The 922,746-nt window shown below is 71.5% G+C and carries 765 protein-coding genes, 2 tRNA genes, 3 rRNA genes, 44 pseudogenes and 1 riboswitch (1 of these 815 cut by a window edge); of the genes and pseudogenes, 356 read left to right on the forward strand and 458 right to left on the reverse strand.

All coding sequences use genetic code 11. From position 1 onward, the window contains the following. The first annotated feature begins 86 nt into the window (after nt 1-86). The 3 genes from ACX25U_RS05690 (at nt 87) to ACX25U_RS05700 (ending at nt 2,520) form a co-directional block, all read left to right on the forward strand. Nucleotides 87-1,382, forward strand: coding sequence for an ISAs1 family transposase (locus ACX25U_RS05690; protein ID WP_454389437.1), 1,296 nt, complete (start codon nt 87-89; stop codon nt 1,380-1,382). A gap of 118 nt (nt 1,383-1,500) precedes the next feature. Further along, on the forward strand, nt 1,501-2,013 hold the full coding sequence (locus ACX25U_RS05695; RefSeq protein ID WP_454389438.1) for a hypothetical protein: 513 nt from the start codon (nt 1,501-1,503) through the stop codon (nt 2,011-2,013). Nucleotides 2,014-2,100: 87 nt separating this feature from the next. Then, nucleotides 2,101-2,520, forward strand: coding sequence for a PIN domain-containing protein (locus tag ACX25U_RS05700; RefSeq protein WP_454389439.1), 420 nt, complete (start codon nt 2,101-2,103; stop codon nt 2,518-2,520). Nucleotides 2,521-2,860: 340 nt separating this feature from the next. Here ACX25U_RS05700 and ACX25U_RS05705 read toward each other — a convergent pair whose 3' ends face one another. After that, the gene (locus tag ACX25U_RS05705; RefSeq protein ID WP_454389440.1) at nt 2,861-3,619 is read right to left on the reverse strand and encodes an EamA family transporter; all 759 of its coding nucleotides are present in this window, start codon (nt 3,617-3,619) and stop codon (nt 2,861-2,863) included. Here ACX25U_RS05705 and ACX25U_RS05710 point away from each other — a divergent pair. Beyond that, nucleotides 3,528-3,863 carry an ATP-binding protein gene (locus ACX25U_RS05710; protein WP_454394112.1) on the forward strand — a complete coding sequence of 112 codons (336 nt, stop codon included), beginning with the start codon at nt 3,528-3,530 and terminating at the stop codon, nt 3,861-3,863. The genes ACX25U_RS05705 and ACX25U_RS05710 overlap by 92 nt on opposite strands. Before the next feature lie 58 nt (nt 3,864-3,921). On the opposite strand, the gene ACX25U_RS05715 is transcribed toward ACX25U_RS05710, so the two are convergent. Then, nucleotides 3,922-4,689 (reverse strand): hypothetical protein, encoded by a 768-nt coding sequence (locus tag ACX25U_RS05715; protein ID WP_454389441.1) that lies wholly within the window; start codon nt 4,687-4,689, stop codon nt 3,922-3,924. Nucleotides 4,690-4,910: 221 nt separating this feature from the next. On the opposite strand from ACX25U_RS05715, the gene ACX25U_RS05720 reads away from it, so the two are divergent. Both ACX25U_RS05720 and ACX25U_RS05725 read left to right on the forward strand, forming a co-directional pair. Next, nucleotides 4,911-5,573 carry a hypothetical protein gene (locus ACX25U_RS05720; RefSeq protein WP_454389442.1) on the forward strand — a complete coding sequence of 221 codons (663 nt, stop codon included), beginning with the start codon at nt 4,911-4,913 and terminating at the stop codon, nt 5,571-5,573. Nucleotides 5,574-6,314: 741 nt separating this feature from the next. Beyond that, a pseudogene (locus ACX25U_RS05725) lies at nt 6,315-6,638 on the forward strand (hypothetical protein); the annotation flags it as partial. A gap of 44 nt (nt 6,639-6,682) precedes the next feature. Here the strand turns inward: ACX25U_RS05725 and ACX25U_RS05730 are convergent. Then, a complete protein-coding gene (locus ACX25U_RS05730; protein WP_454389443.1) occupies nt 6,683-7,351 on the reverse strand; it encodes a tellurium resistance protein in 669 nt (222 codons plus the stop codon). Between the two features lie 214 nt (nt 7,352-7,565). Between ACX25U_RS05730 and ACX25U_RS05735 the strand changes: the two genes are divergently transcribed. The 8 genes from ACX25U_RS05735 to ACX25U_RS05770 all read left to right on the forward strand — a co-directional run bounded on the left by ACX25U_RS05735 (nt 7,566) and on the right by ACX25U_RS05770 (nt 17,714). Next, nucleotides 7,566-9,035: a hypothetical protein gene (locus ACX25U_RS05735; RefSeq protein ID WP_454389444.1), complete on the forward strand. Its 1,470-nt coding sequence runs from the start codon at nt 7,566-7,568 to the stop codon at nt 9,033-9,035. A 62-nt stretch (nt 9,036-9,097) separates the two neighbouring features. After that, entirely contained in the window at nt 9,098-9,526 is a 429-nt protein-coding gene (locus ACX25U_RS05740; RefSeq protein ID WP_454394113.1) for a hypothetical protein, read from the forward strand. Nucleotides 9,527-9,563: 37 nt separating this feature from the next. Next, nucleotides 9,564-10,229, forward strand: coding sequence for a vWA domain-containing protein (locus ACX25U_RS05745; RefSeq protein WP_454389445.1), 666 nt, complete (start codon nt 9,564-9,566; stop codon nt 10,227-10,229). A gap of 377 nt (nt 10,230-10,606) precedes the next feature. Beyond that, entirely contained in the window at nt 10,607-11,362 is a 756-nt protein-coding gene (locus ACX25U_RS05750; RefSeq protein ID WP_454389446.1) for a protein phosphatase 2C domain-containing protein, read from the forward strand. Then, nucleotides 11,359-12,312 (forward strand): hypothetical protein, encoded by a 954-nt coding sequence (locus tag ACX25U_RS05755; RefSeq protein ID WP_454389447.1) that lies wholly within the window; start codon nt 11,359-11,361, stop codon nt 12,310-12,312. Before ACX25U_RS05750 ends, ACX25U_RS05755 begins: the two co-directional genes overlap by 4 nt. Before the next feature lie 160 nt (nt 12,313-12,472). Next, a complete protein-coding gene (locus tag ACX25U_RS05760; RefSeq protein ID WP_454389448.1) occupies nt 12,473-14,308 on the forward strand; it encodes a DUF4357 domain-containing protein in 1,836 nt (611 codons plus the stop codon). Next, a complete protein-coding gene (locus ACX25U_RS05765) occupies nt 14,305-15,507 on the forward strand; it encodes an McrC family protein (RefSeq protein WP_454389449.1) in 1,203 nt (400 codons plus the stop codon). The genes ACX25U_RS05760 and ACX25U_RS05765 overlap by 4 nt, the downstream gene beginning before the upstream one ends. Before the next feature lie 74 nt (nt 15,508-15,581). Beyond that, a complete protein-coding gene (locus tag ACX25U_RS05770) occupies nt 15,582-17,714 on the forward strand; it encodes a UvrD-helicase domain-containing protein (RefSeq protein WP_454389450.1) in 2,133 nt (710 codons plus the stop codon). A 13-nt stretch (nt 17,715-17,727) separates the two neighbouring features. Here ACX25U_RS05770 and ACX25U_RS05775 read toward each other — a convergent pair whose 3' ends face one another. Beyond that, entirely contained in the window at nt 17,728-17,880 is a 153-nt protein-coding gene (locus tag ACX25U_RS05775; protein ID WP_454389451.1) for a hypothetical protein, read from the reverse strand. A gap of 89 nt (nt 17,881-17,969) precedes the next feature. Between ACX25U_RS05775 and ACX25U_RS05780 the strand changes: the two genes are divergently transcribed. Beyond that, nucleotides 17,970-18,197 (forward strand): hypothetical protein, encoded by a 228-nt coding sequence (locus ACX25U_RS05780; RefSeq protein WP_454389452.1) that lies wholly within the window; start codon nt 17,970-17,972, stop codon nt 18,195-18,197. Between the two features lie 227 nt (nt 18,198-18,424). Here ACX25U_RS05780 and ACX25U_RS05785 read toward each other — a convergent pair whose 3' ends face one another. Further along, complete coding sequence (locus ACX25U_RS05785) at nt 18,425-19,666, reverse strand: Ig-like domain-containing protein (protein WP_454389453.1); 1,242 nt, start codon at nt 19,664-19,666, stop codon at nt 18,425-18,427. Nucleotides 19,667-19,987: 321 nt separating this feature from the next. Here ACX25U_RS05785 and ACX25U_RS05790 point away from each other — a divergent pair, with 321 nt between their 5' ends. After that, the gene (locus ACX25U_RS05790; RefSeq protein ID WP_454389454.1) at nt 19,988-20,134 is read left to right on the forward strand and encodes a hypothetical protein; all 147 of its coding nucleotides are present in this window, start codon (nt 19,988-19,990) and stop codon (nt 20,132-20,134) included. Nucleotides 20,135-20,547: 413 nt separating this feature from the next. On the opposite strand, the gene ACX25U_RS05795 is transcribed toward ACX25U_RS05790, so the two are convergent. Beyond that, the gene (locus ACX25U_RS05795) at nt 20,548-21,621 is read right to left on the reverse strand and encodes an IS110 family RNA-guided transposase (RefSeq protein ID WP_454389455.1); all 1,074 of its coding nucleotides are present in this window, start codon (nt 21,619-21,621) and stop codon (nt 20,548-20,550) included. 164 nt (nt 21,622-21,785) lie between these two features. Between ACX25U_RS05795 and ACX25U_RS05800 the strand changes: the two genes are divergently transcribed. Beyond that, nucleotides 21,786-22,070: a hypothetical protein gene (locus ACX25U_RS05800; RefSeq protein WP_458633803.1), complete on the forward strand. Its 285-nt coding sequence runs from the start codon at nt 21,786-21,788 to the stop codon at nt 22,068-22,070. Here the strand turns inward: ACX25U_RS05800 and ACX25U_RS05805 are convergent. Continuing rightward, nucleotides 22,057-22,305 (reverse strand): annotated as a pseudogene (locus ACX25U_RS05805) (DNA/RNA helicase domain-containing protein); the annotation flags it as partial. The gene ACX25U_RS05800 and the pseudogene ACX25U_RS05805 sit on opposite strands and share 14 nt — an antisense overlap. Before the next feature lie 233 nt (nt 22,306-22,538). Between ACX25U_RS05805 and ACX25U_RS05810 the strand changes: the two are divergent. Further along, a complete protein-coding gene (locus ACX25U_RS05810; RefSeq protein ID WP_454389457.1) occupies nt 22,539-23,081 on the forward strand; it encodes a hypothetical protein in 543 nt (180 codons plus the stop codon). Here the strand turns inward: ACX25U_RS05810 and ACX25U_RS05815 are convergent. Beyond that, nucleotides 23,041-23,622, reverse strand: a complete 582-nt coding sequence (locus ACX25U_RS05815; RefSeq protein WP_454389458.1) for a hypothetical protein — start codon at nt 23,620-23,622, stop codon at nt 23,041-23,043. The two genes, ACX25U_RS05810 and ACX25U_RS05815, sit on opposite strands and share 41 nt — an antisense overlap. Before the next feature lie 26 nt (nt 23,623-23,648). Next, a complete protein-coding gene (locus ACX25U_RS05820) occupies nt 23,649-24,854 on the reverse strand; it encodes an MFS transporter (protein WP_454389459.1) in 1,206 nt (401 codons plus the stop codon). Between the two features lie 89 nt (nt 24,855-24,943). Between ACX25U_RS05820 and ACX25U_RS05825 the strand changes: the two genes are divergently transcribed. Continuing rightward, entirely contained in the window at nt 24,944-25,705 is a 762-nt protein-coding gene (locus tag ACX25U_RS05825) for a DeoR/GlpR family DNA-binding transcription regulator (protein WP_454389460.1), read from the forward strand. Here ACX25U_RS05825 and ACX25U_RS05830 read toward each other — a convergent pair. Next, nucleotides 25,692-26,078, reverse strand: a complete 387-nt coding sequence (locus tag ACX25U_RS05830) for a hypothetical protein (RefSeq protein WP_454389461.1) — start codon at nt 26,076-26,078, stop codon at nt 25,692-25,694. The two genes, ACX25U_RS05825 and ACX25U_RS05830, sit on opposite strands and share 14 nt — an antisense overlap. Nucleotides 26,079-26,215: 137 nt before the next feature. After that, nucleotides 26,216-28,336 carry a SpoIIE family protein phosphatase gene (locus ACX25U_RS05835; protein ID WP_454389462.1) on the reverse strand — a complete coding sequence of 707 codons (2,121 nt, stop codon included), beginning with the start codon at nt 28,334-28,336 and terminating at the stop codon, nt 26,216-26,218. Between the two features lie 606 nt (nt 28,337-28,942). On the opposite strand from ACX25U_RS05835, the pseudogene ACX25U_RS05840 reads away from it, so the two are divergent. Beyond that, nucleotides 28,943-29,399: pseudogene (locus ACX25U_RS05840) on the forward strand (transposase); the annotation flags it as partial. A gap of 10 nt (nt 29,400-29,409) precedes the next feature. On the opposite strand, the gene ACX25U_RS05845 reads toward ACX25U_RS05840, so the two are convergent. From ACX25U_RS05845 to ACX25U_RS05855, 3 genes are all read right to left on the reverse strand, one after another. Then, on the reverse strand, nt 29,410-29,787 hold the full coding sequence (locus ACX25U_RS05845; RefSeq protein ID WP_454389463.1) for a hypothetical protein: 378 nt from the start codon (nt 29,785-29,787) through the stop codon (nt 29,410-29,412). 309 nt (nt 29,788-30,096) lie between these two features. Further along, the gene (locus ACX25U_RS05850; protein ID WP_454389464.1) at nt 30,097-31,077 is read right to left on the reverse strand and encodes an LLM class F420-dependent oxidoreductase; all 981 of its coding nucleotides are present in this window, start codon (nt 31,075-31,077) and stop codon (nt 30,097-30,099) included. Continuing rightward, nucleotides 31,074-31,859, reverse strand: a complete 786-nt coding sequence (locus ACX25U_RS05855) for an ABC transporter ATP-binding protein (RefSeq protein WP_454389465.1) — start codon at nt 31,857-31,859, stop codon at nt 31,074-31,076. The genes ACX25U_RS05850 and ACX25U_RS05855 overlap by 4 nt, the downstream gene beginning before the upstream one ends. A gap of 258 nt (nt 31,860-32,117) precedes the next feature. Here ACX25U_RS05855 and ACX25U_RS05860 point away from each other — a divergent pair, with 258 nt between their 5' ends. From ACX25U_RS05860 to ACX25U_RS05870, 3 genes and pseudogenes are all read left to right on the forward strand, one after another. After that, nucleotides 32,118-33,143, forward strand: a complete 1,026-nt coding sequence (locus ACX25U_RS05860) for an ABC transporter substrate-binding protein (protein ID WP_454389466.1) — start codon at nt 32,118-32,120, stop codon at nt 33,141-33,143. A 124-nt stretch (nt 33,144-33,267) separates the two neighbouring features. Next, nucleotides 33,268-34,128 carry an ABC transporter permease gene (locus ACX25U_RS05865; protein WP_454389467.1) on the forward strand — a complete coding sequence of 287 codons (861 nt, stop codon included), beginning with the start codon at nt 33,268-33,270 and terminating at the stop codon, nt 34,126-34,128. A gap of 324 nt (nt 34,129-34,452) precedes the next feature. Then, nucleotides 34,453-35,013: pseudogene (locus ACX25U_RS05870) on the forward strand (3'-5' exonuclease); the annotation flags it as partial. A gap of 232 nt (nt 35,014-35,245) precedes the next feature. Here the strand turns inward: ACX25U_RS05870 and ACX25U_RS05875 are convergent. After that, nucleotides 35,246-35,752, reverse strand: coding sequence for a hypothetical protein (locus tag ACX25U_RS05875; RefSeq protein WP_454389468.1), 507 nt, complete (start codon nt 35,750-35,752; stop codon nt 35,246-35,248). A 9-nt stretch (nt 35,753-35,761) separates the two neighbouring features. Here ACX25U_RS05875 and ACX25U_RS05880 point away from each other — a divergent pair. The 8 genes and pseudogenes from ACX25U_RS05880 to ACX25U_RS05915 form a co-directional block, all read left to right on the forward strand. Next, a pseudogene (locus tag ACX25U_RS05880) lies at nt 35,762-38,401 on the forward strand (RHS repeat-associated core domain-containing protein); the annotation flags it as partial. Nucleotides 38,402-38,413: 12 nt separating this feature from the next. Continuing rightward, nucleotides 38,414-38,764, forward strand: coding sequence for a hypothetical protein (locus ACX25U_RS05885; protein WP_454389469.1), 351 nt, complete (start codon nt 38,414-38,416; stop codon nt 38,762-38,764). Nucleotides 38,765-39,377: 613 nt separating this feature from the next. Beyond that, entirely contained in the window at nt 39,378-39,881 is a 504-nt protein-coding gene (locus tag ACX25U_RS05890) for a hypothetical protein (RefSeq protein ID WP_454389470.1), read from the forward strand. Beyond that, nucleotides 39,881-41,287 carry a hypothetical protein gene (locus ACX25U_RS05895; RefSeq protein ID WP_454389471.1) on the forward strand — a complete coding sequence of 469 codons (1,407 nt, stop codon included), beginning with the start codon at nt 39,881-39,883 and terminating at the stop codon, nt 41,285-41,287. The genes ACX25U_RS05890 and ACX25U_RS05895 overlap by 1 nt, the downstream gene beginning before the upstream one ends. A gap of 8 nt (nt 41,288-41,295) precedes the next feature. After that, the gene (locus tag ACX25U_RS05900; RefSeq protein WP_454389472.1) at nt 41,296-42,726 is read left to right on the forward strand and encodes a VWA domain-containing protein; all 1,431 of its coding nucleotides are present in this window, start codon (nt 41,296-41,298) and stop codon (nt 42,724-42,726) included. Between the two features lie 91 nt (nt 42,727-42,817). Further along, nucleotides 42,818-43,939: an ATP-binding protein gene (locus ACX25U_RS05905; RefSeq protein WP_454389473.1), complete on the forward strand. Its 1,122-nt coding sequence runs from the start codon at nt 42,818-42,820 to the stop codon at nt 43,937-43,939. Next, entirely contained in the window at nt 43,936-46,896 is a 2,961-nt protein-coding gene (locus ACX25U_RS05910) for a hypothetical protein (RefSeq protein ID WP_454389474.1), read from the forward strand. Before ACX25U_RS05905 ends, ACX25U_RS05910 begins: the two co-directional genes overlap by 4 nt. Then, nucleotides 46,893-47,117, forward strand: a complete 225-nt coding sequence (locus ACX25U_RS05915; protein ID WP_454389475.1) for a hypothetical protein — start codon at nt 46,893-46,895, stop codon at nt 47,115-47,117. The genes ACX25U_RS05910 and ACX25U_RS05915 overlap by 4 nt, the downstream gene beginning before the upstream one ends. A gap of 144 nt (nt 47,118-47,261) precedes the next feature. Here ACX25U_RS05915 and ACX25U_RS05920 read toward each other — a convergent pair whose 3' ends face one another. After that, nucleotides 47,262-48,626 carry a hypothetical protein gene (locus ACX25U_RS05920; protein WP_454389476.1) on the reverse strand — a complete coding sequence of 455 codons (1,365 nt, stop codon included), beginning with the start codon at nt 48,624-48,626 and terminating at the stop codon, nt 47,262-47,264. 106 nt (nt 48,627-48,732) lie between these two features. Further along, nucleotides 48,733-49,038 (reverse strand): hypothetical protein, encoded by a 306-nt coding sequence (locus ACX25U_RS05925; protein ID WP_454389477.1) that lies wholly within the window; start codon nt 49,036-49,038, stop codon nt 48,733-48,735. Between the two features lie 94 nt (nt 49,039-49,132). Here ACX25U_RS05925 and ACX25U_RS05930 point away from each other — a divergent pair, with 94 nt between their 5' ends. The 6 genes from ACX25U_RS05930 to ACX25U_RS05955 all read left to right on the forward strand — a co-directional run bounded on the left by ACX25U_RS05930 (nt 49,133) and on the right by ACX25U_RS05955 (nt 54,938). Further along, the gene (locus ACX25U_RS05930; RefSeq protein ID WP_454389478.1) at nt 49,133-49,795 is read left to right on the forward strand and encodes a M15 family metallopeptidase; all 663 of its coding nucleotides are present in this window, start codon (nt 49,133-49,135) and stop codon (nt 49,793-49,795) included. A 266-nt stretch (nt 49,796-50,061) separates the two neighbouring features. Further along, nucleotides 50,062-50,472 carry a WD40 repeat domain-containing protein gene (locus tag ACX25U_RS05935; protein WP_454389479.1) on the forward strand — a complete coding sequence of 137 codons (411 nt, stop codon included), beginning with the start codon at nt 50,062-50,064 and terminating at the stop codon, nt 50,470-50,472. 815 nt (nt 50,473-51,287) lie between these two features. Beyond that, nucleotides 51,288-51,752: a hypothetical protein gene (locus ACX25U_RS05940; protein ID WP_454389480.1), complete on the forward strand. Its 465-nt coding sequence runs from the start codon at nt 51,288-51,290 to the stop codon at nt 51,750-51,752. A gap of 9 nt (nt 51,753-51,761) precedes the next feature. After that, nucleotides 51,762-53,603 carry an alpha/beta hydrolase gene (locus ACX25U_RS05945; protein WP_454389481.1) on the forward strand — a complete coding sequence of 614 codons (1,842 nt, stop codon included), beginning with the start codon at nt 51,762-51,764 and terminating at the stop codon, nt 53,601-53,603. Next, entirely contained in the window at nt 53,600-54,166 is a 567-nt protein-coding gene (locus ACX25U_RS05950; protein ID WP_454389482.1) for a hypothetical protein, read from the forward strand. The genes ACX25U_RS05945 and ACX25U_RS05950 overlap by 4 nt, the downstream gene beginning before the upstream one ends. Before the next feature lie 424 nt (nt 54,167-54,590). After that, entirely contained in the window at nt 54,591-54,938 is a 348-nt protein-coding gene (locus ACX25U_RS05955) for a hypothetical protein (protein ID WP_458633804.1), read from the forward strand. Here the strand turns inward: ACX25U_RS05955 and ACX25U_RS05960 are convergent. Next, nucleotides 54,853-55,245 (reverse strand): transposase, encoded by a 393-nt coding sequence (locus ACX25U_RS05960; protein ID WP_454389484.1) that lies wholly within the window; start codon nt 55,243-55,245, stop codon nt 54,853-54,855. The genes ACX25U_RS05955 and ACX25U_RS05960 overlap by 86 nt on opposite strands. An 11-nt stretch (nt 55,246-55,256) precedes the next feature. Here ACX25U_RS05960 and ACX25U_RS05965 point away from each other — a divergent pair, with 11 nt between their 5' ends. Then, nucleotides 55,257-56,435 (forward strand): McrC family protein, encoded by a 1,179-nt coding sequence (locus tag ACX25U_RS05965; protein ID WP_454389485.1) that lies wholly within the window; start codon nt 55,257-55,259, stop codon nt 56,433-56,435. A gap of 28 nt (nt 56,436-56,463) precedes the next feature. Here ACX25U_RS05965 and ACX25U_RS05970 read toward each other — a convergent pair whose 3' ends face one another. Together ACX25U_RS05970 and ACX25U_RS05975 are read right to left on the reverse strand one after the other, a co-directional pair. Next, entirely contained in the window at nt 56,464-57,048 is a 585-nt protein-coding gene (locus ACX25U_RS05970) for a DUF4352 domain-containing protein (protein ID WP_454389486.1), read from the reverse strand. Between the two features lie 411 nt (nt 57,049-57,459). Beyond that, nucleotides 57,460-59,118 carry an N-6 DNA methylase gene (locus ACX25U_RS05975; protein WP_454389487.1) on the reverse strand — a complete coding sequence of 553 codons (1,659 nt, stop codon included), beginning with the start codon at nt 59,116-59,118 and terminating at the stop codon, nt 57,460-57,462. Between the two features lie 297 nt (nt 59,119-59,415). On the opposite strand from ACX25U_RS05975, the gene ctaD reads away from it, so the two are divergent. Genes ctaD through ACX25U_RS05995 form a run of 4 tightly spaced genes read left to right on the forward strand, consistent with a single transcriptional unit; the run spans nt 59,416 to nt 62,414 of the window. After that, complete coding sequence (gene ctaD, locus ACX25U_RS05980) at nt 59,416-61,161, forward strand: aa3-type cytochrome oxidase subunit I (protein WP_454389488.1); 1,746 nt, start codon at nt 59,416-59,418, stop codon at nt 61,159-61,161. 3 nt (nt 61,162-61,164) lie between these two features. Continuing rightward, nucleotides 61,165-61,674, forward strand: a complete 510-nt coding sequence (locus ACX25U_RS05985) for a hypothetical protein (protein WP_454389489.1) — start codon at nt 61,165-61,167, stop codon at nt 61,672-61,674. Nucleotides 61,675-61,716: 42 nt separating this feature from the next. After that, on the forward strand, nt 61,717-61,929 hold the full coding sequence (locus tag ACX25U_RS05990) for a hypothetical protein (protein ID WP_454389490.1): 213 nt from the start codon (nt 61,717-61,719) through the stop codon (nt 61,927-61,929). Next, nucleotides 61,929-62,414, forward strand: coding sequence for a LuxR C-terminal-related transcriptional regulator (locus ACX25U_RS05995; protein ID WP_454389491.1), 486 nt, complete (start codon nt 61,929-61,931; stop codon nt 62,412-62,414). Before ACX25U_RS05990 ends, ACX25U_RS05995 begins: the two co-directional genes overlap by 1 nt. 224 nt (nt 62,415-62,638) lie before the next feature. Here ACX25U_RS05995 and ACX25U_RS06000 read toward each other — a convergent pair whose 3' ends face one another. After that, nucleotides 62,639-65,344 (reverse strand): ATP-binding protein, encoded by a 2,706-nt coding sequence (locus tag ACX25U_RS06000; protein ID WP_454389492.1) that lies wholly within the window; start codon nt 65,342-65,344, stop codon nt 62,639-62,641. Nucleotides 65,345-65,608: 264 nt separating this feature from the next. Then, on the reverse strand, nt 65,609-66,406 hold the full coding sequence (locus ACX25U_RS06005) for an enoyl-CoA hydratase/isomerase family protein (RefSeq protein WP_454389493.1): 798 nt from the start codon (nt 66,404-66,406) through the stop codon (nt 65,609-65,611). A 372-nt stretch (nt 66,407-66,778) separates the two neighbouring features. On the opposite strand from ACX25U_RS06005, the gene ACX25U_RS06010 reads away from it, so the two are divergent. Together ACX25U_RS06010 and ACX25U_RS06015 are read left to right on the forward strand one after the other, a co-directional pair. Further along, nucleotides 66,779-67,492, forward strand: a complete 714-nt coding sequence (locus tag ACX25U_RS06010; RefSeq protein ID WP_454389494.1) for a D-Ala-D-Ala carboxypeptidase family metallohydrolase — start codon at nt 66,779-66,781, stop codon at nt 67,490-67,492. 203 nt (nt 67,493-67,695) lie between these two features. Beyond that, a complete protein-coding gene (locus ACX25U_RS06015; RefSeq protein WP_454389495.1) occupies nt 67,696-67,926 on the forward strand; it encodes a hypothetical protein in 231 nt (76 codons plus the stop codon). 293 nt (nt 67,927-68,219) lie between these two features. Here the strand turns inward: ACX25U_RS06015 and ACX25U_RS06020 are convergent, their stop codons facing one another. From ACX25U_RS06020 to ACX25U_RS06045, 6 genes are all read right to left on the reverse strand, one after another. After that, nucleotides 68,220-70,202 carry a helix-turn-helix domain-containing protein gene (locus tag ACX25U_RS06020; RefSeq protein ID WP_454389496.1) on the reverse strand — a complete coding sequence of 661 codons (1,983 nt, stop codon included), beginning with the start codon at nt 70,200-70,202 and terminating at the stop codon, nt 68,220-68,222. Between the two features lie 76 nt (nt 70,203-70,278). Beyond that, nucleotides 70,279-71,316 (reverse strand): branched-chain amino acid ABC transporter permease, encoded by a 1,038-nt coding sequence (locus ACX25U_RS06025; protein ID WP_454389497.1) that lies wholly within the window; start codon nt 71,314-71,316, stop codon nt 70,279-70,281. Continuing rightward, the gene (locus ACX25U_RS06030) at nt 71,313-72,179 is read right to left on the reverse strand and encodes a branched-chain amino acid ABC transporter permease (RefSeq protein WP_454389498.1); all 867 of its coding nucleotides are present in this window, start codon (nt 72,177-72,179) and stop codon (nt 71,313-71,315) included. The genes ACX25U_RS06025 and ACX25U_RS06030 overlap by 4 nt, the downstream gene beginning before the upstream one ends. 120 nt (nt 72,180-72,299) lie before the next feature. Then, nucleotides 72,300-73,547, reverse strand: coding sequence for an ABC transporter substrate-binding protein (locus ACX25U_RS06035; protein ID WP_454389499.1), 1,248 nt, complete (start codon nt 73,545-73,547; stop codon nt 72,300-72,302). 82 nt (nt 73,548-73,629) lie between these two features. Next, entirely contained in the window at nt 73,630-74,337 is a 708-nt protein-coding gene (locus ACX25U_RS06040) for an ABC transporter ATP-binding protein (protein WP_454389500.1), read from the reverse strand. Next, complete coding sequence (locus tag ACX25U_RS06045; protein WP_454389501.1) at nt 74,330-75,088, reverse strand: ABC transporter ATP-binding protein; 759 nt, start codon at nt 75,086-75,088, stop codon at nt 74,330-74,332. Before ACX25U_RS06045 ends, ACX25U_RS06040 begins: the two co-directional genes overlap by 8 nt. Nucleotides 75,089-75,333: 245 nt before the next feature. Between ACX25U_RS06045 and ACX25U_RS06050 the strand changes: the two genes are divergently transcribed. The 3 genes from ACX25U_RS06050 to ACX25U_RS06060 are packed head-to-tail and all read left to right on the forward strand — an operon-like array spanning nt 75,334 to nt 77,342. Next, on the forward strand, nt 75,334-75,693 hold the full coding sequence (locus ACX25U_RS06050) for an AMP-binding protein (protein ID WP_454389502.1): 360 nt from the start codon (nt 75,334-75,336) through the stop codon (nt 75,691-75,693). Further along, nucleotides 75,690-75,911: a hypothetical protein gene (locus ACX25U_RS06055; protein ID WP_454389503.1), complete on the forward strand. Its 222-nt coding sequence runs from the start codon at nt 75,690-75,692 to the stop codon at nt 75,909-75,911. The genes ACX25U_RS06050 and ACX25U_RS06055 overlap by 4 nt, the downstream gene beginning before the upstream one ends. A gap of 60 nt (nt 75,912-75,971) precedes the next feature. After that, nucleotides 75,972-77,342 (forward strand): tannase/feruloyl esterase family alpha/beta hydrolase, encoded by a 1,371-nt coding sequence (locus tag ACX25U_RS06060; RefSeq protein ID WP_454394114.1) that lies wholly within the window; start codon nt 75,972-75,974, stop codon nt 77,340-77,342. Between the two features lie 96 nt (nt 77,343-77,438). Here the strand turns inward: ACX25U_RS06060 and ACX25U_RS06065 are convergent, their stop codons facing one another. After that, complete coding sequence (locus ACX25U_RS06065; protein ID WP_454389504.1) at nt 77,439-78,044, reverse strand: class I SAM-dependent methyltransferase; 606 nt, start codon at nt 78,042-78,044, stop codon at nt 77,439-77,441. 44 nt (nt 78,045-78,088) lie between these two features. Between ACX25U_RS06065 and ACX25U_RS06070 the strand changes: the two are divergent. The 4 genes and pseudogenes from ACX25U_RS06070 to ACX25U_RS06085 form a co-directional block, all read left to right on the forward strand. Beyond that, nucleotides 78,089-78,262: pseudogene (locus ACX25U_RS06070) on the forward strand (IS5/IS1182 family transposase); the annotation flags it as partial. A 267-nt stretch (nt 78,263-78,529) separates the two neighbouring features. Continuing rightward, on the forward strand, nt 78,530-79,711 hold the full coding sequence (locus ACX25U_RS06075; protein ID WP_454389505.1) for an FAD-dependent monooxygenase: 1,182 nt from the start codon (nt 78,530-78,532) through the stop codon (nt 79,709-79,711). Further along, nucleotides 79,711-81,300, forward strand: a complete 1,590-nt coding sequence (locus ACX25U_RS06080) for a hypothetical protein (RefSeq protein WP_454389506.1) — start codon at nt 79,711-79,713, stop codon at nt 81,298-81,300. Before ACX25U_RS06075 ends, ACX25U_RS06080 begins: the two co-directional genes overlap by 1 nt. Nucleotides 81,301-81,511: 211 nt before the next feature. Then, a complete protein-coding gene (locus tag ACX25U_RS06085; RefSeq protein WP_454389507.1) occupies nt 81,512-82,426 on the forward strand; it encodes an RNA repair domain-containing protein in 915 nt (304 codons plus the stop codon). 107 nt (nt 82,427-82,533) lie between these two features. On the opposite strand, the pseudogene ACX25U_RS06090 reads toward ACX25U_RS06085, so the two are convergent. Continuing rightward, nucleotides 82,534-82,824: pseudogene (locus ACX25U_RS06090) on the reverse strand (response regulator transcription factor); the annotation flags it as partial. A gap of 118 nt (nt 82,825-82,942) precedes the next feature. Here ACX25U_RS06090 and ACX25U_RS06095 point away from each other — a divergent pair. Beyond that, nucleotides 82,943-83,722 (forward strand): hypothetical protein, encoded by a 780-nt coding sequence (locus ACX25U_RS06095; protein ID WP_454389508.1) that lies wholly within the window; start codon nt 82,943-82,945, stop codon nt 83,720-83,722. A gap of 410 nt (nt 83,723-84,132) precedes the next feature. Here ACX25U_RS06095 and ACX25U_RS06100 read toward each other — a convergent pair whose 3' ends face one another. After that, nucleotides 84,133-84,417 carry a hypothetical protein gene (locus tag ACX25U_RS06100; protein ID WP_454389509.1) on the reverse strand — a complete coding sequence of 95 codons (285 nt, stop codon included), beginning with the start codon at nt 84,415-84,417 and terminating at the stop codon, nt 84,133-84,135. Between the two features lie 337 nt (nt 84,418-84,754). Further along, the gene (locus tag ACX25U_RS06105; protein ID WP_454389510.1) at nt 84,755-85,984 is read right to left on the reverse strand and encodes a carboxylate--amine ligase; all 1,230 of its coding nucleotides are present in this window, start codon (nt 85,982-85,984) and stop codon (nt 84,755-84,757) included. Between the two features lie 339 nt (nt 85,985-86,323). Here ACX25U_RS06105 and ACX25U_RS06110 point away from each other — a divergent pair. Then, nucleotides 86,324-86,476, forward strand: a pseudogene (locus ACX25U_RS06110) (IS481 family transposase); the annotation flags it as partial. An 80-nt stretch (nt 86,477-86,556) separates the two neighbouring features. Here ACX25U_RS06110 and ACX25U_RS06115 read toward each other — a convergent pair. Further along, nucleotides 86,557-86,814, reverse strand: a pseudogene (locus ACX25U_RS06115) (helix-turn-helix domain-containing protein); the annotation flags it as partial. Between the two features lie 571 nt (nt 86,815-87,385). Here ACX25U_RS06115 and ACX25U_RS06120 point away from each other — a divergent pair. From ACX25U_RS06120 to ACX25U_RS06135, 4 genes are all read left to right on the forward strand, one after another. After that, the gene (locus tag ACX25U_RS06120) at nt 87,386-88,207 is read left to right on the forward strand and encodes a glycosyltransferase family 2 protein (RefSeq protein ID WP_454394116.1); all 822 of its coding nucleotides are present in this window, start codon (nt 87,386-87,388) and stop codon (nt 88,205-88,207) included. Further along, nucleotides 88,204-89,217 carry a glycosyltransferase family 2 protein gene (locus ACX25U_RS06125; RefSeq protein WP_454389511.1) on the forward strand — a complete coding sequence of 338 codons (1,014 nt, stop codon included), beginning with the start codon at nt 88,204-88,206 and terminating at the stop codon, nt 89,215-89,217. Before ACX25U_RS06120 ends, ACX25U_RS06125 begins: the two co-directional genes overlap by 4 nt. 184 nt (nt 89,218-89,401) lie before the next feature. Further along, a complete protein-coding gene (locus tag ACX25U_RS06130) occupies nt 89,402-90,175 on the forward strand; it encodes a polysaccharide deacetylase family protein (protein ID WP_454394118.1) in 774 nt (257 codons plus the stop codon). After that, a complete protein-coding gene (locus ACX25U_RS06135) occupies nt 90,168-94,139 on the forward strand; it encodes a lipopolysaccharide biosynthesis protein (protein WP_454389512.1) in 3,972 nt (1,323 codons plus the stop codon). Before ACX25U_RS06130 ends, ACX25U_RS06135 begins: the two co-directional genes overlap by 8 nt. A gap of 243 nt (nt 94,140-94,382) precedes the next feature. Here the strand turns inward: ACX25U_RS06135 and ACX25U_RS06140 are convergent. After that, nucleotides 94,383-94,597: pseudogene (locus tag ACX25U_RS06140) on the reverse strand (transposase); the annotation flags it as partial. 89 nt (nt 94,598-94,686) lie between these two features. Here ACX25U_RS06140 and ACX25U_RS06145 point away from each other — a divergent pair. Then, nucleotides 94,687-94,776 (forward strand): annotated as a pseudogene (locus ACX25U_RS06145) (transposase); the annotation flags it as partial. A gap of 458 nt (nt 94,777-95,234) precedes the next feature. On the opposite strand, the gene ACX25U_RS06150 reads toward ACX25U_RS06145, so the two are convergent. Together ACX25U_RS06150 and ACX25U_RS06155 are read right to left on the reverse strand one after the other, a co-directional pair. Next, on the reverse strand, nt 95,235-96,416 hold the full coding sequence (locus ACX25U_RS06150; RefSeq protein ID WP_454389513.1) for an NAD(P)-binding domain-containing protein: 1,182 nt from the start codon (nt 96,414-96,416) through the stop codon (nt 95,235-95,237). A gap of 115 nt (nt 96,417-96,531) precedes the next feature. Then, nucleotides 96,532-97,044, reverse strand: a complete 513-nt coding sequence (locus ACX25U_RS06155) for a hypothetical protein (RefSeq protein ID WP_458633805.1) — start codon at nt 97,042-97,044, stop codon at nt 96,532-96,534. A gap of 181 nt (nt 97,045-97,225) precedes the next feature. Here ACX25U_RS06155 and ACX25U_RS06160 point away from each other — a divergent pair. Further along, a pseudogene (locus ACX25U_RS06160) lies at nt 97,226-97,438 on the forward strand (hypothetical protein); the annotation flags it as partial. A 52-nt stretch (nt 97,439-97,490) separates the two neighbouring features. Here the strand turns inward: ACX25U_RS06160 and ACX25U_RS06165 are convergent. After that, nucleotides 97,491-98,753, reverse strand: coding sequence for a GH39 family glycosyl hydrolase (locus tag ACX25U_RS06165; RefSeq protein WP_454394120.1), 1,263 nt, complete (start codon nt 98,751-98,753; stop codon nt 97,491-97,493). Between the two features lie 355 nt (nt 98,754-99,108). Between ACX25U_RS06165 and ACX25U_RS06170 the strand changes: the two genes are divergently transcribed. Then, complete coding sequence (locus tag ACX25U_RS06170) at nt 99,109-99,360, forward strand: integrase core domain-containing protein (protein ID WP_454389515.1); 252 nt, start codon at nt 99,109-99,111, stop codon at nt 99,358-99,360. Between the two features lie 253 nt (nt 99,361-99,613). Here the strand turns inward: ACX25U_RS06170 and ACX25U_RS06175 are convergent, their stop codons facing one another. Both ACX25U_RS06175 and ACX25U_RS06180 read right to left on the reverse strand, forming a co-directional pair. Next, nucleotides 99,614-101,374, reverse strand: a complete 1,761-nt coding sequence (locus tag ACX25U_RS06175; RefSeq protein ID WP_454389516.1) for an Hsp70 family protein — start codon at nt 101,372-101,374, stop codon at nt 99,614-99,616. Between the two features lie 40 nt (nt 101,375-101,414). Beyond that, entirely contained in the window at nt 101,415-102,116 is a 702-nt protein-coding gene (locus ACX25U_RS06180; RefSeq protein ID WP_454394122.1) for a hypothetical protein, read from the reverse strand. A 222-nt stretch (nt 102,117-102,338) separates the two neighbouring features. On the opposite strand from ACX25U_RS06180, the gene ACX25U_RS06185 reads away from it, so the two are divergent. Next, entirely contained in the window at nt 102,339-103,913 is a 1,575-nt protein-coding gene (locus ACX25U_RS06185) for an ISL3 family transposase (RefSeq protein WP_454394124.1), read from the forward strand. A 545-nt stretch (nt 103,914-104,458) separates the two neighbouring features. Continuing rightward, entirely contained in the window at nt 104,459-104,596 is a 138-nt protein-coding gene (locus ACX25U_RS06190) for a hypothetical protein (RefSeq protein ID WP_454386227.1), read from the forward strand. A 123-nt stretch (nt 104,597-104,719) separates the two neighbouring features. Here ACX25U_RS06190 and ACX25U_RS06195 read toward each other — a convergent pair whose 3' ends face one another. The 4 genes from ACX25U_RS06195 to ACX25U_RS06210 all read right to left on the reverse strand — a co-directional run bounded on the left by ACX25U_RS06195 (nt 104,720) and on the right by ACX25U_RS06210 (nt 109,959). Continuing rightward, nucleotides 104,720-104,938, reverse strand: a complete 219-nt coding sequence (locus ACX25U_RS06195; RefSeq protein ID WP_454389517.1) for a hypothetical protein — start codon at nt 104,936-104,938, stop codon at nt 104,720-104,722. Continuing rightward, nucleotides 104,935-106,995 (reverse strand): hypothetical protein, encoded by a 2,061-nt coding sequence (locus ACX25U_RS06200; protein WP_454389518.1) that lies wholly within the window; start codon nt 106,993-106,995, stop codon nt 104,935-104,937. The genes ACX25U_RS06195 and ACX25U_RS06200 overlap by 4 nt, the downstream gene beginning before the upstream one ends. A 416-nt stretch (nt 106,996-107,411) precedes the next feature. Next, nucleotides 107,412-109,043, reverse strand: coding sequence for an RNase H family protein (locus tag ACX25U_RS06205; RefSeq protein ID WP_454389519.1), 1,632 nt, complete (start codon nt 109,041-109,043; stop codon nt 107,412-107,414). Nucleotides 109,044-109,221: 178 nt separating this feature from the next. After that, a complete protein-coding gene (locus ACX25U_RS06210; protein WP_454389520.1) occupies nt 109,222-109,959 on the reverse strand; it encodes a hypothetical protein in 738 nt (245 codons plus the stop codon). Between the two features lie 305 nt (nt 109,960-110,264). Between ACX25U_RS06210 and ACX25U_RS06215 the strand changes: the two genes are divergently transcribed. The 6 genes and pseudogenes from ACX25U_RS06215 (at nt 110,265) to ACX25U_RS06240 (ending at nt 120,620) form a co-directional block, all read left to right on the forward strand. After that, nucleotides 110,265-112,400: an N-6 DNA methylase gene (locus tag ACX25U_RS06215; protein WP_454389521.1), complete on the forward strand. Its 2,136-nt coding sequence runs from the start codon at nt 110,265-110,267 to the stop codon at nt 112,398-112,400. Between the two features lie 104 nt (nt 112,401-112,504). Next, nucleotides 112,505-112,765, forward strand: a pseudogene (locus ACX25U_RS06220) (type I restriction-modification system subunit M N-terminal domain-containing protein); the annotation flags it as partial. Nucleotides 112,766-112,889: 124 nt separating this feature from the next. Then, nucleotides 112,890-114,278 (forward strand): IS1380 family transposase, encoded by a 1,389-nt coding sequence (locus tag ACX25U_RS06225; RefSeq protein ID WP_454385070.1) that lies wholly within the window; start codon nt 112,890-112,892, stop codon nt 114,276-114,278. 113 nt (nt 114,279-114,391) lie between these two features. Further along, on the forward strand, nt 114,392-116,164 hold the full coding sequence (locus tag ACX25U_RS06230) for an HsdM family class I SAM-dependent methyltransferase (protein ID WP_454394126.1): 1,773 nt from the start codon (nt 114,392-114,394) through the stop codon (nt 116,162-116,164). Next, complete coding sequence (locus tag ACX25U_RS06235; RefSeq protein ID WP_454389522.1) at nt 116,161-117,441, forward strand: hypothetical protein; 1,281 nt, start codon at nt 116,161-116,163, stop codon at nt 117,439-117,441. The genes ACX25U_RS06230 and ACX25U_RS06235 overlap by 4 nt, the downstream gene beginning before the upstream one ends. Further along, nucleotides 117,438-120,620, forward strand: a complete 3,183-nt coding sequence (locus ACX25U_RS06240) for a type I restriction endonuclease subunit R (RefSeq protein WP_454389523.1) — start codon at nt 117,438-117,440, stop codon at nt 120,618-120,620. Before ACX25U_RS06235 ends, ACX25U_RS06240 begins: the two co-directional genes overlap by 4 nt. Nucleotides 120,621-120,673: 53 nt before the next feature. On the opposite strand, the gene ACX25U_RS06245 is transcribed toward ACX25U_RS06240, so the two are convergent. Next, nucleotides 120,674-120,880, reverse strand: a complete 207-nt coding sequence (locus ACX25U_RS06245; protein WP_454389524.1) for a DUF397 domain-containing protein — start codon at nt 120,878-120,880, stop codon at nt 120,674-120,676. Next, entirely contained in the window at nt 120,877-121,737 is an 861-nt protein-coding gene (locus ACX25U_RS06250) for a helix-turn-helix domain-containing protein (protein WP_454389525.1), read from the reverse strand. Before ACX25U_RS06250 ends, ACX25U_RS06245 begins: the two co-directional genes overlap by 4 nt. A gap of 129 nt (nt 121,738-121,866) precedes the next feature. On the opposite strand from ACX25U_RS06250, the gene ACX25U_RS06255 reads away from it, so the two are divergent. Continuing rightward, entirely contained in the window at nt 121,867-122,379 is a 513-nt protein-coding gene (locus tag ACX25U_RS06255; RefSeq protein ID WP_454389526.1) for an ATP-binding protein, read from the forward strand. Between the two features lie 102 nt (nt 122,380-122,481). After that, nucleotides 122,482-124,074, forward strand: a complete 1,593-nt coding sequence (locus ACX25U_RS06260; RefSeq protein WP_454389527.1) for a protein kinase domain-containing protein — start codon at nt 122,482-122,484, stop codon at nt 124,072-124,074. A gap of 197 nt (nt 124,075-124,271) precedes the next feature. On the opposite strand, the gene ACX25U_RS06265 is transcribed toward ACX25U_RS06260, so the two are convergent. Together ACX25U_RS06265 and ACX25U_RS06270 are read right to left on the reverse strand one after the other, a co-directional pair. Further along, a complete protein-coding gene (locus tag ACX25U_RS06265; protein ID WP_454389528.1) occupies nt 124,272-127,520 on the reverse strand; it encodes a tetratricopeptide repeat protein in 3,249 nt (1,082 codons plus the stop codon). Continuing rightward, entirely contained in the window at nt 127,513-127,971 is a 459-nt protein-coding gene (locus ACX25U_RS06270) for a hypothetical protein (RefSeq protein ID WP_454389529.1), read from the reverse strand. Before ACX25U_RS06270 ends, ACX25U_RS06265 begins: the two co-directional genes overlap by 8 nt. A 912-nt stretch (nt 127,972-128,883) precedes the next feature. Here ACX25U_RS06270 and ltrA point away from each other — a divergent pair. Continuing rightward, entirely contained in the window at nt 128,884-130,326 is a 1,443-nt protein-coding gene (gene ltrA / locus ACX25U_RS06275; RefSeq protein ID WP_454386069.1) for a group II intron reverse transcriptase/maturase, read from the forward strand. A 308-nt stretch (nt 130,327-130,634) separates the two neighbouring features. Here the strand turns inward: ltrA and ACX25U_RS06280 are convergent, their stop codons facing one another. Genes ACX25U_RS06280 through ACX25U_RS06290 form a run of 3 tightly spaced genes read right to left on the reverse strand, consistent with a single transcriptional unit; the run spans nt 130,635 to nt 132,674 of the window. After that, nucleotides 130,635-131,147 carry a hypothetical protein gene (locus ACX25U_RS06280; RefSeq protein WP_454389530.1) on the reverse strand — a complete coding sequence of 171 codons (513 nt, stop codon included), beginning with the start codon at nt 131,145-131,147 and terminating at the stop codon, nt 130,635-130,637. Further along, nucleotides 131,144-132,082 carry a class I SAM-dependent methyltransferase gene (locus ACX25U_RS06285; protein WP_454389531.1) on the reverse strand — a complete coding sequence of 313 codons (939 nt, stop codon included), beginning with the start codon at nt 132,080-132,082 and terminating at the stop codon, nt 131,144-131,146. Before ACX25U_RS06285 ends, ACX25U_RS06280 begins: the two co-directional genes overlap by 4 nt. Beyond that, on the reverse strand, nt 132,066-132,674 hold the full coding sequence (locus tag ACX25U_RS06290; protein ID WP_454394128.1) for a transposase family protein: 609 nt from the start codon (nt 132,672-132,674) through the stop codon (nt 132,066-132,068). Before ACX25U_RS06290 ends, ACX25U_RS06285 begins: the two co-directional genes overlap by 17 nt. 83 nt (nt 132,675-132,757) lie before the next feature. On the opposite strand from ACX25U_RS06290, the gene ACX25U_RS06295 reads away from it, so the two are divergent. The 3 genes from ACX25U_RS06295 to ACX25U_RS06305 all read left to right on the forward strand — a co-directional run bounded on the left by ACX25U_RS06295 (nt 132,758) and on the right by ACX25U_RS06305 (nt 135,211). After that, the gene (locus ACX25U_RS06295; RefSeq protein ID WP_454389532.1) at nt 132,758-134,140 is read left to right on the forward strand and encodes an ATP-binding cassette domain-containing protein; all 1,383 of its coding nucleotides are present in this window, start codon (nt 132,758-132,760) and stop codon (nt 134,138-134,140) included. Nucleotides 134,141-134,164: 24 nt separating this feature from the next. Next, complete coding sequence (locus ACX25U_RS06300; RefSeq protein ID WP_454389533.1) at nt 134,165-134,581, forward strand: RidA family protein; 417 nt, start codon at nt 134,165-134,167, stop codon at nt 134,579-134,581. Between the two features lie 258 nt (nt 134,582-134,839). Next, nucleotides 134,840-135,211, forward strand: coding sequence for a transposase family protein (locus tag ACX25U_RS06305; RefSeq protein WP_454394130.1), 372 nt, complete (start codon nt 134,840-134,842; stop codon nt 135,209-135,211). 20 nt (nt 135,212-135,231) lie between these two features. Here the strand turns inward: ACX25U_RS06305 and ACX25U_RS06310 are convergent. Next, nucleotides 135,232-135,333: pseudogene (locus ACX25U_RS06310) on the reverse strand (helix-turn-helix domain-containing protein); the annotation flags it as partial. A gap of 391 nt (nt 135,334-135,724) precedes the next feature. On the opposite strand from ACX25U_RS06310, the gene ACX25U_RS06315 reads away from it, so the two are divergent. Then, a complete protein-coding gene (locus ACX25U_RS06315) occupies nt 135,725-136,456 on the forward strand; it encodes an EcsC family protein (protein WP_454389534.1) in 732 nt (243 codons plus the stop codon). A gap of 106 nt (nt 136,457-136,562) precedes the next feature. Here ACX25U_RS06315 and ACX25U_RS06320 read toward each other — a convergent pair whose 3' ends face one another. Then, on the reverse strand, nt 136,563-136,709 hold the full coding sequence (locus tag ACX25U_RS06320) for a hypothetical protein (protein WP_454389535.1): 147 nt from the start codon (nt 136,707-136,709) through the stop codon (nt 136,563-136,565). A gap of 436 nt (nt 136,710-137,145) precedes the next feature. Here ACX25U_RS06320 and ACX25U_RS06325 point away from each other — a divergent pair, with 436 nt between their 5' ends. The 3 genes from ACX25U_RS06325 to ACX25U_RS06335 all read left to right on the forward strand — a co-directional run bounded on the left by ACX25U_RS06325 (nt 137,146) and on the right by ACX25U_RS06335 (nt 143,625). Continuing rightward, on the forward strand, nt 137,146-140,670 hold the full coding sequence (locus tag ACX25U_RS06325) for an ATP-dependent DNA helicase (RefSeq protein WP_454389536.1): 3,525 nt from the start codon (nt 137,146-137,148) through the stop codon (nt 140,668-140,670). A gap of 199 nt (nt 140,671-140,869) precedes the next feature. After that, the gene (locus ACX25U_RS06330; RefSeq protein ID WP_454389537.1) at nt 140,870-142,819 is read left to right on the forward strand and encodes a GmrSD restriction endonuclease domain-containing protein; all 1,950 of its coding nucleotides are present in this window, start codon (nt 140,870-140,872) and stop codon (nt 142,817-142,819) included. Nucleotides 142,820-143,142: 323 nt separating this feature from the next. Further along, entirely contained in the window at nt 143,143-143,625 is a 483-nt protein-coding gene (locus ACX25U_RS06335) for a hypothetical protein (RefSeq protein ID WP_454389538.1), read from the forward strand. On the opposite strand, the gene ACX25U_RS06340 is transcribed toward ACX25U_RS06335, so the two are convergent. From ACX25U_RS06340 to ACX25U_RS06420, 17 genes are all read right to left on the reverse strand, one after another. Then, a tRNA-Leu gene (locus ACX25U_RS06340) sits at nt 143,590-143,674 on the reverse strand. The two genes, ACX25U_RS06335 and ACX25U_RS06340, sit on opposite strands and share 36 nt — an antisense overlap. Before the next feature lie 192 nt (nt 143,675-143,866). Then, nucleotides 143,867-145,024 (reverse strand): sugar phosphate isomerase/epimerase family protein, encoded by a 1,158-nt coding sequence (locus ACX25U_RS06345; protein WP_454389539.1) that lies wholly within the window; start codon nt 145,022-145,024, stop codon nt 143,867-143,869. Next, a complete protein-coding gene (locus ACX25U_RS06350) occupies nt 145,021-146,442 on the reverse strand; it encodes an alkaline phosphatase family protein (RefSeq protein WP_454389540.1) in 1,422 nt (473 codons plus the stop codon). The genes ACX25U_RS06345 and ACX25U_RS06350 overlap by 4 nt, the downstream gene beginning before the upstream one ends. Continuing rightward, entirely contained in the window at nt 146,439-147,644 is a 1,206-nt protein-coding gene (gene eboE / locus ACX25U_RS06355; protein WP_454389541.1) for a metabolite traffic protein EboE, read from the reverse strand. The genes ACX25U_RS06350 and eboE overlap by 4 nt, the downstream gene beginning before the upstream one ends. A 3-nt stretch (nt 147,645-147,647) precedes the next feature. Then, nucleotides 147,648-148,496, reverse strand: a complete 849-nt coding sequence (locus ACX25U_RS06360) for a TatD family hydrolase (protein WP_454389542.1) — start codon at nt 148,494-148,496, stop codon at nt 147,648-147,650. After that, nucleotides 148,496-149,260: an EboA domain-containing protein gene (locus ACX25U_RS06365; RefSeq protein WP_454389543.1), complete on the reverse strand. Its 765-nt coding sequence runs from the start codon at nt 149,258-149,260 to the stop codon at nt 148,496-148,498. The genes ACX25U_RS06360 and ACX25U_RS06365 overlap by 1 nt, the downstream gene beginning before the upstream one ends. Further along, nucleotides 149,257-150,129: a sugar phosphate isomerase/epimerase family protein gene (locus ACX25U_RS06370; protein WP_454389544.1), complete on the reverse strand. Its 873-nt coding sequence runs from the start codon at nt 150,127-150,129 to the stop codon at nt 149,257-149,259. Before ACX25U_RS06370 ends, ACX25U_RS06365 begins: the two co-directional genes overlap by 4 nt. Next, complete coding sequence (locus ACX25U_RS06375; protein ID WP_454394132.1) at nt 150,126-151,091, reverse strand: SCO3242 family prenyltransferase; 966 nt, start codon at nt 151,089-151,091, stop codon at nt 150,126-150,128. Before ACX25U_RS06375 ends, ACX25U_RS06370 begins: the two co-directional genes overlap by 4 nt. 434 nt (nt 151,092-151,525) lie before the next feature. Further along, on the reverse strand, nt 151,526-152,653 hold the full coding sequence (locus ACX25U_RS06380; RefSeq protein WP_454389545.1) for an inositol-3-phosphate synthase: 1,128 nt from the start codon (nt 152,651-152,653) through the stop codon (nt 151,526-151,528). 439 nt (nt 152,654-153,092) lie between these two features. Continuing rightward, entirely contained in the window at nt 153,093-156,794 is a 3,702-nt protein-coding gene (locus tag ACX25U_RS06385) for a ThuA domain-containing protein (protein WP_454389546.1), read from the reverse strand. A gap of 344 nt (nt 156,795-157,138) precedes the next feature. Further along, the gene (locus ACX25U_RS06390) at nt 157,139-158,140 is read right to left on the reverse strand and encodes a sugar phosphate isomerase/epimerase family protein (protein WP_454389547.1); all 1,002 of its coding nucleotides are present in this window, start codon (nt 158,138-158,140) and stop codon (nt 157,139-157,141) included. Nucleotides 158,141-158,153: 13 nt separating this feature from the next. Next, complete coding sequence (locus ACX25U_RS06395; protein ID WP_454389548.1) at nt 158,154-159,362, reverse strand: Gfo/Idh/MocA family protein; 1,209 nt, start codon at nt 159,360-159,362, stop codon at nt 158,154-158,156. A 58-nt stretch (nt 159,363-159,420) separates the two neighbouring features. Continuing rightward, entirely contained in the window at nt 159,421-160,461 is a 1,041-nt protein-coding gene (locus ACX25U_RS06400) for a substrate-binding domain-containing protein (protein ID WP_454389549.1), read from the reverse strand. Between the two features lie 49 nt (nt 160,462-160,510). Continuing rightward, nucleotides 160,511-161,557 carry an ABC transporter permease gene (locus ACX25U_RS06405; RefSeq protein ID WP_454389550.1) on the reverse strand — a complete coding sequence of 349 codons (1,047 nt, stop codon included), beginning with the start codon at nt 161,555-161,557 and terminating at the stop codon, nt 160,511-160,513. Next, a complete protein-coding gene (locus ACX25U_RS06410; protein ID WP_454389551.1) occupies nt 161,554-163,110 on the reverse strand; it encodes a sugar ABC transporter ATP-binding protein in 1,557 nt (518 codons plus the stop codon). The genes ACX25U_RS06405 and ACX25U_RS06410 overlap by 4 nt, the downstream gene beginning before the upstream one ends. 367 nt (nt 163,111-163,477) lie before the next feature. Then, complete coding sequence (locus tag ACX25U_RS06415) at nt 163,478-164,659, reverse strand: ROK family protein (RefSeq protein ID WP_454389552.1); 1,182 nt, start codon at nt 164,657-164,659, stop codon at nt 163,478-163,480. A gap of 187 nt (nt 164,660-164,846) precedes the next feature. Next, a complete protein-coding gene (locus ACX25U_RS06420; protein ID WP_454389553.1) occupies nt 164,847-165,797 on the reverse strand; it encodes a beta-ketoacyl-ACP synthase III in 951 nt (316 codons plus the stop codon). A gap of 197 nt (nt 165,798-165,994) precedes the next feature. Here ACX25U_RS06420 and fdhD point away from each other — a divergent pair, with 197 nt between their 5' ends. Then, nucleotides 165,995-166,843: a formate dehydrogenase accessory sulfurtransferase FdhD gene (fdhD, locus tag ACX25U_RS06425; RefSeq protein WP_454389554.1), complete on the forward strand. Its 849-nt coding sequence runs from the start codon at nt 165,995-165,997 to the stop codon at nt 166,841-166,843. 529 nt (nt 166,844-167,372) lie between these two features. Here the strand turns inward: fdhD and ACX25U_RS06430 are convergent. Next, nucleotides 167,373-168,398 carry a bile acid:sodium symporter family protein gene (locus tag ACX25U_RS06430; protein WP_454389555.1) on the reverse strand — a complete coding sequence of 342 codons (1,026 nt, stop codon included), beginning with the start codon at nt 168,396-168,398 and terminating at the stop codon, nt 167,373-167,375. Between the two features lie 399 nt (nt 168,399-168,797). Between ACX25U_RS06430 and ACX25U_RS06435 the strand changes: the two genes are divergently transcribed. Together ACX25U_RS06435 and ACX25U_RS06440 are read left to right on the forward strand one after the other, a co-directional pair. Next, nucleotides 168,798-170,624: an AMP-dependent synthetase/ligase gene (locus ACX25U_RS06435; RefSeq protein WP_454389556.1), complete on the forward strand. Its 1,827-nt coding sequence runs from the start codon at nt 168,798-168,800 to the stop codon at nt 170,622-170,624. A gap of 100 nt (nt 170,625-170,724) precedes the next feature. Then, nucleotides 170,725-171,561 (forward strand): aldo/keto reductase, encoded by an 837-nt coding sequence (locus ACX25U_RS06440; RefSeq protein ID WP_454389557.1) that lies wholly within the window; start codon nt 170,725-170,727, stop codon nt 171,559-171,561. Nucleotides 171,562-171,616: 55 nt separating this feature from the next. On the opposite strand, the gene ACX25U_RS06445 is transcribed toward ACX25U_RS06440, so the two are convergent. The 3 genes from ACX25U_RS06445 to ACX25U_RS06455 all read right to left on the reverse strand — a co-directional run bounded on the left by ACX25U_RS06445 (nt 171,617) and on the right by ACX25U_RS06455 (nt 175,902). Then, on the reverse strand, nt 171,617-172,510 hold the full coding sequence (locus ACX25U_RS06445) for a class I SAM-dependent methyltransferase (protein ID WP_454389558.1): 894 nt from the start codon (nt 172,508-172,510) through the stop codon (nt 171,617-171,619). A 146-nt stretch (nt 172,511-172,656) separates the two neighbouring features. Beyond that, nucleotides 172,657-174,378 (reverse strand): glycoside hydrolase family 6 protein, encoded by a 1,722-nt coding sequence (locus tag ACX25U_RS06450; protein ID WP_454389559.1) that lies wholly within the window; start codon nt 174,376-174,378, stop codon nt 172,657-172,659. Nucleotides 174,379-174,426: 48 nt separating this feature from the next. Beyond that, nucleotides 174,427-175,902, reverse strand: coding sequence for a cellulase family glycosylhydrolase (locus ACX25U_RS06455; protein ID WP_454389560.1), 1,476 nt, complete (start codon nt 175,900-175,902; stop codon nt 174,427-174,429). Nucleotides 175,903-176,208: 306 nt separating this feature from the next. Between ACX25U_RS06455 and ACX25U_RS06460 the strand changes: the two genes are divergently transcribed. Further along, a complete protein-coding gene (locus ACX25U_RS06460; protein ID WP_454389561.1) occupies nt 176,209-179,124 on the forward strand; it encodes a glycoside hydrolase family 48 protein in 2,916 nt (971 codons plus the stop codon). Nucleotides 179,125-179,266: 142 nt separating this feature from the next. Further along, a pseudogene (locus ACX25U_RS06465) lies at nt 179,267-180,317 on the forward strand (cellulose binding domain-containing protein); the annotation flags it as partial. Nucleotides 180,318-180,416: 99 nt separating this feature from the next. Here the strand turns inward: ACX25U_RS06465 and ACX25U_RS06470 are convergent. The 3 genes and pseudogenes from ACX25U_RS06470 to ACX25U_RS06480 all read right to left on the reverse strand — a co-directional run. Continuing rightward, nucleotides 180,417-181,211: a class I SAM-dependent methyltransferase gene (locus tag ACX25U_RS06470; protein ID WP_454389562.1), complete on the reverse strand. Its 795-nt coding sequence runs from the start codon at nt 181,209-181,211 to the stop codon at nt 180,417-180,419. A gap of 23 nt (nt 181,212-181,234) precedes the next feature. Beyond that, nucleotides 181,235-181,540: a 4a-hydroxytetrahydrobiopterin dehydratase gene (locus ACX25U_RS06475; RefSeq protein WP_454389563.1), complete on the reverse strand. Its 306-nt coding sequence runs from the start codon at nt 181,538-181,540 to the stop codon at nt 181,235-181,237. A gap of 194 nt (nt 181,541-181,734) precedes the next feature. After that, nucleotides 181,735-181,878 (reverse strand): annotated as a pseudogene (locus ACX25U_RS06480) (ADP-ribosylglycohydrolase family protein); the annotation flags it as partial. Between the two features lie 174 nt (nt 181,879-182,052). Here ACX25U_RS06480 and ACX25U_RS06485 point away from each other — a divergent pair. Beyond that, nucleotides 182,053-182,916: a helix-turn-helix domain-containing protein gene (locus ACX25U_RS06485; protein WP_454389564.1), complete on the forward strand. Its 864-nt coding sequence runs from the start codon at nt 182,053-182,055 to the stop codon at nt 182,914-182,916. Nucleotides 182,917-183,039: 123 nt separating this feature from the next. Here ACX25U_RS06485 and dnaK read toward each other — a convergent pair whose 3' ends face one another. From dnaK to ACX25U_RS06505, 4 genes are all read right to left on the reverse strand, one after another. Continuing rightward, a complete protein-coding gene (gene dnaK / locus ACX25U_RS06490) occupies nt 183,040-184,902 on the reverse strand; it encodes a molecular chaperone DnaK (RefSeq protein WP_454389565.1) in 1,863 nt (620 codons plus the stop codon). A gap of 183 nt (nt 184,903-185,085) precedes the next feature. Beyond that, nucleotides 185,086-185,511 (reverse strand): OsmC family protein, encoded by a 426-nt coding sequence (locus ACX25U_RS06495; RefSeq protein ID WP_454389566.1) that lies wholly within the window; start codon nt 185,509-185,511, stop codon nt 185,086-185,088. A gap of 132 nt (nt 185,512-185,643) precedes the next feature. Next, nucleotides 185,644-187,755, reverse strand: a complete 2,112-nt coding sequence (locus ACX25U_RS06500; RefSeq protein ID WP_454389567.1) for an alkaline phosphatase family protein — start codon at nt 187,753-187,755, stop codon at nt 185,644-185,646. A 709-nt stretch (nt 187,756-188,464) separates the two neighbouring features. After that, the gene (locus ACX25U_RS06505) at nt 188,465-188,905 is read right to left on the reverse strand and encodes a hypothetical protein (protein WP_454389568.1); all 441 of its coding nucleotides are present in this window, start codon (nt 188,903-188,905) and stop codon (nt 188,465-188,467) included. A gap of 86 nt (nt 188,906-188,991) precedes the next feature. On the opposite strand from ACX25U_RS06505, the gene ACX25U_RS06510 reads away from it, so the two are divergent. Both ACX25U_RS06510 and ACX25U_RS06515 read left to right on the forward strand, forming a co-directional pair. Continuing rightward, nucleotides 188,992-189,765, forward strand: a complete 774-nt coding sequence (locus ACX25U_RS06510) for an MBL fold metallo-hydrolase (protein ID WP_454389569.1) — start codon at nt 188,992-188,994, stop codon at nt 189,763-189,765. Next, entirely contained in the window at nt 189,762-190,403 is a 642-nt protein-coding gene (locus tag ACX25U_RS06515; protein ID WP_454389570.1) for a DedA family protein, read from the forward strand. The genes ACX25U_RS06510 and ACX25U_RS06515 overlap by 4 nt, the downstream gene beginning before the upstream one ends. A gap of 216 nt (nt 190,404-190,619) precedes the next feature. Here ACX25U_RS06515 and ACX25U_RS06520 read toward each other — a convergent pair. The 4 genes and pseudogenes from ACX25U_RS06520 to ACX25U_RS06535 all read right to left on the reverse strand — a co-directional run. Next, nucleotides 190,620-191,738, reverse strand: a pseudogene (locus tag ACX25U_RS06520) (MBL fold metallo-hydrolase); the annotation flags it as partial. Further along, nucleotides 191,735-192,985: an aminotransferase class I/II-fold pyridoxal phosphate-dependent enzyme gene (locus ACX25U_RS06525; RefSeq protein ID WP_454389571.1), complete on the reverse strand. Its 1,251-nt coding sequence runs from the start codon at nt 192,983-192,985 to the stop codon at nt 191,735-191,737. The gene ACX25U_RS06525 and the pseudogene ACX25U_RS06520, both read right to left, overlap by 4 nt. A gap of 233 nt (nt 192,986-193,218) precedes the next feature. After that, nucleotides 193,219-194,019 (reverse strand): hypothetical protein, encoded by an 801-nt coding sequence (locus ACX25U_RS06530; RefSeq protein WP_454389572.1) that lies wholly within the window; start codon nt 194,017-194,019, stop codon nt 193,219-193,221. 166 nt (nt 194,020-194,185) lie between these two features. Continuing rightward, complete coding sequence (locus ACX25U_RS06535) at nt 194,186-194,980, reverse strand: RNA polymerase sigma factor SigF (protein WP_454389573.1); 795 nt, start codon at nt 194,978-194,980, stop codon at nt 194,186-194,188. A 286-nt stretch (nt 194,981-195,266) separates the two neighbouring features. Between ACX25U_RS06535 and ACX25U_RS06540 the strand changes: the two genes are divergently transcribed. The 3 genes from ACX25U_RS06540 to ACX25U_RS06550 all read left to right on the forward strand — a co-directional run bounded on the left by ACX25U_RS06540 (nt 195,267) and on the right by ACX25U_RS06550 (nt 197,017). Then, nucleotides 195,267-195,668, forward strand: coding sequence for a DUF2795 domain-containing protein (locus ACX25U_RS06540; protein ID WP_454389574.1), 402 nt, complete (start codon nt 195,267-195,269; stop codon nt 195,666-195,668). Between the two features lie 96 nt (nt 195,669-195,764). Next, complete coding sequence (locus tag ACX25U_RS06545) at nt 195,765-196,196, forward strand: CBS domain-containing protein (RefSeq protein WP_454389575.1); 432 nt, start codon at nt 195,765-195,767, stop codon at nt 196,194-196,196. A gap of 272 nt (nt 196,197-196,468) precedes the next feature. Further along, nucleotides 196,469-197,017, forward strand: coding sequence for a type 1 glutamine amidotransferase domain-containing protein (locus ACX25U_RS06550; RefSeq protein ID WP_454394134.1), 549 nt, complete (start codon nt 196,469-196,471; stop codon nt 197,015-197,017). Between the two features lie 95 nt (nt 197,018-197,112). Here the strand turns inward: ACX25U_RS06550 and ACX25U_RS06555 are convergent, their stop codons facing one another. Beyond that, on the reverse strand, nt 197,113-197,391 hold the full coding sequence (locus ACX25U_RS06555; protein ID WP_454389576.1) for a DUF6158 family protein: 279 nt from the start codon (nt 197,389-197,391) through the stop codon (nt 197,113-197,115). A gap of 57 nt (nt 197,392-197,448) precedes the next feature. Here ACX25U_RS06555 and ACX25U_RS06560 point away from each other — a divergent pair, with 57 nt between their 5' ends. Continuing rightward, a complete protein-coding gene (locus ACX25U_RS06560) occupies nt 197,449-198,564 on the forward strand; it encodes a baeRF2 domain-containing protein (protein WP_454389577.1) in 1,116 nt (371 codons plus the stop codon). A 9-nt stretch (nt 198,565-198,573) separates the two neighbouring features. On the opposite strand, the gene ACX25U_RS06565 is transcribed toward ACX25U_RS06560, so the two are convergent. Both ACX25U_RS06565 and ACX25U_RS06570 read right to left on the reverse strand, forming a co-directional pair. Next, a complete protein-coding gene (locus ACX25U_RS06565) occupies nt 198,574-200,226 on the reverse strand; it encodes an ABC-F family ATP-binding cassette domain-containing protein (protein ID WP_454389578.1) in 1,653 nt (550 codons plus the stop codon). A 163-nt stretch (nt 200,227-200,389) separates the two neighbouring features. Next, nucleotides 200,390-201,043 (reverse strand): histidine phosphatase family protein, encoded by a 654-nt coding sequence (locus tag ACX25U_RS06570; RefSeq protein ID WP_454389579.1) that lies wholly within the window; start codon nt 201,041-201,043, stop codon nt 200,390-200,392. A gap of 47 nt (nt 201,044-201,090) precedes the next feature. Between ACX25U_RS06570 and ACX25U_RS06575 the strand changes: the two genes are divergently transcribed. Together ACX25U_RS06575 and ACX25U_RS06580 are read left to right on the forward strand one after the other, a co-directional pair. Next, nucleotides 201,091-202,584, forward strand: a complete 1,494-nt coding sequence (locus tag ACX25U_RS06575; protein WP_454389580.1) for a phosphatase PAP2 family protein — start codon at nt 201,091-201,093, stop codon at nt 202,582-202,584. Between the two features lie 106 nt (nt 202,585-202,690). Further along, on the forward strand, nt 202,691-203,512 hold the full coding sequence (locus ACX25U_RS06580; protein ID WP_454389581.1) for a class I SAM-dependent methyltransferase: 822 nt from the start codon (nt 202,691-202,693) through the stop codon (nt 203,510-203,512). A 36-nt stretch (nt 203,513-203,548) separates the two neighbouring features. Here ACX25U_RS06580 and ACX25U_RS06585 read toward each other — a convergent pair whose 3' ends face one another. From ACX25U_RS06585 to ACX25U_RS06645, 13 genes are all read right to left on the reverse strand, one after another. Continuing rightward, the gene (locus tag ACX25U_RS06585) at nt 203,549-203,836 is read right to left on the reverse strand and encodes a gas vesicle protein K (protein WP_454389582.1); all 288 of its coding nucleotides are present in this window, start codon (nt 203,834-203,836) and stop codon (nt 203,549-203,551) included. Nucleotides 203,837-203,838: 2 nt separating this feature from the next. Then, nucleotides 203,839-204,033: a gas vesicle protein gene (locus ACX25U_RS06590; RefSeq protein WP_454389583.1), complete on the reverse strand. Its 195-nt coding sequence runs from the start codon at nt 204,031-204,033 to the stop codon at nt 203,839-203,841. Then, on the reverse strand, nt 204,030-204,800 hold the full coding sequence (locus ACX25U_RS06595) for a GvpL/GvpF family gas vesicle protein (RefSeq protein WP_454389584.1): 771 nt from the start codon (nt 204,798-204,800) through the stop codon (nt 204,030-204,032). Before ACX25U_RS06595 ends, ACX25U_RS06590 begins: the two co-directional genes overlap by 4 nt. Then, nucleotides 204,797-205,141, reverse strand: coding sequence for a gas vesicle protein (locus ACX25U_RS06600; RefSeq protein WP_454389585.1), 345 nt, complete (start codon nt 205,139-205,141; stop codon nt 204,797-204,799). Before ACX25U_RS06600 ends, ACX25U_RS06595 begins: the two co-directional genes overlap by 4 nt. Then, the gene (locus ACX25U_RS06605; RefSeq protein ID WP_454389586.1) at nt 205,138-206,310 is read right to left on the reverse strand and encodes an SRPBCC family protein; all 1,173 of its coding nucleotides are present in this window, start codon (nt 206,308-206,310) and stop codon (nt 205,138-205,140) included. The genes ACX25U_RS06600 and ACX25U_RS06605 overlap by 4 nt, the downstream gene beginning before the upstream one ends. Continuing rightward, nucleotides 206,307-206,990: a DNA primase gene (locus ACX25U_RS06610; protein WP_454389587.1), complete on the reverse strand. Its 684-nt coding sequence runs from the start codon at nt 206,988-206,990 to the stop codon at nt 206,307-206,309. The genes ACX25U_RS06605 and ACX25U_RS06610 overlap by 4 nt, the downstream gene beginning before the upstream one ends. Further along, the gene (locus ACX25U_RS06615; RefSeq protein ID WP_454389588.1) at nt 206,987-207,250 is read right to left on the reverse strand and encodes a gas vesicle protein GvpG; all 264 of its coding nucleotides are present in this window, start codon (nt 207,248-207,250) and stop codon (nt 206,987-206,989) included. Before ACX25U_RS06615 ends, ACX25U_RS06610 begins: the two co-directional genes overlap by 4 nt. Nucleotides 207,251-207,254: 4 nt before the next feature. Next, nucleotides 207,255-208,025: a GvpL/GvpF family gas vesicle protein gene (locus ACX25U_RS06620; protein WP_454389589.1), complete on the reverse strand. Its 771-nt coding sequence runs from the start codon at nt 208,023-208,025 to the stop codon at nt 207,255-207,257. Further along, entirely contained in the window at nt 208,022-208,453 is a 432-nt protein-coding gene (locus ACX25U_RS06625) for a gas vesicle structural protein GvpA (RefSeq protein WP_454389590.1), read from the reverse strand. Before ACX25U_RS06625 ends, ACX25U_RS06620 begins: the two co-directional genes overlap by 4 nt. A 79-nt stretch (nt 208,454-208,532) precedes the next feature. Further along, on the reverse strand, nt 208,533-208,904 hold the full coding sequence (locus ACX25U_RS06630) for a gas vesicle protein GvpO (protein ID WP_454389591.1): 372 nt from the start codon (nt 208,902-208,904) through the stop codon (nt 208,533-208,535). 105 nt (nt 208,905-209,009) lie between these two features. After that, nucleotides 209,010-209,948, reverse strand: a complete 939-nt coding sequence (gene ligD, locus ACX25U_RS06635) for a non-homologous end-joining DNA ligase (protein ID WP_454389592.1) — start codon at nt 209,946-209,948, stop codon at nt 209,010-209,012. Next, nucleotides 209,945-211,792 carry a transketolase gene (locus ACX25U_RS06640; protein ID WP_454389593.1) on the reverse strand — a complete coding sequence of 616 codons (1,848 nt, stop codon included), beginning with the start codon at nt 211,790-211,792 and terminating at the stop codon, nt 209,945-209,947. The genes ligD and ACX25U_RS06640 overlap by 4 nt, the downstream gene beginning before the upstream one ends. Next, nucleotides 211,789-213,390 carry an FAD-dependent oxidoreductase gene (locus tag ACX25U_RS06645; RefSeq protein WP_454389594.1) on the reverse strand — a complete coding sequence of 534 codons (1,602 nt, stop codon included), beginning with the start codon at nt 213,388-213,390 and terminating at the stop codon, nt 211,789-211,791. Before ACX25U_RS06645 ends, ACX25U_RS06640 begins: the two co-directional genes overlap by 4 nt. A gap of 182 nt (nt 213,391-213,572) precedes the next feature. Between ACX25U_RS06645 and ACX25U_RS06650 the strand changes: the two genes are divergently transcribed. After that, nucleotides 213,573-214,529, forward strand: a complete 957-nt coding sequence (locus ACX25U_RS06650) for an LLM class F420-dependent oxidoreductase (protein WP_454389595.1) — start codon at nt 213,573-213,575, stop codon at nt 214,527-214,529. Nucleotides 214,530-214,590: 61 nt separating this feature from the next. Here the strand turns inward: ACX25U_RS06650 and ACX25U_RS06655 are convergent, their stop codons facing one another. Continuing rightward, nucleotides 214,591-215,070 carry a phage holin family protein gene (locus tag ACX25U_RS06655; protein ID WP_454389596.1) on the reverse strand — a complete coding sequence of 160 codons (480 nt, stop codon included), beginning with the start codon at nt 215,068-215,070 and terminating at the stop codon, nt 214,591-214,593. A 68-nt stretch (nt 215,071-215,138) separates the two neighbouring features. Here ACX25U_RS06655 and ACX25U_RS06660 point away from each other — a divergent pair, with 68 nt between their 5' ends. Beyond that, complete coding sequence (locus ACX25U_RS06660) at nt 215,139-215,486, forward strand: VOC family protein (protein WP_454389597.1); 348 nt, start codon at nt 215,139-215,141, stop codon at nt 215,484-215,486. Between the two features lie 189 nt (nt 215,487-215,675). Here the strand turns inward: ACX25U_RS06660 and ACX25U_RS06665 are convergent, their stop codons facing one another. From ACX25U_RS06665 to ACX25U_RS06715, 11 genes and pseudogenes are all read right to left on the reverse strand, one after another. After that, complete coding sequence (locus tag ACX25U_RS06665) at nt 215,676-217,673, reverse strand: DUF5107 domain-containing protein (RefSeq protein WP_454389598.1); 1,998 nt, start codon at nt 217,671-217,673, stop codon at nt 215,676-215,678. 112 nt (nt 217,674-217,785) lie between these two features. Beyond that, the gene (locus ACX25U_RS06670) at nt 217,786-218,709 is read right to left on the reverse strand and encodes a S66 peptidase family protein (protein ID WP_454389599.1); all 924 of its coding nucleotides are present in this window, start codon (nt 218,707-218,709) and stop codon (nt 217,786-217,788) included. Continuing rightward, nucleotides 218,706-220,763: an LpqB family beta-propeller domain-containing protein gene (locus tag ACX25U_RS06675; RefSeq protein WP_454389600.1), complete on the reverse strand. Its 2,058-nt coding sequence runs from the start codon at nt 220,761-220,763 to the stop codon at nt 218,706-218,708. The genes ACX25U_RS06670 and ACX25U_RS06675 overlap by 4 nt, the downstream gene beginning before the upstream one ends. A 3-nt stretch (nt 220,764-220,766) precedes the next feature. Continuing rightward, on the reverse strand, nt 220,767-222,071 hold the full coding sequence (locus tag ACX25U_RS06680; RefSeq protein ID WP_454389601.1) for a M20/M25/M40 family metallo-hydrolase: 1,305 nt from the start codon (nt 222,069-222,071) through the stop codon (nt 220,767-220,769). Beyond that, a complete protein-coding gene (locus ACX25U_RS06685; protein WP_454389602.1) occupies nt 222,064-222,897 on the reverse strand; it encodes a M55 family metallopeptidase in 834 nt (277 codons plus the stop codon). The genes ACX25U_RS06680 and ACX25U_RS06685 overlap by 8 nt, the downstream gene beginning before the upstream one ends. 84 nt (nt 222,898-222,981) lie before the next feature. Continuing rightward, entirely contained in the window at nt 222,982-224,115 is a 1,134-nt protein-coding gene (locus tag ACX25U_RS06690; protein ID WP_454389603.1) for a glycosyltransferase, read from the reverse strand. Continuing rightward, nucleotides 224,112-226,985, reverse strand: coding sequence for a bifunctional glycosyltransferase/CDP-glycerol:glycerophosphate glycerophosphotransferase (locus ACX25U_RS06695; RefSeq protein WP_454389604.1), 2,874 nt, complete (start codon nt 226,983-226,985; stop codon nt 224,112-224,114). Before ACX25U_RS06695 ends, ACX25U_RS06690 begins: the two co-directional genes overlap by 4 nt. A gap of 155 nt (nt 226,986-227,140) precedes the next feature. After that, nucleotides 227,141-227,737: pseudogene (locus ACX25U_RS06700) on the reverse strand (SAM-dependent methyltransferase); the annotation flags it as partial. Nucleotides 227,738-227,955: 218 nt separating this feature from the next. Then, nucleotides 227,956-230,418: an ATP-binding SpoIIE family protein phosphatase gene (locus tag ACX25U_RS06705; RefSeq protein ID WP_454389605.1), complete on the reverse strand. Its 2,463-nt coding sequence runs from the start codon at nt 230,416-230,418 to the stop codon at nt 227,956-227,958. 147 nt (nt 230,419-230,565) lie between these two features. After that, nucleotides 230,566-232,962 carry an MFS transporter gene (locus tag ACX25U_RS06710; RefSeq protein ID WP_454389606.1) on the reverse strand — a complete coding sequence of 799 codons (2,397 nt, stop codon included), beginning with the start codon at nt 232,960-232,962 and terminating at the stop codon, nt 230,566-230,568. A 180-nt stretch (nt 232,963-233,142) separates the two neighbouring features. Then, on the reverse strand, nt 233,143-233,586 hold the full coding sequence (locus tag ACX25U_RS06715) for an SRPBCC family protein (protein WP_454389607.1): 444 nt from the start codon (nt 233,584-233,586) through the stop codon (nt 233,143-233,145). Nucleotides 233,587-233,776: 190 nt separating this feature from the next. On the opposite strand from ACX25U_RS06715, the gene ACX25U_RS06720 reads away from it, so the two are divergent. The 4 genes from ACX25U_RS06720 (at nt 233,777) to ACX25U_RS06735 (ending at nt 237,536) form a co-directional block, all read left to right on the forward strand. Then, on the forward strand, nt 233,777-234,832 hold the full coding sequence (locus tag ACX25U_RS06720; protein ID WP_454389608.1) for an Rv2578c family radical SAM protein: 1,056 nt from the start codon (nt 233,777-233,779) through the stop codon (nt 234,830-234,832). 135 nt (nt 234,833-234,967) lie between these two features. Then, entirely contained in the window at nt 234,968-236,566 is a 1,599-nt protein-coding gene (locus tag ACX25U_RS06725; RefSeq protein ID WP_454389609.1) for an alpha/beta hydrolase, read from the forward strand. A 50-nt stretch (nt 236,567-236,616) separates the two neighbouring features. Next, nucleotides 236,617-237,015 carry a RidA family protein gene (locus ACX25U_RS06730; protein WP_454389610.1) on the forward strand — a complete coding sequence of 133 codons (399 nt, stop codon included), beginning with the start codon at nt 236,617-236,619 and terminating at the stop codon, nt 237,013-237,015. A gap of 20 nt (nt 237,016-237,035) precedes the next feature. Beyond that, complete coding sequence (locus tag ACX25U_RS06735) at nt 237,036-237,536, forward strand: N-acetyltransferase family protein (RefSeq protein WP_454394136.1); 501 nt, start codon at nt 237,036-237,038, stop codon at nt 237,534-237,536. Between the two features lie 4 nt (nt 237,537-237,540). On the opposite strand, the gene ACX25U_RS06740 is transcribed toward ACX25U_RS06735, so the two are convergent. Beyond that, a complete protein-coding gene (locus tag ACX25U_RS06740; RefSeq protein ID WP_454389611.1) occupies nt 237,541-238,116 on the reverse strand; it encodes an adenylosuccinate lyase in 576 nt (191 codons plus the stop codon). A gap of 371 nt (nt 238,117-238,487) precedes the next feature. Here ACX25U_RS06740 and ACX25U_RS06745 point away from each other — a divergent pair, with 371 nt between their 5' ends. The 9 genes from ACX25U_RS06745 to pssA all read left to right on the forward strand — a co-directional run bounded on the left by ACX25U_RS06745 (nt 238,488) and on the right by pssA (nt 249,457). Further along, nucleotides 238,488-240,293, forward strand: coding sequence for a 3-hydroxyacyl-CoA dehydrogenase family protein (locus tag ACX25U_RS06745; RefSeq protein WP_454389612.1), 1,806 nt, complete (start codon nt 238,488-238,490; stop codon nt 240,291-240,293). Nucleotides 240,294-240,411: 118 nt separating this feature from the next. Then, nucleotides 240,412-241,251 (forward strand): TetR family transcriptional regulator, encoded by an 840-nt coding sequence (locus tag ACX25U_RS06750; RefSeq protein WP_454389613.1) that lies wholly within the window; start codon nt 240,412-240,414, stop codon nt 241,249-241,251. A 433-nt stretch (nt 241,252-241,684) separates the two neighbouring features. Continuing rightward, nucleotides 241,685-243,022 (forward strand): crotonyl-CoA carboxylase/reductase, encoded by a 1,338-nt coding sequence (ccrA, locus tag ACX25U_RS06755; RefSeq protein ID WP_454394138.1) that lies wholly within the window; start codon nt 241,685-241,687, stop codon nt 243,020-243,022. A 9-nt stretch (nt 243,023-243,031) separates the two neighbouring features. Continuing rightward, nucleotides 243,032-245,080, forward strand: a complete 2,049-nt coding sequence (locus ACX25U_RS06760) for a protein meaA (RefSeq protein WP_454389614.1) — start codon at nt 243,032-243,034, stop codon at nt 245,078-245,080. Beyond that, nucleotides 245,077-246,045 (forward strand): HpcH/HpaI aldolase/citrate lyase family protein, encoded by a 969-nt coding sequence (locus tag ACX25U_RS06765; RefSeq protein WP_454389615.1) that lies wholly within the window; start codon nt 245,077-245,079, stop codon nt 246,043-246,045. Before ACX25U_RS06760 ends, ACX25U_RS06765 begins: the two co-directional genes overlap by 4 nt. A gap of 16 nt (nt 246,046-246,061) precedes the next feature. Beyond that, entirely contained in the window at nt 246,062-246,586 is a 525-nt protein-coding gene (locus ACX25U_RS06770; RefSeq protein WP_454389616.1) for a MaoC family dehydratase, read from the forward strand. A 3-nt stretch (nt 246,587-246,589) separates the two neighbouring features. After that, nucleotides 246,590-247,795: an acyl-CoA dehydrogenase family protein gene (locus ACX25U_RS06775; protein WP_454389617.1), complete on the forward strand. Its 1,206-nt coding sequence runs from the start codon at nt 246,590-246,592 to the stop codon at nt 247,793-247,795. A gap of 170 nt (nt 247,796-247,965) precedes the next feature. Then, nucleotides 247,966-248,613: a phosphatidylserine decarboxylase gene (locus ACX25U_RS06780; protein WP_111004569.1), complete on the forward strand. Its 648-nt coding sequence runs from the start codon at nt 247,966-247,968 to the stop codon at nt 248,611-248,613. Nucleotides 248,614-248,635: 22 nt separating this feature from the next. After that, the gene (gene pssA, locus ACX25U_RS06785) at nt 248,636-249,457 is read left to right on the forward strand and encodes a CDP-diacylglycerol--serine O-phosphatidyltransferase (RefSeq protein ID WP_454394140.1); all 822 of its coding nucleotides are present in this window, start codon (nt 248,636-248,638) and stop codon (nt 249,455-249,457) included. Nucleotides 249,458-249,795: 338 nt separating this feature from the next. Here the strand turns inward: pssA and ACX25U_RS06790 are convergent, their stop codons facing one another. After that, the gene (locus ACX25U_RS06790) at nt 249,796-250,947 is read right to left on the reverse strand and encodes a glycerate kinase (RefSeq protein ID WP_454389618.1); all 1,152 of its coding nucleotides are present in this window, start codon (nt 250,945-250,947) and stop codon (nt 249,796-249,798) included. Between the two features lie 126 nt (nt 250,948-251,073). Between ACX25U_RS06790 and ACX25U_RS06795 the strand changes: the two genes are divergently transcribed. Then, a complete protein-coding gene (locus ACX25U_RS06795) occupies nt 251,074-252,168 on the forward strand; it encodes an ADP-ribosylglycohydrolase family protein (protein ID WP_454389619.1) in 1,095 nt (364 codons plus the stop codon). 156 nt (nt 252,169-252,324) lie between these two features. Here ACX25U_RS06795 and ACX25U_RS06800 read toward each other — a convergent pair whose 3' ends face one another. Then, the gene (locus ACX25U_RS06800) at nt 252,325-252,546 is read right to left on the reverse strand and encodes a hypothetical protein (protein WP_454389620.1); all 222 of its coding nucleotides are present in this window, start codon (nt 252,544-252,546) and stop codon (nt 252,325-252,327) included. A gap of 184 nt (nt 252,547-252,730) precedes the next feature. On the opposite strand from ACX25U_RS06800, the gene ACX25U_RS06805 reads away from it, so the two are divergent. Then, the gene (locus ACX25U_RS06805) at nt 252,731-253,222 is read left to right on the forward strand and encodes an NUDIX domain-containing protein (RefSeq protein ID WP_454389621.1); all 492 of its coding nucleotides are present in this window, start codon (nt 252,731-252,733) and stop codon (nt 253,220-253,222) included. Between the two features lie 14 nt (nt 253,223-253,236). Here ACX25U_RS06805 and ACX25U_RS06810 read toward each other — a convergent pair whose 3' ends face one another. Further along, nucleotides 253,237-253,437, reverse strand: coding sequence for a type II toxin-antitoxin system VapB family antitoxin (locus ACX25U_RS06810; protein WP_454389622.1), 201 nt, complete (start codon nt 253,435-253,437; stop codon nt 253,237-253,239). 84 nt (nt 253,438-253,521) lie between these two features. Between ACX25U_RS06810 and ACX25U_RS06815 the strand changes: the two genes are divergently transcribed. Further along, nucleotides 253,522-254,256 carry an SIR2 family NAD-dependent protein deacylase gene (locus ACX25U_RS06815; RefSeq protein ID WP_454389623.1) on the forward strand — a complete coding sequence of 245 codons (735 nt, stop codon included), beginning with the start codon at nt 253,522-253,524 and terminating at the stop codon, nt 254,254-254,256. A 28-nt stretch (nt 254,257-254,284) separates the two neighbouring features. Here the strand turns inward: ACX25U_RS06815 and ACX25U_RS06820 are convergent, their stop codons facing one another. Together ACX25U_RS06820 and ACX25U_RS06825 are read right to left on the reverse strand one after the other, a co-directional pair. Further along, complete coding sequence (locus tag ACX25U_RS06820) at nt 254,285-256,357, reverse strand: LysM peptidoglycan-binding domain-containing protein (RefSeq protein WP_454389624.1); 2,073 nt, start codon at nt 256,355-256,357, stop codon at nt 254,285-254,287. Between the two features lie 276 nt (nt 256,358-256,633). After that, nucleotides 256,634-257,113, reverse strand: coding sequence for a hypothetical protein (locus tag ACX25U_RS06825; protein ID WP_454389625.1), 480 nt, complete (start codon nt 257,111-257,113; stop codon nt 256,634-256,636). 308 nt (nt 257,114-257,421) lie between these two features. Between ACX25U_RS06825 and ACX25U_RS06830 the strand changes: the two genes are divergently transcribed. Then, the gene (locus ACX25U_RS06830) at nt 257,422-257,997 is read left to right on the forward strand and encodes a Sir2 family NAD-dependent protein deacetylase (RefSeq protein ID WP_454389626.1); all 576 of its coding nucleotides are present in this window, start codon (nt 257,422-257,424) and stop codon (nt 257,995-257,997) included. On the opposite strand, the gene ACX25U_RS06835 is transcribed toward ACX25U_RS06830, so the two are convergent. The 6 genes from ACX25U_RS06835 to ACX25U_RS06860 form a co-directional block, all read right to left on the reverse strand. Continuing rightward, nucleotides 257,994-258,512 carry a methylated-DNA--[protein]-cysteine S-methyltransferase gene (locus ACX25U_RS06835; RefSeq protein ID WP_454389627.1) on the reverse strand — a complete coding sequence of 173 codons (519 nt, stop codon included), beginning with the start codon at nt 258,510-258,512 and terminating at the stop codon, nt 257,994-257,996. The genes ACX25U_RS06830 and ACX25U_RS06835 overlap by 4 nt on opposite strands. A 13-nt stretch (nt 258,513-258,525) precedes the next feature. Then, nucleotides 258,526-260,055 carry an AlkA N-terminal domain-containing protein gene (locus ACX25U_RS06840; protein ID WP_454389628.1) on the reverse strand — a complete coding sequence of 510 codons (1,530 nt, stop codon included), beginning with the start codon at nt 260,053-260,055 and terminating at the stop codon, nt 258,526-258,528. 105 nt (nt 260,056-260,160) lie between these two features. Beyond that, a complete protein-coding gene (locus ACX25U_RS06845) occupies nt 260,161-260,673 on the reverse strand; it encodes an O-acetyl-ADP-ribose deacetylase (protein WP_454389629.1) in 513 nt (170 codons plus the stop codon). After that, nucleotides 260,670-262,079 (reverse strand): phytoene desaturase family protein, encoded by a 1,410-nt coding sequence (locus ACX25U_RS06850; RefSeq protein ID WP_454389630.1) that lies wholly within the window; start codon nt 262,077-262,079, stop codon nt 260,670-260,672. Before ACX25U_RS06850 ends, ACX25U_RS06845 begins: the two co-directional genes overlap by 4 nt. Nucleotides 262,080-262,189: 110 nt before the next feature. Then, nucleotides 262,190-263,080, reverse strand: a complete 891-nt coding sequence (locus ACX25U_RS06855; protein ID WP_454389631.1) for an inositol monophosphatase family protein — start codon at nt 263,078-263,080, stop codon at nt 262,190-262,192. A gap of 285 nt (nt 263,081-263,365) precedes the next feature. After that, nucleotides 263,366-263,608, reverse strand: coding sequence for a hypothetical protein (locus ACX25U_RS06860; RefSeq protein WP_454389632.1), 243 nt, complete (start codon nt 263,606-263,608; stop codon nt 263,366-263,368). Nucleotides 263,609-264,431: 823 nt separating this feature from the next. Here ACX25U_RS06860 and ACX25U_RS06865 point away from each other — a divergent pair. Next, nucleotides 264,432-265,121, forward strand: a complete 690-nt coding sequence (locus tag ACX25U_RS06865) for a hypothetical protein (protein ID WP_454389633.1) — start codon at nt 264,432-264,434, stop codon at nt 265,119-265,121. Nucleotides 265,122-265,148: 27 nt separating this feature from the next. Here ACX25U_RS06865 and ACX25U_RS06870 read toward each other — a convergent pair whose 3' ends face one another. The 8 genes from ACX25U_RS06870 to ACX25U_RS06905 form a co-directional block, all read right to left on the reverse strand. Continuing rightward, a complete protein-coding gene (locus tag ACX25U_RS06870; protein WP_454389634.1) occupies nt 265,149-266,675 on the reverse strand; it encodes an NCS1 family nucleobase:cation symporter-1 in 1,527 nt (508 codons plus the stop codon). A gap of 116 nt (nt 266,676-266,791) precedes the next feature. Beyond that, nucleotides 266,792-267,814: a TIGR03842 family LLM class F420-dependent oxidoreductase gene (locus tag ACX25U_RS06875; protein WP_454389635.1), complete on the reverse strand. Its 1,023-nt coding sequence runs from the start codon at nt 267,812-267,814 to the stop codon at nt 266,792-266,794. Nucleotides 267,815-267,825: 11 nt separating this feature from the next. Continuing rightward, nucleotides 267,826-269,226, reverse strand: coding sequence for a dihydropyrimidinase (hydA, locus tag ACX25U_RS06880; RefSeq protein WP_454389636.1), 1,401 nt, complete (start codon nt 269,224-269,226; stop codon nt 267,826-267,828). A gap of 49 nt (nt 269,227-269,275) precedes the next feature. After that, nucleotides 269,276-270,118, reverse strand: a complete 843-nt coding sequence (locus tag ACX25U_RS06885) for a nitrilase-related carbon-nitrogen hydrolase (protein ID WP_454389637.1) — start codon at nt 270,116-270,118, stop codon at nt 269,276-269,278. A gap of 155 nt (nt 270,119-270,273) precedes the next feature. Then, a complete protein-coding gene (locus ACX25U_RS06890; RefSeq protein ID WP_454389638.1) occupies nt 270,274-271,863 on the reverse strand; it encodes a PucR family transcriptional regulator in 1,590 nt (529 codons plus the stop codon). A 47-nt stretch (nt 271,864-271,910) separates the two neighbouring features. Then, nucleotides 271,911-273,194 (reverse strand): aspartate aminotransferase family protein, encoded by a 1,284-nt coding sequence (locus ACX25U_RS06895; RefSeq protein ID WP_454389639.1) that lies wholly within the window; start codon nt 273,192-273,194, stop codon nt 271,911-271,913. After that, on the reverse strand, nt 273,191-274,033 hold the full coding sequence (locus ACX25U_RS06900; RefSeq protein ID WP_454389640.1) for a nitrilase-related carbon-nitrogen hydrolase: 843 nt from the start codon (nt 274,031-274,033) through the stop codon (nt 273,191-273,193). The genes ACX25U_RS06895 and ACX25U_RS06900 overlap by 4 nt, the downstream gene beginning before the upstream one ends. Nucleotides 274,034-274,194: 161 nt before the next feature. After that, on the reverse strand, nt 274,195-274,446 hold the full coding sequence (locus ACX25U_RS06905; RefSeq protein WP_454389641.1) for a helix-turn-helix domain-containing protein: 252 nt from the start codon (nt 274,444-274,446) through the stop codon (nt 274,195-274,197). A gap of 52 nt (nt 274,447-274,498) precedes the next feature. On the opposite strand from ACX25U_RS06905, the gene map reads away from it, so the two are divergent. Together map and ACX25U_RS06915 are read left to right on the forward strand one after the other, a co-directional pair. Then, nucleotides 274,499-275,266 (forward strand): type I methionyl aminopeptidase, encoded by a 768-nt coding sequence (gene map / locus ACX25U_RS06910; protein WP_454389642.1) that lies wholly within the window; start codon nt 274,499-274,501, stop codon nt 275,264-275,266. A gap of 190 nt (nt 275,267-275,456) precedes the next feature. Next, nucleotides 275,457-278,012, forward strand: coding sequence for an ATP-dependent Clp protease ATP-binding subunit (locus ACX25U_RS06915; RefSeq protein WP_454389643.1), 2,556 nt, complete (start codon nt 275,457-275,459; stop codon nt 278,010-278,012). A 79-nt stretch (nt 278,013-278,091) separates the two neighbouring features. Here the strand turns inward: ACX25U_RS06915 and ggt are convergent, their stop codons facing one another. Continuing rightward, entirely contained in the window at nt 278,092-279,903 is a 1,812-nt protein-coding gene (gene ggt / locus ACX25U_RS06920; protein WP_454389644.1) for a gamma-glutamyltransferase, read from the reverse strand. Between the two features lie 135 nt (nt 279,904-280,038). Between ggt and ACX25U_RS06925 the strand changes: the two genes are divergently transcribed. Together ACX25U_RS06925 and ACX25U_RS06930 are read left to right on the forward strand one after the other, a co-directional pair. Further along, the gene (locus ACX25U_RS06925) at nt 280,039-280,803 is read left to right on the forward strand and encodes a hypothetical protein (protein WP_454389645.1); all 765 of its coding nucleotides are present in this window, start codon (nt 280,039-280,041) and stop codon (nt 280,801-280,803) included. Nucleotides 280,804-280,881: 78 nt separating this feature from the next. Next, nucleotides 280,882-282,450 carry an alpha/beta fold hydrolase gene (locus tag ACX25U_RS06930; protein ID WP_454389646.1) on the forward strand — a complete coding sequence of 523 codons (1,569 nt, stop codon included), beginning with the start codon at nt 280,882-280,884 and terminating at the stop codon, nt 282,448-282,450. 225 nt (nt 282,451-282,675) lie between these two features. Here the strand turns inward: ACX25U_RS06930 and ACX25U_RS06935 are convergent, their stop codons facing one another. From ACX25U_RS06935 to pcaDC, 4 genes are all read right to left on the reverse strand, one after another. Continuing rightward, entirely contained in the window at nt 282,676-283,116 is a 441-nt protein-coding gene (locus ACX25U_RS06935) for a DUF6278 family protein (protein WP_454389647.1), read from the reverse strand. 83 nt (nt 283,117-283,199) lie between these two features. Then, a complete protein-coding gene (locus ACX25U_RS06940; RefSeq protein ID WP_454389648.1) occupies nt 283,200-283,979 on the reverse strand; it encodes an exodeoxyribonuclease III in 780 nt (259 codons plus the stop codon). 62 nt (nt 283,980-284,041) lie between these two features. Further along, on the reverse strand, nt 284,042-284,677 hold the full coding sequence (locus ACX25U_RS06945) for an MBL fold metallo-hydrolase (protein ID WP_454389649.1): 636 nt from the start codon (nt 284,675-284,677) through the stop codon (nt 284,042-284,044). A gap of 70 nt (nt 284,678-284,747) precedes the next feature. Beyond that, nucleotides 284,748-286,043 carry a bifunctional 3-oxoadipate enol-lactonase/4-carboxymuconolactone decarboxylase PcaDC gene (pcaDC, locus tag ACX25U_RS06950; RefSeq protein ID WP_454389650.1) on the reverse strand — a complete coding sequence of 432 codons (1,296 nt, stop codon included), beginning with the start codon at nt 286,041-286,043 and terminating at the stop codon, nt 284,748-284,750. A gap of 241 nt (nt 286,044-286,284) precedes the next feature. Here pcaDC and ACX25U_RS06955 point away from each other — a divergent pair, with 241 nt between their 5' ends. Then, nucleotides 286,285-287,370: a hypothetical protein gene (locus tag ACX25U_RS06955; RefSeq protein WP_454389651.1), complete on the forward strand. Its 1,086-nt coding sequence runs from the start codon at nt 286,285-286,287 to the stop codon at nt 287,368-287,370. 12 nt (nt 287,371-287,382) lie between these two features. After that, a pseudogene (locus ACX25U_RS06960) lies at nt 287,383-287,682 on the forward strand (TlpA family protein disulfide reductase); the annotation flags it as partial. Between the two features lie 156 nt (nt 287,683-287,838). Here ACX25U_RS06960 and ACX25U_RS06965 read toward each other — a convergent pair. From ACX25U_RS06965 to ACX25U_RS07035, 15 genes are all read right to left on the reverse strand, one after another. After that, complete coding sequence (locus tag ACX25U_RS06965) at nt 287,839-289,779, reverse strand: helix-turn-helix domain-containing protein (protein WP_454389652.1); 1,941 nt, start codon at nt 289,777-289,779, stop codon at nt 287,839-287,841. Between the two features lie 141 nt (nt 289,780-289,920). After that, nucleotides 289,921-291,321, reverse strand: coding sequence for an MFS transporter (locus ACX25U_RS06970; RefSeq protein ID WP_454389653.1), 1,401 nt, complete (start codon nt 291,319-291,321; stop codon nt 289,921-289,923). A gap of 83 nt (nt 291,322-291,404) precedes the next feature. Further along, entirely contained in the window at nt 291,405-292,202 is a 798-nt protein-coding gene (locus tag ACX25U_RS06975; protein WP_454389654.1) for a 3-hydroxybutyrate dehydrogenase, read from the reverse strand. Nucleotides 292,203-292,354: 152 nt separating this feature from the next. Continuing rightward, nucleotides 292,355-293,782, reverse strand: a complete 1,428-nt coding sequence (locus ACX25U_RS06980; RefSeq protein WP_454389655.1) for a tannase/feruloyl esterase family alpha/beta hydrolase — start codon at nt 293,780-293,782, stop codon at nt 292,355-292,357. Nucleotides 293,783-293,958: 176 nt separating this feature from the next. Further along, nucleotides 293,959-295,305, reverse strand: coding sequence for an extracellular catalytic domain type 1 short-chain-length polyhydroxyalkanoate depolymerase (locus ACX25U_RS06985; protein ID WP_454394141.1), 1,347 nt, complete (start codon nt 295,303-295,305; stop codon nt 293,959-293,961). A gap of 370 nt (nt 295,306-295,675) precedes the next feature. Beyond that, nucleotides 295,676-296,335, reverse strand: a complete 660-nt coding sequence (locus tag ACX25U_RS06990; RefSeq protein ID WP_454389656.1) for a CoA transferase subunit B — start codon at nt 296,333-296,335, stop codon at nt 295,676-295,678. Between the two features lies 1 nt (nt 296,336). Continuing rightward, nucleotides 296,337-297,119: a CoA transferase subunit A gene (locus ACX25U_RS06995; RefSeq protein ID WP_454389657.1), complete on the reverse strand. Its 783-nt coding sequence runs from the start codon at nt 297,117-297,119 to the stop codon at nt 296,337-296,339. Nucleotides 297,120-297,512: 393 nt separating this feature from the next. After that, nucleotides 297,513-299,867, reverse strand: a complete 2,355-nt coding sequence (locus ACX25U_RS07000; RefSeq protein WP_454389658.1) for an SWIM zinc finger family protein — start codon at nt 299,865-299,867, stop codon at nt 297,513-297,515. Next, nucleotides 299,867-302,740, reverse strand: a complete 2,874-nt coding sequence (locus ACX25U_RS07005) for a DEAD/DEAH box helicase (RefSeq protein ID WP_454389659.1) — start codon at nt 302,738-302,740, stop codon at nt 299,867-299,869. The genes ACX25U_RS07000 and ACX25U_RS07005 overlap by 1 nt, the downstream gene beginning before the upstream one ends. Before the next feature lie 97 nt (nt 302,741-302,837). Beyond that, nucleotides 302,838-303,425: a sugar kinase gene (locus ACX25U_RS07010; protein WP_454389661.1), complete on the reverse strand. Its 588-nt coding sequence runs from the start codon at nt 303,423-303,425 to the stop codon at nt 302,838-302,840. Next, nucleotides 303,422-304,570, reverse strand: coding sequence for an ROK family glucokinase (locus tag ACX25U_RS07015; RefSeq protein WP_454389663.1), 1,149 nt, complete (start codon nt 304,568-304,570; stop codon nt 303,422-303,424). Before ACX25U_RS07015 ends, ACX25U_RS07010 begins: the two co-directional genes overlap by 4 nt. A 68-nt stretch (nt 304,571-304,638) precedes the next feature. Further along, on the reverse strand, nt 304,639-305,466 hold the full coding sequence (locus ACX25U_RS07020) for an ATP-binding cassette domain-containing protein (protein ID WP_454389665.1): 828 nt from the start codon (nt 305,464-305,466) through the stop codon (nt 304,639-304,641). After that, nucleotides 305,463-306,536: an ABC transporter permease gene (locus tag ACX25U_RS07025; RefSeq protein WP_454394143.1), complete on the reverse strand. Its 1,074-nt coding sequence runs from the start codon at nt 306,534-306,536 to the stop codon at nt 305,463-305,465. The genes ACX25U_RS07020 and ACX25U_RS07025 overlap by 4 nt, the downstream gene beginning before the upstream one ends. An 11-nt stretch (nt 306,537-306,547) precedes the next feature. Further along, nucleotides 306,548-307,552 carry a sugar ABC transporter substrate-binding protein gene (locus ACX25U_RS07030; protein WP_454389667.1) on the reverse strand — a complete coding sequence of 335 codons (1,005 nt, stop codon included), beginning with the start codon at nt 307,550-307,552 and terminating at the stop codon, nt 306,548-306,550. A gap of 211 nt (nt 307,553-307,763) precedes the next feature. Further along, the gene (locus ACX25U_RS07035; RefSeq protein ID WP_454394145.1) at nt 307,764-308,513 is read right to left on the reverse strand and encodes a GntR family transcriptional regulator; all 750 of its coding nucleotides are present in this window, start codon (nt 308,511-308,513) and stop codon (nt 307,764-307,766) included. 117 nt (nt 308,514-308,630) lie between these two features. On the opposite strand from ACX25U_RS07035, the gene ACX25U_RS07040 reads away from it, so the two are divergent. Next, the gene (locus tag ACX25U_RS07040; RefSeq protein ID WP_454389669.1) at nt 308,631-309,653 is read left to right on the forward strand and encodes a Gfo/Idh/MocA family protein; all 1,023 of its coding nucleotides are present in this window, start codon (nt 308,631-308,633) and stop codon (nt 309,651-309,653) included. Nucleotides 309,654-309,715: 62 nt separating this feature from the next. Here the strand turns inward: ACX25U_RS07040 and ACX25U_RS07045 are convergent, their stop codons facing one another. Next, a complete protein-coding gene (locus tag ACX25U_RS07045; protein ID WP_454389671.1) occupies nt 309,716-310,897 on the reverse strand; it encodes a cytochrome P450 family protein in 1,182 nt (393 codons plus the stop codon). Between the two features lie 82 nt (nt 310,898-310,979). After that, nucleotides 310,980-311,651 (reverse strand): response regulator transcription factor, encoded by a 672-nt coding sequence (locus ACX25U_RS07050; RefSeq protein ID WP_454389673.1) that lies wholly within the window; start codon nt 311,649-311,651, stop codon nt 310,980-310,982. A gap of 88 nt (nt 311,652-311,739) precedes the next feature. Here ACX25U_RS07050 and ACX25U_RS07055 point away from each other — a divergent pair, with 88 nt between their 5' ends. Then, the gene (locus ACX25U_RS07055; RefSeq protein WP_454389675.1) at nt 311,740-312,705 is read left to right on the forward strand and encodes an NADPH:quinone reductase; all 966 of its coding nucleotides are present in this window, start codon (nt 311,740-311,742) and stop codon (nt 312,703-312,705) included. Between the two features lie 73 nt (nt 312,706-312,778). On the opposite strand, the gene ACX25U_RS07060 is transcribed toward ACX25U_RS07055, so the two are convergent. Further along, a complete protein-coding gene (locus ACX25U_RS07060) occupies nt 312,779-314,023 on the reverse strand; it encodes a sensor histidine kinase (protein ID WP_454389677.1) in 1,245 nt (414 codons plus the stop codon). A 194-nt stretch (nt 314,024-314,217) separates the two neighbouring features. Between ACX25U_RS07060 and ACX25U_RS07065 the strand changes: the two genes are divergently transcribed. Next, entirely contained in the window at nt 314,218-314,418 is a 201-nt protein-coding gene (locus tag ACX25U_RS07065) for a hypothetical protein (RefSeq protein ID WP_454389679.1), read from the forward strand. An 11-nt stretch (nt 314,419-314,429) separates the two neighbouring features. On the opposite strand, the gene alc is transcribed toward ACX25U_RS07065, so the two are convergent. Both alc and allB read right to left on the reverse strand, forming a co-directional pair. Then, nucleotides 314,430-315,554, reverse strand: a complete 1,125-nt coding sequence (gene alc, locus ACX25U_RS07070; RefSeq protein ID WP_454389681.1) for an allantoicase — start codon at nt 315,552-315,554, stop codon at nt 314,430-314,432. A 41-nt stretch (nt 315,555-315,595) separates the two neighbouring features. Further along, nucleotides 315,596-316,933 (reverse strand): allantoinase AllB, encoded by a 1,338-nt coding sequence (gene allB / locus ACX25U_RS07075; protein WP_454389683.1) that lies wholly within the window; start codon nt 316,931-316,933, stop codon nt 315,596-315,598. 228 nt (nt 316,934-317,161) lie between these two features. Between allB and ACX25U_RS07080 the strand changes: the two genes are divergently transcribed. Then, entirely contained in the window at nt 317,162-317,962 is an 801-nt protein-coding gene (locus ACX25U_RS07080; protein ID WP_454389685.1) for an IclR family transcriptional regulator, read from the forward strand. Nucleotides 317,963-318,107: 145 nt separating this feature from the next. Further along, a pseudogene (locus ACX25U_RS07085) lies at nt 318,108-318,289 on the forward strand (helix-turn-helix domain-containing protein); the annotation flags it as partial. A gap of 53 nt (nt 318,290-318,342) precedes the next feature. Here the strand turns inward: ACX25U_RS07085 and ACX25U_RS07090 are convergent. Beyond that, the gene (locus ACX25U_RS07090) at nt 318,343-318,660 is read right to left on the reverse strand and encodes a DUF5955 family protein (protein ID WP_454389687.1); all 318 of its coding nucleotides are present in this window, start codon (nt 318,658-318,660) and stop codon (nt 318,343-318,345) included. A gap of 144 nt (nt 318,661-318,804) precedes the next feature. Here ACX25U_RS07090 and ACX25U_RS07095 point away from each other — a divergent pair, with 144 nt between their 5' ends. Both ACX25U_RS07095 and aceB read left to right on the forward strand, forming a co-directional pair. Continuing rightward, nucleotides 318,805-319,404 carry a nucleotidyltransferase family protein gene (locus tag ACX25U_RS07095; RefSeq protein WP_454389689.1) on the forward strand — a complete coding sequence of 200 codons (600 nt, stop codon included), beginning with the start codon at nt 318,805-318,807 and terminating at the stop codon, nt 319,402-319,404. A 56-nt stretch (nt 319,405-319,460) separates the two neighbouring features. Then, nucleotides 319,461-321,086, forward strand: coding sequence for a malate synthase A (aceB, locus tag ACX25U_RS07100; protein ID WP_454389691.1), 1,626 nt, complete (start codon nt 319,461-319,463; stop codon nt 321,084-321,086). Between the two features lie 21 nt (nt 321,087-321,107). Here aceB and ACX25U_RS07105 read toward each other — a convergent pair whose 3' ends face one another. Both ACX25U_RS07105 and ACX25U_RS07110 read right to left on the reverse strand, forming a co-directional pair. Continuing rightward, entirely contained in the window at nt 321,108-322,022 is a 915-nt protein-coding gene (locus ACX25U_RS07105; protein ID WP_454389693.1) for a HipA family kinase, read from the reverse strand. A 114-nt stretch (nt 322,023-322,136) separates the two neighbouring features. Continuing rightward, nucleotides 322,137-322,451: pseudogene (locus ACX25U_RS07110) on the reverse strand (DUF397 domain-containing protein); the annotation flags it as partial. 281 nt (nt 322,452-322,732) lie between these two features. On the opposite strand from ACX25U_RS07110, the gene ACX25U_RS07115 reads away from it, so the two are divergent. From ACX25U_RS07115 to ACX25U_RS07215, 21 genes are all read left to right on the forward strand, one after another. Further along, complete coding sequence (locus tag ACX25U_RS07115; RefSeq protein WP_454389695.1) at nt 322,733-323,014, forward strand: hypothetical protein; 282 nt, start codon at nt 322,733-322,735, stop codon at nt 323,012-323,014. Then, the gene (locus ACX25U_RS07120; protein WP_454389697.1) at nt 323,011-323,274 is read left to right on the forward strand and encodes a hypothetical protein; all 264 of its coding nucleotides are present in this window, start codon (nt 323,011-323,013) and stop codon (nt 323,272-323,274) included. Before ACX25U_RS07115 ends, ACX25U_RS07120 begins: the two co-directional genes overlap by 4 nt. A 13-nt stretch (nt 323,275-323,287) precedes the next feature. Beyond that, a complete protein-coding gene (locus tag ACX25U_RS07125; protein WP_454389699.1) occupies nt 323,288-323,533 on the forward strand; it encodes a type II toxin-antitoxin system Phd/YefM family antitoxin in 246 nt (81 codons plus the stop codon). Beyond that, nucleotides 323,530-323,976, forward strand: coding sequence for a PIN domain-containing protein (locus tag ACX25U_RS07130; RefSeq protein ID WP_454389701.1), 447 nt, complete (start codon nt 323,530-323,532; stop codon nt 323,974-323,976). Before ACX25U_RS07125 ends, ACX25U_RS07130 begins: the two co-directional genes overlap by 4 nt. A 214-nt stretch (nt 323,977-324,190) precedes the next feature. Continuing rightward, nucleotides 324,191-324,361, forward strand: coding sequence for a thiazolylpeptide-type bacteriocin (locus ACX25U_RS07135; protein ID WP_031128743.1), 171 nt, complete (start codon nt 324,191-324,193; stop codon nt 324,359-324,361). Nucleotides 324,362-324,869: 508 nt separating this feature from the next. After that, nucleotides 324,870-326,786 (forward strand): BTAD domain-containing putative transcriptional regulator, encoded by a 1,917-nt coding sequence (locus tag ACX25U_RS07140; protein ID WP_454389703.1) that lies wholly within the window; start codon nt 324,870-324,872, stop codon nt 326,784-326,786. Between the two features lie 145 nt (nt 326,787-326,931). Beyond that, nucleotides 326,932-329,190, forward strand: coding sequence for a TOMM precursor leader peptide-binding protein (locus ACX25U_RS07145; RefSeq protein WP_454389705.1), 2,259 nt, complete (start codon nt 326,932-326,934; stop codon nt 329,188-329,190). Continuing rightward, nucleotides 329,180-331,135 carry a TOMM precursor leader peptide-binding protein gene (locus tag ACX25U_RS07150; RefSeq protein WP_454389707.1) on the forward strand — a complete coding sequence of 652 codons (1,956 nt, stop codon included), beginning with the start codon at nt 329,180-329,182 and terminating at the stop codon, nt 331,133-331,135. Before ACX25U_RS07145 ends, ACX25U_RS07150 begins: the two co-directional genes overlap by 11 nt. Before the next feature lie 224 nt (nt 331,136-331,359). Beyond that, entirely contained in the window at nt 331,360-333,015 is a 1,656-nt protein-coding gene (locus ACX25U_RS07155; RefSeq protein WP_454389709.1) for a nitroreductase family protein, read from the forward strand. 19 nt (nt 333,016-333,034) lie between these two features. Next, complete coding sequence (locus ACX25U_RS07160; protein WP_454389711.1) at nt 333,035-335,980, forward strand: lantibiotic dehydratase; 2,946 nt, start codon at nt 333,035-333,037, stop codon at nt 335,978-335,980. Beyond that, the gene (locus tag ACX25U_RS07165) at nt 335,968-337,101 is read left to right on the forward strand and encodes a lantibiotic dehydratase C-terminal domain-containing protein (protein ID WP_454389713.1); all 1,134 of its coding nucleotides are present in this window, start codon (nt 335,968-335,970) and stop codon (nt 337,099-337,101) included. The genes ACX25U_RS07160 and ACX25U_RS07165 overlap by 13 nt, the downstream gene beginning before the upstream one ends. Beyond that, a complete protein-coding gene (locus tag ACX25U_RS07170) occupies nt 337,098-338,255 on the forward strand; it encodes a metalloprotease (protein ID WP_454389715.1) in 1,158 nt (385 codons plus the stop codon). Before ACX25U_RS07165 ends, ACX25U_RS07170 begins: the two co-directional genes overlap by 4 nt. Nucleotides 338,256-338,301: 46 nt before the next feature. Then, a complete protein-coding gene (locus tag ACX25U_RS07175) occupies nt 338,302-339,285 on the forward strand; it encodes an ATP-binding cassette domain-containing protein (RefSeq protein ID WP_454389716.1) in 984 nt (327 codons plus the stop codon). Next, a complete protein-coding gene (locus ACX25U_RS07180) occupies nt 339,282-340,037 on the forward strand; it encodes an ABC transporter permease (protein WP_454389718.1) in 756 nt (251 codons plus the stop codon). Before ACX25U_RS07175 ends, ACX25U_RS07180 begins: the two co-directional genes overlap by 4 nt. Next, complete coding sequence (locus tag ACX25U_RS07185) at nt 340,034-341,992, forward strand: TOMM precursor leader peptide-binding protein (protein WP_454389720.1); 1,959 nt, start codon at nt 340,034-340,036, stop codon at nt 341,990-341,992. The genes ACX25U_RS07180 and ACX25U_RS07185 overlap by 4 nt, the downstream gene beginning before the upstream one ends. A gap of 67 nt (nt 341,993-342,059) precedes the next feature. Continuing rightward, on the forward strand, nt 342,060-343,478 hold the full coding sequence (locus ACX25U_RS07190; RefSeq protein WP_454389722.1) for an amidohydrolase: 1,419 nt from the start codon (nt 342,060-342,062) through the stop codon (nt 343,476-343,478). Nucleotides 343,479-343,646: 168 nt separating this feature from the next. Further along, nucleotides 343,647-344,264, forward strand: a complete 618-nt coding sequence (locus ACX25U_RS07195) for a TetR/AcrR family transcriptional regulator (protein WP_454389724.1) — start codon at nt 343,647-343,649, stop codon at nt 344,262-344,264. Nucleotides 344,265-344,537: 273 nt separating this feature from the next. Beyond that, nucleotides 344,538-345,350 carry an SDR family NAD(P)-dependent oxidoreductase gene (locus ACX25U_RS07200; RefSeq protein WP_454389726.1) on the forward strand — a complete coding sequence of 271 codons (813 nt, stop codon included), beginning with the start codon at nt 344,538-344,540 and terminating at the stop codon, nt 345,348-345,350. 13 nt (nt 345,351-345,363) lie between these two features. Beyond that, the gene (locus ACX25U_RS07205) at nt 345,364-346,584 is read left to right on the forward strand and encodes a serine hydrolase domain-containing protein (RefSeq protein WP_454389727.1); all 1,221 of its coding nucleotides are present in this window, start codon (nt 345,364-345,366) and stop codon (nt 346,582-346,584) included. A gap of 15 nt (nt 346,585-346,599) precedes the next feature. Next, entirely contained in the window at nt 346,600-348,849 is a 2,250-nt protein-coding gene (locus ACX25U_RS07210; RefSeq protein ID WP_454389729.1) for a cytochrome P450, read from the forward strand. A gap of 112 nt (nt 348,850-348,961) precedes the next feature. Continuing rightward, nucleotides 348,962-349,243, forward strand: a complete 282-nt coding sequence (locus tag ACX25U_RS07215; protein ID WP_454389731.1) for a CGNR zinc finger domain-containing protein — start codon at nt 348,962-348,964, stop codon at nt 349,241-349,243. 26 nt (nt 349,244-349,269) lie between these two features. On the opposite strand, the gene ACX25U_RS07220 is transcribed toward ACX25U_RS07215, so the two are convergent. Further along, nucleotides 349,270-350,772 (reverse strand): IucA/IucC family protein, encoded by a 1,503-nt coding sequence (locus tag ACX25U_RS07220; RefSeq protein WP_454389733.1) that lies wholly within the window; start codon nt 350,770-350,772, stop codon nt 349,270-349,272. Between the two features lie 93 nt (nt 350,773-350,865). On the opposite strand from ACX25U_RS07220, the gene ACX25U_RS07225 reads away from it, so the two are divergent. The 4 genes from ACX25U_RS07225 to ACX25U_RS07240 all read left to right on the forward strand — a co-directional run bounded on the left by ACX25U_RS07225 (nt 350,866) and on the right by ACX25U_RS07240 (nt 355,407). Next, entirely contained in the window at nt 350,866-352,398 is a 1,533-nt protein-coding gene (locus ACX25U_RS07225; protein ID WP_454389735.1) for an IucA/IucC family protein, read from the forward strand. 9 nt (nt 352,399-352,407) lie between these two features. Next, a complete protein-coding gene (locus ACX25U_RS07230) occupies nt 352,408-353,673 on the forward strand; it encodes a VWA domain-containing protein (protein WP_454389737.1) in 1,266 nt (421 codons plus the stop codon). Beyond that, nucleotides 353,673-354,485: a hypothetical protein gene (locus tag ACX25U_RS07235; protein ID WP_454389739.1), complete on the forward strand. Its 813-nt coding sequence runs from the start codon at nt 353,673-353,675 to the stop codon at nt 354,483-354,485. The genes ACX25U_RS07230 and ACX25U_RS07235 overlap by 1 nt, the downstream gene beginning before the upstream one ends. Before the next feature lie 310 nt (nt 354,486-354,795). Further along, complete coding sequence (locus ACX25U_RS07240) at nt 354,796-355,407, forward strand: hypothetical protein (protein WP_454389741.1); 612 nt, start codon at nt 354,796-354,798, stop codon at nt 355,405-355,407. 95 nt (nt 355,408-355,502) lie between these two features. Here the strand turns inward: ACX25U_RS07240 and ACX25U_RS07245 are convergent, their stop codons facing one another. Beyond that, nucleotides 355,503-359,576, reverse strand: a complete 4,074-nt coding sequence (locus ACX25U_RS07245) for a golvesin C-terminal-like domain-containing protein (protein WP_454389743.1) — start codon at nt 359,574-359,576, stop codon at nt 355,503-355,505. A 1,427-nt stretch (nt 359,577-361,003) separates the two neighbouring features. On the opposite strand from ACX25U_RS07245, the gene ACX25U_RS07250 reads away from it, so the two are divergent. Continuing rightward, nucleotides 361,004-361,453, forward strand: coding sequence for a DUF2690 domain-containing protein (locus ACX25U_RS07250; protein WP_454389745.1), 450 nt, complete (start codon nt 361,004-361,006; stop codon nt 361,451-361,453). 116 nt (nt 361,454-361,569) lie between these two features. On the opposite strand, the pseudogene ACX25U_RS07255 reads toward ACX25U_RS07250, so the two are convergent. Beyond that, nucleotides 361,570-362,156 (reverse strand): annotated as a pseudogene (locus ACX25U_RS07255) (transposase family protein); the annotation flags it as partial. A 33-nt stretch (nt 362,157-362,189) separates the two neighbouring features. Further along, nucleotides 362,190-362,582, reverse strand: coding sequence for a winged helix-turn-helix transcriptional regulator (locus tag ACX25U_RS07260; RefSeq protein ID WP_454389747.1), 393 nt, complete (start codon nt 362,580-362,582; stop codon nt 362,190-362,192). A 101-nt stretch (nt 362,583-362,683) separates the two neighbouring features. Here ACX25U_RS07260 and ACX25U_RS07265 point away from each other — a divergent pair, with 101 nt between their 5' ends. Then, entirely contained in the window at nt 362,684-364,114 is a 1,431-nt protein-coding gene (locus tag ACX25U_RS07265) for an MFS transporter (protein ID WP_454389749.1), read from the forward strand. Nucleotides 364,115-364,162: 48 nt separating this feature from the next. Here the strand turns inward: ACX25U_RS07265 and ACX25U_RS07270 are convergent, their stop codons facing one another. Continuing rightward, the gene (locus ACX25U_RS07270; protein WP_454389751.1) at nt 364,163-364,444 is read right to left on the reverse strand and encodes a hypothetical protein; all 282 of its coding nucleotides are present in this window, start codon (nt 364,442-364,444) and stop codon (nt 364,163-364,165) included. Between the two features lie 125 nt (nt 364,445-364,569). On the opposite strand from ACX25U_RS07270, the gene ACX25U_RS07275 reads away from it, so the two are divergent. The 4 genes from ACX25U_RS07275 (at nt 364,570) to ACX25U_RS07290 (ending at nt 367,105) form a co-directional block, all read left to right on the forward strand. Continuing rightward, the gene (locus tag ACX25U_RS07275) at nt 364,570-365,175 is read left to right on the forward strand and encodes a histidine phosphatase family protein (protein ID WP_454389753.1); all 606 of its coding nucleotides are present in this window, start codon (nt 364,570-364,572) and stop codon (nt 365,173-365,175) included. An 86-nt stretch (nt 365,176-365,261) separates the two neighbouring features. Beyond that, the gene (locus ACX25U_RS07280) at nt 365,262-365,891 is read left to right on the forward strand and encodes a hypothetical protein (protein WP_454389755.1); all 630 of its coding nucleotides are present in this window, start codon (nt 365,262-365,264) and stop codon (nt 365,889-365,891) included. Nucleotides 365,892-365,940: 49 nt separating this feature from the next. Beyond that, the gene (locus ACX25U_RS07285; RefSeq protein WP_454389757.1) at nt 365,941-366,363 is read left to right on the forward strand and encodes an acyl-CoA thioesterase; all 423 of its coding nucleotides are present in this window, start codon (nt 365,941-365,943) and stop codon (nt 366,361-366,363) included. A gap of 115 nt (nt 366,364-366,478) precedes the next feature. After that, on the forward strand, nt 366,479-367,105 hold the full coding sequence (locus ACX25U_RS07290) for a 3'-5' exonuclease (RefSeq protein WP_454389759.1): 627 nt from the start codon (nt 366,479-366,481) through the stop codon (nt 367,103-367,105). Here ACX25U_RS07290 and ACX25U_RS07295 read toward each other — a convergent pair. The 12 genes from ACX25U_RS07295 to ACX25U_RS07350 all read right to left on the reverse strand — a co-directional run bounded on the left by ACX25U_RS07295 (nt 367,089) and on the right by ACX25U_RS07350 (nt 376,918). Then, nucleotides 367,089-368,468, reverse strand: coding sequence for an 8-oxoguanine deaminase (locus tag ACX25U_RS07295; protein WP_454389761.1), 1,380 nt, complete (start codon nt 368,466-368,468; stop codon nt 367,089-367,091). The two genes, ACX25U_RS07290 and ACX25U_RS07295, sit on opposite strands and share 17 nt — an antisense overlap. 17 nt (nt 368,469-368,485) lie before the next feature. After that, nucleotides 368,486-369,385, reverse strand: coding sequence for a factor-independent urate hydroxylase (pucL, locus tag ACX25U_RS07300; RefSeq protein ID WP_454389763.1), 900 nt, complete (start codon nt 369,383-369,385; stop codon nt 368,486-368,488). Between the two features lie 6 nt (nt 369,386-369,391). Beyond that, nucleotides 369,392-369,736, reverse strand: a complete 345-nt coding sequence (gene uraH / locus ACX25U_RS07305; RefSeq protein WP_454389765.1) for a hydroxyisourate hydrolase — start codon at nt 369,734-369,736, stop codon at nt 369,392-369,394. A gap of 10 nt (nt 369,737-369,746) precedes the next feature. Beyond that, nucleotides 369,747-370,274: a 2-oxo-4-hydroxy-4-carboxy-5-ureidoimidazoline decarboxylase gene (uraD, locus tag ACX25U_RS07310; RefSeq protein WP_454389767.1), complete on the reverse strand. Its 528-nt coding sequence runs from the start codon at nt 370,272-370,274 to the stop codon at nt 369,747-369,749. A 121-nt stretch (nt 370,275-370,395) separates the two neighbouring features. After that, complete coding sequence (locus ACX25U_RS07315) at nt 370,396-370,758, reverse strand: helix-turn-helix domain-containing protein (protein WP_454389769.1); 363 nt, start codon at nt 370,756-370,758, stop codon at nt 370,396-370,398. Next, nucleotides 370,755-371,006 carry a hypothetical protein gene (locus ACX25U_RS07320; protein WP_454389771.1) on the reverse strand — a complete coding sequence of 84 codons (252 nt, stop codon included), beginning with the start codon at nt 371,004-371,006 and terminating at the stop codon, nt 370,755-370,757. Before ACX25U_RS07320 ends, ACX25U_RS07315 begins: the two co-directional genes overlap by 4 nt. Before the next feature lie 507 nt (nt 371,007-371,513). Further along, a complete protein-coding gene (locus ACX25U_RS07325) occupies nt 371,514-372,860 on the reverse strand; it encodes a diacylglycerol/lipid kinase family protein (RefSeq protein WP_454394147.1) in 1,347 nt (448 codons plus the stop codon). 185 nt (nt 372,861-373,045) lie between these two features. Further along, the gene (locus tag ACX25U_RS07330) at nt 373,046-373,486 is read right to left on the reverse strand and encodes a DUF7144 family membrane protein (RefSeq protein WP_454389773.1); all 441 of its coding nucleotides are present in this window, start codon (nt 373,484-373,486) and stop codon (nt 373,046-373,048) included. Between the two features lie 33 nt (nt 373,487-373,519). Continuing rightward, nucleotides 373,520-374,017, reverse strand: coding sequence for an SHOCT domain-containing protein (locus ACX25U_RS07335; protein ID WP_454389775.1), 498 nt, complete (start codon nt 374,015-374,017; stop codon nt 373,520-373,522). Nucleotides 374,018-374,434: 417 nt separating this feature from the next. Further along, complete coding sequence (locus ACX25U_RS07340; RefSeq protein ID WP_454389777.1) at nt 374,435-374,632, reverse strand: hypothetical protein; 198 nt, start codon at nt 374,630-374,632, stop codon at nt 374,435-374,437. Between the two features lie 122 nt (nt 374,633-374,754). Next, a complete protein-coding gene (locus ACX25U_RS07345; RefSeq protein ID WP_454389779.1) occupies nt 374,755-375,273 on the reverse strand; it encodes a hypothetical protein in 519 nt (172 codons plus the stop codon). Nucleotides 375,274-375,289: 16 nt separating this feature from the next. Continuing rightward, nucleotides 375,290-376,918 carry an MFS transporter gene (locus tag ACX25U_RS07350; RefSeq protein WP_454389781.1) on the reverse strand — a complete coding sequence of 543 codons (1,629 nt, stop codon included), beginning with the start codon at nt 376,916-376,918 and terminating at the stop codon, nt 375,290-375,292. A gap of 177 nt (nt 376,919-377,095) precedes the next feature. Here ACX25U_RS07350 and ACX25U_RS07355 point away from each other — a divergent pair, with 177 nt between their 5' ends. Next, nucleotides 377,096-377,332, forward strand: coding sequence for a hypothetical protein (locus ACX25U_RS07355; protein WP_454389783.1), 237 nt, complete (start codon nt 377,096-377,098; stop codon nt 377,330-377,332). Nucleotides 377,333-377,474: 142 nt separating this feature from the next. On the opposite strand, the gene ACX25U_RS07360 is transcribed toward ACX25U_RS07355, so the two are convergent. From ACX25U_RS07360 to ACX25U_RS07370, 3 genes are read right to left on the reverse strand one after another with little or no spacing between them, the layout of a single operon-like run. Then, nucleotides 377,475-377,630: a hypothetical protein gene (locus tag ACX25U_RS07360; RefSeq protein ID WP_454389785.1), complete on the reverse strand. Its 156-nt coding sequence runs from the start codon at nt 377,628-377,630 to the stop codon at nt 377,475-377,477. Continuing rightward, the gene (locus ACX25U_RS07365; RefSeq protein ID WP_454389787.1) at nt 377,627-379,234 is read right to left on the reverse strand and encodes an AMP-binding protein; all 1,608 of its coding nucleotides are present in this window, start codon (nt 379,232-379,234) and stop codon (nt 377,627-377,629) included. Before ACX25U_RS07365 ends, ACX25U_RS07360 begins: the two co-directional genes overlap by 4 nt. Then, complete coding sequence (locus ACX25U_RS07370; protein ID WP_454389789.1) at nt 379,231-380,904, reverse strand: AMP-binding protein; 1,674 nt, start codon at nt 380,902-380,904, stop codon at nt 379,231-379,233. Before ACX25U_RS07370 ends, ACX25U_RS07365 begins: the two co-directional genes overlap by 4 nt. 123 nt (nt 380,905-381,027) lie before the next feature. On the opposite strand from ACX25U_RS07370, the gene ACX25U_RS07375 reads away from it, so the two are divergent. The 3 genes from ACX25U_RS07375 to ACX25U_RS07385 all read left to right on the forward strand — a co-directional run bounded on the left by ACX25U_RS07375 (nt 381,028) and on the right by ACX25U_RS07385 (nt 386,358). Then, nucleotides 381,028-381,852 (forward strand): response regulator transcription factor, encoded by an 825-nt coding sequence (locus tag ACX25U_RS07375; RefSeq protein WP_454389791.1) that lies wholly within the window; start codon nt 381,028-381,030, stop codon nt 381,850-381,852. Between the two features lie 670 nt (nt 381,853-382,522). Next, on the forward strand, nt 382,523-385,339 hold the full coding sequence (locus tag ACX25U_RS07380; protein WP_454389793.1) for a helix-turn-helix transcriptional regulator: 2,817 nt from the start codon (nt 382,523-382,525) through the stop codon (nt 385,337-385,339). A gap of 230 nt (nt 385,340-385,569) precedes the next feature. Beyond that, complete coding sequence (locus tag ACX25U_RS07385; protein WP_454389795.1) at nt 385,570-386,358, forward strand: S1 family peptidase; 789 nt, start codon at nt 385,570-385,572, stop codon at nt 386,356-386,358. Between the two features lie 100 nt (nt 386,359-386,458). Here the strand turns inward: ACX25U_RS07385 and ACX25U_RS07390 are convergent, their stop codons facing one another. The 4 genes and pseudogenes from ACX25U_RS07390 to ACX25U_RS07405 form a co-directional block, all read right to left on the reverse strand. Next, entirely contained in the window at nt 386,459-386,725 is a 267-nt protein-coding gene (locus tag ACX25U_RS07390; protein ID WP_454389797.1) for a DUF6343 family protein, read from the reverse strand. Between the two features lie 29 nt (nt 386,726-386,754). Beyond that, complete coding sequence (locus ACX25U_RS07395; RefSeq protein ID WP_454394149.1) at nt 386,755-387,180, reverse strand: CBS domain-containing protein; 426 nt, start codon at nt 387,178-387,180, stop codon at nt 386,755-386,757. A 108-nt stretch (nt 387,181-387,288) separates the two neighbouring features. Next, nucleotides 387,289-387,702: pseudogene (locus ACX25U_RS07400) on the reverse strand (TIGR03668 family PPOX class F420-dependent oxidoreductase); the annotation flags it as partial. Nucleotides 387,703-387,723: 21 nt separating this feature from the next. Then, complete coding sequence (locus ACX25U_RS07405; protein ID WP_454389799.1) at nt 387,724-388,365, reverse strand: phosphoribosyltransferase; 642 nt, start codon at nt 388,363-388,365, stop codon at nt 387,724-387,726. Between the two features lie 88 nt (nt 388,366-388,453). On the opposite strand from ACX25U_RS07405, the gene ACX25U_RS07410 reads away from it, so the two are divergent. From ACX25U_RS07410 to ACX25U_RS07420, 3 genes are all read left to right on the forward strand, one after another. Then, nucleotides 388,454-389,194: an MgtC/SapB family protein gene (locus ACX25U_RS07410; protein WP_454389801.1), complete on the forward strand. Its 741-nt coding sequence runs from the start codon at nt 388,454-388,456 to the stop codon at nt 389,192-389,194. Nucleotides 389,195-389,298: 104 nt separating this feature from the next. Continuing rightward, nucleotides 389,299-390,234 carry a polysaccharide pyruvyl transferase family protein gene (locus tag ACX25U_RS07415; protein WP_454389803.1) on the forward strand — a complete coding sequence of 312 codons (936 nt, stop codon included), beginning with the start codon at nt 389,299-389,301 and terminating at the stop codon, nt 390,232-390,234. Between the two features lie 82 nt (nt 390,235-390,316). Further along, nucleotides 390,317-390,628, forward strand: coding sequence for a DUF3040 domain-containing protein (locus ACX25U_RS07420; protein ID WP_454389805.1), 312 nt, complete (start codon nt 390,317-390,319; stop codon nt 390,626-390,628). 55 nt (nt 390,629-390,683) lie between these two features. Here ACX25U_RS07420 and ACX25U_RS07425 read toward each other — a convergent pair whose 3' ends face one another. The 7 genes and pseudogenes from ACX25U_RS07425 to ACX25U_RS07455 form a co-directional block, all read right to left on the reverse strand. Beyond that, nucleotides 390,684-391,580 (reverse strand): glycosyltransferase family 2 protein, encoded by an 897-nt coding sequence (locus tag ACX25U_RS07425; protein WP_454389807.1) that lies wholly within the window; start codon nt 391,578-391,580, stop codon nt 390,684-390,686. Beyond that, nucleotides 391,577-391,882, reverse strand: a pseudogene (locus tag ACX25U_RS07430) (glycosyltransferase family 2 protein); the annotation flags it as partial. The gene ACX25U_RS07425 and the pseudogene ACX25U_RS07430, both read right to left, overlap by 4 nt. A gap of 85 nt (nt 391,883-391,967) precedes the next feature. Next, complete coding sequence (locus tag ACX25U_RS07435) at nt 391,968-393,203, reverse strand: glycosyltransferase (protein WP_454389809.1); 1,236 nt, start codon at nt 393,201-393,203, stop codon at nt 391,968-391,970. Next, nucleotides 393,200-394,162, reverse strand: a complete 963-nt coding sequence (locus ACX25U_RS07440; protein WP_454389811.1) for a glycosyltransferase — start codon at nt 394,160-394,162, stop codon at nt 393,200-393,202. Before ACX25U_RS07440 ends, ACX25U_RS07435 begins: the two co-directional genes overlap by 4 nt. Continuing rightward, nucleotides 394,159-395,604 carry a glycosyltransferase gene (locus tag ACX25U_RS07445; RefSeq protein WP_454389813.1) on the reverse strand — a complete coding sequence of 482 codons (1,446 nt, stop codon included), beginning with the start codon at nt 395,602-395,604 and terminating at the stop codon, nt 394,159-394,161. Before ACX25U_RS07445 ends, ACX25U_RS07440 begins: the two co-directional genes overlap by 4 nt. After that, nucleotides 395,601-397,238 (reverse strand): carbamoyltransferase family protein, encoded by a 1,638-nt coding sequence (locus ACX25U_RS07450; RefSeq protein ID WP_454389815.1) that lies wholly within the window; start codon nt 397,236-397,238, stop codon nt 395,601-395,603. The genes ACX25U_RS07445 and ACX25U_RS07450 overlap by 4 nt, the downstream gene beginning before the upstream one ends. Before the next feature lie 233 nt (nt 397,239-397,471). Continuing rightward, nucleotides 397,472-398,434, reverse strand: coding sequence for an NAD-dependent epimerase/dehydratase family protein (locus tag ACX25U_RS07455; protein WP_454389817.1), 963 nt, complete (start codon nt 398,432-398,434; stop codon nt 397,472-397,474). A gap of 286 nt (nt 398,435-398,720) precedes the next feature. On the opposite strand from ACX25U_RS07455, the gene ACX25U_RS07460 reads away from it, so the two are divergent. The 4 genes from ACX25U_RS07460 to ACX25U_RS07475 are packed head-to-tail and all read left to right on the forward strand — an operon-like array spanning nt 398,721 to nt 403,849. Then, nucleotides 398,721-399,989: an RNA-guided endonuclease InsQ/TnpB family protein gene (locus tag ACX25U_RS07460; protein ID WP_454389819.1), complete on the forward strand. Its 1,269-nt coding sequence runs from the start codon at nt 398,721-398,723 to the stop codon at nt 399,987-399,989. Nucleotides 399,990-400,023: 34 nt separating this feature from the next. After that, entirely contained in the window at nt 400,024-400,905 is an 882-nt protein-coding gene (locus ACX25U_RS07465) for an FAD binding domain-containing protein (RefSeq protein WP_454389821.1), read from the forward strand. Continuing rightward, the gene (locus tag ACX25U_RS07470; RefSeq protein ID WP_454389823.1) at nt 400,905-401,423 is read left to right on the forward strand and encodes a (2Fe-2S)-binding protein; all 519 of its coding nucleotides are present in this window, start codon (nt 400,905-400,907) and stop codon (nt 401,421-401,423) included. Before ACX25U_RS07465 ends, ACX25U_RS07470 begins: the two co-directional genes overlap by 1 nt. Nucleotides 401,424-401,425: 2 nt before the next feature. Continuing rightward, the gene (locus ACX25U_RS07475; protein WP_454389825.1) at nt 401,426-403,849 is read left to right on the forward strand and encodes a xanthine dehydrogenase family protein molybdopterin-binding subunit; all 2,424 of its coding nucleotides are present in this window, start codon (nt 401,426-401,428) and stop codon (nt 403,847-403,849) included. Nucleotides 403,850-403,912: 63 nt separating this feature from the next. Here ACX25U_RS07475 and ACX25U_RS07480 read toward each other — a convergent pair whose 3' ends face one another. After that, nucleotides 403,913-404,353, reverse strand: coding sequence for an SRPBCC family protein (locus ACX25U_RS07480; protein ID WP_454389827.1), 441 nt, complete (start codon nt 404,351-404,353; stop codon nt 403,913-403,915). A gap of 78 nt (nt 404,354-404,431) precedes the next feature. On the opposite strand from ACX25U_RS07480, the gene ACX25U_RS07485 reads away from it, so the two are divergent. From ACX25U_RS07485 to ACX25U_RS07495, 3 genes are all read left to right on the forward strand, one after another. After that, nucleotides 404,432-404,923: a GNAT family N-acetyltransferase gene (locus ACX25U_RS07485; RefSeq protein WP_454389829.1), complete on the forward strand. Its 492-nt coding sequence runs from the start codon at nt 404,432-404,434 to the stop codon at nt 404,921-404,923. Nucleotides 404,924-405,085: 162 nt separating this feature from the next. Next, on the forward strand, nt 405,086-406,759 hold the full coding sequence (locus ACX25U_RS07490) for a PucR family transcriptional regulator (protein ID WP_454389831.1): 1,674 nt from the start codon (nt 405,086-405,088) through the stop codon (nt 406,757-406,759). 166 nt (nt 406,760-406,925) lie between these two features. Beyond that, the gene (locus ACX25U_RS07495) at nt 406,926-407,693 is read left to right on the forward strand and encodes a hypothetical protein (protein ID WP_454389833.1); all 768 of its coding nucleotides are present in this window, start codon (nt 406,926-406,928) and stop codon (nt 407,691-407,693) included. A 35-nt stretch (nt 407,694-407,728) separates the two neighbouring features. Here the strand turns inward: ACX25U_RS07495 and ACX25U_RS07500 are convergent, their stop codons facing one another. Next, the gene (locus ACX25U_RS07500; protein WP_454389835.1) at nt 407,729-408,541 is read right to left on the reverse strand and encodes a GntR family transcriptional regulator; all 813 of its coding nucleotides are present in this window, start codon (nt 408,539-408,541) and stop codon (nt 407,729-407,731) included. A gap of 163 nt (nt 408,542-408,704) precedes the next feature. Here ACX25U_RS07500 and ACX25U_RS07505 point away from each other — a divergent pair, with 163 nt between their 5' ends. Together ACX25U_RS07505 and ACX25U_RS07510 are read left to right on the forward strand one after the other, a co-directional pair. Beyond that, nucleotides 408,705-409,538 (forward strand): (2Fe-2S)-binding protein, encoded by an 834-nt coding sequence (locus ACX25U_RS07505; RefSeq protein ID WP_454389837.1) that lies wholly within the window; start codon nt 408,705-408,707, stop codon nt 409,536-409,538. 278 nt (nt 409,539-409,816) lie between these two features. Beyond that, a complete protein-coding gene (locus tag ACX25U_RS07510; RefSeq protein WP_454389839.1) occupies nt 409,817-410,860 on the forward strand; it encodes a DUF2637 domain-containing protein in 1,044 nt (347 codons plus the stop codon). Between the two features lie 80 nt (nt 410,861-410,940). On the opposite strand, the gene ACX25U_RS07515 is transcribed toward ACX25U_RS07510, so the two are convergent. The 3 genes from ACX25U_RS07515 to ACX25U_RS07525 all read right to left on the reverse strand — a co-directional run bounded on the left by ACX25U_RS07515 (nt 410,941) and on the right by ACX25U_RS07525 (nt 414,664). Next, the gene (locus ACX25U_RS07515; protein ID WP_454389841.1) at nt 410,941-411,423 is read right to left on the reverse strand and encodes an ATP-binding protein; all 483 of its coding nucleotides are present in this window, start codon (nt 411,421-411,423) and stop codon (nt 410,941-410,943) included. A 186-nt stretch (nt 411,424-411,609) separates the two neighbouring features. Beyond that, a complete protein-coding gene (locus ACX25U_RS07520) occupies nt 411,610-413,352 on the reverse strand; it encodes a pyruvate dehydrogenase (RefSeq protein WP_454389843.1) in 1,743 nt (580 codons plus the stop codon). Between the two features lie 91 nt (nt 413,353-413,443). Continuing rightward, on the reverse strand, nt 413,444-414,664 hold the full coding sequence (locus ACX25U_RS07525) for a protein phosphatase 2C domain-containing protein (protein ID WP_454389845.1): 1,221 nt from the start codon (nt 414,662-414,664) through the stop codon (nt 413,444-413,446). A gap of 1,245 nt (nt 414,665-415,909) precedes the next feature. Between ACX25U_RS07525 and ACX25U_RS07530 the strand changes: the two genes are divergently transcribed. Further along, nucleotides 415,910-416,899, forward strand: coding sequence for a helix-turn-helix domain-containing protein (locus tag ACX25U_RS07530; RefSeq protein WP_454389847.1), 990 nt, complete (start codon nt 415,910-415,912; stop codon nt 416,897-416,899). A 102-nt stretch (nt 416,900-417,001) separates the two neighbouring features. Here ACX25U_RS07530 and rsgA read toward each other — a convergent pair whose 3' ends face one another. Further along, nucleotides 417,002-418,117 (reverse strand): ribosome small subunit-dependent GTPase A, encoded by a 1,116-nt coding sequence (gene rsgA, locus ACX25U_RS07535; protein ID WP_454394151.1) that lies wholly within the window; start codon nt 418,115-418,117, stop codon nt 417,002-417,004. 303 nt (nt 418,118-418,420) lie between these two features. On the opposite strand from rsgA, the gene ACX25U_RS07540 reads away from it, so the two are divergent. The 3 genes from ACX25U_RS07540 to ACX25U_RS07550 are packed head-to-tail and all read left to right on the forward strand — an operon-like array spanning nt 418,421 to nt 425,462. Beyond that, nucleotides 418,421-420,046: a TIGR02677 family protein gene (locus ACX25U_RS07540; RefSeq protein ID WP_454389849.1), complete on the forward strand. Its 1,626-nt coding sequence runs from the start codon at nt 418,421-418,423 to the stop codon at nt 420,044-420,046. Beyond that, nucleotides 420,043-421,290 (forward strand): TIGR02678 family protein, encoded by a 1,248-nt coding sequence (locus tag ACX25U_RS07545; protein ID WP_454389851.1) that lies wholly within the window; start codon nt 420,043-420,045, stop codon nt 421,288-421,290. The genes ACX25U_RS07540 and ACX25U_RS07545 overlap by 4 nt, the downstream gene beginning before the upstream one ends. Next, on the forward strand, nt 421,287-425,462 hold the full coding sequence (locus ACX25U_RS07550; RefSeq protein ID WP_454389853.1) for a TIGR02680 family protein: 4,176 nt from the start codon (nt 421,287-421,289) through the stop codon (nt 425,460-425,462). Before ACX25U_RS07545 ends, ACX25U_RS07550 begins: the two co-directional genes overlap by 4 nt. Nucleotides 425,463-425,686: 224 nt before the next feature. Here ACX25U_RS07550 and ACX25U_RS07555 read toward each other — a convergent pair whose 3' ends face one another. Genes ACX25U_RS07555 through ACX25U_RS07565 form a run of 3 tightly spaced genes read right to left on the reverse strand, consistent with a single transcriptional unit; the run spans nt 425,687 to nt 428,119 of the window. Continuing rightward, nucleotides 425,687-426,478, reverse strand: a complete 792-nt coding sequence (locus ACX25U_RS07555; RefSeq protein ID WP_454389855.1) for an ABC transporter permease — start codon at nt 426,476-426,478, stop codon at nt 425,687-425,689. Beyond that, entirely contained in the window at nt 426,475-427,437 is a 963-nt protein-coding gene (locus tag ACX25U_RS07560) for an ATP-binding cassette domain-containing protein (protein ID WP_454389857.1), read from the reverse strand. The genes ACX25U_RS07555 and ACX25U_RS07560 overlap by 4 nt, the downstream gene beginning before the upstream one ends. Nucleotides 427,438-427,450: 13 nt before the next feature. Next, entirely contained in the window at nt 427,451-428,119 is a 669-nt protein-coding gene (locus ACX25U_RS07565) for a DUF4097 family beta strand repeat-containing protein (RefSeq protein WP_454389859.1), read from the reverse strand. 223 nt (nt 428,120-428,342) lie between these two features. Between ACX25U_RS07565 and ACX25U_RS07570 the strand changes: the two genes are divergently transcribed. The 7 genes and pseudogenes from ACX25U_RS07570 to ACX25U_RS07600 all read left to right on the forward strand — a co-directional run bounded on the left by ACX25U_RS07570 (nt 428,343) and on the right by ACX25U_RS07600 (nt 434,391). After that, a complete protein-coding gene (locus ACX25U_RS07570; protein WP_454389861.1) occupies nt 428,343-429,095 on the forward strand; it encodes a helix-turn-helix domain-containing protein in 753 nt (250 codons plus the stop codon). A gap of 815 nt (nt 429,096-429,910) precedes the next feature. Continuing rightward, nucleotides 429,911-430,039: pseudogene (locus ACX25U_RS07575) on the forward strand (IS481 family transposase); the annotation flags it as partial. A 6-nt stretch (nt 430,040-430,045) separates the two neighbouring features. Beyond that, nucleotides 430,046-430,198 (forward strand): annotated as a pseudogene (locus ACX25U_RS07580) (IS110 family transposase); the annotation flags it as partial. 153 nt (nt 430,199-430,351) lie between these two features. Further along, nucleotides 430,352-431,614 carry a TIGR02679 family protein gene (locus ACX25U_RS07585; protein ID WP_454389863.1) on the forward strand — a complete coding sequence of 421 codons (1,263 nt, stop codon included), beginning with the start codon at nt 430,352-430,354 and terminating at the stop codon, nt 431,612-431,614. Nucleotides 431,615-432,085: 471 nt separating this feature from the next. Next, complete coding sequence (locus ACX25U_RS07590; RefSeq protein ID WP_454389865.1) at nt 432,086-432,508, forward strand: pyridoxamine 5'-phosphate oxidase family protein; 423 nt, start codon at nt 432,086-432,088, stop codon at nt 432,506-432,508. A 714-nt stretch (nt 432,509-433,222) separates the two neighbouring features. Next, entirely contained in the window at nt 433,223-433,678 is a 456-nt protein-coding gene (locus ACX25U_RS07595) for a Crp/Fnr family transcriptional regulator (protein WP_454389869.1), read from the forward strand. An 11-nt stretch (nt 433,679-433,689) separates the two neighbouring features. Then, on the forward strand, nt 433,690-434,391 hold the full coding sequence (locus ACX25U_RS07600; protein WP_454389871.1) for a CBS domain-containing protein: 702 nt from the start codon (nt 433,690-433,692) through the stop codon (nt 434,389-434,391). On the opposite strand, the gene ACX25U_RS07605 is transcribed toward ACX25U_RS07600, so the two are convergent. The 6 genes from ACX25U_RS07605 to ACX25U_RS07630 all read right to left on the reverse strand — a co-directional run bounded on the left by ACX25U_RS07605 (nt 434,372) and on the right by ACX25U_RS07630 (nt 442,455). After that, entirely contained in the window at nt 434,372-435,259 is an 888-nt protein-coding gene (locus ACX25U_RS07605) for a pyridoxamine 5'-phosphate oxidase family protein (RefSeq protein WP_454389873.1), read from the reverse strand. The genes ACX25U_RS07600 and ACX25U_RS07605 overlap by 20 nt on opposite strands. Before the next feature lie 94 nt (nt 435,260-435,353). After that, complete coding sequence (locus tag ACX25U_RS07610; RefSeq protein ID WP_454389875.1) at nt 435,354-436,046, reverse strand: response regulator; 693 nt, start codon at nt 436,044-436,046, stop codon at nt 435,354-435,356. Nucleotides 436,047-436,156: 110 nt separating this feature from the next. Next, nucleotides 436,157-438,541, reverse strand: a complete 2,385-nt coding sequence (locus ACX25U_RS07615) for a phosphoketolase family protein (protein ID WP_454389877.1) — start codon at nt 438,539-438,541, stop codon at nt 436,157-436,159. A 139-nt stretch (nt 438,542-438,680) separates the two neighbouring features. Beyond that, on the reverse strand, nt 438,681-440,189 hold the full coding sequence (locus ACX25U_RS07620; protein ID WP_454389879.1) for a cellulose binding domain-containing protein: 1,509 nt from the start codon (nt 440,187-440,189) through the stop codon (nt 438,681-438,683). A gap of 200 nt (nt 440,190-440,389) precedes the next feature. After that, entirely contained in the window at nt 440,390-441,721 is a 1,332-nt protein-coding gene (locus tag ACX25U_RS07625) for a radical SAM protein (RefSeq protein WP_454389881.1), read from the reverse strand. Nucleotides 441,722-441,756: 35 nt separating this feature from the next. Continuing rightward, nucleotides 441,757-442,455, reverse strand: a complete 699-nt coding sequence (locus tag ACX25U_RS07630) for a pyridoxamine 5'-phosphate oxidase family protein (RefSeq protein WP_454389883.1) — start codon at nt 442,453-442,455, stop codon at nt 441,757-441,759. Between the two features lie 158 nt (nt 442,456-442,613). Between ACX25U_RS07630 and ACX25U_RS07635 the strand changes: the two genes are divergently transcribed. After that, nucleotides 442,614-443,855 (forward strand): FAD-binding protein, encoded by a 1,242-nt coding sequence (locus tag ACX25U_RS07635; RefSeq protein WP_454389885.1) that lies wholly within the window; start codon nt 442,614-442,616, stop codon nt 443,853-443,855. On the opposite strand, the gene ACX25U_RS07640 is transcribed toward ACX25U_RS07635, so the two are convergent. Further along, nucleotides 443,836-444,279, reverse strand: a complete 444-nt coding sequence (locus tag ACX25U_RS07640; protein WP_454389887.1) for an ATP-binding protein — start codon at nt 444,277-444,279, stop codon at nt 443,836-443,838. The two genes, ACX25U_RS07635 and ACX25U_RS07640, sit on opposite strands and share 20 nt — an antisense overlap. 155 nt (nt 444,280-444,434) lie before the next feature. Between ACX25U_RS07640 and ACX25U_RS07645 the strand changes: the two genes are divergently transcribed. The 7 genes and pseudogenes from ACX25U_RS07645 to ACX25U_RS07675 all read left to right on the forward strand — a co-directional run bounded on the left by ACX25U_RS07645 (nt 444,435) and on the right by ACX25U_RS07675 (nt 450,056). Next, nucleotides 444,435-445,286: a helix-turn-helix domain-containing protein gene (locus tag ACX25U_RS07645; RefSeq protein WP_454389889.1), complete on the forward strand. Its 852-nt coding sequence runs from the start codon at nt 444,435-444,437 to the stop codon at nt 445,284-445,286. Further along, entirely contained in the window at nt 445,283-445,528 is a 246-nt protein-coding gene (locus ACX25U_RS07650; protein ID WP_454389891.1) for a DUF397 domain-containing protein, read from the forward strand. The genes ACX25U_RS07645 and ACX25U_RS07650 overlap by 4 nt, the downstream gene beginning before the upstream one ends. A gap of 82 nt (nt 445,529-445,610) precedes the next feature. Then, nucleotides 445,611-445,886, forward strand: a pseudogene (locus ACX25U_RS07655) (alpha/beta fold hydrolase); the annotation flags it as partial. A 161-nt stretch (nt 445,887-446,047) separates the two neighbouring features. After that, complete coding sequence (locus ACX25U_RS07660) at nt 446,048-446,332, forward strand: hypothetical protein (RefSeq protein WP_454394876.1); 285 nt, start codon at nt 446,048-446,050, stop codon at nt 446,330-446,332. Then, a complete protein-coding gene (locus ACX25U_RS07665; RefSeq protein ID WP_454389893.1) occupies nt 446,329-447,441 on the forward strand; it encodes an ABC transporter substrate-binding protein in 1,113 nt (370 codons plus the stop codon). Before ACX25U_RS07660 ends, ACX25U_RS07665 begins: the two co-directional genes overlap by 4 nt. Nucleotides 447,442-447,724: 283 nt before the next feature. Further along, nucleotides 447,725-448,864 (forward strand): GH12 family glycosyl hydrolase domain-containing protein, encoded by a 1,140-nt coding sequence (locus ACX25U_RS07670; protein WP_454389895.1) that lies wholly within the window; start codon nt 447,725-447,727, stop codon nt 448,862-448,864. Nucleotides 448,865-448,970: 106 nt separating this feature from the next. Then, the gene (locus ACX25U_RS07675) at nt 448,971-450,056 is read left to right on the forward strand and encodes a lytic polysaccharide monooxygenase (RefSeq protein WP_454389897.1); all 1,086 of its coding nucleotides are present in this window, start codon (nt 448,971-448,973) and stop codon (nt 450,054-450,056) included. Between the two features lie 58 nt (nt 450,057-450,114). On the opposite strand, the gene ACX25U_RS07680 is transcribed toward ACX25U_RS07675, so the two are convergent. The 3 genes and pseudogenes from ACX25U_RS07680 to ACX25U_RS07690 form a co-directional block, all read right to left on the reverse strand. After that, entirely contained in the window at nt 450,115-450,897 is a 783-nt protein-coding gene (locus ACX25U_RS07680; RefSeq protein WP_454389899.1) for an isocitrate lyase/PEP mutase family protein, read from the reverse strand. After that, a pseudogene (locus ACX25U_RS07685) lies at nt 450,894-451,350 on the reverse strand (hypothetical protein). The gene ACX25U_RS07680 and the pseudogene ACX25U_RS07685 overlap by 4 nt, the downstream one beginning before the upstream one ends. Nucleotides 451,351-451,400: 50 nt before the next feature. Next, complete coding sequence (locus ACX25U_RS07690) at nt 451,401-451,769, reverse strand: VOC family protein (protein ID WP_454389901.1); 369 nt, start codon at nt 451,767-451,769, stop codon at nt 451,401-451,403. Between the two features lie 59 nt (nt 451,770-451,828). Between ACX25U_RS07690 and mmuM the strand changes: the two genes are divergently transcribed. Beyond that, nucleotides 451,829-452,743 (forward strand): homocysteine S-methyltransferase, encoded by a 915-nt coding sequence (gene mmuM, locus ACX25U_RS07695; protein ID WP_454389903.1) that lies wholly within the window; start codon nt 451,829-451,831, stop codon nt 452,741-452,743. Nucleotides 452,744-452,766: 23 nt separating this feature from the next. On the opposite strand, the gene ACX25U_RS07700 is transcribed toward mmuM, so the two are convergent. After that, nucleotides 452,767-454,341 (reverse strand): carboxylesterase/lipase family protein, encoded by a 1,575-nt coding sequence (locus tag ACX25U_RS07700; RefSeq protein WP_454389905.1) that lies wholly within the window; start codon nt 454,339-454,341, stop codon nt 452,767-452,769. Between the two features lie 138 nt (nt 454,342-454,479). After that, complete coding sequence (locus ACX25U_RS07705) at nt 454,480-454,695, reverse strand: PLD nuclease N-terminal domain-containing protein (protein WP_454389907.1); 216 nt, start codon at nt 454,693-454,695, stop codon at nt 454,480-454,482. Nucleotides 454,696-454,827: 132 nt separating this feature from the next. On the opposite strand from ACX25U_RS07705, the gene ACX25U_RS07710 reads away from it, so the two are divergent. Then, on the forward strand, nt 454,828-455,385 hold the full coding sequence (locus ACX25U_RS07710; RefSeq protein ID WP_454389909.1) for a helix-turn-helix domain-containing protein: 558 nt from the start codon (nt 454,828-454,830) through the stop codon (nt 455,383-455,385). Between the two features lie 25 nt (nt 455,386-455,410). Here the strand turns inward: ACX25U_RS07710 and ACX25U_RS07715 are convergent, their stop codons facing one another. Beyond that, nucleotides 455,411-456,064, reverse strand: a complete 654-nt coding sequence (locus tag ACX25U_RS07715; RefSeq protein ID WP_454389911.1) for a ThuA domain-containing protein — start codon at nt 456,062-456,064, stop codon at nt 455,411-455,413. 99 nt (nt 456,065-456,163) lie between these two features. Here ACX25U_RS07715 and ACX25U_RS07720 point away from each other — a divergent pair, with 99 nt between their 5' ends. Further along, the gene (locus ACX25U_RS07720; RefSeq protein ID WP_454389913.1) at nt 456,164-456,565 is read left to right on the forward strand and encodes a VOC family protein; all 402 of its coding nucleotides are present in this window, start codon (nt 456,164-456,166) and stop codon (nt 456,563-456,565) included. Here ACX25U_RS07720 and ACX25U_RS07725 read toward each other — a convergent pair. Continuing rightward, complete coding sequence (locus ACX25U_RS07725) at nt 456,548-457,264, reverse strand: helix-turn-helix domain-containing protein (protein WP_454389915.1); 717 nt, start codon at nt 457,262-457,264, stop codon at nt 456,548-456,550. The genes ACX25U_RS07720 and ACX25U_RS07725 overlap by 18 nt on opposite strands. Before the next feature lie 10 nt (nt 457,265-457,274). Then, nucleotides 457,275-458,237: a cupin domain-containing protein gene (locus ACX25U_RS07730; protein ID WP_454389917.1), complete on the reverse strand. Its 963-nt coding sequence runs from the start codon at nt 458,235-458,237 to the stop codon at nt 457,275-457,277. 81 nt (nt 458,238-458,318) lie between these two features. On the opposite strand from ACX25U_RS07730, the gene ACX25U_RS07735 reads away from it, so the two are divergent. Then, nucleotides 458,319-459,158 (forward strand): NAD(P)H-binding protein, encoded by an 840-nt coding sequence (locus ACX25U_RS07735; protein WP_454389919.1) that lies wholly within the window; start codon nt 458,319-458,321, stop codon nt 459,156-459,158. Between the two features lie 28 nt (nt 459,159-459,186). On the opposite strand, the gene ACX25U_RS07740 is transcribed toward ACX25U_RS07735, so the two are convergent. Then, entirely contained in the window at nt 459,187-460,278 is a 1,092-nt protein-coding gene (locus ACX25U_RS07740; RefSeq protein ID WP_454389921.1) for a YeiH family protein, read from the reverse strand. A gap of 35 nt (nt 460,279-460,313) precedes the next feature. Between ACX25U_RS07740 and ACX25U_RS07745 the strand changes: the two genes are divergently transcribed. Then, nucleotides 460,314-461,282: a LysR substrate-binding domain-containing protein gene (locus tag ACX25U_RS07745; RefSeq protein WP_454389923.1), complete on the forward strand. Its 969-nt coding sequence runs from the start codon at nt 460,314-460,316 to the stop codon at nt 461,280-461,282. 73 nt (nt 461,283-461,355) lie between these two features. Here ACX25U_RS07745 and ACX25U_RS07750 read toward each other — a convergent pair whose 3' ends face one another. After that, complete coding sequence (locus ACX25U_RS07750; protein WP_454389925.1) at nt 461,356-462,558, reverse strand: YihY/virulence factor BrkB family protein; 1,203 nt, start codon at nt 462,556-462,558, stop codon at nt 461,356-461,358. A gap of 297 nt (nt 462,559-462,855) precedes the next feature. Between ACX25U_RS07750 and ACX25U_RS07755 the strand changes: the two genes are divergently transcribed. The 14 genes from ACX25U_RS07755 to ACX25U_RS07820 all read left to right on the forward strand — a co-directional run bounded on the left by ACX25U_RS07755 (nt 462,856) and on the right by ACX25U_RS07820 (nt 477,617). Then, nucleotides 462,856-464,490 (forward strand): acyl-CoA dehydrogenase family protein, encoded by a 1,635-nt coding sequence (locus tag ACX25U_RS07755; RefSeq protein WP_454389927.1) that lies wholly within the window; start codon nt 462,856-462,858, stop codon nt 464,488-464,490. A gap of 464 nt (nt 464,491-464,954) precedes the next feature. Next, entirely contained in the window at nt 464,955-466,292 is a 1,338-nt protein-coding gene (locus ACX25U_RS07760) for a hypothetical protein (protein WP_454389929.1), read from the forward strand. A gap of 87 nt (nt 466,293-466,379) precedes the next feature. Beyond that, nucleotides 466,380-466,952 (forward strand): GNAT family N-acetyltransferase, encoded by a 573-nt coding sequence (locus tag ACX25U_RS07765; protein WP_454389931.1) that lies wholly within the window; start codon nt 466,380-466,382, stop codon nt 466,950-466,952. A 382-nt stretch (nt 466,953-467,334) separates the two neighbouring features. Beyond that, entirely contained in the window at nt 467,335-469,026 is a 1,692-nt protein-coding gene (locus tag ACX25U_RS07770) for a nitrite/sulfite reductase (RefSeq protein ID WP_454389933.1), read from the forward strand. After that, complete coding sequence (locus ACX25U_RS07775) at nt 469,023-469,205, forward strand: hypothetical protein (protein ID WP_454389935.1); 183 nt, start codon at nt 469,023-469,025, stop codon at nt 469,203-469,205. The genes ACX25U_RS07770 and ACX25U_RS07775 overlap by 4 nt, the downstream gene beginning before the upstream one ends. Continuing rightward, nucleotides 469,202-469,912, forward strand: a complete 711-nt coding sequence (locus ACX25U_RS07780; protein ID WP_454389937.1) for a phosphoadenylyl-sulfate reductase — start codon at nt 469,202-469,204, stop codon at nt 469,910-469,912. The genes ACX25U_RS07775 and ACX25U_RS07780 overlap by 4 nt, the downstream gene beginning before the upstream one ends. A gap of 26 nt (nt 469,913-469,938) precedes the next feature. Further along, complete coding sequence (gene cysC / locus ACX25U_RS07785) at nt 469,939-470,475, forward strand: adenylyl-sulfate kinase (protein ID WP_454389939.1); 537 nt, start codon at nt 469,939-469,941, stop codon at nt 470,473-470,475. Beyond that, on the forward strand, nt 470,472-471,416 hold the full coding sequence (cysD, locus tag ACX25U_RS07790) for a sulfate adenylyltransferase subunit CysD (protein WP_454389941.1): 945 nt from the start codon (nt 470,472-470,474) through the stop codon (nt 471,414-471,416). The genes cysC and cysD overlap by 4 nt, the downstream gene beginning before the upstream one ends. 1 nt (nt 471,417) lies before the next feature. Then, on the forward strand, nt 471,418-472,752 hold the full coding sequence (locus tag ACX25U_RS07795; protein ID WP_454389943.1) for a sulfate adenylyltransferase subunit 1: 1,335 nt from the start codon (nt 471,418-471,420) through the stop codon (nt 472,750-472,752). A 224-nt stretch (nt 472,753-472,976) separates the two neighbouring features. Next, complete coding sequence (locus ACX25U_RS07800; protein ID WP_454389945.1) at nt 472,977-474,128, forward strand: aliphatic sulfonate ABC transporter substrate-binding protein; 1,152 nt, start codon at nt 472,977-472,979, stop codon at nt 474,126-474,128. Nucleotides 474,129-474,164: 36 nt separating this feature from the next. Next, nucleotides 474,165-474,944, forward strand: a complete 780-nt coding sequence (locus ACX25U_RS07805; RefSeq protein ID WP_454389947.1) for an ABC transporter ATP-binding protein — start codon at nt 474,165-474,167, stop codon at nt 474,942-474,944. Further along, nucleotides 474,931-475,821: an ABC transporter permease gene (locus ACX25U_RS07810; RefSeq protein ID WP_454389949.1), complete on the forward strand. Its 891-nt coding sequence runs from the start codon at nt 474,931-474,933 to the stop codon at nt 475,819-475,821. Before ACX25U_RS07805 ends, ACX25U_RS07810 begins: the two co-directional genes overlap by 14 nt. Before the next feature lie 3 nt (nt 475,822-475,824). Continuing rightward, complete coding sequence (locus tag ACX25U_RS07815) at nt 475,825-476,571, forward strand: sirohydrochlorin chelatase (RefSeq protein ID WP_454389951.1); 747 nt, start codon at nt 475,825-475,827, stop codon at nt 476,569-476,571. Between the two features lie 206 nt (nt 476,572-476,777). Further along, the gene (locus ACX25U_RS07820) at nt 476,778-477,617 is read left to right on the forward strand and encodes an aldo/keto reductase (RefSeq protein ID WP_454389953.1); all 840 of its coding nucleotides are present in this window, start codon (nt 476,778-476,780) and stop codon (nt 477,615-477,617) included. 11 nt (nt 477,618-477,628) lie between these two features. On the opposite strand, the gene ACX25U_RS07825 is transcribed toward ACX25U_RS07820, so the two are convergent. Then, entirely contained in the window at nt 477,629-478,180 is a 552-nt protein-coding gene (locus tag ACX25U_RS07825; protein WP_454389955.1) for a DUF1697 domain-containing protein, read from the reverse strand. Nucleotides 478,181-478,585: 405 nt separating this feature from the next. Between ACX25U_RS07825 and ACX25U_RS07830 the strand changes: the two genes are divergently transcribed. Further along, nucleotides 478,586-480,832 carry an MMPL family transporter gene (locus tag ACX25U_RS07830; RefSeq protein ID WP_454389957.1) on the forward strand — a complete coding sequence of 749 codons (2,247 nt, stop codon included), beginning with the start codon at nt 478,586-478,588 and terminating at the stop codon, nt 480,830-480,832. A gap of 103 nt (nt 480,833-480,935) precedes the next feature. Here ACX25U_RS07830 and mgt read toward each other — a convergent pair. Further along, nucleotides 480,936-482,226 (reverse strand): annotated as a pseudogene (gene mgt / locus ACX25U_RS07835) (macrolide-inactivating glycosyltransferase). 85 nt (nt 482,227-482,311) lie between these two features. Here mgt and ACX25U_RS07840 point away from each other — a divergent pair. Further along, nucleotides 482,312-483,175 (forward strand): phosphotransferase enzyme family protein, encoded by an 864-nt coding sequence (locus ACX25U_RS07840; protein ID WP_454389959.1) that lies wholly within the window; start codon nt 482,312-482,314, stop codon nt 483,173-483,175. A 41-nt stretch (nt 483,176-483,216) separates the two neighbouring features. On the opposite strand, the gene ACX25U_RS07845 is transcribed toward ACX25U_RS07840, so the two are convergent. Continuing rightward, nucleotides 483,217-484,587, reverse strand: coding sequence for a helix-turn-helix domain-containing protein (locus ACX25U_RS07845; RefSeq protein ID WP_454389961.1), 1,371 nt, complete (start codon nt 484,585-484,587; stop codon nt 483,217-483,219). Nucleotides 484,588-484,776: 189 nt separating this feature from the next. Here ACX25U_RS07845 and ACX25U_RS07850 point away from each other — a divergent pair, with 189 nt between their 5' ends. Together ACX25U_RS07850 and ACX25U_RS07855 are read left to right on the forward strand one after the other, a co-directional pair. Beyond that, nucleotides 484,777-485,028 (forward strand): hypothetical protein, encoded by a 252-nt coding sequence (locus tag ACX25U_RS07850; RefSeq protein WP_454389963.1) that lies wholly within the window; start codon nt 484,777-484,779, stop codon nt 485,026-485,028. A gap of 32 nt (nt 485,029-485,060) precedes the next feature. Then, nucleotides 485,061-486,164 (forward strand): NAD-dependent epimerase/dehydratase family protein, encoded by a 1,104-nt coding sequence (locus ACX25U_RS07855; protein WP_454389965.1) that lies wholly within the window; start codon nt 485,061-485,063, stop codon nt 486,162-486,164. Here the strand turns inward: ACX25U_RS07855 and ACX25U_RS07860 are convergent, their stop codons facing one another. The 4 genes from ACX25U_RS07860 to ACX25U_RS07875 form a co-directional block, all read right to left on the reverse strand. After that, complete coding sequence (locus ACX25U_RS07860; RefSeq protein ID WP_454389967.1) at nt 486,165-487,040, reverse strand: glycosyltransferase family 2 protein; 876 nt, start codon at nt 487,038-487,040, stop codon at nt 486,165-486,167. It abuts the gene before it with no gap. A gap of 299 nt (nt 487,041-487,339) precedes the next feature. Further along, nucleotides 487,340-487,594: a hypothetical protein gene (locus ACX25U_RS07865; protein ID WP_454389969.1), complete on the reverse strand. Its 255-nt coding sequence runs from the start codon at nt 487,592-487,594 to the stop codon at nt 487,340-487,342. Continuing rightward, nucleotides 487,591-488,577 carry a hypothetical protein gene (locus ACX25U_RS07870; protein ID WP_454389971.1) on the reverse strand — a complete coding sequence of 329 codons (987 nt, stop codon included), beginning with the start codon at nt 488,575-488,577 and terminating at the stop codon, nt 487,591-487,593. Before ACX25U_RS07870 ends, ACX25U_RS07865 begins: the two co-directional genes overlap by 4 nt. 94 nt (nt 488,578-488,671) lie before the next feature. Beyond that, complete coding sequence (locus ACX25U_RS07875) at nt 488,672-489,151, reverse strand: hypothetical protein (protein ID WP_454389973.1); 480 nt, start codon at nt 489,149-489,151, stop codon at nt 488,672-488,674. A 280-nt stretch (nt 489,152-489,431) separates the two neighbouring features. Here ACX25U_RS07875 and ACX25U_RS07880 point away from each other — a divergent pair, with 280 nt between their 5' ends. Next, nucleotides 489,432-489,605: a transposase family protein gene (locus ACX25U_RS07880; protein WP_454389975.1), complete on the forward strand. Its 174-nt coding sequence runs from the start codon at nt 489,432-489,434 to the stop codon at nt 489,603-489,605. 165 nt (nt 489,606-489,770) lie between these two features. Here the strand turns inward: ACX25U_RS07880 and ACX25U_RS07885 are convergent, their stop codons facing one another. The 4 genes and pseudogenes from ACX25U_RS07885 to ACX25U_RS07900 form a co-directional block, all read right to left on the reverse strand. Next, complete coding sequence (locus ACX25U_RS07885) at nt 489,771-490,244, reverse strand: HIT family protein (protein WP_454389977.1); 474 nt, start codon at nt 490,242-490,244, stop codon at nt 489,771-489,773. Between the two features lie 77 nt (nt 490,245-490,321). Beyond that, nucleotides 490,322-491,035: an exonuclease domain-containing protein gene (locus tag ACX25U_RS07890; RefSeq protein WP_454389979.1), complete on the reverse strand. Its 714-nt coding sequence runs from the start codon at nt 491,033-491,035 to the stop codon at nt 490,322-490,324. Nucleotides 491,036-491,037: 2 nt separating this feature from the next. Next, nucleotides 491,038-491,130 (reverse strand): annotated as a pseudogene (locus tag ACX25U_RS07895) (3'-5' exonuclease); the annotation flags it as partial. A gap of 109 nt (nt 491,131-491,239) precedes the next feature. Further along, complete coding sequence (locus ACX25U_RS07900) at nt 491,240-492,478, reverse strand: SAV2148 family HEPN domain-containing protein (RefSeq protein ID WP_454389981.1); 1,239 nt, start codon at nt 492,476-492,478, stop codon at nt 491,240-491,242. A 351-nt stretch (nt 492,479-492,829) separates the two neighbouring features. Between ACX25U_RS07900 and glgX the strand changes: the two genes are divergently transcribed. From glgX to ACX25U_RS07915, 3 genes are all read left to right on the forward strand, one after another. Continuing rightward, complete coding sequence (glgX, locus tag ACX25U_RS07905) at nt 492,830-494,953, forward strand: glycogen debranching protein GlgX (RefSeq protein ID WP_454389983.1); 2,124 nt, start codon at nt 492,830-492,832, stop codon at nt 494,951-494,953. 118 nt (nt 494,954-495,071) lie between these two features. Continuing rightward, nucleotides 495,072-497,462 (forward strand): malto-oligosyltrehalose synthase, encoded by a 2,391-nt coding sequence (gene treY, locus ACX25U_RS07910; RefSeq protein ID WP_454389985.1) that lies wholly within the window; start codon nt 495,072-495,074, stop codon nt 497,460-497,462. Between the two features lie 67 nt (nt 497,463-497,529). Next, nucleotides 497,530-498,762, forward strand: a complete 1,233-nt coding sequence (locus tag ACX25U_RS07915) for a M14 family zinc carboxypeptidase (RefSeq protein WP_454389987.1) — start codon at nt 497,530-497,532, stop codon at nt 498,760-498,762. A 200-nt stretch (nt 498,763-498,962) separates the two neighbouring features. On the opposite strand, the gene ACX25U_RS07920 is transcribed toward ACX25U_RS07915, so the two are convergent. Continuing rightward, entirely contained in the window at nt 498,963-499,514 is a 552-nt protein-coding gene (locus ACX25U_RS07920) for an FHA domain-containing protein (RefSeq protein ID WP_454389989.1), read from the reverse strand. 172 nt (nt 499,515-499,686) lie between these two features. Between ACX25U_RS07920 and treZ the strand changes: the two genes are divergently transcribed. Beyond that, entirely contained in the window at nt 499,687-501,441 is a 1,755-nt protein-coding gene (gene treZ / locus ACX25U_RS07925) for a malto-oligosyltrehalose trehalohydrolase (RefSeq protein WP_454389991.1), read from the forward strand. Between the two features lie 147 nt (nt 501,442-501,588). Here treZ and ACX25U_RS07930 read toward each other — a convergent pair whose 3' ends face one another. The 4 genes from ACX25U_RS07930 to cyc2 all read right to left on the reverse strand — a co-directional run bounded on the left by ACX25U_RS07930 (nt 501,589) and on the right by cyc2 (nt 506,684). Next, entirely contained in the window at nt 501,589-502,542 is a 954-nt protein-coding gene (locus ACX25U_RS07930; RefSeq protein ID WP_454389993.1) for an aminoglycoside phosphotransferase family protein, read from the reverse strand. Between the two features lie 48 nt (nt 502,543-502,590). Further along, entirely contained in the window at nt 502,591-503,718 is a 1,128-nt protein-coding gene (locus ACX25U_RS07935; RefSeq protein WP_454389994.1) for an aminopeptidase P family protein, read from the reverse strand. 173 nt (nt 503,719-503,891) lie between these two features. Next, a complete protein-coding gene (locus tag ACX25U_RS07940) occupies nt 503,892-504,443 on the reverse strand; it encodes a PDZ domain-containing protein (protein WP_454389996.1) in 552 nt (183 codons plus the stop codon). 48 nt (nt 504,444-504,491) lie between these two features. After that, nucleotides 504,492-506,684: a germacradienol/geosmin synthase Cyc2 gene (cyc2, locus tag ACX25U_RS07945; protein ID WP_454389998.1), complete on the reverse strand. Its 2,193-nt coding sequence runs from the start codon at nt 506,682-506,684 to the stop codon at nt 504,492-504,494. A gap of 233 nt (nt 506,685-506,917) precedes the next feature. Between cyc2 and ACX25U_RS07950 the strand changes: the two genes are divergently transcribed. Next, nucleotides 506,918-508,363 carry an NF041680 family putative transposase gene (locus ACX25U_RS07950; protein ID WP_454383905.1) on the forward strand — a complete coding sequence of 482 codons (1,446 nt, stop codon included), beginning with the start codon at nt 506,918-506,920 and terminating at the stop codon, nt 508,361-508,363. A gap of 19 nt (nt 508,364-508,382) precedes the next feature. Here ACX25U_RS07950 and ACX25U_RS07955 read toward each other — a convergent pair whose 3' ends face one another. Both ACX25U_RS07955 and ACX25U_RS07960 read right to left on the reverse strand, forming a co-directional pair. Then, nucleotides 508,383-509,570, reverse strand: coding sequence for a damage-control phosphatase ARMT1 family protein (locus ACX25U_RS07955; protein WP_454390000.1), 1,188 nt, complete (start codon nt 509,568-509,570; stop codon nt 508,383-508,385). Nucleotides 509,571-509,592: 22 nt separating this feature from the next. Beyond that, nucleotides 509,593-510,240, reverse strand: coding sequence for a ScbR family autoregulator-binding transcription factor (locus ACX25U_RS07960; protein WP_454390002.1), 648 nt, complete (start codon nt 510,238-510,240; stop codon nt 509,593-509,595). Between the two features lie 218 nt (nt 510,241-510,458). Between ACX25U_RS07960 and ACX25U_RS07965 the strand changes: the two genes are divergently transcribed. Then, nucleotides 510,459-511,388 (forward strand): lytic polysaccharide monooxygenase, encoded by a 930-nt coding sequence (locus tag ACX25U_RS07965; protein ID WP_454390004.1) that lies wholly within the window; start codon nt 510,459-510,461, stop codon nt 511,386-511,388. A gap of 18 nt (nt 511,389-511,406) precedes the next feature. Here ACX25U_RS07965 and ACX25U_RS07970 read toward each other — a convergent pair whose 3' ends face one another. After that, the gene (locus ACX25U_RS07970; RefSeq protein ID WP_454390006.1) at nt 511,407-512,060 is read right to left on the reverse strand and encodes a Tat pathway signal sequence domain protein; all 654 of its coding nucleotides are present in this window, start codon (nt 512,058-512,060) and stop codon (nt 511,407-511,409) included. 382 nt (nt 512,061-512,442) lie between these two features. On the opposite strand from ACX25U_RS07970, the gene ACX25U_RS07975 reads away from it, so the two are divergent. Next, nucleotides 512,443-513,111, forward strand: a complete 669-nt coding sequence (locus tag ACX25U_RS07975; protein ID WP_454390008.1) for a DUF6230 family protein — start codon at nt 512,443-512,445, stop codon at nt 513,109-513,111. Between the two features lie 4 nt (nt 513,112-513,115). After that, a complete protein-coding gene (locus tag ACX25U_RS07980; protein ID WP_454390010.1) occupies nt 513,116-513,637 on the forward strand; it encodes a DUF6114 domain-containing protein in 522 nt (173 codons plus the stop codon). A gap of 187 nt (nt 513,638-513,824) precedes the next feature. On the opposite strand, the gene tatA is transcribed toward ACX25U_RS07980, so the two are convergent. Together tatA and ACX25U_RS07990 are read right to left on the reverse strand one after the other, a co-directional pair. Further along, entirely contained in the window at nt 513,825-514,088 is a 264-nt protein-coding gene (gene tatA, locus ACX25U_RS07985; RefSeq protein ID WP_454390012.1) for a Sec-independent protein translocase subunit TatA, read from the reverse strand. A gap of 152 nt (nt 514,089-514,240) precedes the next feature. Beyond that, complete coding sequence (locus ACX25U_RS07990) at nt 514,241-514,369, reverse strand: hypothetical protein (protein WP_454390014.1); 129 nt, start codon at nt 514,367-514,369, stop codon at nt 514,241-514,243. A gap of 250 nt (nt 514,370-514,619) precedes the next feature. Here ACX25U_RS07990 and ACX25U_RS07995 point away from each other — a divergent pair, with 250 nt between their 5' ends. The 6 genes from ACX25U_RS07995 (at nt 514,620) to ACX25U_RS08020 (ending at nt 520,238) form a co-directional block, all read left to right on the forward strand. Next, nucleotides 514,620-515,075, forward strand: coding sequence for a tellurite resistance TerB family protein (locus tag ACX25U_RS07995; RefSeq protein ID WP_454390016.1), 456 nt, complete (start codon nt 514,620-514,622; stop codon nt 515,073-515,075). A gap of 289 nt (nt 515,076-515,364) precedes the next feature. Next, the gene (locus tag ACX25U_RS08000; RefSeq protein WP_454390018.1) at nt 515,365-516,381 is read left to right on the forward strand and encodes a substrate-binding domain-containing protein; all 1,017 of its coding nucleotides are present in this window, start codon (nt 515,365-515,367) and stop codon (nt 516,379-516,381) included. Between the two features lie 75 nt (nt 516,382-516,456). Next, nucleotides 516,457-518,829: a sensor histidine kinase gene (locus ACX25U_RS08005; RefSeq protein ID WP_454390020.1), complete on the forward strand. Its 2,373-nt coding sequence runs from the start codon at nt 516,457-516,459 to the stop codon at nt 518,827-518,829. A 42-nt stretch (nt 518,830-518,871) separates the two neighbouring features. Beyond that, nucleotides 518,872-519,300, forward strand: coding sequence for a roadblock/LC7 domain-containing protein (locus tag ACX25U_RS08010; RefSeq protein ID WP_454390022.1), 429 nt, complete (start codon nt 518,872-518,874; stop codon nt 519,298-519,300). Between the two features lies 1 nt (nt 519,301). Then, entirely contained in the window at nt 519,302-519,658 is a 357-nt protein-coding gene (locus tag ACX25U_RS08015; RefSeq protein WP_454390024.1) for a DUF742 domain-containing protein, read from the forward strand. Beyond that, nucleotides 519,645-520,238 carry a GTP-binding protein gene (locus ACX25U_RS08020; RefSeq protein ID WP_454390026.1) on the forward strand — a complete coding sequence of 198 codons (594 nt, stop codon included), beginning with the start codon at nt 519,645-519,647 and terminating at the stop codon, nt 520,236-520,238. Before ACX25U_RS08015 ends, ACX25U_RS08020 begins: the two co-directional genes overlap by 14 nt. Nucleotides 520,239-520,333: 95 nt before the next feature. On the opposite strand, the gene ACX25U_RS08025 is transcribed toward ACX25U_RS08020, so the two are convergent. From ACX25U_RS08025 to ACX25U_RS08045, 5 genes are all read right to left on the reverse strand, one after another. Then, nucleotides 520,334-521,293 carry an ABC transporter substrate-binding protein gene (locus ACX25U_RS08025; RefSeq protein ID WP_454390028.1) on the reverse strand — a complete coding sequence of 320 codons (960 nt, stop codon included), beginning with the start codon at nt 521,291-521,293 and terminating at the stop codon, nt 520,334-520,336. A 118-nt stretch (nt 521,294-521,411) separates the two neighbouring features. Continuing rightward, nucleotides 521,412-522,080 (reverse strand): ABC transporter permease, encoded by a 669-nt coding sequence (locus tag ACX25U_RS08030; RefSeq protein ID WP_454390030.1) that lies wholly within the window; start codon nt 522,078-522,080, stop codon nt 521,412-521,414. Beyond that, on the reverse strand, nt 522,077-522,793 hold the full coding sequence (locus tag ACX25U_RS08035; protein ID WP_454390032.1) for an ABC transporter permease: 717 nt from the start codon (nt 522,791-522,793) through the stop codon (nt 522,077-522,079). The genes ACX25U_RS08030 and ACX25U_RS08035 overlap by 4 nt, the downstream gene beginning before the upstream one ends. Then, a complete protein-coding gene (locus tag ACX25U_RS08040) occupies nt 522,790-523,932 on the reverse strand; it encodes an ABC transporter ATP-binding protein (RefSeq protein WP_454390034.1) in 1,143 nt (380 codons plus the stop codon). Before ACX25U_RS08040 ends, ACX25U_RS08035 begins: the two co-directional genes overlap by 4 nt. A 288-nt stretch (nt 523,933-524,220) precedes the next feature. Beyond that, nucleotides 524,221-524,586: a DUF6479 family protein gene (locus ACX25U_RS08045; RefSeq protein ID WP_454390036.1), complete on the reverse strand. Its 366-nt coding sequence runs from the start codon at nt 524,584-524,586 to the stop codon at nt 524,221-524,223. 229 nt (nt 524,587-524,815) lie between these two features. Here ACX25U_RS08045 and ACX25U_RS08050 point away from each other — a divergent pair, with 229 nt between their 5' ends. Beyond that, entirely contained in the window at nt 524,816-525,325 is a 510-nt protein-coding gene (locus ACX25U_RS08050) for a hypothetical protein (protein WP_454390037.1), read from the forward strand. Here ACX25U_RS08050 and msrB read toward each other — a convergent pair. From msrB to ACX25U_RS08070, 4 genes are all read right to left on the reverse strand, one after another. Next, complete coding sequence (msrB, locus tag ACX25U_RS08055) at nt 525,285-525,692, reverse strand: peptide-methionine (R)-S-oxide reductase MsrB (protein ID WP_454390039.1); 408 nt, start codon at nt 525,690-525,692, stop codon at nt 525,285-525,287. The genes ACX25U_RS08050 and msrB overlap by 41 nt on opposite strands. Before the next feature lie 14 nt (nt 525,693-525,706). Then, nucleotides 525,707-527,095: a UDP-N-acetylmuramate--L-alanine ligase gene (murC, locus tag ACX25U_RS08060; protein WP_454390041.1), complete on the reverse strand. Its 1,389-nt coding sequence runs from the start codon at nt 527,093-527,095 to the stop codon at nt 525,707-525,709. Nucleotides 527,096-527,137: 42 nt separating this feature from the next. Next, the gene (locus ACX25U_RS08065) at nt 527,138-527,611 is read right to left on the reverse strand and encodes an indole-3-glycerol phosphate synthase (protein ID WP_454390043.1); all 474 of its coding nucleotides are present in this window, start codon (nt 527,609-527,611) and stop codon (nt 527,138-527,140) included. Nucleotides 527,612-527,778: 167 nt separating this feature from the next. Continuing rightward, nucleotides 527,779-528,615: a pyrimidine reductase family protein gene (locus tag ACX25U_RS08070; protein ID WP_454390045.1), complete on the reverse strand. Its 837-nt coding sequence runs from the start codon at nt 528,613-528,615 to the stop codon at nt 527,779-527,781. A 37-nt stretch (nt 528,616-528,652) separates the two neighbouring features. Here ACX25U_RS08070 and zapE point away from each other — a divergent pair, with 37 nt between their 5' ends. The 7 genes from zapE (at nt 528,653) to ACX25U_RS08105 (ending at nt 534,405) form a co-directional block, all read left to right on the forward strand. After that, nucleotides 528,653-529,801, forward strand: a complete 1,149-nt coding sequence (gene zapE, locus ACX25U_RS08075) for a cell division protein ZapE (protein WP_454390047.1) — start codon at nt 528,653-528,655, stop codon at nt 529,799-529,801. Between the two features lie 41 nt (nt 529,802-529,842). Then, nucleotides 529,843-530,421: a carbonic anhydrase gene (locus tag ACX25U_RS08080; RefSeq protein ID WP_454390049.1), complete on the forward strand. Its 579-nt coding sequence runs from the start codon at nt 529,843-529,845 to the stop codon at nt 530,419-530,421. Between the two features lie 117 nt (nt 530,422-530,538). Continuing rightward, a complete protein-coding gene (locus ACX25U_RS08085) occupies nt 530,539-531,441 on the forward strand; it encodes a slipin family protein (RefSeq protein WP_454390051.1) in 903 nt (300 codons plus the stop codon). An 84-nt stretch (nt 531,442-531,525) separates the two neighbouring features. Next, entirely contained in the window at nt 531,526-532,404 is an 879-nt protein-coding gene (locus tag ACX25U_RS08090) for a PPK2 family polyphosphate kinase (RefSeq protein WP_454394153.1), read from the forward strand. A gap of 104 nt (nt 532,405-532,508) precedes the next feature. Further along, complete coding sequence (locus ACX25U_RS08095) at nt 532,509-533,381, forward strand: polysaccharide deacetylase family protein (RefSeq protein WP_454390053.1); 873 nt, start codon at nt 532,509-532,511, stop codon at nt 533,379-533,381. 30 nt (nt 533,382-533,411) lie between these two features. Then, nucleotides 533,412-533,600 (forward strand): hypothetical protein, encoded by a 189-nt coding sequence (locus tag ACX25U_RS08100; RefSeq protein WP_454390055.1) that lies wholly within the window; start codon nt 533,412-533,414, stop codon nt 533,598-533,600. A 46-nt stretch (nt 533,601-533,646) separates the two neighbouring features. Beyond that, a complete protein-coding gene (locus tag ACX25U_RS08105) occupies nt 533,647-534,405 on the forward strand; it encodes an aminoacyl-tRNA hydrolase (RefSeq protein ID WP_454390057.1) in 759 nt (252 codons plus the stop codon). On the opposite strand, the gene ACX25U_RS08110 is transcribed toward ACX25U_RS08105, so the two are convergent. After that, nucleotides 534,402-534,779, reverse strand: coding sequence for a nuclear transport factor 2 family protein (locus ACX25U_RS08110; protein WP_454390059.1), 378 nt, complete (start codon nt 534,777-534,779; stop codon nt 534,402-534,404). The genes ACX25U_RS08105 and ACX25U_RS08110 overlap by 4 nt on opposite strands. A gap of 168 nt (nt 534,780-534,947) precedes the next feature. Here ACX25U_RS08110 and ACX25U_RS08115 point away from each other — a divergent pair, with 168 nt between their 5' ends. From ACX25U_RS08115 to ACX25U_RS08125, 3 genes are all read left to right on the forward strand, one after another. After that, nucleotides 534,948-536,252: a DUF692 domain-containing protein gene (locus ACX25U_RS08115; RefSeq protein WP_454394155.1), complete on the forward strand. Its 1,305-nt coding sequence runs from the start codon at nt 534,948-534,950 to the stop codon at nt 536,250-536,252. 123 nt (nt 536,253-536,375) lie between these two features. Further along, nucleotides 536,376-537,161 carry a TIGR04222 domain-containing membrane protein gene (locus ACX25U_RS08120; protein ID WP_454390061.1) on the forward strand — a complete coding sequence of 262 codons (786 nt, stop codon included), beginning with the start codon at nt 536,376-536,378 and terminating at the stop codon, nt 537,159-537,161. Between the two features lie 97 nt (nt 537,162-537,258). Then, nucleotides 537,259-538,917 carry an alpha/beta hydrolase gene (locus ACX25U_RS08125; RefSeq protein ID WP_454390063.1) on the forward strand — a complete coding sequence of 553 codons (1,659 nt, stop codon included), beginning with the start codon at nt 537,259-537,261 and terminating at the stop codon, nt 538,915-538,917. Nucleotides 538,918-539,133: 216 nt separating this feature from the next. Here ACX25U_RS08125 and hemQ read toward each other — a convergent pair whose 3' ends face one another. Both hemQ and hemG read right to left on the reverse strand, forming a co-directional pair. Continuing rightward, nucleotides 539,134-539,865 (reverse strand): hydrogen peroxide-dependent heme synthase, encoded by a 732-nt coding sequence (gene hemQ / locus ACX25U_RS08130; RefSeq protein ID WP_454390064.1) that lies wholly within the window; start codon nt 539,863-539,865, stop codon nt 539,134-539,136. Between the two features lie 4 nt (nt 539,866-539,869). Continuing rightward, nucleotides 539,870-541,324, reverse strand: coding sequence for a protoporphyrinogen oxidase (hemG, locus tag ACX25U_RS08135; protein WP_454390066.1), 1,455 nt, complete (start codon nt 541,322-541,324; stop codon nt 539,870-539,872). 160 nt (nt 541,325-541,484) lie between these two features. Here hemG and ACX25U_RS08140 point away from each other — a divergent pair, with 160 nt between their 5' ends. Both ACX25U_RS08140 and ACX25U_RS08145 read left to right on the forward strand, forming a co-directional pair. Continuing rightward, nucleotides 541,485-542,480, forward strand: coding sequence for a DUF4349 domain-containing protein (locus tag ACX25U_RS08140; protein ID WP_454390068.1), 996 nt, complete (start codon nt 541,485-541,487; stop codon nt 542,478-542,480). A gap of 28 nt (nt 542,481-542,508) precedes the next feature. Then, a complete protein-coding gene (locus ACX25U_RS08145) occupies nt 542,509-543,897 on the forward strand; it encodes an FAD-dependent oxidoreductase (RefSeq protein WP_454390070.1) in 1,389 nt (462 codons plus the stop codon). Here ACX25U_RS08145 and ACX25U_RS08150 read toward each other — a convergent pair. Beyond that, nucleotides 543,894-544,184, reverse strand: a complete 291-nt coding sequence (locus ACX25U_RS08150; RefSeq protein ID WP_454390071.1) for a hypothetical protein — start codon at nt 544,182-544,184, stop codon at nt 543,894-543,896. The two genes, ACX25U_RS08145 and ACX25U_RS08150, sit on opposite strands and share 4 nt — an antisense overlap. A 130-nt stretch (nt 544,185-544,314) precedes the next feature. On the opposite strand from ACX25U_RS08150, the gene ACX25U_RS08155 reads away from it, so the two are divergent. Continuing rightward, nucleotides 544,315-545,148 (forward strand): rhomboid family intramembrane serine protease, encoded by an 834-nt coding sequence (locus ACX25U_RS08155; protein WP_454390073.1) that lies wholly within the window; start codon nt 544,315-544,317, stop codon nt 545,146-545,148. Nucleotides 545,149-546,023: 875 nt separating this feature from the next. Beyond that, a complete protein-coding gene (locus ACX25U_RS08160) occupies nt 546,024-547,250 on the forward strand; it encodes an IS256 family transposase (protein WP_454390075.1) in 1,227 nt (408 codons plus the stop codon). Between the two features lie 78 nt (nt 547,251-547,328). On the opposite strand, the pseudogene ACX25U_RS08165 reads toward ACX25U_RS08160, so the two are convergent. Beyond that, nucleotides 547,329-547,520, reverse strand: a pseudogene (locus ACX25U_RS08165) (SPDY domain-containing protein); the annotation flags it as partial. Between the two features lie 203 nt (nt 547,521-547,723). Here ACX25U_RS08165 and ACX25U_RS08170 point away from each other — a divergent pair. Then, nucleotides 547,724-548,314, forward strand: a complete 591-nt coding sequence (locus ACX25U_RS08170; protein WP_454390077.1) for a GNAT family N-acetyltransferase — start codon at nt 547,724-547,726, stop codon at nt 548,312-548,314. Nucleotides 548,315-549,346: 1,032 nt separating this feature from the next. On the opposite strand, the gene ACX25U_RS08175 is transcribed toward ACX25U_RS08170, so the two are convergent. After that, nucleotides 549,347-550,537: an SPFH domain-containing protein gene (locus ACX25U_RS08175; protein ID WP_454390079.1), complete on the reverse strand. Its 1,191-nt coding sequence runs from the start codon at nt 550,535-550,537 to the stop codon at nt 549,347-549,349. 42 nt (nt 550,538-550,579) lie between these two features. Then, a complete protein-coding gene (locus ACX25U_RS08180) occupies nt 550,580-550,807 on the reverse strand; it encodes a hypothetical protein (protein ID WP_388483767.1) in 228 nt (75 codons plus the stop codon). 646 nt (nt 550,808-551,453) lie between these two features. Between ACX25U_RS08180 and ACX25U_RS08185 the strand changes: the two genes are divergently transcribed. From ACX25U_RS08185 to ACX25U_RS08195, 3 genes and pseudogenes are all read left to right on the forward strand, one after another. Beyond that, complete coding sequence (locus ACX25U_RS08185) at nt 551,454-553,691, forward strand: APC family permease (protein ID WP_454390081.1); 2,238 nt, start codon at nt 551,454-551,456, stop codon at nt 553,689-553,691. Nucleotides 553,692-553,871: 180 nt separating this feature from the next. After that, a pseudogene (locus ACX25U_RS08190) lies at nt 553,872-554,069 on the forward strand (SpoIIE family protein phosphatase); the annotation flags it as partial. Between the two features lie 85 nt (nt 554,070-554,154). Beyond that, entirely contained in the window at nt 554,155-555,423 is a 1,269-nt protein-coding gene (locus ACX25U_RS08195; RefSeq protein ID WP_454390083.1) for an ATP-binding protein, read from the forward strand. Between the two features lie 38 nt (nt 555,424-555,461). Here the strand turns inward: ACX25U_RS08195 and ACX25U_RS08200 are convergent. The 4 genes and pseudogenes from ACX25U_RS08200 to ACX25U_RS08215 form a co-directional block, all read right to left on the reverse strand. Beyond that, nucleotides 555,462-555,833: pseudogene (locus ACX25U_RS08200) on the reverse strand (DUF5994 family protein); the annotation flags it as partial. Between the two features lie 160 nt (nt 555,834-555,993). Continuing rightward, nucleotides 555,994-556,266: a hypothetical protein gene (locus ACX25U_RS08205; RefSeq protein WP_454390085.1), complete on the reverse strand. Its 273-nt coding sequence runs from the start codon at nt 556,264-556,266 to the stop codon at nt 555,994-555,996. A 360-nt stretch (nt 556,267-556,626) separates the two neighbouring features. Next, nucleotides 556,627-557,205 carry a DUF5994 family protein gene (locus ACX25U_RS08210; protein ID WP_454390087.1) on the reverse strand — a complete coding sequence of 193 codons (579 nt, stop codon included), beginning with the start codon at nt 557,203-557,205 and terminating at the stop codon, nt 556,627-556,629. A 475-nt stretch (nt 557,206-557,680) separates the two neighbouring features. Then, the gene (locus ACX25U_RS08215; protein ID WP_454390088.1) at nt 557,681-558,223 is read right to left on the reverse strand and encodes a transposase; all 543 of its coding nucleotides are present in this window, start codon (nt 558,221-558,223) and stop codon (nt 557,681-557,683) included. Nucleotides 558,224-558,507: 284 nt separating this feature from the next. On the opposite strand from ACX25U_RS08215, the pseudogene ACX25U_RS08220 reads away from it, so the two are divergent. Further along, a pseudogene (locus ACX25U_RS08220) lies at nt 558,508-558,975 on the forward strand (rhomboid family intramembrane serine protease); the annotation flags it as partial. A gap of 11 nt (nt 558,976-558,986) precedes the next feature. Here the strand turns inward: ACX25U_RS08220 and ACX25U_RS08225 are convergent. The 3 genes and pseudogenes from ACX25U_RS08225 to hemE form a co-directional block, all read right to left on the reverse strand. Next, nucleotides 558,987-559,241: a 2Fe-2S iron-sulfur cluster-binding protein gene (locus ACX25U_RS08225; protein WP_454390090.1), complete on the reverse strand. Its 255-nt coding sequence runs from the start codon at nt 559,239-559,241 to the stop codon at nt 558,987-558,989. Between the two features lie 72 nt (nt 559,242-559,313). Next, nucleotides 559,314-559,670, reverse strand: a pseudogene (locus tag ACX25U_RS08230) (ATP-binding cassette domain-containing protein); the annotation flags it as partial. 62 nt (nt 559,671-559,732) lie between these two features. Beyond that, nucleotides 559,733-560,803: a uroporphyrinogen decarboxylase gene (gene hemE / locus ACX25U_RS08235; RefSeq protein ID WP_454390092.1), complete on the reverse strand. Its 1,071-nt coding sequence runs from the start codon at nt 560,801-560,803 to the stop codon at nt 559,733-559,735. 124 nt (nt 560,804-560,927) lie between these two features. Between hemE and ACX25U_RS08240 the strand changes: the two genes are divergently transcribed. From ACX25U_RS08240 to ACX25U_RS08265, 6 genes and pseudogenes are all read left to right on the forward strand, one after another. After that, nucleotides 560,928-561,602, forward strand: a complete 675-nt coding sequence (locus ACX25U_RS08240; RefSeq protein ID WP_454390094.1) for a DUF3000 domain-containing protein — start codon at nt 560,928-560,930, stop codon at nt 561,600-561,602. Between the two features lie 298 nt (nt 561,603-561,900). Then, nucleotides 561,901-562,563, forward strand: a complete 663-nt coding sequence (locus tag ACX25U_RS08245) for a response regulator transcription factor (protein WP_003972894.1) — start codon at nt 561,901-561,903, stop codon at nt 562,561-562,563. A gap of 259 nt (nt 562,564-562,822) precedes the next feature. Then, a complete protein-coding gene (locus ACX25U_RS08250; protein WP_454390098.1) occupies nt 562,823-564,112 on the forward strand; it encodes a ribonuclease D in 1,290 nt (429 codons plus the stop codon). Between the two features lie 138 nt (nt 564,113-564,250). After that, nucleotides 564,251-564,379 (forward strand): annotated as a pseudogene (locus ACX25U_RS08255) (LacI family transcriptional regulator); the annotation flags it as partial. A gap of 130 nt (nt 564,380-564,509) precedes the next feature. Next, nucleotides 564,510-565,730 (forward strand): thiolase family protein, encoded by a 1,221-nt coding sequence (locus ACX25U_RS08260; protein WP_454390100.1) that lies wholly within the window; start codon nt 564,510-564,512, stop codon nt 565,728-565,730. Beyond that, the gene (locus ACX25U_RS08265) at nt 565,727-567,856 is read left to right on the forward strand and encodes a 3-hydroxyacyl-CoA dehydrogenase NAD-binding domain-containing protein (protein ID WP_454390102.1); all 2,130 of its coding nucleotides are present in this window, start codon (nt 565,727-565,729) and stop codon (nt 567,854-567,856) included. The genes ACX25U_RS08260 and ACX25U_RS08265 overlap by 4 nt, the downstream gene beginning before the upstream one ends. 83 nt (nt 567,857-567,939) lie before the next feature. Here ACX25U_RS08265 and ACX25U_RS08270 read toward each other — a convergent pair whose 3' ends face one another. Further along, nucleotides 567,940-569,472, reverse strand: a complete 1,533-nt coding sequence (locus tag ACX25U_RS08270) for a hypothetical protein (RefSeq protein WP_454390104.1) — start codon at nt 569,470-569,472, stop codon at nt 567,940-567,942. A gap of 43 nt (nt 569,473-569,515) precedes the next feature. After that, nucleotides 569,516-570,709 carry a hypothetical protein gene (locus ACX25U_RS08275; protein WP_454390106.1) on the reverse strand — a complete coding sequence of 398 codons (1,194 nt, stop codon included), beginning with the start codon at nt 570,707-570,709 and terminating at the stop codon, nt 569,516-569,518. A gap of 52 nt (nt 570,710-570,761) precedes the next feature. Here ACX25U_RS08275 and ACX25U_RS08280 point away from each other — a divergent pair, with 52 nt between their 5' ends. Continuing rightward, on the forward strand, nt 570,762-571,673 hold the full coding sequence (locus ACX25U_RS08280) for an endonuclease/exonuclease/phosphatase family protein (RefSeq protein WP_454390108.1): 912 nt from the start codon (nt 570,762-570,764) through the stop codon (nt 571,671-571,673). A gap of 157 nt (nt 571,674-571,830) precedes the next feature. Here ACX25U_RS08280 and ACX25U_RS08285 read toward each other — a convergent pair whose 3' ends face one another. Then, the gene (locus tag ACX25U_RS08285) at nt 571,831-575,808 is read right to left on the reverse strand and encodes a CDP-glycerol glycerophosphotransferase family protein (protein WP_454390110.1); all 3,978 of its coding nucleotides are present in this window, start codon (nt 575,806-575,808) and stop codon (nt 571,831-571,833) included. Between the two features lie 369 nt (nt 575,809-576,177). On the opposite strand from ACX25U_RS08285, the gene ACX25U_RS08290 reads away from it, so the two are divergent. Beyond that, nucleotides 576,178-577,254 carry an LCP family protein gene (locus ACX25U_RS08290; RefSeq protein WP_454390112.1) on the forward strand — a complete coding sequence of 359 codons (1,077 nt, stop codon included), beginning with the start codon at nt 576,178-576,180 and terminating at the stop codon, nt 577,252-577,254. 56 nt (nt 577,255-577,310) lie between these two features. Here the strand turns inward: ACX25U_RS08290 and ACX25U_RS08295 are convergent, their stop codons facing one another. From ACX25U_RS08295 to ACX25U_RS08320, 6 genes are all read right to left on the reverse strand, one after another. Next, a complete protein-coding gene (locus ACX25U_RS08295; RefSeq protein WP_454390114.1) occupies nt 577,311-578,426 on the reverse strand; it encodes a hypothetical protein in 1,116 nt (371 codons plus the stop codon). A gap of 335 nt (nt 578,427-578,761) precedes the next feature. Beyond that, nucleotides 578,762-579,832, reverse strand: coding sequence for an NlpC/P60 family protein (locus tag ACX25U_RS08300; protein ID WP_454390116.1), 1,071 nt, complete (start codon nt 579,830-579,832; stop codon nt 578,762-578,764). Nucleotides 579,833-579,852: 20 nt separating this feature from the next. Then, entirely contained in the window at nt 579,853-580,335 is a 483-nt protein-coding gene (locus ACX25U_RS08305; RefSeq protein WP_365774225.1) for a poly-gamma-glutamate biosynthesis protein PgsC/CapC, read from the reverse strand. Next, entirely contained in the window at nt 580,332-582,056 is a 1,725-nt protein-coding gene (pgsB, locus tag ACX25U_RS08310; RefSeq protein ID WP_454390118.1) for a poly-gamma-glutamate synthase PgsB, read from the reverse strand. The genes ACX25U_RS08305 and pgsB overlap by 4 nt, the downstream gene beginning before the upstream one ends. Before the next feature lie 6 nt (nt 582,057-582,062). Further along, the gene (locus tag ACX25U_RS08315) at nt 582,063-584,309 is read right to left on the reverse strand and encodes a HAMP domain-containing protein (RefSeq protein WP_454394157.1); all 2,247 of its coding nucleotides are present in this window, start codon (nt 584,307-584,309) and stop codon (nt 582,063-582,065) included. A gap of 295 nt (nt 584,310-584,604) precedes the next feature. After that, nucleotides 584,605-585,837, reverse strand: a complete 1,233-nt coding sequence (locus ACX25U_RS08320; RefSeq protein ID WP_454390120.1) for a CapA family protein — start codon at nt 585,835-585,837, stop codon at nt 584,605-584,607. A 20-nt stretch (nt 585,838-585,857) separates the two neighbouring features. On the opposite strand from ACX25U_RS08320, the gene ACX25U_RS08325 reads away from it, so the two are divergent. Together ACX25U_RS08325 and ACX25U_RS08330 are read left to right on the forward strand one after the other, a co-directional pair. After that, complete coding sequence (locus ACX25U_RS08325; RefSeq protein WP_454390122.1) at nt 585,858-586,820, forward strand: hypothetical protein; 963 nt, start codon at nt 585,858-585,860, stop codon at nt 586,818-586,820. Nucleotides 586,821-586,843: 23 nt separating this feature from the next. Then, nucleotides 586,844-587,323 carry an NTP pyrophosphohydrolase gene (locus ACX25U_RS08330; RefSeq protein WP_454390124.1) on the forward strand — a complete coding sequence of 160 codons (480 nt, stop codon included), beginning with the start codon at nt 586,844-586,846 and terminating at the stop codon, nt 587,321-587,323. 332 nt (nt 587,324-587,655) lie between these two features. Here ACX25U_RS08330 and ACX25U_RS08335 read toward each other — a convergent pair whose 3' ends face one another. From ACX25U_RS08335 to ngcE, 10 genes are all read right to left on the reverse strand, one after another. Further along, on the reverse strand, nt 587,656-588,384 hold the full coding sequence (locus tag ACX25U_RS08335; protein WP_454390126.1) for a TSUP family transporter: 729 nt from the start codon (nt 588,382-588,384) through the stop codon (nt 587,656-587,658). A gap of 138 nt (nt 588,385-588,522) precedes the next feature. Next, the gene (locus ACX25U_RS08340) at nt 588,523-590,037 is read right to left on the reverse strand and encodes an amino acid permease (protein ID WP_454390128.1); all 1,515 of its coding nucleotides are present in this window, start codon (nt 590,035-590,037) and stop codon (nt 588,523-588,525) included. A 154-nt stretch (nt 590,038-590,191) separates the two neighbouring features. Beyond that, on the reverse strand, nt 590,192-592,156 hold the full coding sequence (dxs, locus tag ACX25U_RS08345) for a 1-deoxy-D-xylulose-5-phosphate synthase (protein WP_454390130.1): 1,965 nt from the start codon (nt 592,154-592,156) through the stop codon (nt 590,192-590,194). Nucleotides 592,157-592,349: 193 nt separating this feature from the next. Next, entirely contained in the window at nt 592,350-593,630 is a 1,281-nt protein-coding gene (locus tag ACX25U_RS08350) for a sugar ABC transporter permease (protein ID WP_454390132.1), read from the reverse strand. Continuing rightward, entirely contained in the window at nt 593,627-594,418 is a 792-nt protein-coding gene (locus tag ACX25U_RS08355; protein ID WP_454390134.1) for an ATP-binding cassette domain-containing protein, read from the reverse strand. Before ACX25U_RS08355 ends, ACX25U_RS08350 begins: the two co-directional genes overlap by 4 nt. Nucleotides 594,419-594,618: 200 nt before the next feature. Next, nucleotides 594,619-595,740 (reverse strand): sugar ABC transporter substrate-binding protein, encoded by a 1,122-nt coding sequence (locus tag ACX25U_RS08360; RefSeq protein WP_454390136.1) that lies wholly within the window; start codon nt 595,738-595,740, stop codon nt 594,619-594,621. 123 nt (nt 595,741-595,863) lie between these two features. Further along, on the reverse strand, nt 595,864-597,063 hold the full coding sequence (locus ACX25U_RS08365) for an ROK family transcriptional regulator (protein WP_454390138.1): 1,200 nt from the start codon (nt 597,061-597,063) through the stop codon (nt 595,864-595,866). Nucleotides 597,064-597,685: 622 nt separating this feature from the next. Then, nucleotides 597,686-598,612 carry a carbohydrate ABC transporter permease gene (locus ACX25U_RS08370; RefSeq protein WP_454390140.1) on the reverse strand — a complete coding sequence of 309 codons (927 nt, stop codon included), beginning with the start codon at nt 598,610-598,612 and terminating at the stop codon, nt 597,686-597,688. Nucleotides 598,613-598,614: 2 nt separating this feature from the next. After that, nucleotides 598,615-599,541: a carbohydrate ABC transporter permease gene (locus ACX25U_RS08375; RefSeq protein WP_454390142.1), complete on the reverse strand. Its 927-nt coding sequence runs from the start codon at nt 599,539-599,541 to the stop codon at nt 598,615-598,617. Nucleotides 599,542-599,623: 82 nt separating this feature from the next. Continuing rightward, nucleotides 599,624-601,069, reverse strand: a complete 1,446-nt coding sequence (gene ngcE / locus ACX25U_RS08380; RefSeq protein WP_454390144.1) for an N-acetylglucosamine/diacetylchitobiose ABC transporter substrate-binding protein — start codon at nt 601,067-601,069, stop codon at nt 599,624-599,626. Nucleotides 601,070-601,593: 524 nt separating this feature from the next. Between ngcE and ACX25U_RS08385 the strand changes: the two genes are divergently transcribed. After that, nucleotides 601,594-605,337 carry a GH92 family glycosyl hydrolase gene (locus ACX25U_RS08385; RefSeq protein ID WP_454394159.1) on the forward strand — a complete coding sequence of 1,248 codons (3,744 nt, stop codon included), beginning with the start codon at nt 601,594-601,596 and terminating at the stop codon, nt 605,335-605,337. Between the two features lie 262 nt (nt 605,338-605,599). On the opposite strand, the gene acnA is transcribed toward ACX25U_RS08385, so the two are convergent. Beyond that, nucleotides 605,600-608,323 carry an aconitate hydratase AcnA gene (gene acnA / locus ACX25U_RS08390; protein ID WP_454390146.1) on the reverse strand — a complete coding sequence of 908 codons (2,724 nt, stop codon included), beginning with the start codon at nt 608,321-608,323 and terminating at the stop codon, nt 605,600-605,602. Between the two features lie 319 nt (nt 608,324-608,642). On the opposite strand from acnA, the gene ACX25U_RS08395 reads away from it, so the two are divergent. After that, nucleotides 608,643-608,840 carry a DUF4236 domain-containing protein gene (locus tag ACX25U_RS08395; RefSeq protein WP_073947165.1) on the forward strand — a complete coding sequence of 66 codons (198 nt, stop codon included), beginning with the start codon at nt 608,643-608,645 and terminating at the stop codon, nt 608,838-608,840. Nucleotides 608,841-608,905: 65 nt separating this feature from the next. Continuing rightward, nucleotides 608,906-610,435 carry a UDP-N-acetylglucosamine 1-carboxyvinyltransferase gene (locus ACX25U_RS08400; protein ID WP_454390148.1) on the forward strand — a complete coding sequence of 510 codons (1,530 nt, stop codon included), beginning with the start codon at nt 608,906-608,908 and terminating at the stop codon, nt 610,433-610,435. Nucleotides 610,436-610,502: 67 nt separating this feature from the next. Here ACX25U_RS08400 and ACX25U_RS08405 read toward each other — a convergent pair. Next, a pseudogene (locus tag ACX25U_RS08405) lies at nt 610,503-611,042 on the reverse strand (flavoprotein); the annotation flags it as partial. 173 nt (nt 611,043-611,215) lie between these two features. On the opposite strand from ACX25U_RS08405, the gene ACX25U_RS08410 reads away from it, so the two are divergent. Continuing rightward, nucleotides 611,216-611,488, forward strand: coding sequence for a CopG family transcriptional regulator (locus tag ACX25U_RS08410; protein ID WP_454390150.1), 273 nt, complete (start codon nt 611,216-611,218; stop codon nt 611,486-611,488). Further along, nucleotides 611,485-611,898 (forward strand): DNA-binding protein, encoded by a 414-nt coding sequence (locus ACX25U_RS08415; protein ID WP_454390152.1) that lies wholly within the window; start codon nt 611,485-611,487, stop codon nt 611,896-611,898. The genes ACX25U_RS08410 and ACX25U_RS08415 overlap by 4 nt, the downstream gene beginning before the upstream one ends. A gap of 353 nt (nt 611,899-612,251) precedes the next feature. Here the strand turns inward: ACX25U_RS08415 and ACX25U_RS08420 are convergent, their stop codons facing one another. Next, nucleotides 612,252-612,581 (reverse strand): hypothetical protein, encoded by a 330-nt coding sequence (locus tag ACX25U_RS08420; RefSeq protein ID WP_454390154.1) that lies wholly within the window; start codon nt 612,579-612,581, stop codon nt 612,252-612,254. 168 nt (nt 612,582-612,749) lie between these two features. On the opposite strand from ACX25U_RS08420, the gene ACX25U_RS08425 reads away from it, so the two are divergent. Beyond that, nucleotides 612,750-612,932, forward strand: a complete 183-nt coding sequence (locus tag ACX25U_RS08425) for a helix-turn-helix domain-containing protein (RefSeq protein ID WP_454390156.1) — start codon at nt 612,750-612,752, stop codon at nt 612,930-612,932. Between the two features lie 641 nt (nt 612,933-613,573). Here ACX25U_RS08425 and ACX25U_RS08430 read toward each other — a convergent pair. Further along, nucleotides 613,574-614,434 carry a sulfurtransferase gene (locus ACX25U_RS08430; protein ID WP_454390158.1) on the reverse strand — a complete coding sequence of 287 codons (861 nt, stop codon included), beginning with the start codon at nt 614,432-614,434 and terminating at the stop codon, nt 613,574-613,576. Nucleotides 614,435-614,510: 76 nt separating this feature from the next. On the opposite strand from ACX25U_RS08430, the gene ACX25U_RS08435 reads away from it, so the two are divergent. After that, nucleotides 614,511-615,092, forward strand: a complete 582-nt coding sequence (locus tag ACX25U_RS08435; RefSeq protein WP_454387067.1) for a helix-turn-helix domain-containing protein — start codon at nt 614,511-614,513, stop codon at nt 615,090-615,092. After that, on the forward strand, nt 615,089-615,643 hold the full coding sequence (locus tag ACX25U_RS08440) for a transposase (protein ID WP_454387069.1): 555 nt from the start codon (nt 615,089-615,091) through the stop codon (nt 615,641-615,643). The genes ACX25U_RS08435 and ACX25U_RS08440 overlap by 4 nt, the downstream gene beginning before the upstream one ends. A gap of 20 nt (nt 615,644-615,663) precedes the next feature. Here ACX25U_RS08440 and ACX25U_RS08445 read toward each other — a convergent pair. The 3 genes from ACX25U_RS08445 to ACX25U_RS08455 form a co-directional block, all read right to left on the reverse strand. Next, a protein-coding gene (locus ACX25U_RS08445; RefSeq protein WP_454390160.1) for an IS5 family transposase occupies nt 615,664-616,478 on the reverse strand; the annotation gives its coding sequence in 2 pieces (ribosomal slippage) (nt 615,664-616,121 and nt 616,121-616,478; 816 coding nt in all). Between the two features lie 308 nt (nt 616,479-616,786). Further along, complete coding sequence (gene nhaA, locus ACX25U_RS08450) at nt 616,787-618,670, reverse strand: Na+/H+ antiporter NhaA (protein WP_454390162.1); 1,884 nt, start codon at nt 618,668-618,670, stop codon at nt 616,787-616,789. After that, a complete protein-coding gene (locus tag ACX25U_RS08455) occupies nt 618,670-618,840 on the reverse strand; it encodes a hypothetical protein (protein ID WP_454390164.1) in 171 nt (56 codons plus the stop codon). The genes nhaA and ACX25U_RS08455 overlap by 1 nt, the downstream gene beginning before the upstream one ends. 231 nt (nt 618,841-619,071) lie before the next feature. On the opposite strand from ACX25U_RS08455, the gene ACX25U_RS08460 reads away from it, so the two are divergent. Beyond that, on the forward strand, nt 619,072-619,278 hold the full coding sequence (locus ACX25U_RS08460; protein WP_454394878.1) for a hypothetical protein: 207 nt from the start codon (nt 619,072-619,074) through the stop codon (nt 619,276-619,278). Between the two features lie 620 nt (nt 619,279-619,898). Here the strand turns inward: ACX25U_RS08460 and ACX25U_RS08465 are convergent. Next, on the reverse strand, nt 619,899-620,135 hold the full coding sequence (locus tag ACX25U_RS08465) for a DUF4291 family protein (protein ID WP_454390166.1): 237 nt from the start codon (nt 620,133-620,135) through the stop codon (nt 619,899-619,901). Nucleotides 620,136-620,198: 63 nt separating this feature from the next. On the opposite strand from ACX25U_RS08465, the gene ACX25U_RS08470 reads away from it, so the two are divergent. Beyond that, nucleotides 620,199-621,013, forward strand: a protein-coding gene (locus ACX25U_RS08470; protein ID WP_454390160.1) for an IS5 family transposase whose coding sequence is annotated in 2 segments (ribosomal slippage) — nt 620,199-620,556 and nt 620,556-621,013 — 816 coding nt in all. Because the reading frame shifts where the segments join, the coding sequence is not laid out codon by codon here. On the opposite strand, the gene ACX25U_RS08475 is transcribed toward ACX25U_RS08470, so the two are convergent. Beyond that, nucleotides 620,979-621,260, reverse strand: coding sequence for a DUF4291 family protein (locus ACX25U_RS08475; RefSeq protein WP_454390168.1), 282 nt, complete (start codon nt 621,258-621,260; stop codon nt 620,979-620,981). The two genes, ACX25U_RS08470 and ACX25U_RS08475, sit on opposite strands and share 35 nt — an antisense overlap. Beyond that, nucleotides 621,257-621,439: a hypothetical protein gene (locus ACX25U_RS08480; RefSeq protein ID WP_454390170.1), complete on the reverse strand. Its 183-nt coding sequence runs from the start codon at nt 621,437-621,439 to the stop codon at nt 621,257-621,259. Before ACX25U_RS08480 ends, ACX25U_RS08475 begins: the two co-directional genes overlap by 4 nt. Nucleotides 621,440-621,712: 273 nt before the next feature. On the opposite strand from ACX25U_RS08480, the gene ACX25U_RS08485 reads away from it, so the two are divergent. Next, nucleotides 621,713-622,897, forward strand: a complete 1,185-nt coding sequence (locus ACX25U_RS08485; protein WP_454390172.1) for an ISAs1 family transposase — start codon at nt 621,713-621,715, stop codon at nt 622,895-622,897. Nucleotides 622,898-622,917: 20 nt separating this feature from the next. Here the strand turns inward: ACX25U_RS08485 and ACX25U_RS08490 are convergent, their stop codons facing one another. After that, entirely contained in the window at nt 622,918-623,508 is a 591-nt protein-coding gene (locus ACX25U_RS08490) for a DUF6461 domain-containing protein (protein WP_458633806.1), read from the reverse strand. A gap of 402 nt (nt 623,509-623,910) precedes the next feature. Further along, a complete protein-coding gene (locus ACX25U_RS08495) occupies nt 623,911-624,054 on the reverse strand; it encodes a hypothetical protein (protein ID WP_454390176.1) in 144 nt (47 codons plus the stop codon). Between the two features lie 234 nt (nt 624,055-624,288). Between ACX25U_RS08495 and ACX25U_RS08500 the strand changes: the two genes are divergently transcribed. Then, complete coding sequence (locus ACX25U_RS08500; RefSeq protein WP_454390178.1) at nt 624,289-624,663, forward strand: hypothetical protein; 375 nt, start codon at nt 624,289-624,291, stop codon at nt 624,661-624,663. Between the two features lie 200 nt (nt 624,664-624,863). Continuing rightward, a complete protein-coding gene (locus ACX25U_RS08505; RefSeq protein ID WP_454390180.1) occupies nt 624,864-625,241 on the forward strand; it encodes an ArsR/SmtB family transcription factor in 378 nt (125 codons plus the stop codon). 48 nt (nt 625,242-625,289) lie between these two features. Here ACX25U_RS08505 and ACX25U_RS08510 read toward each other — a convergent pair whose 3' ends face one another. Beyond that, complete coding sequence (locus tag ACX25U_RS08510; RefSeq protein ID WP_454390182.1) at nt 625,290-625,688, reverse strand: RidA family protein; 399 nt, start codon at nt 625,686-625,688, stop codon at nt 625,290-625,292. Beyond that, complete coding sequence (locus tag ACX25U_RS08515; protein ID WP_454390184.1) at nt 625,685-626,821, reverse strand: acyl-CoA dehydrogenase family protein; 1,137 nt, start codon at nt 626,819-626,821, stop codon at nt 625,685-625,687. Before ACX25U_RS08515 ends, ACX25U_RS08510 begins: the two co-directional genes overlap by 4 nt. 123 nt (nt 626,822-626,944) lie before the next feature. Between ACX25U_RS08515 and ACX25U_RS08520 the strand changes: the two genes are divergently transcribed. Then, nucleotides 626,945-628,576, forward strand: coding sequence for an AMP-binding protein (locus tag ACX25U_RS08520; protein WP_454390186.1), 1,632 nt, complete (start codon nt 626,945-626,947; stop codon nt 628,574-628,576). A gap of 25 nt (nt 628,577-628,601) precedes the next feature. Then, nucleotides 628,602-629,423: a PaaX family transcriptional regulator gene (locus tag ACX25U_RS08525; protein ID WP_454390188.1), complete on the forward strand. Its 822-nt coding sequence runs from the start codon at nt 628,602-628,604 to the stop codon at nt 629,421-629,423. 11 nt (nt 629,424-629,434) lie between these two features. Here the strand turns inward: ACX25U_RS08525 and ACX25U_RS08530 are convergent, their stop codons facing one another. After that, nucleotides 629,435-631,765 carry a bifunctional salicylyl-CoA 5-hydroxylase/oxidoreductase gene (locus ACX25U_RS08530; protein WP_454394161.1) on the reverse strand — a complete coding sequence of 777 codons (2,331 nt, stop codon included), beginning with the start codon at nt 631,763-631,765 and terminating at the stop codon, nt 629,435-629,437. Between the two features lie 19 nt (nt 631,766-631,784). Continuing rightward, nucleotides 631,785-632,612, reverse strand: a complete 828-nt coding sequence (locus ACX25U_RS08535; protein WP_454390190.1) for an enoyl-CoA hydratase family protein — start codon at nt 632,610-632,612, stop codon at nt 631,785-631,787. Nucleotides 632,613-632,915: 303 nt separating this feature from the next. Between ACX25U_RS08535 and ACX25U_RS08540 the strand changes: the two genes are divergently transcribed. Beyond that, entirely contained in the window at nt 632,916-633,401 is a 486-nt protein-coding gene (locus tag ACX25U_RS08540) for an ATP-binding protein (protein WP_454390192.1), read from the forward strand. Here ACX25U_RS08540 and ACX25U_RS08545 read toward each other — a convergent pair. From ACX25U_RS08545 to ACX25U_RS08585, 9 genes are all read right to left on the reverse strand, one after another. Continuing rightward, nucleotides 633,361-634,812 (reverse strand): amino acid permease, encoded by a 1,452-nt coding sequence (locus ACX25U_RS08545; RefSeq protein WP_454390194.1) that lies wholly within the window; start codon nt 634,810-634,812, stop codon nt 633,361-633,363. The genes ACX25U_RS08540 and ACX25U_RS08545 overlap by 41 nt on opposite strands. Nucleotides 634,813-634,923: 111 nt before the next feature. Then, nucleotides 634,924-635,931: an ornithine carbamoyltransferase gene (argF, locus tag ACX25U_RS08550; protein WP_454390196.1), complete on the reverse strand. Its 1,008-nt coding sequence runs from the start codon at nt 635,929-635,931 to the stop codon at nt 634,924-634,926. Nucleotides 635,932-636,354: 423 nt separating this feature from the next. Next, on the reverse strand, nt 636,355-637,620 hold the full coding sequence (locus ACX25U_RS08555; RefSeq protein WP_454390198.1) for a cytochrome P450 family protein: 1,266 nt from the start codon (nt 637,618-637,620) through the stop codon (nt 636,355-636,357). A gap of 46 nt (nt 637,621-637,666) precedes the next feature. Next, nucleotides 637,667-638,929, reverse strand: a complete 1,263-nt coding sequence (locus ACX25U_RS08560; RefSeq protein ID WP_454390200.1) for a cytochrome P450 — start codon at nt 638,927-638,929, stop codon at nt 637,667-637,669. Beyond that, complete coding sequence (locus tag ACX25U_RS08565; RefSeq protein ID WP_454390202.1) at nt 638,926-639,531, reverse strand: GTP-binding protein; 606 nt, start codon at nt 639,529-639,531, stop codon at nt 638,926-638,928. Before ACX25U_RS08565 ends, ACX25U_RS08560 begins: the two co-directional genes overlap by 4 nt. Then, a complete protein-coding gene (locus ACX25U_RS08570) occupies nt 639,509-639,868 on the reverse strand; it encodes a DUF742 domain-containing protein (protein WP_454390204.1) in 360 nt (119 codons plus the stop codon). Before ACX25U_RS08570 ends, ACX25U_RS08565 begins: the two co-directional genes overlap by 23 nt. Then, entirely contained in the window at nt 639,865-640,281 is a 417-nt protein-coding gene (locus ACX25U_RS08575) for a roadblock/LC7 domain-containing protein (RefSeq protein ID WP_454390206.1), read from the reverse strand. The genes ACX25U_RS08570 and ACX25U_RS08575 overlap by 4 nt, the downstream gene beginning before the upstream one ends. 9 nt (nt 640,282-640,290) lie before the next feature. Continuing rightward, the gene (locus ACX25U_RS08580; protein WP_454390208.1) at nt 640,291-641,553 is read right to left on the reverse strand and encodes an ATP-binding protein; all 1,263 of its coding nucleotides are present in this window, start codon (nt 641,551-641,553) and stop codon (nt 640,291-640,293) included. A 1,109-nt stretch (nt 641,554-642,662) separates the two neighbouring features. Next, a complete protein-coding gene (locus ACX25U_RS08585; protein WP_454390210.1) occupies nt 642,663-643,118 on the reverse strand; it encodes an IclR family transcriptional regulator domain-containing protein in 456 nt (151 codons plus the stop codon). 42 nt (nt 643,119-643,160) lie between these two features. Here ACX25U_RS08585 and ACX25U_RS08590 point away from each other — a divergent pair, with 42 nt between their 5' ends. The 3 genes and pseudogenes from ACX25U_RS08590 to ACX25U_RS08600 form a co-directional block, all read left to right on the forward strand. After that, entirely contained in the window at nt 643,161-643,754 is a 594-nt protein-coding gene (locus ACX25U_RS08590; RefSeq protein WP_454394163.1) for an ABC transporter permease, read from the forward strand. 38 nt (nt 643,755-643,792) lie between these two features. Further along, nucleotides 643,793-644,641 carry an ABC transporter ATP-binding protein gene (locus ACX25U_RS08595; RefSeq protein ID WP_454390212.1) on the forward strand — a complete coding sequence of 283 codons (849 nt, stop codon included), beginning with the start codon at nt 643,793-643,795 and terminating at the stop codon, nt 644,639-644,641. 158 nt (nt 644,642-644,799) lie between these two features. Continuing rightward, nucleotides 644,800-644,928: pseudogene (locus ACX25U_RS08600) on the forward strand (transposase); the annotation flags it as partial. Nucleotides 644,929-644,993: 65 nt separating this feature from the next. On the opposite strand, the gene ACX25U_RS08605 reads toward ACX25U_RS08600, so the two are convergent. From ACX25U_RS08605 to ACX25U_RS08665, 13 genes are all read right to left on the reverse strand, one after another. Then, nucleotides 644,994-645,815, reverse strand: a complete 822-nt coding sequence (locus ACX25U_RS08605; RefSeq protein ID WP_454390214.1) for a maleylpyruvate isomerase family mycothiol-dependent enzyme — start codon at nt 645,813-645,815, stop codon at nt 644,994-644,996. Nucleotides 645,816-646,053: 238 nt separating this feature from the next. Further along, nucleotides 646,054-647,700, reverse strand: coding sequence for an amidohydrolase (locus ACX25U_RS08610; RefSeq protein ID WP_454390216.1), 1,647 nt, complete (start codon nt 647,698-647,700; stop codon nt 646,054-646,056). Next, complete coding sequence (locus ACX25U_RS08615; protein WP_454390218.1) at nt 647,697-648,077, reverse strand: cupin domain-containing protein; 381 nt, start codon at nt 648,075-648,077, stop codon at nt 647,697-647,699. Before ACX25U_RS08615 ends, ACX25U_RS08610 begins: the two co-directional genes overlap by 4 nt. Nucleotides 648,078-648,093: 16 nt before the next feature. Next, the gene (locus ACX25U_RS08620; RefSeq protein WP_454390220.1) at nt 648,094-649,500 is read right to left on the reverse strand and encodes an NAD(P)/FAD-dependent oxidoreductase; all 1,407 of its coding nucleotides are present in this window, start codon (nt 649,498-649,500) and stop codon (nt 648,094-648,096) included. Beyond that, complete coding sequence (locus ACX25U_RS08625; RefSeq protein WP_454390222.1) at nt 649,497-650,669, reverse strand: ABC transporter ATP-binding protein; 1,173 nt, start codon at nt 650,667-650,669, stop codon at nt 649,497-649,499. Before ACX25U_RS08625 ends, ACX25U_RS08620 begins: the two co-directional genes overlap by 4 nt. Beyond that, on the reverse strand, nt 650,659-651,450 hold the full coding sequence (locus ACX25U_RS08630; RefSeq protein ID WP_454390224.1) for an ABC transporter permease: 792 nt from the start codon (nt 651,448-651,450) through the stop codon (nt 650,659-650,661). Before ACX25U_RS08630 ends, ACX25U_RS08625 begins: the two co-directional genes overlap by 11 nt. After that, the gene (locus tag ACX25U_RS08635; protein ID WP_454390226.1) at nt 651,447-652,325 is read right to left on the reverse strand and encodes an ABC transporter permease; all 879 of its coding nucleotides are present in this window, start codon (nt 652,323-652,325) and stop codon (nt 651,447-651,449) included. The genes ACX25U_RS08630 and ACX25U_RS08635 overlap by 4 nt, the downstream gene beginning before the upstream one ends. Before the next feature lie 3 nt (nt 652,326-652,328). Next, entirely contained in the window at nt 652,329-653,450 is a 1,122-nt protein-coding gene (locus ACX25U_RS08640) for an ABC transporter substrate-binding protein (protein ID WP_454390228.1), read from the reverse strand. A 143-nt stretch (nt 653,451-653,593) separates the two neighbouring features. Then, nucleotides 653,594-654,196, reverse strand: a complete 603-nt coding sequence (locus ACX25U_RS08645; protein ID WP_454390230.1) for a helix-turn-helix domain-containing protein — start codon at nt 654,194-654,196, stop codon at nt 653,594-653,596. Nucleotides 654,197-654,329: 133 nt separating this feature from the next. Next, nucleotides 654,330-655,559 (reverse strand): arginine deiminase, encoded by a 1,230-nt coding sequence (locus tag ACX25U_RS08650; protein WP_454390232.1) that lies wholly within the window; start codon nt 655,557-655,559, stop codon nt 654,330-654,332. Nucleotides 655,560-655,701: 142 nt separating this feature from the next. Continuing rightward, a complete protein-coding gene (locus tag ACX25U_RS08655; RefSeq protein ID WP_454390234.1) occupies nt 655,702-658,278 on the reverse strand; it encodes a polynucleotide kinase-phosphatase in 2,577 nt (858 codons plus the stop codon). Next, entirely contained in the window at nt 658,275-659,753 is a 1,479-nt protein-coding gene (locus ACX25U_RS08660) for a 3' terminal RNA ribose 2'-O-methyltransferase Hen1 (protein WP_454390236.1), read from the reverse strand. Before ACX25U_RS08660 ends, ACX25U_RS08655 begins: the two co-directional genes overlap by 4 nt. Before the next feature lie 131 nt (nt 659,754-659,884). After that, nucleotides 659,885-660,661, reverse strand: a complete 777-nt coding sequence (locus tag ACX25U_RS08665; protein WP_454390238.1) for a hypothetical protein — start codon at nt 660,659-660,661, stop codon at nt 659,885-659,887. A gap of 220 nt (nt 660,662-660,881) precedes the next feature. On the opposite strand from ACX25U_RS08665, the gene ACX25U_RS08670 reads away from it, so the two are divergent. Continuing rightward, nucleotides 660,882-661,379: an NUDIX hydrolase gene (locus tag ACX25U_RS08670; protein WP_454390240.1), complete on the forward strand. Its 498-nt coding sequence runs from the start codon at nt 660,882-660,884 to the stop codon at nt 661,377-661,379. A gap of 31 nt (nt 661,380-661,410) precedes the next feature. On the opposite strand, the gene ACX25U_RS08675 is transcribed toward ACX25U_RS08670, so the two are convergent. The 6 genes from ACX25U_RS08675 to ACX25U_RS08700 all read right to left on the reverse strand — a co-directional run bounded on the left by ACX25U_RS08675 (nt 661,411) and on the right by ACX25U_RS08700 (nt 666,077). Further along, nucleotides 661,411-662,334 (reverse strand): LLM class F420-dependent oxidoreductase, encoded by a 924-nt coding sequence (locus ACX25U_RS08675; protein ID WP_454390242.1) that lies wholly within the window; start codon nt 662,332-662,334, stop codon nt 661,411-661,413. A gap of 89 nt (nt 662,335-662,423) precedes the next feature. Further along, a complete protein-coding gene (locus ACX25U_RS08680; RefSeq protein ID WP_454390244.1) occupies nt 662,424-662,894 on the reverse strand; it encodes a DUF6099 family protein in 471 nt (156 codons plus the stop codon). Nucleotides 662,895-663,063: 169 nt separating this feature from the next. Further along, complete coding sequence (locus ACX25U_RS08685) at nt 663,064-663,411, reverse strand: nucleotide pyrophosphohydrolase (RefSeq protein WP_454390246.1); 348 nt, start codon at nt 663,409-663,411, stop codon at nt 663,064-663,066. Nucleotides 663,412-663,446: 35 nt separating this feature from the next. Further along, nucleotides 663,447-663,836, reverse strand: a complete 390-nt coding sequence (locus ACX25U_RS08690) for a cell division protein SepF (RefSeq protein WP_454390248.1) — start codon at nt 663,834-663,836, stop codon at nt 663,447-663,449. Nucleotides 663,837-664,044: 208 nt separating this feature from the next. Then, complete coding sequence (locus tag ACX25U_RS08695; RefSeq protein WP_454390250.1) at nt 664,045-665,031, reverse strand: polysaccharide deacetylase family protein; 987 nt, start codon at nt 665,029-665,031, stop codon at nt 664,045-664,047. A gap of 44 nt (nt 665,032-665,075) precedes the next feature. Beyond that, entirely contained in the window at nt 665,076-666,077 is a 1,002-nt protein-coding gene (locus ACX25U_RS08700; protein ID WP_454390252.1) for a glycoside hydrolase family 11 protein, read from the reverse strand. A gap of 369 nt (nt 666,078-666,446) precedes the next feature. Here ACX25U_RS08700 and ACX25U_RS08705 point away from each other — a divergent pair, with 369 nt between their 5' ends. Further along, on the forward strand, nt 666,447-666,917 hold the full coding sequence (locus tag ACX25U_RS08705; protein WP_454390254.1) for a cation:proton antiporter regulatory subunit: 471 nt from the start codon (nt 666,447-666,449) through the stop codon (nt 666,915-666,917). A gap of 4 nt (nt 666,918-666,921) precedes the next feature. Beyond that, nucleotides 666,922-668,178 carry a cation:proton antiporter gene (locus ACX25U_RS08710; protein ID WP_454390256.1) on the forward strand — a complete coding sequence of 419 codons (1,257 nt, stop codon included), beginning with the start codon at nt 666,922-666,924 and terminating at the stop codon, nt 668,176-668,178. Between the two features lie 667 nt (nt 668,179-668,845). Here ACX25U_RS08710 and ACX25U_RS08715 read toward each other — a convergent pair. The 3 genes from ACX25U_RS08715 to ACX25U_RS08725 all read right to left on the reverse strand — a co-directional run bounded on the left by ACX25U_RS08715 (nt 668,846) and on the right by ACX25U_RS08725 (nt 672,717). Continuing rightward, on the reverse strand, nt 668,846-670,174 hold the full coding sequence (locus ACX25U_RS08715) for an enolase C-terminal domain-like protein (protein ID WP_454390258.1): 1,329 nt from the start codon (nt 670,172-670,174) through the stop codon (nt 668,846-668,848). Nucleotides 670,175-670,265: 91 nt separating this feature from the next. Next, nucleotides 670,266-671,603: a gluconate:H+ symporter gene (locus ACX25U_RS08720; RefSeq protein ID WP_454390260.1), complete on the reverse strand. Its 1,338-nt coding sequence runs from the start codon at nt 671,601-671,603 to the stop codon at nt 670,266-670,268. A 136-nt stretch (nt 671,604-671,739) separates the two neighbouring features. Further along, nucleotides 671,740-672,717: a 5-dehydro-4-deoxyglucarate dehydratase gene (locus ACX25U_RS08725; protein WP_454390262.1), complete on the reverse strand. Its 978-nt coding sequence runs from the start codon at nt 672,715-672,717 to the stop codon at nt 671,740-671,742. A gap of 90 nt (nt 672,718-672,807) precedes the next feature. Between ACX25U_RS08725 and ACX25U_RS08730 the strand changes: the two genes are divergently transcribed. Further along, nucleotides 672,808-673,596, forward strand: a complete 789-nt coding sequence (locus ACX25U_RS08730) for an IclR family transcriptional regulator (protein WP_454390264.1) — start codon at nt 672,808-672,810, stop codon at nt 673,594-673,596. Between the two features lie 95 nt (nt 673,597-673,691). Here the strand turns inward: ACX25U_RS08730 and ACX25U_RS08735 are convergent, their stop codons facing one another. After that, nucleotides 673,692-673,862, reverse strand: a complete 171-nt coding sequence (locus ACX25U_RS08735; protein WP_454390266.1) for a hypothetical protein — start codon at nt 673,860-673,862, stop codon at nt 673,692-673,694. 477 nt (nt 673,863-674,339) lie between these two features. Next, nucleotides 674,340-674,963 (reverse strand): RNA polymerase sigma factor, encoded by a 624-nt coding sequence (locus ACX25U_RS08740; protein WP_454390268.1) that lies wholly within the window; start codon nt 674,961-674,963, stop codon nt 674,340-674,342. Nucleotides 674,964-675,176: 213 nt separating this feature from the next. Between ACX25U_RS08740 and ACX25U_RS08745 the strand changes: the two genes are divergently transcribed. After that, nucleotides 675,177-676,211 (forward strand): MerR family transcriptional regulator, encoded by a 1,035-nt coding sequence (locus ACX25U_RS08745; protein ID WP_454390270.1) that lies wholly within the window; start codon nt 675,177-675,179, stop codon nt 676,209-676,211. 190 nt (nt 676,212-676,401) lie between these two features. Here ACX25U_RS08745 and ACX25U_RS08750 read toward each other — a convergent pair whose 3' ends face one another. The 4 genes from ACX25U_RS08750 to ACX25U_RS08765 are packed head-to-tail and all read right to left on the reverse strand — an operon-like array spanning nt 676,402 to nt 681,471. Then, nucleotides 676,402-677,412, reverse strand: coding sequence for a DUF5914 domain-containing protein (locus ACX25U_RS08750; RefSeq protein WP_454390272.1), 1,011 nt, complete (start codon nt 677,410-677,412; stop codon nt 676,402-676,404). Beyond that, nucleotides 677,409-678,425 (reverse strand): phytoene/squalene synthase family protein, encoded by a 1,017-nt coding sequence (locus ACX25U_RS08755; RefSeq protein WP_454390274.1) that lies wholly within the window; start codon nt 678,423-678,425, stop codon nt 677,409-677,411. The genes ACX25U_RS08750 and ACX25U_RS08755 overlap by 4 nt, the downstream gene beginning before the upstream one ends. Then, the gene (gene crtI / locus ACX25U_RS08760) at nt 678,422-679,963 is read right to left on the reverse strand and encodes a phytoene desaturase family protein (RefSeq protein ID WP_454390276.1); all 1,542 of its coding nucleotides are present in this window, start codon (nt 679,961-679,963) and stop codon (nt 678,422-678,424) included. Before crtI ends, ACX25U_RS08755 begins: the two co-directional genes overlap by 4 nt. Further along, nucleotides 679,960-681,471 (reverse strand): polyprenyl synthetase family protein, encoded by a 1,512-nt coding sequence (locus ACX25U_RS08765; protein WP_454390278.1) that lies wholly within the window; start codon nt 681,469-681,471, stop codon nt 679,960-679,962. Before ACX25U_RS08765 ends, crtI begins: the two co-directional genes overlap by 4 nt. A gap of 253 nt (nt 681,472-681,724) precedes the next feature. Here ACX25U_RS08765 and ACX25U_RS08770 point away from each other — a divergent pair, with 253 nt between their 5' ends. The 3 genes from ACX25U_RS08770 to ACX25U_RS08780 are packed head-to-tail and all read left to right on the forward strand — an operon-like array spanning nt 681,725 to nt 685,300. Next, the gene (locus ACX25U_RS08770) at nt 681,725-682,945 is read left to right on the forward strand and encodes a lycopene cyclase family protein (RefSeq protein ID WP_454390280.1); all 1,221 of its coding nucleotides are present in this window, start codon (nt 681,725-681,727) and stop codon (nt 682,943-682,945) included. A gap of 34 nt (nt 682,946-682,979) precedes the next feature. After that, complete coding sequence (locus ACX25U_RS08775; RefSeq protein ID WP_454390282.1) at nt 682,980-683,723, forward strand: methyltransferase domain-containing protein; 744 nt, start codon at nt 682,980-682,982, stop codon at nt 683,721-683,723. Beyond that, nucleotides 683,720-685,300 (forward strand): FAD-dependent oxidoreductase, encoded by a 1,581-nt coding sequence (locus ACX25U_RS08780; protein WP_454390284.1) that lies wholly within the window; start codon nt 683,720-683,722, stop codon nt 685,298-685,300. The genes ACX25U_RS08775 and ACX25U_RS08780 overlap by 4 nt, the downstream gene beginning before the upstream one ends. A 76-nt stretch (nt 685,301-685,376) precedes the next feature. Here ACX25U_RS08780 and ACX25U_RS08785 read toward each other — a convergent pair whose 3' ends face one another. Further along, on the reverse strand, nt 685,377-686,753 hold the full coding sequence (locus ACX25U_RS08785) for a cryptochrome/photolyase family protein (RefSeq protein WP_454390286.1): 1,377 nt from the start codon (nt 686,751-686,753) through the stop codon (nt 685,377-685,379). A gap of 5 nt (nt 686,754-686,758) precedes the next feature. Beyond that, nucleotides 686,759-688,375 (reverse strand): SDR family oxidoreductase, encoded by a 1,617-nt coding sequence (locus ACX25U_RS08790; protein ID WP_454390288.1) that lies wholly within the window; start codon nt 688,373-688,375, stop codon nt 686,759-686,761. Nucleotides 688,376-688,579: 204 nt separating this feature from the next. On the opposite strand from ACX25U_RS08790, the pseudogene ACX25U_RS08795 reads away from it, so the two are divergent. Continuing rightward, nucleotides 688,580-689,233 (forward strand): annotated as a pseudogene (locus ACX25U_RS08795) (histidine phosphatase family protein). A 184-nt stretch (nt 689,234-689,417) separates the two neighbouring features. On the opposite strand, the gene ACX25U_RS08800 reads toward ACX25U_RS08795, so the two are convergent. Both ACX25U_RS08800 and ACX25U_RS08805 read right to left on the reverse strand, forming a co-directional pair. Then, nucleotides 689,418-689,852: a PIN domain-containing protein gene (locus tag ACX25U_RS08800; protein ID WP_454390290.1), complete on the reverse strand. Its 435-nt coding sequence runs from the start codon at nt 689,850-689,852 to the stop codon at nt 689,418-689,420. Then, complete coding sequence (locus tag ACX25U_RS08805) at nt 689,849-690,091, reverse strand: ribbon-helix-helix domain-containing protein (protein ID WP_454390292.1); 243 nt, start codon at nt 690,089-690,091, stop codon at nt 689,849-689,851. Before ACX25U_RS08805 ends, ACX25U_RS08800 begins: the two co-directional genes overlap by 4 nt. 211 nt (nt 690,092-690,302) lie before the next feature. Here ACX25U_RS08805 and ACX25U_RS08810 point away from each other — a divergent pair, with 211 nt between their 5' ends. Further along, a complete protein-coding gene (locus ACX25U_RS08810; protein ID WP_454390294.1) occupies nt 690,303-690,494 on the forward strand; it encodes a DUF397 domain-containing protein in 192 nt (63 codons plus the stop codon). A 37-nt stretch (nt 690,495-690,531) separates the two neighbouring features. Here the strand turns inward: ACX25U_RS08810 and ACX25U_RS08815 are convergent, their stop codons facing one another. The 4 genes from ACX25U_RS08815 to ACX25U_RS08830 form a co-directional block, all read right to left on the reverse strand. Beyond that, entirely contained in the window at nt 690,532-691,092 is a 561-nt protein-coding gene (locus ACX25U_RS08815) for an SMI1/KNR4 family protein (RefSeq protein WP_454390296.1), read from the reverse strand. Between the two features lie 47 nt (nt 691,093-691,139). Beyond that, entirely contained in the window at nt 691,140-692,129 is a 990-nt protein-coding gene (locus ACX25U_RS08820) for a BtrH N-terminal domain-containing protein (RefSeq protein WP_454394165.1), read from the reverse strand. A gap of 1,035 nt (nt 692,130-693,164) precedes the next feature. Then, complete coding sequence (locus tag ACX25U_RS08825; RefSeq protein WP_454390298.1) at nt 693,165-694,676, reverse strand: glycoside hydrolase family 71 protein; 1,512 nt, start codon at nt 694,674-694,676, stop codon at nt 693,165-693,167. A gap of 113 nt (nt 694,677-694,789) precedes the next feature. Continuing rightward, nucleotides 694,790-695,752 carry an LCP family protein gene (locus ACX25U_RS08830; protein ID WP_454390300.1) on the reverse strand — a complete coding sequence of 321 codons (963 nt, stop codon included), beginning with the start codon at nt 695,750-695,752 and terminating at the stop codon, nt 694,790-694,792. A 546-nt stretch (nt 695,753-696,298) separates the two neighbouring features. Between ACX25U_RS08830 and ACX25U_RS08835 the strand changes: the two genes are divergently transcribed. Beyond that, on the forward strand, nt 696,299-697,702 hold the full coding sequence (locus ACX25U_RS08835) for an exopolysaccharide biosynthesis polyprenyl glycosylphosphotransferase (RefSeq protein ID WP_454390302.1): 1,404 nt from the start codon (nt 696,299-696,301) through the stop codon (nt 697,700-697,702). Nucleotides 697,703-697,776: 74 nt separating this feature from the next. Here the strand turns inward: ACX25U_RS08835 and ACX25U_RS08840 are convergent, their stop codons facing one another. Beyond that, nucleotides 697,777-698,721 (reverse strand): GDP-L-fucose synthase family protein, encoded by a 945-nt coding sequence (locus tag ACX25U_RS08840; RefSeq protein ID WP_454390304.1) that lies wholly within the window; start codon nt 698,719-698,721, stop codon nt 697,777-697,779. A gap of 152 nt (nt 698,722-698,873) precedes the next feature. Here ACX25U_RS08840 and gmd point away from each other — a divergent pair, with 152 nt between their 5' ends. The 3 genes from gmd to ACX25U_RS08855 all read left to right on the forward strand — a co-directional run bounded on the left by gmd (nt 698,874) and on the right by ACX25U_RS08855 (nt 703,716). Continuing rightward, nucleotides 698,874-699,887 (forward strand): GDP-mannose 4,6-dehydratase, encoded by a 1,014-nt coding sequence (gmd, locus tag ACX25U_RS08845; RefSeq protein WP_454390306.1) that lies wholly within the window; start codon nt 698,874-698,876, stop codon nt 699,885-699,887. Nucleotides 699,888-700,124: 237 nt separating this feature from the next. Beyond that, nucleotides 700,125-702,848, forward strand: coding sequence for a CBM96 family carbohydrate-binding protein (locus ACX25U_RS08850; protein ID WP_454390308.1), 2,724 nt, complete (start codon nt 700,125-700,127; stop codon nt 702,846-702,848). A 127-nt stretch (nt 702,849-702,975) separates the two neighbouring features. Further along, nucleotides 702,976-703,716 carry a hypothetical protein gene (locus ACX25U_RS08855; protein WP_454390310.1) on the forward strand — a complete coding sequence of 247 codons (741 nt, stop codon included), beginning with the start codon at nt 702,976-702,978 and terminating at the stop codon, nt 703,714-703,716. On the opposite strand, the gene ACX25U_RS08860 is transcribed toward ACX25U_RS08855, so the two are convergent. Further along, the gene (locus ACX25U_RS08860; protein WP_454390312.1) at nt 703,695-704,822 is read right to left on the reverse strand and encodes a glycosyltransferase; all 1,128 of its coding nucleotides are present in this window, start codon (nt 704,820-704,822) and stop codon (nt 703,695-703,697) included. The genes ACX25U_RS08855 and ACX25U_RS08860 overlap by 22 nt on opposite strands. Then, nucleotides 704,819-705,358, reverse strand: coding sequence for a WcaF family extracellular polysaccharide biosynthesis acetyltransferase (locus ACX25U_RS08865; protein WP_454390314.1), 540 nt, complete (start codon nt 705,356-705,358; stop codon nt 704,819-704,821). Before ACX25U_RS08865 ends, ACX25U_RS08860 begins: the two co-directional genes overlap by 4 nt. A gap of 123 nt (nt 705,359-705,481) precedes the next feature. Between ACX25U_RS08865 and ACX25U_RS08870 the strand changes: the two genes are divergently transcribed. Next, nucleotides 705,482-706,987 carry a hypothetical protein gene (locus tag ACX25U_RS08870; RefSeq protein ID WP_454390316.1) on the forward strand — a complete coding sequence of 502 codons (1,506 nt, stop codon included), beginning with the start codon at nt 705,482-705,484 and terminating at the stop codon, nt 706,985-706,987. A gap of 403 nt (nt 706,988-707,390) precedes the next feature. Here ACX25U_RS08870 and ACX25U_RS08875 read toward each other — a convergent pair whose 3' ends face one another. Genes ACX25U_RS08875 through ACX25U_RS08885 form a run of 3 tightly spaced genes read right to left on the reverse strand, consistent with a single transcriptional unit; the run spans nt 707,391 to nt 711,588 of the window. Continuing rightward, a complete protein-coding gene (locus ACX25U_RS08875) occupies nt 707,391-708,695 on the reverse strand; it encodes a hypothetical protein (RefSeq protein WP_454390318.1) in 1,305 nt (434 codons plus the stop codon). Further along, complete coding sequence (locus ACX25U_RS08880) at nt 708,692-710,386, reverse strand: lipopolysaccharide biosynthesis protein (RefSeq protein WP_454390320.1); 1,695 nt, start codon at nt 710,384-710,386, stop codon at nt 708,692-708,694. The genes ACX25U_RS08875 and ACX25U_RS08880 overlap by 4 nt, the downstream gene beginning before the upstream one ends. Further along, nucleotides 710,383-711,588 (reverse strand): glycosyltransferase family 4 protein, encoded by a 1,206-nt coding sequence (locus ACX25U_RS08885; protein ID WP_454394167.1) that lies wholly within the window; start codon nt 711,586-711,588, stop codon nt 710,383-710,385. The genes ACX25U_RS08880 and ACX25U_RS08885 overlap by 4 nt, the downstream gene beginning before the upstream one ends. 373 nt (nt 711,589-711,961) lie before the next feature. Between ACX25U_RS08885 and ACX25U_RS08890 the strand changes: the two genes are divergently transcribed. Next, nucleotides 711,962-712,441: an adenylyltransferase/cytidyltransferase family protein gene (locus ACX25U_RS08890; RefSeq protein ID WP_454390322.1), complete on the forward strand. Its 480-nt coding sequence runs from the start codon at nt 711,962-711,964 to the stop codon at nt 712,439-712,441. On the opposite strand, the gene ACX25U_RS08895 is transcribed toward ACX25U_RS08890, so the two are convergent. The 8 genes and pseudogenes from ACX25U_RS08895 to ACX25U_RS08930 form a co-directional block, all read right to left on the reverse strand. Continuing rightward, nucleotides 712,401-713,120 (reverse strand): CDP-alcohol phosphatidyltransferase family protein, encoded by a 720-nt coding sequence (locus ACX25U_RS08895; protein ID WP_454390324.1) that lies wholly within the window; start codon nt 713,118-713,120, stop codon nt 712,401-712,403. The two genes, ACX25U_RS08890 and ACX25U_RS08895, sit on opposite strands and share 41 nt — an antisense overlap. Nucleotides 713,121-713,283: 163 nt before the next feature. Next, a pseudogene (locus tag ACX25U_RS08900) lies at nt 713,284-713,506 on the reverse strand (16S rRNA (uracil(1498)-N(3))-methyltransferase); the annotation flags it as partial. Further along, nucleotides 713,500-713,654: pseudogene (locus ACX25U_RS08905) on the reverse strand (helix-turn-helix domain-containing protein); the annotation flags it as partial. The pseudogenes ACX25U_RS08900 and ACX25U_RS08905, both read right to left, overlap by 7 nt. Further along, nucleotides 713,648-714,016 (reverse strand): annotated as a pseudogene (locus ACX25U_RS08910) (thiolase family protein); the annotation flags it as partial. The pseudogenes ACX25U_RS08910 and ACX25U_RS08905, both read right to left, overlap by 7 nt. Next, nucleotides 714,013-715,284 (reverse strand): FAD-dependent oxidoreductase, encoded by a 1,272-nt coding sequence (locus ACX25U_RS08915; protein ID WP_454394169.1) that lies wholly within the window; start codon nt 715,282-715,284, stop codon nt 714,013-714,015. The pseudogene ACX25U_RS08910 and the gene ACX25U_RS08915, both read right to left, overlap by 4 nt. A 26-nt stretch (nt 715,285-715,310) precedes the next feature. Further along, the gene (locus tag ACX25U_RS08920) at nt 715,311-715,943 is read right to left on the reverse strand and encodes a maleylpyruvate isomerase family mycothiol-dependent enzyme (protein ID WP_454390326.1); all 633 of its coding nucleotides are present in this window, start codon (nt 715,941-715,943) and stop codon (nt 715,311-715,313) included. Next, nucleotides 715,940-716,767 (reverse strand): fumarylacetoacetate hydrolase family protein, encoded by an 828-nt coding sequence (locus ACX25U_RS08925; protein ID WP_454390328.1) that lies wholly within the window; start codon nt 716,765-716,767, stop codon nt 715,940-715,942. The genes ACX25U_RS08920 and ACX25U_RS08925 overlap by 4 nt, the downstream gene beginning before the upstream one ends. Nucleotides 716,768-716,769: 2 nt before the next feature. Then, nucleotides 716,770-717,930 carry a cupin domain-containing protein gene (locus tag ACX25U_RS08930; RefSeq protein WP_454390330.1) on the reverse strand — a complete coding sequence of 387 codons (1,161 nt, stop codon included), beginning with the start codon at nt 717,928-717,930 and terminating at the stop codon, nt 716,770-716,772. A 71-nt stretch (nt 717,931-718,001) separates the two neighbouring features. Between ACX25U_RS08930 and ACX25U_RS08935 the strand changes: the two genes are divergently transcribed. The 9 genes and pseudogenes from ACX25U_RS08935 (at nt 718,002) to ACX25U_RS08975 (ending at nt 729,837) form a co-directional block, all read left to right on the forward strand. Then, on the forward strand, nt 718,002-718,778 hold the full coding sequence (locus tag ACX25U_RS08935; protein WP_454390332.1) for an IclR family transcriptional regulator: 777 nt from the start codon (nt 718,002-718,004) through the stop codon (nt 718,776-718,778). Between the two features lie 228 nt (nt 718,779-719,006). After that, entirely contained in the window at nt 719,007-720,644 is a 1,638-nt protein-coding gene (locus ACX25U_RS08940; RefSeq protein ID WP_454390334.1) for an MFS transporter, read from the forward strand. A gap of 246 nt (nt 720,645-720,890) precedes the next feature. Then, nucleotides 720,891-722,381: pseudogene (locus tag ACX25U_RS08945) on the forward strand (polymorphic toxin type 30 domain-containing protein); the annotation flags it as partial. 53 nt (nt 722,382-722,434) lie between these two features. Then, nucleotides 722,435-722,722, forward strand: a complete 288-nt coding sequence (locus ACX25U_RS08950) for a hypothetical protein (protein WP_454390336.1) — start codon at nt 722,435-722,437, stop codon at nt 722,720-722,722. A 281-nt stretch (nt 722,723-723,003) separates the two neighbouring features. Beyond that, complete coding sequence (locus ACX25U_RS08955; protein ID WP_454390338.1) at nt 723,004-723,705, forward strand: hypothetical protein; 702 nt, start codon at nt 723,004-723,006, stop codon at nt 723,703-723,705. 87 nt (nt 723,706-723,792) lie between these two features. Continuing rightward, nucleotides 723,793-724,232: pseudogene (locus ACX25U_RS08960) on the forward strand (metallophosphoesterase); the annotation flags it as partial. Between the two features lie 680 nt (nt 724,233-724,912). Next, complete coding sequence (locus ACX25U_RS08965; RefSeq protein WP_454390340.1) at nt 724,913-726,157, forward strand: IS110 family RNA-guided transposase; 1,245 nt, start codon at nt 724,913-724,915, stop codon at nt 726,155-726,157. 966 nt (nt 726,158-727,123) lie between these two features. Next, a complete protein-coding gene (locus ACX25U_RS08970; protein WP_454390341.1) occupies nt 727,124-728,434 on the forward strand; it encodes a hypothetical protein in 1,311 nt (436 codons plus the stop codon). Beyond that, nucleotides 728,386-729,837: a hypothetical protein gene (locus tag ACX25U_RS08975; protein WP_454390343.1), complete on the forward strand. Its 1,452-nt coding sequence runs from the start codon at nt 728,386-728,388 to the stop codon at nt 729,835-729,837. The genes ACX25U_RS08970 and ACX25U_RS08975 overlap by 49 nt, the downstream gene beginning before the upstream one ends. Before the next feature lie 253 nt (nt 729,838-730,090). Here the strand turns inward: ACX25U_RS08975 and ACX25U_RS08980 are convergent, their stop codons facing one another. The 4 genes from ACX25U_RS08980 to ACX25U_RS08995 form a co-directional block, all read right to left on the reverse strand. After that, on the reverse strand, nt 730,091-730,372 hold the full coding sequence (locus tag ACX25U_RS08980) for a hypothetical protein (protein ID WP_454390345.1): 282 nt from the start codon (nt 730,370-730,372) through the stop codon (nt 730,091-730,093). Beyond that, the gene (locus tag ACX25U_RS08985; RefSeq protein WP_454390347.1) at nt 730,369-730,737 is read right to left on the reverse strand and encodes a hypothetical protein; all 369 of its coding nucleotides are present in this window, start codon (nt 730,735-730,737) and stop codon (nt 730,369-730,371) included. Before ACX25U_RS08985 ends, ACX25U_RS08980 begins: the two co-directional genes overlap by 4 nt. Nucleotides 730,738-731,171: 434 nt before the next feature. Next, complete coding sequence (locus tag ACX25U_RS08990) at nt 731,172-732,515, reverse strand: class I SAM-dependent RNA methyltransferase (RefSeq protein ID WP_454390349.1); 1,344 nt, start codon at nt 732,513-732,515, stop codon at nt 731,172-731,174. Nucleotides 732,516-732,614: 99 nt separating this feature from the next. Next, nucleotides 732,615-734,666 carry an APC family permease gene (locus tag ACX25U_RS08995; protein WP_454390351.1) on the reverse strand — a complete coding sequence of 684 codons (2,052 nt, stop codon included), beginning with the start codon at nt 734,664-734,666 and terminating at the stop codon, nt 732,615-732,617. A 444-nt stretch (nt 734,667-735,110) separates the two neighbouring features. Here ACX25U_RS08995 and ACX25U_RS09000 point away from each other — a divergent pair, with 444 nt between their 5' ends. Continuing rightward, entirely contained in the window at nt 735,111-735,782 is a 672-nt protein-coding gene (locus ACX25U_RS09000) for a potassium channel family protein (protein ID WP_454390353.1), read from the forward strand. Beyond that, a complete protein-coding gene (locus ACX25U_RS09005) occupies nt 735,782-736,450 on the forward strand; it encodes a potassium channel family protein (RefSeq protein ID WP_454390355.1) in 669 nt (222 codons plus the stop codon). The genes ACX25U_RS09000 and ACX25U_RS09005 overlap by 1 nt, the downstream gene beginning before the upstream one ends. A 65-nt stretch (nt 736,451-736,515) precedes the next feature. Here the strand turns inward: ACX25U_RS09005 and ACX25U_RS09010 are convergent, their stop codons facing one another. From ACX25U_RS09010 to ACX25U_RS09045, 8 genes are all read right to left on the reverse strand, one after another. Beyond that, nucleotides 736,516-737,280, reverse strand: a complete 765-nt coding sequence (locus ACX25U_RS09010) for a DUF3159 domain-containing protein (protein ID WP_454390357.1) — start codon at nt 737,278-737,280, stop codon at nt 736,516-736,518. A 3-nt stretch (nt 737,281-737,283) separates the two neighbouring features. Further along, complete coding sequence (locus ACX25U_RS09015) at nt 737,284-737,682, reverse strand: OB-fold nucleic acid binding domain-containing protein (protein ID WP_454390359.1); 399 nt, start codon at nt 737,680-737,682, stop codon at nt 737,284-737,286. A 43-nt stretch (nt 737,683-737,725) separates the two neighbouring features. Beyond that, nucleotides 737,726-738,409, reverse strand: coding sequence for a response regulator (locus ACX25U_RS09020; protein ID WP_454390361.1), 684 nt, complete (start codon nt 738,407-738,409; stop codon nt 737,726-737,728). Further along, nucleotides 738,406-740,949, reverse strand: a complete 2,544-nt coding sequence (locus ACX25U_RS09025) for an ATP-binding protein (protein ID WP_454390364.1) — start codon at nt 740,947-740,949, stop codon at nt 738,406-738,408. The genes ACX25U_RS09020 and ACX25U_RS09025 overlap by 4 nt, the downstream gene beginning before the upstream one ends. A 159-nt stretch (nt 740,950-741,108) precedes the next feature. After that, nucleotides 741,109-741,801, reverse strand: a complete 693-nt coding sequence (locus ACX25U_RS09030) for an ABC transporter ATP-binding protein (RefSeq protein WP_454390366.1) — start codon at nt 741,799-741,801, stop codon at nt 741,109-741,111. Nucleotides 741,802-742,674: 873 nt separating this feature from the next. Next, nucleotides 742,675-743,436, reverse strand: a complete 762-nt coding sequence (locus ACX25U_RS09035; protein ID WP_454390368.1) for a DUF3710 domain-containing protein — start codon at nt 743,434-743,436, stop codon at nt 742,675-742,677. A 1-nt stretch (nt 743,437) separates the two neighbouring features. After that, on the reverse strand, nt 743,438-743,989 hold the full coding sequence (gene dut, locus ACX25U_RS09040; RefSeq protein ID WP_454390370.1) for a dUTP diphosphatase: 552 nt from the start codon (nt 743,987-743,989) through the stop codon (nt 743,438-743,440). Further along, nucleotides 743,986-744,570 (reverse strand): PaaI family thioesterase, encoded by a 585-nt coding sequence (locus tag ACX25U_RS09045; RefSeq protein WP_454390372.1) that lies wholly within the window; start codon nt 744,568-744,570, stop codon nt 743,986-743,988. Before ACX25U_RS09045 ends, dut begins: the two co-directional genes overlap by 4 nt. A gap of 57 nt (nt 744,571-744,627) precedes the next feature. Between ACX25U_RS09045 and ACX25U_RS09050 the strand changes: the two genes are divergently transcribed. Further along, nucleotides 744,628-745,104 carry a DUF3093 domain-containing protein gene (locus ACX25U_RS09050; RefSeq protein WP_454390374.1) on the forward strand — a complete coding sequence of 159 codons (477 nt, stop codon included), beginning with the start codon at nt 744,628-744,630 and terminating at the stop codon, nt 745,102-745,104. Nucleotides 745,105-745,147: 43 nt separating this feature from the next. Here the strand turns inward: ACX25U_RS09050 and ACX25U_RS09055 are convergent, their stop codons facing one another. The 4 genes from ACX25U_RS09055 to ACX25U_RS09070 form a co-directional block, all read right to left on the reverse strand. Beyond that, nucleotides 745,148-746,110, reverse strand: a complete 963-nt coding sequence (locus tag ACX25U_RS09055) for a hypothetical protein (RefSeq protein WP_454390376.1) — start codon at nt 746,108-746,110, stop codon at nt 745,148-745,150. Nucleotides 746,111-746,123: 13 nt separating this feature from the next. Continuing rightward, on the reverse strand, nt 746,124-746,420 hold the full coding sequence (locus ACX25U_RS09060; protein ID WP_043504706.1) for a DUF4193 domain-containing protein: 297 nt from the start codon (nt 746,418-746,420) through the stop codon (nt 746,124-746,126). 393 nt (nt 746,421-746,813) lie between these two features. Continuing rightward, nucleotides 746,814-748,046 carry a sensor histidine kinase gene (locus ACX25U_RS09065; protein WP_454390378.1) on the reverse strand — a complete coding sequence of 411 codons (1,233 nt, stop codon included), beginning with the start codon at nt 748,044-748,046 and terminating at the stop codon, nt 746,814-746,816. Nucleotides 748,047-748,052: 6 nt separating this feature from the next. Continuing rightward, a complete protein-coding gene (locus ACX25U_RS09070; protein ID WP_454390379.1) occupies nt 748,053-748,706 on the reverse strand; it encodes a response regulator transcription factor in 654 nt (217 codons plus the stop codon). A 425-nt stretch (nt 748,707-749,131) separates the two neighbouring features. Between ACX25U_RS09070 and ACX25U_RS09075 the strand changes: the two genes are divergently transcribed. Further along, entirely contained in the window at nt 749,132-749,305 is a 174-nt protein-coding gene (locus tag ACX25U_RS09075) for a hypothetical protein (RefSeq protein ID WP_181446635.1), read from the forward strand. Nucleotides 749,306-749,611: 306 nt separating this feature from the next. On the opposite strand, the gene ACX25U_RS09080 is transcribed toward ACX25U_RS09075, so the two are convergent. Further along, on the reverse strand, nt 749,612-750,427 hold the full coding sequence (locus tag ACX25U_RS09080; protein WP_454390382.1) for an inositol monophosphatase family protein: 816 nt from the start codon (nt 750,425-750,427) through the stop codon (nt 749,612-749,614). 8 nt (nt 750,428-750,435) lie between these two features. Continuing rightward, complete coding sequence (locus tag ACX25U_RS09085; protein WP_454390384.1) at nt 750,436-751,563, reverse strand: ferrochelatase; 1,128 nt, start codon at nt 751,561-751,563, stop codon at nt 750,436-750,438. Between the two features lie 74 nt (nt 751,564-751,637). Here ACX25U_RS09085 and ACX25U_RS09090 point away from each other — a divergent pair, with 74 nt between their 5' ends. Further along, complete coding sequence (locus ACX25U_RS09090; RefSeq protein ID WP_454390386.1) at nt 751,638-752,876, forward strand: MFS transporter; 1,239 nt, start codon at nt 751,638-751,640, stop codon at nt 752,874-752,876. Then, entirely contained in the window at nt 752,836-754,155 is a 1,320-nt protein-coding gene (locus tag ACX25U_RS09095) for a D-arabinono-1,4-lactone oxidase (RefSeq protein WP_454390388.1), read from the forward strand. The genes ACX25U_RS09090 and ACX25U_RS09095 overlap by 41 nt, the downstream gene beginning before the upstream one ends. On the opposite strand, the gene ACX25U_RS09100 is transcribed toward ACX25U_RS09095, so the two are convergent. Continuing rightward, complete coding sequence (locus ACX25U_RS09100; RefSeq protein ID WP_454390390.1) at nt 754,079-754,909, reverse strand: hypothetical protein; 831 nt, start codon at nt 754,907-754,909, stop codon at nt 754,079-754,081. The two genes, ACX25U_RS09095 and ACX25U_RS09100, sit on opposite strands and share 77 nt — an antisense overlap. A gap of 488 nt (nt 754,910-755,397) precedes the next feature. Between ACX25U_RS09100 and sepH the strand changes: the two genes are divergently transcribed. After that, nucleotides 755,398-756,429 carry a septation protein SepH gene (sepH, locus tag ACX25U_RS09105; RefSeq protein ID WP_454390392.1) on the forward strand — a complete coding sequence of 344 codons (1,032 nt, stop codon included), beginning with the start codon at nt 755,398-755,400 and terminating at the stop codon, nt 756,427-756,429. A gap of 81 nt (nt 756,430-756,510) precedes the next feature. On the opposite strand, the gene ACX25U_RS09110 is transcribed toward sepH, so the two are convergent. Further along, complete coding sequence (locus ACX25U_RS09110) at nt 756,511-757,362, reverse strand: sulfurtransferase (RefSeq protein ID WP_454390394.1); 852 nt, start codon at nt 757,360-757,362, stop codon at nt 756,511-756,513. 224 nt (nt 757,363-757,586) lie between these two features. Here ACX25U_RS09110 and ACX25U_RS09115 point away from each other — a divergent pair, with 224 nt between their 5' ends. The 3 genes from ACX25U_RS09115 to ACX25U_RS09125 all read left to right on the forward strand — a co-directional run bounded on the left by ACX25U_RS09115 (nt 757,587) and on the right by ACX25U_RS09125 (nt 761,081). After that, complete coding sequence (locus ACX25U_RS09115) at nt 757,587-758,390, forward strand: VOC family protein (RefSeq protein WP_454390396.1); 804 nt, start codon at nt 757,587-757,589, stop codon at nt 758,388-758,390. 305 nt (nt 758,391-758,695) lie between these two features. Further along, entirely contained in the window at nt 758,696-759,091 is a 396-nt protein-coding gene (locus ACX25U_RS09120; protein WP_458633807.1) for a DUF1203 domain-containing protein, read from the forward strand. A gap of 499 nt (nt 759,092-759,590) precedes the next feature. Further along, a complete protein-coding gene (locus ACX25U_RS09125; RefSeq protein ID WP_454394171.1) occupies nt 759,591-761,081 on the forward strand; it encodes a metallophosphoesterase family protein in 1,491 nt (496 codons plus the stop codon). A gap of 719 nt (nt 761,082-761,800) precedes the next feature. Here ACX25U_RS09125 and ACX25U_RS09130 read toward each other — a convergent pair. Together ACX25U_RS09130 and ACX25U_RS09135 are read right to left on the reverse strand one after the other, a co-directional pair. Continuing rightward, the gene (locus tag ACX25U_RS09130; RefSeq protein ID WP_454390400.1) at nt 761,801-763,153 is read right to left on the reverse strand and encodes an APC family permease; all 1,353 of its coding nucleotides are present in this window, start codon (nt 763,151-763,153) and stop codon (nt 761,801-761,803) included. Nucleotides 763,154-763,168: 15 nt separating this feature from the next. After that, nucleotides 763,169-764,062, reverse strand: a complete 894-nt coding sequence (locus ACX25U_RS09135) for a carbon-nitrogen hydrolase family protein (RefSeq protein ID WP_454390402.1) — start codon at nt 764,060-764,062, stop codon at nt 763,169-763,171. 224 nt (nt 764,063-764,286) lie between these two features. Here ACX25U_RS09135 and ACX25U_RS09140 point away from each other — a divergent pair, with 224 nt between their 5' ends. Beyond that, nucleotides 764,287-765,072: a FadR/GntR family transcriptional regulator gene (locus ACX25U_RS09140; protein WP_454390404.1), complete on the forward strand. Its 786-nt coding sequence runs from the start codon at nt 764,287-764,289 to the stop codon at nt 765,070-765,072. A gap of 315 nt (nt 765,073-765,387) precedes the next feature. Here the strand turns inward: ACX25U_RS09140 and ACX25U_RS09145 are convergent, their stop codons facing one another. The 6 genes from ACX25U_RS09145 to ACX25U_RS09170 all read right to left on the reverse strand — a co-directional run bounded on the left by ACX25U_RS09145 (nt 765,388) and on the right by ACX25U_RS09170 (nt 769,579). Continuing rightward, on the reverse strand, nt 765,388-765,768 hold the full coding sequence (locus tag ACX25U_RS09145; protein WP_454390406.1) for a hypothetical protein: 381 nt from the start codon (nt 765,766-765,768) through the stop codon (nt 765,388-765,390). Next, on the reverse strand, nt 765,765-766,022 hold the full coding sequence (locus ACX25U_RS09150) for a hypothetical protein (protein WP_454390408.1): 258 nt from the start codon (nt 766,020-766,022) through the stop codon (nt 765,765-765,767). Before ACX25U_RS09150 ends, ACX25U_RS09145 begins: the two co-directional genes overlap by 4 nt. Nucleotides 766,023-766,137: 115 nt before the next feature. Continuing rightward, complete coding sequence (locus tag ACX25U_RS09155) at nt 766,138-766,281, reverse strand: hypothetical protein (protein WP_454390410.1); 144 nt, start codon at nt 766,279-766,281, stop codon at nt 766,138-766,140. A gap of 530 nt (nt 766,282-766,811) precedes the next feature. After that, nucleotides 766,812-767,324 carry a hypothetical protein gene (locus tag ACX25U_RS09160; RefSeq protein ID WP_454390414.1) on the reverse strand — a complete coding sequence of 171 codons (513 nt, stop codon included), beginning with the start codon at nt 767,322-767,324 and terminating at the stop codon, nt 766,812-766,814. Nucleotides 767,325-767,434: 110 nt separating this feature from the next. Then, on the reverse strand, nt 767,435-769,276 hold the full coding sequence (locus ACX25U_RS09165; RefSeq protein ID WP_454390416.1) for an alpha/beta hydrolase: 1,842 nt from the start codon (nt 769,274-769,276) through the stop codon (nt 767,435-767,437). Between the two features lie 9 nt (nt 769,277-769,285). After that, nucleotides 769,286-769,579, reverse strand: a complete 294-nt coding sequence (locus tag ACX25U_RS09170) for a hypothetical protein (RefSeq protein ID WP_454390418.1) — start codon at nt 769,577-769,579, stop codon at nt 769,286-769,288. Nucleotides 769,580-770,091: 512 nt separating this feature from the next. Between ACX25U_RS09170 and ACX25U_RS09175 the strand changes: the two genes are divergently transcribed. Beyond that, nucleotides 770,092-771,027: a Scr1 family TA system antitoxin-like transcriptional regulator gene (locus tag ACX25U_RS09175; protein ID WP_454394173.1), complete on the forward strand. Its 936-nt coding sequence runs from the start codon at nt 770,092-770,094 to the stop codon at nt 771,025-771,027. Further along, on the forward strand, nt 771,024-771,239 hold the full coding sequence (locus ACX25U_RS09180) for a DUF397 domain-containing protein (RefSeq protein WP_454390420.1): 216 nt from the start codon (nt 771,024-771,026) through the stop codon (nt 771,237-771,239). The genes ACX25U_RS09175 and ACX25U_RS09180 overlap by 4 nt, the downstream gene beginning before the upstream one ends. 73 nt (nt 771,240-771,312) lie before the next feature. Here ACX25U_RS09180 and ACX25U_RS09185 read toward each other — a convergent pair whose 3' ends face one another. Genes ACX25U_RS09185 through ACX25U_RS09200 form a run of 4 tightly spaced genes read right to left on the reverse strand, consistent with a single transcriptional unit; the run spans nt 771,313 to nt 777,026 of the window. Further along, nucleotides 771,313-771,963 carry a thymidine kinase gene (locus ACX25U_RS09185; protein ID WP_454390422.1) on the reverse strand — a complete coding sequence of 217 codons (651 nt, stop codon included), beginning with the start codon at nt 771,961-771,963 and terminating at the stop codon, nt 771,313-771,315. A 59-nt stretch (nt 771,964-772,022) separates the two neighbouring features. Next, the gene (locus tag ACX25U_RS09190; RefSeq protein ID WP_454390424.1) at nt 772,023-773,270 is read right to left on the reverse strand and encodes an alkaline phosphatase family protein; all 1,248 of its coding nucleotides are present in this window, start codon (nt 773,268-773,270) and stop codon (nt 772,023-772,025) included. Then, the gene (locus ACX25U_RS09195; RefSeq protein WP_454390426.1) at nt 773,270-773,866 is read right to left on the reverse strand and encodes a DUF5998 family protein; all 597 of its coding nucleotides are present in this window, start codon (nt 773,864-773,866) and stop codon (nt 773,270-773,272) included. The genes ACX25U_RS09190 and ACX25U_RS09195 overlap by 1 nt, the downstream gene beginning before the upstream one ends. A gap of 52 nt (nt 773,867-773,918) precedes the next feature. Beyond that, nucleotides 773,919-777,026: a GNAT family N-acetyltransferase gene (locus ACX25U_RS09200; protein WP_454390428.1), complete on the reverse strand. Its 3,108-nt coding sequence runs from the start codon at nt 777,024-777,026 to the stop codon at nt 773,919-773,921. Nucleotides 777,027-777,200: 174 nt separating this feature from the next. Here ACX25U_RS09200 and ACX25U_RS09205 point away from each other — a divergent pair, with 174 nt between their 5' ends. Further along, nucleotides 777,201-777,482 carry an HPr family phosphocarrier protein gene (locus ACX25U_RS09205; protein ID WP_454390430.1) on the forward strand — a complete coding sequence of 94 codons (282 nt, stop codon included), beginning with the start codon at nt 777,201-777,203 and terminating at the stop codon, nt 777,480-777,482. A gap of 121 nt (nt 777,483-777,603) precedes the next feature. Here the strand turns inward: ACX25U_RS09205 and ACX25U_RS09210 are convergent, their stop codons facing one another. The 3 genes from ACX25U_RS09210 to ACX25U_RS09220 all read right to left on the reverse strand — a co-directional run bounded on the left by ACX25U_RS09210 (nt 777,604) and on the right by ACX25U_RS09220 (nt 781,521). Then, complete coding sequence (locus ACX25U_RS09210; RefSeq protein WP_454390432.1) at nt 777,604-778,365, reverse strand: M23 family metallopeptidase; 762 nt, start codon at nt 778,363-778,365, stop codon at nt 777,604-777,606. 10 nt (nt 778,366-778,375) lie between these two features. Further along, a riboswitch (cyclic di-AMP (ydaO/yuaA leader) is annotated at nt 778,376-778,572 on the reverse strand. Between the two features lie 190 nt (nt 778,573-778,762). Further along, on the reverse strand, nt 778,763-780,151 hold the full coding sequence (locus ACX25U_RS09215; RefSeq protein ID WP_454390434.1) for a M16 family metallopeptidase: 1,389 nt from the start codon (nt 780,149-780,151) through the stop codon (nt 778,763-778,765). Next, nucleotides 780,148-781,521: a M16 family metallopeptidase gene (locus ACX25U_RS09220; RefSeq protein WP_454390436.1), complete on the reverse strand. Its 1,374-nt coding sequence runs from the start codon at nt 781,519-781,521 to the stop codon at nt 780,148-780,150. Before ACX25U_RS09220 ends, ACX25U_RS09215 begins: the two co-directional genes overlap by 4 nt. A gap of 764 nt (nt 781,522-782,285) precedes the next feature. Here ACX25U_RS09220 and ACX25U_RS09225 point away from each other — a divergent pair. Then, on the forward strand, nt 782,286-784,742 hold the full coding sequence (locus ACX25U_RS09225) for a DNA gyrase/topoisomerase IV subunit A (protein ID WP_454390438.1): 2,457 nt from the start codon (nt 782,286-782,288) through the stop codon (nt 784,740-784,742). On the opposite strand, the gene ACX25U_RS09230 is transcribed toward ACX25U_RS09225, so the two are convergent. Further along, the gene (locus ACX25U_RS09230) at nt 784,739-785,800 is read right to left on the reverse strand and encodes a CobW family GTP-binding protein (protein ID WP_454390440.1); all 1,062 of its coding nucleotides are present in this window, start codon (nt 785,798-785,800) and stop codon (nt 784,739-784,741) included. The two genes, ACX25U_RS09225 and ACX25U_RS09230, sit on opposite strands and share 4 nt — an antisense overlap. 254 nt (nt 785,801-786,054) lie before the next feature. On the opposite strand from ACX25U_RS09230, the gene ACX25U_RS09235 reads away from it, so the two are divergent. The 3 genes from ACX25U_RS09235 (at nt 786,055) to ACX25U_RS09245 (ending at nt 789,590) form a co-directional block, all read left to right on the forward strand. After that, complete coding sequence (locus tag ACX25U_RS09235) at nt 786,055-786,996, forward strand: sucrase ferredoxin (protein WP_454390442.1); 942 nt, start codon at nt 786,055-786,057, stop codon at nt 786,994-786,996. 243 nt (nt 786,997-787,239) lie between these two features. Beyond that, the gene (locus ACX25U_RS09240; RefSeq protein ID WP_454390444.1) at nt 787,240-788,913 is read left to right on the forward strand and encodes an ATP-binding protein; all 1,674 of its coding nucleotides are present in this window, start codon (nt 787,240-787,242) and stop codon (nt 788,911-788,913) included. Next, entirely contained in the window at nt 788,910-789,590 is a 681-nt protein-coding gene (locus ACX25U_RS09245) for a response regulator (RefSeq protein WP_454390446.1), read from the forward strand. Before ACX25U_RS09240 ends, ACX25U_RS09245 begins: the two co-directional genes overlap by 4 nt. A gap of 56 nt (nt 789,591-789,646) precedes the next feature. Here ACX25U_RS09245 and ACX25U_RS09250 read toward each other — a convergent pair whose 3' ends face one another. The 3 genes from ACX25U_RS09250 to ACX25U_RS09260 form a co-directional block, all read right to left on the reverse strand. Continuing rightward, the gene (locus ACX25U_RS09250) at nt 789,647-790,708 is read right to left on the reverse strand and encodes an ABC transporter substrate-binding protein (RefSeq protein WP_454390448.1); all 1,062 of its coding nucleotides are present in this window, start codon (nt 790,706-790,708) and stop codon (nt 789,647-789,649) included. Nucleotides 790,709-790,785: 77 nt separating this feature from the next. Next, entirely contained in the window at nt 790,786-791,649 is an 864-nt protein-coding gene (locus tag ACX25U_RS09255; protein WP_454390450.1) for an ABC transporter permease, read from the reverse strand. After that, nucleotides 791,639-792,454, reverse strand: coding sequence for an ABC transporter ATP-binding protein (locus tag ACX25U_RS09260; RefSeq protein ID WP_454390452.1), 816 nt, complete (start codon nt 792,452-792,454; stop codon nt 791,639-791,641). Before ACX25U_RS09260 ends, ACX25U_RS09255 begins: the two co-directional genes overlap by 11 nt. A gap of 159 nt (nt 792,455-792,613) precedes the next feature. Between ACX25U_RS09260 and ACX25U_RS09265 the strand changes: the two genes are divergently transcribed. Continuing rightward, nucleotides 792,614-793,306 (forward strand): response regulator, encoded by a 693-nt coding sequence (locus ACX25U_RS09265; RefSeq protein ID WP_454390454.1) that lies wholly within the window; start codon nt 792,614-792,616, stop codon nt 793,304-793,306. A 52-nt stretch (nt 793,307-793,358) separates the two neighbouring features. On the opposite strand, the gene ACX25U_RS09270 is transcribed toward ACX25U_RS09265, so the two are convergent. From ACX25U_RS09270 to ACX25U_RS09280, 3 genes are all read right to left on the reverse strand, one after another. Further along, on the reverse strand, nt 793,359-794,951 hold the full coding sequence (locus ACX25U_RS09270; RefSeq protein ID WP_454390456.1) for a solute symporter family protein: 1,593 nt from the start codon (nt 794,949-794,951) through the stop codon (nt 793,359-793,361). Further along, on the reverse strand, nt 794,948-795,451 hold the full coding sequence (locus tag ACX25U_RS09275; protein WP_454390458.1) for a DUF485 domain-containing protein: 504 nt from the start codon (nt 795,449-795,451) through the stop codon (nt 794,948-794,950). Before ACX25U_RS09275 ends, ACX25U_RS09270 begins: the two co-directional genes overlap by 4 nt. Nucleotides 795,452-795,540: 89 nt before the next feature. Then, nucleotides 795,541-797,664 (reverse strand): DNA gyrase/topoisomerase IV subunit B, encoded by a 2,124-nt coding sequence (locus tag ACX25U_RS09280; RefSeq protein WP_454390460.1) that lies wholly within the window; start codon nt 797,662-797,664, stop codon nt 795,541-795,543. Between the two features lie 443 nt (nt 797,665-798,107). Between ACX25U_RS09280 and ACX25U_RS09285 the strand changes: the two genes are divergently transcribed. After that, nucleotides 798,108-798,338 carry a DUF7455 domain-containing protein gene (locus ACX25U_RS09285; RefSeq protein WP_454390462.1) on the forward strand — a complete coding sequence of 77 codons (231 nt, stop codon included), beginning with the start codon at nt 798,108-798,110 and terminating at the stop codon, nt 798,336-798,338. A 99-nt stretch (nt 798,339-798,437) separates the two neighbouring features. On the opposite strand, the gene ACX25U_RS09290 is transcribed toward ACX25U_RS09285, so the two are convergent. From ACX25U_RS09290 to ACX25U_RS09325, 8 genes are all read right to left on the reverse strand, one after another. Beyond that, a complete protein-coding gene (locus tag ACX25U_RS09290) occupies nt 798,438-799,301 on the reverse strand; it encodes a serine protease (RefSeq protein WP_454390464.1) in 864 nt (287 codons plus the stop codon). Between the two features lie 142 nt (nt 799,302-799,443). Continuing rightward, nucleotides 799,444-800,985: an RNA polymerase sigma factor gene (locus tag ACX25U_RS09295; protein ID WP_454390466.1), complete on the reverse strand. Its 1,542-nt coding sequence runs from the start codon at nt 800,983-800,985 to the stop codon at nt 799,444-799,446. Nucleotides 800,986-801,423: 438 nt separating this feature from the next. Further along, nucleotides 801,424-802,311, reverse strand: a complete 888-nt coding sequence (locus ACX25U_RS09300; protein WP_454390468.1) for a FadR/GntR family transcriptional regulator — start codon at nt 802,309-802,311, stop codon at nt 801,424-801,426. Nucleotides 802,312-802,473: 162 nt separating this feature from the next. Then, on the reverse strand, nt 802,474-805,038 hold the full coding sequence (locus tag ACX25U_RS09305; protein WP_454390470.1) for an ATP-binding cassette domain-containing protein: 2,565 nt from the start codon (nt 805,036-805,038) through the stop codon (nt 802,474-802,476). Between the two features lie 99 nt (nt 805,039-805,137). After that, nucleotides 805,138-805,896, reverse strand: a complete 759-nt coding sequence (locus ACX25U_RS09310) for an NUDIX hydrolase (RefSeq protein ID WP_454390472.1) — start codon at nt 805,894-805,896, stop codon at nt 805,138-805,140. A 181-nt stretch (nt 805,897-806,077) separates the two neighbouring features. After that, on the reverse strand, nt 806,078-807,601 hold the full coding sequence (locus ACX25U_RS09315) for a DUF4192 family protein (protein ID WP_454390474.1): 1,524 nt from the start codon (nt 807,599-807,601) through the stop codon (nt 806,078-806,080). A 70-nt stretch (nt 807,602-807,671) separates the two neighbouring features. Continuing rightward, the gene (locus ACX25U_RS09320; protein WP_454390476.1) at nt 807,672-808,358 is read right to left on the reverse strand and encodes an RES family NAD+ phosphorylase; all 687 of its coding nucleotides are present in this window, start codon (nt 808,356-808,358) and stop codon (nt 807,672-807,674) included. A 4-nt stretch (nt 808,359-808,362) separates the two neighbouring features. Continuing rightward, complete coding sequence (locus ACX25U_RS09325) at nt 808,363-809,154, reverse strand: hypothetical protein (protein WP_454390478.1); 792 nt, start codon at nt 809,152-809,154, stop codon at nt 808,363-808,365. 245 nt (nt 809,155-809,399) lie between these two features. Between ACX25U_RS09325 and ACX25U_RS09330 the strand changes: the two genes are divergently transcribed. The 8 genes from ACX25U_RS09330 to ACX25U_RS09365 all read left to right on the forward strand — a co-directional run bounded on the left by ACX25U_RS09330 (nt 809,400) and on the right by ACX25U_RS09365 (nt 822,606). Continuing rightward, on the forward strand, nt 809,400-810,773 hold the full coding sequence (locus ACX25U_RS09330; protein WP_454390480.1) for a hypothetical protein: 1,374 nt from the start codon (nt 809,400-809,402) through the stop codon (nt 810,771-810,773). Further along, nucleotides 810,763-811,659 (forward strand): hypothetical protein, encoded by an 897-nt coding sequence (locus ACX25U_RS09335; RefSeq protein ID WP_454390482.1) that lies wholly within the window; start codon nt 810,763-810,765, stop codon nt 811,657-811,659. Before ACX25U_RS09330 ends, ACX25U_RS09335 begins: the two co-directional genes overlap by 11 nt. Before the next feature lie 3 nt (nt 811,660-811,662). Further along, on the forward strand, nt 811,663-812,880 hold the full coding sequence (locus ACX25U_RS09340; protein ID WP_454390484.1) for an AAA family ATPase: 1,218 nt from the start codon (nt 811,663-811,665) through the stop codon (nt 812,878-812,880). Then, nucleotides 812,871-813,575, forward strand: a complete 705-nt coding sequence (locus ACX25U_RS09345) for a 4Fe-4S cluster-binding domain-containing protein (RefSeq protein WP_454390486.1) — start codon at nt 812,871-812,873, stop codon at nt 813,573-813,575. Before ACX25U_RS09340 ends, ACX25U_RS09345 begins: the two co-directional genes overlap by 10 nt. Beyond that, nucleotides 813,563-814,474, forward strand: coding sequence for an FHA domain-containing protein (locus tag ACX25U_RS09350; protein ID WP_454390488.1), 912 nt, complete (start codon nt 813,563-813,565; stop codon nt 814,472-814,474). Before ACX25U_RS09345 ends, ACX25U_RS09350 begins: the two co-directional genes overlap by 13 nt. Before the next feature lie 354 nt (nt 814,475-814,828). Further along, the gene (locus ACX25U_RS09355; protein WP_454390490.1) at nt 814,829-817,831 is read left to right on the forward strand and encodes a protein kinase domain-containing protein; all 3,003 of its coding nucleotides are present in this window, start codon (nt 814,829-814,831) and stop codon (nt 817,829-817,831) included. Beyond that, on the forward strand, nt 817,828-821,973 hold the full coding sequence (locus tag ACX25U_RS09360) for a CHAT domain-containing protein (protein WP_454390492.1): 4,146 nt from the start codon (nt 817,828-817,830) through the stop codon (nt 821,971-821,973). The genes ACX25U_RS09355 and ACX25U_RS09360 overlap by 4 nt, the downstream gene beginning before the upstream one ends. A 69-nt stretch (nt 821,974-822,042) precedes the next feature. Further along, nucleotides 822,043-822,606: a hypothetical protein gene (locus tag ACX25U_RS09365; protein ID WP_454390494.1), complete on the forward strand. Its 564-nt coding sequence runs from the start codon at nt 822,043-822,045 to the stop codon at nt 822,604-822,606. A gap of 63 nt (nt 822,607-822,669) precedes the next feature. Here ACX25U_RS09365 and ACX25U_RS09370 read toward each other — a convergent pair whose 3' ends face one another. Beyond that, nucleotides 822,670-824,829, reverse strand: coding sequence for a RecQ family ATP-dependent DNA helicase (locus ACX25U_RS09370; protein ID WP_454390495.1), 2,160 nt, complete (start codon nt 824,827-824,829; stop codon nt 822,670-822,672). Between the two features lie 283 nt (nt 824,830-825,112). Between ACX25U_RS09370 and ACX25U_RS09375 the strand changes: the two genes are divergently transcribed. Then, the gene (locus ACX25U_RS09375; protein ID WP_454390497.1) at nt 825,113-825,724 is read left to right on the forward strand and encodes a hypothetical protein; all 612 of its coding nucleotides are present in this window, start codon (nt 825,113-825,115) and stop codon (nt 825,722-825,724) included. 36 nt (nt 825,725-825,760) lie between these two features. Here the strand turns inward: ACX25U_RS09375 and ACX25U_RS09380 are convergent, their stop codons facing one another. From ACX25U_RS09380 to ACX25U_RS09400, 5 genes are all read right to left on the reverse strand, one after another. Further along, nucleotides 825,761-826,390 carry a hypothetical protein gene (locus ACX25U_RS09380; RefSeq protein ID WP_454390498.1) on the reverse strand — a complete coding sequence of 210 codons (630 nt, stop codon included), beginning with the start codon at nt 826,388-826,390 and terminating at the stop codon, nt 825,761-825,763. A gap of 68 nt (nt 826,391-826,458) precedes the next feature. Beyond that, the gene (locus ACX25U_RS09385; protein ID WP_454390500.1) at nt 826,459-827,160 is read right to left on the reverse strand and encodes a ribonuclease HII; all 702 of its coding nucleotides are present in this window, start codon (nt 827,158-827,160) and stop codon (nt 826,459-826,461) included. Between the two features lie 66 nt (nt 827,161-827,226). Continuing rightward, nucleotides 827,227-828,135, reverse strand: a complete 909-nt coding sequence (locus ACX25U_RS09390; protein ID WP_454390502.1) for an ADP-ribosylglycohydrolase family protein — start codon at nt 828,133-828,135, stop codon at nt 827,227-827,229. A gap of 3 nt (nt 828,136-828,138) precedes the next feature. Beyond that, nucleotides 828,139-828,807, reverse strand: a complete 669-nt coding sequence (locus tag ACX25U_RS09395; RefSeq protein WP_454390504.1) for a histidine phosphatase family protein — start codon at nt 828,805-828,807, stop codon at nt 828,139-828,141. Nucleotides 828,808-828,869: 62 nt separating this feature from the next. Further along, nucleotides 828,870-829,475 (reverse strand): YdbC family protein, encoded by a 606-nt coding sequence (locus ACX25U_RS09400; RefSeq protein WP_454390506.1) that lies wholly within the window; start codon nt 829,473-829,475, stop codon nt 828,870-828,872. Between the two features lie 114 nt (nt 829,476-829,589). On the opposite strand from ACX25U_RS09400, the gene ACX25U_RS09405 reads away from it, so the two are divergent. Further along, the gene (locus tag ACX25U_RS09405; protein WP_454390508.1) at nt 829,590-830,165 is read left to right on the forward strand and encodes a TerD family protein; all 576 of its coding nucleotides are present in this window, start codon (nt 829,590-829,592) and stop codon (nt 830,163-830,165) included. A gap of 63 nt (nt 830,166-830,228) precedes the next feature. On the opposite strand, the gene ACX25U_RS09410 is transcribed toward ACX25U_RS09405, so the two are convergent. Both ACX25U_RS09410 and nrdR read right to left on the reverse strand, forming a co-directional pair. Further along, nucleotides 830,229-833,111 carry a vitamin B12-dependent ribonucleotide reductase gene (locus ACX25U_RS09410; RefSeq protein WP_454390510.1) on the reverse strand — a complete coding sequence of 961 codons (2,883 nt, stop codon included), beginning with the start codon at nt 833,109-833,111 and terminating at the stop codon, nt 830,229-830,231. 159 nt (nt 833,112-833,270) lie between these two features. After that, the gene (nrdR, locus tag ACX25U_RS09415; RefSeq protein ID WP_454390512.1) at nt 833,271-833,825 is read right to left on the reverse strand and encodes a transcriptional regulator NrdR; all 555 of its coding nucleotides are present in this window, start codon (nt 833,823-833,825) and stop codon (nt 833,271-833,273) included. Nucleotides 833,826-834,386: 561 nt separating this feature from the next. Between nrdR and lexA the strand changes: the two genes are divergently transcribed. Then, entirely contained in the window at nt 834,387-835,166 is a 780-nt protein-coding gene (gene lexA / locus ACX25U_RS09420; RefSeq protein ID WP_454390514.1) for a transcriptional repressor LexA, read from the forward strand. Between the two features lie 145 nt (nt 835,167-835,311). Here lexA and ACX25U_RS09425 read toward each other — a convergent pair whose 3' ends face one another. The 4 genes from ACX25U_RS09425 to ACX25U_RS09440 all read right to left on the reverse strand — a co-directional run bounded on the left by ACX25U_RS09425 (nt 835,312) and on the right by ACX25U_RS09440 (nt 841,779). Beyond that, entirely contained in the window at nt 835,312-837,288 is a 1,977-nt protein-coding gene (locus ACX25U_RS09425; RefSeq protein ID WP_454390516.1) for an ATP-dependent DNA helicase, read from the reverse strand. Nucleotides 837,289-837,370: 82 nt separating this feature from the next. Beyond that, the gene (locus ACX25U_RS09430; protein ID WP_454390518.1) at nt 837,371-838,111 is read right to left on the reverse strand and encodes a GNAT family N-acetyltransferase; all 741 of its coding nucleotides are present in this window, start codon (nt 838,109-838,111) and stop codon (nt 837,371-837,373) included. A gap of 53 nt (nt 838,112-838,164) precedes the next feature. Continuing rightward, nucleotides 838,165-840,018: an IucA/IucC family protein gene (locus ACX25U_RS09435; RefSeq protein ID WP_454390520.1), complete on the reverse strand. Its 1,854-nt coding sequence runs from the start codon at nt 840,016-840,018 to the stop codon at nt 838,165-838,167. A 183-nt stretch (nt 840,019-840,201) separates the two neighbouring features. Then, nucleotides 840,202-841,779 carry a diaminobutyrate--2-oxoglutarate transaminase family protein gene (locus ACX25U_RS09440; protein ID WP_454390522.1) on the reverse strand — a complete coding sequence of 526 codons (1,578 nt, stop codon included), beginning with the start codon at nt 841,777-841,779 and terminating at the stop codon, nt 840,202-840,204. A gap of 328 nt (nt 841,780-842,107) precedes the next feature. Here ACX25U_RS09440 and ACX25U_RS09445 point away from each other — a divergent pair, with 328 nt between their 5' ends. From ACX25U_RS09445 to ACX25U_RS09455, 3 genes are all read left to right on the forward strand, one after another. Continuing rightward, entirely contained in the window at nt 842,108-842,800 is a 693-nt protein-coding gene (locus ACX25U_RS09445; protein WP_458633808.1) for a DUF4232 domain-containing protein, read from the forward strand. A 217-nt stretch (nt 842,801-843,017) separates the two neighbouring features. Further along, a complete protein-coding gene (locus ACX25U_RS09450) occupies nt 843,018-844,256 on the forward strand; it encodes a trypsin-like serine peptidase (RefSeq protein ID WP_454390524.1) in 1,239 nt (412 codons plus the stop codon). Nucleotides 844,257-844,335: 79 nt separating this feature from the next. After that, nucleotides 844,336-845,553, forward strand: coding sequence for a trypsin-like serine peptidase (locus ACX25U_RS09455; protein WP_454390526.1), 1,218 nt, complete (start codon nt 844,336-844,338; stop codon nt 845,551-845,553). 67 nt (nt 845,554-845,620) lie between these two features. On the opposite strand, the gene hflX is transcribed toward ACX25U_RS09455, so the two are convergent. The 6 genes from hflX to miaA form a co-directional block, all read right to left on the reverse strand. Then, a complete protein-coding gene (gene hflX / locus ACX25U_RS09460) occupies nt 845,621-847,132 on the reverse strand; it encodes a GTPase HflX (protein ID WP_454390528.1) in 1,512 nt (503 codons plus the stop codon). A 169-nt stretch (nt 847,133-847,301) separates the two neighbouring features. After that, nucleotides 847,302-848,780: a M1 family metallopeptidase gene (locus tag ACX25U_RS09465; RefSeq protein ID WP_454390530.1), complete on the reverse strand. Its 1,479-nt coding sequence runs from the start codon at nt 848,778-848,780 to the stop codon at nt 847,302-847,304. A gap of 138 nt (nt 848,781-848,918) precedes the next feature. Beyond that, nucleotides 848,919-851,123 carry a RelA/SpoT family protein gene (locus ACX25U_RS09470; RefSeq protein WP_454390532.1) on the reverse strand — a complete coding sequence of 735 codons (2,205 nt, stop codon included), beginning with the start codon at nt 851,121-851,123 and terminating at the stop codon, nt 848,919-848,921. Between the two features lie 299 nt (nt 851,124-851,422). After that, the gene (gene dapF, locus ACX25U_RS09475; protein WP_454390534.1) at nt 851,423-852,292 is read right to left on the reverse strand and encodes a diaminopimelate epimerase; all 870 of its coding nucleotides are present in this window, start codon (nt 852,290-852,292) and stop codon (nt 851,423-851,425) included. A 70-nt stretch (nt 852,293-852,362) separates the two neighbouring features. Beyond that, on the reverse strand, nt 852,363-852,860 hold the full coding sequence (locus ACX25U_RS09480) for a hypothetical protein (protein WP_454394176.1): 498 nt from the start codon (nt 852,858-852,860) through the stop codon (nt 852,363-852,365). 108 nt (nt 852,861-852,968) lie between these two features. After that, nucleotides 852,969-853,907, reverse strand: a complete 939-nt coding sequence (gene miaA, locus ACX25U_RS09485) for a tRNA (adenosine(37)-N6)-dimethylallyltransferase MiaA (RefSeq protein ID WP_454390536.1) — start codon at nt 853,905-853,907, stop codon at nt 852,969-852,971. A 184-nt stretch (nt 853,908-854,091) separates the two neighbouring features. On the opposite strand from miaA, the gene ACX25U_RS09490 reads away from it, so the two are divergent. Next, nucleotides 854,092-854,400 (forward strand): antitoxin, encoded by a 309-nt coding sequence (locus ACX25U_RS09490; protein WP_454390538.1) that lies wholly within the window; start codon nt 854,092-854,094, stop codon nt 854,398-854,400. A 14-nt stretch (nt 854,401-854,414) separates the two neighbouring features. On the opposite strand, the gene ACX25U_RS09495 is transcribed toward ACX25U_RS09490, so the two are convergent. Both ACX25U_RS09495 and miaB read right to left on the reverse strand, forming a co-directional pair. Beyond that, nucleotides 854,415-855,128, reverse strand: coding sequence for a class III extradiol dioxygenase subunit B-like domain-containing protein (locus ACX25U_RS09495; protein WP_454390540.1), 714 nt, complete (start codon nt 855,126-855,128; stop codon nt 854,415-854,417). A gap of 404 nt (nt 855,129-855,532) precedes the next feature. After that, nucleotides 855,533-857,062, reverse strand: a complete 1,530-nt coding sequence (gene miaB, locus ACX25U_RS09500) for a tRNA (N6-isopentenyl adenosine(37)-C2)-methylthiotransferase MiaB (protein WP_454390542.1) — start codon at nt 857,060-857,062, stop codon at nt 855,533-855,535. A 135-nt stretch (nt 857,063-857,197) separates the two neighbouring features. Here miaB and ACX25U_RS09505 point away from each other — a divergent pair, with 135 nt between their 5' ends. Next, the gene (locus ACX25U_RS09505) at nt 857,198-858,415 is read left to right on the forward strand and encodes a glycosyltransferase family 87 protein (RefSeq protein WP_454390544.1); all 1,218 of its coding nucleotides are present in this window, start codon (nt 857,198-857,200) and stop codon (nt 858,413-858,415) included. Between the two features lie 192 nt (nt 858,416-858,607). Further along, a complete protein-coding gene (locus ACX25U_RS09510; protein ID WP_454390546.1) occupies nt 858,608-860,008 on the forward strand; it encodes a hypothetical protein in 1,401 nt (466 codons plus the stop codon). Nucleotides 860,009-860,028: 20 nt separating this feature from the next. Here the strand turns inward: ACX25U_RS09510 and ACX25U_RS09515 are convergent, their stop codons facing one another. Further along, nucleotides 860,029-860,433 (reverse strand): pyrophosphohydrolase domain-containing protein, encoded by a 405-nt coding sequence (locus tag ACX25U_RS09515; protein ID WP_454390548.1) that lies wholly within the window; start codon nt 860,431-860,433, stop codon nt 860,029-860,031. Between the two features lie 95 nt (nt 860,434-860,528). Here ACX25U_RS09515 and ACX25U_RS09520 point away from each other — a divergent pair, with 95 nt between their 5' ends. Next, nucleotides 860,529-861,527 (forward strand): TAXI family TRAP transporter solute-binding subunit, encoded by a 999-nt coding sequence (locus ACX25U_RS09520; RefSeq protein ID WP_454390550.1) that lies wholly within the window; start codon nt 860,529-860,531, stop codon nt 861,525-861,527. 246 nt (nt 861,528-861,773) lie between these two features. On the opposite strand, the gene ACX25U_RS09525 is transcribed toward ACX25U_RS09520, so the two are convergent. Together ACX25U_RS09525 and ACX25U_RS09530 are read right to left on the reverse strand one after the other, a co-directional pair. Further along, complete coding sequence (locus ACX25U_RS09525; protein ID WP_454390552.1) at nt 861,774-863,183, reverse strand: sensor histidine kinase; 1,410 nt, start codon at nt 863,181-863,183, stop codon at nt 861,774-861,776. A gap of 9 nt (nt 863,184-863,192) precedes the next feature. Beyond that, nucleotides 863,193-863,879 carry a response regulator transcription factor gene (locus ACX25U_RS09530; RefSeq protein WP_454390554.1) on the reverse strand — a complete coding sequence of 229 codons (687 nt, stop codon included), beginning with the start codon at nt 863,877-863,879 and terminating at the stop codon, nt 863,193-863,195. A 283-nt stretch (nt 863,880-864,162) separates the two neighbouring features. Between ACX25U_RS09530 and ACX25U_RS09535 the strand changes: the two genes are divergently transcribed. The 8 genes from ACX25U_RS09535 (at nt 864,163) to ACX25U_RS09570 (ending at nt 870,594) form a co-directional block, all read left to right on the forward strand. Further along, nucleotides 864,163-864,939, forward strand: a complete 777-nt coding sequence (locus tag ACX25U_RS09535) for an amino acid ABC transporter ATP-binding protein (RefSeq protein ID WP_454390556.1) — start codon at nt 864,163-864,165, stop codon at nt 864,937-864,939. A 100-nt stretch (nt 864,940-865,039) separates the two neighbouring features. Then, the gene (locus tag ACX25U_RS09540) at nt 865,040-865,882 is read left to right on the forward strand and encodes a glutamate ABC transporter substrate-binding protein (protein WP_454390558.1); all 843 of its coding nucleotides are present in this window, start codon (nt 865,040-865,042) and stop codon (nt 865,880-865,882) included. Nucleotides 865,883-866,013: 131 nt separating this feature from the next. Continuing rightward, entirely contained in the window at nt 866,014-866,679 is a 666-nt protein-coding gene (locus ACX25U_RS09545; protein ID WP_454390560.1) for an amino acid ABC transporter permease, read from the forward strand. After that, complete coding sequence (locus tag ACX25U_RS09550; protein ID WP_454390562.1) at nt 866,676-867,593, forward strand: amino acid ABC transporter permease; 918 nt, start codon at nt 866,676-866,678, stop codon at nt 867,591-867,593. The genes ACX25U_RS09545 and ACX25U_RS09550 overlap by 4 nt, the downstream gene beginning before the upstream one ends. A gap of 178 nt (nt 867,594-867,771) precedes the next feature. Next, nucleotides 867,772-869,373, forward strand: coding sequence for an FAD-dependent monooxygenase (locus ACX25U_RS09555; protein ID WP_454394178.1), 1,602 nt, complete (start codon nt 867,772-867,774; stop codon nt 869,371-869,373). 111 nt (nt 869,374-869,484) lie between these two features. Beyond that, nucleotides 869,485-869,556 carry a putative leader peptide gene (locus tag ACX25U_RS09560; RefSeq protein WP_309544753.1) on the forward strand — a complete coding sequence of 24 codons (72 nt, stop codon included), beginning with the start codon at nt 869,485-869,487 and terminating at the stop codon, nt 869,554-869,556. A 97-nt stretch (nt 869,557-869,653) separates the two neighbouring features. Continuing rightward, nucleotides 869,654-870,199 carry a cysteine dioxygenase gene (locus tag ACX25U_RS09565; RefSeq protein ID WP_454390564.1) on the forward strand — a complete coding sequence of 182 codons (546 nt, stop codon included), beginning with the start codon at nt 869,654-869,656 and terminating at the stop codon, nt 870,197-870,199. Next, nucleotides 870,190-870,594: a rhodanese-like domain-containing protein gene (locus tag ACX25U_RS09570; protein ID WP_454394180.1), complete on the forward strand. Its 405-nt coding sequence runs from the start codon at nt 870,190-870,192 to the stop codon at nt 870,592-870,594. Before ACX25U_RS09565 ends, ACX25U_RS09570 begins: the two co-directional genes overlap by 10 nt. Before the next feature lie 28 nt (nt 870,595-870,622). Here ACX25U_RS09570 and recX read toward each other — a convergent pair whose 3' ends face one another. The 7 genes from recX to ACX25U_RS09605 form a co-directional block, all read right to left on the reverse strand. Then, a complete protein-coding gene (gene recX, locus ACX25U_RS09575) occupies nt 870,623-871,435 on the reverse strand; it encodes a recombination regulator RecX (protein WP_454390566.1) in 813 nt (270 codons plus the stop codon). Nucleotides 871,436-871,437: 2 nt separating this feature from the next. Then, entirely contained in the window at nt 871,438-872,565 is a 1,128-nt protein-coding gene (gene recA, locus ACX25U_RS09580; RefSeq protein ID WP_454390568.1) for a recombinase RecA, read from the reverse strand. A gap of 221 nt (nt 872,566-872,786) precedes the next feature. Then, complete coding sequence (locus tag ACX25U_RS09585; protein WP_454390570.1) at nt 872,787-874,058, reverse strand: AI-2E family transporter; 1,272 nt, start codon at nt 874,056-874,058, stop codon at nt 872,787-872,789. 60 nt (nt 874,059-874,118) lie between these two features. Further along, on the reverse strand, nt 874,119-874,313 hold the full coding sequence (locus tag ACX25U_RS09590) for a DUF3046 domain-containing protein (protein WP_454390572.1): 195 nt from the start codon (nt 874,311-874,313) through the stop codon (nt 874,119-874,121). An 88-nt stretch (nt 874,314-874,401) separates the two neighbouring features. Beyond that, on the reverse strand, nt 874,402-874,710 hold the full coding sequence (locus tag ACX25U_RS09595; RefSeq protein ID WP_454390574.1) for an AzlD domain-containing protein: 309 nt from the start codon (nt 874,708-874,710) through the stop codon (nt 874,402-874,404). After that, on the reverse strand, nt 874,707-875,453 hold the full coding sequence (locus ACX25U_RS09600) for an AzlC family ABC transporter permease (RefSeq protein ID WP_454390576.1): 747 nt from the start codon (nt 875,451-875,453) through the stop codon (nt 874,707-874,709). Before ACX25U_RS09600 ends, ACX25U_RS09595 begins: the two co-directional genes overlap by 4 nt. After that, complete coding sequence (locus tag ACX25U_RS09605) at nt 875,354-876,319, reverse strand: AraC family transcriptional regulator (protein WP_454390578.1); 966 nt, start codon at nt 876,317-876,319, stop codon at nt 875,354-875,356. Before ACX25U_RS09605 ends, ACX25U_RS09600 begins: the two co-directional genes overlap by 100 nt. Nucleotides 876,320-876,428: 109 nt before the next feature. Between ACX25U_RS09605 and ACX25U_RS09610 the strand changes: the two genes are divergently transcribed. Then, nucleotides 876,429-881,363 carry an ATP-dependent helicase gene (locus ACX25U_RS09610; RefSeq protein WP_454390580.1) on the forward strand — a complete coding sequence of 1,645 codons (4,935 nt, stop codon included), beginning with the start codon at nt 876,429-876,431 and terminating at the stop codon, nt 881,361-881,363. Between the two features lie 53 nt (nt 881,364-881,416). Then, nucleotides 881,417-882,262, forward strand: a complete 846-nt coding sequence (locus ACX25U_RS09615) for an Fpg/Nei family DNA glycosylase (RefSeq protein WP_454390582.1) — start codon at nt 881,417-881,419, stop codon at nt 882,260-882,262. Here ACX25U_RS09615 and ACX25U_RS09620 read toward each other — a convergent pair. The 9 genes from ACX25U_RS09620 to ACX25U_RS09660 all read right to left on the reverse strand — a co-directional run bounded on the left by ACX25U_RS09620 (nt 882,251) and on the right by ACX25U_RS09660 (nt 896,665). Next, entirely contained in the window at nt 882,251-882,499 is a 249-nt protein-coding gene (locus ACX25U_RS09620; protein ID WP_454390584.1) for a hypothetical protein, read from the reverse strand. The two genes, ACX25U_RS09615 and ACX25U_RS09620, sit on opposite strands and share 12 nt — an antisense overlap. A gap of 229 nt (nt 882,500-882,728) precedes the next feature. Further along, complete coding sequence (locus tag ACX25U_RS09625; RefSeq protein ID WP_018564735.1) at nt 882,729-883,106, reverse strand: helix-turn-helix domain-containing protein; 378 nt, start codon at nt 883,104-883,106, stop codon at nt 882,729-882,731. Between the two features lie 109 nt (nt 883,107-883,215). Further along, the gene (locus tag ACX25U_RS09630) at nt 883,216-883,761 is read right to left on the reverse strand and encodes a CinA family protein (RefSeq protein ID WP_454390587.1); all 546 of its coding nucleotides are present in this window, start codon (nt 883,759-883,761) and stop codon (nt 883,216-883,218) included. Continuing rightward, nucleotides 883,758-884,588: a CDP-diacylglycerol--glycerol-3-phosphate 3-phosphatidyltransferase gene (gene pgsA / locus ACX25U_RS09635; protein ID WP_454390589.1), complete on the reverse strand. Its 831-nt coding sequence runs from the start codon at nt 884,586-884,588 to the stop codon at nt 883,758-883,760. The genes ACX25U_RS09630 and pgsA overlap by 4 nt, the downstream gene beginning before the upstream one ends. After that, nucleotides 884,585-886,057: a 30S ribosomal protein S12 methylthiotransferase RimO gene (rimO, locus tag ACX25U_RS09640; protein ID WP_454390591.1), complete on the reverse strand. Its 1,473-nt coding sequence runs from the start codon at nt 886,055-886,057 to the stop codon at nt 884,585-884,587. The genes pgsA and rimO overlap by 4 nt, the downstream gene beginning before the upstream one ends. A 101-nt stretch (nt 886,058-886,158) precedes the next feature. Further along, nucleotides 886,159-887,001, reverse strand: a complete 843-nt coding sequence (locus tag ACX25U_RS09645) for a RodZ domain-containing protein (protein ID WP_454390593.1) — start codon at nt 886,999-887,001, stop codon at nt 886,159-886,161. A gap of 278 nt (nt 887,002-887,279) precedes the next feature. Then, on the reverse strand, nt 887,280-890,006 hold the full coding sequence (locus ACX25U_RS09650) for a DNA translocase FtsK (protein WP_454390595.1): 2,727 nt from the start codon (nt 890,004-890,006) through the stop codon (nt 887,280-887,282). Nucleotides 890,007-890,182: 176 nt separating this feature from the next. Continuing rightward, the gene (locus ACX25U_RS09655; protein ID WP_454390597.1) at nt 890,183-890,863 is read right to left on the reverse strand and encodes a response regulator; all 681 of its coding nucleotides are present in this window, start codon (nt 890,861-890,863) and stop codon (nt 890,183-890,185) included. Between the two features lie 291 nt (nt 890,864-891,154). Beyond that, on the reverse strand, nt 891,155-896,665 hold the full coding sequence (locus ACX25U_RS09660) for a HAMP domain-containing protein (RefSeq protein WP_454390599.1): 5,511 nt from the start codon (nt 896,663-896,665) through the stop codon (nt 891,155-891,157). Between the two features lie 374 nt (nt 896,666-897,039). Here ACX25U_RS09660 and ACX25U_RS09665 point away from each other — a divergent pair, with 374 nt between their 5' ends. Beyond that, nucleotides 897,040-899,793 (forward strand): SpoIIE family protein phosphatase, encoded by a 2,754-nt coding sequence (locus tag ACX25U_RS09665; RefSeq protein WP_454390601.1) that lies wholly within the window; start codon nt 897,040-897,042, stop codon nt 899,791-899,793. A 53-nt stretch (nt 899,794-899,846) separates the two neighbouring features. On the opposite strand, the gene ACX25U_RS09670 is transcribed toward ACX25U_RS09665, so the two are convergent. The 8 genes from ACX25U_RS09670 to thyX form a co-directional block, all read right to left on the reverse strand. Further along, nucleotides 899,847-899,922: transfer RNA gene (locus tag ACX25U_RS09670), tRNA-Thr, on the reverse strand. A gap of 41 nt (nt 899,923-899,963) precedes the next feature. Further along, entirely contained in the window at nt 899,964-900,644 is a 681-nt protein-coding gene (locus tag ACX25U_RS09675; protein WP_454394182.1) for a DegT/DnrJ/EryC1/StrS family aminotransferase, read from the reverse strand. Nucleotides 900,645-900,758: 114 nt separating this feature from the next. Further along, nucleotides 900,759-900,875: ribosomal RNA gene (gene rrf, locus ACX25U_RS09680) — 5S ribosomal RNA — on the reverse strand. A 105-nt stretch (nt 900,876-900,980) separates the two neighbouring features. After that, nucleotides 900,981-904,102: ribosomal RNA gene (locus ACX25U_RS09685) — 23S ribosomal RNA — on the reverse strand. Between the two features lie 303 nt (nt 904,103-904,405). Beyond that, a 16S ribosomal RNA gene (locus ACX25U_RS09690) occupies nt 904,406-905,931 on the reverse strand. The 16S, 23S and 5S rRNA genes sit together here, the layout of an rRNA operon. Before the next feature lie 475 nt (nt 905,932-906,406). Then, complete coding sequence (locus ACX25U_RS09695) at nt 906,407-908,092, reverse strand: ribonuclease J (protein WP_454390603.1); 1,686 nt, start codon at nt 908,090-908,092, stop codon at nt 906,407-906,409. Nucleotides 908,093-908,257: 165 nt separating this feature from the next. Beyond that, nucleotides 908,258-909,157 carry a 4-hydroxy-tetrahydrodipicolinate synthase gene (gene dapA / locus ACX25U_RS09700; RefSeq protein ID WP_454390605.1) on the reverse strand — a complete coding sequence of 300 codons (900 nt, stop codon included), beginning with the start codon at nt 909,155-909,157 and terminating at the stop codon, nt 908,258-908,260. 210 nt (nt 909,158-909,367) lie between these two features. Further along, nucleotides 909,368-910,108 (reverse strand): FAD-dependent thymidylate synthase, encoded by a 741-nt coding sequence (gene thyX, locus ACX25U_RS09705; RefSeq protein WP_454390607.1) that lies wholly within the window; start codon nt 910,106-910,108, stop codon nt 909,368-909,370. A gap of 202 nt (nt 910,109-910,310) precedes the next feature. On the opposite strand from thyX, the gene ACX25U_RS09710 reads away from it, so the two are divergent. After that, nucleotides 910,311-910,550, forward strand: a complete 240-nt coding sequence (locus tag ACX25U_RS09710; protein ID WP_454390609.1) for a hypothetical protein — start codon at nt 910,311-910,313, stop codon at nt 910,548-910,550. Between the two features lie 91 nt (nt 910,551-910,641). Continuing rightward, on the forward strand, nt 910,642-911,196 hold the full coding sequence (locus ACX25U_RS09715) for a hypothetical protein (protein WP_454390611.1): 555 nt from the start codon (nt 910,642-910,644) through the stop codon (nt 911,194-911,196). A gap of 37 nt (nt 911,197-911,233) precedes the next feature. On the opposite strand, the gene ACX25U_RS09720 is transcribed toward ACX25U_RS09715, so the two are convergent. The 5 genes from ACX25U_RS09720 to rpsO all read right to left on the reverse strand — a co-directional run bounded on the left by ACX25U_RS09720 (nt 911,234) and on the right by rpsO (nt 916,764). Beyond that, nucleotides 911,234-911,692, reverse strand: a complete 459-nt coding sequence (locus ACX25U_RS09720) for a hypothetical protein (protein WP_454390613.1) — start codon at nt 911,690-911,692, stop codon at nt 911,234-911,236. A gap of 32 nt (nt 911,693-911,724) precedes the next feature. After that, complete coding sequence (gene dapB / locus ACX25U_RS09725) at nt 911,725-912,477, reverse strand: 4-hydroxy-tetrahydrodipicolinate reductase (protein WP_454390615.1); 753 nt, start codon at nt 912,475-912,477, stop codon at nt 911,725-911,727. Between the two features lie 55 nt (nt 912,478-912,532). Further along, complete coding sequence (locus ACX25U_RS09730; RefSeq protein ID WP_454390617.1) at nt 912,533-913,912, reverse strand: M16 family metallopeptidase; 1,380 nt, start codon at nt 913,910-913,912, stop codon at nt 912,533-912,535. Next, nucleotides 913,909-916,134, reverse strand: a complete 2,226-nt coding sequence (locus ACX25U_RS09735) for a polyribonucleotide nucleotidyltransferase (protein ID WP_454394184.1) — start codon at nt 916,132-916,134, stop codon at nt 913,909-913,911. The genes ACX25U_RS09730 and ACX25U_RS09735 overlap by 4 nt, the downstream gene beginning before the upstream one ends. Nucleotides 916,135-916,476: 342 nt before the next feature. After that, nucleotides 916,477-916,764, reverse strand: a complete 288-nt coding sequence (gene rpsO / locus ACX25U_RS09740; protein ID WP_073949078.1) for a 30S ribosomal protein S15 — start codon at nt 916,762-916,764, stop codon at nt 916,477-916,479. A gap of 285 nt (nt 916,765-917,049) precedes the next feature. Between rpsO and ACX25U_RS09745 the strand changes: the two genes are divergently transcribed. Beyond that, nucleotides 917,050-917,343, forward strand: a complete 294-nt coding sequence (locus tag ACX25U_RS09745; protein WP_454390619.1) for a DUF397 domain-containing protein — start codon at nt 917,050-917,052, stop codon at nt 917,341-917,343. 92 nt (nt 917,344-917,435) lie between these two features. Here ACX25U_RS09745 and eccD read toward each other — a convergent pair whose 3' ends face one another. Beyond that, complete coding sequence (eccD, locus tag ACX25U_RS09750; protein WP_454394186.1) at nt 917,436-918,944, reverse strand: type VII secretion integral membrane protein EccD; 1,509 nt, start codon at nt 918,942-918,944, stop codon at nt 917,436-917,438. Nucleotides 918,945-919,291: 347 nt separating this feature from the next. On the opposite strand from eccD, the gene eccCa reads away from it, so the two are divergent. Further along, nucleotides 919,292-922,746 carry the 5' portion of a type VII secretion protein EccCa gene (gene eccCa, locus ACX25U_RS09755; protein ID WP_454390621.1) on the forward strand. The gene runs 511 nt beyond the window's last position, so the window shows 3,455 of its 3,966 coding nt (coding positions 1-3,455); the start codon lies at nt 919,292-919,294; its stop codon lies beyond the right edge, outside the window.

A 922,746-nucleotide genomic window follows, 5' to 3' on the forward strand; every position in this document is an offset into this window, starting at 1 on the left:
GATGTCGGCGGCGGGCCCCGGGAGCAGGCGAACACGGCCCCTGTGGATCATGGAGTTCTCTACGCTTCAAGATCCACGAAGGTGCCGTGTTCGTCCCACCATCATCCCTCATCGCTGCTCCTGCTTGCCCCGCGCCTCGCCTGGAAGCCCTGCGCGAGGGTGTCGCACGGGATCAAGTCCGTAGCCTGGTCGCGGAGTTCGAGTCGCTCACCGATCCACGCGGAGCCAGCGGGGTGCGCTACCGGCTCTCCTCTCTGCTGGCCCTGGTGGTCTGCGCGATGACACCCGCGGGCCACGACTCGATCACCGCGGCAGCGGAGTGGTGCCGGCGTGCGGCCCCCGAGGAACTGGCCGCCTTCGGCCTGCCCTACCACCCGCTCCTGGGCCGCTACCGGGTGCCGAGCGAGAAGACCCTGCGCGGCGTGCTGGGACGCCTCGATCCGGCCGAGCTCAGCGCGGCCGGGTTCGCCTACCTGAAGTCCCTGCTCCCCGACGAGCCCGCAACTCCCGCACCGCTGATGCCCGACGGCGGCCAAGAACGCGAACAGCGCCGGGCTCACCAGGCTGCCACCCAGACCGATCCGGTGCGCCGCAGGCGCCGGGCGATCGCAGTGGACGGCAAGTGCCTGCGCGGCGCAAGACGCCGTGACGGCAGCCGGGTTTTCGTACTCTCCGCGGTCCGCCACAACGACGGCATCACCCTCGCCTCGCGTGAGATCGGCGCGAAGACGAACGAAATCCCCGAGTTCCAGCCCCTGCTCGACCAGATCGACGATGCCGACCTCGCCGGGGCGGTCATCACCGCCGATGCCCTCCACGCCCAGCACGCCCACGCCGCCTACCTGCGCGAACGCGGCGCCCACTACCTCCTCACGATCAAGAACAACCAGCGCGGTCAGGCGCGCCAACTCCACCGGCTGCCCTGGAAAGAGGTCCCCGTGATCCACCGTGACGACGCCCGCGGCCACGGCCGCCGCGAGCAGCGCCTGGTGCAGGTCGTCACCGTGGACGGCCTGCTCTTCCTGCACGCCCGCCAGGTCCTGCGCATCCAGCGCAGACGCCGCCTGTACGGGGCGAAGAAGTGGTCCAGGGAGACCGTCTACGCCATCACCGACCTGTCTGCCGAGCAGGCCGATGCGGCCGAGATCGCCGCCTGGGCCCGCAGGCACTGGACCGTGGAGAACACCGTCCACTGGGTGCGTGATGTCGTCTTCGGCGAGGACAAGTCCCAGGTCAGGACCCGCAATACGCCCGCCGTGCTCGCCGCCGTCCGCGACCTGATCCGCGGCGCGCTCAAGCTCGCCGGATACGTCAACACCGCCGCCGGACGCCGAGCCCACACCGAACGCCACCGCGTCCTCGCCCTCTACGGCATCACATGATCAACCGGACATCCGAGGCAAACGCCGGGGCCCTGCGACGACCGGTACGGCATCCCGGCTTTTCCCCCATGGGGACTGCACAGGTATCCGCCCGCCCTTCCTGCTCTGTACACCTGACGTGCGAGGAGCCGTCCTCTTTCCGGAAGCGGGCTATACGTTGATCGCGGGAACCGCTGCTTTCATGGCCGCGGCCGTCAGCGAGGGGATCGACGCGGCGCGCGCACGCTTCGGCCGTTATGCGCGCGCCCTCTCGGAACGCCACCCCTCCCTGTCGGCCGTGGCGGCCGCTCACCCACCCGGCCACAGGGCCTGGTCCCACCTCGGCGACGTCGAGCCGGCCAGTGCGGCGGCGCGGCAACTGGCGCTGCTGGAAGCGTTCACTGACGGGGCCTGCGGTGCACCGGGCTTCGCGCATGGCTGGTGGGAGGCCCGACGCGCGTTCCAGGCGAACGGGGAACGGGTTCAGGGGGCACTCGACACTCTCTTCGACCAGGTGTTCATGATCCTCGAGGACTGCTCGGTCGATCCCGGCCTCGCGGAACCGGGCGACCTCGACGATGCCGAACTCCGGACCGCCGTGCGCGCGGCCTGGGACGCGTTCCGTCGCTCCGGAACCGGCCGGAGTCGGTAGTCGTCGCTCGGAGTGTCGCGGTGACCGGCGCCGACGAGATCGCAGAGACACTCCGGGGCACGGGTGAGGACACCACCAGGGGAACCCATGGCTGACATCCCGGTGGTGACCGGCGACACCAACGCCCTGTACCGGCTGTTCACCCCGAAGGACCCTCGCCACCTGGCTCACCGGGAGGCTCTCGCACGCGCGGACCACCTCGTGGTGTCGCCCCTGGTGCTCAGCGAGCTCGACTACCTGCCGGCCGCGCGGATCGGCGCCCACGCGGCCATGAACGCGCTGGACTTCATCGCCGCCCCGACGGAGGCGCGGCGGTTCACGATCCCCGACACCGCACCTCACCTGCGGAGCGCCACGGCGGTGATGCGCGGGTACGCCGACGCGGACGGCGGGGCGGGGGGTGGGTCTGGCGGACGCGATGAACGTGGCCCTGGCGGCCGCCTTCCAGACCGCCGACCTGTTCACCACGGACAGCCGCTTCCGCATGATGCGACCACTCACCGGTGAGCCCGCCTTCCGGCTGCTTCCCGACGGTCTCTGACGACTGCCGAGATGCCCCGTCACCCGAACAGCAGCTCCTCAGGTCCAGCCGCGCCTGCAACAGCCCAACCGCCCTGCATTGCCGGGTCGGCAACGCTCCGCGCCATGCCCGTAGGGACGGTCGGCGAAGGAGTGGCGGCCGCGTAGCCGATGTCCCGCCAGGACCGTCATGTGCCGAGCGCGTTGGTCTGCCTTGCCGGCCGGTCCGGGCGGCCGGTCCGCCCACACCGGAATGCAACCGCGGAGCAGGACGACGAAACGGCTCCTCGGCGTCGCCCCGCCCCGGGCCTGGCAGGCGATACGCCGGTCAGCTACGCCGCACGAGGATGCTGAGGGTGTTGGCGGCCACGATGGCGCCGATGCTCGCCCATTCCGTCCAGCCCAGGTTCTGGCCCAGGCCGATCCAGCCGACGAGGGCGGCGAGGAGCGGGTTGACGCTCATGAAGAGCCCGAACGCCTGGGCGGGTACGCGGCGCAGGGTAAACAGGTCGGCGAGGTAGGGCACCGCCGAGGAGAGCACGCCGGCCACGACGGCATGGCCGACGGCCGCGGCGGTCGGCGGCTGGTGCAGGACGAGGATGCCGCCGACCGGCAGGAACATCAGCGCGGAGAGCCCGGCCGCCGTAGCGGAGCCCTGCGCACCAGGGATGCGGCGGCCGACGGTGCGGTTGAGGAGGATGTACGACGCCCAGCAGCACGCGGCCAGCAGGCCCAGGCCCATCCCCACGTAGTCGGTCGAGGGGTGGGGGCGCATCAGGGTGACGACGCCGGCCGCGGCGATCACCGCGCAGAAGGCGTCGACGCGGCGACGGGCGGCGGCGAGGGCGATCGCGAACGGGCCGAGGAACTCCAACGTGACCGCCAGGCCGAGGCCGATGCGGTCGATGGCGGTGTAGAGGGTCAGGTACGAGCAGCTGCGGACCTGGCAGGTGTCACCCGACGTCACCGACCGCGCGGAGCAGATCGTCGCGGAGCTGGCCGCCAACGCGGCGCTGCACGGCCGGGTCCAGGGTCGGGACTTCCGTCTCGTCCTCACCCACGCCTCGGCCGCCGGCGTCCTGCGCATCGCGGTCACCGACGCCCGCGGGGAACGGCTCCCCTCCCCCGTGACGGACCTCGCCACACCGCCGGACGACGAGTCGGGGCGCGGCCTGCTCATCGTCACCGCCCTGGCCGACCGCTGGGGCACGGAGCCGTATCCGCCGAGCGGCAAAACCGTCTGGGCGGAGGTGTCCCACCGGCCGTCGAGCAACTTGTCGCTGCGTCCCGCAGAGTTCGCCTCGCGCACTGTGCGAAACGCACCGAAGTGAGCACAATGGGCCCGCGCTCCGACCTCCGTTCGTGGCCGCACGCAGCCGCTGGCACTACTCAGATGCCGGGGAACCTCGGTGCCCACGTCAGCTGGATGCCGACCGCTTGGGTCAGTGAGCTCCACCTGTCGTCCGCGGGCTTCTTCTCCAGCACCAGGACCGGCCGTATCGAGGAGCCGCTGCCCCTACGTGTCCTGAGTTGATGGGCGTAGTCGAGCACCTGGCCGATGCCGAGGCGGATCTGCTGATCCTGGCTGGTACCGGTCAAGCTCTTCACCTCCGCCACGAAGATGTCCTTCCCTACCGTCCAGCCCGCGTCGAACCTCGGGCTGTTCCTGGCGAAGGTGTGCGCCTCCGTCCCTCGGCGGGCCAGGTGCTTGATCAGCGCATCCACGGTCCGCTCATGGGCCGCGGTTCCCTCGTCCAGGGAGCTGAGATCCACCTTCAGCTCCCGGGCCGTGGACCGACCGCGCTTGCGCACCTGGAGGGGAGCGCCGAGGACGTCGTACACGGCGTGCGGGGGCACTACTACCGGTCTCCCCCCTCGCGGGGGAGACCGCAGTTCCAGGCAAGGTGCAGGGAAGCCGTGGATCAGGCTGCCGAACCCCTTTTCGTCCACCACGTGGACGTGTCGGCCAAGTCCTCGCTCACGCTCTGCGCCCACCAGGGTGTCGCTGTAGTTTCGATTGGTGTCGGACACCTGCTTGCCACTGAGGTCCCCGTAGACCACGAGGCTGACCCCGCTGGAAAAGTCCGTCTTCGTCGCCGCGTGCCGCTGCTCGGCCCTGCGGACACACTCGGCGCGCACCAGCCACTTGCCGTCCACAACGATCTTCCCGGTGAAACAAAGTGTCTGCCCTTTGAGGCTGTAGACCCATCCGTCACATTCCTGACGCACCACTCACCTCCCCCTCGTCCTCCCGGTCAAGTCTGCCGATCGCCGGTGGCTGAAGAGCGGGAATGCGCGAATCGCAGTATCTGCGGTGGTCCTTCGGGCGACTCAGGTGAGCCGTCGACAGTAGGCGTGTCCGCCCTCATCATGGGGCCGTGACCATCGATGACGACGTCGCCAAGCTCTTGAACCATGTGCGATGCACTCTGGGCGAGGGTCCCTTTCCCCGCACAGACGGCTGGCACCACATGGGTGCGGTGATCTGTGATGCCATTATCCAGCAGGCCAGGCACTACAAGCGCTGGGTACGGCCGCGCGTCGAGCGACTGCGGGAGGCTTGGCCGGACACGCACACGGTGACTCGTTTTCGTGCGCGTGCGACCGAAGGCGAGCTGAGCGCAGTCCTTCGAACGACCAACCGGAGGAAACTCGCAGCCATCGCCGCGGTCACCGACCTCCTTGCCGCGAGCGGGGTGGAGACCCGCGACGAACTCAGGGTGTGGCTGAAGGAGGACGCCCACCGCTCCGCGCTCCTCGCCGTGCACGGAGTCGGCCCCAAGACGGTCGACTACCTGGGCACTCTGGTCGGGGGATCCCATGTGGCGGTGGACGTGCATCTGCGCGCCTTCGCCCGGCAGGCGGGTGTCGGGGCGATCGCCTATCACAGGCTCCGCCGGGTCTACGAAGAGACCGCCGACCGTCTCGGGCACGATCGCGGAGGGCTGGAGCATGCGGTGTGGAACCACATGTCCAACAACGTCGCTCAGCCGCCGGCGCCGTCCCCGAAGGCCACCAAGGGCGGTCTCGAAGCCCCTTGAGCACCCCGTAGCCGAGGATGCCGAGCCGTCACTTCCGGGCGCATCCCCAGGGCATCGGGCCATCCGGCGATCTCAACCGGTCTCCCCAACATCACACCGTCCCAGTCCGTCTCCTCCGTGAGCCCGCGTCGATCGATGACCCGCCGGTCCTCCGACAGCGATGTACGACCTGTCCGCGCCGATCACCTCCACGTCGGTGGCGCCTGCTCCCGGTTCGGTCACCTTCAGTCCAGGCTTTCCCGGAGTGCCCAAGAGGACCGTCCCGCCAGTCGGTTCGGCGACCTTCTCTTCCCGGGCGGCGCTCACCTTCTCCGCCCGCACGGGGTCCGTGGAGCGCGACTCCCGCGTCCGGGCGGGGAGCCCACCGAGTGGGCAGACCGTTGCTGAGCACTCAACTGGGTGCGGACCACGCGACCGAGCCCGGCGCATCGGCGAAGTACACAAACTCAAGAACAAGCGAAATCGTGCAATGTTGACATCGCCAACACACATCATTCATGCTTTCACAGGAAACGACGCAACTGCCCGGCAACGCTGTGCGGTTCAACCACCGTGACCTCGCCGGGCATAACGGGCAGCCCAGTGATGCCTTGGCGTCCTACAAGGGGTCTACACCGATCGCGAGGAAGCACACTCCGCTGATCCACCCGGCTACCCGAAACGTTCCGGCGGCAACGCTCCTGCTCCGTCAACCATCCCTGGGAGGGATCGTGACTCCACAGAACCAGCCGCAACGCGCGGCTGGCCGCCAAGCCCGTGCCGACCGTCACGGCCACGGCGACGGCCACCGTCACCGCCGAGCCGGAACCCGCCCCCACGGTCACCAAGACCAAGAAGGTCGCCACACCCGGCCCGACCGCCACCGGATCCGGTACCAGCAGCAGCGCCGGCCGCAGCAACGACAGCGGCTCCGGGACCTGCTCCATCGTCTCCAACACGGGCAACTGCTACCAGGCGGGGCAGTACTGCCGGAACGGTGACCACGGAGCCACGACGACGACCGCGGGCGGCGCTCGGATCACGTGCACGTACAGGTCGAACGGCTGGCGCTGGTCCTACTCCTGACGCACGGCAGGCAAGGCCGCGAGCCGGCTCTCGACGGCGCCCGCCTACAGGGGCGGTTTGGTGCCCGGCACCCAGTCGAAGCCGAAGCCGTAGGCACGGTCGATGAGTTCCTGGTTCGACAGGAGCGGCTCGGCGGTGAACCAGCGGACCTCGCGCCGCAGGTCGAGGGTGGTGCCCTTCCCCGGGGCGAGCAGGGCGATGGCGCACGAAGTGGCTCCGGCCGGGGAGTCGTCCAGGTGGATGCGCCAGGTTCCGTTCGGCGCGCTGACGGTGACGACGCCTCCAAGGGTGCGGAAGTCGGCCGCGCCTTCGTAGATGTACACGTAGGCGAGCAGCTTGGCGAACCGGTGCCGGTGCTCGAGGCTGATGCGAAGGGTCTCGCCGTCCGAGGTCTCGCCGGTCCGGTCGTCCTGGTCGAGGCTGACGTAGGGCCAGGCGTCAAGGTCGCCGAACTGCGCGCCGAGTGGTTGCACCGCCGTTCCCGCTCCCTCCCGGGTGAGCACCAGACAGCCGAGGTCGAGGTCGGCCTCGGCTGTGACCGACCAGTTGAGGTTCAGTTGGATGACACCCCGGCCCGTGATCTCGGCGCGGGGCGCTCGCTCGGTGAGGTCCACGGGACGCGCCGGTGCTCCCCGGTGCGTCCGCGCTCCCGTGCCGGCGACCGCCCCTCCGGTGAGGTCGATGACCGTCCGCCGCCTGCCGTCGCCGCTCAATGCACGCCCCTATACCTCAACGACCGCGCAACCATGTTGCGCCACGCCGTCGACATCATGTGATCGTCGTCTATTATTGCCCGATCGGTGGAGAGAGTGTGAAGATCTCCTCCACTTCGTTCGCGCGACAGGAACGTACGCGGCACGCCATCGCCCTGTCCCCGTCGCACTCGGACCTGTACGAAGTCCCGGCATCACCGGGCAAGGGTGGGAAATGTTCACCGGGACACAACTCGACAAAGGGGTGACCGCACGTCACCTCGATGACGCCGCGCAGGACCCTGCGCTCGCTCCGCGCGCCGAGGAACTGCGCGCGCTGGCCCAGGCACTCGACTCCACCGACGTGGACGCCCTCGACGCATGGGCCGATCTCGACCTGATGACCCACTTCGCCCGGCCCGAGAGCATCGCCGAACCGGCGGACACCGGTCGGGGCGAACGACTCGACTCGGTGCTGGACTGGGTGCTGGGAGCCCTGGTCTTCCTGCCTCTGCTCTTCACGTGGTTCGGCCTCTGGCAGGCATCGAGTGCCTACGGGGCGCTCACCGGGGACGACCCCAAGGCCGCCGGCCGACCGTTCCTGCAGTTGTGGCAGTCCGGGTTCGACGGACACCTGAGCGAGGCGTACCGCTTCGGTCACGTCGCCGTGTTCGGGTGCCTGGCCCTGGTGATGCTGTTCGTCCTCACGGCCGTGCACGGCTACCGGCGCACCCGCGCGGAACGTCACGAGGAGCAGGCACGGGAGCGTGCCCGTGCGGCTCTGGCCCGCCTGGTCCCGGTCCTCACCCGTGCGCAGCTCTCGCTCAACGAGCACCGGTTCGCCTCGCCGCAGCGTTTCGCGGCGGAGCTCAACTCGGCGGCCGGCCGGCTGCAGCGCATGCACTCCAAGGCCATCACCACGCAGGAGGCGCTCAGTCGAGCCGCCGAGCTGGTGAGCGAGGCCGCGGACAAGGCGGAGCAGCGCCTCGCCCAGGCGGAGGCGTACGTGCGGCCGATCGAGCAGGTGGTGCTGCGGATCGAGGAGACCGTCCGGGACAGCGGAACGGCCATTCAGGCCGCCGTCCAGGGCTTGGACGACCCGTTGACGCAGGCGGGCCACCGCCTGGCCGACGCCGTCAGCGGACAGACCGGTGTCCTGGACAAGGCCTTGGAGGATCTGAGGACGGCCGGCGACGACATGCGCGACGTTCTGTCCCGTGCGGCGGACCGGCTGGAGACGGCGGTCGGCGACAACGGCGACCGTGTGCGCAGCGCGCTGTCGGACGCGGCCCGGCAGGTCGAGGAGTCGCTGACCGTACTGGCCGCCTCCCAGCGCGGGTTCACCACCGGCATCGAGGTCGTGGCGGACGTCAACGGCCGTCTGCTCGACGACCTCGGCGCGGTGGCCGACCGGACCGGTGAGGCCGCCGAGGCGTCGCGGGAGGCCCTGCTCGGCATCGAGGCGCGCAGCCGCGCCGTTCAGGAGGCGACGGACCGCTTCATCGCGGTCACCGACGTCCTGGAACGGGCACTCCGCGAGACGGAGGCGGCCCGGATCGAGGCGGAGGCCGCGCGGGGCGAGGCAGAGACGGCGCGGATCGAGGCGGAGACGGCACGCGCGGGTGCCGAGGCGGCCCAACGGCGCGCGGAGAGCGAGCTGCGGCAGGCCAAGAAGCTGCGGGCCGAGATCGGACCGGACCGGTGAGCCCGTTGAAGAAGCGCTTCCGGTTCACGCCGCTTCACCTGGCCGGGTGGCTCTTCGCCGACATGCTGCTCGTGCTCGCCCTAGTGTCCATGGGAGACCGCGGTGACCCGCTCGCCGCGCAGGCCGGTGCCAAGCCCTCGAAGCCGGCCGCGGTCAAGCCGTCCCCCGAACCGAGCCGGACGCCGACGGGACCACGATCGGTGGCGCGCAAGCCGGTGAAGGTCCGTCTGACCGCAGCGGTCGGCGACACCACGCGGATGGTGGAACAGCTCCGTGCCGCCACCACCCGCTACCAGGGACGCGAAGCCGCCTTCGTACTGACCTTCGGCCAGGCACCGGAGCCCGGTGACGGCCAGGCATACGCACGGGAGGTGAACAAGGCCCTGCGGAAAGCGCGGCCGGAGATGTTCACCGACGCGACGACACGGGACTTCTGGGCCGGCGGCTCCTCGGGCTCGGCCGACCTGGAGATCTACTTCTACACCCGTTGACGGCCACGCCGTCTCATCAGCTCAGGAGAACCAACCCATGCAGCTCCTCCCCTTCTACATGGTGTGCGACGAATCCGGCTCCATGGCCGGTGACGGCGTGGACGCCATCAACGCGGCGTTGCCCGAACTGCACCACGAGATCAGCACCAACCCGAGTGTCGCGGACAAGACCCGCTTCGCGCTGATCGGTTTCTCCACGCAGGCCTCCGTGCTGCAGCCGCTCGCCGACCTGAGCGAGCTGACGCAGTTGCCGTCCCTGTCGGCGGGCGGCGTGACCTCCTTCGGCGCCGCCTTTCGGCTGCTGAAGGACACCATCGAGAAGGACGTCGCCGCGCTGAAGGCGGAGGGCCACGACGTGTACCGGCCCGTGGTGTTCTTCCTCTCCGACGGCATCCCGACGGACGAGGGCTGGCGCACCGCGCTCAACGACTTGAACGCGTTCCGCTACGCGCCGAAGATCATCGCGTTCGGAATCAGTGACGCCGACATCGCGACCATCTCCGAGGTGGCCAACTTCAAGGCGTTCATCCAGCAGGATGACTCCATCTCGCCGGCCGTCGCACTGCGCGAGTTCGCCTCCAGCCTCACCCGGTCCATCGTCAGCTCGGCGACCAGCATGGCCGCCCAGAGCGGGGAGGGCTTCCAGCTCCAGGTGGACGAGCAGGTGCCCGGCTTCACCAGCCTTTCCCTGGACAAGCTGTGAGCGGCCCGATGCATCACGGAGAAGCCCGCGATGAAATGACGAGCAACGGCGGAACTTCCCACGGTCACAGTCTCGACGAAGACCTCGGCCTGTCCGACGGCATCATCCTCCGCGACATGCGTATGCGCGGACCCGCCCCCGCAGAGCAGCCTGCGCCTCCGGTGATGGAGCACCTCATGTCGCCTGTGTCCCTCTCGAAACTTGAAGGCCCTCTGTTGCGCGGGGAGCCGACGCACGTCGGCAATCGCCCTCCCAGCTATCCGCCCCGTCCTCTGGGTCGTCCCTCCCTGCGGGATGGGGACGAATCCGCGGCCTTCTCCCCAGTTGTCCTGCTGGACGGTGGCGAATTCGGGCAGCTGACGGTACGTGCCGCCTCCGTGCGCGGCGACTCCCACAACTGGGAGGGAAGTTGCCGCCAGGACTCGATGGTGGTGACGCGCATCGGCCCGCCCGAGGCGGAGATGCTCCTGCTGGCCGTAGCCGACGGTGTGGGATCGGCACCGTACTCGCATGTGGGCTCGTACCAGCTCTCCCGTCTGGCCGCCGTTCACCTCGACCAGGAGGCCGAGAGCCTGTACGCGGCGCTGCGCGCTCGGAACGAGACGAAGCTAGGCTTCATCGCCACCAAGGCGGTCGCTGGAGCCGTCGGTCAACTGCGTGGCCCGCGGGACGAGTCCCCAGCACGCCACGGGACTCGTCCCCGCGCCGGCCAGGACTACGCCACCACCCTGCACGTCCTCCTCGTCCCCACGGACTCCCGTGTCCGCGAGCGGGTCCTGTGCAGTGTGGGCGATGGCGGCCTGCTCGTACTGCGTGAGGGCCGCTGGGAACACGAGGACCCGGACGATGGTGGTGACCTGCTCGACACCCGCACCGATGCTCTCCCACACGCCTACCACGGCGTCAAGGCCAAACTGTTGCACACCACCCCGGGCGAAGTCCTCCTCCTGGGCACCGACGGCATCACCAACCCGCTCACCCAGAAGGATCCCGCGTTCGCCCAGCACCTCGCGCACGCGTGGGGCGGGCCCGAAGTGCCTTCGCTGCCCGACTTCCTGTGGCAGGCGCAGACGAGGGCCAAGTCCTACGACGACGACCGGACCGTCATCTGTGTGTGGGAGAGGCCGGAATGAGCGCGGAGGACGGGGCCGACGTCGCACGGTCGTCGCTCACCCTGGGGGAACGGGTCGGCAGCGGCGGCCAGGGTGACGTGCACGCGATCGTGGACGACCCGCTCCTGTTCAAGGAGTACAAGGACCCGGCCAAGGTCAACGGCGCTGCCCTCGCCGATCTGGTCGGGCTGCGGCAGGGCCTGGGCCAGGTGGACCGGAGCCGCCTCGACTCCCTTGCCGCTTGGCCCTTGTGCCGTGTGGTCGAGGGTGGCCGGGCGCTCGGCTTCCTCATGAGGCGGGCCCCCGCCCACATGACGTGGCGCACCGCGACGGGGGCGACGAAGCTCCTCGAGTTGCAGTACCTGATCCGGCCGCCCAAGGCGGCCTGGCAGGACGTTGCTCAACCGACCCCGGAGCAGCGCAGGGCTCTCGCGCTTGCCTGCGTCGAGGCCATTGGCTGGTTCCACGACGCCGGACTCGTGATCGGCGACATCTCGCAGGCCAACGTCCTGTGGTCCCTCTCCCCCGAGCCCGCCGTCCACTTCCTGGACTGCGACGGCTTCCGCCGGGTGGGACGTGCGGCGGTCCAGGCCCAGGCCGCCACTCCGGACTGGAACGACCCGCTCGCGCCCTCCACCGACGCGACGGTGGACACGGACGCCTACAAGACGGCTCTGGTGGCGGGGCGCATCGTCGCCCGGCAGCCGTATGTCAGACCGGGCCAGGATCTGGAACTCGTCCCCGGCTGCCTCAACGACCGGCAGAGCGACGGAGTGCGCAGGCTCTTCGCGCAGGCCGCCGGCGAGCGCGGCAGCCGGCCCCGGCCGAGCGAGTGGCAGACCGCGTTGAGCGACCGCGGCGTCATCACGCTCACCGCGGCCGCGCCCCGGGTCCGGCCCACCATCGACCACTCGGTCCTGGACGGGACGCGCAACCGGACGCCGATCAGGCTGCGGGGCCCGGTGCAGTAGGGGGACGGCTTCCCGGATGTCGTGGGAGCCGTCCCCCGATGCAGGCCGACGCGCGGGCACGTGGCCGACGGTTCCGCCCTCCGCGGATGCAAGCGGGCGGGTCGGCCGACGCAATAGGGTCCTGGAGGACGTCCAGGCTCTCTACGGACGAGGAGCAAGGGTGAGCGAGGAACACGAATCCCCTTCCGGGACGACGCAATACCCGGAGTTCCGGCTGCGGCTGCCCAACGGCGGGTCCGAGGCCCGGGGGCGGCTCCTCGTGGACAAGGGCACCAACGGCAGTCAGAAGTTCGTCATCCTCGCCGGGTCGCCCGGTCGAGCGGAGGTCGTGCCCTCCTTCCCGCACCGCATGCCGTCGTCGTACCGGCTGCGGCAGCGGCTGATCAGCGAGGGCGCACTGGACGAGTCCACCCGCTGGCCCGGCTGGCTGGAGACGACGCGGGACGTCGAGTGCAACTCGCCGTCGGCCGCCGCCGCGGTCCTGCTCGGACGCAGCACCAACGGGTGGACGGAGTGGAAGTCGGCCGACGGGCACCCGCTCGCCGACTATCTCGACCAGGTCTGGTGGGGACGCAGCCGGGCCTGGCTGGTGCGGGGTTCCAACGTCTCCGGTCTCGATCTCGTGCAGCGGCTGTGGCTGCCCGAGGGACTGGTCTCCCTCTCGGCCCGCCACCTGCGCAAGGGCATCGAGCAGGGCGTCAGCAAGGACCGGCTGCGCACGGCCGTCGACGAGGACTACGCGTCCACCGCGACGTACAACCAGAAGATGCAGTTGGTCGAGGACGTCCACGCGTTCCTCTCCCGCATGCGGCCCGGCGACACCATGTGCACGATCTCCGGTGGACGGCTCCACGTCGGTGAGATCTCGGGCCCCGCCGAGCAGGTCGACTCCGAGGACGGGCGGTCCAACCTGCGCCGCCCGGTGGACTGGGCGGATCAGGGGCACCTCTATGACGAGCTGCCGGAGGAACTGCAGCAGCGGCTCTCCACCCAGCACGACGTGGTCGACCTCACCGTGGTCAAGGACCTCATCGACGGCCTCGGGCTGAGCGACCAGGACCTGATCGACGAGGCCGAGGCCACCGACCGCGACCCCAGCGTGGAGATCCCCGCCCTCACGGCCCGTCGCGAGCTGGAACTGCCCAGGCCGACGGAGGAACTGGCCGCCGACCTACTCGCGCACGACGCGGCGTGGCTGGAGGAAGTACGCGATCTGCTCTGGGACGAGCGGCAGCTGGTGCTCTACGGGCCGCCCGGCACCGGCAAGACGTATCTCGCGCTGAAGCTCGCGGAGTTCCTGGGCGGCGGGCCCGAGCAGGTCAAGCTGGTGCAGTTCCATCCGTCTTACGCGTACGAGGACTTCTTCGAGGGGTTCCGGCCCCAGGAGGACGCCGACACCCGCGAGGTCGCCTTCCGGCTCACCGCCGGCCCCCTGCGTGAGCTCGCCGATCTCGCCTCCCGGGAGGGCAACCGGCACATCCCGCACTTCCTGATCATCGACGAGATCAACCGCGCCAACCTGGCGAAGGTCTTCGGCGAGCTGTACTTCCTGCTGGAGTACCGCAACAAGTCGGTGCGGCTGACGTACTCGGGCGACGACTTCGCGCTGCCGCCGAACCTGTTCGTCATCGGCACGATGAACACCGCCGACCGGTCGATCGCGCTCGTCGACGCGGCGATGCGGCGGCGGTTCGCGTTCGTGGAGCTGTCGCCGCGGACGGAACCGACGCGCGGGTTGCTGCGGCGCTGGCTGGAGAGGGAGGGCAAGGATCCTGAGCCCGCCGATCTGCTCGACGCGCTCAACTCCCGTATCGACGACCCGGACTTCCGCATCGGGCCCTCGTATCTGATGAAGAAGGGCGTCTACCGGGAGGGCGGCCTGGAGCGGACCTGGCGGACGAAGATCCTACCGCTGCTGGAGGAGCACCACTACGGGGAGGGCGTGGACGTCGAGAAGCGGTACGGGCTGGCCGCGCTGCGGGAGTCGCTGGGGTGACGCGGGTCGTCGAGCTCGTCGAGCACGCGCCCGCCGTCAGCCTCGCCCTGCCCGACGGCGTCGGCCGGGCGCTGGCCGCCGGGGACGTCGTCGACGCGGTGCCCGACCCGTACGCGGCCGGCCGCTGGTCGTTGCGGGCGGGCAGCAAGGTCGGCGCGGTCACCGTCACCGGAGCGGGAGTGGACGAGCCGGTCACCGTGCGCGTCACACCCAAGGTGCCCATCGCCCGGCTCTTCTTCCTGCTCGGCTACAGTCTCGACCCCACCGGCGCGTGGCGCGACGGGGACGTCGATGTCGCCGAGCACCGGGATCTGCTGCCCGCGCTCGCCCACGCCGTGGAGCGGCAGGTCGACCGGGCCCTGCGGCAAGGACTGCTGCAGGGGTACCGGGCGACGGAGGAGAGCGCCCTGGTCGTCCGGGGCCGGATCCGGGAGGCCGAGCAGATCCGGCGGCGGTTCGGCGCGACGCTGCCGGTGGAGGTGGCGTACGACGAGTTCACCACCGACATCGCCGAGAACCGCATCCTGCGTTCGGCCGTCGAGCGGCTGCTGCGCCTGCCCGGTGTGCCGCGCGGCGTGCGGCGCAGGCTGCTGCACCAGCGGGCCCGGCTCGCCGACGTCACCCCCGTCGTACGAGGGCAGCGGCTGCCGGAGTGGCGGCCGACCCGGCTCAACTCCCGGTACCACCACGCCCTGCACCTCGCCCGCGCCGTCCTCGACGGCTCGTCCGCCGAGCACGCGCCCGGCGGGCTGCGCATCGACGGGTTCCTGTTCGACATGAACAAGCTCTTCGAGGACTTCGTGACCGTCGCCCTGCGCGAGGCCCTGCGCGGCTCGGGCCACACCGTCCGCCTCCAGGACAGCCATCACCTCGACGAGGCCGCCACGATCCGCATGCGACCGGACCTCGTGCTGTACGGGCCGGGTGGCGCCCTCTGCGCCGTCGCGGACGCGAAGTACAAGGCGGAGAAGCGGGGCGGTTACCCGGACGCCGACCTGTACCAGATGCTGGCGTACTGCACCGCCCTCGGCCTGAGCGAAGGGCACCTGGTCTACGCCAAGGGCAACGCCTCGCACGCCGCCCACCGGGTGCGCCACGCGGGCATCCTCATCCACCAGCACGCCCTCGACCTGGACCAAGAACCGGCGGGGCTGCTCGCCGACATTGAGGGGGTCGCGAGGCGGATGAGGGGTGGCTGAGGGGCGGCGCCCGGCCCGCACCGCGCCCGTATGATCGACGGCACAGTGTTCGTCCGGGGTGGGGAGTGCGCGTCGTGCCGCAGCTTGCGTTCGCCAACAGTTTCTGGGAGAGCTACGACGTTCTCGAGAAGCCCGTCAAAGCCGGTGTGCGCAAGGCGATGCAGAAGTTCCAGCAGCTCACCGTGCCGGAGTTGCAGGCCGACAAGGGACTGCACCTGGAGTCCGTCGAGAAGGCCGCCGACCGCCGCATGCGGACCATCCGCATCAACGACTTCTGGCGGGGTGTCGTCCTGGCCCCGGACGACGGCAGTGATGTGTTTCTGCTGATCAACGTCGTACAGCACGACGATGCCTACACCTGGGCGGCCAAGCGGCTGTACACGACGAACTCCGCCACGAGGGCCCTCGAAGTGCGGAACGTGCAGGCGATCGAGCAGCTGACCCCCCAGCTGGAGAAGGCGGCTGCCGTCGCCGACTCACTGCTGTTCGCCAAGTACTCGGACACCGTGCTGCGTGAGCTCGGCATCGACGAGCAGGTGCTGCGCGCGGTGCGCACGATCATCGACAAGCCGCAGCTGGAGGCGTTCGGCACGCTGCTGCCGGAGGATCAGTTCGAGGTGCTGCAGTACCTCGCCGAAGGGTTTCCACCGGAGGACGTGTACCGGGACGTGGTCGCCATGCGCCGCCCCGTGGACGCGGGCCCCGATCCGGACGAGACCCTCGCCGTGGTCATCGCCAACACCACCAGCCGCATCACGCTGGTCAGCGGCCCCGAGGAACTCGCCGACATCCTCGAAAAGCCCTTCGCGGCCTGGCGGGTGTTCCTGCACCCCTCTCAGCGCCGCGTCGCCTACCGGGTCTCGTACGGCGGTCCCGTCCAGGTCACGGGCGGGCCGGGCACGGGCAAGACGGTCGCGGCGCTGCACCGCGTCAAGCACCTGCTCACCCGCTCCCCCGACAGCCGGATCCTGCTCACCACGTACACCAACGCACTGGCCGCGTCGCTCCGTGAGAACCTAGCCCTCCTCCTGGACGGCGACGAGTCGCTGCTCGGGCGCGTCGAGGTGACCACGGTCAACGCCTACGCGCACGGCGTCGTCACCCGCCTCGACGGCAAGGCCCCCTCCCCCATCGGCGACCGGGACGAGCGGCAGCTGTGGCAGCGGGTGGTCAAGAAGCTCGGGCTGCCGTGGACGGAGCAGTTCCTGGCGCAGGAGTACCGGCATGTGATCCTGGCCCAGGACCTGCGCACCCTCGACGCCTACCGCGCGGCCTCCCGGCGGGGCCGCGGCAGCGCGCTGCCCCAGTCGAAGCGCGACCAGCTGTGGCCCGCCGTGGAACTGTTCGAGCAGATGCTGCGCGAGCAGAGGGTCACGACCTACCTGAAGGTGTGTGCTCGGGCCGCCGACCTCCTGACCGCTTCGGCACCCACGCACGACCATGTCGTCGTCGACGAGGCGCAGGACCTGCACCCGGCCCAGTGGCGCGTGCTGCGTGCCGCGGTGGCACCGGGCAGTGACGACCTGTTCATCACCGGCGATCCGCACCAGCGGATCTACGACTCGCGGGTGTCCCTCGGGTCCCTGGACATCTCCGTCACCGGCCGCACCCACCGGCTGCGCATCAACTACCGCAGCACGGAGGAGATACTGGCCTGGTCCACGGGCATCCTCAGCCCGGTGACGGTCGACGACCTGGGCGGCGAGGGGGCCGACACCCTGGCCGGCTACCGTTCCCTGCTGCACGGCCGCAGACCGCAGGTGAGCGGATACGGCTCCGAACAGGCGGAGGTGGCCGCGCTCGTGGAGCGGGTGGAGGAGTGGATCGCGCAGGGCATCCGGCCCTCCGAGATCGGCGTGTGCGCCCGCTTCAACGTGCTGCTCGACAAGGCCTACGACAAGCTGACCGCGGCCGGGGTGCCGGTGGTCCGGGTCAAGGACAACCCGGGGCCGGGCGTCGATGGGGTGCGGCTGGCCACCATGCACGCGATGAAGGGGCTGGAGTTCCGCTGCGTGGCCGTCCTGGGAGTGACGGCCAGTGCGGTGCCGTTCGCGCGCGAGGTGACGCCGGCCGACGTGGACGCACTGCAGCACGACTCCGATCTGCTGCGGGAGCGGTGCCTGCTGTTCGTGGCCTGCACTCGGGCCCGGGAGGCGCTTTCGGTGACGTGGAGCGGGGCCGTGAGCCCGTTCGTGCCGACTCGCTGAGGCCGGGGTCTCGTCAGCTCTTGGGTTGCAGCGCGCCGCCAGCGAGGCCGTCGCGGGCCGGCTCGGTGGCCTCGCGGCTCGGTTCGGCGACTTTCCTGGCGCACTCCTCGAACTCCTCGAGGGCGCGGAACGCCGCGCCGTAGCGGCGCTGTTCGGTGATGTCCATCTGGGGGGACCCAGGTCACCGCCATCGAGCTGTGGTGGCCCGGTGAGGGCCGCACGTCCAGCACACGCGTCCTGCTCGAGGGGGACGAGGTGTTCACCACCCCCGCCGAGGACCTCTTCCGGCGCGCGGCCGAGCGGGGCTGGGCGGTCGATACCTCGCAGCCCGAGTACCCGGTGATCCCCGGGCTCTCGCTGGGCTTCACCCGGCAGACCTCACAGGAGGTCGAACGGGACACCGACGGCCTGCCGAGGTACGTCACCTCGGTCCTGGTTGCCGGCAAGAACTACTACGACTACCGCTACGAGAACCGCGGTTGACCGCCACCCAGGACTTGCAGAACGTCGTCCCGTCCTCGCCCGCCGCACCCCGATGCCGCACGAACGCGGCCGGGATGCGGCGCTGTTGTTCCTCGCGGAGGATCCGCTGTTCGAGAACCTGGCGGTCGCCGCTCGGCGCTCCTCTCCACTCCACTCCACTCACGTCGTGCGTCGACCCGGTTGACACGGTCGACTCGCTGGGCCTCTGCGCGGAACGTGACCCGGCGTCAGCTGGTGGCGCTGCCCGCGACCCACTCGCTCCACGGCATGTTCCAGTCGCTGAGGCCGTTGTCCGGGGCCAGCGTGGTCTTGTCGTCGGAGTTCTTGACGATCACGACGTCACCGATCATCGAGTGGTCGAAGAACCACGCGGCGGGCCGCTTGCCGTCGCCGCCGCCCTTGACGTCCTTCAGGCCCACGCAGCCGTGGCTGGTGTTGACCTTGCCGAAGATCGAGTCGGCACTCCAGTAGTTGCCGTGGATGAACGTGCCCGAGGCGGACAGGCGCATGGCGTGCGGTACGTCCTCGATGTCGTACGCGGGCTTGCCGTCCTTCTTCGTGAGGCCGACGGTCGCACCGTTCATGCGGATCTGCCTGAACTTCTCGGAGATGACCATCCGGCCGTTGTACGTCGGGTGCTCGGAGCTGCCGGACGAGATCGGGATGGTCTTGATCGCCTTGCCGTCCCGTACGACGGTCATCTGCTTGGTCCTGGCGTCGACCGTGCTGATCTGGCTCCGGCCGATCTTGAACGTGACCGTCTTCTGGTTGCCGTGGGAGTTGAGCTTGACGGTGACGGTGGAGCCGGGCTTCCAGTAGTTCTCGGGACGGAAGTCCAGGCGGTGGTCGTTGAACCAGTGACCGACGACCCGCTGGCCGCTGCTGGAGCTGACCTGGATCTTCGACTCCACGGCGGCCTTGTCGCCGACCGCCTTGTCGAAGTCGACCGTCACCGGCATGCCCACGCCGACGGTCGAGCCGTCCTCGGGGGAGAGGTGCCCGATGAAGTCGCCGGCCGGGGAGACCGTGGTGATCGTGGCGTTCCCGGTGACGGAGCGGCCCTTGGCGTCCTCGGCGTCTGCGGCGACCTGGTACCTGGTGGCCCGCTCCAGCCGACCGTCCGGCTTCCAGGACGTGCCGTCCGCGGACAGGGTGCCCGGAATCTCGGCACCGGTCGCGACGGCGGTCATGGTCACCTTGGTGAGCTTGCCGTTACTGACGGTGGCCTTGACGGGGTCGTTGATCCCGACGTTGTAGGCACCTTGCTTGGGCGTGATCTTTATTCGGGCGTCGGAAGCGTCCTGGGCGGCCGCCTGATCCACCTGCACCTGCGTTTTCGGGTGGTTCCCGGCGTCGTTGCCGCTGGTGGCAGCGTTGCTGGTACCGCCGAGGGCCGTGAGGGCGAGTACGCCGCCGAGTACGCCGGCCGCAGCCACCAGCCTGGTGCGTCGTTTACGTTCCGTGATCAAACGCTTCTCCCATGTCGCTGGTCTCTGAATCTCTGAAGTTGGTTGCCCGAGGAGCGCAACCAGCTCCAGAACCACTTATACGCATTCATCCGTCCTGAAATGGGCAAACTGTGGCGAAGGCCACCCGCCGTCGAGCGTGTCGCCGAGGCCCTGCTCGAAGCCCGGACGGCGCGTAGCCGTCCGCTCTCGCCGCCCGGCGCCGGTCATGACGGGGCGCCCGTCCATCGCCAACCCACAAGATCTCCGGCTGCAGTACTTGTGGCGCCCGGCCGTTACGATCACCCTTCTCCGCGTCGGGCGTTGCGCATCGCGGAGGTGAGAGTGACTGCCCCGGCGGATCCGACCGGGGTGGAGGCCGAACGCCGTGAGATCGAACGCCGGCACGCCGAGCCGGCCCGCGCCCAGCGGGTGGCCGCCGGTGAGCCGGTCGAGCCCGCGCCCGGGCAGCGGCGGGGTGCAGCAGCGTGACGGGAGACGCCGTCTACGTTCTGGACTGCGAGGGCCTGTCATCCCTGAAGGAGCGGGGCCGGTCAAGGGTGTTACCCTGTCTGTTTTCCCGGTTTCCGGCCGAGTTCGGGCAACGCCGAGCCCAGGCGCGGGGTCAAGGCGGAGCGCCCGCAGGCGGAGCCGAGGACGAACGGCCTTGAGGCCGCGGCGGATCGGCGCACACTGGCGGCGCCGGGGACCGGGGGTATGGAGTTGTGGTGTCTCGCCCCAGAGGTGTGGTCGTGGGGTGGGCAGGCTCGGCTGCCGGTCATCCCTTCGCGGCTGCGTCCGGCCCCGCGGCCGGACGAGCTTGTGCATGGGGCGTTCCGCGACGGCCGACGGGATCGATCACGTTAACGGCCGCGCCGCATGCGCGGGGGCCAGACAGTGCGCGATCACGCGTCGGCCGCGTTCCGGCCTGCTCGCGCCGGGTCCGGCTTCGTCAGGCAGCGGACCTCGCCGTCGCGCAGGGCGTAGTAGACCAGGGTGAGCAGCTTGCGGGCCGCGGCGGTCTTGGCCACGTTGCGGGCCGTGGTGCCGCGGCGGTAGACGATGCGGTCCTTCAGGCGCCGCATCGGGGTGTCGGCCCCGCTGCGCTGGACCGCCTCGACGCAGGCCCAGCGCAGCAGTGGCGAGCCCTGCTTGGTGATCCTGCCGCGGTGGACCTTGGTGTCCGAGGCCCGGTGCCGCGGGGTGAGCCCCGCCCAGGAGCACAGCTGGCCGGGTCCGGCGAAGCGGGCCACGTCGCCGATCTCGGCGACCATGACGGCGGCGAAGACCGGGCCGATGCCGGGGATCGTCTGCACCGCGCGGTAGCCGGGATCGCCCGCCAGGGCCTGCGCGATGAGCCTGTCCACCTCTGCGATCTCGCCGTCCAGGAAGGCGATCAGCCGGAGCAGGGAGTCGGCGCGTACCCGGTAGGAGCCGTGCAGCGGTATCCCGGCCAGCCAGGTGCGGCCGCCGCGGTCGAACACGTCGGTCACGGGCACGTGCAGGCCAGCCTTGCCGAGCACCGCGTGGATCTGGTCCTTGGCCGAGGTGCGCATGCCTACCAGCTTGTGCCGGTAGCGCACCAGCTCCCTCACCTGGCGGGTCCGGCGGGGAGCGATCCACGTCTGCGGCAGGCGTCCCATGCGCAGCAGGTCGGCCAGGTCGGCGGCGTCCTTGTCGTCGGTCTTCACCCGCCGGTAACCGAACATCTTCACGCCCAGCGGATGCGCGAGGTGCACCTCGGCTCCGGCTTCCTGGAGCGTGTCGGCGGCCCAGTACCAGCCGTAGGTGGCTTCCAGCACCACCTGCGGGTGCGGGCCGGCCTTGGCGATCTCGGCCTTGAGGGCGGCCGGGCTGTTGTCGATGCGAATCCGCTCCAGCCGTTCCCCTTGGGGGGTCATGCGCAGCAGTACCGAGCGGTTGCGGTGCAGGTCCATGCCCACGATCTGAGGTCCGTCGTAGGCTTGCATCTGGTCCATCAGGGCCTCCTGCCTGTGGACGGTCGTTACTTCTCCTGGACCGAGCATCGTTCGCACCCGGCCGGAGCGGGAGGCCCCGCTCCTTCATCGCATCACGTTGGGTGCGTGGCGAGCGCCGCACAGGCGTCCGGGTCAAGGACGCCCACCGGCTCGGCATCCGCGTCATGACCACTTCGATGACCTTGATCGAGGCGTACGACGTGAGGACGTACATCCCGGCCTGGCACCGGGCACTCTCCCGTGTTCACGTCGAGCCTGTGACCGAAGAGATCGCCAAGGAGGCCATCGGGCTCCTCGAGGAGGCCGGTCTCCACGGGCACGAGTACGCCATTGATGCGGCCCTGGCCGCCGTCGCGCTGCGACAGCCGGGGCCGGTCACGGTCTTCACCTCCGACGTGGACGACCTGCGCAAGCTGTGCGGCGACCGCGTGGTGGTCATGGGCCTGTAAGGCATCCAACCCTCGAGAACCGAATGTCCCGTTCGCCGACCGGCCCGTCAGGCCGGTACGGCCTCCCCCGTGCCGCCCCGCCCGCCGGTTCCCGCAGCTTCTCGCGCGTCTCCGGGTCCGTCGAGTACACGATCGTGCCGATCGCGGCGCGGGTCAGCAGCACCTTGTAGGCGTTGCGGATCAGGCGGTCGACGTCGTCGTCGGGGGTCGACTTCTTGAAGACCGGGTCCTCGGACCGCCGTGGATGTGGGCCCTGATGCCCCGGCGCCCTCGCTCACCACCGCGTATGTTCCCGGCCCGCCTTCGCCGACCGTCACGGTCCACTTTCAGGACGGCACCGCGCGGTCGTGCCATGTCGCGGAGGAACTCGTGGCCAGGCCCCCCGATATGAGCCGACGGAAAGGTGGACAAGGCTCCGGTCGAGCTGTTAGGCAGTGACCACCACAAGTCGATCATCGGGGGATACTCGTGCACTCAGCCGCAGCCGCGCGTCGCGCGGCACCGATACTGCTGGCGGCCATCCTGCTGACCTCGTGCTCGTCCGGGCACGGCGACGCTGCGGCGTCGTCCCCGGACAAGGCTTCGTCCCCGGCCACGCCGGCCGCTGCCGCGAGCGACGGCCCCACGAGCCCTGCCCCGGCGGCGGCGAGCCCTTCCGAGACAGCCGGCTACCCGACCACGGAGGCCGCGCCGGGAGCAGCGGTGCCGCAGGTCCGGGACGCCTTCGCCGTCCTCCAGGCCACGTACAACGACGGCTGCACCACCCCGGGGAACTGCGAGTACTTCCTCACCCGGGTGCTGACCAACCTCGGCGACCTCTACAACTCGATGAAGGCCAGTCCGAAGGGCACCGGTCACTTCGCCACTCCCCTCGCCCGGATCCGCGCGATGCAAGACACCTTCGAAGGCGACTTCTCCTTCCCGAACCTCAAACGGCACCAGAAGCTTCTGCTGGACACCCGGGAAGAGGTCAACACCTGGATGCAGTCCCACCCCGACGACTACCGATGAAAGCCCGCGGAGCCGGCCTCCAAAGCCAGAGCTGCGCGGCGAGGAAGGCGTCCGCGTGGTCCGGGGGGATGTTGGACAGCAGGGCGACCTCGGCGCGGTCGCGCAGGGACTGCGCGTAGGCGACCATGCGGTCGCCGACGCGTGACCAGTTGTCGATGTCGGCGAGCCGCAGTTCCTCGATCGTGTGGGCGTCGGCGGGGAGGGACAGCGATCGCAGGACGGCCGTCCAGTACTCGGGCGCGGACTGCTGCGCGGCGTCGCAGGGCGGGCGGCAGGCCCGGTAGGCCTCGGCGAGGGCGTCGGCGGGTGCGTTGCACCGGGCGGCCGTCTCCGCCAGGGCGCCGGGGCGTTGGTGGGTGGGGCGATGACCCCGAAGAGGTCGAACAGCACGGTGCGTCGGCCGGTGGACATGGTGGTGTTCCTGTTCCCGACGGTTTCGGTTCAGGGGCGGGGGGTCAGGGCGCGGGCGGAGGGACGCCAGGGCGTCGGGGCCGGTGGGTTCGTCCGGCGGCCGGGGACGGGCGGGGAGCCTGTGCGGCACGGGGTCAGGCCGTGCCGCACAGGCGGTCAGGAGCTGCTGTGTGCCACCTCGTGTGTGCGGCCGGATCCGGTGCGCAGGACTCCGGAGGTCGCCGCGGTGATGGCGCACAGCAGGGTCAGCAGCAGGAAGGTGTGGTTCAGCGCCACGAGTTGGGTCATCCAGCCGATGACGGCGGGGCCGGCGAGCATGCCGAGGTAGCCGAGTCCGGCGACGCGGGAGACGTTGGCGCCGGCGGCGGAGGGATCGGCGTGTCCGGCCGCGCTGAACAGCTGGGGGACGCAGCCCGACAGTCCCAGGCCGAACAGCGCCCAGCCCACGAACGCGGCCCATATCCACGGGGAGACGGCCGCGATCGTGATTCCGACGGCGGCCGTGGCTGAGCCGTAGCGCAGGATGGCCATGGGCCCGAACCGGGCGGAGAGGGGGTCGGCGAGCAGCCGGCCGAGCGTCATCATCGCCGCGAAGGTGCCGTACCCGAAGGCGGCTGTGCTCGCCGGTGCACCGAGGATGTCCTTCAGGTGCAGTGCGCTCCAGTCGTTGGCAGCTCCCTCGCACAGCATGGCCATGAGAGCCAGGGCGGCGAGGATCCAGATGCGCCCGGGGGTGCCGCGTCGCTTCGCGGCCGGTGCCTGCTCACCCTCCGCGGCGCCGGCGCCGGCAGCGGCAGTCGTCGGCGCGGTCGGCAGCAGACCGCGGGCCGCCACGAGTGCGGTCATGACGCCCAAGGCTCCCAAGGCGCCCAAAGTCACGGCCGGGCTCGCGCCGGCGCTCGCGGCACCCGCTGCGACGAGCGCGGCGATGACGCCGCCGACGGAGAACGTGGCATGGAACGCCGACATGACGGGCCGCTCGTACGCCTTCTCCACATGTACGGCGTGGGCGTTCATGCTCACGTCCAGGCAGCCGTTGCCGAAGCCGAAGACCAGCAGCGCACCTGCCAGCGTCCACGGATCCCGGGAGAGGCCGGGCAGCACCAGGGTCGCACCGCACAGAACGCCGGCGGCGGGGACCACGACACGCGCCCCGAGGCGGTCGGTCAGACTCCCGGCCGCCTGCATACCGATGAAGGCCCCGAGCCCCAGCAGCACCAGGAGGCCCCCCAGCGTCGCGTGGCTGACGCCCACGCGCTCCTCGATGGCGGGGATGTGCACCACCCACGCCCCCATCAGGGTGCCGCAGAGGATGAAGTACACGAAGGTCGCCACACGGGCGGCCCGAAGCGAACGTTCCATGCCGACCACCATAAAGAACAAACTTGATGTTTGAACAGCCGCGATCTGAACAACTTGTGTGTTCATTTCGAGTGGTGTTCAATCGCGCTATGAGCAACGCAGGCCGGCACAGGCTGATCGCGCAGGCCGTCAGGGAGTCGGGCAGTGTCACGGTCCAGGAACTCGCCGAGCTGACCGGCGCCTCGGAGATGACCATCCGGCGCGACCTCGACACACTGGCCGCGCAGGGCGTCCTCGAACGCGTCCGCGGTGGGGCACGCACCCTGCTGCTCAGGGGCGAGGAGCCGCCCTTCGCGCTGCGCGCCCACGAGGCCGTCGACGCCAAGCGCAGGATCGCGGCCGAGGTGTCCTCGCTCATCGCCGACGGCGAGACCGTCCTGCTGGACAGTGGCACCACCTGCCTGGAGGTCGCCCGCCTGCTGCGCGGGCGGCCGGTCACCGTGATGCCCCTGTCACTGCAGGCCATCCACATCCTCGGCGAGACTCCGGGGCCGGCCACGCTGATGGTGCCCGGCGGACGGCCCCGCGCCGCCGAAGGGGCCCTGACCGGCCCCCTCACGCTCGCCTCCCTGTCGGCACTGCGCTTCGACACCGCGGTCGTCGGCTGCTGCGGCCTGAGCGCAGCCGAGGGCCTGACCGCGTACGACCTCGACGACGCGGCGGTGAAGAAGGCGGGCATCGCCTCCGCACGCCGCGTCATCGTCGCCGCGGACGGCAGCAAGCTCGGCCGCACCGCCTACGCCTCCGTCGGCCCCACCACGCTCCTGCACACCCTCGTCACCGACACCACGGCGCCCGCCGACGAGGTGGCCGCGCTCGAAGGCGCCGGCACCGTCGTCAGGACCGCCTGACGAGTCCGCCGCGCGGGGCGCACCACACCGCGAACCCGTCAGTGACGACATCGACGCCCCCGCGACCCTGCGCGCCGCACCGCGCGCCCCAGACCGCAGTGGCCGCCGTCCGCGCCGGTGTGTGCCTCCTGCTCGCCCCGGAGGACGGACACCTCGGCGACACGTCGTCGAGCACGTCGACCGCGGCCAGGTCCGCCAGGGCCGGCACGCGCATCTCGGCCGGCTCCCCGGCGGTGGTGTCCAGGCCGAGGGTGGTGCCGCTGCGTGCGGAGGCGTCGGCTGTGCGGGCCAGGCGCTGTCGCGCCGCGACGGCCTCGGTGGCCGCGAGGTGCTGCTCGGTGATGTCCACCAGCGACACGGCCAGGCCCAGCACTCGCCCGGCGGCGTCCTCCAGCCGGTAGCCGGAAGCCTGCCCGCCCCCTTGTCAGGCCCGCCGGCGTGCACGTTTCTTCCGGACCACGTTCGCCGCCATCGGCTCTGTCCCTGTATCGGACACCATGCGGGGGTCTGTCAAACAAACGGCTCTGTCCCGTGGATCAGGAGCATGGCGATGTCATCGCTGCGCGGTACGCCGTGCGGAGCGTACTGAAGGAGGGTGTCGGTGAGGGTGTCCATGTCGTCGTCCCGGGCTTGGGCAAGCTGGTGGGCGAGTTCGGCGATGGCATGGTCGATGTCGATGCCGGGGGCTTCGACGAGGCCGTCGGTGTACAGGACGAGGGTGGTGCCCGGGGGCAGCGGGATCTCCACGCTGGCGTAATCGGCGTCCGGGGTGATCCCGAGCAGGAGGCCGGGGGGCACCTGGAGGATCTCGGTGCGGCCGTCCGGGCGGCGTAGCAGGGGTGGGGGATGTCCGGCGGTGGCCAGGCGGGCGCGGTGCTGGGCCAAGTCGAGGTGGACGTAGAGGCAGCTGGCGAACAGTCCCGGGTTGAGGTCGCACATCAGTCGGTTGGTGCGGGCCAGGAGTTCGCTGGGATGAGCGCCGGCGGCGGCGTGGGCGTGTACGGCGGTGCGGAGTTGGCCCATGAGGGCGGCGGCCTGCACGTTGTGCCCCTGGACGTCGCCGATGGCCGCGGCGGCGCTGGTGGCGTCGCAGCGGATGAGGTCGTAGAAGTCGCCGCCGATGTCCATGCCGCGGCCCGCGGGCAGGTAGCGGGCGGCGACGTGCAGGCCGGGGATGACGGGCAGTCTTCGCGGCAGCAGGCCGTTCTGCAGGGTGCGGGCAAGATTGTGCTTGGCGTCGTACAGGCGGGCTCTGTCCAGGGCCTGGGCGATCAGACCGGCCACCGAGATGAGGAGGTTCCGCTCGGTCAGCGGGAAGCGGCGGGCCTGGTCATAGGACAGCACCAGGAGCCCGACGGGACGGCCGCGGATGACCAGCGGCAGGAAGGCCCATGCGTTCCTGTCGCCATAGCGGGGAGCGTTCGGGTAGGCGTGCTTGAACTCGTCGAAGCTGGCGAAGAAGAGGGGCCTCTGCATGGTCAGCGCCCGTGCGGGTGGGGTACCGGAGCTCAGGGACTCGCCGTCGAAGCGGGCCATGAAGGCCGGACGGTATCCGCGGTGACCGACGACCCGCAGCCGTCCGTCGTCCGCCGTCATCAGGGCCAGGCCCGCAACCCCGAAGGCAGGCACGAGTTGGTCGGCGACCCTGTCGGCCACGTCTTCCACCCGCACCGTCTCGGTGAGGCTCGCCGCCAGGTGCATCAGGTGGTAGAGCGTCGTGGCCCCGGTCTGCTCCGCAGGAGGCGGGGTGGGTCGCTCCGGCTCGGCGGACGGCGCATGCGGGAGAGGAGCGATGTGGATGCTGACACCGGAGACGTCGGGGTAGAGCTGGAAGGACAGCCGCCGATCCGGTGGGCGCACAGCTGTGAAGTGAGCGGGCCGGCGGCTGATGACCGCGTCACGGAACCGGTCCTCGAAGGTGGGGTCGCCAAGCCACTGCAGGCGCTCCCACGGGCGGGCGCCCAGCAAGTCGGCGGCGCGGGCCCCGAGCAGGTCGGCCGCCGCATCGTTGAGAAAAGTGATCCGGCCTTCCAGGTCCAGTGACAGCGCCCCCGGCAGGCGGGCGGCGAAGTCATAGGCGGCCAGGGCTTCGCCCCGGCCCGGGGTGTGAGAACGCACCGGTTCCAGCACCCGCGGACGGTCCTCGGGCAGGAGCGGGTGACCGCCTGCCACAGCGCGCTTGAGCACCAGGCCCGCCTGGTGGCAGAAGGTGTCGATCGCCTCACGCTCACCCCGGTCCAGACTCGTGGGATGCCAGGGGGGCCACAGCAGGCAGACCGTACCCCGCACGGCACCACCGGCGATGATCGGAGCGGCTGCCACGGCGTGGTCCGGCACCACGAGAGCGAGCCTTGGGTAGTGCAAGGCCAGCTCCTCGGGACTGCCGACCCAGACCAGGCGCCTCTCCCGCGCCGCTTCAGCCACCGGGACTGCCTCCTCCACCCTGATCCGGGCCCACGGAGCGACGATGTGCCAGGAAGTCCCGTACACCATCGACAACTGCAACGCCGGCTCCCGCGGCGGCAGGAGGAACAGCATGCCGCCCGAAGCACCAGCGTCCTGCACCAGGCGGCGGACGAGAGTGGCCAGGTCTTCCCAACCCGAGGCGGGGCCAGGGGCGGCAGACTGCACGCCTTTTCACCGACCTTCTGGGACCGGAGCGGGGCCTCGTATGCGGTGTGCCCGGGACACCTCGGCCTTCATGGCGGGGACCACCTCGGTGCGCCTTCGCCCGGTCCCCGGCACCGGCGTCACTTCCACAAAAGGCTGCACTTGCCGATGTACTGCGAGCACCTGATCGACCGCAGCCCGCACCTGTGGCACCGGATCTGAACCTGTCGACGCCATGGTCGTTCTGCCCACCGGCTGCGGCAGCGCAACACCGCACCAGTCACATCGCGCGTGACCCATACAGGGACAATAGCTTTCCGAACGGACATGGGCATACAAAGTCACGCTCACCGCCCAACCGTGGCCGCGGCGCCGGCTTGAAGGTCCTCCCCCGGGGAGGTGGGTCTACCGTCGGCGGTCGCCGCTACCGAGCCGGCGGGAGAGGAGGCCCCGCCTCGCCTTGTGGGATCCGGCAGGAAGGACGCACTCGGCATCGGGGCTGGAGTGGCGGACCGGACAGGAGATGGTGAGCAGCCGGTAGGCGGGCACCATGCTCGCGGTCCCGCGGCCCGTTCGCTGGGGCCGGTGCGGGCACGGCGGGCGGTAACGCGATCAACGTACGGGCGGCTCGGTCGCTCCGCGCAGCCAAGCGCGAAGAAGGCGATCCAGGACATCCACAACGCCGAGGACCGCGACCACGCCTAGGCGGTGATCAAGACGTTCGCCCAGATCTACGGCGCGAAGTTCCCCAAAGCCGTCAAGAAGACCACCGACGACCAGGAGGAGCTGCCGGCGTTCTTCGACTTCCCGGCCGAGCGCTGGATCTCTGTGGACCACGAATCCGATCAGTTTCGAGTCCACGTTCTCCACCGTTCGCCTGCGGGCCAAGGCCACCCGAGGCGTCGGCTCCCGCACCGCCGCCCTGGCCATGGTCTTCAAGCTCGTCGAGTCCGCCCAGGCCCGCCGGCGCACGGTCACCGCACCCCACCTCGTCGCCCTCGTCCGAGCAGGCGCCGGCTTCGAGCGCGGCCGGCTCGTCGAGCGTCCCGGCGACGAGTCAGGAGGTGACGCTCAAGCCCCGTAGTTCACTGTCGTCACCCGATCCAACGGGCAGCGGCCTCGTAGGTAGTGGCTGGGGTGCTGTTGAACGCGATGGCCGCATCGGGTGCGTGCCGCCGAACCAGGTTGATCACTTGCTCGAGGAGTCCGACTTGATCGTCTGAGTGCCGCAGGCCACCGCCGACGGTGACGCATTCCCACGGATGGGCTCGCAGCGCATTCCCGACGACCGCTTCCACGTCGTCACTTCCATCAAGGCCGATCAGGCAGGTCTCGACGCCCACGCCGTGTTCGGCGAACTTGGTCAGTCCCGCCTCGATCGCCTTGGCTACCGGCTCGGGATCCCACGGTCCGGGCACCCGATACGGATCAAGCCCGATGACGAGGACGCGGGGTGAAGCAGTGGTGTCCATGCCTGGACGATACGGGTCGAACACCCCGCGATTCAGGAGGTGATGCTCAAGTCGCGTGACACGCCGACCCACAGGTCTTGACCATTCCTCCCCATGTCGGAGAGGCCGGTTCGTACCGGACGGCCGACGGGCCGGCCGTCGAGGTGCAACCCGGCCAAAGCGGCCGGCCGCAGAGGTGGGGACCCGTCCCAAGGCCGGGTATCAGCGCATCGTCCTTGCGGAATCGGTGCTCTTCGAGGAGTACGTGCAGGGCCTTGACGCTTGATCCCACTCAGCTCGGCCCGTCGAAAACGGACCTGGCTGGAGTGCTCAGAGCGCTGCGCAGGGTGCCCCGGGTTTCACGTCCTCCAGCTGCGGGAGCACCTCACTCGCGATGAGTTCCAGGTGGTCGAGGTCAGTGAAGTCGGTCAGTCGCAGATGGAGCCGGCTCGCGCCGATCGCGGCGAACTCGCCGAGCCGCTCGACGAGCCGGGCCGGGGATCCGACCACCGGATCCTCCGGCGGCAGCGCGCTCTTGACGTGCAGCGGGGCGGCCCGCCGCCGCGCCTCCGCGTCGGTACGGCCGATCGCGACCACGACACCGGCCGAGAGCACCAGCGGTGGCCGACCGGCGTCGGCCCGACCGGTCCGGTCGCACGCCTCGGCCACCCGCTGGTACGCCTGCGCCGTCTCCGCCACCGACTTGAAGGGCATGTTGAACTCGTCGGCGTACCGGGCGGCCAGCTCCGGGGTGCGCTTGGGGCCGCGGCCCCCGAGGATGATCGGCGGCCCCGGCACCTGCACCGGTTTCGGCAGGGCGGGCGCGTCGACCAGCCGGTAGTGGTCGCCGTGGTGGCTGAAACTCTCGCCGACCGGTGTCCGCCACAGGCCGGTGATCACGGCCAGCTGCTCCTCCAGCCGGTCGAAGCGCTCCCCGACGGCCGGGAACGGAATGCCGTACGAGGTGTGCTCCCGTTCGTACCAGCCGGCGCCGATGCCCAGCTCCACCCGCCCGCCGCTCATCCGGTCGACCTGTGCCACCATCACGGCCAGCGGGCCGGGCAGCCGGAAGGTGGCCGAGGTGACCAGGGTGCCCAGCCGGATCCGGGAGGTCTCCCGGGCGAGCGCAGCCAGCGTCAGCCACGCGTCGGTGGGGCCGGGCAGCCCGGGATCGGCGCCCATCGCCTGGTAGTGGTCGGCCCGGAAGAAACCCTCGAACCCGCCGTCCTCGGCGAGTCGTACGAAGCGCAGCTGATCGTCGTAGTCGGCGCCGCGGTGCGGCTCGGTGAAGACGCAGATCCGCACGGTCATCGCCCTTCCACTCCGGCCGGCGCCGGCACGTCCGGTTCCATCAGCAGTTCGTGCAGGTCGGCGCTGCACCGGGCCACTTCGTCGAGGTGCGCGGTACGGCCCAGCGTCCTCGGCCGGGGGATGTCGATGTCGACCACCTTGCGGATCCGGCCCGGGCGCGGGCTGAGCACCACCACACGGTCGGCGAGCAGCACGGCCTCGTCTATCGAGTGGGTGACGAAGACGACGGTGGCGGAGTTCTCCATGTGGAGCCGCTGCAGCTCGGCCGCGAGTTCCGCGCGGGTGAGCGCGTCGAGCGCGGAGAACGGCTCGTCCATGAGCAGCACGCGGGGCTCGCCGATCAGCGACCGGCACAGCGAGACACGCTGCTGCATACCGCCGGAGAGCTCGTGCGGCCGGTGCTTCTCGAAGCCGCCCAGGCCTGCCGTTTCCAGCAGCCGGTACGCCCGGGCTCGGTGCTCGTCCTTGCGCCAGCCGAAGATCTCCACGGGCAGCAGGACGTTGTCGAGAACGGACCGCCAGGGCAGCAGGGCCGGCCGCTGGAACAGCATGGCGACGTCCCGCCGGGCTCCGGTGACTCGTTCGCCGCCGATGGTGATCTCACCCTCGGAGACCGGCAGCAGTCCGGCGATCAGCCGGAGCAGTGTGGACTTGCCGCACCCGGACCGGCCCACCACCGCCACGAACTCGCCCTCGGCGATGTGGAGGTCGACGCCCTGGAGCGCCACCGTGGAACCGGACCGGCTGGTGAAGGTCCGGGATACACCGGTGAGTCTGATCATCCGGCGGTCTCCCCCATCCACTGGCAATGAACAATGCCGGCCGGTTCGTAACCCCCGGTCAGGTTAGCCGGATCAGGCGGCTCAGCGGTACCTGTCGTCCTGTCAGCGATTTCTTCGCACCCGGTGTCACACAAGCGGGGTTCCGTACGCTGTCACTCATGTGAAGTGTCATGTACCCGGCGGTTCCGTTACGCCGTTCTGTCTCGACGACCCCTCCGCCGGCGCAGGCCGGCGGTCGGAAAGGACAACACGGTGCACATGAACAGACTCGCCCGTACGGTCGCCGCGATAGCCCTGACCACGGTGCTGGCGCTTGTGTCGGGGTGCGGCGGATCCGACTCCGGCACGGCTGCCGGTGCGGACGGCACGGCGTTGGAGAAGGTGACCTACCTGACCTCGTTCGGCAACTTCGGCCGGGACGCGTACGCCTGGGTCGCGAAGGACAAGGGGTTCTTCAAGGAGGCCGGCTTCGACGTGGAGATCAAGCCGGGCCAGGGCACCGGCGGCGTGATTTCGACCGTCGTGAGCGGCCAGGCGCAGTTCGGCCCGATCGACCTGACGGGCGGTCTGCTGCAGATGGGCAGCGGCCAGGTGAAGGACTTCGTCGCGGTGGCCGCCATCCAGCAGCGCACCATGGCCGCGATCGCCACCACCGAGGGCAAGGGCATCGCCGCCCCGAAGGACCTCGAGGGCAAGCGTCTCGCCGACACACCCGGCTCCGTCGTGCGCAACCTCTTCCCGACGTACGCCCGACTGGCCGGGCTGGACGCCTCCAAGGTGACCTGGGCCAACGGCGACGCGCAGACCCTGATGGGCACGCTCGCCGGCGGCTCGGTGGACGGCATCGGCCAGTTCGTGGTGGGCAAGCCGACCATCGAGGCGGTGACCAAGAAGAAGGCCGTCCTCCTGCCGTACAGCGACGTGATGCCCGATCTCTACGGAAACGCACTGATCACCTCGACGAAGCTCGCCGAGCAGAAGCCGGAGATGGTGAAGCGGTTCGCCGCCGCGCTGCTCAAGGGCCTGGAGTACAGCCTGGCCCACTCGAAGGAGGCCGCCGAGATCCTGAAGCGGAACGTGGACGCCACGAACCCGGCTGCTGCGGCAGCCGAGTTGGACCTGATGGCCGCGTACGTCGCGCCTGGCGGTTCCGGCTCCGCGATCGGGACGCTGGACTCCGGGCGGGTCGCGAAAAGCATCGCGATCCTGCAGGACGCGGGTGCGCTGCCGCAGGGCATGACCCCTGAGCAGATCATCGACTTCGACCTCGTACCGAAAGCCTGATCACACGGGTTGCCCGAACGTGTGCTCCCCGTCGGCGACCGGCGGGGAGCACCAGCACTGCACCCCGACTCCGCGCTGAGCGGTCCGGGTAAAAGGGGGTGCCGGGCGGCCCGAGGAGGATGGGATGACCGAACTCTCGCCGCCGCAGCAGACCTCAGCGGCGGACCCGGAGCCAGTGCCGGTGCCGGTGCCGGTGCCGCGATCCGGCCTGCAGCGCGGGACGGGCACCGGCACCGTGCTGCTGCCCTCGGCCGGGCTGCTGGTCGCCCTCGGCGTGTGGTGGCTGCTCACGTCGGTGCTGAAGGTGGTCCACCCGGTGGTGCTGCCTCCGCCCGGTGCCGTGCTCTCGGCGTTCACAGCAACCCCGGCCCGGTTCCTGGAGCACACCGGCGACACCACGGTGGAGACGCTTGTGGGCTTCGCGCTCTCCACCGCCTGCGGAGTTCTGATCGGGCTTTCACTGGCCGGCTCGCCGTTGTTGGAACGGATGTTCACGCCGCTGCTGGTCGCCGTCAACGCAGTTCCGAAGATCGCGCTCGGACCACTGCTCGTGGGGGCGCTCGGTTGGGGGCAGAAGCCGGTCCTGACCATGGTCTTCCTGCTCTGCTTCTTCCCGATCGTGCTCTCCACCGCGACCGGTCTCACGTCGACCCCGGCGGACCTGGCCGAGCTGGCGCGCTCGCTGGACGCCTCGCGCTGGCAGGCGTTCCGGAAGGTACGGCTGCCCGCCGCGCTGCCGCAGATCTTCGTCGGGCTGAAGGTGGCCATGCCGCTCGCCGCGATCGGCGCGGTCATCGGCGAGTTCCAGGCCGGTGAGAGCGGGCTGGGCTATCTGATCGTGCAGGCCGGCGGGGTCGGCGACGTCGCCACTGCCTGGGTGGCGATCATCCTGATCGGGCTGATGAGCATACTGCTCTACTTCGCATTGGTGCTGATGGAGCGGTTCGCGCTGCCCTGGGTCCGGGAAACCACCTCGCGCAACTGACCCCGGCTGATCGACCTTGTGCGTGCCGACAGAACATCCGCGAAGGTCAGGAGTCTCCATGCGCATCCTGCAAAAGGGCTCAACCTGTAGGGGTGCAGTCGGCCGAGGACTCGGCACAGCTCCGGCCGTCTCCTGACAGAGCGGTGTCTCCTGGCAAGGTGCGTGGCGCGAGTCGCGGCTCTGGTCATCACCGGACGGCGTTGGTCATCGGGTCGGCAGCCGGGTGTCGATGATGGCTGCCAGTTCGTCGGGTCCGGTGAAGACGTGTCCGTTCATACCGATGGCCTGCCCTGCGCGGACGTTCTCCTCGCGGTCGTCGACGAAACGGAGGAGATACTGGCCTGGTCCACGGGCATCCTCAGCCCGGTGACGGTCGACGACCTGGGCGGCGAGGGGGCCGACACCCTGGCCGGCTACCGTTCCCTGCTGCACGGCCGCAGACCGCAGGTGAGCGGATACGGCTCCGAGCAGGCGGAGGTGGCCGCGCTGGTGGAGCGGGTGGAGGAGTGGATCGCGCAGGGCATCCGGCTCTCCGAGATCGGCGTGTGCGCCCGCTTCAACGTGCTGCTCGACAAGGCCTACGACAAGCTGACCGCGGCCGGGGTGCCGGTGGTCCGGGTCAAGGACAACCCGGGGCCGGGCGTCGATGGGGTGCGGCTGGCCACCATGCACGCGATGAAGGGGCTGGAGTTCCGCTGCGTGGCCGTCCTGGGAGTGACGGCCAGTGCGGTGCCGTTCGCGCGTGAGGTGACACCGGCCGACGTGGACGCGCTGCAGCACGACTTCGATCTGCTGCGGGAGCGGTGCCTGTTGTTCGTGGCCTGCACTCGGGCCCGGGAGGCGCTTTCGGTGACGTGGAGCGGGGCCGTGAGCCCGTTCGTGCCGACTCGCTGCGGTCGGGGTCTCGTCGGCTCTTGGGTTTCGGGGCGCCGTTGGCGAGGCCGTCGCGGGCCGGCTCGGCGGTCTCGCGGCTCAGTTCGGCGACTTTCCTGGCGCACTCCTCGAACTCCTCGAGGGCGCGGAACGCCGCGCCGTAGCGGCGCTGCTCGGCGATGTCCATCTGGGGGCGCGAGCGCCCTTGCCGTCGAGGCGGAGTGGGCGTGCTGACAACGTCGTGTCAGAAGTGCTCGATCGTCTCTCCTTCAGGAGCCCGGTAGCAGCCGGAGGCGACTTCGATGCCAAGGCTCGGGGTGGCGCGCTTGCTGTACGCGACGATCCAGACGCTCATCTTCCGGGAGTCGTTGTCAGCGATGAAGTTGAGATTCCTGTTCGGACTGTTGTCGCGGTACGACTTCTTGATCACCCAGCCGCCCGTACTCAGCTTTTCCTTCAGGTTCTTCATGGCCACGTCGTTGTCGGTACCGGAATCCGGTTCGAAGTTCCACGGGTGGTAGACCTGGAAGTGCGTATCGGGGTCCTTGCCTGAGCACGCTTTGACACCCGGCCCGGACTCGGAGGCGGTGCCGGGGACACCGGTGAAGTCGTAGATCTGGCTGGAAACGGCTTTCACCGAGGCGACCGCCTCATCGACCGTGGCGGTGCCCGCATCGGGAATCCCTGAGCCCGCTTCGTCCGGCGTGCCGGCGCTGGTGACGGGGGGCTTGGTGATGTCGTCGTCCGTCATACCACATCCACCACCCGCTACACCTACGACACCCACGGCAACCTGCTCACCCGCACCGACCCACTCGGCCACACCACCGGCTTCACCTACGACGCGGAGGGCCGGCCTGCTTCGGTCGTTCGTCCGGACGGCTCCGAACTGCGCGTGGTGCGCGGCCGGCTCGGGCTGCCGGTGGAGTTCCACGAGCCGGACGGCGCCCGCCGCACGCAGGAGTTCGACGAGCGCGGCAACCGCACGGCTCTCACCGACCCGGCCGGACACACCACCCGCTACACCTACGACGACGCCGGCCGCCTCACCTCCGTCACCGATGCCCTCGGCGCCACGACACAGGTGGTCTGCGACGCTGCGGGCCTGCCGGTGGAGGTCACCGACCCGGCCGGCGGCACCACCCGCCTGGAACGCGACGCCCTCAGCAGACTCGTGCGGATCATCGACCCGGTGGGCGGAGTCACCCGCCTCACCTGGAACGCCGACGGGCAACTCACCCGCCGTACCGCCCCGGACGGCGCCACCGAGTCATGGACCTACGACGGTGAGGGCAACCGCCTGACCCACACCGACCCGGCCGGCGGAGTGACCCGGTTCGAGTACACCCACTTCGACCTCCTCGCCACCCGCACCGGGCCGGACGGCGCCCGCTACGCGTTCGAGCACGACACCGACATGCGCCTCACCCGTGTCACCGATCCACAAGGCCTCAGCTGGAGTTACGCGTACGACGCGGCCGGCCGCCTGGTCTCGGAGACGGACTTCGACGGCCGTACTATCGGCTACCGCCTGGATGCCGCAGGACAGTTGACCGCGCAGACCGACGTGCTCGGTGACGTCATCTTCTTCACCCACGACGAGCTGGGCCGTATCACCCGCAAGGACGCCGCCGGCCGGACCACCAGCTATGCCTACGACCCGGCCGGACGCCTCCTGCAGGCAGCCGGTCCGGACGGCGACCTGATCCGCCAGTACGACCGACGCGGCCTGATCAAGACCGAACTCGTCGACAGCCGCACCACCGCCTGTCGTTACGACGCCGTGGGCCGTCGAGTGAGCCGTATCACCCCCACCGGCCACGTCACCACCTACGCCTACGACGAGGCCGGCCGCCCCGACCACCTGACCACCGGTGGCCACCGGGTCACCTTCACCCACGACGCGGCAGGCCGTGAACTGTCCCGCGTCTTCGGCGACTCCCTCACCGTCACCTCGGCCTGGGACGAGGTGGGGCGCCTGTCCGCCGAGCACCTGACCGCCGGCGGACGCACCCTCAACAGCCGCACCTACACCTATCGCGCCGACGGCCACCTCTCCGTGGTATCCGACCAGTTGTCGGGCAGCCGCACTTTCGACCTCGACCGGACCGGCCGCGTCACTACCGTGACCGCCGACGGCTGGAGCGAACGGTACGCCTACGACGCGAGCGGCAACCAGACCTCCGCCTCCTGGCCTGCTTCCCATCCCGGCCACGAAGCCACCGGCCCCCGGACGTACCACGGCACCACGATCACCCGCGCCGGCGGCGTGCGCTACGAACACGACGCCCTTGGCCGCGTCACCCTGCGTCAGAAGACCCGGCTCTCCCGCAGACCCGACACCTGGCGCTACGAGTGGGACGCCGAGGACCGCCTCATCTCCGTCATCACCCCCGACGGGACCCGCTGGCGCTACCGCTACGACCCCTTGGGCCGCCGCGCCGCCAAGCAATGCCTCGCTTCCGATGGCGAGACGGTCGTCGAGGAGGTCCGCTTCACCTGGGACGGCACCACCCTGTGCGAGCAGACCACGGTGTCGCAGACCGCGCCCCATCCCGTGGCGCTCACCTGGGACCACCGCGGCATGACTCCTCTGGCCCAGACGGAACGCATCCTCACCGCGGACGCCCGTCAGGAGGAGATCGACCGGCGCTTCTTCGCCATCGCCACCGACCTCATCGGCGCCCCCACCGAACTCGTCGACGAGACCGGCGACATCGCCTGGCGCACCCGCACCACCCTGTGGGGCACCACCGCCTGGACCCGCACCAGCACCGCCTACACCCCGCTGCGTTTCCCCGGCCAGTACTACGACCCCGAAACCGGCCTCCACTACAACTACTTCCGCCACTACGACCCCGAAACCGGCCGCTACACCTCCCCGGACCCGCTCGGCCTCGCACCCGCACCCAACCCGGTCACCTACGTCGACAACCCGCACACCTGGACGGACCCGCTTGGCCTCTCCCCCTATGCACAATCGAAGGGGACAAGTGCGGAGGTTGACCCCAGAAAGCTCGACTACCTGTTCAACAAAGACATCAAACCGGACTCGCACAACTCGCCGAGAGCACTTCAGAACGAGCTGCAACTCCATCGAATCGGCATATCGGATACGCCAGAGATGCGGCAACATGTCAGCGATCATCTGGTCCAGGCCACCCAACAACCGTTCGAACGCACATTCACCAAGGAGTGGTCCGGCGGAAGTGGTGACTTCGGCGTGACTGAATCCGTTCTGTACGGTCCTCGCGGGGCGCTTGGTGTCGAAAGCACCTGGGAAATATTGCCGGATGGCGGGCGTAGACTCTCCACGGTCATCTTCCGGGGAAGTGGCCCGAACGTCAGCATCCACGGCAGCCTGGACCACTGGCCGCCATACACTGGGAAGTGGAAGTGAAGGTGCGAACAGATGTATAGGGAATTTTTCACTCCTGACGACGAAGAGGTGTACGAGGCCATTGGCGAATGGCCGGATTCGGATGAAAACGGAGCACGGATTCTTACCCTGCGGGATGTTTCCGGGCAATCGCTGACGCTTTCCTACGATGCGCTGGGGAGGTCGGTGAGAGTTCGCTGGGTGAGCAATCAGGGAGTCGAGATGGTGGATGTCTACCGGGAGGGCGCCACGCGTCTGTCCTTCACTTCCGGGGGATCAGCCATGAACATTTCTATCGACTTCCACATGGGCGAATGCGCAGGAGTCATGGATATTCAGGTCGCCCCACATCTGGCGGTACAGGATCGCCTCTTGTTTCAATAGAACAAGCGTGCGTCACCTTTCACTTTCTCCCAGTACTTACTGAACGATTCCGCGAACCGCTTTTGAAGTTCCGGCACTGTAACGGCACGCACGGGGCGGTAACCGTGGTGGCAGAAGCGGAAGGCGGACGAACAGGTGGTGGGCGAGCACGTTGACGGTGAAGGTGGCCTCGAACCCGTCGGGGCCCTCGGTGAGCGCGTTGGTGTATGCAGGCCCGCGTTGCCCACGAAGCCGCGCGGGGAGACGCGCGGCGAGCCACTGGGGTGGCGCGAACGGCGAACGGCACACCCCGACAAACCACCGGCCGCGAAACTGCGGGCCGCCGCCTACCGGCGCAGGGTGTGCCGCGCGGCGACGCGGCCGGCCGGTTCCGCTCGGCGGCGGTGCGCGACGCCGTTCACCGAGGACGACGTCGGCGAAACCGGACCTCCTCCGCGTCACGGACAGCCGTGCCGCCACCGTGCTTCCCTGACCGCGTCCCCCTCCCCCGTGCGGCTTCCGGGCGGCACCGCGGCAGCGGTCGGACCGCGTTGTCAGTGGTCGCGGATAGCTTCGATCATGTTCCGCCGAGGTGGCGTGGACGTCCCCTTTCGCATGCCTGGGAGATGGTGCGTTGTCGGTCTGGGAGAAGTCGAGCACGGTGCGGGTGGTGCCGTCCGCGCGGCCGCGGAAGCTCGCGAAGGTGCCGTTCGTCGAGTTGGCCGACGGGCGGTTGCAGGGGGTGGTCTCCAGCGGGTCGGACATCGGACGCGTGTACGTGTCCTCGGTCGAGGCAGGGACGTACGCGTTCGCGTGCAGCACCAACAACAACCGCCCCTGCGGCGGGGCCCGCGGGATGTTCTGCAACCACATCCGCGCGCTCGTCGGCGAGGCCGTGCTGCAGTACGGCGCCGAGCGCGTGGCCCGGTACCTGAAGGTCGGGGTCGACGCGGTGCAGCCGGACGCGGACGCCGTCACCGACGTCATGACGGCCACGCGCCCCGCGGCGGCCGGCAGTTCGGCCGCGGCCCAGGTGTTCAGCCGGTTCCTGCGGCACCTGGCGTATCTCGAACTCGCGCCGAGTACAGCACCGTTGCCCGAGATGCAGTGGTTCCCGACGACGAGGGCGGTGGCCTGATGCGTGCCGATCTGCTTGCCGATGCCGTCGACGGCCTCGACGAGGCCCTCGCGGCCGTGGACGGGTTCGACGCGGCACTCGTCGCCGGTCTGCTGCGTCCGCAGCCCGGCCAGGCCGGTGGGCTGACCGGGCTCGCCGACGCCGTCGCCGGGACGCCGCTGGCCGCGCGGGTGGCCGAGGCCGCCGACAGGACGGCCGCCGGAGCCGCCGGTGAGGACCACTTCGTCGCGCTCGCCGCGGCCCGCACCGCCCTGCTCGGCTCCGTGCACGACGCGCTGACCGCCCGCCTCGAGGAGGCCACCGGCCGGCCGCGGGCCGAGGAAGCCACCGCCGCCACTCCTGCCGCCGCGGCCGGCGGCGAGGAGCACGCGGCGAACCTGTACGCCGCCGCGCGCAGTTGGCTGTGCGATCTGGTGCGGGCCGGCTGGCAGGGCATCGACCACGAACTCGTCGGCGGGGCCGCGCCGGTCGTCTCCGCGATGCTGCCCGACCCGGCGCTGCGCCGCCTGGCCACGCTGCTCGACGGCTTCGCCGCCGAACTCGCCGCCTCCTGCCCGGGGGCGACCCTGGAACGCGTCCCCGTACGCCGCTGGGCCGACCTGTGGTCGCGCGCCCTGCTGCTGACGCTGCCCGGGGCGGCGCGCGCTTCCGCCGTGGCCGAGGCGACCGGCCGGCTGCTGCCGCTCGGTGTCGACGTGCAGGAGCACGCCACCGCCGTACAGGCCCAGGTGCACGCGGTGTTCGAGCCCGCGGACGGTGGCACGCCACGCCTGGTGCGGGCCTCGGTCTCCGCACCCAAGCCCGACACGGTCGTCGGCGCCGGTCTGTGGCAGCTGCTGCGCCCGCACATGTCCCTGCTGGGGGCCGTGGGCGAGGGCCGCGCCATGGACCTCGACGCGATGCCCGTCACCGCCGAGGGCGACCTGATGTGGGACGACGCCCGTGCGCGCATGGGCGAGCCCGCCGAGGTCCTCGCCACCGCCCGGGTGGCCCTGCCCACCGCCGCCGCCTTCGCCGTGGCGCCGCTCGACCGGCACCCGGCCCGGATCGCGGTGCCCGTCCTGCTGGAGGGGTACGGCGTGGAGGAAGGCGAGGACGGGATCGTCTTCCAGGTCGCCGGGTACCGTCTGGCCGTCGACACCGATCGCGTCCCGGCCGCCGGTCCGCTCTCCCCCGAGGCCGTCGCCGCGTCCGGCGCGTGTGTCGGGCTGCTGCGCTGGGACGCCGGGGGGTTCCTCCTCCAGCCGCTCGCCGTCGAGCGGACCGTACGGAAGAAGACCGTCGCCGTGCACGCCGGGGCCTGGGCCGGGGGTACGACCGACAAGGCCGGGGTGCGGGCCGAGAAGGCCGCCACCGACGCCGTCACCGTGCTGCGCGAACGGGCGGGAAGGCTGCTGCGGAAGTGACCCACTCCATGCCCCACCACACCAGCGGGGACGCCCCCGAGCCCGAGCCCGATCCGTACGACAACCGGCGGCAGGTCCTCTACTGGCGTCTGCTGGCCCGGCTCTTCGACCCGGAGGAGCAGGCCGGCCTGGAGTCGGCGAGTCTCGCCGTGGTCGAGGACATCGGCCTGCCGTCCGCGCTGCTCGATCCCGGCGCGTCGGTCGACTCCGTCGTGCAGCGGCACCCGGAGCTGGCCGCCGAGTTCGACGGGCTGATGACGCCCGAGCCGGAGGAGGACGGTGCGCGCGACCGGGCCGCCGAGGTGCGGCGGGCGGCGCTCGCCTCGAAGGTGCTGCTGAACGTCTTCGCCTCCCGCCCCGGCACCGTCACCGCGGAGCAGCTGGCCCGCTGGCAGTCCGACGCCGGCTGGCTGGAGCGGGCCCTGGGCTGCCGGCCCGGTGAGCTGCGTGGCGGACGCGGCGGCACCCACCGCGTGGGGGCCGGAGGGGGCGTCAGCCCGACCGGCACCGGCATCGGCGGGCCGGCGCTCGACCTCAACCGGCTGATCCCCGCGATCGGCCCTGAACTCGGTTCCATCGAGGGCGATCTCGTCAAGCGCATGCACCTGCGCGAGGTGCTGGCCGACCCGCAGCTGGCCTCGCGGCTGACGCCGAGCATGTCCCTGATCGAGCAGTTGCTGCGCGACAAGAACAACCTCTCCGGCGTGGCCCTGGCCAACGCCAAGGCGCTGATCCGCCGTTACGTCGACGAGGTCACCGAGGTGCTGCGCACCCAGGTGGAGAAGGCCACGGTCGGCGAGCTGGACCGGTCCGTCCCGCCCAAGCGCGTGTTCCGCAACCTCGACCTCGACCGCACCATCTGGAAGAACCTCACCAACTGGAGTCCGGAGGAGGAGCGGCTCTACGTCGACCGCCTCTACTACCGGCACACCAGCCGCAGGACGACGCCCCAGCGGCTCGTCGTCGTCGTGGACCAGTCGGGTTCCATGGTCGACTCGATGGTCAACTGCACCATCCTGGCCTCCATTTTCGCCGGGCTGCCGAAGGTGGACGTCCACCTGATCGCCTATGACACCCAGGCGCTGGACCTCACTCCCTGGGCGCACGACCCGTTCGAGACGCTGCTGCGCACCAACCTGGGCGGCGGCACCGACGGCACCGTCGCCATGGCGCTCGCGCAGCCGAAGATCGCCGAGCCGCGCAACACCGTCGTGGTGTGGATCTCCGACTTCTACGAGTGGCGCCACCAGGAGCTGTTCGACAGCATGGCCGCCGTTCACCGCTCGGGCGCCAAGTTCATCCCGGTCGGCTCGGTGACCAGCTCCGGGCGCGGCAGCGTCAACCCGTGGTTCCGGGAGCGTTTCAAGGACCTCGGCACGCCGGTGATCTCCGGCCACATCAAGAAGCTCGTGCACGAGCTCAAGACGTTTCTCACCTGATCCCACCCGATCACCGGACGTACGTCCGCGTCGCGTTGTGATCACCTCTGCGATCACCTCTGCCCTCACCTTTCGGAAAGGCCCTTCCCTCATGTCCGACCTGCTGCGCGCCCCCGCCGAGATCAAGTACGCCGAGGAGCTCGACTGGCTGGAGTCGATCGACGACAGTCCCAAGCCGTTCTCGTGGCGCCTGTCGCCGAAGATGGTCCGCCTGTTCATCCTGGGCTCCGAGCGCTCCGACGGCCTGGACCGGGAGATCCCGCAGAAGTGGTTCGGCGACCGCAGCTTCGTCGAGCGTTCCATCGTCACCCTCGCCTCCGACCGCGGTCTGCTGCTCATCGGCGACCCCGGCACCGGCAAGAGCTGGCTGGCGGAGTTGCTCTCCGCCGCGATCAGCCGCAACTCCACGCTGGTGGTGCAGGGCACCGCGGGCACCACCGAGGACCACATCAAGTACTCGTGGAACGTGTCCATGGTCATCGCCAAGGGCCAGTCACGGGAGTCGATGATCCCCTCGCCGATCATGACCGCCATGGAGGCCGGTGCCATCGGCCGCTTCGAGGAGCTGACCCGGTCCACGAGTGATGTCCAGGACGCGCTGATCTCGATCCTCTCCGAGAAGTACATCTCCGTTCCCGAACTGGAGAGCGGCGACAGCGACAACATCGTCTTCGCCAAGCCCGGCTTCTCGATCATCGCCACGGCCAACAGCCGCGACCGGGGCGTCAACGACCTGTCCTCGGCGCTCAAGCGCCGCTTCAACTTCGTCCGCATCCCGGTCGTGACGAACAAGAAGAGCGAGGCGGAGATCGTCCGCTTCCGCACCGAGGAACTGCTGCGCCGGCACTCGATCGACCTCGACGTGCCGCCGACCCTGCTCGACGTGCTCCTGCAGAGCTTCGCCGACCTGCGCGCGTCCGCCGCCGCGGCCGGCAGCGACGACGAGAAGCTGGAGTCGGCGCTGTCGACGGCCGAGCAGATCGGCGTGCTGGAGGACGCCGTCCTGCACAGCAACTTCTTCGGCGAACGCGCCCTGACCGCCCGCACGCTCGCCTCCTCGCTCGTCGGCTCCCTCACCCGCCGCGAGCCCGAGGACCTGGCCATCCTCAACAAGTACCTGCACGGTGTCGTCGAGCCGCGCGGCAAGGAGGAGGGCGGCTCCTGGCCCGAGTTCCTGGAGGGCGGCCGCGACGCGATCGCCACGCTGTCATGAGCGGGCCCCACGAGAGCGGCGCGTTCGCCGCGCTGCGCGGGCAACTGCAGGAGGCCGCCGCCGCGTTCGCGGGCGGGCCCGACGCCCTGGAGGGCATCCTCCTCGGCATGGTCGACGACGTCGACCGGGCGGTGCGCGAGCCGCTGGAGATCTTCCCCGTCTGCCATCACTCGCCCGCCTCGGGGACCGCCATGGCCCGGCGGCTGCGCGAGAAGCAGCCCAAGGTGGTCTACCTGGAGCTGTGCGAGGACATGGCACCGCTGCTGACCGAGCTGCGCAACTGCCGACTGCCGGTGGCGGTGCAGGCGTTCGCCGGTGACGTCGACGGCTTCCCCCAGGAGTGGGCTCCGCTGTCGGTCGTCGCGCCGATCACCGAGGCGTCCGCCGAGTACCAGGCCATCGCGTACGCCCTGGACGCCCCGGGTGTGGAGCTGGTCCTCGTGGACCGGTCCGCGGACCACGTCTTCCAGTGGGACACCGGCGACGAGCAGACGCGGGAGGCCGCGGCGGAGGACACCGACCCGCCGGTCGAGGCCGAGGCCGCGCTGCACGGCGAGGCCGTCGGCGTCGGGATCGGCGACCTCCGGCCGCGCTTCGCCGAGCTGGAGGAGCACCTGCTGCGCCACGGCAGGGTGCGGCACTGGTCGGAGTGGTGGCACCAGTACGTCGAGGTGCCGCTCGGCGACAGCGCCGCCGACCACGACACCTACCGCCAGGTCATGTTCCTCATCGGCAGCCTGTTCCGGCGCCTCGCTCCGGGCGACGGCGCCCGGGTCCGCGTGGACGAGGACCGCGAACGGTACATGTGGACCCGGATGCGCGAGCACCTGACGGCGACCGGGACCGATCCGGCGGACTGCCTGTACGTGTGCGGGGCGTTCCACGCGGCCAGCCGTGTCGAGGAGTTCGGCGTGCACGGCACCGACACGTTCACGATCTCCCCGCGCACCGCCACCACCTGGCAGTACGGACTGATCCCGTCCAGCCACGCGGCGATCGAGGCGCAGTTCGGTCTTGCCGCCGGCTCGGTGTCGATCGCCTCGACGGAGTGGGCGAAGAGCCTGAAGCGCACCCGTGTGCGGCCGTACCGGCTGGCGGGCCAGGCGGGTACGAAGAAGTCCCCGGCGAGGAAGACCTCGGCCGCGAAGGCCTCGGCGGCGAAGGCCCGGGGAACGCAAGTCGCCGTCCCGGCACCGGAGTCCGCCGCCGCGGACCGGCTGTCCGGCTTCCTGCGCAGGCCGCCCGTGCTCGACGGCCTGGACGAGGCCGAACTGCTCGGCTGGTCGGTGGACATCGTGCGTGCGGCCCGGCGCAACGGCTATCTCGCCTCCACCGCCGACGCCATCGCGGTGTTCGAGACGTCGGTCCTGCTCGCCGGGATGCGGGACCGGGCCAAGCCCACGCCGTACGACTTCCAGGACGCGGCGGTCACCTGCATCGAGAAGGACGCCGTGCCGGGACGGCGGGACGTGCGACGCCTCGTCGAGATCATGATGGGCGGCGACCGGATCGGCCAGGTCGGCTACGACGCGCTGCCGCCGCTCGCCCGCGATGTGCACGACCGGCTGGCGCCGCTCGGACCGAAGCTCCAGCAGCGCGGCGTGCAACGGGCCTTGCTGGACATGGCCTCCCAACCGGAACTCCAGGCCTGCTCCGACGTCCTGTGGATGCTGCGGCGCCTGATGCCGCACGGCGCGGCCCGGCCGATCATGGGCGAGCGTCGGCTCGGTGAGCGTTCGATCCAGGAGTCCTGGGACCTGGCGCTCGGCACCCATCAGCGGGCCCTCATCGAACTCGGTTACGAGGGCGTCAGCATCGAGCAGGTCCTGGAGCAGCGACTGCGGCGCGACGCCTACGGCCCGCAGGCCACGACCGCGACCGTACTGGCCGCGGTCGAGGACGCGACCCTGTACCTGCGCAGCCGCCGCCTCGCCGACGAACTCGGCACGCACGCGCTGAAGGTGCTCGCCACCGAGCGCAGCGTCGACGGCGCGCCGGAGGTGCTGCGCCGGGTGCGCGGACTGCTGGCGTACTACCGCACCGGCGAACCGGTGCTGCCGCCGTGGATCGAGTCGTTCGTCAAGACCGGCTACGCCCACTACTGCACGCTGCTGCCGGTGGCGTTCCGGGACGAGGACGCGACGGTCGGGCAGGTCGCGGCGATGCTCGGCTTCCTGTTCAGCATGGAGAGCCTCGCGCTGTCGCTGGGCTGCGACCGGGCCCAGCTGGAGCTGGCGGTCGCCCAGTCGCACCCCGAGGAGCCGTCGAAGACGGCCCTGCTGTGGGCGGCGCAGGTGCAGCTCGGCACGTTGTCCCGGGCCGAGTTGCGGGGCCGGTGCGACGCACTGCTGGACAATCCGCTGGTGGTGCCCGCCTATCCCCGTTACCTCAGCGGCTTCGTCCACGCGCTGGAGCCGGTTCCGGGGTTGGCGGACGTGGTCGTGGAGGCGGTGTCGAACGCGTTCGGGCGGTTGCCCGACGCGGTGCTGCTGCCGTGGCTGCCGCTGCTCATCACCACCTTGCGGTCCGACGCCGCGGAGCTGGCTCCGCTGCTGATCCGCGAGGCCGGGCGGATCTTCCCCGGGCGGCTGGCGGCCTTGGACGCGTGGATACCACCGTGGCGGACGCCCCCGGCCCCGCCCGCCGCCCACCGGACGCAGTCCGGAGGGCACGGCCGCCAGGGCGTCGCACTGCTCCCGGCGCATCCGGCGACCTGCGACGCGGTGGCGGAGCTGCTGGGCTGCACGCAGGGGTGGACGCGGACCGACGTCCCACCCCCGTCGGGTACGGGTATCGGGTTGCTGGCCGTGCATCCGGCGGCGTGCGACGCGGTGGCGAACCTGCTGGGCTGCGACGGCGCGTGGGCGGCGTCCGGCTCCTCGTCTTCGGGCGCCGCTCTGACGACCCGGCATCCGACCACGGCGAAGGCCTTGGAGTCCCTGCTCACGAGCCCATGACAGCGACGGCTCACGGCGCCGGCCGAGTCCTGGGGCCACCAGGATCCGGCCGGCCCGGCGTGCCGGACGGCGGGGCGGGAGTGGGGCTCGTGGACGCGATGAACGTGGTTCTGGCCGCGGCCTTTCGGACGGTGGACCTGTTCACCGCGGACCGTCACTTCCGCATGATGCGCCCACTCACCGGCCGGCCTGCGTTCCGACTGCGTCCCGACGACCTCTGACGCCTTCCGGATCCTCCCCAACCCCGCCCCTCCGGCGGAACATCCTCCCGAGGTCGGCGCGCGGTGAGCGACGGCGGCCGGTCTCCATCGCCCGAGCGGCAGGTCCGGCCGCCCTGGCCGGTCGGCGGCAGGGCGGGTGGGTCGTCACTCCGCCGAGCGCGACCTGTCCGGTGCTCCCTCCAAGCCGCTGAAGTCCTCGATCGGACAGTCCGCCGGGGCACGTTCGCCGGTCGTCGCGGTCGTGGCGGCCCGTTCCGCGAGGGCCTCCGGGTAGCCGCCGCGCTCGGCCAGGAAGCGGACCCAGTCCGGGAAGAGGGCATGTGCCGACGCGGTGACGGGGTGGTCGGGCCTCCAGTCGTGGATCAAGGCGTACTGGTGCTGCACCCGATGGGGGGACGGCTGCAATTCAGTGCCCGGCAGAGCGCCCTCCAGCCATTCCTCGGCCAGTGCGGCCGCTCCCTCCGCGTCGGGGCGCCGGCCGCCGTTCCGCTCGGCGTACCACTCACCGAACGCCTCCTCGGCCCACTGCGTCTCGACGTCCGCGTACAGCGACTGGCGGAGCGGAAGCGCTTGACCGCGCTTGCGCAGTGCGCGGTCCAGGTCGTACAGGCGGCGGCCGGCGCGATACCACTCGTCCAGCTGACCGCGGTTCTCCGTGCCCCGCAGCATCTCCTCGCCGAGATCCAGCTGAACGAGGCATTGCAGATCCGCCTGATCGGGTACTTGCGGCGCGCACTGTCCGGCCGTATCGCCGACGGCCGACCGCCAGGCGGCAGCCGCCTGCACGAAGTCCTCGTGGGTGCCGCCGCCGGCCAGGCACGGGCCCTCGCACGCATCGACGTCCCACAGATAGACATGACGGCCGACCCCGCCGGGATAGGCGAACTCCGCCAGCACCCCGATCCGCGGCAGACAGGGGTCCCGCAGCAGCCGAACCTCGCCTGTCGCGGCCGGCTTGGGCAACAACCGCAACCAGTCGGGCGGTTGCACCGTCCTGCGGACCTGTTTCTGCACGCCGTTCATCACACGAAGGGCCACCGCGCACAGGTCGGGAGTTCCGATCGACGCCATACCGTGCAGCAGCCGCCAGGGCGCCTCCCACTCGCCGCCGTCCCCCTCCAGGCCCGCCCGGACCTGTTCGGCCGCGGCCTGCGCAAGCTGCTCGAACCAGGCATCGAACCACAGGCCGCCGGCATCGCCGTGCACGCGCTCATAGAGCCGGGCCCCCAGCAGCGCAGCCGTCGCGTCCTCCAACTCGCGTGGCCCGTCGGCCCCGAGGAGCACCCCCGCCTCGTCAAGCACGCGAGCGCTCGACTCGGCGTACCAGACGGCTTCCTCTTGGTCATGACCGAGGCCCTGAGCGAGTGCGGCCAGAGCCGACCGTTGCCCACGCAGCAGAGCGCCGCCGAACAGCTGTTCCGCGCTACGGGACACGGCGGCCCCGCCCGCACCACCCCTCTTCGAGCGCTTGGCCTTCTTCGACTTGCGTGGACGTGACACCGGTGACATGCACCGCACCCTACGGTGCCACCCCACTGGCCGCCCATCTCGGGCCAGAGCCTCACACGGACCGTGCCTCCCCGAGGAACTTGGCGCGGCTCCGGCCGTCTTGGGACTACTCTCGGCCGGCCCGCACGAGTGTGCCGTTGTCCCCACGGGTGTAGACGCGGCGCGCGTTCTTCTCGATCTTGCGCCTGACCTCCTGGCCGAGGTCGACGCCCTGCATCTCGGCGATCGCGGCCAGGGGGAGGAAGACGTCGGCGAGTTCCTCCCCGTGGTCGGGCAGGCCCTTGCGCCAGGCGGTGAACGCTTCTCCCACCCCGGCAGTGAGCAGGCCGAACTCCATCGGGACGTCGGTGGTGTTGAAGCCCTTGTCGAGATTGTTCTGCCAGGCGAGCTTCTGGGCCTCGGCGATGTCCACGGTGGTCCCCTTGGCGGTGCGGTGCGGTCTATCGGGGGAACATTAGTGCTGTGACCGGGTTCGCCGAGTTGAGCCCCTGCGGGAAGATCGCGTCATGACTGAGATCGTGTTGATGTCGGACCCGAAGGTCGCTGCCATACCTGTTGCCGAGTGCGGTGAACATCTTGTAGACGTCCGCCGCAGCGGCTCGGTGCTGGTGGATACGCGCAAGCAGGACCCGGCAGATGCCTTCGCCTACCTTCGAGAAGGCGTACTGGAGCGGCTGCTCAAAGCCCAGGCGATGCTGCCGCAGGGCTTGCGGCTGCTGTTCGTCGAGGGGTACCGGCCCCCTTCCCTTCAACGGAAGTACTTCGAGGAATACGCCGATCAGCTGCGAACCATCCACCCCGATTGGTCCGCCGAGCAGATCCACTCGTCGGCCAGCCGGCATGTGTCACCGCCCGACATCGCTCCGCATAGCGCCAGCGCGGCCGTCGACCTCACCCTGGCCGACGCCGACGGGCGCGAGCTGGACCTGGGTACACGGATGAACGCGGACTCGGAGGAGAGCGAGAGCGCCTGCTACACCCATGCTGACAACATCAGCGAGAAGGCCCGCGTCAACCGAAAGTTGCTGAGCACTGTGCTCACGGCTGTAGGGCTGGTGAACTACCCCACGGAGTGGTGGCATTGGTCCTTCGGGGATCGCTACTGGGCCTTGATCACGGGGAAGACCGCAGCCCTCTACGGCCCGAAAGAGATCATCTCGTGCAGCTGACCGGCCGGCCGTGCCCGATTGACTGTTCACACGACGGCGTGACGCCCACCCCCAGCGGATACCTTTGAACATGGGCGGCACTGTGCACGGCGGCACTGACAACGAGATCGCGGCTGGCGGACACGACGGTGCCGTACGCGTCCTGTCTGCCGTTGACGGCACGGAACTGCGTAAACTAATCGGGCGCCAGGACTGGATGGGGCGCGTGGCCTGGTCCCCGAGCGGGCGGAGGCTGGCCTGCTGCTCGACGACCGCACCTGCCGCCTGTGGGACACCGCCGACGGCACCCAGCTGACCGCACTCCACGCGCACGGAAACTACGTGGAGGACACCTCCTGGTCCCCCGACGAGGAACGCGCGGCCACCGCGTCCGGCGACTGGACGGCTGCCATATCGCGACCGGATCGGACGACCGGACGGTACGGCTCTGGTCCGCGACCACCTTTGAGGAACTCGCCGTCGTCGGCGTCCACCGGGACGAAGTGACCTCGGTGGCATGGTCCCGGGACGGTACGCGGCTGCTCACCGCGTCCACCGACGACACCGCACGCTTCCAGCTGGCCGACCCGGACTACGACCGGCTGGAAGCACGGGCACGTGGACGCGTCTTCCGGACGCTGGACGCCGAGGAGCGGTGGCAGCATCTGTTGCCGCCGGACCTGGCAAGCGGTCAGTAGCGCCGTTCGACCGTGCGGTCGTCGGTGTGCACGAGGTAGTCGTCCAAGTCTAGGCCCATCACCTTACGCTCGGGCGATGCCTAGTACATCGCGTTGCGCTCCGCGAAGGTCTCGGGACCCTCGTAGAGGATCAGCCAGACGAACTGGTTGCGTTACCGGTCCACCCAGGCCCCGCCGATCTCGAAGCCCAATTGCAGGTGCAGCGGCACAATGTCGTTCCGTCACCGCTCCACCCACTCGTCGAGCAGCCCGTGGACGGTGTACGTATGCAACCGCGTAGTCCTGTGCATGGAGCGCACTCTCTTGTCGGATCTGTCGGATTGAGGCAACCGGTAGACCGTCCCAAGGCCCGCCCGAATGCGCCGGACGACTGACCCGAGCGGCCTGGCAACGGTACGCCACAGCACTCCGACCCGGCATTGACGCCATCCCAGTGCCTGGCGCGGGCACAACGTGAGCAGCTCAGGCAGATGACGAGGAACGACTGTTCAGGGACATCGCGTCGCGGCGGAGGTCGCAGCACAGTGCCGCCGCCGGTGCACGTACCGGTCAGCCTCGGCCACGAACGTCAACCAAGCGAGTTGGGGATCACTCCATGAAGGTGACCCTCACCGTGCCCGAGCAGTGAGCCATAGACCGACCAATCCCCCTGCACAGCAGTGAAGTTCCCGTCTGCGTACGGATACTCAGACGCCCGTGGTGGCCGGAACGGATGGGGCACGTGATGAGGAGTTGTAGCGTGCTCTCGATCAGCGCAGCGCTGCGGTCGCACATTCACAACGACAGGGCGGCATACGACACGGGGAGGACCACGCGTGGCGTGGGAGGAGTGGGAGCAGCTCAAGGCCGCGGCGGCCGGACGGCACTCCGGACGGATGCGGCTCAACCAGTTGCCCGCCGACCAGGGCGGCACGAGTTCAGGCGGTAGCGGCGCTTCCGGCAGGCTCCGGTCCGACAAGAAGGCGTGGTCCGCGGCCGGCGAGGGCGTGGGCGGCCTGCGGGGCAACATCGGCAAGGCGTTGACGAAGCTGGAGGACGGCCAGACGGGGCTCGGCAAGGGTTCCGGCTGTTTGACCGCGGCGGCTCAGAAGAGTGTGCACGCCTCCTGGGAGCGCCGCGTGAAGGACATCGGCGGGCTGTGCGACGGGCTCGCCGGCGTGCTGGAAAAGGCGGGGAACGACCAGCTGAGGACCGACGAGGCCATCAGGGCCGAGATCGCCAGGCTGAAGGTCCACTCCGAGGACGCGTCCGCCGCCGGCGGCTCGGGCAGGGGCCGGTGATCCGGCGGCATGGACCTCAAGACACTCAAGGCCCTCAACCCGTCCGGGTACGCGGACGCGGCGGACGGATACCGCGCGATCAGCGACATGGCCGACGCGGCCAAGGACCGCATCGACCAGCAGATCACCAGGGCCATGCAGAAGGCCAACGAGGGCGAGGCGGCGGACGCGGCGCTGAAGCAGCTGCACAGGCTGTCGGAGAACTTCCACTACACCGAGGTGGAATGCGGCCTGGTCAGCGGAGCACTCAACGGCTTCTCGTCCGAAATCGCCGCCCCGAGACGCCGCCTGCTGGAGGCGCTGGAGGACGCGAAGGCGCTGTCGTACACCGTGCACGCAGACGGCGGCGTCGTGTACCCCGCCGGCGGCGAGAACAAGCTGACCGGTGACGAGATCCCCGGTGGAACGATCAAGGGCAACACCGGCCGATACACCCCAGGACTGGGCCCGGACACCTCCGGCCTGCACAACCCCAACCCTCACCGCGCGAAGGCCCAGGGCATCGCCGACCGCATCGCCCATGCCGTACAGGAAGCCACGGAGATCGACGACCGGTACAGCAAGGCGCTGGAGAAGCTCAAGGCGGCCCCGGGCCTGGATGTCAGCACCAAGACATGGACGGACGTGGCTGCCGATGCCGACACGGTCAGCTCGGCCGCGAGCGAGTACATCCGGAGCCACATCCCACTGGACAAGTCGCCCGCCGACCGCAACGAGTGGTGGGACAACCTCAGCGATGAGGAGCGCGACGAGTACAAGAGGGCGTTTCCGGAGATCATCGGAAACTTGGATGGCATTCCGACCGTGGTGCGGGACGAGGCGAACCGAGAGAGCCTGCCCCTGCTCATCGCGTCGCTGGAGGGGAAGGGCGACGGGGATTCCCAGACTAAGCTGGGCGGCCTCAAGCGCATCCAGGAGAGGTTGAACACGGTCAGCGTCCCGCCGATGTATCTCCTTGGCATCGGTAACGAGGGTAATGGACGGGCGATCATCTCCTTCGGCAATCCGGACACCTCCAAGAACGTCTCGACATACGTTCCCGGACTCGACACGAAGCTCGATGAAGAATTCGCCAATGGCACCGTTAACCGCGCCTTCTACACCGCCAAGCTGGGCCGAGAAATGAATCCCTCCACGGCCTCGATCGTCTGGCTCGGATACGACGCGCCACAGATGACACCCCGTGATCTGATCTCCGGTTCCAGCGTCATGCTGACAAGCAATGCCGAGCATGGAGCCCCGGCCTACAACAGCTTCATGAGCGGTATCGCTGCCACCAATGAGAACGCCGACCCGCACATTACGGCGATCGGCCATTCATACGGGTCACTGACGGTGGGGACCGCCGCGAAACAAGCCGGCGGAATCCCCGGAGTTGACGACATCATCCTGGTCGGCAGTCCCGGTGTCGGCGTGGACAAGGCCAGTGACCTGGGCGTCGGCAAGGACCATGTCTGGGTGGGATCCGCCGACAACGACGTTGTGACCAAACTGCCGTCCCCGAAGGAAAACGGCGGCGCACTCCTCGGCGGTGGCCTCGGGGCTGTCGCGGGCGGTCCGGCCGGTGCGCTGCTCGGTGCCGCCGCCGGTGGTAGCGTGAGCGACTCCGACGACAACGACCTCTGGTTCGGCAAGGACCCGGCCAGCGCGGCGTTCGGCGCGAACAGGTTCAAGACACTGCCAGGTCCGACACTCGTCTCCATGCCGAACGTTTGGAATTCTGACCTGACGATCGATGCGCATTCGAACTATTTCAACCCGGAGCCAGGGAAAGACCAGGTGTCTGCGAGGAACATTGCCGCCGTCGTCGCCGGCGAGCCCGGTTACGCGTCAAGGGAGAAGCCGCGATGAGAAGTAGCGTGGTGGCAGCCGCGATGTTGGTTTTGCTGCTCGTCGGATGCGGGTCGACAAATTCCGGATCCTCCTCCAAGAAGCAGGACACGACGATGAACATGCAAGAGGCGGCTGACCGTGCGGACGCCATCCTCGATGGAACATTCGCGGCCATCAAACCGTCCGTCCAGTGGACGCCTACCTACACCGTGCCTGCCGAGTGCTACGTGGACCGCGACCGGACGGTGATGACGATCATCTCGAAGCAGCGGCGCGGGGCGTTCTTGGGCGTGGTGGAGCGCTACTGGAAGAGCAAGGGATACGAACTGGTCGACGTCAGTGCGAACGGGCTGGCGGCCAACTTCAAGACCGAAGACGGGTTCCAGCTCCAAGTGCTCATAGGAGCCCACGGCCAGGCCCACTTCAGCGTGACCACGCCCTGCGTGGAGAAATCCGAAGTGTCCGCCCCGAGCGGTCCGCCCGCTGGTCCCGACTATTCGCAGCAGGAAGTTCCTGTTCCAAACGTCCATTCTGACTTCTGGTCGTCCAACGATCCCATCCCTTCTTCCTCCCCCGAGTGAGGCGTGACGAAGAGAACCTGCGTCGCGCTCTTGGGTGGTCTGCTGGGTTCTGTCCGGCAGCCGGTCGGCAGACCTGACCTCGATCTTGCATGACGGTCCGTCGGGTGTTCCGGCGGGCCGTTTTGCCTCGTCGGGCGGGTGGTGGGCAGGTCGGCGGCCCGGCGGTAGGATCGTCTGGGCCGAGTGCGCGTTGTGACCGGCTCCCCCCCCGTGCGCAAAAGCCGCTGTCCGGCATAGGACGTCATGCGGCGGCGCAACAGGACGAATTGCTCGCCGACGGCGGCATTCAGGAATCGGCGCGTTGGCCGGGGTACCTGGAACCCATCCGAGACATCGAGTGCAACTCGCCCTCGGCCGCCGCCTCGGTGGTAGCCGGGCGCAGCCCGGGGGTGTGACTGAGTGGCGCACGGAGGACAGTCGCCCCGTGTGGGACTACGTCGACCGCTCTCTGCGCACGCCCCGCAAGGCCTGGCTGGTCCGCGGTTTGAACGTGGCCGGACGCGACCTGGTGCGACGCCTGTGGCTGCCCGAGGGCCTGGTCACGCTCGCCGCGGCACATCTGCCGCCGGTCGCCGAGGACGACCCCACCAAGAGCGCCCTGCGCAGATACGTGCAGGAGGGTTACGACGCCACCGCCTCGTACAGCCAGAAGCAGGCGATGGTCGACGAGCTGCACTACTGGGTCTTCATAGTTGAGCGGTGCGGAGGTGCCCGCGGGCTCGGCGGGTGGTCACGCAGCGTGTCCGGAGTCGTTGATTGGTCGCGTTCCTGAACCCGAACGCGTTGCGGGCGGTCAGCTTGATCACGCGGTTGACGCCCTCGCTCTTGGCGTTGTTGTGGCCGGTGTCGAGGAAGGCGGCGATCTCGTCCCACCAGCGGTCGACGGTGGCGGCGAGGCGGCGGACCTCGGGGATGCCGGCGTCCGCGCACCGGGTCAGGAACTTGAAGCGGGCGTGGCCGAGTTGGTGGCGGTCGGCGCTGGTGCGGGCCAGGGCGAGGAGGTTGTGCAGGGACTCCTTGGCGATCCGCGCGGTCAGCAGCGTCTGTCCGATCCTCCCCTCGCCGAGCGGGGGTTCCACATCGTCGCGAATTGCTCGTCGGTGAGGTCCTCCCGGTTGCGCAGCAGTTTCCTGCGGGCCTTCCACTCCGGGTCGGTGGCACGGCCGCGGTGCCCGCCCCGTACGCGGCCGGCCGCTGGTCGTTGCGGGCGGGCAGCAAGGTCGGCGCGGTCACCGTCACCGGAGCGGGAGTGGACGAGCCGGTCACCGTGCGCGTCACACCCAAGGTGCCCATCGCCCGGCTCTTCTTCCTGCTCGGCTACAGCCTCGACCCCACCGGCGCGTGGCGCGACGGGGACGTCGACGTCGCCGAGCACCGGGATCTGCTGCCCGCGCTCGCCCACGCCGTGGAGCGGCAGGTCGACCGGGCCCTGCGGCAAGGACTGCTGCAGGGGTACCGGGCGACGGAGGAGAGCGCCCTGGTCGTCCGGGGCCGGATCCGGGAGGCCGAGCAGATCCGGCGGCGGTTCGGCGCGACGCTGCCGGTGGAGGTGGCGTACGACGAGTTCACCACCGACATCGCCGAGAACCGCATCCTGCGTTCGGCCGTCGAACGCCTGCTGCGCCTGCCCGGTGTGCCGCGCGGCGTGCGGCGCAGGCTGCTGCACCAGCGGGCCCGGCTCGCCGACGTCACCCCCGTCGTACGAGGGCAGCGGCTGCCGGAGTGGCGGCCGACCCGGCTCAACTCCCGGTACCACCACGCCCTGCACCTCGCCCGCGCCGTCCTCGACGGCTCGTCCGCCGAGCACGCGCCCGGCGGGCTGCGCATCGACGGGTTCCTGTTCGACATGAACAAGCTCTTCGAGGACTTCGTGACCGTCGCCCTGCGCGAGGCCCTGCGCGGCTCGGGCCACACCGTCCGCCTCCAGGACAGCCATCACCTCGACGAGGCCGCCACGATCCGCATGCGACCGGACCTCGTGCTGTACGGGCCGGGTGGCGCCCTCTGCGCCGTCGCGGACGCGAAGTACAAGGCGGAGAAGCGGGGCGGTTACCCGGACGCCGACCTGTACCAGATGCTGGCGTACTGCACCGCCCTCGGCCTGAGCGAAGGGCACCTGGTCTACGCCAAGGGCAACGCCGCGCACGCCGCCCACCGGGTGCGCCACGCGGGCATCCTCATCCACCAGCACGCCATCGACCTGGACCAAGAACCGGCGGGGCTGCTCGCCGACGTCGAGGAGGTCGCACGGCGGATGAGGAGCGGCTGACGCGGTCTGATGTGCGCTCCTGGTGCGGTTACTTCAGCTTCCACTCGCCGGTCTGGTCGGCGAATCCGGAGTTCATGGTGAACTGCACGGTGTCGACCTTCGCCGCCTTGGGGACTTCGAAGACGATCCAGCCGAGGCCCGTGGCGCCGGGCTTGAGCTTCAGGCTGGAGGACATGGACGGTCCGGCCGTGATGTCCGCGAGGGTGGAGTCGAACTGCTGCCCCTCGCCGTCGGCGACCTGGGCGCCGTTGGACGGGCTGTCGCTGTAGGCCGCCTTACCGGTGTTGACGAGCTTGAACTGCACGCCGACGAACCGCTTGCCGGAGTCGGGCTCGAAGAACTCGTCGGCCGACTTGGCGGGGTCGGCGACCTTGACGACGGTGACGTCGAGCCGGCTGCCGCCCTCCATGCCCTTCAGGGTGAGGGTGTCGCCGACCTTGGCGACCTCAGGGGCGGCGGTCTTCTCCTTCGTCGTGTCCTTGCCGCTGTCCGCCTTGGCGGCAGCGTTCTCCTTCGGCTTGTCGACGACGGTGCCGCCGGCGCCGCAGGCGGTGAGGGTGAGCGCGCCGATGGCGGCGACAGCGGCGGCGGCGATTCTGGTACGGGCGTGCATGGTCCCCCCAAGGACAGTGCTGTGTTGTTCACGGCGAGCCCCGCAAGCTTCCACTGGCCGAGCTCACGGAAGAGCGTATGAAACATGCGTTGATGATGTCAACATAACTATCAGTCGTGTTGACATGTAGGTCCGGCGACAGTGGACACGCTGTAACGGCCGTCGACCGACGGTGATGTGTTTCTGCTGGTCAACGTCGTGCGGCGCGACGACGCCTACACCTGGGGCGGCCGAGCCGCTTTACACGACGAACTCCGCGACGAGGGCCCTTGAGGTCCGGAACACCCAGCGATCGAGCAGCTGACCCCGTCGACGCCGGCCCTGCGTCCCTCGCAGCGCCGAGCCGTGAGGCACCGGCGGTAACGTGGAGCGGGGCCGCGAGTCGGTTCGTTCTGGTCCTCTGACGGGTCGTCACTTACCGGGTTCGAGCGCACCGTTGGCAAGGCCGTCCCGGGCCAGTTCGGCGGCCTCGCGGCTCAGTTCGGCGACCTTCCTGGCGCGCTCCTCGAACTCCTCGAGGGCGCGGAACGCCGCGCCGTACCGGCGCTGCTCGGCGATGTCCATCTGAGGGACGCGTGCGCCCTTGCCGTCGAGGCGGAACGTTCCGCTTGCGCTGGTGGACCGGCGGGTGTTGGCCGCGCTGCGCAGGAATCCCTGCAGGAAGTCGGTGTCGAGCTGGTCGCTGACGGACACCGGTTCCGTCTCGCCGTACTCGACGAGACCGGCTCGGGCGAGATCGGCGACGCTGACGGAGGGGCCGTCCGCGGCGCTGTGGCGTTCGCCCGCGGTGAGGGCCGGCAGCAGCTCGGCGAGCAGGCGCACGTGTTCCGCCAACTCGCGCCGCAGCTGCTGGTATTCGGCCGGGTAGTCGCGGTGGGACTCCGTCACGTACCGGCCGGGGGTGAGATCCACGACGTCGTCGAGCAGTTCGATGAGGGAGACGTCCGCCGCCTGGTCCGGCCGTGCGTCCAAGGGGCCGTCCGGGTCGTTGCCGGTCAGGTCGACCATACGGACGCCGGTGGCCGCGTCGCCCAGGGAGCGCGGGCGGCGCAGTTGCCAGATGTGCACGGGCAGCGCGTGCGAGGCGGCCGTACCCGGCGGCAGGGCGGTGACCTGGGTGAGGATGCCACGGCGTACGAGTTCGGCGCGGATACGGCGGCCGGCCTTGCGGTAGGCGACCGAGGCGGGCATGACCATCAGCATCCGGCCGCCGGGGGCGGTGTGCGCGTACGCGTGCTGCAGCCAGGCGAGTTCGCCTTCGGCCCGGGACGGGGTGCCGAGTTCCCACCGCGGGTCGAGGAGAAGCTCTTCGCGGCCCCAGTCGGTGTCGCCGACGGGTGGGTCGCAGACGACCAGATCGGCTCTGAGGTCCACCCAGTGGTCGTCGCGGAGGGAGTCCCCCGTGGCGATCTCGACATCGGCACGTCCGGTGAGGTCGGCGCGCAGTTGCGCGAAGCGGGCGCTGCGGGCGTCCGCCTCCTGCCCGAACCGTCGCGGCCCCCGCTCGGGACCGACGGAGAGCAGGAGGGTACCGATGCCGCAGGCCGGGTCGAAGACGGCGGTGTCGGCGGCGACCTGGCCGGCCAGGTGCCGTACGGCCCGGACGATGCGGGGCGAGGAGACCTGGTCGGATCCGGCGCGGCGTACGGAGTCGGTGAAGCGCCCGGCGAGGGCGTCGGCCACCTCGCCGGGCGAGCCGCTGTCCGCCAGGCGCCGGGCCAGGCCGGCGGCGTCCTCCGGAAGGGCGGCCGGTCTCTTCGCCCGGGTGCCGGCGAGGATCGTGGCGACGTCGGCGAGCGCGGCGACCATGTCGTCGCCGTAGGCTCCGCGCAGCACCTGCCAGAGTTTGACTTCCTCCGAGAGGTCCTGCCCCTTGCGCTGCTTGTCCAGCCAGGCCTGGACCTCGGCGAGATCGAAGAGCGGACTGTTGGCGCTTCCACCCGTCGGCGCGGGAAAGTCGTCGTACCGCCGCCGCCAGTTGGACACCGCGGCCCGGGTGACGCCCGCGAGCCGCGCGATCTCGGAGCCGGTGACCAGAGGACCGGCTGGTGGAGCGGCGTTGTCCGTCATGCGGACAACCGTACACGGCCCCCGCCCCTCCATCAACGGAAAACGCGTTGACGTGGTACACGTCCGGCGAAGGCTCCCTCATGTGTACTTCGACCATTCCTGATGGAGGCCGGCGCGTACGTCCGGTTTCGTGCCGGCCTTGGTTCAGGAGGGGCCGTTGGTCCCTGCCCGGAGGACCGCGCAGGGACTGTTCGGCCCTGTCGGGACCCCGTACCGATCCGGTGATCATGGGGCGGCGGCCGGGAGGGTCCGGTCCGGTTTCTCGGCCGGAGCGCCTCCGGGGTCGTCGTTCCATCGATGAAAGAGCAGATCGGGAGGCACCGTCCGGTGGACGAGGTGCGGATACAACAGGCGGCGGCCGTGCGGCCGCCGGACGCGGTCGAGGCGCCCGCCGCGACCGCGGTGACGGGCCAGGAGGGGGCCGGCGGACGGCCGACATGGGTGGAGTGGCTGACCACCACCGACCACAAGAAGATCGGGACGCTCTATCTCGTCACCGCCTTCGCGTTCTTCGTCGTCGGCGGCGTCATGGCGCTGGCGATGCGGGCCGAACTCGCCCGGCCCGGACTGCAGATCATGTCGAACGAGCAGTTCAACCAGGCGTTCACGATGCATGGCTCGATCATGCTGCTGATGTTCGCGATGCCGCTGTTCACCGGCTTCGCGAACTGGATCATGCCGCTGCAGATCGGTGCCCCCGACGTCGCCTTCCCCCGGCTGAACATGCTCGCCTACTGGCTGTTCCTGTTCGGCTCGCTGATCGCCGCGGGCGGTTTCCTCACTCCGGGCGGGGCCGCCGACTTCGGCTGGTTCCTGTACGCCCCGCTGTCGGACGCCGTCCACTCGCCGGGGGTCGGGGCCGACATGTGGATCACAGGCGTGGCGCTGTCCGGCTTCGGCAGCATCCTCGGCGCGGTCAACTTCATCACCACGATCATCTGCATGCGGGCACCCGGCATGACCATGTTCCGCATGCCGATCTTCACCTGGAACGTGCTGCTGACCGCGCTCCTCGTCCTGTTCGTCTTCCCCGTGCTGGCGGCGGCCCTGTTCGCCCTGGAGTGCGACCGCAAGTTCGGCAGCCACGTCTTCGACGCGGCCAACGGCGGAGCCCTGCTCTGGCAGCACCTGTTCTGGTTCTTCGGCCATCCCGAGGTGTACATCCTGGCGCTGCCGTTCTTCGGCATCGTCTCCGAAGTGATCCCCGTCTTCTCCCGCAAGCCGATCTTCGGCTACATGGGCCTGATCGGCGCGACCATCGCGATCGCCGGTCTGTCGGTGACGGTGTGGGCCCACCACATGTACGTCACCGGCGGGGTCCTGCTGCCGTTCTTCGCCTTCATGACCTTCCTGATCGCGGTCCCGACCGGGGTGAAGTTCTTCAACTGGATCGGCACCATGTGGAAGGGCAGCCTGTCCTTCGAGACCCCGATGCTGTGGACGGCGGGCTTCCTGGTGACGTTCCTCTTCGGCGGGCTGACCGGCGTGATCCTGGCCTCGCCGCCGCTGGACTTCCACGTCTCGGACTCGTACTTCGTGGTGGCGCACTTCCACTACACGGTGTTCGGCACGGTCGTGTACGCGATGTTCGCCGGCTTCCACTTCTGGTGGCCGAAGTTCACCGGCAAGATGCTCGACGAACGCCTCGGCAGGATCACCTTCTGGACGCTCACCGTCGGCTTCAACCTCACGTTCCTGGTCCAGCACTGGCTGGGCGTGGAAGGCATGCCGCGCCGGTACGCCGACTATCTCGCGGCCGACGGCTTCACCGTCCTCAACACCCTGTCCACGGTCGGGTCGTTCCTGCTGGGCCTGTCGATCCTGCCGTTCTTCTACAACGTGTGGCGGACCGCCAGGTACGGCAAGCCGGTCGGCGTCGACGACCCGTGGGGCTACGGCCGTTCGCTGGAGTGGGCCACGTCCTGCCCGCCGCCCCGGCACAACTTCGTCTCCCTGCCGCGGATCCGCAGCGAGTCCCCCGCGTTCGACCTGCACCACCCGGAGATCGCCGGGGTCGCCGAGGCGGAAGCGGCGGCGAGGTAGGCCATGTCGCACGCCGTTGCCGCCCTGGGAGTCGCTGCGCTCACCACCGCCGGCTCCGTCTGGTACCTGCCGGCCCTCGCCGACCTGCGGGCCGGCGCGGACCGGCCCGACTCCCGGCGGATCGCTGCCGCGGCCTGCGTGACCGGCTGGGCCGGCGCCGGTGCGGTCGCCGTACTGCTGCTCATGGCCGACGGCTGGTGGACACCGGCCGTCGCGGCCGTCGTCGGCGCCGCCACCGCCACCGCCCTGCGCCTGTACGCCGCCGCACAGCGCAGGCGCGAGGCGCGGGAGACCGCACACCACTGGGCGCGGCTGGGCCACGTTCCGCCCCCGGCCGGCACGGGCCCCTCCCGGAACGTCGTCGCCGCCGTCGTGGGCTGCGGCATGGCCGCCGCCGTGGCCGTCGCTGCCTGGCGGGCCGCCTCCGGTCCGGGCGGCGGCGCGGGCTGGGCGGTGGCGGCCGTCGCTTCGGCCACCGTCACGGGGGTGTTCCTCATCGCGGCGGCCCTGTAGGCCCGCGCGACCCGCCGCACCACGGCGACGGCCGACCGGAACATGAACGCGGACGAAGTCCGGCGCCGTCATCTGCCGCAGTCGCTGCTGCAGGCCGAGGGCATGCCGGTCGCGGACCACCGGGCCCGCTTCGGCACCGCGCCCGGCGACGACTTCGCCGCCGAGCTGGACCGGTTCCGCAGCCGGGGCCGGCTGGGCGACTCGGCCGGGAAGCCGTCCGCCAGGCTGTCGAGCTACAGCCCGACGTCATCGTGATGGACCTGCAACTGCCGGGACTGCACGGCATCGAAGCCACCCGGCAGATCCGGATTCAGGTGCCGGACGCGGCCGTGCTGGTCCTGACGATGTTCGAGGACGACGCGACGGTCTTCGCCGCCGTCCAGGCCGGCGCGCTCGGCTACCTCGTCAAGGGGGCCGACGGAGCGGACATCGTCGCCGCCATCCACGCCGCCGCCGCCGGACAGCCGGTCTTCGGCGCGGCACTGGCCGGCCGGCTGCGTACCTGGTTCGCGTCGCCACCGCCGCAGAACGACCCGTTCCCCGAACTCACTTCGCGCGAACACGACATCCTCGACCACCTCGCGGCCGGACTGTCCAACGCCGAGATCGGCCGGCGCCTGCACCTGTCCGGCAAGACCGTGGCGAACAACATCTCGGCGATCCTCGCCAAGCTCCACCTCACCCAGCGCGGCCAGGCCATCATCCGGGCACGCGACGCCGGGCTGGGCCGCCCGCGCTGAAGACTCCCGGCAGCCGCTCCCCCGCGTACACGGCGCCGGGCCGGTGGTGCCGTGAACCCGGACGGAGTTCCGCCCGTTCAGCAACACGGCCTGCCTCGCGCTGCACCTCCGTGCCGCGGAGCGGGCCGCCACAGCGCCGCCGAAACCGCCCTGGTCGGCCGGCTCCGGCCGTGGCCGGCTCAAGACAGCTTCCCACCCCCGCACACGGGTTTCCCCGCTCAAGGTCATCTCTGCTCTGCGGCGCTCGTTTCCCGTTGCGCCGAAGAGCGTTTCCCCTGCAGCCGCAGTCCCGTCCTGGCCATCCCCGCGCGGCCTCGCTCGACGAGACGGTCGGCACCGCATTGGTCCGCCAGCTCGATACCCTCGAACAGCAGCTCGGTCGCCTTGTCTGTGCGGCCGCCGCGCCCGAGCTCCGCGCCGAGGTCGATCAGGGCCTCGGCGTACGCGTGCCGACTGGGGGATCGGCGCAGTACCTCCACCGCGCGCTCCCGCAGTGGCAGCGCCCGCCCGTCCTCGGCCACCGCCGCGCCGAAGCCCAGCGCCTCACCGATGGCGGTGGGCGTGCCGTAGTGCTCTGCCCGGCGCAGCATCTCCGCTGTGAGGGCGCGGGCGCGCCGGGGGTCCTTCTCGGCGACGGCGAGGGCGAGGTGTCCCGCCCAAGGACACCAGGTCGGGTTGAGTATGCCCTTGGCCTCCAGCCGTGCCCCGGCGGCCGTGAGCTGAGCCTCGGCCTCCTTGCGCAGACCACGGGCGAGGAGCAGCCGTCCGTAGACCGTCTGGGAGTCCGGGAAGACCACCGCGTTCGGGTAGGGGGGCGCGAAGTCGTGCGTCCTGGCGACGTGGAGCGCCTCGTCGAAGCGGCCCCGGGACAACAGGACGTCCAGCAGCAGTCCTACGGCGTACCACCGGGCGGGTACCCGCTCGCCCACCCGCTCGGCCAGGCGCACTCCCTCACGTGCGCACTCCTCCGCCTTGACGAGCATCCCGCGCCGGAGCCGGACCAGGCCGAGGAGGGTGAAGCCGAAAGAGAGGTGGGCGCCGCTCCACCCGCCCTGCTCGCACTCGGCGATGGCCGAACTGAACAGTTCTTCCGCGCGGTCGCATTCGTCGGCGTACATGTAGCTGAGCGCGGTCATGCTCGGCAGTTCGAAGCCCCATTCCGGGTCGGTGTAGCTCAGTCCCATGGCGCGTGCGGCGACGGCCAGCGTGTTCGCGGTCGGCTCCCCGCGCAACGTCGCGTCCCAGGTGCGAAGGCACAGCAGGGCCCGCTCCTCGGTGTCCATTCCGGGCAGGTGTTCGACGAGCCGTGCGAGCCGGTGGGAGCGGTCGGATGCCTGTGCCTCGTACGCGTCGAAGACCAACCACAGGTAGTGCGCCGCCTGCATGCGCAGCCGTGTCCGGGGGGACTCCGACCGGGCGGCCTCGGCGCCCGCGACGGCGGCCGCTTTGGCGAGCTCGTCGTTGTGGGCGAACGCCTGAGCCAGCCGGAAGGTGGCGTTCTCCCTGAGCTCGGGGTCCAGGAAGGGCTCCTCCAGGGCCGCGGTGAGGTGGTTGACCGTGGTGGCGGGGGCGGTGAGCAGGGCGGAGCAGCCGAGTTCGTAGAGGACGCCCGCGCGTTCCTCGGGCGCCGGCGGTTCGCGCAGCGCACGTTCCAGACAGCGCCGGGCCGCGTCGGGCGCGCCCAGGCGGAGGTTCTCGCGTGCGGCGGCGCGCAGTTGCCGGACGGTGTGCGGGTCGCCCTCGGGATGGGTCTCGAGCAGATGCCGGGCGGCGGCGGTGATGCCCAGGCCCGCGTCGGCCACCGCCCAGGCTGCCTGACCGTGCAGCGCGGTGCGCGTGGCCGGCGGGATGGCCTGGTACACGGCGGTGGCGATGAGCGGGTGGATGAACTCGAGAGTCCGGGTGCCGGTGAGGATACGGGCGACCCGCAGCCGGTCCACGGCGCTCCGGGCCTCGGCCGGTGGCAGTCCGGCCACCGATGCGGCCAGCTCCGCGGAGATCTCGGTTCCGAGCACCGCGGCGGCCCAGGCGAGCCGGACAGTGGCGTGGCCGAGCCTCTCCAGCCGTTTGACCAGTCCGGTGCCCCGCGCGCTCGCACCGAGTTCGCGCAGCAGGGAAGCCGACTCCGCGTCCGGGGCGAGGCCCCGGTCCTGGACCTTGGCGATGAGCTCGACGGCCTCGTAGGGGTTGCCGTCGGTGACCACCCAGCACTCGTGGCAGAAGACGTCGTCGGCTCCCGCTCCGAGCGAACTGCGCACCAGTTCGGCCACCGCCTCCGGGCTGAGGGCGTGCAGCGGGATCGGGCGCGCGCTGCGGCCGCCGACCAGTTCGCGGAACGTCTGGGCCTCGGCGGGCACTTCGTCGGGGCGGTAGCCGAGGACCACCAGCACGGGGAGTTCCCGCGCTCTCACCGCGAAGGCGGCGAGCCAGGCGAGCGACTCCAGATCACCCCAGTGGGCGTCGTCGAGGACGATCACGACCGGTGCCCGGCGCACGGCCACCTGGGTGACGACCCAGTCCAGACCGTCCCGGACGCCCTGCGGATCCGGGACGGCGGTAGCGGTCTGCCGAGCGAACAGGCCGACGGCCGGGCCGGCGATCTCGTACCACCCGCCGAAGATCTCGCGACGCTCGGCCTCGGTGCAGGACGCGAGGACGGGCTGCAGCAACTGGCGTACGACGTGGAAGGGGACGGTGTGCTCCTGCTCGCTGCCCCGGGCGGACAGCACGGTGCAGCCGCGGGCGGCGGCCATGCGCCGGACCTCGGCCAGCACGGTCGTCTTGCCCAGTCCGGCAGCCGCGCTGAAGAACAGCAGCCCGCCCCGCCTGTCTTCGCCGCCCGCGCAGATCGCCTCCACCGCGTTCCGAGCGGCGGTCACCTCGTTTTCGCGCTCGTACAGGGGCTTTCCCAGCCGATCGCGTCCGTCCACGATGGTGGTCCTCTCGGTGCGCTGCCGTTCCGACACTCCGTTACCCCTGATCTGCCGGTATGCCGGGAAGCCTAGCGAAACGCGCACATGGGGGGCAGAGATGCCGGGAATTGGTTGCGGACGCCCGTGGGGGCACTCCCGCCGCCGCCTCACCGCCCTGCGGACCGAGGGGATTCCCCGCCCTCGGTCGCTCTGAGCCACGTGTCCCTTCCACGGGGCAGTGTGAACGCAGGGCCGCCACGAGTCGCCTTCCGAGAAGTCCGTTCACCGTGCGGAGGGGAAGCGGGGTGCGCGCTTCTCGCGCAACGCGGTGCAGCCCTCGACGACGTCCGGTCCGAGGAACGTGAGCATCTCGTAGGCGGCGGACTGGTCGAAGGTCGGTCCGGCACTGCGCAGCCAGTTGTTCAGGGCCCGCTTCGTCAGCCGGACAGCGGGCTGGGAGCCGGTGGCCAGGCTGTCGGCCACCCTGAGTGCTTCGTCGAGGACCTGGTCGCGGGGCAGGGCCTTGGCGACCATGCCGATGCGTTCGGCCTCGGCCCCGGTGAGCATCTCGCCCGTGAGGAGGTAGTAGCGCGCCTTGGCCATACCGGCCAGCAGCGGCCAGATGATGGCGGCGTGGTCGCCGGCGGCCACGCCGAGCCTGACGTGCCCGTCGCCGATCCTGGCGTCCTCGGCCGCGATGGCGACGTCGGCCAGGAGCGCCGCGACGGTGCCCGCGCCCACGGCGGCCCCGTTGATCGCCGACACGATCGGCTTCTCGCAGTTGATGATGTTGTACACCAGGTCGCTCATCTCGCTGAGCATGTGCGAGACGCGGTCGTAGTCGCCGGCCATGCGCTCGACCATGGCGAGGTCCCCGCCGGCCGAGAAGGCCTTGCCCGCTCCGGTGATGACGGCGACTCGCGTCCCGGGGTCGGCGGAGACATCCCTCCAGACCCGGGCGAGTTCGCTGTGCATCTCCTCGTCGGCCGCGTTGTACTTCTCGGGCCGGTCGAGCGTGATGAGCAGAACCCCGTTGTCACGCCGGGAGAACGTCAGTTGCTGGTAGCCGTCGAAGCTCACCGTGGCTCCTCCGTTCGTCGGCGGCCTGGAGCGCTTTGCCGTCGGACATCACGGTGCAGACCTCACGGGCCCTTGTCAAAGCGTTGCGAGCATGTCAACCCGCCCCTTACGGTTTTACGCGCGTCAACTCGCCTTATGTTGCGGAGAGTTGGTTCGCGATGCCGTCCGTCCGACAGACACTTGCCACTGCGACAACTGGTTGTCATGCGCAATATATGTGCACTTCAACGGGCCTGACCTCGACGAGCACGTGCAGAAGCCGGTCCGTCCGGCACGCCGGGAACAGAAGAGGAGACTTCCGTGAACGTGAACCCGTCACGACACCCCCATCGAAGTGTCGACCGTCGCACCCTGCTCCGGAGCGCGGCAGGCGTGACTGCCGCGCTCGGCCTGGCGGCGGCCGGCAGCGTCGCCACGGCGGGCACCGCCTCGGCCTACGGCTGGACCCGCACCCTCCAGCAGGGTGCTTCCGGCTCGGACGTGGTGGAACTGCAGATCCGCGTCGGCGGCTGGGCCGCCTCCAGCGCCCAGCAGACGTACGTCGCCTGGGACGGCGCCTTCGGCCCGGCCACGGCCGCCGCCGTCAGACGCTTCCAGTCCGCCTACGGCCTGACCGCGGACGGCGTCGTCGGCCCACAGACCCAGAGCGTGCTCAACAGCCTCGAGCGCGGTGACGGATCGACCGTCAACTTCGGCTGGAGCGAGTTCTACTCCAAGGACGGCTCCGGTTTCAGCGGCGGCAGGGTCGGATCCGCGCAGGTCAAGGAGAACATACGCCGGCTGATGTACAAGCTGGAGGCGGTGCGCAGGAAGGCCGGCAACAGCCCGATCACCATCAACTCCGGCTTCCGCAGCACCGCGCACAACGCCTCGGTGGGCGGCGCGTCCAACAGCATGCACGTCTACGGCGTGGCCGCGGACATCGTGGTCTCCGGCCACAGCACCCTGCAGACCTACAGGATCGCCGAGACCTGTGGCTTCTCCGGCCTCGAGGCGTACACACACTCGTGGCAGCACGTCGACAGCCGCGTCCAGTACCCCCCGTACGGCTCCGGCTCGTGGTGGTGGGAGAGCGGCGTGGTGTGATCCGCCCGGCCGCTACCGGGCCAGGATGACGGTGACAGGGCCGCCGGGGCGGTTCAGCGCGGCCCGGTCGACCCACTCGCCCGAAGACGCGGCGGAACTCTCATGTCCGGCCGGTGTGTTAATGATCGAGATGCGGTCTGGGGAGAACGGCGTCAAGAATCGAAGTTAGGAGGCAACGCCGACCTACAGAAAGGCTGCCGATCATGCGAAGCAGGATCACACGCACTCTGGCCGCCACCCTCGCCGCGGGCGTGCTCGCCGGCGGAGGTGCCCTGGCCTCTGCGGGTACCGCTCTCGCGGCACCGGCGAACGCCACAGTGGCCGCACCTCACGCGCCCAAGCCGGACCCCACGAAGACGCCGCACCACAAGAAGTGCCCCAAGGGTGAGCACTACACCAAGGTCAACAACAAGTGGGGCTGCCACAAGAAGTAGCAGTCGTGCGGGCGTCGGGGAGGGGATGATCGGCCTGTCACCTTCGCCGAGCGCGAACTCCCCGGCGCCCGCCGGTACCCGCGGACACATCCCGTCTCACGCGAAGAGGAACCGAGTGAAGTCCTGGTGCGGGAACGGCAGCGGCCGAGCCGGAGCCGATCCAGCCGTCGCCACTCACACGTCCTGAGTCGGGATCAGGTCGGCGCACTGCTGCCTCGTGGGTGGCTTCGTTCCGGTCCACACGGCGGATCAGTGCTGCTGTCGGGGCCGCTGTTCGGAGCGATGGCCCGGTCCTACTGGGTGCCGAGCACGGAGTGCACCTTCAGCGCGAGGTGTACCTGCAGTGCCTGGTCGCTGTGGCGCCACCGCGGGCCGAGCAGCGTCGTGATCCGGTCGACGCGCTGGTACAGCGTATTGACGTGTACGTACAGGACGGCCGCGGTGCGGTTGAGGTTGCCGTCGCAGGCGAAGTACGTCAGCAGGGTACGCACCAGGTCGCTGCGGCGCTGGGCGTCGTACTCGAGCACCGCGCCGATGGTGCGGTCGACGAAGCGACGCAGTTCGTCGCGGCCGGTCTTGTGGAACAGAAGCCCGTAGACACCGAGTTCCGTCGGTGAGGCGCCCTCGCCGTCGCGGCCGAGGGCGAGCAGTACGTCAAGGCAGCGGGCGGCGTCCCGGTGCGACTCCACGATCGGGTCCACGCCCGTCGTCGAGGCCGCCGCCGCTCCGACCGTGACCGGGGCGTCCACCGACTTCGTCAGGTGCTCGGCCAGGTCCCGCGCGGTCTCGGCGGGCCCTGCGGCTCCGGCGCCGTCGCCGTCGCCGGGGAGCAGCACGACGACATCGCCCCGGTACTCCCCGGCCAGCCCCCCGACCCGGACGGCGAAGGGCGCCGCCGCGTCCGCGATCCGGCGCCGGTGGCGGCTGTCGCGGCAGCGGGCGGTGAGCACGGTGCACGGCGTGTCCAGGTCGAGGCCCATCAGCGCGGCACGCCGCCGCAGCCCTTCGGGGTCGCGGTGCGGGGAGCCGAGCAGGTCCTCGAGGATCTCCCCCCGCAACCGGTGCTCGGCCTCGACGACGGTGCGCTCGCTGAGCAGCATCAGCGCGGTGACCTGTGCGGCGCGCTCCAACGAGCGGACGTGGGAGGCGTCCACGCGGTCGCGGAGCAGTACCAGCACCCCGAGCGCCTCGCCGCCCGCCGCGATCGGTGTGGCGCAGACCGTGGCACCGCCGCTGCCCGACGGTGTCCGGCGGGTGCGGCGCGAGTCCGTGCTGAGCACGCACGCCTCGCGGACCGCGCCGGCCGGGGGCCAGGACCGCGGCAGTGCGCCCTCGACGCGGGTCTGCTCCACGATCGGGTCCTCGCCCGCGGCGGCCATGGCCCGCCCGCGCGGATCCAGGACGAGGATGCTGCCACCCAGGAACTCGGCGAGCGTGCCCGCGGTGTCGGACATCCCACCGCCGTCCAGCACGATGGTGGTCAGCCGCTCGTGCAGGGCGGCGGCGCGTTCGATGGACTCGCTGTGCGCCTGGATGACGGCGTTGGCCTCGGTGAGCTCGGCGACCGCGCGGCGTACGTCCTCGAAGAGGGTGGCGTTCTCGATCGCGATGGCCGCCTGGTTGGCCAGCGAGATCAGCAGGGCCACCTCGTGGCCGGAGAACCCGCGGTGGTCCCGGTTCGCGGCGAACAGCACACCGATGACCTTGTCGCCGAGGGTGAGCGGCACTCCCTGGATGGTCGTCAGTCCCTCGCCGCCGACCATGTCGTCGATGGTGTGCTCGAAGCGCTGGTCGTTGAGGTAGTCGGCGGTGCTGTAGGGGACGCCGGTCTTGGCGACCAGCCCGCCGAGACCGGCGCCCATCGCCAGGCGGCCCTTTTTGAAGGCGTCGGTGCGGATCCCGTCCGTGACCCGCATACAGGTGTCGCCGCGGACGGGATCGTTGAGCATCAGATAGGCGGCGTCGGTGTCCAGCAGGGCGCGGGCCCGCCGGACGATCGCCTGGAGCACGGCCTCCAGGTCCCGCAGCGAGGACAGGTCGCCCGCGGTCTCGTACAGCGCGGCGAGTTCGGCCTCGCGGCGGCGGCGCTCGTCGAGTCCGGCGCGGACCCGCAGCGCGTCGTCGACCAGCGGACGAAGCAGCTCGGCGGTATCGGCGGGGACACCGTCGAGGACCGCCTCGTACTCGTGGACGACCGCGTTCTCGCGCAGCAGCAGCCGCAGCAGTCTGCCGACGGATTCGACCCCGAGGACGATCCCGGGCGGTGCTGCGGCCATGGGACCTCCCCTGCGACAGACCGGATGAGTCGGAGCGGCTGAGTCGGAGCGGCTGACGTGAAACACGGCGGGCGCCTCATGACGGAACGGGCTGCGACGGAGCCTCGCGGTCGGGTTCCGGGTGCCGTCCGGCGCCGGTGTCCTCGGACGGTGCCCCGAAGCGACGGCGCAGGAGATGGGTGACGGTGCCCCACAGACCCCTGCGGAAGAGCATGACCACGACGATGAAGATCCCGCCCGTGACCAGGCCGACCTCGTCGAAACCGGCCGTGGCCAGCCAGTCCTCCAGCCGGACGATCACCCCGGCGCCGATCAGGCTGCCCCACAGGGTGCCGATGCCGCCGAGGACGGTCATCACGACGACCTTGCCCGAGGTGGTCCAGTAGACCTCCTGCAGCGAGGCGAACCCGTGGTTGACCGCGTAGAGCCCGCCGGCGAGCCCGGACAGGAAGGCGGAGATGGTGAAGATCACCACCTTGTACCGGTCGACGGAGTAGCCGAGGGCGCGGGCCCGGGCCGGGTTGTCCCGGACGGCGGCGATGACCCGGCCGAACGGGGAGTGCACGATCCGCCAGGCCGCGAGCAGGCCGAGCAGCACCACCGGCAGCGCCGCGTAGTAGAAGACGAAGGAGTCGGACAGATCCACTCCGGGCAGCGTCCGGGGTATGCCCTGCAGACCGTTCTCTCCGCCGGTGAGGCTGTTCCACTGGTTGGCGATGAAGTACACCATCTGCGCGAAGGCCAGGGTGACCATGGCGAAGTAGATGCCGCTGCGCCGCACCCCGAGGAAGCCGATCGGCACGGCGAGGACCGCCGCGGCCACCGCGCCGCACAGCACGGCGGCGTAGAACGGCAGTCCGGAGTGGATGGCGATCAGGCCGGTGGTGTACGCCGAGGTCCCCCAGAACGCGGCATGGCCGAAGGACAGCAGTCCCGCGTGCCCGAGCAGCAGGTCGAACGCCACGGCGAACAGGGCCCAGCACAGGATGTCGGTGGCCACCGGCGGGTACAGCGTCCAGGGCAGCCCGAAGGCGATCAGCAGCCCGGCGGCGAGCAGACCCCACCGGACCCACGTGGGGTGACCCTCCAGCCGGGTGACGATGAAGCGGATCACGCGTGCTCCTCCTTGCCGAACAGGCCGGCCGGGCGGACCAGCAGGACCACGGCCATGAGCAGGTAGACGGAGGTCTGCGACAGGACGGGGACGTAGAGGTTGCCGAGCGCCTGCAGCATTCCGATGAGGAACCCGGCGGTGACGGCCCCGGAGATCGAGCCGAGGCCGCCGATGACGACGACCGCGAAAACGATGATGATCAGGTCGGCGCCCATGGAGGAGTTGACCGCCCGCATGGGCGCGGCCAGCACCCCGGCGAGCGCGGCCAGGCCGGCCCCGAAGCCGAAGACGGGGGTGACCCAGCGACCGGTGTCGATCCCGAACGCCCGGGTGGTCTCGGGCCGTTCGGTCGCGGCGCGCACCACCGTCCCGATCCGGGTGCGGGTGAGCAGCAGCCATGCTCCGAGACATACGACGGCGGCCGCGCACAGGACGAACACCTGGTAGGCGGGGAAGGTGAACAGGCCGAGGTCGAGCGAGCCGGAGAAGGGGGAGTCCGCGTACGGCTGCGAGTGCGAGCCGTACTTCATTCGCATCAGGTCCTGGCAGACCAGGGCGATCCCGAAGGTCAGCAGGAAGTTGTAGAGCGGGTCGAGGGCCGCCAGCCGGTGGACGAGCAGCCGCTCGACGAGCATGCCGGCGAAGGCGAGCACGAGGGGCACGATCAGCAGTGCCCACCAGAAGCCCAGGCCGAGGCTGTCGGAGAGCACCACGGCGCCGAACGCGCCGAGCATGTAGATGGCGCCGTGCGCGAAGTTCACCACGCGCAGCATGCCGAAGATGACGGCCAGGCCGAGCGCGAGCAGGGCGTAGAACCCGCCGCTGACCAGGCCGTTGAACGCCTGTTGCAGGAATGATGTCATGAGTGTTCTTTCCCGTGGTCAGCGGACGGAGGGAAGGAGCGCGGCCCGCAGCCGGGTGGCTGCGGGTGCGGGGCCCGGCGGGCGGCGCGCCCGCCGGGGAGCGGCACGGGCTTCCGCGGGTCAGCCCATCGTGCAGTCGGGGGACGGCGCGGCGAACGCCTTGTCGGCGGGGATCGTCTTCACCAGCTTGTTGAAGTCGTCCTCCTCCGTGCTCTCGGAGGGGTCCTTGACCTGCACGAGGTAGGCGTCGTGCACGACCCGGTGATCCTCCTTGCGCACCTCGGCGTTGCGGGCGAAGACGTCGTCGAACTTCATCCCGTCAAGGGTCTTGGCGACGTCCTCCGCCTTGTCGGTGCCGGCCTTCTGCACCGCCTCCAGGTACTGGGTCGCGGCCGAGTAGTTCGCGGCTTGGTCGAAGGTGGGCGTCACCCCGGTCCGCTCCTTGAACCGCGCCGACCACTGCTTCGCCTTGTCGTCCATGTTCCAGAACCAGGCGGTGGTGTACCTCGTCCCGGCGAGGTTCTTCTGACCGATCGACTTGATGTCGGTGTCGAACATCAGGCCGACGGCCAGCGCGATGTCCTTGTCCTTGAGCTTGAACTGCTGGTACTGCTTGACCACGTTGACCAGGTCGCCGCCGGCCTGCATCACGCCCACGACATCCGGTTTCGGCTTGTGGGCGGAGGCCTTCAGCAGGAAGGTCGAGAAGTTGTCGTTCGGGAAGGGGGTGGCGTCCTTGCCGACGACCTTGCCGCCGGCACCCTTGATCGCGGTGCTGAACTTCGCCTCCATGTCCTGGCCGAAGGCGTAGTCCGGGTAGATCAGGTACCAGTTCTTGTCGCCGTGCCCCGTCACCTCGGTGCCGGTGCCGTTGGCGAGCATGTGGGCGTCGTAGGCCCATCCGTAGGTGTACTTGTTGCAGCTCTTGCCGTTCAATTCGGTCGTCGCGGCGCCGATGTTGAAGTACAGGCGCTTGAACTGCCCGGCGATGGTGGCGACCGCGAGGGCGGCGGAGGACGTCGGCACGTCGAAGATGGCGTCGGTCTTCTTGCGGTCGTACATCTCGCGCGCCTTGGTGTTGGCGATCTCCGGCTTGTTCTGGTGGTCGGCGGAGATGACCGAGATGTTCTTGGTGACGGCCTTGTCGCCGTACTTCTTCTTGAAGTCGTCGACGGCCATCTCGACCGCCTTCACGGCGTTCGGCCCGGCGAGGTCGGCGTAGACACCGGACAGGTCGGTCAGTACGCCGAGGGTGATCCCGTCATCGCTGATCTTGCCGCCGCCCGAGCCCGGGCCGCCTCCCCCGCAGCCGGCGAGCAGCGCGATGGCCGCGAGCGCCGCCGAGGGTACCGACCAAGAACGTCTCATGGGTTTCCTCCTGCAAGGGTGTGCCGACAGTGGACAAGGGTGTGCCGACAGTGGAAGGGGGACTCAACGGGCGGACGGGGGGTCACAGGCCGAGGTACTGGAGGAGTTCGTGTTCGCGCTCCCGCACGTCGGTGTTGTCGAGCGACTGCACGATGCGGCCCTGGGCCAGCAGGTAGTGGCGGTCGGCGACGGTGGTCGCGAAGCGCACGTTCTGTTCCACGAGGAGAACTCCGACCCCGTGCTCCTTCGCCTCGCGGATGATCTCCCCGATCCGCTGGACGACGATCGGCGCCAGTCCTTCGGTGGGCTCGTCGCAGAGCAGCACCCGTGCCCCCGTGCGCAGCACCCTGGCCAGTGCCAGCATCTGCTGCTCACCTCCGGAGAGCTTGGCGCCGGAGGTGCGGCGGCGCTTTGCCAGCACCGGGAACGACTCGTAGATCCGCTCCAGCGACCAGGGCGATCCCGAAGACCTCGCGGCGGCCGGGAGCGGAGGGAGGGTGAGGTTCTCCTCGACGGTCAGGCCCGCGTAGATGCCCCGGTCGTCCGGTACGAATCCCAGGCCGAGCCGGGCCCGGCGGTGCGGGGCGGCCGTGCTGATGTCCCGCCCGTCGAAGGTGACCTCGCCGGTCATCCGCTGGTGCAGGCCCATCACACACCGCAGCAGGGTGGTCTTGCCGGCGCCGTTGCGCCCCACGAGGGTGACCACCTCGCCCTCGCCGATCCGCAGCGACACATCGTCCAGGACCCTGGCCTCGTCGTAGTGGGCGGATACGCCCCGTACCTCAAGCAACGTCCACCCCCAGATACGCCTCGACGACCTTCGGGTCGGACCGCACGTCCCGGTACGACCCTTCGGCCAGTACCTGCCCGTGCTGAAGGACCGTCACGGTGTCGGCCAGTGACCCGACCACGTTCATGTTGTGCTCGACCATCACCACCGTGCGGTCCTCACGCACCCGGCCGATGAGGGCGACCGTCCTGTCGACGTCCTCCAGGCCCATCCCGGCGGTCGGCTCGTCGAGCAGCAGCACCTTCGGATCGAGGGCGAGCGCGAGCGCCAGTTCCAGGGCCCGCTTCTGGCCGTAGGGCAGGCTGCCCGCCGACCGGGTGGCGTGGCGGGCCAGACCCACCTGGTCGAGCAGCTCCATCGCGCGGGAGGTGAAGCGGCGCATCTGTTTGTCTGAGCGCCAGAAGCTGCGCCCGAGGTTCGCTGTGGCCTGCAGGGCCAACTCGACGTGCGCACGGGCCGTCACATCGGCGAAGAGGCTGGTGACCTGGAAGGACCGGGCGACGCCGAGCCGGGCGATGCGCTCCGGCGGCTGCCCGGTGATGTCCTGCCCGCCCAGCGCGATCCGGCCCGCGGAGGCGGGGAGGAAGCCGGTGAGCAGGTTGAACAGTGTCGTCTTGCCGGCCCCGTTCGGCCCGACCAAGGCGTGTACGGTGCCTTCCCGGATGTTCAGGTCGACCCCGTCGACCGCACGGAAACCCTGAAACTCCTTGACCAGATTCTGCGTTGACAAAATGGTGGGCGATTGGCTCATGCCGATCTCGGCTCCCCCTGGGATGCGTCGCCGACTGCCGACGTTGGTGGGAGACGCTAGAGACGGCCCCGCACAGGGGCTACAGAGGGGAACACCATAAACCGCACCCCGGAAGTGTGGGCCGTCCACACTGCCGGCCTCGGACCGCACGGCGCGGTGGTAGCAGTGCACTCCATAGTGGGGCCGTGCGGACCGTGGGTTTCCTCCGTGGTCCCGCCCCGCCGCCCTCGGTGACGATGTCCGCCATGGCGATGACGGACGCACCGCTCGACACCTGGCTGCCGTTCGGCCATGTCCCCCGCCGCTTCCACGACACGGAGATCGTCAGCTCTCCGGCCGACGGCGGTCCGCACCGCTGCGCCTACGCCGACTTCGGCCGGCGGACCCAGTGGCTGATGCACGCGCTCGACTCGCTCGGCCCCGAGCGTGGCGACCGGGCGGCGACACTCGCCTGGAACGGCCACCGCCGCCTGGAGGCGTACCGGGCGGCCCCGTGCACCGGGCGCGTTCTGCACACCCTCGATGTGCGGCTGTCGGCGGACCACCTGGCGTACATCATCGGGCACGGGCTCGGCGCCCTCGCCGGGTTGCCGAGGCCGCCGTGATCGCCGCATCGGACGAGCGATGGCAGGAACGGCCGCTGGTATGCATGGTTCTGCGTTCCGGGGCGCAGGTCGGTCTGGCGGAGGTGCGCGAGCACCCGGAGGAGGCCGGCTTCGCGCGCCGGCAGCTCCCCGACCAGATGGAGGTGCTCGATTCCCCGCCCCGCACCGGCACCGGCAAGTTCGACAAGAAGGTCCTGCGCGCCCGGTTCGGCACCTGAGTCCGTCCCATCCTGTTGTCCCCACCCTGTTCCCCGGTCCGACCCGGAGGTATCCGAATGATGCGTCTCAGAACAGCCGCCGCCGTGCTGGCCGCCGCCCTGGCGGTCACCACCGGCGACGTGGCGACCGCCACCGACGCGGCGCCGGGCGAGACCCGCCACTGCGCCGGCCAGGCCCGCGCCGCCGTGCCCGGCGCCGAATTCCAGACCACGGCCTGTCTGCCGGACCTGACCACGACGGCGCTCGTCGGTACGCGGTACACCGACCAGGCCGACTGGGCCTCTCTGTCGGCGAAGGGGACCAAGAACCCCTCGGGCGTCCCCGGCATCCAGATCGACGGCTATTTCCCGGACGACTCCAAGCTGAACACCACGCACGGCTGGAACCACGACTCGCAGTTCGTCATCCGCCTGCCGGACCGGTGGAACGGCAAGCTCGTGGTGACCGGGGCGCCCGGTACCCGCAAGCAGTACGCCCTGGACCATCTCGTCTCCGACCACGTTCTCGCCCAGGGCTACGCGTTCGCCTCCCACGACAAGGGCAACAACGGCGTCGACTTCTACACCGACGGCAAACACCCCGGCGACGCCGTCGCCGAATGGCACGAGCTGACCACCCGGCTCACCCGCACCGCCCAGCAGGTCACCCGACGTGTCTACGGGCACGCGCCGCGCCGCACCTACATGACCGGTGTCTCCAACGGCGGATACCTGACCCGCTGGCAGCTGGAGAACCACCCCGAGCTGTACGACGGCGGGGTGGACTGGGAAGGCACGCTGATGACGGCCGAAGGCCCCAACCCCTTCACCTTCCTGCCCACCGCGGTCGCCTACCAGGCCGGCCGTGCCACCCACCAGGACATGCTGGACGCGGGCTTCGCCCCCGGTTCCGAATTCCTCTGGCCGTACCACCAGTCGGTCTACTGGGGTCTGACGCAGAAGACCTACCGCGCCGAGTTCGACCCGTCCTACGACCCTCACTGCCCGGGGGCGTCGGCCGGCTCCACGCTCGAGGAGATCGTCGCTCCCTGCGCCTCGGACGCCTCGTACGACTACGCCCAGCGGCCGAAGTCGGTACACCGGGCGCTCGACCGGATCGCGCTGACCGGCCGGATCGGCAAGCCGATGCTCACCCTGCACGGCACGCTCGACGCCCTGCTGCCCATCTCCGTCGACTCCGACGTCTACACCGGGATGGTCAGGGCCCAGGGCCGCGGCGGTATGCACCGCTACTACACCATCGAGGCGGGCACCCACGTCGACAGCCTCTACGACGCCTACCCGGACCGGCTCCGTCCGATCCTGCCCTGCTACCGCACCGCCTTCGACGCACTGACCGCCTGGGTGGAGCGCGGCGCGGCGCCGCCCCCGAGCGGCACCGTGTCCAAGCCCGCCACGGGGGACGTGGTGAACTCCTGCGCCCTGCGCTGACCCGGACCCCGACCGCGAACACCCGCCCCGGCCGGGGGCCGGAAGCAGGTGCCGGCCGCCTGGCGGGCGCGGGTGGTCAGGACGTCCCGCGCGTCCTCACCGGCGGTGGACGCTGACGGCGTAGCCGCCGCCGTCGTAAGGGTCGGCGTCCCAGGTGGCGAAGCGGTCGACGAGGGTGAGGCCGGCCGCGGCGCAGCAGTCGTCGTACTCCGACAGCGTGATGCCGGGCGGCACGGGCAGGTGGGCTTCGTCCAGGCCGAAGCCGGCGACCATCAGACCGCCCGGGCGCAGGGCCGCGGCCAGGCTCTCGACCACCGCGGTCTCGGTGCCGGCGGCGAGCAACGGGAAGACGTTGCCTGCGGCGACCACGAGATCGAAGTCCGCCGCGATGCCGAGCAGGTCCGGCTCGAACGTGGCCAGATCGACCTGGAACCAGGGCAGTCCGGGCGCCTGCTTCCGCGCCACTGCCAGCATCGACGCGTCAAGATCCACCCCGACGCAGTCGTACCCGAGCTCCGCAAGCCGGATCATGACCCGTCCGGTACCGCACCCGGCGTCCAGCACCCGCGCTCCGGAAGGCACGAGAGCCGCGCAGAACCGCGCCTCACCGTGCACGTCCTTCCCGGTACGGGCCAGGGCCGCGAACCGCGCGGCGTAGTCCTCTCCGGACGCTTCCCCGGTCAGTTCCTTCCAACGGCTCATGAGGCCAAACTACAGGCCGACCGTGTGCCGCTCGAAGAAGTGACCGAGTTCCCGCCGGCGCGAACGGCAGACCACCGTGGTTCTCGCGGGCGCCGCCCGGCCCCACGCGCGACCTGACCGCGGCCCGCGCCCACGGCGTGGTGCACGCCTGCCTGTCCCGGCAGGTCCTCGTCCTGGCCGACCGCGCCCCCTCGGACGGCGGGCGATGCCCGCGGACTTCCCCGCGGGGGACCGCGTCACGCCTTCTGGCGGCGCCGGCGGGACGAGGACCTGATCGGCGAACCGCACGACCGGCTGCGCGGCCGGGTCCGAAAGGCTGCCGGCCGTGACGGCCGGTTCGCCCCTCGGCACGTTGACATGCGTCTGTCGGCATGTTGCCATGAGGCGCTGCTCAGTTGGACCTGCGCCTTGTCGCATGCCGCTCGGGCACCGGATCGACGGCCACTTGACCGGGGGCGGTGCCCCCGAACCCGGAGCGAGGACCCATGCCGCAGCGCGCCGCGACCATCGTCGGCGGTGGGATCGGCGGCCTTGCGGCGGCCATCGCCCTGCACCGCCGGGGCTGGCGCGTCGAGGTGCTGGAACGAGCCCCGGAGTTCACCGAGATCGGCGCCGGCATCTCCCTGTGGCCGAACGCACTGCGCGCGCTCGAGGTGCTCGGCCTGGCCGGTGCCGTCCGGGCACTCGGCGCCGTCGAGGCCACGGGCGGCGTACGCGACCGCCGGGGCCGCTGGCTGTCCCGTACGGACAACGCGGAGCTGGCTCGCCGCTTCGGTCATCCCCTGGTGGTCCTGCACCGCGCGGACCTGTTGCGGGTGCTCACCGAGGCGCTGCCCGCCGATGGTCTGCGGTCGGGCAGCGAGGTGTCCGCGGTGCGCGACGACGGCCACCGCGTGGTCGTCGATCACCGAAGGGGCGAGTCCCGGTCCGACCTCGTGGTCGGCGCCGACGGGCTGCGCAGTGCGGTCCGCCGTGCCCTGTGGCCCGACGCGGCCGGCCCCCGGTACGCCGGTTACACCGCCTGGCGCATGGTCACCGAGCCTCTCGCCGAGCCGCCCTCCGAGGGCGCGGCGACCTGGGGCCGCGGGGCGAGGTTCGGCTACACGGCGCTGCCGGGCGGGCGGTTGTACTGCTTCGCGACCGCGTCACTGCCGGAGGGAACGGTCTCCGGGCCGTCCGAGCACGCCGAACTGCTGCGCCGGTTCGGGTCCTGGCCGGATCCCGTCCCCGCCCTGCTGGCCGCCGTCCCCGCGGACGCGGTGCTCCGGCACGACCTGTACGACCTGCCGCCGCTGTCCTCCTTCGTCCGCGGCCGGGTCGCGCTGCTGGGCGACGCGGCCCATGCCATGACCCCCAATCTGGGCCAGGGCGCGTGCCAGGCGCTGGAGGACGCGGTCACCCTCGCCCACTGTCTCGACGCCACCCCGGACGTGGCCGCCGCGCTCCGCTCGTACGACGTGCTGCGCCGCCCGCGGACCCAGGCCATCACGCGCCGCTCCGCCCGGCTCGGCGCGGTCGGCCAGCTGTCGTGGCCGCCCGCGGTGCTGCTGCGTGACGCGGCCGCCCGGCTGACGCCGACGCGGGCGACGCTGCGTTCCATGACGCCGGTGCTCGGCTGGACCGCGCCCGGTGACCGGGTGAGCGCGACGGAGGGCGGGAGCCACTGATGCCGGACTGGACGTATCACCCGCTGCGCGGCCTGGCCGCCGCCGTCCTCGGCCGCCGCCGTTCGCAGCGGACCGCACTGCGGCTGCTGGCCTCGATCGGCTCCCGTCCCGCCGGCGCGCGGCTGATCGCCCGGGGGTTCGGCCACCGCCATCCGCCGGAGCGGCTCGCCGGCGAGATCGCCGGTGTGCCCGTGACCGTCCGCCTCGGCCTGTCCGTCCCGCCCTCGCTCGCCCGCGAGGCGGTACGCGCCATGCCACCGCTCGGGGCCGGTGTCGTCGAGGTGGCGCCCGTCTCGGCGGCCGACGCGGAGACCGTGCGCGAGGCCGCTGCCGGCCGCTCGATCCCGCTGGTCGTCCGCGCCTGCGACCCGGAGGCCGAGGCCGCCCTCAAGCCCCATGTCGACGGGTTCACGAGCGGCGACGACCCGCACGTGGTCCATGTGTCCGACCCGTCGGTCACCGCCGCGGCCGCCGCGCTCGAGGAGCCGGACGCCGTCGTGCTCGCCCGGCCCGGGGTGCTCGTCGAGGCCGGACCCGGCTGGTTCGCACGGGTCACCGAGGCAGCCACGCCCACAGCGCCCGCTCCGGTGCTGCGGGACGTCGGCCGCGATCCCCGCCGCTGGCCCGCCTGGTGGTGGGGGCTGCTCGTCGGGCTCGGTATGACGGGCGCCGGACTGGGCGCCGCGGCGATCACGCTCGGTCCGGTGCTGCTCCGGTACGACCGCGACTACCTCGGCATGACGCTGCACGAACTGCACGCCGCCAACCACCACCTCGTGCACTTCCTCCAGCACGACCGGATCACCATGGCCGGCACGATGGTGGCGATCGGCGCCCTCTACACCGGTCTCGCCGTGGGCGGGATCAGGCGCGGCCGGCCCTGGGCCCGCGACGCGTATCTGCTCTCGGGGGCGATCGGCTTCCCCACCTTGTTCTACTTCCTGGCCACCGGCTTCGTGGAACCCCTGCACACGGCCACCGCCCTCGTGCTCTTCCCGATGTTCGTGGCCGCGGTCCGCCGGACCCCGCACGCGCCGCGGTGGCGCCTGGCGCCCGAGGGGCCGGAGCCGGAGCGCCGACGGGCGCTGGTCGGCCAGCTGCTGCTGATCGTCACGGGAGCGGGGCTGTTCGTCGGCGGAGCGGTGATCTCGGTGGTCGGTCTGACCGGTGTCTTCGTGCCGACCGACCTGGCCTTCCTGGGCACCAGCACGCAGGCGCTGGAAGCTGTGAATCCCCGGCTCGTGCCGTTCGTCGCGCACGACCGCGCGGGGTTCGGCGGCGCCCTGATGGCCGCGGCGGTGGCGATCGTCCTGCTCAGCGCGTGGGGCTGGCGGCGGGGTGAGACCTGGGTGTTCTGGACCCTGACCGCGGCGGCGGCCGCCGGCTTCCTGCCGGCTGTCGCGGTGCACGGCGTGATCCACTACACGGACTTCGTCCACCTCGCGCCGGTCTACTTCGGCATCGCCCTGACCGGCACCGGCCTGCTGCTCGCACGCCCGTACCTCTGCGCCAGGACGCCGGCGAGGCCGAAGGACCAGGGCATCGGCCCGGCCTCTTCGGCCGGCGGGTGCGGGCGTGACGCTGCTTGACCGGGTCGCGGTGCCATCGCGGCACGGTGTCGGGTGGGATCAGCTCCTGACGAGACGACTCGCCCCGGCATACGCCGGCACCATCACGCACCGCACCTGATGCGTCGCGGTGCGAGCGGAACAACCGTCGAGGGCAGGGCGGGCGGCACCTTGGAGGAAGACGGGCGGCACCCTGGAGGAAGAGAGGGGTGAAGGCGGGAGAGGAGGCGTGATGCGAACCAGCGACGAGATCTATCACCGGGTCCGCTGGGACCCGCGGTTCGACCCGGCCCGGTTCGTGCTGGGGATCAGCCAGCGCGGAGGCGGCCTCAAACGCATCCCGCTGTCTTCCTTCGTGCCCGGGGGCGACATCCCGTGGCACCGGGTGGTGTTCATCGAGGCGGACGGCGAGGTGGTCTGGGACCGGGCCACGGGCGTGGACCGCATCGACGCGTCGGGCGCCGGCCGGGTGCGGGGCCCGCAAGCGGACCTGAGCTTCGGCACGAGCTCCGGCAGGGGCGAGCCCGTCGGCGTCCTCGACGTGTCCCCGACGGCCCGCACGGCGGTGGCCTGGATCCCGCCTGCGGAGCTGTGGCCGCCGGTCCAGGACATCCGCCGGGATTACGATCCGCAGATCCACCGGTGGCCGCCGCACGTCAATGTGCTCTTCGGCTTCGTGCCGGAGTCCGACTTCGAGCGGGCTGCCCCGCTGCTCGCCGCGGCGACGGCCGAGACGCCGGTCTTCACCGCCCGGCTGGACGGGGTGCGCACCTTCCGGCACAGGGCGTACTTCACCGTGTGGCTCGACCCGACGGCAGCCGGCAAGGCGCCGTGGGCGGACCTGCACCGCGTACTGCGGCAGCGGTTCCCGCGCTGCAGTGGGTCCGCCAGGAACTTCACCCCGCATCTGTCCCTGGGCCGGACCCGGGATCCGCGGCGAGTCACCGCCGACTGCGCCACCCGGCTCGACGCCATGACGGCGACGGTCTGGGAACTCGTCCTGCTCTCACGCAGGGGCGACGGGCCGATGCGGCCACGGGCCACGGTCGCCCTGCGAACGGGCGAGGTCCGCCGGCTGCCCGCGCCGGGCCTCGAAGCGCCGGGCCCGGAGGACACGGCATGGCTCTCCGGGATCACCGACAGGTGAGGCCATGGCCAGGTGGGGCAAAGCGCCGCCAGGGAATCAGCTCGCATGGGCGGAGTGTTCTGACACTTGCCGGAGATGCGTCACTGTTGCCGACACGAACCCGCCGCTCAGCACCCATGAGGCCGAGCCAGGCCGTGGTCATAGGCGAAGATCACCGCCTGGATGCGGTCGCGTGCGCCGATCTTGGCCAGGACGCAGCCAGCATGAGTCTTCACCATGGACTCCGACAGGACGAAACGGGCGGCGATCTCGCCGTTGCTCCAGCCCTTGCCGACGGCGACGAGGATCTCGCACTCACGGTTGGTGAGGGAACTCAAGCGCGGGTCCTCGGCGGAGCCGTCACCGCCGAGTGGCACGAGACGGGCGAACTCGTGCAGGAGACGGCGGGTGAGCGCGGGGTGAAGCTTCCCCTTGATCGTGGACACCTGGAGACTGGGACGTGTGAGCCCGGAGGAAGCAGTGCCCGGCAGGTGGTACCGGGGTACTACGGCCTGGTGTTCCCCGATCACTTGGGGAATGGTTGCCCGTTCGACCGCGCGGAACCGCCCCGTCGACGAGATTCCGGGCACCGAGCAGGCTCTGACTGTCACCGCCCCGCCCGCCGCTTCGAACCGGCCCCTGGGCGGAGAGTCGGGTGGTCATACTGTGCGCATGAATTCCGGGATACTTGAAGCGATCCTTTACTGCCTGCAGTTCAGCCGGGAACTGGGCGATGAGGAAGTCGAGCGCATCAGTCGCATGATCCTGGAGCAGCCGTTCTACGATCTCACCGTAGAAGAGCAGTACGCCGGGATCGAGGCGGCACTCGCCGTGGATGCCTGGAAGAACGACCTGTCCTGGCAGCCGCATGACGAGCCGTCGGTCCGGAACTTCCTGCGGCGTCTGCTGGAACGTCTGGACGCGCTGCGGCCATGGCAGGAGCCGCCGTTCCGCAGCCTTGGGCTTGGCCGTTGGGAGGAGTTCAAGCACGGGGCACTGCTGGCCCGCGTACAGCTGTACTCCCCAGCTCAGGACCAGATGCACGCGCGCCTGCGCACCGTGCCCGGGGACGAGCACCGACTGCGGGGAGTGGTGCTGCGTCTGCGGTCCGGCGACGAAGTCGCTCTGGTGGCACCGCCACTGCCGAACGGAGACGACGCGGTGCTGATGGCGGTGCGGCCGCACCGGCCCGCGCAGAAGGTGATCGAGGCGTTCCTGACCCATACGGGGTATCCGCGTGGACGGGTGTCCCCGGCGGGCCGGTGGCGGTGGGGAAGGCGGAGCGGTGGAACGCTGCCTCCGGGGCTGCGGGGCTGAACGAGCGAGCCGACCCGGCGGCGGCCGGCATGCTGGGAGGATCGGCACCGGGAATGTCCTGATACTCGGCGGTGCCGGTATACCGCCGGTCCTCCGGTTCTCAGTGCACATCCCGCCGATCAGGTCGCTGCAGCACGAGACGGCGCGATCCTGCCGAGCCATCTCAGTTCCCGTCTCGTTCAAGGGCTTTCATGGAGGACGACAAATCTGCCGCATGACATCCCTATAGGGGATGCGTCAGCACCAAGGAGATCTCCGGGCCACCACGCTCCACAGCGCAAGGGCGCTTACACCCGTGGCGCTGAACTTGAGTCATACGGCTCCCGCGGGTATACACACGTTCGGCGGCCCTGCTCCGCCGGTCGAAAATCCACCGTGCGAGGGGCGGTGAACAGATGCTGATGTCCGCGTCATGAGGCCCGCCTTCTCGCCGTACGGCTGCGCAGCCGCTGTACCAGTACCAGCAGGAAAATGAGCAGGCTCAGTGCGGCGACGGCTGCGACCCCGCCCCAGGGAGACCACCTGTGCGCAGCGAGCATCGCCTGGGCCACGAGGAGGTTGACCGCGAACGCCCCTGCCAGGGCCACCACGAGGCGGCCGGCCGGTTCCAGGCCGTGCAGGGCGGCTCCGATGGCGGCTGTCGGTGCCGCGAGGAGGAAGAAAAGCATGAACGGGCCACGCAGCGGCGAGTTCACGTCGGTGAAAGCAAGAACCGCGCCTACCCCTCCGGTGGCGGCCGCGCCTGCGAGCAGCAGGCCTCTCCCCCAAGGTTGCGAGAGCCGCCGGGTGTCTGGTGCCGGTGGCTTGATGCCGGTGGTTTGCATTGACGATTTCACCCCGAAGTGTCCTATGCCGGACTTCAATGTCGCGCAGCCTCCCGGGACCGTCAGAACGCGGAAGGAATGCGGGAAGCGTTTTTCCAAGTGATCTGAAAGGCTGTTTCACGCAGACCGGCAACAGTGGAGAGGCCGTGGGGGCCGGCTCCGACAACGGCTACGGGCGTCGTCATGAGGGGCCCCGTCGCGTCGTGGTTCAACGTCGTGACCGGTACATCTGCAGCAGGTGCTTGGCTCCCGGCCGCACGAAGCGGGCGAGCATGGTGACGAACGGCTTGAGATCGTCCGCCGCCAGCCAGGCCAGTTCGGTGCCGCTGACACGGGCGGGTGCGTGCGGCGTGGTGTAGCCGCTGCGGCGGTAGGCGAGGAGCGCGGGCAGGTCGATGTTTTCGACGACGAAGCGGCGGCCCTCCCGTTGCCCGGAGCGCGGGATCTCGCGCCCGGTGAGATCGAGATGCTGGGCACGTACGACATCGATCCCGGCCACCGACTCAAAGAGCCGGAATTGGGCGCCCATGCGCGGGTTGAAGTCCAGCAGCTTGTAGCGGCCGTCCCGGCGGTCGTAGCGCCAGTCGAGGTCGGCGATGCCCTGGAAGCCGACGCTCTTGCAGAACTGGGATGCCAGTTCTGCGAGTTCGGGATTGGCGACGACATACGCGCAGGCCGTCATCCCGGCGTGCGGTGGCCAGGAGCGGACCTTGACCCCGGTGAAGATCACTGGCCCGGCCGCGTCCGCGCCGAAGTACGCGTGCACGATCCAGTCCTCCGCCTCCTCCCGGGGCAGGTACTCCTGCAGGATCACCCCGGGCTTGGACCCCCAGCCGCGCGCGAGCTCCAGCAGCTCTCGCGGCCCCTCGATCCGCGTGGTGCCCGGCACGGCCGGGGTACGGCGCCGCTCGAATGCCTCCCGGTTCTTGGCGACGATCGGGAAGCAGGCGCCGGCGGCGAACTCCTCGATGTCCTCGTACGAGTCGGGGAAGGCCGCCTGCGGTGAGGGCACCCCGTACTGCACGCACAGCTCGTGCAGCCCCTGCTTGCTGGCCAGCCGCCGGACCAGGCCCGGATCCTCCACACGCGGGAAGAGGAAGAACTCGGCCAGCTCGTCGGCGTGCTCGGAGACGAGCACGGCCGCCTCCTCGTCGGACGGGATCAGCACCGTGGGGCGCCCGATCCGGCGGCCGATCCTGCGCAGCCCCTCGACCAGCCGCTCCGCCGGCTCCTGCCCGGTGGTCGGCCAGACGAACCGCCCGCTCAGGTAGCGGGATGCGGCGGCGGGCGTGCAGCGGTCCTCGGTGATGGCGTACATGGGAACCCCGAGCCTCCCCAGGCTGCGGATCGCTCCCACCCCGCCATGGTGCAGCGGATAGTTCCCGATCTTCACGATCAGCCCCGGTACGGCAGGGTCGATCGCGAACCCGGACCCCACCACGGACTCCCCCCCAATGCTCCCGGCGTTCACGGCCCACCTGCCCCGACCACGACCTGAAAGAAACCTGAGAGGTCGCGCAGACACGTCGGCTGTCACGGGCGTCGCTTCCGGTGTCGCATACGTTCCTCCATACATGTTCGAGGCAGATCCGAGTACTTGAACCAGATTGTCAAGAAATTTACCAATCGTGCCGCTCAGACACGCCGACGACCGTACGTAGCCGCGGACGACGTGCGACTGGCGTTCGCGGCATGGAAGAACCAGCAAGCTTCGGCGGCGAGTTGGGCTTGGTCACGGGCTCGGCGGTGCAGGGGCGGGCTGCGCTCGAGGTCGGCGTTCCACCGGCTGCTCGACGACGTCATCATCGACGACGCCGAGGTCCTCAACGACAAACTGCGCGAGTGGGAGGGCTGCTACGACTACCATCGCCCCCACGGAGGCCTCGACGGCCGGACCTCCTACGAACGCCTCGAGCAGAAGACCACGACCTCAGGCGTAATCGGTGATCGGCATTGGCGCACCGTCAAGCTCGCAAGCCCATCGGTGTCTGTCAGACCGGGGCAACTTCACTTCGGCCGACCGCCCTTGTACCTCGGACAGAGCGAGTCGAACCCATCGGCGTTGAAGTCGTGGATCACATCCCGGACCCGGTCGTCGCTGGTGAGGGCCACCTCGGCGATCTTCGTCACGGGCATGTCCTGCGCGGATAACAGCACCCTCCGGGCCCGCCACCAGGTCACCACCGAACCGGTGCCCCTGCGGACGATCCGCAGCAACCGCCTGCCCTCGTCGTCATCGATCTCCCGGACCCGCACACGCTCGGCCACGTGATCATTCCGGCCGTCCGGTGCGCCCACTACGGCAATCGAATGACACTTCACCGAAGGGCGAACGTTACCTGTTGCGGCGCCGGCGCGGCCGGCGCCCGGATCTGCGCGTCCCGACGCCGGGGTGAGCACGACGAGTTCCTCCCGCGGCAGCGACTCAGGATCCGCCACCGCAAGATCCAACCACGCCGCCACACAGTCCCGCTCGCCGGGCGTCACCAGCGGCCATCACACTGCGATTACTCGCTGAATGTTTGCTCACCGTCCACGGCTGGAGAAATCGAGAAACGATCTCCGCGAGTCGCTCTGCCTGGAACCACCCGCCCCACTATTGTCCAAAGTCGCTGGACGGATCGTCCGGAGCGAATGGACGCTCCCGGGATCCGACTCCGCCCGTCCGCCCGTCCATGCCCTTCACGTAAGGAACCGCCATGCTCGGCATGCGCGAACTGGACGCGAGTCGCAAGCCGGACGAGGAGCCGGATCGCCCAAGCGTGGGCGGTCCATCGGAAGAGAGGACGGTATTGTGAGTTCTGATGTCCGCCGGACGGCACCGGGCCAAGACCCGCCTGTGCCGCCGCCCTCAGGCGGCAAGACTCCTGAGATCGCGAACGCACTAATTCCGGGGCAGTATCATCCGATCTCTCCCCACCTCGCGATTGCGCCACCGGTGAGTGTGGTGATCCCCGCCATGAATGAGGCGAAGAATCTCCCGTACGTCTTCAAGAGACTTCCGGAGTGGATTCATGAAGTGGTGCTGGTGGACGGCAATTCCACCGACAGCACGGTTGAGGTAGCTCGAGAGCTATGGCCAAGTACCAAGGTGATCCGCCAGATCGGCAAGGGCAAGGGCGACGCGCTGACTACCGGCTTCAAGGCCTGCACCGGCGATATCATCGTAATAGTCGACGCAGACGGCTCGGCGGACGGTCAGGAGATCGTGTCTTATGTCTCCGCATTGGTCTCCGGTGCCGATTTCGCGAAGGGCTCGCGGTTCGCCAACGGTGGCGGCACCTCGGACATGACGCCGATCCGCAAGCTGGGCAACCGGGTGCTGTGCGCGATCGTCAACGCCAAGTTCGGCGCCCGCTACACCGACCTGTGCTACGGGTACAACGCCTTCTGGCGGCACTGCCTGGACAAGATCGAGCTGGACTGCACGGGCTTCGAGGTGGAGACCCTGATGAACATCAGAGTGGTCAAGGCCGGGCTCAAGGTGCAGGAGATCCCCAGTCACGAGTACCTCCGCATCCACGGCGCCAGCAACCTGCGCGCGGTGCGGGACGGATTCCGGGTGCTGAACGTCATCCTCAAGGAACGCTCCAACCGGCGTGCGCTGCGCCGGCGGCCGCACGCGGTGGCGCTCAAATCCGTTCAGGGAGAGATGTCTTGAGCAACACGGACATCTCCGTGGTGATCTGCGTCTACACCGAGGACCGCTGGGAGGACATCCTCGCGGCGGTCTCCTCGGTGCGGGCGCAGTCCCGTCCGGCGCGCGAGACGCTGCTGGTCGTGGACCACAACCAGGAGCTCCTGGACCGGCTGGCTCAGGAGTACAAGGAGGCCGGGGACGTGCGGGTGCTCGCCAACGCGGGCCCCCGCGGCCTGTCCGCCGGCCGCAACACGGGCATCGCCGCCTCCCGCGGCGAGGTCATCGCCTTCCTCGACGACGACGCGGTGGCCGAGCGGGACTGGCTGCGGCACTTCGCCGAGGGGTACGCCGACCCGAGGGTGATGGCGGTGGGCGGCCGTACGGTGCCCGTCTGGGCGTCGGGCCGCCGGCCGGCCTGGTTCCCGGAGGAGTTCGACTGGGTGGTGGGCTGCACGTACAAGGGACTGCCGCCGGGCCGGGTCCGGGTGCGCAACGTGCTCGGCGGCAACGCCTCCTTCCGGCGCGGCGCGTTCGACGCGGCGGGCGGCTTCGCCACCGGCATCGGACGCGACGGCGACAAGCGCCCGCTGGGCTGCGAGGAGACGGAGCTGTGCATCCGCCTCAGCCGGGCCAGACCCGACGCGATCCTGCTGATCGACGACCGCGCGGTCATCCACCACCGGGTGCCCGAGCCGCGCGAGCACTTCGCGTACTTCCGCACCCGCACCTACGCCGAAGGCCTGTCCAAGGCACTGGTGGCACGCAGCGTCGGCGCCGACAAGGGCCTCGAGTCCGAGCGCCGTTACACCACCCGGGTGCTGCCCGCCGGGGTGGCCCGCGGACTGCGCGACGCCCTGCTGGCCCGCCCCGGCGGCGCGGGCCAGGCGGGAGCGATCGTCGCCGGGGTTGCCTCGGCGGCCGGCGGATATGTGGTCGGCAGCTTCCGTGCGCGCAGGGGCGGCGTCGCGTTCCGCGTCGCGTTCCGCGTCGCGGCGGCCGGGGAGAGCCCGGACAGCAAGGGGGCAGCATGAGCAGGGTCAGACGCGCTTCCAGCCGACTGTGGCTCGTATCCGCACGGGATCAGGTCCGCGGCGCCACGCTCGAACGCCCCATCCGGGCCTGTTCGCGCCGTCGGCCCACCAGGCCCGGCCATGGGACCGCACCTCGTGTCCCGGACGAAGGCGGTGCCGCGTGAACCTACCCGTGCCCATCCTCATGTACCACTCCGTCGCGCACACGCCGAACCTCGCCACCCGCGCCCTGTCCGTGGCACCCGAGGCGTTCGCCGAGCAGATGGCGCTGCTCGGGGACGGCGGATTCACGCCGCTCACCACGGCGCAACTCGTCGCCGCCTGGCGGTCCTCGCGGCCGTTGCCGCGGCGCCCGGTCTTGATCACCTTCGACGACGGCTACGAAGGTGTGCACCGGCACGCCCTGCCCGTGCTCGCCAAGTACGGCTTCGTCTCCACGCTGTTCGTCTCGACCGGCTGGATCCGGGGCGCCCACGACACAGGCGGCGGCCTCGACACCATGCTCGACTGGGACCAAGTGCGCGCACTCGCCGACGCCGGAGTGGAGGTCGGCGGGCACAGCCATACGCACCCGCAGCTGGACCAGCTCGGGGACGAGGCGCTCTGGTGGGAGCTGCTGCGCTGCAAGGAGATCGTGGCCGACGAACTCGGCACCCGGCCCGCCTCGTTCGCGTACCCGTACGGGTATTCGAGCCGCAGGGTGCGTCGCGCCGTGCGCGAGGCCGGATTCACGCAGTCCCTCGCGGTCGGCAATGCCCTGGCGCGGTGCCGACAGGGACCGTACGCACTGCGGCGCGTGACTGTTCGCCGCACCACCGGGATCGACGAGTTCGCACGGCTTGCCCGCGGCCGGGCCATCGCCCGTACGTTCGCCGGGGACCGTGCCCTCACAAAGGGGTACGCCGTGGTCCGCGGAGTCCGAAAGATTTACCGGAAGGCAACCTGGACCCGTGTCTGACGCGACCACCGCCCGGACTGATTCCTCCGATCCCTCCGTGGCCCCCACGGCCGAGCCACAGCCGACAGCCGGCCGGAAGCTGCGTCCACTCGAACGGGGCGGGGGTTCTGGCGGCGGCAACCAACTGTTCCACAACGCCTATGCGCTGATACTCAACACCGGAATCAGCGCGGTGCTGGGCCTCGGCTTCTGGCTCGCCGCCGCGCGCTACTACACGGAGGACGCGGTCGGCCGGGGCTCCGCGGCGATCGCAGCGATGAAGTTCCTCGCGGGGCTCACCGCGGTAACCCTCACGGGCGCGCTGGCCCGCTTCCTTCCGGTGGCGGGCCGTACCGCGAGCCGTCTGATCTTCCGTACCTACGCGGCCAGTTCGGTGATCGTGGCGCTGGCCGCGGCTGCCTTCCTGCTGACGCTCGACGCATGGGGCCCCTCATACCACTTCCTGCACGGGCTCCTCAGCGGCCTCGGCTTCATCGCCGCTGTGGTCGCCTGGTCGCTGCTTACGCTGCAGGACGCCGTGCTGACGGGGCTCCGCAGCGCGCTGTGGGTGCCGGTCGGCAACACCGTGTTCTCCGCGGTGAAGCTGGGGCTGCTGGTCGCCCTGGCGGCGGCCCTCCCCACGACCGGCGTCTTCGTGTCGTGGGTGGCATCCATCGCCGCGTCCGCCGTGCCGCTCGGCTGGCTGGTGCTCCGGCGTCTTGTGCCGCAGCACATGAAGGCGACGCAGGGCCAGACCCAGCCGCCGACGCTGCGCAAGATCGGCCGGTTCCTGACCGGCGACTGCACCGGCTCGCTGTTCTCGCTCGCCGTGGTCAACCTGGTCCCAGTGATCGTCGCCGCCCAGGTGAGCTCGGCCGACAACGCGTACTGCTACATCGCCATGACCATCACCAGCACGGTCAATATGCTCGCCATCAACATGGGCGCGTCCCTGACCGTCGAGAGCTCGCACGACCCTGCGCGGCTCGCGGCGAACACCCGGGCGGCGCTGCGCCGGATGGTGCGGATCATGCTGCCGGTGTGCGGGGGACTGTTCCTCGGCGCGCCGGTCATCCTGGGCATGTTCGGCGGGGGGTACGCGGACGCGGCGACCCCGCTGCTTCGCTGGTTCGCGGTCGGCGCGCTGCTGCGGGTCGTCATGGAGATCTACTTCGCGGCGCTGCGCGCGCAGAGCCGCACCTCCGGACTCGCCTGTCTCCAGGGCCTGCTGTGTGTGCTGGTGTTGGGGCTGACGCTACTGCTGCTCCCCCGAATGGGCCTGACCGGTGCGGGTGTTGCGGAGGTCTCCAGCCTCTCGGTGATCGTGGCCATCGCGGCGCCCGGGCTCTACCGGATCGTCCGGGCCGACCCCCCCGCAGCCGTTTCCGCGGCGTTGGACGGGAAACCGGCCGACCTGGACACCGCCGACGCGGCGACGCGGCCCCGTGAGGGGGTGACGCACCGCGGACCGGCCCGGGCGCTGAGTACCTCCCTCGACTCGACCACCCCGACGCCCGGTGTCCAGCCCGACGCCGACCACCTGGAGCGCAGACCGGAGGTGCAGCCAGGGTCCGGCACGCCTGCCTCCAGGACGCCCTCGCCCAACGGCCCGCGGCGGGACGGGGACGCCGCGGACCACCGGCCGACGCGGGCCGGCAGGCCTTCCCTCGCGCTGCCCGTCCCGCGGAACGAACCACATGCGGCGCCCCCGCCCCTCGACAAGCCGGAAGGCGGGGAGGAGGGAAAGGCGCCGCCGGGGTCAGGGAGTGTTCCTGCGGCGGAGGTGCCTTCCTGCGCGAAGGAACCCCCGCAGGCTCGGCAGTCCGGGAAAATCCTGCAGGCCGGGTGCGCCCCGAAGGCCCGGCGGACTTGGCAGGTCCGCCGGGCGAAGGGGGGCCGGCATGCGAGGAAGGGCGAGCAGGCCCGGGGCAATGCGTCGCAAGATCCGTTCTCTCACAGCGCCGGGTACGCGCGCGTGACGGCCGGCGGCACCGTGGTGGCCGTGCTGCTGGCCACCGCGCTCGGGTTGTACTGGCTGCCCGCGCTGGGCCTGCACGACCGCGACCTTGACCGCATGGACGGGCTCGGGCTGGTATCCGTCCTGCCCGGGCCCACCTTGCTGGGCGCCGCCCTGTTGACCGTCGTCTTCGCCTCGCTGTTGTGGATGGACCGGCAGCACCGGCTCCTGCTGCCGGCCGCGCTTCTTGCCACCGTGGTGTCGCTGCACGCGCTGCCCGCGGTCATTGAGACCGAGCCGCGGTTCGCGACGGCCTGGCAGCACCTCGGCTTCCTGGAACACATCGACAGGACGGGCTCCGCCCTGCCCTACCTGGACGCACGCTGGAGCTGGCCCGGCTTCTTCGCCGTGGCCGACTTCGTCGCCCAGGCATGCGGCGTCACGGACATGACCGAGGTCATTCGCTGGTGGCCGGTCGTCATGCAACTCCTTTATCTGGCACCGATGTTCCTGCTGATGCGTTCCATCCGGGCAGGCTGGCGCGCCAAGTGGGCCGGCGCTTGGATCTTCGTCATGGGCAACTGGGTCGGCCAGGACTACTTCTCCCCCCAGGGCTTCACTTATCTGCTGTATCTGGTCTTCGTCGCGATGCTGCTGGTGTGGTTCCAGCCCCCGCACGTGCTGGGGACCGGGCTGCGCCCGGGCGAGGTGGAGGTCAAGCCCACCAACCGCCGCCAGCGCACGGTGCTGCTGCTTGTCGTGATCGGCCTGTTCGGGACGACCGTCTCGGCCCACCAGCTCACGCCCTTCATGATGCTGGGCGTCCTCACCGCCCTTGTGCTGCTCGGCCACTGCGAACTGCGCGGGCTTCCGATACTGTTCGCGGTGCTGGTCGCCGTATGGGTGGGCTTCGTCGCCGAGCCTTACTGGTCGGGCCACTTCAACGAGCTGTTCGGCGGTTTCGGTGGCGTCGGCAGCAATGTGTCCTCATCGGTGTCCGGACGCATCAACGGCGGCAGCTCGGCCCACAAGCGCGTGCTGTACGCACGCTTGGCGCTCGCCGGCGGTGTCATGGCGATGGCCTGCTGGGGCTGGTGGCGCCGACGCAAGGCCAAGTATCGCGAGCGGTCGCTACCAGTGCTCGCCTTCGCGCCGTTCCTCGGCTTCGGCATGCAGTCCTACGGCGGCGAAATGGCGCTGCGCGTCTTCATGTTCGCCCTGCCCGGCGCGGCGCTGCTCGCCGGTCTCGCGCTGTTCCCACACACGAGTGTCACCGCGGCGGAGCGGAACCGCGGCCGGGTCGGGCCGGCCCCGCTGGCGGCGCTCCTGGTGGGCTTGTTGCTGATGGGTGGCTTCCTGGTGGTGCGGTGGGGCAACGAGTCCTTCGATCGTGTGCGGACCGGCGAGGTCGCGGCGATGGACTACGTGTATGCCCGCGACGATCCGACGGTGCGTCTGTTGTGGATGAGCAGAGACACGGCGCACGACGTGACGCCCGCCCTGCCGTGGGGCGCGCGCGACATGGAGAAGGTGCACTACGTCCCGACCCTCGCGCCCACCGATCCGATGCTGGTGTCGAACCTGGTCAAGGCGCTCAAGGACGCAGGACCCCGCTCGTATCTGATGATCAACGAGAGCCAGGCGGTCCTTCTCGAACTGAACGCAGGTTACTCGGCGACCTGGAAGACCCGGCTCATCCGAACCCTGGACCAGCGCCAGGAGCTGAAGAGGGTCTTCACCAACGACGACGCGACGATCTATGCCCTGCGCAAGGAGCCGGACGGCAAGCCGGTGAACGCCGATCCGGGGCCGAACGGCCCGCGGGTGACATGGACGCCGTGGTCGGTGGTGGGTGCGCTGGCGGCCGTGGCGCTGATCCTCCTGCTGGTGGTGCGTGAGGTCGTGCGGGTGGCGATGGCGCCCGGTGTGCGACAGCAGCGCCGGCTGCAGAGCGGCTTCCTCTTCTCGCTGCCACTGCTCGTGGCACTGGTGGCCTCGCTGGTGGAACGGTTCTCGACCCTGGCTTGACAATCGGCACCCGCAGCAGGACAGAAGGCCAAAAGCCCCATGAGCAAAGCAGCAATGCCCAAGCGGACAGCGCGCGGCTCACCAACACCGTCCACGCCGGGCTGTCCCGCCGCCCGCCGGTCGCTGGAGGGTCCACGCCATCCGCACCAAGGCCGACGAGGCGAACTCGGTCGGCTTTGGTCCAGATCCGACCCCCATCAAGGCCTGAACGGACGGTCGTTCCGGTTGCGGACACGTGCTTCGCGCAAGGTCGCGCAGAAGGGCCATACCGAGCATCGCATGGTGGACGCCATCTCTTTTCAGACGGCAATCGCGGGCGATCTTCCAGGCTTCATCCGCACGAAGGCATGCTCAACGCGAGCACGGACACGACGGTGCGGGGCGTTGTGCTGCTGCTTCCATACCGTCTCTCGCCGCCCGGAGCCCGCCGGTAGGACGACAGGCCCGGTGCCCCGGTAGCGAGGTCACGCGCCCACGGCTCGTTGACGTCGAAGACAGCGACCGGCCCGTGCGGCCATGGTCGCTCTGCGGCGCCTGCCCGTCGCCACCGGTGCTGCGGGCCGGCTCGTTCTTCCCGTCCCTCCTGGAACAGCGCCGCCGGATCGACCAGGCCCTGTTCGCCGTGGTGATGGAGGCCTGCTTGGGGCGACGCTGCGTGCCTGCCTCACCTCCCACTCATGCGGTTGTGGCGGTCCCGGCCACCGGCCGCGGTCGACTGTAGAAGTCCGGGAGCGACGCCGGGCGGCGAAGCGGCCCGGGCTGCCGGAACAGACGGCGTTGAAGCGCTACGACCCCTGGGAAGCCCCAGCACGGTGAGGTTGTGCTGTACAGCAGCAAAGTACAGCAACCGCCGCGCCAGTAGTTCGCGTCGAGGGGGCGCGTGAGTGTGTGACTGCGTGACAAAGCCGACGAACAGTGGCGGACAGCCGCTCGTCGCCGCAGCGGCGGTCCCGGCACTCGCGTGGACCACCGCTGCGGCGACGACAGAGAAGCTCCCCTCACTGCCGCGTCACCAGCTGACGATCGAGGCCCGTCCGATACAGGCGCGTCGACTCGACGGCCGGTCGGCCCGGGGCCGTCCGACCGGCCGCCCGGTCAGCCCCTCCTGTTCGCGAACACAGCGGCGGCCAGCCGCGGTGCCGCGAATTTCGTACCGCACGTGAACCGCAGCAGCGGTCCGAAGGTCGCCGCCGCCTGGATGCCGGTGAAGTACAGGCCAGGCACGGTCGACTGCAGTCCGGCGTCCAAGGCCGGGAACCCACCCGTACGTGCCAGTTCGCACCGCGCCTCGGGAGCGACGAAGTCCAGTGCGTCCAGGTGGACCCGGTAACCGGTGGCGGCCAACACGTGGGCAGTCTCGATCGTGCGGGTCCGTCCATCGCCGTCCCGGGTGGTCAAGGTGACACCGTCACCATCGCGCTGGGCTGCGATGACGTGCTGCCCCAGGTGCACCGGCACCACCCCGTCCAGGCGCGGCTTGAGCCACCAGGAGCCGAACGGCCCCAGTACTCGCCGCACCAGCCGCAGCCGGGTGGCCTTGGGCAGGAAACGGAAAGCCGCTGCCTGATGGACAAACGCGTACAGGCCCCAGGACCGCCCGAGAGGGGTGTCCGGCTGCCAGTGCGGCGGAGGCGTCGGCCCAGCCCCGAACACCAACTTGTCCGTGCGGGCGACGAGCTGGACACGTGCCCCGGCCTCGTGCAGCAGCGCCGCGCTCTCTTGCGCGGACTGCCCAGCACCGACGACGACCACGTCCCGGCCGGCAAACTTCCCGAGGTCGGCGTGCTGGGAGCTGTGCGAGACCAGCCCTTCAGGGACGAGGGCGGACAGCGGTTCGGGCACGTACGCGAATCCGTCCAGGCCGCTGGCCACGACGACTGCCGCCGCCCGCCGCTCCTCACCGGAGGCGAGCTTGAGATGGAAACCGTCGGCCTGACGGTCGACGCCGAGCACCCGGACGTCTTCCACTTCTGGCACCCACTGTTCGGCGAACCACCGCCCGTAGCGGACGAACACCTCGACCGGCACCGCATCGTGTCCGGTCAGCCGGGTCTCCCCCGTCTGCCGGCAGTAGTCATCCAACGTGAACCCTTGCTCCGGCGCGGACAGCACCGACGCGCTCGGCGGCGACTTCAGCAGCATGCCCGCGGGCATGTTCTCGGCCCAGCTCGCCATCGGCGAGCCGAAGACCCTGACGTGCAGGCCGCGCGCCGTGAGATGCGCGGCGGTGGACAGGCCGTAAGGGCCCGCCCCGATCACAACGACCGTCGTGGACATGTAGATCCTCCTTGAGGCAGCCCGCGAGGCAGCCTCGTAAAGTGCGAACTCTGGCCCGTGCGCGGATGCGCAGCCGACCGCCCGATCAAGGACACAAGGTGTCCACGACCGGCCTTCAGGCGGCTGTGCAGGGCATGCCGAGAGGGGGGCCTCTGCGTACGACGCAGTCCGCCGGCATGAGCTCATGCGGGGAAGCGCGTGCGGGTCCGGAGAGTGGGAGTGCCGTCGCAGGTGCGATGACCGGGATTTCGGCGCCGGGACGCGGGAAGAGCATGCTCCACAACCAGGCACACAGCGAGCGCAGTTCGGCCGCCGCCGTCCGGAACAGGATGAAGCTGCCGTCGTCTGCGCCGTGCAGCAGGAAGGCAATCAGCACCGTCATGGCGACATGGGCCATCACCATGGGCCAGGACCCGGACAACCGGTCGTACGCAGGCGCTGCGTTCGCGGTGAACCAGCACACTCCGAGCGCCTGCGTGCCCAAGGCGAGCCCCAACTGACGTGTGATGAGGCTCGGTCGACCAGAGGCAGGAAAGGCGAGGGCGAGGAGAAGCCCGGCCAGGACCCCACGGTCGGCCCAGGATGGTGAGACGTCGAACACGACGTGGTGTCCCGCGACCGCCAGCACGGTGCCCGTCACCGAGAACACGCTCGCCCGGGCAGCCGCACCCCCCACCGAGACCGGCACCCGGCCGGAACGTCGCATGCGGGACACAAAGGTCGAAGTCTCCATGGCCCCACCCATCATACGGGGTTGACTCAACACACTGTAATCACCCCACTACCTTCAGTGAAGGTTCTGCATTCAGCGGGTGCCCTGGACACCGTGGTCGGTGGTCGGGGGGCTCGCAGCCGTGGCACTGGTCCTGATGCTCACGGCCCGCGAGGTGCTTCGGGTCGCGGTGAGACCCGGCGTGCGTCAACTGCGGTTGCTGCAGAGCAGCTTCTGGTTCTCCCTGCCCCTGCTCGCGGTGCTGCCGGCCTCGCTGGTGCAGCGGTTCCCGACCATGGGGAAGGGCTGATCGTCATCCGGCGTACGAGGTGGAGCGGATCGGCGCGGGAGCCCCATGCGGCTCAGCGCTGAAGCCACTTCACCTCGTACGCCTTCATGTCGAACCTCTTGCCGTCGACCTGCGCGCCGATCGTACGGTCGAGGGTGTTCACCACGAGGACGACCTTGTCGGTGGCGAGGACCCGGACGTTGGGGACGTCGTCCTTGGCCACCGGCACCGTCCGGTACTCGGTGCCCGGGGGGAACTCCTTGCCGAACCGGGAGACCAGGTCGTACATGGGCAGCGCCTTGCCGCCGCCCGTGGTGTCGGTCGGCGTCCAGAGGCAGCCCGGGCAGTCGGTGCCCTTCTCCTCCTCCGGGTTCCAGTAGAAGCCCGAGGAGGCACCACCCTTGACCATCGCGATCATCCCGGTGGCCTGCACGGCGACACGGTGGTCCTCCGTCCAGCCCTTGCGGTCGCCGTTGCCGTCGGCGGGCTCCACGTAGTACTCGGCCCACCACAGCGGCAGATCGTGGGTCTGCTGCCGCACCCAGGCACCGACGGCGGTGAACTTGTCGGTGGCGGCGAACTCGTCGGGCAGCAGGTCGTCGTCCTTGGTGTAGCTGGAGCCGTCCACGACGACGAAGTCGGCGCCCACCTTGTTCTTGTTCCAGTAGGCGAAGGCGTCCAGGACCCGCTGGTCCATGGCACCCCAGGGGCCGCGCAGCGTCGTGGAGGCGTCCTGTTTCTGCCGCGGGTCGACGCTGTCCATGACGAGGTACGGGCCACCCACCATGATCTTGGGGTCGACCTGCTTGAGCGCCTTGTATACGAGATTGTACAGCTCGGTGTAGCCCTCGTGGTCCCAGCGGGCCTTGGAGCTGTTCCAGAAGCCCTTGAACTCGTTCCAGACGACGAAGTGGCGCACGTCCGGATAACGTTTGGCGACGGTGGCGGCGAGGGTGGCGAAGTCCTTGAAGTGATCCGGCGTCGGGGCGGTCTCCAGGGCGGACCGGCTCCAGTTGGTGTTGTCGGCGCCCGCCTGGCCGCCCTTCATCCAGTCCGGGGCGCAGCACAGCGTCACGACCGGGGTGCCGCCCGACTTACGCACGAAGTCGATACGGCGGTCCATCTCCTCGAAGTCGTAACGGCCCTTGACCGGCTCAGGATTGCCCACGCCCCACCCCATGATGTGCTGGTTCTCCGGCATCCCGGTCCCGGAGAGCAGGCCCTCGACGTGCGTGGTGGCGCTGTCGCTGCCCTCGTCGGCGCTGTACTGCGTGTGCGTGAAGCCCCAGCCGGCGTCCGGTTTCGTCTGTTCGGACGGAGTGGCCGAGGTCAGCATCGCCAACGCCACCGCCCCAGTGGCCAACGCGGCCAACCGTCCCGTGCGAGCGTTTCGAGTTGTGTTTGTCCTTTTTCCTCGCACCGCTCCGTCTTTCTCTCACAAAGGTGAATGCTCGCCTGCGAACGCAGGAAGGAACGCGAATACCGGGCATCAGAGGCACCGCGAACCAAATGAGCGCCGACCCTCTGCGCTCTTGATCGCTAAACACCCTAGCGCTCGACCTGTACGCCCTCTTTGATTGCTCGGTGGCGTGTCGAAGCCATTCCTTCCAGCCCGAGCAGCAGCGACGTATTGGGTCTTTGGTACTCCTCGAATCGGGGGGCAGATTTGCTCCTTATGGCCGCCGAACGAGGTGCGATTCTCACCGTCGGCTCTTTTTCCGCAATCACTGATTCAAGATGGAGGTCAGCTTCCTGAGAAGAGATCACGACCGGCAAGCCGACTGGCTCGGTGCAAGGACTTCGACCAGGTCGAGCAGGCGATCTTCCAATGGGTCACGTGGTACAGCGAGGAACGGCTCCACTCCGCCCTCGACTACCTACCGCCTGCTGAACACGAACACGACTACTGGCGGAAGTCGGAGCAAGCCCCGCAGTCCGCCTGAAACAAGATCACCGGACTCTACGAAACTCGGGGCAGCTCACGTCACCATGGAGCCTGGTCCTCGTTGTCCTCGTCAGTGTCGGAATCCTGGGGCCAATCCACCGCCTCCGGCGACCACCCAGGGCGACTCTGCTGCGCTATTCGCGCCAACTGCGCAGATGGAGTAGACGGTGTCCATCCGCCGCCTTCCTGCCGCAGCAGTGGAGCGAGCTATCGGCGCACCCGGAAATTGCGCAACAGAGTCCAGCGGTCGGTCAAAGTCCCCCCGTCACCACTCCCTGCGGCTCGCCGTTGACCGTTACCGCAGGGTCGGCCTCCACCACGCGCACGGACATGTCGATCGGTGCGGGGCGGGCGTTGGCCGTTTCGGCTGCCGAGAGGTGTCGGACGTTGGAGGAGCCGTCGGCGAACGGGCGGACGGTGTGGGCCAAAAGGCGGGTCAGCTCATCGTCGAGGCCGTGCTGCAGTGGGGTGCCGTCGGGGCCGAAGGAGTCGATCTCACGCTCGGCAAGCACCACGCCGGTCTCCGCGTGGGTGGCGGTGAAGCGCAGGATGCCGCTCTCGTTGTAGCGGAACTTGATCTCGATCTTGTTCCGGCGGGTGTCCTGTTCGCGGGTCGGGAGATTCACCTCGATGTTGGCCAGGGGGAAGGCACGGTCGCTGTCGGCCGGGTAGCCGACCTCGCCCTCGATCACCGGCACGCGCACGAAGGAAGCGCCCGGCGTGTCCGGGTAGAAGTTGGCCGAACCCTCTGCGGGGAGCGTGGCGTTGCGTCGGATGATGGCGCGGAAGCCCTTCTGCTCGCCCGCGCTCACGGCCGTTCCCAGGTCGTAGCTGGTCACCAGGGAGAAGTCGCTGTCGTCGCCGAGTTCGCCGTCGAGGGAGGCCGCATAGATGGCCGCGCCTCGGGCGACGGCGGTCATGGGCCGGCACAGGCCGCTGTCGACGATGCGGTCGTGGCCGAGGAGTTCGCCCAGGGCGTGGCGCACCTGGGGGATCTGCGAGGTGCCGCCGATCATCAGGACGGAGTCGATGTCGTCCGGGGTGATGGCCAGGTCTTCCAGGGCCTGCTGAACCGGCTCCAGGGCACGGGTGATGAGCGGGGTGATCGCCTCGGTGTACTCGGCCGCGGTGATCCTGACCTCGCGCCTCGAGATCGAGGGGGCGAGGCCGACCGGGAGGTCGAAGAAGAGCGCGCCGTCCACCGGCACGGAGGACAGGGCGATCTTCGTCAGCTCGACCGACCGTCGCCACCGGCGTCGTTCGGCCTTGGTGAGCAGGTCCGCGGTCAGGCCGATCTTCTGCTGGATCAGCTGGGCCAGCGCGTTGTCGAACTCCAATCCTCCGAGGGCGGTGATACCGCGGGAGGTCTGCTCCTCGAAGAGGCCGTCGTCGTATTCGAGGACGGTGACGTCGATGGTTCCGCCGCCCCAGTCGAAGACGAGGAAACGGCCGGGGATCGGGACGTCGCGGACGTACGAGATCGCAGCCGCGGTGGGCTCGTTGAGCAGAGCCCGGACCTTCACTCCGCCGAGCGCTGCCGCGGCACGGGTGCGGTAGCGGGCGCCGCCCGTCGCCTTGGCGGGGACGGTGACGACCGCGTCGGAGAGGTCGAGCAGCTGGGCGGAGACGCCTTCCTTCATGCGGCTGAAGAGGGAGGCGGCCGCGACCGTGCTGTGGAACTTCTCCGAGCCGACCCAGACGTGGTGCTCCTCGAGCTGGACGGCGGCCTCGAGACCGTCGACGTCGCCGTCCTTCTCGGCACCGGAGCGGGTGCCGAGCATGCGCTTCACGGCATCGAGCGGCTCGCTGGTGCCGGTCTTCGCCTCCCAGCCGAAGCAGAGGGTGCGCTGGAGGTCGCGGACGGACAGCACGGAGGGGAAGAGCTGCTCGAACTCCGACATCTGCCACTGGGCGGGCACGTTGTCGCCGTCGACCGGCAGCACTTCGGTGGTGTGCCCGTTCCAGTGGGCCACCACGGAGTTGCTGGTGCCGAAGTCGATACCGAAAGTCATCGCGTTCCCCACCGCCGACAGGACCTGACCCGCAAATCAACTAGCCGTGCAGCCAGACCCGCAGCGGACCGACCGCCTCGAAGCCATGGCGGACGGCGGCGTCCAGGTCCGCGCCGCGCTCATAGCCAACCACGGGCAGGGTCGGGAACAGCCGGTGCACTGCGTCCAGCACCACCGGCCAGGCCCGGTCAGCGCCGCCCTCCACCGCGAAGACGTTGGAGATTCCGACCACATGGTCGTTGCGGCTCGCCACCGCCCCGGCGGCCACCAGGCCGTCAGCGGAGTGTCCGACGAGCACGAACGTGGCCGGGTCAGCGAGCAATTCGGGCCGGAAGAGGTCCGCGTTGCCGTCCCCGTCATCCCAGGCAAGGGCCCAGGCCCGCAGCATGTCCCGGTCGCTGACCACATCCCAGGCGAGATCCGGTGAGGTAGTCGGCGCGCTCGCTGGGCGGTGGATCCACTGCGCGTCGAACAGCACCTTGAAGCCGGCCCCCGCCAGGTCGAGGTCGGCGAAGCTGTCCTTGACGCAGGCGCCGGGAGCGGCGGTGTCGATCCGCTCCACCAGCGCGGCGGCATCGGTCCCCGGCACCAGCGTCACCGCGTCGGGGTAGTACAGCGGCGGTCGGGCCGGGACGGCCCAAGCCTGCAACCCGAACTCGCCCGTCAAACCGTGCGATCGGCTCATCGACGCGCACCACTCGGCGTTGTTGCGGGCGGCGGCCCGGATCACGTACTGCTTCATCGCCCTCACGAGTGCGCATCATGGCCTGTCCCGGCCCGGTCCGTCGAACAGTTTCCGTCAGCCACAGGACGGACGCCCCACACACCCCGTCCAGCTCCTGGGGAATTACGGGCTCTGGCGCTGATCTTGTGACGCTGTCGGTGTCAGTGGTGGCTGTGATCATGGCTCGCGTGTTCTTCGCGGAGTTTCGAGGTGTTGTTCCCTCATCTGGCTGGTGTCGTGGTGGAGTTGGTCGAGCGGGCTGCGGTCGGGGTGGTCACGATGCGTGCGCGGGCCCGCTCGGCGGGTGCGGACTGTCCGCATTGCGGTAGTGCGTCGGGCCGGGTGCACGGCCGGTACATGCGACGGCTCGCGGATGCCGCGGTCGGTGGGGCCAGTGTGGTGATCGAGCTGCTGGTGCGGCGGTTCAAGTGCCCGAACCCCGCGTGCCCGGCGGTGACGTTCGCCGAGCAGATCGCGGGGCTGACGAGCCCGCATGCCCGCTACACGCCACTGGTGCGTAAGCAGTTGACCTCGATCGCTCTCGCGCTGGCTGGCCGCGCGGGCGCTCGCCTGGCCGGGGTGCTGGGCCTGCAGGTCGCCAAGGACACGCTGTTACGTCTGGTCCGCGCCACGCCGGAGGAACCCATGGGTGAGATCCGCGTGCTCGGTGTCGACGATTTCGCGCTGCGGAAGGGCGATTCGTACGCCACGATCCTGGTGGACCTGGAGAGGCGACGCCCGGTGGACGTGCTGCCCGGCCGGGATGCCGAACCGCTGGCTGCATGGTTGAAGGGCCATCCGGAAGTGGAGATCATTTGCCGGGACCGGGCCGGAGCCTATGCCGAGGGCGCCCGCAGCGGAGCCCCGCAAGCGGTGCAGGTCGCCGATGCCTGGCATCTGTGGCACAACCTCGGCGAGGCCGTGGAAAAAACTGTCTCCGCCCACCACGCCTGCGTCCGGACCGCGTTCGAGAACACCGTACCGACAGCCCCGCCAGCCAGCGACGATATCTGGCAGACGTCACCGCCGGCACCGGCTGCCGAGATGCTCGACGTCTGCGGACGAGAGCGCCGCCTGGTGACCCGGACCAGGGAACGCTACGCCGCCGTGCGACACCTCCTGGACGACGGCAGCACACTGGAGGAGATCTGCCGGAAACTCCGGCTGGACCGATCCACCGTGCGCCGCTTCGCCCGCGCCACCAGCGTCGACGAACTGCTGGTCAAAGCGACGAACCGCTCCACCATCCTGGACGAGTACACGCCCTACCTCCACCAGCGGTGGAACGAGGGCTGTCACAACAGTGCCCAGCTCCACCAGGAGATTGTCGCCTTGGGCTTCGCCGGAAGCATCCAGACCGTCCGCCGCTACCTCCGCCCGTTCAAGGCCGCCACCGCCGCGCCACCCGTGCACCGTCCGGCTCCACGGCCCCGCCGCATCGTCCGCTGGATCATGACCGACCTCGGAAACCTGACAGCCGATGATGCCGCCGATCTCAAGGAGATCCGGACCAGCTGTCCCGAACTCGACGCCGTCACCCACCACGTCCGTGACTTCGCCGCCATGATGCGCGACCTGCGGGGCGACCAACTGCCCGCCTGGATGGAGCGCGTCCTCGCCGACGACCTGCCCGCCCTGCACTCCCTGATCAACGGACTGAGCCGCGACATCAACGCTGTCATGGCCGGGCTCTCCACTCCCTGGAGCTCCGGTCAGGTCGAGGGACAGGTCACGAGGACGAAACTACTCAAAAGGCAAGGGTATGGACGAGCCAACCTCGACTTCCTCCGCAAGCGCATACTCCTCACGCCCTGACCCGACTGCGTCCACAAGATCAGCTCCAGAGTCAAATTTCATGATCTCCGGAGGGGCAAGACAATCACTTCGATGGTGTTCAACTACGACACGAACTACCGCACGAACAAGGATGAGATGTGCGTCAAGTAATAGCCGACGGGGTCGTGTGCGTCGTTGACTGGAACCCTTCAGAACCCCCTGAGTTGACGACAGTGGCCGTTGACGGCGAGAGAGTCGACAACGCGGAGCGGGTGGCGGTCTCCGCGTTGGCCGGGGCGTCTGGGTTTCCGTCCTTCATGGAGCTGCCCGCGTCTGTACGGCGGCGCCTCGTCCGCGCGTGTCGGCCCGTTCCGACTCTGGGCATGTACTGTGTCATCGAAGATGAGCAGCCTGGCACCGCCACGCACGACTTCCTACGCGGCGCGATCGCGGACACAGCGGTGCACTTCTTGTCGCTGCGTCTCCGGCAAAAACCGCTTCATGTAGTCCTCGGAGACGCCTCCGAGGAGTGGCACGGTGCACTTCGGTCGGCTTCCTGGGCAGAGGATGGGCAGCCTCACTTCGTGGAGAGCTCATCCTTCCCGGGCCTGCTGGAGCTGGTCAGGCTGACCGCCGTAGTCTGCCGCGAGACGCTGACCGAGGTGGACGTACCGAAGGACGAAGACCTGCTGGACATCTACGACGAGTTCACGGTGGGTTGACGGGAAACGGGCGGATGGCCCTGGTGCGAAGCGACTGACGGATACCGAAGCAGGAACCCGCGGGGGCGGTGCGCCGCGACCTGCGACGAGTCACGATCACAGACGCCACTGACACCGGTAGCGTCACAAGATCAGCGCCAGAGCCGAATTACGTGACCGTCGACAGAGGGCGGCGGCCTTGCGCGTCCAGTCCCAGTCGGCGTACTCCTTCAGCTCCAGGCCCCATGCCTGGGCCTGGCTGCGGACCCCGTCGCGCAGTGCGGACGCCCTGCCGCTGCGGCTCTCGCTCAGCCAGCGCAGGAGGATCCCACCGAACTCGTTGCTGCTCATCGGTCCCGTCATCGGTCCAGCTCCTTCGCTGCCTGCACGTACGCGGCCCACGAGGGCTCGACGGACGCCTGCTGGGCGTTGAGGACGGCGCGGGCCCAGGCCCGCGGGTTGCCGGCGCTCTTCGGCTTCGGCGTTCCGGGGTTCACCGGGCGGCCCTTCCAGCGTCCGCTCCGGCGCTCCAGGAGCCAGCCGCCGATGCCGTGGAAGTCGGCCTCGAAGCGGAGCGGGGCGGGGGTGTCGGGGAGACGTTCCGTCCACCAGTCCGGTTGCTCCGGAGCCTCCAACATCCACAGGCGTCCGTCGGTCGCCGCGAACAGCACCTCGTCCGCGTCCCGACGGCACAGCTCCATGACGGCTGCTGCGTCCTGGGTGGTGACGCTCGTGCAGTCGGCGCCGGTGATGCCGGTCGGCAGGGTCTGCCCGTCGAGGAGGGAGGGCGATTCCGAGGCCTTGCCGTCCACGACGGTGAAGCCGCAGACCTTGGTCGTCTTCGGCTCGACGACGGCCTGGTCCGCGGTGGCGAAGCCGATCTCCACGCCTGCACAGCTCACCGTGTGGCGGCCCGGCTCCAGCCGGAGTACGGCCAGGGGGACGGGGCGGCCCGCGGCGATCGCCTTCCTGAGCTCGGGCCGCTCCTTTCCGTCGACCAGGAGGGTGCCCGTGCCCTCCGTGGCGTCCGGGAGGACCACCTGGGGCTCGCCTCCCCGCAGGTACAAGTGGGGATCGAGCGAGGGCGCGAGCCTCAGTCCGCCCTCGAGGCGGAGCTTGAACTGGGCCGGGGGCTGCAGGAGGCCGACCGCGCCCTGGACCTCCTGGAGCGCCCGGCGCAGGGTGAGCGCGTCGTCGAAGGTGACGGGCTTGTGCAGGGACCAGCCCTGCGGCACCCAGGCCAGCTTGCTGGTGTCGGCGCTCCGGCCCGTGGTCGCGGCCTTGTCCAGCAGCCGCTGCACGTCCCGCTGCGCGGTCGGGGCGGCGAGCACCACGTGTGCCTCTCCCGGGCGGAAGCCGTCGGTGCCGGCCCAGACGCCGAGCACGTCGTCCCGTGCGAGCACCAGGACGGAGGAGGAGGGGCGGCTGAGCACCAGGTTGTCCCCGTCGCGGCGGATGCCCCGGGTGAGGGTGTCCGCGCTCGGGGCGGGCAGGCCCGTCACCTCGTAGTAGGCGGTGTCGCCGAGCTGCTCGAGGACGGCGCCGCCCTTGAGCTCGATGCGCTTCTTCTGCTCCGCGGACCGCAGGCGCGCCACCCAGCTGAGACGCCCCGCGTCCAGCCGCACCAGGAGTTCGGCCCGGGTGACACCGGTGGGCACCAGCTCCTCCGAACCGTCCCAGGAAGCGGCGTAGTTGCCGATCAGCCTGGCGAGGAAGGGGCGGAACTCCTCCTCCTGCAGGGCGTTGCGGAAGCCCTTGGAGAAGTGCTGCTCCATGCCCCGGATCTCGATCTGGGCCAGCAGCGTCTCCCCCGGCAGGGGCCAGGTCGTGCCGTGTTCCCGCAACGACCGGAAGAACTTCGGCATGAAGGACCGGTCCGCGCCGCTGAGGAGCGCCTGGGACTGGGCGAACCCGATCATGCTGCGGTTGGAGGGCAGGTCGGCGGGGGCGGGAAGGGTACAGAGGCCCCGCGCGCCCTTCTGACTGTGCTGCCAGGAGGCCAGCACCTGCCACATGCGGGAGACGGGCTCGTAGTGGTGGCTGCCCAGTTGCTTCCCGTCGCCGGTCAGCAGCTCGGAGAAGCGGGCGTGGTAGGCGGTGGCCCGGTGGTTCCGGTCGTTCACCATCCGGGACGCGGCCAGCACCGAGCAGGCCAGCAGCGGCAGGAAGGCGGGCACGCCGTCCTTGTCCTGCTGCCGCCTGCGCCAGCGGTAGTCCTCCAGCGCGCTGTACGGTTCCGCGGTCCCCAACCGCAGGAACCTGCCCACGCACCGGGCGAGGGGCTCCTCCAGGCCGTATCCGTGCCTGAGCTCCTGCTCCACGTCGTCGTCGACGTAGAACAGCGTCGGGTGGCCGGCGTGCTGCCGTCCGAAGAACTCCTCGGCCAGCACTTCCTGCCATGCCTGATAAGAACGGTCCACTCTATCCCCAAAAGAGAGGTTCCAATGCCCTGTTCGTGAAATTCCCCGGCATGGAACGGTCTTCCGCGTCACCCTAAACCCGTCACCGACAACGGGCCGCTATCGAACGCCCCCTCGGGCGCAGCCCTCGACTGCCACTACCCGACGCAGCCCAACGGCGCCCAACACACAGAGACGTTCCACCCATCCCCCACCGTTTCCACAAGCGTCCATGGCAGTGCCGCCCGGAAGACATGACCAGAGCTTCACTGAGGGCGATGCACTCGCAGCGGTCGCAGCAACCACCGCGATCACCCAGGCACACCAATCGATGCACCCTGCAACCGAAGGTTACCTGTGCAGATGGTGTGAACAGGATGTGGAGAACCGTCAACTTGCCTCGCGTCACCTGCGGCTGTCCGCCTCGGGCCATGGGCTCAGGCAGCGACCGAGAGGGGGCCGACCCCGGAGCCGAGCGAGCGCAGGATCCGCGCCTCCTCCTTCCGGGCGGCGAAGGGAAGGATGCGGCCGTTGGCGCGGCGGAGGGCGAGGCGGGCGAAGGCGTCGGCGGTTTCGTTGAGGTCGTGTCCGATGTGGCCTTTGAGCCAGCGGACTTGAACGCGGTGGCGGTGGCGCACCAGGCGGTCCATCAGCTGCCGGCTCTCCGGGAAGAGGAGGGTGCGGTGGGCGGCTGTCGGGTCGGCGGAGCGCAGGGCCGCGTCGACTGCGCCGACCGCCTCGGTGCTGTCGCACAGGAGGACCACGGGTGCGTCCTCGTGGTGCTCGAGGAGGCTGAGGGCGGCAGCGCAGATACCGATGACTTCGGCTTCACCACTGCTCGAGGCCAAGGAGTCGCCGTATCCGGTGGTCCCGTCCTCGGCAGCCCAGCCGTAGCCGCACAGTGCGGACTCGTCACCGACGGCGGCGTCGGCGACGGCCACGACGGCGGTGTCGGGAAGGTCGGCAAGCAGGGCGTAGCGGTCCTCGTCAGCCGGGAGCGTTGCCGTCGGATGTTCGCCGTCGCCGTCCTCGCCCGTGTCGGCGGGATGGGCGTCGGCGAGGACGGCGGCGAGAGCGCGGTGACAGTGCGGGCAGTCGTCGGCCCGTTCGGGGCAGTGCGCCTGGTGCCTCACGGTCAGCTCACGCACGCCGTGCCACGACTCGGGCTCGGCGTCGGCGAAGCGCGCCAGAGCCGCGGCGCGACACCGCGCGATGAGCTCCGCGAGAGGCCCCGTGGTCACACAGGTCCGCATCCGGTCGTGGAGGTCCGCGACCCGGAGCAGGGCTTCGCGGGAGCGAGCAGCGAGAACCGCGGTGTCCTGATAGGCGTCGTCCAGGGCGTCAAGTCGGGTGCGTCGTACGGAGAGAGAGCAGGTGAGTACGTCCCGTTCGGCCTGGCCGATCGTGTAGCGGCCCCAGGCCAGCGCGGCACGGGCATGGCGGCTCCACCGGTCGACCACCGCGTCATGCGGGAGGTACGGGTTCTCTTCCTCCCGGGCATCGCGCAGGAGGGCCTGAACGAAGGCGTCGTCGTCGCAGTCCCGCAGTTCACGCACCGGCGCCGGCAGTTCGTCGCCTGCCGTTCTCCGGCCCCAGGCCCACCGGGCGAGGTCGCTCTCCGGCGCCTGCGGTGTGCCGTCCGGCAGTCCCCTGTCGCGGAGTTCCTGCCGCAGGGACTCGGCGAAGGCCGCCGGGAACGCCCTGCGCGCCACCCTCAGCTCCAGCGTGTCCACCGGCCGGGAGCGGCCGGTGAGGCGGCGGGCACGCTGCTCCTTGTACAGGGCCTCCGCCTGCGACCGGGCCCGTCGCACCCTGCGCGCGTGTGCTCGCAGCCGTCGCAGCCGCTCGGGGGGCCGCACCGAGAGTTCCGCTCGCCGGACGGCCCCGCGGGCGAGGACATCGGCGTGGGCGAGAGCGACGGTGATGGGACCGGCGAGCGAGGCGTGTTCCAAGGCCGCGGCGCTCTCCGGAGCGCAGATCCCGTTCATGCGGGCGAGGACGGCCTCCTGCAGGGCGGTGAAGTCGTCGGCGAAGCGACGGATCAGCTCTGTGCGCTCGATGATCGTCACGATGGCCTTCCAGGTCGCGGGTGGTGGTGAGCGGGGCCGCACATGGTGTGTGATCGGGCGTGGGTGCGGGCGGGCCCGTGGGCCCGGCATCGGGGTGCACCCGATGCCGGCGGAGGCGTGAGCCGCCGCCGTGCGGAGACGACGACGGCACCCGGCAGGGTCCCGTCCGCGGTCCGGGCTACTGCACCTGGCCGGTGAAGATGGCCGTGCGGTACCAGCCGGAGCCGGAGGTGTCGGTCGGCGTGATCTCGATCTGGGCACTCCTGGCCGTCCTGGAGAACACGCAGGCCGCCTTCCAGGTCTGCGACTTGCCCGGCAGCAGGTGCGTGTCCGGCGTGCCCTTGAAGCCGGCGTCCGTGTCGAAGATCTCCTCGGCGCCGTCCGGGCAGGACAGGCTGACCATGCTCAGGTCGATCGCGGACTTGGAGCCGTTCTGCAGGGTGACGGAGAAGGCCAGGTAGGCCTTGCCGGACGGGCTGGCGTACTCGCCGGAGGTGCCCCGGCCGAAGCCGCTCAGGTGCGCCTTGATGCCGTTCTTCCACGTGGCGGTCTTGTCCAGCGCGACGGTGAAGGTGTCACTGTCGGAGTCGTCCTGGGTGTCCTGCGCGTCCTCGGCGCCCTGGGTGTCCTGCGAGGCGCTGACGGTGGCGTCCGGCGGCGCGGTGTCGGTCTGGTTGCCGCCGATGCCGGAGCAGGCGGACAGGGAGCAGCCCACGACTGTCGCGGCCACGGCGAGGACGGTCCTGCGCGGGCGGGTCAGGGGCGCCGCGATCAGCGCGAGGAGCGTTGAGGCACCGTGGGCGAGCCGCGCTCCGCGCCCCGACGGCTTCCGCCCGGCCGACGGCTGCGCGGAGGCGGGGGACGGGGACGAAGGGGAGGGAGAGGACGGCGTGCCGGGGATGTTCGGGTAGCCCATGAGGTCATTCCTTGTATGGATGTGAAGGGGAGGGGAACTGACGGGCGGCGGTCGGTCGGCCCTCGCCTGCCCCCCGAGGCGCCGCACGCCCCCCGCCCCCGCCGAGAGGGGGGCAGGACATGGGGCTGGGCGCTCGAAGACATGACTGTGGCAAGGGAAGTGACGCTTCACGCCGTAGAGTGCCGCTCACCGGCGGAAGCGACTACATGTAAACACGACCGTGAAAGCATTGTCCAACGGCTTGCGGGAGTTGACGTGTGCTGTAGGGTGTAACCACGCCGACCATCGGAGCCAGGACCACACCCATGCCGCAGCCACCCCCACCGTCCGCCCAGGTGACAGCCGCCGAGATCTCCCGCATCGCGGGCGTCACGCGCGCCACCGTCAGCAACTGGCGCCGCCGGCACGACGACTTCCCCGCACCCTCGGGCGGCACGGACAGCAGCCCGCTGTACGACCTGGAGGAGGTCCGCGCCTGGCTCGCCTCACGCGGACAGCACACGGCGGCCACGCCCAGCGGGGAGCTGCGCACCACCCTGCGTCTCCGCGAGCCGGCCGGCGCCGGCGCGTCCGGCCTGCTCCTGCTGGTCCTGGCAGCCGCCCGCCGCCCCGCCGACGGCCTCACCGATCTCCTCGCGCTGCCCGACGCCGACCTGGTGAAGCAGGCGAACGACGCGGCGGCCGGGGTCGCGGACGTGGTGCCGGACACGGAACCCGTCCGGTTCACCGCCGCCGACACCACGGTCCTGCGCGCCCTGCTGCTCTGCGTCCGCGACGAAAGCGCCCAGACGGCGTTGGGCGTCCTGGCGGAGAGGGAGCTGGAGGACAGTGCCGCCAGCGGCGCCTACCGGACCCCGGCCCCGCTCGCCGACCTGCTGGCCCGCCTGATCCCGGGCTCCCCGGCCCGCGTCCTCGACCCCGCCTGCGGCAGTGGCACCTTGCTGTCGGCCGCCGCCGCGCGCGGCGCGCGCGAGCTGTACGGGCAGGACAGCCTTCCCGTCCAGGCACGGCGCACCGCGGTCGGCCTGACCCTGACGGCCGAGGAGGGGGCGAACATCACCGTGCGCACGGGTGACAGTCTGCGCGCCGACGCCTTCCCCGACCTCACCGTCGACGCCGTGCTGTGCAACCCGCCCTACGGCGACCGGGACTGGGGCCACGACGAACTGGCCTACGACCCGCGCTGGGCATACGGTTTCCCGCCCCGCGCCGAGTCCGAACTGGCCTGGGTCCAGCACGCGCTGGCCCACCTCGAACCGGGCGGCCACGCCGTGCTGCTCCTCCCGCCGGCCACGGCGTCCCGCTCCTCCGGCCGCCGCATCCGCGCCGAGCTGATCCGCAGCGGCGCGCTGCGGGCGGTTGCGGCCCTGCCACCGGGAGCGGCGATCCCGCTCCACATCGGCCTGCAGGTGTGGGTGCTGCAGCGGCCGGAGCCGACCCGGCCGGCGTACCAGACGGTGCTCTTCGTCGACACGGTGGGCGAGCCGTCGGTGCCGGGGCGCGGCGGCACCCGTTCGGGTTCAGTGGACTGGGCGCGGGTGACCGAGCAGATCGTCTCGGCGTGGACGGCGTACGCCGAGGATCCGGACGGGTTCGAGGCGCAGGCCGGTGTGGCGCGGGCGGTGAGCGTGGTCGACCTGCTCGACGAGGTGGTCGACGTGACCCCGGCCCGGCAGGTGCGTGCCTCGCAGGCGGACGTCGACCCGCAGGAACTGGCCCGCGAGGCCGCGGCGGCCCGCGAAGGGCTGGCGGCGGCGGTGCGGACGGTGGCCGAGCTGGCCGGCACGGCGTCGTGGGACGCCGCGGGGGCTTCGGCCCGCGAGTGGCGCACGGCCACGGTGTCGGACCTGGCTCGAGGCGGGGCGCTGAAAGTACTGCGTGCGGTTCCGGTCTCACCGCGGGCGACGGTCGCCGAGACGGAGGACGCGGAGGCGGGCGCCAACGGCGGGGAACGCCGGCCCACTCTGACGGGCGGCGACATCGCCCGCGGGACCGGGCCGACGGGGCAAGCCCCGGACGCGCAGGCCGAGCAGATGCCGGAGATCGTCGTGGGCGACGTCCTGGTCCGCAACCTGGTCGGTGGCACCGGCCCCGTGGCCCGGGTCGCGGGCGAGGCCGAGGCCGGCGCCCTGCTGGGGGCCGGCGTCCACCTGTTCCGGCCGGACCCGGCGCGGCTGGACCCCTGGTTCCTCCTCGGTTTCCTGAGCTCCGAGGCCAACCTGGCCGGCGCCTCGACCGGCAGCTCGTCGCTTCACCTCAGCCCGGGGCGGCTGCGCGTACCGCTGCTGCCGCTGGCGGAGCAGCGACGGTACGGCGAGGCCTTCCGGCATGTGGAGGCGCTGCGCGAACAGGCGCGGCGCGCACAGGACTTGGCCGAGGAGACGGCACGGCTCGTGAGCGGGGGGCTCACGGGCGGGCAGCTGGTGCCGGAGCCCACCTAGGCTCTGGAACTACCCCCACCCTTGACGCGGACGGATGAGGAGCGCCCCCTCCCGCCGCGCTCACAGTCATCCGTACCGGCCCCGGAAGGGAAGCGGAAGAAGTCTTGAACAGCAGCAAGCACACGGAGTTGGCGAACCACGCGTGGTCCGTCGCCGACCTCCTGCGGGGGGACTACAAGCAGTCCGACTACGGCAAGGTCATCCTGCCGTTCACGGTGCTGCGGCGACTGGAGTGCGTGCTGCAACCGACCCGCGAGAAGGTCGCGGAGACCGTGACGAAGTTCGAGGGCCAGGACATCATCGCGGACAAGTTCCTCCGCAAGGCTTCCGGCCACGCCTTCTACAACACGTCCACGCTCACCCTGAACCTCGATCCACCGTGTGATCACCGGTCGGCGTGAGGGCCGGGAACGAAGAGGTGCCTTGTGACCTGCGATGATGAGAGTTCTCTACGCTCACATCAGGCACGATCAGCAAGGCACCTCTCGAGTGAAATTGTTCCACAGCCCGGCGCGGGTGTTCGCCGCGTTCGACGAGCCGAATCTCATCGCGCATGCCGGACTGGTCCCGGTGATCCGGCTGGCCGAGCGGTGCGGCCTGCCGGCCCTGGTCGCCGAGAAGGTCAAGCTGACCGGCGCGAAGAACGGCGCCGGGACGGCCGCCGACGCGAAGGCGATGAGCGTCGTGGGAGGCATGGTGGCCGGCGCGGACTCCATCGACGACCTGGATGTGCTGCGGCACGGCGGGCTGCCGAAACTCTTCGCAGGGGTGCGGGCACCGTCCACGCTCGGCACGTTCCTGCGTGCCTTCACCTGGGGACACGTGCGTCAACTGGAGGCGGCGGTACGCGCGTTCACCTGCAATCTGGCCGCCCACACGGGCTTCGTCCCGAAGGGGGACGAGGTGGTGTTCGTCGACATCGACTCCAAGGTCAAGCAGGTCTACGGCCCGGCCAAGCAGGGCGCCTCCTTCGGCTACACCAAGGTCCGCGGCCTCCACTTCCAGATCGTCACCGTCAAGACCGCCACCTGCGCGCCGGTCATCGTCGCAACAAGGCTGCGCAAGGGCTCGGCGGGCTCCGGCAAGGGCGCCGCCTCGCTGCTGCGCGAGGCCCTCGCGGCGGTGCGGTCCATGGGCATCACCGCACAGATCATCGTCCGCGCGGACTCCGCCTACTTCTCCCACAAGGTCGTGGACGCCTGCCGCAAGGCCGGCGCCCGCTTCTCCCTGGCCGTCGCGGTCACCAAGACGATCCGCGTAGCCATCGAGACGATCGATCCCGACGCCTGGAGATCGATCAAGTACACCGACGCGATCTGGGACGACGAGGAGGAACGCTGGATCTCCGACGCAGAGATCGCCGAGATCGGCTTCACCGCGTTCACCAGCAAGAAGAAGGCCTTCCGCGCCACCGCCCGGCTCATCGTGCGCCGCGTGAAACGGCTGAACCCCAAGACGGTCCCCGACGGGCAGAGCGAACTGTTCGCCGTCTGGCGCCACCACGCGATCTTCACCGACAGCGTCTTCGTCCTCACCGACGCCGAGCCCATGCACCGCGCTCACGCCGCGGTGGAACAGGTCTTCGCCGACCTGGAGGACTCCGCCCTGGCCCACCTGCCCTCGGGGAAGTTCACCGCGAACGCGGCCTGGCTCACCCTGGCGGCAGCCGCCTACAACCTCACCCGCGCCGCCGGCCACCTCACCTCCACCTTCCACGCACGGGCCCGGACCGGCACCATCCGCCGCCACCTGATCACCGTCCCGGCCCGCATCGCCCGCCCAGGACGACGCCTCGTGCTGCACCTGCCCCAACACTGGCGCTGGGCCGACGACTTCATCGGCCTGTGGACCGCCACCGGCCAGCGCATGCAGACCTGAGCAGCCAGACCCCGCCGTCCACCCACGACCTGGAAGACCTCGGAGAACCCGCCACCGGAACGGCCATCCGGAACCCCGCCCTGCCCCAAACCGAAAACCCACCCCGAAAAGCAATCACACTGCGCGATCAAAAATCACGCGGTGGATCGAGGCTGAAGAAGATCGCCGCGGACCCGCAGAACGCGGCAAAGAACCTCGCGGTGTACGTGGGGGCCTTCTCCGACAACGCACGCGGTGTGCTGGACCGCTTCGAGTTCGCCCAGCAGATCAAGCGGCTGGACGGCGCGGGGCTGCTGTACCAGGTCATCGGCAAGTTCACCGACCTGGACCTGCGTCCCGAGGTCGTGCCCAACCACAACATGGGCTACATCTTCGAGGAGCTGATCCGCCGCTTCTCCGAGCAGTCCAACGAGACGGCCGGTGAGCACTTCACCCCGCGTGAGGTCATCCAGCTCATGGTGCGGCTGCTCGTCGCCCCAGACGGCGACGCGCTCCAGCTTCCGGGCGCGGTGCGCACGGTCCTCGACCCGGCCTGCGGCACGGGCGGCATGCTCTCCGCGATGGACGACCTGATCACGGAGCTGAACCCGGACGCGACGGTGGAGGTGTACGGGCAGGAGCTCAACCCGGAGTCGTGGGCGATCTGCCGGTCCGACCTGATGATCAAGGGCCAGGACCCGGAGAACATCGCCTTCGGCAACTCCTTCTCCGACGACGGCCACGCGCGCAAGACCTTCGACTACATGCTGGCCAACCCGCCGTTCGGTGTGGAGTGGAAGAAGGTCAAGGACGAGGTAACGGCCGAGCACGAGAAGCTCGGCGAGGCCGGCCGCTTCGGCGCGGGCCTGCCGCGCATCAACGACGGCTCGCTGCTGTTCCTCCAGCACATGATCTCGAAGATGAAGCCGGTGGACGTGAACGGCGGGGGCGGCTCGCGTCTGGCGATCGTCTTCAACGGCTCGCCGCTGTTCACGGGCGCGGCCGGCTCGGGTGAGTCGGAGATCCGCCGCTGGATCCTGGAGAACGACTGGCTGGAGGGCATCGTCGCCCTGCCGGACCAGCTCTTCTACAACACCGGCATCTCGACCTACTTCTGGATCCTGACCAACCGCAAGAGCCCGGACCACAAGGGCAAGGTCGTCCTGCTGGACGCGCGGGATCAGTGGCAGAAGATGCGCAAGTCGCTGGGCGACAAGCGCAAGGAGCTGGGCAAGGACCACATCGCCACGGTGGTCAAGCTGTACGGCGAGGCCCTGGCGGTGGCGGGGGACGCGGAGCACCCGCTGCACGGCAAGGTGAAGGTCTTCTGGAACGAGGACTTCGGTTACCAGCGGATTACGGTGGAACGCCCGCTGAAGCTGCGGTTCGAGGTGTCGGAGGAGACGCTGGGGGCGCTGGAGGCGTCCAAGCCGATCCAGAAGCTTCCGCAGGCTCCGGCTTTGGCGGACGCTTTCAAGTCCCTGATGGGTACGAGCTGGGCGACGAAGCAGGAGGCCTGGCTGGCCCTGAAGGACGCGGTAGTCCAGGCCGGCGGGACGTGGCCCACCGGTGCGCCGTTCAACAAGGCGCTGCGCGAGGTGATCGGCGTCCGGGACCCGGAGGGCGAGGTCCAACTCGTCAAGGGCCAGCCCGAGCCGGACACAGAGCTGCGGGACTATGAGAACGTTCCGCTGGGCGAGGACGTCGAGGAGTACCTAGCCCGGGAGGTCCATCCGTTCGTTCCGGATGCGTGGATCGACCAGAGCAAAACAAAGATCGGGTACGAGATCCCAGTAACCCGACACTTCTACGTATTCAAGCCGCCACGCCCGTTGACAGAAATTGACGCGGAGCTGCGGGCTCTGGAATCGGAGATTCAGGGTTTGCTGGGGGAAGTAACAAAATGACGACTGCACAAGAGCAGTGGATTCGCTCGGCGCCGACCCACTGGACTCGTGGACGAATCAAGAACCTTATCAGCTTTTCCCGAAATGGAACTTGGGGTAGCGACCCGCTCGAAGACGGAAGCGATGTCCACTGTGTACGCGGTACGGATTTCAATCGCACGACTCATGGCGTCAACCTCTCCACCGCGCCCCTGCGCCATGTGGGTCCCCCATTCCTTCAACAACACCTGTTGAACCACGGCGATCTCATCCTGGAGAAGTCTGGCGGCGGGGAGAAGCAGCCCGTCGGAATGGCCGTTCTGTTCACAGAGGCCGAAAGGGCCGTATGCTCGAACTTCTGCGCACGTATCGCTCCCCCCGCAGACGTTGATCCACGGTTCTTGACGTACGCCTTCGCGGCAGCATACCGGCTAGGGATTACTCAGGCCGCAATCAAGCAGACGACGGGTATCCAGAATCTGGACACTGGTACCTTCTTTGCATCCCGGTGGGCTTACCCCGAAAGGGAGGAACAATCCCAAATTGCCGACTTTCTTGATGCTGAGATCGCCAAGGTCAATGGCATCTTGGCAAGGAAACGCCGCCTACTGGCACTCCTCAACGAGCGAGTCGACAGCCGCATCCTCCAACATGTAGGAGCTAGCCAGCTGGTTGATCCGGCGGCAGGCTTGCCCGCTTTGCCACTTCGCCGCCTCCTCGCCAAAGTAGTCAGACCCGCTGCCCCGGACGTAGGTGTCATCACCGCCTACAGGGATGGTCAAGTAACAGAACGAGGAGCTCGACGCGCCGAGGGTTACACACTTTCAGCTTCCACAGATCCACAGGGTCAATACGTAAAAGTTGGCGACGTCGTCGTTCATGGCCTTGATGGTTTTGCAGGAGCCATCGGCACCGCGGAGGCCGAGGGGAATTGCAGCCCTGTCTACCACGTGTGCCTTCCAGAGCGTTCCGGCGATGCCAGATTCCTTGGCAGGCTTCTTCGAATCTTGGCTCTACAAGGGTACCTCGGGAACTTCGCAACCAGCACCCGCGAAAGGGCCGTCGATTTCCGAAATTGGGATCTTTTCGGACGCATCCCAATCCCCGTGATACCGCCAGACGAACAGCGCGAAATCGGGCAGTGGATCGATCGCCTACGACCGCTAAATGAAGCGATTGAGCGGTCGGCCTCATTGGCTTCCGAACGCTCCCAAGCTCTTATAACCGCAGCAGTAACAGGCCAGTTCGACGTATCCACCGCCAGCGGTCGCAACGTAGCCGAAGGAGTCTCCGCATGAGCCCCGTGCACGACGAGTCCTCCTTCGGGTCTGCCATCGTCGCCGCCCTCTGCGAGCGAGGCTGGGGCGAGGCCAACCCGGAGGACTACCAGGCCGACCTCGGTCTGGACACCAACGAGCTGTTCACCTTCATCGGCGCGACCCAGCCCGACGAGTGGAACGAACTCCTCACCGTCTACGGCGGCAACCCCAACGAGGCGCAGCGCGGTTTCGCGCAGCGCCTCGACCGGGCCATCGCCGATGACGGTCTCCTCCACGTCCTGCGCAATGGCGTGAAGGACCGCGGGGTCCTGCTCCGCGTCGCCTACTTCAAGCCCAACCTCATCTCCGCCGACTCCGTCCTCGACGGCTACCGGGCCAACCGCCTCACCGTCGTCCGGGAGCTCCCCTACGCCACCAAGCAGGCTGACTGGGGCCACCGCCTCGACCTGACCCTGTTCCTCAACGGCATCCCCGTCGCCACCGCCGAGCTGAAGAACCCCCTCACCGGTCAGGGCGTCGAGCAGGCCAAGGAGCAGTACCGGACCGACCGCGATCCGACCGAGCTGATCTTCACGCGTCGCGTGATCGCGAACTTCGCGGTCGACCCGGACCTGGTCTTCGTCACGACCCAACTCCGCGGCAAGAGCACCCGGTTCCTGCCGTTCAACACCGGTTCGAACGGCCCCGGCCAGCCCGGCGGGGCCGGCAACCCGGCGCCTACGGCCCACGGCAAGTACGCCACCTCCTACCTCTGGGAAGAGGTCTGGCAGCGGGACAACTGGCTCGACCTCCTCCAGCGTTTCGTGCACCAGCAGAAGCACAAGACGCCCGGCGGCGGCACCACCAAGTCGACCATCTTCCCCCGCTTCCACCAGTGGGACGTGGTCCGCAAGCTCACCGCGCACGCGTCCGTCCACGGCGCCGGCCAGAACTATCTGGTCATGGCCTCCGCCGGCTCCGGCAAGTCGAACACCATCGGCTGGCTGGCCCACCGCCTCAGCGACCTGCACGCCCGCCGCGATCCGCACGTTCTGCGACCCGATGCCCTCGCCGACGGCCGCATCAAGCCCGGCGAACCCGTCTTCGACAAGGTCATCGTCATCACCGACCGCCGCGCACTGGACGCCCAGCTCTCGGCGACCGTCGGCAGCTTCTCGCAGACCGACGGCCTGGTCGTGAAGGTCGACGAGAAGCACGGATCGAAGAGCGAGCAGTTGGCCCGTGCCCTCTCCCGGGACACCGGGAAGATCGTCACGGTCACCCTGCACTCGTTCCCGGCGCTGCTGAACTACATCAAGAGCAACCCGACCGAGATCAAGGGCACCCGCTTCGCGATCATCGTCGACGAGGCGCACTCCTCCCAGTCCGGCGACGCCGCCACCGCCGTGAAGTCGGCCCTGCGCGACCTCGGCCTGGACGCCGACTCGGACGACGAGGGCGCGACCAAGGTCACCGTGGAGGACAAGCTGAAGGCGAAGGCGGTCGAGCGCTCCCAGGCCGCAAACCTCTCCTACTTCGCCTTCACGGCCACCCCCAAGTCGAAGACCCTCGAACTCTTCGGCACGGAAGGCGTGGAGAACGGCAAGACCGTCTACCGCCCCTTCCACACCTACTCCATGCGTCAGGCCATCGAGGAGGGCTTCATCCTCGACCCCCTGCGCAACTACGTCACCTACAACACCTACTGGAAGCTCGCGAACCTCAACCACGACGAGAAGGAGGTCGACCCCTCCAAGGCGAACAGCCTGCTCGCCCGGTTCGCGCTCATGCACGAGCACACGGTGTCCCAGCACGCCCAGGTGATCGTCGAGCACTTCGTCGCCCACACCCGCGCTCGGCTCGGTGGCCGGGCCAAGGCCATGGTGGTCACGGCGTCCCGCCACTCCGCCGTGCAGATGGCCCGTGCCATCCGCAGCTACATCGCCGATCGCGAGTACGACACCAAGTACCCGGACCTCGGCGTCCTGGTCGCCTTCTCCGGCTCCCTCACCATCGACGGCGAGGAGACCACCGAGAGCAAGGAGAACGGCGGTCTGTCGGAGAGCGCGCTGCCGAAGGCGTTCGGCTACACCCGCGCCGACGACAAGGCCGCGAAGGCCGGTGGCAAGGGCCAGCAGGAGTACCGGATCCTCGTCGTCGCCGAGAAGTACCAGACCGGCTTCGACCAGCCGCTCCTCACGACGATGTACGTCAACAAGACACTGACCGGCATCGCCGCCGTGCAGACGCTCTCGCGCCTCAACCGCACCGCCGACCGCAAGTCGCAGGCCGACCTGGCCGTCCTGGACTTCGTCAACGAGGCCGAGGACATCCAGGACGCGTTCCGCCCGTACTTCGAGGAGGCGCACACCCTGCCCTCCGACCCGAACCTCCTGTACACGGCCCAGAGTCGGGTCATGTCCGCGCCGATCATCTCGGAGCAGGACATGGACGCGTTCGTCGCCGCGTACTTCGAGGCCCAGGAGAAGGCCGGCGGCTCCCAGTCCAAGTGGGAGAAGCTGCACGCCGAGTTGTACCGGCTCCTCTCCCCCGCCGTCATCCGCTTCAGCACCCTCCTGGAGAGCGAGGAGGAAGACGACGTCGAGGCCGCCGAGGAGTTCCGGGCCAACCTCAACGACTACGTCCGCAAGTACGGCTTCCTCGCGCAGATCGTCCCCTACCAGGACGCCGACCTGGAGCGGCTGTACCTGTACGGGCGCTACCTGCTCAACCGGCTGCCCCGCCTCGCGGACGGCGGTGTCGACATAGGCGAGGTCGACCTCAGCCATCTGCGCGTCGAGAAGACCGGCGAGCACGACAAGTCCCTGCTCTCCGAAGGCCCCGCCGAACTCAAGGGGTTCGGCGACGGGGTCGGCGGCGGGAAGGACGCCGAGAAGTCGCTGCTGTCGGAGCTGATCGAGAAGTTCAACGCCAAGTTCGGCACGGAGTTCACCGAGGAGGACGTCCTCCCGGCCTTCAACGCGACGAAGAAGGACCCGAAGGTCCGGGCCGCCGCTCTCGTCAACGACGAGGAGAACTTCGGCGTCGTCTTCGACAAGAAGTTCGAGGAGAACATGATGGACCATGTCTCCACGATCGACACGCTCGGCAAGCGGTACTTCGGGACGGACCGGGACTTCAAGTCCAACCTCGACCGCAGTGCGCGCCGCGCGGCCTGGCGGATGATCCGCCGGGAGGAGGGGCTGGACGACTTCTGACAACCCCTGGGCCCGGCACCACTCGGTGCCGGGCCCAGGGCGCGTCTGCCGCCTCAGTCGCGCGTAGCCTGCCCCACGAACTCGGCCCACGCCTGCCGCCCGAGCGACAGGACAGGTCCGGCGGACTGTTTCGAGTCCCGAACCAGAACAGCGGCGGGAACAGTAGCGACCTCAACGCATTCACCGCCATTGCCGGTGCTGTAGCTGCTCTTGAACCACGCGACTTCGCCTTCGGACGGCTTGGTCCGCTGAGCGCTCATGTCTCTCCCATCAGTTCCACGATGAACGCTGACGACTCACTCGGGGTCAGCGCTTGTGACCGGAGAATGCCATAACGCGCTTCGAGCGTACGTACGCTCTTTGCGTCCGTGTGGAGGCGACTATGGTCCTGTACTTCGGCGTATGCGATCCGCTGTCCGTCAGTGGTGTCGATCAGAGTGAAGGGCCCCCCGAGCGCGCCGTGGTCGGAACGCGCGGTCGGCATGACCTGGATCTCCACGTTCCGTGACTGGCCGAGGGCGAGGATGTGCTCCAGCGTCTCACGTAGAACCTGAGCTCCGCCCAGCGGCCTTCTGAGTACCGCTTCCTCGATGACGAAGCTCATCAGCGGAGCCGGCCGACGGCTGAAGATCTCCTGTCGCTGCAGGCGCGCCTCAAGCCCTTGCTCGATCACCTCGTCGCTCAGCAGAGGCCGTTCCATGTGGAAGACGGCCCGGGCGTAGGACTCGGTCTGCAGCAGGCCAGGCACGGCGTATACGGCATAGACGCTCAGGGCAGACGCCTGTGCTTCCAGGCGCGCGGCATCCTGGAAGAAGACGGGGTATCGCGCCCGGGCCACCTCCCCCTTCAACGCCACCAACAACCCGCCCGCGTCCAGCACTTCGTCCGCCTGCTCGATGAACCGTGGCTGCGGAACCCGCCGTCCTTGCTCGTACGAGGCGATGGTGTCCGCCGAGTATCCGACCCGTCTGCCGAGTTCGGCCCGTTCCATGCCCGCCCGCGTCCGCAGCAGCTTCAACTGCCGCCCGAATGCGCCGATCAGACCCCTGGCAGGCTCGTCCTCAGTCCGCCGTTGCCCCGGCACCTCGGCGTCGACGCCGCTCTCCCTGTCGTCCAACACCGCACACCCCACTTCCCGCTCACGCGGCCGTACCGTCCCGTACACGGTGTGCGCCCGCGAGTACTCCCCACCGCGTCAGCGCGTCACCACTGGTCACGCTATGCCACGCCCAGCGACGCTGCGTACGTGAATCACACAGAACAACCCGCACCGGCGACCCCCACCCACGCCTGCTTCACCCTCCGCTTCAGCTCCACCCCACGCGGCGCGCGCCTGGCCCGTCGGCTCTGCGGGGAACGGCTCGACTCCTGGGGCGTGCCGTACGGCAGCGACGCCCACGACGTGCTGAGCCTGCTCGTCTCCGAGCTCGCCACCAACGCCGTCACCCACGGGCACGTGGCCGGCCGCGACTTCCGCGTCCACCTCCTCGCCCTCTCCGCGCCCGCCGCCGCATCCCTCACCGTCCGCGTGGAGGTCACCGACACGCGAGGCGAAAAACTTCCCGAGCCCGCTGCCGCCCCTGCCACCGAACCCTCCCCCTGCCCCGCCCGTACCGGCGGACGCGGTCTGCTCCTCGTCGAAGCCCTCGCCGATCGCTGGGGCTGCGCACCGCGCCCGGACGGCCCCGGCAAGACGGTCTGGGCCGAGTACACGGTGGACACGCCGACGCGATACGCCCCGTCCGCCGCGCCCTCGTAGGACCGGGCTGGACGCAGTGATCCCTCTCCGGGGAAACTGGCCGCGACTGACGAGGCTCGGTGGAACGAGCGAGCGCGAGTGCAGGACGCGGGGCGGGGACAGGTGCCGGACAGACCGATCGCGGGCCGCTACGAGCTGCTGGAGCGGCTCGGCAGCGGCGGCATGGGCGACGTGTGGCGGGGCTACGACGCGGTCCTGGACCGGCCCGTCGCCGTGAAGCGGATCCGGCCGGAGGCCGTCGCCGCCACGCCCCAACTGGCCGAGGAGCTCGAACGGCGCTTCCGCCGCGAGGCACGGATCACCGCCCGCATCCAGCACCCGGGCGTGCCGCAGGTGTACGACGCCGTCCTCGACAGCACCTACGAGCACCTGTTCCTCGTCATGGAACTGGTGGAGGGCGTCCCCCTCACCCGGTACGTGCACGAGGAGCGGCCCCTCCCGGTCAGCTGGGCTGTGGCGGTCGCCGCCCAGGTCGCCACCGTGCTGTCGTACGCGCACGACGTGCCCGTGGTGCACCGCGACCTCAAGCCGTCCAACATCCTGGTCGCGCGGGACGGCACGGTGAAGGTCCTCGACTTCGGCGTCGCGGCGATCCTGCAGACCGACGTCACCAGGCTGACGGCCTCCGGCCGGCCCCTCGGCACGCACCAGTACATGTCGCCCGAGCAGGTGCGCGGCACCCGGGTCACCCCGCGCACCGACCTCTACGCCCTCGGCTGCGTACTGCACGAACTCCTTTGCGGAAAGCCGCTGTTCAGTGCCCACAGCGACTTCGAGCTGATGGACCAGCACGTCCGGGCCGCGCCCACCCCGCTGCGGCGGCTGCGTGCCGACGTGCCGGAGGAGCTGGAGGCGCTGGTCCTGCACCTGCTCCGCAAGACCCCGGAGAGCCGGCCGGTGGATGTGCAGGAGGTGTACGAGCGGCTGATGCCCTTCCTGCCCGCGCCCGGGGAGTCCTCCGCCCTCGGGGAGGCCGGGCCGCTTGGGGCGCCGGACCCGACCGGGCTCTACCGCCGCCCCTACGCGCCCCGTGCCCGGGCCGAGAGCCGTCCCCGTGTCGCCCCGGACACGGCGGCGCCCGGTCAGGTCGCCGCGTACGTGGTCTCGCCGCCCGAACGGGAGCTGCTGCGGGCCCAGTTGCGGGAGGTCGACGAGCACTACATCGCCCTCATGGAGGAGGAGCGCTACACACAGGCCGCCGAGGTCGCGGGCGAGATGATCGAGCCGCTGGCGAGGGCCCTGGGCGCCGAGAACAAGGCCGTCCTGCGGCTGCGTCAGCGCCGGGCGGTCAGCCGGCAGCTGGCGGGCGACCACCGGGCGGCCCTGCCCGAGTTCGAGGCGCTGGCCGAGGCGTACGGCCGCATCAACGGTCCGACCAGCGAGGCCGCCCGCGACTGCCGCGCCCAGGCCGCACGCTGCCGTGGCGAACTCGGCCAGGTGACCGAGGCGCTGGCGGAGCTCCAGGGCGTCCTCGAGGTGGAGCGGGCCGTCGAGAGCGACGTCAGCGACGCGGCCGTGGAGCTGCGCCGTGACATCGGCATGCTGCTGCTGAGCCAGGGCAACCCGGAGGAGGCCCGGGCCTGTCTGGAGGCCCTGTACGAGGACGTCGTGCTCGTCCACGGCCCGCGCCACGACGTGGCCGTCGAGGCCGCGGAGATCCTGGCCATGCTCCGCCGGGAACTCGACGGCGAGTGACCGGCGGAGCCCGGCCGGAAAGCCGGGGAGTTCGTAGACCCGGCGCAGCGCCTCCTGGTCGGACACGGCGTCGAGGCGGAGCGAGTCGAAGGCGCTGTCGCTGGTGTCGAAGGCCCACTCCTGTTCCCGGCGGCCGCGTCCAGGGCGTACACGTTCTTGTCGTTGCTGCCGATGAATCGCTCCGCGCTTGGACCGGGCTACCGCGGTCGCCACGGCCACCGGCGGTGGCGCGGCCGTTGCGCTGGGGTGACACTCCGCAGTCCGGCGAGCAGTCGCCGCGCATCCTCCCGCGCGGCCCCGTGCGCCCCGGGGGCGTCCTCGGCGAGCCGCTCGCGCAGGGAGAGCGCCTCTTCCGCCGCGGCGACGGCCTCGTCCGTACGGCCGAGAGCGAGGTACGCGCGGGCGAGCGCGTCGAGGCTGCGGGCCAGGTGGGGCGCCTGTGCCGCGGCGTCTGTGCCGGTGGGCCGACGCAGGGCGGCGACGGAGCGTTCCAGCGGGTCCAGCGCGTCGGCCGGACGGCCGGTCAGCGCCTGGCAGAGGCCGAGGGTGTACAGAGATCTGGCCGCTGCGGCCGCGTGGGTCGCCGGATCGTCGGCGGCCAGGCGCTGCCAGAGGGCGGCCGTCTCTTCGGCGGCGACCAGCGCCTCCGGCCATCGGCGCAGCACCGTCAGGACAAGGCAGAGGTTGTTGAGGCAGCGGGCCAGTTCCGCTTCGTGCGCCGCGGGGTTGGCCTGTGCCAGCCGGCGGAGCATCGCCACCGCTCGCATCGCGGGCTCCAGCCCTTCGGCCGAACCTCCCGCCCGTACCCGGTTGATGCCCAGGTTCCCGAGCGCGGTGGCGAGCGGGCGCTCGTGGACCGCAGGGCATTCCTGCCAGAGCCGGCTCCGGATGGCCACGGCCGCCTCGGTCTGCGCCAGCGCTTCCGCCGGGCGGCCGGCCTCCGCCAGCCATTGGCCCCGGTTGTCCAGGGCCTGCGCCAGCATCGGCTCGAACCCGGTCGGGTTGGTTTCGGCCAGCCGCCGCAGCACGGCGATCTCCTGCTCGTTCGTGGCCAGGGCCTCATCCCACCTGCCGGCTTCCGCCAGGTCGACGCTGAGGCCGGACAGTGAGGCTGCGAGCCCGCGTTCGTGCGCCGCGGGGTTGCTGCGGGCCAGGCGGGATTGAATGTCGACCGCTTCGCCCGAGGCAGCCAGAGCCTCCGCCCAGCGGCCGAGCGCGGCGAGGTCGCGGGCGAGGTTGACGAGGATGTCGGCGAGATCGGGTTCGTGGGCCTCGGGGTGGACGGCGGCGAGTCGGCGCCGGATGGCCAGGGACTCCGCCGTCGACTCCAGGGCCTCGGCGCGGCGGCCCTCGTCAGCCAGCCACGCACCGAGGTTGTGCAGAGCAGTGGCGAGGCGGTGTTCGTGCTGCTCCGGATCCGCCTTGGCCACCGGGCGCAGCAGATCCACGGCCTCGACCAGAGCTTGTCCGGCCTCGGCGCGGCGGCCGGTTTCGGCCAGCCAGAGGCCGAGATTGCCGAGTGCTGCCGGCAGGCCGGTCTTGTCGGGAGTGAAATCGGCCCAGCTCCGCCAGAGGGACACCGCGCGTTCGCTCGCTGCGAGGGCCTCCGTGGTCCGTCCCGTACGCCAGAGGTAGTTGCCGAGGCCGTTCAGGGCGTCTGCCAAGTTGATTTCGAAGGCGGTCCGCACCGTGGCCGCGGCCGCCTCCCAGTCCTCCACCGCCCGTTCCATCGCTGCGACGGCCAGGTCGTACTGTCCGGCGTGCGAGTGACGGACGGCGGTCTCGGAGCGGATCAGCGCCCGCAGCACCGGCCGCTGCGACTCGTCTTCCAGCGGCGTTTCGACGATGACCCGCTCGCCGAGACGGGCCGTCAGCGCGGCCATCCCCACGTCCAGGTCGACGTGGCGGCGCTTGGGAAAGTGCTCGGCGATGGCTTGGCCCAGCGGGGTGCCCAGCCGGTCGAGGCGGGCGATGCCGACCAGTGCGGCGCTTCCGCCGTCGACCGCGAGCCGGGGATCCTCGTGCAGCAGCGGCTGCAGGTGTCCGGACACGACGTGCGGCCAGCGCTCGGCAGCGGCGGCCAGGAAAGTGACCGCCCGCGGGGTCCAGGCCGGGGCGGCGCCGTCGCCGTCACGGCCGAGGAGGGTTCGTACGGCATCCGCCGCCCAGGGCGAGGGCGGATAGTCGGCGCGATGACCTGGGAGGGTGAGAGCGATGAAATCCTCGGCGAGGCGGTCGGGGTACAACGGCTCCAGAACCGGCACGCCGGCCGCAGGGCCTGCGCCCTTTCGGGCGTACGGGCCCGGTGCGCCATCCGGCGGGTAGCAGACGGCGTGGTCGCCGCAGGCCTGTTCGGCAGGGCCGATGCCGAGTGATACGAGTACGGCGGTACCGGCGGAGCGGGGGAGCGGGCCGGTGAGCGCCGCCACGAAGACGACGTGGCGCATCACCTCCGGCGCGGTCCGGAACGTGCGCTTCACCGGGCCCAGCTCGTGGGTGCCGTCGCCGAACAGCCGGGCCCAGTGGGCGTGCTCGCGGTCCAGCAGGTACGTCGTCAGGCCCGCCGCGGCCCCCTCGGGCGGCGGGCGGCCCACGGCGTGGGCGTCGACGGCGACCAGCGCGGCCATGTGAACGGTCAGCGTGAGGCCGAAGTCAGGGTGGTCCAGACCGCTCGGGACCGGGACGGCCGCCGGGTTGCCGAGCCCGTAGCGGGCTGCGAAGGCGCGGCGCGCCGCGTCGAACATCAGTCGGCGGTCTCCGCCCCCCTCGTCCGGCTCCAACGGCTGCAGGTACCGGGTGGAGGTGCCCGCCTGCTGGTTGGTGAGGGAGGCCCGCAGAGCCGGCCATGCGTCCGCGGTACGGGCGAGCAGCAGCACCCTGGCCCGCACCCCGGACTGGTGCAGGAGCGCGTTGCTCAGCAGCCATGCCAGGTGGGTCTGGGGCCAGCGGTCGGCGTAGTCGACGATCAGTAGCATTCCGGCTGCCCCGTCCGCGCGGAGATCCTGGCTGCCGGGCGGCGGCAGCACACTGCCCGGTCCGTGGGTAGCCGTGATCACCTTCCAGCCGGCATCGACGGCCTCGGCGGCGAAGCGGGCTGCGAGCCGGGACTTGCCCTGCCCGCCCGGGCCGTGCAGCCAGCGGGCTGCGAGCCGGGGCCCGTCACGGCACCAGCGGTGCAGATCGGCGAGCTCGCCCTGCCGACCGGTGAACTCAACTACGGCGAAGCGGGCGTTGAGCATCCGGCTCGGCAGCTCACGGAGGAACTCCGGATCAGTGTTCGGAGCCGGACGCCACTCCTCCAGTACATAGAGCGGCAGCCCGTCGCCGAAGACGTGGACGGAGGCGCCCACCACCCCGTATGCGAAGCCGCCGACAGCCGTGACGTTCTGCTGGACGGACGGCGGCACCGCGGGCTGCCCGGCCCCGGCCCCGCCCTCCTCACCCACGGTCTGCCTGCGCGGCTTCGCCGGCCGCCGGCGTGGCGGGACCTCCGTGGTAGTGGATGTCACCGCCCTGGACGCCGAATGCGGTGCCCTGGCCGTGGGCGGTGACCTGCTGCACCCACCGGGGCTCGCCCTGCGGCAGGGCCGGACGTATCTCGTCCAGGAGAGCACGCAGTTCGTCTGCGGCGGCCGGGTTCTCGCGGAGGAAGGCGACCAGTCTGCGGTTCCAGACCGGCACGAGTTCCCGTCGCACGCCGGGACTGTCAGCCTCGCTCAGGACCAGCTCGGCGTCGGCGTCCAACTGGTGCTCGACGGTCGCCTGCCGGGGTGGCTCACCCCGTCCGAGGAGCCTGGCGGTGCCGGTCCGGGCCGCTTCCCAGGCATCGGTGGCCATTGCGGCTACCACGGTGGTGGCACCGGACAAGGCGAGGGCGGCAAGGGTCTGGTCCAGCACCGGATCTCCTCCACGTCGAAGGCACGGACGGCATCGGGCGGCCGGAGCGGGCAAGTCCGGCCCCGGCGGCAACTGCGGCCGGCCAACACCGCCCCTCCCACTCCTGCGTCTCCGTCAGGACAACGCTCGGGGAAGCGGAAAGGATCCCCCTGGCCGCGGCCCGCACGGCCCCACGGCCCCACGGCTTCGTCATCTTCGAGGTTCACCTGGTAGTAGCCGCCGTATTGGCTTTGTTCACGAGATCGGGTTCTGGCGCACATTCCGTTTGCGCCGTGAGGCACTGCTGGTTCGAGTGGAGGTGGAAGACCGTGCGCCACGAGGCGCTGTGATCCGCGTGCGGGTGTGAGACCCGCACCGCCGTCCCGTCGCAGCGGGACGGCAGAAGCAGGGGGCAGCTGGGCCCGGCGAGTCGGCCGGATCTGGTGGAGAGCAGCCCCGACAACGACGGGACGCACCGGAACTACCGGACGGTGCGGGTCCGGCAAGCGAGACGGGAAGGTGGACGCGAGGAACCAGCGGTGTAAAGCCCCTCAAGACCTCCGCCAGCTCAAACCCGGTGGATCTGGGCTGGATCGCGGTGCGCACTGCCCGTACGGGCAGGAACTCCTGGATCGGATTGATCTTGCCGGTCGGGAGGCCACGGTGAAGGACTGCGGCGTAACCGTGGCGATGCCGCAGGGGCAAAGCTGGCCGCCTCACCCGACGAGCGGATCACAGTGAACGTGGGAACCATCCCGAAGCTCTCGTTTCGGCGCGCCTTCCAGGCGCGTCGGGCGGGAAGGCGCGACGTCCGCCGATGGCCCGGGGTGGGGCGGAGGGCTGGTAGTAGTCCGCGGGCGGGAAAGCCGTCCACATGGCGAAGCAGCCCAGCGGATTCGCGTAGTTGAGGAACTGCAAGGGACGGAGACGCTGGTGAATACCGGTGAGCTGTGGCCCGACCCCGATGGGGCCTGGCTGCGGGTACGACGGATGCAGACCAAGCTGCACCGATGGGCGGTCGATGATCCCGACCGCAGGTTCGATGATCTCTACAACCTCGTCCATCACCCCGACTTCCTCACCGTTGCGTGGGAGCGGGTGAGGGGCAACAAGGGGGCGCGCACCGCCGGCGTGGACCGGGTCATCCCGGCCTTCATCGCCGACGACGCCGACATCGTGGCCTTCCTGAGGAACACGCGGGAGCAGTTGAAGGCCCGCACGTTCACTCCGCTGCCGGTGCGGGAGCGCATGATCCCCAAGCCGGGCAGCGGAGGAAAGCTCAGGAGACTGGGGATTCCCACCGCGATGGACAGGCTCGTGCAAGCCTCGCTCGTGCTGGTCCTGGAACCGATCTTCGAGGCGTCCTTCAAGCCGGTCAGCTACGGCTTTCGCCCCGAACGACGGGCCCATGACGCCATCGCCGAGGTGCACCATTTCGGCTCCAAGGGATACCACTGGGTGCTGGATGCGGACATCGAGGCGTGCTTCGACAACATCGCGCACTCCGCTCTGTTGGAGCGGATGCGCCGACGAGTCGGAGACAAGCGGGTTCTTGCCCTGGTCAAGGCATTCCTGAAGGCGGGCATCATGTCTGCCGACGGTGAGACCAGGGACACGAACACCGGTACGCCCCAAGGCGGCATTGCCTCACCGCTGTTGGCGAACATCGCCCTCTCGGCGCTGGACGAACACTTCTGTGCCAAGTGGGACGCTCACGGCAGCGGTGGCAGGCGAACGGCACACCGCCGACGCGGAGGCGCCACATACCGGATCGTCCGCTACGCGGACGATTTTCTGATCATGGTGTGTGGCACCCGAGCTCACGCGGACGCGCTGTGGGAGGAGGTCTCGGCTGTGCTCGCCCCATTGGGGCTCCGCCTGTCCCAGGCCAAGACCCGTGTCTGTCACCTCGACGAGGGGCTGGACTTTCTCGGCTTCCGCATCCAGCGGAGACGCAAGAAGGGCACCAGCGAGTACTACGTCTACACCTATCCGTCGAAGAAGGCGCTGGCCTCCATCACGGGCAAGGTGCGGGCGGTGACGAACAAGAGAGGTCAGCGCACCCTCGCCGACTTGCTCCGCCAACTCAACTCGGCGGTGCGGGGGTGGTGTTACTACTTCCGGTTCGGGTCGTCCACAGCCACGTTCCACTATCTCGACGACTTTTGCTGGCGTCGGGTGACCTTGTGGTTGAGGAAGCAGCACCCGGGGATCGACTGGAGGACTCTGCGGCGCCGCTATCTGACCGGGGAACCCGGCTGGCGGCCCGAGGAGGACGGGATCACGTTGTTCGTCCCGCAGCGGGTGAAGGTGACCCGTTATCGCTGGCGCGGATACAGCATCCCAACACCATGGGCGAAAGCCACGACGGCGTGAGCCGCGCGGTCCAGCGGGAGTCCGTGGAGCGCCGGATGCGGTGAGAGCCGCATGTCCGGTGCGGAGGGCGGGCCGGGGAAACGGGCTGGTCACAAGACCATTACCGCGCCCCGGTCCGACCCCTACTGCACCAACCCGCTGTCGCAGCAGTCGGGTTGAAGCTGAGGGCAGCCTGATCCGGGGGATGCCGGGGAGGGCGGGAGCAGCCCTGACAACGCCGGGACGTGTCCAGTACTGCCAGAAGGGGCAGCACTGGTTGTCAGCCGTCGCCGTGACGCTCGGTGGCAACCCGATGTCACCCGGGTTCTCTACTGCACGTGGTGGTACCAGCGTCGGTGCACCGCGGGTTCGACGCACAGCACGGCGGCGCCTGCGATCGTGCCGACCAGCAGGGCGGACCCACCGCCGCCGTTGAGGACCGCGCCGAGGCAGGCGGCGGCAAGGGCGAGCGGGCGCAGCAGGGTCAGCGGGCCGAGACCGATGACCATCGCGAGGGTGCCGGCGCGGAACGGCAGGACGAAGTAGGCGGCGAGCGAAAGCAGTACGGCGGTGGCGTAGACGGTGAGCGGAAGCAGGTAGCCGAGGCCGCCGGCAGTCAGAGTGCCGTAGGTCCGTGCCTGGTCGCGTGTGGTCAGCAGCAGAAGGGCGGCGGTCAGCGTGGGGGCGAGCAGCAGGACGGCCCCGACGGTCAACCCGCGCAGGACGGCTCGGGTGGTGGCCCGCTGTTTGCGGATGCGGGCGTCGCTGCCGGCATAGGCGCGGAAGCCGCTGAACGCTGCGTCGACCAGACCGAGGAGTATGAGCGGTATGGCGGGCGTCATCGGGTGGTCTCGGCGAGGTGCTCCGGGCCGACCATGCGGCGTGCGTCCCGCCCGAGGGCTCGGCGAAGCGGCGCCTCCAGTTGCGGACGCACTCCGATGATCGGGCGCAACGTGGCGCAGAACGGGTTCACCGCGCCGCGCGGCTCGTACAGCAGTGCGCGGATGCCGGGTGCCGCGGCGGCGCGCAGCAGTGTCTCGTCGCTGTGCGCGCGCCGTGCGGAGACGACGCCGTCGTGGCGGCCGAGCGGGTTGCGCATCCGGGCACGGTGGAAGATCCAGGCGCCGATGGGCGCGAGACGGGTTGCGGCGATGTCGAAGTGGCAGAAGGCATGCGCCGGTGAGGCGGCCTGGGCCTGGAAGAACTCAGCCAGGGCGGGACCACGGAAATGGTGCAGCACGCCGGTGGAGACGTAAACGGTCGCGGCCTCCGGCAGGTCGAAGGCATTTCCGTGGACGAAACGGCAGTTGAGCCCTTCTGCCTGGGCAAGGCGGTCCGCCTCGCCGACCAGCGTGGCGTCGAGGTCGACCCCGACCAGCTCGACGTCCGCGCCGAGGGCGTTGGTGGTCGCCAGCCAGCGGACCAGGTAGCCCAGGCCGCAACCGACGTCGACCAGGCGGTACGGCCCGGGCTGCCCGGTGGTCGACCGAATCGCGGTGAAGAGCGGGCCGAGCAGGTGGACCAGCCGTTCGCCGATCCGCAGCTCCTCGCTCAGGCGCTGGAGCTCGGTGTGCACGCTGATCAGCAGGCGGTCCACGGCGTGCGGGTCGAGTACACCGTCCTGGTCCGTGGGCAGCCCGGCCACGATCCGGGCCGCGCGCTTGTCTCCGCTCTCGCGGAGCTGCTGGATCACCTCGGCGCGCCGGACCGGGAGCCGGTGGCCGCTGTGTGGTTCCACCGCCGTGATCAGGTCGGAAATCTCAACAAGCTGGTGCACAAGGCAGAACCCTACGGCCCAGGGCTGATGCGTTCTCAGGCTGCGAGATGAAGCAAGTCGAGCGCGTGCTCGGGCCGTGACCGGTAGTGGTCGGCGGCAGCGGTGCGAAGGCGGGGATCTCGTTGCTTTTGGCCTCGACCTGGTGCCGGGCGATGACGGCCTGGGGCTCGTGCAGGACGGCGGCGAGCAGGTGCACGGCGGTGCCGTCGGTGCGGCTGCCCCGCATGGTCTTGCTGTCCACGGCCCGCCCGGTCAGGGCGGGTGTGGGTTCCTCGACGGGGTCGGTGGCCAGGCGGGCGAGCCAGGCGCCCACGGCGTCGTCGAGGGCATCGCCGTCGAGGCGGTACAGCAGTAGGCCCAGGGTGGTGGCGACCGGGGTGGACGCCGCGATCCCGAGACGCCTGCGCAGGTCAGGACCGCTGTCGGCGGCGAAGCGGGCGATGCAGGCCGGCGAGGTCGCGCCGCTGAGCACGGCGACTGCGCACAGGGCGAGCAGGACGCCGAGGCGGTAGCGGCGCCCCCCGGACGCGGCGCGGGTCCGGCACTTGGTCCAGGACCTCGGCCGGGGTGGGCAGTTCGGGCAGGTCCGCAGGTGGGCAGGGCAGCACGGCGCCTTCGAAGTGGCGCACGAGGATGCGTATCGGGGAAGACGGCACGCGAACGCGACCCCTGTTCATGATCTTCGGCTTCGACAACCTTGATCATCAGGAGTCGCGTTCGTTGTTTCCAGTCGGGCCAATCGGCCGCAGCCCGCACCATCGGGGCGAACCGCTCATCTCGTCACCTGAGAACACATCCGCCCTGCCCCAGGACGTCGTGCTTGTTCCTGGAATCCGAGTTGAGCGCAACATCGCTCTCGGAAAGGAACGTTTCTGGACGTCTCGCGGGAAGGTCTCCTCCCAGGAGCGAATCGCCGTAGAGCGGGCTTTGAGGCACGCTGGCGCACGGTTCTCCTCTCTTGAACGTGTGGCAGATCTCAGCACCAGCGAGCAGCGACTCGTGCAGATCGCCCAGCAGCTACTGAGTCCAGGCGGCGTGCTCCTCCTCGACGAGCCGACAGCGGTTCTCTCCGAGCCAGACTCTGAACGTCTGCTCGAAACCGTTAGCGACCTGCACGACCACGGTAAGGCGATTCTCTACATCAGCCACCGACTCAATGAGATACTTAGGATATCCGATCGGATCACGGTACTTCGCGACGGCAAGACCGTTCGCACCTATACCCGCGGCGAAGTGACCCGCAGTGAATTGGTTGAAGCGATGGCCAGGCGGCGCAGTAACCCTGGACCCCGGCCGTCCGAAGTGCACCGAGAGGCGACCCCAGGTCACGAGCTACTAAGAGCCCGGGACGTTCAGTGCGAAGGCGCTTCGGTCGACGAGTTCACCGCACGCGTCGGCCAGATTGTCGGGATCACCGGAATCCAGGGATCTGGCTGCAGCGAGTTTGCTCACACCCTGTCGAGCTGGATTCCGTGCACTGGATCCGTGGAGGTCGACGGCCAGTCCCTCACCCCGGGATCGGTCCGTTCGGCGAGAGCCGCTGGCGTCGCTCTCGTTCCCGCTGAAAGAGCAGCCACCATTGTGCGAAGCGCGACGGTTCGACAAAATGTTGTGCTCTCGTCGACCAGGAAGCGGCAGCACTTTGGCACCCGCGCACGCTTCGGATTTCGAAGTTATGGCGCGGAGCGAGCTACCACAGCCCGGTACGTCGCCAGTCTTCAAATCCACCCGGCGAACAGCGAAGCTAGGACCGGGTCCCCCAGTGGTGGCAACCAGCAGAGGGTAGCCCTCGCGAGGTTGCTTGAAAGCGAGGCGCGCGTCATGATTGTGGAGGAGCCCACTCAGGGGATCGACGTCAACGCGAAGCAGGAGATTCTCGCCCTCTTGCGTGATATTGCGAACCGCGATGACAGCACGGTTATCGTCGCGATCTCTGAGTTTGACGAAGTGCTCGAGCTAGCAGACGAGATCCACGTAATGAGGCTCGGCAAGAGAGTTGCGAGCTACCTGCCCGAAGAAACTGATTGCAACACCATTCCTCACGACGCACTGCCGTAAGAACCAAGAGAAAGGATACTCGCAATGACTGTGGAACGTCGAAACCCCGAGGGCGTGTACGTGCGAAAACTACCGTCGATTGACGGTCCAATCTACAGCCAGGTGACCAGCGCGATTGTCAAGCGCTCGATCCACGTGTCTGGAACCCTTCCGTTCGACGCTCACCAGGTTCTGGTTGGCGAGAATGACGTCGCGGCCCAGACGCGGTGCATTCTTGAGCACATCGAGCGCTCGCTGGCCGAGTTCGGCGCAACGCCGGCTGATGTGGTTCGCACCAAGACCTACGTGACCGACATGGCGTCCTACCTTGAGCTCGGCCTGCCGGAGTGGGTCAAGTTCTTCGGTAAAAACCCGCCCGCGTCAACCACGGTGGGTGTGACCGAGTTCGCTGACTCTCGGTGCTTCGTTCAAATCGAGGCGTATGCGGAGCTTGACACCTAAGCATTGCGGGTGCCGGATAATCATCCGCCCTGGTCAAGCGGCGTGTCAGGGCGGATGTGTTCTCAGGTGACGAGATGAGCGGTTCGCCCCGATGGTGCGGGCTGCGGCCGATTGGCCCGACTGGAAACAACGAACGCGACTCCTGATGATCAAGGTTGTCGAAGCCGAAGATCATGAACAGGGGTCGCGTTCGCGTGCCGTCTTCCCCGATACGCATCCTCGTGCGCCACTTCGAAGGCGCCGTGCTGCCCTGCCCACCTGCGGACCTGCCCGAACTGCCCACCCCGGCCGAGGTCCTGGACCAAGTGCCGGACCCGCGCCGCGTCCGGGGGGCGCCGCTACCGCCTCGGCGTCCTGCTCGCCCTGTGCGCAGTCGCCGTGCTCAGCGGCGCGACCTCGCCGGCCTGCATCGCCCGCTTCGCCGCCGACAGCGGTCCTGACCTGCGCAGGCGTCTCGGGATCGCGGCGTCCACCCCGGTCGCCACCACCCTGGGCCGACTGCTGTACCGCCTCGACGGCGATGCCCTCGACGACGCCGTGGGCGCCGGGCGGAGTGTGCAGCGCTGCCCACCGGGCCCCCGGGAGGCCGGCGCCGCCGGCCCTCCGACGGCCCAGGCGCGCCGCCACTGATAGGCGGACTTCGGTGTCACCCGCAGCAGCTCGGCGACCTCCGGCGCACTGGCCCCGGCCGCGAACAGCTCGGCGGCCCGCAGGCGCAGCGCCTCGCGTCGCGCGCGCTCCTGGGCGGTCATCCCTCCGCTGTCTGCTGTTCGTCGCCTGCACCCGGGCCCGGGACGGCCTGTACGTCTCGTGGACCGGGCAGCCGAGCCCGTTCCTGGTGGAGGCCGGCTGCGGGGTGGGGTAGTCGGCACAGCCTGCTCGCCACCCTTGAATCAAGCGCACGCGAGCAAACCGAAGCGGTTTGACAACGCTTTCGCCTGCATGGGAAGGTGTAGTCGCTTCAGCTCGTGGAGGGCGGTGCGACGAAGGGCGTCGTGGCGCCAAGGGGTGGACGGGCGGTAGCGAGGGGGATGCGGCTTCAACCGCCCACAGTCTTGCCGGGGATGCCGGCGACCGGAATCCTTCTCCTGCCCGCAGCAGTGCGGGACGCTCCCGGGGGGGCGCTCGCGGAAGGGGTATGTGATGGCCGACGAGAAGACTCCTGATGAGGGAGCGGCCGAGAAGGCCGGGCGGTGGATCGCCAATCTCGCGGAGAAGGTCATGGTGAACGGCGTGGGGCCGATCACGGGGTCGGTGACCTGGGCCGAGGACCGTCTCTCGAAACGGCAGGGTGCCGCTTACAGGGCACCTGATGACGATGAGCGCCGTTCTCCCGGGGATATGAAGGACGACATCGACGCGGTCATCTCCCGCCTCATCAAGGAGTCCGTGGCCGCGGCCGGGACTCAGGGGTTCGTCACCGGGCTCGGAGGTCTGCTCACCGCGGGCGTGACGATCCCTGCGAACGTGGCCGCGTCCCTCGCCATCAACATGCGGATGGCCGGTTCCATCGCGCACCTTCGGGGATGGGACATCCGTGATCCGCACGTGCGGACCGTTGTGATGATGCTCGCGATCGGGATGAGCGCGCAGAACGTCCTGGCGGCCTTCGGGGTGAAGGTCGGTCAGAAGCTCGGCGAGCAGCTGATCAAGAAGATCCCGATGGCAGTGCTCCATGCGATCAACAAGAAGGCCGGGTTCCACCTCGTCGCGAAGTTCGGAACCAAGCGCGCCGCGATCACGCTCGCCAAGGGAATCCCGATCCTGGGAGGCATTGTCGGAGGCGCTGTGGACGCAGGAGCGACCGCTGTCATCGGACGGGCCACGGACAAGGCCTTGCGCGGCGACACCCTGCGGACCGAGGAACTGGAGTAACGAAGAAGCGAACCAGGTGGACGAGCGCTCGTCCGTTCCTCGCTGCGCATGGGGGAGCAGCGGGAGGACTTCCGGCGCCACCTGCGCTCGTCGCCGCCTGGCCTTCTCAGACCTCCCCGCCGCCGACACCACGCGTGGCCGCGCCGACGGTCGCGTCCGCCTTCACCGACTGGGTCCGCTTCGTCGTCGCCTCCGGTCTCCCGTGGTGGCGGAGGTTGCCCGCGGGCTTCCCGCACTGGAACCGGGTCTCCAAGCCCTTCGCCCCTGGCGCTAGTCCCAGGTTGTGTCCTTGAACAATCGCCGCGTCAACTCCGGCTACGGCAGCCCACTTCGACCGGAATTGTCCTCAAAGCTTCGGGCGGACTCGATGTGAACGGGACCGGAGCGCCGGTCTCGCACCGCGGCGGCCTCACCCCGACCGAGGACGACCTCCGTGCCGGAGGGCCGGCCTTCGCCCTCGGCGACTGACGACACGCCGGCCATCTCGGGTTCGAGCGGCAGAGGGCCCTTCTCCTCGGGTACTGACCGGCCCCCGGACCGGACAACCTCCGGGGTGGTCGAGGCGCTTTGCGAGCTGAGGGGTTGGCGGACTGATGGCTTGTCGGCGAAACGGTTCTGGTAGATGTTTCCACTGGGTACGGGCGTTTCGCCCGTAGCGGTGCCGGGGAGCGCCGCGGGGAAGGACGCACATGAGTACCACCACAGGTGAGGAAGTCATCGCCCTCGAGCAGAAGGCGGTGGACCACGCGTACGACTGCTACGAGGCGCGGTTGGCCGAGATGAGCGGGAGCTCCGCCGCCATGGCCTCGGCGAGCGGCAAGGACAGCATCGCCGTCCGCAAGGCGATGGAGGCGCGGGCCGAGGCGTACAGGGGACTCGGCAACGAGGCGCTGGTCTTCGCGCGGGTTGACGCCCCGGAGGAGCCGGGACGGGAGCCCCGCCCCTGGTACATCGGCCGCCGCAGTGTGCTGGACTCGGAGCGGGAGCCGGTGGTGCTGCTGTGGACCAGCCCGCTGGCGGACAGATGGACCAAGGCGCTGCCCGAGAAGCCGGGGGACGTGGTCCTGCGCCGACGGCTGCAGTGCGCACGGCGTGTTGTCGAGGGCTACGTCGACGAGATCGCCGTCACCCGGCCCGCCCTCGACCGTCCCTCCACCTCTCCAGATCCCGTCCGCACTCCCACGCGGATTCCGAAGCCGCGGCCGGCGGCCGACGACCGCGCCGAGGTGGAAAGGCCGCAGGAGTCGGACGTGGCCGATCCGTCGGCACCGGCCCCCGAATCCGCCTCGGACTTGGTCCCGGAAGAGGTCGCCGAGCCCGGTGGCTCGCGGCCCGGGCGGCGCACGCCGGCCCCCACGCCGGGTGACGTGGCGCGTATCCGGCGGCGCAAGCCGCTACAGCCGGACGAGTTGCTGCTGCGCGAGCTGCAGCGTTCGCGCAGCGGCCGGATGCGGGACATCGTCGAGACGATCCGCCGCGACCAGATGGACCTGGTGACGGGTTCCCCGACCGACGTTCTCGTCGTGCAGGGCGGCCCGGGCACCGGCAAGTCCGCGATCGGTCTGCACCGGGTCACCTGGCTGGTCAACAACGAGCACTTCAAGGCTCAGGACATCCTCGTCATCGGCCCTCACCAGCGGTTCCTGGACTATGTCGGCCAGGTGCTGCCCACCCTCGGCACAAGGGACGTCAACGCCGTCCAGCTGTCCCGTCTCTGGGACGCCGACACGCCTGGCACCGATACCGCGCAGGCGCGCCGGGTGAAGTCGGACGAGCGAATGGCGGCCGTGCTGCGCAACCGCGTCGAGAGCGACTTCCGCCCCGAGGCCCTCGACGACCTCACCGCTGCCCCCGCCTTCGAGGGTGACGAGCCCGCCGTCACGGTCACCGCCGCCGGCACGACCTTGCGCGTCCCACGCTCCCAGGTCCTCGGCCTCCTCACCGCCGCCCAGGACGGCGGCGGCCCGTACCGGCAGCGCCGGGACCGCTTCCGCACCCTGTTCGTCGACCTCCTCCTGCGCGAGCTCACGGACGTCGCTCCGCGCCGCGGCCAGTCGCCCACCATCCGCAGGGAGTTCGAGCGCAACCGCCGGGTGGAACGGCTCGTCGAACGGATCTGGCCGTCCCCGAGCGCCAGGGAGGCCCTGCGCAGCCTGTACGACTCTCCCGACCTGCTCCGGTCCTGCGCCGACGGCATCCTCGACGAGAACGAACAGGCCGTCCTGCACCGGCCCCGCGCCGCCACCGCCGATGCCGAGCCCTGGACCCTCGACGACCACGTCTGCCTCGAGGAGCTTGAATTCCTCATCAGCGGCGAAGTCCCGCCGCGCTACGGGCACATCGTCGTCGACGAGGCCCAGGACCTCACGCCCATGCAGGCACGCGCCCTGCGCCGCCGCTGCGCGGCCGGGGGCTCGATGACCGTTCTCGGCGACCTCGCCCAAGCCACCGGCCCGCACACCCACACGAGCTGGGAGCGCCTCGGCACGCTCCTGTCCGACCACGGCGACTGGCACGTCGCCGAGCTCACCACCAGTTACCGCGTACCCGCGGAGATCATGGAGTTCGTCGCCCCGCTCGCCCGCGCGGTCGCCCCCGATCTCCCCTACCCGCAGGCGGTGCGCGAGGCGGGCGAGGACGCGGTACGGACCGTGGCGACCGAGCCGTGGAAGCTCCTCGAGGACACCGTCACCCACGTGACGCGCCTCGTCGGTTCCAGCGACGACGGGAACAACCTGCGCTCCATCGCCGTCATCGTCCCCGACGACTCCACCTGGCTGGACGAGATCACCCGCCTCCTCGACCAGAGCGAGGACCTCACCGGCCCCCGTCGCAAGGCGGTCTCGGTGCTGGCCGCCGCGCAGGCCAAGGGCATGGAGTACGACCACGTCCTGGTCCTGGAGCCGGCCACCGTCGCCGCCCGCGGTCCGGCCGGCCTGCGCCAGCTCTACATCGCCCTCACCCGCAGCACGCAGACCCTGACCGTGCTGCACACCGCACCGCTCCCGGAGGCCCTCACGGACACCGTCCACTCCCCTGTCCCCGCCGGTATCCCCAGCTCCTCTCCCGCCGAGGCCCGGCCGGACGACGAGGCCGCCGTCCCGGAGATCGGCACGGACGTCCGGGTGAAGGTCGTCGGTCCCGGCCCGGGCGGCCGCTACAAGGTGACCGCCCTCGCCCCGGCCCTCGACCGCCCGATGATGCTCACGGTCCGACACGGCTCCACCCCGCCCCGCACCGGCGACGAGCTGGACTGCTGGGTGTTCGCCAACGAGACCAACCAAACCGTGCTCACCACCGACCAGCGTGGCCGTCTGCCGATCTCGCCCACCATGGCGCCCCGGTATGTCGCGGCCCTGGGCGTACTCGACGAGCTGATGTCGGCCACAGGCGGCGAGCCGCAGGACGCCCGCGCCCGCCTCGCCGAGCTGAAGGGCATGGCCAACCGCATCCTCCGCCGCGACCAGGCGGACTGGGTGGACGTACGACGCGTCCTCGGATCGCCCGACAGGCAACGGTTGAGCGTCCTGCGCGATCTCGCCGCCGGCACCCATCGAGCGCTCAAGGACGGCACTCTGGACATCGCCGCCCTCCGGGACCAGCTCTCCGGCTCCGGCTGGGCCGACGCCCTCCTCGATGCACGCGACACCCTCCGCGCCCGCATGGACGACGCCACACCCACCGCCCCGGAAAAGGCACCCAGCACCGCTCCCGCTCCCGAGCGGAAGCCCGAGCCGAAGGAAACCGAACCCGTGCCCACCTCCGGACCAGCGATCGCCGCGCCCGCCACCACCTCCGAGACCGTGGAGCAGTCCGCCCTGCTCCAGGCGCTGGAGGCCTGGGCCACGGCCGACCGCACCTGCAAGAAGCACGAGGCGGTCCGCCACGCCCTGAAGGCGGCCCTGTTGTGGGCGGACCTCGAGCCGGTGGACTCCCCGGTCGTCGACGTCAGTTGCGACACCGACCAGGGCCTGCGCCTGTACGAGGTCCTGGGCGCCGGCCGTTCGGCCTACCAGGACCTGCGCGAGGGAGCGACCCGCCTCCTCGAGATCAACCACACGCTGCCGACCTCCGCCACCGGCCTCTACCTCGTCCTGTGCGAACCCCCGGCCGAGGACTGGGCCGCCGAAGCCGTCCGCGACATCTTCACCGTGCACGTCCTGTGGCGCACCCCGGACGGCTGGGACGGCGAGGTCGTCGGCACGGCGCTCTGAGGGTGATCGCTCCATCCCCTTCCGACAGCGCCGACATGCCGGGGAACATCGGCGCATGAAGTGGCGCGGGTGAGTCAGGCCGTCGCGTACGAACAGCCGTCACCCGTCGCCGGCATCAACCTCCGGTCGCTTCGGCGCCGTTACTCAGGAGACACAAGCCCCGTACGGAGTACCGGCGGGTCGACCGAAAAGGCACGGCATGCAGATTTCGCAGATCCTGTACAAGATCGACTCCGGGGACATCGCCCTTCCGGAGTTCCAGCGCGGCTACGTCTGGACCCGTGACCAGGTTCGCGCGTTCTTCCAGTCGCTGTACCGCGGCTATCCGATCGGGGGGTTCCTCACCTGGAGCACCAAGGCCGACAGCGCGAGCACCCGCGGGGGCGGCCCGGAGAAGGACGGCACCGTACAACTGCTGCTCGACGGTCAGCAGCGGGTGACCACCCTCTACGGCGTCACCCAGGGACGCTCACCTCGCTTCTTCGAGGGCAACCAGGCGGTACTGACCGGGCTGTACTTCCATCTGGAGACCGAGACCTTCGAGTTCTACGCCCCGGCCAAGATGAAGGACAACCCTCTGTGGGTCGACGTCACCGCCCTCTTCCAGAACAACCTTGGCACGCTGCTGCCCTCCATCACCACGCTGGCCGGAAGTGACGGGTCCCTGGTGGCGGCCTACATCGAGCGCCTGAACCGAATCACCCAGATCAAGGACCGCAACATCCACATCGAGGAGGTCACCGGTAAGGACATGACCATCGATGTCGTCGTGGAGATCTTCAACCGCGTCAACTCCGGTGGCACCAAGCTCTCCAAGGGCGATCTCGCGCTGGCAGCGATCTGCGCGTCCTGGCCCGACGCCCGCCCGACCATGAACACCGCTCTGAAGAACTGGTCGGACGCCGGTTTCACCTTCAAGCTGGACTGGCTGCTCCGCAGCGTCAACGCCGTCCTGACCGGTGAGGCCCAGTTCTCCAAGCTGGGCGACGTCGAGGTGCCGGAGTTCCAGACCGGACTGAAACAGACCATCGAGTCCATCAGCTACCTGCTCAACGCTCTCGGCGGCCGCCTGGGCCTCGACCACGGGCGGGTACTGAACGGCCGGGCCGCCTTTCCCGTCATGAGCCGTCTGCTGCACCACCATTCCGGCAAGTTCCCCGACGCCATGACCCGCGACCGGCTCTTCTACTGGTTCATCCACAGCTTCCTCTGGGGCCGGCACACCGGCGCCACGGAGACCGCCCTCAACCAGGACCTCGAGGCGGTCGACGCCGGCGGGGTCGACCGGCTGATCGAGACTCTGCGGCAGGCCCGCGGCGGCCGACTGGAGGTCCGGCCCGACGACTTCCAGGGTTCCAGCATGGGATCCCGTTTCTACCCGCTGCTCTACATGCTGTCCCGGGTCCACGGGGCACAGGACCTGGGAAGCGGGGTCCCGCTGAAGGACGGCATGCTCGGAAAGCTCAGCTCCCTCCAGGTGCACCACATCTTCCCCAAGACCCTGCTCTACAAGCACGGCTACAGCAGGGCCGAAGTCAACGCAGTCGCCAACTTCTGCTTCCTCACCCAGGACACGAACCTGCAGATCAGCGCCAAACGGCCGGAGGACTACCTGCCGGAGATCGCCCAGAAGGTTCCGGGTGCCCTTGAATCGCAGTGGATCCCCACCGACCCGGAGCTGTGGCGCATCGACGCCTACCGCTCGTTCCTCGCCGCCCGACGCGAACTCCTCGCCGAGGCTTCGAACAGGTTCCTCACCAAACTGCTCGAGGGACCGTCTCCCGTCGGTCTGGCCGCACCCGCCCACGCCACGGTCCTCAGGTCGGCCGCCGCTCCGGCACCCGCCGCTGCCACGGACGAGGACATGCCCGGCCTGGCCCAGCTGCTGGAGGACCTGCGGCGGCGGGGCTTCGCCGAGCCCGAACTGGACAGCGAGGTGACCAACCTGGTCCACGGCAGCCCCGTCCTCGTGGCCACCGCGTTCTGGCCCCAGGGCCTGCAGGAGGAGGTGGGCGACCCCGTGGTCCTCGTCCCGGAAACCACCCCGGACGAGCAGGCCGCCCTGGAGGCGAGTGACTACCGCGTCTTCCACAGCGTGGACTCCATGCGGCGCTACGTCGGCAACATTCACGCAGACCAGGCGGCGTGACAACGGCGGGGTTCACGACCGCAGATCGTTGGGTCAGGGCGTGGCCACGTGATCCGGGCAGGCCGCCGCACACCGGCCAACCGGACGCCCCTGCCACGCTTCCCCTTCCATGGATGCGGCGTCAGTAATGGCAGTTTGTCGCGGTTCGCACCTCGGCGATGGTGGCATCGGCCACAGCTCTTGTTCACTCATTTCCTTCGCGCAGCGTCTGGGGGAGGTGCGCGCGGTCCTGGGCGTGGAGCAAGACCTCACGCCCGCATCCTGCGGACCCTGCCGGTGACGACCGGCCGAGATCGTTCCGCCGACGCCACGGCCATGAAGCGTTGGAGCAACTCTTCGACGAAGCAGAGATCATTCCGACCGATCCGTTCAGAGCCTCTGTCGTCCGAGTTTTCGTCCGCACCACACTGGTGGTCCCAGAACAGACCCACCTCGCCCGCCACCGGGCCGCCCTCACTGCCGGGGTCGACCCCGCCATCGTCACCCAGTGGATCAACGAAGCCCAGAACGACAAACGAACCGCCCTGGCGAAGCTCGAGGAAACCGAGGCGCAGCCGAGCAGCGCGCCGAAGAAGGAGAAGCCACTCGCCAAGAAGGAGATCATCGAGCTCGCGAAGAACCTCCACGAGGTCGCACAGCGCCTCCAGAGCGCCGATCCGAGCACGAAGGCCTCACTCTACGAAGCCCTCGGCATCACCATCAGCTACGAAAACGCCACGAGGACCGCGACCGTCAGGTCGAGGTCCTCGTTTCCGTGTCGTCACGGTGGGTGTCCGAGGGGGGACTTGAACCCCCACGCCCGATAAAGGGCACTAGCACCTCAAGCTAGCGCGTCTGCCATTCCGCCACCCGGACCAGGTGTCTGTCGCCTGGGCGGGGGTGTTCCCCGCGGCGACACGAGAACAATACCAAGGTTTGGGGGTGGCTTTCACCTGCGTATCCGCCCCCGGGAGGGGTCCCCGGGGCCCTCCCGGGAGCGGAAACGGAGTGTGATCAGGCGGGTACCGTCAGGGCATGCCCCCCGTTGTCCGTGATGCCCGTGCGGTGTTACTTGCGGCGCAGGGCGGCCATGTTCTTGTAGCCGATCCGCGCGTGTTCCAGGGACTGGGCCGGGTCGGTGGAGCTCGGGGCGTTGTCCTGTTCGACCATCGGGTTGTGGTAGTTGGGGTGGCCCACGCGGGAGAAGAACGTCGTGTAGTCGATGACCCCCGTGCCGAAGGGGACCATGTCGTAGCCCTGGCCGTTGGTGGTGTTGACGACGCCGTCCTTGGCGTGGAAGAGCGGGTAGCGCTTGTGGTGGCGGGTGACCAGGCCCGCCGGGTCGAAGATGTTCTCGCGGACGGCACCGTCGTGGGCGGTGTAGGTGCGGAACTTGTACTGGGCCACGTGCGCCCAGTAGATGTCCATCTCCAGCCAGACCAGCTTGGGGTCGGTGACGGACAGGAAGTACTCCAGCTTGCGGATGCCGGAGCTGCGGGTCGGGCGGCCCTGGGCGTCGAGCGGGCCGCCGTCGAGCAGGAAGCCGTACGCCGCGTCGTGGTTGTGGGTGTAGAGCTTGATCCCGGCTCTGCGGGCGATCTCGCCCATGGCGTTCCACTTGTCGGCGGCCACGTCCCAGTCGGCCCTGTAGGAGCTGCCGGTGGGGTCACCGCCGGTGCCCATGTGCTCCATGCCGAGGATGTTCGCGATCTCCAGGTGCTTCTTGAAGGTGTCCAGGTCCGCGGTCGTCAGGGGCCAGGACGGCGGGATGAAGCCGTGGTTGCCCTGCGCGCGCAGCCCGTACTCGTCCAGCCAGCCGCGCAGCAGCCGGGCGCCCTCGACGCTCTCCAGGCTCGCCCCGCCGGGCGCGTTGCGGTGCTGGCCGTAGCCGGCGAACTCGACCTGCCGGTAGCCGAAGCGGGCCAGCTGCTCGAACACGGCGCGGAAGCCGGAGGGCAGGTTGGTGGAGAGCGGGTCGCGGCCGGTCGCGTCGCGGACCGTGTAGAGGATGATGCCGCGCTTGTCCTCGGGGACGAGCAGGTGGCCCTTGGCCTTGCCGTTCGACTCGGCGGGCGCCGCCTGCACGGGGGCCGCGCCGAGGACCGGGGCGGCGATCGCGCCGGCCGCGACGGCGGTGCAGGTGCCGAGGAAGCCGCGGCGGCCTATGCCGAGGCTGCGGCGCAGCTGGTCGTCGGTGCCGTGGTCGGTTGCCTGGATGTCGTTCACGGGTGCCTCTTTTCGGACGGGTGCTCGGGTCCGCCGAGACCGGCGAGCTGGAGAAGGAGTGACTTCACGTCGGTGGCCGCGATGCGGTCGCCGACGGCGCGGGGGGTGGAGCAGATGAGGAGCGGACCGTCGTCGTCGCTCCTGGGGAGGCGGCCGTGGCTGCCGCGGATGGGGGACGCATCGAGGGGGACGACCGCCATGCGGTAGCGCAGGCCGAGTTTCTTGCGGGCCAGGGCGGTGGCCGCCTTGACCTTGACGTAGGGGTCGAGCGGGTCCATGAACAGTTCGACCGGGTCGTAGCCGGGTTTGCGGTGGATCTCGACCAGCTGGGCGAAGTCGGGCGCGCGGTCGTCGTCGAGCCAGTAGTAGTACGTGAACCAGGCGTCCGGCTCGGCGACGGCGACGAGTTCGCCGGAGCGCGGGTGGTCGAGGTGGTGGGCCTTCTTGCCCTCGTCGTCGAGGAGCTGGTCGATGCCGGGCAGGCCGTCGAGGGCGGCCCGGGTGGCGTCCAGGTCCTCGGGGCGGCGTACGTAGACGTGGGCGATCTGGTGGTCGGCGACGGCGAAGGCGCGGGAGGCCATCGGGTCGAGGTACTCCATGCCGTCCTGGGTGTGCACCTCGAGCAGGCCGGCCTCGCGCAGGGCGCGGTTGATGTGGACGGGGCGGTCGGCGCGGGTGATGCCGTACTCGGACAGCGCGACGACGGTACGGCCCTCGGCGCGGGCGTCGTCCAGGAGGGGCGCCATGGCCGTGTCCAGGTCGGCGGCCGCCCGCAGGGAGCGGGGGTCGTCGGGGCCGTGGCGCTGCAGGTCGTAGTCGAGGTGCGGGAGGTAGCAGAGCGTCAGGTCGGGGCGGCGGGTGCGGTTGATGTGGCGGGTGGCGTCGATGATCCACTGGCTGGAGACGAGATCGGCTCCCGGGCCCCAGAAGTGGAAGAGGGGGAAGGTGCCGAACTTCTCGGTGAGTTCGTCGTGCAGGGACGGCGGACGGGTGTAGCAGTCGGGTTCCTTGCGGCCGTCGGCGTAGTAGACGGGACGCGGGGTGACGGTGATGTCGGTGTCGGCGCCCATGGCGTACCACCAGCAGATGTTGGCGACCGTGTAGCCGGGGTGGGCGCGGCGGGCGGCGTCCCACAGCTTGTCGCCGGCGACGAGGCCGTTGTGCTGCCGCCACAGCAGGACCTCGCCGAGTTCGCGGAAGTACCAGCCGTTGCCGACGATGCCGTGCTCGGAGGGCAGGGCGCCGGTCAGGAAGGTGGACTGGGCGGCGCAGGTGACGGCGGGCAGGACGGTGCCGAGCGGCGCGTGGGAGCCGGACCGGGCGAGGGACTTGAGGTGGGGCATGTGGTCGAGGAGCCGGGGGGTGAGGCCGACCACGTCCAGGACGAGCAGGGGCGTCGGTCCCTTGGGTCGGCTCATGGCAGCTCCTTCAGGCCGAGGTCGGTCAGCAGGTCGCGGGCGAGGGCGAGTTCGGCGGCGATGCCGTCGGCGAGCTGCGCGCGGGCGCGGGGGCGCAGCTCGGGCGGGAGTGCCTGCCAGGTGTACGTCTCGACCTCGAGGTGGCGGGTGAGCGGGTGGGGGCCGCCGACCAGCCGGGTCAGGGCGGCCTTCAGGACCGGGAGGGTGGAGGTGAGGGGTGGGGCGGGGGCCGCGTGCAGGGGGACGTGGAAGTGGGCGCGCCAGGGTGCGGCGTCGGGGAGCACGTCACTGCCGAGTGCTTCTCCCAGGTCGTCGGTGCCGTGCGGGCCGGTGGCGATGGGGGCCCCTCCCGCTCGAACGGAGTTGAGAGTGGGGGACGTGCGGGTCTGGTGCAGGAAGCGGGGTTCGTCGAAGGCGGCGAGAGCCTCGCGAACCTCGGGCAGGTGGGGGTGTTCGGCGTGCAGCGCGGCGGAGAGCTGGGACTTGACGACCGGGACGCGGGCCTCGGTGAGGGCGTCGAGGGCTGTCACCGGATCCTCGAAGGAGGTGGCGAGGTGGCAGGTGTCGACGCAGATGCCGATGCGGTAGTGGGCGATCGCGGTCAGCGGCGCGATGGCGTCGTGCGTGGTCTCCACGGTGCAGCCGGGTTCCGGCTCCAGGCCGACGCGGATGGAGCGGCCGGTCAACTCCTCGATGGAGTCCAGGCGTTCGGCCAGCGTGCGCAGGGCGGTGCGGGCCTGCTCGGCGCGTGCGTCGTCGTACGCGGTGCGCCAGGCCAGGGGCAGGGTGGAGATGCTGCCCTCGGTGACGTCGTCCGGGAGGAGGCCGGCGAGGACGCGGGCGAGGGCGGTGGTGTGGTCGAGGCGTTCGGGGTCGGCCCAGTCGGGCTTGTAGACGCGGTACTTGACCTCTTCGGCGCCGAATCCCTCGTACGGGAAGCCGTTGAGGGTGACGACCTCCAGGCCGTGCCGGTCGAGTTCGGTGCGCAGGCCGCGCAGCGCGGACGGGTCGGAGTCGAGCGTGTGGGCGGCGTCGCGGGCGAGCCAGAGGCCGATGCCCAGGCGGTCCCGGCCGAGGCGGCGGCGTACGGGCTCGCAGTGGTCGCGGAGCTGGGCGAGGACGCCGTCGAGGGTTTCGGCGGGGTGGACGTTGGTGCAGTAGGCGAGGTGGACGGTGGAGCCGTCGGGGTGGCGGAAGCGCATCGTTCACTCCCCGCCGCGCAGGATGCTGTTGCCCTCGTGCGTGGCGCCGGTCGCGGCGACGCCGAGGTCCAGCCTGCCGCTGAGGCCGTAGAAGGCGACGGGGTTGCGCCACAGCACGAGGTCCACGTCGTCCTCGGTGAAGCCCTCGGCGAGCATCAGGTCGCCGACCTTGCGGGTCTTGAGGGGGTCGCTTCTGCCCCAGTCCGCCGCGGAGTTGACCAGCACCTTCTCGGTGCCGTGGGCGCGCAGGATCGCGACCATCCGCTGCTCGTCCATCTTGGTGTCGGGGTAGACGGAGAAGCCGAGCCAGCAGCCGCTTTCCTTGGCCTCCTCGACGGTGGTCTCGTTGAGGTGGTCGACCAGGACGCGGTCCATGGGCAGCGCCGACTCCTTCACCACGTCGAGGGTGCGGCGCAGGCCGGCGAGCTTGTCGCGGTGCGGGGTGTGGACGAGGGCGGGCAGTCCGTGGTCGGCGGCGAGCTGCAACTGGGCGGCCACGGCCTTGTCCTCGGCCGGTGTCATCGAGTCGTAGCCGATCTCGCCGACGGCGACGACCTGGTCCTTGACGAGGTAGCGGGGCAGTTCGTCGAGGACGGGCAGGCAGCGCGGGTCGTTGGCCTCCTTGGGGTTCAGGGCGATGGTGCAGTGGTGGGCGATGCCGTACTGGGCGGCGCGGAAGGGCTCCCAGCCGATCAGGGAGTCGAAGTAGTCGAGGAAGGAGGCGGGCGAGGTGCGGGGCTGGCCGAGCCAGAAGGCGGGTTCCACGACGGCTCGGACGCCGGCGGCGTACATGGCCTCGTAGTCGTCGGTGGTCCTGGACGTCATGTGGATGTGGGGGTCGAAGATACGCATCAGGACTCCTTGCCGTGGGGGTCGACCGGGCCGTGCGGCGTGGTCTCGGACCCGGGCTCGGGCTCGGTCTCGGACCCGGGCTCGGGCTCGGACCCGGGCTCGGGCTCGGACCCGGGCTCGGTCAGGGTCAGTACGCGGTGCAGGTCCTCGGGGACCGGGCGGCCGGCGGCGGTGCGTTCGGCCGCGTAGTCGCCGAGCATGCGGGCGAGTTCGGCATCGCCGCGGGCGCGGCGGGCCAGGTCCGCGACACTGTCGACGGGTACGCCGGTGAACAGGCACTTCAGGACGGCGTGCCGCCACGGGTGGGGTGCCAGGTGCCGGGCGGCGTACGGTCCTGTGGCGGCGGCGAGCAGCCGGGTGTCGTTGGTGCGCAGGGCGTCCTCGACGAGCGGCACCGCGTCCGGGCCGGGCACGAGGTGCGGCAGGGCGTGCAGCACGGCGCGACGCTCGTCGGCGGTGCCCTGGCGGTAGACCCGGGTGAGGGCGTCCAGGTCGGCGTGGGCCGCGTGCAGGATGAGGACGCGGGCGGCGTCGGCGTGGGCGGCACCGCAGCGGCGGCCCGCCTCGGCCAGGCGCAACTCCCATACGGAAATGGGGCCGTGGCCGCCGGGATGCGTGGCGGCCTCGTCCAGCGCCTGGTCGAGCCAGGCCCGGGCGGCCGGGGGCAGGCGGGCGGCCAGAACGGCGTGCAGCTCGTCCACGGGGGTGAGGGCGAGGGCGGTGCCGGCCGCGGGGGTGCCCGTAGGGTCCTGCGGGTGGGTCATCGGGTGCTCCCTTCAGCGGTGGCCGCCTGGCGGAGAAAGGGCAGGGAGAGTTCGGCGAAGTGGGGGCCGGCGTGGGAGTGGCGGGGCAGTTCCACGACGGTCAGGCCCTGGTAGCCGGTGGCGGCCAGGGCCTCCAGGACCGGCGGGAAGTCGATCTCGCCGTCTCCGAAGGGCAGGTGTTCGTGGACGCCGCGGCGCATGTCCTCGATCTGGACGTGCCGCAGCCAGGGCGCGGCGGCGCGGACGCAGTCGGCGGGCGGGAGCGGTTCGAGACACTGGCAGTGGCCGATGTCGAGGGTCAGGCCGAGGCGTTCGGGGTCGCCGAGGAGGCGGCGCAGGTGGTGGAAGTCGGCGAGGGTGGCGAGGAGGTGACCTGGTTCGGGTTCCACGGCGAGGGGGACGCCGGCGGCGCCGGCCGCGTCCAGGACGGGGCTCAGGGACTCCGCCAGCCGCTTCCACGCCGTGTCCTCGTCGGTGCCGGGCGGGGTGATGCCGCTGAAGCAGTGCACGGCGTGGGCGCCCAGGTCGGCGGCGACCCGTACGGCCCGGAGCAGCAGGTTGGCGCGCCGGGCGCGGTCCCCGGGGTCGGCGTCCAGGAGGGAGGGGCCGTGTTTGCGGCGCGGGTCGAGCACGTAGCGGGCGCCCGTCTCCACGGTGACCTCCAGGCCGAGCGCGTCCAGCCGGTGCGCGATGCGGCGGGTGCGGGTGGCGAGGTCGGGGGCGAGCGGGTCGAGGTGCATGTGGTCGAGGGTCAGTCCTACGCCGTCGTAGCCGAGGTCGGCGAGCAGGGCGAGGGCGTCGTCGAGGCGGAGGTCGGCGAGGCCGTTGGTGCCGTAGCCGAAGCGGAGGGCTGCGGGGGCGGAGCTCACGTCACGCTCACCTTTCTCGCGAACCTGCGGGCCAGGGGGGCCAGGGCCACCGTGAACAGGGCCGTTGCCGGTGCGCCCGCGCGGGCGGACAGCGCGGCCTGGAGGGGGACCATGGCGCGGATGCCGCCGCCGACGGCGCGCTGGGTGAGCGGCGGCGAGGGGTTGAGGACGGCGTGGGCGAGGGGGCGGGCGGCGGTGGCGGCGTAGCCGAGCGCGAGGGCCGCGCGGAGTACACCGCCGGGCGGTGCGGGGGTGGGGCCCGGCAGACCGAGGGGGGCTGCTCCGCCTCGGTCCGCCGGGGGTCGGAGGGCGACGGCAGGCGGGGCGAGTGCGTACGCGACGCAGGAGGTGACCGCGAGGGCCGCGAGCGGGGCGGCGGTGGAGCCGCCCTGGGTCTCGCGGCGGGAGACGGCGGTGACGGCCAGGGTGTGGGCGCCGAGGGCGGCGGCGGACGGTACGGCGTTTCGGACCCGGCCGCCGCTCGCGGCGGCGCCGAGCACGAGGTCGAGGCTCCGGGCCGCCGCCATCGCCGGCGGCCCGGCCCAGCTCCGCTTCAGCCCGAGGTCGTAGGCCCAGACCGTGGCGGCGAGCGGGACGGCGACGGTGAGCGCGGGCCGGCCGGCGCGGGCGGCGAGCGCGAGGCCCAGGGCGGTGAGCGCGCCGGCCGCGGCGAGGGCGGCGCCGGGGGCGATCCGCCCGGACGGGAGCGGCCGGTGCGGGCGCTCCACGGCGTCCTCGGCGCGGTCCGCCCAGTCGTTGAGCGCCATGCCCGCCTGGTAGAGGCACAGGGACGAGCCGATGGCGAGGAGGGTACGGGCCCCGGGGGCGCGTCCGGCTGCCGCGGCCCCGGCGAGGGCGTCGCCGGGGACGGTGAACAGGGCGGGCAGCCGCAGCAGTTCGGCCCAGTCGGCGGGGGCGCCGAGGGCGGGACGGCGGGGCGGGCGGACGGTGCGGGTGGGCACGGGGGGCGGAGGGGCCGAGCCGGCGGCGGCAGGGGCGGGCGGGTCCGCCGCTGCCGCCGGGCCGCTCGGGGCGGAGGGCAGGGCCGAGGGCGTGGCGGGAGTGGCCGCCGGGGCGGTGGAAGCGACGGGTTCGGCATCCGTCCGCCTGGGCCGGGAAGTCCCCTCCGACGCGTCGGCCGCCCGCGGCCGTCCGGCGGACGCGGCGGCTGCCACCGCCTGTCCGGCGGAGCCCGCGGGCGCGGCGCTCTCCCCCGCCGGGTCGGCCGGATCCGCGGACCGGGCACCCGTCTCCGTCCCGTGCTCCGCCTCCGGTGACGGCGCCGGGTGGTCGTGGCTCTCCCCGCGGTGCGGGCGGCCACGGGCCGCGGGTCCGCGCGCTCCGACGACGGCGGCGACGGTCACCGCCAGGGCGAGGGCCGTCAGGCCGCGGCGGGTCATCGCGGGTCCCTCAGCCGTCGGCCGAAGTCCAGCAGCGCCGCGTACTGCTCCCCCAGCGCGGCGGAGGCGCCCGGGTCGGGATCCTTGAAGTAGAAGGCGAGTTCGGGGCGCGGTCCGGTCAGTCCGCGTTCGTGGGCGCGGGCCAGCAGCCGGACCAGGTCGAGGACCAGGGGCGCGGCGAGCGCCGAATCGCATCCCTGCCAGGTGGTCTGGAGGGTCATCCGGGAGCCGAGGAAACCGTCGAAGGCGATGTGGTCCCAGGCGGTCTTCCAGTCGCCGAGCGCGGGCACGTCGTCGATGTGCACCTCGCCCTGGGGAACCGTGCCGAGGGTGTCCGCGAGGACCCGTTCCTTGCCGGAGTTCTTCGCTGCGGCGGCGGCGGGGTCGGCGAGGGCGGCGCCGTCCCCACCGCCGAGGAGGTTCGTACCGGACCAGGCCAGCACCCTCAGCGCACGCTGCGCGAACATCGGGCCGAGCACGGACCGCAGCAGGGTCTGCCCCGTCTTGCCGTCGCGGCCCGCGTACGGCAGGGCGGCGGCCCGGGCCTCGGCGGCGAGCGCGGGGTGGTGCAAGCCGGTCGACGGGGTGAAGTTGACGTACGGGCAGCCCGCGCGCAGGGCTGCCGCCGCGTACAGCGAGCTGGCGGGCAGGGCAGCGCCCTCGGGGGCCGGTTCGGTGGAGGCGACGTTGACGACGACGGTGCGGGCGAGGCCGTGGCGGTGGGTGAAGTCGCGGATGTCGCCGGCGAGGGTGTCGATGAGGGCGTCCTCGCTCCGGGTGTCGCCGGGCAGCGGCCCGCCGGGTCTGATCTCCTCGTCGGCGGCGGCCAGTTCACCGCGGACGGCGGAGGGCAGGCCGTACGGCAGGACGCCGCCGGCGGCGAGGGTCTCGGCGCGTTTGGGCAGGGGGCAGTCCACGGTGTCGTGCCCGCCGAAGACCAGGGACGACAGTGCGGGCAGGCCGCTCGCGGTGAAGGGCTCGGTCTCGGTGACGAGGCCGGTGGCGGGGTGCAGTCCGGCGGCGACGGCGGCGCATCCGGTGATGGCGGTGGTGGCGACGGAGCCTCGCGCGCCGATCAGCCAGACACCGGTGCGGGAGGGGGAAGCGGAAGGTTCGGCGGACATGGGCAGCCTCCTTGTCGTACGCGAACCGGAAGCCGGACGGGTGGGTCGGGTGCCGGGTGCGGACCGGGACCGGGACCGGGTGCCGGCGGGCGCCGGGCCGGGCCTGGACCTGGCTTTCGGCCGGGCGGGCACCGGACCCGGAAGCCGGGCCGGTGCCAGAGCCGGGGCCGGGGCCCAGCCCGGAGCCCGGACGGAATCCGGACCGGAATCCGGTGCGGGCCGCAAGCCGGGTGCCAGGTGCCGGGGGCGGACCGCAACCGGGTGCCAGGTGCCGGGGGCGGACCGCAACCGGGTGCCGGGGGCCGGGGGCGGATCGGGTACCGGGCGAAGTCCGGGTCCCGTGCCGCACCCGGCCGGGGACGTGCGGCGCGTACGCCTCGGCGGCCGGCCGGGTCGGGAGCGGCGGGCGGGAGTCCGGCGTCTCCCGCCCGCCGCCGTTCTAGGCGCCCTTGTCGGGCAGTTCCTTGATCTGGATGTTGCGGAACGACACGTGGTCGGACGGGCCGTGGTTCTGGAGTCCGATGTAGCCGTTCTTCATCCGCTCCGGGTCCTTGTTGGTGAAGTCGTTGATCTTGACTCCGTTGAGGAACACCTGGATGCGTTGGCCCTCGACGCGGATCTCGTAGCTGTTCCACTGCCCCGGCGGACGCAGCGCGGCGTCACGTGCCTTGATGTCCGCCGACTGGAAGGAGTAGATGGATCCGGTGGTCCGGTCCGGCGCGTCGGTCGCGTCGATCTGGATCTCGTAGCCCTTGTTCACCGCCGACCAGGGGTCGTCGGAGGCGGGGAAGCCCACGAAGACACCGGAGTTGTCGTCGCCCTGCATCTTCCAGTCCAGCTTCAGGGAGTAGGACTTGAACTCCTTGGCCTGGTACCAGAGCAGACCCATGCCGCCCTCGGAGTGCAGTGCGCCATCCTTGACGGTGAAGCCGCCCGGTCCGGCCTGCTTCCAGCCGTCGAGGGTGTGGCCGTTGAACAGGTCCCGGTAGCCGGTGCGCGGCTTGCAGTCCGCCTTCTCCTGGCCGGTGGCGTACTTCAGGCCGCCGAGCAGGTGGCTGCGGAAGCCGTCCTCGGCGTAGGACTCCTTGGTGTGGCCCATGCCGGTGTAGAAGGAGCGGCCGCCCTGGTAGGCGTGGCACCAGGCGATCGGGTGGTCGCCCTTCATCCTGCCGCCCTGGTAGGTGGTCTCGTCCAGGGTGGCCAGGACGCGGACGTCGTCACGCGGGTTGGAGCGGTAGTCGTACCACTCGTCGGTGCGGTCCCACGCGTCGTCGAGGTCCTTGGTGGCCGGGTGGTCGTGCTCGGGTACCCGGACGGTGGCCTTCTGGATCTGCGGGTGCGAGTTGAAGTAGGCGCCGACCAGGCCGCCGTAGAACGGCCAGTCGTACTCGGTGTCGGCGGCCGCGTGGACTCCCATGTAACCGCCGCCGCCGGCGATGTACTTCTCGAACGCCTGCTTCTGGTCGGCGTCGAGGACGGTGCCGGTGGTGGAGAGGAAGACGACGGCGTCGTAGCGGGCGAGGTTGGCGGTGGTGAACTGCTTCGCCTCCTCGGTGGCGTCGACGGTGATGCCGCTCTGCCCGCCGAGGTCCTTCAGGGTCTGGACACCGGTGCCGATGGAGTCGTGGCGGAAGCCGGCCGTCTTGGAGAAGACGAGGACGCGCTTGGCGTTCTTCGCGGGCTTCTTGTCCGAGATCACGAAGTCGTCGAGGTCGTAGAGCGCTCCGTCGCCGCCCTTGAAGACCAGGTACAGCTCGGTGGTCTTCTTCGGGAGCTTGCTGAGCGGGATGTCGATGTTCTGGAAGGTCTCCCAGCTGCCGGTCACCGGGACGATCCCGGAGCCGTGCAGGGTGCCGTTCGGCCCTCCGGTGCGGACCTCGAGGTAGCCGCCGGCGCCGCCGGAGGAGACCCGGGCGGTGAGCGTCTGGGCACCCTCGAGGTTGTAGGGCTTGAAGGAGATCCAGTCGCCGTTGTCGATGTCGCCGACGGTCTTGCCGCCGTGGGCCTGGGTCTTGTCGTAGGTGCGGATGCCGCTCTGGCTGCCGAAGTGCTCGGCCTGCCGGTGGCGGGGCTGGAGCACGACCTGGGCGTGGGTGGTCAGCGAGGCCTGGCCGCCACCGCCGTTGTCGGTGTACTCGGCGTCGAGGACCCCGAAGATGTTGGCGTTCGGGTCGTGCTCGCCGTCGGCCGGCACGGTCATGGTGCCCTCGCAGCCGTTGGCCGAGGTGATCGGGTGACCGTGGCTGTCGTGGCCGAGGATGTAGCGGACGGTGACCTTGGAGCAGTCGATCTTCTTGTCCTCGGGGTCGGTGACCTTCACCTTGAACGGGATGGTGTCGCCGAACTCGAACAGGGCGCCGTCGGCCGGGGTCTGGAAGGTGACGGTGGGCGCGGTGTTGCCGACGACCACGTGGACGTTGGCGGTGGCGGTGTAGCCGGTCGAGTCCGTCACGGTGACGGTGGCGGTGTACGTGCCGTTGGCGCGGTACGTGTGCTTCGGCGACTCGCCGGTGCCGGTGGTGCCGTCACCGAAGTCCCAGCTGTAGGTGAGCGCGTCGCCGTCGGCGTCCTTGCCGGTCGCGGAGAAGGACACCTTCAGGGGCGCCTTGCCGGAGGTCCTGTCCGAGGTGGCGGTCACGGTCGGCGCGTGGCCGTTGGTGACGTTCTCGATGCGGTAGAGCGCGGAGTTCTCGTCGCCGCCGAACCAGGACAGGCCGTAGTCCAGGACGTACAGGGCGCCGTCCGGGCCGAAGGCCATGTCCATCACCTGGGTCCCGGACCAGGGGAACGGGTTGATGGACCGGACGGTGCCGTCGTCGTCGTGCACGATCCGCTTGATCCAGCGGCGGCCGTACTCACCGGCGAAGAAGTCCCCGTCGTAGGACTCGGGGAACTTGGCGGCGGAGTTCAGGTCGGGGTCGTAGCGGTAGACCGGGCCGCCCATCGGGGATTCGGAGCCGTTGCCGAACTCGGGGACCGAACCGCCGTCGTAGTCGATCCAGGCCGGCTCGGCCGGCGGGAGGTCGACCAGGCCGGTGTTGTTCGGCGAGGTGTTCTTCGGTGCCGAGCAGTCGAAGGCCGCGCCGGACTGCTTGGTGGCGAAGTCGTACTTGACGTACGCCTCGTTCTTGCCGACGCAGTAGGGCCAGCCGTAGTTGCCGGGCTTCGTCACGCGGTTGAACTCGACCATGCCGGAGGGGCCGCGGGTGGGGCTGGCGGAGCCGGCGTCCGGGCCGTACTCGCCGATGTAGATGTGGCCGGTGGGCTTGTCGACGCTGAACCGGAACGGGTTGCGGAAGCCCATCGCGTAGATCTCGGGACGGGTCTTCGAGGTGCCGGGGGCGAAGAGGTTGCCCTCGGGGATGTCGTAGGAGCCGTCCGGCTTGACCTTGATCCGCAGGATCTTGCCGCGCAGGTCGTTGGTGTTGCCCGAGGTGCGCTGGGCGTCGAACGCCGGGTTGCGGTTCGACCGCTCGTCGATGGGGGTGTAGCCGTCGGAGGCGAAGGGGTTGGAGTCGTCGCCGGTCGACAGGTAGAGGTTGCCGTCCTTGTCGAAGTCGATGTCACCGCCGACGTGGCAGCAGATGCCGCGGGAGGCGGCGACCTCGAGGACGTTCTTCTCGCTGGCCAGGTCGAGGGTGCCGTCCTGCTTCAGGACGAAGCGGGAGAGCCGGTTGACGCCGTCGAAGGGGGCGAAGTCGGCGGCGGTGCCGTTCTCGGGGGCGTCGCCGGGCGGGGTGTTCAGCGGCGGCGCGTAGTAGAGGTAGACGAACCGGTTCTCGGCGAAGTCGGGGTCGACGCCGATCCCCTGGAGGCCTTCCTCGTCGTGGTTGTAGACGGCCAGCTTGCCCGCGACGGACGTGTTGCCCTGCGCGTCGGTCAGGCGCAGGGTGCCGTCGCGGGAGGTGTGCAGGACGCTGCGGTCCGGGAGGACGGCCAGCGACATCGGTTCGCCGACCTCGGCGGCGCCCTTGGCGAGGGTGATCTGCTGGAATTCCTCGGCGGCCGCCGCGGCCGGTCTGGTGGCGCCGGGGTCGGCGGCGCTCGCCGGCGGCGCGGCGAGCGCGAGCGAGGTGCCCGCGAGGAGTGAGCCGGTGAGAAGTGCGAGTGCCTTGCGGAATCTGAGACGTTTCCTGTGCACGAAAATCCCTCCGGGAGGGTGGGGTCGTACGGGGCGGATGCGATGCGCCGGGGTGCGCCGTCACCCCGGAGATGTGCGTGACCTGTACAACTCCGGGACCGTAGCTGGCTTTGTCGGAGTCGGATAGTCCTTGTACAGCAGAGAAGTTGAACTTTTTCCAGTTGCAGGACAAAGCGGTTTCCGGGCAGGCCGGAGCGGCGGGTGGCGCCCCCGCGCCCCCGAAGGGGCGCGGGGGCGTGTCGACGTGCGGCTCCGCCGCGTGAGCACGACCGGCCACAGCCCGCCCGCGGCCGCCCCCGGACAACGCGCCGAAACGGCGCTCCGCGCTCCCGCTTCCCGCGGAACTACTCGCTGCCGAAGGCCGCGTCGAACGACGCGCTCGGCGGGTCGAAGTCGAACTCCTTGAGCCGCCGAAGCGCCTCCGGCGCGCCCTGCAGCCGGTCCATGCCGGCGTCCTCCCACTCGACGGAGATCGGGCCCTCGTAGCCGATGGAGCGCAGCATCCGGAAGACGTCCTCCCAGGGGACGTCGCCGTGCCCGGCGGAGACGAAGTCCCAGCCGCGGCGGGGATCGCCCCACGGCAGATGCGAGCCGAGGCGGCCGTTGCGGCCGTCGAGCCGCTTGCGGGCCTCCTTGCAGTCGACGTGGTAGATCCGGTCGCGGAAGTCCCACAGGAAGCCGACCGGGTCGAGGTCCTGCCAGACGAAGTGCGAGGGATCGAAGTTGAGGCCGAAGGCCGGCCGGTGGTCCACGGCCTGAAGCGCCCGCTGGGTCGTCCAGTAGTCGTAGGCGATCTCGCTGGGGTGGACCTCGTGCGCGAACCGCACGCCCTCGGCGTCGAAGACGTCGAGGATCGGGTTCCAGCGGGTCGCGAAGTCCTCGTAGCCGCGCTCGATCATCGCCTCGGGGGCGGGCGGGAACATGGCGACCAGGTGCCAGATGGCGGAGCCGGTGAAGCCGATGACGGTGTCGACGCCGAAGGCGGCCGCGGCGCGCGCGGTGTCGGCGATCTCGGCGGCGGCCCGCTGCCGTACGCCCTCGGCCTCGCCGTCGCCCCAGATCCGGGCGGGCAGGATCGCCCGGTGGCGTTCGTCGATGATGGCGTCGCACACCGCCTGCCCGACCAGGTGGTTGGAGATCGCCCAGCACTTCAGGCCGTACTTGTCGAGCAGCTGGTGCCGGGAGGCGAGGTACGACGGGTCGGCGAGCGCCTTGTCGACCTCGAAGTGGTCTCCCCAGCAGGCGAGTTCGAGCCCGTCGTAGCCGAAGTCGCGGGCCAGGCGGCAGACCTCCTCCAGCGGCAGGTCGGCCCACTGGCCGGTGAACAGCGTGAATCTGCGCGGCATGGCGGCGGCCTCCTCAGACGGCGACGGGTGTGTAGACGGAGTTCTTCTCGGCGCTCTCCTCCACCGCCGCGAGCACGCGCTGCACCTGCAGCCCGTCGGCGAAGGAGGGTTCGGGCCCGGTGCCCTCGGCGACCGCGTGGACCAGGTCGCGGGCCTGGTGGACGAAGGTGTGCTCGTAGCCGAGACCGTGGCCCGGCGGCCACCAGGCGTCCAGATAGGGATGGTCGGGTTCGGTTACCAGGATGCGGCGGAAGCCGGCGTGGGTGCCGGGTTCGGTGCCGTCGTGGTAGTACAGCTCGTTCAGGCGCTCCAGGTCGAAGGCCAACGAACCGCGCTCGCCGTTGAGTTCGATGCGCAGGGCGTTCTTGCGGCCGGTGGCGTAGCGGGTTGCCTCGAAGGAGGCGAGGGCGCCGGAGGCGAAGCGGCCGGTGAACAGGGCGGCGTCGTCGACGGTGACCTGTCCGGTGCCGGCCGTCGGGGCGGTGGAGAGCCCGCTGGTGGCTGCGGCGGGCAGCGGCCGCTCCCGTACGAAGGTCTCGGTGAGCGCGGACACTCCGGCCAGCGGCTCCCCCGCCAGGAACTGCGCGAGGTCGACGATGTGCGCGCCGAGGTCGCCCAGGGAGCCCGAGCCGGCGGCCTCCTTGCGCAGCCGCCAGGTCAGCGGGAACCCGGGATCCACCAGCCAGTCCTGGAGGTACGTCACTCTCACGTGCCGCAGGGTGCCGAGCCGGCCCTCGGCGACCATCCGCCGGGCCAGCGTGGTGGCCGGCACCCGACGGTAGTTGAAGCCGACCATCGCCAACTGGCCCCGCTCCTGTGCCGCTTCGGCGACCCGCGCCATCTCCTCCGCCTCGGCGACGCTGTTGGCGAGCGGCTTCTCGCACAGGACGTGCTTGCCCGCGGCGAGCGCCGCCAGCGCGATCTCGGCGTGGCTGTCGCCGGGGGTGCAGATGTCGACGAGGTCGACGTCGTCCCGGGCGATCAGCGCCCGCCAGTCGGTCTCGGCGGCGGCCCAGCCGTGCCGGTCGGCCGCCGCTCGGACGGCCGCCCCGTCACGGCCGCAGATCGCGGCCAGGACCGGCCGCAGCGGCAGGTCGAAGACCCTGCCCGCGGTGCGCCAGCCCTGGGAGTGGGCGGCGCCCATGAAGGCGTATCCGACCATGCCGATGCCGAGCGGCGGCTTTCCTCCTTCTGCTCCATCCGGCTGCTGCGGCTGTCCCATACGGATGTCCTCCTCGTCCTCGTGGTGATGGCGTCGTGGGGGGTGCGGGGTGGCACGGTCAGCGGAAGCCGGTGGGCATGTACTGGTCGACGTTGGTCTTGTCGACCACCGCCGAGAACAGCGTGATGGACGCCGGGATCTCGAACTCCGCCATGCCGGAGACGCCCTTGCCCTGGCCCAGGGCCCGCGCCAGGTCGATCGCGGACGCGGCCATCGTCGGCGGGTACAGCACGGTGGCCTTCAGGACGCCCTTGTCCTGCTTGATCTGCTCGAACGCGGAGAGCGCGCCCGCGCCGCCGACCATCAGGAACTCGTCGCGCCCGGCCTGTTCGATGGCGCGCAGCGCGCCGACGCCCTGGTCGTCGTCGTGGTTCCACAGTGCGTCGATGTGCTTCTGCGCCTGGAGGAGCTGCGCCATCTTCGACTGGCCGGACTCGACGGTGAACTCGGCCGCCTGACGGGCCACCTTGGTGATGTTGGGATAGTTCTTCAGTGCGTCGTCGAAGCCCTGGGTGCGCTGCTTGGTCAGCTCCAGGTTGTCGAGGCCGGCGAGTTCGACGACCTTGGCGTTCTGCTTGCCCTTGAGCTTCTCGCCGATGTACTGCCCGGCGTTGAAGCCCATGCCGTAGTTGTCGCCGCCGATCCAGCAGCGGTACGCCTGCGGGGAGTTGAAGATCCGGTCGAGGTTGACGACGGGGATGCCCGCGCGCATCGCCTTGAGGCCGACCTGGGTGAGTGCCTTGCCGTCGGCGGGCAGGATCACCAGGACGTCGACCTTCTTGTTGATGAGGGTCTCGATCTGCCCGATCTGCGCGGCGGTGTCGTTGGAGCCCTCGGTGATCTCCAGGGTGACGTCGGAGTACTTCTCGGCGCGGTTCTTGGCGTTCTCGTTGATCGCGTTGAGCCAGCCGTGGTCGGCCTGGGGGCCGGCGAAGCCGATGGTGACCGCCTTGCCGGGCTTGTCGTCGGCGGCGGGCTGGTCGTTCGCCGCGGGCTTGTTGTTCTTGGGCTCGTTGCTGGTGCAGGAGGTGAGGAGGGCGGTGGCGCCGACGGCGGCGCCTCCGAAGAGCAGACCTCTGCGGCTCGGTATCTGAGGCATGGCGATGGCCTTTCCGATGAGGGCCGTACGGAGCGGGCGGCTCGGTGGGCTATGTGGTGGAGGCGGTGCGCCGCTGGACGAGGACGGCGGCGACGATGATGGCGCCCTTGGCGATCTGCTGGACGTCGCTCTGCAGGTTGTTCAGGGCGAAGATGTTGGAGATCGTGGTGAAGATCAGGACACCGAGTACGGAGCCGACGATGGTGCCCCGGCCACCGCTCAGCAGGGTCCCGCCGATGATCGCGGCGGCGATGGCGTCGAGTTCGTACAGGTTGCCGTTGGTGTTCTGGCCGGACCCCACCAGGGCGAGCAGCAGGAAGGCCGCGATGCCGCAGCACAGCCCGGACAGCAGGTACAGGTAGAGGCGCTGGCGGCGGACGTCGATACCGGCGAGGCGGGCCGCTTCCGCGTTGCCGCCGACGGCGACGGTGCGCCGCCCGAACGTGGTGCGGTTCAGCACGAGCCACGCGATGACGGTGACGGCGGCGAAGACGAGGACCAGCGGCGGCACGCCGAGGACGTACGCGTCGCGTTCGCCGAGCCGCAGGATGCCGTCGATGGAGACGGTCTGCGTCTTGCCGCCGGTGATGTGCAGGGCGAGTCCGCGTGCGGAGGCGAGCATGGCGAGCGTCGCGATGAACGGGACCATGCCGCCGTACGCGATGAGGACGCCGTTGACGAGTCCGCAGCCGACGCCGACGAGCACCGCGGTGAACAGGACGCCCGCGAAGCCGAACTCCTGGGTGGCGACGGTGGAGGCCCACACGGAGGCGAGGGCGACGATCGCGCCGACGGACAGGTCGATGCCGCCGCTCATGATGACGAAGGTCATCCCGACGGTGACCACGCCGATGACGGACGCCTGGGTGAGCACCAGTTGCAGATTGCGGGTGTCCAGGAACTGGTCGGGTTTGGTGATGCCGCCGATGAGGACGAGGACGGCGAGCACGCCGAGCAGTGACAGGGTGCGCACGTCGGCACGCGCCCACAGGACGCTCAGCGGGCCGGTACCGCCGGTGGGGGCGTCGGCGCGGGCGGCGGGGGACGGCCCGGCGTCGGGTCCGCCCTGTTGGGCCGGGGTGGCGGGCTGCGTCATGACGTCACGCTCCCTTCCTCGGGTACGGACTGCGTGGACACGGGGCTTCCTTCCATCACCAAGTCGAGTACGCGGTGTTCGTCCAGTTCACGGGCGGGCGCCGTGTGGACGACGAGACCCTCACGGAGCACCAGGACGCGGTCGGCGAGGCCGAGCACCTCGGGTACCTCACTGGAGACCAGGAGGACGGCGAGGCCCTCGTCGGCGAGGCGGCGCACCACCGCGTACAGCTCGGCACGGGCGCCGACGTCGACGCCGCGGGTCGGTTCGTCGAGGAGCAGGACGCGGCAGCCCCGCAGCAGCCAGCGGGCGAGGACCGCCTTCTGCTGGTTGCCGCCTGAGAGGGTGCGCACGGGGGCGTCGGGGTTGTCGGGGCGCAGGGAGAGCTCGCGGGTGGCTCGCCGGGCGGCGGCGCGTTCGGCGCGCCGGTCGAGCCAGCCGGCGCGGGCGAAGCGCGGCAGCGTGGAGACGGTGACGTTGCGGGTGACGGACTCCAGCATCAGCAGGGCCTGCGCCTTGCGTTCCTCGGGGGCGAGCCCGAGTCCGGCGCGCACGGCGGAGCGCACGCTGCCGGGGCGCAGCGGGGTGCCGTCGACGAGGACGCGGCCCGCGCTGGGCCTGCGGGCGCCGTAGACGGTCTCCAGGATCTCGGAGCGGCCGGAGCCGACGAGTCCGGCGAGGCCGACGATCTCGCCGGGCCGCAGTTCGAGGTCGAGGGGGGCGAACTCGCCGTCGCGGGCGAGTCCTTCGACGGTGAGGACGGGCGGGGGGTGCTCGGTGCCGGCCGGAGGGCGCGGCGGGAAGACGTACTCGACGTTGCGGCCCGTCATCAGGGCGACGATCTCGCGGGTCGGAGTGGATTCGGCGGGCAGTCCGCCGGCGACGGCGCGGCCGTCCTTGAGGACGGTGACCCGGTCGCCGATGCGGCGGATCTCCTCCAGGCGGTGGGAGATGTAGACGACGGCGACGCCGGCGGCGGTGAGGTCGCCGACGATGCGGAAGAGGTTGTCGACCTCGTCCGGGTCGAGGGCGGCGGACGGTTCGTCCATCACGATGAGCCGGACGTCGTGGGAGAGGGCCCGTGCCATGGAGACGACCTGCTGCTGGGCCGCGGACAGCTCGCCGACGAGCCGGGCCGGGTCGATCTCGGGGTGGCCGAGCCGCTTGAGGAGGGTGGCGGTGGCGGAACGGGCCTCGCGGCCGCGGACGACGAATCCGGCGGTGGTGGGTTCGTGGCCGAGGAAGACGTTCTCCGCCACGGACAGGTGCGGTACCAGGTCGAGTTCCTGGTAGATGGTGGCGATGCCCAGGCGCATGGCGGCGATCGGGGACTTCAGCGTGATGTGCTCGCCCCGCCAGGTGATCTGCCCGTCGTCGGGCTGGTGGGCCCCGGCGAGGACCTTGATGAGGGTGGACTTCCCGGCGCCGTTCTGGCCGAGCAGGCAGTGGACTTCTCCGGCCTGGACCTCCAGGTCGACTCCGTCCAGGGCGCGGACTCCGGGGAAGGACTTGGTGATGCCGGACATGCTGAGCAGGGGTGGTTCTGGAGCCATGGCGGTTCCCCTCGGCGGATGCGGCCGGTCTCAGGGCAGGGCTGACGTACGCGGGGCGTACCGGTGTGGTGGTGCGGGGGTACGCGGGGTGTGCTGGAGCAGGCGGGTGCTGAGGTACGCGGGGTGCTGGGTGGGTTCGGGGGCCGGGACGGAGCGGGCGGGGTCCGGGCGGACCGGACGACGTCGGCACTGATGTGCCGGGGTGCGGGTGCGGTGCCGGGGTGCGGCTCGTACGTGCGCAGGGTGTGCGAGTGGTGCAGGTGGTGCAGGTGGTGCGGCTTGTACGGCGGACTGATGATCCGTGGAGGTGCGGTTGCGTGCCGGTGAGTGCGGGGTCGTGCTGGTGGTGCGGGGTCGTGCGCGCCGGTCAGGCCGGCGAGAACAGATGGTCGCTGATGAGCCGGGCCGCGCCGATCACGCCGGCTTTCGGGCCCAACTCGCCCAGGACGATGGGGAGGTTGCCGGTCGCCAGCGGTAGCGACTGGCGGTACACCTGGGTGCGGATGGCGGCGAGGAGGGTGTGGCCGAGGCCGGTGACCCCGCCGCCGATCACCACCAGGCCGGGGTTGAAGAAGGAGACGAGTCCGGCGATGACCTGACCGGTGCGGGTTCCTCCCTGTCGGATCAGAGCGAGCGAGGTGGCGTCGCCCGCGGCGGCAGCGGCGGCGACGTCCACGGCGGTGAGCCGGCCGTTCGCCTCCAGCCGGGCCGCGAGTTCGGAGGACAGGCCCTGTTGGGCCGCCTCCAGTGCGTCGCGGGCGAGGGCGGCGCCGCTGAAGTGGGCCTCCAGACAGCCCCGGTTGCCGCAGGCGCACGGGCGTCCGTCGGGCACGGCCTGGATGTGCCCGATGTCGCCCGCGCTGCCCGTCGTACCGCGGTGGACCTCGCCGCCGGCGACGATGCCGCAGCCGATGCCGGTACCGATCTTGACGCAGAGGAAGTCGCCCACGGAGCGGGCGACGCCCGCGTGCTGCTCCCCCATCGCCATGAGGTTCACGTCGTTGTCGACCATGACCGGGCAGCCGAGTTCCTGGCTGAGCGCCTCCCGCACGGGGAAGCCGTCCCAGCCCGGCATGATCGGGGGCGCCACGGGGACGCCCTCGGGGAAGCGGACGGGGCCGGGGACGCCGATGCCGGCGCCGTCGTACCCCTCCGCGAGCCCCGATGCCCGCAGCTTCGCGGCCATGGCCAGGACCTGCTCGAAGACCGCGACGGGGCCCTCGCGCACGTCCATCGGCTGGTTGAGGTGTCCCAGCACCTCCAGCTCGGCGTTGGTGACGGCGACGTCGACCGAGGTCGCGCCGATGTCGACGCCCAGGAAGCGCAGGCCGGGTGCGAGGCGCACGTTGTGGGAGCGGCGGCCGCCGCGGGAGGCGGCGAGTCCGTCGGCGACGACCAGTCCCGTCTCCAGGAGCCGGTCCACCTCCACGGCCAGCTTCGACCGGGACAGGTCGACCCGGTCGCCGAGCTGTGCCCGGGAGCTGGGGCCCCCGTCGCGCAGCAGCTTCAGCAGCCGGGCCTGGTGTGCGTTGGCGGGTCGTGCCGTCATACGTCTCACGAGCCCCTCCCCGCCTCAAATCGGCCTGTCCACACGGATTTTCGGCCAACTGGCCGACTTGGTTTCGAGGGGACCGTAGCAGCGACTGCCGGAAGTGGGAAGAAGTTGCGCACGGATCGGTGGCCACTTTTTCCAGGGAGAGGACAAAGTGGGGGTGGGGGCAGTGCCCCGCGTCGCGTCAAGGGCAGCGGATGACCTGCCCGGCGTACGAGAGGTTGCCGCCGAACCCGAAGAGGAGGACCGGGTCGCCGGTGGTGACGGCGCCCTGTTCGACCAGCTTGGACAGGGCCAGCGGGATGCTCGCGGCCGAGGTGTTGCCGGACTCGCTCACGTCCCGGGCGACCACGGCGTTGACGGCCCCCAGCCTCTTGGCGAGCGGCTCGATGATGCGCAGGTTGGCCTGGTGCAGCACGACCGCGGCAAGCTCCTCGGGCGCGAGGCCGGCCCGTTCGCAGGCCTGCCGGGCCAGCGGCGGCAGTCGCGTGGTGGCCCACCGGTAGACGCTCTGCCCCTCCTGGGCGAACCGCGGGGGCGTGCCCTCGATCCGTACCGCGTGCCCCATCTCCGGCACCGAACCCCACAGCACCGGCCCGATCCCGGGCGCCGCCGCTCCCGGCGGGCAGGCCTCGACCACGGCGGCGCCGGCCCCGTCGCCGACGAGCACGCAGGTCGTCCGGTCGCTCCAGTCGGTCACGTCGGACATCTTGTCGGCGCCGATGACCAGGGCACGGGTGGCGGCGCCGGCGCGCACGGTGTGGTCGGCGGTGGCCAGGGCGTGGGTGAAGCCGGCGCAGACGACGTTGACGTCCATGGCGGCGGGTCGCGGTACGCCGAGCCGGGCCGCCACGCGGGCGGCGGTGTTCGGGGAGCGGTCGATGGCCGTGGAGGTGGCGACCAGTACCAGATCGATGTCGTCGGGCGTGAGTCCCGCCGCCGCGAGCGCCTTGGCTGCGGCGTGCGCGGCGAGCTCGTCCACCGGCTCGTCGGGCCCGGCGATGTGCCGGGTCCGGATGCCCACCCGGCTCCTGATCCACTCGTCGCTGGTGTCCACCAGGGCGGCCAGGTCCTCGTTGGTGAGCACCTTGGCGGGCTGGTAGTGACCGACGGCGGCGATGCGCGAGCCGTTCATGGGCGATCCCCCTCGTTGCTTGCTTGCCGTGAGTGGCGGGGTTCACCAGTCTGATCAGTGACTCGCGGGTAGCCCGGCAGGTGAAGGCACAGGAATCGGGCAGTCGGGTTGTCGGCTTCCGTCAGAAGGTCGGACGTCCTCGATAATCGGACGTCCCTGATAATCGGATCGATCGCAAGGTCTCCTGGGGAGAAGTGATGGGACGAGTCACGGAACGACGCAAGGTGATCCGCATCCGCGACGGGGCCGTCTCGTCCCGCCCGGACACACTGGTGGCCGAGGAGCCGCTGGAGATCCGGCTGAACGGCAAGCCGCTCGCGATCACCATGCGCACTCCGGGCGACGACTTCGCGCTGGCGGCCGGGTTCCTGGTGAGTGAGGGTGTTCTGGGCTCGCCGTCCGACGTGCTGAACATCGTGTACTGCGCGGGGGCTACCGCGGAGGGTCGTAACACGTACAACGTGGTGGATGTGAAGACGGCGCCTGGGGTCGTGCTGCCGGACATCACCCTCGAGCGCAACGTGTACACGACGTCCTCCTGCGGTCTGTGCGGCAAGGCCAGCCTGGACGCGGTCCGTACGACCGCCCGCTGGCCGATCTCGGACACCCCTCCGGTCCGCGTCGAGCCCGGGCTCCTCGCGAGCCTCCCCGACCGGCTGCGCGCCGCCCAGCGCGTCTTCGACCGCACCGGCGGGCTGCACGCGGCGGCCCTGTTCGACGAGGACGGCGAACTGCTGGACATACGGGAGGACGTGGGCCGCCACAACGCCGTCGACAAGCTGGTCGGGCTGGCACTGCGGAGCGGGCGGCTGCCGCTGTCCCGGGCGATCCTGCTGGTGTCCGGGCGGGCCTCCTTCGAGCTGGCACAGAAGGCCGTCATGGCGGGGATTCCGGTACTGGCGGCGGTCTCGGCGCCGTCGTCGCTGGCGGTGGATCTGGCGGCGGAGACGGGGCTGACGCTGGTGGGGTTTTTGCGGGGGAGCTCCATGAATGTGTATGCGGGGGAAGGGCGGGTTGCTTTGCGGGAGGGGGTGGGGTGGGGGTGAGCAGAAGGTGCTTGTTGCGGGCGTGGGTGTCCTTCAGCGCTTGTACGACCGTGGGGATTGCTTGTGCTCACGTGGGGGCTTGCAGCGGGCCGCGAGCTTGACGGCTTGCACGCCCGTGGGGGCTTGCAGCGGGCCGCGAGCTTGATGGCTCGGTCGCCCGTAGGGGCTTGCAGCGGGCCGCGAGCTTGACGGCTCGGTCGCCCGTAGGGGCTTGCAGCGGGCCGCGAGCTTGACGGCTCGGTCGCCTACGGGCGCTGTAAGCCGGGGTCGAGGGCCCGATCGTGCTCAGCGCTTCGCGCCTCCGCGCGTTCGGGCCCTCGACCCCGGCGCGCCCTTCGGCTCCCTCGCGGCCGGCGCGTGGGGACAGTCGGGGTGGGTGGGCCCGCACCCTGGGACGGGGACTTTTGGCGGGCCCACGCTCTGGGATGAGGACTTTTGGCGGGCCGCACCCTGAGGTGGGGACTTTTGGCGGGCCGCACCCTGAGGTGGGGACTTTTGGCGGGCGCGGCCCGGGATGGGAGCTCTGGCCTCAGTTTCGGGCGTAGCCGGCCTCGGTTTTGGATCGGCCGGTGATCTCCTGCTGGGCCTCGGGGTCGTGGGCCCGGCGCTTGGCGATCACCGCGCAGACCATGAGCTGCATCTGGTGGAAGAGCATCAGCGGCAGTACGGCGAGGGAGGCCTGGGCGCCGAACAGGACGCTCGCCATGGGCAGACCGGCGGCCAGGGACTTCTTCGAGCCGGCGAACTGGATGGCGATGCGGTCGGCCCGGCCGAAGCGCAGCGCCCGGGCGCCGTACCAGGTCAGGGCCAGCATCACGGCGAGCAGTACGGCCTCCACACCGAGCAGGGCGCCCAGCCGGGCGGGGCTCACCTGGTGCCAGATGCCGCGGACCATGCCCTCGCTGAACGCGGTGTAGACGACGAGCAGGATGGAGCCGCGGTCGACGAGCCCGAGAACCTTTCTGTGCCGGGCGACGAAGCCGGCGATCCAGGGGCGCAGCACCTGTCCGGCGACGAACGGCACGAGCAGCTGCAGCACGATCGTGATCAGCGAGTGTGCGGAGAAGCCACCGCCGCTGTTGCCCAGGAGCACGGCCGCGAGGAGCGGGGTGAGGAGGATGCCGACCAGGGAGGAGAAGGAACCGGCGCAGATCGCGGCGGGCACGTTGCCGCGGGCGATGGAGGTGAAGGCGATCGACGACTGGATGGTCGACGGGACGAGGGTGAGGAAGAGCAGGCCCTGGTAGAGCGGCTGGGTCAGGAGGGTCGGGACCAGTCCGCGGGCGGCCAGGCCCAGCAGGGGGAAGACGAGGAAAGTGCAGGCCAGGACCGTGACGTGCAGTCGCCAGTGCTTCAGGCCGTCCAGCGCCTCGCGGGTGGACAGGCGGGCTCCGTAGAGGAAGAACAGGAAGGCGATCGCGGCGGTCGAGGCACCCGAGGCCACGTGGGCGGCCGTGCCGCGGGCCGGCAGGAGCGCGGCGATGCCCACCGTGCCGATCAGCAGCACTATGTACGGGTCGATCGGCAGCCAACTCGGCCAGTGCGGGCGTTTCACGGTGCTCCAGTGCTCCAGTGCTTCGCTTGCTCGTACTCGTGCTCGTGCTCGTCGTGCTCGTGCTCGTGCTCATCGACGGTCGGGACCGGCGGGTCCCCTCTCCATCGTCCTCCCCCGTCCTGCCGGCGGGGTGACCGGGATTCCGCCCTACCACGCTGGTGATCTTGTGGGCCGACCAGGAGGGCCGTAAGCGGGTCGTACAGATTCAGTGGAGATTACGGTATCGAAAGGTACGGAACCGTAAGTTATCTGTCCGGCCCTGCCCGTTGTGAGTGCAATTTTGGGCGCTGGCCTGTGCGTATGTGAGCAATGCTCGCGTTCACGGACCCTCCCGCCCCACCACACCCTGGGGTAGCTTTCACGGCGCTGTGCGGAGCGTCACAAGGAGGAGGAGCGGGTTTGCGCGAGTTCACCAGCCCTCCGTTGACGCTGCCACCGCCGGTGGGCGGGCTGGCCGACGTCGTCTTCCAGCACGCCCAGGACGACCCGCTGCACGTCGCGCTCGGCCGCAAGGACGAACACGGGAACTGGCGCGACGTGACCTGTGCCGAGTTCCGCGACGAGGTGCTGGCCCTCGCCAAGGGCCTGCTGGCCCAGGGTGTCCGCTTCGGCGACCGGGTCGCGATCATGTCCCGTACCCGCTACGAGTGGACGCTGTTCGACTTCGCGCTGTGGACGATCGGCGCCCAGGTGGTGCCGGTCTATCCGACGTCCTCGGCCGAGCAGTGCTTCTGGATGCTGTACGACGCCGAGGTGTCGGCGGCGGTCGTGGAGCACGAGGACCACGCGATGACGATCGCCACCGTCATCGACCGGCTGCCGCGGCTGCGCCGGCTGTGGCAGCTGGACACCGGCGCCGTGCGGGAGCTGTACGACGCCGGGGCGTACATCGACGACGACGTGGTGCACCGGCACCGGGAGGCGGTCACCCCGGACTCGGTCGCGACGGTGATCTACACCTCCGGCACCACCGGCCGGCCCAAGGGCTGTGTCCTGTCCCACGGCAATTTCATGTACGAGGCGGACACGGTCATCGAGCGCTGGGAGCCGGTGTTCCACACCAAGAAGGGCGACGAGGCGGCCACGCTGCTGTTCCTGCCGCTCGCGCACGTCTTCGGGCGGATGGTGGAGGTGGCTGCGGTTCGCGGCAAGGTCCGCTTCGGTCACCAGCCGCAGCTGAACGCCGCCGCCCTGCTGCCCGACCTGCAGGCGTTCAGACCGACGTTCGTCCTCGCGGTGCCGTACGTCTTCGAGAAGGTGTTCAACGCGGCCCGGCGCAAGGCGGAGAAGGAGGGCAAGGACGGACCCTTCGAGAAGGCCGTCGAGGTGGCCGTGAGATACGCGGACGCCGTCGAGGCCAAGGCGTGGGGCATCGGGCCGGGTCCTTCGGCCGGCCTGCGGATGCAGCACCAGTTCTTCGACAAGCTCGTCTACTCCAAGGTGCGCGCGGCCATGGGCGGTCGCATACGCAATGCCATGTCCGGCGGTTCGGCCATGGACCGGCGGCTCGGACTGTTCTTCGCGGGTGCCGGTGTGCAGATCTACGAGGGCTACGGCCTGACCGAGTCCACCGCGGCCGCCACCGCCAATCCGCCCGAGCGCACCCGCTACGGCACCGTCGGGCAACCCATACCGGGCGTCACCGTGCACATCGCCGACGACGGCGAGGTCTGGCTGAACGGCGGCAACGTCTTCCAGGGCTACCTCAACAACCCGAAGGCCACCGACGAGATCCTGCACGACGGCTGGCTGGACACCGGCGACCTCGGCTCCCTCGACGAGGACGGCTATCTGACCATCACCGGGCGCAAGAAGGAGATCCTGGTGACCTCCGGCGGCAAGAGCGTGTCACCGGGCCTGCTGGAGGAGCGGGTGCGCGACCATCCGCTGGTCTCCCAGTGCATCCTCGTCGGCAACGACCGCCCCTACGTCGCCGCCCTGGTCACCCTCGACCAGGAGGCCGTCGAGCACTGGCTGCAGATGCGCGGCAAGCCGCGGATGCCGTCGGCCCGGCTGGTGCTCGACGCCGACCTGGAGATGGAGGTGCGGCGCGCGGTGGTCGCCGCCAACACGCTGGTCTCCCGGGCCGAGGCCATCCGCACCTTCCGCATCCTCGCCCAGCCGTTCACCGAGGAACACGGGCTGCTGACCCCGTCCCTGAAGCTCAAGCGCAAGGCCATCGAGAAGGCGTACGCCGACGAGGTGGAGGCGCTGTACCAGGACTGAGCCGACACGACGCGCGGGTCAGGAATGCGGTACGGGCCGTGATCGTTGACGATGGGAGCACCACCTGACGAACCGACGACAACCGAAGGATCAAGAGCTCGTGAGCAGCAAGGTCCCCCCGATCATCCTCAACAACGGCGTCGAGATGCCCCAGCTGGGCTTCGGTGTCTGGCAGGTGCCGGACGACGAGGCGGAGCGAGCCGTCGCCACCGCGCTGGAGACCGGGTACCGCAGCATCGACACGGCGGCGCTCTACGGCAACGAGGAGGGCACCGGCAGGGCCATCGCCGCCTCCGGCATCCCTCGTGAGGAGGTCTTCGTCACCACCAAGCTCCGGAACAGCGACCAGGGGTACGACTCCACGCTGCGCGCCTTCGACGTGTCGCTGAACAAGCTCGGCCTGGAATACGTGGACCTGTACCTGATCCACTGGCCGACGCCGGCCAGGGGGAAGTTCGTCGACAGCTACAAGGCGCTCGAGAAGCTGCACGCCGAGGGGCGCGTCCGGGCGATCGGCGTCTCCAACTTCCTTCCCGAGCACCTGGAGCGCCTGGCCGCCGAGACCTCGGTGATCCCGGCGGTCAACCAGATCGAGCTGCACCCGCACCTGCAGCAGCACGCCGCACGCGAGTACCACGCGGAGCAGGGCATCGCCACCGAGGCCTGGTCGCCGCTCGGCCAGGGCAAGGGCCTGCTGGAGGTTCCGGCGATCGTCGCGATCGCGCAGAAGCACAACCGCACGCCGGCCCAGGTGGTGCTGCGCTGGCACCTTCAGCTGGGCAACATCGTGATCCCGAAGTCGGTGACGCCGTCCCGGATCCGGGAGAACATCGAGGTCTTCGACTTCAGCCTGGACGACGAGGACCTCGCGGCGATCAGCGCGCTGAACGAGGACCGGCGCCTCGGTCCGGACCCGGCGACGTTCGAGGTGGCATGACACTCGGCCTCGGCACCTGACACACCCGGGCAGGCGGGAGTCTGACGACAGGCTCTCAGGAGGTTCGTACGGCCGTGTACACGGTGTGTGCCTTCAGTACGAACACGTCCTTCCTGCGGTGCACGCTCGCCTCGTCCTCGGGGTCGAGGAGGCGGTCGAGGGTGGCGCGGTCCTCGTCGTCGATGCCGTCCTCGAGGGATTCGCGCAGCCGGTCCAGGGTGGCGGCGACATGGGCGCGGGCCCGGTCGGAGGCCGGGGCGGGCAGATCCAGCAGGAAGCTGCGGGTGCGGGTGGGCTTCAGGCCCGCGGCCGTCAGCAGCGCCGGCCAGTCCTCGATCTCGGCGACGGAACCCGGCAGCTCGGCCCGCATCCGCGTGAACCAGTCCTCCTGCACCACGTCGAGGCGGGCCTGGAGGCCCGGGCGGCCGATGCCGATGTCCCGGGGCAGGAAGCGGGCCGGCAGGCCGCCCTCCAGCAGGGCCAGGGTGCCGCCGGGCGCCAGGCGCTCGGCGAACGCGGCGAGGGCGGCCCGCTGATCGCCCAGGTGGTGCAGGCTGTTGCTGGCCCACAGCAGGTCTGCTGGATACTCCAACTCACCGAGTGCTTCTGGCAGTTCACCGTGCACGGTGGTGAAGCGGTCGGCGTGACCGAGGCGGGCGGCCCGCTCGCGGGCCCGCTCCAGCAGCGGCTCGGAGCCGTCCACGGCGACCACCCTGGCGCCCGGGAAGGTCTCGGCGAACAGGCAGGAGACCACCCCCGGCCCGCTGCCGGTGTCGACGATCAGGCCCGGCTCGGTCACCTCCTTCGCCAGCCAGGCCATGGCCCGCTCGTAGAGGGGGGCGAACAGTTCCGCCTGGGACTCCAGCCGCGGAGCCATCACGGCCCAGTCGATGTCGGTGTCCCCATGGTGATGCTGGTGGTGCTGGTGCTCTCGGTGCTCGTGCGCCATGCCCGTCCGCCTCTCCTGCGCGATGTGCCCAGCCTGCGCCGGCGCACCGCCGAGAGGCCACTCCTGTTGCCGGGGCGGCAAAAAACCGGGGACGCGGTGATCCGCCGGGGGGCCGGCCCCCGGCGGATCACCGGCTCACGAGCGGGTCACGACAGCGGCGGGTAGGCGTTCTTCATCAGCTCCTGGAACTGGGCGGAGAACCAGTGCCCGGACACCGGAGCGTTCGGCAGCGCGCCCGACATGCTGTTGCCGTTGCGGGCGTTGCCCCCGTACGTCGGGTCGCACATCCGGTCGAAGCCCTTGCCCTCGTTGTTCGGGATGGCCGAGCTGGAGCCGTCGGACTCCCCCGGGGGCTTCATCCACACGTAGGCGTCGATGCCGGCGGCCGGCGCCGCCTTCGGACGCTCACCGAGACCGGCTCCCGCCTGGTTGCACCAGTTGCCCGTGTTGATGCGCCGGTCGTAGCGCCCGCCGTCGACGTACGTGTCCACGTTCGTCTTGGCGCCCGGACCGCTCGGGCGTGCCGATCCGCCCCAGCCGTTCCTGGAGGTGTCGATCAGCATGCCGATGTCGGAGTTGAAGCCGACCGAGACGAGCTTGTTGCGGAAGGCCTGCGCGAACGACTGCTCGTCGACGTACTGGTTCCAGTCCACCCACTTGGACTGGCGCACCGAGACGCCGTTCACCTGGTCGTTGATCGTGAAGTTGTTCTCCTTCAGGGCGCTGTAGTTGGCCGTGTTGGTGATGAAGCCGGCCACGTCGTTGACGCTTGCGCCCTCACTGGTGGCCGCCTGCTTGAACAGGTCGGCCGACGGGCCGAAGTTGTCGTCCCAGCCGATCCAGCCGTGGTGCCCGGCGTCGATGTAGTTGTAGACGTTCGGGATCTTGCCGAGCTTGGCGAGCGCGTAGCCGACGCCCTTGATGTAGTTGCCGTTGGCCTTCATCGTGTCGCACTGGGGCGTGGCGGTGGCGCGGCCGCCGGCGTTGGTGACCAGGTTCGGCAGCGAGTCGATCTCGATGGTGGTGACGATCCGCAGCGAGGCGTACTTGGGGTCGGACAGGATCGCCGCGATCGGGTCGATGAACTGGGTCTTGTACTTGTCGATCTCCGTCGGGCCGAGTTCGCCGTTGGAGGCGAGGGCCGCGCAGTCGCGTCCCGGCAGGTCGTAGACGACGACCTGGATGACCTCTTCGCCGCTGCCCTTCTGCTTCAGGGCCTCGTCGAGGTGGGCGCGCAGGCCCATGCCGCCGTTCACACCGTTGATCGCGGCGATGCGGTCGAGCCAGACGCCGGTGGGCTGGTTCGAGACGCGGCTGCCGCCCGGCTCGGCGGCGGCCTTCGCGGACCACTCGGGGTTCACGTAGACCTTGGCGCCGACGTACGGGTTGTCGACGCGGCTTCCGTTGCCGGGGCCGGGGTCACCGGGACCGGGATCGCCGGGGCCGGGGTCACCGCCGCCGTTGTCGACGTTGCAGGTGACGCCGTCGAGGGTGAAGGTGGCCGGGATCGCGTTGGTGCCGCTGTAGGTGCCCTGGAAGCCGAAGTTGACCGAACCGCCCGTGGGGAGGCTGCCGTTGTAGCTCTCGTTGGCCGCGGTGACATTGGCGCCGCTCTGGGTGATCTTGGCGTTCCAGCCGCTGGTGACCTTCTGGTTCCCGGCGTAGGACCACTTCAGCGACCAACCGGACTTGGCGGCACCGTTGTTCTTGACGGTGACATCGGCGGTGAAGCCGCTGTCCCACTGGTTCACCTTGTAGTCGACGGTACAGGGGACCGCGGCGCTGGCGGGTGCGGCGGTCAACGCCGTCCCCGTGGCCCCGGCCACCAGGGCCATGGCGGCGAGTATCGATGTTCTGGTACGGCTCATGGGTGCGGGTTGCTCCTTCTTCTGGATGAGACTCTTTCCGAACGGGACTTACTGGGACAGGGCGCGCAGATGGTCGCGCAGCCCGACGCCGAACGCCGTGGGCGTTCCGTCGTAGGCGGAGATCAGGGACGGCCCGGAGGAGCAGTCCCAGGTGTTCCAGGTCCAGCCGAGGTAGGACAGGTTGCGGTCGTCGAACCACTTCATGACCTTGTCGACGAACCCGTGCGAGCAGGTGTTCTCGCCGATCTCCCCGGCCACCAGCGGCACTTGGGCCGCGACCGGGGCGAGCGTGGAGTTCCAGCAGCTCTCACTGGAACAGGTGTTGAAGTTGTAGACGTGGTAGGAGGCGCCGAGATTGCCGGCCGGGTCGCTGGGCCTGTACGTCAGCCACTGGCCGAGGTCGTTGGAGTACGCGAGGCCGCCGGCGAGGATGACGTTCTCGGCGCCGGTGCCCCGTATCGCGTTCACGAGGGACTGCATGCCGGCGACCTGGTATCCGATGCCCGGGCAGGTGCCGCCGTCGCGCCAGCACTTCCAGGCGTCCGTGAGGCCGGCGGTCGCCCGGTCCGGGTAGGGCTCGTTGAACAGGTCGAAGACGACGGCCTGGTCGTTTTTGAAGGTGCTCGCGACCGAGGACCAGAACGACGGCGTGTACTGGGCGTCCGGCATCGGCTTCTGGCAGGTGGCGTGCACGTCGGAGCAGCCCGCCGAGTTGCCGGTGTACTGGCCGTAGGTCCAGTGCAGTTCGACGATCGGGGTCATGCCGTGCGCCTCGACGCGGGCCACCAGCTCCTTGACGGCGCTGATGTAGTTGGTGCCCGCGTACTGCGGTTTGATGTTGGAAAGGCCCAGCCAGCACTCCTCGTTGAGCGGGATGCGGACGGCGTTCGCCTTCCAGTCGGCGATCGCCTTGATCGCGGCGTCGTCGACGGGGCCGTCCCAGATGCCGTAGCCCTGGACGCACATGAACTCGCCGCCGGAGCGGTTGACCCCGAGCAGCCGGTGGGTCCTGCCGCCGGCGTCGACGAGCTTGTTGCCCGAGACGTGCAGGGCGGGTGCCTTGCCGTCACCGGTCGGCGGCGGATCCGTCGGGGGTGCGGACGGGTCCGGGTCGACGTTGCACGTGGTCCCGTTGAGCTTGAACGTCGTCGGTGCGGTGTTGCTCCCCGACCAGGAGGCGAGGAATCCGGCGCTGACGCTCGCGCCGGTGCCGAGCGAGCCGTTCCAGCTCTCGTTGGCGGCGGTCACCGTCGTACCGGACTGGGACCACTTGGCGTTCCAGCCCTGGGTGACCTTCTGACCGCCGGCGAGGTCGAAGGCCAGGCTCCAACTGCTCAGCTTGGCATGGTTGTTGGTGATCCTCACGTCGCCCTGGAAGCCGCTGTCCCACTGGCTGGTGACCGTGTACTCCACCGTGCACGCGGGTGCGGCTCCGTGCGCCGTGACCGCCGGCACGACCACGCTCCCGAGGAGCGCGACCGCGCCGGCGAGGACTAAAAGTCCTGAACGCGGGGGGTGTCGCATGAGCGACTCCTTGCAGCTCTGGCGCGCCGTGACGGACGCGTCGACTGATGGAATCGCTCCCACTGGTGCGAGTGAAGGTAGCGGCAAGTGACGGCAAAGGACAGAGGGGCTGCGGATTTTCGCTGACTTTCCCTCAACTCGCCGCCTTACGAGGGTCGTCGACCGGCGGCGAAGGGTGTCGAATCTTTTCGACTCTTCAAATACCTTGACCGCCCCCGCACCCGTCCTCACTATGGGAGCGCTCCCACTGGTTCACGGCTTGTCGCTCCTCCCCCACCTCTTCCGAGCCGCAAGGAGGACCAGCACATGCATCCTCGACGCAGACGCCGCGTGCGACGGCGTTTGTGGACCGCCGTCGTGGCGGCCCTCGCACTCCCGCTCACCATGCTGTCCACGGGCGCGACCACCGCGCACGCGGCGGCCCCGCAGTGCAGCGTGGACTACAAGACCAACGACTGGGGCTCCGGCTTCACCGCCGACCTCACGATCACCAACCGCGGTACGGACGCCATCAACGGCTGGACGCTGACGTACACCTACTCGGGCAACCAGAAGCTGGCGAACGGCTGGAACGGCGACTGGTCGCAGTCCGGGCAGACGGTCACCGTGAAGAACGCCCCGTACAACGGGACGATCGCCGCCGGGTCCGCCGTGAGCACCGGCGCCCAGTTCGCGTACAGCGGCACCAACACCGCCCCCACGAACTTCGCGATCAACGGCACCGCCTGCGCCGGCGCGCACCAGCCGCCGGTGACCGTACTGACCAGCCCGGCCCCGGGCGCGGTCTACACGCAGGGCACCGCGGTACCGCTCGCGGCGACCGCGGCGGCGGCCGACAACGCGACCATCACCAAGGTCGAGTTCTACGACGACACGAAGCTGCTGGGCACGGACACGAGCGCGCCGTACACGCTCTCGGCCTCTGGCTTGACCGTGGGCAGTCATTCTCTGGTGGCGAAGGCGTACGACAGCCTCGGCGCCTCCGCGGAGTCCACGCCGGTCGGCATCACGGTCGCCTCGGGTCCCGCCGTGGTCGCCTCGCCGACCCAACTGGGCGTCCAGCAGGGCAAGACGGGCACCTTCGACGTGAAGCTGTCGAACCAGCCGAGCGCGAACGTGACGGTGGGCGTCGCCCGCACGTCCGGCAACACGGGTCTGTCGGTGACCGGCGGCTCCTCGCTCACCTTCACGCCGTCCAACTGGAACACCGCGCAGAAGGTGACCGTCACCGCGAACTCCTCCGGCACCGGCTCGGCGGTCTTCACGGCCTCGGCGACCGGCTACACCAACGCCACGGTCACCGTGACGCAGCTGGCGGCCTCCAAGGCGTACGACGCCCGCTTCCTGGACCTCTACGGGAAGATCACCAACCCGGCGAACGGCTACTTCTCCCCCGACGGCATTCCCTACCACTCGGTGGAGACGCTGATCGTGGAGGCGCCCGACCACGGTCACGAGACCACGTCGGAGGCCTACAGCTACCTCCTCTGGCTGCAGGCCATGTACGGCAAGGTGACGGGCGACTGGTCCAAGTTCAACGGCGCCTGGTCGATCATGGAAAAGTACATGATCCCCACCCACGCCGACCAGTCGACCAACTCCTTCTACACCGCCTCCAAGCCGGCCACCTACGCGCCCGAACTGGACACGCCCAACGAGTACCCGGCGAAGCTCGACACGGGAGTCTCGGTGGGCCCGGACCCGATCGCGGGCGAGCTGAAGTCCGCGTACGGCACGGACGACGTCTACGGCATGCACTGGATCGAGGATGTCGACAACGTCTACGGCTACGGCAACGCGCCCGGCAAGTGCGAGGCCGGCCCCACGGCCGCGGGACCGTCGTACATCAACACCTTCCAGCGCGGCCCCGAGGAGTCGGTCTGGGAGACGGTGCCGCAGCCGACCTGCGACGCCTTCAAGTACGGCGGCAAGAACGGCTACCTGGACCTGTTCACCGGTGACTCCTCCTACGCCAAGCAGTGGAAGTTCACCAACGCCCCGGACGCCGACGCGCGTGCCGTGCAGGCCGCGTACTGGGCCGATGTGTGGGCCAAGGCCCAGGGCAAGGGCGGGGACGTGTCGGCCACCGTCGCCAAGGCGGCGAAGATGGGCGACTACCTGCGGTACGCGATGTTCGACAAGTACTTCAAGAAGATCGGCAACTGTGTCGGGGCCTCCTCCTGCCCGGCCGGCACCGGCAAGGACGCCTCGCACTACCTGCTCTCCTGGTACTACGCCTGGGGCGGTGCGACGGACTCCTCGGCGGGCTGGGCCTGGCGCATCGGCTCCAGCCACGCCCACGGCGGCTACCAGAACCCGCTCGCCGCGTACGCGCTGAGCAGTTACGCCGACCTGAAGCCCAAGTCGGCGACCGGCGCGGCCGACTGGAGCAAGTCGCTCCAGCGCCAGCTGGAGTTCTACCGGTGGCTGCAGTCCTCCGAGGGCGGCATCGCGGGCGGCGCGACCAACAGCTGGCAGGGCCGGTACGCCACCCCACCGGCCGGCACGTCGACCTTCTACGGCATGTACTACGACTGGCAGCCGGTCTACCACGACCCGCCGTCCAACCAGTGGTTCGGCTTCCAGGCCTGGTCGATGGAGCGGGTCGCCGAGTACTACCAGCAGACGGGGAACACCACGGCCAAGGCAGTGCTCGACAAGTGGGTCAAGTGGGCGCTGTCCAAGACCACCGTCAACCCCGACGGCACCTTCCGGATCCCCTCCACCCTCCAGTGGTCGGGCCAGCCCGACACCTGGAACGCCTCCTCCCCCGGTGCCAACAGCAACCTGCACGTCACCGTCGCCGACTACACCAACGACGTCGGTGTGGCCGCCGCGTACGCCAAGACCCTGACGTACTACGCCGCCCGGTCCGGTGACGCCCAGGCCAAGTCGACGGCGAAGGCGCTGCTGGACGGCATGTGGGGCAACTACCAGGACAGCCTGGGCATCGCCGTCCCGGAGACCCGCACCGACTACAGCCGCTTCGGCGACAAGGTGTACGTGCCCGGCGGCTGGACCGGCACCATGCCGAACGGCGACAGGATCGACTCCTCGTCGACGTTCGCCTCCATCCGTTCCTTCTACAAGAACGACCCGGCCTGGTCGAAGATCGAGGCCTACCTCAAGGGCGGCGCGGCCCCCAGTTTCACGTACCACCGCTTCTGGGCCCAGGCCGACATCGCCCTCGCCATGGGTTCGTACGCGGAGCTCCTCGAATAAGCCCCCGCTGAACGCTCCGTGTACCGGGGCCCGTCGTCCGCCGACGGGACTCCGACCGGGCGGCTCCCTCACGGGGGGAGCCGCCCGGTCGTCACTTCCTTCTTCCTTCTGCCTTCGCCGAGAGGAGCCCCACCGTGCGAAGAACCCTTCGGGTGTGAGCGGCGGCGGCACGGTCGCGGCCGGGGCGGACGGCAGCCGGTTCGTGTGGAGCCCGGCGGGCACGGGCGTGCGGTACACGACGGGGTTCGGCTCGTCGTGGTCAGCGTCGGCCGGGATCCCGGCGGGCGCGGTCGTGTGAGTCCGACCGGGTGGATCCGAAGACCTTCTACGGCTTCAAGTCGGGCAAGTTCTACGTCAGTTCGGACGGCGGCGCGACCTTCACGGCGTCGTCGGCCTCCGGTCTGCCGAGCGGTGACAGCGTGCGCCTCAAGGCGCTGCCGGGCACCAAGGACGACATCTGGCTGTCTGGCGGCGCGAGCGACGGCGCGTACGGGCTGTGGCACTCCACCAACGGCGGCGCGAGCTTCACCAAGCTGCCGAACGTCGAGCAGGCCGACACCATCGGCTTCGGCAAGGCGGCGAGCGGCGCGTCGTACCAGACGCTCTACACGAGCGCGAAGATCGACGGGGTGCGGGGCATCTTCCGCTCGACCGACAGGGGAGCGAGCTGGACCCGTATCAACGACGGCGCCCACCAGTGGGGTTGGACGGGCGCGGCGATCACGGGTGACCCGCGGGTCTACGGCCGGGTGTACGTGTCGACCAACGGGCGGGGCGTGGTCTACGGCGACACCTCCGACACGAACGGCGGAGGCGGGGACACGGGCGGTGGCGGAGACACGGGTGGCGGAGACACGGGTGGCGGAGACACGGGCGCCTGCGCGGTGACGTACAAGGTCACCAACCAGTGGTCCGACGGCTTCCAGGCCGATGTGCGGCTGACCAACACCGGCTCCGCGGCCTGGAACGGCTGGTCGCTCACCTGGTCCTTCCCGAACGGCCAGAAGATCACCCAGCTGTGGAACGCCGACCACACCCAGTCTGGCGCCGCGGTGGCGGTGAAGAACGCGGGCTGGAACGCCACGGTGGCCGCGGGCTCGTCGGTGGGTTTCGGCTTCACGGGAAGCTGGTCGGGGACGAACGGCACACCGGCGGCCTTCAAGGTCGGCGACCAGACCTGCACGGCCGGCTGACCAAAGGGGGCGCGTGCCGAGGTACTTGGCACGCGCCCCTCTCGGTTGCTGGGCGTGCCGCCTGGGAGGGACCTCCTGGGGAAGGTACGGATTCGCCTCTCAGCTGCCGTCGCGCGTACGGGAGTTGCCGTGGAGTGAGGGGATTCGGCCGTCGGGTGGTGTGCGGAAGGCACGCAGGGTGAAGACCGGGTCCGGGCGGGGGCGGTCCTGGTCGGGCAGGGCCGCCAGCCGGGCGGCGAACTCCTCGCCGAGCGGCTCGCCGGGCGGCAGCGTGACGAACCAGCCGCGCCGCAGGTCGGCGATGGTGCGGCGGGGGCTGCGGCCCTGGCCGCGGCCCGGGAAGCGGTCCCGGCCGGCCGGGAGCAGGCCGTGCTCGGCGGCGTACCGGACGACCAGGTCCTCGGCGTCCCGGGCGGGGGTGCGGGGCCGGGAGGCGAGGACGGCGTCGATGTCGCTGCCGACGTTGTGCGCGGCGGCCTTGTCGACCGTGGTGACGTACACCCCGCCGGGCCGGAGCACCCGGGCGCACTCGGCGACGGTCGCCCGCACGCCCTCGTCGCTCGGTATGAGGTGCAGCAGCCACACGCTGGTGACGGCGTCGAACCGCCCGTCCGGGAAGGGCAGGCGGCGGCTGTCGGCGAGCACGACGGCGCCGGGCAGGCGGGCCGCGGCCTGCCGGGCCATGGCGTCCACCCGGTCGACGCCGATGACCCGCAGGCCGGCGCGGGCGGCCGCGAGGCGGCGGGTCACGATGCCGGTGCCGCAGCCGACGTCCAGCAGTTCCCGTGCCCCGTGCGGTATGAGGCCGAGGACGGCCTGGGCCGCGGCGGCCGCCCTGGGCTCGCCGCCGCGCGAGGCGTCGTAGCGCTCGGCTTCCTTGTCGTAGTCCAGCACGCTGCCCCCGCCCCGGCGGCCGCTCAGCTCGCCCCGTGTGCCGGGGCGAGGTCCTGCACCCGGCGGGCGAGTTCGAAGTCCTTCTCGGTGACGGCGCCGCCCGCGCTGTGGGTGTTCACGCCGAGCGAGACCGTGTTGTAGCCGAGGGTGAGGTCGGAGTGGTGGTTGAGCTCCTCCTGCACCTGGGCGATGTGCACGACCATCGCCGTCGCCGCGAAGTGCGAGCCGAGCCGGAAGGAGCGGGTGAGGCGGTCCCCGTCGAAGGACCAGCCGGGCAGTTCGGTCAGCCGGTCCTCGATCTCCTTGGGCGACAGCGGTTCGACGGCCATGGCTCGTTCCCTTCCTGGGCGTGGCCCGACGGGGCACGTACGGGTTCAGAGTGCCACAGGAGGGCCGCCGCGTCCCTGGTCGGAAGAGTCCGCGGGTCAGCCGGCCACGCATTCGGCGGCGAGGTCGTCCGCCAGGGCGGCGATACGGGCGCGTCCCTCGACCTGTTCCACCCAGGCGTGGGGCAGGCCGTGGTCGCCGTGCCGGGCAGCGGGCCGGTCACGCCGCGTGGGCCGTGCGTGGCGTGGATCCGGTCCAGGAAGCTGAACTCGACCGGATGGCCGAGGGCGTCTCCGACGGCGCCGCCCAGCAGGCAGCCGCGCACTCTGGCGCGGTACACCGCCGTCGCTGACCACGGTCGTACGTACGGCCATTGTCCCGTCCGGCGCCGCCGCGTCCGCCGCCAGCCCCGCCGGCCAAGTGGTGGAGCCGGTGATCGAGACGTTTCTGCCCGCGGATCCGGCTACGGTGAAGTACTTTCATTCGGTGGCGGCTTGAGGGGAGGCGGCGTGGCGTGAGTGAGCGGCGGCCCGCGCCCACCGTGGGTCAGGTGGTGCTCGGCAGACGGTTGCAGGAGCTGCGGGAGGCGGCCGGACTGGGGCGTGAGGAGGCCGCGCGGGTGTTACGGGTGGCGCCCGCGACCGTGCGGCGGATGGAGATGGCCGAGGTCGCGCTGAAGATCCCGTACGTGCAGATGCTGCTGACCGTGTACGGGGTGGGCGCCGAGGAGGCGGCCGGCTTCGTGAAGCTGGCCGAGGAGGCCAACCAGCCGGGCTGGTGGCAGCGGTACCACGACGTGCTGCCGGAGTGGTTCAGCCTGTATGTGAGCCTGGAGGGGGCGGCTCGGCTGATCCGCTCCTACGAGCCGCACTTCGTGCCCGGACTGCTGCAGACGGAGGGCTACGCGCGTGCGGTGCTTCAGGCCGGGACGGTCGGGCGGCGGGGACCGGAGGCGGTCGAGCGGCATGTGGCGCTGCGGATGGCCCGGCAGCGGCTGCTGGAGCGGGCGGACCCGCCGCACCTGTGGGTGGTCGTCGACGAGACGGTGCTGCGGCGGCCGGTGAGCGTCCGGGGCGAGGTGATGCGCGAGCAGCTGGACAAACTGCTGGAGTACGCCGAGCGGGACCGGGTGACGGTGCAGGTCGCCGAGTTCGCGGACGGCCCGCATCCGGGGACGTACGCGCCGTTCTCGCTGTTCCGCTTCGCCGAGCCGGAGCTGCCCGACCTGGTCTACACGGAGTATCTGAGCGGCGCCCTGTACCTGGACTCGCGCGGGGAGGTCTCCCTGCACCTGGAGGTCCTGGACCGCATGACGACGTGCGCGGCATCGGCCGAACGCACCCAAAAGCTGCTGAGGGAGTGCCGGGAGAGGTTCTGAACCGCCCTTGTCTCTCGTGTTCTCCGACGCCCCGGCCGACGGAAGCATGTACGAGGCCGGTTCAGGCCGCGCCGGGCTGCCCCGCGCCCGGTCGGCGTCGGGGGCCCGGCGCGTCCGGTGGCGTCAGGCGGCTCCGTCCTTGGTGTTCCGGTCGTCGTCGACTATTTCCGCGTCCACCACTCCCTCCTCGTCCTGGGGGGTGGTGTGGTGTTCGGTGCCTTCCGAGGTCGTCTGCTGGGCCTGGGCGTACATGGCCTGGCCCATCTTCTGGCTGACGGAGGCCAGTTTGTCGATGGCGGTGCGCAGGGCGGGGGTGTCGGCGTTGTCGTTGAGGAGGGTTTTGACCTCGGTGGCGGCCGTCTCGACCTCCGACTTGGTGTCGGCCGGGATGCGATCGCCGTTCTCGCGGAGGAAGTTCTCGGTCTGGTAGACGAGCTGCTCGGCCTGGTTGCGGGTCTCGGCGGCCTCCCGGCGCTTGCGGTCCTCCTCGGCGTACTGCTCGGCGTCCCGCATCATGCGGTCGATGTCCTCCTTGGGCAGCGCAGAGCCGCCGGTCACGGTCATCTTCTGCTCGCGCCCGGTCGCGAGGTCCTTCGCGGAGACGTGCATGATTCCGTTCGCGTCGATGTCGAAGGCGACCTCGATCTGCGGCACCCCGCGCGGGGCGGGCGGCAGTCCGGTGAGGTCGAAGACGCCGAGCTTCTTGTTGTACGCGGCGATCTCGCGCTCGCCCTGGTAGACCTGGATGCCGACCGAGGGCTGGTTGTCGGTGGCCGTGGTGAAGATCTCCGACCGCCGGGTCGGGATCGTGGTGTTGCGCTCGATCAGCTTGGTCATGATGCCGCCCTTGGTCTCGATGCCCAGGGACAGCGGGGTGACGTCGAGGAGGAGTACGTCCTTGACGTCGCCGCGGAGCACGCCCGCCTGGAGGGCGGCGCCCACGGCCACCACCTCGTCGGGGTTGACGCCCTTGTGCGGGTCCTTGCCGGTGAGGTCCCGCACCAGGTCGGTCACCGCCGGCATCCGGGTGGAGCCGCCGACGAGGATCACGTGGTCGATGGCCGACAGCTGGATGCCCGCGTCCTTGACCGCCTGGTGGAAGGGCTTCTTGCAGCGGTCCAGCAGATCGGCGGTGAGTTCCTGGAACTGGGCCCGGGTCAGCTTCTCGTCCATGTGCAGCGGACCCTCGGCGGAAGCGGTGATGTAGGGCAGGTTGATGGTCGTCTCGGAGGACGACGACAGCTCGATCTTGGCCTTCTCGGCGGCCTCGCGCAGCCGCTGCAGCGCCATCTTGTCGTTGCCGAGGTCGATCCCGTACTGGCCCTTGAACCGCTTGACCAGGTGCTCGACGACCCGCTGGTCCCAGTCGTCGCCGCCGAGCTGGGTGTCGCCGTTGGTGGCCTTGACCTCGATGACGCCGTCGCCGATCTCCAGCAGGGACACGTCGAAGGTGCCGCCGCCGAGGTCGAAGACCAGGACCGTCTGTTCCTCGCCCCGGTCCAGGCCGTAGGCGAGCGCGGCGGCCGTCGGCTCGTTGATGATCCTGAGGACCTTCAGGCCGGCGATCTCCCCGGCCTCCTTCGTCGCCTGCCGCATGATGTCGTCGAAGTACGCCGGTACGGTGATCACCGCGTCCGTGACGTCCTCGCCGAGGTAGGCCTCCGCGTCCCGCTTCAGCTTCTGCAGGACCCGCGCGGACAGCTCCTGCGCCCGGTAGCGGGTGCCGTCGATGGAGCCCTTGTCGGGGAAGCGCCAGTGCGCGTCCCCCATGTGGCGCTTGACGGAGCGGGCGGTGCGCTCCACGTTCGTCACCGCCTGTCGCTTGGCCACCTCGCCGACGAGCACCTCGCCGTTCTTGGCGAACGCCACGACCGACGGCGTGGTCCGCGCGCCCTCGGCGTTGGCGACGACGGTGGGCTCGCCGCCCTCCAGGACGGCCACCACCGAGTTCGTCGTCCCGAGATCGATCCCGACCGCACGTGCCATCTTCGTCCCCTTCCGCCAGGGCCTCCTGTTCTCCAGCACAAAACTTGAGTGCGCTGTTGTCAATGCCGCGTACCCGGCGACCGCGGAGGTGAACGCGGAAACGCCGGTGCCGCACCCCGGGGGCGGGATGCGGCACCAGCGGACGTACCTCTCCGCGTCAGGCGAGCGACGTACCTCTCCGCGTCAGGCGAGCTTCGCGTCCAGGCTGATCGTCGTACCGGTCAGGGCCTGGCTGACGGGGCAGTTCTTCTTCGCCTCCTCGGCGGCGGCGACGAACGCGTCGTTGTCGATGCCGGGGACCGTGCCCTCGACGCTGAGGTGGATGCCCGTGATGCCCTCGCCCGGCTGGAAGGTGACGTCGGCCTTCGTCCGGAGCTTGGTGGGCGGGGTGCCGGCGCCGGCCAGGCCGTGCGACAGCGCCATGGCGAAGCAGCTGGAGTGGGCGGCGGCGATCAGCTCCTCGGGGCTGGTCTTTCCGTTCGGCTGCTCGGCGCGCGACGGCCACGACACCGGCTGCTGGCCGATGCCGGAGGAGTCGAAGGTGACGACGCCGTTGCCCTCGAGCAGGTTGCCTTCCCAGACGGTGTGAGCGGTGCGCGTGGTTGCCACGGTTCTTCCTTACCTTTCGCCCAGTGTCCCGTTGCCGGGTTCCGTACCCACCATCCGATCACATCCGCCGCGCACGGACCCGGAGAACGTGCCGCGACCTGCCGGGCGGTCCGGCGAATCGCCCACTCCTCGTCAGGCGGCCCGCTCCTCGGCCTCCGCGGCCTCTTCCGTGAGCGGCGCCTCCGCCCCGGCGGCCTCGCACAGCCAGCGGCGCAGGACGCGGTGGACGTGTTCCGCGCCGACGAGCTCCTCGCCGTCCCCGGCCGGCGACGAGCACGCGAGCGGCGACAGCAGGAAGGGGCGGGACTGGGCGCCGCCGAGGCCGCCGTGGGAACCGATCTGCTCCTCGAAGGCTAGGACCTCGCCGTCGGCGGGGTCGTAGCAGGAGTTGACCATGATGTCGGCGGTGTGCGGGAAGGAGTGGGTGCGGCGTACGGCGTCGGCGGCGCCGGGCCCGAAGACGGCGAGCGGGCCGGGGTCGGCGTCGAGCTCGTCCAACGGTATGCGCGCGCCGCGGGCACCGAGTACGAGGCCGCCGTGCTCCTCGCTGCGCACGAGCAGGAAGCCGATACCGGGGTGGTTGGCGAGCGTGGGCAGCAGCGCGGGGTGGCGGGCGTCGATCTCCTCGTGGCTCATGCGGTGCGGCACGTCGGGGAAGGAGACCAGACCGAGGTTGCCGGAGGCCAGTACGACGGGCTCCGGGCGGCGGGAGGGCCGGTGGTCCTCGCCGCTCTCCTCGACCGGGCGGTGCAGCGCGGCCCGTACGGCGGCGCGCGCCTCGGCTCCGCTGTGCGTCCTCCCCCGGTGCTCAAGGCCTGGGGAGACCCCCATCGCCCGGCGCGGCACGGGCAGGCCGCAGCCGGCCCGGACGAGGTCGCCGAGGGTGAGGCCGTAGCGGGAGCGGAAGGTCTCGCCGGGGCTCTGGCCGTGGTCGGACACGACGACGATCCGGTACGGGCGCGGGGCGTGTTCGGCGACCTTCTCGATCAGGGCGAGGGAGCGGTCGAGGCGCTGCAGGACCTTCGCCGCGTCCCGGCTGCGCGGGCCGGAGTGGTGGGCGACCTCGTCGTACGCCACCAGGTCGGCGTAGACGACGGTGCGGCCGGCGAGCAGGTCGCCCATGACGGCGGCCACGACGACGTCCCGCTGGACGACGGTCGCGAAGGCGCGGATCAGCGGGTACAGACCGCCGCGGGAGACGCGGGGGCGCTCCTTGCGGAGCCGGGCGCGTGTGGACTGGCCGATCTCGCGGGCGGTCTCGGCGAGGAAGGAGAGGAGGGTGCGGACGGCGTTGGCGGGGTCGGAGAAGTAGGCGAAGTAGCCGGCGCGGGAGCGGTTGTCGCGCCCGCGGCGCACGGCGACGGACAGGACGAGGGCGAGTTCGCCGGCGCCGCCACTGAACAGGTTGCCGCGGCTGGCCCCGTCGGCGGTGAGCAGCCCGCCGTTACCGGTGCGCTCGGCGGCGCGGCGCTGGAGTTCGAGGGCGCTGCTCGGGCGGTTGCTGACCATGACCTCGCCGGTGTCCTTCTCGTACCAGCGGAAGGCGGGGACGTCGTGGTTGGAGCCGTGCAGGATGCCGAGCTGGCTGGCGCCGGTCTGGCTGGACCAGTCGGTGCGCCAGGGGGTGAGCCGGTGGCTGGGCGGCTGTTCCGGGCCGGCGCCGAGCCACCGGGCGACGGTGGGCATCAGGCCCCTACCCACCGCGTCCCGCAGCACGTCATGACCGACACCGTCGAGTTGGATCACGACGGTGCCGGGGGTCGACGAGCGGGACGGCGGGCGTCTGCGGCGGCGGTCGGCGAGCCGGTGGAGCCGGCGCCGGTAGGCGTCGTCGTCGCGTACGGCGAGGGCGGCGCCGGTGGCGGAGGCGACGGCGGACATCACCGCGGCCACGATGACGGCGGTCTCGGGGGCCGCCTCGGCCTGGCCGGAGGGGTTGATGCGCAGGGCGAGCAGCAGCAGTGACCCGTTCAGGAAGAACACCAGCAGCCCGAGGACGAGCGCGGGCACGAGCAGCAGCAGCCGGACGAGCAACGGCCACACGACGGCCGACAGCACACCGAAGGCGCCCGCGCCGAGCGCGGCGGTCACGGCGATGGTGGTGGCGCTGTCCCCGTCGGGCGACTGCAGCTGGAAGTCCGGCAGGATCCCGGCGAGCACGAGCATGGTGGCCGTGGAAACGGCCCACACGGCAACGCTCCGCCCCACCTGGCCGGCGCCCCGCCGCCACCACCCGCCACCCACGCCGGCACACCCTCCGTTTCGGTCCGCTCCCACTCCGCCCGGCACTGGCCCGGGGCCCGATCCAGCTTGTCACACGGCCGGCGGGGGAGGCCGCGGGGCGTGGTGACGGGCGGGGCGGCACGTCAGCCATCCGCCCGGCCACCCGGGCCGGGGCCCCGGTCCTTGTGCGGGCCGACCGGCGGGGACGAGGTACGTCGCGACCGCCCGACGAAGGACCGAGCCGCGGCCCGCCACGGCCGACGGGCCCTCGGCCCTGCGGCAGACCCACCGGCCCCGGCCGACCGACCCGCACGGAACCGCCACCCGACGCCGCCGACCGGCCCAGGCCGACCACCACCCGCCACAGCCGACAGACCGACGCGGACCACCAGCCACGCAGCCCGCCGAAACCCGGGCCGGCACCCGGCGGCGGCCGCCCGATGGTGGTCGGCCACCGCCTGTCGCGTCCAGCGGCCGGGCGGGGCCTCGGCCATGCGGCCGGCCTGCCCGCCGGGCCGACGCCCGTCCTGGCCGACAGGCTCCCGCGGAGCCCCCATTCGACGTGGCCGGCCGATCGAGGCCGACCGCCGCCAGTCGCTGCCGTCCGTCGGGCCAGGGCCTCGGCCCGGGCCGCCCGCCATGGGCGGCCGTCCCGTCCGGGGCCGTCGCGCCCGGCGTACCTGACCGGCCCGCCCGGGTTCGACTCCCGACGTGGCCGGCCGGAGCGGAGCTACCTGCCGTCGTAGCCGGCTGTCGGCATGGAGAGGCGGCGGTGTACTCGGGCCTTCATCTGGGCGTCGTAGGACGGCTCGGCCTGGCCGACCGTCTCCACCCGGACGCCTCGGCGCGCGCATTCCGCGGTGAACTCCTCGACGGAGGACAGGGCCCGTTCCAGCACGCGGCGGCTGGGGGCGACGAAGAGGTCGACGCCGGGGCGGACCCCCTCCCACAGGGCGCGGTGGTCGGCCCGCAGTCCGCGGACGAGCAGTTCCCGGGCGATCACGTAGCCGTGTTCGGCCGCCCAGCGGGCGCACATCGCGTGCTGGCCGCGGGAGTCCACCAGGAAGGGGTCGTCGTGCAGCTCCTCCAGGGGCGTCAGGCTCGCGATCGCCGTGACGCGGACAGCCGCCGGGACACCGCTCCCGCCGGAGGCATCCCGCACTTCTCCCATGGCGTCCCCCTCACCTCCGGGTTTTCGCCGCCGACCCTACTCCTGCACGTAGGCTCAGGGGGAGTCACGCGAAGGAGGCAAACAAGGTGCCGGTGGAGATCACCTGGTGGGGTCACGCCACCTGCACGATCGAGGACTCGAACGTCCGTGTGCTCACCGACCCCCTGTTCGCCCGCCGGCTCGCGCACCTGCGGCGCCGCCGCGGCGCGCTGCCGCCGCCGACCGCCCGGCACGCGGACGTGGCGCTGGTCTCCCACCTGCACTCCGACCATCTGCACGTCCCCTCGCTGGCCCGGCTGGAGCGGGGCACGCGCCTGCTGGTGCCCCGGGGCGCGCCCCGGGCGGTACCGGGACTGCGCCGGCTCGACCACCTGCGGATCACCGAGGTCACGCCCGGGGACCGGGTCGAGGTCGGCGGCGTCGTCGTACGGGTCGTGCCCGCGCACCACGACGGGCGGCGGCTGCCGGTCGGGCGGCACCGCTCCCCCGCGCTCGGGTACGTCGTCGAGGGCGAGGCACGGACGTACTTCGCCGGGGACACCGGCCTGTTCGACACGATGGCCGAGGAGGTCGGGCCGGTGGACACGGCGCTGCTGCCGGTGGGCGGCTGGGGACCGTACCTCGGCGAGGGGCATCTGGACGCGGGGCGGGCGGCGCACGCGCTGGCGCAGCTGGCGGCGCGCAGTGCGGTGCCGGTGCACTACGGCACGTACTGGCCGATCGGGATGGATGCCGTGCGCCCCCATGAGTTCCATGCGCCGGGCGACGAGTTCGCGCGCCTCGCCGCGCGGCGCGCGCCCGGCGTGGCGGTGCACCGGCTCGGGCACGGGGAGAGCGTGCGCCTGGAGGTCGCCCGGTGATACGGCTCGCCGCCGCCGTGTCGTCGGTGGTGCCGACGGAGTCCACGCAGCAGGCGCTGGGGTATCCGTCGCTGTTTCTGCTGGTGCTGATCGGGGCGCTCGTGCCCGTGGTGCCGACGGGGGCGCTGGTCAGTTCGGCGACGGTGGTCGCCTTTCACCGGACGGCGCCGTTCTCGCTGGCGCTGGTGTTCGTGACGGCGTCGCTGGCCGCGTTCCTCGGGGACGCGACGCTGTACTGGCTGGGGCGGCGCGGGCTCGGGTCGAAGAACGGCTCGCGCTGGCTGGAGGCGATCCGCTCGCGTGCGCCGGAGGAACGGCTCGGGCAGGCGCAGGACAAGCTCGCCGACCACGGGGTCGCGGTGCTGGTCCTGTCCCGCCTCGTCCCGGCCGGCCGCATACCGGTGATGCTGGCCTGCCTGCTGGCCAGGTGGCCCCTGCGCCGTTTCTCCCGTGGCAACCTCCCGGCGTGTCTGGCCTGGGCGGTCACGTACCAGCTGATCGGCATCCTCGGCGGCTCCCTGTTCGAGGAACCCTGGGAGGGCTTGGTCGCCGCCATCGCCCTCACCGTCCTCCTGAGCACCGCCCCCACGGCCTGGCGCCGCCTCCGCCGTCTGGTCCCGGCCCACCGCTCGAACTGACGCCTGCGGCGGTCGCCCCACTCACGTCGCCTCCCTGGCCGGCCAAGGCTCCGGCGCCTCCGCCCACGGGCCGGGCCGTGGCGGCGGTGCGCGAAATCGGCTGGTGGCGTCGGCGCCGGGCGGTGCGGCGGCCTGCCGCCACGGCCGTGCGGCGGTTCGGCGTCGCCTCGGGTGGTGGGCGGCCGCCTCCGGCGGGCGCCCTCTGCCGGCTTCCTGGTCCAGGACCCTGGACGCGCCCACCGGCAGGTCCCACAGGTGGTCCCGGGGGAGGTCCGCTTTCTGCCAGGCCGTTCGGACTCGGGCGAGGGGTTCCAGGACGGGTTCGGCGGAGAGGATGAAGGTGCCCCAGTGCATGGGTGCCATGCGGCGGGCGCCGAGGTCCTGGGTGGCCTGGACCGCCTCCTCCGGGTCGCAGTGGACGTCGCTGAGCCACCAGCGGGGGTCGTAGGCGCCGATGGGGAGCAGGGCGAGGTCGATGCCGGGGTAGCGGCGGCCGATGCGGGAGAACCAGTGGCCGTAGCCCGTGTCGCCGGCGAAGTACACGCGCTGTCCGTCGGGAGCGGTGAGCACCCAGCCGCCCCACAGGCTGTGGCAGGTGTCGGTGAGGGTGCGCTTGGACCAGTGGTGGGCGGGGACGAAGTCGAAGCGCACGCCCGCCCGTCGCCCGCCACCACCCTCGACCGAGGCGCCTTCGGCGCCGCCCCCTGGATTCAGTTCGGCCGCCTCCCACCAGTCCAGCTCGGTGACGCGGGTGAACCGGCGGCGCCGGAACCAGCGTCCGAGCCCGGCCGGCACGAACACCGGTGTGTCGCACGGGAGTCGGCGCAGGGTGGGCGCGTCCAGATGGTCGTAGTGGTTGTGGCTGATGACGACCGCGTCGACGCGCGGCAGCGCCTCCCAGGGCACGCCGACCGGCGTGACACGCGCCGGGGTGCCGATGATGCGGCGGGACCAGACGGGATCGGTCAGCACGGTCAGCCCGCCGATCCGCACGACCCAACTGGCGTGCCCCGCCCAGCTGACGGCGACGGTGCGGGCGTCCACGCGCGGCACCGGAGCGGGCTCGTACGGCAGCAGCGGGATGTCGGCGAGGCCCTCCTTGGCCGGCCGTAAGGATCCCTCGCGGGCGAACCGGGCGAGGGCCTTCAGGCCGGGCAGCGGGGCGGTGAGCCGGTCGTGGAAGGTGCGCGGCCACACCCGCCGCTCCCCCAGCGGTCTGGGTTCGGCCAGCGGCGGGTACGGTGCGGGCGACGAGGTGAGCAGGGACGAGGCCACGGGGCCGTCGGCTTCCCGGGTGGTGGTCGTGGACGTGGTCGACTCGGACTGCTGCGTCATCGAGGAGACTCCCATCGCTGAGCGTCGTCGCGGAGATCGTCGAAGACCGACTTCAAGGAGAGCAACGCACCTTGCACGTGCGGCAGTTCCAGCGGCGCGGGGGACAGGAGGCATTCCGCGCGCTCCTCGTCCGTGCGGCCGAGGAGTTCCGCGGTGGACAGCCGTACCCGCAGCGCGCCCAGGTCGTCGCCGAAGCGGTGGCCGCCCGGCGCGGGCCGGCCCAGGCGGACGGTGAGGAAGTCCTCCAACTCCTGTGCGTCCCCCACTCCGTGGGCGGCGAGCCCGGAGCGCAGGGGATCGAGGTCGGCGTACAGGTGGCGGCCGGCCTGCGGCGGCAGGGCGAGCGCGCCGGCGGCGACCAGGGTCGCGTGCACGGCGTGCGCCACGCTCGCGTGCAGGCGTATGGACGCGGTCAGGCGCGCGGTGACGGCGTCGGGTTCGTCGAGGGCGTAGGCGGCCGCGGCGGCGACGGGTTCGGCGACGCGTGCGTCCAGCGCGGTGAGCACGTCGAGTACGCGCGCGTGCAGCGCGTCGCCGGTGGCGCCGACGGGGAAGCGGGCGATCGCGGCGGGCCAGCCGGTGGGCAGGAAGGCGCCGGCGAGGTCGGTGACCACGGTGACCCGTTCGGGCAGCATCTCGGCGGGGCTGAGCAGCACCGTCTCGTGCGGTGCGTGCGCGGTGTCGCGCCAGGTCTCGTCGCTGACCAGGTGCAGTCCCTCGGCTGCGGCGGCCTCGACGGCCTCGTGCAGCACCTCGGGCGGTGCGACGGTCGCGGTGGGGTCGTCGGCGACGGACAGGACGAGCAGCCGGGGGTCACCGCCCTCGGCGCGGACCCGGCGGACGGTCTCCAGCAGGGCGTACGGGTCGGGGACGCCTCCGCACTCGGCGGGCGTCGCCACGGGGAAGGCGGGTCTGCCGAGCAGACGTGCGTACGGCGCCCACCAGGCGGCGCACGGCCGGGGCACCAGGACGTCCCCGCCGAGCGCGGCGGTGAGCGCGAGCATCAGGGAGGGCGCGCCGGGCGCGGCCGCCACGCGATCGGGCCGGGTGGGCAGCCCGCGCCGCAGCCAGTAGCCGCAGGCGGCGTCCAGCAGGGCCGTACCGCCGCCGATCGGTCTCTCCCTGGTCCGGTTCGCGGCTCCGGCGAGCGCGGCGGACAGCTCGGGCAGCACGGGCAGCCCGTCGTCGGGGAGGGCCGACGGCCCGTAGCGGAGGGGGCCGCGATCCTCGGGGTCCGTCCGCCGCATGGGTACCTCCGCGCAGTCCCTGGTGCCGTGTCGTGTCGCCGCCGCCGGTCCGTGCGGTCCGAGTGGTCCGCGGGCTCCGTCGTGGGTCCGTTCCCGAGGGGCGGACGTGTCCGCACTGCGCGGGCCGTGCCCTCGCGGCTCCGGGTACCCCGGGCGGCGCCACTCCATGGCCACCCGGCGGGGTTGCGAAGATCACACGGGGTCACGGCACTCCGTGGCGTCCCGGGACCCGGTCAGCCCTTCCACCGCCACCAGACCCGGTGGACCGCCGCGCCGAGCGCCGCCGCGATCAGCAGGCCGCCGGCGACCAGGGCCGGCAGGGAGGTGGTGAACGCACCGCCCGCACCGGCCTGCACACCGTGCTGGGCCGCGCCGCCCGCGCAGCTCCTGTCGGAGGGGTCCGCGCAGGACCGGCCGGGGTCGCGCGGCCCCCCGTCGCGGGAGGGGTCGCGGCCGGCCGCCGTGTCGCGGGAGGGATCGCGGCCGGCCGCCGTGTCGCGGCCCGGGTCGCGCGACGCCTGGCCGCGGGAGGCGTCCCGCGAACCGTCGTCGTGGGACGGACTGCCGGAAGCCTGGCCTCGGGACGGGGCACGGGAGGGGGAGGGGTCGCGTGGGACCTGGCCCTGGGAGGGGTCGTAGGAGGAGGCGGGGCGCGACGGGGTGCGCGGGGCCTGGTCCTGGAAGAAATCGCGGTAGGGGGCCTGCAAGGACGGGGACTGGGCGCGGAAGGGGTCGTCGGCGGGGGTGTCCCGCAGTACGGGGTCCCGCGGCGCGCCCGGGAGGGCGAGGTCCGGGATCGGCACCCCGGGCGCCCCGCCGAGGAAGGCGCCCTCGGACGGCCCGGATGCCGTGGGGCACACGCCGGCGCCGTCCGGACCGCAGTCGACGGGGAGGGCGGCCCCCACGCCGGGCTGGCGGACGTACGGCCGGTGGACCTGAGCGGCCGGATACGCGAAGGCGGCCGGTGCTGCGGCGCCCGCCATGAGTCCGGTCAGGACGACGACGGGCAGGGCGCGGGCGGTGGTACGGCGCATGAGCGGGGCTCCTCGGAGCGACGGCGGCGGGCGGCACGTGGTGCGTGCCCTTCCCGCCCATCACAGCCGCCGCCACCACGGGCCGCGCGCGGCAGAGCCCCATTCGCGGGACACAAACCGCCTGTCGGGTGACACCCGCCGATCCGCCCCCAGCCGTGTACGGCGCCTACGCGCCCTCCCGCATCACCTGGTCCCGCAGCCGGTCGCAGCACCGGTTGATCAGCCGGGAGACGTGCATCTGCGAGATGCCCAGCTGCTCGGCGATCCGGCTCTGGGTCATGTCGCCGAAGAACCGCATGTACAGGATGGCCCGCTCCCGTTCGGGCAGCGCCGCCAGCCGCGGTTTGACGGCCTCGCGGTCCACCACGGTGTCCAGCGCGGGGTCGGGCGAGCCCAGGGAGTCGCTGAGGGAGTAGCCGTCCTCGCTGCCGGGCAGCTCCGCGTCGAGCGAGAGGGCGGCGAAGCTCTCCAGTGCCTCGAGACCGACCTGTACGTCCTCCTCGCTGAGGTGGGCGTGCTCGGCGATCTCGGCGACGGTGGGGCGGCGGCCCGGGGTGGTCTGGGAGAGGTCCTGGGCGGCGAACCGGACGCGGTTGCGCAGGTCCTGCACCCGGCGCGGGACGTGCATCGTCCACATGTGGTCGCGGAAGTGCCGCTTGATCTCGCCGGTGATGGTGGGGACGGCGTAGCTCTCGAAGGCGTGGCCGCGCTCGGGGTCGTAGCGGTCGACCGCCTTGAGCAGGCCGAGGGCCGCCACCTGGCGCAGGTCCTCGAAGCTCTCGCCGCGGTTGCGGAAGCGGCCGGCGAGCCGTTCGGCCATGGGCAGCCAGGCCTGGACGATCTCGTCGCGCAGGGCGTCGCGCCGCGGCCCCGCCGGGAGCGTGGTGAGCCGGCGGAAGGCTTCGGCGGTGTCGGGGGCGTCGTCGTGGGGGTGGTGCCTGGCGCTCGCTTGAGTTCGCATGGTGCCTCGCAACTCCCTGGGAGTGCTCTGGGATGGATGGTCACCGTGGGCGCGCGAGCGCGATCCGGACCGGCCGCACACGCGGCGGCGCCTGGCGCCGCTCCCACGGACGTGCCTCCGGTCCGAAGCACTGAGACTGCGCCTGCCCTCGGCCTTCGCGCGCAAACACCCGGCCGCCGGGGAGGATCCGCGGACCGCGCGCCCACGTCATCCCGCCCCGGAAAACCCGTGTCGGCTCCCTGTGCACGGGTACGCGGGGGCCACCCCCGACGATCTGGAGGGAGACATGCAGCGAGGCAGTGACCGGCTGAGTGTCCACCGTGACGATGAGATGAAGCACGAGCTGCAGGGTCTGCTCAAGTCCGGCCATCCCACACGGAGCGAGGAGTGGCACGACCCCGAGCCGACCGCCGAGGACGACCCGGAGGTCTGGGGCGGACCGGTGGCGCCGGGCAGCTCAAGGGCGTCCCTGGAGACCGTCCGCCTGGAGCTGGCCAAGATCCTGGGCCGCAGCGCCTTTCCCGCGAGCCCGGGCGAGCTGATCCGCGTACTGCGCCGCAAGAACGCGCCGGACGCGCTGGTCGAGGCGCTGGAGCGGCTGCCGCACAAGGCGCGCTACGCCAATGTGCAGGAGCTGGCTAAGGAGCTGACGCATGCCGAGCGGCCCGCCCGGGAGGACCGCGCATAGGCCCGCGCCAGGGGGTGCCGCGGGCGGCGTCCCACCGCACGACCGCGCCACCCCCACCGGCGGAAAGTCCGCAGAAAGGCGGAAGAACCCGACGTGATGGCTGAATTCGTGAGGGACGTGATGACACCGGGCGTGGTCGCCGTCCGCCCGGACGCCTCGCTCGTCGAGGCGGCCCAGCTGATGCGCGACCAGGAGATCGGCGTCGTCGTGGTGGCCGACGGGCAGGACGTCGTCGGTGTGCTCACCGACCGCGACGTCGCGGTGCGGGCCGTGGCCGAGGGCCTGGACCCGCAGGCGGCGAGCGCGGGCGCCGTGTGCACGTCCGACCCGCTCGTCGTCGGCCCGTACGACCCCGTCTCGGCGGCCGTCGCGCTGATGCGCGCGCACGCCGTGCGCCGGCTGCCCGTCGTCGAGGAGGGCCTGCCCGTCGGCATGGTCAGCCTGGGCGACCTGGCCGAGGCGCGGGACCCCCGGTCGGCGCTCGCCGACATCAGCCGGGCCACGGCGGACGCCGGAACCATCACATGAGCGGGGGGCCGGGCCACCGAGACCCCCTCCCGTGGCGCCACCGTCGACGTCGGTGAGGTCACGACCCGCTGCTGCCCGCCGTGCGGCTGGGCGGGGCCGCGGTACACGAGGCGACCACGCTGTGGGACGTACGGACGGCCGCCGACAGCGACCGCGAGGTCAAGCCGCACCGCGAGGAGCTGCGGCGCTGCCGTCGGGCGGCCGGGACCGAGAAGAAGCGCGCCGGGGCCGGAACGGTCCGTCGGCGGGTGACGAAAGGATATGGAAACACCATGCGCATCGCATTTCTGACCGCTCCCGAGGGTGTGGAGCAGGTCGAGCTGACCGAGCCGTGGAAGGCGGCCAAGGACGCCGGTCACGAGACCGTGCTCGTGTCGACCGAGTCGGGCGAGATCCAGGCGTTCAACCACCTGGACAAGGCGGACACCTTCCCGGTGGACGCGGTCGTCGGCGAGGCCTCCCCGGACTCCTTCGACGCGCTCGTCCTGCCGGGCGGCGTGGCCAACCCGGACTTCCTGCGGATGGACGAGAAGGCCGTGGCGTTCGTACGGGGCTTCTTCGACCAGGGGCGTCCGGTGGCCGCGATCTGTCACGCGCCGTGGACGCTGGTCGAGGCGGACGTCGTGCGGGGCCGGGAGCTGACCTCGTGGCCGAGCCTGCGGACGGACATCCGCAACGCGGGAGGCACCTGGGTCGACGAGCAGGTGAAGATCTGCGACCACGGCCCGAACAAGCTGGTCACCAGCCGTAAGCCGGACGATCTGAAGGCGTTCTGCGAGACGTTCCTGGAGGTGTTCGCCGAGGAGAAGAAGGCCGGCTGACGGGAGGACGAGCCGGCCCGGCGCCGAGGCGCCCGCCGACGCGCCGCAGGAAGCGCGCCGACGGACACGACCGGTGGACCGCCCGGGACGCCGTTTCAGGTGCGGGGAGTCGTGGACTCCCCGCATCCGCGTTCCCGGGCTCCTTCGCGGGTGCGGCCCGCGGCGACCGGGCGCCGGGGATTGCGGCGCAGGTACTCGCCCTCGAGCTGCGCCATGCGCTCGTTGTGGGCCCGCAGCGCGTCGTTCGAGCCGTACAGCAGGGTGTCGTGACGCGTGCGGTGGATCGTCTCCAGCTCCTTCATCAGCTGCTGGTCGTCCAGCCGGTCCGGGTCGACTCCGGTCATGGTGTTGCCCCGCTCGTCGTGTTCGTTCATGCGGTACGGGTACCCGCCCGGCGTGCACTGCCACCGAACGGCCTCCGGGAGGGAGCCATGGATCTCGCCTTTCTGCATCCACTGTACGAACACCCGGGCCCCTGGGCCTCCGTGTACGTCGACACCTCCCGGCGTGCGGAGGACACGGCCCACGAGGTGCACCTGACGGCCCAGGCGATGGCCCGGGAGCTGTCGCAGCAGGGTGCGGACGAGGCCACCTGCCGGGCGGTGGAGGCCGCGATCGAGGATCTGCGCCACTCACCCGATCCGCACGGGCGGGCCCTGTTCGCGCGGGCCGGGAACGTCGTGCTCGATCCCATGCTGGCGCGTCCCCCGCAGGGCGGCAGCCGGGCCGCGTGGGCACCGCTGCCGCGCGTGGGGCCGATGCTGGACCTGGCGGGTGAGGACCCGGTCGCGATCGTGGCGTACGTCGACCGCAAGGGCGCGGACTTCGAGCTGCGCAGCGCGCTGGGCCGGCAGAAGGCCGGCGCGGTGGTGGGGCAGCAGTGGCCCATCCACCGCACGAGCAGCGTCGACTGGTCGGAGCGGCACTTCCAGCTGAAGGTGGAGAACACCTGGGAGCACAACGCGGCGGAGATCGCCGACGCGCTCAGTGTCTGCCAGGAGGAGACGCGGGCCGACCTGCTGGTCCTGGTCGGTGACGACCGGGAGCGGCGCGCGGTGCGCGACCGGCTGCCCAAGCGGCTGCACGACCGCGTGGAGGAGGCCGGCCACGGTGCCGGCAGCCGGCTGCTGGACGAGGACGTGGAGCAGATCCGCGCCGGGCACGTGCACCGGCGGGTCGAGGCCGAGCTGGACCGCTTCCGGGCGGCCCGGGCCGAGGACGACGAGGGCCGCTCCGGCGCCGCCGAGGGCGTGCCCGCGCTGGTCGAGGCGGCCCGCGAGCACCGCCTGGAGGAACTGCTGATCCGCCCGGACGGCGCCGAGAACCACCGCGATGTGTGGATCGGCGAGGACCCCGGCCAGCTGGCCGTACGCCGTACGGAACTGAAGATCCTCGGCGAACAGCGCTCCTGGCCGGCCCGCGCCGACGACGCCCTGCTCCGCGCGGCGGTCACCACCGACGCCACGGCCCTCTCGCTGGCCCCGGTGGCCCCGGCCGACGAGGACATACCGGCGGGCGGCCTGGGCGCGATCCTGCGCTGGAAGTGACGGCCCGCGCTACCGCGCCCGCTCCACCCGTCGCTCGTCCCACACCGGCTCCGTGGTCTCGCGGACCCGGCCGTCGCTGCCGAAGACCAGGTAGCGGTCGAAGGAGCGGGCGAACCAGCGGTCGTGGGTGACGGCGAGGACCGTGCCCTCGAACGCCTCCAGACCCTCCTGGAGAGCCTCGGCCGACTCCAGGTCGAGGTTGTCGGTGGGCTCGTCCAGGAGGAGGGCCGTGGCACCCTGCAGTTCCAGGAGCAGGATCTGGAAGCGGGCCTGCTGGCCGCCGGAGAGGCGGTCGAAGGTCTGTTCGGCCTGGCCGGTCAGCTCGTAGCGGCGCAGTCGGGACATGGCGGCGCCGCGGTCCTGGGAGTGCTCCTTCCAGAGGATGTCGAGGAGGGTGCGGCCCTCCAGCTCGGGGTGTGCGTGGGTCTGGGCGAAGTGCCCGGGCGCCACCCGCGCCCCGAGTCTGAACGTTCCGGTGTGCGCCACGTCCTGCCCGGCGAGCAGCCGCAGGAAGTGCGACTTGCCGGAGCCGTTGGAGCCGAGGACGGCGACGCGTTCGCCGTAGAAGACCTCCAGGTCGAAGGGTTTCATCAGGCCGGTCAGCTCCAGGCCCTCGCAGGTGACGGCCCGCACGCCGGTGCGGCCGCCCTTCAGGCGCATCCGGATGTCCTGTTCGCGCGGCGGCTCGGGCGGCGGGCCGGCCTCCTCGAACTTGCGCAGCCGGGTCTGCGCCGCCTGGTAGCGGGAGGCCAGCACATCGCTGCGCGCCGCGTACTGCTGCAGGTCCCGGACGAGTTTCTTCAGCTGGGCGTGCTTCTCGTCCCAGCGACGGCGCAACTCCTCGAAACGGGCGAAGCGTTCGCGCCGGGCCTCGTGGTAGGTGGCGAAGCCGCCGCCGTGCACCCAGGCGTCGGCCCCGGCCGGGCCGGGCTCGACCGATACGATCTTCTCGGCGGCGCGGGCGAGGAGTTCGCGGTCGTGGGAGACGAACAGCACCGTCTTGCGGGTCTCCTTCAGCCGTTCCTCCAACCAGCGCTTGCCGGGTACGTCGAGGTAGTTGTCCGGCTCGTCGAGCAGCAGCACCTCGTCCGTGCCGCGCAGCAGCGCCTCGAGGACCAGCCGCTTCTGCTCTCCGCCGGACAGCGTGCGCACCTGCCGCCACTGCGCCTTGTCGTACGGCACGCCGAGCGCGGCCGTGGTGCACATGTCCCACAGCGTCTCGGCCTCGTAGCCGCGCGCCTCCGCCCAGTCGGCCAGCGCCTGCGCGTACTGGAGCTGGGCGGCCTCGTCGTCCGGGGGCACCTCCCAGGCCGTTGAGGCACTGGGGGAGGCCATGATGGCGTGCTCGGCCGCGTCGACGGCGCGGGCGGCTTCCCGGATGCGCGGCGGTGCGACCGACACGAGCAGGTCCCGTACGGTCGTCTCGTCCCGCACCGACCCCACGAACTGCCGCATCACCCCCAGCCCGCCGCTGACGGCCACGGTCCCGCCGTGCGGTTTCAGCTCCCCCGAGATCAGCCGCAGCAGGGTGGTCTTCCCCGCCCCATTGGGTCCCACGAGAGCCACCGCGGCCCCCTCGCCCACCCGGAAGGACACATCGCCGAGCAGCGCCCTCCCATCAGGCAGGCAGTACTCCAGGTGCGCGGCTTCCAGATGTCCCATGGTCACGCATTCTGCGGTCGCCCCCGCGACCGCGGCAAACACTTATTCCCCGCCACCGGGGCTCGCCCGCCCCACCCCGGCCGCCCGGCCGGACGCACAGGGCCGGACTGGATGCCGTGGGGCTCGTCGCGGACGTACCGGCCGGCTGCGTATCCGGATCCGGCTACTGCTCCTCGACCGTGCGGCCCGTGGGGCCGGGTTCGCCCGCGGGGGTGACCAGGGCGCCGGCCCAGGTCAGGGCCTTCCAGCCGTCGGTGGGGGAGCCCTCCAGGGTCACCACGCCGGTGTTCTCGAGGCGGTGCTCGGCGGCGAAGGCGGCGTCGAGGTTGTGGGCGCGGCAGGCGGTCCACAGGCGGATGGCGGCGCCGTGGCTGACCATGGCGACGGTGTCGGCGCCGCTCGCGGCGGCCTCGGCGACGACGGCGTCGTAGCGGGCCAGCGCCTCGGCGCCGGTCTCGCCGCCCGGCATGCGCAGCGCCGTGTCACCGGCGGCCCAGGCCAGCACCGTACGCATGTACGCCCGTCCGCGCTCGGAGTCGCCCGGCTTCATCTCCAGGTCGCCGGCGGACAGCTCGCGGATGCCGTCGCGGACGAGGACGTCGAGCCCGCGGGCGGTGGCCAGCGGCGCGGCGGTGAGCTGGGTGCGGACGAGGGTGGAGGCGTAGAGGGCTTCGATGTCCTCCCCCGCCAGCGCCTCCGGCAGCACGGCGGCCTGCTTCTCGCCGAGTTCGGTCAGTCCCGCCCCGGGAATGTCCGTGTCCAGCAGGGAGTCCACGTTCGACGGGGTCTGGGCGTGGCGTACGAGAAGCAGGCGCATGCAAGATCCTTCACAAGAAACGGCTGCTTCAGGGTAACGGTCCCTGTATGAGCCCAGACGTCGACCTCACCGCCCCGGAATCCGGCACCCACGCCGTCCTGAAGCGCCTGCTGGCCGTGGACTGCCGGCTGTTCGAGTTCGCGGCCGAACGCCGCTGGCCCGGCGTCGGGCCCGTACTGCCGCGGCTGAGCCGCGGCGCCAACCACGGAGTGCTGTGGTTCGCGGCCGCTGCCGCCATCGCGGCGAGCCGCACTCCGCGGGCCCGCCGTGCCGCGGCCCGCGGTCTCGCCTCCCTGGGCCTGGCCTCGCTGACCATCAACACGCTCGGCAAGCGTTCGGTGCGCCGTCCCCGGCCGGTGCTGGACCCGGTGCCGGTCGTGCGGCGGCTCAGGCGGCAGCCGATCACCACCTCCTTCCCGTCCGGGCACGCCGCGTCCGCCGCCGCCTTCGCGACCGGAGTGGCCCTGGAGTCGTCGGCCTGGGGCGCGGCGGTGGCGCCGGTCGCCGCGGCGGTGGCGCTCTCCCGCGTCTACACCGGGGTGCACTTCCCCAGCGACGTACTGGCCGGCGCCGCCCTGGGCGCGGGCGCCGCGTTCGCCGTACGGGGCATCGTGCCCACCCGCGCCCAGATCGCCCCGCCGGCCCGCCCCCGCGCCGATGTCCCGGCGCTGCCCGGCGGCGAGGGCCTGGTCCTCGTCGCCAACAACGGCTCGGGCACCGCCGACCGCGCCCGGGCGCTGCGGAGCGCGCTGCCGGAGGCGGAGGTCGTCGAGTGCGGACCGGACGACCTCCCGGCCGAGTTGGAGAAGGCGGCGGGCCGCGCCCGGGTGCTCGGGGTGTGCGGCGGCGACGGCACCGTGAACGCGGCCGCCGAGGTCGCCCTGCGCCACGGCCTGCCGCTCGCGGTGCTGCCCGGTGGCACGCTCAACCACTTCGCCTACGACCTCGGCGTGGAGGACGTACGGGACCTGAGCCGGGCCCTGGAGAACGGGGACGGCGTACGCGTGGACGTGGCCCGCTTCCGGTCCGGGAACAAGCGGGGCGTCTTCCTCAACACGTTCAGCCTGGGCGTGTATCCGGAGCTGGTGCGCGAGCGGGAGCTGTGGACGGACCGGATCGGCAGCTGGCCCGCCGGGATGCTGGCGGCCCTGAAGGTGCTGCGCGCGGACCGCCATCCGCTGCAGGCCGAGTTCCAGGGCCGGCCCCACCCGCTGTGGCTGCTGTTCGCCGGCAACGGCACCTACCACCGCATGGGCCTCGCTCCGGGCCGCCGGCTCGACCTGGCCGACGGGATGCTCGACGTCCGGGTGGTGCACGGGGGCCGCAAGCCGGCCCTGCGCCTGCTGTCCGCCGCCCTCGCGGGCCCGCTCACCCGCTCCCCCGCCCACGCGGCGGTACAGGTCGGCCGCCTCCATCTGACCGGAGTCGCGCCGGGCACCCTCCTCGCCTACGACGGCGAGGTGATGGAGGTGGAGGACGAGGTGTGGCTGGAGAAGCTGCCGGAGGCGCTGACCGTGTACCGGCCGCTGCCCGGAAGCTGATCCTCCGTCAGTCCACATGGCAAAACGCAGATCTCATCATTCGACACGTGCGCGTACCGTGATCCCTGCCGCCCCACGGGGTCGGACGACGAGAAGGGGTACAGCCATGCCGAAGCAGCGGGAGACGGCCGTCTACACGCACGGGCACCACGAGTCCGTGCTGCGCTCGCACACCTGGCGCACCGCCGCCAACTCCGCGGCCTACCTGCTCGGCTCGCTCAAGCCCCGTATGAAGATCCTGGACATCGGCTGCGGCCCTGGCACCATCACCGCCGACCTGGCGGAACTGGTCCCCGACGGGCACGTCACCGGCGTCGACCGGGCGCCGGGCATTCTGGAGCGGGCCCGGGCCACGGCCGGCGCACGCGGGCTGGCCAACATCGACTTCGCGGTGGCGGACGTGCACGCCCTGGACTGTCCGGACGACACCTTCTGCGTCGTCCACGCCCACCAGGTGCTGCAGCACGTGGGCGACCCCGTCCAGGCGCTGCGCGAGATGCGCCGGGTGACGAAACCCGGCGGGTACGTCGCCGTCCGCGACGCCGACTACGCGGCGATGACCTGGTACCCGGAGGTCCCCGGCCTGGACGACTGGCTGGACCTGTACCGGCGGGTGGCCCGCGCCAACGGCGGCGAGCCGGACGCGGGCCGCCGGCTGCGGTCCTGGGCACTGGCGGCCGGCTTCACCGACGTCACGGCCACCGCCGGCACCTGGACCTACGCCACCGACGCCGAGCGGGAGTGGTGGAGCGGACTGTGGGCCGACCGCACCCTGGCGTCGGCGTACGCCGAGCGCGCCGTCTCGGGCGGCCATGCGACCGAGGAGCAACTGCGCGCCGTGTCACGGGCGTGGCGGGAGTGGGGCGAGCGGCACGACGGCTGGTTCGCCGTCCTGCACGGAGAAATTCTGTGCCGCAAGGAAGCCTGATGCGAAGGAAGCCCGTTTCGTGAGAATTCCTGGAATTCACTTCCGGGGAAGAAGCGGCCCCAGCGGCCCGAGGTCCAGATTCAGGTCCTCGGGCCGCAGTCCGTAGCGGTCGCGCAGCTCGGCCATGCGGTCCTCCAGGAGCATGAGCGTGAGCCCGATCCGCTCCTCCTGCTCCTCGGTCAGGTCCCCCACGTCGAAGCGGCGCAGCGCCTGCCGCTCCATGAGCTGGCGCAGCAGCTCCACCACGGTGAGCACGAGTTTCACAAGATCGCGCTCCACCGTGTCGGGCTCCAGTTCCAGGTGCTTGCGCGGGCGCGAGGTCACGGTCACTGCTCCTCAAGGGCCTCGAAGGGCGACGGTACTTGTGCGTTCACCGAGCTGATCAGCGCGTTCAGGTCGATGCGGACGAGGTCCACGTCCGCGATGCGCAGGGTGACGTCCCCGGTGATGACCACGCCGCCGGCCAGCAGCCGGTCGAGGAGGTCGACCAGGGCGATCTCACGGCGTTCGACTACCGTCATGCCTCCTCCCCCGGCGCTTCCCCGGCGAAGGAGTACGCCGCCCAGGGCCCGGTGAGTTCCACGCGCAGCCCCGGGACGTCGTCCTTCGTGCGGTCCACGAGTTCCACGAATTCCTCGGAATCGCGCCGCGGGACCAGATAAGCGGCATTGAGCACATTGCGCCCCGCCGCGCCGGAAAGGGTGGGATTCTGCGGCGCGTGCAGCCGGGAATCCTCCGCGAAATCGGCGAGTTTTTCGTGCAGCCGCGTCGCGAACGTCTCCGCTTTCTGCCACATGTCCTCGCTCGCCCGCGTCTGCTGCCTGCGCTGCCGCAGATAGTCCCGGCCCGACGCGGCTTTCGGCGCGGGCTGCGCGGCCGGCTCGGGCTGCTCGGTCTCGGCGTAGATCTTCACGCCCCATTCCACACGCCCCTCCAGCCGCTCCAGGGTGGCGCGGAAGTGGTCCTCGCGGGCCTCGATCATGGAGCGTACGCCGCTGTCGTCCCGGAAGACGGTGGCGAGCCTGAGCGGCAGCACGGTGGTGACGACGGTGAGGGCGTCGATCACCCCCTGGTGGGCGCGGGCGGTGGCGGCCAGCCAGTCGAGGTCCTCCAGGTGCGCGTGCAGCGGTTCCTCGCCGAAGTCGCGCTCCGGCACCTCACTGATGACGGCGACCAGGCCGTGGTGGTGCAGGGGCTTGGCCGGGGCTCCCGCCACCCCGGTCAGCTGTGCCTGGAGGGGCGCGCCGAGGGGGCGGCAGACGGCGTAGACGTACCGGAGTCCGCTCATGGTGCCTCCTCCTTGCGGGTGCGGCCCCGTTCCAGTTCCAGTTCCTCCAGGCGCGCCAGCCGCTCGCGCAGCTCGACGTTCTCCCGGGCGAGCTCGTCGCGGCGGGCGCGGGAGGAGAGCGCCGGGTCGCTCTCCCACCAGTCGATGCCCATCTCCTTGGCCTTGTCGACCGAGGCGACGACGAGCCGGAGTTTGATGGTGAGCAGTTCGATGTCGAGCAGGTTGATGCGGATGTCGCCCGCGATGACGATTCCCTTGTCGAGGACTCGCTCAAGGATGTCGGCGAGGTTGGCGCCGCTGCTCGGGCCGTACGGTTCGGGCAGCCGGCTCGGTGTCGTCATCGACGGTTCCCGCCCTTGGCGTACTCGTCCTCTTCCTCGGGCTCTTCCTCAGGTTCTTCCTCGGGCTCTTCCTCAGGTTCTTCCTCGTACTCACCCTCGGGCTCTTCTTCCTCGGGCTCTTCTTCCTCGGGCGCCTCCTCGGGCGCCTCCTCGGGCTCCTCCTCGGGCTCCTCCTCGCCTTCCTCTTCTTCGTACTCGCCCTCCTCCTCTTCGGGCTCTTCCTCTTCGGGTTCCTCCTCTTCCGGCTCCTCCTCGGCGCCCTCGGCGGCTTCCTGCTCCTCCTCCGCGACCGCGTCCTCGTGGCTGCGGACGACCTCGCCGTCACGGATCTCGCCGCGCCAGCTGTCCTCGGCTTCTCCCTTGAGGGTGATGAAGCGGGCGAAGTTCTTCAGGTCCAGCCGGGCCCGGCGGCCCTGGGCGCGCCAGATGTTTCCGGTCTTCTCGAAGAAGCCGCTGGGGTAGTACTCCATGACCAGCAGCACCCGGGTGAGGTTGTCTCCCAGCGGGTGGAAGGAGACGACGCCCTTGGTGGTGCCCTTGGCACCCTCCGAGGTCCACTGGATGTGGTAGTCGGGCACCTGCTCGATGGTGTGCGCCTTCCAGCTGCGATTGGACCACCACACCTTCAGCTGCCAGTCGGAGGTGGTGTCGTCGGCCTTGCTCGCGGCCTTGACGCCCTTGGCGAAGGTGCTGAAGTCCTGGAACTGGGTCCACTGGTCGTAGGCGGTGCGCAGCGGTACGCCGACATCGATGGACTCGATGATGACGATGGGCTTGTTGCCCCCGCGCTTCTTGCGCTTGCTCTTGTCGCCGCCCCCGAGGTGCAGCGCGCCCATGACGTTCTCCTTGACCCGGGAGGCACCCATCTCCAGGGCGGTGCGCAGCGGCCCCTTGCCCTCCGCCAACTTACGGCCGGCGTCCAGGGCGAGCTTGCCGAATCCGGGACTCCTGCCCTCGGCGATGTCGGTCAGTTTGCCGGTGGTCTCGCCGAGCTTGCGGCCGGCACCGGCCAGCAGTCGCTCGGCCTGGGCGGCGAGGTAGTCCTTCGCCTCCGCCTTGAGCCGGTCGGCGGCCTCGCTGTGGGCGAGGCCGGTCAGCGGATTGTCCTTGGTCGCCTTGCCCGCCGCCTTGCCGACGGCGGACGTCGCGGATCCGAGGGCTTCGGTCATCGGTCACCGCCACCCTTCGGCAGCCGGGAGCGGGCAACGCGGGTCGCGTCGCCGGCCGCGGCTGTCTTCTTCGCGGCCGTCTTCCCGGTTGCGGTCTTCTTCGCCGCCGCCTTCTTGGCGGGGGCCTTCGCGGCCTTCTTGGCCGGTGCGCCCGCGGACGCCGTCTTGGCGACCTTCTTCGCGGGCGCCTTCTTCGCCGCCTCCTTCCGGGCCGGTTCGCCTCCGGGCTCCTCCTCGGACTCGCCCTCGGACTCGGGTTCCTCGCCGGCCTCGCGGCCCTCCCGGTCCTCGTACTCGTCCTCGTACTCGCCCTCGGTCTCCTTCTCTCCGCCGTTCCCTCCGTTTCCGCCAGTCTTCGGTACGACTCCGGCGAGCTGGTCGCGGACCTTCGCGGTCCGGCCGTGCAGCCGGTCGGCGAGCCCGGTCATCTGCCGCTCGACCATCGCGCCCGAGGCCGCCTTGCCCACGCCCTGCAGGTCCTGGCGCAGCTGATCCCCGATCTCCTTGAACTGGGGGTTTTTCTTCAGCTGCTGGTTGACCAGGTCCGCGAGCTGACGCGGGCCGAGGTTCATCTTCTTGCCCGCCACCATGCTGCCCACGGCGAGGGCGAGTTTGGCCTTCTTCGTGCGTCCCAGGAGGTATCCGGCCCCTAGCGCCAGGCCGAGTGCCACTCGATTCATCGTGCCGTCCCCTCACCTGTCCCCGGGCCCCCGCGCATGCCGATCTCCAGCCGGTCCAGGAGCTGGTCCTCCCGGCGGTCGAACTCCTCCTCGGTGATCTCGCCCGCCTCCAACTGCTCTTCCAGCTGGGCCAGTTCGGCCCGCACCGTGGCCGGGTCGTAGTAGATGCGCTCCGCTTCCCGAAGCACCTGCCTGATCGCCCAGGCACTGCCGCGCGCCGGAGCAAACGGCAGCAGCAGTACCTCGGAGATGAGTCCCATGGCCTTACTCCGCTCCCGCGTCGGCTCCCGCCGTGGTGCCCGCCGGCTCGGCGGGGCCGGGCTCGACGAAGCTGTACGGCGGCAACGGGCCGTTGACGCGCAGTTCGAGGTGGGAAAGGTTCTTGCGGGCCTGTTCGACGGCGGCCAGGAACTCCTCCGCCGAGTCCCGGTCCACCAGGAACGACGCGTTGACCAGCCAGCCCGTGGACTGGGGGCCCTCGCTGACCGCCGCGGCCACGCCCCGCAGGGCGCGCAGCACCTCGCCGCCGTCCCCAGCCTCGCGGGCCTGCACCGCGGCCGCGACCATCTCGCCGAGCCTGATCTTGTCGTCGAAACTCCCGCCGCCGGAGAGCCGGTTGGCCTCCGCCAGGGACCGGATCTCCGGGTTCTCGGCCATCACGCGGTGCAGCACCGCCTCCTCGACGTGGCTGCCCTTGACGTTGTACTCGACCTTGCCGTCCAGCTCCCGCAGGCGCTCCAGGTAGTGCTCGGCGCGCTCGGTGAGCACGCCCGTGACCGTGTCGTCGTCCGGTGAGACACTGCCGAACCGCATGGGCAGCACGCAGCCGGCCGCGCCGATCTCGCCGAGCACGTTCTGGTGGGCGAGCAGGTCCTTGCGCTTGGGGCGCAGCCCCTCGGGCGCGTCGCTGACGACCGCCGCCAGCTCGCCCGCCTTGAGGACGCGGACCTCGCGCGGCGGGTCGCCGACACCGCCCATGCCCTCCGGCAGCGCGGGGTGCGAGGCGGCCGTGATCCCGTAGACATACGTGCTCACTCCTGCTCCTCCTTCCTGCGCGCCGACGTGGTCTTGCGCGCCCTCGGCTGGGACTCGCTCTCGCTCGCGTGCTCCTCACGGGCCTGCTTGAAGGCGTCGGAGACGGTCTGCGCGGCGCCGGACAGCGCGCCCTTGGACTTGCCGCGCGCGCCGGACTCGGTGACCTCGCCGACGATCTCGGGCAGGCCGGGGCTCTTGCGCGGGCCGGCCTCCAGATCGAGCCGGTTGCACGCCTCGGCGAAGCGCAGATAGGTGTCCACGCTGGCGACGACCACGCGCACGTCGATCTTCAGGATCTCGATGCCGACCAGGGAGACCCTCACGAACGCGTCGATCACCAGCCCCCTGTCGAGGACGAGTTCCAGTACGTCGTAGAGGCCGCTGCTGCCACCTCCGCCGCCGGACGTCTGTGCCGGTACAACGGTCATGCCGACCGCGCCTCCTTGTCTGTGTGTAGGGATGCCTTGTCTGTGTGCGGGACTACGGCTGTACTCGCGGGCGGGCGGCCTAGCGGCCGCCGGACCGGTGTGCGTCGGCCCGCCCGCGTTCGTAGCGGCGAAGGCGCCGGTAACCGGTGAGCTGCCCCTCGGGGTCGAGTTCGACCAGGTAGCCCGCCATCAGGCTCATCGTGTCGGGCACTCGGGCGAGTTCGAGGACCTCGACCTCCAGGGACCAGCCGTCCTCCGTCTGCTCGAACGAGGTGACGGACTCGGCGGTCAGACCGGTCAGCTCGGCGAACTGGGCGCGTGCCTCGCGCAGCACCTCCATCGGCCTGGGCCGGTGCGCCGCCGTACGGTTGTCGTCTTCGGTGCGTGACTCCTGCGGTTCCTGTGGCTTTTGTGAATCCTGCGATTTCGATGTGTTGTCTGTATTCGCCATGGCCACCTCTCTTCTCCGTGTGGCCGCAGCTACGTTGGCCAAACCTTCACGGGCGCGGGTGTCCCGGGTGCGGGGACGATCCGCCTGCGCACGGCGGTGCGTGTATCAGCCACGCAGTGAGTCGAGGCGGCGGCGCGCCGGGCCCAGGGCGCGGCCCCGGCGCGGCACGCCGGCCCACGGGTCGGTGCGGGCCTGGTCCACCGCGTCGGCGATCGTCCAGCGGCGGGACCCGAGATCCGGGTCGTCGAGCTGGTCCCAGGCGATCGGGACGGCGACGGGTGCGCCGGGCCGGGCCCGTACGGTGAAGGGGGCGACCGCGGTCTGGGCGTAGCCGTTGCGCTGTACGTCCAGGTAGAGGCGGTCGCCGCGGTCCTTCTTGCGGGCGGCGGTGGTGAGCCGGTCGGGGTGGCCGGCGGCCAGCAGTTCCGCGACGTCCCGGGCGAAGTCGCGCACCTCGTCGAAGCCGTGGCGCCCGTCGAGGGGGACGATCACGTGCAGTCCGCGCGAGCCCGTCGTCATCGGCGCCGACGGCAGCTTCAGCTCCTCGAGCAGCTCCCGCAGCAGCAGGGCCGCCTCGCGCACGGACGCGAAGTCGTCGCCGGCCGGATCGAGGTCGAAGACCATGCGGTCCGGCCGCTCGATGTGTCCGGTGCGGGACAGCCAGCGGTGCAGGGTCAGACAGGCCTGGTCGGCGAGGTACACGAGCGTCGCCGTGTCGTCGCAGACGGTGTGCGTGACCGTGCCGCCCTCCTTGGCGACCTCGGCCCGGGTGATCCAGTCCGGGTAGTTCTCCGGGGTGTTCTTCTGCATGAACGCCGGGCCGTCCAGGCCGTCCGGGTGCCGCTCCAGCATCAGCGGGCGGTCGCGCAGGTGCGGGAGCATGAAGGGCGCCACGGACCGGTAGTAGTCGACGAGGTCGCCCTTCGTGTACTCCTTGGCGGCGCCCTCGCCCTCGCCGTCGCCGCCCGGGAACAGGACCTTGTCCGGCCGGTTCACCTCCACCGTGCGCCGGCCGGCCCGTACCGTGCGCGCACCGTCGCTCACGGCACCACCGCCTTCTCCACCAGCAGCCGGGCGGAGGCCGCGATCGACTCCGCGTCGATGCCCGCTGCGTGCAGCTGCTCGGCGGGCGAGGCCGAGCCCGGCATCGTACGGACGGCGAGCCGGACCAGGCGCGGCACCGGGCGCCCGTCGGTGAAGGCGTCGAGCACCGCGTCGCCGAGGCCGCCCTCCTCACGGTGGTCCTCGACGGTGAGCAGGCAGCCGGTCTCCTCGGCGGCCCGGCGCAGGGTGTCCTGGTCGACGGGCTTGACCGAGTACAGGTCGATCACCCGGACCGGGATGCCGTCCTCGCCGAGGGCGTCTGCGGCGGCGAGCGCCTCGTGCAGGGTCACGCCCGCGGCGACGATCGTCAGCCGGTCCCCCTCGGAGGAGCGCAGCACCTTGCTGCCGCCGACGGGGAACTCCTCCTCGGGGCCGTAGATCACCCGGCTCTCCCCGCGCGAGGTGCGCAGGTAGCGGATGCCGTCCAGGTCGGCCATTTCCGCGACGAGCCTGGCGGTCTGGTTGGCGTCGCACGGGTAGAGCACGGTCGAGCCGTGGACGGCCCGCAGCATCGACAGGTCCTCCAGACCCATCTGGCTGGGCCCGTCCTGCCCGATCGACACGCCCGCGTGGGAGCCGTTGAGGTTGATGCCGGAGCCGCTGATGGAGGCCATCCGGACGAAGTCGTACGCGCGCGTGAGGAAGGCCGCGAAGGTGGAGGCGTACGGCACCCAGCCGCGCCGGGCCATGCCCACCGCCGCGGCGACCATCTGCTGTTCGGCGATGTAGCACTCGAAGTAGCGGTCGGGGTGTTCCTTGGCGAAGAACTCCGAGCGGGTGGAGTCGCCGACCTCGCCGTCCAGGGCCACGACGTCGCCGCGCGCGGTGCCGAGCGCGGCCAGGGCCTGGCCGTAGGCGTCGCGGGTGGCGACCTGTTCGCCCTTGTCCCAGCGGGGCAGTTCGAGGCTGCCGTTCCCCACGGCGTGCAGGGAGCGGGTGGAGTCCGGCGCGTGCACGTGGACGCGGATGTCGCGGACGCCGCCGAGTTCCTCGATCGCCTCGTCGGGGTCCTTCACCGGCTTGCCGTGCAGGCCCTCGCGGTCCTCGGTGGCCTTGACGCCCTTGCCCTTGAGAGTGCGGGCGACGATCGCGGTGGGCTGGCCCTTCGTGGAGACCGCCTCGCCCAAGGCGCGGTCGACGGCGTCCACGTCGTGGCCGTCGATCTCGACGGTGTGCCAGTCGAAGGCGCGGAAGCGGCGGGCGTAGGCGTCCAGGTCGTGGCCGTGGCGGGTGGGTCCGCGCTGGCCGAGCCGGTTGACGTCGAGGATCACGGTCAGGTTGTCCAGGTGCTCGTACCCGGCGTGCTCGGCGGCCTCCCAGATCGAGCCCTCGGCCAGCTCGCTGTCCCCGCACAGCACCCACACGCGGTAGTCGGCGTGGTCCAGGCGCTTGCCGGCCAGCGCGATCCCGACGCCGATGGGCAGACCCTGGCCGAGGGAGCCGGTCGCCGTCTCCACCCACGGCAGCCGCTGCGGCGTGGGGTGCCCCTCCAGGCGGCTGCCCAGCTTGCGGAAGGTAAGCAGTTCGGCGTCGTCGATGGCGCCGGCCGCCTTGTAGGCGGAGTACAGCAGCGGGGAGGCGTGTCCCTTGGACAGGACGAAGCGGTCGTTGCCGGGGTGCTCGGGGTCCTCGAAGTCGTAGCGGAGGTGGTTCGCCAGCAGGACGGCCATCAGGTCGGCGGCGGACATGGAGGACGTCGGGTGCCCGGAGCCCGCCTCGGCGGCGGCCCGCACGCTGTCGACGCGCAACTGCTGCCCGAGTTCGACGAGTTCGTCGGTGTTCATGAGTCTCCTCGGTCTCCTTCCGCGGATGTGTCGTCACGCTTGACCGGCCCGGGGGAGGGGTGGGCGCCACGGCGCCCGGCGGCCGGCTTCTTCTTCCTGTTCCTGGCGGGCCCGGGCCGGTTCCTGGCCGGTTCACCGCCGGGCTGGTTCTTCGCGGGCTCGTCGCCGGGCCGGTTCCTCGCGGGCTCGGGACCCGGCCGGTGCGGCGCGGGCTCCGCGCCCGCCATCTGGGCCTTCTCGGTGTTGTCGATGATCTCGGTGATGTTCTCGCCGGCCTCCTCCTGCCCCTCCGGCCTTCCCGGTACGCGCGCCAGCTCCGGGGAGGCCGTGTCCAGCGGCACCGACCAGGACCGTACGAGCCCCAACTGGACGGACTGGCGCGGCAGTACGGCGTCCAGGAGCCAGTCGGCGGCCACCCGGACGCGGTTGCCCGGCATCGCCGCGAGGTGGTAGCCGCGGGTGACCGCGCCGGCCACCGGGCCGGACAGCGGGATGCCGAACGGGTCGGCGGCGGCCTGCGTGCCGCCGAGATCGACCACGAAGCCCAGGTCGCGGTGGCGGTAGGGGCGGCGCTCGCCGACACCGCACGAGGCGGCGACGTTGAGGGCCGCCACCTTGCCCTGCCGCCAGGCGTGCTGGGCGGTCATCGGCGTGAGCCTGCCGGGGTTGTCCAGGTCGGGCACGGCGGCCGCGTCGCCGCACGCGAAGACCTCGGGCCGCCCCGGCACCTGCAGGAAGGGGTCGACGACGAGCCGTCCGCGCTCCAGCGGCTGTCCCGTGCTCTCGACGAGGGGGTCGGGCCGTACGCCCACACACCACACCAGCGAGCGGGTGCGGACGAACTCGCCGTCCGTCAGCAGCACACCGTCGTGCGTGGCCTCCTTCACGGACGTGCCCATCCGCACCTCGACGCCGCGCTGCCGCAGCACACGGTCGGCGGTGTCCGACAGCCGCTCGTCCATCTCCGGCAGCACGCGCGGCGCGATGTCCAGCAGCATCCAGCGGGGCCGCATCCCCTCCCGCAGCGGGTGCTTGCGCACCAGCGAGTCGGTGAACATCTTGCCGTGCGCGGCGACCTCGGTGCCGGTGTAGCCGGCGCCCACGACGACGAACGTACAGCGGGCCGAGCAGGTCCCGGGATCGTCGGTGGCCGCGGCGAGTTCGATCTGGCGGATCACGTGGTCCCGCAGGTACAGCGCCTCGGGCAGCCCCCGGAAGCCGTGCGCGTGCTCGGCGATGCCGGGGATCGGCAGCAGTTTGTTGACGCTGCCGACGGCCAGCACCAGCCGGTCGTACTCCAGCGTGCCCTTCCCGCCCTCGGGGTCGGTGTAGCGCACGGTGCGGGCGTCCATGTCGATGCCGTCGGCCTCGCCGAGGACCAGCCGTACGCGGCGCAGCGTGCCGGACAGGGAGACGGCGACCCGGCGCGGATCCAGGATGCCGACGGCGACCTGGGGCAGCAGGGGCAGGTACAGGAAGTAGTCGGTCGGGTTGAGCAGGGTGATGTCGGCCTTGCCCCGGGACATCCTGGACAGGGTCCGGGCCGTGCGGTAGCCGGCGAAGCCGGCACCGACGATCACGATGCGGGGTCGACTCACGGTTCGCCTCCGGCGCTGTCGCGGACCAGGTACGGAACTTTCCGCGTCCCCCTGGCCGGGGCACCCAAACGTGCGCCACCGGTGAGCAGGGCGCCGCGGCCGGGGTCGCCGCCGTTTCCGCCACGGCGCCCGGGTAACTCGGCACGGCGACCCCACCCGCCCATGCCGCGGAGGTATCCCCCATGCCCGAATACGGCTATCACCTGTCGTGCGAGCAGTACGGCCCGGCCGACCTCGTCGAGCAGGCGAGGATGGCCGAGCAGGCCGGCTTCCAAGCGCTGTGGATCTCGGACCACTACCACCCCTGGAACGAGGCACAGGGCCAGAGCCCGTTCGTGTGGTCGGTGATCGGCGCGCTGTCCGAGGCGGTGTCCCTGCCCATCGAGACGGCCGTGACCTGTCCGACCATACGGATGCACCCCGCGGTGGTGGCGCAGGCGGCCGCGACCAGTGCGGTGATGACCGAGGGCCGGTTCCGGCTCGGCCTAGGCACCGGCGAGGCCCTCAACGAGCACATCCTCGGTGACCGGTGGCCGCCGTCGCACGTGCGGCTGGAGATGCTGGAGGAGGCGGTGCAGGTGATGCGCCGGCTGCTGGCCGGCGAGCAGGTCGACCACCGCGGCACGCACTACACCGTCGAGAACGCCCGCCTCTACACCGTCCCCGAGGAACCCGTCCCGATCGACATCTCCGGCTTCGGCCCGAAGTCGATCGCGCTCGCGGCCCGCGTGGCCGACGGCTACATCACGATGATGCCGGAGGAGGAGATGGTCACCCAGTACCGCAAGGGCGGCGGAGGCGCGAAGCTCGTCAGCGGCGGTACGAAGGTGTGCTTCGGCGCCGACCGTGACGAGTGCGTCCGTACCGTGCTCGAGCTGTGGTACAACGAGCAACTGCCCGGCGAGATGGGCCAGGTGCTGCCCACGCCCCGGCACTTCGAGCAGCTCAAGCCGTTGGTCACCGAGGACATGGTCCGGGAGAACGTGGTGTGCGGCGACGACGTGGACCAGCACGTGTCCGCGCTGAAGGAGTTCGCCGACGCGGGCTTCGACCGGGTCTACGTCAACCAGATCGGCCACGATCAGCGCGGATTCTTCGACTTCTACCGCTCGAAGGTGCTGCCGCAGCTGCCGCAGTGAGACACGGACGGGCGCCCGCCGGACGGGGACCGGCGGGCGCCCGATTCTGATTGACGGCTCGTCAGGCCCTCGGGTCGGTGTCCTCACCGCGCTCCGGCCGGTAGGCGCCGGCCGTCGGCGGGGCGGGCGGCACCGGCGGCACGGGCGGGTACGGCGCGCCCGCCACTCCGCCGGCCGGTGCGGCGCCCCCGTGGTGCCCGGCGTGTTCGGCGGCCGGCTCCGCGGCGCGCTCCGGTGCGGGCCGGGACGCCGAGGGCCGGGCGGCCTCACGCAGCGCGTAGGCCGCCACGCCCAGGATCGCCGCGGTGATCAGTGCGGCGGCCCAGCCGGGCAGGCCGATCGCGAGGGCCAGCCCCACGGCGAGCGCGAGGGCCGCGCCCGCGTACAGGGCGACGGCGCCGGACGCGGCGTACAGCATGGCCGTGCGGCGCTGCCTGCGGGTCTGCTCGCGCAGCTCGTCGCGCACCGTTTCGCGCGCCACCTGCGCCAGCTCGTCGACCAGTTGCTTGTCCAGGTGCTCCAGGTGATCCAAGCGCTCCATGTACTGCGGGTACCCGCGCGAGCGACCGGGTAACGCCACCCGTTCCGCGGCCAACTACCCCCGTCCGCATGGAGATTCTGGGAGCCAGCCTGCGCGTCTGCGTCGACGATCTGGACACCGCGGTGCCGTTCCACGAACGTCTCGCGGGCGGCAGGGCCCTCCGGTTCGAACGCGGCGGCGTCCACGTGGCGGCGGTCGGCTGCTTCCTGCTGATGAGCGGCCCCGAGTCCCAGCTGGAGCTGCTGCGCAAGGTGGCGGCGACCATCGCCGTGTCGGACGTCGACGAGGCCCACCGGGTGCTGACCGAGCTCGGCGCGCACATCGTCGCCGGTCCGGTCCCCACCCCGGCGGGCCGCAATCTGATCGCCATGCACCCGGACGGGACGGTGTACGAGTACGTGCACCGCCGCGACTGAGCCGCGCGGGCGGGCGGCCGGCCGGTAGGCGCTCGGCGCCCCGGCAGACCTGGGCAGCCGCAGCCGTCCGGCGCCGCGGATCTCGCGGCGCCGCCCGTCGGCCGGTCCGAGGCGGTGAGAACCGCGCCCCCTGCTGTCGGTGACGCCGAGCACGCGCGCGCTGCGCCGCCCGGCGAGCGAGCCGGCCGGTCAGGCGGACGGTGGGCGCATCCGGAAGTCGAGGCGTCCGGGCAGCTCCCCGCCGCCGGCCTGTTCCCACACCCGGCCGATCCGCTCGTCCCCCTCCCTCAGGTCGGCGACCTCGAACCCCTCCCCGAAGACGGCCCGCGCCTCCTCCCGCCGCCCCTCGGCGAGCAGCAACTCGGCTTCGAGCAGCCGGAACCGGCCGCGTGCCCGGGTCTCCGGGCGCACCCGTTCCCACACGGCGCGCGCCTGGGCCGGGCGTCCCGCGCGCAGCAGCGCCTCGATCGCCTCGCGGCCGAGCGCGGTGGTGGCGGCCGTCCACTGCTCGTCCTCGTCGCTGGGGGTGCCTCCCACGCCGTTCAGGCAGTGGGAAAGCTCCCGGCACAGGCCGTCGAAGGCCTCGGCGTACCGGTCGGCGGCCCGCTCGTGGTGCCCGTCCTCCTGGTCGGCCACGGCGAGGCAGCGCAGCAACGGCCAGACGGAGAATGCCTGTTCGAGTGCCCGCTCCCAGCTGCGCACCGCCTGTGCCCGGTCGCCCGCGTGCCACTGGGCCACACCCAGGTGGTACTCGGTGAGCGGGGTGGCGGGCGCCGTCTCCAGCATGTCCCGCCAGTGCGGGGCGACGAGCGTGTCCCCGGGCGGCCCGGCCCGGCGCGGCTCGGGGAGGGAGCCGGAGCGCAGCAGTTCCCGCCAGGGCTCCTGGTCCTCGCCGAGGGTGGACTCGGGGAACGGCGTGCCCGGCAGCTTCAGGCCCGCGCACAGCACTTCGAGCGCGCCCCAGCCGGATCCGGCGCTCAGGATCTCGCCGGGTTCGGTGTCGGCGTGCGGCTTCCACAGCGCGTAGGCGGCCTCCACGTCGGCGCGCGGCAGGGCGGCCTCGAGCCGGTCCTCGGTCCGCCGTACGACGGTGTCCCACGCGCCGTCCGGCGGCGGCGCGTCCAGCGGCCCGTAGGTCTCCAGCCAGGCCACCTCGCTGCCCGCCTCCAGCCGTACGTGCTCCAGCTGGGTGCGGGCGAGCCCCGCCTGGATCTCGCAGTAGCCGCCGGTGCCGGGCTCGGTGAGCCACTGCTGCCAGCGCCGTCCGCCGGGTCCGGCACCCCAGACGAACAGCTTGCGGCCGCGCAGGACGTCGGTGGAGGTCTGCACGAGCCCGTGGCCGTGCTCGTCGAGCGCGGCGATCCAGCGGCGCCGTCCCTCGGGCACCTCGTAGAAGTAGTCGGCGGGGTAGGTGCTGTTCAGCGGGTACGTGCGGTCGACGCCGTCGTACGAGGGGACGGGCACCCGGCGCAGCCGGCGCTCGTAGCCGAAGTTCCAGGCCTCCTCGGCGGGGGCGAGCACCCGGCGCTCCTCGGGGACGGCGGTGTTCGACCACCAGTAGGCCGGCACCGGCCGCTCGTGCGGGTTGCGGACGCGGACGCCGACGTGCAGGAAGTCGGAGCCCTCCGGCAGCCACAGGTCGACCTGGAAGGGCAGGTCCCGCAACCGCTCCCACTCCCACAGGCGCAGCATCTCCCCGCCGTCCGGTGCGGGCACGCGGGCGGCGTGCAGGGGCGCGCAGGACAGGGCCGTGTGGCCGGTGGCGCCGATGTTCCACTCGATGCCGCCGGAGTACCAGGCGCCGTTGAGGGCGAAGTTGGCGGGCTGGAACACCGGGTTGCGGTAGAGCAGTTCGCGTCCGGTGGGCTTGTGGACGAGGGAGGCGATCCGGCCGCCGAGGCCGGGCAGCACGGTGGCGCGCAGTCGGTCGTTCTCGATGACGAGGGCGTCGACGGGCCGGGGCCCGCGCTGTCTGCCGTAGCCGTCGCGCACCCGCACCGGCAGCAGGCTGCGCAGCGGCGCGTACCCCACCTGCCGGGCCATGTCGCGCGGCAGGTTCTCCTTGTCGCGCTCCTCGACGCGGTGCGTCTCGTCCAGCGGCCGCAGCGCGGGCAACGGGTTGTCCGGCCCCAACGGGGCGGCGTTCAGCGTCAGTACCTCACGTCGGATCGTCGTCACGACGACCATGGAACCCGCTCACCGCCGAGCCGGCCAGGGTCGGGACGGGTCAGGTTTCCGCAAAGGAGCCAGACGGAATTCCGTGGGCGATGCGTGGCGAGCGCCGCAACTCAGCGTCTCCTCAGCGAAGGGCCGGCTCGTCGAGTGTCAACGTGCCCGCGTCGGCGTCGAGTTCGGCTGTGACACCGAAGGGGATCGTCAACGCCCCGTCGCAGTGGCCGAAGCCGAAGTCCTGGGCGACGGGCACCCCGAGCGCGCCGAGTCGGTCGGTGAGCAGGGCCCGGACGCGGTCGGGGGTGTCGCAGCCCTCCCATGAGCCGAGGAGCACCCCGCGGACCCCGTCGAGCCAGCCGGCGCGCAGGAGCTGGGTGAGGTAGCGGTCCAGGCGGTACGTCTCCTCGCCCACGTCCTCCAGGCAGAGCAGGCCGCCGGCCGCGGAGGGCCGTGCGTGCGGGGTGCCGAGGTCGGAGGCGAGCAGGGCCAGGCAGCCGCCGAGTGTGACGCCCCGGGCCCGTCCGGGGACGAGGGCCGTGCCGCCGGAGGCGATCGTGCGGACCGTCTCGGGGGCGAAGAGGGTGGCCCTGAGGTGGTCCTGCGCGCGGGCGTTCTTGACGAAGTCGACGCCGGCGGCCATCGGCCCGTGCAGCGTGACCAGGCCCAGGCGGGTGGCGAAGGCCTCGTGCAGCGCGGTGATGTCGCTGAAGCCGGCGAACACCTTCGGTCCGGCCGCCCGCATGGCCTCCCAGTCGAGCAGGTCGGCCATGCGCTGCGCGCCGTACCCGCCCCGGGCGCACAGCACGGCGTCCACCGAGGGGTCGCACCAGGCGCCCTGCAGGTCGGCGGCGCGGTCGGCGTCCGCGCCCGCCAGGTAGTCGAACGTGCCGTGCCGGTCCAGCACGTGCGGCGCGACCACCGGGTCCAGGTCCCAGCCGCGCAGCAGGTCGAGCCCGGTCTGGAGCCGCTCCTCGGGCACGGGCCCGCTGGGCGCGACGACGGCCACACGGGCGCCGGGGGCGAGCCGCGCGGGACGGCGGAGTTCCTTCACGTGCCGAGCTCCAGGGTCGGGATGCCTGCCGGGTCCAGGCCGAACACCTGAGCGTACAGCGACAGCTCCGCCTCCAGGGCCCTGACCATGGTGTCGGCCCGGCGGAACCCGTGGCCCTCGCCCTCGAACGCGAGGTACGCGTGCGGCACCCCCCGGCCCGCCAGCCGGGCCAGGAACCGCTCGCACTGCGCCGGCGGGCAGATCACGTCGTCCAGGCCCTGCAGCAGCAGGAACGGGGCCGTGAGGCGGTCGGCGTGCTCGATCGGGGAGCGCTCGGCGTACCGGCCGGGCACCTCGGCGAGCGGCCCGACCAGGGACTCCAGGTACCGCGACTCGAAGTCGTGGGTCTCCCCCGTGCCCCAGCCGGTCAGGTCCAGGATCGGGTAGAGGATCGTGCCGCAGGCGTACACGTCGGTCGTGGTCAGGGACGCCGCCGCGGTCCAGCCGCCCGCGCTGCCGCCCCGGATCGCGAGCCGCGCGCGGTCGGCGGTGCCCTCCTCGGCGAGGGCGAGCGCGACGGCCGCGCAGTCCTCGACGTCGACCACGCCCCACTGCTCGCGCAGCCGGTCGCGGTACTCCCTGCCGTAGCCGGTGGAGCCGCCGTAGTTCACCTCGGCGACGCCGATGCCCCGCGAGGTGAAGTAGGCGATCTCCAGGTCGAGCACGAGGGGCGCCCTGCTGGTGGGTCCGCCGTGCGCCCACACGACGTACGGCGGCAGCTCGGCGCCGGGCGCCACGCACCCGGGGTTGTGCGGCGGGTAGACGTGGGCGTGGACCTCGCGGCCGTCCGGTCCCGTGAAGGTGCGGATCTGCGGCTCGGGGTAGTGGGCGGGGTCCACCGGGTCGTCGTGGGCGGCGCCGATCACCCGGGCCCGGCCGGTCCTGGTGTCCAGCTCGACGACCTCGTAGGCGCTGCGCGGGCTGGCGGCGACCGTCACCACCCTCCCCCACCCCCCGGGCGGGGGGACCCCCGTCTCGCTTCGCCCGCCGTGCGCCGTGAGCGTGGCGTCGAACTCGGTCCAGGGTCCGGCCGCGTCGACGATCTCGCCGGTCTCCGGGTCGAGTATGCCGAGGGCGGTGGCGCCCCGGCCGTGCACGACCGCGATCAGCCCGTTGTCCAGCGGCGCGAACCAGCGCTGGCCCAGCTTCCACAGCGGCCCGCCGAACTCCTCCTCGCGGGGGCACAGAGGCTCGCCGTCGCGGTAGAGGTTCCACCAGCCGCTGCGGTCGCTCACGTACAGCAGCGAGCCGTCGGCGGCCCAGTCCACCTGGACGATCGATTCGTCGGGGCCGCCCGCCACGGTTCGGGGCGCGCCGAGGGAGCCGTCCTCGCCCACCTCGGCCACCTTCAGTTCCGTACCGTCCCACGGCATCCGCGGGTGGTCCCAGGCCAGCCAGGCCGCGCGCCGCCCGTCGGGCGAGAGCCGGGGGCCGGTGACGAACCGGTGCCGGTCGTCGGTGAGTTCCCGTACGGCGGCCCGGTCGTCGGCCGCCGAGCCGTCCAGCGGTACGGCGGCCGGGACGCGCCGTACGTCGGTGGGCCCGTCCCCGGTGAACTCCTCCAGCACGCACCACACTTCGCCGTACTCCGGGCGCACCTGCGGCTCCGCCCAGCGCAGTCCGCCGCCCACCGCCGAGACGGGGGTGAGGGGACGCGGCTCGCCGCCGGGTTCGTAGCGGTAGAGCCGCTGGTCGGCGAAGTTCACGAACACCACCAGTGGTACGCCGCCCTGGACCGTCCCGGCCCAGGGCCGGCCGCCGTACTCGATGACACGGCTGCGCACGTTCCACGGCGCGGGCAGGACGGACTCCTCCCTCCCGCCCGCCCGTCGCCCACCACCACCCTTCCAAGGAGGCGCTTCGCGCCCCACCTCCTCGATACGGCGCCGCACCAGCGCCCGCCGGCCGCCCTCGGCGGGCCGCGGTTCGGTCCACCACACCTCGTCGCCGACGAAGCCCGCGTACTCCGGTCTGCCGTCGTGCGCGGCGGCGAGGGCCGCGTCGATGGGCGAGGGCCAGGAACCGTACGGCAGGGTCTGCACGTTTTCCCCCATGGTTCAGGCCGTCCGCAGGAAGCGGTCGAGGACGCGGACGCCGAAGTGCAGCGCCTCCACGGGGACGCGCTCGTCGACGCCGTGGAACAGGTGGTGGTAGTCGAAGCCCTCGGGCAGCTTCAACGGCGAGAAGCCGTACCCGGTGATGCCCAGCCGCGAGAACTGCTTGGCGTCGGTGCCGCCCGCCATGCAGTACGGCACGACGTGCCCCTCGGGCGCGAACGCCTCGACGGCGGCCCGCATCGCCGCGAAGGCGGGCGAGTCGACCGGCGCCTGGAGCGCCACCTCGTGGTGCTCGAACTCCCAGTCCACGTCCGGGCCGGTCAGCTCGTCGAGGGTGGCGCGGAACTCCTCCTCGCCGCCGGGCAGATACCGCCCGTCGACGTGGGCGACGGCCTCCCCCGGAATCACGTTGATCTTGTAACCCGCCTCGAACATGGTGGGGTTGGCGCTGTTGCGCAGCGTCGCCTCCACCAGGCGGGCCGCCGGGCCGAGTTTGTCCAGCAGCGCGTCGACGTCCCGCGGGTCCGTCTCGATGCCGTACAGCGCGGCGAGTTCGGTGAGTGCCGCGCGCACGGTCGGGGTGAGCCGTACCGGCCACTCGTGGGCACCGATCCGGGCGACGGCGGTGGCGAGCCGGGTCACCGCGTTCTCCCGGTTGACCCGGGAGCCGTGGCCCGCCCGCCCGCGCGCGGACAGCCGCAGCCAGGCGGTGCCGCGCTCGCCGGCCGCGATGGGGTAGATCTGCCGGCCGGCGCCGTCGTGGAAGGTGAACGCCCCGGATTCGCTGACGCCCTCGGTGCAGCCCTCGAACAGTTCGGCGTGCCGGTCGGCGAGGAAGCCGGCACCGTCCTCGGCGCTGGCCTCCTCGTCCGCGGTGAACGCGATCACCACGTCCCGCCGCGGCCGCAGGCCCTGCCGGGCCCAGGCGCGGACCACGGCGAGGATCATCGCGTCCATGTTCTTCATGTCGACCGCGCCCCGGCCCCACACGACCCCGTCGCGCACCTCGCCGGAGAACGGGTGCACGCTCCAGTCCTCGGCCCGTGCCGGCACCACGTCCAGGTGACCGTGGACGAGCAGCGCGTCCGCCGACGGGTCGGTGCCCTCCACCCGGGCGACGACGTTGGTCCGGCCCGGGGTGCGCTCCAGCAGTACCGGCTCCAGACCCGCCGCGGCCAGCCGCTCGGCGGCGTACTCGGCGGCCGGGCGCTCCCGGCAGTCCCCGCCGCCCCGGTTGGTGGTGTCGATGCGGATCAGGTCGGACGTGAAGTCGACGACCTCGTCCAGTGCCTGCGCGTCAGCCATACTCCTCCTCCACCGCGGCCGAGGCGATCGTGGTGACCGCCTTGAAGGTGCGGATCGACTCGTACATGGTGGCGCTGGTGTACGCCACCTTGCGCTCCCCGATCCGGCTCACTCCGGGCACGACGGTGGCGGCCATGGCGAGGTGCTCGGCGTCGAACTCCACGGCGACGGTGAACGGGCCGGCGCCGCGGGGTTCGTGACGGACCGCCAGGGCGGCCGCCTCCTTGGCGGCGGCCCGGATGTCGGCGGCGGTGCGGGCGGGCGTCCGGCACACGGCCGCGTACCGGGACACATGGTCCTTGACGGCCACCTTCAGTGCCTCGGGCGCGTAGCCGAGCGCGTCCTCGCAGGCCACGTCGTCACCGGTGACCAGCACCACCGGCACCCCGTACTCGGCGACCACGTGCGCGTTGAGCAGCCCCTCGCTCGCCCGTACGTCGTTGAGCCACACCCCGGTGATCTGGTTGGCGAGGTAGGTGTGGGCGAGGACGCCCTCCATGCCGGCGCCCGCGTGGTAGCCGACGAAGGCGATCCCGTCCACGTCGCCGTGCTGCACGCCCTCCACCATGGACAGCGACTTGTGCCGCCCGGTGAGCATCCGCGCCCGCTCGTCCAGCCGCTCCAGCAGCAGATTGCGCATGCTCCAGTGCGCCTCGTTGACGAGGACCTCGTCGGCGCCCCCGTCGAAGAAACCCAGCACGGCCGCGTTCACGTCCGAGGTGAACATCACCCGGCATCGCTCCCACTGCGGCGTTCCCGGCAGCACGTCGGCAGGCCAGGTGACACCGGTGGCGCCCTCCATGTCGGCGCTGATGAGGATCTTCATGCCGTGCCACGTTACGCGCTGCGGAGGCGACCGGCTACGCCCCGTACGGAGCCGGTGGCGCTCCGGCTCCGTACGGGGCGGGTTTCAGCGTTCCAGGAAGTCGAAGAGGGCTTCCCAGCGCCGGGTGATGACGTCCGGGTCGAAGCGGTGGACGCTGCGCTGGGCCTGGTCGCCCATCGTGTCGCGCAGGTGCTCGTCGGACATCAGGCGGACGAGGTGGCGGGCGAGTTCGGAGGTGTTGCCGGGGCGGGCGAGCAGGCCGTCCTCGTCGTGGGTGACGATCTCGCGGACGCCGGGCGCGCAGTCGAACGCCACGCAGGGCACGCCGGTCGCCATGGCCTCCAGCAGGACCAGCGGGAAGCCCTCGCCGCGGGAGGACTGGACGAAGACGGAGGAGGCGCGCAGCGCTCCGGGCACGTCGTCGGTCTGTCCGGCGAAGTCGACGGAGTCCTCCAGGCCGAGTTCCGCGCACTGCTTTCTGAGCTGTGCCTCGGCCTCTCCCCTGCCGTAGATGCGCAGGGTCCAGCCGGGCTGCTTCGGCACGGCCTCGGCCCAGGCGTCCAGGAGCAGGTCGACGCCCTTCTCGTGGGAGAGCCGGCCGATGCTCGCGACGACCTTCCCGGTGCGCGGTGACGGGGTGCCGGGCACGAAGGGCAGCGGGTTGGGCATGAAGCCGACGTTGTTCATGCCCTCGACCACCCAGTGGTCGGCGTCCTCCTGGGTGAGGGCCAGCACACGGTCGACGTCCCCGTAGTACTTCTTCACGCGCTCGAAGCGGGACGACTTGCGGGCCGTCTGGAAGGACTCGTGGGTCATGCCGATGACGGCGTGTCCGGCGGTGTCCGCGAGGGCCACCCACTCCATCGCCCACACCTGGGTGACGACGATCATCGCGCCGGGCCGGGCGGCCTGGAACAGCGTCGAGAGCCGGCTCGCGGCGGTCCGCACGTGCGTCTCGTGGCGACGCACGGCAGGGTCGGCGGGGCCGAGCAGGCGGCGCGGCCTGGGGCGGCCGGGCGGACGGCGGGCGTACAGCGTCACGGTGCGGAACGGCGGCCGGTCGCCGAGGTCCATCGGGTGGTTGGCCGGGGCGATGCCGACGACGGTGACCCGGTGGCCGCGCTCGGCCAGCAGCCCGGCCATCTGGGTCTGCCAGCGGCCCACACCGCCGAGTTCGTTGACCTCGTTGCCCACGAAGAAGATGTCGCGCTGGGTCATCGGGCCTCTCCCGCGGTGCCGAAGAAACGGTCCACGATCTGCGCCGCGGCGTCCCCGCGGTCGTACTCGCCGTACTTGTCCACGAACTCCTTCAGCCGCGCCTCGTACGTCGTCCGTACGGTGTTCAGGTCGCCGATCGCCGCGAACAGTTCCTCCTCGGTGCGCGGGACGGGGCCCGGGGCCTCGGTGAGGAGGTCGAAGTAGGTGCCGCGGGTGTCCTTGGCGTACTCCTCCCAGTCGTGGGCGTAGAACACGATGGGGCGCTGGAGCAGGGCGTAGTCGAACATCACCGAGGAGTAGTCGGTGATCAGGCCGTCGGCGAGCAGCATCAGCGGGGTGATGTCGGGTTCGGCGCTGACGTTGATCACGCGTCCCGCCACCGACGGGGGCAGGGTGAGCCGGTTCAGGTAGTGCGCCCGGACGAGCAGGGTGTGGTCGTCGCCGAAGCGGGCGGCGAAGTCGTCGAGGTCGAAGGGGAACTCGAAGTCCCGTACGCGGCCGTCGGGGTGGGCGCGGAACGTGGGCGCGTACAGCAGCACGCGCCGGCCGGGGTCGATGCCGAGCCGCTCGGCCACCCGCTGTGCCTCGGGGGGCAGCGGCGCGCCCTCCCGGACCCGTACCAGGGCGTCGTTGCGCGGGTAGCCGGTGCGCAGCAGCTTCTCCTCGGGGATGCGGTACGCGCGCGCGAGGGTGCGTACGTCGTGCTCGCCGCGGACCACGAAGTGGTCGAAGCGGTCCAGGGCCTGCTGGTAGGAGCGCTGCTCCTGCTCGGGCAGCATCCGGTAGGCGGGCTCGTCGAAGCCCATCCGCTTCAGCGCCGAGCCGTGCCAGGTCTGGATGTACGTCGTCTCGGGGCGCTTGGCCAGCCGGAGCGGATAGCCCTGGTTGTCGATCCAGAACTCGGCCTGGGCGAGCGCCCTGAGGTAGCGCCAGGACCAGCGGCGCACCAGCTCCACGTCCTGGGGGAAGCCTTGGGGGCGCGCACCGGCGTACGACCAGATCGGGGTGATCGGCGCCTTGCGGCGGCGCAGTTCCTCGAAGATGGCCCGCGGGCTGTCGCTGTACTGCTTGCCGAGGTGGCTCTCGAAGACGACCGTGCCCTTGCGGACGGGCAGTTTGCGCAGCACGCGGTCGTAGACCTGAAGCTTGCGGGTGCCAGAGTTCAGGTCCCGGCGCACGGCCCGGAGCGTGCGGTAGGCGCCCTTGGCGGCCCGCGCGGGACCGCTGTGCAGGTGGCGCTCCACGGCGGCGCGGCCGGTGCGGGCGGCCTGGCCGTGCTGGGTGAGCCGGAAGGCCAGGTGGCCCTTGGCGGACACCTGGGCCTCGATCCGGTCGGCCATGAGCCGCGTCAGGCGCGGCCGTACGGGCACGGACTCGGCGTGTTCCAGGTCGACGGTGCCGACGGTGAGCCGGCTGGTGGTGCGCTTGCCGTCCGCGGTGAGGTGCAGCCGGACGTCCCAGACGTCGTCGACGATGCCGAGTGGTCTCAGCCGCCGGGCCAGCGGGACCTCGGCCCGCCATGCGATCGTGTCGCCCTGGTGGCGCGGGGTGGGCACCGGGAAGCGGAAGGTCTGCAGGCTGCGGCGGCGGGCGCGGAACTCCAGCTCGGCGCTGAGTTCCGCGCCCGGGGCGATGGTGTGCAGCGGGTTGACGACCTCGCCGGCGAGCACCACGTCGCCGCCGTGCGCCGTGTACTCGGTGAGCCGGTTGCGCAGGGCCATCTGGTTCAGCGGCCGGGCGTGGTAGCCGAGGGTGGTGACGTCCAGGACGGCGCGCATCTCGGGGTCGTCGAGGTAGCGGTCGGTCCAGTAGACCCGGCCGCCCCGCTCGGCCAGCGGCGCGGAGATCTTGAACCGGTTGATGAGCGTGTCGATGGCCGGCATCAGGTCGGTCCAGTCCTCGCGCAGCAGCAGCTGGGCGCAGATGGCGTGGACGCGGTCGAGCTCGGCGTAGGCCGCCTCGGGGAAGCCCTGGATGTAGCCGCGGGCCAGTTCGGCGAAGCGGTGGCGGTAGTCGTCGTCGAGGAAGGGCAGTTCCCGCAGGTACAGCACGAGGTCGTGCTTGAGGAACTTGATGTCCTTGCACAGCTTCAGCCGGTCCTGGCCCTGGCGGTCCAGGATGGCGTCGATACGGCGGTGGATCTCGACCCGGTCGGCGAAGTTGCTGATCTCGCCGCGCCGGTTGCTGATCGACTTGACAGCGGTCTTCTGGACGACGTTCCAGTAATAGACCGTGTTGGGGATCAGTGTGATCCGCCGGGCGGCCAGGTAGGCCTGCGCGGAGAAGAGCAGGTCCTCGTAGTGGATGCCGCGGGGGAAGGCGAGCTCGTTGTCGAGCAGGAACTCGCGCCGGTAGCACTTGTTGGTCGACAGGGTGTCGAAGACCAGCAGGTCCGGCAGCTCGGCGACGGAGTCCAGCGTGCGGGTGCCGCGGTACAGCCAGGGGTACCAGGGGGTGCGCTTGTCGTGCCGGCTGTCGGCGTGAACCCGGACACACAGGCCGGAGACGAGGTCGGCACCGGTGCGGTCGGCGGCCTCGATCATGTTGCGGCACGCGTTGCGTTCCAGGGTGTCGTCGCTGTCCAGGAACATCACGTACCGGCCGCGGGCCACCTTGACGCCCTGGTTGCGGGGCTCTCCGCAGCCGCCGCTGTTCTCAGGGAGCCGGATGGCCCGGACCTTGCCGGGGTGGGCCGCGGCGAGCTTCTGCGCGACCTCGTAGGAGCCGTCCCTCGAGCAGTCGTCGGCGATGATCACCTCGACATTACGGAGTGTTTGCTCGAGGACGGAACCAACGGCCACCGGAAGCCGCTCTTCGTCGTTGTAGACGATGACGACAACACTGACGTCCGGTTCGGGCGCGACGCTCACACGGCCACCTCTCGTCTCTGTATGGGGGGTGCGGTGGGGTGAACTCAACCCTACATCTTGTAGGGATCACTAAAGCCCCCACCCCCCTCCAAACTACGTCAATGCGACAATACGCCGTCCCACTGACACGCAGTGCGACCGGGAGGCGGGGCCGCTCACCGGGTGCGCCCGGCCACGAGCCACTTCGACGGCAGCACGATCCGGGTGCCGTCGTGGGTGAACCCGGTGGGAGTGAGAGGTATTTCACCCGCCGCGAGGACGGTGCGGCCGGCCGCGCGTAGATGCTCCGGCACCGCTTCGTCGGCGGCCTCGCCGAGCGCGATGCCGTGCAGGAAGACCGGCGCGAGTTCGGGCGGCGGCCCGGCGGGGCTCCGCGCCGGCCCGCCCAGGATCGGCCGGGCGGCCTCGGACGGCTCGACGAGGAAGGCCCGGCCGCGCTCGCCGACGAGGACGGCGAGCCTGTCGACGAGGCCCTGCCGGTCGTCCGGCTCGCACTGGTGCAGCACGCCCCGCATGCACACGTGGGCGTCGCCGAACTCGGCGTGCAGCGTCTCCGCCTCACTCTTGTCGGCGGTGTCCGGCACCCGGTGCGCGGCCTGCCCGGCGGGGTCGCCGTGCCGGGCGTGCTCGATGGCCGCCGCGGCGATGTCGGCGCCCACGACGTGCGGGAAGCGCCCGGCCGGAAAACGCGTCCGGGTACCGGTCGAAACCGGGAGGACCGCCCTTGCCCGCGCGGGCACGCGCGAGTGCGGGTACGGACGAGGCCCGGAGGCGAGGGCCCGGGAACGCGCGGACGGTGGGAACTCGTCGTGTTGCGGGGCCCACCCGGTGTGGTGTGGCCGCGCCGGGTGGGCACCGACCGGAACGGGCACCGCCGCGCGGTGGGCGGGCCGTCTCGTCGCTCACGCGGCGGAGCGGGCGCTGTTGCCGCTACCGCCGCCGTCCGCTCGGCCCGCTGTCGCCCATCGCGTCAACGGCGGGGCAACGCCAGTTCGAACCACACCGTTTTGCCGGTGCTCGCACGGCTCGTGCCCCACGCGCGGGCAAGGGTGCTGACCACGCGCAGGCCGCGGCCGGACTCGTCGGTGGGGCCGGCGCTCAGCAGGGTGGGCAGGTCGTGGTCGTCGTCCTCCACCTCGCACAGCAGGGTGTCGCCGCGCACGAGGCACAGTTCGACCGGCCGGCCGTGGGAATGCCGTACCGCGTTGGTGACGAGCTCGCTGACCATCAGTTCGGCAGGGTCGGCGAGCCGGGCCAGGCCCCACTCGTGGAGCTGCTCGCGGACCACGGCGCGGGCCCGGCCCACCTCGGCCGGGTCGCGGGTCAGACGCCACTCGGCGACGTCCTCGGGCTCGATGCCGTTGAGACGCGCCATCAGCAGGGCCACATCGTCCTTGCGGCCCCCGCGCGTGTTCAGCGCGCGGATGATCGTGTCACAGGCGTCGTCCATGGACGCGGCCGGATGGGCGGCGGACTCGCACAGCGTGGCCAGCCCGACGCCGATGTCCTCACCGCGCACCTCGACCAGCCCGTCGGTGCACATCACCAGCCGGTCACCGGTCGCCACGCGCACGCGTACCGCTTCGAAGGGCACCCCGCCGACGCCGATGGGCGCGCCCGTGGGCAGGTCCAGCAGCTCGCTGCGGCCGTCGGCGCGCACCAGGACCGGCGGGATGTGGCCCGCGTTGGCGAGGTGCAGCTCGCTCGCGATGGGGTCGTACACGGCGTACAGGCAGGTCGCGAGGTAGGTGTCGCCGAGCCGCTGGGCGAGGTCGTCGAGGTTGCGCAGCAGCTGGGCGGGCGGCAGGTCGAGCGCGGCCATGGTCTGTACGGCGGTGCGCAACTGACCCATCATCGCCGCCGAGTTCAGGCCGTGGCCCATCACGTCGCCGACGACCAGGGCGGTACGGGCCCCGGGCAGCTTGACCGAGTCGAACCAGTCGCCGCCGACCCGTCCGAGCAGCGTGCCCGGCAGGTACCGGGTGGCGATGTCGCAGCCCGCCATCCGCGCCGGGATGTGCGGCAGCATGCTGTCCTGGAGGGTCTCGGCGACGGCCTCCTGGTAGGTGTACATGCGCGCGTTGTCGAGCACGAGGCCGGCACGGGCGGCGAGTTCGGCGCCCGTGACCCGGTCCATGTCGTTGAACTCGGGCCGCTCGGGATGGCGCATCAGGGCCATGAAGCCGAGGACGACGTTGCGCGCCTTCAACGGTGCGACCAGCATGGAGCGGTTGGTGATCATCGGCCGGAGGTCACGCTTTTCGAACTGCGAGGCGATGGCATGGCCCATCTCCTCGCTGATCCGCGGCACGAGCACCGGCTCGCCGGAGGTCATGCACTGGAAGAACGGCGTGTCCGCCGGGAACGGCATGGCCTCGCCGACCGGTACGACGTCGTCCCAGCGGCCGGGTTCGTCGGTGTGCTCCAGAGCCACCCGGTGCCACATGGTGGTCGTGTCGGGCACGCCCTCGGGGAACCCCTCGCCGGCGACGACCTGTTCGCGCAGGTAGGTGCAGGCCACGTCGGTGAAGCGCGGCACGACGGCCTTGCTGACCTCGACGATGGTCCGCGCGAGGTCGAGCGAGGTGCCGATCCGGCCGCTGACCTCGTTGAGGAACTCCAGGCGCTCGCGGACGGCGGCGTACTCCAGGTCCTCGCCCTCGTCGTGGGCGAGTTCGTCCGGCGCGGGCAGGCCCTGGGCGGCGGCCCGCGCGGTCCGCTCGCGACGCGCCTTGCGCTCGGCGCGCCGCGGCACGCCCCAGTCAGGGGTGACCGGCACCCGGTCGTTCTGGCTGAACTCCAGGACCGGATAGCCCAGTTCGAGAACCTGCGCGACGATCCGGGCACTCTCGCCGACACTCATGCTGGGCAGGATCTCGGGCAGCCGGCGCGCCAGCTCGTCGGCGCCGGCGAAGTCGGTGTGCAGGGCGAAGGCGGGCGCGATCCGCTCGGACGCGCCCCCGCCCTCGTGCCCGGGATCCCGGCGCAGCCCGTCCGCGTCGGCGGCGAGCACCAGCAACCGCTCCCGCCCCGGCCCCACGAGCGGATACGCCCACCACAGGACGTCCACCCGGTCCCGTTCGGGCGCGGCGAGCCGTGCGCGCCCGGCGGCCGGGTAGGACAGCCGCCCGTCGAGGGACGATTCCAGTCCGGGTCCGAGCCCGTCGTAGCCGGCGTACGACCGGTAGGGGGCGTCGTCGGCCTCGTCGGGCAGGGCGCCGGAGACGGGCAGCAGATCGACGGCCGGCCGTCCGATCGCCTCCTCCTTGGCGGTGCCGAACATCCGCCGCGCGCCCCTGCTCCAGTGCGACACCAGGCCGTCGTCGTCGACCACGACCACGGCCAGCGGGACACGGCCGGCCGCGGCATCCGCCGCCGGGCCGCTCCCGGCTCCGCGGCCGGGAGGTACGTCCCCTTCGGTGCCACGGTCCATGGTCCAGGCCCCTCTCCCCACGGCTCCGCAAGATCTGTTCCCCCGGGCACCACGGTACGGCGACGGCCCGTCACGATGTGCGGCAATACTGGAATTGATTTGAGCGGGAGCGCACCGGCGCGCGGGCGTGCGCCCCCTGACCGCGACTCAGTCCTCGTGCCCGAGCTGAAGATCGCGTTCCGTGCGTCCTCCGCCCGCGACCTGCAGCACCGTGGCGACGGGCGGGTAGCCGGCCGCGATCACGGTGTACTCGCCAGAGGACAGATCGACGAACCGGAACGTTCCGTCGGCTCCGGTGGTGAGCGTGTCCACGACGTTGCCCGCGGCGTCGAGGAGCGTCACGCGCGCGTCCTCGACGGGCCGCCCACCCCCGGCCCGCACCGTCCCGCGCAGCACGGCGCCGCCCGCGAGTTCGACGTCCTGGCGGGTCTCCCGCGAGGCCTGCACGGTGACGGGCAGCGCGGCCGGGCGGAAGGCGGGCGCGCTCGCGGCGAGGGTGTACTCGCCGGCGACCAGCTCGCTGATGACGTAGCCGCCCTCCCGCCCGCTGCGGGTGCTGGCGACGACCTCGCCGTGCACATTGGTCAGCGTGACGGTGGCGTCCCGCACGGGGCTGCCGTCGGCGGTGCACACGGTGCCCGCGAGCCGTCCGGCACCGCCGAGGACGACGTCGAGCTCGACGGGCCGCTCGCCGACGGTCACGGAGACCGCCTGCGGCTGGTGTCCGCCGGCCGCGGCGATCAGGACGTACGACCCGGCGCCCGGCGTGGACAGCGCGTACCGCCCGTCGTCGCCGCTCGCGCCCCGGCCGATCTGCTGTCCGCCGACGTCGATCAGGGTGAGCGCCGCGCGGGGCACGACGGTCCCGTCGGGGTGCTGCACGGTGCCGCAGACGGGCACACCGGCGGCGTGGGGCGAACGGGCCTGCGGCACGGTGGCGGCCGGCGGCGCGGTCTCCGGGTCGGTCACGTGGGTGTTGTGGGACACCAGGGGTTTCTCCTTGAGGAAGAAGGCGATGAGCAGGCCGAGGACGAGCACCGGCACCAGGTAGAGGAAGATCCGCGGCATGGCGTCGGCGTACGCGCGCACGTAGGAGTCGCGCAGGACCGGCGGCAGCGCGTGCACGCCCTGCGGGGTGATCGACTCGGGATCGGGCAGGGCGCCGCCCGCGCGCGCGGGGACGCGGTGGCGCAGGGCGTCGGTGAGCCGGTCGGCGAACAGGGTGCCGAAGACGGCGGCACCGACGCTGCCGCCGATCTGCCGGAAGTAGTTGTTGGCGCTGGTCGCCGTGCCGAGGTCGGCGGGGCGCACGGAGTTCTGCACGGCGAGCACCAGGACCGGCATCACCAGGCCGATGCCCACGCCGAGGACGGCCATCCAGACGCTGTAGTGCAGCCGGGGCGTGTCGACCTCGAGACGGGACAGCAGCCACATGCCGGCGGCGGACAGGGCGCTGCCGAGGACGGGGTAGATCCGGTAACGGCCGGTGTGGCTGATGAGCTGCCCGGAGACGATCGACGCCGCCACGACGCCGCCCATCATGGGCAGCATCAGCAGCCCGGACTCGGTGGCCGAGGCGCCGTCGACCATCTGCAGGAAGGTGGGCAGATAGCCGGCGGCGCCGAACAGCGCGGCGCCGATGACGAGCCCGACCAGTCCGCTGACGTTGAACACGGAGTCCCGGAACAGCCGCAGCGGGATGAGGGGTTCGGCGGCGAAGCGCTCGGCGACGAGGAAGAGGACGCCCGCCGCGGCGGCGCCCGCCCCGAGCCCCAGGATGACGCGCGAGTCCCAGGCGTACTCGGTGCCGCCCCAGCTGGTCAGCAGCACCAGGCAGGTGGAGGCGGCGGCGAGCAGCAGTGTGCCCAGGACGTCGAAGCGGGCCCTGACCCGGGGCTTGGGCAGTTTCAGCACGACGGTGACCACGGCCAGGGTGACCAGGCCGAAGGGCACGTTGATGTAGAAGCACCACCGCCAGGACAGGTGGTCGGTGAAGTAGCCGCCCAGCAGCGGTCCGGCGACGGAGGCGAGGCCGAAGGCGGCGCCGATGAGGCCCATGAACCGGCCGCGCTGCCGGGGCGGCACGATGTCCGCGATGATGGCCTGAACGCCGATCATGAGTCCGCCCGCGCCGACGCCCTGCACGGCGCGGAAGGCGATCAGCTGGTCCATGGTCTGCGCCCGTCCGGCGAGCGCGGAGCCGGCGACGAAGACGACGATGGCGAACTGGAAGACGCCCTTGCGGCCCAGCAGGTCGCCGAGCTTGCCGTAGACGGGCAGTCCGACGGTGGAGGTGAGCAGGTAGGCGGTGATCGCCCAGGACATCCGGTCCAGGCCGTGCAGCTCGCCGACGATCCTGGGGAGCGCGGTGGCGACGATCATCTGCTCCAGGGCGGCGAGCAACAGCGCGAGCATCAGCCCGACGAAGACCAGCCGCACCCGGCGTGGGCCGAGGTGAGGAAGGGCGGGGACGGCGGGCGCGGCGGGGATCCTCGGGGGCGCCGCCGCGACCGGCTGGTCCTGCACCAGGGTGATCCCGCCCACGTACCGCTCCCCTCGTCGTACCTGCCGCGCGATTCCCGCACAATCCCTGCGTAAATCGACAACATCGACAACTACGAGCAAGCACGACGAGTTACGGCATACCGCCGCTCCGTGGACGGATCCACTCGAACCGGTGAGGGGTCAACGGGGCCCGCACTCCGGGGAGTTGCCTGCGAGGGCCTACTTCTCGACCTCGGCGGCGAGCCTGGCGAGCACGGCGTCGTAGATCCGGCCGAGGCCCTTGGGGGCGAACGTCTTCTCGAAGAAGCCGCCGATGCCGCCGGCACCCTTCCAGGTGGTGGTGACGACGACCCGGGACCTGCCCTCGCCGGCCGGGGTGACGCGCCAGGTGGTGACCATGGAGGAGTTGCGGTCCTTCTCGACGAGCTCGCCGTCGGTCGGCTCACTGACCTCCATCAGGCAGTCGCGGACCCGCTTGCTCGTGGCCTGGAGCTTCCAGCGGACGAGGGTGCCCTCGCCGTCCCCGCCCTCGCGCACCCCGTACTCGCTGAAGTGCTCGGGCAGCAGCTTCGGGCGGGTGCCGCGGTAGTCGGCGAGCGCGTCGAACACCTTCTCCGCGTCGGCGGCGACGACCCGCTCCGTAGTGGCTTCGACCTGCGCCATGACTTCCTCCAGGACATCCGTTCTCGGGCTTGGGGCAAGCCAATCACCCTGCCGCCCGGACCCCAAATCGGAGCCCGGCAAGTGATCGAACCCGGCACCGCGGGCGATCGGGAACGGCACTCGTACGGTCACCCACACGATCAAGGGAACAAATGTTCTATTCTCTGGGCAGTGCTACCGAGGAGGCGCGATGCGCTGGGACAACCCCACCCCGGACTCCGGGGACACCGGCGACACCGGTCACGGCCGGGCCGACGCCGCGCTGTTCGGCGCGGACGCGGTGACCACCCGCACCTTCGACACGCCCGAGTTCCGCGGAATCACCTTCCACGAGGTCCGGGCCCGCTCGATCATCAACCGGGTGCCGGGCGCCTCCCGCATGCCCTTCGAATGGACGGTCAACCCGTACCGCGGTTGCACGCACGCGTGCGTGTACTGCTTCGCCCGCAAGACGCACGGCTATCTGGACCTCGACACGGGCCTCGGCTTCGACACCCAGATCGTCGTCAAGGTGAACGCCCCGGACCTGTTGCGCCGGCAACTGGCCTCGCGCCGCTGGCAGGGCGAGCACATCGCGATGGGCACCAACGTCGACTGCTACCAGCGGGCCGAGGACCGCTACCGGCTGATGCCGGGGATCCTGTCCGCGCTGCGCGACCACGCGAACCCGTTCTCGATCCTCACCAAGGGCACGCTGATCCTGCGCGACCTCGACCTGCTCACGCAGGCGGCCGAGGTCACCGACGTGGGCATCTCCGTCTCCGTCGGCTTCACCGACACCGAGCTGTGGCGCACCGTCGAGCCGGGCACGCCCGCGCCTCAGCGGCGCCTGGACGTGGTCCACGCCCTCGGGGAGCACGGCATCGGCTGCGGGGTGCTGATGGCGCCGGTGATCCCTTTCCTGAGCGACCGTCCGGCCCAACTGCGGTCGGCGGTAAGGGCGATCGCGGCGGCCGGGGCCACGTCCGTCACGCCCCTGGTGCTGCATCTGCGGCCCGGAGCCCGTGAGTGGTTCATGGTCTGGCTCGGGCAGCACCACCCGCACCTGGTGCGCCGCTACGAGCATCTGTACGCCGGGGGCGCCTACGCCCCGAAGTGGTACCAGCGCCAGATCACCCGTCAGGTGCACGAACTGGCACGGGAGTACGGCATCGGACCCACGCGCGCGGGGGCGTCGCGCCGCGTCCGGCCACCCGGGCCGACGCCGCCTCAGATGTCCGAACCGACCCAACTCACGCTTGTTTGAGAGCGTTCGAGGGCACCGCACGGCCCGATTGGGTCAAGATTTGTCAGAACGCGTTCTTCCGGGGGTGCTTTCCGGGACGATGCGGCGAGGATCGCGAGACCCGCGGTCCACAGCCTCTCCGTCCTGGGAGGACGTATGAGAAGAAGCGCTGCCGTGCTGTGCGGTGCCGCCGTGGTCATGGCCGGGTCCCTCACGGCCGTCCCCGCCGAGGCGAGCACGCCGCACCCCGCAGCCGCCGCGAAGGCCGTCAAGGTCACGTGGAAGAAGTGCGGCACCACGGACTACCCGACGCTCCAGTGCGGGTCGGTGAAGGTGCCGCTCGACTACAGACACCCGTCCGGGAAGAAGATCACTCTGGCGCTGTCCCGCGTCCCGCACACCGCGAAGACGTACCAGGGCCCCCTGCTGGTCAACCCCGGCGGCCCCGGCGGCAGCGGTCTGACGCTGGCCGGGTTCGTCGCCTCCTCGCTGCCCAAGTCGGTCGCGGCCCAGTACGACGTCATCGGCTTCGACCCGCGCGGGGTGGGCAAGAGTTCCCCCGCCCTGGACTGCAAGCCGGGCTACTTCAAACCGGTGCGCCCCGACTCGGTGCCGAGCACGCCCGCGATCGAGAAGGCCAACCTCAAGCGCGCGAAGGACTTCGCCGCCGCCTGCGGCAAGAAGTACGCGGGCGTGCTGCCGCACATCAACACGGTCAACGCGGCGACCGACATGGACGCGATCCGGCAGGCCCTCGGCGCGAAGAAGATCAATTACTTCGGTTACTCCTACGGCACCTATCTCGGCGCGGTGTACGCCAAGCTCTACCCGGAGCGGGTGCGCCGGCTCGTCCTGGACTCGATCGTGGACCCGACCGGTGTCTGGTACGACGACAACATCCAGCAGGACTACGCGTTCGAGGGCCGTCAGCACGCCTTCATGGCGTGGATCGCCAAGTACAACTCGACGTACAGGCTGGGCACCGACCCGGCCAAGGTCGAGGCCAAGTGGTACGCGATGCGGGCGGCGCTCGCCAAGAAGCCCGCGGGCGGCAAGGTCGGCGCCTCCGAGCTGGAGGACGTCTTCGTCCCGGGCGGCTACTACAACGGCTACTGGCCCTATCTGGCCCAGGCGTTCGCGGCGTACGCGAACGACAAGAAGACCGGACCGCTCATCGAGGCGTACGACAACTTCGCCGCCGTCGACGCCTCCGGCGACAACGGCTACAGCGTCTACGCCGCGGTGCAGTGCCGTGACGCCGCCTGGCCGCGCGACTGGCGGCAGTGGCGCAAGGACAACTGGGCCGTGCACGACAAGGCGCCGTTCATGGCCTGGAACAACGCCTGGTACAACGCGCCCTGCGCCTTCTGGCCGGTCTCCTCGCAGCGCCCGGTGAACGTCGCCAACAGCAAGCTGCCGCCGGCGCTGCTGTTCCAGGCGACCGACGACGCGGCCACCCCGTACCCGGGCGGCGTCACGGTGCACCGTCTGCTGCGGAACTCCAGCCTGGTCGTCGAGCAGGGTGGCGGCAACCACGGCATCACGCTGAGCGGGAACGCGTGCCTGGACAAGCACCTGGCCGCGTACCTGACCAACGGCAAGGTGCCGCGCGGGCACGGCGTCGCGGACGCGGTGTGCCGGAAGCTGCCCGACCCCAAGCCGCTGAGCACGAAGGCGTCCACCCTGGCGGCCACTTCCGCCTCCGACACCGCGCGCGGCTCGACGCTGCACGACTTCGTCCGCTTCCGCGGCTGAGTCACCCCGCGGGGGCGGGCGTTGTCAGACCCATGGTCCACCATGGACGCATGAGTCAGCCGACCAGGATTCCCGCCCCCGCCGGGGTCGCCCCCGCCGCGCAGTACGCCCACGTCGTCATGGGCACCGGCCGCTTCGTCGCGGTCTCCGGCCAGCTTCCCCTGAACGAGGACGGCGAGCTCGTCGGCGAGGGCGCCCCGGCCGCGCAGGCCCGTCAGGTCTTCGAGAACCTGCGCCGCTGCCTGGCCGCGGCGGGGGCGACCTTCGAGGACGTCGTCAAACTCACCTACTTCGTCACGGACATGGCCCACCTCCCGGCCATCCGCACGGCCCGCGCCACCCACATACCCGACGACCGCCTGCCCGCCTCCTCCGCCGTCCAGGTCGCCGCCCTGGTCCGCCCGGAGTTCCTGATGGAGATCGAGGCGTTCGCGGTGGTGCCCGAGTGACGGACCCACTCATCCGGCGGATGACCCTCGCGGACTGCGGCCGGGTCTCCGAGATCCGCGTGCGCGGCCGGCAGAGCGCCTACCCGGGCCTCATGCCGCAGTCGTACCTCGACACGCTCAGTGTTGAGCAGGACGCCGAGCAATGCCGCACGCGTCTCGCACGGGACGACGGCAGCGTGGTGGACCTGGTCGCCGAACTGGACGGCGAAATCTTCGGCTGGGCGTGCCACGGCCCGTACCGGGACGGTGAAGTCCTCACCGGGGAATCCGAGTTGTACACGCTCTTCGTGGACCCGGCGCGCTGCGGCGGCGGTATCGGGCGCGCGCTGCTGACGGAGGCCGTGCGCAGGTGCACGGCCTCCGGACACATGCGCATGTTCCTGTGGGTCCTGAAGGGGAACACCGGAGCCCGACGCTTCTACGAGCGGGCGGGGTTCCGCGCGGACGGGACCGAGCAGTCCTTCGAGGTGGACGAGGTCGCCGTGCCCGAGGTGCGGTACGTCAGGAGTCTGCCGGCCTGACCGGTCACCGCTGCCCCGGAATCCGCGCCAGCGCCCGCACCGCCGCCTCCGCCAGGGACGGGTGGGCGAGGGCCTCGGTGAGGGCGGGGCGGGCTCGGGGGTCGCCGAGGGTGCCCAGGCCCTCGATGCAGGCGAGGGCCACGCGGCGGTAGGGGTCGTGCGGGCGCAGGCGGCGTTCCAGGGTGGTGACCAGGGCGGGGACGGATTCGGGGGCGCGGAGTTCCACCAGGAGCCGTACCGGGTGCAGGGCGTAGGCGACGCGGAGTTCGTTGGTGGCCAGGGCCGCCGCCGCGCGGGCGGTGCGGGGGTCGCCGAGGCGGGCCAGGGCGTGGGCGGCGGAGGCGCAGCGCTGCTGGTCCCGGTGGTTCAGGAGCAGGACCAGGGACTCGAAGGCCCGCCGGTCGCCGGCCAGGCCCAGCCGGAACGCGGCCAGCTCCCTGGCCCACAGCGGCTGCCCGGGGGCCGTGAGGACCTCGGCCAGCTCGTCCGTGTCCCGGCTGGCGACCAGGTGCTCGTATGCCGCCGACCCGCCCGACTCCTGTCGTAAGCGCTCCGTGAGCGATCGCAACTCTTCGTCCACGACGCCAGCCTAGGCGTGCGACCACCCGAGCGGGACCTACATCACAAACTCAAGGGGGTGGCGCGCTCGTTACCCACAAGTTAAGCTCAGACGAGCGAGTCACCCACTCGCATCGCCTCGCAGTGGCCTGGTGACGCAGCCACCGCGAGTGTTGTCGGTTCGGTACATCAGGTACCGCAGTACGACTCGGCTTCGGGACAGAGCCGGTCGGTTTCGCCGCTTGCCGGGCGCGCAGGCGCCCGTGGCGATCGGCACCGGGCGTGTGCGCTCGCAGCTCGGCACACCCGCACTCCCTTTCTCCCGCACCCGGTGCGCCCCTCGGCGCACCGGGGCGCGTTCCCAGTCGTCACCCTCATTCCTGGAGTCCCGCGATGGCCACTCCCTTCTCCGACACCTCTCTGTCCCCGCTGAAGACGATCGCCGTCGTCGGCCTCGGCACCATGGGCACCGGCATCACCGAGGTCCTCGCCCGGTCCGGCCGCGAGGTCGTCGGCATCGACATCAGCGAGGCCGCGGCCGCGAAGTCCGTCGCCGCCCTGGAGACGTCCACCGCCCGTGCCGTGGAGCGCGGGCGCCTGACCGAGCAGGAGCGCGCGGACGTCCTCGCCCGGGTGCGCACCTCCACCGAGCTGACCGCCGCGGCGGACGCCGACCTGGTCGTCGAGGTGGCGCCGGAGTCGTACGAGATCAAGCAGCAGATCTTCCGGGAGCTGGACGGCATCGTCCGCCCGGAGACGATCCTGGCCACCGGCACCAACGCCCTGTCGGTGACCCGCCTGGCCGCCGACTCCGCCCACCCCGAGCGCGTCCTCGGCCTGCACTTCTTCACCCCGGCGCAGGCCATGAAGCTGGTCGAGGTGGTCTCCTCCGTGCTGACCGCGCCGCAGGCCGTCGCCGCCGTCACCGACCTCGCCCTGGAGCTCGGCAAGGAGCCCGTCGCGGTCGGTGACCGGCCCGGTTTCGTCGCCGACGGGCTGCTGTTCGGCTACCTCAACCAGGCCGCCGCGATGTACGAGGCGAAGTACGCCTCCCGCGAGGACATCGACGCCGCGATGCGGCTCGGCTGCGGCCTGCCGATGGGTCCGCTGGCTCTGCTCGACCTGATCGGCATCGACACCGCGCGTACGGTCCTGGACGCCATGTACGCCGAGTCGCGCGACCGGCTGCACGCCCCCGCGCCGATCCTCAAGCAGCTCAGCGAGGCCGGCCTGACCGGCCGCAAGGCGGGCCGCGGCTTCTACACCTACGAGGCCCCGGGCAGCGGCACCGTCGTGCGGGACGCCCTGACCCCGCCGGCCGGGGACACCCTCACCCCCGGCCGTCCGGTCCGCTCCGTGGGCGTCGCCGGCTCGGGCACCATGGCCTCCGGCATCGCCGAGGTCTTCGCCAAGGCCGGGTACGAGGTCGTGCTCGCCGCCCGCAGCCAGGAGAAGGCACAGGCCGCGAAGGCCCGTATCGGCAAGTCCCTTTCGCGCTCTGTCGACAAGGGACGGCTGACCGCCGAGGCCGCCGCGCAGACCCTGGACCGGATCACGGCGACCGGCTCCTACGACGACTTCGCCGACGTGGACCTGGCCGTGGAGGCCGTCGCCGAGGACCTGGCGGTCAAGCAGCAGCTGTTCGCGACGCTGGACAAGGTCTGCAGGCCGGGCGCGGTGCTGGCCACCACCACCTCCTCGCTCCCCGTGGTCGCCTGCGCCCGCGCCACCTCGCGCCCGCAGGACGTCATCGGCATGCACTTCTTCAACCCGGCGCCGGCGATGAAGCTGGTCGAGGTCGTCCGTACGGTGCTGACGGCGGACGACGTCCACGCGACTGTCCGCGAGGTCTGCGTCAAGATCAAGAAGCACGCCGTCGACTGCGGGGACCGCGCCGGCTTCATCGTCAACGCCCTGCTGTTCCCGTACCTCAACAACGCGATCAAGATGGTGCAGGAGCACTACGCGTCCCTGGACGACATCGACGCGGCGATGAGGCTCGGCGGCGGTTACCCGATGGGCCCCTTCGAGCTGCTGGACGTCGTCGGCCTGGACGTCTCGCTGGCCATCGAGAAGGTGCTGCACCGCGAGTTCCGCGACCCGGGCCTGGCCCCGGCGCCGCTCCTGGAGCACCTGGTGGCCGCGGGCTGCCTCGGCCGCAAGACGGGCCGCGGCTTCCGCGAATATGCCCGCCGCTGAGCGGCCCGGCGACTGGTTCCGAGACGGGCGGGAGTGGGGCGGTCTGCTGGACCCGGCGGCCGCTCCCCCGCCCGCCGAGGACGGGGGGAAGCGGGGACAGGCGCGCCACCCTGCACGGATGCAGTACGTTCGGGTCATGTCCCAGCCCGCCAAGTCCTCACGTACACCAGCCACGCCCGACGCGCCGGAGAGCGCCGCGGGCTCTCGCGCGGCCGCCCAACGGCTCAAGATGCGCCGGGAGCTGGCGGCCGCCGCGATGGAGCTGTTCGCGACCAAGGGGTACGAGGCGACCACGGTCGACGAGATCGCCGCGGCGGCCGGGGTCGCCCGCCGCACCTTCTTCCGTCACTTCCGCTCCAAGGAAGAGGCGATCTTCCCGGACCACGACGACACCCTGATCCGCGCAGAGGCGGTCCTCAATGCCGCCCCCGCGCACGAGCACCCGCTCGACACGGTGTGCCGGGGCATCAAGGAAGTCATGAAGATGTACGCGGCGCAACCGGACATCTCGGTCGCCCGCTACAGGCTGACCCGTGAGGTCCCCACGCTGCGCGAGGCGGAGATCGCCTCGGTGGCCCGCTACGAGCGACTGTTCACGCGCTATCTGCTGGGCCACTTCGACGAGCGCGCGCACGCCGACGACGCGAACGACGATCCGTTGCTCGCGGAGGTCGCCGCCTCGGCCGTGGTCACCGCGCACAACCACGTGCTGCGGCGCTGGCTGCGGGCGGACGGCCAGGGGGACGTGGAGGCGCAGCTGGACCACGCCTTCGCGATCGTCCGCAGGACCTTCGGCAGCGGGATCGGGGCCGGCCGCTCCACGGCGTCGTCGGCGCCCGCCGGCGGTCCCTCCGCGGCGGTGAGCCGGCAGGGCGAGGTCCTGGTGACGGTCGCCCGCACCGACGCTCCGCTGGAGGAGGTCATGCGGACCATCGAGGAGGCACTGAAGGGCCGCTGAGAGCCTTCCGCCGCGCTGCGCGCTGTGTGACAACGGCCACCCCACGGGGTGGCCGTTTTGGCGTGTCAGAGCATCTTTTCGTCCGCCTTTGAAGGGCGATTCGATCGATCATCGCTCATTTGTTACGTAAAGATTTCGCCTGAGCGAAAATTCTGGCACTCAGTGCCTTGCGGGGTGACACGCGGTGTCATACGTTGAAGGTGTCCGGGCGGCCGGCGTGCAGAGACCGTACGCACGCCGGCTGTCCCAGCAAGCCAGGACTGGCCTGCTCGCCCGGACGCCTGCGTCACAGGCACCCTCCCGCGCCACAAAGCGCCGCCGAAGCTCCACCAGCCGAACCGACGGCACACCCTCACCCGATCCTCAGCACCACCGACGTAACCCTCAGCGCCCCTCCCTCAGGGCGCTCATCGCCGGAGGCAACACCGTGACCGTGAAGGACATCCTGGACGCGATCCAGTCGCCCGACTCCACGTCGGAGGACTTCGCCGCTCTGCCGCTCCCCGAGTCGTACCGCGCGATCACCGTGCACAAGGACGAGACGGAGATGTTCGCGGGGCTCGACACCCGCGACAAGGACCCGCGCAAGTCGATCCACCTCGACGACGTGCCGCTGCCCGAACTCGGCCCGGGCGAGGCCCTGGTGGCCGTCATGGCCTCCTCGGTCAACTACAACTCGGTGTGGACCTCGATCTTCGAGCCGCTGCCGACCTTCGGCTTCCTGGAGCGCTACGGCAGGCTCAGCGAGCTCACCAGGCGCCACGACCTGCCGTACCACATCATCGGCTCCGACCTCGCGGGCGTCGTCCTGCGCACCGGCCCCGGCGTCAACGCCTGGAAGCCCGGTGACGAGGTCGTCGCGCACTGCCTGTCCGTCGAGCTGGAGTCGTCCGACGGCCACAACGACACGATGCTCGACCCCGAGCAGCGCATCTGGGGCTTCGAGACCAACTTCGGCGGCCTCGCCGAGATCGCCCTGGTGAAGTCCAACCAGCTGATGCCGAAGCCCGGCCACCTCAGCTGGGAGGAGGCCGCGGCCCCGGGCCTGGTCAACTCCACCGCGTACCGCCAGCTGGTGTCGCGCAACGGCGCCGGCATGAAGCAGGGCGACAACGTGCTCGTCTGGGGCGCGAGCGGCGGCCTCGGCAGTTACGCCACGCAGTTCGCCCTCGCCGGCGGTGCCAACCCCATCTGTGTCGTCTCCAGCGAGCAGAAGGCGGACATCTGCCGGTCCATGGGCGCCGAGGCGATCATCGACCGCACCGCCGAGGACTACAAGTTCTGGAAGGACGAGCACACCCAGGACCCCAGGGAGTGGAAGCGCTTCGGCAAGCGCATCCGCGAGCTCACCGGCGGCGAGGACGTCGACATCGTCTTCGAGCACCCCGGCCGCGAGACCTTCGGTGCCTCGGTGTACGTCACCCGCAAGGGCGGCACCATCGTCACCTGCGCCTCCACCTCGGGCTACAACCACGAGTACGACAACCGCTACCTGTGGATGTCCCTGAAGCGGATCATCGGCTCGCACTTCGCCAACTACCGCGAGGCCTGGGAGGCCAACCGCCTCATCGCCAAGGGCAAGATCCACCCGACGCTGTCCAAGGTCTACTCCCTTCAGGACACCGGGCAGGCGGCGTACGACGTGCACCGCAACCTGCACCAGGGCAAGGTCGGCGTGCTGTGCCTGGCCCCCGAGGAGGGCCTGGGCGTGCGCGACGAGGAGATGCGCGCCAAGCACATCGACGCCATCAACCGCTTCCGGAACATCTGAGAGGCGTACATGAGCGAGCGTCAGCCCTCCGGAGAGCGGAGGGAGAAGGACCGGCCGTGGCTCATGCGGACGTACGCCGGTCACTCCACGGCCGAGGCGTCCAACGAGCTGTACCGGCGCAACCTCGCCAAGGGCCAGACCGGTCTGTCGGTGGCCTTCGACCTGCCGACGCAGACCGGCTACGACTCCGACCACATCCTCGCCCGCGGCGAGGTCGGCCGGGTCGGCGTGCCGATCGCGCACCTGGGTGACATGCGCCGGCTGTTCCAGGACATCCCCCTGGAGCAGATGAACACCTCGATGACGATCAACGCCACGGCCATGTGGCTGCTGGCGCTCTACCAGGTCGTCGCCGAGGAGCAGGGCGCGGACATCACCAAGCTCCAGGGCACGACCCAGAACGACATCGTCAAGGAGTACCTGTCCCGCGGCACGCACGTCTTCCCGCCGGGGCCGAGCCTCCGCCTGACGACGGACATGATCGCGTACACGGTCTCCCACATCCCCAAGTGGAACCCGATCAACATCTGCAGCTACCACCTGCAGGAGGCGGGCGCCACTCCGGTGCAGGAGATCGCGTACGCGATGTCCACCGCGATCGCCGTCCTCGACGCCGTACGGGACTCCGGCCAGGTGCCGCAGGAGCGCATGGGCGACGTGGTGGGCCGCATCTCCTTCTTCGTGAACGCGGGCGTCCGCTTCGTCGAGGAGATGTGCAAGATGCGGGCGTTCGGCCGCATCTGGGACAGGATCACGCGTGAGCGGTACGGCATCGAGAACCCCAAGCACCGCCGCTTCCGCTACGGCGTCCAGGTCAACTCCCTCGGCCTGACCGAGGCCCAGCCGGAGAACAACGTCCAGCGGATCGTCCTTGAGATGCTGGCCGTGACCCTCTCCAAGGACGCACGCGCGCGTGCCGTGCAGCTGCCGGCCTGGAACGAGGCGCTGGGTCTGCCCCGGCCCTGGGACCAGCAGTGGTCGCTGCGCATCCAGCAGGTGCTGGCGTACGAGTCCGATCTGCTGGAGTACGACGACATCTTCGAGGGCTCGAAGGTGATCGAGGCGAAGGTGGACGAGCTGGTCGAGGCGGTGCTCGCCGAGATCGACCACATCCAGGAACTGGGCGGCGCGCTGGCCGCCGTCGAGTCCGGCTACCTGAAGTCGCAGCTGGTCGCCTCGCACGCCGAGCGCCGGGCCCGGATCGAGTCCGGCCAGGAGAAGATCGTCGGCGTCAACATATTCGAGGGCACCGAGCCGAATCCGCTCACGGCCGACCTGGACACCGCGATCCAGACGGTCGACCCGGCGGTCGAGGCGCGCGTGATCGCCTCGCTGCGGAACTGGCGCGACACGCGGTACCAGCCGCCCTTCAACCACCCGCGCCCGTGCAAGGCGCTGGAGCGGCTGAAGGAGGCCGCCAAGAGCACCGACAACCTCATGGAGGCCACCCTGGAGTGCGCCCGCGCGGGTGTCACGACCGGAGAGTGGGCCGGGGCGCTGCGCGAGGTGTTCGGCGAGTTCCGGGCGCCGACCGGTGTGTCGTCCGCGCCGGTGGCCGTGACCGCCGAGGAGGGCTCGGCCCTGTCCGAGGTGCGCCGCAAGGTGGACGCCACCGCCCGGGACCTCGGCGTGGGCAAGCTGCGCTTCCTGGTCGGCAAGCCGGGCCTGGACGGCCACTCCAACGGCGCCGAGCAGATCGCCGTACGGGCCCGTGACGCCGGCTTCGAGGTGGTCTACCAGGGCATCCGGCTCACCCCCGAGCAGATCGTGGACGCGGCCCTCGCCGAGGACGTGCACGCGGTGGGCCTGTCCATCCTCTCCGGCTCGCACGCCCAGCTGGTGCCGGACGTGCTGGAGCGGCTGCGCGAGGCCGGCGCGGCCGACATCCCGGTGATCGCCGGCGGGATCATTCCGAGCGGCGACGCCGAGCAGCTCAGGGCCGCGGGAGTGGCCGCGGTCTTCACCCCGAAGGACTTCGACATCACCGGGATCATCGGCCGTATCGTCGACGAGATCCGCAACGCAAACAAGCTCGACCCCCTGGAGGTCCCCGCATGACGACCACGCCCGTCAACCGCCTTCGCCCGCGGCGCTCCTGCCTGGCCGTACCGGGCTCGAACCCCCGCTTCCTGGAGAAGGCGCAGGGCCTGCCCGCCGACCAGGTCTTCCTGGACCTGGAGGACGCGTGCGCGCCGCTCGCCAAGCCGGAGGCGCGGCACACCATCGTCAAGTTCCTCAACGAGGGCGACTGGACGGGCAAGACCAGGGTGGTCCGCGTCAACGACTGGACGACCGAGTGGACGTACCGGGACGTCGTGACGGTCGTCGAGGGCGCCGGCCCGAACCTCGACTGCATCATGCTGCCGAAGGTGCAGGACGCCTCCCAGGTCGTCGCGCTGGACCTGCTGCTGACCCAGATCGAGAAGACCATGGGCTTCGAGGTCGGCCGGATCGGCATCGAGGCGCAGATCGAGAACGCCCGGGGCCTGAACAACGTCAACGAGATCGCGCAGGCCTCCCCCCGCCTGGAGACGATCATCTTCGGCCCGGCCGACTTCATGGCGTCGATCAACATGAAGTCGCTCGTCGTGGGCGAGCAGCCGCCCGGCTACCCGGCGGACGCCTACCACTACATCCTGATGAAGATCCTGATGGCCGCCCGCGCCAACGACCTCCAGGCGATCGACGGCCCCTACCTGCAGATCCGCAACGTCGACGGCTTCCGCGAGGTGGCCGGCCGCGCCGCCGCGCTCGGCTTCGACGGCAAGTGGGTGCTGCACCCCGGCCAGGTCGACGCCGCCAACGAGGTCTTCTCGCCCTCCCAGGAGGACTACGACCACGCCGAGCTCATCCTGGACGCGTACGAGTACTGCACGTCCGAGGCGGGCGGCAAGAAGGGCTCGGCGATGCTCGGCGACGAGATGATCGACGAGGCCAGCCGCAAGATGGCGCTGGTCATCGCGGGCAAGGGACGCGCGGCCGGCATGCGGCGCACCAGCAAGTTCGAGATGCCCACCGACTAGAAAGGCCCTGAGCGGCATGCAGTTCGGACGCACCTTTGAGGAGTTCGAGGTCGGGGCGGTGTACAAGCACTGGCCGGGCAAGACGGTCACGGAGTACGACGACCACCTGTTCTGTCTCCTCACCATGAACCACCACCCGCTCCACATGGACGTCAACTACGCGGAGAAGACGACGGACTTCGGCAGGAACGTCGTCGTCGGGAACTACATCTACTCCCTTCTGCTCGGCATGTCCGTCCCGGACATCTCCGGCAAGGCGATCGCCAACCTGGAGATCGAGTCGCTCAAGCACGTGGCGCCGACCTTCCACGGCGACACGATCTACGGCGAGACGACGGTGCTGGACAAGTGGCCGTCGAAGTCGAAGAACGACCGCGGGATCGTCTACGTCGAGACCAGGGGCTACAAGCAGGACGGCACGCTCGTGTGCACCTTCCGCCGCAAGGTGATGGTGCCGACCGAGACGTACATCAAGGAGCGCGGCGGCGAGCAGCCCGGCCGCCCGGAACTGAACGCACCTACGGAAAAGACGGAGAAGTAGGCCATGGCCCGACTCGCCCAGACCGCCGGTCTGACCGACGTCCAGCAGGAGATCGTCTCCACCGTCCGGGACTTCGTCGACAAAGAGATCATCCCGGTCGCGACCGAGCTGGAGCACCGCGACGAGTACCCGCAAGCGATCGTGGACGGCCTGAAGGAGCTGGGCCTGTTCGGTCTGATGATCCCCGAGGAGTACGGGGGGCTGGGCGAGTCGCTGCTGACGTACGCGCTGTGCGTGGAGGAGATCGCCCGCGGCTGGATGTCGGTGTCCGGCATCATCAACACGCACTTCATCGTGGCGTACATGCTCAAGCAGCACGGCACGCAGGAGCAGAAGGACTACTTCCTGCCGAAGATGGCACTCGGTGACATCCGGGGCGCGTTCTCGATGTCCGAGCCGGCCCTGGGCTCGGACGTCTCGGCGATCACGTCGAAGGCGGTGAAGGACGGCGACGAGTACGTCCTGGCCGGCCAGAAGATGTGGCTGACCAACGGCGGCACCTCCTCCCTCGTCGCGGTCCTGGTCCGCAGTGACGAGGGTCACCCCGAGGGCACCGCGCCCCACAAGTCCATGACGACCTTCCTGGTGGAGAAGGAGCCCGGCTTCGGTGAGGTCCGTCCCGGCCTGACCATCCCGGGCAAGATCGACAAGATGGGCTACAAGGGCGTCGACACCACCGAGCTGATCATGGACGGGCTGCGCGTCCCGGCCGACCGGGTGCTCGGCGGCGTCACCGGCCGCGGCTTCTACCAGATGATGGACGGCGTCGAGGTCGGCCGCGTCAACGTCGCCGCCCGCGGCTGCGGCGTCGCCCAGCGCGCCTTCGAGCTGGGCGTGCAGTACGCCCAGCAGCGCCACACCTTCGGCAAGCCGATCGCCCAGCACCAGGCCATCCAGTTCAAGCTGGCGGAGATGGCGACCAAGGTCGAGGCGGCGCATGCGATGATGGTGAACGCCGCACGCAAGAAGGACTCCGGTCAGCGCAACGACCTCGAGGCCGGCATGGCGAAGTACCTGGCCTCCGAGTACTGCAAGGAGGTCGTGGAGGACGCCTTCCGCATCCACGGCGGCTACGGCTTCTCCAAGGAGTACGAGATCGAGCGCCTCTACCGCGAGGCCCCGATGCTGCTCATCGGCGAAGGCACCGCCGAGATCCAGAAAATGATCATCGGCCGCAGGCTCCTCGAAGAGTACCGCTTCCAGGGCTGAATGTCCGCGTACGGGGTGTTTTCTTCGAGAAGAAGATCACACCCCGTCAGCGGTCTTCGGCCGCCGACTCGACAGCTCGGCTTACCCAGTTGTGGCCCTTAACCGCTACGATCGCGGAAAGCCGCCGTCCCCCGTCGAAAGCGCGGCATCATCCGCTACGAAGGTCATCCATGCCCCACAGCCAAACCTCTGCACCCAGCGGCCGGATCCGCCTCGCGCGCGGAGCATCGCCGTGGCTCCTTCCGACCGTCGCCACCGCAGCCGTCAGCCTGGTCCGCGCCCGCCGCTCGGGTGCCGCCAAGGCCGTAGCCGTCCCCGCCACCGCGCTCGCGGCGGGGATGCTGTGGTTCTTCCGCGACCCCGAGCGCGAGATCGCCCAGGGCAGGGTCATCTCGCCCGCCGACGGTGTGGTGCAGAGCATCATGCCGTGGAAGGACGGCCGCACCCGCGTCGCGATCTTCATGAGCCCGCTGAACGTCCACGTCAACCGTGCCCCGCTCGCCGGCACGGTCACGTCGGTCGAGCACGTCCCCGGCGGGTTCGTTCCGGCGTTCAACAAGGAGAGCGAGAACAACGAGCGGGTCGTCTGGCACTTCGACACCGAGCTCGGCGACATCGAGATGGTCCAGATCGCCGGCGCGGTGGCCCGCCGCATCGTCCCGTACATCCCGTCGGGCACGAAGGTCGAGCAGGGCGAGCGGATCGGTCTGATCCGCTTCGGCTCGCGCGTCGACCTGTACCTGCCCGAGGGTGTGGAGGTCGCGGTCGAAGTCGGCCAGAAGACCGTGGCTGGGGTGACTCGCCTTGACCGTGATTGATCCCGAGACCCAGGCGGGCTGGGTGCCCGAATCCGACGGGGTGGACGAAGAGGAGGAGATGCCCCTCTCGTTGCGCCTGTCGATAGCGGACACCCTCACCCTGGGCAACGCCACGTGCGGCTTCATGGCGGTGTACTTCACCACCACCGGCATCCTGATCCCGCACCTGACCGGCAGCGACGACTCGGCGGGCATGGCCCGGCACAGCGCCGCCACGGCGGTCATCCTGATGCTGTGCGCGGCGATCTTCGACCTGTTCGACGGCCTGGTCGCGAGGAAGCTGCGCTCCTCTCCCATGGGCGCGGAGCTGGACAACCTCTCCGACCTGATCAGCTTCGGCCTGGCCCCGGCGTACTTCGTCCTCGTCTACGGCATGGTCGCGGACGACGCCCACCAGAGGGTGGCGGCACTGGGCGCGATCGTGGTGCTGCTGGCGGTGGTCCTACGACTCGCGCGTTTCTCGTGCGTGACGTTGAAGGACGGCATGTTCCAGGGCATGCCATCACCCTTCGGCGCGTTGACGGTGGTCTCCATCGTCTTGTTGGAGCTGCCCTTCGTGGCGACGCTGCTGGCGATCCTCGGCACCGCGTGGCTGATGGTGAGCCGGGTGGAGTACCCGAAGCCGCGCGGCCGCCTCGCGGTGGCCATGCTCTCCTGGATCGTCCTGTCCATGGGCCTCCTGGCAGCCTGGGCCTTCGACGCCCCGAGCGGCCAGCTCCTCCTCCAGACCGGCTGCGCCCTGCAACTGGTCATGGGCGCGGTGATCCCCCTGTTCGCCACGGCCCGCCGAGTGAACAACTTCCGCGACAACCGCCGCGAGGCGCGGGCAGCGCAGCTGCCGTAGCGCTCCGCTGCGTCGTACGCCGTCGAAGGGCCCCGAACCGTGAAGCGGTTCGGGGCCCTTCGACGTGAGGACGGAAGCCGTCAGCAGTACGGCTCGGACAGGGCTCCTGGTACGGCAACCACCGGACGGCCCGGCTCCGAGGCGTACGACGAGCGGGGCCAAGGGCGTGTCGGGGCCCAAGGGTGCCACCGGAGTCACGGACGCAGCCCGCAAGGGATGCGAGGGGCGGAGCCCGGCAAGGGTGCAGGGGACGCAGTCCCCGCCGGGGTCTGGGGCGGAGCCCAGGGAACGGTCACCTTCACCCACCGAGTCGGGCAGGTGGGTGGGCAAGGTGTCCGTCAGAGCAAGAAGTCCCGGGCGATTTGCTCGGCCAGCCGTTCCAGGAGGGGGCCGGCGTCCGCGATGCACCGGGAGACGTCCGGCTCGACCTGGGTGAGGGCGTAGGCCCGGCGGATGCCGGCGTGGCCCAGGACCTCCGGCGCGAGGGCCAGCCGGCCGCAGACCGCGACGACCTCCTTGTCCGCGGCGCGCGCGGCCGCCGCGACGCCCGCCGGGGCCTTGCCGTGCAGGGTCTGCTCGTCCAGGGAGCCCTCACCGGTGATCACCAGCGAGGCCCGCCGCAGAGCCGGGGCGAAGCCCAGCACATCGAGCATGACCGCGATACCGGCCCGGAAGCGCGCGCCGAGCAGCAGCGCCCCGTATCCGATACCACCCGCCGCCCCCGCGCCGGGCGACACCACGTACTCCGCCGCCCGCGCACCGACCGCTCCCTCCAGCACCTTCGCGAAGTGCGCGAGCGCCGCGTCCAGCGTCTCCACGTCGTCCGGCGAGGCGCCCTTCTGCGGCCCGTAGACCGCCGCCGCGCCCTTCGGCCCGGTCAGCGGATTGTCGACGTCGCCGGCGAGCACGAGCTCGACGGAGCCCAGCCGCCGGTCCAGTCCGGACAGGTCCGCGTCGACCAGCTCGGCCAGTCCCCCGCCGCCGGGCGGAACCGGCTCCCCGTCCGCGTCCAGGAACCGCGCCCCGAGCGCGGACAGCATCCCCGCGCCCCCGTCCGTCGTCGCGCTCCCGCCGACGCCGAACACGATCGTCCGCGCGCCCGCGTCCAGCGCGGCCCGCAGCAGCTCCCCGGAGCCGTACGTGGACGCCGTGAGCGGCGCGAACACGCCCGTCGGCAGCCGCTGCAGCCCACTGGCCTCGGCCATCTCCACGACCGCCGTGTCGCCGCGCAGCGCGAACGCGGCCGTCACCTCGTCCCCGAGGGGACCCGTGACCCGTACCTCCCGGCGCTCGAACCCCGCCGCGACCGCCGCGTCCACGGTCCCGTCGCCGCCGTCGGCCACCGGCAGCGCCTCCACCTCCAGGTCCGGCACGACCCGCCGCAGTCCGGCCGTCACGCGATCGGCCACCTGCACGGCCGTCAGCGACCCCTTGAACTTGTCCGCGGCAATCAGCACCCCGCGGGTGCCGTGCACTGCAGCGTCCGCCACCTCGTCATCCCCTCGCTCTCCGGGCCCCGCACGTCAGGGCCGGCCGCGCCGCTGCGACCCTAACCGGCGACGGCCCCCACCGTCATGTCCCGCGCGACCGCCCCCGGAATCGGGTAGACCGTCCCTATGACCCCTATAGGCACCGTGGGCACCGTGGGCACCGAGGCGGAGCTCGCCGACCGCATCCTCGGCGGCTGGCTGGGCCGTATCGCGGGCAACATGCTCGGCAAGCCGGTCGAGCAGGGCGAGGTGTGGACGCGCGACCGCATCGACCGCTACCTGCGCAAGACGGCCGCGCTGCCGCTCACCGACTATCTGCCCGAACCACTCGCCGGCGACGAGGACGGCCCGGACCTGCGCCCCGAGTGGCGCGGCTGCGTCCGCGGCCGTATCCACGGCAGCTGCCGCGACGACGACATCGACTACGCGATCCTCGGCCTGGACCTCCTGGAGACGCACGGCTTCGGCTTCAGCACCGAGCAGGTCGGCGACCTGTGGCTGCTGCGGCTGCCGTACCTGCAGACGTTCACCGCGGAGCGAGCGGCGTACCGCAATCTGGCCAACGGACTCAAGCCGCCCCTGACGGCCACGTACGACAACCCGTACCAGGAGTGGATCGGCGCCCTGATCCGCGCCGACGTCTACGGCTGGACCAGCCCCGACGCCCCACGCCGCGCCGCCACCCTCGCCCGCCGCGACGCGGTGCTGTCCCACACCGGCAACGGCGTCTACGGCGCCCAGTGGGCGGCGGCCCTGATCGCGGCGGCCTTCACCGCCCCGACCGTCCGCACCGCCGTCGACACCGCGCTCACGGTGATCCCGGCGAGCAGCCGCCTGGCCCGCACGGTCCGCCGCGCAATCTCCCTGCACGAGGCGCGCATGTCCTGGGAGGACGCCCTGACCACGCTCGCGGACGAGACCGCGGGCCTCGGCTGGATCCACACCGTCCCGAACGCCGCCGCCATCACGGCCGGCCTCCTCTACGGCGACGGCGACTTCACCCGCACCATCGCACTCACCGTCCGCGCCGGCCTGGACACCGACTCCAACGGTGCGACGGCCGGCTCGGTCGCCGGCGTCCTGACGGGCGCCGACGCCATCCCCGCCCAGTGGAAGGACCCCTTGGAAAACACGGTCCGCAGCGCGGTCTTCGGCTTCGACGGCGTACGCATCACCGAACTGGCGGACCGCACGCTCCGCCTGGCGCGGGCCGGGACGTAGGGGCGAGACCGTCGGCGGGCGTCTGTCCTCTGCCGGCCGCTGAAAGGTGACCCGCCCCCGGCTGTCGCACTCGACCGGCACCGCCCGGGACGGACGAAGGCCCCTTCGCCGAAGGCGAGGGGGCCGTTTCGCTGGTGACCGGGTCCAACCCCGCGGTCACCTCTTGGTGCAGACCTTGTGTGCCGTGACCCACACCCTCTTGCCGTTGCGGGTCTCGTAGTGCCCCTTGACCTTGTGGCAGTGGTGCGCGGTCACGTACGAGCTGTGGCTCGTACTGGGCGCCGCGGAGGCGGTGCCCACGGATGCCACGGCTGCGCCGCTTGCCATGACACCCGCGGCGATGCCGGTGGCCAGAGCGCGTGTGAATCGACGTCGCATGACTGGCTCCCTTTCCGCTTTGATTTCGAGTACCTCGTCCATTCTCCTCGCTGTTCCAGGCGCACGCATCACGGCAGGCGGCTCTGGCAACAGCGACTCCACGAGCACCATCACGCTCACTGTTCGCGGCGGCGGAAGGGCCCGAACCGGGGGACCGGACCCTGCGCCTGGTTACCCTTCCTGGATGACCACTCCCGACTACGCCACGTACATCGCCGGGCTCCCCCGCGTCCTCGCCGCTGCCGCCGCCCTCTTCCGTGACGCGCGGGGCCGGGTGCTCCTCGTCGAGCCCAACTACCGCGAGGGCTGGGCGCTGCCGGGCGGCACCGTCGAGTCCGACGACGGCGAGACCCCGCGCCAGGGCGCGCGCCGCGAGACGCTGGAGGAGATCGGCCTCGACCGCGAGCTCGGCCCGCTCCTCGCGGTCGACTGGGTGCCCGGCACCGGACGCCCGCCGCTGGTGGCGTACATCTACGACGGCGGTGTCCTCACCGACGACGACCTCAAGGCGATCCGCCTGCAGGAGGAGGAGCTGCTGTCCTGGCGCCTGGTCCCCCGCGACGAACTCACCACCCACCTGCCGAGCGCCACCGGCCGCCGCGTCCTGACCGCCCTCGACGTCCTGGCCGACGGCACGGGCCCGGTGGAACTGGAGAACGGCCACCGCCCCGGCTGATCACTCCGAGCCGTTCACCCTTGGACGTTCCGCGGTTCGACGTCCACCTCGCGCAGTGCCTCGTCACGCTCGGCGACCCTGGCCTCCGTACGGTGCCCGCGCTCGATGTAGTCGCGGACGACCAGCTCGACGGCGTCCTGCGGGCTGCCGACCCCGGCGAGAACCATCGCTTCCACAACGAGTTCGGCGTCGAGCGACACGGTGACCTTGGCCATGCGCGGAAGGTACCACCGCGGGGCCCGGGTGGGCGGACGAATATCCGTTCGCCCACCCGGACTCCCCGCCCTACCCTCGGTCCCATGTCCAAGCCCCTCATCGCCATCCTGAGCGGCGCCGGTATCTCCACCGACTCCGGCATTCCGGACTACCGCGGGCCCAACGGGTTGTGGCGGAAGGATCCCGAGGCCGAGAAGCTCGTGACGTACGGCTACTACATGAGCGACCCGGAGATCCGGCGGCGGTCCTGGCAGATGCGGCGGAAGAACCGCACGCTCAAGGCCGAGCCGAACGCCGCGCACCGCGCCGTGGCCGAGCTGGAGCGGGCCGGGGTCCCGGTCCGGGTGATCACGCAGAACGTGGACGGCCTGCACCAGCTCGCCGGGCTGCCCGCCCGCAAGGTGCTGGAACTGCACGGCAGCGTACGCAGCGTGGTGTGCACGCAGTGTCATGCGCGCGGCCCGATGGAGGACGCCCTCGCCCGGGTCGAGGCCGGCGAGGACGACCCGCCCTGCCGGGACTGCGGCGGCATCCTGAAGTCCGCCACCGTCATGTTCGGCGAACGCCTCGACCCGGCAGTACTCGGCGAGGCACTCGCCATCACCAAGGCCTGTCAGGTGTTCATCGCCGTCGGCACCAGCCTCCAGGTCCAGCCCGCCGCCGGACTCGCGGGCGTGGCGGCCGACCACGGCGCCCGCCTCATCATCGTCAACGCCGACCCGACCCCGTACGACGAGCTGGCGGACGAGGTCATCCGTGAGCCGATCGGGACCGGCCTCCCCAAGCTGCTGCGCCTGCTTGGGGAGGCCGGTTCCTGAGCGCCGCCGCTACTGGTCGTACGAGTGTTCAGTGAAGGGTGAGGCGCTGACCCGGGGTGATCAGGTTCGGGTCGCGTCCGATGACGGTCTTGTTCCTCCGGTACAGCGCCGACCAGGACTCGCCGTGGGTACGGCCGATGCTGCTGAGGGTGTCCCCGGACCGCACGGTGTAGGGGTCGGTGCCGGTTCCGGTCTGTTTTCCGGTGGGCGGATCAGTTGCCGCGGTCTGATTGGTGCAGGAGGTGGGGGTTGCTGGGGAGGGCCGTGTCGGGACGGGGGTGAGGGGCGTGCAGACCGGGGTGGCGAGTCCGATGAGTTCCACCAGCCCTGTGCCGCCGGCGGGTGGGACGATGTGCGACCAGTTGTTGGCCAGCCAGACGTTGCCGGACTGGTCGATCTGCACTGCGGTGAGGTGCTGGATCGCCTTGTTCTGGAAGCCCTTCGGGGGTGACAGGATGGTTCCGGTGGTACTGCCGGGCGGGCAGGCGGTGGTGTTGGCACCGCACAGCGCCCACACGCTCGGGGTGAGGAAGCCGGCGACCCACACGCGGTCGGATCCGTCGACGGCCACCGACCAGGGGAGAGTCTTCTCGGGCAGTTTGTACACGCCCGCGACGGTCCCGTTGGGCGCGAGTCGGGTGACCGCGCTGTTGACGTAGCTGTTGAGCCAGGCGTTGTTCTTGGAGTCGATGGCGATGCCCAGGGGCCATTTGAAGGAGCTGCTCTGGATGGGCGAGGACGCCGTGGGCTTGAAGTCCGGCCCGATCACGGTGACGCTGCCGCCGAACTTTCCTATGAGAGGCGCCAGGCGTGTGTTCACCAGCTGGGCGCCCCCCAGGCCGGCATTGCTGACCCAGGCCCGCCCGTAGCCGTCGATCTGGACGGCGAACGGGTGGTTGAGGCCGCCGCCGGTGATCTTGATCGCCTTGGACGGGTCACCGTGCGGGTAGACGACCACGTTGCCCTGGCCCGGTGCGGTCTCCAGGCCGTAGTTGTTCGCGATCCACACATTGCCCCGCTGGTCCACGGCGATTCCCTGCGGGTGGATGAGTCCGCCGTTCTTCCACCCCGTGGGAGGCGACAGCGGTTTGCCGGTGGCCGAGTAATGCGCAACCGAGTTGCCTCCATAGCTGCTCATCCAGACGGAGCCGTCCGGGGCGACGGCGGCGCCCCAGTCACCGCCCTTCATACCGCCGCCTTGGATCGGGCTGCCCAGGATCGGGCGGCCCGTCGGGTCGAGCACGCTGACGTAAGGGGTGGGCTTCTGGGTGCCGGGCAGCCAGTTGTTGGACGCCCAGACGTTGCCCTTGGCGTCGAAGGCGATGCGACCGGGGGCGTACAGGTTGGTGTCGGTGTAGCGCAGCGCCAGTATCCAGGCCGTGGGAGGCGCAGCGAGCGCCGGGGCGTAGTGGTTCGAGGTACGCGCCAGTCCGTAGAGCCCTGCCGGGGACAGTGTGGGGTTGCGGACCAGGTTCAACACCGCCTGCACGGTGTCTCGGGGAGCCGTGCCGCCGGGAGGTGTTGCCAGCCGGAGCAGGCTCTCGCACCGCGTGGTGTCCGACACGCAGAGGGAGACCATGTTGGCGAGCGTGTTGAGGGTGGCGAGGGTTTCGTTGGTGTTGCCGTTGTCGGCGTTCGTGACCACCCCGCCGGGTTTGCCGGTGGCCGGGTCGACGAGGTTGAACGTTGTCGCCGCGGCGTTCTGCAGCCCCGGGCTCGGCCCGTCGATACCGTGTTGACTGCTGAACTGGGCCAGGGCGTAGGTGGCGGCGACGGTGGTGAGTTCGTTGACCCGTACCCGGCTCATCGTGCGTGCGGGAACCGCGCCGCCCTCACCGACCGCCACCACGGAGCGCAGTCGCAGTCGGGGGGCATCGGCCGGTGTGGCCTCCACGTACAGCACTCCGGCCGCGGGCTGAGCGTATGAGATTTCGAAGGAACCGGTGGCGTCGGTCGTCGCGCGGCCCAGTTCCCTGACCCCTGAACGAGAGCCGGCGAAAAGCCTGACCTGAGCCCCCCGAAGCGGATTGCCCGAGCCCGTGACGGTGCCGTGCAGCGGGCCCGGCGCGGCACTCAGCGACGAGGCCGGGACGTTCGCCATGCCCAGAACCATGGCCGCAGCGGCTGAAACCCTCAGCGAGGGCCCCTTCCTCCTTCGCCTCCGGAGGCGACCAGCGGATGTCGGCCTGCGGACGGATATGCCGGAAGAGCTCATGGCTGGTGAACCTTTCACTGGAGTAGTCGGCTCGGGCGGCCGAGCGGAGGGCATGGTCTGCGTCCCCGAAACTCCTCCCAAGGCCGCCTCCAGGGCCGGTCCGACGCCACCTTCCGAGGCGGGCGCGGACAGGTCAGGGACGGTGCGGGCCCGTCGCTGCGGCTATCCGGCTGCGGCTTCCCCGGCCCCAGGAAGTGTGCGGTCGACCTCCGGCACCCTGAGCGCGAACCAGCCGACCCTGAGCCCGTACAGCCAGACCACACCGAGATACAGACCCTGGCCGACCTGGCGCATCTCGTCGCGTACTCCGCAGGCGGCGAGGGAGATTCTGGAGTAGTCGATGACGATGCACTCCCGCTCGTCCATCAGGCTCGGGCCCTTGTAGACCTGGGCCGGGATGGCGAGCACGTCAAATGAGGTCATCCGGTTGCTCAGATAGCCCTCGGGGTCGAAGACCTTGCCCCGCCACACGGCCACGCGCACCAGCCAGGCGAAGGGACGGGCGAGCCAACTTCCTCCCCACCGCACGATGCCGGTGCCCTCCAGCGGACCCTTGGGAATGTCACCGGCCGGGCTCGTGCCGAAGAGTTCCACGAGGCCGTCATCACCGGCGTTGAGCAGGTCACTCTCAGTGAGTGCCACATCGTCCTCCTGACGGTCGCAAGAACCGTTGTCCGTGCCGCACTGTGGCCGCGTTCGCCCAGGCGTGCAGCCGTTGTGCGTACGGCGCGGGCTACCGTGCACAGCTCCGGGTGAGGCCGCGAAGGGGCCGAGGCCGACGGGATGTCGGTGGGCGATCCCACCGAGTTCGGCGCCCACATACCGTGGATTCCCTGTACGAGCTTGGACGCAGCCAGTTGCGCACCACCACTGCTGTTAGGCCAACGGGGTAGCGGATCTGCCGAGGCCGTCGGCGTCTCAGCCTCGAGCAGGGTGTGTTGCATCCACCCATGCCTTGCGGCTCCGGCATTCCGGACCACTGCGGGCCCAACGGGCTGTGGCGGCAGGATCCCGTGGCCGAGCCGGAGCGGGCCGGGGTGCCGGTCCGGGTGATCACGCAGAACGTGGACGGCCTGCACCAGCTCGCCGGGCTGCCCGCCCGCAAGGTGCTGGAACCGCACGGCAGCGTGCGCAGCGTGGTGTGCACACGGTGCGGGGCGCGCGGGCCGATGGAGGACGCCCTCGCCCGGGTCGAGGCCGGCGAGGACGATCCGCCCTGCCGGGACTGCGGCGGCATCCTGAAGTCGGCCACCGTGATGTTCGGCGAACGCCTCGACCCGGCAGTACTCGGCGAGGCGGTCGCCATCACCAAGGCCTGCACCGTGTTCATCGCGGTCGGCAGCAGCCTCCAGGTCCAACCCGCCGCCGGACTCGCCGGCATCGCCGCCGCCCACGGCGCCCGCCTCATCATCGTCAACGCCGAACCGACCCCGTACGACGACCGCGCCGACGAGGTCATCCGCGACCCCATCGGCACAGCCCTGCCCACACTGCTGCGTGGTCTGCGGGATGAGGAAGGTGCCTAGAAGAGGGCCGTTCCGCGTTCGAAGTCCAGCAGGCGCTGCTTGCGGGGCAGGCCGCCGCCGTAGCCGGTGAGGCTGCCGCCGGCGCCGATGACGCGGTGGCAGGGGACGATGATGCCGATGGGGTTCTTGCCGTTGGCGAGGCCGACCGCCCGGGAGGCGCCCGGGTTGCCGAGAGCCGCGGCGAGTTGGCCGTAGGAGCGGGTTTCGCCGTAGGGGATCTTGCGCAGCTGGTCCCAGACGCTGCGCTGGAACGGGGTGCCGTGCAGGCACAGCGGGAGGGTGAAGTCCTTCAACTCGCCCGCGAAATAGGCATTCAGCTGGTCGACGGCCTCGCCGAAGGGGCGGTCGTCGCTCCCCCACGCTCGGCTTCGCTCACGCGGGGGGACCCCCATGCCGAAGGTTTCCTGGGGCGGGCGGTGGCGCTGGTCGGTCATGTACAGGCCGCACAGGACACCGTCGTCGGCGACGAGGGTGAGGGTGCCGTACGGGCTGTCGATCACGGTGTGCTGCTTCATCGTCGTGACGTCCTTATACGGGAAGGAAGTTGATGGGGTGGCTGTCGGTCGCCCACAGATACTGCACGGCGTACGCCCGCCAGGGCCGCCAGGCCGCCGCGCGGGCGGTGAGGGCGGCCGGGGTGGACGGCAGGCCGAGTTCCTGGGCGGCGCGGCGGATGCCGAGGTCGGTGGGGAGGAAGGCGTCGGGGTCGCCGAGGGCGCGCATGGCGATCACGTCGGCCGTCCAGGGGCCGAAGCCGGGGAGGGCGAGGAGGCGGGTACGGGTCTCCGCCCAGTCGCTCTCCACGCCCAGGTGGAGGGTTCCGTCGGCGAGTTGCCGGGCCAGTGTCAGCAGGGTCGTACGGCGGGTGCGGGGCATCGCCAAGGACTCGGGGTCGAGGGCGGCCAGTGACTCCGGGGCGGGGAAGAGATGGGTGAGGCCGCCCTCGGGGTCGTCCACCGGCTCGCCGTACGCGGCGGCCAGGCGGCCCGCGTGTGTACGGGCGGCGGCCGTGGAGACCTGCTGGCCGAGTACGGCCCGCAGGGCGAACTCGGCCTCGTCCACGGTGCGCGGCACCCGCCGCCCGGGGGCCTTGTCGACCAGGGGCGCGAGGACCGGGTCGGTGCGCAGCTGGTCGTCGATCGCGACCGGGTCGGCGTCCAGGTCGAGCATGCGCCGGCAGCGGCTGATGGCGACGGGCAGGTCGCGCAGGTCGCTGAGGGTGAGCCGGCAGGCGATGTGGTCCGGTGTCGGGGTCAGCGCGGCGATGCCGTGGCCGTAGGGCAGGCGCAGGGTGCGCCGGTAGGCGCCGATGGGGATACCTCCCACGCCGTCAAGGCAGTGGGGGAGCCACTCCTCGACACCGGGTACGGCGGTGGCCGCGAGGTGGCCGAAGAGGTTGTCGGGGTTGAGCGGGGCACGGAACGGCAGGCGCAGGGAGAGGGCGCCGGGGGTGCCCTGGGGCGTGCCGGACGCCGTGGGCTGCCGCGGGTTCCGGGCGCGCAGTTCGCTGGGCGACAGGGCGAAGACCTCGCGCACGGTGTCGTTGAAGGTGCGGATGGAGGAGAAGCCTGCGGCGAAGGCGATCTCCGCCATCGGCAGGGGGGTCGTCTCGATCAGCAGCCGGGCGGTCTGGGCGCGCTGGGCCCGGGCGAGCGCGAGCGGGCCGGCGCCGAGTTCGGCGAGGAGCTGGCGTTCGACCTGGCGGGTGCTGTAGCCGAGGCGGGCGGCGAGGCCGGGCACGCCCTCGCGGTCCACGACGCCGTCGGCGATCAGCCGCATGGCGCGGGCCACGGCGTCGGCGCGCTGGTTCCACTCCGGTGAGCCGGGGCTGGTGTCGGGGCGGCAGCGCTTGCAGGCCCGGAATCCGGCCTGCTGGCAGGCGGCCGCACTCGGGTAGAAGGTCATGTTCTCGGGTTTGGGCGGCACCACCGGGCAGCTGGGCCGGCAGTAGATGCGGGTGGTCAGGACGGCGGTGAAGAACCAGCCGTCGAACCGTGCGTCCTTGGACTGGACGGCGCGCACGCAGCGCTCGCGGTGGGTGTGCATCCCCTTCTGCATGCCTCCAGCATCGGGCACCGGCGGGGCCGTGGCTGGCAGGAATCCGACATGGGCCTCGTGTGTCCTGGGGCGGCGGGCATCGCCTTCGGCGGCCGGTCGTCGCGGTCAGCCGACCTGCGCGGCGAAGGCCTCGTACGCCCCGCCGTCGAAGAGCACGAACCGCACCTCTTCGACGGCGGTCCCGGTCTGTGTGACGGTCGCGACCGCGATGCGGGCCGCGTCGTCCATCGGCCAGCGGTAGACGCCGGCGGAGATCGCGGGGAAGGCGACCGTCCGTGCTCCGAGCTCGTCGGCGACGCGCAGGGACTCGTGGTAGCAGGAAGCGAGCAGGTGCGAGCGGTCCTCGGTGCGGCTGTGGACGGGGCCGACGGTGTGGATCACCCAGTGGGCGTCCAGTTCGCCGGCCGTCGTGGCGACCGCCTGGCCGGTGGGCAGGCCGCTGCCGTAGCGGGAGGCACGCAGGGCGCGGCACTCCGCGAGGATCGCGGGGCCGCCGCGACGGTGGATGGCGCCGTCGACGCCTCCGCCGCCGAGGAGGGAGGAGTTGGCGGCGTTGACGATCGCGTCGGCGCGCTGCCGGGTGATGTCGCCCTGGACGAGGGTGATGGTGGTGGTCATGTCTGCCGCAGCCTCCTCCAGACGGCCTTCGCCGCGTTGTGCCCCGACATGCCGTGCACTCCGGGGCCCGGCGGGGTGGCCGAGGAGCAGATGAAGACGGCCGGGTGCGGGGTGGTGTACGGGAAGAGGGACGGTTTGGGGCGCAGCAGGAGCTGGAGTCCGGAGGCCGCGCCGGAGGCGATGTCGCCGCCGACGTAGTTGGCGTTGCGAGCGGCGATCTCGGGCGGGCCGGCGGTGGCGCGGGCGAGCACGCGGTCGCGGAAACCCGGGGCGAAGCGCTCCAGTTGGCGTTCCACGGCGTCGGTGAGGTCCCCGGTCCAGCCGTTGGGGACATGGCCGTACACCCAGAAGACCTGCTTGCCGGCGGGGGCGCGGGTCGGATCGGCGACGCCGGGCTGGACCGTGATGAGGAAGGGCCGGTCGGGTGCCCGGCCCTCGCGGGACGCGGCGCGCAGCGCGGTGCCGATCTCGGCACTGTCCGCGCCGATCTGTACGGTGCCGGCGACGCGGGGCTCCTTGGCGGTCCACGGGACCGGCCCGTCCAGCGCGTAGTCGATCTTGAAGACGCCGGGGCCGTACCGGTAGCCCTCGTAGTACCGGCCGAGGCCGGCGATGCGGGCCAGCGCGGTGGGCGAGGTGTCGAAGACGTACGCCCGCGCGGGCGGCAGGTCGTCGAGACGCTTGACCTCGTAGTCGGTGTGCAGGACGCCGCCGAGGTCCTTCAGGTACGCGGCGAGGGCGTCGGAGATCGCCTGGGAGCCGCCGCGGGCGACCGGCCAGCCGCGGGCGTGCGCGGCCAGCGCGAAGACCAGGCCGATGGCGCCGGTGGCGAAGCCGCCGAGGGGGGCCATGACGTGGGCGACGAGGCCGGCGAAGAGGGTCTTGGCTCGCTCGTCGCGGAAGCGGCGCATCAGCCATGTGGACGGGGGCAGGCCGACCAGGCCGAAGCGGGCGAGGGTGACCGGGTCGCGTGGGAGCGCGGTCAGGGGCAGCGACATGAAGTCGCGGGCCAGGGTGTCCCACCTGGGCAGGAACGGCTCCACCAGCCTGCGGTACGCCCCCGCGTCGCGCGGTCCGAAGGAGGCGGCCGTCTCGGCGACCGACCGGGACAGCACGGCCGCGGTGCCGTCCGGGAAGGGGTGCGCCATGGGCAGCTCGGCGTGCAGCCACTGAAGGCCGTAGCGCTCCAGGGGCAGGGCGCGGAAGGCGGGCGAGTTGATGCCGAGGGGGTGCGCGGCGGAGCACGGGTCGTGCCGGAAGCCGGGCAGGGTGAGCTCCTCGGTGCGGGCGCCGCCGCCGATGGTGTCGCGCGCCTCGAACACGGCCACGGAGAAGCCGCGGCGGGCGAGCTCCACGGCAGCGGTCAGTCCGTTCGGCCCCGCACCCACCACGACCGCATCGAGCATCGACGGCACCTTCGGGCTCCTTCGTCAGCCGATGGCCACTCGGGATCAGGATATGCCGCGGGACCGACACGCCGGGGCCGGGCAGCGGGCCCGGGGACGGGCGTCCCCGCTCAGGAGAGGGGGGCGCGGCCCTCCGGGCCGGACAGCAGCCCGGTCACCCGCCGTGCCGTCGCCGCGTCCCGTGCCGCCGTGAACGGCAGGGCGTTCCCGCCCGTGAGGCGGAACCGATCGCCGGTCAGGGTCAGCTGGGCACCGCCGGCCTCCTCGACCAGCAGCAGGCCCGCCGCGTGGTCCCAGGCCGCCTCCCAGGAGAAGGCCGTGGCGTCCAACTCGCCCCGGGCAACGGCGAGGTACTCCAGGCCGGCCGAGCCGCAGGCGCGCGGTGCGACACCGTCCGTCCGCAGGCCGAGCAGGGCACGCTTCTGCTTGTCGGTCGTGAAGTCCGGGTGGGACGTGGCGACTTCGAGGGGGCGACCCGGCTCGGGGGTGCCGGAGCGCAGGGGGGTGCCGTCGAGGAAGGCGCCCTGACCCCGTACCGCCGTGGCGAGTCGGTCGTGCGCCGGTGCGTACGTCCAGGAGGCCAGCACGACTCCTTGCCGGGCGAGCGCGACCAGGGTGCAGAAGCCGGGGTCGCCGTGCACGAACTGCCGTGTGCCGTCCACGGGGTCGACGATCCAGACGGGGGCGTCGTCCCGGAGCGCCTCGTAGACCGCCGGGTTGGCGTGCACCGCCTCCTCGCCGACCACGACGGAGCCGGGCAACAGGGCGCCGAGCGCGTCCGTGAGGTACCGCTCGGCCAGCCGGTCGGCGTCCGTCACCAGGTCGTGCGGCCCGGACTTCTGGTCGACCTCGTGCTCCGCCAGGCGGCGGAAGCGGGGCATGATCTCGGCCGCGGCCGCCTTGCGGACCGCCTCCTCCACGTCGGCCGAGTGACGCGCGAGAAACTCTCCGACAAGTGCTTCGTGCAGGGGGGACCCCCAGGTTCCGGTCTCTTCGATCATGCCTCCATGAGAACATGCCCCACTGACATTCCCTGCCGGGCCGGTGCACTCCGGGCGGAATCGACGTGAACAACGTCATCGAACACTCCGGGAACAGCCCCGCCGGGGCCTCGGCCGGCGCCAGGTCGCCGGCCGACCGCGTAGCCCTGCGTTCCGCGCCGGTTCGCGGCCGCTGGAGTCCGTGGAACGTCGAACCGCGGGACCTGTGCGCACGTCTGGTCAGCGCCGTCTCCGGTCGGTCTGCCACCGGACGCGGTCCGCGGCCACGCCCGTGACCGCGGCCGTTCACAGCTGTCGCCGTACGCCCGCCTCCCGCTCGGCCTGTTCCAGCCGGTGTCCGAGGTCACCCTGGAGCGAAGTGCGCGCCCGGCCTCGTCGGGCCGGCGGCAGGACGGTGCGCCGGGTCGTCTCCTCCAGCAGCAGCGCCAGGCCGCCGTACAGCGCGAACACGCCCAGGGCCACCCCGGCCCACCCGGCCGCGGTCTGCAGGGCCGGCGCCCCGCCCGCCCCGTAGGCGCCGGTCGGCACGGAGCGGCAGGCCCCGACCAGCAGCAGGACGCCGAACAGCGGTTGCTGGGCAGCGAGGTCACGAAGAGCACCAGGATCAGCGGTGCGACCGTCAGCAGGAAGACCGCCGGCACCGGGCTGCGCACTCCTGGCGGCCCCACGAGCACGACGAGGGCGGCGCCCGCCCAGGTGCAGCCCAGTACGGACAGGGCACCGGCGGCTCCACCGTCCCGGGCCAGGAACGCCGGCACTCCGGCGAGCAGCTCCAGGGGTACGACGAGGACCAGCACCAGCAGCATCAGCATCAGCATCAGCATCAGCATCAGCATCAGCATCAGCGGTTCGGTCTCCGCCTGCGGCACCCAGTGCAGCTGCGCGGCGGCGAGCAGCACGCTTCCCGTGCCGAAGGCGAGGAAACCCAGGGGCAGACCGCCGGCCGGCGGCCGGAGCACGATACGGGACGGATCCTCGGGCCGCGACGGGGCCGTACCGGTGCCGTCCGAGTCCTGCGATGGCTGCGGCATGGTACTCGTCCGCCCTGTCCATGTCGGCCGTGCGGTGCTCACAGACACATCGCGTACCCCGCTGCGGAGCCCTGTGACATGACAGCAGAGCGGTGGTGAACCAGGGGAGCACCGTGGCCGCCTCCGGCGTCGGGGACGGCAACACCATCCTTCGCCAGGACATAAAAGGCATAGGGTATTTCAGAAGTGGGCGTCCGTAACCGCGCGGCCACGCAGCGGAGTACCGCTTCCGTCGCACAGAGACTCGTGTGACACTGTGGTCCCGTCCGTGGTGTGGACCTGTTCCGCACCGCGTCCGTCCCCCACACGAGAAGTGCGCCGTGCGTGAACTTCCTCTGCCGCTCGCGCTCACCGCGCGTCTGAGTCCGGTCGTCGTGCTCGCCTGTGCGGGCTGGGCGTTGACGTCCGGGCCGTTCGCCGCCTCGCCCGCCGCCGAGAACAAGGCGGCCCAGCACCAGACGCGCGGCGCCGACGGCCAGTCGTCCTCCGAGCCCTCCGCCCCCTCGTCGACCGCGGTGTCCAAGACGTACGCGACCGCGCCGGTGCCGTGCACCAGCATCTCCGCGAAGACGATCACGTCCCTGGTGCCGGGCGCCAAGACGGCGGGCAAGGAGATCCCTTCGACGGACGCCGACGTCCGCCGCACCTGCTCCTGGAACGCGCTCAAGGGCTACGACTACCGCTGGCTGGACGTGTCCTTCGAGATCATGGCCTCGGACGACGCGGCGCGGAAGTCGTACCAGCAGCGGACCTCCGACAAGAGCGGCGGCGGCGCGGTGCCCGGCCTCGGTGACAGCGCCTACTCCGTCGTGAACCTCACCACCGAGGCCAAGCAGGAGACCCGCGAGGGCGTCGTGCTCGCCCGCGCCTCCAACGCGATCGTGACCATCACGTACAACGGCAGCGACTTCGAGACCAAGAAGGCCCCCAGTACGGACGAGATCAACAAGGGCGCCATCAAGGCCGCGAAGGAGGCGATGGCCGCGCTGGAGAACGGCCGGAAGGGCTGACCGTCCTCCAGCGGATCGCGCGGCGCGTCAGGCGGTGTCCCGCTGCCGGGTCCGCGCCGCCGTCAGCAGCAGGTACAGCACCATCGACGTGCCCAGGCCCACCGCCCAGCCGTAGTCGGCGAGGGACCTCAGGGCGGGAATGGGGCGGCCGTCGATCAGTGGGTGGAAGTCCGCGCCGCCGACAGCCAGCACGCCGCCCACCACGAAGGCCACGACCGCCCGCCAGTTCCAGCCGCCGTCGTACCAGTAGCGTCCGCCCGTGCGGTACAGGTCGACCAGGTCCAGCCGGGAGCGCCTGAGGATCCAGTAGTCGGCGATGAGGATGCCGGCGACCGTGCCGAGCAGACCGCCGACCAGGCCGAGCCAGGTGAAGATGTAGCCCTGCGGGTCGGCGTACAGCTTCCACGGGCACATCACCACGGCGAGCACGGCCGTGATGAGGGCGCCGGCGCGGAAACTGACCTTGCGCGGCGCGATGTTGGAGAAATCGAAGGCCGGGGAGACCATGTTGGCGGCGATGTTGACCGACAGGGTCGCCACCAGCACGGTCACCAGCGCGTACAGCAGACCGGCCACGTTGTCCGTCTTCGCGGCCAACTGCACCGGGTCCCAGACCGGTTCGCCGTACACGGCCTGCGAGCCGGAGGTGACCAGGACCGACAGGAACGCGAACAGGGTCATGGTCGTGGGCAGGCCGAGCGACTGGCCCCGGGTCTGTGCCTTCTGGCTCCTGCCGTACCGGGTGAAGTCCGGGATGTTCAGGGACAGGGTCGACCAGAAACCGATCATGCCCATCAGGGCGGGCGCGAACAGCTTCCAGAAGTCCGCTCCCCAGCCCAGTTTCGACGGCTGGTCGAAGAGCGGGCCGAGGCCGCCGGCCTTGCTGCTCATCCACCACAGCATCACGAACGCGCCGACGAGCACGAAGGGCGCCGCCCAGTTCTCGAACCGGCGGATGGTCTCCATGCCCCGGTAGATGATCGCGACCTGGATCGCCCAGAAGATCGCGAACGACAGCCACATCGTCCAGGCGTGGCCGCCCACCTCGGCGGCGCCTGTCCAGCCGCTCCCGATCAGTTTCCCGGCGAGGAAGTAGATCGCCTCGCCGCCGATCCAGGTCTGGATGCCGAACCAGCCGCACGCCACCAACGCCCGTACGAGAGCGGGGAGGTTGGCGCCGCGCAGCCCGAAGGAGGCCCGGGCGAAGACCGGGAAGGGGATGCCGTACTTCGGTCCCGCGTGCCCGGTGAGCAGCATCGGGACGAGCACGATCAGGTTGGCCAGGGCGATGGTGAACACCGCCTGCTTCCAGTCCATGCCGACGGCGATCAGACCGGAGGCCAGGGTCCAGGAGGCCGTGTTGTGGGCCATGCCGACCCACAGCGCGGAGAAGTTGTACGTGGTCCAGGTGCGTCGGGCGACCGGGACGGGCAGCAGGTCGGCGTTGGCGTAGCGGCCGGTGGGCGGCGGGGTGCCGGGGGCGATCTCCACGCGTCCGTCGGGGAGGGTGACCTGTGCGGACGGCGGTATGGCCGTCGGAGCGGTGTCGGTCATGGGCAGCCCAATCGGTGAGGTGGGTCGGGGTGTGGCGGTACGGGCGCCCGGCCCCTCCCCGATCTCGCGGGGAGGGGGGACAGGAGGTGGGGGAGTGGGAAACTGCGCTCGGAGGATCAGGAGTTGACGGCCGGGATGACCTGCTGCCCGTACGCGTCGATCACGGCTTCCTGCGCGTCGTGCATGTCGTACACGGCGAACTGGTCGACGCCCAGCTCGCGCAGCGCGTTCAGCTTCTCGATGTGCTTCTCGACCGGTCCGACGACGCAGAACCGGTCGACGATCCCGTCCGGCACGAACTGCGTGTCCGGGTTTCCGCTGCGCCCGTGGTGGGCGTAGTCGTAGCCCTGGCGGGCCTTGATGTAGTCGGTGAGTTCGTCGGGTACGGCGGCGGAGTGCTCGCCGTAGCGGGCGACCAGGTCGGCGACGTGGTTGCCGACCATGCCGCCGAACCACCGGCACTGTTCGCGCGCGTGGGCAAGCGCCTCGGGCGAGTCGTCGGCGGTGACGTAGGCGGGCGCGGCGACGCAGATCGTCACCTCGGACGGGTCGCGCCCGGCCGCTGCCGCAGCGTCCTTGACGGCCCCCACCATGTACTCGGTCAGATAGAGATCGGCGAGCTGGAGGATGAACCCGTCGGCCTCCTCGCCGGTCATCTTCAGCGCCCTGGGGCCGTAGGCGGCCATCCAGACGGGGAGTCGGGCGCCCGGTTTGATCCACGGGAACTTGATCACCGTGCCGCCGCCGAGGTCGGCCTCCTCTCCCCCGCCCAGCGCGCGGATGACCTTCATGGCCTCGCTGATCCTGGCGAGGGTGTTGGGTTTGCGGCCGGCGACGCGCATCGCGGAGTCGCCGCGGCCGATGCCGCAGATCGTGCGGTTGCCGAACATGTCGTTGAGGGTGGCGAAGGTGGAGGCGGTGACCTCCCAGGTGCGGGTGCCCGGGTTGGTGACCATCGGCCCGACGGTCAGCTTCTGTGTGTTGGCGAGGATCTGACTGTAGATCACGAACGGTTCCTGCCAGAGCACGGCGGAGTCGAAGGTCCAGCCGTACCGGAAGCCGTTGCGCTCGGCGCGCTTCATCAGGCTGACGACACGCGAGGCCGGCGGGTCGGTCTGCAGGACGAGTCCGAAGTCCATGAGCGGCACTCCTAGTCGAGGTACTGACAGGTGGAGCGCGGGGTGTAGACGCCGTGCCCGGCACGTCCGGTGTACTCCCGCTCGGTGATGACTGCTTCGCCGCGCGAGAGGACGGTCTCCACGCGGCCGGCGACGCGCTTGCCCTCGTACGCCGAGTAGTCGACGTTCATGTGGTGGGTCTCGGCGGAGATGACCTGTTCGGCGTGCGGGTCGTAGATGACGACGTCGGCGTCGGCGCCCGGCGCGATGGTGCCCTTCTTCGGGTACAGGCCGAACATCCGGGCCGGGGTGGCGCAGGCGATCTCGACCCAGCGGCGGCGCGAGATGTGTCCGTCGACGACCGCCTGGTGGAGCAGGTCCATACGGTTCTCGACGCCCGGCATTCCGTTGGGGATCCTGGAGAAGTCGCCGAGGCCGAGCTCCTTCTGTCCGGTGAAGCAGAAGGGGCAGTGGTCGGTGGAGACCACCTGGAGGTCGTTGGTGCGCAGGCCCTTCCACAGGGCCGCCTGGTGCTCCTTGGGGCGAAGGGGCGTACTGCACACGTACTTGGCGCCCTCGAAGCCGGGCTCGGCGAGATTGTCGGTGGACAGGAACAGGTACTGCGGGCAGGTCTCGCCGAAGACGGGCAGTCCCTCGTCGCGTGCCCGGGCCAGCTCGGCGACCGCCTCCCGGGCCGAGACGTGCACGACGTACAGGGGCGCGCCCGCGACCTGGGCGAGCCGGATGGCGCGGTGGGTGGCCTCGGCCTCCAGCAGGGCCTTGCGGACCTCGCCGTGGTACCTCGGGTCCGTCTCGCCGCGGTCCAGCGCCTGCTCGACCAGGACGTCGATCGCGATGCCGTTCTCGGCGTGCATCATGATCAATCCGCCGTTCCCGGCGGCGCGCTGCATGGCGCGCAGGATCTGTCCGTCGTCGGAGTAGAAGACCCCCGGATACGCCATGAACTGCTTGAAGGAGGTCACCCCCTCCTCCACCAGCAGGTCCATCTCCTTCAGCGTCTCCTGGTTCACATCGGAGACGATCATGTGGAAGCCGTAGTCGATCGCGCAGTTGCCCTCGGCCTTGGCGTGCCAGGCGTCCAGGCCCTCGCGCAGGGCGGAGCCGACGCTCTGGACGGCGAAGTCGACGATCGTGGTCGTGCCGCCCCAGGCGGCGGCCCGGGTGCCGGTCTCGAAGGTGTCCGAGGCGTAGGTGCCGCCGAAGGGCATCTCCATGTGGGTGTGGCCGTCGACCCCGCCCGGGATGACGTACTTGCCGGTGGCGTCGATGGTGCGTTCGGCGGTGAACGCCTCGGCGGCCGGGGTGCCGGAGGCGGCGAGGGCGGCGATGCGGCCGTCCTCGATCAGAACGTCGGCGTGGATCTCGTCGGCGGCGGTGATGACGAGGCCGCCGCGGACGACGGTACGGCTCATGCTCCCTCTCCTTCCGGTCGGACGTGCACGGTGGGTCGCGGTTCCCCGGTCAGGGCGCGGTCAGCGGCGTGTACGCGCCCGGCGCGCGGTCGCGGTAGAACTGCCAGCGGTCGCGGACCTCGCGCAGCTTGGCCAGGTCCAGGTCGCGCACGACGAGTTCGGTCTGCTTGTCGCTCGCCGGCTCGCCGACGAACTGGGCCTCGGGGTCCACGAAGTAGGAGGTGCCGTAGAAGTCGTTGTCCCCGTACTCCTCGACGCCCACCCGGTTGATCGCGCCGACGAAGTACTCGTTGGCGACGGCCGCCGCCGGCTGCTCCAGCTGCCACAGGTAGCCGGACAGGCCGCGGGAGGTGGCCGACGGGTTGAAGACGATCTCGGCGCCCGCGAGTCCGAGGGCCCGCCAGCCCTCCGGGAAGTGCCGGTCGTAGCAGATGTAGACGCCGATCTTGCCGGCCTTGGTGTCGAAGACGGGCCAGCCGCTGTTGCCGGGCCGGAAGTAGAACTTCTCCCAGAAGCCCTTGACCTGCGGGATGTGGGTCTTGCGGTACTTGCCGAGGTAGGAGCCGTCCGCGTCGATCACGGCGGCGGTGTTGTACAGGACGCCGGGCTGCTCCTCCTCGTACATCGGCAGGACGAGAACGATGCCCAGCTCCCTGGCGAGTGCCTGGAAGCGCTGGACGATCGGGCCCTCGGGGATCTGTTCGGCGTACTCGTAGAAGGCGGGGTCCTGGACCTGGCAGAAGTACGGTCCGTAGAACAGCTCCTGGAAGCACAGCACCTGGGCGCCCTGCGCGGCCGCGTCGCGGGCCGCCTGTTCGTGGACCTGGATCATGGATTCCTTGTCGCCGGTCCACGCGGTCTGGAAGAGGGCGGCACGGATCACCTTGCTCATCGGGACCTCCACTCGCTCGGTGTGCGGCGAGCGTAGAAAGCCGGCGGGCCCGCTTTGAGGTGCACCGTGTCACGTCTGCGGGGGTCCGGCGTGCCACCGTGTCACTCCGGCTATGCCCCATGTTCCACCGCCGTTTTCCCAGCTGTCGCCAAGTCTCACTGCTGTTGCGCGTCGTGCGCGAGGAGCGCGATGTGCACGGAGGCGGCCTGTTCGAAGTCGTCGAGGTCCACCCCGAGGCGCGCCTGTATGGCCTCCAGGCGGCGGTAGAGCGCGGGCCGGGAGACGTGGTGGAGCTGGGCGGTGCGGGACTTGTTGCGGCCGGTGGCGAGGTAGGTGCGCAGCACGGACAGCAGGTCGTCACCGGCCCGGCACAGCAGGCCGTCCAGCTCCCGTTCGGCGAAGGACTGCACGTGCGGGTCGTCGCGCAGCAGCCGGATCAGGCCGCGCAGGTGCACGTCCTTCAGGCGTACGACGGCCGGGAGGTCGAGGGCTGCGGCGGAGTCGGCCACGGCGTCGGCGACGTGCCGGGCCTCGCGCAGCCCGGCGGGCACCTCGTCCCACAGGGGGCGGGCGTCCGCGGCGGCGACGACCGCGCGGGCGGCGCCCGACCCGTCGCGCAGCCGGGCAGCGAAGTGCCCGGTGAGGGCGTCGGCGTCCTGGTCGCGGGCGAGGCTGAGCAGGACGGCGGTGGTGCCCTCGGCGAGTGCGGCGACGAGTCCGGGAAGGCCCAGCAGGCGGAGCAGCCGGTCGAGTTCGGCGGGCTCGCCGCCGGGTACGGCCAGCGGTACGAAGGTGCGCCGGTTGACCGGCAGTCCGGCGGCCCGTGCCCGGGGCAGCAGCTGCCGGGCCGGTACGACCCCGCTGACGAGGTCGGTCAGCAGGCTCTGCGCGGACTGCTCCTCCCAGGAGCATCCCGCGTTGTCGCCGAGCATGCGGTGCAGCACGAGAGCTTCGGCGGCGCGGTCGGCCAGCAGCCGTCCGGTGGCGGTATCGCCGCGGTACCCGCACAGCACGATGCGGCCCCAGCGCTCGCCGCGCCCGCCCAGTTCGGCGCGGATCCAGCCGTCGCCCTGGCCGGCGCCGGCCTGCCGGGCGATGCGCTCCCAGTCGCGCAGCACGTCGTCCACCGCCGGCCGCTCCCCCGCCGTGGCCAGGACCCGGTGGGCGAGGTTGGCGACGACGACCGGGCAGGCGCTGTGCTGGGCGATCTGGTCGAGCAGCGCCTGCAGCGGGGCGCCCGCGGTGATCAGCGCGGTCAGGGCGGTGCGTACGGCCTCCGACAGGCTGACCGAGGCGAACTTCCGCCGCACCAGCCGGGACTGGACCTCCTCGGTCAGCTCGGCGAACGGGAAGGGGCGGTGCAGGACCACCAGGGGCAGTCCGCACCGCTCGGCGGCCCGGCGCATCACGTCCGGCGGTGTGGGGAAGGCCCGGCCGAGGCCCAGGACGACGGCCGCGGCCTCCGCGCGGTGCAGGGAGCGGATGTACTCGGCCTGTTTCTCCTCGTCCCCGGCGAGCAGCACGCCGGTGGTGAGGACCATCTCGCCGCCGCTGAGCATCACGCCGACGTCGGCGGCCTCGGCCACGTGCACCCAGCGCACGGGCCGGTCGAGGTGGCCGGCGCCGGCCACCACCTCGGGCTCCCCGGCGAGCACCCGCTCCAGGGTGAGCACCTGGCGGACCGACAGGGCGGGTTCCGGCGACGAGTTCCAGGAGGTGGGGGGACTGTCCGAGGCGATGGTCATGGCCATGGTCCCTTGCTCGGCTCGGCTCGGTTCCGGTGCGGGGCTTCTCAGCAGGCGCTGCGCAGGGCGTGTTCCAGGATCGCGGCGCCCTCCTCGGCCTCCGCGACGGTCAGGGACAGCGGCGGGGCGATGCGCAGGGCACTGGTGTTGTGGCCGCCGCCCTTGCCGATGAGCAGGCCGCCCTCGCGGGCCGCCTCCAGCACGGCGGCGGCCGCCCGCGGGTCGGCCTCGTCGGTGCCGGGCTTGGCCAGTTCGACGCCGATCATCAGTCCGCGTCCGCGTACCTCCCGTACGCCGGGCAGCTGGGCGGCCACGGTCCGCAGCCGCTCGATGAGCAGCCCGCCGACGCGCCGGGCGTTGCCCTGCAGATCGTGTTCGAGGAGGTAGGTGAGGTTGGCGAGGCCCGCGGCCATGGTGACCTGGGTGCCGCCGAAGGTGGAGATGCTGTTGGCGTCCAGGCAGTTCATGATCTCGGCGCGGGCGACGACCCCGCCGATGGCCATGCCGTTGCCGATGCCCTTGGCGAAGGTGACGATGTCCGGCGGCCCGCTGCGTCCGTGCGCCTGCCAGCCCCAGAAGTGGTCGCCGGTGCGGCCCCAGCCGGTCTGCACCTCGTCGGCGATCCACAGGATGCCGTGCTCCTTCAGTACGTCCCGGAAGGCGGCGTACAGACCGTCGGGCGGGGAGGTGAACCCGCCGACGCCCTGGATGGGTTCGGCGATCAGTGCGGCGGGCGGGCGGGTGTGGCCGAGGAGGTCCCTCAGGTCCTCCACACAGGCCGCGGTGAACTCCGCGTCGCCCAGGTGGGCGAACGGGCCGCGGGTGCGTACGCCGCCGTGCACGTACAGGGTCTGCAGCGGGGACAGGGAGGTCGGGGACCAGCCGCGGTTGCCGGTGATGCCGATCGCGCTGAAGGAGCGGCCGTGGTAGCTGTTGCGCATGGCCAGGACGGTGTTGCTGCGCCGATAGGTCGTGGCGAGCAGCAGCGCGGTGTCGTTGGCCTCGGTGCCGGAGGTGGTGAAGAAGACGCGGGCGTCCGGGATGCCGCTCAACTGGGCGATGCGTTCGGCGAGTTCGACCATCGACCGGTTGAGGTAGAGCGTGGAGGAGTGGATGATCCGCCCGGCCTGCTCGCTCACCGCCTTGGTGACCTCGGGCAGGGCGTGGGCGGTCATGGTGGTCAGGATCCCGCCGAAGAAGTCGAGGTAGCGCTTGCCGGCGGCGTCCCAGACGTGGCGGCCCTCGCCGTGGGTGATCTCGATCGGGTCCTCGTAGTAGAGCGCGAGCCAGTCGGGCGCGACGGCCCGGTGGCGGTCGTACAGGTCGTTCACGGGTGCACCAGCCCTTCGTAGGCGTCGGGGCGGCGGTCGCGGTAGAAGGCCCACTGCTGCCGCACCTCTTCGATGAGGTCGAAGTCGAGGTCGCGGACGAGGAGTTCCTCCTTGGAGTCGCCGGCGACGTCCCCGACGAACTGTCCGCGCGGGTCGACGAAGTAGCTCGTTCCGTAGAAGTCGTTGTCGCCGTACTCCTCCTGGCCGACGCGGTTGATCACGGCGACGAAGTACTCGTTGGCGACGGCGGCGGCCGGCTGTTCCAGTTGCCACAGGTGGGCGGACAGGCCGCGGTGGGTGGCGGAGGGGTTGTAGACCAGTTGGGCGCCGTTCAGGCCGAGCTGGCGCCAGCCCTCCGGGAAGTGGCGGTCGTAGCAGATGTAGACGCCGACCTTGCCGACGGCAGTGTCGAAGACGGGCCAGCCGAGGTTGCCGGGCCGGAAGTAGAACTTCTCCCAGAAGCCCTTGACCTGCGGGATGTGGTGCTTGCGGTACTTGCCGAGGTAGGAGCCGTCGGCGTCGATCACGGCGGCGGTGTTGTAGTAGAAGCCCGACTGCTCGACCTCGAAGACGGGGACGACGATCACCATGCCGGTCTCGCGGGCGAGCTCCCGCATACGGCGCACCGTGGGCCCGTCCGGCACGGGCTCGGCCCAGCGGTAGTGCTCCGCGTCCTGCACCTGGCAGAAGTACGGCGCGTTGAAGACTTCCTGGAACCCGATGATCCGGGCGCCCTGACGGGCCGCCTCGCGGGCGTGCTCCTCATGCTTGGCGATCATGGACGCGGTGTCGCCGGTCCAGGTGGCCTGGACCAGGGCCGCACGGACGACGTTGGCCATGAGCTGCTCCTTCGACGTACGTCAGAGCCAGAGCCTCTACGCCCGTAGAACAGGCCTAGAGGGACGAACGTAAGCCTTTCGGACGACCTTGCCAAGACCATCGCCGCCAACCCGCGAAGTCGATCACGTTTCACACCCCAGCGGACGAGCGCCCCTCGGCCTCACACCTCGGCCGGCGTACACCGTCCCGCCAGCTCGTCCAGCGACAGACCGAGAGCGCGGGCCAGGGCGGCGACCGTGAAGAAGGCCGGGGTCGGGGCCCGTCCGGTCTCGATCTTGCGCAGGGTCTCCGCCGAGATGCCCGCGCTCGCCGCGATCTCCGCCATGCTGCGGCCGCCGCGCGCCTCGCGCAGCAACCGCCCGAGCCGCTCACCTCGCTCGCGCTCTTCCGGAGTCAGGGGAGTGCGCACCATGCCGTCATTCTACCGCGCTCACCGTTATTCAAATACCGGTATAGTAATTGGCATGGTGGAGCTGAAGACAGACACATCGATCGACGCCATGTACGAGGCCGGCCAAGTGGTGGCGCGGGCCCTCACCGCCGCACGCGAGGCCGCCGACGTGGGAGTCTCCCTCCTGGAACTGGACGAGCGGGCACGCGACGTGCTGCGCGAGGCGGGCGCCGCCTCGCCGTTCCTCGGCTACCGGCCCTCCTTCGCCCCGACCCCGTTCCCGGCGGTCCTGTGCGCCTCGGTCAACGACGCGATCGTGCACGGCATCCCCACCGGGTACCGGCTGCGCGACGGCGACCTTCTCTCCCTGGACTTCGGCGCCGAGCTCGGCGGCTGGGTCGGCGACTCGGCGATCAGCTTCGTCGTCGGCCGGCCGCACCCCGCGGACCTGGAGCTGATCGAGACCGCCGAGCGCGCGCTGGCCGCCGGCATCGAGGCGGCCGTGGCCGGCAACCGCGTCGGCGACATCGCCCACGCCGTCGGTTCGGTGTGCCGCGCGGCGGGCTACGGCATCCCGGACGGCTTCGGCGGCCACGGCGTGGGCCGCCGCATGCACGAGGACCCGGCCGTCCCCAACGAGGGCCGCCCCGGCCGCGGCCTCCCCCTGCGCCCCGGCATGGTCCTCGCCATCGAGCCCATGCTGATCGCCGGCGGCACGGACGGCTACTACGCGGCCCCGGACGGCTGGACCCTCAGAACGAACGACGGCACCCGCGCAGCCCACGTGGAGCACACGGTAGCGATCACAGAAACAGGCCCGAGGATTCTGACGCAACGGTAAGACGTCTCGCCCAAGGGGCACGGGGAACCGCGCGACCAGCCCCGACGGACCCGCACCCGCACGACGGAAACAAGCCCCGAGCTCACAGGCGCCCGACGTGCCCGAAGAAACCGACCGTGTCATCGTTGCATGAGCGCAGCTCACCCGGATACCCGGCGAGAGCCACTCGTCAGCGGAGGAACGGAAAGCGATGACCAGCGGCTACGTCGGCCCAGAGGGCGAACACGACCCCTTCGGCGAATTCTTCGCCCGGTTCTTCGGCGGACCACGCCAAGGTCCCCGGCACGTGGACATCGGCCGGATGCTGAGCCAGCCCGCCCGGGAACTCGTCAAGGGCGCGGCCCAGTATGCCGCCGACCACGGCAGCCGGGACCTGGACACGGAGCACCTGCTGCGTGCGGCGCTCGCCACGGAACCCACCCGCAGTCTGCTCAGCCGGGCCGGCGCGGACCCGGACTCGATCGCCACGCAGATCGACGAGCGGTCCGGGCCCGTCCAGCACCCGTCGAGCGAGGCACCGCCGCCACCCACGGCCCTCTCCCTCACACCGGCCGTCAAGCGCGCCTTCCTCGACGCGCACGACATGGCGCGGGCGAGCGGGGCGGGGTACATCGGCCCCGAGCACGTGCTCAGCGCGCTCGCCTCGAACCCCGACTCCGCGGCCGGGCACATCCTGAACGCGGCCCGGTTCGCGGCACGCGGTCTGCCGCCCGAGACGCCGGACGCCACCGCGGCGCCGGGAGCGGAGCGGCAGCGGGCCACCGGGACGCCGACCCTGGACAAGTACGGGCGCGATCTGACCGACCTGGCCCGGCAGGGGCGTATCGACCCCGTGATCGGGCGGGAGGAGGAGATCGAGCAGACCATCGAGGTGCTGTCCCGGCGCGGCAAGAACAACCCGGTGCTCATCGGCGACGCGGGGGTCGGCAAGACGGCCATCGTCGAAGGGCTCGCGCAGCGGATCGCCGACGGGGACGTGCCCGACATCCTGATCGGCCGCCGGGTGGTGGCCCTGGACCTGACGGGCGTGGTGGCGGGCACCCGCTACCGGGGCGACTTCGAGGAGCGCCTGAACAACATCGTCACCGAGATCCGCACCCACTCCGACCAGCTGATCGTCTTCATCGACGAGCTGCACACCGTGGTCGGCGCCGGCGCGGGCGGCGAGGGCGGCGCGATGGACGCGGGCAACATCCTCAAGCCCGCGCTCGCCCGCGGCGAGCTGCACATCGTCGGCGCGACCACGCTGGAGGAGTACCGGCGGATCGAGAAGGACGCGGCGCTGGCCCGCCGGTTCCAGCCGATCCTGGTGCCCGAGCCGTCCGTCTCGGACGCCCTGGAGATCCTGCGCGGGCTGCGCGACCGCTACGAGGCCCACCACCAGGTCCGCTACACCGACGAGGCGCTGGTGGCCGCCGTGGAGATGTCCGACCGGTATCTGACCGACCGGCGACTGCCGGACAAGGCGATCGACCTGATCGACCAGGCCGGCGCCAGGGTGAAGCTGCGGGCCCGCACCAAGGGCACCGACGTACGGACCTTGGAGCGCCAGATCGAGCAGCTCACCCTGGACAAGGACCAGGCGGTCGCGGACGAGCAGTACGAGCAGGCCACCCAGTTGCGCGACCGGATCACCGAGCTGAAGCAGAAGATCACGCAGGCCACCGGGGACGGGGAGGCCGACGAGGGGCAGCACCTGGAGGTCACCGCGGAGGCCATCGCCGAGGTGGTGTCCCGGCTGACCGGCATCCCGGTCAGCAGCCTCACCCAGGAGGAGAAGGAGCGGCTGCTCGGCCTGGAGGAGCATCTGCACCAGCGGGTCGTCGGGCAGGAGGAGGCCGTGAGCGTGGTCTCCGAGGCGGTGCTGCGCTCCCGCGCGGGGCTCGCGAGCCCGGACCGGCCGATCGGCAGCTTCCTGTTCCTCGGCCCGACCGGCGTCGGCAAGACCGAGCTGGCCCGGGCGCTGGCCGAAGCCCTGTTCGGCAGCGAGGACCGGATGGTCCGCCTGGACATGAGCGAGTACCAGGAGCGGCACACCGTGAGCCGGCTGGTGGGCGCCCCGCCCGGGTACGTCGGTCACGAGGAGGCCGGGCAGCTCACCGAGGTGGTGCGCCGGCACCCGTACTCCCTCCTCCTGCTCGACGAGGTCGAGAAGGCGCACCCGGACGTCTTCAACATCCTGCTGCAGGTGCTCGACGACGGGCGGCTCACCGACTCCCAGGGCCGTACGGTGGACTTCACCAACACGGTCATCGTGATGACCAGCAACCTCGGCTCGGAGGCGATCACCCGGCGCGGTGCCGGGATCGGGTTCGGCGCGGGTGGCGCGGAGGCGGACGAGGAGGCGCGGCGCGAGCAGATCCTGCGTCCGCTGCGGGAGCACTTCCGGCCGGAGTTCCTCAACCGGATCGACGAGATCGTCGTCTTCCGCCAGCTCACCGGCGAGCAGCTGCGGCAGATCACCGATCTGCTGCTGGAGAAGACCCGCCGGCTGCTGCACGCGCAGGGCGTCGCCGTCGAGTTCACCGACGCGGCCGTCGACTGGCTCGCCCAGCGCGGCTACCAGCCCGAGTACGGCGCCCGCCCGCTGCGCCGCACCATCCAGCGGGATGTCGACAACCAGTTGTCCCGCCTGCTGCTGGACGGCCGGATCCGCGAGGGCAGCCGGGTCACGGTGGGCGTGGCGGACGGCCGGCTCACGTTCGACACCCAGGGCCGGGAACCCGCACCGGCGCCCACCGAGTGAACGGAGCAGGGGCCCGCCTCCACCTGACGGGAGGCGGGCCCCGCCGTATCACCGGCCCGTGTCACCGGCCAGTGCGGTCCTACGGCGCCGGGCGCACCACCATCGCCGAGCCGCCACCCCGGCGGACCGTCTCCGCGGCGGCCCGCCACCTGCCGTCCGGCAGGCGCTGGACGCCGGTGGCGGCGCCGATCTCGGGGTTGAGTTTGAAGGAGTGGCCGATCGCCTCCAGCTGCTTCCTCAACGGGCTGTCGTAGAGCCCGGGTTCGAGCTCAGTCTGGGCGGCGTTGCGCTGGCTGGCACGCGGCGCGGCGATCGCGTCGACCAGCGGCAGGTGCCGGTCCAGGAATCCGGTCAGGGTCTGCAGCACGGTGGTGATGATGGTCGCGCCACCGGGCGATCCGAGCGCCACCACCGGCCGGTTGTGCCGGTCGAGCACGATCGTCGGCGAGATCGACGAACGCGGCCGCTTGCCCGGGCCGGGCAGGTTCGGGTCGTGCACGGCCGGGTCGGCCGGGGCGAAGGAGAAGTCCGTGAGCTCGTTGTTCAGCAGGAAGCCGCGGCCGGGCACGGTGATGCCGCTGCCGCCGGTCTGCTCGATGGTGAGGGTGTAGGCGACGACGTTGCCCCACCGGTCGGCGACCGTCAGATGCGTGGTGTTCTCACCCTCGTACGTCGTCGGCGCCGCCGTGCCGCCACGGGCGCAGGCCGCGGGATGGCGCGGGTCGCCGGGTGCGAGCGGGCTGGTGAGGACCGCGTTGTCCTTGATCAGGCAGGCGCGCGAGTCGGCGAACTTCTGCGACAGCAGTTCCTTGGTGGGTACGTCCTCGAAGGCGGGGTCGCCGACCCAGCGGCCGCGGTCGGCGAAGGCGATGCGGCTCGCCTCGATGAAGTGGTGCAGGTACTGTGTCTCGCTCGCCTTCGAAAGGTCCGTCCGCTCAAGGATGTTGAGCGCCTCGCCGACGGTCGTGCCGCCGGAGGAGGAGGGCGCGATCGAGTACACGTTCAGGCCGCGGTAGGAGGCCCTGGTCGGCGCCTGGAGTTTGGCGCGGTAGGCGGCGAGGTCCTTGGCGGACAGCTTGCCCGGGCGGGCGTTCCAGCCCGAAGCAGGGTCGACGGGCGGGTGGTTGACCGTGTTGACGATGTCCTTGCCGAGGTCGCCGTGGTAGATCGCGCCGACGCCCTCGCGGGCCAGCTCCCGGTAGGTGCGGGCGAGGTCGGGGTTCTTGAACGTCGAGCCCACGACGGGGAGTTGCCCGTTCGGCAGGAACAGCTTGGCGGTGGCGGGGAAGGAGCGGAAGCGGGTCTCGTTGGCGGCGGTCTGCGAGCGGAAGGTGTCGTCGACGGTGAAGCCGTCGCGGGCCAGGCGCTCGGCCGGCTCCAGGACCGTACCGAGGCGTCTGGTGCCCCACCGGTCCAGGGCCGTCTGCCAGGTGGCGGGCGTGCCGGGTGTGCCGACGCCCAGGCCGCTGCTGACGGCGGCGTCGAAGGGGAGCGGCTTGCCGTTCTCCAGGAACAGCTTCGAGTCGGCGGTCAGCGGGGCGGTCTCGCGGCCGTCGATGGTGTGCACGGTGCGGGTGCGTGCGTCGTAGTAGACGAAGTAGCCGCCTCCGCCGATGCCGGCGGAGTAGGGCTCGGTGACACCGAGGGCGGCGGCGGTGGCGACGGCCGCGTCGACGGCGTTGCCGCCCTTCTTCAGCACCTCGATGCCGGCGGCGGTGGCGTCCGTGTCGACGCTGGCCACGGCGCCGCCGTGGCCGACGGCCACGGGGACCTTCTGGGCCGGCCCGGGCTTGGCGTGGGGCCGCGCGGCGGGCGGGGCGGCCGCGCCCACCGTCACCACGACGGCCGAGACCGCCAGGACCGTCAGTTTCCGTGCGACAGGGCGACGCATCCGCACCTCCATGCTGGTTGTGCCCGGTTGCCTGACCGTCCGCGCAGCTTATGTCATTGCCATGATCCCGTCAGGACGGCAGGGCCAATCGGGTGTCGAACACCGGTGCGTTCAGAGGCGCTAGCATGCCCGGCCATGAACGACGACGTGCGCAACATCGTCCTGGGAGTGGTGGCGGCGGGTGTCAGCGCCGCGCTCGGGTGGCTGGCCCGCACCTGTCTGTGGCGGCGCAGGTTGCGGCGCAAGCAGGCCTTCTTCGGGCTGCCCGACAACTCCGAGTCGCTGCTGGTGGTCAACCGCGACGCGGGCGGCCCGGATCTCACGGTGATGCGCCATGACGTCTTCGCCCTGCTGGAGCTGTCCGCGCTCGTCAAGGACTGCAACGCGGGCGTCCAGGTCGTCGCGCACGACGCGGCCCAGCAGGGGTTCGGCGAGCGCACCGAGTTCTGCGTCGGCGGGCCGGCCTCCAACCGCCGCATGGCCGCGCACCTTTCGTCCCTGCTGCCCGGGGTGCGGGTGAACGTCGACGCCGAACCCGGCCCGGACCGGGGCGCGTTCCGGATCGGCAGCGAGCACTACCGGCTCGAGGCGGGCCGCAGCGAGTACGTCCTGCTCGCCCGGCTCACCGCCGGGGAGCGCCGCTCCAGGGCCCGGCCGGTGTTCCTGTTCTGCGGGCAGCGCGCGATCGACAACCAGGCCGCGACCCGCTATCTCGCCCGCAACCACGAGCGGCTGGCCCGGAAGTACGGGGGCGGTTCCTTCATACTGCTGCTGAAGGTGGTCAACTCCCAGGCGTACGGCCCGGATGTGGTCGAACTCGTCGCGGACGTGACCCGCGCGGCCCGGGCGCCCCTGCCGGAGCCCGAGATCAACGCTTCAACAAGCTTTACTGGTACGTAACTTACCGGCGGGTTACTTCCAGTGAAGTGCTGCGGTTACCGTCGGGTCACTTTCCCACTGACAGTGTGAGGAGTGCCCGTGGGACTCAACCGCAAGGCCCTGCGTACGACCGCCGTAGGTGCCGTGTCGGCCACTGTGATCGCCGGCAGCGCCCTCGGCGTCGCCCCCACCGCGCAGGCGGCCTCGACCGGCATCCGCTTCGTCGACATCACCGGCGACGACGGCACCGTTCTGAAGGCCAACGTCGTCACCCCGGCGAACGCCGACGGCTCGCGCGGCTATCCGCTCATCGTGCTCCCCACCAGTTGGGGCTTCCCCCAGGTCGAGTACCTCGTCCCGGCCCGCAGGCTCGCCGACTCCGGCTATGTGGTCGTCTCCTACAACGTACGGGGCTTCTGGCAGTCCGGCGGGCAGATAGAGATCGCCGGCCCGCACGACTGGGCGGACGCCTCCAAGGTGATCGACTGGGCCCTCGCCAACACCCCGGCCGATCCCGACCGCATCGGCATGGCCGGCGTCTCCTACGGCGCGGGCATCAGCGTACTGACCGCCGAGCACGACAAGCGGGTCAAGGCGGTGGCCGCGCTCAGCGGCTGGGGGGACCTGACCGGCTCGATCTACTCCGGCCGCACCCAGCACCTCCAGGCGGGAGCCCTGCTCCACGGCGCCGCGACCCTCACCGGACGCGAGAGTCCCGAGACCCGGCAGGTGTTCGACGACTTCTTCGCCTCCAACCTCGCCAGGGAGCAGGAGTTGCTCGACTGGGGAAAGAAACGTTCACCCACGACCTACGTCGACGAACTCAACAAGAACGGCACGGCGGTGTTCCTCGCCAACGGCTGGGGCGACACCATCTTCTCGCCCGACCAGAGCGCCGACTTCTACGAGAGGCTGACGGGCCCCAAGAGACTGGAGTTCCGCCCCGGGGACCACGCCACCCCGGAAGTGACCGGCCTGTTCGGGCTGCCCAACGACGTGTGGGCCAACACCCGGCGTTGGTTCGACCGCTACCTCCAGGGCCAGGACAACGGCATCGACCGCGAGCAGCCGGTGCAGCTCAAGTCCCGTTCCCAAGGCGGCTACGAGGGCTATCCGGACTGGAAGTCGGTGGGTGCGGACCAGAGGAAGTTCGACCTCGCGGGCTCGACCACGATCCGCGCCAATGTCGACTCCGGCGCGAACGGCGGGATCCTCTTCCTGTCCAGCGTCCTCGACCAGGTGGCCCGGATCCCCCCGATGGCGTACGTCCCGCTGCTCCCCCGGCGCTGGGCCGCGGTGTGGCAGTCGGGCAGGCACGCGACCGCCCAGCAGGTGCGCGGCACCGCGACGTTGCACACGACGCTCACCCCGACCAAGGAGAGCGGCACCTTCGTCGCCTACCTCTACGACGTCGGCCCGCTCGGCGTCGGCAAGCTGGTCACCCATGCGCCGTACACCTGGCACGGCCGCACGCCCGGCGCGCCGTTCACCGTGGACCTGCCGCTGTACGCCACCGCCTACGACGTCCCGGCCGGGCACCGGCTCGCCCTCGTCGTCGACACGGTCGACCCGCTCTACATCGAGCACAACCCGTCCGGCGCGCAGCTGACCTTCTCCTCGCCGGCGGACGATCCGTCCCATGTGTCCGTCCCGCTGCGCGAGCAGTGATCTCCGGCTGCCGCCGGCCGGGTATGGCTCCGTGAACTGCTGCCCCCTGCGGTCAAGGGCCGTGGGGGCTCCCCACCCGGCAGCAGCGTCCCCGTCCCGGCGGCGGTGGGCCGGATCGCCGTCACCACAGGGATGAGCGGAACATCGTAGTCGAGGTCCGGCTCGCCGATCCCGCCGGTGTGGAAAAAGGCCCTTCCCCGGCAGGCCCCTGCCGGGGAAGGGCTCTCAGACCTCCGCGATCTCCGCGTACAGCTGCGAGAGCTCGGGTACGCCGCCGACCGCCCACTCCTGGCCGGCGGTCACCACGTCGATCTCGCGGCCGGAGGCCAGCCGGACCACCGGCCGGCCGTTCGCCCCGATCGCCCAGCCGGCGCCGGGCACGGTCCGTACGACGACCGTGCCCAGATACAGCCCCGCGTCGTTGCCGAGCCAGGGCAGGGTCTCCTCGTCGTCGCGCCAGCGCGGCAGCAACTGATCCAGCGCCTCCAGGGACGCGACGGAGTCGTCGAGCCTCAGGCCCGCCTCGGACACCTGGGAGCGCAGCAGCTCGCATTCGGAGAGGAGCTGCGCGAGCCCGGCGCGGCTCTCGCTCTCCTCGGAGAACACGGCGACGCCGAAGGATGAACCCTGTCTCTTGCGCCACCTGCCCAGGAAAGGGATGCCCATGGCCCCAGGGTGACATCCGCACCGCCGGGCGCACCACAGGGCGCGCGGACCCCGCGCCCTGCCCGCGTCGCGGTCCGGTCGGGCTATATGTCGAGGTCGACGACGACCGGGGCGTGGTCGGAGGCGCCCTTGCCCTTGCGCTCCTCGCGGTCGACGTAGGCGTCGGTGACCGCCTTCGCGAACGGCTCGTTGGCATACACCAGGTCGATGCGCATGCCGCGGTTCTTCGGGAAGCAGAGCTGGCGGTAGTCCCAGTACGTGAAGGGGTGGTCGTACTTCAGGGGCCGCGGGACCACGTCCGCGAGGCCGGCCTCGCGCAGGGCGGCCAGGGCGGCCCGCTCGGCCGGGGTGACGTGGGTGGAACCCTCGAAGACCGCCCGGTCGTAGACGTCGTCGTCGGTCGGCGCCACGTTGTAGTCACCGAGGACGGCGAAGGGACGGCTGCCGCCCGCGTCGCCCGCGACGGCCTCCTTGAGCGCCTCGAACCACTGGAGCTTGTAGGCGTAGTGGGGGTGGTCCACCTCGCGGCCGTTGGGCACGTACACCGACCAGACGCGGACCGGGCCGCAGGTCGCGGAGATGGCGCGGGGCTCCTCGGCGCCCTCGAAGCCGGGGTCGCCGGGCAGGCCCTTGACCACGTCCTTGATACCCACACGGGAGAGCACCGCCACGCCGTTCCACCGCCCGGTGGCGTGGACCGCCGCCTCATAGCCCAGGTCGCGCAGCTGGTCGAACGGGAACTTGTCCTCGGCGACCTTGGCCTCCTGCAGGCACAGCACGTCCGTGCCGCTGCTCTCCAGCCAGGCCAGCAGCCTCGGCAGGCGGGCGGTGATCGAGTTCACGTTCCAGGTCGCGATGCGCATGCCTCACAACCTACCCGGCACCGCTGACAACACCTCCCGCCCAGGGCCCGTGCCCGCGGGGCTCAGACCTCCGCCGACGCGCCCGGCGTCAGCCGCAGGTGCTCCGTGCCGCCCAGGGCGCCGATCTGGCGGTCGTAGATCGGGCGGGCCAGGTCGGTGAGGAGCGCGTCGTGGACGTCGTAGGCGCGCTGCGGCTTGACCTCGCGGACGTAGTCGATCACCTCGGAGATCTTGTTCCAGGGCGCCATCACCGGGAGCATCAGCGTCTCCACCGGGTGGTCGGGCACGGTGAGCGCGTCACCGGGGTGGAAGACGCGGCCGCCGTCGACGAGGTAGCCGACGTTGGTGATGCGCGGGATGTCCGGGTGGATCACCGCGTGCAGCTCGCCGTGGACCTGGACGTCGAACCCGGCGGCGGTGAAGGTGTCGCCGTGGCCGACGGTGTGGACGCGGCCCGGGAAGGCGGCGGCGATCTGCTCCGCGACCGACTTCAGCGTCCAGATCTCGGTGCCCGGGTCGGCCTCCAGGGCGGCGCGCAGGCGTCCCTCGTCGAAGTGGTCGGGGTGCTCGTGGGTGACCAGGATCGCCTCCGCGCCGGCCGTGGCGTCCTCCTCGCTGAAACCGCCGGGGTCGACGACGAGCGTCCGCCCGTCCTTCTCGAGGCGGATGCAGGCGTGCGACTTCTTCGTGAACTTCATACGTCCCATCCTGCCGCGCGCCGGGCGCGCGGGCTGTTCGGCGTGGTGGTCCCGATGCCCCGCCGGGCGGTCACTCGGCGGGGGTCGTCTCCTCGCGGATGACCTGCTGGGCGACCCGGAAGGCGTTGCCCGCCGCGGGGATTCCGCAGTAGACGGCCGTCTGCAGCAGCACCTCCTTGATCTCGTCCGGGGTGAGGCCGTTGCGCAGGGCGGCCCGGGTGTGGGCGGCGAGGTCCTGGAGGTGACCGCCCGCGACCAGGGCGGTGAGGGTGACGCAGCTGCGGGTGCGCCGGTCCAGGCCGGGCCGGTCCCAGATCTCGCCCCAGGCGCAGCGGGTCAGGAACTCCTGGAAGTCGCCGGAGAAGTCGCCGGCCTCGGCGAGCGCGCCGTCGACGTGCGCGTCGCCGAGCACCTCGCGGCGGATCTTCAGGCCGATGTCGTACGGGTCCGGCCGGCCCGCGGGCTGAGCCGGTACGGCCGCCGGGGCGATCTCGGCGATGGGCGCGGCCTGCGGGGGCGCGGCCAGGACCGGCCTGGCCGGGGGCGGGACGATCGCCATCTGACCGGTGGTCGCCTCGAAGGGGAGCTGCCAGGCGGTGGAGAAGTGCCGGACCAGCAGGTCGGTGACGGCGGCGGGCTGCTCCACCGGCACCAGGTGGGAGGCGCCGGGCACGACGGCCAGGCGGGCGTCGCGGATGCCGGCGACCAGGGTGCGGGCCTCGGCGGGGCCGGTGACCTGGTCCTCGGAGCCGACCAGGACCAGCGTGGGCGCGCCGACGCGGCCGAGTTCGGCCCGGACGTCGAAGGTGGCCAGGGCCTCGCAGGCGGCGATGTAGCAGCCGGGGTCGGTGGTGCGCACCATCTGCACGGCCCATTCGGTGATCGCGGGCTGCGCGGCGGCGAAACCGCCGGTGAACCAGCGGTCCGGGGACATTCGGGCGATCGGGTCGAGCCCGTTGGTACGGACGACCACCCCGCGCTGGCGGAACTCGTCGGCGGTGCCGAAGCGGGGCGAGGCGGCGATCAGCGCGAGGGAGGCGAGGCGCTCGGGGTGGCGCAGGGCCAGCTCGGTGCCGATGGCGCCGCCGAGCGCACAGCCGGCGTAACCGAAGCGCTGCACGCCGAGTCCGTCCAGGGTGACCAGCAGCCGGGCGGTCAGGTCGGAGACCGAACCGGCGGGGTGCGCGGGCGCGCCGCCGTGTCCCGGCAGGTCGAACCGGAAGACGCGCCACTGCTTCGTCAGCTCGGGGATCTGCCGGTCCCACATGTGCCAGGTCGTACCCAGTGAGGGAGCCAGGATCAGGACTGGGGCCTCCTCCGGCCCGTCAAAGCGGTACTGCAGGGTGTTCGTCGGTGTCTCACTCACGCCCTGCACGCTCTCACATCTCACGATTTCTCACGTGCTTGGGTCGGAGCCCCGCGCAAGCCGTCCCACGTTGTGACGGCTTCGCGAAGATCCTCTGCGCCCGGCTTGACGTACCACTTCCTGGTGGTCTTCACGAAGGATCTCCATGAGCCGATACGCGCGCAGGAGGCGGGTCACCTCCTCGGCCGCCGCCCGGGTAACGCCTGTTTAAACGGGCAGGCATGCGCATACCCCTCAGAACATGGACAACCGCGACACGTCGGCGCAGGGACCGGCCTGCTCGGTCGACCTCTCCCACCGCGTCCGGGGGCACTGCCCCGTGGGCAAGGGGCCCGAGGCGGTCGTCGTCGATCCCGACCGGCGGCGCGCCTACGTGGCCTGCTCCCGCAGCAACGCGGTCGTGGCGCTGGACCTGGACCGGGCAGCCCCCGTCTGGCGGGCCCCGGTGGGACGTGAGCCGATCCCGATCGTCCTGGACCGGCCGGCCCGGCGGCTGTTCTCGGCGGACGCCCGCTCGGACACGGTGACGGTGCTCGACGCCGACACCGGCGCGCGCCTCACGCAGATCCCCGTCGGCAGCTATCCCGCCGGGCTCGGCCACCACCCGGGGTTGCGCCGGGTCTACGCGGGCAACACCGCCGACGGCACGGTCACCGCCATCGACGCCGACCGCCTGGAGGTGATCGGTACGGTGTCCGCCGAACTCGGCGCGGGCAGCATCGCCGTCGACGCCGGACGCGGCCTCGGCTACTGCGCGAACTTCATGGCGGGGTCCGTGACCGTCTTCGACGCGGCCACGCTGCGGCCCCTGCGGAGGATCGCGGTGCGCGAGGGACCCTGCAAGGTGGTGCCCAACCCGGCCGTCGGACACCTGTACGTGGCCAGCTCACTGCACGGCACGATCAGCCGGGTGTCGCTCGACGGCGGCGCCGTGCTCGACGAGGTACCGGTGGAGCGGGCCCCCGTCGGCATGTGCGTGGACGCCTCCGGCGACCGGCTCTACGTCTGCAACCGGGGTGCCGGCACGGTCAGCGTCCTGGACACCGCGGCAGGGCGGGAGACCCATCGCGTCACGGTGGGCAACGCCCCCGGCGACTGCGCCCTGGACCCCGTCTCCGACACCCTGCTGGTGTCCAACGCGGGCAGCGGCACCCTCTCCTTCGTCCACCGGCCCTGGCTGCCCGGCCCGGTACGGCCCGCCGTGCACCCCCTGGTGGGCCGGTCGCTGCCCCACTTCGCGCTGCCGGACCTGCGCGGCGGCCGGATCCGTACCTCCCGCGAGTGGGCCGAGAAGAAATACGTGATCAACTTCTTCGCCAGCTGGTGAGGCCCCTGCAACGCGGAGGCGCCGGTGCTGGAGCAGCTGCGCCTCCGTACGGCCCGGTCCGGGCTGGACGTGATCATGATCAACGTGTGGGAGAACACCGACCCGCGGGAGGAGGCCGCGAACTTCGCCGCCGTCTGGGACATCGGCGCCACCGTGCTCCTGGACGGCACGGGCGAGTACGCCGCCCGCCTCGGCATCACCGGCGTCCCGACCAATGTGCTCGTCGACGAACACGGTGTCGTACGCGCGGTCGGCGACACCGCGCCGGCCGAACTGCACGCGGCGGTACGGGAGCTGCTGGGCGAGGACTGAGCGGTGCCCACCTGCCTCGGAGGGCACCACGGACCCCCGGCGGTGGCAGCCGGGGGTCCGTGGTCCCGGGAGCGCCGCTCCTGCGGGAGTTCGCCGGACTCCTCACTCCCGCCACCACATCATCCTCCGGTGATCACCACACAGCGCCACCACCGATTACGGGACAGGGCCGACCCTGCCTTGTTGGGCAAGGCGGTGCAGTCGTAGGGCGACTTGGATTTCGAGGGCTTTGCCGGGGGTGTTCCAGTCGGGGCCGAGGAGTTGGGCGACGCGGTCGAGACGCTGGACCACGGTGTTGACGTGGACGTGGAGCGCGTCCTTGGCCCGGGCGAGGCTGGCACCGTGGTCGAAGTAGGCGGTGAGGGTGCGGGCGAGTTCCGTGCCGCGCTGGGTGTCGTAGGTGAGAACGGGGCCGAGGACGCGGTCCACGTACCCGGTGATGTCCGTCCGGTCGCCGAGGAGGACCCCGAGGAAGCCGAGGTCGGTCAGGGCGGCGCCGTCGCCGGTGCGGCCGAGTGCTTCGAGTGCCTGGAGGCAGCGGTGTGCCTCGTCGTGGGTGTGGGGAAGGTGTTCCGGGCCCGTGGCGGGGCCTGCGGCTCCGATCGTGATGGGGGTGCCGAGGCCGCGGGTCAGTTCGTGGGCGAGTTCCTGGGCGAGCGCGCCTGGACGCGAGGTGGGTGCGAGCAGAATGGTGTACCCGTTGCGCGTGCCGGCCAGGCCGCCGAGCGCGCGTGCACGGCGCGCGACCTCGGTCAGCAGGCGTGAGCGCAGGGCCGGGTCACAGGTGAGGACGAGTACCGCGTGGGGCCGGGCGAGATTGATGTCCAGCTTTCTGGCGCGCAGCGTCAGGCTGCCCGTGTTGCGATGGCCGCCCGGTTGTTGGGCGGTGAGCAGGTCGTCGAGGAGTTCGCCACGGACACGGTCCTCCGCCTCGGCCACCGACCGGCGCAGGAGGAGCAGCAGGGCGGTGACCAGACCGGCTCGTTCGAACAGGCGCCGGTCGGCGTCGGTGAGATCGGCCCGGCCGGTGAGGACGAGACTGCCGAGGAGTTCCGGGCCCGCCAGGACGGCGCACACCCAGCTGCCGTCGACGGGGACGGCCCGCCCGCCTCTGCGGGACGCTTCGACTCCCTGCTCGGGCAGGATGACGGGGCCGGTTTTCAAGCGGGCGAGTTCGGTGCCGTCCGCGTCGTGGACGGCCAGGCCTCCGTCGAGGAGGGCCGCGATCTCGCGGGCGACCTCGTCGACGGCACCTCCCCTGAGGACCAGATCGGTGAGCCGGTCGTGGGCGTCGGCCGCGCGGTGCAGGGCGTCGCTGTGGGCGCGAGCCGTCTCGTTGGCGGCGTTCAGTTCGACAAGAGCGGAGCGGGTCTCTTCCAGCAGGCGTGCGCTGTCGATGGCCACGGCGGCGTGGTCGGCCAGGGAGGCGAGCAGGGCGATGGCCTCGGGGGTGAAGTCGCGCGGAGTGCGGTCCGCGGCGAACAGGACACCGATCACGCGCCGGCCGACGCGCAGGGGCACGCCGAGGATGCCGCGCAGGCCCTCCTCATCGACTCCTTCGTCGATGGCCCCGGTGTGCTTGAAGCGGCGGTCGGTGCGGTAGTCGGGGCTCGCGTAGGGGCGGGCGGTCTGCGCGACCAGACCGCCGAGGCCTTCCCCCATGCCGAGGCGCAGTTGCTGGAAGGTGGCGGAGACCGAGCCGGAGGTCACCCGCATGAACGTGTCGCCCGCGGCGGGGTCGTTGAGGGTGAGGTAGGCGACATCGGTGCCCAGCAGGGTGCGGGCCCGGTGCACGATGGCACGCAGCACGGCGTCCAGGTCGCGCAGTGCGGCCAAGTCGCTCGCGGTGTCGAACAGGGCGGCGAGTTCGGCCTCCCGTCGTCGGCGCTGGGCCAGGGTCTGATGGATGTTCAGCGCGGTCCGGGTGGCCGCGGCTATGACGTCCTGTTCGTGCGGGTCGGCGCCGGCGGCACGTGCCTGTGCGGCGGGCTGGGCCAGTTGCTCGGCCGGAGCGTCGGCGGCGAGCAGGTCGAGCAGCTCCCGGAGTGCTGCCGTCGCTGCGTTGGCGGGTCCGTTCACGGTGGTCACGTCGGTCACCGTGGCAGTCCTCCCTTCCGGCTGCGCGGCTGGTTCGCGGATCGGCTGAGGTGCCGTGCGGTGCGCGGTGCTTGCGGCTGGCGTGGGTGCGGTCCGCCCCGTCCCCCCCGACAGGACGGACCGCACCCGATGGCGTGCCTCTCAGGCCCGGTCGGTACCGGCCACCGACGACTCCTGTCGTCGCGGTGCCGGCGTCGAAGTCGAATCCGTTGTCGACAGGGTCAGGTCGCGGCCGAGGGTCTCCTTGATGACGGCGACGGTGATGGTGGTGACCACCGCGGCGGCACAGAGATACAGGGCGATGGGCGTCGAGGACCCGTAGCTCCTCAGGAGTTCGACGGCGATGATGGGAGCGAGGGCGCCGGCGACGATGGAGGCGAGCTGTGAGCCCATGGAGGCTCCGGAGTAGCGGACCTTGGTGTCGAACATCTCGGAGATGAAGGCGGCCTGCGGCCCGTACATGGCGCCGTGGAACAGCAGACCCGCGGTGATCGAGAGGGTGATCACGGCGAAGGACTCCGTGTCGAGCAGGGCGAAGAAGGCGAACGCCCACATGGCCATGCCGACCGAGCCGATCAGTGTCACGGGCCTGCGGCCGAGGCGGTCGGAGAGCGCTCCCCACAGCGGGATGGTGCAGAAGTGGATGGCGGAGCCGATCAGGACGGCGTTCAGCGCGGTGCTCTTCGGCAGTTCCAGGTGGGTGGTGACATAGACCAGCACGAAGGAGGTGAGGATGTAGTAGGAGACGTTCTCGCCGAACCGGGTGCCGATGGCCCCGAGCACCTCGCGCCAGCTGCGGCGGAAGACCTCGACGACGGGAGCCTTCTCCGTGGCCCCCTTGGCGGCTTCCACCTCGGCCTTGGCCTGGGCGGCGAGGAAGACCGGCGATTCGGACACCGAGACGCGGATCCACAGGCCGATCACGACCAGGACACCGGAGAGCAGGAAGGGGATGCGCCAGCCCCAGGACAGGAACGCCTCCTCGGACTGGACGGCGGCCAGCAGCGCGAGAACGCCGGTCGCCAGCAGGTTGCCTCCGGGGGCGCCGCACTGCGGCCAGGACGCCCAGAAGCCGCGGTGCTTGTCGCCGCCGTGCTCGGAGACGATCAGCACGGCGCCGCCCCATTCGCCGCCCAGGGCGAAGCCCTGGATCAGACGCAGGACGGTGAGCAGGATCGGGGCGCCCACGCCGATGGTGTCGTAGGTGGGCAGCAGGCCCATGCCGAAGGTGGCGCCGCCCATCAGCATCAGGCTGAGCACGAGCAGCTTCTTACGGCCGATCTTGTCTCCGAAGTGTCCGAAGACCACGCCGCCGAGCGGCCGGGCCAGGAACCCGATCGCGTAGGTGACGAACGCGATCAGCGTGCCCACCAGCGGGTCGCTGGTCGGGAAGAAGAGGGTGTTGAACACCAGCGCGGCGGCGGAGCCGTAGAGGAAGAAGTCGTACCACTCGATGGTGGTGCCGATCAGGCTCGCACTGACGATGCGGGCGATGCCGCCGGAGCGGGGCTCGCCCGGCTTGGCGGTTGTGGTCTCGGTCATCGATTCACCGGTTCTCGGGTGCAGGTGCGGGGACAGGCGTGGGGGGCAGTCGTGGGGACGGGGGCGTCGCCGGAGGCGCCGGGTCAGTTGGCTCCCCAGCCGCCGTCCAGGGGCAGGGAGATGCCGTTGACGTAGCCGCTGTGGTCGGCGCACAGCCACAGCACGGCCGCGGCGACCTCCTCCGCCTCCAGCAGGCGCTTGATGGGTGAGCGGGTCAGGAGCACATCGGTCAGGACGTCTTCGGGGCTGATCCCGTGAGCGGTGGCCTGGTCGCGGATCTGGTTCTCCACCAGGGGGGTGCGGACGTAGCCGGGGTTGATGCAGTTACTGGTCACGCCGTGGGGGGCGCCCTCGATCGCGACCACCTTGCTCAGGCCCTCCAACGCGTGTTTGGCGGCGACGTAGGCCGACTTGTAGGCGCTGGCCCGCAGTCCGTGGACGCTGGAGATGTTGATCACCCGTCCCCAGCCCTGCGCGTACATGTGCGGCAGGCTGCGGCGCATCAGCAGGAACGGGGCGGTCACCATGACCTGTTGGATGAGGGCGAACCGCTCCGGCGGGAACTCCGTCACGGGCGCCACGTGCTGCAGGCCGGCATTGTTGACCAGGATGTCGACCCCGGCCGGCAGCGCGTCGATCGCGGCCGGGTCGGCCAGGTCGGCGATGTGCGCCTCGCCGCCGATCTCGGCGGCGACCGCCTTGGCCGCCTCGGCGTCCCGGTCGACCACGTGCACCGTGGCGCCCGCTGCTGCCAGCGCCGCGGCGCACGCCTTGCCGATACCGCTGCCGCCGCCGGTGACCAGGGCGGCCCGGGACGTCAGGTCCACGCCGGCGCCCGTGGGCGCCGAGTGGACGGTGGGAGGACGGAATTCGCTTGTCATGGCGGGAAACAGTAGGGACGCCGTCATGTCACACCTATGTATGTGACCAACACAATGAGACCTCGGTCTGTAGTGGGTGCCACCACAGACCGAGGCGTTCGGTCGGGCAGGGCACGCGGCGGCCGTGGCGCAGGGCCACGGCCGCCGGGTGGTCACCCGTCGAGACGGCAGCTGGTGAGCAGGCTCGCCGGGGTGGCGCCTTCGGGCCGGACGACGGTGTGGTCCGCCGGCGGGCGATGCCCGGTGGTGAGCCAGCTCTCCAGGGCGGTGAAGGCCGAGCGGTGGCACGGCAGCAGGGGCCGGAGCCGGTCGGGGAAGGCGTCGACGAGGGAATCGGTGTGCGTGCCGTCCTCGATGCGGTAGTAGCGGTGCAGGTGGCCGCGGCCCGATTCACGGATCATGCGGGAGTAGACGTCGGAGTCCTTGCTGATGGGCAGCAGGACGTCCAGGGTGCCGTGGATGGTGATCAGCGGTTTGCCGATGCGACCGGTCAGCGCGATGCGTTCCACGGCCTTGTGGACCTCGGCGGGACGGGTGGCGTAGTCGTAGTCGGCGTCGCAGGCCGGGGTCTTCGGGGCGCAGTACGGCGTGCCGGCCTCCGTCGCGCCGTCGAAGGCGGGGTCGAACTCCTCGCGGTAGATGCGCTGGGTCAGGTCCCAGTAGACCTGGTGGTGGAAGGGCCACAGGAACTCCGAGCCGGCCGGGAAGCCCGCGCGGTGCATTTCCTCGCGTGCCTGGTCGGCGTCGGGGCCGCCCGCCGCGTAGACGGGGTAGTGACGCAGGGTGGGCGGCAGGAAGGTGAAAAGGTTGGGGCCCTTCGAGTGCCAGAGGGTGCCTTCCCAGTCGACGCCGCCGTCGTACAGCTCGGGGTGGTTCTCCAACTGCCACCGCACGAGGTAGCCGCCGTTGGACATCCCCGTGGCCAGGGTGCGCACGGGCGGCCGGTGGTACCGCTGGGAGACCACCGCGCGGGCGGCGCGGGTCAGCTGGGTGAGCCGGGTGTTCCATTCGGCGACGGCGTCACCGGGTCGGGAACCGTCGCGGTAGAAATCGAGACCGGTGTTGCCCTTGTCGGTGGCCGCGTAGGCGTAGCCGCGGGCGAGCACCCAGTCGGCGATGGCCCGGTCGTTGGCGTACTGCTCACGGTTACCGGGGGTGCCGGCCACGACCAGGCCGCCGTTCCAGCGGTCGGGCAGCCGGATGACGAACTGGGAGTCGTGGTTCCAGCCGTGGTTGGTGTTGGTGGTCGAGGAGTCGGGGAAGTAGCCGTCGATCTGAATACCCGGCACGCCTTCGGGAACGGCGAGGTCCTTGGGGGTGAGACCGGCCCAGTCGGCCGGGTCGGTGTGGCCGGATTCCACGGTTCCCGCCGTGGTCAGCTCTTTCAGGCAGTCGGCCTGCTGATGGGCGGCGCCCGGTACCCGCAAGTGGGACTGGTTGGCGCAGTGGCCGGCGGCACGGTCGGGGGCCGGCCGGGCCGAGGCCGACGAGGGAAGCAGGGCCGCGGCAGCGGCCAGGGCGAGAGCACCGAGTGCGGTGCGCCCTCTCCGGCCCGAAGTGATGCCGATGGGCAAAGCCATGGAAAGCCTCCAGTGGGCGGCGATGGACGGACGGGCTGGAGGCTAGGGGGCAAGTCCTGCACGGGAACATGTGTGTGCCCGCCACGGCGGCGGCTTCTCTCAGGTGGGCCGCCACCATGACGGGCACGTGACCGTGGATGCCGAGGGAAGCGTCCGCGGCTGTGACCGGTCCCGCGTCAGGGGCAGGTTCCGTCCGCGACGGTGAAGTAGCCGGCGGGTGACTCCTTCAGGGTGTGGGTGACGAACATGTTGTACAGACCCATGTTCTGCTGGGAGCCCTTGGCGTAGGTGTAGCCGCCGCTCGTCGTGGCGCGTCCCGCCTGGACGTGGGCGTAGTTGGTGGCGGTCCAGCAGGCGGTCACGGTGCCGGTGGTCCGCGCGGTGACCGTGCCGGAGAGCTGTCCCGTCCTGCCGTCGGCGTCGCGGGCGGCGACCGCGTAGGTGTGGGAGGAGCCCGCGGTCAGGCCGGTGTCGGTATAGGACGTGGAGTCCGCCGTGGCGAGCGGGGCACCGTCGCGGTGGACGGCGTAGCCGGCGGCGCCGTCGACGGGGTTCCAGCTCAGGCGGATGGTGGTGTCGGTGGCATCGGTCATGGCCAGGCCGGTCGGGGCGGGCAGCGCACCCTGCTCGGGGCCGGAACCCTGCAGGCCGAAGAACTGGGTGATCCAGTAGCTGGAGCAGATGGAGGCCAGGAAGTGGGCGGTACCGGTGCTGCCGCACTGCTGAGCCCCGCTGCCGGGATCGACCGGCGTGCCGTGCCCGATGCCCGGGACCCGGTTCACCTCGACGGCCACCGAGCCGTCCGCGGCGGCGTACTCCTCGTGCCGGGTGGAGTTCGGGCCGATCACGGACGTGCGGGTCGGTGTCTGGGACAGGCCGTGCAGTGCGGTCCACTGGTCGCGCAGTTCGTCGGCGTTGCGCGGCACGACCTTGGTGTCCTTGTCACCGTGCCAGACGGCCACGCGGGGCCAGGGACCGGACCACGAGGGATGGGCGTCGCGAACCCGCTGCGCCCATTGGGCCGGGGTCAGGTCGGTTCCGGGGCTCATGCACGTGAAGGCGGTCATGACGTCGTTGGCGCAACCGTAGGGCAGACCCGCGACGACCGCGCCGGCCTGGAAGACGTCCGGGTACGTGGCGAGCATCACCGACGTCATGCCGCCGCCGGCGGACAGGCCGGTGACGTAGGTCCGCCGGGCGTCCGCGCCGTAGGCGGAGACCGTGTGCGCGGCCATCTGCCGGATCGACGCGGCTTCGCCCTGGCCTCTGCGGTTGTCGGTGGTCTGGAACCAGTTGAAGCACTTGCTCGAGTTGTTCGAGGTGGTGGTCTCGGCGAACACCACCAGGAACTTGTACCGGTCGGCGAGTTCGGGCAGGCCGGAATTGTCGGCGTACGTCTGGGCGTCCTGGCTGCAGCCGTGCAGCGCGAACACCACCGCCGGCTGGGCGGGCAGGGACGCGGGCCGGTAGACGTACATGTTCAGTTGGCCCGGGTTGGCGCCGAAATCGGTGACCCTGGTCAGGCCGACCGCGGCGTGAGCGGCCGGCGCCGGACCGACCAGGGCGGCCGCGAGGACGAGGACCGCGACTGCCACGAGACGGGACAGCAATCCGCGCCACACGCCCCCCGACGGGCGCGGCAACGCATCGGCGGGCGGTGCGGACGGGACACGGGACAGCGGGGCGGCGGCTCCCCGAAGTGGCGGCGACTGCATGGCGGCTCCCTGGGTGTCATGGGGGGACACCGGGCGCTTCCCCGGCGTGGTCGAGCGGGAGCGCCCGGTGTCCGAACCGTAGGGGTGGCCGACGAGCCACGATATGGCAGGGAGCCCTACAGCCTGCTCGCCACGACGGGAACGCAAAGAGGTTGTGCCGCCAGGAGGCGTCTGCTACTCAGACGCCGGCAGGCGCTTCCAGATGTGCGGGCACGAGCAGGTCGGCACCTGTCGCTGTGCGCACGTCGTCGACACTGACTCCGGGGGCGAGTTCGGCCAGCGAGAACCCGTCGGGGGTGATGTCGACGACGGCGAGATCCGTGATGACGCGCTGCACGACGCCCATGCCGGTCAGCGGCAGATCACACGTCGCGACGAGCTTGGGGCTGCCGTCCTTGGCGGTGTGCTCCATCAACACGATCACCTGGCGAGCCCCGTGCACCAAGTCCATGGCGCCGCCCATGCCTTTGACCATCTTTCCCGGAATCATCCAGTTGGCCAGGTCCCCGGAGGACGCCACCTGCATGGCACCCAGCACGGCGGTGTCGATGTGGCCGCCGCGGATCATGCCGAAGGACAGCGCGGAGTCGAAGAAGGATGCCCCGGGCAGCACCGTCACCGTCTCCTTGCCCGCGTTGATCAGGTCCGAGTCGATCTCGTCCTCGAGCGGGTACGGGCCGACGCCGAGGATGCCGTTCTCGGACTGCAGCACCACCTCGACGCCCGGCGGCAGGTGATTCGGGATGAGAGTGGGCAGGCCGATGCCGAGGTTGACGTACGTGCCGTCCACCAGTTCGCGGGCGGCCCGGGCCGCCATCTGCTCGCGAGTGAGCGCCATGTCAGGCACCGCCTTCCTGCTCGGTACGCACACACCGTCGTTCGATCCGCCGCTCGGCGGCCGGATCGTCGGGGAAGACCCGAACCACCCGCTGCACGAACACCCCCGGCAGGTGCACCTCGTCCGGATCCAGCTCACCCGGCTCCACCAGGTGCTCGACCTCGGCGATGGTGACGCGGCCGGCCATCGCGGCCAGCGGGTTGAAGTTGCGGGCCGAGGAGCGGAACACCAGGTTGCCGTGACGGTCCCCGATGGTTGCCCGCACCAGGGCGTAATCGGTCCTGATGCCCTCCTCCAGCAGGTACTCACGGCCGTCGAACGTCCGCGTCTCCTTCGGCGGCGACGCCACCGCGACCTGCCCGTCCGGGCCGTATCGCCAGGGCAGCCCGCCGTGTCCGATCTGCGTCCCGGCCCCGGCCGGTGTGTAGAACGCCGGGATGCCCGCCCCACCGGCGCGCAGCCGTTCCGCCAGCGTCCCCTGCGGCACCAGCTCCACCTCGAGCTCCCCGCTCAGGTACTGGCGGGCGAACTCCTTGTTCTCACCCACGTACGAACTGGTCATGCGCGCGATCCGGCCGGCCCGCAGCAGGAGCCCCAGCCCCCAGTCGTCCACTCCGCAGTTGTTGGAGACGACCTTGAAACCACCCGCGTCCCGCTCCAGCAGCGCGGCGATCAACGCACTCGGTATGCCGCACAGCCCGAACCCGCCGACGGCCAGTGACGCCCCCTCGGGGATGTCCGCCACCGCCTCGTCCATGCTGTCGACCGTCTTGTCCAGCCCCATACTGCCCCTCTCCGCCAAGGGGCGCGTACGCCCCGAACGGCCCAGGCGCGCGCATCGTCCGACCTGTGCGCCATGGCCTTTCCAACGACGCGACGACCCTAAGGACGCACGACCGCCGACCGGTATGGCTGCTTCCGACACCTTCCGGCGGGGCGGAGTGTGGCTCGCGACCAGGCCCGGCAGAGAGGCACACGCGCGGGCTCACAGATCCCGCGGCCGGCCGCCATGGCGCCCGCAACCACACCTGCGGCTTTCAGCCATGCGATCCAGCCATGGCAGCGGTCCGGGCGCTCGCCGTCGAATCCGCCGCTCCGGCCGCAGTACCGCCCTGGTGCAGAGGGTGTGAGCCGGCCCCGGTCACGCGGGGTCCCGGGGCAGACCAGGTGGGAGTCGTCACAGGTCGTTCGGTGTGCCGAGGCCGGTCAGGGCGCCCACCGGGTCCAGGTCGGCGGTGCCGCGGGGCCACCAGTCGTCGCGGTCGGGCTCGGATTCGTACGCGTACCACAGGCCGTCCCGGCCCAGGCGGAGCTGGAGGTGGCCGCGGGGGTGGGTGAGCCGGTTGCGCCAGGGGCGGAAGGCCGGCAGGTCGGCGGCGAGGAGCAGCGGGCGGGCCCGGTCGAACCGGCCGGCCGGCGGGTCCCAGGGCTCTTCCAGGACGGCGAGTCCTTCCGGGCCGCCCTGCCGCCAGGCCGCGACCGCGCGCGCCAGGTCGGCCGGGGTGCGCCCGGTGAGGGAGGCGAGGGAGGCGTACAGGGAGCGGGTGGCGGCGGTCAGTCCGGAGCCGGGGCGGGCGGCGGCGAGGCGTACGGCGTCCTGCCACAGCGTGAGCCCGCCGACCGGGTCGCGGCCGGTGGTGAGCAGGGCGTGGGCGCGGGCGGCGGCGTCGGTGGCCAGTTGGTCGAGTGCGAAGGGGTCGGGACCTCCGGGCGCCGCCGCGTACACCGGGGGCTGTTCGGGGTGCGGGGGCGGCGGCAAAGGGGCGGGCGGCGGCGGGAGTCGACGCTCGTCCCGCCGGGCCAGTACGTCACTGGCGCGCACCCCCGGCAACGGCTCCGGTTCCTTCTCCTGCGCGGCGCGGGCCGCTCGGGTGGCGCTCAGCCGGGACAGGGCGTCGAGCAGTTGGCGCTCGCCGCGGCCGCGGAGCAGCAGCAGGACGAAGGGGTCGGCGTCCAGCAGGCGTGCGGTCCGGTAGCAGAGGGCGGCGGCGTGTTTGCAGGGGTGGCCGCGGTCGGGGCAACTGCAGTGGGGTTCCAGGTCGCCGGGGCCGGGGAGCAGGGGGACCCCGCAGTCGGCGAGAGACTGGGGCATCTCCTTGTCGAGGAGCGCGGCGATGTGCCCCGGGCGCTCGGCGGCGGCGTCCAGGAACCGCTCCCAGTCGGCGTCGTCCAGCGTCCGCAGCCGCACCTGCACCCGGTAGGGGCGCGGGCGGCTCCCCTTCACGTACGCCAGGACCAGCCCCGGCGTCACGGTGATGGCGTCCACATGCCCTGTCTCGGCGTACCCCCGCCCCCGCGCGAGCCGCGCCGCGTCCAGCGCGCCCTCCTCCAGGGCGGTGACCCACGCGTTGCCCCACCACGTCTCCGCGAACCGCGAGTCCCCGGCCGCCCGGGTCGCGAACGCCGGGAACGTACGCCGGAGTTCACCGTCACGATGGGGGGAGGCCATGGTGGGAGGGACGCGCGGTGTGGCGGGGGTGGTCGGCGACTGCGAGGAGGGGGTGCTTTCGGGGTGGCTGCCGGACGTGTGGTGACCGTGGGCCGAGGAGCCCGCCGAAGCCTCCTCACGCCCCTGCGGGGTCCTGCCGTCGTCGGCGCCTTCCCGACCGGGCCCGGCCGCTGCCGCCCCGGGCATGCGGAACACTCCAGCGACCAACTCTCGCACGTCACGGGCATCCACACTTGCCCCACGGACGGAAGCGCCGCCGCGGTCCGGGAAGCCGGCCGCCTGCCGGATCGCCCGGCGCGCGACGGCGGACGCGGACATCACGGCGTCGACCGCCCCACTCGCCGCCGCCGGCGGGGGCGGGGACGGGGACGCGGACGGGGACGGGGACGGGGACGCCGCAGTGTCGGTCGCCGCCGGCCCGGACGCCCAGCCCGCGGCTGGGGATGCAGGCGTCACGGCATCAGCCGCCACCTGCCCGGACACCCGACGCGCGGACGGGGACGGGGACGCCGCAGTGTCGGTCGCCGCCGGCCCGGAGGCCTGAGGCCCGGCCGCGGAGACGGGCGTCGCGGTGTCCGCCGTCACCGGCCGGACCGTCCCGGACGCAGCCGCAGACACGGACGTCGCGGCGGGCCGGCGCGCGGACGCGGCTTGCGGCGTCGCGGGGCCCGTCCGGGGCTGCTCCGCTTGCGCCTCGCGGCGGGCCAGGGCCGCGCGCAGGGCCTCGCGTGCGGCGTCGGCGGGGCGAGGTCCCGCGGGGTGCCGTGGTTCGCCGCCGGGTGGCGCTCCGGCTGCGGCTGCCTGACCGGGGTGTTTCGGAGGGGTCGAGTCGGCGGCGGGGTTCTCCGGGAGCTCCGGCGGCATGTCCTCGGTCGGGCCGTTCTCGGTGCGGGCGCCGCTCCGGGCGGACACCGCCTGTCGCAAGGCGTCTCGCGCGGCGCCGCCCGGGCGGTTCGTCTCGTCCGGTGGCCGGTCCGGTACGCGCTCGGGGCGGGTGGGCTTCCGGGGGGCTGTGACCGGGGGTTGTTGTCGGCGGGCGGCCCGCAGGGCTCGGCGGGCCGCGTCGGCGGGGCGGTCGTCCATCAGGCGTCCCTCCTCAGCGAGACCAGGTCGGACAGCTCGCGGTCGGTCAGTTCGGTGAGGGCCGACTCGCCGGTGCCGAGGATCGCGTCGGCCAGGGCTCGCTTGGTGGCGAGCATCTCGGCGATGCGGTCCTCGACGGTGCCCTCGGTGATCAGGCGGTGGACCTGGACCGGCTGGGTCTGGCCGATGCGGTAGGCGCGGTCGGTGGCCTGCTCCTCGACCGCCGGGTTCCACCAGCGGTCGAAGTGGACGACGTGGCCCGCGCGGGTGAGGTTCAGGCCGGTTCCGGCCGCCTTCAGGGAGAGGACGAGGACCGGGGTGGCGCCGCTCTGGAAGCGGTCCACCATGCGCTCGCGCTCCGGGACCGGCGTACCGCCGTGGAGGAGGTCGACGGGGACCGCGCGGGCGCCGAGGTGGGAGGTGATCAGGCGGGCCATGCCGACGTACTGGGTGAACACCAGCGCCGAGCCGTCCTCGGCGAGCAGGGTGTCCAGCAGCTCGTCCAGCAGGGCGAGTTTGCCGGAGCGGGCCGACAGGCGGTCGCCGCCGCCCGGCGGGTGCTCCTCCTTCAGGTACAGGGCCGGGTGGTCGCAGATCTGCTTCAGCGAGGTCAGCAGCTTCAGGACCAGCCCGCGCCGGGCCATGCCCTCGGCCGTCCCGATGGCGAGCATCGACTCGCGCACCACCGCCTCGTACAGCGCGGCCTGTTCGCGGGTGAGCGGCACCGGGTGGTCGGTCTCGGTCTTGGGCGGGAGTTCGGGGACGATGCCGGGGTCGGACTTCCGGCGGCGCAGCAGGAACGGGCGCACCAGCCGGGCCAGACGCCGCGCGGCCTCGCCGTTCTCGTCGGCCCCGCCGGTCTCCACCGCGCGCGCGTGCCGGGCGCGGAAGGATTTCAGCGGGCCGAGGAGTCCGGGGGTGGTCCAGTCGAGGAGGGCCCACAGCTCGGAGAGGTTGTTCTCCACGGGAGTGCCGGTGAGGGCCACGCGCGCGGGGGACGGGATGGTGCGCAGCGCCTTCGCGGTCGCCGAGTAGGGGTTCTTGACGTGCTGGGCCTCGTCGGCGACGACCATGCCCCACGGCTGCCCGGCCAGCAGGGGTGCCGCCGACCGCATGGTGCCGTACGTGGTGAGCACGAAGCCGCCGTCGAGGCCGTCCAGGGTGCGCTCCGGGCCGTGGAAGCGGCGGACGGGGACGCCGGGCGCGAACCGGTTGATCTCCCGCTGCCAGTTGCCCAGCAGGGAGGCCGGGCAGACCACCAGGGTGGGTTCGCTGCGCGCCCGCTTGAGGTGCAGCGCGATGACGGTGACCGTCTTGCCCAGGCCCATGTCGTCGGCGAGGCAGCCGCCGAGGCCGAGGGAGGTCATGAGGTCGAGCCAGGCCAGACCGCGCAGCTGGTAGTCGCGCAGCGTGGCGTCGAGGCCGGGCGGCGGCTCGGCGGGCCGTACGCCGGCGGTGATCCGGTCCCGCAGGGCCGCCAGCGCGCCGGCCGGTACCGCCTCCACCGTCTCGCCGTCGACCTCCGCGGTGCCGGTGAGGGCGACGGACAGTGCGTCGACCGGGTCGAGCAGCCCCAGGTCGCGTTTGCGGGCCTTGCGGACGAGGGCCGGGTCGATGAGCACCCAGCGGTCCCGCAGCCGCACCACCGGGCGGTGCGCCTCGGCGAGCGCGTCCATCTCGGCGTCGCTGAGCGGGTCGTCGCCGAGCGCCAGCTGCCACTGGAACCGCAGCAGGTCCTCGCTCTCGAAGAAGCCCGTGCCGTCGGTCGCGGAGCCCGGCGCGGGCCGCACCACCGCCGCGGCGGTGAGGTCCTGCGCCAGGTCCCGCGGCCAGTGCACGGCGACTCCGGCCGCGGCGAGCCGGGTCGCGACCGCGCCGAGCAGTTCGCTCACCTCGTCCTCGGACAGGGCGAGCACGTCGGGCACGTCCTGCTCGCGGAGCCGGTCCAGGGGCGGCCAGACGCGGGCTGCGCGCCGTACGGCCAGGGCGGCGTCCACGCGTGCGCGTGGGCCGAACGCCGCGTCCGCCTCGCCCGCCCACAGGGCCGTCGCGTCGGCGACGAGGGTGGGGTCGGCGAGGCTGTGCACCTGGACGATCGCCGCTCCCGCGGCGCGCGCCGCGCCGTCGTCGCCGCCCCGGCCGTCGAACAGGTCGTACGCCGACAGATCCAGCCGCAGCGAGATCCGCACGCCCGCGTCCATGCCGGCGGCGACCTCGGCCGCCCAGTCGTGGGCGTGCGGCAGGTGCTGCGGCCGGCGGTCGGCGAAGGGCTTCCCGTAGGTGTGGGGCGCGGCCGGGGTGCGGGGCAGGGTGTCGGCGACCGCGTCGAGGAACGCGCGCAGCAGCGCCTCCGGCTCGGGCAGCCGGAGGGGGCCCGAGCCGGGCAGCAGCGGGACCGCGTGGCCCTCGTACGGCAGGGCGGCGGCGATCGCGCGCAGGTGGGCGATGTCGTCCGGGTCGAGGGGGCCCGCCCGCCAGGCGTCGTGCCCGGTGGCGGTCAGGCCGGGCAGCAGCCGTCCGCGGGCGGCGAGTCGCAGGGCGTGCAGTGCGGCGGCGCCCCAGCAGGCGGTGGCGGGATGGGCCGCCGGGTCGTGCCGGGCCCGCACGAGGTGGGGCAGCGCCTTCTCGATCGGCAGCGACAGCGCGGGGGCGCTCCTGCGGCGGGCACCCGCCCCGTGCCGCCGTACGACGGTGAGCTCCGTGTGCGCGGGCCGGTGCCCGGCGGGGCCGTCCGCCGGCCACACCTCGCCGTCCGGGTCCCAGAAGGCGAGACGTCCCTCGCGCGGCAGGGGTGCGGGCAGGAAGACGGCGGCGAGCCGCACGGACACGCCGTCCGACGCCTCGTCCGTCTCCGCCACGGCCGTGTCGCTCATACGTCCTGTCACCTCCCGCTCACCGGTCGAGTCAGTCGTCTCCGACGATACGGGCGGGGTCTGACAATCGGTCCCGGCGGCGGCCGCCCCCGCCCCGTCAGGGCACGGTCCGGGAGACGACGTAGACCATCGGCAGGACCGGGTCGGACATGTTGACGACGACGTCCTGGGTGGGGGCGGGGTTCTTCTGTTTGTGCGTGAGGCCCCACCAAGGGCCCGGGCCCGTGAACGTCCAGCGGGTGATCTTCTGATCGCGGGCGCTGATGGTGATGTCGCCCTTTTCGAGGTCGCCCCGGTTGACACCCATGGCCTCGAGGAAGGTGTCCAGGCCGGCTTGGGTGGTCCGGAACTGGACGTAGAGACGGCTGGTCTTCCAGTTGTTCGTCTCGTACGAGGCGACCCGGTCGGCCGGGTGCGGTATCGGCACCTGGTAGAGGCGGCGCTGGACCTTGGCCGGATAGGTGGGGGTGAGGCCGGTCGCCGCGTACTTGGCCTCCTTGTTCTTGCCGCTGTCGCGGCTCTGGTTGGCCGAGATCACCAGGTAGCCGGCCGGGACGCCGATGAGCAGCACGATGATCAGCAGGGTGAGGGTCCTGCGGCGGATGCGGTGGCGGCGGTCCTCGACGCGCGGGGGTGGCGGCCCGCCCGGGGGCGGCGTCGCCTGGCGTGGCAGCGACATCGTCACAGCGTCTCCCGGGCCGCCCGCCGGGCCTCCGCGTACCGCTCGTAGCGCTCGTACCGCTCGACCCGGCGCCGCTTGGCGCGCCGGAAGCGGCGGGCGACCAGCCGGGCGAGGTCGGCGGCGCCGACCATGCCGGCCTCGGGGCCCAGCTGGGCGCGGGCGATACGGGCCTCGGGCCGGTAGCCGCGGCCGGTGAGGTGGCGTTTGAAGGCGTCCCGGGCGGGACCGATCAGCAGGTCGCCGGCCGCGGAGACGCCGCCGCCGATGACGAAGCAGGACGGGTCGAGGGCGGCGGCGAGGTTGGCGATGCCGACGCCGAGCCACTGGCCGATGTCCTCGAGCAGTTCGACGCACATGGCGTCGCCCTCGCGGGCCAGTTCGGTGATCATCGGGCCGGTGATGGCGGAGGTGTCCCCTTTGACGTGCTCGATGATCCCGTAGGCGACCGGGGAGTCGGCCGCGGCCAGCTCGCGCGCCTCGCGCACCAGGGCGTTGCCGGAGCTGTACTGCTCCCAGCAGCCCCGGTTGCCGCACGGGCAGCGGTGGCCGCCGGGCACGACCTGCATGTGCCCGAACTCGCCGGCGACGCCGAACTTGCCCCGCTTGACCTGGCCGTCCTCCAGGATGGCGCCGCCGATGCCGGTGCCCAGCGTGATCATGACGAGGTGGTCCTCGTCACGGCCCGCGCCGAAGCGCCACTCGGCCCAGGCGGCGGCGTTGGCGTCGTTGTCGACCAGGACCGGCACGGACAGGCGTTCGGAGAGGCGGTCGCGCAGCGGCTCGTTGCGCCAGGACAGGTGGGGCGCGAACAGTACGCGGTTGCGGTCGGCGTCGACCCAGCCGGCCGCGCCGATGCCGACCGCGTGCACGTCGTGCCGGTCGGACAGGTCCAGGACCAGTTCGACGATGGTGTCCTCGACGACCTTCGGGCTCTTGGACTTGTCCGGGGTCTCCGTGCGGAGCCTCTCCAGGATGTTGCCGTCGGCGTCGACGACGCCCGCCATCACCTTGGTGCCGCCGATGTCGATGCCCACCGTGGGCACGCGGGGTGCGGTCAGGTGGGAGCGGCGCTCCCGGGTGCCCACGGTGCGCAGTACGGGGGCACGGCGGGAGCCGATGGGGGCGGTGAGGTCGCGGTAGGTGCTCATCGGGGCCGATTCTGCCGCACGCTGGGTAAGGGTGCGGTACGGGGGAGCGGAGGGGTGGGCACGGTACGTCACCGGGTGTGGCTGTCTGGTGGCTGAGCGCGGGTTCCCGTCTCCTGCAGTTCGTGACGCAGATCGTCCAGCTCGTTGCCGCCTGCCATCTGGCGGGTCAGCTCGTCCAAGGTGATCTCGTCCCGTGTGTGGCTGCCCACCATCGTGCCCCGTTTCAGCAGGACGAACCTGTCCCCCACGAGGTACGCGTGTTGCGGATTGTGGGTGATCAGAACAACGCCCAGACCCTGGTCCCGTGCTGCCGCCACATACTTCAGCACCACGCCCGACTGCTTCACGCCGAGCGCCGCCGTCGGCTCGTCGAGGACGAGGACCTTCGCGCCGAAGTACACCGCGCGCGCGATCGCCACGCACTGGCGTTCGCCGCCCGAGAGGGTGCCGATGGGCTGGTCGACGTCGCGCAGGTCGATCCCCATCCGCAGCAGTTCTGCTCGCGCCGTCCTGCGCATGAGGTCGACGTCCAGGCGCTTGAAGGGACCGGCTCCCTTGCGGGGCTCGGAGCCGAGGAAGAAGTTCCGCCAGACCGGCATGAGGCCCACGACCGCCAGGTCCTGGTACACCGTGGCGATGCCGCGGTCCAGGGCGTCGCGCGGCGAGGTGAGCCGGGTCTCCTCGCCCTCGATGCGCAGGACACCGTCGTCGTGCTGGTGCAGTCCGGCAATCATTTTGATCAAGGTCGACTTGCCGGCGCCGTTGTCGCCCAGGACGCAGGTGATCTCCCCGGCGCGCACCTCCAGGGAGACACCCTCCAGGGCGCGGACAGTGCCGTAGTGCTTGCTGACGCCGGACAGCTCCACCAGGGCCGCACGTGCTTCGGTCTGCGTCATTTCGCGGCCTCCGCCCGCCTGCGGACCCAGGTGTTGAGCAGGGTCGCGAGGAGCAGCATCGCTCCGAGGAAGAACTTGAACCAGTCGGGGTTCCACTCGGCGAAGACGATGCCCTTGCTGGTCATGCCGAACAGGAGCGCGCCGACCGCCGAGCCGATGGCGCTGCCGTGGCCGCCGGTGATCAGGCAGCCGCCGATGACGGCGGCGATGATGTAGATCAGCTCGTTGCCGACGCCCTCGCCGGACTGCACCGCGTCGAAGGAGAAGAGCAGGTGCTGGCCGGAGACCCAGGCGCCGAGGGCCACGCCCATGTAGAGGCCGATCCTGGTCCCGGTGACCGGTACGCCGACCGCGCGGGCCGCGTCCTTGTTGCCGCCGACCGCGAAGATCCAGTTGCCGGTGCGGGTGCGCATCAGGATCCAGGAGGCGAGGGCGACCAGGCCGAGCCACCACAGGATGGTGACCTTGAAGTCGACGCCGCCGATCGTGAAGGTGGAGGCGAACAGTGCGCGGGCGCTCGGGAAGCCCTCCATGTCGGCGATCGTCTTGGTGGAGACGGTGCCGCCGATCAGCTTGGTGAAGCCGAGGTTCATGCCGGTCAGCATCAGGAAGGTGCCCAGCGTGACGATGAAGCTGGGCAGCCGGGTCCGGGTGAGCACGTAGCCGTTGAAGGCGCCGATCGCCAGGGTGACCAGCAGGGACACGCCGACGCCGACCCAGACGTTGGCGGTCGTCTGGTAGCTGAACATCGACGAGACCAGCGCGGAGGAGGTCACCATCACGCCCGCCGACAGGTCGAACTCGCCGCCGATCATCAGCAGCGCGACCGGGACCGCCATGATGCCGATGACCGAGGAGGCGTACAGGACGGTGCTGAGGCTGGAGGCGCGCAGGAAGCCGTCGGCGGCGAAGGCGAAGAAGACGAGGACGGCGATCGCGCCGACGACCGAGCCGAGTTCGGGCCGGGTGAGGAGCTTTCGCAGCGGCGAACTCTGCAGAATCCTTTCGTCGGCCCTTTTGTCGATCCTTCCGCCCGGGTTCTCGCCGGCGGAGGCGGCGGACTGGTCCATGGCCGTCGTGCTCATCGGGTGCCCCGCTTCGTGTACTCCTCCAGCGCGGCGGCCTGGTCCTTGGTGACGATCTGCGGCCCGGTGAGCACCGGCCTGCCGCCGCCGAGGACGTCGGCGTTGTACTTGTAGAGCCACAGCAGGTCGACGGCCTGGTAGCCCTGGAGGTAGGGCTGCTGGTCGACGGCGAAGCCGAGCGTGCCGTCCTTGAGCCCGGCGGCGACCTTGGCGTTGAGGTCGAAGGTGTCGATCTCGGCCTTGCTGCCCGCGTCGGCCCTCGCCTTCACGGCGGTGTCCGCGTACGGGGCGCCGAGGGTGACGACCGCGTCGACGGACTTGTCCGTCTGGAGCCTGGCCCCGATCGTGGACTGCACGTCGGGCATGTTGGTGCCGTTGACGTAGAGGTTCTCGACCGTGCCGGAGAAGCCCTTCACCACGCCGGCGCAGCGCTGCTCGTGGCCGACGTTGCCCTGTTCGTGCAGGACGCAGAGTGCCTTCTTCATGCCGCGCCGGGTCAGCTCCTGCCCCACGGCCTCGCCGGCGACGGTCTCGTCCTGGCCGACGTGGGTGAGCGCGCCGTACGCCTTGGACTCGGCGGACCCGGAGTTGACCGTGATCACCGGAATGCCGGCCTTCTCGGCGCGGGCGACGGCGGCCTTCAGCGCGTCGGGCTTGGCGAGCGTGACGATGATGCCGTCGACCCCCTTGTCGACCGCGGCGTCCACGAGCTGGGCCTGCTGCTGGGCCTCGATGTGGTGCGAGTACAGGAAGTTGATGTTGTCCTTGACCGCGGCCTGCTCGGCACCGTTCTGCACGATGTCCCAGAACGTGTCGCCGTCACCGGAGTGCGTGATCATCGCGAAGGTCCAGCGGGGGGTGTTCACCGCGGCCCCGCCCTGGGCCGCCGCGGCCTTGCGGGCGTCCTCCGCGCGTTTGCCGCCGGTGCTGCTGCAGCCCGCCAGCGACACCGACAGTGCCCCTGCCAGCGCGATGACTGCCCAGGTTGGAAACCGTGCCACGAGGCCGTGCCCTTCTTCCCGTGTTCGAACGTGCGCACGGGACTGATGGAGATCCCATCAGCCCCGATCGCCCCGATTATCGGACACCGGAATCCATGGTTCCGCGGCCGGGGAGCGGTGGCGGGTCAGATTGTCCGGACATGAAGAGCGCCTTGGGCGTGCGGCGCCCGTCACGAATGCGCGACGGGCGGACGTCCCGGGCCTGGCGCGGTCAGGACCGTACGAGCAACTGGAACTCGAAGGAGTAGCGGGACGGCCGGTAGGTGTGGGTGCCGAACTCCACCGCGCGGCCGGTGTCGTCGAAGGTGACGCGCTGCATGGTGAGCAGCGGGGCGCCCTCCGCCTCGCCGAGCCGCTCGGCCTCGGCGGAGGTGGCGGCGCGGGCGCCGATGGACTGGCGGGCGCTGTGCAGGGTGATCCCGGCGGCGCGCATCAGCCGGTACAGGCCGGTCGCCTCCAGATGGCCGGTGTCCAGATCGAGCAGACCGGGCGGCAGGTAGTTGGTGAGGTACGCCATCGGCTCGCCGTGGGCGAGGCGCAGCCGCTCGATGCGGTGCACCTCCTCGCCCTCGGCCACCCCGAGAGCGGCGGCGACCTCGCCGGACGCGGGGACGACCGTGTTGACCAGGACCTTGGTCGCCGGGCGTTGCCCCGCGGCTTCCAGGTCGTCGTAGAGACTGCTCAGTTCGAGCCGGCGCCGGACCTTGCTGTGCACGACCTGTGTGCCGACGCCGCGACGGCGCACCAGGAGGCCCTTGTCGACGAGCGACTGGATGGCCTGGCGGACGGTGGGCCGGGACAGGCCGAGCCGCGCGGCGAGCTCGATCTCGTTGCCCAGCAGGCTGCCAGGGGTGAGCGTGCCCTGCTCGATCGCGGACTCGAGCTGCTGGGACAGCTGGAAGTACAGCGGTACCGGGGAGCTCCGGTCCACACTGAGCTCGAGCGAGACGGTGGGGTCCACTTCTGGTTTCGGCACGGCCCGAGCGTAGTCCTGCCGCCGGTTGACGGGAAGTCCTGTAGTTCGATTGTCCTGACATACTGGTTGACAGCGTGCGGGGTCCGCCCTCACTTTGTTTCCATGCGCATCGGGGTCATCGGTACGGGCCGCATCGGCACCATTCATGCGAAGACGCTCAGCCGTCATCGCGAGGTCGGGTCACTGATCCTCACGGACGCCGATCCGGCGCGGGCGCAGGAGCTGGCCCACCGGCTGGGCGAGACGGCGGCGCCGGGCATGGACGAGATCTTCAAATGGGGCGTGGACGCGGTGGTGATCACCACGGCGACCTCCGCCCACGCCGAACTGATCGGTCGGGCAGCGCGGTCGGGGCTGCCGGTGTTCTGCGAGAAGCCGATCGCGCTGGACCTGCCGGGCACGCTGCACGCGCTCGGCGAGGTGGAGGCGGCGGGGACGATCCTGCAGATGGGCTTCCAGCGCCGCTTCGACACCGGCTACACCGGCGCCCGCGAGGCGGTGCGCTCGGGACGGCTCGGCCGCCTGCACACGGTCCGTGCGCTCACCTCAGACCAGGCGCCGCCGCCCGCGGCGTGGCTGCCGCTGTCCGGCGGACTGTTCCGGGACACGCTGATCCACGACTTCGACGTGCTGCGCTGGGTGACGGGGCGTGAGGTCGTGGACGTGTACGCGACCGGGTCCGACGCCGGTCCCGCGATGTTCCGTGAGGCCGGTGACGTCGACACCGGCGCGGCGTTGCTCACCCTCGACGACGGCACCCTCGCCACGGCCACCGCGACCCGGCTCAACGGCGCGGGCTACGACGTCCGCATGGAACTGGCCGGGGAGCTGGACCAGATCGTGGTCGGCCTCGACGACCGTACGCCGATCGCGTCCACCGAGCCGACCGGGCCGCCGGCCGCGGACAAGCCCTGGACCGGCTTCCTGGAACGCTTCGGCCCCGCCTACGAGGCCGAACTGTGCGCCTTCGTCGAGGTCGTGCGCGGCGGACGCCCCAACCCGTGCGACGGCCGCGAGGCACTGCAGGCCCTGCGCATCGCCGAGGCCTGCGAGGTCTCCCGTCGCGAGCACCGCCCGGTGCGCCTGGCGGAGATCCCGGGCGGGGCCCGGGCGGTGTTCCGGTGACGGGCCCACGGCCGCCCCGGTGAGGTCCGCGCGTCCGACGGCCGGAGACGGCCGGGGCGGCGCTACCAGCGCACCGGGAGGCTTCGTCTGCCGCGGATCAGCATGCCTGAGAGCCATTCGCCGGGCGGGCCGTCGAGAGCCAGGGCGGGGGCGCGGTGGAGGAGGGTGCGCAGGGCCGTGCTGGTTTCCAGTCGGGCCAGGGGGGCGCCCAGGCAGTAGTGGATGCCGTGGCCGAAGGCGAGGTGGCCGCGGGTGTCGCGGTGGATGTCGAAGCGGTCGGGGGCCGGGTAGCGGCCGGCGTCCCGGTCGGCGGCGGTGAGGCCGATCATCACCGACTCGCCCTGGCCGATGACGGTGCCGGCGATCTCCAGGGGCTGGGCGGCGAACCGGAACGTGGCGGTCTCCACCGGGCCCTCATGGCGCAGTATCTCCTCGACGGCGCCGTCGATCAGGTCCAGGTCCGCGCGCAGCTCCGCCAGTTGGTCCGGGTGGGTCAGCAGGGTGTACGCCCCGTTGGCGATGAGGTTGACCGTGGTCTCGTGGCCCGCGATGAGCAGCAGGAAGGCCATGCCGCGCAGTTCGGCGCCGGAGAGCCGGTCACCGTCCTCGGCCGTGGTGCGGATCAGGGCACTGAGCAGGTCGTCGGCCGGTCCGGCGCAACGCTTGTCCTCGATCAGCTCGGTGAGGTACGCGCCGAGCCGGTCCGCGGCCCGTAGGCTCGCCTCCTCGCTGGTGGGGGCGACCACCTCGTTGGACATCTCCCGGAACGCGGCCCGGTCGATCTCCGGCACACCCAGCAGCTCGCAGATGACCGTGATCGGCAGCGGATACGCGAGCGCCTCCACCAGGTCCGCGCGCCCGTGCGGCAGCATCGCGTCCAGCAGTTCATCGGTGATCTGCTGGATCCGCGGCTCCAGCGCCTCCACGCGGCGCGCGGTGAACGCGCGCGTGACCAGCGAGCGTAACCGCGTGTGCTGCGGCGGGTCGGAGATCAGCATGTGCTTGCCGAACACCTGCTCATCGAACAAGGACGCGTCGAACGCGCCGACGTCCTTGGCCAGCCGGGGGTCGGCGAGCGCGGCGCGCGCCTCCTCGTACCCGACGACGAGCCAGGTGTCGTAGCCCTCGGGCGGTGGCAGCCGCACCCGGTGCACCGGGCCGAGCGCGCGCAGTTCGGCGTAGACGGGATGCGGGTCCGCCCGAAACCCTTCCCCGTACTCCCCCAGGTCGATCACGTCCGCCATCACCACTCCCCTTCGGAATGCGAACAACTCCCCATGACCGGTCAACGCACGACGGGCCCGCGAAGTGCCGGACCCTCGGATCTCAGGGCGCGTCCTGTTCGAGAAGTCCCGCGTCGTGGGCGAGCAGGGCGATCTGCACGCGGTTGTTGAGGCCGAGCCTGGCGAGGACGCGTGAGACGTGGGTCTTGACGGTGGCCACGCTCATGAAAAGTTCGGCCGCTATCTGGGCGTTGGCCAGTCCGCGGCCGACACGGACGGCGACCTCGCGCTCGCGGTCGTTGAGGGCGGCGAGGCGCTCACGCGCGCGGGCACGCCGGTCGTCGGCGGCGGTGCCGGCGGCGTGCCGCATCAACTGGCGGGTCACGGTGGGCGAGAGCACCGGGTCGCCGGCCGCGACCCGGCGTACCGCCTGCACGATCTCGGCCGGCGGGGTGTCCTTGAGTACGAATCCGGCGGCGCCCGCGCGCAGGGCGCGCAGTACCTGCTCGTCGGCGTGGAAGGTGGTGAGGACGACGACCTGGGGTGCCTCGGGGTGTCCGCGCAGCCGTTCCGTCGCCGTCAGGCCGTCCACGCCCGGCATCCGTACGTCCATCAGGACGACGTCCGGCCGGGTGCGGTCGACCAGGGCCTGCACCTCGCTGCCGTCGGCCGCCTCGCCGACGATCTCGATGTCGTCGGCGCCGCCCAGCATGAGGGACAGACCGGCTCTCACCAGCGGGTCGTCGTCGACGAGGAGCAGTCGGATCGCGGTCATGGACCCCACCCAACCAAAGCACGGGTCTCACCGGCCACCCCGAGTGCACGCGCGCGTGAAGAGCGGTCCGGTGGGAACATTGCCGTTCATGCGTGCCGCTTATGTCGAACAGCTGGGTTCGCCCGACCTCATTCGCTTCGGCGAACTGCCCGCTCCCGTGCCGGGTCCGGGCGAGGTGCTGGTGGATGTGCTGGCCACCGCGGTCGACCCGGTGGACACGTTCGTCCGCTCCGGAGTGTTCCGCACGCCGCTGCCGTTCCCGTTCGTGGTCGGACGCGACCTCGTGGGCACGGTGGCCTCCGCCGGGCCCGGTTTCGCCGTGGGCGAGACGGTGTGGTGCAACAGCCTCGGCCACGACGGCCGGCAGGGAGCGGCCGCCGAACAGGCCGTGGTACCGGCCGACCGTCTCTACCGGCTGCCGCCGGGCGTGGACCCTGGGGAGGCGGTGGCCGTGTTCCACCCGGCCGCGACCGCTCACCTGGCCCTCTTCACGCACGGCGGGCTGCGGTCCGGCGAGACGGTCCTGGTCGGCGGCGCGGGCGGCAACGTGGGCAGCGCGCTGGTGGAGTTCGCGGTCCGCGCGCACGCGCGCGTGCTGGCCACCGCCGCGCCGCGCGACCACGACCACGTCCGCTCCCTGGGCGCGGCTCAGGTCGTGGACTACCACGCCGACGGCCTCGCGGCGCGGCTGGCGGCCCTCGCCCCGGACGGCGTCGACGTGCACATCGACACCTCCGGCCACAACGACCTCGAAACCGCGGTCGGCCTCCTCGCCCACCGCGGCCGTATCGTCGTCATGTCCGGCGCCCGGGACGAGCCGGCCCTCCCGGTCGGCGCGCTCTACATGAAGGACGGCTCCGTGCGCGGCTTCGCCATCTCCAACGCCACGACGGCGGAACTGGCCGGCGCGGCATCCGCCGTCAACGACCTCCTGGCGGCCGGCGCACTGCGCCCCCGCTCCGTGGAGTACCACCCGCTGAGCGCCGCGGCGGAGACGCACCGCCGCATGGAACGAGGCGAACTCCACGGCCGGCGCGTGGTGCTGCGTCCCTGAACCTGCGCGTCCTTGAACCCGCCCGTCACAAAGCTGGCGTGCGCGGCGCGTTGATGGCACGCCTGCCGTGCGGTCACCCCCACGGCAGCCGCCCCCGCACCTCGAACCCCCCGTCGGGGGCCGGGCCGTGCTCCAGGGCGCCGCCGGTCAGGGCGGCGCGTTCGGTCAGGCCGATCAGGCCCTGGCCGGAGCCGGGGACGTGGGGGGCTTCGTGCCCGGGAGCCGGGTTGCGTACGTGGATGTCGAGGCCGTCGCCCGGGGCGCCGGTGACCGTCACCGTCACCTCCGTCCCCGGGGCGTGTTTGCGGGCGTTGGTCAGGGCCTCCTGGGCGATGCGGTAGGCGGTGCGGCCGACGGAGGCGGGGACGGTGGCCGGGTCGGTGACGGTGTTGGTCAGGGTGACCTTCATGCCGGCCTCGCGGGACTCGGCGACCAGGGCGTCCAGCGCGGCGAGGGTGGGCTGGGGGCGGCCCGCGTCGTCGGGGTCGCCGGCCCGCAGTACGCCGATGATCTCCCGCAGGTCCTGCAGGGCCTCGTGCGCGCTCTCCCGGATGACCCCGGCCGCCCGCGCGACCTCCTCGTGGGGTGCCCCGGGCCGGAACTCCAGGGCGCCCGCGTGCACGCTCAGCAGGGTGAGCCGGTGGGCGAGGACGTCGTGCATCTCCCGGGCGATGGCCTCGCGGGCGAGCCGCTGCGCCTGCTCGGCCCGCAGCCGCGCCTCCGTCTCGGCGCGCCGGGCCCGGTCGCGCAGGCTCAGCACGAGCTGCCGCTTGGACCGTACGAACATGCCCCAGCCGATGACCAGGAGAGTCAGCAGCACGGAGAAGACGACGGCGCCCGCATACGCCAGGTCGGGGTCCGGGCGCCACCAGTAGAAGGCGGGGGTCAGGGCGAGCGCGGCACCGCCCGTCCAGGCCACGTGCCGGAACGGCCGGTGCACGGCGAGCGTGAAGAGCGCGATGACTTGCGCCCCGGCCGCTGTGGTCGAGACGAAGCAGACGGGGACCATGGCGACGGCCAGGGCGAGGGGCCGGCGGCGGCGCAGCCAGACCGCCGCGCAGGAGAGGGCGCCGAGCAACTGGTCGGCGACGGCCAGGGCGTGCGAGGTGTGGGTGTCGTGGCTCAGGGTGTCCGCGGCGGCCAGGCCGATGAACACGGCCAGGAGGAAGCAGCAGAAGTCGACGAGCCAGTCGCGTGCGGTGCGCCGCGGCCGGCCCCGGCGTCCAGCGTCGGGGTCGAGCACGTCGGTCAGTTCGTCCGCCACGGCGGACGGCAGCCACCACCGCCGCGCCGTGAACGCCGGTGGTTCCCGCGTCATCCCGTCACTCGTCACACCCCGTCAATCTACGCAAGCCGCCGCGCCCCTCACCGCCCCGTACGGCGGATTCGCGACCGAAGTCGCGACGGCGTGGACTTTCGTCGCACCCGCCCGCCGCGACAGCGGACTTTCGCCGGCGACGGCTCACCCCACGGCCGATGTACGGGAAGGAGACGCGGGGTGAAGGTCATGGCATGAAGAAGTTGCTGGAGTTCCTCGGATTCATCGCCCTGGTGCAGGGCGTGCTCGGCCTGGTGCACGCGTTCACCGACTGGCACGGAGGCCTGGTGCAGCGGATCGGCTTCCTCGACGGCTACGAGGTCTACGCGAGCGTCGTCCTGATCGTGCTGGCGTGCGCGCTGTTCGCCATGGCCGAGAGCCGGAAGTCCGGGTGAGGGACCGTGGGTCACCGGACGCGGTCGCCCAGCTGCTGGTGGCGGGCCGCCACAGTCGCCGCGCCCTCCTCCGTCAGGGAGCCGAACAGGTGCAGACGGGAGATGCCTCCGTCCGGGAAGATGTCCACGCGCGCGTGCGTGCCGACGGCCGGCGCGGGCAGCACGAAGCGGTGGTCGGTGTCGGGCTGGAGGCGGGTGCGCGGCAGGATCTCGGTCCACTCGCCGTCCTCGCCGTCCTTGACGGAGACCGAGGCCCAGCCTGCGCTGTTGCCCTTGAGGCAGGCGGTGTCGATCTCGACGGCTCGGACCCGGGACTGGGCGACCAGCCGGTAGCGGATCCAGTCGCGGCCCCGGTCGCGGCGGCGCCGGGTCTCCCAGCCGTCGTCCATCCTGCGGGAGCGGCCCGGCTGGATGGTGTTGGTGGCGGGCGAGTAGAAGAGGTCGGAGGCGTCCTCGACCCGGCCGCCGTTCTCCAGGGCGACCACGTCGAAGGTGCCGAGCGCGTCCAGCCACTCGGGGTCGGGCACGACCTCGCCGTACACGCGCAGCCGTGCGATGCCGCCGTCGGGGTGCTGGTTGAGGCGCAGGTGGGTGAAGCGCCGCTCCACGTCCACCTCGAAGCCGTTCGCCGCGTGGCCGCCGACCGCCGTGCGCGGGACGAGGGTCGTCCACGTGACGTCGTCGGCGAGGAGTTCCCGCGGGGACGGGGAGCCCGGCACGCGGGCGCCCTCGACGGAGACCTCCTGCGGGTGGTTGCCGCGGAAGTGCGCGGTGTCGACGACGACGCCCCGTACGACGCCGGGCGCGCCGAGCCGGATCAGTGCCCAGTCGTGGTCGTCGACGGCCGGCCAGGGGTGGTCGGCGGAGGCGCCGCGGCGGCGCCGGGTCTCCCAGCCGTCCATGACCTTGCCCTTGTGCCCGAAGTGCCCGGGGTCGAACTCGGCGCGCTCGGGCACCAGCAGGTTCTCGCGCTGGGCGAAGAACTCGTCGTTGGCGGCGACGACTCCGGCGCCGAGCCGGCGGTCGGCGAGGTCGACGGCCCGGGCGAAGGGGAAGTCGGCGGTGCGGTAGTCCGCGTACGGGTCACCGCCTCCGTAGGGGTTCGCGTCGCCGGTGAAACGGGGAATCGCCGTCACGGTGATCAGGTCTTCCTTTCCGGAAGCCGGCGGGCACCGGCTCAGCGTGGTCTGGTCAGCAGCCGGCCCTTCGGTTCGGTGAACTCGCCGTCCGCCACGATGCGTTCGCCGCGCAGCCAGGTGGACTTCACCACGCCGTGCAGGGTGCGGCCCGCGTACGCGGTGACGCGGTTGCGGTGCTGGAGGGCGGCCGGGTCCACGGTGAAGGTCTCCTCGGGCGCGAGCACGGCGAAGTCGGCGTCGCGGCCGGGCTCGATGGCGCCCTTGCGGTCCAGGCCGACGAGGGCGGCGGTGCGCGCGGACATCCAGCGGACGACGTCCTGAAGGCCGTGACCGCGCTCGCGGGCCGCGGTCCACACGGCCGGCAGGCTCAGTTGCAGGCCCGAGATGCCGCCCCAGGCGGTGGCGAAGTCGTTCGTCTTCAGGTCGGCGGTGCAGGGCGAGTGGTCGGTGACCACGCAGTCGATGGTGCCGTCGGCCAGCGCCTGCCAGAGCAGGTCCTGGTTGGCGGCCTCGCGGATCGGCGGACAGCACTTGAACGCGCAGGCGCCGTCGGGGACTTCCTCGGCGGCCAGGGTCAGGTAGTGCGGGCAGGTCTCCACCGTGATCCGCGCGCCTTCGGCCCGGGCCTCCGCGATCAGGGGCAGCGCGTCGCCGGAGGACAGGTGGAGCACGTGCACACGCGCGTGGAGGCGTTTCGCCTGCGCGATCAGGGCGGCGATGGCGCTGTCCTCGGCGTGGTGCGGGCGGGAGGCGAGGAAGTCGGCGTATCTGGGGCCACCGCGCTGCGGGGCGGCGGAGAGGTGGTGCGGGTCCTCGGCGTGCACGACGAGCAGGCCGCCGAAGCCGGATATCTCCGCGAGGCACCGGGCGAGCCCGTCCTGGGTGTGGTGCGGGAACTCGTCCACGCCCGAGGGCGACAGAAACGCCTTGAAGCCGAAGACTCCGGCCTCGTGCAGCGGGCGCAGGTCCTTGACGTTGCCGGGCAGGGCGCCGCCCCAGAAGCCGACGTCGACGTGGGTTTTGTCCCGGGCCACGTCCTGCTTGATGCGGAGGTGATCGACCGTGGTGGTGGGCGGGAGGGAGTTGAGCGGCATGTCGACGAGGGTGGTGATGCCGCCGGCCGCCGCCGCGCGCGTGGCGGTCCAGAAGCCCTCCCACTCGGTGCGGCCGGGGTCGTTGACGTGCACGTGGGTGTCGACCAGGCCGGGCAGCAGGACGTCGTCGCCGAGGTCCTCCGGGCGGGTGCCGGCGGGGAGCTCGGCGTCGTAGGGCAGTACGGCCGTGATCGTGCCGCCGGCGACCGCGACGGACGCGGGGCGCGTCCCCTCGGGCGTGACGACGCGCGTCGAGCGCAGCACCAGTTCAGCGTCGGGCACCCGGACCCCTCTCCGGTTTCAACGTTCTGTTGAATGAGTTTTGACCCCCGCCCCCACCCCGTCAAGAGGGACGCCGCCACATGGCAGCACAGACCCCACACCCTGGATACTTCCGCCAAACGGAATTAATATTCCATCGGACAGGACGGGGTTCCGCACCAGCGGGGAGGTCAACCCGGTCCCTGGGTAGGCTTTGGCACTTCCCGCCAGTCCCGAAAGGAACGCGCCGTGCCGACGTCCAGCGCCAGCACCACCGGCTCCGCCAAGTCCACCGCCAACGGCGGGGTCCAGTCCCTCGAGCGCGCGTTCGACCTGCTCGAGCGGATGGCGGACGCGGGCGGCGAGGTCGGCCTGAGCGAGCTCTCCGCGGCCGGCGGGCTGCCGCTGCCCACCATCCATCGCCTGATGCGCACGCTCGTGGCCTGCGGATACGTCCGCCAGCAGCCCAACCGCCGCTATGCGCTCGGCCCCCGGCTGATCCGCCTGGGCGAGTCCGCCTCCCAGCTGCTGGGCACCTGGGCCCGCCCCTGCCTGGCCCGCCTGGTGGAGGAGACCGGCGAGACGGCGAACATGGCGCTGCTCGACGGCGACGAGGTCGTTTACGTGGCGCAGGTGCCGTCCAAGCACTCGATGCGGATGTTCACCGAGGTCGGCCGGCGCGTCCTGCCGCACTCCACGGCCGTGGGCAAGGCGCTCCTCGCCCCCGTCCCCGACGACGAGGTACGCGCCCTGCTCGCCCGCACGGGCATGCCCGCCGCCACGGAGAAGACGATCACCACTCCGGAGGACTTCCTGGCGGCCCTGGAGGACGTGCGCCGGCTCGGTTACGCCATGGACGACAACGAGCAGGAGATAGGCGTCCGCTGCCTCGCGGTCACCGTCCCCGGCTCCCCCACCGCCGCCGCCATCTCCATCTCCGGCCCCGCGGGCCGTGTGACGGAAGCGGCGACGGAGCGTATCGTCCCGGTCCTCCAGCAGGTGGCGAGGGAACTGTCCCAGGCCCTGACGAACCCGTCCCCGGCCACCTGACCGCCCCCTCGGCGCCCTGACGGCCGCCGCCTCCGGGGCGGCCTCAGCCGATCACGCCGTCCTCCGGCCGGGCCGACCGCCCGGGAACGGGCCTGGACCCGGGCCGCGCGTGACGATCCGGCTGCTGCCGGCGGACGACCGTCCCATGGTCCGCGCGGGTCTGAGGGCCGTGCTGTCCGCACTGTCCGCCGAGCCGACTTCGAGATCGTCGCGGAGACGCCGACGGCCGGACGGGCCGTGGAGCCGGCCGCCGCGGGCGGCATCGACGTGGTGCCGATGGATCCGCGGTTCGGCGGTGACGGCGCGCACGGCGCGGAGGCGACGGCCACCGGACAAGGGCTCGTCCGACGCCCGGGGCCGTGAACCGAGGCCGGCGGTCCTCAGCAGCGGCGCGGCGGCTCCCCGAACAGGTCCACCGCGGCCCGCACCTCCGACAGCCCGCCCTTCAGGGCGCTGACCGAACCGATCGATCCGGCGATCAGCAGCAGGGAGCGGCGCAGGCGCGGGATCTCGGGACTGCCGTGGGTGGCCGTCGCGGCGAGGGCGGCGAGTTCGTCCTCGGCTATCACCCGATCGGGGAACTCCGCGGGGTGCGCGGCGAGTTCGCGACGCAATCGGGACACGGCGGTACGCAGCTCCGCCACCCTCGGGTCCTCGCCACTGCCGGTCACCGGCCTCTGCCCCAAGCTCCGCAACACAGCCCGCCCTCCCCCTGTCACTTCCTGTGCACAGTCCCGGACGGGTCAGTAAACGCCACCCGGGGCGGGGCGCGCCACCATGAGGACCGAAATTCAGTCCCCTGAACACCGTGCGGCCGACGGCCCGTCAGGTATGCAGGAGCCATGACACGCACAGAAGACGAGGTGGCCGGGCTGGTGCTGGCCGCCGGCGGCGGGCGGCGGCTCGGGGGACGCCCCAAGGCGCTGCTCGAGCACCGGGGCCGGCCGCTGGTGGAGCACGCGGTCGGGGTCCTGCGGGCGGCCGGATGCGAGCGCGTCCACGTGGTCCTGGGAGCGCGGGCCGGTGACGTACGGGAGCGGGCGCGGCTGGAGGACTGTGTGCTCGTGGACAACCCGGAGTGGGAGCGGGGTATGGGTTCCTCGCTGCGGGCCGGGCTGGACTCGCTGGCCGGTACGGAGGCCCGGGCGGCCCTGGTCCTGCTGGTCGACCAGCCCGACGTGAGCGCCGAGGCGGTGGCCCGGGTGCGTGCGGCGTACCGGGACGAGACGTCGCTGGTCTCGGCGGCGTACGAGGGGTCGCGCGGCCACCCCGTCCTGCTCGGCGCGGCCCACTGGACGGGCATCACGGCGAGTGCGACCGGCGACCGGGGGGCACGCGCCTATCTGAGGGCGCACGAGGAGTCGATCACCCTCGTCGAGTGCGGCGACGTGGCACAGCCGTACGACATCGACACCGAGGCCGACCTGGGACACCTTGACTGAGAGGAAACAGTGAGAGGAAACGTGGAAGCAGCTCCCTCCGAAGGAAGTGACCGCTCATGTCCGCACCAGCACCGTCCCCCCTGGCCGTCGTCGACGCCGAGTCCCTGCCCCGGCAGGAGGAGGTCCTCACCGAGGCGGCGCTCGCCTTCGTGGCCGAGCTGCACCGGCGGTTCACGCCGCGCCGCGACGAACTCCTCGCCCGCCGCGCACAGCGCCGCGCCGAGATCGCCCGCACCTCCACCCTTGACTTCCTCCCCGAGACGGCCGCGATCCGCGCGGACGACTCCTGGAAGGTCGCCCCGGCCCCCGCGGCCCTGAACGACCGCCGGGTCGAGATCACCGGTCCCACCGACCGCAAGATGACGATCAACGCGCTCAACTCGGGTGCGAGGGTCTGGCTCGCCGACTTCGAGGACGCCTCCTCCCCCACCTGGGAGAACGTCGTCCTCGGCCAGCTCAACCTGATCGACGCCTACACCAGGAACATCGACTTCACGGACGCCGCGTCCGGCAAGACCTACGCCCTGCACCCGGACGAGGAACTCGCCACGGTCGTCACGCGCCCGCGCGGCTGGCACCTGAACGAGCGCCACCTCGTCGACACGAACGGCACCCGAGTGCCCGGCGCCTTCGTCGACTTCGGCCTGTACTTCTTCCACAACGCCCGGCGCCTGCTCGACCTCGGCAAGGGCCCGTACTTCTACCTGCCGAAGACGGAGTCCCATCTGGAGGCGCGCCTGTGGAACGACGTGTTCGTCTTCGCGCAGGACTACGTCGGCATCCCGCAGAGCACGATCCGCGCCACCGTCCTGATCGAGACGATCACGGCCGCGTACGAGATGGAGGAGATCCTCTACGAACTGCGCGACCACGCCTCGGGGTTGAACGCCGGACGCTGGGACTACCTGTTCTCCCTCATCAAGAACTTCCGTGACTGCGGGGCGAGGTTCGTCCTGCCGGACCGCAACGCGGTCACGATGACGGCCCCGTTCATGCGCGCCTACACCGAACTCCTGGTACGCACCTGCCACAGGCGCGGCGCGCACGCGATCGGCGGCATGGCGGCCTTCATCCCCTCCCGCCGGGACCCCGAGGTCAACAAGGTGGCCTTCGAGAAGGTCCGCGCCGACAAGGACCGCGAGGCCGGCGACGGCTTCGACGGCTCCTGGGTCGCCCACCCCGACCTGGTGCCGATCTGCCAGGAGTCCTTCGACAAGGTCCTCGGCGACAAGCCCCACCAGAAGGACCGGCTGCGCGAGGACGTCCACGTCGAGGCTGCCGACCTGATCGCCGTCGACTCCCTCGACGCCCGGCCGACGTACGCGGGACTGGTCAACGCCGTCCAGGTCGGCACCCGTTACATCGAGGCCTGGCTGCGCGGCCTGGGCGCGGTCGCGATCTTCAACCTCATGGAGGACGCGGCGACCGCCGAGATCTCCCGCTCGCAGATCTGGCAGTGGGTCGACGCGGGCGTGGAGTTCGAGAACGGCGAGAAGGCCACCCCGGAGCTGGTCCGCAAGGTCGCGGCCGAGGACCTGGAGAACATCCGGGGGGAGATCGGCGACGAGGCCTTCGCCGCCGGCCACTGGCAGCAGGCCCACGACCTGCTGCTGAGGGTCTCCCTCGACGAGGACTACGCCGACTTCCTGACCCTGCCGGCGTACGAGCAGCTGGAAGGCTGAACCTCGTCCCAGGGCTGACCCTCACCCCAGGTGGGCCGACCAGTCCTGCTCGGCAGCCGGTTTGCCGTGCAGGTCCGGGACCCGCTTGAGCCAGTCGGGCCGGCCCTCCTGGGTCCTGGCCGCCCGCCGGGCCTCCTCGGCCGCCAGCTCCTGGCGGCTGGGGAAGTCGGTGGGCAGCCAGGCCGGGGACGCCTGGACACGGGCGGCGAGATAGTCGACGTAGGCGCTGCGGGCGTCCTCGGGGGTCGCAAAGCCCGGCTCCTCGGTGAGCCAGTCGTCCGGCACCTCGGCGAGGACGGTCCGCAGCAGCTCCCGGGTCACCTCGGGCGCCAGTTCGGCGTCGGCGGCGCGGACGTCCGGGGCGCAGGAACCGAGGGCGTGGTGGCGGAAGTCGTAGGACTTGCCCGGGTCCGAGGCGTCCCACCGGTGGTGGAAGACCAGCGCGGCGCCGTGGTCGATCAGCCACAGGCGCGGGGGCGCGGTGCCGAACGTCGGCCAGATCATCAGGTTGGAACTGTGGACGGTGCGGTCGACGTTCACCGTCAGCGCGTCCAGCCAGACGATCCGCCCGGCCTCCAGCGGGTCCACCGGGAAGGTCTTCGCCACCTCCGGGGTGAAGTCCTTCGCACCCGGCAGATAATCCATGCCGAGGTTGACGCCCGGGCTGGCGTCGAGCAGGTCGCGCACCTCCTGGTGCGGTTCGTGCGCGGCGAGCCCGGGGTCGAAGTGCACGAGGACCAGCTCGGGAAACCGCAGCCCGAGCGCCCGCGCCAGCTCCCCCACGATCACCTCGGCGACCAGCGCCTTGCGGCCCTGCGCGGAGCCGGTGAACTTCACGACGTAGGTGCCCAGGTCATCGGCCTCGACGACTCCGGGCACGGAGCCGCCGGAGCGCAGGGGCTCGATGTAACGGGTTGCGGTGACCTCCCTCAGCATTTCCCCAGGCTATACGGGGAAAATCCAGGGAGTACGGCGACGGCCCCACGTCCACCGAGCGGCGGGCGTGGGGCCGTCGCAACGCTTCCAGGCCCTGTACGTGGGTCAGGTGCCCGGATCACCACGCTTCACGGCGGTCACGAACGAGGCCCAGCCATCAGCCGCGAACGTGAGCACAGGGCCGTGTTCCGCCTTGCTGTCGCGCACAGGAACGACGGTGGGCAAGTCGTCGGAGACCTCCACGCACGCGCCACCATCCGAACCCAGCGTCTCCCCCTTCTCCGTCTTCCCGAACAGCGACCAGTCCCACCCCAGCCGCTCCCCGAGCTGCCGCAGGCTCTCGCCCTTGGCTGCGCGCAGTTGCCGTAACTCCTCGGCGAACCACCGGCGCGGCTCCTGGCTTCGGCCTGTGACGAGGCGTCGCTGCGGCGAGGTGACTCCCCTCCGGCGCCTCCTGGTCGTCGTTTACTGCCCAGGAAGCCCTTCGTGCCCGTACTCGCACACGCACACTGCCCGCGCTCCCACCGCGATCTCCGTGGAAGTTGTGGCACGTGCGCCCGTGGGCGGGGAACGGCACCGCGTCGACGGCGCGTCCCGGCCCACCCCGGCGGCATTCTCGTAATGCACCGACTACACACGGTAATTCACCGGACGTCAGCGCGGTGTCCGAATCACGAATCCGATCCCCCGCCCGGCCGGAAAGACACCCCATGCCGCACCAGGACCCGCTCCCCAAGCGCCCCAAGCTCCAAGAAGCCCTCACTGTCCGTGACGCCCTCGCCGCCGCCCTCACCAGCGTCGGTATCCAGCTCCCCGCGATGGACGTCCGCACCCCCTGGGGCGACTTCGCCCCCGACTGCGGAGAGCAGCCCGCGCAGGACGACATCGGCGTCCCCGCCAGCGCCCGGCACGCCCTCGTCCACCTCGGCGTCTGCTCGGCCCCCGTCGCCCTGGCCCTCGCCGCCGTCATCGCGAAGGGCGCCGCCCGATGACCTCCCCCGGGCCAGGGCCCACCGGTCCCCGTCCCGCTCCCCCGCCCGGCACGGCCGTTCGCGACACCGCCCGTGATCGCGTCGGCATCGTCATGGGCCACGAGGGTCCGTACCTCCAGCTCCGCCTCCTCTCCGGCGGCAGGGAATGGAACGCCGACCCGGCGGACGTCCGCCCTGTCAGCCCGGCGGAACTGCTTCGTGCCCAGGTGAGGGAGGCGAACGCCCGGAGTCGGCGAGTTCTGCGCGAACGGGAGGTGTAACAACATGTACTACATGGAAGCCACCGCTCGCGAGTTCAACCACAACTCCTCACAGATCCTCGCCGCCGCCGAGCGCGGCGAGACCGTGACCGTCACCAAGAACGGCCGCCCCGTCGCCCGCCTGATTCCGTACGATTCCGACGAGGTGCCACCCTATCCGCCCGGACCCATCGGTGACATCGAGCTCCCGCAGATCGATCTGGGAGGCGAGCTGACCAACGACGACATCGAGGACATCCTCAAGGGAATGGGCTCTTGAATCACATCGTCATCGCCGACACCAACGCGCTCCTCCGGCTGCTCGACCCACGCCAGTCCGGGCACAAGAAGCACGCCCAGGCGTTGTCCCGCATCGAGCACCTGGTCATCTCTCCCCTCGTTCTCGCCGAACTGGACCGCCTGATCTCCAGCCGGAGCGGAGCGAAGGCATCCCTGGTCGCACTGCGTTTCATCGGAACACAGACCGCGCTGCGCAAGTTCTCCGTCCCCGACGTCGCCCCGCACCTGCCGACGGCTCTCGCGGTCGCCGAGGGCTATCAGGACGCCGGCGGAGGCAAGGGGGTCGGCCTTGCGGACGCCATGAACGTCGCGCTCGCCGCCGCATACCAGACCGATGCCCTGTTCACCACGGACCGGCGCTTCCGCATACTGCGCCCGCTGACCGGCCACAAGGCGTTCCGCCTGCTGCCCGACGATCTGTGAGAAGCCGCTGCCGTGCGCTCCGCGGCGGCATGGAGATCTGACACCAGCGCCACCACACCCCGGGTCCTCCGCCGGCGCCGTGTGTCAGCGGGATGACAGCGGGATGTCAGCGAAAGACGTGCCGAACGGTGAGCGGGGGCCGTTGGAATGGTGCCGTACCCACACGGCGGAGGCCGCCGGCACGGCGGTCCGCCCCGACTCACCGGGAGGCACCATGAACAAGGACCTGAGCACCCTCGCGGACGAGATCCTCGAGCTCGAGGCCGAGACCTTCGAGATCTCCGACTACTCGGACGCCAGCGAGGTCGTGCTGGCCGGCTGCACCAGCACCAGCTCCACCTCGACCTCCAGCTCCACCTGCAGCACCACCTCCTGCTCCGCCTGACCCGACGTCCGGTGCAGCAGCGCCCGGTTGACGCCCTCTCCGTCAGGAGGCGGGCGCGAACCGGGCGTTTGCCGCGTCCTGTCCCCGGGTCGGCCGGGACGGGAGCGAATGCCGTGACAACGTTTGGAAAACGCCCCACAGCAAACGCACCCGCTTCCCGGGCGCGTCCGTTCGACGCGGGACGCCGACAGGGTCGCCACCAGTAACTACGGTGCTACCAAAGGTAATTGACGATACGTCAGTGGCTGAAATTCGCCCCTTGGGTATTTCATGACCTCCTCTTGACCCGCGATCTACGCCAGTAGACACTCACCACTGCACAAGACCAAATGACTTCGTGCAGAGGACTTCACACGTGCTCCGTCCCACCCGCGTCACCGGGAAGGGCCGGGGTCCTGTGTGAGCCACCGCTCCCGGCAGGAGCAGCCACGGCGGCGGGACACCGCTTCCCGGAGGGTGCCGTGGTGCGCCGGTCAGGCAGGTGTTCGACGGTCAACGGGGGAACACGGTGCGTTTTCAGTTGCTCGGCCCGCTCAGCATCACCGACGGGCATGACGTGGTCGTCCTTCCGCCGGCCAAACCGACGTCGCTGCTGGCGGCGCTGTTGGTCCGCCCCGGCGAGGTGGTCTCGACGGATCGTCTCCGGCAGGCCGTCTGGGGGGAGAGGCAGCCGGCGACGGCGAAGGCGGCCCTGCAGAGTTGCGTCCTGCGGTTGCGCCGTCTCTTCGCGAAGTACGACATAGAGGAGCAGGCGGTGGTCGCGGTCGCCGGTGGCTACCGCCTCCCGGCCGACGACGACACCCTGGACCTGCTGCACTTCCGCCACCTGGTGTCCCGGGCGGCCGGGGCCGGGGAGTCCGAACTCCCCTTGCTGCGCACCGCACTCGACCTGTGGCGGGGACCGCTTCTGGCCAACGTCCCCTCCGAACTCCTGCACCGCGACGAGGTGCCCCGGCTGGTCGAGGAGCGCCTGCGCGTCCTGGAACGTGTCTGCGAGATCCAGCTGACCCGGGGACGATGTCGCGAGGTCCTGGTGGACCTCTGGGAGGCCACCCGGACCCATCCCCAGCACGAAGGACTCGCCGCCCAGTTGATGCGGGCGCTCTACCGGGCGGGGCGGCAGATCGAGGCGCTGGCCGAATACCGAAGGATCAAGGCGCACCTTCGGGACGAACTCGGCGTCGACCCGGGCGCGGAGCTGCAGAGCCTGGAACTGGCCATCCTGCGCGGCGACGAACCCCGTGGCCCGGCCTCCGAGGCCACGTCGCTCACCTTGACGCCGCACACGGCACCCGCGGCGGGCGACGCCACGGCCGACGACCCCACGGCGCGGCACGGGCGCACCACCGCGGCCGGATCCGTCCCGCCCGGCGGCGGTCTCCCGCCCCCGGGTCCGGCCCACCCGCCGGGGCCCCGGCTGCCCCACGTCCCCGGCTTCACCGGACGCACCCGCGAGACCGCCGACCTGGTGAGCCACCTGAGAGGCGGCGGTTGGAGGGACGGGCGGGCGGATGCCGCCCCGGTGATCGCGGTGATCTCCGGAGGCCCCGGCATGGGCAAGACCGCGCTGGCCCTGCACGCCGCGCGGCTGGTGGCGGACCGGTACCCCGCGGGAGGCGTGCTGCTGCCGCTGACCAGGACCGACGGTACGCCACGCCACGTCGACGAGGCGGCCGCCGAACTGCGCTCCGCGTTCCCCTCCGGCGCTTCCCCCGGATCGGGCCTGGTGATACTCGACGACGTCGTGCACCCCGACCAGGTGCGCGGACTGCTCGACGTGACCGGCTGCGGCGCCGTCGTCGTCACCAGCCGTATGGGACTGGCAGCCCTGGTCGCCACGCACGGCCCGGCGGTGCTGCAGCTGGGCGCCCTGTCGCCGCAGGAGTCCCACGCGCTCCTCACCACCGTCCTGGGCCATGAGCGGGTGGCGGCCGAGGCCACGGCCGCACGAACCCTCACGGACACGTGCGGGCATGTCCCGCTGGCCCTGCGGATCGTCGCGGCCCGGCTGCTGACCCGGCCGAAGCTGCGCCTGGCGGACTACGCCGCGTGGCTGCGGCGGGACCTGCCCGCCCGGCTGGCGCTGCCCGACGACCCCCGGATGTCCGTGCCCCTGGCCCTCGACGGGGCCCTGGACCGGCTGCCCGCCCCACTGGCCGACGCGCACCTGTGCCTGGCGCGACTGAACGGGCGGATCACCGCGCCGGACGCGGCCGCCGCGCTCCACGTCCCCGAGACACACGCCGAGGAGTTGCTCGAGCGGCTCCTCGACACCGGGCTCCTCGACGAGGAGCAGCCGGGGACCCTCCGTATGAACGCCCTGTTCCGCGCCCACGCGCTGCACAGGACCGCCCGGAGTGGCGGCATCCCGCCGCAGGCGGTCGTCGCCACGGCCCGGCACGCGCTTCCGTCCGGAGCCGGCTGACGGCCCCGGAGCCGGCCGACGGCCCCGGAGCCGCCGCGCGGAACACGGCCCGGCCCGGCCGACCCGCGCCCCCAACACCCCACCATTCCACACCTGTTCAGACCAGAGCGGCCGACAGGCCCCGATCCGGAGGTGCGATCCCCCCATGCCCACGACGCCGTACGAGGAGACCGCGGACACCCGCCCCAGGGTGCGCCGCGACGTGCTGTTCACCGAGACGCCGGGCGGCGTGATCTTCCACAACGCCGACGGCGGTTTCCAGCTCAGCTCTCCGTCCGCCTACCGGTTCGCCACCCTCATCGTCCCGCACCTGGACGGGAGCCGGACCGTGGCGGAGATCTGCGCGGGCTTCAAGGACCCGCAGAAGGCGATGGTGGGCGGCCTGGTCAAGGCGCTCTACGCGCGCGGATTCGCCCGGCCCGTGCCGGACCCCACCGGGGAGAGACCGGACGCGTCCGTGGAACCGGCGGTCGCCGCCCGCTTCGGGCAGCAGATCGCGTACATCGACCACTACGCCGACGACGCCGAGAGCAGGTTCGCCGCGTTCCGCGGCACCCGCGTCGCCGTGCTCGGTGACGGCCCGGTCGCCCGCTGGTGCGCGCTCTCCTTGATCCGCAACGGCTGCGCCTCCGTCGGCGTGGAGGCCGCTCTGGCCGAAAATCCCACCACCGCCGCGGAGTTCGGCGCGCTCCGGGCCGAGGCGGCGGAGCTCACCGCGCAGGGGAGCCCGGCCGAGGTGGCGGTGCTGCCCGGCACCGGGTCCGGCGCGGCGGGCGACTGGAACGCGTACGAGGGGTACGACGTGGTGGTCGCCGCCTGTGGCCGCGACGCCTTCCGGACCGCGATCGCCCTGCTCGGCCAGGGCGTTCCGGACGGCCGCCTCCTGCTCCCCGCCTGGACCTTCGGCAACCGGGCGGTGGTCGGACCGGTCGGTGCCCCGGACTCCGACGGCTGCCTGGCCTGCGCGGCGCTGCGGCTCGGCGCGACGGGGGACGCGGCGGTCGCGGCCGACCTCTGGAGCGGCCTGGCCCTGGGGGACGCCCCCGGACCCGTGCCACGCGGCCCGCTCGCCGCGATGCTCGGCAACCTGCTCGGCTACGAGGTGTTCCGGCTGGTCACCAAGGCGCTGCCGGCCGAGACCCGGGGGCAGGTGCTGCTGCAGGACATGGCCTCCTTCGACGTCCTGGCGGAGCGGCTGCTGCCCCATCCGCGCTGCCCGTTCTGCCGGACCCGGCCCGGCTCTCCCGAGCCCGTCGACCTGACCGCGGCCCCCGAGCGGCCCGCCTTCCAGCCGGTCGTCGCCGCCGCCCCGGACGACAGCGCGACCGAGGGGCCGCTCGCCGAGCTCGACCGCCGCTCGCTCGCCGTCCGGCCGTCCGTCGGGGTCTTCACCCGATACGCGGACGAACCGGTCACCCAGACCCCGCTGAAGGTCGGCGCCGTGGAGATCGGTCTGGGCGCGGCCGGGACCCGGACCGTCGCCGCGTTCGACGTCCATCACACCGCGGGCGCCCGCCTGCGGGCCCTCGCCGCCGCCGCCGAGGTCTACGCCGAGCACGTGGTGCCCGCCGTCCCCGCCCCGCACGGCACTTCCCGCGCGGACCACCCGGACGCGCTGCCGAAGGTGGCCCCGGACGCGCTGACCACGGCCACCGGCGCCGGGGGCGATCCGGTCGCCTCCTGGGCCCTGGCCACGTCGCTGCTGACCAAGGAACAGACACTGGTGCCGGCCGGCGCCGTGCGGCCCTTCGGGCCGGACAACCAGGACCGCCGGTTCGAGCCGTCCCGCGCCGGGGCCGGCGCGGGCGACGGCCTGCCGGAGGCCGCGGCGGCCGGCCTGCTGTCCGCGCTCGCCCACGACGCGCTGCGGCGATCCGTGCGAGGGGCCGGGCGGACCGCGGTGATCTCCCCGGCCGCGTTCGCCGACGACCCCGAGGCGACCTTCCTGCTGCGTTCCGCCGGGCATCTGGAGCTGGACGTCGAACTCCTCGACCTCGGGGAGGCGGACCGCACCGGGGTGTCCGTCGTGCTGGCCAGGACCCGGCCGGCGGAGCCGGACGAGCCGGTCCGCTGGGCCACCGGCGCCGCCCTGGACCGGGCGGCCGCGGCCACCGACGCGCTGCGCGACCTGCTCGGCACGGTCCAGCTCGCCGCGGAGGGCGTGCTGGGCGCGCCCGACACCGGCGACCCGCTGCTGGCCGACCTCGACGCGGCCCTGATACCGGTCACGGCCGAGGACGGCACCACCGGCGGGTCCCCGGTGACCTGGACGGACGTCCTGGAGCGCCTGGCCGCCGCCGGGCGTGACGCCCTCGTCGTGCCCACGCACGCGGCCGACCTGCCCGCCGCCGGCATCCACACCGTCCGGGTCCTGCTCACCAAGGCGGCCGGCGATGACCGTTGACCTCGTCGAGGCCACCGCCGGCGGGGCCGAGGAGCCGCGGCGCGAGGCGTGCCGCCTCTTCGCGGAGGAACTGGGCCACGCCCTGACGGAACTGCCGTCCGAGCCGGGCCGCGAGGTTCCCGGCATCACGGTCTCCGCCCTCGGTGTGCGGGACGCCTTCACCACCCCCGGCCGCGCCGACGGCGCCTCGCGCTCCACGCTCCCCGTGCACCTGTACGGCCGGCATGTGATGGTCGGCCCCTGGCCCGCGGAGGGGCGGGCCGGCTGCGGCGACTGTCTGCGGCGCCGCTGGCAGGGGGTGCGCTCGGTCGGCCTGCGGGAGGGCATCGAACTGCGCGGCGGCACCCGGGAGGCGGGGCCCTGGCCCTACCGGGTGCCGTTCGCCGCGCAGGCCGTCGCCGCACTGATCGCCCGGCTCGGCACCGCGCTCCCGGACGACCGGCGGCCGTTCCCCGATGTATGGCTGGTGGACCTGGAGCAGCTGACGATCCGTCACCATCCCCTGGTGCCCGAGCCGGACTGCCCCGGCTGCGGCACACCGGAGCCGGTGACCGCCGAGTCGGCCGCCCTCGTCCTGCGGCCCGCGCCCAAGTACCGGCCGGGCGTCAGCAGGGTCCGGCCGGTGGACGCGTACGGCCTCCGGGTGGACGCGTTCGCCAACCCCCACTGGGGCGCCGTCGGCCCGTCGGTGGTGTGCGACGTCACCTCGCCGACCACCTCGGCCACCGTGGGCTGCTTCTCCAGCCGTTCCGGCGACTATCTGCGGGAGACGTTCTGGGGCGGTCACGCAGACACGTATCACGCCAGCACCCGGATCGGTGTCCTGGAAGGCATGGAGCGCTTCGCCGGGATGCGCGCCCGGGGCCGCGCCCTCACCCTGACCGCTTCCCTGGACGACCTCGGGCCGGCCGCCGTCGACCCGCGCGAGACCGGCCTGTACACGGACGACTTCCACCGGGCCAACCCCTGGGTGCCGCCGTTCGCCCCGGACCGTCCGATCCCCTGGGTGTGGGGCTGGTCGCTGCGGGACGCGCGCCCCCGCCCCGTCCCGGAGGTCCTCGCCTTCTACCACAAGCCCGGGATCGAGCACCGGTTCGTCCAGGAGAGCTCCAACGGCTGCGCCTCCGGGGGCAGCCTGGAGGAGGCCGTGCTCAGCGGCCTGATGGAGGTCCTGGAACGGGACGCCTTCCTGCTCGCCTGGCACGGGATGCAGCCGCTCCCCGAGATCGACCCGGCGACCAGTGCCGACCCGCGCACCCGGGTCATGGTGGAGCGGATGGCCATGTACGGGTACCGGGCCAGGTTCTTCGACACCCGGATCACCTTCCCGGTCCCCGTGGTCACCGCGGTCGCCGAGCGGTTCGACGGCGGCCCCGCCCGGATGTGCTTCGGTGCCGGAGCGGCCCTCGACCCCGAGGCCGCGCTCGCCGCGGCCCTGTGCGAGATCGCCACCGACTCGGTACAGCTCCTCCAGCGGTTCCGGCGCGACGAGGCCGGGTACCGCGCCATGGCCGAGGACTACGAGAAGATCACCAGCCTGCACGACCATCCGCTGGTCTACGCGGTGCCGGAGATGGGCCGCCACGCCGACTTCCTGCTCCGCCGGCCCTCGCCCCCCGAGCCGCTGAGCGTGGCCGACCTGCGCCGGCCCCGCGCCGACGGCTCCGGTCCGGACGTACGGGACGATCTGCTCGCGGCGGTGAACGCCGTGACGTCCGCCGGGTTCGACGTGGTCGTCGTCGACCAGACCACGCCAGAGCAGCGCGCTCTCGGTCTGCACACCGTGAAGGTGCTGGTGCCCGGCCTGCTCCCGCTCGACTTCGGCTGGACGCGGCAGCGCGCCCGGCACATGCCCCGCATGCGCACCGCGCTGCGCGAGGCGGGCCTGCGGCCGGACGACCTGGCCGAGGCCGACCTCAACCCCGGCCCGCATCCGTTTCCATGACGGCCCGTCAGCCCGCCCAGTCCGTCCCCGGCGCGGGTGCGCCGGAGAACCGAGGAAAGGGGCATCCCATGACTCCGCTCTCCCACCCGAAGGTGGGGAGCTTCCAACCCGGAGGCCGCGGTCCAGCCCGAACCGATCCCCTGCGGGACAAACGGAAAACACCACACGCCAGGGAAGCGATTCCCCCACCGGCTGAAGCCGGTGGTCCTCTCGCTAGGAGACTGATGGGGTACGCCCATGAGTACGCGCACGCCATCCTGCACCGCGGCCGCGTCCCGATGGAGCCCACCGACCATGTCGTGAACTGGGCCGACGGCCCGCGCAAGGGCAAGTACTACCCGAACGCCGAGGCGTTCGCCCTGCCCGGCACCGAGGACCTCGCCGACGTCCCCGTGGCGCCGGGCCTGCTGCCCGACGCCGCCAAGGGCCAGGACGCCGACGGCTCGCCCGGGTTCAGCCTCCCGCTGCTGTCGGCGATGCTCAGGGACTCCTACGGGCTGACCGGGCGCCGCCTCGGCATCCAGGCCAACACCGACCTGGCCGGGCTGCCGTTCTACACCCACGCGAACTGGTCGCGCGGCACCGCGGGCGGCGGCGGGCTCTACCCGGTGAGCATCCACTGGGCGTCCGGCCCCTCCGGCCCCCTCACCCCGGGGCTCCACTACTACGACATCCACCGGCACGCCCTGCAGCGACTGCTGGCCGGCGACGTCACGGACCGGGTCCGCGACGCGCTGGGCCAGGACGCGCCCGCCGAGGCCCTCGACACCGACCAGTACCTGATCCTCGGCGTCAAGTACTGGCAGAACTCCTTCAAGTACAACAGCTTCTCGTTCCACGTGGTCTCCACCGACCTCGGCACCCTGGTGCAGACCTGGCGGATCTGGGCCGCCGCCCGGGGCCTGCGGCTCGCCCCCGTGCTGTGGTTCGACGAACCCCGGCTGAACGAACTGCTCGGTGTGCCGGGCGAGGAGGAGGCCGTGTTCGCCGTCGTGCCGCTGCGCTGGGACGGGCCGGCACCCCGCCAGGACGCCACCGCCCGCCGGGACGCCGCCCGCCGGGACACCCCGCGCACGGACCCGCGCCACCGGCCCGCCGTCCGGCACCGGGACGTCGAACGTTCCCGCACCCTGCTGGACTTCACCGCGCTGCGCGACATGCACACGGCGACCCTGAACGGCGCCGCCGACCGGCCCGCCCCCGGCACGCTGGCCGCCGCCGCGGCCCTCCCCGACACCGATGCCGGCGGCGTCCGCGTGGCCCTGCCCGAGCCGGCCTTCCCGGACACCGGTGTCCGCAAGGCCCTGCGCGACCGCCGCTCCAGCTTCGGCAGGTTCGACGCCCGGCGCCGGGTCGCCGACGGGCACCTGTCGGCGGTCCTGGCGGCCTGCGCCGAGACCCGGCTGGCCGGCGACACCGATCCGTCCGGCGAGATCCGGCTCGCCAGGCTCTACGCCTTCGTCAACCACGTGGAGGGCGTGGAGCAGGGGGCGTACGCGTACGACCCCGACCGCGGCGACCTGCGTCCGGTCGCCCCCGGCCCGCAGGGTTCGTTCCTCCAGGAGAACTACTTCCTCGCCAACTACAACCTGGAGCAGGCCGGCGCGGTCCTGGTGCCCACCGTGCGGACCACCGCCGTCCTGGACGCCCTCGGCGACCGCGGCTACCGGCTCGCCGCCGGCACCGCCGGAGCCGTCGCACAGAGCTTCTACCTGGCGGCCTCCGCCCTGGGTCTGGGCGCCGGTGTGGCGCTGGGCTTCGACAACGTCTCGTTCGTCGAGCGGCTCGGGCTGGCGGACGGCGACGAGGCCCCGCTGCTCATCATGGCCCTCGGTCACGAACGGCCCGGGCCCGCCGACTTCCGCCACGAGATCGCCTGACGGCCGCAGAGGATTCCCCATGACACCCATAGAGTCCGGCGCCACGGACACCGACGCGGGCACCGCCACGGACACCGCCACGGACACCGACGCGGGCACCGCCACGGACACCGCCACGGACACCGACGCGGGCACCGGCGCAGGCGCCACCACGGACACCGACGCGGGCACCGGCGCAGGCGCCACCACGGAGCCCGGGATCCACTGGGAGCCCGGCAGGCGCTTCGTGCTCCGCGCGGCCGGCCTGCCCATCGAGACCGTGCACGGCCTGCGCTGCCCCGGCACCCGCCGCTGGGCCGACGCCGTGCTGGACGAGGAGGAACGCCTGACGGCCGCCGGAGCGGCCCTCAGCGACCTGCTGCACACCCTGGTCAAGTCGACCACCGGTCCCGACGAGGACGCGGGCGACGCCGCCGTGCGCCGCGGCCTGCTCAATCTGCGGCGGCAGGTCTTCAACAACCGGCTGCCGACCGACCCCGAGGCCGCCGTCCGCCTGGTGACGGAGCTGGACCGGGAGACCGGCCGGCACACCGCCCAGTGGCTGCGGGACCGTGCCCGTCTGGAGGAGCTGCGGGCCACCGGAGCGGACCTGCTCGCCGGCGAACTCGAGGAAAGCCGCAGCGCGTTGCGCGGTGTGCTGGCCGACGACCGGCTGCGCCTCGGCCTGCTGCTCGCCTCGCCCGCCCTCGACGGCCGGCTGGACGCCTACCTGCGCGACACCGGCCCGCGGCCGGGCAACCGCCTGCGCAAGATCGAGCGTTCCGCGCTGACCTACCTGTACCGCACGGCCTGCAAGACCAGCCCCTTCAGCACCTTCACCGGCATCGGCCTCGGCACCTTCGCGGGCGACCCGGCGGACGACGGAGCCGCGCTGCACACCGGCGAGGACTGGGTGAGCCACGTACGGCTCAACGTGGTGGTGCTGGCCCGGCTGACCGAACTGATCATGGCCGGCCCCGGGCGCCGCCAGGACCTGCCGGTGGTCCTCTCCCCGGGCTGGGGACGCGACGCCGACCGCATCCGCTACGTACGTCATGTGATGACCGCGGGCGACGACAGCGCCGCCGTCACCTTCGACGCGGTCCGCGACCGGCTGTTCTTCCTGCGCAGCAGCGGCACCCTGGAACGCCTCCTGGAATGGCTCGGCGGCCATGAGACTCCGGTACGCCACCGGGACCTGGTGGACTGGCTGGAGAGCGAGCACGACGCGGGACGCGACGAGTGCGAACGGTACGCGTCGGCCCTCCTGGACCTCGGCATGGTGCAGGTGCCGGTGCTCCGCGCGGACGTGCACAGCCGCGACCCGCTGCGCTCCTACCAGGACGCCCTGCGCTCCCTCGGGGCGTCGTGGGCCGACCGGCTGGCCGACCTGCTGGACGGCCCGGCCGACTGCCTCGCCCGCTACCCCAAGGCCGACGTCGGTGAACGCCGCACCCTGCTGAGCACCCTGCGCGGTCAACTCCTCGACGCACAGCGGGAACTGGGGGCGTCCGAGCCGGTCCTTCCGCAGACCCTGGTGTACGAGGACGTCAGCACGGGCGACGACCTGGTCTGCGGGCCCGCCGTGCTGAGCGGGGAGACCGGCCGGGCCCTGCGGGCCGTCGAGGGCATTCTGCCGCTCTTCGACCTGACGCTCCCTCAGCGCGTCACCCTGCTCGGCTTCTTCATCGCCCGCTACGGCCGTGGCGGGCGCTGTGACGACCTGCTCGGCCTGGTCCACGACTTCCACGAGGACTTCTTCGACCAGTACGTGTCCTTCACCTCCAAGCGCGCCTCCTTCGACGAGAACGGCGCCTACGTGCCCGAGGAGAACTGGCTCGGGCAGAGCGAGATGAAGGCCCTCGACCGGGCCCGTCGCCACTTCCACGAGGGCATGCGCGCCCTGTGGCGGGACAGTGCGGCGCACGAGGCCGAGGAGATCGAGCTGCCGGCCGGGCTGCTCTCCGAAACCGCCGGTGAACTCGCCCCTCTCACAGGTCACTTCACGCCGCAGAGCCACCACCTCCAGTTGTCCCGGCCGACCGGTGGCCGGCCCCTGGTCGTCCTCAACAAGTCCTACGGCGGACTGGCCTTCCCCTTCAGCCGGTTCACCCACCTCTACGACGGCACCGGACCGGCCGCGGACCCGGCGGCACCCGGCTTCTCCGGCGCCCTGCGCGAGGAGATGGCGGCCCGCCGGCCGGACGGCGCCGTGTTCGCGGAGGTCACCGGCGGGCCGGTCACCAGCAACCTGAACCTGCACGGCCGGCTGACCGACCACCAGATCGTCTGCCCGGGCGAGACCAGCTCCGTGCCCGAGGACGCCCGGATCCACCTCGACGACCTCCACGTCGTCCACGACGAGGCGGCCGGCCGCCTGGTGCTCCGCTCCCGCCGCCTCGACCGTGAGGTCGTACCGGTCTACCTCGGCTATCTCGTACCGATCGCGCTCCCCGAGATCCCGCGCACCCTGCTCCTCCTCTCCCCCAGCACCATGGCCCCCTTCGACGTGTGGGCGGGGGTGCCCGAGGGCGAGGCCGAGAACGGCGTCACCCGCAGGCCCCGGGTCCGGCACGGGAACGTGGTGGTCGGCCGGCGCAGCTGGACCGCGGACGCGGAGGTCCTGCCGGCCCGCCGCCCCGGAGCCGGGGAGGAGGAGTACTACCTGGAATACCGGCGCTGGCAGCGCGCCCACGGCCTGCCCGACCGCTGCTTCGCCACGGTCTCCCACGCCGACCGGGGCCCGATCGGGGCCAAGCCCGTCTACGTCGACTTCGACAGCCCGCTCTCCCTGGCCGCGTTCGACGCCCTGGTGGAGCGGAAGCCGGGCACCCGGGTGGCCTTCCGGGAGATGCTCCCCGCCGAGGACGGGCTCCACCTCACCTCCCGGCGCGGCCGGCACGTGGCCGAACTCGCCGTGGAGACCTTCACCACCCGCCAACTGCCGCAGTCCGACCCGGAGGTCGCACCGTCATGCCCGAACTGACCGAGCCCGCGTCCTTCCGGCCGGCCCCCGAGGGCACCGAACCCCCGCCCTGGCTGGCGCTGCACGTCTTCTACGCCGCCAACCCCCAGCCACTGCTGGTCAACTGCGTCCGTCCGCTGGTCGACCGGCTCACCGAGGACGGTCTGCTGTCCGGCTACTTCTTCATCAACTACTGGCTGGAGGGGCCGCACGTGAGGCTGCGCCTGCGCCCGAGCGGCCCCGACGCCGGAGCCGAGGTGCGCCGCCGCGCCGAGGAGGCGATCAGCGGCTTCCTGAAGACCCGTCCCGCGCTCTACGAGGTCGACTCGGGCTTCCTCAAGGACTTCTACAACGCCCTGTTCGACATCGAGTTCCCGGGTGAGGACCGGGCCAAGTACATGGGTGCGGACGGCCGGATGAACCTCAGGCCGAACAACTCCTTCTCCTGCGAGGTCTACGCCCCCGAGTACGCCAAGTACGGCGGACCGGCCGGCGTGGACCTCGCCGAATGGCACTTCCGGCACTCCAGCGACCTGGTCCTGGAGGCGTACCGGAACATGAACCTGCACCTGCGGACGGTGCTGCTCGGGACCTCCGCCCAGCTGATGATGGTGATGGCGAGCTGCTTCCTCCCCGAGGAGGAGCGGCTCGCGGACTACCTCGACTCCTACTACGCCTTCTGGCACCGGCTGTTCCCCGGTACCAACTTCATCGGATCCACCGAGTACGAGCGCACCTACGAGCGCATGGCGCCCTCCCTCGGCGCCCGGTTCGCACAGCTCAGGCAGGCCGTGGCGAGCGGCGACCTGACCCGGCTGCCGGCGTTCCTGCGCCGCTGGGCCGAGCACTGCCTGGAGCTGCGCGAGAGGGTGGTGGACCTCACCGAGCGCGGCGAACTCGCCTTCCCCGCCTGGGACGGCCCGGCCCGCGAGGACGCCGGCCAGGAGCGCGCCGAGGACCCCGACGCGGCTCCCCTGGTGACCGTCACCCATGTGCCGGCGGTGCTGCCCCGTCTGCTGTCGCCATACATGCACATGACCAACAACCGGCTGCATGTGACGATCCGGGACGAGGCGTACCTGGCCTTCATCCTGGGCCGGGTCCTGCGCGAGCCGGCCGGCGGGCGGCAGGCGGTCTCATGAGCGCCACCGACCGCTCCGCCACCGACCGAACCACCGCCGATCGCTCCCCCGCGGACCGTTCCGCCACCGCCCGCGCCTACCGGCCCGCCCTGCGCCCGGGCGTACTGGTCGGTCCGCCCCTGCTGCGCGGCCCGCGTACCGTCCACCTCGTCAAACACCCGGTCAGCGGCGCCGCGTTCGAGGTCGGTCCCAAGGAGCACTTCGTCATCAGCCGGCTCGACGGCACCCGGAACCTCGACGACGTCGTGTCCGAGTACGCGGCCCGCTTCCGCCGCAGGCTCCCCGAGGAGCAGTGGACCCGGCTGCTCGGCCTGCTCGGCACCCGCGGACTGCTCGCGGGATCCCCGGACCCCGCGCCGCCCGAGCCGCCCCCGGCCCGCACCGGCACCTTCTGGAAGGGCAGCCGGCGGACCGTCGCCGACGCCCACACGACCACCGGACGCCTCCACCGACTGCTGCGCCCGCTGCTCCGCCCATGGGTCCAACTGCCGCTGGTGGCCGCGGTATTGGTTATGATCGTCGCCGTGCTCGCAGATCCGTCGCTGCTCCTCGACGGCACACTGGACCTGCTGACCCGCCCCCTCCTGCTGATCCCGTTCGCGGTCTTCCTCTGGTTCAGCATCTGCCTGCACGAACTCGCCCACGGCATCGCCGCCCGGCACTACGGCGGTGTGGTCACCGAGATCGGGCTGCGCTGGCGGTTCCCGGCCATGATGATGTACTGCACGGTCGACAACTACCTGTTCCTGCCCGGCCTGCGGGCGAAGCTGGTGGTCGCCGCCGCGGGCGCGCACGTCAACCTGGTGCTCCTGCTGCCCTTCGCGCTCTGGTGGGCCCTGCTGGACCCGGCCGACCCGGGCCACCGGCCGCTCACCGGGATGCTCTTCGTCGGCATCGTGCAGGCCCTGAGCAACCTGGTCCCGCTGCCGCCGCTGGACGGGTACCGCATGCTCGGCCACGCCCTGGGCACCGCCAACCTCGCCCCGGAGACCCGGACCTACCTGGCCCTGCGCCGGCGCGGGCGGGACGCCGTCGCCGCCTACCCGCGGCGCGCCCGCCGTCTCTACACCTCCTACGCCGCCACAGCGGTCGCCCTGGTGCTGCTCGCGGCGGCCGGCACCTGCACCGCCGTCGTTCTCCTGCTGCTCCGATGACGTCCCGACCTCGAAAGATCACGCAACTCATGAATGAGGTACCCCTATGAGCTCCACCTCCCCCACCCCAGACCACGGAGCCCAACCGGCCGTCACGGTCAGCGACGTGACCAAGAGTTACGGCGACCGGCGAGCCGTCGACGGCGTCTCCCTGGACGTCCGGCGCGGCGAGTTCTTCGGGCTGCTCGGCCCCAACGGGGCCGGAAAGTCCACCCTGGTGGAGATCATGGAAGGGCTGCGCAAGGCCGACTCCGGCTCGGTCACGGTGTTCGGCGAGTCGCCCTGGCCGCGCAACACCGGCCTGCTGCCGCGCATGGGCGTGCAGACCCAGTCCTCGGCCTTCTTCGTGCGGCAGACCGTCCACGAGCACCTGCGTACCGTCGCGGCGCTGTTCGGCGCGGACCGCGAGGCCGTCGACGCCACCCTCGACGCCGTGGGCCTCGGCGGGCGGCACGACGTCCGGGTCGACGACCTCTCCGGCGGCCAGCGGCAGCGGCTCGCCATCGCCTCCGCGCTGGTCCACGGACCCGAGCTGATCTTCCTCGACGAGCCGACCGCCGCGCTCGACCCGGAGGGCCGCCGCGATCTGTGGGAGGTCCTGCGGGGTCTCAAGGCGGAGGGCCGGACCATCGTGTACACCACACACCACCTGGACGAGGCGGAGGCGCTCTGCGACCGCGTGGGCATCCTGGTGGCCGGCCGGCTCGTCGTCACCGACGCACCGCAGCACCTGATCGGAACCTTCGGCGCCACCAGCCGGCTGCTGGTCCCGCTCGGCCGGATCGACGAGCAGAAGGCCGCCTCTCTTCCCGGCGTGGACGGCGTCACCGTGCAGGGCGGGCACCTCGTCCTGGAGACCCGGGCCACCGGCCGGGTGCTCGCCGCCCTCGACCCCCTCACCGGTCTGGACGGTGTGCAGACCCGCACCCCCAGCCTCGAGGACGTCTACCTCGACATCACCGCCCGGCAGAGCCGGGCCCAGACCCCCCTCACCACGGACAACACGAACAACCAGGAGCAGCAGGCATGAGCGCCTACACCGCGCTGACCGCGGCGGGCTACCGCGCCCAGGTCCGCGACAAGACGACCGTCTTCTTCACCTTCGCCTTCCCGCTGATCTTCCTCGTCGTCTTCGGACTGATCTTCCGCGGCCGGGACGTCGAGCAGAGCGGCTTCTCCTACCTCTCCTACACCGCCGCCGGAGTGCTCTCCTGGGGCGTCGCCAACGCCGCCGTCTTCGGCATCGGGTTCACGCTGATGCAGTGGCGCGCGGACGACATCCTCCGCATGATCCGCATGTCGCCCGCCCCCCTGTCCTCCGTCATCGGGTCCCGCTACGTCCTCGCCCTGGGCGTGGGACTCGTCCAGTCGGTCCTGTTCGTCGGGGTGGCGATGCTTCCCGGGTTCGACCTGGTGCCCGCGTCCCGGTGGCCCCTGCTGATTCCCGTCATGATCCTCGGCATCACCACCTTCCTGCTGCTCGGGGTGATCGTCGGCAGCATCGCCGACACTCCGGAGTCGGTCGCCGGCATCGCCAACTTCCTGATGCTGCCCATGGCCTTCCTGTCCGGGTCGTTCTTCCCGCTGGACGCCATGCCGGACTGGCTGCAGAAGATCTCGCTGATCATGCCGCTGCGCTATCTCAACGACGCGGTGTCGGCCGCCCTGACCGGCCGCGGCGACCTCTCCGACATCGGCGTGGGGTGCGCCGGGCTCGTCGCGTTCGCCGTCGTCTTCGGGGCCGTCGCGGCGCGTGTCTTCCGCTGGACGAAGAGCTCATGAGCACCGCGACCCGGCTGCCCGCGCATCCGATGGAGGAGGCCCGCGACGCCCTCCAGGCGTTCCTGGAGGGCCGCTTCGGCGCCGACGCCCCACGGGTCGTGCCGGTCGGTGCCGTCGGCGCGGGGGGTGGCGACGCCGGAGCCCCGGACCCCTGGGCCGCGGACCGGCCGACGGCGCTGGTCCACGTCAGCGCCTCGGCGATCCTGCTCGGCCCCTGGGGAGGCGACGGCAGCGCACCCGCCTGCGGCCGCTGCCTCGCCGTACGGTGGCAGCGGCTGCGCAGCCGCAGCGAGCGCAACGCCCTGGAGACCGGCGGCCCGGACGGGCCCCGCCCGGCCGGCGCCTGGCCGCTGCTCACCGGTCACGTCCAGGACACCGTGGCCGCGCTGTGCGAGGCCCTGCTGCGCGGGCCCCGCCCGGTGCCCCCCGCCGAACAGCCGGCGGACCGCGCCCTGCCCCAGGTGACCCGGCTGGACCTGGCGAACCTGCTGATCAGGACGTTCCCACTGCTCGCCGACCCGCTCTGCCCCGACTGCGGCCCCCGCGCCCGGCCCCAGGCAGCGAACGACGTCCGGCCGCTCACCCTCGCCCCGCGTCCCAAACCGGACCCCGGCACCTACCGGCTGCGCTCGGCCTTCGCCTACCCGCTCCCCACCGACGCCCTGGCCAACCCGGTCTGCGGCGCCCTGGGGGCCGGCACCTGGACCGACGTCACCTCGTCCACCACCGCTCCGGTGGCCGGCAGCGTGTTCGTCCGGGGGTACGCGGGACTCCACGACGTCACCTGGAGCGGGCAGGAGAACTCCTTCGCCACCAGCCGCCGGCTCGCGTTCCTGGAGGGCCTGGAACGGTACGCGGGCACCCACCGGCGCGGCGGCTCCGCGCCGGTGGTCGGCTCCTACGACGAGCTGAGGGCCGACGCGGTCGACCCCGCGGTGTGCGGTCTGTACAGCGACGAAACCTACCGCGACGACCCCTTCGTCGAGCCGTTCGACCCCGGCCGTCCCATCCCCTGGGAGTGGGGCTGGTCGCTGCGGGACGAGCGCCCCGTGCTGGTGCCGTCGCGGCTGGTCTACTACAGCATCCCGTTGGCCGACGACAACTTCGTCTTCGAGTGCTCCAACGGCTGTGCCATCGGCGGCTGCCTGGAGGAGGCGGTCCTGGGCGGCCTGCTCGAACTCGTCGAGCGCGACTCCTTCCTGAACGGCTGGTACGGCGCGGCCCGGCTGCCCCGCATCGACCTGGGGACGGTCGGCAGTCCCACGGCCGCCGCCATGGCCGAGCGGGCCGCCCTGCAGGGCTACGACGTGCACGTCTTCGACAACCGGATCGACCTGGCGATCCCGGCCGTCACCGTGGTCGGCGTCCGCCGGGACGGGGGCCCGGGCACCCTGTCCTTCGCGGCCGCGGCCTCGCTGGACCCGAGGGCCGCGGTCGAGGGGGCGCTGTCCGAGGTGCTGAGCTACATCCCGCACCTGGCCCGGCAGACCGCCGAGCGCCGCGGCGAACTGGAGGCCATGGCCGACGACTTCTTCCTGGTACGCCATCTGAAGGACCACCCCCAGCTCTACGGGCTGCCCCGCATGGCCGAGTACGCGCGCGGCTGTCTGGAACCGTCCGAGGCCCGCCCCTTCGACGAGGTGTACCGGGACTGGGAGCACCACGGCCGTCCCCGCACCGGCGACCTGCGCGACGACGTCGCCGTGGTCAGGGACGAACTGGTCCGGGCGGGCCATGACGTCGTCGTCGTCGACCAGACCTCGCCCGAGCAGGAGCGGATGGGGCTGCGGACGGTCAGTACGGTGGTGCCGGGACTGCTGCCGATCGACTTCGGCTGGAACCGGCAGCGGGCCCTGCTGATGCCCCGGCTGCGCACCGCGCTGCGCCGCGGCGGACACCGGGACCGCGACCTCACCGACGCGGAGATCCGCCGGGCCCCGCATCCCTTCCCGTGACCCCGTCTCCCCAACCCGGGCCTCCCCGCGCCGCGGTGGAGGCCCGGCCGTTCCCCGGAGTCCGCCGATGAACCCGCCGTCCCACCACGCCCCAGTCCCGGCCCCGGTCGGCCACCACGCCCCAGTCCCGGCACCGGCCCCGGTCGGCCATCACGCCCCAGTCCCGGCACCGGCCCCGGCCCCGGTCGGCCACCACGCCCCGCCCGCGGCCGATCACGGCTCGCCGCCACCGGACGCGGAGAACCTCCTCACCCGCGCCGGGGACGTTCTGCGGCCCGCCCTCTCCCTCTACCTGGACCTGCACGCGCATCCGGAACCGTCCGGACAGGAGGCCCGCACCGCGGACCGCTTCGCCGAGCGACTCGCGGCGGCGGGCTGCGACATCACCCACGGGGTGGGCGGCCACGGCGTCGTCGGCGTGCTCCGCAACGGGGACGGACCCCGCGTCTGGCTGCGGGCGGAGCTCGACGCGCTCCCGATCCGCGAGCGGACCGGGCTGCCCTACGCCAGCCGCACCGACGCCATGCACGCGTGCGGCCACGACCTGCACCTGGCCGCGGCGGCCGGGGCCGCGGACCTGCTCGCCCGCCTGTCCGACCGGTGGCGGGGCACCCTGCTGGTGGTGGGACAGCCGGCCGAGGAGACGCTCGGCGGGGCCGAGGCCATGCTGCGCGACGGACTGTACGAACGGTTCGGCAGACCCGGCGTCGTCCTCGCCCAGCATGCCGCGCCACTGCCCTCCGGCACGGTCGCGCACGCGGCGGAAGGGACACCGATGGCGGCGGCCGCCGCGGTGCTCGACGTGGTGCTGCACGGACAGGGCGGTCACGCCGCCACCCCGCACCTGGCGGTGGATCCGGTCGTCGCCGCGGCCGCCGTCGTCACCCGGCTCCAGAACATCGTCGCCCGCGAGACCGCGCCCGCCGACCAGGTGACGCTGACCGTGGGCACGCTGCGGGCCGGAACGGCCGCCAACGTCATACCGGACAGCGCCGCGCTCGGCATCGGGGTCCGCGCGTCGAGCGAGGCGTCCCTCGACCGGGCGCTGGCCGCGGTGCGCCGCATCGTCCTCGCCGAGGGCGCCGCCGCGGGCGCCCCCCGAGAACCCGAGGTGACCGTCACCTCCCGCTCGGCGGCCCTGCGGTGCGACCCGCACACCACCGACTCGATACGGCGTGCCCACACCCGACTCCTGGGGCCCGGGCGGGTCCTGCCCTGGCCGGGATCGATGGCCACGGAGGACTTCCCGCTGTTCGGGGACGCCGGAGCCGGTGTCCACGGGCAGCACGGGGTCCCGCTGGTCTACTGGATGCTGGGCGTGGTGGGCGCGGACGAATGGCGCCGGGCAACGGCCGACGGCTCCGAAGCCTCACCACCACCGGCTCCGAACCACTCCCCGTACTTCGCCCCTCACATCGGCAGCGCCCTGCGCCCCGCGATCGCCGCGCTGACAAGTGCGGCACTCGACCGGTTCGCCGCCGTGTGAGAGACCGGCGCCCAGGATCCGGATTCCCGCCCGAGGAACCGAGCCAGTCCCGGCACACTCCGGCTCCAGCGCCGCCGACAGAGGACTTCGCGATCTTCCTTTTCCCTTGTTTCCGCTGGTGACACGCTTCGGTAGAGTGTGTGGACGCCGGTTCAGAAAGGTTGCCCGTTGGCGGAGAAGACGGCCCGCGTGTCACGCGCCGAGCAGAAGCGCCGCACACGTGCCGCGTTGATCTACGCCGCGCGCGGCCTGTTCGTGGCGCAGGGTTACACGGCGACGACCGCGGACGCCGTCGCGCGTGCGGCGCACGTCTCACGGGCCACGTTCTACCTGCACTTCCGCTCCAAAGCGGAGATCGTCGTCGAGCTCATGCGCGATATCGAGCCAGAGGTGGTCGCGTCCTACGAACAGCTCTCCCTGACCGATCCCACACCCTCCGCCACCGAGCAGTGGCTGCGGGAGCACGCCGCCCTGTGGCGTCGGCACCGCATGGAGTTCACCGCCATGGAACAGGCGCTGGCGAACGAGGAGGCCGTGGCCGAGGAGTGGTTCGCCCTGTACGGCCGGCTGGCTGACGCGATGGCGGCCGTGACCGGCCGGCTCACCACACAGGGGTTGACGGCGGAGCGGGCCCGGGCGCGGGTCATCGCATTGGTGATGACGATCGAGCGTGCGTTCTACTTCAGCGTCGTGCGTGATCGTCCCGCATTCTTCGAGGCGATCATCCTGGAAATCTCCGACGCCCTCGCGCACGCCCTGCGAGGAAATCCGGCCTACCCGGCCTGAGCTGCGCCGCCCGCGTCCACGCAGCCCCGCAAGGACTGGGGATGAGTGGACTCCTGTCCATTCAATGAATCCGGAGAACCTGCTCCGGCACCAGCCGCCTTGACGCCCGACGCGCCTTCGCCCGAGCGGCGTCCACCCTGCCCGGACCGTGCGATCCGCGATGCGTGCGACACTCGCCATACAGACTTTTGCTAGACACATGTCTCGTGAATGTGGGAGCCTCGTCACACGTTGATCCCCCGATGTTCGTGCCCGGGGAGTCCAGGAGGAACGATGAAGTTCGCCAATCACGTCGCGTTCGTCACCGGAGCGGCATCCGGCATGGGTCTCGCGGTGGCTCGCGCGTTCCACGAGGAAGGTGCCGTCGTCTACGGCGCCGACATCTCCGCCGAAGCCCTGGAGAATGCCTTCAAGGGCTTGGAACGGGCGGTGCCGCTCGCCTTCGACATCGCCGACAGCGGGGCCGTCGGCGAGGCGTTCGCCAGGGTCGAGGCGGACCACGGCCGCCTCGACACCCTCGTCAACGCGGCCGGGGTCAACGCCCCGAACCGCGCCGCTCTGGAAGCGCTCAACGAGGAGAACTACAGGGGCTTCCTCGCGATGAAGCAGGGGCGCCGCCATGACCCGGAGTTCATCGAGCACGTCACGGACGAGGACTTCGACCGCGTCCTGAAGATCAATCTCTACGGCACCTTCTACACGATGCGCGCCGCGACCCCGCTGCTGAAGAAGAACGGCGGCGGCGCCATCGTCAACTTCTCCTCGGCCGCGGCGCTGATGGGTGTGGCCATGCCGCCCTACTACCCGGCCTCGAAGGCCGCCGTCCTCGGACTCACCCGCGAGAGCGCGGTCGAGCTCGCCCCGTTCGGCGTTCGCGTCAACGCCCTCGCCCCGGGCGCCATCGACACCCCGCTCTTCCGGCAGAGCGACGACGAGTTCATCGACTTCCTCGTCGGTCTCCAGCCGATCCGCCGCACCGCCACGCCCGAGGAGATCGCCAAGACGGTCCTGTTCCTCGCCGGCGAGGACGGCTCGTACTACACCGGCCAGACGATCTCGCCCTCGGGCGGGCTCGTGATGCAGTGAAGGGGTGGTGACCATGACCTCAGACACCTCCACCACCGTCCCCGTCGCACGGGACGCCGGTCCGGACGTCGTCTCCCGGGCCGACATCGACCGGACCGCACTCGACCGGCTCGTCGCCGAGATCACGAGCGACATCGCGGCCGGCACCTACGACGGCGCGCACCTGATCCTCGCCCGTGGCGGGGACGTCGTCGTGGACACCACGCTCGGCTGGCACGAGCGTGCCACCGGCCGCGAGTTGCGGCCCGATGCCGTGTTCCGCGTGCTGTCGCTGACCAAGGCGTTCACCAACGCGATGGCGCTGCGGGCGATCGGCGAGGGCAGGCTGGCCCTTTCCACCCGCGTCGTGGACCTGATCCCGGAGTTCCTCGGAACCGACCCGTTCCACATGCTCCGCAAGGACAAGATCAACCTCGTCCACCTGCTCACCCACCGCTCCGGCATGCCGCCGACCCCGAACCCGGGGCTCGGACCGGACCGCTTCGGCGTCCTCGCGGACGTCGTCCAGGCCCTGTCCACGGTGGACGTGCTGTTCGAACCCGGCACCAACCTCAACTACGCGCCGGCGATCAACCACGCGCTCATGGGCGAGATGGTGCGCCGCGCCTACGGTGCCACGTCGTTCCGTGACCTGGCCCGAGAGCTGATCTTCGATCCGCTGGGCATGGACGAGACCTCGTTCGGCCTTCCGGCGGCGCTCAAGGACCGGGCCGTGCCGCTCAAGGCGTACCTGCCCGAGGGCGGGTTCCTGCAGCCGAGCGACATCGAGTGCCTCAACGACCACATCACCGAGGACGCGGAGATGCCGTGGGTGGGCTCCGTCTCCACGGCCCGCGACGTCTTCACGTTCGCCGAGACGATCCGCCGTCGCGGCCTGCACGACGGGCAGTGGGTGCTGGCTCCGTCGATCGTCGACCAGGCCACCACCCTGCAGACCGGCGACATGCCGAACGACCTGTACGCGCAGATGGCGGCCGCCCGCGGCTGGGAGATACCCCGCGGCAACTTCGGCCTCGGCTTCTCGCTCTCCGGCACGGGCACCGCGCCCAGCTTCTTCGGCCCCTTCACCTCGCCGCGCACGCACGGGAACTACGGCGCCGGATCGTCGCTGTTCTGGGTCGACCCCGAGCGCGACCTCACCTTCGTGTTCCTGTCCGCCGGAGTCATGGAGGAGAGCGAGAACGTCGCCCGCTTCCAGAAGCTGTCGACCATGGCCGTGGCCGCGGCCCTGTAAGGAAAGGAGCCGACGATGACCGAGACCGTGACACCGCCCGCCGCCGGCCGCTGCCCCGTCGCGCACGGCTTCGACGCCATGAGCGACGACTACTACCGCGATCCGTCGACGCACTTCGCCAAGGTGCGCGACGAGCACCCGGTGTTCTGGTACCCGTGGCTCAACGCATGGGTGGTCACCGGGCGCGAGGACGTCCTTCGCGTACTGGCCGACTGGAAGGAGTTCTCCTCCTCCGGCAACACCGCGACGATCGAGGTCCCGGAGAAGCACCGCGACGTCGTCCCGCAGGGCCTGATGTCCGAGATGATCGTGGGCACGGATCCCGATCTGCACACCGTCCACCGCAACGCGGCGCTGCGCGGATTCACCCAGGACCGCATGGAGGCGCTGCGCCCGCAGATCGAGGAGCGCGCCCACCGCATCCTCGACAAGATCGAGACGCAGGGCTCGGCCGACCTCATGGAGGAGTACTGCCTGGAGCTGACCACCCAGACCCTCCTGGCCCACCTGGGCCTGGGCTGGGAGCACGACGCCATGATGCGCCAACTGCGCGGCGACATGGGCCGGGTGCTCTCCTCCGCCCAGGAGGAGATGCCGGCGGAGATCTTCGACGAGGTGTGGGAGCGGTTCGCGTCGTCCTTCGCACGGCTGCAGGCCGTGGTCGCCGAGCGCCGCGAGAACCCCGGCGACGACTTCATCAGCGACATGGCGACGCAGCGGACCAAGGACGGCGCGTACGTCCTGACCGTTCCGCAAGTGGCTCTGCATGTGTGCGAGTTCGCTCTCGCCGGTGCCGACACCACCGCCCAGGCGATGGCGAACGCCGTGCTGTTCCTCGGTGACAGGGCGCACTTCATCGAGGAGGCGCTGGAGGACCCGGCGCTGTGGGCCAACGTCTTCGAGGAGACCGTGCGCCGCCGCCCGTCGTCGCCCTTCGCCTCCCGCAAGGCGATGCGCGACATGGAGATCTCCGGCGTGAGGATCTCGAAGGGCGAAATGATCTGGGTCTCGCTGGCGAGTGCCAACACCGACCCCGCCCACGTCGAGCGTCCCTTCGAGTTCGACATCCACCGCGAGGACCCCACCGACCACCTGGCCTTCACCGCCGGCCGGCACACCTGTCTCGGCCAGGCGCTGGCCCGTGTCCAGGGCGCGACGGGACTCAGGGTGCTCTTCGAGCGGCTGCCCTCCCTGCGCCCGGCCGACGAGGTCCCGCTCGACTTCGCCAGGATGGCGCTGCTGCCGGTGCGTCTGTCCCTGCCCGTGGTGTGGGACGTCGCCGACGTCGAGCGTCAGAAGAAGCGCGTCAAGCGGGAGATGGACCTCGTCCTGACCGGCAAGGAGAAGGCGGCCGACGGTGTCGTCGCGCTGCGCTTCGCCCACCCGGACGGCGATGCACTGCCGGACTGGGAACCCGGCGCGCACGTCGACGTCCGCGTGCCGGTGGACGGCGGCGTCCTGGTGCGGCAGTACTCCCTGTCGTCGTCGCCGTCGAAGCCGCAGGAGTGGCGGCTGGGCGTCCTGCGCGAGGCCGACGGGCGGGGCGGCTCGCGGGCGATCCACGACCGGTTCGAGGTCGGCGCGCGCGTCCGGCTGGGCTGGCCGCGCAACAACTTCAGGTTCGTGCCCTCCCCGCACTACGTCTTCGTCGCGGGCGGCATCGGCATCACCCCGATCCTCCCGATGATCGAGAAGGCCCAGGCCGAGGGCGCCGAGTGGGAGCTGCACTACGGCGGTCGCACCCGCTCGTCCATGGCGTTCCTCGACGAGCTGGAGAAGTACGGCGACCGGGTGAAGCCGGTCCCGCAGGACGAGTGCGGCCATCCGGACCTGCCGGGCGTCTTCGCCGCGGTCCGGACCGACACGCTCGTCTACGCGTGCGGTCCGGAGCCGCTGCTGAAGGCGCTCGAAGACGCCCTGGCGCACTGGCCGGCGGGCACGCTGCACACCGAGCGGTTCGCGCCCAGGAAGGTGGTGCGCGACGCGCCCGACGAGGCTTTCGAGGTGGAGTTCGCCCAGTCCGGTGTCCGGGCCCGGGTACCGGTGGGCAAGTCCGTCCTCCAGGTCGCCGAGGAGCACGGCATCACCGCGCTGTCCTCCTGCAAGGAAGGCACGTGCGGCACCTGCGAGACGCGGATCCTGCACGGCGCCGCCGACCACCGCGACTCGATCCTCACCCCCGCGGAGCAGGCCGCCGACGGCACGATGATGATCTGCGTGTCCCGCGCGGCCACAGGCTGCCCGCGCCTGGTCCTGGACGCCTGAGCCGGGATCAGGAACCCGACGGCACGGCGGACGGCGCCGGAACCCGGTGCGTCCGCTCCGGCTTCCCCGTCGTGCCGGCCGGGCGGGCGGCCTGTCGCCCGCCCTGGTCGCCGTGAGCCGGAACACCTGGGGCGACCGGCCTCGGCCATCGGCCCCGGTGCCGGGGCAGACCCCGGCCGGCACGGCACTCGCCCAGTTGGGCATCGCCTGGACGGAGGTGGTACCGACCGGGCAGGTCCAGCGGCCGAAGCGCTGCGCGGAACACACGTGCATCGGGGTCTTCCGGGACGCCTCGAAGGACCGCAGCCGGCGCCGGTGCTCCATGCGCGTGTGCGGCGACCGCACCAACTCCCGCCGGTACACGGCCCGCCGCCGGGCGATCACCGCCGGCTGACGGGCGATAACGGCATTCGACCGCGGTCAGTCGCTCGCCAGCGGGTTCGGCAGTGGCTGGTAGCGGGCGGCGGCGCCGTCGGCGCCCGTCCAGCGCAGCAGGAGGTTGGTCTTGCCGGGCAGGGTGTGTGAGGTGAGCAGGGTGGGGATCTCGGGCAGGGCGTGGCGGGCGAGTTCGCGGCGGACGGCGGGCCAGGGGTCCAGACCCGGGTGGCGTTCGGCGAGGGCGGCGGCGATCTCGCCGAGGTGGTTGACGACCAGGCAGTAGACCAGCCGCTCCCATCCGGCGGCCCGGGTGACGTCCGGCAGCAGCTTGACGCCCTCGGCGTCCCGGAACAGCGCCTGTACGGGGATGCCGGCGGCGTCCACGGCGACCAGGGAGTTCTGCAGGTGGGCCTCCAGGACGACGCCGTGCCGGGCGAAGACCCCGAGGGCCGGGGGCACGACCTGGCGCAGATACGCCTCCCACCACACCGCCGGGTCCGCCGGGCCGTCGAGCGGATTGCCGTCGAAGCCCTCGGCGAGCGCGGCGGTGAGCAGCGGGGTCGCGCCGGGCAGCACATGCCGGCCCAACCCGTCGCGGACGACGACCGCCAGCTCCTCGAAGGCGAAGGCCGCGGTGCGGTAGCCGCGGTCGCTCAGCCAGGCCGCCGGGCCGACCAGCCCGGCGAAGGCGGTCGTCACCGCCGTGTCCGTACGGCGCAGCCTCAGCAGGTCGTGCCGCCACAGCCGCCGTACGTCGTTGGTGATGCGCACGTCCAGGCTGAACTTCAGGAAGAGATCCGCACCGGGGACCTGGACTGTGCGGACCGCCGCCGTGGGCCACACCTCGGCGGCGGTCGTGCCCAGCCGCAGCAGCCGGCCGTCGGCGAAGGCCTCGGCGAGGTCGCGGCCGGCCAGGTCGAGCTGCCAGGGGTGGGCGGGCAGCAGGCGGTAGCCGGGCGGGGCCTGGCCGAGGGCGTCGAGCGCCGAGGTGTCGCCCTCCTCGGCGACCATGTCCTCGCGCACTCCGAGCAGCACCAGCGGAAAGCGGGCGTGCGCCTCGGGCGCGTACGGCAGCCAGGAGGCGACCGGGCCGCCGCCGCGCGCCTTGGGCGCCGGGTGGTACGGGTGGCCGGTGACGAGGGCCTGCTCGGACCGGATGTACGGGTCGCCGGGCACCGGCGCCCGGTCACGGGCGGCGAGCAGCGCCGCCACCGCGACCCGGCTGTCGATCATCTCGGCGGGCAGCTCGTCGTTGGACAGGCCCGTGTGCCGGCGCAGCTCCTCGGCCACGAGTTTGACCAGTTCCGTGTGCCCGATGCGCTGCCAGCCGTCCGCCACCCGGATCTCGGGCCCGGCGGGCCGCCGCCCGACGCCGACCCGGAGCAGCCGGCCCCCGCCCGGCAGCCGGTACACCCGCCGCCCGTCCGGATCCGGGTACGGCTGCGCCACCTCCCGGATCAGGCAGTTCAGCAGGGGCGCGGCCGCGTACGCGTCGGCGCGCTCCGCGACGTCGTCGCTGGGAGACGTGGGCTCCATGCGTTCCATTCGGTCGATACGTCCACACGGTGCGAGGGTGATCAGTATGTCGGCCCGGCGCGCGTTAGCGTGACGCCCGACCCGTACCGGAGGAGGCCGATCGTGCACCGTCCCCCCACCGCCGAGGCCGCGTTCGCCGATGAGCTGGCCACCGTACGTCCCGACCTCGTCTCACGGTACGCGGCACAACTGTGCGGCGCGCGGGCCGCCGTACTGACCCGGCTGTGGCGCGCGCTCGCCCACGAACCGCTGCCGTGGATCACCCGCCGGGACCGGGCGCGGGGCGGGCTGGTCCTGCGGCTCTCCGACGGCCGCGGGCTGCAGGGGCCGCCGGCCGACCCGTACGCCACCTCCGCGTACGTCACGGTCGTGCGCCTGGGCGAGACGGACTACGACGATCCGGCGCGCCTGATGACGGACCTCGCCGTGCCGCACGGCAGTGCCCTCGCCGCCGAACTGGCGCACAGTGCGGCCTCGTTGGCGTTGTCCCGGGCCGATCAGCCACCCGACGGCGAGGCTCACCCGAATGAGTGGCCGGTGGCGGACTGGCAGTGGGAGCAGCGGGTGGTCGACGGCCATCCCTTCCACCCCAACTGCCGTTCCCGGCCCGGTTTCTCGGTGGCCGAGCAGCTCGCGTACGGGCCCGAGCACCGGCCGTTGGTCGAGCTGGTCCTGCTGCCGATCCCGGTGCGGGAGTGCCTGGTGAGCGGGGAGTGGCCGAAGGACCTGCGGGACGGCGGCCGGCTGCTGATCCCCGTGCACCCCTGGCAGGCGGCGCACGTGCTCAAGCCGCCGTGCGGGGAGGGTGTGCTCACGGCGCGCCCACTCATGTCCCTGCGCACTCTGGCCGTGCCCGGCGGGCCGCATGTCAAGACCGCACTCACCGCCCGGCTGACGTCCTCGGTGCGGGACATCTCGGTCGGCTCGGTCGCCGCCTCCGCCGCTCTGTCGGCCTTCGCGGTGGACCTCGCGGCCCGCACGGACGGCCTGCTGCGCATCACCCGCACGCTGGGCGCGGCCGCCGCGGGCTCCCCCGACCTGGCGACCCTGTGGCGCGAGTCACCCCGGACGTACGTCTCGCCCGGTGAGTACGTACTGCCGGTGGCGGCGCTGCCCACCACCGGTCTGGCCGAATCCCCCGACTGGATGGCCGAGTTCACGCGCCTGGCGCTCACCGTGTGCCTGCGTCTGCTGGAGTGGGGCGTGGCCCTGGAGGCACACGGCCAGAACCTCCTGGTCGTGCTGTCCGAGTCGGGCGCACCACTGCGGCTCGTCTACCGGGACCTCGCCGACATCCGCGTGAGCCCCGCCCGGCTGGCCCGACACGGCATCCCGGTACCGGAGTTGCCCGCCCGCAACCTCACCGACGACCCGACCGCACTGCGCCGCAAGCTGTTCGGCTCGCTCGTGGCGGGGGCGCTGGCCGGTACGGCCGGGTCGTGGGCCGCGCTGCGGGCGGCGCTGGAAACGGCCGTACGGGACCTGCCGCGCACCCCGGATCTGACGGCACTGTGCGAACAGCCTCTGCCCACCAAGGCGTTGACGCTGATGCGGCTGTCCCCCGGGACGCCCGGCGACCAGTGGGCCGGGCTGCCCAACCCGCTCGTTTTGGCCCCCGGCCCGTCGGATCAATAAGATCCGCCGATGATCACAAGAAAACGGCTGGCGGCAGGAGTCTGTGCTCTGCTCGCCGCCCTGACGGCCGGGATGGCCTTCCCCGCCGGCGCGGTCGCCGACGAGACGGAGGGCCAGGACGCCCCGAAGGTCGAACTCGTCCTGGACGTCAGCGGTTCGATGCGTACGCGGGACATGGACGGCGGGTCGCGGATGGCCGCGGCCAAGCAGGCCTTCAACGAGGTACTCGACGCGACCCCGGAGGAGGTCCAGCTCGGCATCCGCACCCTGGGTGCCAACTACCCCGGCAACGACCGGAAGACGGGCTGCAAGGACACCGCGCAGCTCTACCCGGTCGGCCCGCTGAACCGCACCGAGGCCAAGGCGGCGGTGGCGACGCTGGCGCCGACCGGCTGGACCCCGATCGGGCCGGCGCTGCTGAAGGCGGCCGACGACCTCGACGGCGGCAACGGCCTGCGCCGGATCGTCCTGATCACCGACGGCGAGGACACCTGCCAGCCGCTGGACCCGTGCGAGGTGGCCCGCGAGATCGCGGCCAAGGGCATAGGCCTGACCATCGACACCCTCGGCCTGGTGCCGGACGCCAAGACCCGCGACCAGCTCATCTGCATCGCGGAGGCAACCGGCGGCACCTACACCTCCGTACAGCACAAGGAGGAACTCAGCGACCGTGTCGGCCAGTTGGTCGATCGGGCCGCCGACCCGGTGGTGACGCCGGTGGCCGCGGAGGGCGCGACCGAGTGCGCGAAGGCTCCGACGCTCAAGTCCGGCCTCTACACCGACCGTGAGGAGTTCGGGCAGCAGCGCTGGTACCGGGTGGACGTCGACCCGGGCCAGGAGCTGCGGGCCTCGGTGAGCGTGGCCGCCGACCGGGCCGTCGCCCCCGACTACGGGGTGCTGGTGCGCGCCGTGACCGAGCACGGACGGGAGATCGTACGCGGTGAGGCGGCGGGCAACGGCCGCACCGACGTGATCTCCTCGGGTCTGCGCTACCCGAAGCCCGAGAGCGACGACGAGAGCGCACCGGCCGAGACGGTGTGCCTGCAGATCACCAACTCCTTCTCGGCGGCCGCCGGGGTGAAGACCACGCCGGGTCTGCCGCTGGAGCTGACCGTCGACGTGGTGGACGGTCCGGGCAAGTCGAGCGACGTGGCCTCCTTCGGTCTCGGGCGCGGCTGGTGGCTGCTCGGCGCGCTGGTGCTGACCGGCTTCCTCGCGGGGCTCCTGTGGGGCTGGGTGTCGCGCTGGCGGGTCGCGGTCTGGAGGACGAACTGATGCGAATCACACGTGTGTTGGGCGCCGCTCTGCTGGCGCTCGGGCTGGCCGCGGGTCCCGCGGCGGCCGACTCCTCGCCGTCCGCGAGCCCGTCGGACGACGGCAACGCCCCCACCCAGGCGGGCACTTCGTTCCGTACGGCGACGGAGATCGAGCAGGGCCGGCAGGCCACCGCCGGCGGTTCCACCGGCGACTACATGTACTGGTCGTTCGCCGCGGACGCCGGGCAGCGCCCCGCCGTCAAGGCGACGGTGAAGCTGCCCGAGTCGCACGCCTCGCAGACCTGGCAGATCGACGTCTACGACGGTCTGCGGCGCCGCCAGTCCTGCCAGTACGGCGCCCAGACGCGCACCGCCGCGCAGGGCACGGCCTCCGTCGAGCTGGCCTGTGTGCTGCGCACGGTCCGCGCCTGGTCGGAGCCGTGGGCCAACGACCCGCTGCCGGGCACGTACTACATCCGGCTCACGGCGGTCGGCCTGCAGCCCTCCGACCTCGGTCTGCCGATCAGCGCCGAGGTGAGGGCCGACTCCAAGGACATCGGCGGCGCGGCGGCGGTCGACGGCTCGCTCGCGCAGCCGCTGACCCCGGGCATCGCGGTCAAGTCCGAGCAGTCGGGCAGCGACGGCGAGGACTCGAAGAAGCCGGCCGTCCTGTCGGGCATCGAGCCGGACGGCGGCTGGTCCTCCGGCTGGTGGTCCGACCGCTGGGTGTGGACCGGCATCGGCGGCGTACTGGCCGCGCTGGCGGGCATCGGCGGCTACGCCCTGACCCGCGGCTCGGGCCGCCCGTCACGGGTGCCGCCGGGCTACTGACGGCTCCTTGCTGCCCAGTTGGCCCGCCCCTGCGTTTCTCGGGGGCGGGCCTTCGACGTTCCGGCTCTCGGGTCGGACCTTGTCGGTGATCAGGCCCAGAAGTGCATCGGTCCGATTCTGTTCATCCCACAGGACGCCTTGAGCGAAGAAGTGGGCCGCTTCGATTCCTGTCCGGTCGTCGATGTGAGAGCGGTTCGGCTCGACCATCACTACTGTGCCGGAAGACTCGGCGTGCCCGGTATCGAATTTCCTCCCAGGACCCGGGCAGCACCGCGCGACATCGACTCCGTCCGACGAAGGGATACATCCCATGGAACTGGCCCAGACCGTGGCCCGGCTCGACCGGTGGCTGGAGGAGCACGCCCCGGGCGACTTCCGGCAACTCGCCCCGCCCGCCGAGCCCGCACTCATAACGGCTGTGACGGAGAACCGGTTCGAGCTGCATCCGGACATCCGGTCCTGGCTCGCGCTGCACGACGGCTCGGCCCTCGACCCCAGGCTCGCCGCGGGTGCCTTCGTGCCCACCGACTTCCCGCTCCTGGGGGCCGTCGACATGCGTAACGGACTGCGGGACATGGAGGAGGAGGTCGCCCGGGCCCAGGAGGAGGGCGAGGCCGAGTACGTCGTCGGCGTGATGGCGGACGTGCGCTGGCTGCCGGTGGCGCTGAACCACACCGGTGGACAGCTCGTGGTCGACCACCGGGAGGGCCCCGGTTTCGGCGCGGTCCTGGAACTGGACCCGTCCATCGACGTGAATGGAGTGAAGCGCTGGGACAGCCTGTCCCACCTCTTCGACTCGGTCCTGGACGCGCTGGTCCATGGCACCCCGGTCACCACGGCCAGCGGTGCGCGGAGCGTCCCACGCATCGAGGACACGGGGAACTCGCTGCCCCACGTCGTCTGGGACATCTACTACGGCTGACCGGTCGGGCATGACCGCGGGCCCGCACCGAGTTCGGTGCGGGCCCGCGGGTCGTGACCTGACTGTGGATCAACCCCACGTCCTGCGGCGCGTTGTTACGGCCGCGGGCGCACGATGCACACGTCCGTCAGGGTGCACCCCTCGACGTCGGGCACGTCCATGTAGAAGGCGTCCCCGTCAGCGACCCGGGCCTTCTTGTAGAACCCGGAGAGACCGGGACCGCGGCCGCCGTCCATGTTCTGATCGCCGGGCATGGTGGCACGCCCGCAGGGTTCGTTCCAGGTCGGCGGGTCGTAGTTGTCGTCGTCGAAAAGGCGCCAGGTCTTGTCCGGCAGTTGCTTGGCGTACAGCTGGGTGCACACGGCACCGCTGCGCACCGGCAGCCACTGAGCGCCGCTCTCCTGCGTCGCCGCGAACGGGAACTCGTCGCACTGGAGGCGGCCCTTCGAGTCCGGTGTGGCGTCGTTGTGCGGGACGAAGGCGCCCGCGCCGGTCTTCCGGCAGAGCGTGTTGCGGTTGTACTCCTGGGTAGCGGTGTCCGCCAGACGATGCATCGGCTTGCCCCGGGACCGGCTGCCCGGGTGGGTGGCCATCTCCTCACGCATCACCCAGTAGTAGGCGGCTGCGGCCGGGTACCGCTTGGTGTTGGTCTCCCAGGTGGGCACGTGCTTGCGGAAGACGCAGCCGGTGGAGTTGGGCACGTTGACGGAGTTGTCACACCTGACCTGCCCCCAGAACACCCAGCTCGGCTCCTTGGTCTTGACCGCCCCGGCGGCAGCGGGGCCCGCGGCGGTGAAGTCGAGGAAGGTGCCCCGGTCGAACTCCTCCGAGGTACCGGCGGTGGGCGTCTTCCAGGTGAAGGTGCGGGTGGCCGACACCCAGTGTGTGTCCACCCCGGGTGCCCATACCGTCGGACCGCTCCACGTCCCGTTGTACGTCACGTCGCAGTCCGGGGTGCAGACGGCGTCCCAGTAGCTCAGGGTCACCGGGCCCAGGTCGGCGTCGATGGACAGGGGGCCCATGAACAGCCTCTCCCGGAAGGAGCCCTTGTTCTCCAGGAGGATCTCCTCCCGCACCATGAACACGGCCGTGCCGATGGTCTTGCCGTTGTGCTCCCAGCGGACCAGCACGGCGAGCTTGTGGCAGCCCTCCCGGCGGGTGATCGTGTAGCCGGAGACATCGGCGTTGTCGCACCACGACACCAGCGGGGCGTCCAGGGCGGCGGCGCGGGCCAGCGACCGCTGCTGCTGAGGGGTGGCGTACTGGTCGATGTCCGGGTCGAGCGTGACGCACTGCCGGGTGCCCTGGTGATCGGTCTCCCGGCAGGTTTCCTTCGGCACGGCCGACCACAGGGAGGGGGAGACCACGCCGTCGGGGGAGGACTGCTTCTGCCGGTCGGTGTCCTCCCACTCGGGATCGGGGGCGTTCTCGTCGGCGTCCGGGATGATGATCTCGGGGGTGGTGCTCCAGTCGCCCGGCTCGAAGGCGACGGCGTCGAAGGCGACGTCCTTGTCGCCAGTACCGTCGGCGGTGATCGTGCTGAGCTTGACCTCCGGCGTGATGCCCTTCGTACGGTACGCGCCCAGGTTCACCCAACGGTTGCCGTTGCCCGGCTGGGAGACGGTCTTCGTGGACCAGCCGTTCTTGGTCTTGATCTGGTATTCGGCCTGGGTGGTCTGGGCACCGTGGTCGGGCAGGTGGACCCAGACGCGTGCGTCCTTGTCGAGGGTCCGGCCCAGCTTCCAGTCGCCGGTGATCTTCAGTCGGTTGCCCTTGGCGTCGTCCTTGCGGGTGTGACCGAACCAGAAGTGGCCGCCGAAGCCGGCGCCGAGCTGGTGGAGGTCGACTTTGGAGGGGTAGACGCTCTCGCTGCCGTTGTTGCCGAACTCGAAGGAGAACGTGCCGCTGTTGGTCCAGCCACTGTTGTCGCAGCCGGGCCGGTGGACGGCGGTGCCCTGGGGCACGTCGTCGACGATCAGCGCACCGGATGGCAGACCAGTGGTGGTGCAGACGGGCGGGTAGGCGGTGCCATCGGCTTCCTCACCCATGCTGGTGGAGAACCGGATGAACTCGTAGCCGCAGGTGTCGACGCAGTCGGGCTTCCAGGTGACCGGCTCGTGCCACCAGCACATGAAGTCCTCGCGTCCGCACGGGCCCGAGGACCCGTTGTCGTTGGTGGCGCCGTCGGAGATGCGGCCGGGGAAGCAGTCGTTGGACGTCGGTACACAGAACGCGTCCTCGGGTGCCTTGAGGCGCGCGCGGTTGTAGAAGGCGCTGCCCTTGGTGGAGACACTCTCGCCGGTGCCGTTCCAAGTGGCGGGACGGAACGCCGGCACCATCACGCCGGGGGACTCGAGGAAGGACGGCGGGTGGGCGGCGAAGCCCAGCACCTTTTCCTGGTAGGGCCAGTTCTGTGGGCGGGCTGCCGCGCTGGCGTCCTCACCGCCGGCGGCGTTCTCCATGAACGGCAGTCGGCCGGCGTCCCACTCGGGATTGGCGGGGTTGTTGGCCCAGCCCAGACCCCAGGGTGAGCCGTCACCCTTGTTCGGGTGGAAGCCGGAGTTGTATGCCCACACCGCGAAGTACCAGTTCTCAGGACGGCCGGTGGTGCCGTGGTTGGCGATCAGGCCGGCGGCCCTGGTCTCGTTCCACTTGGAGACCAGGATCTGCAGACCCGCGGCGATGTTGGCCGTGTAGTCGAGCGCCGCGGCCCGTTGCTTCTGGTAGTCCCACGCGGCGCCGCCGTGACCGTCCTCGCGGCCGGCCAGTCGCATGTGGTCGGTGACCTGTGTGATGCCGTAACCGCAGTCGGCTTTGGCGAAGTCGATGTCCCAGTCGTTGGAACTGTCGCCGTCGTAGAGGTTGATGCCGTAGTAGTTGCCGATCAGCGGGTTCGCGGTGACCCCGGGCACGGCCTCGCGGCCGGCCTGCCACATGTTCGACTCCTGCGTGGTCACACCGAGCATGACCTGCGCCATGGCCCGGCCGCCGCCCTCCAGGGCGGGGTTCAGGAAGAGGCTCTGCGGCGAGTAGGCCGGCATGCCGAGGTTCTTCCAGTTGGCAGGCCGGGAGATGTGGGTGTTCAGATAGCCTTGAACCGCTTGGTCGACGGCCCACTCCACCTGTCGGGGCTTGGGCTGCATTGCCTGGTTGCCCGGGTCGTTGCGTGGCACCGAGCAGGTCCGTTCGTCCTCCACCGGGTCGCTCGGGGAGCTTGCCACGGTCGCGGCACGATTGACAGTACCGCTTTTGACGGCCTTGCCGTTCCGGTTGCCTGCGGAGGCGTGCAGGCCGGGAGACAGCGCGCGTCCCTGATCGGCGTGGCGCGAGGAGACCTTCGAGGTGATGACTCGCAGGGTGCGAGTCCGGTTGGAGTCCCGGACCGTCAGATCGAGGTCGACGGGTCGGGCCGTGCCGCTCTCACCGGGCTGGAGCAGTGTGCCCTTGCCGTCGGCCCACCGCTGGTGGGAGACGAGCGTCACGCCGAGCGTGGACACCTGGGCGTCTTTGCCGGCCTTCGGTATGCGGCCCACGCCGGCCGGGGCCGCGTTCCGAGGGGCCTTGCTGGGGCCCGTCACATAGACGGTGTCGCTGCTGCGGGTCACGCCGAGTTGGGTGAGCGGGCCATCGGCCACGGTGACCGGGCGGGCCTTCGCCGCGTCCGGCCGATTCAGCGCCGGGGCGCTCAGGTGCCGGGCAGTGGCGGTGGTGCCCCGGTGGTCGAGGTAGAGCAGGCCGCCGTGAGCGTCCGGGGTGAGGCGGAAGGGGACGCCGTCGGTGCGGGCGACGACGGTGGCGCGACCGGTCGTGTCGAGCGAGATCACCTGGGCGCCGCGGGCGGCGAGGGTGGTGCTGCCCGGACCGGGGACGGCTGAGGTGACCTGGCCCTTCACCAAGGTGGGCGGGCCGGTTCGCCCGGTGCGGGTGTCCAGGCGCAGCAACCGGGTGCCGGGCCGCTCGTCGGTGCCGGACTGGGTGAGCACGGCGGTGTCGCCGTTTCCGCAGCCGGGGTTGTAGTACGAGAGCGAGGACAGTACGGGTAGTTTGCGCACCGCGCCGGAGGTCAGGTTGACCACGGCGGTGAAGCCGCCGCGGGCCATCAACTCCTGCTTGTTGGTGAAAGTGCGCGGCGCGTAGACGACGACGGCGTGGCGGCCGGAATCGGTCACGCAGGCGTTGCCGATCCATGCGTCTGCGTCGAAGCCGGGCTCGGCGAGTGTGGCCAGGTTCTTCCACGCGTAACCGGATGAGCCGGACGCGGTCAGCAGGTGGAAGCCGTCGGCATCCCCGCTGGTCGTCCAGGCGACGTCCTGCGAGGACTGCCACCGCTCCCCGAGAAACGCGGAACGCTCGGCCGCAGGAACGGAAGTGGGGTGCGATGACGGAGGTGGCGCGGATAAGGCGGGTGGGGCCGAAGGCTCGGACGCCCCCGCAGATGTTGTGGAGAGGACCCCGCTCAGCATCACGGCGGCCGTGAGGGCCGCCCATGATGCCCGGGGTCTGAACAGACGATAACGCACGGCATACTCCAAGGACATGGGCCGGCCCGCCATCGCAGGGCGGGCCCGCCGGGCGTGGGCAGGACGCAGGCACCCGTGTACCGGGCACACGGGTGTGGAGCTGTTCGAACGGACGGGGTGACAACAGGAAGAGCGGACCCGGGAACCGGCAGGGAGGCCGCGCATGGCGGGCTCCCGGGGCTCACCGGGTCAGGGCGCCGGTCGGACGAGGCCCGGAGCCGGGTTGGCCGCAGAGACGGTGGCGATACGGGCGGCTGTGGCTGTCATGGACTTCTCCTGAAGACGAGTCGGCCCCGTGCATGCGACAGCAGGGCCCGGGCCGACGGTGAGTGGACCAGTCGTCTCGGGAATTGTTCGACCCACCGGCGCGGTATATCGCGGTACCTGTCTGCCCGCCGTGTGGGTCTGCCGACTTTGGCAGGCGCGCCGTGATGGGCGTGGTACACCGCATGTCGCCTCTCCCTCCCCGTGGACCGCCCCAGGCGGGGGCGGTGGACGCCCTGGCCCCCGGCACCCGCGCTGATCTTAGTTCTCTACCAATGGGTTAACCAGGAAAAAATATGTTGAGCATTTGCGGGTTTGCCTGAATAAGAGAGGTTGATACGTGTGGCATTTATGCGGAAATGACAAAAGATTGGCCGAGATTGTTTGCGTATTTTTCTTCGCTCATTGACGATGCAGGGCACTCAATGGCGCGATGCCGGCGAGCGGGGTGTGCGGGTGTGTCGAGGCGGGTGGGCGGTCTGTGTGCGTGTGTGTGCCCGGTTGGCGCCCACATCCGGCGCTCCGCAACGTGGGCGATGACCACCTCGGCCACCTTGGCGAGCGGCCAGCGGCGTACGGAGATGTCCTTGCAGCGCAGCCGTACCGCTTCGGGCGCCGAGGGAAGCGAGCTGGTCTTGCCGTCCGCGAGCTCCCCGATGCAGGGGGCGGCGCCCGAAGCGCGACGTACGGTCAGGCTGAAATCGCCCTGCCTCGATACCCCCTTGACGTGGACTCTTCATCTAACTGATGATCAATCTCCCCTCCCCGGGGGCGAGTCCATGACTGAACGGCACGGGAGGTACGGCGACACCATGAGACGGTTCCTGATGAAGGCCGCGACGATCACGGCCGCTGCGATGTCAGCCACACTCATTCCGCTGGCGGGCACCTCGTACGCGGCCGCCAGCTGTAACGGCACTTACTGCGACAACCTCGGCCCGGTGACGTACGGCTGCGACGGCGACGCCGTCACGAAGAAGTCCGTCAGTGACGGCGTCAGCACGGCCGAACTGCGCTGGTCCGCCAAGTGCCTGGCAGCCTGGGTTCGGGTCAAGAACCCGACCGGCGGCTACTGGTGGAACCACTACGGCCACATCGAGAAGCACAACGGCGCCGGGGGCCCGCTCGTGCGCAGCTTGTCCGTCAACATTCCCAATCCGGGCAGCGACTGGTCCAACATGCTCGGAGGTAGCACCTACTACTACCGTGTCTGCATCAGTGACCAGGGCACCAACGACATCTACTGCAGCGGTTACTTCTAATCGGCCCCGGCACACCGCAGGAGTCGCCCGGATCTCCAGCTGAATTGATCTGAGACGCCTTCTGCTTACCGCTCAGCAGGATTGATCACCCGGACACTCTTGTTCGGGTGATCTCACGGTTGCTCGCGCAGCCACGCGACCAGGGTCTGGGCGGGGCGGTCAGGCAGGGCGTCGATCCGCTCGTCGGTCTCGGCGTCGATGATCACGGTGGCGTAGCGGTGCCGGCGCCTGAGGGCGAAGTCGTCGATGCTGAGCACGCGCGGGACGCGCGGCGGCGGTACCGCCCTGCGCATGAGCATGCGCAGGGCGGTCGAGCGGGAGATCGCGCAAGCCGGCACGCGGGAGATGCGGGCGCCCGCTCGGCCCGCTAACTCCTTTACCACAGAGGTAAGTTGGTCGGCCAAGTCGCTGGTGCGACGCTGGTAACGCTCCACGACGCCGGGCACCTGCTCGCGAAACGTCTGCCGCGGACAGCCGAGCACCGGGCACACCAGTCGCCGCAACATCACCGAGACGACGACCCGTCGTCCGCCCATCGGCACGTCCGCGACCCTCCGCCCGTGGAACCCGTGCCCTCGCCCTGTCGGCGTCCCGCATACGGGGCACGGCACCGGATCATCCCGGGTCCGCGCCGACACCCGGACAGGTCACCCTCGTCCGCCACACCCTCGACGAGCAGCGCCGATAACCCCGAAAACACCACGCCTACAAGCTCATTGCACGAAAGACGACCGCATTACGTCGGCTCCCCGTTGGCCTCGTCGTAAGCCGCGCGCGACTGGGCGATGTACACCCGGTTGCGCTCGGCCCAGTCCGTCAGCCGTTGCAGGGTCTCGTGCAACTCACGAGCGACGGGGGTCAGCTCGTACTCGACCTTCGGCGGCACCGTCGGGTACACCGTGCGCGTGACGAGCCCGTCGCGCTCCAGGTTGCGCAGGGTGAGGGTCAGCATGCGACGGCTGATGCCCTCGATGCCGCGTTCGAGTTCGGTGAAGCGGATGGGGCCGTGAGCGGCGGCGACGAGGATCTGCACGCTCCATTTTCCGGCGACCCTGTCAAGAACTTCGCGGACCGGGCACGCGTGCGCGTTCACGGCCTGGACGGTAACACCGGTGTTCCTCTGGGACATCGAAGTGCCTCCTTATGCCGCACCCCATGGTCACTCACGATGTACTCCGTTACACATCGTGCACCTGGGGTGCCCTTGCAGAATAAGGAGGCCAGAAGGCCATGTCGACCGCGGTTACCTCACCGACGCACACGCCGCCGCACCGCACGTACTCCCGCTGGGCGTCCTTGACCGTCCTGTGCGCGGGCACGCTGATGACGATTCTGGACGGCAACATCGTCACCGTGGCGATGCCCGCGATCCAGAACGACCTGGGGTTCAGCGGGCCGGGGCTGGCCTGGGTGGTCAACGCGTATCTGATCCCGTTCGGCGGGCTGCTCCTGCTGGTCGGCCGGCTCGGGGATCTGGTGGGCCGCAAGCGCATGTTCGTCTCCGGGCTCGCCGTGTTCACGGCGGCTTCGGTGCTGTGCGGGATCGCCACCAGCCAGAGCGTGCTGATCGCGGCACGGGCCGTGCAGGGCGTGGGCGGGGCGATGACCTCGGCCGTCGTCCTCGGCATGCTCGTCACGCTCTTTCCCGAGCCACGTGAACGGGCCCGGGCCATCGCGGCGTTCAGCGCGGTGGGCGCGGCGGGCGGTGCACTCGGCACGTTCCTCGGCGGAGCGCTGACGCAGACCCTTGGCTGGCACTGGATCTTTCTGATCAACCTGCCGATCGGCGTCGCCGCCTGGCTCGCGGCGGTCCGGGTGCTCGCGCCGGAGACCGGAGCCGGACCGGGTCACGGCGCCGACGTCCCCGGGGCGGCCCTGGTCACCGGTGCGCTCATGCTCACGGTTTACGTCATCGTCGGCTCAGGCGACCGGGACCTGACCTCGACCGTGCTTCTGGCGGCGCTCGCCCTGACGTTCTTCGCGGCATTCACTCTCCGGCAGGCATGGGCGGCACGTCCGCTGCTGCGACTGCGGCTGCTGCGCTCCCGGCTGCTGAGCGGCGCGAACGCCGTACAGATCCTCATGATCGGCACCATGTACGGCTTCCAGTTCATCGGCGCGCTCTACCTCCAGCGTGTCCTGGGCTACGGCGAGTTGGCAACCGGCATGGCCTTCCTGCCGGCTCCGGTGGCGATCGGGGTACTGATGCTGGGCCTGTCGGCGCGGCTCGTCGGCCGGTTCGGCGCGTACCGGGTATTGCTGACCGGGTTGGTGCTGATCACCGGCGGGATGGCGCTGCTGAGCCGGGCGCCGGCCAACGGCTCATATGTCACCGACGTGCTACCGCCGTTGCTGCTGCTCGCCACGGGGTTCGCGGCCGCGATGCCCGCGCTGACCGGACTCGCCATGGCGGGGGCCGCGCAGGAGGAGGCCGGCCTGGCCTCCGGTCTCTTCAACACCACACAGGTGGTGGGTGGTTCGCTGGGACTGGCGGTACTGTCCACGCTCGCCGCCACCCGCACCGACACCCTGTTCGGCCACGGCGCGGAGCTGATCACAGCCACGGCAGAGGGCTACCAGCTGGCGTTCCGGGTGGCGACGGCTTTCGCGGCGGGCGCGCTGGTGCTGGCAGCGGTCGTGCTGCGGGCCCGGCGCGACTGAGGTCGGCAACCGTGGTGGTGCGCTGGACGCGGGGGCACAGGTTTCTCTCTACTGCGATGCGCCGGGGTCCTGCGCGGTTTCCCAGCGGAAGGAGGCGAGGGTGACGTGTTCCTCGTCCGGTCCGGCGTCGCCGTCCTCGTGGTCACCGCTCCGCCGGCGGCGGGCCAGGTGTCCGAGGGCGACGATCCCGCTGAGCAGCAGCCCGATCAGGCAGACCAGGCCGAGTGCGAGTCCGGCCGTGACCAGCAGGCCGAGTCCGGCCAGGTGCACCATGATGTCGCCCAGGTCCATGCATCCACACGCCAGCATGCCGCTACGTTCCCCGCGCACGGCGCGGCCGTAGTGCCGCGTGGCGGATCCGTGCTCCGAAAGTGCCTGTTCCGCGATGTGCGCGCAGGAGCTGTGGGCGCGTGGGTCCGCCGGGTCCTGGGCCGTGGGCTCGTAACCTGTGACGTATGGGTGATCTTTTTCTGGTCCGGCACGGGGAGACCGAGTGGTCGCGGTCCGGGCGGCACACCGGGTGCACGGACGTGCCGCTGACCGAGCGCGGCCGGGAGGAGGCGCGGCGGCTGGCGCCGTTGATCCGGTCGCACCGGATCGGGGCGGCGTTCGTCAGTCCGTTGCAGCGGGCGCGGGAGACGGCCGAGCTGATCGGGGTCCACGACGCCCGGGTCGACGCGGATCTGCGGGAGTGGGACTACGGCGGGTACGAGGGCGTCACGACTCCCGAGATCCAGCGCACCCGGCCCGGCTGGTTCCTGTTCACCGACGGGGTGACGCCGGGGCCGCCGGAGCATCCCGGGGAGACCGTGGAGCAGGTCGGGGAGCGGGCCGACCGGATGCTGGCCAAGGTGGACGCCGCGTTCGCCAACACCGAGGGCGTCGTGCTCCTGGTGGCGCACGGGCATTTCCTGCGGGTGCTCACGGCCCGGTGGCTCGGGCTGGCACCGTCGTCAGGTGCGCTGTTCCAGCTGGCCACGGGGACGGTGTGCCGGCTGGGCACCGAGCACGGACGTCCGGTGATCGCGGGGTGGAACATCCGGCCGACCCCCTCGCCGTGAGCGGTGTCGGGCTCGTTGTCAGACCCGGGTCGTACTCTTCGAACGAGCTGGTCCGAACTGATCGACGACTTGGGGAGGGGTACGCCGTGACACGACCGCCGACCGCCGCGCAGCGCCGCGTCATCGACGCCGCCGACCCCGTGACCGGGCGGCTCAGGGGGACGGAGGCACAGCTCACCGCCCTGGTGAAGCGGGGGCTCGCGTTCCGGCACCCGCGCCCGCCGCACGACCACTTCCTGACCCCGGCGGGGCATCGAATACGGGAGACCGAGGAGGAGACCGAGGCTTCCGCAGCCGGAGATGCGTCCCCCGTCAGCGGTGTGTTCTCCGCTCGCGTCGGCGGTGAGGAAGAGGCGTACGACCGTTCCGCGCGGGGGCGCGAGGTGCACAGCGCCTGGCAGGGGCTGCTGGAGCTGCGCCGGATGACCAATCCGGACGGTGCCACCGACCGGCCGTGCGGCTGGGAGCGTGCGCATCTGGTGCGGGCAGCCGCGCTCGCCCTCGAGGCGGCGGGGCAGCAGCCGGAAGGACCGGACTCGGGCGGCTACCGGGTCCGCGCGACCCCGCAGCCGGAGGCGGTCGCCGTGTACGGGCCGGACGGCGCGGCGCTGCGGGCGTGCGCGGCCACGCTGGAGCGGGCGGGCTGGCAGGTCGGGGAGTACACGGAGCCACGGACGAGGGTCCGGTATCTGCTGGCGTCACCGCGCAGGGTGTGAGGGACATGCCAACATCGGTGATGCGAGTGACGTGGGAGAAGGGGATGCCGTGAGTGAGCCGTTTTCCGTCCGGGTGACCGTCCGCGGATACGAGACCGATGTGCAGGGGCACCTCAACCAGGCCGTGTACCTCAACTACGCGGAGCACGCCCGCTGGTCGTTGCTGCAGGCGGCCGGGATCAGTCAGGCAGGGCTGATCGCTCGGGGCGTGGGGCCGGTGGCGCTGGAGACGACCGTCCAGTACCGGCGGGAGCTGCTGGCCGGCGACGAGGTCGACGTGACCTGTGCCTTCGAGTGGGGCGGCGGGAAGACGTTCCGAATGCGGCAGACCATACGCAAGACCGACGGCACTGTGGCGGCCGAGCTCACGGGAGTCGGCGGGCTGCTGGACCTCACGGCGCGGAAGCTGGTCGCGCATCCCGAGGAGTACTTCAAGGAGTTGGCGTCGGATCCCAGCCTCTTCGGACTCTGAATTGAACGGCCGGGCGGCGGTCGTGCCGCGCCCCCGGCGGGGCTGAGGTCACCGGTGCGCGGCCGCCGGGAATTCGGTCGCGCACCGTCTCGGTCACCTGCGATGCTGCTGCCCCATGGCCAGACGACGCAGCAAGCCCAGCCTCTACATCTCCGTCGACATCGAGGCCGACGGTCCGATTCCCGGCCCGTACTCCATGCTGAGCCTCGGCGCCGCGGTCGCCGGAGTGCAGGACGCCGGCGGTTTCACGGCCGCCGACCCCGAGCAGCACACCTTCTACCGCGAACTCCGGCCCATCAGCGAGGAGTTCGTGCCCGAGGCGCTGGCCGTGAGCGGGCTCGACCGGGAACGGCTGAGCCGGGACGGCACCGAACCGGCCGCCGCGATGGCCGAGTTCACCGGCTGGGTGCGGGAGGTCGGCGCCGGCGCGCAGCCGGTGATGTGCGGCTACCCGGCCTCGTACGACTGGACGTTCCTGTACTGGTACCTGATCCGTTTCACCGGCTCCAGCCCCTTCGGACACTCGGGCTGCATGGACATGAAGACGCTGTACGCGACGAAGGCCGGGCTGCCGCTGCGGGCGGTGGCGAAGGGCACGATGCCCCGCCACCTGCTCTCCAGACGCCGGCACACCCACCACGCCCTCGACGACGCCGTCGAGCAGGCCGAACTGTTCGCCAACCTCATGGCCTGGCCGGGTCCTGCCGACCCGGCACCGGAATCCGTCAGCCCTGCTCGGTGATCCGGGCCAGGCGCTGTGCCTGGGCGCGGGTGGAGCGGGCGATGGTGTCCTCGTCGGCGTGCAGCAGGCGGCCGTTCTCGACGATCTGCCGGCCGCCCACGAAGGAGGCGGTGACCGGCGCGGCCGCGCCGAGGACCAGGGCGGTGACCGGGTCGGCGATCGAGGCGTGGGCGAGGGTGTCGAGCCGCCACAGCACGAGGTCGGCCAGCTTGCCCGGCTCCAGGGAGCCGATCTGGTCGGCGCGGCCCAGGACCTGGGCGCCGCCGTGGGTGCCCAGGCGCAGTGCCTGACGGGCGCTCAGGGCGGCCTCGCGGTGCGGGCCGAGCCGGTTGATCAGCAGTGCGTTGCGCAGCTCGGTGTGGAGTTCGCCGGACTCGTTGGAGGCGGTGCCGTCGACACCGAGTCCGACCGGGACGCCGGCCGCCAGCATGTCGGGCACCCGTGCGATGCCGGCCGCGAGGCGGGCGTTGGACGAGGGGCAGTGCGCCACGCCGGTCCTCGTGCGGGCGAAGGCGGCGATGTCGGAGTCGTTCATGTGGACGCAGTGCGCCATCCACACGTCCTCGCCGAGCCAGCCCGTGGACTCGAAGTAGTCGGTGGGGCCCATGCCGAACCGCTCGTGGCAGAACTTCTCCTCCTCCCTCGTCTCCGAGCCGTGCGTGTGCAGCCGTACGCCGAGCCGGCGGGCCAGTTCGGCGCCCTGCTTGAGCAGGTCGGTGGTCACGGAGAACGGTGAGCAGGGGGCAACGGCCACCTGGGTCATGGCGTCGAAGGAGGCGTCGTGGTGCTCGTCGACGGTCGCCTCGGTGGAGGCCAGCGCGTCGTCCAGGCTCTCCACGGCGAAGTCCGGCGGCAGGCCGCCGTCCGACTCGCCGAGGTCCATGGAGCCGCGGGCCAGGGTGAGGCGGACGCCCGTCTCGCGGGCGGCGCGGATGATCGCGCCGGACAGGTCGCCGGAGCCGTGCGGGTGGACGTAGTGGTGGTCCACGGCGGTGGTGACGCCGCCGCGGGCCATCACCGCCAGCGAGCCCTGGGCCGCCGCGTACACCATCTCCTCGTCGATGCGCGCCCAGGTCGGGTACAGCGCGACGAGCCAATCGAACAGATTGTGGTCGGTGGCCAGGCCCCGGGTGATCCACTGGTAGAAGTGGTGGTGGGTGTTGACCAGACCCGGGGTCGCGAGGTGGCCGGAGGCGTCGATGCGGCGTACGACGTTCTCCAGGCCCTCGGGGGCCCTGCCCGCGCCGAGCGCCTCGATGCGGTTGCCGGCGAGGACGACGTACCCGGAGCCGTACTCGGTGTCGTGCGCGTCGACCGTCGCGATCGAGCAGTTCTCGATGACGATGCGCTGGACTGCTGCCATGGTTCCCTCCTTCTCCCTCAGTGGACCGGGATCCGCGCCTCGCAGCCGTCCCGGAGCACGGTGGCCTCGATCAGGCCGTAGGGGCGGTCGGCGGCGAAGTACACAGCTCCGTCGGAGGTGTCGTTCTTCAAACCGAACGGCTCCAGGTCCACCAGGAAGTGGTGCTTGTTCGGGAGGGAGAAGCGGATCTCGTCGATCTCGCCGCGGTGGTCGATGACGCGTGCGCCCATCCGGTGGAGCGTCTGCTGCAGCGAGAACGAGTACGTCTCGGCGAAGGCCCGGAGCATGTGCTTCCTGGTCTGCTCGTAGGACTTCTCCCAGTCGGGCATCTCCTGCTCGTCGTCGGTCCAGTTGAACCGCCAGCGGGCGGTGACGTCCGTGGCGAGGATGCGGTCGTACGCCTCCGGGAGGGTGGTGTACTTGTCCTTGATGTAGCCCCAGAACTCCGAGTCGGTCGAGTTGAGCAGCGTGAGGTCCTGCAGGCCGGAGATCACCTCCCACCTCTCGCCGTCGTAGGTGATCTGCGCCAGCCGGGTCTCCCGGCCCTCGCGGACGAAGGAGTGCTCGGCCTCGGTGGCGTCGGAGGTCTCGATCCGCTCCCAGGCGTACTCCTCGACGCGGATGCGGGCCCGGTGGATCGGCTCCTGCGAGGTGACGAAGTGGCGGGCGAGGTGGATGCCGAACTGCTCGGCGGACTCGATGCCGTACTCCTTGGCGAAGGCGAACACCGTGTTCTTGGTGGTGTCGGTCGGCAGGACGTTGGCGTTGGAGCCGGAGTAGTGGACCTCCTCCATGTCGCCGCTCAGCGCCACGGACACGTTCAGGTCCTTGATGTGGTGGGTGGCGCCGTCCCGCGTGACCCTGACGACTCGGGTCTCGGCCTTGCCGTACTGGTTCTGTCCCAGAATCGTGGGCATCTCTGACTAGCTCCCTCGGTATACGGAGTAGCCGAACGGGTTGAGCAGCAGCGGTACGTGGTAGTGCTCGCCGGATACGACGGCGAAGGTGACCGCCACCTCGGGGAAGAACGCGGGTTTCTCGAAGTACGGCTCCACGGCGAAGTCGAGCCGTACGCGGGTGGTCCCCTCCGGCAGGGCCGGGAGGTCCTTGCACCTTCCGTCGGCGCCGGTCGCGGAGCCGCCGAGCGTCTGCCAGGCCGCGTCCCCATCCGAGCGGGCGGAGAGTTGGACGGCGACGCCCTCGGCGGGGCGGCCGGCGGAGGTGTCCAGGATGTGCGTGGAGACGGAGGCCGGGGGCTCGGGGCTCATACGTTCCTCCTCAGGCGTTCAGGCGGTCGCTCGCGTCTTCGAGCAGTCGGGCGAGGCGGATACGGTTGATCTTCCCCAGTTCGGTGCGGACGATCTCGCGCTCCTGCTCCGGCGAGTTGCCGATCCGCTCCTCGATGGCGTCGCGCATCTGCTCGCCGGTCCGGCCGGTGGCGCAGATGAGGAAGACGTGGCCGAACTTCTCCTGGTAGGCCAGGTTGAGGTCGAGCATCTCGGCCTTGAGTCGGTCGGAGGCGCCTGCCATGCCGCGCTGCTCGCGGGCCGAGGTGGGATCGCCCGGCTGGGGGCGGCCGATCGGCGGGTGGCCGGCCGTCGCCTCCCGCAGATCCGCATCGGTCAGCTCCGCCATGGCGGCGTCACTGGCGGCGTAGAGGTCGTCGGGGGTGGCACAGGGGCGGGCGGCCAGCAGCCGCTCGGCCCACGCCGTGGAGGCGCACGCCTCCAGAAGGACGGCGCGGGCCGTTTCTTCCGGGAGGGTGTTGAAGCGGGCGAGGCCCGGCGGCATGGACATCGAAGTCACGTGAGCCTCCGTGGGCCGCGTACGGACTTTTCGTGCTGGACGGGCTGTGGACAGCTAACGCCCTCCGCGACACCTCGTCAACACTTTGTTGAAAATTCGGGGCCCGAGCCCGGCGGCGCTCTCAGTTCTCCCTCTCGCGGTTGAGGTAGTTGTAGACCGTGAAGCGGCTGACGCCCAGCGCGCCGGCCACGGTCTCCACCCCGTGCCGTACGGAGAAGGCGCCGCGCGCCTCCAGCGTCCGCACGACGTCCTGCTTGGCCTTGCGGTCCAGGTCCGCGAGCGGCATGCCCTTCCTGCGCTCCATGGCGGCCAGGATGTGGTCGAGGGAGTCGGCGAGCTGGGGCAGGCGTACGGCGACGGCGTCGACGCCCTCCCAGGTGAGCACCACGTCGTCGGGGCCGGCCTCGTCGGGTGGGAGCATGGCGCCGCCGATCGCGTCGACCAGCGGCTTCACGGCCGCGATGAAGGGCTCGTCGCCGGTCATCGCCCGCCCTCCTCGATCACGTTGACCTGGATCGAGATACGAGTGGCGCCGGCCGCCAGGGTCTTGCGCACCAGGGCGTCCATGGCGCCCACGACGTCGTTGACGCCCCCTTCGGCCGAGTTGCCGAACGGACCGACGTCCACGGCGTCCAGCTCCGCGGCCTTGATGACCTCCCGCGCCACCAGCGCGTGGGCGGGGGGCTCGTCCAGGTCGAAGGGTTCGGTCGTGAACTCCACTCTCAGTCGCACTGCGCCCCCATGGCATCGGCTCTGACCTGCGCGTCCTCTCAGTCCTCCGGCTGAGAGGGCATATCCGGGGCACATTCCCCGTCAGGGCGCCGAACGCACGGTCCACCGCCCCCTGGCCCGCTCCTCCGGCTCAGGGAAGAGATGGCTGTAGACGTTCAGGGTCATCGCAGCGTCGGTGTGCCCCCGTCGCTCCGACACGACCTTAACGGACTCCCCCGCGGCGATCAGCAGCGATGCGGAGGCATGCCGTGGCCGCCCTTTTCGATCCCGGTCCCGGCTCGGGCACCCTCACCCTGGTGAGCGCGCTGCTGTTGATCGCGGGAGCGGTCGCCGTAGCCGGCACCCTTCAAACCTGGTACCAGTTCCTCTTCGATGTCCCTCCACGGTGGTGGCGGGACCTCGCGGCTCGGCTCGCATGGCTGGCGGCGCTGGTCGCGTACTGCGCGGCACAGGCCGGGGTCGGCGCGGCACTCGCGTCACTCGCCCTGAGGAGCCTGTCCGGTTTCGTCATGGCGTCGCGGGGCCACGCGCGTCGGTCTGTCCGCGTTCCCCGTCGACCGGGCCCGGGCCTCGCCTGGTCGCTCTGCACGGGGGCAGCGCCAGGCGGAGTACGCGCGGCCAGTCGGCAGGTGGTCTGCTCGTGGGGGTTCGGGTGTGCCGGCGCGGGAGGCGGACCCGTAGGGCTCCCGGGGCGACACGGCAGACCACGGGGGCGGACAGGAGGAGCGACTCGCCGTCGATCCCGGCGGGGATCGTGGCCGCATCCGCTTCGACGACCACTTCCGGAGCGGTGAGCCGGGTGACGCTCGACGAGTGGGGGCCACGCAGCAGGTCTGCCGCCTGGGCGGAGTTGTCCACGCGTACGCACAGCACGCCCAGCCGTCCGGAGTCCAGACGCTCCCGGCGCCCTGGGTGCAGCGAGTCGACGGCACGCCGGTAGGGGTTGTTGCTGACGAGCAGTGCCTGCAGGCCGTCGGCCCGGAACTGTCCGGCCCGCATCCGCAGCCTGGGCTCCGTGGGGCCCGTGAGGAGTCCGGGCAGCACCTGCAGGGTCGTGCGGAGTTTCTCGTCACGGTAGGCCGGGTCGCGGACCACGGCCGCGTACGTGCCGAAGGAGGCGTTGTTGACGAACACCCGGTCGGCCGCGTACCCGAGGTCGACACGGACCTCGACGCCGTCGGTGAGCGCCTCCAGGGCGATGGCCGGATCGTCGCGGTCGAGGCCCAGGTCGAGGGCGAAGTGGTTGCGCGTACCGGCCGGAATCACCAGGAAGGGCAGGTCATGCCGGGCCGCGACCTCGGCGACCAGCGCCTGGGTGCCGTCCCCGCCCGCCACGGCCAGCAGGTCGGCTCCGTCGTCCACCGCGCGCCGGGCCAGTTCCGCCACGTCCTGGTGCCGTCCGGGGTCCAGCAGGACGACGTCGGCGCCGGCCGCCCTGGCCTTTTCCGCCAAACCGAACCGGTCGACCTTGCCGCCACCGGAGCGCGGGTTCATCAGGATCCAGGGGTGTCGTGGTGCCTCGGTGGGACGCGGCACACAGGCACGCGCGGCAGCCGCGCCCTTCGGTGTCACCGCGATCCGTGCGGCCGTCACGGCCAGTGCCAGCAGGCCCAGCGAGAGACAGGCCGGTGCCAGCATGCCGTTCGCGGCGTAAAGGGCCAGTACGGCGAGTGGCGACGCCACTGCCAGCAGCAGCCCCGTCGCCCGGACGACGCGGGCATGCGCCACGGTCCACCACAGCGCGACGACGGTCAGAGTCAGTCCGGCGACTCCGGCCAACAGCCAGAGCACGCTCTTCACGCCCGCGGCCGCGAGCGGCAGGAGAACGGCGGCCAGCAGCGCGAGCAGGGCCAGACGGGCCCATGCGGTCTGCGCTCCACGGTGCTCCGCCGGTCGTTCCCTGACGGAGCCCGCGTCTCCCGCCCGTACCGCATCCACCGTCTCTCCGTTCCGTCTCCCGGCGACCTCTCCCGGCCCCTGCGGGATCGGGCCGGGGCGCCGCCCGGCCCGGTGCGCCCCGGCCGTCGACGTGCTGCGCCTCACGGGGCGGCGGTCCTGGCGGGAGTGGGGGGTTCCTCGGGGCGTGCCACGCACAGCGCCCAGATGACGAAGCCGGAGAAGGCGATCATCACGACCGACCAGAGCGGGTAGTACGGCAGGGACAGGAAGTTGGCCAGGATGATGAACCCGGCGATGGTCACACCGGCCACGCGGGCCCACATCGCCGTCCGGAACAGCCCGATGCCGACGATCACCGCGAGCGCCCCGAGGACCAGGTGGGTCCAGCCCCAGCCGGTGAGGTCGAATCGGAAGACGTAGCCGCGCGTGGTGACGAAGACGGCGTCCCGGGCGATGCCCATGATCCCGCGGAAGACGCCGAGCACTCCGGTGATCGTCAGCATGACCGCGGCGAAGGCCGTCAGGCCGGTGGCCCATGCCATCCTCGCCGTGCCCGGGCGTGCGGTGCGGGTCGCGGTCATCTGCTGCCTCGTTCCGTCTCGTCCGGCCGGGCCTCAGCGGCGGCCGGGAGGGGAGGTGACGGAGGAGCCGGGCGTGTCGGGGGCGGAGGTGACGGAGGTGGCGCGGCCCCCGGGGACGCCGCCGGACAGGACCATCTCCTTGGCCCGGGCGAACTCCTCGTCCGTGATCTCGCCCCGGGAGCGCAGGTCGGACAGGCGGGCGAGTTCGTCGACGCCGGACCTGCCGCCGCCCGCGGCCTCGCGGACGTAGGCGTTGAAGGCCTCCTGCTGCTCCCGCGCCTGGGCGATCTCCCGCCGGCCCATGCCCCTGCCGCGGGCGATGACGTAGACGAGGACGCCGAGGAACGGCAGCACGACGCAGAACACCAGCCAGCCCGCCTTGGCCCAGCCGTTCAGGCCGTCGTCGCGGAAGATGTCCAGGACGACCCGGAAGAGCAGGATGAACCACATGATCCACAGGAAGAACCACAGCATCGTCCAGAAGGCGCTCAGCAGCGGATAGTCGTACGCGAGGTACATCTGCGTGCTCATTTCTCTCCTCCGTCCCGGGCCCGCGCCCGGCTGCCGCGATCTGCCGTCTCTCAGCGTCCGCACGGCAAGACCCGGGCGCCTCACCCGAGCCGGGTGACCGTGCGACGGGCGGCGGAGAATCAGCCGGGCGTCGGTCGGTCAGGGGGGCGCAGGGCGTACGTCCTCGGCCCGCGCAGCGGGAGCCGGTCCCCGCGTTCGCCCCCGTGGGCTGCGGCGACATCACCGCCCGCTCGCAGGTGGCACGCGTGCCGACCGTGCTCCGGATGGTGGGCGGACTCCTGCTCGGGTGCGTCGCCGCGCGGATGCTGACGGGGCCATCCGGGCGGGGCTACGGCACCGCCACCGGGACAGGGCGCCCGGGCAGGAGCAGACTCCGCCCGCGGAGGAGAGACGGACACCGCCCGACTGACCCCGGCCTCACTCCGGCAGGCGGCGCATCTCGAGGAGGCGCAGGCCCAGCGACTGGCAGCGGACCACAAGCCCGTACAGGCGCGCATCGTCCACGACGGGACCGAACAGGACCGTCCGACCGGACATCAGCACATGATCCAGCTCGGGGAATGCCCTGGCCGGCGTCTCCGACAGGTGTCCCTCGACGCGGAGCTCGTGGCGCATCGGCTGCTCTCCCGCACTGCCGTGAGGACAGGCGTGTCCCCTGCCTGCGATCATCCGTCCGAACCGGCCGCCGGGCCTCACCCCGCAGGTGATACGGGCCGGCAGGCGGGGCCGGCCCGTGGTCAGTGGGTGAGGACGATCTTGAACGTGAGGATCAGCAGCCCGATCACCAGGTTGACCGAAGCGGTCGCCGCCGTCAGGCCCCAGGTGGCGCCGGCGCGACGGGCCGCGGCCACCGACCAGCCCACCTGCCCGGCCACCGCCACGGCGAGCGCCAGCCACACCGCGCCTCGCACGTCCAGGCCCAGCAGCGGACTGACGGCCAGCGCGGCGGCCGGCGGTACGGCGGCCTTGACGATCGGCCACTCGTCGCGACACGCGTGCAGGACGACCCGGCGGTCCAGACGCTGCTGGGCCAGGTGGGCCCCGAACAGCTGGGCGTGCACGTGCCCGAACCAGAACACCACGCCGGTGAGCAGCAGCAGGAGCACCAGCTCCACGCGCGGGAAGGAACCCAGCGTGCCGGCGCCGACCACCACGGAGGCGGCGAGCATCGATCCGTACACCCCGCCGGTGTAGTCGGTATGAGCCCGCCGTTCGGCGATACGTGCCCGCGTCCGGGGGCTGCCGGTGCTGAACATGACGGGACCCCACCGCTCACTGCGCCCGGCCGACCGCGTCGGCCGCGGCCGCGGTCCGCTGCGAAGCCCGGCGGCTGTGCGGCCCGCCCGGCAGGTGCCCGGTGACCGCGAAACTGGCCAGGGTGATGCCTCCAGTGGTCAGGATCGCCGCCTTCAGGCCGTCGAGCTGCGCCGACGCGTAGGAATTCGTGACGGCCTCGACCTCGGGCGGGGGCAGGCCGGCCCGCTCGGCCGCCGAGTGCACCTGCTGCGTGGAGACGAAGCTGACCCCGGACTCGAGAGCGATGCTCGTCTGCCTGCGCGCCTCGTCCGACAGGCGGGGGTCCTGCTCCACATGGGCGGTGAAGGCATGGGTCAGGGCACCGATGAGGATCGAACCGATGAGCGCGGTACCCAGCGCCGATCCCAGGTTCTGCGCCGTGAACTGCAGCCCGCCGACCTCGCTGCGTTCCTCCTCACCGGCACTGGACTGTACGACGTTGCCCAGCTGCGAGGCGAGCAGGCCCATGCCCACGCCCAGGAGAGCCATCGCCCCGGCGAACTGGGCGTCGTCGATGACCGGCTTGATGGTGGCCAGGAGCCACACGATGGCCGCCGCCAGGCACAGCAGGGCGGCCCGGACCACACGACGCGGTCCCGCCGCCCGCCCGAGCCGGGAGGCGACCGTGGACGCCAGCAGCATGGTGGCGGAGACGGGCACCAGACGCAGTCCCGTCTGGAAGGCGTCGAAGCCCTGCACCACCTGCAGGTAGAGCGGGATGGTGAAGAACAGCCCCAACAGGATCAGGTTCTGGCTCAGCAGCACCGACAGACCCGAGCGCAGCGCGGGCCTGCCCAGCAGGGACAGATGGACCAGCGGGTCGGCACCGCGCACGGCACGTCGGTGCTCCCAGGCGCGGAACCCGTTCAGCACGGCGATCCCGGCGGCGACGACGAACAGTGTCGGTGCGAAGCCGAGGACGGTGAAGGGCGGGTTGTGGGGCCGCACCCACCCCCAGGTGGTGCTCTGCAGCACGCCGAGCACGCACAGGCCCAGGCCGGTCGCGGAGAGGGTGGCGCCGACGCCGTCCAGGCGGGGCCGCGGACCGCTCCGGGCGGACTCGGCGATCACCCGGTGGCAGACGAGCAGTGCCACGACCAGCACGACCTCGCCGGCGAAGACGAGTCGCCAGGTGAGGTAGGTCGTCACCCAGCCGCCGAGCAGCGGGCCCACCGCGATCCCCGCGCCGGCCAGCCCGCCGATCACTCCGTAGGCGACGGCCCGGTCCGGCCCCCGGTAGGACTCGGCGACGAGCGCCGCCATGGCCGGCAGCACCATGGCGGCGCCGATTCCCTCGATGACCGACCAGCCCAGCGTCAGGACCCACAGGGTGGGTGCGGCGGCGGTCAGGGCGGACCCGGTGCCGTAGACGACCAGGCCGGCCACGAACAGGCGGCGCCGGCCGAGGATGTCGCCGCACTTGCCGCCGATGATCATGAATGCCGCCATGACCAGGGCGTACAGGGTGATGACGGCCTGGATGGCGGTGACGTCCGTGTCGAAGTCGTCGACCAGGCGGCTGATGGACACGTTCATGACGGAGGTGTCCAACACCATCAGGAACTGGGCCGTACCGAGGACCATCAGAGCCCGCCAGTGCTTCATGAGTCCATCACATCCGAGGACCGCGCCGGCCGCCTCACCCTTCAGGGGCGATCCGGATCCGCTGGTGCTCACGGAAAGAGGAGGCTTCGGCCCGACGCGCGGGTCGTTTTCCGGGCAGCCCCGGAATACAGGCCGCTCCGGGGTGCGGACCGGGGCCGTGCGCAGGAGGCTGAAGGCATGGACCACCCCGCGAAGCATCCGCACATCGTGGTGCACGCGCCGGCCCTGGACGGTTCCCGGCGGGTGACGGAGGACGACGTGACGCTCGGGCTCGCCTCCCACCTGGACGACGTCGTCGAGATCCTCCGGCTGGCCGACCTGGACCGCGTCGAGGTGGAGGAGAGCGACCTGATCGAGTGGCAGGGAGGCGGTCCGGAGGACTGGCCGGGGCTGTCGGAGTACGAGGACGGCTGAACGGGCGTTCGGCCGCCGGATGCGGGGAGCGATGCGGGGGCTGGTGGTTCAGGTGGATCCCTCCGTGCGACCGGACTCCCTGCGGGACGTGGAGTGTCTTCGGCCGACCGCGATGACCGAGTCGGCGGGGTGTGCGTACTTCTCACTCGCGGGGTACGGCGATGCCGCCCGTGCCCGCACCGGCGAGCTGCGGATCCCGCTGTTCGTGCTGGACCGCGCGGGCATCCCGCAGCCCGTGAACGAAGCGGCCGACGCCCTGCACCCCATCGGTGTCCGGGGCGCCGGCCGACTCGCTCACACGCCGTACTGCTCGCGGAGTTCCACCTTGCGGACCTTTCCGGAGACCGTCATCGGGAAGGACTCCAGGATCCGCAGCCGGCTCGGGATCTTGTAGTGGGCCAACTGGTCCGTGCAGAAGGCCCGCAGGTCCTCCAGGCTCGGCGGGTCCGCCGTGTCCAGCGGGATGACGCAGGCCAGGACCTCCTCGCCGTACGTCTCGTGCGGTACGCCGACGACCTGGACGTCGCGGATCTTCGGGTGGCCGTAGAGGAACTCCTCGATCTCGCGCGGGTAGATGTTCTCGCCGCCGCGGATGATCATGTCCTTGATGCGGCCGACGATCTCGACGTAACCGTCCTCGCGCATCGTCGCCAGATCGCCCGTGTGCATCCAGCGGCCCGGGTCGACGGCCTCGGCGGTCTTCTCGGGCTCGTTCCAGTAGCCGAGCATCACGCTGTAGCCGCGGGTGCACAACTCACCCGCCGTGCCCCGGGGCCGGGTCACTCCGGTGGCCGGGTCGACGATCTTCACCTCGATGTGGGGCAGCACCCGGCCGACCGTGCCGGTGCGGTGTTCGAGGTCGTCGTCCATCCGGGTCTGCAGGGAGACCGGGGAGGTCTCGGTCATGCCGTAGCAGATGGAGACCTCCTCCATGTGCATCTCGGCGACCACCCGTTTCATCACCTCCACCGGGCAGGGAGAGCCCGCCATGATGCCGGTGCGCAGGGAGGAGAGGTCGTACGACGCGAAGTCGGGGAGGTTCAGCTCCGCGATGAACATCGTCGGCACCCCGTACAGCGAGGTGCAGCGCTCCTGCTGCACCGCCTCCAGCGTCGCCTTCGGCTCGAAGGACGGCGCCGGGACGACCATGCACGCGCCGTGCGAGGTCGCGGCGAGGTTGCCCATCACCATGCCGAAGCAGTGGTAGAAGGGCACGGGGAGGCAGATGCGGTCCTGCTCCGTGTAGCCGACCGTACGGCCCACCCAGTAACCGTTGTTGAGGATGTTGTGGTGGGAGAGCGTGGCGCCCTTGGGGAAGCCCGTCGTGCCCGAGGTGTACTGGATGTTGATGGGGTCGTCGCAGCTCAACTCCGCCTGGACGGTGGCGAGCCGTCCGGCCGGCACCCGCTCCCCCGCCGCCGTCAGCGCCTCCCACGACGCGTCGCCGATGTAGACCGTCTCCCGCAGCTCCGGGCACTTGCCCCGCACCTGCTCGACCAGCGCCCGGTAGTCGCTGCCCTTGTGGGCCTGCGAGGCGATCAGCACCGAGATGCCGGCCTGTCTCAGCACGTACTCCAACTCATGGGCGCGGTAAGCCGGGTTGATGTTCACCATGATCGCGCCGATGCGTGCGGTGGCGTACTGGACGAGCACCCACTCGGGGCAGTTGACCGCCCAGATCCCCACCCGGTCGCCCTTGACCACCCCCTTGGCGAGCAGCCCGCGCGCCACTTCGTCGACCGCGGCGCCGAACTCGGCGTAGGTCCAGCGGCGTCCGGACGGTACGTCGACCAGCGCGTCGCGGTCGCCGAACGCGGCGATCGCCCGGTCGAGGTTGGCGCCGATGGTGTCGCCCAGCAGCGGTGTGTCGCCGGTCCCGTGGGCGTAGGACAGTTCGCTCACCGGAAGTCCTCCTCGCGGTACTCGTTCTGCGAGCCCTCGGCCGTGGCCTCGCGGAGTTCGATCCGGCGGATCTTGCCGGAGACGGTCTTGGGCAGGTCGCCGAACTCCAGCCGGCGGATGCGCTTGTAGGGGGCGAGGATTTCCCGGGAGTGCTCGAAGAGCACCTTCGCGGTGTCGGGGCCGGGTTCCCAGCCCTCGGCGAGGACGACGTACGCCTTCGGCACCGCCAGCCGCAGCGGGTCCGGCGCGGGCACGACGGCCGCCTCCGCCACCGCCTCGTGCTCCAGCAGGGCGCTCTCCAGCTCGAACGGACTGATCTTGTAGTCGGAGGCTTTGAAGACGTCGTCACTCCGTCCGATATAGGTCAGATATCCGCCTTCGTCCCTGGAGGCCACGTCTCCCGTCCGGTAGTAGCCGCCGGCCATCGCCTCCGCCGTACGGTCCGGGTCGCCGTGGTAGCCGGTCATCAGGCCGACCGGGCGCGCGGACAGGTCGAGCGCGATCTCGCCCTCGTCCGCGCCGGGCGCGCCGGAGACGGGGTCGAGGAGTTCGACGCGGTAGCCGGGGCTGGGCCGTCCCATGGAGCCGGTCTTCAGCGGCTGGCCGGGGCTGTTGGAGACCTGCACGGCGGTCTCGGTCTGCCCGAAGCCGTCCCGGACGGTCCTGCCCCAGGCCCGCCGGACCTGCTCGATGACTTCGGGGTTCAGCGGCTCACCCGCGGCCACGACCTCGCGGGGCGGGGTGCGCAGCTGGGTCAGGTCGGCCTGGATGAGCATGCGCCACACGGTCGGCGGGGCGCAGAAGGTGGTGACGCCGGCGCGGTCCATCTCGGCCATCAGGCGGGCGGCGTCGAAGCGGGTGTAGTTGTGGATGAAGACGGTCGCCTCGGCGTTCCACGGGGCGAACAGGTTCGACCAGGCGTGCTTGGCCCAGCCGGGCGAGGAGATGTTCAGGTGCACGTCGCCGGGTTCGAGGCCGATCCAGTACATGGTGGCCAGGTGCCCGATCGGGTAGGTGCTGTGCGTGTGCTCGACCAGCTTGGGGCGGGCGGTGGTGCCCGAGGTGAAGTAGAGCATCAGCGGGTCGTCGGCGAGGGTGGGGCCGTCGGGGAGGAACTCGGCGGGGGCGGCGTAGACGTCCTCGTACGGCTCCCAGCCCTCCTCCGGCAGACCGCCGACCGAGATCCGGGTGTAGGCGCCGGGGACGCCGGCGAACTTCGCGGTGTCCCCGGCGCGCACGATCACGTGCTTGACGCGGCCCCGTTCGACGCGGTCGCGCAGGTCGGCGGGGCCGAGCAGCGGGGTGGCGGGGATGACGACGGCGCGCAGCTTCATCGCGGCGAGCGCGGTCTCCCACAGCTCGGCCTGGTTGCCGAGCATGACGAGGATGCGGTCCTCGGCGGCGACGCCGCGGTCGCGCAGCCAGTTGGCGGCGCGGTTGGAGCGCTCGGCCATCTCGGCGAAGGTGAGGCGGGTCTCGGTGCCGTCCTCCTCGACGATGTGCAGGGCGGTGCGGTCGTTCCCCTCCGCGATGGCGTCGAACCAGTCCAGTGCCCAGTTGAAGTGCTCGGGGCGGGGCCACTCGAAGCCGGCGTACGCCGTGGCGTAGTCCTCGCGGTGCTCCAGCAGGAAGTCCCGCGCGCTGCGGAAGAGCTCCGTCGCCGTCGTCATCTGTCCTCCTCGGTACCGGACCATTGCCGGGCGGCTCTGTCACATCGTGTAATCAGTGATGTGAGTCTCACTACCCCCGAACGGGGGTGTGATGGGGAAGGGCCGCGACGAAGGGGCGAGCAGGTGACGGCGGACGCGTCCGGGGCCGGAGAGATCCGGGGTGCGCTGGTACGCCTGCGGCGCACGACGGGTCTGCCGGTCGCCTTCGGCGGGCTGGTCGAGCCGGGCCGGCCGCGGGTGCGGATCAGCGAGCTGACCGGTACGACGACGCTCGCGCTGAGCGCGCTGGCGGTGACCTCGGGGAACGGGCTGGGCGGCAAGGCGGTGGCGCTGGGGCGCCCGTGCGCGGTGACGGACTACTCGCTCTCCCGCCGGATCAGCCACGAGTACGACGCCCCGGTCGCCGCGGAGGGGCTGCGCTCGGTGCTGGCGGTGCCGGTGGTGGTACGGCGTCGGGTGCGCGGTGTGCTGTACGGCGCGCTGCGCACGGCCCAGCCGCTCGGTGACCGCACGCTGAGCGCGGCGGTGGAGGCGGCGCGGGACGTGGAGCAGGCGCTGGTGGTGCGGGAGGAGGCGCGGGACCTGCTGACGGCGGCCCGGGGCGAGCCCGCCTCCGGCCCCGCCTGGGAACAGGTCCGCGAGGCCCACGCGGCCCTGCGCGCCCTGGCCCCGCGGATCGGCGACCCCGGTCTGCGCGCCGAACTCCTCAGCGCCTGCGGCCTGCTGACCACGGCCCCCACTCCGGTGGAGGGCGTCGGCCTGACCCCGCGGGAGGTCGACGTGCTGACCTGTGTGGCCGCCGGCGCGACCAACGCCACCGCCGCGGCCCGCCTGGGTCTGAGTCCGGAAACGGTGAAGGGCTACCTCCGCTCGGCCATGCGCAAACTGAGCGCCCACACCCGGGGAGAGGCGGTGGCGGCGGCCCGCCGGGCGGGGATGCTGCCGTAGGAGGGCAACACCGGACGCGCACCCGCCCACCGCGCGACGCGACCCGCCCCCGGGCACGGGCCCGCACGCGACGCCGCCGGACGGAACCGCGCACCGCGACGCGACCTCACCCCGCGACGCAACCCCGACCCACGGCACAACCCCACCCCGCGACGCAACCCCGACCCACGGCACAACCCCACCCCGCGACGCAACCCCGACCCACGGCACAACCCCACCCCGCGACGCAACCCCGACCCACGGCACAACCCCGACCCACGACACAGCCCCGACCCACGACACAGCCCCGACCCACGACACAACCTCACCCCGCGGCCTGGTGCCGTCCCGGCCCGCCCGCGCACACGGCCCGCACCACCGTGCGCGGTGCGCCCCGCCGCCCCGCCGCCCCGCCGCCCCGCCGCCCCGCCGCCCCGCCGCCCCGCCGCCCCGCCGCCCGGAGGACGTGGTCCCGGCCTCGCGGGGATGCCGCGGGAGCGTCGGTGGGAGTACCGTCCGCGGGGGCGTGGCGGTACCGTCGAGGGGCTGTGCGTGGGCTTCGTATTCATTCGGCGGCGCTTTGAATTCGGTCATGCGCCGACCGTTGTTATTTCCCTCACCGCCCCGGCCGTCCGAAATTCAGGGACTCATTGCCTAGAATTTGGCCCGGACACGACACACGAGGGGAGCGGTGACCGTGCGACGGGACTTCAAGGGCCCTGCGGGCTGCCGTTCCGACCTGGTCATAGGCCAGGAGGAGCCGTCCGCGGCGGCGCGTGAGCAGCTCGCGCGCGGCGGGAGTGTGCTGCTCCACGGGCCGGCCGGAATAGGAAAGTCGACCCTGCTGCGGGCATTGGCCGCGGAATACGCCCCGACGGCCCGCACCGTGTTGCGCTGCTCCGCCACCGAGTCCGAATCCCACCTGCCCTTCCTGGCCCTGGCCGACCTCTTCGGCCTGGTCCTGGACGAGGTGTCCGGCAAGCTGCCCGCCGCCCAGCGCACCGCGCTGGAGTCGGCGCTCACCGGACGCGGCGAGTCCACCCTGCAGCGCGACGGCCTCGCCCTGCGCCTGGCCGTGCTGTCCGCGCTGCGCGCGCTCGCCGCGAAGGGCCCGGTCCTGGTGGTCGCCAACGATCTGCAGTGGCTGGACCCGGCCAGCGCCGAGCTGCTCGGCTTCGCCGCCCGGCGCCTGGGCGAGACGCCCGTGCAGATGCTGTGCGCGGTGCGTACCGAGGACGAGGAGTACGACCGTCATCTGCGCACCTGCCCGCCCGACACCCTCTCCGTCCGGCTGAACCCGCTCACCCGTACCCAGGTCTCGGCCCTGCTCGACCACCGCGGCTACACCGGCCTGCCCCGCTCCACGGTCCGCGAGATCCACCGCACCAGCGGCGGCAACCCCCTGTTCGCGCTGGAGCTGGGCCGCGCCCTGGCCGAGAACCCCACCCCGCCCCGGCCGGGCGAGCCGCTGCCGGTGCCGACCTCGCTGCGCGCCCTGGTGCTCAGCCGGCTGGAGATGCTGTCGGACGAGGCCCGCCGCACCCTGCTCGTGGCCAGCGCCGGCGCCCGCCCCACCCCCGCCCTGCTGCACGCGGCCGGCCGGGAGAACGCCGAGGCGGAGTGCGCGCAGGCCGCCGGACTCGGGCTGCTGGCCACCGAGCCGGAGGGCCCGGCCGTACGGTTCGCGCACCCGCTGATCTCCGCCGCGCTGTACGCGGAGGCGCCCGCCCAGGAGCGGCGCGCCGCCCACGCCGCCCTGTCCACCGCGGCCTCCGACCCGATCGAGCGGGCCCGTCACCTGGCCCTGGCCACCACCGGCACCGACCCTGAGGTGGCCGCCCGGCTCGCCGAGGCCGCCGCGCTGGCCCGGGACCGCGGGGCACCCTCGGTGGCCGCCTCGCTGGGGCTGCTCGCCGCCCGGCACACCCCGGCCGACAGCGAGCCGGGCCCGGACGTCCGGCGGTTGCAGGCCGCCGAGGACGCCATCACGGCCGGCGAGGTGGACCTCGCCCGGGACATCGCCCGCGAGGTGCTGACCCGGGCCGCCGTGCCCGCCGAACGGGTGCGGGCCTGGATGGTGGTGATCGAGGCCGCCGGTCAGGCCCTCGGTGACGTGGACGCCGTCTTCCCGCAGGCGCTGGCCGACGCCGGCGACGACCCGCGGCTGCTCGCCCTGGTCCACTACCAGCTGGCCTGGCGCGGCCTGGTCGTGCAGGGCGACTTCGCCGAGGCCCGTCAGGAGGCCGCGTGCGCGGCGGAGCTGGCCGCGCGCGGCCGGGACCGGCGCACCGAGCTCATGGCGCTCGCCCTGCAGGCCTCCACCGAGACCCTGATGGGCCATCCGGGCGCCCCCGTCACCATCAAGCGGGCGCTGAAGGAGCCTCAGGACCCGTACGTGGCCTGCCATCACAACGGCGTCGGCTCGGCCCGTTTCCGCTGGCTGCTGATGAGCGACCGGCTGACCGAGGCCCGGGCCACCATCACCGGGCTGCTGCGCGAGGTGCGGCGGCGCGGCATGGTCGAGAGCGAGGTGCACTACCTGCGTCTGCTCGCCGAGACCGAACTGCGCGCAGGGCACTGCGGCCGGGCCCTGGACCTGGCCCGGGAGAGCCTGCGGATGGCCCGGGACACCGGCATCGGCGAGAGTGCCTCCGCGATGCTGGCCTCCCTCGCCGAGGCCTCCGGCGGCGACACCGGACGGGCGCTGGAGCTGGCCCGGGAGGCGGTCGGGCACGCCGATGAGGACGGCGACCAGATGTACCTCTCCCGCGCGCTGGCCGCCCTGGGGTACGCCCAGTTCGTGGCCGGGGACGACCAGGCCGCCGTGGCGGCGCTGCGCCGGGTGGGCGAGCTGGAGCTGGGGCTCCACATCACCGACCCGGCGCGCGGGCGCTGGCACGGCGATCTCGCGGAGGCCCTGGTGCGCACCGGGGAGCCCGCCGAGGCCCAGCGCGTCATCGACGTGGCCCGCGAGCACGCGATGCGGCTCGGCCGGGAGAGCGTGCTGGCCGTACTCGACCGGTCCGAGGCGCTGGTGCGGGCCGCCCGCGGCGACCAGGAGGGTGCCGTCGCCCGGTTGGCGTCCGCACAGGACCGGCTGGCGAGGCTGGGCAACGGCCTGGAGGAGGCGCGGGCCGCGTTCGCGCTGGCCCGGCTGCGCTCCCGGCGTCCGGGGCCGACGTCGTACGACGAGGCGGCCCGCCTGTTCCGGCGCTGCCGGGCGCTGCCGTGGCTGCGCCGGGTGGAGGAGGCCGCCGCCGCCCGCCCGGTCCGGCCCGAGGTCGTGCCGGCGGCGCCGGACGGACTCGCCGCGCTGGACAGGCTCGCGTCGATGGAGCGTCAGGTGGCCGCGCTGGTCATGGAGGGCGCGACCAACCGGGAGATCGCCGCGCGGCTGTACGTCAGCGTCAAGACGGTGGAGGCGACGCTGACCCGGGTCTACCGCAAGCTGGGGATCCGTTCGCGCGTCGACATCGTCCGATTGGCGGCGGGCCGGCGCGCGAAGTGAACGCGGCGCGGATTGACTGACCGCGTGGATCCAGTGAGGGCCGCCGGGTACGACCGAGGGTTTTCCCTGTCCAACTCCCTTAGGGGGTTCCCTCATTGGAGGCGGGTGGGCCCGGTCCTAGCGTAAGGGGCGTGCCGCTCGCCCGGGCACACGGGGCCGGTGTACGGATGCCGGCGCTCCCGTGCTCCACCCCCGCCCGCGCCCCCCACCGGCCCGCCCCGAGGAGACGCATGTTCGGCCTCACCCGCGCCAGACCCGCCGCCGCGCTCACCGCCGGCGCCGCCGTCGCCGCGACCGTGCTGCTGACCGCCTCCTCCGCGCTCGCCGCCCCCCGGCCCGTCGTCGGCGGCTCGCCGACCACGACGGCGGCGTACCCGTTCGTCATGCAGATCACGGACGCGTCCGGCAGGCAGTTCTGCGGCGGCACCCTGGTGGCGGCCACGAAGGTGGTCACCGCGGCGCACTGCGTGGTCGGCGATCCCCCGGGCAGTGTGCGCGTGGTGGGCGGGCGCACCTTCCTCGACGGCACCGACGGCACGGTCGGCGAGGTCAGCCGCATCTGGGTCGACCCGGAGTACACGGACGCCACCGAGGGGGGCGACGTGGCCGTACTCACCCTGGCCGCCCCGATGCCGTACGCGGCGGCGAAGTACGTCTCCTCCGCCGACGCCGGCGTGTACGCGGCCGGCGCCACCGCCCGCGTCCTCGGCTGGGGCACCACCGCCGAGAACGGCACCTCCTCCAACCAACTGCGGACCGCGACGGTGCCCGTCGTGTCCGACACGGAGTGTCAGAACTCCTACGGCTCCGACTTCGTCGCGAGCGACATGGTGTGCGCCGGATACTCCTCCGGCGGCGTCGACACCTGCCAGGGCGACAGCGGCGGTCCCCTGCTCATCGGGGGCGTCCTGGCAGGGATCACTTCCTGGGGCAACGGCTGCGCCGAGGCGGGTCACCCGGGTGTCTACACCCGGCTGACCGCCTTCTCCGGCCTCGTGACGGCGCAGGTCGACTCCTGAGCCGTACCCCAGTGAAGACCGGGGGGCGTTGCGGGCCTCCACGAGCGGCCCGCAACGCCCCCTTTCCACACGGGATGATCGACCGCCGTTCGTCTCGGGGTCAGTCCCGTTCGGCTTGGAGCCGGCGGATCACGATGGCGAGGTCCACGACGGCTGTCAGGGCCAGGGCCGCGCAGATGCCGGACAGGGTGGCGAGGACCGTGTCGCTGGGGCTGTCGTTCGGGGTGGAGCCGGCGGACCAGGTGGCGAACAGGACCGTTCCCGCGATGAAGAGGGGGAAGAAGACGGAGGCCAGCAGCAGGCGCAGGCGGAGGGGGCTGCGGGCGGTTCGGGGCTCGGTGCCGGTGCGGCGGTGTTCGTCGTACACGGGTCTCCTCGTCTCAGTGCATCGGGGCCTCAGTGGTTCGGGTCGGCCCTGCTGATGTCCGACAGCGCGGAGTGCGGGTCCTCGGCGGTGGCGAGGTCGCCGAGGCTCACCATGCCGACGGGGCAGCCGCCGTGTTCGACGACGGGCAGGCGGCGTATGGCGTACTGGCGCATCAGTTCGACCGCGTGGTCGGTGGTGTCGTCGGGAGTCAGGGTGACCACCGGGGGCCGGGTGCAGACCGAGCCGGCGGTCGTGGTGTGCGGGTCGCGGCCCTCGGCCACGGCCCGGATCACGATGTCCCGGTCGGTGAGCAGGCCGAACAGGTCGCAGTCGTAGGCCACCAGGACGTCGCCGACGTTCTGCTCGCGCATCACATGGGCCGCGCGTTCCAGCGTGGTCATCGGCTCGACGGCCACCGCGCCGGGCGACATCACGTCGCGTACTCGCCGGGTCATGGGCACCTCCCGGATCGGATCCGCGGAACTCCGCAGACCGCGGACGCTCCGGCTGTCCGCCGCGTAGCCAGAACCGGCGGTCCCAAACGGGGCCGCGTGCCAGCCGGTCCAGTGGTGGACGGCGACCGCGATCACGGGGCCGTGCGGTGGGGTGTCGCGGTACTGCGGGTACTTGCGCAGCAGCCGGGCGAGCGCGGTGCCGTACTCCACCACCGTGGCCTCGTCCGCCGCGTCGGGTGGCACGATCCGGGCGTGGCCGTCGGCGCGGACCCACCACAGGTGGTCCCAGTCCTCGGCGTAGTCGTCCGCCAGCAGGGACACGGACGGGTCGGCCTCGATGTTGCGCAGGCGTTGGAGGCGGGTCGTGGTCTTGGGCTTGTGGTCGACGGCCGTCACGAGACGGTCGTCGCCGAGGGCCGCGAACACCACCGGCACCAGGTGCGGCCGGCCCGCCGCGTCCACCGTGGCCAGCCGTGCCACCCGGGCGGCCCGGAACCGCCGGCGCGCCTCGTCGAGGTCCATGCGGGGCACCGGACCCTCCTCTCAGTGGTACGTCAGCGCCCGCACGACCTCGTCGTCCGTCAACTGCTCGAAGTCGTCGTACCAGACACCCACGGCGGTGAAGGACGACGGCCGGCGGAGGCAGATCACCTCGTCGGCCTCCTCACTCAGTGCCTCGACCGCGTCGGGCGCGCCGACGGGGACGGCGAGGACGGTGCGGGCGGGGCCCCGGCTCCGCACGTGACGCAGGGCGGCGCGGGCGGTGGAGCCGGTGGCCAGGCCGTCGTCGACGACGATCGCGGTACGTCCGCGCAGGTCCGGGGCGGGGCGGCCGTGGCGGTAGCGCCGGGCGCGGCGGTGCAGTTCGGCGCGTTCGCGCTCCACCACCGGGGCGAGGTCGTCCTCGGTCAGCCCGAGGTCGTGCAGGGCCGCCTTGTCGAAGAGCGGGGGGTCGTCCCCGGCGATCGCGCCGAGGCCGTACTCCTCCTGGAAGGGCGCGCCGATCTTGCGTACGACCACCACGTCCAGCGGGGCGTCGAGTGTCCGCGCGACCTCCCGGGCCACCGCCACGCCGCCGCGGGGCAGCGCCAGCACGACGGGGTCGGGCAGTGCACCGGCCTCGCGCCGGGCGCGCAGCCGTTCGGCCAGTTTCCGTCCGGCCTGCGCGCGGTCACGGAACCTCATGGGCCTTCCTTCCCTTCCATGTCGGGTACCCCGCCGGGCCCCTGCCGACCACACAATGGGTGGCAGGGGCCGTGACGGAGGGAGACGCATGCCGTGGCTTGCGGTTCCGCTGTGGGACGTGGGCAATGGGCAGGGCCCGCGCCAGCTCGCCGAGCTGGGGCTCGCGCTGCTGCTGTCGAGCCTGATCGGCTGGGAGCGGGAGGCGAAGCAGAAGAGCGCGGGCCTGCGCACCCACACCCTGGTCGGGGTCGCGAGCGCGCTGATGATGGAGGTGTCCCAGCACGGGTTCACCAGTGTGCTCGGCCTGGAGCACGTGTCGTTCGACCCCTCCCGGGTGGCCGCGCAGATCGTCTCCGGCATCGGTTTCATCGGCGGCGGTCTGATCTTCGTACGGCGGGACGCGGTGCGCGGGCTGACCACCGCCGCCACCATCTGGCTGACCTGTGCGGTGGGCATGGCCTGCGGGGGCGGCCTGCCGATCCTGGCGCTGGCGGTCACCGCGCTGCACTTCGTGGTCGTCCGCGGCTACCCCCGGCTGCCGGGCCGGCTCTTCCCCGGGCCCGTGTCCGCCACGGTCGAGGTGCGGCTGACGTATCTGGCGGGCCGGGCGCTGCTGCCGCGGCTGATGGAGGCATGCACCCGGCTCGGCTTTCGTATCCTGCAGGTCCGGGTGGACCAGTTGCCCGGCCGCACGGACCAGGCCTCCCAGGTGCTGCTGCGGCTGGAGGGCACCGCCGACACCGGGCACCTGGCGTCCGAGCTGTTCCACCACGACGGGGTCGTCGACGTCGATCTGAGCCTGGGGGGTGACGAGGAGCAGGACGAGTGACGGCCGTACGGCCGTGTCGCGGGTGAGTGACGTGGGTGGGCGACGTGGGCGGGCGACGTGGGTGGGTGATTGGCCCGCCGTCGTCCGGGCACCCGGGGCGCACTGTGCACCAGGAACAACGACAGTCACGCATTCTGCAGTCACGGATTCTGCTCACGGGATGGTTCAGCTTCCTCGACGGCGAGGCGACCGCCGGGGACGTACTGGCGCTGCACCGGGTCGAGGAGGTGCTGCGGCGGGCGGGGTTCGACTACGACGTCGCGTGGAGCCCCGGTTTCCGGCCCGGCGCCCTGCACCTGGACGACGCCGTGCCCGAGCGGTACGGGCGGCTGGTGTTCGTGTGCGGTCCGCTGCACGGGCCGCAGATCGAGGAGCTGCACCGCCGGTTCGCGCACTGCGTGCGGATCGCGGTGGGCGCTTCGGTGATCGACCCCGGCAGCGCGGCCGTCACCGGCTTCGACCGCGTCATCGCCCGCGACGCCCCGGCGGCCGGGCCCGCCCTCGACCTGGCCGCCCACGCCCCCGCGCCTGCGGCGCGGCCGGTCGTCGGGGTGGTGCTCACGCACGGGCAGCACGAGTACGGGCGGGCGAGCCGGCACGACGTGGTGGCCAAGGAGGTGACCGACTGGCTGCGCGGCAAGGACTGTGCGCGGCTGGAGCTGGAGACGCGGCTCGACATCCACGACTGGCGGCTGTGCGCCACGTCCGCGCAGCTCCAGTCCGTGCTGGTCCGCCTGGACCTGGTGGTCACCGACCGGCTGCACGGGCTGGTGCTCGCGCTGCGCGCCGGTACGCCCGCGCTGGCCGTGGACCCGGTCGAGGGCGGCGCGAAGGTGACCGCGCAGGCGCGTGCCTGCGACTGGCCCGCGCTGGTGCCCGCCGAACGGCTGGACGCGGCCGAGCTGGACCGCTGGTGGCACTGGTGCCTGACCTCGGGCAGGGTGGCCGCGCGGCGGGTCCGGGACGAGTTCGCGGGCGGCGCGGGGCGGGACGGGGCCGAGGAGCTGGTGGCGGCGCTGCGGCGGGGCCACGCCGGTTAATCCGTGGGGCGTCAGGGGCACCCGGGAGGGGACTTCCAGGCAGGTCGGTCTCCCGTAGGAGCAGTCCCCCGTAGGAGCAATTGTGTCGACAAACCGACTCCCGGATCACGAACAGCGGATCCTGAACGAGATAGAGCGTGCCCTGAGCCGTGACCGCCGTCTGGTCCGGCGGCTGCGGCCGCAGCGGAGGAGCCGGTGGCGGTCGGCCCTCTCCCGGGTGGCGTCGTACTCGCCCCGGGTGTGGACCGTGGTGGTGCTGCTGGCGGTCTCCGTGGGCCTGATGACGACCGGGATCGTCACCTCGGAGCCGGCCGTGATCTGGGCGTTCGCCGTGGTGTGGCCGGTGGCGCTGTTCTCCGTCTTCCGGCTGCTGTGCCGGTGGACGGAGCGCTGAGCCGTGAGGGTCGGATCCCCCTGCTTCAGCTGGAGTGCTTCAGCTGGAGGAGAGGTCAACCCGTGTAGCTGCGTGCCGTGGAGCGGCGCTGGCTGTCCTCCAGGAGCCGGAACCGTGCCTCCACGTCGGGCGGTAGCACGCGGCGTTCGCGCAGCACCCACGGGAGGGCGGCCGTCGCCTCGGCGAAGGCGCGCAGGGAGGCGGTGTCGCGGGGCACCGTGCGGGCCAGGTGCAGGGTCCGGCGCAGGGCCGGGCGGGCCGGCCGGCGCAGCCAGGTGAACCACAGGGTGTTGCGGATGCCGTCCCGGCGGCGACGCGTGGAGTCCCGGACGGACGATGGCTGGTGATGGATCGCCAGGTGTTCGGCGTACGTCAGCCACCAGCCGTCCGCCGCCAGGTCGGCGGCCAGCAGCTCCTCCTCGCCGCCGAGCCACAGCCGCGGGTTGAAGCCGCCGACGCGCCGGAAGGCGTCGGTGCGCAGGACGGTCGCCGCGGCGAGGAAGGAGCCGAGCGCGGGGCCGGGCAGCCAACACGGGCCGAGGAGCGGTGAGTTGCGCAGTTCCTCGACGATCGGGTCCTCGGTGCCGTCCGGTTCGACGAGGATGCGGGCGGTGACGGCGCCGAGCGCGGCATGCTGGTCGAGGAGGTCGGCGGCGCCGGACAGCGCGCCGGGCGCCCACCAGGAGTCGTCGTCGCAGAAGGCCACGTAGGGTGTACGGACCCGGCGCACGGCCAGGTTGCGGCCGACGGCGCCCAGGTTGCGGCCGGGGCGCAGCAGCCGTACGCGCGGGTGGTGGCGGGCCACGGCGGTGGAGGTGCCGTCGGTGGAGCCGTTGTCGGTGACGATCACCTCGGGCTGCTCGGGGAGCTCGGCGAGCCGGTCGAGGGTGCGCAGGAGTTCGAGGCGCCGGTTGTGGGTGATGACCACGACGGTGGTGCGGGGGTCGGTCATGGGGTGGCTCCGGTGTCCGTGCTCGTCTCCAGGAGGCGGGCGGCGCGCTCGATGTGTGGGGGCAGGGGGCGGCGGGCGCGCAGGGCGCCGGGCAGGCGGGTGAGTGTTTCGCGCAGGGCGCGCCGGGCGTGCGGGTCGTGGCGGGCGTCGACGGCCAGGCGACGGGTGCGGGCGAGGGCGTGCGGCAGGGGGCGGCGCAGCCAGGCGGTGAGGAGCTCGTTGCGGCGTACGACGGCCGGGCGGCCGGTGCGCGGGCCCTGGGCCGGGTGGTGGTGGGCGACCACCTCGGGGCAGTGGGTGACGACGGCGGGAGTCCCGACGCTCATGGCGTCACCTCCGGGTGGTTCGTGGAACGGCGGTCGGCGTGGACGGTGTGATCGATGTGCGTCACGCCACCTCCGACTTCAGTTCGTGGCCGGCCAGGACCCGCCGGTAGACCTGTTCGACGCCGTCGGCGACGCGCCGCCAGGTGAAGCGGGCGAGGACGCGTTCGCGGCCGGCGGCCCCGTAGCGGCGGCGCAGCCGGTCGCTGCCGAGCAGGTCGCGGGCGGCGGCGGCGATCGCCGCGGGGTCGCCCTCGGCGACGAGCCGGCCGGTGCGGCCGTCGGCCACCGAGTCGCGGTGGCCGCCCACGTCGGTGGCGACGACGGGCACCGCGCACGCCATCGCCTCCAACGGCACGATTCCGAACGGCTCGTACGTCGGCGTGCACAGCACCAGGTCGGCGCCGCGCATCAGCGCGGGCATCCGGGCCGGGTCGACGGCGCCCAGCAGCCGTACCCGGTCGCCGACGCCCTCCTGGACGGCCAGTTTCCGCAGCCGTTCGGCCTCGGGCTCGGTGTGCAGCAGGTCGGGCGGCGGGCCGCCGGCGACGAGGAGCTCGGTGTGCGGGATCCGGGTCAGCGCCCGGATGGCCTGGTCGTAGCCCTTGCGGGGGACGAGCCGGCCGCAGGCGAGGAGCCGGTGCCGCTGGGCGCGGGCGGGCACGTCGGCGGTCTCGGCGCCCGGGTGGAAGTGGTCGGCGTCGACTCCGCAGGGCACCACGGAGACCTGGCTCGGGGAGACGCCCATGTCGGCCAGTTCGTGCACCTCGTCGGTGCAGGTGGCCAGGACGCGGTCGCAGATGCGGCCGATCTGCCGCTCGATGCCGATGCGTTCGACGGGGCTGGTGTCGGCGCGGCCCTGGTGGCGGCGCTTGACGGTGCCGAGGGCGTGGAAGGTCTGGATGACCGGGATGTCGTGCGGGCCGGCGCCGAGCAGGGAGGCCATGCCGGACATCCAGAAGTGGGCGTGGACCACGTCGGGCCGCTCGCGGCGCCAGACGCGGGCCAGATGGGCGCCGAAGGACGGCATGTGCGCGAACAGGGCGTCCTTGGGGAGGGGTTCGGGCGGCCCGGCCGGCACGTGCTCCACGGCGGCGCCGCCGGGCAGCGGCACGCGGTCGGGCAGCGGCACGCGGTCGGGCAGGTCGGCGCTGTCGCGCCGGGTGTGGACGGTGACGTCGTGCCCGCGGCGTGCCAACTCCTCGGTGAGGCGGGCGACGTACACGTTCTGGCCCCCGGCGTCGACCCCTCCGAGCACGGCGAGCGGGCTCGCGTGCTCGGACACCATGGCGATCCTCATCGGATCACCTCCTTCAGCAGCCGCTCCCAGTCGTCCAGGAACCGGGAGAGCCCGTAGCGGGCGAGCGCGGCGGCGCGTGCGCCCTCGCCGACCATGCGGGCGTGCAGCGGGTCGGCGACGAAGTCCCGTACGGCGTCGGTCAGTACATCGATCCGGTTGGAGACCACTCCGGCGCCCGGGGGCACCGCCTCGGTGACCTCGGTGGTGGCGAGGGCGACCACGGGCATGCCCAGGTGCATCGCCTCCAGCAGGGACAGGCCGAGGGAGGTCCAGCGGACCGGGTGGAGGTAGAGACGGCGCCTGGCCATCGCCAAGTGCAGTTCCTTCTGGACGAGTTCGTGGGAGCGGCAGCGGTCGGGCGGCAGGGCGAGGTGGGAGGCGAGGCCGTCCGTGCCCATGCCGAAGACGTCCAGGGGGGCGGCGTGCGCGAACGTCGGCAGCAGGTCCGTACCCGTCGTACGGCCGCGCCGGACCGGCTCGTTGACGACGACGGCCGCGTGCGGCACCTCGCCGGTCCACAGCGGGCCGGGGTCGACGATGCCGTGTTCGATGACGGTGGTCTCGGCGCCTCCGGCGTCCCACATCAGCCGGTTGAAGTGGGTGACGTGCACGAGCGGCACGTCGCCGGGCAGGTCGGCGACCGGGTGCCGGGTGTCGGGAACTCCCGAAGAGCAGCCGTGGGGGGCGTTGTGCTCCAGGTAGACCATGGGCGGCCGGCGGCCCAGCCACTTCCGTACGAGGTCGTACTCGTGCGGGCGTTGCAGGACGACGAGGTCGATGCCGGCGTCCCGCAGTTTCTCCGGCGGGAGTTCGATCACGGAGTCCGGCCAGTCGAAGGTGCGGGCGCGGCCGAGTCCGTCGGGTCCGCGGTCGGGGGTGACGGGGACGACGTAGGTGTGCGGGCCCTGGACGAACGCGGTCGTCCAGGAGCCGTGCACGTGCCAGATGAGGATCCTCACGCCTTCATCACCTTCTCCACGGCGGCGAGCACGTCGTGCGCGGTCACCGACTCCAGGCAGGGGTGTCCGGGCACCGGGCAGTTCCGGGCGCGGCTGTCGGCGCACGGTGCGCTCTGGTCGCCGAGCAGCACGTAGGGGATCCCGTAGGGGCGCCAGCGCTCGGCCGGTACGACCGGTGCGAACAGGGAGACGACGGGGGTGCCGACGGCGGCGGCGAGGTGTGCGGGGCCGGTGTTGCCGGTGACGGCCGCGCGGGCCCCGGCGAGTACGCCGGCGAGTTCGGCGGCGCCGGTCCGGCCGCCGAGGTCCAGGCCGTGGGTGCCGGCCACGTATGCGGTCAGGTCGCGCTCTCCCCCGCCCCCGGTCACGACGACCCGGTGCCCGGCCGCGGTGAGTTCCCGTACGGCCTGCGCGCAGCGCCGCGGGCTCCAGGCGGGGGCGTTCCGGTGGCGCCACAGGCCGGTCAGCCAGTGCCAGGTGGCGGCGGACGGGATGAGGACGCTGGTGACGGCCATGGTGGTCACCTCCTGCCGGGTGCGCGGCCCGGGGGCGATCCGCGCCCAGGCGAACTCCGCGGTGCCCGCCGCCCAGCCGAGCCCGGCCACGGCGGCGGCCCGGGGCCGGCCGGCCGCGGCGAGCGCGCAGGCCGCGACACCGGCGGCGGTGACGGCGAGGTGGGAGCGGATCCGGCCGCGCGGGGCCACCGCCTTCCGCCACCAGTCGGGGCCGTGCAGGCGCAGCATGAGCGCGTCGTCGGCGTTGCCGCGCTGGGCGCGCAGCGACACCCAGCGGTCGGCGGGGCGGACGGGGTGGCGGGTGGTGCGGCGGCCCTGGCGGATGCGCCAGCCGGCGTCCAGGACGCGCAGCGCGAGGTCGGCGTCCTCGCGGAAGGCGCGCCGGAAGCGCTCGTCGAAGCCGGCGACCTGCTCGAGGGCGTCGGTGCGGTAGGCCATGTCGGCGGTGATCCAGCAGGCCCGGGTCAGGCCGGCGGTGCCCCGCTCCCAGTCGGTGGGGCGGCGCTCGCCGGGCAGGGGCACGGCGATCACGCCCTGCACGGCGCCGGTGTCGGGGCTCGCCTCGGCCAGGTCCTGCGCCACCTGGTCGCACCAGTGCGGGCCGACCTGGACGTCGTCGTCGAGGAAGGCGACCCAGGGCGTGGTGACCGCGCGCAGCCCGGTGTTGCGGGCGGCGGCGGGGCCACGGCCGCCGCTGGTGAGCACGGTGGTGCGGGCGCGCAGGTCGCCCAGCACGCTCAGCGGGTGCTCCAGCGCGTCCGGCTCGGGCTCGGGCCGGTCGTCGACCAGGACGATCTCGTCCGGCCGCGGTCCGGTCGCGGCGGCGAGGGCGGCCAGGCAGTCGACGAGGGTGCCCCGCGCGAGCGTGGGGACCACCACGGCGTAGGCGGGCCCGGTCCCGGTGGTGCGGCCGTCGGTGCGGGTCATGCGTACGCCCTCCCCCTGCGCACCGCGTACGGGCCGATCGCCAGCAGGTCGACGGGCGCGGAGCCGAAGCACTCCAGCGCGTCGCGCGGGTCGTCGACCATGGGCCGGCCGGCGGTGTTGAGGCTGGTGTTGACGACGACGGGCAGCCCGGTGCGCTTCTCGAAGCCGCGCAGCATGCGGGCGACCAGCGGTTCCTGGCGTTCGTCGACGGTCTGGACGCGGGCGGTGCCGTCGACGTGCACCACGGCGGGGATGCGGCCGCGCCAGTCCCGGTGCACGTCGTGCACGAACAGCATGTACGGGCTCGGCATCGGTCCCTGGAACAGCTCGTGGGCGCGTTCGGCGAGCGCCATGGGCGCGACCGGCCGGAACTCCTCGCGGCCCTTGACCCTGTTCAGCCGCTCCAGGTTCTCGGCGCGGCCCGGGTGGGCGAGCAGGGAGCGGTGGCCGAGGGCGCGCGGGCCGTACTCGCTGCGGCCCTGGAACCAGGCCACGATCCCGTCGCGGGCCAGTTCCTCGGCGACCGTCTCGGCGATGTCGTCGGGCCGCTCGTACGGTACGGCGGCCTCCTCCAGCCGGGCGCGCAGCTCCTCGTCGCTCCAGCCGCGCCCGAGGTCGGCGCCGGGCATGGGCTCGGGAACGCCGCCCTCGCTCTCGGCCAGGTACAGGGCGCCGCCGAGCGCGGTGCCGGCGTCACCGGCGGCGGGCTGCACCCACACGTGACGGTACGGGCCCTTCGCGGCGATCCTGGAGTTGGCGACGCAGTTGAGGGCGACGCCGCCGGCCATGGTCAGGGCCTCGCCGCCCGCCTCGCGGTGCAGCCAGTGGACGAGTTCGAGCAGGGTCTCCTCCAGGACGGCCTGGCAACTGGCCGCGAGGTCGGCGTGGTCCTGGGTCCACGGCTCGCCCTTGGCGCGCGGCGGGGCGAGTGCGGCCCAGTCGACGCCGTGGGCTCGGAAGCCGCCGTCGCCGGTGGCGTGGACGTAGGGGCGCAGCCGGTGCAGGAAGCGGGGCTTGCCGTAGGAGGCGAGCGCCATGACCTTGTACTCGTCGCTGCTGCGCAGGAAGCCGAGGTGTTCGGTCAGCTCCTCGTAGAGCAGGCCGAGGGAGTGGGGCAGGGCCTGGGCGGCGAGCGTGTCGAGCTTGCCGTCGTGGAAGCGGCCGGCCAGGTGGGAGGCGGCCTCGCCGCGGCCGTCGAGGACGAGGACGGCGCTGTCCGGGTGCGGGGAGGCGGGCCCGGCGGAGGCGGCGTGCGCGATGTGGTGCGGCACGAAGACGACCTTGGCCGGGTCGAGCCCGGGCAGCGCCTCGGCGAGGAACTCGGGCGCGCGGCGCGCGTACTCCAGACGCAGCGGGTCCCACGGGTCGAACAGGCCCATGTCGGCGGCCGGACGGGCCAGGGCCGGGTCGAAGGAGTAGGTGACGGCGTCCAGCTCCTCCGGCTCGACACCCGCGTGCTCCAGGCACCAGCGGGCGGAGAGTTCCGGCAGTTCCCACGCGGAGAACGGCACCGGGCGCTTGCCGTGCTTGCGCCGACTGAAGCGCTCCTCCTCGCCGGCCGCGACCGTCGTGCCGTCGACGACGAGGGCGGCGGCGGGGTCGTGGAACAGGGCGTTGATACCAAGGATGCGCATGGGGGCGGCTCCGTCCCGTTCGTCGGATGGTTCGGCGCGTGGGGACCGTGGGGCATTCGGGCTTCTGGGTGCCGCGCCCCAGCTGTCTCAAACACGTGAAGCCAACTGGCGCTGAAAAGACGGAAATTTCATTTTATTCAATGACTTATAAACCTAAAGTGAAGGCACCTGGTCAGCGCAGGGCAGTACGGTTCAGGACACCGCGGTCTACTGCTCCGGAAGGACTCCCGGACCTACGCGGCGACGGAGCGGGCGAACCACCCGATGGTGCGCTGAAGCCCCTCGGTCCAGCTCACGCGCGGCTGCCAGCCGAGCCGCTCCCAAGCCAGCCGGGTGTCGGGCCTGCGCCGCCCGGGGTCGTCGACGGGGCGGTCGACGAAGCGGACGCGGGAGGCGGAGCCGGTGAGCTCCACGATCCGGCGGGCCAGTTCCAGCACGGTGATCTCGTCGGTGCCGCCGATGTTGACCGGGCCGGCCTCCTCGGAGGCGGCCAGGGCGAGTACGCCGTCGACGGTGTCGTCGACGTAGCACAGCGAGCGGGTCTGGCTGCCGTCGCCGGCGACGGTGAGGGGCATGCCGTCCAGGGCCTGCGCGATGAAGGTGGGCACCGCGCGGCCGTCGCCGGTGCGCATCCGGGGGCCGTAGGTGTTGAAGATGCGGACGATTGCGGTGTCGGTGCCGCGGACTCCCCGGTGCGCGGTGACCAGGGCCTCGGCGAAGCGCTTGGACTCGTCGTAGACGCTGCGCGGGCCGACCGGGTTGACGTTGCCCCAGTAGCCCTCGTGCTGCGGGTGCTCCAGGGGGTCGCCGTAGACCTCGGAGGTGGAGGCCAGCAGGAAGCGGGCGCCGTCGGCGCGGGCGCGCTCCAGGGCGTTGCGGGTGCCGGTGCTGCCGACGTCCAGGGTCTGCAGCGGCAGCCTCAGGTAGTCGGCGGGCGAGGCCGGGCAGGCGAAGTGCAGGACCAGGTCGAAGCGGCCGGGCAGGCCGCGTACGGCGTCGGCGTCGGTGGCGTCGGCGCGCAGGAAGCGGAAGCCGCGGTGCTGTTCGAGTTCGGCCACGTTGGCGTGGGCGCCGGTGGCCAGGTTGTCCAGGCACACGACCGCGGTGCCGGCCTGAAGCAGCCGTGCGCACAGATGGGATCCCACGAAGCCGGCTCCGCCGGTCACCAGGGCCCGGCGCCAGGTGCGTCCGCTCACGGGACTCTCCTCACTCTCACCTTCACTTGCGTGACGGCTTGAGTAACCCGGCGACCGGAGGGCCACACATGGGCCGGTTCGACCCGATCGGGCTTTCGATATCAGGTTCTGTCCGAGGTCATCGGAATCTCCTTGCGTGGAAACCCCGTCCTTCAGGACGGGGTGGGGGTACCGCCCGCTTGCGGGGGAGAAATGCATCCCCGGGGCGGAGCCGCGCAGCGGCGGAGTACGCTCCGCCGTTCCAGCAACGGACGTCGTTCACAGGGAACCTGATAGGATGTGAGGCGTGACGCGGCAGGTCAAGCGGGCGTTCAAGTACCGCTTCTACCCCACGGACGAGCAGGCAGCGGAGCTGTCCCGCACGTTCGGCTGCGTCCGCCTGGTGTACAACAAGGCGCTTCAGGAGCGCACCCGCGCCTGGTACGGCGAGCAGCGCCGCATCTCCTACGTCCAGTCCTCCGCCGCACTGACGCAGTGGAAGAAGACCGAGGAGCTCGCCTTCCTGACCGAGGTGTCCTCCGTCCCCCTCCAGCAGGCGCTCCGCCACCTGCAGACCGCGTTCGCCAACTTCTTCGCCAAACGCGCCCACTACCCGCGCTTCAAGAGCCGGAAGAAGTCCCGCGCATCGGCCGAGTACACCCGCAGCGCCTTCACATGGCGCGACGGCCACCTGACGCTGGCCAAGATGGCCGAGCCCTTGGACATCCGCTGGTCGCGCCCCCTCCCGGAGGGTGCGCAGCCCACGACGGTGACCGTGTCCCGCGACAGCGCGGGGCGCTGGTTCGTCTCGATGCTCTGCGAGGACACCATCGCGTCGGCTCCGGCCACGGACGGGGCGGTCGGCCTGGACGCCGGGATCACCTCTCTGGTGACCCTGTCCACCGGGGAGAAGATCGTCAACCCCCGGCACGAGCGCCGCGACCGCGCCGGCCTGGCCAGGGCCCAGCGGGAGCTGTCCCGCAAGGCCAAGGGCTCCGCCAACCGGGCCAAGGCCCGCCGCAAGGTGGCCCGCGTCCACGCGCGGATCACCGACCGGCGGCGGGACTTCCTGCACAAGCTCACCACTCGGCTCGTCCGTGAGAACCAAACGGTCGTGATCGAGGACCTCACCGTCCGCAACCTGCTGAGGAACGGCAGGCTCGCGCGCGCCATCTCGGATGCGGCCTGGACGGATCTCCGCATGATGCTGGAGTACAAGTGCGCCTGGTATGGGCGTGAACTCGTGGTGATCGACCGCTGGTTCCCCAGCAGCAAGCTGTGCGGGGCCTGCGGCACGGTCCGCGAGAAGCTGCCGCTGAACGTCCGGGAGTGGGCGTGCGAGTGCGGCACCGTGCACGACCGCGACGTGAACGCGGCACGCAACATCCTGGCCGCCGGGCTGGCGGCATCCGCCTGTGGAGACGGTGTAAGACCTCAACGGGAGTCCTCCCGGACGGGGCGGTCGTCGGTGAAGCAGGAAGCCCAGCGGGCGACCGCTGGAATCCCCCGCCTTCAGGCGGGGGAGGAAGTCAAGTTTTCGGTGACTGACTCCGTGGGAGCAACAGCTGTGTACTGACTCCACTGCGAGACGAAGAAGGAGAGAGTCGGTCATGGACTTCCTTCGCCCCGCCGGTTGGGAGGAGGCGCTCGCCGCCAAGGCCGAGCACCCCACCGCCGTGCCGATCGCGGGTGGCACCGATGTGATGGTCGAGATCAACTTCGATCACCGCCGGCCCGCGTACCTGCTCGACCTGAACCGGATCCCGGAGCTCTACGAGTGGGAGACCGGCGAGGACGGCGTGCGGCTCGGCGCCTCCGTCCCGTACACGAAGATCATGGAGAACCTGCGGGCCGAGCTGCCGGGCCTCGCCCTCGCCTCGCACACCGTGGCCTCCCCGCAGATCCGCAACCGCGGCGGCGTCGGCGGCAACCTCGGCACCGCCTCCCCGGCCGGTGACGCCCACCCCGCCCTGCTGGCGGCCGGCGCCGAGGTCGAGGTCGAGTCCGTACGGGGGGCGCGGCTCATCCCGATCGACGAGTTCTACACCGGCGTCAAGCGCAACGCCCTGGAGCCCGACGAGCTGATCCGCGCCGTCCGAGTCAAGAAGGCCGACGGCCCGCAGCAGTTCTCCAAGGTCGGCACTCGCAACGCCATGGTCATCGCCGTGTGCGCCTTCGGCCTCGCCCTGCACCCCGGGACCCGCACCGTCCGCACCGGCATCGGCTCCGCCGCCCCCACGCCCCTTCGGGCCAGGGTTGCCGAGGAGTTCCTGAACGCGGCGCTGGAGGAGGGCGGCTTCTGGGACAACGGAAAGGTCATCAGCCCCTCGGTCGCCCAGCGGTTCGCGGAGCTGTGCTCGGCCGCCTGCAACCCGATCGACGACGTCCGGGGCACCGCGGGCTACCGCCGCCACGCGGTCGGCGTCATGGCCCGCCGGACGCTCACCTGGACCTGGGAGTCGTACCGCAACGCCTCGAAGGGAGCTGCCTGATGCGCGTCAACTTCACCGTCAACGGACGTCCGCAGCGGGCCGACGACGTCTGGGAGGGCGAGTCCCTGCTCTACGTCCTGCGCGAGCGCCTGGGCCTGCCCGGCTCCAAGAACGCCTGCGAGCAGGGCGAGTGCGGCTCCTGCACGGTGCGCCTGGACGGCGTATTGGTGTGTTCCTGCCTGGTCGCGGCCGGGCAGGTCGAGGGCCGCGAGGTGGTGACCGTCGAGGGGCTGGCGGACTACGCCAGGCAACGCACGGGCGGAACGGACTCGCTGACCGGCGAGGGCGACCAACTCTCCCCGATCCAGCAGGCGTTCATCGACGCCGGCGCCGTGCAGTGCGGCTTCTGCACCCCGGGTCTGCTGGTCGCCGCCGACGAGATGCTGGAGCGCAACCCGGACCCGACCGACGAGGACATCCGCGAGGCCCTGTCGGGCAACCTGTGCCGCTGCACGGGCTACGAGAAGATCATGGACGCGGTCCGCCTGGCCGCCGCCCGGCAGTCCGAGGGGGTCTGAGCATGGCTTCGCCCAAGCCCTCCACCACGTTCGAGCAGGGTGGCACCCCCACCGGCGCTCCCACGAAGATCACCCAGGGTTCGCAGACCAAGGGCGGCGTCGGCGAGTCCACGCTCCGCCCGGACGGCACCCTCAAGGTCACCGGCGAGTTCGCGTACTCCTCCGACATGTGGCACGAGGACATGCTCTGGGGCCAGATCCTGCGCTCCACGGTCGCGCACGCCGAGATCCTGTCCATCGACACGAGCGAAGCCCTCGCCCTGCCGGGCGTGTACGCCGTGATGACCTACGACGACCTGCCGACCGAGGTGAGGCACTACGGCCTGGAGATCCGGGACACCCCGGTCCTCGCCCACGGCAAGGTCCGCCACCACGGCGAGCCCGTCGCCGTCGTCGCCGCCGACCACCCGGAGACCGCGCGCCGCGCCGCCGCCAGGATCAAGGTGGAGTACAAGGAGCTGCCGCTCGTCACCGACGAGGCCTCCGCGACCGCCCCGGACGCGGTCCTCGTCCACGAGAACCGCACCGACCACCATTTTGCCCACGTCCCCCACCCCAACGTCCTCCACCGCCAGCCGATCATCCGCGGCAACGCCGGACAGGCCGCGAAAAGGGCCGACTTCACCGTCAGGGGCGAGTACCACTTCGGCATGCAGGACCAGGCCTTCCTCGGCCCCGAGTCCGGCCTCGCCGTGCCGGAGGAGGACGGCGGCGTCCACCTCTACATCGCCACCCAGTGGCTGCACAGCGACCTGCGCCAGATGGCCCCGGTGCTCGGCCTGCCGCCGGAGAAGGTGCGGATGACGCTGGCCGGCGTCGGCGGCGCGTTCGGCGGGCGCGAGGACCTGTCGATGCAGATCCACGCCTGCCTGCTGGCTCTGCGCACCGGCAAGCCCGTCAAGATCGTCTACAACCGCTTCGAGTCCTTCTTCGGACACGTCCACCGCCACCCGGCCAAGCTGTTCTACGAGCACGGCGCGACCAAGGACGGCAGGCTCACCCACGTCAAGGCCCGGATCGTGCTCGACGGCGGTGCGTACGCCTCCGCCTCCCCCGCGGTCGTCGGCAACGCCGCCTCACTCGGTGTCGGCCCGTACGAGGTCGACGACGTGGACATCGAGGCCCTCGCCCTCTACACCAACAACCCGCCCTGCGGCGCCATGCGCGGCTTCGGCGCGGTCCAGGCGTGCTTCGCCTACGAGGCGCAGATGGACAAGCTCGCCGACGCCGTCGGCATGGACCGGGTGGAGTTCCGGCGGCTGAACGCCATGTCCCAGGGCACGGTCATGCCGACCGGGCAGCGGGTCGACTCCCCGGCGCCGGTCGCCGAACTCCTGCGCCGCGTCAAGGCGATGCCGATGCCGCCGGAGCGCCAGTGGGAGTCCAGCGAGGGCGCGGACGTACGGCAGCTGCCGGGCGGGCTGTCCAACACCACGCACGGCGAAGGCGTCGTACGCGGTGTGGGCTACGCGGTCGGCATCAAGAACGTCGGCTTCTCCGAGGGCTTCGACGACTACTCCACCGCGAAGGTCCGCATGGAGGTCGTGGCCCGGGAGCCGGTGGCCACCGTGCACACCGCGATGGCGGAGGTCGGCCAGGGCGGTGTCACCGTCCAGGCGCAGATCGCCCGCACCGAGCTGGGCGTCGCCCAGGTGACCATCCACCCGGCGGACACCCGGGTGGGCAGCGCCGGTTCGACCTCCGCCTCCCGGCAGACGTACGTCACCGGGGGCGCCGTGAAGCACGCCTGCGAGCTGGTGCGCGAGAGGGTGCTGGAGATCGGGCGCCGCAAGTTCGGCTCCTACCACCCGGCTTGGTCCACTGCCGAACTCCTGCTGGAGGGCGGCAAGGTCGTCACCGACGGCGGCGAGGTGCTCGCCGACCTGGTGGACGTGCTTCAGGACGAGGTCGTCGAGGTCGAGGAGGAGTGGCGGCACCGGCCGACCGAGCCCTTCGACCCGCGCACCGGTCAGGGCGACGGCCATGTGCAGTACTCCTTCGCCGCGCACCGCGCCGTCGTCGAGGTCGACACCGAACTCGGCCTGGTGAAGGTGATCGAGCTGGCCTGCGCCCAGGACGTCGGCAAGGCGCTCAACCCGCTGTCCGTCGCCGGCCAGATCCAGGGCGGTACGACCCAGGGGCTGGGCATCGCGGTCATGGAGGAGATCGTCGTCGACCCGAGGACGGCGAAGGTGAAGAACCCGTCCTTCACGGACTACTTGATCCCCACGATCCTCGACACCCCGGCCATCCCCGTCGACGTGCTCGAACTCGCCGACGACCACGCCCCGTACGGGTTGCGCGGCGTCGGCGAGGCCCCCACCCTGTCGTCCACCCCGGCCGTCCTCGCGGCGATCCGCGACGCCACGGGCCTGGAACTGAACCGCACACCGGTCCGCCCGGAACACCTCACGGGCACGGCATGACTCCGCCGCCGTCGCGGGCAGCCGTGCCACAGGGCGGCACGGGCTCGGTGCCCTGACACACCGTCAGGGCTGCCTGAGCAAGTGGTTCAGCGCCCGCCCGAACACCGTGCGCGACCCCTGCCGCAGCACCCCGTCGAACAGGCCGGGCAGGAAGCGGACGCGCAGCTCCTCCCGCCACTGCACCCGCGTACGCCCCCCGGGCCCGGGCCGGACCTCGAGCTCGGCCCAGCCCAGCACCACCCGCCCCCGCTTCTCCAGCCGGCACAGCCCCGGCTCCCCGTCGGCCGGCGGACGCCAGACGGTGACCTCCATCGGGTCGTCGAAGCCGAGGGGACCGATTCCCGAACGGGCCACGAGCACCGTGCCCACCCGGGTCGGCGTGGGCGTGACCTCGGTGATACGGGTCAGCGGAACCGTGTCGGTGTGCCGCGACCACCGCGTGACCCGACGCCAGGCCTCGTCGATGGGCAGCGGCGCGGTGCGCTCGAGAGAGAAGTTGACCACAGGATGATCGTAGGCACCCGGCCCCGCCCAACTGCACATCCACCACCGAGTCACCCAGGTGGCCGTATCCTCTCGCCGATGCTGACGCCGGCGCCACCGCGCCCCGACCACGCGGACGCCCTGCCGGCCTTCGAGCGGGAGAACCGCCGGTACTGCGCCCGCTCCGTTCCGGACCGCGGGGACGCGTACTTCACCGGGTTCGCCGCCCGTCACCGGGCCCTGCTCGCCGAGCAGGACGCCGGCGTCTGCCGGTTCCACCTCGTCCTGGACCGGCACGGCGTCCTGGTGGGCCGCGTCAATCTCGTCGACATCGCGGACGGCCGCGCCGAGTCGGGCTACCGGATCGGCGAGCGGGCCGCCGGCCGGGGGCCGGCGACCGCCGCCGTGCGGGAGGTCTGCCGGCTCGGGGCCGAGGAGTACCGGCTCCTGGCGCTCACCGCCGTCGCCACCTTCGACAACCCGGCCTCCCAGGCCGTACTGCGGCGCAACAGGTTCATCGCGGTGGAGGACCTGCGCGTCGACGGTCGGCCCGGGCGGCGGTTCCGGCGCCGGCTCGGTGACCGGGCCTGAGCCCGGGCTCGCGGTCTGCGGCTGGCATGAAGGGTTTGGCTGGCCAGAGCAGCCATCTTGTAGATTCATATGAAAGAAGGCCGTCGGCAACCTCTTGGGTTTCCTCCGTACCAGAGGGCGCGGCCCGGCCAGTTTTCGAGACACAGAACGGCGGCGACGAGAATGCGGCTGCGCGCACTGCTGGACACCGACGCGCTGGGCCTGAAGCTGCTCAGCGGGGAGGAGGAGCTGGACCGCACCGTGCGGAGTGTCATGACCACCGACCTGCGCGATCCCAGCCGTTACCTCTCCGGCGGTGAGCTGGTGCTGTCCGGGCTCGCCTGGCGCCGGGACCCCTCCGACTCCGAGTCGTTCGTACGCGTCCTGGTGCAGGCCGGGGTGGCCGCGCTGGCCGCCGGTACGGCCGAGTTCGGCTGCGTGCCCGACGACCTGGTGGTGGCCTGCGCCCGGCACCGGCTGCCGCTGTTCGCGGTGCACGAGTCGGTGGCGTTCGCGACGGTCACCGAGCACGTCGTACGGCAGGTCTCGAGCGAGCGCGCCGGCGACCTCGCGGCCGTGGTGGAGCGGCACCGCAGGATGATGACCTCCGGTCCGGCGGGCGGCGGCCCGGACGTGGTGCTCGACCTGCTGGGCTCCGACCTGGACCTGCGGGCCTGGCTGCTCTCCCCCACCGGCCGGCTGATCGCCGGGCCCAAGGCGGCGGGCCCGGCGCTGTCCGCCCGGGCGTGCGCCGGACTCGCCGGCGAGCACCTGGCGGCCGGCCGCACCGGTCGCCACGGCCCCCACCGGGTGACGCTGGACTCGACGACGTACTCCCTGTTCCCCATCCGCAGCACCGGCCGCTCCCCGCACGCCTCGCGGGACGCACGGGAGACGGTGCTGTCGGACTGGGTGCTGGCCGTGGAGGCGGACGCGGGCGACTGGCCGGAGGAGCGGCTGGACCTGCTCCAGGGCGTCACCCAGCTGATCGCGGTGGAGCGGGACCGCCGGGACGCGGCCCGCACGGTGCGCCGGCGGCTCGCCCAGGAGGTGCTGGAGCTGGTGCAGACCGGCGCGCCGCCCGCCGAGATCGCCGCGCGGCTGCGGGTCGCGGCACCGGTGCTGCTGCCCGGCCTCGGGGCGGCCCCGCACTGGCAGGTGATCGTGGCCCGGGTCGAGTGGGACGGCGGGCAGGCCGAGGGCGGGCCGGTCGCCCAGTCCCTGCTGGAGGAGATCCTCGTCGACCCCGGCAGCACGGGCCCCGAGCCCTCCGACCGGATAGCGGTCGCCCACACGGGTGACGAGGCGGTCGCGCTGGTCCCGCTCCCGGCCGTCTCGGCGGAGCACGACGGCTCCGAGGCGGGGATTCACGCCGACGCGCTCCTGGAGGCCGTACGGGAGCCGCTGTCGGCCGGTCTGGACGGCGACGGGCGGCTCACGCTCGGCGTCAGCGCGGCCGTGCACTCGGCGGAGGGGCTGCGCGGGGCGCTGGAGGAGGCGCGGCACGCCCGGCGGGTGGCGGCGGCGCGCCCGGGGCGCGTCTGCGCGGCCGGCCACCAGGAGCTGGCCTCCCACGTCCTGCTGCTGCCCTTCGTCCCGGACGACGTGCGCCGCGCCTTCACCGCCCGGCTGCTGGATCCGTTGCGGGACTACGACCGCCGGCACCGCGCCGAACTGATCCCCACCCTGGAGGCGTTCCTCGACTGCGACGGCTCCTGGACGCGCTGCGCCACCCGGCTCCACCTGCACGTCAACACACTGCGCTACCGGGTCGGGCGGATCGAGCAGTTGACGGGCCGTGACCTGTCCCGGCTGGAGGACAAGCTGGACTTCTTCCTCGCGCTGCGCATGAGCTGAGCCGGCGGCGCGCGGCGGCGGCACGCGCCGCCCGCCGGCGCCGTCCTCCGACTTTGTGAATTCTTTCACCCAACCTCTTGGCCGGGCTGTGGATTTCGTGCTGAGATGCCGCCACCACTCAAGGCTCGACGGCGTGCTCGGGGAGGGCAACGTGGCGCATACCGCCATGTCTGGTAACGGAACGACCGCAGGTGACGATCCACTCCAGACCGCGGTATGGCGGCTGCGCTCACGCGCATGCTGGGCCGACGCGGCGGCACTGCTCGAGCCGGCCACCGCGGCCGCGGCGCTGCAGAGAACAGAGCTGCTGGTAGAGCGGTGCCTGTACACCGAGGCGGGCTGGGAGGAGGCGGAGGACGCGCTGCGCACCGCCGAGGCGCTGGCCCACAGCGACGAGGAGCGGGGAGCGGCCGCTTGTGAACGCGGGTACCTCGCCTACTCGGCCACGCTGCACGGCGTGCGGGACCGGGCGGACGAGGCGCGGGCCGCGCTCGGCCGGGCGGCGGCCCTGATTCCGCCCGGAGGGCCGGGGCGGGCCCTGCTGGACTTCCGGCGCGGACTGATCGCCGAGAACCTCACCCACTCCCCGCAGGCCGCGCGCGCCGCCTACCGCCGCGCCCACGCGGGCGCCACCGCGCGCCCCGACCGGCTCCTGCTCTCCTTCACCTGGCGCCACCTGGCCGGACTGGCCTTGCGGGACGGCGAGTTGGCCGAGGCCCGGCACGGCTTCGCCGAGTCGCTGCGGATCCGCGAGGAGTTGGGCTACCTCGTCGGCACCGCCCCGGCCCTGGTGTCGCTCGCCGACACGGAGACCGAACCGGAGGCGTCCCGCCTGCGCGAGGAGGCCCGGCGGCTGTTCCAGCTGCTGGGCGGCGTACCGACGTGGCTGGCCCGGCAGTTGGCCCCGCCGGCGACGGGAGCGGCGACGGCGTAGACGCCAAAGGCCCCAAAGGCGTCGTCCCGCGGGACTTACGCCGCTCCCCCGAAGTGCTCGGCCACCAGGGAGCGCACCACTTCCAGGTCCCGGGCGATCAGCGCGTCCAGCAGTGCGGTGTGCTGTGCCGCGTCGGCGACCAGGTCGGCGCGGCCGGGCCCGGCCGGGCCGCCGACGAGTGGCCACTGGGCGCGGCGGTGGAGGTCCTCGGCGATCCGGACGAGCTGTTCGTTCCCGGCCAGGGACAGCACCGCGCGGTGGAAGGCCCGGTCGGTCTCGGCGTACGTCGCCCGGCAGCCGGAGGACGCGGCCCGCACGGTGCTCTCGGCGAGCGGTCGCAGGCCGGCCCAGCGCTCGACGGGCACGGTACGGGCCAGCCGCAGCATCATCGGCACCTCGATCAGGGCCCGCACCTCGGCCAGCTCGGCGAGCTCGCGGACGCCGCGTTCGACGACCCGGAAGCCGCGGTTGGGCACGACCTCGACGGCGCCCTCCAGCGCGAGCTGCTGCATCGCCTCGCGCACCGGGGTGGCGGACACCCCGAACCGCTCGCCGAGCGCGGGCGCCGAGTAGACCTCGCCGGGCCGCAGCTCGCCCGCGACCAGCGCGCTGCGCAGGGCCTGCAGGACCTGCCCGCGCACCGAGGAGCGCCGCACGACGGGCCGCGGCAGGGGTGTCTCACTGTGCGTGTGCTCGCCGCGGACGTCGGCCGGTGAGGCGTCCGCGGAGGGGACGTCCCGCTCCCGGCGCGGGTCCGCGGGGGGCGACTGCCGCGGTATGCGCGGCGCCACGCCCGGCCGGGCCTCGGGGATCCGGGTGCCGGTGGAGTCCTGCGCGCCCTGTTTCACGGTCCTCCTCCGGGCTTGGGGTGCTTGGGGTACTTGGGGCCATTACGGCGGCTTGTTACTCGTCCGTCAAGCACCTTAAGCGCTATGGGCCATGGGTTCACACTCCGTCGAAGTGAAGTAAGGTAAGGCTTACCTTCAGTCGAGCGCGAAACGGTGGTCCGGCATGCCTGTGCTCCCTTCGGCCGTAGCGGACGCGTACACCCGTCTCACCGAGGCCTTCCCCGGCCTCACCGTGACGGAGCTCGAGGAGGGCGAACCGGCCCCGGACGGCGGCGAGTGGACCCCGGCCGCCCTGCTCGCGACGGGCGGGCCGGGGCTGGACGCCTTCCTGGCCTGGGACGACGCCCAGGTACTGCGGGACTACGGCACCCGGGCCCGCCCGGACGTCGTGGCGAGCTTCGCGCTGCACCGGTACGCCTGGCCCGCCTGCCTGCTGTTCACCGTGCCGTGGTTCCTGCACCGCAGGGTGCCCCGCCTGCCCGTGACCCACGTCTCCTACGACCGCCACGCCGGCCGTATGGCCGTACGCCCCGCCGGTTTCGCCTGCCTGCCGGGCGACCCGGCGGCCGCGCTGCCCGGCGCGCGCGTGGTGCGCGGCGAGGATGCGCTGCGCGCCGAGGTGCGGGCGGCGGTCGCCGAGCACCTGGAACCGGTCCTGACCGCCTTCGGACCACGCATGCGGCGGCGCGGCCGCGCCCTGTGGGGCATGGCGACCGACGAAGTCGTCGAGGGCCTGTGGTACGTCGCCCATCTGCTCGGCGAACAGCGGCGGGCGCAGCGGGAGCTGGAACTGCTGCTGCCGGGCGCGACCCGGCCGTACGTCGGCTCGGCCGCCTTCCGCGAGCTGACCGGGCCGGACGGCGAGTCGCTGCCGACCCGGGACCGGGCCAGCTGCTGCATGTTCTACACCGTGCGCCCCGAGGACACCTGCGCCACCTGCCCGCGCACCTGCGACGCGGACCGGATCACGAAACTGGCCGCCGTCGCAGCGGGTTGAGCGCATCCCGTATGATCGTCCACGGTTGCCGCACCCACAAGGTCACGAATGCTTCACAACTTCCCCACCCGTCGCGGGAACTCTTCGCGGAACCATCCGCACGGGTAATCTTATTCGAACTCAACTCCCGCCCCTCAAGCGGCAGTTCGAGCAGAACGCCGCTCTGGGCATCCCCTTGCACCTCCTTGGCGGCCTCTTGCCCCGAAACCCCCTGAGGGCCGGTGGAATTGGGCCACTATGGCGGGCGTTACGCCCTATCCCAATGCAAGGGACCCCAGATGAGACTGACCGACATATCGCTGAACTGGCTGCTTCCGGGCGCCGTGCTGCTCCTGGGCGTGCTGGCGGCGGTGGCGGTGCTCGCGCGCGGCAAGAAGCGCTCCTCCGGGGAGAACGCGAGCGCGGACGACTCGTGGGAGCGCAGCGAGGAGCGCCGCAGGCGCAAGGAGGCCATCTACGGGACGGCCTCCTACGCACTCCTGTTCTGCTGTGCGGCGGTCGCCGCCGCGCTCTCCTTCCACGGTCTGGTCGGCTTCGGCCAACAGAACCTCGGCCTCTCCGGCGGCTGGGAGTACCTCGTTCCGTTCGGCCTGGACGGCGCGGCGATGTTCTGCTCCGTGCTCGCCGTGCGCGAGGCCAGCCATGGTGACGCGGCGCTCGGCTCGCGAATCCTCGTGTGGACGTTCGCGGGCGCCGCGGCCTGGTTCAACTGGGTGCACGCGCCCAGGGGCGTCGACCACGCGGGCGCGCCGCACTTCTTCGCCGGCATGTCGCTGTCCGCGGCCGTCCTGTTCGACCGCGCGCTGAAGCAGACCCGCCGGGCCGCCCTGCGGGAACAGGGCCTCGTGCCGCGCCCGCTGCCGCAGATCCGGGTGGTCCGCTGGCTTCGGGCGCCCCGCGAGACGTACAAGGCCTGGTCGCTGATGCTCCTGGAGGGCGTGCGCAGCCTGGACGAGGCGGTCGAGGAAGTACGCGAGGACAAGCAGCAGAAGGAAGAGCAGCGGCGGCTGCAGCGCGAGCAGCAGCGCTTGGAGCGGGCGCGGTTGAAGGCGATCAGCCGGGGCCACCGCGGTTTCGTCGGCCGCGGCGGTCGGCAGGTGGAGACGCAGGCCCTGGAACGTGCCTCGGCCCCGGTCACCGCGGAGCCTGCCATAGCGACGGCGGAGCAGCTGCCCGTGCGCGCGCGTCCCTCCCTGCAGCCCGTCCGCAAGGGCTCTGACGGCGCCGCCGTCGACCTCACCGCGGAGGACGACACAATGGCCCTGCCGCGTCTGGACTCCCTGGAGCGCAAACTCAAGGACCTGGAGCAGCAGTTCGGCTGATGCCGTGACCGGTGACCGGTGAAACGGGTGTGGGACGTGGTCGTACGGCCGCGCCCCACACCCGTTTCACCACACCCGTTTCACCCGGCGTTCGCGCCCAGTTCGAACCACACCGACTTCCCGACCCCGTGCGCGCACACGCCCCAGGCGTCCGCGAGGGACTGCACCAGGACCAGGCCCCGGCCGCCTGTGTCGTCGTCGCCGGCCGGCACCCGGGGCCTGGGCCTGCGGGTGACGAAGTCCCGTACCTCCACGCGCAGTCCGCGCGGTGACACGGTGGCCGTCAGGACGGCGTCGTCGTCGGTGTGCACCAGCGCATTGGTGAGCAGCTCGCTCGCGAGCAGCTCCGCGACCTCCGACGTGCCGGGTCTGCCCCAGTGGCGCAGCAGTTCGCGCAGTGCCCGGCGCGTCTCGGGCACCGCCTTCAGGTCGGCCCTCCCCAGCCTGCACCTGAGCTGGGGCGCCGAGTGCCGTTCCGTGAAGCCGTCCGCCTTTTCCTCCGCCGTCCGATCCGAGGAGGCCCCGACCGTCGCGGGACCGCCCCCTCGTGCCTGCCTCTTCATGTCCCCCGTCCGCGTGCCGATGTCGGTTCCCCTCCGGTCCGAACACGTTCATGGGGATCCTTGCCCCATGAAGCACGCGCCAGTCATGTCGGATCCGCGACGACCAGGTGTTCGGACAGCGACGGGCCAACTTGGCCGAAGTGCGACGCTTTCGGCGGCCGCCGCTCACCCTTCTCCTGCGAGGGTTCACGGCCGGGGCACGTTGCGCAGGTTGGAGCGGGCCATCTGCACCATCCGGCCGACACCACCGTCCAGCACCATCTTCGAGGCCGACAGCGCGAACCCGGTCACCATCTCGGCGCTGATCTTCGGCGGGATGGACAGGGCGTTGGGGTCGGTGACGATGTCCACGAGGGCCGGCCCCTTGTGCCGGAAGGCGTCCTTCAGTGCCCCGGCGAGCTCCTTGGGCTTCTCGACCCGGACGCCGTGGGCGCCGCAGGCGCGGGCGACGGCGGCGAAGTCGGGGTTCTTCATCCCCGTGCCGTAGGAGGGCAGACCCGCGACCATCATCTCCAACTCCACCATGCTCAGCGAGGAGTTGTTGAACAGCACGACCTTCACCGGCAGGTCGTACTGCACCAGGGTCAGGAAGTCCCCCATCAGCATGGCGAAGCCGCCGTCCCCGGACATGGAGATCACCTGACGGCGGCGGTCGGTGAACTGAGCGCCGATCGCCATGGGCAGCGCGTTGGCCATCGAGCCGTGCGAGAAGGAACCGATGATGCGGCGGCGGCCGTTGGGCGAGATGTAGCGAGCGCCCCAGACGTTGCACATCCCGGTGTCGATGGTGAACACGGCGTCGTCGGCGGCGACTTCGTCCAGGACGGCGGCCACGTACTCGGGGTGGATCGGGATGTGCTTGTCGACCTTCCTCGTGTACGCCTTGACGACCCCCTCCAGCGCGTCCGCGTGCTTCTTGAGCATCCGGTCGAGGAACCGGCGGTTCTTCTTCTCCTTCACCCGTGGGATGAGACAGCGCAGGGTCTCGCGCGCATCGCCCCACACGGCCAGGTCCAGCTTGGAGCGGCGGCCGAGGTTCTCCGGCCGGACGTCGACCTGGGCGATCCTCACATCGGTGGGCAGGAACGCGTTGTACGGGAAGTCGGTGCCGAGCAGGATCAGCAGGTCGCACTCGTGGGTGGCCTCGTAGGCGGCGCCGTAGCCGAGCAGTCCGCTCATGCCGACGTCGTACGGGTTGTCGTACTGGATGAACTCCTTGCCGCGCAGCGCGTGCCCGACCGGTGACTTGATCTTCCCGGCGAACTCCATCACCTCGGCGTGCGCGCCGGCCGTGCCGCTGCCGCAGAACAGGGTGACCCTCTCGGCCTCGTCGATCATGCGGACCAGCTTGTCGATCTCGGCGTCGCTGGGCCGGACGGTGGGGCGGGAGGTGACGATGGCGGTCTCGGCGGCCTTCTCGGGGGCGGGCTCGCCGGCGATGTCGCCGGGCAGTGCCACCACGCTGACGCCCCTGCGGCCGACCGCGTGCTGGATGGCGGTGTCCAGCAGCCGGGGCATCTGCCTCGGGCTGGAGATCAGCTCGCTGTAGTGGCTGCACTCCTGGAACAGCCGGTCGGGGTGCGTCTCCTGAAAATAACCGAGGCCGATCTCGCTGGAGGGGATGTGCGAGGCGAGGGCGAGGACCGGGGCCATGGAGCGGTGGGCGTCGTACAGGCCGTTGATGAGGTGCAGGTTGCCGGGCCCGCAGGAGCCGGCGCAGGCGGTCAGCCGGCCGGTGATCTGCGCCTCGGCGCCGGCCGCGAAGGCGGCGGTCTCCTCGTGGCGGACGTGGATCCAGTCGATGGCGGCGTTGCGGCGGACGGCGTCGACGACCGGGTTGAGGCTGTCCCCGACGACCCCGTACAGGCGTTTGACCCCGGCGCGGACGAGGATGTCGACGAACAGCTCTGCGACGTTTTGCTTGGCCATGGCTTTCGGATGCCCCTTCGGTCTCCGCGGATTCCTCTGCTCCGCCGGCTCCGCCAGGTTCTCTGGATCCATGAATTCACAGCCTGGGCGTTCACGCCTCCCGTACGGCCGCGGCCGTACGGTCGTCCGCGTACCCCTTGACCCGGACCTGGGCGTCCGCCAGAAACGCCGCGAGACCCGGCGGGGCGGGATCGGACCAGCGTCGTGCGAGGTGGGCGCACAGCTCGGGCTCGCCGCGCAGCGGGTCGGCCAGGCCGGCGGTGCACATCAGGAGCGTGTCACCCGACCGGGCCAGTGAGGCGCGGAAGCGGAAGGGTTCGCGGGGTGGCTCCGGGGGCGGGTCGTAGGGGCTCGGCGGGGTGGGGATGCCGAGGTCCATGGTGAGCCGGTCGCCCTCGGGGGTCTCGGGAGGCCGCGAGCCGAAACCGACCACGGGATGGCCGGGCGCCTTCGTCTCGGCGACCCGGGGTTCGATGTCGTGCCACTCGCCGTCGCGCAGCCGGAACAGTCCGCCCGCGCCGACGCCGAAGAAGACCCGGGCCCGGCACTCGGGGTCGGCGGGCAGGAGCAGGCAGCGCAGGGTGGCCGTGTACTCCTCCGGGTCGATGCCCTGTTCGGCGGCGCCGGCGCGGAGTCTGCCGAGGCTGCGGTCGGTGAGCCGGTGCAGTCCCGACTTCAGGTCGCCGCGCCGGGCCGCCCGGATGTCCTCGGCGAGCCGCGCGTGACTGCGGCCCACGGCCCGCGCGATCCACTGGCACACCTCGGCGGCCGCGCGGTGCGAGCCCGGCATGGCCCGGGCCCCGGTGGCCATCGCGACGAGAACGAGCGCCTGCTCCCCCGCCCCGAACCGCGCGACGAGCAACGCGTCCCTCCGCGGCTCCCCCCGGTACCGCGCGGAATCCCCCCGAATCGAAACCGCCCGCAGAGTGCAGGCCCCGTAACCGGCCCCCTCCAACACGGTGTCCGGCACCAGTTCGTCGAGCTCGTCCGGATCAGCGAGCGGCAGGGCGGTGGGCTCGGCGTCGTAGGTGGGCGGGCGGGAGCCGACGTAGTCGACGGCGGGGGTGCCGCGGGGAACTCGCTGATCCGCGGGGGGCTCCGGGGGAACGGCGTCCTCCGGCTCCCCGGCCCGCGCACCGCCCGGGGCCCCGGCGGACGGGGACTCCGGAGGCAGTGCGGGGGCGGGGACGGCGGCGTCCAGGGGCGCGCCCGCGCCGAAGGCGGGCGTGTCACGGCTGCGGGGCGCCGGCTCGGCGGAGCCCGACGGCTGGGGCAGCGCATCAGCGCCCGGCAGGTGGGCGGAGCCCGACACCGGCGCCGCGTCGGCCGCCCCCTCGACGGGCCCGGACGGCCAAGGCGACGGCTCGGGGTCTGGGGGTGGGGCGTTCCCGGCAGCGGGGCCGGGCGGGGAGGTCACCGGTCCCGGGGGGCCCGCGGCCGAGGGGCCGGCGGACGGAGGTTCCGAGGGCAGCGGGGGCGCGGAGGGCGGCGCAGGCGTGGCCGGGGGCCGCGGGGACGCGGCGGCATCCAGGGGCGCGCCCGCGCCGAAGGCGGGCGTGTCACGGCTGCGGGGCGCCGGCTCATCCGAACGCGAAGCCGGCGGCGCGGGCTCGGCGGGGTCCGGCGGCCGAGGCGGCCCGGCGGAGTCCGATACCAGCGGTGCATCGGCCATCCCCTCGACGGGTCCCGAGGGCCAAGGCGACGGCTCGGGGTCTGGGGGTAGGGCGTTCCCGGCAGCGGGGCCGGGCGGGGAGGTCACCGGTCCCGGGGGGCCCGCGGCCGAGGGGCCCGCGGACGGAGGTCCGCTGACCGGGGGCCCCGCGGACGGAGGCCCCGCGACCGGGGGCCCGGCGGACGGGACATCCCCGGGCGCGCGGCGCCACCAGGCCGGGGCGGGGGGCGGCGGGCCTCCTGGGGGAGCCTCTGTCGCGGTGTCCGTGGGCTCGCTCTTCGGTGGCCCGGGGTTCGGATCCGCGTCCGGGGGCGGTGAGGGGACCGGCGGTTGCGGGGTGGGCGGGGTCAGGGTTTCGGTTGCCGAGGCGAAGCGGTCGTCCAGGGAGTCGGGTGCGGCCGTGGGGCCGGTGTCCTCGGTGGAGTCGTCGTACAACTGCCCCCACCAGTCGTCCTCGTGACCGGTGGACCTTCCCCCCTGCTGGCTCATGCCCCCAATTGTCCACCGCAAGGGCCGTATGAGAACGGGGCATCCGGAAAATCCGTCGCCGGGCGGCCCCACCCCCCACGGGAGAACCGCCCGGCGACACCGAGGTGACCCGGGCCCGGGTCACGGTCTGGACGGCCGAAACGCCGCCGTCGGGCGCGCCCCGCGAGTGACCGCGGGCCAGTCCGCCCGGCGCCCGATCCGCCGACGCGGGCCGCGCGTTCGCGCAGGCCACGCCCACGACCGGGCATCGGTGCTTCCCTTGCGCCACCTTGTCAGAGTGGCGGGGGGTACAGCGATGATGTGCCGCGGCGGGTTTGCGCCTTGGCTGTTTTCCGCCACGGCGGACACACCGCGGAACGGGTACCCGGGAATCCGCAAGGGGAGGAACAGCAGCTGATGCTGGCAGCGATAGGTCTGGACGAGACACACGAGTCGGCGTACCGGGCCCTGGTGTCCGTGGGCGCCGCCGAGGTGCCCGATCTCGCGCGGCGGCTGATGCTCGGTGAACAGGACACCGAGCGCGCCCTGCGCCGCCTGGAGCGGCACGGACTCGCGGCCCAGTCCTCGGCCCGGCCCGGCCGCTGGGTGGCCGCGCCGCCCGGTGTGGCGCTGGGCGCGCTGCTCACCCAGCAGCGGCACGAGCTGGAGAAGGCGGAACTGGCCGCCGCGCTGCTCGCCGAGGAGTACCGGGCGGCCGCCGCCGAGCCCGCCGTGCACGACCTGGTCGAGGTCGTCACCGGCGCCCCCGCGGTCGCGCAGCGCTTCCTGCAGCTCCAGCTGGGCGCGAGCGAGGAGGTGTGCGCCCTGGTCACGGGCAACCCGATCGCCGTCTCCGGTATGGAGAACCACGCCGAGGAGCAGGCGGCCTGCCGCGGGGTCCGCTACCGGGTGGTGCTCGAACGCGCCGTACTGGACCTGCCGGACGGCATCACGGAGCTGACCGCCGCACTCGGCCGCGACGAACAGGTGCGGGTCCTCGACACCGTACCGACCAAACTCGTGCTCGCCGACCGGACGCTCGCCATGGTGCCGCTCACCTCGCACACCACGGAGCCCACCGCGCTCGTCGTGCACGCCAGCGGCATGCTGGAGCTGTTGTACGGGCTGTTCGAGTCGGTGTGGCGGAACGCGCTGCCGCTGCGCCTCGGGGCGTCCGGTGTCACCGAGGATGCCCCGGACGGCCCCGACGCCACCGACCTGGAGGTGCTGTCCCTGCTCCTGGCCGGCCTGACCGACGCGAGCGTCGCCAAGCAGCTCGACCTGGGGCTGCGGACCGTACAGCGCCGGGTGAAGCGGCTGATGGAGCTGACCGGCGTGACCACCCGGCTGCAGCTGGGCTGGCACGCCTACGAGCGGGGCTGGGTGGCCCGGGACCGGCACGGCTGACCCGCGCCCGGCGCGCGGCCTCCCCCGCCCCCGCGCGGCGGCGGCCCGGCGGGACCGCCGCTTGCTGGAACCGGACACGACACCCGGGGACGGCCGGCGAGGCTAGCGCCACCGTCCCCGCTTGGCCTCCATCGCCGCCCGGCCCTCGGCGCCCTTGCGCTTCCAGTCACGTCTGATCTCCGCGCGCAGCCGCGCGTCGGTCTTGGCGACGATCCACTGGTTCTCGCGCATGAGCTTGCGGTAGCTCTCCAGCCGCCGCCGGGACAGTTCGCCGGCGTCGACGGCGGCCAGTACCGCGCACCCGGGCTCGCGGTGGTGCGCGCAGTCGTGGAACCGGCACCGCTCGGCCAGCTCCTCGATCTCGGAGAACACCTGCCCGACGCCGCTCTCGGCGTCCCACAGTCCGACTCCGCGCAGCCCGGGCGTGTCGATGAGTACGCCGCCGCCGGGCAGCGCGAGCAGGTTGCGGGTGGTGGTCGTGTGCCGGCCCTTGCCGTCGACGTCCCGTGCGGCCCGGACGTCCATCACGTCCTCGCCGAGCAGCGCGTTGGCGAGCGTGGACTTGCCGGCCCCGGACGGCCCGAGCAGCACGGACGTCCCGCCGGAGACGACGGCGGCGAGGGCGTCGAGCCCGTCCCCGGTCACCGCGCTGACCGGCAGCACCGGCACACCGGGTGCCGTCGTCCCCACGTCCTGGACGAGATACGCCAGTCCCGTCGCGTCCGGTACGAGGTCGGCCTTGGTCAGCACGACCAGCGGCTGCGCCCCGGACTCCCAGGCCAGTGCCAGGAACCGCTCGACACGGCCGAGGTCCAGCTCGACGGCCAGGGAGACGGCGACGATCGCGTGGTCGACGTTGGCGGCGAGGATCTGCCCCTCGGACCGCTTGGACGAGGTGGAGCGCACGAAGGCGGTGCGGCGCGGCAGCAGGGTGCGTACGTACCGGGGCTCGCCGGCCGGATCGGCCGCCACCCAGTCCCCCGTGCACACGACCTTCATCGGGTCACGGGGAACGACGAACTCCGTGTCGGCGCGCACGGTACCGGCCGGCGTGACGACATCACACAGCCCACGGTCGACGCGCAGGACACGCCCGGGCACGAGCCCCTGCCCGGCGTAGGGGGCGAACGCCGACTCCCAGCCCTCGTCCCAGCCGTACGGGGCGAGAGGGTGCGGCGAAGCGAAAAGCGAGGCGAGATTCAAGGGGAAACCCTTCACATGGGCGGCCCCGGCAACGCGCACAGGCAGCGTGCGCGAGTGGACGAGTCAGCCGAGGGCCACGGAGGTGGAGTGGATGAACTTCCGGATGCGGGCAGCGCCCATCACAGAGACAGCCATCGGTCACACCTCCTTCTCCTCGCTCGACCGACAGCGGCGACCGAACGGCCACCGCGAAGGACAGGACTGACCCTATGGGGGCCACATCTGCGGACGCCACCGGTTTTCCCGGGAGGTAACCCAGCGTGAAGCTCTAGCTACGATTGCCGGATCAGGGTGTACGTCGGGGAGAATGCCACGGCGATGATGCCGTCCCAGCCTGCCGAGCCGGACCGTACCGGGTATCCGGAGTCCGCCGTGTCCGCCGTCTCCCCCTCCTACGCTCCCTTCGCGCACCTCACCGTCCGCAACACCGCTCTCTACCGACAGGTGATGGGGACGTTCCTCGAGGCCAAGGAGCGGTTCGCGGTGCATCTGCGGCCCGAGGACGTGCACGCGGCGCTGCCGCCGGAGCACCGGCCCGCCGACCTGGACACCGTGGTCAAGGCGCTGGACAGCCTGGTCGAGTGGGGCAATCTGCGGGCCGACCCGGACACCTCACGGGTCACGGCGGTCGAGGACTTCTACCGCAAGCGCTTCATCTACCAGCTCACACGGGCCGGTGAAGCCGCCGAGCAGGCGCTGTCGGCCTACGACGAAGCACTCGGGCGGCGCGGCGCGCTGCAGGCCGTGGCGCTGCACGACATCGTCACCCAGCTGCGGGCCCTGCTGGCGCTCGCCGCCGGGGACGAGCCGGACGCGGCCAAGGCGCACCTGGCCCTGTCCGCGCTCACGAGCCGGTTCGAGGCGCTGGCCGAGAACGCGCGGGCGTTCATGGGGTCGCTGCAGCGCACCATCGACCTGCACGGCGTTCAGGTCGAGGTGTTCCTCGCCTACAAGGACCGGCTGATCCAGTACCTGGAGCGGTTCATCCAGGACCTGATCACCCTGGGCGGGCGCATCGCCGTACTCATCGGCGAGCTGGAGGAGCGGGGCCGGGCCGATGTGCTGCTGCGGCTGGCAGCGGCCCGGGAGGCGGCCGACGCCGCTCCGGACGAGGCCGAGACCGCCGAGGCACAGGCCTACGCGCGGTGGGCGGGACGCTGGGCCGGACTCGCCGCCTGGTTCGTCTCCGCGGACGGCCGCGAGTCGCAGGCCCGCCTGCTGCGCGGACGTGCCCTCGGAGCGATCCCCCAGCTCCTGGCGGTCGTACGGCAGTTGAACGAGCGGCGGGCCGGGCGCTCGGACCGGTCCGCGGACTTCCGCGCTCTGGCCCGCTGGTTCGCCGAGGCCCCCGACGACGAGGCGCGGCACCGGCTGTGGCGCGCCGCTTTCGGCCTCTACCCCGCCCGCCATCTCACCGTGGACGCCGACACCCTCGCCGAGCGCGCGGCCCGTCCGGTGGCCGCGTCCACGCCGTGGGCCGAGGCCGAACCGCTGCGGATCAGCCCGCAGCTGCGCCGCACCGGAAGCTACGAGCGGCGCGGCAAGGCGCGCAGGGTGCGGGACCGGTCCGACGAGCGGCGGCGGCTGTCCGAGATCGCCACCCGGCAGGCGGAGGAGATCGCGGCCGCCCGCACCCGACTGGCGACCGACGGCACCACCCGGCTGTCCGCGCTCCAGGAACTCGACCCGGTGGCCTTCGGCCTGTTCCTGCGACTGCTCGGCGACGCCCTGGCCACCTGGCGGCCCGGCATGACGACGACCGTGGCCACCAGCAACGACGGCACGATGGAGATCCGGCTCACCGCCCTGCCGGACGGTACGGCGGCCGAGATCCGCACGCCGGGCGGGGTGTTCCGCGGCCCCGACCACACGGTGGAGATCACCGACCTCACCCTGACCCGCCGGATGCGCGCGGACGGCACCCCGGTGCGGGAGGAGCGATGACCACACCCCTGGGCGAGGTCCTGGACGGCCGGCGCACGGCCGAGCTCCACAAGGCCGCCCGTGCCCTGCTGAGCGAACCGCTGCTGCTCGCCCACGGCCCGCACGCCGACGCGTTCCGCCTGGTACGGCAGCACGCCGCCGAACTGCGTGACTGGTTCGACCGCAACACCGGCTGGTCGCTGCGCGTGGACGCGGAGGCCGCCCGGCTGCGCAAGACGCCCGGCACCCTGGCCGATCCGACCCATCCGGCGCGCGAGGCGTCCCGCTCCGGTGCGCCGCTGACGCGTCGCCGCTATGTGCTGCTGTGTCTGGCGCTGGCCGCGCTGGAACGCGGGGAGGCGCAGATCGCCCTCGGCCGCCTGGCCGAGCAGGTGGTGCTCGACGCCGCCGATCCGCAGCTGGCCGCCGCCGGTGTGGAGTTCACGCTCGAGCGGCGCGACGAGCGCCTGGACCTCGCCGCGGTGGTGCGGCTGCTGCTGCGGTACGGGGTGCTGCGGCGGGTGGCCGGGGACGAGGACGCGTACGTCAGCGGGGCGGGCGACGCACTGTACGACGTTCAGCGCCGCGTCCTGGCCGGACTGCTCGCCACCCGCCACGGCCCGTCGATGATCGCCGCCCGGGGCTTCGAGGAGCGGCTGACCGAACTCACCGCGGAGAGCGCCCTGGACAGCGACGAACTGCGGTTCCGCGCGATCCGCCAGATGCTGACCCGCCGCCTCCTGGACGACCCGGTGCTCTACTACGACGAGCTGACCGACGAGGAGCTGGCCTACCTGACCCGGCAGCGCGCCTTCCTGACCGCCCGCGTCGGCGAACTGACCGGACTGGTCGCGGAGGTACGGGCCGAGGGCATCGCCATGGTCGACCCCCTGGACGACCTCACCGACGTACGCATGCCCGAGCAGGGCACCCACGGGCACGTCACCCTGCTGCTCGCCGAGCGCCTCGCCGCCGCGGGCGGGGAGGTGGGCCGCGGCGAGCTGGAACGCCATGTGCGGGAACTGGCCTCTGTACACGGCGGGTTCTGGTCCAAGAGCGCCAAACAGCCAGGCACCGAAGGGGAATTGGTCGAGCAGGCGCTGATCAAGCTGACCGCGCTCGGGCTGGTGGCCCGCACCGCCGAAGGCGTGGTCCCGCTGCCCGCGCTGGCGCGGTACGCGGTCGGCGAGACCGTCGTCCTGGAGCCGGGAGCCCGCGGCCCGCGCAAAACCCGTACCGCCGAGCGAAAGGCACCGCAGCAGTGACCGCCCTGCCCGTCCCCGCGCCCGGCCGGTGGCGGCCGCTGCGCATCGGCCTGGTCGACCTCTTCCACTACGACACGGAGGAGTTCTGGTTCCGCGACGGCCGCCTGCTGCTGCGCGGCAACAACGGCACCGGCAAGTCCAAGGTCCTCGCCCTCACCCTGCCCTTCCTCCTGGACGGCGACCTGTCCGCCCGCCGGGTGGAACCCGACGCCGACCCGGGCAAGCGGATGGAGTGGAACCTGCTGCTCGGCGGTGAGCACCCGTACCCCGAGCGGCTCGGCTACACCTGGATCGAGTTCGGGCGGATCGACGAGGACACCGGGCAGGCCCGTTTCCGCACGCTCGCCTGCGGGTTGAAGGCGGTCGCGGGCCGCGGCATCGCCCGCCACTGGTACGCGGTCACCGACCAGCGGATCGGCGCGGAGCTGAGCCTGCTCGACGCGACCGGCACCGCGCTGTCGCGGGACCGGCTCGCGGAGGCCGTCGCCGGACGCGGCATGGTGTACGACACGGCCACGGCCTACCGCAGGGCGGTCGACGAGGCCCTGTTCGGCCTCGGCGAGCGGCGCTACGCCGCCCTGGTCGACCTGCTCGTCCAGCTGCGCCAGCCGCAGCTGTCGAAGCGGCCCAACGAGACGGCGCTGTCCCGGGCGCTGACCGAGGCGCTGCCGCCGATGGACCAGGCGGTGATCGCCGACGTGGCCGAGGCGTTCCGGTCCCTGGACGAGGAGAAGGAGGAGCTGCGGGCGGCCGCGGAGGCGGAGCGGGCCGCCTCCGCGTTCCTGGACCACTACCGCCGCTACGCCCGCGTGGCCACCAGGCGCCGGGCCCGGCTGCCGCGCAGCGAGCACGCCCGCTACGAGCAGCTGCACCGCGATCTCGCCCAGGCCCGGACCGAGCGGGAGGAGGCCGAGGCGGACCGGGCGGCGGCCACCGAGCGGATCGCGCGGCTGGAGGAGTCGGCAACGCGGCTGAAGGCGCACGAGGCGGCGCTGCGCGAGGGTCCCGAGATGCGCGACGCCCGGGAACTCGAGCAGGCCGCCGCCGACGCGCGCCGCAGCGCCGAGGAGCTGGCGCGCGCCGAGGCGGACCGGAAGCAGGCGGCCCAGGCGCACACCCGGACGCTGGGTCGCCTGGAGGCGGCCGGACGACGCCTGTCGGCGGCCGAGGAGCAGGTCGCGGACATGCTCGTCCGCGAACGGGAGGCGGCGGCCGCCGCCCGGCTCGGTGACGAGCTGCGCACCGACGGCGCGCCGGAGGCCGAACTGCGGCGTGCCGCCGAGGAGTCGGTGACTCGCAGGCGGCGCACCATCGAGCATGTGGAGGCACTGGCGGCCCGCGCCGACCAGGCCGCCGGCGAGCGCCGGGCCGGCGCCCGTCGTCTGGACGAGGCCGAGACCGACGTCGGTCACACCACCGTGCGGCAGGCCGAGGCGGAGGAGGCGGCAGCCGCGGCGGGCCGGGACCTCGTGGCCCGGGTACGCGCCCACCTGGACACCTGTGAGGAGCTGTCCGTCGCCGACCCCACCGGGCTGCTGGACGGCCTGCAGGACTGGACGACGCACCTTCAGGGCCGCTACCCGGCACGTGAACAGGCCGCCGAGGCGCATCGCGCACAGACGGCGCTGCTGGCCGACCGGGCGGCCGCTCTCGGGCAGGAACTGGCCGGACTCCGGGCCCGGCACACCGAGGCCGAGCGGGAGCTCGCCGAGCTGGAGGCGGGCGGCCAGCGCGGTCCCACCGAGCCCCACACCCGCACGCCCGGGGTGCGTGAACAAGCAGCCGGGGCACCCCTGTGGCGGCTGATCGACTTCCGCGACCATGTCGGAGCCGGCGAACGGGCGGGACTGGAGGCGGCGTTGGAGGCGTCCGGGCTGCTGGACGCCTGGGTGCGCCCGGACGGCACCGCCGTGCACGCCGACGGACACGATCTGCTGTTGTCTCCGTTGCCGCCCGGCACCCCGCTGCCCGGCCCGACGCTCACCGACGTGCTGCGCCCGGCCGTCGACCACGGCGACGCGCGAGCCGCGGCGGTGGGCGAGCCGACGGTGGCCCGGCTGCTGGCCGCCATCGGGCTCGACCGGGGCGGGGACGCCTCGGCCCCGGTCGCCACGGGCGCCGGCCGCGACACCTGGGTGGCGGCGGACGGCCGCTTCCGCGTCGGCACGCTCACCGGCAGCTGGTCGAAGCCGGCGGCCGTGTACGTGGGCGAGGGCGCCCGCGAGGAGGCGCGACGAGCCCGCATGACCGCTCTGCGTACCGAACTCGACACCCTGGCCGGCGACATGGCCCGCTGGGAGGCCGAACGCACCTCGGTGGCCGGGCGCCGCCACACCCTGGACGCCGAGCTGGCCGCCGTCCCCGACGACGCCGCCCTGCGTCACGCCCACGCACTCGCCGCCGCGGCGGCGGACGCCGCCCACCGGGCCCGTACCCGCCGCGACGAACGCTCCGCCGAACTGGCGGAGGCGGTCCGGCAGGAAGCCGAGGCTACCGGCGAACTCACCGAGACCGCCGCCGCGTTGAACCTGCCGGCCGACCAGGCGGGCCTGGCCGCCGTACGCCAGGCCCTGGCCGACCACGCCGCCGTCCTCGCCGCCCTGTGGCCCGCCCTGCGCGAGCGTGCCGACGCGACGCGCTCGCTCGCCGAGGAGCGCGCGGAAGCGGAGCAGGCCGGTGAAAGGGTCGCCGAACTGGCCCTGCGGGCAGAGGAGTCGAGCCGTCTCGCGGTCGCTGCCGACGAGCGCCACGCCACCCTGCGCTCCACCGTCGGCGCCGCGGTCGCGGAGCTCGAGCGGCGCCTCGCCGAGACCTCCGACGCGCTGGCGGCCTGCGACCGCGACCAGCGCCGGGCACGCGAGGACCACACGGCCGCCGACCGGCGCGCCCACCTGGCTCAGGGGCACATCGAACGACTGGAGGTGGACGTCCGTGAGGCGACCGCGTCCCGTGCCGAGGCCGTCGCCGCCCTCCAGCGGTTCGCGGCCACCGGTCTGCTCGCCGTAGCCCTGCCCGAGGCGGCGGTTCCACCGTTGGAGTCCGGCCCCTGGGCCGCCACCCCGGCCGTCGCGCTCGCCCGCTCCCTCGAGGCCGAACTGTCCGGCACCGACGACTCCGACGGCGCCTGGGAGCGGGTGCAGAAGCGGCTGAGCGAGGAGTACAAGAAGCTCCAGGACGCGCTGTCCCGGGGCGGCCACAGCGCCACCGCCCGCATGGTGGAGGACGGCATGGTCGTCGAGATCGTCTACCAGGGCCGCGAGCGGGCCGTGCCCGAGCTCGCCGAGGCGCTCGCCGCGGAAGTGGCCGAGCTGACGCGCATCCTGTCCGCGCACGAGCGCGAGATCCTCGAGACGCACCTGCTGACCGAGGTCGCCGGCACCCTGCAGGAGCTGATCGGCGCCGCCGAGCGCCAGGTGCGCGCCATGAACGCCGAACTGCAGGAGCGGCCCACTTCCACCGGCATGAGGCTGCGCCTGGTGTGGCGTCCCTCGCGCAAGGCGCCGGCCGGTCTGGCCCAGGCCCGCGAGCGGCTGCGGCAGTCCGCCGACGCCTGGACGCCCGAGGACCGGGCCGCGGTCGGCGAGTTCCTGCAGGCCGAGATCGGCCGCCGGCAGTCCGACGACCGGGCGGGCAGCTGGCTGGAGGTGCTCACCGCCGCGCTCGACCACCGCGCCTGGCACGAGTTCGGCATCGAACGCCACCAGCACGGCAAGTGGGTACCGGCCACCGGGCCCGCCTCCGGCGGCGAGCGCGTGCTGGCGGTGAGCGTGCCGCTGTTCGCCGCGGCCTCCTCGCACTACGCCACGGCCGCCCCGCACGCCCCGCGCCTGGTCACGCTGGACGAGGCCTTCGCCGGTGTCGACGACGACTCCCGTGCCAAGTGCCTGGGGCTGCTGCACGCCTTCGACCTGGACGTGGTGATGACCAGCGAACGCGAATGGGCCTGCTACCCGCAGGTCCCCGGCATCGCCATCGCCCAGCTCTCCCGCGTCGACGAGATCCCCGCGGTCCTGGTGACCCGCTGGGAATGGGACGGCACCGAACGGACGCGCGGCACCGAACCCGCCCACCGGCTGACGAACGTCCCCGCACGGACCGCCGAGGCCGTCCCCGCGGGGCCTGTCCGGCGGATCGGCCCGGCTCCGGACCACGGGGCCCATCAGCCTGGGTGAACAGGAGCTGCACGCAGCCGCAAGGCGAAGGCCGCCGCGTGGAAGACCATCCCGTCGTGGTTCTTCGTCGCCCGGCAGGACAAGGCGATCTCCCCGGAGCCGGAACGGTTCGAGGCGAAACGGGCCGGCTTCCGCACCGTGGATCTCCCGCACCGTGGATGCGGACGTCTCGGTCGAAGCAGCCGCGGACGGGACCGCGAGCCGGGTGACTCGACGGTCAGCGGTTACTTCGGGTCGCGGTTGAACTTCGAGGTCGACCAGAAGTAGCCGAGCACCGCGAGACCCAGGCACCAGACGACGGCGAGCCACCCGTTGTGGCCGATCTCGCTGCCGAGCAGCAGGCCCCGCAGGGTTTCGATGGCGGGCGTGAACGGCTGGTACTCGGCGATCGGCTGGAACCAGCCGGGCATGGAGTCGACCGGGGTGAAGGCGCTGGAGAGGAGCGGCAGCAGGATCAGCGGCATCGCGTTGTTGCTGGCGGCCTCGGCGTTCGGGCTGACCAGGCCCATGCCGACCGCGATCCAGGTGAGCGCCGTGGCGAAGAGCACGAGCAGCCCGAACGCCGCCAGCCACTCCAGGGCGGTTGCGTCCGTGGACCGGAAGCCGATGGCCACGGCGACGGCGCCCACGAGGACCACGCTCATGATCGACTGCAGCACGCTGCCGACGACGTGCCCGACGAGCACCGAAGGGCGGTGGATCGCCATCGTGCGGAAGCGGGCGATGATGCCTTCTGTCATGTCGTTGGAGACGGACACCGCGGTTCCGACCACGGTGCTGCCGATGGTCATCAGCAGTAAGCCCGGGACGACATACGCGATGTATGCGGAGCGGTCCGGACCGCCGCGGCCGATGCCCGAGCTCATCGTGTCGCCGAAGATGTAGACGAAGAGCAACAGCAACATGATCGGGGTGAGCAGCAGGTTCAGAGTGAGGGATGGATAGCGCCACGCGTGCAGGAGGTTGCGGCGCAGCATCGTGGACGAGTCGCGTACGGCGAGGGAGAAGGGGCTCATCGGACGGTCTCCTTGGACTGGTTGGGGACGCCGGTGCCGCCGGTCAGGGCGAAGAACACGTCGTCGAGGTCGGGGGTGTGCACGGTCAGCTCGTCCGCCTCGATGCCGGCCGAGTCCAGCCAGTCGAGGATGGAGCGCAGCTCGCGCTGGCTGCCGTCGCTGGGGATCCGCAGCGCCAGTGCCTCGTCGTCCCTGGTGACCTCGCGCAGGGCGAGGGCGGCGCTCTGGTACGCGGCCGGGTCGGCGAAGCGCAGCCGCACGTGTCCGCCGGGGACCAGCCGTTTCAGCTCCTCGGCGGTGCCCTCGGCGGCGATCTTGCCGTCGTTGAGCACGGCGATACGGTCGGCGAGCTCGTCGGCCTCCTCCAGGTACTGGGTGGTGAGGAAGACCGTGACGCCGTCGGAGACCAGCTCACGGATGATCTGCCACATGTTGTGCCGGGAGCGCGGGTCGAGGCCGGTGGTCGGCTCGTCGAGAAAGATGATCCGCGGGTTGCCGACCAGCGTCATGGCGATGTCCAGACGGCGCTTCATGCCGCCGGAGTAGGTGGAGGCGGGCCTCTTCGCCGCCTCGACCAGGTCGAAGCGTTCCAGCAGCTCGGCGGCGGTGCGCCGCCCCTCGCTGCGTGAGAGGTGGTGCAGGTCCGCCATGAGGAGCATGTTCTCCTCGCCGGTGATCAGGCCGTCGACGGCGGAGAACTGGCCGGTGACGCCGATCGCGGCGCGCACCGCCTGGGGGTCGGCGGCCAGGTTGTGGCCGCCGATGTGGAGGGCGCCGGTGCCCGGGTCGGCGGAGATGAGGGTGGAGAGGATCTTCACGGCGGTGGTCTTGCCGGCGCCGTTCGGTCCGAGCAGGGAGAAGGTCGTTCCTTCCGGGACGGCCAGGTCGACGCCGTCGAGCACGACCTTGTCGCCGTAGGACTTGCGCAGCCCGTTCGCCGCGATGGCCAGGTTGGTCATGAGGGGCGCTCCTTCAGAGGCTGCGGGCGTCGATGTCGCCGTAGTCGGTGGTCGCGTGGATGTTCAGGTCGGCGGCGCCGTCGGCGTTCTTGAGCGCGTTGTGAATCCGGCCGTAGCCGGTGCCGGCGTCCAGGGAGGCGGAAACTCCGGCGGCGGCGCCGACCGACACATCGCCCATCTGGGTGCGCAGCACGACCGCGCCGCGCACGGCCTCGGCGATCCGGATGTCGCCCTGTCCGGTGCTGATCTCCGCGGGGCCGCCCAGGCGGCCGACCGAGACAGCACCGCCAGAGGTGGTGGAGCGGACGCTCGCGGCCTCGTCGATCTTGATCGCGCCCTGCGCGCCCTCGAAGACGACGTCGCCGAACCGTCCGACGCCCCGGAGTTCGGCACAGGACGACTTCACCTCGACGCGGGAACCGGCGGGCAGCTGGACCGTGACCTCGAGGGATCCGGAAGCGCCGAGGATCCGGTTCTTCGCCGCCGGGGCCTCGATCCGCAGGACGCCGTCGCTGTATGCGATCTCGATCCGCTCCGCCACCTTCACGTCGCGGCCCTTCGAGGCGTCCGCGGGCAGGACCTCGACCGTGGTGTCGGCCCGGTCGGCGGCGATGAACCGGATGCGTCCTGCGGGGATGTCGAGGACGGCGGTCACCGGGGCGGGGGTGTCGAACTTCTGCATCGTGCTCTCCTTCGGCCCATTGTTCCTGACGACGGAAACGCTACGTTGCATTCAAAGATCCGGCAACACAATCGTTGCACGTAGGCATCATAATTGCAGTTCAGAGCCAATAAATCGTTGCAATAATATTGAGCGTAATGCAACAAACCCACCTCTGTTCGTTGCAATGGGTTGCGAGTGAACACTATGCTGGAGACACCAAAGACCATGAAGGGAGATCGCGATGCCGGGAGGCAGGCTCACCCAGCAGGAACGCCAGCAGATCGCGCTGGGGCTGGCCGACGGGCTCGCCTACGCCGAGATCGCCAGACGCCTCGACCGCCCGACCTCGACGATCACGCGTGAGGTGATGCGCAACGGCGGCCCCACTGCCTACCGTGCCGACCTGGCCCACCGCGCCACCGAACGCCGCGCCCACCGTCGCAGGCGGGCGGCGCCCCGAGGGCCGCAGGCGCCTTCGCAGGCCCACGGACGCGACGCCGAGGCCGTGCGCGAGTACGAGGAGACGCTCACCACCGTCTTCATGCAGTCGGGTACGCCCAAGATGATGGCCCGGGTGCTGGCCTGCCTCTGCATCAGCAACGCGGGCAGCCTGACCGCGTCCGAACTCGTCCAGCGGCTCCAGGTCAGCCCGGCGTCCGTCTCCAAAGCGATCACGTTCCTCGAGAGCCAGGGCCTCGTCCGCCGGGAACGCGACGAACGCCGCGAGCGCTACGTCGTCGACGACGACGTCTGGTACCAATCCATGATGGCCAGCGCCCGCGGCACCGCCCAGGTCGCCGAGACCGCACGGCAGGGCGTCGGCATCCTCGGCCCCGACACCCCGGCCGCCGCCCGCCTCGAGAACATCGCCCGCTTCCTCGACTTCGTCTCCGAAAGCATCACCCGCGCCGCGGACCAGGCCCGCGATGTCCTCCACACGAAACCCGCAACAACCTCAGGCGGCACTGCCAAGCCAAGTTCGGACTGTGGATAGACAGCCGCCTTGATGGTCACAGCCAGTGGTGCCCGCGCGGATCCTTCAACCTGAGCCGGCCGCAGGTCGAACCGGGCGTCCATGTCCGGACGGAAGGCGCCGTAGGGGTTCACGTCCGATCGGAAGAGTCCGGTCGGCCCACGCCGGTCCTCGTCCGTCAGCCGCGATGCCCACGTCGGCTCGGACAGGACCTGCTGCAGCAGCGTGTTGACGTGCACGAGGCTGGACTGCAGGAGGTGCAGGGGATCAAGGCGCCGGAATCCGCAGGTGGGGGACGGTCGGCTCCGCCGGATCGAGTGCCCGGCCCGTCTCAACGGGACCCTTCGCGGACTGCCGCTCCCCGGAGAGCACCACGGACCTCGTACCGGAACGCGAAGGGCCTGATCGCCTGCACCACGTCGTGGCACACGCCCCCGGCGCCCGGCCGGGAGGCACATATTCCCCTCTGAAAAGGGAGGGCATCTCGGACTCCAGTGTTCACATGCCGCTCATTTGAGTGCGCGAGTGACATTCGCCTGCCGAATGCTCACACTTTCAGCAGATAGATGCCATGAGCCCCCGGCAGATCGCGTCCCACCGGACGGTGCAGCCGATCAAGTATGGGCATGCACAGATCACCGCCACGTCGACGCGGTGCAGGGGCCGCCCATGGCGCCGACGGCAGGTCAGCCGCACGCGGTGCGGGGTCGTTGTCTCACGAAATGGCCGACGTGCGGCTTACCGGAACACGTCGCGCAAGGCACTCACACCACGAGGCGGTACACGACCTTCCGCCCCTGCGGGGCCGCCGGGGAAGGCCCCGTCGCAGGCCCCGACGGCTGTACGCCGACCGCGGGCAGTCCCACGGCTCCGGCCTGGACATCTACAACCACCACCGCGGACACACCGCGCTGAAGGGTCAACCACCCGCCGGCCGTGTCCCCAACCTCACAGGGCAGTACAGCCAGGACTCCGGGGCCTACTACGACCGCCGGCGCGCCCGCGGCAAGCCCCACGCCCAGGCACTCCTCCGCCTCGTCCGCCACCGCATCAGCGTCCTGTTCGCCATGCTCCGCGACGGCACCTTCTACGAATCACGCGTCCCCGAAGCAGCCGTCGCGTGACCAGCCCGGGCTTGACGAAGGACATGGAGGCACCCCCGCCCAGCAAGACCCCGAGGACACGGGCCCGCGATTCCGGCATGATCGGCCGGACAGGTTCTCGGTGCCGCGGGCACGCCGGAGGACCAGGAGACTCCCTGTGGACCTGAGGACGGTATGAGCGAGGACGCGAGTACACCCCGGCCGCCTTCGGCGCTCGTCGACCGCGACCGTCTGGCCCGCCTCCTGGGCGGCCCCGAACTGGCCTGGCTGGTCGACCGCGTACGCCGCCGCATGGAACGGGACGAACCCCTGACCGGGCCGGTCGCCCTGGCCGCCCCCACCGCCGCCCAGCGTGCCGCCGCCGAGAGCCTGTTGGGCCGCGCTCCGGGCTCCGGACGCTCGCTGAGCGTACGGCTGGACGCGGTGGACGCCGTCCTACGACGCTCCGGGATCAGCCCCGACGGCCTGGCCGCCGCCGTCACCGCCCTCACCGGCCCGGTCGCCCGGCTCGCCGACGTACGCGAACGGGAGGCCCACGCCTGGCAGGACGCCTACGCCCCGCTCGACGCACTGATCCGCACCGCCAAACCCGAGCTGGCCGACTGGGCCGACCGGCTGCGCCAGGACGGCCTGGTACGCCGTCTCGTCCGTACCCCGCACACGGCGAAGGCCCTGCTCGAAAACGCTGCCGAGGCCCTGCGCCGCCTGCCGGCCGACCCGGCCGTGTCCCTGCCCGTCTTCGCCGCCCGCACGCTCGGCGACGCCCACGCCCTCGACGACGGCACCCCGCTCGCCACCCTCGTCCTGTCCGGCGTGCGCGCCCTGACCGGCTTCCCCGACGGCGGCGGAGCCGAGTGGCGCCGCGAAGCCTGGGCCTCGGCCGGGCTCCTCAAGGACGCCCTTTCCTCCACCGTCCTCACCCTGGGCCTGCGTGGCACCCCCGCCCTCGACTGGGCGGCCGACTCGGGAGAACCAGCCGTCCTGACGCTGCGCCAGCTCACCCGCATACCGCCACGCACGACGCCCACCGCCGTACATGTGTGCGAGAACCCCACCGTCCTGGCCACCGCGGCCGACACCCTGGGTCCCACCTGCCCGCCCCTGATCTGCCTCCAGGGCCAGCCCTCGGCCGCCGCCCTCACCCTGCTGCGCCACCTGCACGCCCACGGCTCCGTGCTCCGCTACCACGGCGACTTCGACTGGGGCGGTCTGCGCATCGCCGCCGCCCTGCTGCACCGCGTCCCCTGGCGCCCCTGGCGCTACACGGCCGCCGACTACCGCGCCGCGGCCGCCACTACTCCCCTGGCCCCGGCCCTGACCGGCACCCCGACCGACGCCCCGTGGGACCCGGACCTGCGCCCGGCCCTCACCGAACTGGGCGTGCGCATCGAGGAGGAGACCGTCCTGGACGGCCTCCTGACCGACCTCGCACCCTGACCCGGGCCCCCACGGCGCGTCGGCCGATGCGCTCCCAGCCGTGGCGAGGGGCCCTCGTGCCCAGCTGGGGGGGGGCGCGGCTGCGGTAGACGATGCAGGGGCGGTTGAATGCTCTCCCTCGGGAGCGAGGGAGATTCCTGGCTCACGCTGCTCGGTCGCTCAGCGAGCGATCGAGTCCTACCCGATCGGCACCAGCCGGGTTCGGACCAGCCCGGACGAGCATCACGCGGGCGGAGTCCTTGTCCCGGGGGACACGACGACGCTCCGCGTCGCGGCCCCCGGATGCGATTCTCCCCCGCAAGAAACGGATGGTCGGCCAGAACGCGGACAGCGGCAGGGCTGCTGACGGCGTGCGGCTTGAGGAGGATCGGTGCGCTCCGCTCGGGTGCGGGAGCCTACGGATCTTTTCCGGGTGCGGTTGGGGCCGATCGGCCCTAACCTTCGGCGGGGCAGCGCGGAGAGGATGAACGGATGGTGCACAACGACGGCTTTCGCGCGCTGGATCGGCAGGAGTGCCTGCGGCTGCTGGGCAAGGTGCCGGTCGGGCGGGTCGTGTACACGCGGCAGGCCCTTCCGGCGGTGCTGCCCGTGAACTTCGCCCTGGACACGGACGCCTCCGTGCTGGTGCGGACCTCGGCCCGGTCGGACCTGGTGCGCGCCGTCGACGGTGTCGTGGTCGCCTTCGAGGCCGACGAGTTCGCCACGGAGACCCGCTCCGGCTGGAGCGTGGTCGTGACCGGCCGGGCCCACGTGGTGACCGACCCCGCCGAGCACGAGCGGCTGCTGCGGGCGGGACCCGACTCGTGGATGCCCATCCAGGACGACGTCTTCATAAGGATCGAGGCCGCGATGGTCACGGGACGGGAACTCACGGACCTCCGCGTCACGAACTGATCCGCCCTGACCCCCCGGGCCGGAGCACCGGGGCGCCCCGGCCCGGGGGGTCAGGGCAGCACAGTCCACGGTGCCCGGGCGGCACAGCCCCGGGGCCAGGACAGCACACCCCCGCGACACCGGGACAGCACAACCCCGAAAGCCAAGACAGCACAGCCCGCAACACCAGAGCGGCCGACCCGCGACAGCCAGGGCAACACACCCCCGCGACAGCCGAGGCAACACAACCCGCGACAGCCAAGACAGCGCAACCCGCAACACCAGAGCAACCGACCCGCGACAGCCAGGGCAACACACCCCCGCGACAGCCGAGGCAACACAACCCGCGACAGCCAAGACAGCGCAACCCGCAACACCAGAGCAGCCGACCCGCGACAGCCAGGGCAACACACCCCCGCGACAGCCGAGGCAACACAACCCGCGACAGCCAAGACAGCGCAACCCGCAACACCAGAGCAGCCGACCCGCGACAGCCGGAGCGGCACAGCCCCGGAGGCCGGCGGCACAGCCCGCGGCGTCAGGGCAGTCGGCCCCGCCTCGCCGGGCGCTCGGTGACTGGGGCCGAACGGCCCAACCGCCGGGTCCGGGTGGCCCGTGGCGGTGGACGCCGCCGGGGCACAGGCTGGAACCAGCAGCCCCCACGGCATCCCGAGGGGACCGAGCGACGCACTCACCGGCCGGTTGCGGCGACGGGTGCGAAAGGAGCCGGAGACGATGACCTCCACCACCACGCTGGCCGCGGCCCTGCCGGCGGAGCACCGCGCACGCCTGATGTCCCTCGCCCACGAGGTGTCCTTCGACATCGGCACCCGCTTGTTCGAGGAGGGCCGGCACGCCGACCGGTTCTGGATCATCAAGACCGGGACGGTCGCCCTAGACCTGCACGTCCCCGGTCGGCGCGCCGCCGTCATCGAGTCGCTGGGCCACGGTGAACTCGTCGGCTGGTCCTGGCACTTCCCGCCGTACGTCTGGCAGCTGGGTGCCGAGGCCGCGAGCCCGGTGCGCGCGTACGAGTTCGACGCCGACGCCGTGCGGAAGCTGTGCGACGAGGACCCCGGGTTCGGCCGCGCGGTCGCCGTGTGGGTCGGCAGGGTGACCGCGCACCGTCTGCACTCGGCGCGCATCCGGCTCCTGGACCTGTACGCCCCCTACGGCAGCGGCACCAAGTGACGGGAGGGGCCATGACCGCGACCCGGCGCAGTGAGGAGGAGACCGTGAGCGGCAGCCCGCACATCGTGAGCGACGTGATGACGCACACCGTCGTGTCCGTGGGCCGTGAGGCCCCGTTCAAGACCATCATCCAGCTCATGGGGCAGTGGAAGGTCAGCGCCCTTCCCGTGCTGGAGGGCGAGGGCCGGGTGGTCGGTGTCGTCTCGGAGGCCGACCTGCTGCCCAAGGAGGAGTTCCGCGACAGCGACCCGGACCGGTTCACCCAGCTGCGCCGCCTGCCCGACCTGGCCAAGGCGGGCGGCATCGCCGCCGAGGACGTGATGACCGCCCCGGCCGTCACCGTCCGCGCCGGCGCCACTCTCGCCGAGGCCGCCCGCCTCATGGCCCTGCACCGGGTCAAGCGGCTGCCCGTCGTCGACGACAAGGGACTGCTCGAAGGCATGGTCAGCCGGGGTGACCTGCTGAAGGTCTTCCTGCGCTCGGACGACGACATCGCCGAGGAGGTTCGCCGGGAGATCGTCTCCTACCTCTTCCGCGCCCCGTCCGGCCCCGTCCACGTCGAGGTCCGCGACGGCGTGGTCACCCTCACCGGCCGCATCCGGGACACCTCGCTCGTCCCCGTCGCCGCCCGACTGGTCCGCGCCGTGGAGGGCGTCGTCGACGTCGAGTGCGACCTCACGAGCGGCGCCGCGCTCACTGATCGGCCGGCGTGATACGGCGTCCCGTCAGGCGGGCGGGGCGGATCCGCACCCACAGCGTGCGCTGCCCGCCCGCCCAGGGGGAGGAGCGGGCCCGCTCCTGAAGCCGGCGTATCCCTTCGGGATCCGTCATGGCTTCGGCGCGGCCGAGCGCGAGCACGCTCCACCCCTGGCTCATCGCCTCGTCGACGCGGTCCACCTCGAAGGCGACCTCCGCGTCGACGGCCTCGGCGGGCGCCGCGTCGGGCGCGGTACGGAAGACCAGGTCGCCGTCCACCACGTCGTAGTTCACCGGGTACACGACGGGTCCGTTCTCGGTGGTCAGCGCGACGCGCCCGACGCCGTGCGTGGACAGCAGCGCCCGGCACTCGTCCTCGTCGAGGTCCACCAGCCGGGGGTGGAGCAGCGCCTGTCCCTGTCCCGGCGGGCGTTCCTGGCCGCCGCCGCGCAGCCCCTCGAGCGTGGTGCCCAGCGCGTCGGCCAGCCGCAGCAGGGTGGCCGGGCTGGGGTCGGAGGGGTGTTCCTCCAGATAGGCGAGGTACTGCGGTGACATCCGCGCCCGGCCGGCCGCCTCCTCCAGGCCGAGGCCCGCGCGGGTGCGGGCGGCGGCGATGCGCCGCCCGATGTCGCCGGGGCTGCCCGCCGGGGCCTCGGCCTCCTGCGGCTCATGAGGCTGATGCGGCTCGTGTTGCCGGTGCGGTTGGTGCTGGATGTGTGCGTCCGGCCCGGGGGACACCACCGTGACCTCGCCGGTGTCCGACCAGCGCACGTCGTACGGGGGCGTGCCGTCGTCGTGGTGAAGGCCGACGATCTCGCCGTCACGCCGGGTGACGCCGGTGACCGGGCTTTCGACGACCAGTCGATCGCCAAGCTGAGCGCGCATGACCCTGTCTCCCCTGCCTTCCCTCGAGGGGTCCGCCCTCCAGGATCGCCCGGGCCCGCGGGCGGCACCAGCCGGGCCCGCGGTCCCGGCGGCGTCAGCGGCCCTCGCCGCGCAGCCGGTCCCGGGCCTGGGTGGCGATCACGGCGGCCTGCACGCGCCGCTCCACGCCGAGCTTGGCCAGCAGCCGGGAGATGTGGTTCTTCACCGTCTTCTCGGCCAGGTACAGCCGCTGCCCGATCTGCCGGTTGGTCAGCCCCTCGCCGATCAGGGCCAGGATCTCCCGCTCCCGGTCGGTCAGCCCGGGCAGCGCGTCCGGCTCCTCCTCCGGCTCCTGCCCGCCCCGCAGCCGGGCCATCAGCTTCGCGGTGGCGCTGGGGTCGAGCAGCGACTGGCCGCGGGCCACGGTACGCACCGCCGAGACCAGGTCCGAGCCCTGGATCTGCTTCAGCACGTAGCCGGAGGCGCCCGCCATGATCGAGTCCAGCAGCGCCTCCTCGTCGTCGAACGAGGTCAGCATCAGGCAGGCCAGCTCCGGCAGGCGGGAGCGCAGCTCACGGCAGACGGTCACGCCGTCGCCGTCCGGCAGCCGGACGTCGAGCACCGCCACGTCCGGGCGCAGCGCGGGCACGCGGACCAGGGCCTGCTCGGCGGTCGCGGCCTCCCCGACCACCGTGACGTCCGGTTCGTCGTTCAGCAGGTCGTGCACTCCGCGCCGTACCACCTCGTGGTCGTCGAGGAGGAAGACCCGGATCGGGGTGTCGGCCCCGGCCTGCTCACGGTCCGCCATCGAATCGCTCCTTGTGCCGTCGTCGCACCGTCGTCGGTGTCCACCGCGATTCTTCCCCTCGGCCCGCCGCGGGGCCAGGGCCGATCGGCCCCGACCCCGCGGGGACGGGCTCAGCCGTCCCAGGACCAGTCCGCGACCTCGGGCAGGTCCACTCCGTGCTCCCGGATCCAGGCGTGGTGGCGCAGCCGGGTGTCCTCCATGCGCTGGCGCACGGCGGCGGCGCGCACCGCGAGGCCGGGGACGCGGTCGATGACGTCCATGACCAGGCGGTAGCGGTCCAGGTCGTTGCTGACGACCATGTCGAACGGGGTGGTCGTGGTGCCGATCTCCTTGTAGCCGCGCACGTGCAGGTGGGGGTGGCCGGTGCGCCGGTAGGCCAGGCGGTGGATCAGCCACGGGTAGCCGTGGTAGGCGAAGATCACCGGCTTGTCGGCGGTGAACAGCCCGTCGTACTCGAAGTCGGTCATCCCGTGCGGGTGTTCCTCGCTGGGCATCAGCCGGGCGATGTCGACCACGTTGACCACGCGCACGGCCAGCTCGGGCAGGTGCCGGCGCAGCAGCTGGGCGGCGGCCAGCACCTCCTGCGTGGGCACGTCACCCGCGCAGGCCAGCACCACGTCCGGTTCCCGGCTGCCGTCCTCGGTGCCGGCCCAGTCCCAGATGCCGGCGCCGCGCGCGCAGTGCACGGTGGCCTGGTCCATGGAGAGCCAGTCGAAGCAGGGCTGCTTGCCGGCGACGACCACGTTGACGTAGTCCCGGCTGCGCAGCGCGTGGTCGGCCACGGACAGCAGGGTGTTGGCGTCCGGCGGGAAGTAGACCCGGACGGCCTCGGGGCTCTTGTTGAGGATGTGGTCGACGAAGCCGGGGTCCTGGTGGGAGAAGCCGTTGTGGTCCTGGCGCCACACGTGCGAGGTGAGCAGGTAGTTGAGGGAGGCGATGGGGGCGCGCCAGGGCAGGCGGCGGGTGGTGCGCAGCCACTTGACGTGCTGGTTGACCATCGAGTCGACGATGTGCACGAACGCCTCGTAGCAGGAGAACAGCCCGTGCCGGCCGGTGAGGAGGTAGCCCTCCAGCCAGCCCTGGCAGGTGTGTTCGGACAGGATCTCCATCACCCGGCCGTGCGGGTCGAGGTCTTCGTCCACCGGGAGGGTCTTGGCCTGCCAGGCCTTGCCGCTGGCCGCGTAGACGGCCTGGAGGCGGTTGGAGGCGGTCTCGTCGGGGCCCACGAGACGGAAGTCGCGCCGCTCGGCGGTGGCGGCCATGACGTCCTGGAGCATCTCGCCGAGGACCCGGGTCGGTTCGTGCAGGGTCGCGCCGGGCTTGTCGACCTCGACGGCGTACTTCTCCAGCGGCGGCAGCGGCAGTTCGCGCACCAGGAGCCCGCCGTTGGCGTGCGGGGTGGCGCCGAGCCGGCGGGTGCCCTCCGGGACGCAGGCCAGTACGTCGGGGCGCGGGGCGCCGTGCTCGTCGAACAGTTCCTCGGGGCGGTACGAGCGCAGCCACTGCTCCAGTTGCCGCAGGTGCTCGGGGTTGTCCCGGACGGCGGCCAGCGGGACCTGGTGGGAGCGCCAGGTGCCCTCCACGGGCAGGCCGTCGACCTCGGCGGGGCCGGTCCAGCCCTTGGGGGTGCGCAGCACGATCACCGGCCAGCGGGGCCGGTCGGTGACGCCGTCGGTGCGGGCGGCGCGCTGGAGTGCGGCGATGCGGTCGAGCGCGGTGTCCATGGCCTCGGCCATGGCGCGGTGGACGGCGGCCGGTTCGTCGCCGGTGACGTGGATCGGGTCGTGGCCGTATCCCCTGAGCAGGTCGTCGAGTTCGGCCTCGGGGATGCGGGCGAGCACCGTCGGGTTGGCGATCTTGTAGCCGTTGAGGTGCAGGATCGGCAGGACGGCGCCGTCGTCGACGGGGTCGAGGAACTTGTTGGAGTGCCAGGACGCGGCCAGCGGGCCGGTCTCCGCCTCGCCGTCGCCGATCACGCAGGCGACGACCAGGTCCGGGTTGTCGAGCGCGGCGCCGTAGGCGTGGGAGAGCGCGTAGCCGAGCTCGCCGCCCTCGTGGATGGAGCCCGGCGTCTCGGGGGCGACGTGGCTGGGCACCCCGCCCGGGAAGGAGAACTGCTTGAACAGCCGCGCCATGCCGTGCGCGTCCCGGGTGATGTCCGGATAGGTCTCGGTGTACGAGCCCTCCAGCCAGGAGTTGGCGAGCACGGCGGGCCCGCCGTGGCCGGGGCCCCAGACGCACAGGGCGTTCAGGTCGCGGGCCCTGATGACGCGGTTGAGGTGGGTGTGGACCAGGTTGAGGCCGGGCGAGGTGCCCCAGTGGCCGAGCAGGCGCGGCTTGACGTGCTCCGGGCGCAGCGGTTCGGCCAGCAGGGGGTTGGCCATCAGGTAGATCTGGCCGACGGCGAGGTAGTTCGCGGCGCGCCAGTGGGCGTCCAGCCTCGCGAGCTCCTCGTCCGTGAGCCCGGCGGGTGCCTGCTGCGTCTCGACGGACATCGGGTTTCCTTTCCGGGTCGGGACGGCGGTCGGGGTACCGCGTGCCGGTGGCACACCCCCTACCCTCCACGGCCGCCCGGGTACCCGACAGGGCCGTTCGGGTCACACCCGGGGCCGGGCCCCGCTCCTGCGTGCGCCGTCAGGCGGTGGCGCAGCTGTGGCCGTTCAGCGTGAAGTCGTACGGCGTGGTGTTCCTGCCCTGCCAGGTCCCGATGAAGCCGAAGGTCAGGGTGCCGCCCGCGGCGACGGACTTGTTGTAGTCGGCGGCGGTGGCGGTGACGCGGGAGCCGTTCTGGGCGACGCTCGCGTCCCACATGTGGGCGACCCGCTGGCCGTCGCGGAAGGACCAGGCGACCCGCCAGGCGTCGAGGGAGCGGGCGGTGGTGACGGTGACGGTGGCCTGGAAGCCGTCGGTCCACTGGTTCGCCAGGTCGTAGTGGACCTGGCAGAGGGCCGGGGTGCTCGGGTCCGGGTCGGGCGTGTCGCCCCCGTCGGCGGTGGCGGTGGAGGTGCCCTGGGGTTCGGGGTCGGGGTTCTCGCGGCCGGCCCGGGTCGCCGTGCCGCTCGCGGACGGCGTGCGCGGGGCGGACGCGGAGGCGGAGCCGGAGGTTGGGACGGAGGCGGACGGCGAGGGGTCGGCGTCCGGAAGGGACAGGCCGGAGTCGGCGACCGGCCGGGTGTCGGCGTCGCCGCGCGCGGCGTCGTCCGCGGAGTCGCCGAACGGCATCATCGACACCACCAGCGCCAGCCCGGACAGCGCGACCGCCGCGGCGAGCAGGCCGCCGCGCACGGCCCGCGCCCGGGCAGCGCCCTCGGCCGGCTCCCGGCCGCCGGCGTCCGCCGACTCGGGGCGGCGCGTGCCGAGGCGCACGTCGGCGGCCCGGCGGCGGCGCTCCAGGTAGGCCAGACCGCCCCAGCCGATCACGCCGCCGGCGAGGGCGGCCGGCAGTCCGCCGCCGTTCAGCCGGAGGCAGCCGGCGGCCTCCGCGCAGTCCACGCAGGTGGCGAGGTGCCGGGTGAGGTCCTCGGGGGTCTCGGCGGCGGGTGAGGAACGGGTGACCGCGTCCAGCAGCCGGGCGTACTTGCGGCACTCCGCGTCCATCGGGGTGTCGAGGTGGTTGCGGTGGCAGCGGTCCCGGAACAGGCCCCGCACCTGGTCGAGTTCCTCGGACACGAGTGCCGGGTCGAGCCCGAGCCTGCGGGCCACGACGGTCGACGGCAGCGCCTCCACCTCGGCCAGCCAGAGCAGCGCGGCGTCCGGCTCCTGCAGGTCCCGCAGGCCGCGCAGGGCGATCGGGCGGTGCAGCGGCGGGCCCGTGTAGCGGGCGGCCTTGTCGGAGTTGAGCCACAGGCGCAGGTCCGGGTCCAGCCGGTGGCCGAGGCCGTCGGCCTCCCAGGACGCGGCGGTGGTGCGCACGGCGGTCAGCGCCAGCGGTACCGCCGGCAGCCGGGGCGTACGACGGCCCCGGGACGCACCGGCCTCGGCGGCCCGCACCTCGCGCAGGCCCAGCGCGAACGCCTCCGTGGCCAGTTCCTGGGCCGCGGAGGAGCCGGCCGTGCACAGGTCGGCGTAGGAGAGCACCGCGTCCCAGCACTCGGCGAACAGCGCGGCCTCGGTCGCGTCCTTGGGGCTCGGCAGGTCGGGCATGGGTCTCCTGCATCCACGGGCGAGGCAACTCACCATGTTCAGAAAGGAGTTGGGGGATCCTCGCGGCAGGGCACGAGCTTTTCACGTCCCCGGCACGACTGACAAGCCGCGTATTCACTTCTCGTCACGGATACCGAGGTCCTCAACTCCGCTCCGTAGTACGGAGCGGAGCCCCCTTCCGACTCACGGTGTCCGGAAACCTACACCGCGCTCGTCTCCTGCGCGCCCTCCTCGGCGGGAAGGCTGTCCATGAAGGAGCTGACCGAGAAGACCGCGCGGCCGGGTCCGGGCGGGCCGTAGCCGGGAGGTGAGGAGAGCCCGAAGTCGTCCATGGTGGCGCGGTAGGCCTCGAGCAGCCGGATGTGGTACTCCAGCGGCGCCCCCTGCGGGTTGGCCTTGCCCAGCGGGGTGGTGGGCTCCGGGCACCAGGTGGTGAAGCGGGGCGTGATGCCGTGCGACATGAAGAAGCGCAGGCCCTCGGTGGTGGACGCGATGGCCTCGTCGACGGTGGTGAAGCCGAAGGGCTCGGCCATCTCCACGCCGGCCACGAAGTTGGGGATCACGTTGCGGGCCCCGAAGACGTCCGCCGAGTCGAGGACGCGGCGGTGCCACTCGTCGCGGCCGACGTAGCGCTCCTTGCCCGGGCAGTACAGCTCGAACAGCCGGCGGTCCCACACCTCGAAGTTGGGGTGGTAGATCTGCACGCCGTAGTCCTTGAACCGCTGTACGTCCGCCTTGGGCAGCGCCTGCGCGACGACCTTGCCGATCCAGCGGCCCGGGAAGCGCTCCTCGATGGCCTTGGCGTAGTGGCCGTAGAAGTCGGCCTCGTCCCGGCCGGCGACCGTCTTGGTGATGGCGCCGCCGGTGAGCGTGTAGGCGGTGGACGCCTTCTGGGTGTCGTACCGGTCGATGATCTCCAGCGCCTCCAGGACCTCCTCGACGTCCTTCACGCCCGTGTAGGGCCGGCCGGCCGCCTTGTGCTGGCGCCAGTTGTGGTTGATGTCGCAGTACTGGCACTCCTCCTTGGCGCCGAAGTACTGGCAGACCCGGAAGACGGTCAGATAGATCAGGTAGCCCCACTGAATGGTGGGTGCCACCTCCATGACGGACTTCCCGTTGGACAAGGTGTGCCGGTAGTACTCGGGCATGGGCGGCACGCCGACGTCGGCGATGCGCCTGCCGTCGAGGTAGAGGCCGAGCAGCCCCTCCTCGTCGGCGGCCACGCGGTAGGGCGAGGACGGATTCACGCGCACCGACACGACGGTGCGCCGCAGGTCGTACGGCCCGCCGGTGAGGATGATCTCCTCCGGCGGACGCCTGAGCGCGGCCTCGCCCAGCTCGGGCAGGGTGCCGTGGTCGAAGGAGAAGATGAAGTACGACTTCGGCTTGACCTCGCCGTCCTCGTTGTCACTGAGCGCGGAGGGATCGAAGGCCACACCACCCCGGAGCAGGTCCTCCTTGAAGACGGCCTCCCGCGGCACATGCGGGAAGCGCTCCATCAGATCCTCGACCAGCGCGGTACGGCTGCCCATCCCGTCTCTCCTCCCGACTGCGTACGTACGACTCCTCACGGTATGCCCACGCTCGCGCGCGGGTCGTGCCGGGTCCCCTCACGGCGCGCGATGTGAGCCGGCGGCGTGATGTCCGGCGGCAGCGCCGGGTCGGGCACGGGTGCGCCCCAGACGGCGGTCAGCGGCAGCACTCCGGCCCACAGTCCCAGCTCCGCGTCGGGCCCGTCACCGTCGTCGGGCGCGCCGGTGCGGATCTTGACCGAGGCCTCCTCGAGGGAGAGCGTGAGAAGAGTGGTGGCGGCCAGCTCCTTGCGGTTGGGCCGGCGTGCGTACGCCCACTGTCCCGGCGCCGACTGCTCGGTGAGCCGGCGCAGCCCCTCCAGCTTCTCCTCCGGGTCGGTGACCTTGCGGGCCTCGCCGTGGATCATCGCGCTGCGGTAGTTCACGCCGTGCTCGAAGACCGAGCGGGCGAGGACCAGCCCGTCGACGTGCGTGACGGTCACACAGACGGGGGTGCCGCCGGCGAGGCTGCGGCTGGCGACGGAGCCGTGCACATAGAGCTGCCGGTCGTCCCGCCCGTACACGGTCGGCACGACCAGGGGCCGCCCCTCCACCACGACCCCGAGGTGGCAGACGAAACCGGCGTCGAGTATCGCGTTCAGATCGGCACGAGCCAGGCTGCCCTGCTCGCGCAGGCGGCGATGGCGGGTCAGATCGGTCTGGGGCAGGTCGGCGGGCAGGGGTGAGCGAGTCATACCGCAGAAGTTACCGATATCGAAGTTTGACAGCTACACACTTACGAAGAATGCCCTTCAAGGGACTTCCAAACAACTGAATCCGTATCCCGTGAGTCGTCAGGTAGGTTCCCCCGGTGAACGCGCACGCCGTGTGACGCCATGGGGAGGGACGACGGATGACCGGGACCGTGACCAACTGGGCGGGGAACATCACCTACACCGCCAAGGGGGTGCACCGGCCGGACTCGGTCGACGCGCTCCGGGCGCTCGTGGCCGACGGCGCGAAGGTGCGCGCCCTGGGCAGCGGGCACTCCTTCAACGAGATCGCCGACCCGGGCGCCGACGGCGTACTGCTCTCCCTGGAGGCGCTGCCGGCCGAGGTGGAGGTCGACACGGCGGCCCGTACGGTCCGGGTGGGCGGCGGGGTCCGGTACGCGGAGCTGGCCCGCCGGGTGCACGCGCACGGGCTGGCCCTGCCCAACATGGCCTCCCTGCCGCACATCTCGGTGGCCGGGTCGGTGGCGACCGGCACCCACGGCTCGGGCGTGTCCAACGGCCCGCTCGCCGCCGCCGTCCGGGAGGTGGAGATCGTCACCGCGGACGGCTCGACGGTCGCCATCGGCCGGGGCGACACGCGGTTCGGCGGGGCCGTCACCTCCCTGGGCGCGCTCGGTGTGGTCACCGCGCTCACCCTGGACCTGGAGCCGTCCTACGGGGTCGAGCAGCACCTGTTCACCGAACTCCCCCTGGACGGAATGGACTTCGAGACAGTGGTCGCCGCCGCGTACAGCGTCAGCCTGTTCACCGACTGGCGCGACCCCGGCTTCCGCCAGGTGTGGCTCAAGCGCCGCACCGACCAGCCGCTGCCCGCCTTCCCGTGGGCGGTGCCCGCCAAGGTCGCGCTGCACCCGGTGCCCGGCATGCCGGCGGAGAACTGCACGGAGCAGTTCGGCGTGCCCGGCCCCTGGCACGAGCGCCTGCCGCACTTCCGCGCGGAGTTCACCCCGAGCAGCGGCGCGGAGCTGCAGTCGGAGTACCTGATGCCGCGCGCGTACGCCCCCGATGTCCTGCACGCCCTCGACGGCATCCGCCGGACGATCGCCCCGGTCCTCCAGACCTGCGAGGTGCGCACCGTCGCCGCCGACGAGCAGTGGCTGAGCCCTTTCTACGGCCGGGACACCGTCGCGGTCCATTTCACCTGGGTCGAGGACACGGCGGCCGTACTCCCGGTGGTCCGCCGTCTGGAGGAGGCCCTGGAACCCTTCGGCCCCCGCCCCCACTGGGGCAAGGTCTTCACCACTCCGACGGCCGCCCTGCGCGGGCGCTACCCGCGCCTGGGCGACTTCCACATCCTGGCCCGGGAACTGGACCCGACCGGGAAATTCACCAATGCCTTCCTCACGGACCTGCTGGATTGATGACTCTCACGTCCGCCCACACCACCTTGTAGGGACAGCCCACCCGCGGCTCCACACCCCACCGCTCGGAGACGGCGGCCACCAGCAGGAGCCCGCGCCCGCCCTCGCCGTCCGGCTCCCGCACCACCGGGAGCCGTTCGGTCCGCGCGTCGGCCACCTCCACACGGACGACTTCGCCCTCCCACAGCAGCCGGACACGGAAGTCGCGCCCGGGGACGCGGCCGTGCCGGACGGCGTTGGCCGCGAGTTCGGCGACGACCAGGGCCACGTTCTCGCCGGCCTCGCTGTCGTACGGGAAGCCCCATGCGTCCATCCGATGCGCCACGAGCCGCCGCGCGAGCCGGGCACCTCGCGGGGTTGGGCTGAACAACTGGGTGAACGTACGTACGGTGACGGGCTCCTGGAGCCGGGGGTCTACGTGCATGGCCCGACGGTTTCGCAGGTCACAGAGGTCGGACCAGTCACGGCACTCGTACGCTGCGCACTGTAGGAGTTCACGCGGTGGACAGTGGGCGTCACGGGGCGTGACCCTGGGTGCGCTTGCGGGGTTGTCATCAGTGACTTCGGGGGTTACCTGCCATGACCGAAAACACCATCAGCAGCACGGCCACGACCACCGCGAGCGAGCCCGAACCGTCGGACAGCATGAAGGCGTTCGGGGCAGCGCACAAGGTCTTCCGTAAACGAGCCGGCTACACGCAGGAGGCGTACGCACCGCTCGTCGGCTACCAGCCGGGGACCGTGGCCTCGATCGAACAGGGGCGACGCTTCCCACCACGCGTGTTCGTCGAGCGCGCGGAGGATGTCCTGGACGCCTTCGGCGCGCTGAAGGGGGTGTACAAGCACGTCGGGCGGGAGAAGGGGCTGGCGTCCTGGTTCCGGCAGTGGGCGGAGCTGGAGGAACAGGCGATCAGCCTGTACACCTTCGAGAATCGGCTGGTGCCGGGGCTGCTGCAGACGGAGGCGTATGCACGCGCGCTGTTCGACGAACAGGTGCCTGTGCTGACCGACTCCCAGATCGAAGCTCAGCTCGCCGCTCGAGAAGAGCGCCAGCGTCTGTTGGTGGAACGGCCCCATACGGCGTACAGCTTCATCGTGGAGGAATACGTCATCCACCGGGAGACCGGAGGCCAGAACGTCAGGCGTGAACTGATCGACCACATGTTGGAGGTCACGAAACCTCGCAACATTGAGTTGCAGTTGCTGCCCATGGCCCTCGGCGCTCACGCAGGTATGGCCGGTCCCATCCAGTTGCTGGAGACCCCGGAGAACGAGTGGTTCGCGTACTGCGAAGGGCAGCGAAGCGGCCAGCTCATCGTGGACCCGAAATCGATCAGTGTGCTCCACACGCGTTATGCGAAACTGCGCTCACAGGCTCTTTCTCCGAGCGACACCCGGAGCCTGCTGGAGCAGATGCGAGGAGCGCTATGAGCACCGACGAACTGGCCTGGTTCAAGAGCAGCTACAGCAGCAGCGGGGACGGCGACTGCGTCGAAGTAGCCCTCGTCTGGCACAAGTCGACGTACAGCGGCGACGACTCTGGTGACTGCGTCGAGGTGGCCCCCTGCCCCACCGCCATCCACGTCCGCGACTCCAAGAACACCACCGGCCCCCGGCTCGCCGTCTCCCCCACCGCCTGGTCGGAGTTCACAGGGTTCGCCGCGCATGACTGACCCGTACTTCGACGTGTCCGGCAGCGGGCCCGTGCTGCTCGTCATCCCCGGCGGGGCCGGGCATCCCATGGGGCTGGACCGGATGACGGCGCATCTCGCCCGGCGCTTCACCGTCGTCACCTACGATCCGCTCGGCCTCGCCCACGGACGGCTCGGACTGCCCGTCACCGACCAGCGGGTCGAGGAGTGGAGCGACAAGGCCCGCCAGGTGCTCGACGAGGTCCTCCCCGGCGGGGAGTCGGCCTACGTCCTCGGCACCAGCTCCGGCGGTGTCGTCGCTCTTGACCTGCTGGCCCGTCATCCCGAGCGGCTGCGGCACGTCGTCGCCCACGAACCGCCGTGCGTGGCGGCGCTGCCGGACGGGGAGCGGCAGCGGGAGCGGTTCCGGGAGGTGTACGACGCCTACCGCGCGGCGGGGCCGCGGGAGTGCGCCTGGCCGCCGTACTGGAGGACCGGGAGGAGGGTGAGGTGTCCCTCGACGGCCAACCTCTCTCCCGAGACGAGGAGTTGTCCACTCCGATGGCTCTCTTCCTCGCCCATGTGCTCCTCCCGTTCACCTCGTACGTGCCCCACACGACCCCGCCCACGGCACCCCTCACCCTCGCCGTCGGAGCCGACTCCCGCGAGCAACTCCTGCACCGAACCGCCGCGTTCCTCGCAGCGCGGTACAGCAGCGACCTCGTGGAGTTCCCCGGTGGGCACATCGGCGCCGTCGAGCACCCGGAGGCGTTCGCGGAGCGCCTTGTGGAGACCCTGGCGGGCAGCCTGCGACCGAACCGTCACGCGGGAGACGTCGACGCATGAATACGTCACCATCGTCATCCGGAGCGGGGTTGGCTGACGGTTCATCAGTGCGGATCGGCGCTCTCGTTCCGCTGACTCGGCCCGGCTGGGTCGAGGCAGGCCGGCACCTGCTCGCCGGACTCGAGCTGGCCGTTGGCGAAGTCAATGACGCCGGCGGGATCGCCGGAAGACCACTCGAGCTGGTGGTCCGAGACACAGCGGCCGATCCACAGAGGGCCGCGGCGGCCGTGGACGAACTGGCTCGCCTGGGCGTGGCCGCCTTGGCGGGGGAATATCACAGCGTCGTCGCTCGCGCCGCCGCCGCCAGGGCCGACGCCCTCGGCCTGCCGTTCCTCTGCTCGTCAGCGGTTCTCGACGCGCTCACCGAACAGCCGACGGGATGGGTCGCGCGCCTCGCCCCGGCGCAGTCCCACGGCTGGCAGATCTACGCGGACTTCCTCCTCGGCGCGGGCCACCGTCGCATCGCCGTGGCAGCCCAGCCGAGTGTCTACTGGGCATCCGGGGCCCGCATTCTGCGGGATCACCTCGCTCCGCGCGGCGGCACCGTCGTCGAACTCGACATGGGCGCGCTCGCCCCCACGGCCGTGTGCGACGAACTCGTCCACCACCGCGCGACAGCCCTCCTCCTCCTGACCGGCCACCCGGAGCCGGCGGTGTCGATCGTCAAGTCCGTCCGCCGCGACCAGCGCCTCGCCGAGATCATGGTGGGTGCTCCGGCCGGGCAACCGGAGTTCGCCGAATGGGCGGCGCTGCTGGGCGACGACGGCTCAGCGATCCCGTTCCTGCGCTACCTGCCCGAGCGTCTCGGCCCACTCGGTGCACGAGTCGGGACGGCCCTGCGCGAGCGGCTGGGCGAAGCGCCCTCCTTCGTCGCCTTCGAGGGCTACGACACGGTCGCCGTCCTCGCCGATGCGCTGCGTTCTCACGGCACGGACCGGGCGCGCATCGCCGAATACTGGCCGCGCGTCGCCGTCGAGGGCACCCGCGGGCCGATCCGGTTCTCCCGCACGCCGGGCATCAGCGTTTGGCAATGGGCTTGGACGTCGGTCCAAGTCGCTGATCGGGATCCGGCGGAACCCGATCGCTTTCGGATCCTGCACGCCGGCTGAGAGAGCACGGAGGTCCGACCGCTCAGGTCTGTCCGAACGTGAGGCCGTCTGCCTGCCCACGCACGTGTCGGTACGGGCTCTCAGCTTCGCGGCGGGGGCCCCGACGCACATGCGAGCCCGGTGACCTGGCCTTCCGTTTCCCACTGTCACGGTTCCCGTTCACACCCTTGTCAGGGACATGCGCTACTTCCTATAGTCCGGCTCAATTGATGGGAGCGCTCCCACAGATGCGAGGACGGGAGCGCTCCTCCCTCCGACGTCGCCCCCTTTCGAAGAGGCCCCCATGCGACTGTTGCCACACCGGATCGACACCACGCGCGGCCTGCTGGGCGCGCTGCTCGCGGTTCTCGCCCTGATCGCCGCTGCCCTGGCGGCCGCCCCGGCGGCGCGGGCCGACACACAGATATGCGAAACCTTCGGGTCGACCACGATCCAGGGCCGCTACGTCGTCCAGAACAACCGCTGGGGCACCGACGCCGCCCAGTGCATCACCGTCACGGACTCCGGCTTCCGGATCAGCCGGGCCGACGGCTCGGTGCCCACCAACGGCGCCCCGAAGTCGTACCCGTCCGTCTACAACGGCTGCCACTACACCAACTGCTCGCCGGGTACGGCGCTTCCGGCCCGGCTCGACACCATCGCCGGTGCCCCCACCAGCATCTCGTACAGCTATGTCTCCGACGCGGTCTACGACGCCGCCTACGACATCTGGCTGGACCCCACGCCCCGCACCGACGGCGTGAACCGGACCGAGATCATGATCTGGTTCAACAAGGTCGGGCCGGTCCAGCCGGTGGGCTCGCAGACCGGTACGGCCACGGTCGCCGGCCGCACCTGGCAGGTGTGGTCCGGCAACAACGGCGGCAACGACGTGCTGTCCTTCGTCGCCCCGTCGGCGATCGGCAGCTGGAGCTTCGACGTGATGGACTTCGTCAAGCAGGCGGTCTCCCGCCAACTGGCTGCCAACAACTGGTACCTGACGAGCATCCAGGCAGGATTCGAGCCCTGGCAGAACGGTACGGGGCTCGCCGTGACGTCGTTCTCCTCGGAGATCCGCACGGGCGGCAGCGGCGGCGACAACGGGGGCGGCACCCCCGGCGGTCAGACCGCCTGCGCGGTGACGTACGCCACGAACGTCTGGTCCGGCGGATTCACCGCCGACGTCGCCATCCGCAACACCGGTTCGGCGCCGGTGGACGGCTGGAAGCTCGCCTTCACCCTGCCCTCCGGGCAGCGCGTCACCAACGCGTGGAACGCCACGGTGTCCCCGTCCTCGGGCGCCGTCACCGCGAGCGCTCTGACGCACAACACGCGGATAGCGCCGGGCGGCAGCCAGACGTTCGGCTTCCAGGGCAGCTACGGCGGCACGTTCGCCGCACCGAGCGCCTTCACCCTCAACGGCACCGCCTGCACCACCGCCTGAGACGCACCCGCGCCGCACCGGTGACGCGCCGCCCACGACCGGGCGGCAGGCGCGGGAGGAAGAGGAAACGGAAGCAATCCCTCACAGCAGGAAGGAAGGACCGAACGTGGCTCGACGCAGCAGACTCCTTTCGGTGGCGGCGGCCTTCGCCACCCTCCTCGCGGCACTGGGCCTGACCCTCCTAGGTCAGGGCCGCGCCGAGGCGCACGGCGTGGCGATGATGCCCGGTTCGCGCACCTACCTGTGCTACCTGGACGCCCGTACCGCCACCGGCAGCCTCGACCCGACGAACCCCGCCTGCCGGGACGCCCTGAACAAGAGCGGTGCCACGGCCCTGTACAACTGGTTCGCCGTGCTCGACTCCAACGCCGGCGGCCGGGGATCGGGTTACGTGCCGGACGGCACCCTGTGCAGTGCGGGCAACCGCTCGCCGTACGACTTCGCCGCCTACAACGCCGCCCGCAGCGACTGGCCCCGGACCCATCTGACCTCGGGGGCCACGATGCAGGTCCAGTACAGCAACTGGGCCGCGCATCCGGGCGACTTCCGCGTCTACCTGACCAAGCCCGGCTGGTCGCCCACGTCCCAGCTGCGCTGGGCCGACCTGGACCTGATCCAGACGGTCGCCAACCCGCCCCAGACGGGTTCACCGGGCACCGACGGCGGTCACTACCACTGGGACCTGAAGCTGCCCTCCGGCCGCTCGGGCGACGCGCTGGTCTTCATCCAGTGGGTCCGGTCCGACAGCCAGGAGAACTTCTTCTCCTGCTCGGACATCGTCTTCGACGGCGGCCACGGCGAGGTGACCGGCATCCGGAACTCCGGCTCGCCGACCCCGACTCCCACGCCCACTCCGACCCCGACTCCGACGGACCCGCACACCGGCTCCTGCATGGCCGTGTACACCGTGCAGAGCTCGTGGGGCGGTGGGTTCCAGGGTTCCGTGGAAGTGATGAACCACGGCACGGCACCGCTGAACGGCTGGACGGTGACGTGGAAACCCGGCGCCGGGACCAAGATCAGCAACGCCTGGAACGGCTCCCTGACCACGGGCACCGACGGCACGGTCACAGTCAGGAACGCCGACTACAACCGAGTCGTTCCCCCCGACGGCAGTGTCACCTTCGGATTCACCGCCACCTCCACGGGCAACGACTATCCGGTCGGTTCGATCACCTGCGGCGCCTCCTGACGCCCACGGCGTCCGTCACCCACCGGGCGCGCCGGCACCCCGCCGGCGCGCCCGGTCATCAGTGTGCTCGGCGTGGAAGGACGGACCGGCCGAGCGCCTGCACCTGCTCGTACGAGGGGGCGGCGCCCTGCGGAGCACGCCCGGCCGCGACGGCGGCCATCGCCTCCACGGCCGCGCCCAGCGCCCGCCGGTACAGCAGCGAGCCGAGGCTGATCCGGCGTACGCCGAGGTCGGCGAGGTGGGGGACGGCGGGGCCGGCTGGGGAGTAGAGGATGTTGAGGGGCGCGTCAAGGTGCTTCACGAGGGCGGCGATCGCCCGGGGTTCGGTCAGCCCGGGGACGAACACGCCGTCGGCTCCCGCCTGTTGGTAGAGGTCGAGGCGGCGCAGCGTCTCCGTCTCGTCGCCCTCCCCGTCGCCCAGCCAGTACGTGTCCGTGCGCGCGTTGACGAACAGGCCGGGTGCGGCGGACTTGACGGCGGCGATCTTCGCGGCGTGCCGGTCGGCCGGCCCGAGTCCGTCCTCCAGGTTGATGCCGGACGCTCCCGCCGCCCACAACTTCCTTGCAAACTCGGCCACTTCGTCCGAGTCGTCGCTGAACCCGCCCTCCGCGTCGACGGAGAGCAGGAAGGGCTGCGAGCCCAGGGCGAGTGCGAGCCGGAGGGTGTCGTCCCGGGTCGCGGCGGCGCCGTCGGGCAGTCCGGCGGAGGCGGCGACGCCGAGGCTGGTGGTGCCGACGGCAGGGAAGCCGAGGGCGGCGAGGGACAGGGCGGAGGCGTGGTCCCAGGCGTTCGGCAGCAGCAGGGGCCGTTCGGCGTGGTGGAGTTCGGCGAAGGCGGTCATGAGAGGTCACCCACGGCATCGGCGTAGTACGTGGATTCGGCGAGGTGGCGGGCGAGTTCCCGGAAGCTCCCCCCTCGCCCGGCGAGTGGTCGAACTGTTCGTCGGTGAGCGCGTCCAGGCGGTTGGCCCAGATGCGGGCCGGCCGGGTCAGGCGGCTGCGGGCCTCGTCGAGGTCCTCGGCGGTGAAGGACGCGCGGTCGGCCTCGGTCGTGATCGCGGAGGCGTGCCAGTGGTCGGGCCGGGGCTCCTCGCCCGCCAGCCGCGCCTCCAGCTCGGCCAGGTGGTCGATCATGTGGTCGGCGACGCGGCGGATCGCCTTGTGCGGGGTGTACACACGGTCGTCGACGTGGGCCGGCGTGCCGTCCCAGGCGGTCCAGGTGGCGGCCAGTTCGAGCACGTGGTCGACCATGGAGGGACGGCTGCGGCGGGGGTTTCGTAAGCGGTCTCGCCCATACGGCCCACGCTAGGGGCGAGTTGCTTCGGTGCCGGCCGAACTGTCCTGCTCAGCCCGTCCGCTCACGCACGCTGCGCTCCACGCAGAACTCGTTGCCCTCCGGGTCGGCGAGCACCGCCCAGCCCGTGCCGTCCGGGTTGCGGTGGTCGGCGACCAGCGTGGCGCCGAGGGCGAGCAGCCGCTCGACCTCCTCGTCGCGGGTGCGGTCCTGGGGCTGGAGGTCGAGGTGCACGCGGTTCTTGACGGTCTTGGCCTCGGTCACGGTGACGAAGAGGAGGCCGGCGCCCTCGATGAGCGCCTCCTCGTCCCCCGGCTTGTCGTCCTCGTGTATGGGAAGGTCCAGGACCTGGGACCAGAAGGTGCCCAGAGCGTAGGCGTCGGCGCAGTCGATCGTCACGTGGCGGATGGCAGAGGTCATGGGAGGATTCTGTCAGGACCGTCCGAGGCGGCATACCGAATAAGAGGGCGGCAGCACCCATGAGCGGAGCCATCTCCCCCACCCTCGCCGCAGGGACCGTCGTGCTCGACGGCGGCCTGTCCAACCAGCTCGAGTCGGCCGGGTACGACCTGGGTGACGAGCTGTGGTCGGCGCGGCTGCTGGCCGAGCGGCCGGAGGCGATCACCGAGGCCCATCTGGCGTACTTCGAGGCGGGGGCGAGCGTGGCGATCACCGCGAGTTATCAGGCCACGTTCGAGGGGTTCGAGAGGCGTGGCATCGGACGCGGCCGGGCGGCCGAACTCATCGCGCTGAGCGTGGATTTGGCGCGTGAGGCGGCTCGGCGGGCGTATGCGGAGGGGGTGGCGCGGCCGCTGTGGGTGGCCGCGTCGGCGGGGCCCTACGGGGCGATGCTCGCGGACGGCTCCGAGTACCGGGGGCGCTACGGGCTCACCGTCGAGGAGCTGGAGCGGTTCCACCGGCCCCGGCTGGAGGTACTGGCCGATGCCCGGCCCGACGTGCTGGCGCTGGAGACGGTGCCCGACACCGACGAGGCGCGGGCGCTGCTGCGGGCGGTGCGCGGACTCGGGGTGCCGGCCTGGCTGTCGTACACCGTCGTCGGGGACCGGACCCGCGCCGGGCAGCCGCTGGAGGAGGCGTTCGCCCTGGCCGCCGACGCGGACGAGGTGATCGCGGTCGGCGTGAACTGCTGTGCGCCCGGCGACGCGGCCGCCGCGGTGAGGGCAGCCGCCAGGGTCACCGGCAAGCCGGTCGTGGTCTACCCCAACAGCGGTGAGTCCTGGGACGCCGGGAACCGGAAGTGGGCCGGCGGCTCCACCTTCGGCCCCGAGCAGGTCCAGGCGTGGCGCGCCTCCGGCGCCCGGCTGATCGGCGGCTGCTGCCGGGTGGGGCCGGAGGCGATCGCGCAGGTCGCCCGGGTCCTGTCGGCCCGGTAACCGTCCCGCGGCGCCCTTGTGCGTCAGCGGCCGCCCACCCCGCCCGACCGCCGTAGTCGTCGTACCACCGCGCGGAGTTCCGCCGTGCGGGCGCGGGTGCCCTCGGGTGGGGGCGGCGGCTCCGGAACAGGGGTGGTGTCGGCCGTCCAGAGGGCGAGTTCGGCGTCGCGCGGGCCGTGGGCGGTGTGCGGGGGGCCGTCACTGAAGACGCGTACCGGGTGGGTGGTGTCCCAGGGCTGCCAGCCGGGGTCGCCGTCGGTGGCGAAGCGGACCCAGGCCGCGTGCATGGCGTCGGCCAGTTCCTGCGGGGCGCCCTCCCCGGCGAGCCTGCGGGAGTCCGGGAGGTCGCCGGAGTCGAAGACGAAGCCCAGCTCCAGGGCGTGGCAGGCGCCGAGGCCGGGCAGCTGCGAGGGCCAGGCGAACTCGTAGACGTACGACGGGCCCGGGCGGGCGTCGGCCAGGTGGTGCAGTGGGCGGCGCAGCAGGTGGTCGGTGACCAGCTGGCCGACGATCTCGGCGGGACCGGCCCCGGGATGCAGGGCGCGGTAGCCGCGGACCACCTCGTGCCCGCAGTGGCAGCGGGCCATGGCCCCGGCCAGCGCGACCGGACCGAGCCGGTCGACGCGCTCCAGCAGGCCGCCGGGGACCAGCCACAGCCGGTACTCGTCGCGGGTCCAGCCCATGAGGAGGTCGGCGCCGCGCGCCGCGCCCCCCTCCACCAGCGCCTGAAGCGGGTCGCGCGGCACGAGGTCGCCGTCGACGACGATGCCGAAGGCGGGTCCGCCGAGGACCGGGCTGCCGAGCCGGCCGACCTCGGCCTGGGTGCGCAGCAGCAGGTCCCGGTCGACGGCGGCGAAGGCCTCGGCGGTGGCGGGCACCTTCAGCCGGGTCGCCATACGCCGCACCATCCGCCGTACCTTGTCTCGGTCGGACGCCTCCGGCGGACCGCTCTGCAGGACGGCCCGCCGGAACAGGCCCTGGGCCTGCGGGGCGGCGATCAGGGCGCCGATGCTGATGGCCCCGGCCGACTGGCCGGCCAGGGTGATCCGGCCGGGGTCGCCGCCGAAGGCCCCGATCGACTCGTGGACCCAGCGCAGCGCGGCGAGCTGGTCGCGCAGGCCGGGGTTGGCGAGGGCGTCCGGGAACAGTCCGTAGCCCTCCACGCCCAGCCGGTAGTTGACGGAGACGAGGACGACCCCGTCGCGGGCGAAGGTGCGCCCGTCGTACACCGGGACGGCCGAGGAGCCGCGGGTCAGCGCGCCGCCGTGCAGCCACACCATGACGGGGAGCCGGGCGCCCGGGTCCGGCTCGGGCGTCCACACGTTGAGGTTGAGACAGTCGTCGCCGGGGACGACCGGGTCGGACAGGTACTGCGCGAAGGCCTCCGAGTACGGCGGCTTCGGCGCGGTGGGGCCGAAGGAGCCCGCGTCGCGCACGCCGTCCCAGGGCCCGGGCGGGACCGGCGGCCGGAACCGCCGGGGGCCGAAGGGGGGTGCGGCGTACGGGATGCCGCGGAACACGGCCACCCCGTGCTCGTGTCTGCCGCGTACCGCCCCGTAGAGGGTCGTGACCACGGGGTCCGTCTGGTCTGCCGTCATACGCCCACCAGCCCTTCGCCGCGCTCGTCATCCGGTAATCCGGTAACACCGGAGCGCTTCATCGTCTCCCGGTATTCCGGCGCACGGCCTGCGGATACCGCTGTTCGGACGCGAGGGCGGGTACGGCAGGCCGGACGGCTACCGGTCCTCGCTCCGGCCGAACCGGAGGTAGGCGATCAGGCCGAACACGTTCCCGAAGGCGCAGATGGCCAGCCACGCCTGCGGCGAGAACTGCCGGGTGTCGGGGTGCCGTGAGATGTCGAGCATGCACCAGACGGCGGGAAGGATCGCCACCAGCGGCACGATCGCGACCCAGGGCGTGGGCGGCGGCGAGGAGAAGGAGTCGGCCGGCACGGGACGCTCTTTCGGACGGACGGTACGGACGCGGTGCTCACGTGTGGGACGGGGGCGAGCTCCGAGGCTCCACCAATCCCACTCATGGGAACATTACCAGCAACGGAACCAAACGACCATTAGTGTGGCGTCGTGACCTCCGCTGATCTCCTCCTCCACCCGGTCCGGCTGCGGATCGTGCAGGCCTTCCTCGGTGACCGGGCGCTGACCACCGGCGCGCTCGGGGAGGAACTGTCCGACGTTCCCTCCACGAGCCTGTACCGCCATGTGGCCCGTCTCGTGGACGCCGGGGTGCTGATGGTCGTGGCGGAGCGGCAGGTGCGCGGTGCCGTGGAGCGCACGTATGTACTGCGGGCGGCCGCGGCGAGGATGTCCCCGGACGAGGTCGCGCGGATGAGTCCCGAGGACCACCGCAACGCCTTCATGGCGTTCGTCGCCGGCCTCCTCGGTGACGCCGACCGCTACCTCGCGCGCGAGGACGTCGACCCGGTGCGCGACGGGGCCACCTACAACCTGGCCGGGATGTGGCTCGACGACGCCGAGTACGCCGAGATGCTGAGGGACCTGGTCCGGGTGCTCCAGCCCCGCCTGGCGGTCCCGCCCGGTCCGGGGCGCAGGCGGCGCATCCTCGCGACGGTGCTGCTGCCCGGTGAGGACAATCCCGGCGGGACCAGCGGGGACGACGGCTGACGACGAGTTCGCACGGGGACGCGCGTCACCGGTCGGCAGGCTCCGCCGCCCACTCGATCCCACCGCGCAGGTGGGCGAGGAAGTCCGGGGCCGCGTACGCCTCGGAGGCGTGGCCGAGGGCCGTGTAGAACACGCGGCCCAGCCCCTGTTCGCGGCACCACACCAGGGGGTGGTCGGCACCCATGCCGCCGCCGCGGTACGACGACTCGTCGGCGCGGGCGAGTACCCGTACCGCACCCCGCGGGTTGGTGCGGAAGTCGTACCACTCGTCGGTGAAGGCCCATACGGCGGGCAGATGCCGGGTGGCCGGATGCTCGCGGTCCTCGACCAGGACCCGGCCGGGCTGGTACTCGGGGTGCCGGGCGAACCGGGCGCCGAGCAGTTCGCCGTAGTACGGCCAGTCGTACTCGGTGCAGGCCGCCGCGTGCACACCGACGAACCCGCCGCCCCGCTCGGCGTACTCCGCGAGGCGCTCCCGTCCGGCCGGGGTGAGCACCTCGCCGCTGGTGGAGAGGAAGACGACGGCGGCGTACGGCTCCAGGGGCCGTTCGAGGGCCGCGGGGTCCTCGGTGTGCTCGGCCTCGAACCCGCCGAAGGCGCGCAGGGCGGCCACGGCGTCCGGGATGGAGTCGTGGCGGTAGGCGGTGGTGCGGGTGTGGACGAGGAGTCGGCGGGTCATGGCGGACGACCTTACGCGGCCGGCCCCGCGCGGGACTCCGTCGTGTTCGTGTCCGATTCCTTCAAGACCGCTCGTCGCGGCCGCGCCTACGGTGACCGCATGACTCCACGATTCGCCGTGATCGGTCTGGTCGTCTCCGACCTGGCCGCATCGCTTGCCTTCTACCGCCGGCTCGGGCTCGTCTTCCCCGAGGGCGCCGAGCAGCAGCCGCACGTCGAGGCCGAGCTGCCCGGCGGGCTGACACTCGCCCTGGACACCGAGGAGACCATCCGGTCCTTCCACCCCGGCCGGCGGCCACCGGGCGGGGGCGGCCGGGCCTCGCTCGCCTTCCGCTGCGAGACACCCGCCGGCGTCGACGCCATGTACGAGGACCTGGTCGGCGCCGGGTACCACGGGGAGCTCAAACCGTGGGACGCCTTCTGGGGCCAGCGGTACGCCGTCGTGCACGACCCGGACGGCAACGGCGTCGACCTGTTCGCACCGCTACCCGAGGGCGAGTAGACCGCTCAGCGGCATCCCGGCCAGCTCCCGCACGTCGCGGGCCAGGTGCGCCTGGTCGGCGAAGCCCGCGCGGGCCGCGGTCTCGGCGAACGGCACCCCCGCCCGGGCCAGCGCGAGCGCCCGCTGCAGACGCAGCACCCGGGCCAGCGTTTTGGGGCCGTAGCCGAAGGCGGCCAGCGAGCGTCGGTGCAACCGACGGGCCCCGAGGCCGAGTTCGTCGGCGGTGGCACCCACCGGGCGGCCCGCGTCCAGGGCCGCGACGAGGTGCCGCAGCAGCGGGTCGGGCGGGCCGGTCACGGCCGCCCGCTCCAGGGCCACCTCCTCGAGTACGGCTGCCGGGTCCCGCGCCGCGTCCAGACGTCCGCGCAGCCGCCGGACCACCGCGGCCGACCACAGTTCGGCGAGGTCGACGCGCCGATCGCGCAGCTCGTGCGCGGGCACGCCGAGGTAGCCGGGCGCCGTGCCGGGGAAGAACCGCAGGCCGGCCCAGAGCGCGGGCGGACCGGAGGGGTCGTACGCGCGCGTGTCCGCGCCGGCGACGAGCAGCCGGCCCTCGCTCCACAGCAGGTCCATACAGCCGTCGGGCAGCACGGGGCGTGCCCCGGAGGCGACCGGGGTGTTGCGCCACACGACCGCGCCGGGCAGGCGGGAAGGACGTTCCACGTACCCGGACGTGCGCACGGCCGTCTCGACAGTCACGCGGGCAAGACTATGCCTCGCCGTCGCCCCCGCCGGAGCGCGCCGCCCGCGTCCGGTGCTCCTGCGGACTGATGCCGTGGAACCGTTTGAAGGCGCTGGAGAGGGCGAAGGCGCTGCCGTAGCCGACCTGGCGGGCGATGGCGGCGAGGGTGTCGTCGCTGTCGCGCAGGCGGTCGGCGGCCAGGTCGAGGCGCCGGCCGGTGAGGTACGCCATCGGCGGTTCCCCGACGACCGTGGTGAAGCGGCGGGCGAGCGCCGCCCGGGACACACCGGCCCTGGCGGCGAGCTCGGCCACGGTCCACGGGTGCGCCGGTTTGTTCTGGACCAGGCGCAGCACCGGGCCGACGACGGGGTCCGCGAGCGCCCGGTACCAGGCGGGTGCCGCCGTCTCCGGGCGGGCGAACCAGGCCCGCAGCGCGGCGATGACCAGCAGGTCGAGGAGGCGGTCGAGGACGACTTCCTGGCCCGGCTCGTCACGCACGATCTCCGTCGTCAGCAGCGGGGTGAGCGGCGAGCCGAAGTCGTCGGGGGTCATGGACAGCAGCGGCGGCAGGGCATCCAGGAGCCGGTCGCCCACCGAGCCCCGCACCGGGTAGGTCCCGATCAGCATCAACGTGCCGCCGTCCAGCCGGTCGCCCCAGCTGCGCACGCCCAGGTCCATGGAGCCGTTGAGGGACCGGCCGTCGGGGTGGCGGCACTCGCCGCCCGGCAGGATCAGCGCCTGCGGCGCGGTCGCGGGATCGTCGGCGCAGGTGTACGCGCCGGGGCCGCGCGCGACGGCGAGGTCGCCGGCGCGCAGCCGGACGCGTTCCCCCTCGTCCGGCACGATCCAGGCGTCGCCGCGCACCATCAGCATCACCGTCAGCGGGGCCCGGTCCTCGACGCGCACGCTCCACGGCGGGTCGAAACACGCGCGGATCATGAAGGCGCCCCGCGCTCGGGGGCCCTCCAGCAGCCGGGCCAGTGCGTCCATGGCAAGCAGCGTAGACGCACGCGTATGCGGGTGAGCCGCTCGGCCATGTCCCCTTTCGCCGCACGGGAGTTGACTGACCGTATGACACAGGACACACGGAACATGACGGTGGTGGTGACCGGCGCCTCGGGCCGGACCGGGAGCAGGGTGGCGCGGGCCGCGGAGGCGGCCGGGCTGCGCGTACGGCCGGTCTCTCGGGCACACGGCTTCGACTGGCGGGACCCGGACACGTGGGCGGCGGTGCTGCGGGGTGCGGACGCGGCGTACCTGGTGTACCCGCCGGACATCGGCGTCCCGGACGCGGGTCCCGCGGTCGGCCTGCTCGCCCGCGAGGCGGTGTCCCTCGGCGTACGGCGGCTGGTGCTGCTGTCGGCGCGGGGTGAGGACCAGGCCCGGCCGGCCGAGGAGGCGTTGCGGGAGTCGGGAGCCGACTGGACGGTCCTGCGGGCCGCCTGGTTCGCGCAGAACCTCAGCGAGGGGCCGCTGGGCGAGGAGCTGCGGCACACCGGCGAGCTGGTCTTCCCGGGCGGGGAGGTGCCCGAGCCGTTCGTGGATCTGGAGGACCTCGCGGACGTGGTGGTGGCCGTGCTCACGGCGGGCGACCGGTACGCCGGGCGGACGCTCGAGGTGTCCGGGCCGCGACTGCTGACGTTCGGGCAGGCGGTGGCGGAGATCGCCCGGGCGAGCGGACGGGCGCTGACCTACCGGGCGGTGCCGGTCCGCGACTACGGGGAGCGGCTGGTGGGCTTCGGTACGCCCCCCGAGGAGGCCGAGTTCCTGGTCGGCCTGTTCGGCACGCTGCTGGACGGGCGCAACGCCCATGTGTCCGACGGGGTGCGGTGCGTCCTGGGCCGCGAGCCGCGCGACTTCACCGGCTTCGCCCGCCGGCTGGCGGCCGAGGGGACGTGGAAGCGGCCGTAGCGGCGACCGCGGCCCTCCGGACCTGTCGTCAGAGGTGCCCGGTCAGGAACTGGGCGGCCAGACTGGTGACGGTCACCACCAGCCACAGGCAGCCGCCGAGGAGCAGCGGTGCGGGGCCGGTGCGGCGCAGCCGGGCGGGTTCGGTGGACAGGCCGATCGCGGACAGGGCGACGGTGATCAGGAACACGGCGAGCGTGCCGAGCGGGCCGTGCGCGCCGGACGGGACGAGACCGGCGGTGTTGGCCGAGGCCAGGACGAGGAAGCCGACCAGGAACCAGGGGACCAGCCGGCCGACGCGCACCGGGCCGGGGGTGCCGTCCGTGCCGGCCGGCGTCCGCGCGCGGCGGCGGGCGAGGGCGGCGAGGCCCAGGCAGATGGGGATGATCAGCAGGGTGCGGGCCAGCTTGACCACGACCGCGTGGTCCGCCGCCGGGCCGCCGTAGGTGGTGGCGGCGGCGACGACCGACGACATGTCGTTGACGGCGGTGCCCGCGAAGAGCCCGAAGGCGTGCTGGCTCATGCCCAGCAGGTGTCCGAGGACGGGGAAGGTCAGGACCGCGGCGATGTTGAAGACGAAGATCGTGGAGACCGCGTACGCCACCTCGGCCTCCGCGGCGCCTATGACCGGCGTGACCGCCGCGATCGCCGAGGCGCCGCAGATGCCGGTGCCGACGCCGATCAGGGTGCGCAGGTCGCCGACGATGCCCAGGCGGCGCCCGATCCAGTACGCCGCGGCCAGGCAGGCGGCGAGGGTGACGATCATCACCGGCAGCGAGCCGACGCCGACCCGCAGCACCTGGCCCAGGGACATCTGGGCACCCAGTACGACCACCGCGGCCTGAAGCACCCCGCGTCCGGCGAACGCGATCCCCGGCCGCAACCGCGCCCCGGGCCGTACGACGACCGCCACCAGCACCCCGAGCACGATCCCGGCCACCGGGCCGCCGACCAGCGGGGCCGGCCGACCCAGCGCGGTGGCGACGACGGCGATGCCGGCGGCGAGGGCCAGGCCGGGAAGACGGGCGGTGCGGGGGGCTGGACAGGAGTTCGCTTCGTTCATGATCACCACTGTGGGCGCCGACGCGGAGCCGTTGTAGCCCTTGATCGAGCAGGAGCTCATAGCGAGACCGCATGAGTGACTCATACGCTGGCGCTGTGACAGAGCCACCCGCGTCCCCGCAGCCCCGCACCGCCTCCCTCCCTCTCCGCACCCCCGACCTGGAGTCGCTGCGCCTCCTCGTCCTCGTCGCCGACCTGGGGAGCCTGGGCCGGGCGGCCGAGCGGCTGCGGATCTCGCAGCCGTCCGCCAGCCGCCGGCTGTCCACGCTGGAGCGCGGGCTGGGGCTGGTGCTCGTCGACCGCACTCGCCGCGGCTCCCGGCTCACGCTCGCCGGGCAGGTCGTCGCGGGGCACGCCCGGCGGGTCCTGGACGAGCTGGACGAGCTGCTCGCCGGTGCCGGGAAGCTGCGCGCCCGGCGGGAGGCGGAGCTGCGCGTCGCGTCGAGCCTGACCATCGCGGAGTATCTGCTGCCGGCCTGGATCAGCGAGCTGCGGAGCCGCCGGCCCGAGCTGTACATCGGGCTGCGGGTGACCAACAGCGAGCACGTGCCCGGGCTGGTCGAGTCGGGAGAGGCCGACGTCGGGTTCATCGAGGGGCCGCGCCTGGCGCGCGTGATGTCGACGCGGCAGGTGGCCGAGGACCGGCTCGTCGTCGTGGTCGACCCCGGTCACCCGTGGGCGCGCCTGCGCGAGCCGCTGTCCGCGCGGGAGCTGTCCCGTACGCCGCTGGTGCTGCGCGAGAGGGGCTCCGGCACCCGGCAGACCCTGGACCGCGCCCTGCACCTGGCCGACTGCGAGCGTGCCCGGCCGCTGGTGGAGCTGGGCTCGACGGCCGCCGTGCGCGGCGCGGTGATCGCCGGCACCGGCCCGTCCGTCCTGAGCGAGCTGGCCGTCCGCGGGGACATCGCCGAGGGCCGGCTGGTCGCCGTCGGCATCGCGGGGATCGACCTCACGCGCGAGCTGCGTGCGGTCTGGCCGACCGGGCGGCGACTGGTGGGCCCGGCGGCGGAACTGGTGGCGGTGGCCCGCAGGGCGGTGACCGGCGGGCCACCGCCACGGCGGTAGGGACCGGCCCGGGACGGTGGCGGGCAGGGCGGTCACCGACAGGCATGCGCCGGGTGGGCAGCGGGCCGACGGGCTACTTCGGGGGCGGTGGGGAGCCGTTCTCCCCGTTCTTCGGGGAGCCCTGGGCGCCGTTGGCGTGCTGGGTGTTCTTCATGTGGGACCGCAGCCGTGCGGTCACGTCCTCCGGCGGCAGGAACCGCGACCAGCGCTCGGGGAACTCCGACGGCATGTCCGGGTCGTCCGGGTCGTCCGGGTCGTCGGGGTCGTCGGGGTCGCCCTCGCGGGCCGCGGCGGCGCGGGCGACGTACTCGGCGATCTGTGCCTCGCGCACCCGCTCGTTGGCCTCGCGGGCCGCGGCCGTGGCGGCGGCCGGCCAGACCCGGTCGATGGCGGCGTTGACCGCGGCCCCGACGAGCACGGCGAACGCGGACACACCGATCCACAGCAGCACGGCGACCGGCGCGGCCAGGGAGCCGTAGATGGTCGGGCCCTCGACGGTGCTGGTGAGGTAGATGCGCAGCAGGAAGCTGCACACCACCCACATGGCCAGGGCGACCAGGGCGCCGGGTACGTCCTCGATCCACGCCGAGCGCACCGGCACCGACACGTGGTACAGCGTGGTCAGGAAGACGACGGACAGCACGATGACGACGGGCCAGTACAGGACCTGGACGACGGTCGTCGACCACGGCACGATCCGCACCACCGCGTCCGGGCCGGCCACCATCAGCGGCAGCGCCACCGAGCCGATCAGCAGGGCCACGATGAACAGCCCGAAGGCCAGCAGCCGGGTCTTGACGATGCCGCGCACGCCGTCGAGGCCGTACATCACGGTGATGGTGTCGATGAAGACGTTCACCGCGCGCGAGCCCGACCACAGGGCGATCACGAACCCGATGGAGATCACGTCGGGTCTGCCGCCTTTGGTCACGTCCTGCAGGATCGGCTGCGCGATGTCCCTCACGCCCTGGTCGGACAGGACCGTGCGGGAGGCGTCGAGGATGTTGCGCTGCACGCTGGCGATGGTGTCGGCGCCGGTCCAGGCGTCGACGTAACCGAGCAGCCCGATCAGGCTGAGCAGCAGCGGGGGCACGGACAGCAGGGAGAAGAACGCCGCCTCGGCCGCGAGTCCCAGGATCCGGTACTCCATGCACGAATTGACGGTGTCCTTCAGCAGCAGCCAGGCGATCCTGCGTTTGGATACGTTCCGGTAGGTGGCTCGTGCCCGGTGGAGGCGGCCGGACGGCCTGTCGGGGGATTCACTGGCTGACTGCACGACCTAAAGGTATCCCCGCCGGGGCCCGCCCAACTCCTCCCCCAGGGGCGGCCACCAGGCAGGACGCCCGCGTCCGGGGTACAGCCGGACGGCGGGTGCCTTCCATCTGGTGACGGAGCCATACCAGGGGTAGGTTCCGTTCCGTGACTCCGCTCCCCACCTCGAAGGAGGGGGCTTCCAACCCGAAGGCTGCGGTCCAGCCCGAACCGATCCCTGACGGGACGCCCGGAAACTACCACAACCCAGGAAGCGGTTCTCCCACCGGCTGAAGCCGGCGGTTCCCTCGCTAGGAGACAGATGGCAGCCAGCACCCACACCGTGACCAACCAGGCGCCCCCGCTGGCCGGCTACGACGTCTTCGCCGCCGACCGTGCCCTGGTCGGGGCGGTCGAGCGGCACGTCGAGGCCGGTCTGCTCGAGGAGGTCCGCGGGGAGCTGTCGGCGCTCGGGCGGTCCGCCGGCTCGGCCCAGGTGCAGGAGTGGGCCGCGCAGGCCAATGACAACCCGCCGCGGCTGCACACGCACGACCGCTACGGCCACCGCGTCGACGAGGTCGAGTTCCACCCGGCCTGGCACCGGCTGCTCGGCAAGGGCGTCTCGGCCGGGCTGACCGCGGCCTGGAACCGTCCGGCGGGGCATGTGCGGCGGGCGGCCGGGTTTCTCGTGTGGACGCAGGCCGAGGCCGGCAACGGCTGCCCGCTGTCGATGACCCACGCGGCCGTGCCCGCGCTGCGCACCGACCCGGAACTGGCGGTCGAGTGGGAGCCGCGGCTGACGTCCATGATCTACGAACGCGAACTGCGGCCCGCCCGTCTGAAGGCCGGGGCGCTGTTCGGGATGGGCATGACCGAGAAGCAGGGCGGCAGCGACGTACGGGCGAACACCACCTCGGCGCGGCCGCTCGCCGAGGACGGCGCCTACGAGCTGACCGGGCACAAGTGGTTCTGCTCGGCGCCGATGTCGGACGGGTTCCTGGTGCTGGCGCAGGCTCCGGGAGGGCTCACCTGCTTCCTGGTGCCGCGCGTGCTGGCGGACGGCACGCGGAACGTGTTCCTGATCCAGCGGCTGAAGGACAAGCTGGGCAACCGGTCGAACGCCTCCGGTGAGGTGGAGTTCGACGGGACCTGGGCGCGCCGGGTCGGCGAGGAGGGGCGCGGGGTGCGCACCATCATCGGGATGGTGGCGGCGACCCGCCTCGACTGCGTGCTCGGCTCGGCGGGGCTGATGCGGCAGGCGGTGGCGCAGGCGGTGCACCACTGCACGCACCGTTCGGCCTTCGGCGGGCCGCTGATCGACAAGCCGCTGATGCGCAATGTGCTGGCCGACCTCGCGCTGGAGTCGGAGGCGGCGACGACCCTCGGGCTGCGGCTCGCGGCCGCCTGTGACGACGGCGGCGAGCAGGAGCGGGCCTTCCTGCGCCTGGCGGTGCCGGCCGCCAAGTACTGGGTGACCAAGCGGTGCGCGCCGGTCGCGGTGGAGGCCGCCGAGTGCCTGGGCGGCAACGGGTACGTGGAGGAGTCCGGGATGCCCCGTCTGGTGCGGGAGTCGCCGCTCAACTCCATCTGGGAGGGCGCCGGGAACGTACAGGCGCTGGACGTGCTGCGCGCGCTGCGGCGGGAGCCGGGGGCGCTCGACGCGTATCTGCGGGAGGTGGGCCGGGCGCGCGGCGCCGACCACCGGCTGGACGCGGCGATCAAGAACCTGCTGACCGAACTGGCCGATCTGGAGGGCGTGGAGGCCCGGGCCCGGCGGCTGGCCGAGCGGCTGGCGCTGGTGCTCCAGGGGGCGTTGCTGGTGCGGTACGCGCCGCCGGAGGTCGCCGACGCGTTCTGCGCCTCACGACTGGGCGGTGAGTGGGGTGCGGCCTTCGGCACGCTGCCGCACACGCTGAATCTGGCGGCGGTGGTGGAGCGGGCGCGCCCGGTGCACTGACGGGGCGCGCGGACGGTGGGGTACGGCGCGGGGGTGGTGCTGCGCCGACACGGCACCACCCCCGCTGTGCCGGCCCTTCGCGGGCCGTGTGCGCCGCACTCGGCGACGCTGGACAAGTTTCAACCAGCACACGCCCGTCCACCAGGGTTGCAACGGGTTGTGTTCCGCCGGGTTGTGTGACCGCTGTCCCGAGTCGGCGGTATCCGGGCGAGTTCTGTCCCGAGGGGTGCGGGCGAGGTGGCCCGAGGCCTCCCGGTGAGGTGCCCCGAGTGGCCCCAGGGTGGCATCTTCCGCGTATTTGCCGGGTCTTCCTCCTCCAACGGCCAGGACTGCCGTAGCATCGCCTACGGGTCGCCCCACCTGCTCCTCGGTCAACGCTCGAACCAACCGGAGCAGTTGGGCCCGCCTCGAAGAGGACCCAGGGGCGCCCGGAGGCGAACCGAGCCCTGAAAAAAGGGGGCTGCATGAAGCAGCGCGGCAGACACCGCAGGCGCAGACGGGGCAGGGCGCTGCGCGCGGCCCTGGCCGGAACCGGCCTCGCGCTGACCGCGGCGGCCACCCTGATCAGCACCTCGCAGGCCACGGTCGCCGACAACCCCGGCGCCCTGAAGCCGCTCACCTCGTCCGCCGAGCTCGGCCGGCTGCGGCTGACCGAACAGCCCGTCCCGCAGCGGTCCCTGGACCGGCTCGCCGCGGCGATGGGCCGGCCGGTCGGCGTCGCCACGGTACTGGGCAGCGCCGACCGCACACTGCGCACCGCTGACCAGTGCAGCACCGAGGAGAAGAAGGCGCTGCCGGTCGAACCGGCGGCCACGCGCGCGTACTGCTGGGACACCGCCGATGCCGCCACCCGCCGGTGGCAGCCGGAGTCGGTGACCACCTCCGGGGACGCCGACGACGACGGCCGGTGGGGCTCCCACCGGGTGATCCTCTCCGGCTGGTCGCACGACGCCGGCGCCGGCCGCGGCCTGGCCCGGGTGGCGTTCGTCAACGCCGACGACCCGGACCACCTCACCTACACCTGGGCGCTGCTCGTCGTCCCGGTCGACGGCGGACGCGACTACCGGGGGCTGGTCTCGCGGGTGTCGGGAATGGTCTGGTACCGGGACAAGCTGCTGGTCACCACCTCCGGCGCCGAGCGCGACGCGCTGTACGTCTACGATCTGCACCGCATCCAGCGCGCCACGGTCGGCAGCGAGGCCGTCGGCCGCGTGCCCGGCGGCTGGTCCGCGAACGGCTACCGGTGGGTGCTGCCCGCGGTCGCCTCCTACCGCCCGGCCGACGGCAACTGCGTCGAGGCGTCCGGGCCGGACCGCTCCGGCCTGCCCTGTCCGGACAGCCTCTCCCTGGACCGCAGCTCCGCGCCGGAAAGCCTGGTCGCCGGCCAGGCGGCACCCGCGGACAGCGACGGCCGCACGGTTCTGTGGCGCTACTCCTTCAGCCGGGACCCCGCCCGCTCCGGTCTGCTGGCCACCGACTCCTCCGGCACGGCGGCCACGGACGAGGCGTACGAGTCGAAGGCGGACGACGTCCGGGGCGTGCTGTCCCGCCGGACGGGCCCCTCCGCGTCCCCCGACTGGTACCTGGGCCGCCCCGCGGGCGAGGGCACCCACGGCGTGCTGTGGCGGCAGGACCGGCGGGGTGCGAAGGCGGTCGAGTGCGGCGCCGCGGACACCCACCGGTGCTGGGGCGACGGCACCGGTTCCCTGTCCTACTGGGAGGAGACCGGCGACGTCTGGTCCCTGTCGGGCCGCATGCTGTTCGCGCTGCCGCTGTCCTCGGTCGACCGGGAGATGCGGTAGGGCGCCGGGCCCTGGGGCGAACGGGTCCGCGTGAGACGGGACACCCCCGATCGACAGCGACCCGGAACGGATGATTCCCTGACCGGCATGACGAGCATCGCCGTGACCACCTGGTCCCTGGAGCAGACCTCCCCCGACGACCTCCTGCCGGCCGCCGCGCCCGAGGGGGACGTACAAGTCGTCCGGTCCGAGGTGCCCTCCCCCGAGTTCAGCCGGTTCCTGTACGCCTCGGTCGGCGCCGACATCCGCTGGACGGACCGGCTGGGCTGGACGTACGCGCAGTGGCGGGAGTACCTGGAACGTCCGGATGTCGAGACGTGGGTGGCGTACGAGCGGGGCACGCCGGCGGGTTACGTCGAGCTGGAGGCGCAGGACGAGGGCGTCGTGGAGATCGTCTACTTCGGGCTGATCCGGGCCTTCCGCGGCCGCCGCATCGGCGGTCACCTGCTGTCGTACGGCACCGCCCGCGCCTGGGACCTGGCCGACCGCCTGCCGGGGCGGCCGCCGACGAAGCGGGTGTGGCTGCACACGTGCAGCAAGGACGGCGAGCACGCGATGGACAACTACCGGCGCCGCGGCTTCAAGCTCTTCGACACCAAGATCGAGGAGGAACCGGACGTTCCGACTCCGGGCCCCTGGCCGGGGGCGTACCCGGCCTGAGCCGCGCGGGCGCCGGCCTCCGCGGCCCGTGTGACACATGACACCCTTGTCTCGAATTCCGGGACAAGGGTGTCCGCATCGCGGACGATGCTGGACGCTGTCCAGATCTCCATGCCACGCTTTCGTCATGTCTGGAACTGGAATCGCCTTGGTGAGCCGACGGCACGTCGACCACGGCCGCATGTCCAGCGCCATCTGTCCGGCCTGCTGACCTCCCCCGCGGTGGCTTGACGCCGCGGATCCCAGCACCACCGGTTTCTCCTGCTTTTCTCTGTTTTCCCCCTGCCTGCGCGATGACGCGCATGTGCGCCTGCCCGCCCATGCGCCTGCACCCGTGCAGGTTCAGAGCCGCATTCCCGCTGTCCCGAAGGACGTATCGACCATGGCTGCCTCCCCGCAGAACTCCGTCGCGCCCCGCCGCAAGGTGAGCCGTCACCGCGGCGAAGGACAGTGGGCCGTGGGGCATCTGACCCCGCTCAACGGCAACGAACAGTTCAAGAAGGACGACGACGGTCTCAACGTGCGGACACGCATTGAGACGATCTACTCCAAGAGCGGTTTCGACTCCATCGACCCCAACGACCTGCGGGGCCGGATGCGCTGGTGGGGTCTGTACACCCAGCGCAAGCCCGGGATCGACGGCGGCAAGACCGGGGTCCTGGAGCCGGAGGAGCTGGACGACCGCTACTTCATGATGCGGGTCCGCATCGACGGCGGCCGGCTGACGACGCAGCAGCTGCGAGTGATCGGCGAGATCTCGCAGGAGTTCGCGCGCGGTACGGCCGACATCACCGACCGGCAGAACGTCCAGTACCACTGGATCCGGATCGAGGACGTGCCCGAGATCTGGGACCGGCTGGAGGCGGTCGGTCTGTCCACGGTCACCGCCTGCGGCGACACCCCGCGCGTGATGATCGGCTCGCCGGTCGCCGGCATCGCCGAGGACGAGATCATCGACGCCACCCCGGCGCTGGAGGAGATGACACGCCGCGTCCTCGGCAACAAGGCGTACTCGAACCTTCCGAGGAAGTTCAAGACGGCCGTCTCCGGCTCCCCGCTGCTGGACGTGGTGCACGAGATCAACGACGTCGCGTTCGTCGGCGTGCGCCACCCCGAGCACGGGCCGGGCTTCGACCTGTGGGTGGGCGGCGGTCTGTCCACCAACCCCAAGCTGGGCGTGCGGCTGGGCACTTGGGTGCCGATCGAGGACGTCCCGGACGTCTACGAGGGCGTCCTGTCGATCTTCCGCGACTACGGCTATCGCCGGCTGCGCAACCGGGCCCGGCTGAAGTTCCTGGTCGCCGACTGGGGTGCGGAGAAGTTCCGCCAGGTGCTGGAGGACGAGTACCTGAAGCGCAGGCTCGTCGACGGACCCGCCCCCGAGCAGCCCGTCCAGCAGTGGCGCGACCACGTCGGTGTGCACCGGCAGAAGGACGGCCGCTTCTACGTCGGCTTCGCCCCCCGGGTCGGCCGGGTCGACGGCGCCACGCTGACGAAGATCGCCGAACTGGCCGAGGCGCACGGCTCCGGGCGGGTCCGTACCACCGTCGAGCAGAAGATGATCATTCTCGATGTCGAGGAGGGCCAGGTCGACTCGCTGGTCGACGGCCTGGAGGCGCTGGACCTGACCGCCCGGCCGTCCTCGTTCCGGCGCGGCACCATGGCCTGCACCGGCATCGAGTTCTGCAAGCTCGCCATCGTCGAGACCAAGGCGCGCGGCTCCCAGCTGATCGACGAACTCGAGCGCCGCCTGCCCGACTTCGAGGAACCGATCACCATCAACCTCAACGGCTGCCCGAACGCCTGCGCCCGTATCCAGGTGGCGGACATCGGCCTGAAGGGCCAGCTGGTCCTGAACGACAAGGGCGAGCAGGTGGAGGGCTACCAGGTGCACCTGGGCGGTGCGCTCGGCCTGGAGCCCGGCTTCGGCCGCAAGGTGCGCGGTCTGAAGGTCACGGCGGACGAACTGCCCGACTACATCGAGCGCGTCCTCAAGCGCTTCCAGGCCGAGCGCGAGGACGGGGAGCGGTTCGCCACCTGGGCCGCCCGTGCCTCCGAGGAGGCGCTGTCGTGAGCGAGCGGGCTGCGCCCTTCCACTGCCCGTACTGCGGCGAGGAGGACTTGCGTCCCGGCGAGCAGGGCCACGGCAGTTGGGAATGCGCGGCGTGCAACCGGGGCTTCCAGCTGAAGTTCCTCGGGCTGCTGGCCCGGGGTGTGCGGCAGGCCGACCACAAAGGGAACGAGCAGACATGACGACCGTTCAGGAAACCGATACGGCAGTCGAGTTGAAGGCGCTGGCCGAGCGGGCCGGCCGTGATCTGGAGGACTCCTCCGCCCTGGAGATCCTCCAGTGGGCGGCCGGCACCTTCGGCAAGCGGTTCTGCGTGACCTCCTCGATGGAGGACGCGGTGGTCGCCCACCTCGCCTCCCGCGCCATGCCCGGCGTGGACGTGGTGTTCCTCGACACCGGCTACCACTTCCCGGAGACCATCGGCACCCGCGACGCGGTCGAGGCCGTGATGGACGTCAACGTCATCACCCTCACCCCGAGGCGGACGGTCGCCGAACAGGACGCCGAGTACGGCCCCGAGCTGCACGACCGCGACCCCGACCTGTGCTGCAGGCTGCGCAAGGTGCGGCCCCTCGAGGAGGGCCTCAGGGGCTACCGGGCGTGGGCGACCGGACTGCGCCGCGACGAGTCCCCGACCCGGGCGAACACCCCGGTGGTCGGCTGGGACGAGAAGCGGCAGAAGGTCAAGGTCTCCCCCATCGCCCGCTGGACCCAGGACGACGTGGACGCCTACGTCGTCGAACACGGCGTCCTCACCAACCCGTTGCTGATGGACGGCTACGGCTCGATCGGCTGCGCGCCCTGCACGCGGCGCCTCCTCGAGGGCGAGGACGCGCGCGCCGGCCGCTGGGCGGGCAGCGCCAAGACCGAGTGCGGGCTGCACGGCTGACCATGACACGGATTCAGGAGACACACGTGACGACCGGAGCCACCGTCTGGCTCACGGGTCTGCCGAGCGCCGGCAAGACCACCATCGCGTACGAGCTGGCCGGGCGGCTGCGCGCGGAGGGCCACCGCGTCGAGGTGCTCGACGGCGACGAGATCCGCGAGTTCATCTCCGCGGGCCTCGGCTTCAGCCGCGAGGACCGGCACACCAACGTGCAGCGCATCGGCTTCGTCGCGGAACTGCTCGCCCGCAACGGCGTGCTGGCGCTGGTCCCGGTGATCGCGCCGTACGCGGACAGCCGGGACGCGGTGCGCAAGCGGCACGAGGAGAACGGGACCGCGTACGTCGAGGTGCACGTGGCCACCCCGGTCGAGGTGTGCTCGGTGCGCGATGTGAAGGGCCTGTACGCCAAGCAGGCCGCCGGCGAGCTGACCGGCCTGACCGGCGTCGACGACCCGTACGAGGAGCCCGTCTCACCGGACCTGCGCATCGAGTCGCAGCACCGGACCGTCCAGGAGTCCGCGACCTCCGTGTACGCCCTGCTCAGCGAAAGGGGACTGGCATGACGACCGCCGCCAGGGTCAAGGAGGGCGACGAGGGCACGGAAAGCCCGTACGCCCTCTCCCACTTGGACGCCCTCGAGTCCGAGGCGGTGCACATCTTCCGCGAGGTGGCGGGCGAGTTCGAGAACCCGGTGCTGCTGTTCTCCGGCGGCAAGGACTCCATCCTCATGCTGCACCTGGCGCTGAAGGCGTTCGCCCCGGCCGCCATCCCCTTCTCGCTGCTGCACGTGGACACCGGGCACAACTTCCCCGAGGTCATCGCCTACCGGGACCGCACGGTGGCCCGGCACAACCTGCGCCTGCACGTCGCCTCCGTGCAGGACTACATCGACCGCGGTGTCCTCAAGGAGCGCCCGGACGGCACCCGCAACCCGCTGCAGACCCTGCCGCTGACCGAGAAGATCCAGAGCGAGCGGTTCGACGCGGTCTTCGGCGGCGGACGCCGCGACGAGGAGAAGGCGCGCGCCAAGGAGCGGGTGTTCTCGCTGCGGGACGAGTTCTCCCAGTGGGACCCGCGCCGCCAGCGGCCCGAGCTGTGGAACCTCTACAACGGACGGCACGCGCCCGGCGAGCACGTCCGGGTGTTCCCGCTGTCCAACTGGACCGAGTTGGACGTGTGGCAGTACATCGCCCGCGAGGACATCGAGCTGCCGGAGATCTACTACGCCCACGAGCGCGAGGTCTTCTCGCGGGGCGGCATGTGGCTGACGGCCGGTGACTGGGGCGGCCCCAAGGACGGCGAGCGGGTCGAGAAGCGGCTGGTGCGCTACCGCACGGTCGGCGACATGTCCTGCACCGGCGCCGTCGACTCCGACGCCGACACCATCGAGAAGGTGATCGCCGAGATCGCCGCGTCACGCCTGACGGAGCGCGGCGCCACCCGGGCCGACGACAAGCTCTCCGAGGCCGCGATGGAAGACCGCAAGCGCGAGGGGTACTTCTAACATGAGCACGACCACGACCGAGGAGCTCTCGGCCACCACCCTGCTGCGGTTCGCCACCGCCGGCTCCGTCGACGACGGCAAGTCCACCCTCGTCGGCCGGCTGCTGCACGACTCCAAGTCGGTCCTGGCCGACCAGCTGGAGGCCGTGGAGCGCGCCTCGGCGAGCCGCGGCCAGGACGCCCCGGACCTCGCGCTGCTCACAGACGGCCTGCGCGCCGAGCGCGAGCAGGGCATCACCATCGACGTGGCCTACCGCTACTTCGCCACCCCGCGCCGCCGGTTCATCCTCGCGGACACGCCGGGCCATGTGCAGTACACGCGGAACATGGTCACCGGCGCCTCCACCGCCGAGCTGACGGTGATCCTGGTGGACGCCCGCAACGGCGTGGTGGAGCAGACCCGCCGGCACGCGGCGATCGCGGCCCTGCTCCGGGTTCCGCACGTGGTGCTCGCGGTCAACAAGATGGATCTGGTCGGCTACCAGGAGTCCGTGTTCGCGAAGATCGCCGAGGAGTTCACGGCGTACGCCACCGAGCTGGGCGTCCCGCAGGTCACCGCCATCCCGATCTCGGCGCTCGCCGGCGACAACGTGGTCGAGCCGTCCGCGACCATGGACTGGTACGGCGGCCCGACCGTCCTGGAGCACCTGGAGACGGTCCCGGTCAGCCACGACCTGGCGCACTGCCACGCCCGGCTGCCCGTGCAGTACGTGATCCGGCCGCAGACCGCCGAGCACCCCGACTACCGCGGCTACGCGGGCCAGATCGCCGCCGGCGCCTTCCGGGTCGGCGACGAGGTCACGGTGCTGCCGTCGGGCCGTACGACCCGGATCGCCGGCATCGACCTGCTGGGCGAGCCGGTCGACGTGGCGTGGACGACGCAGTCGGTCACCGTCCTGCTCCAGGACGACATCGACGTCTCGCGCGGCGACCTGATCGTGCCCAGCAAGGACGCGCCCGCGACCACCCAGGACGTGGAGGCGACCGTCTGCCATGTCGCCGACCAGCCGCTGGCCGTGGGCCACCGGGTGCTGCTCAAGCACGGCACCCGCACGGTCAAGGCCATCGTCAAGGACATCCCGTCCCGGCTCACCCTCGACGACCTGTCCCTGCACCCGCACCCGGGCCAGCTCGCCGCCAACGACATCGGCCGGGTGAAGATCCGTACCGCCGAGCCACTGCCGGTCGACTCCTACGCCGACTCGCGGCGCACCGGCTCGTTCATCCTGATCGACCCGTCCGACGGCACCACGCTCACCGCGGGCATGGTCGGCGAGTCGTTCGCCTCGCCGGAGCTGGTCAAGGACGTGGCCGACGACGGTGGTTGGGACTTCTGACCATGAACTCCCCCGACTTCTACTCGACGTTCGCCAAGGAGGGCGGCCGGGTCGGCAGCGGCGCCCTCGGCAGCGGACAGGGCGGGGTGGCCCGATGTGCGCGCTGACGTACGCGCACTGCCTGCGCGCCCTCACCCCCCACCGCCTGCGTAGAAGACCTGCCGATCTCCCGGCCACGACCTGAGAGGCCGTGACCGCCGGGCCAACGAGAGGACGAGCCTCCCGTGCCTGTCAACCTCCCCCGGTTTCGGGTCCGCCCGACCGGGGACACCCCCCCGTCGATACTCCGCCGCGGCCTCGCCGCCGCCGTCGTTCTTCCGCTTCTCACCCTCGCCTCCGCCTGCGGCTACGGCTCCCAGGCCCAGGACGACAGCTCCCACGAGAAGGTCGCCGCCGGGGCCAAGAAGACCGACGGCCTGGACTCCGTCAGGATCGGCTACTTCGGCAACCTGACACACGCGACCGCGCTGGTGGGCGTGGAGAAGGGCTTCTTCCAGAAGGCGCTGGGCGCCACGGCCGTCAGGACGGCCGCCTTCAACGCCGGCCCGTCCGAGATCGAGGCCCTCAACTCCGGCTCCATCGACATCGGCTGGATCGGCCCGTCCCCGGCGGTCAACGGCTACACCAAGTCCGACGGCAAGAGCCTGCGCATCATCGGCGGTTCGGCCTCCGGCGGGGTCAAGCTCGTGGTGAACCCGGAGAAGATCAAGTCCCTCAAGGACGTCAAGGGCAAGAAGATCGCCACCCCGCAGCTGGGCAACACCCAGGACGTGGCGTTCCTCAACTGGATCGCGGAGCAGGGCTGGAAGGTCGACGCGCTCAGCGGCAAGGGCGACGTCTCCGTCGTCCGCACCGACAACAAGATCACCCCGGACGCCTACAAGTCCGGCTCCGTCGACGGCGCCTGGGTGCCGGAGCCTACCGCGTCCAAGCTGGTCGCCGAAGGCGCCGAGGTACTGCTGGACGAGTCGTCGCTGTGGCCCGACAAGAAGTTCGTGATCACGAACATCATCGTGTCGCAGAAGTTCCTCAAGGAGCACCCGAGGGCCGTCGAGGCGGTGCTGAAAGCCTCCGTCGAGACCAACAAGTGGATCAACGCCCATCCGGACGAGGCGAAGGCCGCGGCGAACAAGCGGCTCAGGACCGAATCCGGCAAGGCTCTGCCCGACAACGTCCTGAACCCGGCGTGGAAGTCCATCCAGATCACCGACGACCCGCTGGCGTCCACCTTGAACGCCCAGGCGCAGCACGCGGTCAAGGCGGGTCTGCTGCAGAAGCCGAAGCTGGACGGCATCTACGACCTCACCCTGCTGAACAAGGTCCTCGAGGCCGAGGGCGAGCCCACCGTCAGCGACGCCGGTCTCGGCGTCAAGTAGAGCCCGTAGCCGAAGAGTTCCCAGGAGGTGACGACCATGGCCACGACCCTCGCCACGGCCGCCGAGTCCGTAGCGCACGCGGCGCGCCTTGAGAGCGTCTCGAAGTCCTTCACGACTCCGGGCGGGCAGCAGCTCGTCCTGGACGGCATCAGCCTCGATGTCGCCCCGGGCGAGTTCGTCACCCTCCTGGGGGCCTCGGGCTGCGGCAAGTCCACCCTGCTGAACCTGGTGGCGGGCCTCGACCGGCCCACCGCCGGGTCCATCACGACGGACGGCCGCCCCGCCCTGATGTTCCAGGAGCACGCCCTGTTCCCGTGGCTGAGCGCGGGCAAGAACATCGAACTCGCCCTGAAACTCAGGGGGGTGCCGAAGCCGCAGCGGCGCGGCAGGGCCGAGGAACTGCTCGAGCTGGTCCGGCTCAAGGGCGCGTACGGCAAGCGGGTGCACGAGCTGTCCGGCGGTATGCGCCAGCGCGTGGCGATGGCCCGCGCGCTCGCCCAGGAGAGCAACCTGCTGCTGATGGACGAGCCGTTCGCGGCCCTGGACGCCATCACCCGGGACGTGCTGCACGACGAGCTGACCAGGATCTGGCAGGAGACCGGCGTGTCGGTCCTGTTCGTGACGCACAACGTGCGCGAGGCGGTGCGGCTCGCGCAGCGCGTGGTGCTGCTGTCCTCCCGACCGGGCCGGGTGGCCCGCGAGTGGGCGGTGGACATCCCGCAGCCGCGCCGTATCGAGGACGCACCCGTCGCGGAGCTGTCCCTGGAGATCACCGAAGTACTGCGTGGGGAGATCCGCCGTCATGGCCGGCACTGACACGAAGACGGCGCAGGGCGCCGAACTGGCCGGTGTGGAGGCCGGACTCGACGCGCTGGAGGCCACCGAGACCGGGCGTACGCCCTTTGGGAAGACCTTCGTCAACAAGATCCTGCCGCCGGTCGTGGCGGTCGCGGTGGTCCTGGTGGTCTGGCAGGCGCTGATCTCCTTCAAGGTGGTCGACGACCCGAGCAAGCTGCCCTCGCCGGCCGACGTGGGCCGCGAGTTCAAGGACGCCTGGCTGCAGGGCACGCTGCTCGACTTCATCTGGACGTCCGTCTCGCGCGGTCTGCTGGGCTTCCTGTTCGCCCTCGCGATCGGCACCCCGCTGGGGCTGCTGGTGGCCCGGGTGAAGTTCGTGCGGGCGGCCATCGGCCCGATCCTGTCCGGTCTGCAGTCGCTGCCGTCGGTGGCGTGGGTGCCGCCGGCGGTGATCTGGCTGGGCCTGAACAACTCGATGATGTACGCCGTGATCCTGCTCGGCGCGGTCCCGTCCATCGCCAACGGCCTGGTGTCCGGCATCGACCAGGTGCCGCCGCTGTTCCTGCGGGCGGGCCGCACGATGGGCGCGACGGGGGCCAGGGGCGCCTGGCACATCGTCCTGCCGGCCGCGCTGCCGGGCTATCTGGCCGGGCTGAAGCAGGGCTGGGCGTTCTCCTGGCGTTCGCTGATGGCGGCGGAGATCATCGCCTCCTCGCCGGACCTGGGCATCGGCCTGGGCGCCCTGCTGGAGAACGGCCGCAACGCGAGCTCCATGTCGATGGTGTTCGAGGCCATCATTCTGATCCTGTTCGTCGGCATCGCCATCGACCTGCTGATCTTCAGTCCGCTGGAGCGGTGGGTGCTGCGCAGCCGCGGTCTTCTGGTGAAGAGCTGACCCATGTCCCAGCAGCCCGTTCTCCTGGTCGTCGCCCACGGCAGCCGCGATCCGCGGCACGCCGCCACCGTGCACGCCCTGGTGCGGCGGGTGCGCTCGCTGCGCCCCGGGCTGCGGGTGGAGACCGGCTTCCTCGACTTCAACGTGCCCTCCGTGCAGGGTGTGCTGGAGTCGCTGGCGGTTCAGGAGGTGCGGGACGTGGTCGCTCTGCCGCTGCTGCTGACCCGCGCCTTCCACGCGAAGGCGGACATCCCGTCGGTGCTGCGTCAGGCGCCGCCGCGGCTGCGGATCCGGCAGGCCGACGTCCTCGGCCCGTCGCCGCTGCTGACGCGGGCCCTGGAGCGCCGGCTGTACGAGGCGGGGCTGTCCCCCGCCGACAAGTCCTCGACCGGGGTGGTACTGGCCTCGGCGGGGTCCTCCGACCCGGAGGCGATCGCAGTGATCGCAGAAATCGCGCGGGAGTGGCGGCACACCGGTTGGTGCGCCGTGCGGCCTGCGTTCGCCTCCGCATCCCTGCCGCGCACCGAGGACGCGGTGCGCGAACTGCGGTCGCTGGGCTGCGCGAAGGTCGCGGTCGCGCCGTACGTCCTGGCCCCGGGCTTCCTGCCGGACCGCATCGCGCGGGGCGCCGCCGAGGCTCGGGCCGACGTCCTGGCCGGCGTCCTCGGCCCCGCACCGGAGGTGGCGCGGCTGCTGCTGGAACGGTACGACGCCGCCCGGCTGCCGCTGCGAACGGCCCTGGGGGCCTGAGACGGCACGCCCGCAATCCGGCACTCCCCCGTGGTGCCGGACCGCGGACGGACCGACCACCGCCCGCCGGAAACCCGGTGTGCGATGGTCGACGTTCCCTACAGCGTCGAGCGCTGCCCAAGTGTCACTGCGGCACTGCGGGACGGATCAGATCCAGCCTTCTGCGCAGGAGGGAGCCTCCCGCGGCCGCAGGTACCCTCCACCGCGTGATCAAGGAGACGTTCGCGCTCGGTGGTGACCTGTCCGTACGGCGCCTCGGGTACGGCACCGCCCAGCTCACCGGCCCCGGCTACTGGGGCCCGCGCGGCGATGCCCGGGACGCGGTGGCCGTGCTGCGGCGGGCGGTCGAGCGGGGGGTGACCCTGATCGACACGGCGGACAACTACGGCCCGTCGCTTGCCGAGGATCTGGTGGCCGAGGCCCTGCACCCGTACCCCGAGGGGCTGGTGATCGCCACCAAGGGCGGAGTGGTCCGCACCAGTGACAGCGCCTGGCACGTCGACGGGCGGCCCTCTCGACTGCGCGAGATGTGCGAGGCGAGCCTGCGCCGGCTACGGCTGGAAACGATCGACCTGTACCAGCTGCACCGGCTGGACCCGGTCGTGCCGATGGCCGAACAGCTGGGCGCACTGGAGGAGTTGCGGGCGGAGGGCAAGATCCGGTACGTCGGCCTGGACACCGTGTCCGCCGAACAGCTCTCCGCCGCCCTGGAGTCGGCGGAGATCGCCTCCGTCCAGAATCGCTACAACCTTCTCGACCGCGAGTCCGAGCCGTTGCTGAAGCTGTGCGAGGAGCGCGGGATCGCGTTCCTGCCGTGGTTCCCGCTGGGCAACGGCGCGTTGACCGCGCACCCGGAGTGCGCTCGGATCGCCGCCGCGCACGGGGCCACGCCGGGGCAGATCGCCCTGGCGTGGCTGCTGCACCGCTCCCCCGTGCTCTGCCCGACCCCGGGCACGGGCACGCTCGTCCACCTGGAGGAGAACCTGGACGCGGCCGGCGTACGGCTGACCGGCGCCGAGCTGTCCCTGCTGGCCTCCCTCGCGTGAGGGGGCCGGCGTCAGGCGGACTGGGCGGTCAGCTCGACGAGTTTGAGCACCGTGTTCCAGTTGCGGCTGGTCGCGATCACGTCCTTGTTCAGCCGGCGTTTGGACAGGTGCTCGGCGAGCTTGGAGCGGCCCAGTCCGTTCGGCGCGTACAGGTACAGGGCGCGGTCGCCGAGGCGGAACTCCTCGGGCAGGTAGGCAGCCCGGTCGATCTCCGCGAAGCGCGCCGCGTCGACGGGGGCGGAGTAGTAGGTGACGTGCAACTGCTTGCCCTCCAGCTCGGCGGCCGGGAACGGGCAGGCCTCGGCGATCGCCCGCAGATAGGCGTGGTCGCGCACCATCACGTCCACCGGGAAACCGAACCGCTTCTCGATGGCCTCCCCGAGCCCGGCGGCCAGCGACTCCTCGTCGCCGCGCCCGGAGGCGAAGACGGCCTGCCCGCTCTGCAGATACGTACGGACGCCGGTGTGGCCGAGATCCTCCATCAGGGTGCGCAGCTCGGCCATCGGGACCTTCTTGCCGCCGCCCACGTTGATTCCGCGCAGCAGCGCCGCATACGTCGTCATCCACCCACCCTAGAACGGCTGTCGTGCCCCGTGGGGGTGGGCACGACAGCCGCCGACCGTGAGGTGGAGATGCTCGAAACCATGGCCGATCGCGGCGCGCGGATCAACTCCTGCACGCGGCTGCGACTTGTTCAACAAGGTTTCACAACCACAGAGCCGAGCCCTTCCGGCGGAGCGGACACCCTGATCCCCACCCCCGAGAAGCCCTGACGGTTGTAAGGGGTCGCCGTCCTCCTCAGTGCGGAGGAGGCAGGGTCCGAGGGGAGGACCCGCAGCGGCGTTACTTCACCGGACAGCACGACGAGACGGGCTTATCAGGCCCATATCTTCGATGCGGAAGGTGGCGGCAAGGGGCCGTCGCCGCGCACGAGGTCCGTTTCAGGGCCTGGAGGGGGCAAGCCCGTCATGGGGAACGGAGATACGCGGGTGCGGGGCCTCGCCGCGCGGGCCGGCGGCTGGAGCGCCCGGCACCGATGGGCTGCCGTCGGCATCTGGGTGCTGTTCGTCGTCCTGGCGATGGGGCTCGGTTCGGCGGCGGGCCGGCTGGACGTCAAGGAGAGCGACCAGCTCAAGGGCGAGACGCACACCGCCGCGAAGATCATCGAGGACGCGGGGATCAAGGAACCGGCGGGCGAGACCGTCCTGATCCAGGCGAAGGACGGCACCACCAAGGCCACGGACGCCGACTTCCGGGCGGCCGTCGCCGAGGTGGTCACGGCCGTCGGGGCGACCGGCCGGGTCACGGACGTGACCTCGCCGTACGACACGAAGACCATCTCCGGGGACGGCCGCAGCGCGCTGGTGCAGTTCGCGATGCGCGGCGAGGCGGACACCGCGGGCGAGCGGGTCGAGCCGGTACTGAAGGCCGTCGAGGACGTCCAGAAGAACCACGCCTCGCTGCGGATCGAGGAGATCGGCGGCGCCAGCATCCAGAAGCAGTACTCCGACGCCTTCGGGGACGACTTCAAGCAGGCCGAGTACTCGGCCGTGCCGGTGGCGCTGGGCATTCTGCTGATCGCCTTCGGCGCGCTGGTGGCCGCGCTGCTGCCGGTGGCGCTGGCGATCACCGCGATCATGGCGACGATGGGCCTGATGGGCATCGTCAGCCATCTGCAGCCGATGAGCGACACCGCCAACTCCGTGATGCTGCTGGTCGGCTTGGCGGTCGGCGTCGACTACTGCCTGTTCTACCTGCGCCGCGAGCGCGAGGAGCGGGCGGCCGGACGGGACGCGGGGGCCGCGCTGCGCATCGCCGCCGCGACCAGCGGGCGCGCGATCGTCGTCTCCGGTGTCACGGTGTGCGTGGCGATGGCGGGCATGCTGTTCACCGGGATCGCCGAGTTCGAGGCGATGGGCCTCGCCTCGCTGATGGTGGTGGCGGTCGCGATGGTCGGGTCGGTGACCGTGCTGCCGGCGCTGCTGTCGCTGCTGGGCGAGCGGGTCGAGAAGGGACGGATCCCGTTCCTGAGGCGGCGCCGGAGCGGCGGCGGCGCCGAGAGCCGGTTCTGGACGGCCGTGCTGCGGCGGGTGCTGGCCCGGCCCGTGGTGTCGGTCGTCGTGGCGGCCGGCGCGCTGCTCGCCGTCGCGGCTCCGGCATTCGGCATGAAGACCTCGCAGCTCACGCTGGACCAGGAGTTCGGCGACTCGCTGCCCATCGTGCAGACGTACAACCGGGTCAACGAGGCCTTCCCGGGCGGCTCCGAGCCGGCCCGGGTGGTGGTGAAGGCCGAGGACATCAAGGCCCCCCAGGTGCAACAGGCCCTGGCGGAGTTCAAGGAGCGGGCGATCGCCTCGGGCGCCTCACGCGGCCCGGTCGACGTCAAGCTGCACGAGGCGCGGAACGTGGCCCTCGTCTCCGTCCCGCTGGTCGGCGGCTCCGACTTCGACAAGGCCGGCCGGAGTCTTCAGAAGCTGCGCGACGAGGTGCGGCCCGCCACGCTGGGCAAGGTCGACGGGGTGCAGGCGCCGATCACCGGTCAGGTCGCCGGCTCGCACGACTTCAACGACCAGCTCGTCGGCTCCGTCGTCCCGGTGTTCGCCTTCGTCGTGGTCTTCGCCTTCCTGCTGATGCTGCTCTCGTTCCGCTCGCTGACCGTCGCGATCACGTCGATCCTGCTGAACCTGCTGTCGGTCGGCGCGGCCTACGGCATCCTCGTCGCCGTCTTCCAGCACGGCTGGGGGGCCTCCCTGGTGGGTGCTCACGGTGTCGGCGCGATCGTCACCTGGCTGCCGCTGTTCCTGTTCGTGATCCTGTTCGGCCTGTCGATGGACTACCACGTCTTCGTGGTCTCCCGGATCCGCGAGGCCCGGCTGCGCGGCCGGACGACGAGGGACGCGATCCAGCACGGCGTGGTCACCACGGCGGGCGTCGTCACCAGCGCCGCCGTCATCATGGTCGCCGTGTTCGCGATCTTCGGCACGCTGTCCATGCAGTCCATGAAGCAGATGGGCGTGGGCCTGGCAGCCGCGGTCCTCATCGACGCGACCGTCATCCGCGGCGTGCTGCTGCCCGCGGTGATGTCCCTGCTGGGCGAACGCAACTGGTACCTGCCCAAGTGGCTGCACCGCCTCCCCGACCTCACCCATGACGAGCCCCCGGCGGCAGTGGCCGCCGCGCCCGCGCCGCGGAAGGACGAGCGGGTGGGGGTGTGAACCCCACTGCGGAACGGGGGCGGGGCCCGGCGGCTTGTACGAGCCGCCGGGCCCCGCCCCGTTACCGGCAGCCGGTTGCCGATTCTCCCTCACCGAGGGTCTGTCACCGGCAGCCGGAGGGCAGTTCGGCCTCGATGAGATCGGCCGCTCGCCTCGTCCCGCCCTCCTGGGCCATCTCGGTCTGGACGGCTTTCAGTCGCCGCGCGACGTCGGGGTCGTCGATCAGGGCGAGGGCGGCGGCGCGCAGGGTCTCGGCGGTCGCCTCCTCCATGGGGACGTGGCGGGCGACGCCGAGACCCTGGAGCATGTCCGCGTTGCCGAACTGGTCGACGGCCTGCGGCACGGCGATCATCGGCGTGGCGGTGGCCAGGCCCTCCTGGCTGCCGCCGGCCCCGGCATGCGTGATGAACAGGTCGGCCTTGCGCAGGATTGCCAACTGCGGGACCCAGGACCGCACTTCGACGTTGGCGGGTACGTCGCCGAGCTCGGCGGGGGTCACGTGCCGACCGACCTGGAGCACCAGGTGCCAGCCCGGCAGTCCGGCGAAGGCCCGGACGCACTCCCGGTAGAAGGCGGGCTGCTTGGTGAAGGCCGAGCCGAGCGAGACGAGCACCACCTTCTCGGCCCCGGCGGGCCGCCGCCAGTCGCCCTGGGCCGAGCGGTCGCCCTGACAGGCGCCGACGAAGGTGTGGACCTTCTCGTCGACCCGGTCGGCGTGCGGCTGCAGCGCCCGCGGGATCAGGACGAGCGAGCGGGCGGGGCGGCCGACGAAGGAGTCCGGGTGCTGGGTGATCCCGTTCTCCCTCAGCCAGGTCTCGAAGCGGGCGTAGTAGGCCCGGCCCCGTTCGGTCCGCCGGGGCTCGGCCCACATCGGTTCGGCGACCTCCTCCTCGTAACCCTCCCAGGCGACGAGGTTCGGCGAGAGGGAGATCGCCGGCACGCCCCAGCGGTGGGCGAGTACGCGGGCCGGGTAGGCGGTGATGTCGTGCAGGACCAGGTCGGGCTCGTCGTCCGCGTAGGCCTCGATCATCTGGGGCAGGGCCTGGATCGCGTCGTTCAGGAACGGCTCGACGTTGTCGAGCAGCGTGGTCCCCCAGGCGGACGGGTCGTCGTCGGGCGAGGGCAGCGTGGAATGCCAGGGTTTCACCTCGGCACCGGCCTCGGCGACCTTGTCCGCGAACACCGGCGGGATGGCGTACGTGACCCGGTGCCCGCGTGCCACGAGTTCCCGGATCACCTCCAGGCTGGGGTTCACGTGGCCGTGGGCGGCGATGGAGAACATGGCGATGTGGGCACCGGTCGTCATGCCGCCCACCATGGACGAGACGGCACGTCACGTTCAAACGCTTTACGGCGCCGGAACACGGGAACGCCCGGTTCGCGGCACCGGGCACCGGCTCCGACCTGTGCGGATGCGAGACTGACCGTCGGACATCGGGGGTTCGACCACGAATACGGATACGAATACGGAGACGGACGATGGACGAGGCACGGGCGCGGGACGTACTGGCCGTGGCAGGAGTGCTGCCCGGTTCGGGGCGGGACGCACGGCTGCTCGCCCTGGGGGAGAACGCGGTGTTCGCCGCCGGGGACCTCGTCGTGAAGGTGGGCAGCGACGCCGAACTGCTGGAGCGGGCGCGGCGGGAGTTGCGCATCGCGGTGTGGCTGGCCGAGGCCGGGGTGCCCGCGGTGCGGGCCGCCGAGACCGAGGCGGTCCTCGTCGAGGGGCACCCGGTGACCGTGTGGCATCGGCTGCCCGAGCCGGTGCGGCCCACCGAGCCGCGGGACCTGGCCGAGCTGCTGCGCCTCGTCCACGCGCTCCCCGCCCCCGGCTTCGAGCTGCCGCCCCGCGAGCTGCTGGGCGGTGTGGAGCGCTGGCTGCGGCTGGCGGGCGACGTCGTCGACCCGGCCGACGCGGCGTTCCTGCGCGAGCGCCGCGACGGCTTCGCGGCGGCCGCCGCCGCGCTCACCCCCCATCTGCCGCCGGGCCCGATCCACGGCGACGCGCTGACGCGCAATGTGCACGTCGGTCCGGACGGGCCCGTCCTGGTCGACCTGGAGACCTTCTCCGCCGACCTGCGCGAGCACGACCTGGTGGTCATGGCCCTGTCCCGGGACCGCTACGGCCTGCCCGCCGAGGCGTACGACTCCTTCACCGAGACCTACGGCTGGGACGTGAGGGAGTGGGAGGGCTGCCCGGTACTGCGCGGCGCCCGTGAGACGGCCAGCTGCGCCTGGGTCGCCCAGCACGCCCAGGACAACCCCAAGGCGCTGACCGAGTTCGAGCGCCGGGTGGCGTCACTGCGGGACGGGGACCCCACGGTGCGCTGGTATCCCTTCTGATCTCGCCCGCCGGCTCCCGCAGCGGCCTTTGTGGGGGGCAGCTATGCGAGGGCGCCGACGCGGTGGGCGAACGCCCGTACGCCGGGGAGGGTGCGGTCGTGGCGCATGAGGCCGGCGGCCATGGTCCGGACCGAGTCGCGGCGGACCTCCTGGGGTGCCGCGTGCTCGGCGGCGAGCAGGGCTCGGCAGCAGCGGTCGGGTTTGCCCCATTGGTTGAAGGCACGGGCGACGTCGATCCAGTATCGGGCCTGTCGTTCGGTGGTGGGCAGGGCAGCGGCATCGATACGGCGGGCGTGCTCGATGGCTTGGCCTGCGTCGCCGAGCAGGTGGCTGATCGAGACCTGGTGGAGGAGGACCTGACTGGGGCCGAAGACGGTGCCGCGCAGCAGTGCGTCATGGCCAAGTTGACCGGCGGTGGCCTGAGCCTCGGCAATGAGGGCGTGTGCGGTGTGCCGGTCGCCTTGCTTCGCTGCGGTGTAGGCGGCGGTGGCGTACAGGTTGCCCTGGACGGAGAGCCGTTCGGTTGCGCCGGTGGTGCGATCGTCGGTCAGGTGCTGGGCGGCGGTGACGGCGACGTCGGTGGCTCGGGCGTAGTGTCCCTGGCGGCGCCAGGCGGACGAGACCATGCGGTGGGCCTCGGCGACGGTGAGGGCGTCCGCGCCGCCGAGCGCCGCGGCGAGGGCTCGGTCGGCGGTGACGGCGGCCAGGCCGTCTTCGCCGAGCTTGATGCACAGGCGGGTCGCGTCGCTGTAGAGCTCGGCGACCGCGGTTGCCGCCTGCTCCGGATGACCGTCGGCGCCAAGGGCCTGGGCGAGCGCGATCCGGGCCGGAAGTGCGCGGGCGAGGGTGTCGTAGCGGCAGGTGCTGAAGTCCTGCCGGGATGCGTCCACCGCTGCGGTGACGGCTGACGGGGTGGGATCCGAGACGAGGGCTTGGCCGTGCTGCCGATGGAGCAGCAGGTCTTCCAGGCCGGACAGGCTCGGCTTCGCCGGAACGTGGGCGGCGGCTGGAGGGCCGAGGACCGCGCCGGTGGTGGCTCCGGCCAGGGTTGCCAGGAGTTCGCGGCGTCGCACCTGGTCGTCCCCCTCTTCGCCGAACAGGGCCTGTGTGCCCACCCTAATGGCACCGGGCCGGTTCAGCGTTGCTCGCTGGTGTTGCGGCGCGAGACCGAGCAGATGCGGTGGGATGTCCAGACAGTCTGCGAGGCGCTGGAGCAGCAGCACGTCGCGCATCGGCTGCTTGCCACGTTCCATCCGGGACAGGGAAGCGGCGGTATAGCCGACCCGCTTGCCGAGATCGGCGAGCGTGATGTCGGCCGCGCGGCGGGCCAATCGGACGATCGCGCCGGCATCGCGGCGGGCGAGGGCATCACACATGGCTGCCGAGCGCCAGATCGGGTGGATGCTGTCCACGACTCACCTCCTGCCTGGGCTCATAGTCCCGTCAAACCGCCTTTCGGCGCGGAAAGTTGCAAGCCGTTTACGCCGTGTGCAAACCGTGTGCGCACCAGGAGACTGCACCTGCCTTTGCCGGACGAGCTGCGGTGTCCTCGTGAACACGGGCGGCGCGCACCGGAGCGGGCCGCAGGCGATCCCCAAGGAATGAGCAAGATGAAGGAGAACCCGGCTGTCCAGAGCGTATGGGCGTCGGTCACCCACGCGACGCCGCTGAAGCGGGACGCGATGTACGACCATCGCGCGCAGCAGGCCGCCCTGGGCATCGAGGTCCACCACACCGACGGCCGGACCACCGAGTCGGTGCTGGTCCTGACCCCGGACCAGGTGGAGCTCTACGCCATCCAGTTCGAACAGCTCATCGCCAAGCGCGAGCAGGCCCACCAGGCGGGCCGGTGACAGCGCACACCCCACCACGGCATGGAGTTACTGTGCACGACACCCAGGTGAAGGAACTCGCCGGCCGGACCGTGCTGGTCACTGGCGGGGCTGGACTGATCGGCAGCCGGATCGCCGGCTATTTGCGCCAGGTCGGGGCCCGACCGATCTCCCTGTGCATGCTGGACGCCTATCCCCGGCACACCTACCGCGACCTGTTCGGCATCGACCCCTCCGACCCGGGCGTCGTCGTCGGTAACATCCAGAACCCGGGCCTGGTCAAAGAGATGGTGGCCGAGTCCGACTACGTGATCCACGCCGCCGCCCTCGCGGACGTCGCCGCCTGCACCCGCAAGCCCATGGCGGCGATCCACACCAACGTCACCGGCACCCAGGTACTGCTCGACGCGGTAGCCGCCTGCGAGCGGATCCGCCGACTGGCCTTCGTCTCCTCAGCCAGCGTCTACGGCAACGGCAACCCGGATGACTGGGCACGCCCGTGTGAGGAGTACCGGAGCGTGCGGAAGCTGCTGGAAACCGTCTACGGACGGGTGCCGCCGCAGTTCCACGAACACACGCGGCTGCGGCCGATGTCCGTCTACGCCAACACCAAGGCGTGGGGCGAGACCCAGACCGCTCTCACGCTGGGCGCCGTGGGCACCTCGTACACGGTCGTGCGGTACTTCTCCGTCTACGGCGATCCGCAGGTGGTCAAGGAGAACAGCCACTCGTGGGTGGTGGCCTGGTTCGCCACCCGCGCCGCGCTGGGGCTGCCCCTGCACCTCAACGGCGGCGGCCACCAGATCCGCGACCTGGTGCACGTCGACGACATCGCCGCCGCCACGGTCCGTTCCCTCGTTGCGCCGCGGGCGCACAACGAAACGATCAACGTCGGCACCGGCACCCCGACCCGCATCCGCACCGTGGCCGAGCTGGTCGCCGAACAGTACCCGGGAGCCCGGTTCGTGGAGACGCCGATGCCGCCCGGTGACCCGCTCGGCGGCTACGCGGCCACCCACCGCATGGAAGCGGTGCTCGGCTGGCGGCCGACGATCACCGTCGAAGAGGGGGTGGCCCGCTACGCGGACTGGCTGGGCAGGACCCCCGAGGCGATCCCCGCGTGGCTGCGGGCCGAATCCGCAGCCGCCGTCGCCTGATCAGATGACCGGCGGCCGGCCCAGCCGGGTCATCCGCCACACCGTGGACCACCGCATCGGCCGGCGGGGCGGGCACGGGGTGCGCAGGCCCTCGGCGAACCCGCCGCACCAGGCCCGCAGCCCCGCCGCCGACCTGGTGCGGGCCACGGTCACCGCGGTCCAGACGCCCAGGTAGACGGGGACGAGGAGGGCGGGAAGGTGCCTCTTGGCGAGCCAGACCCGGTTGCGGGCGACCATGCGGTGGAAGACCGCGTGCCGGGTCGGCGACGTCCACGGATGCCGGAGCACCAAATCCGGCTCGTAGAGCACCTTCCAGCCCGCGTCCAGCGCCCGCCAGGCCAGGTCCGTCTCCTCGTGCGCGTAGAAGAAAGGCTCCGGCCAGCCGCCGACCTCCTCCAGCATCCGCATGGACAGCCCGTGCCCGCCGCCCAGGAACGTCGTCACCGGCCCGCCCCGCATCGGATCCGCCGCGCGCAGGCGCGGGACGTGACGGCGCTGGGTGCGGCCGCGCTCGTCGGCGATGCGGAAACCGACGACGCCCAGCCGCTCGTCCGCCGCGTACAGCTCCGTAAGCCGGGTGAAGACGTCCGGGCTGATCAGCAGGCCGTCGTCGTCCAGGTCCACCACCACATCGACGTCCCCGAACTCCCGCAGCCGGGCCAGGGCGGCGTTCCGGCCGCCCGAGATCCCCCGGTTCTCCGGCAGCTCCACCCCGGTCACCCCCTCGGGCAGGGGCGGCAGCGGCGAGCCGTTGCCGACGACCACCACCCGCACAGCGGGCGTCTCCTGTCCGGCGACCGACGCAAGAAGGTCGGCCAGCTCGGCGGGCCGCGTGCCCATGGTCAAGATGGCGACGCCTACGCGCGGGTGACGCACGGATGAACTCCCCGTTCCTCGACTCCACCTGAGCCCACGGTCACCGAGCCCCACCCCGCCGAGTGGGGGCTCGGTGCACTCTCTTCCGACCCGACCGCCGGGCCGTTCATAGCCGGCTGGGCCACCCGAGTGGACCTGCGACACAGGTACCACCATGCCCCAGCCCGGAGAACTGGTATCTCTTCCGGTGCCCGAGCTCGCTACCAGCGGTGTTTCATAACCGTGGGCAGTCATGCTCCACCCTCGGACCGTCATGGGGGCGGCCGTCACGCGTCGGCCGCATCGAACGTCCAAGCGGCTCAGCGGCGGCCTCGCCGGTCCTCGTAGTTGACGAAGTAGCTCACAACGACGAGCACGCCGAGAATCCCCAGGCCGAAGGTGCCGAGGATCGTCCAGATTCCCTTCCCGTCCAGCGCAGAGCGCACCCCACCGGCGAGCCCGCCGACGGCGAAGCACATGCCGAAGACGAGAAACCGCGAACCCTGGGGTCTCAGCCAGTGCCGCAGGTCCGGGCGGCGGCGCCCGCGCGTCGGCGGGCCTGCGGAGTGCGTCATTGGTACCTCACCTTTCCTGGCTTCCCCGGAGCGTCCACATGGGTGTCGCCCGGTCCTCTGGGCGCCTGGGGCGTGTAGTAGAAGTCGATCCCCGTCGCGATCACGGCGACCGGCGCGCCGAATATCTTCCCTCCGAACTTGCCGATCGTATTGATGAACGTGGGGCGATGGTGTTTTCCGCGCACGTCGCTCAGGAGCGCGCCCTTGGCGAGGTGCTTACTGGCCTCGCCGCCAGCCGCGGCGGGGGCGCCGCCGATCGCGCCCCGTATCGCGCCGTTGACGTCTCCGTGCAGTGCCGCCTCGCCGCCGTCCATCCAGGAGCGGTAACTGAGGAACTCGGCAATGGGCTTGATGGTACCGCTGCCCCACTTCGCGGGCGGCGTGTACTCCGCCGAATCTGTCTTGGTCCGCTGCGCCTGCCGGGCGTCGGTTCTCGCGTCCTTGAGCGAGCCGTAGTACGTGCTGCTGAACTGGTGCTTGTCCTTGGTGAGTTGCCACAGGCCCCAGGAACAAGTCGAGTCCGCTTCCGCCGCCCGGCTGATGATCGCATCGATGCGCCGCTGCAGAGCGTCGAAGTCGCCCTGAGTCACCACGTACTGGGGGTCCCCGTGGGACATACGCTGGGGCTGGACGCTACGGCTCAGCGTGCCGTCGGCATGGATCGTGATGCCCGCGGGCGGATTCTCGCAGAGATCCCTCAGGTCGTCCCTGGCTGCCTTGATCTTGTCGTGTGCGGAGCTCAGCAGGTTTCCGATGCTCTCCGCTTCGGTGACGGCGTCGGTGAACTCGTCCGCCACCCGGACGACGAACGGTTTGGTGACGCTGGCGTTCTCGCCCTTCCACTCCGTGCCTTGGGCCAGGCTGCGCATGTTCCCGGCCTCTTTGGCGATTTTTTTCAACAGGGCCGCCATGGCGGCCCAGTCGTCGGCCGCCGACTGCAGCGCTGAGAGGTTGACGTGGAGAAGTTCTTCGAAGGTCGGCACTGGTCCCCCTGCCGTTCCTGGCGTCGCCGCCGTCGTTTCCTGGAAGGTTCCGGTCCGCTTCGGAGTCCCTCCACCGGCATGTACCGACCGGACGTCACATGATGGGACCGTCCGTCTTCGGTACGCGGAGCGCGTCGGAGTCCGAGGTGGGTGGCGGCACGTCGAGGTACTCGGAGATCTTGGAAACCTGTATCTGTGTGGCGATGTAGTGATCTTCCTGCCTCGACGACTTCACCGAGTAGTCGAGATGGTTGGAGATCTGGGCGCAGGCGTCGAGCAGCACTTGAAGCTGCCCCTGCCAGCCTTTACTGGCTTTGGCCAGTGCGGCGCCCATGTCGAACCCGTCGTTGTCCAGGCTCTTCGCGGCGGCCTCTGTGTGCGACTGCGCGTGCTTGCCGGCGCTCGACAGGTGCTGGTGCAGCAGGAAGGCGGCGTGCCCGATCTTCCCCATGTCGTCGTATTTGACAATCAGATCCGCGTCACCGGGCGACGGCCCGCCGGGATCGCTGGACACGCTGTTCAGCCGCATCTGTGCCTTCGCCTTCAGCTCCGCCCACTCTTGATCGAACGACATAATTTCACGCCCCCGTTACCGTTGATCAAGCAAGGGTATCCCTGAACGCGCGTCAGAGATTGTCGGGCCTTCGAACTTGATGAGAGTGCGTCGGTGACGGGCGGGCTCGTCGGTCACGCCGTGTGAGCTGGTTGGGGTGCGGGCACCCGGACGCAGAGAGCCCGCGGGCCTTCTTGATCATGGCTGTTCTCTACGCGACCAATCGTGAAAACCCACATGCTTGAACAGTGACGATACCGGGGTCAACGAGGCGTCAACACGGTTTCTGGGGCTGGAGAAGGTGAGTGCGACTCAGGTCAAGGGCGCTGGCGGTTCGACGGTGTACGTGGTCACGAATGAGGAGTCCGCCCGGGCCTGCCCCGTCTGCGGCGTCTTCGCCACCCGGCTGAAGGACTACCACACCACCCGGCCCCGGCACCTGGACTGCGGCGGGCGCCCGGTGAGTATCCACTGACGCAAGGCGCGCTGGGACTGCACCGAACCCGCCTGTAAGCGCGGCTCGTTCACCGAGGCGATACGTACGGTGCCCGCGCGGATGCGCACCACCACCGCCCTGCGCCGGGCGGCGGGGCCGCGGTCTGCGACGGCGGCCGCACATGCCGATCGACGTCCGGTCCGATCAGGATGCGAGCCGGTCCAGTTCCTCGCCGATCACGTCACGCAACGCATCGTGCTGAGGACCGAGCGCATACCGCTTGTCGTTCCACCGCTCCCGCGGATAGAGCCACACCGGCAAGCCCACAAGTTCGGCCGGTTCCCAGTCGAACCGCGGCCACACATGAGCGTGCAGGAACGGGTCGGTGTTTCCCAGAATCTCCAGGTTGACCCGTCGGAATCTCTGATCCAGGCGCTTACAGGCGCGCTCGACGGCCTCGCCCAGTTTGTCCATGTCGGACAGGAACGCGAGCCGCTTGCTCTTGGGAAGTTCCGACAGCCGCTGCACGGCAGGGTCATCCACGAGGAGCACCGAGTATCCCGGAAGGAACTGGACATCCCCGATCACCGCGAATCCCGCCTCCAGCCTGCGGAGCACCGTGGGATTCCCGCCGCGTAGCGCGCTGCCGATCCGGTCCTTCCGCCAGTCATCGGTCATGGCCGGCGACTCTACACACCGCTGAGGATCACTGCCGGGATCCGAAGAGCCGCGCGGGCAGTGGGTGACTGCTGCGATCAGCGGCCATGGGGGACGACAGGCCAGGCCGGCTCGACCGTCGCCTCGGGGTTCGAGGTGCGGCGGAGGTATCTCTGCAACGATGCCGCCTGCTCGACTGCCGCACGAACCTGAAGATCGTGGAGATCCACCGGTTCCGACTCCCCTATGGCCGAGTACTTCTCTCCCATGCGTCGGGCGGCGCGGGCCGCAGCCACTGCGTCCGCAACTGCGTCGTGCGCGTCATCGAGCTGTACGCCGTAGTGCTCACAGAGCGCCCGGAGGTTCCGCTTCCCTTTTCTGTATCGATCCACATACTTGTCCAGGACCAAGGGATCGATGACGGGCGAGATCCGTCCGCACAACCGCTCGACCAGCGGTTTTATCCCATGTCGGCGACACTCGCGGTCGAGCAGCGAGAGGTCGTACCGCGCGTTCATCACCACCAGCGGGGTGCCCGAGCCCAACACCTCGCTGATCGCGGACGTGATCTCTTCGATCGCGGAAGCGGCCGGTTCCCCATGCAGGCGGGCGTGTTCCGTGGAGATGCCGTGGATCGCCGCAGCCTCCTCAGGGATGGGCACTCCTGGATCGAGCAGCCAGGTCCGGACTTCCGGACGTCGCTCGTCGGCGCCCACGGCAACGACCGCCGCGGTGACGATCCGGTCGGTCTCGATATCGGTCCCGGTGGTCTCCAGGTCGAAGGCCACCAGCGGCCCACTGATCCAGCTCATCCGATCACGGCCCCCGTGACGATGCGCGCCTCGCGCGGATCCGTCCCGGTCGTCTCCAGGTCGAAGCCGATCAGCAGCTCCTGGTGCCAGCCCATGGCGGCTCCCCTCCTCGGTGGTGCTTTCCCCCAGTGGTCTCCACGATCGCACGGGCCACTGACAATCCGAGGACCGCGTTCCGCTTTCCGTCCGGTGATCGCGGACGCTTCAGGACACCGGGCGCGAATCCGCCCACATCAGCTCGAACTCCTCGCGGTAGGCGGAGAAGAGCCCGCCCTCGTCGACCTCGTCCGACTTGACCACCTTGCTGCCGTTGCGCAGGACGAACACCGGCGCCTCCATGCCCCGGCTGCGCCGCAGATAGGACTGCACGACCGCGATGCCGTCGGAGCCGTCGCCGTCCACCAGGTAGGCGGTGACGCGGGGGGTCTCGTCGTAGACCTGGATCTCGAAGGCGCCCGGGTCGCGCAGCCGGGAGCGCACCCGCCGCATGTGCAGGATGTTCATCTCCACCGAGCGGCTCAGCTCGCCGCGCTTGAGCCCGAGTTCGCGCTCGCGCCGCTTCACCGCGCTGGAGGCCGGGTTCAGGAACAGCAGCCGCACCCGGGAGCCGGACTCGGCGAGCCGGACCAGGCGGCGGCCGGAGAAGTTCTGCACGAGCAGGTTCAGCCCGATGCCGATGGCGTCCAGGCGGCGGGCGCCGCCGAAGATGTCCTCGGCCGGGAACTGGCGCAGCAGCCGCACCCGGTCCGGATGCACCGCGACCACGTCCGCGTACCGGTCGCCGACCAGGTCCTCCACCGCGTCCACCGGCAGTCGCCGCGCGGAGGGCACGTCACCGCCCGTGCCGAGGATTTCCAACAGCCGTGCGGAGGCGCGCTCGGCCTGGGCCAGCACCGCCTCGGACAGGGCCCGGTTGCGGGAGACGACGTTGCGGGTCACCTCCAGTTCGTCCAGGGCGAGTTCGACGTCCCGGCGCTCGTCGATGTACGGCTCGAAGCACGGCCAGTGCTGCACCATCAGCTCGCGCAGCTGCGGCAGGGTGAGGAAGCTGATCACGTTGTCGTCGGCCGGGTCGAGCAAGTAGCCCTTGCGGCGGCTGACTTCGCGTACCGCGACCGCCCGCTGCACCCACTCCTGGCCGGCCGGTCCGGCCGCGGTCACCACCCAGTCGTCGCCGTGGACGGGTTCGTAGACGGGCCGCAGGACGGCGGCCACGACGGCGCGCAGCCGCTGCTCGACGAGGTTCAGCCAGATGTAGGCCCGGCCGGCCCGCTGGGCGCGCGTACGCACCTCGCGCCAGGCGTCGGCGTCCCAGTCCAGCTCCGGACCGATGGCACCCGCGTCCATCGGCCGGGCCAGGGACACCGCGCCGGGCGGGACGTCTGTGGAGTCCCCCTCGTGACCTCCGTCACCAGGGGGCAGCTCCAGGCCTCCCGAGCCCACCCGCGCACCGCCTTCCGCTCCCCCGGGCACTCCCCGTCCCAACGATCAAGGAAGGGTACTCCGGGAGCGGTGCGCGGTGCAGCCGGATGGACAGCTCGTTTCCCAACTTCCGCACTGTGCATGCCCGTTCTGATCGACCGGGGCTCACGGAGTGAGCGGATTCATAGCCGTGACGTTGACGGTCGGCGCACTCCTGTGCGTAGATCTTCACCCTTTCCCCATGGGTCACGGGAGTACCCGAATGCCCCACCCGCAAGAGCGAGCCAGGTCATTGGGTGGGTGTCTCACTTTCGGGGAGACTCGGGTCCAAGGGACCACCAGCGGCGCCGCACACCTGAAAGAGTCGTATCCATGCAGGTCTGGCCTGGAGAGGCGTATCCACTCGGTGCCACGTACGACGGCGCCGGCACCAATTTCGCGGTCTTCACGGAGGCCGCGGACCGAGTAGAGCTGTGTCTGCTGCACGACGACGGCTCGGAGACAGCGGTGGAGCTGCGGGAGAGCGACGCGTTCGTCCGGCACGCGTACGTGCCCGGCGTCATGCCGGGGCAGCGGTACGGGTTCCGGGTGCACGGCCCGTACGCCCCGGAGCGCGGGCTGCTCTGCAACTCCGCGAAGCTGCTGCTCGACCCGTACGCGCGTGCGATCGGCGGCTCGATCCGGTGGGGGGAGGAGGTGTACGGCTACCACTTCGACGACCCCGGCCGGCGCAACGACCTGGACTCGGCGCCGCACACCATGACCTCGGTCGTGGTGAACCCGTACTTCGACTGGGGTGACGACCGGCCGCCCCGGCGCGGCTACCACGAGACGGTGATCTACGAGGCCCACGTCAAGGGCCTCACCATGCGGCACCCGGGGCTGCCCGAGGAGCTGCGCGGCACCTACGCGGCGCTCGCCCATCCGGCGATCATCGAGCACCTGACCGAGCTGGGTGTCACCGCGCTGGAGCTGATGCCCGTACACCAGTTCGTGAACGACCACCGTCTGGTGGACATGGGCCTGAACAACTACTGGGGCTACAACACGATCGGCTTCTTCGCCCCGCACAACGCCTACGCCTCCTGGGGCGACCGCGGCCAGCAGGTGCTGGAGTTCAAGTCGGCGGTCCGCGCGCTGCACGAGGCCGGGATCGAGGTCATCCTCGACGTCGTCTACAACCACACCGCCGAGGGCAACCACCTGGGGCCGACGCTGTCCTTCAAGGGCATCGACAACCCCCGCTACTACCGGCTCACCGACGACCCGCGCTACTACATGGACACCACGGGCACCGGGAACTCCCTGCTCATGCGGTCCCCGCACGTGCTCCAGCTGATCATGGACTCGCTGCGGTACTGGGTCACCGAGATGCACGTCGACGGCTTCCGCTTCGACCTGGCGGCGACCCTGGCCCGGCAGTTCCACGAGGTGGACCGGCTGTCGTCGTTCTTCGACCTGGTGCAGCAGGACCCGGTGGTCTCCCAGGTGAAGCTGATCGCCGAGCCCTGGGACGTGGGCGAGGGCGGCTACCAGGTGGGGAACTTCCCGCCGCTGTGGACCGAGTGGAACGGCAAGTACCGCGACACCGTCCGGGACCTGTGGCGGGGCGAGCCGCGGGCGCTCGCGGAGTTCGCCTCCCGGCTGACCGGCTCCTCCGACCTCTACCAGGACGACGGCCGCCGCCCGCTGGCCTCGATCAACTTCGTCACCTGCCACGACGGCTTCACCCTGCACGACCTGGTGTCGTACAACGACAAGCACAACGAGGCCAACGGCGAGGACAACCGGGACGGCGAGAGCCACAACCGGTCCTGGAACTGCGGGGTGGAGGGCGAGACCGACGACCCCGACGTGCTCGGGCTGCGGGCCCGGCAGATGCGCAACTTCGCCGCGACGCTGATGCTGTCCCAGGGCGTGCCCATGATCAGCCACGGCGACGAGTTCGCCCGCACCCAGCGGGGCAACAACAACGCCTACTGCCAGGACAACGAGCTCGCCTGGGTGCGCTGGCCGGAGTCCGGCGAGCCGGAGCCGGGCGGCGAGCTGCCGGCCTTCGTACGGGCGATGGCGGCGCTGCGCCGGGACCACCCGGTGTTCCGCCGGCGCCGCTTCTTCCACGGGCGGCCGGTGGAGGGTACTCACGACGATCTGTCCGACATCGCCTGGTTCACCCCCGAGGGCCGGGAGATGACCCAGCAGGACTGGGACTCGGCGCGGGCCTCCGCGCTGACCGTCTTCCTCAACGGCAACGCGATCTCGGAGCCCGGCACGCGCGGGGAGCGGATCACCGACGACTCCTTCCTGCTGATGTTCAACGCCGCGCCGAAGCCGCTCGACTTCGTCGTGCCGGTCGATCACGGGCGGCAGTGGCAGGTGGTGGTCGACACGGCCCGCACGGATCCGGTCCCGCCCGGCACCGGCCCGAAGGTACGGGCCGGGGACCGGCTGACGCTGACGGACCGCAGCCTGACCGTGCTCCAGCGGCCGGCGTAGGGCTCGACGCCCCGTTCGGGCGAGGGCACGCCTCGGCGTGGGCGCCCGCCCGGGTGGGGCCGGGAACACCTGGCGGACGGGTGACACGAAAGGCGGCCGGGCGGGTACGTAGCTTTCCATGACCTCCGAGCGCCCCGCACCCGTCCGTCCTGTGCCCACGGCCACCTACCGGCTCCAGCTCCAGCCCGGGTTCCCGTTCGCGGCCGCCGCGCGGGCCGTGCCGTACCTGGCGTCGCTCGGCGTCTCGCACCTGCACCTGTCCCCCGTCCTGCAGGCCGTGCCGGGTTCCCCGCACGGCTACGACGTCGTGGACCACGCGCGCGTGCGTGACGAGCTCGGCGGCGAGGAGGGCCTGCGGGCGCTGTCGCGCACCGCGCGGGAGCACGGGCTCGGCCTGGTCGTGGACATCGTGCCCAACCACATGGCCATGGCGCCGCGGCACAACCGCGCCCTGTGGGAGGTGCTGCGGGAGGGGCCGGCGTCACCGTACGCGCGCTGGTTCGACATCGACTGGGAGGCCCAGGGCGGCAAGGTGCTGCTGCCGGTGCTCGGCCGGCCGGTCGGCAAGGAGACCGGCGAGCTGAAGGTGGACGGCGACGTCCTGCGCTACTACGACCACGCCTTCCCGCTGCGCGAGGGCACCGGGAAGCTGCCCCTGCCGGAGCTGCTGGACGCGCAGTGGTACCGGCCGGTGTGGTGGCGGCTGGCCCGTACGGAACTGAACTACCGGCGCTTCTTCAGCATCTCGGAGCTGATCGGGGTGCGGGTGGAGGACCCGGAGGTGTTCGGGGCGACCCACGCCAAGATCCTGCGGCTGCTGCGCGAGGGCGTGATCGACGGGCTGCGGATCGACCACCCCGACGGGCTCGCCGACCCGGACGGCTATCTCGAACAATTGCACGAGGCGACGGGCGGGTGCTGGACGGTGGTGGAGAAGATCCTCTCCGACGGCGAGCACCTTCCGGCGGCCTGGCCGGTCGCCGGCACCACCGGCTACGACGCCCTGCGGCACGTCGACGGCCTGTTCACCGACCCGGCGGGGGCGGACGGGCTGCTCGGCCGGTACCGGCGGTTCGCCGCCCCGCAGACCGACCGCGGCGGCGACTGGGAGGCGACGGTGCGGCGGGCGGCGTACAAGGTGATCACCCATGAGCTGGCCGCCGAGACGGAGCGGCTGACCCGGGTGGCGAACCGGGTGTGCACCACCTCGCCGGACCCGGCGCTGCGCGACCGCGCCCCCTGGGCGCTGCGCACCGCGCTGCAGGAGCTGCTGGTCCGCCTCAGGGTCTACCGGCCGTACGCCTCCGTGGACCCCGCCTCGGTGGTCACCGAGGCGGCCGCCGAGGAGGCCCGGCTCGCGTTCGCGGTGCCGGAGGAGGGCGAGGCCGTCGACGTCGCACGGGACCTGGTGATCGGGCGGGCCGGGGACGGGCCCGACGCCGTGGAGCTGCGGACCCGGTTCGCGCAGGCCGCCTCCGCGCTGCGCGCCAAGTCCGTGGAGGACACCGCGTACTACCGGTACGTGCCGCTGCTGTCGGCCAACGAGGTCGGCGGCGACCCGGGGCATCCGGCGGTGTCCCCGGAGGACTTCCACGCGTACTGCGCGCGCGTGCAGCGCGACTGGCCGGCCACCGGGACGGTGGTCTCCACGCACGACACCAAGCGCAGCGCCGACGTACGGGCGGCGCTGGCGGTGCTGACCGAGTGCCCGGAGCGCTGGGCGGAGGTGCTGGCCGAGGTGTCCGGTGGAGGGGAGGGCGCTCCGGACGCCCAACTGGCGTGGGCGGCCTGGCAGACGGTGTTCGGTCTCGGCCCGGCGGATGGGGAGCGGGATGGGGAACAGGACGGGGAACGGTACGGCGAACGGGTGCGGCAGGCTCTGCTGAAGCATGTGCGCGAGGCGGGCCTCCGCACCAGCTGGACGGAGCAGGAGCCGCCCTACGAGGAGGCGGTGGAGCGCTTCGTCACCGAGGGCCCGTGCGGGGCGCCGGCCGAGCGGATGGCCGCCCTCCGGAGCGTGCTGGAGCCGCACATCCGGGCGAACGTCCTGGGGACGGCCCTGGTGCACCTGACGATGCCGGGCGTGCCGGACGTCTACCAGGGCACCGAGGGCGAGTATCGGGCGCTGGTGGACCCGGACAACCGGCGGCCGGCGCGGTTCCCTCCCGTCGACGCGGGCGAGAAGGGGGCGGTGACGGTCGCGGCGCTGCGGTTGCGCGCGCGTCGGCCGGAGGTCTTCGGCGAGACGGCGACGTATGCCTCGTTGTTCGCCGAGGGACCGGCGGCGGACCACTGCGCGGCGTTCGTCCGCTCCGGAGAGGTGGTCACCGCCGTGACCCGGCTGTCGCTGAGGCTGGCGGAGGCGGGCGGCTGGCGCGGCACCCGGCTGCCTCTGCCGCCGGGCCGGTGGGCGGACGTGGTGACGCCGGGGCGGGAGTTCGAGGGACACGCGCGCGTGGAGCAGCTCTTCGAACGGCTTCCGGTGGCGCTGCTGGAGCGGGTCGCTTGACAGGCCGGACAGTCCGTGGGGTACTGCGAAATGCCAAGCAGGGCGGACAGGTCGGGGGTGAGTCTCCTTGCTGGAGCCGCGCTACCCGAGCGTTCCCGAACTGGTCGCCTCCGCACGTGCGTTGGCCGCGTACCGGCCGGGCCTGTGCGTCCTGAAGGAGGTCGGACTCTCACGCGCGGGCAGGCCGCTGCACCTGCTGTCCGTCGGGCACGCGCGGCGTGCCGTGCTGGTGGTCGCCGGCGCCCACGCCAACGAGCCCACCGGAGGCTCCACCCTCCTCGCCCTCGCCCACCGCGTGCTACGTGAACCGCCGTTGCGGGCGGGCACCTCCTGGCACTTCCTGCTCTGCGCGGACCCGGACGGGGCGAGTCTGCACGTCACCCCGGCTCCGCACAGCCTGCTCGACTACCACCTCGGCTTCTTCCGGCCGGCCGGACCCGAACAGCCGGAGTGGTCGCCCTCCGTACTGCCGCCCGACCGGCTGCCGCCCGAAACACGTGCGCTGACCGGCGTCATCGACGCGCTGCGGCCCTACCTCCAGGTGACGCTGCACGGCACCGATCTGGGCGGCAGCTGGGTGCAGTTGACGAGGGACGTGCCGGGGCTGGCGGAGCCGTTCGGCAAGTCGGCGGCCCAGCTCCACATCCCCGTGGAGACGGGCGCCTCCGACGCGGCGGGCTGGCCCGTCTCCGGCCCCGGGGTGCGGGTGATGCCGGCACCCGGCTCGGGCCTGGCGTATCCGAGCCTGCCGGACGACGCCCGGCACAGCACCTGGTACCACGCGCACCGCTACGGCGGCATGACCGCGGTCGTGGAGGTGCCGATGTGGGCGAGCGACCTGGTGGACGATCCGGCCCCCCATCCCGCCCCGGCGGCGGCGATACGGCGGCTGGCGCACCGGCTGCTGCGGGACGCGCACGAGGTGGAACTGGTCCTCGCCGACGCGCTGCCCCGCCTGCACGGCGCCGACGGGCCGCTGCTGCGGGCGGCGAAGTGGGGGCTGAGCCTGGTACCGGGGCTGGCCGCCGACTGGATCCACACTCCGCCGGCCGACACGACGATGGCGTACGTCGGCAGCGTGGACGCGTTCGGCCGCCGCCTGCCGCTGCGGGCCGCGGCGATGCTGCTGCGGGTGCTGCGCGAGGCCGACGACCGTGCCGCGCCGGAGCTGGAACGGCTCGTGACGGTGTGGAGCGAGGCGTTCGCGGAGCGGTTTCGGGCGCGGTGGGTGCCGTTGGAGCATCAGGTCGAGCACCAGAGTCGGACTGTGGTGGCGGTGGTGCTTCAGGCGCGGGTTTGATGGCTCGGTCGCCTGCGGGTGCTGGAAGCCGGTGTCGGGAGGCCGATCGTGCTCAGCGCTTCACGCCTCCGCGCTCCCCCAAGCTCTTGACGAGCAGGGGGACCCCCATGGCATCCCGACACCGGCGCGCCCTTCGGCTCCCTCGCGGCCGGCGCGTGGGGACGGTCGGGGTGGGTGGGCCCGCAACCTTGGTCGGAGGCTCAGGGGGTCGAGAGCCGGAACGACACCTGGCCGAACGTCACCTGGTCACCCTCGCGTACGACGGCCGCGCCGATCACGCGCCGCCCGTTGACGGTCGTGCCGTTGGTCGAGCCGAGGTCGCGCAGCACCCACATCCCGCCCTGGTGGCGCAGCTCGGCGTGGACCCGGGAGACCGTCTCGTGGGTCAGCCTCAGACCGCTGGCCGGATCGCGCCCTATGCGCAGCGGGTGGCCGCTGCCGGGGTGCGGCAGGAGCAGCTTGGGCAGCCGCTCGACCTGCCAGGCCCTGCGCAGCCGTACGGTGAAACCGGACACCGCCTCGACCGTGCCGAACACCAGCCGGGACAGCCGGCCCTCGGTGGGCAGGTCGGAGGTGAGCGCGGCGAGCTCCTCCGAGCTGCGGGCGGTCAGGGCCAGCTCCATGCGGCGCACGAACGTGTCGTGCGACAGGCGACCCATCGCGACGCCGTCACGCAGGACCTTCAGCGCCTTGTCGCGCTCCGCGTCGGACAGCCGCGCGGGGGAGGCAGGAAACTCGAAGGACGACGTCACAGTGGTGATTGTCGGTCAGCGGAACGCGGGTGTCCAGAAGACTCCGAAACGGCGCCCGGCGGTGCGGATCCGGCGACACCCGCCACAAGAGGGAGGATTCAAAAGCGGATTGATCTCGTATGGAGGACGATGGGCGGGATCATCACGGTGAGCAGACGAAGGGGAACCGTCCGTGCAGTTCGAGGTGTGGGCACCGCAGGCCGGCCGGGTGACGCTCCAGTGCGACGGCGCCACGCGCGCGTTGGAGCGCGATCCGGAGCGGGCGGGGTGGTGGACCGGTGGGGCGGAGGCGAGTGACGGCTCGCGGTACGGGTTCGCGCTGGACGGCGGTCCGGTGCTGCCGGATCCGCGTTCGCGGCGGCAGCCGGACGGCCCGGACGGGCTGAGCGCCGTCGTCGAGCACGGACGGTACGCGTGGCGCTCCGGTGCGTGGGCCGGACGTCCGTTGCCCGGGGCGGTGCTCTATGAGCTGCACGTCGGCACGTACACGCGTGAGGGCACCTTCGACGCGGCCGCCGAGCGGCTGGAGCATCTGGTGGAACTGGGCGTCACACACGTGGAGCTGATGCCCGTGTGCCCGTTCCCCGGGCAACACGGGTGGGGGTACGAGGGTGTCTCGCTGTGGGCGGTGCACGAGCCGTACGGCGGCCCGGAGGGGCTGAAGCGCTTCGTCGACCGGGCGCACGGGCTGGGACTGGGCGTGGTCCTGGACGTGGTGCACAACCACCTGGGTCCCTCCGGCAACTACCTGCCGCGGTTCGGGCCGTACTTCACCGACACGCACCACACCCCCTGGGGCGCCGCCGTCAACCTGGACGCGCCCGGCTCGGACGAGGTGCGGGCCTTTCTGGTCGGCAGCGCGCTGGCGTGGCTGCGCGACTACCGGATCGACGGGCTGCGCCTGGACGCGGTGCACGCGCTGGTGGACACGCGCGCGTGCCACTTCCTGGAGGAGCTGTCCACGGCCGTGGACGCGCTCTCGGCCGACCTGGGCCGTCCGCTGTTCCTGATCGCCGAGTCGGACCTGAACGACCCGCGGATCGTCACCCCGCGCGCGCGGAACGGCCTCGGTCTGCACGCCCAGTGGAACGACGACTTCCACCACGCGCTGCACTCGGCGCTGACCGGCGAGTCCCAGGGCTACTACGCCGACTTCGGGCGGGCCCCGCTCGCGGCGGTCGCCAAGACGCTCATGGGCGGCTACTTCCACGACGGGACGTACTCCAGTTTCCGCGGCCGCCACCACGGCCGTCCGCTGGACCGCACGCGGGTGGCCGGGCACCGGCTGCTCGGCTACAGCCAGACCCACGACCAGGTCGGCAACCGGGCCCAGGGCGACCGTCTGTCCATGCTGCTCGCGGACTCCCCCGGGCTGCTGGCCTGCGCGGCCACGCTGACGCTGACCGCGCCGTTCACGCCGATGCTGTTCATGGGCGAGGAGTGGGCGGCCACCACGCCGTGGCAGTTCTTCACCGACCACACCGACCCGGAGCTCGCCGAGGCCGTGCGGCAGGGCCGGCGGCGGGAGTTCGCCGAGCACGGCTGGGCGGCCGAGGACGTGCCCGATCCTCAGGATCCGGCGACCCGGGACCGGTCCTGCCTGGACTGGTCCGAGCCGGGACGGGAGCCGCACGCACGCGTGCTGGCCTGGTACCGGCTGCTGACCGCGCTGCGCCGCGAGCAGCCGGACATCACCGATCCGGATCTCGCGGACACCAAGGTGGCCTATGACGAGGACGCCCGCTGGCTCGCCTTCCGGCGCGGGGACGTGCTGGTGGCGGTCAACCTCGGCAAGGAGCCGGCGGCCATCCCCCTGGGCTCCCGCCCGGCCGAGGTGCTGGCCGCCTGGGAGCCGGTGGCGGCTCCCGGCACGGACGGGCTGCTGCGCGTGCCCGGGCAGTCGTGCGCGGTGCTGGTGCAGCACTGAGCTCGGCCCCGGGCGGCTGGGTCCTGTCGTCGAGGTCCCGTCGTCCGCCCGAAGAGCGGGCCGCGCGGCGACCTGAGGGTCCCCTTCGATCGAAGAGCTCGGGGGGTGCCGGACGCCGCGCGGCGGACGGGAATTCGACGACAGGGCCTACGGCTCCTCGCCCGCGCCGTTCCGGAATTCCGTGACGCGCTCCAGCATGATCGCCTCCCAGGCGTGGCGCAGCTGGGACCTGAGGGGCGGCAGCGGACCGCCGTCGCGGCCCTCGAGGCGGTCGGCGAGGCGGATCACGGTGTCGCAGCGGGCCAGCCACAGGCCGCGCAGACAGGGCCGGGCGCCGTAGCCGGCCAGGGTGGCGGCGCGCACGGCGGCCGGGGAGCCGACGGCGACGGCGAGGCCGGCGATGTCCTCGGCGGGGTCGCCGACCACCGCGTCGGTCCAGTCCAGGACCCCGCGCACCCGGCCGTCGGCGCTCACCACCAGGTGCTCGCTCCTGAGGTGGTGGTGGACGAGCACGGCGGTGCCGCGCTGGGCGACGAGCTGGGCCGCGGCGGGCGCGGTGAACTGGGTCATCCGCGCGGGGTCGAACTCGTCGGCGGCCCCGAGGCGTTCGGCGCAGTGCGCGGCCATGCGGCGCAGCGCCCCCAGGGAGCGCGGCGCGGCCCGTGGCACGCCGAGCGTCTCGGCCTGCCGGACGGGCACCTCGCGCAGCCCCGTGAACAGTCCGGCCAGGTCGTCCTCGCCGACGGCGGACACCTCGTGCTCGCCGGGCGTGCCGCCGGTGATCCTGGTGTCCAGCGTGTACGTCAGTCCCGGCGCCCACTCGCCGTGCGCGACGCTGACCGGGACGGCGACCCGCAGGTGCGGGCGGATCAGGTCGCGCAGGCGCAGTTCGCGGCGCTGGCGCACCGAGGCCTCCCGGTCGGGGGCCAGGCGCAGCACATGGCGGGTGCCGACCCACCACGTGGAGTGCCCGCCGCCCTCGGCGACGGGCCGGACCTCGGGTCCGGCGGCGGTGTCGGCCCTGTCCTGGAGGCCGTCCTTGAGCAGGATGCGGACCAGTCGGCGGACGGTGTCCGCGGTGGGTGTCGGTGCCTGGGTCATCGTCGCGCCGTGTCGTTCCGGTCGATAAGGGTGGGTGCTGCCCGTCGGTCAGTCCACCGTCACCATCTCGCGGGTCGTGCCGTTGAGGCGGCGGCCTCCGTCCTCCGTGACGGTGACGATGTCCTCGATGCGCACCCCGAAGCGACCGGGCAGGTAGACACCGGGCTCCACGGAGAAGCACATGCCGGGCACGAGGGGCTGTTCCTCGCCCTCGATCATGTACGGCGGCTCGTGCGTGGTGACGCCGATGCCGTGGCCGGTGCGGTGGATGAAGTACTCGCCGTACCCGGCCCGGTCGATGACCGCGCGGGCGGCCCGGTCGACCTCCTGGCAGGCGACGCCCGGGCGCACCGCCCGGAAGCCGGCCTCCTGGGCCTCGCGGACGATGTCGTGCACCCGCCGCTCCTCGGCGGTGGGCTCGCCGACGTGCACGGTGCGGGTGGTGTCGGAGCCGTAGCCGTCCTTCAGGCCGCCGAAGTCGAGGACGACCATGTCACCGCGCTCGATGACGCGGTCGCCCACCTCGTGGTGCGGGTTGGCGCCGTTGGGGCCGGAGCCGACGATGGTGAAGTCGACCTGGGAGTGTCCGAAGCGCCGCAGCAGGCCGGCGAGGTCGGCGCCGACCTCGGACTCGCGGCGGCCGGCGAACGGCATCTTCCGGATCTCCTCGAACGTGGCGTCGGCGGCCGCTCCCGCCGCCGCGAGCAGCTCCACCTCGGCCGCGTCCTTCACCGCGCGCAGCATCGGCAGGGCCTCGGTGAGGGAGGCGTAGGAGGTGCCGGGCAGCGCCTTCTGCAGGCCGAGCAGGTGCATGGCCCAGGTGTTGTCGCTGATGCCGAACCGGCCGTCGCCGTCGAGCAGGGCGGCCGTGACGGCGTAGGGGTCCGTGCCGTCGGTCCAGTCGCGCAGGGCCAGGGTGGGCGCCCCGACGGCCTTGACGGCGTCCGGGGCCTCCAGGGTGGGCACGACGAGGACGGGGTCCCGTCCGGGGGCGAGAACGAGCAGCGTGAGCCGTTCGGTGACGGCGGTGGGCGCGTAGCCGGTCAGCCACACCAGGTCCGGGCCGGGCGCCACCAGGAGCCCGGCCAGCCCGGCGTCGCCGGCCGCCCGGGCGGCGCGTTCCATCCGGGCCCTGTAGTCGTCGGCGGTGAAGGGCGCGGGCGCGATGCCGGTCATCCGGGCCTCCGTATACGGCTGGAACGGCGGTGAAGGCTACGGACAGCATCCTGCCCGGCCGCGCGGTACGACGCGAACCGGTCGGGGGGTCTCGACGGCGGTCGCGGGTTGCTCGGCCATCATCGCCGATGACCGAGCGATCCGGGACCATTGTCGCAATCATGTCCGGGTTGTCAGGTGACCACACCCGGGGTGACGGTCAGCCGCTGGTGGGTGCCGTTGGGGTGGCGCACGGTCACCGGCACCTCCTGGCCGGGGCGGGCGCGGGCGACCGCGCGGGCGAGGTCCGCCGCCGAGGCGATCGGCTTCCCGTCGAAGGCCAGGAGTACGTCGCCGCGGACCAGGCCTGCCGTGTAGCCGGGGCCGGGCACATGGACGCCGACCACGCGGGCCCCGGAGCTGTCGGCGTCGACCGCCTCCACCCCGAGGGCGGGGCGCACGGGTGCGGGGGTCGCGGGCGGGGGCGGGGGCGCCGGGGCCGGGCGCTCCTGTGCGCCCGGGTGCCGCCGTGGCTCGGCGAGCCCGCCGGTGCCGATCACGGTGGCGCCCATCGCGCCGAGGCCGACGCCGGACAGGACCAGGACCGTGCCGGCGAGCAGACCGCACGCCAGGGTCACGAGCCGGCGGCCGCGCCGGCGCGCGGCGTGCGGGCGCCGGGCGGGGCCCTGCGAGGTGCCGGGTTCCTGGCCGGGCATCGGTCTGGGACGCAGCGCTGTCTGTTCCACTCGATCGCCTCCGAAGGGCAAGGGCGGCCGGTCCGGCGGTGGGCGGGGTCAGCCCAGGGAGAGAGCGCAGACGGGGAGGGCGCCTGCGGGCAGGGCGGGGGCCGGTGGGCGGTCCGGGAGGAAGACATGGGCTCGGGCCGCCAGCCACTCCGCCTTGTAGCGGTCGACCCGCCGGTGCCAGTTGAGGATGCCGGCCATCCAGTTCTGCAGGTCGGCGACATAGCCCCGCATGGTCGCGCGGGCCTCCTCCGACAGCTCGAAGTCGTCTTGGAGGATGGGGAGTTCGTGCGCCACGACGTGCTCGAACTGGCGCATGCGCTGGGTCATCAGATCATGGACGACGGCGAGGGCGGCCGGGTAGTCGATGCCGAAGAAGTGCTGGACGACGAGGATCGCGTTGTGGATCTCGCCCTCGTACTCGATCTCCTTCTGGTACGAGAAGACGTCGTTGAGGAGGCAGGCGTAGTCGACGGCCGCGTTCTCCAGGGAGCGGACCGGGCCGCTGCGGTAGACCTCGGGCGGGACGGCCGGGCCGTGGCCCGTCCGGCACAGGCTCAGGGTGAGGTCGGCGCCGAAGGTGGCTCGTCGCATCTCCAGGTAGTCGACCGGGTCGGGGACGCGGTTCTGGAGCTGGTTGGACAGCTCCCACACCCAGCTCTCGGTCATCGTGTCGATCGCCCGCTTCAGGGTGCGCCGCTGGTCGGGCGTCATCTCCGCGGTGGTGCGCGCCCACAGGTCGGTCAGGGCGCGCTCCATGGCGTTCACGGGGACGAGCGGTGCCTCCCCCTCGACGGGCATGCAGGCCGACAGGCGGGCCGTGGTCACCTTCGCGGCGGCCAGGTCGCGGCGGTGGCCGTGGACCAGTGGGTAGTAGTCGTCGCCGTAGGTGCCGAAGGCGAGCCACTGCGCGCTCAGGTCGAGGGCTTCGGGGGTGGCGTCGGGGTCGAGGCCCGCCGAGCACAGCGCGAGGTCGTAGGCGGCGAGCTTGTCCTCGTCCCACACGCCTTCCTCGAGGATGCCCGTGCGGTGGCACCACTCGGTGAGGGTGCGGCGGGCCGCGTCCAGGTGCGGGCTGAGCTGCAGCGGGTAGGGCATGTACAGGTCGGGGATGCGGGACGGGCCGACCTTCTGGAAGGGCACGTGCGTGTAGGCGCGCAGACGTTCCGCCCCGGCCGCCGCGAGCAGCGCGCCCACGTCGGCCGCCGTGGTGCCGGGGCCGGACGGGCGCTGCCAGGGGCCGGCGGAGCGGGCCCGCTCGTTCATGTAGCGGCTGGAGCGCATGTGCCACTCGTGGCCGCCGGACTGCCAGTCCTGCAGTCCCTTGGTGTACGCCGCCACCGCCGCGACCTCGTCCGGGGTGAGTCCCGTCTCCGCGGCCAGCGCGGGGACTTCGGTGAGCGCGGTGTGCTCGAACTGGTGCAGCCGGGAGGTGAGCACGTCGTTGACGCGGTCGGCGGCCTCCTGGGTGGTGCAGCCGAAGAAGGTCTCCAGGACCAGGACGCCGTTGCTGAGCTCCCCCTCGTCCTCGACCTCCCGCTGGTAGGAGAACAGGTCGTTGCGCAGGTGCACGGCGTCGGAGAACGTCTCCATCAGCACCCTGAGCGGCCGGGACCCGGCGACGGCGGCGGGCACTTCGGCGGTCGCGTACTCCACGAGCCCCGCCGACCAGGGTGCGCCGCCGACCTTGCGGCGCATCTCGATGTACTCGACGGGGTTGGCGATCCGTCCCTCGTTGATGTTGGACAGCTCCCACAGGGACTCGTTCAGCAGGTGCTCGGTCGCCACCGCGAACCGCCGGCGCCAGTCGGCCGACATCGACGGCACCGTGCGCGCCCACAGGTCGGCGAGGCCGGCCTCGACCGGGTTCCGCGGCTCGGGCACGGGTGTGGCGAGGTCCAGCGGCATGAACAGGGGCAGCCGGTCCAGGTATTCCTTGCCGCCGGCGCGGTCCTGGCCGCGCTTGAAGGTCTCCAGGAAGTGGTCGTCGAAGAAGAAGACCCACACGTACCAGTCGGTGATGAGGGACAGGGCGGGTCCGTCGCAGTCGGGGTGGGTGCAGGCGCAGAGCAGTCCGTAGTCGTGCGCGTCGAGGTCGGCCTGCTCCCAGATCCCGGAGCCCTCCAGCATGCCCATCTCGCGCGCCCACCGCGCCGAGTGGGCACGGGCCTCGTCGACGTGCGGGTTGAGCCGCGCGGGATACGGCATGTAGAAGTGCGGGAGTTCGAAGGGCTGCTGCGTCATGGCCGGGCCCTACCCGCGACACTCCGACAGCATCCGCGGGCCCGAACCCGATCACACCTTCGCGTGAATCGGCAGGTGAATCGGCAGGTGAACAGGGACTGTTCTCAGCTTGAGGTTTAACGTCGCTGGTCACTCGACCTGCTGAGATCAGCGAGATCCGGGCATGTGCAGGGCGGCCGTTCGCCACGCTTCGAGATGTCGAGTAACGAAGTGCGAGAGAACGGCCGCTGCCCATGAGTCTGCCCGTCGATCCGCCCACGTGCGAGGCGTTGGGCCTGTTGTCCCGCTTTCGGGTCGAGTTCTACGAGTGCCTGTACAGCCGCGCGGATGCGCTCTTCGAGCTCACCGACGCGGTGCTGTGCGCGGACGGGCCGGTGAAAACCCTGGTCGAGCTCTCCTTGGCGGCCGAGCACCGGCGGGGACATGGCGCGCTGTACGCCGCCCTGGACCGTGGCTGGCTGGAGCCGACACGGTTGCGCCGCACGCTGGCGGGCCTGCCGCTGCCGAAAGCAGCCGACGGACGGATCGTGCTCGCGGTGGACGTGTCGCACTGGCTGCGGCCCGACGCTCCCACCAGCGGCGAGCGGCTGTTCTGCCATGTCTACGGACGCGGCGACCGCAGCTCGGACCAGCTGGTGCCCGGCTGGCCCTACTCCTTCGTCGCGGCCCTGGAGTCCGGCCGCACCTCCTGGGTCGCGTTGCTGGACGCGGTCCGCCTGGGCCCGGCCGATGACGCGACCACCGTCACTGCCGCCCAACTCCGCGATGTCGTCGAGCGGTTGACGAGCGCAGGCCACTGGAGACCGGGCGATCCGGACATCCTGATCGTGATGGACTCCGGCTACGACGTCGCCTACCTGACCCACGCTCTCGCCGACCTGCCCGTCGTGCTGGTCGGGCGCCTGCGCTCGGACCGCGTCATGCTCCGCGACCCCGGCCCCGCCCGGTCGGGTCCCCGAGGCGGGCGTCCCCGTCGGCATGGCGGCGTCCTCACGTTCAAGAAGCCCGACAGCTGGCACGAGCCCGACGTCACGACCGCCACGGACACCACCCGCTACGGCACGGCCACCGCGACGGCCTGGGACCGGATGCACCCCCGGCTCACCCACCGCGGACCCTGGCTGAACCACGCCAAGGAAGAACTCCCCGTCCTGCACGGCACGCTGATCCGCCTGAAAGTCGAGCACCTGCCCGGTGACCGCGACCCGAAACCGGTCTGGCTGTGGTGCTCGGCCACCGCCGCCGCACCGGCGGATGTGGACCGCTGGTGGCAGTCGTTCCTCCGCCGCTTCGACCTGGAGCACACCTTCCGGCTGATGAAACAGACCCTGGGCTGGACCGCCCCGAAGGTCAGGAATCCCGACACGGCCGACCTGTGGACCTGGCTGATCATCGCCGCACACACCCAGCTCCGCCTCGCCCGGCCCCTCGCCGAGGACCTCCGCCGGCCCTGGGAACGGCCCGCGGAACCCCGCCGTCTCACCCCCGCCCGGGTCCGCCGGGGGTTTCGCAACGTCCGCGCGACAGCAGCCCGCCCGGCAAGCGCGCCGAAACCGTCCCGACCAGGCCCTGGACGGCCTCCGGGCTCGAAGAACAAGCAACGGGCCAGGCGCCACGACGTCGGCAAGACCGTCAAACGCGCCGAATCGATCAAGGAACACCAAGCCCAGCGAGGTTAAACGTCAAGCTCAGGTCTTCTCAGGTCCTGACCTGGATCAGCGCATGCGTGCCGCCGACGCGCCAGCGCCCGTTCTCGGTGGCGTCCAGCGCGGCCTCGGTGGACGCGTCCAAGCCGGTGATCACGTCGGACTTCAGGGTGCGCAGGGCGGCGACCGGGCCGGGGAAGTAGCCGGTGACGTCCGCGAACGGCGTGGTCGGGGGCCACAGTCGGTCGCCGACCAGGCGCCGGTAGTTCAGGTCGCCCTTGAGCACGGTCAGCGTGGCCGCGCCGAACTCCCCGCGCAGATCGCCGGGCATCGCGGCGTACGGCAGCGGGGAGCAGGAGAAGGGGTGGGCCCGGACCGTGAGCCGGCCGTCGGTCATCGCCGACCACAGGCGGCGCCCGTATCCGGCGGCCGCCCCGGGAGCGGCCGTCAGCCGGCGCACGGCGTCGACGACGTCGGCGGTGGTGGCGTCGGAGACGTAGTACGGGTACGGCTTGACGTGCAGGACCGCCCGTTCGACGCGGCCGTGGGCGAGGAGGTGGGCGACGAGGAGGAGGTCGGGGACGAGTTCACGGCCGGCGTTGTCGGCGACCAGGCAGAGCGTGCCGGCCCGGGAGGGCGGCAGCAGCGACCAGAGCGTTTCGCTGTCGTCGGCGACCAGGCCGGCGGTCGGCTGAGCGGCCCGCGCTGCCTGGGCGCCCGCCGTCGAGAGCCGGAAGCCCAGGTCGGCGCGGTTGCCCCAGAGGGAGCCGTGCAGCAGGGCGGCCGCGCGCCGCGGTGGCGGCTCGCTCTCCAGCGCGTCGAGTGCCGCCAGTTCCTCGTCCGTCTCCGGGGAGTCGAGTTCGGCGAGTTTGAACGGGCGGAAGGGGTCGATGCCCTGCCAGGGGCCGGGCGCGAAGTAGCCGACGGCTTCGAGGAGCCGGCGGTAGAAATAGCTCTCGGACCACAGCCACGGCACGTCGAACCAGGACCGGCCCGCGTACCGCGCGAGTCCCCGGGCCTGCCAGCGGTCCCGGTCGTGCGCGCCGGCGGGAAGCTCTTCGATCACGCCCTTCGTACAGCTGTCCAGCAACGCGTCGAGGGCGCGGTGCTGCTCGGGGCCGTAGGGGAAGGCCTCCCGCACCTGCCGGACGATGGCCGGGTGCCGCTCGGCCAGCACGCTGTGCGGGAAGGAACCGGGCTCGTTGCCGAGGAGCACGGGCGCGGACGGGGTCGAGGGCATGCGCCTCACCGTACCGCGCGGGTCATACGGCGACGATCTCCCGCTCCAGCCGCGTGGCGAGGCTCAGATAGCGGGGGCGTCGGTGCACCGGGACCAGGCCGCGGATGAGGAGGTGCCACATCTCGGTCGTCCTGCGCGGCAGCCGCGCCACGGGTTCCAGGGGGCGGCCCGCGACCCGGGTGCCGACGAAGAAGCAGACCAGGGAGTGCGCGACGGCGTGGACGTCGACGTCCGGCTGGATGTCGCGCTCCCGGGCGGCGCCGCGGAGTTTGCGGGTGACGATCTCCAGCCACTCGGTGAAGGGGTGCCGCAGCGGCGGGCGCGCCTCCACTCCCCCGGTGGCGAGCCGCAGGCCGGCGCGGGTGATCGGGCCCTCCACGGCGAGCCGGGTGAGCGCGTACGTGATGCGGATCAGGGCCTCCAGCGAGGAGCAGCCGCGCCCGTCCACGTCACTGGTCACCCGGTGGGCGGCCCGGGACTGCAGCTCCATGATGGCCTGGGCCAGGTCCTCCTTGGCCGCGAAGTGGAAGTACAGAGCACCTTTGGTGACGTTCGCGTGTGCGACGATGTCGCTGAGGCTGGTGCGCTCGTAGCCCTTCCGGTCGAACAGGTCGGCGGCGGCTGTGATGATCGTCGCGCGGGTCTGCTCGGCGCGTAACTGCCTCGGCATCGACAGGACACTCCCGGGGCCGTGATGAACGGGGCATGCCGTTTGTTCTCACTCGCGTACACGATAACTCACCACCCTGGGGCGCCCGTTCGCCCCCCCCAGGACCACTCGCGCCCCAACGCCGGTCCGCTGCCGGTTCGTTCCTTGAACGCGGTGGCTCCGTCGCCCGTACTGGATTCCGGCACACCGTTCCCGCGCCGGCCGAGGAGATGTCCCCGATGACTCGGATGACCGCACCGCTCAGGGGCACCGCAGCCGCCGTGGCGGCATCGGCCCTGCTCACACTGTGGGCGGCGGGGCCCGCCCGGGCGCACGGCGCCCCGACCGACCCGGTCGGCCGGGTGTTCGCCTGCTCGCCGGACGGGGGTGGCAGCGCCGGCTCGGCCGCCTGCCGGGCGGCGGTCGCCGCGAACGGCGCCCCGTTCACGGCGTGGGACAACCTGCGGGTGGCGAACGTGGCCGGCCGGGACCGCCAGGTGATCCCCGACGGCAAGCTGTGCAGCGGGGGCCTGCCCTCCTACAAGGGGGTCGATCTGCTCCGCGGCGACTGGCCGTCGACCCGTCTGGTGCCGGGCGCCGAGATGACGATGACGTACGCCTCGACGATTCCGCACCAGGGCACGTTCAAGCTCTATCTGACCAAGCCCGGATACGACCCGACGAAACCGCTGACCTGGCAGGACATCCCGGCACGGCCCTTTGCCGAGGTGACGGACCCGGCGCTGACGGGCGGGGCCTACCACATCCGGGCGACGCTGCCGACCGATCGGACGGGCCGTCATGTGCTGTTCACCATCTGGCAGAACAGCAGCACACCGGACACGTACTACTCGTGCTCGGACGTGGTGTTCGCGAAGGCGACGAGCGGGAAGTCAGCCCCGGCGAAGCAGACGACTGCGCCCGCGCGGCGGTCGGCGGCACCGGCGAAGCAGCCGGCGGCGCCCGCACCACCGACGACGGAACCCGCGCGGCAGACGCCTGCCTCCTCCGTTCCGAGGGCGCGTGCGGGCGCTCCGGACAGCAGTCCGGTGGCGTCCGGGACCGGCACCGGCTCGGGTCCCTCCGCGCCGCTGCTGGCGGGCGGCGCCGCCGCGGTGCTGGTGCTCACCGGGGGCGCCGCCCTGGCCCTGCGCCTGCGCCGACGCTGAACCTTGTTGCGTGGCAGGTCAGTTGACGTAGACGGGGGTTCCGGCGGCGGTGACCGGGGCGTACTTGGCGGTGAAGTAGCCGCTGCTGAAGCACAGCGACGAGCCGGACACCTTGGTGAACTGCTGGTCGGTGAAGGCGATGCCGCTGTCGGTGTTGTCGGTCTTTCCGGTCAGAGCGGCCGCCTTGTAGACGCAGGTGATGGTGCCCAGCAGGGTGCGCAGCTTGACCGTGGTCTGGATGGTCGAGCCGGCGGCGGGGGTCACGGTGAGGGTGCCGTCGGAGTCCACGGTGGCGGTGTACGGCAGGTTGTCGACCGTGATGCCGCTGACGCCGAGCACGCCGGTGACGTTGCTGGTGCAGCTGCCGCTGTCGAAGGTGTGCCCGGTCACCGACTCCGTCGCCGTGCCGGGGGCGGCCGGGTTGTCGGTGACGGTGGCGGCGAAGGTCGACGCGGTGCAGGAGACGCCGCTGGTTCCGCTCGCACTGGAGTGGAGCGTGGCGGTGGTGCCGCTTGCCAGCTGGGCGGTCAGGACGTCGCCGACCGCGACCGGGGTGCCGCCGGCGCCGCCTGTGGTGAGCACCGCGCCGTCGGCCGCGGAGGCGGGGGCGATCGCCGGGAACGTCAGCGCGGCGACGGCGGCGGCGAGGGTGAGGACGGGGCGCGTACGCATGGGAGGACCTCGTTTCTTAAGTGGGGGGTTCGGTGAGGCGAGGACTCGGCGATGCCGCGCGGCGGATCCGGCGCCACGGATCCGCGGGAAACAGGCAGAGTTGTAAACCTGGCGCTCCGTCAACGTCAATACTTTGCACGAGAGTTGACTTGCACGCCGGACTTCCGGAGGCGCGGTGGCACACAATGGCCACCTTTCTTCCACGAGCGCCTTGACCCGTAAATGTAACCACCGGTAACTTCCTCGACGGCTACTGCCGCGTAACGAGAAAGCCCTTGCGCGCGCCGGGAGGTGTCCCGGCGCGCGTGGCTGCCGCTGTCCGCGCCAGGGCAACGGGCCGCTGCACTCCGAACCAGCATGGACTATGCCCACAGGAGCAGACATGGCCTCGTCCTCGAACCTCACCTCGTCCGTCGGTGACCTCCCCGAGCATCCGGAAAGCGGTTACTCCGGCGTGGACCGACGCGGCCGGGTCCGGCTGCGTCGTGCCGCGGTCATGGCGGTGCCGGCGACGCTGGCCGCCGCGGGGCTGGCGGTCCTCACCGCGCAGGGCGCGCTCGGGGTGCAGTTCGCGATCTCCGGGATGCCGTTCACGGTCACCGCGACCGAGCTGAACGGCACCGGCTTCGAGCAGTTCGGGGCCCTGGACGACATGGCCGAGGACAGTCCCAACGCGGGGGACACCGGCGGGCAGGTGCTGGTGGTCACCTCCGCGATCAAGAGCGCGACACTGACCAAGCTGTGCCAGAGCGTCGACCTCGGCGGCACCAACCTGCTGATCACCGCGGGCAGCGGTGCGGACAAGGTGACCGCGACCGATCTGACGACCGACTCCACCGAGCTGTCGGGCGACGCCGCGTTCAGGAACATCGAGATCGGCAACGACGCGAGCACGTTGACCAAGGCGGGCGTACAGGGACCGAAGGGCGTGTTCAGCCAGCAGGCGGACACGGTCCGGATCGCCGACCTGCGGCAGACCAACTACGCCACGACGGCAGGCGTGTTCAAGCTGCCGGGCCTCAAGCTCCGCTTCAGCGACTCGGGTTGCTGAACCGATGGCGCACGACATACCCGTAGCGCCGGAGACGGCCCCGGTCGCGCCGCGGCCGGGGCCGCGGGCCGCCTTCCGGCGCTGGCGGTCCGGCCGGCCGTTCTGGGGCGGGCTGCTGCTCACACTGGGCGGGGCGGAGATCCTGCTGACCGAGAAGGCGTCGCTGAAGGTCCTCCTGCACATCGGGATGCAGGGGCTGGCCGGCTACCTGCTGCCCACGCTCATGGTGCTGTGCGGACTGCTGACCCTCTTCAACCCGGCCCAGCGCCTCTTCTACTCCTGCACCGGCATCCTGCTCTCCCTGGGCACCTGGCTCACCTCCAACCTCGGCGGCTTCTTCCTCGGCCTCCTCCTCGGGGCGACCGGCAGCTGCCTGACCTTCGGCTGGCTCCCGAACCAGGAACCACGGCGCGACCGCAGGAGGCGGCGCGCGCGGGCGACGTCCGCGGCGCCGGGCGACGAGCCGCCGCCCGCGGCAGTCACCGAGCCGCGGGCTCGGCCGGCCTCCGCACTTCCGGTCGACTGACCGGACGAGCCGCCGAAGACGCCCCGCCCCTCCCGCCGGCTCGGCGGTCGTCCTGGAGGCCGTCAAGCGCAGTGGCCTCCTGCCGCGGGACACGACGCGAGCCGGCCCGGCACCGGCTGGCGTACGCCGGCCCGGCGCCGGGCCGCCCGGGTCGGGCGCCGCGGACGGCGGACCCGGTCCGCGGCGCTCAGCGCTCCGTGGTCGGCGGCCGGGGCTGTGTCGGCGCGGACGCGGGGGGCGTCGGCTCCGCGGCGGGGCGGGCGCTCGTCGGTTCCAGCGGGGTGGACCGCGCCTCGTCCTCGTCCTTCATGGCCTTCGCCTCGCTCTTGAGAATGCGCATCGACTTGCCGAGCGCCCGTGCGGTGTCGGGCAGCTTCCTGGAACCGAACAGGACGATGACCACGATCGCCACGATCAGCAGGTGCCAGGGTTCCAGACCGTTGCGGAACATGACCGGGTCCTCCCTTTCCTCGGGCCCTTCCTGTGTACGCCCTGCCGGCCCGCCCGGCAACGACAGCCGGTCGCCGCACGTCGGCGTCGCTCCGGCCGGTGCGCAACAGCACCGGCACCCGGGCCGGCGGATTCCCGGAACCGCAGGCGGGCTCAGAGGCCGCGGAGACGGCGTGCCGGGGTGCGGGCGGTGCGGGTGCGGGCGGTGCGGGTGCGGTCGGTGAGGCGGACGACGGTGAGCCGTACGACGTCGACCACGTCGGGGTCGTCGACGAGGTACACCTGCCGCCGACCCCTCCGCGAGCACGTCGGCGGGCGGATCCTCGAAGCCACCGCCGGCCGCCGCCACGGTGGTGGTCCTCCTGTCACGCGCGGTCGTACGAGCCGCACCGGTTCAGGCAGTCGAACACGGCCGGAACCCGCCGGAACTTATCCGGGTCTCCGCTAGTTTCTACGTTGCTGTAGATCCGGGCCGGTCCCGGACCCGGATCGTGTCCGCACCCGACATCACGACATCACACTTGGAGAGCACATGGCCCTGTGGGACCGCATCAAGGACTCCGCGACGCAGATGCAGAACCAGCTCGTGGCGAAGAAGAACGACCTGAAGAGCGGCGCCTTCCGGGATGCGAGCATGGCGATGTGCGCGCTCGTGGCCGCCGCCGACGGCACCGTCGATCCCTCGGAGCGGCAGCGCGTCGCCCAGCTGATCGCCACCAACGAGGTCCTGCAGAACTTCCCGGCGGACGACCTGCGCCGCCGCTTCGAGGAGAACCTCCACAAGCTGACCGCCGACTTCGACTTCGGCAAGGTGAGCGTGCTGCAGGAGATCGCCAAGGCGAAGAAGAAGCCCGCCGAGGCCCGTGCCGTGATCCAGATCGGCATCGTCATCGGCGGCGCGGACGGCGACTTCGACAAGACCGAGCAGGCCGTGGTCCGCGAGGCCTGCTTCGCCCTGGACCTGCCGCCGCACGAGTTCGACCTCTGAGCCGGCCGGGCCTACCGAGCGGCACCTCGGCGCGGTGGGCGGTGTCGTGGGTGATTTCCGCCGCGCGGGCGGGGACATCGGCGAAATGCCACGCAACCGCCGGGGCGGCAGGAAAGATCACGATGCGGCACCGAGAGCCGACCACGGGATCAGACCACTTGACTACCTGCGGTCACACAGGGTTGGCTCCGCCTGAACGAGAGTCACCCGGGGGACGTGCGTCCCCCGGGATCCGCCTGTGCTCTCGTGGATCCCCATGCTCGGCCGCACAGCGAGGTGCCGCACCCTCATGAACACTCCTCCCCCGCCCGACGCCTCCCACAGAACCGTGCGCGGCACGGCCGTGGCGGTCACCGCCGCCGTCTGCCTGCTCCTCGCCGGCTGTTCCGGCTCCGGCGAGGCCGGCGGCTCGGGCAAGGACGGCGCCGGACGGCCGGGCGGCGCGCGCCTGAAGGTCGCCCTGGTCACCCATGGGGCGCCGGGCGACGCCTACTGGGACCTGGTGCAGAAGGGGGCCCGGGTCGCGGCGGCCAAGGACGGCATCGACCTGACGTACGCGAACGACTCCGATCCCGCGGGGCAGGCGGAACTGGTGCGGGACGCCATCCGTGACAAGGCCGACGGGATCGCCGTGACGCTGGCCAAGCCGGAGGCCATGAAGGGCCCGATCGCCGAGGCCAGGGCCGCCGGCATACCGGTGGTCGGCCTCAACTCCGGTATCGACGCCTGGCAGACGGAAGGGGTCCTGGAGTACTTCGGCCAGGACGACAGCCTCGCCGGCCGCGCCGTCGGCGAGAAGCTGAACGGCCTCAAGGCCAAGCACACGCTGTGCGTCATCCACGAGCGGGGCAACGTCGGCCTGGAGGCGCGCTGCGCCGGCCTGAAGAAGACGTTCGGCGGCCGGACCCAGATGCTGTACGCGGACGGCACCGACATGAACGCCGTGACCGACTCCGTCTCCGCGAGTCTGCGCCGGGATCCGAGCATCGACGAGGTCGTCACGCTGGGCGCCCAGTACGCGCTCGCGGCGGTGAAGTCGGTGAAGCAGACGCACAGCAAGGCCCATGTCGCCACCTTCGACCTCAACAAGGACCTCGTCGCCGCGGTACGCGGCGGGGACGTCCAGTTCGCCGTGGACCAGCAGCCCTATCTGCAGGGCTATCTGGCCGTGGACGCGCTGTGGCTGTACCGCACCAACGGCAACGTCAGCGGTGGCGGCGTGGCCCCGGTGCTCACCGGCCCGGCCTTCGTGACCAGGAAGAACGTGGCCGCGGTGGCGAAGTACGCGGCCGACGGCACTCGTTGACGCGGCCACCGCACGCGTCCGCCGGCTCCCCCTTCGCCCCCCGCCCCCGCTTCCCGCTGATCGCCTAGGACGACGATGTCTCCACGGACAGGTGCACGGCGCCGTATCGGCTCCATACGTCTTTCCCTGATCCTGCTCGCGCTGGTCCCCAGCGTCACCCTCGCCGCCATGTGGGGCATGACGACGACGCAGATGTTCTCCGAGGGCCTTCGCCTCAGGTCGCATACGCAGCTGAGCAGGTCCACCGGCGCCATGGGCACCGAGGCGACGCTGGCGTTGCAGCGCGAGCGCAGGCTGTCGGCCGCGTGGCTGGCCACGGGGCACGGCTCGCGGGCCGAACTGGACGCGGCCCGCCGGCAGACGGACGCGGCGGTCGCCAAGCTGGTCGGCCAGACGGACGCGATCCGCAAGGCGCCGTCCCGCGTCAGGGACCGGTTGTACTCGGTCGTCGCGTCGGTGGGCAGCCTGGAGTACTACCGGGGTCAGGTCGACAACCCCACCGACATCACCCCCGAGCAGGCGCTGGACCAGTACACCTCGATCATCGACGACCAGATCCACGCCTTCCGGGAGCTCTCCGAGGTCGACGACGGCGACCTGACCTCGCAGGCCGGGCCGCTCGTCGCGATCGAGCACGGGGCGGAGCTGGTCTCCCAGCAGGACGCCCGGCTCACCCTGGCCTGGCCGACCGGGCGCCTCGACGACGAGGCCTGGACACAGTTCGCCCAGCTGGTCCACGCGCGCCGCTGGCTGATCCAGGACCAGATCGTCCCGGCCCTGCGCGACAGCGCCAAGACGCAGACCGAGCAGATCCTGCGGAGCGGCGACTGGCAGACCCTGGAACGCGTCGAGGAACAGATCCTGGCCGCCCGGCCCACTGGCCGGGGCGACGCCCGGACGGTCCGGCTGCCGGACGCACAGCAGCAGTGGAGCGCCGCGCTGGCCAGGGTCACCGCCCAGTACGAGCGGATGATCGAGGAGCAGACGGGCGCCCTGCTGGACCACAGCGCCGACAAAGCGCACCGGCTGCTGGTCACGGCCGCCTCGCTGAGCGCCGCGGGCCTCGCCGCCGTGCTGCTGTGCGCCGTCATGTCCTGGCGGATCACCCGCTCGCTGTCCCTGCGGCTGCGCGGCCTGAGGGTGGCCACCCTGAGCCTGGCCCAGGAGCGGCTGCCCGACGTGGTCGCCCGCCTCGACCGGGGCGAGAAGGTCGACGTGGACCTCGCGACCCCGCCGCTGGACTACGGCCACGACGAGCTCGGCCAGGTGGCCAAGGCGTTCAACACCGCGCAGCGCACGGCCGTGCACACCGCGGTCGAACTCGCCGACACCCGGCGCGGCTTCCAGAAGGTCATCCTGGGCATCGCCCGGCAGAGCCAGAACCTGGTCAACCTCCAGCTGAGCAAGCTGGACGCGCTGGAGCGTGAGCACACCGACCCCACCGTCCTGCAGGGTCTGTACGAACTGGACTCCACCGCCAGCCAGTTGCGCCGCTACGAGGAGAACCTCGTCATCATCAGCGGCGAGCAGCCCCGGCGCAGCTGGGCCGAACCGGTCGCGCTGATCGACATCCTGCGCAGTGCCGTCGGCGAGGTCGCCGAGTACCAGCGGGTGGAGGTGCACACCGACGAGGAGGTGAGCGTCGCGCCGCCCGCGGTGGCCGACGTGATCCACCTGCTGGCGGAGCTCATCGACAACGCGACCGTCTACTCCGCCGCGCCCGCCCCCGTCGGAGTGCGGGCGGCGATGGTGGCCAAGGGCCTGGCCGTCGAGATCGAGGACCGCGGCCTCGGCATGTCCGAGGAGGAGTACGCCGCGTTCAACGCCCAGTTGGCGGTGGCCCCGAAGTTCGACGTGGTGGCGCTGGCGGACGACCTGCGGCTCGGCATGTTCGTGATCGCCCAGTTGGCGACCCGGCACGGCATCGCCGTCACGCTGCGCTCCTCGCCGTACGGCGGCACCACGGCCATCGTGCTGATCCCGCACGACATCGTGGTGCGGGAGACACCCGGCTCCGAAGCCCCGGGGACCACGGCCGCCGACGCCGATGCCACCGGAGCCACGGCCGCCGCCGAGGCCGCGCCGCCCGCACGGACCGGACCGCACGCCGCCCCGGCGCGGACCGCCCCCGCCCCGACGCGGGAGGCCCCCACCCCGGCACGGACCGCCATCACCACGGCCGGGGCCGCCCGCGGCGGCGGGCTCGCGCCGCTGCCGCGCCGGGTGCCGCAGACCAGCCTGGCCGCCGAGCTGCGCGAGGAGCCGGACCCGGCCGGCGGGGAAACCCCGGCCGACGAGGACTTCACCGCGGAACGCGCCGCGTCCTCCCTGGCCGGCTTCCAGCGCGGCACACTCAGGGCCCGCGACGAGGACGAGCCGGTGCCGGGCGACCAGGAGGACGCGCCGCCGGAGCCGGAAGCCCTCGTCCCGCCGCAGGCGTATCCGTGACCGTGACGTGAAGACCACCGACCGCCGATGAAGGACACCGACATGACACGCACCGCCCCCGCCACGCACACCCAGCTCGATCAGCTGCTGACCGGACTCGTCGACCGGGTCGCCGAGGTGAGCCACGCCGTCGTGCTCTCCGAGGACGGACTGGTGGTCAGCAAGTCCACCGGGTTCCCGCGCGACGACGCCGAACGTCTCGCGGCGACCGCGTCCGGCCTGATGAGTCTCAGCAAGGGGGTCAGCATGGACTTCCGCGGCGGCCCGGTGCGCCAGGCGCTCATCGAGATGGCCAACAGCTATCTGATCCTCACCTCGGCCGGGACCGGAGCCCACCTGGTCGTCCTGACGGGGCCCGGCGCGGACGTCGGTGTGGTGGCGTACCAGATGAACATGCTGGTGAAGAAGATCGGCGAGCACCTCAAGCAGGCGCCGCGCGCCGGTGTCGTCCCGGCCGGCAGCGGCGAGTGAGGTGAGCGGCGGCGACCCGGCGGGCCGCCTGGTACGGCCCTTCACCCTGACCGGGGGACGGACCCGGCCGAGCCGCGCCGACTTCACCCTCATCACCACGGTGACCGCGGTGGACCCGCCGCCCGCCGGGGCCGCACGGCCGCAGCCGGAGCATCTGCGGATCCTGCGGCACTGCGCCCGGCCGGTCGCGGTCGCGGGACTCGCCGCTCATCTGGACCTTCCGGTGAGCGTGATCGTCATCATGCTCTGCGACCTGTTGGAGGCGGGCCGGATCACCGTGCGTCCGCCGCGTGAAGTCTCCGGTGCGCCGGACCTGGAGCTGCTGCAGAAAGTGAGGGACGGCCTTGGCCGACTCTGACACCGCCGTGCGGGCGCCCGCGGCCCCCGACACGGTCAAGATCCTGATCGCCGGAGGGTTCGGCGTCGGCAAGACCACGATGGTCGGGTCGGTCAGCGAGATCGTGCCGCTGCGCACGGAGGAGCACCTGACCACGGCCGGTCTGGACGTCGACGACCTCGACGGCATCGAGGAGAAGCGGACCACCACCGTCGCCATGGACTTCGGTCGCATCACGATCGGCGACGACCTCGTGCTGTACCTCTTCGGCACGCCCGGGCAGCAGCGGTTCTGGTTCATGTGGAACGACCTCGCCCTGGGCGCCCTGGGTGCCGTGGTCCTCGTCGACGTGCGCCGGCCGAAGGTGAGCTTCGCGGCGATCGACTTCTTCGAGCGCCGGCGCATCCCCTTCGTGGTCGCCGTCAACGGCTTCCACGGGGAGCACCCGTACCCGCTGGAGGACATCCGGGACGCCCTGGCGCTTCCGGAGCACGTCCCGGTGGTGCTGTGCGACGCGCGGGAACGCGAGTCCTGCCAGGACGTCCTGATCGTCCTCCTCGACCAGTTGATCGCCTCCGCCGCGCGGACGGACGCCGGCTGAGCGGCCCCGGACGCGTCGCCCAGCAGCCTGGGGCCCGTACGGCGCCGGCGGCACCCGCGTGGTGCCGTTCCGCACCGCTGCCCCGCTGCGGTGCGTCAGTCGAGGCCTGCGGACTTCAGCCAGGCCTTGGCGACGTCCAGCGGGTCCTTCTTCTCCACCTGCACCTGGGTGTCCAGATCCAGCAGGGTGGCCGTGTCCAGCTTGGCGGATACGGCGTTGAGCGCGTCCACGCCCTTCTGGTTCAGGCCGGACTTGTACACCAGCGGCTGGACGTTCTGGAACCCGAAGAGGTTCTTCGGGTCCTGCAGGACGACGAACTTCTCCTTGGCGATGGTCGGATCCGTGGTGAAGACGTCCGCGGCCTGCACGGTGTTCTTCTTCAGCGCCGTCTGGGTCAGCGGGCCGCCCGCGTCCAGCGCCTTGAAGGACTTGAACTCCACCCCGTACACCGACTTCAGGCCCTCCAGGCCCTGGTGCCGGGTCTGGAACTCCGGCGAGCCTCCGATGACCAGGTCCTTGGCGATGTCCTTCAGGTCCGCGATGGAGGACTTCCCGGTGAGGTCGTACTTCTTCGCCGTCTCCTGGTTGACGGCGACGGAGTCCTTGTCCTGCGCGGGCGCCGGCTCCAGCAGCGTCAGTTCGGAGTCCAGCTTGGCGTTGATCGCGGCCGTCGTGGCGGCGACCGTCTTGGGGACGGCGTCCTTGTCGAGGTAGGCCAGCAGCGCGCCGTTGTACTCGGGCAGCACGGTGATCGAGCCGTTCTTGAGCAGACCGTAGGTGGTCTCGCGGCTGCCGATGTTGGGCTTGTAGGTGACCTTGACGCCCTTCGCCTTCAGGGCCTCGCCGTAGATGTCGGCGAGCAGGATGCTCTCGGCGAAGTTGTTGGAGCCGACGACGACCGTGTCACCGCTCGTCCTGCCCTCCGAGAGCGGGTCCTTGCCGCTGCCGCCGGAGGACGAACACCCCGCGAGGAGCGCTGCGGCGGCGGCGAGTGCGACGGCGGCCGCGCCGGGGTGTCTCGTGCTGGACCTGATGCTCTTCGCGTAAGAAGTCACTTACTGATCCAATCCATCGGCTTCTCCGTCGGTCAAGAGGTACCGGGTCTCCGATTCGCTTCAATGCGTGGCCGGTTGTGAAGGCAGAGCGGAACGGTGCTGTGCCCGCGCCCCACCGTCAGCCGCCGCGCCGCACCCCGGGCGACACCGCGGCCCGCGCCACCGCCCAGAACACCGCGAGCGTCGCCAGCGCCATCACGGCGACCAGGGTGGCGCCGCCCACGACCTTCTCGTAGTTCTTCTGGTAGAGGCCGTCGATGATGTACCGCCCGAGGCCGCCGAGGCCGACGTACGCGGCGATGGTGGCCGTGGAGACGATCTGGATGGCCGCCGAGCGCAGGCCGCTGAGGATCAACGGGAGCGCGACGGGCAGTTCGACGTGGAGCAGGATCCGGAACTCCCCCATGCCCATGCCGCGGGCCGCGTCCACCGGAGACGGTTCGACGGAGCGCATCGCCTCGTACGTCGTCACCAGGATCGGCGGGACGGCGAGGACGACCAGCGGGATCATCACGGGGACCATGCCCAGGCCGAGCAGGATGGACATCAGCACCAGCAGGCCGAAGCTGGGCAGCGCCCGCCCGGCGGTGGCGATCAGGGCGAGGGTGTTGCCGCCGCGCCCGTAGTGCCCGGTGAGCAGGCCGACCGGCAGACCGACGACGGCGGCGAGGGCGAGTGCCAGCAGCGAGTACTGGATGTGCTCGGCCAGGCGGGTGGGGATGCCGTCGTAGCCCGTCCAGTGGGCGCCGTCGCTGAAGAAGGCGTTGACGAAGTGGAGTACGTTCACCGGGTGGCGTCCTCCAGGGCGGGCACGGCCGCGTCGGGCCGGGCCTGGGCGGCCTTCGGTTTCCGGCGCCGGGTGCCGCGCGGCATCCAGGGGGTCAGCAGCAGGCGTACGAGAACCAGCGCGCCGTCGGCGAGGACGGCCAGGACCGCCGTGGTGACCACGGAGTTCACCGCGAGTTCGGGCCGGTGGTAGATGTTGGCGTCCCAGAGCAGGTTGCCCAGGGCGCCCTGGTTGCCGATCAGCATGCCGACGCTGACGAGGCTGATGCTGGAGACGGTGGCCACCCGCAGTCCTGCGATGATCGCCGGTACCGCGATCGGCAACTGCACCCGCACATACCGCCGTACGGGACCGAAGCCCATCGCGGTGGCGGCGGCGAGCGTCTCCGGCGGCACCGAGCGGACGCCGTCGACGATGGCCGGGACGAGCACGACCAGGCTGTAGACGGCGAGCGGGATCATGACGGTGAGCTCGGTCTGGCCGGTGTAGTCGATGAGGACGACGAAGAACGCCAGCGACGGGATGGCGTACAGCACGGTCGTCAGGCCCAGCACGGGCGGGTACAGCCAACGGAACCGCACGCACAGCTGGGCGAGGGGCAGGGCGGCGACGAGGCCGGCCAGGACCGGCAGCAGGGCCTCGCGCAGATGCAGGCCGATCAGGCCGAGCCAGCTGTGCTGGAGGTCGCTCGGGATGTCGAAGAAGCGGTTCATCCGGCGACCCCGGCGTCGGCGACGGCATCGGCACGGCCCTCGGCATGGGCGCTGCGGATGGCCTCGCCGATGGTCTGCTGCGAGACGACGCCGACCACGCGGCCGGTGCCGTCCACGGCGACCGCCCAGCCGGTCGGCGAGAGCACGGCGCCGTCCAGGGCGGCACGCAGGGACTCGCCGCCGTACTCGAACGGCCGCCCGTAGGGCAGAAGCCGGGCCGAGTCCAGGGACCCGGCGGTGAGCGCGTCCGGCTCGCCCCAGCCGAGGGGCTTGCCGTCGAGGTCGGTGACGAGGAGGTAGGGCACGCCGGGGGTGGCGCGGGCGGCGATCTGCTCGGCGGTGGAGTCGACGGCGACGATCGGGGACTTCCGCAACTCCAGTCCCCCGGAGACGAAGAAGGACAGCCGGCGGATGCCGCGGTCGGTGCCGAGGAAGTCCTCGACGAAGTCGTCCGCGGGGGCGGACAGCAGCTCGGCGGGCGGTGCGTACTGGGCGAGCCGGCCGCCGGTGCGCAGTACCGCGACCATGGTGCCGAGCTTGATGGCCTCGTCGATGTCGTGGGTGACGAAGACGATCGTCTTGCCCAACTCGTCCTGGATACGGAGCAGTTCGTCCTGGAGCCCCTTGCGCACCACCGGGTCGACGGCGGAGAACGGCTCGTCCATCAGCAGCACCGGCGGGTCCGCGGCGAGCGCCCGCGCCACGCCGACGCGCTGCTGCTGGCCGCCGGAGAGCTGGTACGGGTACCGCTTGGCGAGCGAGGCGTCGAGCCCGACGCGCTCCATCAACTCGGCCGCCCGCGCACGGGCCTTGCCTTTGCCCCAGCCGAGCAGGCGGGGCACGGTCGCGATGTTGTCGACGATGGTGCGGTGCGGGAAGAGCCCCGCGTTCTGGATGACGTAACCCATCGACCGGCGCAGGGTGTTGACGGGCTGCTTCTGGATGTCGACACCGTCCAGGAGGATGCGGCCCTCGCTGGGCTCCACCATCCGGTTGATCATCCGCAGGGTGGTGGTCTTGCCGCAGCCCGAGGGTCCGACGAGGACGGTGATCGAGCGGTCCGGAATCTCGAGCGAGAGCCGGTCGACCGCCACCGTGCCGTCCGGATACCGCTTGGTGACTGAATCAATCCGTATCAAAACGCCGAACGCCCTTCGGGTCTGGCAGCGGCTGCCGCTCTCGGTCACGGCCGCGCGGGCTGTCGCGGGAGAGTCTAGACGCCGCGCACCGTACGACCTCGGCATCCCATACCCGTGTCCGGGCCGAAGATGCCGCACGACCGGAACCGGCGCCATCCGCAGCGGTCCGCGAACGACACCATGGCGCCTGCCCGGCTCAAGAGGCCGGGGAGGGTGCGCACCGCGCGCCAATGACGAAACGAGGGGACGGGCCCATTCCCAGGGCCCGTCCCCTTGTGACGGGTGCGATCAGGTCCGACCGCCGCCACCGCCGCCGAAGGATCCGCTGCTGCCGGGGGACCAGCGGCGCCGGTGCTGGTCCGGCCTGCGCCGGCTCCCACTGGCGTGCAGCTCGTAGGGCATGAGCCGCTCCCCGCCCTCGGGGTGCACCTCGTCCGGCTCCCGCATCTCGCTGATCTCGTGGACAGCCCCGGTGACCGGCAGATGCGGCTGCTCGGCCTCGGTCGGCCGGTCCGGCTCCCGGCGCATCACGCGGATGCCCACCAGGACGGCCGCCACCAGGGCCCCCGCGATGATCAGTCCGCCGATGAAGGCGCCGAGGGGGCCCCAGACATTCGTCCCCGCGGCCAGTACGACGTAGGAGGCTGTGTCCATATTTTCCACCCGCCTCGCTGAGGAAAGCGAAAAGTGACGGTGACGCCGGTGACGTCACCTGTGTTCCACATTGTCCCACTATGAAACGACACTGCAAAGCGTTGCACCCGGGCGTCGGTCGCACTGGAGGTGGGCAGGCCGGCACCGACTGTCACCTCGACGGCTCGTTGTCGTTGCGGTTCGGTGTCGCGGTCGGCGCGGTGGTGCGCTCGCGGCAGAGGTTGTGCTCATGGCGAGAAGACCACAGGTCCGGACCGGCACCACCGGTGGTTGCCTGTTCAACGGATGCATGGCCGTTTGCGTCCTGCTGCTCGTGGCCTTCGCGGGAAGCTGGATCCGGCTGGCGACTCAACCGGAGCGCGATGAGAGCGATGCCCGGGCAGACCTGCGTGAAAACGTCGAAACGCGACAGGAGCGCCTCGCTCAGGCCGCGGCCGACGGGGATCTGCGAGACGCGGAGATCGCCCGGCTCTTCCCTCCCGCGCAATCCGCCAAGGGACTGGTCGGCATCGACAGGCGGGGCGGATCGGTCACCGTCATCGCCGAAATGCTCGGTCTGGGTCCATCAAGAACGTTCATCTTCGTGGACCAGACCAGCGTGGAAGGCTGTTACGCCTTCCACGTTCCTCTTCCCGCGCGCGGGGCCCCGCGCGTGTCCGTGCGGCACCTGTCCGATGAGACGTGCACGGCCCGCACCGTCAGCCCTCGTCAGGGGCCAGCCGCAGCGAGATCGAGTTGATGCAGTACCGCTGGTCGGTCGGGGTCGGGTAGCCCTCGCCCTCGAAGACGTGCCCGAGGTGGGAGCCGCAGCGGGCGCACCGGACCTCGGTGCGCACCATTCCGTGGGAGCGGTCCTCCACGAGTTCCACGGCGTCGGTGTCCTTCGGATCGTAGAAGGACGGCCAGCCGCAGTGGGACTCGAACTTGGTGTCGGAGGTGAACAGATCGGCGCCGCAGGCCCGGCAGGAGTACACGCCCTTGGTCCTGGTGTCGGTGTACTCACCGGTGAAGGCGGGTTCCGTACCGGCCCGGCGCAGCACCGCGTACTCGGCCGGGGTCAGCTCCGCGCGCCACTGCTCGTCCGGCTTCTCGACGTCGTACGGCATGAGCCCTCAGCCCCTTACTTCGACAGACGGTCCAGAATGCGCGGTCCGAGGTCGGTGACATCGCCCGCGCCCATGGTGAGAACGAGATCACCGGCCTTCGCCATTCCCGCGATCACGTCCGGCACCTCGGCCTTGTCGTGCACGGCCGTGACGTCGGCTCCCGCCGCCCGGGCCGCCTCGACGATCAGCTCGCTGGTGATGCCGGGGATCGGGTCCTCGCGGGCCGGGTAGATGTCCAGGACGACCGAGGCGTCGGCGAGGGCGAGGGCCTGGCCCATCTCCTTGCCCAGCTCCTGGGTGCGGGAGAACAGGTGCGGCTGGAAGACGACCAGGATCCGGGCGTCGCCGACGGCCGCGCGCATCGCCTCCAGGTCGGCGGTCATCTCGGTGGGGTGGTGAGCGTAGGAGTCGATCACCTGGACGCCGGCGGCCTCGCCCTTGAGCTGCAGGCGCCGCTTGACACCGGTGTACGCGGCGATCGCGGGGGCGAGCCCGGCGGCCGGGATGCCGAGGGCGGCGCCCGCGGCCAGCGCGGCGACGGCGTTGTGCGCGTAGTGGCGGCCGGGGACGGAGACCGTGAAGGTCAGCTCGGTACCGTCCAGCACCGCGGCGACCTCGCTCCTCAGGCCCTGCGGTACGACGGACAGGACCCGTACGTCGGCGTCCTCGGCCTCGCCGTACGTCACCGTGCGCACGGAACCGGCCAGGCGCCGGGTGAGCTCGCGCGCGCCCTCGTGGTCGGCGGAGATCACCAGCGTGCCGCCGGGGACGATCTTCGCGGCGAAGGTCTCGAAGGACTCGTAGATCTCGTCCATCGAGGCGTAGTTGGCGTGGTGGTCGAGTTCGACGTTGAGGACGATGGCGACCTCGGGCGCGTACTTGTGGAAGCTGCGGTCCGATTCGTCCGCCTCGGCGACGAAGATGTCGCCCTCGCCGTGCAGCGCGTTGGAGCCGGGGGCGTCCAGGTCGCCGCCGATGGCGTACGACGGGTTCAGGCCCAGCTCGGTGAGGGACACCGCCAGCATGGAGGTGGTGGTGGTCTTGCCGTGGGTGCCGGCGACGGCGAGCGGGCGCAGGCCCTCCATCAGGGAGGCCAGGGCGTCGGAGCGGTGGACGACCGGGATGCCCAGCTCGGCCGCGCGGGCCAGCTCGGGGTTGTCCTCACGGATCGCCGAGGAGACGACGACGCAGCTCGCGTCGTCGGCGAGGTGCTCGGCCGCGTGCCCGATGTGCACGGTGGCGCCCAGCGCGCGCAGCGCCTCGGCGGTCGCCGACTCCTTCGCGTCGCTGCCGGCCACCTCGGCGCCGCGCTGCGCGAGGATCTTGGCGATGCCCGACATCCCGGCGCCGCCGATGCCGATGAAGTGCGGTCGGTCCATGGCGGTAGGAAGGCCGGGTGCCATGCGCTTTTCTCCCCAGGTGGTACGGCTGCGGTACGACGTAGCCTATGCCTTGCTGTGGGAGAAGAGTTTCAGGACCGGTACGCCGACCTTGTGGCGGGCCCGCGAGGCCCAGTCGCGGTGGAAGAACTCCTCCACGTAGTGCGGGTCGGTCAGGACGATGACCTCGTCGGCGTCGACCTCGGTGACCAGGGTCTTCAGGGCGTCCAGCGGGTGAGCCTCGACGAGCCGCCCCTCGGCCTCGCTGCCGGCCGCGCGCAGCGCCCTGAGGGACACATCCAGGGCCCGCTCCCCCTCGCCCTTCGCGGCCTCGCCCTCGGGGGTCTCGCCCTCGCGCGCCGCCTCGTCGAGTTCGCCGAGCGCGATGTCGTCGATGGCCCGCAGCAGCCGGTCCGCCTGGTCGCCGCGGGGCTGGAGCAGCACGTGGAAGAAGACCGGCTCCTCGCCGTGCAAGGTGGTGACGAACTCCACGTCGGCGGACGTCAGGGCCTTCTCGATCATCAATACGCTTGTGAACACCAGGCGGCCTTTCTCCTCCGAGGGCCCACGGCCCCTCCGTCTGCCTCCACGGGCCGTACCGGCCCCTGCGGAAACCATCCTGCCCCGTGATCGCACGGGTATCGCGAATGTGGTGCACCGGCCACGCACCCCGGCCCCGGACAGTCCCGTCGGTGCCGGCTGACCAGTCAGTCCCGTCGGTACCGGCTGAACAGGAAGCCCTCCTCCTCCAGGAGGGAGGCAAGGGTGAAGCGCCGGGGGACCGTGATGGAGGGGCCGCCTGCGATGCGCTGGGCGTTGCCGGCGGTGAGCATCGGGGAGACGGTGAGGCACAGTTCGTCGAGGACGCCGGACGCCACCAGCTGGCCGAGCAGGCGGGGGCCGCCCTCGGTGAGCAGGCGGGTGTGGCCGAGTCCGGCGAGTGCCCGGACGGCGCGGGCGGGGTCGATGCCGACGCCGTCGCCGGCGATCACCACCCGCGCGCCCGCCTTCTCCGCCGCCGCGATCCGGTCGGGGGCCGCCGCGGCGCCCGTGAGGATCAGCGTGGGCACCAGGGGCGAGGTGAACAGCGGCAGCGAGAAGTCCAGCTCCAGGCTCGCGGTGACCACCGCGATCGCCGGGGTCGGCCCCTGCCCGGCCGCCTCCCGCAGCGCCGCGAACTCCGCCCGCGCCCGGGCCGGGCGGTACCCCTCCTGACGTACCGTTTCCGCACCGACCACCACCACGTCGGCCAGTCCCCGCAGCGTGCCGAAGATCCGCATGTCGGCGGCGCTGGAGATGGGCTGCGAACGGCCCTCGTGCTGGGCGGCACCGTCCAGCGTGGCCACCATGTTGGCGCGCAGCCACGGCTCCCGGCCCGCGGGTCCGCGCTCCGGGTAGGCGTAGGCGGCCGCCAGCTCGGCGAGGGTCCACTCCCGGTCCGCGAGGTCCGCAGGGGCACCGGGCGCGCTCGCACCACCCGCCCCACGGGCCCCGTCCGGGATCTGGGCTGCTGTTTCGTCGGTCACAGGGAACAGGCGTCGCATGCCGTGCAGTGTTCCACGCCGCTTACCATGGGGAACCGTGTCGTCCTCCACAGCCCCCTCCGGGCTCAGCCCCCTGACCGACGCGGCCCCGCTGTCGCTGTGCGCCCGCGAGCCGCACGTCCCCGCCGACCGGCTGGTCGCCGAGATGGTGCCGCCGCCGCGCTTCGACTCGGTGCGCTTCGCGACGTACATCCCGGACCCCGGGCAGCCCAGCCAGACCGAGGCCGTGCGGGTCCTGGAGGACTTCGCCGCCGGGCTCGGCGGTGCGCCCTCGGCCGGCTCCGCCAGGCGCGGCTTCTTCGGTTTCGGGAAGAACAAGGGCAACGGCAGGAGCAACGGCGGCGGCAAGGGCAGGGCCGCCAAGGGCAAGGCCCCCGCCGGCCCCCGCGGCGTCTACCTCGACGGCGGCTACGGCGTCGGCAAGACCCACCTGCTGGCCTCCCTGTGGCACGCCACCGAGGCCGAGCCCACCCGCAAGGCGTTCGGCACGTTCGTGGAGCTGACCAACCTCGTCGGCGCCCTCGGCTTCCAGAAGACGGTCGAGACCCTCTCCGGCCACCGGCTGCTGTGCATCGACGAGTTCGAGCTGGACGACCCCGGCGACACCGTGCTCGTCTCCACCCTGCTCGGCCGGCTCGTCGACGAGGGCGTCGCGCTCGCCGCCACCTCCAACACGCTGCCGGGCAAGCTCGGTGAGGGCCGGTTCGCCGCCGCGGACTTCCTGCGCGAGATCCAGGGCCTGTCCGCGCACTTCCGCACGCTGCGCATCGACGGCGAGGACTACCGCCACCGCGGCCTGCCCGAGGCGCCGGCGCCGTACTCCGACGAGCAGGTGGCCAAGGCGGCGTACGCCACCGAGAACGCCTCCCTCGACGACTTCCCGCAGCTCCTCGACCACCTGGCCAGGGTCCACCCCAGCCGCTACGGCGCCCTGACCGACGGCGTGGCGGCCGTGTGCCTCACCGGGGTGCGGCCGGTGCCCGACCAGTCCACCGCGCTGCGGCTCGTGGTGCTCGCGGACCGGCTCTACGACCGTGAGGTGCCCGTGCTGGCCTCGGGGCTGCCCTTCGACCGGCTGTTCAGCGAGGAGATGCTGAACGGCGGCTACCGCAAGAAGTACTTCCGCGCGATATCCCGCCTCACCGCCCTCGCCCGGGACGCCAAGGGACTCGTCGAGACGACGTGACGTAAAGTGTGTGCGTGACTCCTTTGAGTTAACTTGGGCCCATGCAGCCCCTGATCGACAACGCCCGTACGTTCGGACGGCGGCCGGCGGACTTCGCCCGGCTCGCCGAGGGTCAGTCCCCCGAGGTCCTGTTCATCACCTGCTCCGACTCCCGGGTCGTCCCGGCCCTGATCACCGGCGCCCGCCCCGGCGAGCTGTTCGAGCTGCGCACCGCGGGCAACATCGTGCCGCCGTACGCCTCCGAGCGTCCCACCAGCGAGGCGGCCACCATCGAGTACGCCGTGGAGGTGCTCGGCGTCCGCGAGGTCGTCGTGTGCGGCCACTCGCACTGCGGGGCCGTCGGGGCCCTGGTCCGCGGGGACGACCTCGACGCCGTACCCGCCGTACGGGACTGGCTGGTCCAGGCGGCGCCCCTGCCCAAGGGTGCCGCGGAGGACCCGGCGGTCGCCGAGGGCGTGCAGGCGCACGTCCTGACGCAGGTGCTGCGGCTGCGCTCGTACCCCTGCGTCGAGCAGCGGCTGGCGGACGGGCGGCTGAATCTGCGCGCCTGGTACTACGAAGTGCACACCGGCGTGGTGCTCGCGCACTGTCCGCGCACCGACACCTTCACCGCTCTGTGAGCACCGCTCTGTGAGCACCGCACTGTGAGCGTCGCGGCCCGCCCACTTTTCCCGGGCCGGGCCTATCGTGGAAACAGTCGCACAAGAAGCAGACGGCCGTCCGTCCGAGGAGTCGTCATGGTGCAAGAACTGGTGACCGCTGTGATCGCCGCGGGCTGCGCGGGATTCGTGTACCTCGCCGCGGCGATGCGAGTCGTCAAGCAGTACGAGCGCGGGGTGGTGTTCCGGCTCGGGCGGCTGTCCGGTGAGCCGCGACCACCGGGCCTGGCGATGATCGTCCCGTTCGTGGACCGGCTCTACAAGGTCAACCTGCAGATCGTCACGCTGCCGATCCCCGCCCAGGAGGGCATCACCCGGGACAACGTGACCGTACGCGTGGACGCGGTCGTCTACTTCAAGGTGGTCGACGCGGCGAACGCGCTCATCCGGGTGGAGGACTACAAGTTCGCGGTCTCGCAGATGGCCCAGACGTCCCTGCGCTCGATCATCGGCAAGAGTGACCTGGACGACCTGCTGTCCAACCGCGAGAAGCTCAACCAGGGGCTGGAACTGATGATCGACAGCCCGGCCGTCGGGTGGGGCGTGCAGATCGACCGCGTGGAGATCAAGGACGTCTCCCTGCCCGAGACGATGAAGCGGTCCATGGCCCGGCAGGCGGAGGCGGACCGGGACCGGCGGGCCCGCATCATCAACGCGGACGCGGAGTACCAGGCGTCCAAGAAGCTGGCCGAGGCGGCGCAGCAGATGGCCGACACGCCCTCCGCGCTGCAACTGCGGCTGCTGCAGACGATAACGGCCGTCGCAGCGGAGAAGAACTCCACGCTCGTCCTGCCCTTCCCCGTGGAACTCCTCCGCTTCCTGGAAAAGGCCCAGCAGTCGCCGGAGCCGGAGCCGCAGAGGTCGCTCGACCAGGCGCCGGCCGCCCCGATCACCCCCGTCCGCACCACCGCCGACGCGGCCACCCCCGAGCCCCCCGTCCCGGACGGCACCGGATCCCACCCGCAGACAGCTCAGCCGTAGGGGCGGCGGGGCACACGCAACCGGGTGAAGGGGTGGTGGCCCGTGGCCGGGAAGAGCTCCAGGGACGCGGCGAGGCGGCAGGACGTGCGGCACGGCACGGCACAGGAGCACGCCGAGGTCCCCCTGCGCGAGCTGCTGCGGGTCCCCGTCGGCGAGGTGATCGACCTGTCCGCGTACGACGCGGCGGCCACGCCCGCGGGTCCCCGGGACAAGGCCGCCGGCCGCACGGAGGCGGCCCGGATGGGCAAGCCGCTCGCCGCCCTGCAGGAACGGTTGTGGGCGGCGAGCACCGCCGGTGACCGGCGCCGGATCCTGCTGGTGCTGCAGGGCATGGACACCAGCGGCAAGGGCGGCACGGTCAAGCACGTGATCGGTCTGTTCAACCCCTCCGGCTGCCGTATCCAGGCCTTCAAGGCGCCCACCCCGCAGGAGCTGGCCCACTCCTTCCTCTGGCGGATCCGCAAGGCGCTGCCCCGGCCCGGCGAGATCGGCATCTTCGACCGCTCCCACTACGAGGACGTCCTGATCGCCCGGGTCCACGACCTCGTCCCGCGCTCCGAGATCGAGGACCGGTACGACCGGATCAACGGCTTCGAGCGGTCCCTCGCCGAGAACGGCGTGACCGTGATCAAGTGCTTTCTGCACATCTCCTTCGACCGCCAGCGCCGCCGCCTGCTCAAGCGCCTGGACAACCCGGACAAGCACTGGAAGTTCGACCCCGCCGACATCGACGAGCGCTCCCTGTGGGGGGCCTACCAGGAGGCGTACGGGATCGCCCTGCGCCGCTGCGCGGCCCCGTACGCGCCCTGGTACCTGATCCCGGCGGACCACAAGTGGTACCGCAACTGGGCGGTCAGCCGCCTGCTCCTCGAACACCTGGAGGCGCTGGACCCGCGCTATCCGGCGGCGGACTTCGACGTGGAGGAGTGCCGCGAGCGGCTGCTGAAGCAGCGGGACCCGTGACCGCGCCGTCCGCCCGCCCGTCTGTCCGCGGGGTGGCCATCGGGTGGGTGAGCGTACGGCCGTGCCACCGTTCGTACGACCGGAGAAGGCCCTAGATTCGTAGGGTGATCCCACTTGTACGACGAATCGCCGCCGTCTGTGTGCTGGGCGCCGTCCTGGCCGCCTGCGGCAGCACCCAGGCGTCCCACGCCGGACGACCGGCCCCCTCGACATCGTCGCGGTCCACCACCACCACCGCCCCCGCCAAGCCCACCCCCTCCCGGCCGCCGACCCTCGCCCCGGCCCCCGGCGGCCTGACCCCCGTCTTCAGCAACGGCCCCCGGACCAAGGGGAAGACGGTCGCGCTCACCTTCGACGCCGACATGACCGCCGACCAGGGACCGCGCGCGGCGGCCGGCGAGCACTTCGACAACCCGGAGCTCATCGCCACGCTCCGCACACTGAAGGCGCCGGCCACGGTGTTCATGACGGGCCGCTGGGCCGAGCAGTACCCCGACCAGGCCCGCTCCATCGGCGGCGATCCCCTCTTCGAGCTCGCCAACCACTCCTACAGCCACTACGCGTTCACCGCCGACTGCTACGGCCTGCCCACGGTGTCCGCCGACCGCATGCGCTCGGACGTGGAACGCGCGTACGAGGCGTTCCGCAAGGCCGGCGTGCAGCACGCGATGCCGTACTTCCGCTTCCCCGGCGGCTGCTACGACCAGCAGGCCCTGCGGGCGCTGAGCCCCCTCGGCGTCACCGCGGTGCAGTGGGACGTGGTGAGCGGCGACGCGTTCGCGACGGACGCGGACGCCGTGGCCCGGCAGGTCCTGGGCGGGGTCCGGCCGGGCTCGGTCGTGGTCATGCACTGCACCCGCAGCGCGGCCCCGACGACCGAGCGCGTGGTGCGCACGGTCGTGCCGGAGCTGCGCAAGCGGGGCTACCGCCTGGTGAAGGTCTCCGACCTGATCGGCGCCTCGGCCGGCCGCACCTGACCTGTCGGCCGGCAGTCCTGCGCTGGATTCATGAGCGGCGACGACACCAGCGACTACTGCCTGATCGACGCGTCCAGGCCGCCGAAGGCCGACGGTCCGCCGTACGCGAAGTGCGTGCTGTGCCGCAAGCCGACGGAGTACCCGGAGTCGTACAAGGGGATCACGCTCTGCCCGGCCTGCGAGTGGCAGGAGGCGCAGCGTACGGCCTGCTCGGGCTGAGCGGGGCCGGCGGGGGGCCGATCACACGGCTGGCAGACTGGAGGGCGTGAGCACCGACGAGACCACCACGGCCACGGCCACCGCCACCGCCACCGCCACCGAGGACAGCCCGTTCCGGCCCGATCCCGGCGCACGCGATCAGGCGCGGCAGTTCGTGCTGCCGCTGGTGGTGCGGATCGAGCGGGCCGCCCCTCCGGCCCGTACCGACGCGCTGGAGACCGCGGCCCGCGCGGTGCTGGTGCTGCTCGGCGACGAGCGCTCGTCCGGTGCCGGCGAGTGGGCGCAGGCCGTACGGGACTGGCAGGACGCCCGGATCCGCAAGGTGGTCCGGCGGGCACGCGGCGCCGAGTGGCGACGCGCGGAGGCCCTGCCCGGCATCACGGTCACCGGGGAGACGGCGGAGGTACGGGTCTTCCCGCCCGTCCCCCTCGACGGCTGGCCCAGGGACCTGGCCAGGCTCCAGGTCTCCGGCACCGACCTGGACGACCCGGAACCCCCCGCCGAGCCGGACCCGGACCTGCCCGTCCTGTGGTTCAACCCCGACCTGGACATGTCCGCGGGCAAGGCCATGGCCCAGGCGGGCCACGGCGCCCAACTCGCCTGGTGGGAGCTGCCCCACGAACACCGCACCGCCTGGCACGACGCCGGCTTCCCCCTCGCCGTCCGCACCGCCGACCCCGTCCACTGGCGCGAACTCACTTCCGCGGGACTGCCGTTGGTGCGCGACGCGGGCTTCACGGAGATCGCCCCGGGTTCCTGCACGGTGGTCGCCGACCACCCGGCGCTGCGCCGGGGCCACTCCTAGGCCCTGTCGTCAGCCGCCAACGTCCCCTGGTGGAAGTACAGACGCCAGCCCGTCTCCGTCAGCCGCCACAGGGAACTCCGCCAGACCCGGCGCCCCTGGTTGTCGCCGAAATACGTCAAGTGAACGATGCCCGGTGCGAGGACTTCCCCCGACATCCTGCTGACCTCGACCGGGGCTTCCGGGGACACCGTCCCGGCACTCGTCACCGTGAGGATCGACTCCGCGTCCCACCAGCGGCCCGACGCTCCGATCTCGGTGAACTCCGGGTCCAGCAGCTCCGAGACCAGGGCGGGCGAAGCCCGCACCTCGGGGGCGAGGAGCCGCAGTTCGCCGTCGATGGCCGCCTGCACGGCCCGGTCGTTCTCGTCCGTCATACGCGGACCCTACGAACATCCCCCGGCCCGTGCACAGCGAATATTGCCGGGGTCCGGCCTACCTCAAATGTTGCTCTGAACGTGCGGGTCCCGGGATTCGCGGCCGGGCGCCGGGGCCATACCCCCCTCACGTGCCCAGGCATGGAGGCAGGAGAGAGCGAGGGGATCATGGAGCGGCTCGGGGTGGGGATCGGGTGGCGGCCGGAGATCGCGAAGGCCGTGGAGGGGATGCCGGGTGTCGACTGGGTCGAGGTCGTGTCCGAGAACGTGTGCCCCGGCCATCTGCCCGAGTCGCTGCTGCGCCTGCGGGAGCGTGGGGTGACCGTCGTGCCGCACGGTGTCTCGCTCGGCCTCGGCGGGGCCGAGCGGCCCGACGAGCGTCGGCTGAAGGCGCTCGCCGAGCGGGTGGAGGCGCTCGGCTCGCCGCTGGTGAGCGAGCACATCGCGTTCGTGCGGGCGGGTGGCGCGCCGACCGCGTCGCCGCGGCTGGAGGCGGGGCACCTGCTGCCCGTGCCACGCACGCGTGACGCCCTCGACGTGCTGTGCGAGAACGTGCGTATCGCGCAGGAGGCGCTGCCCGTGCCGCTCGCCGTCGAGAACATCGCCGCACTGCTGGCTTGGCCCGACGATGAGTTGACGGAGGATCAGTTCCTGTACGAGCTGGCCGACCGCACGGGGGTACGGCTGCTGATCGACGTGGCCAATCTGCACACCAACCACGTCAACCGGGGCGAGGACCCGGCCAGGACGCTGGCCGAACTCCCCCTGGAGGCCATCGCGTACGTCCATGTGGCGGGCGGCTTCGAGCGGGACGGCGTCTGGCACGACAGCCACGCCCACCCGGTTCCGCGGCCGGTCCTCGACATCCTGGCCGGCCTCGCCTCCCGCGTGTCCCCGCCGGGGGTGCTGCTGGAACGCGACGAGAACTTCCCCGAACCCGAGGAGCTGAAGCGGGAGTTGGACACGATTCGGGAGGCGGTGGAGCTGGGTCGTACGTCCGCCGTGCGGCGGTCGTACGAGGCCGTCCGCACGCCGAGGCGGGCCGAACACGCCACCGGGCCCGCCCGGCAGCGGCTCGCCCTCGCGCAGACCGCGCTTCTGTCGGCGCTCGTCGCCGGGACACCCGTGCCGGAGGGGTTCGACCGGATACGGATGGGCGTGCAGGCGCGGGCGCTGGCGTCGAAGCGTGCGGATGTCGTGGCCAGGGTGGCGCCTGAGCTGCCGGTGCTGCTCGGCGAGGGCTACCGGGCCGCGTTCCTCGCGTATGCACAGGCCCATCCGATGAGCGGGGGCTACCGGCAGGACGCCATGGACTTCGTGGCGTCCCTGCTGCTCGCCGGGCGGCCGGACGATCCGGCGGTCCGGCGGACGCTGCGGGAGTGGCGGCTCGAGCGGTCGGGGCCGGCCCCGCGGTCCCGCAGGCCCGGGGTACGGGTGGCACGGGCGGCACGGAAGGTGCTGCTGCGGCGCTGAGGCGCGGGGCGGTGCGGTACGTGCCCGTACCGGAAACGAACGGAACGTCACATACAGGCCACACTCTGTCCGGATCGTGAACAAGGCATGGTGTTTCCCAGGCCCCTGGCATGGAAACGCGTCATGTTCTGGGTCCTTCTCCTGCTGCTGGCCTGGGTCGTTGCGGGCACGGCGTGTACGCGGCTGTGTCTGGCCGCCGTACGCGCGGCCGACGTCGACGTGGACGTGGACGCCGGTCGGGGACATGAACTGACGCTGTACGAGGCGGCGTTCCTCTCGGGCGGTCCCGCGCGGGTCGTCGATGTGGCCCTCGTCTCCATGGCACGCCAGCGCCGGCTGCTGCTCGCGCACACCGGCTGGGCGACCGTCGTCGATCCGTGCGGGCGCGACGAGATGGAGCGGTCCGTCATAGAGGAGATCGGCCCGGAGGGACAGTCCCGGATCGCGCCGGTGCGCGCGGCCACGGCCGCCGCGGACGCGGTGCGCGGCCTCGCCGACCGCCTGGTCCGTGCCGGTCTCGCCGTGCCGGAGGGGGCGGGGTCGATCGCGGCCGGGGTCCGCCAGGTACGAGCCGCGACGTCGGCCGTCGTCGCCCTGGGCGCGACCGCGCTGCTGCTGCCCGGCCCGACCGGGATGCCCCGCGACCTGATCGCCCTCTGGTTCGCGCTGCCGCTCGCGCTCACCCTGAGCTGCCTGGCCATCGCCCGCATGGAGGTCCACCCGTACTCGCGCTGGGCGTCCCCGGCCGGACAGCGCCTGCTCGGCACGCTGACCCGGCGCGTGAACGGCGCCGGTGACGACCGTGCGTATCTGGCGTCCGTGGCCGTACGGGGCATCCGCGCGATCGGCGAACCGGACCTGCGCGCCGCCTTCGCCCACCGCGACGCGCCCTTCCGTGACCGGGACTGACGGGCGTACGCGCGCCGACACCGGCGCGAGGGTGCTTGCCTTCCCGCCGCGGTGAACGAAACCCTTGGGCCGCTGCCGTGCGCCGAAGGGATACATGATGAGAGCTGCCGCCGTCCGGACGGCCGCCGGATGCCTGGTCCTGACCGCCCTCGCCGCGGCCCCGGCCGGCGGCGCGGAGCGGGCCCCCGGCGCGGCGGCGGAGCAGCGCGGCACCGTCGTGGCGGCGGCGCGCGCCCGGGCGGCCGGCATCGACTTCGGCAGGTGCCCGAACGCGCGGGACATGCCCCGCACCGTGGAGTGCGGCACGGTCTCGGTCCCGCTCGACTACGCGCGCCCCGACGGCAAGCTGATCCGGCTCGCCGTCAGCCGGGTGCGGGCCACCCACAAGGACCCGCGCAACAGCAAGCGCGGAGTGCCCCGTCAGGGCGCCCTGGTGTTCAATCCGGGCGGGCCGGGCGCCGACGGCACGTCCTTCCCGCTGGTCGGTCTGCTGCCCGAGTGGAAGCGCATCGCGTCCGCCTACGACCTCGTCGGCTACGCCCCACGCGGGGTGGGCCGCTCGGCGCCGCTGTCCTGCGTGGACCCGAAGCGGTTCGTCAAGGGGCCGACGCCCGCGCCGACGCATCCTTCCGAGGCGTACAAGAAGCAGCGCGTCGCCGAGGCCAAGGCGTACGCCGACGGCTGCGCCCGGCGCGCGGGCAAGGCCCTGCGGTACTACAACTCCCTCAACAACGCCCGCGACCTGGACGTCCTGCGTGCGGCTCTCGGTGAGGGCGGGCTGACGTTCCTGGGCTCCTCGTACGGCACCTATTTCGGCGCGCTGTACGCCACGCTGTTCCCCTCGCACGTGCGCCGGATGGTCTTCGACGCGGTGGTGCACCCGGCGCCCGACCGGATCTGGTACCGCAACAACCTCGGCCAGTCGGCCGCGTTCGAGGGTCGCTGGGCGGACTTCCGGGACTGGGTGGCCCGGCATGACGAGGTGTACGGGCTCGGCCGCACGGCGGAGCGGGTGCAGGCGAGTTACGACAGGGCGCGGGCGCGGCTCGCCGTCGAGCCGGCGGGCGGCTCGGTGGGGCCGGGGCAGCTGCAGGGCCTGTTGCTGACGGCCGGATACGACGACGACCGGTGGCCGGGTGGTGCCGCGGCCCTGTCGGCGTATCTGAAGGGCGATCCCAAGCCGCTGGTGGAGCTGGCGGCCCCGCGCCGGGAGGGGGCCGCGGAGGCGGAGAACGGCAGCGCGGTCTACACGGCCGTGGAGTGCAACGACGCCCCCTGGCCGACGGACTTCAAGGTCTGGGACCGGGACAACACTCGGCTCGCGCGCGTGGCACCGTTCGAGACCTGGGGCAATGTGTGGACGAACCTGCCGTGCGCCTACTGGCAGGCGCCCCGGCAGCGGCCCCTGGACGTGCGGACCGGGCCCGGCGAGCTGCCGCCCACGCTGATCCTGGCCGCCGAGCGGGACGCGGCCACGCCCTACGACGGCGCCCTGGAACTGCGCCGGCGCCTGGCCGGCTCGGTGCTGGTGACCGAGCGGGACGCGGGCTCGCACGGCATCGCGGGCGGGCCGAACCCGTGCGTCAACGCGTACCTGGACGCCTATCTGCTCCAGGGGCGGCTCCCGGAGCGGCAGGCGGCCTGCGCCCCGCACCCGGAGCCGCGGCCGGGCGGCCCGACCTTCCGGGAGTCCCGCGCGCGGCAGCTGCGGGACGCCCTGCGGGAGAGGACCGACCGGCCCGCCGCCGGGAAGTGATCAGGCCGGCCCCGCGACCAGGTCCGCGATGTCCTTGCGGCGCCCCGTGCTGCATCATCCGGGGGACAACCCCCGGACCCCCGGCCGGCCTCGGGCCCCCGCCAGGTGTCAGGCCAGTCCCGCCACCAGGTCCGCGATGTCCTTGCGGCGCCCCGTGCTGCATCATCCGGGGGACAACCCCCGGACCCCCGGCCGGCCTCGGGCCCCCGCCAGGTGTCAGGCCAGTCCCGCCACCAGGTCCGCGATGTCCTTGCGGCGCCCCGTGAAGAAGGGGATCTCCTCGCGCACGTGCATGCGGGCCTCCGAGCCGCGCAGGTGGCGCATGAGGTCGACGATGCGGTGCAGCTCGTCGGCCTCGAAGGCGAGGACCCACTCGTAGTCGCCGAGGGAGAAGGACGCGACCGTGTTGGCGCGCACGTCCGGGTAGCCGCGGGCCATCTTGCCGTGGTCGGCGAGCATACGGCGGCGGTCCTCGTCGGGCAGCAGGTACCAGTCGTAGGAGCGTACGAACGGGTAGACGCTGACGTAGTTGCGCGGCGTCTCGTCGGCGAGGAACGCCGGGATGTGCGAGCGGTTGAACTCGGCGGGGCGGTGCAGCGCCATGTTCGACCACACCGGCGTGAGCGCGCGGCCGAGCCTGGTGCGGCGGAAGAGGTTGTACGCCTCCTGCAGCTGGTCGCTGGTCTCGGCGTGCCACCAGATCATCAGGTCGGCGTCGGCGCGCAGGCCCGAGAGGTCGTACGTGCCGCGGATGGTCACGTCCTTGGCGGCGAGCTGGTCGAACAGCTCCTGGACCTCGTCGGCGTAGCCCGCGCGGTCCTCGGGCAGCACGTCCTTCAGCTTGAAGACGGACCACAGGGTGTAGCGGATGACCTCGTTGAGGTCCTTGGCCAGCTTGCCCTTGTTCGGGATCCTGCCGGGCTCGGGGGTGGGGGCGTCAGCACTCATGGGGCTATTCTCCCGCTCCGCCGTGCAGGCTCTGCACCGGGGCCGCGGTGAGTTCCTGCACACCACGCAGGTCACCGCCGAGCTGGTCCACGGCGGCGTACGCGCTCGCGATGCACGCCGGGATGCCCACGCCGTCGTACACCGCGCCGCACACCGCGAGGCCCGGGAGCTTGCCGACGTGCTCGCGGATGCGGGCCACGCGCGCGTGGTGGCCGACGGGGTACTGGGGCAGTCCGTCGGTCCAGCGGGTGACGCGGGTCTGGAGCGGTGCGGCGTCCAGGCCGGTGGCCTCGCGCAGGTCGTGCCGGGAGACCTCCACGAGCTCGGCGTCCTCCCGCCCCAGGATCTCCGTCTCGCCGTACCGCCCCACGGAGGTGCGCAGCACCACCACGTCCGGGTCCTCGTCGGCGATCCAGCCCCACTTCCGGGAGGCGAAGGTGGACGCCTTGATGGTCCGGCCGTCGACGGGGGGCACCAGGAAGCCGCTGCCCTGGGGCAGGACGGCGTCGGCGCGGCGGTAGGCGAGGGTGATCAGGGCCATGGAGGCGTACTCGACGGCCCGCAGCTCGGCGGCGGCCTCGGGGGACTCGGCGCGCAGCAGGTCGGCGGCGACGGGCGCGGGCACGGCGACGACCACGGCGTCGGCCCGCAGCACGCGGTCCCCGGCGACCACCCGCCAGGACGTGTGGTCCTGCCTGCGCAGCTCCGTCACGCGCGTGCCGGTCAGGATCTCTCCGCCGCGGGCGCGCACGGACTCCGCGACCGCGAGCGGCAGCCGGCCCACCCCGCCCTCGATGCCCATGAACACCGGTCCGGTCTGCTGCGCGGCGGCGGCCCCGGCCTGGATGTCACGGACCGCCTCGGTCAGCGAGTCGTGGGTCTGCGCGGCCTGGAAGAGCTGGGGGACGGCCGAGCGCATCGAGATGCGGTAGGCGTCGCCGGCGTAGACCCCGCCGAGCAGGGGCTCGACCAGGCGGTCGACCACCTCGCGGCCCAGGCGCGCCGCCACGTACTCGCCGACCGCCACGTCCTCGCCGACCTCCGTGCGGGGCAGCTCGGCGTCGCGCTCGATGCGGGCGAGGCCCTCCTCGGACAGCACGCCGGACAGCGCGGAGGCCGTGCCGGGGACGCCCATGACGTGCCCCTTGGGCATGGGGCGCAGGGCGCCGCGGGTCCAGATCGAGGCGGTCGCGGTGGCCGGCGGCTGGAGTCGGCCGGCGAGGCCCGTCTCGCGCGCGAGGGTCACGGCCTCGGGTCGGCGGGCCAGCATCGACTCGGCGCCCAGGTCGACGCGTACGCCCGCGATCTCGCCGGGCAGCAGCTTGCCGCCGACCCGGTCCGCCGCCTCCAGCACGGTCACCCGCGCCCCGCGCCGCAGCAGCCGGTGCGCGGCGGCCAGCCCCGCGATACCGGCCCCGATGACGACGACATGGCCCGTGTCCGTACCCGTTGCGCTCATGAGCCCACTCTCTCAGACCCCACGGACACCCCACCCGCGCCCCGGTGTCCGGCACGAGTCCCGAACGTGACCGCATCGGAACCGTATTCGTCCAACGTCCCGTGCGGGTCGTGCGTCGAAGAAGCAACAGTCGTCACAACGACCCTTGGGGGGCGCCCTTATGCGCGCACGACGTTCCGTTCGGCCCGTTCCCGCCCTGGCCGGGCTTCTGCTCGCCGCCGCGCTCGCGCTCAGCGGGTGCAGCGCGGGCGGCAGCGACGGCCTCTCCGCCGACAAGGCCGCCGGGGGCGCCGCCCGGGGCGATGCCCGTGAGGCCGCACCGGACACTGACAGGGGCAGCGGCGGGGGCGCGGCCTCCGGCGCGAAGGCCACCGCGCCGCCCCGGCTCACCGCGAGCCACATCATCCGCACCGCATCGCTCACCGTGCAGGTCAAGGACGTGCCGAAGGCCCTGGACGCGGCCCGCACCGCCACCGAGAACGCCGGCGGCTACGTCGGCGACGAGACCACCACCCGCGACGGGGCGGGCCACGCACGCACGCGCGTGGTGCTGCGCGTGCCCGCCGACCAGTACGACGAGGTCCTGGCCGGTCTGGAGGGCGCCGGCAAGCTGCTCGACCGCACTGCGAAGGCTCAGGACGTCACCGATCAGGTCGTCGACGTCGAAAGCCGGATCAAGTCCCAGCGGGCGAGCGTGGCACGGGTGCGTGCGCTGATGGACCGGGCGACCCGGCTGAGCGACGTGGTCACCCTGGAGGGAGAGTTGAGCCGCCGCGAGTCCGACCTGGAGGCGCTGCTGGCCCAGCAGGCGTCGCTGAAGGACCGCACGAGCATGGCCACCATCACCCTGTCGCTGTCCCGGACGCCGGCGCCGAAGGCCGCCGCCCACGACGACCGGCCGGGGTTCGTGGACGCGCTGTCGGGCGGCTGGCACGTGTTCGTCACCCTGCTGCGCTGGATCGCCCTGGCCGTCGGCGCGGTGCTCCCGTTCGCCGCGGCGGCGGCGCTGCTCGCCGTGGTGTGGCTGCGGGTCGTACGGCCCCGGCTGCCGCGCCGCCCCGAACCCGGACCCGTGCCCGTGCCCGTCCCTGCCCCTGCCCCTGCCCCTGCCCCTGCCACGCCCGAGCCGGCCGGGGAGCCGGGCGGGCGGGACTGAGAGGACCTGTCCCCCGTAGCGTGTCCCCATGAGGACGAGCGCCAAGGAACGACTGGTCGTGATCGGCGGCGACGCCGCGGGGATGTCCGCGGCGTCGCAGGCACGGAGGATGCGCGGGCCCGACGAGCTGGAGATCGTGGCGTTCGAACGCGGCCACTTCTCCTCGTTCTCGGCGTGCGGCATCCCGTACTGGGTGAGCGGCGACGTCGACGAGCGGGACCGGCTGATCGCCCGCACGCCCGAGGAGCACCGCGCGCGGGACATCGATCTGCGGATGCGCACCGAGGTGACGGAGATCGACGTGGCCGCGGGGCGCGTCCGCGCGCGGGACGTCGATTCCGGCGCGGAGTCCTGGACGTCGTACGACAAACTCGTGATCGCGACCGGGGCCCGTCCGGTCCGCCCCGACATGCCCGGCTTCGACGCGCCCGGCGTGCACGGTGTGCAGACCCTGGACGACGGCCAGGCCCTGCTCGACAGCCTCACGCGCGCGCGTGGCCGTCGGGCGGTGGTGGTCGGCGCCGGTTACATCGGCGTGGAGATGGCCGAGGCGATGATCAAGCGTGGCTACGAGGTGACGGTCGTCAACCGCGGCAAGGAGCCCATGTCCACGCTCGATCCGGACATGGGCCGCCTGGTGCACCGGGCCATGGAGGGCCTGGGCATCACCATGGTCGACGACGCCGAGGTGACCAAGGTGCTCACCGGTGACGACGGTCGGGTGCGTGCGGTGGCCACCGAGGACGCCGAGTACCCGGCGGACGTGGTCGTGCTGGGCATCGGCGTACACCCCGGGACGGCGCTCGCGCGGGCGGCCGGGCTCCCGCTCGGCGCGCACGGTGGGTTGCTCACCGACCGGGCGATGCGGGTGCGCGGCCACGAGAACATCTGGGCCGGAGGGGACTGCGTGGAGGTCCTGGACCTGGTCTCCGGGCAGTGGCGCTACGTCCCGCTGGGCACCCACGCCAACAAGCACGGCCAGGTCATCGGCACCAACGCCGGCGGCGGCTACGCGACCTTCCCCGGCGTGGTCGGCACGGCGGTGAGCAAGGTGTGCGACCTGGAGATCGGGCGCACCGGGCTGCGGGAGAGGGACGCCCACCGGGTGGGTCTGCGGTTCGAGACGGTCACCATCGAGTCGACCAGCCGCGCGGGCTACTACCCCGGCGCCTCCCCCATGACGGTCAAGATGCTCGCCGAGCGTCGCACCGGCCGCCTGCTGGGCGTGCAGATCGTCGGCCGCGAGGGTGCGGCGAAGCGGGTCGACATCGCCGCGGTCGCCCTCACGGCCGGCCTGACGGTGGAACAGATGACGGCGCTGGACCTCGGCTACGCCCCGCCGTTCTCACCGGTGTGGGACCCGGTCCTGGTGGCGGCGAGAAAGGCGGCGGCCAAGGTCCGCGACAGCGCCCCCTAGGCCGTGCCGTTGAGCCTCGGCAGGGAGGAGACCGAGCCGCTGGAAGCCGTCACCGTCGCCGCCGGCTGTTCGCCGGCCGGCCTGGCGTGTGCGGCGGTGGGCCGGACGGAGCGCAGCCGGTGGCTGACGGCCTCGTCCAGCGTGACCGGCCGCTGCATCTGGGACGCCAGCCGGCCGGCCTCCTGGCCGAGCCGGGCGACGTCCTCCCAGGGCAGCCGCACCACCAGGGAGATCTCGGCCTCTCCGTCGGGCAACGCGTGCATGGGAGGAGTGACTCGGTCGCTCATCTGATCGCCTGTTCCTCACGTCGTCCCCGCGGTCCGCCTTCCCCGGGCCGCGGGTGCTTGAGGATTCATACGGACACGCGGACGGCGGCGTTCACCGATTCGGCGAGCGCATCGGGGGCAGTACTTCCCTGTGGTCATCCCCGTCCATGACGTGAACCCGTCGCGGCGTACCCCCTGGGTGACGTACGCCCTGATCGCCGCGAACTTCGTGGTGTTCCTGCTCACGCCCGGCGTCTCCGGCTCCGTGGCGGGCGGCAGCTCGCTGGCGCAGCTGTGCCATCTGGAGGCGTTCACGGAGCACTACGCGCTCGTGCCGAGAGAGCTGATCCACGGTCAGATGCCGTCGCTGGTGCCGACCGGCGTCGTGGGCGTGGGCGTGCACGGCCCGGGCTGCGTGCTGGGTCCGCCGGCCTACGACAAGTCGCCCGTGCTGTCGGTCTTCACGGCGATGTTCCTGCACGGCAGTTGGCTGCATCTGCTGGGCAACATGCTGTTTCTCCTCATCTTCGGCAACAACATCGAGGACCGCATGGGCCACGTGCGGTTCCTGCTGTTCTACGTGGTCTGCGGCTACGCGGCTGCATACGGATTTGCTCTCACGAACTCCTACTCCACCACCCCCCTGATCGGCGCCTCGGGAGCCATCGCCGGCGTCCTCGGCGCCTACCTGGTGCTCTACCCGAGGGCACGGGTCTGGATCCTCGTCCCCTTCCTCCTCTTCCTGCCGCTGCGGCTGCCGGCCTGGCTGGTGCTGGGCTTCTGGTTCGTACTGCAGGCGTTCTACTCCTCCGGCGAGGCGGTCGCCGAGGCGGGCACCGTGGCGTACTTGGCCCACGTGGTCGGTTTCATCGCGGGCATGCTGCTCGCCTGGCCCCTCAAGCCGGGCACTCCCCCACCGCCCGAACCGGACGGCATCCTCTTCGGACGGCAGGCGCGACGACCCTGGTACCGGGGTTCGACGTAATTCGGAGCCTCTGGAGCAACGGCATGCCCGCTGGCCTGTGGCTTCACCTTCTCGGCTGCCCCAGGTCGTTTCTCTAGGCGCTCGCGTTTCCGCAGGTGGCGAGGCTCTCCGGTGTGATCTCCGAGGACCTGGCCGAATGCCGTCGCCAAGCCGCCCCGCGATCGACGATAGAGCGTCGAGCACGGACCTCGCCCCGAGGTCGCCAACTTGCCCCGTTTTAGAGGCGTTTGTCTCCACCGTTCTTCGTTCCATTGTTGGCCCGTTGGCCCGTTGGCCCGATCGGCCAGGCCGCTGACCTGCCCGTTTCTCTATGCCTAGAGAAACGGGCGATTCGGGTCGCAAGTGGAGAGGCTGCAGGTCAGCTGGTACTTCGCGCCTCCAGGCGAGACGAATTACGTCGAACGCGGTTGGTAGGGCCACACGCCAGGGGCCGGGAAGCGCGAGGAAAACCTGAACGGCTTTGCATAAGTAACATTTGCACTACCGGGCCAGCCGTCGATCGTTGAGCGATTCAACCACCTGCATATTTTACCAGGTTTTTGAACCTCCAGTAGGGCTCATGCTGACTCATCACCGACTTTCCTGACGCCCCGTCAGGCAACAAGCGCTCCCCGCTAGCGGTCACGCCGAGCCCATCCATCACGGCTCGGAGTGGAGGCCCCAGGGGCTCACAGCCGAGCCCAACGGGACCCCCGAGAACCCCACGTCGGAGATGCCACACCACGAGGCGGCGCGAAACATAGCAGGAATTCGCCGGTTAGCCGATGGTGTCCCGCCGGGTGGTGTAGCAGCGATCTCTGCATAGTCCCTGGTCATGGGGCGGCCATCGCGCAACTCTCTGAGTAGCGAAGCTCGTTGAAGCGAGAGGTGACGCGATGGCCTTGTCCCAGCATGACTTACTCCGCCTGTGGGAGTCACTGCGTACGGCGGACGGAATCGAGTTGATCAGGGTCCTGGCCCAGCGGATCCTGCAGGAACTCATCGAGGCCGAGGCCACCGCCCACATCGGCGCGGAGCCCGGCGAGCACACCGAGACCCGCACGACGATGCGCAACGGGCACCGGGCGAAGGTACTGACCACGCAGGCCGGCGACCTGGACCTGGCGATCCCCAAGGTCCGCACCGGGTCGTTCTTCCCCTCGCTGCTGGAACGCCGGCGCCGCATCGACCAGGCCCTCTACGCGGTCATCATGGAGGCATACGTGCAGGGCGTGTCCACCCGCAGCGTGGACGACCTGGTCAAGGCCCTGGGCGGCGACACCGGAATCTCCAAGTCCGAGGTCTCCCGGATCTGCGGCGACCTCGACGCGGAGCTGAGCGTGTTCCGCACCCGGCCCCTGGACCACACCCGCTTCCCCTACGTCTACCTCGACGCGACGTACTGCAAGGCGAGGGTGAACCACCAGATCGTCTCCCAGGCCGTGGTCATCGCCACCGGCATCACCGAGGACGGCGGCCGCGAGGTCCTCGGGCTGATGGTCGGCGACAGCGAGACCGAGGTGTTCTGGAGCGAGTTCCTGCGCTCGCTGCGCGAACGCGGCCTGACCGGCGTCCGCCTGGTCATCGCCGACCACCACTTGGGCCTGGTCAAGGCCGTCCGCAAGGTCATGCTCGGCGCCGCCTACCAGCGGTGTCGCGTTCATTTCCTGCGCAATGTCTTCGCGGTGATCCCGAAGGACTCCGGCGAGATGGTGGCCGCGACGATCCGCACGATCTTCGCCCAGCCCACCGCCGAAGCCGTCCGCGCCCAGCTCGACACCGTCGCCGACATGCTCGGACGACAGTTCCCCAAGGTCAAAGCCATGCTCCTGGAGGCCAAGACGGACCTGACCGCGTTTGCGAACTTCCCCGAGCGACATTGGAAGAAGATCCAGTCGACCAACCCCCTGGAGCGGGTCAACCGGGAGATCAAGCGCCGCGTCGACGTCGTCCAGATCTTCCCCAACCCAGGTGCCCTCGAGCGCCTCACCACCGCCGTCCTCATCGAGATGCACGACGAATGGATCGCCTTCCCCCGCCGCCACCTCCCCGAAGGCAGCATGGACAAGATCTACCCACCTGAAGATCAACCCGACACGGTTACACCACTACAGGGGACGTGACCCGGGCTTCAGGACCGCCGGTTGGCCGGAGGGGTGAGCTTGCCCCAATTCAGGGCTTCGGGGCTCGGGCATCTGGAGTTACAGAAGCCGGGAGGTCTCCAGCACGCGTGCCACGGCGGCGACGACATCGGTCGGCGTCTCCATGTCGAAGGACATGTGATAGCCGCGCAACTTGGCCGTACCGGTGACAGCGATCTTCCAACCCTCGCCGTCGGTGCCAGGGCGGCCGAGCGGAAACCAGCCGAGGTAGAAACAGCCGTCCTGTGGAGAATCCAGGGCTCACGGGAGCCACGGTCACGAGATAACGCCTCTCTGACCTGGGGGTTTTCCGGGAAGGTCGTCTACGTTGACATGATTCTGGACACGGTGGCCAGTCTTTCGTGGATCTTTCCTGTCTGCCCCGGCGAACTGCGACGCCTCCTCGCGGCGTGGCAGACCCTCCACAAGGCCGGCAAGCGGTCATGCTGGTGCGGATGACGTCCAACTCGTCTGCTCAGGGCCCTGCTTGGTGGCCAGCGCTCCTGGAGACACCTCGCCTGACGCTCGGTCCGGTCACAGCGGAAGACCTGCCGTTCACCGAGCGCCTGTGGCGGGACGAGCGCGTACGCCGCTTCCTTGGAGGCCCGGTGACCGAGGACAAGATCGCAGTCCGGCGTCGGCGGCTCCCCGGGACGCCGGGGGCGTTCGCCGTGAAGGACCGCCCGACAGCACAGCTCGTCGGGATGGTCACCATCGAGCCCGACTCGCCCCGAGGCGGCGCGGAGGTCTCGTACACGTTCCTACCGGAGTGGTGGGGGCGGGGCCTGGGCCGAGAAGCTGTCGCTGCCGCGGTGGAATGGGCTCGCGATCTACCTGGCGGGAATCCAGTGGTGGCGGTGACGCAGAGCGCGAACACGGGCTCGCGGCGCCTACTGGAGGCGATTGGCATGACTGCAGGCGCTGAGGTGGTCGAGTACGGCGAGCCGCAGACGGTATATCGCCTCCTCTCACCAGCGCACATGCGCCAGAAATCGAACACACGACGCAATAGCAGGTACGATGCCCTGCTTTCCCGGAGGACCTGATCGCCGCGCAGTTGTCCTGTGCCAGCGCACATTGAGCGCGTGCCAACGAAGTCTGAGCGGCTCTGGTCGAGAGCCTGCGCGCTGGCTCTCTCCGGTTGCCGTTGGCGTGTGCTCAGCGCTTTCTGGAAGAGCGGGTGGAACGGCCCGCTCTTCCAGGAGGAGCGCACCATGGCGCAAGTAAGTCGGCCAACGATCAGCGCTGAGCAGTTCAGCCGAGTGTGTGACGAGATCAGGAGCACGGCGGCGCACGAGAAGGATGCTCAGTCCATCCGGGACTGTGCTCTGCGCATCGTGCAGACCCTGGGCCTGGCGCTATCCACGGATGACCTGAGCAGGCTCCTCACCGAACTCATGGCCCCTAGGGTGGCCCCACCCCCAAGGAGCCCTCGGTACACCCGAGAGGCCATCCTGGACATGCCTGACGAACAGCCAGGAGAAAATGAAGGCCCGGTCAGGTAGACCGGGCTGTCAGCTTGATGCCGCTGCGAGCGCAGTACGCGGACGATCTACTCAAGCTCGGCATGCTGGGCGAGGCCCAGCAGCTCTTCGACCCCTGAGCGTTACCGCCTGACCGGCCTGCCTGAAGCGTCTGCCCCCCGGCCGCTGCGGGCGGGCAGTGCAGCCTGTGCAGCCACGACCTGACCGATGCTGACGGAGCACTGACCTAGGGGCCGCGGACGCCGGCAGCCAGGCCGAGGGCAACCGCGTGAATGTTGCGGCCGCAATCCGGTCGACCAAGGCCCGTCTCAAAGAGATCACGGGACCTGTCCCCCCGCCAGGCCCGGCAGGCATGTCCACACCTACGACGGCATTACGGCGTTGACCGCTGCTGAGCCGAGGCAGCACCATCCGACCTCGGCCGGCCCCGACCAGAGGCTGAGCCGCTCCGGAACCGAACTACCAAGAGGCCCTGCCCTCATGCGCCGGTGCCAGAGGCGGCCGGCCTGCCGGCGGTCGGTCGGTTGACGCGGCTGTGGTCTGGTTCGGTCGGTGTGGGCGACCTTCGCGCACGCTGTCGTAGGGTTGTGCCGTTCATGCCTTTTCGGTGGGTTGAGGCCGGTCTCCGTTCACGCCGGGTGGCATCGTCGTCGACCTCTTGAGCGCGTCGAGGATCGCCATTCCCTGGCCAACGATCCCCGATGCCACCTCGCTGACCCCCGTCGCGCCGTTCAGGACGGTGAGGGTGGCGCCCGCGAGACCGCGTGCCGCAGCGTCTGCGAGGGCGGGCAGGTTTTCCACGACACGGTTGGCCGCGATCAGTTCCTGGTTGCCGTCCCTGAGAGAGGCGGCGCGGGCGTTGTTGGCGTCGGCCTGTGCCTGCGCGATGGTCCGCTCGGTGTAGGCGGCGCCGTCCGCTTCGAACTTGGCCTGATCACGGTGGGCTTCGGCGAGGGTGCGCTGGCGGTAGGCCTCCGCGTCGGCGGGGCGCCGCACCTCCGCTTCCAGCCGCTGCGCAGCCAGTCCTGCCTGGCGCCGGGCCAGGGCGGTCTGCTCCTCTGTGACCTCCTGGGTGGCCCTCGCCTGGGCAAGCGGGCCGGCTTGCGCGGCGCGGGCGTTGGACTGCTCGGTCTCGGCGAGGAAGCCCGCACGCTTGATGGCGGTGTCCCGTTCGTACTCGGCTTTCAGCGCCGCGGCCTGCTGTTCGCGTTCGGCGGCTTCCTGGTCGGCCCTGGCCTGCGCGATGCGTGCCTGACTGGCGACGGCGGCGGCGTGCGGGGCGGCCAGGTTGTCGATGTACCCGGAGACGTCCTCGATCTCCTGTATCTGCAAGGCGTCGACGACGATGCCCAACTTCTCCATCTCGGTGTGGCTCGCTTCCTTGACCTCCTGCGCGACGCGATCACGTTCTCGGATGATCTGTTCGACCGTCAGCCCGCCGATGATGGAGCGCAGGTGTCCGGCGAAGATCCGGCCCACGAGTTCCTCCATGGCGTTCTGTTCCGCCAGGAAACGGCGGGCCGCGTTGGCTATGGACGCGGGGTCGTCACCCACTTTGAACACCGCGACGGCTCGGGCCCTGAGACGAATGCCCTGCTGGGTCACGCAGTCCTCGGTGATCTCGGCCTCGCGCAGCGCGAGGGACAACAAGCGGGCCTTCTGTTTGACGGGGAAGACGAAGCTTCCGTGTCCGGTGACGATCCGGAATTGTGTGTCCCCCGCCCGGCGTTTCGACCCGGAAATGAGCATTGCCTGGTCGGGGGCGGGAACGTGCCAGAACAGCATGGAATTCTCCTGTCGGGGTCGTGATTCACAGGAAACGTGATTTCACGGGTCGGGAAAGTGCTCCACGACCACGGAGCGAGCCGAGGTACGGTCCACGACAATGACGCGCTCGTGCTTGGGTATGGGATGCCGCGACCACGCGGCGAATGCCTCGGTCCCGCCGCGTACCGCCACAAGCACTTCCCCCGGGCCGTCCGGAGGGATGGACACGGTCACCCGGCCGATCGCCCCCACAGGGCTCTGGTCTTCGTCGTCTTCTCGGTCGGTCATCCGGTCCCTCCTGCGCCCCGGCCGCCCCTACGGCTTCGCGTTGCAGGTCAGGGCCCGCACCGCCCTCGTACTCCCAAGATGTCGTACGCGTCCTGTACGGCGGTCAGCGACCGTGGTTCACGGACCGGATCTCCCGCATGACGCCACACGCCGTCCGGTCGTCGCTTGTCTGTGCAGCGTGCTACCAAGGCCCAGATCAGGCGTTGGTACGGCCGTCTCGCATGCACAGCGCCCGGTTGTTCCCACGGGATGCGGGCGTATGGAAAAGGTCGTTCATGGCGCAAACCTTCATCCAGGTGCGACGTGCGGGCACCCGGCCTCTTGTTCCCCGACGACGACGCCAACATGATCACTGACGTGCGGAATGCCCTCGGTGTTTCCAGCGTACTACCGGCGACCGGGGCCACCCTTGGGCCGGCCGGCCCCTTTCGGTACCGCCGGGAAAACGGGCGGGCCGCTCCGAAAGGGACGGCCATGGCTCTGTCCGGCACAGCCGGCCTAGAAGACGACACACCACACGGCCCGCCCCTTTGAACGCAGGTCGTGGAAGGCAGGGCCGCGGATTCACCTCAAGGGAGACGGTCGCGCACGTCGGACCGGCATGTCATCGCCGCTCGGGGAGCCCTGATCGACCACACTGCGCGGCGTGACGGATACACAGGGTGGTCGAGGCGGGGAACCGGCGGGGCCGCCCGGACCTGCCGCGCAACTGGCCGAACTGGACGAGGAACAGCTGCGCGTCCTGCGCCGGGTGGGCCGTGCCTGGGGCCGGGTGTCAGCGTCTCCCGAGACTTGGCGCCGCGCCCTGCCCGTCGACCCCGACCTGGGCGCGTTCCCCCCGGCGGCACAGCTCCGGCCGGCCCGGTTCGGGCGCCTGGTTCCCCTCTCGCCCTTGGGGGCGTCTTCGCCGGGCGAGCAGGTCGACACGGAGGAACCGCCCACTGGTCGGCTGGGTCGTGCCGGGGAGTGGACGCGGCGACTCGTCCTGGGGGTGCCGCTGAGGAGTTCCGCCCTGGTGTCCGAGCGGATGCGCAAGCTCGTGGCTCTGCCCGTGCTGTCGGCCGACGCGCTGTCCTCGGTCGCCTACGGTCCCGAGGCCATGCTCGCGGTCCTCGTGCTCGCGGGAACGGCCGGACTGGCGTACTCGTTCCCGGTCTCCGGCGCGATCGTGTTCCTCATGCTGGCGGTCGGCCTGTCGTACCGTCAGACCATCCGTGCCTACCCGCACGGCGGCGGCTCGTACATCGTGGCCGGCGACAACCTCGGACAGGTGGCCGGTCTGGTGGCCGCGGCGGGACTGATGACCGACTACGTCCTCACCGTCGCGGTGTCGATCGCCTCGGGCGTGGCGGCCATCACCTCGGCGATCCCGTCACTGGCCCCCGACACCGTGCCCATCGGCGTCGGGGTGATCGTGGTTCTCCTCGCCGGAAACCTGCGCGGCATCCGGCAGGCGGGCGCCCTCTTCGCCGCCCCCACCTACGCCTTCATCATCGCCATGTTCGCCCTCATCGTCTCGGGACTCGTCCACGCGGCAGGGCAGGACTTCCGGCCGCGCCCCACCCCGGCGGTCACGGTCACCGAGAGCGCGGGACTCTTCCTGATCATGCGGGCGTTCTCGTCCGGCGCCACGGCGATGACCGGTATCGAGGCCATCTCCAACGCGGTACCGGCGTTCAAGCCCGTGGAGTGGCGCCAGGCCCGTACGACGCTCACCTGGATGGTGGGACTGCTCATCGCCATGTTCGCCGGCATCGTCGTCCTGACCCATCTCGTCGGCGTGGTGCCCAGTACCCGGGAGACGGTGCTCTCCCAACTGGCCCACCTCGGCTTCGGCTCCGGGTGGATGTACGTCTTCGTCCAGGCCGCCACCGCTGCCGTCCTCCTCCTCGCCGCGAACACGGCGTACAACGACTTCCCCCGCGTCCTGTCCCTCCTGGCGCGCGACGACTACGCGCCCCGGGTCTTCATGCGGCTGGGCGACCGGCTGGCCTACAGCAACGGAATCATCCTGCTCTCGGTGGCCGCCACCCTGGTCTACGTGGCGTTCGACGGGCAGACGGCGGCCCTGATCCCGTTGTACGCGGTCGGTGTCTTCCTCGCCTTCACGCTTTCCCAGGCAGGCATGGTCGTGCACTGGTGGCGGCTGCGCGACCGGCACTGGCGCAAGAGCCTGCTCCTGAACGCCCTGGGCGGCCTCCTGTCGGCCGTCGTCTTCGTCACCGCGGGCATCAGCAAGTTCACGTCGGGTGCGTGGGTGGCGATCGTCGCCGTCGGACTGTTCCTGCTCGTGACGCTGCGGATCCGGCACCACTACGCCACCGTCCGGGCACGCCTGCGCCTGCGCCCGCACACCGTCGAACTGCCCGCGCACACCGCCGTGGGACCGAGTACGGAGCCCGCCGCGCCGGACGCGGCCCCCGCCCCGCGACGGCACGCGGCGCAGCCGGAGACGAACGGGGAGAACGAGGAACTGCCCGGGGAGATCCACCACCTCACCGTCGTCGCCCTCGCGACGCTCGACCTCGCTGGTATGCGGGCCCTGGCCTACGCGGCCTCCCTCCGCCAGCCCGTGCTCGCCCTCCACATCAGCCTCACCCCTCAGGAAGCCGAACGCGTACGAACCTACTGGACGTTGTGGGGAGACCACCTCCCGCTGGAGATCGTCGTCTCCCCCTACCGGGCGACCGTGGCACCTCTCGTCCACTACATCGAGGCCCTGCACCGGCAGCACCCCGACCTCACCCTCACGGTGATCCTCCCCGAGATCATCACCCGGCACCGGCGCCACCAACTCCTCCACAGCCGCACCGCCCCACGCCTGCGCCGTGCCCTGCGGTCCCTCCCCAAAATCGTCATCACCACCGTGCCCTTCCACGTATAGCGCTCCTGCCCGGACCCGGAAATCCCTTACGTGTCTCAGCAGCCCGTCAAGAGGTGCCGGCTGTTACCAGTACCCCTCACGCCAACTGGCTGGCTCACCAACCAAGTTGGAAGAGGTTCACGGCCTGGGATTGGGAACCGTCACAACTTCGGACCGCTTCGCTGATCCGGGCTCGTGACCGCCGAAGTGGCCCTCGACCGCGGAGACCGGATCATGTGCTTCACCGACGGACTGATCGAGGAGCACGAAGTCGAACGTACGGCGCAGGAGGTCCGGGCGGTGGTCCACTCCCTTTCCCACACGCTCAAACGGGCGCGGGGCGGGATCACGACGGACGACGCGACGCTCCTGCTGATCGAGTGGCGCGGCGCCGGCTGATCGGACTCGCGGTCGGGGCCTGTCGCGCGCATCCTTTCGTGCATCGGCTGATGATGGGAGTACGGCCGAACACGCGGAGCTGATGATGACGGGGTGGCGTGTCAGGGACTACTCCCAGGACGATCTCGAAGCGGTGATCCGCGTCGATGCGGAGAGCAGCACGGCCGAAGAGCCCCCTCTCTTCCCGCTCTCGGACGCCGTGACGGCCCTCCAGGCCCTCCACCCGGCGGTGGTGGCCACGGCGGACGAGGTGGTGATCGGCGCCGCGGTGAGCAGGGTGGAGGGCGACCGGGCATGGATCCTGCGCATCTGCATGGCACCTGCCTGGCGGCAGCGCGGGCTGGGCAGTGCCCTGATCACAGCCCTGGAGCACCGGCTGTTCGCCGGTGGCGTCCGCGCGGTGCACGCGGTCCTGCCCGAGGGCGGGACCGGTGCCGCCGCTCTGCACAACTGCGGCTTCGGCGCCCGCTCGGGCCTGGTCGTCTTCGAGAAGCGCGGGCCGGTGACTCCGCAGGCGGTCGGCATGCTCTCCTCGCTCGGGGCGGAACTGCCGCCCGGGGGACTGTGGCAGAAGGTCGCGGGCATGCACAGGGAGAAGCAACTCATCGAGCGCCGCCTGGTCCTGCCGCTGGCCCACCCCGAACTGGCCGCCCAGCACGGTGTGGAACTGCCGCGGGCGGTGATGCTGTTCGGTCCGCCCGGGACCGGAAAGAGCACGTTCGCGCACGCGATCGCCGGCCGCCTGGGCTGGCCCTTCCTCGAACTGTTCCCCGCACGTCTGGCCGCCGAGTACGGGCTGGCGAGCGGGCTGAGCCGGCGCTTCGACGAGATCGCCCAGCTCGACCACGTCCTGGTCTTCATCGACGAGGTCGAGGAGGTCGCCGGGACACGCAGCGGTGCGGACGCGACCGCGGTCGGCGTGGTCAACGAGCTGCTCAAGGCGATCGTCCGGTTCCGGAACCAGGAGGGGCGGCTGCTCGTCTGCGCCACGAACAACGTGACCACCCTCGACCCGGCCTTCCTGCGGCACGGTCGCTTCGACTACGTGCTGCCCCTCGGCCCTCCCGACCACAGCGCCAGGACCGCACTGTGGGAGAGCTACCTGGCCCGAGCGGACGCCCAGGCCGACAGCGCGGCGCTCGCGTCCGCCAGCGAGGGGTTCACCCCCGCCGACATCGCCCACGTGGCGCGTACGGTCTCCCAGGCCCAGTTCGAGCGCACCTTCGACACCGGAACCCGGACCCTGCCCACCACGGACGACTACCTGGCCACGATCCGCGACACCCAGCCCACGGTCAGCAGCGTCATGGCCCAGGAGTTCGCCGAGCAGACCGAGAAGTTCGCCCGTATCTAGCGTCCTGGCCTCCGGAGATCCGGTCTGCGACGGAGGCGTCAGTTCGGCGGAGACGGCGTGTCGCTGCCGGTGTCGATGTCGATGAGGATCTGTTCGGCCCCGGTGACGTTGTCGGCCCGGACGGCCCTGGCCATCGCGGCGCGTGCCGCGTCAGGCATCGTGTCCGGCGGGACTACCAGCAGAGAGAAATAGTCCCGGTCGCCTCGGGTGATGAGGACGGTGTCGTCACCGACCGGGAAGGAGTCGATGTGCACGACTCGGCCGTCGATCACCAGCCGTGTCGGCAGTTCGTCCCAGGCACTGGCGTCCAGACCGACGCGGGTGACAGGTCCGAGATGCTCGGCCAACGCGGTGATCAGCGAGGGAAGCTCGGCACCGATGTCCCGCGATCGCGGCCACCAGGCGCCATCACGAAGACAACGGCTCCGGCGTAGACCCGCCGGAGCCGCCCTTCCGGGTCATTGCACATGAGCGTGCGCCGACCCAATTCCACGTTACACCGAAGGGACTACTCTGACATAAGTAATCTTCGCGAAGATTCACCTCGGTGTGGGAAACCGAAGCGGTGGCTCAGCCGCACTCTTCCTCTTCTGTCTCCATCTGTTGGATTCCCTGGTGCGTCAGCGTGACCATCGCGGGCGTATTGCCCCTCGCCCAGTCGACGACGACCCAGCCTTCGCCCGCCAGATACGTACAGGCAGCAGCAAGATCCTGCTCAGGGATACCGAGGTCGTTGCGGAGTTTCGCCCCGTCGACGCCCAGGAGGCGATTGCCCTCGGTGGTTTGGTACAGAGCCCGCATGATCTTCTCGCGGTACGTCTTCCGCTCACGCAGTGTCGCCATGACGTTCCGTCCTCTTCCACTACCTGCCGGTGTGCGCGGTGTGGCCTCGGCGGCAGCGAAGCAGTCTGAGCGCGAGGCGATGTGTCGGTGGGTGTGACGCATCGGCGTCACACCCACCACCCCCAGTCGGGCCAAGGCCGATGTCATCCGCGTTCTCTGTCGTGTCGAGGCGTGTCGGCGGTCCCGTCTGCCGCCGGCCGGCGGTGCCTCCGGGTCCGGCGGCCGATCCCCGGCAGGGCATCGCTGTAGCGGAAAGCAGTGATCCGTTCGTTGTGCTGAGCGTTGAGCCGGTGGATCAGAGCGACTCCGACGGCGATCACGAGGAGCAACACAGCCACGGCGATGACGGTCAAGGCACTCTCACATCCCCCGGCCGAAGGAGAACGGACGCCCCGTCCGGCCCACGTGCCGGGCCAGGGGCGACGGTGGCGCTGCCCCGCCATCGTTCTCCCACGTTTCTTCCCGGCCTCGGGCGTCGATACCGTCGCCGGTCGCGACCTCGTCCGCCATCAGCTCGCCGGCGGTACGAAGGCCGCCCACGGTAGCCGCGGCAGCCAGCAACCGGGCGGCGGAAGCCGCACCGGTTTCCGGCGGAATCACCAACAGGTCCCAGCGGCCGACGGTGTAGGAGAGGAGGATCAGTTTGTGCGGATCCTGCTCGTCGGTGAACCATCCCACGTGCACGGTGTGCCCGGCGACGGGCACCTTGCGCGGGATGACGGGCCAGTGGGCCGGGTTCACCGTGACCCGGGTGATCCGGCCCCAGAAGCTGTCCAGTGCGGCTGCCAGGGGCGGCAGCTCACGGGTGAGGTCACGGGAGCGGGGCCACCACGCGCCGTCCAGCCGGCCCGGAACCGGGCTTGCCGGTGTCAGGGACAGGCGGGCCGGCGGCGAGGATGCGCGCTCACTCGATGTCGTACGGTCGATGGTCACGGTCATGGCGCGGACCTGCCCCCGGGCTCGTCTGCGACAGCCCGGCGTTATTGATCACCGGGAACGACACCCGCATGGGAATCGGTGCGCGAAGAACTCCCGGTCTCTTCACTCTACTCCGCTCCCTGGTCCAAGAATGTGCGCATGACCAGCAATGCCGGTGACTTACCGCGTTTCCGCACCCATGAGGGCTGGGCTTGTCAAGGCAGACGACTGCCCGGCCCGGCGTGCTCGGGGCTGGAGCCGGGTAAGGCGGAGGGAGCTCTTGCTCCTTCGGCCGGGGTTGGTAGTCCCCGGAGGCAGGTCGGACGGAGACGGTCTCACACGCACCCATTCGGCTCCATGCACCGCTGCCGGGCCTGGCGCCATGACCCTGGTCCGGGGGCCGGGCTGCTCATTCAGGTGGTCGAGCGCGGCGGGGCCGGCTCATGCGGAAACGCGAGCGCGCCCGGGGTCGGCAACCCCTCGGGAAGGAAGCCGGTCATCGGTTCGCTGCTGCCTCCCGGACACCTGGGGTGTCCTGGTGGCCGACCTCGTACTCGGCCAGCAGATGCCAGGTTCGGGTGAGGAGTTTGCGGGCGATCGCGACGGTGGCGATCTTCTTGCCGCGGCGGTGGGCGATCCGCTGGTAGCAGGCGGCGAACTGCGGGGACCGCTTGGCGGTCTGGGCCGCTTCGCTCAGGATCCAGCGCAGCCGGGGATCGCCCTGTTTGGAGATGTGGTGGCCGTAGCGGACGGTACGGTCCGAGCCCCGGACGGTGGGGGTCAGCCCGGCCCAGGAGGCGAGTTTGCGGGCGGACGGGAACCGGTGGATGTCCCCGATCTCGGCCAGCAGGACCAGAGCGGTCAGCGGTCCCACTCCCGGCAGAGTGGTCAGGAGCTTCACCCGCGGGTCGGCCTTGGCCACGGCCGCCAGATGCGCCTCGCGACGCGCCCGCTTCCCGGAGCCCGGCAGCCGGATGCACACCTTGGCGTCCGCCTTGCTCAAGTCGATGCCTGCGCACCGCTCTTCCACCACGTCCACGAATCCTGCCCCTCCCAGCGAGTCGATCCGCGACGGGCACCCGTCCTTCCGGAGCCACAGGATGCAAAGACGCTCTCTTGCGTGCTCATGGCAAAAACATTGGATTCCTGCACACGGACCCCGCGTCCGACTGGCTATCGGGCTCACTCGCACCAAGCAGCAGCGACGTCCTCCGGACGGGCACCCGCGCCCATTTTCCCGGCCCCGGGGTGAGGCCGACAGGCCTCGGGATGACTGGCTACTTGCTGACCAGGGCTCAGCAATCATGCTTGTGAACTGCATTGATGTCCGCTCTTCAGATCTTCGGCAACAACATCGAGGACCGCATGGGCCATGTGCGGTTCCTTCTGTTCTACGTGGTCTGCGGGTACGCGGCCGGGTACGGCTTCGCGCTGCTCAACGCGGACTCCGGCCAGCCGCTGATCGGCGCGTCGGGGGCGATCGCCGGTGTCCTGGGCGCCTATCTGGTGCTCTACCCGAAGGCCCGCGCCTGGGTCCTCGTCCCCTTCCTGATCTTCCTGCCGCTGCGACTGCCGGCCTGGCTGGTGCTGGGCTTCTGGTTCGTACTGCAGGCGTTCTACTCCTCCGGCGAGGCCGTCGCCGAGGCGGGCACCGTGGCGTACACGGCCCACGTGGTCGGCTTCGTCGCGGGCATGCTGATCGCGTTGCCACTGCGCCCCGGCACCCCACCGCCACCGGAGCCGCGCCGCCTGCTGTTCGGGAGGCAGGCCCGGCCCCGGCAGCCCTGGTGAGCCGGCCGGCGTCACAGGTCGGGCACCAGCCGGGCACACCTGGCGCGGCCGGCGCAGATCATCATGGTGTCGTTGGCCGCGCGCTCCTCCTGCGACAGCAGGCTGTCCCGGTGGTCGGGGACGCCCTCGACGACCTTGTTCTCGCAGGTGCCGCAGATGCCCCCACGGCAGGAGTTCGGCGCCTCGATGCCGTGGTCCTCCAGCTCCTCCGGAATCGTCCTGCCCGCGGGCACGGTGACGCTGCGTCCGGTCCGTTGCAGCACCACCTCGAACTCCCCGTCGACGCCGCCGTCGGCGGATTCCCGGGGGGCCGGAACTCACAGGGGTGGCTCGCGGGCTCACCGCACCGCGGCCAGGAAGGTCCTGGTCCGCGCGTGCCGGGGTTCGGTGACGACCTGCTGGGCGGGCCCTGCCCCGACGACCTGGCCGGCGTCGAAGGAGGCCACCCGGTCGGCGACCTCGCGGGCGAAGCCCGTCTCGTGGGTGACCACGACCATGGTCATGCCGGATGCGGCCAGGTCCCGCATCACCGTGAGCGCGTCGCCGACGAGTTCGGGGTCCAGGGCCGAGGTGGGCTCGTCGAACAGCATGGGCTTGGGCCGCATGCACAGCGCCCTGGCGATGGCCACGCGCTGCTGCTGCCCGCCGGAGAGGTGGCGGGGGCAGGCCTGGGCCTTGTCCCCGGGCCCCACCCGGGGCCAAGCGCCCGCCGTGCGGCAGGCAGGCCCGGCACCGGCGCGTCCACTGAGCCGGTGGCTCAGCGGGCCGTCTGCGTGTGGACGTACTCGACGAGGTGGGTGAGCGCGTCCGCGTCGGTGTTCGGCATGACGCCGTGGCCGAGGTTGAAGACGTGGCCCTCCAGGCCGGCGGCCGCGTCCAGCACCTCGCGGGCCTTGGCCTCCATGGCCTGCCGGGGGGCGAAGACCACGGTCGGGTCCAGGTTGCCCTGGAGCGCCTTGCCGGGGCCGACGCGGCGGGCGGCCTCCTCCAGCGGGACGCGCCAGTCGACGCCGACGACGTCCGCGCCGGCCTCGCCCATCAGGCCGAGCAGCTCGCCGGTGCCGACGCCGAAGTGGATGCGCGGGACGCCGTACCCGGCGACGGCCTGGAGGACCTTCGCGGAGGCGGGCAGCACCGAGCGGCGGTAGTCGGCGGGGGACAGCGCGCCGGCCCAGGAGTCGAAGAGCTGCACGGCGCTCGCGCCCGCCTCGATCTGCACCTTGAGGAAGGCGGCCGTGATCTCGCCGAGGCGGTCGAGCAGGTCGGCCCACAGCTCGGGGTCGCCGTACATCATCGCCTTGGCGTTCTCGTACGTCCGCGACGGGCCGCCCTCGATGAGGTAGCTCGCCAGGGTGAACGGCGCGCCGGCGAAGCCGATCAGCGGGGTCGGGCCGAGCTCGCGGACGAGCAGGCCGATCGCCTCGGTGACGTAGGAGACGTCCTCGGGGGTCAGGTCCCGCAGCCGCTGGAGGTCCGCGCGGGTGCGCACCGGCTGCTCGACGACCGGGCCGACGCCGGGCTTGATGTCCAGGTCGATGCCGATGGCCTTCAGGGGCACCACGATGTCGCTGAAGTAGATCGCCGCGTCCACGTTGTGCCGGCGGACCGGCTGCAGGGTGATCTCGGTGACCAGCTCGGGCCGCATGCAGGACTCGAGCATCGGGATGCCCTCGCGGACCTTGCGGTACTCCGGCAGGGAGCGCCCGGCCTGCCGCATGAACCACACGGGGGTGTGCGGCACGGGTTCGCGCCTGCACGCCTTGAGGAAGGCGGAGTCGTAGGTGGCTGTCTGCGGCTGCCGGCTTGCGGGCGTGTCGTTGGCACTCACACGGCCAGTCTCGCATGCCCCCAACAGGACGAAGGCCCCGGTACGGGGTCCCCGGGCGGCACCGCCGCGGACGGCGGGGTGTCTTGCCCTGCGCAAAGGCCCGGTTCCCCTTAATCTTCCCGGCATGGCTGCGGCTCAGGGACGACTGTCGGACGGCGCTGGCGGAATGGACGACGCGAAGGAAGGGGACGGGAATGCGAGCAGAGCGGCTCAGGCTCCGTTGCCCTTCCGGGCCGCGGTCGACGCGCTGAGGGCCGCGCGGCTGCGACCGCAGGTGGAGGTCGAGCAGGTGCCCCCGCCGCAGCGGCTCGCCCCGTTCGCGTACGCGCTGGAGGCCGCGGTCGTCGACGGCGAGCAGGATCTCGCCGACGGCCGGCTGGTGCTGCTGCACGACCCGGCCGGGCACGACGCCTGGCAGGGCACGTTCCGGCTGGTGACGCTGGTGCGCGCGGAGCTGGAGCCGGAGATGGCCGCCGACCCGCTGCTGCCGGACGTGTGCTGGTCCTGGCTGACCGGGGCGCTGCAGGCTCGCGGGCTGGCGTACGGCGAGCCGAGCGGCACCGTCACGCGCGCGAGCTCGCACTACTTCGGCGGGCTGTCGGCGCGCCCCGCCGCCTCGCAGATCGAGATCCGCGCCTCCTGGACACCCCGGGAGGGTCGGGGCGGAGCGCCGGACACCGCCGCCCACCTCGCCTCCTGGTGCGATCTGCTGGCGCAAGTGGCCGGGCTGCCGCCGGCCGGGCCGGGCGACGCGTCGGTGGTGACGCTGCCGCAGCGGCGTGACCCGCAATCACACTGAGGCCGGTCACGCACGTGCGCGTACACCTGTCCGGGTGTCTTGCCGACTCCTTGCCGTGTCTTTGTCGATACGGCCACTTTCGGGCACACACCAACCCTGAACAGACCAAAGTGAACCGATTCGACCTTCGGATGATCGTCAATATGTCCGAGTGGCGCGTATTGACAGTCACCAGATCGTGATCATTTTCTAAAGGACACCGGGTTTGGTGCCGAAGACGACTGTGACCTTGCAAACACGGTTCGTCCGGCTTGATCCCCACAAGCCGGCCCCGTCCCCCCCACCCCCAGGAGGCCTGGTGTCCGTTCTCCTCGAGCAGCCCGCAAGCCTGGTCGCCTACCGCCCGAACAAGCCGACCGCCATGGTCGTCGTGGCCGACCCGCGCGTCCGTTCCACCGTCACCCGTCATCTGTGGGCGCTCGGGGTTCGTGACGTCATCGAGGCGTCGTCCGTCGCGGAGGCCCGTCCCCGCATCGGCAATCCGCGTGACATCTGCGTCGCCGACGTCCACCTGCCCGACGGCTCGGGGCTCACCCTGCTGTCCGAGACCCGTGCCGCCGGATGGCCCAACGGCCTGGCCCTGTCCGCCGCCGACGACATCGGCGCCGTCCGCAACGCCCTCGCCGGGGGCGTCAAGGGCTACGTCGTCACCGGCACCCGCACCAACGTCGGGCTCCCCACCCGGCCGGGTGCCGCCCCCATCGGCGCCGCCGCCGCCCGCCTACACCGCCGCCCCCCGGGTGCCCCGAGCCACCCGGGCGGCTACCGCGAGCTGTCCGGCCGCGAGGTCGAGGTGCTGCGGCTGGTTGCGGAGGGCCAGTCGAACAAGGCGATCGGCGTCTCGATGGGCCTGTCCGCGCTGACCGTCAAGAGCCATCTCGCCCGCATCGCCCGCAAGCTCGGCACCGGTGACCGGGCCGGCATGGTCGCCGTGGCCCTGCGGACCGGCATCATCCACTGATCCCTCACCGCTGCCCGCCCCCCGGTTGCACTACCCCCCGCCCCTCTTCCGCCTCCCCGCCCGTCCCCCGCTTGCCCCCCAACCTGTCTCCCCCTGCCCCATCCCTGCCTCTCCCTGTCCCACCCCAGGCCCTGGCCGCGTCCCCCGTGCCGGTCGTGAACCGGACGTGATGTCGACCTGACCGGTTTACGACCCCCCGGCGCCCGCCGACGGAACGTTCCGTCGGCGGGCGCCGTCCATCCACGGATACCCTTGACAGGTGACCGACGCCCAAGAGACCGCAGCAGACAGTTCACTGCGAACCACCGGGGGCGCCCCTCCGGACGACGGCGGATCCTCTGACACCGGGGCGCCGATCCCGCTGCTCGAGCCCCGCGAGGGCATACCGCCCGTCATCGCCGACGCGGACGCGCTCGCCCAGGTGGCCACCGCCTTCGCCGCCGGCTCCGGCCCCGTCGCCGTCGACGCCGAACGGGCGTCCGGCTACCGCTACGGCCAGCGCGCCTACCTGGTGCAGCTGCGCCGCGAGGGCGCCGGCACCGCGCTGATCGACCCCGCCGCCTGCCCCGACCTGTCCGGCCTCGGCCAGGCCCTGTCCGGCGTGGAATGGGTACTGCACGCCGCCACCCAGGACCTGCCCTGCCTGCGCGAGATAGGCATGGCGCCCACCACCCTGTTCGACACCGAGCTGGCCGGCCGGCTCGCCGGGTTCCCTCGGGTCGGGCTCGGCGCGATGGTCGAGGGCGTCCTCGGCTTCGTCCTGGAGAAGGGCCACTCCGCCGTCGACTGGTCCACCCGCCCTCTGCCCGAGCCGTGGCTGCGGTACGCGGCGCTCGACGTGGAACTCCTCGTCGACCTGCGTGACGCGCTGGAGAAGGAACTCGACCGGCAGGGCAAGCTCGAGTGGGCCCTGCAGGAGTTCGACGCCATCGCCTCGGCGCCGCCGCCCGAGCCCCGCAAGGACCCCTGGCGGCGTACGTCCGGGCTGCACAAGGTACGGCGCAGGCGGCAGCTCGCCGTCGTACGGGAGCTGTGGCAGACCCGGGACCGGATCGCCCAGCGGCGGGACGTTTCGCCGGGCAAGGTGCTGTCGGACGCGGCCATCGTGCAGGCCGCGCTCTCCATTCCGTCCAACGTGCACGCCCTCGCCGCGCTGAACGGCTTCGGACACCGCGTGGGCCGGCGGCAGCTGGAGCAGTGGCAGGCCGCGGTCGACCGGGCCAGGGCCCTCGACGACTCCGAGCTGCCCCAGTCCGGGCAGCCGGTGACCGGGCCCCCGCCGCCCCGGGCGTGGGCCGACAAGGACCCCGCGGCGGCGGCCCGGCTGGTCGCCGCGAAGAGCGCGGTGTCCGCGCTGGCCGAGCGGCTGAACATGCCGCAGGAGAACCTCGTGTCCCCGGACGCGGTGCGGCGGCTCTGCTGGGAGCCGCCGAGGAGTGCCGACCCCGAGTCGGTCGGCGCCGCGCTGGCGGGGTACGGGGCGCGGCCCTGGCAGGTGGAGCAGGTGTCGCCGGTGCTGGCGGATGCGCTGTCCGTCAAGGACGCCTGACCCCCTTCCTGGCCGGTTGCTCCTTTCGTCCGACCTCCTCCGAGGGGACCCCGTCTTCAGGCGCAGGCCGGAGCTGTCGCGCACGTTCGGCTGTGTGCGCAAGGCGTACAACATGGCGCCGGCGGCCCGCACCGAGGCATCGACGGCTTCGGCGCGGACGTGGCCCGCACGCTGTTCGGCGTGCTCACGCGGGAGGGTCCGGGCCCACATCCCGTGCCGACTCCCGTGCTGACGCCACGGGGCTCGACGGCTCCTCCGTTGGTATGACGTCCGGTGTGACGTTCACCGCTGTGGGCGTGGGGGCTGGGCAGCTACATTACCCATGAGTAGCATGGGGCCTGAGCGCGCGCTCAGCGCAGCGCGGCAGTGCCATCCCGCACCCTGGAGGAGAGCCATCGTGCCTCGTACCGTCAGGGACGTCGTCTTCGTCGACGGCGTCCGCACCCCGTTCGGCAAGGCGGGCCCGAAGGGCATCTACCACGAGACCCGCGCCGACGACCTTGTCGTGAAGGCGATCCGGGAGCTGCTGCGCCGCAACCCCGGCCTCGACCCGCAGAAGGTCGACGAGGTCGCCGTCGCCGCGACCACGCAGATCGGCGACCAGGGCCTGACCATCGGCCGCACCGCCGGCATCCTCGCGGGCCTGCCCACCTCGGTCCCCGGCTACTCGATCGACCGGATGTGCGCGGGTGCGCTGACCGCCGTGACCACGGTCTCCGGCTCCATCGCCTTCGGCGCGTACGACGTCGCCATCGCGGGCGGTGTCGAGCACATGGGCCGCCACCCGATGGGCGAGGGCGTGGACCCCAACCCGCGGTTCGTCAGCGAGAAGCTGGTCGACGAGTCGGCCCTGTTCATGGGCATGACCGCGGAGAACCTGCACGACCGCTACCCGCACATCACCAAGCTGCGCGCGGACGAGTACGCGGTGCGCTCGCAGGAGAAGGCCGCCAAGGCGTACGCCAACGGCAGGATCCAGGCCGACCTGGTGCCGATCTCCGTCCGTCGCACCAACCCCGAGGGCGGCGAGACCGGCTGGGGCCTGGTCACGGCCGACGAGCCGATGCGCCCGGGCACCACCCTGGAGAACCTGGCGAACCTCAAGACGCCGTTCCGCGTGCACGGCCGGGTCACCGCGGGCAACGCGGCTGGTCTGAACGACGGCGCCACCGCCTCCGTCATCGCGAGCGAGGAGTTCGCCCGCGAGAACGGCCTGCCGGTCAAGATGCGCCTGGTCTCCTACGCCTTCGCGGGCGTGGAGCCGGAGGTCATGGGCTACGGCCCGATCCCGGCCACGGAGAAGGCCCTGGCCAAGGCGGGCCTGTCGATCTCCGACATCGGCCTGTTCGAGATCAACGAGGCCTTCGCCGTCCAGGTCCTGGCCTTCCTCGACCACTACGGCATCGCGGACGACGACGAGCGCGTCAACCAGTACGGCGGCGCGATCGCCTTCGGTCACCCGCTGGCCTCCTCGGGCGTCCGCCTGATGACGCAGCTGGCCCGCCAGTTCGAGGAGCAGCCGCAGGTCCGTTACGGCCTGACCACCATGTGCGTCGGCTTCGGCATGGGCGCCACGGTCATCTGGGAGAACCCGCACTTCGACGGAGGCGACAAGTGAGCACCACCGCTGAGCTGTTGAAGGGCGCGGCCGAGCTGTTCCCGGACGAGGTCGTCACGCAGGCGCACGTACGCCACTTCGACCTCCCCCTGGGCGCGGGCCGTTTCGCCCTCATCACCCTGGACAACGGCCTGGACCACACCAAGCCGACCACCTTCGGCCCGCAGTCGCTGGCGAACCTCGACGCCGCCATCGACCAGGTCGAGAAGGAGGCCGCGGACGGCGAGATCGTCGGCGTCGGCGTCACCGGCAAGCCGTTCATCTTCGCGGTCGGCGCCGACCTCAAGGGCGTGGAGCTGCTCAGGCAGCACGAGCACGCGCTGGCCATCGGCAAGGGCGGCCACGAGGTCTTCAAGCGGCTCGCCGGGCTGGCCGTCCCCACCTTCGCCTACTACAACGGCGCGGCGATGGGCGGCGGCGTCGAGGTCGGCCTGCACTGCACCTACCGCACGGTGTCCGCGGCCCTCCCGGCGTTCTCGCTGCCCGAGGTGTTCCTGGGCCTGGTCCCGGGCTGGGGCGGCTGCACGCTGCTGCCGAACCTGATCGGCGCGGACAAGGCCGTCACGGTCGTCATCGAGAACAGCCTCAACCAGAACAAGCAGCTCAAGGGCAAGCAGGTCTACGAACTCGGCATCGCCGACGCGCTGTTCGAGGGTGCGGACTTCCTGGAGCAGTCGCTGGTCTGGACGGCGTCCGTCCTCAAGGGCGAGATCGAGGTCGAGCGCCCGGTGATCGACCGCGGTGAGGCCTGGGACCAGGCCGTCGCGCGCGGCCGGTTCATCGCCGACTCCAAGGTGCACGGCGCGGCCCCGGCCGCCTACCGCGCCCTGGACATCATCGCCGCCGCCAGGAACGGCGACCTGCAGGAGGGCTTCGACGCCGAGGACCAGGCCCTCGCGGACCTGATCATGGGCGGCGAACTGCGCGCCGGCATCTACGCGTTCAACCTCGTCCAGAAGCGCGGCAAGCGTCCGGCGGGCGCCCCGGACAAGAACCTGGCGCGCCCGGTGACGAAGGTCGGCGTGGTCGGCGCGGGTCTGATGGCCTCCCAGCTGGCCCTGCTCTTCCTGCGCCGCCTGGAGGTCCCGGTCGTCCTGACCGACATCGACCAGGAGCGCGTCGACAAGGGTGTGGGCTACGTCCACGCCGAGATCGACAAGCTGCTCGGCAAGGGCCGTATCAACCAGGACAAGGCCAACCGCCTCAAGGCGCTGGTCTCCGGTGTCCTGGACAAGGCCGAGGGCTTCGCGGACGCCGACTTCGTCATCGAGGCCGTCTTCGAGGAGATCGGCGTCAAGCAGCAGGTGTTCGCGGAGGTCGAGGCGGTCGCCCCGGCCCACGCGATCCTGGCGACCAACACCTCCTCGCTCTCCGTGACGGAGATGGCGTCGAAGCTGAAGCACCCCGAGCGGGTCGTCGGCTTCCACTTCTTCAACCCGGTGGCGATCCTGCCGCTGCTGGAGATCGTCCGCGGCGAGCAGACGGACGACGCCTCGCTGGCGACCGCCTTCGCGGTGGCCAAGAAGCTGAAGAAGACCGCGGTCCTGGTCAAGGACGCCCCGGCGTTCGTGGTCAACCGCATCCTGACCCGCTTCATGGGCGAGATCCAGAACGTCATCGACGAGGGCACCCCGGTCGAGGTGGCGGAGAAGGCGGTGGAGCCGCTGGGCCTGCCGATGTCCCCGCTGGTCCTGCTGGAGCTGGTCGGTCCGGCGATCGGCCTGCACGTCTCGGAGACCCTCAACAAGGCGTTCCCGGACCGCTTCAAGGTCTCCCCGAACCTCAAGGCGGTCGTCGAGGCCGGCAAGCGCGGCTTCTACACGTACGACTCCGGCCGGCCCGAGCTGGACCCGGAGGTCGCCGCGCTCCTGAAGCAGGGCGACACGGTCCTGACGGAGGAGCAGGTCCGCGCCCGCGTCCTGGACGCGGTGGCCCAGGAGATCGGCCTGATGCTCGACGAGGGCGTCGTCGCCGAGGCCCAGGACATCGACCTCTGCCTGATCACCGGCGCCGGCTGGCCCTTCCACCTGGGCGGCATCACGCCGTACCTGGACCGCGAGGGCGTCTCGGAACGTGTGAACGGCAAGCGGTTCCTGGAGCCGGGGGTCGCTTCGGTTCCGGCGTAGCCGTCCCGCACACCTGCGGCTGAAGAGGGCCTCCGCCGACGGCGGAGGCCCTCTTGTGCACCCGGCCGGAAGGCGCACTCCGCCTAGTGATTCCCTCCGTGGTACGGGGCCGTCGCCGTCCCGGCAGAGGTGTTCATGACGGTGAAGGGAACCTGGGTCACCGGTGACTCGCCACCGGAGGCGTCCACCGTGAAGACGTCGACAACGTGCATGCCCCCGCTCCAGGGCCGGCCCGAGTCCCACGACCAGCTGCCGTTCGGGGCGACCGCGGCACGTCCCAGCAGTACGCCGTTCTCCCGGAATCCCACCTGGGCGGCGCCCGTGGCGGACCCGGCGAACACCACCCGGAGGTCCATCACCTGCTCGTGGGCCATGGGTTCCAGTACCACTGGCGCGTACGGGCTCTCCCTCACCGTCGACAGCACGGCGTCCCGGCTCACAGGCGGCATCCCGGGAGCTGCCGGGACGGGCGCGGCCACGCCCACACCGTCCACCGCAGTGAAGTTCACCTCGATCCGCGCCGTCTGGAAGCCCGCCGGGGCCACCCCGTAGAGCTTCACCGGGTGCTCGCCCGCGCTCCAGGCCCTGCCCAGCTCCCAGGACCAGCTGCCGTCGGCGGCGACATCGGTTTGCCCCAGGTACTTGCCGTGCTCCCACACGACCACTCGGACGGCGCCCCTGGCGTAGCCCGTGAACCGTACGGCGTCTCGGCACACCTCCTCCTGCGGCACCGGCGCCGTCACCACGGGCGGCGGGAACTCATCCCCTCTCACCACGGAGGTGGCGGTGAGGTAGGAGGTGATGGCCGACCGGTCGCGGTCGGGTTCCTCGTAGCCGTTGCGGACGTGGCCGAGGCGCGGTGGGAGGCCGTCCGCGAGCAGGTTCAGGATGCCCATGAGGGCGGGTACGTTGCGCCGGGTGACCTGGGTGTGATCAGTGATGAACGGCGACTCGCTGTAGATGAAGTTGAAGTTCTCGTACCTCTGGAAGAGGCCCAGGAAGGGCTCCACCTGATCCGGGTACTGCTCGTCCTGGGGTGAGGAGAGGAGGTAGATGTTCGCGGTGCGGTTGGTCTCGGAGCGGACCAGGTCGGGCAGGATCGCATCCACGGCCCGCACGTTCTCCTCCGGCACCCCCTCCCCCAGCATGAAGGCGGCCACCCTGGGGTGGACCTTCCGCACATACGTCCCGATCATGAACTGCGGCACGATGGAGACGATGTTCCGGAAGCCGTAGCGCAGCCCGAAGTACAGTGCCGCGCTGCCGCCCTTGGAGCCGCCCCACACGGTGACCTCGTCCGGAGTGAGGGACAGGGCCTTCATGACGTTGAAGATCAGCGTGGCGACGGACTCCCCCAGCGTGAAGTCCATTTCCTTGCACAGGTAGTAACTGTTCATTCCGTGGAACCGGTCACGGATCCACAGGATGTTGGCCCGCACGTTGTCGAAGACTCCGTTCGACCAGCCGTAGTCGTCGGGGGCCGAGAAGTTGGCGAAGACGACGACCAGGTGCCGGTTGCCGTTCTTGGCATGGGCGAACCGGTACTCGACCGGAAACGTCCCCGAGGCTTCGATGCCGACAAGCAGTTGTCGACCGTTCGCGGGTGCTTTGGACATGTACGTGAATCCAGTCTCTGATGTGCTGCGAACTCGGGTGGGCTCAGCACCCGGTGGATGCCGCACCGGCCGAGACGTTCATGACGTGCGCGCCCGACCGCGCCACCGCGTGCTCGGAGACGGTGAACCGGACATCGGTGCGTGCGGACTGGTAGCCGTTCGCGTCCACGGAGAAGAGCCTGACCACGTGCGGGCCCACGCTCCATGGCTTGTCCCGGTCCCAGACCCAGCCACCGTCGGCGGCGACCGGGGAGGACGCCAGGTACCTGCCGTCCTCCCAGATGCTCACGCGCACGGCTCCGGGCGCATGCCCCGCGAAGTGAACGCCTTCGGGGCTCAGCGTCTCGTCCACCGCGGGCACGGTCACGACAGGTGGGGCGAACGAGTCCTGCACCACCGAGGTCGACTTCAGATAGGCGTCGATCTCCGACCTGTCGGCGTCGGGTTCCTCGTACCCGTGGCGGGTGAGGCCGATACGGGGGGCGATTCCCTCGACCAGCAGGTAGGCGATCCCGAGCAGGGGCGGCGTGTTGCGCTGGGTCACCTTCCCGTGGTCGCTGATGAACGGGGACTCGCTGAAGATGAAGTTGAAGTTGCGGTACCGCTGCAACAGCCCGAGGAAGGGCTCCACCTGGCTGCTGTACTGCTCGTCCTGCGGCGAGGACACCAGGTAGATGTGCGCGTCCGGGTTCGCACCCGACTCCAGCAGGCCGGGCAGGATCGCGTCGAGGACACCGACGTTGTCGTCCGGCATCGCCTCGCCCAGCATGTGCCGGCCGACGTCCGGATACACGTCGCGTACGAACGTGCCGACCCGCAGCTGCGGAACGCTGGCGACGATGTTGCGGAATCCGTACCTCAGGCCGAAGTACAGGGCCGCGCTCCCGCCTTTCGAGCTGCCCCAGAGGGTGACGTCGCCGGGTGTGAGTCCGAGGGACTTCACCACCTTCGCGATGAGCCCGATCACGGACCTCTCGACGGCGAAGTCCATGTCCTTGCACAGGTAGTAGGTGTTGCCGCCGTCGAACCGGTCACGGATCCAGAGAATGTTGGACCGGAGGTTGTCGAGGATGCCGGTGGCCCAGCCGTAGTCGTCCGGAGCGAAGAGGTTGGCGAAGACGACCATCAGGTGCCGGTTGCCGCTCCTCGCGTGGGAGAAGCGGTACTCGACGGGGTGGCCGCCGGAGGTGTCTATCCCCTGGATCACCTGGCGGCCCTTCGCGGGTGCTTTAGACATGCTGAGATTCCACTCTTTGGCGTTTGACCGGCCGACCGACCATGATGTCCTGATGCCTTGGACCACCCCCCGGCCCGAATCCGGCCACCGCGGACGCCCCGGGCGCAGGGCCATTGCCGCCGTGGCGGCGCTGCTGGGTCTCGCCACCGTGCTGACCGTGGTACAGACGTCCGGGCCGACCCGCTCCTTCGCCTCGGAGCAGACGCTCACCGTGGCGACCTGGAACATGTGCGGTGTGGAGCAGTGGAACTGCCGGGGAACCGGGAGCCGCGCCGCGAAGCAGGACGAGCTGGAAGGTCTCGTCGCCCGGTCCGGGACCCAGGTGGTCTTCCTGCAGGAGGCCTGCGCCGGTGACCTGGAGACGGTACGCGGAACCCTCGGCCGGACCTGGCACACGGAGTTCCGGCCCTACACCTGGCGCGACGCCTCGGGCCGCACCGGCGTCGTGCGCTGCGCCGAGCCCGGGCAGGGCGCCGCCGGTTTCGCGCTGCTCTCGTCGTACCGGCTGTCCGCCGTCACCGCGGTGGCCGCACAGCAGCCCTCCGTAGGACTGCGGCGTGGCATCCTCTGTGCCACGGTCGCAGCGCATGACGTCCGGGTGTGCACCGCCCACCTCAGCCCGCCGGGAAGCGACCGCGCCCACCCGGACTGGGAGTTGCGCGACGACCAGCTCAAGGCGCTGGCAGCCGCGGTGCCCGTACGGCGCACGGTCTACGGCGGTGATCTGAACGTGGATCCGCCGGGACCGCGCAACCCCGCCTCGTGGGTCTGGTCGGGCGGTCCCTACCGCACGCACCGGGAGTGCGACCAGGCGTCCGCGTCGTCCCGTTCCGGCCGGGCCACCCATGTCTCCGGGCACAAGCTGGACTACTTGTTCACCGGGCTGCCCCGCGTCCGGTGCGCAGTGCGTGACACCGGCGTGTCCGACCACTTCGCCCTGTTGCTCCGGGTGCGGACCGGCTGAAGATGCGCCGACGGGACACCCGTCCGGGCGTCTGCAGGTGCCGGGTGTGGTGGCCGCCTCCGGCTGCTTCACGGGCGCGGTCATCACTGCCGACGGCCGTTCGGGGCGGCCGGCTGTCGGGGCGGCCCTCCCGGGACATGGTCGACCGTCGTCGGCGTCACACGATCACGTCCTCGTGCGCCCGGCCGTCGCCCGACTGCGGCGGCGCGGACCGTCCGAACGGCTGCTGAAGCCGTGTGGCCGTCAACTGCGGTGTCCGGGAAGGAGTTGCGGACCGAGTCTGCCCGGCGGGTGCCTGCTGGCCGACCGGGGAGGGGCGGGGCGCCGGGCCCGGTTGGGTCGGCACCGCTCCCATCATCGTGCCGGCCCCGGCCCGGGGCTGCTGCGCAGTACGCCGTTGCGAGGTGAACCAGTTCTGGGCGTCCCACTGGAGCGGGGTGAGCGCGCGGCCCGCGTGCCGGGTGTCGACGGTGCCTACCGCCGGAGCGTGCGCGTCCTCGCGTGCGAGGTCGCCACCCGCGACCAGCATGCGGTCGGCGAGCCGCGCGGAGGCGTGCCCGTCGTCCAGGTCGCAGAACTCGCGCTGGAACCAGCGGTAGCGCTCGGCGTAGGCGTCCTGGATGCGGTCGATGTCGCGGATGGCGGTCACCAGGTCCTCGGAGGTGGACACGAGGGGTCCGGGCGCGCTGCGCTCGAAGTCGAAGTAGAAGCCGCGCAGGGTGTCACGGTAGTGGTCGAGATCGTAAGTGAAGAAGAGGATCGGGCGGCCGGTGTTGACGTAGTCGAACATCAGGGACGAGTAGTCCGTGATCATCACGTCGGTGATGAGGGAGAGATCCGCCATGTCCGGGTAGTCCGAGACGTCGAAGACGAAGCCGTCACCGGCCCCCGGCACCGGGTCCACCACGTTGGGGTGACGGCGGACCAGGAGCACGTGATCGGCGCCCAGCCGGGCGCGGGCGTCGGCGAGGTCGATGCGGAAGTCGAGTTTGTACTTGCCCGGTGCGTAGAACTGGTCGTCGCGCCAGGTGGGGGCGTACATCACGATGCGCTTGTTTCGGGGCAGCCCGATGCGCCGGCGGATCCACTGCTCGCGCTGTTCCATGCCGGAGCGGCGCAGGATGTCGTTGCGCGGGTAGCCGGACTCGACCATCTCGCCCGCGAAGCCGAAGGCGCGCTTGAGGATCGGGGTGGAGAAGCTGTTGGGCGAGACCAGCATGTCCCAGTTCTGCACCTCCTTCTCGACCCGTTCCAGGTAGCGCTGGTCGGCGAAGTGGATGGCCTCGATGTCGTGGCCGATCTTCTTCAGCGGTGTGCCGTGCCAGGTCTGCACGACCACCTGACCCTCGCGCTTGACGAACCAGTCCGGGAGGTGGTTGTTGACAACGATGTACCGGCTGGTGGCCAGCGCCTCGTACCACTCGGGGGACCACATGCGGACGGCGGTGACGCTCGAGGGGAGCGGAACCTGGTCGTCGCGCACGACCCACAGGTGGTCGAGGTGGACGCCGCGCCGGAGCAATTCCTCGTGCAGAGCTCGGGGACTGTCGGAGTACTGGGTGCCCTTGAAGGTGTCGAAGAGCACCGCGGGGCGCACCGCTGTGCGCCGGGCCGCCGGATAGGCCTTGGTGCGCAGCAGTTTCTGGCGGTACGGGCCGCGGGCGTGGTCAGGCATGGCGGAGTGGACGAGCAGGCTCAGACGGTCGTAGGCCTCCGCCTGGAGTTCGTAGCGGCGCTCGTTCTCCTCGTACTCCTGCGGGAACGCGGCCACGAGATCCTGTTCGATCTTCACCATCAGGTCTTCGAGCCGGTCCTCGCGGGCCACCGCGGAGAGGTTCTGGCGACGCAGGAAGAAGTCCCAGCGGCCGGCCGCGAGCGGGATGTCGCCAGCCAGGGTCCGCATCGCGGCCGGGGTCAGCACGCAGCGGAAGTTCCTGCCGTCCCAGACGAGGGGGACGTCGCGTTCGGCGCCGTGCGCCCGCGAGCGTACGACCATGTGGGCGGACCGGTACTCGGCCTCGGAGAGCCGGTCCGTGGCCGCGTACCGGCCGTGGATCTCCAGCGAGCCGTCCTCACGCCAGGCGAAGCCGGTCGCCGTCGGCAGGGTCGCGCGCTCGAACAGGACCAGATAGCCGGAGCCGTTACGGTGCACGACGACCTCGCGGTCGCTCTCACGGGTCTGCAGCGAGGCGGGCATGCGGTAGTGCCCGTCGGCCGTGTCCTCGGCCATGACCGGGTAGATCGTCATCTTCCGGCCCTCGACATGGAAGGTGGTCTTCCAGCCGTTGCTGCCCATGCTCCAGGACTGCGGGATCTCCGCCTCGCCCTGGGCGTCGGTCCGGAATCCCGGGACGAGGGCGCGCAGCGGCAGCCGGGTGGTGAAGGTGCACCAGCCTTCGCCGCCGGGAGTGAAGCGCACCCAGGCGTCGTGGCGCCCGGCACCGCCCATGTTGGTGATCCGGAACTTGCCCCATTCGGGCACGGTGGGGCCGAGGTAGACGCCGCGCAGTTCGAGCTGTTCACCGACGACGCGGTGTCCGGTGATCCGGCAGCGCACGATCTCCACGCGCAGCTTGAGCTTGCCCTGCACGAACAGTGGCAGGATGCGCGTGTTGCGGTCGACGTACCGGTACGGCGGGTTGGCTGCGCTGCCCGCGGCGCCCCGGTCGATGCCCCGGTAGCGGAACAGCCCGCGGCTGAGGACACCGGCGGCGACGTCCCACGTGCCCTCGACCCACTTGTCCTTCTGCTTCAGGCGGCTCGTGTCGAAGCGTGCCTCGAAGCCGGCCCAGTCGTAGCAGTAACGGTTCTGCTGCGACTGTTCGGTGGCCTGCGGGGCGTAGGTGGTCTTCGCCGGGGCAACGAGCGTCCGCCCCTGCTTCTTGTTGCGCAGCGCGATCGCCTTCACCGACATGTGCTTCTTGTGCACGTTGATGAAACGGATGTACGCCGTGCCGGTGAGCGTCAGCAGGTCGGAGTCGGCGTCCCAACTGGTCCCGGTGAGCGAACCGTGCAGGGACAATTCCTTGTCGAGGCGGTACGCCTTCTTGTCCAGACCCACCTCCCGGTCCCCGAGGTAGGGGTACTTCAGGTAGCGGTGGAAGCGACGGTGTACGGGCATGGGACCGCCGCGCCGCTCGAACTCGATGACTTCGAGAAGCTCGGCCAGCCGCCCCGCCCGTACCAGGTGCCACTTGACCCGGGCGTCCGCGGGCAGTTCGTCGATGATGGTGAGGTCGGCCTCGTCGAGGAACTCGTTGGCCCACTGCATGAAGGCCTCGCGGTACTCCTCGCCGGCGTCCGGCAGCACCTTCAGGTGGAGCATCAGGTCGGACTTCAGGCAGGCGAGGTCGTACTTGCGCTTGCTCTCCTCGTGCCGGCCCGAGCGCGGATCGGCGAGGAAGCGGCTGACCGACTGCACCGCCGCGACCCGGTCGCGCAGGTTGGACAGTTCGGTGTGGCGCTGCGTGATCGAAGGAGCCGCCCCTCCTTCCCGGCGCCGCCAGAAGTAGACGATGTCGGTGATGACGTCGACCTTCTCGGCCCGGAAGTGGGCGAACATGTTGACCCAGGAGTCCTCATACAGGACGCCCTCGGGAAACTCGATGGAGTGGTAGTCCCAGAAGGACCGCCGGAACAATTTGTTCCAGACGGTGCGGTCGTATATCAGCGCCTCGAACTTGGTGATGTGGGTGCCGCGCCGGTTCTTCTGCATCGGGCCCTTGTGCAGCGGGGACTGCCACTTCTTCGTGGAGTTCATCATCTGCACGTTGCCGGAGACGAAGTCCGAGCCGGACTCCGTCAGGGTGCGCACCAGCAGTTCGTAGGCGTACTCGGGGATGACGTCGTCGCCGTCGACGAAGGCGAGGAACTCGCCCTTGGGGTGCATCGCGCGCAGGCCGGTGTTGCGGGCGTGGCCGGGGCCGTGCGGCTCCTGGCGGATGAGCCGGAAGCGCGGGTCACGAGCGCAGAAGTCTTCAGCGATCCCGGTGGACCTGTCAGTGGAGCCGTCGTCGACGAGGATCACCTCGAAGTCGCGGAACGACTGGCGCGCTATCGACTCCAGGCACTCGGCGAGGTAGACCTCCACGTCCTGAAACGGGACGACAACGCTCAGACGCGGATGGTCCGCCAACTCGTACTCCTACCAACGCACTTCGCCCACCAGACGGCACACCACTCCACAGTGGACGCCCACCCCCTGCTCGGCATGTCCGGCCGGCCCCCTGGCCGCTTGGGACATCGCACGATTCCGTAACCTCCGGTAAAGGCCCCCCTCAACCGTCGATCACAGGTTCGACATCTTAGGTGAATCTTAAGCAAGGTCAAGAGAGATCAACACGCGCACCGATGAACCACCCCCCAGGTCGCCCACCCGCAAGACCTGCAGGTCGAGTTGCCTATAGTTCTCCCACTGCATTGACCACGCAGTGGGCCGGCCTCCCCCCACCCGGGCCCTGCCACTCCGCCGGCGCGGAGCCCGTAAGGAGAGGAACCGAACACGATGTCGAACACGACGGAGGCCCGGCGTGCCCCGGAGGCACCGGCCGGCGGGCACCCCCCGCGCACCAGGAGACGCTGGGGACGCATCGTGCTGTTGACGCTGCTGGTGCTGGTGCTGGCCACAGGAGGCGTCGGCTACTGGCTCTACAGTGGCCTCGACGGCAACATCAAGGGCGTCGACATCGACAAGGCCATCGGCGACGACCGACCCGAGAAGCTGCCCACCTCCGGGCAGAACGTGCTGATCCTGGGCTCCGACTCGCGGGCCGGGGCCAACGCGGCGCTGGACACCGGAAAGGTCTCCGGCGCCCGCTCCGACACCGCACTGGTGATGCACATACCCGAGGGCCGTACCAAGGCCGTCGCCATCAGCATCCCCCGCGACACCCTGGTCACCCGACCCGAGTGCACGAAGTCCGACGGCACCACGGTGGCGTCGGCGAACCGCGTGATGTTCAACTCCATCTACGCCCAGGTCGGCCCGGCCTGCGTGGTGAAGACCGTGGAGCAGATCTCCGGCATCCGCATGGACCACTACGTGGAGATAGACTTCGCCGGCTTCAAGGGGCTGGTGGACGCCATCGGCGGGGTCACCGTCACCGTGCAGCAGGACATCCACGACAAGTCCAGCGGCCTGAACCTGACCGCCGGCACACACCGTCTGGACGGCACCCAGTCCCTGCAGTTCGTCCGCACCCGGCACGGCGTCGGCGACGGCAGCGACCTCGGACGCATCAGCCTCCAGCAGCAGTTCATGCTGAACATGCTGAGTGAGATCAAGAAGCAGGACCTTCTGGGCAGTCCCACCAAGGCGTACAAGATCGCCGACGAACTCACCGCGGCCCTCACCACCGACTCCGGACTCGCCTCGCTCACCAAGCTGGCGGAGTTCGGGCGCAGTCTGAACGGAGTCGACCCCTCCAGCATGGAGACGATCATGCTGCCGGTGCAGTACGACAAGGTCGACCCCAACCGCGTCGTGGCCGCGGAGCCCCAGGCGACGCAACTGTGGAAGGCGGTCCGTGCCGACTCCGCCATCCCCGAGTCCGCCAAGAAGTCCCCGGCGACCGGCGGTTGACCCTCACAGCGGGGCCGCCCGCGTCCGACGGGCGGCCCCCGCGCGGAGGGGGAATGTCAGAGCCGGTGCCAGCGGGTGAGGGTGAATCCGGCGCCGGCCTCCTGGCGTGCCACCTTCGGCACGCCGTCGGGGCCGATCAGCGCCATGACCACCCGTCCGCGCCCGTCTTGCGCCAGGGCGGGCACCCCTTGGCAGACCTCCGCCAGGTCGTACCACCAGAAGCCGTCCGCCTCCTTCTCGGTGGCGCCCAAGCCGAGCACCGCGGAGCCCTGCGGGTCGCGGTGGGCCAGGAGGACCCAGTCGTCGCCGTCCAGCGAGGTGCGCAGCGTCGCGTACGGCCCCTCGGTCGCGGATCCGTTCAGCGCGACGGGCGAGCCGCCCGCCCGCCAGGCCGCGGTGCCACCGGAGACGGCGTCCGCCCAGAGGAAGGTGGGCCGGTCCGGGCCGGTCTCCAGCGCGGCGACCGTGCCCGGGACCGGGCCCAGCGAGAAGCCCCGTGGGCCCGTGAAGTCACCGCCGGGCTCCAGTTGGCGCCAGACGAGCACTCCCGTCTCGGCCGCGGCACAGATCTCGATCCGGCCATTGGCGAGGGCCACCGGGGCGGGAAGCGCGTCGACACCGGCGCCCCGCAAGTCCTCCCAGGCCCTCCACTTGCCGTTCGGGGCCTCGCGACGCAGCATCAGGCCGCCCTGGGCACCGCGGACGAAGACATGGACGGCGCCGTCCGGCGCGATCGCGCCCACCGGCGGCCCCAGTCGCGCGCCCTGTCCCCGGTCCTGGTGGGGGTTGCCCAGCGAGCGCCAGTCGGTGAAGGCGAGTCCCGTCTGGTACTGGATGGCATGGACGACGTCGATGGTGCGCGAGCCGTCCGCGCCGATACGCTCCCTGCGGCCGAGGAAGTGCACATAGGTGTCGGCGCCCTGCACGACCGTCACGTGAGTCAGCCCGGCTGCGGCCACGAAGTGCGGTCCACTCCACTCGGGACCGCCGGCGACGGTTTCCGTCCACCGCAACAGCCCGCCGTCGGTGGGGGCGTAGAGACTGAGCCGGCCGTCCTTGCCGAGGGTGAGCCAGGTCCCGTGGGCGGCCCCGGACGCGACCCGTCCCCGCCCGGCAACGGCGGGCCCGTCCTCGGGAGCGGCTCTCGCGGGTTCTGCCGGCCTTCTCCGCATGGCCTGGTGCACCTTCCTGCAGCCCTCCGTATCACGGATACGGGAACCCTGAAACTCGGAACATCATAAGCGGTTCGTTCACCAGTTCCCCGGGCGCTGCTCGTACACCTACATGGACGGCACCTGGCCAACCGCTGTTTCCGCCGGCTCGGGCCGACCGCAGCGCTGTCTCGGGCGGCTGAGCACCGGCGCCCGTCTCGGCGGGAGGGAGCTCGCGCCCGGGGTCCCGGTGGAGGCAGCGGCGACGGCGGTCCCGGTGCCGCCGTCGCCGCTGTCCGCTCGTGCGCGGTGCCGTCCCCCCGGTCACAGCCCCTCGGCCAGGTGCCCGGGTGCCTTCAGAGGCGCTTGGCGTTGCGCAGCAGCTGGGCGTAGAAGCCGTTGCCGTCGAGGCGGGAGGTGCCGCCCTTGTCGCCGATGGTGGGGCCGTTGACCTCCTTGCGGCTGGAGATGAATACCTTGTGCCCCTCCGTGTCCGGTCCCAGGTACAGGGCGACGTGGTCGAGGCGGTTGCCGGTGTGGTGGTCCATCTTGAAGAACACCAGGTCGCCGGGTTGCAGCACGTCGATGTTCTTGGGCCGCTCGTACCAGGGGGCGGGCCCCGACAGCGGAATGATCTCGGCACCCAGGTCGGAGCGGCCCATGCCGTTCGCGGTGCGCGGCAGCCCGTCGCCGACCTTGTCGGTGGCCATCAGCGGGTAGCGGGCGCGGTAGCCGAAGACGGTCCGGATGAAGCCGGAGCAGTCCATGGCGCGGTAGCGGGCCTGCTCCGGCTGCATGGTGGTGCCGTCGCGGAAGGTGTACGGAATGCCGAGGTAGTCGAAGAAGTCGGACTGCTCCAGCAGCGGGGTGCCCCGGTGCTTGCTCAGGTCCTCGTTGACCGGGCCGAAGAGGGCGTCGCCCGCGTACTGGATGCCCTCGTCGTCCTTCTTGACCGGCGCGCCCTCGATGTACTGGAAGGCGAACGCGAAGATGTCGTCCTCCTCGCTGCCGAAGTACTGCTTGAACCAGTCCTTGAACCACTTCTCCTTCTCGGCGCCCTGCTGCCACGGTTCGGGCATCAGCCGCACCCAGTCCTCGGTCACGATCCGGGACTTGGTGTTGGCGGGCTCGGTGAAGGTGCGGCTCGGTCCGCGCAGGGTCGCCGTGCGGGCCCCGTCGGTGAAGGTGGCCAGCACGGTGCCGCTGCCGGTGCGCAGCACGGAGCGGTCGGGGTTCTTCAGCCGTTCCCAGACCCGCGCGCCGCTGTCGCTGCCGGCCGCGTCCAGCGCGCTGTCGGTGACCGTCTGCACCGACGGGGCCTTCGCCTCCTGGTCCTTGCGCAGTTCGACAGTCAGGTAGGCGCTGCCGCCGAGCAGCGCGAGCACGGTCACGGCGTGCAGGACAGGACGTTTCTTCTTCGCACTCATGAGGTCGGCTCCGAGGAGGGTCAGGCGGCGGGCATGACGCCGAGGAGGATCCCGGCGGTGAGGACGACGTAGGCCATCAGGGTCACGGAGCCCGTGGCGAGCAGCGTCGGGCCCTTGGGCTGGCGGACCAGCTGGTAGGCGATCAGGCCGGGGACGATGAAACCGAGGGTCTGGTTGGCGTACATCAGCGGGAATTCGAGCGAGAGCACGATCATCACCGTGGCCTGGAGGATCACGCCGGTGAGCACGACGGCGGCGAACAGCCGCTTGCCGTAGAGGATCACGTATCGCTGCAGCAGCAGCGTGCCCAGGTAGGTGAGGACGGTGACCCCGACGACCATGGCGGCCCGCTGGAGGTCCTCGACGAGGGTGAGCGCCAGCCAGCCCGGGGTGATCATGCCGCCGGGTGACAGGTTGGTCGTGAGGTAGCAGACCAGCGAGAAGAGCAGGCCCAGGGCGATGCCGATGGCGGCGATCTCTGGGGTGAGGACGGAGGGGATCAACGCTGTTCTCCTGGACTGTGCCACTGCTGGTCGTCGGCGGGCGGTGGGGGCGGAACGCGGGGTTCGAACAGGCCGCGTGGGCGCTGCTGCTGGTGCTGCGGGGGTTGCTGGTCCGATGAGCCCTGCAGGGCCTGTAGCGCCTGAGAGGTATGTCGGACCTGCGCGGCTTGCGGGGCCTGCGGTGTTTCCGCGGGTCGGTTCCAGTCGGCGGGCTGTCGGGGGCCGCCCGGCATCTGCGGGCCCGGAGGCTCGGCTCCGGGCTGCGGGGGCGGGGGCCCTGCCGCCACCCGCGGGTGCGGATGCTCGGCGGCTGGTTGCCGGGGGATGTGGACCTGCGGGATCGGCTGGGTCGAGTACCGCGACTCGTACGCCTCCGAGTAGTGCTGGTACGGGTCGATGCGCGGCGCGTACAGGGCCAGGGTGTCGGCCGGGTGCGGCGTTGCGGCGCCGAAGGCGGCCGGGACGGGCTGGGCCTCGGGGGCGGCGCCCGGCTCCTGGGGCTCGGGACCGTCCGCCGGGTTCCCGGCGGGGACGGCGGTGTCGTCGGCCGGGAGTTCCGCGAGGTGTTCCAGGAGGATTTCGCCCTGGCCGTGGATGTTGCCGATGGCGACGAGAGAGGAGTCGGGGCCCAGCCGGTCGAGCAGCGCGGCCATGAACTCCTCGGGGTCACGCCGGTCGCCGCCGAGGTCGACGGCGCGGGAGCGGAACTCGGCGGGGATGGCGTCGATCGCGGACTTCGCCGGGTGGCCGATCACGAACACGTGCTCGGGGTCGAGGTCGGGGATGATCTCGCCCATCTGGCCGTTGCGTTCGACGCGGTCGGGTCGGCAGTTGATGACCACGCTGAGCGGGCGGTGGATCGCGCCGAGGTCGAGCAGCTGGTTGATGTTCATCAGCGTCGACTCGGGGTCGTTGGCCGCGAACACGTTGGCGAAGCGCAGCCGCTTGCCGTCGTCGGTGCGGTAGCGCTCGACCGACAGCACGCCCGGGTCCGGCGGGGCGTCGTACATGCCCTGCAGGGCCGTCCTGCGTTCCACGCCGAGGAGTTCGGCCACCGCGAGGGCGATGGCCACGTTCTCCTTGAAGGTGAACCAGCTGAAGCCGCGCAGCTCCTCGTCGGTGACCGTCTCGGGGTCCGCGTAGATCAGCTCGCAGTTCCGGGCGTCCGCCTCCTCCTGCAGGATGTGGAAGCGTTCCTTCTCGGCGGTGACGCAGATGCCGTTCTCCGGCATCGAGCGGCACAGCGACCGGGCCACGTCGTCGAGGGTGGGCCCCATCTCGGCGAGGTGGTCCTCGCGTACGTTGCACAGCACGCCGATGGTGGAACGGATCAGCTTGGACTGGTTGATCTCCTGGAGCGCGGGCATCACGGCCATGCACTCGATGACCAGCGCGTGCGGCCGGTAGGCGGCGGCGCGCCGGACGATGCCGATCTGCTCGACGACGTTGGCGATGCCGAACTTGCGGTAGACGGGTTCCTCGGTGGCGTCCGGGTGGATGAACCGGGCGGCGGTGCCGGTGGTCTTGGCGACCGTGGTCAGCTCGCCGCCGCGCAGGGCGCCCGCGCAGAGCCGGGTGATGGAGGACTTGCCCCGAATGCCGTTGACGAGGACACGGGTGGGGATCTGCTCGAGGTTGGCGTAGTGCCGCCGCTGTTCGACGACCCCGGCGACGAGCAGGATCGCGGCGCAGACCACCAGCACGGTGTACAGGAAGAGCACGGTGGTTCAGTTCCTTCCGGCGAGCGACTTCGTACCGTCGCGCTTGCGCCGCTCCGACAGCTGCTGGCGGATGAGTTCCAGGCTGCGCATGACGGCGCCGACCTCGTCGTGGTTGCGGGGGTACAGGACGGTACGACGGTCCCCGCCGGCGAGGTCCTCGGCCTGCTGGGCGAGGGCGCGCAGCGGGCGGGCGACCACGATGTACAGCCAGCCGAGACAGGCCGCGGCCGCGGTGACACCGAGCAGTCCGGCGAGGACGGTGCGGTTCTGCAGGCTGTACTCGGGGATGGCGAGCCCGGAGGCGGGCTGCCAGCTCACCACGGTCCAGCCGAGCGGCTTGGTGGCGCCACCGCCGACGAAGGGTGCGGCGGCGGCGATCTGGATGTCGCTGCCGTTGCGGTAGAGGACGCCGGAGGGCCGGGGGTTCATGCCGACCTTCTGGTTGGTGCCCTGGACGAGTTCGCCGAGGCGGCGGTGGGGCAGATCCTCGAAGGCGAAGTAGCCCTTGCTGCCGCCGATGGTGCGCTGCTCGGCGTCGACGACGCGGACTTCGCCGAGACCGGGCCGCTTGAGCAGCGAGTTGATGAAGTCGATCCGGAACTCACCCACGACGGCGGCGCCCTTGCGGCCCGAGAGCTCCGCGGTGCCGACGACGACGGGCTTCCTGCCCCGGTCGTCGAGGACGCGCAGCAGTTCGGTGGAGGGCCCTTCGCCCGGCTTGACGTGGGGCTTGGCCCCGGCGTGGGCCAGGACGGTGCCCTGGGCGTCGAGCACGTACAGCGAGTCGTAGCGTGCGTGTTCGGCGCGGGTGCGCCGCAGGACCTCGGTCATCCGGGACGGCTCGGTGGTCTCACTGACGAGAGAGGCCACCGAGGCCAGGTCGGCGTGGCCCTCGTTGAGGGCGCGGCGCACCCGGTCGCTGAGGGTGTCGGTGCGTTCGCGCTGGTCGTTGACCATCTGCTGCGGTACGACGACGGAGGTGCCGGCGCGGTTGATCAGCAGCATGAGCGGGCCGCACCACAGCAGCAGCAGGACGCCCGCGGCGGCGACGATGGTCCGGCCGCGGATGCGGCCGCGCGGAGGGCTGCCCGCAGCGGCGGACACCGACGGGTCGGACGAGCCGTTGGGGTCGAGGAGCTGGTGGCGCAGTCGTTCGAGGGCGTGGCCGATGCGGGCGGCCTCGCCGAAGCGGGGCACGGTGACCGGGCGGGCGAGGTCGCCCCGGGTGAGACGGCGGCTCTCCAGGAACAGCCGGATCAGCGGGCGCTGCACGGTGCCGATCAACAAGGCGATGGTGAGGCCGCCGATGATCAGCAGGGCGCCCGCGGCGAGCAGGCCGTAGACCGGGGGGGCGGTACTGGTGGGGTCCTCGGCGACCTGGACCATGGCCACGACGGTGAGGCCGAGGCCAGTGGCGACGGTCGGCTCGCCGGGTTCGGGGCCGGCCAGGGTGGCGTACCCGGCGACGGAGCGGTCACCGAGGTAGCGGTCGCCGATGAGGCTGCCGCTGACACCGAGGAATCCGCCGGAGCCGGGTTCCTTGGACTTGATGGGGTTCTGGCGGGCCTTGAGGGCGGCGGTCTTGCCGAACGCCTTCATTTCCTTGAGCGTTTTGGCCGCTTCCTCCCGCTGGAAGTCGCTGACCACCTGTTCCGGTGCCGGAATACCGTCGCTGCTGAGGACCTGGCCCTCGTGGTCGACGACCGCGAGGGCGCGGGCACGGCCGAGGCTGATACCCGGAACCTTGAGGCTGCTGGAAGCCACGAGGAGCTGCTGGGGTTGGCCCTCCCAGCTCAGCAGGCCGAAGGAGAGCAGCCGGACCTCACCGTTCTGGAGGCGCACCATGCGCGGGGCAAGGCCGTCCTTCTCCTTGAGCTTGCCGCGGTCAATGGCGGTGAGGGGCACGTTCTCCCCTCGGGCGGCCAGCAGTCTGCCGGACTTGATCTCGACGACGGCGGTGCCCATCCACTTCTGGTAGACGTTACCGATCTTGTCGAGGACGGCGTCCGGGGACACCGGTGCGGAGGCGTTGAAAAGGGCGGCGGTACGGGTCAGGTCGATGACGCTCTCGTCGACGGAGGCACGCAGCGCGATGGCACCGTCCTCCGCGAAGTGCTGCTGAGAGGTGAGCACGGCCTTGGGCACGGAGTCGTTGCCGACCCGGCCGAGAGTGAGGGCGGTGACTCCCGCCAACGCGAGGAGCAAGGCCGACAAAACCGCGATAGGCGGGCGTATGCCACCCAACAGGGACATGTCGGCTCGTCGGCGGACCTTGTGCCGCCGCTTCTTGAACGAAGCGGCCAACGAGGGGCTCCTCTCTCAAACACCTGGGTACACCCGGGGTTGCCTGAACCTTGACGGGCGCCGACACGCGAGCGCCCGTACGGATGGTCGGCGGACCATCACACGATCCGCGAATGTGTGACCTACCATCCCAGTAAAAAGGTTGTACGTGTTGAGCAAAGATGCTTGCGTGATGTACGCGACACACTCTGCTGTTGCGACATTACGGAACTCACGGGAAGTGTGAACTCGCGGGTAGCCCGCGCTACTCGGACAGGGGTTCCAGCGGTCGCAGCCCGTCGCCGGCGGCGCCGCGGTTGAGCATCGTGCCCTCGGTGCGCTGGAAGGCGAGCCGGTAACGGGAGCGCTGCTGATCGGTGAGCGCCTTGTTCTCGCGCAGAGCGGCCGCGATGTCGACCAGGCGATGGTCCGTCACCGCACCCTTGGGCAGCTTGCCCGATTCGTCCGGGTCCGGCGGAATGTCGACGAACGTGGGTACGTAGCGGGCCTGGACGTCCCAGGAGTCTCCGCGCTTGCTGAACTCGAACCAGCCGATGGCGCCCTCCTCGGTCAGCCCGTTCGGCACATCGTGCCGGGCGACCTGGTTGCCGAGGCTGTAGGCGATCCAGGTGCCGTTGACCTTCTCCATCGGCTGTACGACATGGGGGTGATGGCCGATGATCAGGTCGATCCCGGTCTCCTTGGCGAGCCTGCGCCCCAGGTAGAGCTGCGAGCCACTGGGCGTCGACCAGTTCTCACGGCCCCAGTGGATGCTGAGAATCACCACGTCGGCGCCCGCGGCACGAGCCCGCTTCTCGGCCGCGGAGATGGCCTTGATGTCGGACAGGTTCGCCAGCCACTCCTTGCCCTTCGGCCGCTCGTTGCCGTTGAACCCGACCGTGTAGGCGAGGTGGGCGACCTTGGCCCCCTTCACGTCCATGATCAGCGGCTTGGCCGCCTCCGCCGCGCTGCGGGCCGAGCCGGTGTGCTTCACGCCCGCCTTGTCCAGCACGTTCAGCGTGTTGAAGACGCCCTCCACCCCGTGGTCGAGGGTGTGGTTCGAGGCGGTCGAGCAGGCGTCGTAGCCGATGTTCTTGATCGTGGTGGCGATCTGCGGGGGCACCCGGAAGGCCGGGTAGCTCTCGAACGGCCCCTCGGGCTTGCCGGCGACCGGCTCGAAGTGGCAGATGGCCAGGTCCGCCTTGCTGATCACCGGCTTGACCCCGGCCATCAGCAGATCGAAGTCGAGGCCCTTCTCCCCCTTGCCGGTCACCTCCGCGTCCTTGCGGCCCTGCTCGGTGAGCTGGGGGTGGATGAGGATGTCGCCCGCCGCGGCGACGGTGAAGGCGGGACCACCGCCCGAAGCGGCCTTCGTGCCCGGGTCATTCGGGTCGTCCGAGCCGAACGGGCCGCAGGCGGCGGCTCCGGCGAGCAGGGCGCACAGAGCCAGGCGAGCCGTCAGCGGTCGACGGAATCGGCGGTAGGGGCGTCTCGTCACTCGTATATCTTTATACAATCATGACGGCGAACCGGACCAAGACGGTAACGATTGCAACAACCTTCCTGGTGCTCGCGGCCATTCTGATCGGTTGGGTCGCCCTGGCGGGCCGCTCCGACCCGACCTCGCCGCAGCGGAAGGGTCCGGGGTACGAGACCGACGACGCCGTGGACCTGGTGGCCCGGGTGGACGCCTTCACGGCAGGCTTCCGCGACCGCAGGTCCTACCAGCCGCCGACCCGCGTGGACCGTGACACCGTGGCGCAGGGCGTGCTGCTGTTTCTCGACGGCCGTCACCAGCAGGCACAACAGCGGCTCGCGACTGTGGACTTCGAGATCCGCACGCTGGTCGACCGGGGCACCGGGCGTCGGTTCGCCGAGGTCTTCGACCGCAGCGAGGACGGTAGCGCACCGCGCGGCTGGGGACGCGTCTACCTCCCGCTCGACAGCCCCGCCCGCTGGTCGGTCCAGGTACCGCACCCGATCGCCGACCAGGCGACGGAACGACTCGGCGCACACGTTCTCCTGAGTTCGCACGGCGGCGTGATGATCATCGCAGGCGCACATCGCAATGCGGGGCGCGGGGACTCGGCCGATATGGCGCACCGCAGGGACTCGGTCTTCGACGCCGTCTGCGCCCGGCTGGCGGAACGTGGCTTCCCGGGCCTTCAGATCCATGGCTTCGCCGCCGATTCCGCCCCGGACTACGACGTGATCGCTTCCACCGGCCGGGGCCGGATCGCGCTCGCGGAGGGCCGCACCCTCGCCAACGCGCTGCGCGACCAAGGGTTCTCGGTGTGCCGGGCCTGGGTCCGCAACTGTCCGCTGGAGGGTCGAACGAATGTGCAGGGCCGCAAAGCCGCGGCACAGCACGTACCTTTCCTGCACGTGGAGTTCGGTATCGGGCCGCGTACCGACGAGCAGCTCACGGCCCGCGTCGTGGAGGCGGTGGGCCGGCTCACCACGGACTGGGCCCGCGCCTGATCCCGACCGGAAGGACCCCCCGGATGCCGGCCCCGCCGCCCACCCCGGAACACGACCCGGGCCCTGCCCCCACCTTGCTGATCGTCGACGGGGCCAATGTCGTCGGCTCCGTCCCCGACGGCTGGTGGCGCGACCGGCGAGGCGCCGCCGAGCGCCTGCGCGACCGGCTCGCCGGGTACGTGGCCGGTGGCGTCCCTGGCGTGACGGGCCCACTGGAGATCGTACTGGTCCTGGAAGGGGCCGCGCGGGGCGTGCCGTCCGTGCCCGGTGTACGGGTCGAGGAGGCCCCCGGCAGCGGCGACGACCACATCGTCCGGCTGGCCACCGCCGCGGTGGACCGGGTCCGGGTGGTCGTCACCGCCGACCGCGAACTGCGCCGCCGGGTCACCGAGGCGGGCGCCGGCACGGTGGGACCACGCGTGGTGTACGGCCCCGGCCAGGGGTCTGGTCCCGGCTCCCGTCCCGGTTCCGGCGGCCAGGGCGCCTCCGGCCAGGGGCGGTGATCCCGGGCCGGACTCCGGACCGGGAGAAGCCCGGGTCGGGTCCGGGTCCCGCCCGAGCCGGCCCAGGACCCGGTCCGGGAACAGCCCGAGGAAGAGCCCAGAGCCCGGCCCGAGGCCCCACCCGACGACAACCCAGAGCTCGGCCCAAGGCCCCACCCAACGACAGCCCAGAGCCCAGGCCCGAAGTCCGACCCGAGGACAGCCCAGGGCACGACCCGCGGACAGCCCAGGGCACGGCCCGAGGCCCGCCCCGGGGCCCGGCCTGGGTCCGGTCGCCGGGGCGGTCGGCGGGGCGGTCGGCGGTGTGCCGGGCTCGCAGCCGGCCTCGCGCGTCAGCTCAGCGCGGCCTGGTACAGCGACACACAGGCACTGGCGACCAGCACCCCCAGGACAATCTTCTTGAAGCGCGCCGAATCCGTACGGGCGAAGACGCGGTCCCCGCACCACCAGCCCACCAGCAGGCCGGGGAGCCCCGCGCCGGCCAGCAGCAGACTGTCCGCGGTCAGCCGGCCGACGGCGAAGAATCCCGCGAGGGCCAGGACGTTCTGTACGCAGAACGTGGCCTGGAGCGTCGCCCGGAACTCACGGGGCGCCAGCCCCATGGCCTGGAAGGCGGCGACCAGCGGCGGCCCGTTCATCCCGGTCGAGGTCAGCAGCGCCCCGCTGGCGAACCCCGCGGCGGCCGTGGGACCCGTCCCGCGCCGGAAGGTCATGCCACGGCCGATCAGGACGGCGAACACCAGCACGGCACAGGCAATGAGGACGGACAGCGCACCCGCGCTGAGCGCCGTCACCGCGAGCAGCCCGAGCGGCATGCCCACGAGGCCCGCTCCGCTCACCAGGCTCGCGGTGCGCACGTTGACGTGGTCCCTCTGGTGGACGCAGACCGTCAGCGAGAGCACCAGGCCCAGCGAGGTGACCACGACGATGGCGTTCTGGGGGCTGGTCAGCAGGGCCAGCAGCGGCACGGCCACCAGCGCGAACCCGAAGCCGCTCAACGCCTGCGCGAACGACGCCAGCGCGATGATCAGCGCCACCTCGGTGATCAAGGTCGCCGTCACGTGCACCCTCCCCGGCCCACTGCCGCCGGGGTGGCCCGTCCGTCCCCGTACCTCCCTCGCACATTACCGGCCGGGCGAACGCCGGCCACCCCAAGGGGTGCCCCTCGACCACCACGGGCCCTGGCCCTAGCCCTGGCCCTAGCCCTGGCCCTGGCCCTGGGGCTGGGGCTGGGGCTGGGCCTTGTCCTGGGCGAGCCTGCTGTGCGTGCGGCCGTAGAAGAAGTAGACCACGAAGCCGATCACCATCCAGATGCCGAAGCGGATCCAGGTCTCGGCGGGCAGGTTCACCATCAGCCACAGGGAGGCGAGCACCGAGAGGACCGGAAGGTACGGGACCAGCGGGGTCCGGAAGGAGCGGGGCAGGTCGGGGCGGGTCCTGCGGAGGATGATCACGCTGATCGCGACGACGACGAAGGCGAACAGCGTGCCGATGTTCACCAGCTCGGCCAGGACGCTCAGGCTGGTGAAGCCCGCGACGACGGCGATGATCACGCCGAGCAGGATGGTCGGCCGGTACGGGGTGCGGAAGCGCGGGTGGGTGTGCGAGAAGAACCGGGGCAGCAGCCCGTCCCGGCTCATCGCGAAGAACACCCGGGCCTGGCCGAGCAGCAGGATCATGCACACCGTGGTCAGGCCGATCGCGGCACCGAAGCTGATCAGGCCCGCGTACCACGGGTGCCCGGTGGACTTGAAGGCGTCGGCGAGCGGCGCGTCCACGGACAGCGCGCTGTACTTCTGCATACCGGTGACGACGATCGACACACCGACGTACAGCGCGGTGCAGATGATCAGCGAGCCGAGGATGCCGCGCGGCACGTCGCGCTGCGGGTTGCGGGTCTCCTCCGCGGCGGTGGCCACGACGTCGAAGCCGATGAAGGCGAAGAAGACGACGGACGCGGCGGTGAAGATGCCCATCACGCCGAAGTTGGACGGCGCCCAGCCGATCATCAGCTCGATGAGGGGCGCCTTGAGCGTGCCGCCCGCCGTCACCGGCTGGGCCTTCGGGATGAACGGGTCGTAGTTGCCGGCCTTGATGAAGAACGCGCCCGCGATGATCACGACGAGCACGACGGCCACCTTGATGGCGACGATGACCGAGGTGACCCGCGCGGAGAGCTTCATGCCGAGGACGAGGACGGCGGTGAGGACCAGCACGAGGAGGGCGGCGAGAATGTCGAAGCCGAAGCCGGTCGCGTTGTCCCTTCCCCCGAGGTAGGCGGGCAGGTGCCAGCCCGCGTTGTCGAGCAGCGAGTGGATGTAGCCGGACCAGCCGACGGAGACCACCGCCGTGCCGAGCGCGAGTTCCAGCACCAGGTCCCAGCCGATGATCCAGGCGGGCAGTTCGCCGAGCGAGGCGTAGGAGAAGGTGTAGGCGGACCCGGCCACCGGAACCGTGGAGGCGAACTCGGCGTAGCAGAGCGCGGCGAGCGCGCAGACCACCCCGGCCACGACGAAGGACAGGGACACGGCGGGGCCGGCGTGGTTCTTCGCGGCCGCGCCGGTGAGGACGAAGATTCCGGTGCCGATGATGACACCGATGCCGAAGACGGTCAGATCGAGGGCGGAGAGGGATTTTCGGAGCGCGTGCTCCGGTGCCTCGGTGTCCTGGATCGACTGCTCCACGTTCTTCGTCCTGAGGAGCGTGCTGCTCACGGCCTACCTCCCCTGTTTGTCGTCCTCGACATGGTCGAGGGGCTGGGGATGCGTATGCCCCGGCACTGGCAGGTTCACGCAGCGGGGCCGGTTCCGCCACCTGTGGGAGGTCGCGGAACCGGCCCGATGGATCCGGGGCGCCGGGCCGGGTGGTTCAGTCGCGCGCGGACTGCACCGAGTCGACCTCGGCGGCCGGGCGTTCGGCGGGGGCCCTCCCGTTCGAGCGGAGCCGGGAGTGGGGGAGGCCGTCCAGCCTGGAGACCAGACCCGTGACCTGGCGGGCGATGTCCGGAGCGGTCAGGCCGATCTCCGCGAGCACCTCGGCGCGGGAGGCGTGGTCCAGGAAGCGCGGTGGGATGCCGAAGTCGCGCAGCGGTACGTCGACGCCCGCGTCCCGCAGGGCCTGGGCGACGGCCGAGCCGACACCGCCGACGCGGGAGTTGTCCTCGACGGTGACGACCACGCGGTGCCGCTCGGCGAGCGGGGCCATGGCCCCGTCGACCGGCTTGACCCAGCGCGGGTCGACGACGGTGGTGGAGATGCCCTGCTTGTCGAGGAGCGCGGCCGTCTCCAGGCACATCGGGGCGAGGGCGCCGACGGAGACGAGCAGGACGTCCGGGGTGTCGGTGCCGGGTTCGCGCAGTACGTCCATGCCGCCGACGCGGCCCACGGCGGGTACGGCGGGGCCGACGGCGCCCTTGGAGAAGCGGACCACGGTCGGGGCGTCGTCCACCTCGACGGCCTCGCGCAGCTGGGCGCGGACCTGGTCGGCGTCGCGCGGGGCGGCCAGGCGCAGGCCGGGGACGACCTGGAGGATCGACATGTCCCACATGCCGTTGTGGGAGGCGCCGTCGGTGCCGGTGACACCGGCCCGGTCCAGGACGAAGGTGACGCCGCACTTGTGCAGGGCCACGTCCATCAGGACCTGGTCGAAGGCGCGGTTGAGGAAGGTGGCGTAGACGGCGAAGACGGGGTGCACGCCGGCGTGGGCGAGGCCGGCCGCGGAGACGGCGCCGTGCTGCTCGGCGATGCCGACGTCGTAGACCCGGTCGGGGAAGGCCTTGGCGAACTTGTCCAGGCCGACCGGCTGGAGCATGGCCGCGGTGATGGCGACGATGTCCTTGCGTTCCTTGCCGAGCTTGACCATCTCGTCGCCGAAGACACTGGTCCAGTCGGCGCCGGAGGTGGCGATCGGCAGGCCGGTGTCGGGGTGGATCTTGCCGACGGCGTGGAAGCGGTCGGCCTCGTCCTGCAGGGCGGGCTGGTAGCCGCGGCCCTTCTCGGTGAGGCAGTGCACGATGACCGGGCCGCCGAACCGCTTGGCGCGGGCCAGCGCGGACTCCAGGGCCTCGATGTCGTGGCCGTCGATGGGTCCGACGTACTTCAGGCCCAGGTCCTCGAACATGCCCTGGGGGGCGATGAAGTCCTTCAGGCCCTTCTTGGCCCCGTGCAGCGTCTCGTACAGCGGCCTGCCGACGACCGGGGTGCGCTCGAGGACCTCGCGGGTGCGGGCGAGGAAGCGCTCGTAGCCGTCGGTGGTGCGCAGGGTGGCGAGGTGGTTGGCGAGGCCGCCGATGGTCGGGGCGTAGGAGCGCTCGTTGTCGTTGACGACGATGACGAGGGGGCGGTCCTTGGCGTCGGCGATGTTGTTCAGCGCCTCCCAGGCCATGCCGCCGGTCAGCGCGCCGTCGCCGATGACCGCGACGACGTGGCTGTCCCGCTTCAGCAGCTGGTTGGCCTTGGCGATGCCGTCGGCCCAGCCCAGCACGGTGGAGGCGTGGCTGTTCTCGATGACGTCGTGCTCGGACTCGGCCTGCGAGGGGTAGCCGGACAGGCCGCCCTTCATCTTCAGTCTGGAGAAGTCCTGACGGCCGGTGAGCAGCTTGTGCACGTAGGACTGGTGGCCGGTGTCCCACAGCACCTTGTCCTTCGGCGATTCGAAGACGCGGTGCAGGGCGATGGTCAGCTCCACCACACCGAGGTTGGGGCCGAGGTGGCCGCCGGTCTTGGAGACCTCGGTGACGAGGAAGGTCCGGATCTCCTGCGCCAGCCGGTCCAGCTCCTCCAGGCTGAGCCGGTCCAGATCGCGCGGTCCCCTGATGCGGGTCAGCAGCGGCACCCGTGCCTCCTTGCAGTAGAGCTGATCGAGCTGTTACCGGGCGGGTCGAGTCTAATGTTCCGCCTGACCGCCCGGTGTCCGGGCGGTGGGTGATGGCTCACGCGAACGGCCGTGCCCCGCGGAAACCCTGTTCAGGCACGACCGTGCCCGGCACCGTCGTCGGTGCCGGGCACGGTCGTGGTGCGGGCAGCGCTCAGGCGCGTCCGGCCGACTTCTGGGTCTTGCGGGTGATCGAGTCGATGACGACCGTGGCGAGGAGCACACCACCGGTGATCATGTACTGGATCGGGGTGGCGATGCCCTGCAGGGCGAGGCCGTACTGGATCGACGTGATCACGAGTACACCGAGCAGCGCGTTCCAGGTGCGGCCCCGGCCACCGAAGAGGCTGGTGCCGCCGATGACGGCCGCGGCGATGACGTTCATCAGCAGGTCGCCGGAGCCGGCGCTCTGGTTGGCGGCCGCGATCTTGGAGGCCCAGAAGAGACCGCCGATCGAGGCGAAGAAGCCCGCGATGGCGAAGACCGAGACACGGACCGCGGTGACGTTGATACCGGCACGGCGGGAGGCCTCGACGCTGCCGCCGAGCGCGAAGACCTTGCGGCCGTATGTGGTGCGGCGCAGCACGAAGTCGCTGCCGACCAGGACGATCGCGAAGAACAGCACCGCGAGCGGCAGGCCCTTGTACTGGTTGAACATGATCGCGACGGCGAACGCGGCGATCGCGAGCAGCACGGTGCGCAGCACGATGTCGCTCAGCGGGCGGGACGGGATGCCCGCGGCCTCGCGGCGGCGGTTGCCGAAGAAGGCCGACAGGAAGTATCCGGCGACCGCGACGACAGCCAGGAGGTAGGCGACGGCCACGTCCGAGAAGTAGTACGTGGTGAGCTTGCCGACCACGCCGTCGCCGTCGATGTTGATCGTGCCGTTGGCACCCAGGACCTGGAGCATGAAGCCGTTCCAGAACAGCAGGCCGGCCAGGGTCACTGCGAACGCGGGCGCACCGATCCGGGCGAAGAAGAAGCCGTGCAGGGCGCCGATGACCGCGCCGGCCGCGAGGGCGGTGACGACGGCGAGCCACTCGTTCACGCCGTGGGTGACGCTCATCACGGCCATGATCGCCGAGGAGACACCGGAGACGGAGCCGACCGACAGGTCGATCTCGCCGAGCAGCAGCACGAAGATGATGCCGACCGACATCATGCCGGTGGCCACCATGGCGACGAAGATGTTGTTGAGGTTCTCCGCGCCCAGGAAGGCCGAGTCGAGGCTCTGGAAGATCGCGCAGATGACGATGAGGCCGATGACGACCGGAATGGCGCCGAGGTCACCGGCGCGCACCTTGCGCTTGAACTCGCCGAGGTAGCCGGCGAATCCCTGCTCGCGCATGAGAAGGCGGGGGTCGACGGCGGGGGCGGCGCCGACCGCGGCGGCGGGCGCGTCGACGGGGGCGGCCTGGGACTTGTCGATGCTCACTTCTGGGCCTCCGCGTTGGTGCGCGCCGCACGACGGGTCACGGCGTTGTCCGTGGCACCGGTGATGGCGGAGATGATCTCTTCCTGCGAGGTGGTCTTGACCTCGAACACGCCGTTGTTGCGGCCGAGCCGGAGGACGGCGACCTTGTCGGCGACGGCCTTCACATCCGCCATGTTGTGGCTGATGAGGATGACCGCGAGGCCGCGCTCACGCAGCCGCTCGACGAGGTCGAGGACCTGGGCCGTCTGCTCGACACCGAGGGCGGCCGTCGGCTCGTCGAGGATGACCAGCTTGGGCTCGCCGAGCATGGAGCGGGCGATGGCCACGACCTGGCGCTGGCCGCCGGAGAGCGAGGCGATCGGGATGCGGACGCTCGGGATGCGGATCGAGAGCTGCTCCAGCAGCTCGCGCGAGCGGCGCTCCATCTCGACCTCGTCCAGGACACCGCGGCGCTTGATCTCACGGCCGAGGAACAGGTTGCCGACGACATCGATGTTGTCGCACAGGGCGAGGTCCTGGTAGACCGTCGCGATGCCCAGGTCCTGGGAGTCGTGCGGCCTGTTGACCGTGACGGGCTTGCCCTCCCACTCGATGACACCGTCATCGATGGGGTGCACGCCGGCGATCGTCTTGACAAGGGTGGACTTTCCGGCGCCGTTGTCGCCGACGAGGGCGACCACCTCTCCGGCGTGGACCTCAAGCTCTACGTCGGTGAGCGCCTGGACAGCACCGAATCGCTTGGAGACCCCGCGCAACGCCAGCACGGGCGTAGCGGACACGTGAACCATCTCCTTCGCCGCCTGAGCCTGACCCGGCGGGAGGTTGAACAAGAAGAGTGAGGGGGGCGTGTTCCGTCCGGCGCCCCGCCGTTGTGCTGCGGGGCTGTCGGCGGCAGGGCGCCGGACGTGCTGACACGGGTGCGCGCGATCGGTGGGCGCGGTGTCCCGTGCAGGTCAGTTGGGCCGCCGCTCGGGCGGCCCCGGAAGTGTTACTTCAGGCCGATCTTGTCGCAGGCGGCCTTGTACTTGGCCGTGCAGATCTCGCCGAGCGTGTAGTAACCCTGGTCGATGACCGTGTCCTTGATGTTGTCCTTCGTCAGCGAGACGACGGGGACGATGACCGCCGGGATGCCCTTGTCGGTACCGCTGTCGACGGTGCTCGTCTTCAGGGAGCTGTCGACCTTGCCGGTCTTGGCGATCGAGACGGCCATCTTGGCGACGGTCTCGGCCTCCTGCGGGTACGACTTGAAGACGCTCATGTACTGCTCGCCGGCCACGATGCGCTGCACGCCCGCGAGTTCCGCGTCCTGGCCGGTGACCGGGGGAAGCGTCTTGAGGCCCGCGCCCTTGAGCGCGGTGATGATGCCGCCCGCCATGCCGTCGTTGGCGGAGTAGACGCCGACGATCTTGTCCTTGCCGAGGGCGGAGATGGCGCCCTCCATGTTGGCGTTGGCGTTCTCCGGCTTCCACTCCTTGGTGTCGTACTCCTTGCCGATGTTCACCTTGCCGTCGAGGACGTCGTGGGCGCCCTTCTTGAACTGCGCGGCGTTCGGGTCGGTCACGGAGCCGTTCATCATGACGATCTTGCCGGACTTGGCCTTGCCGCCCAGGGCCTTCAGCAGGGCCTCACCCTGCGTCTTGCCGACCTCCTCGTTGTCGAACGAGGTGTAGGCGGCGATCGGGCCCTCGGCAAGACGGTCGTAGGCGACGACCGGGATGCCGGCGTCCTTGGCCCTCTTCACGCCCGAGGCGACGGCCTTGTAGTCGACCGCGTCCAGGATCAGCACGTCGACCTTCTTGGTGATCATCGTGTCGATCTGCTGCGACTGGAGGGTCGCGTCCTGCTTGGCGTTGAGGTACTCGACCTTGCCCTTGTTGTTCGTCAGCTCCGCGATCTTCTTCTCGATGATCGGCTTGTCGAACTTCTCGTAACGGGCGGTCTGGTTCTCCGGCAGGAGCAGGCCGACCGTGATGTCGTCGCCCTTCTTCTCGCTGCCCGACGGCTTCGAGGAGCCGCCGCCGGACTCCTTGGCGCTGCCACAGGCGGCGAGCGAGACGGCCATGGCACCAACAGCAACGGCGACGGCCGCGCGACGCATACGCGTGTTCACTTCTTCAAACCTCCCTGACGAGGCCGCGTCGTTGCGGCCGAGGTGGCAGGAAGTCAACTCGGCCCACACGTACGGCGTCAAGAAGTTAATACTTAACGAGATGGCAACGGTGCCATCCGTTCTCTAAGTGAAGGCAGGCGCCGCCAGGTGCAGAGTCCCGTCCAACAGGGTCGAATCGCCCATCTCGCTGAGCGCCAGGGCGAGCGCCCCGAGGACCTCCGCGCGGCCCCCAAGGGTCCCTGGAAGCACGGAGAGCCGACGGGCGGCACTGGGGATGGCGTAGCGGGTGACGGACTCCCTGATGGGTCCCAGGACCAGCTCACCGGCCTCCGCGAGATCGCCACCGAGGATCACCCGGCTCGGGTTGAGCAGGTTGCAGAGGTTGGCGACTCCGCTGCCGACGTGACGGCCCACGTCGGCGATCACCCGCCGGCAGCCGGGGTCGCCCTCCCGCGCCAGCCGTACGACGCCTTCCAGGGTCAAGTCGGTGCCGTGGCTGGGCTGGAGCAGCGGGAGCACGTACCGGGCTGCGGCGAAGGTCTCCAGGCAGCCCCGGTTTCCGCAGCGGCAGACCGGGCCGGACTCGTCGAGCGTGATGTGCCCGATCTCGCCTGCGGTGCCGCCGGGGCCGCGGTAGATCCTGCCGTTGATCACCAGGCCGGCGCCCACGCCGCTGGCGATCTTGATGTACGCCAGGTCGCGCACGCCCCGGCCGCTGCCCCAGACCAGCTCGCCCAGGGCGCCGAGGTTGGCGTCGTTGTCCACGTGCACCGGCACGCCGAGGCGCCCCCGCAGCTCCTCGGCGGGCTTGACGCCCGTCCAGCCCGGCAGGATCGCCGTGGAGCCCAGGGTGCCGGACTCGACGTCGATCGGGCCGGGTACGCCGACGCCCACGCCGGCGATCTTGGCACGGTCGATGCCCGTTGCGTCGATCAGGCGGTTGACCAGCTCTTCCGCCCGGTCGAAGCCCTGCGCCGAGGAGGCGTCCACGTCCAGCGGCTCGGACTCCTCGGCGAGTACCTGGTGGGCGAGGTTGCCGATCGCGACCCGCAGGTGCGTGTGCCCGAAGTCCACGCCGATCACGATGCCGGCGTCCCCGCTCAGCGACACGCTGCGGGCCCGGCGGCCGCCCGCGGACGTGGGCGTGACCTGGACCGTTCCCCCGTCCTTGAGCTCGCGCACGATGTTGGAGACGGTCGCCGCGGACAGGCCCGTGGTCCTCGCGATCTCCGCCTGCGTGAGCGATCCGGCCAGCCGTACGGCGCGTACGACCCGCTCCAGGTTGGCTCGGTGCAGCGACGACTGCGACCCTGGAGTCTCCACGACGACCTCCTGAGCGCGGGGCCGCTCCGGCGAGGCCCCGACTATGTCCAACTAGTGAACTCTAAGCTGAGCTGTTCGGGTTGCCTCCCGTCAAGAGGTTGAACCGTTATACGGCCCCTTGGACATGTTTACGAAGGCATGGTAGAGCGGCACCGGGCGGCCCTGGGCGAGCCGCTCCCGCAGGCCCGGAGGGTGGCGCGAGCAAGGCGCGACACGGCCGCCGCCGGGGCGGGAACAGCCGGTCATGCGCGAGCCGACCGTGCACACGTGCCTCCAAGCCCGGAACACCCGGAAGCGGTGCCCGCACAGGACATCCGGGCGAGCCACCTCTTCCGCGCCCATGCGGCAACGACGTCGTGACCGGGGACGAGGCGGCGCTCCACGGGCGCGCACCTGGGCCCCGGCAGCCCCCGCCGGGCCGGCTCCACGCACCCCGCAGACCCCGGAGGGCACAAGAGCGGCGGACGCGTGGCGCGAGGGCGCATGGACCCGTGACACGTGAGCGCCCGGCCCCGAGGCCCGCGCCGGGAGCCCGGGGCGTTTGAGCACGGCGCGGGCCCGTGGCCGGGGGTCCCGAGCCCGTGGTGCCTGGTTCGTGGGCGCGGGAGACGGGCGCCCGGTGCTACTTCAGAGCGCCGGCCGTCAGGCCCTGCACCACCTGGCGCTGGAAGACGATGTACGCGGCCAGTACCGGCAGCATGGCCATCACCAGGCCGGCGAAGAGGCCCGACCAGTCGCCCTTGTAGCCCTGGCTGACGGCCAACTGGACGAGGCCCTGGGTGAGTACATGCTTGTCCGGGTCGGTGTTCAGGACCGTCGGCAGCATGTACTGGTTCCACTGCCCCAGGAAGTTGAAGATCCCCACGCTGATCAGGCCGGGCTTGGCCATCGGCAGCATGATCTGGAAGAACGTCCGGGTGTGCGAGGCACCGTCCACGAAGGCGGCTTCGGCCACCGTGGTCGGCAGGGTCCGGAAGAACGCGGTCAGGAAGAACACCGTGAACGGCAGCGAATAGGCGATGTAGACCAGGATCAGACCGTGAATGGTGTTCAGCAGCCCCATGTTGTTCACGACGTAGAACAACGGGACCAGCGCGAGCATGATCGGGAAACTCATGCCGCCGATGAACAGGTAGTAGATGAACCGGTTCCCCGGAAACTCGAACCGGGCCAGCACATACGCCGCCATCGAGCCGAGCACCAGCGTGCCGACGAGCGAACCACCCACCACCAGCACGGTGTTGAGGAAGTATTCGCTCATGTGGGCGTCGCTCCAGGCCCGCGCCCAGTTCTCGAAGTGCAGCTTGTCCGGCAGCGACCAGGGCGAGCCGAAGATGGAGCTGTCGTCCTTGAAGGACGTCATCACCGCCCACACCAGCGGCATGACCACCATGATCGCCCAGATGATCAGAATGCCGTGCGAGAAAGCGTTGAGGACCTCGCCTTCCCGCTTCTTCCCACTCGGTTTTCCGGCTGCCGGCACACCGACCTTGGAAACGCCGACACCGGACTCGGCCGGAACGGGGGCGGGGGTCTCGGTCGTTTTCATGATCAGAACTCCAGCCGCTCGCGCCGCCCCAGCCGCATCACGATCGCCGCGAAGGCCAGCGTGACGATGAGCAGGGCGACGCCGATCGTGGTGGCGTAGGCGGCCTGACCGTCACGGAACGCCTTCTGGTACACGTACAGGACCATGACGGTGGTCGAGTAGTCGGGACCGCCCGGTCCGGTCGTCATGATCTGTACGACCGCGAACGACTCCGCGCCGAGGGCGAGGATGCCCATGTAGACCCAGCCGGACTGCACGGTGTCCCACAGCAGCGGCAGGGTGATTCGGAAGAAGGTGGTGAACCGGCTGGCGCCGTCAAGGAGCGCGGCCTCGTACAGGTCCGCCGGGATGGAGGCCATGCCGGCGGAAAAGAGGACCACGAAGAAGCCGACCGTGGACCAGACGAGCACCGCCATCACGCACCACAGGGCGAGGTTCGGGTCGCCCAGCCACACCGGCTGGACGCTGTCGAGCCCGATCCCGCGCAGTACGGAGTTGATCGCACCGCTGTCCGGGTTGTACGCGAAAGCGAACAGCAGGGCCACGATCGCGATGGACAGCACCTGCGGGAAGAAGTAGACGATCTTGTAGAACGAGGAGCCGCGGACACCGGAGATCACCGGCCCGCCCCTGCGGCGCCGCCCGCCCACATTGATCATGAAGGCGAAGAACAGCGCCAGACCGATCGTCACCAGCGGCAGCAGCAGAGCGAACAGCAGGCTGTGCTGCAACGACTTCCAGAAGATCTCGTCGTCGAGCATCCTCCGGTAGTTGTCGAAGCCGACCATCGCGAAGTCGGGGCTCAGGCCGGTCCAGTCCGTGAACGAATAGTAGATGGACTGGATGAACGGCCAGATCACCAAAAGCGCGTACAGCCCCAGGGGTGCCGCCAGGAACCCCATGATGAACCGGTACTTGCCGTGCTGCATTGCTGCCGACCCCGTTCTCTGGGCGGGTGTTGCCGCTGGTGACGGATCCTCACAACGGATTCACCGGTGCTTCACCGGTGTTTCACTGGTGCTTGTAGTGCTTGATCGACGTGTCCTTCGCGGCTTCGTCGGCGAAGCCCTGGATCTTCTTGATGGCCTCGGCCGGAGTGAGGCGGCCGGCCATCATCTCGCCGATGCCGGACACACCGATCTTCTCCTTCTGCAGCTGCACGTACCAGTCCTGCAGTCGCGGGTTCACCACGTTGGATCCGGCCTTCTCCAGCGCCGCGACGCCGGACTTCAGTCCGGGGGTGAGCGGAATTCCGCTGGTGCCGCCGTTGTACGCGGTGAGCGACTTCACCTTGGCGGTGAAGTTCTTCGAGGACGCCTCGCTGAGCATGATGCGCAGCTGCTCCATGCCGCCCTCGGCGTTCTTCGCCTTGGCCGGGACGATGAAGGGCTCGCCGCCGGAGGCCCAGATGGTGCCGAACGGCATCTTGTCGGAGCTGTCGATGCCGGTGGGCGCGGAGACGGCGAGATCGAAGTCCTGCGGGATGACGTTGGCGGACTCGTTCTCCACCCAGGAGCCGTTCGGGATGAACAGCGCCTTGCCCTTGGCCCAGGCGGTCTGCGACTGGATGTGGTCCAGGCCCGGGGTGCCCTTGAGGACGTAGCCCTTCCTGTAGAGCTCGTAGTAGGCCTCGAAGCAGGCCTTGACCGCCGGGTGTTTCCAGGCGTTGGGCTCGAGGTTGTCGATGGCGTCGAGGACCTCGCGGCCGCCGACCTTGCCGATCATCGGGTAGAGCGAGAAGGGGAGGTAGTACGGGTACTTCCCGGCGTACGTCCAGCCGGCCATGCCCTTCTTCTTGGCCTTCTCGCAGACCTTGAGCATCTCGTCCCAGGTCTCCGGGTACTTCTCGTCGAGCGAGTCCAGGGCCTTCTGCGAGTACCACACGCCGTACACCGTGTAGGCGTAGTACAGGATCCAGACCGGCTTGCCGTCGAACTGGCCCATCTCCACGATGCCCGGGCGCAGCGTGTCGCGGACCTTCTTGCCCGGGTCGTCGTAGGACGGCGCGTCCAGCAGCGGAGTGAGGTCCGCGAGCTGGTTCTTGCCGACGAGGACGCCCATGTCCATCTGCTCGGCGCCGGAGTTGTCGATGAGGTCCGGCGGGTTGCCCTGGTTGAAGCGTGGCTGGAGCGTGGACTGGATCTTCTGCGTGGCGGCGAACTTCACCTTGACCTTGGGGAAGTCCTTCTCGTAGATCTTCACCGCGTCCTCGGCGTACTCCTTGCCGAAGCCGCCGTCGAACAGTACGAATTCCATCTGCGCGGCGTCGTTGACGCCGAGCGGGTTCTTCTCGGTCTTCTTGCCGGTCTTGGCCTTGTCCTGGCCGCCACCGCCACCGCTGGCGCACGCGGACAGAAAACTCATCGTGGGGATGCTGATCAGGCCGAGTGCGGCGGACCGCTTGATCAGATCCCGGCGGCCGACGCCTCCGTGGTTCTCGGCGGAAGTGGATCCCATGCTCAAGTCCTCGCTTTCTCCAGGACTCAGGCGGTGAACCGGATCCTCCCCGGCACCGCGGTCGGGTCAAGCTGGGTCGTGCAGGAGTTACTTCGTGCGTCATCTACCGGGACCGGTGGGAAAACAAGGAGGCTGGCGCGTTTCGCACGTCAAACCACCTTTCCGGCTCCTCCCGGGCCCGCTTGACGATCCTTTGAACGGCCACACGGACGCCGACAGGTATAGTCCACTTCCCGCCAGCTGAGCAAGATCGAATGCAAGGTTCCCCTTCGGTCTTTTCCGAGTTGAGACCTCGCGGAAATATGAGCCGCCCGCGGGGTTCCTTGACGGAAATATCCGCGGCTTTGCGTCCGAATGCCACAGACAACACCCTTGACATCACTGGCCACTTGACTTCCTACTGGTCTCTGCGCACCGAGCTGACAACGTTGTCCGAAGCGCAGGTATCGCAGGGAGGGTCGTCGCGTATGCAGCGCAGAGCACGGCACAGATGGGGTCCGGCGGTCGTCACGACCGCCTTGGTCATGGCGGTCGGCTCGCAGGGAGCGGCGGTCGCCCTGCCCGGCAAGCCCCCGGCCGCCGGCCGGGAGTTCGCCTCCTCGTTCGAGACCGGCGAGCCGGCACCGGACTGGCTGAACACGGTCGACACCGCCGGGGACGGCGGCAAGCGCGCCTCGGGCGTGGACGGCGGCTACAGCACCGGCATCCCGGGCAACGTGAACGACCACGTCACCGACGTCCGGGCCAGCGGGGAGAACGCGGGCGCCGGCGAGGTGAAGGAGAACCTCGTCGACGGCGAGTCCGGCACCAAGTGGCTCACCTTCGAGCCCACCGGCTGGGTGGAGTTCGACTTCGACAAGCCGCGGAAGATCGCCCGGTACGCCCTCACCTCGGCCAACGACTTCGACGGGCGCGACCCGAAGGACTGGACCCTGAAGGGCTCCGCCGACGGCAAGGACTGGAAGACCCTCGACACCCGCTCGGGCGAGAACTTCTCCGAACGGTTCCAGACCAGGACGTACGACCTGGCCGAGCCGGCCGAGTACCGGCACTTCCGGCTCGACATCACGAAGAACAACGGCGCCTCGGGCATACTCCAGCTGGCCGACGTGCAGTTCTCCGCCGGCGACGGTGACGGTCCCGTCCCGCAGGACATGCTCTCCCTCGTCGACCGCGGCCCGAGCGGCTCCCCGACGGCGAAATCGGGCGCCGGCTACACCGGCAAGCGCGCCCTGAGGTACGCAGGCCGCCATACGGCCAAGGGCCGGGCGTACTCGTACAACAGGATCTTCGACGTCGACGTCGAGGTCGCCCGCGACACCCGGCTGTCGTACCGCGTCTACCCGTCGATGGCCGACGGCGACCGCGACTACGACGCCACCGACGTCGCCGTGGACCTCGCCTTCACCGACGGCACGTACCTCAGCCGACTGGGCGCCACCGACCAGCACGGCTTCACGCTGAGCCCGCAGGGGCAGGGCGCGGCCAAGGCGCTGTACGTCAACCAGTGGAACAACGTCGTGTCGCGGATCGGCTCGGTCGCGGCCGGCAAGACGATCGACCGGATCCTCCTCGCCTACGACTCCCCCACCGGCCCGGCGAAGTTCCGCGGCTGGCTGGACGACGTGGTCATCGAGCGGGCCGCCCCGGAGAAGCCCAGGGCGCACCTGTCGGACTACGTCCTGACCACCCGCGGCACCAACTCCAGCGGCAGCTTCTCGCGCGGCAACAACTTCCCCGCGACCGCCGTCCCGCACGGTTTCAACTTCTGGACGCCGGTGACCAACGCGTCCTCGCTGAGCTGGCTGTACGAGTACGCGCGCGCGAACAACGACGACAACCTGCCCACCGTCCAGGCGTTCAGCGCGAGCCACGAGCCCAGCCCCTGGATGGGTGACCGGCAGACCTTCCAGGTGATGCCGTCCGCCGCGTCCGGCACCCCGGACACCGGCCGCGCCGCCCGCGCCCTCGCCTTCCGGCACGAGAACGAGACCGCGCGGCCGTACTACTACGGGGTGGAGTTCGAGAACGGCCTGAAGGCGGAGATGGCGCCGACCGACCACGCGGCCGTACTGCGCTTCACCTATCCGGGCGACGACGCGAGCGTCCTGTTCGACAACGTCACCGAGCAGGCGGGCCTGACCCTGGACAAGGAGCACGGCGTCGTCACCGGCTTCTCGGACGTGAAGTCCGGGCTGTCGACCGGCGCCACCCGGCTCTTCGTCCACGGCGTGTTCGACAAGCCGGTCAAGGAGGGCTCTTCCAAGGGGGTCAAGGGCTACCTGAGCTTCGACGCGGGCAAGGACCGCACCGTCACCCTGCGCCTTGCCACCTCCCTCATCAGCGTCGACCAGGCCAAGGACAACCTGCGCCAGGAGATCCCGGACGGCACCTCCTTCGACACCGTCAGGGCACGCGCCCAGCGCGCCTGGGACAAGGTGCTCGGCAAGGTCGAGGTCCAGGGCGCCACGCCGGACCGGCTGACCACCCTCTACTCCAGCCTGTACCGGCTGTACCTGTACCCGAACTCGGGCTTCGAGAAGGTGGGCGGGAAGCACCAGTACGCCTCCCCGTTCTCGCCGATGCGCAGCGAGGACACCCCGACGCACACCGGCGCGAAGATCGTCGACGGCAAGGTGTACGTCAACAACGGCTTCTGGGACACCTACCGGACCACCTGGCCGGCGTACTCCCTCCTGACACCGGGTCAGGCGGGTGAGATGGTCGACGGCTTCGTGCAGCAGTACAAGGACGGCGGCTGGACCTCCCGCTGGTCCTCCCCCGGCTACGCCGACCTGATGACGGGCACCTCCTCGGACGTGGCGTTCGCGGACGCGTACGTCAAGGGCGTGTCGATGGACGCGAAGGCGGCGTACGACGCGGCCCTGAAGAACGCCACCGTCGTGCCTCCGTTCTCGGGCGTGGGCCGCAAGGGCATGGCCACCTCCCCCTTCCTCGGCTACACCAGCACGGCCACGCACGAGGGCCTGTCCTGGGCGATGGAGGGCTACGTCAACGACTACGGCATCGCCAGGATGGGCGAGGCCCTCTACAGGAAGACGGGCCAGAAGCGCTACAAGGAGGAGGCGGAGTACTTCCTCGACCGGGCCCGGGACTACGTCAACCTCTTCGACTCCGAGGCGGGCTTCTTCCAGGGCCGCGACGCCAGGGGCGACCGGCGTGTCGACTCCTCGAAGTACGACCCGCGCGTGTGGGGCCACGACTACACGGAGACCAACGGCTGGGGCTACGCCTTCACCGCACCGCAGGACAGCCGGGGCCTGGCGAACCTGTACGGCGGCCGGAAGGGCCTCGCGGACAAGCTCGACACCTACTTCGCCACGCCGGAGACGGCCTCCCCGGAGTTCGTCGGCTCCTACGGCGGTGTCATCCACGAGATGACCGAGGCGCGGGACGTGCGGATGGGCCAGTACGGCCACTCCAACCAGGTCGCCCACCACGTGATCTACATGTACGACGCGGCAGGACAGCCGTGGAAGGCACAGGAGAAGGTCCGTGAGGTGCTGTCCCGGCTCTACGTCGGCAGCGAGATCGGCCAGGGCTACCACGGCGACGAGGACAACGGCGAGCAGTCGGCCTGGTACCTCTTCTCCGCGCTCGGCTTCTACCCGTTGGTGATGGGCAGCGGGGAGTACGCCATCGGCTCCCCGCTGTTCACCAAGGCGACGGTCCACCTGGAGAACGGCCGGGACCTCGTCGTCAAGGCGCCGAAGAACAGCGCGAAGAACGTCTACGTGCAGGGCGTGCGGTTCAACGGCAAGGCGTGGAACTCCACGTCCCTCCCCCACTCCCTCCTCTCCAAGGGCGGCGTGCTGCAGTTCGACATGGGCCCGCGGCCGTCGTCGTGGGGAACGGACAGGAACGCGGCGCCCGTGTCGATCACGACCGGCGACAGGGTGCCGGCCCCCCGGTCGGACGTGCTGAAGGGTGAGGGGCCGCTGTTCGACGACACCTCGTCGACGGACGCGACCGTGACGACGGTGGACCTGCCGGTGGCCGAGGCCACCAAGGCGGTCCAGTACACCCTGACCTCGTCCGCCGACCGCGCCGAGGCCCCGGCCGGCTGGACCCTTCAGGCCTCCGCCGACGGCAGGACCTGGAAGACGGTGGACCGGCGCTCCGGCGAGTCCTTCGCCTGGGACAGGCAGACCCGCCCCTTCACGATCGCCTCGCCGGGCACGTACCAGAAGTACCGCCTGGTCCTGGACGGTGAATCGGCACTGGCGGAGGTGGAGCTGCTGGTCTGACGCACACACCGCGCATGCCGGAGGGGCGGGTCCCGAGGACCCGCCCCTCCGGGCCGTTCGGACACCGATCGGCCACCGGCCGGGATGGGCGAGGCGGGAGCGGCTTCCGTCCGGCGGGTTCCGGTCCACCGGATGGGAGCGCTCCCACCCCACTTGGCAATGAAGTTAGCGTGGACGGCGGCGGCTGTAAACGCCTGGCACCGAAGAGCGGGGGCCGCACCCCCGTTGCCGGGGATGCGGCCCAACTGCCCCAGGCGAACCGTTACTTGCGGATCAGGCTGCGCAGCACGTACTGCATGATGCCGCCGTTGCGGTAGTAGTCGGCCTCACCGGGGGTGTCGATGCGGACGACCGCGTCGAACTCGACACCAGCGTCGGTGGTGACCTTCACCGTGTTCGGCGTGCGGCCCTCGTTGAGCTCGGTGACGCCGGTGATGGAGAAGGTCTCCTCGCCGGTCAGGCCGAGGGTTTCGGCGGAGTGGCCCTCCGGGAACTGCAGCGGCAGGACGCCCATGCCGATGAGGTTCGAGCGGTGGATGCGCTCGTAGGACTCGGCGATGACGGCCTTGACGCCGAGCAGCGCGGTGCCCTTCGCCGCCCAGTCGCGGGACGAGCCGGAGCCGTACTCCTTGCCGGCCAGGACGACCAGCGGGACGCCCTGCTCGATGTAGTTGCGCGAGGCGTCGTAGATGAAGGAGACCGGGCCGCCCTCCTGCGTGAAGTCGCGGGTGTAGCCGCCCTCCGTCCCCGGCGCGATCTGGTTGCGCAGGCGGATGTTGGCGAACGTGCCGCGGATCATCACCTCGTGGTTGCCGCGGCGGGAACCGTAGGAGTTGAAGTCGCGGCGCTCGACGCCGTGCTCGGTGAGGTACTTGCCCGCCGGGGTGTCGGCCTTGATGGCGCCGGCCGGGGAGATGTGGTCGGTGGTGACCGAGTCGCCCAGCTTGGCGAGCACCCGGGCGCCGGCGATGTCCTCGACCGGCTCCGGCTCCATGCCCATGCCCTCGAAGTACGGGGGCTTGCGGACGTAGGTGGACTCCGGGTCCCACTCGAAGGTGTTGCCGGTCGGGACGGGCAGGGACTGCCACTGGGCGTCGCCGGTGAAGACGTCGGCGTAGCTCTCGCCGAACATCTCCTGGCCGATCGCGGAGGCCACGACCTCCTCGACCTCCTGCTCGGAGGGCCAGATGTCCTTCAGGTGGACGGCCTTGCCGTCCTTGTCGAGGCCCAGCGGCTCGGTGGTGATGTCGATCCTCATCGAGCCGGCGATGGCGTAGGCGACGACCAGCGGCGGGGACGCCAGGTAGTTCATCTTGACGTCGGGGTTGATCCGGCCCTCGAAGTTGCGGTTGCCGGACAGCACCGAGACGACGGCGAGGTCGTGCTCGTTGACGGCCTGGGAGACCTCGTCCGGCAGCGGGCCGGAGTTGCCGATGCAGGTGGTGCAGCCGTAGCCGACGAGGTTGAAGCCCAGCTTGTCGAGGTACGGGGTGAGGCCGGCCCGGTCGTAGTAGTCCATGACGACCTTGGAGCCCGGGGCGAGGGTGGTCTTGACCCACGGCTTGCGGGTCAGGCCCTTCTCCACGGCCTTCTTCGCGACGAGCGCGGCGGCCACCATGACGTACGGGTTGGAGGTGTTGGTGCAGGAGGTGATCGCGGCCACGGTGACGGCGCCGTGGTCGAGTTCGTACTCCGTCCCGTCGGGGGCCTTGACCGGCACCTTGTGGGTCGGGGCGCCGTTGGAGATGGCCGGGGCGTCGGAGGCCGGGAAGGACTCCTTGCTGGCCTCGTCGACGTCGCCGCCGTCCTTGACGTAGGCGCGGACGTCCTGGTTGAACTGCACCTTGGCGTCGGCCAGGACGATGCGGTCCTGCGGGCGCTTGGGGCCGGCGATCGAGGGCACGACGGTGGACAGGTCCAGCTCGAGCTTCTCGGAGAAGTCCGGCTCGGCGTCCGGGTCGAGCCACAGGCCCTGCTCCTTGGCGTACGCCTCGACGAGCGCGAGCTGCTGCTCGGAACGGCCGGTCAGCTTCAGGTAGTTGATGGTCTCCTGGTCGATCGGGAAGATCGCCGCGGTGGAACCGAACTCCGGCGACATGTTGCCGATCGTGGCGCGGTTGGCCAGCGGCACGGCGGAGACGCCCGCGCCGTAGAACTCGACGAACTTGCCGACCACGCCGTGCTTGCGCAGCATCTCGGTGATGGTCAGCACCAGGTCGGTGGCGGTGGTGCCGGTGGGCAGCTCGCCGATGAGCTTGAAGCCGACGACCCGCGGGATGAGCATGGAGACCGGCTGGCCGAGCATGGCGGCCTCGGCCTCGATGCCGCCGACGCCCCAGCCGAGGACTCCGAGGCCGTTGACCATGGTGGTGTGCGAGTCGGTGCCGACCAGGGTGTCCGGGTACGCCTTGCCGTCGCGGACCATGACGACACGGGCCAGGTACTCGATGTTGACCTGGTGGACGATGCCGGTGCCGGGCGGGACGACCTTGAACTCGTCGAAGGCGGTCTGGCCCCAGCGCAGGAACTGGTAGCGCTCCTTGTTGCGGCCGTACTCCAGCTCGACGTTCTGCTTGAAGGCGTCGTTGGTGCCGAACTTGTCGGCGATGACGGAGTGGTCGATGACCAGCTCGGCCGGGGCCAGCGGGTTGATCTTCGCCGGGTCGCCGCCGAGCTCCTTGACGGCCTCGCGCATGGTGGCGAGGTCCACGACGCAGGGCACGCCGGTGAAGTCCTGCATGATCACGCGGGCGGGCGTGAACTGGATCTCCTGCGACGGCTGGGCCTTGGCGTCCCAGGTGCCGAGGGCACGGATGTGGTCGGCGGTGATGTTCGCGCCGTCCTCGGTGCGGAGCAGGTTCTCCAGCAGCACCTTCAGGCTGTAAGGCAGTCGGGCCGAGCCCTCGACCTTGTCAAGCCGGAAGATCTCGTACGACTCGTCGCCCACCTGCAGCGTGCTGCGGGCGTCGAAGCTGTTCGCCGACACGACAGTCTCCTTCACTCATGTGCGCGTACCACCACGATCCTGCCGCCACGGCGACTCGGCCACTCCAGTAAGGTGAAGCTAAGTTAGGCGTACCTTACTCGGGAGGCGGCTATGGTGCTCCTGGCAGATATCTCGATGTCGAGATAACTCTAGTACATGGGGGCGGGATGGTCATGCGCGGGCGCGGGTGGGGGCGGGCGCGCCGCACGCGACCCGGCCCGACCGGGCACTCCCACCCATCAGCACGCCAAGTCGGGGTATCCGGAAGGAATCCGGCGGCGCACGCGACCGCCACCACTGCCTTCGGAAGGAGGACCGCATGCCGCTGACGTTCCGCAAGAGTTTCCGGATCCTTCCGGGAGTGCGGCTGAACATCAACAAGCGCTCCTGGTCGTTCACCACCGGCGGGAAGCACGGGCCGCGGTACACCCACAGCAGCACGGGACGTCGTACGACATCGATGGATTTGCCCGGACCTTTCGGGTGGCGTCGAACCCGTAGGGCCAAGCGTCACTGACGGTGCATCACCCGAATGGACCCCCTCAAGAGGCGCCATCTCATATCTGAGATAACCTCAACCCCATGGCAGACGACTACCTCGCACGCATCGGCAAGCTCATCCGTGACGCCCGACAGCACAGAGGCTGGACACAGGCGCAGCTGGCCGAAGCACTCGGCACCAGTCAGAGCGCCGTCAATCGCGTCGAGCGCGGCAACCAGAACATCAGCCTTGAGATGATTGCCCGCATCGGCGAAGCCCTGGACAGCGAGATCGTATCGCTGGGCTACGCGGGCCCGATGCACCTGCGGGTGGTGGGCGGGCGCCGCCTGTCCGGCGCCATCGACGTGAAGACGAGCAAGAACGCGTGCGTGGCCCTGCTGTGCGCCTCGCTGCTCAACCAGGGGCGCACGGTGCTGCGTCGGGTGGCCAGGATCGAGGAGGTGTACCGCCTGCTGGAGGTGCTGAACTCCATCGGCGTGCGCACCCGCTGGATCAACGACGGCACCGACCTGGAGATCGTGCCGCCGGCCGACCTGGACATGGACGCGATCGACGCCGAGGCCGCCGTGCGCACCCGGTCCATCATCATGTTCTTCGGACCGCTGCTGCACCGCACGGACCACTTCAAGCTGCCGTACGCGGGCGGCTGCGACCTCGGCACGCGCACCATCGAGCCGCACATGATCGCGCTGCGCCGGTTCGGGCTGGACATCACCGCCACCGAGGGCCAGTACCACGCCGTGGTGGACCGTTCCGTCCGCCCGGGCCGCCCGATCGTACTGACCGAGCGCGGCGACACGGTGACCGAGAACGCGCTGCTGGCGGCGGCCCGCCACGACGGCGTGACCGTCATCCGCAACGCCTCCTCCAACTACATGGTCCAGGACCTGTGCTTCTTCCTGGAGGCGCTCGGCGTCCGGGTCGAGGGCATCGGCACCACCACGCTCACCGTGCACGGCATGCCGGTCATCGACACCGACGTGGACTACTCCCCCTCCGAGGACCCGGTGGAGGCGATGAGCCTGCTGGCCGCCGCGGTCGTCACCGAGTCGGAGCTGACGGTGCGCCGGGTGCCGATCGAGTTCCTGGAGATCGAGCTGGCGGTGCTGGAGGAGATGGGCCTCGACCACGACCGCGGCGAGGAGTACGTCGCGGACAACGGCCGCACCCGCCTGGTGGACCTCACCGTACGGCCCTCCAAGCTGGAGGCGCCCATCGACAAGATCCACCCGATGCCGTTCCCCGGCCTGAACATCGACAACGTCCCCTTCTTCGCGGCCATCGCGGCCTCCGCGCAGGGCAAGACCCTGATCCACGACTGGGTCTACGACAACCGCGCCATCTATCTGACCGACCTCAACCGCCTGGGTGGCCGCCTGCAACTCCTCGATCCCCACCGGGTGTTGGTCGAGGGCCCCACCCGCTGGCGCGCGGCCGAGATGATGTGCCCGCCGGCCCTGCGCCCCGCCGTGGTCGTCCTGCTGGCCATGATGGCCGCGGAGGGCACGTCGGTGCTGCGCAACGTGTACGTCATCAACCGGGGTTACGAGGACCTCGCGGAGCGGCTGAACTCGGTCGGGGCGCAGATCGAGATCTTCCGGGACATCTGACCATCCGATGCCGTCGGCCCCCTTCTGGCCTGCGTCGGTGCGGGTCTGGAAGGGGTTGCCATGCCGCCACCTTGGGTTCCAAGAGGTCCAGCGCCTCCGTCCAGCGGAAGCGGTCGGCGCCTCCCCCGGCCTTCGGCCGGTGCGGTTCGTACGAGCCGAGCAGGACGCCCATCCCGGCGAGCCGTTCCGGGCTCTGCCGGTAGACCGGGTGGGCGGCCTGGGCGGCGTTGAGGTACGGCAGGACGGCGATGGGGACATCCATGCCGTACGCCTCGCAGAGGATGCCCAGGGCGAGGGTGCCGGAGATGCCGGCGGCCCACTTGTTGACCGTGTTGAACGTGGCCGGGGTTACGGCGGTGGCGTCCGCGGGAGGCAGGGGGGAGGCCTCTCCAGGTGTGCGCCAGGCTGAGCGGATCGGGTAGCCGGTCTGCGCTTCGATCGCTTCCGCGTCGAGGAAGCCCGGTCCCTGCGGGGTGGCGACGACGCCGACGTCCCAGTGCCGTTGCCGCGCGGCGGTGATCAGCGTGCCGGCATCGCCGGAGATCCCGCAGGCGCAGACGACGACGTACAGGAAGGGCTTCTTGTCCGGGACGGTCGGCTCGGTCACAGTCACGCGGGGACTCCCCTACACGCCGTGTGCCTGCCCCAGGGGCGGAGCCCTTGGGGCAGGCGGGCTCCCTCGACATCCCGTTGTCCGCCGCCACTCCCGCATCGCCGCCGGGGTCGGAGATCCAGGCTTGGATCAGGCACATCGAGAGCACTATGAGTAGGATAAGTGGCATGAGCGAGCCTACCGGTAAGTACTCGATCACCATGCCACGTGACATCGCCGAAGCCGCCAAGGCCCGCAGCGGTCCCTCCGGCCTGTCTGCTTACGTGGCTGCCGCCGTGGCCCGGCAGATCGAGCGCGACAACCTCAACGAACTCATCCAGGTCGCCGAGGCCGAGCACGGCCCCGTCACCGACGAGGAGATCCAGGCGCTGCGCGACCAGCTTCACCAGGCACGCCGCGAGCAGACCCATCAGAAGCAGGGCGGGGCGAACGCCGCGTGACTCGCTCCCCCGCCGTTCCCGGCGGCACCCTGGTCCTTGACAGCGAGGGGCTTGCCAAGGCCGTGCTGCGCGACCGTACCGTCACCGGCTGGCTCGCCCTGGCCCGAGCCGACGATCTCCGGGTGATCACTTCTGCGGCCGCCCTGGTGGAGGTGGTGCATCCCCGGGTCAAACGCCCGGCACTGGAGTGGACACTGTCCCGACTCGTCGTCGAACCGGTCACCGAGCCTCTCGCCCGCCACGCCGCCGGCCTCCTCGCCGACGCCGGCTTGCACGGCCACAAGTACGCCATCGACGCCATGCTCAGCGCCACCGCCCTCGCCGCCCCGGGCCCCGTCACGATCCTCACCTCCGATCCCGAGGACCTGACCGCGCTGTGCGGCGGGCGGGTCACCGTGATCAAGGTCTGACACCGCGAGGCCGCGAACACGTTCGCGGGACGGCCGTCCAGGACCGTCCCGCGCCCACCGCACACCCACTGCACTCCCCACTCCCAGACCGGCGCCGACCCTGGAGGCCCCGCTCACCGAGGGCGAGTCCGGCACCCACCGCTCCACCCTCACCCCGCTCCCCGGCCAGGGGCCCCGTCACGACTGACCTCGCTCTCCCGGGCGGTCTCACCGGTGACCACCCGGGGCAGGTCGCCCCTCAGCCAAGGAACCAGCACCAGTGGTACGTCGAAGTCAGACCAGCAATCCCCCGCTCGGCCGTCGTCCTGACCTCGGGCGCCGACTGGCGTGAACGCACCGCCAGTCAACGGCGTTCAAGTGGCGGTGACTTCCCCCTGCCCAAGCGGCAGGCAGGGAAGATCGATGCTCTGCAGCGCACGATCAAGGTCCTGCGGCTGGCCATCAACACCAAGCACCGGTCCGAGGCGCGCTATCTCTTCAGCCGGGCCCGAGCCCTCGTCGAAGCCCTTCCGGCTTCGCAAACCGTGCAGGAACGCCAACAACTCTCCGAGCTCCGGAAGAAGTTCGCAGCAGGCGGCAAGGCGCTCCCCCAGAGCGGGCTGCGCTCCTGGGGCATTCCGCAGGACCTCACGGAACGTGCCGAACTCGTCGTCGCGGAGCTGGCCGCCAACGCCGTTCTCCACGGCCGCGTGCCCGGCCGCTGCTTCCGGCGGACGCCGAACCCGATGTGCTCCGCACCGGCGGGCGCGGCCTGGTGCTCGTCGCCGCCCTCGCCGACCACTGGGACTGCGTCCCCTACCGCCCAGCGGCAAGACCGTCCGGGCGGTGCTCTCGACGCCGGTCGTCGAAGCGTGACCTCGTCGGCCGACACGAGCCTCGGCGCAACGCAGGTACTCATGAAGCTGGAAGGAGTGGGCCGGCACATCCGGCAGGAGCGGGTACGCGCGGGTATGAACCAGCGTGATCCGGCAGAACACGCCGGGCTCAGTCAGCCCACGCTGCACCGGATCGAGCAGGGTGCCGAGCGACACTGAACGTCACGGAGCTGGACCGGATCGCACGGGCGTTGGACGTGCCCGTGCGCTACCTCCTCCATGGAAACCCGGTCACCGACCGGGTCTTCGTCGCTCCGCGAACAGCGCGGGAGGCCACACAAGAGGATCTGGACGAGGCGAGACGGCTGGTCGTCGATTGGTCGTCGATCGCTGAGGCATCTGACCAGGCCATGGGCCTGCACGGCGTATCCGCCGGTGAGGACCAGAGGATAGGGGGAGCCGAGGTCGCGGTAGCCGCCTGCGTGGGACGCTCCGCAGGGCTTCACGGAACGTGCCGAAAACGTCGTGGCGGAGCTCGCCGCCGACGCCGTGCTCCTCGACACCAAACCCTCGCCCTGCGCGAGCGGGACGACGGTGAGGCCGGGCGGACGGGGAGTACGGCTGTACCGGCACAGCCTCGACCTCTCCCGCGATCCCGGACAACTCCAGTCGGTTGTCCGGGAGATCGCCGGACGGTCGGCCGGAGCCGGTCGAGCCGTCGGACGGCCTGCGGCTGGGCCTCGGACAACAGCAGACGGTCGCCCACCCGCTTCCCCCGCGGACGCGCGATGAGCGCCTGGCCGCCGGCAGGCCTCCCCGGACGGTTCGGGTCCGGGGAGGCCGGGTGAGCCGGGATGCTGTCAGTCGACCTCGAGGGGGAGGGCCGGGTCGGCGGCCCACTCGGTGAGGGAACCGTCGTAGACGGCGACGTCGGAGCGGCCGAGGACAGCCAGCTGGAAGGCCAGGCCGGTGGCGGCGATGCCGCTGCCGCAGTACGTGATGACCTTCTTGGACTCGTCCAGGGCTCCGGCGTCGTCGAAGAGCCCGCGGACTTCGTCCGGGCCGCGGAAGAGGCCGTCGGAGTCGGCGAGGTCGGGGAAGGGGACATTCGTGCTGGAGGGGATGCGGCCCGGGCGGGCGTAGGTCTGGCGGGTGCCCGCGAAGGTCGGCCGGTCGAGGGAGTTCACCAGCTGGGTGCCGGGGTCCTCGATCGCGGCGAGGACCGCGTCCTTGTCGGCGTGGAGCTCGGGACGACGCCGGGCGGCGAACACGGCGGGCTCGTTGGACTCCACGCCGCTCTTGACCTCGTAGCCCACCCGGATCCAGGCGGGGAGACCGCCGTTCAGCACCGACACGTCGTCGAAGCCCTCGTATCGCAGGTTCCACCACAGACGGGTGGCCCAGATGTTCGGGCCCTGGTCGTAGACGACCACGTGTGTGCCGGGGCCGACGCCGAGAGCGCCGAGCCGGGCGGCGAACGTCTCGCTGTCGAGCGCGGTGAACGTGGTGGCCGCGTCGGGGTCGGCGAGGTCGTTCAGCAGGTCGGCGAAGACGGCTCCGGGGATGTGGGCCTTCTCGTACGCCTGGCGGCCCGACTCCACGTCGTAGTAGCCGTCGCCTTCGGGCTGGGTGAGAAAGGTGGTCGCGTCGAGAATCCGGATCGCGGGGTCCCCGAGGCGCTCGTGCAACCAGGCCGGGTCCACCAGCAGAGGGTGAGACATGCGTATTTCCTTTCCTTAGTGCTGCGTTCCTCAAGGTGGGCGTATGTTCGGTAGGGGGCGTGGGCAGGAGGGCGCCATGCCGAAGTTTCTGTATGCGCGACCGCCGGCCGATCCGGTCGAGGAGCGGAAGGTCCGCAAGCTGGCGGGGGCCCGGCATGCGCCGGGCGACTGGATCCTGCGGGCCCGGATGATCGAGGCCAGCTGGCGGGGGCTGCACACCACGGCGATCGCCGCCGAGCTGGGCTGCCACCCGCAGACGGTGCGGGAACGGCTGGCGCGGTTCAACGCCGAGGGCCTGGACGGGCTCGGCGACCGGCCGATCAGCGGGCGCCCGCGCCGGCTGACCGAGGCCGAGCGTTCGGCGATCATTGCCCTGGCCCGCGGCGACCCGCCCGGGCGCCCGGTGCCCGGCCCCGACGGCGCCCTTCAGGCCGCCGACGAGGCCGGGGCGCCGACCTGGACGCTGGATACGCTCACCGCGGCCGCCCGGGAGCGCGGTATCGACGTGCACCGCAGCCAGGTGCGCAGGATCCTGCTGGCCGAGCAGGTGCGCTGGCGCCGTACCCACTCCTGGGCGACCAGCAAGGACCCCGACTTCGCCCCAAAAGAACGGCGGTCGTCGGGCTCTACACCGACCCGCCGCCGTGCTCCACGGTGATCTGCGCCGACGAGCTCGGTCCGGTCATCCCGCGCACCTTCGCCCCCGCGCCGGGCTGGTCCGTGGGCGGGCACCGGATCAAGGCGCCGCTGGAGTACGCCCGTGGCCGGGAGAAGACCTGGGTGTACGGGGGCCTGCGCATCCGCGACGGCCAGGAGGTGACCTTCTGCGCGCCGCGGCGCAACACCGCCGGCTGGCTCCACCTGCTGCAGGAGATCGCCCGGGCCAACCCGCGGGGCCAGGTCTACGTCGTCGCCGACAATCTCTCCAGCCACACCAGCGGCCCCGTCCGCAGGTGGCTGAGGAAGCATCCGAGGGTCCATCAGGTCTTCATCCCCGTCGGCGCGTGCTGGCTGAACCTGGCCGAGGGGTGGTGGCGGATCTTCCGCAAGACCGCGCTGGCCGGGCAGACCTTCGCCGATCCCGACGAGATCGACCAGGCCACGGCCCTGGCCACCGCCCAGCTCAACGCCCGTGCCAAACCATGGGTTTGGGGACGCTCCCCGCCACCGCACCGCCGACTACGCCGGAAGTTCGTCTACCGGCTTTGAGGAACGCAGCATTAGAGGTCCTAACAGAGTGCTCGTACGCGCCGGTACAGGATGAGGCAGGTAGCGAGCTGCAGGAAGGCCTCGTGGATGTCGTCGCGGTGCTCCCAGCGGATCCTGAGGTGGCGAAAGCCGTGCAGCCAGGCGAACCCGCGTTCAACTACCCAGCGGTGGATGCCCAGTCCGGATCCATGGGGCTGTCCGCGGCGGGCGATGACCGGGGTGATGCCCAGGGTGCGAACCTTGCGGCGGTAGCGGTCGTGGTCGTAGCCGCGGTCCGCGTACAGCCGCCGGGGCCGGTGCCGGGGCCGCCCGCGGCGCCCCCGCACCTCGGGGACCGCCTGCAGCAGCGGGACCAGCTGGGTGACGTCGTTGCGGTTGCCGCCGGTGAGCGTCACCGCCAGGGGGGTGCCGCGCCCGTCGCAGATCAGGTGGTGCTTCGAGCCCGGCCGGGCGCGGTCGACCGGACTCGGGCCCGTTTTGGGCCGCCCCGCAGGGCACGCACGTGGGAGGAGTCGATCGCGGCCCGGGAGAAGTCCAGCTGGTCGGCGCCGTGCAGCTTCGCCAGCAGGACCTCCTGCAACTGGTGCCAGACATTGGCCTCGTTCCAGTCCCGCAGCCGGCGCCAGCAGGTCATCCCGGAGCCGAAACCCAGCTCCTGCGGCAGCCACTCCCACTGGATATTGGTGTGCAGCACGAACAGGATGCCCTGCAGCACACGGCGGTCGTCCAGCCGCTTGCGGCCTGGATGATCGGAGCGGCGTTCGATCTTCGGCAGCAGCGGCTCGATCAGCGCCCACAGGGCGTCGTCGATCTCCCAGGGTTTGGGGCGAGACATCGCGCACCTCCTGGCCAGAGCGGATCCGCACCAGAATCTCCAGGTTAGCGCAAATGTTCCATTTTGTTAGAACCTCTTACAGCCCCCGGCAAGACGCCGAGGTGTCCTGTAAACGTACCTGTTTGAGAAACATGTCTCAGTATGCGGACATCCGGGTGGCTTGAGGGCCAGCATCGAATCCAGCACGTGGCCGTGCGGGTGAGCCGTCGGCTGACAGCCCCGGTCCTCAGGCGTGAGGGCGGGGGCTGTCAGCCGGCCGGGCAGAGACCGCTCCGCCGGGCGCCCGAGCCCGGCCGACGCCGGCCGGGCTACCGCGAGCCCACCTCGGCGGTGGACGCCTCGAGTTCGCGGGCGAGGGTCGCCGCGTCGGAGGGTCCGGTGTGCCGGCGGTTGCCGATGAAGAAGGTCGGGGCGCCGCTGGCCCCGCTCGCCTCGGCGCTGGCGGCGTCGGCCCGTACCCGCGCGGCCGTCTCCTCGGAATCGAGGTCCCGCAGGAACAGCTCGACGTCGAGTCCGGCCTGGGCGGCATAGCCGACGATGTCGTCGAACTCGAGCTCGTTCTGGTGGGTGAACAGCAGGTCGTGCATCTGCCAGAAGCGTCCCTGCGTGTCAGCGGCGACCGCCGCCCGGGCGGCGAGTTCGGCGTTCGGGTGCACATCGGGCAGCGGCAGGTGCCGGAAGACGTAGCGGAGCCGGTCGCCGAAGCGCTGCTTCAGTTCCTGGGCGACACCGGTGGCATGGGCGCAGAAGGGGCATTCGTAGTCGCCGTACTCCACCAGGGTCAGGGGTGCGTCCACGAGACCCTTGACATGGTCCGTGGCCGGGTCGACGGGGCGGTCGAGGATGCGGGGGAGGTCGGCGTCCGTCTCGCCGCGCAGAACCGCGGCCAGGCGGAACGACACCCATCCCAGAACCGTCGCGAACACGGCCGCCAGCAGGACGCCGACGGTCGCCTGGGCGCGGAGAACCGGATCGTCGAAGGCGAGTCCGGCGATCAGCAGGGAGACCGTGAAGCCGATCCCGGACAGCACGCCACCGCCCAGTACGTGGCCCGGGCCGACACCCCGCGGAAGCCTGCCCAGGCCGAGGCGGGCGGGAAGCAGCGCGCCGGCTCCGATGCCCACGAGCTTTCCGACGACGAGGCCGATGATGACGGCCCAGGTGACCTTGGAGGTCAGGGCGTTGGTCAGGACGCCGCCGCGCAGGTCGACGCCGGCGCTGGCCAGGGCGAACACCGGGACGATGAGGTAGCTCGTCCAGGGGTGGAGTGTCGTCTGCAGCCGCTCGTTGACGGAGACGGCGCGCTTGAGTCCCCTGCGTGCCGTCAGGCCCACATCCGCTCGGGGGGACTGACGGAAGGCGCGGAAGAGCCGGACGGCCCGCTCCACGGCCTGGCGTGCGGGGGGCTGGGCAGGGATGAGCAGACCGCCGAGCATGCCGGCGATGGAGGCGTGGAGTCCGGCTTCGAAGGTGGCGAGCCACAGCGCGAGAACGATCAGCACGTACGGGGCCGCACGCCACACACCGAGGCGGGTCAGCCCGGCCAGGACCACGCACAGGGCGAGCGCGACCAGCAGCGGCCTCAGGTGGACCGTGTCCGAGAAGACGAAGCCGATCACGGCGACGGCCACGATGTCGTCGATGACGGTGATGGCCAGCAGGAAGACCCGTAGTTGCGTGACGAACCGGGGGCCCACGATGGCGAGTGCCCCCAGCATGAACGCGGTGTCGGTGCCGATGACCACACCCCACCCCTGGACGGCTTCGCCCCCGGGTGCGATCGCCAGGTACAGCAGCACGGGGATCAGCATGCCGCCGATCCCGGCCAGGGCCGGGATCACGATACGTCGGCGGTCGGTCAGCACGCCCACGGAGACCTCGTAGCGGACCTCCAGACCGATGACGAAGAAGAACATGGCCATCAGGCCGTCGCTGACCCAGTGCCCCAGGTCCATGGACAGACCGGCCCCGCCGATCGAGAACGAGGCGTCGGTCGCCCAGAGCGACGTATAGGCCTCCGACCAGGGCGAGTTCGCCCACACCAGGGCCACCACGACAGCGGCCAGGAGCAGGCCGACACTGCCCGCCTCGGTCGTCAGGAAGGCGCGCACCGGGCCGGAGAGCTGGGCAACCAGCGTGTCCCTCCTGGCCGGGGTCTGGGAGGCCGGGTCGTTCTTCTTCCGTATCGCCATCACCGGCTCCCCTGTGCCGGAGTCAGGACCTGCGTGGTGGTGAAGGCGGTCTTCCAGCCGGTGATCCTGCACTCGGGGAAACCCGCCAGGGTCTCCCCGTCGTGGATGTCGTGGATGTCGTGGATGTCGTAGCGGCTCTGCCCGGAGTTGTCACGGACGGTGGTGCTCATGCGCTCCCTTCCTGCGGGCTCTTCGGGCGGACCACGGGCGGTGCGGCGACCGCCCGGCTCGGCACGGGGTGACGGCTGACGTCCGGCACACGGGCACCTGGTACGTCGGAGAAACGTCCCGCCCCACTTACTCTCATCTGGATCAAGAGTCACGTTTATTCCCGATGCGGGTCCGTATTTCCGGTCCGGGGCCCGCATCCGGGCACGGAAGCGGGTCCGAACGTACGGGTGGTGACCCTCGCGACCGGGGTGTCCGCCGCACGTCGGAGGATGCCGGAGGACGCCGACTTCGCCATCGGTCCCTCGTACCTGATGAAGCCGGGCGTGTACCGCGACGGCGGCCTCGAACGGACCTGGCGCACGAAGATCCTGTCGCTGCTCGAGGAGCACCACTACGGCGAGGGCCTCGGATCGCGTCCCGCCTCGTGGTGTAAGTGACCTTGCTCGACGCGTTCCGGTAAGCCGCACGCCGGCCCCTCATGAGGCAACGGCCCCGCATCATGCGCTGCTGACCTGCCGCCAGCGCCATGGGCGGCCCTTGAACCGCGTCGATGCGGCGGTGATCTGCGTATTCCACGTGCTTGATCGGCTGCACCGCCCGGCGGGACGCGATCTCCCGGGGGCTCATGACACCCACCCTGCTGAAAGGGTGAGCATCCGGCAGGTGAATGCAATCCATGGGCTCAAATGAGCGATATGTGAACACTGGAGGCCGGGATGATCTCACTTTTCAGAGGGGGTGTGCCTCCTGGCCGGGTGTCGAGGGGGCGTGTCCCACGACGTGGTGCAGGCGATCGAGCCCTTCACGTTCCGGTCCGAGGTCCGTGGCGCTCTCCGGGGAAGCGGTAGCCCGCGAAGTGCCCCGTTGAAACGGGTTGGACACTCGATCCGGCGGAGCCAACCGTCCCCCACCCGCGGATTCCGGCGCCTTGATTCCCTGCACCACCTGGCGGGACGCCGTCTCGCCCGGAGCGCCGCTCGATGACCAGCCTGCGCCCCGGCACCGCCGTCCGCGACACCGCTCGGGACCGGACCGGCGGCCTGGCAGGGCCGGAGCCTCATCGTCGGCCGATCCGGTCCACGAGGTCGTCGGTCAGCGGGTACGGCCGTTCAGCGGGAAGAAGCCGCCGGGCCGCGTCTTCGTCACCTGCGATGACCGCCGCGTGCACCTCATGGGCGAGTGGCGTCACGTCCCGGATCGACGTGATCCAGTCGTCCACGTACCGGTCCACGGCCTCGCACGACAGTCCGATCTGGATGGCCCGACGAGGCAACGGATTCAGAGGTTCTAACAAAATGGAACATTTGCGCTAACCTGGAGATTCTGGTGCGGATCCGCTCTGGCCAGGAGGTGCGCGATGTCTCGCCCCAAACCCTGGGAGATCGACGACGCCCTGTGGGCGCTGATCGAGCCGCTGCTGCCGAAGATCGAACGCCGCTCCGATCATCCAGGCCGCAAGCGGCTGGACGACCGCCGTGTGCTGCAGGGCATCCTGTTCGTGCTGCACACCAATATCCAGTGGGAGTGGCTGCCGCAGGAGCTGGGTTTCGGCTCCGGGATGACCTGCTGGCGCCGGCTGCGGGACTGGAACGAGGCCAATGTCTGGCACCAGTTGCAGGAGGTCCTGCTGGCGAAGCTGCACGGCGCCGACCAGCTGGACTTCTCCCGGGCCGCGATCGACTCCTCCCACGTGCGTGCCCTGCGGGGCGGCCCAAAACGGGCCCGAGTCCGGTCGACCGCGCCCGGCCGGGCTCGAAGCACCACCTGATCTGCGACGGGCGCGGCACCCCCCTGGCGGTGACGCTCACCGGCGGCAACCGCAACGACGTCACCCAGCTGGTCCCGCTGCTGCAGGCGGTCCCCGAGGTGCGGGGGCGCCGCGGGCGGCCCCGGCACCGGCCCCGGCGGCTGTACGCGGACCGCGGCTACGACCACGACCGCTACCGCCGCAAGGTTCGCACCCTGGGCATCACCCCGGTCATCGCCCGCCGCGGACAGCCCCATGGATCCGGACTGGGCATCCACCGCTGGGTAGTTGAACGCGGGTTCGCCTGGCTGCACGGCTTTCGCCACCTCAGGATCCGCTGGGAGCACCGCGACGACATCCACGAGGCCTTCCTGCAGCTCGCTACCTGCCTCATCCTGTACCGGCGCGTACGAGCACTCTGTTAGGACCTCTCAGCCCGAGGCCACGCTCGGGGTCCCACTGGACCCGGACGGGACTGGTCCGCAGCGCTTCCCGCCGAGCGGCTTCGGTGGCGAAGCGGGTGCGGTCGAAATGGCTGAGGCAGGCGTTCGCGAGGGCCCACTCGAAACCCTCCCTCGTGATCCCGATGGCGAGGACCCGCTCCTGGTCGGACTTGGTCGCCCAGCCGCAGCGGTACATCATCCAGAGGAACGACGGCTTGATCCACGTCATGCGCGCCCGTTTGAACGGATCGACGAAGGTGCCCGCCCGTCGACGGCGAACGGGTCGGCAGCAGCACCGCCCTCGCAAACCTGGACGAACCAGTCGGGAAGGGTGTCCACGCGCACCTCGTCCTCGTCGAAGTCCGCGTGCGCGGCAAGGGCGAACACGGCCGCGAAGACATCGCGCAACCTGTTGGCGTATGCCTCAGGGTCGCTATTCGGGCTCACCACGACATGGGCGAGAGCAGGAGTGCCAGGGCCGCTTTCGGGCCGTTCGGAAACCCAGGGTCATTGCTTGATCGAGAAACGTCCGGTTCGCGGTTCTCGTGAGTGATGGAACGTCATGAGCCGCTCTGTGGCGGATCGGACGGGAAAACGGTGCAGGCACGGCGTCGGTGATCATGTGGTTGTCGAGACCCATGAGAACCGAGCGAGACCGTGCCTGCCCGAACATCATCCCCCATGCCCCCGGCGTTGGAGCAGTTGGCTGCCCAGACCGCCCCGCTCACCTTGGAGGCAGCCGCTGACCTGCGTCGATTCCTGGCCGCCGTCCCCGACCCGCGCGATGTTCGGGGGCGGCGCTACCCGGCGCTCGCCCTGCTGTGCGCGGCAGCGGCGGCGGTGCTGGCCGGCGCCCGCTCGCTCATCGCCGTCGGCGAGTGGATCGCGGACGTCCCGCAGTCCGTCGTGGGCGTCCTGGGCTTCGCGGCCGACCCGCTCACCGGGCAGCGGGCCGTGCCGCACCCCGCCACCGTCCGCCGTCTGCTCGAACGCGTCGACGGCGACGCACTGGACGTGGCGATCGGCGCCTACCTGCAAGCCCGTCAACCGCCCGCCCCGCAGCGGGAGGCGGCCCCGAGGCGGTCGCCGCTGCGGCCGGTCGCGGTGGACGGCAAGACGGTCCGCGGCTCGCGCACCGCCCAGACCGCGGCTGTCCAACTCCTGGCCGCGATGACGCACGGCGGCACCGTCCTGGCCCAGCGGCAGGTCTCCTCCAAGAGCAACGAGATCCCCTCGTTCCGGCCCCTGCTGGACGGCCTCGACCTGGAGCACGTCGTGATCACCACCGACGCGCTGCACACCCAGCACAGTCACGGGGCCTACCTGCACACCCGCGGCATCCACTACCTGGCCGTCGTCAAGCGGAACCACCCCGGCCTGTACGCCCAGGTCAAGCACCTGCCCTGGCGGGACGTCCCGCTCGACCACCGCACCCGCGACAAGGCCCACCACCGCGACGAGATCCGGCGGTTGAAGGTCGCCGCGTTCTCCAGCATCGACTACCCCGGCGCCCGGCAGGCCATCGAGGTCGTGCGCCGGCGGCGCGACCTGGCGACCGGAAAGCTCACCATCGAGCGCGTCTACCTGATCACCAGCCTGGACGTCTTCGACGCCACCCCGGCCGAGCTCGCCGCCTGGATCAGAGGCCACTGGAGTATCGAGAACCTCCTGCACCACGTCCGTGACCGGACCTTCCGCGAGGACGACTCCAAGGTCCGCACCGGCCACCTGCCCCGGACCATGGCCAGCCTGCGCAACCTCGCCATCGGCGTCTTCCGTCAGGACGGCGAGACCAACATCGCCGCCGCCCTCCGCCGCACTGGCCGCGACCATCAGCGGCCGCTACGAGCCCTCGGCCTCACCTGACAAAACCGGACACTTTTCGATCATGCAATGACCCTGGGGCCGACGCCACCTCCGACACCATCCGCGATCGCGTCGGCATCGTCACGGGGTACAAAGGCGGGTTCAGGCAGAGAGAAGAAACCTGCGATTGCCTGCACAAGTCGTTCCTCGTAGCCATGACTGTCAAGTTCCGTCTGCGGCCCGATCAAGTTTGCCGCCGTGAGGGCGGGCAACAGCAGGTCCGGCTCCTCGCCCACCCGGTCGCCGGCCGTCTCGAAGCTGAAGGCGGTGACCAGGCGTCCATCGCGGTAGCACTCGAACGAGGGGCCATGGGCTTTGGCGATGCATGGTTCGGTCACGAAAACGACGAGCTCGCCGCCGTCCGGGCACAGTTGACGATAATCGGCAAAGTCGTGGTCGCCGCTGTCCCAGCTGAGCATGTCGTGCATCATCAGCCCCCAGTCGGGGGTCTTGCCGTACGCGAGCGGCTTCCGCTTCATGGCGAGGAGTCCTTGCGTGAGCGCGTCCAAAGACATCCCTCGGAAGAAGACGACGTTGGTCTCCTCGTGGTGCGGGAGCGGGCCATGTATCCAATGCGCCATGTCGGGCACCGTGGAGAAGCCCTCCGACACCTCTGCACAGCCACGTCATCCCTGTGCCGGTGCGCTGGTGGCCAGGGGGCGCGGGGGTAACCGACGGCCATGGGGCGATGGTGGAAGCGGACAGGGGCCGCGGTCGCGACGGGGGTCGTGGTGAGCGTCGTGGTGACCTTGGTGGGTGACAGGTCGTGGGGATGGGATTTCGCAGCCCGGTGCCTGCTCTTCTCGACGCTGTACGCACTGATGGGACCGCTGGTGGCACGGTCTCGACGCCGTGCCGAGGAGCGAGATGCGCAGCACATGCGGGACATCCAGGAAGCACGGCGCCGCCGACGCTGATTGTCGGCGGTCTCACGTCGGCCCACTTCGATGGCGAGCGGTCCGACTCTGTGGTCACAAAACGCAGGTTGCGAGGGTACGTTGCACTGCGGCATGTCAGGACTGCTTGGTTCCGCAGAACGGGCAGTTGGCGACGTTCGCCTTCATCAGCACTGTGGGCAGGGCCTCGTCGAGGATCCGGTGCCGGGGCAGGGTGAGGCCGAAACGCTGCTCGATGACTTCGAGGGAGGCGCGGTGCACTCTGTCACGGTCCTCCGACAGTTCATCGGGATCGCCAAGGGGCAGGCCGGTCGCGATAGCACTCCACGACAGGGCAGTTGTGGTCGCCGAACCGTCCGTTCCCGGCATTCTTCGGTCAACGGGCGCCACTCCTGAAGACCTCCGCCCGGACGCCGGGGACGCGCGCCTACGGTGCGATCACCGGGCGGGACGGCGATGGCCGCCGCGCTCAGTCGACGATCAAGGGGAGGCAGCATGGCAAGTGTGGAAGTGTCGCTGAAGGAAATGATGACCGCGGTCGAGGGGGCGCTGGGCGCGGCGGTCGTCGACTACACCAGCGGGATGGCCCTGGGGACCCTGGGCGGGGGCAAGGACCTGGACCTGACCATCGCCGCTGCGGGGAACACTGACGTCATCCGCGCCAAGGTGCGCACCATGGAACAGCTGGGTCTGCAGAGCCAGATCGAGGACGTGCTGATCACGCTCGGCGGTCAGTACCACCTGATCCGCCTGGTCACCGGACGCAACGGCAACGGCCTGTTCCTCTACCTCGTTCTGGACAAGGACCGTTCGAATTTGGCGATGGCCCGCCACCAGCTCAAGCGCGTCGAGGAACAACTCGAGGTCTAGGACTTTCCCGTGCCCCCGGCCGACGTGCGCCCATGATGTGAAGACTTCTTCAAGTCACCACATCAGCATGACCCCAAATAGTGGATGCGCGCGGCCGGGGGCGAAAAGAATCGGCTGTGCAGGGCACATTCCGCGGCGGCGTCCTCCGGGGTGCCGCCGCGTCTTTGGACCATCCCCGACGCGGCAGGGAGCGAGCACTCATGCAAGTCCCCCTCTACCAGGCCAAGGCGGAGTTCTTCCGCATGCTCGGACACCCCGTGCGCATCAGGGTCCTGGAACTGCTCCAGCACGGTCCCGTGCCGGTGCGGGACCTGCTCGCCGACATCGAGATCGAGCCGTCCAGCCTCTCGCAGCAACTGGCCGTGCTGCGGCGGTCCGGCATCGTCGTGTCCATCCGGGAGGGGTCCACCGTCCGCTACGCGCTCGCCGGCGGCGACGTCGCCGAGCTGCTGCGCGCGGCCCGACGCATCCTCACCGAACTCCTGGTGGGCCAGAACGAACTGCTCGCCGAACTCCGGCAGACCGACGGCGGTCGCGCCGACCCGGCCGTCGTGTCCACCGGCACCGGTCACCCTTAGAGGAAGAGCGGTTCGAGGCGATCCTCAGCGGCATGCGACCGGCCGCCATTACTCGAGGACCGCGAAGCCGTCCAGTTCGACCAGCGCCTGTTCGTCCCACAGGCGTACGACTCCCACCACCGCCATCGCCGGGTAGTCCCGGCCGGCCAACCGGCGCCAGCAGCGGCCGAGTTCGGGCGCGTGGACGCGGTAAGCGGCGAGGTCGGTGGCGTAGACCGTGACGCGGGCGAGGTCGGCGGGGGTGCCGCCGGCTGCGTGCAGGGCGGTGAGGAGGTTGGTGAGGGCGCGTTCGAACTGTTCGGGAAGGGTGTCGCCGACCACCTTGCCGTCGGCGTCGAGTGCCGTCTGGCCCGCCAGGAACAGCAGGCGGGAGCCGGTGGCCACCACCGCGTGGGAGAAGCCCGTGGGCGGGGACAGTTCGGGCGGGTTGACGCGCTCGGCGGTCACGGGGCCTCCCCGGTGGTGCGCGGCTCGGCGTACAGCTCCCTGGCGATGATCTCCCGCTGGACCTCGCTCGCCCCCTCGTAGATGCGGGGTGCGCGCACCTCGCGGTAGAGGTGTTCGAGGAGGTGGCCGCGGGCCAGGGCGCGGGCGCCGTGCAGTTGGACGGCGGTGTCGACGACGTACTGCGCGGTCTCGGTGGCGAGCAGCTTCGCCATGGCGGCGCGCTTGGGGACGTCCGGGGCGCCGTCGTCGTACGCCGTCGCCGCCGCGTACACCATCAGGCGGGCCGCCTCCGTGCGCAGGGCCATCTCGGCGACCTGGTGGGCGACCGCCTGAAGGTCCCTCAGCGTGCCGCCGAAGGCCACCCGGTGGGCCGTGTGGGTGAGGGTCGCGTCCAGCGCCGCCTGCGCCATGCCGACGGCGAAGGCGCCCACGCTGGGGCGGAACAGGTTGAGCGTGCCCATGGCCACCCGGAAGCCGCCGCCCACCTCGCCGATCACATCGTCCGCCGTGACGGGGACGCCGTCGAAGTCCAGCGCGCCGATGGGGTGCGGGGAGAGCATCGCCAGCGCGGTGCCGGTCAGGCCGGGGCGGTCCGCCGGAACCAGGAACGCGGTCACGCCGCGGGAGCGGGCGCCTGGTGTCGTACGTGCGAAGACGGTGTAGAAGTCGGCCTCGGGGGCGTTGGAGATCCAGCACTTCTCCCCCGTGAGCCGCCAGCGGGCCCCCTCCGGTTCGGCGCGGAGGGCCAGCGCCGCCGCGTCCGAACCGGCGCCCGGCTCGCTCAGGGCGAAGGCCGCCACCGCGCTGCCCTCGATCACCCGCGGCAGCCAGCGGACGCGCTGGGCCGGGGTGCCGTGGGTGTGCAGCGGGTGGGCGCCCAGGCCCTGGAGGGCGAGGGCCGTCTCGGCCTCGGTGCAGGCGTACGCCAGGGACTCCCGCATCAGGCACAGGTCCAGCGCGCCCGAGGTGAACAGGCGTTCCAGCAGGCCGAGTCGGCCGAGTTCGGTGAGCAGTGCGCGGTTGGCGTGACCCGGCTCGCCCTTGTCGGCGAGCGGGCGCAGCCGGTCGGCGGCCAGGGTGCGCAGCTCGGCACACCAGGCGGCCTGTTCCGGTTCGAGCGAGAATGCGGGCATTCGCCGGTCCTCCCTCCCGGGCAACCAACCGGGGTGCAGCCACCGTATCGCGTAGCGTTGACTGTCGTCATCAACGCGATACGCTCCCTGTGCGAGCCCACCACGACAAGGGGGCGAACCGCCATGGACCCGACCAGGACCGACACCCGGCCGCCGACGACCTCGGCCCACGTCGACACCTTCGCGCGTGACCACCTCCCTCCCCCGGACCAGTGGCCCGAGCTCCGCTTCGACCTGCCCGAGCTGCGCTACCCCGACCGGCTGAACTGCGCCGCCGAACTGCTGGACCACGCGGACGCCGGGCGCCCGGTGTTCCGTACTCCCGCCGGGGAGGCCTGGACCTACGGCGACCTGCGTGCCCGCGTCGACCGCATCGCGCACGTCCTGACCGGCGACCTCGGCGTCGTCCCCGGCAACCGCGTCCTGCTGCGCGGCCCGACCACGCCCTGGCTGGCGGCCTGCTGGCTGGCCGTGCTGAAGGCCGGCGCGGTCGCCGTCACCGTGCTGGCCCAGCAGCGCCCGCACGAGCTGCGCACGATGTGCGAGATCGCCCGGGTCCGGCACGCGCTGTGCGACATCCGGTCCGTCGACGACCTGGCCAAGGCGGAGGTGCCAGGGCTCGCCATCACGACGTACGGCGGTGACGCTCCCGACGACCTCCTGCGCCGCCCCGCGCCCGGCACGCCGTACCCTGCCGTGGGCACCGCCGCCGACGACGTGGCGCTCATCGCGTTCACCTCGGGCACCACCGGGCGGCCCAAGGGCTGCGTGCACTTCCACCGGGACGTGCTGGCGATCGCGGACACCTTCTCGAAGCATGTGCTCAAGCCGCGCGCGGACGACGTCTTCGCGGGCAGTCCCCCGCTGGGGTTCACCTTCGGGCTCGGCGGGCTCGTCGTCTTCCCGATGCGCGCCGGCGCCTGCGCGCTGCTGCTCGAACAGGCCCATCCGCGGCAGCTGCTGGCCGCGGTCGCCGAGCACCGGGTGTCCGTGCTGTTCACCGCGCCCACCGCCTACCGCGCCATGCTCGACGGGCTCGACGCCCACGACGTCTCGTCGCTGCGGCGCTGCGTGTCCGCCGGGGAGAACCTGCCCGCGGCCACCTGGCACGCCTGGCACGAGCGGACCGGGCTGCGCATCATCAACGGCATCGGCGCCACCGAGCTGCTGCACATCTTCGTCTCGGCGGCCGACGACGACATCCGGCCGGGGACCACGGGTGTGCCCGTACCGGGGTGGCACGCGCGCGTGCAGGACGGGCACGGCGACCCCGTGCCCGACGGGGAGCCCGGTCTGCTCGCCGTCCGGGGGCCGGTCGGCTGCCGCTACCTCGCCGACCCACGGCAACGCGCGTACGTGCGGGGCGGCTGGAACGTCACCGGTGACACCTACGTCCGCGAGCCGGACGGCTACTTCCGCTATGTCGCCCGCGCCGACGACATGATCGTCTCGGCCGGGTACAACATCGCGGGACCGGAGGTCGAGGACGCGCTGCTGCGCCATCCGGACGTGGTCGAGGCGGCGGTCGTCGGACGGCCCGACGAGGCCCGCGGGCAGGTCGTGGTGGCCTACGCCGTGCTGCGGGAGGGCGCCCCGCGGGAGGCGGAGGCGCTGCGCGCGTACGTCAAGTCCGAGCTGGCCCCGTACAAGTGCCCGCGCGAGATCGTCTTCCTGGACGCACTGCCGCGCACGGCCACCGGCAAGCTCCAGCGGTTCCGGCTGCGCGCGGACAGTAGTACCCAGCGGCCGCGGTGACCAGCAGTGATGCCGACGGCCTAAGATGATCAACGTGTCCGACCAGCACGCGCAACACGCCCCGAGGTCCTTGATCGTCACGCTCTACGGCGCCTACGGCCGCTCCGCACCCGGCCCGGTGCCCGTCGCCGAGCTGATCCGGCTGCTGGCCGCCGTGGGGGTGGACGCTCCGTCCGTGCGCTCCTCGGTGTCCCGGCTCAAGCGGCGCGGGCTGCTGCTGCCGGCCCGTACGGCACAGGGCGCGGCGGGTTACGAACTCTCCGCCGAGGCACGGCAGTTGCTGGACGACGGCGACCGCCGTATCTACGCCACGGGGCTGCCCGGGGACGAGGGCTGGGTGCTGGCGGTGTTCTCCGTGCCCGAGTCCGAGCGCAACAAGCGGCACGTGCTGCGCTCCCGGCTGGCCGCGCTCGGCTTCGGCACGGCGGCGCCCGGTGTGTGGATCGCCCCGGCCCGGGTGTACGAGGAGACCCGGCACACGCTCCGGAGGCTGGGCCTGGACCCGTACGTGGACTTCTTCCGCGGCGAGCACCTGGGCTTCACGCCGACCGCGGAGGCGGTCGGGCGGTGGTGGGACCTGGCGGCGATCGCCAAGCAGCACGAGACGTTCCTCGACCGGCACGCGCGCGTGCTGCGTGCCTGGGAGCAGCGCGCCGACACCCCGCCCGAGGAGGCCTACCGCGACTATCTCCTCGCCCTGGACTCCTGGCGCCACCTGCCCTATGCGGACCCGGGCCTGCCCGCCCGGCTGCTGCCCGCCGACTGGCCGGGCGCCCGCTCGGCCGCCGTCTTCCGGGGACTGCACGAGCGGCTGCGGGACGCGGGGGCCGAGTTCGTCGGGCTCTGAGTCACATCGAGTCACATCCCTGATCGAGTCCCCAGGCTCAGGCGGGGCTTGGGCGCGTCCGTGCGGCCCGTCCGCGGGCGGCGGCTGCCCGCCCGGTAGGGCGCCGGCCACACAGCGGCGGGGCCCGTGTAGCCCTGCTCGGCGGCGGCGTGCAGCGTCCAGTTCGGGTCGTACAGGTGCGGGCGGGCCAGCGCGCACAGGTCCGTACGTCCGGCCAGGATCAGGGAGTTGACGTCGTCCCAGGAGGAGATCGCGCCGACCGCGACCACCGGGACGCCCACCTCGTGCCGGATGCGGTCGGCGAACGGCGTCTGGTACGAGCGTCCGAACTCCGGCCGCTCCCCGGCCACCACCTGCCCGGTCGACACGTCGATCGCGTCGGCGCCGTGCGCGGCGAAGGCGCGGGCGATCTCCACGGCCTCCTCGGCGGTCGTACCGCCCTCGGCCCAGTCGGTGGCGGAGACGCGTACGGTCATCGGGCGCTCCTCGGGCCACGCTCCACGTACGGCGTCGAAGACCTCCAGCGGGAAGCGCAACCGTTTCTCCAGCGAGCCGCCGTAGGCGTCGGTGCGGTGGTTGGTGAGCGGGGAGAGGAAGCCGGAGAGCAGGTAGCCGTGGGCGCAGTGGAGTTCGAGCAGGTCGAAGCCGGCCCGGGCGGCCCGCAGGGCGGCGCCGGTGAACTGCTCGCGGATGTCGGTGAGCTGGGCGCGGGAGAGCCGGCGCGGGGTCTGGCTGCCCGGTGTGTACGGCAGCGGGGAGGCGGCCACCAGCGGCCAGTTGCCCTCGGGCAGCGGCTCGTCCATGCCCTCCCACATCAGCTTGGTCGAGCCCTTGCGCCCGCTGTGGCCGAGCTGCACGCCGATCGCGGTGCCCGGTGACCGCCGGTGCACGAAGTCGGTGATCCGCCGCCAGGCCTCGGCCTGCTTCCCGGACCACAGGCCGGTGCAGCCCGGGGTGATCCGGCCCTCGGGGCTGACGCACACCATCTCGGTCATCACCAGGCCCGCGCCGCCCAGCGCCCGGGCGCCCAGGTGGACGAGGTGGAAGTCGCCGGGGACGCCGTCGACCGCCGAGTACATGTCCATGGGGGACACCACGACCCGGTTGCGCAGGGTCAGGCCGCGCAGCCGGAACGGGGTGAACATCGGCGGCGTGCCGGGCGGGCAGCCGAACTCGCGCTCCACGGCCTCGGTGAAGCGGGAATCGCGCAGCCTGAGGTTGTCGTGGGTGACGCGGCGGCTGCGGGTGAGCAGGTTGAAGGCGAACTGGCGGGGCGGCTGGTCCAGGTAGAGACCCAGGTTCTCGAACCACTCCAGGCTGGCCCGCGCGGCGCGCTGGGTGGAGGCGACGACCGGCCTCCGCTCCTCCTCGTACGCCGCCAGAGCCTTTGCGAGCGAAGGCTGCTCCTCCAGACAGGCGGCCAGCGCGAGGGCGTCCTCGACGGCGAGCTTGGTACCGGAGCCGATGGAGAAGTGGGCGGTGTGGGCGGCGTCGCCGAGCAGCACCAGGTTGCCGTGCGACCAGTGTTCGTTGACGACCGTGCGGAAAGTGGTCCACGCGGACTTGTTGGACCTGAGCGGCCGTCCGCCGAGCGCGTCCGCGAAGATCTTGGCGCAGTGCTCCACGGACTCCTGCTCGTCCATGGCGTCGAAACCGGCCGCGCGCCACACCTCCTCGCGCATCTCGACGATCACGGTCGAGGCGCATTCGTCCAGCGGCCCGAAGGGCCTCGCCGAGGGGTGGTGGTCGGGCGACGGGCGGGAGTAGGGATAGCCGTGCAGCTGCATCACGCCGTGCTCGGTCTCGGCGATCTCGAAGCGGAAGGCGTCGAAGGCGAAGTCGGCTGCGAGCCAGATGTAGCGGCAGCGGTGGCCGGTCGCCCGGGGGCGGAACACGTCGGCGTACGCCTCGCGCGTGGTGCTGTGCACGCCGTCGGCGGCGACGACCAGGTCGTACGTCCGTGCGAGCCGGGCCGGGGGCGGGGCCGGCGTGCGGAAGCGCAGCTCGACGCCGAGGGAGCGGCAGCGCTCGTGCAGGATCCGCAGCAGGCGCCGCCTGCCGAGCGCGGCGAAGCCGTGGCCGCCGGAGGTGTGCCGGGTGCCGCGGTGCACGATGTCGATGTCGTCCCAGCGCACGAACTCCTTGCGCAGAGCCTCGTACACCACCGGGTCGGCGTGCTCGATCCCGCCGAGGGTCTCGTCGGAGAGCACGACCCCGAAGCCGAAGGTGTCGTCGGGCGCGTTGCGCTCCCAGACGGTGACCTCGCGGGCCGGGTCGAGCCTTTTGAGCAGGGCGGCGGCGTACAGGCCACCGGGTCCGCCGCCGATGACCGCGACCCTCATGGCACCGGCCACCGTCTCCTCACCTCCCCCGCCACTTCGGCGGGCGCTTCTCGGTGAAGGCCGCGTGGAACTCGGCGTAGTCCTCGCCGTTCATCAGCAGGGCCTGGGTGGAGGCGTCCAGCTCGACGGCGGCGGACAGGGGCATGTCCAGTTCGGCGGTGAGCAGCGCCTTGGTCTGGGCGTGGGCGAGGGCCGGGCCGTCGGCCAGGCGGCGGGCGAGGGCCTGGGCGGCCTCGTCGGCGCGGCCCTCGTCGGTGAGGTGGCTGATCAGGCCGATCCGCTCGGCCTCGGGCGCGCGCACCGGCTCGCCGAGCATCAGCAGCCGGGTCGCGTGGCCGAGCCCGACGACGCGGGGCAGCAGATAGGCGGCGCCCATGTCGCCGCCGGACAGGCCGACGCGGGTGAAGAGGAAGGCGAAACGGGCGGTGGGGTCCGCGACCCGGAAGTCCGCCGCCAGGGCCAGGACCGCGCCGGCCCCGGCCGCCACCCCGTGCACCGCCGCGATCACCGGGAACGGGCACTCCCGTACGGCGCGTACGACCTGCCCGGTCATCCGGTTGAAGTCCATCAGCTCGGACGTGTCCATGCCCAGCGTGGCGCCGATGATCTCGTCCACGTCGCCGCCCGAGCAGAAGCCGCGTCCCTCCCCGGCCAGGACCAGGGCGCGCACGGCCCGCTCACGGGACAGTTCGGCGAGCAGGTCGCGCAGGTCGGCGTAGGCGCCGAAGGTGAGCGCGTTCAGCCTGTCGGGGCGGGCGAGGGTGACCGTGGCGACGCCGTCGGCGCGCTCGACGCGCAGGTGACGCCAGTCGGAGGTGCGGACTGCGGAGCCGGTGAAGGGACTCATGGCGGACGGCCTCCTCGGGGGACTGCCACGACCTGTGCCTCGCTGAGTTCTCCCCACCGAAGTTATCACTCATTCGTGACCACCGTCAGGAGTGCGCGATAAAGCTCGTGACAGTGTGGCCGCTCCCCGTCGTTTCGTCACAGCTCGTCAATGGCGCGGTAACGACGGGAGGGGTCGCGGGAGGCCGGCCGTCCGCCTGGGTAGGCCGACCCGTGCCGGGCCCGACGGTCCGGCACGGAGGCCGCTGAAAGCCGCTGCCGACGGGCCCCGTACCATTCCCCTCGTTGAAAGCGGGACAGCCTGATGGTGATCACCGGGATGCCCTGCGCCACGAACGGACACACGGTGCACGAACCCCCCTCTGCCAGCCCTGCCTCCTGGCGCGTCGCGCTGCCGCACACGGCCGCCGCCGTGCCCGTGGCCCGCGCTCTGGTCCGTTCGGCGCTGGCCGAGCTGGAGCACACGGCCGCCGACAGCGACACGGCGGAGCTGCTGACCGCGGAGCTGGTGGCGAACGCCGTGGAGCACACCGCGGGCAGGGGCCCGATAGAGCTGGTGGTGGAGCTGCTGCCGACCGGCTGTCATGTCGAGGTGCACGACCCGGACCCGGCCCCGCCCGGCGGCCTGACCCGGCCGGTCCTCACGGCACCGGACCCCTGGCAGGAGAACGGGCGCGGCCTGCTGCTGATCCGCGCCCTCAGCTCCGCCTGCGGGCACCGCCCGACCGCGTCGGGCAAGGCGGTGTGGTTCAGGCTGGCCGCGGTTCCGCCTCGACTGCGTCCGGCGTGAACTCCGCCGCCCCGGCCCGCGCCGCGAGCCGGGAGTTCCGACGCCCGTAGCCGACGTACAGCAGCAGCCCGGCCGCGAGGAAGGCGGCGAACTGGAGCCAGGTCGTCCAGCCCGTCTCGTACATCAGGTACACGCAGCAGCCGACGCCGAGCAGTGGCAGCACCGGGTAGAGCGGCACCCGGAAGCTGCGGGCGAGGCCCGGCTCGCGGCGGCGCAGCGCGATCACGGCGATGTTGACGACGCCCATGATGGCGAGCGTGCCGATGGTGCACAGGTTGACCACGACGTCCAGCGACGCGAAGGCCGCGGGGATCGCGAAGACGACGCCGACGACCAGGGTGCCGGCGACGGGCGTGGAGGTCCGCGGCGAGACCTTCTGCAGGACGCGCGGGACGAGCCCGTCACGGGACATCGACATCAGGATGCGGGACTGGGCGTACGTCACCGTCAGCACCACGGAGGCGATGGCGACGACCGCGCCGAAGGCGATCACCGCTCCGCCGATCGAGGAGCCGGTCACCGTGTTGACCACGTAGGACAGGGCGGCGGGGCGGCCGCCGACCTGGCCGCTGCCGATGGCGCCGATCGCGGCGAGCGCGACCGCGCAGTACAGCACGGTGACCAGGCCGATGCAGACGAGGATCGCGACGGGGATGTCCCGGCGCGGGTTCTTGGCCTCCTCGCCGGCCGTGGTGATCGCGTCGAAGCCGATGTAGGAGAAGAACGCGGCCGTGGTGCCCGCGCCGATGCCGCCGAGGCCGGCCGGGGAGAACGGGGTGAGGTTGCCGTGCTTGAAGGCGGTGAAGCCGATGACGCAGAAGGCGCCGAGGATGACGAGCTTGAGCACGGCCATGGCGGCGGTCGCCCGGGCGCTCTCGCGCACCCCGCGCACCAGCAGCACACAGGCCATGGCGATGACGACGACGGCCGGGACGTTCACGACCCCGCCGTCGCCCGGTCCGGCGGAGAGGGCGGCCGGGAGCTGCCATCCGGTGAGGCTGTGCAGCAGCTCGTTGACGTACTGGCTCCAGCCGACGGCGACCGCGGAGATGGAGATGCCGTACTCCAGCAGCAGGCACCAGCCGACCAGGAAGGCGGTGGTCTCACCGAGGCCGGCGTAGGCGAAGGAGTACGACGATCCGGCGACGGGGATCGCGCCGCCGAGCTCGGCGAAGGAGAAGGCGGTGAACACGCAGGTGATCGCGGCCAGCACGAAGGAGACGACGACGGCGGGGCCCGCCTGGGCGACCGAGTCGGACAGACCGACGAAGATGCCGGTGCCGACGATGGCTCCGACGCCGAAGCAGACGAGCTGGAACAGGCCCATCGTGCGCTTGAGGCCGTGCCCCGCGCGGTCGGCGCCGGATTCGGCGACGAGGAGGGCCGGGGACTTGATGCGGGGAGCGGGCATGAGGGGGGTGGTGCTCGTTTCTGGTGGTGCGGGGGCGACCATGGGGTGACCAGGGGTCGCGCTACGGCGGCGGAATGGGTGGTCCGGCACCGTTTGTCAGGATACGGGCGCTCAGGCCAGAGTGGCGACCATGACCGCCTTGATGGTGTGCAGCCGGTTCTCCGCCTCGTCGAAGACGACCGAGTGGGCCGACTCGAACACCTCGTCGGTCACTTCCAGCGACCGCAGGCCGTACCGCTCGTGGATCTCGCGGCCGACCTTGGTGCCGAGGTCGTGGAAGGCGGGCAGGCAGTGCAGGAACTTCACGTCCGGATTGCCGGTGGCGCGCAGGACGTCCATCGTCACGGCGTACGGGGCGAGGGCCTCGATCCGCTCGGCCCACACCTCCTGGGGCTCACCCATGGACACCCAGACGTCGGTGGCCACGAAGTCGGCTCCGCGCACGCCGTCGTCCAGGGACTCGGTGAGGGTGATGCGCGCGCCGCTGGAGCCGGCCAGCTCGCGGGCCCGGTCGACGACGTCCTTGGCCGGCCAGTACGTCTTGGGGGCGACCAGGCGTACGTCCATGCCGAGCAGGGCGCCGGTGACCAGGTAGGAGTTGCCCATGTTGAAGCGGGCGTCGCCGAGGTAGGCGAAAGTGATCCCGTTCAGCGGCTTGGCGCTGTGCTCGGTCATGGTGAGCACGTCGGCGAGCATCTGGGTGGGGTGCCAGGCGTCGGTGAGCCCGTTGTAGACGGGGACGCCGGCGTGCGCGGCCAGTTCCTCGACGGTGTCCTGGCCGTCACCCCGGTACTCGATCGCGTCGAACATCCGGCCGAGGACGCGGGCGGTGTCCTTGACGGACTCCTTGTGCCCGATCTGCGATCCTGACGGATCGAGATACGTCGTCGAGGCGCCCTGGTCGGCGGCGGCCACCTCGAACGCGCAACGGGTGCGCGTCGAGGTCTTCTCGAAGATCAGCGCGATGTTCTTCCCGCGCAGGTACGGCGTCTCGGCCCCGGCCTTCTTGGCGGCCTTCAGCTCGGCCGCCAGCTCGACCAGGCCGCGGAACTCCTCCTGGGTGAAGTCCAGCTCCTTGAGGAAGTGGCGGCCGGTGAAACCGGACGGGACATGCACCATCGGGGAGCTCCTGGGGACGGCGAACGAGTACGGGACCATGAAAGTCTATACGAGACTCCACATTTTTATACACTCAGCGTTCCGTGTCCGGCGCGGAGACAGAGCCCGTCGGGCAGCGCTCACCCGAGGAACGAGAGCAGGGCGAGCAGTCCGAACACGGGGACGGCGTCCCGGCCGAACCCGCCCGCCGACAGCGCGCCGGTGAGCATCCTGACCCCGCCCGCCATGCACGCGGTGAAGGCCGGCCCCGGCTCCGGCCGCCCTGCCCGGTCCCCGACGCAAGACGCCGGACCAGCACCGGCGGATCGGACGACGGGGAACGCGAAGGCCGCCCCCGGTGCCGGGCAGGTGCCGGGGGCGGCCTTCGGACGCGTCACGGCCTCACGGGCGTGAGGACCACACCCGCGAAAGCCTTCGGCGCGGTCAGGCGCCGTCGGAGTTCGGCGTGCCCAGGCGGACGGGGAGGGTCTGGACCGAGTTGGAGAACATGGAGGGGACGGGGACGAGGTCGCCGGGGTCGACTGCGAGCGCCAGGTCGGGGTAGCGGGCGAACAGCGCCGGCAGCGCGATGTTCGCCTCCAGCCGGGCCAGCGGCGCGCCCACGCAGACATGCGGCCCGTGGCCGAACGAGAGGTGCTTGGCCTGGGTGCGGGTGACGTCGAAGCGGTGGGCGTCCGGCCCGTGCTGGGCGCTGTCACGGCCGACGGCGCTGTACGGGGCGAGGATGGCCTCGCCGGCGGGGATGGTGACGCCGGCGACCTCGATGTCCTCGAGGGGGTAGCGGGCCAGGAAGTTGCCGATCGGGGCGTCCCAGCGGAGGGTCTCCTCCACCACCGCCGACCAGACCCCGGCGTCGCCGCCGAGGGCGGTGGCACGCTGGTCGGGGTGGGTGAGCAGGGCCCGGACGGCGTTGACCAGCAGGCTGAGGGTGGTCTCGTGGCCGGCGGAGACCATCACCCACAGCGTGCCGAGCAGTTCGTCGTCGCTGAGGGTGTCGGGCTCCTCCTCGCGGGCGGCGATGAGGGCACTGGTCAGGTCGTCCCCCGGCTCCTTGCGCCGCGCCTCGACGACCCGGTCGAGCAGCAGGTAGATGTCCCGCTGGGTGTTCAGCACCTCCTCCGGAGTGGTGTCGGTGCGGAAGATGCTGTCGACCAGAGCGCGCATCTCGTCGCGCTCGTGCTCGGGCACGCCGACCAGCTCGCAGATCACCTGCATGGGCACCGGGTAGGCGAAGTGCCGGCGCAGGTCGACCGATCCGTCCGGAAGGGCGTGCCCGGGCAGGGCGTCCAGCAGGCCCTCGGTGATCTCGACGATGCGCGGACGCAGGGCCTGGACCCGCTGCGGGGTCAGGGTCTTGGTGACCAGTCTGCGCAGCCGGTGGTGCTCCGCGCCGTCGGCGGTCACCATGTTGGTGACCTTGACCATGCCGGTCAGGGGCCAGTCGTCGGCTATCTCGCCGTTGCGGATGGCGTTCCAGCGGTGCCAGTCCTTGCTGACCCGGGGGTCGGCCACCAGGTCGGCGAGGAGCTGGTGGTGGGTGACCGCCCAGGCGTGCACGCCGCCGGGCAGCTCGATACGGACGACTGGGCCGAGCTCGCGCAGTCGGGCGGCCTCGCCGTGGTGGTCGGAGCCGGTCGGGTCGAGGCGGACCAAGGGCACCTGGTGGGCGGAGACGTCCTGGACGGTCATGCACTACCTCCGGTGGTGGGCTGCGGTCTGACGGTACAGAAGATGATCATGCCTTGTGGACCGGGGCCGGGGACAGGGGCGGAGTGAAGGTCACCGGCAGGGAGACGGGGCAGCGCGTCCACGGCGAGGGGCGGAGGGCGATCTCGTCGGCGGGGACCTCCAGGTGGATGTCGGGCAGGCGGTGCAGGGCGGTCTCGACGGCGGTGCGGGTGATCAGACGGGCGGGGATCCGAGCGGGGCAGGCGTGCGGGCCGGCGCTCCAGGCCAGGTGGGAGCGGTTTCCCGGCTCCGCCGAAGGGTCGCCGTCGTGGATGCGGGGATCGCCGTTGGCAGCGGCCAGGCCGAGGATCAGGGCATCGCCCTTGCGGATGCGCCGACCGCCCAGCTCGGTGTCGCGCAGCGCGTAGCGGGCGGGCATGTGGGTCATGGGCGGGTGGCGCCACAGCACCTCGTCCAGGGCGTCGTCGATGCCCAGGCGCCCGCCGCGCATCCGTCCGGCGAAGCGCGGGTCGGTGAGCATCAGCTCCAGGGTGCGGGCGATCCAGACGGTGGTGGTCTCCTGCCCGGCGGAGATCATCACCACCATGGACTGCAGGACCTCGGGGTCGCCGCGCAGGTCGGGGTGGGCGAGGAACCCGGAGGTGAGGTCGTCGGTGGGTGCGTTCCGGCGGGCGTTCATGACGTCGGCGAGGATCTCCTCGAACCGGCGGTTGCCGACCTGCGAGTCGTCGGCGGAGCCGAACAGCGCCGCCAGGCCGGCCAGCAGCTCGTACCGCTCGTCCATGTCCAGGCCGAACAGGGCGGCGATGGCGAGCAGCGGAATGGACTGCGCGTACTCGGCCACCAGGTCGGCGCTGCCGCGGCCGGCGAAGCCGGCGATCAGGTCGGCGCACATCGCCTGGACCGACCGCCGCATCCGCCGCTGGTCGATCGCGCTGACCCCGTCGTCCAGCGGCCGACGCAGCCGCCGGTGCTCCTCCCCGTCGGCTCCGATGACATTGGCCCGCCAGAACATCATCGGACCCAGCCCGGAGTCCGGGGCGACCACACCGGTCCGGAAGTCGCCCCAGTTGCGTGCGTCGCGGGAGTAGAGCTGCTCGTTGCGGGTGATGGTGAGCAGCTCCTGGTAGCCCATCACGAGCCAGGCGGCCACGCCGGGTTCCAGCTCCACACGGGCGACGTCGCCCCACTCCTCGCGCAGCCGGCGGTAGACGCCGTGCGGGTCGGCGGCCGCCGTCACATCGGACAGGGAGGTGAGCCCGGCCGTCGTGGTGCGGGCCGGGCAGCCCGGCGGGGGCGGGAGGGTCATGAGGCCACCTTCCGCGCGAGGGAGAGGTCGGTCGCGTGCTGGACGAGGTCGATCAGGACGTCCATCGCCTCGGTCCGATCACGGGCATCGCACTCCACGATCGGGGTCTCGGGCAGCAGGTCCATCGCCTGCCGCAGCTCCTGCTCGCTGTACCGCTGGGTGTCGGGGAAGCGGTTGACCGCCACGACGAAGGGCGTGTCTCCGCGCAGTTCGAGCTGGTCGAGCACCTCGAAGCTGTCCTCCAGACGGCGTGTGTCGACCAGGACGAGCACCCCCACCGCGCCCTCGGCGAGGCCCTCCCAGAGGTTCCAGAAGCGGCGCTGGCCCGGGGCGCCGAACAGGTACAGCACCAGGCGGTCGTTGAGGGTGATACGGCCGAAGTCCATCGCGACCGTGGTGGTGTGCTTGTCCGGCAGACCGGCCAGGCGGTCCACCCCCGCGCCGGCCTCGGTCATGGTCTCTTCGGTACGCAGCGGCCGGATCTCACTGACCGAGCCGACCAGCGTGGTCTTGCCCACGCCGAGGGCGCCGACGACGAGGACCTTCACCGGCTGCTGCACGGTTTGGGGCAGGTAGCGGTCAGCGGAGCTTGCGGAGACCATGCAGTACCTCCTCAAGGAGTGACGGGTCGGGGGAGGAGGCGGCCGGGATGCCCGAACGCGCCTGCAGATGTCCGGAGTCCACCAGGTCGGACGCCAGGATGGTGACGATGCTCACCGGAAGCTCCAGGTGGGCGGCGGCCTCCGCCAGGGAGAGCAGCCGCGCGCACATCGTCAGCAGCGCCCGCTCCTGACGGCTGGCCGAGACCGGCAGGGGCTTGTCCGGGTCGGCCAGCAGCAGGGTGTCGACCCGCAGGGTGTTGCGGGTCGGCCGCGACCGCCCCCCGGTGAGCACATACGGCCGCAGCGGGTCGTCCCGGTACTCCTGGGGGCTGCTCATGCCTGGGCTTCCTGGCGGGCCGGAGTCGCCAGCCCCCGCTCCCCGAGCTTGAGGACCTGGGCCTGCATCTGCTGAGCCAGCAGAGCCGGGTCGACGACCGCCTCGGTGACCACCGCCAGGTGCGTGCCGGTGGCGGCGGAGCGTATGAACAGAAAGCCGCCGTCCCACTCGGTCAGCTGCTGGCGCACCGCCTGGTTCCCGGAGCCGAACTCCTGCGCCAGGCTCTTGCCCAGGGACTGCAGGCCGGAGCAGGCCGCGGCCAGCCGGTCGGCCGTCTCCCGGTCGGTGCGGTCGCACCATGTCACCGGAAGCCCGTCCGAGCTCAGCACCACGACGTGCCGCACACCCTGTACCGACGTGACGTCGGCGATCATCCAGCTCCGCTCCTGCGTCATCTGCTGGTCCTGCGTCATCGCTCTTCCTCACTCCTGCGTGTTGTTACGGACGTTGTCGCCGGCGTCACCGGCCGTGTCACCCGGAGCCGGGTCCGCGCCTTGCCCTCCGTGGAAGTAGGCGCCCATCCAGTCCGCTGCCTGTTGCGGCGTCAAGGCCGGCGAGGCATCCGCCGCCGAGACCGGGGAGGCGGCCTTCGACGTGCCCCGCAGGGAGCGCCGCTGCGGGAGCCGCGACGGCGCGGTGTCCTCGGCGGCGTCGGGGGCTGCGTCGGGGGCGGGGCGCCGCGAGGGCGCGGGTGCCGCGAGGGCAGCGGTCTCCGCGGCGCGGGCACGCTGCTCCGGAAGGTGCGCGCCCGCCGGGTCCAGGGTCTCCACCATCGCGACCGGCACCAGGACCACGGCCCGTACCCCGCCGTACGGCGAGGGCAGCAGGTCCACACCGAACCCGTGGCGGCGGGTGTACTCGCCGACGACCGCGAGGCCCGTCTGCGGCACCTCTCCCACCTCGCCGACCCCCACAGGCCTGCGCCCCGAGGCCACCTCGCGGGCCCGCGACAGCGCGTGCTCGTCCATGCCCACCCCGCCGTCGTCGATCTCGACGACCGCGCCCCGCTGCACGGAGCGCACCGTCACCGACACCTTGGTGCGCGGCGGCGAGGACTGCGTGGCGTTGGCCAGCAGCTCCGCGGTCAGGTGGATCAGCGGCTCGACCACCTGCGGTGCGGCCGCCACATCCGGGTCCCCCGCCACCTCCACCCGCTGGAAGGCGGTGATCCGGCCCGAGGCGGCCCGCACCACGTCCACCAGCGCCAGCGGATTCTGCCACTGCTGCCCCGGCCACTCCCTGCACAGCACCGCCAGGCTCTGCGCCAGCCGTGCCTGCTGGGCCGCGGAGTGGTCCACCGCCATGCTCGACTCCAGGACGTCGGCATTCCCCGGGTGCCGGGCCGCCATCAGCGACGCCCCCTCCTGGATGCGGTGCGCCGCCGCCTGCACCCGCCGCGCGAGGGCGACCACCGCCAGCCGCAGGGTCTCCCGCCGCTCCCGGTTCTCCTCGGCCGCCTCGACCACCGCGGTGCGCACCCGCTCGAACTCCCGGGCCACCTCCTCGTCGGCCTTGTCGCCGCCGCGTGCGGGCGGCACCGGTTCGTCGCTCAGCAGCGCGGGCAGCTGCACCGCCACCAGGTGTTCGATCTCGACGCGCAGCGCCTCGGATCGTTCCGCCGAGAGGGCGCGCCACCGGGCCTCGCGCTCCTGGATCTCCTTTCGGAGGCGATCGTTTTCAGCCACGGCGTCACGGTGTCGACGGCGCATCCACTCCACGGCCGCCGGCAGGACCAGGACCGCCGCGCCCCCCGCCGCGGCCCATTCGGGACGCGTTCCGCCTGCGATCAGACAGACGGCGGCGGCGCAGGCGGCGACCGAGGCCAGGACGACCGGCCACAACGGCCCGCCCGGGCGCTGGTAAGACGCGGAAGACGGGGAGCGAGCCATGAAACACCCTCAAGACGAGTCGACAACGGTAAAGGGGGCCATCGTTCGCGGCCGCGGTGTCAACCGGCGAAGCCCGCCCCTGTGCCGGGACCACGGCCGATGGGAAGGTGGGGGGGCTACTCCGCCATGATCACCGCAGAAGCAGCCTATAGCTCCGTATGTGCCGTGGCCGGATCCAGTCGATCACACGGCGCAGGGCATGCGGCGAGATGGTTACTGTTCGTCAGGACGCTTGCCATGCACACCACTTCTCTTCAGCCACCATCCAAAGTGGTGTGTAGCAGACCTGGCAGAGAATGGTCCAACCCGTGTCATGGTGTGGCCGCGCTCCGGGGAAAGGCATACGGATTGCCGCCGATCCGGCGGGTTGCTCCCGGTTGCGAGGGTGATGCCCGGAACGGGAACACGCTCAGGTGGATCGCCGACTCGTGTGGGGAGAGCGGAGCGCGATCGCGCTGCCATCGGATCACCCCCCGTACGCCCAGGGCGAGTCGGGTCTTCTTGGAGGTGGCGGTCGGCCGACGATGCGCCGGGAGAAGCGGCCGTCGACGAAGACGACGCAGACGGTGCCGGTCCGGGCGACGGCGTGTGCAAAGCCGGCACCCCGGCAGCGGTGCGCCGCGCCGGATCGGCAACTTCGGCTTCGGAGGCGTACCCACGTGTACGTCGTCCTGGAGGAGGCGCCGGAGCCCGCGGCGCCGAAGACGTCCCGTCCCCGTACGGCCCTCGCGGCCCCGTTCACCGGATCTCGCGAGGGTGCCCCGGCGTTCACGCCGGGGGGTACCTCCCGCTTGCGGGGGAGAATCGCATCCGGGTGCCGCGACGCGGAGCGTCGCCGTGCCCGGTTGCGGGCGCGGGGCGCTCCGGACGGAGCCGCTCCGGCGGCACGAGGGGCGGCCCGGGCGTCAGCGCCTGACCACGTGCAGGTCGGCCTCGATCCGGGCCACGGTCGCAAGGAGCGAGGGCAGCAGATCTCGGCGTACGGAGTCGACGGAGTTGCGGCTCGCGTGCACGGGGATGTTGACGGCGGCGACGACGGTGCCGGCCCCGTCGCGGACCGGGGCGGCCACGGTGCGCAGCCCCACCTCGAGCTCCTGGTCCATGATGGCGTACCCCTGCTTGCGGATCCGCTGGAGTTCGGCGCGCAGCTGCGGTGGGGAGACGATGGTGCGGGAGGTCAGCGGGCGCAGCTCGCACCTGGCGAGGTGCTGATCGATCTGCTCGTCCGGGAGGTGGGCGAGCAACACCCGCCCGACCGAGGTGACATGGGCGGGGAAGCGGGTGCCGACGGTGATGGTGGCGGTCATGATGCGACTGGTGGGCACTCGGCTGACGTAGACGATGTCGTCGCCGTCGAGCACGCAGAGGGAGGAGGACTCGCGGACCTCGGCGGCTTCCTCGCGCTGGTCGAGGCGGTGCCCCGCCTCGGCCTCGTGTCTCCCGACTACCTGCCGCCCACCAGCACGATCGCCGCCGCCCTGGCGGAGGAGATGTCCGACGCCGCCTTCTGGGTGGCGCTCGGCGACACCCTCACCGGCTGGGCTGTCGGGCTGCTCATCGCCACCGCCGCGGGCGTCGCCGCGGGAGTGCTGATCACCGTGGTCCCGTATCTGCGCGAGGCGACTGCCAGCACCGTCGAGGGCGTACGGGCCATCGACGGCGTGCTGGCCGACACGGCCCGGTCGTACGGCATCGAGGGCCGCGCGCGCCTCGGCCACCTGGTACTGCGCTCCGCCAGCCCGCAGATCTTCGCGGGCCTGCGGCAGGCACTGTCGATCGGCGTCATCCCGATGGTCATCAGCGAGATGTTCGCGGCCAGCAACGGACTCGGCTTCGCCGTCGTCCAGTTCCAGCGCAGCTTCGCCATCCCGGGCATGTGGAGCGGCATCCTGCTGCTCGGACTGCTCGGCGTGCTGCTCGCCCTGGTGTTCCAGGTGGTCGAACGCCGGGCCCTGGCCTGGTACCACGGCCTGCGCCAATCCCGGAAGGCGTCATGAGCAAGGAAAGCGGTGCGATCGTCGGGAAGGGACAGCACATGCTCGAGGTAAGAGGCCTGCGGAAGGTCTACGAGGGACACGGTCGGCACGTCGAGGCGGTGCGCGACCTCACCTTCTCCCTCGACGCCGGTGAACTGGTCTGCCTCGTCGGCCCGTCCGGCTGCGGCAAGACGACGCTCCTGAAGTGCATCGCCGGCCTGCTCGAACCCACGTCCGGGGAAGTCCTGCTGCAGGGCAACCGGATCACCGGCCCGCCGCCCGGTATGGCCGTCGTGTTCCAGGAGTACGGCCGCAGCCTCTTCCCGTGGCTGCGGGTGCGCGACAACGTCGAGCTGCCGCTGCGCCAGAAGAAGCAGCTGACGAAGGCCCGCCGCCGTGAGCTGGTCGAGCACGCCCTGCACGCCGTCGGCCTCGGCGACGCCGCGGGCGCGTACCCCTGGCAGCTCTCCGGCGGCATGCAGCAGCGCGTCGCCATCGCCCGAGCCGTCGCGTACGAGCCCGAAGTGCTCCTTATGGACGAGCCGTTCGCGGCCGTCGACGCCCAGACCCGCGCCGACCTCGAGGACCTGATCCGGCGGCTGTGGCAGGAGCTCGGTGTGACCGTCCTCTTCGTCACCCACGACATCGACGAGGCCGTCTACCTGGGCGAGCGGGTCGTCATCCTGTCGTCGTCCCCGACAGTGGTCCAGGAACAGCTGGAGATCGACCTCCCGGCCGACCGCGACCAGCTGCACACCCGGGCGGACCCGCGCTTCACGGAACTCCGTACGCGGGTGTACGAGCAGATCCAGACGGCGAAACGGGCGACGGGCGCCCTGCCGCTCCAGAAGGCGGGCACGGACGCGGACACCGTGCCGCCTGCCGCGGTACCGGACCACAAGGCCTGACCGTGCCCGGCTCCGGTGACGGGCAGGGGCCGGGCCCGGGCGCGCGGGGGCCCCGCACGGTTGTCCGCGGCGGGCCCCTCGGTCACGCTCGGGCCCTGCCCGTCACCGATGCGGCACCAGGTCCCTGACGGGGTCGGGTCGGCCTGGGCCGGGACCGGCTGAGCACCCACACTTCCCGGGCAATGCGGCAGTTGGTCACCGCCCGCCCCTGGCTGACCGCCTTCCTGCTACCCGCATACGCACCGGAGTTGAACCCGGTGGAGGGCATCCGGTCGCAGTGCGAGCGGAGTCTGGCCAACCCCACTGCCGGAACGGCCGGCCGGCCACATGCGGCGGTGCGCTGCCGCTGCGGTCAGGGCGCCTTGAAGAGACCCGGGAAGCGGGGAGCGAGCCAGAGCTTGCGGCCCCAGGCGAAGACACGGCCCTGGGCGACGGCACTCCACTGGTCGCGGCGGCCGAGTGCCATCAGGAGGAAGGTGACCGGCTCGGTGAGGATGGTGCAGTCCGGTCGGGTCGGCGGCTGCGAGCCGACAGACACCGCGCCGTTGGCCACTGTCACGCCGAATCGGGCACCACCCCACAAGCGGATCGCGTAGCGGGCGGTCAGCCCGGCGGTGCGGGCGGTGTCGGTCACCCGCGGCATGGCCGTGATCAGGAACGGCAGAGTCAGCTCGACCCGGGCACGATCGATCATGTGTGGACGGCCCAGTGCACGGGCGAGATCGTAACCGTGGCCAAGCATGTGCGTGAGCAGGTACGACCCCAGTACGTGCGGGCCCATCGGACCCAGCGGAGTGACGACGGTTCCTTCCGCGGCACCCTCGTCCAGCGCCTTCAGGCAGGCATCGGCCTGCGCCACGATCATCGCGGCCAGCGGCTCGGCCCCACGCTCGTCGAACTCGGCGAGCGCTCGCTCATTGGCCGCGGCGAGGCTCTGCGGCGTGCCGTCTCCGTAACTGCGTGCGCGTCCTGCCGCGATATCGGCCATCAGTTCGTTGGCCTGCGCCAGATGCGCTGCCGCCTCCCCTACGTTCCATTCCGACCCAGGTACCGGAAGTCCCATGTCGGCGCCCCGGCGCAGCAGCGCGGCGATCTCCTCGGCGGTATCGCGTATGGCCGCGCCAAGTCCCTCGGGCAGAGGGCCCCGCACGTCCTCCCCAGCCACTGATTCCACGCCGTTGCCATCCTCGGTCTCGTGCCTGTGCCGGACGCGTGTGCAACCGGGCGGCGAACGCGTTCCGGATCACCCGGAGTCCAGAAGACCAGACACCGAAGGCTGCGACAAGATCCTGAGCAGCGAGGTCTCCCGGCGCACCGCGCCGTCGCCCGGCCCGGGTCGTGTCCCGCAGGGGATGCTGCGGGCGGATCCGCCGACGGCGCCCGGGACCGTTCCCGGGCACCGTCGGCCGTGTTCACTCGGCGTGGACCGCCTCCCCCGCGACCAGCGTGAGCACCGAACGGGTGCCGGCCACGTCCGCGTCCGGGGCGAACAGGTCCCGGTCGAGGACGGCGAGGTCCGCCGCCATGCCCTCGCGCACCAGGCCGACCTCGCCGTCGTTGCCGTTCACCCAGGCCGAGCCGGCGGTGTAGGCGCGCAGGATGTCGGTGAACTCCAGCCGTTCCCCGGGCACGAACGGGCGGTCGGCGCCCGGCCAGTCGGCGTTCGCGGAGCCGGGGGGTTCGGTGCGGTGCACGGCGACGTGCATGGCCTGCCACGGGTCGGCCGTGGTGACCGGCCAGTCGCTGCCGCCGGCGAGCCGGGCGCCACTGTCCAGCAGCCGGCGGAAGGGGTACTGCCGGCCGGCCCGGCCCTCGCCCAGCAGCGGGTTGGTCAGCTCGTCGGTCTGCTGGTGGTGGGTCGCCCACAGCGACTGGACGTTGGCGGCCACGCCCAGTTCGGCGAAGCGGCCGATGTCCGCGTCGTCGACGAGTTGCACATGGGCGATGTGGTGGCGCCGGTCGCGCGGCCCGCCCGCGCGGGCGGCGGCCTCGACCGCGTCCAGGCACTCGCGCACCGCCCGGTCGCCGATCGCGTGGAAGTGCACCTGGAAACCGGCCGCGTCCAGCCGGGTCACCGCCTCGGCGAGCAGGCCGGCGGGCACGTTGGAGTGGCCGAGGTTGCCGGTGGCGCACCCGCAGGAGTCCAGGTACGGCTCCAGCAGGGCGCCGGTGCCGTTCTCCAGCACGCCGTCCTGCATGATCTTCACCGCGGCGGCCCGGAAGCGGCGGCCGGGCTCGCCGCGGCGGGCCACCAGGTCGTCCAGCTGCTCCGGGCCGCGGTCGCGGTCCCACCACAGGGCGCCGGTGACCCGGGCCTTCAGCAGGCCCTCGGCATCGGCCCGCCGGTAGGCGGCGAGGGTGTCGCCGGCCCCGCCGTAGGCGCCGACGATGGCGTCCTGCCAGCCGGTGATGCCGTAGCGGAAGAGGTGGGCCTGCGCGTGTCGGAGCGCGGCGAGCTGCTCCTCGGCGGTGTCCGGCGGGAGCAGCCGGGCCACCAGGTCCATGGCGCTCTCGTGCAGCACCCCGGTGGGCCGGCCTGCCGCGTCGCGCTCGATCCGCCCGGCCGGCGGGTCCGGTGTGCCGGCGTCGATCCCGGCGCGCTCCAGCGCCGCCGAGTTGACCCACGCCGAGTGGTGGTCGGCGTTGGGCAGGAAGACGGGCCGGTCCGGGACGGCCGCGTCCAGCGGTTCCCGGGTGGGCCAGCCGCCGGGGAAGCAGTCCATGGTCCAGCCGCCGCCCAGGATCCACGGCTGCCCGGGGTGGGCGGCCGCGTACTCCCGGACGGCCGTTACGCAGCTCTCGGCGTCGGTGGCCCCGGTGAGGTCGCAGCGCAGTGCCTCCAGGGCGCCCCAGACGGGATGGATGTGCGCGTCCTGGAGACCGGGTACGACGGTGCGGCCGGCCAGGTCGACCGTTTCGGCCGGCCGGCCGGCGGCCCGGCGTACCTCGGCGTCGGAGCCGACGGCCGTGATGCGGCCGCCGGCCACGGCGACGGCGGTCGCGTGGGGGCGCTCCGGGTCACCGGTCCACACCCGGCCGCCGTGCAGGACGAGAGTCATGCGCCCGTCCCGTGGGTGCGCAGCACGTACACCTTGCGCAGGGTCTCGTGGACCTGCCACGTGCCGCGCCAGCCCGCGGGCATGGCCAGGGTGGAGCCGGGGCGCAGCTCGACGGCCTCACCGCCGTCGGTGCGGACGGTGGCGGACCCGGTCAGCACCTGGCAGACCTCGTCGTAGCCGTCGCGGGTGGCGGTGAAGTGGCCGGGGTCGCACTCCCAGACGCCGACCTCCGCGAGCCCGTCGGGGGACTGCCACAGGGTGCGGGTGGTCTCCTGCTGGCCGGTGGTGCTGGTGGGCTTGGGGCGTGCGGGGGGCAGGTCGGCGGTCGCCGCGTCGGCGAGGAAGGCGACGGCGGGGACGACGGCGGTGGTGTCCATGAGGGGTTGGCTCCTTTCAGCGGCCGCTGATGACGTTGGCGACGCGTGCGATGACGGAGGTGCGCTCCAGACCGGAGTTCTCGTGCCGGTCGGCGGCGCGGTAGGCGACGTAGAGGCTGCGCACGCCCAGCCAGCGCAGCGGCTCCGGCTCCCAGCCGCGCACCTTGCGGGCGACCCAGGGCAGCCGGGTGAGGTCGGTCTTCTGGCGCAGGATCAGGTCGCGCAGGGTGCGGCCGGCGAGGTTGGTGGTGGTCACGCCGTGCCCGACGTAGCCGCCGGCCCAGCCGAGACCGGTCTTCTCGTCCAGGTGGACGGTGGCGCACCAGTCGCGCGGCACGCCCAGCACGCCGGACCAGGTGTGGTCGATCGCGACGCCCTCGGTGGCCGGGAAGTGCTGCCGCAGGATGGCCTGCAGCTGCATCTGGGTGGCGGCCCTGGTCTCGCCGCGCTGGTCGACGTGGGAGCCGAACATGTACGGGATGCCGCGTCCGCCGATGGCGATGCGGCCGTCGGTGGTGCGCTGGATGTAGCAGTAGGAGTTGGCCTCGTCACCGATGAGTTCGGCGCCGCGCCAGCCGATCTCCTCCCACGCGGAGGCGGGCAGCGGCTCGGTGACGATCATGCTGCTGTTCATGGGCAGCCAGACCCGGCGGTGGCCGCGCAGCCCGGCGGTGAACCCCTCCAGCGCCCGGATCACGTACGTCGCCCTGACCGTGCCGTGGGTGGTGACCGCCTCGCGCGGGCGGATCTCGGTGACCTCGGTGCCCTCGTAGATGGTCACGCCCATCCGCTCGACCACGTCGGCCAGGCCCCTCACCAGCTTGGCCGGCTGGATGCGGGCGCAGTGCGGGCTCCACTGGGCGTAGCGGGCGCCGGCCACGCGGACCCGCTCGGCGAGCCGGTCCGCGTCGAGTTCGACCAGGTCGTCCTCGCCCCAGCCCTCGGTGCGCAGCGTCGGCAGCCCTTCGCGCAGCCGTCGCTCCTGCGCGGCGTTGGTGGCGACGTGCAGCAGGCCGTCCTTCTGGATGTCGGCCTCGATGCCTTCCTCTGCGGCGACCCGGACGACCTCGTCGACGGAGGAGAACATCTCGCGCTGCATGGCGATGGCCGGCTCCCGGCCGTGCGACTTGGCGTAGCGGCGCATCTGGCCGGGCGGCTCGGCGCTGAGCCAGCCGCCGTTGCGGCCGGAGGCGCCGAAGCCGGCGAACTCCTTCTCCAGGACGGCGATCCGCATGTCCGGCGCGGCCTGCTTGAGGTAGTAGGCGGTCCACAGGGCGGTGTAGCCGCCTCCGACGAGGGCGACGTCCACGTCCAGGTCGCCGGGCAGGGCCGGGCGGCGGGCGGGGAGACCGCCCTCGCGGTACCAGAAGGAGACGTCGCCGTTGACGAAGGTGGGGCTGGTGGCGGGGGTGGTGGTGCTCATAGTCCGCTCTTTTCCGCGGCGGCGACCGGGATCCGGTCACCGGAAGTGGGTGGGTGGGTGGTGTCGGAGGAGTCCTCGAGCAGGACGCCCCGCTCGACGTCCCAGACCACGGTGACCTCGTCACCGCGGCGGACGCCGGACAGCCGGTCGGCCTGCTCGCGGGCGAGCAGCACGGTGCCGTCGGGCAGGGCGAGTTCGAGCTTGCGGCCGGAGCCCAGGTAGATCTCCTGGGTGACCGTGGCCGGCAGCGCGTTGGCCCCGGGGGCGACCGGCTCCGCGGCCGGCTGGACTCTCAGGTGCTCGGGGCGGACCACGACGGCGGCCGCGCCGCCCTCGGCGAGCCGGCCCGCGGCACGCACGGTGCGGTCGCCGACCCGCAGGCAGGAGTCGTCGCCGTCCGGCTCGACGCGTCCCCGGACGGTGGAGGACTCGCCGAGGAACTCGGCCACGAAGAGGCTCCGCGGCTTTTCGTAGAGTTCGCTCGCGGTGCCGACCTGCTGGATGCCCCCGTCGTTGAAGACGGCGATGCGGTCCGAGAGGACCAGCGCCTCCTCCTGGTCGTGGGTGACGAAGACGAAGGTGGAGCCGACCTCCTGGTGCACCCGCTTGATCTCCAGCTGGAGGCTTTCCCGCAGCTTCTTGTCGAGCGCGCCGAGCGGCTCGTCCATCAGCAGCACGCTCGGCTCGTACACCACGGCCCGGGCCAGGGCGACCCGCTGCTGCTGGCCGCCGGACAGTTCGCGCGGCCTGCGGTGGCCGTAGCCGCCGAGCCGCACGGTCTGAAGGGCCGCCTCGACCATCTCGGCGCGGCGGGCCCTCGGCACCTTGCGCTGCTTGAGCGGGAAGGCGACGTTCTCCGCCACGGTCATGTGCGGGAAGAGCGCGTAGTGCTGGAAGACCATGCCGATGTCGCGCCGGTGCGGCGGCAGGTCCTGCATCTGCCTGCCGCCGATGGTCAGCGTGCCGGAGGTGGCGGCGGTGAACCCGGCGATGATGTTGAGGGTGGTGGTCTTGCCGGAGCCGCTGGGGCCCAGCAGGGTCATGAACTCGCCCGGTTCGATGACCAGGGAGACGTCGTCGACGGCGACGGAGTCCGCGTACTCCTTGCGCACCTGCGCCAGTTCGATACGGGCTCCGCGCGCCTTGATGAGGCTGGTCTCAGCGGACACGGTTCCTCCTGGCGGTGGCGAAGGTGGCGGCCAGCACGAGCACCGTGGTGAAGACGATGATCAGGGTGGCGGCCGCGGCGATGGTGGGGTCGGTGTCCCGGGTCACGCTGGCGAACATCTGGACCGGCAGGGTCTGCAGGTAGGGGCTCTGGATGAACAGCGAGACGACGACCTCGTCGAAGCTGGTGACGAAGGCGAACAGGGCACCGGAGACGACACCGGGGGCGATCTGCGGCAGCGTCACCTGCCGGATGGCGCCCCACCGGGTGGCGCCGCAGATCAGTGCGGCGTCCTCCAGTCGCCGGTCGAAGCCGCGCAGGCTCGCCGTCACCGGGATGATGACGAACGGCAGGGCCAGCACGGTGTGGGCGGTGACGAAGCCGAGCAGGGTGCCCAGCAGGTTGTACTGGAGGAAGAGGGCGTACACGCCGATGGCGACGACCACGGTCGGCACGATCATGGGTGCCAGCAGCAGCCCGTACGACGCCTTCACCCAGCGCGAGCCGGACCGGGTGAGCGCGATCGCGGCGGCGGTGCCCAGGACGGTGGCCACCACCGCGACCAGGGCGCCCACCTGGAGCGAGGAGAACAGCGCGTCCGTCCAGCGGGGGTCGCTGAAGAAGTTGGCGTACCAGCGGGTGGACCAGCCGCTCGGCGGGAACACCAGGGACGCCTTGTCGGTGAAGCTGAGCGGGATCACCACCAGCGTCGGCGCGATGAGCCAGCAGCCCACCAGTGCGCTGAACGCCCAGAGCGCGATGCGCGCGGGTCCGGTTCTCATCGGGCACCTCCCCGGGTCCGGGTGATCCGCAGGACGACGCCGACCAGCCCCAGCAGGACCAGCGTCACCGCCAGCAGCACCACGCCCATCGCCCCACCGCGGCCCCAGGCGAGCAGCCCGTTGACCTGGGTGAAGATCTGCTGGGAGATCAGTGCCTGGTCGGGCGAGCCCAGCAGCGCCGGGGTCACGTAGAAGCCGAGCGAGGTGATGAACACGGTCAGCGCGCCGGCGCCCACGCCGGGCAGTGACAGCGGTACGAAGACCCGCAGGAACGCGATCGCCGGGCGGGCGCCCATGCCCTGCGCGGCGTCGAGGAGCCGGCGGTCGATGCCGCTCATCACGGCGTACAGCGGCAGCACCATGAAGGGCATCAGCACCTGGGACATGCCGATCACCACCCCGGTGGGGGTGCGGATCAGCTGCAGCGGGCCCAGCCCCACGGTGCCGAGGAGCTGGTTGACCACGCCGCTGTCCTGGAGCAGCACCACCCAGGCGAAGGTGCGCACCATCAGGCTGGTCCAGAAGGGCAGCAGCACCAGCAGGGTGAGCCAGATCCGCGCGCGGGCGCCGACCACGGTCATCAGGTAGGCGTAGGGGTAGGAGAGCAGCAGGGTCACCAGGGTGACGACGGCGCCGACGGTCAGCGTGCGGACCAGGGTGGCGAGGGCGACGTCGCTGGTGATGAACCAGGAGTAGTTGCCCGCGCCGGGCGTCGGCTCGGTGACGCTGCGCCAGGCCATCAGGCCCAGCGGCACCAGGAAGAGCACGGCCAGCAGGACCAGGGCCGGCAGCAGCAGCCAGCCCCACCGGCCGCCGGCGCCCTTGCGGGGCCGGCGGCCGGAGGCCGGGGAGGCGATCTCGATCAGGGCTGCCATGGGTTACCGCGCCAGCCAGTCGGACCACTTCTGGATGATCTGCTCCTGGTTCTTCGCCCACCAGGCGTTGTCGACCTCGAGCGCCTGGGCCTGCCGCTCGGGGGTGGTGGTCAGGTACTGCGTGGCGAGCGTGTCGAGCTTGGGCTTGGCGTCGGTGTTGATCGGCGAGTAGGAGGTCAGCTCGGTGAGCTCGGCCTGCTGGGCGGCGCCCAGGTAGTAGTTGATCAGCGCCATGGACGCCTTGGGGTTCTTGGCGCCGATGGGGACGGCGAGGGAGTCGGAGACCGGCAGGAACTGGTTCCACTGCGGGGCGAAGTGGGCGCCGTTCTTGACCGCCGAGTAGGCGCGGCCGGACCACACCATGGCCATGGAGACCTCGCCGGACTCCAGCAGTTGCTGGGAGCGGGCGCCGGTGTCCCAGAAGACGAGGGAGGAGCGGACGCTCGTCAGCTTCTTGAGGGCCCGGTCGACGTCCAGCGGGTACAACTGGTCGGGGGCGACCCCGTCGGCGAGCAGCGCCGCCTCCAGCGCGCCCGGGGCCGCGTCCGACGCGAAGCCGGGAATCGCGCGCTTGCCGGGGTACTTCTTGGTGTCGAGGAAGTCCGCCCAGCCCTTCGGCGGGTTGTCGCCGAACTTCTTCTTGTCGTACATCAGGACCACGCCGTAGCTCATGGCCGGCACGGAGCACTTGCCCTCCATGCCCTTGGGCAGCTTGGAGGTGTCGACGATGTCGCTGTCGAGCGGCATGAACATCTTGCCGCACTGGCGCTCGGCCCAGAGGGTGTCGGCGTCCACCACGTCCCAGGTGATGTTCTTGGAGTCGACCTGGGCCTTGACCTTGGTGTAGTCGGTGGGGCCGTCGGAGAGCACCTTCGCCCCGGATTCGGTGGCGAACGGCTTGACCGCGGCCTTCTCCTGGCCGTCCTGGTAGATGCCGCCGTACGAGGCGAAGGTGAGGGTGACGCCGTCGAGCGCGCCCTTCTTCACCTTGCCGGCCACGGCCGGGCCGGGGCCCAGGTCGACGTCGGCCGCGGCGGGGCCGGTACCGGCGCAGCCGGTGAGGGTCAGCAGCAGCGCGCCGGCAGCGGCGGCACAGCCAAGGATTTTGCGTGATATTCCGGGCATTACTGACTCCAGGAGGGAACGGTGAAGGCAAACGGGGACGGAGAGACAAGAGCGCACGGCGGCAGGAGCGCACGGCGGCAGGGCTCGAGGCGGGCTACAGGGAAGGGGGGCAGGCGCGGCGGACGGGAGGCGGCGGGAAGAGGTCAGTCCGGCGTCGGCGGACTGATGATCCAGAGGATTTCGGCGGGTGCTTCGTGGCTGTTGACCACGCGGTGCGGCACCGAGGAGCGGTATTCGATGCTGTCGCCGGCCTCCAGGTCGTGGGCGCGGCCGTCGAGTTCGATCCGCACCGCACCGCTGAGCACCAGGAGGATCTCCTGCGAGTCGCCGTGGGTGTAGGCGTCGTCGCCGGTCGAGGCTCCCGGGTCGAACTCGCCCGCGTACACCTCCAGATGACTGAGCGGGCGCTGCGAGATGAGGAACTTCCGGCTGCCCGGGGCGGTGTGCAGCATCGGCCGGTCGGCCCGCCGCACCAGCCTCGGACCGGGCGCGCCGTCCTGGTCGAACAGATCGGCCACGGTGAGGCCGAGCGCCGCGGCGATCCGCCGGAGCATGCCGATGGAGGAGTTCACCTGCCCGCGTTCCAGCTGGCTGAGGAACCCGGGGCTGGCCTGGGCCGCCTCCCCCAGGGCACGCAGCGACATCCGCCGCATCATCCGGTACTCCCGGATACGGGCACCCAGAGCCTCGTCGGGAGCATCGGCGGAGAAACCGTCGGAGGGGCCCGGCAACGAACGATCAGTCATGAGCGAACACCTGATGCATCTTCAGCGAACACTTTGTTCGCTGACGTGGTACGGACCGTACGTTGAGGTGACCTGTCGCACAAGACCCTTTCCCCGCCGTCACCGGAACGTGACCATCCGCGCGGGGGTGCGGCTAGGAATCCACCGCGTCCCGCTCGACCGGGCAGCTCATGCAGCGCGGACCGCCCCTGCCGCGACCCAGCTCGCTGCCGGGGATCTCGATGACCTCTATACCCTGTTTGCGCAGGTGGGTGTTGGTGGTGGAGTTGCGCTCGTAGGCGACGACGACGCCGGGCTCGACGGCCAGGACGTTGCAGCCGTCGTCCCACTGCTCGCGCTCGGCCGCGTGCACGTCCTGGGTGGCGGTCAGGACCCGGATCTCGCTCAGCCCGAGGGCGGCGGCGATCGCGCGGTGCATGTGCTCCGGAGGATGGTCGGTGACCTTCAACTCCTTGTCTTCGGCGCCCGGTTCGATGGTGTACGAGCGGAGCATGCCGAGCCCGGCGTACTGGGTGAAGGTGTCACCGTCGACCATGGTCATCACCGTGTCGAGGTGCATGACGGCGCGCCGCTTGGGCATGTCGAGCGCGACGATCGTACGGGCCGACCCGGCGGCGAACAGCTTGTGCGCGAGCATCTCGACGGCCTGGGGGGTGGTCCGCTCGCTCATGCCGATGAGCACGGCGCCGTTGCCGATCACCAGCACGTCGCCGCCCTCGATGGTCGACGGGTAGTCGGACTGTCCCTCGGACCAGACGTGGAACGTCTCGCCCCGGAAGAGGGGGTGGTAGCGGTAGATCGCCTCGAAGTGCACGGTCTCGCGCTGCCGGGCGGGCCAGCGCATCGCGTTGATGGACACGCCGTCGTAGATCCAGGCGGAGGTGTCACGGGTGAAGAGGTGGTTGGGCAGCGGGGGGAGCAGGAAGTCGTCCAGGTCCATGACGTGGAACCGCACGGACGTCGGCTCGGCGTGGACGGCGAGGAACTCCCGCTTGGTCATGCCGCCGACCAGGGCCTCGGTCAGCTCGCGAGTGGTCAGGGTCTCGAACACGGCCCGGAGGTGGTCGGTGGCGAGCGGGCCGTACTCCTTCTCGTCGAAGACGCGGTCCAGGACGAGCGACCGGGCCGACGGGATCTCCATCGCCTCGGTCAGCAGGTCGCCGAAGAGGTGCACGGCGACCCCGCGGTCGCGCAGCACGTCGGCGAACCCGTCGTGCTCGGCGCGCGCCCGGCGCACCCACAGCACGTCGTCGAACAGGAGGGCGTCCTTGTTGCTGGGGGTGAGCCTCTTGAGCTCGAGATCGGGCCGGTGCAGGATGACGCGGCGCAGCCGCCCGGCCTCGGAGTCGACATGGAATCCCATGCTTCCATCCTGACCACCGGGGAGCGGCTTCACCCCCGGGGCGCTCGTTTTCCGCACCTCCTTGTTCTCGTCCACTTGACGACAAACAGGTGCGGCGGGGAGCGGTCCGCCCCGGTGGTGGGGCGGACCGCTCCCCTTCGCGTCACAGCCGGGGGTCCACCGGCTCCGACTCCAGCGCGAGGACGCCGAACACCGCCTCGTGCACCCGCCACAGCGGTTCACCCTCGGCCAGCCGGGCCAGGGCCTCCAGGCCGAGGGCGTACTCGCGGACCGCCAGGGAGCGCTTGTGGTTGAGGAAGCGCCGGCGCAGGCGGGCGAGGTTGTCCGGGCGGGTGTACTCGGGGCCGTAGACGATCCGCAGGTACTCGCGGCCGCGGCACTTGATGCCGGGCTGCACCAGGCGGCCCTGCTCGGTGCGCACCAGCGCGCCCAGCGGCTTGACGACCATGCCCTCGCCGCCGCGCCCGGTCATCTCCAGCCACCAGTCCACGCCCGCCCGCACCGACTCCGGGTCGGCGGTGTCGACGTACAGGCGGCGCGTGGTCCGCAGCAGACCGGTGCCGTCGTGCTCGACGAGGCGGTCGATCAGCACCAGCTGCTCGTCGTGCGGCAGCCCGGCGAGGCTGCGGCCCTGGACCGCCAGGATCTGGAACGGCGCCAGGCGGACGCCGTCCAGGCCGTCGGTGGTCCAGCAGTAGCGGCGGTAGGCGGCCGTGAACGCGGCGGCGTCGGCGGCCCGTTCGCGCTGGTGGGCGAGCAGGCCGGTGACGTCGACGCCCCGGGCCGCGGCGCCCTCCAGCGCGGCCAGCGCGCCCGGGAACACCGCTTTGGAGGCCGCGCCGACCGCCGCGTACTGGGTGCGCAGCAGCCCGGAGGCCTTCAGCGACCAGGGCATCAGCTCGGCGTCGAGCAGAAGCCAGTCGGTGTCGAGTTCGGTCCAGAGGCCGGCCTCGGTGATCGCCGTGCGCAGACGGCCGAGGATCTCCTCGGTGACGACCGGGTCGTCGAAGAAGGGGCGGCCGGTGCGGGTGTAGAGGGAGCCGGTGGGGCCGTCCACCCCGAACCGCTTGCGCGCGGCCTCCGCGTCCCGGCAGACCAGGGCCACCGCCCGCGAACCCATGTGCTTCTCCTCGCACACGACCCGCGCGACCCCGTCCTCCCGGTACTGGGCGAACGCCTCCTCCGGGTGCTCCAGGAAGTGTCCATCAGCGGCTCCGCCGCGGGCGTCGGTCTTCGAGGTCGCCGTCGGCGCCATGGTCGGCGGCAGGTACGGCAGCAGCCGCGGGTCGACCGCGAAGCGGCTCATGACCTCCAGGGCCGCCGCCGCGTTCTCCTCGCGGACGGAGACCCGGCCGGCCTCACGGGTCTCGACGACCCGGCGGCCGTGCACGTCGCCGAGGGCCGGCGGGCGTCCGTCGTGCCCGCCCGGCGCCTCGGTGCGCAGCGGTTTCACCGGCTCGTACCAGATCCGCTCGGCCGGTACGTCGACCAGCTCCCGCTCCGGCCAGCGCAGCGCGGTCAGCTTGCCGCCGAAGACGACGCCGGTGTCCAGGCAGATGGTGTTGTTCAGCCAGGTGGCCTCCGGGACCGGAGTGTGGCCGTAGACCACGGCCGCCCGGCCCCGGTAGTCCTCCGCCCACGGGTAGCGCACGGGCAGGCCGAACTCGTCCGTCTCCCCGGTGGTGTCGCCGTAGAGCGCGTGCGAGCGCACCCGGCCCGAGGTGCGGCCGTGGTACTTCTCCGGCAGACCGGCGTGGCAGACGACCAGCCGGCCACCGTCGAGGACGTAGTGGCTGACCAGCCCGTCGATGAACTCCCGTACCTCCTGCCGGAACTCCTCGCTCTCGCCCTCCATCTGCGCGACGGTCTCGGCCAGGCCGTGCGTGTGCTGGACCTTGCGGCCCTTGAGGTGACGCCCGTACTTGTTCTCGTGGTTGCCCGGCACGCACAGCGCGTTCTGGGACTTCACCATGGACATCACCCGGCGCAGCACACCCGGGGTGTCGGGGCCGCGGTCGACCAGGTCACCGACGAAGACCGCCGTACGGCCCTCGGGGTGCACGCCGTCGGTGTAGCCCAACTTGCCGAGCAGGGCCTCCAGTTCGGTGGAGCAGCCGTGGATGTCGCCGATGATGTCGAACGGACCGGTGAGGTGGGTGAGGTCGTTGAAGCGCTTCTCGGTGACGACCGAGGCGTTCTCGACCTCCTCCACGCCGCGCAGGACGTGCACCTTGCGGAAGCCCTCGCGCTCCAAGCGCCGCAGGGAGCTGCGCAGTTCGCGAATGTGCCGGCGGATCACCCGGCGCGGCATGTCGGCCCGGTCGGTGCGGGCCGCGTTGCGCTCGGCGCACACCTCCTCCGGCACGTCCAGCACGATGGCGATGGGCAGCACGTCGTGCTTCTTCGCCAGGTCGATCAACTGGCGGCGGGCGTCCTGCTGCACGCTGGTGGCGTCGACGACGGTCCGGCGGCCGGCCGCCAGGCGCTTGCCGGCGATGTGGTGGAGCACGTCGAAGGCGTCGCGGGTGGCGCTCTGGTCGTTCTCGTCGTCGGAGACCAGGCCGCGGCAGAAGTCGGAGGAGAGGACCTCGGTGGGCTTGAAGTGGCGGCGGGCGAAGGTGGACTTGCCCGATCCGGAGGCGCCGACGAGGACGACGAGGGAGAGGTCGGTTACGGGCAGGACGCGCCCTCTGCTGGTGGGGATCCGGGTCTCGGTCATGCCGCTTTCGCCTCCTTCTCTGTCTTGTCTGCGGTGGTTCTGATCGTGAACACGGCCATCTGGGTGGGCGGCCCGACCTCGGGGTCGTCGGGGCCGACGGGGCGGAACCCGACGTCGTAGCCGTGGCGTTCGGCCACGGCGTGCGCCCACCGGCCGAACTGGGCGCGGGTCCACTCGAAGCGGTGGTCGCGATGCCGGACGTGTCCGGCGGGGAGGGTCTCCCAGCGGACGTTGTACTCGGCGTTCGGGGTGGTCACGAGGACCGTGCGGGGGTGGGCCGCGCCGAACACCGCGTACTCCAGGGCGGGCAGCCGGGGCAGGTCCAGGTGCTCGATCACCTCGCTGAGCACGGCGGCGTCGTAGCCCTTCAGCAGCTTGTCGGTGTAGACGAGCGAGCCCTGCCGGAGCGTGACGCGGGCGGCCTGCCGCTCCCCCATCCGGTCCAGCTTCAGCCGCCGGGCGGCGATGGTGAGGGCCCGTACGGACACGTCGACGCCGACGATCTCGGTGAAGCGCGCGTCCTTCAGCAGCGTCCGCACCAACTGGCCCTCGCCGCAGCCGAGGTCGAGCACCCGGGCGGCGCCGGACTCCCGCAGTGCCGTGACGATCGCGTCCCGGCGCTGCACGGCGAGCGGTGTCGGTTTCTCCTCGGCCTCGGTCTCGGTCGCCACGGCGTTGTCGAGTTCGCCGACCTCGCTGTCGTCGGCCTCGGCCAGCCGGATCAGCTCCAGGCGCTCCATCGCCTGCCGGGTCAGCGACCAGCGGCGCGAGAGGTAACGGCTGGTGATCAGCCTCTGCTCGGGGTGCTCGGGCAGCCAGCCCTCGCCGGCCCGGAGCAGCTTGTCGACCTCCTCGGAGGAGACCCAGTAGTGCTTGGCGTCGTCGAGGACGGGGAGCAGGACGTAGAGGTGGCGCAGGGCCTCGGCGAGGATCACCGCCTCGGACTCCAGCACGAGCCGCACGTACCGCGAGTCGCCCCACTCGGGGAACTCCGCGTCCAGCGGGACCGGTTCGGCGGTGACCGTCCAGCCGAGCGGCTCGAACAGGCGCCGTACGAGGTCGGGTCCGCCGCGGGCGGGAAGGGCCGGTACCTCGATGCGCAACGAGCGGGCCTCGCCCGGGAGTTCGGGCCGTGCGTGGCACACCCCGCGCAGGGCGCTGGAGAACACGCCGCTCAGCGCGACGGCGAGCAGCGAGGAGGCGGCGTACGGCCGGTCGTTGACGTACTGCGCGAGTGCCGCGTCGGGTGCGCCGCCGCGCCCCTTTCCCTTGCCCCGCCTGACCAGAGTCACCGGATCGACCTCCAGCAGCAGCGCCGCCGTGCAGCGCTGCTCGTCCGCCTCGGGGTAGAGGACGTGCGCGGTGCCGTAGGAGGTGGAGAACGCCTGCGCCTTGCCCGGGTGCTTGTGCAGCAGGAAGCCGAGGTCGGTGGCCGGGCGTTCGGCGGTGCCGGTGGTGGTGATGGTCAGGAACATGCGGAGAACCTCTCCGGCTGGGTGGACGAATGCGGTGCCGTACACGGCGAAGCCCCCTGAGACCGTGATCCCGGGGGCTCGGCAGGACGACGCCCTCACCCTGGCACAGGCCGGGCGACCGGCGCCTTCCTTTATTTCCCCGACTGTTTTCCCGACTGGTTCCCCGACTGTTTTCCCGACTGGTTCCCCGACTGTTTTCCCGACTGGTTCCCCGACTGTTTCTTCGCCTGTTTCCCCGCCGCCCGGTCGAGTGCGCGGCGGACCGCGTCCTCGTTCCTGCCGAGCGTGATCTCCTCCAGGGGGTTGTCGTCGCGGCGGGAGAAGTTCTCGCCCCGCGCGAAGGTTTCGGTGTCGACGGTGCGCCCGCACCACTCGCCCTTGCCGACGGTGCGGTCGTCGAAGGGGACGGAAGCGCCCTCGCCGAGCACGACGAGGCGGCCCTCGTCGTCGTACCGGAGGGCGAGGATGTAGGTGTGTCCGGTCTCCAGGCGCGGCTGGTCGGCCGCGGTGCGTTTGGCGCGGCTGCCGTCGGACCGGTACGTCTGCCAGCCGGGCGCGGTCAGCTCGAAGCCCTTGCCGATGTCCCGGCCGGGGTGCCGGCGGGAGGTCCACAGGACGGCGGAGGTGTCGAAGGCGACCGTTCGGTCGGTCGAGGCGGCGATCGGGCCCTTGGGGTAGTCGCGGCGGTTGGTCTCCGCTTCCCGCACCGGCGAGGCGACGACGACACGGTCGGCGTAGGTGACCCACTCCCGCGCCGTGTCGGACGGCCAGCGGTCCTCGGTGAGCCCGCAGCCCACGACGGTGTCGAGCCCGCCGTCGCCGACGACCACCGCGGTGCCGATGCCGGCGGCGGCGAGCAGCGCGGCCAGGGGACGGCGCGAGGTCGGTGAGGAGTACGCACGCGGCATCAGCGGCCGCCCGCCGGGCCGGGAGTGATCGTTTCTGACATGCGCCAAGCCGACCAGACATGATCATTACAAGCTGTGACGGAAGCCACTCCTCCTGCCACAGGCGTGTCACCGGCGTGTCACAACTGCCTGGCCGTCGTTGTCAGTACGGAAGTGCCGGCGTCGGCCGAGACCGTCCGGGAGGGCGTGAGCAGTGGAGTGGTTGCCCCGCGAGGAATGGGTGAAGACGCAGCCTCAGGCGCTCCTCGCCGCATGCGTGGTGATGCTGGACGGCGAGGACCGCCTGCTGCTCCTGCGGTACGGTCCCGGCCAGCCGGGCGCCGGCCGGTGGTGGCTGCCCGGCGGGATGCTCGACCACGGCGAGGACCCCTGGGCGGCGGCCCGCCGCGAGACACGCGAGGAGACCGGCCTCGAACTCGGGCCGCTGCCCACGCTGATCGGCGTGGACCACCGCGTGGACGTCCTCGGTACCGGCCCGGTCCTCGACTGCTTCTTCCACGGCGGCACGCTCCCCGACGGCCCGCGCAGGGCCGTACGGCTGAGCTCCGAGCACGACCGGTACGGCTGGTTCGCCCTCGACGAGCTGCCCGGCCTGTCGCTCGCCGCCCGGCTGCCGGCACTCGCCGCGCTGCACGCGGCGGCGGTGAACGGCACGGTGGTGTGCCTGCGGGAGGGCGTCCCGTGGTGCGGACCTGCGGCACCGGGAGGGCGGCCCTGAGACGTCACGGTGCCGTGGGGCGTCCGCGCGGCTACGACAGCTGCGACTGGACCTGGGACGAGATCAGTTCCAGGTGGTCGAGGTCGGAGAGGTCGAGGACCTGGAGGTAGATCCGGCCGGAGCCGATCTCGGCGTAGCGGCCGATCTTGTCGACGACCTCGGCCGGGGAGCCCGCCAGGCCGTTGGCCTTCAGTTCGTCGACCTCGCGGCCGATCGCGGCGGCGCGGCGGGCGACCTCCTGGTCGTCCCGGCCGACGCAGACGACGAGGGCGTTGGAGTACGTCAGGTCGTCGGGGCGGCGGCCGGCCGCCTCCGCGGCGGCCCGTACCCGGCCGAACTGCCGCTCGCTGTCGTCGATCGAGGCGAACGGGATGTTGAACTCGTCGGCGTACTGGGCGGCCAGGCGCGGCGTGCGGGTCGCGCCGTGCCCGCCGATGAGCACAGGGACCTTCGCCTGTGCGGGCTTGGGCAGTGCGGGTGAGCCGGTGAGCTCGTAGTACGTGCCGCGGAAGTCGAAGGTCTTGCCGACCTCCGTCGCCCACAGGCCCGTGACGATGGCCAGCTGTTCCTCCAGGCGGGCGAACTTCTCCTTCGGGAACGGGATGCCGTACGCCTTGTGCTCCTCCTCGAACCAGCCTGCCCCCAGCCCCAGTTCGACCCGGCCGCCGGACATCTGGTCGACCTGGGCGACCTGGATGGCGAGCACGCCGGGCAGCCGGAAGGTGGCCGCCGTCATCAGCGTGCCGAGGCGGATGCGCCTGGTCTCGCGGGCCAGCCCGGCGAGGGTGATCCAGGCGTCGGTGGGGCCGGGCAGGCCGTCCACCTCGCCCATGCGGAGGTAGTGGTCGGAGCGGAAGAAGGCGTCGAAGCCCAGGTCCTCGGTGGCCTTGGCCACGGCGAGCAAAGTGTCGTAGGTCGCCCCCTGCTGGGGCTCGGTGAAGATGCGAAGATCCATGCTCTCCATCCTGCACGCCGGCCGGCGGACGGGCGGACGGGCCCCACCGGTGGCCGCCGTCCTCCCGTCCGCCAGTCGGATGACGCCCCTCAGCCCGCCTCCCGCTCCGGCAGCGCCTCCTCCCGCGCCGCCAGCTTCCGCAGCATCTCGCGGACCCGGTCCCTCGACTCGTCGGCGGCGTCGATCGCCTCCATGCACTGCCAGTACGTCGCCTCGTCGGCGGCCGAGCTCGCGATGCCGACGAGGGCGATACCGGCCTCGCCGAGCAGCACGTCCAGGCACAGCAACGCCTGGCGGGCGTCGTCCAGTTCGGTGAGCCGGGCCGCCCGTAAGTCCCCGGGGTCGAGGTCCGGCGCGTCCAGCACTCCGCAGCCCCGGCCCGCCAGCTCCGTCAACCCCAGTGCCTCGCCCCGCAGTTCGGGCGGCCCGGAGACCGCCAGCCGACTGCCGACCGCCTGCGCCAGGGCCTGCGCCTGCCAGACCTCGGCCAGGATGACGGGGGCCTCGCCGCTCCCCGCCAGGGCACGCCTGCTCGCCAGGATGAGCCGCACCGCATCCATGCGCTGCCCCTGTCTCTCGACGTGCTCCGGCGCACGTCCGCCCGAACTCCGTTGTCCACTACCCAGAGTGAAGGCAGGTGGGGCGAAAAGCCAGAGGAAGGCGGAAATCTGTGGACAACAAATCGATTTCGACCGGGGGAATCATCACGAAGAGTGATAGTGGAGGGTTTCATTCCCCCAGCGGGAACCGCCGCTCGTTCCGGTCGATCTTCGCCTCCAGCGCCGTCAGCGGGTCCACTCCGAGCACCTCGCACAGTTGCAGCAGATACGCGAGGACGTCCGCGATCTCGTCCCGCACGCGGTGCGCGGTCCCGGGGTCGGCCATGACACGGGCCGACTCCTCCGGGGTCAGCCACTGGAAGATCTCGACGAGCTCGGAGGCCTCCACGCTGAGCGCGGCGACCAGGTTCTTCGGGGTGTGGTACGGCTGCCAGTGGCGGACCGCGGCGAACTCGGCCAGTCGCCGCTGCAGCGCGGCCAGGTCAGGGCGCTCGGAGTGCTCGGAGTGCTCGGTCACGGCACCAGATCTACCACCGGCACCTGACGCGCGGCTCACCCGCCCGTGGCCGCCGCACTCTTCATGAGCCCGCTCACCTCGGTGCCGGGCGGCGTGAGCAGGAACACGTTGCGGTCGACGCGGTGCATCCCGCTGCCCAGGCCGAAGACGACCCCGGTGCTGAAGTCCAGGACCCGCTTGGCCACCTCGTTCTCCGCGCCGGTGAGGTCGAGCAGGACCGGGACGCCCGCCATCAGGGTCTCGGCGACCTCACGGGCGTCCGCGAACACGTTCACCCTGAGGACGACGAAGCGGCGGCGCATCTCCGTCTCCGCCTCCGGCAGCGCGCGGTGGTCCACGGAGGACGGCCAGGCGTCGCGGCCCCGCAACGGGACGACCTGGGCGAGCCCTTCCCACTGTTCATCGGTGACGTCGTGGCCGTTCACCGGCTCCCCCTGTCCTGACTCGCGTTCCTCGCCTGTACCCGTCCAATTCTTACGCCACGTCACTCGTTCGGCCCAACAGCGACACGGCCCGCGACAGCAGGGGCCGAGCTTGTCCGAAAGCGATACGGAGACGGCATGAACGGAACGCCCGTGGCGCGGCCGTCACGGACCGCCGCGCCACGGGTGGGTTTCCGGGTGCCCGGAGGGGCTAGCTCGTACTGCAGGAGACCGTGGGCCAGGTCCGGTTGCCGTTGTGCTGGATGGTCACGCCCCAGTTGTTGCCGTTGCCGTTGGGCCTGGCGGTCAGCACCTGGGCGCTGGGATAGCTCGCGCTGACGTTCCAGGTGGCGATGATCTTCGCCGGGGACGGCACGTTCATCGTCACCGTCCAGTTTCCGGAGCCGCTGACCGAGACATCGAGGTTGTAGCGGTCACTCCACTGCTGACCGGCGGACAGCGTCGCGGTACAGCCGTTCGAGCCACCGCCACCGCCGTTGCCGCCGCCGTCGGGGGCGACGGCGCGGCCCGTCTGCGGGGAGATCATGCCGGCGCACAGGCCCTTGGCGGCCAGTGTCTGGGCGATGCGCGGGATCGCGGCGAGGGTGTTGGCGGGCCACTCGTGCATGAGGATGATCTGGCCGTTGCCGAGCCGGGAGACGGCCTGCACGATGGCGTCGGTGCCGGCGCCGTTCCAGTCCTGCGAGTCGACGTCCCAGATGATCTCGGTCAAACCGTACTTGGCCTCGACCGACTTCACTGTGGAGTTGGTCTCACCGCAGGGCGGGCGGAACAGCTTCGGCGTGCCTCCTCCCGCGTTCGCGATGGCCTGCTGGGTCCGGGAGATCTCGGAGTCGATCTGCGACTGGCTCTGCTGGGGCAGATGGGGGTGGGTGTAGCTGTGGTTGCCGACCCACATGCCCGCGTCGACCTGGGCCCGGACCTGGGCCGGGTAGGAAGCGGCGTACTGGCCCTGGTTGAACATCGTGGCCCGCAGCCCGTTCTGCCTGAGGGCGTTGAGCAGGGCCGGTGTGCGGTCGTTGGACGGGCCGTCGTCGAAGGTGAGTCCGACGTAGCCGTTGCAGGTGGCCGCCTGTGCGGGGACGGCGTCGACGGTGAGGGTGCCGGCGACGGCCAGCGCGGCGGCGGCCAGTCCCGTGACCAGGGAGCGTAATGACAGAAGCGGTTTTGCTCTCACGTGAGGTGGGCCTTTCCTTGACGTCTCGGTCGTGTGGAGGGCGGTCAGCTCGTACTGCAGGAGACCGTGGGCCAGGTCCGGTTGCCGTTGTGCTGGATGGTCACGCCCCAGTTGTTGCCGTTGCCGTTGGGCCTGGCGGTCAGCACCTGGGCGCTGGGATAGCTCGCGCTGACGTTCCAGGTGGCGATGATCTTCGCCGGGGACGGCACGTTCATCGTCACCGTCCAGTTTCCGGAGCCGCTGACCGAGACATCGAGGTTGTAGCGGTCACTCCACTGCTGACCGGCGGACAGCGTCGCGGTACAGCCGTTCGAGCCACCGCCACCACCGCCGTTGCCGCCGCCCGAACCGGAGTCACCCACCGTGATGTTGGAGTTCCCGCTGCTCTGGTAGCCCTCGGTCGCGAGGATCATGTAGTTGAAGGTGCCCAGGTTCATGCCGTTGCGGGCCCAGGCGTCGAAGTGGTTGCCGGTGGTGATGGTGCCGCCGGTCCGCTTGGACTGCCTGACGCTCCAGTACTGCTTGAAGGTCTTGATGCCTTCGATGGAGGGGGCGTTGACGCGCGTCGTCTCGTAGATGTCGTACGTGCCGCCGTCGCTGGTGACCGTGCCCTTGTACGTTCCCGTGGGCCGGTAGGTGCCCCAGTTGTCGACGACGTAGTACTCGACGAGCGGGTTGGTCGTCCATCCGTAGAGGGCCAGGTAGGCGTTGCCGGACGGGTTGAAGCTGCCCGAGTAGTTCACGCTGCGGCGTCCGCCGGTGCTCCAGCCCTTGCCGGCGACGAAGTTCCCGGTGTTGCTCCATGAGGTGCTGTAGTTGCCGCCGGAGCCCATGTTCATGGAGACGGTGCCCTGGCTGTCGGTCCAGAACGAGTAGTAGTAGCCGTTGTTGGTGCCGGTCTGATTCGTGGTGACGACGGTGTCGGCCCTGGCCGTGCCGGGCAGCGTCATCGCCGCGAGGGCGGCCAGCGCGATGGCGCAGACACTCCTGATGAGCAGCGCGAAGCGACCGCTTTCGCGGTCCTTCGTCCGGACGAGCGCATTCATGTCCGTGCGTCCTCCTCGTGAGGGCTGGTGGGGGGCGGTGGCGCGACGGAACCCGGCGGGCTCGACGCCGCGCATCGCATGGCAGTGTTGATCTGACCCCGTCAAGTGTCAACAGTTTCGGTAAGAGTTTCGAAACGTTCGCCTCGCCCGATGAGCCCCGAAAGGGGCGAACTCCCAGCTCATCGGCTATGCCGATTCAATCGATACCCATCAGCAGCCAAGTACACGGATCTCAAGATCAAAAAATGACCGGGCAGCATCGAAACTTTCGACGGTAAAGCCGGCCGGGCAAAGTAGTTAAAGTCTTCGGGGTTCAACCAGGAATCCGCATTGACGCCAGACAGGGAGACAGCCATGGGGGCTGCACGCATGAGCAGAACGCCGCTGCCCGGTATAGGGGTACGTTACGACCTGACCACGAGGGAGCGGCGCCGTCTGTCGGTCGTGGCCCACCGGGACGGTTCACGGACCCTCGGCGCGTACCGGGACGACGACCCGGACGCCTGCGCCCTGTCGATACGGCTGACCTCGTGGGAGGCGGAGACCCTCATCGACGCGTTGGCGCCGACGCACCACAGCCCGAATCTGCTGTCGACCACCGAGCTGGGACTGGTGGCGGAACGGATCGAACTGGCGGCGACGTCCCACTGGAACGGACGGCTGCTGGGCGACACCCGGATGCGTACGGAGACCGGTGTGTCGATCGTGGCCGTGCTCCGCCTGGCGGAGGCGATCCCCTCCCCCGGCCCGGACTTCCGCCTGGCCGGCGGTGACACCCTGATCGTCATCGGCACACGCGAGGGCGTCGACGCCGCCGCCGCGATCCTCGGGCGGGAGTGAGTCTATGCATTCCTCCGCGATCTTTCTGATCGAGTTCGGTGCGATCATCCTCGCGTTGGGGCTGCTGGGCCGGGTCGCCGGGCGGTTGCAGTTCTCGCCGATCCCGCTGTACCTGCTGGCCGGGCTGGCCTTCGGCAAAGGAGGGCTGCTGCCGCTGGGCGCCAGCGAGGAGTTCGTGGCGATAGGCGCCGAGATAGGCGTCATCCTGCTGCTGCTCATGCTCGGCCTGGAGTACTCGGCCAGCGATCTGGTCTCCAACCTCAAGACCCAGTACCCGGCCGGTCTCGTGGACGCGGTGCTCAACGCGACGCCCGGAGCCGTACTGGCGCTGCTCCTGGGCTGGGGGCCGGTCGCGGCCGCGGTGCTCGCCGGAGTCACCTGGGTCTCGTCCTCCGGAGTGATCGCCAAAGTGCTCGGCGACCTGGGGCGGCTGGGCAACCGCGAGACCCCGGTCATCCTGAGCATCCTGGTCCTCGAGGACCTGTCGATGGCGGTCTACCTGCCGATCATCACCGCCCTGCTCGCCGGGACCGGTCTCGCGGCGGGCAGCGTCACCCTGGCCATCGCCCTCGGCGTCGCCGGGCTGGTCCTGCTGCTGGCCGTGCGCTACGGCCGTCACATCTCCCGCTTCGTCTCCAGCGACGACCCCGAAAAGCTGCTGCTGGTGGTGCTGGGGCTGACCCTGCTGGTCGCCGGTCTCGCCCAGCAGCTGCAGGTCTCCGCCGCCGTCGGCGCCTTCCTGGTCGGCATCGCCCTGTCCGGCGAGGTCGCCGAGAACGCGCACAACCTGCTCACACCGCTGCGGGACCTGTTCGCCGCGATGTTCTTCGTCTTCTTCGGACTGCACACCAACGCCGCGGACATCCCGCCCGTCCTCCTGCCCGCCCTCGCCCTGGCGATCGTCACCACCCTGACGAAGACGGCCACCGGTTACTGGGCCGCGAAGCGGGCCGGGATCTCGGCCAAGGGCCGCTGGCGGGCCGGCGGCACCCTCGTCGCCCGCGGCGAGTTCTCCATCGTCATCGCCGGACTCGCCGTCACCGCCGGTATCGAGCCCTCCCTGGGCCCGCTGGCCACCGCGTACGTACTGATCCTGGTCATCGCCGGCCCGCTCACCGCCCGCTACACCGAGCCGATCGCCCGGCGCCTCACCGGCCGCGGGGACGTCGTCCCCGCGAATCTGAGCCTGCCCCAGGGGACGCCGGTCACCACGGCGACGGGCCCGGCCGCGGCGGACGAGCAGGACCCGACCGGCCGGTGACGGCCCGGAGCGCCGGAGCCGTCAGTCGTCGGCGCCGGGTACGGCGGTTGCCTGGTGCTGGTGTCGCGCCGGCTGCCGGGCCGGGTGTCGGTGAACACCGACGACCTGCGCGGCAGCCGGTCGGCCGGAGAGCGTCTGAATGAATGCGGCAGATGTACATCTCCGCTCGCCGGGCCGGTCCTCTGTGTCGCGTGAGGCGTGGGCGGGGTCACGGGAGAGCCCTGCCGGCCCTTTTCGGGCGGCAGGGCTCTCCCGCGCAGAGCGCCGCGGGCGCGGGGCCGGTTCTCGAAGGCCGTCGAGCGCGGGGCCGGCGGCGATCCGGGCCGTCGGGGCCTGTCCGGCGGGTCATGCCGCAGGCGCGGGGTACGGCACTCCCCCAAGCTCTTCGAGCAGGGGGACCCCCACCCCGAGCCCTTCGAGCAGGGCCCCATCGCCCCCGCTCACCCGGGCCGATGGCCGACCGCCGGTTTCCTGCGACTTGACCCGCCGGACGGGCCCTGAGCAGCCTTGGTGAAGTCCGGTGCGATACCGCGCCCCGTAAGGGGCGCGGGGCTGTATTGATGTGCGGCTCCTCCCCCAAGCTCTTGACGAGCAGGGGGACCCCCATCGTGGGCGCGACCAGCCCCCATCGGCCCGCAGGTTCATCACCATGCTTCCAGCGGAGCGCTCAGCGCACCAGGCAGGGGCGCTTGGCGTCGAACGTCCAGCCAGGCACGAGGTACTGCATCCCGGCGGCGTCGTCCCGCGCCCCCAGCGCCTCCTTCCGGTAGAGCTCATGGGCCGCGAGGAGGCGGTCCATGTCGAGTTCGACGCCCAGGCCGGGGGCGTCGGGGACGGCGATCTCGCCGTCGACGATCCGTGGCGGGGCGAGGGTGAGCCGCTCCAGGCCCTCCTGCCAGATCCAGTGCGTGTCCAGGGCGTTGTACTCACCCGGGGCCGCGGCGCCGCAGTGCGTGATCATGGCGAGTGAGACGTCGAAGTGGTTGTTGGAGTGACAGCCCCAGGTCAGGCCCATCGCGTTGCACAACTGGGCCACGCGCACCGAGCCCTGCATGGTCCAGAAGTGCGGGTCGGCCAGCGGTATGGACACCGACTGCAGGGCCAGGGCGTGGGTCAGCTGCCGCCAGTCGGTGGCGATCATGTTGGTCGCCGTCGGGAGGCCCGTGGCGCGGCGGAACTCGGCGAGGACCTCGCGCCCCGAGTAGCCGCCCTCCGCCCCGCAGGGGTCCTCGGCGTAGGTGAGCGTGCCCACCAGCGGTGAACACAGCTCGACCGCCTCGCGCAGGGACCACGCGCCGTTCGGGTCCAGGGTGATCCGGGCTGCGGGGAAGCGGTTCTTGAGCGCGCGTACGGCCTCCACCTCCTCGGCACCGGTCAGGACTCCGCCCTTGAGCTTGAAGTCCCGGAAGCCGTACAGGTCGTGGACCGCCTCGGCCTGACGGACGATCGCCTCGGGTGTGAGGGCCTCCTCGTGCCGGATGCGGTACCAGTCGACGTCCGAGTCGCGCTCCCGGACGTACTCCAGGTCCGTGCGGTCGGGGTCGCCGACGTAGAAGAGATAGCCCAACACCCGTACGGAATCACGTTGCTGACCGTCACCCAGCAGGGCCGCGACCGGTACGCCGAGGTGCTGGCCGAGCAGGTCGAGCAGTGCCGACTCGACGGCCGTGACGGCGTGCACGGTGGTCCGCAGGTCGAAGGTCTGGGTACCTCGTCCGCTCGAGTCGCGGTCCGCGAACCGGCTTCCGATGTCGCGCAGGACGCGCTTGTAGTCGCCCACCCTCGCGCCGACGACCAGCGACTCGGCCTCCCGCAACGTCCGGGTGATCTTCTCGCCGCCGGGCACCTCCCCCAGTCCGGTACGGCCTTCGGAGTCCGTGAGGACGACGATGTTGCGGGTGAAGAAGGGACCGTGGGCGCCGGAGAGATTCAGCTCCATGCAGTCACGGCCGGCGACGGGATAGACGGCGAAGTGGGTGACGGTGGGCTGGCTCATGCGTGTCGGGCTCCTTGGGTGCGAGCTCGGGTCCGGGGGTGAGGCGGGGTTGTGATCAGGTGCTCCGGATGCCTCAGGTGCTTCGGAGGCATCAGAGGCTGAGGACGTCGAGGACCCATTCGCCCGCCAGGACGCCGCCCAGACCGAGGACCGCGAGCACTGTCGTATAGGTGGTGCGGACCTTGATCGCCTGGATGACCGAGAGGTTGAAGTACTCCTTGAACAGCCAGAATCCCGGGTCGTTGACGTGGGAGAAGGCGATCGACCCGCACGAGACGGCGAGCACCATCATCTCGGGGTGGATCCCGCTGCCCGCCAGAAGCGGCAGCACCACACCGGAGGCCGTGACGACGGCGACCGTCGCCGAGCCGAGCGCGACGCGGAGGATGACGGCGATCAGCCACGCCAGGATGATCGGCGAGACCGACCAGCCCTCCGTGACGTCCTTGATGTAGTCGGAGATCCCGCCCTCGACGAGGACGTTCTTGAAGGCTCCGCCCGCACCGATGACCAGGAGGATCATCGCCATCGCCTGGGCCGCCGAGGTGCAGGAGGCGCTGACGTCCGCCAGGCTGCGGCCGATCCGCGGTCCGAATGCCCAGGCCGCCAGGAGGAGGGTCAGCAGGAGCGCGATCGGTGCCGAACCCAGGAAGGCAACCACGTGCAGGAACGGGTTCTCGCCGGTCGTGGCCATGTCGATCACGGCAGCGCCGGCGATCAGTACCACCGGGAAGAGAGCCACGAACAGCGACCAGCCCATGCCGGGCATCTCCTCGTCGGTGAACTCGCTTTCGCTGACCAGGCCCTGGGGTATGGAGGGGTTCATCGCCCTGACGAACGGCAGGCGCGGCCACAGGAGCGCGATGAGGGCACCGGCCGGTACGGCGATGAAGAGGCCGTAGAAGAGGCTGTGGCCCACGGAGGCGTGGAAGGTGGCGGCCACGGCGGTCGGGCCGGGGTGCGGCGGCAGGAAGCTGTGCATCGTGGACAGGGCGATCGACATCGGGAGGCCCACCCACAGCAGGTTCACCCTGGTGACCCTGACCAGGGTGAACGCGATGGGCACGACGATGATGAAGGCGACCTCGTAGAACATGGTCACGCCGATGAGCATGGACGTGACCACCATGGCCACCTGGACCCAGCGCGGCCCGAAGGCGTCGAGCAGCCGGCCGGCGATCCGCTGGGCGGCTCCGGAGTCGCCCATGACCCGGCCGACCATGGCGCCGAGCCCGATGGTGAGCATGGTGTCGCCGATCTGTCCCCCGATGCCCTTCGAGAGGACGTCCGGGATGCCGGCCACCGGAATCCCCTGGGCCAGCGCGACGCCGACCGCCACGAGCAGGAGTGCGACGAAGCCGTTGAGTCTGAGTCGGGTCATCAGGAGCAGCAGCACCACAACGCTGATCCCGACTACGAGGAGTGGCATGTCAGTTCCCCTTCGAACTGTCGAGCTGTCGAGTTGAACGGTCGAGCGGTCGAGCGGCCTATGTGCCGAACCGTCGACCTGCGGCGGGCGGCTCCTCGGCGGGAGCCGCCGGCCGGGGCTGTGGGCGGGTGTTGTCTCAGGCGATTCGCCGGCGTACGGCGCCGACCAGGTTCAGCCCGGCGTCGAGGACCTTCTCCAGGTCGGCGAGGTCGGCCGGGCAGGGGTCGGTGAGCGGAGCGCGTACGGGGCCGACCGGCAGTCCACGCAGCCGGGCCGCGGCCTTGACCAGGGACACGGCGTAACCCGGAACCCGGTCGCGCAGCTCGACCAGTGGGACGTAGAAGTCGCGCAGCAGCTTGTTCACCGTGGTGTCGTCGCCGTCGCGCACGGCCGTGAAGCAGGCGTCGGCGATCTCGGGCGCGAACGCGTGGACGGCCGAGGAGTAGGCCGGGACGCCGACGGTGGCGTACGCGCGAGCCTGGATCTCGGCGGTGGCGGCGCCGTTGAAGAAGAGGAAGCCGTCGGGTGCGGCAAGGGTGAGGCGCTGCAGCCGGTCCAGGTCGCTGTGCCCGTCCTTGAGGCCGATGACCGTGGGGATCTCGGCGATCCGGCGCACGCTTTCGGCGGTGAAGACGACCTGACCGCGCTGGTATGCGATCAGCGGCAGCGGGGTTCCGGCCGCGATCCGGCGCAGCTGCTCGACCAGACCGTCCTGCGGGGCCGCCACGAGGTAGTGGGGCAGGACCAGCAGGGCGTCGGCACCGGCCTCCTCGGCGATGCGGGCGAAGCGCAGTGCCTGTGCCCAGCCGTAGCCGATCCCCGCGACCACGGGCAGCCGGCCATCGGCCACGTCGACCGCGACCTCGACGACCGCGCGGTACTCGTCCTCGTCCAGCGCGCTGAACTCCCCGGTCCCGCAGGCCGGGAACACCGCGCCGGGTGCGGTGGCCAGCTGGGCGGTCAGATACGTCCGGTACGAGTCCAGGTCGAGGACGCCGTCGTCCCGGAAGCTCGTGAGCGGGAAGGACAGCACTCCGCCCGCCATGCCCTCGCGCAGCCGCTGAGCGGCGCCGTCGGCTCCCCCACTGAACCGCTCCACAAATCTCATCTCCATATGTAGATGGCAGACATGTACGGGAACGGAGCTAAGTGGTTGAGCGGGAAACGGTCAAGGGGGCGAACCGTGAAGATTTACGATGTGGCCATGCCTGAGAACAGCCGGGTCCGTGGAGTGAAGTCGGCCGCCCGTACCGTCGCGCTGCTCGAACTGCTCGCCGCACGGGGCGACCGGCCGGCCCGTCTGGACGAGCTCGCCGAGGAACTGGACGTACCGCGCAGCAGCATGTACCAACTGCTGCGGACCCTCGTCGACTGCGGCTGGGTGCGCTCCGACACGACCGGCTCGCTCTACGGCATCGGGATCCGCGCCCTGCACACGGGCACGAGCTACTTGGACAGCGACCCGCACGTGCGCACGGTCCGCCCCCATCTCGACGAGGCCTCGGACGCGCTCGGCGAGACGATCCATCTGGCCCGGCTCGACGGCCCGAACGTCGTCTACCTCGCGACGCGCGAGTCCCACGAGTACCTGCGCACCATCAGCCGGGTCGGCCGCCGGATCCCGGCCCACGCCGGGGCGCTCGGCAAGGCGCTGCTCGCCGAGCGCCCCGACGGCCGACTCCCGCTCCCCGACGGCCCCTTGGCGGCTCTCACGGAGAACACGCACACCGAACGTGCCACGCTGCTCGCCGACCTTGCCGCGGTGCGCGAGCGCGGCTACTCCATCGACCGCGAGGAGACGGTGACCGGCATCGCCGGCTTCGGCTTCGCCCTGCGGTACGACTCACCGGCCACCGACGCCATCAGTTGCTCGGTGCCGGTGGCACGACTCGGCGAGGAGCACGAGGCCCGGATCGTCGCGGTCATGCGGGAGACACGGGCGAAGATCGAGAGTGCCCTGTCACCCGCCTCGGGCGCTCCCGACTGGCGCTGACCCCACCACCGCGCCCGCCTTCCGGGCGGTCCTCTCCTTGAACAGGTGAGAGCCCGCCTCCAAAGCGCGCCCGCCGCAGCGGGCTCGGGAGCGGGTCAGGCTCGGGGACGCGTCGCGCGCTCGGCCCACACGGTCTTGCCGGGACCGAGGCGGTCGCGTACGCCCCAGTCGACGGCGAGCGCGTCGACGAGGACCGGACCACGGCCCCCGTCCTCGTCCGGGCCGGGAGCCACGCGCGCCGGCAGGGCGAGGTAAGTGCCGGTCACCTCGATCCGGACGACGCCCCGGCCCTCCCCGTGCGCACGCCGCGTCGAGTGGCGGAGAAACGCTGCGTGAACGTGCGTACGGGAGTGGCGGTTCGAGGGTTCATGGCCGGCATGCGGGCCGGTCTGCCGACAGTTGACGGGCCGTCGGCAGGTCCGCCGCTGATACAGGTCATGTTGCATTGGTTCATGCACCGGAACGAGCCGGTCGCTGTACGTGAGTATTGATCGGTCGGGCGTGGCACAGCGCGGACGACGAGCGGTACGGGGGGACGTGGTATCGCCCCCGATGACGGCGCCCGTCACGAGTACGGCGCCGCACAGCAGCGAGATCACGCCGAGCAGTCAGCCGCTGCTCGGCCCGGCGATGATCCGCCCCTGCGTGTCGAAAGAGCTGAGCCGGTCGGCTGTGGTCGACGGGGAGTTCGTCCGTCAGTTTCATGAGCTCCCCCTCCTTCTCATACTTGCGTCGATCGTGCCTCAGACCGTTGCGGTGCCCTCGTCCTCCAGGCAGCGGCGCAGGCGGTCGAGGCCGCGCCGGGTGTGGCTCTTGACCGTGCCGAGCGGCCAGCCGGTGATCCGGGCGATCTGCGTCTGGGTCAGGTCCTCGTAGTAGGCGAGACGCAGCACGTGCCGCTGAGCCGTGCTGAGCTGCCGCAGGGCCCTGCCGACGACCAGCCGGTCCAGTACGGCCTCGGGCTCGCCGGCGCCGTCGCGCCCCCGTCCCGGAAGCTGTTCGGCCGCCACTGCGGCCAGCTGGGCGCGGCGTGCCCGGGCGGCCAGTGCGTCGGCCACTTTGCGCCGGGTGATCCCGACGAGCCAGGCGGCCGGTGTTCCCCGCTCCGGCGCGTACCCGTGCCGTCCGCGCCAGGCGTCGGCGAACACCTGCTGGGTCACGTCGTCCGCGTCCCGCGCGTCCCCGAGTGCCTGCCGGGCCAGCCCGTGGACCAGTCCGCCCCACCGGCGGTGGAGCGCCGCCCAGGCGGCGTCGTCCGCGGACGGCGCGGGGTGGGTGTCCGCGGTGTCCGGCGGTGGGTGCGCGGGTCCGGGGCCGATGGTGTCGCTGGTGGTGACGGCGTTCGGGACAGCCGGGATGCGGTCCATGACCACGTCTCTCCTCGTGAGGAAGGTGTGCGTCGCCGGCACGGCGTACGACGCGCCTCCGGTCCGCGGTGAGACCTCGGGCCGCGCCGCGCCGGACGTGCCGCGGTCCGGTGCGTTCAGCGTGTGCCGAAGGAGAGGGTGAGAACAAGTTGCATCGATATAGCATCGGATCGTCCGTTCAGAGGGGCCGTGGAGACGGCGGGACGTGAGGCCATGAGCGACGAGACGGTGGCGGCCGGACTGACCACGGGCGCGGTGGCCCGGCGGCTGGGAGTCTCCCCGACGACCCTGCGCTCCTGGGACCGCCGCTACGGCCTGGGGCCCGCCCTGCGGTCGCAGGGGCGTCACCGGCGCTGGAGTCCGCGGGACGTGGCGATGGTCGAGGAGATGTGCCGGCTGACGGCGGCGGGCGCTCCCCCGGCCGAGGCGGCCCGCGTGGCCCGCCTCACGCACGGCGGGACCCGGCCCTCCACCACCTCGGCCGGCCCTTCCGTCCGGCAGCCGGCGCCCCCGGTGGCCGCGGGGCCCGCCCGCCGCGGCGGTGCCGGCGGGGGACTGCCGCTCGGCGACGTGCGCCAGGAGTGCCGGGGGCTGGCCCGGGCCGCGGTGCGGCTGGACGCGCCGGAGCTGGAGCGCCGCCTGCTGGACGCGGTCGGGCAGCACGGGCTGACCGTGGCCTGGGAGGAGGTGATGGTGCCGACGCTGCGCGCGGTGGGCCGCAAGTGGGAGTCCTCCGGCGACCGTTACGTGGAGGTGGAGCACCTGCTGTCCTGGCAGGTCTCCACCGCCCTGCGCCGTGCGCCGCTGGTGCTGCCGCCGCGCGCGGCGGTGCCCTCGGGCGCCGAGCCTGTGGTGCTGGCCTGCGTGCCCGGGGAACAGCACTCCCTGCCGCTGGAGGCGCTCGACGCGGCGCTGGGCGAACTCGGCGTGCCGACGCGGATGCTGGGCGCCGCGGTACCGGTGGAGGCGCTGCTGGCCTGTGTCCGGCGCACCGGCCCGGCCGCCGTCGTGCTGTGGGCGCAGACCCGTTCGACGGCGTCGCCGCCGCTCGCCCGGCACGTCGCGGGTCTTCAGTGGGGGCCTGCGGGCGCCCGCAGGCGGCCCGTCGTCCTGCCGGCGGGCCCGGGCTGGGACCGGCGTACGGCCGGCGGCTTCCCCCGGTGCGCCGGCCTGCGGGACGCCGTCGAGACGCTGAGCGGCCTGTACGGCGCGGACGGCGCCGTACGCCAACAGCGGCGCCAGGGCTGAATCCGCCGTACGCCACGGGGCCTGCGGGGTCGGCACGCCCGAGCGGCCACCCACCGCGCCGGCATGAGCGCCCGGACGCGCTGCGCACCCCGCGGCCGTGCAAGGCCGTCGGCGCCGCGCACGCTTCCCGCCTCGCCGAGGCCGAGCCGCCGCACGTCCCGCACGGCCCGTACCCTGCCCGACGGTCCCCTCAGCCCGGGAAACGTCCCGTGGAGCGCAGGGCCCAGCGCCGTTCGGCGTAGGCCAGGTCGTCGCGCCACAGGCGGCCCGCGGCGTACCGGATCACCGGGCGCAGCAGGGGGGCGGCACGTCGGGCCACGGCGAATCCGGGCCGTTCGGAGGTGGCCACGACGGCCTCCACCACCGCGGTGCGCGGCCTGCCCAGGGCGTCGCGTCCCAGCGGTGTCGCGTGGGTCTCCACGACGGAGCCCTCGCCCTCGCCGTCGGTGATCCGCATGACGACGGTGCGCGGTCCGGGGGCGGTGAACACCGCGCGGACGGGAACGACGAGCCGTCCGGCGACCTTGAAGGAGACGTCGACCGTGAAGGCGTCCTCCTCCTCGCGCGGGCCGGGGGTGTCCACGACGGTGAGGTCGACGAAGGAGTACGGGTGGAACCAGGCCCCGTGCCAGGGATCGAGACGGTTGGCGACCACGTCGTCCGGCTCGCAGACGCCGGTCCCGGTGTACACGGCCGCCAGCGCGGCGGCCGCGGCGGGACGGGCCGGCACCGGTGGCCGGCCGGTGGGCTCCTCGCCTCCGGCACCGTCCAGCCTCACCCACAGCAGCACCCCGTCGTCGTGGGCGGGCCAGGGCTCCCATCCGGCGAACGGCGTTCCGTCCAGGGCGAGTCCGTGCCAGTGGCACACCAGGGTGCCGCAGCGCACCGGGCTGTCCCGCAGGGGTGCGCCCAGGTGGGGGCAGACGCCGGGCCCGGCGACGGGGCGGCCTCGCGCGTCGCGCCAGAGCACCACCTCGTGGCCCCCGACGGTACGGGCCAGCGGCCGGTCGGCGCGCAGGTCGCGGGAGGCGCCGACGACGTACCAGTTGCCGCTCGGCCGGGCCTGCGCCCGTTTGAGCGCGTCGGCGATCAGCGCGGGCCGGGCCGCGCGCCACGTGGGGCGCTGGCACTCCCAGGCGACGGAGGCGCGGCGCAGACGCAGGGGGAGACGTCCGCGCCGGGGCGGACGGGCGGGTGTCACGCGGCCTCCTTCGGGCGGGAGGGCGGGTGCGGGGCCGTGGCGGGGGCGGGCGCGGTCCCGCGGCGTGCGGCGAGGCGGGCCGCGGTCACCCGCAGCAGGCCGTCGGCGGCGACGAGCGCGCGGCGCCGGCGGGGCACTGCGGCGCGGCGGTGCAGCACCGCCCAGCCGTCGGCGGCGACGGCGTCCAGGATGCCGCCGTACAGCACGAACGCCGTGCGGATGCACGGCCGGGCGACGGGGTCGAGCATCGGCACGCCGGGCGCCGCACGCCGGTAGGCGGCACGGGTGAGGGCCTCGAACTCGCGCAGTGCCGCGGTGACCCGGCGGTCGGTGCGGCCGGTGTCCCGGCAGCGGCGCAGCAGGTCGCGGTCGACGCCGTGCGCGGCCAGCAGGTCGCGGGGCAGGTAGACGCGGCCGCGGTCGAGGTCCTCCCCCACGTCCCGCAGGAAGTTGGTGAGCTGGAAGGCGACGCCCAGTTCGGCCGCGTACGGGGCGGCCTCCTCGCGGGGCACCACGGTGCCGAGGACCGGCAGCATCTGCAGGCCGATCACCGCCGCCGAGCCGTGCATGTAGGCGCGCAGTTCGTCGTAGCAGGCGTACTCGGTGACCGTCAGGTCGCTGCGCATGGAGGCGAGGAAGTCGGCGAAGTGGCGGTGGTCGACGGCGTAGCGGCGGCTGGTGTCCGCGAGGGCGGTGACCACCGGCGCGGCGCCCTCCCCGCCGGCCAGGCCCCGGGCGAGGTCGTCGCCGAGCCGGTCCAGGGCGGCGGCCCGCCGCGCCGTTTCGCCGTCGGCGTGTCCGCCCCGGCCGCCGTCGAGCGCGTCGACGATGTCGTCGGCCCAGCGGGCGAAGCCGTACAGGGCGTGCACGGCGGGGCGCCGGCCGGGAGGCAGCAGGCGGGTGGCGAGGAAGTAGGTGCGGCCGTGCCGGGCGTTCAGCTCGCGGCAGTGGGTGTAGGCGGCGCGCAGGCGTGGGTCGGTGATGCCGGCGGCGTCCAGTTCCCGGGCGGTCACGGTCGTACTCCTTGCTCGAGTCGGCCGGCCGGTCTGCCGGACGCGGCGCGGGGACGGGGTCGGCCGGTGATGCGGGCGGCGGCCAGCTTTCCCGACAGCAGCACGGGCGGCACCCCGACGCCGGGCGTGGTGCCGCAGCCCGCGAGGACGGCGTTGGCGGTGCCGCGCACCAGGTTGCGGGGGCGGAACGGGCCGGTCTGGGCGAAGGTGTGCGCGGCGGAGAAGGGCGTGCCCGCGGCGTGTCCCTGCCCGGTCCAGTCGGCGGGGGTCACCAGGCACTCCTCCTCGATGGCCGACGCGATGCCCGCGAGTCCCCGGTGGTCGAGTTCGCGCAGCAGGCTGTCTCGGTAGCGCGGGGCGAGGCCGGGCCAGTCGGCGGCGCCGGGCCCGATGTCGGTGTTGGGACAGGGCGCGAGGACGTAGTGCAGGTGGCGGCCCGGCGGGGCCAGGGCGGGGTCGGTGGCGGTGGGCCGGGTGATCAGCAGGGAGGGGTCGCTCATCAGCTCGCCGGTGCGGGTGAGTTCACGGAAGGTGCGCCGCCAGGCGCGGCCGAAGGACAGGGTGTGGTGGGCCAGTTCCGGCCAGGTGCGGTCGCAGCCTGCGTGCAGGACCACGGCCGACGGGGCGTGTTTGAGACGCGCCGGGCGGCGCGGGGCCCGGCCCAGCAGGCGGTAGGTCACCGGCAGGTCGGGCGTGAGGACGACGGCGTCGCAGGCGATGCGCCGCTCCTCGGTCACCACGGCGGTGACGCGCTCGCCGGCGCGTTCCAGGCGGGTGACCGGTTGCCCGTAGTGGAACTCCGCCCCGGCCGCCGCCGCGGCGTCGGCCATCGCGCGGGGCAGGGCGTGCATGCCACCGCGCGGGAAGTACACCCCGGCGACGGTGTCCATGTAGGCGATCACCGCGTAGGCGGCCAGGGCCCGCTCGGGCGGGACGCCGGCGTAGAGGGCCTGGAAGGAGAAGACCCGGCGCAGCCGCTCGTCGCGCAGGTGGCGGGCGATGCGCGCCTCCCAGCGGCCGAAGCCGCCGAGCGCGGCGAGGCGGGCCAGGTCCGGGGTGAGCAGCTGGAGCGGTGAGTCGAAGTCGGCGTCGAGGAAGCGGCCCCGCTCGGCCCGGTACAGCTGCCGCAGCCAGTGGCGCAGGCGGCGGTAGCCCGCCGCTTCGGCGGAACCGGCGAACCGTTCGATCTCCGCTTCCATCGTCTCCGCGTCGGTGTGCACGTCGAGGGTGCTGCCGTCGGCGAAGCGCGCCCGGTAGGCGGGGTGCAGCGCGATCAGGTCGACGCGGTCGCGCAGCGACTCGCCGACCGCGGCGAACGCCTCGTCGGCGATGTCCGGCATGGTGAGCACGGTGGGCCCGGTGTCGATCAGGTAGCCGCCGAGCGCGAGGCGTCCGGCCCGTCCACCGGGGTGCGGGTCGCGCTCGACCACGGTGACCCGGCGGCCCGCGCCGAGCAGGTGCAGGGCGGCGGACAGGCCGGCCAGTCCCGCGCCGACCACCACCACGTGATCGGTGGGCCCCGTCAGCGTTCTGGTCACCTGCCCGCCTCCGTTCCCGCGGCGGTCGGTCCGGCGGCGGGCGGTCCGGCGGCGGACGGCGGACCGCCGGGCTGGGGCACCTGGCCGGGCGTACCGGTGATCTCGGCCAGCAGACCGCGCAGCCGGGCCGCCGCGCGCGGCTCCAGGGCGGCCTCGCCGAGATGGCGCAGGCACCGCCCGGCGAGCCGTGCGATCCTCGTCTCCACCAGGTCGCGGGCGCCGGTCGCGACGAGGACGTCCCGCACCTCGGCCAGCTCGTTGTCGGGGAGGTCCGCGCGGCCCACCGCGTGCTCCAGCACGCCGAGCGCGCAGCGGTCGTCGGCGGCCGTGGCGAGGACACGGGCCACGGCCAGCGGATAGGTGGGCTTGCCCTCGCGCACGTCCCCGCCGGACGGCTTGCCGGTGACGCGCGGGTCGGCGAAGAGGTCGTCCAGGTCGTCCCGCAGCTGGAAGGCCAGGCCCGCGCAGCGTCCGGCGCGGCACAGCGTGCGCGTGGTGGCCTCGTCGGCGCCGGCGAGGACGGCACCGAGCTCCAGCGGCCTTTCCACGGTGTACAGGGCGCTCTTGAGGCGGGCGGCGCGGATCGCCCGGGCCGGGGTGAGGACGGAGGTGGCCTGGCCCTGCACGTCGAGGTACTGGCCCGCCACCATCTCCGTGCGCAGGGTGCGCCACACGCCGTTCAGCCGGTGCGCGGTGCCGGGCGGGAGTCCGGGATCCAGCACCAGGCCGGCCAGCACGTCGTCCGCCCAGGCCAGCGCGAGGTCACCGGCGAGCACGGCGGCCGACGCGCCGAGTCGGCGTGCGGCGGAGTGCGGTGCCGTACCGGCGTACTGCTGCTCCACGTCGGCGTGCAGCGCGGGGCCGCCGCGGCGGGTGGGCGCCTGGTCCATCAGGTCGTCGTGGACCAGGGCGCAGGTCTGGATCAGTTCGAGCGCCGCCGCCGTCCGCAGCGCCGCGCGCACCTGGGCGGGGTCCCCGCCGCCGCAGGCCCGCAGGGACCACCACACGAGCCGGGGGCGGATACGGCGCCCGCCGCGCCGGGTGAGGCGGACGACCCGCTCGGCGATGTCGTGGGTGAACACCGCGTCCAGCCCGCGGCAGCCGGTGAGGCGGTCGGCGAGCAGTTCCTGGAGCTCCCGGCCGACGGCGCCCGGCACGTCGTCGTCGACGGCGCGCGCGTCGCCCGCGCGGGCCGCCCGGTCCGGGTGGTCCGGGTGGTCCGGGTGGTCCGGGTGATCCGGGTGATCCGGGTGGTCCGGGTGATCCGGGTGATCCGGGTGGTCCGGGTGGTCCGGGTGGTCCGGGTGGTCCGGGTGGTCCGGGTGGTCCGGGTGGTCCGGGTGGTCCGGGTGGTCCGGGTGGTCCGGGTGGTCCGCGGGAGTGCGGGACCGCGGACCGCGACCGGCCGCGCCGGCCGGTTCCCCGGCCTCCTGGTGGCCGGTCGGCCCGGCGGGCGGCCTGCGCGGCGGGTCTGCCGTGAGACGGCCGATCGCCTGGGTGGAACGCATCACGGATCCTCTCGCCAGTCGGGGAAGCCGGGCCGGGTGCCCCGTGCCTCGCCCGTCCTTCGCACGTCCTTCGCACGTCGTGCTTCGCGGTTCGTCAGGACACATTCCGCGCGGGACGCCTCACCGGATGCGCCGTTCGGTGGACGTGCCGACGCGGCGGGCCCCCGTCCGCACGACACGCTCCCGGCTGCATCCGCCGCGGCCGGCGGGCCGGAAGACTGGCCGGATCAGCAGGCCCGGGAAGGGAGCCGCCGTGGGCGTGGAGCCGGACGCCGCCGTGGACGTGGAGGCGGACGTCGCCGTCGTGGGCGCCGGGGCCGCCGGGCTGTCGCTGGCCCTGCGGCTGGCCCGGCCGCCCGCGGGCGCGCGCCGGGTGGCGGCGGTGCTGCTGGCGGCACCGCCGGGCCCGTTCCGCGCGGCGCGGCGCACCTGGTGCTACTGGGAGGCGGGGGCGGGGCCGTACGACGAGGTGCTGACGGCCTCCTGGCAGCGGCTGCGGGTGCGCTCCGGCGACGGCCGGGCGGTGGACGCCGCCATCGCACCGCTGCGCTACAAGATGCTGCGCTCCGACGCCTTCGAGGCACTGGCCGGCCGGGAGGTCGGGGCGAGCCCGTGCGTGACGCGCGTCGAGGCCGTCGTGGACCGGGTCGAGTCCGCGCGGGGCGGCGCCCTGGTGCACGCCCGCCGGGCCGACGGCGGCCGGGTGACCGTGCGCGCCCGCTGGGTGTTCGACTCCCGGCCGCCCGAGCGCCTGCCACCGGCCCGCACGACGCTGCTGCAGCACTTCCGCGGCTGGTTCGTCCGCACCCGCCGGCCGGTGTTCGATCCCGCCACCGTGGAGCTGATGGACTTCCGCACCCCTCAGCCCGCGCACGGCCTGTCGTTCGGTTACGTCCTGCCGACCGGGCCGTGCGAGGCGCTCGTCGAGTACACGGAGTTCTCCCGTCGCGTGCTCGGCCGGGACGCGTACGACCGCGCGCTGCGGCACTACACCACCCGGATCCTGGATGTCGGCGACCACGAGGTCACCGCGTGCGAACAGGGCGTGATCCCGATGACGGACGCGCGCTTCCCCCGGCGGGCCGGCGCGTCCGTGTTCCGGATCGGGGCCGCGGCCGGGGCCACCCGGCCCGCGACGGGCTACACCTTCAGCGCCGTGCAGCGCCAGACCCGCGCCGTGGCCGCCGCGCTGCACGCCGGGCGCCGGCCCCTCCCCCCGCGCGCCCACTCCGCCCGCTCCCGGCTCATGGACGCCGTGCTGCTGCACGCCCTCGACCACGGCCGGGTGGACGGCCCGGCCTTCTTCACCCGTCTGTTCACGCGCGTCCCCGCGCCCCGTCTGCTGCGCTTCCTGGACGGCCGCACCAGCCTGCCGGAGGACCTGTCCGTCGGCCTGCACGTGCCCGTCACCGCGATGCTCGGCTCCGCCCTCGCCCTGCCCTTCGTGCCGCGCCGGAGTTCTCCGGCCGCCTGACGCCCCGTACCCCACGCCCCCTTACGGAGATGGCATGCCCGTACTGCGCGACGCCGACCTGACCGCCGCGTTCGACCACACCGCCCGCAGCTACGACACGCTGGTGGCGGCCAATCCCGGCTACCACGCCCACCTGCGCCGCTCCGCCCGGCGCCTCGGCCTGGCCCGCGGCGGTCCGGGCCTGAGAGTGCTGGACCTCGGCTGCGGCACGGGCGCCTCGACGGCGGCCCTGGCCGCCGTACTGCCCGGTGCGGACATCACCGCCGTCGACGCCTCGGCCGGCATGCTGCGGCGGGCGGCCCGCCGGCCGTGGCCCCGGCCCGTGCGCTTCGTGCACGCCCCGGTGGAACGCCTGGCCGAAGCCGGGGTGCACGGCCCGTTCGACGCGGTCTTCGCCGCGTACCTGCTGCGCAACGCCGCCGACCCGGACGCCGTGCTCGCCTCCGCGTCGCGGCTGCTCGCGCCGCACGGCCGGCTGGCGGTGCACGAGTACGCGCTGAGCGGGCGGGCGGCGCACCGGGCGGTGTGGAGCGCGGTGTGCGGCGGACTGGTCCTGCCGGTCGCGACGCTGCTCGGCGACGGGCCGCTCTACCGGCACCTGTGGCGCAGTGTCGTCGCCTTCGACACGGCCGGGCAGCTCGCCGAGCGAGTGCGGCGGGCCGGGTTCGAGCGGGTGCGGGTGCTGCCGTTGCCGGGCTGGCAGACCGGCATCACCCACACCGTCGTCGCCCGCCGCCCGTCCGCCGGCGCGAAGGACACGAAGGAGGCGGGACGATGACCGGCCCGCGCCGTCCCTCCGCTCGCACAGCCCGCCCGCACCGCCCCGGCCGGGACCGGCTGGCCCGGCTGCTGCCCGCACCGCCGGGCGCCGAACGCGCCGAGGAGGCAGGCGCGCCGCGCGTGGCGGTCGTCGGGGGCGGTATCGCCGGGCTGACCGCGGCCACCGCGCTGGCCGAGCGCGGCGTACGGGTCACCCTGTACGAGCGCGAGGCGCAGCTCGGCGGACGGCTGGCCGGCCGGCCCACACGGCTGGCCGACGGTACGGCGGTGACGATGAGCCGCGGCTTCCACGCCTTCTTCCGGCAGTACTACAACCTGCGCGCCCTGCTGCGCCGCACCGACCCGGCCCTGTCCCGCCTGACCGGCCTGCCCGACTACCCCCTGCGCCACGCCGACGGCCGGCAGGACAGCTTCCGGCACGTGCCGCGCACACCGCCACTGAGCGCGCTCGGGTTCGTGGCGCTGAGCGAGTCGTTCTCCCTGCGCGGCCTGGCCCGGATGAACCCCCGGGCGGCGCTGCCGCTGCTGGACGTGCGGGTGCCCGGGGTGTACGACCGGCTCGACCACGTCAGCGCGCACGACTTCCTGGAGGCGATCGGCTTCCCCGCGGCTGCGCGGCACCTGGCCTTCGAGGTGTTCTCCCGCAGCTTCTTCGCCGACCCCCGGGAGCTGTCGGCCGCGGAGATGGCGCTGATGTTCCACGTCTACTTCCTCGGCTCGGCCGAGGGCCTGCTGTTCGACGTACCTCGGGAACCGTTTCCGCAGGCGCTGTGGGACCCGCTCGCCGGACGTCTGCGCCGGCTCGGCGCGCGGGTGCGCACCGGCACCGCCGTGGAGGGGGTCGCGGTGCTGCCCGCGGGCGGCTTCACCGTGGCCGCCGCGAGCGGCGAGGAGCCGTACGACGCGGTGGTCCTCGCCCTCGACCCGGCGGGCCTGCGCTCGCTGGTGGCCCGCTCCGGCGGTCTCGGTGACACCGAGTGGCGTGAGCGGGTGGCACGGCTGCGCACCGCCCCGCCCTTCCTGGTGTCCCGCCTGTGGCTGGACCGGCCCGTGCGCGCGGACCGGCCCGGCTTCCTCGGCACCAGCGGATACGGCGCGCTGGACAACGTCAGCGTGCTCAGCGGCTGGGAGGGCGAGGCCGCCCGCTGGGCCGCCCGCACCGGCGGCTCGGTCGTGGAACTGCACGCCTACGCCCTGCCCGAGGACGCCGACCGGGCGACCACCGAGAAGGAGCTGCTCGGCGAACTGCACCGCCTCTATCCGGAGACGCGCCGGGCCGGGGTGGTCGACGCCCGTCACGAGTGGCGGGCCGACTGCCCCCTGTTCCCGGTCGGCGGGTACACCGACCGGCCGACGGTGGGCACTCCCACGCCCGGCCTGGTCGTCGCGGGTGACACGGTCCGCACCGGCCTGCCGGTGGCGCTGATGGAGCGGGCGGCCACCAGCGGCTTCCTCGCCGCCAACACCCTGCTGAGCCGCTGGGGGCTGCGGGGCCACGCCCTGTGGACGGTGCCCGGCCGGGGCCGCGGGGCGGCCCTGCGGTGGGCGGCGGCGCGCGCCGGGGAGGGCCGGTGAGGGCGGGCCCCTTGTGACAGGAAGGAGGGCTCGGCCTCCCCCGTGAAGCACGGGGGAGGCCGAGCCGGTCGCCCCGCTACGTCTGCTTGCCGCGGGCCCGCCGGAAGCGGTCGAGCCCGTCGGGGAGGCCGACGATCGGGTCGGGGTAGTCGAGGGCGGCGCGGTCCGGGCCGGGCAGCTTCCACGGCTCGTGCACCAACGGGGCCTTGACTCCGGAGAGTTCGGGGACCCAGCGGCTCACGTAGGCGCCGTCCGGGTCGTACTTCCTGCCCTGGGTGACCGGGTTGAGGACCCGGTTCGGGCGGGTGTCGGTGCCGGTGCCGGCCATCCACTGCCAGTTGAGCTGGTTGCTGGCCAGGTCGCCGTCGACCAGCCAGTGCAGGAAGTGGGCGGCGCCGATCCGCCAGTCGACGTAGAGGGTCTTGGTCAGGAAACTGGCGGTGAGCAGCCGGGCCCGGTTGTGCATCCAGCCCTCGTGGCGCAGTTGCCGCATGGCCGCGTCGACGACCGGGTAGCCGGTGCGGCCCTCGCGCCAGGCGTCGATGTCGGCGCCCGCGGTGCGCTCCGTGCGCCAGCGGTCGCGCTTGGTGCGGTAGTCGGCGTGGGCGGCCTCCGGCCGGGCGGCGAGGACCTGGCGGTGGAAGTCGCGCCAGGCGAGCTGCCGGACGAACGCCTCGGCGCCCGCGCCGCCGTGCCGGCGTGCGCGGTGCACGAGCTCCACCGGGGACAGGGTGCCGAAGTGCAGGTGGGCGGAGAAGCGCGAGGTGGCGTCGGCGGCCAGGTCGTCGCGGGTGGTGTCGTAGGCGTCCAGGCCGCGGCGCCAGTAGGCGGCCACCTGTTTGCGGGCCCCGCTCTCCCCGCCGGGCGGCAGGGCCGGGGACGCTCCGGTGCTCCCACCGCGTGCGGGCACCTCCTCACCGCCCACCCCGTCGGGGACGGGCACCCGGCGCGGGGCGCCGGCGACCGGGCGCAGCGGCACCTGCGCCCACTGCCGGTAGTACGGGGTGAAGACGGCGAAGTGGTCGGAGGAGGCGGGGGTCACCGCGCCGGGCGGTACGGCGACGGTGACGGCGTCGTGCACGAACAGCCGGCGGCCCGCCGCCTCCAGGGCGGAGCGCAGCCGCTCCTCCCGGCACGCGGCGAACCGGCTGTGCCCGGCCGACATGTGCACCTCGTCGGCGTCCGCCTCGGCCACCGCCCGGCACACCTCCCCCACCAGGTCGCCGGAGCGCACGACGAGCCGGCCGCCCCGCTCGCGCAGCCCCGCGTCCAGGTCGGCCAGGCAGCCGTCGAGGAAGGCGCGGCGGTTGGGCGCGGCGAACCCGGCCGCCTCGACGGCGCGGTCCCGCACGAACAGCGGTACGACGGCGTCCGCGGCGTCCAGGGCCGCGCGCAGCGGCGGATGGTCGTGCAGGCGCAGGTCGGCGGTGAACAGGACGACCGGGACGTGCATGGGCGTCAGCTTCTCTCGGGCGGGCGTCGGGAACGGGTACGGACGCTCAGGTCTTCGGCCGGGGCGGGCCCCGCGGATGCGGTCGCGCCGCGCCCGCGCGGTGCGGGGGCCGCGCGCTCGGCGGCGCGGACGATGTTGCGGGCCATGCCGCCGAAGACGACCGCGTGGAAGGGTGAGACGCTCCACCAGTACAGGTGGCCCAGCAGGCCGTGCGGATGGAACAGCGCCCGCTGCCGGTAGCGCACGCCCCCGGCCCCGTCGTCGTCCACCCGCATCTCCAGCCAGGCCAGGCCGGGCAGCCGCATCTCGGCGCGCAGCCGCAGCAGCCGGCCGCGTTCGATCTCCTCCACCCGCCAGAAGTCCAGCGAGTCGCCCACCCTGAGCCGCCGGGCGTCGCGCCGGCCCCGGCGCAGCCCGACTCCGCCGGCCAGCCGGTCCAGCCGGCCGCGCACCGCCCAGGCCAGCGGGAAGGAGTACCAGCCGTTCTCGCCGCCGATGCCCTCGATGACGTCCCACAGCGCCTCCGGCGCGACCCGGGCGTCGCGTTCGCGCACGTCGGTGTAGAGGCTGCCGCCGGCCCAGTCGGGGTCGGTGGGCAGCGGGTCGCTGGGCGCGCCGGGCACGGAGGCGGACGACCAGCGGGTGGTGACCTGGGCCTCGCCGATGCGCCGCAGGGCGAGGGCGACGGCGCGGTCGAAGCCGATGGGGTGGCCGGGCGGGCTGGGCACGTACCGTTCGATGTCGTTCTCGCGGCACACCACCTCGTGCCGCAGGGACTCCGTCAGGGGGCGGGCGATCCGGGCCGGGACCGGCGTCACCAGGCCCACCCAGTGGCTGGACAGGCCGGGGGTGAGGACGGGCACGGGCAGGATCAGCCGCGGAGGCAGCCCGGCCACGGCGGCGTAGCGCCGCATCATGTCGAGGTACGTCAGCACGTCCGGGCCGCCGATGTCGAAGGTGCGGTTCACCTCACGGGGCAGGCGGGCGCAGCCGGTCAGCAGGCGCAGCACGTCGCGCACGGCGATCGGCTGGATCCGGGTGCGCACCCAGCGCGGGGTGACCATCACCGGCAGCCGCTCGGTGAGGTAGCGCAGCATCTCGAAGCTCGCCGAACCGGAGCCGATGATCACCGCGGCGCGCAGCACGGCCGTCGGCACGCCCGAGTCGAGGAGGATGCGGCCGACCTCGGCGCGGGAGCGCAGGTGCGGCGACAGCTCCCGCTCGGGCACCGCACGGGGGGTCAGTCCGCCCAGGTAGACGATCCGGCCGACGCCCGCCCGGCGGGCCTGCTCGCCGAAGACGCGGGCCGCCTCGCGATCGGTGTCCTCGAAGCCGCGCCCGGTGCCGAGGGCGTGCACGAGGTAGTAGGCCACGTCCACGCCGCGCATGGCCCGTGCGACGGAGCCGGGGTCGGTGACGTCGCCCTGGACGACCTCCACCCGGTCGTACCAGGGGTGGTCGCGCAGCTTGCGCGGGGTACGGGCCAGACAGCGCACCCGGTGGCCGGCGTCGAGCAGCTCGGGGACCAGCCGGCCGCCGATGTAACCGCTCGCCCCGGTCACCAGACACATCGGGCCGCCGCCCTCCGGGGGCCCGGTCGGTGTGGTGTCGTCGCCGCTCATGGTCGATCCCGCCGCCTGTCCGCTCGTATCGTGCTCCACCGCCGTGGCGCGCGCCACTCGTCCCTACGATGTCTCCACGCTGTCTCTACGATGCGAACAGGCCGACCGGATGCGCCCGGGCGCGGGGGCCGGGCGGGTGACGGGCGGGCGTACTTTCGTGCCGTCCTTCGGAAGCCGGACCGCGAAGGCGGGAGGACCGACCGCGTGACCGGCCGTGTCACCCTCACCTCTTCGGCGACCACCCCTCCCTGCGACGGGCCCGGTTCGACGACGGCGACTCGCTCGACGCCGGCGGAGCGGCACGGGCCGGAGCGGCGGCCGGGAGCCTGCCGCCGCCGGACGCTTCCTCGCCTCCCCCGGCGCGCGCTGCCGGGAGACGGCCACGGCACTCGGTCTCACCGCCTCGGAGGAAACGGAACTCGCCGGCCTGGACGTGGGCCGGTGGCGGGGGCGAACGCTGGAGGAGGTCAGTACGGCCGAACCGGAAGCGGTGGCCCGCCGGCTGGCCGACCCGAGCGCGGCGCCGCACGGCGGCGAATCGGTGCGCGACCTGTGCGAGCGGGTCGCACGGTGGCTCGAGACGTGCGGCCACGCCGACGGCCGGACGGTCTGCGTGGTCGACCGGAGGTGATCCGGGCGGTGGTGGTGAACGTCCTGGACGCGCCCGGGCCCACGTTCTGCCGCCTCGACGCCCCACCGCTCACGGCGACGGAGCTCACCGGCCGGTCCGGCCGCCGGAACCTGCGACTCGGACACCCTCTCGGGGAGTTCGCGTCCCATCTCGGTGGTGCACAGGACGAAGGCCCCGGGTCTGGCTCACGAGCCGCCCCGTTCACGGAAGTTGCTCGTTCACAGTGACGCGACCGTGCCGGATTCCCACCGGCTTCCGTCGTGCCGTCGTCGCTATCGGATCGACGGTACCGTGCGCCGCATGCCCGGCCAAGACCGTACCCACGGGCGTGATCTTCTTCTCTCGCATGCTCGGCCACCTGCCCGGAGAAGGCGCCCTTACATGCGGCCGGGCGGATCCGGTAGGAGCCGGTCAGCCGTCCGCCGGCAGGATGCGGAACGCGGACAGACCGCGGGTGAGGGGCGTGATGGCCCGGTAGTCCCTCTGGTCGAGGGTCAGGATCAGATCCGTCTTGTAACGGTCCGCCAGAACGACGCCGACCGCGTCGGCCAGATCGAGCCGCAGTCCGTCGTACTTGGCTCGGACTTCGTGGGCGGCCACCAGATCGGACGGCCGCAGTTCCGCCAGCTTGTACTGGCCGTCCTGCAGGCGGTCGTTGATCGCTTCCATGACCTGCATGGCCGCGGAGAATCCCAGATCGCGGTGGATCAGATGATCCAGTTCCGTGACGACCAGCGGCGAGATGGCAAGCACTTCACGTTCGAGGATCGCCGAAGCCGCCGCGTGTTCGGGTTGGGCGGCGTCGAAGGCCGCGTAGAGAGCGGAGGTGTCCGCAACGACGATCAACGCCGCGCGTTCCGTTCCTTGATGTGCTCGTACACCGCGTCGTCCAGGTCCTCCGGCGACTTCACGCGCCCGCTGTCGAACACGGGAAGAGCACGACTCCTCGGTGTCCTCGAGGAGGAGTCGAGGAGCATCGCGACACCCCGGCGGATGAGCTCCGCCTTGCTGACCCCCGTGGCCGCCGCCTCGGCGTCGAGGCGGAGCTCAAGAGCCTCGGGTAGATACACAGTGGTCTTTATCATGCCCTATATGGTACCACCCGTAGCATGAGACGGCCTGGGCGTGAGGGAAAGCCGCCGACACTCCCGCGCCCCCGCCCCTTGCAGCGACCCAACGGGGCGAGGCAGCTCGAAGGGAACACAGCGCGCCGGAGGAACCTCAGACACGGCCGAGGGGCCATTCCGGCCAATCTCCTGCTCGCTGCGGCGGGCTCGGGAGCGGGCTTCAGGCTCGGTGAGCCGTCGCGCACTCGGCCCATACCGTCTTGCCGGGGCCGAGGCGGTCGCGTACGCCCCAATCGAGATCGCCCTGCGCTCCGGCGTCGTTCTTGTCCGGGGCTCGAAGGACACCCAAAAGCAGTCCCTGACTGTCTCCCCCGAGGCCTGGTCGGCGTTCACGACACTGGCTGCCGACTCGCGCGTCTGAAGCTCCGCGTCGTCCGGGCGGCCGGCAGTTTGAAGAGTCACGCGGCGTCATGCCAGGGCTTGTTCGCCGCCCAGTGCCGAACCCAGCCGGCAAAGCCAGGTTCAGCGGTGGTGAACCCGAACTGCGCACCGAAGGGGGCAGCGCCGACGTCACTGGTCAGCCAGACGTGCCCTCGGTGAGGGCCGGTGACGACGAGATGCCAGTTCATCGCGCACCCATCGGTGCCCAGCACGATCGAGCCGTGGTTGTAGACCTGATCGAGGATGTCGTCGATATCCTCGGACGGATCCGGGTCTTCCTCCCACACCCACGCCTCCGTCAGCGGGAACGGCCTGCTCAGGTCGCGTTCCCGCTCGTCGTCGCCCCAGTCGTCCGGCAACTCCGCCACCGGCAGCAGTCCGTACTCGGGCGGGCCGGAGTACGAACCGTCCGTTATCTCGGCGACGAAGGTCCGATACGGCTCAGGCAGCACGATCCCGTGTTCCGCTTCGAAGGCATGGACCGCCTCCCAGCCAAGAGCCGACTCACCTCCGTCATCGACGTCGAACGCCGCACGAAGCGCCGCCAGTTCAGCAGGGTCGGCCTGATCAAGGTTCATGCGGCATGGATACCACCCCGCCGTGACAGCGCCCCGCGTTTGGGCTTCTACTCCGCCAGGCGGCTCAGCGCCCGCATCGCCTCGCGCTCTATGCGTGAAAGATCGCGGAGGACGGTGCCTGCCTGTACGAGGCACTGCGCATTGCCTGATTCACCGGCCTTTGTGATCAGTGCTGCGACTTCCGTCCATAGGGTGGCCGCCTCGCTGTACAGCCCGTGACCGGTGCGCAGGTGGCTGCTGTCGAGCTGTTGGGTGCATTCGGCGAGGAAGTCGCGGTAGAGGTTGCGGAACAGGGCGCCGCCGGTGCCGGCCTTCTCCATCAAGAGGGCGGCCTGCGGCAGGTCCCGCTGCGGGTTGTCGGTCCGCTGGAGCCATGTGCGGACCAGCTTGCCGGCCTTTTCGATGCCTCGGTGGCCGAGGTTGGCGATGGGCGGGTTGAGGAAGGCGTCGGCGCAGGCGGTGATGGCGGGAATGATCCGGCCCTGCGGGGAGGGCGGGTTGCTCGGAGCGGTGAGGGTGAAGGAGCGGTGCCTGGCGGTCATCGGGCCGCGTGCGGCCCTGGCCTGGGCGAGGCTGGTCAGGCTGGTGGACACCGTCCCGCCTTGCTGGTCGGTGTCCACCAGGTAGGCGTCGTGGTCGTCGTAGCCGTACATGGCGACGACATGACCGCCGAAGTGCACCTTCGAGGTGAAGTAGTCCAGGTAGTAGCTGTCGAGCTGCAGTCCGACAGGGTGTCCGGCGTCGATGGGGGCCACCACGTTCTCCCATGCCCTGCGGGGGGAGGTGGTCTCCTGGACCAGGAGGTCCAGCCCGAGTCCGGTGGCCAGGTTTCTGGTGAGGTCGAAAGGCTTGACCCGCCCCCCGAGAAAGGGGAAGCCCATGTTCTTGCTGTCCCAGTAGATGAAGGACAGGCCGGAGCCGAGGCCGAAGAGCATGGGCTCGGACAGATCGAGTCCCTGGTGCCGCAGCAGCACCCCCAGGGCCGTCGTCTCGCAGTGCCGCGTACCGCGGGCATCGATGTCTGTCACCGTGGTCATGCCATGCTCTCCTGGACGGGGACGGTCAGCCGGGTCATCAGTTCTTCTTACGGAACAGGTCTCACGTACGGGCGCTTGCGGGCGCAGCCCGCACTCGTGGATGGTGGCGAAGAGAGCGTTGCGGGCCAAGGACAGCTGGGCATAGGGCCCGATGTGCATGGTCTCGGCAACGGGTCCGCCGGGCAGCGTCTCGAACCCCAGGCCAGGTGTCCCTTCCCCCTGCGGCGTCTGCACCCCGACGGCGATCTCCATGCGCTCTTCCGGATCCAGCGGGTACAGCGCCCACAGCGGCGGCTCCCACGCGATTCCCGCCTTGCCGAAGGCGGAGCCGTCGTTCACGCGGACCGGAGCGCGGGGCAGGATGCCGCGACCTCGGTGAAGCGACTGTTCGACAACAGAGGCGGTGGCCTACCCGTCCTGAGACAGGGCTGAACGTCTCACGGAAAGGGCGAACACGTCGGAAGGGGCAAGAGGTATGCGTGACGCCCCAGCTCCACTACGATCAGCGATCTGGAGAAGACGCTCATCCACGGTAAGTGGAGAAATGGGTAGGGCCGTGTCTACGGCGGCTCCTGAAAGGTCACGTACGTCCTCACAAGGACGGTGCCCCTGACACGCAGTCCACGGACTCACCCGACGCCCTCCTGCGCTCCGCCGCCGAGGACATCGCACGCCGGGCAATGGAGAAGAGGCGGCCCGCCGCTGCTTTGAGGTCGGTTCTCGAACTGATCGACAACGACGATGCGGAGTTGGCCCTGGACGAACTGGCGCGAGCAAACGAGTACTTCCGCATCCCGTCCTTCGAGGGGGATACGACCGGCTCGTCGCCGCGGCAACCCGACTGGACTCCACGGACTCGCTGTTGGAGGCCGGTGCCGACCGATTCGTCACCACATGAAGCCGTGGGCACCGCGACCTGTGGCAGGGCTCGCTGCCAGTAGAACGCCGCAGGTCAGGAGCTCTTGGCAGCCGGCTCTGGAATCGCCACGCGCTCCATGTGCGACGTCATCGAAAACTCGTCACAGGACGAGGAGTTCACCGGCCGCTGGAGACCGCGTAGTACTGAAGGTCCTGCACGGTGACCGTACGCCGTGCAGGACAGCGGGTCGTGACGGCGGCGACGGTGTCCCCCGCGCGGCGGACCACGGCCTCGGTACGGCCGGGGCTCAACGGCAGGTCCTGGGCGTACACGCCGATGGGAGCACGGTAGGTGTGGGGCACGGTGCCCACGCGCGCGGAGACCGTGGCGGGCGCGGTCAGGAAGGTGAGCAGTTCCACCTGGTCGCGCGGGGGCGCGGTGCCCGGACGCGGGCGCATCAGCCGGGGCTGGAGCGAGGCACTGCCGGCATCCGTGAACTGGACGCGGGAGGTGACGTACACGGTGTCGCGGACGATCTGCGGCCAGGCCCCGGTCTTGAAACGGGTGAGGTAGTACGAGGAGATGTCCAGGTACGCGTGACCGTTGTGCAGTGAGGGGGCGAACTGGCTGCCTTCCGAGTAGTCGTTCCAGGTGGTGAGCTGCACCCAGTCCGCACCGTCGGAGATCGCGTGGTTCCAGGTCGACCGCAGGGTGGCGGTGTTGCCCGCCTCGTCGTAGATGCCCTGGTTGGGCCGGGCGTCCTGCACGGACACGGCCTGCATCCACTTCTTTCCCAGGGAGTGGGCGAGCCGGATGTCGCCGGGAACGTTGCCCTGGCGGGTGTGGCTCCGGTTGCCCCAGGACGAGAAGGCGTGGCTGATCGGCGCGAACCTCTCGGCGTTGGCTCGGAAGTCCAGGAAGACCGGGACGAGCGCGGTGCCGATGCCGTGGTCGCGCAGCCGCGCGATGACTTGGCCCCACCAGGCGGGTTCCCGCACTTCGGCCTTGAAGGGGGAGACCACGAGGCGTCCGTCGGCCAGCCGGTATGCGGACGGGGACGCGGCGAGCAGGGCCAACTGGTCTGCGAGGGTGCGCGGGTCGGTGTGCAGGGAGGTCATGTCCGGCATCAGCACGATCCGGAAGCCCGGATCGACGCGCCGCGCCGCGCGCAGCAGCATGTCGACGCGCTGACGGTTGGTGCCGGTCAGGGAGAGGATGTCGACGGTGAACCCGTCGAGCCCGGCGTCTCGGGCGGTCCTCACCTCCCTTTCCAGGTTGGCGAGTTGCCAGTCGCCACTGGACGGCGGCACGGGCAGGGGCCGGTCACGCAGCAGTCCGCCGTAGGCCGCGTGCTTGCCCTGCTCGCCGTGCGGCGTGAGGTAGTTGCGGGCATAGTAGTCGTGCTCGGCGGGCTGGTTGTCGAGGGAGAGCGGATACGGGGGAAAGTAGTGCGCGAAGACCAGATGCGGGCTGTCGCGCAGCACTTCGGCGCTCGGCAGGTCGAAAGGAAGCGCCGCGACGCCCGTCCGCTCGGCGCGGGGCGTGGCGGCCTTCCGGTCGCGGGCCAGCCCGGTGCCGGCGATCAGTCCGATCAGCAGCAGGCCGACCAGGGCGCCGAGTGCGGTGCGCCGTCGGCGGCCTGACGCCCTTCGGTGCCGGCGCGTTGGACGAGCGGGGTGATCCGTCATGGGTGTCCTCCGCGGACGCCGGTGGGCCGCCGGTGCGAACTCTATTGCACGTACGGCCCGTTGTCCGGCGAACCGTCTCCGGACGGGCATCTCCGGCGATCTGCGCCGTCACGTCAGGGAGTGGTGGCGCCGAGCAGGTCGGCGTCGTGCGACTGCAGGTAGATGTCGAGGGCGTCCTCGCGCATGGCCCGCCACAGCTGAGCACCGGCGCCGGAGTCCAGGAGGACCACGGACTGGCCGGAGATCGTGCCGGTTCCCTTGACGGGAGCGTTCATGAACACCATGTTCCCGGGGCGGACCTTCTTGTTGTCCCACAACAGGCCACGCAGGTCGCCGTCGCTGAGCCGATCGTCGACGCTCACGGCGGCGGTGAGGTCGTCCAGCACCTCGGCGGCCCTGGCGGGGTTGGAGAAGGTCGAAGGACGCATGACCTTCGCCAGCAGCGTCCGCAGGAAGTACTGCTGGCGGTGCGTGCGGTCGAAGTCGCCGCGGGCGAGGTGATGGCGCTCACGCACGTAGGCCAGGGCCTGCGTGCCGTTCATGTGGCGACCGGCACCGTCCACGACGAGATCCACTCCGCCGACGGAGTCGGTGAGTTTCTTGAAACCGTCCCAGTCGATGACGGCGAGATGGTCGACGCGTACCTTGGTCAGCCGCTGCACCGTGTCGATGAGCAGCGGCGGTCCGCCCCAGGAGAAGGCGGCGTTGAGCTTGGCCTTGCCGTGTCCGGGGATGTCCACCCACGCGTCACGGGGCAGCGAGACGACGTACGCGCCGGAATGGTCGGCCGGGAGGTGGACCAGCATCATCGTGTCACTGCGCTGGGCCCCGTACGTCCACTCGGGGGCCTTGGCGTCGCGGCCCGTGGTCGGCAGCGCGGAGCGGCTGTCGACGCCCACGAGGAGGAAGGTCTGCCCGCCGTCGGAGGGCGCCGGCTGCGCCGCCGCTGGGACCTGCGTCGGGAAGACGCCGGAGATGCGGTCGACCTTCCCGGTGTAGTGGTCGACGGCCCACCAGGCGACCCCGCCCACCATGAGCAGGCCCACGGCGAGCAGTGCGAGCGCCCCGACGAGCACCCGACGCGCGCGGCTCTTGCGGCGCCGGGGCGGCGCCAGGGGGGTTTCGGAGGCGTCAACCCCTTTTTGTGAAACATCGGTTGAGGAATCGGGGACTTCGGCAACCGGGTCGGACACCACCGAACCGGCTCTGCCCGCCCCTTCGTCCCGGCCCGTCGCTTCGGCCTCGGCCGTGTTCCTGTCCCCCACCACGCACCCCCACATCCATGCGGTGCGGCCCCTTCCGCACCGGGCGCTCACTGTAGCCAGCATGTTCGACGTTCGTACGGTTTTCCGTCAGACCATCGCCCCACGGGATCAACCAGCGGGCTCGGCACGGGACTTCGTACGGCTCGGAACTTCTCAGCGATGTTCACGTAAACGCTCCCATCGTTCACAAGTTTGCCGTACTGTTCACCATCGTGCCGCATGTTCGACGAATGGATGTTCGCGACATCCGGCCACTCGTGCCGCAGAACGTGCCTGGGGGGGTACATGTGGGATGTACAGGCCGCTGAATCCGACAGATCACGCAAGGCGCGCTCGCGGGCGCGCTCCTCGCTGTGGATGGGACGCAAGTCCCGCTGGTACCTACCCGCGTCGCTGATCATCGACCTCGTCGGCGCCGGAGTGCCGGTGGCGCTGACGCTCTTCACCGCACACCAGCCGTGGGCAGTGCCGAGCGGCATCGTCGCAGGGCTCTCCTGGACGGGTGTCCAGCTGTTCCGCTCGCGCTACGCGGCCCGGGCCATCGGCGAGAGCCGGGGCACACTGCCGGTGCTCCACGACTGGTTCATCCTACTGGGAGTGCTCGCGGTGGGACACGCCGCGGCGGGGGTGCGGCTGCGCGCACTGCTGTGTCTGGCCGCGCTGCTGCCCGCCCTGCTGCTGACTCTGGTGTGCCGCAAGGCGGTGTACCGGCATCTCGCGGCGGTGCGCCGCAGGGCGCAGGCGGTGATCAAGGTCCTGGTGGTGGGCGAGCCCACCGCCGCGAACGGTGTCGCCGCGTACCTCGCCGCGCGCACCGACCACCCGTACGTGGTGGTGGGCGCCGTACCCGTGGGACGGGGCCCGTTCGCCTCAGGGATCCGGACCGGGGAACGGCTTGCCGCCACCGCGCCGGAGTCCCCCGCGGAGGACGCCAACCTGGTCATCAGCGCGGTGCACCGGCTCGGCGCCGATCTGGTGCTGGTCGTTCCGGGCGTCGCGCTCTCCGGGGAGCGGCTGCGCCGCCTCTCCTGGGGCCTGCACGACGCCGGCATCGAACTGTTCGTCGCGCCCGGTCTGGTGGAGGTGTCCGTCAAGCGCCTGGAGACCGGATCCGCCGGCGGGCTGTCGCTGCTGCGCGTGGCCCCGCCGGTGCGGGAGGGCATGCAGCCTCTGCTCAAGGAGGTCCTGGACCGCAGCACCGCCCTGCTGGGCCTGCTCGTGCTGGCACCGGTACTGCTGGTGATCGCAGCCGTGGTGAAACTGTCCTCGCCGGGGCCGGTGCTCTATCTCCACGAGCGCATCGGCCGGGCCGGGCGCCCCTTCGTGATGTGGAAGTTCCGCACCATGCGGGTGGGTGCCGATCGCCAGAAGGCCGCACTGGCCCAGGAGAACGAGCACGACGGCCCGATGTTCAAGATGCGCCGCGATCCCCGGATCACCCGGGTCGGCCATTGGCTGCGCCGCACTTCTCTCGACGAACTGCCCCAGCTGGTCAACGTCCTCAAGGGTGACATGTCCCTGGTAGGTCCGCGGCCGCCACTCGCCGACGAGGTGGCGCACTACACGCCCGTCGAGTGGCGGCGGATGACCGTACGGCCGGGCATGACCGGGCTGTGGCAGATCAGCGGGCGCTCCGACCTGTCCTGGGACGAAACGGTTCAGCTCGATCTCAGCTACGTCGACAACTGGTCGTTCACCAGTGATGTGGACGTCATGGCCCGCACGTTCCGCGCCGTCGTCGACGGCCGCGGGGCGTACTGAGAGGGCCGCCCGTGGCCGCACAGCGCCCCGGCGCGCGCTGCGCGCCGCCGGGGTCCGTGCAGGAGCGGGGCCCGTCAGCCGTCGAGGTCGCTGCGCCAGTGGGCGTAGGTGGCGGCGATGCCGTCGCGCAGCGGGATCGCCGGCTTCCAGCCGAGCTCGGCGATCCGGGAGATGTCGAGCAGCTTGCGCGGGGTGCCGTCGGGCCGGGTCGTGTCCCAGGTGATCCGGCCGGTGAAACCGGTGACCTCGGCGACCGTCGCGGCCAGCTCGCGGATGGTGAGGTCGCTGCCGCAGCCGACGTTGACCGGCCCGTCGCCGTCGTAGGAGCGCAGCAGCACGGCGCAGGCGGCGGCGAGGTCGTCCACGTGCAGGAACTCCCGGCGCGGGGTGCCACTGCCCCACAGCACGACCTCTTCGCGCCCCTCGGCCACGGCCTCGTGGAAGCGGCGGATCAGGGCGGGCAGGACGTGCGACGTCTCCAGGTCGAAGTTGTCGCCCGGCCCGTAGAGATTGGTCGGCATGGCGCTGATGTACGACGCGCCGTACTGGCGCCGATAGGACTGCACCTGGACGATGCCCGCGATCTTCGCGAGGGCGTACGCCTCGTTGGTGGGCTCCAGAGGTCCGGTCAGCAACGCGTCCTCGGTGATCGGCTGGGGGGCGTGCTTGGGGTAGATGCACGACGACCCCAGGAAGAGCAGGCGGCCCACACCGGCGGCGTGGGCCCCGGCCATCACGCTGAGCTGGATCTGGAGGTTCTCCTCCAGGAACTGCACCGGCTGTGTGCTGTTGGCCATGATCCCGCCGACCTTCGCGGCGGCGAGCACCACCGCGTCGGGACGCAGGGCGGCCAGTTCGGCCGCGGTACGCGCGGCGTCACGCAGATCCAGTTCGGCGCGGGTGCGGGTGAGGACCTCGTGCCCGTCGGCGGCGAGCCGGCGGGCCACGGCGGAGCCCACCAGGCCACGGTGGCCGGCGACGAAGACACGGGCACGTTCGGGCAGCAGCGATGCGGTCATGGGCCGGATCATGCCAGGAGCCGCGTGCTCCGTATGCCCGTATCACCAACTCTGATGAAATTTCCTGTTGTTCACGATATGCGACCCGCGCACGGCGGGCGCACGGACCGGATCCGTCCCCGGGGCGGGTCCGGCAGGGAGGGGAACACCGCATGACCAAGACCGCGCTGATCACCGGCGTGACCGGGCAGGACGGCTCGTACCTGGCGGAGCTGCTGCTGTCGAAGGGATACCGGGTGCACGGCCTGGTGCGGCGGTCGTCCAGCTTCAACACCGAGCGGATCGACCACATCTACCAGGGCCCCCAGGAGGCCGAGCGCCGCTTCGTGCTGCATCACGCCGACCTCTCCGACGGGGTGGCGCTGGTGAACCTGCTGCGCGACATACAGCCGGACGAGGTGTACAACCTGGGCGCCCAGTCCCATGTGCGGGTCTCCTTCGACGCGCCGCTCTACACCGGTGACGTGACCGGCCTGAGCACGCTGCGGCTGCTGGAGGCCATCCGGGCGAGCGGGGTGGAGACCCGCATCTACCAGGCGTCGTCCTCGGAGATGTTCGGTTCCACGCCGCCCCCGCAGAACGAGGGCACCCCCTTCCACCCGCGCAGCCCGTACGGCGCCGCGAAGGTCTTCGCGTACTGGACGACCGTCAACTACCGTGAGGCGTACGGGATGTTCGCGGTCAACGGCATCCTGTTCAACCACGAGTCCCCGCGCCGCGGCGAGACCTTCGTGACCCGCAAGATCACCCGCGCCGTCGCCCGGATCAGGGCCGGCCTCCAGGACCGTCTCTACCTCGGCAACCTGGACGCGGTCCGCGACTGGGGGTACGCGCCCGAGTACGTCGAGGCGATGTGGCGGATGCTCCAGCACGACGAGCCGACGGACTACGTGGTCGCCACCGGAGTCCCGGCCACCGTGCGGCAGTTCGTGGAGACCGCGTTCGCCCACGCCGACCTCGACTGGAACAAGTACGTGCGCTACGACCCCAAGTACGAGCGTCCCAGCGAGGTCGACGCACTGATCGGTGACGCGTCCAAGGCGCGCGAGACGCTGGGCTGGCGGCCCACCGTCCTGGTGGAGGAGCTCGCGCGGATCATGGTCGACGCCGATGTGCGGCAGGTGGAGGACCAGCTCGCGGGCGCCGTGGTGCGCATCGACCGCTGACGCCGGGTGCGTACGGAAAGGCGGCCGTGTGTACCGGGTGCGGACGTCCGGGACGTGCGGGGTCACCGTGAACACATAGAAATTTCCCATTAGATGAGTCAAGTGCGTTCCATGGCGTGTCATGTACTCGTATGGTTCGCGAGCAAATACGTTCATGCAGCCCGTTCGGATCCGGGGAACACCGGCGGGCTCGTCGAGGCTGAGGGCCCGCGACCGGGCCCTGGAGCCGGGGGGTACATGAAAAGATCCAGGCGGCTCAGCGCCGCCCTCGTCCTGTCCACCACGGCGGGTCTGGGCCTGGTGGCCCTGGAGCAGCCGGCCGCCGCGCTGACCCCGCCCGTCGCCTTCACCGCCGACGACCTGCCGACCTGGCAGACCAACGGCATCGTGTGGGCCCTGGCGGAGGCGCACGGCATGGTCTTCGCGGGCGGCACCTTCTCGCAGGTGCGCCCGCCCCAGGGAGGAAGCGGCACCGCGCAGAACGCGGTGAACTTCGTCGCGCTGGACGCGGCGAGCGGCGATCCCACGTCCTGCAAGCTGTCCTTCACCATCGGCAGCGGCACCGCGACCGTGCGGGCGCTCGCCGTCTCGCCGGACAAGAAGACGCTGTACGCCGGCGGCTACTTCGGCGCGGTCAACGGCACGCAGGTCAGCAGCCTCGCCGCCATCGACATCGCCACCTGCACGCCCAAGGCGAACTTCCGCCCCAGCGTCTCCGCCACCGTGCGGGCGCTCGCGGTCACCGACGACACCGTGTATCTGGGCGGTGACTTCTCCACTGTCGGCGGCAGCGCGCACGCGCGGTACGCGGCGGTGGACGCCACCAGCGGCGCGGTCAAGCCGTTCCAGGCCGACGTCGACGCGCCCGGCCGGGCCGTCGCGGTCACCCCGGACGGCAAGAACGTGATCCTCGGCGGTGACTTCTTCACCGTCAACGGCACGAACTCGCACGCCCTGGCCGTCGTCGACGCGACCACGGGCGACAACGTCCGCACCTACCCGGGGTTCATCGAGACCAACTCGGTGGTCAAGGGGCTCGACACCGACGCCACGGGCTTCTACACCGCCAACGAGGGCACCGGCGGCGGCGTCTTCGACGGCCGTATCGCGCTCGAGCTGTCCACGCTCAACCAGCGCTGGCGCGACACCTGCCTCGGCGCCACCCAGGCCGTCAAGTCGTACCAGGACGTCCTCTACAGCGCCTCGCACGCGCACGACTGCTCCAGCATGGGGGAGTTCCCCGACGGGCGCCGCTACCACCTGCTCGCGGAGCCGACGACCGGCACCAACAAACTGGGCTGGTTCCCGGACACCAACGACGGCCTGGGCGAGGGCATCGGCCCGCGTGCCATGGCGGTCTCCGAGACCTCCGACAACAAGTACATGTGGGTCGGCGGCGAGTTCACCACCGTCAACGGCTCCGCGGCCCAGGGCCTGACGCACTTCCCGGCCTCCCCGGACATCGGCGCGCCGACGGTGCCAGTGGTCGGCGCCGAGTCCGTCAAGCCGACCGAGGCACAGGTCCGCTGGCGCGCCGGCCTCGACAAGGACGACACCAGGCTGACGTACAAGGTCTACCGCAACGGTGGTTCCACGCCCGTGTACACCGTCGACGGCGACTCCGTGGAGTGGTCGCGCCCGCAGCTGTCCTTCACCGACAAGAACGTGACCGCCGGCTCCACCTACAGCTACCGGGTGACGGCCACCGACGGCGCGGGCAACACCTCCGCGCTGTCCGCCACGGCCACGGTGACGGTGCCGGCCTCCGCCCAGAAATACGCGGCGAAGGTGCTCGACGACGGCGCGAACCTGTACTGGCGCTACGACGAGTCCGTCACTCCGTTCGTCGGCGACACCTCACCCGGCGACCAGAACGGCATCCACCTGGGCGGACCCTCGCTGCGCCAGACCCCGGCCGCCGTGACCGGTCCGTCCACCGCCATCGGCTTCAACGGCAGCAACCAGATCGTCTACAGCGACAAGCGCACCACGGTGCCGAGTCAGTACTCGGTCGAGACCTGGTTCAAGACGACCACCGGCCGGGGCGGCAAGATCGTCGGGTTCGGCAACAACACCACGCGGGCCAGCGACAACTACGACAAGCACGTCTACATGCGCAACGACGGCCGGCTGGTCTTCGGCGTGTGGACGGGCAGCGCCCGCACCATCACCTCGCCGGGCAGCTACAACGACGGCACCTGGCACCACGTCGTCGCCACCCAGGGCGCCTCCGGGATGGCGCTGTACGTGGACGGCGCCCAGATCGGCACGCTGGCCGAGACGAACAGCCAGAGCTACAGCGGTTACTGGCACGTCGGCGGCGACAACCTCAACGGCTGGCCGAACCAGCCCTCCAGCAACTACTTCGCCGGGCAGATCGACGAGACCGCGGTCTACCCGTCGGTGCTGAGCGCGGCCCAGGTGCAGAGCCACTACACCGCGGCCTCGGCTCCGGCCGACAGCGTGCAGACCGTCCGGGCGTCGCAGGACACGTACGTCAACGCCGGTGCTCCCAGCACCAATTACGGCACCTCCACCTCGCTGGCGGTGCGCGGCAGCGCGGCGTACGAGACGTATCTGCGCTTCGACCTGCCGTCGGCTCCGGCCGGGACGGTACTCAAGAGCGCACGGCTCGCGGTGAAGACCACCACGCTGGACAGCGCGGGCAGCACGGACGACATCTCCGTGCGGCCGGTCACCGGCAGCTGGACGGAGACAGGGACCACCTACGTCTCCAGGCCCGCCGTGTCCTCGACCGTGGTCGGCACCCTGAGCGGGGCCACCGACCTCTCGACGGTCTACTCGGCGACGCTCGACACCGCGGCGCTCTCCCCGGCCCTGGGCGGCGCTTACGACCTGGCGCTCACGAGCACCGGGACGGATGCCCTGTGGCTGTGGTCCAGGGAGGCGTCGGCCGCGGAGAACACCCCGCAGCTGGTGCTGATCTTCGGGGCGCCGTAACCCTCACCGCGTCCCCGCGTGCGGGGCACCGGACCACGGACCGGTGCCCCGCACGCCCCGCTCGGGCCCGCACCTTCGCGTGGGCCCGCCACCGTACCCAGGCCCGCTGGGGCCCGCAGGAGCCACCATGCGCACTCGTACTCTTCGGCCTCTTCGGCCTCTTCGGCCTCTTCGGCCTCTTCGGCGCGGCGCCGCCGGCGCCGCGGCTCTCACCGCACTCCTCGCCCTCGCCGGCTGCGGCTCGGGGAGCGGCACGGAGGCGAAGCCGAAGCCCACGCAGAGCATCTCCGACGACCAGGCCGCCGCCGTACCCGACGACCGGGCGAGCCCCGTCCCCGAGGGCCCGTCGACACCCTCCGAGGGCCCGTCGGCACCCGCCAAGGGCCCGGTCCTGCCCGACGCGAAGCTCACCCCGGCGACCGGTTCCTTCACCGCCAAGGAGAAGAAGTACCTGCACGGCCGAGTGCCCGAGAACATGGACCCGGCCGCCGTGCTCCAGGTCGGCCAGGAGGCCTGCCAGCGCATCGAGCGCACCGCCGCCCACGACAAGGACGCCGCGATCGGCGCGCTCGTCGCCGGAGAGGTGCCGTCCGCCGACGACGCGATCGCCCAGCTGTGCCCGAAGCTGAAGCCCCTGCTGAGCGCCGCCGCGACCGGTTTCGCCGACGGCACGCGCGAGAAACCGGAGCCGGGCACGTACCGGGCGCTGACCACCGCCGGGGGCTGCACCTGGAAGGCGCTGGGCGCAGGTGACAAGGTGCTGACGTCCGGGCCCGGCCCGGGCGGCCCGAAGAAGGTGACCGCGAGGATCCCGGCCGGGACCCGTACGTTCGTCTCGTCGGGCTGCTACGCCTGGCTTCCCGCGTAGGCCCGCTCGTACACGTCGAGCAGCGTGCCCAGGACCGCGTCCATGGAGAACGTCTCGGCGGTGAGCTTGCGGGCCGCCGCCGACGCGGACCGGCGCACGGACGGCTCCAGCAGGTCGAGCACGGCTGGGGCGATACCGTCCGGGCCGGTCGCCACGCGCCCGGCTCCGGCCCGGTCCACGTCGCGGGCCAGGCCGTTGGAGTCGGTCACCACGACCGGGGTGCCCACGGCCATCGCCTCCAGGACCGACATCGGGAACGGCTCGTCCACCGACGGCAGCACGTAGACGTGCGCCCGGCGCAGTTCCTCGGCCATGCGCGTCCCGGTGAGCGGCCCCGGGCAGCTCACCTTCCCCGCGAGTCCCAGCTCGTCGATCCGCCGCCGCACGGCGGCGAGTTCACCCTCGTCCGGCCCGGCCACGACGAAGGCCGCCTCCGGATGCCGGGCCAGGATCGCGGGCGCGGCGTCCACCAGGTCGACGGGGCGCTTCCGGGCCTGCAGCCGGGCCGCGTACAGGATGCGCGGCGGTCCCTGGGTGGCGGGGGCCTCGGGCTGCGCGGGAACGCCGTTGACCAGGCGGACCGCACGGTCGAGGCCCGCTTTGCCCACCACGGCGTGCAGGTCCCGGAGTTCGTGCGTGGTGAGATGCAGCACGGCAGCGGCGCCGCGCAACACCCGGCGCACCGCGACCGCGTCGAGGAGCCGGGCCGACAGCCGCTCGCTCGGGTCGACCATGCCGTGCGTCTGCAGGACCAGGGGCCGCCCGGCGCGCAGCGCGGCGAGCGCCACCGGCAGCGTCACCAGGTCGCGCGCGAGATGCACATGGACCACGTCGGCCCACCGCACGAGGCGGTGGGCGCCGGCGAGAAGTGACGGGGAGGTCAGGCCGCTGAACCCCAACGGCAGGACCCTGCGTGCCTGATGGAGCCGGGCGGGCACGCCCTCCACCTCCTCGGGCAGCGGCCGCTGAAAGCCGTCGGCGAGGGCGGTGAGGCGGGCGTCGTGTCCGCGTGTCCGCAGGCCCTGGCAGAGGTTGAGGGCGACCCGGACCGGGCCGCCGAAGGCATGGGTGGTGCTGTGCAGGGTGACCGCGTGCAGCACTCTCACGCCGGCTCCTCGACGGGTCGGCGCCGGTTGTCGGCGGTGTGCAGGGTCAGTTCGGGCAGGTCCTTGTGGAGGACCGCCCCGGCGCCGACGACGGCGCAGCGGCCGACCTTCACTCCGGCCAGGACGGTGGCGCGGGCGGCGATCCACGCGCCGTCGTCCACGGTGATCGGCGCGTTGCGGTACCGGAAGTCGGCGGCGCGGTGGTCGTGGCTGCCGGTGCACAGCAGGGCTTCCTGCGACACGCACACGTGGGCGCCGAGGGTGACCGGCTCCAGGTTGAGGATCCACGCGCCCTCGCCGATCCAGGTGTGGTCGCCGACCGTCAGCTTCCACGGCCACAACACCCGCACCCGGTGACGAATGAGCACCCCCGTTCCGATCTCGGCACCGAAGGCGCGCAGCAGGGCCGTCCTGACGCGGGCCGGGGTGAACCACGCCATGAAGACCGTGTTCATCACCGCGAACCAGAGCGCCTGGACGAGTATGCCGCGCCCCTTGTCGTATCCGACCAGTGTGAAGGCCGGGAGATCACGCATCGATCCGTCCCCCCAACGACGCCTCCCCAGACGCCACTTCGCCACACTCTAGTGGCTGACCGTTCATCGCAGGAACGGCGCCAGTAGACTGCGGCGGGGATCTTTTTCGGGGGCGGGGGCGCCATGACGCAGCAAACGGACCGCAGCGCGACGACGGCGCCCGAGACGCCGGGGCCGAGTTCGCAGGAGCGCACCGCGCCGCCCTTCTCACCGCGCACGCTGCTCTCTCGCGCGCTGTCGGTCCCGCTCGTGCTCGGCTTCTCGGTGTTCCTGCCGCTGCTGGTGTTGGTCCAGCCGGGCACGGGCCTGCGCGACTCGGCGTTGTGGATGCAGTTGGCGCTGACGATGTACGCGGGCACCCGGCTGTCGGCGATGATCCTCACCAGCCGCCGCAAGCTGCTCGCCGGTTCCTTCTGGCTGTTCGTCTACATGGCGATGGGTGTGGCGCCGCTCGCCCAGGCCGTGCTCGGACGCACGCCGACCCCGGTGGTGGGGGCGCGCACCGATCTGACCGAAGCCGTCTCGCTCGTCCTGATCGGCTGTGTCGCCTTCGACATCGGCTCGCTGCTGGCCCGTCAGCGGCCGGGACGGGAGCGGGACGACAGGCTGCGCCCGGCGCTGGTGCACCGCCGCCGCCTGTACTTGCTGGCACTTGTCGCCTTCGCCGGTTCGGCGCTCCTTGTGGTCAAACTGGGCGGCCCCGCGGTCTTCTTCACAAGCCGTCAGGAGATCATCAGCAGCGTCGGGGAAGCAGGGCTCTCCCAGGCGGACTCGCAGGTGGGCCAGGCCATCGTGCGCGGCTTCGGTACCGTGCCCGTCCTCATCGCCTGGCTGGTGTACACACGGTGGCTGGTGACCTCGCGGCGGGCCCGCCGCTCCGCGGTGATCATCGCCGTGTGGCTGGCGCTGACCGCGGTGAACGCGGTGGTCAACAACCCGATCTCCAACCCGCGTTTCTGGTTCCTCACCGTCCTCTTCTCGCTGTTGTTCACCGTCTTCCCGGTGAGCGCCGCGCTGTACCGGATCGCACTGAGCCTGGGCGTGGTGGTGGCACTGATCGTCTTCCCGTTCGCGGACAGGTTCCGCTACGACGACGCGAACTACCGTCCGATCCAGACCACTTCCCCCCTGGAGCCGCTGGCCCTCAAGGACTACGACCAGGTCGGCATGTTCGCCAACACCGTCACCTATGTGCGGTCGGGGCGCGGTCACGCCTACGGTCGCCAACTGGCGGGCTCGGTGCTGTTCGCGGTACCCCGGTCGGTGTGGCCGGGCAAGCCGATGGACACCGGCGTGATGATCGGGCAATGGATGGGGGCGACCAACACCAATCTCTCGTCGCCGATGTGGGCCGAACTGTGGATCGACTTCGGCTCGGTCGGCATGACGGCGGGGTTCGTGGCCCTGGGGTACGCGGCGGCGCGCGTCGACCGCCGCTATGCGCGCCGGGCGGTGCGCCGGGCCCCGCCGGGCAGCCTGATCGCGCTGACCGTGCCCCTGATCGCCGGGTACTCCTTCATCCTGCTGCGGGGGCCCCTGCTGCAGGCGTCGGGGCGCGTGGCGATCGCGGCGTTCTGCATCGCGCTGATCACCACTTTCCGGCAGGACCGGGCGGCCGGGCTGCGCTGAACAGGGACTGCCGGGCAAGGGCCTGTCCGGCGGATCAAGCCGCAGGAGATCGGCGGTCGGCCATCGGCCCGGGCGAGCGGGGGCGATGGGGTCCCCTGCTCATCAAGAGCTCGGGGAGCGTGCAGCTGCAAGGCGGAGGAGGGCGTCGACGCGATGGGGTCCCCCCTGCTCGAAGAGCTCGGGGTGGGGGGTCCCCCCTGCTCGAAGAGCTCGGGGTGGGGGGTCCCCCCTGCTCGAAGAGCTCGGGGTGGGGGGTCCCCCCTGCTCGAAGAGCTCGGGGTGGGGGGTCCCCCCTGCTCGAAGAGCTCGGGGTGGGGGTCCCCCCTGCTCGAAGAGCTCGGGGGAGTGCCGGACCCCGCGTCTGCGGCATGATCCGCCGGACAGGCCCTGACCCTGCCGGCTCTCAGCCCGTGGGGACCGCCGGGAGGGACGCGGCCGTGGGCCGCTCCTCCGCGCGCAGGCGGGCGACGCGTGTCCAGGCCGCCACCGCCTTCAGCGCGGAACCCGCGGCCAGTCCCCAGGCCGCGCCCAGCGCCGACCCGCTCAGCAGGTATCCGCCGAGCATGAGGACGACCGAGAGCAGCGAGAACACCACCTGCACCGACAGGGTGGAGCGCGGGCTGAGCACCCGCAGGGTCACCAGGGCGCAGGTCCCCAGGCCCATCACCGCGTACTGGGCGCCCGAGGCGGGCAGCAGCGCGGATGCCGACTGCCAGGTGGCGCCGAGGAGTTGGCGTCCCAGGCCGTCGGGCAGGGCGTAGAGCACCAGTCCCCAGGCGAGGCCGGCGGCACAGAGCACGAGGCCGAGCACGGCGGCGGCGCGGGCCGTGGCCCGGCGGCCTCCGAGGCGGCCCAGCAGCGGCGGCCCGAACGCGTTGACCGAGTTGAACAGGACGTTGAGCGGGCCGAAGAGCGTGGTTGCCCCGCGCAGCGCTCCGACCGCCAGTGGGGCGGCGAACAGCCCGAGACCCAGCACGGCGAGCTGGCTGGAGGCGTTGCCCACCGCGAACTCCACCACGAAGCGCCGTCCGAGGTGGCCTCCGCGCACATAGGGCAGCAGGTCGGCTCGGGCGCCGCGCACGTGGGGCCACAGCAGGCGCAGGCCGAGCAGCAGCGCCGGCACGGCCGACAGTCCCCAGACGGCCACGAGCAGCCCCGGCGCGGGATGCCGGGGCTGAAGCAGCAGCGCGGGCACCACGCACACCAGACGCAGGCTGTCGGCGGCCAGCGCCAGGCCGGGGCGCCGCAGGGTGGAGAACGCGTACCGCAGCCCGTCCTGCACCAGCACCAGCGGCAGGACGAGCCCCAGGGCGAGGAAGGCTCCGCCCGGCCCGGCCCAGCCGCCGGTGACGACGGCGGTGACCGCGCCGACGGCGGCGAGCAGGGCGCCGACGGCGGTGGCCGCCAGCGCGGTGAAGGAGACCGCGGACCGGCAGGCGGCCCCGGTGGCCGCGGTGTCGCCGCGGGTGAGGACGACGGCCTGGCCCACGTACGCCATGTTGAGGCCGAGCAGCACCGTGAAGGCCAGGTAGACCATGGAGAAGGTGGCGAACCCGTGCACAGTGGAGACGCGGGCGGCGATCACCAGCACGGCGATGTTGGTGAGGCTGGACGCCGCCTGGTCGAGCACGGAGGCGAACACGGCCGTCGAACGCCGCGGTACGCGCGGCGGCTCGGACGTCGGCGGATGTTCCCCCGGGGCGGTCACCGGTCCCCCGAGCGGACGGTGCGCAGAGCGATCGTGTTGCTGTCGTCGCCGTCCAGGTTCCGCTCGGGCTCGGGGCGGGTGCTGGACGGAGCGGGGTGGGCTGCCGAACTCCTGGTCCCCTGGCGCCGGTTGTCGCGGCGGACGGCGGTCGCCGCTTCGCCCCGGCGTGACTTGGTGTGCGTCACCGCGCCGAGCACGGTGCCGCCCGCGCCGACGATCAGCTCACGGATGCGGACGAGGTCGGCTCGGTGCACGGTGCGCGGGTCGCAGACGATGAGTACCCCGTCGACACGGTCGACGAGCGCGAGGGCGTCGGCGTAGGCGAGGACGGGCGGGGCGACGACCACGACGGTGGCATCGGGATCGTCGGCCTCGGCGATCAGCCGGGTGGTCCGCGCGGAGGTCAGCGCGCGGGGGACGTTGCGCACCCGCTCGCCGGGGACGAGGCCGAAGGCCCCGGACTCGCCCGCGTCGACCACGAGCTGGCCGCGACCGGGCCACTCGCCGTCGGCGTACTCACCGGTGCGGCTCCAGCGGGGCCGGGAGGTGGCGGACACGTCGAGCCGTTCGGAGAGGGACGGGGTGCGCAGGTCGGCCTCCACGAGCAGCACGTTCTTGCCGGTCTCCGCGAAGGACGCGGCGAGGTTGACCGCGACGGCCACACTCGGCTCCATGGATCCGCGCGGGGCGACAACGAGCAGGCGCCGCCGGTCGGCGAACCTCTCGTCGTAGGCGAGCCGGAAGGCGATCGAGCGGTACTCCTCGGCCGTCCGGGAGTCGGTGCGGCCGACCACCAGGGCCCCCGTCGAGCCGCGCGACAGCGCGCCGAGGACGGGACCGCGCACCGCACGGGCCACGTCACCGGCCGAGCGCGGCGCGGGATCGAAGACCAGGCGCACCCAGGCGCCGAGCAGGCCGAGGCCGACGCCGACGAGGCCGCCCAGGCCGAGCGAGAGCGGCAGGCCCGGCCCGTCGGACAAGGTGGGGACGGTGGCGTCGCGGATCACGTTGCCGGGCGTCATGTCGAGCGCCTTCAGACTGGTGATCTTGCTGCGGAGGTCGGTGATGCGGTTGAGCAGGTTCGCCTGCACCGCGTAGGCGGAGTCCGCGGCGGAGCCGTTGGGCAGTGCCTTGAGCCGCCGGGAGAGTTCGTCGTTCTGCTTGGCGACGGGATCGAGCTGGTCCTGCAGGCTCTTGAGCATCGACCCCCGGACGGACTCCCACTGCTCCTTGCGCAGGTCGATGTAGGACTGCGTGAGGGCGTTGGCGCGGCGCGCCGCCTCCTTCGGGTCGGAGGCGCTGTACGTGAAGTGCAGCACGAGGGTCTGCGGCGGGTTGGTGACCTGGAGCCCGTGCTGGAGCCGGTCGGCCCCGTCCGCGCCCATCCCGAGTCGCTTCGCGGCGCCTTCGGCGACCTTGCGGCTGAGCGCCGTCTGCCGCTCGGACCCCATGTTGATCGCCTTGTCGCTGGAGAGGGTCGGCGCGAAGGGGTCGGTGGTGGGGGCGCGCAGCACGATGTCGGTGGTGGCGGTGTAGCTGTCGGCGCCGGTGATGCCGAGCCAGGCGCCGGCCAGCAGTCCGACGCCGACGCCGCCACCGATCAGCCAGCGATAGCGCAGCAGTTGACGGAACTGCTCGCGCAACTGCTCCGGCTCGTCCTCCCCTCGGACGTGAACGTGTGTGTCGCTCACCTGCCAAGACCCCCCAAAGCCTCGTCGATCAGCGCGTCGATCCGCGCGAGACCCGCCTCCCGTGACAGATGAGCAGCCACATGGCGCGGTCCCGCCGCGCCCAACTCGTCTGCCATCGCCGGATCTTCGGCGAGTCTACGCACTGCTGACAGAAACTGATCGGGATTCTCCGGTTCCACGAGCATTCCGGCACCGGAGCGCAGCACCTCGCGTGCCGTGCCGCCTTCGGCGGCGACGGAGGCGACCACCGGGCGGCCGGCCGCGAAATAGGAGGTGAGCTTGGAAGGGACGCTCATGTCGAGCACGGAGGCGCGCTGGGTCACGGCGAGCACGTCGGCCGCGGCCAGCACGTCGGGGAAGTCGGCGTCGGCCACGGGAGGCAGGAACTCCAGGTTGGGCAGCCCCTCGGCGCGGCGGGCGAGGTGTTCGCGCTGGTTGCCGTCGCCCATCAGCACGATCCGGGTGGCCGGGTCGCGGCGGGCCGCCTCCACCAGTACGTCCAGCCCCTGTTTGAGGCCCATGTTGCCGGAGTGCAGGACCACGGTCTGCTCCGGCCGCCAGCCGAGGCGCTCACGGGTGCGGGCACGGGGTGTCGAAGGGGCCTGTATGTGGGACCAATTGGGAACCAGGCGGATGCGTCCGGGATCCACGCCCATGGCCCGCACCCGCTCGATGAACGTCTCATGGATGACGCCGACGAGGGTGGCACGCCGCAGCACCCACGACTCCGCACGCTCGGCCAGCTCGGCGGCGCGGCCGCCGCCCTGGATGCCGGACTGCGCGGCGGCGGCGCCCATGAGATCCTGCACGACCGGCACGTACGGGGCGTGGTGCCGGGCGGCGATACGGGCGCCGAGCACTCCCCCGGCGAGGCTGGGCAGTTGGGCGAGCACGGCGTCGAGGCGGCCGGTGCGGGGTGGGGCGACGAGACCGTGGGCGAGGATCGTGCTCTCGAACAGGGCTCTGCGCAGGGCAGTTTGGCGCGGTGGGACGCTGTGCCGACGACGGTGCACGGTGACCCCGGCACGCTGCTCGGTGGTCCGCCACACCCTGCGGTAGGCGGGGTCGAGGCGCCAGGACGGGTAGTGCGGAAGCCCGGCGAGGACATGGGTGTCGTGCCCGCGGCTCGCCCAGTGCTCGGCGATGCCGGTGGCGTACGGGCCGATTCCGGTGTGCTCGGGCGCGTAGTTGGTGGACACCAGGAGCAACCGGCGTCCGGGTGAGGAGCGTTCGCCCTCCTCACCGGTGAGCGCGGTGACGTCCGGCTCAGTGGTGCGCTGCCGCGGCGCGGAGGCCGCTGTGCGGACAGCTCCGCTCCTGTCCCGATCGCGACGCTCGTCGTGGGTCTGTGTCACGCGACGAAACCTTCCCCCCGGCCGCCCCGGCGGCCTCCCCTGTGTATCCGCGTCTCACGGGCCACGAGCTCCCCGTCCCACGCACCGCTCGGAAGTGAACCAGGACGCACCCTAATTGTTCACCCTTCCTGCACCGAGCATGAACGCTATCGTCAAAGTTCGCGCACCTTCCGCAAGGGGGGTGCGCACAGGGGGCCATCATCGAACGAGGGGGGCATCTGTGCCATCGAGCAAGCCGTATCGCGTGGGCTACGCGCCGGGAGCCTACGATCTCTTCCACATCGGGCACTTGAACATCCTGCGCCACGCACGTGCCCAGTGCGACTACCTGGTGGCAGGCGTGGTCTCGGACGAGATGGCCGAACAGGCCAAGGGCAGACGGCCGATGATCCCGCTGGTCGAGCGGCTGGAGATCGTCCGCAGCATCCAGTACGTGGACGCCGCGTTCGTCGAGACCGTGCCGGACAAGCTGGAGACGTGGAAGCAGGTCCGCTTCGACGTGCTGTTCAAGGGCGACGACTGGCGGGACACGTCGAAGGGGGAGCGGCTGGAGCGGGACTTCGCCACTGTGGGCGTGGACGTCGTCTACTTCCCGTACACCGTGCACACGTCGAGCACCCAGCTGCGACGTGCCATCGACGCCCTCGACGGGGCGCGGTTCACCGACGAACTGCGGACAGCTCCCGGAACCACTTGGTGAGGAAGGCGACGAGGAAGAGCACGGCGGCGACCGCGAGGGCGGTGTAGGCCCACCGGAAGGCGTCGCCGCCGCCGAGCAGCAGGAAGACCAGGCAGAACACCCCGTGGTCGACCGGGAGCAGGGCCACCGCGCGTGCCGAGGAGGGCGCGGCACGGTCGCCCGGAGCCGCCTTGGGCTTGAGCTGCTCGGTGAGCAGTCCGCCGAAGAACGTGACGACGGCGGCGAGTTGGAAGCCGAGCGGCACCAGCAGCCAGCCGTCGGCCGCGGTTCCGAAGTGATCGGGGTGACGGTAGAAGGAGATCAGCACGGCGGTGTGCAGTGCGGTGATCTTGGCGCAGTCGACCACGTGGTCGAGCCATTCACCCACCGCGCTGCCGCCGCCGCGCAGCCGGGCGAGCTGTCCGTCGGCAGAGTCGAAGGCGAAACCGACCGCGAGCCCGAGCCACACCACGAGACCAGCAGCCCAGGTGGGCGCGGTGAGCGCCGCCACCACGATCGCCGCGAAGCTGAACACCGCGCTGATCATGGTGACGTGGTTCGGTGTCAGCCCGATCCGGTACGCCCCGGCGGCGAGATACCGGCCCGCGGGTCGGTTCACGAACCGCGAATACAGCGATACGCCCTTCGCGCTCTTCTGCGCGGACTTCAGCCGTATCAGCGCCGACGTCGTACTGCTCATCGATCCCCCCTGACCTCGTGACCTCACCGGTCGTTGCCCTGATCCACATCATCACAGGTGATGGCGCGCGATGACGAACGATCGGAAAACTGACCGGAGACGGCGGGCGCCGTCGCGGCGGGCGGGCGCGGGGCAGGGTCCGGCGGGCCCTGCCCACGCTCAGCCCCAGCGGCAACGCGACCGCCGCCGTCCCGGCCGTGGACGTCCGCAACAGGCTCCGCCCCAGCCGGTATCGACCGCGCCCCCGCCCCCACGCACACGGCCGGCTCCTCCGGGGCCACGTCCCCTTCGGACCCGACGGCGAGCACGGTCTCCCCGCCCTCTGGTAGCTCCGCGGATGCCGGTGTCCCGTGCGTCGCCTCCCGGTCCTCGTGCAGCACGACGGCCGGTCGGCCGGGCCGATTTCACCGAACCGGCGGTAGCGGTCGGCCCACTTGGAGGCGCATTGCCGTGAGAGGCCCGTCGCGGCGGCCACATGGGCGACGGGCGGTGTCGGCAGCGGTCGATGAGTCGACGGCGGCCCTCGATGGACAGCGGGTCATGGACTCACGCCGCCGGCGACGACGATGTCCGCGTCGCCGGGCCCCAGGGCGCGCGAGGCGATGACCGCCGCGTCCAGGCCGGCGCCGCACAGCCGGTTCACGGTGGTGGCCGGCACGCTCACCGGCAGTCCGGCCGGCACCACCGCCATCCGGCCGGCGTTGCGGTTGTCCTCGCCGGCGCCGTCGCACTGCCCCACACCACGTCGCCGATCGCGGCGCGGTCCGGGCCGGACGCGCGGGCCGGCAGCACGGTCAGCGCGGTGGCGGCGAGGTCGTCGGGCCGCACCCGGCCAGGGCTCCGTCGAACCGGCCGAACGGGGTGCGGACCGCCGCGTAGAGGGAGGCGTCGCTCACGCTGCGGCGCTTCCCGCCGCCGTCAGCGGTCCGCCTCCCGAGTCCTCGACGACCGCCGAGGACAGCGGGATCGGCGTGAACATGGGGGGCTCCTCGTCCGGCGTCAGGGCGGTCGGGCCGTACAGCCAGTCCACGAACGAGTAGTCGTAGGTGTCGCGGGCGCGCAGCAGCACATTGCGCTGCTCGCGGGCGACACCGTCGAGGTGCCACAGCTCGCCCCACTTGCGGGACGTGGTCACCACGCGGCGGCAGTGCTCCGGGCGGACGGCCTCGTAGGCGGCGAGGGCGGCGTCCCAGTCGATCGTGCCGTCCTCGGCGCGGTTGCGGGCGACGTGCTCGCCCAGCACCCAGCCGTCCTCGATGGCCATGATCGCGCCCTGCGCGATGTACTGCAGCGGCGGGTGCGCGGAGTCGCCGAGCAGCGCGATCCGGCCGTGGACCCAGTTCATGATCGGGTTGCGGTCGAACATCCGCCACCACTTGTCCCGCCACATGAACGGCAGGCCGTCCCTCACGAAGCCGCAGGTCTTGGCGAAGGCGGCGTCGAGCTCGTCCGGCGTGCCCCAGTCCTCCTGGCCGGCCAGCGCCTTGGGCGACTCGAAGACCGCGACCTGGTTGAGCAGCTCGCCGCCGCGCAGGCCGTAGTGGACGAAGTGGCAGGCGGGGCCGACGTACACCACGACCTCGCTGAGGTCGACGGACTGCACCCGCGGCAGCTCGGCGGGGACGGTGCCGCGGTAGGCGACGTACGCCGAGGAGACGGGCTCGTCGTCGACGAGCAGCTTGCGGGCGACGGAGTGCAGGCCGTCGGCCGCGATCACGACGCCGGCCTCGTGGGTCTCGCCGGAGGCTAGGGTCACGCGGGCACCGTTGCCGGTGTTCTCGTACGAGGTCACCTGCGCCTCGGTGATCAGCTCGACACCGGCGCGCTCGCACGCGCGCAGGAGCAGGCCGTGCAGGTCGCTGCGGTGGATGACCATGTACGGGTAGCCGTGGCGCTTCTCCAGGTCCCGCAGGTCGAGCCGGGTCAGCTCGTCGCCGTCGACGGCGTCGCGCATGACCATCGTGTCCGGGACGACGCCGAGGCTCTTGGCCTCCTGAAGGAGGCCGTAGTCGTCGAGGATGCGGGTGCAGTTGGGGGCGATCTGGATGCCGGCGCCGACCTCGCCGAAGGCGGGGGCGCGCTCCAGCAGGCGGACGCTCAGGCCCTGGCGGGTCAGCGAGAACGCCGCGCCGAGGCCGCCGATGCCGCCGCCGACGACGATCACATCGGGGTTGGACATGACTTACTCCTCTACAGCCACGGGCCGAGCTCAGGAGCGTCGGCGAGCGAGTGGGGGCGCCCGGCCAGCCAGGCGGCGACCTCGGGCAGAGGGCCGTCGGGGAGCTCGGTCAGCCCGCGCTTGGTGCTGATCTCGTCGACCAGGGCGCTCAGGAAGCCGCTCGGGAGGTCGGCGAAGGTGGCGCCGGTGCCGAAGTCGACGGCGTGGACGCATACCTCGCGGGCGCGCATCCACGGGAGCTCGGTGGCGGGGACAGTGCGGCCCTGGGCGGTGACGACCTCGTGCTGCCACTGCTCGTCGGTGAGCCGGTCCAGTCCCTCGTCGAGCGCCCGCGCGGAGGCGGTCACCCAGGAGCGGAGCTCCTCGGCCGACATGGCCGCGCCCTTGGCGATGCCGGCGGCGCGCTCCTCGGGGGAGGCGTACATCGGCGTCTCTTCGCCGGTGGCCGCCCAGTGCACCAGGTTGCACAGGGCATCGGCGTTGGCGGCGACGTGCGCCGCGAGGTGCTTGCGGGTCCACTCCGGCAGCACGCCGGGGGCGGAGAAGCCGGCCTCGTCGAGGCCCGCGACGGCGTCGAGCAGCAGCTCGGTGCCCGTGCGGGCCCACTCGCGCGCGTCGGGAGACGTCCGCGTGCCGTCGGTCATGCCTCGACCACCTTGTTGGTGCAGGCGCCCAGGCCGGCGATCTCGGTGACCACGGTCTGGCCGGGGAGCAGGAAGACCTTGGGGTCGCGGGCGTTGCCCACGCCGGCCGGGGTGCCGGTGGCGATGATGTCGCCCGGGCGCAGGGTGATGACGGTGGAGATGTACTGCACCAGGAAGACCGGGTCGAACAGCAGCGTGCCGGTGTCGTCCTGCTGCATGACCTGGCCGTCGACGACCGTCTTGACCTCGAGCGCGGGGCGGACGCCGCCGACCTCGTCGGGGGTGACGACGTAGGGGCCGACCGGGGTGGTGGCCTCCCAGATCTTGCCCTGGGTCCACTCGATGGTGCGGAACTGCCAGTCGCGCACCGAGATGTCGTTCATGACGGTGAAGCCGGCGATGGCGTCGGCGGCCTGCTGCTCGTCGGCGCGGCGCACCGCCTTGCCGATCACGACGGCCAGCTCGACCTCCCAGTCGAACGCGTCGGTCTCGGCCGGCTTGACGATGTCGTCGCCCGCGCCCAGCAGGGTCTCGGCGAACTTCGGGAAGAGGGTCGGGTAGTTCGGCAGCTCCCGGCCCATCTCCTTGATGTGGTTGGTGTAGTTGTGGCCGACGCAGACAACCTTGGACGGGTTGGGGACGACCGGCGCGAAGTCCGCGCCCTCGACCGGGTAGGTGGTGCCGGAGGCGGCGGCGGCCTTGGACTGCCAGTCGGCCTCGGCGAACAGCTCGCCCAGGTCGGCGTACCCGAGGTCGACGAGGACCTCGCCGTCGAGGCGGACCGCCCGGGTCCCGTCGGCGGTGCGGATGGTGGCGAGCTTCATGTTCAGGCGTCCTTCTGGGTGCGGTTGAGCTTGAGCGCCTCGAAGACGGGCGCGTCGGAGAAGCGGAACAGGTCGAGGGCGCCCTCGTCGGAGTCGGTCGCGCCGGCCTCGGACCTGGCGGAGAACGGCTCCCAGGACGGGACGACGAACAGGTCACCGCGGCCGACCGTCCAGGACCTGTCGCCGACGGTCACCACACCGGAGCCGTCGAAGACCTGGTAGACCGACGAACCGGTCTCGCGCACCGGCGCGGTCTCGGCGCCGCGGACGATGCGGTGGAACTCGGCGCGGATGGTCGGCAGGACGTCGGAGCCGTCGTGCGGGTTGGAGTAGCGCACCGCGGCGTGGCCGGGCTCGACGGTGCCGCCGAAGCCCTCCTTCTCCAGCAGGAGCTGGTCGCCCAGGGCGGCGTTGGTGTACTCCCACTTGTAGGACAGCAGCGGGCTGCCCGGCGTGGCCGGGACGGCCGACAGCGGGCGCAGGCCCGGGTGGCCCCACAGGCGCTCGGAGCGCGACCGCTCCGGGGTGATCCGCTCGGCGTCGCTGATCTCGTCGCGGCCGAACTCGAAGAACTGCGCCTCGGTGACGTACTGGAAGGGGATGTCCAGACCGTCGATCCAGGCCATCGGCTCGGAGGTGGCGTTGTGGTGGGCGTGCCAGTTCCAGCCCGCCTGCGGGAGGAAGTCACCGCGGTTCATCGGCACCGGGTCGCCGCCGACGACCGTCCACACGCCCGAACCCTCGACGACGAACCGGAAGGCGTGCTGGGTGTGGCGGTGCTCGGGGGCGTCCTCACCCGGCATGAGGTACTGGATGGCGGCCCACAGGGTCGGCGTGGCGAAGGGGCGGCCGCCCAGCGAGGGGTTGGCCAGCGCGATGGCCCGGCGCTCACCGCCCCGGCCGACGGGGACCAGGTCGCCGGCCCGGTCCGCCAGCTCCCGCAGCCGCTCCCAGCGCCACAGGTGCGGCACGGCGCGCGAGCGCGGGTGGGCCGGCATCAGGTCGCCGATCTCGGTCCACAGCGGTACGAGCAGTTCCTGCTCGAAGCCCCGGTACAGCGCTTCGAGCGCCGGGGTGACCTCGGGTTGCCCCTCCGCGGAGACGGCCTGGAGCCGGACCGGGGAACCCGTGGCGATGTCTTGGGCGATGGAGGACTGAGTCACAGACCCCAGGGTGCACCGTGTCTTCCAGAAGAACATGTAGATTCTGGAGAGCAGAACCCGAAAGGCGCGCCATGGACAAACCGCTCAAGACACCGCCGCCCTACCCCATCGCCAGCGTGGACCACGCGCTGCGGGCGGCGACCATCCTGCAGATGGAGGGCGGCGCGACCGTGTCGCAGATCGCCGAGCGGCTGGGCGTCGCCAGGTCGACCGCCCACCGGGTCCTGGCGATGCTCGTCTACCGGGATTTCGCCGTGCAGGGCGAGGACCGCGTCTACCGCGCGGGGCCGGTGCTGGAACTCGCCGCGCACTCCCAGTCCCTCGTGTCGCGGCTGCGCGCGGCGGCCCTGCCCCATCTGCACCGGGTCGTCGACCTTCTGGACGAGACGGCCAACCTGACCATCCGCACGGGCGACACGGCCCGGTTCATCGCCAGTGTCGAGTGCCGGCAGGCACTGCGGGTCGGTTCCCGGGAGGGCATGGTGTTCCCGGCCCACCGCACGACGGCGGGACTGCTGCTGCTCGCCGACCTCTCCGACGAGGAACTGGATGAGGTGTACGCCCCCGAGCGCTACCGCGACCGTCCGGCCGATCGCCCGGATCTCGCCCGGCTGCGGACGGAGCTGAGGCGTCTGCGCCGCAACGGGTTCGCCGTCAACAAGGAGCGGTCCGAACGCGGCCTCGTCGCCGTCGGCGCACCGGTGCGCGACCGGGACGGCACCGCGCTGGCCGGTCTGTCGGTGTCGATGCCCAGCGTGCGCTACGACCCGCACCGCCTCCAGCCCCTGGTCGCCACCCTGGACGCCGCGGCGCACGCCCTGGAGAAGGACCTGGCCGAGCAGCACTGAGCCTCCTGGCCGCACGAGAGCGCAGACGCTTCCCTTACAGCGAGACTCTTCACCTTAGATTGCGGACATATCATTGACGTGACGTAAAGCGAGTGTCATTCTCCACGGCATCACGCCCGTCTCGCGTCGTGCCCTTCTCCCCCACCGCGTACGCAGAGCCGAGCCCTTCCACGCTCTCAAGGCTCCCGTTTCCGGGACGCCCGTCCTTCCCAGCCAGGGAGAACAGCAATGACGCTCAACAACGGGACGACCACGTCCCAGGGCCCAACCGCGGGGGCCGCCCGGATGCCGGGCTACGCGGGAACACTGGCTGCCGCCTGCTGCGCGGTCTTCGTGGCCCAGGTCGCGAACGCGCTGCCGGCCTCGCTGAACGGTCTCCTCCAGCAGGACCTGCACACACACGGATCCCAACTCACGTGGATCACCGCCGCGTTCATGATCGCCGTGGTCTGCTTCGAGTTCACCTTCGGTGTCCTCGGTGACCTCTTCGGACGGCGAAGGCTCGTCATGGCCGGCACGGCCCTGGTCGCCGCGGGCAGCGCCGTGGCCGCGCTCGCGCCCACCGTCCAGGTGCTGTGGATCGGCGCCGCCCTGAACGGACTGGGCGCCGGCGCCATGTTCCCCGGCTCGCTCACCGCGATCACCGCCGTCACCCGCACCTCCCGGGAACGGGCGCACGCGGTGGCGCTCTGGAGCGGCTTCCTGTCCGCCGGCGCCGCCGTCTCACCGCTGCTCGGCGGCATGTTCGCCAAGGTCGGGTCGTGGCGCGGTTCCTTCTGGGTGCTCGTCGGACTCGCCCTGGTCAGCGTGGTGCTCACCCTGATGCTGGCCACGGAGTCGAAGGCGCCCGAGGGCCGCAAGCTCGACGTGGCCGGTCAGATCACCTTCGCCCTCGGTCTCATCCTGGTGCTGTACGGCGCCGTCGAGGGGCCCGAGTCGGGCTGGACCACCCTTCCCGTCATGCTCGCCTTCGTCTTCGGCATATGCTTCCTCGCCGGGTTCGTCGTGGTGGAGCTGGGGGCCGAGTCCCCGATCTTCGACCTGAAGCTGTTCCGCAACCGGGCCTTCACCGTGTCGTCCGTCGTCGCGGTCATCGGCATGCTCGCCTTCCTCGGCGCCTGCTTCGCGACGAGCATGTGGCTGGGCCCGGTGCAGCACCAGGACCCGATCCGCGTCGCGATCCCCTTCCTTCTCCTCCAGGGGCCCGCCTTCCTGCTCATCCCGATCGTCTCGCGGCTCCTCCACCGGGTCGCCGCGTCCTGGCTGCTGACCTCCGGATTCGTCCTGATGGCGATCGGCTGCCTGCTGTTCACCCGGCTGGACGTCACCGACCCGGGACTCGGCGCGTTCGTCGCGCCCGCCCTGCTGATCGGCATCGGTTTCGCCCTGACCGTCAGCTCGGTGACGGCCGTGGCGCTGAACAGCGTGCCCCCGCACCTGGCGGGCATGGCCAGCGCCACCACCAACATGCTGCGCGACCTCGGCTTCGTCCTCGGTCCCGTCGTCGTCGGCGCGGTCGCCCTCAGCAACGCGGGGTCGGCGTTCGCGGCGAACCTGTCCGGCGCGGACCTGCCGGGCGGCCAGGTGGCAGCGGCGCGCGAGATCGCCGGGGCCGGAGGGCCCATCGCCGTGAACAGCCTGCCGCCCGGCACCCCGGGATCCGCGGCGCACGGCCTGGCCCTGGACGCCCTGGGCAGCGGCTTCAGCACCGCCTACCTGGTCTGCGGTGTGGCGGCCGCCGTCGCCGCGGCGCTGACCGCCTTCGGCATGATCGGGGTCCACTCCCGCCGCTCCCCCGAGGACGCGGTGTCCGCACCCCTGCCGCCCGGACGCGACGGCACACCGGAACCGGCCTCCACCAGGTAGGCGGCCCGGCCGCAGGGTTCCCCGAGCAAAGCCGCGCACGCGGCAGGGCACCGGTCACGCCGGCCGGTGCCCTGCCGCACTCCCGGCCACGGCAGGTCCCGGCGCTTCGCTCCGCCTCCGTCGGCTCCGGATCCGTATCCCGACGAACTCGCCGAGGTACGCGTGGCGTTCCCCTGTGTCACGGCAACCATGCGGGAATGGGTGCCTGCCCCGTCCGACCTCCGGCGAACGTCCGGCGGGCCCGGCCACCTGACCACCGGTGGCCACCACATCGCCTTCGCCTACGACGCCGCGGGCCGTGAACTGTCCCGGGCCTTCGACGACTTCTTCACGGTGCACTCCGCCTGGGACGAGTCGGGACGGCTGGCCGCCCAGCACCTGACCGCACACGGCCACACCCTCAACAGCCGCGCGTACTCCTACCGCGCCGACGGCCACCTCATCACGCTCGCCGACCAACTCTCGGGCACCCGTGCCTTCGACCTCGACCCGGCCGGCCGCGTCACCTCCGTGACCGCTGACGGCTGGAGCGAGCGGTACGCCTACGACGCGAGCGGCAACCAGACCGAGGCGTCCTGGCCGGCCTCCCACCCGGGTCACAAGGCCACCGGTCCCCGGACGTAAGAGGGCACCGCCCTCACTCGCGCCGGAAGCGTCCGCTATGAACACGACCCTCTTGGTCGCGTGACTCTGCGCCAAAGGACCGGCCTGTCCCGCAAGGCGGACACCTGGCGCTACACGTGGGACACCGAGGACCGCCTCACCTCCGTCGTCACCCCCGACGGGACGCGGTGGCGGTACCGCTGCGACCCGCTGGACCGCCGCACCGCCAAGCAGCGCCTCGCCGCCGACAGCGAAACGGCCGTTGAGGAGGTTCTCTCCACCTGGGACGGTGCGGCACTGTGCGAACAGACCACGGTGTCTCAGGACATGCCCAATCCGGTGGCCCTCACGTGGGACCACCGCGGCCTGGCGCCGCTGGCTCAGACCGAGCGCATCCTCACCCCGGACGTCCGGCAGGAGGAGATCGACCGCCGGTTCTTCGCCATCGCCACCGACCTCATCGGCACTCCCACTGAACTGGTCGACGAGAACGGTGACATAGCCTGGCGCACCCGGACCACGCTGTGGGGCACCACCGCATGGACCAACGCCAGCAACACCTGTACTCCGCTCCGGTTTCCCGGCCAGTACTACGACCCGGAGACCGGCCTCCACTACAACGTCTTCCGCCACTACGATCCCGCGACGGCCCGTTATCTCACCACGGATCCGCTTGGTTTGGAACCCGCTCCCAATCCGACGGCATATGTGGTCAACCCATACCTGTGGGCCGACCCGCTGGGCCTGTCCCCCTATCCCTCCCGCGTCGAGGGGGGTGGCTGGGACGTGCGCGGTCACAACCCGCTCGACATCGTTCCCGACGATGCCGAGATGCGGATACTCAAGCCGGACCCCAATGGCGGTGCACAGAAGGGGGTGGAATACAAATGGGAAGATCCCGAGACGGGCAACAAGGTTCGCCTGCGGGTGCACGACAAGGACGGAACTGCTCCCGCCGGCTCCAACGCGGCAAACGGAGATATCTACCGCATATCGATCGGCGGGAAATACCAGGACGAGGCGGGGAACCTGTATCACCGGCAGGTCCACAACCCGAACAGCCCGCACTACAATCCGGATGCGGCCCATGCCACACACATCCCCTGGCCGGCCCAGTTTCCACTTCCGTACTAGTGACGAACGGGTGTTTCACATTGAAGTCTCACGACTTCATCAGCATTGCGCGAATGATCCTGGAAGTCGATGCACAGGCACGAGAACGCGCGGCCGACGAAGTGTCCGACCACGTGGGTGCATATACGTCTGCCCAGGCGTCGGCTCTGGCGACACTGCTGGCGGCAATTGCTGTCTCCGAAAGGGAGAACTCCGCCCTGGAAGCCGAGTTGCACGCCATCATCGAACTCACATCCACCGGTCATGTCGACCTTGACCACATTTCACCTCTGCGTGACATCGTCCTCGGCGACCTTCCTCCTCAGCTCCGCGACTATGTCAGCGATCTGCTGGAAGGATGAAGGCTCAAGACGGGCAGCCAGTGCCGTCCGGTCCCAGAACACCGCCACGCCGCGAGGAACCGGACGAGACGAGGCATCACCGCGCCCCGCAGGTTTCGGCGCACGGAAGGAATGGGCGAACGGTGCGAAAGGAGCGAAGAAACCCGTTCCCCGTGGCATCAAATCCTCGACAGCAGCCGGCAGGGACCCGAACGGCCATCAGACTGACGTTCGACGGCGACTGGCACGCCACCATGCCGGATGATCCACTGCCCGTCACGCCCCGCCTCGTAGGTACCTCGGTGGACATCGCGCCCTACACGGACGCGAGAGAACGTGAGCGGTTCCTGGCGCACACGTTCGGCAGCCAGGACTGGCTCTGGGGTGCGCCCGACGTCCTCCGCTCCGACCCGGCCAGCAGGAAGTTGGTCGGGGCTCAATTCCGGATGCCGAAACAGTCGGCCTCCGCCGAGGACCGTGCCCGCCTCCCTCTCACACCCGCCGTGCGCCCCGGCGGACTCCGTGCGGACGAAGTCCGGGATTCCCGGCAGGAGATGTGCACGGCGCTGTGCCGCGCTCCCGGGGACGCCGTACTGGCCTGTCTGCGCGACCTCGACGTCCTCGACGAGCCGCTGGAAGCCCGCATCGGCATCGCCTCCGACGTGGCGCTCCTCGTCCAGCACGGCACCGTCGTCGGCTGGAGCCTGACCGACCCGGCCCGCTACCTGACCACCGGGTTCGCCGCCCCCGACCTCACCCCGCCCCTCCCCGCCACCCGCCACCTGCTCACCGAGTGCCTGGACCCGATCACCACTCCGGTGATCGACGGCCTGGTGGACGGCGAACCGGCCGCCCTTGCCCGGCTCCGCGCCGCCGACGAAGCCCTGCGCGCCCAGCGCGAGGACCGGCACCGGGCCGACGCCCCGCGCGCGCTCATCACCACGCAGGTTGCGCCCAACGGACACCCGGAGCGTCGAACGAGCGTCACACCGGACCGGGCCTGAGCGACGGCTGTGCCGGTTGGCAGGGCCGCCGAGGCGGCCCGCGCGCCCCGCCGGTCCTGCCGCCCGTGAGGGATCTCGCTCACGCCCGCCGGCGTCGAGCCGTGGATCGAGAAGGTACGGGATCGGGGGCTGCGCGCGCTGGAGAACGCCCGCACAGAACTGCCCGGCTTCGACCTGGCGGGCGTCAACGACGTCCGAGGCGAAGAAGAGGAAGAGGGCCAGGGCCCCGACTTCGGCAAGGCCCTCGGCGACCGCGACCGTTCCCATACCGCCGTCCTCTTCGCCCACCAACCCGTCGTCATCCAGGCCGCCGTCCGCCACGGCGTCGACTCCAGCTCCCCGGCCACACCCACGGCGGTCAGTTCTGGCCCAGCGACCTCCTCGCCGAATTGGCCAACCCCACCGTCGCCGGACTGGAACTCTGCGGCGGCACCCAGTTGTACGTCATCTGCGGCGCCTGGGGCCCGCCCGTCCGCGTGGGCGCACCGTCCGACATCACCGTCATCGAAGTCGCGTCGAAGCAGGCACAGTCCCCGGCCGGCTACGCGGCGACCGGCACAACTCACCGCACGTTCCGAAGCATCTGGAACGTGCGGCTCACGTTCCTGTTTCGCGTTCGGGGAGTATGCCGGCGGTCCGGCTCGAGCTGTCGGCCCAAGGGGCTCCGCCGTTCCGATTCGGTACGGACCGGCAAACCTGACGCTTTGCCGGAACCAGCGTCGAGCGAGCGTCAGGACGGTTGTCACCCGCCCTCTCGCAGTGAGGGCCACGCATCAGTCATCCCGCACGCCACCCTACGAAGCCGCAGGTCAGCAGCACATCCCGGTCTCGCGACATCTTCCACGTCGTGCGCCCACGGAAACATGTCGACGCAACCCGTCCAAAGTCCGGAAAATTAGAAAACTGGCAGGTCAGCGATCCAGCGCACCTTCGGTGCGCGCCGGGGGCGTGGTAAATCCCGTGGCGCGCTGGGGATGCTTCTGTGTGCCCCTGACGTGGGCCGGTGCTGGTTCGGGATCGTGGTGGGGTTCGTTCCGGCCGAAACCGATTGCTCTGTGATGCCGGTGAGCTCGCAGGTCAGCGTGGTGCTGGGGGCCGTCCACGGGGACCGTGGAGTGTTGCTGTGAGCACGTGCGTCAGAATTCCTGATTCACCCTGGCCCTCCCGGAACGGCGTACTACTCGTCCGTTGAGGGGGGGATCGGGACGTGGACGTGCTGCACGAACGCTGCGCCGGTGTGGACATCAGCAAGAAGGACGCCAAGGCGTGCGTCCGCACCCCGAGTACCAAACGGCGCGGGTCGTTCGCCACCGAGACCACCACCTGGGGATCGACCACGAACGCGGTGCTCGCACTGCGGGATCACCTGCTCGCCGCCGAGGTCACCCTCGTCGTGATCGAAGCGACCTCGGACTACTGGAAGCCCTTCTACTACCTGCTGGCCGAGGACTTGAACGTAATCCTGGTCAACGCACGGCAGGTCAAGAACCTGCCCGGCCGCAAGACCGACGTCTCGGACGCGGCCTGGCTGGCTCAGCTCGGCGCGCACGGCCTGGTCCGCCCTTCGTTCGTGCCGCCCCAGCCGGTGCGCGAACTGCGGGATCTGACCCGGGCCCGCACCCAGATGACCCGCGAGCGCGGCCAGATCGTGCAGCGGCTGGAGAAACTGCTGGAGGACACCGGCATCAAACTCGCCGCGGTCGCCTCCGACATCATGGGCGTCTCCGGCCGCGCCATGCTGGAGGCCCTCATCAGCGGCGAACGCGACCCGCAGGTCCTTGCGGACCCGGCCAAGCGCAGGCTCCGCAACAAGATCCCCGAACTGACCGAGGCGCTGACCGGCCGCTTCCGCGCCCACCACGCGTTCCTGGCCCGGCTGCACCTGGACCACTACGACCAGCTCACCTGCGCGATCGGGCAGCTGGATGCACGGATCGAGGAGGCGATGGCCCCCTTTCGTCCCGCGCTCGACCTCCTGGACACCATCCCCGGAATCAACCGGGCCGTCGCCGAGGTGATCATCGCGGAGACCGGCGGTGACATGAACCGGTTCGCCTCCGCCAAGCACCTCGCCTCCTGGGCCGGGGTCTGCCCCGGCCACCACGAGTCCGCCGGCCGCACCAAGAGCGCCAAGGTCCGTCCCGGCAACCCGTATCTCAAAGGCGCCCTCGGTCTGGCCGCCTTTGGCGCCGTAAGAACCAAGGACACCTACCTCCAGGCCCGTTACAAGCGACTCACCGCCCGCCGCGGCCCGCTCAAGGCCCTGGTCGCCGTCGAGCACTCGATCATCACCGCGATCTGGCACATGCTCACCGACAACGTTCCCTACCACGAGCTCGGCGGCACCTACTTCACCCAGCACGACCCCGAACGCGCCACCCGCCGAGCGATCAACGCGCTCAACCAGCTCGGCTACACCGTCACCCTCAACCCTCTGGAAGGCGCGGCCTGAACGACCAGCGCCAGGACACCCGGCGACCAGCACGGCCACCGGGCACCCAACCCCGCCCGCACCCACCCTGACCTGCAGCTATTTACGCGTCAGAGGCCCTTTACTGCGGGCTCCAGGATGGCGACACACTCCACGTGCGAGGTCATCGGAAACATGCTCGAATCACGCCTTCCGGGCAAAGCCGCAGGTCAGATGCCCTTTTCCGTGCGCCAGAAGACTCTTGTGAAAGCCCGAGCGTCAAACGAGCGTCACAGCCGCGCACCCACTGCTCCACCAATCCCTACCGCTCCGGCCGCCTCCTCACGGCGCGGCACTCGGTGGTCTGCCCCAGACTACCCACCGAGGGGAAGGCCGACTGAGCGAGACACTCACCCAGCTGGCCGATCGATCAGTCACGGAGCGTATCCGGCTGAACCGTTGCAGGTTCGGTAGAGGACCACGCTGGGCGGCCGGCGAGAGCAACAGGGGAAGTGTGACCTACGGGAGGTCGTGGCAGCTCCGGGAGCACAGATTCCGTGCTGACGACTGCTCATTGTCGGCGCCCTCTGGTAAGACTGCTGCACATCACACTTATCGGTGCGAGGCTCGGCAGGGGTGACCCACCGGGGGGTGGGTCCGCTGGGTGCCGGCCTGCTGACCACAGGCTGAGCACCGGGGACGCAAGGGGGTTGGGCGAGGCATTCCGTTTCTGGGTTCCGGCAGTGGCTTCTCGGGAGGCCGCAGCTGATGATGCGGATGATGCGCCACGTCGAGAAGACTCACAGTCCGGCACTCCTGAACTACCCGGGTGCCCCCGCCCCCACGGCTCGTCGGCGACCGCCAGGCGCGCGGCTCTGGATCAGCCGGGCTCCGGAGGAAGTTCTGCACATCCTGTGCTACTGCGGCCTGAGTGTCGGTTGCTCACAGCTGGTGGAGCTGGGGCAGGGGAATTTCCTTGAGGATCCGGATCTGGATCAGCTCGTCCGGATGCTCGAGATGCTGCCGCCCGAACTCGCGCAACTGGTCGTGTACGGGCTGACGTTCGCGTCACATCTGCCGACTCACCGGTTCACGGAGAGCCATGCCGAGGAACTCCGGAGGGCGGTGGCCATCGAGGGAGAACCGGTGGCGGCCGACATCTGGGAGCGCCCGTCCTGCATCCCGGCGATGCGGGGTGATGAGGCGGAGGGCGGGGCGGCGGCCGGCGAGGGCGCCGGTTCGGTGGTGGAGGCCCAGGCGCCGGCTGTGCCGGACCCTGACGTCCTGTCGCTGCGAACCACCGCGCTTCGCGAGGAAGCCGCTGAACTCGTGGACAAGCTGGAGGCGTTCGCCGCTGCCGTCAGGGAGGGACGGCAGCCTGACGGACACGAGGCATTGCTGAGCGCCGTGACGTCCTGGATGCGGGAGCGGCAGTTCCTGGCCGAGGCCTTCGCGGAGGCGGTATCTGCGGCGGCCGAAGACGCGGAGCCCTCCGACCCCTGGGGTCCGGATGCCGGCTGGCTCGAGGCCGCGGCGCTGACCGAGCGGCTGCGTGAGGAGGAACGGGAACGGGGACGGATCGCTCAGGAGATCGCCAAGGTCGTGCAAGCGCGCGACGAGGCGGTGGGGTTGATTGAGCAGGCCGTCAGTGACCTGATGCGGCAGGCCCTCGTCGACCAGGTCGCGCAGTTCGACCGGAAGCTCCGTAAGCTCCGTGGTGACCCGGTGGCCGACACTACGTCGTCCGAGGCGGAGAGCGACTCCGCGACGGACGCCAGTGCGGACCGTGTGTCTCCGGGCGAAGGGAGCGGCGAGACGGATCCGGGGCCGGGCCCCGGCCCGGCCCCCAAGGACAAGACCCTCGGCCCGGAGGGCGAAGCCATTCCGCCTGGCGCGGACTACGAGGTTCGCGGACAGGGCGACACGCCCGCGTCTCAGGACGGGGGAGCCGGGGACTCGTTCAGCAGCGGGAACACCCCAGAACCGGTCGCGGCAGCGACGACGGAGGCCGCGATCCCCGGCCCTGAGGCCGAAGCCGTCGACCGGCCCGACGAGATGGCGGCCCAGGACACTGGTGCCGCCCAAGTCCGGGTGGAGCCCGCTTCCCCCGGCTCCGGCGAGCACCACGATGACGAGGGCCGGACCGGCGGGGACCCGCGCGAGGCCCCTGCCCCCACCACCCCCGGCCCCCGGCGTCGTCCCGCACCGAGCCCGGCGCCGACGAAGCGACCCCCGCCCCGGCCGACGGCTGGGCCGGAGCCGAAGCCACCGTGGAGGCCCTGGTCGCCGAGGGTCGGCTCGCCGAGGCGTACTGGGTGAGCCGTGCCGCCGGCGCGTCGGAGCACCGCACGCTCGCCCTCGCCTTTGCGGACGCCGCGTTCCACGATTCGCCCGCCTCAGCCTCCGACCTGCAGGTGAAGGCCGGGGAATTCCTGGACGCCGTCACGCGAAGCCGTCCCCTGGAGGACGACCGCGACGCCCAGTTCATGCTGCTGACGGCAGCCGTACGTAGCGGCATCTCGGCCCGCTGGGCGAGCAGCGTCCTCACCGGCGACCACACGTCCGTCCCCGGTCTTCCGGACCCTTGGGCGAGGGTTCTCGACGGCTTGGTGCTCGCCGTACGCAAGGGCGCGGAGATCAAGCCGGGCGGTCTGCGCGCCGGCGTCGCGGCCGTTGAGACCAACCGGTTCGAGAGAATCGCCGACCAGGCCCGTCAGCTCGCGGTCGACCTGCCGAAGCGGAAGATCCGCTACCAGCGGGCCACGGTCGTTCTGCAGGCGCTGGCCGGGCCCGAAGGGGTGCTCGGCGAGACCCTGCACGCGATCGAGGAGTGGGCCAGGAAGGGCGGCAAGTCCGGCGCGGAGAAGCTGTCCGGGCTGATGGAGGAGCACTTCCGGCGCGCCGATGCCGCGGACCGCCTGATCGACGACACCGACCGGGTCAAGCGCACCACCAAGCAGGCCAAGAACGACATCCACTCCGGCGCCCGTCTTCAGCTCCGCACGCACGTCAAGAGTGTCCAGGACCTCCTGAAGGCGGCCCTGCGCGCCGCCGAGGCGCCGACGGCGTCGGGCAGCGGTGCCATCGGTCCCGAGCTGCCGACGGCGCTCGAGGCCGCCAGGGAGGCGGGGCGGCCCCCGGGCGTGGGCGGCGCGCTGTTCGACCTGCTGGTGCGATGGCTCGACCGGTCCTACACGCCCGGGATCAGGGACGAGGACGTCCGGTTCCCGCCGCCGGCGGACGCGCTGCTGATGCTGCCGGGCCTGTCCTGGCGTTCGGAGGACGGCAGGTACCTGCCCGACGTCGCTGGCCCGGAGGCGTTCTCCGCGCTCGCGGACATGCTCGGCCCGAATGACCCGGCCCGTGCCCTCGCCTGGCACCGCGTCCTGCTGCCCCTGGTGGACGAGGCCCGCACCGCCTTCATTGATCTGGTCCCCGGCCTCCTGCGCAAGGAGATCAGCCTCGACTATTTCCGCGAACAGGCTCGCTCCCAGTACCAGGTCAAGAAGCAGCTCCCCGCCGCCCCGCTTGTCGAACTGGAGGTGGCCGACCTACAGCGCGCCTCCCGCCTCCTCACCCTCACCACCGAACAGCAGCGCCGCCTGGACATCCTCTGCGACGCCCGTAATTTCCTCTCCCATCTCCAGCCGCTGGCCCATCGGCAGCTCATGGCTGTGGCTCATGCGCTCATCAGCGACTGGGTGGCGGACGACGTGGAGTGAGAGGATCCCGGGGCGATTCCGTGGCAGGTGGGCCGCTGGAGGCGCTGGACAGACGCGATGCGGAATGAGTCCCACCGGGGCAGGGATCTCGCCAGTTCACTGCCTGCGCTCCCCTTGAACCGCCCTACGCAGCCTACCTGGAGAACGACGACGGCTTCGAGGTCGAACTCGTTGCGATCAAGTCACCCGAGCCGAACTGAGATCAACCAAGTCCACAAGTCTTGACGATTATTCCCACGCCCCAGGAAGACCTTCAGAGAAGGTGGAACGGCGGAACCACTTCGACCACGGCGAGAAGAGGCGGTCGGCTGTACGGCAGGGACTGGGTCGTGAACCAGCCTCCGCACGGCAGGTCATGCCGACGGGCAGTCCCCGAGGTCGGCTCACCAAGCTCGGCAGGATCAATACCGAGGTTCGCCATCTCGACGAGCTGATCGGCGATGTCCTTCACTTCGTCGCGGACAAGCTGCGGATAGCTGATCTCGTCCTCGGCATGGAAGGCATACTCCCATACCCAGAGGTCGTCAAAGCTCACCGAGCGTCCGCCTCGTGGAGGCCCACCTCGACTGCCGCACTGCGACGGATGCGGCTGATCTCCGTGGCAATCGTCCGTGCCTCGTCCAGGCTGGTAACCCTCGCCGCACGCGCCTCCAGGTCACGGAGCCGGGCGGATGTCTCCGGCCTGCGGGCTATGGCCACCTCCACAGCCCAGCCCTGCACGAAGTTTCGCAGCGGCGTCGCGGAGACACTAAGCCTGGCCTTGGCCGTGGCCGCCACCCGCGCCTCGTCGAACCGTGGAAGAAGCTCCGGGGCGACCTGGGCCAGCGCCGAACGGATCGCCTCCACCTGCATAGGCGGCTGCGGGACGTCGGCCGCCGCCTCGTGCGCAGGCTCACTCATATGTCAGCGCTCCTCTCCTGGACCCTGTCCCGACGAGCGTGCACCCACGCCCCTCCCGCTATCAAGCCCACCCGGAAAACAACACCCGATCGAAAGCTCCCTGCCCCGCCGAAAGCCTGGACGGCCGGAACCCGGCGGCTCGGCGCATCACCCTCTGTAATTGAGTGTGTCTGGTAGACCGGCGCCTCACAGCACGCAGCACGCACAGGAACACTGTGGTGGAGAACGGTCGCCGGCAGAGCCTCTCGGCCCTCCCTGCCCACAGGCAATTCGAGCGTCGTATGAGCGTCAAGATTTCCCGCAAGTTGGCTCGTCCTAGACCTCCCGCGAATCTCGTCAGCAGAAAACCCGCAGGTGGGGACGGGGCGACTCGCCCGACCTGTTGCGCACAGGAAAACGGGTCGAGAGTCGACCCGAAACGGAAAACCCGCAGGTCAAGCAGCCTTCTTAGCAGGCTCCAGAATCGCCACGCACTCCACGTGATGCGTCATCGGAAACAGGTCGAACGCCCGCAGCGTCCGTACCCGGTAGCCGCCCTCGCGGAAGTACGCCAGGTCGCGGGCGAGGGCCGCCGGGTCGCAGGCGACGTAGGCGATGCGGCGGGCGCCCAGGGAGGAGAGGTGGGCCACCGTCGCGCGGCCCGCGCCCGAGCGGGGCGGGTCCAGGACGACCAGGTCGACCTCGGTGATGCCGGTGCGCGGGAGGACGGACTCGACCTTGCCCTGTTCGATGCGGACGCGGGGGAAGTCGGCGAGGTTGTGCCGGGCGTCCTCGACCGCGCGTTTGCCGGACTCGATGCCGAGGACCGCGCCCTTGTCGCCGACGCGGTCGGCCAGGGCGCCGGCGAAGAGACCGACGCCGCAGTAGAGGTCCAGGGCCATGTCGCCCTTGCGGGGAAGCAGGCCCTGCATGACCGCCTTGACCAGGGTGTCCGCCGCCTTGGGATGGACCTGCCAGAAGCCGCCCCCGCCGACGCGGTGGGTGCGGCCGTCGGCGCGTTCGCGGACGAAGGGGCGGCCGTGGACGCGGTGGACGCCGCCGGTCTTCTCGTCGACCCGGAGGACGGAGACCGGACGGTCCAGTTCGACCAGCGGGAGGCGGGCGCCGGGGCGCGGGGTGAGGATCACCTGGCGGTCCTGCGAGCCCGTCGCCGCTATCGCCTCGACCGACTCCATGCCCGTCCAGTCGCGCTGCTCGATGCCCAGCTCGCTGACGCCCTCCGCCGCGATCATGCAGTGCTCGATCGGCTCGACCTCGTGCGAGCGGTGGCGGCGCAGGCCCGCCTTCCCCGTGGCCGGGTCGACCGCGTACTGCACACGTGTGCGCCACTGCGGGACCTCGCCCGCCGGCAGCTTGTCGCCCTCGGCCGGCATCACCGTGCCGTCCCAGCCGACCTCCTCGGGGGTGAGGCCCGCGAGCCGCTTCAGCTGCTCGGCGATCACCTCGCCCTTCAGCCGTCGCTGCGCCCCCGGCTTGGCGTGCTGCCAGTCGCAGCCGCCGCAGCGACCGGGGCCGGCGTAGGGGCAGGGGGCCTCGACACGGTCCTTGGAGGCGTCGATGATCCGTACCGCGTCCGCGCGCAGGAAGCGGGCGCCCTCCTCGCCCTCCGTCACCCGCGCCACGACCCGCTCACCGGGCAGCGCGTGCCGTACGAACAGCACCTGGCCCTCGGACGTGCGGGCGATGCAGTGGCCGCCGTGGGCGACGGGGCCGATCTCGACCTCGTACTCCTGCCCCACCAGCGACCTCGCCCGCGAGTTCTTCGGTTCTGCCTGCATGGCGGGGTGACTCCAGATCAGAGAGGGGGAAGGCCGGACAACAGCCCACCAGTCTACGTGGGTGCCGCCCGGCCGTTCACCGCGAGGACAGGACCGCTGTCAGTCCTTCGCCGCCGGTGACTCCTTCGCCCGGTCCTGGGCCGGCCCCCGCCGCACCGCACCCGGCGCGTTCCACTCCTGGCGCCTGCGGGCGCGCAGCTTGGCCGCCTCGGAGGAGGCCAGCTGGTAGGGCACCGAGGTCACCAGCACGCCGGGCGTGAACAGCAGCCTTCCCTTCAGGCGCAGCGCGCTCTGGTTGTGCAGCAGGTGCTCGTACCAGTGGCCGACGACGTACTCGGGGATGATCACCGAGACGGCATCCCGCGGGGACTCCTTGCGCAGGCTCTTGACGTACTCGATGACCGGCCTGGTGACCTCGCGGTACGGCGAGTCGAGCACCTTCAGCGGTACGTCGATGCCGCGCCGCTCCCACTCCTCGCGCAGCACCCTGGTCTCGGCCGGGTCCACGTTGACGGTGAGCGCCTCCAGGGTGTCCGAGCGCATCAGCTTGGCGTAGGCCAGCGCGCGCAGGGTGGGGCGGTGGATCTTGGAGATGAGGACGACGGAGTGGACGCGGGAGGGACGGACCACGTCGTCGGTCGGGCCCTCGGGGGCGGCGATCTCCTCGGCGACACGGTCGTAGTGCTTGCGGATCGCGGTCATCGTCACGAAGAAGACGCACATGCCGAGCACGGCCACCCAGGCGCCGTGCGTGAACTTGGTGAGGAGGACGACGACCAGCACCAGGCCGGTGAGGAAGGCGCCGAAGGTGTTGATGGCGCGGGAGCGGATCATGTGGCGGCGCCTGGCCGCGTCCCGCTCGGCGGCCAGATGCCGGTTCCAGTGCCTGACCATGCCGATCTGGCTGAGCGTGAAGGACACGAACACGCCGACGATGTACAGCTGGATCAGCCGGGTGGAGTCGGCGCCGTAGACGACGACCAGCAGTGCGGCGGCGCCCGCGAGCAGCACGATGCCGTTGGAGAAGGCGAGGCGGTCGCCGCGGGTGTGCAGCTGGCGGGGCAGATAGCGGTCCTGGGCGAGGATCGAGCCGAGCACCGGGAAACCGTTGTACGCGGTGTTCGCCGCGAGGAAGAGGACCAGCGCCGTGGCCGCGGCGAGCACGACGAACAGGAAGCTGCCCCGGCCGAACACCGCCTCGGCGACCTGGGAGATCACCGGGTCCTGGACGTAGCCGGAGCCGATCGGGACACCGTTGTGGAGCAGGTCGGTGGCCGGGTTCTGGGCCATGCGGACCTTGGTCGACATGGCGAGGGTGATGATGCCGCAGAACATCGTCACGGCCAGCAGGCCCATCAGCGCCAGCGTGGTCGCCGCGTTCCTCGACTTGGGCTTGCGGAAGGCCGGCACACCGTTGGAGATCGCCTCGACGCCGGTGAGCGCGGCACAGCCGGAGGAGAAGGTGCGCAGCAGCAGGAAGACGAGGGCGAAGCCGGCGAGTCCCTGGTGCTCGGCCTTGATCTCGAAGTCGGCCGTCGGCGCCCGCATGGTGTCGCCGAGCACCAGCCCGCGGAACGCGCCCCAGACGATCATGAGGAAGACGCCCGTGACGAAGACGTACGTCGGGATGGCGAAGAGCTTGCCCGACTCCTTCACTCCCCGCAGGTTCATCAGCGTCAGCAGCACGATCACGGCGACCGCGCAGAGCACCTTGTTCTCGACGACGAAGGGGATCGCGGAGCCCAGGTTCTCGATGCCGGAGGCGATGGAGACGGCGACGGTCATGACGTAGTCGACCAGGAGCGCGCTGGCGACCGTCAGGCCCGCCTTGGGGCCCAGGTTGGTGCCGGCCACCTCGTAGTCGCCGCCGCCGCTCGGGTAGGCGTGCACGTTCTGCCGGTAGGAGGCGACCACGGTGAACATCAGCACGGCGACCGCGACCGCGATCCAGGGGCTGAAGTGGTACGCCGACACGCCCGCGACGGACAGGACCAGCAGGACCTCCCCTGGCGCGTACGCCACGGAGGACAGCGGGTCGGAGGCGAAGACGGGGAGCGCGATCCGCTTCGGCAGAAGGGTCTCGCCCAGCCGGTCACTGCGCAGTGCGCGCCCGATCAGAATGCGTTTGGGCACGTCGGTCAGTTTGGACACAACAGAGGATCGTAAGCCTTTGGACTCCCGGTGGCCCACCGTCCCCCCACGCTCGAATGCGCTCGCGCGGGGACGCCCCCGCCCGGGATCTGCCTCACGGGTGAAATCCGGGGTCCAGGACCCGCGGATCGGGCAGGCGGGAGGTGCGCCGTGCCTAGATGTCCGGACCTCGCTCCTCGCCGAACCCCGGAGGTCCCATGCCCCCGACCGCGGAGCTGATCGGCGCCGCCGCCGCGTTGCTCGGCCTCGGATTCCTGACCCTCTACAGCGTGCGCAGCATCACCCGGCGCCGGCCGTTCGAGGCCGAGTGAGAGGCCGGGCGCCGGGGAACCGTCCGGCATGTGGCAGGGGGGTGCCCGCCCCGCACGGTGCGTGTGTAGCTTGTCCCTCTGTCTGAGACCCTGATGAGGCTGAGCAGTAGCTGTTGACACCGGAAGGACGGTCGTGCACATCGTCATCATGGGCTGCGGGAGAGTGGGCTCCGCTCTCGCCCAGACCCTGGAGCAACAGGGGCACACGGTCGCGGTGATCGACCAGGACCCCACCGCCTTCCGACGGCTGGGCCCCGGATTCGGCGGCCGCCGGGTCACCGGGATCGGCTTCGACCAGGACACCCTGCGCGAGGCGGGCATCGAGGAGGCCGGTGCCTTCGCGGCCGTCTCCAGCGGCGACAACTCGAACATCATCTCCGCGCGCGTGGCCCGCGAGATGTTCGGCGTGCAGAACGTCGCGGCCCGTATCTACGACCCCCGCCGCGCCGAGGTGTACCAGCGCCTGGGCATCCCGACCGTGGCCACGGTCCGCTGGACGGCCGACCAGATGCTGCGCCGGCTGCTGCCCTCGGGCGCGGAGCCGCTGTGGCGTGACCCGACCGGCGGCGTCCAGCTCGCCGAGGTGCACGCCTCGACGAAGTGGGTGGGTCACAAGATCAGCAGGCTGCAGGAGGAGACGGGCGTCCGGGTGGCGTTCCTGACCCGCCTCGGCGAGGCGATCCTGCCGTCTTCGCAGACGGTGCTGCAGGAGGGCGACCTCGTGCACGTGATGATGCGGACGGACGACGTGGAGAAGGTCGAGGCGGCGTTCGCCGAGGGCCCCGACGAGGGGAGCGGTCACTGATGAGGGTCGCCATTGCCGGTGCCGGCGCGGTCGGTCGCTCGATCGCGAGTGAGCTGCTGGAGAACGGCCACGAGGTCCTTCTCATCGACAAGGCGCCGACCGCGATCTCGGTCGAGCGCGTCCCACAGGCGGAGTGGCTGCTCGCCGACGCCTGCGAGATCACCTCGCTGGACGAGGCGGCGCTGCAGCGCTGCAACGTGGTGATCGCCGCGACGGGCGACGACAAGGTGAACCTGGTCGTCTCCCTGCTGGCGAGGACGGAGTACGGCGTGCCGCGGGTGGTGGCCCGCGTGAACAACCCGAAGAACGAGTGGCTGTTCAACGAGGCGTGGGGCGTGGACGTCGCCGTGTCCACCCCGCGCCTGATGTCCGCGCTGGTGGAGGAGGCGGTCAGCGTGGGCGACCTGGTCCGGCTGCTGCGCTTCAGCCACGGCGACGCCAACCTGGTGGAGCTGACCCTGCCGGAGGAGTCGGCGCTGGCCGGCACTCAGGTCGGCGACGTGGAGTGGCCCGAGGACACCTCGCTGGTCACCATCATCCGCGGCACCCGTGTGCTCACCCCGTCCCAGGAGGACTCCCTGGAGGCGGGCGACGAACTGCTGTTCGTGGCCGCGCAGGCGCGTGAGGAGCAGCTGGAGGACCTGCTGTCGGTCCGCCGGAAGGATTGACGGGTGACGACGGCGAGGGGCGCCCGGAGATCTCCGGGCGCCCCTCGCCGTCGTACGGGCCATGTTCACGTCTGGCGGCGGTGACGGCCGCCGGCCGGTGCTTCGCCGCGCTCCTGCGCGAGGGCCGCCTTGCGCTCCTCCTCGGCCTTTTCCTCGGCTTCCATCTCCGCGAACACGTCGATCGGCGGGGGCGCCTTCGCCAGGAAGACCCAGGTCAGCCAGACCGCCAGCAGGAACGGTGGGATCTTCAGCGTCACCAGGACCCAGCCGAGCTGTGCGGTGTCGGCCCACCAGTACAGCGGGAAGAGGATCGCGCACTTGGCGAGCAGGATCAGGCCCCAGGCCCAGCTGGCCTTGGCGTACGCCTTCTTGCGGCCCGGGTTGCGGGTGCGCCAGGAGAGGTTCTCCCGGAAGACCGGGCCGAGCATCAGGCCGATCAGTGGCACGCCGGCGAGGGTGGTGACGATGTACGCCAGTGCCAGGCCCAGCGTGTAGAGCATCCCCGGCAGGTAGAAGTCCTTGGCGTTGCCGGTCATCATCGCGAAGACCACGCCGAAGGCGACGCCGAAGACCCCGCTGAAGGCGTGCTTGACGGTGTCCCGCATCGCCAGCCGGACCACGACCAGCACCAGCGAGACGGCCAGGGCGGCGATCGCGGACCAGTGCAGGTTCTTGTTGATCGTGAAGACGGTGACGAAGATGAGGCCGGGCACCACCGTCTCGACCATGCCCCGGACCCCGCCGAACGCCTCGAACAGCGCGGCCTCCGTCACCGCCCGGGCGTCGTCGTCGGCCGTCGTGCCTTCGGTCGGCTTGTCGAGTGACGTCACCGGCTACTCCCGTCCGAGGGGTCGCAGTTCGTACTTGGGGTTGAAGAGCACCCGGCGGCCCCGGCTCATCGAGATCCGGCCCGATGCGATCAGCTTGCGCCCCGGTTCTATACCGACGATGGAACGCCTGCCGAGCCACACCACGTCCAGGGCGGCGGAGCCGTCGAACAGCTCGGCCTCCAGGGCCGGGACTCCGGCACGCGGGCGCAGGGTGACCGTGCGCAAGGTACCAGTTACCGTGACGATCTGCCGGTCGTGGCAGTCGTCGATCCGCGTACAGCCCGCGGTCTCGGCGTCCTCCCGCAGTTCCTCGGACTCCAGGTCCTCCTGCGACGAGGAGAGCCGGTCGAGCATGCGCCGGAACCGGCCCGCCGGCTTTTCGGAACGAGGAACAGCACTCATATCCCTGAAGCGTACCGGGGGGTGCCGACAGCGACGTAACCGCTCACTTCTCGAAGCGGTAGCCCATGCCCGGCTCGGTGACGAAGTGCTTGGGGTGCGAGGGGTCGGCCTCCAGTTTCCTGCGCAGCTGGGCCATGTACACGCGCAGATAGTTCGTCTCGGTCCCGTACGACGGCCCCCACACCTCCTGCAGCAGCTGCTTCTGACTGACCAGGCGGCCGGTGTTGCGCACCAGCACCTCCAGCAGGTGCCATTCGGTCGGGGTGAGCCGTACGTCCTTGCCGGCCCGGTTGACCTTCTTGGCGGCCAGGTCGACGGTGAAGTCCTCGGTCTCCACCAGCACGTCGTCCTCGCCGCCGCCGACCGGTTCGGCGCGGCGGACGGCGGCGCGCAGCCGGGCCAGCAGCTCGTCCATGCCGAAGGGCTTGGTGACGTAGTCGTCGGCGCCCGCGTCCAGCGCCTGGACCTTCTCGTCGGAGGAGTGCCGGGCGGACAGCACCAGGATCGGCACGCGGGTCCAGCCGCGCAGGCCTCTGATCACCTCGACGCCGTCCATGTCGGGCAGGCCCAGGTCGAGGACGACCACGTCGGGGTGGCGGGAGGCGGCCAGGTCGAGGGCGCTGCGGCCGTCGGCGGCGGCGTCGACCTCGTACTTGCGTGCCTTGAGGTTGATCACGAGGGCGCGCACGATCTGCGGCTCGTCGTCGACCACCAGCACCCGCGTCATGTGGTTTGCCTTTCTGGTTCGGCGAGTCGTGCGGGGCCGCGAAGGCTCTCCGCGGCCCGCAGGGTGAGGACCATCGTCAGTCCGCCGCCGGGCGTGTCCTCGGCGTCGAGCGTGCCGCTCATGGCCTCGGCGAAGCCACGCGCCACCGCGAGACCGAGGCCGACGCCGGCTCCGCGCGGGGCGTCGCCGTGGCGCTGGAAGGGCTCGAAGATACGGTCCTTGGCCTCGTCCGGGACGCCCGGACCGCGGTCGACGACCCGGACCTCGACCCGGTCGGCCATGGCGCTGGCGGACACCAGGACCGGTTCGTCCGGTGGACTGTACTTCACGGCGTTCTCCACCAGGTTGGCCACCGCGCGCTCCAGCAGGCCGGGGTCGACGGCCACCATCGGCAGGGTCTCCGGTATGTCCAGGTCGACGCAGTCCTCGGGCACCCCGCCCAGCGCCATCGGCACCACCTCGTCGAGGTCGATCTCGCGGATCAGCGGAGTGACGGTGCCGGTCTGCAGGCGGGACATGTCCAGCAGGTTGCCCACGAGGTGGTCGAGCCGGTCGGCGCCCTCCTCGATGCCCTCGAGCAGCTCCGCGCGGTCCTCCTCGGACCACTCGACGTCCTCGGACCTGAGCGAGGAGACGGCCGCCTTGATCCCGGCGAGCGGGGTGCGCAGGTCGTGGCTGACGGCGGCGAGCAGCGCGGTGCGGATCCGGTTGCCCTCCGCGAGGGCGCGGGCCCGGTCGGCCTCCTCCTGCAGGCGCCGGCGCTCCAGGACCACGGCGGCCTGGGCGGCGAAGGCGGCGAGCACGCGGCGGTCGGAGGCGGGCAGCACCCGTCCGGTCAGCGCCAGCGCCATGTGGTCGCCGACGGGCACGTCCACGTCGGCGTCCTCGGGGCGGTCCAGGGGCGGGCCGGTGCCCACTCGGCCGGCGCACGTCCAGGGATCCACGTCGCTCAGCCGTTCCAGCAGCGCCACCGACTCCATGCCGAAGGTCTCGCGGACCCGCTCCAGGAGCGCCTCCAGGCTGGTCTCGCCGCGCAGCACGCTGCCCGCGAGGAAGGACAGTATCTCCGCCTCGGCACGCAGCCGGGCCGCCTGGTGGGTGCGGCGGGCGGCGAGGTCCACTACCGAGGCCACGGACACGGCGACCCCGAAGAAGATCGCGAGAGCGACGATGTTCTTGGGGTCGGCGATGGTGAGCCGGTGCAGGGGCGGTGTGTAGTAGTAGTTCAGCAGCAACGATCCGACGGCCGCCGAGGCGAGCGCCGGCAGCAGCCCGCCGAGCAGGGCCGCGGCCACCGTCAGGGCGAGGAACAGCAGCATGTCGTTGGCCAGGCCCAGGTCCACGGCGTTCAGCAGCAGCGCGAGGACCACGGGGCCGGCGACGGCGACGGTCCAGCCCCACACGATCCGGGCCCGGCCGAGCCGGGCGCCCCGGGCCACCGGCAGTCCGCGTCCCTTGGCGACCTGTGCGTGGGTGACGATGTGCACGTCGAGGTCGGGACCCGACTCACGGGCCACGGTGGCGCCGACGCCGGGCCCGAAGACGTACTGCCAGGTCTTGCGGCGTGAGGAGCCGAGCACGATCTGGGTGGCGTTGACCCCGCGGGCGAAGTCGAGCAGCGCGGCCGGTATGTCGTCGCCGACGACGTGGTGGAAGGTGCCGCCCAGGTCCTCCACGAGGGTGCGCTGGACGGCCAGTTCCTTGGGGGAGGCGGAGGTCAGTCCGTCGCTGCGGGCGATGTAGACGGCCATGACCTCCCCACCGGCGCCCTTCTCGGCCAGGCGGGCGGCCCGGCGGATCAGGGTGCGCCCCTCGGGGCCGCCGGTCAGGCCGACCACGATCCGCTCGCGCGAGCCCCAGATCCTGGAGACCTGGTGCTCGGCGCGGTAGCGCTGCAGGTACTCGTCGACGCGGTCGGCCACCCACAGCAGGGCCAGCTCGCGCAGCGCCGTGAGGTTGCCGGGCCGGAAGTAGTTGGACAGGGCCGCGTCGACCTTGTCCGGCTTGTAGATGTTGCCGTGCGCCATCCGGCGGCGCAGGGCCTCCGGTGACATGTCGACGAGCTCGATCTGGTCCGCCCGCCGCACCACCTCGTCCGGGACGGTCTCGCGCTGCCGTACACCCGTGATCGACTCCACCACGTCGCCGAGGGACTCCAGGTGCTGGATGTTGACCGTGGAGACGACGTCGATGCCGGCCGCGAGCAGTTCCTCCACGTCCTGCCAGCGCTTGGCGTTGCGGGAGCCGGGGATGTTGGTGTGGGCGAGTTCGTCCACCAGGGCGACGGCCGGGGCGCGGCGCAGTACGGCGTCGACGTCCATCTCGGGGAAGGTGCTCCCGCGGTACTCCAGTTCCTTGCGGGGCACCTGCTCCAGGCCGTGCAGCATCACCTCGGTGCGCGGGCGGTCGTAGTGCTCGACGAACGCGACGACGCAGTCGGTGCCACGCTCCGACCGCCGGTGCGCCTCGGACAGCATCGCGTACGTCTTGCCGACGCCCGGCGCCGCACCGAGGTAGATCCGAAGCTTGCCTCGCGCCATGGCCCCATTGTCTTCCCGTCGTGCGTGAGTACGCAGCGCCCGACCTTACGGCCGACGAGCACGGTCCAAGGGGCCCGTGCGGGGGCAGGAGACGGTCTTTGACACGACTCTGACGTCAGTGCGTCACGGCTCGTCAGTGCGTCACGGCTCGTCAGTGCGTCACGGCTCGACGATTCTCCCGTCGCGCAGCTCCAGGACCCGGTCGGCGAGGTCCAGCAGGGTCGCGTCGTGGGTGGCGACCAGCGCGGTGACTTCCTCGCTGCGGACGACGGCGCGCAGCAGCTCCATCACGGCGTGGCCGGTCTCCGCGTCCAGCTGGCCGGTCGGCTCGTCGGCTATGAGGAGCGCCGGCTCGTTCGCGAGGGCGCGGGCTATGGCCACGCGCTGCTGCTGGCCGCCGGAGAGCTCAGCGGGCCGCTGCCGGGCGTGGTCGGCGAGGCCGACCAGGGACAGCAACAGCTCGACGCGCTCCTCCCGCTCGCGCGGGTCGGCGCGGCGCAGCCGCAGCGGCACGCCGACGTTCTCCGCGGCCGTGAGGATCGGGATGAGCCCGAAGGACTGGAAGACGAACCCGATGTGGTCCCGGCGCAGGGCGAGCAGGCCGTCCTCGCCGAGCTCGGACAGATCCCGTCCGTCGACGTGGACCCGCCCCTCGTCCGGCTCGTCGAGCCCGCCGACGATGTTGAGCAGAGTGGTCTTGCCGGAGCCGGAGCGGCCCTTGAGGGCGACGAGTTCACCACGCGGCAGCTCCAAGGAGACCCCCCGCAGGGCGTGCACGGCGCCGGCTCCGTGCCCGTAGGACTTGTGGACGTTCTCGACGCGCACCATGGTCTCGGTGACGACCTGGCTCATCTGCCCTCCCCGCTGTGGTCCCCCGTGGACCGGGCGTCAGTATCACGGCCCCCGCCGGTCCCTTCAATCCCCCAACGGACGCGCGCCCGCGATGGTTCCGCTCCACGCGGGACCGCCTCCGGCGGCGCGGGCTCCGTTTCAGCCCTGGCGGAGCCTGGCTTTCCTGCGCCCCCCGCTTTCCCGCCGGCCCGCCCGTCTCGATGGCGGGAGGAGTCCCCTTCCCGGGGCTTCGTCCCAGGCCCCGGCGGGCTTTCGTCGGCGTGGGCGCGGAGACGGCGTGCCGGGGTCGGGTGGAGCCCTGGCGGAAGGCGGTACGCGCTGATGGCGGCCGTGCGCACCAAAGGGCCGCCTCCTTTGCGGGATGCGGCCCTTCCGGTCTGCGACGAGGTGACGGCGGCGGTCGACGCCCCTCCGACGGATCGTGCCGGAGTCGCGGAGCCCGGCACACCTCCACCCGGCCCCCACGCACAGGGACCTCAGCGCACAGAGCTCCTGACCTGACCGGCGGACCCCAAGCCCCTCCGACAGATCACACCGGAACCGCAGAGCCCGGCACACCTCCACCCGGCCCCCGCACGCAGGCACCCCGCACACGGCGTCTCCGACCCAGCCGACAGGCCCAAGCCCCTCCGACAGATCACACCAGGACCACAGAGCCCGGCACACCTCCACCCAGGCCCCCGCACGCAGGCACCCCGCACACGGCGTCTCCGACCCAGCCGACAGGCCCAAGCCCCTCCGACAGATCACACCAGGACCACAGAGCCCGGCACACCTCCACCCAGGCCCCGCGCGCGCAGAGGCCCCTGCCCCCGCTCACCTGGGCCGACAGGCCCCGTGGCCTGGAGCCCTGCCCGACCCGGCCGGCAGGCCCTAGCGGACCTCGGTGATCTCCGGGCCGCGCTGGAGCTGGCCCAGCCCGCCGGCGAAGCGGGACTGGCCGTCGTCCTGCTGGACGCCCTCGGGCACCATCTGCGCGTCGTTCGGCAGCTTCAGGACGATCGGGTCACGGGGTGCCATCGGGCCCTCGCCACGGACCACGACCGTGTCCCGGAAGATCTGCTCGAGCAGCCCGGCCGCCTGCGGCTGCACCGCGCCCTGACCGGAGATCACCCCGCGCAGGAACCAGCGGGCACCGTCCACACCGACGAACCGCACGACCTGGAAGCCGCCCGTGCCGTCCGGCAGCTGCACCGGAACCTGGGCGCGCAGCTCCCAGCCCAGCGGCCCCTCGACCTCGTCGACGATGCCGCCCTGCTGGGTGATGCCGGCGGCGATCTCCTCGCGCACCTCGGCCCAGATGCCCTCGCGCTTGGGCGCGGCGAAGGCCTGCAGCTGGATGGCGCTGTCCCGCAGGACGACGGTCGCCGCGACGATCGCGTCGCCCGCGACCTCCACCCGCAGCTCCATGCCGTCGACGCCCGGTACGAACAGGCCGCCCAGGTCCACGCGGCCCTCGGCCGGGTCGCGCACCTCGGAGCTGTCCCAGGGCCCGTCGGGCCGCGGTGCGGGCTCGAGCCTCACCCGCTCGCGCTCGCCCTCGTCGTCCGCCTCGGTGTCGACGTTGTCGACGACCTGCTCGGCCTCGCCGGCCGCGTCCTCGGCGGCACCCTTCTTCTTGCGACGTCCGAACACGTCACTGTCCTTCCCGGTCGGATACGACCGAAGCGTATCGATTCCCACCCGCCGGGCCGCCTGCGGCGGCCCGACCGTTCGTGCCGCTCGCGTCGTCCACGGCGGCGTGGCCACCCGTGGACCCGAAGCCCCCCTCGGCCCGTGCCGAGCCGGGAAGTTCCGCCACCTCCTGGAAGCGGACCCTCTCGACCTGCTGGACGACCAGTTGGGCAATCCGGTCGAAGCGCTCGAACCGCACGGGCTCGCGCGGATCGAGATTCACCACGATCACCTTGATCTCCCCACGGTACCCGGCATCAACCGTCCCCGGGGCATTCACGAGGGCGACACCGAGGCGGGCCGCGAGGCCTGAGCGCGGATGCACGAACGCCGCGTACCCCTCGGGCAGGGCGACAGACACACCCGTGGGCAGCACGGCCCGTTCCCCCGGCGCCAGTTCGCACTCCACGGTGGTGCGCAGATCGGCGCCGGCGTCGCCCGGATGCGCGTACGCCGGAAGCGGTACGTCGGGGTCGACGCGCCGGATCAGCACGTTCAGCGGCTCACCGCTCACGGGTTCACCTCGAAGGCACGGGCGCGCCGGACCTGGTCCGGGTCGTTCATGGCGGCCTGGATCTCCTCCTCGCGGCCGTGCTCCACGAAGTGGTCCACCTTGACCTCGACGAAGAGGGCGTCGGCGCGCACGGCGACCGGTCCGTCGGGGCCGCCGACGCGTCCGGTGGCCCTGGAGTAGATCTTCCGGCCGGCCACCGCGGTGACCTCGGCCTCCAGGTACAGGGTCGTGCCGACCGGCACCGGCCGCACGAAGTCGGTCTCCAGCCGCCCGGTCACGGCGATCGTGCGCAGCAGCCAGTTCAGCGAGCCGAGGGTCTCGTCGAGAGCGGTCGTGAGGACGCCGCCGTGCGCGAGGCCGGGCGCGCCCTGATGGGCGGGCTGCGCGGTGAACTCGGCGGTGATGCGGACGCCGTCCCCGGCCCGCGCCTGCAGGTGCAGCCCGTGCGGCTGCTCACCGCCGCACCCGAAACACTCTCCGTAGTGCGCGCCGAGGAGTTCACCGGGCGCGGGGGCATCGGGGTGCCGTACGGGTTTCACGGCGTCGGTGGGGGGCTGAAGAGCTGCGGAACTACCACTCACAGGCGCAGACCTTACCCGCGCGTCGGCGCCGACCGGACACCGTGCCAAGCTTGGTGCATGCAGCTCTCCGCGCAGCCGTACGAAGAACGTCTCACCGCGCCCCGTTCCTGGTGGCTGATCAGCCTGCTGATCGGTGTCTCGGTCGCCCTGGTCCTGCTTCCCTTCGGCACCCTGCCGATGCTGGCCGGCCTGGTCGGCGGCACGGCGGCGACGGCGGTCGTGGTGAGCTCCTACGGCTCGGTGCGCATCCGGGTCGTGGGCGGCCTGCTGGTCGCGGGCGAGGCGAAGATCCCGGTCACGGCGCTGGGCGAGGCTCATGTGCTGGACGCGGAGGAGGCGCGCGCCTGGCGCACCTACAAGGCGGACACCTGGGCCTTCCTGCTGCTGCGCGCCTACATTCCAGGGGCGCTGCGGGTGGAGGTCACCGACCCGGAGGACCCGACTCCGTACCTGTACCTGTCGACGCGGGAGCCGGAGCGGCTGGCCGAGGCGCTGCGGGCGGCGCGGGCGGCCGCGGCGCCGGAGGCCGCGTAACGCTCGTACGGGGTGGTGCGGGACGGGTGCTCCGGGGCGTGCGTCAGCGCCCGGGTTCGGGCCCGGCTTCCCCGGAGTCGTCAGGGCCGTCCTGGATCGCCAGCGGGTTCTCGGGCCTGTCCAGGGGCGGCAGCGTGAGCAGCTCGTCCCAGGGAACCTGGATCTTGCGCAGGTCGGCGCGGATGCGGGCCGCGAGCTTCCGGGTGTCGCGCCGGTTCATGACGGCGCCGACGGCGGCGCCCACCATGAACGGCGTCAGCTTCGGCAGGCCCCGGGCCGTGCGCTTCATGACCTGCCGGCGCAGCCGGCGCCTCATCTTGCCGCCGAGGGCCATGTCGATCGTCGACAGCCTGCGCACGTCGATGCTGCGCTCCTGCGACCAGGAGGACAGAAACACGGTGCTGCGGCCCTTCAGGTTTCCGGGGGGCCGCACCCCGTACACCTCGTGGAGCTCGGCGATCAGCTTGAGCTCGATCGCCGCGACCCCGGTGATCTCCGCGGCCAGCTCGGTCGGCATCGCGGGCGGCACCGGCAGCATGGCCGCTGCCCCGAGGCCCGCTCCGACCGTGGAGGTGGCGGCCGCGGCACCCGCCACCAGCTTGTCCGCGAGCTGTTCGGGCCCGAGGCCCGGGAACTGCCGACGGAGCGTGGCGAGGTCCCGTACGGGAATCCGCGGGGCTGTGTCGATGATCCGGTCGGTGAGGTACGAGAGGGCCGCCCTGGCACGGCTTCCGCTCTCGCGGACGCCGTTCCTGGCGGCTTCCCCGACCCTGCTCCGGATCACCGCGGTCCGGCGGGCGACGGGCGCGGGGCTTCCCGCCGGGACGGCGGGGTCACCGCGCCCGGAGACGGGAGCGAGCGAGGCCGATCCCGCCGCTCCGGTCGTGTCGGATGCACGGGATGGGCCTCGCTCGTCGTCACGCGCGCCGTGGGGGCCGTCGGACGGCCCCGGGTCCGCTTTCCCGTAGGAGAAGCGGCGCTTCCAAGGAGGGGTCGAGCCAGTCACGGCCGACCCTGCCTCAGTCGCAGTCGCGGCAGATCGGCTGGCCGTTCTTCTCCCGGGCCAGCTGGCTGCGGTGGTGCACCAGGAAGCAGCTCATGCATGTGAACTCGTCCTGCTGCTTGGGCAGCACCCGGACGGCCAGTTCCTCATTGGAGAGGTCGGCGCCGGGCAGCTCCAGCCCCTCCGCGGCCTCGAACTCGTCGACGTCCACGGAGGAGGCCGACTTGTCGTTCCTCCTGGCCTTCAGCTCTTCCAAACTGTCCGAGTCGACGTCGTCGTCGGTCTTGCGTGGGGTGTCGTAATCGGTTGCCATGTCGCTCTCCCCCTCTGGGTGTCTGCGGTGTCTCCAGCGCACGTAACGCGTGAGAGGCCGGACTTGTGCCCGACCCGAGGCGGAGATTTTGCCTCACATCAAGGTCTGTTACTCAATCGACACCCAACCGCACTCCTCAAGAGTGATCGGCTTGGATGGCGATCGGGACCGTACACGGTCCGGATCTCGCATTTCAAAGCGGTCTCACCGTGTACTTCCCGTGATCGGGACCCCTGAAAACCCGGATTTTCCCGGCTTTTCGACGGCTTTTATGATCACGGAGAGTGGATGGCCGGAAAACCGCCCATGTGATCGATCACACACGAGGAAGCCGGGAACGGACCCCGGGAATTCCGCGCAAAGCGAACATCCCCGTGTGTCGGCGCCATGATCTCAGATCGGCAACGTAACCCGCATCACGAGCCCACCCCCCTCCCGCGGCCGAGCCGAGATGTGCCCGCCGTGCGCCCTCGCCACGGAGCGGGCGATGGACAGACCCAGGCCGACGCCCTTGTCGCTGCCCGTGCGCTCGGTGCGCAGCCGCCTGAAGGGCTCGAAGAGGTTGTCGATCTCGTACGCCGGGACCACCGGCCCGGTGTTCGTGACCACCAGCACCGCCTGCCCGTGCTGGACGTCGGTGGTCACCTCCACCCAGCCGTCTTCGGCGACGTTGTACCGCACCGCGTTCTGCACCAGGTTCAGCGCGATCCGCTCCAGCAGTACGCCGTTGCCCTGCACGACCGCCGACTTGCGCTCGCCGCGGATCTTGACGCCCTTCGCCTCGGCTTCGGCGTGCACCTGGTCGACGGCCTGGGAGGCCACCTCGGCGAGGTCCACCGGCTTGCGCTCGACTATCTGGTTGTCGCTGCGGGCGAGCAGCAGCAGACCCTCCACCAGTTGCTCACTGCGCTCATTGGTGGCCAGCAGGGTCTTGCCGAGCTGCTGCAGCTCCACGGGCGCGTGCGGATCGGACAGCTGTACCTCCAGGAGCGTGCGGTTGATCGCGAGCGGTGTGCGCAGCTCATGGGAGGCGTTGCCGACGAAGCGCTGCTGGGCGGTGAAGGCCCGCTGCAGCCGCTCCAGCATGTCGTCGAAGGTGTCCGCGAGCTCCTTCAGCTCGTCGTCCGGGCCGTCCAGCTCGATCCGCCGGGACAGGTCCGAGCCGGCCACCGCGCGGGCGGTGCGGGTGATCCGGCCGAGCGGTGCCAGCACCCGGCCGGCCATCGCGTAGCCGAAGGCGAAGGCGATCACGGCGAGGCCGAGCAGCGCCAGCAGCGAGCGGCTGAGCAGGTCGTCCAGGGCGTGCTGACGCTGCTGGTTCACGCAGTCGTACATCGCGTGGTTGAGCTGCGCCGCGGTGGTCTGGCTCGGGAAGTTGCAGCTCTCGCTGGTGACCTGGCCCGAGAGGATCTTGAACGGCAGCTCGCTGCCCACGTTCAGCGCGTTCGCCGCGAGGAGGTAGATGATCGACAGCAGCAGGATGCCGGCGATCAGGAACATCCCGCCGTACAGCAGCGTCAGTCGTATCCGGATGGTCGGGCGCAGCCACGGGAAGGGCGGCTCCGGCCTCCTGGGGTCCCAGGTGGGTTTCGGGGGCGCCTGGGGCGGCGCCGGGGTCGCGGCCACGGCGGATCAGATCCGGTAGCCGGAGCCGGGCACGGTGACGATCACCGGGGGCTCGCCGAGCTTGCGCCGCAGCGTCATCACCGTGACGCGCACGACGTTGGTGAACGGGTCGGTGTTCTCGTCCCAGGCCTTCTCCAGCAGTTGCTCCGCGGACACCACCGCGCCCTCGCTGCGCATGAGCACCTCCAGGACGGCGAACTCCTTCGGCGCGAGCTGGACCTCCTTGCCCTCGCGGAAGACCTCGCGGCGGTTCGGGTCGAGCTTGATCCCCGCGCGCTCCAGGACGGGCGGCAGGGGCACGCTGGTACGCCGGCCCAGGGCACGCACGCGTGCCGTCAGCTCGCTGAACGCGAACGGCTTGGGCAGATAGTCGTCGGCGCCGATCTCCAGGCCCTCCACACGGTCGCTGACGTCGCCGGACGCGGTCAGCATCAGCACGCGCGTGGGCATGCCGAGCTCGACGATCTTGCGGCAGACGTCGTCGCCGTGCACCAGGGGGAGGTCGCGGTCGAGGACGACCACGTCGTAGTCGTTGACGCCGATGCGCTCCAGGGCGGCCGCACCGTCGTACACGACGTCGACGGCCATGGCCTCCCGGCGCAGTCCGGTGGCCACCGCATCGGCGAGCAGTTGCTCGTCCTCGACGACGAGTACGCGCACGTCGCTTGTCCTTCCTGTGTCCGCCCGCGCAGCGCCGCTCGGGCACACGCGGGCAGGGGTGTCTTCATGGGTGTGTACTTCCATCCTGCCCTTTTCGGCCTAAGTCGGCTGTAAGCCGGGGAAGCGGCCGCCGTGGAGGAGGTGACGGACGGATGAAGGGTGCGGGAACGCCGAATTTTCTCGCCGGGTCGAGGTTTCCGCGGGAGGGAGCCGGGGGAGGACGGCTTTACACCCCGCGATCACGCTCTGCATGTGCCGCACCACCATGCGGTACTCCGCGCTCCGCTTCCGCAGAGTGGGTGTGGGTGTCCGGCACCGACGCCGTCCGGCAGGGCAGCGCCGGGCACCTGCTGAGACGTGATCGCCCCTTCCGAACGGCACACCCCCGTGCCACCGACCCACGACCCAGGACGAGGGGGCGCAGCATGGACGCATTCACCGCAGGACTTCTGCAGCGCATAAAGGCGACCGAGTCCGACCTGACGCGGGCTCGTGACGAGGGCGACGACTTCCTCGTCGAGGTGGAGCTGGGCGAACTCGACGACCTGCGCCGCCTCGCCGCCGAACACGGTGTGGAGGTCGGCGTGTCCGGCGTCTGATCAGCCTGTATGCGAGTGGGCCCCGGCGAATCCAGCGCCGGGGCCCTACTCGTTTTTGGGCTTGTTCGCCTGTGGGCGCTTGTAGTGGGCCGCGTGTTTGACGGCTCGGTCGCCTACGGGCGCTGTAAGCCGGTGTCGAGGGCCCGATCGTGCTCAGCGCTTCGCGCCTCCGCGCGTTCGGGCCCTCGACACCGGCGCGCCCTTCGGCTCCCTCACGGCCGGCGCGTGGGGACAGTTGGGGTGGGTGGGCCCGCAACCTTGGTTGAAGTTCTTTTCGCGACCCTGGTTCAGATGCTTGCTGTGCTGTTAGTCGTGCCAGGCTCCGAACTCGTCCAGGAGCCGTTGAAGGGGCTCGAAGACGCCCGGAGTCGCCGCTACCGTCAGGTCGCCCGAGGGGGGCTCTCCTGGGCGGCCGCCCGTCACGGCGCCCGCCTCTCCGGCGATCAGGACGCCCGCGGCGAAGTCCCAGGCGTTCAGGCCGCGCTCGTAGTAGCCGTCGAGGCGGCCGACCGCCAGGTCGCAGAGGTCCATCGCGGCCGAGCCGCTGCGCCGGATGTCGCGCAGTCGCGGGATCAGGCGGCGGGCGACGTCGGCCTGGTGGGTGCGGACCTCGGTGACGTAGTTGAAGCCGGTGGCGACCAGAGCCTGGTCCAGGGGCGGAGCGGGGCGGCAGGTGAGCTTGCGTTCGCCGGCCCAGCTGCCGGTGGCCCAGGCGCCGCGGCCGCGTACGGCGTGGAAGGTCTCGCCGCGCATCGGGGCGGCCACGACGCCCACGACGACCTCGCCGTCCTGTTCGGCCGCGATGGACACGGCCCAGGTGGGCAGGCCGTAGAGGTAGTTCACCGTGCCGTCGAGCGGGTCGATCACCCAGCGGACGCCGCTCGTGCCCTCCGTGGCGGCGCCCTCCTCGCCGAGGAAGCCGTCCTCCGGGCGCCGGTCGGCGATCAGGCCGGTGATCAGCTTCTCGGCGGCGATGTCCATCTCGGTGACGACATCGATCGGGCTGGACTTCGTGGCGGCCACCACGAGGTCGGCGGGGCGGCCGTCCCGGAGCAGGTCTCCGGCGCGTGCGGCGGTCTGGAGGGCGAGCTGCAGCAGTTCCGTGTGCTGGGCGTCGGTCACAGGGCTCCTCACGCGTAGGGACTGTCGGCGCCCGCGGCGGCGGGGCGGGGTTCGCGAGCCGGGCAGCAGCCCGCCGGGCAGAGGTTGTGGCTCGGGCCCAGGGCGCCGAGGGCGCACGGCGTGACCCGCTGCCCGCGTTCGGTGGCGGCGCGCTCCACAATCAGGTCGCGGATGGCGGCGGCGAAGCGCGGGTCGGCGCCGACGGTGGCCGAGCGGCGCACCGGCAGGCCCAGCTCGCCGGCCTTGGCCTCGGCCTCGGTGTCGAGGTCGTAGATGACCTCCATGTGGTCGGAGACGAAGCCGATGGGCGCCATGACGACCGCCGGGACACCGGCCGCGTGCCGCTCCTCGAGGTGGTCGCAGATGTCGGGCTCCAGCCACGGGATGTGCGGGGCGCCGGAGCGGGACTGGTAGACGAGCTGCCAGGGGTGGTCGACGCCGGTGCGCTCGCGGACGGCGTCGGCGATCAGCCGGGACACGTCCAGGTGCTGACGGACGTACGCCCCGCCGTCACCGTGCTCCTCCACGCGGCCGGAGGTGTCGGCGGCCGAGGTCGGGATCGAGTGGGTGCAGAAGGCGATGTGCGCGCCGTCGCGGACGTCCTCGGGGAGGTCGGCGAGGGACTCGATCACGCCGTCGATCATGGGCTCGAGGAAGCCGGGGTGGTTGAAGTAGTGCCGCAGCTTGTCGACCCTCGGCAGGTCCAGGCCCTCGGCCTGCAGGGCGGCGAGCGAGCCCGCGAGGTTCTCGCGGTACTGGCGGCAGCCGGAGTAGGAGGCGTAGGCGCTGGTGGCGAGGACCAGGATGCGGCGGTGGCCGTCGCGGACCATGTCCCGCAGGGTGTCGGTGAGGTAGGGCGCCCAGTTGCGGTTGCCCCAGTAGACCGGCAGGTTCAGGCCGTGGTCGGCGAAGTCCTTGCGGAGGGCGGCCAGCAGGGCCCGGTTCTGGTCGTTGATGGGGCTGACCCCGCCGAACAGGAAGTAGTGCTCGCCGACCTCCTTCAGGCGCTCGGTGGGAATGCCGCGCCCGCGCGTCACGTTCTCCAGGAACGGGATCACGTCGTCCGGTCCCTCGGGACCGCCGAACGAGAGCAGGAGCAGGGCGTCGTACGGGGTGGGATCGAGCAGGTCAGGCATGTCTCGATCCTCCCACAGGGCACTTGTAAGCTGTGTCAGCTCTCTTCGTGCCTTACCGGATCCCCGGAGACCCCGTGCCCAGCCCGTACCGTGCTCTCTTCGCCGCCCCCGGTTCCAAGGGTTTCTCCGCCGCGGGGTTCGTCGGCCGGATGCCCCTGTCGATGATGGGCATCGGCGTGGTGACGATGATCTCCCAGCTCACCGGGCGCTACGGTCTCGCGGGCGCGCTGTCGGCCACCATCGCGCTGGCCGCCGCCGTCATCGGGCCCCAGATATCCCGGCTGGTCGACCAGTACGGGCAGCGCCGGGTGCTGCGGCCCGCGACGCTCGTCTCGCTGGCCGCCGCGGCGGGGCTGCTGCTCGCCGCGTCCTTCCGGTGGCCGGACTGGGTGCTGTTCGTGTGCGCCGCCGGGATCGGCTCGGTGCCGAGTGTGGGCGCGATGGTCCGTGCGCGCTGGGCGGCCCTGTACCGGGGGACCCCGCAGCTCCATACCGCTTACTCGTTCGAGTCGGTGGTCGACGAGGTCTGCTTCATCTTCGGACCGATCGTCTCCATCGGACTGTCGACGGCCTGGTTCCCGGAGGCGGGGCCGCTGCTGGCGGCCTGCTTCCTGGCGGTGGGGGTGTTCTGGCTGACCGCGCAGCGCGCCACCGAGCCCGAGCCGCACCCGCGCGAGCAGCGCGGCGGTAATTCGGCCCTGCGGACGCGTGGGCTGCAGGTGCTGGTGTCCACGTTCGTCGCGACCGGAGCGATCTTCGGGGCGGTGGACGTGGTCACGGTGGCCTTCGCCGACGAGCGGGGCCACAAGGCCGCCGCGAGTGTCGTGCTCGCCGTGTACGCGGCGGGGTCCTGCACGGCGGGGGCCGTGTTCGGGCTGCTGCGCTTCGCGGGGCCGCCCGCCCGCCGCTGGCTACTGGGCGTATGTGCGATGGCCGTGAGTATGATCCCCCTCCTACTGGTCGGGAACCTGCCGTTTCTGGCCGTGGCGCTGTTCGTTGCGGGCCTGTCCGTCGCTCCCACGATGATCACGACGATGGCCCTCGTCGAAGAGCACGTACCACGCGCGCAGCTGACCGAGGGCATGACCTGGGTGAGCACCGGGCTGGCGGTCGGGGTGGCGCTCGGCGCCTCGGTGGCCGGCTGGGTGATCGACGCGGCCGGTGCGCGGGCCGGGTACGGGGTTCCGGCGGTGTCCGGGGCCGTCGCGGTCGCGGTCGGTTTCCTCGGGTACCGCCGGCTCAGCAGGCCGGCTCCGGGTCGGGGAGGCTCCGTTGAGCAGCACAACGAGCACGAAGAACGGCACATGGCGTAACTGGGGCGGCAACGTCGGTGCCCGCCCCGCGCGCGAGGTCACGCCGGCCTCCGTGGAGGAGCTGGCGGCGGCCGTACGGAGGGCCGCCGAGGACGACCTGAGGGTGAAGGCCGTCGGCGCCGGTCACTCGTTCACGTCCATCGCGGCGACGGACGGCGTCATGATCCGTCCGGACCTGCTGACCGGCATACGCGGGATCGACCGTGACGCCATGACGGTCACCGTGGAAGCCGGTACTCCGCTCAAGAGACTCAATGTCGCTCTCGCGCGCGAGGGCCTGTCGCTCACCAACATGGGCGACATCATGGAGCAGACGGTGTCCGGGGCGACCAGCACCGGCACCCACGGCACGGGGCGCGAGTCGGCCTCGATCGCCGCCCAGATCAAGGGTCTGGAGCTGGTCACGGCGGACGGCTCGGTGCTCACCTGCTCGGAGAAGGAGCATCCGGAGGTCTTCGCGGCCGCGCGCATCGGACTGGGCGCCCTCGGGATCGTCACGGCGATCACCTTCGCGGTGGAGCCCGCCTTCCTGCTCACCGCGCGCGAGGAGCCGATGGCGTTCGAGCGGGTGCTCGCGGAGTTCGACCAGCTCTGGGCGGAGAACGAGCACTTCGAGTTCTACTGGTTCCCGCACACCGGCAACACCAACACCAAGCGGAACAATCGCAGCGCCGGACCGGAGAGGCCGGTCGGGCGGCTGTCCGGCTGGTTCGAGGACGAGTTCCTCTCCAACGGCGTCTTCCAGGTGGCCAACTGGGTGGGCCGCGCGGTGCCCGCCACCATCCCGTCGATCGCCGGGATCTCCAGCCGGGCGCTGTCCGCGCGGACCTACACCGACATCCCCTACAAGGTCTTCACCTCCCCGCGCCGGGTGCGCTTCGTGGAGATGGAGTACGCCGTCCCGCGCGCGGCCCTGGTGGACACGCTGCGCGAGCTGAGGGCGATGGTCGACCGCTCCGGTCTGAGGGTGAGCTTCCCGGTGGAGGTGCGCACCGCGCCGGCCGACGACATCACCCTGTCCACGGCCTCGGGCCGCGACAGCGCGTACGTGGCGGTCCACATGTTCCGGGGCACCCCCTACCAGCGGTACTTCACCGCCGCCGAGCGCATCTTCACCGCGCACGAGGGCCGGCCGCACTGGGGGAAGATCCACACGCGGGACGCCGACTACTTCGCCGGGGTCTATCCGCGCTTCGCCGAGTTCACGGCGCTGCGGGACCGGCTGGATCCCCGGCGTCGGTTCCGGAACGACTACTTGCGGCGGGTGCTGGGGGCGTAGGGGTCGCGCCGGGCGGCGGGGTGATGGCGGCGTCGGTGCCGGCCGGGCTGTCCGCTCCGGTGCTCCCGGTGCCCGTACTTCCCGTGTTCCCCGTGGGTGTCGGCGTCGGGCTCACCTCCGTACCGCTGTCCGTGTGGCCGGAGCCGGCACCGTCCTGCGGTGTCCCTCCGTCGGTCCCGGTCCAAGGAGTCCGTGTCGGAGAGGACTTGGGCGCCGGGTCGCCCGACTCCTCCGCGGAAGGGGTGCGGTGGCCGGTCACGGCCTCGCCGACCGTCGTTCCCCTGCCACCGCTGAAGGTGCTGCCCGACACCAGTTCGTACGCGGTGATGCCGGCCAGGGTGACCCCGAAGACGAGAGCGGCCGCGAGCACGGGCCGCTTCCAGCTCTTGACGCGGGCGCGGTAGACGGTCCCCTCGGTGAACTCGCCGAGCGGCGGCGGGGTCCGCCCGGCGGGGACGGACGCGGCAACCGGCCTGGCGGCGGTGGCCTTCTCGCGCAACTGCTCGCCGGTGCGCCGGAAGAAGTGCTGGAAGACCGGGCCGCCGCAGGTGGCGATGACACTGACGACACCGGCCCCGAGGATCGTGCCGTAGACGCCGAAGGAGGAGGCGAGCTTCGCGGCCAACACCGCCGCGACGGCGCTGCCCGCGACTTGAGGGACGGTCAGTTCGATCCGCCCCTTGTTCACCCGCTCCCCCGCGTTCACCTCCTCCCCCGCACTCGGCACGCCTCCACCGTCGGGCCTTTCACGCATTCCCGTACCTTGCCTCCCTCTGCCGTACATGGCCGTATCTTTCGTACCTGATCGGCCGACTGCACGAGAAAGGGACGTACGGACGAAACCGTTAGTTCCGTTTCCGGCGATTACGTGAAGTACGCCACGTTCATGATCGAAAAAATTGGTCAGGGGCGGTCAAGTCCCGTCCGTTGCCAGAAGTTGGGCGGCGCGCCCATCCACGCACATGGTCCGAATGGAGTACCGTTGTGAGCCCTGGGCCCGGCCTTCCTTCGGGGTGTCCGCGGCCTTGCTGGACCGCCGGGAGGGGCTGGTTGCACAGGGTGACGGAGTTGGTCACTTAGCGTTGCCAACAGGTAACCGTGCCATAACGGCGAGCCAGGGCCCATGCCCGACACGCCGGGCAACTCGGCAAGGTTGTGGCAGGCTGCACCCGGGCAGGCCACACTCGACTAGCGGAAGCAGCGACGCACGTGACGTCGGCAGGCACCACCCGGGAGGTCCCCATGCCCGAACTGCGTGTCGTGGCCGTCTCCAATGACGGCACACGGCTGGTGCTGAAGGCTGCGGACAGCACGGAGTACACGCTTCCGATCGACGAACGGCTCCGCGCCGCCGTGCGCGGCGACCGTCCCCGCCTCGGCCAGATCGAGATCGAGGTGGAGAGCCATCTCCGCCCCCGCGACATCCAGGCACGGATACGAGCCGGTGCGTCCGCGGAAGAGGTCGCCCAGCTCGCCGGCATCCCCGTCGACCGGGTACGGCGCTTCGAGGGCCCCGTGCTCGCCGAGCGCGCCTTCATGGCCGAGCGGGCCCGCAAGACCCCGGTCCGCCGCCCCGGCGAGAACTCCGGACCGCTGCTCGGCGAGGCCGTCCAGGAGCGGCTGTTGCTGCGCGGCGCCGAGAAGGACACCGTCCAGTGGGACTCCTGGCGGCGCGACGACGGCACGTGGGAAGTGCTGCTGGTCTACCGGGTCGCGGGCGAACCGCACTCGGCGAGCTGGACGTACGACCCGCCGCGCCGCCTGGTGCAGGCCGTCGACGACGAGGCACGTGCCCTGATCGGCGAGTCCGACGACCTCGGCGCGCCGGAGCCCACCTTTCCGTTCGTGCCGCGCATCGCGCGTCTGCCGCGCGAGCGCTCCTTCGACCGGGAGCGGGACCGGGACCGTCCGGTGCTGCCCGCGCAGGCCCCCGAGCCGGCCGAGGAGAGCACGGGCGAGCGCGACTCGCTGACCAGCCTGCTGGAGGCGGTGCCGAGCTTCCGCGGCGACCTGGTGGTGCCCGAGCGGGCGCCGGAGCCCCTGGAGGAGCCCGCACAGGAAGCGGCGGCGGAGGAGCCCCCGGCTCCCGCGGCCTCCGCCGGGTCGGCCTACGCGGACGTCCTCATGCCGCGCTCCGTCAGCAGCCACCGCGACCGCCTGATCGGCGCCACCGACCGCCAGGCGGAGGCGGACGGCGTCCGCCCCGGCCGCCGGGCCGCGGTTCCGAGCTGGGACGAGATCGTGTTCGGCACGCGCCGCAAGAAGCAGGAGTAGCAGGGCCGGAGGAGGAGGGCCGCGCCTGTGGGGTGCGGCCCTCCTCCCGTGCGCGGATGTCAGCGGGCGGCCGGCGGCAGGTCACTGCGGATCCGGGCCCACCGCGACGGGCCGGGACGGGTCCGACGACCACTCCGACCAGGAGCCGACGTACAGCGCCGCCGGGATTCCCGCGACGGCCAGTGCCAGCACCTCGTGGGCCGCGGAGACGCCCGATCCGCAGTAGACGCCGACGTCCCTGCCGTCGGTCGCTCCCAGCGCCTTGAACCGGGCCGCGAGTTCCTCGGCGGGCAGGAAGCGCCCGTCCGGACCGGTGTTCTCGGTCGTGGGTGCGGACACCGCGCCCGGGATGTGTCCGCCCACCCGGTCGATGGGCTCCACCTCCCCCCGGTACCGCTCCCCCGCGCGCGCGTCGAACAGCACTCCGGAGCGCGCCAACGCCGCGGCCCGGTCGGCGTCGAGGAGCGGCAGCGCGCCCGGCGCCGGCGAGAAGTCGCCCTCGGCCGGCTCGGGCACGGCGGTCTGAAGGGGTTCCTCCCAGGCCGCCAGGCCCCCGTCCAGGACCCGTACGTCGGGGTGCCCGGTCCAGCGCAGCAGCCACCAGGCGCGGGCCGCCGCCCAGCCCTGCCCGCCGTCGTAGACGACGACCGGCCGGTCCGCGGACACCCCGGCGCGGCGCATCGCGGCGCCGAAGACCTCGAGGTCGGGCAGCGGATGGCGGCCGTTCCCACCCGGCGCCGAGGCCAGTTCGCGGTCCAGGTCGACGAAGACGGCGCCGGGGACGTGCCCGGCCTCGTACGCGGCGCGACCGTCGAAGGGCGGCTCGCCGGCCGCCCTGGCCACGCTGAGCTGCCAGCGCACGTCGAGCAGCACCGGCGGGTGTGTTCCTGCCAGGGCACTCGCGAGATCGGATGCGGAGATGATGGCGTTCATGGTCACCATCCTTGCGCACGGGGTGGCCGCATCGTCCGAGTCCGGCTACTCTGCCCGCCGGACAGGTTCGATCACGAGGCGTACGGGACCGTACACACGCTGTACAGCCGATCGACATTCGTCGGCAAGCGCACGGAAACGGGCAGGACACCGCCTTCGGGGACGCGCTTTTGGACGGGGCGGGATCGAGGCGGCCGCCGCGAGGGGCCGGGAGATGGATGACGATGACCAAGGCACCGGAGCCGACCGGCCCGAACGGCCGGGCACACACTCGGTACACGCCCGGCACACCGTGCTGGGTCAGCCTGATGGTCCACGACATGGCCGCCACCCAGGCCTTCTACGCAGAGCTCTTCGGCTGGGAGTTCCAGCCGGGCCCCCGCCGGTCGGGCCCCTACGTACGGGCTCTGCTGGACGGACACGAGGTGGCGGGCATCGGGCAACTGCCGCCCGACCGGCACCTGCCCGTCGCCTGGACGCCGTATCTCGCCTCGGACGACGTGGATCTGACAGCTGAAACGGTACGCCTGTGCTGCGGCACGATCGGGGTGGGTCCGCTGGACGCCGACGACTCCGGGCGCCTGGCGATCGGCTCCGATCCGTCGGGCGCGGTGTTCGGCGTCCGGCAGGCCGCCGCACACCTGGGCACCGGTGTCGCCGGTGTACCCGGCACCCCGGTATGGAATGAGCTGGTGACCTTCGAGACCGGGAATGTCGTCAAGTTCTACGGAGCGCTGTTCGGTTACGAGGAGAAGGCGGCGGCGTCCGACGGCTTCGACTACGTGACCCTGCACCTGGACGGGCGCCCGGTCGCCGGGGTGCACGGTGCGGGTCGCGCCCTGCCCCGCGACCGGGGTCCGCACTGGCTGACGTACTTCCAGGTCGCCGACGTGGACGGCGCACTCGAACAGCTCGCCGCTCTCGGCGGCCGGGTACTCGCTCCGGCGCGGGACTCGCCCCACGGCCGGGTGGCCACGGTGACCGATCCGGAGGGCGCTGGGTTCGCGCTGGTCCAGGACCCGCGGTGACTCCGGCGGCCCGCGTTGACAGCGACTGTCGCCCAGGAGGGTGATACCGGCAGGACCTCCGGTGACGGCGCTGCGGCGCGGGCCTTGACGGCCGGCATGCGACGGCGGTGCAGCATCAGGCAATCCTGCCCTCTGAGACAGACCGGTGGGCGTCCGCTGCTGGACATGACGTCCGATATCCGCCGGCGTGGAACGCGCGGACCCAGGAGTCTGGGTCCGTGACTGTGACATCGACCGCGGCATTCCGTATCCATGCACTTCCCGCTGAGGCACTGGACAACGTGCGGGCGAGTGGAGTCGACGCCTTGGGCAATCGCGCCGAGCGCATCACCGCCGAGGGAGGCGAGCCCCTCCGATGCTGCCTGCGCGACGCCAGGTCCGGCGACGAGCTGCTTCTCTTCGGGTACCAGCCGCCGCTGCCCGACGGCCCCTACCGTGAGGTCGGGGCCGTACTCGCTCATGCCGAACCCTGCGCGGGTCCCGTCGGCATCGCCGGCTATCCGCCGGACTGGCGGGGACGGCCGCAGGTGCTGCGGGCGTACGACGATCGCGGCCGGATCCACGACGCGACCACGGTGCACGACGGCCAGGACCCGGAGAAGGTGATCGCCGAACTGCTCGCCGAGCCGGACGTGGCGCAGCTCCACAGCCGCAACATCGCGTGGGGCTGCTACATGTTCGCCGTCACCCGCCCCGACTGAGGTCCGGGAGGGCATCCGGCAACGCCTGAGGGGGTCGGCCGAGAACGTTCACGCTGCCCGAACGGCTCTTCCCTGGCCGCCGGCCCGGGAAGCCGATGAACCCGGCCGGCCTCCGGGCCCCCGCCCCCGTCACCACGAAGGCGCTCGGCCACCACGACAGGACCGCCACCCGCCTGGTCACCGAAGCCGGTGGCACCTGGAGGCGATACGCCCCTTTTGTCAAGCCACTTGCCGGAGTAAACGGTCGGCCCTGACGCTCCGCCGCCTGCGCGTCCGCTGTGAGAGCCGCGACGACGTTCACGGAGCCTTCCTCAGCCCGGTCCGCAGCCTTGTCCGCCGGCGACGGCTGAGGAGCCTCCCACTCCGTTCAGGTTCTCCCAGCCGGTCGCCCGCGTCGTGTCGTGGGGCACGGGGCAGCACCGTCGGTGACGATGCCGGGGTGATCACCGGCGACGTGACCCGCCGGTGGTCGTCAACCGAACGGAGAGACGTGAAAACGATGCTGCCCCGGATCGTAGCCCTCGCCGCGGTGGGTGTCCTGGCCACGGCGGTCTCGGCGGGCGCCGCCCCTGACCGGCCCGCCGCCGAGGGTGCGGGGCCACGGCCCCCCGGGCCGACCGCTCCACCGGGGGCGGCGCCGGGCGGTGAGGCCTGGGCGTGGACCCAGCTGACCAGCCGCGGCACCCAGATCCGCTACGTGTCCACGGACACCAGCCAGAGCTGTCCCACCGTGCGCTACACCCTCGGGGCGACCAGGAACCCGTTCCCGATGCACCGGGTGAGCACCCCCATGGGGCTGCAGTTCCCCACCACCGTGTGCGAGTTGGGAGTGCCCCTGACGGCCTCCGACGCGGTGCTCGAGCAGTCGACGGTCCAGGCGGCCACGCTGCACCCCGCGAACGGGCAGCTGCCCCTGCCGAAGTGGACGCCGACGACGCGTCCCGGCAGGATCGGGGTCATCGGCGACACCGGCTGCAGCGTCCCGAAGTCGGGTCCCGTCCAGAACTGCGCGACCGGCTGGCCCTTCGGCCGGATCGCGACCAGCCTGGCCAACGGGAACCCGGATCTGGTGATCCACGTCGGCGACTACCTCTACCGGGACGACCCCGCCAGGGAGAACGACAAGCCGGCGAACCCGGGCTGCCGGACGTCCGCCGACGCGGCCAGATGGGACTGCGTCGTCGCCGACTTCTTCCGGCCCGCCGAAGCACTGCTGGCCAAGGCGCCCGTCGCGCTGACCCGGGGCAACCACGAGGACTGCAACGCGGCGGGGCAGGGCGGCGCGGGCGGGGCGTGGTTCCGCTACCTCGCGGACGACCTCCGCAGCAACGGCAGCTGCAGCATCTTCAGCCCGCCCGCGTTCCTCCGCGCCGGCACCCTGAACCTCGTCTCCGTGGACTCCTCGCGTGCCGACCCGAACGACAACGGAAGCCTGGCGAACAGGGCCCTCTTCACCCAGCAGTTCAACGCCGTGAACCAGGACGCGGGGCAGCCGCAGCACGCCAACCAGGACTACTTCGTCTTCACGCACAAACCGCTGTGGATGGTGAAGGCGGCCGGCTCCATGCCCACCGCGGTGGAGTGGGCGACACCCGTCCTCGACGCCGCCGTCGCCGGCACCAACCTGCACGCGCTGCGCGAGAACGTGCGGCTGGTCCTGTCGGGACACATCCACCTCTACCAGATGCTCGACTTCAACACCGCCCGGCCGCCCCAGCTGACCGTGGGCTCCTCGGGCGGGCCGCTGGACAACGGCCCGGACGACACGAAGGTCGTCGGCAAGGCGATCGGCACGCCGCCCCAGCCCGTCAACCAGTCGATCACCCAGGAGCAGAACCCGCCCGGAGGGATCGGGGTGTTCGGCTACGCGGACCTGCGCGACACCGGCACCACCTGGAGCCTCGTCTTCCGCGACACGACCGGTTCCGTGCGGGGCCAGACCTGCACCCTGAGCACGAGCAGGACCAACAAGTCCTTCACCTGCCACTGAGCCGCCCGACGGATCGACCGCCCCGCAGCACCCCGCAGGCCGCGGGCCAGGCCCTCGGCCCGCGCCTGGTCCGTGGACTGCACGGGATCGTCGACGGTACGTCCGTGATCAGCTCGCGCGCATCGGCTTTCCCGCTGCCCTGCGGGCCTGCCCTCTTCAGGTCGGCGCTGCCCTGCCGACGGCAGCCTCTCCCGGTTCCGCCGCGTGTGGCCGGCACAGGCCGGACGCTCGGCGCCCTCCCCCTCCGCGCGATGCGATCCGGATGAGCGGCTCACCGCTGAAGCCGTGTCGGAAACGCGTACTCCGCCCGCGCGGTCTTGTCCGGCCCGTCCGGGCGCGGATGTCGGTGACCTCGACGTGCACGATGCGGCCGTTGGGCGCGGCGTGGGGGCGAAGGTGGAAGTCCTGGCCGGGGACGTGGCCGTGCCGCATGGCGTTCACGGTGAGCTCTGCGACGATCAGCACGACCGCATCGTGCGGATCGGTGCCGTACGGGGTTCCCCACCCGTCCGGACGGACGGCCGCCGGCGGGTTGGTCCGGCGTTCGGCCCACCTGGCCGGCCGGCATGGACTGCGAACCCGGGCGCAGGCCCAAGGCGCTGTGCTGCACGAGTCCGGCGGGAACGTCCAGCGGGCGGCACCCCGCCCCGGCACGGGACCCGCAACGGCCCGCCGGGACGGGCCGGCGGGCCGTTGCGGGGAGCGTCGGGGCGGGCCCGTCAAGCCGGTTCGGCGACCCGGGTCTCCTCCGAGGGCTGCATCTGCGGGGGATCCGTGCGGAACATCCTCGTCAGGCAGGCCAGGTAGACCACGCCCAGGCCGAGCCAGACCACGCCGAGGGTCAGGGCTCTGCCGTCGAGGTTGAGCAGCAGCCACACGTCCACTGCCGCACCGATCGCCGGAGCGACGAAGTAGGCCAGGGGGTTGAGGGAGCGGCCCTCCCGGCGGGCGCGGACGAAGGTGGCGATCACGCTCAGGTTGACGAAGGTGAAGGCGGTGAACGCCCCGAAGTTGATGAACGAGGTGGAGGTGGTGACGTCGAGTTGCAGCGCCACGAGGCCGATGGCTCCGGTCAGCAGGATGTTGAGCGCCGGGGTGCGGAAGCGGGGGTGCACGTAGCCGAACATCCTGCGGGGCAGGACCGCGTCGCGGCCCATCGCGAAGAGCAGCCGTGAGGCACTGGCCTGTGCGGCCAGGCCGGAGGTGAACTGCGCCACCACCAGACCGGCCAGGAAGACCGAGGCGAAGAGGTCCCCGGCGATGGTTCCGGCGATCTCGAAGGCGGCCGAGTCCGGGTCGGTGAAGGAGCCGCCGGGGTGCGCGAGTTGGGTGGTGTAGGCGAGCAGGACGAAGATGCCGCCGCCGATGAGGGCGATGAGCATGATCGCCCGGGGGATGGTCCGCTTCGGGTCGATGGTCTCCTCGGTGAGGGTGGTCACCGCGTCGAAGCCGAGGAAGGAGTAGGCGGCGATGGCCGCTCCGGCCGAGACGGCGGACCAGGTGGTCGCGTCGTTGACGAACGGTGCGCCGCTGACCAGGGACGAAGCGCCGCTGTCCTGGAAGACGTGCGCGATCGAGAAGCCGGCGAACAGGACGATGACCAGGACCTGGAAGGTCATGAGCAGGTTGTTGGCCCGCTTGGCGGTCTGGATGCCCAGCAGGTTCAGCGCGGTGGTGATCAGGATGAAGCCCAGGATCCACACGGCGGCCGGGACACCGGGGAACTGCGCCTTCAGATAGGCGGCACCGATCAGCCAGATGACCATCGGCAGGAAGAAGTAGTCGAGCAGGGTCGTCCACCCGACGAGGAAGCCCGCCCGCGAGTCGATCGCGCGCCGCACGTAGGTGTAGGCGGAGCCGGCCACGGGATGGGCCTTGGCCATCCTGCCGTAGCTGTGCGCGGTGAACAGCATCGCGGTCATCGCGAGCAGGTAGGCGGCGGGCGTGGCGCCGTGGGTGAGTGCGGCGATCACCCCGAAGGTGCCGAGCACGATCAGCGGCGTCATGTAGGCGAGGCCGAACAGGACGACCGATCTGAGGGTCAGGGTCCGGTTGAGGGCGGGGGGCTGCATAAGGGGGCTCCAGGGTCAGGAGGGGGAGGGGCCGGCGGAGTGCCGTGCGGGATTCCACCGCGCAGGGTCGATGCTGCCGCCGTACAGCGGCAGTTCGATCGGGACGTCGTCGTCCGTGAAGTGGTCCCACATGCGGGTGACTCCGGCTGTGCCGAAGGTGCGCACCCGTGTGACGTCGTCGAGGTCGAGGACGTCGGTGAGCACCGTTGCCGCTTCTCCCGGAGCTTCGATGCGGACCCGCCCCTCCGGGTCCGCGATCAGGCTGCGGCCGGTGCCGACCGGTCCCGCGGTGTTCACACTGACGACGTAGACCTGGTTGGCGATGGCGGCGGCCCGGACGAGGACCTGTTCCTGCGCGCGGTCGCTGGTGGTGGTCATGACCTGGTTGACGATCACCTCTGCGCCCATCCAGGCCAGATGACGGCTGACTTCGGGGAACCAGATGTCGTAGCAGATGGCGAAGCCGATGCGTCCGATGCCGGGGAGGTCGGCGACCACGAACCGGTCTCCGGGCGCGTAGGGCTCGGACGGGCGCCAGGGGAAGATCTTGCGGTACGAGGCGACCAGCCGGCCCTCGGGGGAGAAGACCACCGCGGTGTTGAACAGTTCGCCCGCCGGCCCGCGTTCGCACACCGTGCCCGGCGCCAGCCAGATACCCAGGTCGCCGGCCAGCTCGCCGAGCTGCCTGGCCCGGGGGCCGTCCAGGGGCTCGGCAGCCGCCTGCAGCTGCTCCTCCGCCTCGGCGCCCGAGCCCTCCACTCCGCACAGGTGGAGCTCGGGATGGATCACCATCCGGGTCTGCGGCAGCCGGCCCATCAGCTCTTCGACATCCCTGGCGAATTCCGATACCGGGGCGGTGGCGAGGTGGGGCGGCGCCTGGGCGAGGGCGAGGGGAAGAGGTCTGGACATGACGTGCTGTACCTGTTTCTGGACGGGCAATTCGGGGCGCATCCGGTGAACCGAGCCGAACATCGGCGACGTAAAAATAGTTCATGTTGAACACTTAAACAAGAGTGATCAAAGTGATCAATTATCGGAGGGGCAGTCGGCGGGGCCGTGACCGGAAGGCCCACCGGACGGTCGCGGGCGGCGAGCCGGTGACCCTTCCCGGCCGCGGCGCTAAGGTGACCCGCATGCCCCGCCCATCCGACCCGTCACCCACGGCAGGCAGTGCCGCGGACTCCGCGGATCTGGACGCGTTCCTGCTCTCCGGTGTGAGAAGGCTCTCGGCGCTGGACGCCGTGCGGGCGCGTATCGCGCTCGCGGTCGACCTGGGACTGCTGGCCCCGGGCGAGCGACTCCCGGGCAGCGACCGGATCGCCCAGTCCCTGGGGGTCTCCGAGATCACCGCCCGCCGGGCGCTGGTCTCGCTGTGCGAGGACGGTGTCCTGGAACGCCGCCGGGGCCGCAACGGCGGCACCCTGGTCGCCGAGCAGCCGGCCCGAGGCGTGGTCGGCGCGACCGATGCCTATCTGTCCGCGGCACCGGACGTGCACCGGCTCATCGACCACCGGCTGGTCCTGGAGTGCGGCATCGCCCACCTGGCGGCGGAGAACGCCGGGGCCGCCGACGTCCGCCGGCTCGAGCGGCTGGTCGAGGACATGGAGCAGGTGCCGAGCTGGGCGGAGTTCCACAGTTGCGACGAGAGGTTCCATCTCGCCGTGGCGGAGGCGGCGGGCCTGCCCACGACCGTCGCGTCCTACGGGGTGGTCCTGCGGGAGCTGTACCAGTACTACCTGCCGTACCCGCTGGAGCCTCTGCGCAACTCCAACAGCGAGCACCGCGACCTGGTGGAAGCCGTGGCCGCGGGCGACTGCGCGGGCGCGGCCCGCATCGCGCGGCAGCACGTCGAGACCCTGCGCCGGACGATGTTCGTCGGCCTCGTGGAGAACGCGGAACCCGCTCCGCCCCGCGGCTGAGCGGCCCGGGCCCTCCGCCCGATGGCGACCCGCCGTTGGCGTCAGGCATGCGGGTCCCCTCATACGGTCCCGTTGGTCGCATGACGTGACCAACGGTGACGTAGGAACAGGGAGCGGCTGTACGCATGCTGTCCGCACGAGTAGGAGCTGCGCGCCGTAACGGCGTCCATGGCTCGGCCAGGCGCTGGGCGAGCCTGCCGCGCCCAGTCGCCGTTGTGGGCATGGCGGTGTCCGGGGCGGAGGGTCGGCGGACTTCGTCCACGCCACCGTCCGAGCGGTCGAGCAGAGCAACGACGTGACGCCGACCCGGAACGGTCAGGGACTGAGGTCGATGACTCGTACGGGTTGCCCCTTCCACGCGTCAGGGGCTGTGGTCGCGACCACAGCCCCGTTCGGCCGTTCCGCGGTCGGCTCGGCGGTGTGTCGCGTGTGGGCGGGGGCCCAGGACGTTTCGCGGGCCACGGCGAGTGCGGCCGGCAGATCCAGGTCGAGCACCGTGATGCCGGGAAGCGCGGCAAGGTGCTCCGCCGTACCGGGCCGTACGCGATCGGCCTCGACCAGAGCACACGCGGGGGCGTACAGGAACCAGCCCGCCTCGGAATGCGCACGGTGGATCAGGCGTGAGGCGAGCACATTGCCCCGTCCTGCCGCTACCATCGCCGTCTCGTCCAGGACAATGTGCAGAACCTCGGTCACCTTGCCCCTGCCTCACTGAGCCGCCGGTCCAACTCGGCGTCGAGTTCCGCCTGTTCGCTTGTGCTCGGGTCGTAGCCGTTCCATGCCCGCAGGGCGGCGCGCGCTTGCTCTGCACGGACCGCGCGCTCCTCTGGGGTGAGCAGGGTCTCGGCGAGATGGGACAGGTAGCCCCGCAGGGACATGCCTTCGGAGGAAGCTATCCGGGCAAGCCGGTCGCGGGCCTCGGCGGGGATGCGGATGTTGGCGTCGGACATGCAGGCCTCCTCATACGACCCCGGCAGGATACGGGTACGGGTACGTACCCGTCCAGTCCGCACAAAGCGTGAAGCGCGTCTCGAAAGTGTGATCCGGCATCGGGGCGGGGGAAACTCAGACCCTGAAGGACTCCACGGCCACGACGGGTGTCGTCACCGCGACGCGCACAGCGCCAGTGGTCGACGGGGCCACCTGGGCCACGCTCTCGTCCCTGACGTTACGGGCGACGATCGCGGGAAGGCCGCTTTCTGTCGGCACGTGACGTACGGTCCAATTCGCGCTGTCGAAGTAGGTCTGCACACGTGCCGGCGCACCCGGGCCCGCACCTTGGCGATCCTCGCCAAGGTGGTCTCGTCGAACACGGCCAGCGTGCGCCGGGCGGTGGAGTTCGAGGCCCTGAGCCCGAACAACGGCCTTTGATGTAACTGGAGCTGCTGGGCCTCCGAGAAGTTCCCCGACCCCAGCACACGTGCGATGGCGAGCTGCACCAGTACCCCGGCGCGTTCCCGCCGGCCGACTGCTGTACCGGACGGCAGCACTCCGGCCGACGCGTCCGTCAGTCCCGCGCGGTCCGCGCACCGGTGCAGCGGCGCCGCTCCGGCATGCCCGATCAGCCTCTTCCGTCAGCCACTGCGGACAACCGGCAGTCCCACCCTGCATTCTCGACCACCAGAAAGGCGCCTTGCCCTCTGCAGCGGATACGATGCAGAAACTCGCGTCATCACAAGTCAACGGCACCTTTCTACCATCGGAGTGTCAGATCACCTAATTCCATTGAATACTCCGGATTAATTCACCGACGCTGTCGATGAGGAAGAGGTCTGGGTACGCGCCGACCAGAAGTCGGAGTGAATGTAGGGAAGTCCCTTGGATTCCGGAGAGCCCGGCTCGAGGGGCTTCCTGGGCGCTTCGGTAACCTTCGACTCGGTGACACATGGGGAGGTCACGTGGAATCCAGCTTGGCCCTTGTACCCGAACTCCAGGCTGACCTGGAAGCCGTCCGGCGCGGCCGCGAAGATCGCTGGCATTTCGGCGCTGTCCCTCACCGACGTGATCTTGTAACCCTCCTTCTTCCAGTAGCGCTCCACTACACCGAGAAAGCTGCCACGTCGCTCGGCCGAGATGATCGTCATCACATAGCGCCGACGGGTAACCGACCCGGCACCAATACCGTCGTTCTTGAAATCGGTGCAACTGGAATCGCTCGACGGCCCCCGCATGACCTCGACCGACGGGTTGATCGCCTTGAGGGCCTCATCAATGATGCCCTCCGCGTGATCGGCCGCTTCCTGCATATTCATGTTTATCTCCTTCGCCGCATCCGCTTGCCTTCCTTCACTTCCGCTGCCGCCGATGAGGCCGCAACCGGAAACGATGAGAGTTGACGCTACGAGGGTCACAGCACGAATTTTCATCGGTATTTATCCCACGTCACGAGGTCAGGACGGTCCGCGACGATGGCCGCAATGTTGGCAGCGGATACAGGGTCCTTGTCCCTGGCCGGGTTGAAATAGTTGGAATGTGCCGGAGTCAACCCCTGCCCGTCGACCACCGGCATCGGGCCGTCCAGCACCTTGAAGCGTCTGGCACCGAACGCCTCGCTGGCCGGGTCCTTGCCGAACCAGATGTCGTCGTCGCCCTGGTCCACGATGTCCCCGAAGAGATACGCACCGGCCGGACCGCCGCCGAAGAAGAAGCCGGCGGGGCCGGCCCCGGCCTCCTTCTTCGACGGCAGGTGGCTGACGGGGTCATTCACGGCCGCGCCCACGAACACGTGGTCCTTGCCGACCCCAAGATCCTCCGCCTTGTCGACGCCCACGCCAGGACTCCCGAGAAGGATGATGTCATCGGCTCCGGGGATCCCCCCGGGCTCCTGTGTTGCTGCCCCCACGAAGCGGGAACCGTAGGAGTGCCCGATCGCGACCAGGTGCGGGTCCTTGTGATCATTCGTCGAGGCGAGTCCGCTCATGAACGAGTTGTACGCTGGCGCGCCCTTCTCCGCGTCATCTGCGGACATGACGTCCGTGTTGGACACCAATGTGACGGGGTCCAGGGGAGCGGAGAGTTGCGGTGCGTCGTAGCCCAGCCACACGATGGATGCGCTGGACGGATCCTTGTCCCGGGCGTCGACCGCAGTGTCATAGGCGCGCTTCACGTCGTTCCTGGCAAAGTCCGTGTCCAGGGCGGTGCCGAGACCGGGGACATACGCCGACACGTTCTTCGACGTGTCAGGGTTCCCGAACGCAACGACAGCCCGGCCAAGCCCTTGGTCGCCGATCCCCAGTAGATACATGGGCGGCTCTTTCGGATCCACCAGCTGTTTCGCGGCATTTTCCTGCAACTGCTGCTGGATGCTCTTTAGAGCGTCCAGCTGCGTCTTGGCTTTGTCGCCGTCTTCACCCGAGAGCTTGCCGATCAGAATATCCAGGTTTTCGCGGTTGACCTCGTCCCGCACCATGGCCGGAATGCCGTCCAGGTTGCCGATGATCTCCGGAAACGCCCTCTTGTACTCGTCGCGTTCCTCATCACTGAGGCCGTCCCACCACTCCTTGCGGTCGGCGGGCGACTTGTCCAGTGGGATGTGGTCCCGGATGTACTCGCTCGCGGCCGAGCTGACCGTGTCGGCATCGGCAGCCACGTCCGCCCACGTCCTGGTGCTGACATCCAGGCCCGGGGCCGCCTTGAGCTTCCCCAGCGCCCCGCTGTACCGGTCGTCGATCTCCGTGGCTTCCTGTACGGCATGGGCGATGCGGTCGGCGATGCCCTGGGCCTTCGCGCGGTGAGGGTTGGGGCTGTGCAGGCCGGAGATGTCCGGGCCCAGTCCGGGGGTGTACCGGCCGGTGTTGCCCTTGATCGTTCCACCGGGGATCTCGTCACCGGTCAGCTCGTTCCCACCACCGGCGGGGTACACGACGCTGCCGTCTGCGTTCACGGTGTACGACAGCGCCTTCGCGTCCTCCAGCGCCTCCAGCAGGCGGCGTCTCGGGGCGGCGATTTCGGACGAGAAACCGTTGAGCGCTCCGCTGACCAGGCCGCATTCCACCTCGGTGTAGTGGAAGTTCTCCGACAGCCTGTGCAACTGCTTCAGCGCCGCGTCCGCCGCCTCACCCTCGTTGGCCTTCTGCACGGCCCTGGTGATCTGCTGGTCGATGCGGTCCTTGGCCGCGTCGGCCATGTCACTGATCGCGCGGTAGCCGTCCGCCGCGTCCGCGTACCCGGACGGGTTGATCGCCTTGAGCGCCTTGAGGTCCATGCCCCCGGATCACCGGCCCCTGCCCGAGCCGCCGGCGGCGGACGCGTCCTCGGAGTGGACCTTCAGCCTGGCGATCTCGGCCTTGATGGCCTCGTCGGTCCTCAGCTGGTCGTTCCCCACCTTTTCCAGCACGCCGGCGAGCCCGGCACACAGCTCGCTGATGTCCTTCACGCGACGCTCCCAGGAGTCGTGCACACTCTTCTGGGCCGCCGCGGTCAAACAGCCGGAACCCTTGCCGAACCCCGCCTGGCCGCCCTCCAGCTTCGTCAACGCCTTGCCGATGTAGCCCCGCAGGCCGCCCACGCCCTCGCCGGCCGCGGACCACGCCTTCTTGTCGGACCGGAGCCTGTCGGCAGCGCCGCGGCCACCCGAACTCGTGCCACCCTGGTCGGGGGCAGCTGGTTGAGCCGCATCCGTGCGGAGTGCCGTTCGGCCGCCGTGGCCTTGAGCTGCTCCCACTCCTCCCACGCCATGCGTGGTCCTCCCCGTGTCTCGTCGTAAGCCGCCGAGATGTTGTAAACGTGCGATCGCAATGCTTCGGTGGTCGAGGAGCACAGTAGCGACACCGCAGCACCTGCCCCATCCGTATCGGCCACCAGCGCGTCTGAGTACCTGCACTCAGACGGAGTCGGTGGTGCTGATGAGGTTGACGGATTTGATCGTTATGCCCACCCCGTGTTCCGTTGACCGCTTAGCGTGACCAGTAGTGACACAGCGACAGGGAGCGACTGTGCGCGCGGTGTCCGCACGAGTAGGAGTTGCGCGCCGTAACGGCGTCCATTGCGGGGCGTTGGGCCAAGGAGGCGGTGATGGACATGGTGGAGCGCAAGAACGCGGAGGCGGGGGCCGAAGCGGTTCCCGGGGAGCGCGGGCAGGGCAGCGTGGAAGCGGTCGTGAGTCTCGGGGACGGCTGGGAGCACGACGACGGGGCCGGGTGGCGACCGGGGGATGAGGCTGGGCGAGGTGTCGTTGTCGCGTTCGGGCAGAGCATGAAGACGCTGCGGGTGCGGGAGTGCCTGGACCGCGAGGAGTTCGGCCGCCGGCTCGGCTACTCAGCGTCCACGGTGGCGTCGTTCGAGCAGGGGCGGAGGATTCCGTTGCCGCGGACGATCGATCGGGCCGATGAGGTACTGCGGGCGGGTGGGTTGCTGACCGTCTGGAAGGAGCAGGTGGAGCGGGCTCAGTATCCGGCGTTCTTTCAGGGAATGGCGGCGCTGGAGAAGGAAGCCATTGAGCTGGTCTCGTACAGCATGCCTGTGCTCAACGGTCTGCTCCAGACCGAGGAGTACATGAGGGCGCTGCTCGGTATGAGGCGTCCCCCGTTGGACGAGGAAACCATCGAGCAGCGGGTCACCGCGCGGCTGGCTCGGCAGGACATCTTCGATCGTCGACCAGCGCCGTTCCTGAGCTTCGTGCTCGACGAGTCGATCCTGCGGCGTCCATACGGGGGTAAGGCCGTACTGCGCGGAGAGTTGGAACACCTGCTGTTGATCGGCCAGAAGCGCAACGTCGAGATCCAGGTCATGCCGCTCGACCGCGAGGACAACGCGGGCGTGAACGGGCCGTTCACCGTCGTCACGCGCAAGGACGGCAAGAAGTTCGTGTACACCGAGGCACAAGGAATCGGCTCTCTGCAGACTGACCCGGAGCAGGGGGTCCTGGCCGCCGCACTCTATGCGATCATCCGATCACAGGCTCTCAGTCCGCGAGAGTCACTGGAGTTCATCGAAAGGTTGCTGGGATCGCTATGAACAACGCTGAGTCCTCGACCGTCGCCTCCGGCCTCGCCTGGTTCAAGAGCAGCTACAGCGGAACCGAGGGCGGCGAATGCGTAGAGGTCGCTGCAGCTAAGGCAGTTGTGCACGTCAGGGACTCCAAGGCTGTCGCCGGCCCCATGCTCAGGGTCTCGCGTGAGGCGTGGGTGGGATTCGTCGGGCCGGCCTCGTCGGAGCGGCGCGTCTGACGCCGTACGGTCGCGAGAGCCCTGCCGGTCCCTTGTCGGGCGGCAGGACTCTTACGTGAGTGGGGTTGCCCGGTCAGTCGGAGCCCACGGGCAGCACGTCCGGTGACAGTGCCGCCGCCCGCGCCGAGGCGGCCGTCATGCGGCGGCGGTGGTGGCGGCGGCACAGGACCTCGTAGCCGATCTCGTCCGCGGAGCGGGTCACGTCGCCGACGACCACCTGGGCGCCCTCGACGACCATGACGCCGCCCACGGTACGGGCGTTGTGCGTGGCGCGGGCGCCGCACCAGCACAGGGCCTCGACCTGGAGCACCTCGACCCGGTCGGCGAGTTCGACCAGGCGCTGGGAGCCGGGGAACAGCTTGGTGCGGAAGTCGGTGGTGATGCCGAAGGCGTAGACGTCGATCTCCAGGTCGTCGACCACGCGCGCGAGCTGGTCGATCTGCCCGGGCGCGAGGAACTGGGCCTCGTCCGCGATCACGTAGTCGGCGCGTCCGCCCTGCGAGAGGTGGTCGACGAGGTGGGCGTAGAGGTCCATGCCGTCCTCGACCTCCACTGCGTCAGTGACCAGGCCGAGGCGGGAGGACAGCTTGCCCTGACCGGCGCGGTCGTCACGGGTGAGGATCATGCCCGCCAGTCCGCGTGCGGAGCGGTTGTGCTCGATCTGCAGAGCCAGTGTCGACTTCCCGCAGTCCATCGTTCCGGAGAAGAACACCAGCTCGGGCATGAGCAGTTGGGCACCTTTCGGTGAGAGTGCGGCGGCGGGCGGCGTGCGGGTGGCAGCGGTCAGGAGCGTACTTCGAGCAGGGGGACGAGCTGCTCGGCAGGGGTCATCGAACCGTGGTTGCCCACCATCGACGACTCCTTGGGCTCCCGCTCGGAGGCGATGAGCAGGACGTCGTCGCGGGCGGCGGCGACCACGTCGCCGATCCGCTCGTACACGCGCTCGTCGATCCGCGGTCCGAACCAGCCCGCCGCGACCGCCTCGTCGCGGGAGGCGACCCAGAACTGCTCGCCGAGCACCTCGCGCCAGCAGGTGAGGACGTCGCTCTCGGCGCCCGGCACCGCGTACACGTGCCGGGCGCGTCCCTCGCCGCCGAGCAGGGCGACTCCGGCGCGCAGTTCCCAGTCCTCGTCGAAGTCGAAGCGGTGCTCCTCGTCGAACGGGATGTCGACCATGCCGTGGTCGGCGGTGACGTGGAGCGCGCTGCGGGGCGGCAGTTGCTCGGCCAGGCGCTGGGCGAGCCGGTCGACGTGCATGAGCTGGCCGCGCCAGGTGTCGGAGTCGATGCCGTAGCGGTGGCCGGCGCCGTCGAGCTCGGAGTAGTAGGTGTAGACGAGGGCGCGGTCGGCGGCGGCGAGCTGCTCGGCCGCGACGTCCATGCGCTCCTCCCCGGTCAGCCGCCCCAGGAACGTTCCGCCGCTGAGCGCGACCTTGGTCAGCGGGGTGCTCTCGAAGGCCGGGGAGGACACCTGGGCGGCGTGCACGCCCGCCTGCTGGGCGAGCTGGAAGACGGTGGGGTACGGCTGCCAGGTGCCCGGGTCGGTGTACGGCTGCCAGCGCAGCTGGTTCATCAGCTCGCCGGTGGCCGGGTCGCGCACGGTGTAGCCGGGCAGGCCGTGGGCGCCCGGGGGCAGACCGGTGCCGACGGAGGCGAGGGAGGTCGCCGTGGTCGCCGGGTAGCCGGCGGTGAGCGGGCGGCCGGTGCCGCCGCGGGAGCTGCCGAGCAGGGAGGTGAGGAAGGGGGCGTCCTCGGGGTGCGCCCTCAGCTGCTCCCAGCCGAGGCCGTCGATCAGGAAGACGCAGGCGCGGTCGACGGGGGTCAGCTCGGGGATCGCGGCGGTCATCTCCGGTACGCCCATGCCGGCGGCCAGCGTGGGCAGCAGGTCGGCGAGCGAGCCGGACCCGTACTGCGGGACGGGCGCGGACTCGACGGCGAGGGGCTGTGGCTGGTCCCAGGCGGTGGCGTCGGCGGGGGCGGGCACGGGGCGCCCGTGGTTCTGGGCGGCGGCGGGAGACGGGCGGGTCGTCATCAGCGGGTCAGGTCCGCGGTCGCCTCGGAGACGGCCTGCGCGAAGGCGAGGGCCTGACGCACCGTCTCCGGGCCGTCCCCGGCCTCGCTGACGCGCAGGCTGAGGTCGTCGGCCGTCGAGTTGCCCGTGTAGCCGTGGTCCGCCTCGCAGTTGGGGTCGCCGCAGGCGGCGGGCTCGAGGTCGATGCGGGAGACGGCGCCCCAGCCGATGGTCAGCACGACCTCGCGGGGCAGTGTGCCCGGCGTGTACTGCTCCGGGTTGGCGACCACGCGGCTGACCACGACCGAGGAGATCCGGCCGAGCTTCACCGACTCGGTGGAGGTCGTGGCGTACGGCGTCGGGGAGGTGCTGTCGGCGGCCTGTTCGTCGGTGTGGCTGACGATGAAACGGTTGCCGGTGAGGACGAGCACCGTCACGTGCCGCCGCACCTCGTTCTGGTCGAACGTCGTCTCCTGGTGGACCAGGTACGACCGGACGGGCTCGCCGCCCACGGCGGCCTCCACCGCCTCGGCCACGAGAGCCGGGTAGTAGCCGCTGCGCTCGATCGCCGCGCGCAGCCCCTGGGTCGTCGTACTGGTCTTGGCCATGCGGTCCATCCTACGGGGGCGTACTGACTGCGAGGCACCGCCGTGGAGCAGGAGACCCCGGTCAGTACGCCGGGAGGGTGCGCGGGCCGAGGTCGTCGCGGGCGGGCGGGGGTGCCAGGCGCACGGTGGCGCTCAGGACGCTCAGCCCGCGCGGGGCGACGACGACCGGCTCCAGGGTGACGGCGACGACCTCCGGATGGTCGTCGACCAGCCGCGACACGCGCAGCAGCAGCTCCTGCAGAGCGGGCGTGTCGACCGGATCCGAGCCGCGCCAGCCGAACAGCAGGGGGGCCGTGCGGATGGACCGGATCATCGAGGTGGCCTCGCGCTCGGTGATCGGGACCAGGCGGTGCGCCATGTCGTCGAGCAGCTGCGAGGCCGCTCCGGCGAGCCCGAAGGAGAGCACGGCACCGGCCGCGGGATCGATGACCGCGCGGACCACGGTGTCGACTCCTCTGGGCGCCATCGCCTGCACCACCGGCCGCAGTTCCTGGGGCTTGCCGAAGAGGTCGGTCAACTCGGCGTACGTCCGGCGCAGTTGCTCCTCGTCCGCGAGGTCGAGCCGTACGCCACCCAGGTCGGCGCGGTGCCGCAGGTGCGGGGCGGTGGCCTTCAGGGCGACGGGGTAGCCGAGGGCGCGGGCGGCTTCGACGGCGGCCTCGGGGCTGGGGGCGGGCAGGGAACGGCGGACGTGGATGCCGTACCGGCCGAGAAGCTCGCAGGTCTCCTCCATGCCCAGCGTCAGCCCCTGCCCGCGCGCGAGCAGCCCGTCGATGAGCGCGGCGGCGCCCTTCTCGTCGATGTCCTCGTACTCGGGCACCCTGCCGGGGTCGGCGGCCTCCCGCCGCCACTGGGCGTACCTGACGGCCTCGGCGAGTGCCCGGACGGCGCGCTCGGCGGCGGGATAGGCGGTGATGAGGCGGGAGCCGGCGCGAGACCCCTCGTGGGCGGCGTCGGACGGCTGCGGGCCTCCGGGCCCGGCGTCCCCCACCGCCCCGGCGGAGGCCGGCCACCGGGACCCCGGACCATTCGTTCCGGCCGCACGCTCTTGACCGAGCCGGGGACCCGTGATCGCCTTCGGTCCCGTTCCCGTCTCGGGGTTCGGATCGGACAGCGGTCCCGTGACGGACTCCTCGCTCGGACCGGGCCGGGAGCCAGTACCCGCCTGCGGCTCTGTCCCGGGCTCGGAGTCCGCACCGGGCAGCGGGGTCGTGCTCGTCTGCGGGGGCGTACCCGGCTGGGCTGTCGTACCCGGCTGGGCTGTCGTACCCGGCTGGGCTGTCGTACCCGGCTGGGCTGTCTGTGGGGCTGTGCTGGCTGCCGCCGACAGGGCCTCCGCCAGGCCGCCGAGTTCGACGTGGACCACCAGGACCGGCTTGCCGGGTACCGCCTCCGCGGCCGAGCGCAGGGCCGCGGCCAGGGCCGCGTCCTCGGCGGCGCCCTCGCCCACGGCCGGTATCGCCGTGACGACGACGGCGTCGGTGGTCTCGTCGGCGAGGGCCTGGGACAGTGCCACCCGGAAGTCCTCCGCCGACGCCGCCGTCGTCAGGTCCTGCGGCGGCTGCGGGCGCAGTCCCTCGGCGAGGCAACGGTCGTAGGTGAGCACGCCCAGTGACTCGGAGTTGCCGAGGATCGCCACCCGCGGGCCGGGCGGCAGCGGCTGCCGGGCGAGCAGCAGGCCGGTGTCGACCAGTTCGGTGATGGTGTCCACGCGGATCACGCCGACCTGCCGCATCAGCGCGGACACCGTCGCGTGCGGCAGCCGCGTCGCCCGTACCGCGTGGCCCTGCGGGACGGACCCCGCGCTCTGCACCACGACCAGCGGCTTCACCGCCGCCGTACGCCGGGCGAGGCGGGTGAACTTGCGCGGGTTGCCGACGGACTCCAGGTACATCAGGGCGACATCGGTGTCGGGGTCGTCGTACCAGAACTGCATGACGTCGTTGCCGGAGACGTCCGCCCGGTTGCCCGCCGACACGAAGGTCGACACGCCCGTGATTCCGGTGACCCCGCCGCCGCGCCGGTGCAGCCGGGACAGCAGCGCGATACCGATCGCCCCGGACTGCGCGAACAGCCCGATCCGGCCGGGCCGCGGCATCTCGGGGGCGAGGGAGGCGTTCAGCCGTACGTCCGGCGAGGTGTTGACGACCCCGAAGGTGTTCGGCCCGATGATGCGCATGCCGTACGTGCGCGCGTGCCGCACGAGGGCGCGCTGGCGCTCGCGTCCCTCGGGGCCGCTCTCCGCGTACCCGGCGGAGATCACGACGAGTCCCTGCACGCCGTGCTCGCCGCACTCGGTGACGACCTCCGGGACGCGCTCGGCCGGCACGGCGACGACGGCGAGGTCGACGGGCCCGTCGATGTCCCGCACCGAGCGGTGGGCGGGCACGCCGTCGATCTCCTTGCGGTCCTCGCCGAAGGCCCGGTTCACGGCGTGGAGCCGGCCGGTGAACCCGCCGTCGCGGATGTTGTCGAGGATGCTGCGGCCCACACCCCCGCGTGTGCGGCCCACGCCGATGACGGCGACGGAGCCGGGCACCAGCAGCCGCCGCACCGACCGCGCCTCGGCGCGCTGCTCCCGCGCGCGCTGCACGGCCAGCGAGCGGTCGGTCGGCTCGATGTCGAACTCCAGGCGTACGACGCCGTCCTCGAAGCTGCGCTTCTGGGTGTACCCGGCGTCCGTGAACACCTTGATCATCTTGGTGTTGGCGGGCAGCACCTCGGCGGTGAAGCGGCGGATGCCGCGCTCGAGGGCGACGGCCGCGATGTGCTCCAGGAGCGCGGAGGCGACCCCGCGTCCCTGGTGGGCGTCCTGCACCAGGAAGGCGACCTCGGCCTCGTCGGAGGGCGCCGAGGCGGGCATGCCGTCGGTGCCGATGCGGTCATAGCGTACGGTGGCGATGAACTCGCCGCCGATCGTGGCCGCGAGTCCCACCCGGTCCACGAAGTCGTGGTGCGTGAAGCGGTGGACGTCCTTCGCGGACAGGCGCGGATAGGGCGCGAAGAAGCGGTAGTACTTGGACTCGTCCGACACCTGCTCGTAGAAGCTGACCAGACGGTCGGCGTCATCGGCGGTGATGGGACGGATCCGCGCGGTGCCGCCGTCGCGCAGCACCACGTCGGCCTCCCAGTGGGCGGGGTACTCGTGCCGGTCCGGCGGGGTCTGCATGGGCCCAGAGTACGGCTGGCGTCCGACAACGGGGAAAGGCAGTCTGTGGAGGACACACACCGGACCGAGGCCGCGGTCCGACGCCGCCCGGAGCGGAACAACGAACCGCCCCGGGATGCCTCACGTGTGGGAAACTGGTCTAGACAACCCTGATCACCTGAAGGGCAGCATCACATGGCTGAGCGCCGCGTCAACGTCGGCTGGGCCGAGGGCCTTCACGCCCGTCCCGCCTCCATCTTCGTCCGGGCCGCCACGGCCGCAGGCGTCCCCGTGACGATCGCCAAGGCCGACGGCACGCCCGTCAACGCGGCCTCCATGCTGGCCGTGCTCGGCCTCGGCGCCCAGGGTGGCGAGGAGGTCGTCCTGGCCTCCGACGCCGAGGGTGCGGACGACGCGCTGGACCGGCTGGCCAAGCTGGTGTCCGAGGGGCTCGAGGAGCTTCCCGAGACGGTCTGACCGCCGGCCGACCGGCCGGACCGGCCGATTCTGCCGGTCCGGCCGGTCCGGCTGATCGGGCACTGAAGCCGTGCCGTCCTCTGCGGGCGGCACGGCTTCGCCGTTTTCCGGGCGCGGTGCGTCAGATGTTCACGCCGTGCTTGCGGAGGTAGGTCACGGGGTCGACGTCAGAGCCGTAGTCCGGGGTCGTACGGGCCTCGAAGTGCAGGTGCGCTCCGGTGGCGTTGCCGGTCGCGCCGGACAGGCCGATCTGCCGGCCGGGGACGACCGTCTGGCCCACCGAGACACCGATGGACGACAGGTGGCCGTACTGGGTGTACATGCCGTCGGCCATCCTGATCACGACCTGGTTGCCGTACGCCCCGCCCCAGCCGGCCTGGACGACGGTGCCGACGCCGACCGCGTGGACGGCGGTGCCGCCGGCGGCGTGGAAGTCGATGCCGGTGTGGGAGCCGGAGGACCACAGGGAGCCGCCGCTCCGGTAGCCGGTGGAGACGTAGGAGCCGGAGATCGGCGACACGAAGGTGTTCAGGCGCCTGCGCTCGGCCTCGCGGGCGGCGCGCTCCTTGGCCTCGCGCTCCGCCTTCGCCCGTTCCACGGCCTTCTTGCGGGCGGCCTCCTCGGCCAGCTTCCGCTCGGCGGCCTGCTTCTGGGCGGCGGCCTGGGCGTCGATCTTCTCGGCGATGCCGGCGCCGATGGTGATGACCGGGGTCAGTCCGGTGTCCTCGGGGGCGGGGGTCTCGGCGGCGAGGGCCGGGGAGGCGGCGAGGGTGCCGACGACGCCGGTGGTGGTGGTGAGGGCCGCGACGCCCGCCGCGCGGGCGGTGGTGCGGTGCATCCGGCTGGGCCGGCGGTGCTTCCCGGTGGCGCGGGTGAACGCCATGCAGACGCTGTCCTTTCCTTCCTCTCGCCTACCGGGTTAGCTGACGGGTTCGGAGCAGGAAGGTCTCCTACGGGCACCCTCGCACCGCGCGCGGGTGTCCGATTCACCCCAGGGACTTGGGCCCCTCCAGCCGCGAAGGCGGCGACAGGAGGGCGGGTCCCCGGCTCCCCTGGCTCGCGCCGTACGGGGACTCGGCGATGGCTGCCCGGTGCCGCGGATGCGGCGCACTGCCCGACGAACAGCCGGACCGACGCTAGACGGGGCCGCTTTCAAATCCCAAACGGAGTGGAGGTTTTGTAGCACAGAACACAGGGCATAGGGGCAGACTCCGCCTCAATTCGGGCATCACGGGGCCCTGGTGACGCTTCGGTCACCGGGGCCCCGCGCGCGCGTGCCGCTACTCGGCCGCCACGACGGTGACGTGGCCGATGCCGAGGGCCTCGACGGGCTCCTTGATCTGCGCGGCGTCACCGACGAGGACGGTCACCAGCCGGTCCACCGGGAAGGCGTTGACGACGGCAGCGGTGGCCTCCACCGTGCCGGTGGCGGCGAGCTGCTGGTAGAGCGCCGCCTGGTAGTCGTCGGGCAGGTGCTGCTCGACCTGGTCGGCGAGCGTGCTCGCCACGGCGGCCGCCGTCTCGTACTTCAGCGGCGCCACGCCGACGAGGTTCTGCACGGCGACGTCCCGCTCGGTGTCGGTCAGGCCCTCGGCGGCGAGCTTGCGCAGCACCGTGAACAGGTCCTGCAGGGCCGGGCCGGTGTTCGGCGTGTCGACCGAGCCGCTGATGGCGAGCATCGCGGCGCCCGAGCCGTCGGGGGCGGAACGCAGCACCTGGCCGAACGCCCGCACACCGTAGGTGTAGCCCTTCTCCTCGCGCAGGACGCGGTCCAGGCGGGAGGTGAGGGTGCCGCCGAGGCAGTAGGTGCCGAGCACCTGGGCGGGCCACACGCGGTCGTGCCGGTCGGGGCCGACACGGCCGATGAGCAGCTGCGTCTGGACGGCGCCGGGCCGGTCGACGATGACCACGCGCCCGGTGTCGTCGGCGGTCACCGGCGGCACGGGCCGCGGCTTGGCGGGCGCCCCCGTCCAGGCGCCCAGGGTCTCGCCCAGCAGCTCGTCCAGGTCGATGCCGGTGAGGTCGCCGACGACCACGGCGGTGGCCGTGGCGGGACGCACGTGCCGGTCGTAGAAGGAGCGGACGGCCGCCGAGTCGATGGCGCCGACCGTCTCCTCGGTGCCCTGGCGCGGGCGTGACATGCGCGCGGTGGCCGGGAACAGCTCCTTGGAGAGCTCCTTGGCGGCGCGGCGGGAGGGGTTGGCCAGCTCGTGCGGGATCTCGTCGAGCCGGTTGCGCACCAGCCGCTCGACCTCGGAGTCGGCGAACGCGGGCGCCCTGAGGGCGTCGGCCAGCAGGCCGAGTCCCTTGGTCAGGCGGGAGGCCGGGACCTCCAGGCTGAGCCGTACGCCGGGGTGGTCGGCGTGGGCGTCCAGGGTGGCGCCGGCGCGCTCCAGCTCGGCGGCGAACTCCTCGGCGGAGTGCTTGTCGGTGCCCTCGGAGAAGGCCCGGGCCATGATCGTGGCGACGCCGTCCAGCCCGGCCGGCTCGGCGTCCAGGGGCGCGTCCAGCAGCACCTCGACGGCGACGACCTGCTGGCCGGGGCGGTGGCAGCGCAGTACCGTCAGGCCGTTGTCCAGCGTCCCGCGCTCGGGCGCCGGGAACGCCCACGGCCTGGCCTCGCCCGCCTGGGGCCGGGGGTGGAACTCCATCGTGGCGAGCTCGGTCACTTCGCCGCCTCCTCGGTGTGGTCGGTGGCCGCGGTGTCCGCGCCCTGGGCGTCGTCCTGTACGTCGGCGGCGGTCGGCTCGTAGACGAGCACCGCGCGGTTGTCGGGCCGCAGGCGGGCCTTGGCGACTTCCTGGACCTCCTCCGGGGTCACCTCCAGGACGCGCTTGACGGCGGTCAGGGCGAGCTGCGGGTCGCCGAACAGGACGGCGTACCGGCACAGTTCGTCGGCGCGGCCCGCGACCGTGCCGAGCCGGTCCAGCCACTCGCGCTCCAGCTGGGCCTGGGCGCGCTCCATCTCCTCGGCCGTCGGGCCCTGTTCGGCGAACCGGGCGAGCTCCTCGTCGATGGCCGCCTCGATGACGGGGACCTCGACGTCGCCGGAGGTCTTCACGTCCAGCCAGCCCAGGGAGGGCGCGCCGGCCAGCCGCAGCAGGCCGAAGCCGGCGGCGACGGCGGTACGGTCGCGGCGCACCAGCCGGTTGTACAGGCGGGAGGACTCGCCGCCGCCGAGGATGGTGAGGGCGAGGTCGGCCGCGTCGCACGCGCGCGTGCCGTCGTGCGGGAGCCGGTAGGCGGCCATCAGGGCGCGGGCCGGGACCTCCTCCTCGACGACCTCGCGCAGCTGCTCGCCGACGACCTCCGGCAGGGAGCCGTCGCGCGGCTGGGGCTTGCCGTCGTGGGACGGGATGGAGCCGAAGTACTTCTCGATCCAGGCGAGCGTCTGCTGCGGGTCGATGTCGCCGACGACCGACAGGACGGCGTTGTTGGGCGCGTAGTACGTCCGGAAGAACTGCCGGGCGTCCTCCAGGGTGGCCGCGTCGAGGTCCGCCATGGACCCGATCGGCGTGTGGTGGTACGGGTGGCCCTCCGGGTAGGCGAGGGCGGTCAGCTTCTCGAAGGCGGTGCCGTAGGGGACGTTGTCGTAGCGCTGGCGGCGCTCGTTCTTGACGACGTCCCGCTGGTTCTCCATGGACTCGTCGTCCAGCGCGGCGAGCAGGGAGCCCATGCGGTCGGCCTCCAGCCAGAGGGCGAGCTCCAGCTGGTGGGCGGGCATGGTCTCGAAGTAGTTGGTGCGCTCGAAGCTGGTGGTGCCGTTGAGCGAGCCGCCCGCGCCCTGCACCAGCTCGAAGTGACCGTTGCCCTTGACCTGGGCGGAGCCCTGGAACATCAGGTGCTCGAAAAGGTGAGCCAGGCCGGTACGTCCCTTGACCTCGTGGCGCGAGCCGACGTCGTACCAGAGGCACACCGCCGCGACCGGGGTCAGGTGGTCCTCGGAGAGCACCACGCGCAGGCCGTTGGCCAGGCGGTGCTCGGTCGCTGTCAGGCCGCCGGAGCCTGCCTCGGCTGTGGCCGTGTGACCCATGGGCATGTACGTCCCTTCGATCGCGATGGCGGTCCGCGAACCGCCCGTTTCCTGCCAGTCCTGCCACTGTATGCAAGCGCGCGGGCCCCTGGCGAAGTTCCCGGAGGTCGTACGCCGAGAGCGAGATCGAAAGCGGGGCGAGCGGGCCGCCGGGTGCGCCCCGGAGCGCGGGACGCCTCCGGGCGTGGTGGGGTCCTGGCAGCCGCACGGAGCGGTCCGCGCCGGTGCACCGCGGGTCCTTCGCGAGCGCAGTGGGACAGCCGAGGCCGGCACCCCACGCTCACGGCGCGGGCACGCGTGCGCGTGGCGCGGGACGAGCCGGCCGTTCCGGGGCGCCGCGGGCCCGGCAAAGGCGCCTGGGTGCGAAACCGGCGGGAGGCCGGGACATCGGACGTCACGACGGAGCCACTACGACCGCCACGCGGGAGCGCGCCGTACCACGGGCGCGGCGGCACGGCGCGGACGACGGCAGCGCCGGGCGGGATCGCCGGGCCAGGAGGCCCCTGCGGAGTGCGCCGAGGCCGGAATGCCGCGGGTACGCGGGGCACACGTGCGCGTGGGACGGGCAACGCGCGGCGGGAGCACCTCGGGGTACGGGGGCGGCTCGCGCCCGGCGTCGCGGTGGCGACGGAGACTTCGGGCGCGTGGCCGGCGGCCTCGGTACGTGGTGCGGAGGCCGATGGGGGCGGGGGCTGGTCCGGGTTGTCAGTCGGGCGGTCCACAATGGTCCGCGTCAGATCCCGTCACGCTTCAGCAAGGAGCCGGCAGCGATGGCCCGCCGCAGCACGAAGACCCCGCCGCCCGACGACTCGTACGAGGAGAGGATCCTCGACATCGACGTCGTCGACGAGATGCAGGGCTCCTTCCTCGAGTACGCGTACTCGGTCATCTACTCCCGCGCCCTGCCGGACGCCCGGGACGGTCTCAAGCCGGTGCACCGCCGCATCGTCTACCAGATGAACGAGATGGGCCTGCGGCCGGAACGCGGGTACGTGAAGTGCGCCCGCGTCGTCGGCGAGGTCATGGGCAAGCTGCACCCGCACGGCGACGCGTCGATCTACGACGCCCTCGTGCGCATGTCGCAGCCCTTCTCCATGCGCGTTCCCCTGGTCGACGGCCACGGCAACTTCGGCTCGCTGGGCAACGACGACCCGCCCGCGGCCATGCGGTACACCGAGTGCCGCATGGCCGCGGCGACGTCCCTGATGACGGAGTCCATCGACGAGGACACCGTCGACTTCGCCCCCAACTACGACGGCCAGGAGCAGGAGCCGGTCGCCCTGCCCGCCGCCTTCCCCAACCTGCTGGTCAACGGCTCCTCGGGCATCGCCGTCGGCATGGCCACGAACATGCCCCCGCACAACCTGAACGAGGTCATCGCGGCCGCCCGCCACCTGATCCGCCACCCGAACGCGGACCTGGACGCCCTGATGAAGTACGTCCCGGGCCCGGACCTGCCCACCGGCGGCCGGATCGTCGGCCTGTCCGGGATCAGGGACGCCTACGAGACGGGCCGCGGCACCTTCAAGATCCGCGCGACGGTCTCGGTGGAGACGGTGACGGCCCGCCGCAAGGGACTGGTCGTCACCGAGCTGCCCTTCGCCGTGGGCCCGGAGAAGGTGATCGCCAAGATCAAGGACCTGGTCGGCTCGAAGAAGATCCAGGGCATCGCCGACGTCAAGGATCTCACCGACCGCGAGCACGGCCTGCGCCTGGTCATCGAGATCAAGAACGGCTTCGTGCCGGAGGCCGTCCTGGAGCAGCTCTACAAGCTGACGCCGATGGAGGAGTCCTTCGGCATCAACAACGTCGCGCTCGTCGACGGCCAGCCCCTCACCCTGGGCCTCAAGGAGCTCCTGGAGGTCTACCTCGACCACCGCTTCGACGTCGTGCGGCGCCGCAGCGAGTACCGTCGCGGCAAGCGGCGCGACCGGCTGCACCTGGTCGAGGGCCTGCTCACGGCGCTGGTGGACATCGACGAGGTCATCCGTCTGATCCGCTCCAGCGAGAACTCCGCGGAGGCCAAACAGCGCCTGATGGAGCGCTTCTCGCTGAGCGAAGTGCAGACGCAGTACATCCTCGACACGCCGCTGCGCCGCCTGACCAAGTTCGACCGCATCGAGCTGGAGGCGGAGAAGGACAAGCTCGTCGCGGAGATCGAGGAGCTGACCCGGATCCTGGAGTCGGACGCGGAGCTGCGCAAGCTGGTGTCGGCCGAACTGGCCGCGGTCGCCAAGAAGTTCGGCACTTCGCGGCGCACGATGCTGCTGGAGGCGGGCGCCGTCCCGGCCGCCACGGTGCCGCTGCAGGTGGCGGACGACCCGTGCCGCGTGCTGCTGTCCTCCACGGGCCTGCTGGCCCGTACGGCGAACGGCGATCCGCTCCCGCGGGGTGCGGACGGCAAGCGGCACAAGCACGACGTGATCGTCTCGGCGGTTCCGGCGACCGCCCGCGGCGAGGTGGGCGTGGTGACCTCCGCCGGCCGCCTGCTCCGGGTGAACGTCGTCGACCTGCCCCAGCTGCCGGAGACGGCCTCGGCGGCGAACCTCTCCGGCGGCGCCCCCCTGGCGGAGTTCGTCACCCTGGAGGACGACGAGAGCGTGGTCTGCCTGACCACGCTGGACGAGTCGTCGCCGGGCCTGGCGCTCGGCACCGAACAGGGTGTCGTCAAGCGCGTGGTCCCCGACTACCCCTCGAACAAGGAGGAGTTGGAGGTCATCACCCTCAAGGAGGGCGACCGGATCGTCGGCGCGGCCGAGCTGCGCACCGGTGAGGAGGACCTGGTCTTCATCACGGACGACGCCCAGCTCCTGCGCTACCAGGCCTCCCAGGTCCGCCCGCAGGGCCGCCCGGCCGGCGGCATGGCCGGCATCAAGCTCGCCGAGGGCGCCAAGGTGATCTCGTTCACGGCCGTCGACCCGGCCGCGGACGCGATCGTCCTCACCGTCGCCGGCTCGCGCGGGACGCTGGACGACTCCGTGCAGACGACGGGCAAGGTCACCCCGTTCGACCAGTTCCCGCGCAAGGGCCGGGCGACCGGCGGTGTCCGCTGCCAGCGGTTCCTGAAGGGCGAGGACTGCTTGTCCTTCGCCTGGGCGGGCCCCACGCCGGTCCGGGCCGCCCAGAAGAACGGCAGCCCGGCCGAACTCCCGGACATCGACCCGCGCCGCGACGGCTCGGGCGTGTCGCTGCCGAAGACGGTGGCGGTGGTGGCGGGGCCGGCCTAGGCCGGGGGTTCCGCCAGGTCCGGATCCTCGAGATCCGGTTCCTCGGAGCCCCGTACGTAGCGGAGGACACCCCACATGCCGTGCTCGTCGGCGTGCGGGGCGTCCTCCTCGCACGCCCGAAGTTCCTTGCCGAGGGCGCCCGCGTCGATGCCGGAGCCGAGGAGCACCAGCTGGGTGAGGCGGGGCTCGCCGGCCGGCCAGGGGTCGGGGTAGAAGCGCAGGAACCGGCCCACGGCGTGCACGGCGTAGCGGTTGCGGGGGTCGTGGGGGCCGAAGTCGGCGTACCCCTTGATCCGGTAGAGCCCGTCGGGGCGGCCGTCGAGGAACCGCATCAGCCGGCGCGGATCGAGCGGCACGTCGGCGACGAAGGAGAGGCTGTCGTAGCCGGCGTGCAGGTGCCCGGCGTGACCGCTGTCATCGGTGCCCTCATGCAGATCGTCGAAGGACAGCTGCCCGACGCGCTCCTCCCTGGGCCTGCAGTCGAAGAGGAACTCGGGGTCGACACGGCCGTAGGAAGCCGGGACGACGGCGGCCCCGTCGGCGAGGGACGCCACGAGGTCGAGCACCCTTTCCAAGCCGGCGGCCCGGTCGGCCTTGTTGACGACGACGAGGTCGGCGAGCGCGAGATGCCGGTCGAGTTCGGGGTGCCGCGCGCGGGTGGCGTCGAACTCGGCGGCGTCGACGACCTCGACGAGCCCGCCGTAGACCACCCTGGGGTTCTCGCTGGCCAGCACCATGCGGACGAGCTCCTGGGGTTCGGCGAGTCCGCTGGCCTCGATGACGACGACGTCGACACCGGCGGCGGGGTTCGTGAGCCGGTCGAGGTAGAGATCGAGCTCACTGGCGTCGACCGCGCAGCACAGGCACCCGTTGCCGAGGGAGACGGTGGAGTCCCCGAGCGCTCCCGCGACCGCCATGGCGTCGATCTCGATGGCGCCGAAGTCGTTGACGATCGCGCCGATACGGCTGCCGCCGCTGTGGTGGAGGAGGTGGTTGAGCAGCGTGGTCTTCCCGGAGCCGAGGAATCCGGCGAGCACGACGACCGGGATCTGCGGCACGGCCGGACTCGGACTCGGGTGCGGGCTTGGGCTCGGGTTCCGGCTCGGACTGGAGTCCCGGCTCGGCTGGCTCACCGTGCGACCTCTCTCACGCCGACGCGTGCACCGGCTCACGGCCGCGGTGCACGCACGAAGTTGGAATGTCGACCAAGAATACGAGCCGCCCACAGGCGTCTGTCCCGCGACGGCGCCCGGGGCGGATCACCCCCACGGCCGGAAGCCGCTTCGCCTCCAGTCAGGTTAGGCTCACCTGTGTGAGTACGTGCTCGACCGTCTCCCGGCAGCTCGACGAGCCGCTGGCCGCCACCGCGCCCGCGGCGACAACGTGGCTGCTGCTGGAACAGCCCGGCCCGTGGGGTGTCAAGGCGCTCACTTCGAGCCACCTGGATCCCGCTGTCGGCCGTGCGCTGGAACGGGCCGCGCAGGGCACCGGCGTCCGTGTCGCGCTCATCCGCCGCCCGGGCCGCCACGCCGACCGCCGCACGACGTCCGTACGGCATGTGTACGCGGCCCACACGGTTCCGGGGAACGTATGGCTGCACAGCGCCATGACCGCCGACCCCGAGCGGCTGCTCGGCCTCGACTTCGCCGCACTGGGCAGGGGTGACCACCACACCTTCGACGCGGTACTGCGGGGCGCGCCCCAGACAGGCGATCCGCTCACGCTGGTGTGCACCAACGGCAAGCGCGACCGGTGCTGCGCCCTCCTCGGCCGTCCCCTCGCGGCCGAGCTGGCCTTCTCCGGGGTCCACGGGGTCTGGGAGGTCACGCACCTGGGCGGCCACCGCTTCTCGCCGACGCTCCTCGTGCTGCCGTACGGCTACGCGTACGGGCGGGCCGAGGCGCACACCGTCAAGGACGTCCTGCACGGCGTGCGGGAGGGCCGGGTGGTCCTCGAGGGCTGCCGGGGCCGTACGGCCTGGGAGCGGCCCGGACAGGCCGCGGAGCTGGCCGTGCGGCAGGCGGCGGGCGAGTACCGCGCGGACGCGCTGGGCGTCGTGCGCACCGACGGCGCCGCGCCCCGCTGGGAGGTGACCGTCGCCCACGCCGACGGGCGCCGCTGGCACGTGACCGTGGCCCAGGGGGCCGCTCAGCCACCCCGGCCGGAGAGCTGTGGTGCGTCGGTGCTGGGCGGTCCGGTGTGCATGAACGTGGTCGCCGTCCACGAACTGGCGGGCACGCGGCTCGCCGGCTGACGGCACGGCGGCACGGCGACACGGCGACACGGCGACACGGCGGCACGGCGGCACGGCGACACGGCGACACGGCGGCACGGCGGCACGGCGGCACGGCGACACGGCGACACGGCGGCACGGCGGCACGGCGACACGGCGACACGGCGACACGGCGGCACGGCGGCACGGCGGCACGGCGACACGCGAGAGATCCACACCACACCCCTGGGGCAGCCCACGCCCGTCGACGTACCGTCATGGGTCATGAGCTCCCCCCTTCCCGCACGCCGTCGCCGGCTCCACCTGCCCCGGCGGATGTTCTCGCAGGTGCTCCTGATGCAACTGGCGATCGCCGCGGGAGTCACGGTGCTCGCGACCGGGCTGTTCCTCGCGCCGCTCGGCCGTCAGCTGGACGAGCAGGCCATGCGCCGCGCGCTCGCCATCGCGGAGACCACCGCCGAGAACCGGCAGATCGCGCGGGACCTGCGGAACACCGCCCCGAGCGCCCACGGGCCCGTGCAGAAGGAAGCGGAACGGATCCGGAAGGCGACCGGCGCCGAGTACATCGTGGTGATGGACATGCGCGGCACGCGCTGGTCGCACACCGATCCGTGGCAGATAGGCGAGCACGTCTCGACGAGTGCCAAGGAGGCCCTGGGCGGGCAGAAGGTCATGGAGATCGACACCGGCACGCTGGGGCGCTCGGCGCGCGGCAAGGTGCCGCTGTACGACGACGACCACCACATCATCGGGGCCGTATCGGTCGGCATCGCCTACAACAGCGTGCGCGCCAAGTTGATCGACGCCATCCCGGGTCTGCTCGCCTACGCCGGCGGCGCCCTGGCCGTCGGCGCGCTGGCCGCCTGGCTGATCTCCCGGCGGGTCCAGCGGCAGACCAGGGACCTGGCGTTCTCGGACATCGCGGCGCTGCTCGCCGAGCGCGAGGCCATGCTGCACGGCATCCGGGAGGGGGTCGTGGCCCTGGACCGCGGCGGCCGCATCCGGCTGCTCAACGACGAGGCACGACGGCTGCTCGGCATCGGCGACGAGGCGCTCGGCCGCTCGCCCGACGAGGCGCTCGGCGAGGGCCGTACGACCGATGTACTGGCCGGGCGGGTGGCGGGCACCGACCTGCTCACCGTGCGCGGGCAGCGCGTCCTGGTCGCCAACCGGATGCCGACCGACGACGGGGGCGCCGTCGCCACCCTGCGCGACCGCACCGAGCTGGAGCAGCTGGGCCGGGAGCTGGACTCGACGCGCGGCCTGATCGACGCCCTGCGCGCCCAGGACCACGAGCACGCCAACCGCATGCACACGCTGCTCGGGCTGCTGGAACTGGAGATGTACGACGACGCCGTGGAGTTCGTCGGGGAGGTGGTCGGGGACCACCGGGCCACGGCCGAGCAGGTCACCGAGAAGTTCCAGGACCCGCTGCTCGCCGCCCTGCTGGTCGGCAAGGCGACCGTGGCGGCCGAGCGCGGGGTCGCGCTGTGGCTGTCGGACCGCACGCACCTGCCGGACCGGCTGGTCGACCCCAGGGGGCTGGTCACGGTCGTCGGGAACCTGGTCGACAACGCGCTCGACGCCGTCGCGGCGACACCACACGCGCGCGTGGAGGTCGAACTGCACGCCGAGGGACGCACCGCCGTCCTCAGTGTGCGCGACACCGGGCCGGGCATACCGGCGGACCAGCGCGACCTGATCTTCACGGAGGGATGGTCCACCAAGCGGCCGCCGGCGCACCGCAACCGCGGTATCGGTCTGTCCCTGGTGCGCAGGCTCGCCGAGCGGCAGGGCGGGACCGTGGCGGTGGGCGAGGCGCACGGTGGCGGCGCGGAGTTCACGGTCGTCCTGCCCGAGGCGCTCGCCGAGGCGGAGCCGGCCCTCGGGTCCGCCCTCGCCACCGCCGTCGGGACCGCCGAGGAGGAGTCGCGGTGATCGAGGTCCTGGTCGTGGACGACGACGTCCGGGTCGCGCGCGTCAACGCCGCCTACGTGGAGAAGGTGCCGGGCTTCCGCGTCGCGGGCACGGCGCACAGCGCGGCCGAGGCGCTGCAGCTGCTTCGGACGCTGCCGCGGCTGGACCTGGTCCTCATGGACCACTACCTGCCCGACGGCACGGGCCTGTCGGTCGTCCAGGAGATGCGGCGCCACGGCCACCGGACCGACGTGATCATGGTGACGGCGGCCCGGGACGTGTCGACCGTGCAGGCGGCGCTGCGGCACGGGGTGCTGCAGTACCTGATCAAGCCGTTCGCCTTCGCCGGGCTGCGGGCCAGGCTGGAGGCGTACGCGGCGCTGCGCCGCACCCTGGACGGCGGCGGGGAGGCCGAACAGGCCGAGGTGGACCGGATCTTCGGGGCTTTATCGGCGCCGTCGGAGCCCGGGCTGCCCAAGGGACACTCCCCCGCCACCGCCGAACTCGTCCGCCAGTGCCTGATGAGGGCCGACAGGCCCCTGTCGGCCCGGGAGGTCGCCGACCGGACCGGGGTGAGCCGGCCGACCGCCCAGCGCTATCTGAAGCTCCTGGAGCGCACGGGGCGGGCCGGGCTGACCCTGAGGTACGGCGACGCGGGCCGCCCTGAACACCGTTACGTGTGGGCGGCCCGCGCCTGAGGACACGGCTCGTGGGGCGGGGGGAAGAGGCCGTGTCCCCCCTGTGCGTACGGCTGTCAGCCGGCGGCCTTCTCGACGAACTCGGTGGTGTACGTCTTGCTGAGGTCCACGTTGCCGTTCTTGATTTCGGGCTTGAACGCCTTGAGCACCTTCTCCACGGTCTCCGGGCCGTTCGCCGGCATGACGCCGTCCTTGGTGAACATCGGCAGCGTGCTCTTGATCGCCTCCGCGTAGAGCGTCTTGTTGCCCTGGGAGTAGTCGACGGGCATCTTGGCGGCGATCTCGTCGGCGCTGTGGGTGGACATCCACTTGAGCGTCCTGACGAACGCGTTGGCCAGCTTCTGGACGGTCTCCTTGTGGCTGTTGACCCAGTCCGTCCGCATGTACAGGCTGGACGACGGGTACGGGCCGCCGAGCGCCTCCTGCGACCCCTCGGGCGTCCGCATGTCGATGAGGACCTTGCCGGCCTTCTTCTCCAGGATCGTCGCGACGGTCGGGTCGGTCGTCATGCCGCCGTCGATGGAGCCCTTCTCGAGCGCGGAGATGAAGGTCGATCCCGCGCCGACGGCGACCGGGCTGAACTCGCTGACCTTCACGCCGTTCTTGACCGCGAGGTACTTGGTGAGGAAGTCGGTGGAGGAGCCGAGGCCGGTGACACCGAGCTTCTTGCCCTTGAAGTCCTTCGCTGACTTGATCTTGTCCGCCGCCTTGCTGGAGACGACCTCCACCTCGCCGGGCGCGTGCGAGAACTGCACCACGGACTGGACGTGCTTGCCCTTGACCTGCAGGTCGAGGGTGTGGTCGTAGAAGCCGACGGTGCCATCGACCTGGCCGGCGACGAGCGCGGTCTCGGCCTGGACACCGGCGGGCTCACTCAGCAGCTCGACGTCCAGACCCTCGTCGGCGAAGTAGCCGAGGCGCTGGGTGAGCATCGCGGGCAGGTAGATGACCTTGTCCAGGCCACCGACCATGATCTTGACGTGCTCGCCCTTGCCGCCGCCCCCGCTCTTGCCCGAGTTGGAGGTGGAGCTCGCCGCGTCGTTGGCGCAGGCGGTGAGGGAGGACAGGGCGAGCAGGCCGGCGGCGGCCGACGCCGCGAATCTGACGGTCTTGCGCATGACGGTTCACGTCCTTGTGAGAGGCGGTGCGGGGAAGAGAAAGAGCTTCGTTACGGGGCCAGTACGGCAGCGGGCCGTCAGTCCCCGGAATCCGCCGGCTTCCAGCGGAAGATGCGGCGCTCGGTGAAGGTGAGCAGGCCCTCGGCGACGAGCGCGACCGCGGCGAGGATGACCATCGCGGCGTACACACCGGCCGCGTTGAAGGTGCCCTGGGACTGTGCGACGAGCAGGCCGATGCCCTTGGTGGCGCCGATGTACTCGCCGACGATGGCGCCGATGAGGGCGAAGCCGAAGCTGACGTGCAGGCTGGTGAAGATCCACGAGGTCGCGGACGGGATGACCACCTGGAAGGTGACCCTGCGGTCGCTCGCGCCGAGGATCCGCGCGTTGGCCACCAGGTTGCGGTCGACCTCCCGGGCGCCCTGGAAGGCGTTGAAGAACACCGGGAAGAACACGAGGACCACGGCCGAGGCGATCTTGGAGAGCGGTCCGAGTCCGAACCAGATCACGAAGATCGGGGCGAGGACGATCCTCGGGATGGAGTTGAGCACCTTGATGTAGGGGCCGAGGACATCGGCGAGGAAGGTGATGCGTCCGAGCGCGATGCCGAGGACCACACCGACCGCCACACCCCACACCCAGCCGATCAGGGCCTCGTAGAGCGTGTACCAGATCTGCTCGCCCAGCGAGCCGAGCGCGGTGCCGTGCGTGATCCAGGTCCAGATCTGGTCCCAGATCTGCGAGGGCATCGAGAAGTTGAACGGATCGATGACCTCGGCCCGGGACAGCGCCTCCCACAGGCCGAGCACGGCCACCAGCACCAGGACGCGGGCGGAGGTGACGACCACCTTGCGTCTGCGGGCGGCGCGGGCCCGGGAGTGTGTGCGGTCGGGCGTCTTGACCGTGTCGACGACCGGCGTGCTGAGAACCTCAGGCGACATGGGCGGCACCCCTCTCGCGGGTGATGCGGACCTCTTCGCCGAGCGACTCCCAGATCTCGCGGTAGATGTCGATGAACTCCGTCTGCAGGCGCACCTGCTCGACCTTGCGGGGCCGGGGCAGGCCGATGTCGAAGACCTGCTTCACGGTCGCGGGACCGGCCGTCATGACCACGACCTTGTCGGCCAGGGCGATGGCCTCCTCCAGGTCGTGGGTGACGAAGACGACCGAGGAGCCCGTGCCCTCCCACAGCTCAAGCAGCTCGTCCGACATCAGCGCCCGGGTCTGCACGTCGAGCGCCGAGAACGGCTCGTCCATCAGCAGGATCTCGGGGTCGTTGACGAAGGTGGCGGCGAGGGCGACGCGCTTGCGCTGACCGCCGGAGAGCTGGTGCGGGTAGCGGTCCTCGAAGGCCGCGAGTCCGACCCGGGCCAGCCAGGCGCGCGCCTTCTCCTTGGCCTCCGCCTTCGGTACGCCGCGGAAGCGCGGTCCGGCCATCACGTTGGACAGCACCGTGCGCCAGGGGAAGGTGGCGTCCTGCTGGAAGACGAAGCCGACCTTGCCGCCGACGCCCTGAACCGGCTCGCCGGCCACCAGCACATCGCCCTCGGTGGGCTCCTCCAGGCCACTGACCAGGGTCAGCGTGGTCGACTTGCCGCAGCCGGTGGGGCCGACCACGGCCACGAACTCGCCGCGCCGCACGGTGAGGTCGAGGTCCCTGACGGCCGTGTGCAGGCCCCCTGACGGGGTCCTGAACGTCTTGCTCGCGCCCCGCAGTTCGATGGCGGGGCTGGTGTCTGCGCTCATGGCCCGGACGGTAGATGCGGCCCCGGCCGCGGCAGCAGTCTTCTGAGCGCAACCCGTTCTTTTGCTCGCAAGCACCTGTTGTGCTCGTTTTGCTCGCGCTACAACAGCGGAGCCGAACACGGGCGCCGCGCCCGCCTGGCCTTGGGAGAAAGAGGCCCGATGATTGACGTCCTGGTGGTCGACGACGACTACCGTGTCGCTGAGATAAACGCCAAGTACGTGGGAAAGGTTCCAGGCTTCCGGGTCACCGCCCGCGCGCACAGTGCCGCACAGGCCCTGACCGCCGTGCAGCGCGGAGGCATCGACCTGGTCCTGCTCGACCACTACCTGCCCGACCGCACGGGTCTGGAACTCGTCCACCGCATGCGGGAGCAGGGAATCGGCACCGACGTCATCATGATCACGGCGGCCGGCGACGTGGCGACCGTGCAGCAGGCGATGCGCCTGGGCGCCCTGCACTACCTGGTCAAGCCGTTCACCTTCGCCGCGCTGCGCACCCGCCTGGATTCCTACGCCGCCCTGCGCCGCACCGTCGACCGCGTCGGTGGCCGCGGCGTCACCGGGCAGGAGCAGGTGGACCGGATCTTCGGCGCCCTGCGCACCACGCCCGCACCGGCGTCCCCGGGCCTGCCCAGCGGCCACTCGGAGCCGACGAGCGACCTCATCTGCGGTGTCCTGCACCGCGCCGACCAGCCCCTGTCCGCCCACGAGGTGGCCGCCCGGACCGGCCTGAGCCGCTCCACCGCGCAGCGCTACCTGCGCCACCTGGAACAGGCCGGACGTCTGCGTCTTTCCCTGAAGTACGGCGACACGGGGCGGCCCGAGCACCGCTACGCGTGGGTGGCGCCGTAGAGCCTGTCCGGGCCGGCGGTGCGGCCGTACGACGCTGTGGCGCCGGCCGCCGTCACACGGCCCCCGCTCCCGTCAGCGACCGCACCTCCGTCTCCGCGTGCTTGGCCTCGTCCGGCAGTTCGGTCGAGGTGACGGTGCCGAGCCAGCCGGCGAGGAATCCGAGCGGGACGGAGACGATGCCGGGGTTCCGCAGCGGGAAGAACTGGAAGTCGACGCCCGGGAAGAGGGAGTCGGGGCTTCCGGAGACCACCGGGGAGAGCACGACGAGCACCAGGGCGGGGACCAGTCCGCCGTAGACGGCCCACACCGCGCCGCGGGTCGTGAAACCGCGCCAGAACAGCGAGTACAGCAGCACCGGCAGGTTCGCGGAGGCGGCCACGGCGAAGGCGAGGCCCACCAGGAAGGCGACGTTGAGGTCGCGGGCGAGCAGGCCGAGGGCGATCGCCACCACGCCGATACCGGCCGCGGCGACGCGCGCCACGGCGACCTCGCTGCGCTGCCGGGCACCACGGCGCCGCAGGGAGGCGTACAGGTCGTGGGCCACCGACGCCGAGGAGGCGAGCGTGATCCCGGCGACCACCGCGAGGATCGTGGCGAAGGCGACCGCGGCCACCACCGCGAACAGGACCGTGCCCGCCGTGGAGTCCGCGCCGCCGCCCAGGTCGAGGGCCAGCAGCGGGACCGCCGTGTTCCCGGCCGCGTTGGACTCCCGCAGGGCGTCCGGTCCGACGATCGCCGCCGCGCCGAAGCCGAGGACGATCGCCATCAGGTAGAAGCCGCCGATGAGCCCGATGGACCAGATCGCCGAACGCCGGGCGGCCCGCGCGGTCGGCACCGTGTAGAAGCGGGACAGGATGTGCGGCAGCCCGGCCGTGCCGAGCACCAGCGCGAGCCCGAGACTGATGAAGTCCAGGCGCGCGGCCGGGCCCCCGCCGTACTTCAGCCCGGGGACCAGGAAGGCGTCCCCGTGCCCGCTGCGCTCGGCCGCGGTGAGCAGCAGCCGGCCGAGGTCGCCGTGGAACCTGACCAGGACGAGCACGGTCAGCACGACGGTGCCGCCCATCAGCAGGACCGCCTTGACGATCTGGATCCAGGTGGTGGCCCGCATCCCTCCCAACGACACATAGATCACCATCAGCGCGCCGACGCCGATGACGGTCCAGGCCTGCGCTCCCCCGCCGGTCCGCCCGAGGAGCAGTGCCACCAGGCTGCCGGCGCCCACCATCTGCGCCACCAGATACAGAACGGACACGGTGACCGAGGAGGTTCCCGCCGCGATCCGCACCGGCCGCTCGCTCATCCGGGCCGCGACCACGTCGGCGAGCGTGAACCGACCGCAGTTGCGCACCAGTTCGGCGACGAGGAACAGCACCACCAGCCAGGCCACGAGGAAGCCCACGACGTACAGCACCCCGTCGTAGCCGAACAGCGCGATCAGCCCGGGAACGCCCAGGAAGGAGGCGGCCGACGCGTAGTCGCCCGCGACGGCGAAGCCGTTCTCCATGGGCGAGAACAGCCGCCCGCCCGCGTAGAACTCCTCCGCCGAACCGTGCCGGTTGCGGCTCACCCAGGTGGTGATCCCCAGGGTGACCGCGACGAACACGCCGAACAGCAGCAGCGCCAGCGTCTGATGGTTGCCGGTCACGACACACCGCCCTGGACGCCGCGCGTCAGCTCCTGCGTGTCCCACCGCAGTTCGAGCGCCGCCCGGTCCCGGCGCAGCCGGGCGTGCCGGGCGTAGGCCCAGGCGAGGAGGAAGGTGCTGAGGAACTGTCCGAGGCCGGCCAGCATCGCCATGTTCACCGCGCCCGCCACCGGCCGCGCCATGAACCCGGGCGCCGTCGTCGCGGTCACGACGTATGCCACGTACCAGGCGAAGAAGACCGCGACCGCCGGGACGACGAACCGCCGGTACCGGCTGCGCACCTCCTGGAACGCCGCGCTGCGCTGCACCTCGAGGTACACCTCGGCCGCGGCGCCGCCGGCCGGCCCGGCCTGCCCCTCGCGGCGGGCCGCCGGTACCGGTGCGGAGGGGACTCCCGTGCCGTCCCCCTCGCCCCAGCCGGAGGCCAGTGCGTCGTACCAGGGGTCGCGATACCTCATGTCATCCGCGCCCCCGCGGGGACGGCCGTTGCTCGACTGCATGCCCCAGGATGGACAGACCGGGAAGATCCCCGACTTCTCTTCCCACCGCTCTTCACCCCATCAGGTGACCGAGCGGGCAGGAGCCGTCACTACGCGTCGATGCGTGAACGGTCCAGTGTCGCGGCCGAACTCGCGATGAACTCCTTGCGGGGCGCCACGTCGTTGCCCATCAGGAGGTCGAAGACCTGCTCGGCGGCCTCGAGGTCGGAGAGGTTGATCCGGCGCAGGGTGCGGTGGCGCGGGTCCATGGTCGTCTCGGCCAGCTGGTCGGCGTCCATCTCGCCGAGACCCTTGTACCGCTGGATCGAGTCCTTGTACCGGGTGTTCTTGCTCTGGAACTCGAGCAGCTTGTCGCGCAGTTCGCGGTCCGAGTAGGTGTAGACGTACTTGTCCTGGCCCTTCTTCGGCTGGACCAGCTCGATGCGGTGCAGCGGCGGCACCGCGGCGAACACCCGGCCCGCCTCGACCATGGGCCGCATGTAGCGGTGGAACAGCGTCAGGAGCAGGGTGCGGATGTGGGAGCCGTCCACGTCGGCGTCGGTCATCATGATGATCTTGCCGTAGCGCGCCGCGTCCAGGTCGAAGGTCCGGCCCGACCCGGCCCCTATCACCTGGATGATCGCGCCGCACTCGGCGTTCTTCAGCATGTCCGTGACGGACGACTTCTGGACGTTGAGGATCTTGCCGCGGATCGGCAGCAGCGCCTGGAACTCGGAGTTCCGCGCCAGCTTCGCCGTACCGAGCGCGGAATCGCCCTCGACGATGAACAGCTCGCTGCGGTCGACGTCGTCGCTGCGGCAGTCGGCGAGCTTGGCCGGCAGCGAGGAGGACTCCAGGGCCGTCTTGCGGCGCTGCGCGTCCTTGTGCTGGCGGGCGGCGATGCGCGTACGGGCGGCGGCGACGGCCTTCTCCAGCACCACGCGCGCCTGCTGTGCGGCGTCGCGCTTGGTGGACGTCAGGAACGCCTTGAGTTCCTTGGTGACCACGTTGTTCACGATGCGGCGGGCCGCCGAGGTGCCGAGGACTTCCTTGGTCTGGCCCTCGAACTGCGGCTCGGCCAGGCGGACCGTGACGACCGCGGTGAGCCCCTCCAGGGCGTCGTCCTTGACGATGTCGTCCTCGGCGACGCGCAGCAACTTCTTGGCCCGCAGCACCTCGTTCATGGTCTTGGTGACGGCCTGCTCGAAGCCGGCGACGTGGGTGCCGCCCTTGGGGGTGGCGATGATGTTGACGAAGGACCGGAGCGTGGTGTCGTAGCCGGTTCCCCAGCGCAGCGCGACGTCCACGCCGAGCTCGCGGGTGACTTCGGTGGGCGTCATCTGGCCGTGGTCGTCGAGGACCGGGACCGTCTCCTTGAAGGTGCCGTGCCCGGTGAAGCGGAGGACGTCGCAGACCGGCCTGTCGCTCGCCAGGTACTCGCAGAACTCGCTGATGCCGCCGTCGAAGCGGAAGGACTCCTCGCCTTTGCTGCCGCCCTCGCCGAGGCCGTACTCGTCACGGACGACGATGGTCAGTCCGGGCACCAGGAAGGCCGTCTGACGGGCACGCTGGTGCAGGGTCTCCAGGGAGGGCTTGGCGTCCTTGAGGAAGATCTGGCGGTCGGCCCAGTAACGCACGCGCGTGCCGCTGCGCGTCTTGGGGATCTTCCTGGCCTTGCGCAGACCGCTCTTGGCCTCGAACCTGGCGTCGGGCCCGTTGCCCGTGAACGCGCCGGGCACGCCGCGCCGGAAGCTGATGGCGTGGGTGTGGCCGCCGCGGTCCACCTCGACGTCCAGCCGGGCGGACAGGGCGTTGACCACGGAGGCGCCGACGCCGTGCAGACCGCCGGAGGCGGCGTACGAGCCCCCGCCGAACTTGCCGCCCGCGTGCAGCTTGGTCATGACGACCTCGACGCCGGACATGCCCGTCTTGGGCTCGACGTCGACCGGGATGCCACGGCCGTTGTCCCGCACCTCCACGGAACCGTCGTCGTACAGGACGACCTCGATACGGTCGCAGTAGCCTCCGAGGGCTTCGTCCACGGAGTTGTCGATGATCTCCCACAGGCAGTGCATCAGGCCACGGCTGTCGGTGGAGCCGATGTACATGCCCGGGCGCTTGCGCACGGCCTCGAGGCCCTCGAGGACGAGCAGGTGCCGCGCGGTGTAGTTGGAGCTGTCCCGGTCTGCTCCTGCCAGCAGCGCTGTGGACGGCACGGACGTCTCGGCGGTCACGCGGTTCGCTCCTCGCTGAATTTCAGATGGGGCCCTGATGAAGAAGGGCGCGGCTTGGGTCGCCGCTCAGAGGGTACCGAGGCCTGGTGGAGCCCTTGCAACGCAACCCTCGACAGGGATCCAGAGTAGTAGAGAGTCGCATGAACGTTCGATGCTTCGACAGAGTGAAGCGCATATCACGTTCCCTTCGGAGGCATGAACCATTTAGGCTCCGGGCACGTCCTCCTGAACAACCGGCAACCCGGCCGGGGAGGATTTGACCATGACCGACAGCGCGAACCCGTAAGACACAGAGAAACGCAATACGGCACATTCGCCGCCAACCCGGCAACAACCAGCCGTCCCGGAAAGATTTTTCGAGAAAAAGCCACGATCGGGAACGTTTGGGGCTGGTTGGATGTTGACCCTGGTACGACAGCTCGTCGAGCTAGAGAAGAGGCGACGTGACTACTGTTCTGACCCCCTCGAACCCGCTGACGGCCGCCGATCGGTGCGACCGCTGCGGCGCCCAGGCATACCTGCGCGTCGTTCTGCTCAGCGGCGGAGAACTGCTCTTCTGCGCCCACCACGGTCGCAAGTTCGAGCCGGAACTCAAGAAGATCGCCGCTGAGATACAGGACGAGACGGGACGCCTGGCACCCGGTACCGCGGACGCGTCCGACCAAGAGCGCTGACATCTCGCACGACGAGCCAGCTCCGGCACAGGCCGGCGAACGGGCGGCCGCTCCTGACCACCAGGAGCGGCCGCCCGTCCTCGTGGCCGGTGACGCCGGTCAGGGCTCGTCGGGCGCCCCGCGCGGTGCCTTGGCGCCAAGGACCTGGCTCAGCGTCCGTACGACGTCGGACACGCGCGTGTAGACGCCGGGGCTCCCCGCGCGTCCACAGCCGTTCCCCCACGACACGAGCCCGATCAGCCGCCCCCGCGCGACCAGCGGGCCCCCGCTGTCCCCCTGGCACGCGTCCCGGCCGCCCGCGGCCTCTCCCGCACACAGCATGCTGCCGGACATGTACGTGCCGTCCTCGCTGCCGCCCGGATAGGTCCGCTCGCACTGCGCGTCGGGCAGGACATGGATCCGCGCGGCATGCAGACTGTGCGCGTAGGCGGCGGTGCCGGCGGTGTCCCCCCAGCCGTAGACCGTGGCGCTCGTGCCGGGCGCGTACGCCGGGTCGCCCGCGCCCGCCAGGGGGATGACGGAGCTCCGGGGCACCGGCTCGGCGAGGGTGAGCACGGCGAAGTCACCGGCGTTGGTGTCGGCGTCGTAGTGCGGGTTGACCCAGATGGCACGCACCGGGATCTCCTTGCCCCGGCGCGAGAGCAGGTCCGTGCGCCCGGTGATCACTTTCAGATCCCGCGTCGGTGGCGCGCCCACGACATCTCCGGCCAGACAGTGGGCCGCGGTGAGCACCGCTGTCCGGCCGACCGCCACACCACCGCAGAACTGTCCCGCCCGCGTGCCTCCGAACCGGTCACGGCTGGAGAGGGCCACGGTCCACGGGCTGTGCGACACATCGACGGGGAAGCCGCCGATGACAATGCTGTCGGCAGTGGCGGGAGCGGCGGTGGCCAGCGGTATCGCGGCTCCCGCGGCCGCCAGGACCAGCGGCCGGGCCAGTGCCCGGGCAATACGGCGTCGCATGATGCTCCTCACTCTGGGACGATCATCGGACACCCAGAGTCATGCAGAGCGACGCGCTCCGCAGCACGAAGGGCCCGCTCCCCGTCCGGGGAACCGGGCCCTTCGTGTCGTGGTACTGGATCTACGTGTCGTAGTGCCGGACCTAGTCGAGGTAGTCGCGCAGCACCTGCGAGCGCGAGGGGTGGCGCAGCTTCGACATGGTCTTGGACTCGATCTGACGGATCCGCTCGCGCGTGACGCCGTACACCTTGCCGATCTCGTCGAGGGTCTTCGGCTGACCGTCGGTGAGACCGAAGCGCATGGAGACGACGCCCGCCTCGCGCTCGGACAGGGTGTCGAGCACCGAGTGCAGCTGCTCCTGCAGCAGCGTGAAGCTGACCGCGTCGGCCGGGACGACCGCCTCGGAGTCCTCGATGAGGTCACCGAACTCGCTGTCGCCGTCCTCGCCCAGCGGGGTGTGCAGCGAGATGGGCTCACGGCCGTACTTCTGGACCTCGATGACCTTCTCCGGGGTCATGTCGAGCTCCTTGGCCAGCTCCTCCGGGGTGGGCTCGCGGCCCAGGTCCTGGAGCATCTGACGCTGCACGCGCGCGAGCTTGTTGATGACCTCGACCATGTGCACCGGGATACGGATGGTGCGGGCCTGGTCGGCCATGGCGCGGGTGATCGCCTGACGGATCCACCAGGTGGCGTACGTGGAGAACTTGTAGCCCTTGGTGTAGTCGAACTTCTCCACCGCGCGGATGAGACCGAGGTTGCCCTCCTGGATCAGGTCCAGGAAGAGCATGCCGCGGCCGGTGTAGCGCTTGGCCAGGGAGACCACCAGGCGGAGGTTGGCCTCCAGAAGGTGGTTCTTGGCGCGGCGGCCGTCCTCGGCGATGATCTCCAGCTCACGCTTGAGCTTGGGGGCGAGCTTGTCGGAGTTGGCCAGCTTGTCCTCGGCGAACAGGCCCGCCTCGATGCGCTTGGCCAGCTCGACCTCCTGCTCGGCGTTGAGCAGGGGGACCTTGCCGATCTGCTTGAGGTAGTCCTTCACCGGGTCGGCGGTGGCGCCGGCCGCGGCGACCTGCTGGGCGGGGGCGTCGTCCTCGTCCTCGTCGGAGAGCACGAAACCGGCGTTCTCGGTGCCCTCGGGCTCCTCCGCGCCCTTGGCGTCCTCGAGCACCTCGTCCTCGAGCAGCTCGGCGTCGTCCTTCTTGGCGGCGGTGGTCTTCTTGGCCGCCGTCTTCTTGGCGGCGGTCGTCTTCTTCGCCGCCGTCTTCTTGGCCGCGGTCGTCTTCTTGGCGGCGGCCTTCTTGGCGGGGGCCTCGTCCTCGACAGGCGTGTCGGCGGCGGGCGCCTCCGGGGTGGCGGTGGCGGTGGCCTTCCGGGTGGTCACCGTCTTCGCCGCGACCGTCTTGCCGGCGGTGCGCTTGGCCGGACTCTTCGCTGCGACGCTCTTTCGGGTGCGCTTGTTGGGCTCCGCGGCACTGACCATCAGCGTCACACCCTCTTCCTCGAGGATCTGGTTGAGGCTGCGCAGTACGTTCTTCCACTGAGTGGCCGGAATCTGGTCAGCTTCGAAGGCCCGACGCACATCGTCGCCGGCGATCTGCCCCTCAGCCTTTCCCCGCTCAATGAGCGCCATGACAGAGACGGACTCGGCGATCTCCGGCGGGAGCGTACGGGATGTGCTGGCCGACACGAACAACCTCTCGGAACGTTGGAAAACGGCTTCCGGCCCCGTCCACAGTGGACAGGAGCCGACCACCGGCCTGGGGATGGGCCGACGGTGCGGGCGGAGGCCGGGAAGAGGCACAGCGCCGTGAACGGCGTCCGTATTCCCTCCGCGGCTGTCACCTCTTAGGTCATCGCGTTCTTCCCACGAGCGTTACGCCCAATCCACGTGGCCCGAGTCACACCCCGTAAGCGTGTAAAAACGGTCAGAAATGGGCAGATGAGATCAGCTGTCGCCACGGACACGACCTGACCAGCGGCTCTCCCGTCGGTCGCGCACGGACCCCGCCCGGTACACGGAGTGTCCGGCGGGGTCCTGCGGGAGGCGGTTCACCGTCCGGACGAGGCCGCGGAGGACGGCAGGGCCCGGCCGTGCCGCCCACGCAGGAACCAGGGCTCGAGCGGGTCAGTGCTCGCGCGGCGCGGGGACCACCCGTTCGACCTCGGGGTGCACCGTGAGCAGTTGACGCATGGCCCCCTCCGCCGCCGCGCCGTCACCCGCCCCGAGGGCGTCGACGATCCGCACGTGCTGCGCCAGCGAAGTCTCGCTGGGCCGGTCGCAGCCCGTGACGGGGCCGCCGGAGACCTGGAGGGCGGCGGAGACGATCCCGGAGAGGTGCTCCAGCATCCGATTGCCCGCCACCTGGATGAGCAGCGTGTGGAATTCGGCATCCGCGCGGGAGAAGGTGAGCGCGTCGCCCTGTCCCAGGGCGTGTCCCATGATCTCGATCATGTCGGACAGGCGCTGCTGGACGTCCTCGCGCCCGTGCCCGGCGGCGAGTCTCGCGGCGAGCGGTTCGATCGTCCAGCGCAGCTCACTCAGCTCTCGGCGCTGGTCGTCGCGCTGCGGCCCGAAGGCCCGCCACTCGATGATGTCCGGATCGAGCAGATTCCAGTCGCTGACCGGGCGCACGCGCGTGCCGACGTTCGGCCGGGCGCTGACCAGGCCCTTGGCCTCCAGGACGCGGAGCGACTCGCGGACGACGGTGCGGGAGACCTCGAAGCGCTGGCCGATCTCCTCGGGCACCAGCGGGCGGTCGGCACCCAGGTCCCCGGAGACGATCATCTGGCCGAGCTGCTGGACGAGTTGGCCGTGCAGTCCGCGGCCGCGGTTGCCCGCGGCACGGCGGCCCACACGTCCCAGCTCCGGTTCCACACCCTCCCAGGTGGGGTTTGCGACGCGGTCGGGGACGGGCGTCTCGGCGTAGGGGTAACGGTCGAGTCCGCCCGGGCCGACGCGGCCGGAGTCTGCGGGGCGGGCGGCGGTCATCATGGTGTGCGCAAGGGTACTCACGGATCCTTTGTCGGCGCCGCCTCCAACTGCCTTGAGGTTTTTGGTGAAAAGCACACGAAAGGGTGATCGCTCACTTCACCGCAATTGACGCCTTAGCAGAAAGAAAAGGACTCCCCTCGGGGAATTGCGTACAGAGAGCGAGCGAATAGGCACAAACGGTGGTCATCGAGCCCTGCCCCGCAGGACCGTCAGCAGATAAGCGCACAGCAACGCGATGAGGGACAACGTCAGCGCACCCCCGACGGGTTGGGTGATCACACGAGCCGCGGCGGCCAGGTAGCGATCGCCTCCGAAGGGCCACTGCAGCAGGAACACCTGGCGCAGCCGCGCGGGAAGGCCGGTGGCGTCCCACACCCTTCCTCCCATGACCGCCTGCACCAGCGGTACGACGATCACCGGTACGGTCACCACGGACGCGAGCCCGGCCGTGGTGGACTTGAACAGCCCCGCGGCCAGCACACCGGTCCAGGCGCATCCGACCACGAGGCCCGTCCAACTCGCGCCGAGCGAAAGCCAGTCGCCGGGAACCTGGGTGAGTTCCTGCCCGTACACGACATAGAGCACCTCGGCGTCGCAGCCGACCGTGAGGAAGGCCAGCATCAGCGCGGTGGCAGTGGCGACGGCGAGCTTCGCGGCGAGCAGCCCGAGTCGCCGGGGGACGGTCCCCCGGTCCGCCGCCAGCGCGGGGTGGCGGAACTCGTCGCCGGAGGCCAGCGCGCCGAGCAGCCCGGCGCCGAGCGCCGCCGGGGGCAGGGGCAGCTGCTGCGGCCACGCCGCGATCAGTCGCGGCTGCGGGGTGTGCCCCATACGTCCCATGACCAGGGCCGTGAGGGCGGAGACGACGAGGACGGCGGCACAGGTGACGAAGCCGGTGCCGATACCGGTGGCACGGCGCAGTTCGTAGCGCAGAGGGCGCAGGGGGCCGCGTGCGGGACGGATGGAGATGGGGGGCGGCAGAGGGGACAAGGCGTCGAGCACGACGGCCTCCGCCGGGCGCGGGGTCGGGATCGAGGGCTGGGTGTCGGCGGGGTGTCCGGTCCCGGGATGTTCGGTGCCGGGGCGCGCTGCCGCGCGGTGGGAGGGCGGGGGCTGAGCGGGACGCGCCGGCTCGGGCTGCGGGGTCGGGGGCTGAGGAGGCCGCGCGGTCGCCGCGGCGAGTCCGTCCGGGATGTGCTCGTGCGCGGGGCCGTCTTCGGGCTGGGAGGGGGCGAGGGCGGCCTCGGGGGTGGCGGACGGGGCCTGGGAGGGGGTGGTGCGGTACGGGGCCTCGGAGCCGTCGGCTGTGTCCTGGGCGTCGGAAACGGTGGTCGGGTTCGGGCCGCGGGAGCGGTCGGCGAAATACGGGGCCTCGGCGCCATCCGCAGGGGCCGGGGACCTGGAAGCGGTAGTGAGGTCCAGGGCTTCGGAGCGGACCGTTGAGTCCGGGTGGCCGGGACCGGCGGGGACGTGCGCGCCGTCCGGGAGGGTGGCCGGGTGCGGACCGGCCGGGCCCGTGGCGGGTGCCCCGCCGCCGGGACCGGTCGCGTGGACTCCGCTCCCGGCGAGGGCCGTGGCGGCACCGACCTTCACACGCGATTCGTGCGGCGCGCTGTCCTCATGTCCGGTGACGGATACCTGTGGAGGGCCCGCAGGGACAGTCGCGCCTTCCGGGGCTCCTGTGACCGTGACTCCTGTGTCTTCCGTGCGCGCGATGACTGCCGCGTGCGCCGCAGGGCCGATGGCCGGCGGCGGCCCCTTCTCGGGAGCCGGCACGGCGGCGGACGCCTGCCGCTCGTCGGTGGTCGTGAGCGCCGCCCAGGCCCACGGCTCTCCGGTCGCCGGGTTCGCACCCGAGGGCACCGCCCCGGCACCAGGGCCCATGTCACCGACCTCGTCCGCGAGTTGGTGGATGAGGATGCCGTGACGGAAGGCGGCCTCCCCGATGTCGGCGCACGTACTGCCGTAGACCGACAGACGGTTGCCGTCCTCGCGTACGACTTCCACGGAGCGGCGGGCGGTGCGGGCCTCCTTGGCCAGCAGGGCCCCGAGCCGGGCGGCGTGCGGGCTGCGGACGGCGACACGGGGGCGCAGGCGGTTGCGGGCGAAGTCCCTGGCCTCCTGGTCGGCGACGAGCCTGCCGCCCTCGAGGGTGACGACGCGGTCGGCGGTGCGTGCCGCCTCCTTGGGGTCGGCCGTGGTGAACAGGACCGTGCCGCCCTGGGTGGCGTGGGCCCGCAGCGTGCCGTGCAGCCAACGGCTTTCCCGCGCGGACAGCCCGTCGGCCGGCTCGTCGAGCACCAGTGTGTGCGGATCGGACAGCAGGGCGCAGGCCAGACCCAGCCGGCGGTCCATCCCCCGCGACAGAGTGCCCAGGCGCTCCTCCCGGAGGCTGACGAGCCCGACGACCTCGAGGACTTCGTCGGCACGCCGGGCGGGAAGCCCCACAACGGCGCACAGCATCCGCAGGTGACCACGGACCGTGCGTGAGGGGTGCCCCGGGACGTCACCGAGGAGAACGCCGACCTCGCGCGCGGGATGGGCGATGCGATGCAGAGGGCGGCCCTTGAAGTAGGTGATACCACGGCCCTGTTGGAGCTCGAGCATGAGTCTGAGCGCCGTCGTCTTGCCCGCGCCCGCCGTTCCGAGGAGCGCGGTGACGCGGCCCGCGTGCGCTTCGAAGGAGACGTCGTCGACGGCGGGCGGAAGGTCCTTACGGGAGTCGCTGGTCAATCCGAAGGCCTGGATCACCCGCAGCAAGATAGCGCGCTATGTCCATTTTTCCGGGCATTTCTCCCCTCTTTCGGCTTCTCCGGTCCGGCACGCTCGGCGACCCGCCGGGGCCGGAGGTCAGACCTCCGGGCGCAGCATCGGCGGATTGAGCAGCGTGGCCCCGCCGGCCCGGAACAGCTGGGCGGGCCGGCCGCCCTGCCGAGTGGTCGTGCCCCCGGTCGGCACCAGGAAGCCCGGCGTGCCTGTCACCTTGCGGTGGAAGTTGCGCGGGTCGAGGGCCACGCTCCACACCGCCTCGTAGACACGACGCAGTTCTCCGACCGTGAACTCCGGCGGGCAGAACGCGGTCGCCAGCGACGAGTACTCGATCTTCGAGCGGGCTCGCTCGACTCCGTCCGCGAGGATCTGGGTGTGGTCGAAGGCGAGCGGCGCCACCGGCTCCCCGTCGCGGCCGTAGCCGCCCTGCTGCAGCAGCTCCTCCACGGGCGCCCAGCGGGCATCGCCCGCGTCGCTGCCCGCCCGGGGCGCGGGCAGATCGGGGGCGAGGGCGAGGTGGGCGACGCTGACGACCCTCATGCGGGGATCGCGCTTGGGGTCGCCGTAGGTCGCGAGCTGCTCCAGGTGCGCACCGTTGTCCTGCACCGGGGCGAACGGGTCGTGGACGCGCAGCCCGGTCTCCTCGGCCAGCTCCCGCGCCGCCGCCTGCGCCAGGTCCTCGTCGGCCCGTACGAAACCTCCGGGCAGCGCCCACCGTCCCTGGAACGGGGGCTCACCCCTGCGTACCGCCAGCGCGCACAGGGAGTGGCGGCGCACGGTCAGCACGACCAGGTCCACGGTGACGGCGAAGGGCGGAAAGGCTGACGGGTCGTAGGGCATGCGGCGATCATAGTCGTCTGCCTGACGATAAGCACTCCCTTCTCCGGTCGCATCGATGGTCGATCCGCATCGGGCCGCGGGCTTTCCGGCGGACTCCGGCGGCACCAGGAAGCTGCGGTGGCGCGCCCTCGCCGGGCGCCCCTTCAGCCGGGCAAGAACCGCCGCTCGGGTGGGCGTTCGTTCACGCGTGCCCCTCGGGGATGTCGCTGCCCGCGTCGGCGCCCGGCCGGCCGGCGACGCGGCGACGCGGACCACCCTGTGCCGAGGTACGCATACGTGCGCGGCCCGATGTCCTGGAAGGGCCCGGGCGTGTGCCGTCGGTCCGTGCGGCCGCCGGGCGCGACCCGTCCGGGACCGGTCCGTCCACCCGCGTCCGGCGCCGACGGCGGGACACCGCGCCCGGCTCCGCCTGCGCACAGCCGCCTTCGGTCCCGGTCGCCCCATCGGGCACAGCGGTGTCCGCGCCGGCCGGCTCCTCCTCCGGCACGGCGGCTCCCGCCGTTTCCCGGGCGTCGCCGCCCTCGGCTGTCGATCCCGTACGTCCTTGGCGCTCCGCGCGCAGGCAGCGCCGGACGGATTCGGGGTCCAGCCCCTCGTTGCAGGCCTGGTGCAGAAGGCGGGCGAAGAGGTAGTCGGGGTCCGCGCCCAGCGCCATGGCCAGGGCTTCCCGGGCCTCCAGATCGTCCCCGGCCGACCAGGCGACCCAGCCCGCGAGAGTCAGCGGCGCCGCCGCGTGTTCGCCGTACGGACCGACGCAACGGCGGGCGAGTGCCCGCCACAGCCGCAGTGCCGGGCCCGCCTCGTCTCCTTCCATCCACTCCGCCGCGCGGTCGCGTGTCGTACGGTCCTGCAGGCCGAGGATCAGCGACGCGGCCTCCTCGTGCCCGAGCAGCCGGTCGTCGCGGAGGTCCGCGGGGACGGTGTCGGGGACGAAGGGGGCCTCGGCGAACCGGCGCATCACGCGCTCGGCTAGTCCCAGGGTCTCCTCGGCCACCGCCGCGCGGTCCGCCTCGTCGAGAATCCTGGGCACCAGGGACATGCCGGCGGCGTCCAGGGCGATCTCCTGCTCCAGTGCCGCGGAGGTCTCCCAGGGAAGCAGTCTGGCCCTCAGTTCCCTCAGGCTGCCCCGCACCTGGACGCCGGCGTAGGTGGCCGCGGCGGCCAGTACGGAGGTGCCGGGCAGCCCCATGGGCAGCCCGTCCTCGGGGCAGCAGCTCTCGGTCGGGCAGCAGTACGACCAGAAGCGGCCGCCGGAGATGCAGAGCGCTTCGATCACGGGGACGTCGAGGCGACCGCATTCCGTGCGCAGCTTCCGGGCCAGCGGCTCCAGCCGCCGCATGACCTGCCGTCCCGTCTCCCCCGCCGTCGGCTCCTGACAGACGAAAGCCACCATCTGCTCCGGCTTGGCGCCCCTGCGCTCGCTGCCCGTGATCAGGCCGTGGGCCAGCTGACGGGCCGCGGACGGCCAGTCGTCGCCGCTGGGGGGAATGCCGAGCCTGGCCCTCCCGCCGAACCTGCCGCGCCCGCCGCGATCGTGCAGCGCGACCAGGACGATGCTGTCCTCGGGCCGGTACCCGAGCAGATACGGCAGGGCGTCGGCGAGCTCGGCCGGGGTGCGGAGGGTGACCTGGTGTTCGGGGCCGGGTCCGTCGTAGGCGATGTCACCGTTTTCGAAGGGTCCGGTCGTTTCGCTGTGATTCGTCATGCGTCGACGATCTCGCGGAACGCGGAAGCCTGCTTGCCCCTGTGGACAACTCCGGGCAGGAACACGTCAGTCACCTGGTGCGGCGCGGGTGTTCCACCCGGATGAGCAGGGGCTCCAGGAGGGAGTTGACGTAGTCGCGGCCTTGCCGGGTGTTCAGTTCCAGGGTGGGTTCGGAGGACGGCTTGAGCAGGGCGGGGCCGTCCTCGCGTTCGTAGAGGGCGCAGACCTCGCCCGAGACCAGGCCGGAGTCCTGGCGGGACGGCCAGCGCAGGCCGACCGCCCAGGGGGCCTGGGAGCGGATCCAGGAGCCCCAGCGGCGGGTGCGGGGGTAGTCCGGGGCCTCGGACTGGACGAGCCACTTGTCCTGGCGGACGGCGGCGAGCCTGACGTTGTCGGTGAGGTCGACCAGGGGCATGTCGACGGCGGCGACGACCTTCGACAGCGCCATGTCGCGCACCGCGGGCCGCTTGATGCGCCGCCACCCGTCCGGTCGTATCCGCAGGTCGCGGGCGAGGGTCTCGCACAGGGCGGTGAGCGGGGAGAGGCCCGCGTACAGGTACGGCAGTTCGTCGGGGCTCAGCTCGTCCCGGATGTGGCAGAACCGGCCGCCGCCCCAGTGGAGGTCGGCCGGTACGGGCTTGAACTCGGTGGCGGCGCGGCGGGTGCTGTGCACGCGCCACAGCTCGGTGCCGGCCGGCAGCACATGGCGGTGCGGACGGGCCCGGACGGACGGCTCGGGAACGATCTGGTCGGGCACGTGGTCACCACTCCGGGAATTCGGCGCGCGCGGCGGACAGCAGGGCCTGGTCCGCCCCGGTGCCGAGCAGTCCGGCGGGCGCGGCGTCGAGCCACACGTTGGAGCCGAGCCACCAGTCGGCGGCGCCCCAGGGGTCCTCGCCGGCCGACAGCATGCGGTTGATCTCCACGACGACCGGATAGGGCGCCCTGGTCTCCGGGTCGAACTGGAAGGCGGGGACGCGGTCCACCTCCTGCTCGTCGGTCAGCAGGATCAGGTCGTGCGGCTCCTCGGGGGTGAGTCCGAGGGATGCGGCGGGGACGGAGGGCTCGGCGAGCAGCCAGGCGTCGTAGGCGTCGGGGCGGCGGCAAGGGGGATCGGGGGGCGCATCCTGAGGCGCGAGGGGCGCATCCTGGAGCTCATGCGGCACAAGGGGCGTAAGGGGCGCGCCCCTTGATGCGGTGTGCGCCTTCTGGGACTCGGGAGCGCCGGGCGCGCTTCGGTCGTCCCGCTCCACGAGGCCCGCGCTCTCCAGCCGCCGCAGCAGCCGGTTCAGGGAGCCGCGTATCGCGATCCCGTCCTGCGGCGGCGGGGCGAGGTAGCGCACCCCGGGAGGGACCAGGGCCGCCCGCAGCGGGTGGTCCGCCGGAAGCAGCGTCTTGACCATGTCACGGACCTCGTCGGCCGCGGCCAGCGGGTCCTCGTCGGCGTCGGCCAGGATCTCCAGCAGCTCCGCGCGCCCGGCGTCGTCCAGCAGCCCGTAGACCTCCGCCGCGTGTTCGTGGATCGCGTCCACCGCGTCCGCCAAGAAGGACAAGCCGGCCCCCCTCCACCGGATCTCCCGGATGTGCCGCTCGGCACCGTAACAGGACGGGAAACAGCCGGAGTCGGGCTTCTGCGAAACGGGGTCGGCAGGCAGATGCGTGGTGCATCATGAGCGCCTGGCATCGCCCGAGGGAGTCGTGGCACGCCGCCGACCGGCCCGGGAGGCCGGGCTCGGGTCCGCCCACGGCGACTGCGCATCACGCCCCGGGGCACAACCGCGGCCCTGGGGGAGGGTCCTTGAGCAACTCCGCCGCCTACGGGTGGTCCTACGTCGACGTCGAGGCGGAACGCCGCAGAGAACTGCGCGCCCGGCTCAGCCAGGAGGCCGCCCGGTCACGCAACCTGCGCGGCCAGGCCAGGTCACTGCGCCGCGCCTACCGCACGGCCCGGATCGACGTGCACGTCGTCACCGTCCCGGCCGGCGCCGGCTCCGCCGAACTGGCCGCCGCGCTGGAGTCGGCCCGCCACGAGAACGAGCGGGCGGAGGCCGAACTGGGCCGTGTCGCCGCCGAGGTGTGGTCCGCGCCGCCCGGCCGGGAGGCCGACCGGGACCCGGGCACGAAAGCGGACCGTACGGCGCCCCGGCCCGCCGCCCGTACGGCGCCGGACGCCGCCGCCCGGGCCGCCGAGGAACGCGCCGCCCGGGTGCGGGCCGCCGCGCTGGTCGAGGCGGAGGCCCTGCTGCGACGGGACGGGCCCGCCTGCGAACCGGGCGACCTGCCCGTCTTCGCCCGCCGTCTCGAGGCGCTGCGGCAGGCGCGCGGCGTCGAGGAGGCCCGTACGCTCCTGCACGACCTCGGCGTGCTGGTGCACAGGTCGACGCAGCGGCAGCGCGACGCCGTACGGCTGGCCGGGCTGCGGGCCGCGCTGCTCGACCGGCTCCAGGACGCCGCGCCGCCGGACCGCGAGCACCTCGCGGCGGCCGTGGCCGACGCCCCCGACCCGTCCCACCTGGCACGTGAGGTGGACCTCGCGGTCGCCCGCGCCGACCTCGCCCGGGACCGCGGCTCGGTCGCCGACGCCCTGAGGCAGGCCCTGCGCGAGCGCGAGTACGCCGTGGGCGACGACTTCGCCGACCTGCTCGCCGAGGACGGCAGCGCCGTCGTGCCCTTCGACGGGGCGGACACCCCGGACGGCTACGGGCTGCGGATCGCCCTCGCCGCGGACCGGCCCGGCCTCACCACGACGCTGGTGCGGGCGCCGGCGTCCGCCGGGTACCGGACGGAGGACGACGACGCGGAGGCCGACCAGGACGTGCAACGGTGGTTCTGCGAGGAGCGGTTGCCGGACCTCGAGGAGGCGGTGCGCGCGCAGGGCGTCGACCTGGCCCGCACCATGGTGCTGCCACCCGGCCTGCGGCCCACGGCCGTGGCACCCGACGGCTCCTGGCCCGACCGGACCCGCTCCCACGGCCCCGCGGCCGACGACGCGACCGCCGCCGAGGGGCAGGCCACCGGCCGGCAGAGCGCGGACGGACAGACCGCGGACGGACAGGACGGACAGGCCGCGGACGGGGCCGCGTCGACGGCCCGGAAGCGGAAGAAGAAGCCCAGGACCCAGCGGAACCAGCAGAGCACCTCCCCCGGACAGGAGCGGCAGCGTGGACGCTGACACCGGCGGCGCGTTCCGCAAGGAGGAGGCCCCGGCCGCCGTCCCCGCGCCGGCGTGGATCCGCGAGCTGGACATGGCCCTCACCGTCTATCCGCAGGTCCTGCTGACCGGCAACGTGCGCGACGTGTTCCTGCTGCCGGAGGACGGCGCCGGCGGGGTCGCCGCGCCCGGGCCCGGCGGCCGGCCGGAGCCGTACAGCCTGGAGGACGTCATCGAGTCGGTCTGCCGTGCCCGGGGCTACGGCGCCCTCGCCCGGCAGAGCCTGGTCGACGACCGGGTGCTCGCCTGGCGGCTGACCGGCGACCCGTTCGCCTTCCCTCCCGCGCTGCGCCGGATGGTCGAGGAGGAAGCCCGCGCGCGACGCGAGCGGTCCGGGCAGGACGGCGCCGGGGCGGCGGACCGGGCGGACGACGACCGGGACGACGAGGACGACATCGAGGCCGGAATCGCCCGGCTCCGGGAGATCATGGTCGGCACGGTCCGGCACACCGGCCCCGCGATCGGCCTGATCATCCCGTACACCGCGCGCCTCGGATCGCCGCGCGGCCCGGTCTCGGGCGAGGCGGCGCGGCTGCTGGCCACCGCCGAGGAGCTGGGACACACCGCCCGCCCGGTGCGCGGCAGCGGCGGGGTGACGCCGTACAACACCGTGTTCTGGGTGGTGGAGAAGCAGGAGGACCTGCCGCTGGAGTTCGCCATGGGCAGCCGGGCGCTGCGGGTGATCACGGTGCCCGAGCCGCCGCACGACCAGCGCCGCGCGGCCGGCCGCTACGTCGTCGACCTGCTCGCCCGGCCCCGGCCCGGCGCGGACGGGCAGCCTGCCGCCCCGGCGGCCACGGAGGAGGAGCGGCTGCGGGCGACCGAGGCGCTGGCCCGCTCCTCGTAAGGCATGGGCGTCGGCGAGATCCTGGCGGTCGGGCGGATGGCCGCCGACCGGGAGCTGCCGCTGAGCCGCCTGGACGAGGCGGCGCGGCTGTACCGGGTCGGCGTCATGGACAACCCCTGGGCGACCCAGGCGGTGCGGGAGAACATCCTGCACGGCGAGGAGTACCTCGACGCCGAGGTCATCGGCCAGCCGCACGCGGTCCGCCGCACCGTCGAGATCTTCATGCGGTCCGCGGCCGGGCTGACCGGCGCGCAGTCGTCCAGTTCGCCCAGCCGGCCGCGCGGCACACTGTTCCTGTCCGGGCCCACGGGTGTCGGCAAGACCGAACTGGCCAAGGGCGTCGCCAAGATGATCCTCGGCGAGGACGCCCGCCCGATCCGCTTCGACATGAGCGAGTTCGCCGAGGAGCACGCCCGGGACCGGCTGATCGGCGCCCCGCCCGGCTTCGTCGGGCACAGCGCGGGCGGCGAGCTGACCAACGCGGTGCGCGCGCAACCGATGAGCGTGCTGCTCTTCGACGAGATCGACAAGGCGCACCCGCGGCTGTTCGACCTGTTCCTGCAGATCCTGGAGGACGGCCGGCTCACCGACGGCCAGGGCGCCACGGTGCACTTCACCGAGTGCGTGCTGATCTTCACGTCGAACCTGGGCGTGTCCGCGGAGGTCCTCCGGCCGCGGAACCGGCGCGGTGCCCGGCCGGACGGCGGGGGCGACGGCGCCGGCGAGGGCGGCGAGGGTGATGCCGGGGACGACGGCGGGCAGGCGGCGGCGCGACCGGCGCGGCTCAGCCGGCACGACCGGCCCGAGGACGTGCGGGAGGCCCTGCGGGCGGCGTTCGACACCTTCTTCAACGACCACATCGGCCGGCCCGAACTGCGCAACCGCTTCGGCGACAGCTTCGTCCCCATGGACTTCATCCAGCCCGACTCGGTGCCGCTGATCCTCAACAAGGCCCTCGCCTCGGTGACCGCCCGCGTCAAGGAGGTGCACGGCGCCGAACTGACGGTCGCCGACGACGCCTGGGAGGTCCTGCGGGTGCAGGCCACCGGACGCCTGGACCACGGGGGGCGCGGCGTGGTGACGGCCGTGGAGTCGGCGCTCGTCAACCCGCTGTCCCGGGAGCTGTTCCACGAGCCCGCCCGGCCCGGGGAGCACATCGAGGTCGAGGCCGTGGACGGCCGGGACGACGCGTTCACCCTGAAGGTACGGCGATGGAGGTGAACGGCGGCCCGGCCGGGACGCCGCCCGCCGCCGGGGCCGTACTGCGGGTCTCCGAGGTGCTCGGACCGATCACCGCCCTGGGGCCGGGCCGGCGGCTCGGGGTGTGGGTGCAGGGCTGCCCGCTCGCCTGCGCCGGGTGCATGTCCCGCCACACCTGGGACCCGCGCGGCGGCCGGGACGTCGGGGTGGGCCGCCTGGCCGGACTGTGGCGGCGCGCGCTGGCCGACGGCTACGACGGGCTGACCGTCAGCGGCGGCGAGCCCCTGGCGCAACCGGCGGCCCTGGCCGCGTTTCTCACCGCCGCCGACCAGGTACGCCGCGAGGCCGGGCGGCCGGATGCCGACCTGCTGGTCTACACCGGCTGGGAGGACGCCGAGATCGCCGCCTCGCCGCCCGCCGCGGACGCTCTCGGCCTGGCGGACGCCGTCGTCACCGGCCGGTACCGGGCGGGCGAGCCGACCCGCCTGGTGTGGCGCGGCTCCGCCAACCAGCGGCTGCTGCCCCGCACGCCCCTCGGCCGGCGGCGCTACGGCCCGCACCTGGAGCGGCGGCCCGACCGTCCCGAGCTCCAGGTGCGGGTGACCGACGGTGCCGTGCACGTCGTCGGCGTGCCCCGGCCCGGCGAACTGAGCGCACTGGAACGCGGCCTCGCCGCCCGCGGCGTGACCTTCCGGGAGAACACATGGCGACCGTGACCGTCCGCTACCGCTGCCCGGTGACACCCGACGAGTGCCCGTCGTCGCCGAGACGGGGCTTCTGCCAGAACCACGAGTGGGAGCGGCTCGTCCCCGAACGGGTCTACTTGACGGCCGGGACGGACGACGGGGCCGGCGCGGGTGGGGACACCGGGACGGGTACGGCGACGCCGGGTGACGGCGCGCCCCGGGCAGGAACGACGGCCCCGGGCGGCGCCGCGGCCGGGACGGGAAAGGCGACACCGGGCAACGCCGATGCCGGGGTACGACGTCCGGGCCGGGCCGGGGCCGGCTCCCCGGCACCGGAGCCCGGCGCGCGCGGCGGGCGTGCCGCTCCCCGGCCGGCCGGCTCGGACGGCGACCCCGGCCGCACCGGCCGGCGCCGCACCGGCGGTGGCAGGCAGGGCGGCGATGCCCACGCGGACCCGGCACAGGCCCGCCCGCCCTCCGCCCGCCCGTCCGGCGGCCACGCCACCCCCACCCGCGTGCAGGCACCGCCCGCCGCCACACCGCCTCCCGGCCGGGGAGCGCCCCGGCCCGGCCCGGTCCCGGCGCCGGCCGCACCGCAACTGGCCCTCGTGCTGGCCGGTGCCCTGATCCCCGTACGCGGCCCGGAGCAGGGCAGCACCGAACTGGGCCGGGACGCGCCCGACTGCGCCCACGTGCCGGGGCTGGCGGACCTCGACCAGCTCTCCCGTCGGCACGCCGAGCTGACCTGGCACGCGGGCATGCTCTACGTCACCGACGTCGGCTCGTCCAACGGCACCTACGTCGACGGTGTGCGCGTCACCCGCCCCGTCCAGCTCTGGCCCGGCAGGCACCGCCTCCAACTGGCGCAGAAGCCCGAGTCGGTGGACGTCGACCTCGTCGAACTCGACGAGTACGGCGCACCCCGCTGAGCCGCACGGCACCCCCGCCATGGCGCCCCCACCGCCCTCACCCGTACGAGCCCGGCGACACGCCGGGTGACCTGGAACCCTCCGAGGAACCGCATGGCCGACAACCCGAACGAGGAGCCGGCGCGCCCCGCCGAGTCACCGCGCCCGCACCCGAGTCCGCCGACGCGCAGGCAGCGCCAGGCACCGGGCCAGGCGTCGACACCACCGAGCCCGCCCACCCGTTTACAGCGCCAGGACACCCCGCCCCGTCAGCCCGGCACCGGCACGACACAGCCCAGCCCGCCCACCCGCAAGCAGCGGCCCCGGCCCGGCAAACCCCGCACCCCCCGATCCGGCGACGGCCCCGCACCCGGCGTGCCGAGTCCCGCGACCCGGCTCCAGGGCCCCGACGCGCCCACCCGCGCCAACGCCGCCCCGGGCCCCGCCGCCGGCACGGACCCGCCCACGCGCCGCGAGGCCCACAACACCGCGCGCGGCGAGTTCCCCCAAGGACTGCGCGACCGCTACGAGCCGTACAACGTGGCCGGCACGGGAAGCGAGGGCACGGTCTGGCACGTACGGCGGCTCGCCGACGGCACCGACGCGGCGGTGAAGATCGCGCACCCGGGCCAGTCGATGGACCTGGACACGCTGGAGCACCTCGCGACCGAGGGCTTCCAGCGGCACGTACCCCGCATCCACGAGTTCGGCGACGTGGCGGTGGGCCCGACGGTGTGCGGCTGGGCGGCGATGGAGTACCTGCCGACCACCCTGGAGGACCACCTCCTGCGGCGGCTGCGCGACGGCAGGCCGCGTGCGGACCGGGCCGACACGGAGCGGACCGTACGCGAGCTGACCGACCTGCTCGACTTCTGGCAGACCCGCATCGACCGCAACCCGCTGGACCTCAAGCCCGCCAACATCCTGGTCCGCGAGGTGCGGGGCGACGGCAGCGGCGGCGGCAGGAAGGGCGGTGGCCGGGCCGGCCGTGTCCGGCACGAGTTCGTCGTCGCGGACTTCGGGGGCGTGGCCCGCTTCACCGCCAGCCAGAGCTTCCGCGACTTCCAGATCACCGTCCTGTACATGGCGCCGGAGCAGCTCGTCCCCCAGAACCTGCGGGCCACCCCGTGGTGGACGCTCGGCCTGGTGCTGTACCAGGTGTTCACCGGGCGCCCGCTGTACGTCCTCGGCGACGACGCGCGTATCACCGACGAGGCCTGGACCAGGGCGCTGATCCTCAACCACGAGGCCGACCTGTCGGCCGTCACCGACGCCCGGCAGAACCTGCTGCTGCAGGGGCTGCTGACCAAGGACCCCGACGACCGGTGGACCGCGGGCGAGGTACGCCGCTGGCTCAAGGGCGAGGACCCGCCCGTGGTCCGGCCCGCGGCCCCCACCACCGCGCCGGCCGCCGCGCGTCACGCCAACCGGCCCCTCACCTTCCGCGGCACCGCCCACCACGACGCCGAGAGCCTCGCCGCGGCGATGGCCCGGCACTCGCAGGAGGCCGCGGACTGGCTCGCCGGCCAGGGCGGCCCCGCCCTCGAGCGGTGGCTGCGCGAGGACCTGGAGGACACCGCGTACGACAGCGGCCAGCTGCTCGCGCTGCGGAAGGGCCCGGACCGGCCGGTCCGGGCGGCCGTGGCGGCACTGTCCTTCGTGGCCACCTTCGCGCCCACCGCGTCTCCGCAGTACCGGGGCCGGCGGGTGGACGCCGAGGGGATCGCCCGCATCGCACAGGGCCGGGGCGCGGTGGCCCTCGTCGACGAGCTGCTGCGGGCCGACGTGCCGACCATCGCGGCCGGTTTCCGCTGCGCCCACCCCGGGTGCGGTGACGGGCCGTGCGCGGTGCTGGCCGCGCTGGCCGACGAACTGCCGCTCACGATCGAGGACGTCCGCGGCCGGGCCCGCGCACTGGGCCGGCGCGGCGGCGGTGACGCGGGCCTCGACCGGCGCGAGACCGACGACGCGTACGGGCTGGCCGCCGCCCTCATCGTGCACCCCGAGCGGCGCCGGCAGGCCCTGCTGCCGCTGGCCGGGCTGCCCGGCCCGCTCACCGCGCTCCTCGGCAGGGCGCCCGCCGGGATGCTCGCCGGGCCGGCCGGCCTGAACGCCCTGCGCCATCGGGCGGCCGCCGTGCTGCACCGGCGCGACCCCCGCGACGCCGCGTTCCTGCGCCGCTGGGCGGCGCTGCACGGCCAGGCCGCGCGCGGCGCGGTGACGACGGTGCGGGGGCGGGGAGCGCTGGTCGCGGCGGCCGTGCTGCTGCCGCGGGTGCTGCGCGCCGACGCGCTCGGGCAGGACCACGAGGTCACGTTCGCCGAGTGGTGGTCCGCCGCCCGGAAGCCGCTGGCGCAGCGGCTGGGCGCGGCCGCCGTGCTGTTCCTGATGTTCTGGCTGCTGCTGGGGTCCGGCTCCATGCTGCGGTCCGTCCACGACAGCGGGATCGGCCGGCACGCGCTGGATCCCGCCGACGCGCTGACCGCGCCGCTCGCCCGGGCCGCCGACGTGGCGTCGGCGACGCAGACCGGGCTGACCGCGGTGGCGCTGACCGGCGCGGTGGCCTTCGCGGCGGCCCCCGCGCGGATCTCCCGCCGGCTGCTGCTGCTCGGGGCCGCGCTCGTGGTCTACGTCGGCTGCGCGAGCCCGGACCTGCCCCCGCTCGACCCGCTGCACGCCCCCGACTGGCTGGCCGAGCGGCTGGGTCACCTGGTGGGCGGCTGGCGCAGCTGGAACGGCGTCGTGGCGCTCGTCCTCGTACCGGTGGCCTGCCTGCTGCTGATGAACCTGGCCCGGTGGCTGATCGACCGGGCCCGCACGGCGGAGGAGCAATGGGCGCGGTTGCGGCGGGAGCGGGCCGAGCAGCGCCGTGCCCGGGCCGGGCTGCCCCGTCGCCCGTACCAGGACCCCTCGCGATGGCGGACCGGGTCGCCCGGCGGCCGGGACCGCATGCTGTTCGGTCTGTCCGCGCTGCTCACGCTGGTCACTCTGCTGTGGGCCGCCGTCGAGCTGCGGGTCGCGCTCGACGGGGAGCACCCGACGCTCGCCTCGTGGGGCACCGGGCAGCAGGGCGCCGCGTACCAGTCGCAGTACGTGCTGGTGTGCACGGTGGTGTGCTCCCTGGCGGCGCTGGGCTCACCGGTCGTCGCCCGGCGGGTGTTCGGCTGGGCGGTCCTCGGGGTCGCCGCGCTCGGCCTGTGGCCGCCGCCGGTGGAGCCCGCGCGTGCGCTGAGCGTTCCCGTGCTGCCTGACCTGTTCTCGGAGTTCGCCCGGAACTGGGGCCACGCGGCGTTCTGGGCGGCGCTGCTCCTGGCCCTGCCGCTGTGCGCGTACCTGGGTGGTTTCGCACTCCACCGCACCCGGCGCGCGGCGCGGTGACCGTGCCGGACGCCGGCCCGCCGGCGCTGCTCGAACAGGCCGAGCGGCTGCTGGAGGACCACGACGAGCAGGACCGCCCCGAGGAGGCGGGCGCGTCCTGGCGGCGCTGTCACCAGGTCCTGCTGGACGCCCGGGACCTGCTGGAGGACCAGGGCGGCGGCGCCGACCCGGCGGCCCTGGCCAAGGCCCGCTTCCTGCTGGGGCTCACCCTGTCGGTGGGCTACTGGCAGGCGGTGGCCGGACACGCGGACGCCTACGGCATCGAGGACCCGCACGGCCTGCGGCGGGCCGCGGCCGGGCAACTGGCGCTCGCCCGCGCCACACTGCGCCAGGACGACCCGTCGTACACCACGGCCTGCGTCCGCCTCGGTCTGCTCCTCCACTCCCGCCACGAGGACGCGACGGCCGCCGCCGGCCAGGACGACGAGCCGAGGACACCGGACCCGACGCCGGCCCCTGAGGCCCGCGGAGCCGGCCCCGAGGACGCGACCACCACCGACGGCCGGGACAGGAACTCGGACGCCCCGCCCCAGGCCGCCGTCCACACCCGCGAACACGAAAACCCGCACACGACCACCACCCCCGAAAGCCCGTGGACCCCACCCCCGGCCGTCCCCGACGCCCGCGAGGACGACCTGGACGAGGCGCTGGCCGCCTTCGGGGACGGGGTGCCGGGACTGGCGGACGACGCGCATCCGGGGCTGTTCGTCGCCTACGGCTGTGCGCTCGCCGACCGTTACGAGCGCGACCGCGACGCCGGCGACCTGCGGCAGGCGGCGGCCGTCCTGGAGTGGGTGCTGGAGGGGCTGCGCCCGGCCGGCTGGCAGCCCGCCGAGGAGGGGGCCGGCTCCTGGGCGGACGAGGCCGACGAGGTGGAGACCGAGGCCCGCGTCCGGCTGGTCCGGCTGCTCCTGGAGTCGCCCGAGGCCATTCACGCCGAAGAGGCGCACGCCCATCTGGAGCTGCTGGCCGCGACCCTCCCCGAGGACCACTACGCGCGGGTGTTCGCCGCCGCGCACCTCGTGGACGTCTACCGCGAGCGCGGCGGCGGGCGTATCACGGCCGGCGACCGGGCGGCGTACCTCGCGCGGCTGCGCGACCTGCACCGGCTGCTGGACTCCGAGGACGTCCACCGCGCCCACGCGGCGGCCATGCTCGGCGCGGCGCTCGCCGAGCGGGTCGGGACAGCCGGCCCCGACCCGATGCCGGAGAACACGGAGGCGGTCTGCCTGCTGCGGGAGGCGCTGGACCGGCTGGCCGACGACGACGGGCTGCGGCTGCCCAGCCACGCCGTACTCGGCTGCCTGCTGAACGTGCTGCGCGAGCGCCGGCCCGCCGAGTACGACAACGCCGAGGCCCTGCACCATCTGGAGCGGGCGGTCGAGCTCTGCCCGGAGAACGACCCGACGCGCGCCGACCTGCTGAACCAGCTCGCCCACGCGGCCATCGTCCGGGACGACCGGGGCGGCGGTCACCTGGCGGACGTCGACCGGACGATCGCCCTCCTCAACGAGTCCATGCGGGTGCCGTCCGACACCCCGGGGTTCGCCTCGCAGACGCACGGGGCGTACGCGGCGGCGCTCAGCCAGCGGCACGCCCTGTCCCACTCGGCCGACGACCTGGACGCGGCGATCCGCCATCTGACGGCGGCGTTCCGGCAGACGGCGGTCGACGACGTCAACCGGGTGGTGTACCTGCAGAACCTGGCCGTCAACCTCTACCGCCGCTACCAGGCCGGCGGCGACCTGCAGGACCTGGAGACCGCCACACGCTACATGCGGGAGGTCGGTGCCGTCCTCGACGGCGGGGGCGTCGGCGTGCGGGTCGATCTGCAGTACTTCGAGCACGACCGGCTCCACCTCGAACACGGCTTGACGCAGCTCCAGTTCATGCACGCCATGGCGTCGGGTTCGCGGGCCGGGCTGACGGCGGCCGTCGAGTCGCTGGGACGGCTGCGGGAGACGGTGGCCGAGGACGATCCGGCGCGGCTGCCGCTGGACGCGGACTACGGGCTGATGCTGCTGCTGCGGTCCTTCCAGGGCGGCGGTTCCGTGCGGGACCGCATGGAGGGGCTGATGCTGATGTCGGAGACGACGGAGGCGCTTCCCGCGGATCATCCGGATCGGCTCAGGCTGCTGCTGCGTACCGCCGGTGCGCTGCTGATGACGTCGTTCACCCCGTACAACCGGCGGGGTGTGGAGTCGGCGGAGACGATGCTGCGGAAGGTGCTGGACGGCGCCGATCCGGACAGCCAGGAGAGCCTGCGGGCGAGCGCGCTGTACGCGGTGCTGTGCCACACGCGGTTCCGGCACGCGCGCGTGCCCGGGGACGCCGACCGGGCCGTCGAGGTGGCCCGTGCCGCGCGCGAGCGCCTCGCGGACCGGCCGCCGTCCCCGGTGGGCACCCTCCTGACCAACGTCCTCGCCGACGCGCTGCGCGTCCGCGCGGCTCCCGGCGACGCGGAGGCCGGGCGGCGTACCGGCATCGCCGGGCTGCGCGAGGCGGCCACCGTCGTACTGCTCCAGGCCGCCGCCGAACCGGCGCTCCAGATGGCCCGGACGGCCGCCGACCGGGCGGTGCAGGTGGCCCGCTGGTGCCTGGCGGACGGCGATCTCGCCGGGGCGGTGGCGGCCCTGGAGCTGGGCCGCGGCCAGGTGCTGCACGCCTCCACGACCACCGCGGACGTGCCCGCGCTGCTGCGCGAGGCGGGCCGGGAGGACCTCGCCGGGGAATGGGAGGGCGGCGACGGCCGCGGACCGGCGGCCGCGCCCGACCTGGCGGCGCTGCTGGACGGCCCCGGCTCGCTGCTGGGCGCGCTCGGCGAGGGGGCGGAGCTGCCGCTCCCGGACGACCTGCGGCAGCGCACGCTGACCGCGCTGGCCCGGTCCCGGGCGGGCACCGCCCTGATGACGCCGCCGACCGTCGAGGAGATCGCCGGGTCGCTGCGCCGGGCCGACGCGCAGGCGCTGGTGTACCTGCTGCCGCCCGGCGGCGGGGGCGGCGGTACGGCGGTGGTCGTCACCCGGGACGCACAGGTCGGCACGGTCGGCTTCGGCCTGCTGCGGTCCGAGGCGCTCGACGTGCTGGAGGCGTACCGCGCGGCCCACCGCCACCGGCAGGCCGTCCTGGACCGGGGTGCGGACCAGGGCGCCCAGAACGCGGCCCACCTGCGCTGGCGCTCCGCGCTGGAGGAACTGTGCGACTGGGCCGGGCCGGTGGTGATGGCGCCGCTCGCCCGCTCCCCGCTCATCCGGGACCTGGGCGCCGAACCGCACCTGGTACTGGTGCCGTTCGGGACGCTCGGCGGCATCCCCTGGCACGCGGCGCTGCTCAGCAGCGGGCTGCGGCACGGGGGCCGGCCGGTGCGGGCGGTGGAGCGCCTGGTCCTCTCCTACGCGGCCTCCGCCCGCCAGTTGCACGAGGTGCTGGGGCGGCCCCGGCTGCCCCTGGAGGCCCGGCCGGTGATCGTCGGCAACCCGGACGGCAGCCTGCCCGGTGCCACCGCCGAGGCCCGGCAGGTCCACCGCGAGCTGTACCCGAAGGGCCTGCTGCTGGGCCGGGTGCGCCGGGCGGCGGGACGGGGCGAGCCCGCCGAGGTGCTGGCCGCGCTGCCGGGCCACGGGGGTGCCGGGGCGTCCGTACTGCACCTGGCCTGCCACGCCCGCCCCTCGGGCGGCTCCCCGCTGGACTCCTGCCTGCTGCTGGCGCCGCCCGCCGAGGAGTCACCCGGGGAGGGGGCCGGCCGGCTGCCGGTGCGCGAGATCCTCCGGCAGGCGCGGGGCCGCCCGCCCGGTGCCCCCGGTGGCCTGGTGGTCCTGGACGCCTGCGTCAGCGACCACACCACGGGCGACTTCGACGAGGCGCTGACCCTGTCCACGGCCTTCCTGGCCGCCGGGGCCACCGCTGTGGTCGGCTCCCGCTGGGAGGTCCCCGACGGGCTGACCGGCCTGATGATGTTCGTCTTCCACGACCGGCTGCGGGCCGGCGCCACTCCGGTACGGGCTCTGCGGGAGACCCAGTTGTGGCTGCTGGACCCGGACCGGCGCACCGAGGGGATGCCGCGGTCGGTCGCCGGCCTCCTGCACGACGGCGATCCGACGGCCCTGGAGCTGTGGGCGGCGTTCGCCTGCCAGGGACACTGAGGGCCGGGCCTGGGACACTGGACGGCCGACGCGGGGACGTCGGTACGGCGAGGTCGAGGGGGAGGTCCGATGGACACGGCCGTGGCGGGGCTGCTGGCGGCGGCGGTGGGCGTGGCGGGCACGCTGGGTTCGGCGTGGCTGACACAGCGCCGCGGGGACGCGCTGCGCCGCGAGGAGTGGGAGCGCATGGACCGCGTCCGCCGGACCGAGCTGGAGGCGCAACGCGCGGACACGGGCCGGGAGGCACGCCGGGCGGCGTACACGGAGCTGAACGCCGCGGCCCGCCACTACCTGGCCACGCTGAGCGACCACTGCCACGCCCTGCGGGCCGGCGGTGACGGCACCTCCCAGGAGTCCCTCACCGCGATGGAGACGGCCCGCGTCGAGTACCGCAGGCGCTACGCCGAGGCGCAGATGATCGTCCCGGACGCGGTGCTGACCGAGGTGCGGCGGGCCAACCACTGCCTGGGCGGCGTCTACGGCGGTCTCGTCCGCCTGACCCGGGGCACCGCCCGGGACGGCGACGACCTGACGGCCGTACGGGACGCCATCAGGGGCGGCTGGGACGTCCTGGCCCGGATGCGGGCGGCCATGCGGACGGACCTGGGGGTGACGGGTCCGACACCGGGGTGACGCGCGTGGAGGCCCCGGGCGAGCCCGGTTCCCCGTGCGGAGATCGCGGAGATCGCGGAGATCTCAGCCCGCCGCGGCCAGGACCAGGGGAAGAACCTGTTCGCTGCCGGCCCGGCGGAGCAGACGGGCGGCGACCGCGAGGGTCCAGCCGGAGTCGGTGCGGTCGTCCACGAGCAGGACGGGGCCGGGAGAGCGGGCCAGGGCACCGGCCAGCTCCTCGGAGACGGTGAGGGCGCCGGACAGTGCCCTGAGGCGTTGGGCGGAGTTGCTGCGGCGTGCCGTGTGCTCGCCGCTCGGCCCGGTGTACGTCAGGGTCCCCAGGAAGGGGAGGCGCCCGACGGTCGCGATGCCCTGGGCGAGGGAACCGACCAGTTGCGGACGGGACAGGGACGGCACGGCGACGACACCCACGGGCCGGGCAGCGGCATCCGGGACATCCGGCGCCCAGCCGCCCGGAGAGCGCGCCCAGTCGGCGAGGACCGCCACCGCGGCCCGCAGGACATCGTCGGGAACCGGCCCGTCGGGCGCGTCCTCGGCCAGCAGCGGGCGCAGCCGGTTGCCCCAGCCGATGTCCGAGAGCCGTCCCAGGGCACGCCCGGTGGAGCACTGCTCCTTGGCCGGGATACGTCCCTTGAGGTCGATGCCCAGTGCGGGCATCCCCGTCGGCCACATCCGGCGCGGCTCGATCTCCACCCCCGGGCGGTCCAGCTCCTTCGCCGCACCCGCCAGCGTCTCCGCCGAGACGGAGGCATCGGCCCAGGCCCCCGCGCAGTTGTCACAACGGCCGCACGGGGCCGCCCCCTCGTCGTCCAGCTGCCGGCGCAGGAACTCCATCCGGCACTGGGCCGTGCTCGCGTACTCGCGCATGGCCTGCTGTTCGGCCGCCCGCTGCCGGGCGACCCGGGCGTACCGCTCGGAGTCGTAGGCCCACTGCTCGCCGGTGGAGATCCAGCCGCCCTTCACCCGCTTCACCGCGCCGTCGACGTCCAGCACCTTCAGCATCGTCTCCAGCCGGCTGCGCCGGAGGTCGACCAGGGCCTCCAGAGCCGGCACGGACAGTGGCCGTTGCGCATCCGCGAGGGCCGAGAGGGTCTGGCGGACCTGTGCCTCGGGCGGGAAGGCGGTGTCGGCGAAGTAGCGCCAGATGGCCTCGTCCTCCTTGCCCGGCAGCAGCAGCACATCGGCGTGGGCCACTCCGCGCCCCGCGCGCCCCACCTGCTGGTAGTAGGCGATCGGCGAGGACGGCGAGCCGAGGTGGACCACGAAGCCCAGGTCCGGCTTGTCGAAGCCCATCCCGAGTGCCGAGGTCGCGACCAGCGCCTTGACCCGGTTCTCCAGCAGGTCGGCCTCGGCCTGCAGCCGGTCGGCGTTCTCCGTGCGCCCCGTGTAGGAGGCCGCCTTGAAGCCGCGCTGCCGCAGGAAGGCGGTGGCCTCCTCGGCGGCGGCGACGGTGAGGGTGTAGACGATCCCGGAGCCCGGCAGCTCGTCCAGGTGCTCGGCGAGCCAGGCCAGGCGGTGCGCGGCGTCCGGCAGCCGGACCACGCCCAGCCGCAGGCTCTCCCTCTCCAGCGGGCCCCGCAGCACCAGGGCCTCGCCGGCGCCGGTGCCCAACTGTTCGGCCACGTCCGCGGTGACCCGCGCGTTGGCGGTCGCCGTGGTGGCCAGCACTGGGACGCCGGGGGCGAGCCCGGCCAGCATCGCCCGCAGCCGGCGGTAGTCCGGCCGGAAGTCATGCCCCCAGTCGGAGATGCAGTGCGCCTCGTCGACCACCAGCAGACCGGTCGTGGCCGCGAGCCCGGGCAGCACCCGCTCGCGGAAATCCACCGAGTTGAGGCGCTCCGGACTTACCAGGAGAACGTCGATCTCGCCACGCTCGATCTCCTCGTGGACGCTGTCCCACTCCTCGGGGTTGGCCGAGTTGATGGTGCGCGCCCGGATACCGGCCCGTGCCGCCGACTCGACCTGGTTGCGCATCAGCGCCAGCAGCGGAGAGACGATCACCGTCGGGCCGGAGCCGCGCCGGCGCAGCAGAGCGGTGGCGACGAAGTACACCGCCGACTTGCCCCAGCCGGTGCGCTGCACCACCAGTGCACGCCGCCGCTCCTCCACCAGGGCCGCCACCGCCTGCCACTGGTCCTCCCGCAACCGCGCCGAGCCTCCCGGCTCACCGACGAGCTCGGCGAGGACGGCGTCGGCTTCGGCGCGGAGTTCCAGATCGTCCATGCCTCCATGCAACCCGATGGCACTGACAATCAGCCACTCCGGTCCCCCGGCGGGGCCGGTCCCAGGAGTCGTACGGCAGCACAGCGGGTAGGGATATAAGCCGCGGGTTGCCCGATAAGGGCCGGTGCCCTCAATTGCTCGTTGCCGCATTCAAGTTCGACAGGAAGAATTGAAGTCCGCTCCCCGCACGGCTCGGCCGTGATCCGGTAGGGCTCTCCTGCGGTGTGCGCTCCCCCGAATCCGACCACGCCCGCAGTGTGGGCGCGTTGCCGAAGGGAGGAACGTGACCTTCGGATTCGCTCCGTCCTCGGCGGTGTCGTTGTCGACGCCCGCCGCCTCCGCCCATCGCGTGCTCGAACCCGCGGAGTGGGCCGCCGCGGGCATCCCTCTGCTGCGCAATCCCCGCGAGGTCGTCAGCGGACTGCATGCCCGGCACCGGCCCACGCCGGCCACCGCTGTGATCGCGGTCCTCGACCCGGACGACCGGCTGCGGGCGAGCGCGTCGTTCACCCGCCGGCCGGCGCCCGCCGACGGCTGGATGCTCCGCAACGCGCTGCTCGCCCAGCTGCGCCGGGTCATCCCGCACGATCTGCGGCGCCGCACTCCGGTGCGCACCGCCGTACTGCTCTACTGCCGTGACGGAGACGCGCGTTGGACGGAGGAGGACGGTGCGTGGATGTGGGGTCTGCGTGACGCCTGTACCCTGCACGGACTGCGCTGCGGGGCGTACATCACGCTGACCCGGGACGGCTGGCAGGTCCTCGGCGAGGGCCGCGGGGGCCGCCGGCCGAACGCGGACTCGGCACCCGAGCCCTTCGGTACGGCCGAGTTGCCGCCCCCGCCGCGCACCGGAGGGGCGGCCTCCGAGGTGCTGCGCCGGGCGGCGGCCCGCTGACGCCGTCGGCAACGCCTCCGGCGTGCCGACGGCGGTTCAGACGCCCGCGCCCAGCATCGAATTGATCTGCTGCGGGTCGCCGCAGACGATCAGCAGCGCGCCGGCCCGGGAGTGGGCCAGGGGCAGCGCCGTGGCGGCGGCGCTGTCGGTGCCGCCGTTGACGGCGACCACGACCACGGGACGCGACGCGGCACGTGAGGCCACGGCGGCGTCCGCGTAGAAGACGTCGTCGCGCGCGTCGTGCTGCGCCCAGTAGGACGCCTCACCGAAGGACAGCTCGTGCGCCGCCCACGGGTGCGGCTCACCGGTGGTGATCACCAGCACGTCGCCGGGGGCACGGCCCGACTCCAGGAGCAGGTCGACCGCTTCCTCGGCGGCGTCGAGCGCTCCCTGGGCGGAGGCCGGGATCAGCTGGATCTGCGGGGCCGCCGAGGCCGCGGGGGCAGCGGGCCCCGACGGCTTGGGCTTGGCCGCGGCCCCTTCTCGCGGCGTGCGTTGCGCCTGCGGCGCGGGCCGCACGGGGCCGGGACGACCGGGGCGCGGCGGAGCCGCGGGGCGGGGGCCGGGAACGGGACGAGGGGTCGGCGCGGTACGGCCGGCGGCCGGAGTGGCGCGGGGACCCTGGGCACTCTCGTGAATCTGAGGCTCCTCGGGAATGAGAGGCATGGGCTGATTTTTATCAAACGTTGGTACGGCTCGCGTGGGGGGGGTACCACCTCGGGCGAGCGGAACGGTCAGAAGTCGAAGCCGAGCTGGCCCTCGATCTCCGGAACGGCTCCGTCCGCCCAGGCGCGCACCTTCTTGAGGTGCCGCCACCGGGGCAGCGCATCAAGATACGCCCACGACAGCCGGTGGTGCGGGGTGGGTCCCCGCTCCTCCAGCGCGGCCTTGTGCACGGGCGACGGATATCCGGCATTGGCCGCGAAACCGAAGTCTGCATGGTCGATGCCCAGTTCGGCCATCATTTTGTCGCGGTGGACCTTGGCGATCACCGAAGCCGCCGCGACGGCCACGCACGACCGGTCGCCCTTGACGACCGTACGGACCCTCCAGGGAGCGCCGAGGTAGTCGTGCTTGCCGTCGAGGATGACGGCGTCCGGACGGGCCGGCAGCCCTTCCAGCGCGCGCACCGCCGCGAGCCGCAGCGCGGCCGTCATCCCCAGGTCGTCGATCTCCTCCGCGGAGGCGTGCCCGAGGGCGTACGCGGTCACCCACTGGCGCAGCTCCGCGTCGAGTTCGGTGCGTCGCTTGACGGTGAGCAGCTTGGAGTCGGTGAGCCCCGCAGGAGGCCGGCGCAGTCCGGTGACCGCCGCGCAGACGGTGACGGGGCCGGCCCACGCGCCGCGCCCCACCTCGTCGACACCGGCAATGACCTTCGCTCCGGTCGTGGCTCTGAGGGAGCGCTCGACGGTGTGAGTGGGTGGTTCGTACGGCATGGCGCCCTTAGCGTACGCTGCCCGGATCCCGTCGCGACACCCTGGTCGTGCAAGCGTCTCGGCCCGTCACAGCGATGTCGGCACCCAGTCCGGCAGCGCCTCGGTGCGCTCGCCCCACTCGGCCGGCGGAGTCCCCGCCTTCCCCGCGGCGAGCACCCCGCCCACTATGGCGCAGGTGGTGTCGACGTCGCCACCGGCCCGCGCCGTCGTCCAGAACGCGTCCTCGAAGTCCCCCAGGCGCCGGGCGGCCGACCAGAGCGCGAAGGGCACCGTGTCATGGGCGGTCGTACGCCGTCCGCAGCCCAGGACCGCGGCGACGGTGGCCGCGTCGTCGTAGTCGAGCATGTCGCGGGCGCGCCGCAGACCGGCACCGACGGCACTCCTGGCCGGGACGAGGGCGATGACGCCGTCGAGCAGTGCCTCCGGGCTCGGCCGGCCGCCGGGTGCGGCGGCCAGCGCGGCGGCCGCGGCGACGGCCATGGCCCCCACGACGGCCTCGCGGTGCTGATGGGTGGGGTAGGCCGAGATCTCGGCCTGGTGGGTGGCCTGCTCCGGGTCGTCCGCGTACCAGGCGCCCAGCGGGGCTATGCGCATCGCGGCGCCGTTGCCCCACGATCCCTGCCCGTCGAAGAGCGCGGCGGCCGGCTCTCGCCAGTCGCCGCCCTCCCGGACCAGGCGCAGCAGACGGCTGACCGCCGGGCCGTAGCCCCGGTCGAAGTCGTGGTGACGGGCGAACGACTGGGCCAGCGCGTCCTGGTCGATGCGCCGGTGGGCGGCCAGCACGGCCACCACCGAGCAGGCCATCTCCGTGTCGTCCGTCCACTGCCACGGGCCGGACGGCAGCTCGCGGCGCCTGAGCAGCGGGTGGTTCACCGGCACGAAGAACTGCGAGCCCAGCGCGTCCCCCACCGCGAGTCCGCGCACGCTGGCCAGGGCGCGCTCCAGGCGCCCGCCGGGTGAGGGGTCAGGGGTCATCGATCAGTCGCTCCATCCGGTGGTCCCGTACGGTTCCGGTCTCCGCCAGCGGTCGAACGGGCGGTCCAGCGTGTACTTGCCGTCGTCCCCGAGAACGAGCATCCGCACCTCGGCGTTCCCCGGATTCGACAGCGACTCGAACTCCGCGACGGTCCAGTGGAACCAGCGCATGCAGAACAGCCGCATCGCCAGCCCGTGGGTCACCAGGAGCACGTTGGGCGGGTGGTCGGGTGCCTCGAAGCTGCGGAACAGGCTCTCCAGGAAGTTGCCGACCCGGTCGTAGACGTCGGCTCCGGACTCACCCTGGGCGAAGCGGTAGAAGAAGTGTCCGTAGGTGTCCCGGTAGGCCTTCTGCAGGCGTACGTCGTCGCGGTCCTGCCAGTTGCCCCAGTCCTGCTCGCGCAGCCGCGGCTCTTCGCGCACCCGTATGAGGCCGGGGTCCAGCCGGAAGGCGCGGAGGGTCTCGTGGGTGCGGCGGTAGGGGGAGACGTACACGCTCACGCGTTCCCGTCCGAACAGCTCCCGCAGCGCCTTGCCCGTCTCCTCGGCCTGCCGCCGGCCCCGCTCGGTCAGCGGGAGCGCGTGGTCGGGCACGCGCTCGTACACGAAGTCATCAACATTGCCCGTTGACTCGCCGTGCCGGACAAGGATGATGCGCCGTGGTCGTGCCATGCCAAGACCCTAGATCGAGTGACGGCCGATCGAGGAGTCCAGGTGGCCTCATACGGCACAGGTCACACCGTCCACGTGCTCTCGAGCTCCACGATGTCGCCCGTGAGCGCCGCGACGTCGGCCTCCGTCTGGGCGCGCAGCACCAGGCGCTCCACGCGCTCGGTGCGGTACTTGCCGTGCTCGGCGGAGGACTGCCACATCGACAGCACCAGGAACTCGTTGCCCGGGGCCTCGCCGAACAGGCCGCGGACCATGCCGGGCGAGCCGGCCATCGCCGGGTTCCAGACCTTCTCCTGCATCAGCGTGAAGTGCTCGGCGCGCTCCTCGTGCACCCGGCAGAGGGCGACGCGCAGCAGGTCGGCGTCCGCGAAGCGCGGTTCGAAGCCCGTCTTCACGTCGAACCGGTGGTCGAACAGCCGGACCTGGGCGTCCTTGAACGTACCGGCCTGGGCCGCCGCCAGCCGGTCGTGGGAGCGGGCCATGAAGGAGTCGTAGAAGGCACGGCTCTCCCAGAAGGCGAAGACGTGTGCCACTTCCGGCCGTCCCCGGCTCCACCCACCGCCCTGCCCCCGAAACCCCGGCTCCCCCAGAAGCCCCGCCCACTTCCGCTGCCCCCGCTCGAAGCCCCGGCGGTCCACCACGGTGCAGCGAATCCACTTGACCAGCACCGCGCCATGGTAAGGCCCAGGAGCGTGGCGTCGGTCACGCTCGTGGGGACAGCGCCCGCGCAAGCGTCCCCGCGCGCGTGGCACGATGGACAACGAGCGCCCGCGGACGGAGAGTTGGGGCAGGAGGGCGCACGGGTCAGGGGAAGGGGGAGTTCCGTGAGCGGGCTCAGCAAGGGGATCCGCAAGGCAGAGGTCGCCCTCAAGTGGGACCCGAGTCCGGCGGGGCAGCCGCCCACCGACCTGGATGTCGTCGCCGCGGCCTACAGGACGGGCGATCCGTACGGCGATCCGGCGTATGTGGTCCATTTCGGCAGCCGCTCCCCCGACGGCACCATCCACCTCGACCGGGACAGCAGGGACGGCATGGGCTTCGGGTGGGACGAGGTCATGACGCTGGAACTCGACCGGCTCGACGACCGGTACGCGCGCGTGGTGGTCGGCGTCGTCATCCAGCAGCGTCCCGCACGCCGTACCTTCGCCGACGTGCTCAGGCCGGGACTGCGCGTCCGTGAGGGCTACGCCGTCCTCGCCGAGGACGACTTCGCCGGTGTGCCCGGCGCGACGGCGGCCACCGTCGCGGAGTTCTCACGGGACGCCTCCGGGGCCTGGGACTTCCGCCCCGGCCTGCGCGGCTTCGACGACGACCCGGACACCTTCACGCGCGCGATGGGCCGCGCGCACCTGTCGTAGCCGGTACGGGCCAGGGGCGCCGGTCCATGGCCGGCGCCCCTGGCTTCAAGATGTGTTCCGGATTCAGCTGCAGCCGCTCGTCGAGCCGCAGCCCTCGCAGATGTAGCAGGACCCGGCCCGCTGCATCTTCGTACCGCAGGAGAAGCACAGCGGGGCGTCGGCCTGGATGCCCAGCTGCATCTCCACCAGCTCCGCACTGGTGTGCGCCTGCTTCGGGGCGGGCTTGGCCGCCTCGGCCTTCGGCTCGGCGACCGCCTTCAGGTCGGTCTGCAGCGGCGCCGACTGGGCCAGGCCCTCGACGTCGAGCTCGTCGTCGATCGGCTCGTAGGAGCCGGTCTCGAGGTGGCGCTGGCGCTCCTCGGCGGAGTGGATGCCGAGTGCGGAGCGCGTCTCGAAGGGCAGGAAGTCCAGCGCCAGGCGGCGGAAGATGTAGTCGACGATCGACTGTGCCATCCGCACGTCCGGGTCGTCGGTCATGCCGGCCGGCTCGAAGCGCATGTTCGTGAACTTCGAGACGTACGTCTCCAGCGGCACGCCGTACTGCAGGCCCACCGACACGGCGATCGAGAAGGCGTCCATCATGCCCGCGAGGGTCGAGCCCTGCTTGGACATCTTCAGGAAGACCTCGCCGAGACCGTCGTCCGGGTAGGAGTTGGCGGTCATGTAGCCCTCGGCGCCGCCGACGGTGAAGGAGGTGGTGATGCCGGGCCGACCCTTGGGCAGGCGCTTGCGGACCGGGCGGTACTCGACGACCTTCTCGGCCTTGGGCTCGACCGCGGCGGCCTCCTCGGCCTTCTCCTTGGCGGAGTCCTTCTTCTTGGCGGAGAGCGGCTGGCCGACCTTGCAGTTGTCGCGGTAGATGGCGAGCGCCTTGACGCCCAGCTTCCACGCCTCGAAGTAGATCTCCTCGACCTCTTCGACGGTGGCCGACTCCGGCATGTTGACCGTCTTGGAGATGGCACCGGAGATCCACGGCTGGATCGCGGCCATCATGCGGACGTGGCCCATCGGGGAGATGGCGCGCTCGCCCATGGCGCAGTCGAACACCTCGTAGTGCTCGTGCTTGAGGCCGGGGGCGTCGATCACGTTGCCGTGCTCGGCGATGTGGGCGACGATCGCCTCGATCTGCTCCTCCTGGTAGCCCAGGCGGCGCAGGGCCTGCGGGACGGTGCCGTTGACGATCTGCATCGAGCCGCCGCCGACCAGCTTCTTGAACTTGACCAGCGCGAGGTCGGGCTCGACACCCGTGGTGTCGCAGGACATGGCCAGGCCGATGGTGCCGGTCGGCGCGAGGACGGACGCCTGCGAGTTGCGGAACCCGTTCTTCTCGCCGAGGCGCAGCACGTCCTGCCAGGCCTCGGTGGCGGCGGCCCACACCGGGGTGTCCAGGTCGTCCATGCGGACGGCCGTGGCGTTGACGTCGGCGTGCTGCCTCATCACCCGCAGGTGCGGCTGGGCGTTGCGGGCGTAGCCGTCGTACGGGCCGACGACCGCGGCGAGTTCGGCGGAACGCTTGTAGGCGGTGCCGGTCATCAGGGAGGTGATGGCGCCGGCGAGGGCACGGCCGCCGTCGGAGTCGTAGGCGTGGCCGGTCGCCATCAGCAGGGCGCCGAGGTTGGCGTAGCCGATGCCGAGCTGGCGGTACGCGCGCGTGTTCTCGCCGATCTTCTGGGTCGGGAAGTCCGCGAAGCAGATGGAGATGTCCATCGCGGTGATGACCAGCTCGACGACCTGGGCGAAGCGCTCGACGTCGAAGGACTGGTTGCCCTTGCCGTCGTCCTTGAGGAACTTCATCAGGTTCAGCGAGGCGAGGTTGCAGGACGTGTTGTCCAGGTGCATGTACTCGCTGCAGGGGTTCGAGCCGTTGATGCGGCCGGACTCCGGGCAGGTGTGCCAGTGGTTGATCGTGTCGTCGTACTGGATGCCCGGGTCGGCGCAGGCCCAGGCGGCCTGGGCCATCTTGCGGAACAGGTCCTTGGCGTCGACCTGCTCGATGACCTCGCCGGTCATCCGCGCGCGCAGGCCGAAGGTGCCGCCCTGCTCGACCGCCTTCATGAACTCGTCGTTCACACGGACCGAGTTGTTGGCGTTCTGGTACTGGACGGAGGTGATGTCCTCGCCGCCGAGGTCCATGTCGAAGCCCGCGTCGCGCAGGGCGCGGATCTTCTCCTCCTCCTTGACCTTGGTCTCGATGAAGTCCTCGATGTCGGGGTGGTCGACGTCGAGGATGACCATCTTGGCCGCGCGGCGGGTGGCACCACCGGACTTGATGGTGCCGGCGGAGGCGTCGGCGCCGCGCATGAAGGAGACGGGCCCGGAGGCGTTGCCGCCGGAGGAGAGCAGCTCCTTGGAGGAGCGGATCCGGGAGAGGTTCAGGCCGGCGCCGGAGCCGCCCTTGAAGATCATGCCCTCTTCCTTGTACCAGTCGAGGATCGACTCCATGGAGTCGTCGACGGACAGGATGAAGCAGGCGGAGACCTGCTGGGGCTGCTTGGTGCCGACGTTGAACCAGACGGGGCTGTTGAAGCTGAAGATCTGGTGCAGGAGGGCGTGGGCGAGCTCGTGCTCGAAGATCTCGGCGTCGGCGGGCGAGGCGAAGTACTTGTTGTCCTCGCCGGCCTTCCGATACGTCTTCACGATGCGGTCGATCAGCTGCTTGAGGCTGGTCTCGCGCTGCGGGGTGCCGACGGCACCGCGGAAGTACTTGCTGGTGACGATGTTGACCGCGTTCACCGACCAGAAGTCGGGGAACTCGACGCCGCGCTGCTCGAAGTTGACCGAGCCGTCGCGCCAGTTGGTCATGACGACGTCACGGCGCTCCCAGGCCACCTCGTCGTACGGGTGTACGCCGGGGGTGGTGTGGATGCGCTCGATACGCAGCCCCTTGCCGGCCTTGGCGCCCTTGGCTCGGGAACCTCGTGCCGGACCGCTCGCCGTCTCTGTCATGCCGCCTCCCTGTACAGGCGAAAACGCCCTGAAGTGCCCCTGTTGTTCCGGAGCACGGTGTTCTGTCTGGCGTCGCGGGCACCCTCGCTGCCGCCCGCAACCGGTCTTGCTCACCGCCGCTGAGCCGGGTCCGGACGTGCCGTCCGGGCCGGCCGCCGATCAGCCGGCGGCGCTCGCGGGCGCCGGGACCTCAGCCGTCCCTCCGCGCCCGCGGTCGTCTTCCTGGCTCCCCGCGCCCGAGCCGTCGCCGTCCTGTGCGGCGGGGCGCTCCGCCCCTTCCCTGAGTTCCGCGATGGCGGCCTCGAAGTCCTCGAGCGAGTCGAACGCCCGGTAGACGGACGCGAACCGCAGATAGGCGACGAGGTCGAGTTCCCGCAAGGGGCCGAGTATGGCGAGCCCCACCTCGTGGGCGGCCACCTCGGCGCTTCCGCTGGCGCGCACCGCCTCCTCGACCCGCTGGCCGAGCTGGGCGAGTGCGTCCTCGGTGACAGGCCGTCCCTGGCATGCCTTGCGCACACCGTTGATGACCTTGGTACGGCTGAACGGCTCGGTGACTCCGGACCGCTTGACCACCATGAGCGAGCACGTCTCCACGGTCGTGAACCGACGGGAGCAGTCAGGGCACTGGCGGCGCCTGCGGATGGACGTGCCGTCGTCCGTCGTACGGCTGTCGACCACACGGCTGTCGGGGTGCCTGCAGAAGGGACAGTGCATGGACTCCAACCCTCCTCACAGCAGACTCAACAGCCTCGCCGGCCTCAGGGGCCCCGCGAAGCAGCCCCAAGCATAGGCCATGATCGGCAGGCCGAAGACCGGGGGAACACAACCTGTGGGCTGCTGTAGCCATCCAACCACTAGATGTGGGGATTGGCTCTTCGAACACAGGGATTCACGCGTGTCGCGCGGACGCGGCCATGAGCCGTCTGCCCGCATCACCACGGAAAACACGCCGGTGCACAGCCGTACCGCCGGAGCACTTGCGGAGATACCGTGGGCGCCGCACGGAGGACGCGCGGGACTGCCGGGCAGATGGACGCCGGCGCCCGGTCGACGGGACGCCGGATGGCAGACTGGGGCGGCGACCCACGAGGTCGCCGCTCCGGCGGTGAAGAGTACAGCAACCAGCCCTTCCGTCCGCCCGGTGCCACAAGGCCATACACCCCGGCACATGATCAAGTCAGATACTCCGCGTTTTTTCACTCGAACGTGTGTTTGGCGCAACCTTTCGAAAGCAACTACCGTTGTGCCGGAGGGAGACCATCGAGAGGGGCCGACGTGACCACCACCGCAGACAGTGCCACCATCACTGCCCAGGACCGCTCCCAGGGCCGACTCGAGCCGGTGCATGCGATGAACGAAGCCACGAATCCCGAGGGACCCAAGCGCTCCCTGCCGGGCCGACCTCCAGGCATCCGGGCGGACAGCTCGGGCCTCACCGACCGGCAGCGCCGGGTGATCGAGGTCATCAGGGACTCCGTGCAGCGGCGCGGATACCCGCCGTCCATGCGGGAGATCGGGCAGGCCGTCGGCCTCTCCAGCACCTCCTCGGTCGCGCACCAGCTGATGGCACTCGAGCGCAAGGGCTTCCTGCGCCGTGACCCACACCGCCCGCGCGCTTACGAGGTCCGCGGCTCGGACCAGGCCGCCACGCTGCAGCCGACGGACACGGTGGGCAAGCCGGCCGCGTCGTACGTCCCGCTGGTCGGCCGGATCGCTGCCGGTGGGCCGATCCTCGCCGAGGAGTCCGTCGAGGACGTCTTCCCCCTCCCCCGGCAGCTGGTCGGCGACGGCGAGCTGTTCGTCCTGAAGGTCGTCGGTGACTCGATGATCGAGGCCGCGATCTGCGACGGCGACTGGGTCACCGTCCGCCGCCAGCAGGTCGCCGAGAACGGCGACATCGTGGCCGCGATGATCGACGGCGAGGCCACCGTCAAGCGCTTCAAGCGCGAGGACGGCCACGTCTGGCTCCTCCCGCACAACGCGGCGTACGAGCCGATCCCGGGCGACGACGCGACCATCCTCGGCAAGGTGGTCGCGGTGCTGCGGCGCGTGTGACAACCACCCCGGCGGGCGGGCCACGCCCACCCGCCCCTTGATCGGGCCCCGGGACCCCTGCGCCGGTTCCGGGGCCCTGTGCTGTGCGGCCGCGCTTTTGATGGCGGGATGGCCCGACCCGGCGCCGGGTCGGGCCATCCCGCGGTCACTCGCCCTCGGCCTGCCTGGCCGCCGCGTCGATGGCGGCCAGCGACTTGCGCACCTGGTTGCGGTCCGTGGTGTACCAGAAGCCGGGCAGCGACGCCTTCAGATAGCCGCCGTACCGGGCCGTCGCCAGGCGCGGGTCCAGTACGGCGACCACGCCGCGGTCCTCCGAGGCCCGTACGAGACGCCCGGCGCCCTGGGCCATCAGGAGCGCCGCGTGGGTGGCGGCCACCGCCATGAACCCGTTGCCGCCGGCGTCCTCGACGGCCTTCTGGCGCGCGCTCATCAGCGGATCGTCCGGGCGCGGGAACGGGATCTTGTCCATGACGACGAGCTGGCAGCCGGGCCCGGGGACGTCGACGCCCTGCCAGAGGGACAGCGTGCCGAACAGACAGGTCCGCGGGTCCGCCGCGAAGTTCTTGATCAGCTCGCCCAGCGTCTCCTCGCCCTGGAGCAGGATCGGGAACTCGGGGATCCTGGTGCGCAGCTCCTCCGCGGCGAGCTGGGCGGCCCTCATGGAGGAGAACAGGCCGAGCGTGCGCCCGCCCGCCGCCTGGATGAGCTCCGTCAACTCGTCCAGCATGTCCCCTCGGTCGCCGTCCCGCGCCGGGCGCGCCAGGTGCTTGGCGACGTACAGGATGCCCTGCTTGCGGTAGTCGAACGGCGAGCCGACGTCGATGCCCTTCCACTGCGGTACGTCGTCGCCCTCCGTGCCCTCCGGGGCCAGGCCGAGGGAGGCGCCGACCCCGTTGAAGTCGCCGCCGAGCTTGAGGGTCGCGGAGGCCAGGACGACGGACCGGTCCGCGAAGAGCTTCTCGCGCAACAGGCCCGACACGGACATGGGGGCGACGCGCAGGGAGGCGCCGAAGCGGTCGTGGCGCTCGTACCAGACGACGTCCCACTCGGAGCCGTTGCTGATGCGCTCGGCCACGTCGTGCACGTTCTCCACGGAGGCCAGCGCCTGTTTGCGGACGGCGTCCTCGTCCTGGACGGACTTGTCACGGGTCGCGCCGAGCGCCGAGATGACGTTGCGGGAGGCGTCCCGCAGCGCCAGCAGCGCGTAGCCGAGGTCCTCGGGAACCTCCTCCAGCCGGCCGGGCAGGGCGAGTTCCATCAGCCGCTCGAAGCCCTCGGCGGCGGTCTGCAACTGGTCGGCGGCCTTCTCGTCGACCAGCTTCGCGGCGCGGCGCACCGCACGGTTGACCTGACCCGGTGTGAGCTCGCCGGTGGCGACGCCCGTCACCCGGGAGACCAGCTCGTGGGCCTCGTCGACGATGAGCACCTCGTGCTGCGGGAGGACCGGTGCGCCCTCGATGGCGTCGATCGCGAGCAGTGCGTGGTTGGTGACGACGATCTCGGAGAGCTTGGCGCGTTCACGGGCCATCTCGGCGAAGCACTCGGCGCCGTAGGCGCACTTCGAGGCGCCCAGGCACTCCCGGGACGAGACCGACACCTGCGCCCAGGCCCGGTCGGACACTCCGGGTGTGAGGTCGTCGCGGTCGCCGGACTCGGTCTCGTCGGCCCAGTCGCGCAGCCGCAGCAGGTCCTGGCCCAGCTTGCTGGTGGGCGCGGCCGCCTCGAACTGGTCGAAGAGCCCCTCCTCCTCGTCCTGCGGCATGCCCTCGTGCAGGCGGTGCAGGCACAGATAGTTCGACCGGCCCTTGAGCATCGCGAACTCCGGGCGGCGGCGCAGCAGCGGATGCAGGGCGTCGACCGTGCGCGGCAGGTCGCGCTCCACGAGCTGGCGCTGCAGGGCGAGGGTGGCGGTGGCCACCACCACTCTCTCCCCGTGGGCGAGCGCGGGCACGAGGTAGCCGAGGGACTTTCCGGTGCCGGTGCCGGCCTGGACCAGTAGGTGCGAGCCGTCGTCGATCGCGTCCGCGACGGCTTGGGCCATGGTCACCTGGCCGGGGCGCTCCGTACCGCCGACGGCTGTGACGGCGGCATGCAGGAGTTCGGGGAGGGAGGGCTTCGTCATAGCGCGACCACCCTACGGCTCGACACTGACAGACGGGCGGTCAAGGCGGGAACCCGGGGGCTCGGTACGTCTCGGTTCGCTGTCACAGCACGTCACGCAGGGACCGGTCCCGGATCATGAGGGCGGCCCGCTTGGCGGGCAGGTCGACCTCGGCGGCGAACCGGAAGCCGGCGCTCAGGAAGGCGGCCACGGAGGGCGTGTTGCGAAGGTCGGGTTCCGCCACGACGCGGGCACAGGTGGGGCGCCGGTCGAGCACCAGGTCGGCCACGGCTCTGAGCAGGGCCCTGCCGAGCCCTCGCCCACGGTCGGCGGCACTGCCGATCAGGAGGTGGACACCGGTGTCGTGCGGCCGGGCCGGGTAGTGGCGGGCCAGTGGATCGAGATCGGCCCGGTAGATCTCCCAGTAGCTCATCGGCCTGCCCTCCAGCAGGCCGATGCAGGGGACGCTGCGTCCGTCACCGTCGAGTTGCGCGAGCAGATGGGCCTCGGTCACGCTCTGCTCTCCCGCCAGCTGCCAGAACTCCGCGACGGCGGGGTCGTTCATCCAACGGCTGACCACCGGCAGATCCCGCTCGACCCGGACCGGGATCAGCTGGAAGGCACCGACGGGTGTGGCGGTGGGGCCCCAGTCTCCGACGCCGCCGAGAAGGCCGGCCCTGGCGGCGGTGCCGGTTCCGGTGGCCTCCGCGAAGAGCGTGCCGAAGTCGTCGGGCAGCCGCAGGTCGAGCGTGTCCTCGCCGTCGGTGCCCGCCTTGGCCGGATGGGGACCGGCAGCGGTGGTGGGGGCGTGTCCTGTGGCGGCGCCGGCGTCGGTGGGAGGCATGGCGCGCTCCTCTCGGAAGACGGGTCTGCGGGAGACGGGGATCGGTGTGCGGGTCACAGGTGCAGGGGGTTGGCGATGGTGACGTAGACGGACTGGGTGTCGACCGGGCCGACGAGTTCGTCGAGGCCGTGCAGCCGGGTCAGCAGGTTGGCCTTGCAGCGCAGGACCGGGGAGTCGAGCAGCCGGGCCGGCAGGGTGGAGCGCGTGCGTGCGGGCCCGGAGGCGGCACCGCCGAGGAAGCGGCGGAAAGCGGCCAGCAGCAGCCGCTCGTCGGCGAGCCGCCCGGAGCCGAAGGCGCCGATGAGGCCGAAGACGTTGTTGACGGCGAGGTAGTAGGCGAAGCGTTCGTCGGTGACGTCGTCGGGGACGAAGGTGTCGCTGCGCCCGCCGATGCCGGGCAGCCGGGCGTCGAGTTCCGCGTGCCGGGAGACGCGGAAGTAGTAGCCCTGGTTGTCGCGGTAGCGACCGCCGGCGGGCCAGCCGTCGGTGTCCAGCAGGAGGAGCGTGTTCTGCTGGTGGGCCTCCAGGGCGACTCCTGCTTCTCCGTCCAGCCACAGCACGGGGCGGACCACCTGCTCGAGGTAGCGCAGGAACCACTCGGCGGCGACGGTTCCCAGAGGGCGCCCGGTGCGGGCGGCGAGGCGTGTGACGGCCTTGGCCAGCCGGGACCGCATGGCCACGGCCGCGCCGGCCCGGGGGTACGGCCGGGGTGCCACGAGTGAGGCGATGCAGGAGACGTCGTCCGACGGACTGAACGGGTTGTGCCGGATCATCACGTCCAGCCCGGGCACCGGGGCTCCGTCCTGGTCGTCGACGGCCAGCCAGGCCGGGTCGCGGACGATGTCGAAGCCGGGGTGCGCCGCGTGCCACTGCCGGGCGAGGCCGCTGCGCAGCAGACGGTGGACCTCGACGCCGCGGTGCAGTTCCTTGCGGAGGTTCTCACGACGGGAGTTGGTGATGCGCAGGCCGAGCGACAGCTTGAGCATGGCGGGGGCGCCGGTGCGGTGGACGGTTCGCACGGAGGAGGTGGGGTGCCAGGCAGGGCCGTGGGGGCCCAGGTCACGGAGGAGTCCCGCGTCCAGCAGCGCCGCCGTGCCCGCGCGGTGCCGTACCTCCCGCGACTGCCACGGGTGCAGCGGCAGGGCGGCGTATCCGTCGGGCAGGGGCAGTCCCGCACCGGCGAGCCGGGCCGTGAGCCGTTCGGCGGGGACGGGCCGGCCGCGCTCGGTCCAGGCGGAGTCGGTGGCGAGTACGGAGCGGGCCACCGCCACCCAGTGCAAGGGGAAGGATCCTCGCAATTCGGGTGAGTAGGGGTGGGCTTCGGCTTCCGACAGGCCCTCGCGGCTCTTCGGGGCCGGATGCAGCGGGTGTCCGAGCAGGAGGGCCTGCTCCGCGGAGAGGAAGAGGTCGGGTCCGTCCGCGGGACGTTGCCGGCGGTCGCTGAGGAAGAGGGTGGTGCGGCGGACGGAGTCGGCGACACGGGCGACGAGATCGACGGTGTCGGCGCCCGTGCCGGTGGGTGCTTCCCGGACGAGCAGGGAGGCGACCGTGACGGCGTCGGCCGGCGCGGCGTCCTGCGGGGCGCCGGCCAGGTACGGGAGGCCGAAGCGGTGCCAGCCCGTCGGGGACCAGTGGCGGACCGGGACGAGCAGGGCCGTACCGCTGGCCGGGAGAGGGATGACGAGAGGGCCGTTGCCGGGGTCCGGCGCGCCGGTCTCGCGCACCCAGCAGCGCAGGAAGTTCTCCACGGTCGCGGCCTGGGCGGCGGTGTGGGGGTCGGGGTGCTCCAGGGGGTCCGGGGGAGCTTCCCGGCGCCGGGCGGTCGATGCCCCTCTCGGCTGGTGGGGGACGGTCTCGGCCGCGTCGTGGGGCTGGGAGAGGCCGTGGGGTGCGGGGGTGGCGTTCAAGACGGCTCCTCGTGGGGTGGTTCAGGTCGTCGGGGTACGGCGGGGTGATGCGGCGATGTGCCGATACGTCGGCTCGGCGACTCGCACCGGGTCAGGCCGGTGGGAACGGGGGCGCCGCGCCGACAGTTCCATGAAGCCGCCCGCCTCCGGAGCACTCCCTCGCTCGTCGCGGGCGGTCGTGCGCTACCCCGCCCCCTCCGCGAGCCCGGTGGGTCGCGGCTGCCCCCGGCGCGGGCCGTGTTCCCCACCGCCTCGGCCGGTGTGGCCGCGGGCCGCCGCATCCACCGCGTCGGCCAGCCGGCCGAGCACCGCGGCGGTCTGCTCGTCGGTGATCGTCAGCGGGGGGAGGAGCCGTACGACACTGGCGTGACGGCCACCGAGTTCGACGATCAGGCCACGCCGCAGGCACTCGCGTTGTACGGCGGCGGCGAGTTCGGGGGCGGCGGGGCGAGGCCCGTGGGAGCGGGCCGCCGTCGGTCCTGGGGCGCCCCGGCCGAGGATTGCGGGCTCTGTCGGCTCCGGCGGGTACGGCCGCGGAGGAACTCCCGGCATCACCGCGCCGGCTTCCGCCGGCACCACCCCCGCCCTTCCGCCGCCGTCCCACCCTGGCTCCCCCTCCGGGTTCACCAGTTCGAGGCCGATCATCAGGCCTCGTCCGCGTACCTCTCCGATGCAGGGGAAGTGACGGGCCAGGTCGCGGAGTTGGGACAGCATGTGGGAGCCGAGGGTCGCCGCGCGCTCGGCGAGCCGGTTCTCGCGGACGTGGGCCAGGGTGGCGGTGCCCGCGGCCATGGCGAGTTGGTTGCCGCGGAAGGTTCCCGCGTGGGCTCCGGGTCCCCAGACGTCGAGGTCGTCGCGGTAGACCACGACGGCCAGCGGCAGGCTGCCGCCGATGGCCTTGGACAGCACCATCACATCCGGTGTCACGCCGCTGTGTTCCACCGCCCAGAAGGTGCCCGTGCGCCCGACCCCCGTCTGGACCTCGTCGGCGATCAGCGGGACGGACCGTTCCGCGGTGAGCTGCCGCATGCGCCGCATCCAGTGGTCGGGCGCGGGAATCACCCCGCCCTCGCCCTGCACGGGTTCGAGGATCATCCCGGCGGGCAGCGGCACTCCCGACTTGGGGTCGTCCAGCACGGACTCGGTCCAGCGGGCGGCGAGTTCGGCACCGCGGGCGCCGCCGACGCCGAAGGGGCAGCGGTAGTCCTGCGGGTAGGGCAGGCGCGCGACCCGTACGTCGGCGGCGTGCCCCGAGGCGTCGAGCGCTCCCGCGGTCATCCCGTGGTAGGCGCCGGCGAAGGCCATGATGGTCCTGCGGCCGGTGGCGGCCCGGACGAGCTTGAGGGCGGCCTCCACCGCGTCCGTACCGGCCGGGCCGCAGAACTGCACGCGCGCGTGGTCGGCGAGCTCGGACGGCAGGGTGCGGAACAACTCGGTGACGAAGGCGTCCTTGACCGGTGTGGCCAGGTCGAGGGCGTGCAGGGGCGCGCCCGAGTCGAGGACCTTGCGGATGGCCTCCAGGACGACGGGGTGGTTGTGTCCGAGGGCGAGGGAGCCGGCGCCCGAGAGGCAGTCCAGGTAGCGGCGGCCGTCCGCGCCCTCGATGGTGAGCCCGCGGGCCCGCACCGGCACGATCGGCAGGGCGCGCGCATAGGTGCGCGCCGCCGACTCGCGCGCCGACTGTCTCCGCAGAATCCCCTCGTGCGAGGCGCGCGCCCCCGCGGATGCGCAGCCTCCAGGCGCAGAATCCGTCACGGTCACGGCTCCTTGTCCTCCCGCTGTCCCAAGGTGTCGGCGGCCCACTGGAACAAGGCGCCGGCCTCCCGCTGTCGGGGCGTGTCGCCGCCCGCGGCACAGGAGCCCCGGACGCAGGCAGCAGGACCCCCACCGCTACAACCCCGGACCGGCCGCACGGTTACGGTCAGGCTCAAGATCGTTGCCGTGACACCGCGCGGTGCTCGGGCCCGGGTCTTGTCCCTGCCTTGTCACAGGTGGCCCACAGGGGAACCCCGACTCCGGGCAGCCCTGTCTCCGTCGGCGAGGGCCGGCGCAGGGCCGGCCCTCGCAAGGACCGATTTCGGGGGGCGTCATGCAGTACGGGAACGGCATCCGCAGGGGCGTGATGGCGGTGGTCGCGGTCTCGGCCGCGCTGTCGGTGACCGCGTGCCGGCCCGGTGACGACGGCGCGGGGGCGGTCGGGGCGCCGTCCGGGGCGCCGAGCGGCGCGATCTCCTCTCCCGAGGGGCCGGGCTCCGGTACCTCGAAAGCCCCCGGAGCAGGTGCGCCGACGGCGCCGGGGGCGAGCGCTTCCCCTGGTTCCGGATCCTCGGGGGCCGCGGTGAGGACGTGTGCGGCGTCCAGTCTGAGGGTGGCCGCGTACGAGGCCGTTGATCGTCCATCGGGTACCGGAGTCGGGGCAGCGGTTGTCGAGTTCACCAACGTCTCCGGACAGCCGTGCGTCCTGCTGGGCCACCCGTCGGTGGCCGGAGCGGGCAACGGTTCCCCGCTGAGCAACAAGCCGCTGTCGGTGACGCGCACGGGGACCGCGTCACCGGTGCGGGTGGCGCCCGGCGGCAGGGCATGGGTGAAGCTGACCTTCGTCCAGGTCCAGGGCGAGGGCGACGGTTACTGCGAGTCCGGCGCGGAGCCCGTCGCCTATCCGTCCCTGGTGGTCGGGCTGCCGGGGTCCGGGGCACACCAAGTCGCCCTGGAAGAAGGGCTCTTCGCCGAGTGCGACGACAAGGTGACGGTCACCCCGGCGTCGGCGACGAAGCCGAACTGACCGCTCCGATCGTCAAACCGGCAGATCTCTGGACGATTGGCCAGGTCAGACGGCTTGTAGCCGAACCGTTGCCGTTCCGACGGCGGTCCCGGACCGGGACGGCATAGTGTGTGATGCCGTCCCGGCACGCCGTGAGAAACATGTGAACTCGGCCCGGGATCAACGTGAGAGCACGGCGGCAAGCGTCAAGTCCGTTCATTTCAGGGGGAGTCAGAGCATGCGACCCATACGCCCGTCCTTCACCGCTCGCCGAGGGGCAGGCGCCCGCCGCACAACCTCCCCCGTGCTGACCGCCGTCGCTCTGGCCTCGGCGCTGGCGCTCACCGCCACCGGCTGCGACTCGGGCGACACCAAGGCGGACGGTCGGCCCGCGGTCTCCGTGCCCCCCGGCGACGACGGCGGAACCGGCGACGGCAGGGTCAAGATCCCGGACGACATCCGGCGGAAGCTCGAGGAGCACGGGATCGACATCGACAAGTGGAAGAACGGCGCCTGGAAGGACTGGAACAAGGACGACTGGCTGCGCGAGGCGGGCGACTTCATCAACCCGATCATCAAGGACCTGTGGGACCCGGACCGCATGCGCCGGGCCGAGGACCCGGACAGGGGCGTCGACGACAACGACCTCTCCGGCGACCAGGGCGTCACCGACCCGGCTCCGGCACCGGTGAAGGCGCGGGCGGTCCCGCCGACGTACCACGCGAACGCGGCGACGGCGGGCAAGGTGTTCTTCGACTCCCCCGAGGGCAGCATGGTCTGCTCGGCGACGGTCGTTCAGGACCCGGCCCGCCCCGGCAGGTCCAACCTCGTGTGGACGGCCGGCCACTGCGTGCACGCCGGCAGGAAGGGCGGCTGGTACCGCAACATCGCCTTCGTGCCGTCGTACAACGACGCGGGCGGAAGCGCCGCCCAGCTGCAGAACGCCACCAAGGACGAGGTCGCCCCGTACGGCGTGTGGTGGGGCGACTGGGCGCAGACCTCCCAGCAGTGGATCGAGCAGGGCGGCTCGACCGGCGGTCAGGGTGCCTCGTACGACTTCGCCGTCATCCACGTCACGCCCGAGAAGGGCGGCAGCGGCAAGTCGCTGGAGGAGACCGTCGGCGCGGCGCTGCCCGTCGACTTCGACGCCCCGGCCGTGCCGAAGGTGGACAGCATCACCGCGACCGGCTACCCGGCGGCGCCGCCGTACGACGGCCAGCGGCTGTACCAGTGCCAGGACAAGCCGGGCCGGCTGTCGCTGAACGCCTCGGACCCGACGATGTACCGCATCGGCTGCACCATGACCGGCGGCTCCTCCGGCGGCGGCTGGGTCGAGACGGGCTCGGACGGCAAGCCCGCCCTGGTCTCCAACACCTCGATCGGCCCGGTGACGGCGGGCTGGCTGGCGGGTCCGCGGCTGGGCGAGGCGGCCAAGGGCGTGTACGACGCGGTCAGCGAGAAGTTCGCCGGGCGGTAACCGCTCCGCCCCGCACCGAGGCGCCGAACCATCGGGCCCGGCACAGGACATCCACACCAACCGACGGGGGTATCACACCATGCGTCCCATACGTACGTCCGCCGCGTCCCGGCGCGCACGCCGGCGCACCGTCTTCGCCGCCACCGGGCTCGTCGCGGCCCTGGCCCTGACGGCGACCGCCTGCGAAGGCTCCGGCGAGGACGACGCGAGCGGCAGGCCCGGCGCCACCGCCTCCCAGGCCGCCGACAGCGGCACCGGCGACGGCAAGGTCCGTATACCGGCCGACATCGCGGACAAGCTCAAGGAGCACGGGATCGATGTCGACGAGTGGCAGCGCGGCGGCTGGAAGAACTGGGACAAGGACAAGTGGCTCAGTGAGGCCAAGGACTTCGTCAACCCGGTGATCAAGGGCCTGTGGAAGCCCGAGCGGATGAAGTCCGCCCAGGAGGCCGACAAGACGGTCTCCACCCAGGACGCCGCCGCCGACCAGGGCCTGAGCGACCCGGCGCCGCGGCCTGTCCGGGCGCAGGCGGAGAAGACGCCGTACCACAAGCACGCCGCTGTGGTCGGCAAGGTCTTCTTCGACTCGCCCGAGGGCTCGATGGTCTGCTCCGGCACGGTCGTCAAGGACGTCAACCGCCCGGGCAGGTCCAACCTGGTGTGGACGGCCGGCCACTGCGTGCACGCGGGCCGGAACGGCGGCTGGTACCGCAACATCGCGTTCGTCCCGGCCTACAACGACCTCGGCAGGACCGCGGCGCGGCTCGGTCACGCGAGCGCCACCGAGGTCGCCCCGTACGGCGCCTGGTGGGCGGACTGGGCGTCCGCCTCGAACCAGTGGATCCAGGGCGGCTCGGAGACGGGCGGCGCGGGAGCGGCGTACGACTACGCCGTGCTGCACGTGAAGCCGGAGTCCGGCTCGAAGTCGCTGGAGGAGACCGTCGGGGCGGCGCTGGACGTGGACTTCTCCGCCCCGTCGGCGACACAGGTCGCTTCGATGGGCGCCTGGGGCTACCCGGCGGCGCCGCCGTACGACGGTCTGAACATGTTCCGCTGCGTCGACCGGCCGGGTCGGCTGTCGCTCGGCCCGTCCCTGCCGACGATGTACCGCATCGGCTGCACCATGACCGGCGGCTCCTCCGGCGGCGGCTGGTTCCGCGTGGTGGACGGCAGGACCAAGCTGGTGTCCAACACCTCGATCGGCCCGGCCGACCACAGCTGGCTCGCCGGCCCGCAGCTGGGCCGGGACGCCGAGGCGCTGTACCAGAACATGAGCAGGAAGTACGGCGGCCGGTGACGCCGTGAACGCCGAGGGCCCGCCCCCTGTCGGCAGGGGGCGGGCCCTCGGCTCGTGGAGCTGTGGATCAGAGCGCGGGAGCCGGCACGTACGGTGCCAGTTCCGCCGCGAGCTCCTCGTGCACCCGGGCCTTGAGCAGGGTGCCCTCCGCGGTGTGCTCCTCGGAGATCACCTCGCCCTCGGTGTGGGCGCGGGCGACCAGCTTGCCGTGGGTGTAAGGCACCAGTGCCTCGATCTCGACGGCCGGCCGGGGCAGCTCGCTGTCGATCAGGGCCAGCAGCTCGGGGATGCCCCGCCCGGTGCGGGCCGAGACCGCGATCGAGTGCTTCTCGATCCGCAGCAGCCGCTGGAGCACCAGCGGGTCCGCCGCGTCCGCCTTGTTGATCACGACGATCTCGGGTACGTCGGTGGCGCCGACGTCCTTGATCACCTCGCGCACGGCGGCCAGCTGCTCCTCCGGGACGGGGTGGGAGCCGTCGACCACGTGCAGGATCAGGTCGGAGTCGCCGACCTCCTCCATCGTGGAGCGGAACGCCTCGACCAGGTGGTGCGGCAGGTGCCGGACGAAACCGACGGTGTCGGCCAGCGTGTAGATCCGGCCGCTCGGGGTCTCGGCCCGGCGCACGGTCGGGTCCAGGGTCGCGAACAGCGCGTTCTCGACCAGGACGCCCGCGCCGGTGAGGCGGTTGAGCAGGGAGGACTTGCCGGCGTTGGTGTAACCGGCGATGGCGACGGAGGGCACCCTGTTGCGGCGCCGCTCCTGGCGCTTGACCTCGCGGCCGGTCTTCATCTCCGCGATCTCCCGGCGCATCTTCGCCATCTTCTCGCGGATCCGCCGCCGGTCCGTCTCGATCTTGGTCTCACCGGGACCACGCGTGGCGAGGCCGCCGCCGCTGCCGCCGCCCATCTGCCGGGACAGCGACTGACCCCAGCCGCGCAGCCTCGGCAGCATGTACTGCATCTGCGCGAGCGCGACCTGCGCCTTGCCCTCCCGGGACTTGGCGTGCTGGGCGAAGATGTCGAGGATCAGGGCCGTACGGTCGATGACCTTGACCTTGACGACGTCCTCGAGGTGGATCAGCTGGCCCGGGCTGAGCTCACCGTCGCAGATGACGGTGTCCGCGGCCGTCTCCAGGACGATGTCGCGCAGCTCGTCGGCCTTGCCGGAGCCGATGTAGGTGGCCGCGTCGGGCTTGTCGCGGCGCTGGATCACACCGTCGAGCACGACCGCGCCCGCGGTCTCCGCGAGAGCGGCGAGCTCGGCGAGCGAGTTCTCGGCGTCCTGCGCGGTCCCCGAGGTCCAGACGCCGACGAGTACGACCCGCTCCAGGCGGAGCTGCCGGTACTCGACCTCGGTGACGTCCTCGAGCTCGGTGGAGAGGCCCGCGACACGGCGCAGGGCCGCGCGCTCGGAGCGGTCGAACTGCTCGCCGTCCCGCTCTCCGTCGGACTCGTGGCTCCAGGCGACGTCCTCTTCCATCAGGGCATCGGCCCGGAGGCCCTCGGGGTAGGTGCGCGCCAGGCGCTTGCCGGCCTGGGACGCCTGAAACGTCTGGGAAGAGGAAGAAGAGGAGGTCATTGGGTCCTTACGTCGTGGGAGATTCCGTCACCGGTCACAACGTACGAGTACCCGGGAAGATTCCCCTGTCCCGTGCCGTGCCGGCCCGAAGATGGTCGCACGGCACGGGCCGCCCCGTCACGGCGTTATTTCTCCGATCATTCCCGATCATTCCCGGTCGTTTCTCCGGTCATTTCTTCGCCGTCCTCGGCGGCGGCGCGGGCTTCCAGTCGGGGTGGCCGGGCATCGGCGGGGTCCTCCCGTCGTACAGCCAGGCCTTGAAGAAGCCGCTCAGATCGCGTCCGGCGATGTCCGAGGCCAGGCGCTGGAAGTCGGCCGTGGTCGCGGCGCCGTCCCGGTGGGAGCGCGCCCAGGTGCGCTCCAGGCGCTCGAAGGCCGGCTTGCCGATCTCCTGACGCAGCGCGTACAGGACGAGCGCGGCGCCGTCGTAGACGTTCGGCCGGAAGATGCCGATCTTCCGGCCGGGCTTCGGCGGCTTGGGCAGCGCGGGCGGCCCGCCGGCCTCGCGCCAGCGGTCGGAGGCGCCGTAGGCGGCCTTCATACGGGCCTCCATCGGCTGGTTCGCCTTCTCCTCGGCGTACAGGGCCTCGTACCAGGTGGCGTGTCCCTCGTTGAGCCACAGGTCGGACCAGGTGCGCGGGCTCACGCTGTCGCCGAACCACTGGTGGGACAGCTCGTGCACCATGATCGACTCGACGTACCACTTGGGGTAGGCGGCGTCGGTGAACAGCTTCTTCTCGAACAGGGACAGGGTCTGCGTCTCGAGTTGGAAGCCGGTGGCGGCGGAGGCCACGAGCACACCGTACGTCTCGAAGGGGTACGGGCCGACCTTGCTCTCCATCCAGGCGATCTGGCCGGGGGTCCTGGCCAGCCACGGCTCGAGCGCCTCGCGGTCCTTGGTGGGGACGACGTCGCGCACGGGCAGGCCCTGCGGGCCGGTGCGGTGCAGCACGGTGGAGCGGCCGATGGAGACCTGCGTCAGCTCGGTGGCCATGGGGTGCTGGGTGCGGTACGACCACGTGGTCGTACCGCCGGTCCGGGCGACGCCGGCCGGCAGGCCGTTGGCGACGGCTGTGTACCCCTCGGGCGCGGTGACGTGGATGGTGAACATCGCCTTGTCGGACGGGTGGTCGTTGCACGGGAACACCAGGTGCGCGGCGTCGGCCTGGTTGGCCATGGCGAGACCGTCCGCGGTGCGCACCCAGCCCCCGTCGTGGTCCTTTCCGGCCACGGGGTCGCTGGTGTGGCGTACGGTGATCCGCGTCCAACTGCTGCGCGGCAGCGGGTTCTTCGGGGTGACCACGAGATCCTCGCCGGCGGTGGTGAACGCGGCCGGCCGGCCGTCGACCTCCACGGAGTCGACCCTGCCGTGCGCGAAGTCGAGGTTCACGCGGTCCAGCCTCTTGGTCGTCCACGCGTCGATCGTGGTGACGGCGCGCAGCGGCTTGCTGTTGTCGCCGGGATAGGTGAAGGACAGGTCGTACGACGACACGTCGTACCCCGGGTTGCCCAGGTACGGGAAGAGCCGGTCGCCGACGCCCAGTGGCGCGGGCGGGGCACTCGCGGCGACGAGGCAGACGGAGACGGCCGATGCGAGGAGGGTCGCCTTCAGGCGACGCGGGACACGGGGTCCAAGGCTGAGCGGCATGCACCACCGCTATCAGCGCCCGCACACAGCACGGCGCAGACGCGCGCCCGACCCACTCGAAAGGGTCCCTCCGGACCACACCGAGGGCCGTGGGGGGAGGTGTTGAGGGGCGCGCGGTGCGGCGTTCCGGACGGGAGGTCAGGTGCCCGGTGGCTGGGGCTGGGTGCGGCTCACGTCGTAGACGCCCGGGACGCTGCGCATCGCGCGCATCAGGGCCGGGAGACCTGCGGCGTCGGGGAGTTGGAGGGTGTACGTGTGGCGGACGCGCTGCTGGGCCGGCGGGGACACCGTCGCCGAGATGACCTCGACGCCCTCGAGTGCGATCGCCTCGGTGAGGTCGGCCAGCAGCCGGGGGCGGCCGAACGATTCGGCGAGCAGCGTGACCCGGCACGCGGTGGTGTCCCCCCAGCGCACGCCGATCTCCGCGCGCTCCGCGCTCTTCATCCGCGCGACCGCCGCGCACTCCACGCGGTGCACGGTCACCGTTCCCCCGCGGACGGCGAATCCGGTGATCTCGTCGGGCGGCACGGGCGTACAACAGCCCGCGAGCCGCGCGCTCGCGCGGGGTTGCCCGACGACCAGGACGCTCGCCCCGCGGGACTCGGACCCGGCGGTCGTGCCGGGGCCCCGGACCGGGGCCGAACCGGCGTCCGTCGCGGTGCCCGAGGCCGGGACCCCGGGAGTCGGCGCGGCAGTACCGTCCTCCTCCTCGACGGGGGACGGCTGTGTGGCCAACCGGCGTTGGATGGCGATGCGGGCGGCCGGGGTGCGGGCGTGGTCCAGCCACTCCCTGGAGGGTTCGGAGGCCGGGTCCTGGCCCATGAGCAGCTGGACGGTGTCGCCGTCCTTCAGGACGGTGCTCAGCGTCGCCAGGCGGCCGTTGACACGGGCGCCCATGCACGCGTGCGCGTCCTCCCCGTACTGGGCGTACGCGGCGTCCACGCACGTGGCGCCCTCGGGCAGGCCCAGCGTGCCCCCGTCGGGCCGGAAGACGGTGATCTCGCGGTCCTGGGCGAGGTCCTCGCGCAGCGTGGACCAGAAGGTGTCGGGGTCGGGTGCCGCCTGCTGCCACTCGAGGAGGCGGGAGAGCCAGCCGGGCCGGGTGGGGTCGGCGCGCTCGCCGTCGCTCGCGGACTGCTCCTCCGAGGGAGGAGCGTAGGGGTTGCCGAGCGCGACGACACCGGCCTCGGCGACCTTGTGCATCTGGTGGGTGCGGATGAGGACTTCGACGACCTGGCCGTCCATGGGGGCCGCCCCGGGCGAGTCCGTTCGAACCCGGGGGAGGGCGACGGCCGTGTGCAGCGACTGGTACAGGTTGAACTTGGGTACGGCGATGAAGTCCTTGAACTCCGAGACGACCGGCGTCATGCACGTGTGCAGCTCGCCGAGGACCGCGTAGCAGTCGGCGTCCTCGTTCACCAGCACCAGCAGCCGTCCGAAGTCGCATCCGCGCAGCCGCCCGCGCTTGCGGGCGACCCGGTGCACGGAGACGAAGTGCCGTGGCCTGATGAGGACTTCGGCGGTGAGGTCGGCCTCGCGCAGCACTCCGCGGACCTGTTCGGCGACCTCGGCGAGCGGGTCGCCGGGGCGTGCGGCGTTCTCGGCGATCAGCACGCGTGTGTGTGCGTACTCCTCGGGGTGCAGGACGGCGAAGACGAGGTCTTCCAGCTCGGTCTTGAGTGCCTGCACGCCGAGCCGTTCGGCGAGCGGGATGAGCACGTCCCGGGTGACCTTGGCGATGCGTGCCTGTTTCTCCGGGCGCATGACGCCGAGGGTGCGCATGTTGTGCAGCCGGTCGGCGAGTTTGATCGACATCACACGGACGTCGTTGCCCGTGGCGACGAGCATCTTGCGGAAGGTCTCGGGCTCGGCGGCGGCGCCGTAGTCGACCTTCTCCAGCTTCGTGACGCCGTCGACGAGGTAGCGCACCTCCGCGCCGAACTGCTCGCCGACCTGGTCCAGCGTCACGTCGGTGTCCTCGACGGTGTCGTGCAGCAGTGACGCCGTCAACGTGGTGGTTTCGGCGCCGAGTTCGGCGAGGATGAGGGTCACCGCGAGGGGGTGCGTGATGTACGGCTCGCCGCTCTTGCGCATCTGGCCCCGGTGGGAGGACTCGGCCAGGATGTAGGCGCGGCGCAGTGGTTCGAGGTCGGCGTCGGGGAAGTGCGCGCGGTGGGCCTCGGCCACGTGGCCGATCGCGTCGGGCAGCCGGTCGCGGGCGGCCGGGCCGAGCAGGGCGGCACGGCCGAGCCGGCGCAGGTCGATCCGCGGGCGGGCCCTGCGACGGGGCCCTGCGGGAGCCACCGGGCCCGGGGCCGCAGGGTTCGTGGCATCCGCACTCATGGGCACCTCCGGCTGCGTGGACCGGCGGACGGGGCGCCCCAGGGCGTACACGGCTCAGGGGATGGCGACGGATTCCCCGTCCGGGCCGGTGCTTGATGCTACCGAGCCCGGCGGGCCCGACCGGCCGTCTCTCGGTGAGCGTGAAACGGATCACCCATTCGAGCGATGACTGGAAGGTTTACGGTTTTCGGTCACCCGACAGGCGGTCAGCCGTGGATTCCCCGCCCGTCAGCCCCTCCGGGCGTACGCATGACCGGAGATGTGGGCCGCCGGATCTGCGATACGCAGCCGCCCCGCCGTCAGCCGACGGCGGTTTCCAGCCACTCGCCGTCGATCTCGCCCTCGGCGACGATCACCGCGGGACCGGTCATCTCGATCTCGCCGTCCGGCCGCTCGGTGATCACCAGCGTCCCGCCGGGCACGTCCACCGTGTACGTCGCCGGGGCCCCGGTGACCGCGGGGTCGGCGCCGTCGCGCCGGGCGGCCGCCACGGCGACGGCACACGCGCCCGTGCCGCACGAGCGGGTCTCGCCGGAGCCGCGCTCGTGCACGCGCATGGCGACGTGGCGGGGGCCGCGGTCGACCACGAACTCGACGTTCACCCCGTCCGGGTAGGCGGAGGCCGGACTGAAGGGCGGCGGGGAGAGCAGGTCGCCGGCGTCGGCGAGGTCGTCGACGAAGGCGACCGCGTGCGGGTTGCCCATGTTCACGTTGCGCGCGGGCCAGCTGTGCTCGCCGGCACTCACAGTGACGTCCCCCTCGGGGAGCCGCGCCCTGCCCATGCCGACGGTGATGTCACCGTCCTTGGCGATGTGCACGGTCTTCACACCCCCGCGCGTGGCGATCGCGAGGTCGCCCTCGGCGGCGTGTCCGGCGTACTGGAGGTAGCGCGCGAAGACCCGTACGCCGTTGCCGCACATCTCCGCGATCGAGCCGTCGCCGTTGCGGTAGTCCATGAACCACTCCGCCTCGGCCGCCATCTCCCGGGCCTCCGGGTGCGCGGCCGACCGCACGACGTGCAGCACGCCGTCCCCGCCGACGCCCGCACGGCGGTCGCACAGGGCGGCGACGGCGGCCGGGGACAGGTCGACGGCGTTCTCCGGGTCGGGGACGATCACGAAGTCGTTCTCCGTGCCGTGCCCCTTGAGGAAGGCGATGCGCGTGCTCATGCATCGATCGTACGGGGTGCCTACGACAACCCGCCGATCATGCCCGACGGCCCGCCGTTCCCGCGCGTGCCTAGCGGAGCCGGGCGACGCGCCAGACGGCGAGGACGACGACCACGACGACGAGGAGGACGTACGCGCCGATCACCCGCCAGTCGAGGCGGCGGCCCGAGTCCCGCGGCGGCAGGCCCGGCCAGGTGTAGCCGACGCGGCGGGCGGCCATCATGCCCCAGCCGGCCGAGCAGAAGCAGATCAGCAGCCCCAGCATGGCGATCACGGCGCCGCTGTCGCCGTCGAAGGCCAGCGGGAAGGCGAACATGAGGGAGCCGACGGCGGCCAGGCCCACGATGGGAGCCAGCTGCCAGATGCGCAGCCGCCGCTGCGGGCGCAGCTCGACCTCGACCTCGGGCCCGGTGAACATCTCCTCGGGCTCCGGGCCGTCCGCGGTCACTCCGCCCTGCGTCTCGTCGGGCCCGTCGGGGCTCAGGGAGCCCTCGTCCGGTTCCGCGCCGCCGCGGTCCACGGTGATGCGGTCCATGCCTTGTGCGGTGTCGCGAGGGCCGGCCTCCATCGCCACGCGCCCTCCCAACTAGGACTTCATTCGGTCGATCGGAGCTTGATGATGGCACGGCGCGGGAGGCCAGGATGACGGCCGGAGCGTCCCGATGCCATGACGTGATCAGGCTGTAACCGGTCGTTCGACCAACGTCAGCGCCAGGTGCGGAAGTTCCCCGAGGTCCGCCGCGGCTCCGCTCAGCCAGTGCACGCGCGGGTCGCGCCGGAACCAGGAGTCCTGGCGGCGCGCGAAGCGTTTCGTGGCGCGTACGGTCTCCGCGCGCGCCTCTTCCAGCGTGCACTCTGCCGCGAGCGCCGCGAGCACCTGCTGGTAACCGAGCGCACGCGATGCCGTACGCCCCTCGCGCAGGCCCTGCGCCTCCAGTGCGCGCACCTCGTCCACGAGCCCCGCCTCCCACATGCGGTCGACCCGGCGCGCGATGCGCTCGTCGAGCTCGGGACGGGCCACGTCGACGCCGATCTGAACGGTGTCGTAGACAGCGTCGTGACCGGGGAGGTTGGCCGTGAAGGGCCGGCCGGTGATCTCGATCACCTCCAGGGCCCGGACGATACGGCGGCCGTTGCTGGGCAGGATGGCCCGCGCGGCCTCGGGATCGGCGGCGGCGAGGCGGGCGTGCAGCGCGCCGGAGCCGCGCAGCGTGAGCTCGTCCTCCAGCCGGGCCCGCACCTCGGGGTCGGTACCCGGGAACTCCAGGTTGTCCACGGCCCCGCGGACGTACAGGCCGGAGCCGCCGACCAGGATCGGCCAGCGTCCCTCGGCGAGCAACGCGTCGATCCGCTCCCGGGCGAGCCGCTGGTACTCGGCGACGGAGGCCGTGACCGTCACGTCCCAGATGTCGAGGAGGTGGTGCGGTACGCCACCGCGCTCCTCGGGCGTCAGCTTCGCGGTGCCGATGTCCATCCCTCGGTAGAGCTGCATGGAGTCGGCGTTGATGACCTCGCCACCGAGGCGCTGGGCCAGAAAGACGCCCAGATCGGACTTTCCGGCCGCGGTGGGGCCGACGACGGCGATGACGCGGGGAGTGGGGAGTGCGCTGCTCACCGCAACAGTCTCGCAAACCTCTTGCGGGGCCTCGAACGAGTTGCATGACGGCGCGTGGGCAAGGTCGTTGCCCATTGGTGACGCATGGAGTGGATATGTGCGTTTTTGCGCGGCTCCTCAGCGGGTAGAAGGCGGCGGAGGAGGACTCGGCCGCCGGAGAGAAGACCGCCAGGGAAGGTGAACCATGGGTCTGCTGGACAACATGAAGGCACGCATCGGCCCCGCCAAGGAGAAGGTGTCGAACCTCGCCCAACGCCACGGGGGCACGATCGGGCAGGGCCTGGACAGGGCCGCGAAGCTGGTCGACGAGAAGACCAAGGGCAAGTACAGCGACAGGATCCATGCGGGCACGGGCAAGGCCAAGGGCGCCGTGGACCGGCTCGCGCACAAGGGCGGGAAGAGCCCGGAGAGGGGTACGGCTCCGGAGACCGGCGGGGCGCCGGGCGGCGCTTCCACACCGGCGCCGCCGGAGGGTCCGTCCTCCGCGCCCTGAGGCTCACACCCGCCTCACGACCAGGTCGCGACCAGGTACCCCACGCCGTACGGCGCATCGTCGTAGAGCAGTTCGCCGGAGAGGCCGGCGCCCTCGGCGGCGCCCGCGAGCACCTGCCAGGGGGCCCGGCCCGACGCCTTCAGCTCGTACGCCGACTCCGTGTCGAGCGCCATGAGAGCCGCCGTGTCCGCCTGCCCCAGCGCGCGGGCGACCTCCGCGTCGAAGGGACCGGCGCGTTCGTCGAGATACCCCGGTGCCTTGAGCGACCGGCAGGCGCTGGCGTCGCCCATCACCAGCAGGGCCACCCGGCCGGACCGTGCGGCGATGTCCCGGCCGACCGCCGCACACCGCTCGGGTGCCGACGGCTCCCCCACGCCGACTCCCTCGACCGGGGCGTCGGACCAGCCGGCCCGCTCCAGCAGCCAGGCGGCCACGGCGAGCGAGGGCGGCAGCTCGCGCCCGGGCACGGTGTCCTTGTCCCGGCCGAGCCGTACGGCCACGTCCACGCCGAAGCCCCGGAACGACCCCCGGGTGCCCTCGGGGTACGGACCGCACCCGGGCTGTTCGGCGGGTCCGACGACCACGAGCAGATCGGGCCGGGCGGCGGCGAGCACCCCCAGCGCGTCCCTGCACGCGGCCCGCGCGGCGTCCGTCTCGGGCGCGGCGCCCGCAGCGACCTCGGGCACGAGAAGGGGCGGGCAGGGGCAGACGACGGCGGCGACAAGCATGATCGGCAGGGTAACGCCATACGACGCCCGAACGTCACTCCACTGCCTCACCGCGCGCGGGACGACGGACGGGCGGGACATTCCCCGACGCCGCCCGGACCGACCGCCCGGCCGGGTCGGTCGCAGGCCCTGCCGCCGCTCACCGCGACCGGCGGCGCCTCGGGCACACGCCGACAGGCCGTTCACCGGCGCCCGCCGGAGCCGCGTCGCGGCGAGGTGATCGGAGCCCCGGCCGCCGCTCGCCGCGACCGGCGGCGGCTCGGCACACCCCCTTCGCGCCCCGGCCGGCAGGCGGACAGGCCGGCCGGTGAGCGACCGGCAGGGCGTCCTCCGGCGTCGGCCGAGCCGGCCATCAGGCCGGCAGGCCGTTCACCGGCGCCCGTCGCACCGGCCGCCCGGCCGGGTCAGTCGCAGCCGCAGCCGCTGCTCGCCGTGGCCGGCAGCGGAGCGGGGGCGCCCACCTTCGGCAGGCCGAGCATGACCCCCGCGGGCTTGGCCGGCTCGGCGGTGTTGCGCTTCTCCCAGGCGTCACCCGCGCGCGTGCGGCGCACGTCGAGCACCGGGCCCTCGGCGAGGAGGTGGTGCGGGGCGGCATAGGTGACCTCGACCGTGACCACGTCGCCGGGGCGGACGTCCTGGTCCGGCTTGGTGAAGTGGACCAGGCGGTTGTCGGGGGCGCGGCCGGACAGACGGTGGGTGGTGCCGTCCTTGCGGCCCTCGCCCTCGGCGACCATGAGCTCGAGCGTGCGGCCGAGCTGCTTCTTGTTCTCCTCCCAGGAGATCTCCTCCTGCAGGGCGACCAGCCGCTCGTAGCGCGCCTGGACGACCTCCTTGGGGATCTGGTCGTCCATCTCGGCGGCCGGGGTGCCCGGACGCTTGGAGTACTGGAAGGTGAACGCCTGCGCGAACCGCGCCTCACGCACCACGTGCAGCGTCTGCTCGAAGTCCTCCTCGGTCTCGCCGGGGAAGCCCACGATGATGTCGGTGGTGATCGCCGCGTGCGGGATGGCCGCGCGGACCTTCTCGATGATCCCGAGGTAGCGCTCCTGCCGGTAGGAGCGGCGCATCGCCTTCAGGACCGCGTCGGAGCCGGACTGCAGCGGCATGTGCAGCTGCGGCATGGCGTTCGGGGTCTCGGCCATCGCGGCGATCACGTCGTCGGTGAAGTCGCGCGGGTGCGGCGAGGTGAAGCGGACGCGCTCCAGGCCGTCGATGTTCCCGCAGGCCCGCAGCAGCTTGCTGAACGCCTCGCGGTCGCCGATGTCGGAGCCGTAGGCGTTGACGTTCTGCCCGAGCAGCGTGATCTCCGAGACCCCCTCGGCGACCAGTGCCTCCACCTCGGCGAGGATGTCGCCGGGGCGGCGGTCCTTCTCCTTGCCGCGCAGCGCCGGGACGATGCAGAAGGTGCAGGTGTTGTTGCAGCCGACGGAGATCGAGACCCAGGCCGCGTACGCGCTCTCGCGCCGCGTCGGCAGCGTGGAGGGGAAAGCCTCCAGGGACTCGGCGATCTCGACCTGCGCCTCCCGCTGCACGCGGGCGCGCTCCAGCAGCACGGGCAGCTTGCCGATGTTGTGCGTGCCGAAGACGACGTCCACCCAGGGCGCCTTCTTCACGATGGTGTCCCGGTCCTTCTGCGCCAGGCAGCCGCCGACCGCGATCTGCATCCCGGGCCGCCTGGCCTTCTTCGGCGCGAGGTGCCCGAGGTTGCCGTAGAGCCGGTTGTCGGCGTTCTCCCGGACGGCGCACGTGTTGAAGACGACGACGTCCGCGTCGCCGTCCGACCCCTCCGGCGCCCGCACGTAGCCCGCCTCCTCCAGCAGCCCGGCCAGCCGCTCGGAGTCGTGGACGTTCATCTGGCACCCGTAGGTGCGGATTTCGTAACTCTTGGGTCCCTGAACGTCCACTGCGAGGCTCCGGTCGCTGCTGCTGGTCATGCGTCAAGAGTAGGCGGTCGTGGCAGGGCTCCGCGCCGACGAGAGTGGCGCCCGGGGAAGGGCCTGCGCCCGCCGGAGGGCGACACGACCGGGCGCTGACCACCCGTTCAGGGACAACCAGCCCAGAATGACGGGGTGACGCTGCTTCGTGACGCCGTCCGGACCCGTGCGCCGGAAGTGCCCCCGACCGCGGCGCTGCGCGCCTGGCTGCTGCGTCCGGCCGGTCCGGTCACGGTCGCCTTCCTCGTCGCCGTCCTGCTGGCCCGTGCCGCACGCGTGGCCGTCGTCTCCACCCAGGGCGGCATGGACAACGCCTTCGTCGTGCACGCCGGGCAGGTCTGGCTGGACGGTGGTGCGCCGTACGCCGACCGGCGCTTTCTGTACCTGCCGAGCGCCGTGCTGTTCGCCGCCGGGCAGGCGGTGCTGCCGGTGCCCGTGCTGCGCGTCGCCGCGCCGCTCGCGTGCGTGGCGCTGATCGCGGGCGGCTGGTGGTGCGCGGTGCGCCTGTTCCGGGTACCGGGGCGCAGCCGGTTCGCGGTGCTGGGGCTGCTGGGGTTGGTGCTGTTCTGGGCGCCGGCCGGCCACCTGGTGAGCCTCGGGAACTGGACGGTGATCGGGGCCTTCGCGCTGCCGTCGGCGCTGCTGCTGGCCGACCGGGGCCGCTGGGATCTGGCCGGGGTGGTTCTGGGCCTGTCCGTGGCGGTGAAGCCCCTGCTGCTGCCGGTGGTCCTCCTGCTGGTGCTGGCCCGGCGGTGGCGGGCGCTGGCGTGGATGGTGGCTGTGCCGCTGGCCCTGTCGCTGGGCACGGCCCTGATCATGCCGGATCCGGGCGGGTTCTTCACCCGCACGCTGCCCTTCCTGCTCAAGGGCGGGGACTCGCTCATGCGGCCGTTCGACAGCTCCCTGCCGGCGGTGCTGCCGCGGCTCGGGGTGCCGCCCGTCCTGACCGTGCCGGCGGCCCTGGCCGCGGCGGCGGCCGGGGTGGCCTGCGCCTGTCTGCGCTGGCGGCGTGCCGACCCCGGGCCGGCACGGCTCGCGGACACGGCCGCGATGCTGATGCTGGCCTCCTACCTGGTGTCCCGGCCGTCCTACGAGCACTACCTGGTCGTCGTCGTGCCCCTGCTGATCGCCGGCGCGCTGGAGTCCGACTCGGTGACGCGCTCGCCGTGGTTCTGGGGCGCGCTCATTCCGCAGGTGCCGCAGTTCGCCTTCCCGCACCTGGACGCCCCGACCCGCAGGGCGTTCAAGGACGCGGCCACGCTGTCCGCGCTCGTGCTGGTGCTGGGCGTGTGGTGCGCACGGTCGTCGAGGCGGCGGCCCCTCGATCCGCCCGCCGACTCCGCGCTGCCGTAGGGGTCTTGCGTCCCTCAGTGGTCCAGGTCACGTCGCGATCGGGCCGGAACGGGAAGTTCCGGCACTGCCGCCGTGGCATGCTCATGCCTGGTTACCCCCCGGTACGCCGCCGGCCTCCCGGCCGGTGTCCGTCATGCCGGTTCTCCAGGCAGACCACCCCCCACCTTCTCAGGACCCACCTTGCGCAGACGCATGAGGCACAGGCATGCCCTGATGCCCGCCTTCGCCGTGACCGCCCTCCTCCTCGCCGCGGGCTGCTCCGCACCCCCTTCGCAGTCCGAACAGCCCGTCGCCGCCTCGAGTACCGAAGCCCGGCAGCGGCCCGACGACCCGGTCGACGCCGAGGACCGTACGCTCGCCGTCGCGGCCGCTCCCACCACCACCGCGACCACGACCGCCACCACGAGCCCGAACGGCACCGGCGGCCGGACGCGGGCGCACCGCACCTCGCTCACCGTCAGCTCCTACGACAGCAGGACCCGACGGGCCGTCATGTCCCCCGGCGGCGACAACGGGACGCCCTCCCCCTCCGCGAGCGCCACCGGCGCACCGCACCGCGCCGCCGTCGGCGACGTCATCGCCAGCGCCCCCGCGCCGGGCGCACCGCACGGCCTGCTCGCCAAGGTCACCAAGGTGATCGGCGAGACCGAGCGGGGCACCGAGGTGCAGACCGAGCCCGCCGCACTCAACTCCGTGCTCGGCGCCGAAACGGCCCGCGGCACGGTCCCGGTCGACCCCGCCTCCTTCGACGTCGACAAGCTGCTGCCCGACGTCAAGGTCTCCTGGTCCAAGGCGGGCGACGTCCACGTCGGTCCGAAGGGCGCGACCGTGCCGCTGGGCAGCCTGCGGCTCGACGTGGACGCCACCGTGCCCACGGCCGAGGGCGCACCCGTGCCGGCCGCCGCGTCCGTCTCCGGCTTCGTCCAGGTCGCCCCGAAGGTCGACTTCGGATACGGCGGCGAGGGCGCCGGCACCGCACCCGGCTCCGCCTACCTCGGCGTCTCGGGCGACTGGACCTCGGGCTGGGCGCTCAAGGGCCGCGCCGCCGCGTCCGCCGCGCCGCTCAGGATCCCGTTCGCCAAGCTGCACGCCGACCCCGTGCTCCAGGTCGGCCCGGTTCCCGTCGTGATCAACCTCGATCTGACCTGCTACGTCCAGATCAGCGGCGACGGCAAGGTCACCGTCGACGTCGAGCAGAACCTCAAGGGCGCCTTCACGGCCGGCGGCACCTTCGCCCCGGCTCGCGGCTGGAGCCCGGTCAGCTCCACGGACCTGACGAGCACCCCGGTACGCGCCTCGGTGACCACCGCGGGCGAGGTCAAGGCCGCGCTCGGAGCGGAGGCCGCCGTCGGGCTCTACGGCACCGTCGGCGTCAGCGCCGACCTGGCCCCGTACCTACGCGGCGAGGCCTCCGGCACGGTGACCTCCACGGCCCCGGCCGACGCCTCCTGGGCCGTCTACGGCGGCGTCGACCTCACCGGCCGCCTGCGGCTGCAGCTGTCGGTCTTCGGCACACCGGCCCTCGAACGGACCATCCCCCTGGGCTCACTGCACCGCGAGTGGAAGCTGGCGGGCGACGGCACGACGCCGTAGCCGCCGGCACGACGTCCGTGTCACGCGCCGCCGGGGACCCAGCCCTGGCGGCGCAGCACGGCCGACACATCGGGCGCCTCGTAGTGCTCCCCCTTGAGCACCTTGCCGTCGGCGCGCCGGGTGACCTGGCCGTCCGGGCCGAGCTTGGTCATGTTGGAACGGTGGATCTCGGCGATCACCTCGTCCAGGTCGACACCGTGCACCAGGGCGGTGCCGTACGCCACGTACACCACGTCCGCCAACTCGTGCGCGAGCCGGTCGAGCGGGCCGCCGACCGAGACCTCCGCGACCTCGGCCGCCTCCTCCGCGAGCAGGTCCCCGCGGTGCGCGGCGAGCTCGGGCGGCACCAGGGTGGGCGTACTGCGGGCATCCAGCCCGAAGGCGCGGTGGAACTCACGGACGAGATCGGCGGGCGAGGAGCTCATACGGCGAAGATAGCCGTCCCCTGTGACAGCCCCGGCCGGTTGCCCTGAGCGCCCGCCCTGGTCAGCACGGCACCCCGGCTGGCAGGATCGCGCGCATGTCCAAGGTGTTCCCCCGTATCGGCAGCCGCCGCGGCCTGCAGGGCACGGCCGTCGGTGTCGTCGTCCTCGGGCTGCTGCTGTGGTGGCTGCTGCCCCTGGGCGACACCCCGCCGAGAGGGACGATCACCCTCAGCACCGGAACCCTGCACGGGGTCTACCAGGAGTACGGCGAGCGGCTGCGCACCGCGTTCGCCAAGGACATGCCCGATCTGAAGGTGCGGCTGCTGACCAGCGACGGCTCGCAGGAGAACGTCACGCGCGTGGCGACCGGCCAGGCCGACTTCGCCATCACCGCGGCGGACGCGGTGGAGACGTACAAGCTGTACCACGGTGCGGGCGCCGCGCAGCTGCGCGGTGTGGCCCGCCTCTACGACGACTACGTGCAGCTCGTGGTCCCGGGTGGCTCGCGTGTGACCTCCGTGCGGGACCTGCGCGGCAAGCGGGTGGCGATAGGGCCGCCGAAGTCGGGCGTCCGGCTGATCGCCGAGCGGGTGCTCAGGGCGGCCGGGATCGACCCGGAGACCGACATCCGGCCGATGAGCGACGGCATCGACACCGGGCCGGGCCGGCTGCGGCAGGGCGAGCTCGACGCGTTCTTCTGGTCGGGCGGCCTGCCGACGGACGGCATCAAGCGGCCGGCCAAAAAGTTCGCGTTCCGGTTCGTGCCGATCGAGGCCGACCTGGTGGCCGAACTGCACGCCGAGGGCGGCGCCACGCGCTACTACCGGGCCACCAACATGCCCGAGTCGGCCTACCCGACGATCCAGCACGGCGACACCGTGCCCACGATCGCCGTGTCCAACCTGCTGATGACCCGCGAGGACGTCGACCCGAGGCTGATCGAGTGGGTGACCCGCACCGTCATCAAGAGCCGTGACGGCATCGGCGCCCACGTCCACTCCGCCCAGTTGGTCGACCTGCGCACCGCCATCTATACCGACCCGCTCGCCCTGCACGAGGGCGCACGCCGCTACTACCGCTCGGTCAAGCCTTAGGACCTGTCCGGCGGATCATGCCGGAACCGCGGGGCCTGGCACGCACTCCCCAAGTTCTGAACGAGCAGGGGCCCCCAGCGGCGTTGTCGTCGGTTGCCGACTCCCCCGAGCTCTCGGCTTCGCTCGAGCAGGGGACCCCCATCGCGTCGGCTCCCTCCTCCGCCTCACAGCTGCACGCACCACCCCCCGCTCACGTGGGCCGATAGGCCCCGCTGCCTGGAGCCGGCCTGATCCGCCGGGCAGGCCCTAGGACCCCGTCCTCGGCACCGTCACCGTCACCTTCAGCCCGCGCGGCTCCTCGCTGCGGTGGTGGTCGTAGGAGACGGAGCCGCCGCCCGCCGTGAGCAACGCGCGCGTGATGGACAGGCCGAGGCCGGAGCCCTTGACGTTCTGGTGGCGGCCGCTGCGCCAGAAGCGGTCGCCGATGCGGGCGAGTTCCTCGTCGGTGAGGCCGGGGCCGTGGTCGGCGACCACGACCGTGGACGTGTCGCGGTCACAGGAGACCCGTACGTCGACGCGCTCGCCCTCGGGCGTGAACTTGACCGCGTTGTCGATCACCGCGTCCAGCGCGGAGGACAGCGCGACCGGGTCGGCCCAGGCCGTGGTGGCCGGACAGTCGCCGACCAACCGGATCCCCTTGGCCTCGGCGGCCGCCGCCCAGGCGGCCACCCGCTCGGCGGTCAGCTCGCCGATGTCGATGAGCCGCAGGTCGGGCTCCGCGTGTTCGGCGAGCGCCAGGTCCAGCAGGTCGTCCAGGACGTGCGCCAGGCGCTTGCCCTCGGTCTGGACCGAGGCGATCTCCTCGTTGCCCTCGGGCAGCTCCAGGGCGAGCAGCTCGATGCGGAGCAGCAGCGCGGACAGCGGGTTGCGCAGTTGGTGCGAGGCGTCGGCGACGAAGGCGCGCTGCTGCTCCAGCACGTCCTCGACGTTGTCCGCCATCTCGTTGAACGACCGGGCGAGCCGGCGCAGTTCCGGCGGTCCGCCGGCCACCGCCACCCGGGACTTCAGCCGCCCGGTGGCGATGTCGTGGGTGGTGGCGTCGAGGACGCGTACGGGCCGGAGCACCCAGCCGGTCAGCCGCAGGGCCGCGGCGACGGCGACCAGCATCGCAACGCTCTCGCCCACGCCGATGAGCAGCCAGCCGTGCAGGGTCCGGGACCGCATCTGCCCGGTCGGTGAGTCGGTGACGACGACCGCGACCACGTCACCGTCCCGGATCACGGGGGAGGCGACGACGAGCCGGTGCCGCTGCCAGGGCCAGACCTGCTCCGGGTCGTGGCTGCGCCGGCTCAGCAGCGCCTCCCCGAAGGCGTCGCGCACCTCGCCCGCGGCGGGCAGGGACCAGTCGGCGGGCGCGTTGGCCATCGGGATGTCCGACCGGTAGTAGACGCCGGCCCGGATGCCGTAGACCTCGTGGTAGCTGGCCAGTTCACGGCTGAGGGTCTCCAGGCGCTCGTCCGGGCCCGTCCGGGGGACGCCACTGGTCCGGTCGGTGACGAACTGGGCCAGGGCGGCGAAGCGTGCCGTGTCGTCGATCCGGTCCACGACCACCTTCTGCTGCTCGGCGCGGGCCACGCTGACGGCGAGCGGGACGCCGAGGGCGAGCAGGACGGCCGCCATCAGGACGATGAGCAGCGGCAGAAGACGTGTGCGCACCCGTCCCCGCTAGGCGGCCGGGGCGACGAGCCGGTAGCCGACGCCGCGTACGGTCTCGATCAGCGCCGGCCTGCGCAGTTTGGAGCGCAGCGAGGCGACGTGCACCTCCAGGGTGCGTCCGGTCCCCTCCCAGCTGGTGCGCCACACCTCGCTGATGATCTGCTCGCGGCGGAAGACCACGCCGGGGCGCTGGGCGAGCAGCGCCAGCAGGTCGAACTCCTTGCGGGTCAGCTGGACGACGGTGCCGTCGACGCTGACCTGCCGGGTGGACAGTTCGATGTGCACGGAGCCGAGCCGCAGCGCGCTCTCGCCGACGCTGACCGCGTCCTCGTGGGCGGTGCGGCGGCTGACGGCGTGGATACGGGCGAGCAGCTCGCCGGTGTCGTAGGGCTTCACCACGTAGTCGTCGGCGCCGAGGTTGAGGCCGTGGATGCGGGAGCGGACGTCGGAGCGGGCGGTGACCATGATCACTGGGGTGCTGGTGCGCTTGCGGATCTTGCTGCAGAGCTCGAAGCCGTCCTGGTCGGGCAGGCCCAGGTCGAGCAGGACCACGCCGAAGCAGGCGCCCTCGGGGACCAGCGCCTGCAGGGCCTCCTCACCGCTGCGGGCGTGCGTGACGTCGAAACCGTGCCGCGCCAGGACCGCGGACAGGGCGGCTGCGACGTGGTTGTCGTCCTCGACGAGGAGCAGTCTCATCCCGGCCCCCTCCAATTCATGCGCCGTACGGTCGTGGCGGGTACAAGGCACGCACGCGCGCGTGCACCCCGGCAGTCACGCCGATGGACGAGGACGCCGTCAAGGGGGTTCCGGTTGCACACCCTCTGTCGTTACCCACCCGGTATGCACCCGGCCGGCCGCGCTAAGAGGTGTACCGGGCCGCTACCGGATCGTGATGCTCAGATCTCGCTCAGATGTGGTGACGTTGGTCTCGTCCGTGGCTACTGTCCCCCGAAACCGAGGAGGACGGAGCCTGAAAGCGATGACCGAAGTATCGATGGCCAAGGAAGACGTGGCCTCGACTAGCGATCTGGTCGTCCTGAAGAGCGTCAACAAGCACTTCGGCGCGTTGCACGTGCTCCAGGACATCGAACTGACGGTCGCCCGCGGCGAGGTCGTCGTGGTCATCGGGCCCTCCGGGTCCGGCAAGTCCACCCTGTGCCGCACCATCAACCGCCTGGAGACCATCGACTCCGGCACGATCAGCATCGACGGAAAGCCGCTGCCCCAGGAGGGCAAGGCGCTGGCCCGGCTGCGCGCCGACGTCGGCATGGTGTTCCAGTCGTTCAACCTCTTCGCGCACAAGACCGTGCTCGAGAACGTGACCCTCGGCCAGGTCAAGGTCCGCCGCGCGGACAGGAAGAAGGCCGAGGAGCGGGCCCGGGAGCTGCTCGACCGGGTAGGGGTGGGCGCGCAGGCCGACAAGTACCCCGCGCAGCTCTCCGGCGGCCAGCAGCAGCGCGTGGCCATCGCACGGGCGCTGGCCATGGACCCGAAGGTCATGCTGTTCGACGAGCCGACCTCCGCGCTCGACCCGGAGATGATCAACGAGGTCCTCGAGGTCATGCAGCAGCTCGCCCGGGACGGCATGACGATGATCGTCGTCACCCACGAGATGGGATTCGCCCGATCGGCTGCAAACCGGGTGGTCTTCATGGCCGACGGCCGGATCGTCGAACAGGCTGCGCCCGACCAGTTCTTCAGCAATCCGCGCAGCGACCGGGCCAGGGACTTCCTGTCGAAGATCCTGCACCACTGACGCGGCGGCCCGCCGGTGACGCCGTACGCCACCGGCCCCACGATCGTGCCGTCGCCGTCCCGACGGCTCCTCACCTTCTCAACAGCCAAAGGAAGTTCACATGAAGCTCCGCAAGGTCACCGCCGCCTCGGCCGTCGTCCTCGCCCTCGCCCTCTCGGCGACGGCGTGCGGCTCGAACGACAAGAAGGACTCGGGCTCGTCGGGTGGTGGTGGCGGCAAGATCAAGGTCGGCATCAAGTTCGACCAGCCGGGTCTCGGCCTGAAGCAGCCCGACGGCTCCTTCGCCGGTTTCGACGTGGACGTGGCCACCTACGTGGCCAAGCAGCTCGGCTACAAGCCCGACCAGATCGAGTGGGTCGAGACCAAGAGCGCCGACCGTGAGAACGCGCTGGCCCGCGGCGACGTGAAGTTCATCGTGGCCACGTACTCGATCAACGACGAGCGCAAGCAGAAGGTCGACTTCGCCGGCCCGTACCTGCTGGCCCACCAGGACCTGCTGGTCAAGTCCGACTCGGACATCTCCAAGGGCACGGACCTCAACGGCAAGAAGCTGTGTTCCGTGACCGGCTCCACCTCGGCGCAGAACGTCCAGAAGACGATCGCCCCGAAGGCCGACCTGCGTGAGTACGGCGGCTACTCGGAGTGCATCGCCGGCCTGCAGAGCGGCGCCGTGGACGCGGTGACCACCGACGACTCGATCCTGGCGGGCTTCGCCTCCCAGGACAAGTACAAGGGCCAGTTCAAGCTCGCCGGTCTCAAGCTGAGCAACGAGAACTACGGCATCGGTGTCAAGAAGGGCGACACCGCGACCCTGGACAAGATCAACTCCGCGCTGGAGAAGATGGTCGGCGACGGTTCGTGGGACACCGCGGTCAAGAAGAACTTCGGCCCGGCCGACTACAAGAACGAGCCCGCCCCGAAGATCGGCGACATCGTCAAGTGACCCGGCTCGTCCGGTAAGCAGGGATCCGCAGGCATAGCAGGGTTCCACGGGCGCGCCGCCGCCCGCCGCGCTCACGGCGGCGGCGCGCCACGCCCTCCTCTTACGCCACACACCCGGAAGCGCGGGAGATCGTGTTCGACTTTCTTCAAGATTACGACGTCCTTGGGGCGTTCTGGATGACGGTGAAACTCACCGCCCTCTCCGCCCTGGGCTCCCTGGTCTGGGGCACCCTGCTGGCCGCGATGCGGGTCAGCCCGGTTCCGGTGATGCGCGGCTTCGGCACCGCCTACGTCAACATCTTCCGGAACATCCCCCTGACGGTGCTCATCGTCTTCACCTCCATCGGCCTCGCCGACACCTTCGGGGTGACGATGGGCGCGCCCGACTTCAAAGTCCAGGGCTTCCGGCTGGCGGTGCTCGGGCTCGCCGCCTACCACGCGGCCTTCGTCTGCGAGGCGCTGCGCTCCGGCATCAACACCGTGCCGGTGGGGCAGGCGGAGGCAGCGCGCGCGATCGGGCTGAACTTCAGCCAGTCCCTGCGGCTCGTCGTGCTGCCGCAGGCGTTCCGCGCGGTGATCGGACCGCTGGCCAACGTACTGATCGCACTGACCAAGAACACGACTGTGGCGGCCGCGATCGGTGTGGCCGAGGCCGCCTACCTGATGAAGACGATGATCGAGAACGAGGCCCAGACGCTCGCCATCGGCGCGGTGTTCGCCCTCGGATTCGTGGTCCTGACCCTGCCCGTCGGCCTCTTCCTCGGCTGGCTCGGCAAGCGCCTGGCGGTGAAGCGATGAGCTCCGTTCTGTACGACGCCCCCGGCCCCCGGGCCAAGCGGCGCAATGTCGTCCTCTCGGTCGTCTTCGTCGGCCTGCTCGCACTGCTCGTGTGGTGGGTCTGGTCGACGATGAACGACAAGGGCCAGCTCAAGTGGGACCTGTGGCAGCCCTTCACCACCTCCGCGGCCTGGACGACGTACCTGCTGCCCGGTCTCGGCAACACCCTGAAGGCCGCGGCGCTTGCCATGATCATCGCCCTTCCGCTGGGCGCGGTCTTCGGCATAGCCCGGCTGTCCGACCACCGGTGGATCCGGGTTCCGGCCGGTGTGGTGGTCGAGTTCTTCCGGGCGATCCCGGTACTGCTGCTGATGCTGTTCGCCTACGAGTTCTACGTCCGCTCCACGGGTATCGCCAGCGACGAGCGCCCCCTCTACGCGGTCGTCACCGGCCTGGTGCTCTACAACGCCTCGGTTCTCGCCGAGGTCGTACGTGCCGGCATCCTGGCCCTCCCCAAGGGGCAGACGGAGGCCGCCTACGCGATCGGTCTGCGCAAGGGCCAGACGATGAGCAGCATCCTGCTCCCGCAGGCGGTCACCGTCATGCTGCCGGCCATCGTCAGCCAGCTGGTCGTCATCGTGAAGGACACCGCGCTGGGCGGCGTGATGCTCAACTTCACCGAGCTCCTGAACACCCGCAGCACGATCGCGGCCAACTACGCCAACGTCGTCGCCAGCTTCATCGTGGTTGCCGTCATCTTCATCGCGCTGAACTTCGCCCTCACCAGCTTCGCCAGCTGGCTGGAACAGCGGCTGCGGCACGGGAAGAAGTCGACCGGGGCACTGGTTCCGTCCGCAGCGGTGGCCGGCACGGAGGCGACCGGAGTGGGCGGCGTCGACGGCCCCGGTGGCTACGCCGGGAAGACGTTCACCTGACAGGGGGTCATTCCGTAAGCGAGACACGGGGGCAGTGGAGTGATCACCACTGCCCCCGTCACTTGACGCAAGCAGCGGCAATGGGTTGCATACGTTCTGTGATCGTGCACCCTGCTCCAACCGTTTGTTCATGTCTGTCCGTCAGGACACCACTGCGGGCGGCAGGGGGCGCCGCGTCGTGGACCCGGTGATCGTTGTCGGGGCGGGGCCCGTCGGGCTCGCGCTCGCCCTGGCGCTGGCGCGGCAGGACGTGCCGGTCGTCGTGCTCGACGAGGGGCCGGGCGGGGACACGCCGCGCGCCGCGCGCACGGTCGTCCTGCGCGAGGACACCGCCGCGCTCGTGGAGCGCCTGGCCGGTGTACCGCTCGGCGGCGCCGGGCTTCGCTGGGCCGGATGGCGGACGATGCGGCGCAAGCAGGTGATGCACGAGGTCGCCTTCGACGAGGGCACTCCCGCCCCGCTGCACATCGCCCAGCACGTCCTGACCGGCGCCCTGCGCGCCGCCATCGCCCGCGAACCGCTGGTCGAGCTCGCCGTGGGCAGCCGGCTCGACACCATGGAGCAGGAGCCCACCGGCGTCACCGCCCACACCCGCGGCCCCCAGGGCACGTGGTGGCGCGGCAGTTACCTCGTCGGCTGCGACGGCCCGCGGTCGACCGTACGCAAGCTCCAGGACATCCGCTTCCCCGGCCGTACGGCCGTCGAGCGGCACGCCGTCGCCGCGGTGCGCACCGAACTGCCCCGGCCCGGTGAAGCGTTCCTCCACCGGCTGCCGCCGTGGCGGACCACCGGCCCCTTCGCCGGGGAGATCGCAGCCCGCCCGCTGCCGGACGGCGTGTGGCGGCTGGACTGGCTGCTGCCGCCCGGCAAGGACCTGGTCACGCCCGAACTGCTGGTCGCCCGCATCCGCGAGACCCTCACCGGCTGGACCGGCGAGCCCTCGCCGTCGTACGAACTCCTGGACACCGGCGTCCACACGGTCCACCACCGGCTGGCCCGCCGCTGGCGTGCCGGGCGGGTCTTCCTCGCCGGGGACGCGGCGCACCTGCTCGGCGCGTTCGGCACCCAGGGGCTGGACGAGGGCCTGCGGGACGCCGACAACCTCGCCTGGAAGCTGGCGTCGGCCTGGCACCACGGCCCGCACGAGGCCCTGCTGGACAGCTACCAGACCGAGCGGCGCGCGATCGTCGCCGCCCGGCTGCGCGCCGCCGACCAGGTGCTGCCGGTGCTGCGCGGGGGCGGCGGACTGCGGTCCTACGTCCCCGGAACGGCACGCGGCCACGACGCCCTGCTCATGGACGGCCACCTGGGGCTCGGATCCCTGGGCGCGCCGGGGTCGTACGCCGACTCGCCGCTCACGCCCCCGCACCTGGACGCCGAGGTGCCCGTGGACACGCCGGTCGGCACGCCCGTAGCCGATGTGGTGGTGACCGCGGAGGACGGCTCCTTCGTGCGGCTCAGGGACCGGCTCGGCCGCGGGGCGCTGCTCGTGGTGCTGGTCGCGCCGGGCACGGTGGTGTGGGAGCGCCGGCACTGGATGAGCGCCGGCATCATGCCCCGGCTGGCCGCCGCGGTCACCGCACTGCCGCACCGCGCCGAGCTGCTGGTCGCCGAGAGCTACCCGGGCGCCGCCCCCCACACCGTGCTCCTGGTACGGCCCGACGGCCACCTGGTCACCGCGCTGAGCGGAGTGCGCCCGGCCGACCTGTACATGGCGGCGGAGGCCGCCGTAGGCGGCGCGGGGCACGCCGGGACGCGGGCCGAGGCGGGTGCCCGCTGATTTTTCGGATCCTGTGGACCGTCCGCGTCCTCGCCGTGCGGTCCACAGGGTGGTGGTGAGTTGACCACCTCGCACCGCCATGGTGTACTCCGCATCGTGACCGACACCGATGTGCGCCTGTGGCGGAGGGTCCATATGGACCTCGTCCGCTATGCGGGCTGCGTGTGTCGTCCGTCCTGCTGAACTCGCATCCCCTTTTTTTCGGCGCGCGCCGTTCGCTCATGCCCGTGTGCCTGTGCCGCCGCGCGCCCTCCGCGAACGTTTCTTCAGGACGGTGTACGTGTCTGTCTCGACCTCCGTGTCCTCCCCCGCCGTGTCCTCGCCCTCCCTCCAGGGACCGACGCAGGCGGAACTCCTCGACTTCGTACGGCGCACCGCCGCCGACGCCGAGCTGATCGCCTCGCTCCCGCTCGACCCGGAGGGCCGCACCTGGGTGCGCCTGGACGGGCCCGGCGGCAGTGAGGCCTGGTTGATCGGCTGGCCGCCCGGCACCGGCACTGGCTGGCACGACCACGCCGACTCGGTCGGCGCCTTCGTCACCGCCACCGGTGAGCTGACGGAGAACTCGCTCGCCGCCCGGCTGCCCACCGACGGCTGGAAGACCCTCGAACTCACCGACGACGTGGACCGCACACGGCGGCTGCCGGCCGGCCGGGGCCGCGCCTTCGGCCGCCATCACGTCCACGAGGTGTTCAATGAGTCCCCTCACGGGCATGCGGTGTCCGTGCACGCCTACTACCCACCGCTGCCCCGGATCCGCCGTTACGGCCGCACCGGCCAGACACTGCGCCTGGAGCAGATCGAGCGCCCGGAGAACTGGCAGTGAGCGAGGAACGACCGACGACCGGAATCGACGGACTGCTGGAGCGAGTGCGGCAGGGCTACGAGCGCGTCGAGGCGCGTGAGGCGTACGGCGCCGCCCGGGCCGGCGAGGCCCTGCTGGTGGACATCCGGTACGCCGCGCTGCGCGATCGCGATGGTCTGATCCCGGGCGCCCTCGTCATCGAGCGCAACGAACTGGAGTGGCGGCTGGATCCCCGGGGCAGCCACCGCGTCCCCGAGGCCACCGGTCATGACCTGCGCGTCGTCGTCATCTGCAACGAGGGCTACGCGTCGAGTCTGGCGGCCGCCTCCCTGCACCAGCTGGGGCTGCACCGGGCGACCGACCTGGTGGGCGGCTTCCAGTCGTGGCGGGCGGCGGGGCTGCCGGTGATCTCGTAGGGCGTTCCTGCTCCCTGCGGACGCCGTCTCAGAACCCCTCGTCCGTGAGGAAGCCCGTGTCCTGGCCCTCCTCCTCCAGCGCCTGCCGGACCACCCGCAGGGCCAGGCCCTCGGAGTAGCCCTTGCGGGCGAGCATCCCGGCGAGGCGGCGCAGCCGTTTGTCGCGGTCGAGGCCGCGGGTGGAGCGCAGCTTGCGGGCGACGAGCTCGCGTGCGGTGGCCTCCTCCTGCTCGGCGTCGAGTCGGCCGACCGCCTCGTCGATCAGCGCCGCGTCGACGCCCTTGGTCCGCAGCTCCTGGGCGAGCGCGCGCCGCGCCAGTCCGCGCCCGTGGTGCCGGGACTCCACCCAGGCGTCCGCGAACGCGCTGTCGTCGATCAGCCCGACCTCCTCGAACCGCGACAGCACCTCCTGCGCCGCGTCGTCCGGGATGTCCCGCTTGCGCAGGGCGTCCGCGAGCTGCTTGCGGGTGCGCGGGGTCCCGGTGAGCAGGCGCAGACAGATCGCGCGCGCCCGCTCCACCGGGTCCCCCGGAGGCTCCCCCTGCCCAGCCCTCGACACGGAGGGGGCGCCCCCGTCCTCGGCGGACGCCTCGCCGAAACCACGCCGGCGACGTCCGCGTCCACCGTGCGACCCGCCGTCACGCGAGCCGTCCCGGCGTGCACCACCCGCGCGGCGCAGGCCACCTCCTGCCTCGTCATCCCCGTACGCGCCGTCTCCGGGCACGCCGTCCGGGTCCGCACCGGAGCCGGGGGCGTATACGGTTCCCTTCCCCCGCGGGGCACCGGAGGCGGCGTACTCGTACTCGTAGTCGTAGTCGGCCCAGTCGGTTCGCCGTGTCACGGTCAGCTCTTGGCTGCGGCGGCCTTGGGCTTGGCGGTCTTGGCGGCCGCCGTGGCGGGCACCGTCTTGGCGGAGTCGTCCGTGGCGGTGGTGACCGCGGCGTCCGCGCCCGGCTCGGCGGCCGGCTCCTCGGGCCGCACTCCGACGCCCAGCTTCTCCTTGATCTTCTTCTCGATCTCGTTGGCCAGGTCGGGGTTGTCCTTCAGGAAGTTGCGCGCGTTCTCCTTGCCCTGGCCGAGCTGGTCGCCCTCGTACGTGTACCAGGCGCCGGCCTTGCGGACGAAACCGTGCTCCACGCCCATGTCGATCAGGCCGCCCTCACGGCTGATGCCCTGGCCGTAGAGGATGTCGAACTCGGCCTGCTTGAAGGGCGGCGCGACCTTGTTCTTGACGACCTTGCAGCGGGTGCGGTTGCCGACCGCCTCGGTGCCGTCCTTCAGCGTCTCGATGCGGCGGATGTCGATGCGCACGGAGGCGTAGAACTTCAGCGCGCGGCCACCGGTCGTGGTCTCCGGGGAGCCGAACATCACGCCGATCTTCTCGCGCAGCTGGTTGATGAAGATCGCCGTGGTCTTCGACTGGTTGAGCGCGCTGGTGATCTTGCGGAGGGCCTGGCTCATCAGACGGGCCTGCAGACCCACGTGCGAGTCGCCCATCTCGCCCTCGATCTCCGCGCGCGGGACGAGCGCGGCGACGGAGTCGATGACGATGAGGTCGAGCGCGCCGGAGCGGACCAGCATGTCCACGATCTCCAGCGCCTGCTCGCCGTTGTCCGGCTGGGACAGGATCAGGTTGTCGATGTCGACGCCGAGCTTGCGCGCGTACTCGGGGTCGAGGGCGTGCTCCGCGTCCACGAAGGCCACCTGGCCGCCGGCCTTCTGCGCGTTCGCCACCGCGTGCAGGGTCAGGGTCGTCTTGCCGGAGGACTCCGGTCCGTAGATCTCCACGACGCGGCCGCGCGGCAGGCCGCCGACACCGAGGGCCACGTCCAGCGCGGTCGACCCGGTCGGGATGACCTCGATGGGCTCCTTCGACCGCTCGCCCATGCGCATGACCGCGCCCTTGCCGAATTGCCGTTCAATCTGCGCGAGCGCGGCGTCGAGCGCCTTCTCGCGGTCGGTTCCTGCCATGGGTTCCACCCGGTTTGCTTGAGTCGATCGCTTCACGTCAAAGACGCTAACGCCTGCCACTGACAACGCGCCCCGACGCACGTCCGGCCTGTGGACAACCAAGGGACGAGTCACCTCAAAACCGGACGAAGTCCCTTGCGTTGAACCTCGCCGGAACCCCCATAAGAATGGATGTTCGATTTTTGTGTCAAGCGCACCACGCGCCACGCGCCGAGCGGCGTCTACTGTCTCGGTCGCTCTCCGACGGAGTCCTCCCCGGCCTCCGCCGTCGGCTGCCGCGCCGCCCGCAGCCGTCGTGCGCGCGTGAGGAGGCCCTGTGCCGGGGCACGCCTGCGGTGGCCGTGGACGCGGGGGTCGTCCGTGACGGCGTACCGCTTCACGTAGGCCCCCAGGAAGGCCTGCAGTGTGGCGACGGCGGGGATGGCGATCAGCGCGCCGACCGCGCCGAGCAGCGCGGTGCCGGCGACGACCGACCCGAAGGCGACCGCGGGATGGATGTCGACGGTCTTCGCGGTCAGCTTGGGTTGCAGCATGTAGTTCTCGAACTGCTGGTAGATCACGACGAAGACCAGCACCCACACCGCGTACCACGGGTCGACCGTGAAGGCGATCAGCATCGGCAGGGCGCCCGCGAGATAGGTGCCGATGGTGGGGATGAACTGCGAGACCAGGCCCACCCAGACGCCGAGCACGGGCGCGTACGGCACTTCCAGGGCCTGCAGCAGGACGTAGTGGGCGATCCCCGAGACGAGCGCCATCAGGCCGCGCGAGTACAGGTAGCCGCCGGTCTTGTCGACGGCGATCTCCCACGCGCGCAGTACCTCGGCCTGGCGGGCGGGCGGCAGTACGGAGCAGAGGGTGCGGCGCAGCCGCGGCCCGTCGGCGGCGAAGTAGAACGAGAACAGGGTGATCGTCAGCAGCTGGAACAGCCCGCCCAGCACCTGGGCGGACACGTCGAGCACGCCCGCGGCGCTGTTCTGCGCGTACTTGCGCAGCCAGTCGGAGTGGAGCAGCCCCTCCTGCACGTCCACCCGTCTGAGCTCGGTGTGGAACGTGGCGTTGACCCAGTTGATGACGGAGTCGAGGTACTCCGGGAAGCCCTCGACCATCTTGATGATCTGCCCGGCGAGCATCGAGCCGAGCAGCGTCACGAAGCCGGCCGTCGCGATCGCCAGGGCGAGGAAGACCAGGAAGGTCGCGAAGCCCCGCCGCATGCCGAGCGCGGCCATGCGGCTCACCGCGGGCTCTATGGCCAGGGCCAGGAAGAACGCGATGAGGACGTTGAGCAGCAGGCCGGTCAGCTCGTGGAAGGCCCAGCTGCCGAGCTGGAAGACCGCGACGAGACCGAGCGCGAGCGCCATGGCGCGTGGCAGCCAGCGGGGCATGCGGGCGCTCGGCCCGGCGGCGCCCTGGACCGGAGACCGGGGAGGCGGCGGCGTAGCGGACGGGGGTGCGTGCTGGGCCGTCTGCCCGGACTCGTCAGTGGGTGCCACGGTGCAAGTCTCGCCCATGCCGCCGTCGGTCCGGCACCGGCCCGCGATCTCCGCGACCGGTCAGCGCTTCTCCTGCGGAACGTTCATGACGTGGCAGACCACACGCCACACGTCCTTGGCGTCCCAGCCCGCCGTCAGCGCCTCGTGCACCGTACGCCCGCCGAGCTCCGACATCACGTGGTCGCGCGCGAAGGTGTCGGCGTATCCCGCGCCGAAGTGCTCCGCCATCCGCTCCCAGAAGACCGTCAACCGCATGAGCCCAGTATCCCGCCCTGGGGCGACCCCGAGCCGGGGCGGCCCGCCGCACCACGCACGCACCTGCCACCTCATCCGCTGCCCGCTGTCACCCGGCCAGGGCCCGCACCCCGGCCGTCACCACCACCGCCGCTCCGACGACGACCAGGAAAGGCGCCCGCAGCAGCAGCGCCACGGCGGCGGCCGCGAGCCCGGCGACCCGCGCGTCCAGCACGAGCGCGTGCCCGTCGGCGAACGTCTGCTGGGCGGTGAGCGCGGCCAGCAGGGCGACAGGCAGCAGCGCGGCGAGCCGCTTCACCAGCGGCCGCTCCAGGGCACCCGCCGGAACGAGCAGCCCGGCCAGCTTGACGGCGTAGCAGCCGACAGCGGTCACGGCCACCGCGATCCAGATGTTCAACGGTCTTCCTCTCGTACGTCGTCACGGGCGCCGCTCCCGCGGCGGCCCTTCAGCCAGAGCACGGCCGGCGCGGCGAGCGCGGCGGCCAGGACCGGCACCCCGGCCGGCAGCACGGGCAGCAGACCCAGTCCCAGGAGCACCGCCAGGGCGGCGACGGCCCGCTCGGTGGCCGTCTTCAGCATGGGCGCCAGCAGCGCCAGGAACACGGCGGGCCCGGCCGCGTCCAGGCCCCACGCGTCGGTGTCGCCGAGAGCCTCGGCACCCAGCGCGCCGAGCAGCGTGGTGAGGTTCCACAGCACGTACAGGGTGAGCCCGGTGACGGTGAAGCCGATCCGGGCACTGCGCCGCGTGGGCTGGGCCAGGGTGACCGCGGTGGTCTCGTCGATGACCCACTGGGCGGCCAGCGGCCGCACCGCGCGCGGGAGGGCCAGCAGCTGCGACAGGCGCAGCCCGTAGAAGGCGTTGCGCACGCCCAGGAAGAAGGCGCCCGCGGCCGCCGTGAACGGGTTGCCTCCGGCCGCCAGCGCCCCCACCAGGGCGAACTGGGAGGCGCCGGTGAACACCAGCAGGCTGAGCACACAGGTCTGCAGGACTGTGAGCCCGCTGCCCGCCGAGGTCACCCCGAAGGCGAACCCGGAGAGTCCTACGGCGACCCCGACTCCGAGGGCGTCCCGTACGACGGCGGCGTCGGGCTTTCCTCCGTCGCCGGTGCGTATGTCTGCGAGAGCTGTCCGTTCTGCCACGCGGTCGAGGGTAGGAAAAGCCGTGACCTCGCGTCTTGTACGTTCTTGCGCTCACGCCGGTAGGCCCCCGGGGGCACGCCCACGATCCGGGAGAAGTGCCGGCTCAGGTGCGACTGGTCGGTGAAGCCCACGGCGACGGCGGCCTGGGCGGGCGTGGTGCCCGCGTCCAGCAACCGCCTGGCTCGGCGCACCCGGGCGTCGGTCAGCCAGGTGTGCGGCGGCATCCCGTAGACGTCCCGGAAGGCCCGCAGCAGCGCGAACGGGCTGCTGCCGAGGTCGGCCGCCAGCCTCTCCAGGCTCGGCGGCTCGGCCATCCGCTCCTCCAGGACGGCACGCGCGCGTGCCGCGGTCCGCGCCCCCGCCGTGCGCACCTCCCGCTGCGGCAGCGCGCCGCCGTTGAGCCGGAGCAGCCGGGTCACGGCGACCCGCAGCAGGGTGTCGGCGGCCAGCGCGTTCCCCTCGTCGGCGGCCCGCAGCACCTGGTGCACCAGCCCGACGGCGTACGGATCGTCGAGCACCGGGCTGACGAACCCCGGCGTCCCGCGAATGCCCGTGGTCTCCGCCGCGATCTCGGCGACCAGCTCGGGCGCCGGATACACCGCGCCGTACCGCCAGCCCTCGGGCACCCCTGCCCGCCCGGTGTGCGGTGTGTCGGGATTGACCAGCGCGAGCGCCCCCGGCCCCGCGTACTGATCGGATCCGCCGTGGTGGAACACCTCGACGCCCTCGGTGATGGCGGCGATCACGAAGTGCTCGTGCGTGTGGCGCACGAATTCCTTGCGGATGTATCGGGCCCGCAGCAGATCGACACCGGGCAGTTCCTCGTACTGCCAGTGCCGCGCCCGCTCCTCAGCCGTTCCCGCCATACCCCCGATTCTCCGTCGTCGGTGCGGCGGTCGAGCGCGGGGGCCGCCGCGGGGCCGGGGTACGTCCAGGTCAGGGGGCGTTGTCAGTGGCCGGGTGCACGATGGACGCATGGTCAGCGACGCACACCGGGCCCTCGACGGCTTCACCCCCGCGACCCGCGGCTGGTTCACGGGGGCCTTCTCCGCACCCACCGCCGCCCAGGCGGGCGCGTGGCAGGCCATCGACGAGGGCTCGGACGTGCTGGTGGTCGCCCCGACCGGCTCCGGCAAGACCCTGGCCGCCTTCCTCTCCGCCCTGGACCAGCTGGCCTCCGCCCCGCCGCCGGCCGACCCGAAAAAGCGCTGCCGGGTGCTGTACGTCTCCCCGCTCAAGGCCCTCGCCGTCGACGTGGAGCGCAACCTGCGCAGCCCCCTCACCGGCATCCGCCAGGAATCCGTCCGGCTGGGCCTGCCCGAGCCGGAGGTGAGGGTCGGCATCCGCTCCGGCGACACCCCGGCCGCCGAGCGCCGCGCCCTGTCCACCCGCCCGCCCGACATCCTGATCACCACCCCCGAGTCGCTGTTCCTGATGCTGACGTCGGCCACGCGCGACGCGCTGACCGGCGTGGAGACGGTGATCCTGGACGAGGTGCACGCGGTCGCCGGCACCAAGCGCGGCGCGCACCTGGCGTTGTCCCTGGAGCGCCTGGACGAACTGCTGCCCGGACCGGCCCGCCGTATCGGACTGTCCGCGACCGTCCGCCCGGTCGACGAGATCGCCCGCTACCTCTCGCCGCGCCGCAAGGTGGAGATCGTCCAGCCGGAGTCCGGCAAGGAGTTCGACCTGTCGGTGGTCGTTCCGGTCGAGGACCTGGGCGAGCTCGGAGGCTCCCCGGCCGCCGACGGCAACGACGGAGCGGAGCGGCCGTCGATCTGGCCGCACGTCGAGGAGCGGATCACCGACCTGGTGCAGGCCCACCGCTCGACGATCGTGTTCGCCAACTCCCGGCGGCTCGCCGAGCGTCTGTGCAACCGGCTCAACGAGATCGCCTACGAGCGGGCGACCGGCCAGTCCCTGGACGAGCACCACTCCCCGGCCGAGCTGATGGGTGGCTCGGGCGCCGCGCACGGCGCGCCGCCGGTCATCGCGCGCGCCCACCACGGCTCGGTCTCCAAGGAACAGCGCGCCCTGGTCGAGGAGGACCTCAAGGCGGGTCGGCTCCCGGCGGTGGTCGCCACCTCCAGTCTGGAGCTGGGCATCGACATGGGCGCCGTGGATCTCGTCGTCCAGGTGGAGTCCCCGCCGTCCGTGGCCTCCGGGCTGCAGCGCGTCGGCCGCGCGGGACACCAGGTCGGCGCGGTCTCCACCGGCGTGGTCTTCCCGAAGTACCGCGGCGACCTGGTCCAGGCCGCGGTGGTCACCGAGCGGATGCGCTCGGGCGCCATCGAGTCCCTGAGGGTGCCCGCCAACCCGCTGGACGTCCTCGCCCAGCAGCTGGTGGCGATGACGGCGATGGACACCTGGCAGGTCGACGACCTGCTCGCCCTGGTCCGCCGGTCGGCGCCGTTCGCCTCGCTGCCGGAGTCGGCGTTCACGGCCGTCCTCGACATGCTCGCCGGGCGCTATCCGTCCGACGCGTTCGCGGAGCTGCGCCCGCGCGTGGTGTGGGACCGCGTGACGGGCACGGTCACCGGCCGCCCCGGCGCGCAGCGCCTCGCCGTCACCTCCGGAGGCACGATCCCCGACCGTGGCCTGTTCGGGGTGTTCCTCGCCGGTTCCGACCCCAAGAAGGGCGGTGGCCGGGTCGGCGAGCTGGACGAGGAGATGGTCTACGAGTCCCGGGTCGGCGACGTCTTCACGCTCGGCACGAGCTCCTGGCGCATCGAGGACATCACGCGCGACCGGGTCCTGGTCTCCCCCGCGCCGGGCGTGCCGGGCCGGCTGCCGTTCTGGAAGGGCGACCAGCTGGGCCGCCCACTGGAGCTGGGCCGCGCGGTGGGCGCGTTCCTGCGCGAGGTCGGCTCCTTGTCCAAGGAGGACGCCCGGCTCAGGCTCCTGGCGGCCGGCCTCGACGCGTGGGCCGCGGACAACGTCCTGTCGTACCTGGACGAGCAACGCGAGGCCTGCGGCCACGTCCCCGACGACCGGACGATCGTCGTGGAGCGCTTCCGCGACGAGCTGGGCGACTGGCGAGTCGTGGTGCACTCCCCCTTCGGCGCCCAGGTGCACGCCCCGTGGGCGCTGGCGCTCGGCGCCCGCCTGTCCGAGCGGTACGGCATGGACGCGCAGGTCATGCACGCCGACGACGGCATCGTGCTGCGCCTGCCCGACGCCGACCTGATGGGGCTCGACCTGCTCGACCAGGAGCCCCTGAAGGCCGGCCTGGAGTACGACGCCGAGCAGGCCCCCGTCGGCGCGGCGGACGTCACCTTCGACAAGGGCGAGGTCGACCGGATCGTCACCGACCAGGTCGGCGGCTCGGCCCTGTTCGCGTCCCGCTTCCGCGAGTGCGCCGCCCGCGCGCTGCTGCTGCCGCGCCGCAACCCGGGCAAGCGCACCCCGCTGTGGCAGCAGCGTCAGCGTGCGGCCCAACTGCTCCAGGTGGCCAGCGAGTTCGGCTCGTTCCCCATCGTCCTGGAGGCGGTTCGCGAGTGCCTGCAGGACGTCTTCGACGTTCCGGGCCTGGTCGAGTTGATGAGCGACGTCGAGTCCCGCAAGGTGCGCCTGGTCGAGGTCACCACGCCCGAGCCGTCGCCCTTCGCGCGCTCGCTGCTCTTCGGGTACGTCGCCCAGTTCCTGTACGAGGGGGACTCGCCGCTCGCCGAGCGCCGTGCCGCCGCGCTGTCGCTGGACTCGCGGCTGCTGGCCGAGCTGCTGGGCCAGGCGGAGCTGCGCGAACTGCTCGACGCCGAGGTTCTGGTCGAGCTGGAGCGGGAGCTGCAGTGGCTGACCGAGGACCGCCGCGTCAAGGACGTCGAGGGCGTCGCCGACGTCCTGCGGCTGCTCGGTCCGCTCACCGACGCCGAGTTGGCCGAGCGGGGTGCCGAACCGGGCTGGGCGCGGGAGCTGGCCGGGGCCCGCCGGGCCATCAGAGTCCGGATCGCCGGGGCCGACCACTGGGCCGCCGTCGAGGACGCGGGCCGGCTGCGCGACGCGCTCGGCACCGCGCTGCCGGTGGGCGTCCCGGAGGCGTTCACCGAGCCGGTGAAGGACCCGCTGGGCGACCTCCTCGCGCGCTACGCCCGCACCCACGGCCCGTTCACGTCGGCGACGGCCGCGGCCCGCTTCGGCCTGGGCGTGGCGGTCACCGAGGGCGCGCTGCAGCGGCTCACGGCGGGCGGCCGTGTCGTACAGGGCGAGTTCCACCCGGCGGGCATCGGACAGGAGTGGTGCGACGCGGCCGTGCTGCGCCGGCTGCGCCGCCGCTCGCTGGCCGCGCTGCGGCATGAGCTGGAGCCGGTGCCGCCGGCCGCGCTGGCCCAGTTCCTGCCCCAGTGGCAGCACATCGGCAAGGGGCACGGTCTGCGCGGCATCGACGGACTGGTGCGCGCCGTCGAGCAGTTGCAGGGCGCGTCCGTACCCGCCTCCGCGCTGGAGAAACTGGTCCTGCCGTCCCGCGTGGCGAACTACACGCCGTCGATGCTCGACGAACTCACCGCGGCCGGCGAGGTGGTGTGGGCGGGCGCGGGCGCACTGCCCGGAAAGGACGGCTGGGTCTCCCTGTACCTGGCGGACACGGCCCCGCTGCTCCTGCCTCCACCGCACCCCCTGGAGCCGACCGCTCTGCACCAGTCCGTTCTGGACGCCCTCTCCGGCGGCTACGGCCTGTTCTTCCGTCAGATCGCCGACCAAGTGCGGGCGACCACCCACCCCGAGGCCACGGATCCCCAACTGGCCGACACTGTCTGGGACCTGGCCTGGTCCGGACGGCTCACCAACGACACGCTCGCGCCGATGCGTTCCCTGCTCGGCTCGGGCCGCACCGCCGGTTCCACGGCCCATCGGGCCAAGCGCGCGGTCCCTCGCGGGCGTTACGGCTCCCTGACGGCCGCCGCCCGTCCCGCCTCCCGCAGTGGCCCGCCGACCGTCGCCGGCCGCTGGTCGCTGCTGCCCGTCCGCGACCCCGACCCCACCGTGCACGCCCACGCACTGGCCCGCACCCTCCTCGACCGGCACGGCGTGGTCACGCGGGGAGCGGTGTCGGCGGAGGGCGTCGAGGGCGGTTTCTCGGCGGTGTACCGGATCCTGTCCGCCTTCGAGGAGAGCGGCCAGGCCCGGCGGGGCTATGTGGTGGAGGGCCTGGGCGCCGCCCAGTTCGCGACGGACGGCGCGGTCGACCGTCTGCGCGCGGTGGCGGGCGCACGCGAGCGGGGCGAGGGCCTGTCCGGCACGGGCTCCCGGGGCGGCGGTCCCGACGGCTTCGGTTCCCCCGACGGTCCCCCGCTTCCCGATGGCGCCTACACCGGATTCCCCGCCGCAGACCCGGGCGGTGAGTTCGACTGGCCGGTCGCCGACCGGCCCGCACCAGGCGAGTACGTCTCGCCCCGGGACTTCGCCCCGCCAGGACACAGCGGCCCACGAGGCGGCGGGCAAACCCTCCCGCACGGCTCCGGCTCCGGCTTCGGCTCCGGCTCCGGCTCCGGTGACCGCCGTGGCCGTACCGCCTCCGCCGGCTCCCGGGCGGTCGTCCTCGCCGCCGCCGACCCCGCGAACGCCTATGGCGCCGCCCTGCCCTGGCCCGAGCCGCCGACCGGCGCGGGGCACAAGCCGGGCCGCAAGGCCGGCTCCCTGGTGGTGCTCGTGGACGGCGAGCTGACGCTCTACATGGAGCGCGGCGGCAAGACCCTGCTGGCCTGGCCCGCCGACCCGGACGGCGCGGCCGGCGACGACCCGCGCCTGCGTGCGGCCGCCGAGGCACTCGCCGCGGCCGCACGCGCGGGCTCGCTGGGCACGGTCACCGTGGAACGCGTCAACGGCGCCTCGGCGCTGACCTCTCCCACAGGCACCCTCCTGGAAGAAGCGGGCTTCATCGCCACCCCGCGCGGCCTGCGTCTGCGCGCATGAGCCGGACAGGCACACCCACGCACATGTCCACCCGCACGTGTCACCCTTGACCCATGCCCGAAGGTGACACGGTCTGGCAGACCGCGAGGCGGTTGCACGACGCCCTCGCGGGCAAGGTGCTGACTCGCAGCGACTTCCGGGTGCCGAAGTACGCCACGGTCGACCTCACCGGCCGGACCGTCCTGGACACGATCTCGCGCGGCAAGCACCTGCTCACCCGCTTCGAGGGCGGCCTGACGCTGCACTCGCACCTGCTGATGGAGGGCGCCTGGAAGGTGTACGGCACCGGTGAGCGCTGGAAGGGCGGCCCCGCCCACCAGATCCGCGCCGTGCTCGGCACCGCCGACCGCGCGGCCGTCGGCTACCGCCTGCAGGTCCTGGAGCTGCTGCGCACCACCGAGGACGAGCGCACCGTCGCGCACCTCGGCCCGGACCTTCTCGGCCCCGACTGGGACCCCGACCTGGCTCTGGCCAACCTCCTCGCCGACCCGGGCCGCCGGCTGGGCGAGGCCCTGCTCGACCAGCGCAATCTCGCCGGCATCGGCAACATCTACAAGAGCGAGCTCTGCTTCCTGCTCGGCGTGACCCCGTGGCTGCCCGTCGGCGCCCTGCCCGCCGGCCGGGCCGCGAAACTGCCCGCCCTGGCCAAGAAGCTCCTGGAGGCCAACCGCGACCGCGTGGTCCGCCGGACCACGGGCCTGCGCGGCCAGGACCTGTTCGTCTACGGCCGCGCACCGCGCCCCTGCCTGCGCTGCGGCACCTCCGTCCGCGTGGCCGACCAGGGCGACGGCTCCCAGGAGCGCCCCACATACTGGTGCCCCACCTGCCAGTCCGGCCCGGCACCGACGCCGGGCTCCCCGCAGAGGTGGCGGGAACGCCATGGCCGCTCAAACAGTTGACGGTCCGTCAGGCTCTCCGTCCGAACGGTGTGGTGGCAGTACCGCGTCATCCAGCCCCTCCCCCGACTGCTCCTTCGGCACGCAGTGCACCGGCAGCACGCTCAGCCCCCACCCCCCGGCCGCGACCGTCCCCTCCAGCACCCCCGCGTCGCCCGACAGCAGCAGCCGCAGCACCGCCCACCACCACACCACGCCGAACCCCACAGCCGCCCCCCAGCGCACTATCGGCCCCGTCATCGCACCCACCACCACCTCCAGCCCGCCGCCGTATCGCCGCCGTATCACCACCTGAGCCTCCACGATCGCGGCCCCACCCGGCACCGGCAAACGGAGCGTGGCAAGAGCGTCGCTCTTTGTAGACCGCGGACAAGGCGAAGGCCCCGGCCGCGCCTCTCCGGGTCTTCCCGGAGAAGCCCCGGCCGGGGCCTCACCACGTATGCGTCAGTTCACGCGCGCATGTGACAGGTCACGCGGCGACCACGTCCACCGCCTCGGCGGCGGGCGCCTTGATGGTCACACGTTCCGGTGGCACACCGGTCACCGACACGGAACCCAGCATCGGGCGAACCGGCGTGGGGACGGTATCGGTGGCCGCAGCGGACTGGGCCAGCTCGGCGAGGGCGAGCTCGTCGCTCACTTCCCGCATGAGCTCGGACATCCGTACGTCCAGCGCGTCGCAAATGGCGGAGAGCAGCTCGGAGGAAGCCTCCTTCTGCCCCCGCTCCACCTCGGAGAGATAGCCGAGCGAGACTCGGGCGGACGAGGAGACTTCGCGCAGAGTACGGCCCTGGCGTTGGCGCTGCCGACGCAGCACGTCACCCAGCAGGCGACGGAGCAGAATCATCGGTGGCTCCCTCCTCGGACCGCGTAGCCGCATCCTTCACGCCCCACCGTACCGCCTCGTGCTGCGGCCGTGCGGGGAGCGATGTCGTGTTCACTCAGGGCTGCAAACATCAAAACCCCCCGTTCCGTTCCGTATCCTGTGCCAGCTCATTTCCAGTCTGTTCGCCCGCGATCTGCTCCAAAAGCAGTGCGAGCACGCTCCGTACACTCTCTCTACGAATTTCCGCCCGGCCGCCGTTCAACCGCAGCGCGGTCGTTTTCCCGCCACGGGTGGCGCCGGTTTTCGGCGCGAGGGGCCCGTCCACGGCCACGAAGACCGTCCCGACGGGCTGCCCGTCCTGGGGATCGGGGCCGGCGACGCCGGTGGTGGCGATGCCCCAGTCGGCCTCCAGAGCCTTCCGCACACCGGCCGCCATCTGGGCCGCGACCTGCGGATCCACCGCTCCCCGCTCGGCCAGCAGGGTGGCGTCGACACCCAGCAGGCGGTGCTTGAGCTCGGTGGCGTAGGCGGTGACCGAGCCGCGGAACACCTTGGACGCCCCGGGCACCGAGGTGATCTCCGCGGCGACCAGGCCACCGGTCAGCGACTCGGCCACGGCGACCGTCTCGCCCCTCACCGTGAGTAGCCTCACTACGTCGGCGGCCGGTGAACTCACGCTTCCGACTCCTCCAACGCCGCGCGGCGCTCGGCGATTCCCCGCCTGCGCAGCACAATGGCCTGCCTCACATAGTCGAGGCCGGTCGCCACGGTCAGCACGACGGCCGCGGCCATCACCCAGAACCGCAGGGTGGCCAGCCAGCCCGTCAGCGCCAGCACGTACATCCCGACGGCAACGCCCTGCGTGAGCGTCTTGAGCTTGCCGCCCCGGCTCGCCGGGATGACGCCGTAGCGGATGACCAGGAAACGCAGCAGCGTGATCCCGAGTTCCCGGCCGAGGATCACTCCGGTCACCCACCAGGGCAGGTCGCCGAGCCCGGAGAGACAGATCAGCGCCGCCCCCATGATCGCCTTGTCGGCGATGGGGTCGGCGATCTTCCCGAAGTCGGTGACGAGGTCGTACCTGCGTGCCAGGTGGCCGTCGAACAAGTCGGTGATCATGGCGATGGCGAAGGCCGCCCAGGCCAGCGACCGCCACGCCGGGTCGTACCCGCCGCCGGCCAGCATCAGGGCCACGAATCCGGGCACCAGGAGCAGCCGGACCATGGTCAGCAGATTGGCGACGTTCCACACGCTGGCCTGGTTGACGGCGGCGGCCGCGATCTTCCCGCCGCGCGGCGGCCGGTCATCGCCCTGCCCCGCCGCGGACCGGTCCGCCCCGCCGGAACCGGTGGAACCGACGGGCCCCGCGGGTCCGGAAGAAGCACGGGAGGCTCGAGGAGCGCCCGCAGCCCTGTCCGCGCCGGCTCGGCGCGCGGCCGCCCCCGCGGCCGCCCCGTGCGCGCCGGAGGAGCCGCCTGCCGCGGATGCCGGGACTCCGGTCATCTGCCTGCCTCCTCGCTCCACGCGAACGTGCCCGTCAGCGGCTCGGCCACCAGGTCGACACCTTCGGTCCCGACCACCTTCGCCTCGACCATACGACCGACGCTCAGACCCTCGCCGCCCGTGAGCAGCACCTGGCCGTCCGTCTCCGGCGCCTGGTGCGCCGCCCGGCCGCGGACGCCCTCCTCGGCGTCCACGGACTCGACGAGCACGTGCAGGGTCTCGCCGACGCGCTCCTCGGCGCGCTGGGAGACGAGTTCCTCGGCCAGCCGGGAGATGTGTGCCAGGCGCTCGGCGACGACGTCCTCGTCGAGCTTGTTCTCGTACGTCGCCGCCTCCGTGCCCTCCTCGTCGGAGTAGCCGAAGACACCGATGGCGTCCAGCCGCGCGCCGTTCAGGAACCGCTCGAGCTCGGCCAGGTCGGCCTCGGACTCACCGGGGAAGCCGACGATGAAGTTGGAGCGCACGCCGGCCTGGGGCGCCTTGCCGCGGATGGTGTCCAGCAGCTCCAGGAAGCGGTCCGTGTCGCCGAAGCGGCGCATGGCGCGCAGCACGCCGGGCGCGGAGTGCTGGAAGGACAGGTCGAAGTAGGGGGCGACCTTCGGGATGGAGGTCAGTACGTCGATGAGCCCGGGGCGCATCTCGGCGGGCTGCAGGTAGCTCACCCGCACCCGCTCGATGCCGTCGACCTCGGCGAGCTCGGGCAGCAGGGACTCCAGCAGGCGGATGTCGCCCAGGTCCTTGCCGTAGGAGGTGTTGTTCTCGGAGACCAGCATGATCTCCTTGACGCCCTGCTCGGCCAGCCAGCGCGTCTCGTTCAGCACGTCGCCGGGGCGGCGGGAGATGAAGGAGCCGCGGAAGGAGGGAATGGCGCAGAAGGAGCAGCGCCGGTCGCAGCCGGAGGCGAGCTTGACCGAGGCGACCGGGGCGCCGTCCAGGCGGCGGCGCAGCGGCGCGCGCGGGCCCGACGCCGGAGCGACGCCTTCCGGAAGGTCGGCGGGGCCGTGCCCCGGAATGGCCACCTCCGCGCCGGCGTCCTGCCGCTCGGCCGGGCTGATCGGCAGGAGCTTGCGGCGGTCGCGCGGGGTGTGCGAGGCGTGGATGCCGCCGTTCAGGATGGTCTGCAGACGGTCGGAGATGTCCGCGTAGTCGTCGAAGCCGAGTACGCCGTCGGCCTCCGGGAGGGCCTCGGCGAGTTCCTTGCCGTACCGCTCGGCCATGCAGCCGACCGCGACCACCGCCTGCGTTCTGCCGTGGTCCTTGAGGTCGTTGGCCTCCAGGAGGGCGTCGACGGAGTCCTTCTTGGCGGCCTCCACGAAGCCACAGGTGTTGACCACGGCGACGTCCGCGTCCGCGGCGTCCTCCACGAGCTGCCAGCCGTCCGCCTCCAAACGGCCTGCGAGCTCCTCGGAGTCCACCTCGTTACGGGCGCAGCCAAGAGTGACGAGTGCGACGGTACGGCGTTCAGGCATGCGCTCAAGCGTACTTTGTCTCGGTGACAGCCCATGTCGAAGGGGTTGGCCGATCTTGGCCAACCCCTTGTCCGCGTACCTGCTCGGGCCTCTGTTTACGGCTATCCGACCTGCGGATCGCCCTTGGTGTACGTGAGGCGTTCCACGGCGCCCGGCTGGAACTGGTCCTCGATCTTCTTGCCGTTGACGTAGAGCTGGATCGCGCCGGCGTCGCCGAGTATCAGGTTGATCTTCGTGCTGTCCTGGAAGGTCTTGGACTCGCCCTTGTTCAGCAGCCCGTCGAAAAGCATCCGGCCGTTGTGGTCCTTGGCCGAGATCCAGCTGCGCCCGTTGGCGGCGCTGACCTGCACGGTGACCTTGTCCTGCGGCGCGGCCGCGATGGCGCTGTCGGACGGTTCCGGCTTCGGCTCGGCGGGCTTGCTGTTCTTCGGCTTGGGCGAGGCCGCCCTGCCGGCGGTGGGCGTGGGGCCCTCGGCGACCTGCTCCTTGCCGCCGGTGTCGCTGCTGCCGCCCTTGAAGGCCGTGAAACCGACGAAGCCGACCACGACGACGATCGCGGCGACCATCGCCGCGGTCCAGTTGGGCCCGCGTCGCTCCGGGCGGATGCGTTCCGCCTCGAACAGGGGGGCGGCCGGGGTGGGGGCGGGGCGGCCGCCGCTCACGGCCTCGTACTGCGCGAGCAGCGGGGCCGGGTCGAGGCGCACGGCCTTCGCCAGGGTCCGGATGTGCCCGCGGGCGTAGACGTCACCGCCGCAGGGGGCGAAGTCGTCGGCCTCGATGGCGTGCACGATGGCCATGCGGACCCGGGTGGCTCTGCTGACGTCTTCGACGGTCATTCCGACGGCGATCCGCGCCTCCTGCAGGGCACGGCCGACGGAGGGGCGGGCTTCCTCGGGTACGTCTTCGAACGGACGCTCGTCTTCAGGGGAGTTGCCGATGGACACGGGGGCGCCTTTCGAGCGTGTAGCCGCCTGTGCTGAAGGTTCAGTCTAGGGTGGTGCGAACGGTGGAGCGACCCGGCGGTGGGACTTTGTACGCCATCGGAATGGCCGGACAATCCGATGGTGGGACAGGTGCCGCGCCCAGGGTCGGCCCCGCACCGGTCCTCTCGCTCAACTTGACGTACGTCCGGGGGAAACGGTTGCCCACCGCTCGCTAACGGGTGGATCACGGTCCAGGCACCCACCCGCGGCAAGCACATCCACCGGACGGTCTCTTCCTGCTACCCCTCGGACTCCCCGCGAATCACGGCCAGCACGCCGTCCAGGTCGTCGGGCTTCACCAGAACGTCACGCGCCTTGGACCCCTCGCTGGGACCGACGATGCCCCGGGACTCCATGAGGTCCATCAGCCGCCCGGCCTTGGCGAAGCCGACGCGCAACTTGCGCTGCAGCATGGACGTGGAGCCGAACTGCGTGGAGACGACCAGTTCGGCCGCCTGGCACAGCAGGTCGAGGTCGTCGCCGATGTCCTCGTCGATCTCCTTCTTCTGCTTGGTGCCGACGACGACGTCGTCGCGGAAGACCGGCGCCATCTGGTCCTTGCAGTGCCGGACGACGGCCTGGACCTCCTCCTCGGTCACGAACGCGCCCTGCAGACGGGTCGGCTTGCTCGCGCCCATGGGCAGGAACAGCCCGTCGCCCTTGCCGATCAGCTTCTCGGCCCCCGGCTGGTCGAGGATGACGCGCGAGTCGGCCAGAGAGGAGGTGGCGAAGGCGAGCCGCGAGGGCACGTTCGCCTTGATCAGACCGGTGACGACGTCGACGGAGGGCCGCTGGGTGGCGAGCACCAGGTGGATGCCGGCCGCGCGCGCGAGCTGGGTGATGCGAACGATCGCGTCCTCGACGTCGCGCGGCGCGACCATCATCAGGTCGGCGAGCTCGTCGACGATCACCAGCAGATAGGGGTAGGGCTGGAGCTCGCGCTCGCTGCCCTCGGGAGCCTTCACCTTGCCGGTGCGGACGGCCTCGTTGAAGTCGTCGATGTGCCGGAAGCCGTACGCCGCCAGGTCGTCGTACCTGAGATCCATCTCGCGCACGACCCACTGCAGCGCCTCGGCGGCCCGCTTGGGGTTGGTGATGATCGGCGTGATCAGGTGCGGGATGCCCTCGTACGCGGTCAGTTCGACGCGCTTGGGGTCGACGAGGACCATGCGGACGTCCTCCGGGGACGCCCGCATCATGATCGAGGTGATCAGGCAGTTGATGCAGGACGACTTGCCGGAGCCGGTGGCGCCGGCGACCAGGATGTGCGGCATCTTCGCGATGTTGGCCATCACGTAGCCGCCCTCGACGTCCTTGCCGAGCGCGACCAGCATCGGGTGGTCGTCCTCGGCCGCCGCCGCCAGGCGCAGTACGTCACCGAGGTTGACCATCTCCCGGTCGGTGTTGGGGATCTCGATGCCGACCGCGGACTTGCCGGGGATGGGGCTGATGATCCGCACGTCCGGGCTGGCGACGGCGTAGGCGATGTTCTTCGTCAGCGCGGTGATGCGCTCGACCTTCACGGCGGGCCCGAGTTCGACCTCGTAGCGCGTGACCGTCGGCCCGCGCGTGAACCCGGTGACGCGGGCGTCGACCTTGAACTCGGTGAAGACGTTGGTGAGCGAGTCGACGATGGCGTCGTTGGCCGCGCTGCGCGCCTTGCCGGGGCCACCCCGCTCGAGCAGGTCGAGGGAGGGCAGGGAGTAGGTGATGTCACCGGACAGCTGGAGCTGTTCGGCGCGCGGCGGCAGGTCACGCGTCTGCGGCGGCGGGGTCTTCGTGAGGTCGGGGACCCCGGCCGGCTTCTCCTGCGCGGGGCGCTGAGCGGGCGCGGTCTCCTTGGTCCGCGCGGCCGGTACGGGGGCCGGGGTCGTCGTCTCGCCGCGGTCGGCGACGCTGACGCCCTGGGTGAGGTCGGCGACGACCGGCGAGGGCGGCATGCCGTGCAGTACGGCGCCGTCGAGCGCGGCGGCGGCAGCGGCGGCCACGTCCACGGCGTCCATCTGCCGCTCCATGTCCGGCTGCGGCACGGCCGAGCGCCGGGGGCGGCCGCGCCGCTTGGAGAGGGCCTCCCGCTCGGCGCTGTCGGGGTCGTACTCCTGGGGGGCGCCCCGGCGCTTGCGGGAGCCCGCGGGCAACCCCTCGCGCCACTGCTCGTCGTAGCGGGCGTCGTCCTCGGTGTACTCGGTGTCCTCAGGGTCGGGCAGGATGCCGAGCTTCACTCCGAGCAGCCGGAGCCGCTGCGGGATCGCGTTGACCGGGGTGGCGGTGACGACCAGCAGGCCGAACACGGTGAGCAGCACCAGCAGCGGTACGGCGAGGACCTCACCCATGGCATACGTCAGCGGGGTCGCCGCACCCCAGCCGATGAGCCCGCCGGCGTCCCTTATGGCCTGCATGCCGTCACTGCGGGCGGGCGAGCCGCAGGCGATGTGGACCTGTCCGAGCACGCCGATCACGAGTGCGGACAGGCCGATGACGATACGTCCGTTGGCCTCGGGCTTCTCGGGGTGCCGGATGAGGCGTACGGCGATGACCGCGAGCAGGATCGGCACGAGCAGGTCCAGGCGTCCGAAGGCCCCGGTCACCAGGATCTCGACGAGGTCGCCGACGGGCCCGCGCAGATCGGCCCAGGTACCGGCGGCGACGATCAGGACGACGGCGAGCAGCAGCAGGGCGACACCGTCCTTGCGGTGCGCGGGATCGAGGTTCCTGGCGCCCTGCCCCACCCCGCGGAACACGGCGCCGACGGCGTGCGCGAGCCCGAGCCAGAGGGCGCGCACGATCCGGTACACGCCCCCGGTCGGATTGGGCGCCGGTCTGGACGCGGGCTTTCCCGCGGCCTTCTTGGCAGGCGCCTTCTTGGCGGGGGCCTTCTTCGCAGCGGCCTTCTTCGCCGGAGCCGCCCCGGGAGCGGCCGCCTTCTTCGCGGGCTGCTTCTTGGCTGCGGAGGGACGTGAGGCCATAGGTGCGAGGTTACCGGTGGAGACGACAGCGGACACGTGTGCCCAGGGCTTCACCCGTTCGTGTCGCCCACGGGGAGGCGCCGAACTGACGCACTCTCAAGAAACCGTACGACAGTCGCCATTCGCCGGGCCCGCACGCTTGGCGCCCGCGCCCGGCCCCAGTTGGCAGTTCCGGCTCACCCCTGGGGGGAAACCGACGAAGCGCTCCCCGTCCCCGGCTCCAGCGCGTCCAGGGCCCGCCTGAGCCCCGTCAGCTTGCGCTCGAGGTGGGCTGCCGTGGCCACCGCCGCCGCGTCCGCGGACTCGTCGTCGAGTTGCTTGGAGAGGGCCTCCGCCTGTTCCTCGACGGCGGCGAGGCGGGCGGAGAGTTCGGCGAGCAGGCCGGCCGACTCCTTGCCGTCGCCGACCTCGCCCTTGCCGCCGCCCTCCAGCTGGAGCCGCAACAGGGCCGCCTGCTCCTTCAGCTGGCAGTTCTTCATGTAAAGATCCACGAAGACCGAGACCTTCGCGCGCAGCACCCACGGGTCGAACGGCTTGGAGATGTAGTCCACCGCGCCGGCCGCATAGCCACGGAAGGTGTGGTGCGGACCGTGGTTGATCGCGGTGAGGAAGATGATCGGGATGTCCCGGGTCCTCTCCCGCCGCTTGATGTGCGCGGCCGTCTCGAAGCCGTCCATGCCCGGCATCTGGACATCCAGCAGAATGACCGCGAAGTCGTCCGTGAGCAGTGCTTTGAGCGCTTCCTCCCCAGACGATGCCCGCACCAGCGTCTGATCGAGCGCAGAGAGGATGGCCTCCAGCGCCAACAGATTCTCCGGCCGGTCATCGACCAGGAGGATCTTGGCCTTCTGCACCATGGCCCGCCCTCCTCGCCCCGGCTTGGGGCCGCCCCTGTCCGCAGGAATCGGGGAGGCACCGGCGGGTGCCGCCCCGGAGGACGACTCCCTTGCGCCGCCCGTCCTTGTGCCGGTCATCGTAGCCGCACCCCGCTCGTCGCCACACCCTGTCACCGTGATGTCACTGTGTACGTAGCAGAAACGCAGCGGGAGACCAGAAGGTTCCCCGAATCCCGCACTTCTACACGGCTTCGGGCACCCTGAGTCAACAACTCCGCGCGTACCCGGAAGGTTCCCGTCACCGATCCGTCGTCACTCCCGGCTCATCCACTGTGCCATCACGGCGAGCAGGTGATCGGGGTCGACGGGCTTGGTCACGTAGTCGGAGGCGCCCGACTCGATCGCCTTCTCCCGGTCGCCCTTCATCGCCTTCGCGGTCAGCGCGATGATCGGCAGCCCGGCGAACTGCGGCATCCGCCGGATCGCCGTGGTCGTCGCATAGCCGTCCATCTCGGGCATCATGATGTCCATCAGTACGACCGCCACGTCGTCGTGCTGCTCCAGGACCTCGATGCCTTCGCGGCCGTTCTCGGCGTACAGCACGGACAGTCCGTGCTGCTCCAGCACGCTGGTCAGGGCGAACACGTTGCGGATGTCGTCGTCGACGATGAGCACTTTCTCACCGCCGAACCGGATGTCCCGGCCCCCCTGCGAGACGGTGTCCGCCTCCGCGGCCGACCCCGCCACCCACTGCTCCTGCGACGGCTGCCCCGGCCGGCCCTGCTGCGCCGGCCGCTGGTCGGCGGCGGGCAGAGCCTTGCGACGGCGCCGGAAGAGCGCGGCGGGGCCGTTCTGCGTATCCCGGTACGACTTCACCTCCGCCGGCTTCTCGACCTGCTCGGCGGCCTGCTCGGACGGGTCCGGCTCAGGCGCGGCGACCAGTTCGTCGACGTCCAGGACGGAGCCGGGCTGCTGGTAGCCCTGCGGCGGCAGGTCGCCCGGGTGCAGCGGCAGGTACAGCGTGAACGTCGAACCGCGGCCCGGCTCGCTCTGTGCGTGGATCTCGCCGCCGAGCAGCTGCGCGATCTCCCGCGAGATGGACAGCCCGAGGCCCGTACCGCCGTACTTGCGGCTGGTGGTGCCGTCGGCCTGCTTGAACGCCTCGAAGATCACCCGCATCTTGCTGGCCGCGATGCCGATGCCGGTGTCGGTGACGGAGAACGCGATCACCGGCGCGTCCGGGTCGGTCAGCGAGCCGGCTTCCAGCAGCTGCTCCCGGATGGTCTGCGGAACGTCGTCCCGCGCGGGACGGATGACGAGCTCCACCGACCCGGAGTCGGTGAACTTCACCGCGTTGGACAGCAGGTTGCGCAGCACTTGCAGCAGCCGCTGCTCGTCGGTGTGCAGGGTGGCGGGCAGCTCCGGCGACACCCGCACCGACAGATCGAGGCCCTTCTCCGCGGTCAGCGGGCGGAAGGTGGCCTCGACGTAGTCGATGAGCTGGACGAGCGCGATGCGCGTCGGGGAGACGTCCATCTTGCCCGCCTCGACCTTCGACAGGTCCAGGATGTCGTTGATCAGCTGGAGCAGGTCGGAGCCCGCGCCGTGGATGGTCTCGGCGAACTCCACCTGCTTCGGGGAGAGGTTGCCCTCGGCGTTGTCGGCGAGCAGCTTGGCCAGGATCAGCAGGGAGTTGAGCGGCGTACGCAGCTCGTGCGACATGTTGGCCAGGAACTCGCTGCGGTAGCGCATGGAGACGGCGAGCTGCTCGGCGCGCTCCTCCAGGACCTGCCGGGCCTCCTCGATCTCGGAGTTCTTCGCCTCGATGTCGCGGTTCTGCTGGGCCAGCAGCTCGGCCTTCTCCTCCAGTTCGGCGTTGGACGACTGCAGGGCCTTCTGCCGCTGCTCCAACTCCTCCGACCTCAGGCGCAGTTGCTCGGTCAGCTCCTGGGACTGCTTCAGCAGCTGCTCGGTCTTGGTGTTGACGGAGATGGTGTTGACGCTGGTGGCGATCATCTCCGCGATCTGGTTCAGGAAGTCCTTCTGAATGTGCGTGAACGGCGTGAAGGAGGCCAGCTCGATGACGCCGAGCACCGTGCCCTCGAACAGCACCGGCAACACGATCACCTGCGCGGGCGGCGCCTCGCCGAGCCCGGAGGAGATCTTCAGATAGCCGCTGGGCGCGTCCTCCACGAGGATGGTGCGCCTCTCCTGCGCGGCCGTCCCGATCAGCGCCTCACCCGGCTGGAACGACGTCGGCATGGAGCCCATCGAGTAGCCGTAGGAGCCCAGCATCCGCAGCTCGTACGCGTCCTCGTCCTCGCCGCCGAGGTCCGTGTCGTCGACCAGCGGCATCGCGACGAAGAACGCGCCGTGCTGCGCGGAGACCACCGGCGTCAGCTCGCTCATGATCAGCGAGGCCACGTCCTGGAGGTCGCGGCGGCCCTGCATCAACGCGGAGATCCGGGCCAGGTTGCCCTTGAGCCAGTCCTGCTCCTTGTTGGCGATCGTGGTGTCGCGCAGGTTGGCGATCATCTTGTTGACCGTGTCCTGCAGTTCCTGGATCTCGCCGGACGCGTCGACGTCGACCTTCAGGTTCAGGTCGCCGCGGGTCACGGCGGTCGCCACGCGCGCGATGGCGCGCACCTGCCGGGTCAGGTTCCCGGCCATCTCGTTCACGGACTCGGTCAGGTCCCGCCAGGTGCCGTCGACGTCACGCACGCGTGCCTGACCGCCGAGCTGGCCCTCGGTGCCCACCTCACGGGCGACCCGGGTGACCTCCTCGGCGAAGCTCGACAGCTGGTCGACCATCGTGTTGATGGTCGTCTTCAGCTCGAGGATCTCCCCGCGCGCGTCGATGTCGATCTTCTTCGTCAGGTCACCCTTGGCGATGGCGGTGGTGACCATGGCGATGTTGCGCACCTGGCCGGTCAGGTTGGACGCCATCTGGTTCACCGACTCGGTGAGGTCCTTCCAGGTGCCCGCCACGCCCGGTACGTGCGCCTGGCCGCCGAGGATGCCGTCCGTGCCCACCTCGCGGGCCACCTTGGTGACCTGATCCGCGAACGAACTCAGCGTCTTCACCATGGTGTTGAAGGTCTCGGCGAGCTGCGCGACCTCACCGCGCGCCTCGATCGTCACCGTCCGCGTCAGGTCGCCGTTGGCGACGGCGGCGGCCACCTGGGAGATGTTCCGCACCTGCACGGTGAGGTTCTTCGCCATCAGGTTGACGTTGTCACTGAGGTCCTTCCAGATGCCCACGACGCCCGGCACGTGAGCCTGACCGCCGAGGATGCCCTCGGTGCCCACCTCGCGGGCCACACGCGTGACCTGCTCGGCGAACGAGGAGAGCTGGTCGACCATCGTGTTGACGGTGGTGACGAGTTCGAGGATCTCGCCCTTGGCGTCGACGGTGATCTTCTTTGACAGGTCGCCCTTGGCGACGGCGGTCGTGACCTCGGCGATGTTGCGGACCTGGATGGTCAGGTTGTTCGCCATGAAGTTCACGGACTGCGTGAGGTCCTTCCAGGTGCCGGAGACGCCCTGGACCTCGGCCTGACCGCCGAGGATGCCCTCGGTGCCCACCTCGCGGGCCACACGCGTGACCTCCTGGGCGAACGAGGAGAGCTGGTCGACCATCGTGTTCAGGGTGTTCTTCAGCTCCAGGATCTCCCCACGCGCGTCCACGGTGATCTTCTGGGAGAGGTCACCGCGGGCCACGGCGGTGGCGACCTGGGCGATGTTGCGCACCTGGGCGGTGAGATTGCCCGCCATGCCGTTCACGGAGTCCGTGAGGTCCCGCCACACGCCGGCGACCCCGGGCACCTGCGCCTGGCCGCCCAGGCGGCCCTCCGTGCCCACCTCACGGGCGACCCGGGTGACCTGGTCGGCGAAGGCGGACAGCTGGTCCACCATCGTGTTGATGGTGTTCTTCAGCTCCAGAATCTCCCCGCGCGCGTCGACGTCGATCTTCTGCGAGAGGTCACCGCGGGCCACGGCCGTCGTCACCTGGGCGATCTGCCGCACCTGGGAGGTGAGGTTGCCGGCCATGAAGTTGACGGAGTCGGTGAGCTCCTTCCACGTACCGGACACGCCCGGCACCACGGCCTGGCCGCCCAGGCGGCCCTCCGTGCCCACGTCCCGGGCCATCCGGGTGACCTGGTCGGCGAAGGCGGACAGCTGGTCCACCATCGTGTTGACGGTGTTCTTCAGCTTGAGCATCTCGCCGGAGACGTCGACGGTGACCTTCTGCGACAGGTCGCCGTTGGCCACGGCCGTCGTCACCTGGGCGATGTTCCTCACCTGCCCGGTGAGGTTGCGGAACGCGGTGTTGACGGAGTCGGTGAGGTCCTTCCAGGTACCGGCCGCACCCGCCACCTGCGCCTGACCGCCCAGCTCGCCCTCGACGCCGATCTCCCGCGCCACCCGCGTGACCTCGGCACCGAACGACGACAGCTGGTCCACCATGCCGTTGACGGTGTTCTTCAGCTCCAGCATCTCGCCGGCCACGTCGACGGTGACCTTCTGCGACAGATCACCGTTGGCCACGGCCGTCGTCACGGCGGCGATGTCCCTCACCTGTGTGGTGAGGTTGCGGAACACCGTGTTGACGGAGTCGGTGAGGTCCTTCCAGGTACCGGCCACGCCCGGCACGTTCGCCTGACCGCCCAGGCGGCCCTCGGCGCCGACCTCGTTGGCCACGCGCGTGACCTCGTCCGCGAAGATCCGCAGCGTCTCGGTCATCTGGTTGATCGTCTCGGCGAGCTGCGCGACCTCGCCGCGCGCGGGCACGGTCACCTTCTGCGACAGGTCGCCGTTGGCGACGGCGGTGGTGACCTGCGCGATCCCGCGCACCTGGGCCGTCAGATTGCCGGCCATCAGGTTCACCGAGTCGGTGAGTTCCTTCCACGTGCCGTCGACCCCGGGCACATGCGCCTGACCGCCGAGGATGCCGTCCGTGCCCACCTCACGGGCGACCCGCGTCACCTCGGAGGAGAAGGCCGAGAGCTGGTCGACCATCGTGTTGACGGTGTTCTTCAGCTCCAGCATCTCGCCGGCGACATGCACGGTGACCTTCCGGGACAGGTCACCCTTGGCCACCGCCGTGGTGACCAGCGCGATGTCCCGCACCTGCGCGGTCAGCCGGGACGCCATCGTGTTGACGGAGTCGGTGAGGTCCTTCCACGAACCGGACAGACCCCGCACCCGCGCCTGACCGCCCAGCTTGCCCTCGGTGCCCACCTCGCTGGCCACACGCGTGACCTCGTCGGTGAACGTCGACAGCTGGTCGACCAGGTTGTTGACCGTCCGCCCGACCTTCAGGAACTCGCCGCGCAGCGGCTGCCCGGCCCCCTCCGGCACCTGTGTACGCAGCTCCATGCGCGGCGACAGATCGCCCTCGGCGACCGCGGAGAGTACCCGGCCGACCTCGGAGACGGGTCGTACGAGATCGTCGACGAGCGCGTTGGAGTTGTCGATCGCACTCGCCCAGGAGCCTTCGCAGGCGCCCGTCTCCAGCCGCTCGGTGAGCTTTCCCTCACGCCCCACCATGCGCCGCACGCGCGACAGCTCGCCCGTCAGATGCAGGTTGCGGTCGGCGACCTCGTTGAAGACCGCCGCGATCTCCGACATCACGCCGTCCCCGGACACCGTGAGCCGCTTGCGGAAATTGCCGTCGCGCATCGACACCAGAGCGGCCAGCAGCCGGTTCAGGGAGGCCGTGTCCACCTCTGTCGTACCCTTGCGCGTTTTGCGCTGGTTATTCAGGGACTGTCCGCCTTTCGCGCGCGTCTTCGTGCCCCGCGTCGCTGCGCCAGACTCCACTGTGTCCCTCCCGCAGGGGTCGACCGTTGCTGCTGTGTCCCGGTACCGCTGTTCGGCGTACCGGTTACTGCTGCGTATGTACGCCCGATGTAATCAGGCCACACCAGGGGCTGCTGCCCCAGGTGCAGAGAACACACTCAGCCTGCTCCGACCTTCACCAGAAGCCTGCCCAGTGTTTCACTCCTGCCGAACCAGGCCATAACAGTTCGGCAGCTTCGCAACCCTCCGCACACCCTCCGGGCGGAATCACTGCCGACCGGCATCCGCATGGACCGCGAAGGTAAGTAACCTTGCATGGGGCTGTCCAGCCACGCCGGTCCGTCCGGCCTGGGCGGTGGCACGGGAACGAGCGGGCATGGAGGGCGGCCGCACACATGACCACCGGAGTGATCCCTGGGGGACAGTCCCCGGAACCACGGCCGAAGGGCCCGCAACTGCCGGAGCAGCGGCGCGAGCTCGTCGGCCACCTGGGTCTGCACGTCGACAACCGGACGAGGAGTTCTGTGATCACCGCGCGCGCGGCCGCCAGCTTCGAGCCCCAGGGGCGATCGGTCGCGACCGCCCGGTCCTTCGTCCGCGACACCCTCCAGGGCTGGGGCTTCGGCGACATCGTCGACGACGCCGTGGTCCTCACCAGCGAGCTGGTCACCAACGCGGTCGTCCACGCGGGCACGGCCGCCGACGTGCTGTGCCTGCGCAGTGACGACGGGATCCGGATCGAGGTGTCCGACCGCTATCCGGAGCGGGAGATCCCCGTCCAGAGCTCCGCGGTCAACATGGGCAGCCCCGACCGCGAGGGCGGCCGCGGCCTGCAGCTGTGCGCGGCCCTGGCCGGCCGCTGGGGCGTGGAGTACACGCCCACGCACAAGAAGGTCTGGTTCCAACTGGACCTGCCCGAGCGTCCGGTCGGCACCCGCGCCGCCGGCCCGTCCCTGCCCGCAGACCTCCTCCCGCTCGCCGACGGCCGGGTCCGCGTGGCCGTCATCCAGATCGACCGCGACGGCTCCATCACCGCCTGGAACGAGGACGCCGATGAACTCTTCGGCTACGCCGCCGAGCAGGTCACCGGCAAGCCGCTCACCGACCTCGCGGCCTGGCCGCACACTCCCGGCATCAGCACGGGCGTCGCCGAAGCGCTCCAGCTCTCCCGCTGGGAAGGCAGCTACGGCATCCGCGGCGCCCACGGCCGCGTCATCCCCGTCTACGCCTCCCACCTCCGCGTACGCGACACGGGCGGCGAGCCCTCCACGGTCTGCCTGCTCGTCCGGAACCACGAACGAGCCGTACTGCAGACGCCGTTGCGCCCGACGGCGACCACCGACGGAGGCAGCGCCCCCGAGGGATCGGGCACCGACCCCTTCGAAGTCTTCATCGGCTCCCCCGCCCCCGACGACCTCGACGGGCTGCTGCAGCGCACGGTCGAGCGCGCCCGCGACATGCTCGACGGCGACGCCGCCTTCCTCCTCCTCGCCACCGACGACGAAACGGAGTTGGAGGTCCGCGCCTCCACCGGCCTGCCCTCCGCCCGCCAGCGCTTCGCCCGCGTCCCCGTCGAGGCCGGCCCCGGCCGCTACGGCTCGGCCCGCATGCCGGCCGTCCACGACGACCTCACCGCCGTCCCCGGCGCCGTACCCCTCCTCAACAGCACCGGCATGCGCTCGGTCGTCACGGTCCCGCTGAAGGTCGAAGGCCGCCTCACCGGCTCCCTCGGCGTCGCCGCGGAGGCACCCGGCAGATACTCCAACGAAGAGGCACTGCGCCTGCAGTTCGCCGCCGACCGCATCGCCCTGGCCGTCGAGTCGGCCCGCCTGGGCGAGCTGGAACGGCTGCGCCGCGGCTCCCTCAGCTTCCTCGTCGAGGCCTCCGACCTGCTGGCCGGCACCCTGGACCGGGACCAGACCCTCGCCCTGATGGCCCAGATGACGGTCCCCACCCTGGCCACCTGGTGCGCCGTCTACACGATCGCCGACCAGGCCTCCGAGCCCTACCTGTCCTACGTCCTGCACGAGGACGAGGAACTGATCGACGGCATCAAGTCGCTCCTGTCCAAGGTTCCGCCGCCGGACCCGGTACCCACCCCCGGCGCCCGTGTGTGGAATGCGCCCGGCGAGGCCGCCCACCAGGCAGCCCTGCGCACCTCCATGCGCAGCCTCAGCCTGGGCGACTCGCACCACCGGATCGGTACGACCATCGGACCGACGCTGGCCACGGCCTCCGCGGTCGGCGGCGAGACGGTCGTCCTGCCGCTGGTCGCCCGCAACCGCGTCATCGGCATGCTCACGCTCGGCAAGCCCTCCGACGAGCACTTCCGCCAGGAGATCCTGGAGCTGGCCGAGGACCTGAGCCGCCGCGCCGCCCTCGCCCTGGACAACGCCCGCCTGTACTCGGAGCGCACGGCCATCAGCCAGTCCCTCCAGCGCAGCCTCCTGCCGCCGGGGCTCCCCCACGTCGAGGGCGTCGAGGTCGAGGTCATCTACCGCGCGGCCGGCGAGGGCAACGAGGTCGGCGGCGACTTCTACGACCTCTTCCCGATCCGGGACGGCGCCTACGGCTTCGCCATCGGCGACGTCTGCGGTACGGGTCCGGAGGCGGCCGCGGTGACGGGCCTGGCCCGGCACGCGCTCAGGCTGCTGGCCCGCGAGGGCTTCGGCGGCCCCGCGGTACTGGAGCGCCTGAACTCCGCCATCCTCGACGAGGGCGCCCGCAGCCGCTTCCTCACGCTCCTGTACGGCGAGCTGTGGCCGCAGGAGGACGGCAGCGCCCAGCTGAAGGTCGTCTGCGCCGGCCACCCGCTGCCGCTGCGCCTGCGTCAGGACGGCACGGTCGAGCCGGCCGCCGAGCCCCAGCCGCTCCTCGGCGTCATGGAGGACCTGGAGCTGTACGAGCAGACGGTCACGCTGGATCCCGGCGACGTCCTGCTGTGCGTCACGGACGGTGTCACCGAACGCCGCGAGGGCACGCGCATGCTGGGCGACGACGGTCTCGCGGACGTCCTCACCACCTGCACGGGCCTGACGGCCGGCGCGGTGGCGGCCCGCATCATGCGCGCGGTGGAGCGCTTCGCCTCGGACGCCCCGTCCGACGACATGGCGATTCTCGCCATGCGCGTCCCGGGCCTGCACAAGTAGGGCGGTAAGGCATGCGAAAGGCCCTCGCCCGGGTGGGGCGAGGGCCTTTTTGCTGGAGCCCCCAAACGGAATCGAACCGTTGACCTTCTCCTTACCATGGAGACGCTCTGCCGACTGAGCTATAGGGGCCGGTCGCCTGTTCGGGGTTTCCCCCGCGGCAACGGAATAGATCATACCCCGAACAGAACCGTGCTCCCAACCATGATCGGGCCACCCAGCGCATTGCACGCCGAAACGATCCGCTGCATGTCCCGCCGCGTCAACGAGGCGTGCACCGGCAGCGCGAGCGTCTCCTCGGCGGCCCGCTCGGTCTCCGGCAGGGACACGCGCCGGCGGAACTCGGACAGCCGGTGCAGGGGCGTCTTGACGGGCACTCGGCAGGCAACCCCCTTGGCCTGTACGGCTCGTGCGAAGGCGTCCCGGTCCGGCCGGCCGTTCCCGGGGACGCGCACCACGTACTGCTGATAGGTGTGTCCGTCGCCCCCGTCCGGCGTCCGTACGCCCCGCAGCTTCGCGTCCAGATAGGCGGCACGCTCCCTGCGCTGCACCATCTCGTCGTACGGCGCCTCCGACTCGCCCTGCTCCAGCACCAGCAGCCCGTGCCGCCGGCCGACCTCGTGCAGCCGCTCCATGTCGGCCGGCCGGCCGAAGCGGTGTACGGCAACGACGGCCGCCGTACGGGGAGTTACGGCGGCCTCGACGGCGAACGGGTCGAGGCAGTACGTCACCGGATCTATGTCGGCGAACACCGGCGGCGCAGCCACCTGGGCCACGGCCTCGGCGACCTCCGCATTACCGAACGCCGACACGACGACCTCGTCACCGGCTCCGACGCCGGCGGCCCTGAGCAGTGCAGCAATACCCATGAGGCGGATGCTGGTTGGGCAATGTGAACGTCAAGTGACGGCAAACAAAAAAGGGTTGGACCCGGAACCGAAGTTCAGGGTCCAACCCTCTGAAAAATTGTTCGGCGGTGTCCTACTCTCCCACAGGGTCCCCCCTGCAGTACCATCGGCGCTGTGAGGCTTAGCTTCCGGGTTCGGAATGTGACCGGGCGTTTCCCTCACGCTATGACCACCGAAACCCTAATGGTTTCGAGCGAACAAGCACACTCTTCAATTGTCTGTTCTACTCAAAGCCGGCAACTGTTCGTTGCCTCAGAACTGACACAGTGGACGCGAGCAACTGGGGACAAGCCCTCGGCCTATTAGTACCGGTCACCTCCACGCCTTGCGGCGCTTCCAGATCCGGCCTATCAACCCAGTCGTCTACTGGGAGCCTTACCCCATCAAGTGGGTGGGAGTCCTCATCTCGAAGCAGGCTTCCCGCTTAGATGCTTTCAGCGGTTATCCCTCCCGAACGTAGCCAACCAGCCATGCCCTTGGCAGAACAACTGGCACACCAGAGGTTCGTCCGTCCCGGTCCTCTCGTACTAGGGACAGCCCTTCTCAAGACTCCTGCGCGCACAGCGGATAGGGACCGAACTGTCTCACGACGTTCTAAACCCAGCTCGCGTACCGCTTTAATGGGCGAACAGCCCAACCCTTGGGACCGACTCCAGCCCCAGGATGCGACGAGCCGACATCGAGGTGCCAAACCATCCCGTCGATATGGACTCTTGGGGAAGATCAGCCTGTTATCCCCGGGGTACCTTTTATCCGTTGAGCGACGGCGCTTCCACAAGCCACCGCCGGATCACTAGTCCCGACTTTCGTCCCTGCTCGACCCGTCGGTCTCACAGTCAAGCTCCCTTGTGCACTTACACTCACCACCTGATTGCCAACCAGGCTGAGGGAACCTTTGGGCGCCTCCGTTACCCTTTAGGAGGCAACCGCCCCAGTTAAACTACCCATCAGACACTGTCCCTGATCCGGATCACGGACCCAGGTTAGACATCCAGCACGACCAGACTGGTATTTCAACGACGACTCCCACCGCACTGGCGTGCGGCTTTCACAGTCTCCCAGCTATCCTACACAAGCCGAACCGAACACCAATATCAAACTGTAGTAAAGGTCCCGGGGTCTTTCCGTCCTGCTGCGCGAAACGAGCATCTTTACTCGTAGTGCAATTTCACCGGGCCTATGGTTGAGACAGTCGAGAAGTCGTTACGCCATTCGTGCAGGTCGGAACTTACCCGACAAGGAATTTCGCTACCTTAGGATGGTTATAGTTACCACCGCCGTTTACTGGCGCTTAAGTTCTCAGCCTCGCCCACCCGAAGGTGAGCTAACCGGTCCCCTTAACGTTCCAGCACCGGGCAGGCGTCAGTCCGTATACCTCGCCTTACGGCTTCGCACGGACCTGTGTTTTTAGTAAACAGTCGCTTCTCGCTGGTCTCTGCGGCCACCCCCAGCTCGGAGTGCAAGACTCGTCACCGGGCGCGGCCCCCCTTCTCCCGAAGTTACGGGGGCATTTTGCCGAGTTCCTTAACCATAGTTCACCCGAACGCCTCGGTATTCTCTACCTGACCACCTGAGTCGGTTTAGGGTACGGGCCGCCATGAAACTCGCTAGAGGCTTTTCTCGACAGCATAGGATCATCCACTTCGCCGCAATCGGCTCGGCATCGGGTCTCGGACTGCATGCCAGGCGGATTTGCCTGCCTGGCGTCCTACACCCTTACCCCGGGACAACCACCGCCCGGGCTGGACTACCTTCCTGCGTCACCCCATCACTCACCTACTGACCGCTTGGTCCGGCGGCTCCACCACTCCCCTCAACTCCGAAGAGATCAGGGCGGCTTCACGGCCTTAGCATCACGATGCTCGATGTTTGACGCTTCACAGCGGGTACCGGAATATCAACCGGTTGTCCATCGACTACGCCTGTCGGCCTCGCCTTAGGTCCCGACTTACCCTGGGCAGATCAGCTTGACCCAGGAACCCTTGGTCAATCGGCGCACACGTTTCCCACGTGTGTATCGCTACTCATGCCTGCATTCTCACTCGTCAACCGTCCACGACTACCTTCCGGTGCCGCTTCACCCGGCAGACGACGCTCCCCTACCCATCACAGCCGGCGTTGGCCGTTATGCTGCAATGACACGACTTCGGCGGTACGCTTGAGCCCCGCTACATTGTCGGCGCGGAATCACTAGACCAGTGAGCTATTACGCACTCTTTCAAGGGTGGCTGCTTCTAAGCCAACCTCCTGGTTGTCTGAGCGACTCCACATCCTTTCCCACTTAGCGTACGCTTGGGGGCCTTAGTCGATGCTCTGGGCTGTTTCCCTCTCGACCATGGAGCTTATCCCCCACGGTCTCACTGCCGCGCTCTCACTTGCCGGCATTCGGAGTTTGGCTAAGGTCAGTAACCCGGTAGGGCCCATCGCCTATCCAGTGCTCTACCTCCGGCAAGAAACACACGACGCTGCACCTAAATGCATTTCGGGGAGAACCAGCTATCACGGAGTTTGATTGGCCTTTCACCCCTAACCACAGGTCATCCCCCAGGTTTTCAACCCTGGTGGGTTCGGTCCTCCACGAAGTCTTACCTCCGCTTCAACCTGCCCATGGCTAGATCACTCCGCTTCGGGTCTTGAGCGTGCTACTCAACCGCCCTGTTCGGACTCGCTTTCGCTACGGCTACCCCACCCGGGTTAACCTCGCAACACACCGCAAACTCGCAGGCTCATTCTTCAAAAGGCACGCAGTCACGAGAACGAGGCAAGCCTCGTTCCGACGCTCCCACGGCTTGTAGGCACACGGTTTCAGGTACTATTTCACTCCCCTCCCGGGGTACTTTTCACCATTCCCTCACGGTACTATCCGCTATCGGTCACCAGGGAATATTTAGGCTTGGCGGGTGGTCCCGCCGGATTCACACGGGATTTCTCGGGCCCCGTGCTACTTGGGTGTCTCTTCGACGAGCCGCTGACGTTTCGGCTACGGGGGTCTTACCCTCTGCGCCGGACCTTTCGCATGTCCTTCGCCTACGCCAACGGTTTCTGACTCGTCCTGTTGCCGGCAGACAACAGCAAAGAGATCCCACAACCCCGCATGCGCAACCCCTGCCGGGTCTCACACGCATACGGTTTGGCCTCATCCGGTTTCGCTCGCCACTACTCCCGGAATCACGGTTGTTTTCTCTTCCTGCGGGTACTGAGATGTTTCACTTCCCCGCGTTCCCTCCGCACTGCCTATGTGTTCAGCAGCGGGTGACAGCCCATGACGACTGCCGGGTTTCCCCATTCGGAAACCCCCGGATCACAGCCTGGTTGACGGCTCCCCGGGGACTATCGCGGCCTCCCGCGTCCTTCATCGGTTCCTGGTGCCAAGGCATCCACCGTGCGCCCTTAAAAACTTGGCCACAGATGCTCGCGTCCACTGTGCAGTTCTCAAACAACGACCAGCCACCCATCACCCCCGGACAACATCCGGAGTTCACTGGGGCCGGCGGCCGAGGAAAGGTCATTCCCTCAGACACCCAACAGCGTGCCCGGCACGACCGGCCGACCAGGCCAGCGTTCCACGCCCCGAAGGGCAGTACTAGCGCCTGGTCCGTCCTGGACCGTACCGAATAATCAACGTTCCACCCATGAGCAACCAGCACCGGGCACTCGCCGGTGTACTGGCCCCCGGCCGGGCAAGCCCGGCAAGAAGTGCTCCTTAGAAAGGAGGTGATCCAGCCGCACCTTCCGGTACGGCTACCTTGTTACGACTTCGTCCCAATCGCCAGTCCCACCTTCGACGGCTCCCTCCCGCAAGGGGTTGGGCCACCGGCTTCGGGTGTTACCGACTTTCGTGACGTGACGGGCGGTGTGTACAAGGCCCGGGAACGTATTCACCGCAGCACTGCTGATCTGCGATTACTAGCAACTCCGACTTCATGGGGTCGAGTTGCAGACCCCAATCCGAACTGAGACAGGCTTTTTGAGATTCGCTCCGCCTCGCGGCATCGCAGCTCATTGTACCTGCCATTGTAGCACGTGTGCAGCCCAAGACATAAGGGGCATGATGACTTGACGTCGTCCCCACCTTCCTCCGAGTTGACCCCGGCGGTCTCCTGTGAGTCCCCAGCACCCCGAGGGGCCTGCTGGCAACACAGGACAAGGGTTGCGCTCGTTGCGGGACTTAACCCAACATCTCACGACACGAGCTGACGACAGCCATGCACCACCTGTACACCGACCACAAGGGGGACCCTGTCTCCAGGGTTTTCCGGCGTATGTCAAGCCTTGGTAAGGTTCTTCGCGTTGCGTCGAATTAAGCCACATGCTCCGCTGCTTGTGCGGGCCCCCGTCAATTCCTTTGAGTTTTAGCCTTGCGGCCGTACTCCCCAGGCGGGGAACTTAATGCGTTAGCTGCGGCACCGACGACGTGGAATGTCGCCAACACCTAGTTCCCACCGTTTACGGCGTGGACTACCAGGGTATCTAATCCTGTTCGCTCCCCACGCTTTCGCTCCTCAGCGTCAGTAATGGCCCAGAGATCCGCCTTCGCCACCGGTGTTCCTCCTGATATCTGCGCATTTCACCGCTACACCAGGAATTCCGATCTCCCCTACCACACTCTAGCCAGCCCGTATCGAATGCAGACCCGGGGTTAAGCCCCGGGCTTTCACACCCGACGTGACAAGCCGCCTACGAGCTCTTTACGCCCAATAATTCCGGACAACGCTCGCGCCCTACGTATTACCGCGGCTGCTGGCACGTAGTTAGCCGGCGCTTCTTCTGCAGGTACCGTCACTTGCGCTTCTTCCCTGCTGAAAGAGGTTTACAACCCGAAGGCCGTCATCCCTCACGCGGCGTCGCTGCATCAGGCTTGCGCCCATTGTGCAATATTCCCCACTGCTGCCTCCCGTAGGAGTCTGGGCCGTGTCTCAGTCCCAGTGTGGCCGGTCGCCCTCTCAGGCCGGCTACCCGTCGTCGCCTTGGTGAGCCGTTACCTCACCAACCAGCTGATAGGCCGCGGGCTCATCCCTCACCGCCGGAGCTTTCGACCCCCGCAGATGCCTGCGGGAGTGATATCCGGTATTAGACCCCGTTTCCAGGGCTTGTCCCGAAGTGAAGGGCAGATTGCCCACGTGTTACTCACCCGTTCGCCACTAATCCCCACCGAAGTGGTTCATCGTTCGACTTGCATGTGTTAAGCACGCCGCCAGCGTTCGTCCTGAGCCAGGATCAAACTCTCCGTGAATGTTTACCGGTAATCCGGTCGACACCACGAGAGCGGTGCGAGAGGAGGAATGATCCCCTCGCACACAGCGTCCTCGCTGTGTTTCTTCAAAGGAACCACGACCATCGGAGTGTTCCGACGGACGGGGTATCAACATATCTGGCGTTGATTTTTGGCACGCTGTTGAGTTCTCAAGGAACGGTCGCTTCCTTCGTACTCACCCTCGCGGGCTTTCCTCCGGGCGCTTCCCTTCGGTGTTTCCGACTCTATCAGACCTTTCCGATCCGATTTCCTCGGTGCTTTCCAGGTTCACGCTCTCGCGCTTTCCTTTCCGGCGGCCCCGACTTTATCAGAGATTCTGAGCCGGATTTCCACTCCCTCCGGGAGTGTCCCTCGGAGCGCGTGAAGCGTCCGGGTTCCCGTCCGGGCGGAGCCGTAAACGTACTGGAGCGGGGCGCCCCGATGCAAATCGAGGCGCCCCGCTGCCGTTCGAGTGTCAGACCTCCACGACGACCGGGAGGATCATCGGCCGGCGCCGGTAGGTGTCCGAGACCCATTTGCCCAGCGTGCGGCGGATGAGCTGCTGCAGCTGGTGGGCGTCCGCGATGCCCTCCTGGGCGGAGCGCTCCAACACTTCCGAGATCTTCGGGATGACCCCGGCGAAGGCGGAGTCCTCGATGCCGGAGCCGCGGGCCTGGATGTACGGTCCGCCGGTGATCTTGCCGGTGGTGGAGTCGACGACCACGAAGACCGAGATGATGCCCTCGTCGCCGAGGATCTTGCGGTCCTTCAGCGCCGGCTCGCCGACGTCGCCGACCGAGAGGCCGTCGACGTAGACGTATCCGGCCTGGACCTTGCCGGAGATCTTGGCCTTGCCCTCGACGAGGTCGACGGTGACGCCGTCCTCGGCGATGACGATGCGGTCGTGCGGCACTCCGGTGAGGGCGCCCAGCTCGGCGTTGGCGCGCAGGTGGCGCCATTCGCCGTGGACCGGCATCAGGTTCCTCGGGCGGCAGATGTTGTAGAAGTACAGCAGCTCGCCGGCCGAGGCGTGGCCCGAGACATGGACCTTGGCGTTGCCCTTGTGGACGACGTTGGCGCCCCAGCGGGTCAGGCCGTTGATGACGCGGTAGACCGCGTTCTCGTTGCCGGGGATCAGCGACGACGCGAGGATCACGGTGTCGCCCTCGACGATGCGGATCTGGTGGTCGCGGTTGGCCATCCGTGAGAGGGCCGCCATGGGCTCGCCCTGCGAGCCGGTGCAGACGAGGACCACTTCGTGGTCGGGCAGGTCGTCGAGCGTCTTGACGTCGACCACGAGACCCGCCGGGACCTTCAGATAGCCCAGGTCCCGGGCGATGCCCATGTTGCGGACCATGGAGCGGCCGACGAAGGCGACCCGGCGGCCGTACTCGTGGGCGGCGTCCAGGATCTGCTGGATGCGGTGGACGTGGCTGGCGAAGCTGGCGACGATGATCCGCTTGCTGGCACCGGCGAAGACCTGGCGCAGGACGTTGGAGATCCCCCGCTCGGGCGGGACGAAGCCCGGCACCTCGGCGTTGGTGGAGTCCGCGAGGAGAAGGTCGATGCCTTCCTCGCTCAGCCGCGCGAACGCGTGCAGGTCGGTCAGGCGGTTGTCCAGCGGCAGCTGGTCCATCTTGAAGTCGCCGGTGTGCACGGCCATGCCGGCCGGGGTGCGGATGGCGACGGCCAGGGCGTCCGGAATGGAGTGGTTGACCGCGACGAACTCGCAGTCGAAGGGGCCGATGTGCTCCCGCTGTCCTTCCGCGACCTCGAGGGTGTACGGACGGATGCGGTGCTCCTGGAGCTTGGCCTCGAGGAGGGCGAGGGTGAGCTTGGAGCCGATCAGCGGAATGTCCGGCTTCTCGCGCAGGAGGTAGGGGACACCGCCGATGTGGTCCTCGTGGCCGTGGGTGAGAACGATGCCCTCGACGTCGTCGAGGCGGTCACGGATGGACGAGAAGTCCGGCAGGATCAGGTCGATTCCGGGCTGCTCCTCCTCGGGGAAGAGCACTCCGCAGTCAACGATCAGCAGGCGGCCGCCGTACTCGAAGACCGTCATGTTGCGGCCGATCTCGCCCAGGCCGCCGAGCGGGGTGACGCGCAGGCCGCCTTCGGCGAGCGGCGGGGGCGGGCCGAGTTCAGGATGCGGATGACTCAAAAGACTCTCCTCACCACACGCGCCACGTACCGGTGGGCACGTGGCGCGCGTGACGTTCGTGCAGAAGCAGTTGTCGTTGTGGGGTGCGGGCACCGGTGCCCCGCGTATTCAGTTGTGAGGTCTTCGGTGGATCTTCGCCGGAGGGGGTGGGGCGAAGTCCCGTTGTCAGAGCTGTACCCCGCCGGCGGCAAGATCGATCTTGAGCTGCTCGGTCTCCTCGGGCGTGAGCTCGACCATGGGGAGTCGCAGCGGCCCGCCGGGCAGGCCCAGGAGGGCGAGCGCGGCCTTGGTGGTCATGACGCCCTGGGTGCGGAACATGCCGGTGTAGACCGGGAGCAGCTTCTGGTGGATCTCGGTGGCCTTCTGGACGTCGCCGGCCGTGTACGCCTCGACGAGGGCGCGCAGGTCCGGGGTGACGACGTGGCCGACGACGGAGACGAAGCCGACGGCACCCACGGAGAGCAGGGGCAGGTTGAGCATGTCGTCGCCGGAGTACCAGGCGAGGCCGGAGCGGGCGATGGCCCAGCCGGCGCGGCCGAGGTCGCCCTTGGCGTCCTTGTTGGCGACGATCCGCGGATGCTCGGCGAGGCGGACGATCGTCTCGGTGTTGATCGGGACGCCGCTGCGGCCGGGGATGTCGTAGAGCATGACGGGCAGGCCGGTCGCGTCGGCGATGGCCTTGAAGTGCCGGTACAGGCCCTCCTGCGGGGGCTTGTTGTAGTACGGCGTGACGGTCAGCAGGCCGTGCGCGCCGGCCTGCTCGGCGGCGCGGGCGAGCTCGATGCTGTGGTGGGTGTCGTTGGTGCCGACGCCGGCCACGATGTGCGCGCGGTCTCCGACCGCTTCCAGGACCGCGCGGACCAGGTCCGTTTTCTCCGCATCGCTGGTGGTGGGGGACTCGCCGGTGGTGCCGTTGACGATCAGGCCGTCGTTGCCTGCGTCCACCAGGTGAGCGGCGAGCCGCTGCGCGCCGTCGAGGTCGAGTGCGCCGTCCGCCGTGAAGGGCGTGACCATGGCGGTGAGGACCCGCCCGAAGGGGGTCTGCGGAGTCGAGGTCGGAGCCATGGGTTACACGCTACTCGTTGCTCAGTGCGGAGACTGCCCTAGGGGCTGCGACCGCTCGTGACAAGGTGGAGCCCGGCACTGCCTGCTCGGGGGTTCAGGCAGTGCCGGGTCCGTTTGATCAGGCTAGATGAACTTCTCCAAAGGCCGCAATACGGACACTTCGCGAGACTGATCCGTACACCTGTACCTGGGCAAACGGGCGGTGGTCGGCTACGGCGCGACCCGGCCGTTGGCGTTGAAGGCGGCGTAGGTCAGCGGCATGAGCTTCGCCCACTCGGCCTCCATCTTCTCGCCGACCATCTCGATCTCCCGCTGCGGGAAGGAGGGCACCTTGGCCAGCTCGTGCTGGGTGCGCAGGCCGAGGAAGTGCATCAGCGAGCGGGCGTTGCAGGTGGCGTACATCGAGGAGTACAGGCCCACGGGGAGCACCGCGCGGGCGACCTCGCGGGCCACGCCGGCGGCGAGCATCTCCTGGTAGGCCTCGTAGGCCTGGCGGTAGGAGTCCTCCATGGCCCGGCCGACCAGCTCCTGCTGGGCCCGCGTGCCCTCGACGAACCGGTACTTGCCCGGCCGCCCCTCCTGCACGAGCTTGCGGGACTCGTCGGGGACGTAGAAGACCGGCTGGAGCTCCCGGTAGCGCCCGCTCTCCTCGTTGTACGACCATCCGACCCGGTGCCTCATGAACTCGCGGAAGACGAAGATCGGGGCACTGATGAAGAACGTCATCGAGTTGTGCTCGAAGGGGCTGCCGTGACGGTCCCGCATCAGGAAGTTGATCAGGCCCTTGGAGCGCTCGGGGTCCTTGCCCAGCTCGTCCAGGGACTGCTCGCCGATGGTCGAGACGCGGGCCGCGAACAGCACGTCGGCGTCCGACGCGGTGTGCTTGACCAGCTCGACGGTGACGTCGCTGCGGAAGCCGGGCTTCAGGTCGTCGGCGGGGGTGTCGGTCACGGCTCGGAGGGTCCCTTCCTTCACGTCTCTGGGGCGGCGCCCACTCTACGGGCCGCCTCTGACATCGGGGCGTTCGGTGCCGGGACGCGACATCTTCGGTGAAGAACTGCGATTTCGGGGGAACCGGGCACCTTTTGGGACACTCGGTCGTCTGTATGGGTGAGACACCCCAGTTCGACCCCCGAAAGGAGCCGTGCCCTCGATGCCGCGTCGGCGCGAGCCCGTCCCGTTCGCCTTTGTCGCCGAAACCGACAGGTTCCGCAGCAATGTCGCTCCCCCGTCCCCCGAGCCCGCGTCCGCCGGCCGAATAGCCGGGCGCTGTCTGCTGGGCCTGACGATCGTCGCCGCGCTGGCGGGCTCCCTGATCCTGGGGATGCCCGCGTTGACGATCAGCCACTCCCCCACCGAGACGCAGCAGTCCCAGGTGTCCCACGGGCGCTGAGCCCTCCCTTGGCACCCCACAGGTGGTGGGCATGAACACGTACGGATAGCCTCACCGCACAGCTCTTGCGTGGATTGAGTGAGGACCAGCCGTGCCCCTGCCCTTCCTGACGGCCGACCGCGCGTTCGACGCAGCGGACGATGTCGCGCTGCCGTTCGACGACCGCGAGCGCTGGCGGCGCCCCTACCGGCCCGGGCCGTGCCGGGTGGGGGCGGCCGCCCTCCTGCTGCTGTTCGCCTCGTTCGTGCTGTTCGCGGGAGTCGTGACCGCGCTCACCGCCACGCTGTCCTCCGCCGGTGTCTGTTTCGGCCTCGCCCTGGCCGTGATCGCCGGCGCGCTGCGGCTGCTGCGGATGGGCGTGTGGGTCAGCCCGCGCGGGCTGCGCCACGTGGGCTTCCTCGTCACCCGTACGACGTCCTGGGCACAGGTGGCGGGGGTACGGACCGTGCAGCAGCCGGTGCGCTGGCTGGGCCTGCCGCGCACGGTGCAGGGGCAGGCGCTGGTGCTCAACCGCAGGGGCCGTGGGTCGCGGGACCTGCCGCCGCTGCTGACCACCCACAACGCCGACTTCCTGGGCCGTCTGGCGGCGTTCGACCGGGCTGCGGACTCGGTGGAGGCCTGGGCGGAGGAGAACAGGAGCCGCTGAGGCCCGGCCCACCGGCATGCACGGGGCGCCCCGGATGTCAGGCGGCCCCGATCGGCCGCTTGCCGTCGTGCAGGGCGATCGCCCGCTGCATCGCCTTGCGGGCGCGCGGGGTGTCGCGGGCGTCGTGGTAGGCGATGGCGAGGCGGAACCAGGTGCGCCAGTCGTCGGGGGCCTCCTCCGTCTCGGCCTTGCGCCGGGCGAAGACCTCGTCGGCCGAGTCACGGTCGACGCGCCCGCTCGGCATGCGCTTCAACTCGTCGACGGGCAGGCCCCCTTCGGCGTCGAGTTCGGCGGCGAGCCGGTTGGCGTCGCGGACGAACCGGGTGTTCTTCCACAGGAACCACAGGCCGATCACCGGCAGGATCAGTACGGCGATCCCGAAGGCGACGGTCACGGGCGTGCCGGACTGGATGAGCAGGACGCCGCGGCTGCCGACCAGGACGAAGTAGAAGACCAGGACGGCGGCCGTGACGAGGTAGGTGATCTTCGCGCGCATGAGGGGCTCGGGCTTCGGTTTCGCTCAGGTGCTCAGTTGAGGTCGAGGAAGTGCTCCAGGCCGAAGGTCAGGCCCGGAGTGGTCACCACGCGGCGCACGCCGAGCAGGATGCCCGGCATGAAGCTGCTGTGGTGGAGCGAGTCGTGGCGGATGGTGAGCGTCTCGCCCTCGCCGCCCAGCAGGACCTCCTGGTGGGCGAGCAGTCCGCGCAGGCGCACGGCGTGGACCGGTACGCCGTCGACGTCGGCGCCGCGGGCGCCGTCCAGGGCGGTGACGGTGGCGTCCGGCGCGGGAGCCGAGCCGGCCTTGGCGCGGGCCTCGGCGATGAGCTGGGCGGTGCGGGTGGCGGTGCCGGAGGGGGCGTCGGCCTTGTTCGGGTGGTGCAGTTCGACGACCTCGACGGACTCGAAGTACGGCGCGGCGATCTGCGCGAACTTCATGGTGAGCACGGCGCCGATGGAGAAGTTCGGGGCGATGAGCACGCCGGTCTCCGGGGACTGGGCGAGCCAGCCCTTCAGCTGCGCGAGGCGCTCGCCGGTCCAGCCGGTGGTGCCGACGACGGCGTGGATGCCGTGCCGTACGCAGAAGTCGAGGTTGCCCATGACCGAGGCGGGGGTGGTCAGTTCGACCACCACCTGGGCGCCGGTCTCGGCGAGGGTTTCCAGCTTGTCGCCCCGGCCGAGGGCGGCGACCAGTTCCATGTCCTCGGCGGCCTCGACCGCCCGTACCGCCTCGGACCCGATCCGGCCCCGGGCACCGAGGACCGCCACGCGCAGCTTGTTCATCTCTTGCTTCCTTACCACCGACAGACGGACAGGGGGGTAGGGCCGATGACCGACCTTAGGCGACCGCGTCGTGCAGGCGCGCGGCCTGCTTGTCCTTGAGCGGGCCGATGACCGACAACGACGGGCGCTGTCCCAGGATGTCCCGGGCGACCTCGCGGACCTCGTCCGGCGTGACCGCTGCCATCCGGGCCAGCATGTCGTCGACGGAGATCTGCTCGCCCCAGCACAGTTCACTCTTGCCGATACGGTTCATCAGCGCACCCGTGTCCTCCAGGCCGAGGACGGTGGAGCCCTGGAGCTGGCCGATGGCGCGGCCGATCTCGTCGTCGGTCAGACCGTTGTCGGCGACGTGGTCGAGTTCGTCGCGGCAGATCCGCAGTACGTCGTGCACCTGACTCGGGCGGCAGCCGGCGTAGACGCCGAACAGGCCGCAGTCGGCGAAGCCGGAGGTGTAGGAGTACACGCTGTAGGCCAGGCCGCGCTTCTCCCGGACCTCCTGGAACAGGCGGGAGGACATGCCGCCGCCCAGGGCGGTGTTCAGCACGCCGAGGGCCCAGCGGCGGTCGTCGGTGCGGGCGAGGCCCGGCATGCCGAGGACGACGTGGGCCTGCTCCGTCCTGCGGTTCTGCAGCTCGACCCGGCCGGCGGTGCGCAGGTCGCGGCGGCCGTCGCGCGGGGCGATGGGGGCGGCCTGGCCGTTCTTGAAGGCTCCGGCCTTCTCGAAGGCGGCGCGGACCTGGCGTACGACCTTGGCGTGGTCGATGTTGCCGGCGCAGGCGACGACCAGGTGGGTGGGGTCGTAGTGCTTCTTGTAGAAGCGGCGGATGCGGTCGGCGGTGAGGGCGTTGACGGTGTCGACGGTACCGAGGACCGGGCGGCCGAGGGGATTGTCGCCGAACATGGTGTGCGCGAACAGGTCGTGCACGCAGTCGCCGGGGTCGTCCTCGGTCATGGCGATCTCTTCGAGGATCGCGCCACGCTCGATGTCGACGTCCTCCTCGAGGATCAGCGAGCCGGTGAGCATGTCGCAGACGACGTCGATGGCGAGCGGCAGGTCGGTGTCGAGCACGCGCGCGTAATAGCACGTGTACTCCTTCGCCGTGAACGCGTTCATCTCGCCGCCGACGGCGTCGATGGCGGCGGAGATGTCCAGCGCGGACCGGCGGGAGGTGCCCTTGAAGAGCAGGTGCTCCAGGTAGTGGGTGGCGCCGTTCAGCGTCGGGGTCTCGTCACGGGAGCCGACGTGCGCCCAGATGCCGAAGGTGGCGGAGCGCACGGAGGGCAGGGTCTCGGTGACGATGCGCAGGCCGCCGGGGAGGGTGGTCTTGCGGACCGTACCGATGCCGTTCTCGCCCTTGATGAGGGTTTGGGTACGGGCGACGGCCCGCACCTCCGGGGAGGTGCGGGCCGTCGCCTTGAAGCCACGGGACGTCACTTGTCGGCGTCGTCCTTCTGCTCTTCGTTGCCGTCGCCTTCCTCGCCCTCGATCACGGGGACGAGGGAGAGCTTGCCGCGGGAGTCGATCTCGGCGATCTCGACCTGGACCTTCTGGCCCACGCCGAGCACGTCCTCGACGTTCTCCACGCGCTTGCCGCCGGCCAGCTTGCGGATCTGCGAGATGTGCAGCAGACCGTCCTTGCCGGGGAGCAGGGAGACGAACGCGCCGAAGGTGGTCGTCTTCACGACCGTACCGAGGTAGCGCTCGCCGACCTCGGGCATCGTCGGGTTGGCGATGCCGTTGATCGTGGCGCGGGCGGCCTCGGCGGACGGGCCGTCGGCGGCGCCGATGTAGATCGTGCCGTCGTCCTCGATGGTGATCTCGGCGCCCGTGTCCTCCTGGATCTGGTTGATCATCTTGCCCTTGGGGCCGATGACCTCGCCGATCTTGTCGACCGGGATCTTCACGGTGATGATCCGCGGCGCGTTCGGGGACATCTCGTCCGGCCTGTCGATCGCTTCCATCATCACGTCGAGGATGTGGAGGCGGGCGTCACGGGCCTGCTTCAGGGCCGCGGCCAGCACGGAGGCCGGGATGCCGTCCAGCTTGGTGTCGAGCTGGAGGGCGGTGACGAACTCCTTGGTACCGGCGACCTTGAAGTCCATGTCGCCGAAGGCGTCCTCGGCGCCGAGGATGTCGGTCAGCGTCACGTAGTGCGTCTCACCGTCGATCTCCTGGGAGATCAGGCCCATCGCGATACCGGCGACCGGGGCCTTCAGCGGCACACCGGCGTTCAGCAGCGACATGGTGGAGGCGCAGACCGAGCCCATCGAGGTCGAACCGTTGGACCCGAGGGCCTCGGAGACCTGACGGATCGCGTAGGGGAACTCCTCGCGTGCGGGCAGCACCGGCACGAGCGCGCGCTCGGCGAGGGCGCCGTGGCCGATCTCGCGGCGCTTGGGGGAGCCGACGCGGCCGGTCTCACCGGTGGAGTACGGCGGGAAGTTGTAGTTGTGCATGTAGCGCTTGCGGGTCACCGGGGAGAGGGTGTCCAGCTGCTGCTCCATGCGGAGCATGTTCAGGGTGGTGACGCCCAGGATCTGGGTCTCGCCACGCTCGAACAGCGCGGAGCCGTGCACCCGCGGGATGGCCTCGACCTCGGCGGCCAGGGTGCGGATGTCGGTGACACCGCGGCCGTCGATGCGCTTCTTCTCCTTGATGACGCGCTCGCGGACCAGGGTCTTGGTCAGGGAGCGGTACGCGGCGGAGATCTCCTTCTCGCGGCCCTCGAACTCGGGCAGCAACTTCTCCGCGGCCAGACCCTTGACGCGGTCCAGCTCCGCCTCGCGCTCCTGCTTGCCGGCGATGGTGAGCGCCTGGGCGAGCTCGGGGCGGACGGCCGCGGTCAGCGCCTCCAGGACGTCGTCCTGGTAGTCGAGGAAGATCGGGAACTCGCCGGTCGGCTTGGCGGCCTTGGCGGCGAGGTCCGACTGGGCGCGGCACAGCACCTTGATGAAGGGCTTCGCGGCCTCGAGACCGGCGGCGACGACATCCTCGGTGGGGGCCTCGGCGCCGTCCTCGACCAGCTTGACGGTCTTCTCGGTGGCCTCGGCCTCGACCATCATGATCGCGACGTCGCCGTCCTCCAGGGCGCGGCCGGCGACCACCATGTCGAAGACGGCGTCCTCGAGTTCGGTGTGCGTCGGGAACGCGACCCACTGGCCGCGGATCAGCGCGACGCGGACGCCGCCGATCGGGCCGGAGAAGGGCAGGCCGGCCAGCTGCGTGGACGCGGACGCGGCGTTGATCGCCACGACGTCGTACAGGTGGTCGGGGTTGAGCGCCATGACGGTGCAGACGACCTGGATCTCGTTGCGCAGGCCCTTCTTGAAGGACGGGCGCAGCGGGCGGTCGATCAGGCGGCAGGTGAGGATCGCGTCCTCGGACGGCCGACCCTCACGGCGGAAGAAGGAACCGGGGATCTTCCCGGCCGCGTACATGCGCTCCTCGACATCCACCGTGAGCGGGAAGAAGTCGAGCTGGTCCTTGGGCTGCTTGGAGGCGGTGGTGGCCGACAGCACCATGGTGTCGTCGTCCAGATACGCCACGGCGGAACCGGCGGCCTGCCTGGCCAGGCGGCCCGTCTCGAAGCGGATGGTACGGGTGCCGAAGGAGCCGTTGTCGATCACGGCTTCGGCGTAGTGGGTCTCGTTCTCCACTAGCGTTTTCTCCTCGTCCTCGTCCCTCTCGCCCGTGTGGCGGGGGACGGTGGCGGAGAAGCGCTCCGTCTGGTGCGGGCCGGTCTTCGATCGAAGCACCCGGGATCTTTCCCCCGGGGGCCACTACCGAGGACCGGCGGCGGCGAGGCGCGCTTCTCCTCGTTCGTCGGGCGTGATGACGCCGTACCCTCCACGGGCAGGCTGTATCACGCCGCGTCATACGTTTTCGCGTTGTGCGTTCTGCTACCACACTACAAAGCGGCAGTGACAGTCCGCACGTTTCCCTACCTACGGCGAAGGGAGCGGCCCCTGTCCTACGGGAACCGCTCCCTTCACGGCGTCTTACTTGGCGCCCGCCGCACCACGGCGGATGCCGAGGCGGTCGACCAGCGCACGGAAGCGCTGGATGTCCTTCTTGGCGAGGTACTGCAGCAGGCGACGGCGCTGACCGACCAGGATCAGCAGACCACGGCGGGAGTGGTGGTCGTGCTTGTGGGTCTTGAGGTGCTCGGTCAGGTCGGAGATCCGACGGGAGAGCATAGCGACCTGGACCTCGGGGGAACCGGTGTCACCCTCCTTGGTACCGAACTCGGCGATGATCTGCTTCTTCGTGGCGGCGTCGAGCGACACGGGTACTCCTCATGGTCTGTGGGTTGCCACCGAGTGCCCCCGGTCTTCTTCTCGGGGGGACTTCCGTTACTCGGGAGGCGGGGATCCGCTGGGCGCGGCCTCCAGGGCCTGCAGGGTCACCTGCGGATGGCGTCCGGGGGTGCGTACACAAACGGCCGCCAGCCAGGATACCAGGCCGGGACGGGCCCCTTTGCCGCGGTCCGGCAAGGGCTCCTGGTGGGGACGGGCCGACCACTAGGGTGAGCGCCGACACCGTATGCACACGTCTGGAAGGGGTCGCCGCGCATGGCGGAGACGGAAGCGGAGATCAAGGCACGCAAGGAGCGGGAGCGCGACGAGCTGTACGCCCTCGACATCTCGGGTGCGGAGTGGCACTGCGCCCCGGGCACGGAGGAGCACGAGGAGCGCGTCGAGATCGCCTACCTTCCCGACGGCGCCGTGGCCATGCGCTCCTCCCTCGACCCGGACACGGTGCTCCGCTACACGGAGGCGGAGTGGCGGGCGTTCGTACTGGGCGCCCGGGACGGGGAGTTCGATCTGGAGCCGGCGCCGCGCGACGGGGGGCCTGTGGAGGAGTGAGGGGCGCGCGGATGTGACAGGGGGCGGCACGCGCGCGTGCCGCCCCCTGTCCGTTCTGTTCGTTCCGGTCCGGCGCGTCCGCAACCGGTGACTCAGCTGGTCATCGCGCGCACCGTCGCGTACACGTCGAACACGGCCAGGGCCAGCGGCACCAGGGTGAGCAGGACGAAGCTTTCCGCGATCTCCAGGAAGCGGCCCCAGAAAGGGGTGACGCCGCGTCGTGGAGTGATCAGGCCGATGGCGGTGACCAGGGCGGCTGCCGCGCCGACGGCGGCCACAAGCCAGACGCTGCGGATGTCGAGGGCGGCGGTGTCGCCCTGCAGTGCGTCGCGCACGTACCCCACGGGCGGGTGCAGTGCGAGGCCGATGCCGAGGAAGGCGAGGGCGGCCAGGCCCGCGGCCAGGGTGGCGGCGACCTGAGTGGTGTAGCGGAACAGACCGGCGCGCATCAGCATCGCCACTCCGGTCGCGAACGCCAGGAGCTGCGCCCAGACGTTGCTGGAGAAGCCGAGGACGATCGACGCACCCACCGAGACGAGGGCGCAGCCGCCGACCAGGCCGACGAGCAGTTCGTGGCCACGGCGGGCCTGCGCCGCGACGCGCTCGGCGTCCACGGGCTCGTGCGCGTTCGGCTCGCCCTCCGAGTAGGCGCCGCGCGAGGGGTTGGGCGCGTCGAAGCCGATGGGCAGCCGCGCGAAGCGCATGGACAGTCCGGGCAGGAAGGCGAGCGCGCCCACGGAGAGCGGGGCGCAGACGGCGGCCGTCTCGATGGGGCTGAGGTTGGTGAGGATCCCGATGAACGTGGTGATCAGCCCGGCTGCGGAAGCGAAGACGAACGCCACGAAGGGCCCGTCACCGCCCGGCGAGACCAGGGTGAGCACGAGGGCGGCGATCAGGACCGCCGCGCAGGCGAGCAGGAACTGGAGCCTTCCGATGCCCTGCCCGTCGGCGAGCGGCAGCAGTCCGGAGCCCGCCACGGCGATGTTCGGCAGTGCGCCCAGGCCCAGGGCGACCGCGGAGCCCCGGTCGTCGTACACCCGCGCGCGTACGCACGCGATGGTGGTCAGGAGCACCCCGGTGACGGCGGCGAGGACGCCCTGAAGGCTGTGCATGTCGTGACGGATCTGCGAGCTCCAGGCCACGAACGCCAGCAGCGCGGGCAGGATGCCGCCCGCGACGAGACCGGCCGCCCGCGTCAGCTCGCCGTTCCACAGCGCCCGGTCGCGGGTGACGGCGGAGGCCACCGCCTCGGAGACGTCGTCGAAGACGGCGGGCGGCAGCGACTCGGCGAACGGGCGCAGCGTGAGCAGCTCGCCGTCGAGGATGCGCTGCACGGCGAATGAGCGGGAGCTGTCGAGGACGGTGCCGTCCCGGCGTACGAGGTGATACCCGACGGGCGCGCCCTCGGCGGGGCTCTGCCGGGCGAGCCGCAGGATCTCCGGGTACAGGTCCGCGACCGGTACGTCGTCGGGCAGTGCCACGTCGATCCGGCTGTCGGGCGCCACGATCGTGACCCTGCAGAAGCCGAACCCGGTGCCCGCCCCGGAAGGGGCTCCGGTGCCGGGTCCGGCGTTCGCCCCGGCTGACACGGAGGCCGTCATGCTCACCTGCTGCTCCCCCTCGTCGGTGGTGGGGCCGGTCGGCACATCGCCGCGCACGCCCGGCCGTGAAAATCATGTGTACGTCCCGGTGGGAGTTCGTGCGGCGCCTTCCTCACTGCCGGGGTCAGCTGCGCCGCCTCATCCGGAAGGTGCAGGAGACACTCGCTTCGAACGTCGCGAATCACCCGATTCCACAGGGCGGTTCGCACCTGCTCACACGTCTCACCCGGCACCCTACCGCCCATCGGTGCCGGTGGTTGTCAGTAGGATCGCGGTTCGCGATCGGCGTCCGCCTGACACGGGGCGGTGGACGGAACTCCTCGGTCGGGCAAGGGAATCGGTGCGCAGTGAGCCATATCGTCGTCAAGCGTCCGCCGCGGGCACTGCCGAAGGACGTGCCCACGGACGAGATCGTGCTGCAACCCCCGCCTGAACTGCCGCGCGGGCAGCAGGAAGGCGCTCTGATGCAGCTCCTGCCCATGCTCGGCATGGGCGGTTCGGTGGTGTTCTTCTTCAACCCGCAGGCCCAGCCCTTCATGAAGATCATGGGCATGGTGATGATCGCCTCCACCATCGCCATGGGCATCTCCATGCTGGTCCGTTACCGCCGCGGCAATCAGGGGCAGTTGGCCGACATCCGCCGCGACTACCTGCGGTACCTGTCGCAGACCCGGCGCACGGCCCTGGACACCGCGCGGGCCCAGCGCGACGCCCAGTACTACCTGCACCCTTCGCCTGAGCAACTCTGGGCGCTGGTCGCCGAGGGCGGCAGGGTGTGGGAGAGGCGCACCGGTGACGAGGATTTCGGGCAGGTGCGCGTGGGTCTCGGCCCGCAGGCCCTGGCCACCCTCCTCGTCCCGCCGGAGACCGCCCCCGTGGATCAGTTGGAGCCCTTGACCGCGGGTGCGATGCAGCGTTTCCTCGCCGCGCACAGCACGCTCGAGGACCTGCCCATGGCGGTCTCGCTGCGCGCCTTCTACCACGTCACGGTCAGCGGCGATCCGACGACCGTACGCGGCACGGCCCGTGCCCTCATCGGCTCCCTCGCCTCGCTGCACTCCCCCGAGGACATGCTCGTCGCCGTCGCCGCCCACCGGGACGCCACACCGGAGTGGGAATGGGCCAAGTGGCTGCCGCACAGCCAGGCTTCGGGCGTCGCGGACGGCGCGGGCAGCCGGCGTCTGATCACGACCGACCCGGCGGAGCTGGAGGACCTGCTCAGCACTCGCCTCCAGGGCCGGCCACGCTTCCACCCAGAAGGACCGCCCGTTCCCGAGCAGCCGCATCTGGTCATCGTGCTCGACGGAGTCTCCCTGTCGCCCACGTCCCTGCTGGCCGCCCCCGAGGGCTTGCAGGGAGTGACGGTCCTGGAAGTCGCGCCCGGTGAGCTCACCTCCGGACGCGGGGACCTCTCCGTCGTGGTCCGTCCGGAGGAACTGCGTCTGGAGTCCGCCCACGGCATGGTCTACGAAGGAACGCCGGACGTCCTGTCGTACGAGGCGGCGGAGGCGCTGGCGCGGCAACTGGCGCCGCTGCGGGTCGCGTCGGGCGGGGACGACGACGAACCGCTGCTCGCCAACCTGGAGTTCACCGATCTGCTGAATCTGGATGACGCGGCCTCCGTCGACCCCAAGCGCACCTGGCGGCCGCGCGCGCAGGCCGAGCGGCTGCGCGTACCGATCGGTGTCGGCGAGGACGGCCGGCCTGTCATGCTCGACCTCAAGGAGGCGGCCCAGGAAGGCATGGGACCGCACGGTCTCTGTGTGGGTGCGACCGGTTCCGGCAAGTCGGAGCTGCTGCGCACCTTGGTCCTCGGCCTGGCCGTGACCCACTCTTCCGAAACGCTCAACTTCGTCCTCGCCGACTTCAAGGGCGGCGCGACGTTCGCGGGCATGGCCCAGATGCCGCACGTCGCGGCCGTCATCACCAACCTCGCCGACGACCTCACGCTCGTCGACCGCATGGGCGACTCGATCCGCGGCGAGCTCAACCGCCGCCAGGAGATGCTCCGCGACGCGGGCAACTACGCCAACATCCACGACTACGAGAAGGCACGCGCGGCCGGCGCACCGCTTCAGCCGATCCCCTCACTCGTCCTGGTGATCGACGAGTTCAGCGAACTGCTGACGGCGAAGCCGGACTTCATCGACATGTTCGTCCAGATCGGCCGCATCGGCCGGTCGCTGGGCGTCCACCTGCTGCTCGCCTCGCAGCGGCTGGAGGAGGGCCGGCTGCGCGGGCTGGAGACCTACCTGTCGTACCGGATCGGTCTGCGCACGTTCTCCGCCGCCGAGTCGCGGGCCGCCCTCGGTGTCCCGGACGCCTACGAGCTGCCGAATGTCCCGGGCTCCGGCTTCCTGAAGTTCGGCACCGACGAAATGGTGCGCTTCAAGGCCGCGTACGTCTCCGGCGTGTACCGCACCAGTTCCCAGCAGGCGGCCGCGCTCGGCGGGCCGCTCCCGGTCGACCGCAGGCCGGTGCTGTTCACGGCGGCCGAGGTCCCGGTGCAGTACGTGCCGGTGCCGCGGCAGCGGGAGGAACCGAAGCGCGACGAGAAGGACGACGCGCTCGCGGACACCGTGCTCGACGTGATCGTGCGCCGGCTGGAGGCCCAGGGCCCGGCCGCGCACCAGGTGTGGCTGCCGCCGCTGGACAGCCCGCCGTCGCTCGACTCGCTGCTGCCCGGGCTCGCCCCGGTGCCCGGCCGCGGCCTGACCCGGCCGGGCCACGAGGGCGCGGGCCGGCTGGTCGTTCCGGTCGGCATCGTCGACAAGCCGTACGAGCAGCGGCGTGATCCCCTGTGGGTCGACTTCGGCGGGGCGGCCGGACACATGCAGATCCTCGGCGGTCCGCAGTCCGGCAAGTCGACGCTGGTGCGCTCCCTGATCGCGTCGTTCGCCCTGACCCACACCCCGCACGAAGTGCAGTTCTACGGGCTGGACTTCGGTGGCGGCGGCATGTCCGCCGTCGCGGGCCTGCCGCACGTGGGCGGCGTGGCCTCGCGACTGGACCCGGAGAAGGTACGGCGCACGACCGCCGAGGTGTACGGCGTGCTGACCCGGCGCGAGGAGTACTTCCGCGCCGCGAACATCTCCTCCATCGCCGAGTTCCGCAGCCGCCGTGCCCGGGGCGACATCTCGGTCGACGACCAGCCGTGGGGCGACGTGTTCCTGGTGATCGACGGCTGGGGCAACTTCCGCTCGGACTACGAGGCCCTGGAGCCGCTGGTGCTCGACATCGCGGCCCGCGGCCTCGGTTACGGCATCCATCTGATCCTCACCGCCTCGCGGTCGATGGAGGTCCGTTCGAACCTGAAGGACCACTTGATGAACCGCCTGGAGCTGCGGCTGGGCGACCCCATGGACTCCGAGTTCGACCGCAAGGTCGCGGCCAACGTGCCGACGGGCGTGCCGGGGCGCGGCCAGACGCCGCAGAAGCAGCACTTCATGGCGGCGGTCCCGCGGATCGACGGCCTGTCCTCCGACACGGACCTGGCGGATGCGACGACGGCCCTGGCGGCCGAGGTGGCGCGTCACTGGGAGCAGCCCGGCGCGCCCGAGGTCCGTCTGCTGCCGCGCCAGTTCTCCGCCGCCCAGCTGCCGCCGGGCGACCGGTTCCCGGACCGGGGCATCGCCTTCGCCCTGGACGAGGACAACCTGGAGCCGGTGTTCGTGGACTTCGACCAGGACCCGTTCTTCCTCGTCTTCGGCGAGAGCGAGTCCGGCAAGTCCAACCTGCTGAAGCTGGTCATCAAGGGGATCACGGAGCGTTACGACGGCGACTCCTGCAAGCTGTTCGTGGT

The organism is Streptomyces sp. JNUCC 63, from assembly GCF_054366325.1.

Bases quoted from the DNA above. Each gene is read 5' to 3' on its own strand.
- ACX25U_RS06060 (WP_454394114.1), top strand. From the start codon at position 75,972: ATGCGTCTCAGAACAGCCGCCGCCGTGCTGGCCGCCGCCCTGGCGGTC.
- ACX25U_RS06775 (WP_454389617.1), top strand. From the start codon at position 246,590: ATGGCCCGACTCGCCCAGACCGCCGGTCTGACCGACGTCCAGCAGGAG.
- ACX25U_RS06420 (WP_454389553.1), bottom strand. From the start codon at position 165,797: ATGAACGGCTCGCGCATCGCCGCCGTCGGTCACTACCAGCCCGCCAAG.
- ACX25U_RS09020 (WP_454390361.1), bottom strand. From the start codon at position 738,409: ATGACGCGGGTGCTGGTGGTCGACGACGAGCCGCAGATCGTGCGCGCC.
- ACX25U_RS08540 (WP_454390192.1), top strand. From the start codon at position 632,916: ATGGTGATCACCGGGATGCCCTGCGCCACGAACGGACACACGGTGCAC.
- ACX25U_RS05820 (WP_454389459.1), bottom strand. From the start codon at position 24,854: ATGGAACGTTCGCTTCGGGCCGCCCGTGTGGCGACCTTCGTGTACTTC.
- ACX25U_RS09620 (WP_454390584.1), bottom strand. From the start codon at position 882,499: ATGACGGGGCCGATAGTGCGCTGGGGGGCGGCTGTGGGGTTCGGCGTG.
- ACX25U_RS07170 (WP_454389715.1), top strand. From the start codon at position 337,098: ATGAGCGCCACCGACCGCTCCGCCACCGACCGAACCACCGCCGATCGC.
- ACX25U_RS07875 (WP_454389973.1), bottom strand. From the start codon at position 489,151: ATGTCGTTCGATCAAGAGTGGGCGGAGCTGAAGGCGAAGGCACAGATG.
- ACX25U_RS06590 (WP_454389583.1), bottom strand. From the start codon at position 204,033: ATGACGGTAGTCGAACGCCGTGAGATCGCCCTGGTCGACCTCCTCGAC.
- gmd (WP_454390306.1), top strand. From the start codon at position 698,874: ATGACCAAGACCGCGCTGATCACCGGCGTGACCGGGCAGGACGGCTCG.
- ACX25U_RS07475 (WP_454389825.1), top strand. From the start codon at position 401,426: ATGGCTTCGCCCAAGCCCTCCACCACGTTCGAGCAGGGTGGCACCCCC.
- ACX25U_RS06065 (WP_454389504.1), bottom strand. From the start codon at position 78,044: ATGAGCCGTTGGAAGGAACTGACCGGGGAAGCGTCCGGAGAGGACTAC.
- ACX25U_RS07765 (WP_454389931.1), top strand. From the start codon at position 466,380: ATGACGAGCATCGCCGTGACCACCTGGTCCCTGGAGCAGACCTCCCCC.
- ACX25U_RS05865 (WP_454389467.1), top strand. From the start codon at position 33,268: ATGACCGAACTCTCGCCGCCGCAGCAGACCTCAGCGGCGGACCCGGAG.
- ACX25U_RS05735 (WP_454389444.1), top strand. From the start codon at position 7,566: ATGTTCACCGGGACACAACTCGACAAAGGGGTGACCGCACGTCACCTC.
- ACX25U_RS07930 (WP_454389993.1), bottom strand. From the start codon at position 502,542: ATGACCCAGGCACCGACACCCACCGCGGACACCGTCCGCCGACTGGTC.
- ACX25U_RS08615 (WP_454390218.1), bottom strand. From the start codon at position 648,077: ATGGACACCACCGCCGTCGTCCCCGCCGTCGCCTTCCTCGCCGACGCG.
- nhaA (WP_454390162.1), bottom strand. From the start codon at position 618,670: ATGGCGATACGGAAGAAGAACGACCCGGCCTCCCAGACCCCGGCCAGG.
- ACX25U_RS08840 (WP_454390304.1), bottom strand. From the start codon at position 698,721: ATGACCGCATCGCTGCTGCCCGAACGTGCCCGTGTCTTCGTCGCCGGC.
- ACX25U_RS09165 (WP_454390416.1), bottom strand. From the start codon at position 769,276: ATGGACCTCAAGGCGCTCAAGGCGATCAACCCGTCCGGGTACGCGGAC.
- ACX25U_RS05985 (WP_454389489.1), top strand. From the start codon at position 61,165: ATGTCGCACGCCGTTGCCGCCCTGGGAGTCGCTGCGCTCACCACCGCC.
- ACX25U_RS07590 (WP_454389865.1), top strand. From the start codon at position 432,086: ATGGTGCACAACGACGGCTTTCGCGCGCTGGATCGGCAGGAGTGCCTG.
- ACX25U_RS06705 (WP_454389605.1), bottom strand. From the start codon at position 230,418: ATGGACCGTGGCACCGAAGGGGACGTACCTCCCGGCCGCGGAGCCGGG.
- ACX25U_RS08895 (WP_454390324.1), bottom strand. From the start codon at position 713,120: ATGAGCAGTACGACGTCGGCGCTGATACGGCTGAAGTCCGCGCAGAAG.
- ACX25U_RS06815 (WP_454389623.1), top strand. From the start codon at position 253,522: ATGTCCAAGCCCCTCATCGCCATCCTGAGCGGCGCCGGTATCTCCACC.
- ACX25U_RS08555 (WP_454390198.1), bottom strand. From the start codon at position 637,620: ATGACCGTCCAGGACGTCTCCGCCCACCAGGTGCCCTTGGTCCGCCTC.
- ACX25U_RS07715 (WP_454389911.1), bottom strand. From the start codon at position 456,064: ATGACCCGCCGACTCCTCGTCCACACCCGCACCACCGCCTACCGCCAC.
- ACX25U_RS07450 (WP_454389815.1), bottom strand. From the start codon at position 397,238: ATGCGCATCCTTGGTATCAACGCCCTGTTCCACGACCCCGCCGCCGCC.
- ACX25U_RS06395 (WP_454389548.1), bottom strand. From the start codon at position 159,362: ATGGGACAGCCGCAGCAGCCGGATGGAGCAGAAGGAGGAAAGCCGCCG.
- tatA (WP_454390012.1), bottom strand. From the start codon at position 514,088: ATGTTCCGCAACGGTCTGGAACCCTGGCACCTGCTGATCGTGGCGATC.
- ACX25U_RS06715 (WP_454389607.1), bottom strand. From the start codon at position 233,586: ATGGCGCAGGTCGAAGCCACTACGGAGCGGGTCGTCGCCGCCGACGCG.
- ACX25U_RS08805 (WP_454390292.1), bottom strand. From the start codon at position 690,091: ATGATAAAGACCACTGTGTATCTACCCGAGGCTCTTGAGCTCCGCCTC.
- dnaK (WP_454389565.1), bottom strand. From the start codon at position 184,902: ATGGCACGTGCGGTCGGGATCGATCTCGGGACGACGAACTCGGTGGTG.
- ACX25U_RS06735 (WP_454394136.1), top strand. From the start codon at position 237,036: ATGACCCTCGCGGACTGCGGCCGGGTCTCCGAGATCCGCGTGCGCGGC.
- ACX25U_RS09130 (WP_454390400.1), bottom strand. From the start codon at position 763,153: ATGCAGCCCCCCGCCCTCAACCGGACCCTGACCCTCAGATCGGTCGTC.
- pgsA (WP_454390589.1), bottom strand. From the start codon at position 884,588: ATGACCGGAGTCCCGGCATCCGCGGCAGGCGGCTCCTCCGGCGCGCAC.
- ACX25U_RS09365 (WP_454390494.1), top strand. From the start codon at position 822,043: ATGGACACGGCCGTGGCGGGGCTGCTGGCGGCGGCGGTGGGCGTGGCG.
- ACX25U_RS07265 (WP_454389749.1), top strand. From the start codon at position 362,684: ATGTCGACCGCGGTTACCTCACCGACGCACACGCCGCCGCACCGCACG.
- mmuM (WP_454389903.1), top strand. From the start codon at position 451,829: ATGAGCGGAGCCATCTCCCCCACCCTCGCCGCAGGGACCGTCGTGCTC.
- ACX25U_RS07890 (WP_454389979.1), bottom strand. From the start codon at position 491,035: ATGAGCTGGATCAGTGGGCCGCTGGTGGCCTTCGACCTGGAGACCACC.
- ACX25U_RS07060 (WP_454389677.1), bottom strand. From the start codon at position 314,023: ATGACGCGGGAACCACCGGCGTTCACGGCGCGGCGGTGGTGGCTGCCG.
- ACX25U_RS07505 (WP_454389837.1), top strand. From the start codon at position 408,705: ATGCCTGTGCTCCCTTCGGCCGTAGCGGACGCGTACACCCGTCTCACC.
- ACX25U_RS09025 (WP_454390364.1), bottom strand. From the start codon at position 740,949: ATGGCGCGAGGCAAGCTTCGGATCTACCTCGGTGCGGCGCCGGGCGTC.
- ACX25U_RS08645 (WP_454390230.1), bottom strand. From the start codon at position 654,196: ATGACTGATCGTTCGTTGCCGGGCCCCTCCGACGGTTTCTCCGCCGAT.
- ACX25U_RS08010 (WP_454390022.1), top strand. From the start codon at position 518,872: ATGACACGCACCGCCCCCGCCACGCACACCCAGCTCGATCAGCTGCTG.
- ACX25U_RS06820 (WP_454389624.1), bottom strand. From the start codon at position 256,357: ATGGCGAACGTCCCGGCCTCGTCGCTGAGTGCCGCGCCGGGCCCGCTG.
- ACX25U_RS09180 (WP_454390420.1), top strand. From the start codon at position 771,024: ATGAACAACGCTGAGTCCTCGACCGTCGCCTCCGGCCTCGCCTGGTTC.
- pucL (WP_454389763.1), bottom strand. From the start codon at position 369,385: ATGCCCACGATTCTGGGACAGAACCAGTACGGCAAGGCCGAGACCCGA.
- ACX25U_RS08500 (WP_454390178.1), top strand. From the start codon at position 624,289: ATGGCAAGTGTGGAAGTGTCGCTGAAGGAAATGATGACCGCGGTCGAG.
- eboE (WP_454389541.1), bottom strand. From the start codon at position 147,644: ATGCGCTTCCGCCACCCCGACGGCTCCACCGTCCACCTCGCCTACTGC.
- ACX25U_RS05775 (WP_454389451.1), bottom strand. From the start codon at position 17,880: ATGGACATCACCGAACAGCGCCGCTACGGCGCGGCGTTCCGCGCCCTC.
- ACX25U_RS07815 (WP_454389951.1), top strand. From the start codon at position 475,825: ATGTCCCAGCAGCCCGTTCTCCTGGTCGTCGCCCACGGCAGCCGCGAT.
- ACX25U_RS09205 (WP_454390430.1), top strand. From the start codon at position 777,201: ATGGCTGAGCGCCGCGTCAACGTCGGCTGGGCCGAGGGCCTTCACGCC.
- ACX25U_RS08715 (WP_454390258.1), bottom strand. From the start codon at position 670,174: ATGAGCCAGCCCACCGTCACCCACTTCGCCGTCTATCCCGTCGCCGGC.
- ACX25U_RS07340 (WP_454389777.1), bottom strand. From the start codon at position 374,632: ATGCGCCACGAGCTCCGCGTCGAGGGACACCTGTCGGAGACGCCGGCC.
- ACX25U_RS09115 (WP_454390396.1), top strand. From the start codon at position 757,587: ATGACCAAGGCACCGGAGCCGACCGGCCCGAACGGCCGGGCACACACT.
- ACX25U_RS09195 (WP_454390426.1), bottom strand. From the start codon at position 773,866: ATGGACCGCATGGCCAAGACCAGTACGACGACCCAGGGGCTGCGCGCG.
- ACX25U_RS08395 (WP_073947165.1), top strand. From the start codon at position 608,643: ATGCCGCTGACGTTCCGCAAGAGTTTCCGGATCCTTCCGGGAGTGCGG.
- ACX25U_RS06745 (WP_454389612.1), top strand. From the start codon at position 238,488: ATGGCCACTCCCTTCTCCGACACCTCTCTGTCCCCGCTGAAGACGATC.
- ACX25U_RS06450 (WP_454389559.1), bottom strand. From the start codon at position 174,378: ATGAGCCGTACCAGAACATCGATACTCGCCGCCATGGCCCTGGTGGCC.
- ACX25U_RS08050 (WP_454390037.1), top strand. From the start codon at position 524,816: ATGGCGAGAAGACCACAGGTCCGGACCGGCACCACCGGTGGTTGCCTG.
- ACX25U_RS09395 (WP_454390504.1), bottom strand. From the start codon at position 828,807: ATGGCACGACCACGGCGCATCATCCTTGTCCGGCACGGCGAGTCAACG.
- ACX25U_RS05700 (WP_454389439.1), top strand. From the start codon at position 2,101: ATGGCTGACATCCCGGTGGTGACCGGCGACACCAACGCCCTGTACCGG.
- ACX25U_RS08745 (WP_454390270.1), top strand. From the start codon at position 675,177: ATGAGCGACGAGACGGTGGCGGCCGGACTGACCACGGGCGCGGTGGCC.
- ACX25U_RS07615 (WP_454389877.1), bottom strand. From the start codon at position 438,541: ATGTCCGTCGAGACGCAGCAGGCACCCGCCGGGCTCACGGACGAGGAG.
- ACX25U_RS09385 (WP_454390500.1), bottom strand. From the start codon at position 827,160: ATGCCGTACGAACCACCCACTCACACCGTCGAGCGCTCCCTCAGAGCC.
- ACX25U_RS07805 (WP_454389947.1), top strand. From the start codon at position 474,165: ATGGCCACGACCCTCGCCACGGCCGCCGAGTCCGTAGCGCACGCGGCG.
- ACX25U_RS08195 (WP_454390083.1), top strand. From the start codon at position 554,155: ATGACGGGGTGGCGTGTCAGGGACTACTCCCAGGACGATCTCGAAGCG.
- ACX25U_RS06415 (WP_454389552.1), bottom strand. From the start codon at position 164,659: ATGACGGCACGACCCGCCAACGCACACCAGGCCCGGCTGCTGAAGCTG.
- ACX25U_RS08705 (WP_454390254.1), top strand. From the start codon at position 666,447: ATGAGCAGAACGCCGCTGCCCGGTATAGGGGTACGTTACGACCTGACC.
- ACX25U_RS09290 (WP_454390464.1), bottom strand. From the start codon at position 799,301: ATGCGACGCCGTATTGCCCGGGCACTGGCCCGGCCGCTGGTCCTGGCG.
- ACX25U_RS07730 (WP_454389917.1), bottom strand. From the start codon at position 458,237: ATGGACGCACTGGCCCGGCTGCTGGAGGGCCCCCGAGCGCGGGGCGCC.
- ACX25U_RS09100 (WP_454390390.1), bottom strand. From the start codon at position 754,909: ATGCGTGAAAGGCCCGACGGTGGAGGCGTGCCGAGTGCGGGGGAGGAG.
- ACX25U_RS08855 (WP_454390310.1), top strand. From the start codon at position 702,976: ATGCGCACTCGTACTCTTCGGCCTCTTCGGCCTCTTCGGCCTCTTCGG.
- ACX25U_RS06360 (WP_454389542.1), bottom strand. From the start codon at position 148,496: ATGCGTATCTTCGACCCCCACATCCACATGACGTCCAGGACCACCGAC.
- ACX25U_RS08115 (WP_454394155.1), top strand. From the start codon at position 534,948: ATGGAGCGGCTCGGGGTGGGGATCGGGTGGCGGCCGGAGATCGCGAAG.
- ACX25U_RS07570 (WP_454389861.1), top strand. From the start codon at position 428,343: ATGCCGGGAGGCAGGCTCACCCAGCAGGAACGCCAGCAGATCGCGCTG.
- ACX25U_RS09315 (WP_454390474.1), bottom strand. From the start codon at position 807,601: ATGACGAATCACAGCGAAACGACCGGACCCTTCGAAAACGGTGACATC.
- ACX25U_RS06095 (WP_454389508.1), top strand. From the start codon at position 82,943: ATGGTTGCCCGTTCGACCGCGCGGAACCGCCCCGTCGACGAGATTCCG.
- ACX25U_RS07680 (WP_454389899.1), bottom strand. From the start codon at position 450,897: ATGACCGCCTTCGCCGAACTCCACCACGCCGAACGGCCCCTGCTGCTG.
- ACX25U_RS05850 (WP_454389464.1), bottom strand. From the start codon at position 31,077: ATGACCGTGCGGATCTGCGTCTTCACCGAGCCGCACCGCGGCGCCGAC.
- ACX25U_RS09450 (WP_454390524.1), top strand. From the start codon at position 843,018: ATGCGACCCATACGCCCGTCCTTCACCGCTCGCCGAGGGGCAGGCGCC.
- ACX25U_RS08650 (WP_454390232.1), bottom strand. From the start codon at position 655,559: ATGGGATTCCATGTCGACTCCGAGGCCGGGCGGCTGCGCCGCGTCATC.
- ACX25U_RS05975 (WP_454389487.1), bottom strand. From the start codon at position 59,118: ATGACGGACAACGCCGCTCCACCAGCCGGTCCTCTGGTCACCGGCTCC.
- ACX25U_RS06690 (WP_454389603.1), bottom strand. From the start codon at position 224,115: ATGACCCAGCGCGACATCTTCTTCGTGGGCAACGAGGTCAACGAACTC.
- ACX25U_RS09445 (WP_458633808.1), top strand. From the start codon at position 842,108: ATGCAGTACGGGAACGGCATCCGCAGGGGCGTGATGGCGGTGGTCGCG.
- ACX25U_RS07605 (WP_454389873.1), bottom strand. From the start codon at position 435,259: ATGCGCGCTCAGCTTGGCGATCGACTGGTCGTCGAAAGCCCGGTCACC.
- ACX25U_RS06540 (WP_454389574.1), top strand. From the start codon at position 195,267: ATGCAGCGAGGCAGTGACCGGCTGAGTGTCCACCGTGACGATGAGATG.
- ACX25U_RS09340 (WP_454390484.1), top strand. From the start codon at position 811,663: ATGGGCGTCGGCGAGATCCTGGCGGTCGGGCGGATGGCCGCCGACCGG.
- ACX25U_RS05860 (WP_454389466.1), top strand. From the start codon at position 32,118: ATGAACAGACTCGCCCGTACGGTCGCCGCGATAGCCCTGACCACGGTG.
- ACX25U_RS09490 (WP_454390538.1), top strand. From the start codon at position 854,092: ATGGGTCTGCTGGACAACATGAAGGCACGCATCGGCCCCGCCAAGGAG.
- ACX25U_RS08410 (WP_454390150.1), top strand. From the start codon at position 611,216: ATGAGCGAGCCTACCGGTAAGTACTCGATCACCATGCCACGTGACATC.
- ACX25U_RS06625 (WP_454389590.1), bottom strand. From the start codon at position 208,453: ATGACCGTTGTACCGGCACAGACGTCCGGCGGCGGAGGTGGCAGCAGC.
- ACX25U_RS08610 (WP_454390216.1), bottom strand. From the start codon at position 647,700: ATGACTCTCGTCCTGCACGGCGGCCGGGTGTGGACCGGTGACCCGGAG.
- ACX25U_RS06770 (WP_454389616.1), top strand. From the start codon at position 246,062: ATGCAGTTCGGACGCACCTTTGAGGAGTTCGAGGTCGGGGCGGTGTAC.
- ACX25U_RS07660 (WP_454394876.1), top strand. From the start codon at position 446,048: ATGGCTCTCTTCCTCGCCCATGTGCTCCTCCCGTTCACCTCGTACGTG.
- ACX25U_RS09605 (WP_454390578.1), bottom strand. From the start codon at position 876,319: ATGGCGGGAACGGCTGAGGAGCGGGCGCGGCACTGGCAGTACGAGGAA.
- ACX25U_RS09085 (WP_454390384.1), bottom strand. From the start codon at position 751,563: ATGCCTGACCTGCTCGATCCCACCCCGTACGACGCCCTGCTCCTGCTC.
- ACX25U_RS08330 (WP_454390124.1), top strand. From the start codon at position 586,844: ATGCCGGCCCCGCCGCCCACCCCGGAACACGACCCGGGCCCTGCCCCC.
- ACX25U_RS06595 (WP_454389584.1), bottom strand. From the start codon at position 204,800: ATGAGCGGACTCCGGTACGTCTACGCCGTCTGCCGCCCCCTCGGCGCG.
- ACX25U_RS08640 (WP_454390228.1), bottom strand. From the start codon at position 653,450: ATGCCCGGAATATCACGCAAAATCCTTGGCTGTGCCGCCGCTGCCGGC.
- ACX25U_RS08085 (WP_454390051.1), top strand. From the start codon at position 530,539: ATGGTGCAAGAACTGGTGACCGCTGTGATCGCCGCGGGCTGCGCGGGA.
- cyc2 (WP_454389998.1), bottom strand. From the start codon at position 506,684: ATGACGCAGCAGCCCTTCGAACTCCCGCACTTCTACATGCCGTATCCC.
- ACX25U_RS06795 (WP_454389619.1), top strand. From the start codon at position 251,074: ATGACCCCTATAGGCACCGTGGGCACCGTGGGCACCGAGGCGGAGCTC.
- ACX25U_RS09200 (WP_454390428.1), bottom strand. From the start codon at position 777,026: ATGCAGACCCCGCCGGACCGGCACGAGTACCCCGCCCACTGGGAGGCC.
- ACX25U_RS05920 (WP_454389476.1), bottom strand. From the start codon at position 48,626: ATGTCACCGGTGTCACGTCCACGCAAGTCGAAGAAGGCCAAGCGCTCG.
- ACX25U_RS06550 (WP_454394134.1), top strand. From the start codon at position 196,469: ATGCGCATCGCATTTCTGACCGCTCCCGAGGGTGTGGAGCAGGTCGAG.
- rimO (WP_454390591.1), bottom strand. From the start codon at position 886,057: ATGCCTGAACGCCGTACCGTCGCACTCGTCACTCTTGGCTGCGCCCGT.
- ACX25U_RS07625 (WP_454389881.1), bottom strand. From the start codon at position 441,721: ATGGGCAGCCGTACCGCGCTGGTCGAGGATCTGATGGAGCGCTTCCCG.
- ACX25U_RS07600 (WP_454389871.1), top strand. From the start codon at position 433,690: ATGACCGCGACCCGGCGCAGTGAGGAGGAGACCGTGAGCGGCAGCCCG.
- ACX25U_RS06945 (WP_454389649.1), bottom strand. From the start codon at position 284,677: ATGAAGTTCACGAAGAAGTCGCACGCCTGCATCCGCCTCGAGAAGGAC.
- ACX25U_RS09745 (WP_454390619.1), top strand. From the start codon at position 917,050: ATGGCGGAGACGGAAGCGGAGATCAAGGCACGCAAGGAGCGGGAGCGC.
- ACX25U_RS08070 (WP_454390045.1), bottom strand. From the start codon at position 528,615: ATGCGACGCCTGTTCCCTGTGACCGACGAAACAGCAGCCCAGATCCCG.
- ACX25U_RS07485 (WP_454389829.1), top strand. From the start codon at position 404,432: ATGCTGACGCCGGCGCCACCGCGCCCCGACCACGCGGACGCCCTGCCG.
- ACX25U_RS05905 (WP_454389473.1), top strand. From the start codon at position 42,818: ATGTCCGACCTGCTGCGCGCCCCCGCCGAGATCAAGTACGCCGAGGAG.
- ACX25U_RS07315 (WP_454389769.1), bottom strand. From the start codon at position 370,758: ATGACCGGCGACGAGCCCTTCATCGCGGCCGTGAAGCCGCTGGTCGAC.
- ACX25U_RS08820 (WP_454394165.1), bottom strand. From the start codon at position 692,129: ATGACCACGGTGACAGACATCGATGCCCGCGGTACGCGGCACTGCGAG.
- ACX25U_RS06875 (WP_454389635.1), bottom strand. From the start codon at position 267,814: ATGGACTTCGGACTCGTCCTGCAGACCGACCCGCCGGCCTCGCGTGTC.
- aceB (WP_454389691.1), top strand. From the start codon at position 319,461: ATGTCCGCACCAGCACCGTCCCCCCTGGCCGTCGTCGACGCCGAGTCC.
- ACX25U_RS06350 (WP_454389540.1), bottom strand. From the start codon at position 146,442: ATGAGCCGACCCAAGGGACCGACGCCCCTGCTCGTCCTGGACGTGGTC.
- ACX25U_RS08700 (WP_454390252.1), bottom strand. From the start codon at position 666,077: ATGAATGCGCTCGTCCGGACGAAGGACCGCGAAAGCGGTCGCTTCGCG.
- ACX25U_RS06400 (WP_454389549.1), bottom strand. From the start codon at position 160,461: ATGCCTCAGATACCGAGCCGCAGAGGTCTGCTCTTCGGAGGCGCCGCC.
- ACX25U_RS06575 (WP_454389580.1), top strand. From the start codon at position 201,091: ATGAGCCCAGACGTCGACCTCACCGCCCCGGAATCCGGCACCCACGCC.
- ACX25U_RS09480 (WP_454394176.1), bottom strand. From the start codon at position 852,860: ATGGAGGCCGGCCCTCGCGACACCGCACAAGGCATGGACCGCATCACC.
- ACX25U_RS09465 (WP_454390530.1), bottom strand. From the start codon at position 848,780: ATGCCGCTCAGCCTTGGACCCCGTGTCCCGCGTCGCCTGAAGGCGACC.
- ACX25U_RS06885 (WP_454389637.1), bottom strand. From the start codon at position 270,118: ATGAGCAAGGTGATCCGTGCCGCCCTCTTCCAGACCGCGTGGACCGGC.
- ACX25U_RS06165 (WP_454394120.1), bottom strand. From the start codon at position 98,753: ATGCTGACCTCGGCCACTCCGTCCGAACAGACGAAACCGGACGCCGGC.
- ACX25U_RS07690 (WP_454389901.1), bottom strand. From the start codon at position 451,769: ATGACCTCTGCCATCCGCCACGTGACGATCGACTGCGCCGACGCCTAC.
- ACX25U_RS07885 (WP_454389977.1), bottom strand. From the start codon at position 490,244: ATGACCGATGACTGGCGGAAGGACCGGATCGGCAGCGCGCTACGCGGC.
- ACX25U_RS08110 (WP_454390059.1), bottom strand. From the start codon at position 534,779: ATGACGGACGAGAACGACCGGGCCGTGCAGGCGGCCATCGACGGCGAA.
- ACX25U_RS06610 (WP_454389587.1), bottom strand. From the start codon at position 206,990: ATGAATCGAGTGGCACTCGGCCTGGCGCTAGGGGCCGGATACCTCCTG.
- nrdR (WP_454390512.1), bottom strand. From the start codon at position 833,825: ATGCACTGTCCCTTCTGCAGGCACCCCGACAGCCGTGTGGTCGACAGC.
- ACX25U_RS06315 (WP_454389534.1), top strand. From the start codon at position 135,725: ATGGCCGACGAGAAGACTCCTGATGAGGGAGCGGCCGAGAAGGCCGGG.
- ACX25U_RS05950 (WP_454389482.1), top strand. From the start codon at position 53,600: ATGAGAAGTAGCGTGGTGGCAGCCGCGATGTTGGTTTTGCTGCTCGTC.
- ACX25U_RS06805 (WP_454389621.1), top strand. From the start codon at position 252,731: ATGACCACTCCCGACTACGCCACGTACATCGCCGGGCTCCCCCGCGTC.
- ACX25U_RS08035 (WP_454390032.1), bottom strand. From the start codon at position 522,793: ATGAACCGCTTCTTCGACATCCCGAGCGACCTCCAGCACAGCTGGCTC.
- ACX25U_RS06180 (WP_454394122.1), bottom strand. From the start codon at position 102,116: ATGAAGCAGTACGTGATCCGGGCCGCCGCCCGCAACAACGCCGAGTGG.
- ACX25U_RS09005 (WP_454390355.1), top strand. From the start codon at position 735,782: ATGAGGGTCGCCATTGCCGGTGCCGGCGCGGTCGGTCGCTCGATCGCG.
- ACX25U_RS07980 (WP_454390010.1), top strand. From the start codon at position 513,116: ATGGCGCACGACATACCCGTAGCGCCGGAGACGGCCCCGGTCGCGCCG.
- ACX25U_RS08535 (WP_454390190.1), bottom strand. From the start codon at position 632,612: ATGAGTCCCTTCACCGGCTCCGCAGTCCGCACCTCCGACTGGCGTCAC.
- ACX25U_RS06855 (WP_454389631.1), bottom strand. From the start codon at position 263,080: ATGATCGAAGAGACCGGAACCTGGGGGTCCCCCCTGCACGAAGCACTT.
- ACX25U_RS08665 (WP_454390238.1), bottom strand. From the start codon at position 660,661: ATGCCGCGTGCGTACTCCTCACCGACCTCGCGCCGTCCCCTGGCCGCG.
- ACX25U_RS07540 (WP_454389849.1), top strand. From the start codon at position 418,421: ATGATGCCGTCCCAGCCTGCCGAGCCGGACCGTACCGGGTATCCGGAG.
- ACX25U_RS05795 (WP_454389455.1), bottom strand. From the start codon at position 21,621: ATGGACCAGATGCAAGCCTACGACGGACCTCAGATCGTGGGCATGGAC.
- ACX25U_RS07495 (WP_454389833.1), top strand. From the start codon at position 406,926: ATGTCTGGTAACGGAACGACCGCAGGTGACGATCCACTCCAGACCGCG.
- ACX25U_RS09060 (WP_043504706.1), bottom strand. From the start codon at position 746,420: ATGGCAACCGATTACGACACCCCACGCAAGACCGACGACGACGTCGAC.
- ACX25U_RS09250 (WP_454390448.1), bottom strand. From the start codon at position 790,708: ATGCGCAAGACCGTCAGATTCGCGGCGTCGGCCGCCGCCGGCCTGCTC.
- ACX25U_RS07735 (WP_454389919.1), top strand. From the start codon at position 458,319: ATGACACAGGACACACGGAACATGACGGTGGTGGTGACCGGCGCCTCG.
- ACX25U_RS07935 (WP_454389994.1), bottom strand. From the start codon at position 503,718: ATGACCGGCATCGCGCCCGCGCCCTTCACCGCCGACGACTACAGGGCC.
- ACX25U_RS08515 (WP_454390184.1), bottom strand. From the start codon at position 626,821: ATGCCCGCATTCTCGCTCGAACCGGAACAGGCCGCCTGGTGTGCCGAG.
- ACX25U_RS08045 (WP_454390036.1), bottom strand. From the start codon at position 524,586: ATGGACACAGCCTCCTACGTCGTACTGGCCGCGGGGACGAATGTCTGG.
- ACX25U_RS07355 (WP_454389783.1), top strand. From the start codon at position 377,096: ATGGACCACCCCGCGAAGCATCCGCACATCGTGGTGCACGCGCCGGCC.
- hflX (WP_454390528.1), bottom strand. From the start codon at position 847,132: ATGACCTCCTCTTCTTCCTCTTCCCAGACGTTTCAGGCGTCCCAGGCC.
- ACX25U_RS07150 (WP_454389707.1), top strand. From the start codon at position 329,180: ATGACCGTTGACCTCGTCGAGGCCACCGCCGGCGGGGCCGAGGAGCCG.
- ACX25U_RS07105 (WP_454389693.1), bottom strand. From the start codon at position 322,022: ATGCTGAGGGAGGTCACCGCAACCCGTTACATCGAGCCCCTGCGCTCC.
- ACX25U_RS07850 (WP_454389963.1), top strand. From the start codon at position 484,777: ATGAGCAAGATGAAGGAGAACCCGGCTGTCCAGAGCGTATGGGCGTCG.
- ACX25U_RS06030 (WP_454389498.1), bottom strand. From the start codon at position 72,179: ATGACATCATTCCTGCAACAGGCGTTCAACGGCCTGGTCAGCGGCGGG.
- ACX25U_RS06045 (WP_454389501.1), bottom strand. From the start codon at position 75,088: ATGAGCCAATCGCCCACCATTTTGTCAACGCAGAATCTGGTCAAGGAG.
- ACX25U_RS05915 (WP_454389475.1), top strand. From the start codon at position 46,893: ATGACAGCGACGGCTCACGGCGCCGGCCGAGTCCTGGGGCCACCAGGA.
- ACX25U_RS08675 (WP_454390242.1), bottom strand. From the start codon at position 662,334: ATGGATCTTCGCATCTTCACCGAGCCCCAGCAGGGGGCGACCTACGAC.
- ACX25U_RS06630 (WP_454389591.1), bottom strand. From the start codon at position 208,904: ATGGCGAATACAGACAACACATCGAAATCGCAGGATTCACAAAAGCCA.
- ACX25U_RS09550 (WP_454390562.1), top strand. From the start codon at position 866,676: ATGAGCTCCGTTCTGTACGACGCCCCCGGCCCCCGGGCCAAGCGGCGC.
- ACX25U_RS06750 (WP_454389613.1), top strand. From the start codon at position 240,412: ATGCAGTACGTTCGGGTCATGTCCCAGCCCGCCAAGTCCTCACGTACA.
- ACX25U_RS07370 (WP_454389789.1), bottom strand. From the start codon at position 380,904: ATGACGACGGCGACGGAGCTCTTCCGCAGCGCGCGGGACTTCCTGCTG.
- ACX25U_RS06280 (WP_454389530.1), bottom strand. From the start codon at position 131,147: ATGACGCCCGCCATACCGCTCATACTCCTCGGTCTGGTCGACGCAGCG.
- ACX25U_RS09510 (WP_454390546.1), top strand. From the start codon at position 858,608: ATGAGGCACAGGCATGCCCTGATGCCCGCCTTCGCCGTGACCGCCCTC.
- ACX25U_RS09050 (WP_454390374.1), top strand. From the start codon at position 744,628: ATGCAGCTCTCCGCGCAGCCGTACGAAGAACGTCTCACCGCGCCCCGT.
- ACX25U_RS07235 (WP_454389739.1), top strand. From the start codon at position 353,673: ATGCGAATCACACGTGTGTTGGGCGCCGCTCTGCTGGCGCTCGGGCTG.
- ggt (WP_454389644.1), bottom strand. From the start codon at position 279,903: ATGCGTCGCCCTGTCGCACGGAAACTGACGGTCCTGGCGGTCTCGGCC.
- ACX25U_RS05990 (WP_454389490.1), top strand. From the start codon at position 61,717: ATGAACGCGGACGAAGTCCGGCGCCGTCATCTGCCGCAGTCGCTGCTG.
- ACX25U_RS09310 (WP_454390472.1), bottom strand. From the start codon at position 805,896: ATGCCCTACGACCCGTCAGCCTTTCCGCCCTTCGCCGTCACCGTGGAC.
- ACX25U_RS07385 (WP_454389795.1), top strand. From the start codon at position 385,570: ATGTTCGGCCTCACCCGCGCCAGACCCGCCGCCGCGCTCACCGCCGGC.
- ACX25U_RS07965 (WP_454390004.1), top strand. From the start codon at position 510,459: ATGACTCGGATGACCGCACCGCTCAGGGGCACCGCAGCCGCCGTGGCG.
- ACX25U_RS08385 (WP_454394159.1), top strand. From the start codon at position 601,594: ATGGCGGTCGGCTCGCAGGGAGCGGCGGTCGCCCTGCCCGGCAAGCCC.
- ACX25U_RS06565 (WP_454389578.1), bottom strand. From the start codon at position 200,226: ATGGGACATCTGGAAGCCGCGCACCTGGAGTACTGCCTGCCTGATGGG.
- ACX25U_RS07720 (WP_454389913.1), top strand. From the start codon at position 456,164: ATGACTCCACGATTCGCCGTGATCGGTCTGGTCGTCTCCGACCTGGCC.
- ACX25U_RS09535 (WP_454390556.1), top strand. From the start codon at position 864,163: ATGACCGAAGTATCGATGGCCAAGGAAGACGTGGCCTCGACTAGCGAT.
- ACX25U_RS09710 (WP_454390609.1), top strand. From the start codon at position 910,311: ATGCCGCGTCGGCGCGAGCCCGTCCCGTTCGCCTTTGTCGCCGAAACC.
- ACX25U_RS06390 (WP_454389547.1), bottom strand. From the start codon at position 158,140: ATGCCGCGCAGATTCACGCTGTTCACCGGCCAGTGGGCCGACCTGCCG.
- ACX25U_RS07840 (WP_454389959.1), top strand. From the start codon at position 482,312: ATGGACGAGGCACGGGCGCGGGACGTACTGGCCGTGGCAGGAGTGCTG.
- ACX25U_RS08725 (WP_454390262.1), bottom strand. From the start codon at position 672,717: ATGGAGATGAGATTTGTGGAGCGGTTCAGTGGGGGAGCCGACGGCGCC.
- ACX25U_RS08595 (WP_454390212.1), top strand. From the start codon at position 643,793: ATGCTCGAGGTAAGAGGCCTGCGGAAGGTCTACGAGGGACACGGTCGG.
- ACX25U_RS08210 (WP_454390087.1), bottom strand. From the start codon at position 557,205: ATGACCGTGACCATCGACCGTACGACATCGAGTGAGCGCGCATCCTCG.
- ACX25U_RS08775 (WP_454390282.1), top strand. From the start codon at position 682,980: ATGCCCGTACTGCGCGACGCCGACCTGACCGCCGCGTTCGACCACACC.
- ACX25U_RS09240 (WP_454390444.1), top strand. From the start codon at position 787,240: ATGAGCTCCCCCCTTCCCGCACGCCGTCGCCGGCTCCACCTGCCCCGG.
- ACX25U_RS07555 (WP_454389855.1), bottom strand. From the start codon at position 426,478: ATGAGCCCCTTCTCCCTCGCCGTACGCGACTCGTCCACGATGCTGCGC.
- ACX25U_RS09110 (WP_454390394.1), bottom strand. From the start codon at position 757,362: ATGAACGCCATCATCTCCGCATCCGATCTCGCGAGTGCCCTGGCAGGA.
- ACX25U_RS07145 (WP_454389705.1), top strand. From the start codon at position 326,932: ATGCCCACGACGCCGTACGAGGAGACCGCGGACACCCGCCCCAGGGTG.
- ACX25U_RS08455 (WP_454390164.1), bottom strand. From the start codon at position 618,840: ATGAGCACCACCGTCCGTGACAACTCCGGGCAGAGCCGCTACGACATC.
- ACX25U_RS09540 (WP_454390558.1), top strand. From the start codon at position 865,040: ATGAAGCTCCGCAAGGTCACCGCCGCCTCGGCCGTCGTCCTCGCCCTC.
- ACX25U_RS09030 (WP_454390366.1), bottom strand. From the start codon at position 741,801: ATGAGCCAGGTCGTCACCGAGACCATGGTGCGCGTCGAGAACGTCCAC.
- ACX25U_RS09625 (WP_018564735.1), bottom strand. From the start codon at position 883,106: ATGATTCTGCTCCGTCGCCTGCTGGGTGACGTGCTGCGTCGGCAGCGC.
- ACX25U_RS07620 (WP_454389879.1), bottom strand. From the start codon at position 440,189: ATGCCCGACCTGCCGAGCCCCAAGGACGCGACCGAGGCCGCGCTGTTC.
- ACX25U_RS06240 (WP_454389523.1), top strand. From the start codon at position 117,438: ATGAGCCCCGTGCACGACGAGTCCTCCTTCGGGTCTGCCATCGTCGCC.
- ACX25U_RS09190 (WP_454390424.1), bottom strand. From the start codon at position 773,270: ATGACGACCCGCCCGTCTCCCGCCGCCGCCCAGAACCACGGGCGCCCC.
- ACX25U_RS09515 (WP_454390548.1), bottom strand. From the start codon at position 860,433: ATGAGCTCCTCGCCCGCCGATCTCGTCCGTGAGTTCCACCGCGCCTTC.
- ACX25U_RS08765 (WP_454390278.1), bottom strand. From the start codon at position 681,471: ATGCGTTCCACCCAGGCGATCGGCCGTCTCACGGCAGACCCGCCGCGC.
- ACX25U_RS07005 (WP_454389659.1), bottom strand. From the start codon at position 302,740: ATGAGCGACACGGCCGTGGCGGAGACGGACGAGGCGTCGGACGGCGTG.
- ACX25U_RS05705 (WP_454389440.1), bottom strand. From the start codon at position 3,619: ATGCGCAGGACGCCGGCGGCCGAGGCGTGGGTGAGGACGAGACGGAAG.
- ACX25U_RS08295 (WP_454390114.1), bottom strand. From the start codon at position 578,426: ATGCGGAGAAGGCCGGCAGAACCCGCGAGAGCCGCTCCCGAGGACGGG.
- ACX25U_RS07960 (WP_454390002.1), bottom strand. From the start codon at position 510,240: ATGCCGAGGCAGTTACGCGCCGAGCAGACCCGCGCGACGATCATCACA.
- ACX25U_RS06215 (WP_454389521.1), top strand. From the start codon at position 110,265: ATGCCGCAGCCACCCCCACCGTCCGCCCAGGTGACAGCCGCCGAGATC.
- ACX25U_RS08635 (WP_454390226.1), bottom strand. From the start codon at position 652,325: ATGGCAGCCCTGATCGAGATCGCCTCCCCGGCCTCCGGCCGCCGGCCC.
- ACX25U_RS08815 (WP_454390296.1), bottom strand. From the start codon at position 691,092: ATGAACCTTGATCAGGCCGACCCTGCTGAACTGGCGGCGCTTCGTGCG.
- ACX25U_RS09610 (WP_454390580.1), top strand. From the start codon at position 876,429: ATGGTCAGCGACGCACACCGGGCCCTCGACGGCTTCACCCCCGCGACC.
- ACX25U_RS07640 (WP_454389887.1), bottom strand. From the start codon at position 444,279: ATGCACGTAGACCCCCGGCTCCAGGAGCCCGTCACCGTACGTACGTTC.
- ACX25U_RS08520 (WP_454390186.1), top strand. From the start codon at position 626,945: ATGGACCCGACCAGGACCGACACCCGGCCGCCGACGACCTCGGCCCAC.
- ACX25U_RS09015 (WP_454390359.1), bottom strand. From the start codon at position 737,682: ATGAGTGCTGTTCCTCGTTCCGAAAAGCCGGCGGGCCGGTTCCGGCGC.
- ACX25U_RS08780 (WP_454390284.1), top strand. From the start codon at position 683,720: ATGACCGGCCCGCGCCGTCCCTCCGCTCGCACAGCCCGCCCGCACCGC.
- ACX25U_RS08355 (WP_454390134.1), bottom strand. From the start codon at position 594,418: ATGGTTCACGTGTCCGCTACGCCCGTGCTGGCGTTGCGCGGGGTCTCC.
- ACX25U_RS07210 (WP_454389729.1), top strand. From the start codon at position 346,600: ATGACCGAGACCGTGACACCGCCCGCCGCCGGCCGCTGCCCCGTCGCG.
- ACX25U_RS06605 (WP_454389586.1), bottom strand. From the start codon at position 206,310: ATGACCGAAGCCCTCGGATCCGCGACGTCCGCCGTCGGCAAGGCGGCG.
- ACX25U_RS06765 (WP_454389615.1), top strand. From the start codon at position 245,077: ATGACGACCACGCCCGTCAACCGCCTTCGCCCGCGGCGCTCCTGCCTG.
- ACX25U_RS08865 (WP_454390314.1), bottom strand. From the start codon at position 705,358: ATGCGTGATCTCCCGGCCTTCACACTGGTCGGATACGACAAGGGGCGC.
- ACX25U_RS06475 (WP_454389563.1), bottom strand. From the start codon at position 181,540: ATGGCCGTCGAACCGCTGTCGCCCAAGGAGATCGAGGACCGGCTGACC.
- ACX25U_RS06870 (WP_454389634.1), bottom strand. From the start codon at position 266,675: ATGACCGACACCGCTCCGACGGCCATACCGCCGTCCGCACAGGTCACC.
- ACX25U_RS07810 (WP_454389949.1), top strand. From the start codon at position 474,931: ATGGCCGGCACTGACACGAAGACGGCGCAGGGCGCCGAACTGGCCGGT.
- sepH (WP_454390392.1), top strand. From the start codon at position 755,398: ATGCCCGAACTGCGTGTCGTGGCCGTCTCCAATGACGGCACACGGCTG.
- ACX25U_RS08565 (WP_454390202.1), bottom strand. From the start codon at position 639,531: ATGGTCTCCGCAAGCTCCGCTGACCGCTACCTGCCCCAAACCGTGCAG.
- ACX25U_RS09350 (WP_454390488.1), top strand. From the start codon at position 813,563: ATGGCGACCGTGACCGTCCGCTACCGCTGCCCGGTGACACCCGACGAG.
- ACX25U_RS07410 (WP_454389801.1), top strand. From the start codon at position 388,454: ATGCCGTGGCTTGCGGTTCCGCTGTGGGACGTGGGCAATGGGCAGGGC.
- ACX25U_RS06640 (WP_454389593.1), bottom strand. From the start codon at position 211,792: ATGAACACCGACGAACTCGTCGAACTCGGGCAGCAGTTGCGCGTCGAC.
- ACX25U_RS09220 (WP_454390436.1), bottom strand. From the start codon at position 781,521: ATGCCCATGGGTCACACGGCCACAGCCGAGGCAGGCTCCGGCGGCCTG.
- ACX25U_RS09345 (WP_454390486.1), top strand. From the start codon at position 812,871: ATGGAGGTGAACGGCGGCCCGGCCGGGACGCCGCCCGCCGCCGGGGCC.
- ACX25U_RS08530 (WP_454394161.1), bottom strand. From the start codon at position 631,765: ATGAGGGTCGCGGTCATCGGCGGCGGACCCGGTGGCCTGTACGCCGCC.
- ACX25U_RS07445 (WP_454389813.1), bottom strand. From the start codon at position 395,604: ATGACCCGCACCGACGGCCGCACCACCGGGACCGGGCCCGCCTACGCC.
- ACX25U_RS09410 (WP_454390510.1), bottom strand. From the start codon at position 833,111: ATGACAGAGACGGCGAGCGGTCCGGCACGAGGTTCCCGAGCCAAGGGC.
- ACX25U_RS07780 (WP_454389937.1), top strand. From the start codon at position 469,202: ATGACGACCGTTCAGGAAACCGATACGGCAGTCGAGTTGAAGGCGCTG.
- ACX25U_RS07565 (WP_454389859.1), bottom strand. From the start codon at position 428,119: ATGCAGAAGTTCGACACCCCCGCCCCGGTGACCGCCGTCCTCGACATC.
- ACX25U_RS06210 (WP_454389520.1), bottom strand. From the start codon at position 109,959: ATGGGCTACCCGAACATCCCCGGCACGCCGTCCTCTCCCTCCCCTTCG.
- ACX25U_RS08680 (WP_454390244.1), bottom strand. From the start codon at position 662,894: ATGGATGCGGTGCGGCTCATCCTGGCGAGCAGGCGTGCCCTGGCGGGG.
- ACX25U_RS08240 (WP_454390094.1), top strand. From the start codon at position 560,928: ATGGCTGCGGCTCAGGGACGACTGTCGGACGGCGCTGGCGGAATGGAC.
- ACX25U_RS09430 (WP_454390518.1), bottom strand. From the start codon at position 838,111: ATGCCTCCCACCGACGCCGGCGCCGCCACAGGACACGCCCCCACCACC.
- ACX25U_RS07165 (WP_454389713.1), top strand. From the start codon at position 335,968: ATGCCCGAACTGACCGAGCCCGCGTCCTTCCGGCCGGCCCCCGAGGGC.
- ACX25U_RS06600 (WP_454389585.1), bottom strand. From the start codon at position 205,141: ATGACGACACCGAGCCGGCTGCCCGAACCGTACGGCCCGAGCAGCGGC.
- ACX25U_RS08720 (WP_454390260.1), bottom strand. From the start codon at position 671,603: ATGCCACTCCTCGTAGTCGGGATCAGCGTTGTGGTGCTGCTGCTCCTG.
- ACX25U_RS08825 (WP_454390298.1), bottom strand. From the start codon at position 694,676: ATGACGGATCACCCCGCTCGTCCAACGCGCCGGCACCGAAGGGCGTCA.
- ACX25U_RS06850 (WP_454389630.1), bottom strand. From the start codon at position 262,079: ATGCTCGATGCGGTCGTGGTGGGTGCGGGGCCGAACGGACTGACCGCT.
- ACX25U_RS08990 (WP_454390349.1), bottom strand. From the start codon at position 732,515: ATGCAGGCAGAACCGAAGAACTCGCGGGCGAGGTCGCTGGTGGGGCAG.
- ACX25U_RS06800 (WP_454389620.1), bottom strand. From the start codon at position 252,546: ATGCGACGTCGATTCACACGCGCTCTGGCCACCGGCATCGCCGCGGGT.
- ACX25U_RS06175 (WP_454389516.1), bottom strand. From the start codon at position 101,374: ATGACTTTCGGTATCGACTTCGGCACCAGCAACTCCGTGGTGGCCCAC.
- ACX25U_RS06995 (WP_454389657.1), bottom strand. From the start codon at position 297,119: ATGGGGCTGGACAAGACGGTCGACAGCATGGACGAGGCGGTGGCGGAC.
- ACX25U_RS08000 (WP_454390018.1), top strand. From the start codon at position 515,365: ATGAACACTCCTCCCCCGCCCGACGCCTCCCACAGAACCGTGCGCGGC.
- ACX25U_RS07220 (WP_454389733.1), bottom strand. From the start codon at position 350,772: ATGGAACGCATGGAGCCCACGTCTCCCAGCGACGACGTCGCGGAGCGC.
- ACX25U_RS07275 (WP_454389753.1), top strand. From the start codon at position 364,570: ATGGGTGATCTTTTTCTGGTCCGGCACGGGGAGACCGAGTGGTCGCGG.
- ACX25U_RS07345 (WP_454389779.1), bottom strand. From the start codon at position 375,273: ATGTTCAGCACCGGCAGCCCCCGGACGCGGGCACGTATCGCCGAACGG.
- ACX25U_RS07700 (WP_454389905.1), bottom strand. From the start codon at position 454,341: ATGACGGCAGACCAGACGGACCCCGTGGTCACGACCCTCTACGGGGCG.
- ACX25U_RS06760 (WP_454389614.1), top strand. From the start codon at position 243,032: ATGAGCGAGCGTCAGCCCTCCGGAGAGCGGAGGGAGAAGGACCGGCCG.
- ACX25U_RS07865 (WP_454389969.1), bottom strand. From the start codon at position 487,594: ATGACGCACTCCGCAGGCCCGCCGACGCGCGGGCGCCGCCGCCCGGAC.
- ACX25U_RS07040 (WP_454389669.1), top strand. From the start codon at position 308,631: ATGCGCATCGGGGTCATCGGTACGGGCCGCATCGGCACCATTCATGCG.
- ACX25U_RS09275 (WP_454390458.1), bottom strand. From the start codon at position 795,451: ATGCAGTCGAGCAACGGCCGTCCCCGCGGGGGCGCGGATGACATGAGG.
- ACX25U_RS05995 (WP_454389491.1), top strand. From the start codon at position 61,929: ATGGACCTGCAACTGCCGGGACTGCACGGCATCGAAGCCACCCGGCAG.
- ACX25U_RS07330 (WP_454389773.1), bottom strand. From the start codon at position 373,486: ATGACCGCGACCCGCACCGCACGCCCGGGCACGGCGAGGATGGCATGG.
- ACX25U_RS07770 (WP_454389933.1), top strand. From the start codon at position 467,335: ATGGCTGCCTCCCCGCAGAACTCCGTCGCGCCCCGCCGCAAGGTGAGC.
- ACX25U_RS08730 (WP_454390264.1), top strand. From the start codon at position 672,808: ATGCCTGAGAACAGCCGGGTCCGTGGAGTGAAGTCGGCCGCCCGTACC.
- msrB (WP_454390039.1), bottom strand. From the start codon at position 525,692: ATGCCGTACGACGTCGAGAAGCCGGACGAGCAGTGGCGCGCGGAGCTG.
- ACX25U_RS09125 (WP_454394171.1), top strand. From the start codon at position 759,591: ATGCTGCCCCGGATCGTAGCCCTCGCCGCGGTGGGTGTCCTGGCCACG.
- ACX25U_RS08140 (WP_454390068.1), top strand. From the start codon at position 541,485: ATGCGCGCACGACGTTCCGTTCGGCCCGTTCCCGCCCTGGCCGGGCTT.
- ACX25U_RS08120 (WP_454390061.1), top strand. From the start codon at position 536,376: ATGTTCTGGGTCCTTCTCCTGCTGCTGGCCTGGGTCGTTGCGGGCACG.
- ACX25U_RS07825 (WP_454389955.1), bottom strand. From the start codon at position 478,180: ATGACGACGTATGCGGCGCTGCTGCGCGGAATCAACGTGGGCGGCGGC.
- ACX25U_RS06940 (WP_454389648.1), bottom strand. From the start codon at position 283,979: ATGCGCATCGCGACCTGGAACGTGAACTCGATCACCGCCCGCCTGCCG.
- ACX25U_RS05910 (WP_454389474.1), top strand. From the start codon at position 43,936: ATGAGCGGGCCCCACGAGAGCGGCGCGTTCGCCGCGCTGCGCGGGCAA.
- ACX25U_RS08710 (WP_454390256.1), top strand. From the start codon at position 666,922: ATGCATTCCTCCGCGATCTTTCTGATCGAGTTCGGTGCGATCATCCTC.
- ACX25U_RS06720 (WP_454389608.1), top strand. From the start codon at position 233,777: ATGCGCTGGGACAACCCCACCCCGGACTCCGGGGACACCGGCGACACC.
- ACX25U_RS09455 (WP_454390526.1), top strand. From the start codon at position 844,336: ATGCGTCCCATACGTACGTCCGCCGCGTCCCGGCGCGCACGCCGGCGC.
- ACX25U_RS05930 (WP_454389478.1), top strand. From the start codon at position 49,133: ATGACTGAGATCGTGTTGATGTCGGACCCGAAGGTCGCTGCCATACCT.
- ACX25U_RS09150 (WP_454390408.1), bottom strand. From the start codon at position 766,022: ATGTCCGACGCCAACATCCGCATCCCCGCCGAGGCCCGCGACCGGCTT.
- ACX25U_RS08660 (WP_454390236.1), bottom strand. From the start codon at position 659,753: ATGTTCCTGACCATCACCACCACCGGCACCGCCGAACGCCCGGCCACC.
- ACX25U_RS07065 (WP_454389679.1), top strand. From the start codon at position 314,218: ATGAAGAAGTTGCTGGAGTTCCTCGGATTCATCGCCCTGGTGCAGGGC.
- ACX25U_RS09370 (WP_454390495.1), bottom strand. From the start codon at position 824,829: ATGGACGATCTGGAACTCCGCGCCGAAGCCGACGCCGTCCTCGCCGAG.
- ACX25U_RS07240 (WP_454389741.1), top strand. From the start codon at position 354,796: ATGGAACTGGCCCAGACCGTGGCCCGGCTCGACCGGTGGCTGGAGGAG.
- ACX25U_RS06050 (WP_454389502.1), top strand. From the start codon at position 75,334: ATGGCGATGACGGACGCACCGCTCGACACCTGGCTGCCGTTCGGCCAT.
- ACX25U_RS07830 (WP_454389957.1), top strand. From the start codon at position 478,586: ATGGGGAACGGAGATACGCGGGTGCGGGGCCTCGCCGCGCGGGCCGGC.
- ACX25U_RS05745 (WP_454389445.1), top strand. From the start codon at position 9,564: ATGCAGCTCCTCCCCTTCTACATGGTGTGCGACGAATCCGGCTCCATG.
- ACX25U_RS06080 (WP_454389506.1), top strand. From the start codon at position 79,711: ATGCCGGACTGGACGTATCACCCGCTGCGCGGCCTGGCCGCCGCCGTC.
- ACX25U_RS08180 (WP_388483767.1), bottom strand. From the start codon at position 550,807: ATGACCGACCGAGAAGACGACGAAGACCAGAGCCCTGTGGGGGCGATC.
- ACX25U_RS09520 (WP_454390550.1), top strand. From the start codon at position 860,529: ATGTCCAAGGTGTTCCCCCGTATCGGCAGCCGCCGCGGCCTGCAGGGC.
- ACX25U_RS07975 (WP_454390008.1), top strand. From the start codon at position 512,443: ATGGCCTCGTCCTCGAACCTCACCTCGTCCGTCGGTGACCTCCCCGAG.
- ACX25U_RS06650 (WP_454389595.1), top strand. From the start codon at position 213,573: ATGCCCGAATACGGCTATCACCTGTCGTGCGAGCAGTACGGCCCGGCC.
- ACX25U_RS07250 (WP_454389745.1), top strand. From the start codon at position 361,004: ATGAGACGGTTCCTGATGAAGGCCGCGACGATCACGGCCGCTGCGATG.
- ACX25U_RS06975 (WP_454389654.1), bottom strand. From the start codon at position 292,202: ATGACAAGCGAATTCCGTCCTCCCACCGTCCACTCGGCGCCCACGGGC.
- ACX25U_RS07950 (WP_454383905.1), top strand. From the start codon at position 506,918: ATGAGTCTGCCCGTCGATCCGCCCACGTGCGAGGCGTTGGGCCTGTTG.
- ACX25U_RS06195 (WP_454389517.1), bottom strand. From the start codon at position 104,938: ATGACGGGACCGATGAGCAGCAACGAGTTCGGTGGGATCCTCCTGCGC.
- ACX25U_RS07560 (WP_454389857.1), bottom strand. From the start codon at position 427,437: ATGACCAACCTGGCCATCGCGGCGAACGGGCTGCGCAAGTCCTACGGC.
- ngcE (WP_454390144.1), bottom strand. From the start codon at position 601,069: ATGGGATCCACTTCCGCCGAGAACCACGGAGGCGTCGGCCGCCGGGAT.
- ACX25U_RS07190 (WP_454389722.1), top strand. From the start codon at position 342,060: ATGAACCCGCCGTCCCACCACGCCCCAGTCCCGGCCCCGGTCGGCCAC.
- ACX25U_RS09495 (WP_454390540.1), bottom strand. From the start codon at position 855,128: ATGCTTGTCGCCGCCGTCGTCTGCCCCTGCCCGCCCCTTCTCGTGCCC.
- miaB (WP_454390542.1), bottom strand. From the start codon at position 857,062: ATGACCAGCAGCAGCGACCGGAGCCTCGCAGTGGACGTTCAGGGACCC.
- ACX25U_RS07175 (WP_454389716.1), top strand. From the start codon at position 338,302: ATGAGCTCCACCTCCCCCACCCCAGACCACGGAGCCCAACCGGCCGTC.
- ACX25U_RS07015 (WP_454389663.1), bottom strand. From the start codon at position 304,570: ATGAGCACCTACCGCGACCTCACCGCCCCCATCGGCTCCCGCCGTGCC.
- ACX25U_RS07120 (WP_454389697.1), top strand. From the start codon at position 323,011: ATGACCTCCCCCGGGCCAGGGCCCACCGGTCCCCGTCCCGCTCCCCCG.
- ACX25U_RS06460 (WP_454389561.1), top strand. From the start codon at position 176,209: ATGCATCCTCGACGCAGACGCCGCGTGCGACGGCGTTTGTGGACCGCC.
- ACX25U_RS09210 (WP_454390432.1), bottom strand. From the start codon at position 778,365: ATGGCGTTCACCCGCGCCACCGGGAAGCACCGCCGGCCCAGCCGGATG.
- ACX25U_RS06580 (WP_454389581.1), top strand. From the start codon at position 202,691: ATGCCGAAGCAGCGGGAGACGGCCGTCTACACGCACGGGCACCACGAG.
- ACX25U_RS07115 (WP_454389695.1), top strand. From the start codon at position 322,733: ATGCCGCACCAGGACCCGCTCCCCAAGCGCCCCAAGCTCCAAGAAGCC.
- ACX25U_RS06845 (WP_454389629.1), bottom strand. From the start codon at position 260,673: ATGACCACCACCATCACCCTCGTCCAGGGCGACATCACCCGGCAGCGC.
- ACX25U_RS05800 (WP_458633803.1), top strand. From the start codon at position 21,786: ATGACCACTTCGATGACCTTGATCGAGGCGTACGACGTGAGGACGTAC.
- ACX25U_RS06675 (WP_454389600.1), bottom strand. From the start codon at position 220,763: ATGGGGGAAAACGTGCAGACCCTGCCGTACGGTTCCTGGCCCTCGCCC.
- ACX25U_RS06245 (WP_454389524.1), bottom strand. From the start codon at position 120,880: ATGAGCGCTCAGCGGACCAAGCCGTCCGAAGGCGAAGTCGCGTGGTTC.
- ACX25U_RS06555 (WP_454389576.1), bottom strand. From the start codon at position 197,391: ATGAACGAACACGACGAGCGGGGCAACACCATGACCGGAGTCGACCCG.
- ACX25U_RS08150 (WP_454390071.1), bottom strand. From the start codon at position 544,184: ATGAGCGACCGAGTCACTCCTCCCATGCACGCGTTGCCCGACGGAGAG.
- murC (WP_454390041.1), bottom strand. From the start codon at position 527,095: ATGGCACCCGGCCTTCCTACCGCCATGGACCGACCGCACTTCATCGGC.
- ACX25U_RS09615 (WP_454390582.1), top strand. From the start codon at position 881,417: ATGCCCGAAGGTGACACGGTCTGGCAGACCGCGAGGCGGTTGCACGAC.
- ACX25U_RS06725 (WP_454389609.1), top strand. From the start codon at position 234,968: ATGAGAAGAAGCGCTGCCGTGCTGTGCGGTGCCGCCGTGGTCATGGCC.
- ACX25U_RS06300 (WP_454389533.1), top strand. From the start codon at position 134,165: ATGACTGTGGAACGTCGAAACCCCGAGGGCGTGTACGTGCGAAAACTA.
- ACX25U_RS08525 (WP_454390188.1), top strand. From the start codon at position 628,602: ATGATCAACGTGTCCGACCAGCACGCGCAACACGCCCCGAGGTCCTTG.
- ACX25U_RS07470 (WP_454389823.1), top strand. From the start codon at position 400,905: ATGCGCGTCAACTTCACCGTCAACGGACGTCCGCAGCGGGCCGACGAC.
- ACX25U_RS05895 (WP_454389471.1), top strand. From the start codon at position 39,881: ATGCGTGCCGATCTGCTTGCCGATGCCGTCGACGGCCTCGACGAGGCC.
- ACX25U_RS05855 (WP_454389465.1), bottom strand. From the start codon at position 31,859: ATGATCAGACTCACCGGTGTATCCCGGACCTTCACCAGCCGGTCCGGT.
- argF (WP_454390196.1), bottom strand. From the start codon at position 635,931: ATGGTGCATGTCCCGTCCGGTTTCACCGGCCGCCACTTCCTCAAGGAG.
- dapA (WP_454390605.1), bottom strand. From the start codon at position 909,157: ATGGCTCCGACCTCGACTCCGCAGACCCCCTTCGGGCGGGTCCTCACC.
- ACX25U_RS06405 (WP_454389550.1), bottom strand. From the start codon at position 161,557: ATGACGCAGCCCGCCACCCCGGCCCAACAGGGCGGACCCGACGCCGGG.
- ACX25U_RS06810 (WP_454389622.1), bottom strand. From the start codon at position 253,437: ATGGCCAAGGTCACCGTGTCGCTCGACGCCGAACTCGTTGTGGAAGCG.
- ACX25U_RS09425 (WP_454390516.1), bottom strand. From the start codon at position 837,288: ATGACGAAGCCCTCCCTCCCCGAACTCCTGCATGCCGCCGTCACAGCC.
- ACX25U_RS07000 (WP_454389658.1), bottom strand. From the start codon at position 299,867: ATGGACGACCGCCCCGCCGACGCGGCCCGCCGAGCCCTGCGGGCCGCC.
- ACX25U_RS06980 (WP_454389655.1), bottom strand. From the start codon at position 293,782: ATGGCTTTGCCCATCGGCATCACTTCGGGCCGGAGAGGGCGCACCGCA.
- ACX25U_RS05900 (WP_454389472.1), top strand. From the start codon at position 41,296: ATGCCCCACCACACCAGCGGGGACGCCCCCGAGCCCGAGCCCGATCCG.
- treY (WP_454389985.1), top strand. From the start codon at position 495,072: ATGACCTCCGAGCGCCCCGCACCCGTCCGTCCTGTGCCCACGGCCACC.
- ACX25U_RS08870 (WP_454390316.1), top strand. From the start codon at position 705,482: ATGACGCAGCAAACGGACCGCAGCGCGACGACGGCGCCCGAGACGCCG.
- ACX25U_RS09590 (WP_454390572.1), bottom strand. From the start codon at position 874,313: ATGCGGTTGACGGTCTTCTGGGAGCGGATGGCGGAGCACTTCGGCGCG.
- ACX25U_RS06505 (WP_454389568.1), bottom strand. From the start codon at position 188,905: ATGGGAGAAGTGCGGGATGCCTCCGGCGGGAGCGGTGTCCCGGCGGCT.
- ACX25U_RS07335 (WP_454389775.1), bottom strand. From the start codon at position 374,017: ATGAGCACGCAGATGTACCTCGCGTACGACTATCCGCTGCTGAGCGCC.
- ACX25U_RS09380 (WP_454390498.1), bottom strand. From the start codon at position 826,390: ATGCCTCTCATTCCCGAGGAGCCTCAGATTCACGAGAGTGCCCAGGGT.
- ACX25U_RS07665 (WP_454389893.1), top strand. From the start codon at position 446,329: ATGAATACGTCACCATCGTCATCCGGAGCGGGGTTGGCTGACGGTTCA.
- ACX25U_RS07610 (WP_454389875.1), bottom strand. From the start codon at position 436,046: ATGGCGGACCGTGAGCAGGCCGGGGCCGACACCCCGATCCGGGTCTTC.
- ACX25U_RS08740 (WP_454390268.1), bottom strand. From the start codon at position 674,963: ATGGACCGCATCCCGGCTGTCCCGAACGCCGTCACCACCAGCGACACC.
- ACX25U_RS06150 (WP_454389513.1), bottom strand. From the start codon at position 96,416: ATGTCCACGACGGTCGTTGTGATCGGGGCGGGCCCTTACGGCCTGTCC.
- ACX25U_RS07185 (WP_454389720.1), top strand. From the start codon at position 340,034: ATGAGCACCGCGACCCGGCTGCCCGCGCATCCGATGGAGGAGGCCCGC.
- ACX25U_RS09265 (WP_454390454.1), top strand. From the start codon at position 792,614: ATGATTGACGTCCTGGTGGTCGACGACGACTACCGTGTCGCTGAGATA.
- ACX25U_RS09185 (WP_454390422.1), bottom strand. From the start codon at position 771,963: ATGCCCGAGCTGGTGTTCTTCTCCGGAACGATGGACTGCGGGAAGTCG.
- ACX25U_RS07760 (WP_454389929.1), top strand. From the start codon at position 464,955: ATGAAGCAGCGCGGCAGACACCGCAGGCGCAGACGGGGCAGGGCGCTG.
- recA (WP_454390568.1), bottom strand. From the start codon at position 872,565: ATGGCAGGAACCGACCGCGAGAAGGCGCTCGACGCCGCGCTCGCGCAG.
- ACX25U_RS06560 (WP_454389577.1), top strand. From the start codon at position 197,449: ATGGATCTCGCCTTTCTGCATCCACTGTACGAACACCCGGGCCCCTGG.
- ACX25U_RS08935 (WP_454390332.1), top strand. From the start codon at position 718,002: ATGGACAAACCGCTCAAGACACCGCCGCCCTACCCCATCGCCAGCGTG.
- dapB (WP_454390615.1), bottom strand. From the start codon at position 912,477: ATGAACAAGCTGCGCGTGGCGGTCCTCGGTGCCCGGGGCCGGATCGGG.
- ACX25U_RS06445 (WP_454389558.1), bottom strand. From the start codon at position 172,510: ATGGCGCACGAGCACCGAGAGCACCAGCACCACCAGCATCACCATGGG.
- ACX25U_RS08560 (WP_454390200.1), bottom strand. From the start codon at position 638,929: ATGACCCTCCCGCCCCCGCCGGGCTGCCCGGCCCGCACCACGACGGCC.
- ACX25U_RS05740 (WP_454394113.1), top strand. From the start codon at position 9,098: ATGCTGCTCGTGCTCGCCCTAGTGTCCATGGGAGACCGCGGTGACCCG.
- ACX25U_RS09135 (WP_454390402.1), bottom strand. From the start codon at position 764,062: ATGTCCAGACCTCTTCCCCTCGCCCTCGCCCAGGCGCCGCCCCACCTC.
- uraH (WP_454389765.1), bottom strand. From the start codon at position 369,736: ATGAGCCCCGAGCCCCCGGCCTCCGTCTCCACGCACATCCTGGACACC.
- ACX25U_RS06655 (WP_454389596.1), bottom strand. From the start codon at position 215,070: ATGGAGCGCTTGGATCACCTGGAGCACCTGGACAAGCAACTGGTCGAC.
- ACX25U_RS08570 (WP_454390204.1), bottom strand. From the start codon at position 639,868: ATGAGCAGCCCCCAGGAGTACCGGGACGACCCGCTGCGGCCGTATGTG.
- ACX25U_RS06330 (WP_454389537.1), top strand. From the start codon at position 140,870: ATGCAGATTTCGCAGATCCTGTACAAGATCGACTCCGGGGACATCGCC.
- ACX25U_RS06990 (WP_454389656.1), bottom strand. From the start codon at position 296,335: ATGGCGCTCACTCGCGAGCAGATGGCGGCCCGGGCCGCCCGCGAACTG.
- ACX25U_RS07045 (WP_454389671.1), bottom strand. From the start codon at position 310,897: ATGGCGGACGTGATCGACCTGGGGGAGTACGGGGAAGGGTTTCGGGCG.
- ACX25U_RS08315 (WP_454394157.1), bottom strand. From the start codon at position 584,309: ATGTCCCTGTTGGGTGGCATACGCCCGCCTATCGCGGTTTTGTCGGCC.
- ACX25U_RS06570 (WP_454389579.1), bottom strand. From the start codon at position 201,043: ATGCGCCTGCTTCTCGTACGCCACGCCCAGACCCCGTCGAACGTGGAC.
- ACX25U_RS06615 (WP_454389588.1), bottom strand. From the start codon at position 207,250: ATGGGACTCATCTCCGAGGTACTGCTGCTGCCGTTTGCTCCGGCGCGC.
- ACX25U_RS06900 (WP_454389640.1), bottom strand. From the start codon at position 274,033: ATGGCCAACGTCGTCCGTGCGGCCCTGGTCCAGGCCACCTGGACCGGC.
- ACX25U_RS09655 (WP_454390597.1), bottom strand. From the start codon at position 890,863: ATGGTGCAGAAGGCCAAGATCCTCCTGGTCGATGACCGGCCGGAGAAT.
- ACX25U_RS08005 (WP_454390020.1), top strand. From the start codon at position 516,457: ATGTCTCCACGGACAGGTGCACGGCGCCGTATCGGCTCCATACGTCTT.
- ACX25U_RS08630 (WP_454390224.1), bottom strand. From the start codon at position 651,450: ATGAGAACCGGACCCGCGCGCATCGCGCTCTGGGCGTTCAGCGCACTG.
- ACX25U_RS05885 (WP_454389469.1), top strand. From the start codon at position 38,414: ATGTATAGGGAATTTTTCACTCCTGACGACGAAGAGGTGTACGAGGCC.
- ACX25U_RS08850 (WP_454390308.1), top strand. From the start codon at position 700,125: ATGAAAAGATCCAGGCGGCTCAGCGCCGCCCTCGTCCTGTCCACCACG.
- ACX25U_RS06905 (WP_454389641.1), bottom strand. From the start codon at position 274,446: ATGGTGCGCACTCCCCTGACTCCGGAAGAGCGCGAGCGAGGTGAGCGG.
- cysD (WP_454389941.1), top strand. From the start codon at position 470,472: ATGACGACCGCCGCCAGGGTCAAGGAGGGCGACGAGGGCACGGAAAGC.
- hydA (WP_454389636.1), bottom strand. From the start codon at position 269,226: ATGAGCCGTACCGTCGTCCGCGGCGGCCTCGTCATCACCGCCGCCGAC.
- ACX25U_RS05845 (WP_454389463.1), bottom strand. From the start codon at position 29,787: ATGGACACCACTGCTTCACCCCGCGTCCTCGTCATCGGGCTTGATCCG.
- ACX25U_RS06235 (WP_454389522.1), top strand. From the start codon at position 116,161: ATGACGACTGCACAAGAGCAGTGGATTCGCTCGGCGCCGACCCACTGG.
- ACX25U_RS08920 (WP_454390326.1), bottom strand. From the start codon at position 715,943: ATGACCGACGGCACGCGGACGTCTCCCGACGCGCGCGAGTGGGCCCGC.
- ACX25U_RS08290 (WP_454390112.1), top strand. From the start codon at position 576,178: ATGTCGAACACGACGGAGGCCCGGCGTGCCCCGGAGGCACCGGCCGGC.
- ACX25U_RS06295 (WP_454389532.1), top strand. From the start codon at position 132,758: ATGATCTTCGGCTTCGACAACCTTGATCATCAGGAGTCGCGTTCGTTG.
- ACX25U_RS07755 (WP_454389927.1), top strand. From the start codon at position 462,856: ATGGCAGCCAGCACCCACACCGTGACCAACCAGGCGCCCCCGCTGGCC.
- ACX25U_RS06685 (WP_454389602.1), bottom strand. From the start codon at position 222,897: ATGAAGATCCTCATCAGCGCCGACATGGAGGGCGCCACCGGTGTCACC.
- ACX25U_RS07995 (WP_454390016.1), top strand. From the start codon at position 514,620: ATGGCCCTGTGGGACCGCATCAAGGACTCCGCGACGCAGATGCAGAAC.
- fdhD (WP_454389554.1), top strand. From the start codon at position 165,995: ATGGGACGAGTCACGGAACGACGCAAGGTGATCCGCATCCGCGACGGG.
- ACX25U_RS05875 (WP_454389468.1), bottom strand. From the start codon at position 35,752: ATGACGGACGACGACATCACCAAGCCCCCCGTCACCAGCGCCGGCACG.
- ACX25U_RS08925 (WP_454390328.1), bottom strand. From the start codon at position 716,767: ATGAAGCTCGCCACCATCCGCACCGCCGACGGGACCCGGGCGGTCCGC.
- ACX25U_RS08160 (WP_454390075.1), top strand. From the start codon at position 546,024: ATGGCCTTGTCCCAGCATGACTTACTCCGCCTGTGGGAGTCACTGCGT.
- ACX25U_RS06530 (WP_454389572.1), bottom strand. From the start codon at position 194,019: ATGCGCCGTACCACCGCCCGCGCCCTGCCCGTCGTCGTCCTGACCGGA.
- ACX25U_RS09075 (WP_181446635.1), top strand. From the start codon at position 749,132: ATGGACGCATTCACCGCAGGACTTCTGCAGCGCATAAAGGCGACCGAG.
- ACX25U_RS08940 (WP_454390334.1), top strand. From the start codon at position 719,007: ATGACGCTCAACAACGGGACGACCACGTCCCAGGGCCCAACCGCGGGG.
- ACX25U_RS06035 (WP_454389499.1), bottom strand. From the start codon at position 73,547: ATGAGACGTTCTTGGTCGGTACCCTCGGCGGCGCTCGCGGCCATCGCG.
- ACX25U_RS06730 (WP_454389610.1), top strand. From the start codon at position 236,617: ATGAGTCAGCCGACCAGGATTCCCGCCCCCGCCGGGGTCGCCCCCGCC.
- ACX25U_RS06015 (WP_454389495.1), top strand. From the start codon at position 67,696: ATGCGAAGCAGGATCACACGCACTCTGGCCGCCACCCTCGCCGCGGGC.
- ACX25U_RS05945 (WP_454389481.1), top strand. From the start codon at position 51,762: ATGGACCTCAAGACACTCAAGGCCCTCAACCCGTCCGGGTACGCGGAC.
- ACX25U_RS07595 (WP_454389869.1), top strand. From the start codon at position 433,223: ATGACCTCCACCACCACGCTGGCCGCGGCCCTGCCGGCGGAGCACCGC.
- ACX25U_RS06830 (WP_454389626.1), top strand. From the start codon at position 257,422: ATGCCTTGCGGCTCCGGCATTCCGGACCACTGCGGGCCCAACGGGCTG.
- ACX25U_RS06935 (WP_454389647.1), bottom strand. From the start codon at position 283,116: ATGGGCATCCCTTTCCTGGGCAGGTGGCGCAAGAGACAGGGTTCATCC.
- ACX25U_RS06085 (WP_454389507.1), top strand. From the start codon at position 81,512: ATGCGAACCAGCGACGAGATCTATCACCGGGTCCGCTGGGACCCGCGG.
- map (WP_454389642.1), top strand. From the start codon at position 274,499: ATGGTGGAGCTGAAGACAGACACATCGATCGACGCCATGTACGAGGCC.
- ACX25U_RS07670 (WP_454389895.1), top strand. From the start codon at position 447,725: ATGCGACTGTTGCCACACCGGATCGACACCACGCGCGGCCTGCTGGGC.
- ACX25U_RS07515 (WP_454389841.1), bottom strand. From the start codon at position 411,423: ATGAAGAGGCAGGCACGAGGGGGCGGTCCCGCGACGGTCGGGGCCTCC.
- hemG (WP_454390066.1), bottom strand. From the start codon at position 541,324: ATGAGCGCAACGGGTACGGACACGGGCCATGTCGTCGTCATCGGGGCC.
- ACX25U_RS06410 (WP_454389551.1), bottom strand. From the start codon at position 163,110: ATGGCTCCAGAACCACCCCTGCTCAGCATGTCCGGCATCACCAAGTCC.
- ACX25U_RS06955 (WP_454389651.1), top strand. From the start codon at position 286,285: ATGGACAACCGCGACACGTCGGCGCAGGGACCGGCCTGCTCGGTCGAC.
- ACX25U_RS07135 (WP_031128743.1), top strand. From the start codon at position 324,191: ATGAACAAGGACCTGAGCACCCTCGCGGACGAGATCCTCGAGCTCGAG.
- ACX25U_RS07645 (WP_454389889.1), top strand. From the start codon at position 444,435: ATGACCGAAAACACCATCAGCAGCACGGCCACGACCACCGCGAGCGAG.
- ACX25U_RS08985 (WP_454390347.1), bottom strand. From the start codon at position 730,737: ATGAGTGAGCCTGCGCACGAGGCGGCGGCCGACGTCCCGCAGCCGCCT.
- ACX25U_RS07350 (WP_454389781.1), bottom strand. From the start codon at position 376,918: ATGAAGCACTGGCGGGCTCTGATGGTCCTCGGTACGGCCCAGTTCCTG.
- ACX25U_RS07205 (WP_454389727.1), top strand. From the start codon at position 345,364: ATGACCTCAGACACCTCCACCACCGTCCCCGTCGCACGGGACGCCGGT.
- ACX25U_RS07795 (WP_454389943.1), top strand. From the start codon at position 471,418: ATGAGCACGACCACGACCGAGGAGCTCTCGGCCACCACCCTGCTGCGG.
- ACX25U_RS06525 (WP_454389571.1), bottom strand. From the start codon at position 192,985: ATGCGGCGGACGGACCCCGAGGATCGCGGCCCCCTCCGCTACGGGCCG.
- ACX25U_RS08505 (WP_454390180.1), top strand. From the start codon at position 624,864: ATGCAAGTCCCCCTCTACCAGGCCAAGGCGGAGTTCTTCCGCATGCTC.
- ACX25U_RS07095 (WP_454389689.1), top strand. From the start codon at position 318,805: ATGACACGCACAGAAGACGAGGTGGCCGGGCTGGTGCTGGCCGCCGGC.
- ACX25U_RS05825 (WP_454389460.1), top strand. From the start codon at position 24,944: ATGAGCAACGCAGGCCGGCACAGGCTGATCGCGCAGGCCGTCAGGGAG.
- ACX25U_RS06020 (WP_454389496.1), bottom strand. From the start codon at position 70,202: ATGGCCGCAGCACCGCCCGGGATCGTCCTCGGGGTCGAATCCGTCGGC.
- ACX25U_RS07055 (WP_454389675.1), top strand. From the start codon at position 311,740: ATGCGTGCCGCTTATGTCGAACAGCTGGGTTCGCCCGACCTCATTCGC.
- ACX25U_RS08970 (WP_454390341.1), top strand. From the start codon at position 727,124: ATGCTCGAGATGCTGCCGCCCGAACTCGCGCAACTGGTCGTGTACGGG.
- ACX25U_RS07405 (WP_454389799.1), bottom strand. From the start codon at position 388,365: ATGAGGTTCCGTGACCGCGCGCAGGCCGGACGGAAACTGGCCGAACGG.
- ACX25U_RS06380 (WP_454389545.1), bottom strand. From the start codon at position 152,653: ATGTCCGCCGAACCTTCCGCTTCCCCCTCCCGCACCGGTGTCTGGCTG.
- ACX25U_RS06890 (WP_454389638.1), bottom strand. From the start codon at position 271,863: ATGACCATCGCCTCGGACAGTCCCCCCACCTCCTGGAACTCGTCGCCG.
- ACX25U_RS07180 (WP_454389718.1), top strand. From the start codon at position 339,282: ATGAGCGCCTACACCGCGCTGACCGCGGCGGGCTACCGCGCCCAGGTC.
- ACX25U_RS07395 (WP_454394149.1), bottom strand. From the start codon at position 387,180: ATGACCCGGCGAGTACGCGACGTGATGTCGCCCGGCGCGGTGGCCGTC.
- eccD (WP_454394186.1), bottom strand. From the start codon at position 918,944: ATGACGGCCTCCGTGTCAGCCGGGGCGAACGCCGGACCCGGCACCGGA.
- ACX25U_RS08205 (WP_454390085.1), bottom strand. From the start codon at position 556,266: ATGGCGACACTGCGTGAGCGGAAGACGTACCGCGAGAAGATCATGCGG.
- ACX25U_RS07050 (WP_454389673.1), bottom strand. From the start codon at position 311,651: ATGACCGCGATCCGACTGCTCCTCGTCGACGACGACCCGCTGGTGAGA.
- ACX25U_RS07295 (WP_454389761.1), bottom strand. From the start codon at position 368,468: ATGGCAGCAGTCCAGCGCATCGTCATCGAGAACTGCTCGATCGCGACG.
- ACX25U_RS07630 (WP_454389883.1), bottom strand. From the start codon at position 442,455: ATGACTCGCTCACCCCTGCCCGCCGACCTGCCCCAGACCGATCTGACC.
- ACX25U_RS07545 (WP_454389851.1), top strand. From the start codon at position 420,043: ATGACCACACCCCTGGGCGAGGTCCTGGACGGCCGGCGCACGGCCGAG.
- ACX25U_RS08170 (WP_454390077.1), top strand. From the start codon at position 547,724: ATGACGTCCAACTCGTCTGCTCAGGGCCCTGCTTGGTGGCCAGCGCTC.
- ACX25U_RS08325 (WP_454390122.1), top strand. From the start codon at position 585,858: ATGACGGCGAACCGGACCAAGACGGTAACGATTGCAACAACCTTCCTG.
- ACX25U_RS08145 (WP_454390070.1), top strand. From the start codon at position 542,509: ATGAGGACGAGCGCCAAGGAACGACTGGTCGTGATCGGCGGCGACGCC.
- ACX25U_RS07520 (WP_454389843.1), bottom strand. From the start codon at position 413,352: ATGGCCAAGCAAAACGTCGCAGAGCTGTTCGTCGACATCCTCGTCCGC.
- ACX25U_RS06130 (WP_454394118.1), top strand. From the start codon at position 89,402: ATGTACCACTCCGTCGCGCACACGCCGAACCTCGCCACCCGCGCCCTG.
- ACX25U_RS08790 (WP_454390288.1), bottom strand. From the start codon at position 688,375: ATGAGCGGCGACGACACCACACCGACCGGGCCCCCGGAGGGCGGCGGC.
- ACX25U_RS07260 (WP_454389747.1), bottom strand. From the start codon at position 362,582: ATGTCCCAGAGGAACACCGGTGTTACCGTCCAGGCCGTGAACGCGCAC.
- ACX25U_RS06660 (WP_454389597.1), top strand. From the start codon at position 215,139: ATGGAGATTCTGGGAGCCAGCCTGCGCGTCTGCGTCGACGATCTGGAC.
- ACX25U_RS08545 (WP_454390194.1), bottom strand. From the start codon at position 634,812: ATGCCCGCTCCCCGCATCAAGTCCCCGGCCCTCCTCGTCGCCGAATCC.
- ACX25U_RS06535 (WP_454389573.1), bottom strand. From the start codon at position 194,980: ATGCGAACTCAAGCGAGCGCCAGGCACCACCCCCACGACGACGCCCCC.
- ACX25U_RS07490 (WP_454389831.1), top strand. From the start codon at position 405,086: ATGCGGCTGCGCGCACTGCTGGACACCGACGCGCTGGGCCTGAAGCTG.
- ACX25U_RS08435 (WP_454387067.1), top strand. From the start codon at position 614,511: ATGCCGAAGTTTCTGTATGCGCGACCGCCGGCCGATCCGGTCGAGGAG.
- ACX25U_RS07435 (WP_454389809.1), bottom strand. From the start codon at position 393,203: ATGAGGATCGCCATGGTGTCCGAGCACGCGAGCCCGCTCGCCGTGCTC.
- ACX25U_RS09720 (WP_454390613.1), bottom strand. From the start codon at position 911,692: ATGCGCGCGAAGATCACCTACCTCGTCACGGCCGCCGTCCTGGTCTTC.
- ACX25U_RS08430 (WP_454390158.1), bottom strand. From the start codon at position 614,434: ATGTCTCACCCTCTGCTGGTGGACCCGGCCTGGTTGCACGAGCGCCTC.
- ACX25U_RS08270 (WP_454390104.1), bottom strand. From the start codon at position 569,472: ATGTCCAAAGCACCCGCGAACGGTCGACAACTGCTTGTCGGCATCGAA.
- ACX25U_RS07510 (WP_454389839.1), top strand. From the start codon at position 409,817: ATGAGACTGACCGACATATCGCTGAACTGGCTGCTTCCGGGCGCCGTG.
- ACX25U_RS06365 (WP_454389543.1), bottom strand. From the start codon at position 149,260: ATGACCCACCCGCAGGACCCTACGGGCACCCCCGCGGCCGGCACCGCC.
- ACX25U_RS09160 (WP_454390414.1), bottom strand. From the start codon at position 767,324: ATGAATATGCAGGAAGCGGCCGATCACGCGGAGGGCATCATTGATGAG.
- ACX25U_RS06665 (WP_454389598.1), bottom strand. From the start codon at position 217,673: ATGGTCGTCGTGACGACGATCCGACGTGAGGTACTGACGCTGAACGCC.
- ACX25U_RS09665 (WP_454390601.1), top strand. From the start codon at position 897,040: ATGACCACCGGAGTGATCCCTGGGGGACAGTCCCCGGAACCACGGCCG.
- ACX25U_RS08475 (WP_454390168.1), bottom strand. From the start codon at position 621,260: ATGACGTGGATCAAGCCGTCGTTCCTCTGGATGATGTACCGCTGCGGC.
- ACX25U_RS08485 (WP_454390172.1), top strand. From the start codon at position 621,713: ATGCCCCCGGCGTTGGAGCAGTTGGCTGCCCAGACCGCCCCGCTCACC.
- ctaD (WP_454389488.1), top strand. From the start codon at position 59,416: ATGAAAGAGCAGATCGGGAGGCACCGTCCGGTGGACGAGGTGCGGATA.
- ACX25U_RS08620 (WP_454390220.1), bottom strand. From the start codon at position 649,500: ATGAGCACCACCACCCCCGCCACCAGCCCCACCTTCGTCAACGGCGAC.
- ACX25U_RS07160 (WP_454389711.1), top strand. From the start codon at position 333,035: ATGACACCCATAGAGTCCGGCGCCACGGACACCGACGCGGGCACCGCC.
- ACX25U_RS09260 (WP_454390452.1), bottom strand. From the start codon at position 792,454: ATGAGCGCAGACACCAGCCCCGCCATCGAACTGCGGGGCGCGAGCAAG.
- ACX25U_RS07155 (WP_454389709.1), top strand. From the start codon at position 331,360: ATGGGGTACGCCCATGAGTACGCGCACGCCATCCTGCACCGCGGCCGC.
- ACX25U_RS07635 (WP_454389885.1), top strand. From the start codon at position 442,614: ATGACCGGGACCGTGACCAACTGGGCGGGGAACATCACCTACACCGCC.
- ACX25U_RS08785 (WP_454390286.1), bottom strand. From the start codon at position 686,753: ATGCACGTCCCGGTCGTCCTGTTCACCGCCGACCTGCGCCTGCACGAC.
- ACX25U_RS07585 (WP_454389863.1), top strand. From the start codon at position 430,352: ATGAGCGAGGACGCGAGTACACCCCGGCCGCCTTCGGCGCTCGTCGAC.
- ACX25U_RS09390 (WP_454390502.1), bottom strand. From the start codon at position 828,135: ATGACCCCTGACCCCTCACCCGGCGGGCGCCTGGAGCGCGCCCTGGCC.
- ACX25U_RS08080 (WP_454390049.1), top strand. From the start codon at position 529,843: ATGCAGCCCCTGATCGACAACGCCCGTACGTTCGGACGGCGGCCGGCG.
- ACX25U_RS05755 (WP_454389447.1), top strand. From the start codon at position 11,359: ATGAGCGCGGAGGACGGGGCCGACGTCGCACGGTCGTCGCTCACCCTG.
- ACX25U_RS07020 (WP_454389665.1), bottom strand. From the start codon at position 305,466: ATGACGCAGACCGAAGCACGTGCGGCCCTGGTGGAGCTGTCCGGCGTC.
- ACX25U_RS09140 (WP_454390404.1), top strand. From the start codon at position 764,287: ATGCCCCGCCCATCCGACCCGTCACCCACGGCAGGCAGTGCCGCGGAC.
- ACX25U_RS08835 (WP_454390302.1), top strand. From the start codon at position 696,299: ATGGGACGCAAGTCCCGCTGGTACCTACCCGCGTCGCTGATCATCGAC.
- ACX25U_RS06455 (WP_454389560.1), bottom strand. From the start codon at position 175,902: ATGCGACACCCCCCGCGTTCAGGACTTTTAGTCCTCGCCGGCGCGGTC.
- ACX25U_RS06075 (WP_454389505.1), top strand. From the start codon at position 78,530: ATGCCGCAGCGCGCCGCGACCATCGTCGGCGGTGGGATCGGCGGCCTT.
- ACX25U_RS07650 (WP_454389891.1), top strand. From the start codon at position 445,283: ATGAGCACCGACGAACTGGCCTGGTTCAAGAGCAGCTACAGCAGCAGC.
- ACX25U_RS06325 (WP_454389536.1), top strand. From the start codon at position 137,146: ATGAGTACCACCACAGGTGAGGAAGTCATCGCCCTCGAGCAGAAGGCG.
- ACX25U_RS06835 (WP_454389627.1), bottom strand. From the start codon at position 258,512: ATGAAGCAGCACACCGTGATCGACAGCCCGTACGGCACCCTCACCCTC.
- ACX25U_RS09225 (WP_454390438.1), top strand. From the start codon at position 782,286: ATGGCCCGCCGCAGCACGAAGACCCCGCCGCCCGACGACTCGTACGAG.
- ACX25U_RS08275 (WP_454390106.1), bottom strand. From the start codon at position 570,709: ATGTCTAAAGCACCCGCGAAGGGCCGCCAGGTGATCCAGGGGATAGAC.
- ACX25U_RS08300 (WP_454390116.1), bottom strand. From the start codon at position 579,832: ATGAGTGCGAAGAAGAAACGTCCTGTCCTGCACGCCGTGACCGTGCTC.
- ACX25U_RS08375 (WP_454390142.1), bottom strand. From the start codon at position 599,541: ATGCAGCACGGCAAGTACCGGTTCATCATGGGGTTCCTGGCGGCACCC.
- hemQ (WP_454390064.1), bottom strand. From the start codon at position 539,865: ATGAGTGCTGACGCCCCCACCCCCGAGCCCGGCAGGATCCCGAACAAG.
- ACX25U_RS07530 (WP_454389847.1), top strand. From the start codon at position 415,910: ATGCTGGCAGCGATAGGTCTGGACGAGACACACGAGTCGGCGTACCGG.
- ACX25U_RS05970 (WP_454389486.1), bottom strand. From the start codon at position 57,048: ATGCACGCCCGTACCAGAATCGCCGCCGCCGCTGTCGCCGCCATCGGC.
- dapF (WP_454390534.1), bottom strand. From the start codon at position 852,292: ATGAGCACGCGCATCGCCTTCCTCAAGGGGCACGGCACGGAGAACGAC.
- ACX25U_RS09530 (WP_454390554.1), bottom strand. From the start codon at position 863,879: ATGAGACTGCTCCTCGTCGAGGACGACAACCACGTCGCAGCCGCCCTG.
- ACX25U_RS06925 (WP_454389645.1), top strand. From the start codon at position 280,039: ATGAACGACGACGTGCGCAACATCGTCCTGGGAGTGGTGGCGGCGGGT.
- ACX25U_RS08100 (WP_454390055.1), top strand. From the start codon at position 533,412: ATGAGCGGCGACGACACCAGCGACTACTGCCTGATCGACGCGTCCAGG.
- ACX25U_RS06545 (WP_454389575.1), top strand. From the start codon at position 195,765: ATGGCTGAATTCGTGAGGGACGTGATGACACCGGGCGTGGTCGCCGTC.
- ACX25U_RS06970 (WP_454389653.1), bottom strand. From the start codon at position 291,321: ATGACCGAGACCACAACCGCCAAGCCGGGCGAGCCCCGCTCCGGCGGC.
- ACX25U_RS08370 (WP_454390140.1), bottom strand. From the start codon at position 598,612: ATGAAAACGACCGAGACCCCCGCCCCCGTTCCGGCCGAGTCCGGTGTC.
- ACX25U_RS09650 (WP_454390595.1), bottom strand. From the start codon at position 890,006: ATGGCCTCACGTCCCTCCGCAGCCAAGAAGCAGCCCGCGAAGAAGGCG.
- ACX25U_RS06915 (WP_454389643.1), top strand. From the start codon at position 275,457: ATGACCAGCGGCTACGTCGGCCCAGAGGGCGAACACGACCCCTTCGGC.
- ACX25U_RS08125 (WP_454390063.1), top strand. From the start codon at position 537,259: ATGAGAGCTGCCGCCGTCCGGACGGCCGCCGGATGCCTGGTCCTGACC.
- ACX25U_RS08655 (WP_454390234.1), bottom strand. From the start codon at position 658,278: ATGACCGAGACCCGGATCCCCACCAGCAGAGGGCGCGTCCTGCCCGTA.
- ACX25U_RS06680 (WP_454389601.1), bottom strand. From the start codon at position 222,071: ATGGCTGACGCGCAGGCACTGGACGAGGTCGTCGACTTCACGTCCGAC.
- ACX25U_RS06780 (WP_111004569.1), top strand. From the start codon at position 247,966: ATGCCCCACAGCCAAACCTCTGCACCCAGCGGCCGGATCCGCCTCGCG.
- ACX25U_RS09175 (WP_454394173.1), top strand. From the start codon at position 770,092: ATGGTGGAGCGCAAGAACGCGGAGGCGGGGGCCGAAGCGGTTCCCGGG.
- ACX25U_RS06840 (WP_454389628.1), bottom strand. From the start codon at position 260,055: ATGCAGAAGGGGATGCACACCCACCGCGAGCGCTGCGTGCGCGCCGTC.
- ACX25U_RS07465 (WP_454389821.1), top strand. From the start codon at position 400,024: ATGGACTTCCTTCGCCCCGCCGGTTGGGAGGAGGCGCTCGCCGCCAAG.
- ACX25U_RS07955 (WP_454390000.1), bottom strand. From the start codon at position 509,570: ATGCCCTCGACCCCGTCCGCGCCCGTGCTCCTCGGCAACGAGCCCGGT.
- ACX25U_RS07740 (WP_454389921.1), bottom strand. From the start codon at position 460,278: ATGAGCTCCTGCTCGATCAAGGGCTACAACGGCTCCGCGTCGGCGCCC.
- ACX25U_RS09470 (WP_454390532.1), bottom strand. From the start codon at position 851,123: ATGAGTGCGGATGCCACGAACCCTGCGGCCCCGGGCCCGGTGGCTCCC.
- ACX25U_RS07025 (WP_454394143.1), bottom strand. From the start codon at position 306,536: ATGGACCAGTCCGCCGCCTCCGCCGGCGAGAACCCGGGCGGAAGGATC.
- ACX25U_RS07125 (WP_454389699.1), top strand. From the start codon at position 323,288: ATGGAAGCCACCGCTCGCGAGTTCAACCACAACTCCTCACAGATCCTC.
- ACX25U_RS08575 (WP_454390206.1), bottom strand. From the start codon at position 640,281: ATGACGCAGGACCAGCAGATGACGCAGGAGCGGAGCTGGATGATCGCC.
- ACX25U_RS08400 (WP_454390148.1), top strand. From the start codon at position 608,906: ATGGCAGACGACTACCTCGCACGCATCGGCAAGCTCATCCGTGACGCC.
- ACX25U_RS08175 (WP_454390079.1), bottom strand. From the start codon at position 550,537: ATGCTGTTCTGGCACGTTCCCGCCCCCGACCAGGCAATGCTCATTTCC.
- ACX25U_RS07290 (WP_454389759.1), top strand. From the start codon at position 366,479: ATGGCCAGACGACGCAGCAAGCCCAGCCTCTACATCTCCGTCGACATC.
- ACX25U_RS07425 (WP_454389807.1), bottom strand. From the start codon at position 391,580: ATGACCGACCCCCGCACCACCGTCGTGGTCATCACCCACAACCGGCGC.
- ACX25U_RS07970 (WP_454390006.1), bottom strand. From the start codon at position 512,060: ATGCGTACGCGCCCCGTCCTCACCCTCGCCGCCGCCGTCGCCGCGCTG.
- glgX (WP_454389983.1), top strand. From the start codon at position 492,830: ATGCAGGTCTGGCCTGGAGAGGCGTATCCACTCGGTGCCACGTACGAC.
- ACX25U_RS07200 (WP_454389726.1), top strand. From the start codon at position 344,538: ATGAAGTTCGCCAATCACGTCGCGTTCGTCACCGGAGCGGCATCCGGC.
- ACX25U_RS09255 (WP_454390450.1), bottom strand. From the start codon at position 791,649: ATGTCGCCTGAGGTTCTCAGCACGCCGGTCGTCGACACGGTCAAGACG.
- ACX25U_RS08280 (WP_454390108.1), top strand. From the start codon at position 570,762: ATGCCTTGGACCACCCCCCGGCCCGAATCCGGCCACCGCGGACGCCCC.
- ACX25U_RS08950 (WP_454390336.1), top strand. From the start codon at position 722,435: ATGATCCTGGAAGTCGATGCACAGGCACGAGAACGCGCGGCCGACGAA.
- ACX25U_RS07230 (WP_454389737.1), top strand. From the start codon at position 352,408: ATGATCACAAGAAAACGGCTGGCGGCAGGAGTCTGTGCTCTGCTCGCC.